The 912,756-nt window shown below is 56.3% G+C and carries 849 protein-coding genes, 10 tRNA genes, 2 rRNA genes, 2 other RNA genes, 30 pseudogenes and 4 riboswitches (1 of these 897 only partly in view); of the genes and pseudogenes, 511 read left to right on the forward strand and 382 right to left on the reverse strand.

What is annotated here, in order from left to right:
- Window positions 1-62: 62 nt before the first annotated feature.
- The 7 genes from N8E88_RS21735 to N8E88_RS21765 all read left to right on the forward strand — a co-directional run bounded on the left by N8E88_RS21735 (window position 63) and on the right by N8E88_RS21765 (window position 4,958).
- Window positions 63-139: transfer RNA gene (locus N8E88_RS21735), tRNA-Ile, on the forward strand.
- A gap of 148 nt (window positions 140-287) precedes the next feature.
- Window positions 288-363: transfer RNA gene (locus N8E88_RS21740), tRNA-Ala, on the forward strand.
- A 391-nt stretch (window positions 364-754) separates the two neighbouring features.
- Window positions 755-3,566: ribosomal RNA gene (locus N8E88_RS21745) — 23S ribosomal RNA — on the forward strand.
- Between the two features lie 237 nt (window positions 3,567-3,803).
- A 5S ribosomal RNA gene (gene rrf / locus N8E88_RS21750) occupies window positions 3,804-3,918 on the forward strand.
- 279 nt (window positions 3,919-4,197) lie between these two features.
- Window positions 4,198-4,274: transfer RNA gene (locus N8E88_RS21755), tRNA-Met, on the forward strand.
- A 145-nt stretch (window positions 4,275-4,419) separates the two neighbouring features.
- A complete protein-coding gene (locus N8E88_RS21760; RefSeq protein WP_262295458.1) occupies window positions 4,420-4,668 on the forward strand; it encodes a hypothetical protein in 249 nt (82 codons plus the stop codon).
- Between the two features lie 11 nt (window positions 4,669-4,679).
- On the forward strand, window positions 4,680-4,958 hold the full coding sequence (locus N8E88_RS21765) for a hypothetical protein (protein ID WP_262295459.1): 279 nt from the start codon (window positions 4,680-4,682) through the stop codon (window positions 4,956-4,958).
- A gap of 164 nt (window positions 4,959-5,122) precedes the next feature.
- Here the strand turns inward: N8E88_RS21765 and N8E88_RS21770 are convergent, their stop codons facing one another.
- The 3 genes and pseudogenes from N8E88_RS21770 to N8E88_RS21780 form a co-directional block, all read right to left on the reverse strand.
- Window positions 5,123-6,097: a WD40 repeat domain-containing protein gene (locus N8E88_RS21770; RefSeq protein WP_262295460.1), complete on the reverse strand. Its 975-nt coding sequence runs from the start codon at window positions 6,095-6,097 to the stop codon at window positions 5,123-5,125.
- Between the two features lie 246 nt (window positions 6,098-6,343).
- A pseudogene (locus N8E88_RS21775) lies at window positions 6,344-7,424 on the reverse strand (CobW family GTP-binding protein).
- Between the two features lie 134 nt (window positions 7,425-7,558).
- The gene (locus N8E88_RS21780) at window positions 7,559-8,299 is read right to left on the reverse strand and encodes a creatininase family protein (protein ID WP_262295461.1); all 741 of its coding nucleotides are present in this window, start codon (window positions 8,297-8,299) and stop codon (window positions 7,559-7,561) included.
- 318 nt (window positions 8,300-8,617) lie between these two features.
- Here N8E88_RS21780 and N8E88_RS21785 point away from each other — a divergent pair, with 318 nt between their 5' ends.
- The 5 genes from N8E88_RS21785 to N8E88_RS21805 all read left to right on the forward strand — a co-directional run bounded on the left by N8E88_RS21785 (window position 8,618) and on the right by N8E88_RS21805 (window position 11,748).
- Entirely contained in the window at window positions 8,618-9,109 is a 492-nt protein-coding gene (locus N8E88_RS21785; RefSeq protein WP_262295462.1) for a MarR family winged helix-turn-helix transcriptional regulator, read from the forward strand.
- Window positions 9,110-9,190: 81 nt separating this feature from the next.
- Window positions 9,191-9,799, forward strand: coding sequence for a DMT family transporter (locus tag N8E88_RS21790; RefSeq protein ID WP_262295463.1), 609 nt, complete (start codon window positions 9,191-9,193; stop codon window positions 9,797-9,799).
- Window positions 9,799-10,107: a DMT family transporter gene (locus N8E88_RS21795; protein ID WP_262295464.1), complete on the forward strand. Its 309-nt coding sequence runs from the start codon at window positions 9,799-9,801 to the stop codon at window positions 10,105-10,107. The genes N8E88_RS21790 and N8E88_RS21795 overlap by 1 nt, the downstream gene beginning before the upstream one ends.
- A 77-nt stretch (window positions 10,108-10,184) precedes the next feature.
- Window positions 10,185-11,204 (forward strand): LacI family DNA-binding transcriptional regulator, encoded by a 1,020-nt coding sequence (locus N8E88_RS21800; protein WP_114433059.1) that lies wholly within the window; start codon window positions 10,185-10,187, stop codon window positions 11,202-11,204.
- A 94-nt stretch (window positions 11,205-11,298) separates the two neighbouring features.
- Complete coding sequence (locus tag N8E88_RS21805) at window positions 11,299-11,748, forward strand: hypothetical protein (RefSeq protein WP_262295465.1); 450 nt, start codon at window positions 11,299-11,301, stop codon at window positions 11,746-11,748.
- Between the two features lies 1 nt (window position 11,749).
- On the opposite strand, the gene N8E88_RS21810 is transcribed toward N8E88_RS21805, so the two are convergent.
- Window positions 11,750-12,520 carry a gamma-glutamyl-gamma-aminobutyrate hydrolase family protein gene (locus tag N8E88_RS21810; RefSeq protein WP_262295567.1) on the reverse strand — a complete coding sequence of 257 codons (771 nt, stop codon included), beginning with the start codon at window positions 12,518-12,520 and terminating at the stop codon, window positions 11,750-11,752.
- 266 nt (window positions 12,521-12,786) lie between these two features.
- On the opposite strand from N8E88_RS21810, the gene N8E88_RS21815 reads away from it, so the two are divergent.
- Both N8E88_RS21815 and N8E88_RS21820 read left to right on the forward strand, forming a co-directional pair.
- Window positions 12,787-13,893, forward strand: a complete 1,107-nt coding sequence (locus N8E88_RS21815; RefSeq protein WP_262295466.1) for a TRAP transporter substrate-binding protein — start codon at window positions 12,787-12,789, stop codon at window positions 13,891-13,893.
- A 134-nt stretch (window positions 13,894-14,027) separates the two neighbouring features.
- Window positions 14,028-14,777, forward strand: coding sequence for an SDR family NAD(P)-dependent oxidoreductase (locus tag N8E88_RS21820; protein WP_262295467.1), 750 nt, complete (start codon window positions 14,028-14,030; stop codon window positions 14,775-14,777).
- Here the strand turns inward: N8E88_RS21820 and N8E88_RS21825 are convergent.
- The gene (locus N8E88_RS21825; RefSeq protein ID WP_262295468.1) at window positions 14,774-15,673 is read right to left on the reverse strand and encodes a branched-chain amino acid ABC transporter permease; all 900 of its coding nucleotides are present in this window, start codon (window positions 15,671-15,673) and stop codon (window positions 14,774-14,776) included. The two genes, N8E88_RS21820 and N8E88_RS21825, sit on opposite strands and share 4 nt — an antisense overlap.
- Window positions 15,674-15,737: 64 nt before the next feature.
- On the opposite strand from N8E88_RS21825, the gene N8E88_RS21830 reads away from it, so the two are divergent.
- The 8 genes from N8E88_RS21830 to N8E88_RS21865 all read left to right on the forward strand — a co-directional run bounded on the left by N8E88_RS21830 (window position 15,738) and on the right by N8E88_RS21865 (window position 23,396).
- Window positions 15,738-16,346 (forward strand): CGNR zinc finger domain-containing protein, encoded by a 609-nt coding sequence (locus N8E88_RS21830; protein WP_410010674.1) that lies wholly within the window; start codon window positions 15,738-15,740, stop codon window positions 16,344-16,346.
- On the forward strand, window positions 16,339-16,848 hold the full coding sequence (locus N8E88_RS21835; RefSeq protein ID WP_262295470.1) for a hypothetical protein: 510 nt from the start codon (window positions 16,339-16,341) through the stop codon (window positions 16,846-16,848). The genes N8E88_RS21830 and N8E88_RS21835 overlap by 8 nt, the downstream gene beginning before the upstream one ends.
- Window positions 16,849-17,084: 236 nt before the next feature.
- Window positions 17,085-19,388 (forward strand): putative bifunctional diguanylate cyclase/phosphodiesterase, encoded by a 2,304-nt coding sequence (locus tag N8E88_RS21840; RefSeq protein WP_262295471.1) that lies wholly within the window; start codon window positions 17,085-17,087, stop codon window positions 19,386-19,388.
- A 136-nt stretch (window positions 19,389-19,524) separates the two neighbouring features.
- Window positions 19,525-19,671 (forward strand): DUF3096 domain-containing protein, encoded by a 147-nt coding sequence (locus N8E88_RS21845; protein WP_262295472.1) that lies wholly within the window; start codon window positions 19,525-19,527, stop codon window positions 19,669-19,671.
- A 139-nt stretch (window positions 19,672-19,810) separates the two neighbouring features.
- A complete protein-coding gene (locus N8E88_RS21850) occupies window positions 19,811-20,032 on the forward strand; it encodes an aa3-type cytochrome c oxidase subunit IV (protein ID WP_114433066.1) in 222 nt (73 codons plus the stop codon).
- Between the two features lie 160 nt (window positions 20,033-20,192).
- Window positions 20,193-21,572, forward strand: coding sequence for a Re/Si-specific NAD(P)(+) transhydrogenase subunit alpha (locus N8E88_RS21855; RefSeq protein WP_262295473.1), 1,380 nt, complete (start codon window positions 20,193-20,195; stop codon window positions 21,570-21,572).
- Window positions 21,572-21,985 carry an NAD(P) transhydrogenase subunit alpha part 2 gene (locus N8E88_RS21860; protein WP_262290615.1) on the forward strand — a complete coding sequence of 138 codons (414 nt, stop codon included), beginning with the start codon at window positions 21,572-21,574 and terminating at the stop codon, window positions 21,983-21,985. The genes N8E88_RS21855 and N8E88_RS21860 overlap by 1 nt, the downstream gene beginning before the upstream one ends.
- Window positions 21,986-21,995: 10 nt before the next feature.
- Entirely contained in the window at window positions 21,996-23,396 is a 1,401-nt protein-coding gene (locus N8E88_RS21865) for an NAD(P)(+) transhydrogenase (Re/Si-specific) subunit beta (RefSeq protein WP_262290536.1), read from the forward strand.
- A gap of 59 nt (window positions 23,397-23,455) precedes the next feature.
- On the opposite strand, the gene N8E88_RS21870 is transcribed toward N8E88_RS21865, so the two are convergent.
- From N8E88_RS21870 to rpsU (N8E88_RS21880), 3 genes are all read right to left on the reverse strand, one after another.
- A complete protein-coding gene (locus tag N8E88_RS21870) occupies window positions 23,456-24,061 on the reverse strand; it encodes an NAD(P)H-dependent oxidoreductase (RefSeq protein ID WP_262295568.1) in 606 nt (201 codons plus the stop codon).
- Window positions 24,061-24,933 (reverse strand): tetratricopeptide repeat protein, encoded by an 873-nt coding sequence (locus N8E88_RS21875; protein WP_262295474.1) that lies wholly within the window; start codon window positions 24,931-24,933, stop codon window positions 24,061-24,063. Before N8E88_RS21875 ends, N8E88_RS21870 begins: the two co-directional genes overlap by 1 nt.
- A 128-nt stretch (window positions 24,934-25,061) precedes the next feature.
- Window positions 25,062-25,313: a 30S ribosomal protein S21 gene (gene rpsU / locus N8E88_RS21880; protein ID WP_112532314.1), complete on the reverse strand. Its 252-nt coding sequence runs from the start codon at window positions 25,311-25,313 to the stop codon at window positions 25,062-25,064.
- A gap of 388 nt (window positions 25,314-25,701) precedes the next feature.
- Here rpsU (N8E88_RS21880) and N8E88_RS21885 point away from each other — a divergent pair.
- The 5 genes and pseudogenes from N8E88_RS21885 (at window position 25,702) to N8E88_RS21905 (ending at window position 32,907) form a co-directional block, all read left to right on the forward strand.
- A pseudogene (locus tag N8E88_RS21885) lies at window positions 25,702-26,956 on the forward strand (sarcosine oxidase subunit beta).
- Between the two features lie 23 nt (window positions 26,957-26,979).
- Window positions 26,980-27,339 (forward strand): sarcosine oxidase subunit delta, encoded by a 360-nt coding sequence (locus tag N8E88_RS21890; protein WP_262295475.1) that lies wholly within the window; start codon window positions 26,980-26,982, stop codon window positions 27,337-27,339.
- A 4-nt stretch (window positions 27,340-27,343) separates the two neighbouring features.
- On the forward strand, window positions 27,344-30,322 hold the full coding sequence (locus N8E88_RS21895; RefSeq protein WP_262295476.1) for a sarcosine oxidase subunit alpha: 2,979 nt from the start codon (window positions 27,344-27,346) through the stop codon (window positions 30,320-30,322).
- Window positions 30,315-30,869: a sarcosine oxidase subunit gamma gene (locus tag N8E88_RS21900; protein WP_262295477.1), complete on the forward strand. Its 555-nt coding sequence runs from the start codon at window positions 30,315-30,317 to the stop codon at window positions 30,867-30,869. Before N8E88_RS21895 ends, N8E88_RS21900 begins: the two co-directional genes overlap by 8 nt.
- 862 nt (window positions 30,870-31,731) lie before the next feature.
- Window positions 31,732-32,907 (forward strand): lipase family protein, encoded by a 1,176-nt coding sequence (locus N8E88_RS21905; RefSeq protein WP_262295478.1) that lies wholly within the window; start codon window positions 31,732-31,734, stop codon window positions 32,905-32,907.
- Between the two features lie 7 nt (window positions 32,908-32,914).
- Here the strand turns inward: N8E88_RS21905 and N8E88_RS21910 are convergent, their stop codons facing one another.
- The 3 genes from N8E88_RS21910 to N8E88_RS21920 all read right to left on the reverse strand — a co-directional run bounded on the left by N8E88_RS21910 (window position 32,915) and on the right by N8E88_RS21920 (window position 35,792).
- Window positions 32,915-33,394, reverse strand: a complete 480-nt coding sequence (locus tag N8E88_RS21910; RefSeq protein WP_262292435.1) for a MaoC family dehydratase — start codon at window positions 33,392-33,394, stop codon at window positions 32,915-32,917.
- A gap of 77 nt (window positions 33,395-33,471) precedes the next feature.
- Window positions 33,472-34,761 (reverse strand): Hsp70 family protein, encoded by a 1,290-nt coding sequence (locus N8E88_RS21915; RefSeq protein ID WP_262292436.1) that lies wholly within the window; start codon window positions 34,759-34,761, stop codon window positions 33,472-33,474.
- 119 nt (window positions 34,762-34,880) lie between these two features.
- Entirely contained in the window at window positions 34,881-35,792 is a 912-nt protein-coding gene (locus N8E88_RS21920) for a LysR family transcriptional regulator (RefSeq protein ID WP_262292437.1), read from the reverse strand.
- A 100-nt stretch (window positions 35,793-35,892) separates the two neighbouring features.
- On the opposite strand from N8E88_RS21920, the gene N8E88_RS21925 reads away from it, so the two are divergent.
- Entirely contained in the window at window positions 35,893-36,897 is a 1,005-nt protein-coding gene (locus N8E88_RS21925; protein WP_262292438.1) for an aldo/keto reductase, read from the forward strand.
- A gap of 45 nt (window positions 36,898-36,942) precedes the next feature.
- Here the strand turns inward: N8E88_RS21925 and N8E88_RS21930 are convergent, their stop codons facing one another.
- Together N8E88_RS21930 and gnd are read right to left on the reverse strand one after the other, a co-directional pair.
- On the reverse strand, window positions 36,943-37,599 hold the full coding sequence (locus N8E88_RS21930; protein WP_410010601.1) for a hypothetical protein: 657 nt from the start codon (window positions 37,597-37,599) through the stop codon (window positions 36,943-36,945).
- 55 nt (window positions 37,600-37,654) lie between these two features.
- Window positions 37,655-38,692, reverse strand: coding sequence for a phosphogluconate dehydrogenase (NAD(+)-dependent, decarboxylating) (gene gnd, locus N8E88_RS21935; protein ID WP_262292439.1), 1,038 nt, complete (start codon window positions 38,690-38,692; stop codon window positions 37,655-37,657).
- 131 nt (window positions 38,693-38,823) lie between these two features.
- Between gnd and N8E88_RS21940 the strand changes: the two genes are divergently transcribed.
- The 6 genes from N8E88_RS21940 to N8E88_RS21965 all read left to right on the forward strand — a co-directional run bounded on the left by N8E88_RS21940 (window position 38,824) and on the right by N8E88_RS21965 (window position 42,190).
- The gene (locus N8E88_RS21940) at window positions 38,824-38,988 is read left to right on the forward strand and encodes a hypothetical protein (protein WP_262292440.1); all 165 of its coding nucleotides are present in this window, start codon (window positions 38,824-38,826) and stop codon (window positions 38,986-38,988) included.
- A gap of 185 nt (window positions 38,989-39,173) precedes the next feature.
- Window positions 39,174-39,866, forward strand: a complete 693-nt coding sequence (locus N8E88_RS21945; RefSeq protein WP_262292441.1) for an invasion associated locus B family protein — start codon at window positions 39,174-39,176, stop codon at window positions 39,864-39,866.
- Complete coding sequence (locus N8E88_RS21950) at window positions 39,794-39,982, forward strand: HNH/ENDO VII family nuclease (RefSeq protein WP_262292442.1); 189 nt, start codon at window positions 39,794-39,796, stop codon at window positions 39,980-39,982. The genes N8E88_RS21945 and N8E88_RS21950 overlap by 73 nt, the downstream gene beginning before the upstream one ends.
- Window positions 39,983-39,984: 2 nt before the next feature.
- Window positions 39,985-40,443, forward strand: coding sequence for an SMI1/KNR4 family protein (locus N8E88_RS21955; RefSeq protein ID WP_262292443.1), 459 nt, complete (start codon window positions 39,985-39,987; stop codon window positions 40,441-40,443).
- 313 nt (window positions 40,444-40,756) lie between these two features.
- Window positions 40,757-41,056 (forward strand): hypothetical protein, encoded by a 300-nt coding sequence (locus N8E88_RS21960; protein ID WP_262292444.1) that lies wholly within the window; start codon window positions 40,757-40,759, stop codon window positions 41,054-41,056.
- Between the two features lie 216 nt (window positions 41,057-41,272).
- Window positions 41,273-42,190: a hypothetical protein gene (locus N8E88_RS21965; protein ID WP_262292445.1), complete on the forward strand. Its 918-nt coding sequence runs from the start codon at window positions 41,273-41,275 to the stop codon at window positions 42,188-42,190.
- A gap of 91 nt (window positions 42,191-42,281) precedes the next feature.
- Here N8E88_RS21965 and N8E88_RS21970 read toward each other — a convergent pair.
- Both N8E88_RS21970 and cpdR read right to left on the reverse strand, forming a co-directional pair.
- Window positions 42,282-42,356 (reverse strand) — tRNA-Val (locus N8E88_RS21970).
- Between the two features lie 100 nt (window positions 42,357-42,456).
- Window positions 42,457-42,819 (reverse strand): cell cycle two-component system response regulator CpdR, encoded by a 363-nt coding sequence (gene cpdR, locus N8E88_RS21975; protein ID WP_008124673.1) that lies wholly within the window; start codon window positions 42,817-42,819, stop codon window positions 42,457-42,459.
- A gap of 275 nt (window positions 42,820-43,094) precedes the next feature.
- Between cpdR and N8E88_RS21980 the strand changes: the two genes are divergently transcribed.
- Window positions 43,095-43,985, forward strand: coding sequence for an N-formylglutamate amidohydrolase (locus tag N8E88_RS21980; protein WP_262292446.1), 891 nt, complete (start codon window positions 43,095-43,097; stop codon window positions 43,983-43,985).
- 241 nt (window positions 43,986-44,226) lie between these two features.
- Window positions 44,227-45,000, forward strand: a complete 774-nt coding sequence (gene hisN, locus N8E88_RS21985; protein WP_262292447.1) for a histidinol-phosphatase — start codon at window positions 44,227-44,229, stop codon at window positions 44,998-45,000.
- Between the two features lie 4 nt (window positions 45,001-45,004).
- On the opposite strand, the gene N8E88_RS21990 is transcribed toward hisN, so the two are convergent.
- A complete protein-coding gene (locus N8E88_RS21990; RefSeq protein ID WP_262292448.1) occupies window positions 45,005-45,958 on the reverse strand; it encodes an alpha/beta fold hydrolase in 954 nt (317 codons plus the stop codon).
- Window positions 45,959-46,231: 273 nt separating this feature from the next.
- Window positions 46,232-46,669, reverse strand: a complete 438-nt coding sequence (locus N8E88_RS21995; protein ID WP_262292449.1) for an antifreeze protein — start codon at window positions 46,667-46,669, stop codon at window positions 46,232-46,234.
- Window positions 46,670-46,933: 264 nt separating this feature from the next.
- Between N8E88_RS21995 and N8E88_RS22000 the strand changes: the two genes are divergently transcribed.
- The gene (locus tag N8E88_RS22000; protein WP_262292450.1) at window positions 46,934-47,404 is read left to right on the forward strand and encodes an Hsp20 family protein; all 471 of its coding nucleotides are present in this window, start codon (window positions 46,934-46,936) and stop codon (window positions 47,402-47,404) included.
- Between the two features lie 47 nt (window positions 47,405-47,451).
- Here N8E88_RS22000 and N8E88_RS22005 read toward each other — a convergent pair whose 3' ends face one another.
- On the reverse strand, window positions 47,452-48,501 hold the full coding sequence (locus tag N8E88_RS22005) for a threonine aldolase family protein (RefSeq protein ID WP_262292451.1): 1,050 nt from the start codon (window positions 48,499-48,501) through the stop codon (window positions 47,452-47,454).
- A 675-nt stretch (window positions 48,502-49,176) separates the two neighbouring features.
- On the opposite strand from N8E88_RS22005, the pseudogene gltB reads away from it, so the two are divergent.
- A pseudogene (gltB, locus tag N8E88_RS22010) lies at window positions 49,177-53,896 on the forward strand (glutamate synthase large subunit).
- A 58-nt stretch (window positions 53,897-53,954) separates the two neighbouring features.
- Window positions 53,955-55,409 (forward strand): glutamate synthase subunit beta, encoded by a 1,455-nt coding sequence (locus N8E88_RS22015; protein ID WP_262292452.1) that lies wholly within the window; start codon window positions 53,955-53,957, stop codon window positions 55,407-55,409.
- A gap of 158 nt (window positions 55,410-55,567) precedes the next feature.
- On the opposite strand, the pseudogene N8E88_RS22020 reads toward N8E88_RS22015, so the two are convergent.
- Window positions 55,568-56,771 (reverse strand): annotated as a pseudogene (locus tag N8E88_RS22020) (DUF459 domain-containing protein).
- A 295-nt stretch (window positions 56,772-57,066) separates the two neighbouring features.
- A complete protein-coding gene (locus tag N8E88_RS22030; RefSeq protein WP_410010695.1) occupies window positions 57,067-58,305 on the reverse strand; it encodes a lytic murein transglycosylase in 1,239 nt (412 codons plus the stop codon).
- Between the two features lie 206 nt (window positions 58,306-58,511).
- Between N8E88_RS22030 and galU the strand changes: the two genes are divergently transcribed.
- From galU to N8E88_RS22045, 3 genes and pseudogenes are all read left to right on the forward strand, one after another.
- Entirely contained in the window at window positions 58,512-59,411 is a 900-nt protein-coding gene (gene galU, locus N8E88_RS22035; protein ID WP_262295570.1) for a UTP--glucose-1-phosphate uridylyltransferase GalU, read from the forward strand.
- 221 nt (window positions 59,412-59,632) lie between these two features.
- Window positions 59,633-59,792: pseudogene (locus tag N8E88_RS22040) on the forward strand (UTP--glucose-1-phosphate uridylyltransferase); the annotation flags it as partial.
- Window positions 59,793-59,859: 67 nt separating this feature from the next.
- Window positions 59,860-61,413 carry an acetolactate synthase large subunit gene (locus N8E88_RS22045; RefSeq protein WP_262292456.1) on the forward strand — a complete coding sequence of 518 codons (1,554 nt, stop codon included), beginning with the start codon at window positions 59,860-59,862 and terminating at the stop codon, window positions 61,411-61,413.
- An 83-nt stretch (window positions 61,414-61,496) separates the two neighbouring features.
- Here N8E88_RS22045 and N8E88_RS22050 read toward each other — a convergent pair whose 3' ends face one another.
- Entirely contained in the window at window positions 61,497-63,260 is a 1,764-nt protein-coding gene (locus tag N8E88_RS22050; RefSeq protein WP_262292457.1) for an outer membrane beta-barrel protein, read from the reverse strand.
- A gap of 133 nt (window positions 63,261-63,393) precedes the next feature.
- Between N8E88_RS22050 and N8E88_RS22055 the strand changes: the two genes are divergently transcribed.
- Window positions 63,394-64,389: a KpsF/GutQ family sugar-phosphate isomerase gene (locus N8E88_RS22055; protein WP_262292458.1), complete on the forward strand. Its 996-nt coding sequence runs from the start codon at window positions 63,394-63,396 to the stop codon at window positions 64,387-64,389.
- Between the two features lie 175 nt (window positions 64,390-64,564).
- Here N8E88_RS22055 and N8E88_RS22060 read toward each other — a convergent pair.
- The 7 genes and pseudogenes from N8E88_RS22060 to hemH form a co-directional block, all read right to left on the reverse strand.
- Window positions 64,565-64,761, reverse strand: a pseudogene (locus N8E88_RS22060) (type II toxin-antitoxin system HicA family toxin).
- 3 nt (window positions 64,762-64,764) lie between these two features.
- Window positions 64,765-65,001, reverse strand: coding sequence for a DUF1902 domain-containing protein (locus tag N8E88_RS22065; protein ID WP_262292459.1), 237 nt, complete (start codon window positions 64,999-65,001; stop codon window positions 64,765-64,767).
- Between the two features lie 61 nt (window positions 65,002-65,062).
- Window positions 65,063-65,521 (reverse strand): NfeD family protein, encoded by a 459-nt coding sequence (locus N8E88_RS22070; RefSeq protein ID WP_262292460.1) that lies wholly within the window; start codon window positions 65,519-65,521, stop codon window positions 65,063-65,065.
- A 24-nt stretch (window positions 65,522-65,545) separates the two neighbouring features.
- Window positions 65,546-66,538 (reverse strand): SPFH domain-containing protein, encoded by a 993-nt coding sequence (locus N8E88_RS22075; RefSeq protein ID WP_262292461.1) that lies wholly within the window; start codon window positions 66,536-66,538, stop codon window positions 65,546-65,548.
- Window positions 66,539-66,609: 71 nt separating this feature from the next.
- Complete coding sequence (locus N8E88_RS22080; RefSeq protein ID WP_315975246.1) at window positions 66,610-66,999, reverse strand: HigA family addiction module antitoxin; 390 nt, start codon at window positions 66,997-66,999, stop codon at window positions 66,610-66,612.
- A pseudogene (locus tag N8E88_RS22085) lies at window positions 66,942-67,224 on the reverse strand (type II toxin-antitoxin system RelE/ParE family toxin). The gene N8E88_RS22080 and the pseudogene N8E88_RS22085 overlap by 58 nt, the downstream one beginning before the upstream one ends.
- A 72-nt stretch (window positions 67,225-67,296) precedes the next feature.
- Window positions 67,297-68,346, reverse strand: coding sequence for a ferrochelatase (gene hemH / locus N8E88_RS22090; protein WP_262292463.1), 1,050 nt, complete (start codon window positions 68,344-68,346; stop codon window positions 67,297-67,299).
- A 240-nt stretch (window positions 68,347-68,586) separates the two neighbouring features.
- Here hemH and N8E88_RS22095 point away from each other — a divergent pair, with 240 nt between their 5' ends.
- Window positions 68,587-70,074, forward strand: coding sequence for an NCS1 family nucleobase:cation symporter-1 (locus N8E88_RS22095; RefSeq protein ID WP_262292464.1), 1,488 nt, complete (start codon window positions 68,587-68,589; stop codon window positions 70,072-70,074).
- A gap of 238 nt (window positions 70,075-70,312) precedes the next feature.
- Here the strand turns inward: N8E88_RS22095 and N8E88_RS22100 are convergent, their stop codons facing one another.
- A complete protein-coding gene (locus N8E88_RS22100; protein ID WP_262292465.1) occupies window positions 70,313-72,202 on the reverse strand; it encodes a 5'-nucleotidase C-terminal domain-containing protein in 1,890 nt (629 codons plus the stop codon).
- A gap of 144 nt (window positions 72,203-72,346) precedes the next feature.
- Window positions 72,347-72,736, reverse strand: coding sequence for an outer membrane lipoprotein Omp10 (locus N8E88_RS22105; protein ID WP_262292466.1), 390 nt, complete (start codon window positions 72,734-72,736; stop codon window positions 72,347-72,349).
- Window positions 72,737-72,868: 132 nt separating this feature from the next.
- Between N8E88_RS22105 and N8E88_RS22110 the strand changes: the two genes are divergently transcribed.
- Complete coding sequence (locus N8E88_RS22110) at window positions 72,869-73,087, forward strand: hypothetical protein (RefSeq protein WP_262292467.1); 219 nt, start codon at window positions 72,869-72,871, stop codon at window positions 73,085-73,087.
- Between the two features lie 339 nt (window positions 73,088-73,426).
- Here N8E88_RS22110 and N8E88_RS22115 read toward each other — a convergent pair whose 3' ends face one another.
- From N8E88_RS22115 to N8E88_RS22125, 3 genes are all read right to left on the reverse strand, one after another.
- Entirely contained in the window at window positions 73,427-74,872 is a 1,446-nt protein-coding gene (locus N8E88_RS22115; RefSeq protein ID WP_262292468.1) for a homospermidine synthase, read from the reverse strand.
- Between the two features lie 152 nt (window positions 74,873-75,024).
- Window positions 75,025-75,927, reverse strand: a complete 903-nt coding sequence (locus N8E88_RS22120; protein WP_262292469.1) for a heme-dependent oxidative N-demethylase family protein — start codon at window positions 75,925-75,927, stop codon at window positions 75,025-75,027.
- On the reverse strand, window positions 75,927-77,804 hold the full coding sequence (locus N8E88_RS22125; protein ID WP_262292470.1) for a M3 family oligoendopeptidase: 1,878 nt from the start codon (window positions 77,802-77,804) through the stop codon (window positions 75,927-75,929). The genes N8E88_RS22120 and N8E88_RS22125 overlap by 1 nt, the downstream gene beginning before the upstream one ends.
- A 340-nt stretch (window positions 77,805-78,144) precedes the next feature.
- Here N8E88_RS22125 and N8E88_RS22130 point away from each other — a divergent pair, with 340 nt between their 5' ends.
- On the forward strand, window positions 78,145-80,097 hold the full coding sequence (locus N8E88_RS22130) for a peptidoglycan L,D-endopeptidase MepK (protein ID WP_262295571.1): 1,953 nt from the start codon (window positions 78,145-78,147) through the stop codon (window positions 80,095-80,097).
- 16 nt (window positions 80,098-80,113) lie between these two features.
- Here N8E88_RS22130 and N8E88_RS22135 read toward each other — a convergent pair whose 3' ends face one another.
- The 3 genes and pseudogenes from N8E88_RS22135 to N8E88_RS22145 all read right to left on the reverse strand — a co-directional run bounded on the left by N8E88_RS22135 (window position 80,114) and on the right by N8E88_RS22145 (window position 81,549).
- Window positions 80,114-80,533 (reverse strand): type II toxin-antitoxin system VapC family toxin, encoded by a 420-nt coding sequence (locus N8E88_RS22135; RefSeq protein ID WP_114430236.1) that lies wholly within the window; start codon window positions 80,531-80,533, stop codon window positions 80,114-80,116.
- A pseudogene (locus tag N8E88_RS22140) lies at window positions 80,530-80,830 on the reverse strand (hypothetical protein). The gene N8E88_RS22135 and the pseudogene N8E88_RS22140 overlap by 4 nt, the downstream one beginning before the upstream one ends.
- Window positions 80,831-80,910: 80 nt before the next feature.
- Window positions 80,911-81,549, reverse strand: a complete 639-nt coding sequence (locus tag N8E88_RS22145) for a 2-dehydro-3-deoxy-phosphogluconate aldolase (RefSeq protein ID WP_262292471.1) — start codon at window positions 81,547-81,549, stop codon at window positions 80,911-80,913.
- A 303-nt stretch (window positions 81,550-81,852) separates the two neighbouring features.
- Between N8E88_RS22145 and N8E88_RS22150 the strand changes: the two genes are divergently transcribed.
- Entirely contained in the window at window positions 81,853-82,782 is a 930-nt protein-coding gene (locus N8E88_RS22150) for an oxygen-dependent tRNA uridine(34) hydroxylase TrhO (RefSeq protein WP_262292472.1), read from the forward strand.
- A gap of 227 nt (window positions 82,783-83,009) precedes the next feature.
- Window positions 83,010-83,723: a tellurite resistance TerB family protein gene (locus N8E88_RS22155; protein WP_262292473.1), complete on the forward strand. Its 714-nt coding sequence runs from the start codon at window positions 83,010-83,012 to the stop codon at window positions 83,721-83,723.
- Between the two features lie 264 nt (window positions 83,724-83,987).
- On the opposite strand, the gene N8E88_RS22160 is transcribed toward N8E88_RS22155, so the two are convergent.
- Window positions 83,988-85,157: a pyridoxal phosphate-dependent aminotransferase gene (locus N8E88_RS22160; protein ID WP_262292474.1), complete on the reverse strand. Its 1,170-nt coding sequence runs from the start codon at window positions 85,155-85,157 to the stop codon at window positions 83,988-83,990.
- Between the two features lie 93 nt (window positions 85,158-85,250).
- Here N8E88_RS22160 and N8E88_RS22165 point away from each other — a divergent pair, with 93 nt between their 5' ends.
- Together N8E88_RS22165 and N8E88_RS22170 are read left to right on the forward strand one after the other, a co-directional pair.
- The gene (locus N8E88_RS22165; protein ID WP_262292475.1) at window positions 85,251-85,928 is read left to right on the forward strand and encodes a GNAT family N-acetyltransferase; all 678 of its coding nucleotides are present in this window, start codon (window positions 85,251-85,253) and stop codon (window positions 85,926-85,928) included.
- Window positions 85,929-86,161: 233 nt separating this feature from the next.
- Window positions 86,162-86,368: a hypothetical protein gene (locus N8E88_RS22170; protein ID WP_262292476.1), complete on the forward strand. Its 207-nt coding sequence runs from the start codon at window positions 86,162-86,164 to the stop codon at window positions 86,366-86,368.
- A gap of 1 nt (window position 86,369) precedes the next feature.
- Here N8E88_RS22170 and N8E88_RS22175 read toward each other — a convergent pair whose 3' ends face one another.
- From N8E88_RS22175 to N8E88_RS22190, 4 genes are all read right to left on the reverse strand, one after another.
- Window positions 86,370-87,434, reverse strand: a complete 1,065-nt coding sequence (locus N8E88_RS22175; RefSeq protein ID WP_262292477.1) for a nickel/cobalt transporter — start codon at window positions 87,432-87,434, stop codon at window positions 86,370-86,372.
- A 12-nt stretch (window positions 87,435-87,446) separates the two neighbouring features.
- Window positions 87,447-88,106: a DUF1007 family protein gene (locus N8E88_RS22180; RefSeq protein ID WP_262292478.1), complete on the reverse strand. Its 660-nt coding sequence runs from the start codon at window positions 88,104-88,106 to the stop codon at window positions 87,447-87,449.
- An 80-nt stretch (window positions 88,107-88,186) separates the two neighbouring features.
- Window positions 88,187-89,086, reverse strand: a complete 900-nt coding sequence (locus N8E88_RS22185) for a LysR family transcriptional regulator (protein WP_262292479.1) — start codon at window positions 89,084-89,086, stop codon at window positions 88,187-88,189.
- Window positions 89,086-90,276 (reverse strand): amidase, encoded by a 1,191-nt coding sequence (locus tag N8E88_RS22190; RefSeq protein ID WP_262292480.1) that lies wholly within the window; start codon window positions 90,274-90,276, stop codon window positions 89,086-89,088. The genes N8E88_RS22185 and N8E88_RS22190 overlap by 1 nt, the downstream gene beginning before the upstream one ends.
- A 538-nt stretch (window positions 90,277-90,814) precedes the next feature.
- On the opposite strand from N8E88_RS22190, the gene odc2 reads away from it, so the two are divergent.
- Window positions 90,815-91,948 carry an ornithine/lysine decarboxylase gene (gene odc2 / locus N8E88_RS22195; protein ID WP_262292481.1) on the forward strand — a complete coding sequence of 378 codons (1,134 nt, stop codon included), beginning with the start codon at window positions 90,815-90,817 and terminating at the stop codon, window positions 91,946-91,948.
- Window positions 91,949-92,029: 81 nt separating this feature from the next.
- The gene (locus N8E88_RS22200; RefSeq protein ID WP_262292482.1) at window positions 92,030-92,644 is read left to right on the forward strand and encodes a GNAT family N-acetyltransferase; all 615 of its coding nucleotides are present in this window, start codon (window positions 92,030-92,032) and stop codon (window positions 92,642-92,644) included.
- 29 nt (window positions 92,645-92,673) lie between these two features.
- Here the strand turns inward: N8E88_RS22200 and N8E88_RS22205 are convergent, their stop codons facing one another.
- The 3 genes from N8E88_RS22205 to N8E88_RS22215 form a co-directional block, all read right to left on the reverse strand.
- Window positions 92,674-93,294 (reverse strand): alpha/beta hydrolase, encoded by a 621-nt coding sequence (locus N8E88_RS22205; protein ID WP_262292483.1) that lies wholly within the window; start codon window positions 93,292-93,294, stop codon window positions 92,674-92,676.
- 411 nt (window positions 93,295-93,705) lie between these two features.
- Window positions 93,706-95,124, reverse strand: coding sequence for an NADP-dependent phosphogluconate dehydrogenase (gene gndA / locus N8E88_RS22210; RefSeq protein ID WP_262292484.1), 1,419 nt, complete (start codon window positions 95,122-95,124; stop codon window positions 93,706-93,708).
- A gap of 384 nt (window positions 95,125-95,508) precedes the next feature.
- On the reverse strand, window positions 95,509-96,342 hold the full coding sequence (locus N8E88_RS22215) for a MurR/RpiR family transcriptional regulator (RefSeq protein WP_262292485.1): 834 nt from the start codon (window positions 96,340-96,342) through the stop codon (window positions 95,509-95,511).
- A 264-nt stretch (window positions 96,343-96,606) separates the two neighbouring features.
- Here N8E88_RS22215 and N8E88_RS22220 point away from each other — a divergent pair.
- From N8E88_RS22220 to N8E88_RS22250, 7 genes and pseudogenes are all read left to right on the forward strand, one after another.
- Window positions 96,607-97,441 (forward strand): annotated as a pseudogene (locus N8E88_RS22220) (N-formylglutamate amidohydrolase).
- 68 nt (window positions 97,442-97,509) lie between these two features.
- Complete coding sequence (locus N8E88_RS22225; protein WP_262292487.1) at window positions 97,510-99,063, forward strand: amino acid permease; 1,554 nt, start codon at window positions 97,510-97,512, stop codon at window positions 99,061-99,063.
- Window positions 99,064-99,142: 79 nt separating this feature from the next.
- Complete coding sequence (locus N8E88_RS22230; RefSeq protein ID WP_262292488.1) at window positions 99,143-100,513, forward strand: glutamine synthetase family protein; 1,371 nt, start codon at window positions 99,143-99,145, stop codon at window positions 100,511-100,513.
- 33 nt (window positions 100,514-100,546) lie between these two features.
- Complete coding sequence (locus N8E88_RS22235; protein WP_262292489.1) at window positions 100,547-101,932, forward strand: aldehyde dehydrogenase family protein; 1,386 nt, start codon at window positions 100,547-100,549, stop codon at window positions 101,930-101,932.
- A 184-nt stretch (window positions 101,933-102,116) separates the two neighbouring features.
- Window positions 102,117-103,283 (forward strand): iron-containing alcohol dehydrogenase, encoded by a 1,167-nt coding sequence (locus N8E88_RS22240; protein ID WP_262292490.1) that lies wholly within the window; start codon window positions 102,117-102,119, stop codon window positions 103,281-103,283.
- An 89-nt stretch (window positions 103,284-103,372) separates the two neighbouring features.
- The gene (locus N8E88_RS22245; RefSeq protein WP_262292491.1) at window positions 103,373-103,585 is read left to right on the forward strand and encodes an AbrB/MazE/SpoVT family DNA-binding domain-containing protein; all 213 of its coding nucleotides are present in this window, start codon (window positions 103,373-103,375) and stop codon (window positions 103,583-103,585) included.
- On the forward strand, window positions 103,585-103,971 hold the full coding sequence (locus tag N8E88_RS22250) for a type II toxin-antitoxin system VapC family toxin (protein ID WP_262292492.1): 387 nt from the start codon (window positions 103,585-103,587) through the stop codon (window positions 103,969-103,971). The genes N8E88_RS22245 and N8E88_RS22250 overlap by 1 nt, the downstream gene beginning before the upstream one ends.
- Window positions 103,972-103,981: 10 nt before the next feature.
- On the opposite strand, the gene N8E88_RS22255 is transcribed toward N8E88_RS22250, so the two are convergent.
- The 6 genes from N8E88_RS22255 to N8E88_RS22280 all read right to left on the reverse strand — a co-directional run bounded on the left by N8E88_RS22255 (window position 103,982) and on the right by N8E88_RS22280 (window position 111,219).
- Complete coding sequence (locus tag N8E88_RS22255; protein WP_262292493.1) at window positions 103,982-105,049, reverse strand: ABC transporter ATP-binding protein; 1,068 nt, start codon at window positions 105,047-105,049, stop codon at window positions 103,982-103,984.
- Between the two features lie 14 nt (window positions 105,050-105,063).
- Window positions 105,064-105,855 carry an ABC transporter permease gene (locus tag N8E88_RS22260; RefSeq protein WP_262292494.1) on the reverse strand — a complete coding sequence of 264 codons (792 nt, stop codon included), beginning with the start codon at window positions 105,853-105,855 and terminating at the stop codon, window positions 105,064-105,066.
- Window positions 105,852-106,691, reverse strand: a complete 840-nt coding sequence (locus tag N8E88_RS22265) for an ABC transporter permease (protein WP_410010696.1) — start codon at window positions 106,689-106,691, stop codon at window positions 105,852-105,854. Before N8E88_RS22265 ends, N8E88_RS22260 begins: the two co-directional genes overlap by 4 nt.
- 236 nt (window positions 106,692-106,927) lie before the next feature.
- Complete coding sequence (locus tag N8E88_RS22270; RefSeq protein WP_262292496.1) at window positions 106,928-108,031, reverse strand: ABC transporter substrate-binding protein; 1,104 nt, start codon at window positions 108,029-108,031, stop codon at window positions 106,928-106,930.
- A 378-nt stretch (window positions 108,032-108,409) separates the two neighbouring features.
- Window positions 108,410-109,999 carry a DHA2 family efflux MFS transporter permease subunit gene (locus tag N8E88_RS22275; RefSeq protein ID WP_262292497.1) on the reverse strand — a complete coding sequence of 530 codons (1,590 nt, stop codon included), beginning with the start codon at window positions 109,997-109,999 and terminating at the stop codon, window positions 108,410-108,412.
- Window positions 110,000-110,025: 26 nt separating this feature from the next.
- Complete coding sequence (locus tag N8E88_RS22280; RefSeq protein WP_262292498.1) at window positions 110,026-111,219, reverse strand: HlyD family secretion protein; 1,194 nt, start codon at window positions 111,217-111,219, stop codon at window positions 110,026-110,028.
- Window positions 111,220-111,364: 145 nt separating this feature from the next.
- On the opposite strand from N8E88_RS22280, the gene N8E88_RS22285 reads away from it, so the two are divergent.
- Window positions 111,365-112,063, forward strand: coding sequence for a TetR/AcrR family transcriptional regulator (locus tag N8E88_RS22285; RefSeq protein WP_262292499.1), 699 nt, complete (start codon window positions 111,365-111,367; stop codon window positions 112,061-112,063).
- Window positions 112,064-112,068: 5 nt separating this feature from the next.
- Here N8E88_RS22285 and N8E88_RS22290 read toward each other — a convergent pair whose 3' ends face one another.
- Window positions 112,069-112,473, reverse strand: a complete 405-nt coding sequence (locus N8E88_RS22290) for a Fur family transcriptional regulator (RefSeq protein WP_262292500.1) — start codon at window positions 112,471-112,473, stop codon at window positions 112,069-112,071.
- Window positions 112,474-112,629: 156 nt separating this feature from the next.
- Between N8E88_RS22290 and aztA the strand changes: the two genes are divergently transcribed.
- The 3 genes from aztA to aztC are packed head-to-tail and all read left to right on the forward strand — an operon-like array spanning window position 112,630 to window position 115,295.
- The gene (gene aztA / locus N8E88_RS22295) at window positions 112,630-113,481 is read left to right on the forward strand and encodes a zinc ABC transporter ATP-binding protein AztA (RefSeq protein WP_262292501.1); all 852 of its coding nucleotides are present in this window, start codon (window positions 112,630-112,632) and stop codon (window positions 113,479-113,481) included.
- On the forward strand, window positions 113,474-114,340 hold the full coding sequence (aztB, locus tag N8E88_RS22300) for a zinc ABC transporter permease AztB (RefSeq protein WP_262295572.1): 867 nt from the start codon (window positions 113,474-113,476) through the stop codon (window positions 114,338-114,340). Before aztA ends, aztB begins: the two co-directional genes overlap by 8 nt.
- Before the next feature lie 16 nt (window positions 114,341-114,356).
- Window positions 114,357-115,295, forward strand: a complete 939-nt coding sequence (gene aztC, locus N8E88_RS22305) for a zinc ABC transporter substrate-binding protein AztC (RefSeq protein WP_262292502.1) — start codon at window positions 114,357-114,359, stop codon at window positions 115,293-115,295.
- A gap of 8 nt (window positions 115,296-115,303) precedes the next feature.
- On the opposite strand, the gene N8E88_RS22310 is transcribed toward aztC, so the two are convergent.
- Window positions 115,304-116,878, reverse strand: coding sequence for a TerC family protein (locus tag N8E88_RS22310; RefSeq protein ID WP_262292503.1), 1,575 nt, complete (start codon window positions 116,876-116,878; stop codon window positions 115,304-115,306).
- Between the two features lie 563 nt (window positions 116,879-117,441).
- On the opposite strand from N8E88_RS22310, the gene N8E88_RS22315 reads away from it, so the two are divergent.
- The gene (locus tag N8E88_RS22315; protein ID WP_262292504.1) at window positions 117,442-119,175 is read left to right on the forward strand and encodes a calcium-binding protein; all 1,734 of its coding nucleotides are present in this window, start codon (window positions 117,442-117,444) and stop codon (window positions 119,173-119,175) included.
- Window positions 119,176-119,209: 34 nt separating this feature from the next.
- On the opposite strand, the gene N8E88_RS22320 is transcribed toward N8E88_RS22315, so the two are convergent.
- The 4 genes from N8E88_RS22320 to N8E88_RS22335 form a co-directional block, all read right to left on the reverse strand.
- A complete protein-coding gene (locus N8E88_RS22320; protein ID WP_262292505.1) occupies window positions 119,210-119,761 on the reverse strand; it encodes a DUF924 family protein in 552 nt (183 codons plus the stop codon).
- 16 nt (window positions 119,762-119,777) lie between these two features.
- Window positions 119,778-121,613, reverse strand: coding sequence for a monovalent cation:proton antiporter-2 (CPA2) family protein (locus tag N8E88_RS22325; RefSeq protein WP_262292506.1), 1,836 nt, complete (start codon window positions 121,611-121,613; stop codon window positions 119,778-119,780).
- Window positions 121,614-121,697: 84 nt separating this feature from the next.
- Complete coding sequence (locus N8E88_RS22330) at window positions 121,698-122,549, reverse strand: amidohydrolase family protein (RefSeq protein ID WP_410010602.1); 852 nt, start codon at window positions 122,547-122,549, stop codon at window positions 121,698-121,700.
- A gap of 13 nt (window positions 122,550-122,562) precedes the next feature.
- Window positions 122,563-123,366, reverse strand: coding sequence for an IclR family transcriptional regulator (locus N8E88_RS22335; protein ID WP_410010603.1), 804 nt, complete (start codon window positions 123,364-123,366; stop codon window positions 122,563-122,565).
- A 173-nt stretch (window positions 123,367-123,539) separates the two neighbouring features.
- Between N8E88_RS22335 and N8E88_RS22340 the strand changes: the two genes are divergently transcribed.
- The 12 genes from N8E88_RS22340 (at window position 123,540) to N8E88_RS22395 (ending at window position 135,976) form a co-directional block, all read left to right on the forward strand.
- A complete protein-coding gene (locus N8E88_RS22340; protein WP_262292507.1) occupies window positions 123,540-124,856 on the forward strand; it encodes a type 2 periplasmic-binding domain-containing protein in 1,317 nt (438 codons plus the stop codon).
- A 180-nt stretch (window positions 124,857-125,036) separates the two neighbouring features.
- Complete coding sequence (locus tag N8E88_RS22345; protein ID WP_262292508.1) at window positions 125,037-125,933, forward strand: carbohydrate ABC transporter permease; 897 nt, start codon at window positions 125,037-125,039, stop codon at window positions 125,931-125,933.
- A gap of 1 nt (window position 125,934) precedes the next feature.
- A complete protein-coding gene (locus tag N8E88_RS22350) occupies window positions 125,935-126,801 on the forward strand; it encodes a carbohydrate ABC transporter permease (RefSeq protein WP_262292509.1) in 867 nt (288 codons plus the stop codon).
- A 6-nt stretch (window positions 126,802-126,807) separates the two neighbouring features.
- Complete coding sequence (locus N8E88_RS22355) at window positions 126,808-127,905, forward strand: ABC transporter ATP-binding protein (RefSeq protein WP_262292510.1); 1,098 nt, start codon at window positions 126,808-126,810, stop codon at window positions 127,903-127,905.
- Window positions 127,906-127,910: 5 nt separating this feature from the next.
- Window positions 127,911-129,023 (forward strand): mandelate racemase/muconate lactonizing enzyme family protein, encoded by a 1,113-nt coding sequence (locus N8E88_RS22360; protein ID WP_262292511.1) that lies wholly within the window; start codon window positions 127,911-127,913, stop codon window positions 129,021-129,023.
- A gap of 4 nt (window positions 129,024-129,027) precedes the next feature.
- Window positions 129,028-129,357 carry an L-rhamnose mutarotase gene (locus N8E88_RS22365; protein WP_262292512.1) on the forward strand — a complete coding sequence of 110 codons (330 nt, stop codon included), beginning with the start codon at window positions 129,028-129,030 and terminating at the stop codon, window positions 129,355-129,357.
- Between the two features lie 11 nt (window positions 129,358-129,368).
- The gene (locus tag N8E88_RS22370) at window positions 129,369-130,442 is read left to right on the forward strand and encodes a Gfo/Idh/MocA family protein (protein ID WP_262292513.1); all 1,074 of its coding nucleotides are present in this window, start codon (window positions 129,369-129,371) and stop codon (window positions 130,440-130,442) included.
- Window positions 130,443-130,898 (forward strand): MaoC/PaaZ C-terminal domain-containing protein, encoded by a 456-nt coding sequence (locus N8E88_RS22375; RefSeq protein ID WP_262292514.1) that lies wholly within the window; start codon window positions 130,443-130,445, stop codon window positions 130,896-130,898.
- An 18-nt stretch (window positions 130,899-130,916) separates the two neighbouring features.
- Complete coding sequence (locus N8E88_RS22380) at window positions 130,917-131,651, forward strand: SDR family oxidoreductase (RefSeq protein ID WP_112530469.1); 735 nt, start codon at window positions 130,917-130,919, stop codon at window positions 131,649-131,651.
- A 21-nt stretch (window positions 131,652-131,672) separates the two neighbouring features.
- Entirely contained in the window at window positions 131,673-132,950 is a 1,278-nt protein-coding gene (locus N8E88_RS22385; protein ID WP_262292515.1) for an L-fuconate dehydratase, read from the forward strand.
- 231 nt (window positions 132,951-133,181) lie between these two features.
- Window positions 133,182-133,527: riboswitch (cobalamin riboswitch) on the forward strand.
- A gap of 116 nt (window positions 133,528-133,643) precedes the next feature.
- Window positions 133,644-134,885 (forward strand): aromatic ring-hydroxylating oxygenase subunit alpha, encoded by a 1,242-nt coding sequence (locus tag N8E88_RS22390; RefSeq protein ID WP_262292516.1) that lies wholly within the window; start codon window positions 133,644-133,646, stop codon window positions 134,883-134,885.
- On the forward strand, window positions 134,885-135,976 hold the full coding sequence (locus tag N8E88_RS22395; RefSeq protein WP_262295575.1) for an FAD-binding oxidoreductase: 1,092 nt from the start codon (window positions 134,885-134,887) through the stop codon (window positions 135,974-135,976). Before N8E88_RS22390 ends, N8E88_RS22395 begins: the two co-directional genes overlap by 1 nt.
- A gap of 7 nt (window positions 135,977-135,983) precedes the next feature.
- On the opposite strand, the gene N8E88_RS22400 is transcribed toward N8E88_RS22395, so the two are convergent.
- Genes N8E88_RS22400 through N8E88_RS22415 form a run of 4 tightly spaced genes read right to left on the reverse strand, consistent with a single transcriptional unit; the run spans window position 135,984 to window position 139,475 of the window.
- Complete coding sequence (locus N8E88_RS22400; protein WP_262295576.1) at window positions 135,984-136,781, reverse strand: 3-methyl-2-oxobutanoate hydroxymethyltransferase; 798 nt, start codon at window positions 136,779-136,781, stop codon at window positions 135,984-135,986.
- Between the two features lie 7 nt (window positions 136,782-136,788).
- Entirely contained in the window at window positions 136,789-138,027 is a 1,239-nt protein-coding gene (locus tag N8E88_RS22405; RefSeq protein ID WP_262292517.1) for an NAD(P)/FAD-dependent oxidoreductase, read from the reverse strand.
- Window positions 138,027-138,341, reverse strand: a complete 315-nt coding sequence (locus tag N8E88_RS22410) for a MocE family 2Fe-2S type ferredoxin (protein ID WP_262292518.1) — start codon at window positions 138,339-138,341, stop codon at window positions 138,027-138,029. Before N8E88_RS22410 ends, N8E88_RS22405 begins: the two co-directional genes overlap by 1 nt.
- A gap of 30 nt (window positions 138,342-138,371) precedes the next feature.
- A complete protein-coding gene (locus N8E88_RS22415; RefSeq protein WP_262292519.1) occupies window positions 138,372-139,475 on the reverse strand; it encodes a fatty acid desaturase family protein in 1,104 nt (367 codons plus the stop codon).
- A gap of 135 nt (window positions 139,476-139,610) precedes the next feature.
- Here N8E88_RS22415 and N8E88_RS22420 point away from each other — a divergent pair, with 135 nt between their 5' ends.
- The gene (locus tag N8E88_RS22420) at window positions 139,611-140,642 is read left to right on the forward strand and encodes a LacI family DNA-binding transcriptional regulator (protein ID WP_262295577.1); all 1,032 of its coding nucleotides are present in this window, start codon (window positions 139,611-139,613) and stop codon (window positions 140,640-140,642) included.
- Between the two features lie 311 nt (window positions 140,643-140,953).
- Window positions 140,954-141,781 (forward strand): TIM barrel protein, encoded by an 828-nt coding sequence (locus tag N8E88_RS22425; protein ID WP_262292520.1) that lies wholly within the window; start codon window positions 140,954-140,956, stop codon window positions 141,779-141,781.
- A 25-nt stretch (window positions 141,782-141,806) separates the two neighbouring features.
- On the opposite strand, the gene N8E88_RS22430 is transcribed toward N8E88_RS22425, so the two are convergent.
- From N8E88_RS22430 to N8E88_RS22440, 3 genes are all read right to left on the reverse strand, one after another.
- On the reverse strand, window positions 141,807-142,217 hold the full coding sequence (locus N8E88_RS22430; RefSeq protein ID WP_262292521.1) for a GFA family protein: 411 nt from the start codon (window positions 142,215-142,217) through the stop codon (window positions 141,807-141,809).
- A gap of 30 nt (window positions 142,218-142,247) precedes the next feature.
- Window positions 142,248-142,394, reverse strand: coding sequence for a hypothetical protein (locus N8E88_RS22435; RefSeq protein WP_262292522.1), 147 nt, complete (start codon window positions 142,392-142,394; stop codon window positions 142,248-142,250).
- A 125-nt stretch (window positions 142,395-142,519) separates the two neighbouring features.
- Window positions 142,520-142,651, reverse strand: coding sequence for a hypothetical protein (locus N8E88_RS22440; RefSeq protein WP_262292523.1), 132 nt, complete (start codon window positions 142,649-142,651; stop codon window positions 142,520-142,522).
- Window positions 142,652-142,990: 339 nt separating this feature from the next.
- Between N8E88_RS22440 and N8E88_RS22445 the strand changes: the two genes are divergently transcribed.
- The 4 genes from N8E88_RS22445 (at window position 142,991) to iolG (ending at window position 148,146) form a co-directional block, all read left to right on the forward strand.
- Window positions 142,991-143,920 (forward strand): sugar ABC transporter substrate-binding protein, encoded by a 930-nt coding sequence (locus tag N8E88_RS22445; protein ID WP_262292524.1) that lies wholly within the window; start codon window positions 142,991-142,993, stop codon window positions 143,918-143,920.
- 224 nt (window positions 143,921-144,144) lie between these two features.
- Window positions 144,145-145,686, forward strand: a complete 1,542-nt coding sequence (locus N8E88_RS22450) for a sugar ABC transporter ATP-binding protein (protein ID WP_262292525.1) — start codon at window positions 144,145-144,147, stop codon at window positions 145,684-145,686.
- A gap of 170 nt (window positions 145,687-145,856) precedes the next feature.
- Window positions 145,857-146,885 (forward strand): ABC transporter permease, encoded by a 1,029-nt coding sequence (locus N8E88_RS22455; RefSeq protein WP_262292526.1) that lies wholly within the window; start codon window positions 145,857-145,859, stop codon window positions 146,883-146,885.
- Between the two features lie 271 nt (window positions 146,886-147,156).
- Window positions 147,157-148,146 carry an inositol 2-dehydrogenase gene (gene iolG, locus N8E88_RS22460; protein WP_262292527.1) on the forward strand — a complete coding sequence of 330 codons (990 nt, stop codon included), beginning with the start codon at window positions 147,157-147,159 and terminating at the stop codon, window positions 148,144-148,146.
- A 168-nt stretch (window positions 148,147-148,314) separates the two neighbouring features.
- On the opposite strand, the gene N8E88_RS22465 is transcribed toward iolG, so the two are convergent.
- Window positions 148,315-149,418: a Gfo/Idh/MocA family protein gene (locus tag N8E88_RS22465; RefSeq protein ID WP_262292528.1), complete on the reverse strand. Its 1,104-nt coding sequence runs from the start codon at window positions 149,416-149,418 to the stop codon at window positions 148,315-148,317.
- A 125-nt stretch (window positions 149,419-149,543) separates the two neighbouring features.
- Between N8E88_RS22465 and N8E88_RS22470 the strand changes: the two genes are divergently transcribed.
- A complete protein-coding gene (locus N8E88_RS22470; protein ID WP_262292529.1) occupies window positions 149,544-150,377 on the forward strand; it encodes a MurR/RpiR family transcriptional regulator in 834 nt (277 codons plus the stop codon).
- On the opposite strand, the gene N8E88_RS22475 is transcribed toward N8E88_RS22470, so the two are convergent.
- Together N8E88_RS22475 and N8E88_RS22480 are read right to left on the reverse strand one after the other, a co-directional pair.
- Complete coding sequence (locus N8E88_RS22475; protein WP_262292530.1) at window positions 150,374-150,706, reverse strand: type II toxin-antitoxin system PemK/MazF family toxin; 333 nt, start codon at window positions 150,704-150,706, stop codon at window positions 150,374-150,376. The two genes, N8E88_RS22470 and N8E88_RS22475, sit on opposite strands and share 4 nt — an antisense overlap.
- Complete coding sequence (locus N8E88_RS22480) at window positions 150,703-151,005, reverse strand: hypothetical protein (protein ID WP_262292531.1); 303 nt, start codon at window positions 151,003-151,005, stop codon at window positions 150,703-150,705. The genes N8E88_RS22475 and N8E88_RS22480 overlap by 4 nt, the downstream gene beginning before the upstream one ends.
- Before the next feature lie 186 nt (window positions 151,006-151,191).
- Between N8E88_RS22480 and iolC the strand changes: the two genes are divergently transcribed.
- The 5 genes from iolC to iolB all read left to right on the forward strand — a co-directional run bounded on the left by iolC (window position 151,192) and on the right by iolB (window position 157,325).
- Window positions 151,192-153,120: a bifunctional 5-dehydro-2-deoxygluconokinase/5-dehydro-2-deoxyphosphogluconate aldolase gene (gene iolC, locus N8E88_RS22485; RefSeq protein WP_262292532.1), complete on the forward strand. Its 1,929-nt coding sequence runs from the start codon at window positions 151,192-151,194 to the stop codon at window positions 153,118-153,120.
- 201 nt (window positions 153,121-153,321) lie between these two features.
- The gene (gene iolD / locus N8E88_RS22490) at window positions 153,322-155,172 is read left to right on the forward strand and encodes a 3D-(3,5/4)-trihydroxycyclohexane-1,2-dione acylhydrolase (decyclizing) (protein WP_262292533.1); all 1,851 of its coding nucleotides are present in this window, start codon (window positions 153,322-153,324) and stop codon (window positions 155,170-155,172) included.
- Between the two features lie 184 nt (window positions 155,173-155,356).
- The gene (gene iolE, locus N8E88_RS22495; protein WP_262292534.1) at window positions 155,357-156,274 is read left to right on the forward strand and encodes a myo-inosose-2 dehydratase; all 918 of its coding nucleotides are present in this window, start codon (window positions 155,357-155,359) and stop codon (window positions 156,272-156,274) included.
- 13 nt (window positions 156,275-156,287) lie between these two features.
- Window positions 156,288-156,527 (forward strand): DUF3329 domain-containing protein, encoded by a 240-nt coding sequence (locus N8E88_RS22500; RefSeq protein WP_262292535.1) that lies wholly within the window; start codon window positions 156,288-156,290, stop codon window positions 156,525-156,527.
- A 3-nt stretch (window positions 156,528-156,530) separates the two neighbouring features.
- A complete protein-coding gene (gene iolB / locus N8E88_RS22505) occupies window positions 156,531-157,325 on the forward strand; it encodes a 5-deoxy-glucuronate isomerase (protein WP_262292536.1) in 795 nt (264 codons plus the stop codon).
- A gap of 282 nt (window positions 157,326-157,607) precedes the next feature.
- On the opposite strand, the gene N8E88_RS22510 is transcribed toward iolB, so the two are convergent.
- Window positions 157,608-158,249, reverse strand: coding sequence for an NrsF family protein (locus N8E88_RS22510; RefSeq protein WP_262292537.1), 642 nt, complete (start codon window positions 158,247-158,249; stop codon window positions 157,608-157,610).
- Complete coding sequence (locus N8E88_RS22515) at window positions 158,236-158,757, reverse strand: sigma-70 family RNA polymerase sigma factor (RefSeq protein ID WP_262295578.1); 522 nt, start codon at window positions 158,755-158,757, stop codon at window positions 158,236-158,238. Before N8E88_RS22515 ends, N8E88_RS22510 begins: the two co-directional genes overlap by 14 nt.
- Before the next feature lie 233 nt (window positions 158,758-158,990).
- Between N8E88_RS22515 and N8E88_RS22520 the strand changes: the two genes are divergently transcribed.
- From N8E88_RS22520 to N8E88_RS22540, 5 genes are all read left to right on the forward strand, one after another.
- Complete coding sequence (locus tag N8E88_RS22520) at window positions 158,991-159,707, forward strand: DUF1223 domain-containing protein (protein ID WP_262292538.1); 717 nt, start codon at window positions 158,991-158,993, stop codon at window positions 159,705-159,707.
- A 104-nt stretch (window positions 159,708-159,811) separates the two neighbouring features.
- The gene (locus tag N8E88_RS22525; RefSeq protein WP_262292539.1) at window positions 159,812-160,102 is read left to right on the forward strand and encodes a pentapeptide MXKDX repeat protein; all 291 of its coding nucleotides are present in this window, start codon (window positions 159,812-159,814) and stop codon (window positions 160,100-160,102) included.
- A 371-nt stretch (window positions 160,103-160,473) separates the two neighbouring features.
- Window positions 160,474-161,346 carry a cytochrome b/b6 domain-containing protein gene (locus tag N8E88_RS22530; protein WP_262292540.1) on the forward strand — a complete coding sequence of 291 codons (873 nt, stop codon included), beginning with the start codon at window positions 160,474-160,476 and terminating at the stop codon, window positions 161,344-161,346.
- Window positions 161,343-162,116 (forward strand): molybdopterin-binding protein, encoded by a 774-nt coding sequence (locus N8E88_RS22535; RefSeq protein WP_262292541.1) that lies wholly within the window; start codon window positions 161,343-161,345, stop codon window positions 162,114-162,116. Before N8E88_RS22530 ends, N8E88_RS22535 begins: the two co-directional genes overlap by 4 nt.
- Window positions 162,117-162,606: 490 nt before the next feature.
- The gene (locus tag N8E88_RS22540) at window positions 162,607-163,650 is read left to right on the forward strand and encodes a Tim44 domain-containing protein (protein ID WP_262295579.1); all 1,044 of its coding nucleotides are present in this window, start codon (window positions 162,607-162,609) and stop codon (window positions 163,648-163,650) included.
- A 309-nt stretch (window positions 163,651-163,959) separates the two neighbouring features.
- Here N8E88_RS22540 and N8E88_RS22545 read toward each other — a convergent pair whose 3' ends face one another.
- The 3 genes from N8E88_RS22545 to N8E88_RS22555 are packed head-to-tail and all read right to left on the reverse strand — an operon-like array spanning window position 163,960 to window position 167,707.
- Window positions 163,960-166,254 carry a xanthine dehydrogenase family protein molybdopterin-binding subunit gene (locus N8E88_RS22545; protein ID WP_262292542.1) on the reverse strand — a complete coding sequence of 765 codons (2,295 nt, stop codon included), beginning with the start codon at window positions 166,252-166,254 and terminating at the stop codon, window positions 163,960-163,962.
- Window positions 166,251-167,234 (reverse strand): FAD binding domain-containing protein, encoded by a 984-nt coding sequence (locus N8E88_RS22550; RefSeq protein WP_262292543.1) that lies wholly within the window; start codon window positions 167,232-167,234, stop codon window positions 166,251-166,253. The genes N8E88_RS22545 and N8E88_RS22550 overlap by 4 nt, the downstream gene beginning before the upstream one ends.
- Entirely contained in the window at window positions 167,231-167,707 is a 477-nt protein-coding gene (locus N8E88_RS22555) for a (2Fe-2S)-binding protein (RefSeq protein WP_262292544.1), read from the reverse strand. The genes N8E88_RS22550 and N8E88_RS22555 overlap by 4 nt, the downstream gene beginning before the upstream one ends.
- A gap of 205 nt (window positions 167,708-167,912) precedes the next feature.
- Between N8E88_RS22555 and N8E88_RS22560 the strand changes: the two genes are divergently transcribed.
- Both N8E88_RS22560 and N8E88_RS22565 read left to right on the forward strand, forming a co-directional pair.
- Window positions 167,913-168,539 carry a TetR/AcrR family transcriptional regulator gene (locus N8E88_RS22560; protein ID WP_262292545.1) on the forward strand — a complete coding sequence of 209 codons (627 nt, stop codon included), beginning with the start codon at window positions 167,913-167,915 and terminating at the stop codon, window positions 168,537-168,539.
- A gap of 91 nt (window positions 168,540-168,630) precedes the next feature.
- Window positions 168,631-169,254 (forward strand): HAD-IA family hydrolase, encoded by a 624-nt coding sequence (locus tag N8E88_RS22565; RefSeq protein ID WP_262295580.1) that lies wholly within the window; start codon window positions 168,631-168,633, stop codon window positions 169,252-169,254.
- 176 nt (window positions 169,255-169,430) lie between these two features.
- Here the strand turns inward: N8E88_RS22565 and N8E88_RS22570 are convergent, their stop codons facing one another.
- Window positions 169,431-170,096 carry a TetR/AcrR family transcriptional regulator gene (locus tag N8E88_RS22570; protein ID WP_262292546.1) on the reverse strand — a complete coding sequence of 222 codons (666 nt, stop codon included), beginning with the start codon at window positions 170,094-170,096 and terminating at the stop codon, window positions 169,431-169,433.
- Between the two features lie 241 nt (window positions 170,097-170,337).
- Here N8E88_RS22570 and N8E88_RS22575 point away from each other — a divergent pair, with 241 nt between their 5' ends.
- Both N8E88_RS22575 and N8E88_RS22580 read left to right on the forward strand, forming a co-directional pair.
- Window positions 170,338-171,285, forward strand: coding sequence for a homocysteine S-methyltransferase family protein (locus N8E88_RS22575; RefSeq protein WP_262292547.1), 948 nt, complete (start codon window positions 170,338-170,340; stop codon window positions 171,283-171,285).
- 110 nt (window positions 171,286-171,395) lie between these two features.
- Window positions 171,396-171,902 (forward strand): TIGR02444 family protein, encoded by a 507-nt coding sequence (locus tag N8E88_RS22580; RefSeq protein WP_262292548.1) that lies wholly within the window; start codon window positions 171,396-171,398, stop codon window positions 171,900-171,902.
- On the opposite strand, the gene N8E88_RS22585 is transcribed toward N8E88_RS22580, so the two are convergent.
- The 3 genes from N8E88_RS22585 to N8E88_RS22595 form a co-directional block, all read right to left on the reverse strand.
- Window positions 171,897-172,481, reverse strand: a complete 585-nt coding sequence (locus N8E88_RS22585) for a UbiX family flavin prenyltransferase (protein ID WP_262292549.1) — start codon at window positions 172,479-172,481, stop codon at window positions 171,897-171,899. The genes N8E88_RS22580 and N8E88_RS22585 overlap by 6 nt on opposite strands.
- Before the next feature lie 2 nt (window positions 172,482-172,483).
- On the reverse strand, window positions 172,484-173,170 hold the full coding sequence (locus N8E88_RS22590; RefSeq protein WP_262292550.1) for a GntR family transcriptional regulator: 687 nt from the start codon (window positions 173,168-173,170) through the stop codon (window positions 172,484-172,486).
- Between the two features lie 101 nt (window positions 173,171-173,271).
- A complete protein-coding gene (locus N8E88_RS22595) occupies window positions 173,272-174,906 on the reverse strand; it encodes a UbiD family decarboxylase (protein WP_262292551.1) in 1,635 nt (544 codons plus the stop codon).
- A gap of 223 nt (window positions 174,907-175,129) precedes the next feature.
- Here N8E88_RS22595 and N8E88_RS22600 point away from each other — a divergent pair, with 223 nt between their 5' ends.
- The 5 genes from N8E88_RS22600 to N8E88_RS22620 are packed head-to-tail and all read left to right on the forward strand — an operon-like array spanning window position 175,130 to window position 180,385.
- A complete protein-coding gene (locus N8E88_RS22600) occupies window positions 175,130-177,571 on the forward strand; it encodes a xanthine dehydrogenase family protein molybdopterin-binding subunit (RefSeq protein WP_262292552.1) in 2,442 nt (813 codons plus the stop codon).
- A 15-nt stretch (window positions 177,572-177,586) separates the two neighbouring features.
- The gene (locus N8E88_RS22605) at window positions 177,587-178,528 is read left to right on the forward strand and encodes an ABC transporter substrate-binding protein (protein ID WP_262292553.1); all 942 of its coding nucleotides are present in this window, start codon (window positions 177,587-177,589) and stop codon (window positions 178,526-178,528) included.
- A gap of 13 nt (window positions 178,529-178,541) precedes the next feature.
- A complete protein-coding gene (locus N8E88_RS22610; protein WP_262292554.1) occupies window positions 178,542-179,048 on the forward strand; it encodes an SRPBCC family protein in 507 nt (168 codons plus the stop codon).
- A gap of 14 nt (window positions 179,049-179,062) precedes the next feature.
- Window positions 179,063-179,554 (forward strand): (2Fe-2S)-binding protein, encoded by a 492-nt coding sequence (locus N8E88_RS22615; RefSeq protein WP_262292555.1) that lies wholly within the window; start codon window positions 179,063-179,065, stop codon window positions 179,552-179,554.
- Between the two features lie 15 nt (window positions 179,555-179,569).
- Entirely contained in the window at window positions 179,570-180,385 is an 816-nt protein-coding gene (locus N8E88_RS22620) for an FAD binding domain-containing protein (protein ID WP_262292556.1), read from the forward strand.
- A 153-nt stretch (window positions 180,386-180,538) separates the two neighbouring features.
- Here N8E88_RS22620 and N8E88_RS22625 read toward each other — a convergent pair whose 3' ends face one another.
- The 3 genes from N8E88_RS22625 to N8E88_RS22635 are packed head-to-tail and all read right to left on the reverse strand — an operon-like array spanning window position 180,539 to window position 183,156.
- Window positions 180,539-181,375 carry an ABC transporter permease gene (locus N8E88_RS22625; RefSeq protein ID WP_262292557.1) on the reverse strand — a complete coding sequence of 279 codons (837 nt, stop codon included), beginning with the start codon at window positions 181,373-181,375 and terminating at the stop codon, window positions 180,539-180,541.
- 9 nt (window positions 181,376-181,384) lie between these two features.
- Window positions 181,385-182,146, reverse strand: a complete 762-nt coding sequence (locus tag N8E88_RS22630; RefSeq protein ID WP_262292558.1) for an ABC transporter ATP-binding protein — start codon at window positions 182,144-182,146, stop codon at window positions 181,385-181,387.
- A 14-nt stretch (window positions 182,147-182,160) separates the two neighbouring features.
- Entirely contained in the window at window positions 182,161-183,156 is a 996-nt protein-coding gene (locus N8E88_RS22635) for an ABC transporter substrate-binding protein (protein WP_262292559.1), read from the reverse strand.
- A gap of 223 nt (window positions 183,157-183,379) precedes the next feature.
- Between N8E88_RS22635 and N8E88_RS22640 the strand changes: the two genes are divergently transcribed.
- Window positions 183,380-184,126 carry an isochorismatase family protein gene (locus tag N8E88_RS22640; RefSeq protein ID WP_224514230.1) on the forward strand — a complete coding sequence of 249 codons (747 nt, stop codon included), beginning with the start codon at window positions 183,380-183,382 and terminating at the stop codon, window positions 184,124-184,126.
- 38 nt (window positions 184,127-184,164) lie between these two features.
- On the opposite strand, the gene N8E88_RS22645 is transcribed toward N8E88_RS22640, so the two are convergent.
- Window positions 184,165-184,992 carry an alpha/beta fold hydrolase gene (locus N8E88_RS22645; RefSeq protein ID WP_262292560.1) on the reverse strand — a complete coding sequence of 276 codons (828 nt, stop codon included), beginning with the start codon at window positions 184,990-184,992 and terminating at the stop codon, window positions 184,165-184,167.
- A gap of 220 nt (window positions 184,993-185,212) precedes the next feature.
- On the opposite strand from N8E88_RS22645, the gene N8E88_RS22650 reads away from it, so the two are divergent.
- Window positions 185,213-185,788, forward strand: a complete 576-nt coding sequence (locus N8E88_RS22650; RefSeq protein WP_262292561.1) for a transglycosylase SLT domain-containing protein — start codon at window positions 185,213-185,215, stop codon at window positions 185,786-185,788.
- 204 nt (window positions 185,789-185,992) lie between these two features.
- Here N8E88_RS22650 and N8E88_RS22655 read toward each other — a convergent pair whose 3' ends face one another.
- Window positions 185,993-186,652, reverse strand: coding sequence for a peroxiredoxin (locus N8E88_RS22655; RefSeq protein WP_262292562.1), 660 nt, complete (start codon window positions 186,650-186,652; stop codon window positions 185,993-185,995).
- Window positions 186,653-186,973: 321 nt separating this feature from the next.
- Between N8E88_RS22655 and N8E88_RS22660 the strand changes: the two genes are divergently transcribed.
- Together N8E88_RS22660 and N8E88_RS22665 are read left to right on the forward strand one after the other, a co-directional pair.
- Window positions 186,974-187,249: a DUF982 domain-containing protein gene (locus N8E88_RS22660; protein ID WP_262292563.1), complete on the forward strand. Its 276-nt coding sequence runs from the start codon at window positions 186,974-186,976 to the stop codon at window positions 187,247-187,249.
- 127 nt (window positions 187,250-187,376) lie between these two features.
- Window positions 187,377-187,637, forward strand: coding sequence for a hypothetical protein (locus tag N8E88_RS22665; RefSeq protein ID WP_262292564.1), 261 nt, complete (start codon window positions 187,377-187,379; stop codon window positions 187,635-187,637).
- A gap of 140 nt (window positions 187,638-187,777) precedes the next feature.
- On the opposite strand, the gene N8E88_RS22670 is transcribed toward N8E88_RS22665, so the two are convergent.
- On the reverse strand, window positions 187,778-188,398 hold the full coding sequence (locus tag N8E88_RS22670) for a pyridoxamine 5'-phosphate oxidase family protein (RefSeq protein ID WP_262295581.1): 621 nt from the start codon (window positions 188,396-188,398) through the stop codon (window positions 187,778-187,780).
- 112 nt (window positions 188,399-188,510) lie between these two features.
- On the opposite strand from N8E88_RS22670, the gene N8E88_RS22675 reads away from it, so the two are divergent.
- A complete protein-coding gene (locus N8E88_RS22675; protein ID WP_262292565.1) occupies window positions 188,511-189,407 on the forward strand; it encodes a LysR family transcriptional regulator in 897 nt (298 codons plus the stop codon).
- A 24-nt stretch (window positions 189,408-189,431) separates the two neighbouring features.
- Here the strand turns inward: N8E88_RS22675 and N8E88_RS22680 are convergent, their stop codons facing one another.
- From N8E88_RS22680 to N8E88_RS22700, 5 genes and pseudogenes are all read right to left on the reverse strand, one after another.
- Complete coding sequence (locus N8E88_RS22680; protein ID WP_315975247.1) at window positions 189,432-189,983, reverse strand: adenylate/guanylate cyclase domain-containing protein; 552 nt, start codon at window positions 189,981-189,983, stop codon at window positions 189,432-189,434.
- A 193-nt stretch (window positions 189,984-190,176) separates the two neighbouring features.
- Window positions 190,177-190,776, reverse strand: a pseudogene (locus N8E88_RS22685) (response regulator); the annotation flags it as partial.
- Window positions 190,777-190,989: 213 nt separating this feature from the next.
- Window positions 190,990-191,355 carry a response regulator gene (locus N8E88_RS22690; protein WP_262292567.1) on the reverse strand — a complete coding sequence of 122 codons (366 nt, stop codon included), beginning with the start codon at window positions 191,353-191,355 and terminating at the stop codon, window positions 190,990-190,992.
- 13 nt (window positions 191,356-191,368) lie between these two features.
- The gene (locus tag N8E88_RS22695; protein WP_262292568.1) at window positions 191,369-194,083 is read right to left on the reverse strand and encodes a response regulator; all 2,715 of its coding nucleotides are present in this window, start codon (window positions 194,081-194,083) and stop codon (window positions 191,369-191,371) included.
- Window positions 194,080-194,823, reverse strand: coding sequence for a Tll0287-like domain-containing protein (locus N8E88_RS22700; protein ID WP_262292569.1), 744 nt, complete (start codon window positions 194,821-194,823; stop codon window positions 194,080-194,082). Before N8E88_RS22700 ends, N8E88_RS22695 begins: the two co-directional genes overlap by 4 nt.
- Before the next feature lie 283 nt (window positions 194,824-195,106).
- Between N8E88_RS22700 and N8E88_RS22705 the strand changes: the two genes are divergently transcribed.
- Both N8E88_RS22705 and N8E88_RS22710 read left to right on the forward strand, forming a co-directional pair.
- Complete coding sequence (locus N8E88_RS22705) at window positions 195,107-196,705, forward strand: FAD-dependent oxidoreductase (protein WP_262292570.1); 1,599 nt, start codon at window positions 195,107-195,109, stop codon at window positions 196,703-196,705.
- Window positions 196,706-197,394: 689 nt separating this feature from the next.
- Window positions 197,395-198,828: a calcium-binding protein gene (locus N8E88_RS22710; protein WP_262292571.1), complete on the forward strand. Its 1,434-nt coding sequence runs from the start codon at window positions 197,395-197,397 to the stop codon at window positions 198,826-198,828.
- A gap of 98 nt (window positions 198,829-198,926) precedes the next feature.
- Here the strand turns inward: N8E88_RS22710 and N8E88_RS22715 are convergent.
- Window positions 198,927-199,163, reverse strand: a pseudogene (locus N8E88_RS22715) (DUF1214 domain-containing protein); the annotation flags it as partial.
- Window positions 199,164-199,279: 116 nt separating this feature from the next.
- Window positions 199,280-199,356: transfer RNA gene (locus N8E88_RS22720), tRNA-Met, on the reverse strand.
- A gap of 441 nt (window positions 199,357-199,797) precedes the next feature.
- Here N8E88_RS22720 and N8E88_RS22725 point away from each other — a divergent pair.
- Window positions 199,798-200,757 carry a Gfo/Idh/MocA family protein gene (locus N8E88_RS22725; protein ID WP_262295582.1) on the forward strand — a complete coding sequence of 320 codons (960 nt, stop codon included), beginning with the start codon at window positions 199,798-199,800 and terminating at the stop codon, window positions 200,755-200,757.
- Window positions 200,758-201,077: 320 nt separating this feature from the next.
- Window positions 201,078-202,202: a DegT/DnrJ/EryC1/StrS family aminotransferase gene (locus tag N8E88_RS22730; protein ID WP_262295583.1), complete on the forward strand. Its 1,125-nt coding sequence runs from the start codon at window positions 201,078-201,080 to the stop codon at window positions 202,200-202,202.
- Between the two features lie 34 nt (window positions 202,203-202,236).
- Here the strand turns inward: N8E88_RS22730 and mnmA are convergent, their stop codons facing one another.
- Entirely contained in the window at window positions 202,237-203,424 is a 1,188-nt protein-coding gene (gene mnmA, locus N8E88_RS22735; RefSeq protein ID WP_183661584.1) for a tRNA 2-thiouridine(34) synthase MnmA, read from the reverse strand.
- A 438-nt stretch (window positions 203,425-203,862) separates the two neighbouring features.
- On the opposite strand from mnmA, the gene N8E88_RS22740 reads away from it, so the two are divergent.
- Window positions 203,863-204,138 (forward strand): CtrA inhibitor SciP, encoded by a 276-nt coding sequence (locus N8E88_RS22740; protein WP_091878079.1) that lies wholly within the window; start codon window positions 203,863-203,865, stop codon window positions 204,136-204,138.
- A 49-nt stretch (window positions 204,139-204,187) separates the two neighbouring features.
- On the opposite strand, the gene N8E88_RS22745 is transcribed toward N8E88_RS22740, so the two are convergent.
- Complete coding sequence (locus tag N8E88_RS22745; RefSeq protein WP_262292572.1) at window positions 204,188-204,646, reverse strand: paraquat-inducible protein A; 459 nt, start codon at window positions 204,644-204,646, stop codon at window positions 204,188-204,190.
- A 231-nt stretch (window positions 204,647-204,877) separates the two neighbouring features.
- Here N8E88_RS22745 and N8E88_RS22750 point away from each other — a divergent pair, with 231 nt between their 5' ends.
- Together N8E88_RS22750 and N8E88_RS22755 are read left to right on the forward strand one after the other, a co-directional pair.
- The gene (locus N8E88_RS22750; protein WP_262292573.1) at window positions 204,878-206,986 is read left to right on the forward strand and encodes a carboxy terminal-processing peptidase; all 2,109 of its coding nucleotides are present in this window, start codon (window positions 204,878-204,880) and stop codon (window positions 206,984-206,986) included.
- A 37-nt stretch (window positions 206,987-207,023) separates the two neighbouring features.
- A complete protein-coding gene (locus N8E88_RS22755; RefSeq protein ID WP_262292574.1) occupies window positions 207,024-207,338 on the forward strand; it encodes a GNAT family N-acetyltransferase in 315 nt (104 codons plus the stop codon).
- 54 nt (window positions 207,339-207,392) lie between these two features.
- On the opposite strand, the gene N8E88_RS22760 is transcribed toward N8E88_RS22755, so the two are convergent.
- Window positions 207,393-207,779 carry a flagellar export protein FliJ gene (locus N8E88_RS22760; protein WP_114430329.1) on the reverse strand — a complete coding sequence of 129 codons (387 nt, stop codon included), beginning with the start codon at window positions 207,777-207,779 and terminating at the stop codon, window positions 207,393-207,395.
- A 493-nt stretch (window positions 207,780-208,272) separates the two neighbouring features.
- Here N8E88_RS22760 and ctrA point away from each other — a divergent pair, with 493 nt between their 5' ends.
- Window positions 208,273-208,974, forward strand: a complete 702-nt coding sequence (gene ctrA / locus N8E88_RS22765; RefSeq protein WP_112530599.1) for a response regulator transcription factor CtrA — start codon at window positions 208,273-208,275, stop codon at window positions 208,972-208,974.
- A 96-nt stretch (window positions 208,975-209,070) separates the two neighbouring features.
- Here ctrA and N8E88_RS22770 read toward each other — a convergent pair whose 3' ends face one another.
- Both N8E88_RS22770 and chpT read right to left on the reverse strand, forming a co-directional pair.
- On the reverse strand, window positions 209,071-209,406 hold the full coding sequence (locus tag N8E88_RS22770) for a response regulator (RefSeq protein WP_315975248.1): 336 nt from the start codon (window positions 209,404-209,406) through the stop codon (window positions 209,071-209,073).
- 150 nt (window positions 209,407-209,556) lie between these two features.
- Complete coding sequence (chpT, locus tag N8E88_RS22775; protein ID WP_262292576.1) at window positions 209,557-210,186, reverse strand: histidine phosphotransferase ChpT; 630 nt, start codon at window positions 210,184-210,186, stop codon at window positions 209,557-209,559.
- A gap of 318 nt (window positions 210,187-210,504) precedes the next feature.
- Here chpT and N8E88_RS22780 point away from each other — a divergent pair, with 318 nt between their 5' ends.
- Together N8E88_RS22780 and N8E88_RS22785 are read left to right on the forward strand one after the other, a co-directional pair.
- Window positions 210,505-211,083, forward strand: a complete 579-nt coding sequence (locus N8E88_RS22780; protein ID WP_262295584.1) for a DUF1134 domain-containing protein — start codon at window positions 210,505-210,507, stop codon at window positions 211,081-211,083.
- 115 nt (window positions 211,084-211,198) lie between these two features.
- Window positions 211,199-212,251, forward strand: a complete 1,053-nt coding sequence (locus N8E88_RS22785) for a coiled-coil domain-containing protein (RefSeq protein ID WP_262292577.1) — start codon at window positions 211,199-211,201, stop codon at window positions 212,249-212,251.
- Here the strand turns inward: N8E88_RS22785 and N8E88_RS22790 are convergent.
- The 3 genes from N8E88_RS22790 to N8E88_RS22800 all read right to left on the reverse strand — a co-directional run bounded on the left by N8E88_RS22790 (window position 212,219) and on the right by N8E88_RS22800 (window position 214,116).
- Window positions 212,219-213,055 (reverse strand): TrmH family RNA methyltransferase, encoded by an 837-nt coding sequence (locus N8E88_RS22790; protein ID WP_262295585.1) that lies wholly within the window; start codon window positions 213,053-213,055, stop codon window positions 212,219-212,221. The genes N8E88_RS22785 and N8E88_RS22790 overlap by 33 nt on opposite strands.
- A gap of 5 nt (window positions 213,056-213,060) precedes the next feature.
- Entirely contained in the window at window positions 213,061-213,831 is a 771-nt protein-coding gene (locus N8E88_RS22795) for a HugZ family pyridoxamine 5'-phosphate oxidase (RefSeq protein WP_262292578.1), read from the reverse strand.
- Between the two features lie 93 nt (window positions 213,832-213,924).
- Window positions 213,925-214,116 (reverse strand): hypothetical protein, encoded by a 192-nt coding sequence (locus N8E88_RS22800; protein ID WP_262292579.1) that lies wholly within the window; start codon window positions 214,114-214,116, stop codon window positions 213,925-213,927.
- Window positions 214,117-214,353: 237 nt separating this feature from the next.
- On the opposite strand from N8E88_RS22800, the gene N8E88_RS22805 reads away from it, so the two are divergent.
- A complete protein-coding gene (locus tag N8E88_RS22805) occupies window positions 214,354-215,298 on the forward strand; it encodes a cell wall hydrolase (protein ID WP_262292580.1) in 945 nt (314 codons plus the stop codon).
- A gap of 20 nt (window positions 215,299-215,318) precedes the next feature.
- Here N8E88_RS22805 and N8E88_RS22810 read toward each other — a convergent pair whose 3' ends face one another.
- On the reverse strand, window positions 215,319-215,711 hold the full coding sequence (locus N8E88_RS22810; RefSeq protein WP_410010604.1) for a DUF930 domain-containing protein: 393 nt from the start codon (window positions 215,709-215,711) through the stop codon (window positions 215,319-215,321).
- On the opposite strand from N8E88_RS22810, the gene N8E88_RS22815 reads away from it, so the two are divergent.
- Entirely contained in the window at window positions 215,692-215,832 is a 141-nt protein-coding gene (locus N8E88_RS22815) for a hypothetical protein (RefSeq protein WP_262292582.1), read from the forward strand. The two genes, N8E88_RS22810 and N8E88_RS22815, sit on opposite strands and share 20 nt — an antisense overlap.
- Before the next feature lie 15 nt (window positions 215,833-215,847).
- Here N8E88_RS22815 and N8E88_RS22820 read toward each other — a convergent pair whose 3' ends face one another.
- From N8E88_RS22820 to N8E88_RS22835, 4 genes are all read right to left on the reverse strand, one after another.
- Window positions 215,848-216,507: a hypothetical protein gene (locus N8E88_RS22820; RefSeq protein ID WP_262292583.1), complete on the reverse strand. Its 660-nt coding sequence runs from the start codon at window positions 216,505-216,507 to the stop codon at window positions 215,848-215,850.
- Between the two features lie 21 nt (window positions 216,508-216,528).
- Window positions 216,529-217,119: a protein-S-isoprenylcysteine O-methyltransferase gene (locus N8E88_RS22825; RefSeq protein WP_262292584.1), complete on the reverse strand. Its 591-nt coding sequence runs from the start codon at window positions 217,117-217,119 to the stop codon at window positions 216,529-216,531.
- Window positions 217,116-218,312 (reverse strand): hypothetical protein, encoded by a 1,197-nt coding sequence (locus tag N8E88_RS22830; protein WP_262292585.1) that lies wholly within the window; start codon window positions 218,310-218,312, stop codon window positions 217,116-217,118. Before N8E88_RS22830 ends, N8E88_RS22825 begins: the two co-directional genes overlap by 4 nt.
- A 144-nt stretch (window positions 218,313-218,456) precedes the next feature.
- The gene (locus N8E88_RS22835; protein ID WP_262292586.1) at window positions 218,457-219,218 is read right to left on the reverse strand and encodes an SDR family NAD(P)-dependent oxidoreductase; all 762 of its coding nucleotides are present in this window, start codon (window positions 219,216-219,218) and stop codon (window positions 218,457-218,459) included.
- Window positions 219,219-219,550: 332 nt separating this feature from the next.
- Between N8E88_RS22835 and N8E88_RS22840 the strand changes: the two genes are divergently transcribed.
- The 6 genes from N8E88_RS22840 to N8E88_RS22865 all read left to right on the forward strand — a co-directional run bounded on the left by N8E88_RS22840 (window position 219,551) and on the right by N8E88_RS22865 (window position 225,246).
- Window positions 219,551-221,155, forward strand: coding sequence for an ABC transporter substrate-binding protein (locus N8E88_RS22840; RefSeq protein WP_262292587.1), 1,605 nt, complete (start codon window positions 219,551-219,553; stop codon window positions 221,153-221,155).
- 53 nt (window positions 221,156-221,208) lie between these two features.
- Complete coding sequence (locus N8E88_RS22845) at window positions 221,209-222,216, forward strand: ABC transporter permease subunit (RefSeq protein ID WP_262292588.1); 1,008 nt, start codon at window positions 221,209-221,211, stop codon at window positions 222,214-222,216.
- Window positions 222,217-222,280: 64 nt separating this feature from the next.
- A complete protein-coding gene (locus tag N8E88_RS22850) occupies window positions 222,281-223,141 on the forward strand; it encodes an ABC transporter permease subunit (protein WP_262295586.1) in 861 nt (286 codons plus the stop codon).
- Window positions 223,142-223,144: 3 nt separating this feature from the next.
- The gene (locus N8E88_RS22855; RefSeq protein ID WP_262292589.1) at window positions 223,145-223,999 is read left to right on the forward strand and encodes an ABC transporter ATP-binding protein; all 855 of its coding nucleotides are present in this window, start codon (window positions 223,145-223,147) and stop codon (window positions 223,997-223,999) included.
- Window positions 223,996-224,829 (forward strand): ABC transporter ATP-binding protein, encoded by an 834-nt coding sequence (locus N8E88_RS22860; protein WP_262292590.1) that lies wholly within the window; start codon window positions 223,996-223,998, stop codon window positions 224,827-224,829. Before N8E88_RS22855 ends, N8E88_RS22860 begins: the two co-directional genes overlap by 4 nt.
- 156 nt (window positions 224,830-224,985) lie before the next feature.
- Window positions 224,986-225,246, forward strand: coding sequence for a hypothetical protein (locus tag N8E88_RS22865; protein ID WP_262292591.1), 261 nt, complete (start codon window positions 224,986-224,988; stop codon window positions 225,244-225,246).
- Window positions 225,247-225,252: 6 nt separating this feature from the next.
- On the opposite strand, the pseudogene choV reads toward N8E88_RS22865, so the two are convergent.
- The 3 genes and pseudogenes from choV to N8E88_RS22880 all read right to left on the reverse strand — a co-directional run bounded on the left by choV (window position 225,253) and on the right by N8E88_RS22880 (window position 228,180).
- Window positions 225,253-226,297 (reverse strand): annotated as a pseudogene (gene choV / locus N8E88_RS22870) (choline ABC transporter ATP-binding protein).
- Window positions 226,294-227,136 carry a choline ABC transporter permease subunit gene (gene choW, locus N8E88_RS22875; RefSeq protein ID WP_262292592.1) on the reverse strand — a complete coding sequence of 281 codons (843 nt, stop codon included), beginning with the start codon at window positions 227,134-227,136 and terminating at the stop codon, window positions 226,294-226,296. The pseudogene choV and the gene choW overlap by 4 nt, the downstream one beginning before the upstream one ends.
- A gap of 102 nt (window positions 227,137-227,238) precedes the next feature.
- Window positions 227,239-228,180 (reverse strand): choline ABC transporter substrate-binding protein, encoded by a 942-nt coding sequence (locus N8E88_RS22880; protein ID WP_262292593.1) that lies wholly within the window; start codon window positions 228,178-228,180, stop codon window positions 227,239-227,241.
- 190 nt (window positions 228,181-228,370) lie between these two features.
- Here N8E88_RS22880 and N8E88_RS22885 point away from each other — a divergent pair, with 190 nt between their 5' ends.
- The 6 genes from N8E88_RS22885 to N8E88_RS22910 all read left to right on the forward strand — a co-directional run bounded on the left by N8E88_RS22885 (window position 228,371) and on the right by N8E88_RS22910 (window position 235,897).
- On the forward strand, window positions 228,371-228,973 hold the full coding sequence (locus N8E88_RS22885; protein ID WP_262292594.1) for a thymidine kinase: 603 nt from the start codon (window positions 228,371-228,373) through the stop codon (window positions 228,971-228,973).
- A 127-nt stretch (window positions 228,974-229,100) separates the two neighbouring features.
- The gene (locus tag N8E88_RS22890; RefSeq protein ID WP_262292595.1) at window positions 229,101-230,189 is read left to right on the forward strand and encodes a coiled-coil domain-containing protein; all 1,089 of its coding nucleotides are present in this window, start codon (window positions 229,101-229,103) and stop codon (window positions 230,187-230,189) included.
- Window positions 230,190-230,192: 3 nt separating this feature from the next.
- Window positions 230,193-231,347, forward strand: coding sequence for a hypothetical protein (locus N8E88_RS22895; RefSeq protein WP_262292596.1), 1,155 nt, complete (start codon window positions 230,193-230,195; stop codon window positions 231,345-231,347).
- 13 nt (window positions 231,348-231,360) lie between these two features.
- Window positions 231,361-233,268, forward strand: coding sequence for an AAA family ATPase (locus N8E88_RS22900; RefSeq protein WP_262292597.1), 1,908 nt, complete (start codon window positions 231,361-231,363; stop codon window positions 233,266-233,268).
- Window positions 233,268-234,551: a DUF6638 family protein gene (locus tag N8E88_RS22905; RefSeq protein ID WP_262292598.1), complete on the forward strand. Its 1,284-nt coding sequence runs from the start codon at window positions 233,268-233,270 to the stop codon at window positions 234,549-234,551. Before N8E88_RS22900 ends, N8E88_RS22905 begins: the two co-directional genes overlap by 1 nt.
- 212 nt (window positions 234,552-234,763) lie before the next feature.
- Window positions 234,764-235,897 (forward strand): DUF2333 family protein, encoded by a 1,134-nt coding sequence (locus N8E88_RS22910; RefSeq protein ID WP_262292599.1) that lies wholly within the window; start codon window positions 234,764-234,766, stop codon window positions 235,895-235,897.
- A gap of 345 nt (window positions 235,898-236,242) precedes the next feature.
- Here the strand turns inward: N8E88_RS22910 and N8E88_RS22915 are convergent, their stop codons facing one another.
- On the reverse strand, window positions 236,243-236,704 hold the full coding sequence (locus tag N8E88_RS22915) for an Lrp/AsnC ligand binding domain-containing protein (protein ID WP_112530643.1): 462 nt from the start codon (window positions 236,702-236,704) through the stop codon (window positions 236,243-236,245).
- A gap of 109 nt (window positions 236,705-236,813) precedes the next feature.
- On the opposite strand from N8E88_RS22915, the gene putA reads away from it, so the two are divergent.
- From putA to N8E88_RS22950, 7 genes and pseudogenes are all read left to right on the forward strand, one after another.
- On the forward strand, window positions 236,814-239,906 hold the full coding sequence (putA, locus tag N8E88_RS22920) for a bifunctional proline dehydrogenase/L-glutamate gamma-semialdehyde dehydrogenase PutA (RefSeq protein ID WP_262292600.1): 3,093 nt from the start codon (window positions 236,814-236,816) through the stop codon (window positions 239,904-239,906).
- 98 nt (window positions 239,907-240,004) lie between these two features.
- Complete coding sequence (locus N8E88_RS22925; protein WP_262292601.1) at window positions 240,005-241,684, forward strand: formate--tetrahydrofolate ligase; 1,680 nt, start codon at window positions 240,005-240,007, stop codon at window positions 241,682-241,684.
- Between the two features lie 235 nt (window positions 241,685-241,919).
- A pseudogene (locus tag N8E88_RS22930) lies at window positions 241,920-244,104 on the forward strand (anthranilate synthase).
- Window positions 244,101-245,009 (forward strand): cation diffusion facilitator family transporter, encoded by a 909-nt coding sequence (locus N8E88_RS22935; protein ID WP_262292602.1) that lies wholly within the window; start codon window positions 244,101-244,103, stop codon window positions 245,007-245,009. The pseudogene N8E88_RS22930 and the gene N8E88_RS22935 overlap by 4 nt, the downstream one beginning before the upstream one ends.
- Window positions 245,010-245,439: 430 nt before the next feature.
- Window positions 245,440-246,390 (forward strand): alpha/beta hydrolase, encoded by a 951-nt coding sequence (locus N8E88_RS22940; protein ID WP_262292603.1) that lies wholly within the window; start codon window positions 245,440-245,442, stop codon window positions 246,388-246,390.
- A 310-nt stretch (window positions 246,391-246,700) separates the two neighbouring features.
- Complete coding sequence (gene leuA, locus N8E88_RS22945; RefSeq protein WP_262292604.1) at window positions 246,701-248,398, forward strand: 2-isopropylmalate synthase; 1,698 nt, start codon at window positions 246,701-246,703, stop codon at window positions 248,396-248,398.
- 125 nt (window positions 248,399-248,523) lie between these two features.
- The gene (locus N8E88_RS22950; protein WP_262292605.1) at window positions 248,524-249,168 is read left to right on the forward strand and encodes a hypothetical protein; all 645 of its coding nucleotides are present in this window, start codon (window positions 248,524-248,526) and stop codon (window positions 249,166-249,168) included.
- A gap of 1 nt (window position 249,169) precedes the next feature.
- Here the strand turns inward: N8E88_RS22950 and N8E88_RS22955 are convergent, their stop codons facing one another.
- Window positions 249,170-250,096, reverse strand: a complete 927-nt coding sequence (locus N8E88_RS22955; RefSeq protein ID WP_262292606.1) for a metallophosphoesterase family protein — start codon at window positions 250,094-250,096, stop codon at window positions 249,170-249,172.
- A 76-nt stretch (window positions 250,097-250,172) separates the two neighbouring features.
- Here N8E88_RS22955 and N8E88_RS22960 point away from each other — a divergent pair, with 76 nt between their 5' ends.
- Complete coding sequence (locus tag N8E88_RS22960; RefSeq protein ID WP_262292607.1) at window positions 250,173-250,643, forward strand: NUDIX domain-containing protein; 471 nt, start codon at window positions 250,173-250,175, stop codon at window positions 250,641-250,643.
- Between the two features lie 3 nt (window positions 250,644-250,646).
- On the opposite strand, the gene N8E88_RS22965 is transcribed toward N8E88_RS22960, so the two are convergent.
- Window positions 250,647-251,624 (reverse strand): glutathione S-transferase family protein, encoded by a 978-nt coding sequence (locus tag N8E88_RS22965; protein WP_262292608.1) that lies wholly within the window; start codon window positions 251,622-251,624, stop codon window positions 250,647-250,649.
- Between the two features lie 317 nt (window positions 251,625-251,941).
- Between N8E88_RS22965 and N8E88_RS22970 the strand changes: the two genes are divergently transcribed.
- Window positions 251,942-252,454: a GNAT family N-acetyltransferase gene (locus tag N8E88_RS22970; protein WP_262292609.1), complete on the forward strand. Its 513-nt coding sequence runs from the start codon at window positions 251,942-251,944 to the stop codon at window positions 252,452-252,454.
- A 3-nt stretch (window positions 252,455-252,457) separates the two neighbouring features.
- On the opposite strand, the pseudogene N8E88_RS22975 reads toward N8E88_RS22970, so the two are convergent.
- The 4 genes and pseudogenes from N8E88_RS22975 to N8E88_RS22990 form a co-directional block, all read right to left on the reverse strand.
- Window positions 252,458-254,534 (reverse strand): annotated as a pseudogene (locus tag N8E88_RS22975) (hypothetical protein).
- A 9-nt stretch (window positions 254,535-254,543) separates the two neighbouring features.
- Window positions 254,544-257,375, reverse strand: a complete 2,832-nt coding sequence (locus tag N8E88_RS22980) for a DUF4159 domain-containing protein (RefSeq protein ID WP_262292610.1) — start codon at window positions 257,373-257,375, stop codon at window positions 254,544-254,546.
- Window positions 257,372-258,286: a DUF58 domain-containing protein gene (locus tag N8E88_RS22985; RefSeq protein ID WP_262292611.1), complete on the reverse strand. Its 915-nt coding sequence runs from the start codon at window positions 258,284-258,286 to the stop codon at window positions 257,372-257,374. Before N8E88_RS22985 ends, N8E88_RS22980 begins: the two co-directional genes overlap by 4 nt.
- Window positions 258,286-259,293, reverse strand: coding sequence for an AAA family ATPase (locus N8E88_RS22990; RefSeq protein ID WP_262292612.1), 1,008 nt, complete (start codon window positions 259,291-259,293; stop codon window positions 258,286-258,288). Before N8E88_RS22990 ends, N8E88_RS22985 begins: the two co-directional genes overlap by 1 nt.
- Window positions 259,294-259,412: 119 nt before the next feature.
- On the opposite strand from N8E88_RS22990, the gene N8E88_RS22995 reads away from it, so the two are divergent.
- The 3 genes from N8E88_RS22995 to N8E88_RS23005 are packed head-to-tail and all read left to right on the forward strand — an operon-like array spanning window position 259,413 to window position 261,945.
- On the forward strand, window positions 259,413-260,039 hold the full coding sequence (locus N8E88_RS22995) for a DUF1285 domain-containing protein (protein ID WP_410010605.1): 627 nt from the start codon (window positions 259,413-259,415) through the stop codon (window positions 260,037-260,039).
- The gene (locus N8E88_RS23000) at window positions 260,036-260,677 is read left to right on the forward strand and encodes a CoA pyrophosphatase (protein ID WP_262292614.1); all 642 of its coding nucleotides are present in this window, start codon (window positions 260,036-260,038) and stop codon (window positions 260,675-260,677) included. The genes N8E88_RS22995 and N8E88_RS23000 overlap by 4 nt, the downstream gene beginning before the upstream one ends.
- Entirely contained in the window at window positions 260,674-261,945 is a 1,272-nt protein-coding gene (locus N8E88_RS23005) for a CCA tRNA nucleotidyltransferase (RefSeq protein WP_262292615.1), read from the forward strand. Before N8E88_RS23000 ends, N8E88_RS23005 begins: the two co-directional genes overlap by 4 nt.
- Here the strand turns inward: N8E88_RS23005 and N8E88_RS23010 are convergent, their stop codons facing one another.
- Both N8E88_RS23010 and hemF read right to left on the reverse strand, forming a co-directional pair.
- The gene (locus N8E88_RS23010) at window positions 261,946-262,128 is read right to left on the reverse strand and encodes a DUF1059 domain-containing protein (protein WP_262292616.1); all 183 of its coding nucleotides are present in this window, start codon (window positions 262,126-262,128) and stop codon (window positions 261,946-261,948) included.
- Between the two features lie 121 nt (window positions 262,129-262,249).
- Window positions 262,250-263,164 carry an oxygen-dependent coproporphyrinogen oxidase gene (gene hemF / locus N8E88_RS23015; RefSeq protein WP_262292617.1) on the reverse strand — a complete coding sequence of 305 codons (915 nt, stop codon included), beginning with the start codon at window positions 263,162-263,164 and terminating at the stop codon, window positions 262,250-262,252.
- A 155-nt stretch (window positions 263,165-263,319) separates the two neighbouring features.
- On the opposite strand from hemF, the gene N8E88_RS23020 reads away from it, so the two are divergent.
- Together N8E88_RS23020 and N8E88_RS23025 are read left to right on the forward strand one after the other, a co-directional pair.
- On the forward strand, window positions 263,320-263,592 hold the full coding sequence (locus tag N8E88_RS23020; protein WP_262292618.1) for a hypothetical protein: 273 nt from the start codon (window positions 263,320-263,322) through the stop codon (window positions 263,590-263,592).
- 220 nt (window positions 263,593-263,812) lie between these two features.
- The gene (locus tag N8E88_RS23025; RefSeq protein ID WP_262292619.1) at window positions 263,813-264,916 is read left to right on the forward strand and encodes an ABC transporter substrate-binding protein; all 1,104 of its coding nucleotides are present in this window, start codon (window positions 263,813-263,815) and stop codon (window positions 264,914-264,916) included.
- A 48-nt stretch (window positions 264,917-264,964) separates the two neighbouring features.
- Here the strand turns inward: N8E88_RS23025 and N8E88_RS23030 are convergent, their stop codons facing one another.
- On the reverse strand, window positions 264,965-265,456 hold the full coding sequence (locus N8E88_RS23030; protein ID WP_262292620.1) for a tRNA (cytidine(34)-2'-O)-methyltransferase: 492 nt from the start codon (window positions 265,454-265,456) through the stop codon (window positions 264,965-264,967).
- 36 nt (window positions 265,457-265,492) lie between these two features.
- Here N8E88_RS23030 and N8E88_RS23035 point away from each other — a divergent pair.
- From N8E88_RS23035 to N8E88_RS23055, 5 genes and pseudogenes are all read left to right on the forward strand, one after another.
- Window positions 265,493-267,341: pseudogene (locus N8E88_RS23035) on the forward strand (ABC transporter ATP-binding protein).
- A gap of 290 nt (window positions 267,342-267,631) precedes the next feature.
- Entirely contained in the window at window positions 267,632-268,195 is a 564-nt protein-coding gene (gene petA / locus N8E88_RS23040; protein ID WP_114430377.1) for a ubiquinol-cytochrome c reductase iron-sulfur subunit, read from the forward strand.
- 21 nt (window positions 268,196-268,216) lie between these two features.
- Entirely contained in the window at window positions 268,217-269,515 is a 1,299-nt protein-coding gene (locus tag N8E88_RS23045) for a cytochrome b (RefSeq protein ID WP_262292621.1), read from the forward strand.
- 20 nt (window positions 269,516-269,535) lie between these two features.
- Window positions 269,536-270,399 carry a cytochrome c1 gene (locus tag N8E88_RS23050; protein ID WP_262292622.1) on the forward strand — a complete coding sequence of 288 codons (864 nt, stop codon included), beginning with the start codon at window positions 269,536-269,538 and terminating at the stop codon, window positions 270,397-270,399.
- A 103-nt stretch (window positions 270,400-270,502) separates the two neighbouring features.
- On the forward strand, window positions 270,503-271,048 hold the full coding sequence (locus tag N8E88_RS23055; protein WP_262292623.1) for an adenine phosphoribosyltransferase: 546 nt from the start codon (window positions 270,503-270,505) through the stop codon (window positions 271,046-271,048).
- Window positions 271,049-271,051: 3 nt separating this feature from the next.
- On the opposite strand, the gene N8E88_RS23060 is transcribed toward N8E88_RS23055, so the two are convergent.
- The 14 genes from N8E88_RS23060 to N8E88_RS23125 form a co-directional block, all read right to left on the reverse strand.
- Window positions 271,052-271,522, reverse strand: a complete 471-nt coding sequence (locus N8E88_RS23060) for a MaoC family dehydratase (RefSeq protein WP_262292624.1) — start codon at window positions 271,520-271,522, stop codon at window positions 271,052-271,054.
- Window positions 271,519-271,986: a MaoC family dehydratase gene (locus tag N8E88_RS23065; protein WP_262292625.1), complete on the reverse strand. Its 468-nt coding sequence runs from the start codon at window positions 271,984-271,986 to the stop codon at window positions 271,519-271,521. The genes N8E88_RS23060 and N8E88_RS23065 overlap by 4 nt, the downstream gene beginning before the upstream one ends.
- Before the next feature lie 14 nt (window positions 271,987-272,000).
- Window positions 272,001-273,104, reverse strand: coding sequence for a redox-regulated ATPase YchF (gene ychF, locus N8E88_RS23070; RefSeq protein WP_262292626.1), 1,104 nt, complete (start codon window positions 273,102-273,104; stop codon window positions 272,001-272,003).
- A 12-nt stretch (window positions 273,105-273,116) separates the two neighbouring features.
- Window positions 273,117-273,839: an aminoacyl-tRNA hydrolase gene (gene pth, locus N8E88_RS23075; RefSeq protein WP_262292627.1), complete on the reverse strand. Its 723-nt coding sequence runs from the start codon at window positions 273,837-273,839 to the stop codon at window positions 273,117-273,119.
- Window positions 273,840-273,866: 27 nt separating this feature from the next.
- Window positions 273,867-274,508: a 50S ribosomal protein L25/general stress protein Ctc gene (locus N8E88_RS23080; RefSeq protein ID WP_262292628.1), complete on the reverse strand. Its 642-nt coding sequence runs from the start codon at window positions 274,506-274,508 to the stop codon at window positions 273,867-273,869.
- Between the two features lie 219 nt (window positions 274,509-274,727).
- Complete coding sequence (locus tag N8E88_RS23085) at window positions 274,728-275,660, reverse strand: ribose-phosphate pyrophosphokinase (RefSeq protein ID WP_114430386.1); 933 nt, start codon at window positions 275,658-275,660, stop codon at window positions 274,728-274,730.
- Between the two features lie 145 nt (window positions 275,661-275,805).
- Window positions 275,806-276,468 (reverse strand): hypothetical protein, encoded by a 663-nt coding sequence (locus N8E88_RS23090; RefSeq protein WP_262292629.1) that lies wholly within the window; start codon window positions 276,466-276,468, stop codon window positions 275,806-275,808.
- A 62-nt stretch (window positions 276,469-276,530) separates the two neighbouring features.
- Window positions 276,531-277,682, reverse strand: coding sequence for a M24 family metallopeptidase (locus tag N8E88_RS23095; RefSeq protein WP_262292630.1), 1,152 nt, complete (start codon window positions 277,680-277,682; stop codon window positions 276,531-276,533).
- 4 nt (window positions 277,683-277,686) lie between these two features.
- Window positions 277,687-278,478 carry a peptidoglycan editing factor PgeF gene (gene pgeF / locus N8E88_RS23100; RefSeq protein ID WP_262292631.1) on the reverse strand — a complete coding sequence of 264 codons (792 nt, stop codon included), beginning with the start codon at window positions 278,476-278,478 and terminating at the stop codon, window positions 277,687-277,689.
- 63 nt (window positions 278,479-278,541) lie between these two features.
- Complete coding sequence (locus tag N8E88_RS23105) at window positions 278,542-279,624, reverse strand: class I SAM-dependent methyltransferase (RefSeq protein WP_262292632.1); 1,083 nt, start codon at window positions 279,622-279,624, stop codon at window positions 278,542-278,544.
- Window positions 279,621-280,472 carry a prolipoprotein diacylglyceryl transferase gene (gene lgt / locus N8E88_RS23110; protein WP_262292633.1) on the reverse strand — a complete coding sequence of 284 codons (852 nt, stop codon included), beginning with the start codon at window positions 280,470-280,472 and terminating at the stop codon, window positions 279,621-279,623. The genes N8E88_RS23105 and lgt overlap by 4 nt, the downstream gene beginning before the upstream one ends.
- Window positions 280,473-280,581: 109 nt before the next feature.
- Window positions 280,582-281,424 carry a serine O-acetyltransferase gene (gene cysE / locus N8E88_RS23115; RefSeq protein ID WP_262292634.1) on the reverse strand — a complete coding sequence of 281 codons (843 nt, stop codon included), beginning with the start codon at window positions 281,422-281,424 and terminating at the stop codon, window positions 280,582-280,584.
- Window positions 281,425-281,475: 51 nt separating this feature from the next.
- On the reverse strand, window positions 281,476-283,329 hold the full coding sequence (locus tag N8E88_RS23120; protein ID WP_262292635.1) for a family 2A encapsulin nanocompartment cargo protein cysteine desulfurase: 1,854 nt from the start codon (window positions 283,327-283,329) through the stop codon (window positions 281,476-281,478).
- Window positions 283,322-284,239 (reverse strand): family 2A encapsulin nanocompartment shell protein, encoded by a 918-nt coding sequence (locus N8E88_RS23125; protein WP_262295587.1) that lies wholly within the window; start codon window positions 284,237-284,239, stop codon window positions 283,322-283,324. Before N8E88_RS23125 ends, N8E88_RS23120 begins: the two co-directional genes overlap by 8 nt.
- A gap of 351 nt (window positions 284,240-284,590) precedes the next feature.
- Here N8E88_RS23125 and N8E88_RS23130 point away from each other — a divergent pair, with 351 nt between their 5' ends.
- Window positions 284,591-284,905, forward strand: coding sequence for an accessory factor UbiK family protein (locus N8E88_RS23130; RefSeq protein WP_262292636.1), 315 nt, complete (start codon window positions 284,591-284,593; stop codon window positions 284,903-284,905).
- 70 nt (window positions 284,906-284,975) lie between these two features.
- Here the strand turns inward: N8E88_RS23130 and N8E88_RS23135 are convergent, their stop codons facing one another.
- Window positions 284,976-285,149: a hypothetical protein gene (locus N8E88_RS23135; protein WP_262292637.1), complete on the reverse strand. Its 174-nt coding sequence runs from the start codon at window positions 285,147-285,149 to the stop codon at window positions 284,976-284,978.
- A 496-nt stretch (window positions 285,150-285,645) separates the two neighbouring features.
- On the opposite strand from N8E88_RS23135, the gene N8E88_RS23140 reads away from it, so the two are divergent.
- Window positions 285,646-286,146, forward strand: coding sequence for a type III secretion system chaperone family protein (locus N8E88_RS23140; protein ID WP_112530758.1), 501 nt, complete (start codon window positions 285,646-285,648; stop codon window positions 286,144-286,146).
- Window positions 286,143-286,508 carry a tRNA-binding protein gene (locus N8E88_RS23145; RefSeq protein ID WP_410010697.1) on the forward strand — a complete coding sequence of 122 codons (366 nt, stop codon included), beginning with the start codon at window positions 286,143-286,145 and terminating at the stop codon, window positions 286,506-286,508. Before N8E88_RS23140 ends, N8E88_RS23145 begins: the two co-directional genes overlap by 4 nt.
- A gap of 76 nt (window positions 286,509-286,584) precedes the next feature.
- Here N8E88_RS23145 and N8E88_RS23150 read toward each other — a convergent pair whose 3' ends face one another.
- From N8E88_RS23150 to N8E88_RS23160, 3 genes are all read right to left on the reverse strand, one after another.
- Window positions 286,585-288,156, reverse strand: coding sequence for a GMC family oxidoreductase (locus N8E88_RS23150; protein ID WP_262292639.1), 1,572 nt, complete (start codon window positions 288,154-288,156; stop codon window positions 286,585-286,587).
- Between the two features lie 42 nt (window positions 288,157-288,198).
- Window positions 288,199-288,771 carry a gluconate 2-dehydrogenase subunit 3 family protein gene (locus N8E88_RS23155; protein WP_262292640.1) on the reverse strand — a complete coding sequence of 191 codons (573 nt, stop codon included), beginning with the start codon at window positions 288,769-288,771 and terminating at the stop codon, window positions 288,199-288,201.
- A 96-nt stretch (window positions 288,772-288,867) separates the two neighbouring features.
- Window positions 288,868-289,263 (reverse strand): VOC family protein, encoded by a 396-nt coding sequence (locus tag N8E88_RS23160; RefSeq protein WP_262292641.1) that lies wholly within the window; start codon window positions 289,261-289,263, stop codon window positions 288,868-288,870.
- A gap of 219 nt (window positions 289,264-289,482) precedes the next feature.
- Between N8E88_RS23160 and N8E88_RS23165 the strand changes: the two genes are divergently transcribed.
- A complete protein-coding gene (locus N8E88_RS23165) occupies window positions 289,483-289,803 on the forward strand; it encodes a ribbon-helix-helix domain-containing protein (RefSeq protein WP_262292642.1) in 321 nt (106 codons plus the stop codon).
- Here N8E88_RS23165 and N8E88_RS23170 read toward each other — a convergent pair.
- The 3 genes from N8E88_RS23170 to N8E88_RS23180 form a co-directional block, all read right to left on the reverse strand.
- Window positions 289,800-291,140, reverse strand: coding sequence for an ATP-binding protein (locus N8E88_RS23170; protein WP_262295588.1), 1,341 nt, complete (start codon window positions 291,138-291,140; stop codon window positions 289,800-289,802). The two genes, N8E88_RS23165 and N8E88_RS23170, sit on opposite strands and share 4 nt — an antisense overlap.
- Window positions 291,141-291,251: 111 nt before the next feature.
- On the reverse strand, window positions 291,252-291,953 hold the full coding sequence (locus tag N8E88_RS23175; RefSeq protein ID WP_262292643.1) for a response regulator: 702 nt from the start codon (window positions 291,951-291,953) through the stop codon (window positions 291,252-291,254).
- A gap of 56 nt (window positions 291,954-292,009) precedes the next feature.
- Entirely contained in the window at window positions 292,010-292,513 is a 504-nt protein-coding gene (locus N8E88_RS23180) for a MarR family winged helix-turn-helix transcriptional regulator (RefSeq protein ID WP_262292644.1), read from the reverse strand.
- 247 nt (window positions 292,514-292,760) lie between these two features.
- Here N8E88_RS23180 and N8E88_RS23185 point away from each other — a divergent pair, with 247 nt between their 5' ends.
- The 3 genes from N8E88_RS23185 (at window position 292,761) to N8E88_RS23195 (ending at window position 294,864) form a co-directional block, all read left to right on the forward strand.
- Window positions 292,761-293,651 carry a branched-chain amino acid aminotransferase gene (locus N8E88_RS23185; RefSeq protein ID WP_262292645.1) on the forward strand — a complete coding sequence of 297 codons (891 nt, stop codon included), beginning with the start codon at window positions 292,761-292,763 and terminating at the stop codon, window positions 293,649-293,651.
- A 134-nt stretch (window positions 293,652-293,785) separates the two neighbouring features.
- The gene (locus tag N8E88_RS23190) at window positions 293,786-294,097 is read left to right on the forward strand and encodes a hypothetical protein (protein ID WP_262292646.1); all 312 of its coding nucleotides are present in this window, start codon (window positions 293,786-293,788) and stop codon (window positions 294,095-294,097) included.
- A gap of 119 nt (window positions 294,098-294,216) precedes the next feature.
- On the forward strand, window positions 294,217-294,864 hold the full coding sequence (locus N8E88_RS23195; RefSeq protein ID WP_262292647.1) for an MBL fold metallo-hydrolase: 648 nt from the start codon (window positions 294,217-294,219) through the stop codon (window positions 294,862-294,864).
- 48 nt (window positions 294,865-294,912) lie between these two features.
- Here the strand turns inward: N8E88_RS23195 and N8E88_RS23200 are convergent, their stop codons facing one another.
- From N8E88_RS23200 to N8E88_RS23210, 3 genes are all read right to left on the reverse strand, one after another.
- Complete coding sequence (locus tag N8E88_RS23200) at window positions 294,913-295,326, reverse strand: BA14K family protein (RefSeq protein WP_262292648.1); 414 nt, start codon at window positions 295,324-295,326, stop codon at window positions 294,913-294,915.
- A 343-nt stretch (window positions 295,327-295,669) separates the two neighbouring features.
- On the reverse strand, window positions 295,670-295,885 hold the full coding sequence (locus tag N8E88_RS23205; protein ID WP_106718536.1) for a cold-shock protein: 216 nt from the start codon (window positions 295,883-295,885) through the stop codon (window positions 295,670-295,672).
- Window positions 295,886-296,279: 394 nt separating this feature from the next.
- On the reverse strand, window positions 296,280-297,149 hold the full coding sequence (locus N8E88_RS23210; RefSeq protein WP_410010606.1) for a transglycosylase SLT domain-containing protein: 870 nt from the start codon (window positions 297,147-297,149) through the stop codon (window positions 296,280-296,282).
- Between the two features lie 139 nt (window positions 297,150-297,288).
- Here N8E88_RS23210 and N8E88_RS23215 point away from each other — a divergent pair, with 139 nt between their 5' ends.
- Window positions 297,289-297,990 (forward strand): HAD family hydrolase, encoded by a 702-nt coding sequence (locus tag N8E88_RS23215; RefSeq protein WP_262295590.1) that lies wholly within the window; start codon window positions 297,289-297,291, stop codon window positions 297,988-297,990.
- Here the strand turns inward: N8E88_RS23215 and N8E88_RS23220 are convergent, their stop codons facing one another.
- Complete coding sequence (locus tag N8E88_RS23220; RefSeq protein WP_262295591.1) at window positions 297,991-299,508, reverse strand: helicase HerA domain-containing protein; 1,518 nt, start codon at window positions 299,506-299,508, stop codon at window positions 297,991-297,993.
- A gap of 122 nt (window positions 299,509-299,630) precedes the next feature.
- Window positions 299,631-300,935, reverse strand: coding sequence for an MFS transporter (locus N8E88_RS23225; protein WP_262292649.1), 1,305 nt, complete (start codon window positions 300,933-300,935; stop codon window positions 299,631-299,633).
- Window positions 300,936-301,050: 115 nt separating this feature from the next.
- Here N8E88_RS23225 and N8E88_RS23230 point away from each other — a divergent pair, with 115 nt between their 5' ends.
- Entirely contained in the window at window positions 301,051-301,638 is a 588-nt protein-coding gene (locus N8E88_RS23230) for a TetR/AcrR family transcriptional regulator (protein ID WP_262292650.1), read from the forward strand.
- 1 nt (window position 301,639) lies between these two features.
- Here the strand turns inward: N8E88_RS23230 and uvrB are convergent, their stop codons facing one another.
- From uvrB to N8E88_RS23250, 4 genes are all read right to left on the reverse strand, one after another.
- Window positions 301,640-304,453, reverse strand: a complete 2,814-nt coding sequence (uvrB, locus tag N8E88_RS23235; RefSeq protein WP_262292651.1) for an excinuclease ABC subunit UvrB — start codon at window positions 304,451-304,453, stop codon at window positions 301,640-301,642.
- Between the two features lie 103 nt (window positions 304,454-304,556).
- Window positions 304,557-305,255, reverse strand: coding sequence for an HNH endonuclease (locus N8E88_RS23240; RefSeq protein ID WP_262292652.1), 699 nt, complete (start codon window positions 305,253-305,255; stop codon window positions 304,557-304,559).
- Between the two features lie 332 nt (window positions 305,256-305,587).
- Window positions 305,588-305,845, reverse strand: coding sequence for an SWEET family sugar transporter (locus N8E88_RS23245; protein WP_112530698.1), 258 nt, complete (start codon window positions 305,843-305,845; stop codon window positions 305,588-305,590).
- 120 nt (window positions 305,846-305,965) lie between these two features.
- The gene (locus N8E88_RS23250) at window positions 305,966-307,162 is read right to left on the reverse strand and encodes a mandelate racemase/muconate lactonizing enzyme family protein (protein ID WP_262292653.1); all 1,197 of its coding nucleotides are present in this window, start codon (window positions 307,160-307,162) and stop codon (window positions 305,966-305,968) included.
- Window positions 307,163-307,298: 136 nt separating this feature from the next.
- Here N8E88_RS23250 and N8E88_RS23255 point away from each other — a divergent pair, with 136 nt between their 5' ends.
- Window positions 307,299-307,724, forward strand: coding sequence for an acyl-CoA thioesterase (locus N8E88_RS23255; protein WP_262292654.1), 426 nt, complete (start codon window positions 307,299-307,301; stop codon window positions 307,722-307,724).
- Here N8E88_RS23255 and N8E88_RS23260 read toward each other — a convergent pair.
- Window positions 307,721-308,137 carry a VOC family protein gene (locus tag N8E88_RS23260; RefSeq protein WP_262292655.1) on the reverse strand — a complete coding sequence of 139 codons (417 nt, stop codon included), beginning with the start codon at window positions 308,135-308,137 and terminating at the stop codon, window positions 307,721-307,723. The two genes, N8E88_RS23255 and N8E88_RS23260, sit on opposite strands and share 4 nt — an antisense overlap.
- A 281-nt stretch (window positions 308,138-308,418) precedes the next feature.
- Between N8E88_RS23260 and N8E88_RS23265 the strand changes: the two genes are divergently transcribed.
- Window positions 308,419-309,609 carry a low temperature requirement protein A gene (locus N8E88_RS23265; protein ID WP_262292656.1) on the forward strand — a complete coding sequence of 397 codons (1,191 nt, stop codon included), beginning with the start codon at window positions 308,419-308,421 and terminating at the stop codon, window positions 309,607-309,609.
- On the opposite strand, the gene N8E88_RS23270 is transcribed toward N8E88_RS23265, so the two are convergent.
- The gene (locus tag N8E88_RS23270) at window positions 309,606-310,610 is read right to left on the reverse strand and encodes an extensin-like domain-containing protein (protein ID WP_262292657.1); all 1,005 of its coding nucleotides are present in this window, start codon (window positions 310,608-310,610) and stop codon (window positions 309,606-309,608) included. The two genes, N8E88_RS23265 and N8E88_RS23270, sit on opposite strands and share 4 nt — an antisense overlap.
- 460 nt (window positions 310,611-311,070) lie before the next feature.
- Here N8E88_RS23270 and N8E88_RS23275 point away from each other — a divergent pair, with 460 nt between their 5' ends.
- Complete coding sequence (locus tag N8E88_RS23275) at window positions 311,071-311,421, forward strand: DMT family protein (protein WP_262292658.1); 351 nt, start codon at window positions 311,071-311,073, stop codon at window positions 311,419-311,421.
- Here the strand turns inward: N8E88_RS23275 and N8E88_RS23280 are convergent.
- Together N8E88_RS23280 and N8E88_RS23285 are read right to left on the reverse strand one after the other, a co-directional pair.
- Window positions 311,411-312,301: a DMT family transporter gene (locus N8E88_RS23280; RefSeq protein WP_262292659.1), complete on the reverse strand. Its 891-nt coding sequence runs from the start codon at window positions 312,299-312,301 to the stop codon at window positions 311,411-311,413. The two genes, N8E88_RS23275 and N8E88_RS23280, sit on opposite strands and share 11 nt — an antisense overlap.
- Before the next feature lie 92 nt (window positions 312,302-312,393).
- Window positions 312,394-313,530: a PQQ-dependent sugar dehydrogenase gene (locus N8E88_RS23285; protein WP_262292660.1), complete on the reverse strand. Its 1,137-nt coding sequence runs from the start codon at window positions 313,528-313,530 to the stop codon at window positions 312,394-312,396.
- Window positions 313,531-313,820: 290 nt separating this feature from the next.
- On the opposite strand from N8E88_RS23285, the gene greA reads away from it, so the two are divergent.
- The 3 genes from greA to N8E88_RS23300 are packed head-to-tail and all read left to right on the forward strand — an operon-like array spanning window position 313,821 to window position 316,086.
- On the forward strand, window positions 313,821-314,294 hold the full coding sequence (greA, locus tag N8E88_RS23290) for a transcription elongation factor GreA (RefSeq protein WP_112530705.1): 474 nt from the start codon (window positions 313,821-313,823) through the stop codon (window positions 314,292-314,294).
- 5 nt (window positions 314,295-314,299) lie between these two features.
- On the forward strand, window positions 314,300-315,361 hold the full coding sequence (locus tag N8E88_RS23295) for a glycosyltransferase family 4 protein (protein WP_262292661.1): 1,062 nt from the start codon (window positions 314,300-314,302) through the stop codon (window positions 315,359-315,361).
- Window positions 315,358-316,086 (forward strand): glycosyltransferase family 25 protein, encoded by a 729-nt coding sequence (locus tag N8E88_RS23300; protein ID WP_262292662.1) that lies wholly within the window; start codon window positions 315,358-315,360, stop codon window positions 316,084-316,086. The genes N8E88_RS23295 and N8E88_RS23300 overlap by 4 nt, the downstream gene beginning before the upstream one ends.
- Before the next feature lie 9 nt (window positions 316,087-316,095).
- On the opposite strand, the gene N8E88_RS23305 is transcribed toward N8E88_RS23300, so the two are convergent.
- On the reverse strand, window positions 316,096-316,566 hold the full coding sequence (locus N8E88_RS23305) for an Lrp/AsnC family transcriptional regulator (RefSeq protein ID WP_262292663.1): 471 nt from the start codon (window positions 316,564-316,566) through the stop codon (window positions 316,096-316,098).
- Between the two features lie 403 nt (window positions 316,567-316,969).
- On the opposite strand from N8E88_RS23305, the gene trxB reads away from it, so the two are divergent.
- Window positions 316,970-317,944 carry a thioredoxin-disulfide reductase gene (gene trxB / locus N8E88_RS23310; protein ID WP_262292664.1) on the forward strand — a complete coding sequence of 325 codons (975 nt, stop codon included), beginning with the start codon at window positions 316,970-316,972 and terminating at the stop codon, window positions 317,942-317,944.
- Window positions 317,945-318,005: 61 nt separating this feature from the next.
- A complete protein-coding gene (locus N8E88_RS23315) occupies window positions 318,006-318,902 on the forward strand; it encodes a LysR family transcriptional regulator (RefSeq protein ID WP_112530710.1) in 897 nt (298 codons plus the stop codon).
- A 333-nt stretch (window positions 318,903-319,235) separates the two neighbouring features.
- Here the strand turns inward: N8E88_RS23315 and N8E88_RS23320 are convergent, their stop codons facing one another.
- From N8E88_RS23320 to N8E88_RS23330, 3 genes are all read right to left on the reverse strand, one after another.
- Window positions 319,236-319,622: a type II toxin-antitoxin system RelE/ParE family toxin gene (locus N8E88_RS23320; RefSeq protein ID WP_262292665.1), complete on the reverse strand. Its 387-nt coding sequence runs from the start codon at window positions 319,620-319,622 to the stop codon at window positions 319,236-319,238.
- Window positions 319,619-319,882: a type II toxin-antitoxin system ParD family antitoxin gene (locus tag N8E88_RS23325; RefSeq protein WP_262292666.1), complete on the reverse strand. Its 264-nt coding sequence runs from the start codon at window positions 319,880-319,882 to the stop codon at window positions 319,619-319,621. Before N8E88_RS23325 ends, N8E88_RS23320 begins: the two co-directional genes overlap by 4 nt.
- A 249-nt stretch (window positions 319,883-320,131) precedes the next feature.
- Entirely contained in the window at window positions 320,132-321,334 is a 1,203-nt protein-coding gene (locus N8E88_RS23330; RefSeq protein ID WP_262292667.1) for a pyridoxal phosphate-dependent aminotransferase, read from the reverse strand.
- A gap of 276 nt (window positions 321,335-321,610) precedes the next feature.
- Between N8E88_RS23330 and N8E88_RS23335 the strand changes: the two genes are divergently transcribed.
- Entirely contained in the window at window positions 321,611-322,225 is a 615-nt protein-coding gene (locus N8E88_RS23335; protein WP_262292668.1) for a glutathione S-transferase family protein, read from the forward strand.
- Here the strand turns inward: N8E88_RS23335 and N8E88_RS23340 are convergent, their stop codons facing one another.
- A complete protein-coding gene (locus N8E88_RS23340) occupies window positions 322,226-323,146 on the reverse strand; it encodes a LysR family transcriptional regulator (protein ID WP_262292669.1) in 921 nt (306 codons plus the stop codon). It abuts the gene before it with no gap.
- 117 nt (window positions 323,147-323,263) lie between these two features.
- On the opposite strand from N8E88_RS23340, the gene N8E88_RS23345 reads away from it, so the two are divergent.
- Window positions 323,264-324,295, forward strand: coding sequence for a zinc-dependent alcohol dehydrogenase family protein (locus N8E88_RS23345; RefSeq protein WP_262292670.1), 1,032 nt, complete (start codon window positions 323,264-323,266; stop codon window positions 324,293-324,295).
- Between the two features lie 110 nt (window positions 324,296-324,405).
- On the opposite strand, the gene N8E88_RS23350 is transcribed toward N8E88_RS23345, so the two are convergent.
- On the reverse strand, window positions 324,406-324,618 hold the full coding sequence (locus tag N8E88_RS23350) for a cold-shock protein (protein ID WP_106718517.1): 213 nt from the start codon (window positions 324,616-324,618) through the stop codon (window positions 324,406-324,408).
- A 333-nt stretch (window positions 324,619-324,951) separates the two neighbouring features.
- On the opposite strand from N8E88_RS23350, the gene N8E88_RS23355 reads away from it, so the two are divergent.
- Window positions 324,952-326,736 (forward strand): ABC transporter ATP-binding protein/permease, encoded by a 1,785-nt coding sequence (locus N8E88_RS23355; RefSeq protein ID WP_262292671.1) that lies wholly within the window; start codon window positions 324,952-324,954, stop codon window positions 326,734-326,736.
- A gap of 20 nt (window positions 326,737-326,756) precedes the next feature.
- Here N8E88_RS23355 and vapC read toward each other — a convergent pair whose 3' ends face one another.
- From vapC to carB, 3 genes are all read right to left on the reverse strand, one after another.
- A complete protein-coding gene (gene vapC / locus N8E88_RS23360) occupies window positions 326,757-327,155 on the reverse strand; it encodes a type II toxin-antitoxin system tRNA(fMet)-specific endonuclease VapC (protein WP_262292672.1) in 399 nt (132 codons plus the stop codon).
- Window positions 327,155-327,388, reverse strand: coding sequence for a type II toxin-antitoxin system VapB family antitoxin (locus N8E88_RS23365; RefSeq protein ID WP_262292673.1), 234 nt, complete (start codon window positions 327,386-327,388; stop codon window positions 327,155-327,157). The genes vapC and N8E88_RS23365 overlap by 1 nt, the downstream gene beginning before the upstream one ends.
- A gap of 88 nt (window positions 327,389-327,476) precedes the next feature.
- Entirely contained in the window at window positions 327,477-330,962 is a 3,486-nt protein-coding gene (gene carB, locus N8E88_RS23370; RefSeq protein WP_262292674.1) for a carbamoyl-phosphate synthase large subunit, read from the reverse strand.
- A gap of 327 nt (window positions 330,963-331,289) precedes the next feature.
- Here carB and N8E88_RS23375 point away from each other — a divergent pair, with 327 nt between their 5' ends.
- A complete protein-coding gene (locus tag N8E88_RS23375; RefSeq protein ID WP_262292675.1) occupies window positions 331,290-332,219 on the forward strand; it encodes a KPN_02809 family neutral zinc metallopeptidase in 930 nt (309 codons plus the stop codon).
- Window positions 332,220-332,426: 207 nt separating this feature from the next.
- Here the strand turns inward: N8E88_RS23375 and N8E88_RS23380 are convergent, their stop codons facing one another.
- Window positions 332,427-333,149, reverse strand: a complete 723-nt coding sequence (locus tag N8E88_RS23380) for an aspartate/glutamate racemase family protein (RefSeq protein ID WP_262292676.1) — start codon at window positions 333,147-333,149, stop codon at window positions 332,427-332,429.
- A gap of 147 nt (window positions 333,150-333,296) precedes the next feature.
- On the opposite strand from N8E88_RS23380, the gene N8E88_RS23385 reads away from it, so the two are divergent.
- The gene (locus N8E88_RS23385) at window positions 333,297-333,761 is read left to right on the forward strand and encodes an Lrp/AsnC family transcriptional regulator (protein ID WP_262292677.1); all 465 of its coding nucleotides are present in this window, start codon (window positions 333,297-333,299) and stop codon (window positions 333,759-333,761) included.
- 190 nt (window positions 333,762-333,951) lie between these two features.
- On the forward strand, window positions 333,952-335,223 hold the full coding sequence (locus N8E88_RS23390; RefSeq protein ID WP_262292678.1) for a TCR/Tet family MFS transporter: 1,272 nt from the start codon (window positions 333,952-333,954) through the stop codon (window positions 335,221-335,223).
- Between the two features lie 6 nt (window positions 335,224-335,229).
- Here the strand turns inward: N8E88_RS23390 and N8E88_RS23395 are convergent, their stop codons facing one another.
- Window positions 335,230-335,703, reverse strand: coding sequence for a nuclear transport factor 2 family protein (locus N8E88_RS23395; RefSeq protein ID WP_262292679.1), 474 nt, complete (start codon window positions 335,701-335,703; stop codon window positions 335,230-335,232).
- Between the two features lie 49 nt (window positions 335,704-335,752).
- Window positions 335,753-336,997, reverse strand: coding sequence for a glutamine-hydrolyzing carbamoyl-phosphate synthase small subunit (carA, locus tag N8E88_RS23400; protein ID WP_262292680.1), 1,245 nt, complete (start codon window positions 336,995-336,997; stop codon window positions 335,753-335,755).
- Between the two features lie 268 nt (window positions 336,998-337,265).
- Here carA and N8E88_RS23405 point away from each other — a divergent pair, with 268 nt between their 5' ends.
- Window positions 337,266-337,718 (forward strand): GatB/YqeY domain-containing protein, encoded by a 453-nt coding sequence (locus N8E88_RS23405; RefSeq protein ID WP_262295592.1) that lies wholly within the window; start codon window positions 337,266-337,268, stop codon window positions 337,716-337,718.
- Window positions 337,719-337,790: 72 nt separating this feature from the next.
- On the opposite strand, the gene N8E88_RS23410 is transcribed toward N8E88_RS23405, so the two are convergent.
- The gene (locus N8E88_RS23410) at window positions 337,791-338,378 is read right to left on the reverse strand and encodes a TetR/AcrR family transcriptional regulator (protein WP_262292681.1); all 588 of its coding nucleotides are present in this window, start codon (window positions 338,376-338,378) and stop codon (window positions 337,791-337,793) included.
- Window positions 338,379-338,478: 100 nt separating this feature from the next.
- Between N8E88_RS23410 and N8E88_RS23415 the strand changes: the two genes are divergently transcribed.
- Both N8E88_RS23415 and N8E88_RS23420 read left to right on the forward strand, forming a co-directional pair.
- Window positions 338,479-339,594 carry an efflux RND transporter periplasmic adaptor subunit gene (locus tag N8E88_RS23415; RefSeq protein ID WP_262292682.1) on the forward strand — a complete coding sequence of 372 codons (1,116 nt, stop codon included), beginning with the start codon at window positions 338,479-338,481 and terminating at the stop codon, window positions 339,592-339,594.
- 1 nt (window position 339,595) lies between these two features.
- On the forward strand, window positions 339,596-342,706 hold the full coding sequence (locus N8E88_RS23420) for an efflux RND transporter permease subunit (RefSeq protein ID WP_262292683.1): 3,111 nt from the start codon (window positions 339,596-339,598) through the stop codon (window positions 342,704-342,706).
- Between the two features lie 349 nt (window positions 342,707-343,055).
- Here N8E88_RS23420 and N8E88_RS23425 read toward each other — a convergent pair whose 3' ends face one another.
- Together N8E88_RS23425 and N8E88_RS23430 are read right to left on the reverse strand one after the other, a co-directional pair.
- A complete protein-coding gene (locus N8E88_RS23425; RefSeq protein ID WP_262292684.1) occupies window positions 343,056-343,604 on the reverse strand; it encodes a DUF1003 domain-containing protein in 549 nt (182 codons plus the stop codon).
- A gap of 4 nt (window positions 343,605-343,608) precedes the next feature.
- On the reverse strand, window positions 343,609-344,082 hold the full coding sequence (locus N8E88_RS23430; protein ID WP_262295593.1) for a GNAT family N-acetyltransferase: 474 nt from the start codon (window positions 344,080-344,082) through the stop codon (window positions 343,609-343,611).
- 96 nt (window positions 344,083-344,178) lie between these two features.
- Between N8E88_RS23430 and N8E88_RS23435 the strand changes: the two genes are divergently transcribed.
- Entirely contained in the window at window positions 344,179-344,343 is a 165-nt protein-coding gene (locus N8E88_RS23435) for a hypothetical protein (RefSeq protein WP_181872432.1), read from the forward strand.
- A gap of 75 nt (window positions 344,344-344,418) precedes the next feature.
- Here the strand turns inward: N8E88_RS23435 and N8E88_RS23440 are convergent, their stop codons facing one another.
- Window positions 344,419-346,089 (reverse strand): Na/Pi cotransporter family protein, encoded by a 1,671-nt coding sequence (locus N8E88_RS23440; RefSeq protein ID WP_262292685.1) that lies wholly within the window; start codon window positions 346,087-346,089, stop codon window positions 344,419-344,421.
- Window positions 346,090-346,456: 367 nt separating this feature from the next.
- Here N8E88_RS23440 and dnaG point away from each other — a divergent pair, with 367 nt between their 5' ends.
- Both dnaG and rpoD read left to right on the forward strand, forming a co-directional pair.
- On the forward strand, window positions 346,457-348,412 hold the full coding sequence (dnaG, locus tag N8E88_RS23445; protein WP_262292686.1) for a DNA primase: 1,956 nt from the start codon (window positions 346,457-346,459) through the stop codon (window positions 348,410-348,412).
- 315 nt (window positions 348,413-348,727) lie between these two features.
- Window positions 348,728-350,756 (forward strand): annotated as a pseudogene (rpoD, locus tag N8E88_RS23450) (RNA polymerase sigma factor RpoD).
- Between the two features lie 66 nt (window positions 350,757-350,822).
- Here rpoD and N8E88_RS23455 read toward each other — a convergent pair.
- Together N8E88_RS23455 and N8E88_RS23460 are read right to left on the reverse strand one after the other, a co-directional pair.
- Window positions 350,823-351,347, reverse strand: coding sequence for a TIGR00645 family protein (locus N8E88_RS23455; protein WP_114430477.1), 525 nt, complete (start codon window positions 351,345-351,347; stop codon window positions 350,823-350,825).
- 122 nt (window positions 351,348-351,469) lie between these two features.
- Window positions 351,470-353,521 (reverse strand): OmpA family protein, encoded by a 2,052-nt coding sequence (locus tag N8E88_RS23460; protein WP_262292687.1) that lies wholly within the window; start codon window positions 353,519-353,521, stop codon window positions 351,470-351,472.
- A 216-nt stretch (window positions 353,522-353,737) separates the two neighbouring features.
- On the opposite strand from N8E88_RS23460, the gene N8E88_RS23465 reads away from it, so the two are divergent.
- A complete protein-coding gene (locus tag N8E88_RS23465; RefSeq protein ID WP_262292688.1) occupies window positions 353,738-354,193 on the forward strand; it encodes a YcgN family cysteine cluster protein in 456 nt (151 codons plus the stop codon).
- 144 nt (window positions 354,194-354,337) lie between these two features.
- Entirely contained in the window at window positions 354,338-354,679 is a 342-nt protein-coding gene (locus N8E88_RS23470) for an antifreeze protein (protein WP_262292689.1), read from the forward strand.
- Between the two features lie 214 nt (window positions 354,680-354,893).
- Here N8E88_RS23470 and N8E88_RS23475 read toward each other — a convergent pair whose 3' ends face one another.
- Window positions 354,894-355,625, reverse strand: coding sequence for an SIMPL domain-containing protein (locus N8E88_RS23475; RefSeq protein ID WP_262292690.1), 732 nt, complete (start codon window positions 355,623-355,625; stop codon window positions 354,894-354,896).
- 146 nt (window positions 355,626-355,771) lie between these two features.
- On the opposite strand from N8E88_RS23475, the gene N8E88_RS23480 reads away from it, so the two are divergent.
- The 5 genes and pseudogenes from N8E88_RS23480 to N8E88_RS23500 all read left to right on the forward strand — a co-directional run bounded on the left by N8E88_RS23480 (window position 355,772) and on the right by N8E88_RS23500 (window position 360,938).
- Window positions 355,772-356,065, forward strand: coding sequence for a hypothetical protein (locus N8E88_RS23480; protein WP_262292691.1), 294 nt, complete (start codon window positions 355,772-355,774; stop codon window positions 356,063-356,065).
- Window positions 356,066-356,212: 147 nt separating this feature from the next.
- On the forward strand, window positions 356,213-357,532 hold the full coding sequence (locus tag N8E88_RS23485; protein WP_262292692.1) for an NAD(P)H-dependent oxidoreductase: 1,320 nt from the start codon (window positions 356,213-356,215) through the stop codon (window positions 357,530-357,532).
- A gap of 40 nt (window positions 357,533-357,572) precedes the next feature.
- Window positions 357,573-358,611: pseudogene (locus N8E88_RS23490) on the forward strand (thiamine pyrophosphate-dependent dehydrogenase E1 component subunit alpha).
- Window positions 358,611-359,609 (forward strand): alpha-ketoacid dehydrogenase subunit beta, encoded by a 999-nt coding sequence (locus tag N8E88_RS23495; protein WP_262292693.1) that lies wholly within the window; start codon window positions 358,611-358,613, stop codon window positions 359,607-359,609. The pseudogene N8E88_RS23490 and the gene N8E88_RS23495 overlap by 1 nt, the downstream one beginning before the upstream one ends.
- Before the next feature lie 3 nt (window positions 359,610-359,612).
- Window positions 359,613-360,938 carry an acetoin dehydrogenase dihydrolipoyllysine-residue acetyltransferase subunit gene (locus N8E88_RS23500; protein WP_262292694.1) on the forward strand — a complete coding sequence of 442 codons (1,326 nt, stop codon included), beginning with the start codon at window positions 359,613-359,615 and terminating at the stop codon, window positions 360,936-360,938.
- Here N8E88_RS23500 and N8E88_RS23505 read toward each other — a convergent pair.
- Entirely contained in the window at window positions 360,919-361,230 is a 312-nt protein-coding gene (locus N8E88_RS23505; RefSeq protein WP_262292695.1) for a hypothetical protein, read from the reverse strand. The two genes, N8E88_RS23500 and N8E88_RS23505, sit on opposite strands and share 20 nt — an antisense overlap.
- A gap of 31 nt (window positions 361,231-361,261) precedes the next feature.
- Here N8E88_RS23505 and N8E88_RS23510 point away from each other — a divergent pair, with 31 nt between their 5' ends.
- The 6 genes from N8E88_RS23510 (at window position 361,262) to ptsP (ending at window position 366,433) form a co-directional block, all read left to right on the forward strand.
- On the forward strand, window positions 361,262-361,516 hold the full coding sequence (locus N8E88_RS23510; RefSeq protein ID WP_262292696.1) for a hypothetical protein: 255 nt from the start codon (window positions 361,262-361,264) through the stop codon (window positions 361,514-361,516).
- Window positions 361,517-361,728: 212 nt separating this feature from the next.
- Entirely contained in the window at window positions 361,729-362,163 is a 435-nt protein-coding gene (locus tag N8E88_RS23515; RefSeq protein WP_262292697.1) for a transcriptional regulator GutM, read from the forward strand.
- A gap of 41 nt (window positions 362,164-362,204) precedes the next feature.
- On the forward strand, window positions 362,205-362,963 hold the full coding sequence (locus N8E88_RS23520; protein WP_114433041.1) for a PTS glucitol/sorbitol transporter subunit IIC: 759 nt from the start codon (window positions 362,205-362,207) through the stop codon (window positions 362,961-362,963).
- A gap of 21 nt (window positions 362,964-362,984) precedes the next feature.
- The gene (locus N8E88_RS23525; RefSeq protein ID WP_262292698.1) at window positions 362,985-364,010 is read left to right on the forward strand and encodes a PTS glucitol/sorbitol transporter subunit IIB; all 1,026 of its coding nucleotides are present in this window, start codon (window positions 362,985-362,987) and stop codon (window positions 364,008-364,010) included.
- A 30-nt stretch (window positions 364,011-364,040) separates the two neighbouring features.
- Entirely contained in the window at window positions 364,041-364,418 is a 378-nt protein-coding gene (locus N8E88_RS23530) for a PTS glucitol/sorbitol transporter subunit IIA (protein WP_262292699.1), read from the forward strand.
- A 23-nt stretch (window positions 364,419-364,441) separates the two neighbouring features.
- Complete coding sequence (gene ptsP, locus N8E88_RS23535; RefSeq protein WP_262292700.1) at window positions 364,442-366,433, forward strand: phosphoenolpyruvate--protein phosphotransferase; 1,992 nt, start codon at window positions 364,442-364,444, stop codon at window positions 366,431-366,433.
- Here ptsP and N8E88_RS23540 read toward each other — a convergent pair.
- Window positions 366,401-367,153: a hypothetical protein gene (locus N8E88_RS23540; protein WP_262292701.1), complete on the reverse strand. Its 753-nt coding sequence runs from the start codon at window positions 367,151-367,153 to the stop codon at window positions 366,401-366,403. The two genes, ptsP and N8E88_RS23540, sit on opposite strands and share 33 nt — an antisense overlap.
- A 154-nt stretch (window positions 367,154-367,307) precedes the next feature.
- Between N8E88_RS23540 and N8E88_RS23545 the strand changes: the two genes are divergently transcribed.
- A complete protein-coding gene (locus N8E88_RS23545) occupies window positions 367,308-368,336 on the forward strand; it encodes a sugar-binding transcriptional regulator (RefSeq protein ID WP_410010607.1) in 1,029 nt (342 codons plus the stop codon).
- A 134-nt stretch (window positions 368,337-368,470) separates the two neighbouring features.
- Window positions 368,471-368,547: transfer RNA gene (locus tag N8E88_RS23550), tRNA-Ile, on the forward strand.
- 70 nt (window positions 368,548-368,617) lie between these two features.
- Here N8E88_RS23550 and N8E88_RS23555 read toward each other — a convergent pair.
- Window positions 368,618-369,016 (reverse strand): hypothetical protein, encoded by a 399-nt coding sequence (locus tag N8E88_RS23555; protein WP_262292702.1) that lies wholly within the window; start codon window positions 369,014-369,016, stop codon window positions 368,618-368,620.
- 110 nt (window positions 369,017-369,126) lie between these two features.
- Window positions 369,127-370,473, reverse strand: coding sequence for a PAS domain-containing HWE histidine kinase family protein (locus N8E88_RS23560; protein ID WP_262292703.1), 1,347 nt, complete (start codon window positions 370,471-370,473; stop codon window positions 369,127-369,129).
- 246 nt (window positions 370,474-370,719) lie between these two features.
- Here N8E88_RS23560 and N8E88_RS23565 point away from each other — a divergent pair, with 246 nt between their 5' ends.
- Window positions 370,720-371,163, forward strand: coding sequence for a hypothetical protein (locus tag N8E88_RS23565; RefSeq protein ID WP_262292704.1), 444 nt, complete (start codon window positions 370,720-370,722; stop codon window positions 371,161-371,163).
- A gap of 484 nt (window positions 371,164-371,647) precedes the next feature.
- Here N8E88_RS23565 and N8E88_RS23570 read toward each other — a convergent pair whose 3' ends face one another.
- The gene (locus N8E88_RS23570; RefSeq protein ID WP_262292705.1) at window positions 371,648-373,831 is read right to left on the reverse strand and encodes a sensor histidine kinase; all 2,184 of its coding nucleotides are present in this window, start codon (window positions 373,829-373,831) and stop codon (window positions 371,648-371,650) included.
- 124 nt (window positions 373,832-373,955) lie between these two features.
- Between N8E88_RS23570 and N8E88_RS23575 the strand changes: the two genes are divergently transcribed.
- Window positions 373,956-374,459: a peptide deformylase gene (locus tag N8E88_RS23575; protein ID WP_262292706.1), complete on the forward strand. Its 504-nt coding sequence runs from the start codon at window positions 373,956-373,958 to the stop codon at window positions 374,457-374,459.
- On the opposite strand, the gene N8E88_RS23580 is transcribed toward N8E88_RS23575, so the two are convergent.
- Complete coding sequence (locus N8E88_RS23580; RefSeq protein ID WP_262292707.1) at window positions 374,450-374,947, reverse strand: cupin domain-containing protein; 498 nt, start codon at window positions 374,945-374,947, stop codon at window positions 374,450-374,452. The two genes, N8E88_RS23575 and N8E88_RS23580, sit on opposite strands and share 10 nt — an antisense overlap.
- 247 nt (window positions 374,948-375,194) lie before the next feature.
- On the opposite strand from N8E88_RS23580, the gene N8E88_RS23585 reads away from it, so the two are divergent.
- The 10 genes from N8E88_RS23585 (at window position 375,195) to N8E88_RS23630 (ending at window position 385,367) form a co-directional block, all read left to right on the forward strand.
- Window positions 375,195-376,076: a glycine betaine ABC transporter substrate-binding protein gene (locus tag N8E88_RS23585; RefSeq protein WP_262292708.1), complete on the forward strand. Its 882-nt coding sequence runs from the start codon at window positions 375,195-375,197 to the stop codon at window positions 376,074-376,076.
- Window positions 376,077-376,188: 112 nt separating this feature from the next.
- Entirely contained in the window at window positions 376,189-376,809 is a 621-nt protein-coding gene (locus N8E88_RS23590; protein ID WP_262292709.1) for an ABC transporter permease, read from the forward strand.
- A 1-nt stretch (window position 376,810) separates the two neighbouring features.
- Window positions 376,811-377,452: an ABC transporter permease gene (locus N8E88_RS23595; RefSeq protein WP_262292710.1), complete on the forward strand. Its 642-nt coding sequence runs from the start codon at window positions 376,811-376,813 to the stop codon at window positions 377,450-377,452.
- Window positions 377,449-378,381, forward strand: a complete 933-nt coding sequence (locus N8E88_RS23600) for an ABC transporter ATP-binding protein (RefSeq protein ID WP_262292711.1) — start codon at window positions 377,449-377,451, stop codon at window positions 378,379-378,381. Before N8E88_RS23595 ends, N8E88_RS23600 begins: the two co-directional genes overlap by 4 nt.
- A gap of 31 nt (window positions 378,382-378,412) precedes the next feature.
- Window positions 378,413-379,486: an LLM class flavin-dependent oxidoreductase gene (locus tag N8E88_RS23605; RefSeq protein WP_262292712.1), complete on the forward strand. Its 1,074-nt coding sequence runs from the start codon at window positions 378,413-378,415 to the stop codon at window positions 379,484-379,486.
- The gene (locus N8E88_RS23610; RefSeq protein ID WP_262292713.1) at window positions 379,483-380,799 is read left to right on the forward strand and encodes an LLM class flavin-dependent oxidoreductase; all 1,317 of its coding nucleotides are present in this window, start codon (window positions 379,483-379,485) and stop codon (window positions 380,797-380,799) included. Before N8E88_RS23605 ends, N8E88_RS23610 begins: the two co-directional genes overlap by 4 nt.
- An 8-nt stretch (window positions 380,800-380,807) precedes the next feature.
- Window positions 380,808-381,809: an ornithine cyclodeaminase family protein gene (locus tag N8E88_RS23615; protein WP_262292714.1), complete on the forward strand. Its 1,002-nt coding sequence runs from the start codon at window positions 380,808-380,810 to the stop codon at window positions 381,807-381,809.
- Window positions 381,806-383,275, forward strand: coding sequence for an HAL/PAL/TAL family ammonia-lyase (gene hutH, locus N8E88_RS23620; protein WP_262292715.1), 1,470 nt, complete (start codon window positions 381,806-381,808; stop codon window positions 383,273-383,275). Before N8E88_RS23615 ends, hutH begins: the two co-directional genes overlap by 4 nt.
- Before the next feature lie 252 nt (window positions 383,276-383,527).
- On the forward strand, window positions 383,528-385,081 hold the full coding sequence (locus tag N8E88_RS23625) for an acyl-CoA thioesterase family protein (protein ID WP_262292716.1): 1,554 nt from the start codon (window positions 383,528-383,530) through the stop codon (window positions 385,079-385,081).
- On the forward strand, window positions 385,035-385,367 hold the full coding sequence (locus N8E88_RS23630) for an acyl-CoA thioesterase (RefSeq protein WP_262292717.1): 333 nt from the start codon (window positions 385,035-385,037) through the stop codon (window positions 385,365-385,367). The genes N8E88_RS23625 and N8E88_RS23630 overlap by 47 nt, the downstream gene beginning before the upstream one ends.
- 66 nt (window positions 385,368-385,433) lie before the next feature.
- Here the strand turns inward: N8E88_RS23630 and N8E88_RS23635 are convergent, their stop codons facing one another.
- Window positions 385,434-387,776, reverse strand: a complete 2,343-nt coding sequence (locus N8E88_RS23635) for a putative bifunctional diguanylate cyclase/phosphodiesterase (RefSeq protein WP_224511903.1) — start codon at window positions 387,774-387,776, stop codon at window positions 385,434-385,436.
- 683 nt (window positions 387,777-388,459) lie between these two features.
- Between N8E88_RS23635 and N8E88_RS23640 the strand changes: the two genes are divergently transcribed.
- From N8E88_RS23640 to N8E88_RS23650, 3 genes are read left to right on the forward strand one after another with little or no spacing between them, the layout of a single operon-like run.
- On the forward strand, window positions 388,460-389,545 hold the full coding sequence (locus tag N8E88_RS23640; protein WP_410010698.1) for a methionine ABC transporter ATP-binding protein: 1,086 nt from the start codon (window positions 388,460-388,462) through the stop codon (window positions 389,543-389,545).
- Complete coding sequence (locus N8E88_RS23645; protein ID WP_262292718.1) at window positions 389,535-390,200, forward strand: methionine ABC transporter permease; 666 nt, start codon at window positions 389,535-389,537, stop codon at window positions 390,198-390,200. The genes N8E88_RS23640 and N8E88_RS23645 overlap by 11 nt, the downstream gene beginning before the upstream one ends.
- 28 nt (window positions 390,201-390,228) lie before the next feature.
- A complete protein-coding gene (locus tag N8E88_RS23650; protein WP_262295596.1) occupies window positions 390,229-391,008 on the forward strand; it encodes a MetQ/NlpA family ABC transporter substrate-binding protein in 780 nt (259 codons plus the stop codon).
- A 24-nt stretch (window positions 391,009-391,032) separates the two neighbouring features.
- On the opposite strand, the gene ugpC is transcribed toward N8E88_RS23650, so the two are convergent.
- The 9 genes from ugpC to N8E88_RS23695 all read right to left on the reverse strand — a co-directional run bounded on the left by ugpC (window position 391,033) and on the right by N8E88_RS23695 (window position 399,900).
- Entirely contained in the window at window positions 391,033-392,112 is a 1,080-nt protein-coding gene (ugpC, locus tag N8E88_RS23655) for a sn-glycerol-3-phosphate ABC transporter ATP-binding protein UgpC (RefSeq protein WP_262292719.1), read from the reverse strand.
- Window positions 392,113-392,119: 7 nt separating this feature from the next.
- Complete coding sequence (gene ugpE, locus N8E88_RS23660; protein WP_262292720.1) at window positions 392,120-392,968, reverse strand: sn-glycerol-3-phosphate ABC transporter permease UgpE; 849 nt, start codon at window positions 392,966-392,968, stop codon at window positions 392,120-392,122.
- Between the two features lie 9 nt (window positions 392,969-392,977).
- On the reverse strand, window positions 392,978-393,868 hold the full coding sequence (ugpA, locus tag N8E88_RS23665) for a sn-glycerol-3-phosphate ABC transporter permease UgpA (RefSeq protein WP_262292721.1): 891 nt from the start codon (window positions 393,866-393,868) through the stop codon (window positions 392,978-392,980).
- A 61-nt stretch (window positions 393,869-393,929) separates the two neighbouring features.
- Window positions 393,930-395,243 carry a sn-glycerol-3-phosphate ABC transporter substrate-binding protein UgpB gene (gene ugpB, locus N8E88_RS23670; RefSeq protein ID WP_262292722.1) on the reverse strand — a complete coding sequence of 438 codons (1,314 nt, stop codon included), beginning with the start codon at window positions 395,241-395,243 and terminating at the stop codon, window positions 393,930-393,932.
- A gap of 151 nt (window positions 395,244-395,394) precedes the next feature.
- Window positions 395,395-395,994 carry a bifunctional nicotinamidase/pyrazinamidase gene (gene pncA / locus N8E88_RS23675; protein ID WP_262292723.1) on the reverse strand — a complete coding sequence of 200 codons (600 nt, stop codon included), beginning with the start codon at window positions 395,992-395,994 and terminating at the stop codon, window positions 395,395-395,397.
- 52 nt (window positions 395,995-396,046) lie between these two features.
- Entirely contained in the window at window positions 396,047-397,207 is a 1,161-nt protein-coding gene (nagA, locus tag N8E88_RS23680) for an N-acetylglucosamine-6-phosphate deacetylase (RefSeq protein WP_262292724.1), read from the reverse strand.
- The gene (locus N8E88_RS23685) at window positions 397,204-398,214 is read right to left on the reverse strand and encodes an SIS domain-containing protein (RefSeq protein WP_262295597.1); all 1,011 of its coding nucleotides are present in this window, start codon (window positions 398,212-398,214) and stop codon (window positions 397,204-397,206) included. The genes nagA and N8E88_RS23685 overlap by 4 nt, the downstream gene beginning before the upstream one ends.
- Before the next feature lie 17 nt (window positions 398,215-398,231).
- Window positions 398,232-399,020: a GntR family transcriptional regulator gene (locus tag N8E88_RS23690; protein ID WP_262292725.1), complete on the reverse strand. Its 789-nt coding sequence runs from the start codon at window positions 399,018-399,020 to the stop codon at window positions 398,232-398,234.
- On the reverse strand, window positions 399,013-399,900 hold the full coding sequence (locus N8E88_RS23695; protein ID WP_262292726.1) for a glucosamine kinase nucleotide-binding domain-containing protein: 888 nt from the start codon (window positions 399,898-399,900) through the stop codon (window positions 399,013-399,015). Before N8E88_RS23695 ends, N8E88_RS23690 begins: the two co-directional genes overlap by 8 nt.
- Window positions 399,901-400,100: 200 nt before the next feature.
- Here N8E88_RS23695 and N8E88_RS23700 point away from each other — a divergent pair, with 200 nt between their 5' ends.
- The 10 genes from N8E88_RS23700 to N8E88_RS23745 all read left to right on the forward strand — a co-directional run bounded on the left by N8E88_RS23700 (window position 400,101) and on the right by N8E88_RS23745 (window position 410,786).
- The gene (locus N8E88_RS23700) at window positions 400,101-401,012 is read left to right on the forward strand and encodes an N-acetylmuramic acid 6-phosphate etherase (protein WP_262292727.1); all 912 of its coding nucleotides are present in this window, start codon (window positions 400,101-400,103) and stop codon (window positions 401,010-401,012) included.
- Between the two features lie 54 nt (window positions 401,013-401,066).
- The gene (locus N8E88_RS23705) at window positions 401,067-402,326 is read left to right on the forward strand and encodes an ABC transporter substrate-binding protein (protein ID WP_262292728.1); all 1,260 of its coding nucleotides are present in this window, start codon (window positions 401,067-401,069) and stop codon (window positions 402,324-402,326) included.
- 148 nt (window positions 402,327-402,474) lie between these two features.
- Entirely contained in the window at window positions 402,475-403,425 is a 951-nt protein-coding gene (locus tag N8E88_RS23710) for a carbohydrate ABC transporter permease (RefSeq protein WP_262292729.1), read from the forward strand.
- A gap of 10 nt (window positions 403,426-403,435) precedes the next feature.
- Complete coding sequence (locus N8E88_RS23715) at window positions 403,436-404,275, forward strand: carbohydrate ABC transporter permease (RefSeq protein ID WP_262292730.1); 840 nt, start codon at window positions 403,436-403,438, stop codon at window positions 404,273-404,275.
- Window positions 404,272-405,333 (forward strand): Gfo/Idh/MocA family protein, encoded by a 1,062-nt coding sequence (locus tag N8E88_RS23720; RefSeq protein ID WP_262292731.1) that lies wholly within the window; start codon window positions 404,272-404,274, stop codon window positions 405,331-405,333. The genes N8E88_RS23715 and N8E88_RS23720 overlap by 4 nt, the downstream gene beginning before the upstream one ends.
- Window positions 405,334-405,361: 28 nt before the next feature.
- Window positions 405,362-406,363 (forward strand): ABC transporter ATP-binding protein, encoded by a 1,002-nt coding sequence (locus N8E88_RS23725; RefSeq protein ID WP_262292732.1) that lies wholly within the window; start codon window positions 405,362-405,364, stop codon window positions 406,361-406,363.
- A gap of 311 nt (window positions 406,364-406,674) precedes the next feature.
- On the forward strand, window positions 406,675-407,721 hold the full coding sequence (mgrA, locus tag N8E88_RS23730) for an L-glyceraldehyde 3-phosphate reductase (protein WP_262292733.1): 1,047 nt from the start codon (window positions 406,675-406,677) through the stop codon (window positions 407,719-407,721).
- Between the two features lie 37 nt (window positions 407,722-407,758).
- Window positions 407,759-409,084: a UDP-glucose dehydrogenase family protein gene (locus tag N8E88_RS23735; RefSeq protein WP_262292734.1), complete on the forward strand. Its 1,326-nt coding sequence runs from the start codon at window positions 407,759-407,761 to the stop codon at window positions 409,082-409,084.
- A gap of 11 nt (window positions 409,085-409,095) precedes the next feature.
- Window positions 409,096-409,740, forward strand: coding sequence for an alpha/beta hydrolase (locus N8E88_RS23740; RefSeq protein ID WP_262292735.1), 645 nt, complete (start codon window positions 409,096-409,098; stop codon window positions 409,738-409,740).
- A gap of 92 nt (window positions 409,741-409,832) precedes the next feature.
- The gene (locus tag N8E88_RS23745; protein ID WP_262291788.1) at window positions 409,833-410,786 is read left to right on the forward strand and encodes an IS481 family transposase; all 954 of its coding nucleotides are present in this window, start codon (window positions 409,833-409,835) and stop codon (window positions 410,784-410,786) included.
- On the opposite strand, the gene N8E88_RS23750 is transcribed toward N8E88_RS23745, so the two are convergent.
- The 9 genes from N8E88_RS23750 to N8E88_RS23785 all read right to left on the reverse strand — a co-directional run bounded on the left by N8E88_RS23750 (window position 410,783) and on the right by N8E88_RS23785 (window position 419,214).
- A complete protein-coding gene (locus N8E88_RS23750) occupies window positions 410,783-411,445 on the reverse strand; it encodes a hypothetical protein (RefSeq protein ID WP_262292736.1) in 663 nt (220 codons plus the stop codon). The two genes, N8E88_RS23745 and N8E88_RS23750, sit on opposite strands and share 4 nt — an antisense overlap.
- 2 nt (window positions 411,446-411,447) lie before the next feature.
- Entirely contained in the window at window positions 411,448-412,506 is a 1,059-nt protein-coding gene (locus N8E88_RS23755; protein ID WP_262292737.1) for a hypothetical protein, read from the reverse strand.
- A 79-nt stretch (window positions 412,507-412,585) separates the two neighbouring features.
- Window positions 412,586-414,271, reverse strand: coding sequence for an ArnT family glycosyltransferase (locus N8E88_RS23760; RefSeq protein ID WP_262292738.1), 1,686 nt, complete (start codon window positions 414,269-414,271; stop codon window positions 412,586-412,588).
- A 13-nt stretch (window positions 414,272-414,284) separates the two neighbouring features.
- Window positions 414,285-414,605: a lipid-A-disaccharide synthase N-terminal domain-containing protein gene (locus N8E88_RS23765; protein ID WP_114432322.1), complete on the reverse strand. Its 321-nt coding sequence runs from the start codon at window positions 414,603-414,605 to the stop codon at window positions 414,285-414,287.
- Window positions 414,598-415,329 (reverse strand): glycosyltransferase family 2 protein, encoded by a 732-nt coding sequence (locus N8E88_RS23770; RefSeq protein WP_262292739.1) that lies wholly within the window; start codon window positions 415,327-415,329, stop codon window positions 414,598-414,600. Before N8E88_RS23770 ends, N8E88_RS23765 begins: the two co-directional genes overlap by 8 nt.
- Window positions 415,330-415,432: 103 nt before the next feature.
- Entirely contained in the window at window positions 415,433-416,851 is a 1,419-nt protein-coding gene (locus tag N8E88_RS23775; RefSeq protein ID WP_410010608.1) for a thiamine pyrophosphate-binding protein, read from the reverse strand.
- Window positions 416,766-417,083 carry a thiamine pyrophosphate-binding protein gene (locus N8E88_RS31900; protein WP_410010609.1) on the reverse strand — a complete coding sequence of 106 codons (318 nt, stop codon included), beginning with the start codon at window positions 417,081-417,083 and terminating at the stop codon, window positions 416,766-416,768. Before N8E88_RS31900 ends, N8E88_RS23775 begins: the two co-directional genes overlap by 86 nt.
- The gene (locus N8E88_RS23780) at window positions 417,067-418,254 is read right to left on the reverse strand and encodes a CaiB/BaiF CoA transferase family protein (protein ID WP_262292740.1); all 1,188 of its coding nucleotides are present in this window, start codon (window positions 418,252-418,254) and stop codon (window positions 417,067-417,069) included. Before N8E88_RS23780 ends, N8E88_RS31900 begins: the two co-directional genes overlap by 17 nt.
- Before the next feature lie 3 nt (window positions 418,255-418,257).
- Entirely contained in the window at window positions 418,258-419,214 is a 957-nt protein-coding gene (locus N8E88_RS23785; RefSeq protein WP_262292741.1) for an alpha/beta hydrolase, read from the reverse strand.
- A 1,271-nt stretch (window positions 419,215-420,485) separates the two neighbouring features.
- Here N8E88_RS23785 and ettA point away from each other — a divergent pair.
- The 3 genes from ettA (at window position 420,486) to bluB (ending at window position 423,864) form a co-directional block, all read left to right on the forward strand.
- A complete protein-coding gene (gene ettA / locus N8E88_RS23790; RefSeq protein ID WP_262292742.1) occupies window positions 420,486-422,135 on the forward strand; it encodes an energy-dependent translational throttle protein EttA in 1,650 nt (549 codons plus the stop codon).
- Between the two features lie 118 nt (window positions 422,136-422,253).
- Window positions 422,254-422,862: an MOSC domain-containing protein gene (locus N8E88_RS23795; RefSeq protein ID WP_262292743.1), complete on the forward strand. Its 609-nt coding sequence runs from the start codon at window positions 422,254-422,256 to the stop codon at window positions 422,860-422,862.
- A gap of 26 nt (window positions 422,863-422,888) precedes the next feature.
- Window positions 422,889-423,065, forward strand: a riboswitch (cobalamin riboswitch).
- 46 nt (window positions 423,066-423,111) lie between these two features.
- On the forward strand, window positions 423,112-423,864 hold the full coding sequence (gene bluB / locus N8E88_RS23800; RefSeq protein ID WP_262292744.1) for a 5,6-dimethylbenzimidazole synthase: 753 nt from the start codon (window positions 423,112-423,114) through the stop codon (window positions 423,862-423,864).
- Here bluB and N8E88_RS23805 read toward each other — a convergent pair.
- Window positions 423,797-424,114 (reverse strand): DUF2293 domain-containing protein, encoded by a 318-nt coding sequence (locus tag N8E88_RS23805; protein ID WP_106718643.1) that lies wholly within the window; start codon window positions 424,112-424,114, stop codon window positions 423,797-423,799. The two genes, bluB and N8E88_RS23805, sit on opposite strands and share 68 nt — an antisense overlap.
- 147 nt (window positions 424,115-424,261) lie before the next feature.
- On the opposite strand from N8E88_RS23805, the gene N8E88_RS23810 reads away from it, so the two are divergent.
- Window positions 424,262-425,269 carry an ArsR/SmtB family transcription factor gene (locus N8E88_RS23810; protein ID WP_262295598.1) on the forward strand — a complete coding sequence of 336 codons (1,008 nt, stop codon included), beginning with the start codon at window positions 424,262-424,264 and terminating at the stop codon, window positions 425,267-425,269.
- A complete protein-coding gene (gene metF / locus N8E88_RS23815) occupies window positions 425,269-426,198 on the forward strand; it encodes a methylenetetrahydrofolate reductase [NAD(P)H] (protein WP_262292745.1) in 930 nt (309 codons plus the stop codon). The genes N8E88_RS23810 and metF overlap by 1 nt, the downstream gene beginning before the upstream one ends.
- A gap of 488 nt (window positions 426,199-426,686) precedes the next feature.
- Here metF and N8E88_RS23820 read toward each other — a convergent pair whose 3' ends face one another.
- Entirely contained in the window at window positions 426,687-427,625 is a 939-nt protein-coding gene (locus N8E88_RS23820) for a DMT family transporter (protein WP_262292746.1), read from the reverse strand.
- Between the two features lie 141 nt (window positions 427,626-427,766).
- Between N8E88_RS23820 and N8E88_RS23825 the strand changes: the two genes are divergently transcribed.
- Together N8E88_RS23825 and N8E88_RS23830 are read left to right on the forward strand one after the other, a co-directional pair.
- Window positions 427,767-428,993: an alanine racemase gene (locus N8E88_RS23825; protein ID WP_262295599.1), complete on the forward strand. Its 1,227-nt coding sequence runs from the start codon at window positions 427,767-427,769 to the stop codon at window positions 428,991-428,993.
- A gap of 253 nt (window positions 428,994-429,246) precedes the next feature.
- On the forward strand, window positions 429,247-430,473 hold the full coding sequence (locus N8E88_RS23830; protein WP_262292747.1) for a glycerophosphodiester phosphodiesterase family protein: 1,227 nt from the start codon (window positions 429,247-429,249) through the stop codon (window positions 430,471-430,473).
- Between the two features lie 525 nt (window positions 430,474-430,998).
- Here N8E88_RS23830 and N8E88_RS23835 read toward each other — a convergent pair.
- Together N8E88_RS23835 and N8E88_RS23840 are read right to left on the reverse strand one after the other, a co-directional pair.
- Entirely contained in the window at window positions 430,999-432,213 is a 1,215-nt protein-coding gene (locus N8E88_RS23835) for a lytic murein transglycosylase (protein ID WP_262292748.1), read from the reverse strand.
- A 115-nt stretch (window positions 432,214-432,328) separates the two neighbouring features.
- Window positions 432,329-433,147, reverse strand: coding sequence for a GH25 family lysozyme (locus tag N8E88_RS23840; protein WP_262292749.1), 819 nt, complete (start codon window positions 433,145-433,147; stop codon window positions 432,329-432,331).
- Between the two features lie 201 nt (window positions 433,148-433,348).
- Here N8E88_RS23840 and N8E88_RS23845 point away from each other — a divergent pair, with 201 nt between their 5' ends.
- On the forward strand, window positions 433,349-434,371 hold the full coding sequence (locus N8E88_RS23845; RefSeq protein WP_262292750.1) for a Tle-like phospholipase domain-containing protein: 1,023 nt from the start codon (window positions 433,349-433,351) through the stop codon (window positions 434,369-434,371).
- Between the two features lie 3 nt (window positions 434,372-434,374).
- On the opposite strand, the gene N8E88_RS23850 is transcribed toward N8E88_RS23845, so the two are convergent.
- From N8E88_RS23850 to N8E88_RS23865, 4 genes are all read right to left on the reverse strand, one after another.
- Window positions 434,375-435,031: a class I SAM-dependent methyltransferase gene (locus N8E88_RS23850; RefSeq protein ID WP_262292751.1), complete on the reverse strand. Its 657-nt coding sequence runs from the start codon at window positions 435,029-435,031 to the stop codon at window positions 434,375-434,377.
- Between the two features lie 4 nt (window positions 435,032-435,035).
- Window positions 435,036-436,289, reverse strand: a complete 1,254-nt coding sequence (locus N8E88_RS23855; protein ID WP_262292752.1) for a BtaA family protein — start codon at window positions 436,287-436,289, stop codon at window positions 435,036-435,038.
- Window positions 436,290-436,486: 197 nt separating this feature from the next.
- The gene (locus N8E88_RS23860) at window positions 436,487-436,999 is read right to left on the reverse strand and encodes a GNAT family N-acetyltransferase (RefSeq protein ID WP_262292753.1); all 513 of its coding nucleotides are present in this window, start codon (window positions 436,997-436,999) and stop codon (window positions 436,487-436,489) included.
- Window positions 437,000-437,001: 2 nt separating this feature from the next.
- A complete protein-coding gene (locus tag N8E88_RS23865) occupies window positions 437,002-440,637 on the reverse strand; it encodes a hydantoinase B/oxoprolinase family protein (protein ID WP_262292754.1) in 3,636 nt (1,211 codons plus the stop codon).
- Between the two features lie 239 nt (window positions 440,638-440,876).
- Between N8E88_RS23865 and N8E88_RS23870 the strand changes: the two genes are divergently transcribed.
- The 24 genes from N8E88_RS23870 (at window position 440,877) to lpxC (ending at window position 465,630) form a co-directional block, all read left to right on the forward strand.
- On the forward strand, window positions 440,877-441,254 hold the full coding sequence (locus N8E88_RS23870) for a hypothetical protein (protein ID WP_262292755.1): 378 nt from the start codon (window positions 440,877-440,879) through the stop codon (window positions 441,252-441,254).
- A gap of 148 nt (window positions 441,255-441,402) precedes the next feature.
- Window positions 441,403-442,122 carry a J domain-containing protein gene (locus N8E88_RS23875; protein ID WP_262292756.1) on the forward strand — a complete coding sequence of 240 codons (720 nt, stop codon included), beginning with the start codon at window positions 441,403-441,405 and terminating at the stop codon, window positions 442,120-442,122.
- Window positions 442,109-442,873: a peptidoglycan recognition protein family protein gene (locus tag N8E88_RS23880; RefSeq protein WP_262292757.1), complete on the forward strand. Its 765-nt coding sequence runs from the start codon at window positions 442,109-442,111 to the stop codon at window positions 442,871-442,873. The genes N8E88_RS23875 and N8E88_RS23880 overlap by 14 nt, the downstream gene beginning before the upstream one ends.
- 214 nt (window positions 442,874-443,087) lie before the next feature.
- Window positions 443,088-443,837 (forward strand): lytic transglycosylase domain-containing protein, encoded by a 750-nt coding sequence (locus N8E88_RS23885; protein WP_262292758.1) that lies wholly within the window; start codon window positions 443,088-443,090, stop codon window positions 443,835-443,837.
- 92 nt (window positions 443,838-443,929) lie between these two features.
- Window positions 443,930-444,363: RNase P RNA component class A (gene rnpB, locus N8E88_RS23890), an RNA gene on the forward strand.
- A gap of 387 nt (window positions 444,364-444,750) precedes the next feature.
- On the forward strand, window positions 444,751-445,209 hold the full coding sequence (mraZ, locus tag N8E88_RS23895; RefSeq protein ID WP_262292759.1) for a division/cell wall cluster transcriptional repressor MraZ: 459 nt from the start codon (window positions 444,751-444,753) through the stop codon (window positions 445,207-445,209).
- Entirely contained in the window at window positions 445,209-446,216 is a 1,008-nt protein-coding gene (gene rsmH / locus N8E88_RS23900) for a 16S rRNA (cytosine(1402)-N(4))-methyltransferase RsmH (protein WP_262292760.1), read from the forward strand. Before mraZ ends, rsmH begins: the two co-directional genes overlap by 1 nt.
- Window positions 446,217-446,219: 3 nt before the next feature.
- On the forward strand, window positions 446,220-446,678 hold the full coding sequence (locus N8E88_RS23905) for a cell division protein FtsL (protein ID WP_262292761.1): 459 nt from the start codon (window positions 446,220-446,222) through the stop codon (window positions 446,676-446,678).
- Window positions 446,678-448,417, forward strand: coding sequence for a peptidoglycan D,D-transpeptidase FtsI family protein (locus tag N8E88_RS23910; RefSeq protein ID WP_262292762.1), 1,740 nt, complete (start codon window positions 446,678-446,680; stop codon window positions 448,415-448,417). The genes N8E88_RS23905 and N8E88_RS23910 overlap by 1 nt, the downstream gene beginning before the upstream one ends.
- A gap of 67 nt (window positions 448,418-448,484) precedes the next feature.
- A complete protein-coding gene (locus N8E88_RS23915) occupies window positions 448,485-449,954 on the forward strand; it encodes a UDP-N-acetylmuramoyl-L-alanyl-D-glutamate--2,6-diaminopimelate ligase (protein WP_262292763.1) in 1,470 nt (489 codons plus the stop codon).
- Window positions 449,951-451,384 (forward strand): UDP-N-acetylmuramoylalanyl-D-glutamyl-2,6-diaminopimelate--D-alanyl-D-alanine ligase, encoded by a 1,434-nt coding sequence (locus N8E88_RS23920; RefSeq protein ID WP_262292764.1) that lies wholly within the window; start codon window positions 449,951-449,953, stop codon window positions 451,382-451,384. Before N8E88_RS23915 ends, N8E88_RS23920 begins: the two co-directional genes overlap by 4 nt.
- A 24-nt stretch (window positions 451,385-451,408) precedes the next feature.
- Window positions 451,409-452,491, forward strand: a complete 1,083-nt coding sequence (mraY, locus tag N8E88_RS23925) for a phospho-N-acetylmuramoyl-pentapeptide-transferase (protein ID WP_262292765.1) — start codon at window positions 451,409-451,411, stop codon at window positions 452,489-452,491.
- Window positions 452,492-452,499: 8 nt separating this feature from the next.
- Window positions 452,500-453,906: a UDP-N-acetylmuramoyl-L-alanine--D-glutamate ligase gene (gene murD / locus N8E88_RS23930; protein WP_262292766.1), complete on the forward strand. Its 1,407-nt coding sequence runs from the start codon at window positions 452,500-452,502 to the stop codon at window positions 453,904-453,906.
- Window positions 453,899-455,056 carry a putative lipid II flippase FtsW gene (gene ftsW, locus N8E88_RS23935; protein WP_262292767.1) on the forward strand — a complete coding sequence of 386 codons (1,158 nt, stop codon included), beginning with the start codon at window positions 453,899-453,901 and terminating at the stop codon, window positions 455,054-455,056. The genes murD and ftsW overlap by 8 nt, the downstream gene beginning before the upstream one ends.
- 3 nt (window positions 455,057-455,059) lie before the next feature.
- Window positions 455,060-456,187, forward strand: a complete 1,128-nt coding sequence (murG, locus tag N8E88_RS23940; protein WP_262292768.1) for an undecaprenyldiphospho-muramoylpentapeptide beta-N-acetylglucosaminyltransferase — start codon at window positions 455,060-455,062, stop codon at window positions 456,185-456,187.
- Window positions 456,184-457,584 carry a UDP-N-acetylmuramate--L-alanine ligase gene (murC, locus tag N8E88_RS23945; RefSeq protein ID WP_262292769.1) on the forward strand — a complete coding sequence of 467 codons (1,401 nt, stop codon included), beginning with the start codon at window positions 456,184-456,186 and terminating at the stop codon, window positions 457,582-457,584. The genes murG and murC overlap by 4 nt, the downstream gene beginning before the upstream one ends.
- A gap of 45 nt (window positions 457,585-457,629) precedes the next feature.
- On the forward strand, window positions 457,630-458,604 hold the full coding sequence (gene murB, locus N8E88_RS23950; protein WP_262292770.1) for a UDP-N-acetylmuramate dehydrogenase: 975 nt from the start codon (window positions 457,630-457,632) through the stop codon (window positions 458,602-458,604).
- Window positions 458,605-458,655: 51 nt separating this feature from the next.
- Entirely contained in the window at window positions 458,656-458,937 is a 282-nt protein-coding gene (locus N8E88_RS23955; RefSeq protein WP_262292771.1) for a type II toxin-antitoxin system HicA family toxin, read from the forward strand.
- Window positions 458,934-459,272, forward strand: coding sequence for a type II toxin-antitoxin system HicB family antitoxin (locus tag N8E88_RS23960; RefSeq protein WP_262292772.1), 339 nt, complete (start codon window positions 458,934-458,936; stop codon window positions 459,270-459,272). Before N8E88_RS23955 ends, N8E88_RS23960 begins: the two co-directional genes overlap by 4 nt.
- Window positions 459,273-459,488: 216 nt before the next feature.
- Window positions 459,489-460,415 carry a D-alanine--D-alanine ligase gene (locus tag N8E88_RS23965; protein WP_262292773.1) on the forward strand — a complete coding sequence of 309 codons (927 nt, stop codon included), beginning with the start codon at window positions 459,489-459,491 and terminating at the stop codon, window positions 460,413-460,415.
- Window positions 460,403-461,344, forward strand: a complete 942-nt coding sequence (locus N8E88_RS23970; RefSeq protein ID WP_262292774.1) for a cell division protein FtsQ/DivIB — start codon at window positions 460,403-460,405, stop codon at window positions 461,342-461,344. The genes N8E88_RS23965 and N8E88_RS23970 overlap by 13 nt, the downstream gene beginning before the upstream one ends.
- On the forward strand, window positions 461,341-462,663 hold the full coding sequence (gene ftsA / locus N8E88_RS23975; RefSeq protein ID WP_262292775.1) for a cell division protein FtsA: 1,323 nt from the start codon (window positions 461,341-461,343) through the stop codon (window positions 462,661-462,663). The genes N8E88_RS23970 and ftsA overlap by 4 nt, the downstream gene beginning before the upstream one ends.
- A 66-nt stretch (window positions 462,664-462,729) precedes the next feature.
- A complete protein-coding gene (ftsZ, locus tag N8E88_RS23980) occupies window positions 462,730-464,409 on the forward strand; it encodes a cell division protein FtsZ (RefSeq protein ID WP_262292776.1) in 1,680 nt (559 codons plus the stop codon).
- Window positions 464,410-464,649: 240 nt separating this feature from the next.
- A complete protein-coding gene (gene lpxC / locus N8E88_RS23985; RefSeq protein ID WP_262292777.1) occupies window positions 464,650-465,630 on the forward strand; it encodes a UDP-3-O-acyl-N-acetylglucosamine deacetylase in 981 nt (326 codons plus the stop codon).
- Between the two features lie 6 nt (window positions 465,631-465,636).
- On the opposite strand, the gene N8E88_RS23990 is transcribed toward lpxC, so the two are convergent.
- A complete protein-coding gene (locus N8E88_RS23990; RefSeq protein WP_262292778.1) occupies window positions 465,637-466,530 on the reverse strand; it encodes a LysR substrate-binding domain-containing protein in 894 nt (297 codons plus the stop codon).
- 109 nt (window positions 466,531-466,639) lie between these two features.
- On the opposite strand from N8E88_RS23990, the gene N8E88_RS23995 reads away from it, so the two are divergent.
- From N8E88_RS23995 to N8E88_RS24020, 6 genes are all read left to right on the forward strand, one after another.
- Window positions 466,640-467,029 (forward strand): tautomerase family protein, encoded by a 390-nt coding sequence (locus N8E88_RS23995; protein ID WP_262292779.1) that lies wholly within the window; start codon window positions 466,640-466,642, stop codon window positions 467,027-467,029.
- Between the two features lie 269 nt (window positions 467,030-467,298).
- Window positions 467,299-468,135 (forward strand): outer membrane protein assembly factor BamD, encoded by an 837-nt coding sequence (locus N8E88_RS24000; protein WP_262295600.1) that lies wholly within the window; start codon window positions 467,299-467,301, stop codon window positions 468,133-468,135.
- A 76-nt stretch (window positions 468,136-468,211) separates the two neighbouring features.
- A complete protein-coding gene (gene recN / locus N8E88_RS24005; protein WP_262292780.1) occupies window positions 468,212-469,888 on the forward strand; it encodes a DNA repair protein RecN in 1,677 nt (558 codons plus the stop codon).
- A 381-nt stretch (window positions 469,889-470,269) separates the two neighbouring features.
- A complete protein-coding gene (gene ligA, locus N8E88_RS24010) occupies window positions 470,270-472,414 on the forward strand; it encodes an NAD-dependent DNA ligase LigA (protein ID WP_262292781.1) in 2,145 nt (714 codons plus the stop codon).
- Entirely contained in the window at window positions 472,411-473,115 is a 705-nt protein-coding gene (locus N8E88_RS24015; RefSeq protein ID WP_262292782.1) for a DUF2461 domain-containing protein, read from the forward strand. The genes ligA and N8E88_RS24015 overlap by 4 nt, the downstream gene beginning before the upstream one ends.
- Before the next feature lie 199 nt (window positions 473,116-473,314).
- On the forward strand, window positions 473,315-475,585 hold the full coding sequence (locus N8E88_RS24020) for a TonB-dependent receptor, heme/hemoglobin family (protein ID WP_262292783.1): 2,271 nt from the start codon (window positions 473,315-473,317) through the stop codon (window positions 475,583-475,585).
- Window positions 475,586-475,673: 88 nt separating this feature from the next.
- Here the strand turns inward: N8E88_RS24020 and N8E88_RS24025 are convergent, their stop codons facing one another.
- Window positions 475,674-476,018, reverse strand: coding sequence for a cupin domain-containing protein (locus tag N8E88_RS24025; protein ID WP_262292784.1), 345 nt, complete (start codon window positions 476,016-476,018; stop codon window positions 475,674-475,676).
- A 150-nt stretch (window positions 476,019-476,168) separates the two neighbouring features.
- On the opposite strand from N8E88_RS24025, the gene N8E88_RS24030 reads away from it, so the two are divergent.
- Together N8E88_RS24030 and N8E88_RS24035 are read left to right on the forward strand one after the other, a co-directional pair.
- Window positions 476,169-476,915, forward strand: coding sequence for an AzlC family ABC transporter permease (locus N8E88_RS24030; protein ID WP_262292785.1), 747 nt, complete (start codon window positions 476,169-476,171; stop codon window positions 476,913-476,915).
- Window positions 476,915-477,208 (forward strand): branched-chain amino acid transport AzlD family protein, encoded by a 294-nt coding sequence (locus N8E88_RS24035; protein WP_262292786.1) that lies wholly within the window; start codon window positions 476,915-476,917, stop codon window positions 477,206-477,208. Before N8E88_RS24030 ends, N8E88_RS24035 begins: the two co-directional genes overlap by 1 nt.
- A gap of 6 nt (window positions 477,209-477,214) precedes the next feature.
- Here the strand turns inward: N8E88_RS24035 and N8E88_RS24040 are convergent, their stop codons facing one another.
- The 6 genes from N8E88_RS24040 to N8E88_RS24065 all read right to left on the reverse strand — a co-directional run bounded on the left by N8E88_RS24040 (window position 477,215) and on the right by N8E88_RS24065 (window position 481,944).
- Entirely contained in the window at window positions 477,215-479,050 is a 1,836-nt protein-coding gene (locus N8E88_RS24040; RefSeq protein ID WP_262292787.1) for an aminopeptidase P family protein, read from the reverse strand.
- 239 nt (window positions 479,051-479,289) lie between these two features.
- Entirely contained in the window at window positions 479,290-479,517 is a 228-nt protein-coding gene (locus N8E88_RS24045; RefSeq protein WP_262292788.1) for a hypothetical protein, read from the reverse strand.
- A 90-nt stretch (window positions 479,518-479,607) separates the two neighbouring features.
- Window positions 479,608-480,555 carry a 50S ribosomal protein L11 methyltransferase gene (locus N8E88_RS24050; RefSeq protein WP_262292789.1) on the reverse strand — a complete coding sequence of 316 codons (948 nt, stop codon included), beginning with the start codon at window positions 480,553-480,555 and terminating at the stop codon, window positions 479,608-479,610.
- A gap of 150 nt (window positions 480,556-480,705) precedes the next feature.
- A complete protein-coding gene (locus N8E88_RS24055; protein ID WP_262292790.1) occupies window positions 480,706-481,296 on the reverse strand; it encodes an SCO family protein in 591 nt (196 codons plus the stop codon).
- 28 nt (window positions 481,297-481,324) lie between these two features.
- Entirely contained in the window at window positions 481,325-481,486 is a 162-nt protein-coding gene (locus N8E88_RS24060) for a hypothetical protein (protein ID WP_262292791.1), read from the reverse strand.
- A 53-nt stretch (window positions 481,487-481,539) separates the two neighbouring features.
- Window positions 481,540-481,944, reverse strand: coding sequence for a hypothetical protein (locus N8E88_RS24065; protein ID WP_262292792.1), 405 nt, complete (start codon window positions 481,942-481,944; stop codon window positions 481,540-481,542).
- A 197-nt stretch (window positions 481,945-482,141) separates the two neighbouring features.
- On the opposite strand from N8E88_RS24065, the gene N8E88_RS24070 reads away from it, so the two are divergent.
- From N8E88_RS24070 to N8E88_RS24080, 3 genes are all read left to right on the forward strand, one after another.
- The gene (locus tag N8E88_RS24070) at window positions 482,142-482,774 is read left to right on the forward strand and encodes a DapH/DapD/GlmU-related protein (RefSeq protein ID WP_262292793.1); all 633 of its coding nucleotides are present in this window, start codon (window positions 482,142-482,144) and stop codon (window positions 482,772-482,774) included.
- Between the two features lie 187 nt (window positions 482,775-482,961).
- On the forward strand, window positions 482,962-483,444 hold the full coding sequence (locus N8E88_RS24075) for a CreA family protein (RefSeq protein ID WP_262292794.1): 483 nt from the start codon (window positions 482,962-482,964) through the stop codon (window positions 483,442-483,444).
- Window positions 483,445-483,550: 106 nt separating this feature from the next.
- Window positions 483,551-484,456, forward strand: coding sequence for a type II toxin-antitoxin system RelB family anti-toxin (locus N8E88_RS24080; protein WP_262292795.1), 906 nt, complete (start codon window positions 483,551-483,553; stop codon window positions 484,454-484,456).
- Between the two features lie 5 nt (window positions 484,457-484,461).
- On the opposite strand, the gene N8E88_RS24085 is transcribed toward N8E88_RS24080, so the two are convergent.
- On the reverse strand, window positions 484,462-486,909 hold the full coding sequence (locus tag N8E88_RS24085) for an ATP-dependent helicase (RefSeq protein WP_262292796.1): 2,448 nt from the start codon (window positions 486,907-486,909) through the stop codon (window positions 484,462-484,464).
- A 267-nt stretch (window positions 486,910-487,176) separates the two neighbouring features.
- On the opposite strand from N8E88_RS24085, the gene N8E88_RS24090 reads away from it, so the two are divergent.
- Window positions 487,177-489,510 carry a glucose/quinate/shikimate family membrane-bound PQQ-dependent dehydrogenase gene (locus N8E88_RS24090; RefSeq protein WP_262292797.1) on the forward strand — a complete coding sequence of 778 codons (2,334 nt, stop codon included), beginning with the start codon at window positions 487,177-487,179 and terminating at the stop codon, window positions 489,508-489,510.
- A gap of 12 nt (window positions 489,511-489,522) precedes the next feature.
- Here N8E88_RS24090 and N8E88_RS24095 read toward each other — a convergent pair whose 3' ends face one another.
- A complete protein-coding gene (locus N8E88_RS24095; protein ID WP_262292798.1) occupies window positions 489,523-489,993 on the reverse strand; it encodes an Lrp/AsnC family transcriptional regulator in 471 nt (156 codons plus the stop codon).
- A gap of 146 nt (window positions 489,994-490,139) precedes the next feature.
- Here N8E88_RS24095 and N8E88_RS24100 point away from each other — a divergent pair, with 146 nt between their 5' ends.
- From N8E88_RS24100 to N8E88_RS24125, 6 genes are all read left to right on the forward strand, one after another.
- Window positions 490,140-491,051: a DMT family transporter gene (locus N8E88_RS24100; protein WP_262292799.1), complete on the forward strand. Its 912-nt coding sequence runs from the start codon at window positions 490,140-490,142 to the stop codon at window positions 491,049-491,051.
- Window positions 491,052-491,096: 45 nt separating this feature from the next.
- Window positions 491,097-491,972, forward strand: coding sequence for a dienelactone hydrolase family protein (locus N8E88_RS24105; protein WP_262292800.1), 876 nt, complete (start codon window positions 491,097-491,099; stop codon window positions 491,970-491,972).
- Window positions 491,973-492,055: 83 nt separating this feature from the next.
- Window positions 492,056-493,006, forward strand: coding sequence for a hypothetical protein (locus tag N8E88_RS24110; protein WP_262292801.1), 951 nt, complete (start codon window positions 492,056-492,058; stop codon window positions 493,004-493,006).
- Between the two features lie 8 nt (window positions 493,007-493,014).
- Complete coding sequence (locus tag N8E88_RS24115) at window positions 493,015-493,389, forward strand: DUF2185 domain-containing protein (protein ID WP_112530052.1); 375 nt, start codon at window positions 493,015-493,017, stop codon at window positions 493,387-493,389.
- Between the two features lie 122 nt (window positions 493,390-493,511).
- Entirely contained in the window at window positions 493,512-494,921 is a 1,410-nt protein-coding gene (locus N8E88_RS24120; RefSeq protein WP_112530050.1) for an FAD-binding oxidoreductase, read from the forward strand.
- Window positions 494,922-495,093: 172 nt separating this feature from the next.
- Window positions 495,094-498,864 carry an AsmA family protein gene (locus N8E88_RS24125; RefSeq protein WP_262292802.1) on the forward strand — a complete coding sequence of 1,257 codons (3,771 nt, stop codon included), beginning with the start codon at window positions 495,094-495,096 and terminating at the stop codon, window positions 498,862-498,864.
- Window positions 498,865-498,869: 5 nt separating this feature from the next.
- Here the strand turns inward: N8E88_RS24125 and N8E88_RS24130 are convergent, their stop codons facing one another.
- The 7 genes from N8E88_RS24130 to N8E88_RS24160 form a co-directional block, all read right to left on the reverse strand.
- Entirely contained in the window at window positions 498,870-499,361 is a 492-nt protein-coding gene (locus N8E88_RS24130) for a VOC family protein (RefSeq protein ID WP_262292803.1), read from the reverse strand.
- Between the two features lie 87 nt (window positions 499,362-499,448).
- Window positions 499,449-499,730: a hypothetical protein gene (locus tag N8E88_RS24135; RefSeq protein WP_262292804.1), complete on the reverse strand. Its 282-nt coding sequence runs from the start codon at window positions 499,728-499,730 to the stop codon at window positions 499,449-499,451.
- 152 nt (window positions 499,731-499,882) lie between these two features.
- Window positions 499,883-500,137: a type II toxin-antitoxin system Phd/YefM family antitoxin gene (locus N8E88_RS24140; protein WP_262292805.1), complete on the reverse strand. Its 255-nt coding sequence runs from the start codon at window positions 500,135-500,137 to the stop codon at window positions 499,883-499,885.
- A 52-nt stretch (window positions 500,138-500,189) separates the two neighbouring features.
- Window positions 500,190-500,426 (reverse strand): ribbon-helix-helix domain-containing protein, encoded by a 237-nt coding sequence (locus N8E88_RS24145; RefSeq protein WP_262292806.1) that lies wholly within the window; start codon window positions 500,424-500,426, stop codon window positions 500,190-500,192.
- On the reverse strand, window positions 500,423-500,635 hold the full coding sequence (locus N8E88_RS24150; RefSeq protein ID WP_262292807.1) for a DUF4169 family protein: 213 nt from the start codon (window positions 500,633-500,635) through the stop codon (window positions 500,423-500,425). The genes N8E88_RS24145 and N8E88_RS24150 overlap by 4 nt, the downstream gene beginning before the upstream one ends.
- Window positions 500,636-500,642: 7 nt before the next feature.
- Window positions 500,643-501,218 (reverse strand): SspB family protein, encoded by a 576-nt coding sequence (locus tag N8E88_RS24155; protein ID WP_262292808.1) that lies wholly within the window; start codon window positions 501,216-501,218, stop codon window positions 500,643-500,645.
- 206 nt (window positions 501,219-501,424) lie between these two features.
- Window positions 501,425-502,114: a TetR/AcrR family transcriptional regulator gene (locus N8E88_RS24160; protein ID WP_262292809.1), complete on the reverse strand. Its 690-nt coding sequence runs from the start codon at window positions 502,112-502,114 to the stop codon at window positions 501,425-501,427.
- Window positions 502,115-502,331: 217 nt separating this feature from the next.
- Between N8E88_RS24160 and N8E88_RS24165 the strand changes: the two genes are divergently transcribed.
- Window positions 502,332-503,540: a multidrug effflux MFS transporter gene (locus N8E88_RS24165; RefSeq protein WP_262292810.1), complete on the forward strand. Its 1,209-nt coding sequence runs from the start codon at window positions 502,332-502,334 to the stop codon at window positions 503,538-503,540.
- A gap of 88 nt (window positions 503,541-503,628) precedes the next feature.
- Here the strand turns inward: N8E88_RS24165 and N8E88_RS24170 are convergent, their stop codons facing one another.
- The 3 genes from N8E88_RS24170 to ssrA all read right to left on the reverse strand — a co-directional run bounded on the left by N8E88_RS24170 (window position 503,629) and on the right by ssrA (window position 504,906).
- A complete protein-coding gene (locus tag N8E88_RS24170; RefSeq protein WP_262292811.1) occupies window positions 503,629-504,102 on the reverse strand; it encodes an SRPBCC family protein in 474 nt (157 codons plus the stop codon).
- Complete coding sequence (locus N8E88_RS24175; protein WP_262292812.1) at window positions 504,083-504,436, reverse strand: ArsR/SmtB family transcription factor; 354 nt, start codon at window positions 504,434-504,436, stop codon at window positions 504,083-504,085. Before N8E88_RS24175 ends, N8E88_RS24170 begins: the two co-directional genes overlap by 20 nt.
- Window positions 504,437-504,548: 112 nt before the next feature.
- Window positions 504,549-504,906, reverse strand: a transfer-messenger RNA (tmRNA) gene (ssrA, locus tag N8E88_RS24180).
- 159 nt (window positions 504,907-505,065) lie between these two features.
- Here ssrA and N8E88_RS24185 point away from each other — a divergent pair.
- On the forward strand, window positions 505,066-505,377 hold the full coding sequence (locus tag N8E88_RS24185; RefSeq protein ID WP_114428640.1) for a DUF2853 family protein: 312 nt from the start codon (window positions 505,066-505,068) through the stop codon (window positions 505,375-505,377).
- Between the two features lie 128 nt (window positions 505,378-505,505).
- Here N8E88_RS24185 and N8E88_RS24190 read toward each other — a convergent pair whose 3' ends face one another.
- A complete protein-coding gene (locus tag N8E88_RS24190) occupies window positions 505,506-505,652 on the reverse strand; it encodes a hypothetical protein (RefSeq protein ID WP_262292813.1) in 147 nt (48 codons plus the stop codon).
- 27 nt (window positions 505,653-505,679) lie between these two features.
- On the opposite strand from N8E88_RS24190, the gene thyA reads away from it, so the two are divergent.
- On the forward strand, window positions 505,680-506,606 hold the full coding sequence (gene thyA / locus N8E88_RS24195) for a thymidylate synthase (RefSeq protein ID WP_262292814.1): 927 nt from the start codon (window positions 505,680-505,682) through the stop codon (window positions 506,604-506,606).
- A 108-nt stretch (window positions 506,607-506,714) separates the two neighbouring features.
- Here the strand turns inward: thyA and arsK are convergent, their stop codons facing one another.
- Together arsK and N8E88_RS24205 are read right to left on the reverse strand one after the other, a co-directional pair.
- The gene (arsK, locus tag N8E88_RS24200) at window positions 506,715-507,935 is read right to left on the reverse strand and encodes an arsenite efflux MFS transporter ArsK (protein ID WP_262292815.1); all 1,221 of its coding nucleotides are present in this window, start codon (window positions 507,933-507,935) and stop codon (window positions 506,715-506,717) included.
- A gap of 7 nt (window positions 507,936-507,942) precedes the next feature.
- Entirely contained in the window at window positions 507,943-508,272 is a 330-nt protein-coding gene (locus N8E88_RS24205; RefSeq protein WP_262292816.1) for an ArsR/SmtB family transcription factor, read from the reverse strand.
- A 46-nt stretch (window positions 508,273-508,318) separates the two neighbouring features.
- Here N8E88_RS24205 and N8E88_RS24210 point away from each other — a divergent pair, with 46 nt between their 5' ends.
- The 11 genes and pseudogenes from N8E88_RS24210 to N8E88_RS24260 all read left to right on the forward strand — a co-directional run bounded on the left by N8E88_RS24210 (window position 508,319) and on the right by N8E88_RS24260 (window position 515,153).
- Window positions 508,319-508,867: a DUF6428 family protein gene (locus tag N8E88_RS24210; protein ID WP_262292817.1), complete on the forward strand. Its 549-nt coding sequence runs from the start codon at window positions 508,319-508,321 to the stop codon at window positions 508,865-508,867.
- A 19-nt stretch (window positions 508,868-508,886) separates the two neighbouring features.
- A complete protein-coding gene (locus N8E88_RS24215) occupies window positions 508,887-509,243 on the forward strand; it encodes an ArsR/SmtB family transcription factor (protein ID WP_262292818.1) in 357 nt (118 codons plus the stop codon).
- Window positions 509,236-509,733 (forward strand): annotated as a pseudogene (locus tag N8E88_RS24220) (arsenate reductase ArsC); the annotation flags it as partial. The gene N8E88_RS24215 and the pseudogene N8E88_RS24220, both read left to right, overlap by 8 nt.
- 93 nt (window positions 509,734-509,826) lie before the next feature.
- Window positions 509,827-510,168: pseudogene (locus tag N8E88_RS24225) on the forward strand (GNAT family N-acetyltransferase); the annotation flags it as partial.
- Between the two features lie 122 nt (window positions 510,169-510,290).
- Window positions 510,291-510,998: an aquaporin gene (locus N8E88_RS24230; RefSeq protein ID WP_315975249.1), complete on the forward strand. Its 708-nt coding sequence runs from the start codon at window positions 510,291-510,293 to the stop codon at window positions 510,996-510,998.
- Complete coding sequence (gene arsC / locus N8E88_RS24235) at window positions 510,995-511,417, forward strand: arsenate reductase (glutaredoxin) (RefSeq protein WP_262292819.1); 423 nt, start codon at window positions 510,995-510,997, stop codon at window positions 511,415-511,417. The genes N8E88_RS24230 and arsC overlap by 4 nt, the downstream gene beginning before the upstream one ends.
- A complete protein-coding gene (gene arsH, locus N8E88_RS24240; protein WP_410010699.1) occupies window positions 511,407-512,120 on the forward strand; it encodes an arsenical resistance protein ArsH in 714 nt (237 codons plus the stop codon). The genes arsC and arsH overlap by 11 nt, the downstream gene beginning before the upstream one ends.
- Window positions 512,121-512,196: 76 nt before the next feature.
- A complete protein-coding gene (locus N8E88_RS24245; RefSeq protein WP_262292821.1) occupies window positions 512,197-512,697 on the forward strand; it encodes a dihydrofolate reductase in 501 nt (166 codons plus the stop codon).
- Window positions 512,698-512,887: 190 nt separating this feature from the next.
- Window positions 512,888-513,999, forward strand: a pseudogene (hflK, locus tag N8E88_RS24250) (FtsH protease activity modulator HflK).
- Window positions 513,996-514,952 (forward strand): protease modulator HflC, encoded by a 957-nt coding sequence (gene hflC / locus N8E88_RS24255; RefSeq protein WP_262292822.1) that lies wholly within the window; start codon window positions 513,996-513,998, stop codon window positions 514,950-514,952. The pseudogene hflK and the gene hflC overlap by 4 nt, the downstream one beginning before the upstream one ends.
- Before the next feature lie 15 nt (window positions 514,953-514,967).
- A complete protein-coding gene (locus N8E88_RS24260; RefSeq protein ID WP_114428649.1) occupies window positions 514,968-515,153 on the forward strand; it encodes a DUF2065 domain-containing protein in 186 nt (61 codons plus the stop codon).
- Between the two features lie 186 nt (window positions 515,154-515,339).
- Here N8E88_RS24260 and N8E88_RS31905 read toward each other — a convergent pair.
- Window positions 515,340-516,931, reverse strand: a pseudogene (locus tag N8E88_RS31905) (DUF1254 domain-containing protein).
- 457 nt (window positions 516,932-517,388) lie between these two features.
- Between N8E88_RS31905 and N8E88_RS24270 the strand changes: the two are divergent.
- The 3 genes from N8E88_RS24270 (at window position 517,389) to N8E88_RS24280 (ending at window position 520,336) form a co-directional block, all read left to right on the forward strand.
- A complete protein-coding gene (locus tag N8E88_RS24270) occupies window positions 517,389-517,661 on the forward strand; it encodes a hypothetical protein (protein ID WP_262292823.1) in 273 nt (90 codons plus the stop codon).
- A 282-nt stretch (window positions 517,662-517,943) separates the two neighbouring features.
- Entirely contained in the window at window positions 517,944-518,564 is a 621-nt protein-coding gene (locus N8E88_RS24275; protein ID WP_262292824.1) for a hypothetical protein, read from the forward strand.
- Between the two features lie 224 nt (window positions 518,565-518,788).
- Entirely contained in the window at window positions 518,789-520,336 is a 1,548-nt protein-coding gene (locus tag N8E88_RS24280) for a DegQ family serine endoprotease (protein ID WP_262292825.1), read from the forward strand.
- A gap of 177 nt (window positions 520,337-520,513) precedes the next feature.
- Here N8E88_RS24280 and serB read toward each other — a convergent pair.
- A pseudogene (serB, locus tag N8E88_RS24285) lies at window positions 520,514-521,445 on the reverse strand (phosphoserine phosphatase SerB).
- Here serB and miaA point away from each other — a divergent pair.
- The gene (miaA, locus tag N8E88_RS24290) at window positions 521,429-522,313 is read left to right on the forward strand and encodes a tRNA (adenosine(37)-N6)-dimethylallyltransferase MiaA (protein WP_262292826.1); all 885 of its coding nucleotides are present in this window, start codon (window positions 521,429-521,431) and stop codon (window positions 522,311-522,313) included. The pseudogene serB and the gene miaA overlap by 17 nt on opposite strands.
- Window position 522,314: 1 nt before the next feature.
- Here miaA and N8E88_RS24295 read toward each other — a convergent pair whose 3' ends face one another.
- Complete coding sequence (locus N8E88_RS24295) at window positions 522,315-524,198, reverse strand: ATP-binding protein (RefSeq protein WP_262292827.1); 1,884 nt, start codon at window positions 524,196-524,198, stop codon at window positions 522,315-522,317.
- Between the two features lie 367 nt (window positions 524,199-524,565).
- On the opposite strand from N8E88_RS24295, the gene N8E88_RS24300 reads away from it, so the two are divergent.
- The 13 genes from N8E88_RS24300 to N8E88_RS24360 all read left to right on the forward strand — a co-directional run bounded on the left by N8E88_RS24300 (window position 524,566) and on the right by N8E88_RS24360 (window position 537,741).
- Window positions 524,566-526,371 (forward strand): acetolactate synthase 3 large subunit, encoded by a 1,806-nt coding sequence (locus tag N8E88_RS24300; RefSeq protein ID WP_315975252.1) that lies wholly within the window; start codon window positions 524,566-524,568, stop codon window positions 526,369-526,371.
- 21 nt (window positions 526,372-526,392) lie between these two features.
- Window positions 526,393-526,965 (forward strand): acetolactate synthase small subunit, encoded by a 573-nt coding sequence (ilvN, locus tag N8E88_RS24305; RefSeq protein WP_262292828.1) that lies wholly within the window; start codon window positions 526,393-526,395, stop codon window positions 526,963-526,965.
- 122 nt (window positions 526,966-527,087) lie between these two features.
- A complete protein-coding gene (locus N8E88_RS24310; RefSeq protein WP_262292829.1) occupies window positions 527,088-527,681 on the forward strand; it encodes a LysE family translocator in 594 nt (197 codons plus the stop codon).
- Between the two features lie 38 nt (window positions 527,682-527,719).
- A complete protein-coding gene (gene nthA, locus N8E88_RS24315) occupies window positions 527,720-528,340 on the forward strand; it encodes a nitrile hydratase subunit alpha (RefSeq protein WP_262292830.1) in 621 nt (206 codons plus the stop codon).
- Complete coding sequence (gene nthB / locus N8E88_RS24320) at window positions 528,337-528,996, forward strand: nitrile hydratase subunit beta (protein WP_262292831.1); 660 nt, start codon at window positions 528,337-528,339, stop codon at window positions 528,994-528,996. The genes nthA and nthB overlap by 4 nt, the downstream gene beginning before the upstream one ends.
- Window positions 528,983-529,345, forward strand: coding sequence for a nitrile hydratase accessory protein (locus tag N8E88_RS24325; RefSeq protein ID WP_410010610.1), 363 nt, complete (start codon window positions 528,983-528,985; stop codon window positions 529,343-529,345). The genes nthB and N8E88_RS24325 overlap by 14 nt, the downstream gene beginning before the upstream one ends.
- 1 nt (window position 529,346) lies before the next feature.
- Window positions 529,347-529,778 (forward strand): hypothetical protein, encoded by a 432-nt coding sequence (locus N8E88_RS24330; protein ID WP_262292832.1) that lies wholly within the window; start codon window positions 529,347-529,349, stop codon window positions 529,776-529,778.
- A 62-nt stretch (window positions 529,779-529,840) separates the two neighbouring features.
- The gene (locus N8E88_RS24335) at window positions 529,841-530,968 is read left to right on the forward strand and encodes an ATP-dependent DNA helicase (RefSeq protein ID WP_262292833.1); all 1,128 of its coding nucleotides are present in this window, start codon (window positions 529,841-529,843) and stop codon (window positions 530,966-530,968) included.
- 100 nt (window positions 530,969-531,068) lie between these two features.
- On the forward strand, window positions 531,069-531,809 hold the full coding sequence (locus N8E88_RS24340; RefSeq protein WP_262292834.1) for a pyridoxine 5'-phosphate synthase: 741 nt from the start codon (window positions 531,069-531,071) through the stop codon (window positions 531,807-531,809).
- A 142-nt stretch (window positions 531,810-531,951) separates the two neighbouring features.
- Window positions 531,952-533,877 (forward strand): potassium transporter Kup, encoded by a 1,926-nt coding sequence (locus tag N8E88_RS24345; protein WP_262292835.1) that lies wholly within the window; start codon window positions 531,952-531,954, stop codon window positions 533,875-533,877.
- A gap of 231 nt (window positions 533,878-534,108) precedes the next feature.
- Window positions 534,109-534,759, forward strand: coding sequence for a TetR/AcrR family transcriptional regulator (locus tag N8E88_RS24350; protein WP_262292836.1), 651 nt, complete (start codon window positions 534,109-534,111; stop codon window positions 534,757-534,759).
- 26 nt (window positions 534,760-534,785) lie between these two features.
- The gene (ilvC, locus tag N8E88_RS24355; protein WP_262292837.1) at window positions 534,786-535,805 is read left to right on the forward strand and encodes a ketol-acid reductoisomerase; all 1,020 of its coding nucleotides are present in this window, start codon (window positions 534,786-534,788) and stop codon (window positions 535,803-535,805) included.
- 457 nt (window positions 535,806-536,262) lie between these two features.
- The gene (locus N8E88_RS24360) at window positions 536,263-537,741 is read left to right on the forward strand and encodes a hypothetical protein (RefSeq protein ID WP_262292838.1); all 1,479 of its coding nucleotides are present in this window, start codon (window positions 536,263-536,265) and stop codon (window positions 537,739-537,741) included.
- Here N8E88_RS24360 and N8E88_RS24365 read toward each other — a convergent pair.
- A complete protein-coding gene (locus N8E88_RS24365) occupies window positions 537,710-538,051 on the reverse strand; it encodes a BA14K family protein (RefSeq protein ID WP_262292839.1) in 342 nt (113 codons plus the stop codon). The two genes, N8E88_RS24360 and N8E88_RS24365, sit on opposite strands and share 32 nt — an antisense overlap.
- Window positions 538,052-538,411: 360 nt before the next feature.
- Between N8E88_RS24365 and N8E88_RS24370 the strand changes: the two genes are divergently transcribed.
- The 4 genes from N8E88_RS24370 to N8E88_RS24385 all read left to right on the forward strand — a co-directional run bounded on the left by N8E88_RS24370 (window position 538,412) and on the right by N8E88_RS24385 (window position 541,447).
- Window positions 538,412-539,527, forward strand: coding sequence for an endonuclease/exonuclease/phosphatase family protein (locus N8E88_RS24370; RefSeq protein ID WP_262292840.1), 1,116 nt, complete (start codon window positions 538,412-538,414; stop codon window positions 539,525-539,527).
- 3 nt (window positions 539,528-539,530) lie between these two features.
- Entirely contained in the window at window positions 539,531-540,244 is a 714-nt protein-coding gene (locus tag N8E88_RS24375) for an NUDIX hydrolase (RefSeq protein ID WP_262292841.1), read from the forward strand.
- Window positions 540,245-540,324: 80 nt separating this feature from the next.
- A complete protein-coding gene (locus tag N8E88_RS24380; RefSeq protein ID WP_262295605.1) occupies window positions 540,325-541,257 on the forward strand; it encodes a PhzF family protein in 933 nt (310 codons plus the stop codon).
- A gap of 114 nt (window positions 541,258-541,371) precedes the next feature.
- Window positions 541,372-541,447, forward strand: a tRNA-Lys gene (locus N8E88_RS24385).
- A gap of 79 nt (window positions 541,448-541,526) precedes the next feature.
- Here N8E88_RS24385 and N8E88_RS24390 read toward each other — a convergent pair.
- Window positions 541,527-542,207: a GntR family transcriptional regulator gene (locus N8E88_RS24390; protein WP_262292842.1), complete on the reverse strand. Its 681-nt coding sequence runs from the start codon at window positions 542,205-542,207 to the stop codon at window positions 541,527-541,529.
- Between the two features lie 214 nt (window positions 542,208-542,421).
- Here N8E88_RS24390 and N8E88_RS24395 point away from each other — a divergent pair, with 214 nt between their 5' ends.
- The 8 genes from N8E88_RS24395 to N8E88_RS24430 all read left to right on the forward strand — a co-directional run bounded on the left by N8E88_RS24395 (window position 542,422) and on the right by N8E88_RS24430 (window position 551,731).
- Window positions 542,422-543,549, forward strand: a complete 1,128-nt coding sequence (locus tag N8E88_RS24395; RefSeq protein WP_262292843.1) for a sugar ABC transporter substrate-binding protein — start codon at window positions 542,422-542,424, stop codon at window positions 543,547-543,549.
- Between the two features lie 74 nt (window positions 543,550-543,623).
- Window positions 543,624-545,165: a sugar ABC transporter ATP-binding protein gene (locus N8E88_RS24400; protein WP_262292844.1), complete on the forward strand. Its 1,542-nt coding sequence runs from the start codon at window positions 543,624-543,626 to the stop codon at window positions 545,163-545,165.
- 50 nt (window positions 545,166-545,215) lie between these two features.
- On the forward strand, window positions 545,216-547,228 hold the full coding sequence (locus tag N8E88_RS24405; RefSeq protein WP_262295606.1) for an ABC transporter permease: 2,013 nt from the start codon (window positions 545,216-545,218) through the stop codon (window positions 547,226-547,228).
- An 11-nt stretch (window positions 547,229-547,239) separates the two neighbouring features.
- Window positions 547,240-548,046 (forward strand): SDR family oxidoreductase, encoded by an 807-nt coding sequence (locus N8E88_RS24410; protein ID WP_262295607.1) that lies wholly within the window; start codon window positions 547,240-547,242, stop codon window positions 548,044-548,046.
- Window positions 548,047-548,053: 7 nt separating this feature from the next.
- On the forward strand, window positions 548,054-549,001 hold the full coding sequence (locus N8E88_RS24415; RefSeq protein ID WP_262292845.1) for a 3-hydroxyacyl-CoA dehydrogenase: 948 nt from the start codon (window positions 548,054-548,056) through the stop codon (window positions 548,999-549,001).
- The gene (locus tag N8E88_RS24420) at window positions 548,998-549,960 is read left to right on the forward strand and encodes a 3,5-dioxohexanoate:acetyl-CoA acetone transferase (RefSeq protein ID WP_262292846.1); all 963 of its coding nucleotides are present in this window, start codon (window positions 548,998-549,000) and stop codon (window positions 549,958-549,960) included. Before N8E88_RS24415 ends, N8E88_RS24420 begins: the two co-directional genes overlap by 4 nt.
- Window positions 549,961-549,966: 6 nt before the next feature.
- Window positions 549,967-550,842, forward strand: coding sequence for an SMP-30/gluconolactonase/LRE family protein (locus N8E88_RS24425; RefSeq protein ID WP_262292847.1), 876 nt, complete (start codon window positions 549,967-549,969; stop codon window positions 550,840-550,842).
- Between the two features lie 10 nt (window positions 550,843-550,852).
- On the forward strand, window positions 550,853-551,731 hold the full coding sequence (locus N8E88_RS24430) for an SMP-30/gluconolactonase/LRE family protein (RefSeq protein WP_262292848.1): 879 nt from the start codon (window positions 550,853-550,855) through the stop codon (window positions 551,729-551,731).
- 26 nt (window positions 551,732-551,757) lie between these two features.
- On the opposite strand, the gene N8E88_RS24435 is transcribed toward N8E88_RS24430, so the two are convergent.
- The 4 genes from N8E88_RS24435 to N8E88_RS24450 form a co-directional block, all read right to left on the reverse strand.
- Window positions 551,758-552,468, reverse strand: coding sequence for a hypothetical protein (locus N8E88_RS24435; protein WP_262292849.1), 711 nt, complete (start codon window positions 552,466-552,468; stop codon window positions 551,758-551,760).
- A gap of 36 nt (window positions 552,469-552,504) precedes the next feature.
- Window positions 552,505-552,855: a hypothetical protein gene (locus N8E88_RS24440; RefSeq protein ID WP_262292850.1), complete on the reverse strand. Its 351-nt coding sequence runs from the start codon at window positions 552,853-552,855 to the stop codon at window positions 552,505-552,507.
- Between the two features lie 118 nt (window positions 552,856-552,973).
- Complete coding sequence (locus tag N8E88_RS24445) at window positions 552,974-553,555, reverse strand: histidine phosphatase family protein (protein WP_262292851.1); 582 nt, start codon at window positions 553,553-553,555, stop codon at window positions 552,974-552,976.
- Window positions 553,556-553,585: 30 nt separating this feature from the next.
- Complete coding sequence (locus N8E88_RS24450; protein ID WP_262292852.1) at window positions 553,586-554,476, reverse strand: fatty acid desaturase family protein; 891 nt, start codon at window positions 554,474-554,476, stop codon at window positions 553,586-553,588.
- Window positions 554,477-554,793: 317 nt separating this feature from the next.
- On the opposite strand from N8E88_RS24450, the gene N8E88_RS24455 reads away from it, so the two are divergent.
- The 7 genes from N8E88_RS24455 to N8E88_RS24485 all read left to right on the forward strand — a co-directional run bounded on the left by N8E88_RS24455 (window position 554,794) and on the right by N8E88_RS24485 (window position 560,887).
- Window positions 554,794-555,138, forward strand: coding sequence for a RidA family protein (locus N8E88_RS24455; RefSeq protein ID WP_262292853.1), 345 nt, complete (start codon window positions 554,794-554,796; stop codon window positions 555,136-555,138).
- 375 nt (window positions 555,139-555,513) lie between these two features.
- Window positions 555,514-555,789, forward strand: a complete 276-nt coding sequence (rpsU, locus tag N8E88_RS24460; RefSeq protein WP_114428684.1) for a 30S ribosomal protein S21 — start codon at window positions 555,514-555,516, stop codon at window positions 555,787-555,789.
- A gap of 213 nt (window positions 555,790-556,002) precedes the next feature.
- The gene (locus tag N8E88_RS24465) at window positions 556,003-556,572 is read left to right on the forward strand and encodes an NADPH-dependent FMN reductase (protein ID WP_262292854.1); all 570 of its coding nucleotides are present in this window, start codon (window positions 556,003-556,005) and stop codon (window positions 556,570-556,572) included.
- A gap of 45 nt (window positions 556,573-556,617) precedes the next feature.
- A riboswitch (TPP riboswitch) is annotated at window positions 556,618-556,734 on the forward strand.
- Between the two features lie 181 nt (window positions 556,735-556,915).
- On the forward strand, window positions 556,916-558,739 hold the full coding sequence (thiC, locus tag N8E88_RS24470) for a phosphomethylpyrimidine synthase ThiC (RefSeq protein WP_262292855.1): 1,824 nt from the start codon (window positions 556,916-556,918) through the stop codon (window positions 558,737-558,739).
- A gap of 4 nt (window positions 558,740-558,743) precedes the next feature.
- A complete protein-coding gene (gene thiO / locus N8E88_RS24475; protein ID WP_262292856.1) occupies window positions 558,744-559,709 on the forward strand; it encodes a glycine oxidase ThiO in 966 nt (321 codons plus the stop codon).
- Window positions 559,706-559,903, forward strand: a complete 198-nt coding sequence (thiS, locus tag N8E88_RS24480; protein WP_262292857.1) for a sulfur carrier protein ThiS — start codon at window positions 559,706-559,708, stop codon at window positions 559,901-559,903. The genes thiO and thiS overlap by 4 nt, the downstream gene beginning before the upstream one ends.
- Window positions 559,904-560,113: 210 nt before the next feature.
- Entirely contained in the window at window positions 560,114-560,887 is a 774-nt protein-coding gene (locus tag N8E88_RS24485; protein ID WP_262292858.1) for a thiazole synthase, read from the forward strand.
- A gap of 15 nt (window positions 560,888-560,902) precedes the next feature.
- Here the strand turns inward: N8E88_RS24485 and N8E88_RS24490 are convergent, their stop codons facing one another.
- Window positions 560,903-561,352 (reverse strand): RrF2 family transcriptional regulator, encoded by a 450-nt coding sequence (locus N8E88_RS24490; protein ID WP_262292859.1) that lies wholly within the window; start codon window positions 561,350-561,352, stop codon window positions 560,903-560,905.
- Window positions 561,353-561,643: 291 nt separating this feature from the next.
- On the opposite strand from N8E88_RS24490, the gene N8E88_RS24495 reads away from it, so the two are divergent.
- The 4 genes from N8E88_RS24495 to cysW all read left to right on the forward strand — a co-directional run bounded on the left by N8E88_RS24495 (window position 561,644) and on the right by cysW (window position 564,831).
- Window positions 561,644-561,847: a hypothetical protein gene (locus tag N8E88_RS24495; protein ID WP_262292860.1), complete on the forward strand. Its 204-nt coding sequence runs from the start codon at window positions 561,644-561,646 to the stop codon at window positions 561,845-561,847.
- Between the two features lie 199 nt (window positions 561,848-562,046).
- Complete coding sequence (locus N8E88_RS24500; RefSeq protein WP_262292861.1) at window positions 562,047-563,054, forward strand: sulfate ABC transporter substrate-binding protein; 1,008 nt, start codon at window positions 562,047-562,049, stop codon at window positions 563,052-563,054.
- A 90-nt stretch (window positions 563,055-563,144) separates the two neighbouring features.
- Window positions 563,145-563,981 (forward strand): sulfate ABC transporter permease subunit CysT, encoded by an 837-nt coding sequence (gene cysT / locus N8E88_RS24505; protein WP_262292862.1) that lies wholly within the window; start codon window positions 563,145-563,147, stop codon window positions 563,979-563,981.
- Window positions 563,982-564,105: 124 nt separating this feature from the next.
- Window positions 564,106-564,831 (forward strand): sulfate ABC transporter permease subunit CysW, encoded by a 726-nt coding sequence (gene cysW / locus N8E88_RS24510; protein WP_262295608.1) that lies wholly within the window; start codon window positions 564,106-564,108, stop codon window positions 564,829-564,831.
- Between the two features lie 4 nt (window positions 564,832-564,835).
- On the opposite strand, the gene N8E88_RS24515 is transcribed toward cysW, so the two are convergent.
- The 5 genes from N8E88_RS24515 to N8E88_RS24535 all read right to left on the reverse strand — a co-directional run bounded on the left by N8E88_RS24515 (window position 564,836) and on the right by N8E88_RS24535 (window position 571,562).
- Window positions 564,836-565,396 (reverse strand): alpha/beta hydrolase, encoded by a 561-nt coding sequence (locus N8E88_RS24515; protein ID WP_262292863.1) that lies wholly within the window; start codon window positions 565,394-565,396, stop codon window positions 564,836-564,838.
- 158 nt (window positions 565,397-565,554) lie between these two features.
- The gene (locus N8E88_RS24520) at window positions 565,555-566,505 is read right to left on the reverse strand and encodes a lysylphosphatidylglycerol synthase domain-containing protein (protein WP_262292864.1); all 951 of its coding nucleotides are present in this window, start codon (window positions 566,503-566,505) and stop codon (window positions 565,555-565,557) included.
- 27 nt (window positions 566,506-566,532) lie between these two features.
- Window positions 566,533-568,302, reverse strand: a complete 1,770-nt coding sequence (gene ybaL, locus N8E88_RS24525; protein ID WP_262292865.1) for a YbaL family putative K(+) efflux transporter — start codon at window positions 568,300-568,302, stop codon at window positions 566,533-566,535.
- Window positions 568,303-568,490: 188 nt separating this feature from the next.
- Window positions 568,491-571,025: a protein translocase subunit SecD gene (gene secD / locus N8E88_RS24530; RefSeq protein WP_262292866.1), complete on the reverse strand. Its 2,535-nt coding sequence runs from the start codon at window positions 571,023-571,025 to the stop codon at window positions 568,491-568,493.
- Window positions 571,026-571,133: 108 nt separating this feature from the next.
- Window positions 571,134-571,562, reverse strand: coding sequence for a hypothetical protein (locus N8E88_RS24535; protein ID WP_262292867.1), 429 nt, complete (start codon window positions 571,560-571,562; stop codon window positions 571,134-571,136).
- A gap of 199 nt (window positions 571,563-571,761) precedes the next feature.
- Here N8E88_RS24535 and N8E88_RS24540 point away from each other — a divergent pair.
- The 4 genes and pseudogenes from N8E88_RS24540 to N8E88_RS24555 all read left to right on the forward strand — a co-directional run.
- Window positions 571,762-572,469: pseudogene (locus N8E88_RS24540) on the forward strand (2OG-Fe(II) oxygenase); the annotation flags it as partial.
- 211 nt (window positions 572,470-572,680) lie between these two features.
- On the forward strand, window positions 572,681-573,910 hold the full coding sequence (locus N8E88_RS24545; RefSeq protein WP_262292868.1) for a urate hydroxylase PuuD: 1,230 nt from the start codon (window positions 572,681-572,683) through the stop codon (window positions 573,908-573,910).
- Complete coding sequence (gene guaD / locus N8E88_RS24550) at window positions 573,907-575,214, forward strand: guanine deaminase (protein WP_262292869.1); 1,308 nt, start codon at window positions 573,907-573,909, stop codon at window positions 575,212-575,214. The genes N8E88_RS24545 and guaD overlap by 4 nt, the downstream gene beginning before the upstream one ends.
- Before the next feature lie 69 nt (window positions 575,215-575,283).
- The gene (locus N8E88_RS24555) at window positions 575,284-576,495 is read left to right on the forward strand and encodes an NAD(P)/FAD-dependent oxidoreductase (RefSeq protein WP_262292870.1); all 1,212 of its coding nucleotides are present in this window, start codon (window positions 575,284-575,286) and stop codon (window positions 576,493-576,495) included.
- Between the two features lie 2 nt (window positions 576,496-576,497).
- Here N8E88_RS24555 and N8E88_RS24560 read toward each other — a convergent pair whose 3' ends face one another.
- Genes N8E88_RS24560 through N8E88_RS24570 form a run of 3 tightly spaced genes read right to left on the reverse strand, consistent with a single transcriptional unit; the run spans window position 576,498 to window position 580,337 of the window.
- Entirely contained in the window at window positions 576,498-577,085 is a 588-nt protein-coding gene (locus tag N8E88_RS24560) for a sarcosine oxidase subunit gamma (RefSeq protein WP_262292871.1), read from the reverse strand.
- On the reverse strand, window positions 577,078-580,065 hold the full coding sequence (locus N8E88_RS24565; RefSeq protein ID WP_262292872.1) for a sarcosine oxidase subunit alpha family protein: 2,988 nt from the start codon (window positions 580,063-580,065) through the stop codon (window positions 577,078-577,080). Before N8E88_RS24565 ends, N8E88_RS24560 begins: the two co-directional genes overlap by 8 nt.
- Window positions 580,062-580,337 (reverse strand): sarcosine oxidase subunit delta, encoded by a 276-nt coding sequence (locus N8E88_RS24570; RefSeq protein ID WP_262292873.1) that lies wholly within the window; start codon window positions 580,335-580,337, stop codon window positions 580,062-580,064. The genes N8E88_RS24565 and N8E88_RS24570 overlap by 4 nt, the downstream gene beginning before the upstream one ends.
- Before the next feature lie 431 nt (window positions 580,338-580,768).
- Here N8E88_RS24570 and N8E88_RS24575 point away from each other — a divergent pair, with 431 nt between their 5' ends.
- From N8E88_RS24575 to N8E88_RS24600, 6 genes are all read left to right on the forward strand, one after another.
- On the forward strand, window positions 580,769-581,032 hold the full coding sequence (locus tag N8E88_RS24575; protein WP_262292874.1) for a hypothetical protein: 264 nt from the start codon (window positions 580,769-580,771) through the stop codon (window positions 581,030-581,032).
- 221 nt (window positions 581,033-581,253) lie between these two features.
- On the forward strand, window positions 581,254-582,693 hold the full coding sequence (locus N8E88_RS24580; RefSeq protein WP_262292875.1) for a UbiA family prenyltransferase: 1,440 nt from the start codon (window positions 581,254-581,256) through the stop codon (window positions 582,691-582,693).
- Window positions 582,690-584,015, forward strand: coding sequence for an FAD-binding oxidoreductase (locus N8E88_RS24585; protein WP_262292876.1), 1,326 nt, complete (start codon window positions 582,690-582,692; stop codon window positions 584,013-584,015). Before N8E88_RS24580 ends, N8E88_RS24585 begins: the two co-directional genes overlap by 4 nt.
- Before the next feature lie 83 nt (window positions 584,016-584,098).
- A complete protein-coding gene (locus N8E88_RS24590; protein ID WP_262292877.1) occupies window positions 584,099-584,521 on the forward strand; it encodes an EamA family transporter in 423 nt (140 codons plus the stop codon).
- 14 nt (window positions 584,522-584,535) lie between these two features.
- Window positions 584,536-585,546, forward strand: coding sequence for an NAD-dependent epimerase/dehydratase family protein (locus N8E88_RS24595; RefSeq protein ID WP_262292878.1), 1,011 nt, complete (start codon window positions 584,536-584,538; stop codon window positions 585,544-585,546).
- A 12-nt stretch (window positions 585,547-585,558) separates the two neighbouring features.
- Window positions 585,559-587,004, forward strand: coding sequence for an aspartate aminotransferase family protein (locus N8E88_RS24600; RefSeq protein WP_262292879.1), 1,446 nt, complete (start codon window positions 585,559-585,561; stop codon window positions 587,002-587,004).
- 46 nt (window positions 587,005-587,050) lie between these two features.
- Here the strand turns inward: N8E88_RS24600 and N8E88_RS24605 are convergent, their stop codons facing one another.
- Window positions 587,051-588,781 (reverse strand): hypothetical protein, encoded by a 1,731-nt coding sequence (locus N8E88_RS24605; protein ID WP_262292880.1) that lies wholly within the window; start codon window positions 588,779-588,781, stop codon window positions 587,051-587,053.
- Between the two features lie 239 nt (window positions 588,782-589,020).
- Between N8E88_RS24605 and N8E88_RS24610 the strand changes: the two genes are divergently transcribed.
- Together N8E88_RS24610 and N8E88_RS24615 are read left to right on the forward strand one after the other, a co-directional pair.
- A complete protein-coding gene (locus N8E88_RS24610) occupies window positions 589,021-591,537 on the forward strand; it encodes a GcvT family protein (RefSeq protein WP_262292881.1) in 2,517 nt (838 codons plus the stop codon).
- 128 nt (window positions 591,538-591,665) lie between these two features.
- The gene (locus tag N8E88_RS24615) at window positions 591,666-592,517 is read left to right on the forward strand and encodes a DUF1194 domain-containing protein (RefSeq protein ID WP_410010611.1); all 852 of its coding nucleotides are present in this window, start codon (window positions 591,666-591,668) and stop codon (window positions 592,515-592,517) included.
- A 1-nt stretch (window position 592,518) separates the two neighbouring features.
- On the opposite strand, the gene N8E88_RS24620 is transcribed toward N8E88_RS24615, so the two are convergent.
- Entirely contained in the window at window positions 592,519-593,517 is a 999-nt protein-coding gene (locus N8E88_RS24620) for a GlxA family transcriptional regulator (RefSeq protein ID WP_112528712.1), read from the reverse strand.
- 220 nt (window positions 593,518-593,737) lie between these two features.
- A complete protein-coding gene (locus tag N8E88_RS24625; protein WP_262292883.1) occupies window positions 593,738-593,998 on the reverse strand; it encodes a hypothetical protein in 261 nt (86 codons plus the stop codon).
- A 139-nt stretch (window positions 593,999-594,137) separates the two neighbouring features.
- Between N8E88_RS24625 and N8E88_RS24630 the strand changes: the two genes are divergently transcribed.
- Window positions 594,138-595,046: a LysR family transcriptional regulator gene (locus tag N8E88_RS24630; protein WP_262292884.1), complete on the forward strand. Its 909-nt coding sequence runs from the start codon at window positions 594,138-594,140 to the stop codon at window positions 595,044-595,046.
- Between the two features lie 140 nt (window positions 595,047-595,186).
- Here N8E88_RS24630 and N8E88_RS24635 read toward each other — a convergent pair.
- The 9 genes and pseudogenes from N8E88_RS24635 to N8E88_RS24675 all read right to left on the reverse strand — a co-directional run bounded on the left by N8E88_RS24635 (window position 595,187) and on the right by N8E88_RS24675 (window position 603,317).
- Window positions 595,187-595,908: pseudogene (locus tag N8E88_RS24635) on the reverse strand (copper homeostasis protein CutC).
- Window positions 595,905-596,819: an ROK family protein gene (locus tag N8E88_RS24640; RefSeq protein ID WP_262292885.1), complete on the reverse strand. Its 915-nt coding sequence runs from the start codon at window positions 596,817-596,819 to the stop codon at window positions 595,905-595,907. Before N8E88_RS24640 ends, N8E88_RS24635 begins: the two are co-directional and overlap by 4 nt.
- A gap of 62 nt (window positions 596,820-596,881) precedes the next feature.
- On the reverse strand, window positions 596,882-598,909 hold the full coding sequence (locus tag N8E88_RS24645) for an ASKHA domain-containing protein (RefSeq protein ID WP_262295609.1): 2,028 nt from the start codon (window positions 598,907-598,909) through the stop codon (window positions 596,882-596,884).
- 142 nt (window positions 598,910-599,051) lie between these two features.
- On the reverse strand, window positions 599,052-600,014 hold the full coding sequence (locus N8E88_RS24650; protein ID WP_262292886.1) for a methyltetrahydrofolate cobalamin methyltransferase: 963 nt from the start codon (window positions 600,012-600,014) through the stop codon (window positions 599,052-599,054).
- 10 nt (window positions 600,015-600,024) lie between these two features.
- On the reverse strand, window positions 600,025-600,894 hold the full coding sequence (locus tag N8E88_RS24655) for a methylenetetrahydrofolate reductase (protein WP_262292887.1): 870 nt from the start codon (window positions 600,892-600,894) through the stop codon (window positions 600,025-600,027).
- Between the two features lie 28 nt (window positions 600,895-600,922).
- The gene (locus tag N8E88_RS24660) at window positions 600,923-601,225 is read right to left on the reverse strand and encodes a virulence factor (RefSeq protein WP_114428715.1); all 303 of its coding nucleotides are present in this window, start codon (window positions 601,223-601,225) and stop codon (window positions 600,923-600,925) included.
- Window positions 601,226-601,347: 122 nt separating this feature from the next.
- Window positions 601,348-602,019, reverse strand: coding sequence for an exopolysaccharide biosynthesis protein (locus tag N8E88_RS24665; protein WP_262292888.1), 672 nt, complete (start codon window positions 602,017-602,019; stop codon window positions 601,348-601,350).
- A gap of 103 nt (window positions 602,020-602,122) precedes the next feature.
- Window positions 602,123-602,668, reverse strand: coding sequence for a DUF4893 domain-containing protein (locus N8E88_RS24670; RefSeq protein WP_315975253.1), 546 nt, complete (start codon window positions 602,666-602,668; stop codon window positions 602,123-602,125).
- Window positions 602,669-602,750: 82 nt separating this feature from the next.
- Entirely contained in the window at window positions 602,751-603,317 is a 567-nt protein-coding gene (locus N8E88_RS24675) for a DUF1638 domain-containing protein (protein WP_262292889.1), read from the reverse strand.
- 130 nt (window positions 603,318-603,447) lie between these two features.
- On the opposite strand from N8E88_RS24675, the gene N8E88_RS24680 reads away from it, so the two are divergent.
- On the forward strand, window positions 603,448-603,603 hold the full coding sequence (locus tag N8E88_RS24680; protein ID WP_262295610.1) for an entericidin domain-containing protein: 156 nt from the start codon (window positions 603,448-603,450) through the stop codon (window positions 603,601-603,603).
- A gap of 89 nt (window positions 603,604-603,692) precedes the next feature.
- On the opposite strand, the gene N8E88_RS24685 is transcribed toward N8E88_RS24680, so the two are convergent.
- Window positions 603,693-604,391 carry a cobalamin B12-binding domain-containing protein gene (locus N8E88_RS24685; protein WP_262292890.1) on the reverse strand — a complete coding sequence of 233 codons (699 nt, stop codon included), beginning with the start codon at window positions 604,389-604,391 and terminating at the stop codon, window positions 603,693-603,695.
- 360 nt (window positions 604,392-604,751) lie between these two features.
- Here N8E88_RS24685 and N8E88_RS24690 point away from each other — a divergent pair, with 360 nt between their 5' ends.
- Complete coding sequence (locus N8E88_RS24690; protein ID WP_262292891.1) at window positions 604,752-606,338, forward strand: trimethylamine methyltransferase family protein; 1,587 nt, start codon at window positions 604,752-604,754, stop codon at window positions 606,336-606,338.
- Between the two features lie 496 nt (window positions 606,339-606,834).
- Here the strand turns inward: N8E88_RS24690 and N8E88_RS31585 are convergent, their stop codons facing one another.
- Window positions 606,835-606,978, reverse strand: a complete 144-nt coding sequence (locus N8E88_RS31585; protein WP_315975254.1) for a hypothetical protein — start codon at window positions 606,976-606,978, stop codon at window positions 606,835-606,837.
- A gap of 435 nt (window positions 606,979-607,413) precedes the next feature.
- Between N8E88_RS31585 and N8E88_RS24700 the strand changes: the two genes are divergently transcribed.
- Window positions 607,414-607,854, forward strand: coding sequence for a PadR family transcriptional regulator (locus N8E88_RS24700; protein WP_262292893.1), 441 nt, complete (start codon window positions 607,414-607,416; stop codon window positions 607,852-607,854).
- Between the two features lie 60 nt (window positions 607,855-607,914).
- Here the strand turns inward: N8E88_RS24700 and bmt are convergent, their stop codons facing one another.
- Together bmt and N8E88_RS24710 are read right to left on the reverse strand one after the other, a co-directional pair.
- Entirely contained in the window at window positions 607,915-608,928 is a 1,014-nt protein-coding gene (bmt, locus tag N8E88_RS24705) for a betaine--homocysteine S-methyltransferase (RefSeq protein WP_262292894.1), read from the reverse strand.
- 91 nt (window positions 608,929-609,019) lie between these two features.
- Window positions 609,020-609,856, reverse strand: a complete 837-nt coding sequence (locus N8E88_RS24710; protein WP_262292895.1) for a helix-turn-helix domain-containing protein — start codon at window positions 609,854-609,856, stop codon at window positions 609,020-609,022.
- A 205-nt stretch (window positions 609,857-610,061) separates the two neighbouring features.
- Here N8E88_RS24710 and N8E88_RS24715 point away from each other — a divergent pair, with 205 nt between their 5' ends.
- Together N8E88_RS24715 and N8E88_RS24720 are read left to right on the forward strand one after the other, a co-directional pair.
- On the forward strand, window positions 610,062-611,009 hold the full coding sequence (locus N8E88_RS24715) for a fatty acid desaturase (RefSeq protein ID WP_262292896.1): 948 nt from the start codon (window positions 610,062-610,064) through the stop codon (window positions 611,007-611,009).
- A gap of 9 nt (window positions 611,010-611,018) precedes the next feature.
- The gene (locus tag N8E88_RS24720; RefSeq protein WP_262292897.1) at window positions 611,019-611,786 is read left to right on the forward strand and encodes a phosphate/phosphite/phosphonate ABC transporter substrate-binding protein; all 768 of its coding nucleotides are present in this window, start codon (window positions 611,019-611,021) and stop codon (window positions 611,784-611,786) included.
- Here N8E88_RS24720 and N8E88_RS24725 read toward each other — a convergent pair.
- From N8E88_RS24725 to N8E88_RS24755, 7 genes are all read right to left on the reverse strand, one after another.
- Window positions 611,763-614,339 carry a GcvT family protein gene (locus tag N8E88_RS24725; protein WP_262292898.1) on the reverse strand — a complete coding sequence of 859 codons (2,577 nt, stop codon included), beginning with the start codon at window positions 614,337-614,339 and terminating at the stop codon, window positions 611,763-611,765. The genes N8E88_RS24720 and N8E88_RS24725 overlap by 24 nt on opposite strands.
- A 59-nt stretch (window positions 614,340-614,398) precedes the next feature.
- Window positions 614,399-615,979 carry a trimethylamine methyltransferase family protein gene (locus N8E88_RS24730; RefSeq protein WP_262292899.1) on the reverse strand — a complete coding sequence of 527 codons (1,581 nt, stop codon included), beginning with the start codon at window positions 615,977-615,979 and terminating at the stop codon, window positions 614,399-614,401.
- Between the two features lie 116 nt (window positions 615,980-616,095).
- Window positions 616,096-617,169, reverse strand: coding sequence for a quaternary amine ABC transporter ATP-binding protein (locus tag N8E88_RS24735; protein ID WP_262291831.1), 1,074 nt, complete (start codon window positions 617,167-617,169; stop codon window positions 616,096-616,098).
- Window positions 617,162-618,049 (reverse strand): ABC transporter permease, encoded by an 888-nt coding sequence (locus N8E88_RS24740; protein WP_183635539.1) that lies wholly within the window; start codon window positions 618,047-618,049, stop codon window positions 617,162-617,164. Before N8E88_RS24740 ends, N8E88_RS24735 begins: the two co-directional genes overlap by 8 nt.
- 129 nt (window positions 618,050-618,178) lie before the next feature.
- On the reverse strand, window positions 618,179-619,180 hold the full coding sequence (locus N8E88_RS24745; protein WP_114428730.1) for an ABC transporter substrate-binding protein: 1,002 nt from the start codon (window positions 619,178-619,180) through the stop codon (window positions 618,179-618,181).
- Between the two features lie 957 nt (window positions 619,181-620,137).
- Window positions 620,138-621,028: a 3-hydroxyisobutyrate dehydrogenase gene (mmsB, locus tag N8E88_RS24750; RefSeq protein ID WP_262292900.1), complete on the reverse strand. Its 891-nt coding sequence runs from the start codon at window positions 621,026-621,028 to the stop codon at window positions 620,138-620,140.
- A gap of 30 nt (window positions 621,029-621,058) precedes the next feature.
- Window positions 621,059-622,225: an isobutyryl-CoA dehydrogenase gene (locus N8E88_RS24755; RefSeq protein ID WP_262292901.1), complete on the reverse strand. Its 1,167-nt coding sequence runs from the start codon at window positions 622,223-622,225 to the stop codon at window positions 621,059-621,061.
- 107 nt (window positions 622,226-622,332) lie between these two features.
- Here N8E88_RS24755 and N8E88_RS24760 point away from each other — a divergent pair, with 107 nt between their 5' ends.
- From N8E88_RS24760 to cobM, 10 genes are all read left to right on the forward strand, one after another.
- Window positions 622,333-623,793, forward strand: coding sequence for a cobyric acid synthase (locus N8E88_RS24760; protein ID WP_262292902.1), 1,461 nt, complete (start codon window positions 622,333-622,335; stop codon window positions 623,791-623,793).
- Between the two features lie 58 nt (window positions 623,794-623,851).
- Window positions 623,852-624,088, forward strand: a riboswitch (cobalamin riboswitch).
- 48 nt (window positions 624,089-624,136) lie between these two features.
- Window positions 624,137-624,316, forward strand: coding sequence for a CbtB domain-containing protein (locus N8E88_RS24765; protein WP_106710117.1), 180 nt, complete (start codon window positions 624,137-624,139; stop codon window positions 624,314-624,316).
- Window positions 624,317-624,441: 125 nt separating this feature from the next.
- Entirely contained in the window at window positions 624,442-625,167 is a 726-nt protein-coding gene (locus N8E88_RS24770) for a CbtA family protein (protein WP_262292903.1), read from the forward strand.
- A complete protein-coding gene (gene cobU / locus N8E88_RS24775; protein WP_262292904.1) occupies window positions 625,167-625,691 on the forward strand; it encodes a bifunctional adenosylcobinamide kinase/adenosylcobinamide-phosphate guanylyltransferase in 525 nt (174 codons plus the stop codon). The genes N8E88_RS24770 and cobU overlap by 1 nt, the downstream gene beginning before the upstream one ends.
- 4 nt (window positions 625,692-625,695) lie before the next feature.
- On the forward strand, window positions 625,696-626,748 hold the full coding sequence (cobW, locus tag N8E88_RS24780; RefSeq protein WP_262292905.1) for a cobalamin biosynthesis protein CobW: 1,053 nt from the start codon (window positions 625,696-625,698) through the stop codon (window positions 626,746-626,748).
- 15 nt (window positions 626,749-626,763) lie between these two features.
- On the forward strand, window positions 626,764-630,492 hold the full coding sequence (cobN, locus tag N8E88_RS24785; RefSeq protein WP_262292906.1) for a cobaltochelatase subunit CobN: 3,729 nt from the start codon (window positions 626,764-626,766) through the stop codon (window positions 630,490-630,492).
- 26 nt (window positions 630,493-630,518) lie between these two features.
- Window positions 630,519-631,157 (forward strand): cob(I)yrinic acid a,c-diamide adenosyltransferase, encoded by a 639-nt coding sequence (gene cobO, locus N8E88_RS24790; protein ID WP_262292907.1) that lies wholly within the window; start codon window positions 630,519-630,521, stop codon window positions 631,155-631,157.
- A gap of 87 nt (window positions 631,158-631,244) precedes the next feature.
- Window positions 631,245-631,676, forward strand: coding sequence for a tellurite resistance TerB family protein (locus N8E88_RS24795; RefSeq protein WP_315975257.1), 432 nt, complete (start codon window positions 631,245-631,247; stop codon window positions 631,674-631,676).
- Window positions 631,673-632,071 carry a cobalamin biosynthesis protein gene (locus N8E88_RS24800; RefSeq protein ID WP_262292909.1) on the forward strand — a complete coding sequence of 133 codons (399 nt, stop codon included), beginning with the start codon at window positions 631,673-631,675 and terminating at the stop codon, window positions 632,069-632,071. Before N8E88_RS24795 ends, N8E88_RS24800 begins: the two co-directional genes overlap by 4 nt.
- Window positions 632,068-632,829: a precorrin-4 C(11)-methyltransferase gene (gene cobM / locus N8E88_RS24805; protein ID WP_262292910.1), complete on the forward strand. Its 762-nt coding sequence runs from the start codon at window positions 632,068-632,070 to the stop codon at window positions 632,827-632,829. Before N8E88_RS24800 ends, cobM begins: the two co-directional genes overlap by 4 nt.
- Here the strand turns inward: cobM and N8E88_RS24810 are convergent.
- Window positions 632,821-633,567 carry a cobalt-precorrin-6A reductase gene (locus tag N8E88_RS24810; protein WP_262292911.1) on the reverse strand — a complete coding sequence of 249 codons (747 nt, stop codon included), beginning with the start codon at window positions 633,565-633,567 and terminating at the stop codon, window positions 632,821-632,823. The two genes, cobM and N8E88_RS24810, sit on opposite strands and share 9 nt — an antisense overlap.
- Window positions 633,560-634,675, reverse strand: coding sequence for a cobalt-precorrin-5B (C(1))-methyltransferase (locus tag N8E88_RS24815; RefSeq protein WP_262295611.1), 1,116 nt, complete (start codon window positions 634,673-634,675; stop codon window positions 633,560-633,562). Before N8E88_RS24815 ends, N8E88_RS24810 begins: the two co-directional genes overlap by 8 nt.
- A gap of 104 nt (window positions 634,676-634,779) precedes the next feature.
- Here N8E88_RS24815 and cobA point away from each other — a divergent pair, with 104 nt between their 5' ends.
- The 4 genes from cobA to cbiB are packed head-to-tail and all read left to right on the forward strand — an operon-like array spanning window position 634,780 to window position 638,936.
- The gene (gene cobA / locus N8E88_RS24820; protein ID WP_262292912.1) at window positions 634,780-635,619 is read left to right on the forward strand and encodes a uroporphyrinogen-III C-methyltransferase; all 840 of its coding nucleotides are present in this window, start codon (window positions 634,780-634,782) and stop codon (window positions 635,617-635,619) included.
- A 5-nt stretch (window positions 635,620-635,624) separates the two neighbouring features.
- Window positions 635,625-636,914 (forward strand): cobyrinic acid a,c-diamide synthase CobB, encoded by a 1,290-nt coding sequence (locus tag N8E88_RS24825; RefSeq protein ID WP_410010700.1) that lies wholly within the window; start codon window positions 635,625-635,627, stop codon window positions 636,912-636,914.
- Window positions 636,914-637,927, forward strand: a complete 1,014-nt coding sequence (cobD, locus tag N8E88_RS24830) for a threonine-phosphate decarboxylase CobD (RefSeq protein WP_262292914.1) — start codon at window positions 636,914-636,916, stop codon at window positions 637,925-637,927. The genes N8E88_RS24825 and cobD overlap by 1 nt, the downstream gene beginning before the upstream one ends.
- Window positions 637,928-637,955: 28 nt before the next feature.
- A complete protein-coding gene (gene cbiB, locus N8E88_RS24835; RefSeq protein WP_262292915.1) occupies window positions 637,956-638,936 on the forward strand; it encodes an adenosylcobinamide-phosphate synthase CbiB in 981 nt (326 codons plus the stop codon).
- Window positions 638,937-638,942: 6 nt separating this feature from the next.
- On the opposite strand, the gene N8E88_RS24840 is transcribed toward cbiB, so the two are convergent.
- Genes N8E88_RS24840 through N8E88_RS24855 form a run of 4 tightly spaced genes read right to left on the reverse strand, consistent with a single transcriptional unit; the run spans window position 638,943 to window position 643,509 of the window.
- Window positions 638,943-639,764, reverse strand: a complete 822-nt coding sequence (locus N8E88_RS24840; RefSeq protein ID WP_262292916.1) for an ABC transporter permease — start codon at window positions 639,762-639,764, stop codon at window positions 638,943-638,945.
- Window positions 639,761-640,708, reverse strand: a complete 948-nt coding sequence (locus N8E88_RS24845) for an ABC transporter permease (RefSeq protein ID WP_262292917.1) — start codon at window positions 640,706-640,708, stop codon at window positions 639,761-639,763. Before N8E88_RS24845 ends, N8E88_RS24840 begins: the two co-directional genes overlap by 4 nt.
- A 22-nt stretch (window positions 640,709-640,730) precedes the next feature.
- Window positions 640,731-642,212, reverse strand: a complete 1,482-nt coding sequence (locus N8E88_RS24850; protein WP_262292918.1) for an ABC transporter substrate-binding protein — start codon at window positions 642,210-642,212, stop codon at window positions 640,731-640,733.
- 25 nt (window positions 642,213-642,237) lie between these two features.
- Window positions 642,238-643,509 carry an acetylornithine deacetylase/succinyl-diaminopimelate desuccinylase family protein gene (locus N8E88_RS24855; protein WP_262292919.1) on the reverse strand — a complete coding sequence of 424 codons (1,272 nt, stop codon included), beginning with the start codon at window positions 643,507-643,509 and terminating at the stop codon, window positions 642,238-642,240.
- Window positions 643,510-643,905: 396 nt separating this feature from the next.
- Here N8E88_RS24855 and N8E88_RS24860 point away from each other — a divergent pair, with 396 nt between their 5' ends.
- The 3 genes from N8E88_RS24860 to N8E88_RS24870 are packed head-to-tail and all read left to right on the forward strand — an operon-like array spanning window position 643,906 to window position 648,434.
- A complete protein-coding gene (locus N8E88_RS24860; RefSeq protein WP_262292920.1) occupies window positions 643,906-646,761 on the forward strand; it encodes a molybdopterin oxidoreductase family protein in 2,856 nt (951 codons plus the stop codon).
- The gene (locus N8E88_RS24865) at window positions 646,758-647,525 is read left to right on the forward strand and encodes a 4Fe-4S dicluster domain-containing protein (protein WP_262292921.1); all 768 of its coding nucleotides are present in this window, start codon (window positions 646,758-646,760) and stop codon (window positions 647,523-647,525) included. The genes N8E88_RS24860 and N8E88_RS24865 overlap by 4 nt, the downstream gene beginning before the upstream one ends.
- 3 nt (window positions 647,526-647,528) lie before the next feature.
- Window positions 647,529-648,434, forward strand: a complete 906-nt coding sequence (locus tag N8E88_RS24870) for a dimethyl sulfoxide reductase anchor subunit family protein (RefSeq protein WP_262292922.1) — start codon at window positions 647,529-647,531, stop codon at window positions 648,432-648,434.
- Here the strand turns inward: N8E88_RS24870 and N8E88_RS24875 are convergent.
- The 6 genes from N8E88_RS24875 to N8E88_RS24900 all read right to left on the reverse strand — a co-directional run bounded on the left by N8E88_RS24875 (window position 648,431) and on the right by N8E88_RS24900 (window position 653,967).
- A complete protein-coding gene (locus tag N8E88_RS24875) occupies window positions 648,431-649,363 on the reverse strand; it encodes a lipid A biosynthesis lauroyl acyltransferase (protein ID WP_262292923.1) in 933 nt (310 codons plus the stop codon). The genes N8E88_RS24870 and N8E88_RS24875 overlap by 4 nt on opposite strands.
- Before the next feature lie 6 nt (window positions 649,364-649,369).
- Window positions 649,370-650,398 (reverse strand): zinc-binding dehydrogenase, encoded by a 1,029-nt coding sequence (locus N8E88_RS24880; RefSeq protein WP_262292924.1) that lies wholly within the window; start codon window positions 650,396-650,398, stop codon window positions 649,370-649,372.
- Window positions 650,399-650,424: 26 nt separating this feature from the next.
- Window positions 650,425-651,702, reverse strand: coding sequence for a beta-ketoacyl-ACP synthase (locus N8E88_RS24885; protein ID WP_262292925.1), 1,278 nt, complete (start codon window positions 651,700-651,702; stop codon window positions 650,425-650,427).
- An 11-nt stretch (window positions 651,703-651,713) separates the two neighbouring features.
- Window positions 651,714-652,898 (reverse strand): beta-ketoacyl-ACP synthase, encoded by a 1,185-nt coding sequence (locus tag N8E88_RS24890; protein ID WP_262292926.1) that lies wholly within the window; start codon window positions 652,896-652,898, stop codon window positions 651,714-651,716.
- Between the two features lie 45 nt (window positions 652,899-652,943).
- Window positions 652,944-653,225, reverse strand: coding sequence for an acyl carrier protein (locus N8E88_RS24895; protein ID WP_008123430.1), 282 nt, complete (start codon window positions 653,223-653,225; stop codon window positions 652,944-652,946).
- Between the two features lie 106 nt (window positions 653,226-653,331).
- Window positions 653,332-653,967, reverse strand: a complete 636-nt coding sequence (locus tag N8E88_RS24900) for a histidine phosphatase family protein (RefSeq protein WP_262292927.1) — start codon at window positions 653,965-653,967, stop codon at window positions 653,332-653,334.
- Window positions 653,968-654,018: 51 nt separating this feature from the next.
- On the opposite strand from N8E88_RS24900, the gene N8E88_RS24905 reads away from it, so the two are divergent.
- The 4 genes from N8E88_RS24905 (at window position 654,019) to N8E88_RS24920 (ending at window position 658,077) form a co-directional block, all read left to right on the forward strand.
- Window positions 654,019-654,975 (forward strand): AEC family transporter, encoded by a 957-nt coding sequence (locus tag N8E88_RS24905; RefSeq protein WP_262292928.1) that lies wholly within the window; start codon window positions 654,019-654,021, stop codon window positions 654,973-654,975.
- Window positions 654,976-655,118: 143 nt separating this feature from the next.
- Window positions 655,119-656,576, forward strand: a complete 1,458-nt coding sequence (locus N8E88_RS24910; protein WP_262295612.1) for an NAD-dependent succinate-semialdehyde dehydrogenase — start codon at window positions 655,119-655,121, stop codon at window positions 656,574-656,576.
- Between the two features lie 5 nt (window positions 656,577-656,581).
- On the forward strand, window positions 656,582-657,607 hold the full coding sequence (locus tag N8E88_RS24915) for an aldose epimerase family protein (RefSeq protein WP_262292929.1): 1,026 nt from the start codon (window positions 656,582-656,584) through the stop codon (window positions 657,605-657,607).
- Between the two features lie 35 nt (window positions 657,608-657,642).
- The gene (locus N8E88_RS24920; RefSeq protein WP_262292930.1) at window positions 657,643-658,077 is read left to right on the forward strand and encodes a VOC family protein; all 435 of its coding nucleotides are present in this window, start codon (window positions 657,643-657,645) and stop codon (window positions 658,075-658,077) included.
- A 60-nt stretch (window positions 658,078-658,137) separates the two neighbouring features.
- Here the strand turns inward: N8E88_RS24920 and N8E88_RS24925 are convergent, their stop codons facing one another.
- Window positions 658,138-659,055: a sugar kinase gene (locus N8E88_RS24925; protein ID WP_262292931.1), complete on the reverse strand. Its 918-nt coding sequence runs from the start codon at window positions 659,053-659,055 to the stop codon at window positions 658,138-658,140.
- A gap of 134 nt (window positions 659,056-659,189) precedes the next feature.
- On the opposite strand from N8E88_RS24925, the gene N8E88_RS24930 reads away from it, so the two are divergent.
- The gene (locus N8E88_RS24930; RefSeq protein WP_262292932.1) at window positions 659,190-659,804 is read left to right on the forward strand and encodes a pyridoxamine 5'-phosphate oxidase family protein; all 615 of its coding nucleotides are present in this window, start codon (window positions 659,190-659,192) and stop codon (window positions 659,802-659,804) included.
- A gap of 1 nt (window position 659,805) precedes the next feature.
- Here the strand turns inward: N8E88_RS24930 and phnF are convergent, their stop codons facing one another.
- Entirely contained in the window at window positions 659,806-660,552 is a 747-nt protein-coding gene (gene phnF, locus N8E88_RS24935; RefSeq protein WP_262292933.1) for a phosphonate metabolism transcriptional regulator PhnF, read from the reverse strand.
- A gap of 90 nt (window positions 660,553-660,642) precedes the next feature.
- On the opposite strand from phnF, the gene phnG reads away from it, so the two are divergent.
- The 13 genes from phnG to phnN all read left to right on the forward strand — a co-directional run bounded on the left by phnG (window position 660,643) and on the right by phnN (window position 672,189).
- The gene (gene phnG, locus N8E88_RS24940; RefSeq protein WP_410010612.1) at window positions 660,643-661,125 is read left to right on the forward strand and encodes a phosphonate C-P lyase system protein PhnG; all 483 of its coding nucleotides are present in this window, start codon (window positions 660,643-660,645) and stop codon (window positions 661,123-661,125) included.
- Window positions 661,125-661,736: a phosphonate C-P lyase system protein PhnH gene (gene phnH, locus N8E88_RS24945; RefSeq protein WP_262292934.1), complete on the forward strand. Its 612-nt coding sequence runs from the start codon at window positions 661,125-661,127 to the stop codon at window positions 661,734-661,736. Before phnG ends, phnH begins: the two co-directional genes overlap by 1 nt.
- A 3-nt stretch (window positions 661,737-661,739) precedes the next feature.
- A complete protein-coding gene (locus tag N8E88_RS24950) occupies window positions 661,740-662,837 on the forward strand; it encodes a carbon-phosphorus lyase complex subunit (RefSeq protein WP_262292935.1) in 1,098 nt (365 codons plus the stop codon).
- The gene (locus N8E88_RS24955; RefSeq protein ID WP_262292936.1) at window positions 662,834-663,736 is read left to right on the forward strand and encodes an alpha-D-ribose 1-methylphosphonate 5-phosphate C-P-lyase PhnJ; all 903 of its coding nucleotides are present in this window, start codon (window positions 662,834-662,836) and stop codon (window positions 663,734-663,736) included. The genes N8E88_RS24950 and N8E88_RS24955 overlap by 4 nt, the downstream gene beginning before the upstream one ends.
- A complete protein-coding gene (gene phnK / locus N8E88_RS24960) occupies window positions 663,733-664,509 on the forward strand; it encodes a phosphonate C-P lyase system protein PhnK (RefSeq protein ID WP_262292937.1) in 777 nt (258 codons plus the stop codon). Before N8E88_RS24955 ends, phnK begins: the two co-directional genes overlap by 4 nt.
- A gap of 9 nt (window positions 664,510-664,518) precedes the next feature.
- A complete protein-coding gene (phnL, locus tag N8E88_RS24965) occupies window positions 664,519-665,229 on the forward strand; it encodes a phosphonate C-P lyase system protein PhnL (RefSeq protein ID WP_262292938.1) in 711 nt (236 codons plus the stop codon).
- A 217-nt stretch (window positions 665,230-665,446) separates the two neighbouring features.
- Complete coding sequence (gene phnC / locus N8E88_RS24970) at window positions 665,447-666,280, forward strand: phosphonate ABC transporter ATP-binding protein (protein ID WP_262292939.1); 834 nt, start codon at window positions 665,447-665,449, stop codon at window positions 666,278-666,280.
- Between the two features lie 79 nt (window positions 666,281-666,359).
- Window positions 666,360-667,277, forward strand: a complete 918-nt coding sequence (phnD, locus tag N8E88_RS24975; RefSeq protein ID WP_262295614.1) for a phosphonate ABC transporter substrate-binding protein — start codon at window positions 666,360-666,362, stop codon at window positions 667,275-667,277.
- Window positions 667,278-667,349: 72 nt separating this feature from the next.
- Window positions 667,350-668,318: a phosphonate ABC transporter, permease protein PhnE gene (phnE, locus tag N8E88_RS24980; RefSeq protein WP_262292940.1), complete on the forward strand. Its 969-nt coding sequence runs from the start codon at window positions 667,350-667,352 to the stop codon at window positions 668,316-668,318.
- Between the two features lie 81 nt (window positions 668,319-668,399).
- On the forward strand, window positions 668,400-669,650 hold the full coding sequence (gene phnE / locus N8E88_RS24985; protein ID WP_262292941.1) for a phosphonate ABC transporter, permease protein PhnE: 1,251 nt from the start codon (window positions 668,400-668,402) through the stop codon (window positions 669,648-669,650).
- Window positions 669,651-669,717: 67 nt separating this feature from the next.
- The gene (locus N8E88_RS24990; protein WP_262292942.1) at window positions 669,718-670,425 is read left to right on the forward strand and encodes a DUF1045 domain-containing protein; all 708 of its coding nucleotides are present in this window, start codon (window positions 669,718-669,720) and stop codon (window positions 670,423-670,425) included.
- A 1-nt stretch (window position 670,426) separates the two neighbouring features.
- Window positions 670,427-671,566 (forward strand): alpha-D-ribose 1-methylphosphonate 5-triphosphate diphosphatase, encoded by a 1,140-nt coding sequence (locus tag N8E88_RS24995; protein WP_262292943.1) that lies wholly within the window; start codon window positions 670,427-670,429, stop codon window positions 671,564-671,566.
- 8 nt (window positions 671,567-671,574) lie between these two features.
- Complete coding sequence (gene phnN, locus N8E88_RS25000) at window positions 671,575-672,189, forward strand: phosphonate metabolism protein/1,5-bisphosphokinase (PRPP-forming) PhnN (RefSeq protein WP_262292944.1); 615 nt, start codon at window positions 671,575-671,577, stop codon at window positions 672,187-672,189.
- A gap of 56 nt (window positions 672,190-672,245) precedes the next feature.
- On the opposite strand, the gene N8E88_RS25005 is transcribed toward phnN, so the two are convergent.
- Window positions 672,246-673,340 carry a porin gene (locus tag N8E88_RS25005; protein WP_262292945.1) on the reverse strand — a complete coding sequence of 365 codons (1,095 nt, stop codon included), beginning with the start codon at window positions 673,338-673,340 and terminating at the stop codon, window positions 672,246-672,248.
- Between the two features lie 342 nt (window positions 673,341-673,682).
- Between N8E88_RS25005 and dusA the strand changes: the two genes are divergently transcribed.
- Complete coding sequence (gene dusA, locus N8E88_RS25010; RefSeq protein ID WP_262295615.1) at window positions 673,683-674,639, forward strand: tRNA dihydrouridine(20/20a) synthase DusA; 957 nt, start codon at window positions 673,683-673,685, stop codon at window positions 674,637-674,639.
- 4 nt (window positions 674,640-674,643) lie between these two features.
- On the opposite strand, the gene N8E88_RS25015 is transcribed toward dusA, so the two are convergent.
- From N8E88_RS25015 to cobS, 3 genes are read right to left on the reverse strand one after another with little or no spacing between them, the layout of a single operon-like run.
- Entirely contained in the window at window positions 674,644-675,348 is a 705-nt protein-coding gene (locus N8E88_RS25015; protein ID WP_262292946.1) for a retropepsin-like aspartic protease family protein, read from the reverse strand.
- A gap of 6 nt (window positions 675,349-675,354) precedes the next feature.
- A complete protein-coding gene (locus N8E88_RS25020) occupies window positions 675,355-675,585 on the reverse strand; it encodes a DUF1289 domain-containing protein (protein WP_262292947.1) in 231 nt (76 codons plus the stop codon).
- Window positions 675,586-675,603: 18 nt separating this feature from the next.
- A complete protein-coding gene (cobS, locus tag N8E88_RS25025) occupies window positions 675,604-676,377 on the reverse strand; it encodes an adenosylcobinamide-GDP ribazoletransferase (RefSeq protein ID WP_262292948.1) in 774 nt (257 codons plus the stop codon).
- 121 nt (window positions 676,378-676,498) lie between these two features.
- Here cobS and cobT point away from each other — a divergent pair.
- Window positions 676,499-677,516, forward strand: a pseudogene (gene cobT / locus N8E88_RS25030) (nicotinate-nucleotide--dimethylbenzimidazole phosphoribosyltransferase).
- 42 nt (window positions 677,517-677,558) lie between these two features.
- On the opposite strand, the pseudogene N8E88_RS25035 reads toward cobT, so the two are convergent.
- Window positions 677,559-678,006, reverse strand: a pseudogene (locus N8E88_RS25035) (DoxX family protein).
- A gap of 91 nt (window positions 678,007-678,097) precedes the next feature.
- Window positions 678,098-679,621 carry a sensor histidine kinase gene (locus N8E88_RS25040; RefSeq protein WP_262292949.1) on the reverse strand — a complete coding sequence of 508 codons (1,524 nt, stop codon included), beginning with the start codon at window positions 679,619-679,621 and terminating at the stop codon, window positions 678,098-678,100.
- A gap of 264 nt (window positions 679,622-679,885) precedes the next feature.
- Between N8E88_RS25040 and N8E88_RS25045 the strand changes: the two genes are divergently transcribed.
- From N8E88_RS25045 to N8E88_RS25060, 4 genes and pseudogenes are all read left to right on the forward strand, one after another.
- Window positions 679,886-680,431: a thermonuclease family protein gene (locus tag N8E88_RS25045; RefSeq protein WP_262292950.1), complete on the forward strand. Its 546-nt coding sequence runs from the start codon at window positions 679,886-679,888 to the stop codon at window positions 680,429-680,431.
- Window positions 680,431-681,043 (forward strand): annotated as a pseudogene (locus N8E88_RS25050) (glutathione S-transferase family protein). The gene N8E88_RS25045 and the pseudogene N8E88_RS25050 overlap by 1 nt, the downstream one beginning before the upstream one ends.
- A gap of 21 nt (window positions 681,044-681,064) precedes the next feature.
- Window positions 681,065-681,676: a uracil-DNA glycosylase family protein gene (locus N8E88_RS25055; RefSeq protein WP_262295616.1), complete on the forward strand. Its 612-nt coding sequence runs from the start codon at window positions 681,065-681,067 to the stop codon at window positions 681,674-681,676.
- A gap of 111 nt (window positions 681,677-681,787) precedes the next feature.
- Window positions 681,788-682,267 (forward strand): Lrp/AsnC family transcriptional regulator, encoded by a 480-nt coding sequence (locus tag N8E88_RS25060; protein WP_112528551.1) that lies wholly within the window; start codon window positions 681,788-681,790, stop codon window positions 682,265-682,267.
- 25 nt (window positions 682,268-682,292) lie between these two features.
- On the opposite strand, the gene N8E88_RS25065 is transcribed toward N8E88_RS25060, so the two are convergent.
- Window positions 682,293-683,165: an NAD(P)-dependent oxidoreductase gene (locus tag N8E88_RS25065; protein WP_262292951.1), complete on the reverse strand. Its 873-nt coding sequence runs from the start codon at window positions 683,163-683,165 to the stop codon at window positions 682,293-682,295.
- 57 nt (window positions 683,166-683,222) lie between these two features.
- Here N8E88_RS25065 and N8E88_RS25070 point away from each other — a divergent pair, with 57 nt between their 5' ends.
- Window positions 683,223-685,682: a penicillin acylase family protein gene (locus N8E88_RS25070; protein WP_262292952.1), complete on the forward strand. Its 2,460-nt coding sequence runs from the start codon at window positions 683,223-683,225 to the stop codon at window positions 685,680-685,682.
- Between the two features lies 1 nt (window position 685,683).
- On the opposite strand, the gene N8E88_RS25075 is transcribed toward N8E88_RS25070, so the two are convergent.
- The 8 genes from N8E88_RS25075 to moaA all read right to left on the reverse strand — a co-directional run bounded on the left by N8E88_RS25075 (window position 685,684) and on the right by moaA (window position 692,195).
- On the reverse strand, window positions 685,684-686,304 hold the full coding sequence (locus N8E88_RS25075) for a glutathione S-transferase family protein (RefSeq protein ID WP_262292953.1): 621 nt from the start codon (window positions 686,302-686,304) through the stop codon (window positions 685,684-685,686).
- 23 nt (window positions 686,305-686,327) lie between these two features.
- Window positions 686,328-687,164, reverse strand: a complete 837-nt coding sequence (locus tag N8E88_RS25080) for an ABC transporter permease (protein ID WP_262292954.1) — start codon at window positions 687,162-687,164, stop codon at window positions 686,328-686,330.
- Window positions 687,161-687,874, reverse strand: a complete 714-nt coding sequence (locus N8E88_RS25085; RefSeq protein WP_262292955.1) for an ABC transporter permease — start codon at window positions 687,872-687,874, stop codon at window positions 687,161-687,163. Before N8E88_RS25085 ends, N8E88_RS25080 begins: the two co-directional genes overlap by 4 nt.
- Window positions 687,875-688,001: 127 nt before the next feature.
- Window positions 688,002-688,793, reverse strand: a complete 792-nt coding sequence (locus tag N8E88_RS25090; protein ID WP_262292956.1) for an ABC transporter substrate-binding protein — start codon at window positions 688,791-688,793, stop codon at window positions 688,002-688,004.
- 227 nt (window positions 688,794-689,020) lie between these two features.
- Window positions 689,021-689,539: a molybdopterin-guanine dinucleotide biosynthesis protein B gene (mobB, locus tag N8E88_RS25095; RefSeq protein ID WP_262292957.1), complete on the reverse strand. Its 519-nt coding sequence runs from the start codon at window positions 689,537-689,539 to the stop codon at window positions 689,021-689,023.
- Window positions 689,536-690,168 carry a molybdenum cofactor guanylyltransferase MobA gene (gene mobA, locus N8E88_RS25100; RefSeq protein ID WP_410010613.1) on the reverse strand — a complete coding sequence of 211 codons (633 nt, stop codon included), beginning with the start codon at window positions 690,166-690,168 and terminating at the stop codon, window positions 689,536-689,538. Before mobA ends, mobB begins: the two co-directional genes overlap by 4 nt.
- Window positions 690,169-690,170: 2 nt before the next feature.
- Entirely contained in the window at window positions 690,171-691,091 is a 921-nt protein-coding gene (locus tag N8E88_RS25105; protein WP_262292958.1) for a DMT family transporter, read from the reverse strand.
- A gap of 114 nt (window positions 691,092-691,205) precedes the next feature.
- Window positions 691,206-692,195, reverse strand: coding sequence for a GTP 3',8-cyclase MoaA (gene moaA / locus N8E88_RS25110; protein WP_262295618.1), 990 nt, complete (start codon window positions 692,193-692,195; stop codon window positions 691,206-691,208).
- Between the two features lie 295 nt (window positions 692,196-692,490).
- On the opposite strand from moaA, the gene N8E88_RS25115 reads away from it, so the two are divergent.
- The gene (locus tag N8E88_RS25115) at window positions 692,491-692,871 is read left to right on the forward strand and encodes a gamma-butyrobetaine hydroxylase family protein (RefSeq protein ID WP_262292959.1); all 381 of its coding nucleotides are present in this window, start codon (window positions 692,491-692,493) and stop codon (window positions 692,869-692,871) included.
- 532 nt (window positions 692,872-693,403) lie between these two features.
- Window positions 693,404-695,326, forward strand: coding sequence for a L,D-transpeptidase family protein (locus tag N8E88_RS25120; RefSeq protein ID WP_262292960.1), 1,923 nt, complete (start codon window positions 693,404-693,406; stop codon window positions 695,324-695,326).
- A gap of 173 nt (window positions 695,327-695,499) precedes the next feature.
- On the opposite strand, the gene N8E88_RS25125 is transcribed toward N8E88_RS25120, so the two are convergent.
- The 6 genes from N8E88_RS25125 to N8E88_RS25150 form a co-directional block, all read right to left on the reverse strand.
- Window positions 695,500-696,237: a proteasome-type protease gene (locus N8E88_RS25125; protein WP_112528526.1), complete on the reverse strand. Its 738-nt coding sequence runs from the start codon at window positions 696,235-696,237 to the stop codon at window positions 695,500-695,502.
- 30 nt (window positions 696,238-696,267) lie between these two features.
- Window positions 696,268-697,065 carry a transglutaminase family protein gene (locus tag N8E88_RS25130; protein ID WP_262292961.1) on the reverse strand — a complete coding sequence of 266 codons (798 nt, stop codon included), beginning with the start codon at window positions 697,063-697,065 and terminating at the stop codon, window positions 696,268-696,270.
- A 5-nt stretch (window positions 697,066-697,070) separates the two neighbouring features.
- Window positions 697,071-698,012 (reverse strand): alpha-E domain-containing protein, encoded by a 942-nt coding sequence (locus tag N8E88_RS25135; RefSeq protein ID WP_262292962.1) that lies wholly within the window; start codon window positions 698,010-698,012, stop codon window positions 697,071-697,073.
- Between the two features lie 69 nt (window positions 698,013-698,081).
- Window positions 698,082-699,494 carry a circularly permuted type 2 ATP-grasp protein gene (locus tag N8E88_RS25140; RefSeq protein WP_262292963.1) on the reverse strand — a complete coding sequence of 471 codons (1,413 nt, stop codon included), beginning with the start codon at window positions 699,492-699,494 and terminating at the stop codon, window positions 698,082-698,084.
- 220 nt (window positions 699,495-699,714) lie between these two features.
- Window positions 699,715-700,167 carry a BA14K family protein gene (locus N8E88_RS25145; RefSeq protein WP_410010701.1) on the reverse strand — a complete coding sequence of 151 codons (453 nt, stop codon included), beginning with the start codon at window positions 700,165-700,167 and terminating at the stop codon, window positions 699,715-699,717.
- Window positions 700,168-700,322: 155 nt separating this feature from the next.
- The gene (locus N8E88_RS25150) at window positions 700,323-701,006 is read right to left on the reverse strand and encodes an HAD family hydrolase (RefSeq protein ID WP_262292964.1); all 684 of its coding nucleotides are present in this window, start codon (window positions 701,004-701,006) and stop codon (window positions 700,323-700,325) included.
- 200 nt (window positions 701,007-701,206) lie between these two features.
- Between N8E88_RS25150 and rpiA the strand changes: the two are divergent.
- The 12 genes and pseudogenes from rpiA (at window position 701,207) to gltX (ending at window position 714,670) form a co-directional block, all read left to right on the forward strand.
- Window positions 701,207-701,912: pseudogene (gene rpiA / locus N8E88_RS25155) on the forward strand (ribose-5-phosphate isomerase RpiA).
- Window positions 701,913-702,017: 105 nt separating this feature from the next.
- Window positions 702,018-702,596 (forward strand): DUF2059 domain-containing protein, encoded by a 579-nt coding sequence (locus N8E88_RS25160; protein WP_262292965.1) that lies wholly within the window; start codon window positions 702,018-702,020, stop codon window positions 702,594-702,596.
- A 116-nt stretch (window positions 702,597-702,712) separates the two neighbouring features.
- Window positions 702,713-704,107, forward strand: a complete 1,395-nt coding sequence (gene gor, locus N8E88_RS25165) for a glutathione-disulfide reductase (protein ID WP_262292966.1) — start codon at window positions 702,713-702,715, stop codon at window positions 704,105-704,107.
- On the forward strand, window positions 704,100-704,753 hold the full coding sequence (locus N8E88_RS25170) for a gamma-glutamylcyclotransferase family protein (protein ID WP_262292967.1): 654 nt from the start codon (window positions 704,100-704,102) through the stop codon (window positions 704,751-704,753). The genes gor and N8E88_RS25170 overlap by 8 nt, the downstream gene beginning before the upstream one ends.
- Before the next feature lie 182 nt (window positions 704,754-704,935).
- A complete protein-coding gene (locus tag N8E88_RS25175; protein WP_262292968.1) occupies window positions 704,936-706,315 on the forward strand; it encodes a class II 3-deoxy-7-phosphoheptulonate synthase in 1,380 nt (459 codons plus the stop codon).
- 142 nt (window positions 706,316-706,457) lie between these two features.
- Window positions 706,458-707,036: an ester cyclase gene (locus N8E88_RS25180; RefSeq protein WP_262292969.1), complete on the forward strand. Its 579-nt coding sequence runs from the start codon at window positions 706,458-706,460 to the stop codon at window positions 707,034-707,036.
- A gap of 108 nt (window positions 707,037-707,144) precedes the next feature.
- Window positions 707,145-708,320 (forward strand): Na+/H+ antiporter NhaA, encoded by a 1,176-nt coding sequence (nhaA, locus tag N8E88_RS25185; RefSeq protein ID WP_262292970.1) that lies wholly within the window; start codon window positions 707,145-707,147, stop codon window positions 708,318-708,320.
- Window positions 708,321-708,494: 174 nt separating this feature from the next.
- The gene (locus N8E88_RS25190; RefSeq protein ID WP_262292971.1) at window positions 708,495-708,923 is read left to right on the forward strand and encodes a GFA family protein; all 429 of its coding nucleotides are present in this window, start codon (window positions 708,495-708,497) and stop codon (window positions 708,921-708,923) included.
- Window positions 708,924-708,975: 52 nt separating this feature from the next.
- Window positions 708,976-709,326: a diacylglycerol kinase gene (locus N8E88_RS25195; RefSeq protein ID WP_262292972.1), complete on the forward strand. Its 351-nt coding sequence runs from the start codon at window positions 708,976-708,978 to the stop codon at window positions 709,324-709,326.
- Between the two features lie 53 nt (window positions 709,327-709,379).
- Entirely contained in the window at window positions 709,380-711,056 is a 1,677-nt protein-coding gene (locus N8E88_RS25200) for an NAD+ synthase (RefSeq protein ID WP_262292973.1), read from the forward strand.
- Between the two features lie 360 nt (window positions 711,057-711,416).
- Window positions 711,417-713,231 carry an ABC transporter ATP-binding protein gene (locus N8E88_RS25205; RefSeq protein WP_262292974.1) on the forward strand — a complete coding sequence of 605 codons (1,815 nt, stop codon included), beginning with the start codon at window positions 711,417-711,419 and terminating at the stop codon, window positions 713,229-713,231.
- 65 nt (window positions 713,232-713,296) lie between these two features.
- Window positions 713,297-714,670 carry a glutamate--tRNA ligase gene (gltX, locus tag N8E88_RS25210; protein WP_262292975.1) on the forward strand — a complete coding sequence of 458 codons (1,374 nt, stop codon included), beginning with the start codon at window positions 713,297-713,299 and terminating at the stop codon, window positions 714,668-714,670.
- On the opposite strand, the gene N8E88_RS25215 is transcribed toward gltX, so the two are convergent.
- Window positions 714,588-715,535 (reverse strand): DUF2865 domain-containing protein, encoded by a 948-nt coding sequence (locus tag N8E88_RS25215; protein WP_262292976.1) that lies wholly within the window; start codon window positions 715,533-715,535, stop codon window positions 714,588-714,590. The two genes, gltX and N8E88_RS25215, sit on opposite strands and share 83 nt — an antisense overlap.
- A 69-nt stretch (window positions 715,536-715,604) precedes the next feature.
- Window positions 715,605-717,902 (reverse strand): NADP-dependent malic enzyme, encoded by a 2,298-nt coding sequence (locus tag N8E88_RS25220; protein WP_262292977.1) that lies wholly within the window; start codon window positions 717,900-717,902, stop codon window positions 715,605-715,607.
- A gap of 226 nt (window positions 717,903-718,128) precedes the next feature.
- Between N8E88_RS25220 and N8E88_RS25225 the strand changes: the two genes are divergently transcribed.
- From N8E88_RS25225 to N8E88_RS25235, 3 genes are all read left to right on the forward strand, one after another.
- Window positions 718,129-718,950 carry a UDP-2,3-diacylglucosamine diphosphatase gene (locus tag N8E88_RS25225; protein ID WP_262292978.1) on the forward strand — a complete coding sequence of 274 codons (822 nt, stop codon included), beginning with the start codon at window positions 718,129-718,131 and terminating at the stop codon, window positions 718,948-718,950.
- Entirely contained in the window at window positions 718,940-720,016 is a 1,077-nt protein-coding gene (locus N8E88_RS25230) for a glycosyltransferase family 4 protein (protein WP_262292979.1), read from the forward strand. Before N8E88_RS25225 ends, N8E88_RS25230 begins: the two co-directional genes overlap by 11 nt.
- Window positions 720,017-720,143: 127 nt before the next feature.
- Entirely contained in the window at window positions 720,144-721,346 is a 1,203-nt protein-coding gene (locus tag N8E88_RS25235) for an MFS transporter (protein WP_262292980.1), read from the forward strand.
- On the opposite strand, the gene dgcA is transcribed toward N8E88_RS25235, so the two are convergent.
- Window positions 721,343-722,326 (reverse strand): N-acetyl-D-Glu racemase DgcA, encoded by a 984-nt coding sequence (dgcA, locus tag N8E88_RS25240; protein ID WP_262292981.1) that lies wholly within the window; start codon window positions 722,324-722,326, stop codon window positions 721,343-721,345. The two genes, N8E88_RS25235 and dgcA, sit on opposite strands and share 4 nt — an antisense overlap.
- A gap of 58 nt (window positions 722,327-722,384) precedes the next feature.
- On the opposite strand from dgcA, the gene N8E88_RS25245 reads away from it, so the two are divergent.
- Genes N8E88_RS25245 through N8E88_RS25260 form a run of 4 tightly spaced genes read left to right on the forward strand, consistent with a single transcriptional unit; the run spans window position 722,385 to window position 726,077 of the window.
- Window positions 722,385-723,560, forward strand: coding sequence for an ABC transporter permease (locus N8E88_RS25245; protein WP_262292982.1), 1,176 nt, complete (start codon window positions 722,385-722,387; stop codon window positions 723,558-723,560).
- Between the two features lie 7 nt (window positions 723,561-723,567).
- Window positions 723,568-724,425, forward strand: coding sequence for an ABC transporter ATP-binding protein (locus tag N8E88_RS25250; RefSeq protein ID WP_262292983.1), 858 nt, complete (start codon window positions 723,568-723,570; stop codon window positions 724,423-724,425).
- Window positions 724,426-724,428: 3 nt separating this feature from the next.
- Complete coding sequence (locus tag N8E88_RS25255) at window positions 724,429-725,421, forward strand: MlaD family protein (RefSeq protein ID WP_262292984.1); 993 nt, start codon at window positions 724,429-724,431, stop codon at window positions 725,419-725,421.
- Window positions 725,422-725,456: 35 nt separating this feature from the next.
- Window positions 725,457-726,077, forward strand: coding sequence for an ABC-type transport auxiliary lipoprotein family protein (locus N8E88_RS25260; RefSeq protein ID WP_410010702.1), 621 nt, complete (start codon window positions 725,457-725,459; stop codon window positions 726,075-726,077).
- A 284-nt stretch (window positions 726,078-726,361) separates the two neighbouring features.
- On the opposite strand, the gene N8E88_RS25265 is transcribed toward N8E88_RS25260, so the two are convergent.
- On the reverse strand, window positions 726,362-731,335 hold the full coding sequence (locus N8E88_RS25265) for an apolipoprotein A-IV repeat region-like domain-containing protein (protein WP_262292986.1): 4,974 nt from the start codon (window positions 731,333-731,335) through the stop codon (window positions 726,362-726,364).
- A gap of 304 nt (window positions 731,336-731,639) precedes the next feature.
- Between N8E88_RS25265 and N8E88_RS25270 the strand changes: the two genes are divergently transcribed.
- The 3 genes from N8E88_RS25270 (at window position 731,640) to N8E88_RS25280 (ending at window position 733,785) form a co-directional block, all read left to right on the forward strand.
- A complete protein-coding gene (locus tag N8E88_RS25270; protein ID WP_262292987.1) occupies window positions 731,640-732,008 on the forward strand; it encodes an Hpt domain-containing protein in 369 nt (122 codons plus the stop codon).
- A 139-nt stretch (window positions 732,009-732,147) separates the two neighbouring features.
- Window positions 732,148-732,468 (forward strand): 2Fe-2S iron-sulfur cluster-binding protein, encoded by a 321-nt coding sequence (locus N8E88_RS25275; protein ID WP_262292988.1) that lies wholly within the window; start codon window positions 732,148-732,150, stop codon window positions 732,466-732,468.
- Window positions 732,469-732,759: 291 nt separating this feature from the next.
- Window positions 732,760-733,785 carry an NAD(P)/FAD-dependent oxidoreductase gene (locus N8E88_RS25280; protein WP_262292989.1) on the forward strand — a complete coding sequence of 342 codons (1,026 nt, stop codon included), beginning with the start codon at window positions 732,760-732,762 and terminating at the stop codon, window positions 733,783-733,785.
- Window positions 733,786-733,791: 6 nt separating this feature from the next.
- On the opposite strand, the gene N8E88_RS25285 is transcribed toward N8E88_RS25280, so the two are convergent.
- Complete coding sequence (locus N8E88_RS25285; protein ID WP_262292990.1) at window positions 733,792-734,409, reverse strand: DUF922 domain-containing Zn-dependent protease; 618 nt, start codon at window positions 734,407-734,409, stop codon at window positions 733,792-733,794.
- A gap of 131 nt (window positions 734,410-734,540) precedes the next feature.
- Here N8E88_RS25285 and folP point away from each other — a divergent pair, with 131 nt between their 5' ends.
- Window positions 734,541-735,380, forward strand: a complete 840-nt coding sequence (gene folP / locus N8E88_RS25290) for a dihydropteroate synthase (protein ID WP_262292991.1) — start codon at window positions 734,541-734,543, stop codon at window positions 735,378-735,380.
- A complete protein-coding gene (folK, locus tag N8E88_RS25295; protein ID WP_262292992.1) occupies window positions 735,377-735,889 on the forward strand; it encodes a 2-amino-4-hydroxy-6-hydroxymethyldihydropteridine diphosphokinase in 513 nt (170 codons plus the stop codon). Before folP ends, folK begins: the two co-directional genes overlap by 4 nt.
- Before the next feature lie 197 nt (window positions 735,890-736,086).
- Here the strand turns inward: folK and N8E88_RS25300 are convergent, their stop codons facing one another.
- The 6 genes from N8E88_RS25300 to N8E88_RS25325 all read right to left on the reverse strand — a co-directional run bounded on the left by N8E88_RS25300 (window position 736,087) and on the right by N8E88_RS25325 (window position 740,674).
- Window positions 736,087-736,623: a hypothetical protein gene (locus N8E88_RS25300; RefSeq protein ID WP_262292993.1), complete on the reverse strand. Its 537-nt coding sequence runs from the start codon at window positions 736,621-736,623 to the stop codon at window positions 736,087-736,089.
- Window positions 736,624-736,730: 107 nt separating this feature from the next.
- Entirely contained in the window at window positions 736,731-737,078 is a 348-nt protein-coding gene (locus N8E88_RS25305; protein ID WP_262292994.1) for a type II toxin-antitoxin system PemK/MazF family toxin, read from the reverse strand.
- Window positions 737,065-737,283 carry an AbrB/MazE/SpoVT family DNA-binding domain-containing protein gene (locus N8E88_RS25310; RefSeq protein WP_262292995.1) on the reverse strand — a complete coding sequence of 73 codons (219 nt, stop codon included), beginning with the start codon at window positions 737,281-737,283 and terminating at the stop codon, window positions 737,065-737,067. Before N8E88_RS25310 ends, N8E88_RS25305 begins: the two co-directional genes overlap by 14 nt.
- A 52-nt stretch (window positions 737,284-737,335) precedes the next feature.
- A complete protein-coding gene (locus N8E88_RS25315; protein WP_262292996.1) occupies window positions 737,336-738,418 on the reverse strand; it encodes a YcjF family protein in 1,083 nt (360 codons plus the stop codon).
- A complete protein-coding gene (locus N8E88_RS25320; protein ID WP_262292997.1) occupies window positions 738,415-739,878 on the reverse strand; it encodes a YcjX family GTP-binding protein in 1,464 nt (487 codons plus the stop codon). Before N8E88_RS25320 ends, N8E88_RS25315 begins: the two co-directional genes overlap by 4 nt.
- A gap of 280 nt (window positions 739,879-740,158) precedes the next feature.
- Window positions 740,159-740,674: a SixA phosphatase family protein gene (locus tag N8E88_RS25325; protein ID WP_262292998.1), complete on the reverse strand. Its 516-nt coding sequence runs from the start codon at window positions 740,672-740,674 to the stop codon at window positions 740,159-740,161.
- A 381-nt stretch (window positions 740,675-741,055) separates the two neighbouring features.
- On the opposite strand from N8E88_RS25325, the gene dksA reads away from it, so the two are divergent.
- Window positions 741,056-741,472 carry an RNA polymerase-binding protein DksA gene (gene dksA / locus N8E88_RS25330; RefSeq protein ID WP_091877580.1) on the forward strand — a complete coding sequence of 139 codons (417 nt, stop codon included), beginning with the start codon at window positions 741,056-741,058 and terminating at the stop codon, window positions 741,470-741,472.
- 388 nt (window positions 741,473-741,860) lie between these two features.
- Here the strand turns inward: dksA and N8E88_RS25335 are convergent, their stop codons facing one another.
- Window positions 741,861-742,910: a flagellar biosynthetic protein FliO gene (locus N8E88_RS25335; RefSeq protein WP_262292999.1), complete on the reverse strand. Its 1,050-nt coding sequence runs from the start codon at window positions 742,908-742,910 to the stop codon at window positions 741,861-741,863.
- Window positions 742,911-743,261: 351 nt separating this feature from the next.
- On the opposite strand from N8E88_RS25335, the gene cckA reads away from it, so the two are divergent.
- On the forward strand, window positions 743,262-745,844 hold the full coding sequence (gene cckA, locus N8E88_RS25340; protein ID WP_410010703.1) for a cell cycle histidine kinase CckA: 2,583 nt from the start codon (window positions 743,262-743,264) through the stop codon (window positions 745,842-745,844).
- A gap of 10 nt (window positions 745,845-745,854) precedes the next feature.
- Here cckA and N8E88_RS25345 read toward each other — a convergent pair whose 3' ends face one another.
- The 4 genes from N8E88_RS25345 to N8E88_RS25360 all read right to left on the reverse strand — a co-directional run bounded on the left by N8E88_RS25345 (window position 745,855) and on the right by N8E88_RS25360 (window position 748,303).
- Window positions 745,855-746,265: a PIN domain-containing protein gene (locus tag N8E88_RS25345; protein ID WP_262295620.1), complete on the reverse strand. Its 411-nt coding sequence runs from the start codon at window positions 746,263-746,265 to the stop codon at window positions 745,855-745,857.
- Between the two features lie 2 nt (window positions 746,266-746,267).
- Window positions 746,268-746,504 (reverse strand): hypothetical protein, encoded by a 237-nt coding sequence (locus tag N8E88_RS25350; RefSeq protein ID WP_262293001.1) that lies wholly within the window; start codon window positions 746,502-746,504, stop codon window positions 746,268-746,270.
- A gap of 65 nt (window positions 746,505-746,569) precedes the next feature.
- On the reverse strand, window positions 746,570-747,541 hold the full coding sequence (gene cysK / locus N8E88_RS25355; RefSeq protein WP_262293002.1) for a cysteine synthase A: 972 nt from the start codon (window positions 747,539-747,541) through the stop codon (window positions 746,570-746,572).
- A 141-nt stretch (window positions 747,542-747,682) separates the two neighbouring features.
- Window positions 747,683-748,303, reverse strand: coding sequence for a LysE family translocator (locus tag N8E88_RS25360; RefSeq protein ID WP_262293003.1), 621 nt, complete (start codon window positions 748,301-748,303; stop codon window positions 747,683-747,685).
- Between the two features lie 148 nt (window positions 748,304-748,451).
- Here N8E88_RS25360 and mbfA point away from each other — a divergent pair, with 148 nt between their 5' ends.
- Entirely contained in the window at window positions 748,452-749,435 is a 984-nt protein-coding gene (gene mbfA, locus N8E88_RS25365; protein WP_262293004.1) for an iron exporter MbfA, read from the forward strand.
- Window positions 749,436-749,682: 247 nt separating this feature from the next.
- A complete protein-coding gene (locus N8E88_RS25370) occupies window positions 749,683-749,823 on the forward strand; it encodes a hypothetical protein (RefSeq protein ID WP_262295727.1) in 141 nt (46 codons plus the stop codon).
- On the opposite strand, the gene N8E88_RS25375 is transcribed toward N8E88_RS25370, so the two are convergent.
- Together N8E88_RS25375 and N8E88_RS25380 are read right to left on the reverse strand one after the other, a co-directional pair.
- The gene (locus tag N8E88_RS25375; RefSeq protein ID WP_262293005.1) at window positions 749,814-750,161 is read right to left on the reverse strand and encodes an antibiotic biosynthesis monooxygenase family protein; all 348 of its coding nucleotides are present in this window, start codon (window positions 750,159-750,161) and stop codon (window positions 749,814-749,816) included. The genes N8E88_RS25370 and N8E88_RS25375 overlap by 10 nt on opposite strands.
- Window positions 750,158-750,487, reverse strand: coding sequence for an NIPSNAP family protein (locus N8E88_RS25380; RefSeq protein WP_262293006.1), 330 nt, complete (start codon window positions 750,485-750,487; stop codon window positions 750,158-750,160). The genes N8E88_RS25375 and N8E88_RS25380 overlap by 4 nt, the downstream gene beginning before the upstream one ends.
- A 130-nt stretch (window positions 750,488-750,617) precedes the next feature.
- Between N8E88_RS25380 and N8E88_RS25385 the strand changes: the two genes are divergently transcribed.
- The gene (locus N8E88_RS25385) at window positions 750,618-751,313 is read left to right on the forward strand and encodes an ArsR/SmtB family transcription factor (protein WP_262293007.1); all 696 of its coding nucleotides are present in this window, start codon (window positions 750,618-750,620) and stop codon (window positions 751,311-751,313) included.
- Here the strand turns inward: N8E88_RS25385 and N8E88_RS25390 are convergent.
- Complete coding sequence (locus tag N8E88_RS25390) at window positions 751,310-752,023, reverse strand: SDR family oxidoreductase (RefSeq protein WP_262293008.1); 714 nt, start codon at window positions 752,021-752,023, stop codon at window positions 751,310-751,312. The genes N8E88_RS25385 and N8E88_RS25390 overlap by 4 nt on opposite strands.
- 193 nt (window positions 752,024-752,216) lie before the next feature.
- On the opposite strand from N8E88_RS25390, the gene N8E88_RS25395 reads away from it, so the two are divergent.
- The gene (locus tag N8E88_RS25395) at window positions 752,217-752,348 is read left to right on the forward strand and encodes a hypothetical protein (RefSeq protein ID WP_262293009.1); all 132 of its coding nucleotides are present in this window, start codon (window positions 752,217-752,219) and stop codon (window positions 752,346-752,348) included.
- A gap of 70 nt (window positions 752,349-752,418) precedes the next feature.
- On the opposite strand, the gene N8E88_RS25400 is transcribed toward N8E88_RS25395, so the two are convergent.
- Both N8E88_RS25400 and N8E88_RS31910 read right to left on the reverse strand, forming a co-directional pair.
- Complete coding sequence (locus tag N8E88_RS25400) at window positions 752,419-753,363, reverse strand: Bug family tripartite tricarboxylate transporter substrate binding protein (RefSeq protein ID WP_262295621.1); 945 nt, start codon at window positions 753,361-753,363, stop codon at window positions 752,419-752,421.
- A 108-nt stretch (window positions 753,364-753,471) separates the two neighbouring features.
- The gene (locus tag N8E88_RS31910) at window positions 753,472-753,759 is read right to left on the reverse strand and encodes a hypothetical protein (RefSeq protein ID WP_410010614.1); all 288 of its coding nucleotides are present in this window, start codon (window positions 753,757-753,759) and stop codon (window positions 753,472-753,474) included.
- Window positions 753,760-753,931: 172 nt separating this feature from the next.
- Between N8E88_RS31910 and N8E88_RS25410 the strand changes: the two genes are divergently transcribed.
- The 3 genes from N8E88_RS25410 to N8E88_RS25420 all read left to right on the forward strand — a co-directional run bounded on the left by N8E88_RS25410 (window position 753,932) and on the right by N8E88_RS25420 (window position 756,614).
- Window positions 753,932-754,330, forward strand: coding sequence for a RidA family protein (locus tag N8E88_RS25410; protein ID WP_262293010.1), 399 nt, complete (start codon window positions 753,932-753,934; stop codon window positions 754,328-754,330).
- Window positions 754,331-754,585: 255 nt separating this feature from the next.
- Window positions 754,586-755,890, forward strand: a complete 1,305-nt coding sequence (locus N8E88_RS25415) for an epoxide hydrolase family protein (RefSeq protein WP_262293011.1) — start codon at window positions 754,586-754,588, stop codon at window positions 755,888-755,890.
- Window positions 755,891-755,954: 64 nt separating this feature from the next.
- A complete protein-coding gene (locus tag N8E88_RS25420) occupies window positions 755,955-756,614 on the forward strand; it encodes a VOC family protein (protein ID WP_262293012.1) in 660 nt (219 codons plus the stop codon).
- A 4-nt stretch (window positions 756,615-756,618) separates the two neighbouring features.
- Here N8E88_RS25420 and N8E88_RS25425 read toward each other — a convergent pair whose 3' ends face one another.
- Window positions 756,619-757,824 carry an HPP family protein gene (locus N8E88_RS25425; protein WP_262293013.1) on the reverse strand — a complete coding sequence of 402 codons (1,206 nt, stop codon included), beginning with the start codon at window positions 757,822-757,824 and terminating at the stop codon, window positions 756,619-756,621.
- Between the two features lie 303 nt (window positions 757,825-758,127).
- Between N8E88_RS25425 and N8E88_RS25430 the strand changes: the two genes are divergently transcribed.
- A complete protein-coding gene (locus N8E88_RS25430) occupies window positions 758,128-758,790 on the forward strand; it encodes a YiaD family glycine zipper/OmpA-like lipoprotein (protein WP_262293014.1) in 663 nt (220 codons plus the stop codon).
- Here the strand turns inward: N8E88_RS25430 and N8E88_RS25435 are convergent.
- Complete coding sequence (locus tag N8E88_RS25435) at window positions 758,780-759,709, reverse strand: pseudouridine-5'-phosphate glycosidase (protein WP_262295622.1); 930 nt, start codon at window positions 759,707-759,709, stop codon at window positions 758,780-758,782. The two genes, N8E88_RS25430 and N8E88_RS25435, sit on opposite strands and share 11 nt — an antisense overlap.
- An 11-nt stretch (window positions 759,710-759,720) precedes the next feature.
- Window positions 759,721-760,665 (reverse strand): carbohydrate kinase family protein, encoded by a 945-nt coding sequence (locus tag N8E88_RS25440; protein ID WP_262293015.1) that lies wholly within the window; start codon window positions 760,663-760,665, stop codon window positions 759,721-759,723.
- Window positions 760,666-760,984: 319 nt separating this feature from the next.
- Here N8E88_RS25440 and recA point away from each other — a divergent pair, with 319 nt between their 5' ends.
- The 3 genes from recA (at window position 760,985) to N8E88_RS25455 (ending at window position 765,981) form a co-directional block, all read left to right on the forward strand.
- Window positions 760,985-762,076, forward strand: a complete 1,092-nt coding sequence (gene recA / locus N8E88_RS25445) for a recombinase RecA (protein WP_262293016.1) — start codon at window positions 760,985-760,987, stop codon at window positions 762,074-762,076.
- A gap of 333 nt (window positions 762,077-762,409) precedes the next feature.
- Complete coding sequence (alaS, locus tag N8E88_RS25450; protein ID WP_262293017.1) at window positions 762,410-765,067, forward strand: alanine--tRNA ligase; 2,658 nt, start codon at window positions 762,410-762,412, stop codon at window positions 765,065-765,067.
- A 323-nt stretch (window positions 765,068-765,390) separates the two neighbouring features.
- Window positions 765,391-765,981 (forward strand): hypothetical protein, encoded by a 591-nt coding sequence (locus N8E88_RS25455; RefSeq protein ID WP_262293018.1) that lies wholly within the window; start codon window positions 765,391-765,393, stop codon window positions 765,979-765,981.
- On the opposite strand, the gene N8E88_RS25460 is transcribed toward N8E88_RS25455, so the two are convergent.
- The 3 genes from N8E88_RS25460 to N8E88_RS25470 form a co-directional block, all read right to left on the reverse strand.
- Entirely contained in the window at window positions 765,978-766,292 is a 315-nt protein-coding gene (locus tag N8E88_RS25460) for a YciI family protein (protein WP_262293019.1), read from the reverse strand. The two genes, N8E88_RS25455 and N8E88_RS25460, sit on opposite strands and share 4 nt — an antisense overlap.
- A 96-nt stretch (window positions 766,293-766,388) precedes the next feature.
- On the reverse strand, window positions 766,389-767,618 hold the full coding sequence (locus N8E88_RS25465; RefSeq protein ID WP_262293020.1) for an aminotransferase-like domain-containing protein: 1,230 nt from the start codon (window positions 767,616-767,618) through the stop codon (window positions 766,389-766,391).
- A 138-nt stretch (window positions 767,619-767,756) separates the two neighbouring features.
- Window positions 767,757-768,971 (reverse strand): NADP-dependent isocitrate dehydrogenase, encoded by a 1,215-nt coding sequence (locus N8E88_RS25470; protein WP_262293021.1) that lies wholly within the window; start codon window positions 768,969-768,971, stop codon window positions 767,757-767,759.
- 377 nt (window positions 768,972-769,348) lie between these two features.
- On the opposite strand from N8E88_RS25470, the gene N8E88_RS25475 reads away from it, so the two are divergent.
- The 4 genes from N8E88_RS25475 to N8E88_RS25490 all read left to right on the forward strand — a co-directional run bounded on the left by N8E88_RS25475 (window position 769,349) and on the right by N8E88_RS25490 (window position 773,814).
- Window positions 769,349-770,200 carry an RNA methyltransferase gene (locus tag N8E88_RS25475; protein WP_262293022.1) on the forward strand — a complete coding sequence of 284 codons (852 nt, stop codon included), beginning with the start codon at window positions 769,349-769,351 and terminating at the stop codon, window positions 770,198-770,200.
- On the forward strand, window positions 770,193-770,996 hold the full coding sequence (murI, locus tag N8E88_RS25480) for a glutamate racemase (protein ID WP_262293023.1): 804 nt from the start codon (window positions 770,193-770,195) through the stop codon (window positions 770,994-770,996). The genes N8E88_RS25475 and murI overlap by 8 nt, the downstream gene beginning before the upstream one ends.
- A 125-nt stretch (window positions 770,997-771,121) precedes the next feature.
- Complete coding sequence (locus N8E88_RS31915; protein ID WP_410010615.1) at window positions 771,122-771,592, forward strand: aspartate/glutamate racemase family protein; 471 nt, start codon at window positions 771,122-771,124, stop codon at window positions 771,590-771,592.
- Between the two features lie 182 nt (window positions 771,593-771,774).
- Window positions 771,775-773,814, forward strand: coding sequence for a S10 family serine carboxypeptidase-like protein (locus N8E88_RS25490; RefSeq protein ID WP_262293024.1), 2,040 nt, complete (start codon window positions 771,775-771,777; stop codon window positions 773,812-773,814).
- Window positions 773,815-773,890: 76 nt separating this feature from the next.
- Here the strand turns inward: N8E88_RS25490 and N8E88_RS25495 are convergent, their stop codons facing one another.
- Window positions 773,891-774,982 carry an LLM class flavin-dependent oxidoreductase gene (locus N8E88_RS25495; RefSeq protein ID WP_262293025.1) on the reverse strand — a complete coding sequence of 364 codons (1,092 nt, stop codon included), beginning with the start codon at window positions 774,980-774,982 and terminating at the stop codon, window positions 773,891-773,893.
- A 312-nt stretch (window positions 774,983-775,294) separates the two neighbouring features.
- The gene (locus N8E88_RS25500; RefSeq protein WP_262293026.1) at window positions 775,295-775,936 is read right to left on the reverse strand and encodes an NAD(P)-dependent oxidoreductase; all 642 of its coding nucleotides are present in this window, start codon (window positions 775,934-775,936) and stop codon (window positions 775,295-775,297) included.
- 160 nt (window positions 775,937-776,096) lie between these two features.
- On the opposite strand from N8E88_RS25500, the gene N8E88_RS25505 reads away from it, so the two are divergent.
- Entirely contained in the window at window positions 776,097-776,513 is a 417-nt protein-coding gene (locus N8E88_RS25505; RefSeq protein ID WP_262293027.1) for a winged helix-turn-helix transcriptional regulator, read from the forward strand.
- Window positions 776,514-776,729: 216 nt separating this feature from the next.
- Window positions 776,730-776,921 carry a DUF3008 family protein gene (locus N8E88_RS25510; protein WP_262293028.1) on the forward strand — a complete coding sequence of 64 codons (192 nt, stop codon included), beginning with the start codon at window positions 776,730-776,732 and terminating at the stop codon, window positions 776,919-776,921.
- Window positions 776,922-776,948: 27 nt separating this feature from the next.
- Here the strand turns inward: N8E88_RS25510 and N8E88_RS25515 are convergent, their stop codons facing one another.
- Window positions 776,949-777,956: an extensin-like domain-containing protein gene (locus tag N8E88_RS25515; protein ID WP_262293029.1), complete on the reverse strand. Its 1,008-nt coding sequence runs from the start codon at window positions 777,954-777,956 to the stop codon at window positions 776,949-776,951.
- Window positions 777,957-778,317: 361 nt separating this feature from the next.
- Between N8E88_RS25515 and rpsD the strand changes: the two genes are divergently transcribed.
- From rpsD to ttcA, 3 genes are all read left to right on the forward strand, one after another.
- A complete protein-coding gene (rpsD, locus tag N8E88_RS25520; RefSeq protein WP_262293030.1) occupies window positions 778,318-778,935 on the forward strand; it encodes a 30S ribosomal protein S4 in 618 nt (205 codons plus the stop codon).
- 74 nt (window positions 778,936-779,009) lie between these two features.
- Entirely contained in the window at window positions 779,010-779,939 is a 930-nt protein-coding gene (locus N8E88_RS25525; protein WP_262293031.1) for a glutaminase, read from the forward strand.
- A gap of 214 nt (window positions 779,940-780,153) precedes the next feature.
- Complete coding sequence (gene ttcA / locus N8E88_RS25530) at window positions 780,154-780,996, forward strand: tRNA 2-thiocytidine(32) synthetase TtcA (protein WP_262293032.1); 843 nt, start codon at window positions 780,154-780,156, stop codon at window positions 780,994-780,996.
- A gap of 16 nt (window positions 780,997-781,012) precedes the next feature.
- Here ttcA and N8E88_RS25535 read toward each other — a convergent pair whose 3' ends face one another.
- From N8E88_RS25535 to purL, 5 genes are all read right to left on the reverse strand, one after another.
- Window positions 781,013-781,264 carry a hypothetical protein gene (locus tag N8E88_RS25535; RefSeq protein WP_262293033.1) on the reverse strand — a complete coding sequence of 84 codons (252 nt, stop codon included), beginning with the start codon at window positions 781,262-781,264 and terminating at the stop codon, window positions 781,013-781,015.
- A gap of 271 nt (window positions 781,265-781,535) precedes the next feature.
- On the reverse strand, window positions 781,536-782,741 hold the full coding sequence (locus N8E88_RS25540) for a multidrug effflux MFS transporter (protein ID WP_262295623.1): 1,206 nt from the start codon (window positions 782,739-782,741) through the stop codon (window positions 781,536-781,538).
- Between the two features lie 156 nt (window positions 782,742-782,897).
- Complete coding sequence (grxD, locus tag N8E88_RS25545; protein ID WP_262293034.1) at window positions 782,898-783,230, reverse strand: Grx4 family monothiol glutaredoxin; 333 nt, start codon at window positions 783,228-783,230, stop codon at window positions 782,898-782,900.
- Between the two features lie 279 nt (window positions 783,231-783,509).
- The gene (locus N8E88_RS25550) at window positions 783,510-783,743 is read right to left on the reverse strand and encodes a BolA/IbaG family iron-sulfur metabolism protein (protein ID WP_027229868.1); all 234 of its coding nucleotides are present in this window, start codon (window positions 783,741-783,743) and stop codon (window positions 783,510-783,512) included.
- A gap of 12 nt (window positions 783,744-783,755) precedes the next feature.
- Window positions 783,756-785,987: a phosphoribosylformylglycinamidine synthase subunit PurL gene (purL, locus tag N8E88_RS25555; RefSeq protein WP_262293035.1), complete on the reverse strand. Its 2,232-nt coding sequence runs from the start codon at window positions 785,985-785,987 to the stop codon at window positions 783,756-783,758.
- Between the two features lie 187 nt (window positions 785,988-786,174).
- Here purL and N8E88_RS25560 point away from each other — a divergent pair, with 187 nt between their 5' ends.
- Together N8E88_RS25560 and N8E88_RS25565 are read left to right on the forward strand one after the other, a co-directional pair.
- Window positions 786,175-786,942 (forward strand): SDR family NAD(P)-dependent oxidoreductase, encoded by a 768-nt coding sequence (locus tag N8E88_RS25560; protein ID WP_262293036.1) that lies wholly within the window; start codon window positions 786,175-786,177, stop codon window positions 786,940-786,942.
- Between the two features lie 102 nt (window positions 786,943-787,044).
- Window positions 787,045-787,371, forward strand: coding sequence for a DUF1330 domain-containing protein (locus N8E88_RS25565; protein ID WP_114428873.1), 327 nt, complete (start codon window positions 787,045-787,047; stop codon window positions 787,369-787,371).
- A 229-nt stretch (window positions 787,372-787,600) separates the two neighbouring features.
- Here the strand turns inward: N8E88_RS25565 and N8E88_RS25570 are convergent, their stop codons facing one another.
- On the reverse strand, window positions 787,601-789,016 hold the full coding sequence (locus N8E88_RS25570; RefSeq protein ID WP_262293037.1) for an aminotransferase-like domain-containing protein: 1,416 nt from the start codon (window positions 789,014-789,016) through the stop codon (window positions 787,601-787,603).
- A gap of 91 nt (window positions 789,017-789,107) precedes the next feature.
- Between N8E88_RS25570 and N8E88_RS25575 the strand changes: the two genes are divergently transcribed.
- Window positions 789,108-789,341: a DUF1127 domain-containing protein gene (locus tag N8E88_RS25575; protein WP_262293038.1), complete on the forward strand. Its 234-nt coding sequence runs from the start codon at window positions 789,108-789,110 to the stop codon at window positions 789,339-789,341.
- A 67-nt stretch (window positions 789,342-789,408) separates the two neighbouring features.
- On the forward strand, window positions 789,409-789,618 hold the full coding sequence (locus tag N8E88_RS25580) for a DUF1127 domain-containing protein (protein ID WP_262293039.1): 210 nt from the start codon (window positions 789,409-789,411) through the stop codon (window positions 789,616-789,618).
- 41 nt (window positions 789,619-789,659) lie between these two features.
- Here N8E88_RS25580 and N8E88_RS25585 read toward each other — a convergent pair whose 3' ends face one another.
- The 5 genes from N8E88_RS25585 to N8E88_RS25605 form a co-directional block, all read right to left on the reverse strand.
- On the reverse strand, window positions 789,660-790,076 hold the full coding sequence (locus N8E88_RS25585) for a hypothetical protein (RefSeq protein ID WP_262293040.1): 417 nt from the start codon (window positions 790,074-790,076) through the stop codon (window positions 789,660-789,662).
- Window positions 790,077-790,099: 23 nt separating this feature from the next.
- Window positions 790,100-790,759 (reverse strand): glutathione S-transferase family protein, encoded by a 660-nt coding sequence (locus tag N8E88_RS25590; RefSeq protein ID WP_262293041.1) that lies wholly within the window; start codon window positions 790,757-790,759, stop codon window positions 790,100-790,102.
- A gap of 78 nt (window positions 790,760-790,837) precedes the next feature.
- Complete coding sequence (locus tag N8E88_RS25595; RefSeq protein ID WP_262293042.1) at window positions 790,838-791,242, reverse strand: PIN domain-containing protein; 405 nt, start codon at window positions 791,240-791,242, stop codon at window positions 790,838-790,840.
- A complete protein-coding gene (locus N8E88_RS25600) occupies window positions 791,232-791,465 on the reverse strand; it encodes an AbrB/MazE/SpoVT family DNA-binding domain-containing protein (protein WP_410010616.1) in 234 nt (77 codons plus the stop codon). Before N8E88_RS25600 ends, N8E88_RS25595 begins: the two co-directional genes overlap by 11 nt.
- Before the next feature lie 174 nt (window positions 791,466-791,639).
- Window positions 791,640-792,188, reverse strand: a complete 549-nt coding sequence (locus N8E88_RS25605) for an RBBP9/YdeN family alpha/beta hydrolase (RefSeq protein ID WP_262293043.1) — start codon at window positions 792,186-792,188, stop codon at window positions 791,640-791,642.
- Window positions 792,189-792,395: 207 nt separating this feature from the next.
- Between N8E88_RS25605 and N8E88_RS25610 the strand changes: the two genes are divergently transcribed.
- The 3 genes from N8E88_RS25610 (at window position 792,396) to N8E88_RS25620 (ending at window position 794,579) form a co-directional block, all read left to right on the forward strand.
- Window positions 792,396-793,085, forward strand: coding sequence for a mechanosensitive ion channel family protein (locus N8E88_RS25610; protein ID WP_262293044.1), 690 nt, complete (start codon window positions 792,396-792,398; stop codon window positions 793,083-793,085).
- A gap of 47 nt (window positions 793,086-793,132) precedes the next feature.
- Window positions 793,133-793,831: a cyclic nucleotide-binding domain-containing protein gene (locus N8E88_RS25615; protein WP_262293045.1), complete on the forward strand. Its 699-nt coding sequence runs from the start codon at window positions 793,133-793,135 to the stop codon at window positions 793,829-793,831.
- Between the two features lie 88 nt (window positions 793,832-793,919).
- Complete coding sequence (locus tag N8E88_RS25620; protein ID WP_262293046.1) at window positions 793,920-794,579, forward strand: dihydrofolate reductase family protein; 660 nt, start codon at window positions 793,920-793,922, stop codon at window positions 794,577-794,579.
- Between the two features lie 40 nt (window positions 794,580-794,619).
- Here the strand turns inward: N8E88_RS25620 and N8E88_RS25625 are convergent, their stop codons facing one another.
- A complete protein-coding gene (locus N8E88_RS25625) occupies window positions 794,620-794,973 on the reverse strand; it encodes a CAP-Gly domain protein (protein ID WP_262295625.1) in 354 nt (117 codons plus the stop codon).
- A 255-nt stretch (window positions 794,974-795,228) separates the two neighbouring features.
- Entirely contained in the window at window positions 795,229-796,512 is a 1,284-nt protein-coding gene (locus N8E88_RS25630; RefSeq protein WP_262293047.1) for an MGH1-like glycoside hydrolase domain-containing protein, read from the reverse strand.
- A gap of 36 nt (window positions 796,513-796,548) precedes the next feature.
- On the opposite strand from N8E88_RS25630, the gene N8E88_RS25635 reads away from it, so the two are divergent.
- The 5 genes from N8E88_RS25635 to N8E88_RS25655 all read left to right on the forward strand — a co-directional run bounded on the left by N8E88_RS25635 (window position 796,549) and on the right by N8E88_RS25655 (window position 799,991).
- The gene (locus N8E88_RS25635) at window positions 796,549-796,953 is read left to right on the forward strand and encodes a hypothetical protein (protein ID WP_262293048.1); all 405 of its coding nucleotides are present in this window, start codon (window positions 796,549-796,551) and stop codon (window positions 796,951-796,953) included.
- 218 nt (window positions 796,954-797,171) lie between these two features.
- A complete protein-coding gene (locus N8E88_RS25640) occupies window positions 797,172-798,155 on the forward strand; it encodes an NAD-dependent epimerase/dehydratase family protein (protein ID WP_262293049.1) in 984 nt (327 codons plus the stop codon).
- 79 nt (window positions 798,156-798,234) lie between these two features.
- Window positions 798,235-798,414 (forward strand): type II toxin-antitoxin system HicA family toxin, encoded by a 180-nt coding sequence (locus N8E88_RS25645; RefSeq protein WP_262293050.1) that lies wholly within the window; start codon window positions 798,235-798,237, stop codon window positions 798,412-798,414.
- 48 nt (window positions 798,415-798,462) lie between these two features.
- Window positions 798,463-798,858 (forward strand): type II toxin-antitoxin system HicB family antitoxin, encoded by a 396-nt coding sequence (locus N8E88_RS25650; protein ID WP_262293051.1) that lies wholly within the window; start codon window positions 798,463-798,465, stop codon window positions 798,856-798,858.
- A 323-nt stretch (window positions 798,859-799,181) separates the two neighbouring features.
- Window positions 799,182-799,991, forward strand: coding sequence for a VOC family protein (locus N8E88_RS25655; protein WP_262293052.1), 810 nt, complete (start codon window positions 799,182-799,184; stop codon window positions 799,989-799,991).
- A 423-nt stretch (window positions 799,992-800,414) separates the two neighbouring features.
- Here N8E88_RS25655 and purB read toward each other — a convergent pair whose 3' ends face one another.
- The 6 genes from purB to N8E88_RS25680 all read right to left on the reverse strand — a co-directional run bounded on the left by purB (window position 800,415) and on the right by N8E88_RS25680 (window position 805,386).
- A complete protein-coding gene (gene purB / locus N8E88_RS25660) occupies window positions 800,415-801,731 on the reverse strand; it encodes an adenylosuccinate lyase (protein ID WP_262293053.1) in 1,317 nt (438 codons plus the stop codon).
- Between the two features lie 94 nt (window positions 801,732-801,825).
- Window positions 801,826-802,149, reverse strand: coding sequence for a DUF2259 domain-containing protein (locus tag N8E88_RS31590; RefSeq protein ID WP_315975259.1), 324 nt, complete (start codon window positions 802,147-802,149; stop codon window positions 801,826-801,828).
- The gene (locus tag N8E88_RS31595) at window positions 802,133-802,555 is read right to left on the reverse strand and encodes a DUF2259 domain-containing protein (RefSeq protein ID WP_315975260.1); all 423 of its coding nucleotides are present in this window, start codon (window positions 802,553-802,555) and stop codon (window positions 802,133-802,135) included. Before N8E88_RS31595 ends, N8E88_RS31590 begins: the two co-directional genes overlap by 17 nt.
- Entirely contained in the window at window positions 802,552-803,229 is a 678-nt protein-coding gene (rpe, locus tag N8E88_RS25670) for a ribulose-phosphate 3-epimerase (RefSeq protein WP_262293054.1), read from the reverse strand. The genes N8E88_RS31595 and rpe overlap by 4 nt, the downstream gene beginning before the upstream one ends.
- Before the next feature lie 70 nt (window positions 803,230-803,299).
- Window positions 803,300-804,304: a P1 family peptidase gene (locus tag N8E88_RS25675; protein WP_262293055.1), complete on the reverse strand. Its 1,005-nt coding sequence runs from the start codon at window positions 804,302-804,304 to the stop codon at window positions 803,300-803,302.
- Complete coding sequence (locus N8E88_RS25680) at window positions 804,304-805,386, reverse strand: branched-chain amino acid ABC transporter substrate-binding protein (protein ID WP_262293056.1); 1,083 nt, start codon at window positions 805,384-805,386, stop codon at window positions 804,304-804,306. The genes N8E88_RS25675 and N8E88_RS25680 overlap by 1 nt, the downstream gene beginning before the upstream one ends.
- A 224-nt stretch (window positions 805,387-805,610) precedes the next feature.
- On the opposite strand from N8E88_RS25680, the gene N8E88_RS25685 reads away from it, so the two are divergent.
- The 8 genes from N8E88_RS25685 (at window position 805,611) to N8E88_RS25720 (ending at window position 812,344) form a co-directional block, all read left to right on the forward strand.
- Window positions 805,611-806,066 (forward strand): flavin reductase, encoded by a 456-nt coding sequence (locus tag N8E88_RS25685; protein WP_262295626.1) that lies wholly within the window; start codon window positions 805,611-805,613, stop codon window positions 806,064-806,066.
- Window positions 806,067-806,079: 13 nt separating this feature from the next.
- Window positions 806,080-806,991: an AAA family ATPase gene (locus N8E88_RS25690; RefSeq protein ID WP_262293057.1), complete on the forward strand. Its 912-nt coding sequence runs from the start codon at window positions 806,080-806,082 to the stop codon at window positions 806,989-806,991.
- Window position 806,992: 1 nt separating this feature from the next.
- Window positions 806,993-808,225, forward strand: coding sequence for a vWA domain-containing protein (locus tag N8E88_RS25695; RefSeq protein WP_262293058.1), 1,233 nt, complete (start codon window positions 806,993-806,995; stop codon window positions 808,223-808,225).
- A 21-nt stretch (window positions 808,226-808,246) separates the two neighbouring features.
- Window positions 808,247-808,579, forward strand: coding sequence for an XdhC family protein (locus tag N8E88_RS25700; RefSeq protein WP_114428892.1), 333 nt, complete (start codon window positions 808,247-808,249; stop codon window positions 808,577-808,579).
- Between the two features lie 2 nt (window positions 808,580-808,581).
- Window positions 808,582-809,295, forward strand: coding sequence for an XdhC family protein (locus N8E88_RS25705; RefSeq protein WP_262293059.1), 714 nt, complete (start codon window positions 808,582-808,584; stop codon window positions 809,293-809,295).
- The gene (locus N8E88_RS25710) at window positions 809,292-810,911 is read left to right on the forward strand and encodes an NTP transferase domain-containing protein (RefSeq protein WP_262293060.1); all 1,620 of its coding nucleotides are present in this window, start codon (window positions 809,292-809,294) and stop codon (window positions 810,909-810,911) included. Before N8E88_RS25705 ends, N8E88_RS25710 begins: the two co-directional genes overlap by 4 nt.
- Window positions 810,912-810,921: 10 nt before the next feature.
- A complete protein-coding gene (locus N8E88_RS25715) occupies window positions 810,922-811,797 on the forward strand; it encodes an alpha/beta hydrolase family protein (RefSeq protein WP_410010617.1) in 876 nt (291 codons plus the stop codon).
- A gap of 124 nt (window positions 811,798-811,921) precedes the next feature.
- Entirely contained in the window at window positions 811,922-812,344 is a 423-nt protein-coding gene (locus N8E88_RS25720) for a hypothetical protein (RefSeq protein WP_262293061.1), read from the forward strand.
- 46 nt (window positions 812,345-812,390) lie between these two features.
- Here the strand turns inward: N8E88_RS25720 and N8E88_RS25725 are convergent, their stop codons facing one another.
- Both N8E88_RS25725 and N8E88_RS25730 read right to left on the reverse strand, forming a co-directional pair.
- On the reverse strand, window positions 812,391-813,302 hold the full coding sequence (locus tag N8E88_RS25725; protein ID WP_262293062.1) for a diacylglycerol/lipid kinase family protein: 912 nt from the start codon (window positions 813,300-813,302) through the stop codon (window positions 812,391-812,393).
- 72 nt (window positions 813,303-813,374) lie between these two features.
- Window positions 813,375-814,673: a glucoamylase family protein gene (locus N8E88_RS25730; RefSeq protein WP_262293063.1), complete on the reverse strand. Its 1,299-nt coding sequence runs from the start codon at window positions 814,671-814,673 to the stop codon at window positions 813,375-813,377.
- Window positions 814,674-814,827: 154 nt separating this feature from the next.
- Between N8E88_RS25730 and N8E88_RS25735 the strand changes: the two genes are divergently transcribed.
- From N8E88_RS25735 to N8E88_RS25750, 4 genes are all read left to right on the forward strand, one after another.
- Window positions 814,828-815,523, forward strand: coding sequence for a fumarylacetoacetate hydrolase family protein (locus N8E88_RS25735; RefSeq protein WP_262293064.1), 696 nt, complete (start codon window positions 814,828-814,830; stop codon window positions 815,521-815,523).
- Between the two features lie 301 nt (window positions 815,524-815,824).
- Window positions 815,825-816,304, forward strand: coding sequence for a hypothetical protein (locus N8E88_RS25740; RefSeq protein WP_262293065.1), 480 nt, complete (start codon window positions 815,825-815,827; stop codon window positions 816,302-816,304).
- 184 nt (window positions 816,305-816,488) lie between these two features.
- A complete protein-coding gene (gene mprF / locus N8E88_RS25745; RefSeq protein ID WP_262293066.1) occupies window positions 816,489-819,110 on the forward strand; it encodes a bifunctional lysylphosphatidylglycerol flippase/synthetase MprF in 2,622 nt (873 codons plus the stop codon).
- Complete coding sequence (locus N8E88_RS25750) at window positions 819,107-820,489, forward strand: virulence factor family protein (RefSeq protein WP_262293067.1); 1,383 nt, start codon at window positions 819,107-819,109, stop codon at window positions 820,487-820,489. Before mprF ends, N8E88_RS25750 begins: the two co-directional genes overlap by 4 nt.
- Before the next feature lie 44 nt (window positions 820,490-820,533).
- Here the strand turns inward: N8E88_RS25750 and N8E88_RS25755 are convergent, their stop codons facing one another.
- Window positions 820,534-822,333, reverse strand: a complete 1,800-nt coding sequence (locus N8E88_RS25755; RefSeq protein WP_262293068.1) for a GGDEF domain-containing protein — start codon at window positions 822,331-822,333, stop codon at window positions 820,534-820,536.
- A 144-nt stretch (window positions 822,334-822,477) separates the two neighbouring features.
- A complete protein-coding gene (locus N8E88_RS25760; protein ID WP_262293069.1) occupies window positions 822,478-823,227 on the reverse strand; it encodes a DUF1868 domain-containing protein in 750 nt (249 codons plus the stop codon).
- Window positions 823,228-823,481: 254 nt separating this feature from the next.
- Between N8E88_RS25760 and N8E88_RS25765 the strand changes: the two genes are divergently transcribed.
- The 4 genes from N8E88_RS25765 (at window position 823,482) to N8E88_RS25780 (ending at window position 827,873) form a co-directional block, all read left to right on the forward strand.
- Complete coding sequence (locus N8E88_RS25765; RefSeq protein WP_262293070.1) at window positions 823,482-824,498, forward strand: iron ABC transporter substrate-binding protein; 1,017 nt, start codon at window positions 823,482-823,484, stop codon at window positions 824,496-824,498.
- Window positions 824,499-824,704: 206 nt separating this feature from the next.
- Entirely contained in the window at window positions 824,705-826,219 is a 1,515-nt protein-coding gene (locus N8E88_RS25770) for an ABC transporter permease (RefSeq protein ID WP_262293071.1), read from the forward strand.
- Window positions 826,216-827,277, forward strand: coding sequence for an ABC transporter ATP-binding protein (locus N8E88_RS25775; RefSeq protein WP_262293072.1), 1,062 nt, complete (start codon window positions 826,216-826,218; stop codon window positions 827,275-827,277). The genes N8E88_RS25770 and N8E88_RS25775 overlap by 4 nt, the downstream gene beginning before the upstream one ends.
- 23 nt (window positions 827,278-827,300) lie before the next feature.
- On the forward strand, window positions 827,301-827,873 hold the full coding sequence (locus N8E88_RS25780; RefSeq protein ID WP_262293073.1) for a DUF1349 domain-containing protein: 573 nt from the start codon (window positions 827,301-827,303) through the stop codon (window positions 827,871-827,873).
- On the opposite strand, the gene N8E88_RS25785 is transcribed toward N8E88_RS25780, so the two are convergent.
- The gene (locus N8E88_RS25785; protein ID WP_262293074.1) at window positions 827,870-828,574 is read right to left on the reverse strand and encodes a GntR family transcriptional regulator; all 705 of its coding nucleotides are present in this window, start codon (window positions 828,572-828,574) and stop codon (window positions 827,870-827,872) included. The two genes, N8E88_RS25780 and N8E88_RS25785, sit on opposite strands and share 4 nt — an antisense overlap.
- Before the next feature lie 83 nt (window positions 828,575-828,657).
- Here N8E88_RS25785 and N8E88_RS25790 point away from each other — a divergent pair, with 83 nt between their 5' ends.
- The 4 genes from N8E88_RS25790 (at window position 828,658) to N8E88_RS25805 (ending at window position 833,154) form a co-directional block, all read left to right on the forward strand.
- Window positions 828,658-830,256, forward strand: coding sequence for a sugar ABC transporter ATP-binding protein (locus N8E88_RS25790; protein ID WP_262293075.1), 1,599 nt, complete (start codon window positions 828,658-828,660; stop codon window positions 830,254-830,256).
- Window positions 830,257-830,276: 20 nt separating this feature from the next.
- Window positions 830,277-831,575, forward strand: a complete 1,299-nt coding sequence (locus tag N8E88_RS25795) for an ABC transporter permease (protein ID WP_262295628.1) — start codon at window positions 830,277-830,279, stop codon at window positions 831,573-831,575.
- A gap of 35 nt (window positions 831,576-831,610) precedes the next feature.
- Window positions 831,611-832,579, forward strand: a complete 969-nt coding sequence (locus N8E88_RS25800; RefSeq protein WP_262293076.1) for a substrate-binding domain-containing protein — start codon at window positions 831,611-831,613, stop codon at window positions 832,577-832,579.
- A 182-nt stretch (window positions 832,580-832,761) separates the two neighbouring features.
- Window positions 832,762-833,154, forward strand: a complete 393-nt coding sequence (locus tag N8E88_RS25805) for a UCP034077 family protein (RefSeq protein ID WP_262293077.1) — start codon at window positions 832,762-832,764, stop codon at window positions 833,152-833,154.
- Window positions 833,155-833,703: 549 nt separating this feature from the next.
- Here N8E88_RS25805 and N8E88_RS25810 read toward each other — a convergent pair.
- On the reverse strand, window positions 833,704-835,794 hold the full coding sequence (locus N8E88_RS25810) for a catalase (RefSeq protein ID WP_262293078.1): 2,091 nt from the start codon (window positions 835,792-835,794) through the stop codon (window positions 833,704-833,706).
- 99 nt (window positions 835,795-835,893) lie between these two features.
- On the opposite strand from N8E88_RS25810, the gene N8E88_RS25815 reads away from it, so the two are divergent.
- The 5 genes from N8E88_RS25815 to modC all read left to right on the forward strand — a co-directional run bounded on the left by N8E88_RS25815 (window position 835,894) and on the right by modC (window position 839,408).
- Window positions 835,894-836,334 (forward strand): GFA family protein, encoded by a 441-nt coding sequence (locus tag N8E88_RS25815; RefSeq protein WP_262293079.1) that lies wholly within the window; start codon window positions 835,894-835,896, stop codon window positions 836,332-836,334.
- Window positions 836,324-836,671, forward strand: coding sequence for a DUF982 domain-containing protein (locus N8E88_RS25820; protein ID WP_262293080.1), 348 nt, complete (start codon window positions 836,324-836,326; stop codon window positions 836,669-836,671). Before N8E88_RS25815 ends, N8E88_RS25820 begins: the two co-directional genes overlap by 11 nt.
- Before the next feature lie 104 nt (window positions 836,672-836,775).
- The gene (gene modA, locus N8E88_RS25825) at window positions 836,776-837,567 is read left to right on the forward strand and encodes a molybdate ABC transporter substrate-binding protein (RefSeq protein ID WP_262293081.1); all 792 of its coding nucleotides are present in this window, start codon (window positions 836,776-836,778) and stop codon (window positions 837,565-837,567) included.
- Between the two features lie 69 nt (window positions 837,568-837,636).
- Window positions 837,637-838,338, forward strand: coding sequence for a molybdate ABC transporter permease subunit (gene modB, locus N8E88_RS25830; RefSeq protein WP_262293082.1), 702 nt, complete (start codon window positions 837,637-837,639; stop codon window positions 838,336-838,338).
- Entirely contained in the window at window positions 838,335-839,408 is a 1,074-nt protein-coding gene (gene modC / locus N8E88_RS25835) for a molybdenum ABC transporter ATP-binding protein (protein WP_262293083.1), read from the forward strand. The genes modB and modC overlap by 4 nt, the downstream gene beginning before the upstream one ends.
- On the opposite strand, the gene N8E88_RS25840 is transcribed toward modC, so the two are convergent.
- The 3 genes from N8E88_RS25840 to N8E88_RS25850 all read right to left on the reverse strand — a co-directional run bounded on the left by N8E88_RS25840 (window position 839,380) and on the right by N8E88_RS25850 (window position 844,820).
- The gene (locus tag N8E88_RS25840) at window positions 839,380-839,793 is read right to left on the reverse strand and encodes a winged helix-turn-helix domain-containing protein (protein ID WP_262293084.1); all 414 of its coding nucleotides are present in this window, start codon (window positions 839,791-839,793) and stop codon (window positions 839,380-839,382) included. The two genes, modC and N8E88_RS25840, sit on opposite strands and share 29 nt — an antisense overlap.
- Before the next feature lie 150 nt (window positions 839,794-839,943).
- Window positions 839,944-843,741, reverse strand: coding sequence for a vitamin B12-dependent ribonucleotide reductase (locus tag N8E88_RS25845; RefSeq protein ID WP_262293085.1), 3,798 nt, complete (start codon window positions 843,739-843,741; stop codon window positions 839,944-839,946).
- A gap of 644 nt (window positions 843,742-844,385) precedes the next feature.
- Complete coding sequence (locus N8E88_RS25850; protein ID WP_262293086.1) at window positions 844,386-844,820, reverse strand: NUDIX hydrolase; 435 nt, start codon at window positions 844,818-844,820, stop codon at window positions 844,386-844,388.
- A gap of 273 nt (window positions 844,821-845,093) precedes the next feature.
- On the opposite strand from N8E88_RS25850, the pseudogene N8E88_RS25855 reads away from it, so the two are divergent.
- A pseudogene (locus N8E88_RS25855) lies at window positions 845,094-846,133 on the forward strand (magnesium and cobalt transport protein CorA).
- Between the two features lie 5 nt (window positions 846,134-846,138).
- Here N8E88_RS25855 and gpt read toward each other — a convergent pair.
- From gpt to N8E88_RS25875, 4 genes are all read right to left on the reverse strand, one after another.
- Window positions 846,139-846,636, reverse strand: coding sequence for a xanthine phosphoribosyltransferase (gene gpt, locus N8E88_RS25860; protein ID WP_114428916.1), 498 nt, complete (start codon window positions 846,634-846,636; stop codon window positions 846,139-846,141).
- Between the two features lie 146 nt (window positions 846,637-846,782).
- On the reverse strand, window positions 846,783-847,625 hold the full coding sequence (locus N8E88_RS25865; protein WP_262293087.1) for a universal stress protein: 843 nt from the start codon (window positions 847,623-847,625) through the stop codon (window positions 846,783-846,785).
- 107 nt (window positions 847,626-847,732) lie between these two features.
- Window positions 847,733-848,482: a competence/damage-inducible protein A gene (locus N8E88_RS25870; RefSeq protein WP_262295629.1), complete on the reverse strand. Its 750-nt coding sequence runs from the start codon at window positions 848,480-848,482 to the stop codon at window positions 847,733-847,735.
- A gap of 141 nt (window positions 848,483-848,623) precedes the next feature.
- Window positions 848,624-848,709 (reverse strand) — tRNA-Leu (locus N8E88_RS25875).
- 199 nt (window positions 848,710-848,908) lie between these two features.
- Between N8E88_RS25875 and N8E88_RS25880 the strand changes: the two genes are divergently transcribed.
- Entirely contained in the window at window positions 848,909-850,405 is a 1,497-nt protein-coding gene (locus tag N8E88_RS25880; protein WP_262293088.1) for an ArnT family glycosyltransferase, read from the forward strand.
- 16 nt (window positions 850,406-850,421) lie between these two features.
- On the opposite strand, the gene N8E88_RS25885 is transcribed toward N8E88_RS25880, so the two are convergent.
- From N8E88_RS25885 to N8E88_RS25895, 3 genes are all read right to left on the reverse strand, one after another.
- Window positions 850,422-851,924, reverse strand: coding sequence for a tripartite tricarboxylate transporter permease (locus N8E88_RS25885; protein WP_262293089.1), 1,503 nt, complete (start codon window positions 851,922-851,924; stop codon window positions 850,422-850,424).
- Window positions 851,925-851,933: 9 nt separating this feature from the next.
- Window positions 851,934-852,395: a tripartite tricarboxylate transporter TctB family protein gene (locus tag N8E88_RS25890; RefSeq protein ID WP_262293090.1), complete on the reverse strand. Its 462-nt coding sequence runs from the start codon at window positions 852,393-852,395 to the stop codon at window positions 851,934-851,936.
- Between the two features lie 71 nt (window positions 852,396-852,466).
- A complete protein-coding gene (locus N8E88_RS25895) occupies window positions 852,467-853,444 on the reverse strand; it encodes a tripartite tricarboxylate transporter substrate binding protein BugD (protein WP_262293091.1) in 978 nt (325 codons plus the stop codon).
- 239 nt (window positions 853,445-853,683) lie between these two features.
- Between N8E88_RS25895 and ade the strand changes: the two genes are divergently transcribed.
- From ade to N8E88_RS25915, 4 genes are read left to right on the forward strand one after another with little or no spacing between them, the layout of a single operon-like run.
- Window positions 853,684-855,489, forward strand: a complete 1,806-nt coding sequence (gene ade / locus N8E88_RS25900) for an adenine deaminase (RefSeq protein WP_262293092.1) — start codon at window positions 853,684-853,686, stop codon at window positions 855,487-855,489.
- The gene (gene ilvA, locus N8E88_RS25905; protein WP_262293093.1) at window positions 855,486-856,745 is read left to right on the forward strand and encodes a threonine ammonia-lyase IlvA; all 1,260 of its coding nucleotides are present in this window, start codon (window positions 855,486-855,488) and stop codon (window positions 856,743-856,745) included. The genes ade and ilvA overlap by 4 nt, the downstream gene beginning before the upstream one ends.
- Window positions 856,746-856,753: 8 nt before the next feature.
- On the forward strand, window positions 856,754-857,299 hold the full coding sequence (locus N8E88_RS25910; protein WP_262293094.1) for a DUF1697 domain-containing protein: 546 nt from the start codon (window positions 856,754-856,756) through the stop codon (window positions 857,297-857,299).
- Window positions 857,296-857,832: a DUF1697 domain-containing protein gene (locus N8E88_RS25915; RefSeq protein ID WP_262293095.1), complete on the forward strand. Its 537-nt coding sequence runs from the start codon at window positions 857,296-857,298 to the stop codon at window positions 857,830-857,832. Before N8E88_RS25910 ends, N8E88_RS25915 begins: the two co-directional genes overlap by 4 nt.
- Here the strand turns inward: N8E88_RS25915 and N8E88_RS25920 are convergent.
- Complete coding sequence (locus N8E88_RS25920; RefSeq protein ID WP_262293096.1) at window positions 857,808-859,232, reverse strand: aminotransferase-like domain-containing protein; 1,425 nt, start codon at window positions 859,230-859,232, stop codon at window positions 857,808-857,810. The two genes, N8E88_RS25915 and N8E88_RS25920, sit on opposite strands and share 25 nt — an antisense overlap.
- A 113-nt stretch (window positions 859,233-859,345) precedes the next feature.
- Here N8E88_RS25920 and N8E88_RS25925 point away from each other — a divergent pair, with 113 nt between their 5' ends.
- The 8 genes from N8E88_RS25925 (at window position 859,346) to N8E88_RS25960 (ending at window position 866,280) form a co-directional block, all read left to right on the forward strand.
- Window positions 859,346-860,212: a DMT family transporter gene (locus N8E88_RS25925; RefSeq protein ID WP_262293097.1), complete on the forward strand. Its 867-nt coding sequence runs from the start codon at window positions 859,346-859,348 to the stop codon at window positions 860,210-860,212.
- Window positions 860,213-860,538: 326 nt separating this feature from the next.
- A complete protein-coding gene (locus tag N8E88_RS25930; protein ID WP_262295630.1) occupies window positions 860,539-861,870 on the forward strand; it encodes a DEAD/DEAH box helicase in 1,332 nt (443 codons plus the stop codon).
- Between the two features lie 168 nt (window positions 861,871-862,038).
- Window positions 862,039-863,073 (forward strand): cysteine synthase A, encoded by a 1,035-nt coding sequence (locus tag N8E88_RS25935; RefSeq protein WP_262293098.1) that lies wholly within the window; start codon window positions 862,039-862,041, stop codon window positions 863,071-863,073.
- Window positions 863,073-863,819: an alanyl-tRNA editing protein gene (locus tag N8E88_RS25940; RefSeq protein WP_262293099.1), complete on the forward strand. Its 747-nt coding sequence runs from the start codon at window positions 863,073-863,075 to the stop codon at window positions 863,817-863,819. The genes N8E88_RS25935 and N8E88_RS25940 overlap by 1 nt, the downstream gene beginning before the upstream one ends.
- A gap of 2 nt (window positions 863,820-863,821) precedes the next feature.
- Complete coding sequence (gene sseA, locus N8E88_RS25945; RefSeq protein ID WP_262293100.1) at window positions 863,822-864,673, forward strand: 3-mercaptopyruvate sulfurtransferase; 852 nt, start codon at window positions 863,822-863,824, stop codon at window positions 864,671-864,673.
- A 3-nt stretch (window positions 864,674-864,676) separates the two neighbouring features.
- Window positions 864,677-865,204: a GNAT family N-acetyltransferase gene (locus tag N8E88_RS25950; RefSeq protein ID WP_262293101.1), complete on the forward strand. Its 528-nt coding sequence runs from the start codon at window positions 864,677-864,679 to the stop codon at window positions 865,202-865,204.
- A gap of 94 nt (window positions 865,205-865,298) precedes the next feature.
- The gene (locus N8E88_RS25955; protein ID WP_262293102.1) at window positions 865,299-865,736 is read left to right on the forward strand and encodes a hypothetical protein; all 438 of its coding nucleotides are present in this window, start codon (window positions 865,299-865,301) and stop codon (window positions 865,734-865,736) included.
- Window positions 865,737-865,806: 70 nt separating this feature from the next.
- Window positions 865,807-866,280, forward strand: a complete 474-nt coding sequence (locus N8E88_RS25960) for a DUF1203 domain-containing protein (RefSeq protein ID WP_262293103.1) — start codon at window positions 865,807-865,809, stop codon at window positions 866,278-866,280.
- A gap of 201 nt (window positions 866,281-866,481) precedes the next feature.
- On the opposite strand, the gene ald is transcribed toward N8E88_RS25960, so the two are convergent.
- Entirely contained in the window at window positions 866,482-867,597 is a 1,116-nt protein-coding gene (gene ald, locus N8E88_RS25965; protein ID WP_262293104.1) for an alanine dehydrogenase, read from the reverse strand.
- Between the two features lie 150 nt (window positions 867,598-867,747).
- Between ald and N8E88_RS25970 the strand changes: the two genes are divergently transcribed.
- A complete protein-coding gene (locus N8E88_RS25970) occupies window positions 867,748-868,233 on the forward strand; it encodes an Lrp/AsnC family transcriptional regulator (protein WP_262293105.1) in 486 nt (161 codons plus the stop codon).
- Between the two features lie 374 nt (window positions 868,234-868,607).
- On the opposite strand, the gene N8E88_RS25975 is transcribed toward N8E88_RS25970, so the two are convergent.
- On the reverse strand, window positions 868,608-868,964 hold the full coding sequence (locus N8E88_RS25975; protein ID WP_262293106.1) for a hypothetical protein: 357 nt from the start codon (window positions 868,962-868,964) through the stop codon (window positions 868,608-868,610).
- Complete coding sequence (locus N8E88_RS25980; protein WP_262293107.1) at window positions 868,961-870,187, reverse strand: SAM-dependent methyltransferase; 1,227 nt, start codon at window positions 870,185-870,187, stop codon at window positions 868,961-868,963. Before N8E88_RS25980 ends, N8E88_RS25975 begins: the two co-directional genes overlap by 4 nt.
- A 459-nt stretch (window positions 870,188-870,646) precedes the next feature.
- Here N8E88_RS25980 and N8E88_RS25985 point away from each other — a divergent pair, with 459 nt between their 5' ends.
- From N8E88_RS25985 to N8E88_RS26000, 4 genes are all read left to right on the forward strand, one after another.
- Complete coding sequence (locus N8E88_RS25985) at window positions 870,647-871,171, forward strand: Csu type fimbrial protein (RefSeq protein WP_262293108.1); 525 nt, start codon at window positions 870,647-870,649, stop codon at window positions 871,169-871,171.
- Between the two features lie 26 nt (window positions 871,172-871,197).
- Complete coding sequence (locus tag N8E88_RS25990; RefSeq protein WP_262293109.1) at window positions 871,198-871,914, forward strand: fimbrial biogenesis chaperone; 717 nt, start codon at window positions 871,198-871,200, stop codon at window positions 871,912-871,914.
- Complete coding sequence (locus N8E88_RS25995; protein ID WP_262293110.1) at window positions 871,901-874,339, forward strand: fimbria/pilus outer membrane usher protein; 2,439 nt, start codon at window positions 871,901-871,903, stop codon at window positions 874,337-874,339. Before N8E88_RS25990 ends, N8E88_RS25995 begins: the two co-directional genes overlap by 14 nt.
- Window positions 874,340-874,498: 159 nt before the next feature.
- Entirely contained in the window at window positions 874,499-875,317 is an 819-nt protein-coding gene (locus tag N8E88_RS26000; RefSeq protein ID WP_262293111.1) for a Csu type fimbrial protein, read from the forward strand.
- 622 nt (window positions 875,318-875,939) lie between these two features.
- Here N8E88_RS26000 and N8E88_RS26005 read toward each other — a convergent pair.
- Together N8E88_RS26005 and N8E88_RS26010 are read right to left on the reverse strand one after the other, a co-directional pair.
- The gene (locus tag N8E88_RS26005) at window positions 875,940-876,338 is read right to left on the reverse strand and encodes a hypothetical protein (RefSeq protein ID WP_262293112.1); all 399 of its coding nucleotides are present in this window, start codon (window positions 876,336-876,338) and stop codon (window positions 875,940-875,942) included.
- 110 nt (window positions 876,339-876,448) lie between these two features.
- Entirely contained in the window at window positions 876,449-877,954 is a 1,506-nt protein-coding gene (locus N8E88_RS26010; protein WP_262293113.1) for an NAD(P)H-hydrate dehydratase, read from the reverse strand.
- A 146-nt stretch (window positions 877,955-878,100) separates the two neighbouring features.
- Between N8E88_RS26010 and N8E88_RS26015 the strand changes: the two genes are divergently transcribed.
- Window positions 878,101-878,349 carry a DUF2171 domain-containing protein gene (locus N8E88_RS26015; protein WP_262293114.1) on the forward strand — a complete coding sequence of 83 codons (249 nt, stop codon included), beginning with the start codon at window positions 878,101-878,103 and terminating at the stop codon, window positions 878,347-878,349.
- 31 nt (window positions 878,350-878,380) lie between these two features.
- Here N8E88_RS26015 and N8E88_RS26020 read toward each other — a convergent pair whose 3' ends face one another.
- Window positions 878,381-878,689: a DUF6665 family protein gene (locus N8E88_RS26020; RefSeq protein ID WP_262293115.1), complete on the reverse strand. Its 309-nt coding sequence runs from the start codon at window positions 878,687-878,689 to the stop codon at window positions 878,381-878,383.
- Between the two features lie 123 nt (window positions 878,690-878,812).
- Between N8E88_RS26020 and N8E88_RS26025 the strand changes: the two genes are divergently transcribed.
- A complete protein-coding gene (locus N8E88_RS26025; RefSeq protein ID WP_114428946.1) occupies window positions 878,813-879,022 on the forward strand; it encodes a hypothetical protein in 210 nt (69 codons plus the stop codon).
- 46 nt (window positions 879,023-879,068) lie between these two features.
- Here the strand turns inward: N8E88_RS26025 and N8E88_RS26030 are convergent, their stop codons facing one another.
- On the reverse strand, window positions 879,069-879,485 hold the full coding sequence (locus N8E88_RS26030) for a hypothetical protein (RefSeq protein WP_262293116.1): 417 nt from the start codon (window positions 879,483-879,485) through the stop codon (window positions 879,069-879,071).
- Window positions 879,486-879,592: 107 nt separating this feature from the next.
- Window positions 879,593-880,756 carry an acyltransferase family protein gene (locus N8E88_RS26035; protein ID WP_262293117.1) on the reverse strand — a complete coding sequence of 388 codons (1,164 nt, stop codon included), beginning with the start codon at window positions 880,754-880,756 and terminating at the stop codon, window positions 879,593-879,595.
- Window positions 880,757-880,910: 154 nt separating this feature from the next.
- On the opposite strand from N8E88_RS26035, the gene N8E88_RS26040 reads away from it, so the two are divergent.
- Entirely contained in the window at window positions 880,911-881,132 is a 222-nt protein-coding gene (locus N8E88_RS26040; RefSeq protein WP_262293118.1) for a hypothetical protein, read from the forward strand.
- A gap of 326 nt (window positions 881,133-881,458) precedes the next feature.
- Here the strand turns inward: N8E88_RS26040 and N8E88_RS26045 are convergent, their stop codons facing one another.
- The 3 genes from N8E88_RS26045 to N8E88_RS26055 all read right to left on the reverse strand — a co-directional run bounded on the left by N8E88_RS26045 (window position 881,459) and on the right by N8E88_RS26055 (window position 883,718).
- Window positions 881,459-881,734: a DUF982 domain-containing protein gene (locus tag N8E88_RS26045; protein ID WP_262293119.1), complete on the reverse strand. Its 276-nt coding sequence runs from the start codon at window positions 881,732-881,734 to the stop codon at window positions 881,459-881,461.
- Window positions 881,735-882,275: 541 nt separating this feature from the next.
- Window positions 882,276-883,196, reverse strand: a complete 921-nt coding sequence (locus N8E88_RS26050) for a DUF2971 domain-containing protein (RefSeq protein WP_262293120.1) — start codon at window positions 883,194-883,196, stop codon at window positions 882,276-882,278.
- A gap of 447 nt (window positions 883,197-883,643) precedes the next feature.
- Window positions 883,644-883,718, reverse strand: a tRNA-Asn gene (locus tag N8E88_RS26055).
- Between the two features lie 236 nt (window positions 883,719-883,954).
- Between N8E88_RS26055 and N8E88_RS26060 the strand changes: the two genes are divergently transcribed.
- The 5 genes and pseudogenes from N8E88_RS26060 (at window position 883,955) to N8E88_RS26075 (ending at window position 886,755) form a co-directional block, all read left to right on the forward strand.
- Window positions 883,955-884,203 (forward strand): hypothetical protein, encoded by a 249-nt coding sequence (locus tag N8E88_RS26060; RefSeq protein ID WP_114428952.1) that lies wholly within the window; start codon window positions 883,955-883,957, stop codon window positions 884,201-884,203.
- Window positions 884,204-884,377: 174 nt separating this feature from the next.
- Window positions 884,378-884,451: transfer RNA gene (locus tag N8E88_RS26065), tRNA-Cys, on the forward strand.
- A gap of 257 nt (window positions 884,452-884,708) precedes the next feature.
- Window positions 884,709-884,978: pseudogene (locus tag N8E88_RS31600) on the forward strand (SDR family oxidoreductase); the annotation flags it as partial.
- Window positions 884,979-885,018: 40 nt separating this feature from the next.
- A complete protein-coding gene (locus N8E88_RS26070) occupies window positions 885,019-885,594 on the forward strand; it encodes an NmrA family NAD(P)-binding protein (RefSeq protein WP_315975261.1) in 576 nt (191 codons plus the stop codon).
- 528 nt (window positions 885,595-886,122) lie between these two features.
- The gene (locus tag N8E88_RS26075) at window positions 886,123-886,755 is read left to right on the forward strand and encodes a sulfotransferase family 2 domain-containing protein (RefSeq protein WP_262293121.1); all 633 of its coding nucleotides are present in this window, start codon (window positions 886,123-886,125) and stop codon (window positions 886,753-886,755) included.
- A gap of 39 nt (window positions 886,756-886,794) precedes the next feature.
- Here the strand turns inward: N8E88_RS26075 and N8E88_RS26080 are convergent, their stop codons facing one another.
- Window positions 886,795-887,502, reverse strand: coding sequence for a hypothetical protein (locus N8E88_RS26080; RefSeq protein WP_262293122.1), 708 nt, complete (start codon window positions 887,500-887,502; stop codon window positions 886,795-886,797).
- A gap of 138 nt (window positions 887,503-887,640) precedes the next feature.
- On the reverse strand, window positions 887,641-888,192 hold the full coding sequence (locus tag N8E88_RS26085; protein ID WP_262293123.1) for a GGDEF domain-containing protein: 552 nt from the start codon (window positions 888,190-888,192) through the stop codon (window positions 887,641-887,643).
- A gap of 358 nt (window positions 888,193-888,550) precedes the next feature.
- Between N8E88_RS26085 and N8E88_RS26090 the strand changes: the two genes are divergently transcribed.
- The 3 genes from N8E88_RS26090 to N8E88_RS26100 all read left to right on the forward strand — a co-directional run bounded on the left by N8E88_RS26090 (window position 888,551) and on the right by N8E88_RS26100 (window position 891,915).
- Window positions 888,551-889,207: a protein-L-isoaspartate O-methyltransferase family protein gene (locus tag N8E88_RS26090; RefSeq protein WP_262293124.1), complete on the forward strand. Its 657-nt coding sequence runs from the start codon at window positions 888,551-888,553 to the stop codon at window positions 889,205-889,207.
- 140 nt (window positions 889,208-889,347) lie between these two features.
- Window positions 889,348-890,760, forward strand: coding sequence for a TolC family outer membrane protein (locus tag N8E88_RS26095; protein WP_262293125.1), 1,413 nt, complete (start codon window positions 889,348-889,350; stop codon window positions 890,758-890,760).
- Window positions 890,761-891,126: 366 nt separating this feature from the next.
- A complete protein-coding gene (locus tag N8E88_RS26100) occupies window positions 891,127-891,915 on the forward strand; it encodes a PopZ family protein (protein WP_262293126.1) in 789 nt (262 codons plus the stop codon).
- A gap of 27 nt (window positions 891,916-891,942) precedes the next feature.
- Here the strand turns inward: N8E88_RS26100 and N8E88_RS26105 are convergent, their stop codons facing one another.
- Window positions 891,943-892,284: a hypothetical protein gene (locus tag N8E88_RS26105; RefSeq protein ID WP_262293127.1), complete on the reverse strand. Its 342-nt coding sequence runs from the start codon at window positions 892,282-892,284 to the stop codon at window positions 891,943-891,945.
- A 169-nt stretch (window positions 892,285-892,453) separates the two neighbouring features.
- On the opposite strand from N8E88_RS26105, the gene N8E88_RS26110 reads away from it, so the two are divergent.
- From N8E88_RS26110 to N8E88_RS26120, 3 genes are all read left to right on the forward strand, one after another.
- Window positions 892,454-895,240 carry a valine--tRNA ligase gene (locus tag N8E88_RS26110; RefSeq protein WP_262293128.1) on the forward strand — a complete coding sequence of 929 codons (2,787 nt, stop codon included), beginning with the start codon at window positions 892,454-892,456 and terminating at the stop codon, window positions 895,238-895,240.
- Between the two features lie 388 nt (window positions 895,241-895,628).
- The gene (locus tag N8E88_RS26115; protein ID WP_262293129.1) at window positions 895,629-896,915 is read left to right on the forward strand and encodes an OmpP1/FadL family transporter; all 1,287 of its coding nucleotides are present in this window, start codon (window positions 895,629-895,631) and stop codon (window positions 896,913-896,915) included.
- A 538-nt stretch (window positions 896,916-897,453) separates the two neighbouring features.
- Window positions 897,454-898,248: a tetratricopeptide repeat protein gene (locus N8E88_RS26120; protein ID WP_410010618.1), complete on the forward strand. Its 795-nt coding sequence runs from the start codon at window positions 897,454-897,456 to the stop codon at window positions 898,246-898,248.
- Between the two features lie 53 nt (window positions 898,249-898,301).
- On the opposite strand, the gene N8E88_RS26125 is transcribed toward N8E88_RS26120, so the two are convergent.
- The 3 genes from N8E88_RS26125 to erpA all read right to left on the reverse strand — a co-directional run bounded on the left by N8E88_RS26125 (window position 898,302) and on the right by erpA (window position 902,156).
- On the reverse strand, window positions 898,302-900,779 hold the full coding sequence (locus N8E88_RS26125) for a phosphocholine-specific phospholipase C (protein ID WP_262293130.1): 2,478 nt from the start codon (window positions 900,777-900,779) through the stop codon (window positions 898,302-898,304).
- A gap of 224 nt (window positions 900,780-901,003) precedes the next feature.
- Window positions 901,004-901,783: an exodeoxyribonuclease III gene (xth, locus tag N8E88_RS26130; protein WP_262293131.1), complete on the reverse strand. Its 780-nt coding sequence runs from the start codon at window positions 901,781-901,783 to the stop codon at window positions 901,004-901,006.
- A 37-nt stretch (window positions 901,784-901,820) separates the two neighbouring features.
- Window positions 901,821-902,156 carry an iron-sulfur cluster insertion protein ErpA gene (erpA, locus tag N8E88_RS26135; RefSeq protein WP_262293132.1) on the reverse strand — a complete coding sequence of 112 codons (336 nt, stop codon included), beginning with the start codon at window positions 902,154-902,156 and terminating at the stop codon, window positions 901,821-901,823.
- A gap of 310 nt (window positions 902,157-902,466) precedes the next feature.
- On the opposite strand from erpA, the gene N8E88_RS26140 reads away from it, so the two are divergent.
- The 10 genes from N8E88_RS26140 to tatB all read left to right on the forward strand — a co-directional run.
- Window positions 902,467-903,675 (forward strand): deoxyguanosinetriphosphate triphosphohydrolase, encoded by a 1,209-nt coding sequence (locus N8E88_RS26140; protein WP_262293133.1) that lies wholly within the window; start codon window positions 902,467-902,469, stop codon window positions 903,673-903,675.
- A 200-nt stretch (window positions 903,676-903,875) separates the two neighbouring features.
- Window positions 903,876-905,633 (forward strand): arginine--tRNA ligase, encoded by a 1,758-nt coding sequence (argS, locus tag N8E88_RS26145; protein ID WP_262293134.1) that lies wholly within the window; start codon window positions 903,876-903,878, stop codon window positions 905,631-905,633.
- A 111-nt stretch (window positions 905,634-905,744) separates the two neighbouring features.
- Window positions 905,745-908,327 (forward strand): SPOR domain-containing protein, encoded by a 2,583-nt coding sequence (locus tag N8E88_RS26150; protein ID WP_262293135.1) that lies wholly within the window; start codon window positions 905,745-905,747, stop codon window positions 908,325-908,327.
- Window positions 908,328-908,492: 165 nt separating this feature from the next.
- Window positions 908,493-908,744, forward strand: coding sequence for a DUF4160 domain-containing protein (locus N8E88_RS26155; protein WP_262293136.1), 252 nt, complete (start codon window positions 908,493-908,495; stop codon window positions 908,742-908,744).
- Window positions 908,725-909,147: a DUF2442 domain-containing protein gene (locus N8E88_RS26160; RefSeq protein ID WP_262293137.1), complete on the forward strand. Its 423-nt coding sequence runs from the start codon at window positions 908,725-908,727 to the stop codon at window positions 909,145-909,147. The genes N8E88_RS26155 and N8E88_RS26160 overlap by 20 nt, the downstream gene beginning before the upstream one ends.
- A gap of 71 nt (window positions 909,148-909,218) precedes the next feature.
- Complete coding sequence (nagZ, locus tag N8E88_RS26165; protein ID WP_262293138.1) at window positions 909,219-910,238, forward strand: beta-N-acetylhexosaminidase; 1,020 nt, start codon at window positions 909,219-909,221, stop codon at window positions 910,236-910,238.
- Window positions 910,239-910,293: 55 nt separating this feature from the next.
- Window positions 910,294-911,100: a segregation and condensation protein A gene (locus tag N8E88_RS26170; protein WP_262295632.1), complete on the forward strand. Its 807-nt coding sequence runs from the start codon at window positions 910,294-910,296 to the stop codon at window positions 911,098-911,100.
- Window positions 911,093-911,815 carry an SMC-Scp complex subunit ScpB gene (gene scpB, locus N8E88_RS26175; RefSeq protein ID WP_262293139.1) on the forward strand — a complete coding sequence of 241 codons (723 nt, stop codon included), beginning with the start codon at window positions 911,093-911,095 and terminating at the stop codon, window positions 911,813-911,815. The genes N8E88_RS26170 and scpB overlap by 8 nt, the downstream gene beginning before the upstream one ends.
- A gap of 172 nt (window positions 911,816-911,987) precedes the next feature.
- The gene (locus N8E88_RS26180) at window positions 911,988-912,215 is read left to right on the forward strand and encodes a twin-arginine translocase TatA/TatE family subunit (protein ID WP_262293140.1); all 228 of its coding nucleotides are present in this window, start codon (window positions 911,988-911,990) and stop codon (window positions 912,213-912,215) included.
- A 206-nt stretch (window positions 912,216-912,421) separates the two neighbouring features.
- Window positions 912,422-912,756, forward strand: partial view of a Sec-independent protein translocase protein TatB gene (tatB, locus tag N8E88_RS26185; RefSeq protein ID WP_262293141.1) — the 5' portion only. 274 nt of this gene lie beyond the right edge of the window; the window shows 335 of its 609 coding nt (coding positions 1-335); the start codon lies at window positions 912,422-912,424; its stop codon lies off the right edge, out of view.

The raw sequence follows: 912,756 nt of genomic DNA on the forward strand, positions 1-912,756 counted from the left end.
GGCGCACGGCACGAGCTGCGACGCGTAAGCGCGCTGCGTTTGACGGTTGATCTGTCAAATCAGGGCTTGTAGCTCAGTTGGTTAGAGCGCGCGCTTGATAAGCGTGAGGTCGGAGGTTCAAGTCCTCCCAGGCCCACCATCTTTCTGTGCTCACGCGCGTACGTCCTTCGACAAGCTCAGGACTTGCGCTCCGCACGGGGCGGCCAAACGTGGCCGACGCGCAGTCGCGCTTGCGAAGCTTCGCTTCGAGGGTGCTCGGCTGGACGGATGATTTACCCATACCTTACGGGGGCGTAGCTCAGCTGGGAGAGCACCTGCTTTGCAAGCAGGGGGTCGTCGGTTCGATCCCGTCCGCCTCCACCAAGGTTTTTTAAATTGGTTGCCGGGCAAGACGCAAAAACATCATTTAAAGAACCAAGTTTGCAGGCGTCGGACATTTGTCCGGCGGTTTGCTTGTTCTGTATGAAATTGTGAAGAGAAGATATGTCCGGATCTTTCGGATGTTCAAGGGTTGGTGCTTTCGGGTGCTTATCTGCCGGCTTTAGGGCCATGAACGCTGGAAGATGTCGCATGGGGCGCTCATTAAACCCCATGCCTATGATTGGCCGCTTAACCGCAGAGCCATCGGATTTATCTCGAGAAGCTGGTCTTTTTTGTCAAATTCGTCGATTGCTGAATGGTTTGTCGTGCTGTTGGTATCCCCCACAGGCGCGGATTGTTCGTGAAGGCAAGGATGGATATTGGCAATGAGAATGATCAAGTGTCTTAAGGGCATTTGGTGGATGCCTTGGCATGCACAGGCGATGAAGGACGTGATACGCTGCGATAAGCGTCGGGGAGGTGCGAATACCCTTTGATCCGACGATTTCCGAATGGGGAAACCCACCTTAGATATCTAGAAAGTTATTTTGGTTCTTCTGAACCAAAATAATTTCTAGATATCATAATAAGGTATCTGACCTTCGAATACATAGGGGTTAGAAGCGAACCCGGGGAACTGAAACATCTAAGTACCCGGAGGAAAGGACATCAAACGAGACTCCGTTAGTAGTGGCGAGCGAACGCGGACCAGGCCAGTGGCTTTTGTGAGACAAGTGGAACACTCTGGAAAGGGTGGCTAAAGTGGGTGACAGCCCCGTACACGTAATGCGAACAAAAGTCCTTGAGTAGGGCGGGACACGTGAAATCCTGTCTGAACATGGGGAGACCACTCTCCAAGCCTAAGTACTCGTGCATGACCGATAGCGAACCAGTACCGTGAGGGAAAGGTGAAAAGCACCCCGACAAGGGGAGTGAAAGAGATCCTGAAACCGAATGCCTACAAACAGTTGGAGCCCAAGATTTGTTCTGGGTGACAGCGTACCTTTTGTATAATGGGTCAGCGACTTAGTGTGACGAGCAAGCTTAAACCGGTAGGTGTAGGCGCAGCGAAAGCGAGTCTGAACAGGGCGTTTCAGTTCGTTGCATTAGACCCGAAACCAAGTGATCTAGCCATGAGCAGGTTGAAGGTAAGGTAACACTTACTGGAGGACCGAACCCGCATCTGTTGCAATAGATTGGGATGACTTGTGGCTAGGGGTGAAAGGCCAATCAAACTTGGAGATAGCTGGTTCTCCGCGAAATCTATTTAGGTAGAGCGTCGATTTTATACCTTCGGGGGTAGAGCACTGGATGGGCTAGGGGATCTCACCGATTTACCAAACCTAACCAAACTCCGAATACCGAAGAGTACTGATCGGCAGACACACGGCGGGTGCTAACGTCCGTCGTGAAGAGGGCAACAACCCTGACCACCATCTAAGGTCCCTAAGTTATGGCTAAGTGGGAAAGGATGTGAGGATCCCAAAACAACCAGGATGTTGGCTTAGAAGCAGCCATCATTTAAAGAAAGCGTAACAGCTCACTGGTCTAAATAAGGGTCTTTGCGCCGAAAATGTACCGGGGCTCAAGCCATACACCGAAGCTGTGGATTTGCTTAGCGATAAGCAAGTGGTAGCGGAGCGTTCTGTAAGCCGTTGAAGAGGGACCCGTGAGGGCCTTTGGAGGTATCAGAAGTGAGAATGCTGACATGAGTAACGATAAAGGGAGTGAGAGACTCCCTCGCCGAAAGTCCAAGGGTTCCTGCTTAAAGTTAATCTGAGCAGGGTTAGCCGGCCCCTAAGGCGAGGCCGAAAGGCGTAGTCGATGGGAACCACGTTAATATTCGTGGGCCTGCGGGTAGTGACGGATCGCGTGTGTTGTTCCTCCTTATTGGATTGGAGGGGCTTCGAAGCGGTCCCAGGAAATAGCTCCCGCGTATAGACCGTACCCTAAACCGACACTGGTGGACTGGTAGAGAATACCAAGGCGCTTGAGAGAACTGCGTTGAAGGAACTCGGCAAATTGCACGCGTAACTTCGGAAGAAGCGTGACCCTTTTTGACGCAAGTCGAGGAGGGTGGCACAGACCAGGGGGTAGCGACTGTTTACCAAAAACACAGGGCTCTGCGAAGTCGCAAGACGACGTATAGGGTCTGACGCCTGCCCGGTGCTGGAAGGTTAAGAGGAGAGGTGCAAGCTTTGAATCGAAGCCCCAGTAAACGGCGGCCGTAACTATAACGGTCCTAAGGTAGCGAAATTCCTTGTCGGGTAAGTTCCGACCTGCACGAATGGCGTAACGACTTCCCCGCTGTCTCCAACGCAGACTCAGTGAAATTGAATTCCCCGTGAAGATGCGGGGTTCCTGCGGTTAGACGGAAAGACCCCGTGCACCTTTACTATAGCTTTACACTGGCATTCGTGTCGGCATGTGTAGGATAGGTGGTAGACTTTGAAGCGGGGGCGCCAGCCTTCGTGGAGTCATCCTTGAAATACCACCCTTACCTATATGGATGTCTAACTGCGGTCCGTTATCCGGATCCAGGACAGTGTATGGTGGGTAGTTTGACTGGGGCGGTCGCCTCCTAAAGAGTAACGGAGGCGCGCGATGGTGGGCTCAGACCGGTCGGAAATCGGTCGTCGAGTGCAATGGCATAAGCCCGCCTGACTGCGAGACTGACAAGTCGAGCAGAGACGAAAGTCGGTCATAGTGATCCGGTGGTCCCGCGTGGAAGGGCCATCGCTCAACGGATAAAAGGTACGCCGGGGATAACAGGCTGATGACCCCCAAGAGTCCATATCGACGGGGTTGTTTGGCACCTCGATGTCGACTCATCGCATCCTGGGGCTGGAGCAGGTCCCAAGGGTATGGCTGTTCGCCATTTAAAGCGGTACGTGAGTTGGGTTCAGAACGTCGTGAGACAGTTCGGTCCCTATCTGCCGTGGGTGTAGGAATATTGACAGGATCTGTCCCTAGTACGAGAGGACCGGGATGGACGTATCTCTGGTGGACCTGTTGTGGCGCCAGCCGCATAGCAGGGTAGCTATATACGGACGGGATAACCGCTGAAGGCATCTAAGCGGGAAACCCACCTGAAAACGAGTATTCCCTATCAGAGCCGTGGAAGACCACCACGTTGATAGGCCGGGTGTGGAAGTGCGGCAACGCATGAAGCTTACCGGTACTAATAGCTCGATTGGCTTGATCATTCTCATTACAAATATCCATCTGACGAAGTCAGATGAATTGATTTGTCTCACGCGCCGTATCGCACCTTTGGTGCGGGCGCTGCGACAGCGCGCGGCACACGCCGCGACGGCCAGTCGGCCTTGCGGGCTTCGCCCGAAGGTCGCCAGCCGCCAACTAAAACAACCAAAAAACTCCAGCTTCTCATTTGTATCGCATGCGCCTGAAAAACCGCATGCGTGAACGTTGCGCTTTGCTGACCTGGTGGTTACAGCGGGGTGGCTGCACCCGATCCCATTCCGAACTCGGCCGTGAAACGCCCCTGCGCCAATGGTACTTCGTCTCAAGACGCGGGAGAGTAGGTCGCTGCCAGGTCTGCCAAACGCAACGTTCATACATCTTCTCGACAACAACATACACATCAATCAAAAGGCCGCGCCCCTTCGACGGCGCTCAGCATGGCCTTTTGCTTTTGCAAAACACAATGCGTAAGCGCATACTTACAAGCAAAAGCACGACATTCGGCAAAGCGCCGATATGGTGGCGCGGGGTGGAGCAGCACCCCGTTCGGCCCGACAAAAGCACTCTTCGCTTTTGAGGCCGGACAAACGGAAAAATCCGGGCTGCAGCGGCAACTTTGCCGTATCTTGGTGGCGCGGGGTGGAGCAGCCCGGTAGCTCGTCAGGCTCATAACCTGAAGGTCACAGGTTCAAATCCTGTCCCCGCAACCAAATTCCTAAACAATCATTCGCGAGAAACGCGAGGATGAAATCGATTCACCCGATTGACTGCTTCTTATCGTAGGTGTTTTGTTCGATCCATGGTCGTCTTTCCATAAGCACAATCGTTGCGCAAAGGACAGGAAGGGCATCTCAAATGGCCATCCTTGCAGAAGTCCAAACCGATTTGCTTGATCATAAAATGATGGTCTTCCCGATCTTTGGCTGTCCATGTGTTCGGAATTTGCCTTTCGAAGCACGAAGCAGCTTTTTCAAACGGCGTATCATGGATGAGGCCAAGAAGCTTTGCGACGCGCCAGTGATGCGTATCGACAATAAGAGCGGGCATACGCAATCTGCTGGTATTCAAAACATAAGCGCTGATTTTGGGCTCGACGCCAGGTAGCTGCTCAAGCCATGCTTGAGCTTTCGGAACAGTCCAATCCTTCAGGAGAAATCGAGGCTCAGCGTGCCTTTTTTCTCTTTGATAAGGCGAAGAGCCGCTGGAATGAAATTGGCATACGTATCGGCATAAGTGATGTTTTGAATACAGGTATGGACCTCCTCATAGGGAGCCTTAATCATCAAATCCCACGGTTGAAATGCTGCCCGAAGCTCGCAGAATGCATCTACCGATACCTTGCCGAGGGTCCGGTTGCTCGTCATGGCAAAAACAAGGTGATCTATCGGATCTGAGCGAATTGAAACAGGCCAATCCCGCCCATAATGGGCCTTCAAGCGATCATGGACAATGACGAGCGGCTCGGGATTCCAAAATCCATAACATATTGCATATCTCAATTATAGAACAAAAAGAGAACAAATCCAACAATCAAGATGTCGGCCGGCGGCCTAATTGCTCATGCGGTAATATCGATCACGCCACAATCACCAGCTTCTGTGCCGAATACCAATCTGTGGCCGCTTGTGTCCCAGTTCATCGTGGACATAGCGCTTTTACCGCCACGGCGCAGGAGAACTTCTTTCTGATCGCCGAAACGGCCGACCAGAATCATCCCATCCGAGTAGCCGATCGCCACGATTTCTTCGACCGGATGACAGGCAACGGCGGTGACCAGGCTATCGCCGCGTGTTCCAAGCTCAAGAGGTGCCTTGCCCATTGGGCCATCTTTTCCGGAGAAGGGCCAAATGATGGCGGCGGGGGCACCCGATGTGGCCAGCCATTTGCCTTTCGCGCTCCAGGACCAGCTCTTCACCTTGTTGGGATAACCGGTCATGCGCATATGGCGATTGTCCTCAAGACGCCATCCGTGCAGGGCGTTCTCTTGCATCGAGGTGACGAGAAAACGATTGTCCGGTGAAAAAATGACAGAGACGTGCGCACCTTTCCATTCAAGCTCGGACGGAGCGCCGTTCGTTGCGGGCCAATGCAGGGTTACGCCATTATAACGGGCGACAGCCAACCGAAATCCTTTGGGGGCAAAGGCTATACCTTCGACGCTGCGCTCATGCAGAATTTCGCGAACTGTACCATCGGCCAACTTTACCCATGCCGACCGTCCCGACGCAAAGGCAATCGCACCATTTGGCGCTGCCGCCAAGGCCGTCATCCATTTGCGCGGGATGATGTTTAATTCTACCGCCTGGCCGTTCAAGCCAGTCGCACAGATTCGACCATCCTCACCGCCGGTCAGGAGCGACTTGCCGTCAAACGAAGGCACGGCACAAAGCAACCCGTCATGGGCTTCCGTGACCTTATGGCCATTGTCGAGGCGGTGTATCGTACCATCGGCCAATGCAAAGAACGGGACATCCTTGATGAAGCGCGCGTCAATGCAATGGCCGGCAAGATCAAGCGGGGCAATGGTCGGCATAGGTCGTAAACTCGTGAATAGGATTGAAATGGCGCCTGAAACGGCAAGAAGATGGGGTCTTTCCCCCGGCCGAACGGTTCGACACTGCAGCTTGCAGCCGTTTCGGCGTCCGGAGGATATGGTCCATCTTCCCGGCAACATCGTCGCAAAGGACTAGAAAATGGATAGACATTTCCTTCGCCCTTGCTCCTTGTATCCGAAAAGTTGGTCTCATACCATTTTCGACTCTATTCATGAATTCACGACCTAGGCGAGGCAGCTTTCGAGGCCGGATTTCAATGCATCATGGTCGAGTTCCCGGCCGATAAATACAAGACGGCTCTCATGTTTTTCGCCGTCCTTCCAGGCGCGTTGATGATCACCTTCGATGATCATGTGCACACCCTGGATAACATAGCGTTCGTGATCAGTCTTGAAAGCAAGAATGCCCTTTAGCCGAAGGATATTCGGCCCTTGTTCCTGCGTGATCTTTTGAATCCATGGGAAGAATTTATCTGCGTTGAGCTCACCTGTACGAAGCGAGACGGACTGAACCGTTACATCATGTATCGGGGATGCATGATCGTGATGATGATGGTCGTGTCCATGGTGGTCATGATCGTGGTGGTGATGATGTTCGTGATCGTGATCGCAATCGGGGCCGCATTCATGATCTGGATGATCGTGATCGAGGAAATGCGGATCGCTTTCCAGAGCCCGCGCCAGATCGAAAGCGCCGCGATCGAGAACGCGAGACAAATCGATGTCGGCCCGCTCGGTCCGATGAATGACCGCGTGTGGATTTATGGCGCGGACAGTCGCCTCAACAGCAGCAAGCTCTTCTGGAGTTACAAGGTCGGTTTTATTCAGAAGCACAACGTCAGCAAAGGCGATCTGGTCCTCGGCCTCGCGGCTGTCTTTAAGACGCAGTGGCAGATGCTTGGCATCGACCAATGCAACCACCGCATCGAGCATCGTTTTGCTGCGGACGTCGTCATCCATGAAGAACGTCTGGGCAACGGGCACGGGATCGGCAAGGCCAGTCGTCTCGACGATAATGGCATCGAACCGCCCGGGACGCCGCATCAGGCCCTCTACCACGCGGATCAAGTCGCCGCGTACGGTGCAGCATATGCAGCCATTGTTCATTTCATAAATTTCTTCGTCCGATCTCGACGATCAGATCGTTGTCGATACCGATCTCGCCAAATTCATTGACGATGACGGCGTAACGTTTGCCGTGATCTTCGCTCAGGATGCGGTTGAGAAGCGTGGTTTTTCCTGAACCAAGATAACCGGTCAGGACTGTCACCGGGATCTGGGCGGGACGTGCAGCTTCTGCTGCCATAGACTTCGTCTGAGCTTCACTCATCGTGTGCCTCTTTGAATGGATAGACCCACGATATAGGTGATCAGATCAGTTTTTGCCACACCTATGGCGTTCAAATGCGTGAATGAGTGCATCAATCCTGTTGAGGTGCATCAGCTGAAGACGGAACGATCAAACCTGCCGACGTCTTCGAGCAGTTCGACAAGACCTTTCACACTGTGAGCGATAATTTTTTCGCCAGCTTCAGCAGTAGCGCGAGCGGCATTGCCTGCCACACCCTCCTTGTTCAGATCTGTCATTTTCCAGCCGAAAGCATGTGGGCCGTACGCACGCAGGTGCTTGTAGGTTTCAGCATAGTGGCGTTGATTGGAACCGAAGTTTCTAGCTTTGGTCATATCCACAAGCTCGGGATGTAAGGCGAGCAATACCGAGGTCTCTATGAATCCACCGTGTATATCGAGTGCCTTGTCTTCGGGCGATATCAGGCCATCCGGCAAACCAAATCGGGTCCAGCTGGTCGCCACGACAAGCATATTGAAACGAACCCGCAATTCTGTAGCGACGATCGTCATGAGCGGGGCGTTGCCGCCATGGGCATTCAGAAGGACCAGTTTCGACATGCCCTGCCGCGCCACACTTTCGCCAATGCTGATCCAGCGGTTCACTGCCTCGTCAAAAGTCAATGTCCGGGTGCCGGCGATACCCATGTGTTCGATGGAGTAGCCGACTGGTTCGACAGGTAGAAAATCGACCGATAACGCCTGGGGAAGGGCATCCTTCAATCGATCAACCAGGCCTGCAGCGATAAGCGTATCGGTTTCATAGGGCAAATGCGGGCCATGCTGCTCGTGCGCACCGAGAGGAAGGAGGGCAATCGTCGCTTGTTTTGGCATTTCCGTCTCATTCGTCCTGTTCAATCCGGTCGCTTGACCGGTGAAAGGATAGTCTCATTAGGTTGCAGTTTTACAGGCTTATTTGGCGCTCCGCACAAATTCGTCGGCAAATTTCATCAGATTGTCATATAAGAATTGTAACGCGGGTTGCTGTGCAAGGAATGGGTCGATTCATGTCGATTTGCTCATTCGGTTCTGGATTTGCTATTGTAATGGCTGTGTCAGCGCATAATGTTCGTCTGTTAACTACCCCCACAACAAGAGCTAGCCGCCTTATCATCAATCCGGTCAATACGTGACGTGCAAGCAGGAGTTTGAATGGTCAAGGATCGTAAGCCCCTCATTCTTCATCGTCTGCAATCGACCGCAAGATTGACACGGACGGCGCTGGCCACCCGATTGCTTGGCCATGGCTTTTATGCAGGACAGGATGCGGTGATGCTGCAACTTGCGCATGAAGATGGTCTATCGCCGAGCATTCTTGCCAAACGCCTTGGTGTACGCCCGCCAACAATCACCAAGACGATCTCCCGCCTGCAAACACAAGGTTTCGTCAAGAAAGAAGGGTCCACGACGGACCAGCGCCAAGCCCATATTTTTCTGACAGATACCGGTAACGAGGCAATCAAATCAATCGAGAAGTCCATTCGCAAGACCGAAAAGGATGCGATGAAGGGGTTCGACAAGAAAGAGCGCAAGGCCTTTGTAAAAATGCTTTCGCGGCTTGAGATCAATCTATCAGCAGCGGAACTTTTACGCCAAACCGCCCCCGATGACGATCATGACGATGATGATGCCGACGACGAATAGACGATAGGTAAAAGTTTTTTCCCAATTTGCGGTTACAAAACGCATGAACTTGTTATCATGGTGAGAGTTCCTTCCGCCTGATTGGTAAACCTGTTGTCACCACCTCTCCCTTCCTCGCAGGAAGTCGCGCCGGCTGCCGCCATTTTCTATATTTTCGCGGCCGGCTTTCTGTTCTCATGTCTAGATTCCAGTGCTAAATACCTAGTTCTGTCTGGCATTCCCACTGCGTTCATTTCCTGGATGCGGTTTGTGGAACACGCGATCCTGGCGCTGATCTTCTTTCGAGCATGGTCAAATCCGCGGCTCTTCAAGGTACGCAACATCCCCCTTCAATTCCTGCGTGGGCTTTGTTTGTTTGGCTCAACATATTTCAACTTTTATGCATTGCAGACGATGCAACTCGGCGAGACGATCACCATAACCTTTGCAGCGCCAATGGTAATCGCAGCTTTGGCAGGTCCGCTGCTAGGCGAATGGGCAGGATGGCGCAGATGGGCAGCCATTGTCGTCGCATTTATAGGCGTGCTGATTATTGCTCGCCCGGGATTTGGCGCGTTCAATCCTGGACTGCCTTATTCGATCGCTGCGATGCTAAGCTATTCGCTGTACGTGCTTTTGACGCGGCGTATGGCGGTAACGGAATCTCCAGAAAGTCTAATTTTTTTTCTGCCCTTGCACCGGCTGTATTGATGTCGCCCGCGGTGATGCAGGCGGTCATTCCGGATACATCCTTTCAGATTGTACTATTGCTGATACTCGGCGTTTTTGGCGGTCTTGGCCATTATCTGATCATCCTGGCCTACAGAAAGGCGACGACGGCTGCGCTGGCACCCTATCCGTTCATGCAAATCATCTGGATGCTGGCGTTCGGATATCTGTTTTTCAACCAATTTCCGGATGCATATACGCTCTGTGGTGCGGTTGTGATCATTGGCAGTGGCCTGTACGTCGTGCACCGCGAACGACAGTCGCGGGCAGCGGGCTTGAAAGGACTTTGATTTATTTGATTGCAATGGCATAACGCCGAGTACCATAACGTGGCTCATTTGATGATACTGTGGGGAGGCGGTTTTTTTTGGCGCAGAAAATTAAGTTATCGACTATTGCCGACGCGCTGAAAGTGTCTACAGCAACCGTATCGCTGGCTTTGCGGGATAGCCCGCTCGTGGCCGATCAGACGCGTGAAAAGATAAAAGAACACGCACGCGCCATTGGGTACATCTATAACCGGCGCGCAGCCAGCCTTCGCACTTCGCGTTCGGGCATCGTTGGCGTCGTGGTTCATGACATCATGAACCCGTTCTTTGCAGAAATATTGCGTGCGATCGAGGGCGAACTTGATCGTTCCGGCCAGACATTCATTTTATCCAATCACTATGATCAGTTGGATAAGCAACGGACGTTCATAGATACCGTGCTGCAACTCGGGGGAGACGGTGTAATTATGTCCCCGGCAATTGGTACCCCGGCTGAAGACATTCGCATGGCGGAAGACAATGGACTGCCAGTTGTGCTAATTGCCCGAACCGTCAAGGATGCCAATGTACCGGTGTTCCGCGGGGATGATGCTTATGGCATTGGCCTTGCTACAAACCACCTTATTTCCCTGGGACATACACGCATCGCCATGGTGGGCGGCACCGATCAGACTTCCACAGGCCGCGATCGTTACGAAGGCTATCTCCATGCAATGCAAAAAGCGGGCCTCGAGGCGAAACCGGAATGGCGCATACCTGGCCCGCGAACCAAGCAGGCGGGTTTTGACGCTGCGCCTCAGTTTCTTGCCCTGAAAGATCATCCGACTGCTGCGGTCTGCTGGAATGATCTTTCGGCGATCGGCATGATGAATGGCATTGCTCGGGCGGGACTGGTTGCAGGCGTTGATATTTCCGTCACGGGGTATGACGACCTTGAAGAGGCGGCAATCGCTACGCCGGCTTTGACAACTGTGTGGAACGGCCAGCGCGAAGTGGGACAGCGAGCAGCGAGGGCTCTGCTCGATCAGCTTAACGGTGCCGACACACACGCACGGCAGGAATTGATCAAGCCGGAATTGCGAATCCGGCAGTCGACCTCAAAGCCAAAAGAGAGATAACGCAGCGCGCCAGATAGCTTTATGCTGCAGCTTCACCCTTCATTAATGCTACCCGACTAGGCTTCACAGGCGTCTGTTTCCCGTGGAGTATAGTATGTTACTGGGTAAAACGACTTGTCTTGGCTTTGTCACTGCAGCGGCAGTGGTCGCCATGTTCCTCGATTTCGCGACTTTTACCTCTGACGAAGATGCTGACGTCGACATACAGACGACTGCGTCTGTATCAGCGGACACAGGTAGCCATGATGTGCCAAGATTTGTCATCAGTAGTCCAGGCGCGGAGGCGAGTTGCAAGGCGTTTCCTATGGAAAATGGCACACCCGGCCACAACGCGCTCACGATCGACAGCAGCTGCGAAAATCTCTACCCGCCGTTGGTAAACGCCAAGACCTGGCACAACAACGAAGATGGCACGATTGACCTTGCCGATAATCTCGGTCGTACGATCGTGGAATTCAGCCCAGGCGACGGTCTCGCCTACGTCAGTGTCGAGCCGCGTTCTGTGATTCTATCGATGTCGACTGAGGGCGTTAACGCGTTCTAGATTACTCCGCCGCCTGCATTCGCTCGCGGCTTGCCTTGTGAGCGCGCGCGGCGTCGCCGAATGCTGCAAATATCTTGCGTGAGGGGCTATCACTTTTTACCCAATATTCCGGGTGCCACTGAACTCCAACAGCAAATGCGCGGGCAGTCTTGACCGAAACCGCTTCAATCGTGCCGTCATCAGCAACCGCTTCAATGTCAAGCTGTGGCGCGGGCCTGTCGATGGCTTGCCGATGTACGGAGTTTACCTGGATAGCATCGCTCTGCATGACTTTCGCCAGACAGGATCCCGGCTTGATGTGCACCGGATGCCGAATGGCGAAGCGTTCGGTTTGTTGATCAGATTGCGGCGCGCGGTGATCCATGCGCCCGTGGAGGTCTTGTATCTCGGTAGCAAGTGTACCGCCAAGCGCTACGTTCAGCTCCTGAATGCCCCGGCATATGGCCAATAACGGTACGCCGCGCTCAATCGCTCTGCGAATCAGCGGAAGCGACGTAGCGTCACGCGCAGAGTCGTAAGGTTCGTGTGCTTCGCTAGGTTCGACGCCGTAGAGAGCCGGATGAACATTCGATTTCGACCCGGTGATGAGAACGCCATCGACGCCGTCAAGAATGGCATCAATATCGAGGCTTTCGCCAAATGACGGCACGATCAACGGAATGACGCCGGCGGCTTCGTATGCCGCCATAAGATATTGATCGGGGGCTGCGTGCCACGTGTAATTTTCGAAGGTACGTACATCTGACGTTATGGCGACGAGAGGTTGCCGCATCATGTTAACTCCATAAAAAGCCTTGGCTGAATGTAGTGTAAATCGCCCTCATTTCCAATGGCGACGCGAGTGGTGAAAAATACTGCGCGCTAAACACATTCGAGGCTTGCGTTCAGCCATTTCAATGTGTCGTTGTGCATGGAGGTTCATCTGCTGGACTTGAATTGACGAGTGTGTATGTTGATCACGAGATCGGGAGGATCAGACGGGATCGTCTGGTGATCTGGGCCGATAGAATTGAAGATCAATAGTCTGGAGGAGAATGTATGGATCGTCGTTCGTTCATCACGAAGGCAGGATTTGCCGGGGTAGGAGCTGCAGCAGCCACCACGCTTGCGGCGCCTGCGATTGCACAGTCAACGCCGAAGGTTACCTGGCGTTGCGCATCGTCATTCCCGAAATCATTGGATACGATTTACGGCGGCGCTGAAGTCTTGTCGAAGTACCTGAGGGAAGCGACTGACGGGAACTTCACGATTCAGCCATTCGCCGCTGGCGAAATCGTTCCCGGCCTTCAAGCCGCTGACGCGGCAGCGGCTGGTACGGTCGAACTTTGCCACACCGTCGCGTATTACTACTGGGGCAAGGATCCCACTTGGGCCTTGGGTGCCGCGGTGCCTTTTGCGCTCAATGCGCGCGGCATGAACGCCTGGCAGTATCATGGCGGCGGCATCGATCTCATGAATGAGTTCTTCAACAAACAGGGTCTGCAAGCCTATCCGGGCGGCAACACCGGAGTACAGATGGGTGGCTGGTTCCGCAAGGAGATCAAGACCGTCGAAGATCTCAAGGGTCTCAAGATGCGTGTCGGTGGCTTTGCCGGCAAAGTTTTGGAGACACTTGGCGTTGTACCACAGCAGATTGCAGGCGGTGATATCTATCCAGCTCTTGAGAAAGGCACGATCGATGCCGCTGAATGGGTTGGACCCTATGATGACGAGAAGCTCGGCTTTCAGAAAGTCGCGCCCTATTATTATTACCCAGGCTGGTGGGAAGGCGGCCCGACCGTCAGTTTCATGGTCAACAAGCAAAAGTGGGATTCCCTTCCTCCGGCTTATCAATCGCTGTTCCGTACGGCAGCTCAGGCCACCGATGCCAACATGCTGCAGAAGTACGACTACGTAAATCCTGCAGCGATCAAGCGTCTCGTGGCTGGAGGCGCGCAGTTGCGGCCCTTCAGCCCGGAAATCCTGAGCGCCTGCTTCGAAGCAGCCAACGGGGTCTATGCACAACTCGAAGACAGCAATGAGCAGTTCAAGAAAATCTGGAGTTCGATCAAGGCGTTTCGCAACGAACATTTCCTGTACGCGCAGGTTGCGGAATACACTTTCGATACGTTCATGATGGTGCAGCAACGTAACGGAAAGCTGTGATTCACTGTTACCAAAGAAAAATGAGAACCCCGGCCCGCATCAGGCCGGGGTTCTTTGCGCCGCCTGTTGTCAGTTCTCAAGGAGCAGTCTAACAGTGACTCAACAATTCGGCACGATGTTCACTGGTATTTTCAATGACGGATAATCCTTCCATTTCTGTTTCGGGCAAGAATATTGCGGTTACCGGGGGCTCTTCTGGCCTGGGTCTGAGAATGGTGCAGGTACTTGCTGCTCATGGTGCGAACGTCGTTTCGATCTCGCGAACGCCCGCTCCCGACAATGCGCATCGACCCAACATTCTCAACATCATTGCCGACGTCACGGTCGCGTCTGATATCGGGCGTGCTTTTGACGAAGCGGAGCAAAACCTTGGAACCGTGACGGTGGTGTTCAACAACGCCGGTGTGGCAACGATCGAGCGGGCTCTCACCACCACCCGCGAACAACTGCGACACATCTTCGAAGTCAACGTCGAGGGTGCATTTTTTATCGCCCAGGAGGCCGCCAAGCGCATGATTGCCAAGGGTGTCGGCGGCTCCATTATTAATCTCTCAAGCATTCTGGCGGACGCACCGCTCAAGGGCTCGGCCGCATACGCCATGTCGAAGGCGGCAGTAGCCCAGATGACCAAGTCATTGGCGCTCGAATGGGCGCCGCACGGGATCCGGGTCAACGCACTTGCACCTGGCTGGTTTCCGACCCGTCTCAATGAGGCAATCATGGATGGGCCGGCCAAAGGCTTTCTCAAGGGCAAGAACCCCATGCGCCGGCTAGGCGAAGCAGAAGATATTGATGGGGCCGTGTTGATGCTGGCTTCGGATGCCAGCAGCTATATTACAGGGACGGTTATTACAATCGACGGTGGTCATAGCCTGCAGGGTTAAATGCGCTCGGCTTCTTGAACGTTGGTGCGTGTGGCGAGTACAAAAACGAGCAGGGAAAATACGGCCGCATCCCGCCACAAGACAGAAAAGTATCCACCCCATAAAGATTCTATGATGCCGATGGCCGCTGCACCGAATGCCGCGTGCAGGGGCCGTGAAAATCCTCCGGCGGCCGTAATAAAGAGGATTTTCAAGCCGAAGATCATACCGGTGTTGAAACTGACATTGCCGTAGTAGAGCGCTGCAAGAAATCCAGCGAGCGCACACACGCCATAGGCCGCCAGGATAGCCTGTGTCCTCACTCTCGATGGATCGATGCCGCAGAGTGCCGACGCTGCGGGTTCATCGCTGACAGCGCGCCAGATTCGACCTGCGGACGTGCGTAACATGATCATTTCGCCCCCCGCGATAACGGAGAAGGCGATCACAATGTTTACGATCTGCAGCTGGGTCAAACTGATGCCGATTGCCGGCCCAAGCAATCGAACAGGGTCAGCGAGCAAGGGCGGCAGCCAATAATCCCTCGTGTTGGCTGCAATGCGCGACAGTTCCATCAGGAAAATACTTAGACCAAGCGTTGCCACCAGCACCGTGTTGCGGTTCCCGGCATCGAGCGGGGCATAGATGAATTTGGCGATGACGTAGCCGCCTATGCCGACATAAACGATAGCGATGAAGGTTCCGAGTGAAAGTGCGGCCGGCAACGTCATCCACAGTACAGACCATCCGAATGCTGTCGCCAGAATAAAGGTCTGACCGGAAAAGGCGAAAATAGCACCAAGCGACAGGTCAGTGCGATGCGTCAGCCCATGGATCAGCACATAACCATAGGCGAGCAATGAATAAAGCGCGGCGTTGTGAATGCCATTTAAAAGAAGTTGAAGAAAATACGCCATCTGCCGCTCTCTACCCGTGGCTATTCTAACTTGCAAAATTGATTTTACCAGTTAGAATTTTGCCATGACATTTGAGTGGAATGCCCATCGATTCAGTGGAGGTGTGTTGGCCCTGGACCTGGCAAACACAGTGATTTTTCGCGGAGACCCGGAGCGCTCGCTGGATCGTTTTGATGATCCGGTTGAATTGCCGCGTTTTGCGGAAGCTGCGGCTATTTTTAGGGTCGGGGAGTGGGGAAAAGTGCAGTTCCATCCTCCGTTGTCACAAACGGGAATTGAAGCGCTCATCGCCATTCGGGAGGTAATCAACGACTTATTTCGAAGTGCAACCCGCGAAGACAGCCTTAAGTCCGAAGACTTGTCTACATTCCTGCGTCTCGGCTCTGATCTTGTAGGCAATGAGCCGGAAGGGCGCGACCTCAGGCTACCAAATCTGTCGGAAAAGAAGCGCGAACTATCTCTGGGAGCAGCAGCCTTTCTTTCGGGTATCCGTTTACTCGATCCGGCACGACTGCAACGGATCAAGGCCTGTCCGAATTGCTACTGGCTTTATCTCGATGAGAGCCGCAATCGGAGCCGCCGGTGGTGCGATATGAATGTCTGCGGCAATCGGGCGAAAGCCCGGCGGCATTACCACCGCAATGTAAAGCAGGCTGGAAACAATCATGTATGACAAAGCAAGATGCATGCGTCCAGGAGTGTCGGTGCTTCTCTTGGCGCTTCTCTTGCTGGGCGGTTGCCGTGACGCAGGAGAGGGCGACTACCTGAATGTCTCCGGCAAGATTTTCGTCTTCAACTACCGGATAGCAGAGGCGACCTATTTGCTTACGTTGGCAAAGCTGCGCCCGTTGCCCGACGGCTCCATGCTGGAGGCGACTTTTGAAAATCCGGCGGGAGGCGATCCCATGGTTGTTAGGCAGAAGATGTGGCCGACAATGGAAAAAATCACAGTTGAAAGCCCGCCAGTCAAATGTGTGAAGGCAAACCGGGAATACGAAGTCAGCATGCGTCTTGAAGACGCAAATGGCAAATTGTTGCAAACAATCAAGCGGAAAATGATTTCAGACACCGATCAGTCCGTTATGCCGGATAAACCGCTGGTTGTCGGTCCTTTCTATGATCCCAATCCAGATAAAGACTCTGCAGGAAATTCGTCTGTGGCTTGCCCTATTTAAGTCGTAAACTCATAAATCTGCTGCCGGCCGTCTGCTGAAATACAGAAGGTCACCGTATTCTGGTTCTTTTCAGGAATTGGTAATTCTATTTTCCGAATTATGAAATTTAGATTTGACATACGGTAAGAATAAATACTCTAACTCGTTGTCCAATCTCCATTTCCATTGTCGTTGGCGTTTCTATGTAAGTAATCGGTAACGTATCCGTGGCGGGTACAGTTATGCGCGGGCATTTGATGAGAACTGACCTCAGCGAGAGCATGTCGCTCGACACCATTTTTCTTCGCACACTTTATGCGAACAAGAAGGCTATCTGGTGGACCTCCATCGTCCAGATTACCGCCACTTTGATGATCTATATCAAGACCCAAAATCCGATCTATATTGTATTCGCTGTCGCATTCTTCGTCACCGTTCTTGGCAGGATGGCAAATGCCAATGCTTTTGAACAGGCTAATCTGACCGAAGCAACGGCGGCCACCTTGAAGAAATGGGAATGGCGTTATTTGTCCGGTGCGCTGGGCACCTGTATTCTTCTCGGATTTCTGTGTTTTGTCAGTATCTATGTCTTGGCTGACCCATCGGCAGCCATTACCAGTATCATTATCGTTGTTGCTTCGACGGTTGCACTCGTTACGCGGAACTACGTTTCACGTACGGTTGTGATCGGAATGTCGGTCGCTCTGCTTGCGCCGCTGTTCGTGACGTTCATCCTTCTCGGCGGTTTTTATAATTGGCTGCTCGCTTTGCTTATTCTCCCCTTCTTATGGAGCAATATCGGCATTGCCGCAAATTTGCGCCAGTCGCTTTTCGATGCACTGCTGGGCAAACGGCAACTTGGTATTGTCGTCAACAATTTCGACGCGGCACTTAACGGCATGCCGCAAGGCCTGCTGATGTTCGATCGGAACCAGACCATCACGGTTGCCAACATGAAGGCGGCGAAAATGATGGGGTTCGATAATCCTGAACAGCTCCGGGGCAGATCATTGGAAACGCTGTTGCGGCTGGCTCGACTGCGGACCTACTTTTCCAGTGAGGCACTGGAAGCCCTGCGTACGAAGATGCGTGATCTTTTGGCAGGGGCAAAGCAACGGGACGTGTTCGTGTCGCCGGCCAAACGCCACTTTGAATTTACGGCGACCCCAGATCCAGAACGCGGTACAGTTTTGATATTTCAGGATGTTACCCGACGTGCGGAAGCTGAAGCGCAAATTAGCCGGATGGCACGCTACGATAGCCTTACCGGCTTGCCGAATCGGAGCCAGTTTGCCGAGATCGCCAGTTCTTACATCGAGATGGCCGAGCAAGACGCACAAATCGCTCTCATGGTCGTCGATATCGATGGGCTGAAACGAACGAACGATACGTTTGGCCATCGCATTGGCGATGAGCTGCTTCGCGCGTTTGCCGATCGCTTGACGTTGGCCGACGCAAACGGTCCTGTGATCTCACGCTTTGGCAGCGACGAGTTCGTCTTGCTGTTCTCCGCGTCGACGCGGAACGCGGCGCTGGAATCTGTGGACCGCATCATGCGCATGGTTTCCGGCCAATACCTTGTTTCCGGCCATGATATTTTGACCGGCGCGAATGCTGGCGTAGCGATTGCCAATGCAGCCGAGTTTGATCTTGTTGTGATGCACATGAATGCTGATCTGGCGCTCGACGTCGCGAAGAAGGACAGCAAGAAAGATTGGGCTGTCTTCGTCGAAACCATGGATCATTCGTTCCGCAGCAAGCAACGGCTCAAAGCGGATTTGCGGAAGGCGATAGCCGAGAACGCGTTGACCGTTGCCTATCAGCCCATAGTGAACGTTCGGACCTTGCGCATGACGGCTTGCGAAGCCCTCTCCCGATGGCATCACCCGGAATTTGGCGCAATTTCGCCAGCTGAGTTCATTCCCATGGCGGAGGAAATGGGGCTCATTTCCGATCTCACCCGGTGCGTGGTCGAACGCGCCATCAAGGATTGCAATGGCTGGGAGTCACGGATCGCCGTCTCGGTCAACCTGTCGTCCTATGATCTGCAAAACATGGACATGGTGAATATTATTCGGTCCGCTTTGAGGCGGTACGATGTTGAGCCGCATCTGCTGGAAGTCGAAGTAACGGAAGGTGCGCTCATAACAGATCGAGAAAGTACCGGGAGCGTCCTTTCGGAGCTCAAGGATTTTGGCGTACAGGTTGCAATTGATGATTTCGGCACGGGCTATTCAAGCCTGAGCTATCTGAAGGATCTTCCGGTCACGAAGGTCAAGATCGACCGTTCGTTTATCGCCGATATAGTCGCGGAGGGAAGGTCCCTCAAACTGCTTCGTGGCATCGTGCAGATGTCGCACGAACTCGGATTGTCGGTGACAATCGAGGGACTTGAAACCAACGAACAGTCTGAGTTGATCAGTGAATGGATCGGCGCCGAATATGTGCAGGGTTTCTTGTATGGTGCTGCGATGCCTGCGCAGGATATTGCAAGGCTTCTTGATGCTCCAATGGAACAGAAATTGGTCGCAGTGACAGAATACGCTGTGTCCTTGCACTGACCCTGAGATATCCGTTTCTCACAACGGACAATGTCCATTGGATAAGGTGGTTCTCGCGCTGACATCGGGACTGCGCTGACCTAAACTGCATTTTGAAATATTGCCGCCGATGAACCTCAAATAGGGAAGAATCAACATGATTGCTCAGATCGCTATTGCACCACTCGTCGCCTTGATTGCGGGGGTACTTATTCTGATCGCGCCTCGGCTGCTTAATTATATCGTCGCGCTTTATCTGATCATTATCGGCGTGACAGGACTGTTTCCGCATCTCCTCACATAAGGCAGCTCTATCTTCGGGAGTGAATAAACTCTTTCTTTGATTTATATCGATTGAGTGCCTGCAAGCGACTATCTGCGCATTGCGCTGATGCGGTGTTTTCGCTATTGCCAATGCGACATCGACTATAAGAGGTTTGAAGATGGCTGATCATCACGATACTGCGCCAGCAGAATTGGGCGCTCCCATGGATTACAAGGAACATGAAAGCACTTACAATCTGTTCCTTTCGCTCTCGAAATGGGGCGTTGTATCCTGTGCAGCGTTGCTGGTTGCTATGGCATTCGGCTTTTTCGTCGGAGGCTTCTTCTCTGCCACACTCCTTTTCATCATTGTTTGCGTTGCCGCCTGGTTTTTTCTCTAGGGCAGGTTGTTCTGTAACATACCGGGCGGATAACCTGCCGGAAGGCGTTCACTCGAACGATCCACATATCAGGTTTCCAACCGTCATAAGACGCTAGCCGCGCTGGTCTCGGGACGAGGCCACTGGTTTTGTTGTGTTTAACTTGCTTGGGGGTGAGAGCTTGGCTCAGACACTGTTCATACCGAAAGAGATCGACGAGCCAAGGGTTGGTGGTTCGCCGGAGACGGTCAAGAAGCTGATAGCCCTCGGGTTTGCGGTTGTTGTCGAGGCTGGCGCCGGGGTTGCCTCGCGCATACCGGACGGCGAGTTTGTCGCAGCGGGGGCGACGATCGGCAAGGCCGGCGATACGGCCAGGGCCGATGTGGTGCTGAAGGTGCGCCGGCCTTCCTCCGCCGAGCTCAAGGCTTATAAAAAGGGTGCGGTCGTCATCGCCATGCTCGACCCTTACGGCAATGATGCGGCGGTCAAGGCGCTGGCCGATGCGGGGGTGACGGCCTTCACCATGGAATTCATGCCGCGCATCACCAGGGCGCAGGTCATGGACGTCCTGTCGAGCCAGGCCAATCTTGCCGGCTATCAGGCAGTGATCGATGCGGCGGGTGAATATGACCGCGCGCTTCCGATGATGATGACGGCTGCGGGCACCGTGCCTGCGGCCAAAGTGTTCATCATGGGCGTCGGTGTTGCCGGGTTGCAGGCGATTGCCACGGCGCGGCGGCTTGGCGCGGTGGTGACGGCAACCGATGTGCGTCCGGCGGTCAAGGAACAGGTCGCCTCGCTCGGCGCCAAGTTCCTGGCGGTCGAGGACGAGGAATTCAAGGCAGCCGAGACGGCGGGTGGTTACGCCAAGGAAATGTCGAAGGAATATCAGGCCAAGCAGGCGGCCCTGGTTGCCGACCATATCGCCAAGCAGGATATCGTCATCACCACGGCGCTCATTCCGGGGCGTCCCGCACCAAGGCTGGTCACGCGCGCGATGTATGCGCGCATGCGTCCGGGCTCGGTCCTCATCGATCTGGCGGTGGAGCGCGGCGGCAATGTCGAAGGCGCGGTTGCCGGCAAGATTACCGAGGTCGACGGCGTCAAGATCGTCGGCCACCTGAATGTCGCCGGCCGCATTGCCGCGACCGCCTCGCAGCTTTACGCCAAGAACCTCCTCGCCTTCGTCGAGACCCTGGTCGACAAGGATGCAAAAGTCATCAAGATCGATTTCGACGACGAACTGGTCAAGGCCACCGTGCTGACCCATGGCGGCAAGGTGGTGCATCCGAACTTCGCCAGTGCTGCAACTGCAGCGTCAGCACCTGCAGCCTCAGCGGCAAAGCCCGCCGCCGGCAAGAAGGCTGCTCCTGCCAAGCCAGCGGCAACCAAGCCAGTCAAAGCGCCTGTCGCAAAGGCAGCGGCGACGGCCAAAACCGCCCCCAGCAAGACTGCGACACCAAAAGCCAAAACAGCCGCAAAGACCGCTGCTGCCAAACCCGCTGCAGCCCCATCCCCTGCAGCAAAGACTGCCGCTAAAAGCACGGAAGGAGAGGCATGATGGCTGCCGATGCAACCCTCGACAAGGCGCTCGATGCCTTGAACCAGGCGGCCGAGATGGTGCGTCAGGCCGCCGGAGCCATGCCGGATGCGGCAGGCGCTGCGGCGCATGCGGTCACCGGCGGTGCGGTCGATCCCTTCGTCTTCCGCCTGGCCATCTTCGTCCTCGCCATCTTCGTCGGCTATTATGTCGTCTGGTCGGTGACGCCGGCGCTGCATACGCCGCTGATGGCGGTGACCAATGCCATTTCCTCGGTCATCGTCGTCGGGGCGCTCTTGGCCGTTGGTCTCTCGGCCAGCGGCTTTGCCACCGGCTTCGGCTTCATCGCGCTCGTTCTCGTCAGCGTCAATATCTTCGGCGGCTTCCTCGTCACCCACCGCATGCTCGCCATGTACAAGAAAAAAGAAAAGTGAGATTTGAACGATGAGCGTTAATTTCGCAACTTTTCTGTATCTCGTTTCCGGCGTCCTGTTCATCCTGGCGCTGCGCGGCCTGTCGCATCCGACCACCAGCCGCCAGGGCAATTTCTACGGCATGACCGGCATGGCCATCGCGATCGCCACGACGCTGGCTCTGGCCGAGCCGAGCCTCAAGGGGCTCGGGCTTATCGTTGTCGGCCTTGCCATCGGCGGCAGCGTCGGCGCCTATATCGCCAAGCGCATTGCCATGACGGCGATGCCGCAGCTCGTTGCCGCCTTCCACTCGCTCGTCGGCTTTGCCGCGGTGATGGTGGCCGCCGCTGCGGTCTATTCGCCGGATTCCTTCGGCATCGGCGAGGTCGGCTCGATCCATGGCCAGGCGCTCATCGAGATGTCGATTGGCGTTGCCATCGGCGCCATCACCTTCACCGGCTCGATCATCGCCTTTTTGAAGCTCGATGGGCGCATGTCGGGCAAGCCGATCATGCTGCCGGGCCGCCATCTCCTCAATGCGGGGCTTTTGATCGCCATCGTCGTTCTCGTCGTGGCGCTGGTCCTGACCGAGAGCCATCTCGTCTTCTGGCTCATCGTCATCCTGTCGCTGATCCTCGGCGGTCTGATCATCGTGCCGATCGGCGGCGCCGACATGCCGGTGGTCGTCTCGATGCTCAATTCCTATTCCGGCTGGGCGGCGGCGGCACTCGGCTTTACCCTCGGCAATCTGGCATTGATCATCACCGGGGCACTGGTCGGCTCCTCCGGCGCGATCCTCTCCTATATCATGTGCAAGGGCATGAACCGCTCGTTCATCTCGGTCATTTTAGGCGGCTTTGGCGGCGAGACGGCCGGGGCAGCGTCCGGCGAAGTCGAACAGCGTCCGGTCAAGCAGGGCTCGGCCGACGATGCCGCCTTCATCATGAAGAACGCTTCCAAGGTCATCATCGTGCCGGGCTATGGCATGGCGGTGGCGCAGGCCCAGCATGCCTTGCGCGAGATGGCCGACAAGCTGAAGGCCGAGGGCGTCGAGATCAAATACGCCATTCATCCGGTCGCCGGCCGCATGCCAGGCCACATGAACGTGCTGCTGGCCGAAGCCAACGTGCCCTACGACGAAGTGTTCGAACTTGAGGATATCAACTCGGAATTCGCCCAGGCCGATGTCGCCTTCGTCATCGGCGCCAACGACGTGACCAACCCGGCCGCCAAGACCGATCCGAAATCGCCGATCTTCGGCATGCCGATCCTCGATGTCGACAAGGCCGGCACCGTGCTCTTCATCAAGCGCGGCATGGGCTCCGGTTATGCCGGCGTCGAGAACGAACTGTTCTTCCGCGACAACACCATGATGCTCTTCGCCGACGCCAAGAAAATGGTCGAAAATATCGTCAAGGCACTCGATCACTGACAATCAGCTGATTCGAGTTAACAAAAGGCCCGCCAGACTTGGCGGGCCTTTTGTTTTGATCAGATCAGTATTTGCAGTTTCTTTGTAAGCAGCCTCTCGAAGGCAGCCAATCTACCGGCGGCAATCTTCTCTGCATTGTAAAGCGACACCATCGAAAAACGAGCCTTCGGAGCACATGTACCAATGATGGCCCGTGAGAGTACACGGCGAACGGGACGGAACATGATCAGCCAGTCAATCCACCAGGGCGAGCCAAGAGTTGTGATTGCAAAGCAGGACTGCAGCTGTGAAAGCTTCGGGATCATGCGGCCAAAATCGGGCGTGTGATCATAGGCTACGCCGGGCACGAATACCCGATCGATCCAGCCCTTCAAAATAGCGGGAAGTCCGAACCACCATGTGGGGAAGATGAGGACAAGCACATCGGCGGTACGAAGCGCCTCCACATCCTCGGCAACAGCACTCGCATTGTGCTCGGCATAATAACTCTGCCGTTCGCTTGACGTGAGGCGAGGATCGAAATCGCGCTCATACAAATCAACGATCCGTAGATCGTGTCCTGCGTCCGTGATCAAGGAAGCAGTGAGAGATGCAAGATGCGCACAAAGACTATTCTTAAGCGGATGAGCCAGGACAACGACAAAGCGTTTGCCCTTGGCGTGCATCAAGAAGTCTTGCGTGTGCGAGCCAGGCCGTCGCGTGCGGGCTTGTAATTGGGATCCAATTGCACGGCCCTGGCGTAGGATTTCGCAGCGCGGGCCTTGTCGCCGCGATGTTCATAGATCAGCGCCTGATTGGCCCAACCCTCTGCGATGTCACCATCAAGTTTGATTGCGGTATTGAAATCATCGAAGGCGTTGTCATCGTCGCCAAGCGCGACGTAGGAGATTCCGCGACCGTTATAAGGTTCCGCTGCATCGGGCTGCAGAGAGATAGCTGTAGAGAAATCCTCGATGGCCTGCTTGTGCTGGTTGCGCGCCTGATAGATCAGGCCGCGGTTGTGATAAGCGCGCGCATCCGTCGTGCTCAACTGGATGGCTTGGTTGAAATCATTCAGGGCCTGATCCAGTTGTCCTTGCTGGCGATAAAGATTGCCCCGGCCAATATAGGCGGCGTCATATTGCGGATTGATCTGGATCGCCTTGCTGTAGTCCGCCGCTGCTTGAGCTGTGTTGCCCATGTTGCGATAGACGAGCGCGCGATTGGCGTAAGCTTGGTAGAAATTGGGGTTGAGCTGCAGCGCCGTATTGAAATCCTTGATTGCGTCGCTGTTCTTGCCGGCACGACCGTAGGCGGATCCACGGACATTATAGGCTTCCGGGTCTTTCGGATTGTTGCGGATAACGTCGTTGAGCGAGCTGATATTCTCGGTGGAACCCTGCGCCTTGTCGATACCAGTCATGTCGGTGGTCGAGGTGCTCTGGCATCCGGCGATTGCGAGCGTGAGAACAGAGGCAACGACGAGTCCCGCGATACGTGCTGTTTTAGGGGCCGCCCAGATTGCGCGATGTGAGGCCAGTTCAACCGGATGTGTCATGTCTTATGTGTCCCGTTCAATGAAAAGCCTTAGAGGCTTTATTGTTCCGATGGCACCAAACGAAAAAGGGCGGTGTGACGCAAGCCACTCCACCCCGTAATCGGGTCAAGGCGTCGATGAATTGAAGATCAACGAGCCGCTGAAGCGCGAACCGGTGTCTTTTTCACAGGCATTGGAAGAAGGCCTTCGCGCTGGGCCTGCTTGCGAGCAAGCTTGCGGGCACGACTGATTGCCTCTGCCTTCTGGCGGGCGCGCTTGATAGAAGGCTTTTCGTAATGATCATGCATTTTCATTTCGCGGAACATGCCTTCGCGCTGCATCTTCTTCTTGAGAACGCGGAGAGCCTGATCAACATTATTTTCGCGTACGAGTACCTGCACGTTTTATCCTGTATCTCTTAGAATTTCGTTGAGCCTGGCCTCAATCCCCAATCCTTGATCATGGGACAACAAACCAGACTTCGCGACGGTCATCCATCGCAAACTGGGGTGGGCATTATCAGAAAGTTCGGGGTATGTCCATGGTTCTGTTGTGGGCAATGGCGGATATTGCGCTCATCCCTCGTAATTTTAGATTAACCGGCACGCAGCGCCAATCTCCGTCGCAAAATGGCAAAAGAGCTTTAAGCGGATACGATACTGATGCATAAAAGCATGACCCTCGCTTTCAAAATCGATGTCGATTTTTGAACAGGCCATGCAAGTAAACTCGTTCGAACAATCGCTTTGCGATGGCTCAATTGCTGGGCCAAGTTGCTGGGAATGAATGATGCGGAAATATTCGGTATTTGCCTTGGCCCGCGAGGCCATGCGTGCCCATAAAGGCTGGGATCAGCAATGGAGTTCTCCCGAACCCAGGCCGGAATACGACGTCATCATTGTTGGCGCGGGCGGGCACGGGCTTGCCACTGCGTACTATCTTGCCAAGGAGCATGGCATCACCAATGTCGCTGTTCTTGAAAAGGGATGGCTTGGCGGTGGCAACACCGGCCGCAACACGACAATCATCCGGTCCAACTATCTCTATGACGAGATCCGCTGGTATCTACGAGCACGCTGTCAAGCTTTGGGAAGGTCTCAGCCAGGACCTCAATTACAATGTGATGTATTCGGCGCGCGGTGTGATGATGCTGGCGCACAATATTCACGACGTTCAGGCGTTCAAACGGCATATCCACGCCAATCGGCTCAACGGCATCGACAATGAATGGCTGACGCCGGAACAGGTGAAGGAGTTCTGCCCGCCAATCAATCTTTCGGCCGATGCTCGCTATCCCATTATTGGTGCCGCTCTGCAACGGCGTGGTGGTACCGCCCGACACGATGCCGTTGCCTGGGGTTACGCTCGTGCAGCAGCCGATCGCGGCGTTCACATTATCCAGAATTGCGAAGTGACGGGAATTCGCCGTGCGCCAAATGGAGCAGTTGTGGGGGTCGATACCAATCGCGGCCCGATCAATGCCAAGAAAGTCGGCGTTGTGGCTGCTGGTCATACCTCCGTCATTATGAACATGGCCGGCGTGCGAATGCCGCTTGAAAGCTATCCGTTGCAGGCGCTGGTATCCGAGCCGGTGAAGCCGCTCATTCCCTGCGTGATCATGTCCAACACAGTTCACGCGTATATCTCGCAGTCGGACAAGGGCGAGATGGTCATTGGTGCTGGCACCGACCAATACACGTCCTATTCGCAGACCGGCGGTCTCCACATCATCAACCACACGCTCGATGCGATCTGCGAGATGTTTCCGGTTTTGACACGATTGAAGATGCTGCGCTCGTGGGGAGGCATCGTCGATGTGACGCCGGATCGATCGCCGATCCTCGCCAAGACCCCTGTGTCAGGGCTCTATGTGAATTGCGGCTGGGGTACCGGAGGTTTCAAGGCGACGCCAGGATCGGGAAATGTGTTTGCCCATACCATCGCGCGAGATGAACCGCACCGGATCAACGCGCCGTTTACGATCGAGCGCTTCACCACTGGGCGCCTGATCGACGAGGCCGCCGCCGCTGCCGTTGCGCACTGATTTTCAAGAAACGAGATAGAACCATGCTTCTCATCAAATGCCCTTATTGCGAAGAAGAGCGCCCGGAACTCGAATTCCGCAATGCCGGCGAAGCGCATCTTGTGCGCGCCAATCCGATCATCGAGCAGTCGGACGACGATTTTGCCGGTTTTCTCTATTTTCGCCAGAATCCTAAGGGGCTGCAATTCGAACGCTGGCGCCATATTCATGGGTGCGGCCGGTTCTTCAATGCGGTGCGCGATTCCGTCTCGGACAAATTCCTGACGGTCTACAAAGCCGGCGAGCCACGTCCTGATATAGGCACGTTGCTGTCACCGGCGGTGGCCGAACCCGCCGAACCACCCGCAACGAAGCGCCCCCGTGCAAAGAAAGTGGAGGTATGAGCCAATGAGCACCTCTACCCATTCCGGCAGTAACCGTATCCCGGGCGCAGGCCGCTTGACCCCGGCGAAGACCGTTCGCTTTACATTCGACGGGCAGAGCCTGACCGGCCTCGAAGGTGACACGCTGGCTTCAGCGCTGCTCGCCAACGGTATTCATCTCGTCGGTCGCTCATTCAAATATCACCGGCCGCGCGGCATTCTTTCTGCCGGCAGCGAAGAGCCGAATGCGCTGGTGGATATCGAACGCGACAAGTCGCGCAAGCAGCCCAATGTGCGTGCAACCGTGCAGGAGATCTACGATGGTCTGAAGGTCAAGTCGCAGAATCGCTGGCCATCGCTGACCTTCGACGTCGGCGCGCTTGGCGACGTGTTTTCGCCGATGCTGCCTGCAGGCTTCTACTACAAGACTTTCATGTGGCCGAAGTTTGCGTGGAAGTCGATCTACGAGCCAAGGATTCGTGCGGCTGCGGGTCTTGGCGTGACACCGGGCGAGCCGGATACCGACCGCTATTCCAACCGGTTTGCCCACTGCGACTTGCTGGTCGTCGGTGCGGGTGCCGCTGGTCTGACTGCAGCCCTCAGTGCAGCGTCGACCGGAGCAAGCGTGATCATCTGCGACGAGCAAGCCGAGCCAGGCGGTGCGCTGCGTTATGAAAGCGATGTCATCATTGACGGTACCCCGGGTTTTGAATGGGCCGCTGCTGTGATCGCGAAATTGTGCGCGATGAACAATGTCACAGTACTCACCCGTACGACAGCTTTTGGCTACTATGCCCAGAATTTTGTCGGTCTGGTAGAGCGCATCAGCGACCATCTGAGCAATCCGGCGTCCAATATGCCGCGTGAGCGGCTCTGGCAGATCCGGGCGAAGAAGGTCGTGCTTGCCACGGGCGCCATCGAGCGTCAAATGGTCTTTGCCAACAATGATCGCCCGGGTGTCATGCTCGCTTCGGCAGCGCGAGTATTCCTCAATCAATATGGCGTCGCCATCGGCCGGAAGGTCGGTGTCTACACCTCAAACGATTCAGCCTACGCGGCGGCGATCGACCTCAAGCGCGCCGGTATCGACGTGCCGGTGATCGTCGATACGCGAGACAATCCGACCTCCGCGATCGTGGATGCTGCCCGTTCCCTTGATATCGAAGTGCTGACCGGTCACGCCGTTTTCAGTGCCGGTGGCAAGCGGCGCGTGTCGTCGATGTCGATCCAGCCGACGAGGGGCGGTAGCGAACGCAAGGTCGCGGTTGATGCGTTGATCATGTCCGCCGGCTGGACGCCATCGGTGCATCTGTTTTCGCAGTCGCGTGGCAAGGTCGCATGGGATGCCGCAAACGAGCGCTTCCTGCCCGGCACCTACGCGCAGGATTGCGTTTCGATAGGAGCCTGCAACGGAACCGACGGTTTGCAGGCAACGCTGGACGAAGCCTTTGCAGCGGGCGGAGGCAAGGGCAAAGCCATTGTCGCGACTGGCGGCACCGATTGGATCGGCGGCATGATCGGCTCGGCGCCCGGTGCCGGTGCTGATACAACCGTCAAGGCGTTTGTCGACTTTCAGAACGATGTCACAGCCAAGGATGTACGGCTGGCCGTGCGTGAGGGCATGCACTCGATCGAGCATGTCAAGCGTTTTACCACCAACGGCATGGCGACCGATCAGGGCAAAACTTCGAACCTGCACGGCCTCGCGATCGCCGCCGAGGCCCTGAACCGGCCGATCCCGGCGGTGGGTCTGACGACATTCCGCGCGCCGTTCACGCCGGTCACCTTTGGCGCGATTGTCAATCACGCGCGGCATGATCTGTTCGATCCGACACGCCGCACGCCCATGCACGGATGGCACCAGACTCAGGGTGCTGCCTTCGAGGACGTCGGCCAATGGAAACGCGCCTGGTACTACCCGCAGGCGGGCGAAGACATGCACACCGCGGTCAATCGTGAATGCGTTGCCGTGCGCAACCAGGCCGGCATCTTCGATGCATCGACGCTCGGCAAGATCGAGGTCGTCGGCCCGGATTCCGCGAAATTCCTTGAGCTGCTCTATACCAACCCTTGGGAAAAGCTCGGCGTCGGACGCCTTCGCTATGGGATCATGCTGCGCGAGGACGGCTTCATCTACGATGACGGTGTTGTCGGGCGGCTGGCAGAAGACCGGTTCCATGTGACAACCACAACGGGCGGCGCGCCGCGCGTCATGCATCATATGGAAGACTATCTCCAGACCGAATTTCCGCATCTTGATGTCTGGCTGACTTCGACGACCGAGCAATGGGCGGTGATTGCCGTGCAAGGCCCGAGGGCCCGCGAGATCATAGCACCGCTGGTCCAAGGCATTGATATGTCCAACGCGTCCATGCCGCATATGAGCGTGCGCGAAGGGACGATCTGCGGCGTGTCGACACGGCTGTTCCGCATGTCGTTTACTGGTGAAACGGGCTATGAAATCAACGTGCCATCCGACTATGGCCGGGCCGTCTGGGAGGCCGTCTATGAACGCGGCAAGCCACTGGGACTTACCCCTTATGGCACCGAGGCAATGCATATCCTGCGCGCCGAGAAGGGCTATATCATCGTTGGCCAGGATACGGACGGGACCGTCACACCGCAGGATGCGGGGCTGACCTGGGCCATCGGCAAGAACAAGACGGACTATGTCGGCATTCGCGGCCTTTTGCGGCGGGATCTAGTGGCCAATGGCCGCAAACAGCTTGTCGGTTTGAAGACGGTTGATCCGACAACGGTTCTGGAAGAGGGCGCGCAGATTGTCGCTAACCCGAACCAGCCGGTGCCAATGACCATGATCGGTCACGTGACATCGTCCTATTGGTCGGAAAATTGCGGCCGCTCCATCGCTTTGGCCCTGGTGATCGACGGATCAAAGCGGCTTGGCGAAACGCTTTACGTACCGATGCCGAATGGCGTGATCGAAGTGGAAGTCACCGGCACGGTATTTTTCGATGAGAAGGGGGAGCGCTTGAATGGTTGAGATCGTCCAGGCAACACGACGTCATCCGCTGCAGGCGAGCCAGCTGGATGTCGTTTCCGTCTCGGTCACCTTGGCGGACAACGCGACCCGTATTTCGCTTCGCGCCAAGGCTGATGCAGTTCCTGCGCTCTCCAAGGTACTGGGTTTGACACTACCCATGAAGCCAAAGACTTCCGCGTCCAACGGCGGGCGTGCGGCACTCTGGCTTGGCCCGGACGAATGGCTGATCATAGACGATGCCGACAGCGGTGTTGTTGCCGATCTTGCCAAGGTGAAAGTCCTGCATTCGGTGGTCGACGTTTCACATCGCAATGTCGGGATCATCGTGGCTGGCAGAGGAGCTGCCGCGGCAGTCAACGGCGGTTGCCCGCAGGATTTGTCGCTGAAGGCTTTCCCCGTGGGGGCCGCGTCGCGGACAGTCCTTGGCAAAATCGAGATCGTCCTGTGGCGGACAGACGAAGACGCTTTCCGTGTTGAATGCTGGCGGTCATTCTCGAGTTACGCCTATGCGTTCTTGCAGGAATCCGCACGAGACGTTGCGATCTAGCGCATTCCCGATTTTCCGTATGTCAAAGAACCGGGTGTGTCTTCCCCTTGCCACGCCCTCCTCGGAGTCTGGCCATTGCTTGCATTGTGGGAAGACGGGCGGTCGTCGAAGCGCGTCTTTGTAGATAAATAATGCGATCCGAAGACCGCCCGCTAACGTTTTCCCCCTGCCGGCCAGCTTCTGCTTGTTCCGCAGGGCGAGTGGATGAACGCCTGGAGTCCGGGCCCATCGTCGCCGTCGGTGCAGTGTCCGCACGATTGGCGTTGGCGTCAACAATGGAGGCAATATCTACCCTGGAATGCGCAGATTGACCTCCGAAGACGAACAGGTCGGCCAGCGCTCGGGTCCGTTGCCCGCCCGCTGACACGCCGTCCTTCCCCACTTTCGAACGGCTCCGGAAGCAGCTCCCCATGGAAAGGACGGGCATAGGATAGCTCAGGTTTCAGGCGCGTGGATAAACAGCCACGATTATTTTTGTCTGGAGGTTCGAGCGGTACCTTCAAGGCTGCTAGATTTGCCGGATGGCAATGCTGCTGTGCGCCCTTCGACAGGCTCAGGATGAGGGACGTGGTGGGTTGCAGGGAGCCCAGACAGAAACAGCAATGTTCCTATCGCGACGCCTCCGGTTATCGTGCAACCCGCCCACCTCCCTCATGGTGAGCTTGTCGAACCACGCACAGCAGCATTGCCATCCGGACAACACTATCTTGGCAGAAGATAACTGGGCAGGGCAGTACAAACCGTAGCGATTATATGTTACTGGCGCTCAACTTTGGACGGTCCACCACAATTGCGCCGCCGTTCGCCCCAATGAGATGCCCGGTGGCTGCAGTTACGCGGTCTCTTCGCATAGAGAATCGTGATGGCTGTTAGAAAGCGTCTGGTTATCAATTTTACCGGCTATGAAGGGTTGCATCCTGACAAGGTGCGCGGCCGATACTTGAACAGCTCTGCCGACTTCAGCCGCCTCTGGCACGCGAAGACCAAGACCGAGCCGATGCTCGCCGAAGGACCGAACATCGCTTCGATGCATATCGAAACCACCGGCGCAAACTGGCAGACCGAAACGGAATTCTGCCAGTACGGCAGCGCCGATATTTTCGATGCCTACGCCGCGAGAAACGTGGCGACGCGATTTGCCACGGGGCTCATGGCATTCCTCGATATTATTTTGAGTGGTACGTTTTTTCGCTACCTGCGGACGAGCTGGCGGTTTTGCATCTTCTTCCTGTGGCCGTTTGCCTTCGCCTGTTTCATTGCGCTGGTCACAATCTGTCTTGGGCTGTTGCCACTGTTAGGCGGGTTCAACGCCCTACATATGATCTGGACGATTCCGCTGGCATTGCTGTTCGGCCGGCTTCTGGTCCGTTGGCCAGGCGACAAGGTGTTCTTCTCATATCTGCTTGATGATTGGACCGCCGCATCCGATCGTATTCACCATCGCAATCCAAGCCTGTTGCAACGTAGACGGGAGTTTGCGGACCATCTCGAGCGTAAATTGCAAACGAGTGATGCCGACGAGGTTGTAATCGTCGCGCATAGCCTTGGGACGGTTCCTGCGGTGGAAGCCATAGCCGATGTCTGGCGCAGCAACCCGCAACTTCTAAAACAAAAGCCTGTGTCGCTGCTGGCGGCAGGCTCATGCCTGCTGATGATAGCCTTTCACCCGCGAGCGACGAGCTTGCGCGAAGATGCAAGGGTCGTCTTCCAGGAAACGCCGGTGCTTTGGGCCGAGTTTCAGTCCGTTACCGATATCATTCATTTCTATAAGTCCGATCCCGCAGCTGCCCTTGGAATAGCCCCGCTCGACCAACCGATTATCCGGCAAGTCCGTTTCAAGAATATTCACAGTACTACGCGCTATGCGCGTGCGAAGGCCAATTTCTTCAAGATGCATTTGTTGTTTCTGAAGGGCGCACAAATCCGCAACCCTTACGATATGGGGATGTTCGTGCAGGGCCCGTTCGAATTCAGGGATCTTGTGACAACCTATCGGGAAAGCGGTGCGCCGCTTGATGCAGCCGGCGCCTTCATTTGAAGCCGGTTCAGTCCATTTCCGGCGGATGTTCCAGAACCGCGATGGTCAGCCAATTGGCGACCAGCGCGGGTTTGAGGGAGTTTTCGATCTCGAGCGTTACTTCATAATTGTTGAGAACACGGCCCGAAGGGCGGATATCGGCATCCACGAGCTTGAAGCGCGCGCGTACACGCTTGTCGGATCTTACCGGCGCCATGAAGCGCACTTTGTCGAAACCGTAATTGATGCCCATGGTCGCGCCTTCGATCATCGGGAGCGCCTCATAGGCCAATGTCGACAGCAGCGAGATCGTCAGAAAACCATGGGCGATAGTGCCGCCAAACGGCGTTTCCGCGGCGCGTTCCGGATCGGTATGAATGAACTGATGATCATCGGTTGCGTCAGCGAACAGATTGATCATGTCCTGGCTGACGACGCGCCATTCCGAACAGCCGATTTCAGTTCCGATGGCCGCCGTCAGTTGCTTGAGCGTAACCGCTTCTTTCATAGTCCCGTTTCCAACGCATTCTTGAAACTGTTCGATAGACCCTTGCGACCGTATTGTCATCCCTCAAGAATTTGAAACTAAGCGGTCCACTGCTGGATGTCGTCGCGCTCGCCAATAAGGGCGAGGCCGTGAGCGATCGACAGGAGTTCGCCGCCGCTCTCGATTCGATCATGGTCGAATCGCTCGGTAAAAATGCGACGGACTGCCGGAACGAAGGATGTACCTCCGGTAAGGAATATCTTGTCGATCTGTGCAGGCGAGGTCTTGGTCTTTTCGAGCACATCGTCAAGCGCGCCTTCGATACGTGCCAGATCGCTGGCAATCCAGCTTTCGAAGTCGGATCGACCGATAGTCTTGTGACCGCCGCGCCCAAGCGGTGCAAAGTCAAACGCCGCTTCGTCTGCCGATGATAACGCAATCTTGGTGGCGGACACGGCCTGATAGAGTGGATACCCTTCGTCGTGATCGACGAGGTCCACAAAAAGCTCCAGCTTCTCAGGCTCAAGACTGTCACGGACGAGCTTCTTCAACGCGGCAAACTCGCGGGAGGTCTTGAAGATCGAAAGCTGGTTCCAGCGGCCGAAATTCGCATACCACGAGGCGGGGACTTCGAGAGTCTTGTCGAAGCTTCGAAACAGGCTGCCTTTGCCGATTTGCGGCGCGACGATCTGGTCGATCATGCGATAATCGAAATGGTCGCCGGCAACGCCTACGCCAGAATGGCCGATTGGTGTCGCGCTGAGCTTTCCGGCCGATGTTTCGAAGCGAATGATCGAATAGTCGGTCGTGCCGCCACCGAAATCCGCAACGAGCACCGTCGCGTCGGATTTGAGATTTTGCGCGAAGTAGAATGCTGCCGCGACCGGCTCATAGACGAAGTGGATTTCCGGAAATCCAAAGCGCGTCAATGCTTCGTTGTAGCGCTCGGTCGCCAGCGCCGGATCTGGATTTGCACCGGCAAAATGTACGGGGCGTCCGGTGACCACGCGCGTGATGTCCGAAGGCCAGTTGCCGTCTGCATAGACCTTGAGGCGCCGCAGGAATATTTCCATCAGGTCTTCGAAAGTCTGGCGTTTGGCGAAGATCAAAGTGCCCTGGAATAGCGCACTTGCGGCAAAAGTCTTGATGGATTGCAGAAAACGGCATTCGCTGGGATGGTCGATGAACTGGCGAATTGCGGCATGTCCCGCCTCGACTTTCAAGGCGGATGCGCCTGCAAGGGGATCTTTCATGAACGACAAGGCGGTTCGCATGCTGTCGGCGGTGCCGGCTGCGCTGGTGAAGGCCAGCGAGCGGGTCGAGGACCCATCGGCCAAGGCCATGACCGTATTTGTCGTGCCAAAGTCGAAACCCAGCGCCTGAGCCATGGCAGCGCTCCTTTTGTACCGGAAATTGATAGGCCGAGAATCTGTGAAGGGCGGGGCAAAGCACCGCCTCGAATTGGGAGCGCGCGTCATCGCATAGTCGCCCGGTGGATGCAAGAGATCTAGGATTGAACTTGCGGATGTTCCGTATTCTTGATGAAGTCCACAAAGGCTCGAAGCGGTGCCGGCATATGCCGGCGGCTCGGATAGTAGAGGCGCGGACCCGTAAAACTCTGCCACCAGGGGCCAAGCACAGGGACAAGCTCGCCGCTGGCGATCGCCGGGCTCAAGTATTCCTCAAATGTATAGATCAGCCCGATACCGGCAATGGCAGCGCCAATGCCGATGTCTGCAGTCGAGGCAATAAGCGGGCCTTTTGGCGTGATTTTGATCAGCTTGCCGTTTCGCTCGAATTCCCAATTTGGAACCACGCCGCTGGCAAATCGGTGTCGTATGCAAGCGTGATGGATGAGATCGCGTGGATGCTCGAGCCCGCCGTTTTTGGCAAGGTACGATGGTGCTGCCGCGACCATGAAGCGCTGGGTGCGGGGGCCTATCGGGATTGCGATCATATCGCGCTCGATACTTTCGTCGTAGCGGATCCCGGCATCGAAGCCTGCCGCCAACACATCGATGAAAGTGTCAATCGCCCAGATCTCCAGCGTGATTCCGGGATGTGCGGCAAGGAACCGGTTGATGATAGGCGGCAGGATCTTTTGCGCCACGATGACCGGCACATTGAGCTTGAGCGTGCCGGTAGGGCTGTCGCGAAAATTGTTGAGAGCATCGAGCGCTCCGGCAATCTCGCCCAGCGCCGGGTCAAGGCGTTCGAGCAGCTGCGTCCCGGCTTCGGTTGGTGTGACGCTGCGTGTCGTGCGGTTGAGAAGGCGGACGCCGACACGCGCTTCCAGCCGGCGGATGGCTTCGCTCAAAGAGGATGCCGACACACCGCGAAGCGCGGCCGCCGCGCGGAAACTGCGCGTATGCGCGACAGCTACCAAGGCACCAAGGTCCGACAGGTCAGGTTCGTTCATTGTGCATTTTTCCGAACAACCCGTGCATAATAGACAGGATTATCGCACAAACATAGCTGTTTTATATTGATCAGGAACGTTGAAAAACCGGAGTTAGAATATGCAATATCGTCAACTTGGAAAAACCGGACCGCGCGTTTCCGAAATCGGTCTCGGCTGCATGGGCATGTCGGGTATTTATGGACCCTCCGATCGCGCCGAAAGTATCGCGACAATCCACGCTTCGTTCGATGCAGGGATCAATCTTCTCGACACCGGGGATTTCTACGGTCAAGGCCACAATGAAATGCTGATCGCAGAGGCCCTGAAGGGCAAGAAGCGTGAAGACGTTATCATCAGCGTCAAATATGGCGGACTTCGCGATCCCGCAGGCGGTTGGTCCGGCTTTGACGCGAGGCCTCAGGCGACCAAGAATTTTCTCGCCTATTCACTGCAACGCCTGGGCGTCGACTATATCGACATATATCGGCCGGCGAGGCTCGATCCCAATGTACCGATCGAAGATACGGTTGGTGCGATCGCCGACATGGTCAAGGCTGGGTACGTCAAACATATTGGGCTGTCCGAGGTTGGTTCGGCAACCATCCGGAAGGCTGCGGCCGTCCACCCGATCGTCGACCTGCAGATCGAGTATTCGCTGATTTCGCGTGGCATCGAAGATGGTATTCTCGAGACCTGCCGTGAGCTCGGGATCGGAATCACCGCTTACGGCGTGCTTTCACGCGGTCTCATCAGCGGACACTGGACAAAGGGTAATACGGGTCCTGGCGATTTTCGCACGCACAGCCCAAGGTTCCAGGGCGACAATGTCGACAAGAACCTGGCTCTGGTCGAGGCGCTGCAGAAAATTGCGGCTAGCAAGGGTGTGACGGTGGCGCAGATCGCCATTGCCTGGGTCGCGGCGCAGGGCGAGGACATCATACCGGTGATCGGTGCGCGACGGCGCGACCGGTTGAGTGAGGCGCTGGGTGCCCTCGACATCAAGCTTACAAGCGAAGACCTGGGTGCTATCGAGAATGCCGTGCCGAAAGGCGCCGCTGCCGGGACGCGCTATGCCGAAGTGCAGATGGCGCATCTCGATAGCGAAGTTGACGCTCACCATTGAGTTCATATCCCGGAAGCAATACTGTTTCCGGGATATTTCTTGTGATTACATGGGCGGAACGACACCGTTCGAGCCGACGATGACGCGTTTTGAGGTGAGGGTGCCGTCGCTGCCCTTCTCGGCAGCGACAAAGACGGTAGCGCCCGGCTTGAGATCGTCCTTTGTGGCCTGTGCAAGGGTGACGATCGGCGTGCCGTCAGGAACAGCAATCTTCTTTTCGCCGCCACGATAGGTGACCGTGAGGGTGCGGCCATCGACGTCCTTGACCGCATCGGCGACTGTGGCGTTTGTCATGCTGCTATTCGGCTTCAAATCCCATGGGCGGTCGCCTTCACCTGTGCCCTTGAGCGCAGCCGGAAAGATCACCACCTCAAGCGCGCTATTGCCACCTTCACTTTTGGGCACGTTGGATATCCCGACGAAATCGCCCTTCTTGATGTCATCTAGCGACGCCTTGGTGACGCCGCCGACGACCCAGCCATCACTCAAGGTGACAGTTGCATCCGGTCCCTCGCGCGTCTTCACCACGATGGATGTGCCGTTGAAACTCTCGATCGTTCCGCGGACATTGGCCCGATTCGACGCCTTCGTCGTCATGGTTGACTGGCCCTTCTTCATCATGCTTTGAGCGCTGGCCTGCAGCGGTAGCGCCATCGCCACGCCAGCGGCCACAGCCAGTATCGGAAGGGTTGATTTCAGCATTTTCATATCCATGACTTTGTACACTCCTGTATGCACAGGCGTCCGGCGGGCGGGATTACCCAGCCGGTTTCGGCGCCTGTTTTTCCACGTGTCCGCCAAATTCACGTCGCATGGCGGACAGGATCTTGTTGGCGAAGTCGGCATTGCCGCGCGAAGAGAAGCGTTCCTGCAGGGCAGCGCTGAGAACCGGCGTCGGTACGGCCTCGTCGATCGCGGCCATGACAGTCCAGCGGCCTTCGCCCGAATCCGAGACGCGCCCCTCATAGCCCGCGAGCGCCGGGTCGCCATGCAATGCATCGGCTGTGAGGTCGAGAAGCCAGGAACTGACGACGCTGCCGCGACGCCATACTTCGGCAATGTCGGGCAGGTTGAACTCGTACTGATAGTGCTCGGGATGCTGCAACGGCGTCGTTTCAGCATCGACCTCATGCGAGCGCATGCCGATATCCGCATTGCGCAGAATGTTGAGACCTTCCGCATAGGCAGCCATCAATCCGTATTCGATGCCATTGTGGACCATCTTCACAAAATGCCCGGCACCGTGCGGGCCGCAATGCAAGTAACCCTGATCGGCCGTGCTGCCGGCGACCGGGTTCTCCAGACGGCTCGGTGTTTCGGATACACTGCCTTTGCCAGGAGCAAGAGCGGCAAAGATCGGCGAGAGGTGTTGAACGATATCCTTTTCGCCGCCGATCATCAGGCAATAGCCGCGTTCAAAGCCAAATATACCGCCGCTCGTGCCGACATCCACATAGTGTATGCCGTCGGATTTCAGCTCGCCGCTGCGGCGGATGTCATCGTGGTAGTAGGAATTGCCGCCATCGATGACGATGTCGTCCTTGTCGAGCAGCGGCACCAATTGCGCCAGAACCTTGTCGACAACTGCGGCCGGCAACATCAGCCAGACCGCGCGCGGCTTTGTCAGCGTCGAGACAAATTCCTGCAGCGACGTGCTGCCCTTGGCGCCGAGGCTCTGCAACTCCACCATGCTCTCGGCGCGCGTGTCGTAAACCACACAATCGTGGCCATGCTTCATCAGGCGCTGCGCCATGTTACTGCCCATACGCCCCAGTCCAATCATACCAAGCTGCATCTCGAATCTCCGCCGAAGGGTTGGAATTGTTCCGGAGGCTACACCTAAACGGCAACAGGGCAATGCCACCGATTACGTAGGTTGATGTATCTGGCGGTACAAGCGACACACGTGGTCATAAGATCGTGATAATGAGCATTGCGAAGCGTGACGTCGATATCGTTCTCCGGCCCGTCGAGGCGGTGCCCGAGAACTTGGTGGTTCGGCGGCTCGCGACGGTCGCTACAGTGCCCTACACGGCGCCGGCATGTCTGGACCGGATCATTGCGCTCCAGCCGTGTGCCGAAGCAAAATGAGGCTGTCCCAGTGCGGTAGAAGTTTCGCGCAATCCATCGTGTGGTGTGGTCGGTTGCTTGACGCAGACATCAAATTGACCGTAGACTCTTGAGTCTTAATCTTGGCTGTTGATTCGTTATTACTGCGAACTGCTTTCCGATCCTCCGAATTTTTATAACGTCAATATTGCAAGTGAGAATGTTACATGCCTTTCAAACATCAAGGGCTGGCGTTGTGTGCTTCGGCTTTCCTTTGGACCACCCCATCCGCGCTCGCCCAACAAGCCCCTACATTGGCCGACCCGTCCACTGCTACACAACGAGCAGCCGAACCGCAGGTTCGATCGATCCAGTATGCCGACTGGTACTATCGCTGTGTGGACGTCAAAACGGCAGATAGTGCTACCGTTCCGAATTGCGAAGTAGCACAGGTTTCCCAGGTCAAGCAGGGTGAAAAGGATATCAGTGTCCTGACATTGGCTATTGCGAAAACAGCGCCAGATTTGGCTAAAAAGAAGCAGGCGCCTGAGCTTCTTCTGACCGCACTCGTCCCGCTGAACGTCTACTTGCCGTCGGGGCTGCTCATCGACGCCGACGGCAAATCCGTCGCCCAGATCAATTATCGGAATTGCAACGAGGCCGGATGCTGGGCCCAGCAAAAACTCGACACCAAGGTTGTCACTGCCTTGCAGAAGGGGACCGACGGCGGCGGCCGTCTGCGTTTGATGAACGGCCAGAACATCAATATCAAATTCTCGCTCAAGGGGCTATGCAACAGGGTTTGGCGCCGATTGGCCCGGATGGCAAATCCATTGAATTGCATCATATGCTGCAGACACAGGATGGGCCGCTTGCAGAGGTTACGAGAACGTTCCACGAGAAGAATGGCTCGGTCCTGAATATCGGTGCAGATAAGAGTTTCCGTTCCAATATCGACCGTGCCAAATTTAAGTATTGGCGCAAGCAATATTGGCGAAACAGGGCAAACGATTTCCTGGTGCCAAATGGAGGATGACAATGCCGACATACGATCTGAATACCGTACTGGCTGAACTAAAAACGCTGTCCAAGGGTGAGATTTCCCGGGTGCCCCTGCCTGACGATGCATTGATTGCACAATATGAGCGCGAAACCGGTTTTACCTTTCCTGAGGACTATAAGGTTTTCTTGAAAAAAGCCAGCAATGTTAGCTATGGGCTCATGGAGCCTCTCTACTTAACGACCAGTACAGACCCGATATTTCTTGCTCAAGATTTGAAGGAGAACATTGTGGCCGCCAAACAAGTTGGCGTTCCTGCGGACTGGTTGCCGATCTGTTACGACAATGGCGATTTTTACTGCATCGTGCCGGATGGGCGGGTTCGATTTTGGTCCCACAATGGCTATTCAGATGAATCCTGGGAAGACTTGGCCGCTTGGATCAAACAGGTCTGGATAGACGAGTATCTTCAGACGGAAGAAGACGACAAAGCTTGACAGTAAGGCTGGCGGCACCTTGCCCGTTGATTGGTTCAGGCGTCAACAATTCCGGACCTGTGGGGGAGACCGCCGGTGGACGCGATTGACTCCTTGTTTGCCAATCCAGCAAAGAAAATTATAACGCGAGATACCCGGTATGACCAAGTGTTGGTTAGGCGATTGGATGATCCAGCAACCGGCTATGCGGCACAACGCGAACCTTATGTTGTAAGATCTCGGAATGGTCAAGTTGTCGATGTACACGGAAATCCGGTAAATAGCACCAACCCGCGGCTCACATTCCTTTTTCAGAGTTCAAGTTTACATCCTCATGATAAAAAACTGGGACAAACGCATCATTGAATTGTTTCACCGCTTTTCGGAACGAGAATTTCAACGCGATAGTTGGTTCGGGTTGAACAACGAAGTTTCCTCCCCAGATGAAATGTGTAATTGGCTGGATGATTTAGATTTGGAAGGTTGGATTAAACAAAAATCCACTACATTGGACTCGATAGTCATTAGTCTCATAGAAGATTTCATTCTTGATATTGAGAAGCTTCCTAAGACAAATGGACCCTTGGGTAGAATATTCATCGCTGTCGTGGATGAGTTTGCGATTAAAAGCTGAGGTAATCCATGAATTACTCGTTAAACATATAAAGAAGTGAACTGGATACCCGCAAGACGGCGAAGGGCGGTACGGTGCAAAATCCGACAAGCCGTGGATAAAGTATAAAGACAAACAGATTAATCTAGATTATAGCGATTGGCTCGGTAAGCAGCAGCAAAGGATAGAGAGCGAATTTATAAAACAAATTGAAACATGGGCGAAGGAGCGCCGCTAATGGTTTATGCGTATATTTCGCAGGCGGATTTTCTAAAGGGTAATAAGCATACAGAAGTTGTTGCTTGCTGGATGCAGGCCTCCTCGTTTTCTACTAGGGTCACGGACACAATTTTTAGACGAACTGACGATTTGGCGCCAGATTACTACACGCCGATTGCCAAAGGCAAGGAGTGGCTGTTCGAATTGACCTGCAAGCACCAGCCGCGCACAGGCGCACTATTGATGGCGGGCGGGCCGCTGTTTGTGCGGGTCGAAGGTCGAAGTGAGTTTGCGCCCTTCTATCTCAATATGGGTCTTGAAGTGCGCGGCAAAGTGATTCTCCTTGAACGCAATTTCTGGGGAAATAATCCTTCCGACCCGGACTACCAAGACAATATCGAAGATTTGACCGCTTGGCTCACCAAGCGCGACGGTAGACCGAATCACGCTGAGCAGCGTCAACTAAGCCTGCCACGGCCGATCCGAGAGGCCTATTATACGCGCTTTATGGGTTTGAATATTCCTGATAGTCCGACTGTCGGAATTTACAGACGCTTGCTGCCTAGAAGCATCAATGCATGGCAATCCTGGGATGGCTATCTGGGGAATTTCCGCGGTTACAAAAAGAAATACATTCCCTGGCTGGAGGAACGTCTTGGCATTGTACCGACGCCGTTCGATCGCAAGCATGCCTATATCAGCTTCATGATGTTCATGGCGGCGGGCCCCAACCCTGCCGGGCGCGAGGGCGACGTGTTCTTCGTCAAGAACAACGAAACCCAGCAGGACGGTGTGATCTACCATATCAAGGATGCGGATATCGAGAACATGCGCATTCTTTCCGAACCCGCTGAGGCGATCGACCGCTATTGCGAACACATCCTGCTAGAGCGCGAAGGGCGTTTCGACTTCATGCCTTTTACAAGCGAAATGTAGGCTACCGGCGCGGCCCGTTCTTTGACACCTCAATAGCAACCGAACTTCGCGGATCGTTGGCTGCGAGTAGTCGGTAATGTTGTGGTTCAGATGGTGGGCGTGACAGGGATTGAACCTGTGACCCCTACGATGTCAACGTAGTGCTCTCCCGCTGAGCTACACGCCCATCTGACGGGCGCATACACCATATTGAATTGGCTCCGTCAATAGCTGTGGGGAGAACTAATCAGGCTTTCTTCACAAGAAGGAACGAATGCCGCTGCCTATCAGGCTGCGACGAGCATTTTCTCGATTTCATTGACAAGATCGCGCAGGTGGAAGGGCTTGGAAAGCACCTTGGCGTCTTTCGGAGCTTTCGAATCGGCATTGAGCGCCACGGCAGCAAAGCCGGTGATGAACATGATCTTCAGGTCGGGATCGATTTCCGAAGCGCGGCGCGCCAACTCGATACCGTCCATTTCCGGCATGACGATATCGGTCAGAAGCAGTGAAAACGGCTCTTCGCGCAATCGATCATAGGCGCTGGCGCCATTGTCGAAATGCGTGACGTGATATCCCGCTTTCTCCAGCGCCTTGACCAGAAAGCGCCGCATATCATTGTCATCTTCCGCAAGAAGGATTCTCTTCATCAGTCCGTCCGAATTGGTTAGCACCCGATCATCCCCAGATCAGCGTCCATCACGATTCAAGAAACGCTTTTTTGGTAAAGATCGCGTGAATGATTTGCTAGAAATAAGCGTGAACGCTGCAAAAGTCGAGGTACCGTTTCGCGGGAAAAGCACCCCAACAGGTGTAACTTGCATACGTCAGAAAGTTGGTCATGGTGGACCGTTGGTCAATTCCATCTGGAGAAAACTTGATCTAGAGTGGTACCATAAACAGTAGTGAACCTTCGAAGTGAGCGATGACGGCCGAGCGTGATTTTCCTGACAGCCCGCCTTATGAATTGCGGCAACCGTCCGATCAACGCATTCCGTTCGTTTTCAATTCACCCCATAGCGGACGATATTATCCTGCGGCCTTCCTGCAACAATCGCAACTCGATCCGCACACGATCCGGCGTTCGGAAGATTGCTTCGTCGACCAGCTGTTTGCCTCGGCAGTCATGATCGGCGCCCCCTTGATGGTGGCACATTTTCCTCGTGCCTATCTCGATGTGAACCGCGAGCCTTACGAACTCGATGCCAAAATGTTTTTCGAACCGCTGCCTTCATACGCCAACGGGCATTCCGCCCGGGTTGCGGGCGGTCTGGGGACAATTCCGCGCCTCGTAGGCGAAGGGCAGGAAATCTATACGCACAAGCTTCACATCGTAGAAGCGCTGAGCCGTATCGAAACGATCTACAGGCCGTATCACACGCTCCTTGGAGATACTCTCGTCACAACACGCGAACGCTTTGGCTATGGCGTCCTTGTTGATTGTCATTCGATGCCGACAGGCATTCGTTTTCCAGAAAGCGGCATGCGCCCGGATTTCATCATCGGTGACAGATTTGGTACGAGTTGTGCGCCCGAGCTCGCAAACGCGGCGATCCAGCTGCTTCGGGAGATGGGCTATGTGGTGGCCCACAACAAACCCTATGCCGGCGGCTATATTACCGAGCATTACGGGCGGCCACTCAAGAAGTTTCATACTCTGCAGATCGAGGTCAATCGTGGTCTTTACCTCAACGAACACAGCTACGAAAAGAAGGCAGGCTTCGATCAGCTGCAACGGGATATTGCACTTTTTCTACGGGATCTCGTTTCGCTGCCGGATTTCTATTTCCTGGATACACCGCTTGCTGCCGAATAGCGCTTCACCAGGATCTTAAACAAAAAAAGACCGCGCGTAAGCGCGGCCCAAGTCTAGGGAGGAAACGCCCAAGGAGGGCATAGACAGGTCGCCCTGTCCATGTATCAATCTATGCTGCGCCGCACAAATGTCAAGTGTTTTGTGTGTTTTTTTGGGCACAATTGTTAGTTGCCTAAAAAAAATGCAATAAATTCGCCGGCGTAGCAAGAAAATGAGGATATTTTAATCGCAAGGAGCTATTTTGGTCATTGAACTTTCCTTCTTGAAGCAAATCGCCGGTGTCGCAGCGGAGCAAACATTGCCGCGATTCCGCACGATTTCGCTCATCGACAACAAATATCAGACAGGTTTTGACCCCGTTACAGAGGCTGACCGAGAGGCTGAAAAGGCGATTCGCAAACTGATCAATGCCAGTTTTCCCGATCATGGCATTCTCGGCGAAGAGTTTGGCGGCGAAAACCTCGATCACTCGCACGTCTGGGTGATCGATCCGATCGATGGTACCCGCGCCTTCATTTCCGGTATTCCTGTATGGGGAACATTGGCCGGTCTCACCATCGATGGCGATGCGGTGGCGGGGCTCATGGCCCAACCGTTTACCAATGAGCTGTTCATGTGTGACGGCGACGCTTCCTGGTATGAGGGGCCGGGTGGTATTCGCCGCCTCGAAACGCGGAAAACGACCGAACTTTCCGAGGCAACGCTGTTTACGACCACGCCCGCGATGTTCAAGGATGAGAAGCGCGCCGCCTATGATCGTGTCGAACAAAGCGTGCGGCTCGCGCGCTACGGCACGGATTGCTATGCCTATGCGATGCTGGCCGCGGGATTCGTAGATCTCGTCGTCGAGACCGGCCTGCATCCCTATGACATTGTGGCCCTTGTTCCGATCATCGAAAAGGCCGGTGGTGTGATCACCACGTGGGATGGAGGTGCGGCGGAGAAGGCCGGCGATATCGTTGCTGCTGCGACGCCCGAACTGCACGCCAAGGCTCTGGAATGGCTCAACCGTTGATGTTCTATTCCGTCTCGCTACCAGTGCCTGGAATGAAGGCGTCGAATGCGGCAAAAAACTGCTCGCGATAGAAATCCTTCTCCTGAAGGATTTCATGCTTGGCGCCATCTATTGTCAGCAATGTGGAATTGCGCAGTTGCAAGGCATAACGCTCGATCGCCGGAGTGGAGACGACGCTGTCGGCTCCCGCTGCAACCATCAGTATGGGAATCCGGATCGTTTCGATGAATTCCGGCCGACTGATCTTTTTGATCGCTTTGGCGGCTGCGACGATCCAGCTTGCCGTAGGCCCACCGATGGCCAGTTCTGGCGCGTTTTCGAGAATCTCGCAATTGCGCAGGTAACGCGCCGCATCGGACGTTACTTCATTGAAGTCAAAAGGCTTTATCTGATGCGGACCGCCCAGCATGTAAGCCCGACCAAGTCCTGCATAACGAAGTGTGCTCGCGCCAACCCGCGCAATCGCCTTTCTGGCGCGGCTGCCAGTGATATCCAATAGCGGCGCGATCAATACCATCCGGCGGATGCGATTCGAAAGGGCCGGGGCGGCCAAGAGAGCCGCAAGTGCTCCGGTGGAATGAGCGAGGATGTAGAATGGGCCGCGGCAGTCGGGCAAGAGGACCTCTTCGAACAATTGCTCGAAATCCGCAGCGTAGTCGTCAAAGCTTTTCACATAACCTTTTGCGGCATTTTGCAGGAGCCGGCTGGATGCGCCCTGACCGCGCCAGTCGAACGTCGCAACTGTAAAACCGCGGTTGGCGATATCGCGGATGGTCTCGAAATATTTCTCGATGCACTCGTTGCGGCCGTGCAGGACGATGACTGTGCCTTGCACAGGCTGGGCACTGGCCGGGGTGATCGTATAACGGAGTTCCTTGCCGTCGCGAAGATTGAGCGAATCAACGCGTGTGCCGGACGGGATGGGATTGGATGAAGTTTCGACAAGCGGTCTGATCATTTGGTCTGGTCAATCCCTCGCCGCCAATAGTCTCTGCCTGTGATAAAATGTGGTGCTGCAAAGGTCAAACCGCACTTAGAGCATTTCCGTTTTTCTTCGAATCGCGGAACTGCTCCAACTCTTTGTTTTACGCAATCCTGGATGGAAAACCGGTTCCCACTTTTCCTGGGATGCTCTAGAAAAAAGAATGACCGGAAACTCGCCTGAGAGCTTCCGGTCAGTTCATTCCGGATGGAAGGGACGTTACACCCGGAACGAATTCGGCTCTTATACTCAGTAAGCCGGGTTTATCTCGATGCTGAAACCGCTTTCGCGACGATCACGATAACGATCACCGCCCATGCGGCGGGTTTCCAGAATATCTCCATCGCGCGAAACGACGACGAGGACCGGATTGCCACGACGTGCGGCACGCACGAAATAACGCCCGCGCTCGAAGTCAACGTCACGGACCCGGTAACCACGGCGTTCAAGCATGCGCGCTACGTCGCGGGGGCCGAACCGTTCGCGACGATCATCGCGATAGTAGCGGCGGCTCTCGCCATCATAGTAGCGGCGTTCCTGAACCAGATAGCCATCGGCGCCACCGCTGTCGTCAAGATATTCGGCAGCCGCGTCACCGCGGTAGTAGCGGCTGTCGGCCATTGCCGAAGCAGCAAACCCAGTCACGAGAAGTGCCGCAGCGGTAAGTGCGAGGACGGTTTTCTTCATTATCGTATCCTTTGTAGTATCGGTTCGTTTCCAACCTTGGTGCATTTATAGTCACATCCACGTGAACGTATTCCGAAGATGATGTTCATTTTGCGTTCATCCACAGCCACACTTTGTAACCTCTTGAAATCCGCCGCGGGGCTAACCAGATAATTTCCGTGACCGCCATTATCGGGGTCGCTGGTTCGACGGAACTTGCCACAAAGGGAGTTCTACCGAGAGCCAAAACACGCAAACATTGTCGCTCTAAAGGAGGGCTTAAACATGCGTCACGTTGATTTTTCCCCACTCTATCGTTCAACCGTCGGTTTTGACCGGCTTTTCACCATTCTCGACAGTCTGGCCCAGCCAGAAGGTGCCCAGACCTATCCGCCCTATAATATCGAGCGGACTGGCGATAGCACCTATCTCATCACCATTGCTGTTGCCGGGTTCTCGGAGGACGAGATCCAGATCGAGGCACATCGCAACCAGCTCAAGGTGACGGGCGAGAAGGCTGCAGAGAAGTCTGATGAAAGGGCTGAAACGCTTTACCGCGGTATCGCCTCGCGTGCTTTCGAGCGCCGCTTCCATCTTGCCGATTTCGTCGAAGTCAGTGGTGCAAGCCTGAAAAACGGCCTTCTGCACATTGAACTCAAGCGCGAAATTCCGGAGGAGATGAAGCCGCGCAAGATCGCCGTCACTTCCTTGTCCGACAAGGAAGCCAAGCAGATCGAGGCGAAAGCCGCGAATTAAGCGGTGGTGTACGAATGAGAAAGGCGGCGCAGCAATGCGCCGCTTTTTTATGCGATCAGGTCGCCAAACCGGTCTATTTCTTCCGGGGTCGTGGCAAAGCTGGTGACGAGCCGCACAAGCGTTTCGTTTTCCGCGACCAGATTTCTTTCAGAATGCGGCGGCTTCCAGTCGTAAAAGACAGCGCCGGCCTCGTGCAGTCTTGTAGAAGTCTCTCTGGCCATGATTGCGAAGACTTCGTTTGCGCGAGGTTGCCAGGCGAGCCGCAATTTCTTCGACGCTTCAATATGATCGGCAAGACGCGCTGCCATTGCATTGGCATGGGCGGCAAGCTCCAGCCATAACCCATCTGCAAAATACGCCTCGAACTGAGCGGCTATGAAACGGGACTTGGAGAAAAGCTGTGCGGACCGCTTGCGGATGAACGGCATTTCTCTCGCATGGGCCGGGTCCATGAATACAAGTGCCTCGGCGCACCAGCAGCCATTTTTGGTGCCTCCGAAGGAGAGTATTTCAACGCCCTGACGCCAGGTCATGTCTGCAGGCGAACAGCCGAGCGACACGAGCGCATTGGCAAAGCGCGCGCCGTCCATGTGCAGTGGCAGGCCATTTTCGCGGCAAAGGCTTGAAATGGCTGCAATCTCGCTCAATTCATACAGTGTACCGATTTCACTGGACTGGGTGATCGAGACGCCCATCGGCTGGCCAGCATGCACGTTGCCGGGCGCGAAGCCTTTTATCGCTCCTTTCAAATTGTCGATATGGATGAGGCCGACGGCGCCGTCGATCGCCTGAAAACGCGCACCGCCGGTGAGGAAACCTGGGGCGCCACCCTCATCTTCGATGAGATGAGCCTCTCGATGGGCGAATGTAACGCCGCCGGGCTTTGCAATCGTTGCCTGCGCCAGTGAATTTGCGGCCGTGCCGGTGCCAACGAAAAAAACGGCAACGTCTCGCTCGAATATCTCGTTGAACGTCTGCGCGACCGCTTTGTCGAGGTCACTTGTGCCATAGGCGGCGGCAAAGCCATCCGCATGTTTGCTCAAACTCTCGGCAATCTTCGGGTGGGCTCCGGCCCAATTATCGGAAGCAAAATGCATGATCGACCTTACGATTTTCCACTGAGAGCCCGTCTCGAAAATCTACTGCGGCGGTCATCTGACGTGGTATTCTGCGCTTCCGGTGCTCACGTACTATATGTAGGCTGCGCTCCGGTTCTCGAAAACCACGTCATATGTCTCGCCGCAGCGACTTTCCAAACGGGCTCTGACGCGCAAACGCATACGCCTTTCGTCTGCTGGTGAAAAGGGAGCTGGACACGCTATCCATGTGGAAGTGGCTGTTTCTCCCTCTACTTTTAGGGGAAGCCGCATGTTTTGAAACTAACAGCATACTTTCGAAGCGTTTTGCGCAATGATATTTCGTGGAATGCAGATATTTTTTGCTTTTCCATCTTGTTTGTTTGGAATAATTCTGGCATACGATAATAAGACAGCATTGCTGTCCTATTTGTGCGAACTGAAAACGAGGATGGTGAGCAGGCGCTTCCGTCCTTATAATGGTGACCGCAACCCGCACCGGAAGATATGCCGCATGAAGCGGGACTGGAATTATGGTATTCCGTCTCCTGCGGATAATCCCAAAAACCGAAACGGTTTTTGAAAAGGACTATCCGCAAAATTAGAATGCTGCCGCGTCCTTTACGCGTCCAAGAGACGCGTGGCGCGGCAGGAGATATTACCGCCCGCCGAGGGCGCCAAACGGAGGAATTGACGATGTCGGATTTGACGCCATCTGTAACGACTGAACTCGCTCAGGCCGTACAGAATCGTGCGGTCAAAACCAATAAATCGTCAGGTTTTCCTGCCCGACAAGGCCTTTATGATCCACGCAACGAACATGACGCATGTGGCGTCGGCTTCATCGCGCATATGAAGGGCGTCAAGTCGCACAAGGTCATCGAGGACGGGCTGTTCATGCTCGAGAACCTCACACATCGCGGCGCTGTGGGCGCGGATCCCTTGATGGGCGATGGTGCCGGGCTGCTCGTACAGATCCCGGATGCCTTCTTCCGTGCCGACTGGGCTGAAAAAGGCGTCGAGCTTCCTCCGGTCAACCATTATGCCGTCGGTTATCTGTTCATGCCGCAGGACCCTGAAGAGCGCGCGCACATCGAGGCGGTGATCAGCGAAGTTATCGCTTCTGAAGGGCAATCGCTTATCGGCTTCCGCGATGTTCCCGTCGACAACTCATCCTTGTCCAAAGCACCCCACATTGCCGCGACAGAGCCGTTCCACCGGCAGGTCTTCATCGGCCGCAACCCCAGCATCGAAACCAACGAGGATTTCGAAGGCCGCCTCTACGTTCTGCGCAAGGTGATCTCGAACCGGATCTATCAGGAGAATGGCGGCAGGGAGAGTGATTTCTACGTCGTTTCCATGTCGGCGCGCACGATCGTCTACAAGGGCATGTTCCTCGCTTACCAGGTCGGCGCCTATTACAAGGACCTTAAGGATCCGCGGTTCGAAAGCGCGGTGGCGCTGGTGCATCAGCGGTTTTCCACGAACACGTTTCCGTCATGGAAGCTCGCGCACCCCTATCGCATGGTGGCGCATAACGGCGAAATCAATACGCTGCGCGGCAACGTCAACTGGATGGCGGCACGGCAGGCTTCGGTCGACAGCGAGTACTTTGGCAACGATATTTCCAAGCTCTGGCCCATCTCCTATGAAGGCCAGTCGGACACAGCATGTTTCGATAACGCATTGGAGTTCCTGTTCCAGGGCGGGTACTCGCTTGCCCATTCGATGATGATGCTGATCCCGGAAGCATGGTCCGGCAACAAGCTTATGGCCGATGACCGCAAGGCGTTCTACGAGTATCATGCGGCACTCATGGAGCCATGGGATGGTCCGGCAGCAGTTGCCTTCACTGACGGCCGCCAGATTGGCGCAACTCTCGACCGCAACGGACTGCGCCCGGCGCGCTATCTCGTCACCGATGATGATTTTGTGATCATGGCATCGGAAGCCGGTGTTCTGCCGGTACCGGAAGAGAAGATCGTCAAGAAGTGGCGGCTGCAGCCAGGCCGCATGCTGCTGATCGACATGGAAAAGGGCGAGATCGTTTCAGATGACACGATCAAGTCGGAGATCGCCAACCGCCATCCTTACAAGCAGTGGCTGAAGAACACGCAGCTCATTCTGGAAGAATTGAGCCCGGTGGAACCACGCGCGCTGCGCAAGGATGTCAGTCTTCTCGATCGCCAGCAGGCTTTCGGCTACACCCAGGAAGACACGCGCATCCTGATGGCGCCTATGGCGACTACGGGCCAGGAAGCCATTGGTTCGATGGGTACGGACACACCGATCTCGGCGATGTCTGACAAGTCGAAGATGCTTTACACCTATTTCAAGCAGAACTTTGCGCAGGTCACCAACCCGCCGATCGATCCGATCCGTGAGGAGCTGGTGATGAGCCTCGTGTCCTTCATTGGGCCGCGTCCGAACATCTTCGATCTGGTGGGCACATCACGCCGCAAGCGGCTTGAGGTGCGCCAGCCGATCCTGACCAATGGCGATCTGGAAAAGATACGTTCGATTGGTCACACGGAAGATCGCTTCGACACCAAGACGCTGGACACCGCCTATAACGTCGAAGAAGGCGCGGCAGGCATGGCCGGTGCTGTCGAGCGGCTTTGCGACCGCGCTGAAGCAGCAGTGCATGGCGGTTATAACATCATTATCCTGTCTGACCGTCAGGTGGGACCGGATCGCATCCCGATCCCCGCGTTGCTGGCTGTCGCCGCAGTCCATCACCATCTGATCCGCAAAGGCTTGCGCACATCGGTAGGCCTTGTGGTCGAATCCGGTGAGCCGCGTGAAGTGCATCATTTCTGCTGCCTTGCCGGCTATGGTGCGGAAGCGATCAATCCCTATCTGGCATTCGACACGCTGCTCGACATGCACAAGCGCGGCGAGTTTCCGCCGGAAGTCGACTCGCGCGAGATCGTCGCGCGTTACATCAAGTCGATTGGCAAGGGCATTTTGAAGGTCATGTCCAAGATGGGCATTTCCACATACCAGTCCTATTGCGGTGCGCAGATATTCGATGCGGTCGGTCTAAAGTCGGAATTTGTTGACCGGTACTTCTTCGGGACCGCTACCATGATCGAAGGTGTGGGTCTTGAAGAGGTTGCGGAGGAAACCGTTCGCCGGCACCGCGACGCGTTCGGCAATGATCCCGTGCTGATGAGCACGCTGGAAGTGGGCGGCGAATATGCCTACCGCATCCGCGGCGAGGCGCATCTGTGGTCGCCCGACGCTGTAGCAAAGCTCCAGCACGCCGTGCGGACTGAATCGCCGGCGACGTTCAAGGAATATTCCGACATGGTGAACAGCCAGTCGGCGCAGGCACAGACGATCCGCGGCCTGTTCAAGATCAAGATGGCGTCGGATATTGGCCGCAAGCCTATCCCGATCGATCAGGTCGAGCCTGCCAAGGACATCGTCAAGCGGTTCTCGACCGGGGCCATGTCCTTTGGTTCGATCAGCCGCGAGGCGCATACGACGCTGGCCATTGCCATGAACCGGATCGGCGGCAAGTCGAACACCGGCGAGGGCGGCGAGGAGCCGGATCGCTTCTATCCGCTCCCCGATGGCAAGCCAAATCCCGAGCGCTCGGCGATCAAGCAGGTAGCGTCCGGCCGATTCGGCGTGACGACGGAATATCTCGTCAACTCCGATATGATGCAGATCAAGGTCGCGCAGGGCGCCAAGCCCGGCGAGGGCGGTCAGCTTCCCGGTCACAAGGTCGATGCGACTGTCGCCAAGACCCGTCACTCCACCCCGGGTGTCGGTCTGATTTCCCCGCCGCCACATCATGACATCTATTCCATCGAGGATCTGGCGCAGCTGATCTACGATCTGAAAAACGTCAATCCGGAAGCGGATGTCTCAGTCAAGCTCGTTTCGGAAGTCGGCGTCGGAACTGTCGCGGCTGGTGTTGCCAAGGCGCGTGCCGATCACATCACGATTTCCGGTTATGACGGTGGAACGGGCGCGTCGCCGCTGACATCACTCAAGCATGCGGGCAGTCCATGGGAAATGGGGCTGGCTGAAACACAGCAAACGCTGGTGCTGAATGGTCTTCGCTCGCGCATCGCCCTTCAGGTGGATGGTGGTTTGCGGACTGGCCGCGACGTCATCATCGGTGCGCTGCTGGGCGCCGACGAGTTCGGCTTCTCCACGGCTCCCTTGATCGCAACGGGCTGTATCCTGATGCGCAAGTGCCATCTCAACACCTGTCCGGTCGGTGTCGCGACGCAGGATCCTGTCCTGCGCAAGCGCTTCAAGGGTACCCCGGAACATGTCATCAACTTCTTCTTCTATATGGCGGAAGAGGTGCGGCAGTTCCTTGCAGAGATGGGCTACACCAAGCTTGAAGAGATTGTCGGCAAGGCCGAGCTTCTCGAAAAGCGTGAGATGATCGATCACTGGAAAGCCAAGGGTCTTGATTTCACACGCATTTTCCATAAGCCGGAGGCGCCTGAGGAGAAGACACGCTGGACCGAACGGCAGAGACCACCCGATCGTCGATATTCTTGACCGCAAGCTGATCGAGCAGGCGAAGACCGCGCTCGAAACCAAGATTCCGGTCAAGATCGAGATGGGTATCAAGAACGTCGATCGTTCCGCCGGCGCGATGCTGTCGGGTGAAGTCGCCAAGCGTTACCGCCATAAGGGCCTGAAAGAAGATACGATCTCCGTCAAGTTCACCGGCACTGCTGGACAATCCTTCGGGGCGTTTCTCGCGCGCGGCATTTCGTTCGAACTGATCGGCGACGGCAACGACTATGTCGGCAAGGGCCTCTGCGGTGGCCGCATCGTCATTCGTCCGCCGGAGAACACAAAAATCGTTCCGGAAGACTCGATCATCGTGGGCAATACCGTGCTTTATGGTGCTATCGAGGGCGAGGCCTATTTCCGCGGCGTGGCCGGCGAACGCTTCGCCGTGCGCAACTCTGGCGCCATCGCTGTCGTCGAAGGTACAGGCGATCATGGCTGCGAGTACATGACCGGCGGCGTCGTCGTCGTTATCGGCCAGACCGGGCGCAACTTTGCGGCGGGCATGTCAGGCGGTGTTGCCTATGTGCTTGATGAAGCAGGCGATTTCGCTCAGCGCTGCAACATGGCAATGGTCGAGCTCGAACCGGTTCCAGAGGAGGACGACATCCTCGAGAAGCTGCATCATCACGGCGGCGATCTCGCGCACAAGGGACGCGTCGATGTTTCGGGCAATATGACCCGTCACGATGAAGAGCGTCTGGTACAGCTGATCTCAAACCATATGCACTACACGGGTTCGGGTCGGGCGAAGGAAATTCTCGACAACTGGGAAACCTTCCGGCCGAAATTCGTTAAAGTCATGCCGGTCGAGTATCGTCGCGCGCTCGAAGACATGGAGCGCATGCGGATGGGTGTCGCAGCCGAATAATATCAATGCTTTACGCTTGGAGCGTTGCCGCGGCGACGCTCAGCATGGGAACAGTTTTATGGGTAAGGTTACAGGTTTTCTCGAGATCGACCGGCAGGTCGGCAAGTATCAGCCCGCGTCGGATCGCATACGGCATTTCAGGGAATTCACCATTCCCATGTCGGACGGCGAGGTCAAAAAGCAGGCTGCACGCTGCATGGATTGCGGGATCCCGTTTTGCCATGGCCCGACGGGTTGCCCGATCCACAATCAGATTCCGGACTGGAATGATCTCGTCTACAACGACAATTGGGATGAGGCGATCAGAAACCTGCATTCCACCAACAATTTCCCTGAATTTACCGGCAGAATCTGTCCAGCGCCATGTGAAGAGGCCTGCACGCTCAACCTCGAAGATGTGCCGGTTTCCATCAAGACGGTAGAGCAGGCAATCGCCGACAAGGCCTATGAAAAGGGCTTTATCATTCCGCAGCCGGCTGTTTCGAAGACCGGGAGGACCGTCGCGGTCATCGGTTCGGGGCCAGCAGGATTGGCGGCGGCACAGCAGCTTGGGCGGGCCGGACATGAGGTTCATGTCTATGAACGCGAGAGCAGGGCGGGCGGTTTGCTTCGCTACGGTATCCCTGATTTCAAGATGGAGAAGCACTTCATCGATCGCCGTGTTACCCAGATGGAGGGCGAAGGCGTTACGTTCTTCTGTGGGGTTAATGTCGGGATAGACAAGCCAATTCAAGAGCTTATCGATACCTATGACGCCGTGCTTTACTGCGGCGGAGCGGAAACGCCGCGTCCTGCGGGTATTCCTGGCGGCGAGTTCGAAGGCGTTCACGACGCCATGCACTATCTGGTCCAGCAGAACCGCCGCATTGGCCGCGAGAATATCGAATCCGTTGCCTGGCCGAGCGACCCGATCGTTGCCTCGGGAAAGCACGTGGTGGTTGTCGGCGGTGGCGATACGGCATCCGATTGCGTCGGCACGGCGTTCCGCCAGGGTGCGGTGAAGGTCACGCAGCTCGACATTCGCCCACAGCCTCCAGAGAAGGAAGACAAGCTCAGCGTCTGGCCATATTGGGCGACAAAGATGCGCACATCTTCCTCCCAAGCCGAAGGCGCCGACCGCGAATTCCAGGTGGCAACGCTTGAATTCATTGGAGAAAATGGCACGTTGACGCATGTCAAGTGCTGTGAGGTCGATGAGGCACGCAAGCCGATCGCCGGTACCGAATTTTTCATCAAGGCCGATCTGGCCTTCATCGCCATCGGTTTTTCTGGTCCGTTCGAGGATGGGATAGTCAAGGAGCTGGCAGGTTCGCTCGAGATGCGAGCGGATCGCCGTGGTAACCGTTCGGTTGCAGCGGATGACAAGGATTACCGGACCAGCATCGACAAGCTTTACACGGCTGGCGACGTACGGCGCGGGCAATCGCTGGTGGTCTGGGCAATCCGTGAAGGCCGTCAGGCGGCGCAATCCATCGATGCGGCGCTGATGGGCGCCTCGGTGTTGCCGCGCTAAGAATTTTCAACCCTGGACAACTAGAATTCCCGTTCCGGTTGAAATTCGTGTGGCAGATCTCGATGATTCTTGCATCAGTTTCGACGATTCATGCGTAGGGATCGCACCATTCCACGCAAGAACTTTGCAGGAAACGATAGCTCACTGGCGAATTTTTATCAGCGCACGGCGCCGGTGGTCGGAGTTGCATCCGGTTGCTTCGGCCAGGAAAAATCATTGACCCGCCCCGGCTGACTTTCCGGTGCTACTCCATCGATGACCAGCCGGTCACGCGCGGATTTTTCCGGCGCCGGCGCACCACGCGGTGACGCGCCGAGAAGATCGGTGCCGCCATCGAGTTCGGGGTCGTTGAGGCTGATCGGGGCAAGCCTGTCAACCGTGACAGGCGCTTGCGGCGTCCCCGGAAGTGCCTGCACCGGCGCACCCGGTTTGACTGCAGCAATGTTGGGGGAAGTTGCATTGCCCAGCATCTGCCGCAAGGGCTTCTCCACATAGAAAGCGAGCTTGCGTTTGCCGGCGGGCGTCAGGCCGATACCGTCATTGTTGCGCAGCCGCGCCGTCTGGCCAGACATGTCAAAACCCGACAGGGTGAAACTGCCGCTCTGGTCAACGAACCCGTCCCAGACGTCGACAAATGTGCCACCGGCTTTCTCGGTTGCATTGCGGTAGAGTTCGTTGAAGGCCAGCACATCATTGGTCATGCTCTTGGTCTTGTAGGAGGGTTGGCCGACCCAAACGACCGGACGGCCGGTTTTCTTGACGGCTTCGAGAAAGGCGTTGATTCTCGCCTGATATTCCTTGTCCCACTCATCGCTCAACAGCGTCTGGCCATTGGCAAATTGCTGGCGATCATTTGCACCCGCCATCATGACGACGACCGCAGGCTTCTCGGCTTCGATCTCAGCGCCTATCGTTGCCGGCCAATCGCGATGATCATCGCGGACGAAGCCAGAGGAACCGTCGCTTTTATCAACGACACGAACGCCTGGCGAGATCGATGAATGCTTCATCGAGACCCTCCGCAAGGCCTTTCGCCATGAAGTCACCGACTATGAGCACTGTCTTGGCGTCCGGCAATTTCTCCGGAATAGCGGCTTCTTTTACCACAGTGCTCGGCCGGGGACCCGGTGAGGCCTGGGGTGCGACGGAGCGCGGGCGTGCCCGCTTGATCGGGCGGTTTCGGGCGGGCGGGCGAACCCTCCTTCCGTTGCCATCTTCAATGAGCCGATCCGTATGTTCGCGATATATCTGGCGCGGTCCGAACAGCATGTCGAGGATCGTGCGGGCAGAGGCCGTTTCGGTGAAGACGAGGATGGCGGCAAGGCCGAGAACCATTGAAAGCAACAGGGGTGCGCGGCTCATCGGCCTAAAACGCTCCCCTCTGTCCTGCCGGACACCGAACTGATTGCACTCCATGAGTTCTATCCCGCGACCTTCGAGATTTGCACCGACGATGCCGGAGCTTATCTCCCCCCTTGTGGGGGAGAAAGGATTTTCTTGGATTTAGCCTTTTTGCTAAATCCTTAGAAAATCCAAGAGAGGGGATAATGTTCTGAGCAAAAATCCCCTCACTGGCGATTTCTAGCACTTAGCAAGGGCTAAGATGCTGAAATCGCTTTCTCTCCCACAAGGGGAGAGATAATCTGCTGCGCTATTGCTACTTCTTCCTTATCACCGTCAGCACTTCCATGCTCGGGTGACCGTCGGGATCGAGGCCCATCTGCTTCTGGAACGCCTGGATCGCGTTGCGCGAGCCGTCACCAATCTTGCCGTCGACCTTCCCGTCATAATAGCCGAGTTCGCGCAGATGGTTCTGCAATTCTTCGCGCTCCTTCATGGTGATGGGCGTGAAAGGACGATTCCATTCTTGACGCAACCCGGAAGAGCCACCGATCTGATCGGCCAGAAGGCCGACGCCAAGCGCATATTTATCCGCATTGTTGTAGTTCTTCAGAACGTAGAAGTTGCGTGTCATCAGGAACGCAGGGCCGCCGCGTCCATCCGGTACCTTAAGCGTTGCCTTTTCGCCGCCACGCGGAAAGGCCTTGCCGTTGGCACGAACGACGCCAATGCTTTGCCATTCCGCAATGGTGCGCGAACCGGACGGGAATTTGCGGCCAGCCGGCAGAACGACTTCATAACCCCATGTCTGACCGGACTGCCAGCCATTCTTGTGCAAGAGATTGGCGGCGGTGGCCAAGGCGTCAGGCACAGAATTCCAGATGTCGCGCTTGCCATTGCCATCCATATCGACGGCATAAGCCAGGTAGCTTGTTGGAATGAACTGGGTGTGCCCGAGGGCGCCCGCCCATGAACCGGTCAGATGGCTGCGATCGATATCGCCTTTCTGCAGTATCTTCATCGCGGCGATCAATTGCGTGCGGGCATATTTCGCCCGGCGCGGATCGGCATAGGCGAGTGTCGCGAGCGAGCGCACGGCGTCACGCATCACATCGTCGCGCTTCATGATCTCGCCGAAATTGGTTTCCATCGACCAGATGGCCAAAAGGATATTGCGATCGACGCCGAACGACTTTTCGATAGCGCCGAGCCATCGGCTATACTTTCGCGACATCTCGCGGCCGGTTGCGATGGATTGTTCGTTGACGCGATTGTCGAGATAGCCCCAGACAGGCTCGGTGAATTCCGGCTGAGACTTGGCTTTCTGCAGAACTTCCGGATCGATTTCGGTGACGCCGACGAAGGCACGATTAAACGTGGACGCCGAAACGCCGCTGTTCAGTGCAGTGCCGCGGAAATCCGCTATCCAGCTCTGGAATTTCGCATCGGCAGATGCATCGTCGATCGCACCGGCAAAAGCGATACCTGCTGCCGCGGCAACGATCAGCGCGTGTTTCGAAAACGTTGCTAAACCCCCGATCATGTCTTTCCTCATTTCCGTCATTTTGGGTCAAAGGATAAATTACGCACGTCAAAGTTAGGAATTGGTTTACCATGCATGGGCAAACCCACCGGCATGGCCTACATTAACACCGGCAACGATTATTTATTTTACAGACCTGTGCATTTTGGGTCTTTGGGACAAAAAAGTCTATCGAGGAAATTCCCGCAATATCAATCGTAATCAGTAACGAGGTAATGATGTCCGAAGCCAAGAAGATACGTAAGGCCGTCTTTCCAGTTGCGGGCTTTGGCACCCGTGTTCTTCCAGCTACAAAATCCATTCCGAAAGAAATGCTGACGGTCGTCGACAAGCCGGTCATTCAGTATGTGGTGGACGAAGCACGCGAGGCCGGTATCGAGCATTTCATTTTCGTAACCGGGCGCAACAAGGCAGTCATCGAAGACTATTTCGATGTTCAGTACGAGCTCTATCAAACCCTGTCGGAGCGTGGCAAGTCCGCACTTCTCGACGAATTGCAGGGAATCCAGCCTGGTCCCGGAACGACCAGCTTTACCCGCCAGCAGGTGCCGATGGGTCTCGGACATGCGGTCTGGTGCGCACGCGATATCGTCGGTGACGAACCGTTCGCGCTGCTATTGCCGGACATGATCATGCAGCCGGAAAAAAATGGCTGTCTCGCGGACATGGTGGAGCTCTATAATCAATCGGGCGGCAATATCGTCGCGGTGCAGGAATGCGATCCGGCAGAGACGCATAAATATGGCATTGTCGGTCAGGGCAAACCCATCGGCAATGGTTTCGAACTGACGCAGATGGTGGAAAAGCCCGCCAAAGGCACGGCTCCCTCCAATCTATATATCAATGGCCGCTATATCCTGCAGCCGGAGATTTTCGGTATTCTGGAGAACCAGGAACGCGGCGCCGGCAACGAAATCCAGCTGACCGATGCGATGCTGAAGCTGACCAAAGAGCAGGATTTCTTCGGCTATCATTTCAAGGGCCGCACCTATGATACCGGCTCCAAGGAAGGTTTTGTCGAGGCGAACGTCGCATTTGCACTGTGGCGGCAGGATATCCGCAATGGTGTCATCGACAATATCGGCAATATGCTGAAGACGATCCAGCCCAGGGGGTGAGGATTGTGCAGAGCTATCTCCCTCTTGTGGGGAGATAGCGATTTTCGATACTTAGCCAAGTGCCAGAAAAATTCTTGGACAGTTCCCCTGTGCGTGGTTCGACAAGCTCACCATGAGGGGAGTGGGTTGATTGTAGGGAGCCAAGAGAAGCAAGCTTGGCGAGGTTGGCGACTATCGTTGCAATCCTCAACCTCCCTCATGGTGAACTTGTCGAACCACGCACAGCGCCATCCAATCTCTATATCAATGGCCGCTACATACTGCAGCCGGAGATTTTCAGCATACTCGAAAATCAGGAACGGGGCTGGCAATGAAATCCAGCTGACCGATGCGATGCTGAAATTGACCGTAGAGCAGGATTTCTCCGGCTATCATCCCCGACCGCGGCTTGCCCTTACGCGTCGGTTCTGTAAGGATCGCTGTATTGCAAGGGCTTGGGGGCGTGGCAATGAATGGTGCAGATGCGCTTTGCGACACACTTCTGGCCAATGATGTAGACGTGTGTTTCGCCAATCCTGGAACATCGGAAATGCATTTCGTCGCGGCGCTCGACCGCAAGCCCGAGATGCGGTGCGTGCTTGGCCTGTTTGAGGGTGTCGTCACCGGGGCGGCTGATGGCTACGCCCGAATGACTGGCCGTCCCGCCGCAACGCTGCTTCACACCGGGCCGGGCCTGGCAAATGGTCTCGCCAATCTCCACAACGCCCGCCGCGCCCGTGTACCGATGATAAACGTCGTTGGGGATCATGCGTCCTATCATCTTCCCTTCGATGCGCCGCTCACCACGGACATCGACGGCTTGGCGGCGCCAATGTCGAACTGGGTCTGTCGCATCAGTGGTCCAGTCGATGTTGCTCCCGCTACCGAGGCAGCCTATCGGGCCTCACTCGTGCCAGCCGGCATTGCAACATTGATTCTGCCCGCCGATGCTGCGTGGGGAGATGCTGAAGCTGTACCGCGGAACAAGGTGGTGCTGCCGGCCCCGCCTGCTGTTCCAACCGACAGGGTGCGGGAAATTGCGGATGCCATCCGAAGTGCTCCCGGCCGCGCCGGGATTCTGGTCAGCGGTGCCGCTGCACAGCCCGATGGCCTCGAGATTGCCGGGCAGATCGCTGCGGCGAGAAATGTTCGTCTTTTCGGTGAGGTTGCCGTCGCGCGAATGGCGCGCGGCGTTGGCCGTGTCGCTCCGACCCGTATCCCTTATCCGATCGATGCGGCAATCGAAGTCCTGAGCGATATTGACGTGCTGATCCTCGTTGGAGCCACCGAACCGGTGGCCTTCTTCGCCTATCCCGGCAAGCCTGGACGCCTTGTCCACAACGATTGCCGGGTTCTTGCTCTGGCGAAGCACGGTGAGGATCTGGAGGGCGCGCTGGACGCTCTTCGCGATGAACTGGGCGTGAAACGGACGCAGTCACCGCTGCGGTCAAGCGCGATGCCGGACGAGCCGGTTCTAACCGGAGAGCTGACCGACGACGCGATCGCCGTGATGGTGGCGCGAAAGCTGCCCGAAAATGCGATTGTTTGTGATGAAGCAATCACGTCTGCCCGGCGGTTCTTTGCGCTATCCGAATTTGCGGCGCCGCATGATTTCCTCATGACAACAGGCGGGGCGATTGGCATCGGTATTCCCCTGACGACTGGCGCAGCGATAGCTTGTCCGGACAGGAAGGTCTTCAACCTGCAGGCGGATGGAAGCGCCATGTATACCTTGCAGGGACTTTGGACACAGGCCCGCGAAAATCTCGACGTCGTCACGATCATTTTTTCCAATCGCACCTATGCCGTTCTGCATACGGAAATGCAGAAGGTCGGGGTTGGCGAAATTGGAGAGAATGCACGGCGGATGCTTGATCTCGATCAACCGTCGCTGGATTGGGTCTCGATCGCCCAAGGGATGGGGGTAGAGGCCGCTCGCGCCAGTACCTGTGAGCAGTTCGACGACCTTCTCGATAGCGTCTTGAAGCGCCGCGGTCCGTTTCTCATCGAAGCCGTTATCTAGAGCAATTTTTGCCTGTTCAGCGATCCCAATAAACTCTTGGACAGTTCCCCTGTGCGTGGTTCGCCCTTCGACAAGCCCACTCACTACCGCTGCAGCGTCACACCCATGAAAATGCTGGTTTCATCGGTCTGGCGCGATTCGACGTCGCTGTGGGTAAATTCATGCCGGGCGCTGATATCAAAGCCGAAGAAGCGGTTGAACCAGTAGGTCGCGCCGATTTCAGCGCCAAAGCCTTTGTCCCATCCGGTGCCATCCTTGTTGTCGCGCAGTGACGCAATCAGCGTTGCCTTGAGATCGAGATTGGCGCGCGCCTGCCGCTTGATGCCGACCGTGCCCTCGTAAAAAATCGAGCCGCTGTCGCCGGGTGCCGTGGCTCCTTCGACGCGGGTGAGCAGACCGATGTCCACATCGGTTCCGCGCTGCGGTGACCATTTGAGGGCGCCGTCAATGCTGAGTCCATCCACTGGCGAAAGCCGGTCGTCGTCTATGCCCTGACGCAGATAGCCAAGCGCGAACTCCCCCGCCAGCTTTTCGGCAAAATCGACCTCGACACCGCCGCGCAGGCCCGTGCGAACGCCGGAGCGCTGGAACCCGTTCGAATCTTCCTTCTCGTCATACATCAACTTGCCGATTTCAACCTCGGCGAAAGGCTTGATGGCCGGGGACATTTCGAAGCCACCGCGCAGCGCGATACTGGCAAAAGTGTTGTTTCGGTCTTTCTGGCTGACGACGGAGCCATCGGAGAATTCTGCATTGCCATAGACGGTGCGATCGACATTGCCTTTCACATCCGCGAAGAACTTGCCGAATTCCTTGCGCACACCGAGACTGCCATCGAGCTCCTGGACGGCGGGCCGGTTCGACGTTCCGATAATGGTTGTCGGCGCGCTAGGGTCTTCCTGCCGGTACCGGTAGCCAACCTCGCCCGTTACGGTGGTGCGTTCGCCAAGGTCGAGCTGCATGCCACCGCGCAGGCCGACATTCGGGGCGGAATACTCCTCGCCGGAAATCGTCTTGTCATAGGTGCCATCGAAATCGAGCCAGGCCGAGTGACGCGCCCAGTCCGTGGTGGCGCGGGCGCGAAGGCGTGTCTCCGATAATAGCGCCGCGCTACCGTCCGAGCTGCCATCGGCATTGGTGGTGGCGCGTAGGCCGGTGCTGATCGAGGGGCGGAGCGTCACGAGACCTGCCCTGATACCAAGCGGCGCGAAGGGCTCCGGATCGGGCCGGATGATACGCCGTTCGAGCGCTGGTTCCGGAAGATTGTCGCGATCCGTGCGACCAGCGGGCGGGTTGGCTTCCCTGTTTTGCTCGATCGGGCCGTTATCGAATGTATCGGCGCGTTCTTCGTCCAGCAGCGATCGCTCGCCGGGACGCAGACGCAGCGGGCGTGCAGCGGGTACGGGTGCTGTGTCGCTGCCGGGCAGGGCGGCAGAGTCCGGGTTCAGGCCGCCGCTATTGTCGGCAGGACCGGCGGGCGGCGAACCATCGTCCAGCGGGACGCCGAGCAGGCCGAGATTGCCATTGTCATCATCAGGCGGCAGCGCACCCGGACTGATAGGCTCGTAGTGTCGTGACGGTATGCCGCTATCCGTTGGCGAAGGGGCGGTATTCGGTGGATTGATGGCGGGCGAGCCATTGGAATTATTATTGTTTTGCGCCTGCACCTGCACAGGATTGTCCTGCAGGGTGCCACGTAACGGCGTTGCTTGCTGGGCATGGGCCAAGGGGAGGAAAACAAACACGGTGCTGCCGAGCAATGCTGCCATCAGACAGACATTGACTGCAGTCCTGAAGCTGCCGCGTTGTGGCGGTGCTTCCAAGCGTGGTTGAGAAATGTGCGTCAATAGGTTTGCCAGTGTTCGAACGTTAAGGATGGTAAAGAGCCATGGTTAACGACTAACTAACCGGTGCCGCTGTAAGGTGCCGCGGCGAACAAATATTGGACAGCGGCGAGCAGAGGCGCTAACGGTTGCGGCCATGCAGGCAATAAACGACACCGAACTGGACAAAACCGCAGCCGTCGATTCGGCCAGGCGGACGATTTCAACCGAGAAGGACGGACTGGCCGCGCTGAGCAGTGCGCTGGAAGGTCCCTTGGCCGAGGCCTTTTGCAAGGCGATCGAAATGATTGCCGGAGTGCGCGGACGCATCATCGTCACCGGAGTCGGCAAGAGCGGCCATATCGGCTCGAAAATAGCCGCGACTTTCGCCTCTACGGGTACGCCGGCTTTCTTCGTGCACCCCTCCGAGGCCAATCACGGCGATCTCGGCATGATTGCCGTCGACGATGCCATTCTCGCCATTTCCTGGTCTGGAGACACGGCGGAGCTCAAGGGTATCGTCAGCTATTCACGGCGTTTCCGCATTCCCTTGATCGCAGTGACCGCCGGCGAGAATTCGGCGCTGGCAACGGCCGCCGACGTGGTGCTTTTGATGCCGCGGGTGACGGAAGCCTGTCCGCATGGCCTGGCGCCGACGACTTCGACGCTGATGCAGCTCGCCATGGGTGATGCGGTTGCAGTGGCGCTGCTGGAAGCGCGGGGCTTCACTGCGGGCGATTTCAAGACATTCCACCCGGGCGGATCGCTCGGCGCAAGTCTCACCCATGTGCGCGAGATCATGCATCGTGGAGATCAGCTGCCGCTGGTGCCGCTCGGCATGCCAATGCCCGAGGCGATGAAGGTGCTGGCAGACAAGCGCTTTGGCTGCGTGGCCGTGCTCGATGACGAGGGTACACTCGCCGGGATCATCACCGACGGCGACCTTTCGCGCAATCTGCATCGCAATCTGGTGACGATGACCGTCGACGAGATCATGACGCGGCAACCCAAGACCGTGCCGCCGACGATGCTGGCAAGCGCGGCGCTGGCGCTGCTCAACGAGCACAATATCGGCGCGCTGATCGTTACCGAAAAGAACGTCCCGGTCGGGATCGTGCATTTCCATGATCTGCTCCGGATAGGGGCAGCTTAGGAGCCTGAACGCAAATTCGCCAAGGCGGGCTGCAAATGGCGTTTTTCTGCGCTACGATGCTCACGTACGAGAGATGTAGGCTGCGCTTCGGTGCTCGAAAACCGCCATTTTCGCCACCCCCGACGAATTTTCGATCAGGCTCTGACATGTTTACGAGACTCGGCAGTTTCTCGTGTCAGAATGCTTTAGGCAGGCCGGCTTGTTTTAGAACAGCATTGGCGGTGTGACGTTTTTCGATGTTTGAGGGAACGACAAAGAACGGTTTGTGATCGGACTGCTCCAATATTCGTGGCTACCCTTAGCTTGGCGCACGAATTTGCATCCGGCTTTGCTTAGAAGATCGGTAAGTTCCCGATAGAGAACGGCACCCACGTATTAGAGTGCTTTTGCTGTGGAGTTATCTGTTTCTATGTAGAATCGGAGGCGAAGCTTCTTTGGATCGCTTACCCAGCCATTCAGAACCGCCATCTCCGGCGCAATCTCCCAAACTCTTTCAAGCAACTCGCTATAGCTTGGCGCTTCTGTAGCAATGGGCAAATCATCGTTGACGGCGATCCATCGGCCGTCTTCCTCGAAAACCGAGACAACAAAGCTGGGCGTAGGTTTCTTCATTCTTAAATCATATCACAGGCGCGATCAGCATCGCAAACAGGACAATAGTCTTATAGCGCGCCTAAGCCGCCTCTACCACGAGCGTTCCACGATCGATACCGGTGATGCGCACGCGCGTTCCCGCTGGAAGATCGGGTCCTGTCACGCGCCACAGGCTGTCGCCAACGCGGGCCCGGCCACGGCCGTTGATCGTCGCTTCTTCGAGCGTCACCACCTGACCGATCAGCTGTTCACCGCGCCGGTTGAGCAGCGGTTCGTCCGATTCCACATCCGTTGCGCCGATCAGCCTGCGGCCGATGAAGACGGCGATGACGGAGAGTACCAGGAACAGGATGACCTGAATTTGCCAATGCATCCATGAGGTCTCGCCGAACAAGATCGCCAGCCCGCCAACGATGAGCGCGGCGATACCGAACCACAGGAAGAATATTCCCGGCGCTGCCACTTCGAAAATCATCAGGATAAGGCCGAGAACGATCCAGTTCCATGGTCCGAGCTCGGCGAAGAGACGTTCAAGCATACGCGCGACTCCCCCGCTTCAAGATCATGAATTTGAGCCAGTGCCTGGAACAGTGCGGCCGCGTCCAGGCGGTGTTGACGGCGTCGTTGGATTTGTCGCAGCGTTGTCGCCAAATACCTCACGGGCAATCGCGCCGATACCGCCGAGCGAGCCGATGAGAGCGGATGCCTCCATCGGCATCAGGATGACCTTCTGGTTGGGGCTGGTCGCGAACTTGCCAAAGGCCTCGGTGTATTTCTGGGCCACGAAATAGTTGAGCGCCTGCACGTTGCCGCCGCTGATTGCGGCGGAAACGAATTCCGTCGCCTTGGCTTCGGCCTCGGCCAGGCGCTCGCGTCCTTCGGCTTCGCGGAAGGCAGCTTCACGCCTGCCCTCGGCTTCGAGGATCTGTGCCTGCTTCAGACCTTCAGCGCGCAGGATCTGTGCTGCCCTTGTGCCTTCCGCTTCAAGCACGACCGCGCGTTTATCGCGCTCCGCCTTCATTTGACGGCCCATCGAGTCGAGCAGGTCCTGCGGTGGGTTGATATCCTTGATCTCGACGCGCGTCATCTTGATGCCCCAGGAATGCGCGGCCTCGTCGACGACCCGCAACAGGCGGTCATTGATCGTATCGCGGTTCGACAGAAGTTCATCGAGAACCATGGAGCCCATGACGGTACGGATATTGGTCATGGTCAGGTTCAGAATGGCATTCTGCAGCCCGCTGACCTGATACGCCGCCTGCGGCGCATTGAGGATCTGGTAGAAGGCGATGCCATCGACGGCGATGTTCGCGTTATCCTTGGTGATGACTTCCTGCGTTGGAACGTTCAGCACCTGCTCCATCATGTTCAGCTTGGCGCCGATGCGGTCGAAGAACGGCACGATGAGATTGAGCCCGGGCGCAAGGGTGCGCGTGTATTTGCCAAAGCGCTCGATTGTATAGTTGTAGCCTTGCGGCACTGTCTTGACCCCCGCAAACAGGACCACAAGCACAAGAACGACAAGTACTGGTATAGTGAAGTCAAAACCGCTCATCTATGGCCTCCCCTGGCTGACCTTATGGGCAGCGTCAATAAGATATGGATCGTTATGCCGGTATCTCACAACTACGCTGCAGATTTATGCGGCGCGATCACCTCGATGTCCTGCTCGAGCCGTTCCTTGGCCATGTCGAGATCGTATTTCATCTGGAGATTCAGCCACAACTCTGCGGAGGTTCCGAAATAACGGGCGAGTCTTAGCGCCGTTTCCGGTGTGATGGCCCGTTTGCCATGTACAATTTCGTTGATGCGCGGGCGGGTAACGCCGATAGCCTTGGCCAATGCGTAAACGGAAAGATTCATGGGAATCAAAAAATCCTCGCGAAGAATCTCACCGGGATGCGGAAGTGCAAGGTCAAATTGTTCTTTCGCTGTCATAATCGCTTCCTCCATTTCTCCTAGTGATAATCCACAAATTCGACGTTGTAGGCGTCTTTGTCTCTCCAAACGAAGCAAATCCGGAACTGGTCATTCACCCGGATCGAATGCTGGCCTTTCCGGGTTCCTTTCAAGGCTTCAAGCCGATCTCGCTGGCGGTATTCGCAAATCTTCGAGACTTTGAGCCGCATCCAGATAACGCAACTTGCGCAACGCGACGTTGGCAATATCAGCCGGAACGCCCTTGATAAGACGTCTTTCCCAGATCGATCTTGTCTTCGCATCCCGGAAATCTTTGATCACCTGCAATACGTATCGTATCACAGTACGAAACGCAACAGATATGTACCGTTTGTCGATACGCTCACGGTTTCGCTAGACCCAGCCCTGCAACTCGCGGCGGACAAGCGTCTCGATGACCTTCATGCCTTCGTCGCTGTCGTTGAGGCAGGGGATATGGGTGAAGTTGACGCCGCCATTGTGATGGAAGATTTCGGCGCCTGCGACCGCGATTTCCTCGAGCGTTTCCAGACAATCCGAAACGAACCCCGGGTTGAAAACGGCAACGGATTTGACGCCTTCTTTGGCGAGCTTCTCCAACGTTTTGTCCGCGTAGGGCTGCATCCATTCTTCCGGGCCAAAACGCGACTGGAAACAGGTGATCAGCTTGTCCTCGCTCCAACCAAGACGTTCGCGCAACAGCCGCGTCGTCTTCCAGCAATGGCAGGGGTAGGGATCGCCGCGCTTGAAATAGCTCTGCGGAATGCCGTGATAGGAGGCGATCAACACCTCCGGTTCGAAATCGAGGGCCGCATAGTGCTTTTCGATGGAGGTAGCGAGCGCATCGATATAGACGGCTTCGTCCTGATAGGAGGGGACAGTGCGCGTTGCCGGCATGAAGCGCATCTTGATGAGCGCCTCAAAAAACTTGTCGTTGACCGTCGCGGTCGTCGTTGCCGAATATTGGGGATAGAGTGGAAACATCAGGATGCGCTTGCAACCCTGCTTGTCGAGCCGCTCCAGCGCCTGCTCGATGGACGGCTGGCCGTAGCGCATGCCCCAATCGACGATGATCTCAGAATGAGAGGCAAGCGCCGCGCCGAGCTTTTCACCCTGCGAGCGGGTGTAGGTGCGTAAGGGAGATTCGTTGCGCTCCCGGTTCCAGATCTTGTCGTAAAGGGCGCCGGACTTTTTCGGGCGGGTGTTGAGCACAATGCCGTAAAGAACCGGCAGCCAGACGGCACGGGGCCACTCGATGACGCGCTTGTCAGAAAGGAATTCCTTCAGATAGCGCCGCATCGACGTCTTGTCGGTGCCGTCCGGCGTGCCGAGATTGACAAGGAGAACGCCGATCTTCGATGTTTCGATGCGCGGATGGTCTTCCGGCTTCTTTACCGCTGCCAGATCTCCGCCAGAATTCACCATGTCATGCGCTCCAATTCAGCGTGAAAACTAGTCGGCACGGGGGCGAATGCAAGAGTGCGAAAGGCCGCATGTTGAGTGGCCGGTTCAAGAATAAGTCATCAAAACAGCAACATGCTGAATTCGCAGGCACAAGAACCGGCGCTTTGACCCCTTTGCCGGCTCACGGACAGCGCTTTCAACTGGCACGGAACTTGCGTTGAATTATCCGTTTTTGTTCATCAGACGAAGGAAGCGATTTCCATGGCCAGCAATCCGCACGCGACACCCCCCACCATCGTCATTACCGGCGCTCACCCGCAGCTTTACAGCCAGGATCTGGCGCCTACGGCACCGGAAGGGCGTACCTGGGGCGCCTTCAGCCTGTTCGCGATGTGGATGTCGGACGTCCATTCCGTCGGCGGCTATACGTTTGCCGCAAGCCTGTTCTTCCTCGGATTGACCGGCTGGGAAGTGCTCATTTCGATGATCGTCGGCATTACCGCAGTCTATTTCCTGATGAACCTCATAGGCCGGCCATCGCTGAAATACGGTATCCCGTTCCCGGTTGCTGCACGTATGTCCTTTGGCGTGATGGGTGCAAACCTCGCGGCGGTTTTGCGCGGCATAGTCGGGATTGTCTGGTACGGCGTGCAAACTTATTTTGCTTCCAAGGCCGTGCAGGCATTGGCGATAACGCTTTACCCCGCGGCTGCGGATTATACCCACAACGACATATTCGGCCTATCGACACTCGGCTGGCTCAGCTTCCTGTTCATGTGGATATTCCAGCTTCTGATATTTCTGCGAGGCATGGAATCGATCCGCAAATTCATCGATTTCTGCGGGCCCGTCGTCTATGTCGTGATGTTCGCACTCGCGCTCTGGATTCTTTCGCAAACCGGTTTTTCCAGTCTTTCGCTGCAGCTTGCGCCTCCAGCCGCAGGCTCATCGCTGACCCACATGGCAAATGCGTCGATGTTGATCGTGGCGTATTTTGCAGCTCTGCTGCTTAATTTCGGCGACTTTTCCCGGTTTTCGCGGGACGAGAAAGCCATGAAGGTCGGCAATTTCCTTGGGCTTCCGGTAAACTTCATCGTGTTCGCCATCATCGTCGTGATTGTCACTGCAGGAACGGTGCAGGTCTTCGGCGAAGCGATCCTCGATCCCGTGGCGATTGTCGAGCGCATCAACAATCCGTGGGTTGTCATTCTTGGCTCGATTACTTTCATCGTCGCGACAATGGGCATCAATATCGTCGCCAACTTTGTCTCGCCTGCCTATGATATCGCCAATCTCTTTCCCGAGAAGATCAACTTTCGCATGGGGGGACTGATCACCTCGATCCTTTCGGTGCTGGTCTGCCCCTGGCTATTCGTATCCAGCCCGCAAGCAATCACCATTTTCGTCAGCATTTTCGGCGCGGTTCTCGGTCCGATCTTCGGCATCATGATAGCCGATTATTACCTGGTGAAGCGGCAGCAGGTCGTGCTCGAGGACCTCTATACCATGTCTCCGGAAGGCTCGCTTTATTTCGACGGCGGCTGGAACAGCAGGGCGCTGATCGCCCTGGCGATCGCCAGTGTGTTCTCGGTTGGGCTTTCGGTGCTTGGTGCGACCGGCATGATTCCCAATGGCGGCGACTGGGGCTGGCTGGTTGGCGCGCTGATCGGCGGTGGGGTGCTGTACGGTCTTATGGGCAGAGCGCCGGTCCAAGTCGACGCGGCAGAGCCGGTGCAGGCGAGGGCGTAAGCCGGAGAAAGTCTGGAGCGGTTCATAGCCAGATGGAGTCACCCCCACCCGCAGCTTCGCTGCGACCTCCCCCACGAAGGGGGAGATAGGAGCCCCTTCCTTCACCCTCCCCCAACGTGGGGAGGGTCGGCGTTTAGCGCCGGGTGGGGGCTGTTTCCGCCGAGCCCGAGAAAAGCTTACGCGAAATCATTCCGGCGAAACGTCCCCAGCCGCCGGAATTCGTTTCAGCTACTGCTCCCTACATCGCCGCCGGTACTTTCATTTGAGCGCCGACAGGCAGCTTCATTACCTTCATGTCCGGATTGGCTTCGGCGAGCTTCTTCCATTCGATACCCTTGCCGTAGATTTGTTCGGCAATGTCCCAGAAATTATCACCGCGCTTGATCGTATAGGAATCAGGATGGTGGTTGGCTGCTGAAGCGGCGGCTGCTGTTTCAGCAGGCTTGGCGGTTTCCGGAGCTTTCGGAGCTTCGGCCGTTGCAGGTTCCGCCGGTTTGGCTTCAGCTGAAGCGCCGGGTGCCAGAACAGTAATACGGCCGTCGGTGTAGGGCTTGTACGGTGTATGCTTGGCCAGATAATCGGCAAGGACGAGTTCGAGACCGGGACCGTAGTCATAGGCGTTGACGGCGTTCGTCGAGAAGATCTTGTAGCCGTCGCCGCCCGCGCGCATGTAATTGTTGGAGACTACGCCATAGGTGGCCTCGATATCGATCGGCCGCCAGTTTTCACCCTGCATCACCTGCACATCGGATATGCGGCTCCCCACCGGTTTCGATACGTCGAAGGCATATTTCAACCCTGCGACCTGCGGGAAGCGGCCGGCGCCCTGATCGATCTGGCTCACGCCATTTTCCAGCGCCGCGACGACATCGGAACCCCGCAGCTGAAACGTTGCGAGTGTGTTCTGGAACGGCAGTACCGTCAGCACTTCGCCCATGGTGACGTCGCCCGCATCGATGGAAGCGCGCAGACCGCCGCCATTGATGATGGCGATGGTGACGCCCTGTCCCTTGACGCGGTCCAGCATGGCATCGGCGACAGCATCGCCCATGCTGCATTCCTTGAAGCGGCAAACCTCACGCGCCGCTTCGAGGACGCCGGTGGATTCGCCTACCTTGCGTGCCTTCAGTTCTTCGAGGGGCTTGGCGAGTTCCTTGACGCGGGCAACGAAGGCCGGATCCGGTGTGACCGAAGAATCGAGCAGGATCGGCGCGCCCTCGCTGTTCGTCACATTGCCATCATCGTCAAAGGTGACTTTGAGTTCGCCGAGATATTTCGAATAGGACTTCGCCTGGACGATGGGTACATCGCGGCCGGAAGGATTTTTGACCAGTGTCGGGTATGGGCCAAGCGCTTCCGGATCGGTGTTGGACAGAAGCGTATGGCTGTGGCCGCCGACGATCACATCGATGCCATCGACCTTGGCCGCGATCTCCTTGTCCTTCAGATAGCCGTCATGGTTGAGCGCGATGATCTTGTTGACGCCTTCGGCCTTCAGCGCTTCGGCTTGTTTCCTCAAGGTTTCGATTTCATCGGCAAATTTGACGCCCGGGCCGGGGCTGGAGATTTCCGCCGTATCGGTGGTGAGAGCCGAGATAATGCCGATCTTCTGGCCGCCGATTTCCTTGATGATATAGGGCTTGAATTTCCCCGCAATAGGCGAATTCGGGGCGGCTTCCGTGTTGCTGGAAATGACCGGGAATTTCACCTTGTCGAGGAACTTGGCCAACGTGACCGGCGTATCGTCGAACTCGTGATTGCCGAGCGCCATGACATCGAAGCCCATCTGGTTCATGAACTCGGCGGTGTCGTCGCCCTTGTAGGTCGTATAGAACAGCGAACCCTGGAACTCGTCGCCTGCATCGAGGACGATGACATTGCCGCCATCCCTGGACAGGGCGGCGCGACGCTCATCGATCTTGGCCTTGACGCGGGCAATGCCGCCGAAACACTCGTTCTTGCTCTCTTCTTCGGCCGAGCAGGTGGAATCATATTTGTTGATCGGCTCGATGCGCGAATGCTGATCGTTGATGTGCAGGATATTCAACGTGTAATCGGCCATCGCCGCGCCCGCCGTCATGCCGAGGGCCGAGGTGGCTAGCAGAATTGTGGCTATTATTCTTGGCATGGAGAGCTCCGTCGTTTTGAGCGTGATGCTGTCATGGCTACTTGGCGCCATTGTGACAAGGCAATGGTTTCATCACTTCACGGGAATGCCGCCGTCCGAGTCAAGCCTAAGGCTGACGAAGAAGGAGAGTGCGACTGCCTGGATTTAACCCACTTGCGGGGAGCGGCGCGTCAGTGAGAATTGTTGACCCGATGACGAGGTGCAATTCAGCTGAGCGGTGTTAACGAGGGCACAATTCACCTTGGACTGGGTTCCACGGGCGAGCGAACGCAGGTTGATCTCGATCAGATTTGCAGAGGCGAAACGATAATTACCCTCGGCCAACTTTTCCTTGGTATCGTTGGCGCGCGTTTCGAACGCCCCGGCATTGAAATTGGAGAAAGCAACCCCCGACGTATCGAACCATTGACCCTGCACGGCGTCGGTCGGACGCGTCGTCTGCGCAGGACCACCCTCCTGAACACCGCCGCTCATGCAGCCGGAAAGGATCAGGGCCAGTGTTGCTGTGCCGGTGGCAACCGAAAAGCGTTTCATCCAGACAATCTCCCAATGGATATCGCTCTCTAAATGCCGTGAAAATCAAGCAAAAACAAGACATAAGTTTAATTGTAAATTCGAAGGATCGGTGTTCCATTGGAACATTGGCATAAGTCGCGGGGAACCATCTTGACCGAGGAAACCAATGGTCTCGAACCAGACAGCGATATTTCGAATAAGATAAGGGAGCTCAGCGCACGACAGACAATACTGACCAACGAACTCGCGAAATATAAAGCCGCTGCATCCGATCGAATGTCCACGGCGGCTATATCAATCGGATTTTTCAGCCCAGCAGCAGCGATCATCATCAATCCCAACTCAATGACTGGGCTAGATTACGATTGAGGGTTATTGCTGACGTTTGCGACGTGCAATTGGTTCGTGCTATCCTTGGCACTACATAATCTGGGTCGGTATGTTTTGAGGAAGGAGCTGATCTGATGTTTCAATATGCGATCTACTCCTTCGTCATCTGTCTCGTCGTAGGCGGTGGCGCGTGGATTTATGCCATATATGACGTTAAAAAGTCTCAACAACGTCGCGTAGAATTTCAAAAGAAAATAGATGAAATGCGAAGAGGTGGTAAAACTCCTGCCCACTAGAGCAAGTTTTGAGGGATCGCCCTTAAGTTGAAACGGCAGTCGAAGGGCTGCCGTTTCCTTGTGTAGCTCATCGCTGCTGCTATTACCGCACCAGGATGTTGCGGAACTGCCAGGGATCCTCAAGATCGAGGTTCTCCTTGAACAGGCCAGGCCGGTTCTCCAGGGGAGTCCAGTCCGTATAATGACCCATGAGCGGACCGAGATAGGGTTTCTGAACTTCAAGGCAGCGGCGGAAATCCATCTCGTCGGTCTCGACGATGCCTGCGTCGGGATTTTCCAGCGCCCAGACCATGCCTGCCATGACGGCGGACGAGACCTGCAGGCCGGTCGCATTCTGATAGGGAGCAAGCTTGCGGGCTTCCTCGATCGTCAGTTGCGAACCATACCAATAGGCATTCTTGTCGTGGCCATAGAGCAGCACGCCTAGTTCATCCGCGCCGTCGACGATCTCGGATTCGTCGAGCACGTGCTGGATCGCCTGAGGCTGGCCTGCTGCGCCGAACATTTCGTCGAGCGAAAGTGTCGCGACATTGGCAGGGTGGTAGGCGTAGTGGCATGTGGGCCGATAGGCGGCCTTGCCCTTCTTGCCGAACACCGTGAAGAAATCGGCGATCGAGATTGCCTCATTGTGCGTGACCAGCAGGCCGAACTGTGCGCCTTCTGTCGGGCACCAGGTGCGGATGCGGGTATCGGCGCCGGGCTGTTCGAGAAAGATCGCGGCCTTGTTACCCTTCTTCTGCTTGCGGGCGTTCTTCGGCATCCATTTTTCGTGGGTGCCCCAGCCGAGCTCTGCCGGTTGCAGGCCTTCGGAAATAAAGCCTTCGACAGACCACGTGTTCCAGAAGGCACCAAAAGGCTTGGGCTCATGGGCGCGCTGCGTATCGCGCTCGGCAATATGGATGCCCTTGACGCCGACCTTGTCCATCAGGCGGGCCCAGCTCTCGCGATCCGTGCGGGCGGGTTCCTCGTGGTCGACGTCAAGGTCTCTGGCAAGGTCAAGCACGGCCTGCTTGACGAACCACGAGACCATGCCTGGATTGGCGCCACAGCAAGAAACAGCGGTCGGACCGCCGGGATGTTTCTTCTTCTCGGCAAGCAATGTCTGGCGAAGAGCGTAATTGGTTCGGTCGGCGTTATCGAGATCGTTGGCATAGTAGAAGCCCGGCCAAGGCTCGATAACCGTATCGATATAGAGCGCACCGACTTTGCGGCACAGGCGCAGAATATCGACCGACGATGTATCGACTGAAAGATTGACGCAGAAGCCCTGTCCGCCGCCTTCGGTCAGAAGCGGCTTGAGCAGCGTCTTGTAATTTTCCTTGGTGACGGCTTCCTGGATGAAGCGGATGCCACGCTCGTCGAGCAGTTTCTTGTTGGCATCGCTGGGATCGATAACGATCAGGCGGGATTTATCGTATTTGAAGTGGCGTTCGATGAGGGGCAGGGTACCCCGTCCGATGGACCCGAAACCAATCATCACGATCGGACCGGTAATTTCTCCATGTACAGGCCATTGAGCCTTCGCCATTTTTTTGTTGCTCCTAATTTTGATCTCCATCAATGAGGGCAGCGGCTAAAATGCCGCCTCAAAGAAACCATAGAGCATAGACGTGACAAAGAGCAAACAACCCCTTGCTCTTTTAGAGTGAATTTTCATTGTACTGTTAATTATAGCGGCGCTTATAGGCGTTTCAACGCGTCGATAAGCCGGTCGCGGATTGTCATAATACCTTTGTAGTGCAGTTGCGCAGGATTTAGCGCTTCGAGCTGGCGCGCAAAAGCTTCCGCTAAATTACGGCATTCGGGATGTTTCTTCAGGGCACTTATAGGATCGAGATAAATGCGGATAGTGAAAAGAATATCGCCGGAGATAGGCAGTTTGCGCAGGGTCTGCCGCTCGACACGAACATAGCTTTGCGCTGCGATATCCTCGTCGGTGTAGCGGGCGCCCTTCTGATGGCTCGCTAGTGGATGATAGAGATTGCCGTCGGGCTGCAGCGACCAATTCATGCGCTGGACCGAGCGATCCGGGCGCAGATTGTCGAACATGCGGGTGATCAGCCCGGCATTGCGGGTGCCTGCACCGAAGTCCGGTACGGGGGCGTGAATATCATCCATGGAGCGGCCGAATTTCTCCAGAAGAGTCCAGGAGGACGGAAACGATAACGAGGCGGCGGCGAGATGCCAGCCGCGCCTCTCGTCCTTGCGCATCAACACGAGGTCTTCCTGAACAAGGCTGGCCGCGCGATGCAAATAGGGGATATCGGTATCGCCGAGCGATACGGGTTTGTCCCATCCCGCAATTTTGACGGTCTCGCCGTCGCTGGAATAGATTTCAGGATAGTGCTCGACGAGGTGGGTGCTGAGAAGTTGCAGTACTTCTTCTTGGGCACCCTCGGTGCCCGGTGCTTCCACAAAAATCCTGTCGCCGTAGAGCCCGAAAAGCCGCTCCTTCTCGGCGAGATAGGCGAGAAGGTTGTTGTCGATCTCGATCCAGTCTTTCAGGTCGAGCTGCTGCAACCCTATGGTGAAGGGTTGCGCCGAGCCCTCATAGGGCGTGTGCACGGGGGCAGAGGTCGTCATTATACGGCGTCCATCGCCTCCAGCTCGTCGATGATCCCCTCGATAACCGAAAGGCCCTTTTGCCAGAAGGCGGGGTCCGTCGCGTCAAGGCCGAAGGGCGCAAGCAATTCGGAATGGTGCTTGGTGCCGCCAGCCCTCAACATGTCGAAATATTTCTCCTGAAATCCAGCTTCGGCGTTTTGATAGACCGCATAGAGCGAGTTCACCAGGCAGTCGCCGAAGGCGTAGGCATAGACATAGAAGGGCGAGTGGATGAAGTGGGGAATATAGGTCCAGAAGGTTTCGTAGCCCGCACCGAAATGCACCGCCGGCCCGAGACTTTCCTTCTGCACATCCAGCCAGATCTCGCCGATACGGTCGGAGGTGAGTTCACCGTTGTTACGCTCGGCGTGAACCCGGCGCTCGAACTGGTAAAATGCGATCTGCCGCACGACCGTATTGATCATGTCTTCGGCCTTTTGCGCCAGCATGGCCTTGCGCTCGCGCTTGTCGCGGGTCTTTTCGAGGAGCGAGCGGAAGGTCAGCATTTCGCCGAAGACGGAAGCAGTTTCGGCGAGGGTCAGCGGCGTCGAGGCCATGAGGGCGCCCTGATCGCCGGCAAGCACCTGATGCACGCCGTGGCCAAGTTCGTGCGCGAGGGTCATCACATCGCGCGGCTTGCCCATGTAGTTCAGCAGCACATAGGGGTGAACCGAGGGAACAGTCGGATGGGCGAAGGCGCCGGGCGATTTGCCGGGACGCGTCGGCGCATCGATCCAGTTTTTGTCGAAGAAAGCTTTGGCGATTTCGGCCATTTCCGGCGCAAAGCCATGATACGCGGAAAGCACGGTTTCGCGCGCGTCCGTCCATGGAATGATCGCCTGCGGCGTTTCGGGCAGAGGGGCATTGCGGTCCCAATTGTTCAGGTACTCAAGGCCAAGCCATTTCGCCTTGAGCGCATAATATCGATGCGACAGGCGCGGATAAGCGGCCTGCACGGCTTCGGAAAGGGCGTCAACCACCTCGCGCTCGACGCGATTGGCCAGGTGGCGGCTGTCGGCGATGTCCTCAAAGCCACGCCAGCGATCGGAGATTTCCTTGTCCTTGGCCAGCGTATTGGTGATGAGTGTGAAAACTCGGAGGTTTTCCTTGAAGGTTTTGGCCAGTGCTTCAAAACCGGCTTTGCGCAGGGATGCATCTGCATCCTGTAAGAGGTTCAAGGTCGGTTCGAGCGGCAGTTCCTCGCCATTCACTTCAAAGCGCAGCGCCGTCATGGTTTCGTCGAACAGGCGGTTCCAGGCGCCGCGCCCGGTGATCGACTTTTCGTGGAAAAGCTGCTCGATCTTGTCATCGAGCTGGTAGGGCTTGTCCTTGCGCAGGTCTACCAGCCAAGGGCGATAGTGGCCGATAGCCGGATTTCCGGCCATGGCTTTTTCGATGATTGCGTCATCGATGCGGTTGAGTTCGAGGCTGTAAAAGATCAGATGCGTGCTCGCGTCGGTCATCTTCTGCTGGATATCGCCGTAGAGCTTGGCGCGCTTCGGGTCGGACGTATCACCGGCATAGATCAGGCCGGCGAAGGAAACGATTTTGCCGATCAGTTCTTCCAGCGCTTCGAATTCCCGGATCGAGCGGGCAAACTCCCCGCCTTCCGGCTTGGCGGCCTCGGCGGCAAGATTACCCTTCCAGCGTTTCTCGAATTCGACGGCGAGTTCGTCGGCCCTCTTGAGATCGGCCTTGAGCTCGCTGCTTTCCGTGGATGGATAGAGATCGGCAAGGTTCCATTCAGGTAGCAGACCGAGCGCGACCTGATCAGTTTTCACAGCGGTGGCGCTGCCCGATTTGGAGGGAGCCGCGACCACGGTATCAAGCGAGTATTTATTGATTTTTGAACGCATTTTGGCACCAGAATATTGAAGTTTGGAGGGCGAATCAGAGGCCCTCGATAAAGGAGCTAAACCTTAAGAGTCGGTTGGCAATTGATCCAGTTCCGTCTTGCTTGTCCCACTTTGTAGCAACTTTTAGACTTTTGAGGGGTGGATTCATTTGAAAAAAAGCCTTAATCCTGCTGTTAACAACCCGTTGACCATGTCACAAAACACTGGATTCGATATGCCTTTTTGCCATGCTCTCAACGTATTTGTTCTTCAGTAAAGCGACCATTAACCATTAAATCGGACAATCCAGCTATTCGGGGGTTGGAAAAGACGGTCAAGGTTGGGGACGAAATTGTCAAACATGATTCATGCACAGAACAACAGATCGTGGGCGAGCTCTATCATGCGCGCCGGCTGGTTTGTGTTCCTCATGGTCTTTGTGCCGATGTTGTTCGCATCCGCACAGGCTTCCGCCGAGACGAGGACTCTCAGGCTCTATTTCATCCATACCAAGGAACGTGCCGAGATTACGTTCAAGAGAAATGGCCGATACCAGCAAGATGGGCTGAACAAGCTCAACAAATTCCTGCGTGACTGGCGCCGCAACGAGCCGACGAAGATGGACCCCCGCCTCTTCGACCTTGTCTGGCAGATTTATCAGAACGCCGGCGGCAGGGACTACATCAATGTGGTGTCTGCCTATCGCTCTCCTACCACGAATTCCATGCTGCGCTCCCGTTCGCGCGGTGTGGCGAAAACAAGCCAGCATATGCTGGGCAAAGCCATGGACTGGTATCTGCCGGGTGTGAAGCTTTCAACACTTCGCGTTACAGCGATGAAATTCCAGGCTGGCGGCGTTGGCTACTACCCGACCTCAGGCTCTCCTTTCATCCATACCGATGTCGGCAATGTCCGTCACTGGCCGCGCATGAGCCGCAGGGAACTGCTGGCCGTGTTCCCGGACGGCAAGACCATGCATATTCCCTCCGATGGCAAGCCGTTACCCGGCTATGACCAGGCAGTCGCTGCCTACGAATCCCGCAGGCGCAATGGTGGCAGTGCAATTCAGGTCGCGAGTGCTTCCTCGAGTTCGAGCCGCAGTGGCAAGACGCTGTTTGGCATGATCTTTGGCGGTGGCGCCGATGAGGAAGAGGATACCAGCGAGAGCAGAGTTGCCGTCGCAACTGCTTCCAAGCCTTCGAAGACGCTTTCGACCAAACCAGCCGCGATAGCTGAAGACGCGGATGGTGGCGAGACCGCCGCACCAGCCGCCCCGGCTGTCGCAACGCGTGCCCAGCCTCAACCTGAACAGCAGCAGATCGCTCCGGACCTGAGGGTACGCGGTGCACCTGCGCCTTTGACGGCGCCGCGACCTGACGCGCCGCTTGCGACATCGCCGGAAGACGGCCGGGCCCTGGCCTTTGCGGTTCCCGTGCCGCTGCGCCGTCCCGACTATTCGCCGACGCCGGCACCAGGAGAACCGTCAACGCTCAATGCGCTTGCCGAGGATCAATCGACTGTCATCGCCGCCCTGCCGATGCCACGACCGCAGCCGCAAGACAGCGCCAGCGCCATTCGTGAGATGATTGCGGCCAATCCTGACGATGCGAATCCCGATACGGCTCAGCCCGAAATGGCCAATGCGCTCGTGCCGGTACCTTTCGACAAGCCCAAGCGCAATGACATGATGGTTGCTTCGCTCGTGCCCGACCAGCGTCCCGTCACCGAAGCAATTCAGGCGACTGCGGCGGCAGAAGAAGTGGTTATTCCGGCTCCGGAGGATGACGATCTTCAGGCGCTTATCAAGCAGGCCGACAGCGAGCATGGAAATGTCGTTTCCGCTTCGCAGCCGACGCCCGAGATGCCGACATTGCCGGGAACAACCGGCGGACGCGTGAAACCGGCTGTGCAGCCGAATACACAAATGGCGTCGATTGAAGCGCAGCCATCACTGCGCCGGACCATGCTCGACGCTCAGGCCTCCGGCGACCCGGTGGCCGCGCTTAACAATGGTGTGATCACGACGGCCAAGGGCGCAAAACCGCGCAAGCAGACCGCACAGGGCCAGGCTCCGAAAGCGATCCAAGTTTCCTCGGACGTTCCGGACCGCGCACTTTCGACCGAGCAGGTCGCGGAGACGGCACCCGCAGTGACACCGGCAGTCCTGCGCAACGCAGAAATGCGAATGGCTCCGACGACGGTCTATACCGCCGGCTTCCAGCAGAGCCTGCCGGTCGCCAACGCCAACAAGTTCACCGGCAAGGCAGTTACATTCCTGCAGATCGCCAAGTTCAATCCGACGCACGGATCGTAAGGATGAGGCGCTATAGCTAAAGCGGGTTGACGATGGCTATATCGTTGAAATCTTTTTCGTTGTCGGTAACGACAATACAATTATTTACTAAAGCAGTTGCCGCGATAATCGTATCCAGAGCACTGCGAAGTTTGCCCTTGCGTGTTCCTTCGGCCATGAGCCGGGCCCAAGTTAATGCAGCCGTCTCGTCAAAAGCAAGAATCCTTCCAGCGAAGAGGGCCGATGGGCCATCCGGTCCGGAGAACCAGGCTTCGAGTTCGTCACGCTTTCGCCCGGTTGGCTTTTCAAGTATCCCGCGCTGAATCTCGGCAATAGTCAGTGACGATATAAACAGGTCCTCATCGAGTTGATCGGCCATCCAAACCATAAGCGATTCCGATGGAATCGGCTTGGTCGCATTGCTGATGATATTGGTGTCCAGCAGGTAACGCGTCACAAATCGACCCTTCGACCGGTCTCCTTGGTCCTAATCAAATCCAGTTCCGAATTAACAAGCGGCGAACGGCGCAGGGCTGCCAAAATATTCCCTCTTTTAGGCAGAGCATCAGCGACAGTTTGGCTTAACGCTGCTCGAACTCGAACGGCATCCGGGCCCGCATCAGCCAGTTTCCTGGCCAAGGTACGAATGAGGTCGCGATCGGCATTCCGGCCCAACACTTCAGAATCGCGACAGGCCTTGTTTACTCAGCCTGTCGCGATAGTTCTTGATGGCACGCTTTTGCGAATTGTTCATACAACCTCGCTATCCATTATTACCAGTAATATAGCCGGTAATATCCTGTCTAGCAAGGCGAGTGCATGGAGAATGGGTTCTTAGCCAGCGAGCTTCACTGCCTCGGCAGCGAGCTTGGTGATTTCGTCCCACTTTCCGGCCTTTACCAGTTCTTCCGGGGCAACCCATGATCCACCCACGCAAACGACGTTCGGCAGATTGAGATAGGTTTTGGCGTTGGCGATGCTGACGCCGCCAGTCGGGCAGAACAGCGTGCCGGCCAGTGGCGACGACAGGGATTTCAGGAACGCCGCACCGCCAGCCTGTTCGGCGGGGAAAAACTTCAGCATCGTGTAGCCTTCTTCGCGCAAGGCCATGATCTCGCCCGGCGTGATGGCGCCGGGAAGCAGCGGTACCTTGCTGTCGCGCGCAGCCTCAATAAGTTGCAGCGTCGCCCCGGGGCTGACGATGAAACGGGAACCTGCGTTGACAGCCTCGTCATACTGACGGGCATTGAGAATGGTTCCGGCGCCAACGATGGCCTCCGGCACTTCATTGGCGACGGCACGAATGGCGTCGAGAGCCGCGGCGGTGCGCAGCGTGATCTCGATTGCCGGCAGGCCGCCCTTGGCAAGCGCCCGTGCCAATGGAACGGCATCGGCGAGATTCTGGATAAGAATGACCGGAATTACCGGCTGGCCCTTGAGGACGGGTAAGAGCAGATCGGTCTTCTGGGTCATCTCAATTCTCCACTGGCTGGAACTTCAATCGATTTAGTAGTGTGCACCCGGTTTGTCCACCTGGATTTCCTGGATCGGGCATTCCGCAGTGCGTGGTTCGCCCTTCGACAAGCTCAGGAGGATCACCATGAGGGAGTGGAGTTGATTGCAGGGCGTCAAAATTTGCCTCGTTGGTGGTTATCTTTGCAGCCAACAACCTCCCTCATGGTGAGCCTGTCGAACCACGCACAATAAATGTGCCACTTACTGCCTCCTCGCAAAACCCTTGAATTTGACGCTCTAGCGCAGTAGTTGGATGCGATCATGACAGACCATACCTCAAACATGCCCTTCACGGTGGCAGCACTCTATCGCTTTGCCCGGCTGGATCACTACCAGTCGCTGCAGGAGCCGCTGGCGAAGCTTTGCTGCGGGCAGGGGATCAAGGGTACACTGCTTTTGGCCGCCGAGGGTATCAACGGCACTGTCGCCGGAACACCTGCGGCGATCAAGATGCTTGTTGAGTTCCTAGAGGCCGAGCCGGCCATTGCCGGGATGGAGCTGAAGTTTTCATACGCGAGCGAGATGCCTTTCAAACGCATGAAAGTGCGGCTGAAAAAGGAAATCGTCACGATGGGCGTCGATGATATCGACCCGCTACAGAGCGTAGGCACCTATGTGCCCGCTACAGACTGGAATGCGCTGATCTCCGATCCGGACACGATCGTCATCGACACGCGTAACGATTACGAGACGGCGATCGGGACGTTTCAAGGTGCCGTCGATCCGCAGACCAAGACGTTTCGCGAGTTTCCGCAGTGGGTGGAGAGCCACCGCGAGGAACTGGAAGGCAAGAAGATCGCCATGTTCTGCACTGGCGGTATTCGCTGCGAGAAGGCGACGGCCTATGTCAAAGGCCTCGGCTTCGACGACGTGTTTCATCTAAAGGGCGGCATTCTCAAATATCTCGAGGACGTCCCCGCCGAGGACAGCCGCTGGGAAGGCGAATGCTTCGTCTTCGACGAGCGGGTATCTGTCGGCCACGGTCTCATCGAGGGTGAGGCGGAACTTTGCCACGCCTGCCGCAATCCGATTGTGCCGGAGGACAAGCTCTCGCCGCTGTTCGAAGAGGGCGTCTCCTGTCCGAATTGCTATCACGAGCGCACGGACGAAGATCGTGCCCGTTTCGCCGAGCGGCAGAAGCAGGTGAGGCTCGCCAGGGAGCGGGGCGAGAAGCAGCACATCGGGTCCTGAAGAATCCACCCTGACGGACATCTGATGGGGCTTTCTGCGCTTCCGGTGCTCACGTACTTTATGTACGCTGCGCTCCGGTTCTCGAAACCCACACCAGCTGCCTCGTCAGGCTGAATTCTCAAGGCGCGATTACCCAAACTTGCTACAATCGCCTCTCTGTCATTGCAATGCCATGAACCGGGTCCTAACTAAGCGGAGCCAATTCATGCAGCCATGAGGAGAGACGCATGCTTGATCCGAAGAAGATTCTCGATGATTTCCTGGGAAGTAATGTTCCCGGAGTTGGAACATCGGTTCGCGATACGGCCGGCAAGGCGACGCAACTTGCCAAGGACAATCCGCTCGCCACTGGTGCGCTCGCTGCAATTCTTCTCGGCACCGGCACTGGCCGCGAGGTGGCTGGGAGTGCCCTGAAACTTGGCGGTCTCGCCGCTGTCGCCGGACTCGCCTACAAGGCTTATCAGAACTACCAGTCGGGCAAGGCTCCCGCGGAAGCAACGCAAGCTTCCACTGGCGAGCTTGCTCCGCCGCCGGACGATTCCAGCTTCCGTCCCGAAACCGCGCCACAGGGTGAACATGAGTTTGCGCTGGTTCTGGTACGCGCCATGATCGCAGCTGCCCGTGCCGACGGCATGGTCGACGAGGCCGAAAAGGCGCGCATCATCGAGAAACTGTCACTCTCCGGCATCAACAGCGATACGCAAGAGTTCCTCAAGAACGAGCTGTCCTCGCCTGTCGATGTGGACGGACTGGTCGCGGCTGCCGTTACCGACGCTCAGAAGGTCGAACTCTATACCGCTTCGCGCCTGGCTATCGATCCGAAGACACGGGCCGAGCGCGGCTATCTCGACCTGCTTGCCGGGCGCCTGAAACTGCCGGACAATCTCATCGATCATATCGAAGCGACTGTGGCAGACGTGAAGGTTACGTCGCCCGCCTGAGACCTTTCGATAACTTCACCCTGATGGGCATCTGATGCGATTTTCTGTGCTTCCCGGTGCTCATGGACTGTCACATCGCCCGCCTGGCAGGGATTGCAGACAGTTAGGTGCGTGGTTCGACGGGGCTCACCATGAGGGAGGTAGTTGGTTGCAGGTAGTTAAGAACTGCAACGTCTGTGATTAGCGTTGCAATGCTGCAACATCCCTCATGGTGAGCCCCGTCGAACCACGCACCATTTTTATGCAAGCCAAAGTGGTGTCCAGCTACTTCGTCAGAAACTTCTCCATGCGCTCGATGGCGCGGAGGATGTTTTCCTCCGAGTTGGCGTAGGACAACCGGATATAGCCTTCGCCAAGAATGCCGAAATCCGGTCCACCGATCAGCGCAACCCCTGCTTCGTCGAGAAGTGCTGAAGCCAGTTGCTTTGCGGGCCAGCCGGTCTCCTTGACGTTGGGAAAGGCATAGAACGCGCCCTTCGGCGTGGCGCAGCTGATACCGGGCAGGCTGTTGAGCCCGTCGACGACGATCTTGCGGCGGTTGTCGAAAGCCTTGCACATTTTAACCACATCATCCTGCGGGCCGTCGATGGCCGCGATGCCGGCGAACTGGCTCGGCGCGTTGACGCAGGACCAGCAGTTGACTGCGAGCTTGCGCACCTTGTCATAGAGCTGATTTGGCCAGATCGACCAGCCCATGCGCCAGCCGGTCATCGCCCAGGTCTTCGACCAGCCATTGAGGATGATCAGCCGGTCGCGAATTTCCGGAAAGGTGAGGAGTGAGCAATGTTCCTCACCGTCATAGGTCATGACGTCGTAAATCTCGTCGGACATGATCGCCACATGCGGATGGGCCTCGAGACCTTTCACCAGCTTTTCAATCTCGGATTTCGGTGTGACACCGCCGGTCGGATTGGCGGGCGAGTTGAGGATGAGAAGCCGGGTCTTCGGCGTGATCAGCGCTAGTGTTTCCTCGGCCGAAAATGCGAAGCCGTTTTCCTCACGGATCGGCACGGGAACCGGTTTGGCGCCGGTAAATTCGATCATCGAACGATAGATCGGAAAGCCCGGATCCGGATAGAGGATTTCAGCGCCCGGTTCGCCGAAGATCAGGATCGCAGCAAACATCGTGACCTTGCCGCCGGGAACGATCATGATGTTTTCCGGCGAGACCTCGACGCCTGTCGTCGTGAATGTGCGGCGCGCTACTGCCTCGCGGGTCGCGAGCAGACCGTTCGCCGGCGTATAACCATGATGGCCGTCCTTCAGCGCCTTGATGGCGGCCTCGACGATGTGGCCGGGTGTTTTGAAATCCGGCTGGCCGATGCCGAGATTGATGATATCCTTGCCCTCTGCAGCGAGAGCAGTAGCGCGGGCGAGGACAGCAAAGGCATTCTCTTCGCCGATACGGTCGAACCCGGAAATAGTACGCAGCATTTTCTTGTCTCACACACAATTTTCAACTTCTGCTTTGTGTGCGGAGTGGCATAACAAGTCAAATACTCTCAATGTCAGCGAGCAAATTTCATTATGACCGATCTGAAAGACTGGACGCCACGCCCCCTCCCGGCCCACGAACCGCTCGAGGGCCGTTACGTGCGGCTGGAGCCACTCGATGCAGCGAAACATGGCGAGGGGCTCTACGAGGCATCGTCGGTTGCAGACGCAGGCGACCGGTTCAGGTTCCTGTTTGAAAATCCGGCGGAAGATCGCGAAGCATTTGCGGCATGGCTGGAAAAGGTCGAAGCGAGCAAGGACCCGCTTTTCTTCGCCGTGATCGACAAGGCGAGCGGCAAGGTGGCCGGGCGCCAGACGCTGATGCGTATCGACCCGGCATTCGGTGTGATCGAGATCGGCAATATCTATTGGGGACCGTTGATTTCGCGTAAACCTGCAGCCACGGAAGCGCAGTACCTGTTCATGGAATATGTCTTTGAGCTCGGATACCGGCGCTACGAATGGAAATGCAACAACGCCAACGAGCCGTCGAAGCGGGCGGCAGAGCGGTTCGGCTTCAAGTTCGAGGGCATATTCCGCCAGCACATGGTGCAGAAGGGCAAGAACCGCGACACGGCGTGGTATTCGGTGATCGACGGCGAATGGCCGGCGCTGAAGACCGCTTACGAAGCATGGCTTTCGCCGGATAATTTCGATGCCGATGGCAAGCAGATCAAGCGGCTGGAGGAGTTTCGGGTCGTCAGCGCCTAATTGGCTGGCGCGACTGCTGTGCGTGGTTCGACAAGCTCACCATGAGGGAGGTAGGGGATTGCAGGGAGTTACTTTCTGCAACTTTGGCGATTGTCAATATAGTCACCAACCTCCCTCATGGTGAGCTTGTCGAACCACGCACAATGGTGTTGCCTTCAAAAATACCCCTGCACTTGCATAAAACTGCCACGCGGTTACAAACGCGCTGAGATGCATTGAACGAAAGCAACAGCGTGATCGATCCGAAAACCCGAAATGCGGCCATTGCCGCCGCCTGTATCATGCTCGGCTTTGGCTTCGTCGCCTACTGGATGCCGACGCTGATGCTGGCGCTGGGCGAACGATCAACGCTGGCGGCAGGGATTTTTGCCGTGGTCTTTGTTGCAGGCTTCTTTTTCATCTTCTGGCTGCGCGCCAGAAAACAACATGAGAATGACTGACCTAATATTGCAGCGAGGCGGTCAGCAGCAAGATACCAAAGAGCACGATGAACAGTGCGCCGCCAATCTCGATGATATTTTGAACGCGGCCTGACAGCGCGGAAGCGCCGGACACGCGCAGCGCGACATTCTTTGCGGTCACAGCCAGCGTTGCCAGTATGGCGACGGTAATGAACGTGCCGAGCGCCATCGCAAAGACCGAAAGAACACCGCCGAGGACGAGGCCGTTCAACAGCGAGAAGGTCAGGACGATCAGTGCGCCGGAGCAGGGGCGAAGGCCAACGGCGATAATCGCCGACCATGCGGTTTTCCAGTTGAAATCACCGGCGATCATCGCAGGATCCGGCGCATGGGAATGGCCGCAGGTTTCGCAGACTTCACCCGCCGCGTGATTGTGATGATGGCCGTGGTCATGGTGATCATGGCTGTGGGCGTCGTGCGAATGACCGTAATCGTGATCGTGATCGTCGTGGTCATGATGATGATGGTGACCCGCTACCATCTTTTCAGGCATCAGGTGCGCGACACGCGGGCGGAACAGCACCGGCACCTTGCGCCATAACAGCGACAGGCCAAAGGCGATGATCAGAATGAAACTCGCCATTTCCATATAATGCGTGGCATCGTCTATCGAGACGGTGGTACCGCGCAGCACGAGGAAGGTGAGGCCGATGACAAAGATAGCGGTGAAAGCCTGCAACATGGATGACGCGAAAGAGAGGACGATGCCGCGTTTCAGCGTCGTTTCATTGGCCAGCATATAGGACGAAATCACCGCCTTGCCATGGCCGGGGCCTACAGCATGCAAGATACCATAAAGGAATGACAGGCCAATGAGGATCGACACCTGCCATGGGTCTTCGCGCATGCCTTTGAGTGCATGCGTCATGGCAAGATAGAAACTGCGCTGCTGCATGTTGATCCAGAGGATGATTTCCGCGAAAGGTCCCGTCGGTTGCATGGCAACCTCGTTCATGCCGATGCCAAGCGAAGTCTTCTGCGCCAGCGCATGGCCACTGAAATACAATGCGAGGGCAAGTGCGCCGAACAGGGTTCTTTTCCGCATGCTATCTCCGCTCTAACTCTTCGCCGGGCATTCGATTTCAAGCCGCGTCGCGAATATCTTCGACATGTTGGTACCGGTGGGATCGTTGAAAAAACTGTCGGTCAGCGTTGCCTGGTTTTGGGCGATCGCCTGATCCGGATCGGGGCGCACAACCTTCTGGGTGCAGCCCTCGGGTATACCGGCAACGTGGATATCGCTGTCATTCACATAGTCGATGGCGGTGTAGAATGTCGGATCATAGACGCCGAAACTGGTCTTCTTGCCGAGTTTGAGCGGCTGTTTCGGCTTGCTTTCGAAGATGATCAGCAATTGGTTGTTCTGGAAATCGGCGATCAGATGACCGGGCGCTGCCATGACAATGGTCTTGCCATCGAGCTGCACGGTCTGAAAATAATCGAACTCGGAGACCGACTGGTTGATGGTGGTGGCAAGATCGGCGAGTTCCTTGTCATCGAGTTTCAGATCGCCATTCTTGTCGAATTCGACGAGGACAGTGCTGGAGAACAAATCGTCGAAGCGCCAGACATGACCGAGCTTCTCGACGGTGCCGTCCGGCTTGATGGTGATATCCAGACGCGCTTCGGCAAAGACATGCGGGTGCACGTAGGCTGGCGTGGCGAAGGTCAATCCCGCCGCCAGTGCGCCGATGAAAACCCCGAATCGTTGGTGCATGAATTTGCCCTTAATGGTTAGCGCAGAGGACTATGCGAAATTGGCGAAATTGGGACGATATATTATTACAGCATGATTGCTTAGACGCGGCGGTTGTTCTTGAACCACTTGGTCAGATAATCGACAAGAACCCGCACTTTCGCCGGCAGGTACCGGCGATGCGGATAGACCGCATAAATCCCAGCGTCATGCATGACGAAGTCCTCGAGGATGGAAACCAGCTTGCCGCTTTCGATATCCGGTCGGGCGATGAAATCGGGCAGCAGGGCAAAGCCCAACCCGGCAAGCGCTGCGCGCCGGGTCGCGAGCGGGCTGTTGATTTCCATGGGACCGGATAGCTGGACGGAAATCGACGGCCCATTCTCTCTTTGGAACTGCCAGGTATTGCGGGAGCGATTGTTGGTATCCACGATACATGGCAGGGAGGACAGCTGCTCGGGCCGTTCAGGTTTTCCAACACGCTCGATCAATTCACGCGTGCCGCAGGCGATGACCCGAAAGGGGGCGAGGCGCTTGGCAATGAGGGATGAGTCCTGCATGCGGGTGATGCGTATGGCGAGATCGAACCCTTCCTCGACGAGATCGACAAAGCGGTCGTCCAGCCGCACATCGAGAATGATATCGGGCTGCTCGGCACAGAAATCGATGAGGCATTGGCCGATGTCCGCATCGGCAAAGGATCGCGAGGCGGAGATCTTGATGCGGCCCCTGATATCGCTGCTCGATTCGCGCACCGTTTCCTGCAGGCTCTCGACATCACGCAGGATTTCGCTGGCGCGCTGGTAGTAGGTGTGGCCCGCCTCGGTCAGCGAAAACTGCCTCGTCGTGCGGTTGAGGAGCAATGCACCGAGTTCATCTTCCAGCTCGCGAACATATTTGGACAGGAGAGCCTTGGACCGCCCGATCTTCCGTGCTGCGGCGGAAAAACCTTCCGCTTCCACGACATCGATAAAAGCGCGCATGCGGGTGAGCGTGTCCATCAGACCCTTTCAGCCGATTGAAGAATCGTTCTGCCAAGCTTGAGGAGCGCACGGTCGCTGCCTTTCGGCCCAATCAACGAAATGCCGAAGGGCGCGCCGTGTACTTCGCCCAGCGGCAGGGTGATCTGTGGAAAACCGGAAAGGCCGGAAAGACAGAACAGCCGCACGCAGCGCTCGCGATAGGCCTGGCTATCTTCGAAAGACGTGCTGACAAGCGGCGCCGCACCCGGGACTGTCGGCAGGACCATGATGCCGTCGTCCTTCAAGAGGTCGGCCAACTCACTGCGGAACAGCTCGCGGCGCGCCATTTGCCTTTGGTAGGTTTCAAGATCGATGGTCGAGCCATAATCGAAACGCTCCTTGACGGCAGGACCGAGATTGCGCTCCTTCGCCGAAATCCATGCACCATGTTCGCTCCACGCTTCAAACGCCTGGACCTGGCGCAAACACAAATAGAGATCGTCCATGGATGCTGTCGGCTGACGTGCCGAGCGGGCATGGCCGAGATGGCCGCTGACGATCGCATACATGTTGCGGTAGGCTGTATCTTCCGCTTCGCCAAGCAGGAGGTGTTCGAGCAGCGGAAAGAAGATCGGACGATTGAGTTTGAAATCGGAAGCGTCCGGACCAAGCAGAACGTCGCCGACCTTTTCATAGAGCGCAATGTCCTTGGCGAACCAGCCGAACGTATCCAGCGAATGCGCGAGCAGTATGGTTCCTTCCAGCGAGATGCGTCCGTGGGTCGTTCGAAGACCTACCAGACCGCAGAAGCTAGCGGGAGCACGGATCGATCCGCCCGTGTCGGAACCCACTGCAATGGTGGCAAGACCGCCCGCTACCGCCGAGACGGAACCCGAAGACGAGCCACCGGTCACGCGGTCCGGCGCTCGCGGATTGACTGGATGAGGGAAATGCGTGTTCTGGCCCATTATCGAGAAGGCGAGCTCGTCGGTCTGGGTCTTGCCGATGAAACGGGCACCCGCATCTAAGAGGTCTTGAACTGCAGGCGCAGTTTTAGTGGCTGCTACTGATTCGTCATATTTCTGCGGATTTCCACAACCGGTACGCATGCCGGCAACGTCAAATATGTCTTTGACGCCGAGTGTTTCGCCTTTCAGCGGGCCATCGCCCGATGAAAGGTTAACCGGAGGTAAATCAAGCAGGGCATTTAGCGGGGGAATTGTGCTCATCGTTCAATGATTCTAGGGCATTTATCCCCCGTTGTTCAATGAATAAAAAATTTTGCCCTGCCGCATTATTTTCATTGATTGGACACATCTTTCCTCTTATATGCCCCTTGCCCAAAGTCGCACGTGCCCATGGGTGTCCGCCGATCTTCATTATGGTGAGGAAACGGTATGGTACCTGGAACTAACCCCTCCAGTCAGTTTGTCGGCCTACCGCCAAGCTGAGGACATCTGAAGCAACGACGGTGCGGGCCTTTCTGGTGTCTTTCGGCTGTCCATAAGCCGGAATTACTGAAGAGGCACACCTTCATTGCCGGTAGTGCGGATGGGTTCATCCAAGCCAAGGCAGACAAAGCGGACTGACGCTGACTTTAGCGTCGATCCATCGCCGCATGACCATTCGCGTGTTCCAGCATCTCCAAAGGCTGGCTTCACGAGGGACGGATTCATGCACTTTGTCCTTGCGATTTTTCAGGGTGCGTCCCGTGAAATCGCGATTGCTTGAGCGGCCATACCAGCCGCTATGGAATTGGAGTTTAATATGGCTACGCAGCGCATTATTGATTTCATCAACACCCGACGTCCGAACGGCCCTTGCATGGTGCTCGATCTGGAAGTGGTGCGTGAGAATTATCATAACTTCGAGATGGCTTTGCCGGAATCGAAGATATTCTATGCGGTGAAGGCCAATCCTGCGCCGGAAATCCTGCGCCTGCTCGCTTCGCTCGGCTCCAATTTCGACACGGCCTCCGTCGCCGAAGCCGAAATGGCGCTTGACGCCGGCGCGACGGCTGACCGTATCTCTTTCGGCAATACGATCAAGAAGGAGCGCGACATCGCGCGCGCTTTCGAGCTCGGCATACGCCTGTTCGCCGTCGATTGCATCGAAGAAGTCGAAAAAGTTGCTCGCGCTGCTCCTGGCTCCCGTGTGTTCTGCCGCGTTTTGACCGATGGTGCCGGCGCCGAATGGCCGCTGTCGCGCAAGTTCGGCTGCGTGCCTGCGATGGCTGTGGATGTTCTCCTTGCTGCGCAGAAGCTTGGCCTCGACAGCTATGGCGTATCGTTCCACGTTGGGTCGCAGCAGACGGACCTTTCTGCCTGGGACCGCGCGCTCGGCGATGCGAAGTACGTCTTCGACAAGCTCTCCATGGAAGGCATCACATTGAAGATGGTCAACATGGGCGGTGGTTTCCCGACCCGTTACCTCAAGGACGTGCCAACCGCCCAAGCCTATGGCCAGGCGATCTTCCAGGCATTGAGCAAGCATTTCGGCAATCGTCTTCCCGAGACCATCATCGAGCCGGGCCGCGGCATGGTCGGCAATGCCGGCGTGATCAAGGCTGAAGTCGTGCTCGTCTCGAAGAAGGCCGCCAACGACAATGTTCGCTGGGTATATCTCGACATCGGCAAGTTCGGCGGTCTCGCCGAGACGATGGACGAGGCGATCCGTTATCAGATCACCACGCCGCGCGATGGCGACCTCGCCGAGCCTTGCGTTCTTGCGGGCCCGACCTGCGACAGCGCCGACGTCATGTACGAAAAGAACCCCTATCCGCTGCCGATCTCGCTGACGATTGGCGACGAGGTACTGATCGAGGGAACTGGCGCTTATACCACTACGTATTCTGCCGTCGCCTTCAACGGGTTTGAACCGCTCCGATCATACGTAATTTAAGGGCTTTGCCCGTGACGAACTGCTGTCCGGCCTTCGAGCCGGACGGGGATGACGCACCCTTATGATTGATTGGTCAAGACAATGCGCGCAGTAGAATTCATCGAAAAAAATCTGCATCCGGACGGATCGCAGGCCTTTATCATACGCAATGAGACAGCGCTGGACGAACGTGCCCGCGAAGCTTTGCTCGATCGCGCCATGGGTGAGGGACGCCGCCGCAAGTCGTCAGAAAAGCTGCGCCGCGGTCGGCTGCCCTCCGAGGGACTGGCATTCGTCGCGCGCGGGCTCAATGGAGCGCTGCTCGGCACGGTGCGGCTGTGGGACATCCAGGCTGGACATGACGCGGCAGGCAAGCCCGTGCGGGCATTGCTGCTTGGACCGCTCGCCGTCGAACCCTCACTGAAGGGCAAGGGCATCGGCGTGGCATTGATGCGGCATGCGACGGCAGAGGCTGCGCGACTCGGCCATGGAGCAGTGCTTCTTGTGGGTGATCCGGAATATTACGAGCGCTTCGGCTTCAGCGGCACGAAGACTGCAGACCTAGCCATGCCTGGTCCGGTCGAACGCCGGCGCTTTCTGGCGCTGGAACTGAAGCCGGGCCATCTTGAAGGGTGCCATGGGTTGCTGACCCCAAGGGGGGGCCGCTCATCGCATGCGATGAGGGTATTGCCGGTTTCGCTGCGCTTCTCGCGATAGAACAAAAGCCGGCTCTTTCGGGCCGGTCTTCATTTTAACACCGTAACGCGAACGAAACGTTCGATGGCGGCGACCTCGCTTTGCTGGATTTCGTGACCGCCGGAATGCCAGACGAGATCGGTCTCGACCCCTTGCTCGATCAGATAATCTGCGAAGGTTTGCGTTAAAACCGGCGGACAGATCGTGTCCAGCCGTCCGGCTGTGATCAGGGCGCGCTTGCCAGCAAGGCCGATTTGCGGCTCAGGCGTCCACGGAACCAGCGGATGCATCAGGATGGTTTCATCGAAAAGTTCGGGATGGGACAGCATGACGGAGGCGATCATGTTTGCTCCGTTGGAATAACCAAGTGCCACTGTTTTCGATGGCTTCGCCTTGTCTTTGTGCGCGCGAATGAACTTCGCCATGGCGCTGGTACGCGCGGCAAGATCGTCCATATCGTAAACGCCTTCGCGCGTCCGGCGAAAGAAGCGTGCCGCGCCATGCTCGGAGACATCGCCGCGGGGTGAAACAATTCCAGCTTCCGGCAGCAATTGTCTGCCAAAATCGAAGAACTGATTTTCGTCACCGCCTGTGCCGTGAAACACGAAAAGCAACGGACTTCCCGGCCGTTCGGCAGAATGCAGACGATGTTGGTAAGTGTTGGTCGACATGTCTAACCTTTCAGTGCGGCGTCTTCGTCCGCTTGGTTGTTTGGTTGGGTTTGCATGCCCCACAGATGTGGGGGGAGCCAGGATGGTTAGGGTGCAGACTCATTGATATGATCGGAATGGCGCCTGAAACGGCAAGAAGACGCGAGGAGAAGCGTGAAGGGCGGGGTCTTCCCCCCGCCCAAACGGTTCGACACTGCAGCTTGCAGCCGTTTCGGCGTCCGGAGGATAGGGTCCATTTGCCCGGCTACTTTGTCGCAAAGGCTCGACAATGGATAGACATTGCCATCGCCTCTGCTCCTCGTATCCGAACAAATCGCCTCCTACCATTTCGACCAGATCAATGAGTCTGCACCCTAAACCCGGCTCCCGCTTGATGCACTGTCGCTGTCCCATAGACAATCCGATTGAAGATCAATTTGCTTCCGTCCAGGGGCCATGAAAATCGCCTTCCTCGCCGATCCGTTTGAAGCCATGCGCACCGAAGAAATCGCGCTGAGCCTGGATGAGGTTAGCTGTACCGCGCGCCTGCCGGAAGCTATCAAAATAGCCTAGCGCAGCCGCGAGCGCCGGGGTTGGCAGACCTGCGAGAGCGGCTTCAGCGACCACCTTGCGCAACGATTGCGACCCGGTTTTCATCCGTTCGACGAAAGCCGGCGCGAGCAGCAGATTTTTACCCTCACTGCCTTCAAAGGCAGCGGCGATCTGGTCGAGGAATTGCGAGCGGATGATGCAGCCGGCGCGCCAGATGCGTGCGGTGGTGGCGAGCGGAATATTCCAGCCATGTTCCTTTGACGCGCCGGCCATGACATCGAAGCCTTGGGCGTAGGCTGCGATCTTTCCAGCGAGCAAACCCTCTTCCAGTGCGTTGATGAACGCCTGGCCGCCATCCAAGAGCCTGGCGGTGGCGAGATCACCATAGGCTTTGGAGGCCTCGCTTCGCTCCGTGACCAGCGATGAGATCGAGCGGGCAGCGACTGCTGCTTCGATACCCGTTGCCGGGATGCCGAGCATCTGCGCTTCGATAGCGGCCCAGCGTCCTGTCCCCTTTTGGCCGGCGCTATCGAGGATGACGTCGACTGCGGGTTTTCCGGTCTTCTTGTCTGTCGCGAGCAATACCTTGGCAGTGATCTCGATGAGGTAGGAATTCAGCGGGCCGGCATTCCATGTTTCGAAAATCCTGCCGATTGCCTCAGGTGTCAGGCCGAGCCCGTCACGCAGCACGCCGTAGACTTCTGCAATCATCTGCATATCGGCATATTCAATGCCGTTGTGGATCGTCTTTACAAAATGTCCGGCACCATCTGGCCCGAGCAGCGCGGAGCAGGATTCGCCCTCATACTTCGCTGAAATTGCCGTCAGCACGGGCTCTATGCGGGCGTAGGATTCAGGTGTGCCGCCGACCATGATCGACGGGCCATGCCGCGCGCCTTCTTCGCCGCCAGAAACGCCCATGCCAACGAATGTCGGATCGTTTGGTCCGAGTTCGGCAAGACGCCGTACGGTATCATGGAAGTTGGCATTGCCGGCATCGATGATGATGTCCTCCTTGGCGAGGAACGGCTTCAGCGCGGCAATCTGCTCGTCGACGGCTTCTCCGGCTTTGACCATCAAGATGATCGGTCGCGGTGCGCGGATATTCTTCGCGAGATCTTCCAGTGTTTCGCAAGGGATGATCTGGTTTTTCAGGCTACCAGCCTCTTCGTAGAACTCGTGAATCTTTGCCACTGTCCTGTTGAAAACCGCGACACGATAACCGTTTTCAGCGATATTGAGCGCCAGATTGGCACCCATGACGCCAAGGCCGATCAACCCGATGTCAGCTTGCTGCATGATTTTTGTCCTTGCTTATTTCGACGCTTGGGCTCGAAGGGACGTCTTCGACCCGGGATGAGCATTTGTATATCAACGAGCACCGGCGGCAATGGGTAGACCAAATTTTGTCTATTCAGAGCCATTCTGCTGGAGGGAATTTGGTTCAAGGTCAAGGAGTTTGGCGAGACCGATGTCTTTCCATCGGACGATGCCGAAGCCCGATGGATTTGGACCAAATTCACCCGGCCCTTCGGGTTTCCGGCTGGCGGACACCCACTTTGTCAGGCGGCTTCGTCCGATGGATAAACATCGGCCTCGTCACCTTCCGCATGGATTGTCTCGCCATCCGAGAAACAGAACTGGCTTTGAATAAACAAAACTTGCTCTGGTTGCATTCACAATCTAATTATCACGCAGCTTTTCCATGTCGCGGATGCGTGTCGCGCTGCTCTTTTCCAATTTGCGGGTCACTTCTGCGATCAAGGTCTCGGCCACAAGGAAGAGCGTTGCAGACGAATCCCAGGGCGAGGGCACGGCGGTCCGGCCTGCAATGACGTGGCGGGCGAAGCGGGCTATGGGCGAAAGCCATTGATCGGTGATCAGGACAATCTCGACACCGCGCGCCTGTGCTTTTTCAGCAAAGCGGACCAGGCTGTGCTGGTAGCGGCGGATATCGAAGATGACGAGGACATCCTTCTTGCCCATGTCGATCAGATGGTCGCGCCAGTGGCTTTCCTGGCCAGTGAGATGGGTGACCCCAGGTCGCGTGATCTTGAGATGGGCCGCCATGTATCTGGCAATCGGATCGGTAAAACGACCTCCCAGAAGATAGACGCGAGCACGGTTGCGGCTGATGGCGTCGGTCACATCATCCAATTGTTGTGCCGAAAGATGCTGGAAGGTCTCGCGAATATTCTCGATTGCTGCTTCCATGAGCGGGAACGCGGCGCTGCCCTTTGAAGGCTGGATCGCGCTCGCGCGGTTCCATGGCGATTGCACCTGCGCTGCCAGTTCCTCCTGAAGCGCTCCCTGAAAATCCGGGTAGCTCTGGAAGCCAAGCCGGGCAACAAAGCGTAGAATCGTCGGTGAACTGACGCCGGCCTGAGTCGAAAACTCGGCCACAGTACGCAAGCCAATCAACGGATAATTGGCGATCAACGTCTGCGCGGCCTTGCGTTCCGATGCGGGCATTGCGTCGATTTTCTCAGCTATCAGCTCGGAAATGCTGGTGGTCATCGATGTTTCCCCCGTTATTCGCGCCATGGCGGCCTGCAAATGGCGCTTTTCTGCGATCTGGTGTTCATGGACTTCAAGTCCACTGCGCTCCATTTCTCGAAAATCACCATGTTCGGCTCGCCATGATCACGTATCTCGACACAGTCAAATTTCCAGAGTTCTGATTTTCGGATTTGACAATCTTGCCTGTTATGTATCAAATCATACGAGAGCGGAAATAAAAACAAAAAATGTAACGTAAGATACAGTTGCCGAAGAGGGCAGATGAGCCAACGTCTTTCTCAGAGGACGCCGCGGACAGTGGCAAATGACTGGAATCCAGTCCGGGTATCGAACCCCGACGGGCGCTCGCAGTTTGTCATCCTTTGCGACCATGCCTCCAACTACATTCCTGATGGCTTCGGCACGCTTGGCCTCGATCCGGACGACTTGCAGAAACATATTGCCTGGGACCCAGGCGCGTTGGGCGTCAGTCAGGTAATGAGCCGGGAGCTCGACGCGGCACTGGTCGAATCCTGCGTGTCGCGCCTCATCATCGATTGCAACCGCCCGCTCGATGCGCCGGACCTGGTGCCGTCGTTGAGTGAGGCGACAACGATTCCCGGCAATGTGGATCTGGATGAATCAGCCAAATCGCAGCGGGTAGCACTTTCGCATAAGCCATATCACGCGGCCATCGAGAAACTGGCAGATGAGCGGGCAACCACAGGCCTGCCTGATCCGATCTATGTGGCGGTGCATTCCTATACGCCCGTCTATCGTGGGGTGACCCGTGCCTGGCACATCGGCATCATTCATGATGCCGATGACAGGGTTGCCGCGCCATTGATTGCCGGGCTGCAGGCGTTGAGTGAGTTCAATGTCGGCATCAATGAACCTTATTCACCGGCAGACCGTGTCTATTATACGCTGGAGAGACACGCTTCTGCTTTTGGATTACCCGCTGTGATGATCGAGATTCTGAAACGATCTGATCACGACAGCTCAAGAAGAGAAGGCGTGGGGCGGGCTGCTCTCAGGCCTTCTGCGCGACATCGTACAAAACCTGCCTTCGGGAATGGCGGGAATATCAAAGAAGGAAACGGTAAACGGGAAGTAGGGGCATGCAGCTCCCAACAGGGCGGTATCTGACGTTGGAACTCTTTTAAAGAATAATAGGGGAACGTGATGACACACCATGATTATACGGACACTGACAAGCTGGAGGACGTAAAGGTCCTGCACGGCATGGGCTATGCCCAGGAACTGGAACGGCGAATGAGCCGTTTTTCGAACTTCGCAATATCATTCTCGATCATCTGCATCCTGTCCGGCGGTATCAATTCGCTGGCACAGGCTACTTCCGGCGCCGGCGGCGCGGCGATCGGCATCGGCTGGCCGCTTGGCTGCCTTGTCTCCGCGGTTTTCGCCATCGCCATGGCACAGATCAGCTCCGCCTACCCGACTGCAGGCGGGCTTTATCACTGGGGTTCCATCCTCGGCAATCGCGGTACTGGCTGGCTGACCGCCTGGTTCAACCTGCTTGGTCTCATCACCGTTCTGGGCGCCATCAATGTCGGTACCTACTACTTCTTCATAGGCGCCTTCGGTGGTTATCTAGGAATAGAGGATTCTACGACGGTGCGGATCATATTCCTTGCCATCCTGACGGGATTGCAGGCGCTCATCAATCATATGGGCATTGGCTTGACCGCCAAGCTTACCGACTTTTCGGGCTATCTCATCTTCGTCACTGCAATCGCACTTTCGGTCGTGTGCCTTGCCGTTGCGGACAGCTATGACATTGGCCGCCTCTTCACCTTCTCCAACTATTCCGGTGAAGCCGGTGGCAATGTCTGGCCGAGCACGTCCGGTGTATGGGTTTTCCTGCTTGGCCTGTTGCTGCCGATCTACACGATCACTGGCTATGATGCATCTGCGCATACGTCGGAAGAAACCGTGAAGGCGGCTCATTCCGTACCGCGTGGCATGGTGTCGTCGGTGCTGTGGTCTGCAGTCTTCGGTTACATCATGCTCTGCTCGTTCGTGCTCATGATCCCTGACATGAACGCGGCTGCCGCCCAAGGCTGGAACGTCTTCTTCTGGGCGATGGGCGAACAGGTCAACCCGCTGATCAAGGATATTCTCTACTTCCTGATCTTCATCTGCCAGTTCCTGTGCGGACTTGCGACGGTCACTTCCGTCTCGCGCATGATCTTCGCCTTTGCCCGAGACAAGGGACTTCCCGGCTCCAGTGCCTTGTCGAAAGTCAGCCCGCAGCACCGCACTCCGGTCGCTGCGATCTGGACAGGCTCGATCCTCTCGGTCCTGTTTGTCTGGGGCTCGTCGCTTGTGTCGATAGGCGAAACACCGGTCTATACGATCGTCGTTTCCTGCACGGTCATCTTCCTCTTCTTCTCGTTCGCCATTCCGATTGCGCTGGGTTTCTTTGCCTGGGGCACGCCGAAATGGGACAAGATGGGGCCTTGGAATCTGGGCGAGGGCACGTTCAAGCTCTTTGCGGTGCTTTCAGCGCTCGCGATGGCCTTGATCTTCATCATTGGCATTCAGCCGCCAAATGAATGGGCGCTCTACATCACTGTTGGCTTCCTGATCGTCACTGCAATCGTCTGGTACGGGTTCGAGAAGCGCCGCTTCCGCGGACCACCCATCGGCGACGAAGTTGCCAGGCGCGCCGCGGAAATCGCGGCAGCGGAAAAGGCAGTCGGCGAACGAACCTGATTTCAAGAAAAGGGGCGACCGGCTTGGCGCCGGTCGCCCCTTTTATTTTGACCCGCAGTGATATTTCAAAGGAAAGAGTATGCCCGGACACTGGAGTTTCGACGAATTAAAGCGCCACGTAACCAATGGCGAGATTGATACAGTTCTGGCCTGCTTTGTGGACATGCAGGGCCGGCTGATCGGCAAGCGGTTCCACGCTACCTATTTCGTTGAATCCGCCCACGACGAGACCCATGGCTGCAATTACCTGCTCGCCAACGATATCGATATGGAGCCTGTGCCGGGCTACAAGGCTGCCAGCTGGAAACAGGGCTATGGCGATTTCATCATCAAGCCGGACCTTTCGACGATCCGCCATATTCCATGGCTGGAAAAGTGCGCACTGGTATTATGCGATATTCTCGATCACCATCACCATGAGGACCTGGCGCATTCGCCGCGCAGTATCCTGAAGCGTCAGCTTGCCCGGCTCAAAGAGCGTGGCTACCTCGCTTATTTTGCCTCGGAACTCGAATTCTATCTCTTTGACGAGACCTACGAGACTGCTCGTGGCAAGCACTGGAAGGGCATGAATACGGCGTCGCCCTATATCCAGGATTATGTGATCCAGATGACCACCAAGGAAGACGCGGTAATGCGGGCTATCCGCAACGGGCTGTTCGATGCCGGTATTCCCGTCGAGAATTCCAAGGGCGAATGGGGACCTGGTCAGGAAGAGATCAATGTGCGCTATGCGGAAGCACTGGAAATGGCCGACCGCCATGTAATCATGAAGAACGGCTGCAAGGAAATCGCCACCCAGATGGGCAAGGCGATCACCTTCATGGCCAAGTACGATTACTCATTGGCCGGAAGCTCCAGCCATGTCCACAACTCCCTGTGGAGCGCCGATGGCAAGACGCCGCTGTTCTATGACAAGAAGGCGGAACACACGATGTCGCCACTGATGCGGCAGTGGGTAGCCGGGCAGCTGAAATACGCCGACGACTTCACCTATTTCCTTGCGCCGTATATCAACTCCTACAAGCGCTTTCAGGCAGGCACCTTTGCGCCTACGAAGAATGTGTGGAGTCTCGACAATCGCACCGCCGGTTTCCGTCTCTGCGGCGAGGGCACGAAAGGTATCCGTATCGAGTGCCGCATCGGCGGCGCCGATCTCAACCCATATCTAGCCTTTGCCGGGCTGATCGCTTCAGGTCTTGCCGGAATCGACGAGAAGCTGGAACTCGGCAAGCCATTCCAGGGCGACGCCTACGGCGGCGCTCGCCTGAGGGAAATCCCGAAGACGCTGCGTGACGCTACGGAAACACTTTCCCGCTCGAAAATGCTGAAGGCGGCGTTGGGTGAGGATGTCGTTGAGCACTATGTCCACACCGCCAAATGGGAACAGTTCGAATATGACCGCCGGGTGACCGACTGGGAGTTGCATCGCGGCTTCGAACGGTATTGAAGAACCAGAGATCAAGAACGCAGAGGTTTTGCCATGACCGAGACGGTCAAATTGATTACCCCGATCGACGGCTCCGTCTATGCGGAACGTCCTGTCGCTACCGACAAGGCCATCGACGCGGCTGTTGAATCCGCAAAACAGGCGCAGGCGGACTGGGCCCAGACCAGTATCGCAGAACGAGGCCGGTTATGCCTGGTGGCGCTCGACGCATTGCTCGCCATGAATGACGAGATTGTGCCGGAGATTGCCTGGCAGATGGGCCGGCCGGTACGTTATGGCGGTGAAAAGGGCGGTGTGGAAGAGCGCACGCGCTACATGGTCAAGATTGCCGAAACGGCGCTGGCTCCAGTCGTCGAAAACGACAGGCCGGGCTTTCGCCGTTACATCAAGCACGTTTCGCTCGGCGTCGTCATGGTCATCGCGCCGTGGAACTACCCCTATCTCACTGCGGTCAACACGATCATTCCGGCACTGATGGCAGGCAACAGCGTTATCCTGAAACACGCAGCGCAGACGCTGCTTGTCGGCGAGCGTTTCGCACAGGCGTTCGAGAAGGCCGGCTTGCCGAAAGGCGTGTTCCAGAACATCGTTCTGAGCCACGCGCAAACCGAAAAATTGCTGGCTTCGGGGAAGATCGATCACGTGAATTTCACCGGTTCGGTCGGTGGCGGGCGCGCTATCGAGAAGGCGGCTGCAGGAACTTTCATGACGTTGGGGCTAGAGCTTGGCGGGAAGGACCCGGCCTATGTACTGCCGGACGTCAATCTCGACCATGCCGTTGCCAATCTCGTCGACGGCGCCTTCTTCAATTCCGGCCAATGCTGCTGTGGCATCGAGCGCATTTATGTGCACGAGCATGTTTATGACCGGTTTGTCGATGGGTTCATCGATCTTACCAAGCAATATGTCGTCGGCAACCCGCTTGATGCAGCAACGACCATGGGCCCTATGGCGCAGACGCGCTTTGCCGATCTCGTGCGCGAGCAGAAGGCCGAAGCCTTGCGCAAGGGTGCAAAGGCGCATGTCGACATGAGCGTTGCCAATGACAAGGCCGGTTCGCCCTACCTTGCGCCGGAAGTGTTGACCGGTGTCGACCATCAGATGAGCGTGATGCGGGAGGAGAGCTTTGGTCCGATCGTCGGCATCATGAAGGTGCGCAATGACGAAGAGGCCGTGGCGTTGATGAATGACAGCCAGTACGGGCTGACAGCCTCGTTGTGGACGACCGACACGGACCATGCCGCGGATATCGGCGACAGGATCGAAACCGGCACGGTATTCATGAACCGTTGCGATTACATCGACCCGGCGCTGGTCTGGACCGGCGTCAAGGAGACGGGCAAGGGCGCGGCGATGTCGGCTATCGGCTATGGCAATTTGACGAGGCCCAAATCCTATCATTTGCGTGAAGAGATTTAACGATCAGCATGACTGCTGTGCGTGGTTCGACAAGCTCACCATGAGGGAAGTGGTGGATTGCAAGGAGTCAAGATCTGCAACGTTGGCGATTGTCGTTGCAACACTCTACCTCCCTCATGGTGAGCTTGTCGAACCACGCACAATAGAAGTTTCAACTTTTTCGACTTTCAAAAGAGACCCTGACATGACCCAGCTTTTCTCCAAATGGAACTATCCGACCACTGTGCGTTTTGGCGCGGGACGCATCAAGGAATTGCCGGAGGTTCTGGAAGCGACGGGGATCAAGACCCCGCTTTTCGTCACCGATCCCGGCCTCGCCAAGCTGCCGGTGGTGGCGAGTACGTTGAAAATCCTCGACGATGCCAAAGTGCCGTACGGCGTGTTCTCTGAAGTAAAGCCCAATCCCGTCGAGTCGAATTTAACGGCTGGTATTGCGGTCTTCAAAAAGGGCAAGCACGATGGCGTCATCGCTTTCGGCGGTGGTTCGGCACTCGATCTTGGCAAGCTGATCGCGTTCCAGGCGGGTCAGAAGCGCCCGGTATGGGATTTCGAGGATGTCGGTGACTGGTGGACCCGAGCCAATAGCGACGCGATCGCGCCAATCATCGCCGTGCCGACAACGGCCGGAACGGGTTCTGAGGTTGGCCGCGCCGGAGTCATCACCAATGAGGAAACCCACACGAAGAAGGTGATCTTTCATCCGAAACTCTTGCCGGCGATTGTCATCGCCGATCCGGAGCTTTCAGTCGGCATGCCAGGTTTCATAACGGCAGGTACGGGAATGGATGCTCTGGCGCATTGCCTGGAAGCCTATTGCGCGCCTGGTTATCATCCGATGGCCGACGGCATTGCTGTGGAGGGTGTCCGACTTGTGTTCGAGAACCTGCCGAAAGCCTATGCCAATGGCAAGGATCTGACGGCGCGGGCGCATATGATGAGTGCAGCCGCCATGGGCGCCACCGCGTTTCAGAAGGGTCTTGGCGCGATCCATTCCTTGTCGCATCCGATCGGCGCGATCTATGACACGCATCACGGCATGACCAATGCGGTGTTCATGCCTTATGTGCTGGCTTTCAACCGTGATGCGGTGGAGGAGCGTATCGCGAGACTTGCCAGCTATATCGGCATCAAGGGCGGTTTCGACGGTTTCGCCAAGGCCGTGCTCAAGCTGCGCAAGGAATTGAAGGTGCCGCATACGCTGCCCGGGCTGATCACCGACCTCGACATGACCAAGAAGCAGAAAGAATTGATTGCTGACATGGCCATCGTTGACCCGACCGCTGGCGGCAATCCGGTGAAACTGACCAAGAAAGCAGCACTGAAGCTGCTGGACGAGGCGATTGCGGGGTAGTCACTCCGGCGCACGATCAGGATTTCAAAAAGCGCAATTGTGTGGTATTTTCTTACTAATCCTCGATCGATCGATGAACGGTAAGAACCATGTCGGACACAGCAAGGCTTTCGGAAAAATTTCAGATATCGATCCCCAAGGCCGTGCGCGCCGCTCACCAATGGAAGGCAGGCCAGGAGTTTGCCTTCATTCCCAAGGGCACGGGGGTCCTGCTTGTCCCTGTGCCAAAACCTGACGAACTCGCCGGAATTGCCAAAGGGGCCGAAGCAACGGACTATCGTGATCGCAAAGATCGCTTCTGATGCTGGTCATCGATACGTCCGCCTGGATCGAATGGCTCATCTTCTCTCCTACCGGCGAGGCTGTCGGACGTCTCATACCGCCACGTGAAGGCTGGCTCGTGCCGACAATCGTTCAGCTTGAGCTGGCAAAATGGCTTGCTCGCGAGGTCGGAGGCGATAAGTCGGATCAGGTTATTGCTTTCACACAGACATGTGTTGTCGCGCCGCTTGAGACCTCCATTGCCCTTTTGGCTGCAGAGCTCTGCGTAAAGCACAAACTCGCGACTGCTGACGCAATCGTCTATGCGACCGCACTGGAATACGGAGCGAAGCTCTTGACCTGCGATGCACATTTCGAGGGTTTACCGGAAGTCAACTTTGTCGCGAAAAACAAAGCCGAAACCTGACAAATGGCGTTTAGTGCCCCAGAACCAGCAGGTCCTTCGCGGCGAGGCTAACCTTGACGTTCTCGCCGGGCGATGGCGGCGGGGCGCTCGGATTGTTGAACGTATCGAACGACACGGTGTTTTCACCCAACGAGGCCCGGATGCGGATGACCGAGCCGAGAAAATGTACGCTGTTGATCTTGCCGTCGAGCGTCGTTTCGCGCTTGTCGGTCGCTTCGCCAAGGCTGACAGCCTCCGGGCGAACCGCGAGCGAAATCTTGTCGCCGGTCTTGTGGCCGTTAAGGCGTGTCCGGTCGATTGCAATGTCTTTGCCATCAACGGTGATCATGCCTGAGCCTGCATCGCGAACCACGGCGTCGAGCGTATTGAGTGTACCTACGAATGAGGCCACGAAACGCGAAGCGGGTTGATTGTAAATCTCGAAAGGGGCACCAACCTGCTCGGCATTGCCCTCATACATCACGACGATGCGGTCGGATATCGACAGAGCCTCTTCCTGGTCGTGGGTGACGAAGATCGTCGTGATGCCAAGCTTTCGCTGGATCGCCCGGATTTCTTCGCGCAACGATACGCGGATCTTCGCATCGAGCGCCGAGAGCGGCTCATCGAGCAGCAGCACTTGCGGCTTTGTGGCGAGTGCGCGCGCTAGCGCCACGCGCTGTTGCTGACCGCCAGAAAGCTGGTATGGATAACGCTCCGCAAGATGGTCCAGTTTGATCAGTGACAGCATCTCATGCACCGTCGCGTCGATTTCCGCCTGGGGTTTCTTCGCAACTTTGAGCCCGAACGCGACGTTCTGCGCGACGGTCATGTTGGGAAACAGCGCGTATGCCTGGAAAACCATGCCGATGTTGCGCTGGTTCGGCTTGAGATTGACAACATTCTTGCCACCGATGCTGATCACGCCGGAAGTCGGCGTTTCAAAGCCGGCAACCATGCGCAGGACAGTCGTTTTCCCGCAACCACTAGGTCCGAGGAAGGAGATGAACTCGCCCTTCTCGATGTCCAGATTGAAATCATGAACTACGGTGGTGGCGCCGAAGCTCTTTTTCAAATGGCTGATGGTTAAGAATGACATTGTATGACTTCCGTTCAGCGCTTGGTCGCGGCAAGTGATTTGTTGAAGCGGGTAACGACCTGGATCAGGCCCATGCAAATCCAGGTAATGGCGAAGGCGATAACGGCAAGAGCCGCAGGTTCGTAGGCGCGATTCGCCCCGATAAGCTGCAGGAACGGACCGAATGCCGGCCTGTTAAGCAGAGCAGCCATGGTAAACTCGCCAATGACGATCGCGAATGTCAGGAATGCGCCGGAGAGCACTGCGACCAGGACATTGGGAAGGATGATGTTGGCCATGATTGTGATGCGGCTCGCACCAAGGCTTTCAGCTGCTTCCGTCAAGGTCCTGATATCGATCGACCCGAGACCGGTGTCGACCGCCCGGTACATGTAAGGCAGTGCCAGCATCGTATAACCGAAGGCGAGCAGGATATTCGTTCCCATGGCTGAACCGGTCAACGGCAGGAACGAAGCGGTGTTGTAAAGGCGGATATAGCCAAAAACGACGACGATGGCTGGAATGACCAGCGGAAGTAGGGTGATGAATTCAAGAACGGGACGCCATGCCGGCAAGCGCAGACGCACCCAGTAGGCGGTTGGTACGACCAGAACGATGCCGATGATGATGGTCGCTATCGCCATGACAATCGAATAGCCGAACGTCTGCTGGAAACGCGCATCGCTGAGGATCACCCAGTAGGCATCAAGGGAATAGGTACCGCGCCGCATGCGCAAGGAGAATTCAAGCGTGCCGAGCAGGGGTACGACAAAATAGATGACGCCGAAGGCGAGTGCGAGCCAGGACCAGATTCGATTCGGTTTCATTTTAGCCACTTCTCGCTGCGGGCGCGCATCCAGATATAGATCGCATTGGAAACGCCGGTAATGACGATCATGCCGAAGGCAAGTGCATAGCCGAGATGTGGATCCTGCAGCACATCACCGCGGATTTGCGCGAAGAGTACGATGGGGACGATGCTGAGAGACGATCCTGTCAGCGCGTAGGCCGTTGCGATGGCACCGAAGGAATTTGCAAAAAGCAAAAGGATCGTTCCGAGCAAAGCCGGCCACAGGATCGGGAAGGCGACCATGCGCCAATATTGCGGGCCGGTTGCGCCGAGAATAAGTGCTGCCTCTTTCCATTCCCGCTTGAGCCCATCGAGCGCTGGCGTGATGATCAGGATCATCAAGGGAATCTGGAAGTAGAGATATGTGATCGTCAGGCCCCAGAAGCTCAGAAGATTGAAGCCGTGGGCGTAAAGGTTGAAGCCGAACACATTGAACAGGAACGAGGTGACGAGCCCGGTTCGTCCAAGGGTTGCAAGGAAGGCAAAAGCCAAAGGAACGCCGGCAAAGTTTGATGCCACGCCGGAAAACGTCATCAACGGCGAACGGATCCAACCCGGAAGTCCACCCAGCGTGATTGCGGCCGCGATGCAAAAGCCGATCAATGCACCGAGCAGCGCCGAGGCGAGCGAAATCTTGATCGATATCCAGTAGGCGTCCATGATGGACGGCTGGAAGAGATTGGCGATGTTGGCGAGGGTCAGGTTACCCTCGTTGTCTTGAAACGCGCCTGCGACGAGATAGATCGTTGGCCAGATCAAAAACAACACGGCGAAGATGATGAAAGGCATAACGCCAAGCCAGTCGAGCGACATGCGTTTGCGCTCGGTTGCCGGGACGGGGACCGGAGGCAATGCGCCGGGTTCTGAAATCGCACTCATCGTTTCGTTACCGCATTCTGGGGTAAGATATAGCTGCCGCCGGCAAACTGCCAGGCAATCAATCCGGAAGCGGCTTGTCACGTCACGTCTTAAATTCTATTGCGCGCAATGCGCCTTTGACAGAACCAAATCCCCGCGGCGCGCGCCACGGGGATCCGACCGATCAGAATTTACTTGACGTTGGCGCCAACAACCTTGTCCCAATCCTTGGTGATGACTTCCTTGGCGGCTGCCTGTTCATCGAGGGTCGGGAAGATCGCCTTTTCATAGGCTGCTGCAGGAGGCAGCTTGTCGAGCAATTCCTTCGGGATCTTGTTGTTTTTGGCAAGATCGTTGAAGCGGATCGGGTGGCAATAACCCTTGAGCCAGGTTAACTGACCTTCATCCGAATAAAGATACTCCATCCAGAGCTTTGCAGCATTTGGATGCGGTGCAAAAGCACTGATTGCCTGAACGTAGACACCGGCGACAACGCCGGATGCTGGCACGATAACCTCAACCGGAGGATTACCCTTCAGCGTGTCGCGGCCCGAAAGTGCGTTGTAATCCCAATTGATTATGATCGGGGTTGCGCCCTGGGCAAGCGTACCGGATTTGCCAATGACCGGAACGAAATTGCCGGCCTTGTTCATGTCGGCAAAGTACTTCAGGCCGGCAGTACCGGCATCGGCGCCAGCCTTGGCGCCGGTCGACGCACCGGCAGCCGCAACGGCAAGAATCGCCTGGTTGGACGCGCGAGGATCACCTGCGAGCGCAACGCTGTTTGCATATTCCGGCTTGAGCAGGTCAGCCCAATCCTTCGGTACTGTCTTGACGATATCGGTGTTTACCTGGAACGAAAGAACACCATAATAGTCGCCATACCAATGACCGTCGGCATCCTTGACGTTGTCCGGGATCGAGTCCCAGGTCGATACCTTGTAAGGCATCGTCAGGCCGTCTTTCTTGGCCGATGGACCGAAAGCAAAGCCAACATCGATAACGTCAGGCGCCTGTGGGCCCTTGTTGTCCTTGTTTGCCTTGATTGCTTCGATCTCGTCGCCAGAACCGGCATCAGGATTGAGTTCGTTTACTTCAAGGCCGTACTTGGCTTTGAAACCAGCTACGACATCGCCGTAAGCGCACCAGTCATGTGGCAGCGCGATCGTTGTCAGTGAGCCCTCTTTCTTTGCCGCGGCTACCAGCTCGGCCGGTGCGTCGGCGAATGAAATTGTCGTGCTCGCGAACAGCACAGCTGTCGACAATGCGAGCAAGCGTTTTGAATAACCAACCATTTTGAAAACCCCTATTGAGCGATACGTCATTGGCTCTGTTTCGACGTTCAGCAACCCCGATATAGGTGTCCCGTGTCAGTTGAATGACAGACCCGTGACGTGCTGATGAACAGACTTTTTCTGAGCAGTAAGGTCAAGTGAACCACTTTTTTGGCGGCTTAGCAATTCAACCAAATGGTAAATCTGCGGCGAGTGAGATGGTTGCAGTCATTAGCCCAATAACGACAAAAACAGAGTTGGCCGCGGCAGCCTCGTGCATAATATCTGTCGCATTTTTCTAACTGCGACATTGCCGCCCGGGAAGGCCGGGCATCGAGCAATCAGACAGAGATTAGGGGGCTAAGCATTTTCAGCGCAGAATCAAGCGGCCGTCAATCCTCAGTGACCGCCGCCACCGCCTCCAGCTGGCGCGCCCGGCTTGCGCATCATCACGGCGAAGACCGCGAGCGAAGCAAACAATATTGTCAGGATATAGAAGACATCCATGAACGAGAGCAGCGATGCCTGCAGGTGGACCATGCCGGAAATTTTGCTGAGCGCGGTTGTCGGTCCATCGAGGCCATGCGCTGTGAAGTTATTGCTCATCGTTCTCATCAGGTCTTCTGCTTCCGGATTGCCCCAATTCACGCTTTCAGAAAGACGGGCATAGTGCATGGCGCCGCGGTCGGTCAAAACCTGGTTGATGACTGCAAGACCTACGGCACCGCCGAGATTGCGCATCAAATTGAACAGGCCGGAAGCGTTCTTCAGACGGGCAGGGGGAAGGGTGCCGAGCGCAAGATTGTTGATGGGCACCATGCAGAGCATCAGTGACACGCCGCGGAAGATTTGCGGAATCAGCAGTTCATGGAAATCCCAGTCCGCAGTCAGATGCGTCATGGTCCAGGTGCCGGCGCCAAAGCCAAGGAAGCCGATCATGATCATGATGCGCGGATCCATACGGCCGGAGAGGAAGCCGGCTACCGGTGCTGTCAGGAACATGCACAGACCACTGACGAAGAGCGCTTCGCCGATCATCAAGGCGTCATAACCCCTGACCTGGCCAAGGTAGACAGGATAGACGTAGGTCAGGCCATAGAGGCCGATGCCGAGCACGAAAGAAAATGCCGAGCCGAAGGCAAAGTTGATGTTCTTGAATGCAAAGAGATCGACGATCGGCTGCTCCGCGGTAAAGGCGCGGTAGAAGAACGTGATGCCGCCGAAAACCATGACGATGGCGCAGTAGTACACGGCGTTATCCTGCAGCCAATCGTTACGCGGGCCTTCCTCAAGCACGTATTCGAGCGAGCCAAGGAAGGCTGCCATGGCGGCAAGACCCCACCAGTCGAATTTGTTGAGCAACGAACGGTCGCCCTTGTCGAAATCGATCAGGTTCCATGCGGCAATCGCCACGGCAATGCCGGGAATGACATTGACGAGGAAGAGCCAGTGCCAGGAGAAGGCGTTGCTCAGATAGCCGCCAACAGTCGGTCCGATGGTCGGGGCGAGCGTTGCCACGAGGCCGATCATCGGCGACACGATCGAGCGTTTCGATGGCGGGAAGATCGTGAACGCGGCAGCGAAAACGCTTGGAATCATGCCGCCGCCGATGAAGCCCTGAATGGCGCGGTAGACGATCATCTGGTCGATATTCGTTGCGGTGGCACAAAGAACGCTGGCGGCAGTGAAACCAGCCGCCGAAACGGAAAAGAGGATGCGTGTCGAGACAAGCCGCCCGAGAAAACCGGATAGCGGGATCATGATGACTTCTGCGATCAGATACGACGTCTGAACCCACGAAATCTCGTCGGAACTTGCGCTCAAACCCGCCTGGATCTCGGCGAGCGATGCCGAGACAATCTGGATGTCGAGAATCGCCATGAACATGCCGAACACCATCGCCAGAAAGGCGATGGCTTTCTTCGGATCAATACGTTCGTCCGGAACAGCAGGTGCCCCTGGACCTCCGATAGTTGTGGCTTTCGACATGATCTTCGACCCATCAGGAGTTCGGATTACTGCTTGGGTGTTGTCCGTGTGTCCACATCAACGACCACGCTCAGACCAGCCTGAAGTTTGCCGCTTGCCAGGGCATCGGCGGGCAGGGCAATACGAACTGGCACGCGCTGCACGACTTTGGTGAAGTTACCCGTGGCGTTTTCCGGCGGAAGCAGCGAGAAGACAGCGCCTGAAGCCGGGGCAATGGAAGCGACAGTGCCTTCGAACGTGTCACCGGACAGGGCATCAACCGTCACCTGGACTTTCTGGCCGACAACGATGTCGCGCAGCTGCGTTTCCTTGTAATTCGCGTCGATATAGAGCGCGTTTACAGGAACAAGAGCAGCGAGACGCTGGCCGGGGCTGACGAGATCGCCTGTCTTGGCGGCGAGATTGCCAATAACCCCATCGACGGGAGCGCGGATAACGGTGAAGCCGAGATCGCGCGCTGCCTTGTCCTTGGCCAGCTCAAGCGAGCGGATGGAACCTTCGGCTTCCTTGTACTGCGCCTCGAGCACGCCGACATTGGCATCAGCGGCAGCGATCTGTGCATCGGCAGAGGCTATATTGGCCCTTGCCTGATCAAGAGCCGCTGTTGCATCATCAAGTTGCGACTGCGACGCGAAGCTTGTTGCATGGAGTTGTTTGGCGCGCACAGACCCTGCCTGCGCATTGGTCAATACGGCTTGCGCGTTGAGCTTGCCGGCCTGCGCCTGCTGCAGCGAAGCTTTGGCGGCAACGATCTGCGCATTGATGCGATCGAGTGAGAGCTTTTCCGTCGCGATCTGGGCCTCAGCCTGCTCTTCGGCGATCGTATAGTCGCCATTATCCAGCGTAACCAGCGGATCGCCAGCTTTCACGCGCTGATTGGCAACAACATCGATCCTGTCAATATAGCCGGTGACTTTCGGAGCAATCGCCGTGATGTCACCCTGGATATATGCGTCATCGGTCGAAACCATGAAGCGGCCAGTGGTCCAGTATTCATAACCATACCAGCCACCCGCGCCAATCGCTGCGACAACCAGTGTGGGCAATACGAAGCGCTTGGCCGAACGCTTGGGCTTTTCAGGCGCTTGCGCGGCAACTTCGGGCTGCGGTGCTTCTGTTACAGGAGCATCTGGCTTTGCTGGTGTTTCTGGTTTTGAAGCAGGAGCCGGGGCTGGAAACTGACGGATTTCAGCTTCATTCTTGGCGTTCGACGCGGACATGTGAGGCTCTTTCTAAAGATGGGCACTCTGGAAAGTGATAGAACCAATCGGTTCGATGATTGACATAGCGCAAATGAGAGCGCATATCAAGTGCATCGAACCGATTGGTTCGAAAAAGAATCGAAAATGAGGAAACGAGATTAAAATGTCATCTACGAAGGCGTCCCACGTGTCATCGATAAAGGCGCCTGCCTTGGAAGCGGTGACACCTGTGGACGAGCGGCAGGGGCGATTGGCAGCTGGTCAGGATCCTGCAAAGCGCCAGCAAATCCTTGAAGGCGCCGACCGCGTTTTCTCGCAGATGGGGTTCGATGCCGCGAGCATGAACGATATAACGCGTGAAGCCGGCGTGTCGAAGGGGACGATCTATGTCTACTTCGACAGCAAGGAAGAACTCTTCATGGAGCTCTGCTTTGCCTATCGCGACAAGCTCTTCAGCGGCATTTATTCTGCCTTGGAAGACGATCATGACTTACGTGACGCGCTCATTGCCTTTGGTATGGCACTGTCATTCAAGGTTACTTCCGATGTTGTCATTCGGGCGCAACGGGTGGTCATCAGCGTTGCCGAGCGCATGCCCTCGATGAGCCAGAGCTTTTATGAGAATGGTCCAAAGCGGGGACAGGCTCTGTTGAGGGCGTTTCTGGACAAACATGTCGCCGCAGGCGATCTCGATATTGAAGACACCGAACTTGCTACCTACCAGCTATCCGACCTGATGGTCACGGGTATGCTGAGGCGCCGGCTGTTTGGATGCATGGATAATCCGCCATCGGAGGAGCAGATACGCAAGACGGTCACGTCCGGCGTCGATATGTTCCTCAAGGCCTATAGGAAACAATAGTCTCGTCAGGCCGTGCCACAATTGGCACAGACGCCGCGGATTTCAATCGTCGTCTTTGACTGCTTGAAACCATTGCTGTTGGTCCATTCGCGGACCCGGCCAGTGATGACATCATCCGAGAATTCGGAGACCTGACCGCATTTCTCGCAAATGGCAAAGGCAATCATTCCGTGGCCGTGGCTATGGGTGTGAGGATGCGCGCAGGCAACGAAAGCGTTGATGCTCTCGAGTCGGTGAACCATGCCGTAGTCGAGCAGCTTGTCGAGGGCGCGATAGACCTGCAGCGGCGCGCGGAAGCCGTCATTTCGCAGCTGGTCGAGGATCGTATAGGCGCTGAGCGGCCCATCGGCCCGAGCCAACGCATTGAAAACCAGCGATTGGTTTTTTGTCAGCTCTTGCGTAGCGATCATTGCCCGAGTGGCTCCTTGTTGATCCATAAGACATAGGAAAGATTTGTCTTTTCCGCCAGTAGATACATTAATTTTCCCGGTTCTCAAATTTGCCATCGTTGACAAATGTAATAACATCACATATCGAAATGCTCAACTTCAAGATGCGGCTATCCGATGACTGAACACTGCCTGACCTTTCACGATCTGACGCTTGGCTATCACAGGCATCCGGCTGTACATCACTTGAGCGGCGGCGTTCGACGTGGCTCGCTGACGGCCGTCGTCGGCTCCAACGGATCGGGCAAGTCGACGCTGATGAAGGGAATTGTCGGCGTTCTCAAACCGATGTCCGGTTCATGCGTTGTCGAAAAAAATGCACGGATCGCCTACCTGCCGCAACAATCCGAACTCGACCGGTCTTTCCCGGCGCGCGTGATCGACCTTGTCTCGCTTGGCCTGTGGCCGAAGCGTGGTCTCCTTGGCAGATTTACAGCGGAAGACCGCGAGCATGTCTCGAAAGCACTGATGAGTGTTGGACTGGCAGGCTTCGAAAAGCGCCCGGTTGACACGCTGTCCGGCGGGCAATTGCAGCGTGCTTTGTTTGCGCGTGTGCTGGTACAGGACGCGGATCTCATTCTGCTTGATGAACCGTTCAATGCGATCGATGCCAAGACCGTCAGCGACCTGATCGATCTGATCAAGCGCTGGCACGGCGAGAACCGTACGATCATGGTCGTTGTGCACGATCTCGATCTTGTCCGCGAGCATTTCCCGGAAACGCTGCTTCTGGCGCGCAAGCCGATCGCCTGGGGTGCGTCACGCGAGACGCTCCGCGCCGACAATTTATTGCAGGCGAGACAATTTCACGAGGCTTGGGAAGAGGGAGCGCCCTGGTGCGAGGATGATGCCGCCCATGGCCATGTGCACGATCACGCTCAACCGCATGTTCATCATCATCACCACGCCGACGATCATCACAATGAGCCCCAAACTTCACTGAAGAGGGCGCGGCTTGATCATGTATGAGTATCTCATCGCGCCCTTCGTCGACTACAGCTTCATGCAACGAGCGCTTGTAGGCTCGTTGGCGCTATCGCTCGGTTCCTGCCCGGTTGGCGTTTTCCTGATGCTGCGGCGCATGAGTTTGACCGGCGACGCCATGGCGCATGCGATCCTGCCGGGTGCCGCGGTGGGTTTTTTGCTTTACGGGCTGCAGATCGTGCCGATGACCGTTGGCGGACTGGTTGCCGGTGTCATCGTCGCACTTGGCGCGGGTGCGGTATCGCGCTTCACGATCCAGAAGGAAGATGCCTCCATGGCGGCTTTCTATCTCATTTCCCTGGCGCTCGGCGTCCTGATCGTGTCGCTGCGCGGATCGAATGTCGATCTGATGCACGTGCTGTTCGGAACGGTTCTCGCGCTCAACAATGAGGCGTTGAGCCTGATCGGCATGATCTCGGCGATCAGTGTTGTTACCCTCGCGATTTTCTGGCGGGGGCTTGTTGCCGAATGTCTCGACCCGCTGTTCCTCCGTTCGGTCAGCCGGATCGGCACGCCTGTTCACTTCATCTTTCTGGCGCTGGTGGTGATCAATCTCGTCGGCGGGTTCCAGGCTCTCGGCACATTGCTTGCCGTCGGGCTGATGATGCTCCCTGCGGCAGCAGCGCGCTTCTGGACGTCGCGGGTCGGGCCGATGTGCGCGCTGGCCATCGTCATCGGCTGCGTATCCTGCGTGGGCGGACTGCTGATCTCCTACCACTATTCCGTGCCTTCCGGGCCGGCAATCATCCTGTCGGCCGGGGCAATCTATCTCGGATCGATCCTCCTCGGGACACGCGGCATCGTCAACAGCCGGCTGCGACCCTATCGCCACAGAACAGCTTAGACATAAGGAAAACGCTATGATGAAGGCTCTCAGACTTGTCACTGGATTGAATGTTATACTATTACTTGGCGCCGGTTATTCCCCGGCTTCGGCGGAAGCTTTGAAGGTTGTCTCCAGTTTCACGGTGATATCCGACTTCGCCAAAAATGTTGGCGGCGACAAGATTTCACTGACGACGCTGGTAGGACCGGACGGCGACGCCCACGTCTATGAACCGAAGCCGTCCGACGCCGCAGCGGTGGCCGGGGCAGATGTGGTTCTGGTCAATGGCTTGCACTTCGAGGGGTTCCTGCCGCGCCTCGTGGAGGCGAGCGCCACAAAGGCGCCTATCGTCGAACTGACCAAGGGCGTCGAGCCAATCAAGAGCGCCGAAGCGGACCATGATCACGGGACCGGCGAGGCTTCGGCAACCGAGGAGCACGGCGCATACGACCCGCATGCCTTTCAGTCGATCCGCAATGCCAAGATCTATGTCCAGAATATCGTTGACGCCTTCTGCACAGCGGACGCAACCAACTGCGACAGCTACAAGACCAATGCAGCGGCTTATACAAAGAAGCTCGACGCCACGGAGGCGGAAGTAAAGGCGGCTATTGCCTCGATCCCGGAGTCAAAGCGTTTGATCATCACGTCGCATGACGCATTCGGCTACTTCCAGCATGAATATGGTCTGAAATTCCTGGCCCCCGAGGGGATATCGACTGACTCGGAAGCATCGGCTGCAGATATCGTTGCACTGATCAAACAGGTGAAGGAAGACAAGGCATCGGCAATCTTCGTCGAGAACATCACCAATCCGCGTCTGATCGAGCAAATTGCCAGCGAAACCAAGCTGAAGGTGGGAGGCACGCTTTATTCGGATGCACTTTCCAAGCCCGACGAAGGTGCAGCAACCTATATCGACATGATGCACCACAATATCGCGACGTTCAGAAAGGCCATCCTCGGGAGTTGAGCCACTTACTAAATAAACGCCGCCGTTTGCGTCGGAGAAATCCGTACCTTGCCGATATTGCGGCCATCCATTTCGACGATCTCATACTCGAGATCGTCGACGGTGAGCCTCTCGCCTTCGGCCGGGATATGGCCGAGGTTCCACAGAATATAGCCTGCAAGCGTCGTATAGCGATCACCCTCATCGACCAGATCGCGATCGATCAGCCCGCCAAGACGGCGGATGTCGATATAGGCGTCAACCACCATGCTACCGTCTTCCGAACGTTCAAGGATCGGGCTCTCCTCGCCTTCTTCGGGGAAGTCACCGGCGATAGCTTCGAGGATATCTGTAGGTGTGACCACCCCTTCGAACGAGCCGTGCTCATCAAGGATCACGCCCATCTGCACCGATGAACCGCGCAACTGTTCCATGACGCGAAGCACATTGGCGTTTTCATGGAAGATAAGCGGCTGGCGCGTGACCTTGGTCCAATCGATCTTGCCGCCGTCGAGAATGGCGAAAAGCAGATCCTTGGTGAGGGCCACGCCGACGAATTCATCGACGCGGCCGCGGGCAAGTACAACACGGCTGTGGGCGAGGGTGCGGATTTCGGCGAGCAGCTCTTCGTTGGTCTCGTCGAGATCGAGCCATTCCACTTCATTGCGCGGCGACATGATCGAACGGACCGGGCGCTCGACGAGATCGAGTACGCCGCGGATCATTTCCTTTTCTTCCGGATGGAAAACATCACCTGCTGCACTTTGTTCTGCGATTACGTCGAGCGTATCGGAATGCGGCGCATCCCCGTTACGGCCGCCGCCGAGCAGCCGCAGGACCGCGCCTGCCGTGCGATCCCGCAGATCCATCGTCGTGATGCGTTTTTCACGGTTGTGCCGTCCGATCTGGTTCGCAGCTTCGACAAGCACGGAGAAGCCGATGGCAGCGTAGAGGTAGCCCTTCGGAATATGGAAGCCGAAGCCTTCGACTATCAGGCTGAAACCGATCATCATCAGGAAGCCGAGACAGAGTATGACGACGGTCGGATGCTTGTTGACGAACGTCATGAGCGGTTTCGATGCGAGCATCATCACGGCAACCGCGATCACGACCGCGATCATCATGACCTCGAGATATTTCACCATGCCGACAGCGGTGATGACACTATCGAGCGAGAAGACGGCATCAAGGACGACGATCTGGGCAATGACCTGCCAGAAAACCGCATGCGCCACATTGCTTTCCTTGGCCGACATATGGCCTTCAAGCCGCTCGTGCAGTTCCATCGTCCCCTTGAACAGAAGGAAGATGCCGCCAAGAATGAGGATGATATCGCGTCCGGCAAAATCCAGCCCAGCGACACTGAACAGCGGCGTGGTCAGCTGGACAACCCACGAAATCGAGGCGAGCAACAAGAGCCGCATGACCAGAGCCAGCGACAAGCCTACAAGCCGCGCACGGTTGCGCTGATGCGGCGGCAGGTTGTCGGCGAGGATCGCTATGAAAACGAGATTGTCGATGCCAAGCACGATCTCCAGCACGACAAGCGTGGCAAGACCAATCCAGGCATTGGGGTCGGCAATCCAGTCCAGTGTCCAGTCCATGGGGAAGTCAGGTCCTTTTAATCACTAGATCGGCGCGGCCCTGCAGGAGGACTGGCTTGGAAAAGGGAGCGCAAATCCGCCTGCGGCGCAGGATGAAGAAGGGAAACGAAGAAATGAAGGGATTGGTTGCTGACGCCGCATATGCAGGGTCAGCATGCTTCGCAAGTCCGGACTTGGAGGCTCGTCAGATTGATCGTCCGGCATCGATGCGCGGTCAGTCCCTGTTTGACTGGCTGTCATTGTGGAAATTGAAAGGTGCCAGATGCGAACATAATGGCAGCCCGGTGGCTGGCGTACAAGAGGCGGACGAGAATTTGCCGTTACCGATCATTCATTGCCTTACGTGTAGCACTTCTAAAATTACAACGTTTTCAATAGATAACGTAAAGTCGTTCTCTCCACGAATATAGTTCTTTTGAATTAGATATTTCAACTAAAAGCAATTTTAATCAATATCTTTATTTAATCCATAGTAAGGCGTATGATCTAGTCCGCAGTTGTGAGGGGTGAGGGGGCCCCCGAAACGATGGTCTTCCCCGCACAGCGCGAACGGGAGGACTATCATGGCTATCAATCTACCAAACGGCTTGCTGAAACTTCTCGGTATAGCGCCAAGCACAATCGAAATTTCGCTCAGTAACGCGGGCAATGTCTTCAATGGTACGAATGCCAATGAACATATTCTCGGCAATGGCGGCGGCGATGCGATCAATGCCGGCGGCGGCTCGGATATTGTCGAGGGTGGCACGGGCGGTGACAAGCTCGTTGGCGGTGACGGCAATGACTATGTCGAGGGTGGCTCTGGCGGCGACGCGATGAATGGAGGCGCCGGCAGCGACACGCTCGGCTATTCGCAATCGGGTTCAAGCGTGAAGGTGACACTCAACGATAGCGGCGGCGGCACAACCTCCGGCTCTGGCTCCGGCCCGGGCAACCACGCGCAGGGCGATTCCATCGGCGGTTTCGAGAATGTCGTTGGATCGAATTTTAACGACACGCTCACCGGCAACGTTCATAGGAATGTCCTCGCGGGACTTGCCGGCGACGACAAACTATTCGGCATGGGCGGCGATGACATTCTCATCGGCGGTGCCGGCGCGGATGAGCTCGACGGTGGCATCGGCACAGATACGGCCGATTATTCCACCAGCGCCAGTCCGGTACACCTCTTGCTTGGCGGGGTCAGCAGCGGCGGCGATGCACAGGGTGATACTTTCATCTCCATCGAGAATTTCGCTGGTACGGCCGGTGCTGACGTCTTCGACGGTTCGGCCAGTCTTACCGGCTTTTCCGCCGATGGCGGCGGCGGCGCAGACTCGATGTTCGGCAGCCATTACGATGACAAGTTGAGCATCGGCGGCGCAGCGTTGGCGGCCGGATTTGCGGTGCTGCAAGACGAGGGCGGTACGCTCGAGGGCGGCGATGGGGATGACGAACTCACCGGCGGCGCGAACGATGACGTCATCTACGATGGCGCTGGGAACGATTCGGCTAACGGTGGCGATGGAAACGATACCTTCCAAGTCGGCTCCGGCGACAATAAACTGTTCGGGGGCAATGATGACGATATTTTCAACTTGAACGAAAATGACCTCAGCGATGATGGTTCTCTGTTTGACGGCGAGGACGGTGATGACAGCGTGAGCGTCGAGAGCTTCGAAACCGATGTAGAGATCGAACTTGCGGAGGAATCAGAATCGCTCGCGACCGCTGCTGCGTTCTCAAACCAAATGACGTTGAGGGCAGGCGGTGTGACACGGACCTACACCGCCACCGGTGTAGAAAAATACCTCCTATCTCTCGGCAATGACCGTTTTACTGGCAATTCAAGAAACAACATCGTGTCTGGACTTGACGGCAGCGATGTTATTGATGGCGGTGGTGGCAACGACGTGCTTTCTGGCGGAAACGGGCGTGATTTTCTCTTGTGTTCGCTGGCCGTGGGGAGCGGGACTGATCAACTCGCAGGAGGTCTTGATGCGGATGTCTTCATCTTTGCACACGTTGGCGACTCGATCAGTCCGAAATTCATCCTCGACTTTAGTGTGGATGATGGCGATCTCATCCATCTCGACCAGATTGACGCCGACATCGCGACCGAAGAGCGCGAAGCATTCCAATGGATCGGGAATGGGGCGTTCAGCAAGACAGCCGGTGAACTGCGTTTCGAATCGGGGACAGAATCCGAAAATTTCAATATTATTCAAGGCGATGTCAATGGCGATGAGGTATACGATTTTGCCATACGGGTGAACAAATCAGCTGGTGACCCCAACGAATCATTCTTCGTCCTATAGGCGCGAGTGATGTTTGGGGTTCTTCACGCCTCCTCTACCCCGAGAATCCGCCGCCATCGAGGAAGGCCTGTTCTTCCTCGGTGGTGGTGCGGCCGAGAATGGCGTTGCGGTGCGGGAAGCGGCCGAAGCGGCGAATGATGTCATAGTGATGATCGGCATATTCAAGATTGTCAGGTGCGCCTTCACGGCATAGCTCTACCGAACGGCGCTGGTCATCGACATTCTCCGAATGCATGAATGGCAGGTAGAAGAAGGCGCGCAGTTTCGGCTCGAATGACAGATCGTGGCCCTTCTCCAGCGCCCTGCCTGCATAAAGCCGGGCGAGGGAGTCGGTCGCGTACATGTGCCCGGTATTGCGGAAGAAATTGCGCGGAAACTGATCGAGCAGGATCATAAGGGCCAATGCACCTTCAGCTGTTTCGACCCAGCCTTCATATTCGCGGCGGGCCGCGGCATAGTGATCATCAAGAAAGCGCTGCCGGCAAATTGAGTCGAATTCGTCGTCTTTGACGTACCATTTGTCTTCACCGGCCTCACGCCAGAAATTGACGATGCCGGTAATGCTCGTTTGATCGTTCTCAGTCATGACTGTTTCCCCCGTCTTAGTTGGCGTCGGCATTTTGGGCGGCGGGCAGCACACTCGCAGTTTCCTCGCTGAGCGCGCGGCCGGTCCGGCGCGGCTTGATCAGCGGACCTGGAACCGGCGCGTTGCCCCTCATCAAATCGGCGCCGGCGCGAATGCCACCGGCAAGCTGCAGATCGAGGCGCTCGGCGTCGCGCCGGCGTACATCTGCAGTAATATCGGCGGCTTCCTGCCGATCCACACCCAAGCCGATCAAAGTATTTTCGCCGAAGATCAATGCGGATTCGAACGTCTCGCGCATCTGGAAATCCACGCCCAGTTTGATGAGTTCGATTGTATTGCCGCGATCGAAGGCCCGTGCATAGATCTGGACCATCGGAAACTCCGCCTTGACCAGGTTGGCTATTGTCAGGATTGTTTCGGCCTTGTCGACGCAGATGAGTACCGCCTGCGCCCGCCCGGCACCTGCCGCGTGGAGGATATCGAGCCGCGTGCCATCACCATAATAGACCTTGAACCCGAACTGTGATGCAGCCTGGATCATCTCCACGTCATTATCGATGATGGAGATGTCGACGCCGCGTATCAGCAGAGGCTGGCAGGAAATCTGACCGAACCGGCCAAAGCCGATGATGAGGGCATTTCCGGTCAAGCCCTCCGCAATGTCGACTTCCTGAAGATCCTGTTTTTCCTCGGGCATGAGATATCGCAAGGCGATGAGGAAAAGTGGTGTCAGCACCATCGAGAAAATGATGATCGCCGTCAGGATGGCGTTGGCTTCCCCATCGAGTATGCCGACTGCAGTGGCCGCCGCGTAGAGCACAAAGGCGAATTCGCCGCCTTGCGCCATGATGGCCGCGCGCTCCAGCGCTTCCCGGTTAGACGATCTGAGCAGCCGTGCCGCTATGTATATCCCGATGCCCTTGATGAGCTTGAATGCGACAACGTAAAACAGCACCATCTTCCAGTTCGCTGCGACGACGCTCAGATCAAGCGACATGCCGACGGCCAGAAAGAACAATCCAAGCAGAATGCCACGGAAAGGTTCGATGTCCGCTTCGAGTTGATGCCGGAAGGTCGATTCGGACAGAAGCACGCCAGCGAGAAATGCGCCCATGGCCATGGAAAGGCCGCTGACCTGCATGATCAGGGCAGCGCCGAGGACGACCAGCAGCGCAGCTGCAGTCATGACTTCACGGGCACGCGATTGCGCGAGGAACCCGAATAGCGGATTGAGCAGGTATTTGCCGGCGAGAATGAGGCCAGCAATCGCGCCAATGCCTATACCAATGTTGATCCAGTGCAACCCTCCAGCCGACTCGGCGCTTATTGGCGCGAGGAACGCTACCAACGCCAAGAGCGGAACGATGGTGAGGTCTTCAAACAGCAGGATCGAAACCATGCGCTGGCCCTGCGGTGTGGCGGTTTCGCCGCGCTCCTCCAGCAATTGCATGACGATCGCCGTGGAGGTCAGGACGAAACCAGCACCAGCGACGAATGACTGGGCAAGCGGAAAGCCCGTGGCAATGCCGAGGCCAGTCAGAAGCAGTGCGCAAACGCCGACCTGCAGCGCTCCAAGGCCGAAAATGCTTTTGCGCAATCCCCACAACCGGGATGGCTGCATTTCGAGGCCGATGAGAAATAGAAACATGACGACACCGAGTTCCGCGACATGCAGGATCGTCTGCGGGTCGGAGAAGAACTTGAGGCCGAAGGGGCCGATTACCAGACCGGCGGCGAGGTAGCCGAGAACAGAGCCGAGCCCCAGCCGCTTGAACAACGGCACGGCGACGACGCCAGCCCCAAGCAGCACGACTACACTTAGAAGGTCAGGTCCGCTGATTTCCGCCGCCATTGGTTCTCCGCATCTTTGAGCTTGATCGTGAATTTCAGAGGTAAAGCGCGAGGATACGACAGGCAAGCTTATTCAGACGGGATGCTAATTCAAATTCCAGATCCGGCGGGCATTTCCCGAAAACAGCTTGGTCTTTTCCTCCTGGCTGCAGCCTGAAAGCAGGGAATGGGTTGCCGCGACCCAGGTGGCGAGGCCCCCACCAAGGGTACAGACGGGCCAGTCGCTACCCCATACGAGCCTATCCCAGCCGAAATTTTCTATGACGTGATTGACGTAAGGCGCCAGCGTTTCGACGCGCCAGGTCTCTGCGTCCGCGTAGGCCACCACCCCGGAAATCTTGGCGGTGACGTTCGGACGCTTGGCAATATCAGTAATTTTGCCGCGCCATTCGTCGAGCGCACCGGCCTTGATATCCGGAACACCGCAATGATCGAGGATGAACTGCACATCCGGCGCAAGATCGACGAGGGCAATCGCCTTGTCGATTTGTCTCGGCAGAACGCACAGGTCGAAGGTTAATCCCGTGCCGCCAAGCTTTCGGATGTTTTCGCGGAAGAGCGGCTGCTCCGAGAGCTCATCGCCCATGACATGCAGCACACGGCGGAAGCCCTTTACCAGAGGGTTGATCTGTTGGCGCTCGAGGAACGCCGCAAAGCCATCGTCCTCCGGACGGCAGGAAGAGATTGCACCGGCAATCAGGTTGCCGCTACGTTTTGCGAGAGATGCAATGTAATCGGTCTCCGCCTGTATGTCCGTCGGGGCGACATCGACCTCCATGTGCAACGCATGGGTGATGCCGACGCGATGAGCCTGCAGCGCGTATTTCTCATAGAGAAAATTGCGATTCAGCGCCTCGGTCCCCGACAACCAGGGATAGGACAGCACCGATTGGTCGATGAGATGCAGATGGGTGTCGATCAAAGGCATGGCTGTCATGGGTTCTCCTCCACTACGCCTGTCGCAATACGCTCGAATGGACGACATCCGCTCCGGCAAGCTCCGAGAGTTTCTGCGCCGTGGCTACCAGCATTTTGCGGGCATCTTCGACGCCCGGCGCATCCGGGATATTCAGCAATTGAATATAGGGACAGGTCAACGCGGCAATCGCCCTTCCGTCGGGGCCGAGCACAGGTGCGGAAACGTTGAAGACCCCTGCCGTCTGCGCGCTCGGCATGATCTCGTAGCCGCGCTCGCGGATCTGGTTGAGCCGCTCGCGGAAATCTGGAGGTTGGGCGATATCGTCCGCATGCTGCTCGTACTCGGCGATCATCAAGGCGCGCTCTTCATTGGAGCGGAATGCCAGCAGCACATGACCGGAACCGGTGTTGAACAAGCTGATATGGGAACCAACCCGGATTGAAATGCCCCAATAGTCCGGCGCCTCCTGCTGGGCGACGACAACGGCAGCGCCGCGGTCGAAAACGCTGAGCTGATTGGCCTGTTTCGACATCACCGCGAGTTCGCGCATCAGCGGTGTCGCATAGGAAGCAAGGCGGCGGACAGGCGCATGCAACTGGGCAAGCCCGAACAGTTTCAACGTCAATGAATAGCGATCGCCCTCAAGCCGCGTCACGTATCCCCGGCGTACGAGGCGATCGAGCATGCGGTAGAATTCGTTGGGGCTGCGGCCGAGGAATTTGGCGATTTCTGCTTGCGTGAGGCCGCCATCGATACCGGAAAGAAGCTCAAGAATGTCCAGACCCTTATCAAGCGCAGGCGCGCGATAACGATCGCTGTCGTCGTCCTCTATCATAACCAATTCTCCCCACACTCACTACTCATATACGAAGACGATATCGTTAAGAAAGCAGTTTCCATGCTTGACGGTCAAGCGCATAAATGTTTGTATATGAATGAAACGCTCATATGTGGGTGTTGCAAGATTGCGAGAGCCGGGGAGCGGCCACTCGATGACGGGAGGGAACCATGAAAAATCTGTTGACCAGTGTTTCGGCTGGCGTTATCGCGATTTTCAGCGTGCAAGCTGCACTTGGTGCAGATCTGCCGGGAAAGTTCGAGGGCGTGACCATTGACGCCAAGCTTATCGGCGGACAACAATATGAGCCGTTGTATGAGCGCATCGGCGAATGGGAAAAGCTGACCGGCGCCAAGGTCAACATCCTGTCGAAGAAGAACCATTTCGAACTCGATAAAGAGATAAAGTCGGATATTGCTTCAGGCAGCCTTAATTGGTGCGTCGGATCAAACCACTCATCATTCGCGCCGCAGTATCCCGATATCTATACCGACCTGAACAAGCTGCTTCCTGGGGAAGAAATTGCCGCGTTCGTTCCGACGAACATCAAGTCGTCGACGCTGGACGGCAAGCTGGTCATGCTGCCACGCGCACAGTTCGACGTTTCCGCACTCTATTACCAGAAGAGCATTTACGCCGACGAGGCCAACAAGAAGGCCTTCAAGGAAAAGTACGGTTATGATCTGACGCCGCCCGATACATGGCAGCAGGTCAGCGATCAGGCCATCTTCTTTACGAAGGCGCCGGACTTCTACGGCACGCAGTTTGCCGGCAAGGAAGAGGCGATCAACGGCCGATTCTATGAAATGCTGATTGCCGACGGCGGCGAGTATATCGACAAGGACGGCAAGCCGACCTTCAACTCCGAAGCCGGCGTCAAGGCGCTCGATTGGTTCGTCAATCTCTACAAGGCGAAAGCTGTTCCGGCAGGCACGACCAACTACCTTTGGGACGATCTCGGGCAGGGTTTTGCATCGGGGTCGATTGCCATCAATCTTGATTGGCCAGGCTGGGCGAGCTTCTTCAACGATCCGAAATCGTCAAAAGTTGCCGGCAATGTCGGCGTGAAGGTGGCGCCAGCGGGTTCGTCCGGCAAGCGCACTGGCTGGTCCGGTCATCACGGCTTCTCGGTGACGGAAGCCTGCGCTCACAAGGATGCCGCAGCCTCACTCGTCTGGTGGCTGACCAACGAGGACAGCCAGAAGCTCGAGGCGAAGGCCGGCCCCTTGCCGACGCGCACGGCGGTATGGGAATGGGACATCGAGCAGGCCAAGGGCGATCCTTACAAGACCGAGGTGCTGAACGCCTTCCAGGAAGAAGCAAAGAACGCATTCCCGGTTCCGCCATTGGCCGAATGGATCGAGATTTCCAACGCCGTCTATCCGGAACTGCAATCGGCCATTCTTGGTGACAAGACGTCCAAGGAAGCACTCGACACTGCGGCCAAAAAGGCGACGGAAATCCTTCAGGATGCCGGCAAGCTTTAATGGCAAGCACTGCGGTCCTTCTCTCTTGTGGGGAGCGAGGGACCGCAGGTCCGGGAAGAGGCATTTCGATCAGCACGACATGAGAAACGGGTAGTATCCCTCCCGGCTGCTTTGCAGCCACCCTCCCCACTAGGAGGAGGGCTGAAGCGGAAATGCAGAATCCAGAAGGCCATATTTCAGATGAAATTTCCCAAACTATCAGCGCCGACGCTTCTGCTGCTGCCAGCCATCATTGTTCTCGCCGCCGTCATCGTGCTGCCGCTGCTGTTCTCGCTCTATTCAAGCTTCACACCGTTCAGGCTGACCAAGCCTGAATCGATCTGGGTTTTCATCGGCGTTCGTAACTATGTGAGCGTGCTGACCAACTACGAGTTCTGGACAGCATTTGGCCGTACGGTCCTGCTCCTGACCATCGCACTCAATGCCGAGATGTTCCTCGGCCTTGGCCTTGCCATGCTGGTCAACAAGGCGACGCGCGGTCAGCGAATTTTGCGTACATTGATGATGTTCCCGATGATGTTCTCGCCGGTACTCGTCGGTTTCCAGTTCAAGTTCCTGTTCAACGACAATATCGGTTTCGTCAACAATGCGCTGCAGTCACTGGGGCTGACCACTAATGCGATACCCTGGCTGATCGATGGCAATCTGGCGCTGTTTTCAATCATCGTTGCCGAGGTATGGTCTTCAACTTCCGTCTTTGCCATCCTGATCCTCGCTGGACTGCTCGCCATGCCGCAGGAACCGGTGGAAGCGGCGCGGGTCGATGGCTGCACGCCCTGGCAGACATTCCGCTACGTCACCTGGCCCTACCTGATGCCTTTTGCCTTTATCGCCATGACGATCCGATCGCTGGACGTGGCGCGAGCCTATGACATCGTCAAGATCATGACCGATGGCGGGCCGGCCAAGCGCACCGAGCTCTTGTGGACGCTGGTCGGACGCACGGCCTATAGCGACGCGCGCATGGGCCTTGCCAACGCGATGGCATATATCTCGATCCTGCTCTCGATCCTGTTCACCGTATATTTCTTCAGAAAACTCGCTGCCGCGCGCCAGCAAATCGGAGCAGAGTGGTAAGATGGACAAGAACAGTTCTCATCGTCTGAAACGCCGCTGGCTTAAAGTCGCACATTTTATCGGTCTGTTCCTGGCGATGCTGGTCATCTGCTTGCCGGGCTTATGGATTGTCCTGAGTTCGCTACGACCGACAGTCGAGATCATGGCAAAGCCGCCTGTGTGGATACCACGCGACATCTCGCTCGATGCCTATCGCGCCATGTTTAGCGGTGCGGGCCAGGGCGGCATACCGGTGTGGGAATATTTCCGCAATTCCCTGATCATTTCGATCACCTCGACAATCATTGCGCTGATTATCGGCATGGCCGGCGGATATGCTTTTGCGCGCTACAAGTTCAAGGGAAAATCGGGTGTGTTCCTCGGTTTCATGCTGACACGGGCTGTCCCAGGTATCGCATTGTCGCTGCCGCTATTCATGATCTTCGCCCGCGTCGGCATCATCGACACGCATTTCGCGATGATTCTCATCTACGTGGCGCTGAACGTGCCGTTCACGATCTGGCTGATCGATGGTTTCTTCCGGCAGGTGCCGAAGGATCTGGCGGAAGCGGCCCAGATCGACGGATGTACCCGGTGGCAGGCATTCTGGCAGGTGGAGTTTCCATTGGCCGGCCCAGGTATCGCTTCAGCAGGAATATTCGCCTTTCTCACCTCCTGGAATGAATATGCTCTGGCATCGCAGATCACCCGCTCGGTGAATTCGAAGACGCTGCCGGTCGGCCTTCTCGACTATACATCGGAGTTCACCATCGACTGGCGCGGAATGTGCGCGCTTGCGGTGGTGATGATCATCCCGGCGCTCACTTTAACGTTTATCATTCAGAAGCATCTCGTATCCGGACTGACGTTCGGCGCGGTGAAAGGTTAACTTGTCATGGCTCCCGTAACACTTAAAAAGCTCGTCAAGAGTTATGGCAATGTCGATGTGGTCCATGGCATCGATCTCGAGGTCAAGGACCGCGAATTCATCGCCCTGGTCGGCCCGTCCGGCTGCGGAAAATCCACGACATTGCGCATGATCGCCGGACTCGAGGACATCAGCGGCGGCGTTGTTGAAATTGGTGGCAAGCCGGTGAACGACCTGCCGCCGCGTGCGCGCAACATTTCCATGGTGTTCCAGTCCTATGCGCTCTATCCGCATATGACAGTGCGCGAGAACATGGGCTTCTCGCTCAAGATTGGGAAAGTCGCACAGAGCGAAATCGATACCCGCGTCAATGAGGCTGCGGCGATTCTCGATCTCGACAAATATATGGACCGCCGCCCGTCGCAACTTTCCGGCGGTCAGCGCCAGCGCGTGGCCATGGGCCGGGCGATCGTTCGCAAGCCGGACGTATTCCTGTTCGACGAGCCGCTCTCCAACCTCGATGCGAAATTGCGCACGCAGGTACGGACCGAGATCAAGCGTCTGCATGCAAGGGTGCAGGCGACGATGATTTATGTAACGCATGATCAGGTCGAGGCGATGACGCTGTCCGACCGTATCGTCATCATGCGCGACGGCCATATCGAACAGGTCGGTACGCCCGAGGAAGTGTTCAAACGGCCGGCCACGCGCTTCGTCGCCGGGTTTATCGGCTCTCCGCCGATGAACCTCAACGAGGCGACTGTGGATAGCGAAAAGTTGGTTTTTGCCGGCGGGCAAAACCTGCCGCTACCGGCCGCGTTCCGCAGCAAGGTTGCGACTGGGGATAAAGTGATTTTCGGCCTGCGCCCCGATGATATTTACCCGACAGGGCACGGCATTAATTCTGGCGAAGCGACAGACGTGCACGAAATGGAGCTGCCTGTTTCTATCACGGAGCCGCTCGGCAACGAGACATTGCTCTTCATCACCATGGCAGAGCGAGAATGGGTGTCGCGGATGCTCAATCCACGTCACATGGATGCCGGTGAAGTGGTAAAATTCAGTTTCGACCTGTCGCAGGCGCATCTTTTCTCGCCTGAAACCGGCAAAACGCTGCGGGGGTGATTCCAATGGCCAAGATCGAAAAAATTGAACTGCGTATGGTGGATCTGCCGCCGAAAGTGCTGCGCACCGATGCGATCCAGAGCTTCGTCAGCCAGGAGACGCCGATCGTTACGATAACCGACAGCGACGGGGCGGTGGGCACTGGTTATAGCTACACAATTGGCACTGGTGGCTCTTCTGTCATGCGCCTGCTCTCCGATCATCTGGCGCCGCGTCTCCTCGGCAAGGATGCCGATCAGATCGAGGCGATCTGGCGCGACCTCGAATTCGCGACCCATGCGACGACCATTGGCGCGATCACTGCGATTGCTCTAGCGGCTGTCGATATCGCGCTATGGGATTTGCGGGCGAAGAAGCAGCGCCTGCCGCTATGGAAGCTGGCGGGTGGCGCGAAGGATCGCTGCCCACTTTATACCACCGAGGGTGGTTGGCTTCACATAGAGAAACAGGCGCTGGTTGACGACGCGCTGCAGGCGAAGGCCAAGGGTTTCAAGGGTGCCAAGGTCAAGATCGGCCGCCCGCATGGCTCCGAGGATCTGGACCGGCTGTCGGCAGTTCGCGACGCGGTTGGTTCCGGTTTCGAGATCATGACCGACGCCAATCAGGGCTTTTCCCTGGATGAAGCCATTCGCCGCTCGCAGGTGCTGCGCGACATCGATCTTGCCTGGCTGGAGGAGCCCCTACCTGCGGATGACATTGACGGTCACGTGCGGCTTTCGTCGGCAACCCAGACGCCGATTGCCGTTGGCGAGTCGCTCTATTCGATCCGGCATTTCCGCGAATACATGCAGAAACGCGCGTGCTCCATCGTTCAGGTCGATGTTGGCAGGATTGGCGGCATCACGCCGTGGCTCAAGGTGGCGCATGCGGCGGAGGCGTTCGACATGCCGGTCTGTCCGCATTTCCTGATGGAACTGCATGTGAGCCTGACCTGCGCTGTGCAAAACGGCAAATATGTCGAGTATATTCCGCAACTGGATGATCTTACGCACACGCAGATGCGCATCGAGAATGGCTATGCGATTGCGCCATCAGAGCCTGGCATTGGCATAGACTGGGACTGGGATGCAGTGAGGGCAAGAAGCGTCAGCGAATTCACGACCGAGATACGGAGCTAGTATCATGCAACGTATGGGCATGATGATCGGTCTGAACGCCGACAAGGTGGCCGAGTACAAGCGCCTGCATGCAGCGGTATGGCCGGAAATCCTCGAGCTGATTTCAAGCTGCAACATCCGCAATTACACGATCTTCCTGCGCGAACCGGAGAACATCCTGTTCGGAACATGGGAATATCACGGCACGGATTTTGCGGCAGATATGGCCAGGATGGCCGCTAATCCGAAGAACAAAGAATGGTGGGCTGTGTGCATGCCCTGCCAGGCGCCGCTTGATTCGCGGGCCGAGGGCGAGTGGTGGGCGATGATGGAAGAAGTGTTCCATCTCGATTGAAGGACCGCATAATGAGTTTTGACCCTACAACCTTGCAGCAAAGCTGGCCGCTTCCGGCGAAGCGACGCCCGATCGTGACCTTCGGCGCGGGCAGCATCGTCGGCGATGCGCACTATCCAGCTTACAGAAAAGGCGGATTTGCGATCGCCGGGCTGTTCGATCCGGATCAAGCGAAGGCAAAAAAGCTGGCCGACGAATGGGGCGTGACTGCCTATGCTTCGGTTGCCGAGGCGGCAGCCGTCGACGAGGCGATATTCGATCTTGCTACACCACCTTCACGTCATTCCGATATACTGAAGGCCCTGCCAGAGGGTTCCTTCGCGTTGATTCAGAAACCGATGGGTAGCGATCTCGCGGAAGCCTCTGAAATCCTCCGCATCTGCCGCGAACGCAATATCACGGCAGCAATCAATTTCCAGCTGCGGTTTGCACCCATGATGCTGGCGCTCAAGGACGCGATTGCGCGCGGGTGGCTCGGTGAAGTGATCGATTTCGATGCGTGGCTCGCCCTGGATACGCCGTGGTCTCTATGGCCGTTCTTGGATGGCTTGCCGCGTGTCGAAATCGCCATGCACTCGATTCACTATATTGACCTTATCCGGCAAATCCTCGGTAATCCGCTTGGCGTCCATGCCAAGACACTGGGCCATCCCAACCACAAGGTAGCGCAGACGCGCACAAGTGCGATTCTCGACTATGGCGATAAGGTGCGCTGCGCGCTGTCGGTCAACCATGATCACAAATTCGGGCGCAAATTCCAGGCCTGCGAATTCCGCGTCTGCGGCACCGAAGGCGCAGCCTATGTGAAGCTTGGCGTCAACCTCGACTATCCTCGCGGCGAGCCGGACGAATTGATGATCTATCCGAAGGGCGGTTCCGACTGGATCAATGTCCCCTTGCAAGGATCGTGGTTTCCTGATGCTTTCGTTGGAAGGATGGCCAACCTGCAACGCTTCGCCAGCGGCGAAGACCAGGAACTCGTCAGTTCCGTCGAGGACGCATGGCACACGATGGCGCTTGTCGAAGCAGCCTATCAATCGAGTGCAACGCCGGCTACCCCGCTCGCACAGAAGCCGGAGGCCTGAATGTCCGAACAAGCCATCTATTTCGAGGACTACGAACTCGGCCGTGTACGAGTCACAACGGGGCGGACCATTACTGAGACTGATTTCGTGGTCCACGCCGGCCATACGGGCGATTTCTTTCCGCACCACATGGATGCGGAATTTGCAAAGACAACACCCTTTGGTCAGCGCGTTGCTCATGGCACGATGATCTTTTCAATCGGCGTAGGGCTGACCGCAAGCCTGATCAATCCGGTGGCGTTTTCCTATGGCTATGATCGCCTGCGCTTCGTCAGGCCGGTTTTCATTGGCGATACGATCCGCACGCGCGTAACAATCAGCGCCAAGGATGATGATCCGAAGCGCTCTGACAGCGGACGCATCGTCGAGCGCTGCGAGGTCATCAATCAACGTGACGAGGTCGTGCTTGCCGCCGACCATATTCTTATAGCCGAGCGCAAGAGCAAGGCGACATAAAGCGATTGGAGATTTGCAATGACTGGTAAGCTTGAAGGCAAGCGGGTTTTGATCACAGCTGCGGGGCAGGGCATTGGCCGCGCCTCGGTGCTAGCGTTCGCACGCGAAGGCGCAATCGTGCACGCGACGGATATCAACCAGCAGCTGCTCGATGCGCTGCCGAAAGAGGCGGGGATCAAGCCGCGCAAGCTCGACGTGTTGAAGACAGACGAAGTCAATCAGGTCATCGGCGAACTTGGTGCAATCGACGTGCTGTTCAATTGCGCCGGGTTCGTGCATGGCGGCTCGATTCTCGAAATGCCGGACGCGGACCTGGACTTCGCGCTGGACCTCAATGTCCGCGCCATGATCCGCACGATCAGGGCAGTGCTCCCCGGCATGATCGAGCGCAAGGATGGCGCCATCGTCAACATGTCGTCGGTTGCGAGCAGCGTCAAAGGTGTGCCGAACCGCTTTGCCTATGGCGTGACAAAGGCAGCTGTTCTGGGTCTTACCAAGGCGGTCGCTGCCGACTACATCACACAGGGCATTCGCTGCAACGCCATCTGCCCCGGTACGGTCGAAAGCCCGTCGCTCGAACAGCGCATGCGTGCTGGCGGCGACTATGACGCGACACGCGCCGCTTTCATCGCGCGCCAGCCGATGGGCCGTCTCGGCTTGCCGGAAGAGATCGCCGACCTTGCCGTTTATCTCGCCGGCGCGACCTATACGACTGGCCAGGCATATAACATCGATGGTGGCTGGACCGTCTAGAGGTCTCCACAGGAGTAAATTATGACCCGCATCACCGACCTTCGCGTTTTCGATATCCGTTTTCCCACGTCGCAAAGCCTCGATGGGTCCGATGCGATGAACCCGGATCCGGACTATTCGGCCGCCTATGTCGTGCTCGATACGGATGCCGATGGACTTGCCGGCCATGGCCTGACCTTCACCATAGGGCGCGGCAATGAAATCGTCTGTATGGCGATCGAGGCGCTGAAGCATCTTCTCATTGGCCTGGAACTGGATTGGGTGAAAGAAAATCCGGGCCGCTTCTGGCATTTCGTTACGGGCGATAGCCAGCTTCGCTGGATCGGACCGGACAAGGGAGCGATGCACCTTGCCACCGGTGCTGTCGTCAATGCGGTATGGGATCTTCTGGCAAAGCAAGCGAAGAAACCGGTCTGGCAACTCGTGGGCGAAATGACGCCCGAAGAAATCGTCAATATCGTCGACTTCCGCTATCTGACCGACGTACTGACGCGGGACGAAGCGCTTGAAATTCTGCGCAAGGCGGAGAAAGGCAAGCAGGACCGGATCGCTGATCTGAAAGCGACAGGTTATCCTTGCTATACAACCTCGGCGGGCTGGCTTGGCTATTCCGATGACAAGCTGCGTCGCCTTTGCCAGGAAGCCGTCGATGCAGGTTTCAATCATATCAAGATGAAAGTCGGCCGCGATCTCGACGACGATATCCGCCGCTTGACGATTGCCCGCGAGGTGATCGGCGAGGACCGCATCCTCATGATCGATGCCAATCAGGTCTGGGAAGTCAATGAGGCTATCGACTGGGTTAACAAGCTCGCCTTCGTCAAGCCGTTCTTCATCGAGGAGCCGACGAGCCCGGACGATGTCGCGGGCCACCGCAAGATTCGGCAAGCCATTCACCCGGTGAAGGTTGCCACAGGCGAGATGTGCCAGAACCGCATCATGTTCAAGCAGTTCATAGCCGAAGGCGCGATCGATGTCGTGCAGATCGATTCGTGTCGCATGGGCGGGCTCAACGAGGTGCTCGCCGTGCTGCTGATCGCGGCGAAGTATGATCTGCCGGTCTGGCCGCATGCGGGCGGTGTGGGCCTTTGCGAATATGTGCAGCACCTGTCGATGATCGACTATGTCGCGGTGTCGGGCACCAAGGCGGGCAGGGTGATCGAATATGTCGACCATCTGCATGAACATTTCGTCGACCCGTGCAATATCCAGAATGCCGCCTATATGCCGCCGGTCCTGCCGGGCTTCTCGATCGAGATGAAGCCGGAAACGATCAAACAGTATTTGTACAGCGCCTAGTCTGGTTGCGCGACTACGGTGCGTGGTTCGACAGGGCTCACGATGAGGGAGGGAGAGGATTGCAGCAGCCGGGAAGTGCCGCCTCTGCGGTTTGCTCGTGCAATCAACCACCTCCCTCATGGTGAGCCCCGTCGAACCACGCACAATGGCTTTGCAACACGAAACTTCACCGTGTCGCCGTTCGTAAATGCGATGTCGTTTCCGCGCCTATTCTTTTGTTCTGCCGAGTGCTCTTATCGAGACACTTGAGGTGCCGCTTTCCAGGGAGAGAGCGGAGAATTGGGAAGCCGGTCAGGATATGCAAATCCGGACCATGGCGGCCTGCAAATGATGCTTTTCTGCGCTTCCGGTGCTCATGGACTTTATGTCCACTCCGCTCCGGTTCTCGCAAAGCACCATTTTCGGCTCGCCCTGGTTCCAAATTTGTCCACATCCTCAACCCGGCGCTGCCCCCGCAACGGTAGTGGAGTGGAAAACGCGGCAAAACAGCCACTGGGAGGATATCCCGGGAAGGCGCCGCGAAGCCGGAAACGGCAACTCCAGAGCCCGGAAACCAGCCTCGAGTGACAAAACCGACTGATCGCGGTGGGCGATCAAGGAGCATGATTTTGTGCAGGCGACGTTTGACTTGCGCGGAGGTCCTCCTTCACCACCAGTCAGTTCTTTCGCGGGCTATAAGAGCGAGGACACGACATGGACTTAACGAACGAACTGCTCCGGAATCTCAGGAACCGGAAACCAGGATACGGACTTGAACAGGCATTCTATTCCGATCCGGATTATTACCGTCTCGATATGGAAAATATCTTCTATCGCGATTGGCTGTTCATCGGCCATGATTGCGAGGTGGCCAAGCCGGGCAACTACTTTACGGTTCAGGTTGGTGACTATCCGGTCGTCATCGTACGCGACCGCCAAAAACAGATCAGGGCTTTCCACAATTCCTGCCGCCATCGCGGATCGCGTGTTTGTGCCGCTGAAAGGGGTACAGCGGCGAAGCTCGTTTGCCCCTACCATCAGTGGACCTATGAACTGGACGGCCGCCTGCTGTTCGCGCGCCAGATGGGCGATGATTTTGACGCCAGCCAGCATAGTCTCAAAACGGTGCATTGCGAGAGCGTCGGCGGCTATATCTTCATCTGCCTGGCGCCTGCCGCTCCGGATTTCGGCCCGACACGTGCCCTGCTCGAACCCTATCTCGCGCCGCATCGCCTGACCGAGACAAAGGTGGCATTCCAGAGTTCGATTGTCGAAAAGGGCAACTGGAAACTGGTCTGGGAAAATAATCGGGAATGCTACCACTGCGTCGCCAACCATCCCGAACTGTGCAAAACTTTCCCCGAAGCGCCAAGCGCCACCGGGATCCAGGGCTCCAAAGAGGACCCTGAGATGGTCGCGCATTGGGAAAAGTGCGAAGCAGCCGGCCTCCCAAGTGTTTTCCGTATCGCAGAAGACGGCCAATATCGTGCCACACGCGTGCCACTGCTCAGCGGCGCCGAGAGCTATACGATCAGTGGCAAGCGTGCGGTCGGCAGGCAACTCAGTGATGACGTCAATGCACAGCAGATCGGCTCGCTACTGCTCTATCACTACCCTAGCACGTGGAACCATGTTCTCGGCGATCAGGCGATATCCTTTCGCGTGCTTCCGCTTGGACCGAACGAGACCGAGGTCACGACCAAGTGGCTCGTGCACAAGGATGCGGTCGAAGGCGTCGATTACAATCTCGAAGAACTGACGCATGTCTGGCTCGAGACCAACAATCAGGATCGCCGTATCGTTGAAGAAAACGCATTCGGTATCCGCTCACCAGCCTATGAGCCCGGTCCTTATTCGGTCGAACACGAGGGCGGCGTGCTGCAATTCCTCGAATGGTACAGCAATTCCATGGAAACAAGGCTCTCCGGCGAAACCAAACTCAGCAAGGTAGCATGATGAATATGACGCTTCCTCAGACCTACCCGCACCTCGATCAGATGCAGCCATGGAATGATCGACTGCATCTGCTGGAGTGTCTTTCGGTCATCGAGGAAGCGCCCAACGTGAAAACTTTCACGTTCAGATCGGACAATCAGAACTGGTTTCGCTATGAGCCAGGCCAGTTCATGACGTTCGAATTGCCGGTGCAGCCGGAAGCCGTCTTGCGCACATTTACATTGTCATCCAGCCCATCGCGGCCATTCACCATTGCCGTGACGGCGAAGGCCCAGGACAGCAGTATAGGTGCGCGGTGGATGCTCGATCATTTGACGCCGGGTGCGCGGTTAAAGGCATTCGGGCCGCTCGGCGATTTCTCCATGCGCAAGCATCCCGGTGAGAAATACCTGTTTATCTCGGCGGGTTCGGGCATCACGCCGATGATGTCGATGACGCGCTGGATGCACGATTGCGCCCCGCAAAGCGATGTCAACTTCGTGACCTGCGCACGGCGGCCCAGCGACATCATCTTCCGCAGGGAACTCGAATACCTGACAAGCTGCATGCCGAACCTGAAGCTCGCCTTCCTGATCAAGGAACACGAGATGGGGCAGGTGTGGACCGGTATTCGCGGCCGTTTCGAAGAGGCGCGGTTGCCATTGCTTTCACCGGACTTCAGGGACAGGACCATCTTCTGTTGTGGGCCTGAAACCTTCATGCGCGATGTCCGCACCATGCTCGAAGCATCCGGCTTCGACATGACGCATTATCACCAGGAGAGTTTCGGACCTGCTGCCGAACCGGTGTTGCCGATGATGGATGCGATATCGACAGAGGCCGTCGAGAGATCAGCGATGGTCAGCTTTTCCATGTCGGGCATGGAAGTGCCATGTGCGCCGGGCGAAACGATCCTGAAGGCCGCACGCGGTGCCGGGATACGCATTGCGGCGGCTTGTGAGTCGGGACTCTGCGGCACCTGCAAGGTTATGAAAATTTCCGGCGAGGTCGACATGGACCACAATGGCGGTATTCTCGACGATGAGATCGACGAGGGCTATGTGCTCGCGTGCTGTTCCAAACCGCTTGGTAACGTTGAAATTGAGGCTTGAAACGCCTTTAACTGCTTGAAAGTTCTTTTAGAAACCGATTCAACTCGTCTTGGGGGATTCCGACCGTATGTTCCGGGCCCGGATAGACTTGCGATTGAACATCGGAGACGAACTCCGCAAAGGCTGTGACCCTTTCCTGCTGCAGGCGGTCATATTCGGCGCTGAAGTTGCGATATACCTTGGCGTGACGTGGATAATGGCCGCGATTCGAGCCAAGAACATCTTGCGCGAACAGGTACTGCGCATCACAGCCCACGCCGGCGCCCATTGAAATCATAAACAGCGATGTGCGCTCGGAAATTGCTGTCGCAATCGGAACAGGCACAACTTCTATTTCTGCTGCGAATGCGCCAGCATCTTCCAATGCTTTGGTCTGTCGCCATACCTCGAATGCGCTTTCGGCCGTTTTCCCTACAGCCTTGAAACCGCCGGTCCAAGTCGCCTGCGACGGGATTAGCCCTACGTGACCGCAAACAGGGATCCCTTCGTTACGCATGCTACGTACGGTGGCGACGCTTGCGGCGCAATAAACCGCATCGCCGCCCGCCCTAAGCGCCTTGAACGCCGCGCGGATGTACTCTTCTGCGGTTACGAAATCACCATACTCCAACCCGGGCACCGCGAACACCGAGGGCGCAGCGTCGCGAAACTCGGGCGTAAGCAATGATGGCGGGACAGATAGCATGTCTACGCCGGCGCATTCGGCGGCCTGTGCTTCCTCCAACGTTTCCACACGCAGCATAGTCAATTGACGCCGACCTTTCAGCGCGAGGACGTCGGCGACGGTGGGTCGCTGGTTTTTCATGGTCATCCTAGGCTGCAAGCAATGATTTGAGTTTTACGTCGGCGGTAGAAAGCTGGGCGGAATCCGGTCTCGCGCCACGGGCGATAAGCATCTCGGCAAGCCTTATGTCCTTTGCTACCGAATTGCCGGGGCCAATGCCGCTCGCGGCGACAAGACGGCCATCGGCAGCAAGGTGGAACAGAATGAAGGCACCATCGCCGAGATCGCGGCGGATCGATTTCGTACCCTCGTCCGAGAGGCCCGCGACCTGCAGACCGAGTTCATACTGATCCGACCAGAACCACGGTACCGCTTGATGCGGCTCCCGTGCACCGAGCATGTTGCGCGCAGCCAGGGCGCCCTGTTCCTGTGCATTGCGCCATGCTTCGAGCCGCACCCGGCGCCCGCCGTAAACAGCGAGCGGGAAGATACAGCAGTCGCCTGCCGCATAAATATCCGGATCGCTGGTCTGCAACCAATCATTGACGACGATACCGTTGCCTGTTTCGAGACCGGATGCTTCGGCCAGCGCGGTCACCGGCGTCGCACCTATGCCGATGATGGCGAGGTCAGCCACGATGACGTTTCCTGTCGAAAGTGTGATCGCAACATTGTCTGCAGCGTCGGCAAAGGAGACTATTCCGGTATCGCACAGAATGGTCACACCTTCGTGGCGATGGCGCGTGTCGATGACCCTGGCGATTTCCTCCGGGACGCCGCGCATCATGATGCGGCTTTGCGCCTCGATCACAGTGACCGACGCGCCGCGCTTACGAGCGCTGGCCGCAAGTTCAAGCCCGATGAACCCGCCGCCGACAATGACGATGCGTGCTCCTGGCTGAAACCTTGCCCGGATGGCGAGCGCATCGTCAAAACTGCGCAGGGTGGTGCAATGCTTGCTGCCCGCTGCGAGAGGCAGGGGGCGCGGAATGGCACCTGTCGCAAACAGAAGACCCTCATAGGGGATTTGCCGGCCATCCTCAAGTGTGACGCGCTTTTCCTCCCGGTCGATTGACGTCGCCGTCGAGCTGCCGATGAAGTCGATGTTCTTTTCGTTAAACAGGGATGCGGCGGCTATGGTGCGAGGTGCTGGATGGTCCTCCGAGACCATCGCTTCCTTGGAAAGAGGCGGGCGCTCATAGGGGAGGTGCTTTTCCGTGCCGATCAAGGTGACGGGTCCATCGTAGCCGTTTTCCCGCAATGCAAAAGCCGCGCGCACGCCGCATTCGCCAGCGCCAATGATGACCATTCCTCGTTCCATCGCCATTATCCCAGCTGTATCAATACTTTACCGGCCTCGACCTTGACCGGGTAGGTTTTAAGGTTGATGCAGACCGGCGCTCCCTTGGCTTCTCCGGTCTTATAGTTGAAGCGGCCATTGTGCTTGGGGCACTCGATGATCTCGTCCATCACAAGACCATCGGCGAGATGGATATGTTCATGAGTGCACAGCCCGTCCGTAGCAAAAAACTCATCGTCCGGGCTGCGGTAGATTGCAAAGGTCTTTCCAGCATGGTCGAAACGCATGACGTCTTCTTCGTCTATGTCGTTTGAAGTGCAGGCCTCCACCCAGTTGCTCATCGTTCGATCCTCCCGGTCGCTTATGGACTATTATTCCGCTGCCGCCGCGACAGGTTCGCTATGGAACTCCTCGCGATAGGGCTTGGCGGTCGGCGGCAATTCCCGCTTGAGGAAATAGTCCTCGTTGCGCAACTGGCGCAGGAATGCAGGCACCATCTCGCGGTACGCGTGCAGGATGGACGGGTTTGCCGCCGGCAAATCGTGTCTGATCATGGCATGCAGCTGCGGCAGCGCGTGATAGGGCACCATCGGGAACATGTGATGTTCGACGTGGTAGTTCATGTTCCAGTAGATGAACCGGCTGGCCGAGTTCATAAGAACGGTACGGCTATTGAGCCGGTGATCGGTGACATTGTCGGCAAGCCCGCCATGCTGCAGAAGCCCCGTGAGCACATGATGCCAAGCGCCGTACAGTCGCGGCAGGCCGATCAGCACCAGCGGCAGAATCGATCCGAGGTATAACGAAAGCGCGATCGTGGCGAGATAAATCGCGGTCCAGATACGGGCGATACGGACGACTTTTGGCTGTTCCTGCTCGGGAATGAAGGTCTTTTCCTCGGCGCTGACGATTCCCAGAGCGTTGCGAATGAGGTCGCCTATGGCGTGCCAGACATCCAGAATACCGAAGAAATTCAATGCGACACGCAACAGATCGGGTGGACGCATGACCGCAATCTCCGGATCGCGGCCGACAATGACCGTGTCCGTATGATGCCGCGTATGGCTCCAGCGCCATGTGACTGGATTGCGCATGATCATGAAGCAGGCGATCTGGTAGACGACATCATTCATCCAGCGTGTCTTGAACGCCGTACCGTGGCCGCATTCATGCCAGCGGCTGTCCGAGGCGGAACCATAAAGGACGCCATAGGCGAGGAAAAACGGCACGCAAAGCCAGCTGCCCCAGAAATAAACGCCAAGGCCGGCGAAGACCAGCATGCTGCCGAGCCAGATCGCTGTGTCACGGATCGCCGGGCCATCGGAGCGCTTCATCAGCTCTTTCATCTGCTTGCGAGGGATGTCGGTGTGATACCATTCGGCTGCAGCAAGACCCGACTCCACAGCCAGTTGCGAGTCACGGCCGATCAGGCTGTAATCGCGCCTTGTCGGCATGGCGAGCGCTACTGAATGCATATGAGACCTCCCTCAATCAGTCGGAAGAACATACGCGTTGGTGCAACCTGCCTCAATCTGAAATGATGAAATTCTATCATTTTCAATCAGAGATTGGTATAAATGACTGATAGATTCTATCAGGGAGCGCATGAGGTGGCAAACAGGCCGACAATCTCCGATCTGGCGCGTGCGGCGGGAGTGGGAGTCGCGACAGTCGACAGGGTCCTAAACGGACGGCTGCCAGTGCGCGAGGAAACGGCGCGGCGGGTATATGAGGCGGCCAACAGCATCGGATACCATGCGGCCGGGTTGATCCGCCAGCGTATGCGGCAGGAATTGCCTGAATACCGGCTGGGATTTTTGTTGCAGAAACCCGGGCACCATTTCTATCAGGAGTTTGCGCGGGAGATCGAGAATGCTGTCAGCCAGGCGTCGCATTTCCGCGGCGTTCCTGCGATAGAGTTTTGCGCCTCGCAAGCGCCGGACGAGATCGTCACCAAGCTGAAACTGTTGGCGGGACGCTGTCGTTCGATCGGCCTGGTTGCGCCGGACCATCCGTCCATCACAGCTGCTGTCGATGAATTGAAGGCCAAGAATATCTCGGTTTTTTCGCTGCTTTCGGATTTTGCCGCCGGAATCCGCGAAGGTTATGTCGGCGTCAACAACCGCAAGGTAGGCCGTACGGCGGCCTGGATGATCACCAAAGCCGCCAAAAAGCCCGGAAAAGTCGCAATTTTTGTCGGAAGCCATCGCTTCCACGGGCACGAACTGCGCGAAATCGGTTTTCGTGCTTTCTTCCGTGAAGAGGCGCCGCAGTTCACTGTGTTAGACACGATGGTCAATCTGGAGACGCGCCAGATCACCAATGAGGCGATGGCGGAGCTGCTGCGCCGCCATCCGGACCTTGCCGGCTGCTATGTAGCCGGCGGTGGAATGGAAGGCGCGATCAGTGCGATTCGCGAGGCGCAATTGGAACAGTCTCCGGTGATGATCGTCAATGAAATCACCCCGGAATCGCGGGCGGCGCTGGCCGACAAAATCGTCACCATGGTCATCGCGACTCCCTTGCCAAGGCTCTGCCGGGAACTCACGGAGCTCATGGGTCACGCCATCGAAAGCGGCGCGGCCAACGCTCCGGGCCAGACCTTTTTGCCGTTCGATATCTACCTTCCAGAGAACATCTGAGCGGCATTTACACGCGGCCACAATCAAATTGCCCGCGCCGGTTGAAATTCCTGCGGCGGAATCGAGGATTCATGTTCCATTTTTGCATGTTCTTGCGCCAGATCCGGACATTCTTGCGCAGAAGCTCCGCCGGATCCCGCAGGCCCTGTTCTCTTTTTCTCACGCATCGGAATCTATCAGAAATGATAGTTTTTCGGCCAAAACGGCGATTGACGGAATAGCGGCTTCGACAGATGGTTGCGCCGGATTTGCGGGCTCTTGGCAACCCATGGGCGCAGACCGCTTTAAGTACCACCGGGAGTATTATTCAGATGAGCGACACGATTTCTCACCCCGTCTTTGCGATCAACCATATCGCCGCGCCGAACATGACACCGGCGGAATTCTTCCAGCTGGCGAAGTCGCTCGGCCTCAGCGATGTCGAGATCCGCAACGACCTCGGCGGCAATGCGATCGTCGACGGAACGCCGGCGGCAGAGGTCCGGGCGCTGGCTGAATCGGCAGGCGTTCGCATCGCTACGATCAATGCACTGCAGCGCTTCAACGAATGGACGCCGGAGCGAGAAAAGGAGGCGATCGAGCTTGCGGATTATGCGCGCGATGTGGGTGCGAGCGCGCTGGTCCTTGTCCCGGTCAATGATGGTTCAGGCCAGACAGATGGCGAGCGTCAGGCGAACCTGCGCACCGCATTGACGGCACTGATGCCGATCCTCGAACAGCGCGGTCTCATGGGTTTCGTTGAACCACTCGGCTTCGAGATCTGTTCGCTGCGTTCAAAGCGCGAAGCGGTGGAAGCGATCGAGGCGGTCGGCGGCAAGGGCAGGTTCAGACTGGTGCACGACACGTTCCACCATCATCTCGCCGGTGAACCGGAACTTTATCCGGCGATGACCGGCATGGTTCACATTTCAGGAGTTGCCGACCCTGTGATCGCGGTCGGTGACATGCGCGATCCGCATAGGATGCTGGTCGATGCGGATGACCGGCTTGGCAACGTCCGGCAGATGCGCGAACTGATCGATCAGGGTTATACCGGCTTGTTCTCGTTCGAGCCGTTCGCGCGGGAAGTGCAGGAGCTGGAGAACCCTTCGGAGGCGATCTCGTCCAGCATGGATACAATCAAGGCCGGCCTGGTTTGACCTAGATTTCCCGGTTGCATAGCGGCTAGTCGTCTTCCTCTTCATAGACAATTATACCCGCAATCGCCGGTACCCAGGGAAGAGCTGATCGTTGCCAGACCGCATGCGTCGGCCGTAGTTCCGCACGTTGCTCGAGCGTACCCACCCGAACACCGTAGATCGATGGATTTTCGGTATCGGAAGTCGCGTAGAGCGGAGTTCCGCATTCGGGACAAAAGGCTTGTGCCCGACGAGCGCCGCTCTGCGCAGTCTTGATGTAGATTTTCGGATTGCCTGACAGAATGTGAAAATCTTTCGCCGCTACGGGGACCGATACGCGGAAGGCCGTCCCGGTCAGATTCTGGCAATCGGTGCAATGGCAAATGCTCACTTCGCCCGGATCGGCATCGCAAGCGAATGTTATCCTGCCGCAATGGCATGCACCGTTGACCCTCATGTCCCGGCCTTCCGAACAAGCCTCATCCGTTTAATTTTCCTGGATGGAGACACCGCCCTCTCCAATTTTCAGTTCGACGCCTGCGGGCTTCGTTTCTTCCCGATAGACATAAACACCGAGACCTATCACAATGACGAGAAGGGCTCCAATGATCAGATAAAGGCCATTGCGATTCACTATTTGATCCTTTGTGTGTTGGAACTAGAGCCATTCCGTTTTTCTTCGAATCACGGAATTGCTCTAGTTCTTTGTTTTACGCAATTCCGGACGGAAAACCGCTTCACACTTTTCCTGGAATTGCTCTAATTGGACTGATCCAGCGCATGTGGAGCAGGCTGGCCGGGCGTTTGATCGCCGGCCGGGTAAAACCAAAGGAATGCCGCGACCGCCAGAATGATGATAACAGCCGTCGATATCCATGTTTGAATACGCATGTGATTGCCTCCGGTTGTGGAGTTAAACCGCGCCAGACCCATAAGGTTCCGTAATCGGACTGCACAGCAGTGCAATCTCGGCTGACCATTAATTGGTCTATAGTCCTCAAATCCCGCTTGACGCTTCTTGCATAAAATGGAATAAATATTTCAGAAGCTGGGCAGAACGGTTCGTATATTCCGTAATTGGTGTTCAGATAAAGATTTGCGCGCAAACGCCGCGCACGCTTCATGTCCGGATGTTGCCAGCCAGGGACAAGGTGGGCTGGCAAAATCGGGGTGTGAGGGGTTCCGGATTAAAACAGGTGCAGCCGGGGCACCATTTGTGGAGGAGAAGACATGAAAAAGTTTTTGCTTGGAGTGGCTGTTTCAGCATTGATGGCTGGTTCGGCTTCGGCCGCGAATATTGGCGTTTCGATGGCGAAGTTCGACGATAACTTCCTGACCGTCTTGCGCAATGGCATGCAGGATTATGCCAAGACACTTGATGGCGTGACCCTGCAGGTCGAGGACGCGCAGAACGACGTTGCCAAGCAGCAGAGCCAGATCCAGAATTTCATTGCGTCCAAGGTCGACGCCATCATCGTCAACGCCGTGGACACGGATGCGACGGCGGCCATGTCGAAGATCGCCGCCGATGCGGGCATCCCCTTGGTCTATGTCAACCGCGAGCCGGCAAATGTCGACAGCTTGCCGGAGAAGCAGGCTTTCGTTGCTTCCAACGAAGTGGAATCCGGCACGCTGGAAACCAAGGAAGTCTGCAAGCTCTTGAAGGGCAAGGGCAAGATCGTCGTGATGATGGGCGAGCTCTCCAACCAGGCTGCCCGCCAGCGCACCAAGGACGTGCACGATGTGATCGCAACCGACGAGTGCAAGGGCCTCGAGATCGTCGAGGAGCAGACCGCCAACTGGTCACGCACCGAAGGGTCCGACCTGATGACGAACTGGCTCTCCGCCGGACTCGAATTCGATGCGGTCGTCTCCAACAATGACGAAATGGCCATCGGCGCGATCCAGGCCTTGAAGGCTGCCGGTCGTTCGATGGACAGTGTCGTCGTTGGCGGTGTCGATGCAACACAGGATGCGCTTGCCGCCATGGCTGCGGGCGACCTCGACGTGACGGTGTTCCAGAACGCTGCCGGTCAGGGCAAGGGTGCTGTCGATGCGGCGCTGAAGCTCTCCAAGGGCGAGAAGGTCGAGACCAAGGTCTATGTGCCGTTCGAACTGGTGACGCCGGAGAACCTGTCGAAGTATCAGAAGTCGAACTGAGGAGACCTTTGCCAATCCATCCTGACGGACATCTGATGCGATTTTGCTGCGCTTCCGGTGCTCATGGACGAAAAAGTCCACTGCGCTCCGGTTCTCGAAAACCGCACCACCTGCCTGGTCAGGCTGAATTCTCAAAAGGCCTCCACAGCGTTTAATTTTGGACCGGAACGCATCAATCTGCTGCGTTCCGGCATATGATAGAGCCTCTCTGGGAGGAGATGATCATGGCAGTCAGCCCCTCGACCATGGCAGCGGTGCGCGCCAGTGGCGCCATACCGCAATCGGAATATCTCTTGAACGCCGAAAATATCCGAAAGGAATTTCCTGGCGTTCTGGCGTTGGACAATGTGCAGTTCCGGCTCAAGCGCGGCACTGTGCATGCGCTGATGGGCGAGAACGGCGCCGGTAAATCCACGCTGATGAAGATCCTTGCTGGAATATATATTCCGGATCAGGGCGAGGTTCATCTGAAGGGCCTGCCGATCCGCCTGAAATCCCCGCTCGATGCGCTGGAAAATGGTATCGCCATGATCCATCAGGAGCTCAACCTGATGCCATTCATGACGGTGGCGGAGAATATCTGGATCCGGCGCGAACCGAAGAACGGCTTCGGCTTCGTCGATCATGGCAAGATGTACGACATGACCGCAGACCTGTTCGAGCGGCTGAACATCAAACTCGATCCGGAAAGCCAGGTGCGGGATTTGAGCGTCGCCAACCGGCAGATGGTGGAGATCGCCAAGGCGGTTTCATATGAATCCGATGTTCTGATCATGGATGAGCCGACGTCGGCGCTGACCGAGCGCGAGGTGGCGCATCTGTTCGAGATTATCCGTAGCCTGCGCGAGCAGGGCATCGGCATCGTCTATATCACCCACAAGATGAACGAGCTTTTCGAGATCGCTGACGAGTTCTCGGTGTTCCGCGACGGGCGCTATATCGGCACGCACCTTTCCACCGATGTGACGCGCGACGACATCATCAAGATGATGGTCGGGCGCGAGATCACGCAGATGTTTCCGAAAGAAGAGGTGCCGATCGGCGATGTGGTGCTTTCGGTAAAAGACCTCTCGCTGAAAAACGTGTTCCACAATGTGTCGTTCGACGTGCGCGCGGGCGAAATCCTCGGCGTTGCCGGGCTGGTCGGTTCCGGCCGCTCGAACGTTGCCGAGACGATCTTCGGCGTGACGCCGGCGACGAGCGGAACCATCGAGATCAAAGGCGAGGTGGTCAAGATGACTTCGCCGACGCAGGCCATCAGCCACGGCATGGCTTTCATCACAGAGGACCGCAAGGAGACCGGGTGTCTGCTGATCCTCGACGTCCTCGAAAACATGCAGATCGCGGTGCTGCAGGACCGTTTCGTCAAGTACGGGTTTGTCCAGGAGAAGGGCATCACTGCGGCCTGCGAAGCAATGAGTGCCACGCTGCGGGTCAAGACTCCGAACATGGAGGAAAGGGTCGAGAACCTTTCCGGCGGCAACCAGCAGAAGGTGCTGATCGGCCGGTGGCTCTTGACCAATCCGAAGATTCTCATTCTCGACGAACCGACACGCGGCATCGATGTCGGCGCCAAGGCGGAGATTCACCGCCTTGTATCGCAGCTCGCCAAACAGGGCGTCGCGGTGATCATGATCTCGTCGGAGATGCCGGAAGTGCTCGGGATGAGCGACCGGGTCATGGTGATGCACGAGGGCCGGGTTACCGGTTTCCTCGACCGCGCCGAAGCCACGCAGGTCAAGGTGATGGAGCTGGCATCAAAATGAACAACCATTTGATAATCCGCCCTGACGGTTCTCTGATGCGATTTTTTGCGCTTCCGGAGCTCACGGACTTTAACGTCCGCTGCGCTCCGGTTCTCAAAAACCGCACCAGCCAACTCGTCAGGCTGAATTCTTAAACGGTTGTTTTGCCTGGAATATTGGAGGACCTTATAATGACAAGTGAGCAGGTGACGGCCAAGGCAACAACACCGGCACTCGGGCGCAGGCACCGCCGGCGTATGCCACCCGAGGTCAATATCCTTTTGGTGCTGATCGGTATCGCGCTGGTTTTCGAGATACTCGGCTGGATTTTTGCCGGACAGAGCTTCCTGATGAATGTGCAGCGCCTGCGGATCATCATCCTGCAGGTCTCCGTCATCGGCATCATTGCAGTGGGTGTGACGCAGGTGATCATCACCGGCGGTATCGACCTTTCCTCCGGCTCGGTCGTCGGTGCAACTGCGATGATTGCGGCAAGTTTCGCGCAGGCCTCCACCTGGGCGCGGCCGGTCTATCCAGCCCTGACGGACCTGCCGTTTTTCATCCCGATAGGCATCGGACTTGGCATCGGCCTCCTCGCCGGTATCATCAATGGCTGGCTGATCGCCTATACAAAGATACCGCCGTTCATCGCTACGCTCGGCATGATGGTGTCGGCCCGTGGCATAGCAAAATGGTACACCAAAGGCTCGCCGGTTTCGGGCCTGACTGACCAGTTCACCTTCATCGGCTCAAGCATCTGGCCAGTGGTCGTGTTTCTCGTGGTGGCGCTCGTTTTCCACATCGCCTTGCGCTATACGCGCTATGGCAAGTTCACCTACGCCATCGGCGCCAATGTGCAGGCGGCGCGGGTTTCCGGCATCAATGTCGAGAAACACCTCATCAAGGTGTATGCCATTGCCGGATTGCTGGCTGGCCTGGCAGGCATCGTTACCGCTGCGCGCGCACAGACCGCGCAGGCCGGCATGGGGGTCAACTATGAACTCGACGCAATCGCGGCGGCCGTCATTGGCGGCACCTCGCTCGCCGGCGGTGTCGGGCGCATTACCGGCACGGTGATCGGCGCAATCATTCTTGGCATCATGATCTCCGGCTTTACGTTCCTGCGGGTCGATGCCTACTACCAGGAAATCATCAAGGGCGTGATCATTGTTGCCGCGGTTATCGTGGATGTTTACCGCCAGAAGAAGCGCAAGATTTAACAGTGCTCTCGAGGCTAGTCAGGCTTGCATGACCATGTGCGTGGTTCGACAGGCTCACCATGAGGGGACTTGAGTTTTGCAGGGCGCCAAGGCAGGAAAGATGGGGCTGTAGCGGCCAACATTCGAATGCTTGGCTCCCCTGCAATCAACTCACCTCCCTCATGGTGAGCCCCCTGAGCCTGTCGAAGGGCGAACCACGCACAATGGATCTGCTGCCCAAATCAATCAATAACGCCCGGGATACTTCCGGGCTTCTTCAATGAGGTGAGAAATGACGTTAAGTTTTGGTCTGCTCGGTGCAGGCCGTATCGGCAAGGTTCACGCGAAGGCGGTGATGTCGAACCCGGAGGCGAAGCTCGTTGCCGTCGCCGACGCCTTTGAACAGGCGGCAAAGGATCTTTCCGCTGCGCATGGCTGTGAAATCCGTACCATCGACGAGATCGAGAAAGCCTCGGATATCGATGCGGTTATCATCTGCACGCCGACCGATACGCATGCGGACCTGATCGAACGCTTCGCCCGCGCCGGCAAGGCCATCTTCTGCGAAAAGCCGATCGACCTCGATGTGAAGCGGGTCGAGGAATGCCTTGCTGTCGTGCGGGAAACAGGCTCGACGCTGATGGTTGGATTCAACCGCCGCTTCGATCCGCATTTCGCTGCGGTACGCAAGGCGATCGACGATGGTCAGATCGGTGATGTCGAAATGGTGACGATCACTTCGCGCGATCCGGGTGCGCCGCCGGCCGAATATATCAGCCGCTCCGGCGGCATTTTTCGCGATATGACCATCCATGATTTCGACATGGCGCGGTTTCTCCTCGGGGAAGATCCGGTGGCCGTCACCGCGCATGCGTCGGTGCTGGTCGATAAAAAGATTGGCGAGCTTGGTGATTACGACAGCGTCAGCGTGATCCTGTCGACACCGTCTGGCAAGCAGTGCGTGATCTCCAATTCGCGTCGCGCGACCTATGGCTATGACCAGCGCATCGAAGTGCATGGCTCAAAGGGTATGGTCGCGGCGGAAAACCAGCGGCCGGTATCGATCGAGATCGCCAACGGTAGCGGTTATACCCGCCCGCCGCTGCACGATTTCTTCATGACGCGCTATACGGAGGCCTACGCCAACGAGATCGCCGCGTTTATCAGCGCGATTGCGAAGGGCACGAAGGCGGCGCCGAGCGGCGAGGATGGGTTGATTGCACTGGCATTGGCCGATGCAGCCGTGAGGTCGGTGAAGGAAGGCAAGACGATCAGGGTGTAGTTGATTACGTCACCTTGCAAGTGAGTCGTGCGTGGTTCGACGGGGCTCACCATGAGGGAAGTTGTTGTACTGCAGGAAAACGCCAACGCTGTTGGCCATAGCTCCCTGCAATCAAACAATCTCCCTCACGGTGAGCCCCGTCGAACCACGCACGTGATATCTGCAAATCTACTCCACCCAGCGCTGCTCGTGATAGGAACGTGCCATGGCATGCACGGTGCGTTCTATTTCGAGCCCGTCGGCGAATTCGATCAGATGGGCGGGCTGGCCGTTGATGCGCTTGATCAGCTCGCGGCACTCGATGATTTTCAGATCGTTGAAGCCGAGGCCATGGCCGGGGGCCGGGATAAATTGCCCATAGGGCTCATGATGCGGTGCCGTCAGAATGGTGCGGTAGCCCTGCTCGGTGGCACGGTCGGCGGTGACGTAGAGCTGGAACTCGTTGGCGCGTTCCTGATCGAACAGGATCGAACCCTTCGAGCCGAAGATCTGCAGCGCAATGCGGCCCTTGCGGCCCCAGGCGGAGCGATTGGCCTGCAAGGTCCCGGAGACGCCGTTTTCCATATGCATGAGCACGCTGGCGCTGTCATAGGTTTCGACCGCGCGGTCCGTGCCATTTGCCGTCTTGCGGGTGGCGTATGGCTTCGACATATCGCACATGACGCGGGAAACCCGGCCAAACAACGTGAACAGCAACGACAGCGGATGGACAGCAAAATCGTCGAGCGCGCCGTATCCGGATGTTGCTTCGTGTTTCCAAGTGAAGAGGGCATCGGGATCGGCCATGAAGTCCTCATCCATCTCGATGCGCAGATGGTTGATGTCGCCGATGATCTTTTCGGCTAGCAGCCTGCGGATATGACGGATGGCAGGCCCCTGGATATAATTGTAGCCAAGGGCGGCGACCTTGCCCGACTGTTTCGCCGCGGCGAGCATGGCTTCCGCGTCGCTGAATGTTGGCGCCATGGGCTTCTCGCACCAGACATGCTTGCCGGCTTTCAATGCTGCAATCGCCATTTCCGGATGAAACTGGTTCGGCGTCGTTATGGAGACCACATCGACTTGCGGGTCGTCGATGACTGCGCGCCAATCGCCCGAGGCTTGTCGGAAACCGAACTCGCTGGCGCGGCGTACGGCGAGCTCCGTGTTGGCTTCGCCGAGATGCACGAGCTGCACTGCCGGCACATCGCCGAAGACGGCGCGAACCGAATTCCACGCCAGTGCATGGCATTTTCCCATGAAGCCCGTTCCGATCAGTCCTACACCTAACATTGCTCTCTCTCCCGCGCTTGCAGTTTCCGATTGAAATAATCTATAACAGGACAAAATGGAATAACTGATCCGTCTTGATATAAATATTTTGCTTCGCAACGAGGAAACGATTCGGGATGGAAAGCATGGACAATGAAGTGTCGCTACCGCGGGATTTCGATGCGCTGCGTACGATGATCCTCGACCGTCGCGAGATGCTGCCGAAGCGTCTGGCGCAGATCGCGGCCTATGCCTTGAGCAATCCTGACGAGATCGCCTTCGGCACTGCGGCAAGCATTGCCCAGACGGCAGGCGTCCAGCCTTCGACGTTGATCCGCTTTGCCCAGCATCTCGGTTTCGACGGTTTCACCAGCCTGCAATCGGTATTCCGGGAACGGTTGCGCGAGCGGCAGGTTTCCTATGAGGAGCGGCTGTCGGCACTGCGCGGCGATACGCACGGCCTTTCCAAAAACCGCGTCATCCTCAACGGATTCCTGACCGCGGCCAGCCATTCAATCGAGACGATTTCCCACAATGTCGATGAAGATGTACTGACCAGCGCCGTGGATATTCTGGCGAAAGCCGAGACGATCTATCTCCTGGCGCGGCGCCGTTCCTATCCGATCACCGCCTATATGGCCTACGCCTTCGGCAAGCTGAAAATCCGCAATCAATTGATTGAATCGACGGCTGGTATCGACCCGGAAATCCTCTCCTTTGCCAAGCCGACCGACGCCGCCATCGCCATCAGTTTTTCGCCCTATGCCTCGGCGACAATCGAGCATGCGGCGGCGCTGGCGGCACGCAATGTGCCCGTCGTCGCCATTACCGACAGTGCGTTTTCGCCGCTCGCCCAGTCTGCCAAGGTGTGGTTTGAGGCGGCGGAAGGGGATTTCTCCGGTTTCCGGTCGCTATCGGGAACAATGGCGCTCGCCATGGCGCTGACGGTCAGCGTGGCGGAGAAGCGGCGGAGTGTTTAGACCTCGGTCTCCAATGCCAGAAATCGCGCTATTGCCTTGTTGATATTGGCTATCGTCTCGCTGTCCAAATGCCCGAACACCCGTCCGACTTTCGTTCGCGGAACTGTCATCGCACGATCGATCATTACCTGTGAACGCTCGCGCAGGCCATTTTCGACGGTCGGGTTAATTGTAATGCGTGCCAGGTGTTCATCGTGAACGTCACTCGTTAGTTGGAGCACCGTTACTGATGGAAGTAGCTCAAATGCATCCGATTGTACGACAAATGCTGGTCGCGGTTTTCCGTAGTCACCATTGACAACGATCGTTACCAAATCTCCACGCTTCATTTGGCGCTATCATCGTGGATAGCGGCTTCGTCAAACAGAGCGTCCAGTTCCTGCAGTGACGCGTACTCATCCGTCGCTGGATTACGAGACCTTTTTGCAATTGCCAGAGATTGCCGCCGCGCTTCAAGTTCAAATGCCTTGCGCTGTTGGCGCTCCACATAGCTCCGCATGAAGTCCCGCAGAACTTGAGCGGCGGGCTTATCTTCAGCTTCAGTTGCATGGGTAAAAGCCGCCTTCAGGTCAGGGTCTATCCGGAAGTTGAATGTATCTGCCTTGGGATGCTGCGTGGTGCGTGGCATGGAAGACTCCTGTATATACTTTATGTAAGTATAATGCACCTACATTTAATATTCAATGTGAAAGCGTGATCCAAAAGACAAAAAGAACAGACATTCCATATTGACGATTTGATAGAATTATTATTTCATATAGGAAAATTTCCGGCCTGTATGCGCCGGAGGTTATCAGTCTATCGGGAGGATATCATGGACAGAGCTGATACGGGCCGCGCGCTCGATGTCATTACCATCGGTCGCTCGTCCGTCGATCTCTACGGCCAGCAGATCGGCTCCCGGCTCGAGGATATAACTTCCTTCGCCAAGTCGGTCGGCGGCTGCCCTGCCAATATAGCGATCGGTACGGCGCGCCTCGGTCTGCGCTCGGCGCTGTTGTCCCGCGTGGGCGACGAGCAGATCGGCCGGTATATCCGCGAGCAGATGGTGCGCGAAGGCGTCGCGACGGACGGAATCATCACAGATGCGGAGCGGCTGTCGGCCCTCGTTATCCTCTCGGTCGAGAACGACAAGAGCTTTCCACTGATATTCTACCGTGAGAACTGCGCCGATATGGCGCTTGATGAGGGCGATGTCGACCCTGAATTCATCCGTTCGGCGCGCGCCGTCGTGGTCACCGGCACGCATTTCTCCAAGCCAAAGCCCGATGCGGCGCAACGCAAGGCCATTCGTCTGATGAAAGAAGCGGGCGGGAAGGTCGTGTTCGATATCGACTACCGCCCCAATCTGTGGGGACTTGCAGGACATGGCGAGGGCGATAGCCGCTACATCGCCTCCGACGCCGTCTCCAACCACCTGAAGACCGTCCTTGCCGATTGCAACCTGATCGTCGGCACGGAAGAGGAGGTGCTGATTGCGTCGGGTGAAGAGGATCTTCTCAGCGCATTGAAAACCATTCGGGCGCTATCGAGCGGGACAATCGTATTGAAGCGCGGCCCGATGGGCTGCATCGTTTACGAAGGCGCGATTTCCGACGATCTCGAGGATGGCATTGTCGGCAAGGGCTTTCCGATCGAGGTATTCAACGTCCTCGGCGCCGGCGATGCCTTCATGTCGGGCTTCCTGCGAGGTTGGCTCGGCGGCGAACCGCTGGCGACCGCCGCGACATGGGCCAATGCATGTGGTGCCTTCGCGGTGTCGCGCCTGCTCTGCGCACCCGAGATTCCGACCTTCGAGGAACTGCAATATTTCCTCAAGCACGGCAGCAAATTTCACGCCCTGCGCAAGGACGAGGCAATCAACCATGTGCATTGGGCAACGACACGGCGGCGCGAGATACCGTCGATGATGACCTTTGCCATCGATCATCGTGTGCAACTGGAGGATCTTGCGCAAAAGGTCGGTGCCGACGCTGCCAAAATCCGCGCATTCAAGGAGCTGGCGGTGAAGGCTGCGGCGAAGGTCGCCGATGACCGTGACGGTTATGGCATGCTGCTTGACGAGAAGTTTGGACGCGAAGCGATGTTCGAGTTCGCGCGTCATAATTTCAATTGGCTCGGACGGCCGGTGGAACTGCCCGGGTCGCGTCCGCTGCGTTTCGAGTTTTCGCAAGACATCGGCTCGCAGCTGGCGGAATGGCCGGTGGACCATTGCATCAAGTGCTTGTGCTTTTACCATCCGGACGATCCGGCCGATTTGAAACTGGAGCAGCAGCAGAAATTGCGCACGTTGTTCGAAGCGGCGCGCAAGGTCGGGCGTGAATTGTTGATCGAAATCATCGCCGGCAAGCACGGCAAGCTCGACGACAACACCATTCCGCGAGCGTTGGAAGAACTTTATACGCTGGGTATCAAACCGGACTGGTGGAAGCTCGAGCCGCAAGCCTCGGCTACGGCCTGGAAAAACATCGAGGCAGTGATCGAAAAGCACGATCCCTGGTGCCGCGGCGTCGTGCTGCTCGGGCTGGAGGCGCCGCATGACGAGCTCGAGGCAGCGTTTGCCGCAACCGCTGGGGCGCCCATTGTCAAGGGCTTTGCCGTCGGCCGGACATTGTTCATGGACGCGGCGGAAGGCTGGCTTTCGGGCAAGCTCTCCGATGAGGCCGCGATCGATGACATGGCCGATCGTTTCGAAAAATTGACCAAGGCCTGGCTTGCCAGCCGCAACAGAGAAGCGGCATAGGATTGGTGCAAAATATGGAGATATGGATGCGCACTTTACTCTCCCCCAACGTGGGGAGGGTCGGACCGCAGGTCCGGGGTGGGGGGCTGTTGCAGTCCCTTCTATCCCCCCACCCCGCTGCTGCGCAGCGACCCTCCCCACGTTGGGGGAGGGTAAGAGAATGCCAGCATCGGGCTAATAAAACACCGGGAGGAGACTGACATGACCAAGACGATACGCCTGACCATGGCACAGGCCCTGACGCGGTTTCTGAGCCAGCAGATGACAGTGATCGACGGCAAGAAAGTACCGGTCTTCGCAGGTGTCTGGGCTATCTTCGGCCATGGCAATGTCGCTGGTCTCGGCGAGGCGCTTTATCAGGTCCGCGAAGAACTGCCGACCTATCGCGCCCATAACGAACAGGCGATGGCCCATGCCGCCATCGCGTTTGCCAAGGCGACTTTCCGCCGCCGCATGATGGCGGTGACGAGTTCCGTCGGGCCCGGCGCAACGAACATGGTGACGGCTGCGGCGCTGGCGCATGTCAACCGGCTGCCTCTGCTGCTCCTGCCGGGTGACGTCTTCGCCAATCGTGTTCCGGATCCTGTGCTGCAGCAGGTGGAATCCTTTGGCGATGGCACAGTTTCCGCCAATGATTGCTTTCGGCCGGTGTCGCGCTATTTCGACCGTATCACGCGGCCCGAACAGATCATTCCTGCGCTGCAACGAACGATGACCGTGCTCACCGACCCTGCCGAGTGCGGGCCGGTAACGCTCGCGCTCTGCCAGGATGTGCAGGCCGAAGCCTATGACTATCCGGAAAGCTTCTTCGAGGAGCGGCTTTGGACACCGAGACGCCCGCGGCCCGATGTCGGCGAGCTCGCCGCCGCAATCGGCGCGCTGCGTTCGGCAGAAAAGCCGCTGGTGATCGCCGGCGGCGGTGTCATCTATTCCGAAGCCTCTCGCGAACTCGCCGATTTCGTCGAGGCGGCCGGCATTCCGGTCTGCGAGACCCAGGGCGGCAAATCTTCGCTGCCGGACAGGCACCCGCTCAACATGGCGGCTGTCGGCGTCACCGGGACGTCAGCCGCCAACCGGCTGGCGCAGGAGGCCGATGTCATCCTCGCGGTCGGAACGCGGCTCCAGGACTTCACCACCGGCTCCTGGGCATTGTTCCAGAATACCGAGAAGACCTTTATCGGCCTCAATATCCAGCCATTCGATGCGGCCAAGCACCGGGCGTTGCCGCTGGTGGGTGACGCACGGGAGGGCCTGATCGAACTTGCCGCCGGGCTCAAGAACTACCGCGCTCCGAAAGGCTGGACCGACAAAGCCGAAAATGGCAAGGCGGAATGGCAGAGAGCTGCGGCAAAGGTCACAGGCCCGACAAATGTATCGCTGCCTTCTGACGCGCAGGTCATCGGTGCCGTTCAACGAACCATGGGCAGCGAAGCCACTGTCCTGCACGCGGCAGGCGGCCTGCCGGGCGAAATGCACAAGCTCTGGCAGGCGGGTGCTCCCGGATCGTACCATGCCGAATATGGCTTCTCCTGCATGGGTTATGAGATTGCGGGCGGGCTCGGTGCCAAGATGGCCAAGCCCGACGATGAGGTCGTGGTCATGATTGGCGACGGCTCTTATCTGATGCTGAATTCGGAGATCGCCACATCGGTGATGCTCGGCCAGAAGATCAACATCGTACTGCTCGACAATCGCGGCTATGGCTGCATCAACCGGCTGCAGATGGGTACAGGCGGGGCGAACTTCAACAATCTCCTGAAGGACGCCATGCACGAGGTCTTGCTGGAGATAGACTTCGCTGCACACGCCCGCAGCCTTGGTGCGATATCCGAGAAGGTGAGCTCCATTGCCGACATGGAGAGCGCTTTGGAGCGAGCCAAACGGAATGACCGAACGACGGTCATCGTCATCGATACCGACCCCCTGATATCCACCGAGGAGGGTGGATTCTGGTGGGATGTCGCTGTGCCTGAGGTCAGCCTGCGCAGCGAGGTCAATGCCAAGCGCAAGGCCTATGAGGAAGCGATCAAGCTGAGGTCGGCCGGGAACTAGCTGATAAAGAATGCAAATCACAATTGGCCCCCTCATCCGGCCGCTGTGCGGCCACCTTCTCCCCCCGGGGAGAAGAATGGAGCGCGGCGATGGAGTGCTATTCTTCTCAGGTGGCCGCGCAGCGGCCGGATGAGGGGGTGATGAATGGGCAAGCGCAAAAGTAACCTTATTATTGGAGAATGACGTGAAGGCAAAACTGGGCATGTCCCCGATCGCATGGTGGAACGATGATCTCGCGGAGCTCAGTGACGACGTCTCGCTGGAGGAGTGCCTTCGCCAATCGCGTTCTGCGGGCTTTACCGGCATGGAAATGGGCCGCCGATTTCCCAACGATCCGGATGTGATGCTGCCGATCCTGCGGGAGGCGGATGTTACGCTGTGCGGCGGCTGGTTCTCAGGCACGCTGGTTGACGAGGATCTGGCGAAGAACAAGGACCGCATCCAGCCGATGATCGACCTTTTCAAGGCCGTGAATGCGCCCTGCATCGTCTACGGCGAGGTCGGCCGCTCGATCCAGGGCGATCGGTCCAAGCCCCTGGCCAACAAACCGAAACTCGGCGACGAGGAGATGAAGGCCTATGCTCGCAAGGTCACCGAGTTCGGTGAATGGTGCGCACAGCAGGGCATGCCGCTCTCCTACCACCACCACATGGCGGCAGTCGTCGAAACAGAACCGGAGCTCGACGCCTTCATGAAATATTCCGGCGAGGGTATTCCGCTCCTGCTGGATGCCGGCCATCTGGCCTTCGCCGGCGGCGATGTACTGCGCGCGATCGACAATCATCACCGGCGGATCAACCACGTGCATGTCAAGGATGTCCGCATGCCGGTGATCGACGGTCTGGACCGCTCGAGGCAGTCCTTCCTCGACGCGGTTGCCCTCGGCGCCTTCACCGTACCGGGTGACGGCTCGCTGGATTTCGGCGCAATCGTCCAAAAGTTTGCCGATTACGGCTATGAAGGCTGGTTCGTGGTCGAGGCCGAACAGGATCCGAAGAAAAATCCACCGCTCAAGATGGCGCAAGTCGGGTATAAGGAACTGATGCGGGTCATGACTACCGCCGGCTATACGGTCGAGACTCAGGGTTTCCCCAAGGGTTGAAAGTGGGTTCAACATGAACAAAGACAGTAATCACCCCTGGTTTCGCCCCCTGTGGCGGCGCGTTGCAGTCGTGGCGTTCTGTATTGCGTGGTCGATCTTCGAGTTCGCGACGGGAACACCATTCTGGGGCATGATCGTTTTGGCTTTCGCCGCCTACGGGATCTGGCAGTTCTTCATCGTCTTCGATGCATCCGAGCCGGTCAAGCCGCAGGAAACGGTCGCACCGGAAGACGCCGGCACCGATAAGGAGTAAACCATGTCGAAACTGCTTTTGAAGGCCATGCAGGGCCCGGGCCATGTGGTGCATGTCACGCCTGAGACAGCGGGCTGGAGCTATGTCGGTTTCGATCTGCACAAGCTGGATGCCGGCCAGTCGGTTTGCGGAAAAACGGAAGACAAGGAAGTCTGCCTGGTCTTCGTGACGGGCAAGGGCAAAGTCACGGCCAACGGCGAGGACCTCGGCTTGCTCGGGAGCCGCATGTCGCCTTTCGAAGGCAAGCCGTGGTCGGTGTATCTGCCGCAAGGGTCCGATTGGTGGGTATCTGCGGAGACCGATCTCGAACTGGCTGTCTGCTCGGCGCCGGGACTTGGCGGCGGATTGCCGGTGCGGATAATTTCGCCGGAGGGTCTCAGTCAGGAGACGCGTGGCAAGGGTACCAACACCCGCTACGTCACCAATATTCTGCCGGAGAACGAGCCGGCGGATTCGTTGCTCGTCGTGGAGGTGATCACGCCGGGTGGACATACGTCGAGTTACCCGCCGCACAAGCACGACCAGGACAACCTTCCCGCAGAGTCCTATCTGGAAGAGACCTATTATCATCGCTTCAACCCTCGCCAGGGCTTCGGCTTTCAGCGGGTCTATACGGATGACCGCTCGCTGGACGAGGCCATGGCTATCGAGGACGGCGATGTGGTGATGGTGCCCAAGGGTTATCACCCCTGCGCCGCCTGCCACGGCTACGATCTCTACTATCTCAACGTCATGGCCGGCCCAAAGCGTACGTGGAAGTTCCACAATGCTGTCGAGCATGAATGGCTGATGATGTAAGATGATAGGGGTGAGTCCTCCAGCGTCATTGACCACCTCCCTCTCCGTCATCCTCGGGCTTGACCCGAGGACCCACGGCTAGGAAGCATCAAGGCATCCGCTGACCCAACGCGTTCCAGTATAATACACGTTTCAATGGCAGACTGCTGCACCGTCGTCCTCTCTGAACCCCGTTGCGACTGCGAATAAGATCTGTACTCCTTTGCCGTGGGTCCTCGGGTCAAGCCCGAGGATGACGGAGAGGGAGGATCTCTACGAATTCCTGTATCGCCGGAACCAGCGCTACCACCGCAGCACGAATCGCCCGGCAATGGCGCCGATCAGGCCGGGGATCAGAATCCCGAGCGTGTACCAGACCGCAATGAACGGCATGGCGCTTTCATCGCAGTGGAACGAATAAACCAGTGAGGCAATGGCGCCGGCGGCAAGACCCGCCGCAGCACCCGCCACGGTCAGACGCGTCGGTGCCAGACCGCGCAGCACCCAGAACGCGCCGACCAGCAATGGCAGCGACAGCATGACGATGTTGCGGGTACAAACAGCAACCGTATGGCCCGTCATCATCGCCATATGTTGATCGGGCGGTGTCATCGCCAGTTTCGCCATGGCGAGAACGATCATCACCACGATGGTCGCGGCCATCACGGCGAGACTGACCCGGATGCTGCCGAGCGGATAGGCGATGCGCTTGACCGCCCATGTCCCTGCGACAGCGAGGATCAGCGTATAGGCGAATTTGGTCCAGAACATCATCGTTCCAGCGGCCGTCATCATGTCCGGCCGCATGCCGAGCCAGAAGTACATCATGGCGGACGAGACGACGAGGCTGATGCCGAGGCCGATCACGACCCGCCAAAAAACGGCCCGGCGTGATACCGGTTTCAACTCGCCGGTCAGACGTGCAATCAGATCATCGGTCGTCATCTGCCCGTCCTTTCAATTTCGCCGCAATCGCCTTGATTCCTCTATGTATCCCTACCTTGACGGAAGCCTCCGAAAGGCCGGTGCTCTGCGCCACCTCGGCAATCGACTGACCTTCGATCTTCGTCCTGTAGATCAGGTCCCGCGATTTCTCCGGGACTGATTGCAGTAGCCTTTCGACATCCATGCGATCGGCTGCAGCGTCGGACTGGTCAACGGCGAACAGATCCTCCGCATCGTCGAGCGGAACCGTTGCGCGAATGCGGTTTCGCCTGAAATGATCGATCAGCTTATAGCGCGCGATCGCATGCAGCCACGCTGTAAAAGGCCGGTCGATCTCGTATGTCGCGCGCCGTGTATGCAGCGACATCAAGGTTTCCTGCACAAGGTCGTCGGCATCGCCTTTGTGCGCATCCGACAACCGGCGCAGGAAATAAAAGCGCAGATGCCTGGCAAGGTCATTCAGGAGAATGCCATAGCTCCGCGCATCGCCATCGAGGCTCGCGAGCATCAGTTGTTTCAACCGCGTTTCGACGGGATTCACTCCGTTTCATTCCTTATTCGCGCGATGCGGGATAAAGGTTACAGATGAGATGGAACATGCCGGCACGTCAATGCTTGAAACAGGATTCCTCCAAAGTATGATCACCAATCCGTGATCGTTGTAACCAATTCCCGCGGCCCTTCGTATTCCCTGATGTGACCGGCACATGGCCGTTCATTCGCAGTTTTCAGGAGTTGAAGATGGGAATTCAGCCAAAGCGCCCTCATATGCTGTCCATCGCATTGACCGCCGCAACTGTCATGCTTGGCGCGGGCGGTGGAGCCTATGCCGACACCTTGCGGCCGCTGACAGTCGTCGAGCTCTTCACCAGCCAAGGCTGTTCTTCCTGCCCGCCGGCAAACGCCAATCTGATCGAGCTCAGCAAGCGCCCGGGCATCCTTGCCCTGAGCTTTGGCGTTACCTATTGGGACCGGCTCGGCTGGAAGGATATTTTTGCCAAGCCTGAGTACACGGACCGCCAGGAAGTCTACGAGACGCCGCTTGGCCGTGATGGTCCCTTCACGCCGCAGATGGTGGTTAACGGGCGAGCCGACGTCGTCGGAAACAGGATTTCCGAAGTGGACCAGCTTATCAAGACGCAAGGGACGCTCAGCACGCCGCGACTGGACTTGAAAAATCGTTCCCTGACCATCGGTGAGGGCAAAGCGCCCGGCGGCAATGCCGATATCTGGCTCGTCACCTACAATGACCAGACCGTAAACGTGCCGGTCAGAAGCGGCGAGAATAGCGGCCACACGCTTCCCCATAAAAACGTCGTTCATAGCCTCACCAAAGTTGGAAGCTGGAGCGGCAAGCCGCAGACGGTGACTTTTCCCGCTGCCAAGCCGGGACTGCGGACAGCCGTTCTCATACAGACACCGAATGGCGGCCCGATACTCGCCGCCGCTACCGAATAAATCAAAGAATTCCTGGTGTTCCCAGGATCACGCGGATGTCAAAGGGCATCTGAAACTCGAAGACACTTGCATTCGTGTCTCATTCAAACCAAGGGAGAACATCCATGAACATTCTCACTCGCAGCATCGCGCTTTCAGCTTTCGTTCTTGCAACCGGATTTGCCGGTGCCAACATGGCATCGGCCATGGATGCAACGAAACCTATGAGCAAGGCTGACTGCATAAAACATGCCGGCATGGAGAAAGACGCCATGAAGAAGGATTCCATGATGAAGGAATGCGACACAATGGCGATGAAAAAGGATACAATGAAGAAAGATTCCATGACGAAAAAGGATGCGATGAAGCCTGATGCCATGGGCACGATGGCTCCCAAGAAGAAGACGACAAACTAGGGTCGGTCGATCTTCACGCCATGGCGGACTGCAAACGGCGCTTTTCTGCGCTCCGGTGCTCTCGTACCTTAAAGTACGCTCCGCTCCGGTGCTCGAAAATCACCGTTTTCGCCTCGCCCTGACATGAATCTTAACAGACCCTGATATTTAGATTGGGTTGTGCGTGGTTCGACAAGCTCACCATGAGGGAGGTTGGTGCATATCGTGAGTGAGGTCGGTGCATATGGTGAGCGTAGGTTCCAATCTCGCGTCTTTGTGCATTGCTGTATTGAGCCAACTTCCCTCATGATATGCACCAACCTCCCTCATGGTGAGCTTGTCGAACCACGCACAACCCGCTCCTCTGATTGTAACGGCCCATGGAGGCTCGAATGACAAGCGTCACATCAGGTGTCACCGACACCGCCAAGCCGAAGAAAGTTTTGTTCTACCGTCATTCCATAGCGGTGCGCATCACCCACTGGCTGAACGTTTTGTGCCTGAGCTTCCTTCTGATGAGCGGCCTGCAAATCTTCAACGCCCATCCGCATCTTTACTGGGGCCAGTATGGCGCCGATGCGCTTCCCGACCCTTCGTTCATTTCCATCGGTGCTGTCGAGGATGGCGATACGATCAAGGGCGTGACACGCATCGGTTCGCTGTCACTGAATACGACAGGTGTGTTGGGGGCCTCGACCGAAGACGGTGAACTCAGCCCGCGTGCTTTCCCGGCCTGGATCACCATCCCGAGCTATCAGGATCTTGCCACCGGGCGCCGCTGGCACTTCTTCTTCGCCTGGTTCTTTGTCATCAATGGTCTGGTCTATCTGCTCTATGGCCTGATCGGCCGGCATTTCCGCCGCGATATCGTACCAACCAAGGATCAATTGACGCCAAGCCATCTGGCGCAGGAGATAGCGGACCATGCGCGGCTGCGGTTTCCCAAGGGCGAGAAAGCGCGGCACTATAACTCCCTGCAGAAGCTGACCTATATGGCCATTATCTTCATCATCCTGCCGTTGATGGTGCTGACCGGGCTAACCATGTCGCCGGGTTTCAATGCGATCTTCCCTTGGCTGCTCGACGTCTTCGGCGGCCGGCAGTCGGCCCGTACCCTCCATTTCATCAGCGCGTCGCTCATCGTCATCTTCGTTATCGTTCACATCGTCATGGTGCTGGTTTCCGGCGTCTGGAACAATCTGCGATCGATGATCACCGGCTACTACGCGCTGAAATTCGAACAAAAAGACGAGGTGTCGAAATGAGCTTCGATCTCACCCGCCGCCGTTTCCTGATCGGCTCGAGTGTCGCGGCGACAGGGCTGCTCACAGGCTGCGATGCGATGGTGCAAAGCACGACCGTCAACGACATCCTGCAAAAAGCGGAGGCCCTGTCGATGGGCGCGCAGCGGTTGCTGATGTCGGAGCAGACGCTGGCCCGCGAATTTTCCGAGGCGGATCTGTCACCCGTATTCAAAGCCAATGGCACCTCGCAGCCGGACAGCGACGACTATGCGCGCATGACGGAAAACAATTTCGCCGACTGGAAGCTCGCCGTGAACGGCATGGTAAAAACCCCGCTGAGCCTGTCGCTGGCCGACCTCAAGGCGATGCCGTCGCGCACCCAGATCACCCGGCACGACTGCGTCGAAGGCTGGAGCGCCATCGGCAAGTGGACCGGTGTGCCGCTCGGCCTCGTGCTGGAAAAGGCTGGCCTTGCACCTGGCGCCCGCTATGCGGTGTTCCATTGCGCCGATGATCTCGAACCATCACTCGACGGCAGCGGCCGCTATTATGAAAGCATCGATCTCGTCGATGCCTGGCATCCGCAGACGATCCTTGCCTACGGCATGAACGGCAAGGATCTCGAAGTCGCCCACGGCGCGCCGCTGCGGCTTCGTGTCGAACGTCAACTTGGGTACAAGCACGCCAAATACGTCATGGGCATCGAACTCGTGGAGAGTTTCAAGAACATGGCAGGAGGCAAGGGCGGCTTTTGGGAGGATCGGGGGTATGAGTGGTACGCGGGAATTTGAGACCCTTCGATTTTTTTACCCTGATGGCCAGTTGATGCGGTTTTCTGCGCTTCCGATGCTCACGAACCTAAAGGTACGGGGGGTACGCCGGCATTAGCCTTGTACATTCACAGGTTCGCAATGCTGCTGTGCGTGGTTCGACAAGCTCACCATGAGGGAGGTTGCGGATTGCATGGATAATCACCAACCTTGGAGACATTAATTGATTGTATTGCCCTTATTTTGCAAACATTGACTCCTCACCATGCAATCTCGGCTTCTTGTCTCGCGGGCACTACCCCTTGCGGTCCAAAGCATGGCTTCATGCGATCAACCCACCTCCCTCATGGTGAGCTTGTCGAACCACGCACAGCACTGTTTTTTGGACATTTGAAGTGCAACCTGGAATAGGCCGCGGTGAAATTTTAACGTCAATCCTTCAAATCAACCTTGACGGTCACCATATGCGTGGACGAAGTGTCACATGACACGCATAGAGGAGATTATTTGCATGCCGCTTTACCTTTCCCGCCTTGGCCGGATAGCCGCGATACTCTTCATAGGATTGGCCGTATCGTTCAGCGCTGTCTATGACGCCGACGCCCGGCGCGCCGGCGGTTTTGGCGGTGGTGGCTTTGGCAGCCGCGGCTCGCGTACCTTCCAGGCACCTGCGCCAACGCGCACGGCACCAGCCCCGGCTGCGCCGATCGAGCGTTCGATGACGCCGAGGCCGCAAAACCAGCCAGGCGCCACGGCACCGACGGCGGCGCAGCAACGTCCGGGATTGTTCGGCGGCATGGGTCGTTCGCTGCTCGGTGGCCTGCTCCTCGGCGGCCTGCTCGGCGCGTTCCTCGGATATGGCTTCGGTGGCGCTGCCGGCATGCTCGGCATGCTGTTGCAGATCGCATTGGTCATCGGAGCGGTCATGCTCGCCATGCGGTTCTTCCGTTCGCGCCAGTCCTCTCCGGCGGCGGCAGGTCCAGCGCAGGGTTTTGGACGCAACGCCTATGATGAAGAGCCATCGAACATCTCGCCGATGCGGGTGCCGACGATAGGCTCTGCCTCGAACGAGAATACGGCGGGGCAGGCGCCTGCGGGTAACAACAACAAGGGTTACGCGACGGCAGGCCTTGCAGCGGCATCGGACGAAATCGGCCTCAAGCAGGATGATCTCGAGGCGTTCGAGAAGCTTTTGACCGAGGTGCAGACGGCCTATGGCAAGGAGGATTACGCAACGCTGCGCAATCTTACCACGCCGGAAGCCATGTCCTACCTCGCGGAAGAGCTCGGCCAGAATGCGACGGACGGGCTGCGCAACAGCGTCTCCGATGTGAAGCTCCTGCAGGCCGATATCGCCGAAGCCTGGGCCGAAGGCGACGCGCAATACGCGACGACGGCCATGCGCTATGAGAGCGTCGATTCGATGGTGGACAGGCAGACCGGACGCGTCGTCAAAGGCGACGAAGAACAGCCCTCGCAGACGACCGAAGTCTGGACGTTCGTGCGCAAGCCCAATTCGGACTGGAAGTTGGCAGCCATTCAGGACGCCGCCTAGGAGACCATTTGATTACTTCAGCCTGATGGCCATCTGATGCATTTTTCTCTGGGCTCACGGACCAATAAGTCCGCTGCGCTCCGGGTCTCGAAAACCACACCAGCTCGCTCATCAGGCTGAATTCTCAAACGGCCTCCGCTCGGCGATTAGACAAAGACTACCCCCTCACCCGCCCTCCGCTTCGCTCGGTCGACCTCTCTCCCGGGAGAGAGGAATTAATCAAGTGCCGCGCAAGTTCTTCTCCCCAACGGGGAGAAGGTGGCCCGCAGGGCCGGATGAGGGGGTGACTCCATCAACCCTTACAACCCACTAAATCAGCTTTTCGAGCGTGATCGGCAGGTCGCGGACACGAATGCCGGTGGCATGGTAGACCGCGTTGGCGATGGCCGGGGCGACGCCGACAATGGCGAGTTCACCCACCGCTTTGCCACCCAGGATCGAAGCGTTCGTATCCGGAATGCCGACGGAGATAACCTCGAGATCAGGGATGTCCGCATTGGTCGGGACGAGGTAGTCACCGAGGTTGTTGTTCATCACGTGGCCATTACGCTGATCGACGAGCCCTTCCTCGAGGAGGGCCTGACCGATGCCCATGATGATCCCGCCCTTCCACTGACTTTCGGCGAGCTTCGGGTTGTAGAGCCGGCCTGAATCCAGTGCCGACACCATGCGGGAAACGCGGACCGTGCCGAAATCGACATCGACCCGCACCTCGACGAAATGCACGCACCAGCTGTGCATCGAGTAGTCGCCTTCGGTCGGTGAAAGCATGGTCGAGATCGTCGTGAAGTTGCGGAAATGGTCATCCTTGTTGCGCAGGTTTTCCGGCAGCGTGTTGCGCAGCGCCTCGATACGATCTCGCCCTGTGCGTCGCATCACCTCGGCGATGGCAACGCTTGAACCCGCATCGCGCGGCGACGAGATTTGCCCGCCCTCGATGGTCAGCGTATTGGCCTGCAGGTCGCGGAACGGCGAATTCGGATCGTTGATGGCAAGGCCGATCAACTCGTCGCGGGCGGCGAGAGCTGCTACGTGCACGGCGCCGGTCATCAGATTGGCAAGCTGCGAACCACCGGCAACCGGGGCGCGCGGCAGCGACGAGTCGCCGAGCTTGACCACGACTGTCTCGACGGGCACGCCGATCGCCTCGGCCGCCGTTTGCGCGAGGATCGTATAGGTGCCCTGACCCATATCGATGCCGCTGCTGGCGACCTCGATGGTGCCATTGCTGAGGATGCGGACCATCGCTTCGCCCGGCGTGCGACGAACCGGGTATGTGCCCGCGGCAACGCCGTAGCCGATCAGCTGCTTGCCTTCGCGCATGGAGCGAACGCCTGGGCTGCGTTTCGCCCAGCCGAAAGCTTCGGCGCCCGCGGCATAGGCTTCACGCAAGCGGCGTGTCGACCACGGCTTTTTGGCGTGCGGGTCCTCTTCGGCGTAGTTGAGGAGGCGGATATCCAGCGGATCGATGCCGACCTCGTAGGCCAGCTCGTCAATGGCGCATTCGATGCCGAAGGCGCTGGGGTTTTCGCCGGGTGCACGCAAGGCACCTGGCTTGACCGTATTCACCGGCACGATGTTCTGGCGCGACGAGAAATTCGGAACCGCATACATGATCGAGGTCACCGAGCCCAAGGGTTCGACCGCGACGTCGTCCATCGACGTCTCGTTGGCGCTGCGATGCACGATCGACAGCAATTTGCCTTCGCGGGTGGCACCGAGTGCGATGGTCTGCCGTGTCGCAGGGCGGCCGCCAAAAGCGGTGAAGGTCTGCGGCCGCGTGATGGCGAGCTTGACGGGACGGTCGAGCATTTTTGCGGCGATCGCCGCAACGGCGCCGTAACGGGCGGCGAACGCCTTCGATCCGAAACCGCCACCGATATAGGGCGACAGCAAGCGGACGTTCTCGAACGGTATGCTGAACCATTCGGCATAGGTGCGGGACATGCCGTCGATCCACTGGCTTGGCTCCCACAAGGTCAGCATGTCGCCTTCCCAACGGGCAATCAGGCCGTGCGGTTCGATGGGCACGTTGTATTCGCGCGGTGTCCTGTATTCCTGTTCGATGCGAACGGGAGCAATGGCGAGCGCAGCTTCTGCATCGCCCCATTCCTTGGTCATCATATCGATCGGGAAGCCCTCGCCGGAGCGCGGATCATCGAAACTCGAAATCGGCGCGGTCTCTTCGTAGGTAACCTTGACGAGCGCAGCGGCAGCGGTCGCCTGTTCGAAGGTCTCTGCAATGACGGCGGCGATGTGCTGACCGGCGAAGGTGACCTCGCGTGCGAGCGGCTCAAAAGGAGCCTCTGCCGGCGGTGCGCCAGTCCAGTCGGTGGCGCTCTTGATCGGCAAGGCGTTGTCCGGTGTCAGAACGAGCAGAACGCCGGGATAGGCCTCGGCTGCGCTCGCATCGATAGCGACAACGCGGCCGGAAGCGATCGTGCTGTCGATGACGACTGCGTAGACCATGTCTTCCGGAGAGTGTTCCATCGCATAATCGGCGGCGCCGGTGATCTTGACCGGGCCGTCGATGCGGGCGAGGCGCCCTCCGAGCAAGCCGTCGGAGGCGTCGCCGCGTTTCATTTTGGTGTCGACAATTGTCATGCCAAAGCTCCCGATTTCAGGATGGCGCGTTCAACGACGCGGGGGGCGAGCTCGATCTTGTAGTGGTTGCCGCCATGGGCGATGGCGCCCTCGACGGCGAGACGGCTGGCGCGCTTGACGGTGTCCGGCTCCAGGACTTTGCCGCGAAGAGCATCTTCGACGGCGCGGGCACGCCAGGGTTTCGTCGCGACGCCGCCGAGACCGACGCGGATATCGCGGATGGTTTCGTGATCCGCCTCGAACTCGATGCCGACAGCAGCGCTTGCGGCGGCGAACTCGTAGGACTGGCGGTCACGCACCTTCAAATAGGTGGAGTGCCGCGCGGCAGCCGAGGCGGGGATGGTGATCGCAGTGATCATCTCGCCTGGCTGCATGGCGTGTTCCTTGTGCGGTGTGGTGCCGGGCAAGAGGAAGAAATCGTCGATGGGAACCTTGCGCTCGCCAAGATGCACAATGGCATCGAAGGCGACGAGGGCAGCGGCGAGATCACCCGGATAGGTTGCTATGCAGGCGTCGCTGGTGCCGAGAACCGCATGGCCACGATTGACGCCTTCCATGGCGGAGCAGCCGCTGCCGGGAACGCGTTTGTTGCAGGCGGGAAAACTCGCAGGGTCGCGGAAATAGGCACAGCGCGTGCGCTGCAGAAGATTGCCGCCAATCGTCGCCATGTTGCGGATCTGCGCCGAAGCCGCCTGCCAAAGCGCTTCCGACACTGCGGGAAACTCAGCAAGCATGGCAGGATCGGCAGCGACGCGGCTCATCTTTGCGAGCGCGCCGATGAAGGCGCCTTCGGCATCGACACGGATCGCATCGAGACCTTTGAGATGGGTGATATCGATAACCCGTTCGGGTGCGTTGACACCGCATTTGGCGAGATCGAGCAAGGTGGTGCCGCCGGCGAGCAGCATGGTTGCGGGCATGGCCGCAGCGCTGAGCGCTTCGTCGACCGAGCCAGCACGCAGATAGGAGAAATCTCTCATGACATCACCTTCGCAGCTTCGCGGACCGCCTCGACGATGTGCGGATAGGCACCGCAGCGGCAGAGATTGCCCGACATATATTCGCGGATTTCATCGTCGGAGCCCGCATGGCCTTCGCGTATGCAGGAAACAGCGGACATGATCTGACCCGGCGTGCAGTAGCCGCACTGGAAGGCGTCATGTTCGAGGAACGCGGCTTGAACCGGGTGAAGTTCAGCCCCGGGATCGGAGAGGCCTTCGATGGTGGTGACCGCACGGCCTTCGACCTGAACTGCCAGCGTCAGACAGGCAAGCACACGCTCGCCGTCGACATGAACAGTGCAGGCACCGCATTGGCCCTGGTCGCAGCCTTTCTTGGTGCCGGTCAGTTCCAGGTGATCGCGCAGCGCATCCAGAAGGGTCACGCGGGGTTCGACGGCCAGGGCATGTGCCTGGCCATTGATTTCGAGATTGATGGTGGTTTGATTGCTCATGGGCGTGTAGCTCCAATAGGCTGGGAAGAGTCCAACGGGGCCGCCAGCGTTTCGGTTGCGTTCAAGGCGCAAAAAAACATGACATACGGGCCCCAAATAGGGTATCAGTCGGGAGGTGACGAGATAATCGGAGGTGCCTCCGTTTCTTGAACATAGCGGCTTGGGCGAGAGGGTTCAAGTCCCAATCGCCCCTGGAGCCGAAATATTGCATCACAAGGAGCTGCCCGAATTGAAGGAAGCCAAGCCACCGGCACCCGCGAAGCGGTTGCGGGCGGATGCCAGCCGCAATCGGGAAAAGCTCATTGGGATTGCTGCGATTGAATTTGCCGAACGCGGCGGCAGCGCCTCGCTTGAAGAGATAGCGCGCAAGGCCGGCGTTGGCATAGGCACGCTTTACCGGCATTTTCCAACGCGCGAACATCTCGTCGAAGTGGTGTACCGCCGGGAGGTCGAGGTGCTTTGCGCTGCCGCGGATGAACTCGCACAGCACAATGCTCCGGATGTGGCGCTCGCCGGATGGATGCAGCGCTTCGTCGACTATATCGCTGCAAAACGCGGCATGGCCAACAGCCTGCGTATCCTTTTCGATGCGAATTCCGAGGTATTTGCCAATACGTCCGGTATGATTGCATCGGCTCTGCAGCGTCTCGTCGATGCTGCCGTGGCAGACGGTTCTGTCCGCAGCGACATCGATATATCGGATATTTCTCAGGCTCTATCGGGGATCTATTCGGCGCCGGATACGCCGGACTGGCGCGATCGTTCACGCCGCCTTGTCGCGTTGCTTATGGATGGGCTTCGCTGGGGATCGGCAAAATCCAGAAAAACCTGACGGCGTGTTGCCGTCCCTCTGATCAAAGAAAAACATCGTGCCGACAACGCCATCTGCCTTCGACAAGAAATATGCAGCCTTCCTCTTTGATATGGATGGCACGCTCATCAATTCGACGGCCGCGGCAGAACGTGTCTGGGCAAGATGGGCGGAAGCACAGGGGCTCGACGTCAAGACATTCCTGCCGACCATGCATGGCGCCCGCGCTGTCGATACGGTGCGCCGGCTGGGTTTGCCCGGCGTCGACCCCGAAGCGGAAGCCATCAAGATCACCGATGCCGAAATCCTCGATGTCGACGGGATCGTTCCATTGCCGGGCGCTGCGGAATTCTTGAAGGCACTGCCGCCGGAAAAATGGACGATCGTCACCTCATCGCCGCTCGAACTGGCGAAACGCCGCTTGGCTGCAGCGGGGATTCCCGTGCCTGACAATCTCGTCACGGCGGAAGACGTCAAGGTCGGCAAACCCAACCCGGACTGCTACCTGCTGGCGGCACGCAAGCTCGGCGTTGACGCGAAAGATTGCCTCGTCTTCGAGGATGCTGTACCGGGCATTCTGGCCGGCGATGCCGCCGGAGCCGATGTGATGGTGATCACGGCCACGCACAAGCACCCTGTCGAGACCGCGCATACGACCATTCACGATTACCAGGACCTGCAGACGCAGGTAGATCCGGACGGGCGGCTGGTCTTGAAGCGAACAGTCGACGCGTGATATCCAGGCTTTCATGTTTTGACGGCGCGCCCTTTCACCCGCCTCCGCTTCGCTCGGTCGACCTCTCCCCGAGGGAGAGGAATTGGTCAAGCTTGGCGTCAGTTCTTCTCCTCAACGGGGAGAAGGTGGCCCGGTAGGGCCGGATGAGGGGTAAATGAAGTCTTGAGAGGCGGTAATCAGTTGACCGTCTTGGAAACTGTCATGGCGCTTGGCAGCGGGACCTTTATTTGCGGCGCTGATGAAAACAGCAGTTTTATAAAACTGCGGAAGGCCATCACCTGCCGCTCGATCCTTGAAGGATCATTCAGTGCCTTCGACATGATGATGCTGCCATCAACGACACAGGAAAGCATGTCCGCCACATCGTCGAAATCAATCGGGTCACGCGGAGGGTGCACGACAGCGATATTGTCGAGAATGGCGCGGAACCTGGCGTTCCATGCTTCAACCGACTGCGCCGTCAAGTTCAGGACCTCTCGGTCGAACTGGCGCTCCTGATAGCAAATGCAGGCGATGAGACAGCCGGGGTGACCATTCGGCAGATCAGACATGACCTCGGCAAGGAGCTTCAGGCTGATCAGGAATGCCTGGAGCGGATCATCCGACAGTTGGTGCCCACGCGCGATGACATCGTCAAACACCCGGTCATTGGCGCAGACGTAGCGTTTCAGCATGATGTGCGCGAGTTCATTCTTGTCCTTGAAGTGATAGAAAAATCCGCTTTTCGTAATGCCCGCCTCGGCGATAATCTCCTCTATCGAGGTCGCAGCGAAGCCTTTGGCCAGCACTGACATCTCGGCGATTTCCAGAATACGTTCGCGGGTTTCGGCTCCCTTGCGCATGTAATTGTCCCCCCGGAATACTGTACCTGCGGTACGGTTTCGGCTGTTTGAGTGTAGCACGGGGGAGGGTTCTGTCGCCACGATCTCGCCTATCCAACTGAATTTGCTTGTTTTTTTCGTAAGTGGAATAACCCGACCATAAGGTTTCTAGATTGCCTGGAACGAAAGGCGCAAAACAGGACATGCCGGGTGGCGAGGCAACCAGCCGATACCGGCACTCTTGGAAGGGACGATAATAATCATGGCCAAGTACCGCAGAAACCTGCCGCAGCTCGCGGGGACCACTTTCCTCAGTGACGGCGGCATGGAAACGACATTCATCTTTCACGACGGGATCGATCTACCTGAGTTCGCATCCTTTGTCTTGATGGCGACGCCCGAAGGCAGACAGCGACTGAAAGACTACTACATCAGATACCTCAAGATCGCTCGCGAGAATGGCACCGGCTTCATCCTCGATACGCCGACATGGCGGGCAAACCCCGACTGGGGCGCCAAGCTCGGCTATGATGCAGAGGGCCTGCGCGCAATCAACCGGGATTCGGTCGATCTGCTGCTTGAACTTCGCAGGGAGTTTGAGACGGCTACGACGCCTTGCGTGATCAGCGGAGCAATTGGACCGCGCGGCGATGGCTACAAGGCTGGCAATATGAATGCCAATGAGGCTGAAACATACCACGCGGCGCAGATAGAGAGTTTTGCACAAACCGAAGCGGACATGGTCGCGGCCTATACGTTGACCAATTACAATGAAGCCATCGGTGTTGCAAAAGCTGCCAAGACCTATGCCATACCTAGCGTGATCTCGTTCACGGTCGAGACCGACGGAAAACTGGTGACCGGTCTGTCGCTCGGCGATGCGATCAACCGGGTGGACGATGCAACCGGAGGTTCGCCAGCCTACTATATGATCAACTGTGCGCATCCGAGCCATTTCGTTGATGCACTGGAAAAGGGTGAGGCGTGGCTCGATCGCGTGCGCGGCGTCAAGGCGAATGCTTCGACCAAGAGCCATGCGGAACTCGATGATTCGGTTACGCTTGACGCTGGAGATCCCGTCGATCTCGGGCGGTGGTACAACGAGCTGACAAGATCATTTCCGAAGATGCGCATTCTCGGCGGATGCTGCGGCACGGACCATCGCCACGTCGCGGCGATCTGCGAGGCTTGTTCAACGCAAACGGCCTAGAGCGCTTGAACCGGGCAACCTTGTCCGGTTTGCCTTCCTTCATGCTCGCGAAACTGGTAAAGCGGGGCCGGATCAAGTTATCCGGCCCCGCAATTGCGATGAGGGAAAGCATGCAGGACATGAATATCGGGCTATGGGATTTCGCGCTGCGCCTTTACAAAGCCCCGGACGTCGCCGATGCATGCCTGGCATTGCAGGAACGCAATGGTGTCGATGTGCCGGTGCTGTTGTTCGCTGCCTGGCTCAAGCATGGTTCCATTGCGCTTTCTCCGGCCAAGACAGTGCAGATTATCGGGCTGGTCGACGAATGGCGCGATGACGTCGTTGCCCCGTTGCGCGCCATCCGCCAGCGGATGAAGACCGGACCAAAACCAGGACCTGACAAACACACCGAAACCCTGCGCGACGCCGTGAAAGCTGCCGAACTTTCCGCCGAACGGATCGAGCTTATGGAGCTCGAAACGGCGGGACTGGCACTCGCGACGATTTCAGACGATAGCAACCGTTCGACCGATGAGAACCTGCCGCTTATCGTGCGTTATTATCATGGCTCGACTCTGGATTCCCAAGCGCGCAAGTCCATCGCAATAGTGGAACGGGCAATAGCATCTTTATGATTGTTGCTGGCCGGTTTCGTCTTCTTTCCAGCGCTTGACCAGTGGCAGGTTGATATCGAACAAGTCCAAGGCGCGTCCGACTGTCTGGTTCACCATGTCGTCGATGGTCTTTGGCTTGCTGTAAAAGGCCGGAATAGGCGGCATGATGATAGCGCCATTGCGCGTGGCCTGATCCATCAGCGCGATGTGCCCGGCATGCAGCGGCGTTTCTCGAACCAGAAGAACGACGCGGCGGCGCTCCTTGAGGCAGACATCGGCGGCGCGCACGATCAATTCGTCATTGTAGCAATTGGCGATACCGCTCAGGGTTTTCACAGAGCAGGGTGCAACCAGCATGCCGGCGGTGCGGAAAGATCCGGACGAGATGGCGGCGCCAATATCGCGATAGTTGTAGAGCTTGTCGCCGAGGCTGCGGATTTCTTCGGCACTCATATCGAGTTCGTCGGCGGCGGTGCGCAGTGCCGATGGCGAGACGATCGCATGCGTCTCGATGTCTTCGACATCGCGCAGGAGCTGCAAGGCACGAACGCCATAAATGACCCCGGAGGCCCCGGTTATGGCGATAATCAGACGGCGCATGGCTAGTTCGCCGACTCTGAAGCATGAAGAGCCGAGCGAGCGGAGTGGGCCACGTGCTCCTCGGCGGCAGCTTTTGCAGCGGCCTTGTCGCGTTTGGCGATGGAGGTGACGATCTTCTCGATTTCGGCGATGCTCTGGATGCGCCGCTCAGGCCGCACGACGGAACGCCGGCGCAGCGGGGACGTGAGAACGGTCAACTTGCTCAAGACACCGAACGCAATCGGATTGCGTGCCCCCGTGCAGATGCGGTCGTAGAAATCGCGTTTGCTGGCGACGATCTCCTCGGCATTGCCATGCAAATAAGCTTCCTTCAGACGCAGGAAGTGGGCTTTCAAGGCCTCGACCTCCGCATCTGGCGCATTCTCGATGAACTGTTCGACAATCAAGGGTTCGAGCACGCCGCGGATGCGGTAGATATTCTCGGCGTCCTCCGATGTCACGGTGACCACGGCAAGACCGCGATTGTTGAGGTCGGTGAGAATGCCTTCGGATTGCAACTGGCGCAGCGCTTCACGCAGCGATGTGCGGCTGACATTGAGCTGCTGGCACAGGTCTTTCTCTACAAGACGCGTACCCGGCTCCAGCAATCCTGTCTCGATTGCGCGCCGCAGCGACTTCATGATCTTGTTTCTCAGCGGCGCAGACTCGTGTGTAAGCGGACCGAATGGTTCGATGACCGGATCGTTCATTTTATCCCTCGCAATGCTGCTGCCTGCGTTGTGTTGCTTGCCCTCAGCGCCGACCCCCGCCGGCGCTGAAACTATATCAGAATCGGGCGATAGTCGCCTGATTATGCTTTCTTTTCAATATTGCGTGCCGGTGTTTCCGGTTTCATACCACCTTTACGCCGGGAGAAAGTGTTTTCGCCATTGAAGCGCCAATCGCCGCTGACAGCCTTATCGGCAAAGTTGCTCCAGACATCGCTCCAGTCTCCAAGCGAATAACCGTGCCATGGCGGCTGCGGCGAGAGTGGCGGCAATTGCAGGTTTTCCCATATCTCGCGGGCCCGCACCATGTAGGGTTCCGCGGGCAGGGCGAGCGGCGGCATGGGTGCTTTCAACGTGGCGTCGATGAGAAGGGTGCCTTCGGCATTCTTGTTTGCGGATTTCGGCCCATGCCCGCCCGAGCGGTAGGGCGTCACATGCACGTCATCGATCATATTGGCACGGTAGGCGAGCGACCAGAACACGGCATCGGCATTGCGGGCGTCGATATCGTCAGAGACGGCGATGACGATCTTGCCGCACTGCGCCTGAAGCATCGCGGCACCCTGCAGGCCGCGCCAGATCTCGGACTGCGGTGCGCTGCGGTCGAATTCCAGGAAGATCACCTTGCGGATGTTGGTCAAAGGCTCATGCATCACGACGCGCTTGATGCCCTTGATGTTGAGCACTTTCTTCAGGTGGTTGAAGAACAGCGGCTCATAGGCAACACGCTTGAGAACGCTCGATTCGCTGGGCGTGACCTGGCTGACGATCGAGACCAACACGGGCTTGCGCTTGCGGGTGATCGCCGTCACGCGCATCGACATGTTGAAATCCTCGAGCGCAACGTGGCCATGGCTTTCGCCAAAGGGCCCTTCCGGCTCAAGGAGTTCCGTGTCGATCAGGCCTTCAATGACGATTTCAGCGTCGGCCGGCACTTCGAGATCGATTGTCTTGCACTTGACGATGCGAACGGCCTCGCCGATGAGACCGCCGGCAACGCCGAGTTCGTCCTGATCGATCGGCAGCTTCTGCGGCCCGGTGAAAAGCACCGCCGGGGCACAGCCGATAACGATGGCGCAGGGCATGGGTTCGCCGCGCTTCTGGTACTTCAGCCAATGCTGATACCCGCCGGCACCGGACAGGCGGCTCGCCATGCGCACGCCGAGCCGGTCTTCGGCCTTCAGCGCCGCGCGATAGGTGCCCATGTTGCGGATGCCATTTTCCGGATCCCGCGTGACGCAAAGAGTGGCGGTGAAATAGGGAGCACTGTCGAAACCCGGTGTCGAAACCGGAACCGGCAAGCTGCCGAGGCCACGGCCTTCGAGCTTGAGATCATCGCCGGTGATGACGACTTCCTGGCATGGTGCGTCCTCGACCATGACAGGGTCGATGGGGTTTTCCATGGCGTTGACCCAGACGTCGCCGATCTCGCTCTCGGGAACGCCTAGCCCGATAGCGTAGATTTCCGGCGAAGCGGCGAGGACGCCGACTGCAACCGGAATATCGTATTTCTCGCCCTTTGCACCTTTTACATCGGTGAAAAGAAAGCCACGCCGCTGCGATTCGGGCAGACCGCCCTGGAACTGCCAGCGCGCCAGCGGATGCAGTTCGCTGTCCTTGTCGATCGGCACCTGAATTCGCGTCAGCAGGCCGCGTTCTTCCAGCCGTCCCAGATGTTCTTGCAGGTCCAGTGGAGCCTTGCGCTTGTGCGTCGTCATGTAAGTCCCGTTCTCCCGAAGATGCGCTCCTCCAATGCCATGCATGCGAGGTGAAAAACGCAAAACCCACTCATAATCATAAAAGCGATCCGCCCAATCAGAAAGATATTGCGTGCGACGCTGCATCTTTTCGATTGCATTGCTCCGACATACTGTCATACATTAATACGAAGAGCAACAGAATGTCGTCGGCGTAATTTCAGCCGGTAAGGGTAGAGGATTTATGGGAAGCCCACTTCATAAAAGCACGAGCGGACATGGGGCAGCGGTACTGGAAAAGCCCGAGGCGGCTGATCTGTCGCCGGAAATGAAGCTTGTACGCGATGCGTTGTTCCGCCATGTCGGAAAGCCGCTTCCGCGCAAGGAAGACGGACGGCTCATTACCGGCAAGGGCCGGTTTTCCGACGATTTCAGCCTGCCCGGGCAGACGTTCGCTGCGATGGTTCGCTCGCCATACCCGCATGCGCGGATCCTCGGCATCGACACGTCGGAAGCGCTGGCCAGCCCCGGCGTCCTGGCAGTCATGACGGGCGCCGACCTTTTGGCCGACGGGCTTGAGCCCATCCCGCACAACCCGGTTCCCTCAACGAAATTCGACGTGAAGCTGACCGCTGCCGGCGGCGGTACACCCTTCACAGGGCCGCATTATCTGCTCCCGGCCGACAGGGCCCGTCATGTGGGCGAAGCTGTGGCGGTGGTGGTCGCCGAGACGGCGGCCCAGGCGGCGGACGCCGCTGAAAAGGTGTTTGTCGATTACGAGGAATTGCCGCACGTCACCGAAACCGCAAAGGCCGCGCTGCCCGGTGCACCCGCTGTGTGGGACAAAGTTCCGGACAACGTCTTCATCGACTCGAGCTTTGGCGACGAAGCGGGGACAGCAGCAGCCTTCGCGGCGGCTGATCACGTGGTCACGGCCGAATTCCATATCGGCCGCGTGACCGCCGTACCGATCGAGCCGCGCTCGTCGCTCGGTCATTTCGACGAGGAGACCGGGCGCTATACACTTTATGCCGGCAGCGGCGGCGCCGTGCGCCAGAAGGGTGAGCTTGCCAAGGTTCTCGGTATCGAGCCGAAAAACCTGCGCGTGCTTTCATACGATGTCGGCGGAAACTTCGGCGCGCGCAATCGCGTTTATGTGGAGTTCGGTCTGGTGCTGTGGGCATCGAAGAAGATCGGGCGGCCGGTCAAGTACACGGCAACACGTTCCGAGGCGTTTCTGACGGATTATCAAGGCCGGGACCTCATCACCAAGGTAGAGCTTGCGCTTGATCGCGAAGGCAAGTTCCTGGCGATGCGGGCAGACAATCTCAGCAATGTCGGCAGCCGGTGCGTCTCGCTGTCGCCGCTCAGCAAGGGATCCGGTCTTATCACCGGCTCCTATCATATTCCGGTGGCAACGCTGCGTGCCCGCGCCGTCTTTACCAATACGATGTGCACGCAGGCCTACCGCAGTTCCGGCCGGCCGGAAGTAACCTACGCGATCGAGCGTCTCGTCGAGAAGGCCGCGCGCGAACTCGGCTTCGACAAGCTCGAATTGCGCCGCAAGAACCTCGTTTCACCGGACATGATGCCTTACACCAACGCTGTCGGCTCGATCTATGACAGCGGCGAATACGAAAAGAACATGGACCGCGCGCTCGAACTCGCCGACTGGGATGGCTTCGAGGTGCGGCGCGAGGGAGCGGCCAGCCGCGGCAAATTGCTGGGCCGGGGCTTTGCCAACTACGTCGAGTCCTCCATCGGTTCACCGAAGGAACGCGCCGAGATCGAAATCAAACAGGATGGCACGGTCGAGGTCGTCATTGGCACCCAGCCGAGCGGCCAGGGTCATGAGACGAGTTTCGCGCAAGTGGTCGCCGACATGATCCAGGTGCCTGTCGAAAAGGTATGGATTATCCTTGGCGATACCGACATCGTCAGCGTTGGCGGTGGTTCGCATTCGGGCCGTTCGATGCGCCATGCGGGAACCGTCATGGCCATGGCGTCTGCAGATCTCCTGAAGGAAGGTCGCCGGCGGGCGGCGGAACATTTCGGCGCAGATTTCGACGCTATCGATTTCGAGAGCGGTCATTTCAAACTGCGCGGTACCAACCAGACGATCGATATCTTCACACTTGGTGATCTGACGCGTGAGAAGGATGGGCCGTTGCGGGTGGCACGTGACAATGAGATGCACACGCCGGTGTTTCCGAATGGCGCAGCGATCTGCGAAGTCGAAGTCGATCCCGAAACCGGACACGTGCTCATCACCAGCTACGCGACAGTGGACGATGTGGGCCGCTGCATCAATCCGCTGATCGTCCATGGCCAGACCCATGGCGGCATTGCGCAGGGCGTAGGGCAGGCGATGTGGGAGCTTTGCGCCGTCGATCCCTCGTCAGGCCAGCCGCTCGCCGGATCATTCATGGATTACGGCATGCCGCGTTCCGACAACATGCCCTCGTTCAAGTGCGAGATTGCCGAGGTGATCTCCCCGACCAATCCGCTTGGCATCAAGGCCGGCGGCGAAGGCGGAACAACGCCAGCGCTTGCGACGGTCGTCAACGCCGTGCTCGACGCGCTCAAGGACTACGGCGTCACCGATATCGATATGCCGGTCACCCCGCATGCGGTGTGGCGGGCCATTCATCAATCTAAAGGCGAGCGCGATGCTCGTGCGTCCTAGAAGGATTTCTCGCAAATGATTGCCGAAACCAAGACCAATATCCGCATCATCGCCTTTCCGGGCGCTCCCAACCTGCCGACATTCGCGGCGGTGGAACAGGGGTTCTTCGCCGAGGAAAACCTGTCGGTCGACCTGACGTTGACGGGGAGCTCGGTCGAGCAGGCACAGCGGACTGCCGCCGGTGAATTCGACATCGTCTTTACCGCATTCGACAATGTCGTGGCTTATGGCGAGGGGCAGGGGGCTGCTGGCGCCGGGGTCGATCCGGGCTATGTCGTCCTCATGGGCGGGACGCAGCTCGAACTCGCGATCGTCACGTCCCCCGAGATCAAGCAGTATTCAGACCTCAAAGGCAAATCCGTCGCGCTCGATGCACTCTCAACCGGGTTTGCGTTTGTGCTGTTCGATATGTTCGAAGATGGCGGATTGAAACGGGACGACGCATCTTACGCGCCCGTTGGAGCGACGCCGCAGCGCTGGCAATCGGTGAAGGGCGGAGAGCACGCTGCGACATTGACCATCGAGCCATTCACCAGCATTGCCCGTCGTTCGGGCTTCAACGTGCTCGACGTGTCGACCCGGATCTACGACAGCTATCAGGGCGGCGTGGTTACGGCGAGGCGCGCCTGGGCAGCGGAGAATCCCGACGCTGTCCGCGCGTTCATCCGCGGTTACCTGAAGGGCCTTGCCTGGACGCTTGATCCGGCAAATCGCGAGGCGGCTGAACAGCTTTTGCAGGCGAAGATGCCTGAGATCCAGCCCGCTGCGTTGCAGTCGGTGATGAATAGTTTGCTGTCGTCGAAATCGGGCCTGACACCAGATGCGAAAATCATTCCGGAAGGCATGAAGCGCGTGCTCGAATTGCGCTCGCGCTACGGCTTAACCGGGGCACCACTGACCGATCCGGCGAAATATCTGGACCTGTCGCACTACGAGGCCGTGACCGGCGCAAACTGAGAGGAGAAGTTTGATGGATCTCAAGGGCGAATACCGCATCGCTGCGCCGCGTGAAGATGTCTGGGCGCTGATCAATGACCCGCAGGCGCTGCGTGAATGCATCCCCGGGTGCAACAGCCTGGAAGGCTCGCTGGAGGATGGGTTTACCGCCCGCGTGACCACCAAGATCGGTCCGGTCAAAGCGATTTTCGAAGGTGAAGTCACCCTGAGCAACGTGGTCGCGCCCGAGAGCTATACGATCTCCGGAGCAGGCAAGGGCGCTATCGCCGGTTTCGCCAAGGGCGGCGCCGACGTCAACCTTGCCGATGTCGATGGCGAAACCGTCCTGACCTACGTCGCCAAGGCGCAGGTTGGCGGCAAGCTGGCACAGCTCGGTTCCCGGCTCATCGATTCAACGGCCAAGAAGCTTGCAGACGAGTTCTTCGCCAGCCTCGCTGCCCGCGCCGCACCTGCTGACGCTGTGGCGGCAGCGATTGAAACACCAGCGGAACGCCCCAAGGCCCGCTGGTTCTCCAGATAAAAGGGAAGGCACCCATGTCCAAAGTCGCCATCACCGTCAACGGCACGCTCCACACGAAGGAGGTCGAAGACCGTACGTTGCTCGTCCAGTTCCTGCGTGATCATCTTGGCCTGACCGGAACACATGTCGGCTGCGACACGACGCAGTGCGGCGCCTGCACGGTCATTGTCGACGGCAAGGCGGTCAAATCCTGCACGATACTCGCGGCCTCGATCGAAGGAGCATCGGTTTCCACGGTCGAAGGTCTGGCTGATGGCGAAAAGCTGCATGATGTGCAGGCTGCCTTTCATGAGCATCACGGATTGCAGTGCGGCTTTTGCACGCCCGGCATGATCATGGCATCGGTCAACATGATCGAGCGTCATGACGGCGTCCTCGACGAAACAACCGTTCGCCACGAGCTCGAGGGCAATCTTTGCCGTTGCACGGGATATCACAACATCATCAAGGCGGTGCTCTCCGCCGCTGAAAAGCACCGCACGGCGCACGCCGTCGCGGCGGAATGAAGAAGGCAAGCGCCTATGTATGAAACAACCTATCATAAGCCAGGAACGCTGCAGGAAGCAGTCAGTCTCTTCTCCGAAGTCGAGGAAGCCGCTTACCTCTCGGGCGGGCATACGTTGATCCCCACGATGAAGGGAAGGCTGGCGGCTCCTGCCCATCTGATCGATGTCCGCCGCATTCCCGAACTTTCGGGGTTTACCGTTGGTCCCGATCGCATCATCATCGGTGCCGCAACCACGCATGCGACGGTCGCTGCATCGGAAAAGATCAGGGCGCTCATCCCATCGCTCTGCGGTCTCGCGGGTTCGATCGGTGACGTTCAGGTCAGGCACGTCGGCACGATCGGCGGCTCGATTGCCAATAATGACCCGGCAGCGGACTACCCGTCGGCCGTGCTGGCACTCGATGCGACGTTGCATACGGACCGGCGCAGCATCCCGGCTTCCGAATATTTCGCCGGGCTGTACACGACGGTGCTGGAGCCAGGTGAAATCCTCGTCCGTATCGAGTTCAGGGTGCCGGAGATTGCCGGGTACGCCAAGTTTCGCAATCCGGCGTCACGGTATGCCCTGGCGGCTGCGTTCGTTGCACGTCATCGCGACGGCAATATCCATGTGGCGATCACGGGGGCCGGAAATGCCGGCGTCTTTCGCTGGACGGAGGCCGAGGAAGCGCTGCAGGCGCGGTTCGAGCCGGATTCAGTAAAGGGCTTGCTGCCGGATCCGAACGACCTGATGGGCGACATGCACGCTCCGGCCGACTACCGCGCGCATCTTGTCGGGGTTGTCACCCGCCGTGCCGTGGAAAATCTCGGCGGCACCTTGATCGAGTAAACGAAATACGACGCTCCCAAGCGGCCGGGCCGACGGCATGTCATGTGCCATCGGTTTTCTTTGTTCAACGTGCTGCGAGGCGCGTTGGGATAAGGGCAAACAAATACCGCCGCGGTTACCCGTGGCGGCATTTCGCATCTCGGCTGCTATATTTTAGACGCTGTCGTGGCCGGTGATTTCGCTCTGCCATGGGGCAACGTACTTTTCCAGCCATCCAACCAGTGCGGTCAGAGCCACGGCAAGCACCATGATCAGAATGACGGGCACGAACATCTCTGCAGTGCGGAAGCTATTGGCCGAAGTGATGATGATACCGCCGAGACCGGAGATCGCGGTCAGGAACTCGGCGATGACGATGCCGATAACCGCCTTGCCGATGCCAAGACGCAGACCGGCCATGATGTAGGGGATCGTTGCGGGCAGAATGATGCCGCGCATGATGGCCGTCTGCGAGGCGCAGAAGGCGGTACCGACCTCGATCATGGTTTTCGGCACGGCCTTCACACCGAACCACGTGTTGATGCAGATCGGGAAGAAGGATAGGAGGAAAACCACAACGGCCTTGACCATGAAGCCAAGACCGAACCACAGGATCAGCAAGGGAACGAGGGCAATCAGCGGGGTGGCATAGCCAGCGGTGACATAGATGCCCAGGGCGGATTCGAGAATGCGGTATCGGCCGAGCAACAGCCCGACCGGGATACCGACTATTGCGGCGACGATATAACCGACGATGAATGGCTGGCTGCTCTGAATGAGCGCGTCCTGCAGGCGGCCGGTCTGCAGCATCGAGAAGAATGCCTTGATGATGGCGCTCGGGTAGGTGCCAAGCAACGGATTGACGTCGCGGCCGAAGAACTCCCAGAGACCAGTCGCCACGGCGACCGATAGGGTGGTGATCACCCATGCCGGTACGGTGGTTGTCCAGCTTGCCTGACCTGTACGGCGCTCCACGCGGGCCGGCGCCTGTATTTCTGTGTCTGTCGTCATAGTCTTTCCTTAAGCTGCAGCCGAAACGCCCGCATCGTGCAGGGCTTCCCAGATCAGCGTGCGTTTCCTGGAATATTCCGCCGAAGTGCGGATGGCGCGCATATCGAGGCGCGGACGCTCCAGTTCGATCGGAATGATCTGGCTTATCTTGCCGGCATGCATGACCGCAACGCGGTCTGCCAGCATCACCGCTTCGTCAAGATCATGGGTCACGAAAATAATGGTCTTCTGTGTCTTGGCATGGATGGAAAGCAATTCGCCGTGCAACCCCTCACGCGTCTGCGAATCCAGCGCGCCGAAGGGCTCGTCCATCAGCAGCACTTCCGGATCGATCGCCAGCGCGCGGGCAATACCCACGCGCTGTTTCATACCGCCGGAAAGCTGGTGCGGGCGTCTGTCCTTTGCCGGGGTCAGACCCACCAGTTCCAGATAGTGCATGGCTGTCCGGGAAAGTTCAGGCTCCTTCATGCCCTTCATCTCCAGCCCATAGCCGATATTGCTGAGCGTATTGCGCCAAGGCAGCAATTCGGCATGCTGGAACACCATGCCGCGGTCGTGACCACAGCCGGAGACAGGACGCCCGGCGACCTTGACCTGACCGGAGGTGGCTGTCTCGAGGCCCATGATGATACGCAAGGCGGTCGTCTTGCCGCATCCGCTTGGGCCAATCAGGGCAACGACGTCACCCTTTTCGACATTGAAGGAGACACCGTCCAGGGCATTATGCGTGCCAAAGGACTTGGTGATATTCTGTACTTCCAGATGGGCCATGTCACTTTCCAATATTACTTCTTGACGCGTGCGAGAGCCTCGGTGCGAACGCTGTCATCGACGAACTTCTTGGTATCGGCGTTGCCGTCGAGAAACTTGAGCTTGACCATCTCATCGTCAACCCACTGCAGCTTTTCCAACGGGATGGCCAGATCCGCATTGATCGCCTTGTACTCGAGAGCTTCATTGTAAATGAACTCGGCGGTCTTGTCGTCTTCGGGCAAGTGACCGACCTTGCGGGCCACCTCGAGCATCGCGTCCTTGTTGGCGATCGCATGAGCGAGGCCTTCCATCTCGGCGGCGAGGAAATTGGTCATCGCTTCGCGGCGCTCGGCGATCTTCTTGCCCGTGGTCATGATACAGACCTTGAGGAACTGCGGTGTAACCTCGACACCCTTCAAAAGCGGCTTGACGTTCAAGGCGTCTGCATCAATGGCGAATTCGCTTGAGCTGGCAGCAGCGGCGACCACCCCGCCGCCGACGGCCTTGACGCGATCGGCACTGCCGCCGGCATTGGCGAACGTTACGTCCGTATTGGCAAGGCCGGATGCTTCAAGCGCGAGGCGGGTGAAAATATCGGGAAGCGAGCCGGGCGCAGAAACGCCGACCGTCTTGCCTTTGAGATCAGCCGCGCTCGCGATGTCCTTGCCGGAAAAGACCGTATAGGTCATGCCGGGCCAGTCGCAGCCGATGATCTTGACGTCGGCGCCCTGATGCAATGCGGAGAGAGCGATGACGGGGCTCGCCTCGAAACTATCGAGATCGCCGGCGATGAGCGCCTTCAGCGCCGTTGGACCGCCGGTGAATTGCACCATGTCGATGTTAATGCCGTGCTTGTCATCGAAGCCGCCTTCCGCAGCTTGAAACAGGAAACCGGAATCGCCCTTGGCTTCAACAATGCCGTGGCGCCACGCTTCTTGAGCGCTGGCTATCGACGTCATTGCGGTGGATGCAAGGATCACGCCGGCGAAAGCACTGGCAAAGCGGGTTTTGATAGATTGGTAAATCATGAGTTCCTCCTCCAAGGCGCCCGTGCCGGGCATTCAGGCAAATGCAGTCAGCTTAATTTCTCTTGTCATTCTGTTATAATGTATGTTTGCCATACAAACAAATTTGTGGGAGAAGTCAAGTCGCCAAGGCATCTTTTTGTCGGAAGGAGGGTACGCGGAAGCATCCGATCGGCGACGCCATGGCATGGTTCCGGTGATTTTCAGAGGATGGAGGATAGATTCAATGGCAGAACGGATTTGGGACAAATTCCTGACAGAGCGCGACAAGGAAGTGTTCAAGCTGGCGGGATATGGCGCGCGCGCAGGGTTTGGCAAGCGACCGGCGCTGCTGATCGTCGATGTCAACTATGCGTTTTGCGGCGACAAGCGCGAACCACTGCTTGAATCGGTCAAGCGCTGGCGCCAGTCGGGCGGCGAAGCCGCCTGGGATGCCCTGCCGGTATTGCAGAACCTGATTGGAACAGCTCGCGACCGCGAGGTGCCGGTGATCTACACGACCGGAGTGCGGCGCTCCGACAATTGGGACGCGGGCAGCTGGGCGTGGAAGAACGAACGTAGCGGTGAAAAACCTGGCGGCAGCAATCGCGACGGCAACGAGATCATGCCGCAGATCGCCCCCGAACCGAGCGACATCGTTATCTACAAACAGAAGCCCAGCGCTTTCCATGGGACCAACCTCATCAGCTATTTGACGCTGCTCGGGTGTGACAGCGTCATCGTTGCTGGAACCGCAACCAGCGGCTGCGTACGGGCGACCGTGGTCGATGCTTTCAGCTACAATCTGCGGGTGACGATGGTCGAAGACGGCTGCTTTGAGCGTTCCGAGGCGAGCCATGCCATGACGCTGTGTGACATGAACGCCAAGTATGCCGACGTGATCGACAGCAGCGAAGTCGTCGAGTTTCTGTCGGGACTTCCGCGCGGCATGTACAATCTGCCGCGTGGTGCCAGCCAAAAGGCGGCGGAATAAGACAGACGGCGCGAGTGATCGCGCCGTCCCTTTATGCCTCAGGCCCTGGCGGCCTCGATCAGCAGCTGCAGATTGCCGGCGATGATAGCCGGTACTTCCAGCGGGGTGAAATGGCGAACGCCCTCGAGGATCGTCAGCGTGGCGCCGGGAATGTTGTCGGCAAGCACACGTGCCATTTCCGGCGGTGTCGCATAATCCTCGGTTCCGACAAGCACGCGGCACGGGAAGTCAAACTTCGGCAATGCTTCGCGCAGATCGGCTGCACCCAGCATGTTGCACGTCGCGACATAGGCGTCGATTTCATTGGCGAGGAAGGTCGAGACAGCGGCTTCTACCACGTCCGGATTTGCCTCGCGAAAGCCATCGCTGAACCAGCGGGTTTTCTGGAAGCCGACAAGCGCCTTCAGGCCTTCGTTTCGCGCCTTTTCCGCGCGTTCAGCCCAGGCTGCGGGAGCGTTTTCCCCGTACCAGGCGGTGGTGTCGAAGAGGCCGAGAGCGTCGACACGCTCAGGATAGGCTGCGGCAAAGGCAAGAGCGATGCAGCCACCCATCGACGCACCGGCAACAACGGCCGACGTCCAACCGACATGGTTCATGAGATCGGCGAGATCATCGGCAAATTGCGCAGTGCTGTAGGGACCTGCGGGCTTGCCGGAAACGCCGTGGCCGCGGCAGTCGTAAATGAGAACCTCGGATGCGCCGGCAAGTGCCTTGGCGGTTGGCTCCCAGAAGAACTTGTCCATCGCCAGCGAATGAATGAGAACGCAGCGGCCTTCGCCGCTCCCGGGGACGATGCGATAGGAGAGCCTTATTCCGTCGCGGGTTTCCGCAAAGCCTATCGTTTGAGTGGGCATCAAATCGCTCATGGTATTGGTTCCGCTTCAGCATGGGTGTAGATCGCCAGCGATGTTTGTCGCGCGTCGTATTATTGTATGACGGTATTAATTGACGGGTCAAGAGGCGAGAGACACGCAGTGCCAAGTCGATTTTAATCAAGTTTTAAGGAGGAGATTGCGAGATCGATTAACCGGTAACCAGTCGTTAGGAATTCCGGAATACGTGGGTAAGCAAGACAAGGACTTGCCCATGCGCCGCATCATGTTCATTGCGTTGTTGTTGCTCACAGGCTGCGCCACAGCGCCAACCCAGACCAACAATGTCTGTGCCGTATTCGATCAGAGAGACGGCTTCTTCAACAATTGGTACAAGCAGGCCAAGAGTGTCGAGACGGAATATGGCGTGCCGGTTCCCATTCTTATGGCGACGATCTATACGGAATCCGGCTATCGGGCCCGGGTCAAGCCGCCGCGTACAAAATTGTTCGGCTTTATTCCCTGGTCACGGCCATCCACCGCGTATGGGTATTCGCAGGCCCTGGACGGGACTTGGGCGGACTATCAACGCGAAACCGGACGCTGGACCGCCCGGCGAACGGATTTCAGCGATGCCGTTCGCTTCGTTGGCTGGTACCATGCAAGGAGCCATCAGATGAACGGCATTCCGCTTAACGACGCCTACAATCTCTACGCTGCTTACTATGCCGGGCCGAATGACTTTGCGCGTGGCACGTGGCGGAGCAAGCCCGGTATCGACCGAAGTGCACGGCGGACAGCCGCGATAGCAGGTACCTACGCTGCTCAATTGAACAACTGCGGCCTATGAGACTTTCTGAGAATTCACCCTGATGGCCATCTGATGCAGTTTTCTGCGCTTCCGGTGCTCATGGACGAAAATGTCCACTGCGCTCCGGTTCTCGAAAACCACACCAGCTGACTCATCAAACCGAATTCTTAAAAAGTCTCTCAGCGCACGACTTAAAAGGGAAAAATGAACCCGCCGGTTAGAGCGGGTTTCATGTTGTATCGTTCAGGCGCCTGGCTGCTTTGTCTTGCGTAGATAGGGCAACACGCGCTCGAAGCCGCCGAAACGCTGGTTGGCGTCCTCATCCGAAACCGCTGCGGTGATGATGACATCCTCGCCCTGCTTCCACTGGGCCGGCGTTGCAACCTGGTGTTTCGCGGTGAGCTGGATGCTGTCGATGGCGCGCAGGATCTCGTCGAAGTTGCGGCCCGTGGTCATCGGATAGGTAAGGGTCATCTTCACCTTCTTGTCCGGACCGATGACGAAGACGGAGCGTACGGTGGCATTGTCGGCGGGTGTGCGGCCCTCGGACGTATCGCCTGCTTCCGCGGGCAGCATGTCATACAGTTTCGCGACCTTCAGATCCCTGTCGCCGATAAGGGGATAGTCGACCTCATGGCCGGTTGCAGTCTTGATATCCGCCTTCCACTTGTCGTGGTTTTCGACAGGATCGACCGAAATGCCGATGATCTTGGCATTGCGTTTGGCGAATTCCGGTGCAAGTCCGGCCATGTAACCAAGCTCAGTCGTGCAGACCGGGGTAAAATTCTTCGGATGACTGAACAGCACGGCATAGCTGCCGCCGATCCAGTCGTGGAAATGGATTTCGCCCTGCGTGGTTTCAGCAGTGAAATCCGGTGCAGTGTCATTGATGCGAAGGCCCATCGCGTTTCTCCCGTGGTCGTGATTTGAAGGTTTTCGCCTGTTCGCCACGCGAAGCAGGCGAATGTATCCAATTTGATTTCAGTTTTGCGAACGTAGCACAAGCGGCATTGCATGAATATGTCTGTGACCGCTCATCTTGAGATTCACGCTTTGACGGCCTGCAAATGGCGTTTTTCTGCGCTCCGGTGCTCACGTACCCTAAAGTACGCTGCGCTCCGGTGCTCGGAAACCACCATTTTCGTCACGTCATAGCATGAATCTCAACAGGCCAAGCTTTTGGAAACTGCGGAACCTAAATTTGAGTCCTCGCGTTCTAGCGCTATGGAGAACGTTCACTTCAAGTCTGTTACGGTAGAGTCGCTCTTTCCCGGGAAGTTGCGCACAATCGCCTCCGTCGCGGAAGCTGCAGAATTTCTCTTGAACGAATGGCCAGGTAAACGCGGCCGGCTCCACGGCCTCGCACAACAGGCATGTCTCGAAGCCATGGACGGAAGTGCGACCGGAGACATGGCACGCTCCGTGTTCGTCGAGGCCGCCAAAGAAGCGGATATTTACGTCGAAGGAAACGTTGCCAGCGCTTTGATGCCAAGACAGTGAACAAATAGCCCCTTGTTAATCAACATTGGTTAGAACATCAGCGGTAAAATAGCTCTTACGGTCTATTACGTTTCCGTCAAGAATCTTGGAATGATTCAGGCAGGGGTTACGTGATGGGCACCAAATAATGAACGAAAAACTGGGACAGCTTTTTAGCATTCTCAAAGAACAATCAGACGAAATAGCACAACTCAATATGGACTATGCAGTGGAACGCACGCTCGTCACAGGCGTGATGTCCTTGCTGAGTGCACGCGGTTTGTTGCTTGATGTCGATTTCGACGAAATCGCCGAGATTGGGTCGAGGGTCGGGAATTCGCAGTTCTCGTCGCTCCTGGCAAGCCGGATCGAGCGCTTGAAGACGGGCAGTCCGGCGCTGCATAACTAGGTCTGTCGATATTCACGCCATGGCGGCCTGCAAACGGCGTTTTTCTGCGCTCCGGTGCTCACGTACCAGAACGTACGCTGCGCTCCGGGGCTCGAAAACCACCGTTTTCGCCTCGCCTTGACATGAATCTCAACAAGACCTTAGCCCGCCAGACTGCGCAAGCGGGCGAGCTCCGCTTCGAGCGACTTGATGCGTTCGTCACGCTCGGCCAACAATGCTGCCACATCGGCGGCCTCGAAACGCATGGGAATGTGCTGCGGGCAGTTCATGTCCCAGGCAGTAACCGTGAACAGGATCGCCTGCTCAGGTCGTGCGCGATAGCCCTCCGGCATCAGTTTTTGCATGAGATCAGGATCGTCTTCGACAGTTCGCGCTTCGCCCCATAGCTTCACCCGCTGACGATTGCGGTAATCGATAAGAAAGAGAAACGCCTTGGGGTTATCCGCGAGGTTGCCGGAGGTTATGTACTGACGGTTGCCGGCAAAATCCGCGAACGCGATGGTCGTGTCGTCGATGGCGCGCAGAAAGCCGGGCGGGCCGCCGCGGTGCTGGATGTAGGGCTGGCCTTCGTCATTTGCCGTGCCGAAGAAGATGCTGGTCTGGCTGTGGATGAAATCCGCCAGGTCGGCCGTGATCCGCGTTTGCCACGAGCCACGCTGCTCCATGCTCTGATAGCCATGGCGGGACCCCTTGCGGGTCTGAATCGCTTTGACGGTCGGTGTGAAAGCGACGTCGCTGGAAACGGCGTGTCCGGGTGACATGTCCAACTCCTCGAAGGGTTTGAGATATTTCGACAATCAACATAGTCTCTTCCACAAAATTGCTGTAGATATCAGCTATTGGAGTTTTCATTCCAAAAAATGGAAGGGTTGAATGGATCGTCTGGATGCAATGGAGGTGGTTCTCGCGGTTACAGAGGCGGGAAGCCTGTCCGCCGCCTCACGCCAGCTCAAGATGCCGCTTGCGACGGTCAGCCGAAAGGTCTCCGACCTGGAGGCGCATCTGAAGACGCGTTTGCTTATCCGTTCGAGCCGCCGCGTCTCGCTGACCGATGCCGGCCGCGCCTATGTCGAGGCGAGCAGGGCTATTCTGGAGCAGGTCGATGAGGCGGAGCGCACCGCAGCGGGCGAATACTCAACGCTTAAGGGTGATCTGGCGATGACCGCGCCGGTGGTATTTGGCCGGCTTCACGTGCTTCCCGTCGTGATCGAATTCCTCAAGATATATCCGGAAATCAATTTGCGGCTCAATCTCAGTGACCGTCAGGTCAATCTGGTGGAAGATCATATCGATCTCGCATTGCGCATTGGCAATCTGCCGGACAGCAATCTTGTTGCGACCAGGGTCGGCTGGATTCGCCGCGCTGTCTATGCGAGCCCGGCCTATCTTGCGCAACGTGGCGTGCCGGAGCGCCCCGAGGACCTTGTCGGCCATGAGTGCATCACATTCGAAGGGCTGAATTCGCCACGAAGCTGGACTTTCATGGATGGCAAGAAAGAGGTCAGCGTGCCGGTCCACTCCCGGCTAAGCGTCAGCACGGCCGACGCGGCAATCGATGCGGCGGTTGCGGGCCTCGGCCTGACACGGCTCCTGTCCTACCAGGCCACCCGCGCGCTGGCGGCGGGCGAACTGCAGATCGTGCTCGAGGCATTCGAACCGGAGCCGTGGCCGGTGAGCCTGATCTACGTAGGACAGGGGTTGGTGCCGCTGAAACTGCGGGCGTTTATGGATTTTGCCGTGCCAAGATTGAGGATGGCCTTGGCGGCATAGTTGTCGGACAAGCCAGATTGCAGATCAAAGAAGCAGGTATGTCGGGTACTTGCCAATCCCATGGATATCCCGGATTTCCCGGTGGCACTCTCCGAAGTCCGGGCCGAGCGCGTCGAAAGTGTTTTGGGATATCTGGATACGTCCGGGCGTCCCGCAGGATTCCATGCGGCTGGCAACGTTCACCGTGTGCCCCCAGACATCGTAGACAAAGCGTTTTCGACCAATCAGACCGGCAATGACAGGGCCGGAGTTTATTCCAATTCGCAGGCTGAGCCGGCGCTCACCTGTCATCTGGCACGTCTCGGCCAGCATAGCCCTTGCAAACGCCACGGCTGCCTGGGCATGGTCCGGACGCGGGTCGGGCAACCCGGCCGCCGCCATATAGGCATCACCGATGGTCTTGATCTTCTCGATACCGTGCTGATCCGCCAATTCGTCGAAACGCGAAAACAGCTCTCCAAGTCTTTGGACCAGTGTGATAGGCGGGGTGCGTGCCGCGAATTCCGTGAAATTGACGATATCCGCGAAGACGATCGTCGCCATATCGATGCGATCGGCGATCACTTTTTTCCCCATCGGCGAGCCGCTTCACCACCTGTCTCGGCAAAATTGCATCAAGGAGCGTATCGGCGCGCTCCTTCTCGAATTCGATCTGCGCCAGATAGCGCCTTTCGCGCTCGCGCCAACGGCTGCGTTCAAGACAGGCAGTTATGCGTGCACGCAACAGCACAGGATCGATCGGTTTATGCAGATAATCCTCGGCTCCTGCCTCTATGCAACGGATAATGGCGTCATCGTCCTTCAGGCCCGAAATCATGATGACGGGAATCTCGCGCAGGCGTTCATGCGATTTGAGACGGCTGAGGAGTTCGATGCCATTCATGTCGGGCATCAGGATATCGGCCAAGGCCAAATCGAAACCTTGCGTCTCCAGGATGCGCAGCGCTTCTTCGCCGGAGCCGGCGACAGTGACGAGATGGCCGTCGCGCGTGAGGCGCCGGTTCAGAAGATCGCGGTTGGAGGCAGTGTCATCGACAACGAGGATACGGCCCGTTTCGTCGGACGAAGGCGCTACGCGGGCGGCAATGGACCGCGCGAGATCGGCTGCTATGGTGACGTCAATATGATCTGTCGGCTTTTCATCGGGATCATCTGAGAAAACATCGAGCCTTCCATCGATCTGCTCCAGCAAGAACCGGCTTTCCTCGATTATCTTCGCAATATCGTCTGCGATACCTGCGGCGAGAACGTCTGAGAAATCTTCTATGACCATCTCCGAATAGCCGAGAATGGCGTTCATTGGCGTTCGCAAATCGTGGCGCAACTCACTATCGACGGTGAATATTCCGGCAGTTTGCGACACTTCCATCTCCAAAAGCCGCTTGATAAGCAGGTTCAGGTCGCGAGCCGCGCCGAGTACCTTTTCGAGGTCGGGCAATGCTTCGGCGGGTCCGTTTTCCACGACCGCTTCGATCACCAGTTCCTGATAACCAAGGATCGCCTGTGCGGGATCGGCGATCTTCTGCACAAGACGGGCAATATAGGCGCGACGGCCGATGTCATTGGCGACGGACACCGGCGCTCAACCTCCGGTCAGACGGGCGATCTTGTCGAGAAGCGCCGGCAATTCAATTGGTTTGGTATCGTAGTCATCGCACCCGGCTTCCATGGCTTTCTCCCGGTCGCCCGCCATGGCGTGTGCAGTGAGCGCGATAACAGGAATGGCGGCCGTGACGGGATTTCCCTTGATCCGCCTTGTCGCCTCCCAGCCGTCGATGATCGGCAGGCTCATGTCCATCAAAACAAGATCAGGCTTGTTGCTCACCGCCGCTTCGACGCCGGCGAGGCCATCGGTTGCGATAATCACCTCATATCCCCGCCGCTCCAACCGGCGGGAAAGCATGTCGCGGTTCATCTCATTGTCTTCGACGAGAAGAATCTTGACCATATTCTTCAGCTCCTCAAGCATCTTCGCTGAGCGGCACATGCCGCTTCAAGGCTGCGATCAGGTCGGCGCGGCCTTTGGTTCCCTTTCTGACAACTTCACTCGCACGCGTATTGAGCCAATTCAGTTCGTCGCGGGTAAGGTCCTTGGATGTGACTACAACGACGGGAATATCGACGAGGTCCGTCCGGTCCTGAATGGCCCGCAACAGCGCGAAGCCGTCCATGTTGGGCATCATCAAGTCGAGCACCATGACCGTGGGGCGCCCTGCCTCGAGCTCCGCAAGGCCGCGCTGCCCATCAATGGCCTCGCGCACCCGCCAGCCTTCGCGAACGAGGACCCGCCGGAAAAGTTCCCGCGTTGCCGGGTCATCGTCCACAATGAGCACGTCGTGCTGCCCGGCACCGGCGACAGCGTTCAACATGTCAACGAGCTGACGCGGATCGATGGGCTTGACGAGATGTCCTGCTGCGCCAAAGGCCAACCCCATCTCGCGGTCCGCGACGACGGTTGCAAGGATCACAGGGATGTCGCGCAGCGCCTTGTCCGACTTGATCTCGCGCAGCACCGACCAGCCGTCCTGACCGGGCATGATCACATCGAGAATGATCGCGTCCGGGCGCGATTTGCGCATCTTTGCCATGCCCTCTTCGCCGCCGGCGGCTTCGATGACGTTGAAGCCAGCGCTGCGGACAGTGTCAGAAATGAACTTGCGGGCCCGCGCTTCATCGTCGATGACGAGAACAGTCCCACGTCGCGCCTTATCTGGCAGCTCCGCCTGCGTAGCCGTTTCCTCGGCGAGGGGTGCGGTACCGTTTGCCGGTATCGTGAAACGGAAGGTCGATCCCTCGCCGAACTTGCTTTCCACCTCGATCGCACCACCCATCATCTTGATGAAGTGCTGGGTGATCGCCAGGCCAAGGCCGGTCCCGCCATAGTTGCGTGTAGTGGATGCATCGACCTGTACGAACGCCTGGAAGAGCTTTGCCTGTTGCTCCTTTGTCATTCCGATACCGTTGTCGCTGACCGCGAACTCCACCAGATCGCCGCGCTCGTCGTCCTGATAGCGCCGGACCGACAGCCGGATCTCATCGTTCTCGGTAAACTTGGCGGCATTCGAGAGCAGATTGAAAAGGTTTTGCCGCAGCTTGGTCTTGTCGGTTTCGATCTCGTCAGGCTCGACCGATACTGTGACCGTCAGGCGATTACCCTTTTTAGCGATCAGCGGAGCAACGGTGCTCTCGACATCGATCAGCAGCTGTTTCAGGCTAACGGGCTCGATATAGAGCTCCATCTTGCCCGCCTCGATCTTCGAAAGATCGAGCACGTCATTGATCAGTGCAAGAAGGTGACGGCCCGATCCCATGATCTTGCCAAGGTCGGCGACAAAACCTGGCTGGCCCCAGTCGCTCGCATCCTCCATCAGCATTTCGCTGTAGCCAATGATCGCATTGAGCGGCGTGCGCAATTCGTGGCTCATCGAGGCGAGGAAACGGCTCTTTTCCTGGCTGGCGACTTCTGCGCCTCGCCTTGCTTCCTCAAGTTCCGTATGACGACGTTTTAGATCGGTAATATCGGTATAGACGGCGACCGTCCCGCCTTCCGGCGTCTTGCGCTTGGCAACGCGTATCCAGGTGCCATTGGCAAATTGACGTTCCATGGTGCCGTGCGGATCCTGCTGGCGGCGCATTGCCTCCTTGAGCCAAGTCTCCCGTTCGGCACGGTCTATCTCGGTTCGCCCACGCTCCGCCTGGGCACGCATGATGTCTTCGAAGCTTGTTCCAGGCGTCATGAGATCAGCGGTCTCGGGAAAGATTTCCAGATAGCGCTGGTTCACGAGAACGAGCTTGTCATCTGCGTCGAAGAGGGCAAACCCGTCTGGAATGGTTTCGATCGCAGTCCGGACGGTGTTGCGCTGGTGTTCCGCCGCCGCCTCAAGTGCGCGCCGCTCTGCCTGCCCGTCGCGCAACAGCCGCAATGTTGTCGCGAGCCGGCCGAACTCGTCGCGACCCTCGGGAGGCAGTTCGACATCCTCGCGTCCCTCGGTGAGTTGAGCCATCGCCCTGTCGACGCGTCCCAGCGGCACAAGGATGGACCGAAGCACCAGCCATGTCATGATCGCGCCAACGATCGTAATGGCGCTGACGGAAATTATGGCGCGCTGGAACGTGTTCTGCATGGTTCTGATCGCCATATCGCGCGCAGTATCGGCTTCGGTTTCGAGACGCGTTCCAAGCGCCGTCAGCACCCCGTCAATTTCGTCACTGTAATTTCTTGCTGCCGCCAGCCGCGTGTTGCCGACAACACGATTGTCGGAGGTGTAGGCGTCGACCGCCTCCATGGCCTGGTCATAATAGGCTTTTGCCCCCTTCTCGATCATATCGGCGGCATCCGGGGCAAATTCCCTGATGCGTGCCAGGTCTTGCTCGAGGGAAGTTCTTGCGGTTTCGGCTCGGCGCTCCGACAGTGTCAAAAGGCTGACCGACAGATCGGTCAGCCAATAGCGCATTTCGCCAAAATGCCGGTGCGCCTTGGCTGCCTCGCTGAACATATGAAAGCGCGCATTGGCCGCCGCGACACGCCGTTGATTGTCGAGAAGATCGTGGGCCATGAAGGCAACGCTGAGAAGAAGTGCGCCCAAAAGGCCCGCCGAAAGACAGGCGAGGCGCAGTGGTATCTTCCGTTCCAGGAGCCGGACGACGCGGGACCGTATGGCATTGAAAGCGCTCATTTGAACAGCGTGATGCTCATTGCACCGCCCAAATCGCCTTCGGCGCCGCCTTCTTTCGGATAGCCGGAGATATCCATCTCCCCTTTGGGTGTTCCGTGGCAACTGAGGCACGAAGCGGAATAATATTCGGGAATGAGCATACGAAACGAAGGACGGCCGTTCATGGCAACCTCTTCGACGAAAGGTTTGCCTTTTGGCCAATCGGCGGACTTGAATTTCTGTTCGATGACCTGCTGCTCCCACTGGTCAGGCAGGGCCTTGCGATTTCGCACCAGTTCCTTCGGAGCCGTCACCTTCATCTTTGCCTGATCGCCGACTTTTTCTCCAAACCGTTCGTTGACGAGGCGGGCAAACGTGGCGGGAATAAAACCTTTGAAACCCACGCCCTCTACATCGATCATCTTCTGATGCTCATCGACGACTTCGCGCAAGGCAGCGAGCTGGGCATCAAAAAGCTTTTTGTCGTCCGCATCGAAACTTTCCTCCGGCGCAGGTTTTCCCTTGGCGAAGATTTCAAGCGTCTCGTCAGCAACACGTTGCCCCGTCAGATGCTTGTCACCTATCGATGCGTCGTTGATCAGTTTTTGGTGGCCGGAAATCACTGTGCGGCCAGCACGCAGGAACGCCGCAAGCCGCTCCCCCGTCGCGATGTCATTGCTGTCGTCCGCGGCGACCACACTTGCAAATGCGCAAACTACAACCCCGGCTAGAAAAACTCCGCACCTCAGACCGCGATGCATGGTGGTTCCCCGTATTTTATTGATTATGGGAGGAGTGTAACAGACGCTTGAAAGATTCAAAAGCGCCCCATTGGGGTGTCCCTTTGCGGAACTGTTTCAGCCGGTCAAAGGTTCTCGGTGGCAGTGTGATTGCGCCACCTTTGGAGCATCGAAAGCAATCAAAGGGCGGGGGTATCCACCAAAGAGACTACGTCATTCACCCGTCGCGGCGCATTCTTCTCCGGCTAATTCTAACGGTATAATTACAAGAGTACTCCATGGGGAAGGGGGCCTTGTAAAGTCAATGTTCATCGATGCGAGAGAACTTCCAAGCGGATCTGTACTCGATACGGAAATCTGCATCATCGGCGGCGGGGTCGCAGGTATTACGCTTGCGCTGGAATTTGCGCGGCGCGGCATAGAAACATGCGTCCTTGAAGGCGGTGGCCTCAAATTCAATGCTCGATCGCAAGCGCTCTACCGCAGCGAAAATGTTGGTCTTGACTATGATCTTCACGCCACGAGGACGCGGCAACTGGGCGGCAGCTCCAATTGCTGGGGTGGGTGGATACGGCCCTTCATAGACATCGATTTCGAGCGAAGGGATTGGGTGCCAAACAGCGGCTGGCCAATCGATCTCACCGAAGTGGAACGCTACTACCACCGTGCAAACGATCTCGTCAAAGTCAACGACCACAGCTTTGAACCGCAGTTCTGGCGCGAGCACCTTTCTCCCAAACAGGTTCAGTTACTGGAGTTGAACGATGGATCGCTCGAGACGATCGTCAGCAAGTTCAGCCCTCCGACGCGGTTTGGACGCGACTACCACGCTTCTTTGGCCGCTGCCCGGACGACCAAGGTGCTTCTCAACGCCAATGTAACCGAGATCGCCACCAATGATGACGCTGCCGTTGTGACCGGTGTCCACGTCGTGTCGTCAGCGAAGAAGCCGTTTTTCGTCCGGGCCAAGCGAACGATCCTGGCTGCGGGCGGTATCGAGAACGCCCGGCTCATGCTTCTTTCAAACCGGGTGGCACCGGCCGGGCTTGGCAACGAGCATGATGTGGTGGGCCGGTATTTCATGGAACACCCGCGTATCCGCCAAGGGCAGGTGGTGCCGTCGAGCACCGCGGCGGCGTTCCGTTTTTACGATGCGCGTCACACGTATCACAATCCCGAGCTTGCTGTGGACGGCACCAGCGCCAGCGCCCATTTCGGCCTTGCCGAGCACGTCCAGCGGGAGGAAAAGCTGGTCCAGTGCCGGACTTATTTCCGCGCGTGCCGGGCAGGCGAAAACAGCGACGTGACCGAACGCTTTCATGAACTTTATAGCGCAATTCAACGCAGAAACTACCGGGACATCAAGCTGCGAACCTTTGCCACCGTGGCGCGCGGCAGTCCCAACCTGATGGCGTCCCTGATATATCGCCGACTGAAGCTTGCTGCGAAATCGGATCATTTTCAGATCGAGAGTGTCGTCGAGCCGGTTCCGGATCGCGAGAGCCGCGTCACACTGTCCCGGCAACGTGACAGCCTCGGCCTGAACCGGGCGGAACTGAACTGGCGGGTGGGCGATCTCGAAAAGCGCACGCACCGGCGCATGCTGGGATTGATGAAACAGCAGCTTGAAGGTTCAGGTATGGCGCGTGTCGATGTGGAGCAGGAGGACGAAGGGCAGCAGCCTCCCATCATTGGTTGCAATCACCACATGGGAACCACGCGCATGCATGTGGACCCGCGCCTTGGCGTGGTGGATCAGAATTGCAAAGTCCACGGCATGCATAATCTGCATGTCGCCGGCAGTTCGGTCTTCCCGACATGCGGCAATGACATGCCGACGCTGACGATCGTCGCGCTGACGTTGCGCCTTGCCGATCACGTCACGATGATGCTTGGAGTTTGAGGGTAACGCCGACTTTGGCTGCTAGCTGTTTCCGGCCCAGGACGGCCGGCGTGGTATGCCATCATTGTCCGCCGGAGAGCCATTCGACACACAGCCGCTGACGGCCATTAAAACCAGCATCAGGATCAGTCGCATCGTTGCCTCCAAAGGCGCGGCCCCGTTCAACAGGAGGCGAAAGCGCTGTTTTTGGTTTCCCTAATGGCGATACGAAAAAAACTGCACGCTGCTGCGCACACGGTCAATTCACAATGGCGTTTGAAAGACGGGAACCACCTCTCCGTCATCCTCGTCCTCGGGTCAAGCCCGAGGATGACGGAAGGGTAGGGTTTTGAAGAAGGGGGCGGTCACGTTCGTTCGTGGCAGCGAGGTAGACGTCAATCGCCCGCCCGACCCCATTCTAAAGCTAATGGCAGTCGCGCCCGCGATCCTCGTATCTCATACGGTGCAACAATGCCAGACCCGGATTTGATTGCACAACAGTAAAATCTACGTCGTTGGCAATATCAGAAGAATGCAGAAACAGACGTTTACTTGGGTTTTTACTGTGCCTAATCCATTTTAATTAATTAATATTTGGTAAATATAATTGCTATCTCATCATAAAGGCGTAGGATTATATTGTTGGCTGCTGAGTGGCAGGCCCTGGGGAGGACACCGGCTTATGCAGCCCGAACGGGGAGTGCATAATCATGGCATTAGATCCCAGACTATTTTCACTATTAGGCATTTACAACGGACCTTGGACGCCTTTGGCCGGCTACAGTAGCCTTAACCCAATCGTTAACGGCACGGACACCAACACCGGACACGACAATATCACGTTGACCGGCGGTGCTCTCAATCTGAATGTCACCGTCAATGGTTTAAGCGGCAATGATTTCATCGACAGCCGCAACGTCGGCCTTGTCAACTTCCTCAACGGTGGCGCTGGCAATGACCAAATTTATGGCGGTCCTGGCATAAACACCATCAATGGTGGCGATGGCAACGACTATGTTATGGGCGGCCGTGGCGCCGATATTCTCAATGGCGGTGCAGGCATCGATACGCTGAGTTACGAGAGCACGTCGGACAGCGGCATAACGCTAACGCTCAATGCGAGCGGCGGTGTCAATCTCGGCGAGTTCCTGCCCGGCAGAAGCAATGCCGGGGCCGATGTCATCGGCGGCGGCTTCGAGAATGTCGTCGGCACCAATCAGGATGACAAGATCACCGGCAATGCCAGCCACAACATTTTGATTGGCCTTGGCGGAACCGACCTGCTTCTTGGCATGGCTGGCAACGATACTCTGATAGGCGGTGGAGGCCGAGACGGCATGGACGGCGGGGATGGCGTCGATACTGTGAGCTATGAGACGTCGCCTGGCGGAGTCCGCATCACTTTTGAAAGTGATAGCTTCGCTAGTGGGCGCGGTGGCGATGCAGAACTGGATGGGATCGAAAATGTCGAGAACGCCATCGGCTCGAACTTCAATGACGAGCTCAAAGGCGATGCGGGCAACAACGTTCTGCGAGGCGGTGGGGGTGCTGACCTGCTCGATGGCAGGGTTGGGTCCGACACAGCCGATTATTCGACATCGGCTGCCGGAGTCACGGTTAACCTGGAAACCGGCGTTGCTTCAGGCGGCGATGCACAAGGGGATACGTTCATCAATATCGAGAACATCACCGGCTCGAATTTCAATGACAACCTCCACGGCGGTGGCGGGGGTGTTGTGCGTGGCGGAGCGGGCAACGACACTTTAACTGCGGCGGCTGGGTCCGCCTTCATTGGAGGGGCAGGTGCGGATACAATCTTGGGCAGCTTTGAAGCGGACACTTTCCGCTATGAGAACGTCACAGACGATGGAGATACTATCAAACTCGTTGATGCCGGAATGCCAAAGTCGACCCTTGATGTGTCACAGATTGACGCGAATAGCATAACGGGCGGGAACCAGGACTTCGTGTTCATCGGTGGCGGTCAGTTCGGCGAAAACACGCCGGGACAACTGCGGTATGTCGCCAGCGGCGACATACAAGGTAACGTCGACAATGACGCGGATGCTGAATTTGTAATTCATCTCACAGCTCCAATAGCATCTGGAACACCGCTGACTGACTACGCTATCCTCATTCTTTGATCATTGTATGAACTGAACAATAGCGCGCGGCCCTGATGACCGCGCGCTTTCATTTCTGTGCTGAAGCGTGGGCGCTTCATCATTTTCTGGAATTGATCTACCACCCGCTGCATCGGCGGCTGTTTCCATGTGCCATCGAGCGCTTCGGGCCAATAGAGCCGCATGGCGATGAAGAACGGGCCTGTTCGCGCAAGCAGCCAGTTTGGCTCCTTGTCTTTGCCGGGTGTCTCGTTCTGGATATGGAATGTCAGACCGCCATCGCCGTCCTTCACGACTTGCGGCAGCATCGGCGAACCCGGCACATAGCGATTGACCGGATTGGCGACATTGGCGCTGCTGGTCCGTCTGAAAATGCGTTTACTCTAAAACCAGCTGTCAAAAACTCAAAACGTCGCGACAAGCTACAACAGCTGACTTGGTTCGCCAGCGATATAACAGGTGTTGGAAGGAATGGTAGCGAAGGAGGGATTCGAACCCCCGACACAAGGATTATGATTCCTCTGCTCTAACCTACTGAGCTACTTCGCCCCATATGTCTCGCGACCCATAGATGGTTTGCCTGCAAAAGGAACCGGGAGGCCGCGCTGTCAAATCGACAGGGACGGGGCGGGATATATGGGGGTGGCAACAGCCTGTCAAGCAATGTTACACCGATACCAATGAGAATTCACTCCGACAGGCACCCGCAGCTGAAACTGAAGTTGCGAAAGCGCTGTGCGTGGTTCGACAGGCTCACCATGAGGGAGATCGGTGGACTGCAAGCCAATCACCAGTCTTGCAGGGCTTGGCTCCTTGCTATCAGCCCACCTCCCTCATGGTGAGCTTCTTCATCGTGAGCCTGCCGAACGACGAACCACGCACAGCAGCATTGCAATGTTGAATGGCGATTCCCTTGGAAGTAAGTCGTCCAGCACTTGTCATAGTTTCGTCGTACGGATATTGGATGCCGACATGAACAAGGCTGAAAAGATGGCTCCACGGATTGCAGTGCTTGGTTGCGGCTATTGGGGGAGCAACCATATCCGCACATTGAAGAGCCTCGGCGCGCTTTATGCCGTATCCGACCAAAACAGCGATCGTGCTGCCGGCTTTGCCGCCGAGCAGGACGTTTTGCATATAGAGGTCGAGGATCTTTTCACCCATCCCGATGTCGATGCCATCGTCATGGCCCTGCCGCCGCAGTTCCATGCGGAAGCGGCTATCCGTGCCGTTACCAATGGCAAGGATGTGCTGGTCGAGAAACCGATCGCCTTGACAGTTCCCGATGCGGAAGCTGCCGTGAAGGCCGCGCATGACAACGGCCGCATCTTCATGGTTGGCCACGTGCTGCGCTTTCACCCGGCTTTCGAGAAACTGCTCGATCTCGTCAAGGCCGGCGATCTCGGCAAGGTCCGCTATATCCACTCGCATCGGCTAGGTCTCGGGAAGTTCCACACCGAGAACGATGCGCTGTGGGATCTGGCGCCGCACGACCTGTCGATGATCCTGGCGATCACGGAGACCGAACCGCTGGAAGTGCGCGGCGAGGGTGCCGCTGTGCTGGATCATTTAAGCGATTTCGCACATCTGCATTTGCGTTTTCCGGATAATGTGCGCGGTCACCTGTTTGCCTCGCGGCTCAACCCTTATCGCGAACGCCGCCTGACCGTGGTCGGCACCAAGGCGATGGCGGTCTTCGACGATATGGAGCAATGGGACAAGAAGCTTGCCGTCTACAAGCATTCGATCTGGCAAGATGACGGCCAGTGGGCCTCGACGACGGAAGAGCCGACATATGTCAAGGTCACGCAGGGCATGCCGCTGACGCGGGAGTGCCAGAGTTTTATCGACAGCATCAAGACGCGCAAGCAACCGAAAACGGACGGCGAGGAAGCTATTCGCGTCTTGCGGATTTTGACCGCGGGAACTGTGGCGCACAATAAAAGCTGATTGCATCAAGATCGTGCGTGGTTCGTCGTTCGACAGGCTCACGATGAAGAAGCTCACCATGAGGGAGATTGTTGAACTGCAAGCTAATCGCCGGCGTCGCAGAATTTGGCTCCCTGCAATCAACCCCATCCCCTCATGGTGAGCTTGTCGAACCACGCATTAACGATATGCAATCGCATTGCTCTCGACGTAAAGCGTTGTTACAAGGCCGCACAAACTTTGAAATGGCGCACTCTCGCGGACCGCCCTCCGCCCTTCTATAGAGTAGCCGAACAGTTTCCCCGGCGCAGATTCGCGGAGACATTACTATTGGAGCAATGATGCAGTTCATCGATCTCGGCGCGCAACGTGAACGGATTAGCGGCAAACTCGACGCGGCAATCGCCAAGGTTGTGCGTGAGGGTAAATACATTCTCGGACCGGAAGTTGCCGAATTCGAAAAACGTCTGGCCGAATATATCGGTGTCGAGCACGTTGTCGCCTGCGCCAATGGCACGGATGCGCTGCTTATTCCGCTGATGGCCAAGGGGATCGGTCCCGGAGCTGCGGTGTTCGTGCCGAGTTTCACCTTTGCCGCAACGGCCGAAGTGGTGGCATTGGCCGGTGCAGAACCGGTTTTTGTCGATGTTGATCCCGACACCTACAATATCGATGTGAAGCAACTCGAAGCCGCCATTGCCGCTGTGCGCGCGGAAGGCAGGCTGGAGCCGAAAGCGATCATCCCTGTCGATCTGTTCGGGCTGGCGGCCGATTATACGTCGCTGTCTGCAGTCGCCGCCCGCGAGAACCTTTTCGTCATCGAGGACGCGGCACAATCGATCGGCGGCAAGCGAGACAATGCAATGTGTGGTGCCTTCGGTGACGTGGGAGCGACGAGCTTTTATCCGGCCAAGCCGCTCGGCTGCTATGGCGATGGCGGTGCCATGTTCACCAATGATGCGGCATTTGCTGACGTGCTGCGTTCGGTGCTGTTCCACGGCAAGGGCGAGACACAATATGACAATGTACGTATCGGCCTGAATTCGCGCCTTGATACTATTCAAGCGGCGATCCTTATCGAAAAGCTCGCCATCCTCGAAGACGAGATGGAAGCACGGCAGGTCATAGCCAGGCGCTATGCCAATGGCCTCAAGGATATCGTCAAAGTGGCGTTGATGCCGGAAGGCTCACGCTCGGCCTGGGCACAATATGCGATCGAGACGAAGAATCGCGATGAATTGAAGGCGCACCTGCAGGCCAATGGCATTCCGTCGGTGATTTATTATGTCAAGCCGCTGCATTTGCAGGAGGCTTATGCGCATTACATGCGCGCGCCGGGCGGTTTGCCGGTTTCAGAAACCTTGCCGAAGAACATTTTGTGCCTGCCCATGCATCCATATCTGAGCAATGACGACCAGGACCGGATTATCGGCACAATCCGCGAGTTCCATGAAAAAGGGGCCTGACGGCCCCATTTCCTTCAACATCGTACCGATCTGATCAGGCGTGCTGGCCTTGCTGGGCGAGGCGCTTCAGCATGGCTTCCGCCTGCGGGGCACGTTCGGAGCGGCCAATGAAGCCGCCGCCGAAGACGCGGGCAGTATTGCTGTCGTCTGAATAAAGCACGCAGGCCTGGCCGGGCGCGATACCGCTTTCGCCATCGACGAGCTCTACCCATGTCTCGCCTGCCTGATGATGCAGGACGGCCGGGCGCGGCGGGCGTGTGGAGCGAACCTTGGCGTAAACCTCGACGCCGCCTGCCGGAATATCTTCCAATGCGTCGTCACCCAGCCAGTTGACGTTGCGCAGGAAAACCTTGCGGGTTTCAAGCGCTTCGCGCGGGCCGACTATGACACGGGCATTGGCTGCATCGAGGTGGACGACATAGAGCGGATCGCCGGTGGCGACGCCAATACCGCGGCGCTGGCCGATTGTGTAATGGACTATGCCTTCATGACGGCCGAGCACACGCCCGTCGATATGGACGATATCGCCGGGATTGGCTGCTTCCGGCTTCAGCTTGGAAATGATGTCGGAATACTTACCCTGCGGTACGAAGCAGATGTCCTGGCTGTCCTGCTTGTTTGCGACAGTAAGACCGAGCTCCTCGGCAATAGCACGGGTTTCCGGCTTCGTCAGACCACCGAGCGGGAAGCGCAGATAATCGATCTGCTCCTGCGTGGTGGCAAAAAGGAAATAGCTCTGGTCCTTGTCGGTATCGACAGGACGGAAAAGGGCACGGTGCGCTCCGTTAGCACTGCTGCGAATATAGTGACCAGTCGCCAGTGCGTCGGCGCCAAGATCGCGGGCGGTCTGCAACAGATCCGCGAATTTTACGGTCTGGTTGCAGGAAACGCAGGGGATCGGCGTCTCGCCACTGACATAGCTCGCGGCAAACGGATCGATCACGGCTTCGCGGAAGCGGGCTTCGTAGTCGAGTACATAATGCGGAATGCCGAGACGTTCGGAGACGCGGCGCGCATCCTCGATATCCTGACCGGCGCAGCAGGAGCCGGCACGATGGGTCGATGCGCCATGGTCATAGAGCTGCAAGGTGACGCCGACGACATCATAGCCCTGGCGTTTCAAGATGCCTGCCACAACAGAAGAATCCACGCCGCCAGACATGGCAACGACGATGCGAGTGTCTTCCGGTCTTCCCGGCAGATCGAGATTATTCAGTGTCATAAGCGGATCCGTTTTCGTCGCGGCATATAAGCGCAGCGCTTTGTCGGCTCTATATAGGCTATCGACCCGGACTTGCCAATAAGAGACCGTTTGAAACTCTACGGCGACGGCCATCTGACGCGATTTTCTGCGCTTCCGGTGCTTGCGTACTATAGTACGCTGCGCTCCGTTCCTCGAAAACCACGTCATATGCCTTCGCAGCGACTTTCCAAACGATCTCCAGGAAGTGGGGCGGGAGGAATTTTTCTTGAGACGAGTTTTTTGCATCACGCTCGTGTCAAAACCCGAAAATTCTGCCAGTTAGGCCAAAGTTTAACGAAAATATGGCCGATCTATTAACCGAAGTTACCAGAGAATGACTCGAGGTTTAGGCAATTATTAAAGCCCTGACTGTAATGTCAGCTGCGATAGGTCTTGAAGTTTAGTGTAGAGAGTACAATGACCGATCTTGTTCGACCGAGAGTAAAATACGTAATCGGCCCGGATGGCAGCCCGCTGACCATCGCCGATCTTCCACCCGCGAACACGCGGCGTTGGGTTATTCGCCGCAAGGCTGAGGTGGTTGCCGCTGTGCGCGGTGGTCTTCTTAGTCTTGAGGAGGCTTGCCATCGCTATACGTTGACGGTGGAAGAGTTCCTGTCCTGGCAGTCCTCGATCTCCGATCATGGGCTGGCTGGTCTCAGAACGACCCGGATACAGCAATATCGTCATTAGATGATGGTGCATGAACAGAAGGGGCTGGCCGCGAGGCCAGCCCCTTCGCTTACGCAATCCTTTCTTCACGCACGATCAAGTGCGTTGCGAGTGCCGACAGAATCGCCGATGCAGTGAAAAACCAGAGTCCTGGCTGGGCGATCGCTGTGGCAAGCCCGCTCGTCTTTGCGCCGAAAATCACCAGAGCGACGAGCAAGACGTCCAGCATCGACCATTTCGACAGGAAGCCGATCCACCGGTGCAGAACATGGGCTGCAGCGGGTACTTGAGCTGCCGCCAATTGTGCGACGGCCAGCTTTGTGACCGGCAGAATGACCGAAAACAGCCCGACGATAGACGCCAGCAACCAGTCGCCGCCCGCCCACAGCGATCGAATTATGCCGAGAAGCGAAGGATTCTCGTCAAAGAAGTAAAGCCTGCTGACGTTCATCAACGGCATGGTCATCCCCAATGCCAGCGAAAACGTAGCGATGAAGAGAAAGATGGGAATGAACGATCTTGCCGACATGCTGATCCCGAACCAAGGCTGACCTGGCTACGCATGAAGGAAATACATGGCAACCGTCAAGGGTGGCGACGAGAAGACACATCGGATCACATTCGCTTGACCCGATTGACGCTTCCCATGGCTGGTCTCCATAGTTAGGGTAAACAGGTGCCGGCCAGATGCTGGCGGTAACAGAACGTATTTGAATTCTTGTTGATTTGATCGACACAAAACATTGGATTGATGCACCTTATGCGTACAAAATTCGGATTGCTGTTTGTTTTCCTGGCCTTTGTTTCCTCGGCACAGGCGCTCGAGGCCGCGGCGCCGGTGCTCGCGCCAGAGGAGGAGCAGGCCAAGGCCGCGCATTTGAGCGCGCAGGTGCTGACATATTACCACTACAAGAAGGTGCCGTTGGATGACGCCTTGTCTGAAAAAATAGTTAACCGGTACATAGAATTACTCGACCCGGAGCGCTTCTTTTTCCTTCAGTCCGATATTGATCAGTTCATGACCAACAAGGACAAAATCGATGATGCCATCTTCAGTGACGATCTGAGCATTCCGTTCGCTATCTTCAATGTGTACGAGCAGCGTTACGTGGAGCGCCTTACATACGCGCGTGAATTGCTCAAACAGGATTTTGATTTCAGTCAGAACGAAGAGTTCACACTTATCCGCGACAAGGAACCTTGGCCGAAAACAATGGCGGAGAGCCAGGACCTTTGGCGCAAGCGCGTGAAAAACGATTGGCTGCGCCTGAAACTGGCGGGTACGCCTGAGGCGACGATACGCGAAACCCTTGGCAAGCGTTATGGAAACTCACTGGCCCGCGCCTACAAGTACAAGAGTGACGACGTCTTTCAGACGTTCATGACCGCTTACACGAACTCGATAGAACCCCATACGGACTATCTGGGTGTTGCGGCGGCTTCGGACTTCGACATTTCGATGAAACTTTCCCTCGTCGGCATCGGCGCCGTGCTGCAGGAGCGCGACGAATATACGACCATACGTGAGCTCGTACCGGGTGGGCCGGCTCAGCTGTCTGGCCAGCTGGCTGTCGGGGACAGAATTGTCGGCGTTGCCCAGGGCAAGGACGGCACGCTGGTGGACGTTGTCGGCACCCGCGTCAACGAAGTCGTGAAACTGATACGCGGAGAGAAGGATACCGTCGTACGGCTGGATATCTTGCCATCCGATGCCGGACTTGACGGCAAGCATCGCCTGGTCACCCTGGTGCGAGACAACATCAGTCTGGACAAACAGGCAGCCAAAAAGAGCGTTCAGATTGTCAAGGACGGTGATATCTCGCGCAAAATCGGCGTGATCTCGTTGCCCACATTCTATGAAGATTTCGATGCGCGGCGGCGCGGCGACAATGATTACCGGAGCGCAAGCCGCGATGTCGCCAAGCTTTTGGCAGAACTCGAGAAAGAAAAGGTCGATGGTGTCGTCATCGATCTGCGCAACAATGGCGGAGGTTCTTTGCCGCAAGCGATCGAACTGACCGGCTTTTTCGTAGGCAAGGGACCAGTTCTGCAGCAGCGCAACGGCGATGGCGAAATCAGGGTAAATGGCAACAAGCGCGCAACGGCCCTCTGGACGGGGCCGCTTGCAGTGCTCATCAATCGTGGTTCCGCATCGGCTTCAGAGATTTTCGCCGCCGCAATACAAGACTATGGCCGCGGCGTCATCATTGGCGAACCGAGTTTTGGCAAGGGGACCGTTCAAACAGTGGTCGATCTGGACGAGGAAGCACGTAACCCGAAGCCGGAATTCGGCGAACTGAAAATGACTGTCGCACAGTTCTTCCGCATCAATGGCGGCACTACCCAGCTCCGTGGTGTGACGCCGGATATCGTCTTGCCGGGATTTGCGGACGAGGAGAAACTGGGTGAGTCGAGCTATGACAATGCGTTGCCGTGGCTGCAAATCAAACCTGCGAAGTACAAACCGCTTGGCGATATCAAAACGGTTCTCCCGGAGCTGCAGAGCCGACATGACGCCCGCGCCAAAACGGATAAGGATTTCAAGGATCTCGTTGAAGACGTGAGTGAGCTCGATGATCTGAGGAACAAACGGGTTATCTCACTCAATGAAACCGAACGGCGTGCTGAGAGAGAGCGTCAGGTCAATCGCCTGAAGGCGCGCGAGGCAGCAGATGGCAAGGGTTCGGTGTCACGGGCAGATCTTGTATTTCAGGAAGACGGACTGCAAGCCAACGAGCGCAGCTTGAGCGCAGACATAGCGAGTGAGAAGGCGCTGAAGGACGCAAAAGACGTTCTTCTGGGTGAGGCGGTGCATATTCTCAGTGATGCCGCAGATCTTACCAAAGTCAAATCGGCAAAGAACAATTGATTATTATTAGCGCCAGCGTTGAGTGCTGGCGCCGGACATGACGAATGGTGCAGCAATGGCAGATCAGATCAATATCGATAAGCAGGAAACGGGTAGCGGCGGACGCTATGTGGCGGTGGTATCAGGACACGAGGCCGAGATGGCATTTTCCCGCGCGAGCCCGCATCTGATCATCATCGATCACACGGCTGTGCCGGATGCTTTGCGTGGCCAAGGTGTGGGGCAGGCCCTGGCGTTGCATGCGGTCGAAGATGCACGGGCCGGCGGATGGAAAATCATCCCGCTTTGCCCATTCATGCGCGCTCAATCGCTCAGGCACGAGGAGTGGGCGGACGTCGTCCAGCAGAGATAGGGCCTTTTGGGAACTTTAGGCCCACCGGAGCTGAATTCTCAAAAAGTCTTCTGACTAACCGATCATCGCCCGCTTGTCGGTGACAGGAACTTCTTCGATATCCCGCGGCTTGCCATCGCGCTGCTCGAGTGCCTCAGCTTTGGCAAGTTCCGCTTCCGATTCGGTAAGGGCCGCCTCGGCATCATCCTTCTGAGCCTTCAGGTCGCGGATTGAATCAAACAGATTGTCACGGCGCTGGCGGGCGGCTTTGGCGAAGGTCGGATAGGCAAAATGCGTGGTGTCGGTGATGCCCGCCTTCTTTTCCTCAGACAGAATCTGCGCGTCCAATTCGGCAGCCATGCGTTCGAACTCGCCCATCATCAAATCAAGCTGGCCGAGTTGACGGCGCTTTTCCTTGACCTGAAAGAGCTTCAGTCGAACCAAACCTTCATGCGACTTCATACTCACTACCCCCTCAACACCTGCCAAAAGCCGGTACTCTGATCCTGCCAAAAGGCTGGCGATCGATCATCCGGCGCCGTTTCACCCCCGAATCACTTCGGAAAAATGAAACAAAAACTTAAAGGTTGCCCTGTCTGGTAACCTTTCCTTTACGTTCAGCATTAATCATACGCCTTAAGACTTAAAGCTCTGTAAATCAGCGCTGCAAGTTTTTAGACGGCGATTTTATCGAGTCGAATGAATCGCTTAAGGCCAGAACCTGATGCTGCGCCTTATGATTTTTGACCGGTAAGTTGACCTTATGAATCAATGCGGTGCCAATGATTTTTAATTCAAGAGTCAAAGACACTTGCAAAGCGGAATTAGATTTTGTTAACCATTCGGTGGCAATCTTAACGTTATGGAAACGGCTTGTTTCGCGACCTGACTTCGGGATTGCCCTGATCGAGGTTTCTTGGGCAACCCATTTCAGCGGCGGGAAAAGGGGAATGATATGCGGGTTCTTTTAATCGAAGACGATAGTGCAACGGCCCAGAGCATCGAACTGATGCTCAAGTCGGAAAGCTTCAATGTTTATACGACGGATCTGGGCGAGGAGGGTGTCGATCTCGGCAAGCTCTACGACTATGATATCATCCTCCTCGACCTCAACCTACCGGACATGTCCGGTTATGAAGTCCTGAGGACCCTGCGTCTGTCGAAGGTGAAAACACCAATCCTGATCCTTTCCGGCATGGCCGGCATCGAGGACAAGGTTCGCGGCCTCGGATTCGGCGCCGACGACTATATGACCAAGCCCTTCCACAAGGACGAACTGGTTGCCCGTATCCATGCGATCGTGCGCCGTTCCAAGGGTCATGCCCAGTCGGTCATCACCACCGGCGACCTCATCGTCAATCTGGATGCCAAGACGGTGGAAGTCACCGGACAGCGCGTTCACCTGACGGGCAAGGAATATCAGATGCTGGAGCTGCTTTCGCTCCGCAAGGGTACGACCCTCACCAAGGAAATGTTCCTCAACCACCTCTACGGCGGTATGGACGAGCCGGAACTCAAGATCATCGACGTCTTCATCTGCAAGCTGCGCAAGAAGCTCGACAATGCTTCCGGTGGTATCAACTATATCGAAACCGTCTGGGGCCGCGGCTATGTGCTGCGTGAGCCGGATGCATCGGATTTGCGCGAAATCGCCTGATCCGACATAATATCGAGAACGAGAAGCTCCGTGTTAACGGAGCTTTTTTCTTTGCGTCCAGACTCCGGCGAAGAGCTGTCGCACACGGTGTTCCTCTCAGCCTTCGACCGGTACCGGCGGCAAGATTTCGGTGATCGAAACACGATTGAACGGTTTCAGCAGATATCCGGCTGCACCGGCACGCTTGGCCCGCATGATCCGGCTTAAGTCAACCTCAGGCAAGCAAAGATAGATCTTGCTGTTCTCACCGCCTGGCAAGGCACGCACCTGACTTATGATCTCCGGCGCTGGCATGTCGGATAGCGCGTCGTCGAGGATGATGATGTCTGGCATTTCAACGCTACAGGCGGCAATCGTCTGATAGCCGGTATCGGCTGTCGTCACGATGATCGTTTCGTTGGCAATAAGCCTCCGCGCTACCTTCCTGACCACAGGAGATCCATCTACAATCATGCAGCGTAGCAATTGAAAACTCCCCGCAAAAAGCCAAATCGCGTTTGTCCCGTGGCTGAGGTTACCAGCCGTTGGGTGAATAAACACCCAAGGTTGATGGTAAATTTTTAGGACAACTTGCGCGATCAACTACGCCGCGGTGAAGACAATCTCTTCGGGACTTGCATGGATCGAGATGGTCATGCCGGCTTCCTGGGCCAGCAGGAGTGTATAGTAAGGTTGAACCCCGTGGGCATCGATCGGCTCTTCTGGAACCTTGCCGCTGTGCAGTTCAAGAAATTTCGGCGGGACACGCAGCATTGGACCACGTGATGTGAGGACAAAACGCGGCTGTGTTTCCGGTGTTTGCAGCGCAACCGACAATGTGCCGCCACGGGGTAGGGCTGCATTGGCGATCAGGACCAGATTGAGCAACAGCTTAACCTTGTTCTTAGGCAGTAGAACCCGGGTGCCTTCCCAAGTCAATTCGGCTTTTTCGCCCTTCATATATTCATTGGCGACATTCTGGGCATCACCTGTATCGATCTGCACTCCAGCCGACCCCGCAGCGCCAAATGCAATACGCGCGAACTGCAGGCGAGCAGATGCGCTGCGCGCGCTGGATTTGATGAGGCTCATCGCATCGTCATCAGAACCGCCTTCTTCGAGCAATTCCAACCCATTATTGATGGCGCCAACGGGTGAAATGATATCGTGGCAGATGCGGCTGCTCAGGAGCGCTCCGAGGTCCGTTGCCGAGAGAATAATGGGCAATGTCATGGGGAAATCTCCTGAAGATTGGCTGGTGGTTCAGAGGCCGTCGCGAATCAGTAACACGCGAATCACTCCGATTTCTGGCCTATTTGGATACATAGCTCGATCATGATCGGCAAGAACGTCTTGGCTGGAGCTTGCAAATGTTGAAATTTCAAGGTTTTTGCCTTTCTTTGCAAGCCATTGAAATGCCAAGATCGATTCATAAACTTTTATACAAGGTTTAGCGCCTTAAAATGAATTCGATTTTAAAAGCAGGCGCAAGATCTGCTCATCCTTGCATCAGGCGTCAGGCAAAGAAGCGAACAGCCAAAAGGAATTATGATGGCGTCTCTACTCTTGTCTTTGAACCGCGGCTTTCTCCTCTTTCTGACACTTGTGTCACTCGTTGTCGCCCAGGCGCAGACGGCGCGGGCGCAAGAAACCTATACGATGGAAGAAATCGTCAATTCCGGTCAACGGTTCTTCGGATCGACTTCTGGTGGGCTCGCCACGGCTGTCGAAAAAGTCTTCCAGAGCTACGGCTTGCCAAACGGCTATGTCCTCGGCGAGGAAGGATCTGGCGCCCTTATTGGCGGCCTGACCTACGGGGAAGGTTCACTCTACACCAAGAATGCCGGAGATCACAAAACCTTCTGGCAGGGACCATCGATCGGCTGGGATTTCGGCGGACAGGGCTCGCGCGTCATGATGCTCGTCTACAATCTCGATGATGTGCAGAACCTCTACGGCCGCTTCGTTGGTGTTGCCGGTTCGGCGTATCTTTTCGCCGGCGTCGGTTTCAATGTGTTGAAGCGAAATCAGGTACTGCTTGTTCCGATCAGAACAGGCGTCGGTGCACGTCTGGGTGTCAATGTGGGTTATCTGAAGATTACCCAAACGGCCACATGGAATCCTTTCTGATAAAATAAACCGTATTGCATTTGGGACGCGAACTTTTCAGTTCGCGTCTTTGCGTTTCAGGGCCTGACTGTTAGTACACCTTGTGCCAAGATAGACATCCAACAGGACCCTGATCGTGATCCAGTCTGCACTATATTTTGCTTTCGGATTCCTGAGCGCCGTGCTGGTGGCGCTTTTGGTTGCGCCGCCCATCTGGCGCCGGGCGACACTGCTTACACGCAAGCGCGTCGAGGCAGAAACGCCGTTGACACTGAACGAGATACAGGCGCAGCGGGATGGCCTGCGCGCCGAACATGCGATCGCCGAGCGCAAGCTTGAGTTGATGCTGGAAAGCTCCCGCGAAAAAAATGCACTACAGTTGGCCGAACTCGGCGAGAAAGAGCGTCTCATGCGCAATCTCACCTCTGAACTTGCAGCGCGCGATGCGACGATTGCCGAGTTGCGATCGTCATTTGCCGATCGTGAACAGGAATTCGAGAAAGCCGCAGCCATGATCGTAGGGCATGAGCGATTGATAGAGCAAAAGTCAGCGGAGCTCGAACTCTTGCATCGCCGGGCATCCAACGTCGCGATGAATGCAGACAGTTTTCAAATCGAAGTCGCAGCGCAATCGGCCCGAATTGATAATCTTTCAGATGATTTGAGAGAGGCGCGGCAGGACAAGCGCGATAGCGACAACCTGAGACAACGGGCCGAAGCAGATATCAAGGAAGTGCAACATTCTCTGGCGCAGGAAACCAAGCGAAGCGCCGAGCTTGAGAAGCGCTCGAATGCCCTGCTCAGGCAAATTTCCGACAGCGAGGCCAAGCTTTCGAGACGCGATAAGGAAATCGAACGGATCAATGAACGTTTGCGCAACGTGCTCGCCGAAGGGCGCAAGCCGGGATCGTCTGTTCTGGATATGCCGCGCGGCAAGCAGGCACTTGTTCAAGCGCAGGAAACCGAGCGCTTGCGCGAAGAGATGAATGCACTTGCAGCGCAGGTCGTTGCCATGGTCGCGCGGCTTGAGGGGCCAACCTCGAAGGTCAACGAACTGCTGGCGAAAGCCGAGAGCGAAATGTCTCCGGTGCATGACGAAAACGGCGAAATCATCTTGAGCCTGGCCGATCGCATTCGCGCTTTGCAGACTGCAGCTTCAGAGACTGGAAAAACGGCTGAAACGCGATAGCGCGATGCCCGAAGCTGTCGCTACGTTCAGGCTGTCGAAGCTCCCGGACATGGGGATTCTCACTGTTTTCAGTTTTTGCAAGAGCAGCTTCGGTAGTCCGTCGCCTTCGGTGCCCAGAAGCAGCGCAACGCGCCGCGAGGGCTTGGCATCGTAGATATCTGTTGCGCCGGCGGGGCTGAGAGCAAAAATGTCGAACCCGGCAGTTTGCAGTTTGGACACGATTGCTTCGATTGATCCTTCCCGGGCAAAGGGGACTTTCAATGCCGCGCCGACCGACACGCGGATGGCCTTGCGGTAAAGTGGATCGCAACTCGTTTCGTCCATCAAAATGCAATCCGCTTCGAAGGCGGCGGCGTTGCGAAAGATCGATCCCATGTTATCGTGATTTGAAATGCCGCACAAAACGACTGCCAATGCCTTGTCTGGCATCGTATCGATCAGCGTATCGATGGATCGTGCCGCGTTGCGGCGGCCGACAGCGAGGATGCCGCGATGCATCGGAAAGCCCGCAATGGCGTCCATGACCTCGCGGGACACGCAATAGACCGGTACATCGGGCGGGCAAAGCTTGAGTTGCTGGCTTAACCCTGCGAGCCGGTTTTCCAGTATGAGGAGCGATTCCACCGTGAAAGCCGGATTGGACAACAGGACATTGAGGACAACCTTGCCCTCGGCGATCAACCGGCCCTCGCGCCCGACGAGATCCCGTTCACGCACATTGCGATAGGCTGAAAGCCGATCGTCTTCGGGATCGGTGAGGCGGGTTACCCGAACTTGCACCCAGTCGCCTTCCTCCGGAACCAGTGTTTTCACGACTGCGATGCGAGCCCGGCGCGAGCGTCGCCAGCCATCCGCACGAGCGTCATGTGCATGTCCTTGGCAGAGGTCAGGGGCTCCTTGAAAAAGACACGCAGGACGTCGTCACCATCGGCCAGGTCGAAGCCATCGGCATCGATGCCTGTCATGCGCCACTTGCCATCGAGTGCCTTGGCATAAAAGCGGGCATAAAGCGCGATGGCATCGGAATGGTCTTCGTTCATGTGGTCGACGGCGCCCCGTTCCGCCTCGGCGAGTTCCTCGTTGACTGGGCTAAGACTAAGCCAGTCATTTGCCGATAATTGATAGGCCTGACCAAAGCCGCCATTCAGCTTGGCGCTTTCTGGTTCCAGCCGGAAAAAGCGAAAATCCCCCAGGCCAACATAGAGCTTGGCCTTGGGCAAGTGGGAAAGGTAGCGCCATGCAATGCGGCTGTGCTCCGGCGTATCGCGCGCAATCTCTCGTGCGCTTGCGGTTATCGTCATCCGCGGGTGGGCGAGCGGGTCCCCTTTGGCGGGTTCACCGACCAAAAGCGAGCAACGCGGATCCGCGAGCAGTGCCGGTGTGTGGGCGGCGAGGGCCGAAACAAGGATGATGGGCGCGCCGTCATGATCCGTCGAGACGCCCACGCGCGTCGCAATCGGAGCGCCGGACTGTGGATCGAGCGTCGCAATCACAGCATGCCGCGAGGTACGCATCAACGTGCGCGCAAGACGTATTGCATTGTCGTCAATCTCGCGGAGTACGTCTTTCTTTTCGCTCACGTGTCAACCCTCAAACCGGCCATCATGCCGATTGATAGTTTGTCACAGGAATTGGGACAAGCCCAGTGCGGACAGGTAGCGAAAGGTTGGGAATCAGGCTGCGATCGCCCGATCGTCGTTAAGACCGACATCGTTCATGCAATCGGCGAGGAGATCGAGATCGACCGGTCCTATCGTGCACAAAACCGGGGCAACGTCTTCAACCGGAATTTGCAACGCCATGAGTTCGACAAGCGCTGCCATAAGCGATTCGCGAGTATCGTAGCGGACTGAATGATTGCGCATAGCGTGCCTTACGAGCTGGGCAGATGCACAAAGTTTAGGGCAAATGTGGTAAACAAGTTCTTAATTTTGCCATTATTGAAATTTTTTTGCTGTCGAAATGAATAAAATAACTCCATATTTTCAAATGCATGGTAATGTCGTATATCACAATAGTCATCACTGCCATTGTTTGGCCCTAAATCGCATCAATCTGTGAGCAACTTCACCAGCAGGATTAACAGCGATGAGAAATGCTTCGTGAACGGCGTCGGTAGGGGAAAACTCCACTCTGTTATAGGCATTATCGCGGCGGCCGGTCTTGTCACCGGTTGTACGACGAGCCAGAATCCAGGCAAATTATCCGCCGGTCTGACGACGCGTTCGGGGACCAAAACTACTTCTTACGCCTATACGCCGAAGGACAAGGAATGCCTTGAACGGGCGATGTTCTTCGAGTCCAACCGCTCGAGCAAGGAAGGCTTGCTCGCGGTCGGCACCGTGGTGATGAATCGTCTTGATTCAGGCAAATGGGGAAATTCAATCTGCGGCGTGGTTGGTCAGAAAAACCAGTTTGCGCCGGGCGTGCTGTCGCGGCCCATGCGTTCTGCGGCATTGCCCGATGTGCAAGCGGCTGCGGACGCCGTGCTCAAGGGTGAGCGCAATCCCAAAGTGAAGAACGCGATGTACTTCCATACCGCAGGTCTTCGGTTTCCTTACAAGAACATGCACTACACTGTCGTCGCAGGCGGCAACGCGTTCTACGAAAAGCGCGATCGTTACCATTCAGCCGATATAGCTTCGAACGATGCCAGCCGAGCAATTGCCAATGCCTATATTGCCAGCACCAGAATGGCAGGCGGCAAAGTGCAGATGGCCAGCGCTGCGCCAAGTATCACAACGACGTCCACAGCGACTTCAGGCCGTGTTGTGAAGGATACCAGCCAACAGCCGATCGTTGTTGCGCAGGCTGACCTTCCCTTGCCGCCGCAAATGGCGTTTGCCAGCGACAAGGTCGCAGTGCCAGTCGATCCTCCCGCGCAGGCAATGGAGTACACGGCTCCACAGCCGGTAACGATGCCGGCTCCGGCGGCAGAGGGAACGCTGCAGGCAAGCGCACTAGCCTACGAAGCGCCGACCGCAAAGAAGGTAGACGCGATCGGCCAGATGCTTTTGGCGCAGGATCGACCAAACGGCCTCAACTGACCTTATAAATGCTGGGTGAATTATTCGGACACCAGGTAATGGTGAGCCCATTCGCTGTGGGGAACAATTTGTCCTATGGCGTATTGGAAAGACAACACCGTCATGTGGTCTGGAGACGTGGTGCAGGTGTAGGACAGATGATACCATTCGCCTTTGCTGCGGAAGGCCGCACCGGCTGAACGGATCTTGTCACCTTGGATCTTCGGCTCTTCAAAGGCATAGGCGACCAGTTCGTCCGCTACCAGTTTGGCAGGATCCTTGTGGATGCGCTCCATTGCCTCGAGATCACAGCGCTGTTCGAGCCGCGTTTGCGGATCCAGCCGCTTCAGCTCTTCCGCAGCTCCATTGTCCATGGCGTGTGCCGTACTAGCCAAAGCGACCGGCATCAGGAGCATGGCGCTTATTATTCTCATCGCAGGCGGCTTTCATCATTTGAATGCGAAGGACGAATCGTTGGTTCTGGCCCAGCGCGGTATTGATAAACCAACCGGATTGGGACCAAATTATGAAGGCTCACAGGCCTCAACAGAATGACAACGGGTTTCCCCATCAACTTGACCCTTTCTGTCCCCCATCGCCGTTCGCATCGATATAGGCATATATGTACGAGAACGACGGCTGCGCGCGATTGGCAGGCTCGATCAGTCCTGCGACGCTGCCGAGCGACGCCGCGTAGTTGTTGCAGTTGTAGCCGAACATGCGCCACATCGGTGGATGGGCAATATCCGCCTGCACTTTGCCCAGCAATTGCTGATACTGACTTTCGGTCAGCGATACGCGGTAGGCGGCGTTTGGCGTGAAATGGCAATCGGCATAGCTGGGCGCCAGATCCGCGGGCATCGGGACAATCGCGCCGCCATACAGTCCAGCAAGACTGCCTTTCGGGAAGAGACCGATATAAAGGCGCGTCGCCGGATTGCCTTTGGCGTCCAGTCGCCCGAAGACCACGTAGAGATGACCGCTGGGTAGGCTGGGGGAAAAACGCTGACGGAACTCGATATAGGCGGGATCCCCGATTCTCGTTCGGTTGGCCGTCAGTTTCGCCGGTGCGCCGTTGGGATTGCCGTGCGGAGCACAACTGAGCGGCGGCGTTTCAGGCGCGTAGGCCGATACCGCAATCGCACTGGTGGATTGGGGGACTGACTGACAGGCTGTGAGGGCAATTGCGGCGATGCTGGCGATGATTGATTTAAGGGATGCTGGAGGCACAATTAACTTTCTCTCGATGTGTCAGTAAACGTAAGGCAGGATACGCCACGTGCGTGCGCGGTACTGGCTGTATTCCTCTCCAAATGCTTCCTGCAGCATCGCCTCTTCCGGGCCTATCCGAGAGAAAAACAGATAGCCGAAGCCAACAATGCCAGCGAGACCGGCGATATAGTTCGGGAGTAGCAACGCCTGGGTCAACGCCATGAGCCAGAACGCCGTATACATCGGGTGGCGCAGATATTTGTAAATGCCCGTGGTGATCAGCTTGTGGTCCTGCTTCAACTGCAGCGATACGGACCACATTTTCCCGAGAGCCTTGTGCGTGAGCCGGAACAGAATCAACGAGCCAATTCCGGAGGCAATACCAAACAGGAAAAGTATGGCGCTTGCCGGGTAGGATGCAAAACGCGGCTGACCGGTCATGACGTAGATTGCCGGAATGATACCGAGGCCGGTGAGGGAAACCGCAAGCCTTGCCGTATCGGCGCCCTTCCGCCGGTCGACAGTGAGGTTCAATTTGCGCGCGCGTCGATCGAATGGCCGGCGCAGCACATACCAGCCAACGACATGAAGGACCCACAAGACCTTGCCGGCAGAAACAAGAGAAATCATGTGGTGGCAGTTCCAGCAATATTGAGTTTCGCCGGGGAGGATGTGTTCCGATCACAGCGGAGGCCACCCAATGCGGCGACATCGGCAAATTGTTCCGGACCGCATAAAATGGCATGCCATGAGTAATGGGTGCGTTTTTCAACACCGAAAACAAATTGGCGATGTACGCGAAAGAAATCCCGTCGAATAGATTTATATGCCTTATCGCAAAGCTGGTTACGGAAACGCACTCTCACCAGGATAGGTGATTTTCCACCGTTTGTTTTTAAGTCCCGCACAGGATCAGATTGGTAGAAATTCATTGGATCCGTCAGCGATTGCACGTCAATCCAGACTGTTTTGCTATTCGCAACGTTCTCGACACTTTTGCGCAGCGTGCGAGCGGCAGGGTGCAATGCTACCTTCAACAGGCTGGAGCCGACAGTGAGCAGGCCATACCGGTTGGAGCCCTCGCGGCGAAGGGCGGCATCGAGAATCGGAACTGCGCAAACGGCGCCAAGGCTATGAGCTGCAACGACGATTTCCGTGCCGGGCGGAGCACTGCTTATACGGTTGGCTGCATCGGCAATGACGCGATCCAGTTTCCGCATCACATCCGGCCGTTTGCCTCGCGCCATATCCCGGGCGAACGTCCAGTCGTCCATGAGGAGCAGGAAATGGAGTTTCGCAGCGGCAACCCAGAACAACAGGATGGCGGTAATCAAGGCTATCACCGGCGCGACCGGTACGCTGGTCTGGTTGTACGCCATGGCAAGACGCCCGGCGCCGTAGGTTGCACCCAGGATGACAAAGCAGATCAACAATGGATAAACGAAAAACAGGGCATAGCGCCAACTCGTCGCAACAAACCGGAAGAACGTTCCAGTAAGGATAAAATCCAGCAGGGCGATAATTCCGCTCAGCAACCGCCTTAGGGGATTTCTCGACGCATAGAAAAGGGTGATGTCGCCTAGTCCATAAAGGATGAAATTCGTATTGGCCGACCAGCCATCGCCTGAAGCCTGCAGACTAAACTCGCCCATTGCGATCCCACCATCGGTCGAGGAAACGTGCAGCGGCTCAGACTGGGTCAAGCACATGTCGTAAACAGGGGCTGTCTTCGCCGCTTCGCGAGTGAAGCGGCGATGATGCGCCTCTACAGGCATATGCTCAAAACCTGGTAGTAATACGACCAGACGATTGGTAACGGACATCTGCAACCTTTCACGGTCGGGTTCAATTGGCGTCAGCGACCCATGACTGCTTGTCGAAAGGATTTTAGATTCCCGACGTTAACAGAACATCGCCGACACGCAAATGTTGCAACCCACAACTCGATTTATGCGTCAACTTGCCTCTCATTTTGGGGCCATCCGGATTGCACCATCAAGACGGATAGTTTCGCCGTTAAGCATCGGATTTTCGATGATGTGCAGCGCCAGAGCCGCATACTCCTCCGGTTTGCCAAGTCTGGACGGGAAGGGAATGGAGGCGGCAAGGGAATCCTGAACCTCTTGCGGCATGGCCAGCAGCATGGGCGTTCCGAAGATGCCGGGCGCAATAGCCATGACGCGAATGCCGAAACGCGCGAGTTCGCGCGCAGCAGGGAGAGTCAAGCCAGCTATGCCGGCTTTGGAGGATGCATAGGCGGCTTGACCGATCTGGCCGTCAAAAGCGGCGACGGATGCGGTGGAGATGATAACACCGCGTTCGCCCGTTTCGAGCGGATCGAGCTTTGATGCGGCGTTGCTGATAAGCCGAAGCATATTGAACGAACCGATGAGATTGACCTCGATTACCCGTCGATAAAGCTCGAGATCGTGTGGGCCATCACGACCGACGATGCGCCCCGCATTGGCTATACCAGCGCAGTTGACGAGAATACGCGGCGTTCCGAGTTCGTCGATCACTCGCGCGAGGGCCGTCTCGGCCTCACTCGCACTCGACACATTGCAACTCAGTGCTAATCCGCCGATCTCATTTGCGACGCTCTGCGCTGCGTCAAGATTGATGTCGAAAAGCGCGACTTTCACACCTTTTGCCGCAAGCGCACCGGCAGTCGCTGCTCCCAAACCTGAGCCACCGCCTGTTACAATCGCTACATGCCCATAGGTGTCCATAAATCATCTCCGATGCTCGTCCTTGTTTTCTCGCATGGGCGTGATCGGTTTTCCAGCCGTTTTGCCGTTTTCCGCCGCCAGTATCTCTCCGTGCGCGTAAGTATAAGGCTCCCCGGACGCGTCATAGTAAAAGCCAGTGGACGGATTTTTAGGGATTTTCACTTTTTTTTTGGCGTGGAGGCAGGGATTCTCCAGAATCCAGTATTATCGGCGTTTGGATGGGTTGACTGCGAATAAATCTGCTTGCATTGCGACATGGCAAAGGCTTCCATACAACCTTCGTTGTTGGCATGGGGGCCTGCAACACAAAAAAACCTCTGAAGGTGGAAAAGATGAATACCTACAAGAAACTCCTTGCGGCGACCGCGCTCGCAATGCTGACAGGTGGGCTGATGGCGGGTGGAGCCGCAGCCAAGACGTTGGTCTTTTGCTCGGAAGCTGCCCCAGGCGGTTTTGATCCGGCGCTTTATACGGGTGGTGAGACACTCGATGCGACGGGACAAGCCGTCTTCAACAAACTGGTGGAATTCAAGCCAGGAACGTCGGAAGTTGAACCAGCTCTCGCTGACAGCTGGACGATCTCCGATGATGGTCTGGAATATACGTTCAAACTTCATCCAGGCGTCAAGTTCCAAACGACGAGCTATTTTACGCCATCGCGTGAACTAAACGCCGATGATGTGGTGTTTTCGTTTGAACGCCAGAAGGAAGGCAGCCCTTGGGCCAAGTATGTCGACGGCGCTTCCTATGAATATTTTGAAGGCATGGACTTCCCGAAGCTGATCAAGTCAGTGGAAAAAGTCGACGACCTGACTGTAAAGGTCACGCTGACCAAGCCCAACGCACCGATGCTTGCCAACCTTGCCATGGACTTTTCGTCCATCGTTTCCAAGGAATATGCCGACAAGCTGATGGCTGACGGAACACCAGGCAAGCTCAACGAGCAGCCGGTTGGTACGGGTCCATTCCAGTTCGTGGACTATCAGCTCAACACCGCTATCCGCTACGAAGCCAACCCCGACTACTTCAAGGGTAAGGTAAAGCTCGACAACCTCATCTTCGCGGTTACGCCTGATGCGGCTGTTCGCGTGCAGAAGCTCAAGGCCGGAGAATGCCAGCTGACGATCTATCCGGATCCGGCAGATGTCGAAGGCCTGAAGGCTGATACGAACCTGAATGTCATCCAGGAAGAAGGCCTGAACGTTTCGACGCTTGCCTACAACACCACACAAGCGCCATTCGACAAGCCGGAAGTGCGCAAGGCGCTCAACCAGGCAATCGACAAGAAGGCCATCGTCGATGCCGTTTACCTTGGTCAGGGTACACCGGCAATCAACCCGATTCCACCAACGATGTGGTCCTACAACAAGTCGATCAAGGATGACGAATACAATCCTGAAGCGGCAAAGGCAGCACTCGAGAAGGCAGGCGTAAAAGATCTGTCGATGAAGATATGGGCGATGCCGGTTGCACGTCCGTATATGCCTAATGGCCGTCGCACCGCCGAACTGATCCAGTCGGATTTTGCCAAGGTTGGTGTGAAGGCCGAGATCGTTACCTTCGATTGGCAGGAATACCTGAAGCAGGCTTCCGATCCAAAGCACGATGGTGCGGTCATCATCGGCTGGACCGGTGACAATGGCGATCCGGATAACTTCCTTGCAACCCTGTTGTCCTGCCAGGCTGTTGGTACATCCAACCGCGCTGCATGGTGCAACCAGGAATTCACGGATTTGATCAATAAGGCCGCTGTCGTCTCCGATCCTGCAGAGCGCACCAAGCTCTATGAAGAAGCGCAGGTTGTATTCAAGCGTGAAGCACCGTGGGCAACGCTTGCTCACTCGCTCGTTACGACGGCTATGACGAAGAACGTATCTGGCTATGTGCCGAGCCCGCTCGGTGTTCATAACTTCGCCAGCGTCGACGTCGCAGAGTAAATCTACTCCAGCGGTACCGGCTTCGGTCGGTACCGCATTTTTATCAGGTCACCATGTTTCGCTATATCGCGTCCAGAGTGCTGCTGCTGATTCCGACATTTATCGGTATCAGTTTTGTGGCCTTCATTTTCATTCGCTTGTTGCCCGGCGACCCAGTCATCGCTCTTGCGGGGGAACGGGGCATGACGCCGGAACGGCATCAACTTCTGATGGACCAGTTCGGCTTCAACAGGCCGATATGGGAACAGTACTTTTCGTTCCTATGGGGCATTTTCCACGGAGATTTCGGCACGTCGATCGCCAGCAAGCGGCCGGTACTAGCGGATTTCCGTGCGCTTTTCCCGGCAACATTGGAGCTAAGCATCTGTGCCATGCTCTTTGCCGTAATCATCGGCATCCCGGCGGGCATTTTCGCTGCCGTCAAGCGCGGTTCGATCTTCGACCAGTTGAGCATGGGTATCGCGCTGGTTGGCTATTCGATGCCGATCTTCTGGTGGGGCATTCTCCTGATCATCCTGTTTGCAGGCATACTGCATTGGACGCCGGTTTCGGGGCGGATGGACCTCATCTATTTCTTTAAACCAACCACAGGCTTCATGCTGATCGACAGCCTGATTTCGGGTCAGAAGGGCGCGTTCCGTTCCGCAGCCTCGCATCTCATTCTGCCGACTATTGTGCTCGGAACCATCCCGCTTGCCGTTATTGCCCGTCAGACCCGTTCAGCCATGCTTGAGGTTTTGGGCGAGGATTATGTGCGTACAGCTCGGGCAAAAGGGCTCGAACCCAAGCGTGTCATCGGCGTGCATGCCCTGCGCAATGCGATGATCCCGGTCATCACGACAATTGGTTTGCAAATGGGACTGCTCATGGCGGGCGCGATCCTGACCGAGACTATCTTTTCCTGGCCGGGTATCGGCAAGTGGATGATTGATGCCATCTCCCGCCGCGATTATGTCGTCGTGCAGGGAGGCCTTATGCTCGTGGCGCTGATCGTCATGGTCGTCAATCTGATTGTTGATCTGCTCTATGCGGTTATCAACCCGCGTATTCGCGTAAAGTGAGGAACCCGTGACCAACGAAGTTTCCCCGCCCGTACCACTTGCCTCGTCCCAGACTTCGGGCCGGATGGCGCGGTTTTCGGAATTTTGGTTCTATTTCAGCGTCAACAAGGGCGCCGTGATAGGCTTTGCCGTTCTCGTCCTTCTGGTGCTGATCGCCATATTCGGTCCGCTCATAGCGCCGCATGCTCCCTACCAACAGTACCGTGATGCGTTGCTGACGCCGCCATCATGGCAGGCGGGTGGTAAGGAACAGTTTCTGCTTGGCACCGATGCCGTGGGCCGGGATCTGTTATCCCGCCTGATCTACGGCGCGCGCTATTCGTTGTTCATTGGCTTGATCGTCGTTACGTTCGCCATGATCACCGGTGTTATTCTCGGCGTTCTCGCCGGTTATTTCCGTGGCTGGGTCGATACGCTGATCATGCGCATCATGGATATCATCCTGGCCTTTCCGCCGCTGCTGCTCGCACTCGTGCTTGTGGCTATACTAGGGCCCGGTCTTTTCAACGCGATGATCGCAATTGCTCTCGTTCTGCAACCGCACTTTGCCCGGCTTACGCGTGCGGCGGTCATGAGCGAGAAGAATCGAGAATACGTTATTGCATCGAAGCTGGCAGGTGCTGGCCACCTCCGCTTGATGTTCAAAACGATCCTGCCGAACTGTCTCGCGCCGCTGATCGTGCAGGGAACGCTGTCGTTCTCGAATGCTATTCTCGAGGCGGCGGCACTCGGGTTCCTCGGCATGGGTGCCCAGCCACCAACACCGGAATGGGGAACGATGCTGGCAGAGGCCCGCGAATTCATCCTGCGGGCCTGGTGGGTCGTGACTTTCCCTGGTCTTGCAATCCTGATCACTGTCCTCGCGATCAATCTCGTTGGAGATGGTCTGCGCGACGCCCTCGATCCTAAGTTGAAAAGGAGCTGAGGTATGGCGCTGCTTGAAATCAAGAACCTGTCTGTTGGCTTCGATACCAATGCCGGCCTGTTCATGGCGGTGCAGGGTATCGATCTGTCGGTCGACAAACGTGAAGTTCTGGCGATCGTTGGTGAATCCGGCTCCGGTAAATCAGTTGCCATGCTGGCGGTGATGGGCCTTCTGCCGAAGACCGCAACCGTAACTGCCGACAGCATGACCTTCGATGGCCACAACATGTTGACCATGACCGGCAAGCGGAGGCGAGAAATCGTTGGCCGCGATGTCGCGATGATCTTCCAGGAACCGATGGCGAGCCTCAATCCCTGCTTCACGGTTGGTTTCCAACTGGAAGAGGTGTTGCGCTTTCATATGAAGATGGACGGGCCGACACGTCGCAAGCGCGCAATTGAACTGTTCAAACAGGTTGGTATCCCGGCGCCGGAAGAGCGGTTGAACTCCTTCCCGCACCAGATGTCCGGGGGCCAGTGCCAGCGTGTGATGATCGCCATTGCCATTGCCTGCAATCCGAAACTGCTGATCGCTGATGAGCCGACGACAGCGCTGGACGTGACGATCCAGAAGCAGATTCTGGATCTTCTCGTCAGCTTGCAGGTGAAGCACGGCATGGGTCTGATCATGATTACCCACGACATGGGTGTCGTGGCGGAAACCGCCGATCGCGTGATCGTTCAATACAAGGGCCGCAAGATGGAGGAGGCCGACGTGCTCTCGCTGTTCGAGTCGCCCAAAAGCCCCTACACCCGCGCGCTTCTGTCTGCCTTGCCGGAGAATGCGACTGGCGACCGCCTGTCAACGGTTGCGGATTTCATGAAGAATGAAGCCGCCAATGCAGGAGTGGCGCCATGAGTGAGGTGGTACTCGAGGGGCGCAACATCGTTCGCGACTACCATGTCGGCGGCGGCCTGTTTGGCAAGCAGAAGACCGTGCACGCGGTCAAGGGCGTCAGCTTTACTCTGGAAAAGGGCAAAACACTTGCCATCGTGGGCGAGAGTGGTTGCGGAAAGTCAACGTTGGGTCGGATACTGACGCTGATCGATCCGCAAACTTCCGGCGACCTGTTGATCGACGGGAAGCCTATCAATATCGCCAAGGATCGCGTCACGGCGGAGATGCGCCGCAAGGTGCAGATCATTTTCCAGAATCCCTATGGTTCGCTCAATCCACGCCAGAAGATCGGCGAAGTGTTGGGCGAACCCTTATTGTTGAACACCAACAAGACGGCCGCCGAGCGGCGCGATCTGGCGATGCAAATGCTGGTGAAGGTCGGTCTTGGGCCTGAACACTATAATCGTTACCCACACATGTTCTCCGGAGGTCAGCGTCAGCGCATCGCCATCGCGCGTGCGCTCATGCTGAGCCCGAGCCTGCTCGTGCTGGACGAGCCTGTGTCCGCGCTCGATCTGTCAGTCCAGGCGCAAGTGCTCAATCTGCTGGCAGACCTGCAGGACGAGTTTAACTTGACCTATGTGTTCATCAGCCATGATTTGTCGGTGGTGCGCTACATCGCCGACGAGGTGATGGTGATGTATTACGGCGAAGTGGTTGAATACGGCACGCGGGAAGAAGTGTTTGCCAATCCGCAGCACAGCTATACAAAGACACTGTTCGCGGCGACGCCGAAGTCCGATGTGGAAAGCATCAGGGCACGTTTGGCCAAGAAGCAGGCCGCCGCCTAGAGTCCATTGTGAAACTCTACTGCGGCGGTCATCTGATGCGGTTTTCTGCGCTTCCGGTGCTCACGTACTTAATGTACGCTGCGCCCCGGTTCTCGAAAACCACGTCATATGCCTCACCGCAGCGACTTTTAAAACGGACTCTAAGGAGGATTGCGGGTGAGCAAAAAGCAACCGATTTCCACAGCGCCGAAAGATGGCAGCAAGGTTCAAATATTCTGGACCGACGAGGACGGACAGGAAAATGAATCCATCGGGCAGTATCGTTCACTGGACCGCTTGAAGGCCACTGGAGGCCAGTGGGACGAAACGGATGCCGGCTGGTGGATATTTACGGATTCAAATACGCAGAAAAAAGTCACTCCTCATTCCTGGCAACCAGCTACAAAGCCGGGCGATGAGGATGCGGAAGAAGAATAGTTAAAGCTAATGCTTCTGGTGCTTTAACAAGCCGCGCACGATATCATCGGCAGAGATCATCCCGAGAAATGCGCCGTTTTCCACTACGCCCACGTCGCCACTGTTTTTCGCTATCGCTTGCATGATTTCACGCACCGGCGTTCCCGGACGCGCCGTTGCCGCAAAAGGCCTGCTGGCAGGACGCGTGCGATCAAGCGGAACCATGATGTCCGCAGCAGTGAGGACACCAAGTGGATTCATGTTGGCGACAAAATCCGCAACATACTCGTCGGCCGGGTTAAGCAGGATGTCTTGAGCCGTACCGCACTGGATGATCCGTCCGCCTTCCATAATGGCAATGCGATTGCCAATTTTCATGGCCTCATCCAGGTCGTGACTGACGAAGACGATCGTCTTCTTCAGGCGCTCCTGCAGGCTGAGAAGCTCATCCTGAAGGCGCGTTCGAATAAGCGGGTCAAGCGCTGAAAAGGGCTCATCCATCAGCAGGATCGGTGCACCTGTCGCGAAAGCGCGCGCCAAGCCGACACGCTGCTGCATGCCACCGGAGAGCTCACCGACCTTGCGCTTGGCCCAATCCTTGAGATTGACCAGTTCCAGCTGCTGCTGCACGGCTTTCGCGCGCTCTTCCTTTGGAACACCGGAGAGCTCCAGCCCGAACCCGACATTCTCTTCAACTGTACGCCAGGGCAGGAGACCGAACTGCTGGAAAACCATCGAAACAAGGTGCTTGCGCAGATCCCGCAAGGTTGTCTTGTCAGCTTTGCCGACATCGATGGACCGCCCTTTGTTGTGAACGACGACGGAGCCGCGCGAGATAGGGTTAAGGCGATTGATGGCGCGCAGGAGCGTTGATTTTCCGGAACCGGAAAGTCCCATGAGCACGACAATCTCGCCTTCAGCTATGGTGAGAGTGCAATTGTGAACGCCAAGCACATGGCCTGTTTCGGCCTGGATATCCGAGCGGCTTTTTCCCCTGATCGGCCAGAAACAGCGAACCGTCAGTCTTCTTGCCGAAAATAATACAGACATTATCCAGTGTGATCGCGGTCATTCACCTGGCTCCTTGCCGGGACGGAAGATACGGTCGAGGATGATGGCGACGACCACAATGACGAGCCCTGCCTCGAAGCCCAAGGCTGTGTTAACCGAGTTAAGCGCGCGGACGACCGGAACGCCAAGCCCATCGGCTCCGACCAGGGCCGCGATGACCACCATGGAGAGTGACAGCATGATCGTCTGGGTAAGCCCAGCCAGGATTTGTGGCATGGCGTAGGGTAGTTCGATCTTCCATAGCAGTTGGCGCGAAGACGCACCGAATGCCTCGCCCGCTTCGATCAGATGACGGGGTGTCGAGGAAACGCCGAGATGGGTGAGGCGGATGGGTGCCGGCAAAACAAAGATTGCCGTTGCAATCAGGCCGGGCACCATACCTATGCCGAAGAAGACGATGGCGGGGATGAGATAGACGAAGGTGGGTAACGTCTGCATGAGGTCGAGTACAGGACGGATCGCGGCATAGAACTTCGGCCGGTGCGCGGCGATAATGCCGATGGGTACGCCGATCCCCATGCACAGGATGCACGAGGAGAGCACCAGCGTCAGTGTCTCCATCGTTTCTTGCCAGTATCCCTGATTGAGGATGAACAGGAAGCCGAGAATGGTGAGAAGCGTGACCGCTATGGACCGGCGCAGGGCGTAAGCGATGGCGGCGAAAATCGCGACCATGATCAGGGGATGCGGATATTTCAGCACAAACATCAGGCCGTCGATGAAGGCCTGCATGATTGCGGCCAATCCATCGAAAAATCCGGCAAAATTGGTGGTGAGCCAATCGACGACGGCCTTCGCCGTCCTGCCAACCGGAATCTTGTCTTGCGTTAACCAGTCCAAACCAAACCATCCCCACAACGAGTAAGCAGAAAGAGCAGCCCGACCGGAACACCGGGCGGCTCATGTTCTTTGGTCTCTTTATCGCGTCAGGGACAGCGATCGTTATAGCCCCAGCGACGCCTTGACCGCGGGCAGGCCTTCCTTACCGTCGAAGGTTGTAACGCCTGCCAGCCACGTATCCAGAATCGCCGGGTTGGCTTTCAACCATTCGGTTGCTGCCTTCGCGCCATCCTCGCCATCGTCGAGAATCTTGCCCATGATCTCATTTTCCATCTGCAGATTGAATTTGAGATTGGTCAGGAACTTGCCGACATTCGGACATTCGGTAGTGTATCCGGCACGGACATTCGTGTGGATGATTGCCCCGCCGAAGTCCTTGCCAAACACGTCATCACCGCCGGAAAGATAGGCCAGCTTGAAGTTCGTATTCATCGGATGCGGTTCCCAGCCGAGGAAGACGATGGGTTTTTCGCTTTTGGTCTGCTTGGCGACCTGTGCAAGCATGCCCTGTTCGGAGGATTCGGCGAGCTCGAAACCCTTCAAACCGAAAGTGTCCTTGGAAATCATATCGAGAATCAAGCGGTTGCCGTCATTTCCGGGCTCGATACCGTAGATCTTGCCGCCGAGATCATCCTTGAACTTGGCTATGTCCTTGAAATCTTTCAGACCCTTGTCATAGAGATATTGCGGCACTGCCAAGGTGTATTTCGCACCTGTCAGATTGGGGCCAAGGTCTTCGACAGTCTTGTTGTCGAGATATGGCTTGACGTCCGCAGACATGGTCGGCATCCAGTTGCCGAGAAACACGTCAATGTCTTTCTTGCCAAGCGAAGCATAGGTCACCGGCACAGAGAGAACCTTGGTGTCGGTCGAATAACCAAGACCTTTCAGCACTTCGCTCGTTGCGGCTGTGGTAGCGGTGATGTCGGTCCAGCCCACATCGGCGAATCGGACTGTCTTGCAGGATTCGGGTTCCGCGGCGAATGCAGTACCTGCGGAAAGGACCAAAGCCAAGGAAATGGTGAGTTTGGATAGTACTTTCATCGATAGTTCTCCCCTTCCGGTTTTTACCGGATTTTCAATGTCATGAACCAAGCACCAAACGGAAACGCATTCAAGCATAGGCGCGCATAAATCCGGTCAAATAGCGACAGTTGTTGATATTCCGACAAAAGTTGCGAGGGAGTAGAATGTAAGGGTTCATGCGGAGACCCAACTCTGATTAAAGCGGGCGATGGCAAAACTCTATTTCAGTTACTCGGCTATGAATGCCGGAAAATCGACGCTGCTTTTGCAAGCTTCCTACAACTACCAGGAACGCGGCATGCGGACGATGCTGTTCACGGCTGCGCACTATGCCGAAGACGGTGTTGGAAGGATTACCTCACGCCTGGGTGTCAGCGCCGAGGCGCTGCTTTATCGCGATAACGACGATCTTTTCGCGCTTATTGCCAAAGCACATGGTGAAAGCAGGCTAAGTTGCGTGTTTGTCGACGAAGCGCAATTTCTGACCAAGGAGCAGGTCTGGCAGCTGGCGCGCGTTGTTGACCGGCTTAACCTGCCGGTATTGTGTTTTGGTCTGCGCACGGATTTTCAGGGTAAACTATTTCCCGGTTCCGCGGAATTGCTAGCGATTGCGGACACTTTGCGGGAAATCCGCACCATCTGTCACTGCGGCGCCAAGGCGACAATGGTTGTTCGTCACGGACCGAAAGGGGAGGCGCTGCTTGAGGGCGATCAGGTGGCGATTGAGAAATCGGTCTATGTCTCGCTCTGCCGCAAACACTGGGAAGAGGAAACGGGCCGGATTGCACACGGGGACGTCCGTAAGTCTTAAGCGGCGAATCTCTGCTTGCAAGTTAACCTTGAGACCTGTCATTTTCCCGTAGGCTTTTTTTCGCAATGTACCGTGTCTATATTCGATCGTCGCGACAAGCGATTTTGGCAATCAGGGGAATACGTAAATGGCGAGTCTGCAGCACTTCGATTCCGAGATCGAGAAGACCAGAACAATGGTCAATGACATGCGGACGAAAATCGATCAGTCCACAATAGTCCTCGACAAATTCGCCAAAGCTGATGAGAAGATCGGCGCTTCCGATTTCGATATCGAAAATGCGCGCATTGATGATGTCTTGCGTCAACAGAAGGTGATGGAAGGCAATATTGCCGAGCTGATCATCGGGCTGGAGGATGCCACCAATGTTTTCGGTTCCGAATTCGAAAGCATGAAAGGCTATTCCGGTTGGGAAAAGTTCATCGGTGTCTTCTCGAAGCAAAAAATGCAGCGCCTGCGTTCAGACCGCGTCCGCAATATGTCACTTGCGGGAAATCTCCAGGAACTCCTTTCCAAGTCCGACCGGATTGTCGGTATTCTGAAAGAACAGAAAGCTGTTCTGGACGAGCGCTACAAGACCTCCGAAACAAGCCTTGCGACTGTCATAGAACGGCGCAAGACTACCATCGCCAATCTCGAAGCGACGCAAAAGCGAATCGAAGAACTAAACCCGCTTTTGCTGGATATTGAGAACAAGATTGCCGCATCGACAGATCAGGGCGCACGCACCGAGCTCGAAGGTCAGCGGTCAAAGCTCGCCACAGAATATAACGAACGCCAAGCCAAGGAGCAGGAACTGCTTGCAGAGAGCCAGACGCTGGAACGCTACACGTCCATGTTCCAGACTTTCGTCGATTCACTCAATAACCAGATCGCGGCGCAGAGCACGCTGATCAACAAACTGTCGATCGACACCGAGCAGCGCATTGTTCTTTACAAGGCGCTGGAAGATCCGTTGAAAACGGCGGCGCAACAGGATGTGGCACACAAGATCAATACGCTCGGCAGCAAGGTGGATACGGCAGCTGAAGAGACCATGGCCGGTGTTGGCGCGGCGGCGCAGAAGCACATTGGCGATCTTCTCGAGATGCACGAGAGGAACATGGTCAGTTCGCAGGATATCCAGCGTCGCAAGAAGTTGGCTGACGATGCTTTCTCACGCCGGTTCTCGGAGGTGCTGAAGAAGCACAATTCCGCCGACTACGTGCAGAGCTAATCAATGACCGACAATGCCAATGCGGATCTTGCAGCGGCCGAGCGCTATTTTGGCGCTATTCGCGCCGCGCTGGATGGGCTCGAAATCTTTCTGAACAACCAGGACTCGCCGCTCTACAAGCATGATCTGGTTGCACAGACTGTGTCTGAATATCTGCAGCGCCTTGATTCGTCTTTCGAATGCTGGCGCAACAGGCTCGGTTTTGCCGAGCGCTTTCGCATATCCAAGGCCGAAAGCGGCTTTCCTGTCTTCCAGAATGTTCTGGAACTTGAAAACGACAAGAAGGACGCATCGGTGCGGCTGGCAGCCATTCCACCGGCGGATGCCCTTCGGAGCGAGATGGCGGATTTCATCCTGCGCAATCGCGAGTTTCCGCGCGACCTGCAAAGGTCCATGGCGGAACGGGTTTATCTGGAAGTTGTCGACAAAGGCGAGATATTCTCTCCCTTTCTGCTGCCGACAACTATCCGCGTCTCTGTTAACCCGAAAACCATGCGCCCCTTCTACGTGGTCCATTGGGGCGCATTCGACGGAGCCTCGAACCTGCCATTGATCTACATGGCGATTATCGAGGACTCATCCGAAGATATGGTGGAGACGCTGGTGGTCGAGGGCAAGCTCAACAGCAAGGTCAGGATTCCTCTGCCGGTCGGCGGCCTTCTCAACCCGGATCTCGCACGCCGCTTCGACGATTTTGCCGCCAAGAACTCAGCCTATTCGCTGTCGCCGGTGACCATCGCTACTGCACTTGACCAGGATTTTCCGGAGCTTCACCCCAAGCAGCTACGCCGGCTCGTTCTCGGGCCATTCTACACGGCCGGCATTACCGAGCATAATCAGAAGGTTGCTGACGTCCTTGAGCGTGTGCGCAAGCCAGACGATGCCTGGCTCCTGACCTGGACCTTGCAGGAGGTTTTTTCCAAGGCGGAGAAACCCGGCAAACGTGGACTTTGGTCGTCGGAGCCATCGCGTGAGGAATTTCACATCAATACTGATGATCTCGAAGCGGCAAGGCAGGGCGTCAGTCACTATGAGCAGCACGCTCTGGTGCCGCACGAAGCCTATCAGGCGTTGTATGCGTCAGGGGAAGCGGCGGATATTTTCAAGGGATTTCAGACGCATATCCTATCCAATGGACAGGTGATCAGCGGCATTTGAGGAGGAAAGAACCATGGATGTCGGTCTGACCACGCTTGAGGAGAAGGACATCTCCAGGCATCTTGCCGTCGCACAGGCAATGGTGACGCGGTTTATCTCGCTGGATAGCGGCGAGAAGTCCGGTACCGAAATTGCGGGCACCGGCAGACGTTTTGTTTCGACCGTTTCAACCGGCGGATTGCGCAAGACGCGTGAGGTGGAGCTTGCAAAAACGATCCAGTCTGTGCGTCCCGACGATCAGATGCTTTCGATTGCCCAACACACGTTGCTGTTTCGGGCACGGCGCGGGGTTGCTGTTGCGCTGGCGGTTGCCGATGTTTTCGGCCGACAGAGTGACCTTGAAAGCCTGATGGCGCGCAACGCTTCCGCCCCGTTACAGGGTGAAGAGGCTAGCCATTTCAAGCGGCTTTTGTCAGCCGCGGCTTACATTGCAGCTTTCGCCTTTACCGCCTATCTCGCGCAATTGATCGAAGCTGATTCAGAGCCAGCCAACGATATGAGCGAGCCGGATTTCGTATTCGATACGGCACAAGACGCGTTGAAATCGGTGATTGCTGGGCTCGATCGTGCAATTTCCGGCGCGAGCGATGAGCAGGCGATGCTGGCGCGCGCCAAAGCCTTTTCGGCGCTTGCCATCGAAGGGCTTTTGCAGCGCAAGGGGCGATTTGACGGGCTTGGCAGTTTCGAGGATATGCACCTGCGGCTAGACAGCGATGACTTCACGCTGGACGGCTTCGATGTTGCGCCATCGAAAAAACGTACGCCGCTGGTGATGACATTTAAGAAACCGAATGAAGTCGTTGGCAACCACATCGCCAAGTTTCAGGCCCTGAAGCTCTCCAAGATGCTGATGGCGTATGATTTCGACCGGCAGCTCAATCCGTTTGTCGAGTTGGGCGGCTTCTTGTTCACGTTCATCGGTGACGGCGCGCCGGGTACAGGCAAGACCACGCTGATCCAAATGATCGCTGGGTTGGTCAATGATTATTGCCAGGTCGCAGGTTACGCCTTTCATTATGAGAATTTCGGCGTAGACCAGATATCGTCGTATCAGGGCAAATCCGGACAGAACTGCAAGCAATTCGTGACCAATGTGCTCAATCCGCGCGTGATCGGGTTCGGTACGATCGACGACATCGATCAGGTCGCAGCAAAGCGTTCGGATGACCGCGCCTCTTCGGGCCAGCACGAGATCACCGGAGTGCTAATGGAAGCTTTTTCCGGCGCCTCCACCGTTGTTCGTGGCAATTGTTCCTTCGGCATGTTCTCCAACTATCCAGAAAACGTCGATGACGCGCTACGGCAGCGGGCAGGGGCTCGATGGCTGGTCGACGGGCCGCAGACACGCGACGATTACATCGATATCTTTGCGCTGCTGGCAGGCAAAAACCACAAGATACCGCTGGGCGACCACAAGCTTTTTGAAGCGCAACAGATCGAACGGGCGGTGGAGACCGCCTATGATGAATTGTCTGAGCCGCAGGAGGAGGGGCTCAAAGTGGTCTTCGATCGCTTCATTGCGGACAATGGCGAGCCAAAAACCCTATCCGATATCGGTACCTATCTGCACATGATCAAGGAGCGTGAGCCACGCTTCACTGGCCGCGCCATCAAGAACGTCACCGACGCAATCAAAATGCGGGCGATGGATGTGGAACTGCCGGATGAATGGTTCGAAAAGCCCGAGACGTTCGTGCACAAGAGCTATGATGAAAAGAAGGCGATGATCGAGACGTTGCGCAAGCCCTTCACAATGGAGATGGTGCTTCAGGAAACCAACCGATATGCGGATTCGGAATTCCGCTACGCCGACAAGTCCGATGATGCGGCCGTGGACAAGATGGTGCGGGACGCGAGGTTGCGCGAGCGGGCAGTGCGGGAAGTCGAAGCGCTCAAGGCCAAAGGGCAATGGGACGTCTGATGGACCTTCTCTACGAAAACGAGCTGATCTTTGGGCGCCTGCTGACGATCGACCAGCCGCACCTGATAGAGCGCTATAATCGTGCGCTGAAATCCTTCGGTTTTCCTGCGACGAAACTGAAGAAATTCAACATCGACAGGACCGGCTTCTCGCCGGAAATCGCCAAGGAGCTGAAGGCCCCGTCTTATCTCGATCCAAATGGCGTCAACCGGCGGTTTATCATCTTGACGCCGGCGCAGGCGGATTTGCCGGTCGTGCACACGCAATTTTCCAATACATCGCAACTGATGTACGAGTTTTTCACCAGCAATTCCCGCGCGATAAATGCACTGACGATCAAGGATGTACTCTACGGCGAGATCGAGGATAGCGTTTCCGTCGTAAATGACATCGAGGATCTACTGTCGATCAACCAGGTGGAGTTCCGCGTGCTCTCGGCGGAAAACGTCATGGGGCAGGCGGCCGAACTGAGGCTGCTGGTTGACAGGCTGGAGGACGAGCCCGACGCCTGGCGCAACAACGAGCTCATCAACCGCATGGTGGAACTCGCCAAGGTCACCGGTGATATCCGGGAGAATTCGCTGGTGCCGGACAAGGTGATATTCCGGCATCGCGCCTTCTGGACCAGCCATTTCGGCGGTGTTTTCATCTTTGTCGACGACAATACGACAACCGTCATCGGCGATCCGTCGGCACCGGGATTCCGGCGTTCGCGGCCGTGGCAGGTGAATTATATTTCCATCAAGGATGCCGAGCAGGTCTTTCAGTTCCTCGCTTCGACCGGGCGCATCGAACTGCCGCGCGCCTCATGGATCGAGCAGTCCGGCTATCTGGAAAATCGCGGCGAGATGATCATCCGGCATTTGATCCAGTCATTGGAGCCGGAAAGAGACCTGACCAACATCGACCGGATTTGGCTGCAGACGTGGATTCACGCCAATGCCAGCTTGATCAATCATGATGGCACGTGGCCATTCCTCAATGCGGTCAAACGTGAGATCGGCCAGACCGGGCAGCTCAACATGGTGGAAATCGATCCGAGGCGCCGGTTTCTTGTCATACGCGCCTTGCCACGCCACCCGGACGCCTGGCTGGTCAACCACCTCATCAGCGATTTCGTGCCTTGGGATTTCCTGTCGCGCTATGTCTTCAACAAGCCGGGATTCTTTGCAGACTATGAGGGCTGGAGCCCCCCTTATCAGGCCCACGTCGTCGAGACTCTGAAGACGATTTATCTGAAGGATAAGGAGGGATTGAGAAAGAGGCTGTATGGGCTCGAATAAGGTCGAGGGAAGGCGAAATTGTCGCTGCCGTCACCGCCAGCTACGATCTGCTCATGCGAAAACAAGCCACGTTGTCCGCAGAGGAATTTTTGGGCCGGTCGGATTTCTATCTCGCAGGAACACATTGTCCATTTTCCCGAAACAACCTATGTGGATGACAGGGAAGGGCTGCGGAGGCGGCTTAATGGACTTGGACAGTAACGAGGAACAGGATGCTCGAGCCCGTGATCAATTTTTTCAGCCGTATTTTCTATTACATCGGACGCGGTATCGGCTTCGTCATCGGCATCATTCTCTTGCCGTTTATTTGGGCCGGTCGTTGGTATGGCCAGCGCGGAATTATCCTCAAGGCCGTTGTTGGTCTGGCAGTGCTTGTATGGCTCGGTCTGTACGGCTACTTCTTCTACAATACGCAGGTCTGGAAGAATTTTAACCCCGATTACATCGCCTCGTACAATTTCAAAAACCTGACTGTTCCGGTAGGCGAGCCGGTTCCTTCACCGACGCAAGCTGCCGATACGGGCGCAGCGAAGACCTGCGCGCGCTCGGCCATCGTGCAGGTGACCGCAGACCTTACGGATTTCAACGTCAACCAGAATGCGTGGATTTCCTCCATGCTTTTGTACAAGCTCGGGTTCTTCGGCGTCGATTGGGACAATACGCCCTTCCTCGATAACAAGGCATCATTCCAGCGCGGCATCAACAATGCTGTGCGCCGTACGGCTGTGGAACTCGTCGACACGCTTGGCCGTGTGCGTGGTACGTCTCAGATCGATGCGGATCTGCAGAAGGCGCGCGGCAACCTGCAATTTACCGAGGATGCCTGGTATTTTGGCTTCAACCCCTTTGGTCCGAAGACGCCGACGCCGAGTTACTATCGCTCGGCGGTCAGGGATCTGCGTGCGTTCAATACCAAGCTCGAGTCGTGCAATGCCATCTTCGATGCGCGTGCCGATAATCTTATCCAGTTCATCGACCGTATCGCCAACGATATCGGCGCGACGTCGGCCATTTTGAAAGATCGTTCGGAAAACAACAATTATGGCTGGTTTGACACCCGCGCCGACGACCGTTTCTGGTTCGCCTATGGCCAGCTCTATGCCTATTACGGCCTGATGAATGCAGCTCAGCTGGATTTCAAACAGGTGCTCGATGAAAAGCACCTGACTCCGCTCTGGGATGCTATGGACGGGCAACTTCGTTCGGCCTTGAACATCAAGCCGTGGATCATCGCCAACGGCAGCGAAGGCGGCTGGTTGTTACCCAACCATCTGACAACGATGGGTTTTTATATTTTGCGCGTGCGCTCAAACCTGATCGACATCAAGCAGGTGCTGCAGCAATAGTGGACTTGGGTTTGTAAACTGCTATACTGGCGTTGGAGCAGGGACGAGCTTTCGCCCGTCCCCTTTCCTAGTTAATTGAATTGGATCCGGATGATCACTTGCCAGCGAGTCCGGATCCTTTTCACAACCAGGGTGATGCTCAGCGGTTTAAACCACATCACTTCACCTCCAAATCCGAACGACAAGGCTGTTGCCGCAGTTGGAGGAGCCTATCGCCTCCAATGCACTGCTGGCCCGGTACTGCTGCTTTTGCCGTTGAACGTCATCTACATGGCGTTAATTGTCGCACACTACAACGAATGTGCGGTTGCCAAATTTATGTGGTGAGTTGCGGGCTATCGGCACTCAAACCGGCAAGCTTGATGTTTCCTTGACTTCTTCCATCACGGCGTAGGTGTGGCTTTCGCGGACGCCTGGCAGTGAAAGCAGCATATCGGAGAGAAAGCGCCGGTAATGCTCCATATCGGCAACGCGAGCCTTGATCAGATAGTCGAAGCCGCCGGCGACCATATGACATTCCATCACGTCCGGGTTACGGCGCGTAGCTGCGGCAAAGGTTGCGAAGACGTCCGGCGTGGTGCGATCAAGTTTGATCTCGACGAATACAAGCATTGCACGATCGAGCTTTTTGGGCGACAATTTTGCCGTGTATCCAAGGATGTAGCCGTCTCGGGAAAGGCGCTTCACCCGTTCTGTCGTGGCGGTTTGTGACAGGCTGATGCGCTCGGACAATTCCGTGTTCGTCAAGCGTCCATCCTTTTGCAGCTCGCGCAATATTCTGCGATCGAGACTGTCCAAATTTTTCATCGCTAAAATATTCCCCATTCATAGTTTTTTACACGCATTCTCTCACATTCATTGGTGAGAATACCTGAGTAGATTAGATTATATGGGAAAATCAATAAGGGGAAGCCTGATGACCGCACCATTGCCGTCTACCAATGATTTTTCTGCACCATATGCCGTCGATGACCAAGCGTTGGTTGCCTCGTTGCTTAAGTCCATAACGCTACCGGAAGACGTCAACCGTCGCATCGATGCCCGGGCCAGCAAATATATCACGACGATCCGCAAGGAAGCGAGCGGTATCGGTGGGGTTGAGGATTTCTTGCGGGAATATGGTTTGTCGACCCGCGAGGGTCTAGCGCTCATGGTGCTGGCGGAAGCCTTGCTGCGCGTGCCGGACGCGGCTACGCAGGACAAGCTGATCGAGGATAAACTGAAGCAAGGTCATTGGTCAGAGCATGAGCCGAGCGGCGATACATGGTTCGTTTCAGCATCCGCCTGGGCGCTTGGTCTCTCAGCGAAGGTCATCAAGCCGGGCGAAACTCCAGAGGGCGTGCTTTCCTCGCTGGTCAAACGGATTGGCCTGCCGACTGTCCGTACCGCGACGAAGCAGGCCATGCGCTATCTCGGACACCACTTCGTCTTGGGTGAAACGATCAAGGATGCGCTGAAACGCGCCGGCACCAATGAGGCCAAGGGGTATCGCCATTCCTTCGATATGTTGGGCGAAGGAGCACGTACACGCAAGGATGCGCAGGGCTATTTCAAATCCTATGCGGACGCCATCGATGCGATCGGCCGGGCTACCGGCAACAAGAAACTCCCGGATCGCATGGGGATTTCGGTCAAGCTCTCGGCGCTGCATCCGCGGTATCTGGCGACACATCATGATCAGGTCATGGCCGAGCTGGTACCCGATCTTCTGGCTCTTGCGCAAAAGGCGAAGTCTTACGATCTTAATTTCACCGTCGACGCGGAAGAGGCCGACAGGCTGGAACTCTCGCTTGATGTGATCGACCGGGTGTTCGCCGATCCTTCGCTGGATGGCTGGGATGGGTTTGGCCTGGCCATTCAGGCCTACCAGAAGCGGGCGCTTGATGTGATCGATCACATCGACCGGCTCGCGGCGCGGCACAACCGGAAGATGATGGTGCGTCTGGTCAAGGGGGCTTATTGGGATACGGAGGTGAAGCGGGCGCAGGAACGCGGGCTCGCCGACTATCCGGTTTTTACCCGCAAACCAGCGACCGATGCGTCCTATCTCGCCTGTGCCAAGCGCATGCTCGATGCACGACCGCGTATCTTCCCGCAATTTGCTACGCATAATGCATTGACCGTGGCCATGATTCTGGAAATGGCAGGCGCCGACAAGAGCGGCTTCGAATTCCAGCGCCTGCACGGCATGGGCGAGAGTCTTTACAAGCAGATCACGGAGAAGAACGACAAGATCGCCTGCCGGATTTATGCGCCCGTTGGCGGCTATCGCGATCTTCTCGCCTATCTTGTGCGCCGTCTTCTCGAAAACGGTGCAAACTCGTCGTTTGTCTCCGTGGTTGGCGACAACAATATACCGATTTCGGAGTTGTTGATAAGGCCGGCCGAGAAACTGAACGATGGCAAGGGCTATCGCCATCCGAACATCCCTTTGCCGTTAAAGCTCTATGGCAAACGCACCAACTCCGCCGGCCTCGAACTTGGCGACCGCAAGGAATTGGCAGCTCTGATGTCTGGAATTGCCAAGGCATCGACGACTGTCAAAGCCGTCCCGTTGATCGAAGGCGTGAAGCCATCCGGCAAGTCGCAGGATGTAGTCTCTCCGGTGAATGGCGCGACTGTTGGTACTGTGGTTTTTGCTACCGCTGAAGAGGCGGCCAAAGCCGTCGGTGTTGCGCGCAAGGGTTTCTCATCCTGGTCGCGTGTCCCGGTGGAAACGCGGGCCAAGGCGCTGGAAAAGGCGGGAGATATTCTGGAAGCCAATCGCGACCGCCTGCTTGATCTCCTGTCGCGTGAGGCTGGCAAAACAATCGATGATGGCATCGCAGAAATCCGCGAAGCCGTGGATTTCTGCCGCTACTACGCCGCCGAAGCCCGCAGACAGTTTGGTGTGGACAAAATCATGCCGGGGCCGACCGGTGAGGACAACAAGTTGCGGCATCGCGGCCGCGGCGCATTCGTCTGCATCAGCCCATGGAATTTCCCACTGGCGATTTTCCTGGGCCAGGTGACAGCAGCGCTCGCTGCCGGCAATACTGTCTTGGCCAAGCCTGCCGAACAAACGCCGCTGATCGCCTATGCGGCTATTCGTGTCCTGTATGAGGCAGGTGTTCCCAAGGATGCTGTGCTCTATGTGCCAGGCGATGGCTCCGTCGGGGCGGCGCTGACCTCACATCCGGAAATCGCCGGTGTCGCCTTTACCGGCTCGACGGACACGGCCTGGGCTATCAACCGCACGCTGGCGGCGAAAAAGGGACCGATTGTTCCGCTGATCGCCGAGACCGGAGGCCTCAACGCGATGATCGTCGATGCGACTGCTTTGTCAGAGCAGGTCGCGGACGATGTCGTCATGTCGGCTTTCCGTTCAGCCGGCCAGCGTTGCTCTGCCCTGCGCATTCTCTATCTGCAGGAAGACATCGCCGACAACATGCTTGACATGATCGAGGGTGCAGCAAAGGAACTCACCTTGGGAGATCCTTCGTTGCCTTCGACGGACGTCGGGCCGATCATCGATCAGGCACAGCGCGATATGCTGACAGATCATATTGCGGCGATGCGGAAGTCTCAAAAAGTGCGCTTTGCGGGCGAAGCGCCGAAAGACGGCCTGTTTTTCGCGCCGCATATCGTGGAGCTCAACCGGGCGGAGGCGCTTGAGCGCGAGGTGTTTGGCCCTGTCCTGCATGTTGTTCGCTGGAAGGCCAAGGACCTCGACAAGGTGCTCGACCAGATTGCGTCGACCGGCTACGGCCTGACGTTCGGTTTGCACACCCGCATCGAAGCGACGGTAACCAAGATCATTGACCGCCTAGATATTGGTAATGTCTACGTCAACCGCAACACAATCGGCGCTGTTGTGGGTACGCAGCCTTTCGGTGGTTCCGGTCTTTCCGGCACCGGACCAAAGGCGGGCGGGCCTGCTTATCTGGCACGCTTTGCACTTGAGCAGGTTGTTTCCGTGAACACGGCTGCCGCTGGTGGGAATGCCAGCCTTATTGCCATGGGCGAATAGAGACGCTTGGCCTCAGCAACTGGGGATAGTCCCTTCTGGCTATCCCCATTTCGCTTACACGATGCTATTTGACGTTCTCGAAACATTGGGGAACGTCGATGGCTATCGTCAAATCCGATATTGAGATTGCGCGGTCTGCAGTGAAAAAGCCGGTGCTGGAGATCGGTGCCAAGATCGGTATTCCGCCAGAGCATCTTGCCCCCTATGGCCATGACAAGGCCAAACTTTCGGCAGAGTTCATCCAGTCCAAGCGCGGTGCCAAGGATGGCAAGCTCATTCTCGTGACTGCCGTCAGCCCGACGCCGGCTGGTGAAGGCAAGACGACGACGACAGTCGGTCTTGGCGACGGGCTCAATAGGATCGGCAAAAAGGCCATCGTCTGCATTCGTGAAGCATCACTCGGTCCCTGTTTCGGCACCAAGGGTGGTGCTGCGGGTGGCGGCTACGCGCAGGTCATCCCGATGGAGGACATCAACCTGCACTTTACAGGTGATTTTCATGCGATCACCTCCGCGCACAATTTGCTGGCCGCGATGATCGACAACCATGTCTACTGGGGCAACGAGCTCAATCTCGATACGCGCCGCATCACCTGGCGGCGGGTCATGGACATGAACGACCGGGCCTTGCGCGATATTGCCTCCTCGCTTGGCGGCGTGGCGAACGGCTTTCCGCGGGAATCGGGCTTCGATATCACGGTTGCCTCGGAGGTGATGGCCATTCTTTGCCTTGCCAATGATCTGAAGGATCTAGAACAGCGGCTCGGCGAAATCATCATCGGTTACCGCTTCAACAAGACCCCTGTTTATGCCCGCGATCTGAAGGCCGACAAGGCGATGGCCGTGCTTCTCAAGGATGCGATGCAGCCCAATCTGGTGCAGACTCTGGAGAACAATCCAGCTTTCGTGCACGGCGGCCCGTTTGCAAATATTGCGCATGGCTGCAATTCGGTCGTCGCGACGACGACTGCGTTGAAACTTGCAGACTATGTGGTCACCGAGGCAGGTTTTGGCGCCGATCTTGGCGCAGAGAAGTTCTTCGACATCAAATGCCGAAAGGCTGATTTGAAACCGGCAGCGGCAGTGATCGTCGCGACCGTGCGCGCCATGAAAATGCATGGCGGTGTGGCGAAAGAGGATCTGGGTCAAGAGAATGTTGCTGCCGTCAAATCTGGCTGCGCGAATCTCGGACGCCATATGGAAAACGTCCGCCAGTTTGGCGTGCCGGTCGTGGTCGCAATCAATCATTTTACTGCCGACACGGATGCAGAGATTGCAGCCATGAAGGCTTTTGTCGCGGCGCATGGCGCCGAGGCGGTTCTATGCAAGCATTGGGCCCAAGGTTCCGCCGGGATCGAAGAGCTTGCGAACAAGGTCGTTGCATTGGCGGAAAGTGGCTCAGCGCAGTTTTCGCCGCTTTATGAGGATGAGCTTTCCCTGTTCGACAAAATCGAAACCATCGTCAAGCGCATCTATCGCGGCGCGGAGGCGGATGCGGATGCGAGCGTGCGCGAGCAATTGCTGCAGTGGGAAGAGGCTGGATACGGCAATCTCCCGGTTTGCATGGCGAAGACCCAATATTCATTCTCGACGAACCCGCATCTGCGCGGGGCGCCGGTAAACCATGTCGTGCACGTACGGGAAGTTCGCCTTTCCGCGGGAGCGGGCTTCGTTGTGGCCATCTGCGGGGAAATCATGACCATGCCGGGCTTGCCGAAATCTCCCTCGGCCGAACGGATTCATCTGAATGGTGATGGTTTGATCGAGGGGCTCTTTTAGACATTGGTCCGGGCTGGTGTTTTTCCTGTTGCAAGGGCAACAATGTAACGCTAACAATCACCGCATGAACACGCGCATTCTTTCAAATGGCTGGTGGTGGGCTCGCTCTTAGCGGCCACTAAAGCCTTTTGCATGTTTGTGAAAAGGGAACAGGGCCGCGACGGGTTTTCCGGGCGGCCTTTTTGTTTGATCGCTTGGACCGCCCGCAACGCCAGATGCAACAAGGGAATTCATGATGCACAGAATTGAAGGCGATGTGGAAATATTCGATACCAAAGGCGGTGTCACGATCACGCGATCCCGTATAGCAACGGCCTATGCCAGCGCTATCGACAGCTATGTCGATGCTCTCGACGAGCGGCGCGGCGCCGTCTTCTCGTCAAATTATGAATATCCGGGCCGCTATACGCGCTGGGATACGGCGATCGTCGATCCGCCGGTCGTGATAACCTCCAATGGCCGCCATATGACCGTTGAGGCGTTGAACAAGCGCGGCGAAATCCTTTTGGCTCCAATCAAGCAAGCCATCGAGACGCTTGAGGAGGTGTCCATCACTGCCGCAAATGCGACCAGGGTTGAACTCGAGATTGCCCTGCCCAGCCGCCAATTCACCGAAGAAGAGCGTTCGCGCATTCCCTCGGTGTTCACGGTCCTGCGCGGCATTGTTGGTTTGTTCTTTACCGAAGACGATGCCAATCTCGGTCTTTATGGCGCGTTCGGTTACGATCTGGCGTTCCAGTTCGATACAGTCCAGTACAAGTTGAAACGTCCGGATGACCAGCGTGATATCGTCCTATATCTGCCGGATGAGATCCTAGTGGTCGACCATCATGCTGCCAAGGCATGGCTCGATCGCTATGACTATGCGTTCGCCGGCGCATCAACCGAGGGTCTGCCGCGGGATACGGCGGCAAAGCCATTCAAGCCGACAGACAAGATACCCGGACGCGGCGATTACAATCCAGGCGAATATGCTGAACTGGTCAAGAAGGCCAAGGAAAGCTTCATGCGTGGCGATCTCTTTGAGGTTGTACCGGGCCAGACATTCTATGAGCGCTGCGAAACCAAACCGTCGGTCATTTCGCGCCGGCTGAAAGCCATCAACCCATCGCCGTATTCGTTCTATATCAATCTTGGCGATAACGAGTATCTGGTCGGCGCTTCGCCGGAAATGTTCGTGCGCGTGGTCGGTCGGCGTATCGAGACTTGCCCGATTTCAGGAACGATCAAGCGCGGTGAAGATGCGATCGCTGACAGCGAGCAGATCATCAAGCTGCTGAACTCAAAAAAAGATGAGTCCGAGCTCACCATGTGCTCCGACGTCGATCGCAATGACAAAAGCCGCGTATGTGAGCCGGGGTCAGTCCGTGTTATCGGGCGTCGCCAGATCGAAATGTATTCGCGGCTCATCCATACGGTCGATCATATCGAGGGCCGCTTGCGTGAGGATATGGATGCATTTGACGGATTCCTGTCGCACGCCTGGGCTGTGACGGTAACCGGAGCTCCGAAGCTTTGGGCTATGCGTTTCATCGAAGAAAACGAGCGCAGTCCTCGCGCGTGGTATGGTGGTGCCATCGGTATGGTCAATTTCAACGGTGACATGAATACTGGCCTGACTTTGCGCACGATCCGCATCAAGGACGGCATAGCGCAGGTTCGCGCGGGCGCTACCTTGCTCTATGATTCAGTTCCCGAGGAAGAGGAGGCCGAGACCGAACTCAAGGCTTCGGCAATGATTGCGGCGGTGCGGGACGCACACAAGAGCAATGTCCTGCCCGAGGAACGCGCTGTCGCGCGAGTAGGAGAGGGGTTGTCGATTCTTCTCGTCGATCACGAGGATTCCTTCGTCCACACCTTGGCGAATTATTTTCGGCAGACCGGTGCAAGCGTGACAACCGTGCGCACGCCGGTTGCCGAGGAGATATTTGACAGGATCAAGCCAGATCTGGTGGTCTCTGTCACCTGGTCCCGGGACGCCGGAGGATTTTGATTGCAAAGCGACGATCAAGAAAGCCCGCAAGCGTGAACTCCCGATCTTTGGCGTTTGCCTCGGTTTGCAGGCGCTTGCCGAGGCCTATGGCGGATCGCTGCGACAGCTGCATGTTCCGATGCACGGCAAACCCTCGCGCATTCGCATTACCAAGCAAGGCAAGATTTTCTCGGGCCTTCCCAAGGAAGTCACGGTGGGTCGCTATCACTCGATCTTCGCCGATCCGGTTCGCCTGCCGGACGAGTTCATCGTTACTGCAGAAACGGAGGACGGTGTCATCATGGCGTTCGAGCACAAAAGCGAGCCGATCGCAGCGGTGCAATTTCATCCGGAGTCAATCATGACACTCGGTCATAACGCTGGTATGCGGATGATCGAGAATGTCGTGGCGCACTTGCCGCGCCGGGCAAAGATACGAGCAGCATGACAGAAGACACCACGGTTCAGCGCATCGCGTTCTGGTCGATTTTCATCGGGATCACCGTGCTTGTGTTGAAATATGGTGCTTATTATGTCACCGGCTCTGTCGCGCTCTATTCCGATGCACTGGAATCGATCGTCAATGTGGTGGCTGCGATGGCTGCGTGGTGGGCGATCCGGGTCAGCTACAAGCCTGCCGACCAGAATCATCCTTTCGGGCACCATAAGGCCGAATATTTTTCGGCGGTGCTTGAAGGGGTATTGATTGTCGTCGCTGCCTTGCTGATCCTGCGCGAAGTCTGGGTCGCTTGGGAGACGCCCCGGACATTGGAGCAGCCATGGCTTGGTCTTGCGATCAACGGCGGTGCATCGATCATCAACGCGTTCTGGGCTTCCTTGCTCATCAACCGCGGGCGTAAACACAAATCCCCGGCATTGCAGGCCGACGGCAAGCACATCATGACAGATGTGGTGACCTCTGTTGGTGTATTTGCGGGTCTTGTGGGCGCCATCCTGACGGGTTGGACGATCCTTGATCCGATACTCGCGGTGATCGTTGCGCTCAATATCCTTTGGCAGGGATGGGGCGTGATCGGAAATTCCGTGCAGGGCTTGATGGACGTGGGCGTGGCGACGGAAGAGACGATGCGCATCCGCGACGTCATTTCTTCCAATGCCGGCGGTGCACTCGAGGTTCATGATCTGAAGACACGCATCGCCGGCCGAGTAACCTTTATTGAATTTCATCTGGTGGTTGAGGCGAGCATGAGCGTCGGCGATGCACACGTCATTTGCGACCGCATCGAAAATGCGTTGATGGCTGAAATCCCGGACGCCAGTGTGGTCATCCATGTCGAACCCGAAGATGAGGCGAAACTGCCTATCGGGACAGCGGCCGTTCCCTTCGCCTGAGAGACTGACCGTAAATTCGCCATGGCGGGCTGCAAATGGTGCTTTTCTTTGCTCCGATGCTCACGTACCCAAATGTACGCTGCGCTTCAGTGCTCGAAAATCACCATTCTCGCCACCCCGTGACGAACTTTCGGCTCAGTCTCCGACGGTGGTTCGATGCAGTCCTGCAACATTTTGTAACGGATTATTTCAGTCGGTCATGATTTCGTTACAATTATGTTGACATAGAAGCGCTGCCGGGTGACATGTCTCCCAGCAATGCAATTCTCCGTATTTGATGCGACGCCGGGGGCGTACGTCTGGGGACCGTAAATTTTGGCGATACGCATCAGTTCCCTTGAGGATCGAGCGGCCAAAGCGCATGGCAGCGCCGAGCGGATGACCGCGGCTGTTTACAATCTAGTTAACCTTTAACTGCCAGGATTAACTTATGGGTAAACCTTATCTTTATGGACTATTAGCTGGGCTTTCGATGGTCGTTGCTGCTTATCCGGCTAGCGCGCGCAACACCGCGGATTGTGACAAGCTGCAGTCCGGTAAAGCGGAAGTATTGTTAAATACGATTGATCCGCAACCCGACGTCGATAAAGGTAGCGCCGGAGATGCCTGCCCGCAGAAGAGTCAGGCAAATTCGCAGGCGCCGGTAAAGGCGGTACCGATTAGCCTCGGAGCAACAGGCAGTGGGACTATTGTGAAGAAAGCGACCAAGGGTGACATTCTTCCCCAGAGCGAAGGTTCGCTCCACGAGGATCTGACTTTCAAGTACCGAATCTACCGTCCGGAAGTTCAGAGCGGAGATACGATGGTTCTCCTGCACGGTTCAGGCCAGGATGAAACAAGCCTCGTTTCCTTTGCCTCCAAGATCGCACCGAATGCTCTTCTGTTCGCCGTGCGCGGGCGCATAGTGCAGGATGGTTCGAACCGCTGGTATCGTCGGCTGACACCTATCAGTTTCGACCAGCAGGGTATCCGATCTGAAGCGAAAGCTTTTGCCGAATTTCTGAAGCAGGTCACGCGGGAATACAAATTCGACCCCAATCGCACGACATTTCTCGGGTATTCCAATGGCGCCAATCTGGTCAATGCCGTGATGATGCTTTATCCGGATCTGGTGAAACAGGCAGTACTCTTACGTTCGATGCCCGTATTGACAGAATCGACTGAAGCCAATCTCGTCAATGCCCGTGTGTTGACCGTTTCCGGCGCCTCGGATCAGCTATACGCACCCTATGCGCCTGCGCTTGAGGACCTACTGCGCTCGCACGGTGCTCGCGTGGAAGCACGTTCGATCAAATCGGATCATGGATTGGGCAAGGACGATGTGAAAGTCGTCAGCGAGTGGCTGGCTGGCGGCGCGACGGCTCAGCTGAAGAAGAACTAGACAAACTTGCTCTAGCATTCCTCTTGCATCCGGCCCGACAGTCGTTTAATTGTCTGGCCATGAAAACGCGCCCGACCATTCCGTCATTTGTTCAGTCCGCTTCCGCGGATATGACCAATCGCGCATTTCTCCTACCGCTTCTTCTTGACCTTACTGGCGATCGCCGGGCTCGTTAAGAGGAGCGTCCGGCGGTCGAATTGGCCCCGCCAGGCATTAGCTCCTTATTCCTTTACAACACAACTGTAACGCCTAAGAAGAGTGCCAAGATCGCGCCAGATTTTGATGCGCATCGGCCGGAAACGAGAGACAAATGACCGACTTGATCCAACGGAGCATGGGCATGCCCTATGCGGCCAAGAAGTACGAACCTTATCCCGTCGTCGATCTGAAAGATCGCCAATGGCCCTCGAAACGGATAGAGAAAGCGCCCATCTGGTGTTCCGTCGACTTGCGCGATGGAAATCAGGCACTGATAGATCCGATGGGGCATGACAGGAAAGTGCGCATGTTCGCGCTGTTGCTCGAGATGGGATTCAAGGAAATCGAGATCGGTTTTCCTTCAGCCTCGCAAACGGATTTCGACTTTGCGCGCTGGTGTGTGGAGGAAGGCAATGCAGGACCCGATGTTTCCCTGCAGGTGCTGGTGCAGTGCCGTCCGGAGTTGATTACGCGCACCTTCGAGTCCTTGGAAGGCGCGCACAAACCGATTGTGCATTTCTACAATTCAACCAGTGAGTTGCAGCGGCGCGTCGTGTTCAACAAAGACGTTCACGGCATCAAGACCATTGCCACAGATGCCGCCAAAATGATCACGGATATGGCGGCAAGGGCAGGCGGAGGCTATCGTTTTGAATATTCCCCTGAAAGCTTTACGGGCACGGAACTCGAAGTCGCGTTGGAGATCTGCAATGCGGTAACGGAAATCGTCAAGCCAACACCTGACAACAAGTTGATCATCAATTTGCCATCGACGGTGGAGATGTCCACGCCAAACATTTATGCGGATCGCATCGAATGGATGTGCCGTCAGCTCGACAATCGCGAAAATCTGATCATCTCGCTGCATCCGCATAATGATCGCGGTACTGGCGTCGCAACCACGGAACTGGGCTTGATGGCCGGTGCCGATCGCGTCGAAGGCACATTGTTCGGTAATGGCGAGCGCACCGGCAATGTCGATATCGTCACTTTGGCGCTGAATATGTTCACGCAAGGTGTCGATCCCGAACTCGACTGCTCCGACATCAACCGGATGAAGGAAGTGTACGAGTATTCCAACCAGCTTGTTATCCCTGAGCGTCACCCCTATGTCGGTGAACTGGTTTACACGGCGTTCTCGGGATCACATCAGGATGCCATCAACAAGGGTATGAAAGCGATCAAACAAGCTAACAAGATGCTCTGGGAAGTGCCGTATCTGCCCATTGATCCGCAGGATGTCGGGCGCAGCTACGAGGCGATCATCCGCATCAATTCACAGTCCGGCAAGGGTGGCATCGCCTATATTCTTCAAGCCGACTACGGCTTGAATTTGCCGCGCGGAATGCAAGTGGAGTTTCGCGAAGACATTCAGCAGATCACAGACGAGGAGGGCAAGGAAATGCCGTCCAAGCGCATCTACGATCGCTTCCAGGAACTCTATGTCGAACAGCCGGATGCGCGGTTGAAGTTTGTCGACCACCACACTTATCCCGATACTGAACACAAGGGTGTGCGTGTCCTTTCTGCGGAGATTACCGATCGCGGTGAAACGAAACGGATTGAGGGAAGAGGCACCGGTCCGGTCGATGGTTTCATCGACGCTCTTTCGCACTATCTCGGAGTCAAATTATCGGTCGCGAATTATTCGGAACACTCGCTGCAGCACGGCTCGGATGCAGCCGCGATCAGCTATATGGAAATCGAACATCCCGACGGCAAGATTTTTGGTGCAGGTATCAACAAGAACATTGTGACTGCCTCACTTGAGGGCATTGTCTCGGCGGCAAACCGGATAATCGGAAAGTGATGAAGGGCCCCTCGGGGCCCTTCATATATACGGGGAACGAAAATCATTCCGGACAAGTTTCTGATGCAATGGCCGCGACACATGGTTAATGATGTTCTAACCCTAGCTCGTGCCGGAAAATGCTTATGAGTGAGATGCGAGAAAAGATCACCGCCGTTGATGACCGGCGAAAACTTGCCGACGCCGTTCGGGGTGCGCAAATTGCTGCTGCCGATCGCGGCGATGTCGTCGTCGACATGAAGGAAGCGGACCTCGCCAGGATCGAAATTCTTGCCCATGATTTGAAGCCGGTATTCGATGATGTGCCTGTGGACGATCTGCAATGGGATTTCGCAATTTCCAAAGGACAGCAGCCGAGATTGTGGATCGACTCTACGTCGCATGTCATGATGGGCCGTGACCGGCGGACTTATCGTTTCGTTCGCGACACGAGGCTTGGGCGGATTGTGGTGGCGGAATCGCCCGACGTGCAGCCCATTTCAGACGCGGTAACCAATTATATCGCTGAGCGGATTGTCGAGCGTCAGCGCCTGATGGAGGGTGAGAGAATCAACCTTCGCTCAGCCGTCTCCTATCAGAAAGATGAGAACTCTGGTCCCACGGAACCTGCTTCTGTTCGGCTCCCCGCCGTTTCTTCCACCACAACGCGTCGCTCCAGATCGGTTGTGAGCGAGCTGGTCACGGTGTTGACGTGGTTCGTTATCGGCGGTCTGGCGGGTGCAGGTGCGCTCCTCGCATTTTTCTGGGATCGCCTGTCGCCGTACTTTTGAATCACACCGGGGCGAATACAGCGCCGACTTGAAGGTCATGTTCGCGGATGGTCCGGATGGTCATCTGTTCGTCGACAATTCCGCGCTCCACCATATGACATGACCAGCCGATATTTGTTTTGGCAATGGAAAACAGATTGAACGCCGCAGGAGGCTTGTGATTCCCACCAAAACTCTGGCTTGCTGACGGGACGCATATCACTGGTATTGTCCAACTTGGACCGTCTATCTCGTAGCGTGTCGCCAGGTGCGTATGGCCATGGAGAACCAATTCACCACCATGTTGGCGAACTGTTCGCTGAAAAAGACCGATGCCAAGCAGGCGCTTGTGAGAAGGCGCGGCGCCGCGCACTGGCGGATGGTGGATCATAATCACACGAAACAGGCCGCGTTTACCTGTTTCATCGAGAAGTTCACCCAATTTTCGAGCTTGCCGCTCGCGGATATCGCCGGTTGCCATGAAGGGAGCGGTAGCGCGCGCTGAGGAAATTCCAATAAGCGCTACGTCGCCGCGGACACGAAGATAGGGGAACTCCACAGGGCTGTTTGCCGCTGCCTGCGCGTCCCCTCGCATCCATGGTTGCCAAAAGCGCCGCGTCTTTTTCAACGCGCCCGGCACGTACGCGTCATGATTACCGGGAACGACCGAAACGTCAGCGGGGTCACCCAATGTCTTAAGCCAGCGCTGCGCGGTCTCCAGTTCCTCATCCAGAGCCAAGTTCACGAGATCGCCGGTGACGGCGATATGATCCGGGGACTGCGCCTTCATATCGGCCACAAGAACGTCCACTGTACCACTCGTCATCGAGCCCTTGCGGTTCGATCGCCAATTGATGTAGCCAGTAATGCGCTTGGAGATCAATTCACGCAAAGTCAGCGCGGGTAAAGGCGACAGGTGTATGTCGGAGATATGAGCGAGGTGGAACATCAGCTCAGCTTTATGAGAGTATTGGCACGAAATCCAGTGATACAACCGTCGCATACCGGAGCCAAGGTCAGGCAGAATGGCTGAAAAACGTTCAAAATGGCGTCATCGCCTGTTCCATACCTACTTTCTGCTTCGTCGCCCCATGACCCTCGGCGCCCGCGGTGTTGTTCTGGATGACAAGGAGCAATCAGTATTTCTCATTCGCCACACTTATGTTCCCGGGTGGCAATTTCCCGGTGGCGGGGTGGAAACGGGCCATACGGTTGAACAGACGCTGAAGAAGGAATTGATGGAGGAAGGCAATATCGAGCTGACGGGCCGGCCGCAGCTTTTCGCCATTTATCACAATGCGCACGCGTCAAGACGCGACCACGTTGCGCTTTATATTTGCCGCTCGTTCCGGCAGGTAACACCGTTCATCGCCAATCGCGAGATTGCCGAAGCGGGTTTTTTCAAACTCCAGGCACTACCACGGGATACTACACCATCCACCCGGCGCCGGCTCGCCGAGATTTTAGACGGCGCAGACGTCCCGCCTGACTGGTAGCGATCAGAGGCGGTCGCGATCGTGCGGGGCTGTGTAGTCGATTTCGGGTCCAACAGGAATTATCCCGCTTGGATTGATAGACTTGTGACTGCCATAGTAATGCGCCTTGATGTGTTTCAAGTTCACTGTCGGGGCTACGCCCTGCACCTGATATAGTTCGCGCGTGTAGTTCGACAGGTTCGGATAGTCGGCAATGCGCTGGCGATTGCATTTGAAATGACCGACATAGACAGGATCGAAGCGTAGCAAAGTGGTAAACAGGCGCCAGTCGGCTTCCGTCAATCGATTGCCGACGAGATAACGCTGACGAGACAGCCGTTCCTCCACGAGGTCAAGCGCATCAAACAATTGCGCAAACGCCTCCTCATATGCTTCTTGCGTCGTGGCAAAGCCAGCCCGATAGACGCCGTTGTTGATGTTCGGATAGACCAGTGCATTGACCTCATCGATCTCGCTGCGCAGTGCTTCCGGATAAAAATCGAGGGAGGCATCGCCGAAGTCGTTGAACGCGGAATTGAACATCCGAATGATCTCTGATGATTCATTGGAAACGATGGTGTTCTGCTGTTTGTCCCAGAGGACCGGCACGGTCACGCGACCTGAATAGTTGGGATCGGCACGCGTGTAGATTTCGTGCAAGTGCTTATAGCCGAAGAGGTGATCGGGTGTTGCGCCATCCTTTTCGTAGAATGTCCAGCCTTCCGCTCCCATGTAATGGTCGACGACTGACACGGAAATTACATCCTGCAGCTGTTTGAGCACGCGGAAAATGAGAGTGCGGTGCGCCCAGGGACAAGCATAGGAAACATATAAATGATAGCGACCAGGTTCGGCCTTGAAGCCTGCATTGCCAGTCGCGCCAGCGCTACCATCAGCAGTCACCCAATTGCGAAATTGTGACTCGGTCCGGATGAAACGGCCGCCAGTGTCCTTTGTATCGTACCACTGGTTGTGCCACACGCCATCAATCAATAAACCCATCTCATCTCCTGGAACCACGTCGTGCGCTGGTTGCATTCAGTATTCGGTTGTTCCTCACAGTTAAGCTCAATTCCTCTCGGTTCCATGACCAAGCCGGTGAACAGAGTGTCACTTTTTGCCGGACAAACCGGATTTTCGGTTTACGGCCGTTTCTTTTGATGTTACGCGGACGGAAAAGGAGACTTTTGTGGCAGGAATTCTGTTCATCCGACGATGAAACCCGAACCGGCGCTTTCCAAGCGGCGGAGAATTTCTGTTTTGGCCAACAACTGAAAAGTTCGAGGCGTGTTCCACTCCTTTCAAAAAAGATATCCAGCATGCTGACCCATGTCGTGACTTACGCCCCGGAAGAACCGGTGCATGACGCTGCCATAGAAGACATCAACAAGGAAGCTTTCGGACCAGGACGGTTCGCTCGTGCCGCATACCGGATTCGTGAAGGTGGCCCGCACGATCGCACGCTTTCTTTCGTCGCGTTGAACGGCGAGCACGTGGTGGGATCGGTCCGGCTAACGCCCATCCGGATCGGCGCGACGTCGGCTTTGCTTCTCGGCCCGTTGGCTGTACGTCCTGCATGGAAAAATCAGGGTATCGGGGCTGCGCTGATGCGCGCCAGCATGGAAGCGGCGCGTGTCGCTGGGCACCATCTGGTCATCCTTGTCGGTGATGAACCATACTACGCGCCGTTTGGATTTCGCCAGATATCAGGTCATCAGATCGAGATGCCCGCGCCCGTAGACCCGACCCGGTTTCTCTCCTGCGAACTCACGCCGCGCGCCCTGGAGGACGTGCAGGGGCGGGTGCGCCACGCTGCGTCAAGCCAAGATTAAGCGCTATTTGCCTTCGCGGTACCACATGCCGCCCAACACCAGGATCATAGCTGCGAGGCCAAGGAAGCCTGAAAATAGTGGCAGACGATTGACACTCTTGAGGATCGTTTCGTTGGTCGGGCGCAACCCGATCCAGTTGTCGCCACTCGCGCTCGCCATGCCGCGCGACGCGACGATATTGGGAACCTCGATTGTGCTCTGGTCGATGGTTGGCCGCAGCCGGCGCGTTCCGCCACCGGTTTCGCGTGCTAGCGGGTCGAGCTTGTCAGGCGTGGAAACATTATCGCTGAATTCCGGTGCGTCGACCGGTCCGACATGGGCAAGCGTCGTCAGATCACCATTGGCCACCTGATAGAGGCCGATTTCATCGGTATTCACTGAAGCCGTAAAGACCCCTGGCTCGGTTTCCGTCAGGGGAATTGACCTGGTCTTGCCCGATGGCGTGATGATGCTCGCCGGGTTGGCGGTTTTCTGCATGGTCTGCCGGCGGATCTCCAGGTTGCGGCCGCTGCCGGTTGCTGTCAGTGCTTCTTCTTCCAGCTCAGGCTCCTTCATAAGCCAGTGGGCGATGCGCCGGTAAAGCGCCGCATGCGGGCCGCCGCCTTCGAAGCCGCGCGCCCAGAGCCAGCCTTGGTCGGAAAGGAACATGCCCACCCGGCCTTCTCCAACATGATTGAGCACCAGCAATGGCTTATCGCCTGCATCCATGACTGTTGTGCCTTCGGGTTGATTGACGTCAATGACGCGGAACCAGCGGCTCCAGTGCGGTGGCTCCTGCGTGCTGCCTTCAAGGCCACGCGTTACCGGATGGCGTTTACCTTGATCGCTCAGACGCGGATAGAACGCTTTTTCTTCGATGTTCCCCGTCGGCGTCGCAGGCAGGACCGAGAGGAGCGGTGTATTGGCGATCGACATGTTGCCCGCGTATTCGGGACCGGCGGCGATGAGAAGTGCGCCACCCTTTTGGACGTAATCGTTGATGTAGTCGTAATAGAGCAGCGGCAGCACATCGCGGTGCTGATAGCGATCGAAAATGATGAGGTCAAATTGCTCGATCTTGTCGACGAAAAGTTCCCGCGTCGGGAAGGCGATCAGTGACAACTCGTTGATCGGGGTCAGAATCCTGCTTTTCGGGGGGGCGCAAAATGGTGAAGTGCACAAGATCGACAGATGCGTCGGATTTCAAAAGATTGCGCCACGTGCGCTCGCCATTGTGCGGTTCGCCGGAAACCAGCAGGACACGCAGATTTTCGCGAATGCCGTCAACCATGGCAACGGCCCGGTTGTTCACTTCTGTGAGTTCGTTCGGAACGGCATCGACGACAATTTCGACGATGTTCACGCCTGCTCGTGGTAGCGTAACCTCCAGCGGCATTTCCTGACCGATAATAGCATCCTGATTGTTCACCTCATCGCCGTTCACGCGCACGCTAACACGCGCCCGGCCGCCTTGGGGCTCGCCCGATGCTGTCACCTTGTACGTCATTTCCTGCGGCTTGCCGGTCAACCCGAAACGCGGTGCACGAACAAATTGGATACGCCGATCGATCTCGCCGGGCGTGCCGGTGATTAGCCCATGCACGGGAGCGCTGAAACCGAGACCGGCCAAATTGGCGGGGATATCATGAATCTGGCCGTCCGTGATCATGATTGCGCCGCCGATCCGAGCTGGCGGCACATCACGGAAAGTACCATTCAGCGCCTGGAACAGACGTGTCGAGGTTGCGTCATCACTTTCGGTTGCTTGACCAGTTTCGACCGTCCTGACCTCGAATTGCGGTAGCCGGCCGAGTTCTGCCTGAACCTGTTTCAAAGCCGCATCGGTATCTGCAGTGCGGTCGCCGATATCCTGACTCTGGCTGCGGTCGGCAACTACAGCAACGACGCTTTTCAGCGGCTCACGCTCCTCATTCACAACAATCGGATTGAAGAGTGCCATGGCAAATGCTGCAACGGCCAACAGCCGGATCAGACTGCCGCGCTGGCGAAAATAGATTCCGGTCAGCGTCAGAATGAACAGCGGTACGAGCAAAAGCGCGAGAAGCGTGTCTGAAACGAGAGGTTGGAAATCCAATGACAGATACATGACCTAATTCCCCAACCGCTGCAAAAGGTCAGGCACATGCACCTGATCGGATTTGTAATTTCCGGTCAGCATATACATGACAATATTGATGCCGGCGCGGTAAGCGTAAACGCGTTGCATCGGATCGTTGGGGATCGTCGGGTAGAGTGGAGAACCTTCCGCATTCGTTGCCCAAGCACCTGCGAAATCATTGCCGGTTATCATGATGGGCGTGACACCATCTCCTGCCCGCACAGGTCGGTCGGAGCGGGTCTCGGTCGAAAGTGAAGCCTGCACCCACAGGGGACTACCGCGATAGCGGCCAGGGAAATCCTGCAGAATGTAGAAGGATTTGGTCAAGACGTGGTCGCTCGGGACTGGCTCAAGCGGCGGTATGTTGAGCCCGGCAAGAATGTCGCGCAACCTTTGATTGGCGGGGGTCGTCGAGTTGTCGAAACTGATCGCGGCCGCATCCTGATCGCGGGTGTCGAACAGCACCGTTCCCCCTTGCTGCATATATGCATCAATCTTGGCGATCGCCTCTGGCGCCGGCATTTTCGCGGCAGCATCGACAGGCCAATAGATCAAAGGATAGAAGGCGAGTTCATCAGTCGCAGGATTAACGCCGATGGGCTCACCCGGTTCGAGAGCTGTGCTGTCGGAGAGAGCTTTCGACAATCCAAGCAGGCCCGCCTTGCTGACATCGTCGACGGCACCATCACCCGTTATGACGTAGGCGAGATGCGTAGCATTGACGGCCTCGAGAATCGCTTGGTCGCCGGGCTTGCTGTCATTCTGCTGGGCGGATGCGGGAGAAGGGCCAAGGACAAGTATGGCCGGTAACAGGAGGATGGCCAGCGATGCTGCCGCAGCTGTACGATAACGGCGACGCAGATGGCCGCCGAGCCAAAGTACGGCGATGGCGTCCAGTGCCAGTAACAGCGCGGCAAGTGCCAAGAGCGGTCCGCGCAAGGGCCAGGATTCGTCCACCGCATAGCGCGCCGTCATTACCGGAAATGCCAGGTCGGGTCGAACCAGCGGCTTGATTTCGCCGTCAGGCTTGAAAAGGTTGAGGGCCGTCATGGCGTCCTCAACACCGTAGAAGCCGGGAGGATTATCGAAACTCACCTGTGGGCTAGCACCATTCCTGATGAGAAGCGGTCTGGTATCGCCGTTAGGCGGGACAAGCGAACCCTCGGCGTTCAATGTCAGATAGGGTGGAAGGATTTGCGAACCACTTGCGCTATTGTCGTTCGTCAATGGTCCGGCCGCGTTGGACAATGAGACTAGACGGTGCAGCATATCGACAAAACTGCCGCTGATCGGCAGGTTTGACCAAGTGGCTTCAGGTGTTACGTGGAACAGTACCAGCTGACCGCGCTCGCGTGTCTCGCCGGTTACGAGCGGCGTACCGTCCGCCAGATTGGCCCAGCTCTTGTCGTACAGGTCGGAAGACGGCTCTGCGAGAACCTGCCGCGTCACAGTCACATCTTGCGGTGTTGGCAAGCCGGCAAAGGGCCCGTTTGTCGGAAAGGCTGCAACAGGTTGCGATTCCTTCCACGATAACGTGCCGCCGAGAGACCGCTCGCCTTTACGCAACGTGACGGGCAGTAATGGATCCTGATCGCTGTTACCGGCGAGGCGCGGTCCAGCAAAACGGATCAGCGTACCGCCTTTATTGACCCAATCTGAAAGTGTTTGCTCAGTCTCCGGCGGTAGTTTGCCGATATCCGCCATGATGAAAACAGAGGGCTTCTGTTCGAGGAGTTCGGGGACGGCGCGCACAAGTTCCGGGTTACGAGGGCGCAATAGATCGGCAAACGGCTCAAGCGCACGGGATATATAGTAAAGCGGCGAGAGCAGCGGTTGTGAAAGATCTGCGTCGGAACCGGAAAGTAACGCAACGCGCCTTCGCTTGTTGTTGTCGTCAATGAGGTAGGTTGCCCCTGCCTGCGCAGCGCCGTCAATCCGCAATGTGTGGAAGTCATTGCGCAATTCATAAGGCGCGCTGATGACGGCTTCGCCGATGCTCTCGCCCGCCGTGAAGACCAAACCGGTTTCAGCAATACGCCGGCCCTTCTCATCAAATGCGCCTATGGTGATTCCGTTCTGCCCGCGATCATTGCTTGGCCGTACCGCACGAACAGTCAGACCATTAGCGTTGTTGACGGCCTGACGAAGAGCGACCAGCGATGTAATCGATGGTTGGTACCAGATTATGGAAGCGATACCGGAACCTTCGAGCGACTTGACTGCTTCCGCAGCCTGCGGCGTGTCGACACCATCATTGAGATAGGCAAGCCTCGTGCCGGATACGTTTGCAAGAGCCGCTTTTAACCGTGCAAACGCGGCAGGCCGGTCGATGGGGATTGGGCGCACGGCCATAGCCCGGAGCCGTTCTAGAGCTGTGTTGGCGTCGAACGGTCCGATATCGGTGTTGGCTTTTTCGGCCGTACCCAAAATGTAGATCAGCGCCCCGGAGTTCTCTGCGTCGGAAATCAAGCGCTCGGCGGTATCCTTGCGTGAACTCCATTCCTCGTTCGATGACCAGCCATTGTCGAGGACTAGTGCGACGGGGTCCTTGCCCGTCAGGGTTTCAGCTCGGGGATTCCATACAGGTTCCGCAAGCGCGAGAATAACGAAAGCCGCGAGTAATAACCGCAGGAGCGTCAACCACCAAGGGCTTTTGTTGGGTGTCTCTTCCTTCTTCAGAAGCTGAGCAAGGATTTTCAGCGGGGGGAATATTTCCGTGACCGGACGAGGAGGCGTCACCCGTAAAAGCCACCAGATGATTGGAAGAACGATGAGTCCGGCAAGAATGGCAGGCGCACCAAAGGCCAAGGGGAGTGCATTCATGCGCCGTTCCCCTCGTAGCCAACATTGGCGGTCATGTTCATGTGAACCGACACAAGCGCATCGGAGGCCAGGCGATCGGTACGATTAGTGGTGTAACTCCAGCCAATCCGCCGGCAGAAACCGCTGAGGACCTCACGGCGCGCGTAGAACAATCGGCGATAGTCTTCGGCGTAATCCTCGGCACGCCCGAACGTTAGAGACGCGCCGGTTTCAGGATCAATAAATTCGGTGCGCCGCTTGTAGGGGAAATCTTCTTCGGCAGGATCATAGACCTCTATCAGGTGCGCACGGGCGCCAGCTTGAACGAGTTGTTGAAGAAGAGCCAATGTATCTTCCACAGGCTCTAAAAAATCACTGACTAAAACTACCTCGGAAAAGCGCCGCACCCTGCTCAGATCGGGCTTGGCCGGCAGGTTCGTCGTGTGGGCGAGTAGAGTTGCGAGGCGTTCCGCGCCGTTTCGAGCGGATATGGGGTCTGCCACGCCAGGGTAGCCGATCCGCTCACCACTGCGTGATAAAAGTTCATCCAGTGCAAGAACGAGTACCAGAGCCCGCGATTCTTTCGACACATGGGCTTGCTCGGACTTGTACAACATGGACGGCGAAGGATCGGCCCATAGCCACACCGTATGAGCTGCTTCCCATTCCTGATCGCGGATATAAGTACGATCATCGCGTGCAGAGCGGCGCCAGTCGATACGGGAAATGGCCTCACCTTGAGCATAGGGGCGAAATTGCCAGAAAGTCTCGCCAACGCCACTCTTCCGCCGGCCATGCCAACCGGTGTTGACGGTATTGAGAATGCGGCGCGCTTCGACCAGAAGATCAGGTAGCAGAGCGGCACGCTGACGGGCGCGTGCAAGCGCATCCCCTGTGTCAGCCCGTTTTACCTGCGCGCCAATTGCTGCCATCAGAAAGCAACTTTTGTAAGGTTGCCAATAACATCGCGTACATTCATACCGTCGGCGCGCGCAGCGAATGTCAGTGCCATCCGGTGCTGCAATACTGGTTCGGCGAGGGCCTTCACGTCGTCCACCGACGGGGCGAGCCGGCCGTCATAAAGAGCGCGTGCCCGAGCGCAGAGCATCAGGGCCTGGCTAGCGCGAGGGCCGGGGCCCCATGAGATGAATTTTTTTGCAATGTCGTTGTCAGCTCCTGGACGAGCGGAGCGAACGAGCTTGAGAATGGCATCGACCACACCCTCCGGTACCGGCATACGACGAATCAGGTGCTGCATGTCGCGCAGACGCTCAGCATCGATTGTCTTCTCCGCTCTGGCGTCTGAAGTACCCGTGGTCTCCAGAAGGACCCTACGTTCTGCCTCGAGCTCCGGGTAGAGAATGTCAATCTGCATCAAAAACCGGTCGAGCTGCGCCTCCGGTAGCGGATAGGTCCCTTCCTGTTCAAGCGGGTTCTGCGTTGCCAATACATGAAACGGCTGTGGCAAGTCGTGCCGCTCGCCCGCAATCGTAACGTGGTACTCCTGCATGGCCTGCAGGAGCGCCGACTGTGTGCGAGGTGAAGCGCGATTTATTTCGTCTGCCATGAGCAACTGAGCAAAAATAGGGCCTCTGACATAGCGGAAATAACGTTTGCCATTGTCATCCTGTTCCATGACTTCAGAGCCAAGGATATCCGAAGGCATAAGGTCCGGCGTGAATTGAATGCGGCGATCATCGAGACCGAGAACAGTTCCCAGTGTTTCCACCAGCTTTGTCTTGGCCAGGCCAGGGACGCCGACAAGAAGCGCGTGTCCGCCCGCAAGCAGCGCTACCAACGTTCGCTCGATGACGCTTTCCTGTCCAAAGATGACGGTGCCAATGCCCGTCTTTATCCTTGCGATGTCTGCCAGCGCTTTCTCAGCCTCGGCAATCATTGCCTTGGGGTCCGACGGTACCTCAGGTTTAATCATGGTCATTGGTCACCTCACCGCTGGTATCTGCATCGAGTCTTACTTAAATGACTCTAACGTAAAACGACTCTAAGTCACTATGACATGCTGACAAGCGGTCCAACGTTGACTATTTCGTGACGTATATGGAAAAAAGGCAAGCCATGGCAGGACCAGAGGACACTCCACGGGATACAGCAGGGCTCGAAGCCCTGGTCTCACGTGCCGCTGCACCAAGCAAAGGCCTGCCACCTGTCGACAAATGGAATCCCGATTTTTGCGGTGATCTCGACATGGAGATCAAGGCTGATGGTACCTGGTTTTATATGGGCACGCCGATTGGCCGTCCGGCGCTTGTGCGTCTTTTCTCCACGGTCCTGCGCAAGGACGCCGACGGACGGACCTATCTCGTGACACCAGTCGAAAAGGTGGGGATCCGCGTCGAGGATGCACCTTTTTTGGCGGTTGAACTTGATGTCGCAGGCGAAGGTGATGCGCAGGTCATGACGCTGCGCACAAATGTTGGTGATGTCGTCGAGGTGGGCACCATCAATCCGTTGCGATTTGTCATCGATAAAGTCAACGGTGGACTAAAGCCCTACCTCTTGGTGCGGGGCCGTCTCGAGGCGCTGCTGGCACGGCCAGTGATGTACGAGCTGGTTAGCCGTGGGGAGGAAATCGTCATCGACGGAAAGCCCATGTTCGCGGTACGATCAAAGGGAAGTGTGTACCCGATCATGCCATCAGATGAATTGGAAAAGCAGAGCCAATGAGTCTGACCAAGTCCCCGCACGAGGGTTTTTCGGCCCGCGCCTTTTCGCAACGCGTGGCGTTCAAGGGCAGTGAAACGTTGGACCGGGATCACGGCGATCATTTGCTCAATCCTGAACTTGATGCGTTGATCGCAGCAAATCCCCTGCGCGACGCTGCAGTCCTTGTGCCAATTGTGGATCGCGGCGCTGAGGCAAGCGTACTGCTCACCCTGCGCAACGCCAATATGCGCAAGCATTCGGGGCAGGTCGCTTTTCCGGGCGGTGCGATCGATCCGGAAGACGATTACGAGCCGGAGAAAGCGGCGCTACGTGAGGCGCATGAGGAAATCGGGCTCGAAGGTCGTCATGTGGAGGTCATCGGGCGGCTGCCTCGCTACTTGACCACGACCGGCTATTCGATCACGCCGGTACTAGGGCTGGTGCATCCGCCATTTGAACTCACCCTGAACCCCGCTGAAGTCGCCGACGTGTTCGAGGTGCCTTTGTCTTTCCTGATGGATCCCGACAACCATGGTCGCGAAAGCCGGATATGGCAGGAAAAGGAGCGGTTCTACTATACGATGCCATTCGGCGACCGCTTCATCTGGGGCGTAACTGCGGGCATCATCCGGACACTTTATGAAAGGCTTTATTCTTGAGCGCAACTGTTTCCATTGCCGACACTGCTTCGTGGCTCAAAGACGGGTCCTTGCAAAAGCTGCTCGCCGTACTTGCCGCTGATGGCGAGGCTGCGCGCGTTGTCGGCGGTGCGGTAAGAAATACGCTTTTGGGTGAAAAGGTTAGCGATATTGATATCGCTACGACCTGCTTGCCGGAGGTGACTTTGCAGCGTGCGATCAATGCCGGACTGAAGGCTGTTCCGACCGGCATAGACCATGGCACGATCACGGTTATTGCGCATGGGAGACCGTTCGAAGTGACGACTTTGCGCGCTGATATCGAGACAGATGGACGGCATGCTGAAGTTGCCTATGGCCGCGATTGGCAGGTGGATGCAAACCGGCGCGACTTCACCATGAATGCCCTATATGTCGAGGCGGATGGCACCATCGTCGATCTCGTTGGCGGGCTTGCGGATGTCGAAAGCGGCACGCTGCGCTTTATCGGCGATCCGGAGCAGCGTATCCGCGAGGACTATCTGCGTATATTACGGTTCTTCAGATTTTTCGCCTGGTACGGCAAAGGCAGACCTGAAAGCGAGGGATTGAAGGCTTGCGCCCGTCTGAAAGATGGACTGACACGGCTCTCGGCTGAGCGCATCTGGTCGGAGCTCAAGAGATTGCTGAGCGCGCCCGATCCCTCGCGGGCGTTGTTATGGATGCGGCAAGCCGGCGTCCTGACTGCAGTTTTGCCCGAAAGTGAAAAATGGGGCATCGACACGATCCACTCTTTGGTAAAGACCGAGCAGGAGTTGGATTGGGAGGTCGATCCGCTTTTGCGCCTGGCAAGTATGATACCCCCGCAAATCGGCCGCATCGCCGAAATGGCGTCGCGGCTGAAACTTTCCAACAGTGAGCGAGCACGGCTCGAAGCTTGGGCAGAAACCGCAATGCCGCAACAGGAGATTTCCGAGAGCGGATTTGCGAAACAACTTTACCGCAGTGACCAGCAAGGCATGCGAGATCGACTCAGTCTGGCCCTGGTTTCTGCACGTACCGAGGCGATCAACGATAACGCCGCGATGATGAGGGCCGGGCATCTATCCAAATTGCTCGAATATCTCGATAGCTACGAGCGGCCGAAGTTTCCTGTATCCGGCAGCGACCTACTCGCTGCGGGTCTCGACAAAGGACCGGAAATCGGCAAGGTCCAGCGCGCGCTGGAGGAGGACTGGATTAGTTCGGGCTTTACCCTCGAGCGCGATACACTGCTTGCCAAAATTCCTGAATATGCAGGAAAAGCCTGATCAGGCTGCCTGGCCCTTCGACGGCTGGATATTCGCCTTGATTGTTTCAAGCATTGTTTCACGGATCACCGTTTCACCGTGGGTTTCACGCAAATGCTCGGTAGTGCGGCGAATGATTTCAGCTTCGGTGTCGTGACGTGTATGCCACTGGCAACCGGGAACAATGCAATGAAGTTCTTTCATGCCTTCTCTCCCTGTTGTAGGACGCAGAAATACGGCTCTGTCCACAAAAGCGCGGCCCCTTTTGCCGCACAGCAGTTAGCATAACGCATGAAGCGGCTGATTGATCCCCTAAATGTCTATGTCACGGCCATTTGACCGTAGGTGGCATTGACGAGAGAATTGAATCGACATTCCCGCCGGTCTTCAAGCCGAAGATCGTGCCTCGATCATAGAGCAGATTGAATTCGACATAGCGGCCACGGCGGACAAGCTGTTCCTGACGGTCGGCATCTGTCCAGTCGTGATTGAAATTCTGCCGCACGAGATAGGGATAGACTACGGAAAAGGCGCGGCCTACGTCACGCGTGAAATTGAAATCGGCCGTATAGCCGCCGTTTTCGTCGGAGGAGTGTAGCCAGTCATAGAAAATACCGCCGGTTCCTCGCGGCTCCTTGCGATGAGGAAGATAAAAGTACTCGTCGCACCATGTCTTGAATTTCTCATGATCGGCGACGGCTGAATGCTTGTCGCAAACGAATTTCATCGCTTTGTGGAACGCCAGCGTATCCGGATCGTCCTGTGTTCGCTTGCGATCAAGAACCGGCGTGAGATCAGCGCCACCGCCGAACCATTGCCTCGTCGTTACAACCATGCGCGTGTTCATGTGTACGGCGGGGACAAACGGACTTTGAGGATGTGCGATCAACGAGATTCCCGACGCCCAAAAACGGGGGTCTTCGTCAGCCCCGGGTATCTGCTTGCGAAATTCCTGCGAAAACTCGCCATGGACCGTCGAGGTATGGACGCCGACTTTTTCGAAGACGCGGCCGTGCATGACCGACATAACGCCGCCGCCGCCCTTGCCATCATCGCGTTGCCATGGGGTTTGCTTGAAGCGACCTGGAGTGCGGTCCGAGAGCGGTCCGTCCAGCTCGTCTTCCAACTGCTCGAAACTCGCGCAAATCTTGTCGCGCAATTCCACAAACCAAGCGGTCGCCTCAGCTTTCTTTTCATCGAGCGCTTCGGGAAGTACGGCGGGGATATCTGGACGGTCCATGGCAAAGAATCCTTTTTCGCCTGGACATTATCACATCCACTTGAAGCCAAAAGGAAGTTGCTGCTGTTCATTCAGCCTATCCATAAAAAAATGACTCGTTTTCCGGCTTTGCTGCACCTACTCTTACGTTTGTAGGGTTCAGTGAGGGATACGAGATGGTCTCCAAAGCGCCCCGATCGCAATATCCAAAACCGCCGCTTGACGGTTTGCGAAAGAAACTGAAGGAAAGCCGGGAAGCTCCCAGCCAGCAACGCGGTGCATTTGTGCGCGAGAGCTTTAAACTGCCGCGTCTGGCGGCGCGCGAAAAGGCGCGCGAATGGTTCGAGCAATATCCGAAAGCCGCTTATTGGACCGAAATTGAAAGCTGGTATGAGCGTCCTGGCGACATCATTGAATTCACTATGCGCCGCTTGCCGAACGCTGATTGAAAATAGGAAATACCTCGATTCAACAATAAAATTGATGTTCTTTTTCAAATATTTGATTGTTTCGGCCGGAAACGACCCCGATTTTTGAAAATTCTTCAGATTTTCTTCCATTTATGCGGAATTTCGAGTGATCGCAGCTGACAGCCATTTCCAAAGACAGTAGAACTTTGCCAGCACCGGAGAATCTTCCGGACGCATAAGAAAATTCAAGGAGGAAATAATGCGCTTATCGTTGATCTCTGGCGTGGCGTTGGCCGCTGTCATGGCGATGACGTCGTTTGCCAAAGCCGACATCGTCGTCGGAATTATCGCACCTGTGACCGGGCCCGTCGCGGCCTATGGCTTGCAGGTAAAGAATGGAGTCGAGAGCGCTGCCGAAGCCATCAACGCAGCAGGCGGCATCAAGGGCGAAAAGATCGTAACGAAGATCTTTGACGATGCGGGAGAACCCAAGCAGGGCGTCTCGGTTGCCAACCAGGTCGTTGGTGAGGGCATCAAATTCGTCGTGGGCCCAGTGACATCCGGCGTCGCCATGCCTGTATCGGATGTTCTGGCCGAAAACGGTATCGTCATGGTAACGCCTACGGCCACCACTCCCGATCTGACCACACGCGGTCTCGAAACAGTGTTTCGTACCTGCGGCCGTGATGACCAGCAGGCTGATGTTGCCGGCAAGTACATGCTCGACAAGTTCAAGGACAAGCGCATCGCGATCATCTACGACAAAACGCCGTACGGTACCGGTATTGCCAACGGTCTGAAGGCCGTACTCAACAAGGGCGGTGTTACCGAGGTCGTCTTCGAAGGTATCAATGCCGGTGAGAAGGACTACAGCGCGCTCATCACACGCATCAAGTCTGAAAAGGCCGACGTGATCTACTTCGGCGGTTACCATGCGGAGGGCGGCCTTATCGCCCGCCAGTTGAACGACCAGGGAATCAAGGCCCAGATCATCGGCCCCGATGGCTTGTCGAACACCGAATATTGGGCAATTGGCGGCGATGCAGCAGCGGGTACGCTGTTCACGAACAGTGCCGATCCAACCAAGAATCCCGCCGCGGCAAAGGTTGTGGAAGCACTTCAGGCCAAGAACATTCCGGCTGAGGCATTTACGCTCAATGCTTATGCTGCGTTGCAAGTGATTGCCGGAGGTATTGAGAAGGCTGGCTCTGCTGAACCATCCGAGGTTGCGGCAAAGATCAAGTCGGGCGACGCGTTCCCGACTGTAGCAGGTGATCTCAGCTATTCCAGCACCGGAGATCTGAACACGCCAGCTTTCGTCTTCTACAAATGGGAAGGCGGCAAGTCCACCCAGATCGACTGACCAGAACAGTTGGCGGCAAATCCGCCGGCCGGGTCGGCCGGCGGATTATCAGCGGAGCAAAGAAAATTGTCGTTGCGCTTCGGCAGTTGCGATAGCTGCGGAGAGCGCGAGATTGAGCGAGCGGGCGCCAGACACCATTGGAATGATAAGTCTGGCGTCGGCAGCCTGATGAACCTCATCGGGAACACCGGCAGATTCGCGGCCGAACATCAGAATATCACCCGGTGTGAAACTAAAACGAGTATAAGGCTCAGCCGCCTTGGTCGAAAAAAGCAGAACCCGGCGTTTTTCACGAAGCCGCCATTCCTCAAACTGTGTCCAATCGGGATGACGGGTCAGGGCAGCTTGTTCGAGGTAGTCCATTCCGGCGCGTTTCAGCGCACGATCGGAAATATCGAATCCGGCAGGCTCGATGAGATCAACGGCGACGCCAAAACATGCTGCCATACGCAGAATAGTCCCAGCATTACCAGGTATATCTGGTTGGTAGAGTGCAATGCGTAAGTCGGTGTATGCTTCGGTCAACGAGATGCCTTCCATGAGTCGGCGTGGAATGACGATGTATGAGGTTTAACAATGTTTCGCTGGTTTGAAGAGAGGCTCGAACCATTTCCCGCGGCCGAACCGGCTGAGCCGCCGAAATCGCTCGTCGCGTTTTGCCTGCATTATACCCAAGGCGCTTGGTCATGGATTGCCGTCATGGCTGTGTGCACGGCGCTGATTGCTGTGCTCGAAGTGTCCATGTTTGCTTTCATGGGCAATATCGTCGATTGGCTGTCCAATCATTCGCGCGAAACCTTCCTTTCCGATGAAGGGTGGAAGCTTGCGCTGATTGCCGGTGTCGTGTTGATCGTCATGCCCGGCATCGTACTCGTGGATTCGCTCATCATCCATCAGACCTTGCTCGGCAATTACCCCATGCGCATCCGCTGGATGGTGCATCGCTATCTTATTCGCCAATCGATGACGTTCTTCCAGGATGAGTTTGCCGGGCGGGTTTCCACCAAGCTCATGCAGACCTCGCTTGCCGTGCGCGAAACGGTTATGAAACTGCTTGACGTCCTAAATTATGTCATCGTCTATTTCACCGGAACATTGATCATTGCGGCAGCAGCGGATTTGCGGCTCATGCTGCCTTTCCTTGTCTGGCTCGCTATTTATATCGGACTGCTTCGCTATTTCATTCCGAAAATCCGCGTCATTTCCGAGCGACAGGCTGATGCACGTTCGACGATGACCGGACGGATCGTCGACAGCTATACAAATATCGCCACGGTAAAGCTCTTCTCTCATTCGAAGCGCGAGGAGAGTTATGCACGCGAAGGATTGGAGAACTTTTTAGATACAGTCCACGGGCAGATGCGGCTGGTGACCAGTTTTCATTTCTCGCTTTATGCGATGAATTGCCTGCTGCTCTTCTCGGTAGGCGCGATTGCCATCTGGCTGTGGCTCGGATCGGCGATCTCCGTCGGCGCAGTAGCGGTGGGTATTGGTCTTGTGCTCCGCCTTAACGGCATGTCGCAGTGGATCATGTGGGAAATGTCAGCGTTGTTTGAAAATATCGGCACTGTCGAAGACGGCATCACGTCCATTTCCCTGCCGCGACTTGTGCCCGATGTCCCCAACGCGCCGGAGCTCAAAGTCACAGCAGGGGCGATAAGCTTCGATCTCGATCGGCTTCCACTACGGAAAAGGCGCAGGCATCATAGATCGTCTATCTCTGGATATACGTCCTGGCGAAAAGATCGGCCTTGTCGGACGATCCGGTGCCGGCAAGTCGACACTCGTCAATTTGCTATTGCGATTTTACGATCTGGAAAGCGGCCGGATTCTTATCGATGGCCAAGATATATCCAAGGTGTCGCAAGACTCCCTACGTGCACAAATAGGGATGGTGACGCAGGACACCTCACTTTTGCATCGCTCGGTTCGGGATAACGTCCTTTACGGTCGCCCCGATGCGTCGGAAGAGATGATGCTTCAGGCTGTGAAAAATGCCCAGGCCGATAGCTTTATCGAAGACCTATCGGATCCTAAAGGCCGGCGCGGTTTCGACGCCCATGTCGGCGAGCGCGGGGTCAAGCTTTCCGGCGGGCAGCGCCAGCGTATCGCCATTGCACGCGTGATGCTGAAAGATGCTCCTATTCTCATCATGGATGAAGCGACTTCGGCGCTCGATTCAGAAGTGGAAGCGGCGATACAGGACAACCTCTATCGGCTGATGCAGGGGAAGACGGTCATTGCCATAGCGCACCGGCTGTCGACCATTGCGGCGCTCGACCGGCTTATCGTTTTGGACAAGGGACAAATTGTTGAAAGTGGCAGTCATGAACAGCTGATTGCGGCCGAGGGTATCTACGCCGGATTGTGGGCGCGTCAATCAGGCGGTTTCCTTGGTCTCGACGATCAGGAAGCTGCGGAATAATACGATCGAAGATAGAATCGGCCACAGGCGATCTCATCGTAGCCGGCAGCATTTATGCCGGGCTTGAACAAGGCAATCAGGAGTCTTTGCGGGGTATGATTGGGATCAAGGTCTATCCCTGCGACATCCTGCCCTTGTGACGCTGTCTCACTGGACAAGCTCAAGCGACATGCTTAGAAACCACGCCATATGTTGGGGATTCCTCATGGCTCAGCTCTTGGGCCAGTCTTCTATTGTGCTGACAATGTGGACTCTCCCGCTGCGTTGTTATTCGGAAAGGAACAGGCCCCGTGAGCGCACACGATACGACCGAGCCGACACGGCGTGACTTCCTCTATATTGCGACAGGTATGGCCGGTGTGGTCGGTGCGGGCGCCTTTGCTTGGCCCTTCATTGATCAGATGAGACCGGACGCATCGACGCTGGCAGTCTCGTCCATCGAAGTTGACGTTTCAGCTGTTCAGCCAGGCATGTCTTTGACTGTCAAATGGCGTGGCAAGCCGGTTTTCATTCGCAACCGGACGCCGCAGGAAATCGCCGATTCAAAAAACACCCAGCTGAGCCAGCTGAAGGATCCGATTGCGCGCAACGCCAATCTGCCGAGCGATGCGCAGGCGACGGATGCGGACCGTGCAGCTGCCAAGGACAAGGAAAACTGGCTGGTGATGATCGGCGTTTGCACCCACCTCGGCTGCATCCCGCTTGGTCAGCAGGGCGATTTTGGCGGCTGGTTCTGCCCTTGCCATGGTTCGGTATACGATACCGCCGGACGCATTCGTTCGGGCCCGGCGCCGGAAAATCTACCAGTCCCGCCACTTACTTTCACTTCCGACACCGTCATCAAGATCGGCTAAGGTTCCACGGGGAGACACGACATGAGCGGTGGACATTCATCCTATACGCCGAGCACTGGCATCGAGAAATGGATCGACGCGCGACTACCGTTGCCGCGTTTGGTCTATGATTCTTTCGTCGCCTATCCGGTGCCACGCAATCTGAACTATGCCTATGCATTCGGCGGCATATTGGCGATCATGCTGGTTTCGCAAATCTTGACCGGTGTTGTTCTGGCAATGCACTACGCTGCCGACACAGGCCTCGCCTTCAACTCCGTTGAAAAGATCATGCGCGACGTCAATTCCGGCTGGCTCCTGCGCTATTTGCACTCCAACGGCGCATCGATGTTCTTCCTCGCTGTCTACGTGCATATATTCCGCGGGCTTTACTATGGCTCCTACAAAGCGCCGCGCGAGCTTCTGTGGATTCTCGGCGTAATCATTCTTCTCTTGATGATGGCGACAGCCTTTATGGGTTACGTGTTGCCATGGGGGCAGATGTCCTTCTGGGGTGCGACCGTTATTACAGGCTTCTTCACGGCATTTCCCATCATTGGCGACCCAATCCAGCAGCTGCTGCTCGGTGGTTTTGCCGTCGATAATCCCACGCTCAATCGTTTCTTCTCGTTGCACTATCTGTTGCCGTTCATGATTGCAGGCGTCGTCGTTCTGCACGTTTGGGCCTTGCATGTTGCCGGACAAACGAATCCGACCGGCATCGAAGTCAAATCGAAGACAGACACCGTTGCCTTCACCCCCTATGCGACCGTCAAGGATGCATTCGGACTGGTGTTGTTCCTGATCCTTTTCGCGTATTTCGTCTTCTATCTGCCGAATTTTATGGGTCACCCGGACAACTACATTCAGGCCGACTCATTGAAGACACCGGCCCACATCGTTCCGGAATGGTACTTCTTGCCATTCTACGCCATGCTGCGTGCCATCACCTTCAACATTGGGCCGATCAATTCCAAGCTTGGTGGCGTTCTGACCATGTTCGGCTCGATCGCCATCCTGTTCATCGTACCCTGGCTCGACACATCGAAGGTTCGTTCGGCTGTCTATCGTCCCTGGTACAAGCTCTTCTTCTGGTTGTTCATTGCCAACGCAATCATGCTTGGCTGGCTCGGATCTCGCCCGGCTGAAGGCTTGTACACGCTGTTTTCGCAATTCGGAACGGCTTATTACTTCGGCTTCTTCATCGTTATCATGCCCTTGCTTGGTCTGATCGAGACGCCGCGCCGGTTGCCGAATTCGATCACCGAAGCTGTGCTTGCGAAAACGAGGAGTGGCGGCCATCCGGCTGGTGTCGCTGCCGCTTCGGAAACCAGGGCTTGAGAATCGTGAAGGGCTCAAACATGAAAAAAATCGTCCTTGGTCTCGCAGCTGCCGGTCTGGGTACCATGCTTGCATTCGGTATCGCCAATGCCGCCGAAGAAGCGCACAATGCGGCTGAGCCAACGCACTTCCCGATCAAGGAGCCAGCTGAGGTGAACTGGTCCTTCGCGGGCCCGTTCGGTCACTATGACAAGCAGCAATTGCAGCGCGGTCTGAAAATCTACAAGGAAGTGTGTTCGGCTTGCCATTCCATGCAGCTGGTTGCATTCCGCTCGCTGGAAGAACTGGGCTATACAGAAGCACAGGTAAAGGCGTTTGCCGCGGAATATGAAGTGCAGGATGGCCCTAATGCTGAAGGCGAGATGTTCACCCGCAAGGCACTGCCGTCCGATTACTTTCCGTCGCCATTTCCAAATGCTCAGGCTGCCGCCGCAGCCAACAATGGTGCTGCTCCACCCGATTTCTCGCTGATTGCGAAGGCGCGTGCGGTAGAACGCGGTTTCCCGCGCTTCGTGTTCGATATCGCTACACAGTATCAGGAAGGTGGTCCGGATTACATTCACGCCCTGCTTACCGGCTATGGTGAAACGCCGCCGGAAGGTATGCAGATACCCGAGGGCACGCACTACAATCCCCACTTTATCTCCGCGAAGTCACTTGCGATGGCACAGCCGCTGCAGGATGGCCAGGTGACCTATGATGATGGCGCACCGCAGACCCTGTCTCAATATTCACAAGATATTGCAGCGTTCCTGATGTGGGCTGCAGAACCGCATTTGGAAGAGCGCAAGAAGACCGGTTTCCGCGTTATGGTCTTCCTCGTTCTCTTCGCCGGTCTGGTCTACGTGGCGAAACGCAGAATTTGGGCCGACGTCGAACATTGAGCGTTGAGGATAACGGATTCGAAAAGGGCGCGCTGCGCCCTTTTCTTTTGAGTGCAAGGCGGTAGATTGCCTGCGCGCTGCGGGACGGCAGGAGGAATACACGATGGATTCAACACTGAAGCAGACGTTGGTCGAAGCAATCCGCAACATTCCTGATTATCCAAAGCCCGGGGTGATGTTCCGCGATATCACCACATTGCTTGGTGATGCGCGTGCGTTCCGGCGAGCTGTGGATGAACTCGTCCATCCCTATGCGGGTGGCAAGGTCGACCAGGTTGCTGGCATCGAGGCTCGAGGCTTCATTATCGGCGGCGCCATGGCACACCAGCTTTCTTCCGGCTTCGTGCCCATTCGCAAGAAGGGTAAGCTACCACACGACACGGTACGTATCGCCTATAGCCTCGAATATGGCGTTGACGAGATGGAGATGCATCGCGACGCGATCGTGCCGGGTGACAAGGTCTTACTCGTTGATGACCTGATTGCCACGGGCGGCACCGCTGAAGCTGCTGTGAAGCTATTGCAGCAGATGGGCGCTGATATTGTCTGTGCTTGCTTTATCATTGATTTGCCGGATCTCGCCGGGCGCCGGAAACTTGAAGCTCTCGGCGTAAATGTCCGGACGTTGATCGCCTTTGAAGGGCACTAGAGCCTAGTCAGGCAGGGCTATGAGCGCAGCGCTGTCGAATTCAAGTACTTTATCGCCCGCCTGGTTATAGGCGGCGGACGACATTTGCATCATCGACCAGCCGGGACGCGATTTCAGAGCGCGAATATTGTTGATTGTTCGTGTGAAGCGGATCGTATCGCCAGCATAGACCGGCTTCAGCCATTTAAGCTTTTCAAAGCCAGGCGAGGGGCCAAATTGTGGAGGTTGTTCGCCGCGTGCGATTGCCGATTTAACCTCGTTCCTGATGTCCTCGACATTCAGCCGCATCCAAACGGCGGTGGTATGCCAACCGGAAGCACAAAGCGCGCCAAAGTTGCTCTTCCTGGCGGCTTCCGGATCAACGTGAAAACGCTGGGGATCATACTTGGATGCGAAGGCAATTATTTCGTCTGCCCCAAACGTATATGTCCCAAGGTCACGTTCGACGCCTGCCAACTGTTCCATCCTGTTCATTTGGCGGGCTCCCTTAGAGAGAACATTGCGGTATGTTCCAGCTCGCAAACAGCCAAACCATCCTGATTAAAGACCGAATGGTGCAGCTTGACGAAACCTAAAGAGGGCTTCGAATTCGATACGCGCCGGTCGAGAATGGTAGTTTTTCCAGTCAGTGTGTCGCCAGCAAGGACCGGCTGTGTCCATCTTACATAGTCAATTCCTGGAGCGCCTTGCGACGTGGAATCGAGAAGGTATGCGTCGCACAGCATACGCATGAACATCGAGACGGTATGCCAGCCGGACGCAGCCAGGCCACCAAGGATGCTCGCCTTGCCTGCCGCCTCATCGAGATGAAAGGGCTGCGGGTCGAACTGGCTGGCGAACTCGATAATTTCCTCTGCCTCTACGATTTTTGATCCGAGTGGCCATTCGCTGCCAATCGTGAAATCCTCATAGGCGTATCGGGGAAAGACTTCGCTCATCTTCTGCCTGAAGTTTATGTATTGAACCTGAACAGCATGATGTCGCCGTCCTGCACGATATATTCCTTGCCTTCATCGCGCGCCTTGCCGGCTTCCTTTGCCGGGACCTCGCCGCCAAGGGATACGAAATCATTATAGGCGATCGTCTGGGCACGAATGAAGCCCCGTTCGAAATCCGTATGGATGACACCGGCTGCCTGTGGTGCTTTCGAGCCTCGATGAACCGTCCATGCGCGGGCTTCCTTTGGCCCTACCGTGAAATAGGTGATGAGGTGGAGAAGTTTGTATCCGGCCTGAATGAGACGGTCGAGACCGGGCTCATCGAGGTTCATGGCGTCCAGATATTCCTTGGCTTCCTCGTCCGGCAATTGCGCTACTTCCGCTTCGATGGCCGCAGAAATGGTAACCGTTTCAGCGCCTTGGCCCGTCGCCATCTCCTCGACGGCTTCCGTATACTCATTACCTGTGGCTGCATCCTCTTCGCCAACATTGCAAACATAAAGGACTGGCTTTGATGTCAGGAGGTTCAATCCTTGAAGAATAACCAAGTCTTCTGCGGCAATACCGTTCAACATAAAGCGAACCGGCTGGCCTTCCTGCAACAGAGCCAGCGCCTGCTCCATGACGGGCAGAACGGTCAGTGCCTCCTTGTCCTTGCTGCTTGCCCGCTTGCGGAACTGAACAATACGGCGCTCAAGGCTTTCGAGATCCGAAAGCATCAGTTCTGTTTCGACCGTCTCGGCATCGGACACAGGGTCGATCCGTCCCTCAACGTGGGTGATATCGTCGTCCTCGAAACAGCGCAGCACATGGACGATTGCGTCGACTTCGCGAATATTGGCCAAGAACTGGTTGCCAAGACCTTCGCCCTTCGATGCACCACGGACGAGGCCAGCAATGTCAACGAAGCTGATGCGCGTCGGCACGATATTTGCCGATTTACCGATCTTGGCGATTGCCTGCAGGCGCGGGTCGGGTACTGCAACTTCGCCGGTATTGGGCTCTATCGTGCAGAACGGATAGTTCGCAGCCTGGGCAGCTGCTGTCTTGGTCAGCGCGTTGAAAAGCGTCGACTTGCCGACATTAGGCAGACCAACGATGCCGCATTTGAAACCCATAATTCGCTATCCTTATTCTTTCTTGCCGAAGAGCTTGTTCAGCATATCCGCCATGGGGCCGGATTTTGGAATGTTCACAGCAGGCTTTTGCTGGCGAGCTTGCCGGATATGACTTTGGCCGACGGATTTTGCAACCGGCTTTTCAGACTCCCGCTCAATCTTGCTACCTCCGCCGAGGGCGAGAGAAACGCGGTTCATAAAACCGGCATCGTCCTTTTTGGCGAGTAAACCAGCATTCGTTGCAATCGCGTCAAGCAATGGTTCGACCCATTCACTGTCTGCCTTGGTAAAGTTGCCGAGCACATGATTGCTGACCATTTCTTTAACGCCGGGATGACCAATGCCGAGGCGGACGCGGCGATAATCCTTGCCGCAGTGTGCGTCGATGGACTTGATACCGTTGTGGCCACCTGAGCCGCCGCCTGTCTTCACACGTACCTTACCGGCGGTCAGATCAAGCTCGTCATAGATGACGACGAGATTGCTCAAAGCCAGTTTGTAGAAGCGCATCACTTCTCCAACGGCTTGGCCGGACAGGTTCATGAATGTCTGGGGCTTGAGCAGGATAGTCTTTTCGCCTTCGATGGTACCATCGGCGATGAGCGCCTGAAACTTCTTGGTCCAAGGAGAAAAACCATGGCGGCGGTGTATTTCATCCGCCGCCATAAAACCAATGTTATGCCGGTTGGCAGCATATTGGGAGCCTGGATTGCCAAGACCTGCGATGAGCAGCACGTGCCTAGCTCCCAATAAACAAGACGATTACTCGCCTTCTTTTTCTTCCGTTTCAGTGGGTTCCGCTGCTGCGGCTTCGGTCGTTTCTTCCTCAGCGGCAAGAACAGCCGGGGCTGCAATCGTTGCAATGGTGAAGTCGCGATCATGAATAACCGATGTTACTCCCTTGGGCAGGGTAACAGCAGAAATATGGATCGAGTCGCCGATCTGCGTACCAGTGAGGTCGATTTCGATCGCATCTGGAATAGCGTTGGCCGGGGCATGAAGTTCAATATCGTGACGAACGATATTGAGTACGCCGCCGCGCTTGATGCCAGGCGAAGCTTCCTCATGAAGGAAGTGAATCGGCACATGTACGTTCACCATGGACTTGGCTGATACGCGCAGGAAGTCGACGTGTACTGGCTTGTCACTGACGGGATCAAGCTGGAAGTCCTTGGGAAGGACCTGAATCGACTTGCCATCCAGAAGGATGTTGGCAATCGTCGTCTTGAAACCGCCGCCGTGAATCTTGTAGTACAGCGTCTTGTAGTCGAGGGTAATCGAGACTGGCGCCTGCTTGTCACCATAGATGACGGCTGGCACTTTACCGTTGCGGCGAATTTCCCGGGAGGACCCCTTACCAACCCGTTCGCGCGCCTCGGCCTTGAGCTCGTATGCTTCGCTCATGGCATTTCCTTTCGAGGTTCAAATCTGGAGTGTTTTTCGAGGCCAGTGGATGGCTGTTCAAAAAACATGAAGCGGTCGCACGCTCACCCGAAACCGGATGAAATGACCGCTCCATTCCGCGTTGCCTCCAAGGGTGTCTACGCGGATGGCGGCTCTATAACGGAAAGGCGACAGATGTGCAAGTTTGTTGCTTGCGCAGGGGCAGGCAATTCTCGAGCATTAATCGAAAAGACTGGAAACGGATTCTTCAGAGGCTGTTCGCGAGACCGCTTCACCGATCAGATCGGAAATCGACAGTACCCGGATATTGGGTGCGGCTTCAATGGCAGGGGTTGGCTGAATGGAATCGGTAATGACCAATTCCTTAAGCTTGGAACTGGCGATACGGGCGGCGGCGCCGCCAGACAGTACCCCATGAGTAATATAGGCCGTAACGCTGGTGGCACCCTTTGCAAGGAGTGCCTCGGCTGCGTTGCATAGCGTGCCGCCAGAATCGACGATATCGTCGAACAGCAGGCAATCCTTGCCACGCACATCGCCGATGACGTTCATGACTTCGGACTCGCCCGGACGATCACGCCGCTTGTCGACGATGGCGAGCTGTGCATCGATGCGTTTTGCCAGAGACCGGGCGCGTACGACACCGCCGACGTCAGGGGAAACGACCATCACATTCGACTTGCCGTAATGTGCGCGGACATCGCGGGCAAAGACCGGAACAGCGTAGAGATTGTCGGTCGGGATATCGAAGAAGCCTTGAATCTGGCCAGCGTGCAGATCAAGCGTGAGGACGCGGTTTGCACCAGCCTCGGTGATCAGATTTGCCACGAGTTTTGCAGAAATCGGCGTGCGGGGACCTGGCTTGCGATCTTGACGGGCATAGCCGAAATACGGAAGAACAGCCGTGATACGTTTTGCCGACGAACGGCGGAACGCATCGATCATGATCAACAATTCCATCAAATGATCGTTCGCCGGAAAAGAAGTCGACTGCATGACGAACACGTCTTCGCCGCGGACGTTTTCCTGTATCTCGACGAAGATCTCTTGGTCGGCGAAACGGCGGACACTGGCTTTTCCAAGCGGAATATTGAGATATTTGGCAACAGATTCGGCAAGAACACGATTGGAATTGCCCGCGAAGAGTTTCATGCCGTATTTTCTCCACGTCTTTTTCAGAGCGCAGCCAAAGTAAAGGGTATGGCGGGCCTTTTACTGCCCCTGACGCACATTGCAAGCGGGCAGGCAGGATTCATACACAATTCCGCGAGAATATCGCCTTAAACGTGTAAATATGTCACGTCTTAGCACCTGATACCCATATCATATAACCTTGGATAGCCTTGTCAGCGATGCCTTCCATAACCTTGGGGGGCACAGAGCTCCAGGGGTCAGTTCCTCCTCCAGGTATCTTTTCTTGACCCTGTATGCGGTGCAGGCGTGTGCCGGCTGGATCAAGTACATCCCATACGTAGATGATCGTCGTCTGGTTGCCATCGGGGAGAGCAGAAAAGTAGCCCTTCATGATTTGTGTGTTGTCGGTGTCGCCGGCCGTGCCGAGCGTGATGCCTTTTTCCTTGGCAAGTGCGGACAGACGTTGCGATAACGGCGTAGCCGCAGCGATAGGTGCACCGACAATGGGTGCAAACCGCAGCTTCGCCGTGCGCTGTGCGCCGGGCGCGGTTGGCGCACCGGTCTGGGTGGCTCCAGATGCCGCTGTGGTTGTGTTCGCGGTTGCTGGGGTTGTTACGGGGACGGCGCCCGGTGTCGTCGTTGCTGAGTTTGTGCCGACCGCCGTAGAACTGGTTGCCGAAGCACCTGGCGTTGCTGGCTGGCTTCCTTGCGCTGGCGGTAGATCAGCTTTGGTAACGCCAATGGGGGATTCTGAACTATTACACCCTGCAAGAGTGAAACCGGTCACGACTACGAATACACATTTCAGTGAGTTGCGAGACTTCATTTACTCAAACCCCGTCATGAGTCACCAATGTGCTCATTTGCAAGCAAAAACAGACAAAAGTTTTATTTTACGATCAAGTCAAGAGATTGGCGGGAAAGCGGCTCCGCCTGACCATTGGTCGTAAGGTAGGTACGACCCAGCGTCATGGCCGTATTGCTCTCGGAGTCCATGATGATCATGTGAGCAAACAGTGTCATATCGGGTTGGATACGTTCCGGATTTCCGGAATAAAACATGGGCATGTCCATCCAGGAAGGCGTGAACCGGGCACCAACCGAATAACCGCAGGCATTGAGCCGGTGGCGGGTCAATTCGTGCGCCTCCATCACCTTGGCGTGAGCATCGAATACATCGCCAAAGGTGAAATCAGGTGTCATCGCAGCTTCAACGGCTTCAAGCGCTTCATGGGCCGCGTCATAAAGCTCTTGGTGACGTTTCGATGCCTTGCTTGTCAATACTGTCCGCATCATCGGGGCGTGATAGTGGCGATAAACGCCGGCCCATTCCAAAGTCAGCTGATCATTCTTGGTCAGCTTGCGTCGCCCGGACTTGTAACGGCAGAGAAGCGCGTCCTCACCCGAGCCAATGATGAACTCGTTGGCCGGATAATCGCCGCCGCCTGCAAAGATTGCCGATTGCATGGCAGCAAGTATGGCGCCTTCATCTGCACCGGCTTTCACCAGTTTGAGCGCTGCATCGAGCGCTTCGTCGCTCAGTTCCGCGGCCTTGCGGCTAAAGACGATTTCGGCAGGGCTCTTTAGCACACGCAATTTGTCGACAATGCCTGAAATGTCGACGAGTTGGCCGAATGCTGTGAGCTGTTCGTCAAGCTTCCGGCCGTTGGCGGCGGTCAGTCCGTGAGTTTGGTATTCGATTCCAATGCGGCAACCAAGCAGATCGAGATCGTTGAGAAGTTCGCGCAAATCGGCTGCGGGATTGGCGTTGTCGCGGTCTGCCCATACTATGATATTTTCGATGTTCGACGTTTGGCGCGCTTGTCTCAAATCCGCGGAACGGGTCATCAACACGTTGCTGCCATCTGCCTTGACGACCAGGCATTGAAAGAAACAGAAGCCGAAGGTGTCGTAGCCGGTGAGCCAGTACATGCTTTCTTGGGCAAACAACAAGACCGCATCAAGCTTCTGCTCGGCCATGACCATCATGAGCCGGTCACGGCGCGCAGCAAATTCTTCCGGTTCGAAATGGAGGGCCATACTCTTACTCCGTGATCGTAATCGCTGATATCTGCCGGCCGTAGTCAGCTTCCTTGCGGTGGGTCGTCCGGCGGTAGGAGAAAAACTGCTCCTCATCCGCGTAGGTGCACTGTTGAAGCCCGGAGGCTTCTACCCCGGCACGTTCAAGCCGCGTTGTTATAAAGGCCCATAGGTCAAACATCTTGTGACCGTTGTTGGCCGAGTCGCGGAAAAACGCGCGATAGGAAGGGTCCGTTCCAACGAACTGGTCATAGAACTCTCCCCCCACTTCGTAATTGTCGGGGCCGATCGCTGGGCCGAGAACAGCCTGGATCCGGTCGCGACGCGCACCCAGGGCGATCATCGCATCAACGGTATTTTCGAGAATGCCGTCGACGGCTCCGCGCCAGCCGGCATGCGCTGCGGCCACCACTTTCGCTTCGGTGTCAGCAAAAAGGATAGGACCGCAATCGGCAGAAAGAGCACCAATGACGATGCCGGGAGTAGCAGTTACAATGGCGTCGGCCTTGGGCCTGGCCCCATTTAGCGGTGTCGTCACGGTGACGACATCAGATGAATGAACCTGATGGACGGTGACAAGCTGTGATAGAGGGGCGCCCAGAGATTCAGCCACGCGCCTGCGATTTTCCTTGACGCGATCCTGATCGTCGTTTGAACCGCTGCCCACATTCAGGCCGCGATAGATGCCGTCCGACACGCCGCCTTTGCGGGTAAAGAAACCATGGGCGATTCGGTCTTTTTCAGGGGATCCCAGCAAGGAGGAACGCAGCGGTGCTGGTTTGTCTGACGTAATCATACCGAATGCCTTTCAAGGGAGCGGATGGTGGTTGAGCAATCGATTGAAGTCAATTGCCAGAATTTATTTCGCTTCGAATGGGAAAACATGTGTCGCCGGATCGCTTACACAGAGCACCTTGAACAATGTTCCCATCTGTTCCGGGCCCACCAACCGTTCGACGTCGAGGCGAATTTGTTCCTGGAGCTCCGCAGATTTGTGTTGGCCCAGGGCTCCGGCGCGATCAAGCAAACCCATGGCCAGCAAAAAATCGCCTTGCGTCATCGCACTGGTCTTGCAACCTTCCCTGCGTGCGGCCAGCGCAAGAGCATGAAAATCGACGTGGGTGGTGAGGTCTGCTGCGCCGGGAATATGCAGGACATCGACAGAGTTGTGGCGGCTCAGCGCTTGCAACGTATCGCCAAAGCCCTGTTGCAAATGTCCGTAGTCGAACAACAGCGCTGCGCCTCGCTCGTGATGAATACGTGCCGCAATTTCCTGCATGAGGGCATTGCGGGCGGGAGCAATTTCGAAAATGCTCCCTTCCGGAGCGATGTCGTTACCCGGTGGAAGCAGAGCTGCGTCAATCGAGCCGGAACCGGCAGCAAAGACAAGGTTTTGCTCTGCATCGAGCGCAAGCACGCGTTCGACAAAACGCCCTTTCGTCTTCACATATTGATGTGAGGGAATGGCATCGAAAAGCTCATTGGCGATGGTAATCAGCGGGCCGGGCGCTATGTCGCCAAAGTTCTTTTTCCAGACGATGGAACTACTGTGTTTCCCCAGCGTCTTTTGCTGAATTTCAGTCAAACGCTCGCTGATTTCAATCATATGGATTTTAGCGGCTGCAACAAAACACGGTGCGATCTTGCCGGCTGTACGGATGAGATCTTTCATAAGCGTGCCGCGTCCAGGCCCAAACTCACAGAGAACGAATTCGTCGGGCGACCCAAGCGCTTGCCAAGTGTTGACACACCAGACCCCAACGAGTTCGCCGAACATCTGGCTGATCTCGGGCGCCGTGATGAAATCGCCGTCTTTGCCGAATGGCTCGCGCGTTGTGTAGTACCCCGCGTCGCTATCGAATAGGCACATGGCCATATAGTCAGCAACGCTGATCGGACCATTGGCCGCGATTTGCCTGATGATGCGTTGCTCGAGATTCATCGTCCCGTCGCCACCTCAGGGTTGCGGGCAGACAAGATGAACACGAGCCCGACGAGGATCATGGGAATGGAAAGCACCATCCCCATCGTTAGCCAGCCGCCATAAAGGTAGCCAAGTTGCGCGTCCGGCTCCCGGAAAAACTCGACGAAGATACGCGATAGCCCGTAGAGCATAACGAACGTTCCGCCGATAAATCGCGGGCTTTTCAGCTTGCGACCGTAGAAGATCAATAGAGCCAAAACCGTGAACAACACGATTCCCTCAAGTCCTGCCTCATATAGCTGGCTCGGATGGCGCACGAACGGGCCTCCCGTCGGGAAGACCATGCCCCAGGGAACATCGGTCGGCCGGCCCCATAATTCGCTGTTTATGAAATTGGCAACACGTACAAGACCTAGACCGACGGGCACACCTGCGGCAATTGTGTCGAGCATGCTGTAGACGTTGATCCGGCGTGAGCGGGCAAAGAGCACCATGGCGAGAATAGTGCCGAGCATGCCGCCATGGAACGACATGCCGCCTTCCCAGACCTTGAACATGTCAAGCGGATGCGCGATATAGCGGGCAAAATCATAGAACAATATATAGCCGATGCGTCCGCCAAGAACGACACCGAGCGCTGCCCACAAAACGAAATCATCCAAGTCCGCAGGTTTCATCGGTGGTGTATTGTTTGCCCAAAGCCGAGGCTTGCTGATCAGCTTCTTGGCGTACCACCAGGAAAATAGAATGCCGGCCACGTAGCCGAGGCCGTACCAATGTACCGATAGCGGACCCAAGGTGAATATTACGGGATCGATGTTGGGAAATGCGATCGCGGCAAATGTCGGTAGAAGTATTTCGCTCACAAGGCACTCCATGGTCGCGATTCAATTTGGCGGGACCATGCGCGAGGGCAAGAACAGCGTCAAGTTTCTCCTGCCGTTATCCCATGGGCTGGTCCGTCTAACCATGCCGTCAGATGACATATTCAGGTTCTTGGAGCGTCTGATCCATTGTAATACCTGGCATCGTAGAATGCGTGTTGCCAACGGGGCGCGCCGGAATACCGACAACCGACGTAAAAGGTAGCACTGGTGTGACAACCACACTGCCTGCGCCGACTTTTGCACCCGTCCCAATCTCGATATTGCCAAGGATCTTGGCCCCGGCGCCAATCAGTGCACCGCGGCGGACTTTCGGATGCCGGTCTCCGGTTTCCTTGCCAGTGCCCCCAAGTGTCACATTTTGCAGGATAGATACATCATCTTCAACGACTGCCGTTTCGCCGATCACTAGTCCGCTGCCGTGGTCGAGCATGATACCTTTGCCCATGGTCGCTGCTGGATGAATATCGACGCCAAACACTTCCGAAATCCGGCTCTGGAGATGGCGGGCAAGATGAACGCGGTCATGGGTCCACATCCAATGCGCTATGCGCTGACCCTGAAGGGCCAAAAACCCTTTGAAATAGAGGAATGGTGTCAAAATCTCGGAGTTACATGGATCTCGCTCCTTGACCGCAACGAGGTCGGCTGCGGCTTTTGCCAATATTGCAGGCTCGTTGAGAAAAGTCTGGCAAACAAAGGCCAGCAGTTCGTCCTGATCAACATCGGGACTGGCAAGTTTCAGAGCAATCCTGTGCGCGAGCGCTTGAGCAAAATTTGCGTGATAAAGGACAGCCGAATTCATTGAACGTGTTAAGGCGGGGTCAACCCGCATGGCGGCAACAGCTTCACTACACAGCTCGTTCCAAATACTGGCAACGATGTTGGAAGCGGTAATTTCCGTCGGCAGCAGATTGGAACAATTGGCTGGCATTGTTGCGCTGTCCTTTGGCGACAGGTGAAAAAACTCGCTCGCTTCGTTAGACTACAGCTTCGACTTGATAGTGCGTACCGATCGGATGAGCGCATCGATGTCTGCATGAGTATTGTAGAGCGCAAAGGATGGTCTGACGGAATTTTCAACGCCGAGACGGCGCAGGATCGGCTGAGCGCAATGATGGCCAGAGCGAACCGCGATACCGTCGTTTGCTAGCGTCTTACCGACATCTTCCGATTTCATACCGTCCAAAACGAACGAGACGACACCGGCGCGTTCTTTTGGATTGCCGATAATACGCACACCGGAAATAGTTGAAAGCTGACGCGAACAATATTCGATCAGCGCATGTTCATGTGCGGAAACCGCCTCCATGCCCTGTTGTTCGAGATAGCCAAGGGCGGCACCAAGGCCGACTGCATCGGCAATATTGCCTGTTCCTGCCTCAAACAGGGTTGGCGCCGGCTGATATTTGATTTCCTCAAAAGTCACGTCGGCAATCATGTTGCCACCGCTTTGATAGGGCGGCATTTCTTCCAGAATATGTTTTTTGCCGTAAAGTACACCAATGCCGGTCGGCCCGAAAATCTTGTGACCGGAAAAGACGAACCAGTCAGCGTCGAGCACCCTTACGTCGGATCGCATATGCGAGACCGATTGTGCACCGTCGACTAGGACCTTGGCGCCAGCCGCATGTGCCATCGCCACCATTAGCACGGCAGGCGTAACCGTGCCGATGGCATTGGCAACCTGTGTCAAAGAAACGAGTTTGGTGCGCGGACCAAGCAGCTTGGCATATTCCTCGATAATGATATCACCGTTGTTATCTACGGGTGCAACGCGCAATATTGCACCAACGGCCTTTGCCAATCGAAACCAAGGCACAATATTGGCGTGGTGTTCGAGATGGGTGATCAGGATTTCGTCGCCCGTGCCGATATAGGCTCGACCCCAGGTGTCGGCTACCAGATTGATGGCCTCAGTCGTGCCGCGTACGAAAACGATCTCATCGACCGATCCGGCATTGATGAAATGGCGCACCTGTTCACGCGCACCTTCGTAGGCATCGGTTGCCCTCGCCGCCAATGTGTGGGCGGCACGGTGAATATTGGAATTTTCATGTTCGTAGAAATGCCTCAGGCGATCGATAATGGCGCGCGGCTTGTGGGTCGTCGCGGCATTATCCAGCCAGATCAGTGGCTTGCCATTGACGTGTTCCGACAGGATCGGAAAGTCGCGGCGGGCAAGATTAGCGTCGAAACGGCTCGGCGCTGCTGTAGAAAACCCGGTATTGCTCTTTGCAACTGCAGGAATAGCGTCCCGTGCTGGGGCAGCGACGGATCTGAGAAAATACGGGTTTTCGCCGCCTGATGAAGGAGGTCCCGCACGCCGTTGCGAGGGCCCCGCCCCGTGACTGGCAAGCAGGCCCTTCAATTCCGCCTCGTTGGGAAGCGTCTGATCGAGAGAGGGAATAGCTTTTGAGATAAGGGGCGGCCGCGTTTGCGATACACTCGTAACGTAGAGCGCCGGCGAGGACGCACCGTGCTGTTGAGCAATCGAGCCAAGGTTTGGATCCGGTGTTGCTGGTATTACCCCGAATGGGGCGGCGACGGGAATTACCGGTACGGTTGCCGACCGACCGGGGACGGGTGCATGCGCTGAGCCGATCGGAGCCGACATCGGCATGGATGCTAGCGGCAGCGAAACGGGAATCGACGGCGGCGCAAAACCAACCCCCGCAGTGGCAGGTCCATGCACGCCTGTTGCGTCACGCACTGCCGCGCTCTTCCCTCCAGGGACGGCGCGGAAGAATTCGTTGGCCATTTGCTCAAGCAAAGCCACATCAGGAAACCCGGCGGATGTCGGAGTTTCCGGCACTAAGGGGATAGAAATCTCAACCATAATTGTGGAACTTCGTGATATCTACGTTTTCAAGAACTGCCACGGCATCTTCGGTCAGGACTGCCAATGAGCAGTAGAGCGAGACAAGATAAGAAGCGATAGCCTTGTCATTGATGCCCATAAAACGCACGGAAAGCCCCATGCTCTGTTCTCCGGGTAGATTTGGCTGGAACAGACCCACTACCCCCTGACGGGACTGACCGACACGCAGCAGAAGAATGCTGGACTTGCCTTCCTCCACCGGGACCTTGTTGGATGGAACAATCGGGATGCCGCGCCAGGTGAGAAAGGGCGAACCGAACATCGTGACCGTTGCCGGTGGAACGCCGCGACGGGTGCATTCGCGGCCAAAAGCGGCAATCGTATCCGGATGAGCAAGGAATAAAGCGGGCTCTTTCCAGACCTTGGCGACCAGGCTGTCCATTGCATCGGGTGTTGGAAGTCCCGTAGAGCTCTGAATGCGCTGCGACGGTGCGATATTGTTCAGAAGTCCATATTCTTCACTGTTGATCAGCTGGCTTTCTTGCTGTTCCTTTATGACCTCAATGGATAGGCGCAGCTGTTCACTGATCTGATTGTGCGGCGAAGAATAAAGATCTGAAATGCGTGTGTGGACGTCCACGACGGTGTTGACCGCACACAGCATGTATTCGCGTGGATTTTCGTCATAATCCACGAATGTTTGAGGCAATTCCCGCTCATCGCGAGCGGAGCACTCGACGGCGACGCGGTCTTCGTTCTTGACACGGTTTACGCGCAGAATGCCGGCTTCAACAGGCAGCCATTCCAGACAATGAACGAGCCAGCGCGGGGAGATGCTTGCCAATTGCGGAACTGTTTTGGTGGCGTTGGCAAGCTGGCGTGCAGCGACATCGCCAAGGGCGGTAAAGTGCCTGGGTGTTTCCGACATTGTTTGAAATTTCCTTAGTTGAAAAGGTATGGTTGAGAAATAATGGATAGTTAAAATATCTTGTCTATTGAGTAGATCGGATGTCCACCTGTGGCAATATGAAAAATTTAGAAAAATTTTCTTCAAATTCAACAAGTTATAAAACTATTGGCATATTTCCGGGTAATTGGAATATTGTTGCAAACGGCTGTCTAATGCGATCTGTATTCGAAGTTGAAGCACTAGTGCGAATTACAACTTGCGGCTGCGGGTGCGGCGGCAGCCGTGTCAAATAAGGCTCCGAGCGAGTGCAAATGGCTTCCATTTTGACATCTTTTATTCTATTCGAAGGTAAACGAGAGAGGTGTCGCCATGACCAATGGATCAAACCGCGTTCTTGACGAACTGGCAAAGCTCGTGACCGATGCAGCGGGTGCCGCTCAGGGTGTGCGGCGAGAAGTCGAGACCGCATTCCGCGGTCAAGCCGAACGCTTGCTCAATACGATGGATGTCGTTCAGCGCGAAGACTTTGAAGCTGTGCGCGAGATGGCTATCCGGGCGAGGGCAGAAAACACTGCACTACTTGCGCGCATCGAGGCGCTGGAGGCGCTTGTAAGCCAGAAGAGTAAAGCGTCGAACGATACTTCTGAAAAACCAACTTCTGGTGGTCGCACGAAGAAGGCCTGATACCGAACAAGCACGGAAGCCTGTTCGGTAACCAAACGGCAATTGCCAGCGTTATCTCGATTCCAGTGCTTTAGGCGTTACCAGCTTCCGCCAATTTTTGCTCGCCTGCAGCGATCGCCGCTTCCTCGGTGTCGTAGGGCCCCACCTTGTTTCCCTCTTCTTGATCGACGATAATCACATAGTACCACCGTCCATCATCATTTTTCTGAGTTGCGGTTACCTTGGTATTTGGCTCGCTTGTCATGGCCATCTCCTGTTACGTTGCACCATACAGGTAATCTAGATGATGTGGATATCGGAGATATGACGAACGCTTGACGCTTGGCTGGTCGCTTGCCGATGAAAAGAAATTGGGAACAGGTAGCCGGTTTTCCGATATTTCGATGCTGGTTTGGCCTATCCCCAAAATAAATCTTAAGTATTTATCAACAGGTGGAAATCGCCGAAAACCGTTGTCTTAGAGTCAGTTAAAGGCAGCTCGTGAATCTTTTTCCGAACTTCTGTCCACACCCATTCCCACCATTCGACCAAAAGGGGACTGGCGCTCGGACTCAGCATCAATACACTGAAATTACAGCATGATTCGTTTCGGCGATCATGCAGCGGTTAACAAGGTTTGTTTGCCGCGGCCCGGCTGGCGCGTTCTGCCTGTTCATTGGGTCTATGCGTTTGGTGTCTTCTGGGTGGGTTCGCTGTGCTCCCGCAGCTTCATACGAGATTCGATTTAGCAGGTAATGGCAATGAGCCTTCTGGAAATAGAGATTGCGCGCGATTTACATCCAGTTGATGTGATCGAGCATGTGGCCCACGCCAATGAGTGGGCCTTCGAGCGCACTGGAGAGGATGAGATTGCCATAACGGTTGAGGGTAGCTGGACCGACTACCAGATTTCCTTCTCGTGGATGGAAGATTTCGAGGCACTCCATTTGGCCTGCGCCTTCGACATTGCGATCAGTGAGCCGCGGGTCAATGAAGTGATGCGGCTGCTGTCGTTGATCAACGAACAGCTTCTCATGGGACATTTTGATCTTTGGCGGCAGGAGGGTGCCGTTATGTATCGTCAGTCACTGCTGTTGTCTGGTGGTGCAGAGCCCACGAGCAAACAGGTCGAAGTGCTGCTTTCCAGCGCGCTCGACGCTTGCGAAACATATTTCCAGGCATTCCAGTTCGTTGTCTGGTCTGGTTCGACGGCCCGGGAATCGCTCGACAGTATCCTGTTCGAGACGGTAGGCTCGGCCTGAGACAATCATTCAGGACCGCAAGAGTGGCTACAATTACCTTTGATGATTTCGAGAAAGTGGACATCCGCGTCGGTACTATCGTTGAGGCCGAAACATTTCCCGAAGCGCGCAAGCCCGCATTCAAGCTGAGAATCGATTTTGGTTCCGAGATCGGGATCAAAACATCATCTGCTCAAATCACCAAGCATTACACATTGGAAGAACTCCGAGGCCGACAGGTTATTGCCGTGATCAATTTCCCGCCGCGCCAAATCGGGCCGTTCATGTCCGAAGTGTTGACGCTGGGTTTTCCAGATGAAGAAGGTGCCGTCGTCCTTGCAGCAATCAGCAAACCCGTGCCGAACGGCGGCAAGCTCTTTTAGATAATAGAGAACCATACCATCGCACAGAATGCGATGGTATGGTTAGCGGTCATGCCGCGGGGAGGATTCTACGGTATCAGATCGTTTTCGCGGCCATCTCCTTGGCAATGTAGTCCGCTTGGCGAATTGCAAGACTGACGATGGTGAGCGTCGGGTTTTCCGCGCCACCGGTGGTGAACTGGCTACCATCGGAGACGAACAGATTCTTGATGTCGTGGCTTTGGCCGTGCTTGTTCACCACTCCATCTTTCGCTTTTTCGCTCATGCGATTTGTTCCAAGATTATGTGTTGACGGGTAGGGCGGCGTCGGGAAGACGCGGGTTGCGCCAACGGCCGCGTATAGAGCCTTGCCCTGTTCGTAGGCATGGTTTCGCATGGCTATATCGTTCTTATGGTCGCTGAAGTTCACATTGGCGATGGGCAGGCCGTACTTATCCTTCTCATCCTTGTGCAAGGTGATCCGGTTGTCTTCCTGCGGCATGTCTTCACCAACGATCCATAGACCGGCCATATTCACATATTGGTCGAGCGCTGAAGTGAAAGAACGTCCCCAGCCACCTGGATCGAGAAAGGCTGCCATGAACGGCAGTCCGAGGGACAATGTTTCCATTTCATAACCGCCGACAAATCCCCGTGAAGGATCGTGGCGCGCCTCGTCGCGGATAATGCCCGCCATGGTGGTTCCGCGATACATATGAACCGGCTTTTCAAATATGCCGTATACCGATCCGGTCGTATGGCGCATATAGTTCCGGCCGACCTGGCCGGATGAATTGGCAAGACCATTGGGGAACGTGCTGGATTCGGAATTAAGCAATAGGCGTGGGCTTTCGATCGAATTGCCGGCAACGGCGACGATACGGGCCTTCTGCAACTGCTGCTTGCCATCTTTATCCGTGTAGAGAACGCCAGTTACCTTGCCGCTCTTGTCGTGTTCGATCTTCTGGGCCATGGACTTCGGACGAACTTCAAGCTTGCCCGTCTTTTCGCCCTTTGGAATTTCCGTATAGAGCGTCGACCACTTGGCACCCCACTTGCAGCCCTGGAAACAGAATCCGGTCTGCTGGCAGGACATGCGGTCGTCGCGCTCGGCAGAATTGATAGCCATATTGCCCGTATGGCACTCCTTGTAGCCAAGCTTGTCGGCACCAGCTTTGAGCACTTTGAAATTATTGTTGCCTGGCAGACCTGCAATCCCATTGGTGCGGGTTACGCCCATCTTGTCTTCCGCTTTGGCGTAATAAGGTTCAAGTTCTGCCAGTGTGATTGGCCAATCGAGCAGGCTTGCGCCTTTTACTTTGCCGTAGTGGGTCAGCGCCTTGAATTCATGGTCCTGAAAACGAAGCGAAGCACCAGCCCAGTGGGTCGTCGATCCGCCGACGGATTTGACGATCCAGGCGGGAAGGTTGGGGAAATCCTTGGCGACACGCCAATCGCCGGAAGTAGTCCGTTTGTCGACCCAGGCAAGCTGGCCGAAACTGTCCCATTCATTGTTGGTGAAGTCTTCATATTCGTGACGGGCGCCGGCTTCCAGAATGACGACGTCAATGCCTTTTTGTGCGAGTTCGTTGCCGAGCGTTCCGCCGCCCGCGCCAGAACCGATGATGACGACGACACTGTCGTCCTTAAGATCATAAGGTGCAGCCATGGTTTCCTCCCATTAGCTTAAAGTTCTTTGATTGCGCGCTATTCACAGCCATTCGATGTCACCGAAGCCGCGGGCGATATAGCCGCCCTTCGAATAGGACTCGCCTTCATAACCAAACAGCGGCCAGATCTGCTCCTGATTGTAGAGGCCGGTGACAAGCCCGCCGCGAACGGTCTGAAAGAATGGAGTGTCTTCAACTTTTCTAAGGATGGCCAGACGGTCATCTTCCCACCCAAGACCGATATAGCCGCCTTTGCCAGCGCGCTTGTCTAGATCGGCAATGCCGTCTTCGATCATCTTCTTGGTCTTGGGGTCCTCTCCTGCCTTGGCGTCATAGGGCTTGACTGCGATGGCATAGAAGCGGTCCGGAATATGGTCATGCGGATAGATATCGCGCGCCAGCTGGATCAGAGTCGCCATTGTTTTTGGCTTGAGATGGGATGCCTCAAGACCCCAGGCGAATTGTGGATGGATAATCGAACTGCCGCTGATGACGAGAATGGCGCCGAGGCTGACCGTACCGCTCTTCAATAGATCGCGGCGGGATAATCCTTGTTTTTCAATTGGTTCCGGCGTATCCGGTGCCGCCGTCTTGCGGTTGAAGATGGTAACCATGGACTTCCTCCCTTGCTTGCTATCGGCATTCCGGCGGGAATTTCCGTCGGATGCCCTTGCTGGCTCATGGCGTTCCTCCCACGCCATTGGCCGGTATTACAAATACCGGCCTTGTCGTTCCAAAACCTCGATCTTGTAGCCATCCGGATCTTCGACGAAAAAGAACCGAGCCAGCATTGTGCCTTCGCGTTTGAATTCCACGATATCGCGAATCTTGAGTTGCTGTTCCTTCATGCGCACGTGCTCGGCGTCGAGGTCGTCGACACTAAAGGCTAGATGGCCATAGCCATCGCCAAGTTCGTAAGGCTCGGTGCGCCCCTTGTTGATGGTCAGCTCAAGTTCGAAATCCGTCTCGCTGTTTCGCAAATAGACCAGGGTGAAATTGTCGAAATCGAGCCTGTCCGCTACGTCCAGACCGAATGCAGACTTATAGAATGATCTCGACTTCTCTTCGTCGAGCACACGGATCATGGAATGAATGGCTTTTGCCAAAAGCTCCTCCTAACGAACGATACACCGCCCGAAAACTATTGTTGCAGTGTCAGGGCTTGTCGGTGATTATGAGCTTGGGAGAACAGAAGTGGTGGCAATCGGCTACCACACCGCGATACGAGCGGAATAATTTTTGCCCATGGTGCACTGATGTGCAAAATACCACCTTTGCGTATGGGTGGCGAGTATCATCAGGTCTCTGGAAGGGAGGTTCTTGGAATGTGTAAAGTATTTGCAGAACAGGATCCGCAAGGCTATCGGCAGATCAATCGTTCTGTACGCATCGGCGGGCATTCGACAAGCATTCAACTCGAGGCAACGTTCTGGAAACTACTCGACGAGATCGCCGGGAGCCAGAATATGACGACACCGCGGTTCATCTCCACTCTCTATGACGAGGCACTGCAGGCGCAAGGAGAGATTCCGAATTTTGCGTCAATGCTTCGCACCACATGCGCGCTCTATCTGCGCGGTGCGCAGACGTGCCCGGAAACAGTAGTTGGGAAGAACCAAACTCTGATTGGCGAACATGCTGCCTAGGCAGGAATTCTGACAACTGCCCTCAAGCCTCCGGCGGGGCTGTCATCGAGGACAATGTCCCCGCCATGACTGCGCGCGATATCCAGTGCTATTGCGAGGCCAAGTCCTGTTCCGCTTGAATCCTGATTGCGTGCTTCATCCAGCCGGAAGAATGGCTTGAACACCTCATCACGCATTTCTTTTCGTATCCCTGGCCCATCGTCGTCGATCGTTATGGTCAGCCATCCGTCACGGTGATCCGCAGCAACGGACACGTTTTTCGCGTAGCGGAATGAATTCGATACCAGATTGGAAATCAGGCGGGAGAACGCATTCGGCCTAACCTGTATTTCCGGCTCACCCCGGATTTTCGACGTGAAGCCGCGTTCGAGAAGGATTCCTTCTTCCTTCAGCTTGCCGAATAAGCGCTCCAGATTGAAGTTGCCGGTCTCTTCCTCTGCCTCGCTGCGCGCGAAGGCGAGATAGCCCTCAAGCATCGATTGCATATCTTCGATGTCCTGCTCCATAGCTTCCGTGTCGACCCTGTTGCCGACGAGAGCGAGCTGGAGCTTGAAGCGGGTCAGGATCGTACGCAGGTCATGGCTGACGCCACTCAACATCGTCGTGCGCTGCTCGATTTGCCGCTCGATGCGCTCGCGCATGACGATAAAAGCTGCGCCGGCCCTACGTACCTCTTCTGCGCCGCGCGGTTTGAAGTCAGGCGGGCCGGCGCGGCCCTTGCCGAAACTGTCGGCGGCGGTGGCAAGTTGTTGAATTGGCTTGATCTGGTTACGCAGGAAAAGGATAGCGATGGCAAGCAAAACGAGGGCGGAGCCCGCCATCCAGACAAGGAATATCAGCGTGTTGGATGCGTAGGCCTGGCTGCGGCGTGCGAAGACCCGGAGAACCTTGTTGTCGAGCTGAATGCGGATTTCGACCAGATCGGAATCGCCGATCGTATCGATCCAGAAAGGGCGGTTGATTTGCTTGGTGATCTCTTCGCTCAGAATACTATCGAGAATTGAGAAGAAGGGCTTAGGCCCAGGTGCGGGCAGGGGATCGGCGGGCAGGATGGAAATATTGAGCGATAGTCTTTCGCGCGAAATGCGGATCAGGTTTTCGTAGGCGGGATCTTGAGGATAAGTCTCCATGAGATCGATAATACCGGCAATATCGCGCACAACAGCCGTCGACAGGCGCTGTGTCACGGTCTGCCAATGGCGTTCCATGAAAACAAAGGCGATCAGCGATTGCAGTAAGACCATGGGAGCAATGATGATAATCAGTGAGCGCGCGTAGAGCCGCTTGGGCATCCAGTGCGCCAACCAGCGCGTGAATCTTCGCCAAGGGCCCAGCAACGTACTTCGCCGACGCCGCCAGTGGCGCTTCCTGACTGCCAATGCGCGTTTCGCGGTATCCGTCGGTGCCATCTATCCAGTATCCGCTTGCGCATTGAAATGGGCGGATCGCTACTCCACGCTTAGTTTATAGCCGACGCCCCGCACCGTCTGCAACCAAACTGGGTTTGCCGGATCATTTTCAATCTTGCGGCGCAGGCGGTTTATCTGCACGTCGATCGTCCGCTCGCCCACATCGCCTTCCTGTCCGGTCAATTCGTGACGTGGGACGGTTTCACCGGCGCGTGCGGCGAAAATTGCCATTATATCCTGCTCGCGGTCTGTCAGTCGGATCATTTCACCCGAGCGCTTGAGTTCGCGCTTCGCGATGACGAATGTGTAGGGACCAAAGACGATCTGCTCGATCTTTGCTTGCGTTGCCGGGGCGCCGCGCCGAAGGATGTTGTTGATCCGCAGGATCAGCTCGCGCGGATCAAAAGGCTTTGGCAGGTAATCATCGGCGCCTGCTTCCAGGCCGGTGATACGACTGTCCGTTTCCGAGAGCGCCGTGAGCATGAGGATTGGTACGTTCTTTTCCTGACGCAGCGACTGGGTCAGTGCAACGCCGCTTTCTCCTGGCATCATCACGTCGAGGATCAGAAGGTCGTAGTCGATCCCGGCCAGCTTGCGTCGAGCTTCATCCGCGTTGGCGGCCACCGTAATGCGAAAACCGCTGCCGCTAAGATATTGCGACAGTAGATTTCGAATTCGGGTGTCGTCATCGATAATAAGCAGGTGTGGCGCATCGTCTGAAAGTAGCAGTTCGTCACTCACTAAGTATTACTCCTTTTTTCGTGGACATTAGCACCACCCATCTCCAGTAATTGACTCTATCCTGCCTTCGGCAAGCTGTCGATCTGTTGCCATTGCGTGGGATTCACCATCGCCCTAAGAAAATGTTCAATCACTGACCGGTCGGGAAGACCGATCTGTTCCAATGCACTGGTAATGCGGCGTGATTGCGGTGCTGCGAGCTCCAGTGCCAACTCGCGACCTTTCGGGGTTGGGTAGAGTTCTCGCTGGCGCCTGTCACGGGGCCCTGGAATCTGAACAACATGCCCCGTATCGATAAGTTGCTTTAGCACGCGAGCAAGACTTTGCTTGGTGATCTGCAAAACATCCAGCAATTCCGCGACAGTCATCCCCGGCTTGCGATTGATGAAATAGAGCACGCGGTGGTGGGCGCGGCCGAATTCAAGCTTCTCCAGTATCATGTCTGGATCAGCGGTGAAGTCGCGATAGGCAAAGAAAAACAGCTCGATGATATCGAGTTGACTTGCATCTTTTTGGGTTAGGGCTGTCTCAATATGCCGCTCTGGTGTATAAGATTTCATGCAATGTTCCCGCTCTTGTTGAAAATATGTCAGTCATGTTGACTTAATTTTAGACTGCTGATAATTTTTGACAAGCTGTTGGCCACATTTTGAATTGAACGAAAAGCCAATAGGTGTTTCAGAGACATTTTTCTCGTTCAAACGCTTATTGTGGTGTGGGTAATGGTACACCAATTGGCAACCGGGACCAGTTGGTGAACATATCAGACCCGCAAAATTATCAGGAAACAAACGCCTGGAGGAAAACATGGCATCCGTTCCATTCGACCAGCTTGAAGGTTATATCTGGATGAACGGCGAATTCGTTCGCTGGGCGGACGCAAAGGTCCATGTGCTGACCCATGGCTTGCATTACGCCAGTTCGGTTTTTGAGGGTGAGCGCGCTTATGGCGGCGAGATATTCAAACTCAACGAGCACACCGAGCGCCTGCATGAGTCTGCACGCATTCTTGGCTTCAAAATCCCCTATACCGTTGAAGAACTAAACGACGCGAGCTGCAAACTGTTGGCGAAACAAGGCTTCCAGGATGCCTATATCCGGCCTGTAGCCTGGCGCGGTAGTGAGTCAATGGGCGTTTCTGCCCAAGCAAACAAGATCAACGTCGCCATCGCTATCTGGCAGTGGCCAAGTTATTTCGATCCGGCCCAGAAGCTCAAGGGCATCCGCCTGGATCTCGCGGAATATCGCCGTCCTGACCCAAGAACCGCGCCATCGAAATCCAAGGCAGCGGGTCTATATATGATATGCACGATCTCCAAGCATGCGGCGGAGGCAAAGGGGTATGCTGACGCACTCATGCTCGATTGGCGTGGACAAGTTGCTGAAGCAACCGGCGCGAACGTGTTTTTCGTCAAGGACGGAGTTATTCATACGCCGATCCCCGATTGCTTCCTCGATGGCATTACGCGCCGGACAGTCATCGATTTGGCAAAGCGCCGCGGTTATGAAGTTGTCGAGCGTGTTATCATGCCCGAAGAACTGGAGGCTTTCGAGCAGTGCTTCCTGACCGGCACAGCCGCAGAAGTTACGCCAGTGGCGGAAATTGGCCCTTACCGTTTCACCGTTGGTGAGATCGCAGCTAATCTGATGAATGATTACGCAGCAGAAGTAATGCCAAAGAAAGCCGCAGCTGAGTAACAGCTGGCTAAAACGAAGAAGTGAACTTGATACCTGCGCTATGAGGTATCAAGTTGTTTGACATTGATTAAAACTTAGTCATCATGATGCATGTCAGGCATGAGTCTGGCATGAAACGTTGACGGGGTACAATCATGGAAGCGCTTCTTCCTATTATTATCCAGCTTATCTCGGGTGGTGTCGGCGGAAATATTGTCGGCGGTCTTCTAAAAAACCTGAGTCTAGGCACGACCGGAAACACAGTTGCTGGTGGTATCGGCGGCCTTATTGGTGGTTACCTGACGCAATTCCTTGGCGCCGGCGGTGCCGAGGTGGTAGCAAATGCAGCGGCGTCCTCCGGGCTTGATATCGGGTCGATCATCGGTCAGGTAGCTGGCGGTGGTGTCGGTGGCATCATCTTGACTGCAATTGTCGGCTTCATCAAGAATTCGATGGCAAAGGCCTGATCGATATCATCAACAACGAAATCAACGGTTTTCTAGGGCGGCACACGGCCGCCCTTTTCATTTGAGTATTTATTGTCCTACATATTGATCGAGTAATGTATCGCACAGGGTTTGGTAACATGGGACAATTGCAGGCCGGTATTATACCCGTCACGGCCTTCCAGCAGAATTGCACGATCCTTTTTGACAGCGAGGACAAGCATGGCGTGCTCGTTGATCCGGGCGGCGACAACGATCAAATATTGAATGCAATCCGTTCAAACGGCCTCATGATCGAGGCAATCTGGATTACACACGGGCATATCGATCATGCTGCCGGCGCAATGGATATGAAGGATGCGCTTGGCGTCGAAATTATCGGGCCAAATGAAGCGGATCGGTTTCTGTTGGACAGCCTTGAATCCAAGGCACTGAAATATGGCGTCAAGGACAAGGTCCGCAATTGTGTGCCGGATCGCTGGCTGAACGATGGCGATACCGTATTTTTCGGATCGCATATCTTCGAAGTATTGCATTGTCCGGGTCATGCACCTGGCCATGTCGTTTATTTTAACAGGGCGGCGAAATTTGCACATGTTGGCGACGTGCTCTTCAACGGTTCGGTGGGGCGAACAGACCTGGAGGGCGGCGATCATACCGCGCTGATCCACTCCATCAAGACCAAGCTCTTACCACTCGGTGACGACATCGGTTTCATCTGCGGACATGGCCCCGGAGGCCGCTTTGGCGAAGAACGCCGCACCAACCCATTCTTGAATGAAGCATAAAAAAGCCGCCGGATTACCGGCGGCTTGTCAAACGCGTCTGATGATAAATCAATTGGCGTTGCAGAAATAATCGCGCCCGTCGTAGCCGCGGAATGTACCCGTTTCGGGATTGAACGAGCGGTAGCGGTCGGCGCAATAGCGATACCATGAAGGTGACCAGGGCTGAGCCCCGCCGTAATAACGCGGTGCCACTTCACGATAGACCCGGACCGGGCGGCGATAATAGCCGTCATCATAATCGCGGTAGATCGGCTCGGCCGGTTGGGCCAGCGCGCTACCAAGCAAAGCGCCTGCTGCAAGGCCAACTGCGCCGGCCGCCCATGCGTCGCTGTTATTGTCATGATGGCGATGACGATAGTACCGATCGCCACGCCAGCTGTCGGCGGACGCCGATGTCAGCGGAACCATGACCGTTGCCAATGCAGCGGTTGCAAGAACGGCAATCTTCATACCTTTATTCATTTGTGCCTCCTTTGAAGCATCCTTGGCGAGGGCTTTTCGGCGTCGCCTGATCGATATTGGCTGGAATCCATGGGATCTCCAGCAGTAGATCTGTTTTATTCGCTTCAGAATGAATGCAAGCTGAACGGCACTCGTGCGAATTCGTTCCACCGCCATCCTGACGAGGGGAGAAGCACATATAATTTTAGCAAATCCGAGGCGGGAAAAAGGCACGACTGCAATCGCAAGCACCACATGGAGGTATGACACACTCCACTCAGCGGCAGAGTGAACCCTGTCGCGGCATACCCAAGCATAACCCCCGACTTCTGCCGGGGATCGCTGGCGGCTCCAGCCGCTAGAATTATTCAGTGACCGCGATGTTTACGGCCTTTGGTCCCTTGCCACGACGATCTGGCTCCGTATCGAAGGAGACCTTCTGATTGTCTGCGAGACCTGTGAGTCCGGATGCCTGAACGGCGGAAATATGAACGAAAATATCCGCCGCGCCATCATCCGGTTTGATAAAGCCAAAGCCTTTTTCGCTATTGAAGAATTTGACCGTACCGGTCTGTGCCATGCTCAGTTCCTTTTCCTTACTTACCGCGTTCCCCTCCGGGTTTGCGGGATTGGTAGTGCCGTTTTCAGTAAGATACGTTCAACGGAGATCATGCAGGCAGTTCTCGAATTCAGGAAAGGAGCCGATCATTGCCGGGATTACTCCCGGCCCGGTATTCTTGCGGTTCCGGCGCGCCGTTCTTCCAGTCTTCCAGTGTTCGCAAATGCCCGAACGCTTTGAGACTGCTAGAATAAGTGTTTTTTGGCAAGCAAAAGTTTTTCTACCATTTAGGCGACTATATCGAACGGCTTTGCAACCTACATACTTGGGGGTAGGAAATTTCCCTTGGCATTCGTCCACCAGCACCTATCGAGATCACGACACGCAAGTTCAAATGGCCGCTTTTCTTTCAGCTTCATCGATTACGCAGGACGATGCAGGCACCACCAGCGCTGTGGAGTTGCGAACAGATTTGATTGGCCTCGCCGCGATTGTCGGCGCCTATCCGCACAGCATAGATGCCACGGCGTCCCATGGCTGTGCGGTTTCGGCTGATAACGGCTTCATGTTTGTTGAGGATCGCCGGAAAGGCGCGACGTAGGCGCTGAAGCTGTCCCACTGCTGCGGCGCGGCGGAAGTTGCCCGCGATCTGGATTCCCCAGGGCTTCGGCTTGATTTGGGCCATCGCAACGGTCGCAAAGCGAACAATCGGGAGCTTCCGGCAAGCAGCATCGAAGGACAATTTAGCGTTTAACGGATGCGCTGATATTTCGGTACCCGCGGCAAAGTCATCAGCCGACTTTCCGGTTATATCCAGTACATATTCTTCCGTTTCGAGTGGGAGGAAGCCCCCGCTTGATAACCATTTTGATACGCGCGTTGGTCCCGCATTATAGGCAGCAGCAGCCAGCCCCCAATTGCCGAATACTGTCCGCAGATCCTTCAACAACGCAGCGGAAGCTGGAAGAGCCTTGGCAAAGTCGAACGGATCTTCGAGATTTCGCTCCTTTGCGGTACCGGGCATGAACTGCGCGATGCCTTGCGCACCAACCGGACTTGTTGCCTGGGCGTCGAAACGGCTCTCTTTCCAGATAAGTCTGGCGAAGAAGTCGCGTGGAACGCCATTTCCATCAGCGTTGGTCGCTATGGCTGCGCAAATCTGGGCCACCGTTGGCGCTGGTGGTTTCGCCGGCACAGAAACCGACGGATTATCAGCCGACAATGCCCTTAGCGATGTCAGTAGCAGGAGTGCTGCAACGATGCCGAGTTGTCTGAACCAATACACCCTGTTGCCGATCCCCTTGATGCGTTAGCATATTGGTATAATGCACAGCCATATTTCTAACAAAAGACACCCGCCATTGATTTCATCAATCCAGTAGACATTGCATGACGATGATGACGAAGAACAAGTGAACCCGCCCATGGCTCTCTCCATCACCACAATCGGCTTCGACGCTGACGATACGCTCTGGCAAAACGAGCAGTTTTTTCGAACCTCCGAGAATCAGTTTGCCCGTCTATTGGCGCCTCATGTAGACACGACCGACCTTTCCAACCGGTTGCTCGCGGTGGAAAAGCGAAATCTTGATCTCTATGGTTTCGGCATCAAGGGCTTCACCCTTTCCTTGGTCGAAACAGCGCTTGAAGTTTCCGAAGGCAACGTGCCGGCCTCAGTTATCGCAGAAATTCTGGCGGCAGGCCGGGAAATGCTGCGTCATCCGGTAGAGACCTTGCCTCATGTTCGGGAAACTCTTGCGCAACTAACTGAACGCTACAAGCTCGTCCTGATCACCAAAGGAGATCTATTCGATCAGGAGCGCAAACTGGCGCAATCGGGCCTTGGTGATTTTTTCGATGCGGTTGAAATTGTAAGCACCAAGGATAACACAACCTACGAGCGAATATTCAAGCGCCACGGAGATGGTGCGACGCGGAGTATGATGATCGGTAACTCGCTAAAATCGGATGTTGTCCCGGCAATCGAAGCAGGCAGTTGGGGCGTGTTCGTTCCGCATGAGCTGACCTGGGCGCTCGAACATGTCGAAGCGCCGATTGGCGCCCGTCGCTTCCGCCAAATTGAACATTTGGGGGAGCTGGTCCCCCTGCTTGGTGAGATCGGCTGATTATTCGGCAGCCTGAGTTTCCTGCGCACCCTCGTCCGGACCGTTCGGATCTCCTGGGCCGGTCTCACAGCCAAGATCGGGAAACGCAACCACACGATTGCCGGTAAAATCGGTGCGCACTACAACGAGCCCCTGTTCTTCGAAATACGTGAGAAGCCGTCGCGCTCGGCGTGCCGAATGAGTGCCATAGGCGCGGGCCAATGTTGAGTCGGACGGGCAAGGGCTACCCGTGACTGCGGCCTGCGCGACGATAAAGAAAACGCCTTGAACATCATCCGGTAGGCCTTTGGAAAGTTCAAGCGCCTGCTGCCACGGCTCGCCTTGCGCGGTCTCTCCGTCGATGCCAGCTCGTGCGACCGCAAGATTGCGGCGAAATGCCGGCAGAGAAAGGGGATCACCCGGGACGCGGCGAATGCGGCAACGAACGAGAAAATCCTGATAGAGGACCGCATCCGTGCGAAAAGATGCATCGGAGTCGTTGAGCATTTCATGCATAATCGTGTTGATCATGCCATTGCGCTCGGCCTCGTCAATCTCGGGAAACAGTGTCGGTGCTGGCGTTTCTGCCGCAGATACAAATTTGGTCTGGGTGAGCTGGCTCAAAATATCGGCCGTCGGTGTGGACGCGGGGCGCGCCACTGCGCGCCGAACAACCACCCGGCGCTCTTCGGGCGCTGGTGTAAAAATCAAATCGCGCGCATCTTCGCCCGCCTGCGGCAGCGGAGTGAGCTTCGGACTCGCCGAACGAGCAGATGTCTCTACTGGTCCAATGGTCACAGCCAATGGACGACGCGACAAGGCCGGGCCGAGCGCAACGAAATGGCCACGTGCAAGATCACGGAATTGTTCGGCCTGCCGCCGTTCCATGCCAAGAAGATCCGCGGCACGCGCCATGTCGATATCGAGGAAAGTTCGGCCCATCAGGAAATTCGATGCTTCAGCCGCAACATTCTTGGCGAGTTTGGCGAGGCGCTGTGTCGCGATGACACCGGCAAGACCACGTTTGCGGCCACGGCACATCAAGTTGGTCATGGCGCCGAGTGATAGCTTGCGGGCTTCGTCCGAAACCTCTCCCGCAACCGCTGGTGCGAAAAGCTGCGCTTCGTCGACAACGACGAGCATCGGATACCAGAAATCCCGCTCGGCATCGAAAAGACCGCCTAGAAAGGCTGCGGCACAGCGCATTTGCTGTTCGACATCCAGTCCTTCCAGATCAAGCACGACAGAAACGCGATGCTGGCGAATTCGCGCTGCGATGCGGGTGAGTTCGCTCTCGGTCCGTGCACCATCGACAACCACATGGCCGTATTTATCGGCCAGCGTAACGAAGTCGCCCTCCGGATCGACGACGCATTGCTGTACCCACTGCGCGCTTTGTTCGAGCAGGCGGCGCAGCAAATGCGATTTGCCTGAACCCGAATTACCCTGGACCAGCAGGCGGGTTGCCAGCAGCTCTTCCAGATCGAGCATGGCTTTTGCGCCGGCTGACGCCGCTCCCATGTCGATATCGACCTTCATCATCTCTCCAGCGTTCAAGTGATTCTGCGCGCGATCATGCACAAAATCACTTAGCATTCTTTGCCGTACTGCGTGGAGGATATGCGCTCCGGTTTTGGAAAACTCACAGGTGAATCGATCAGCTATTCGGCTGGCACCGGCTCTGGCATCATGTTTGTCTTGCTGTGTTTATTCAGCGTCAGCACCAGCAGCGCAGCAACCAGGCAGAGAATCCCCGCAACGAAAAATGCAGGCATATAAGTTTGGTATTCGGTACGGGCAAAGCCGCCGCCATAGGCTGCCGAAGCCGCACCTAACTGGTGTCCGGCAAAAACCCAGCCAAATATCAATCCCGCCTTTTCACGTCCGAATCGATCGGTTGCCAATTTGACAGTCGGCGGCACTGTGGCAATCCAGTCGAGACCATAAAACATGGCAAACAGGGACAGGCCGTAAAACGAAAAATTGGAGTAGGGCAAGTACAGCAGCGAGAGGCCGCGCAATCCATAGTACCAAAAAAGCAGCCAGCGATTGTCTACCCGGTCTGAGAGCCAGCCAGAACCAATGGTGCCGAAGAAATCGAAGAACCCCATCATAGCCAGGACGCTGGCTGCCACTACGGGGACCATGCCGAAGTCTCCGCACATGGCGACGAAATGGGTGCCTACAAGGCCGTTGGTACTCGCACCGCAAACGAAAAACGTAGCGAAAAGCACCCAGAAAGTGCTTGAGCGCGACGCGTCCTTCAACGCGAGCAGTGGCATGGTGATGAGGGATAGTAGCCCGCCTGTGATTGGCGGAACGGGTGTGATCTCCTTGTCTCCATAGGCGGGCAGGCCAATATCGGCAGGCCGGTCGCGCATTAGGAAGAAGACTGCCGCGACAGCGATTAACAATAAAGCGCAAATCAGCATGATTGCTGTGCGCCAGCCGTAGTTTTCACTGAGAGAAGCCATGAGTGGCATGAACGCCAACTGACCCGTAGCCGAGCTGGCGGTGAGCATTCCCAAAGCCAAGCCACGGCGCTCGGTAAACCAGCGGGCTGCGACGGTGGCGCCCAGAACCATGGCAGTCAATCCGGTACCGAAGCCGACGACGACGCCCCACAAGAGAATTAGCTGCCAGATTTCCGTCATCGCCAAGGAGGCGAACAGGCCCGCTGTGATCAGCACCAGCGCCACGCAAACCACTTTCCTTACACCAAAATAATTCATGAAGGCCGCTGCGAATGGCCCCATGAAGCCAAACAGCAAGAGCCTGATCGAAAAGGCAGTGGCTATTTGCTCGGTTTCCCAACCGAATTCTTTTTCCAGCGGAACAATCAGCACGCCAGGCGCTCCAACGGCTGCGGCGGTGACAAGCATCGTAAGAAACGTGACGGCGATGACGACCCAGCTATAATGGATATTGCGGCGGGCAAGCGAAGCGGCGAGCGAGGAGGAGATCATGGACTGTCTTTCAGAGGGGCGGGAACCATGTAATTATATGACGATCGTCATAATTATTGACTATTCATGATGACAATCATATAAATTGTCAATAGTCTTTTTGAGGGTACCGTACATGCGTGTCAGCAGAGATCAGGCAGCGGAAAACCGCGCTCGCATCATTGAAGTTGCCAGCCAGCAATTTCGTCAGAAAGGTTTTGACGGGATCGGTGTTGCCGATGTGATGAAGAATGCCGGTCTAACCCATGGCGGCTTCTATGGCCATTTTGCATCGAAAGATGATCTTATTGCTCAATCCTGCGACGCTGCAATGAAGCGGTCGGCGGAAAAATGGTCTACAATCGCACAGCAGGGACCCGAGGTTGCGCTTGCTGCGATCACGTCGTCCTATCTTGCCAAGAATCACAAGGGTGACTTGGCAAACAGTTGTACCATGGCGTTGCTGGCGCCGGATATTGCCCGGCAAAGAGGAGCAGTCCAGACGCGGTTTACGGAGGGTACCAAAAGGCTGCTGGAAATATTGTCGGATTTGGTTCCTGGACGATCAAAAGCCAAAAAACGCCAGAAGGCCTTGGCCACGATGGCTGGTCTCATTGGTGCAGTTGTCTTGTCGCGGGCCGTGGACGACCCGGAATTTGCCGACGAGATTCTCGACGCAGGCCAAGCTTTCTTTGGCTCCGGCAAACCTGCAGACGAAATCTGAATTAACGTCCCGGGCGTCCCGTCTTGCCCGGACGCCGTTTTTTACGATCGCCAGCGTCTTCATATGAACCGGCACCTGTTCGCTCGCGGCGAATAATCTTTTGGTCATTGCGGTTCGTACCGGTAAAGGCAGGCTTTTCAGGAACATTGCCGATCACCGGCTTTTCCGTGCGCCCGACTGTCATCTCATCGAGCGAATTCTTGCGGAAGACACCGGGTCCGAGAGGACGCGTCGTGTCGCCGCCCATTTCGTCGAGGTGCGGCTTGCGGAACATTGGCGAATTCTTGTCGCCCTCGTCGGTAACCACACGGTGCATCGCGCGCCCGGCATTATGCCTGCCCTTGGTGCGGCCAGTGACCGGACTTTCCATCTCGACTTCCCGTGCCATTGGATCGTCCGAAATCGCCAACTCCATCTCGCGCAGACGCTTGATCTCGTCGCGCAGGCGAGCAGCGACTTCGAAGTCGAGATCGTCGGCGGCATCGCGCATCTGCTTCATCAGATGTTCGAGATGAGCCTTCAGATTGTTGCCCATCATCGCGCCGGAATCGGTGAAGTCGGAAATATCGGCGCGAACGTGGTCTCGTTCGTAGACGCTGTTGAGGATGTCGCCGATGTTTTTCTTGATGCTGGCCGGCGTGATGCCGTGCTCGGTGTTATAGGCTTCCTGCTTTTCGCGGCGGCGATTTGTTTCCGCCATCGCCCGTTCCATTGAACCGGTGACCTGATCGGCATAGAGAATGACCTTGCCGTCGATGTTGCGCGCGGCACGCCCAATCGTCTGGATCAACGAGGTTTCCGAACGCAAAAAGCCTTCCTTGTCCGCATCGAGAATGGCGACAAAGCCGCACTCTGGAATGTCGAGGCCTTCGCGAAGCAAGTTGATGCCAACGAGCACGTCAAATGTCCCAAGGCGCAAGTCGCGCAAAATCTCGATACGCTCCAGCGTGTCGATGTCAGAGTGCATGTAACGGACGCGGATGCCCTGTTCGTGCAGATACTCTGTCAGATCTTCGGCCATACGCTTGGTGAGAACCGTTACAAGCGTGCGGTAGCTCTTCGCTGACGTTTCACGAATTTCCCCAAGAACATCGTCAACCTGGGATTTGGCAGGACGGACTTCGACTGGCGGATCTATAAGGCCGGTTGGGCGAATGACCTGCTCGGCGAAGACACCGCCGGATTCTTCCATCTCCCATTTGCTCGGCGTCGCCGAAACCGCAACGGTCTGTGGGCGCATAGCGTCCCATTCCTCAAACCGCAAAGGGCGATTGTCCATGCAGGAGGGCAGGCGGAAGCCATACTCGGCCAGCGTTGCTTTGCGCCGAAAATCGCCCTTGTACATCGCGCCAATCTGCGGAACAGTTACATGGCTCTCATCGATGAAAACCAAGGCGTTGTCAGGAATGTACTCAAACAGCGTGGGCGGCGGCTCGCCGGGCTTGCGACCGGTCAGGTAGCGCGAATAGTTTTCAATGCCGGCGCAAGAGCCGGTTGCCTCCAACATTTCCACGTCAAAAGTGCAACGTTGCTCAAGCCGCTGTGCTTCCAGCAGGCGGCCGGCTGCATTCAACTCCACAAGACGATGTTTGAGTTCTTCCTTGATAGACTTGATCGCCTGGTTGAGCGTCGGGCGCGGTGTCACATAGTGCGAGTTCGCGTAAATCTTCACCGAACGCAGATCGCCAGTCTTTTGACCGGTAAGCGGGTCGAACTCGGTGATTGCTTCGATCTCGTCGCCGAACATTGAAATGCGCCAGGCGCGGTCCTCCAGGTGAGCAGGAAAAAGCTCAATCGTATCGCCACGCACGCGGAATGAGCCTCGAGTAAAATCCATGTCGCGCCGTTTATACTGCTGCGCGACGAGATCTGCGAGGAGCGCTCGTTGGTCCAGACGGTCGCCGATCTTCATTTCGAAGGTCATCGCCGTATAGGTTTCGACCGAGCCGATACCGTAGATGCACGACACCGAGGCGACGATGATCACATCATCACGTTCGAGCAGCGAGCGGGTAGCGGAGTGGCGCATCCGGTCGATCTGCTCGTTGATCGAGGATTCCTTCTCGATATAGGTGTCGGAGCGCGGCACATAGGCTTCCGGCTGGTAATAGTCGTAATAGGAAACGAAATATTCCACTGCGTTGTTCGGGAAGAACGATTTGAACTCGCCGTAAAGCTGCGCTGCGAGTGTCTTGTTTGGTGCCAGAATCAACGCGGGACGCTGCGTCTCCTCTATCACCTTGGCCATTGTGAAGGTCTTGCCGGAACCAGTGACACCGAGCAAGACCTGGGTCTGATCATGGTCTTTGATTCCGGAAACGAGATCTTTGATGGCAGTTGGCTGATCACCCGACGGCTTGAATTCGGTTTCCATCCGAATGGAGATACCACCTTCGGATTTCTCCGGGCGGGCTGGCCGGTGCGGTTGCCACGCGGTTCCATTCTTGAAAAGCGGATTGCCGCTTTCGATCAGGGCGGAGAGAGCAGCGACGGTAGCCGTTGCGCCTCCAGGCATGATGCTGCCCGCGTCCTCTAGGTTAATATCCAGTCCGGCCACGGGGTTGAGGCCGGCAGCAGCGCGCGTCTTGGGATCTGTCGATCCGCCAATTGACGTTCCACGAGACGTACGCGATGCGCTGGACTCTTTGCTTGCCGGCTTCTTGATCTTCGCTCCCTTAGAGACAGCTTTTGCTGTCTCATCGGTGATCTGCTTGGCCCAATCACTGACGGCTCCGGAAAGCGGAGTGCCTTCCAGCTCAGGTTGAGGCGCTTCGCCGAAACCGTCGGCGTTATATCTGTCAGGAGATTTAACCATAGGTTGAATATGGTGAGAGTCCGGCAAAATGGAAAGACCCGAGTGACGAAAACTGGATTTTCCAGACTTCTCCTGACAGCAGGCTGTCATGAGCAACTCAGATTTACGGGAGGAATATATGCTCGCGATGGTAGCGCAGAAATTCCGGATGGGGGAAATGGCTGCTATTTTTTGGAAGCGTAATCTTTCCTGATTTGTTGAGAAGACCGTCAATCTTGGGTTCAAGATAGTGAGACGATTTCAGGATCTGATAATCTGGACCGATGGAGATCAGACCGTTGTCGAACATCCAATGGATCGATTGAAACAAGGGTATCCCATTGTTGAGAGAGTCGGGACCGCCATCTTCTACTGGCTTGATATGAGCGCATTCCATTTCAAAGCTTCCATCGGGAGCTTGCAATGATATGCCGGTCATTGCACATTTCATATTGTAGGCTCTCACTACGAGTTGACTAAAAACCCGATCGCGGAAAGCTCTGGATGTCAGTATGCGGTCGCGCTCGACAGATTCCGGCGGGTCTTCAGCAAAACCGTATGGCGCCGTCACCGCTGGCAGCTGCTCTTCTGCGATCCAGTTCTTACTGAACCCAAGCCTTTCGATTTTGGTGTATTCTTCGTTGGAGAGGGCGCGAACTTGCTGCTGTATGATGTGTGAATTCATCCGGCCATCGGACTGGACCATACTCCTCTCGAAGTAGAGCCTGTTCTGGTGCAGATCGATAATGCTGAATGGTACCGTCTCTTCAAGTTCCAGATATTGCCCGAGCAATGCTTCGGAATATCCGGAACTACCCGCCAATGGACGTATGGACGTGACGCGCGCGGTCGCAAAATATCCCGTCGACCCAATGACCTTCGTACCTGCGCGCGGCGCGGGCTGGTAATATATGATCCAATCATCCAGCGCGTCGCGAACAATGTTGAGATACTTGTCGCGGAAACGATAGCGTCGGTCGTGGCCTCCCGGGGCCGCTTCTTCGTCTGTCAGCTTGATTTGAAATATTGCGTGCATTCAGCCGGGATTTGCCTGTTGAAACCGTGGTTTGTTCAACATGGCGATATCGGGCAGCAAGCGAAACGCATCCGAAATTGTATTTTCGGGCGTCTTGCTCAATCTGAAATGGCAACCTCTCAGCCGTAGCGGAGCTTAAGGCCGAGAATTGTGAGAATAAGCAGGAGGGTTATCCCATTTGCTGCCATGACCGGCCAGGAGCTGATCATCATTCCGTAAAACAGCCAGAGCAGAACGCCGAGGGCGAGAGAAACGTTGGTGACGAGAGAAATGCTGTCCGTCTGGCGGTGCCGGACAATCTTGATGATCTGGGGGATCCAGCACAGTGTTGTGATCGCGGCAGCGAGGCTACCAACAAGCTCGATATAGATTGGCACGGGTGAAAACTTTCAGAGGAATGGATCTAAATTTATAATTGGTGATATTCGCTTGAGAAATATAGCGGAATCATGTTCCGACGCGATCGTTTCACATAAATATTCGCGCCGCATACGCGATTATACGATCAATGGATCGCGCCCCATGTTGAGATGCAGCTCGTTGCCTTCATAGGCGTGGGCTGCAGCCACTTTTTCATCCAATTCCACGCCGAGGCCCGGTTCCGACGACGGAACGATATATCCGTCTTCCCATTGAATCGGTTTCTTCAGAATATCGGCGTGGAAGCCGCCGAAAGCCTGGATGCATTCGAGAATAAGAAAGTTCGGGCTGCAGGTTGATATCTGAATGTTGGCGGCACCGACGATCGGGCCGCAATAGAGGTGCGGCGCGATCTGGGCGTGAAAGGTTTCTGCCATCCCGGCGATTTTCTTTGCTTCCAGTATGCCGCCGACGCGGCCAAGATTCATCTGCAGGATGTTTGCCGCCCCGTTCACCAGCAGGCGCTGAAACTCATACTTCGTTGTCAGGCGCTCACCGGAAGCAATCGGGATCGACGTATGCTGTTGCACATAGCCCATATTTTCCGGCATATCCGGCGGTACTGGCTCTTCCAGCCATAGGGGATCGTACGGTTCCAGACGCTTTGCCAGCCGGACAGCGCTGGTTGGTGTCATCTGACCATGCGTTCCGAATAAAAGATCAGCCTTGGAGCCGACGGCGTCACGGACCAGACGCGCGAATTTCTCACCAAGATCAAGCTGTTCCAACGATAGTTGGCGTGGATCGAACGATGTATAAGGGGCAACCGGATCGAACTTCACCGCCGTATAGCCTTGCGCGACGTATTCTGCCGCCCGCTCGGCAGAGGCTTCGGCATCCCAGTAGATGGCCGACGTCTCCCCCAGTTCCGGTTTGGGATAGATGTAGGTGTAGCTGCGCAGCCGTTCATGCACCTTGCCACCGAGCAGTTCATAGACCGGCTTGTCGGCCTCCTTGCCGATGATATCCCAGCAGGCCATTTCAAGCGCCGACACCGCGCCCATGACCGTTACATCGGGGCGCTGGGTAAAGCCGGCGGAATAGGCGCGGCGGAAGAACCGTTCGATATGGTGCGGGTCCTCGCCGATGAGCCAGCGCTCAGCCACGTCTTCGACGACCTTTCGCATGACTTGTGGACTGATGGTCGAATTGTAAGCCTCGCCATAGCCGACTACACCTGAATCGGTGCTGAGTTTGACGAAGAGAAACCATGTCCCACCGAAAGAAGGCGGCGGATTGGCAACCACGAAGGTTTTGATATCTGTGATTTTCATGATCCCTCCGGATGCTCACTATCGATCAGACTAGGCCACACTCCGCGTCATACCGAAACCACGCAGCGACCCGCACTGTCGGGTTTCCGACAGTTCTTGCGGCGGCCCCTTTCCAAAACTGCCGCTGCAAAGCATCATGCTGCAAATCCGCATTGATCGATGGAGACAGCAGTTGAACGAACAAACCAAACCTATCGGCGAATTGACGCTGCGTACACTGGCGATGCCGGCCGATGCGAACGCAGCAGGCGATATTTTCGGCGGCTGGGTCATGGCGCAGATGGATTTGTCCTGCGGTATCAGGGCCGCGGAACGGGCAAGGGGCAGGGTGGTGACCGCCGCGGTCAAGGAAATGGCCTTCGCAAAACCGGTCAAGATCGGCGACACATTATGCGTCTATACGCATATCGATCGCGTCGGGCGCACTTCGATCACGTTGAAGGTCGAAGCTTGGGCGCAACGCTACCTCTCGGATCTGATGGAACGCGTTACTCACGCCGATTTCGTAATGGTTGCCCTCGACAAGGAGGGCAACCCGACGCCAGTACCGGGCGAGCGCTAGCCGCCGATCATGTATTTGTCCCAGAAACCGGCTTCTGATTCGATCTGTTCGACAACGTCGATCCACAGGCCGGAGGGATCATGAAATCCAAAACGGCGTTGCCCGAAAGGCTCGTCCGTCAGCGGATATTCGATGTTCAGACCGGTAGCGCTAACCTTTTCAAACGTTGCTCTGGCATCCTCTACCTGCAATTCAAAGCACATGCCTGTGCCGCTGAAGCTCTCGGAACCGGGTGGTGCGGAGGGATGATCGGGCGCCATGAAGGCGATGGAAGCGGACTGGTCTTCCGCCAAAAGCAAGCAGAACCAGGTGCTGTCGAAACCACTGACGAAGCCGAGGTGCCGTATCCAGAAATCGCGGCAGGCTTCCTTTCGCGGGGTGACTATAATCGGATAGCGGTCCATGAAAGCCATTTTTCTTCATCCTGTGATTTTGCGAGTCGCCGCATTAAACAGGGTCAGAAAAGACATTGGCAAGGGCCGTTTGTCAGGAGTCTAAATAGGAATAAGTTCTCAGCTGAGAACTTATTGGATCGATTTTTTCCAGTGATTCAGGTCGTCTCTGGATGGTATATTCATTCCGATCCGGTTAACTGTCGATCGAATTCCTGGCCGCTTCGGGAGAAAAGCGTTTCATTTTTGGCAAAAAGCATTCCATTTTGAGCAAAAAGCGTATGAAAAATTGGGGCAAAAACGTGGCTTTTTTCGGAGCAATTCAAGACTACTCCCGCAAGCGCGGTGAAGCGGACAGCGCGAAAGTCGACTTCGTCGAACTCTTTTTCGACCTCGTATTCGTCTTCGCCATCACACAGATATCGCACTTGCTGCTGCATGATCTCAGCCTCAAGGGGCTCGTCGAAAGCGCGCTGCTCCTTTTGGCAATCTGGTGGGTCTGGGTCTACACGATGTGGTGCACCAACTGGCTCGATCCGGCGACCCCGCCGGTGCGCGCAATGTTGTTCGTGCTGATGCTGGCCGGGCTTGTACTTTCGACGTCGATCCCCACTGCCTTCGGAGCGCGCGGATTGGTCTTCGCCAGCGCTTTCGTCTTCATGCAGCTCGGCCGGTCGGTTTTCATGGTGTGGGTGCTCCGACACCACAATCAGGCCAATTACCGCAATTACCTGCGGATCACGATCTGGCTCGCCGTGTCGGGCTCATTCTGGATTGCCGGTGGTTTCGCCGAACCGGAATACCGGCTTGTCTTTTGGGCAATAGCCCTGGGAATAGAAGTGGTGGGACCAGCCCTTGGTTTCTGGACGTTCGGCCTTGGGGCCTCTTCGACAGGAGAGTGGGATGTCGATGGTGAGTACATGGCGGAGCGCGCCGCGCTGTTTGTCATTATCGCACTTGGAGAGTCGATCCTCGTTTCGGGCGCCACGTTCGCCGATCAGGAATGGAATTTCATCTCCTTTTCGGCATTTCTGACGACGTTCGTTGCATCTGTTGCCATGTGGCTGGTCTATTTCAACGTCGGGCAATCGGCCGGCCATCACAAGATTGCGGCGACAGACGATCCCGGCAGGATCGCTCGCATGGCCTATACCTATGTTCACATTCTGCTTGTAGCCGGCATCATCGTCGTTGCCGTATCTGATGAGCTTGTCCTCGCGCATCCGACGGGTCATTCCAGCGCCGCGACGATCTGGACGTCAATTGGTGGTACGGCGCTTTATCTCGCCGGGAATCTGCTGTTCAAGTTCTATATCGCCGGAAGACCGCCACTTTCTCATATGATTGGTCTGGGATTGTGCGCGATACTTGCTTTCTTTGCTGCCGGCCTTTCGCCATTGGTGCTCGGCGCCCTCACAACCGGCATTCTGATCATCGTCACGATCTGGGAGTATTTTGGCCAGGTGGAGGCCGACAACCCTGTTGAGCACTAGCGGCAGGCGCGGCGTCCGCTCCGGCGTTGCATCAGATCGAAATGGAAATGTGTGCGATGGAACCGGTCATAGCCGGGTCCAAGAACCGTCGAGAAGTAATCGCAGGCGTCGGAACGTACTGTGTTCAGCAGCCCGCGCTGGCGGAACGAGAACCAGCCGGGCTTTTGCACCTGGATATCCTTGCCATTGTTGAGCGTGATTTTCGAAATGTCGAGAGCGTTACCCTTGGAATGTTCCGACATGCTTCTCCCGCGCTGGCTGCTCATGGTGCGGCAGGAATAGCTTGATGCCTGATGAATCGTGTGGATGCCGGAAAGATAGCGCAGGCGCGTCGAGGGTGCGAGATCGCCTTTGACCCAACGTGCGAAAGCAAGGGTCATCTGGCAATTCAGCGTGGCACTCGGCTTGAGCCTGATGCGTCCACTGGAAAATCCACTGACGGTCAGCGGGTGGTCGATCTTGCAGACGCCTCCATCATTGATGGGTTCGCGTTCCTGAAACACAACGCCAAGTTGTTTAAGCTGGGTACGACAGGCAATCTCGCTCCCCGACATGGCAAAGGCACTTTCTCCGCGCGCAATGGGGTCTCTGATTCCGGCCGCATAACCGTAGCTTTCGGCATCATCGGAGGCCGGTTCGGATTCCGGCAGCGAGTAGGGCTTCGGCTCTGCGACTTGCGGGGTCTCCGGCACGATAATTCTGTCCGGTTGCGGTTCGGCGTCCGGTACGGAAAGGACTTCGGGCTGCTGCGCGGCGATATCGTCCGACTGTGGTGTGGATTGTTGCTGGATTTCCTCGGCGGTGACCTGCGTGCTTTCTTCACTTGCAAGGGATTGGCTGGCAACGGACGTGTCGTTGCTACCAACATCCGCCATGGGTCGCCGAACATCGCCCATGCCGCAACTGCTCAGCGCTGTCGACGTGAAAAGGACAAGCATGATCGAAAGGTGCTTAGAGCAAACCGCTCTAAAACGCGCGGCGGACGACAACGCAATACTCATGTCACCACATCCCCTTTGCCCGGTTACGCTAGGGTCAGGACCCATTAATCTGGTCGAAATGGTAGGCGGCCATTTGTTTGGATACGAGGAGCAAGGGCGATGGCAATGTTTATCCATTGTCGAGCCTTTGCGACAAAGTAGCCGGGCAAATGGACCCTATCCTGCGGACGCCGAAACGGCTGCAAGCTGCAGTGTCGAACTGCTCGGCCGGGGGAAAAACCCCGCCCTTCGCATCTCTCCTCGCATCTTCTTGCCGTTTCAGGCGCCATTTCGATCATATTAATGAGTCCTGACCCTACGCGGATGCAGCTAAAAATAGAGGCAAATTGTAAAGGAAAGGTCAGCGTCGCTCTTAAGGCCTGCGTCGAAAATGTGATCCGATGCTGGTTGATCCCGGCTTGATTTTGCTGCAATCACCTCGGCAACTGTTCTTCCTTCTCCTTCCTCCCGGAAACCATCCATGACATCTCTGTTTTCACCCTACCTCATGCCAATATTCCTGCTTGCGGCGTCGAATGTGTTCATGACTTTTGCCTGGTACGGCCATTTGAAATATCCGATGGCGCCGCTTCCGCTGGTGGTCTTCATCAGCTGGGGTATTGCGCTTATGGAATATTGGCTGGCCATTCCCGCCAACCGCATCGGTCACACCGTCTATACGACGGCCGAACTGAAAACGATGCAGGAAGTCATCACGCTCGTTGTGTTCGCCCTGTTTTCGGTTTTCTACCTGAAAGAATCCTTCACCTGGCAGCACGCAGCAGGTTTTGCGTTGATAGCCGGCGGCGCAACGCTGATCTTCAAGGCTTAAGGGCAGCTCTGCTGCGCAAAGCGGGTATCAGTTCGACGGCGATCATTGCGAAGAAGATAAGGGCGCAGCCCGCCACGCCCTGAAGCGACATGCGCTCACCCAACAATATTGTGCCGAAAAGCGCCGCAAAAAGCGCTTCGGAAGACAGCATGATCGCTGCCTGCGGAGCCGTAGTGAAACGCTGTCCAACCGCCTGCAGCGTGAAAGCGATACCGGACGAGAAGATGCCGGCAAAGAGGATTTCGGGCGCGGCTGCAACAATCGAGAAGAGCTCGGTGCGTTCCGTTCCGAGCGCGATAATCAAGCCGAGCACGCCGCATACGATGAACTGCACTAGTGCAAGCATGATCGGCCTGCCACTTCTAATGGCGATGCGATTGATGAAAATGATCTGCAACGCCCAAAAAGCAGCGCAGGCGACGGTCAACCAGTCGCCGGTGGCCAACCCGTCGAGGTGCCCGCCCGACAACAGGTAGATGCCGGCGAGCGCAGTGAGTGCGCAGGGCCAAACGACAGGATGGGGCCACTGCCAGAAAAGCAAGACAGCGAGGAACGGCACCATGACCACATAAAGTCCTGTCAGGAAGCCTGAGTTAGTGACAGACGTTGTCAATATTCCAACCTGTTGAAGTGCTGCGCCGGAAAAGAGCAGAACGCCGATAAAGAAAAACCCATAATAATCGGAACGTTTTAGCTTTGCCGGTGTATTTCTGGCCTCGCGGATTGCGAACGGTGCAATGGTCAGGGTAGCCAGCAGAAATCGAAGTGCAACGAACATAAAGGGGCCAACGCTGCCCATCGCGCTGGACTGGGCGACAAAGCCGAGGCCCCAGATCGCTCCGGCAAACAGCAGCAAAATATTGGCGCGTCCATGCGTCATGAGAGTCCCGCAAAATTTCTGCGGCTACTCCAAGCACCGCATCGATCGCTCTCTAGCGATTGCAGTTCATGGCGGCAAGTGTGCTGCAAACGTTATGCGCGTGTCAGCCGTATGATTTTCCCGTCGCCTTCATCGGTGAGAAGGTAGATCGAGCCATCAGACGCTACGCGCACATCGCGGATGCGTCCAAATTCACGCTTCAGCATCCGTTCTTCACCCTTGATGGCGCCTTTCTCATCGCGGTCCAGGCGCACGAGCATCCGGGACTTCAGGGCGCCGGCCAGAAGGTCGCCTTTCCACTCCGGGAACATCGCTCCGTCATATACCGCGAGCCCGGAGGGAGCGATCGAAGGGTCCCAGTAAAAGAGCGGTTGCTCATAGCCCTTCGCATGGGTGCCCTTGCCGATTTTGGCGCCGGAATAGTCCACACCATAGGTTATGACCGGCCAGCCGTAATTCTTGCCCGCCTGAGGCTGATTGACTTCATCACCGCCTTTGGCGCCATGTTCGACTGTCAACAATGAACCGGTGACGGGATCCCAGACCAACCCTTGCGGATTGCGGTGGCCCTTGGACCAGATTTGCGGCAGGCCTTTCTTGCCGTCGGCGAATGGATTATCCGCCGGGATGGTGCCATCCGCATTGATGCGGAGTATGGAGCCGGCCTCATCCCTGAAATCTTGCGAGCGCTTCATTGTGCCCTGATCACCGATCGTAACGAAAAGCTTGCCATCGGGTGCAACAAGAATACGCGAGCCGAAATGCGCCGATCCCTTGGTGCTTTGCTTTACCGAGAGCAGAACCGAGACGTTTTCGAGTTCGGCCCCGTCGCCATTGCGAACGAGACGCGCGCGCGCCATGACTGTGCCGGTACCATTCTGGCGCGGTTCGGTGTAGCTGAAATAGATATTCCCACTCTTGGCAAAGTCCGGCGCAAGCGCGACATCGAGCAGACCACCTTCGCCTCTGACCACGACTTTGGGAACATTGGCAACGGGCCTGGATGCTTTACCGTCCTCGACGATGCGTATCGTACCGCCGCGCTCAGTTACCAGGAGTGCGCCATCGGGCAGGAAGGCGAGGCCCCACGGATGGTCAAGGCCATCAGCAATTGTCTCGGCAGAGAGCGTCACCGTTTCAGTCTTGAAATCCTTGGCGAAAGCGGTCAGGGGCATTGATATCAAGACCGCAAACAGACCCGCTGAAGCGATTTTCGGTCCTTGTTTCATTGACGGCGATCCTCTTCGTCGTTCGCTGGATGATGTCATTTTGTGCACAGTTCGCCCATCCGGTCGTCTCACAGTGATGTGAATTCTCACTCAGCCAACGCTGATTTGCCTGCGCAAATGCCCGACATGCGACATTTTCCACTTTCTACGTGAATTCGCCGGAATCGGTGTTATATTAAGCGCTGAATGACTGAACGGTTCCGGAGTCTTGAGCTTCGGCGACCGTTTTCTTTTTGTGTCGAGGGGCATCGATCGATCGCTATTCGACATTGACTATGAAAGGAGAGGGCATGGAAAAGGTCCCGATGACTCAGGCTGGATTCGACAAGCTCAAGGAGGAGCTGCGCTGGCGCCAGCAGGAAGAACGTCCACGCATTATTGCGGCAATCTCGGAAGCGCGCGCCCACGGCGACCTTTCGGAAAACGCCGAATATCATGCCGCCAAGGAAGCCCAGAGCCACAATGAAGGCCGGGTCGGCGAGCTCGAGGATTATACGGCACGCGCCGAAATCATCGATATTTCCAAGCTGTCAGGCGACAAGATCAAATTTGGCGCTACCATTCAGCTGATCGATGAGGATACCGAAGAGAAAAAGGTGTATCAGATCGTCGGCGATCAGGAAGCTGATCCCAAGGCTGGCCGTATCTCCATTTCTTCGCCCATCGCGCGCGCGCTGATCGGCAAGAGCGAAGGCGAGACGATCGAAGTCAACGCACCCGGTGGTGCCCGGTCTTACGAAATCATCGGCTTCAGGTTCCTCTAGACTTCGTGCAGGAGCCCCTAAGCAGCGTCGAAGTGATCGCTCCGAATTTCAAGCGAAAGCTTTCCGGAGTCACTTCGACGATAATCCAACTCATCCCGCTACAGCGGGCCAATGGCCTGAACATTGTCACCATGGGCCCTGGATTGCCGGCGGAGCTGCCGAGCATCGGCTGGACATCGATCCCCGGGCTCTGGTTCAAGCCAAGGACCAGACCATTTCGCATCTGGCACGCGCGCCGCAACAATGAAATGATTGCCGGCATTCTCATGCGCCATGTCCTGCGCATGAGATTGAAGCTGTTGTTCACTTCGGCTGCGCAACGTGACCACCAGCCTTTCACCAAATGGCTGATCCGGCGAATGAACGCAGTGATCGCCACGAGCGGCAAGTCCGGAAGTTTCCTGAAGGTGCCCCACACCGTCATCATGCACGGTATCGATACCGAGCTGTTTCATCCACCACAGGACGATCAGGACAGGTTTGCAGCCTCGGGCCTCCCGGGGGAATTTCTCGTCGGCTGTTCGGGGCGCATCCGGCCTTCGAAGGGTACGGATCTCTTCGTCGATGCGATGATCAATTTGCTGCCGAAACATCCGCAATGGACGGCGGTCATGACTGGCCGCACGACTGCGGAGTACAAGGGCTTTGAACAGGCGCTGCGCGAGAAGATTGCGAAAGCCGGGCTTGGCGAGCGCATCCTGTTTCTGGGGGAGGTGCCCGATGTGCGCCTCTGGTATCGCCGGATGTCGCTTTACGTGGCGCCGTCGCGCAATGAGGGCTTCGGCCTGACGCCGCTTGAGGCGATGGCCTCGCAGACCGCGGTGGTTGCGAGTGATGCCGGGGCCTATGCCGAGATGATCGAACCGGAGACAGGAACGGTGGTTGCCGCCGGTGACGGGCGCGCGCTTGAACAAGCGATTGCGCCTTACCTCGCCGATCCAGCGATGTGTGATGAGGCGGGGAAGGTGGCAATTGCCCATGTCCGCGAGAACTTTCCGCTGCAGAAGGAGGCCGGCCGTATTGGGGAAGTCTACGAGCAGCTCTTCGCCGGTGGACCGCAGTCGTGACTGTTACGGCTTTCATCATCCATCTGAAGCGCGCGACAAAGCGCGGCGAGCACGTTCGCGGATTGATCGAGCGCTTGCCGGTGAAGGCGGAGATCGTCGATGCGGTGGACGCGCTCGAAATGGGCGAGGGTGATATTGCCGCCGTCTATGCCCGCTCGCTGAACAGTCCGTACTATCCGTTCGAGCTGCGGAAATCCGAGGTCGCCTGTTTTCTGTCGCATCGCAAAGCTTGGGCTGCAATTATCGATCGCAAGCTCGATGCAGGTCTCATCATCGAGGACGATGTCGAGGTGGATGCCGGCTTCGCGGCACAGTTGCAACTTGCGATCGATACGCTGCAACCGTCCGACTACATCCGCTTTCCGCGCTGGCCGAGGGGTGAGGCGGGGGCTGAAATCGCTCGCGAGGGTGCCAATAGCATCATTGAGCCGGAACTGCCGGGGTTGGGGATGCAGATGCAACTCGTTGGACGCGACGCGGCTATTGCGCTTTTTGCTGCAACGCAACGATTTGACCGGCCTGTTGATACGACGATCCAGATGCGCTGGCTGCATCCCGTCCGTGTATTGTCAGCGCGGCCAATCACCATCCGCGAGATCGATTTCGATCTCGGCGGGTCGGTCGTTCAGGGCAAGAACAAGACTTTGGCCGGTCGGCTGAAGCGGGAAATCCTGCGCCCCTGGTATCGCGTCACGCTTTATCTGTTTAATAAGGTCCGCCGTTAGAGGCTCGTCTTAAAGCACCATCAACGGTTCGTTCTTGACCGAACGGATGGTGAGGGACGTTCGAACGGAATCGACGTTGGGCGTCGAGGTCAATTCTTCGATGACGAAATTCTGGAACGTGCCGAGATCGCTCGCGACGCAATGCAGAAGGAAGTCCGACTCGCCGGAAACCATCCAGGCGCGGCGCACGAGTGTCCAATGCTTGGTTTTTTCGGCGAAGTTTTTCAGGTCGGCGTCAGATTGGCGGTGCAGACGGATCATGCAGAATGCGACGATATCCTGGCCGAGGATCGCGCCGTTCAGGATCGCACGATAACCCTGGATGATGCCGGCTTCTTCGAGCTTGCGCACGCGGCGCAGACAGGGCGGTGCCGATATGCCGACGCGCTCCGCCAATTCCACATTGGTGATGCGGCCATTGTCCTGCAATTGTTTCAGGATTTTCCAGTCGATCGCGTCGAGATCCGCCTTCAAAGGCATATTCCATCCTGTCCCACGAGAATTGCGGTCACCATAGGCGATTCCCCATGCTGTGTAATCACATCCCGCGATGGTTGCAAACAGGTTCCACAAATCTCCCAGGCTCTATCGAAATTCACGCCATGGCGGCCTGCAAACGGCGTTTTTCTGCGCTCCGGTGCTTACGTACCAAATGTACGCTGCGCTGCGGTGCTCGAAAACCACCGTTTTCGCCTCGCCCTGACATGAACCTCGACAGACCCTAGAAACGCCGCTCTTCCGCCACAAGCTGTGGCTAACCCGTCTATGTTGAGCGAAGACCTTGCAACAAAGGGTGCTGAACCACTACTTTATAGTCATTGAAAGAGCATGGTGGTCGTGCCATCTCTTGTATGTCGAACACATATTACTTCAAGGTCTAGTCATGTCACAGCGCCATGTGCCCGTTCTCATCATCGGTTCCGGTCCCGCGGGTTATACCGCGGCGATCTATGCGGCTCGTGCAAACCTGAAGCCCGTCATCGTCGCCGGCCTGCAGCAGGGTGGCCAGCTGATGATCACGACCGATGTGGAAAATTATCCGGGCTATGCCGATACGGTGCAAGGCCCGTGGATGATGGAGCAGATGCGCATCCAGGCCGAACATGTCGGCACCGAGATTGTCCACGACATCATCACGGAAGTTGACCTTTCCGTGCGGCCGTTCCGGCTCATCGGCGATGGCGGCACGCAATACACATGCGATGCGCTGATCATCGCGACGGGTGCGCAGGCGAAATGGCTGGGTATTCCAACAGAGCAGACTTTCATGGGCTTCGGCGTTTCTGCCTGCGCCACATGCGATGGCTTCTTCTACCGCAACAAGGATGTCGTGGTTGTTGGCGGTGGCAACACTGCGGTCGAGGAAGCGCTTTATCTCGCAAACCTCGCCAAATCGGTCACGATCGTGCATCGCCGGGATCATTTTCGCGCGGAGAAAATTCTGCAGGACCGCCTGTTCGCCAAAGAAAATGTCAAAATCATCTGGGATAACGTCGTTGACGAAATTACGGGAACAGTAGCCAAGGCGCCGATGCCCGCATCGGTGTCGGGCATACGTCTGAAGAATATGAAAACGGGTGAAACCACGGAGTTGGCAACCCATGGCGTTTTCGTCGCCATTGGTCACGCGCCGGCGGTTGAGCTTTTCAAGGGGCAACTTAAACACAAGCCGAATGGCTATCTCTGGACCGCAGCCGATTCAACCGCAACGGATGTGCCGGGCGTCTTTGCCGCCGGTGACGTTACGGATGACATCTATCGTCAAGCGGTCACCGCTGCGGGCATGGGCTGCATGGCAGCTCTTGAGGCCGAGCGTTGGTTGGCTGCCCAGGAACCAGTGCGTCAAGCTGCCGAATAGCAGCCGTTAATTTAGAGCCGGTCCCCGATGTGCGTGGCCGGAATGGGGGAGAGACTGCGCGATGTCGCTTGATTGGGACAAATTGCGAATATTTCATGCTGCTGCGGAGGCGGGGTCCTTTACCCATGCCGCCGAGACGCTACATCTGTCGCAATCAGCTATTTCCCGTCAAGTCAGCGCACTTGAGCAGGATGTCGGCGTTCCGCTGTTCCACCGCCATGCTCGCGGCCTTATCCTGACCGAGCAGGGCGAAGTGCTTTACCGCACCGCCCATGAAGTTCTTATGAAGCTGGAGAATGTCCGCTCTCGCCTGACAGAGAGCAAGGACAGGCCGTCGGGCAAATTGCGCGTGACGACGACGGTCGGCCTTGGCTCGGGCTGGCTTATCGAGCGCGTGCAGGAATTCATCGAGCTTTATCCGGAAGTTCAGCTGCAGCTGCTTTTTGACAACGAAGAGCTCGATCTGACGATGCGTCACGCGGATTGCGCTATTCGCCTGCGTCAGCCGCAGCAGCCGGATCTGATCCAGCGGCGGCTCTTTACCGTGCACATGCATGTCTACGCTTCACCGGCCTATATCGCCAAGTATGGCAAGATCGAAAGTATCGAGGAAATCGATACCCATCGCATTGTCAGTTTCGGCGAGCCCGCGCCGTCTTATCTCACCAATCTCAATTGGCTCGAGGTGATCGGCCGGACGGATGGCAATCTGAGACCCGCTGTCCTGCAGATCAACAACCTCCTGTCGATCAAGCGCGCTATACAAAAGGGCGTCGGCATCGGCGTGCTTCCCGACTATATGGTGGAAAAGGATTCGACGCTGGTCCGGCTCCTGCCAGAGATGGAATTGCCGTCGTTCGACACGTTCTTTTGCTACCCCGAAGGAATCAAAAACGCCGCTAAATTGCACGTATTTCGAGATTTTCTTTTCTCGAAAGCGCGTACTTGGTCCTATTAGGCAAGCTATTTCGACATTTTCCGAAAAGTTTTTCTTTCCAATCTTGTGCTGCTTTGCAGCATGATTTTGCCTGCGTCATCGACATTCCGTACCTGCAATTCCAACATTGTTCGTGATTTCGCCGGTATGCACCAAACGCATGGGTGCGATGCACAATTGGATGTTGCGAGACGGCGTCAAAGGGCTCATATCCACATCACTTGCCGGTGCGTCTCCTCCTCCCATTGCGCGCCCGCAAGTGTTCCCCTCTGGAGGTATAGCCGGAAACGGCACCTTCAAAACTTAAGGCCGGGCAATTGTCCGGCCTCTTTTCTTTTCAGGGGGTATGTCTTGTCATCTTTTGGGTGAGTGCGGATCGTCATCTTCGTTGCTGCGAAGTGCTTGAATTAATCTGCGTCTTGGCTCCATGTGCTCATGAAGCACACCTAATATGACGACCTCCTTTTCGCCCTCCGTGTCTTGTACCTCTTTAAAGTATATCAGGTGAGAGGCGCTGTGCCGTCGCTTGGAAACAAGTTCCAGATGCAAAGACCTGACGCCGTCTCTTAGGTCTTCTCGCGCGGTGGTCGACGGACGGTAGGGCTCATCGGCAATCAGATTGATGCCGTCGCTGATGATTTTGGAATATATCTGAACCTGTTTGGCACCAAAGAGATTCTTTGTGGTTCTAAGAATATCGGTTATATGAGCGTCCGCCTCTCTCGTCAGACGGTACTTCACTCATTGTCCTCTGAAAGAACGCTTGCGGCAATTTCCTCTATGCTGCGTGAGGAAAAATCCCGGCGGTCCGCTTGTCCTATCCCGACATCGAGCTTACGTCGCAGAATTTCGATTTTCTCGCGCTCGATATCTCGATCCCGTCTCAGCGCCCGGAGAGCATCGCGAACGAGTTCGCTGGCTGATGCATAGTCACCACTGTTCAACTCGGTCGAAACAAACTCAGCCATTTCCGGCGTCAGATTTACGTTCATAGTAGGCATGGGGGCCTCCTTTACGTAAAGAATTAGGGTATTGGCAAAAATTGTCAATGCGGGGTGCTTGCGGTACGCCAGGACCGATAGCCGTGTCGGATTCAGTCCGTTGGCAAAAAAGGATCTTGCCTCTTTGCCTTGGGTCAAGCCCGAGGATGACGGAGGGTGAGGGTGCTTTAGGACAAGGCGATGTTCCGAGCTACATTCGACGAATGAAAAAGGGGCCATTGGGCCCCTCGATTTCATCTATTGATCTTCTTAGCGAAGGTTGGCGCAGAAACGCTGGATCCGTTTTCCGGCCTCTTCGAGATTGGCATCAGACGTTGCATAGGAGATGCGGAAGTTCGGTCCGAGGCCAAATGCCGATCCATGCACGGCAGCCACGGCTTCCGTTGAAAGCAATTCGCTGACGAAATCCTCATCGTTCTCAATGACTTTGCCGGATGGCGCCGTCTTGCCGATCGCTGCCGCGCAGGAGGGATAGACGTAGAACGCACCTTCAGGCTTGGGGCATTCAAGCATCTTCGTCTGGTTGAGCATCGAAACGATGAGATCGCGACGGCCTTCGAATGCCTTTTTGAAGACCGGCAAATGCGCCTGTGTTCCGTCGAGGGCTTCTACCGCTGCCCATTGCGAGATCGAGCTTGTGCCGGAAGTCTGCTGGCCCTGTACCATGTCCATGGCCTTGATCAGCTCGATCGGGCCGGCCGCATAGCCGATACGCCAGCCGGTCATGGCGTAGGCTTTCGACACGCCGTTCATTGTCAGCGTGCGATCGTAGAGATTTGGTTCAACCTGTACTGGTGTCACGAACTTGAAGTCGCCATAGGTCAAATGTTCATACATGTCGTCGGTCAAGACCCATACATGCGGATGACGCACGAGGACATCGGTAAGCTTTTTCATTTCGTCCCAGCTATAGGCTGCGCCAGACGGGTTGGAAGGTGAGTTCATAATGATCCACTTGGTCTTCGGCGTGATGGCACGCTCCAGATCCTCGGGCTGCAACTTGAACTCGTTGGCCTGAACGGCGGAGACGATGACCGGCGTTCCGCCGCATAGCGAGACCATTTCCGGGTAGCTTACCCAGTAGGGCGCGACGCAGATCACCTCATCGCCGGGATTTAGCGTAGAGAGCAATGCGTTGTAGATAACGTGTTTGCCGCCGGTCGAAACAATCGTCTGGCTTGCCTTGTAATCGAGTTCGTTCTCACGCTTGAACTTGCGGGCAATTGCTTCGCGCAGTTGCGGAATGCCGGATACAGGGGTGTACTTGGTCTCGCCGCGCCGAATGGCAGCGATGGCAGCTTCCTTGACATTGTCAGGCGTGTCGAAATCCGGCTCGCCAACGGATAGCGAGATGACGTCACGGCCCTCGGCTTTCAGATCGCGTGCTTTCTGGGTGATCGCAATGGTTGCGGAAATCTTCACACGGGAAAGGGCGTCTGCGAGGAATGCCATGGTATCGTTCTCCTGAAACGGGTTTGATGACCGTAGATAGTTTGCGGGCCTGCTATGTCGCAATGGCGGCCGAATCGCAAGCAAAAGCATACTTGCGGGACTTCACATTATGCAGTTTCTGTGCAGGGTGTGGCATCGAACGTCCAATACATCAGCAATGTTTGAAGAATGCTTCAATCAAAATGATTGGACATATCGGCTCGCCGTGGGAATAGTCGCCCGCCAACCAAGCCGTCATTTGTGTGTCCGCACCGACGCTCTCAGGAGACCGCCACCATGCCAGTACTTTATTCACAACCTGATTCAGGAAATTGCTACAAGCCGCGGCTTTTGATGGCGAAATTGGGGATGCCTTTCGACCATATTTCGATTTCTTCAACTGATGGTTCAACGCGTAAACCTGAATTCATGGCGAAGAATCCGAACGGCAAGGTGCCGTTGCTTGAGTTGGACGACGGACGGTTTCTCGCAGAATCGAATGCCATTCTGCTTCATCTGGCGGAGGGCAGTCGCTTTGTTCCCGAGAATTCGTACGAGCGCGCATTGATGTATCAATGGCTGTTCTTCGAGCAATATACGCATGAACCAAATATCGCCGTTCGCCGGGCATTGCTGGTCTATCCGGAGCGGGCAAAGGATGCGACGCCCGAGCGTTTGGCAGCGACGCTGGAGGGTGGCAACAAGGCGTTGCTGGTGATGGAAAACCAGTTGCAGAAGACGCCTTATTTCACAGGCAATACCATCAGCGTCGCCGATATCGCACTTTATGCCTATACCCACGAAGCCAATCGCGGCGGATATGACCTCTCCGCCTATCCGTCTGTGGTAAAATGGCTGAGCCGCGTCGCGGGTGACGAGGGCCATGTTCCGATCACTTGGCTACCTGTTTGATCATCTATCAAGCTCTTGGCTATCGCCTGTAATGCCGGGCAGACGCTCAGCTAACGTATCAATCAAAATGCGAATGCGTGCTGGCATAAACGGTGCCTTCGGCCAGACAGCGTGTGTATCGAAAACCATCGATTCTACATCGGCAAGAACCTGTACAAGTTTGCCCTCGTTGACGCGATCACCGATCAGCCAGTACGGTAGCCAAGCCAAACCCAAACCATCGGTGGCTGCGTCGGCTACCGTTTCGAGATCGTCAAAGACGATCCGGCTGTTTACTAGCGCTGTACGGTAGCCTTTTTTGCCATCAGGGAAGAGCCAGGAACGGATGTTACCATTCTGGCCGTAAAGGATCGCTTGATGGGTCGCCATGTCGTCCAGTGTCGCAGGCGTCCCGTGCGCGGCAAGATAGGATGGTGCTGCACATATGGTCATACGCTGGCGGGCAATGCGTCGTGCGACAAGATCGGCAGTGTCCGGCAGACCCGCATTGCGGACAACAAGATCGTAGCCCTCCGCAACCAGATCCACCGGACGATCGGTAAAGGATACTTCAAAACGCAGCTGCGGGTGCCGCCGCGCAAGTTCGAATATAACTGGAGCGACGCATCGGCGACCGAAAAGCACGGGTACGCTGAGGCGCAAACGGCCCGACGGTTCGTTTTTTTCAGATGCCACCGCGGCTTCGCCAACATCAATTGCCGCAAGAACGCTCAAGCAATGTTCGTAAAAGGTATGGCCATCACTTGTTAGTGTGAAAGACCTCGTTGTGCGATGGCAAAGCCGCACGCCCAATCGCGCCTCAAGCCGTGCGATCGTCTTTCCCACTGCTGAACGTGACAAATGCAGCTTTTCAGCGGCAGCCGAAAACCCGCCTGCATCTACAACAGCGACAAATTCCTGAATGCCTGCCAGCCGGTCCATTCCATACTCTCATTGTAGAATCAAACGATACAGCTATGAGCTTATTCGGCGCAACTGTTTTGATTCTTACTCATATAGACAAGTCCCGAGCCTCACAAATGCAATAAGGACCATGCCATGACCAAAACAATGAGACGCTGGCAAATTACTGCCGCAGGCCGCGAAAACCTGAAACTTATCGATGCAATCATTCCGACGCCCGGCCCGGGAGAAATTTTGATCAAGGTTGCGGCAGTTTCCCTTAACTATCGGGACAAGCTGTTGATCGACGCCGGATTTGGGCTGCCAAATCCAATGAAAGAGCCATTTGTTCCCATGTCCGATCTTTCTGGAGCGGTTGTCGCAATTGGCGATGGCGTTACGCGCTTTGCAGAAGGCGACCGCGTGATTTCGACGTTCATTCCTGACTGGATTGAGGGTGATGGACCTGGCACAGCGCGCCACCCGAACGGGCGCACCCTTGGGGGACCCGTTGCGGGCGTCCTGGCAGAATATGTAATTTTAAGCGAAGAGTGGGCGGTCCGCGGGCCGGACAGGCTGAGCCATATCGAGGCGAGCACCTTGCCTTGCGCCGGTCTCACTGCGTGGACTGCGCTTGTCGAGAGAGGCAATCTGAAGGCTGGTCAGAAGGTGGTCGTTCTTGGAACCGGTGGCGTATCGCTCTTCGGTCTGCAGATCGCATTGTTGCACGGAGCTGAGGTCATTGTCGTTTCCGGTGACGATGACAAACTGACCAAGGCGAAAAAACTGGGGGCGCAGTACGGGATAAATCGCAAGAATGTAGACTGGGTCGAAACAGTGTATGCGATTACCAATGATCATGGTGCAGACCATATTCTCGAAACTATTGGCGGTGCCCATCTGGACAAATCCTTAAATGCTGCAGCAGTGACCGGTCGTATTACGTTGATCGGAATTTTTGACGGGTTCAGTGTTTCGGGAAGTTTTTTACCCCTCGCGGTCAAGCGCCTTGTCGTTGAAGGTGTCCAGGTCGGGCATCGCAAGGCATTGGAGGATCTCGTCAAGGCATATGATTTGTCAGACACAAAGCCTATTATCGAAGCCCTCTACAAAATGGAAGATTTGAATGTCGCGCTGGACCATCTGGATCGAGGTCCGTTCGGCAAGATCGTCGTCGAGGTGGGTTGAATCTACACCCCAGTCTTTGAGAGGTGACAGATAAAATGCAAAAAGGCGGGATAAAATCCCGCCTTTTAAATTCATGTGCGTTCAGAAATCAGACGATTCCCGTATGTGGATTAGCCAGCAACGCTAAGGTTGTCAGCGGACGACTTGCCCGAACGACGGTCCTGTACGATCTCGTAGTTGACCTTCTGGCCATCGTTGAGACCGCGCAAACCTGCGCGTTCAACAGCGGAGATATGGACGAATACGTCTGCACCGCCAGTATCAGGCTGGATGAAACCGTAGCCCTTGGTGCCGTTGAACCATTTCACTGTTCCCGTAGCCATGGGAAATTCCTTTCAGATATATAAGACAGGCAGCAAGCACATTTGCGGCCCAGGGAATCGAACCTATGCAATGGAGTTCATCAGGAAGCGCAACAGGTTACGCAGGTCGCAAAGTCACTCGACCGATAAAATCGATGCGGATTACATATGACAGAATTTGCCCCAAAACAAGCCGTATTGAAATGGGTTTATCGTCAGGGTTAAGTGCGGCGGGTTGCATAGGCGAATTTTGCCCCTACATTCGTTGTTGAATTTCAGCACAGTATCCGACGTGTTTTCATAGTAGATGCTAATGTGAACTGGCCGAATCGCGGTCGTCCACGGGGGAGACTCATGGCGGAGCAGAAACCAAGCCGATCCACAGCCACCTCGGTCGCGGGCGAAGTGGAAGCCGGGCTGCTCTCCCAGTTGCGCGTGATATTGGATATCTACTGGATATCGCCGGTCCGCAACCGCCTGATTCTCATGATACTCGGCGTTGTCAGTATCATCATCGTCACATCAGCGGGCCAGGTGCTGCTGAACCGCTGGAATGTCCCATTTTACGATTCACTGTCGCGACGCGATTTCCCTGCTTTTGTCGACCAGTTGATGGTGTTTTTTGCCATCGCTTCGGTTCTTCTCGTTTTCAACGTGGCACAAACCTGGCTGAACCAGATGACACGGCTGAAGCTGCGCGAGGGACTGACGCGCGATCTGGTCGGTGAATGGCTGGAACCGCGCAGGGCATTCAAGCTCTCGAATTCTGGACCGATTGGCGTCAACCCCGACCAGCGTCTGCATGAAGATGCGCGACATCTTTCGGAAATGTCGACTGATCTCGGGTTTGGATTGTTGCAGGCCACGATATTGCTGGTGAGCTTCATCGGTGTGCTGTGGACATTTTCCAGTGGTTTCGTGTTCAATGTCTATGGTTATAGCTTTTCCATCCCAGGCTACATGGTCTGGGCTGCTATCCTCTATGCCGCATCTGCATCGTGGCTCAGCTGGCTCGTCGGACGTAAATTGATCCGGTACAACGCGGACCGCTACCAGAAAGAGTCCGAGCTCCGTTTTTCGCTGATGCGGGTCAACGAGCATATCGATGCGATTTCGCTCTATAGAGGAGAGGCTGACGAGAATCGCCGGATCGGCTTTGACATCGACAGCCTTCTCTCTGCAATCCGCTTGCTGGTCACGGCGCTGACACAGCTGACCTGGGTCACCTCCGGTTATGGCTGGATCACCATCGTCGCGCCCATCCTCGTGGCAGCACCCGTCTACTTTGCCGGAAACCTGTCATTTGGCGGGTTGATGGCAGCAATCGGGGCCTTCAACCAGGTGCATGATGCCTTGAAATGGTTCGTCAATAATTTCGGCGCCATTGCCGACTGGCGCGCCACGCTCTTGCGCGTGACATCGTTCCGGCAGGCAGTGCAGGCGACCGACATCAAGAACAGCGTCGAACAACGGATCAAGTTCACGCAGTCGGAGACAAATGAGATCGTCCTCGACAAACTGAAGATTACGGCCCCACGCGAGACAGTTCGCCTGAAGGAGAAGAAGGCCGTGGTCAAGGAGGGCGAGCGCGTGTTGATCACCAGCGAACCCGGGATCGACAGAACCCTGCTCTTTCGAGCCATGGCCGGCCTCTGGCCCTGGGGGGCGGGCACCGTCAGTCTGCCGGCGAATACCAACATTCTTTTTATGCCGCGCCTGCCTTATTTCCCTCCAGGCAGCTTGCGTGAGGCGATGTCCTACCCTGTCGGCAAAGACGGATTCTCCGATGAGGAACTTGTTTCGGCGCTACACGAGCTGGGCCTGATCCGGCTCGAACCGATGCTCGACTTCAGGGCGCGCTGGGACAGGGAATTGAGCGACGATGAACAGCGGTCTCTCGCATTCGCGCGGCTCAAACTGCATAAACCGACGTGGGTCGTAATCGATGAGGCGCTGGACGGTATGGAGAAGGACGCCTACGAACGGGTTACCGCTGTGCTACGCGATGACCTGGCCAAATCAACAGTCGTCCATATCGGACGCGAGGACAAAAACGATCATGTCTTCTCCAAGGTGCTGCATTTCGTTAGCGATCCTTCCGGTCACGGACTTGAAGAAGAGGGTATCGCAGGCGTTTGAATGATCGGTTTGCGGGACGGTTAAATCCAGTTCTCGGTCAAGACCCCGGGCATGCGTATAAATTCGCGCATATTGTTGGTCACAACAACCAGTCCTTCGCTGCGCGCGTGACCACCTATCTGCATATCATGCGATCCGCACGGAGTTCCGGCTCGTTCAAGGTCCGCACGTATCTGTCCGTAGTGCACTGCCGCACCTGCAGCGAAAGGCAATACTTCGAGCCGGCTGACGAAGTGTTCGATCGCTTTCAAATTTTCAACGGTGCGAGCTGATTTCTCCGTCCCATAATGCATTTCGCCGAGTGTGATGCTGGATATGCATAGCTGTTCCGCGAGTGCATTGAACTTCTCCCGCAATTGAAGAGGATAGCTTTTCATTACGTAAATGCAGATATTTGTATCCAGCATATACCGTAGCATCAAAGCGGCTCGCGATCTTCGATTACAGGCTGTTCGCGTTCACTCATAAAGTCGTCGCTCAAACGCGGTCCCTGCGTAAAAAGATCATCCCAACGCTTGCCTTGAGGAACCACAAGACGACCCTGGCCGATCTTAAGGATATCCACTTGGTGCACGTCTTCGGGAAAAGCGACTGCTTTCGGCAAGCGGACGGCCTGACTGCGATTGGTCGTAAAAACGGTGGAGCTGGTCATGGTGAATCCTATGTACATCCCATTGGGATATACATAGGATAATGCTCGGAAAATGGCAAGACGACGACGTCCCTTGATTGGCAGAACGTCAGAGAAAATAATCCTGCAGCGGCCTCACTTCCAGCGAACCGGCCTTCAGTGCAGCGATGGCTTCGGCGACTGCGTCGGCTCCCGACAGCGTTGTGTAATACGGCACCTTCTGCATCAACGTTGCACGGCGCAGCGACTTCGAATCCGAGATTGCCTTGGCGCTGTCGGTGGTGTTGAACACCAGCTGCACCTGACGGTTGCGGATGGCATCCTCTACATGCGGCCGGCCTTCCTGCACCTTGTTGATTTTCTGGGCTTCGACGCCGTTTTCGCCGAGGAAGCGGGCGGTGCCTCCGGTGGCGAGAATTTTGAACCCCAACGCCGCCAGACGTTTTACCGGTGCGAGAATGCGCTGCTTGTCCTCATCGCGCACCGACACGAACAGCGTTCCATCGCGCGGCAGGTCGACACCGGCACCAAGCTGTGACTTGGCGAAGGCCAAGGCATAATCGTAGTCGAGCCCCATGACTTCGCCGGTCGAGCGCATTTCCGGTCCGAGCAATGTGTCGACGCCGGGGAAACGTGCGAAAGGAAATACGGCTTCTTTTACCGCGATGTGCTTGCGCGCCGTGGTCGAAGGTTTGCCGCCATAATTGGCCAGCGCTTCATCCAGCGTTTCGCCAGCCATTATACGCGCCGCAACCTTGGCAATCGGCGTACCGATGGTCTTGGCGACGAACGGAACCGTTCGCGAGGCACGTGGATTGACTTCAAGCACATAGATCGTGCCGTTCTTGATGGCGTATTGCACGTTCATCAGACCGACGACATTGAGCGATTTGGCAAGCGCAGCAGTTTGCTTTTCGAGCTCGGCGACGGTTTCGGCTGAAAGCGAGTGCACCGGAAGCGAACAGGCGCTGTCGCCCGAATGGATGCCGGCCTCTTCGATGTGCTCCATGATGCCGGATATCCACGTATTCTTGCCATCGCAGAGGCAGTCCACATCAACCTCGATTGCTTCGCTCAGATAACGATCAAAGAGGAGCGGATTTTTGCCGAGCAGTGTGTTGATCTGGCCGGTCTTGTCGTTGGGATATTTCTGCTTGATATCCTCGGGCACGAGTTCCGGCACCGTATCGAGCAGGTAACTCTGCAGGCCGCGTTCGTCATGGATGATCTGCATGGCGCGGCCGCCCAAAACATAGGACGGGCGAACGACGAGCGGAAAGCCGAGTTCGCCGGCAATGGTGCGGGCTTGTTCAACGGAATAGGCGATGCCGTTCTTCGGCTGGGCAAGGTCGAGTTTGATCAGGAGCTTCTGGAACCGGTCGCGATCCTCGGCAAGATCGATAGCATCGGGGGAGGTGCCGAGGATCGGGATGCCGGCTTTCTCAAGGGCATCCGCAAGCTTCAGCGGGGTCTGACCGCCAAACTGGACGATGACACCGTGCAGCGTTCCGGCCGTCTGTTCGGCGCGCAGGATCTCCAGCACGTCCTCGGCTGTCAGCGGTTCGAAATAGAGCCGGTCCGACGTGTCATAATCGGTCGAGACAGTCTCCGGATTGCAGTTGATCATGATGGCTTCGTAGCCTGCATCACGCAGGGCAAAGGCCGCATGGCAGCAGCAATAGTCGAACTCGATACCCTGGCCAATGCGGTTCGGACCGCCGCCGAGGATGACAACCTTCTTGGCATCGGAAACCTGTGCCTCGGATGCGAGCGCACCGGCAAAGGGCACTTCATAGGTCGAGTACATGTAGGCGGTCGGCGAAGCAAATTCGGCGGCGCAGGTATCGATGCGTTTGAAGACCGGATGTACATCGAGCTTGTGGCGCAGCTTGGTGACTTCGCTTGGTTCGATTCTGGCGAGGCCGGCAAGGCGGGCGTCGGAAAAGCCCATGCCCTTCAGCATGCGCAGGTTTTGCGCATCCTGCGGCAGGCCATGCTCGCGCACGCGCTCTTCCGTAGCGATAATCTCCGCCATCTGTTCGAGGAACCATGGATCGATCTTGCAGCCTTCGTGAACCTCCTCGACAGAGAGGCCAAGACGCAGGGCTTGGCCGACCATGCGCAGGCGATCGGGTGTCGGCACGCCGATGGCGGCACGGATGGCATTGTTGTCATTGCCTTCGCCAAGGCCGGGAATTGCGATCTCATCAAGGCCGGTAAGCCCGGTTTCAAGGCCGCGCAGCGCTTTTTGCAGCGATTCCTTGAAGGTGCGGCCAATGGCCATGACTTCGCCGACGGATTTCATTGCGGTCGTCAGCGTCGGTTCGGCGCCGGGGAACTTTTCGAAGGCGAAGCGCGGGATCTTGGTGACAACATAGTCAATCGAAGGCTCGAACGAAGCAGGTGTGGCTCCGCCGGTAATGTCGTTGTCGAGCTCGTCCAGCGTGTAACCGACGGCAAGTTTCGCCGCGATCTTGGCGATCGGGAAACCCGTTGCCTTCGACGCCAACGCCGATGAACGCGACACGCGGGGATTCATTTCGATGACGATCAGACGGCCGTTTTCGGGATTGACCGCGAACTGCACATTGGAGCCGCCCGTTTCAACACCAATCTCGCGTAACACCGCGATCGAGGCGTTGCGCATGATCTGGTATTCCTTGTCCGTCAGGGTCAAGGCAGGGGCGACGGTGATGGAGTCGCCGGTATGGACACCCATCGGATCGATGTTTTCGATGGAACAGATGATGATGCAGTTATCCGCCTTGTCGCGGACAACCTCCATCTCATATTCCTTCCAGCCAAGGACGGATTCTTCGATCAGCACTTCGGTCGTGGGCGACGCATCGAGACCGCTGCCAATGATCTCGTAGAACTCGGTGCGATTGTAGGCGATGCCACCGCCGGTGCCGCCCATGGTAAACGACGGGCGAATAATGGCTGGAAGCCCGACGTGATCGAGCGCCGCACCTGCCATGCCCAGCGCATGGGAAACATAGCGCTGCTTGCGGTCGCCTTCGCCAAGCTGCCATTCGGTCTCAAGCTTGTCCAAGGCCGCGTCGAGTTCAGCGTCGGAATATCTGGCTTTCACGGCTTCCCGCTGCTCTTGATGCAACTTGCGGTCGTGGTCCTTGACTTCGGTGGCATTGGCCAACATGGATTTTGGCGTTTCGAGACCGATCTTGGCCATCGCCTCACGAAAAAGCGCGCGGTCCTCGGCCTTATCAATCGCCTCGGCATTGGCGCCGATCATCTCGACATTGTAGCGGTCAAGCACACCCATGCGACGAAGCGACAGCGCGGTGTTGAGCGCAGTCTGTCCGCCCATCGTCGGCAGCAGCGCGTTCGGGCGCTCCTTGGCGATGATCTTGGCAACAACTTCCGGGGTGATCGGCTCGATATAAGTGGCGTCCGCCAATTCCGGATCGGTCATGATCGTTGCCGGATTGGAATTGACGAGGATAACGCGGTAACCCTCTTCCTTAAGTGCCTTGCAGGCCTGTGTGCCGGAATAATCGAATTCGCATGCCTGACCGATGATGATCGGACCTGCGCCGATGATCAGAATAGATTTGATGTCGGTGCGTTTTGGCATGTTCGGTTCCTATCAATAGCGTGCTGCACAAAAAACCGCACGGTTTTGACCGTACGGGCAGGCATATAATTCCAAATGCGAGGCTAAGGCTGCCTTATAGGCAAAGGAAGCGCATTGTGTAACCCCAAAAACGCGCGATTTTACGGTTTTTCGGAGCAGTTTTCGGCCAGATATATCGTGTGCATTAATCAGTCACGAAAATTGATTATCTATCGACTGCAGCTACACGTTGAAAAATAGCATCGTGCGTGAAACAAATATCGCACTATACTGTTGGAACTACAGCGCATCGACGTCTGTGCCGATGCAAGAGCCGGGAGACAGGAAATGCGTTGGCAGGGCCGCAGGCAGAGTGACAATGTTGAAGATCAACGCGGCGAGGGCGGTGGTTTTCCCGGCGGTATCGGCCGCGGTGGCGGCTTTCGACTTCCAGGTGGTTCCGGCTTTCGCACAGCGCGCGGGGGAGGCTTTTCCGGTATCGTCATTCTTGCAGCGATTTTCCTCTTCCTGAAATTCTGCACGAATATAGACCCCATGCAGATACTGGTCGGTGAAGGCGGCGGCCAGCTGGTGCCCGGCCAGAGTCAAGCGCCAAGCGGCGGCACTTCGGTCAAGAACGACGATCAGATGACGCAGTTCGCGCGCACTGTTCTTGCCGAGACCGAAGACGTCTGGAGCGGTATTTTCCAGGCCGAAGGACAGCAATATCCGGCTCCGACTATGGTGTTGTTCAGCGGCCAGGTCCGCTCCGCCTGCGGCTTTGCGAGCGCCGCATCCGGGCCCTTCTACTGCCCCGGCGACAAGAAGCTCTATATCGACTTGAGCTTCTATGACGAACTCGAACAGAAATTCGGCGCCTCCGGGGATTTCGCACAGGCCTATGTCTTAGCGCACGAAGTAGGCCACCACATACAGAACCTCATCGGCGTCCTGCCGAAATTCAACGCGATGCGGCAGAGCATGAGTCAAGCCGACGCGAATTCGATGTCTGTGCGTGTCGAGCTTCAGGCGGATTGCTTCGCCGGTATCTGGGGGCATTTCACCAAGCAGCAAGGCATACTTGAAGCTGGCGATCTCGAAGAGGCACTCAATGCTGCCCAGCAGATCGGCGATGATAATCTGCAGCGGAGGACGCAGGGCTATGTCGTGCCGGAAAGTTTCAACCACGGCACGTCGGCTCAACGCGCCAACTGGTTCAAACGCGGTTTCGACAGTGGCAAGCTCGAGAGCTGCGACACGTTTAGCGGGAATATTTGAGCCTAGTTATCTCCCCTTTTGTGGGGAGAAAGCGATTTCAGCATCTTAGCCCTTGCTAAGTGCTAGAAATTGCAAGAAAGGGGATCCGCCCCAATGAACTACCCCCTCACTTGGATTTTCCAAGGATTTAGCGAAGAGGCTAAATCCAGGAAAATCCTTTCTCTCCCACAAGGGTAGAGATAAGAGGCGCCGTGCTATTTCCTTCGATCAACCCGCGTCCTGCTCGCTCATGAAATCCATCCCCAGAGCATGCGCCACGGCGGCGTTTGAGTGAATAGTCGTTGAATCGAACACCGGCAGAGCGAGATTGTCATCGGTCAGAGACAGACAGATCTCCGTGCACCCGAGAATGACGCAGTCGGCGCCGGCATCCTTGCCGCGCTGGACGATCTTTTCCAACGCGTGACGGGAATCATCCTTGACGACGCCGCAGCAAAGTTCGTCGAAGATCACCGAATGCACCTTGGCGCGGTCAATCTCATTGGGCACAATCAGCTCGATATCGAACTGATCGCGCATATAGTTTGCGTAAAAACTGTGCTCCATAGTGTAGCGCGTCGCGAGAAGCAGTGGCCGCTTCTTGCCCGCTGCCTGGAGCGCGCGGCCGGTTTCATACCTGATATCGATGAGCGGAACATTGACGGACGCGGCAACCGCATCGGCCACCAGATGCATGGTATTGGTACAGATCAGGACACAGTCCGCACCGGCGCCTTCAAGTCGCTTGGCCGCGTCGGCGAGAAGGGCTGCGGCGTCATCCCAGCGGTCGCTTTTCTGCAACGCGACGACTTCGGCGAAATCCAGCGATTGCATGGCGATTTTGGCTGAGGCGAGACCGCCCAGACGTGCCCGGACCATTTCGTTGATCTGGCGGTAGTAGACCGCCGTACTCTCCCAGCTCATTCCACCGATCAGTCCGATAGTACGCATTCGCAAGTTCCCTAAATTGATTACTGGCAGGATAATAAATCGGCTTGAGCGCGGAGTGTTGGCAAAGTTTGTGGAAGTTCCTTGCCGGCAGACAAAAATCAGGCGTATAATTCTCCAAATGCGCTGAGAAATTGCTGGAGGGGTGAGATGCTCGATGATCGTGATCGCAAGATTCTCAATTTGCTGCAGGAGAATGCGTCGTTTGCCGTCTCTGATCTGGCCGATCGGGTAAGCCTTTCGATCTCGGCTTGTTCGCGGCGGATTCAGCGCCTGGAGGACGAGGGTTATATCGCCAAGCGGGTCGTGCTTCTGGATCGTGCACATGCCGGCCTGCCGACGACGATGTTCGTGATCGTGCGTACAGCCCGCCATTCTGCCGGTTGGCTCGAACAGTTTCGCGCGGCGATCGTCGACATTCCCGAAATTGTCGAAGTGCATCGCATGACCGGGACGATCGATTATATCCTGAAGTTGGTGCTTCCGCGCGTCGAAGCCTATGACGACATCTATAAGGCGCTTGTGGAGAAGGTCGAGTTCTTCGATATATCCGCCTCTGTTTCGATGGAAACATTGAAAGCGACTACAGCGGTGCCAACGCACTATGCCCGCTAGATTCAGGTGATGCCGGCCTGATTGCGCACAATTTGACAGGGTTTGTCAGGAGGATTTCGCCGAGAATGCACTTTCCGGTGGCGGAATGGCAGATTTCCTGATCATGTTCACGGATTGTTTCGCATTATCCTATGCAATACAACGATTTTCCGCGCAATCGCGGACATAAACGCCAGTTGCGAGTTTTCCGATGATTGACCCTATCCTGGCCAAACGCGGCCTGACGCTCGTCTTCATGATCCTGCTGCTGGACATCATCGGCATCGGCATCATCGTGCCAGTCTTGCCGGAGTATCTTGAGGAATTGACCGGCACGGATGTGGGGAATGCAGCAATCTACGGCGGGTGGCTGCTTTTCGCCTATGCCGGCATGCAGTTTGTTTTTGCGCCGCTGATCGGGAATCTCAGCGATCGCTTCGGCCGCCGGCCAATATTGCTGACGTCGGTTATCACCTTTGCCTTGGACAATCTGATCTGTGCGCTTGCGCCAAACTTCGCCATCCTGCTGATTGGCCGAATCCTTTCAGGTATCAGCGGCGGCAGTTACTCCACGGCCTCCGCTTATATCGCCGATGTCAGCACGGACGAAAACCGCGCCAAGAATTTCGGCCTGCTTGGCATTGCATTTGGTATCGGTTTTATTCTTGGACCCATCATTGGCGGCTTCCTCGGCGAGTTTGGCCCACGCATACCGTTTTACGGGGCGGCGCTGATCTCGTTTCTGAATTTCGTCGCGGCTTATTTCCTTCTGCCCGAAACGCTTGCCGCGAAGGATCGCCGGAAATTCGAATGGAAGCGTTCCAATCCGCTTGGCGCTCTAAAACAGATGCGCAATCACACGGGCATTCTGTGGCTCGGGCTCGTGTTCTTTATGCTGACGCTCGGACACATGTCGTATCCCGCAGTATGGGCCTATGTCGGCAGCTACCGCTACGGCTGGAGCGAAAGCGATATCGGCATATCACTTGGCATCTACGGCCTGTGTGCGGCAATTGTAATGGGGCTTGTTTTGCCTCGCATCGTGTCGAGATTTGGCGAATGGCGCACGGCCGTCATCGGCCTTGCCTTTGCGGCGCTCGGTTTCTTCGGTTATGCCAGCGCCTGGCAGGGCTGGCTGGTCTATGTGGTGATCGTTGCGACCTGCCTTGAAGGGGTCGCTGATCCAGCCATGCGCAGTATCGCCTCCGCAAAAGTGCCTGCATCGGAGCAGGGCGAGTTGCAGGGGGCGATGACCAGCCTGTTCAGCATCACCAATATTATCGGGCCGCTGATCTTCACGCAGATATTCGCGATCTACACCGCGCCGGGCGCATCCATCACCTTTAGCGGCGCTCCCTATGTGCTTGGCGGGATTTTCGTGCTGATCGGCCTGATCGTTTTTGTACTGCGCGTCGAAAAGCCATCGCTGGCCAAAGACGAGGTTCTCGTTCCAGGTGCGTTGGCCCAGAACGAGGCTGGTTAAGCGGTTTTATAGTCCCAAGTCTGACAGGCCGGGATGATCGGCTGGACGTGGTCCGGAACGATCCCAGTGAAACTTGCGTTCGGATTCCTTGATCGGAAGGTCGTTGATGCAAGCAAACCGCTTTTGCATCAGGCCGTTTTCGGCGAATTCCCAGTTTTCATTGCCATAGGCGCGAAACCAATTGCCAGAATCATCGTGGTATTCGTAGGCGAAACGAACGGCGATGCGATTGCCGGTGAATGCCCAAAGCTCCTTGATGAGCCGATAATCGAGTTCACGGTTCCACTTGCGCGTGAGGAAAGCCACGATTGCCTCGCGCCCCTCCACAAACTCTGCACGATTGCGCCAATAGCTGTCGATCGTATATGCCAGCGATACCCGCTCGGGGTTGCGGCTGTTCCAACCGTCCTCCGCGCCACGAACTTTTTGCGCCGCGGTTTCGTGAGTAAATGGAGGTAGGGGCGGGCGCTGTTCCGGCATGGTCGATACTCCTCATTTCTACTTTCCGTGAGTCGCGCTTAGTCCTTGATCAGGCGGCGTGGTCCCGTTCCGGCAGTGTCTGCATGCCCTTGCTCTCCCGGATCAGGTTGAAGAACCTGCGGAACAGATAATGCGAGTCTTGCGGACCGGGCGACGCTTCGGGGTGATGCTGCACTGAAAAGACCGGACGCCCAACAACACGCAGGCCGCAATTGCTGCCGTCGAACAGCGAGATATGGGTTTCCTCGACACCATCCGGAAAGGATTGCGCATCGACGGCAAAGCCATGGTTCATAGAAACGATCTCGACCTTGCCCGTTGTGTCGTCTCGCACCGGATGGTTGGCGCCATGATGGCCTTGGTGCATCTTCTTGGTATCGCCGCCAAGTGCGAGCGCCAGCATCTGGTGACCGAGGCAGATGCCGAAGACCGGAATGTCGGTCTTGATAAGCTCCTTGATGGCAGGAACGGCGTATTTGCCGGTCGCCGCCGGATCACCTGGTCCATTGGAGAGGAAAATGCCATCGGGTTTATGGGCCAGAACGTCTTCTGCGGTGGCTGAAGCCGGGAGAATAGTGACTTTGGCACCGAGACCGGCGATGAGCCGGAGGATATTGCGCTTGATGCCGTAGTCGATGGCGACGACGTGGAATTCAGGCGCTGTCTGCTCGTCAAAGCCTTCATTCCATACCCATGGCTTCTCGGTCCAAACGGAACTTTGCCCCGAGGTAACGTCTTTGGCGAGGTCGAGATCAAGCAGGCCATGCCACGCTGCGGCGCGCTTTTTCAGCGCTGGAATATCAAATTTCCCGTCCGGATCATGGGCAATCACCGCGTTCGGCATACCCTTCTCGCGGATGAGAACCGTCAGGGCACGGGTGTCGACGCCAGCCAGAGCAATAACGCCGCGGGCTTTCAACCAATGATCCAGGTGGTCGGCAGCGCGATAGCTCGAGGGTGCCGTAATGTCGGCCTTGAAGATTGCGCCAACCGCACCCGCGCGATTGGCCGGGGTCAGGTCCTCGATGTCTTCCTTGTTGGTGCCGACATTGCCTATATGCGGGAAGGTGAAGGTGACGATCTGGCCGGCATAGGACGGATCGGTTAGAATTTCCTCATAACCGGTAAGCGCGGTGTTGAAGCAGACTTCCGCTTCGCAGATGCCGGTCGCGCCAAGGCCCTTGCCTTCGATGACGGTGCCATCGGCCAGAACCAGCAATGCCGTCGGCTTGAATTCGGTCCAGCCCGCGGTCTTTGAGGATGTACCGGCGTCTGTCGTTGTGTTGGTGGTCATGCGGCACTCCTGAGCGTGGGCTTGCGTCGTTGCCGGCGTTGAAAAACGCCGTCCAACGTTCCATATGACATGGCTGAACGCGGTGGTGACGAGGCTCCCCACCGCAGCAACAACAAAATGTCTGGCTAAGACCCAGTCCATAAACAAAGCCGCGCACAAGGTCAATTGCGACACAAGAACTCTTCGTGGAATCATGCCAGAATCGGCGTTTCGCGATGATTGTCTTTGTTTGCCGTCAACATTAGGGTGCGCGAAAGCAGGAGATCAAATTATGCGCGATACCATCGCAGCGGCACTGACCACAGCCATTAAAGCACAAGACAAGCGCCGCGTGCCGACGCTGCGCCTGATCATGTCCGCAATCAAGGATCGCGATATTCTCAACCGGGGTTCGGGCAAGGAACCCGCAACGAATGAGGAAATAAGCTCCATTCTCGCCAAGATGATCAAGCAGCGCGAAGAGTCGGCAAAGCTTTATGAAGAGGGCAATCGTTCGGAACTCGCCGGGCAGGAGCGGGCGGAGATCGAGATCATTCGTGATTTCATGCCGAAGCAGTTGAGCGAAGCGGAGATCCGCCATGCCGCCAAGCAGGTAATCGATGAGATTGGTGCAAGCGGCCTGCGTGACATGGGCAGGAGCATGAATGTGCTGAAAGAAAGATACGCTGGCCAGATGGATTTCAGCAAAGCCAGCAGCATCGTGAAAGAGATTCTGCAATAGGTGAGTTCATCGCATCTGTAGTGATGCTGGCCATCTTCCGAAGCCGCGCATGTCGCGCAGAGGATTGGAATGTCATGGCCCTCGGGACGAAAGCGCAATACGCCTGACCTCGTCAGCCGCTGCTTCGAGAACGTGCTGCGACATATCTTCATCTGTCATGATACGAGAGACCACCACGGCCCCAACCATGAGGGACAGTACGGCCATCGCTTTATGACAAGGTTTGGAGCTCTCCGATTTCGGCATCATCTCATCCAGGATCTTCAGATGAGCTTCGATGCCGTCTTGAAACGGAGCCCGTACCTCTTCGCTCTGCCGCGCGGCATCAGAACCAAGTGCCGCCAGAGGGCACCCGTCGCTCCTCTCCTGGCGATGGCCCATGGACAAATAGAACGAAACAACTGCTTCAAGTGGATCAGGATTGCCGGTAGCTGCTGACGACCATCTGCGGGTTGCGTGTTCCATCGCACGTCTTGAAGCCTGTGCGGCAAGATCGGCTTTGGATTCGAACTGCTTATAGAACCCGCCCTGAGTAAGGCCGGCGCCCTTCATCAAATCCTTCAGTCCAATGCCGTCAAAGCCGTGCTCCCGGAAGAGCCGACTTGCGGCGTTTATCACCCCTTCGCGATTTTCTTCGGCCTGTGCACGGCTGACTCGCATTTTGACCTCCAAAATTAGATTTCGTTTGACATCTATAGCAAGTTTAGAGTTAGATCGCAATCTAAATCGAACCCTGCACCTGTCAACAAGGCTAATTGCAATGAACCGCAAATTTCTTCTCTCATCGATAGCGTTTCTGGTGGCGGCCGGCGCTGCGGGAATTGTGTTCGTCGTCGAACCATCTGGAAAGGCAGCGGAAGCCGCGGATCCCCGCATGGCGGCCCCATTCGTCAAAGTGGTGAAAGCAAAGGCGCCCGAGACGTTCGAGCGAACCTTCACAGGAACCATCGCCGCCCGGGTGCAGAGCAATCTTGGGTTTCGTGTGCCTGGCAAGATCGTTCAGCGTTACGTGGACGTCGGCGAAAAGGTCAAAGGCAGCCAGCCTCTAATGCGCATCGATGAAACTGATTTGCGTCTTGCGCTTGCGGCGAAACGCAATGCAGCTGCCGCTGCCCGTGCGGTATTCACACAAGCGCAAGCAGACGAGCGAAGATACGCCGCCCTCGTTAAAAATGGCCTGGCTGCATCTCCCCAACGTTATGAGCAAGCCAAGACAGCTCTCGACACTGCCGCCGCGCAGCTTGCTGCGGCGGAAGCCGATGCAAGCGTCTCGGAGAATGAGGCAACCTATTCGCTTCTGGTCGCTGACTCCGATGGAACCGTGGTTGAGGCGCTCGGGGAGCCCGGACAAGTCGTAGCGGCAGGCCAAACTGTCATCAGGCTTGCCAAGGCGGGGCCGCGGGAAGCACTCGTCTGGCTTCCTGAATCGCTTCGGCTGGAACTCGGGGAAGTGGCACATGCAAGTGTCTACGGAAACGAAGCGGAGGAAGATAAGGCCCGGCTTCGCCAGATATCGGACGCTGCGGACCCTCAGACTCGCACCTATGAGGCTCGGTGGGTTCTGGAGGGCGCAGCAGCATCGGCTCCGCTAGGTGCAACAGTGACAATAAGAGTTTCCAACAAAAGCAGCCAAGCGCATGCAGTGGTGCCTGTCGGCGCTGTCTTGGATGATGGCAGTCGAACCGGGGTATGGGTATTCGACGAGAAGCCCTCGATCGTCCACTTCAGGCAGATAAAGGTCGAACATATCGGCGAGGAGAACGCAGTTGTCTCCGGCCTCGAGACAGGCGAGCCGGTCGTCGCTCTTGGGGCCCATTTGCTGGTGGACGGGGCAAGCGTCCGAACCAAAGCAGAACAAACCAGAGTGGCGAACTAAAATGAACCTCAACCTTTCAGCGCTGGCAGTTCGTGAGCGGGCCGTCACCTTGTTTTTCATCCTGCTCTTGGCCGCTGCGGGTGTCTATGCCTTCGTCAAGCTCGGCCGAGCAGAGGATCCCTCCTTCACCATCAAGACCCTGACAGTGACAGCCGCATGGCCAGGTGCAACAGCGCACGAGATGCAGGATCTCGTCGCTGAGCCACTTGAGAAGCGTATCCAGGAACTGACGTATTACGACCGTGTCGAGACGACAACTCGACCAGGCTATGCCTTTTTGACCGTTACTTTAAAGGATAGTATGCCACCTAATGCCGTCGACGAAGAGTTTTATCAGGCTCGCAAAAAGCTTGGAGACGAGGCGCGAAAACTGCCTCAAGGTGTCTACGGACCTTTTGTCAATGACGAGTACTCCGATGTGAGCTTCGCTCTTTATGCGCTGAAGGCCAAGGGATTGCCTATGCGAGAGCTCGTGCGGCAAGCCGAATTGATCCGTCAGGATCTTCTCCATGTTCCGGGCATCAAGAAGATCAATATTCTCGGAGAGCGGCCCGAACAGATCTTTGTCGAATTTTCCTATTCCAAGCTGGCCACTCTTGGAATCTCGCCACAAGACATCTCTGCCGCTTTACAGAGACAAAACACGGTAACGCCTGCCGGCTCAATCGATACGAGAGGTCCGCAGGTCTTCATGCGTTTCGACGGTGCATATGTTGGTATCCAGGCAATCGCGGATACGCCCATTGTCGCAGCCGGGCGCACGTTGAAGCTCTCAGATTTCGCAGAAGTGCGGCGCGGCTATGAAGACCCGGCCACTTACATCATCCGTCATGAGGGTGAGCCGGCCATCATGCTTGGCGCAGTAATGCAGCAAGGTTGGAATGGTCTGGAGCTCGGCAAGGCGCTCGAGGAAAAATCTGCCGCGATCGCTCAAACCCTTCCGCTCGGCATTACGCTCGCTAAGGTCAGCGATCAAGCGGTGAACATCGAAGCTGCGGTCGGTGAGTTCATGATGAAATTCGCCATGGCACTCGGCGTAGTATTGCTTGTGAGCCTCATCAGTCTTGGCTGGCGTGTAGGAATTGTTGTTGCGCTTGCCGTTCCGCTCACGCTTGCCGTCGTCTTCCTCATAATGCTCGAAACCGGCAGGTTTTTCGATCGTATCACGCTCGGCGCGCTGATCTTGGCGCTCGGACTTCTTGTTGATGATGCCATCATTGCCATTGAGGTCATGGTAGTGAAAATGGAAGAGGGGATGGATCGAATAAAGGCGGCCGCGTATGCCTGGAGCCATACCGCAGCGCCGATGCTGTCCGGGACACTTGTGACGATCATCGGGCTGATGCCAGTTGGTTTTGCCCGATCGACCGCCGGCGAATATGCGGGGAACATCTTCTGGGTGGTGGGTTTTGCGCTCGTTGTTTCGTGGGTCGTCGCGGTGATCTTCACGCCGTACCTAGGCGTTAAAATGTTGCCAGAGATCAAGGCAGTGCAGGGTGGTCATCACGCCATCTATAATACTCCGAATTACCGTCGCCTGCGTTCGCTTATCGAGTTAGCAGTTCGCCATAAATTCATGACGTGCGGAGTGGTCGGCATCGCCATGGCCGTTTCTGTCGTGGGGATGGGAGCTCTGAAACAGCAATTCTTTCCGACGTCGGACCGCCCCGAGGTCCTGGTCGAGGTTCGCATGCCTGAAGGTACCAGCATCGAGGCGACGACCGGCGCGGTCGCAAAAGTTGAAAGTTGGCTGCAAAACCAGCCCGAGGCAAAAATCGTCACAAGCTACGTCGGTCAGGGCGCTCCTCGTTTCTTTTTTGCCATGGCACCGGAATTACCAGACCCCGCGTTCGCCAAGATCGTTGTACTCACTCCTGATTCTCCCGCGCGCGAGGCTTTGAAGCATCGCCTTCGGGCTGCCGTTTCGGACGGGCTAGTCCCCGAAGCCTCTGTCCGCATCACCCAGCTCGTGTTCGGCCCTTACACTCCGTTTCCGGTCGAGTTTCGCATCATGGGCCCCGACCCCGACCAACTGTACGACATCTCGGAAAAGGCCCTCGATATCATGAAAGGCGTGCCCGACGTTCGCCAAGCTAATCGAGATTGGGGCAATCGAACGCCTGTACTTCGCTTCGTTCCTGACCAGGATCGGCTTAATCTGATCGGCCTTTCTCCAGCGGAGGCAGCCCAGCAGATGCAATTGTTGTTGACGGGTATCCCGATTACGCAGGTGCGGGAAGACATCCGCAACGTGCCTGTCGTCGCACGTAGCGCCGGTGAGAACCGGCTCGACCCCTCAAGATTGGCCGATTTCTCGCTGACGAGCAGGGATGGCCGGCAGATCCCGCTTGATCAGATCGGCCATTCCGAGATCCAGTTTGAGGAACCGATCCTGAAACGCCGCGACCGGACGCCTGTCATCACAGTCCGTTCGGACATCAATGAAACGGCGCAACCTCCGGAAGTCTCCCAGCAGGTTCTGAAGGCGCTTCAGCCGCTCATTGCCTCGCTCCCCGTGGGCTATCGCATCGAGATGGGTGGCAATATCGAGGAATCGCTCAAGGCCAATCTCGCGCTGGTTCAGATATTTCCAGCGATGATTGCCGCCATGTTGATCGTTATTATCCTCCAGGTTCGTAGCCTGTCGACGATGACCATGGTCATGATGACAGCGCCGCTCGGTCTGGCCGGGGTGGTGCCGGTGCTCCTCCTCTTCAATCAGCCTTTTGGCTTCAACGCCATCCTCGGGTTGATCGGATTGGCAGGGATCCTGATGCGTAACACTTTGATTCTTACCGAACAGATCAAGGAGAACCGGGCGGCTGGTCTCGATGACTACCACGCCGTCATCGAGGCTACAGTGCAGCGGACTCGTCCCGTTATCTTGACTGCACTGGCGGCCGTTCTTGCTTTCATTCCACTGACCCATTCGGTTTTCTGGGGATCGATGGCATACACGCTGATCGGCGGTACGGCCGTCGGTACTGTAATGATCCTCCTCTTTCTTCCCGCACTTTACGCTACCTGGTTCCGCATCAACCCCGGGGAGAATGACGCCGATAGAAATTCGCTGAAGGAGGTGCATGTGCAAACAGCTATGGCCGCCGAGTAATGTCCTTGCGGTGAGCAATTTTGAACGCTGGAGATGCGGAGCCCTCACGTGATCTTAGTTTCGAGTTCGGCTTTCCACCGAGAAAACGATTGAAAATGCCCATTTTACTGGGTTTCTTTTACGATTATTGAGTCGGACTTTTGAAAGTGGCTACAGCATCGATCTGGTCAATGCGACAATTTGCATAGCTATTATGCATTTTTGTAAGTTGCCAGATTTTTGTGCGGTGCTATTTTGTAGATGTTGGGTTCTTCTCCTCCCAGATACCCCAACATCGAATGTACTGCACCTCCTCCCGCGGTACATTTACAATCAGGACCGCTGCACCTCCTCCCGCAGCGGTCCTTTTTTATTTGGAGCTATCATCGGCCTCGTCAGGCGGTTGCTTCTGGGTTGCCAGTTCCTCGACTGCCTCCGCGAGAGTCACCACTTCCTTTTCCCGCATCTGGTCGATCTTCTGGTGAAGAAGTTCGATCTTCTCATGCAACAGTTCGATTTCGAGCTCTGCCTTGATGTTGATGCGGTAGTCGTTCTCCGCTTCCTTCCGATCGATATCCTGCTGACGGTTCTGGCTCATCATGATGAACGGCGCGGCATAGGCTGCCTGGAATGACAGAGCCAGATTGAGAAGAATGAAAGGATAGGGATCCCATTCCCGCACGTAGGCGGTGACATTGAGTACTATCCAGAAAAACAGGATTGTCGTCTGGATGATGATGAATGACCAGGATCCCATCGTTGCGGCAACTCTGTCGGCGATCTTTTGTCCGCGGGTGAGCTGATTTTCGATGTCGGCAGGTTTGATGTTGCGATCCCGCCGGCGAATTGCCCTTAAATGGTGAAGCAATTTTCGCTCGGCATCCCACAGACCTTGTTTCACTTCTTCGACATTGGTCATTCTTTTATCCGATCGCTTTGCTCATATTGACGCCTGTCACGCGAAATCCAGAAACATCATAAAGATGTTTCGCCCGTTTGTTGTCTTCAGCCACGCGCAACTTGATTTGCGTGATCCCCGTTTTGGACAGTTCCAACTCCAGAGCGGCCAAGGCTTCCTTGCCGTAGCCTTTTCCCTGATGCACGGCAAAAATATGGAAATCGCTTATGTGGATCGAGCGTGCCGGGATATCCGGCCGGTACCAGAGATAACCGATTATACTGTCCTCACCTGAAATACTGTCGATTATACACAGCAGCACCTGGCCCGGTGTTGCCACGCCTTGTGGCAGATCTTCATCAATCTCCCGCAAGGCCTGCAAACGAGATTCGACAGGTGAAAGTTGGTAATTGGCTGTTATTTCCGTCGCGTAGTCAGGAATGAAATAGTCCAGATAAGCCGCGTATTCATCGGCACGCATCGGTCTTAGCGAAATCATCACGCTCATTTCCCGTTTTGTTGATTTGTAGTTCGGCGCTCCGCTGGAACTCGAATGACTTTGCGGCGTTCATTTATCATAAAAACGGAGGCTGAAATGAAAGAACAAACCTGGTCGACTATTATTGGAATGCTGGCTGGATTGTCAGTTGGCGCGGGTGTTGGCGAAGCAATCATGGGCAATGTACTTCTTGGACTTCTGATCGGTACCGCCATGGGCGCTTTCATTGGGTCCAACAGTCACATTCATCGCGATTATTAGACACGAAATACACTGGCACAAGTGAGATCATCTGAGCGTTTCGCTGGATGTTGCGCCGACGGTCGCCCTTGACGGTCAGCTGTGCAAAGCGCGCAAACGTGTGGTGTTCAAAAGGCCCTGTTCTTCGAGGACGGGATACGCCATGGCTGCCAGCAGCGAATTGACCTGTTTCAAATCGCGGATCGTGTCGAGGTGAATCGAGCTCGTCTCGACGCTTCGGGTCGTGCCTTCACGCAGGCGGCGGAAGTGCCGCTCGCTGCTCTGCTTTTCAAGATCGCGCAAGTGGTCTTTTTCAAGCACCAGTTGATGGGCCGTTTCGCGATCACGTGAGACGAGCACATTAAACGCCATACGCGCGTTGGTGAGCACCTTGGCGTGGAAGTTGCTGAGTTCCAGCCAGCCTTCGTCGGTGAATTTGAGTTTCCGGTCCATCTTCTTCTGCACCAGCGCCAGCATGTTGCGGACGATGATGTCGCCGACCTGTTCCAGCTTTACGCATGCGCCAAGCAGCTCCCGGGCGCGTGCGACTTCAAAGTCGCTCAGAGGCTTGGTCGTCAGCTTGGCAAGGTAGAGTTTGATGGCCGCATGCTTGCGGTCGACCTTGTCATCAAGGCCGGACAATTCGTCGATACGCTCCTGAACAGGATTCTCGTAGAGCCCGATGATTCCGCGCAACATAATCTCGACAGTTTCGCAAACGCGGACGGTTTCGCGGGTGGCATTGGCGAGCGCAAGGCTCGGGGTATCGAGAACGCTTTCGTCCAAGGCGCTGAGTTCCGCGTGATCGAGCGATTTTGGCTGTTCGACCGGAACATTGAGCGCGACGACGGCCTTGGTTACCTTGAGGACAAGCGCGGAAAGCGGAACGCCAGCAAGCAAGATGATGATGTTGAAGAGGATGTGGCCATTGATGACCTGATCAGCTGGTGCGGAGCCAAGGAAGGTCACAGATGGTTTGAACGACAGATAAAGGATCAGGATAACGATGGAACCGGCTCCGCGCATCAGCAGATTGCCCATCGGCACGATACGCGTCTGCGGGGCGGCATTGCGGGTCAAAAGCGGTGCGATGAAGGACGAGCCAAGGTTCACGCCAAAAATCATCACGATACCAAGTTCTGGCTGGATGAGTCCACGCGAGGCAAATGTCACCAGGAGCAATACGGCGGCGATGCTTGAGTGGAATAGCCATGTCATGATCGCTGCAATCAGGAATGCGGTAACGGGATCGGTATTCAAATAGCCGACGATCACCGGCAGCAGTTCACTGTTGCGCAAAGGTTCTGTTGCCTGGCCGGTCATTTCGAGCGAAAGCACGAGAAGGCCGATGCCGACAAGGATACGGCCCACCTGCCGCCAGTTGCTTCGTTCGGTCGCCATGAAAATAACGGTTCCTGCCACCAGGCAGAGCGGTACCAGCAATGTCAGGTCGAAGCTCAGGATCTTGACGACGAGCGCTGACCCAACTTCGGCGCCCCTCACGGCCATGAGCCCGGCAATGCCGCTGACAAAGCCTGATCCCACGAAGGAGCCGACCAGAAGACTGACCGCCGTCGAGCTCTGCAGCGCGATGGAAAGCATCAGTCCCCACAGGACGGCGAGAACAGGATTGTGCAGTACGCCGCGCAAGCTTTGGCGCATGCGCTCGCCATAGGCTCGCTCTACGCCGGTGCGAACCATGCGTGTTGCCCAGAGCAAGAGCGCCACGGCGCCTGCCAGATGCAACAAAATTGCGGAACCGTTCACTTGTGATGATCCTGTCGGGTACGGAAAAAACGGTAATGCAACTACACGATTTTAGTTGCAATTTATTAAGATAACATATCAATCAAAAAGGGAAAAAAATATGTTCCGGCTAAGAAAAAATGTGTCGCTTTTGGCATATTATAACAATTTTATGACAGTTCTGAATCCGCCAGGTGATCATTTGCCGGCTTTGTAAAGGCCGAAGCTCGTCGATGGGCCGTTCGACGCGATGAGCAGGGGATGATGTGCTTGCCGGACTTCCGTCGTGTTCCTATTTAATGCAATATGGTTCAGAGCCTGATAAATGGAGTTTCAGGCTGCCAAGACCGACTTTCCGAAGCGCCAATTTTGAAGAACGAAGAGCCGCATGCGATTTCCGCCGTCCTTTCTCGATGAGATCAGGGAGCGTGTACCGATCTCCAGCGTGATCGGGACGCGCGTTTCGTTCGACCGGAAAAAGACTAACGCCCCGAAGGGGGACTTCTGGGCCTGCTGTCCATTCCACGGGGAGAAATCGCCGAGCTTCCACTGTGAAGACCGCAAGGGCCGCTACCATTGTTTCGGCTGCGGCGTTACCGGCGACCATTTCCGTTTTCTAACCGAGCTCGAAGGGTTGAGTTTCCCCGAGGCCGTACAGCGTGTTGCCGACATGGCCGGAGTGCCGATGCCGGCGCGCGACGCCGAAATGGAAATACGCGAGGCGAAGCGCGCGACGCTTTATGACGTCATGGAAATGGCGACCAAGTTTTTCGAGGAACAGCTGCAGGCGGCGGGAGGAGCAAAGGCCCGTGCTTATCTGCGAGAGCGGGGCTTGAGCGCTGCGACGCAGCATTCTTATCGTCTGGGTTATGCGCCGGAGAGCCGCAACGCGCTGAAGGAACATCTGGCCTCAAAGAATGCCACCAAGGAGCAGATCGAGGCCGGCGGACTGGTGGTCTATGGCGACGACAAGCCGGTGTCGTTTGATCGTTTCCGTGATCGCATCATGTTTCCGATCGAGGATTTGCGGGGCCGTATCATTGCCTTTGGCGGGCGGGCGCTGGCGCCCAATGCCATCGCAAAATACATGAATTCCAACGAGACCGAACTCTTCCACAAGGGCAAAATTCTTTTTAACGCCCTGCGTGCCAGAAAGGCGGCGCAACCGCAGGCCGGCCAGCCGGCAAAGGCCGTCATTGCCGTCGAAGGCTATATGGATGTCATTGCCTTGGCGCAGGCCGGCTTCCCCCAGGCCGTCGCGCCGCTCGGAACCGCATTGACGGAAGATCAGCTCGATCTCCTGTGGCGCATGTCGCCAGAGCCTATACTTTGTTTCGATGGCGACAATGCGGGGATCAAGGCCGCGCACCGCGCGATCGATCTGGCTCTGCCCGCGTTGAAGCCCGGCTTCTCCCTGCGTTTTGCTGTTCTGCCGGAAGGCAAGGACCCTGACGATCTGGTCAAGAGTTCCGGTCCACAGGCTTTCCAGGCTGTACTCGATGATGCACGACCGCTTGCCGACATGCTGTGGACGCGCGAAACGGCGAGCGGCGTCTTCGACACGCCGGAGCGGCGCGCCGAACTTGAAGCACGCCTTAAGCAGATGACGGCGCTGATCGGCGACGAGAATGTGCGCCGCCACTATGCACAGGATGTGCGTGAGCGTATCCAGCAGTTCTTCGGTTCGAACCAGCGCAGCAACAATAACGCACGCGGCAACAACCAGAACAGTTTCGGCCAGCAGAATGGTTATGGCCAACGGGGCAGGGGCGCAGCCAGTGGCCGTTTTGCGGTTTCCGACAGTCTGGCGCGTTCAGTTTTGGTCAAGACCACGTCGGCGGCCCCTCCCTTGCGCGAGACCGCAATCCTGATGACATTGTTCAATCATCCGCGGTTGATCGAGGAGGATTTCGAAACCGTGGTGCGGCTTGAATTCAGCCATCCGGACCTCAAGCGGTTTCATGCGGCCATGCTCAACGCAATGGCCGAGCATCATGTCGCCAACGGGACAGAGATGCGCAAGGCGATGGTCGATACCAATCATGGCGCTTTGATTGAAGCGCTGGAAGCATTGACGCGCCGTGCGCGCATGTGGACCGCGACGGCGGAAGCGGCAGAAGAAGATGCTTTGGAGGCGCTAAAGCAGGCGATTCACTTGCATCAACGCGCAAGCACACTACATAAAGAGCTGAAAGTAGCTGAAACCGCCTTGGCGAGCGAAGCCACCGATGAAAACCTTAACCGGCTCCTCGATATTCAGAATGATATTCGCAATGCGCAGGCAACTGAGGCGCTGATCGAAGGGTTCGGAATACCGTCAGGGCGATCGGGCAAGGGGTTTTGACCGAATTGATTCGCTTTTTTTCCCACGAATCAGTTGAGTCGGGGTTGACGTGGGTCAATAATGACGGAATCAGAGTGCGCGAATTAAAGATATTTCGTTGATGTTTGCGGGTAAAGCGAAAAAACCGGCAAATTCGGCAGATATGTAAGCGTGTCGGAATAACAGGGTTAATCCGCCATTAACAGGATTTCGGCTAGTCGATCATTATACCTTGATGGTGTAGGGGAACCGGTGCGCTGCCGCGCTCGTTGTTTTCATGCATGAACAAAGCGCCCATCAGGGGAACAAAGCGAACACCGCTTGGAGATATAGAATATGGCAACGAAGGCAAAGGAAAACGAAGAAGTAGAAGTCGAGCGCGAAGGCGCGCCAGACGGACCGCTTCTCGACCTTTCCGATGACGCTGTCAAGAAGATGATCAAGCTCGCGAAAAAACGCGGCTATGTCACGATGGACGAACTCAATGCAGTTCTGCCATCCGAAGAGGTCACTTCCGAACAGATCGAAGACACCATGGCCATGTTGAGTGACATGGGCATCAACGTTGTCGAAGATGACGAGCAGGACGCTGACGCCGAAGAAACAGACAACAGCGCCGACGAGGAAAGCGATGCCCGCGAACTTGCGGAGTCGACTGGGACTGCCGTAGCGCCCACGACCACCAAAAAGGAACCGACCGATCGCACCGACGATCCTGTCCGCATGTATCTGCGCGAGATGGGCACGGTCGAACTGTTGTCGCGCGAAGGCGAAATCGCCATTGCCAAGCGCATCGAGGCGGGTCGCGAAACCATGATCTCGGGTCTCTGCGAAAGCCCACTGACCTTCCAGGCGATCATCATCTGGCGCGAGGATCTGAACGAGTCGAAGATCCTGCTGCGTGAAATCATCGACCTTGAAACGACCTATGCGGGGCCGGAAGCCAAACAGGCTCCGGTGATCGAACGCGTCGAAGAAGAGAAGCCGGCTGCGGCCAATGATCGGATGCGCAGCCGCCGCGACGATGACGATATCACCAATGTCGGCGGTGATACGCCCGTCGAAGAAGATGACGACGAGGATGATGAGGCAAATCTGTCGCTTGCCGCGATGGAAGCCGAGTTGCGTCCGCAGGTCATGGAAACCCTCGACGTTATTGCCGATACCTACAAGAAGCTGCGCAAGTTGCAGGACCAGCAGGTGGAAAACCGCCTTGCTGCTTCCGGATCGCTATCACCGAGTCAGGAGCGCCGCTACAAGGAACTCAAGGATCAGCTGATCAAGGCGGTCAAGTCGCTATCACTGAACCAGAACCGTATCGAAGCCCTGGTCGCCCAGCTTTACGACATCAACAAGCGTCTCGTTCAGAACGAAGGGCGCCTGCTGCGTCTTGCCGAATCTTATGGGGTACGCCGCGAGGACTTCCTCAAGGAATATCAGGGTAACGAGCTCGATCCGAACTGGTTGAAGGCTGTTTCCAATCTGACGACGCGCGGCTGGAAGGAATATACCAAGAACGAAAAAGAGACGATCAAGAACCTGCGCACGGAAATTCAGAACATGGCGCAAGAAACCGCCATTTCGATCTCGGAATTCCGCCGCATCGTCAATCAGGTGCAGAAAGGCGAACGTGAAGCTGCGCTCGCCAAGAAGGAAATGGTCGAGGCAAACCTGCGTCTCGTTATTTCCATCGCCAAGAAATATACCAACCGCGGTTTGCAGTTCCTCGATCTGATCCAGGAGGGCAATATCGGCCTGATGAAGGCGGTGGACAAATTCGAATACCGTCGCGGTTACAAGTTCTCGACCTATGCGACCTGGTGGATTCGTCAAGCGATCACCCGTTCGATCGCCGATCAGGCGCGCACCATCCGTATTCCGGTGCATATGATCGAGACGATCAACAAGATCGTTCGCACATCGCGCCAGATGCTGCATGAAATCGGCCGTGAACCGACGCCGGAAGAGCTTGCTGAAAAGCTCGCCATGCCACTTGAGAAGGTGCGCAAGGTGTTGAAGATTGCCAAGGAACCGATCTCACTCGAAACACCGGTTGGCGACGAGGAAGATCTCGCATCTCGGCGATTTCATCGAGGACAAGAATGCGCTGCTGCCGATCGACGCTGCCATTCAGGCCAATTTGCGTGATACGACAACGCGGGTTCTGGCTTCATTGACACCGCGTGAAGAACGCGTGCTGCGCATGCGTTTCGGCATCGGCATGAACACCGACCATACTCTGGAAGAAGTTGGCCAGCAGTTCTCGGTGACCCGTGAGCGTATTCGTCAGATCGAAGCAAAGGCACTGCGCAAGCTGAAGCATCCGAGCCGCTCCAGAAAGCTGCGTTCGTTCCTCGACAGCTGATATTCTGAAGTCACGACAAACAAAAAAGCCCGGCCAAGTGCCGGGCTTTTTTGTTATGCGGTTCGTTCAAAGCGATGGCTCTTCTGCCTTCTTGTCGCCCTTGTCCTTCACCATCAGCTTGTCGATATAGGCGAGAAACAGCGCCGAGAACACGAAGGCAAGGTGGATTACGGTGAACCATGTCAACTGTTCGGTACTGAACTGGGTCAGGTTCAGAAAGACCTGCAGCAAATGAATCGACGATATGGCGACAATGGTCGATGCGACCTTGATCTTGAGCGATCCCGCATCGATCGTGCCAAGCCAGTGAACCTCATCGGCTTGATCGAAGCGGCTGACGAAATTCTCATAGCCTGAAATGATGACCATGACGACGAGGCTGGCGACCAGCGCTGCATCGATCAGGCTGAGCATTTTGAGGATAGTATCGGTTTCGTTGAGGATGGTGACCTTGGATACGAAGTCCACCAGCTTGCCGGCGAAAGAGAACGCGTAAATTGCAAGCGCTGCGGCAAGGCCAAGATAGAAGACGACCAGGAGCCAGCGCGAAGCGAGGATGATGTTTTCGACGAAGATTTCAAGACGTTTCATAAAATAAGGGTCCGGTTGAACAATCGGGCTCAGGTCAACAAATAGCGACAACATACCCGAACTCAAGGATTTAACACAAAAAACCCGGGCCTAAGTCCGGGTTTTTCGTTGGAAGGCCGGTGTCAGTTGCTGGCGACCGGGGCAACCAGCGGTGTGATGCGGCGAATGGCGACGCGGCGGTTCTCCTGTTCCGGGCCGTCGGCTTTGATCTTCAGATATTGCTCGCCATAGCCTTGGGTAGCCATGTTCTCAGGCGGAATATCGAAGACATTGGTCAGCGCCTGGGCCACCGATTCCGCCCGCCTGTCCGAAAGGACAAGGTTTGCCTGGTCGGACCCGACGGCGTCGGTGTGACCCTCGATCAGGAAAGTCTCGGCGGGATTCTTCTTGAGGATTTGCGCCATTGCCTTAGCGACGCTTTCAATGTGGCTGATCTGGTCCTCGCCGACATCTGCCGAGCCGAACTGGAATGTGATTGTATCGAGATCGACGCGGCGAACCTTGTCGCGAATACGCGCCGAGCGCTTGACCTCGTCGATCGAATAGATGCGTTCGACTCGTTCCACTGGGGGCTGCTCGAAGAATTCGTACACCTCTTCCTGAGGGGCCTCTTCCGCGTCCAGTATATAGTCTCGAACCGGAATGTTGAGTGCGAGCGGCGGCAGGTCATCACCTGGATCACGCCATTCCAGACGCTCCTCACGGTCGTAGTCGGGCGTGTATGTCAGCACAACCTCGTGGCCGTCCGGCATGACGCGTGAGCGCCTGATCACATCGCCATAGCGATTGCGGATCGTGACAATCTGGACGCCATTGTCGCGAACGATGATTTCTCTCGTGCGGTTACGAGGCAACTCTTCGTAATACACGTCCTTCGAATCGCGTGACATACGTGGCCGGTCGGAGCTCTCGACATAGACGTTGTTGTCGATATTGACGACGGTCCGGTCTCCGAATTTCTTGACTACCTGTACATCGCCTGGACGCTCATCAGGCCTGCGCTCCCTGGTGCGGGTACCCTTTTCCGTTAGTACGGAATCGATCTTGACGGGAGCAAGCTCCTGTTGAACATCCGCATCGTTCCTTGGCGGGGCCGCTGCAGTGGCTGGCTGCTGGGCAACAGATTTTTGATCCGCAGGAGCTTCGGCTGTTTGCCCCCGCTTGGTTTTATCGGACGCCTCTCCGGCGGGAGCCCGTTTGGCGCTGTCGAGTGCTGGAGCAGCATTCTCCGGTAAAGGCGAAGCTTCCTGCTGCACGGCTTTGCCGGTGGCGGGATCGACGGGCTTGGCTTCCTTGGTGGTCGACTCTGCCGGTGTTGCCGGCGCCGCCCGCGACGGCTGTTCAGCGGTAGCGGGCGCGTCGGGTGCAGGAGCTGGCGGCGTTTCCTTTGCAGCCTTATCGGTTGCCTTCTTCGCTTCTTCGGCAGCCTTGTCGGTTTGCTTGTCCGCCGCCTTCTGGGCGCTATCGGTCTTCTTGCGGGCTTCGTCCTCGGCGGCCTTTTGCGCTTCAGCAGCCTTATCCGCTTCCCGCTCGGTCGTCTTCTTGACCTTTTCCGCCTCCTTGGCTGTTTGCTTCTCGGTCGCATTTGCGGCATCGGATTCTGCCGCTGCCTTCTTTCGCGCTTCCTCTTCTACAGCTTTTTGCTGCTTGGCGGCTTTATTGGATTCGGCTTCAGTGGCCCGTCTGGCTTTTTCGGCCTCCTGCGCCGCTTCCTTTTCGGCTGCTTTTGCAGCCTTGGCTTCTTGTGCGGCCTTCTGTTTTGCTTCTTCTTCTATCGCGTTTTGTTGCTTGGCGGCTTTGTCAGCTTCCGCATTTGCAGCGCGTTTCGCCTCTTCGGCCTTCTGTTCAGATTCTTTTTCAGAGGCCTTGGCGGCTTGATCGGCTTGGCGTTTCGCCTGCTCTTCGGCCTTCTGCTGTTCCTTCGCCGCAGCCTCCGTTTCCTCAGAGGCCCGTTTCTTTGCCTCTTCTGCCTGACGCCCGCCTTTGGGCTTTTTCAGCTCCTCGACAGGTTCTTCCGCCTGAGGCGCGGTCTCGTCCGCCTGCGCCAACATTTGTGAGGGTACATTGCTGTTCGAGGAGATGAAGGGCCGGTTGATTGGGGGCTGATCTGCCATTGCCGCCGGTGAAGAAAAGAGAATCGCCGTCGATGCAAAAAAGAGTGCTGTCCGTTTCATGTTCATCCCTGTCTCGCGTTTCTTATTGTTGAAACACGTCAAATGTTTGCGATCGCAACCTTGTTCCCGTTTGTGGCAACGGTTTGTCTGGTGCGATCGTGGTTAGCAATGGACGAAGGATTGCAGGGGCAGTCTGTATCCCAAGTGAAGACGCTGTTCATCCCGCGTTCATGTTAAAAACGTGGACGCGGGATCGCCCCGGATGTATTTGAGCGCATGTCGAAAGAACCGTTCTGGAAAACCAAGACTCTGGATGAGCTGAACCGCTCGGAATGGGAGAGCCTGTGCGATGGCTGCGGGCGCTGCTGTCTACACAAGCTGGAAGACGAGGACACGGAAGAAATCTATTTCACAACAGTGGCTTGCACCTTGCTGGACGCCGGTACGTGCCAGTGTTCAGACTATATACATCGCAAGAAAAAGGTGCCCGATTGCGTATTCTTGACGCCGGAAATCGTACGGACAGTCGATTGGTTGCCGGAGACGTGTGGTTACCGTCTGATCGATGAGGGGAAGGATCTTCATTGGTGGCATCCGCTTGTTTCAGGGAACCCCGAAACAGTCCATGAAGCCGGGATCTCGGTACGGGGCAAGATCACTGCGTTCGATCACGAATTGAAAGAGGACGAAGATTATTTTGATCATATGATGCGAGAAAAATTGCCATCCTGAGCGGTTTCCAAGTGAACGCTGTGTGAATGATGCGTTGAGGATTTGTTCAGATCGTCTGTGGGACAAGGGGGCCTGTCCGGTTTTCAGAATGTCTGAAAAACGCTTTCCCCCAAAACCCGGACAATCAAACAGGAGAACGCTCATATGGCTAGTCTTTCACTCAAGCTGCTTGCAGTCGGCGCTGCGATCAGCATCGGTGCCATCCTCGGCGCCAACACATCGTTCGCGGCACCAGCACTTGCTTCACCGATCGTCGTCCAGCACGGGACAACTTCCGCTCCACTTGTCGATGTCCAATATCGCTATGGCCATCGCCCATATCGCGCTTGCACCCCTGGCCAGGCTGCCAGCAAGGCGAGCCGCATGGGTATCCGCAACCCACGGGTAGTCGTTAATCGCAACGTCGTTCGTGTATCCGGATGGAGGCGGGGTCTTCGCACTGCCGTTGTGTTTGCCCGTGCGCCAGGCTGCCCGATCATCCGCTAATAGCCCATCTCGAAAGTCTACTGCAGCGGTCATCTGACGCGGTTTTCTGTGCTTCCGGTGCTCACGTACTTTATGTACGCTACGCTCCGGTTCTCGAAAACCACGCCATCTAACTCGCCGCAGCGACTTTCCAAACGGACTCTAAGCCATTTACCACAAGAAGCAAAAAGGGTGCCGACTGGCACCCTTTTTTCATTTCCAAGAATTGATCAGGTCAATTCTTCAATTCAAACGTGACGTTGACATTCACATTGTAGGTGTTTTCGCCCGCAGCTACAGGAACTGAATCCGCGGGTGCGGCCGCCATCATCTTGGCTTGGCCCATCGGCATCGGGCGAGGGCTGTAGGACTGCTCGCTGATCTCAAGCACTTTGCCGAGACCAACACCTGCAGCTTCCGTCAGGGTCTTCGCTTTGGCCAATGCATTTGCAACGGCGTTCTTGCGGGCTTCTTCGACAATTGCCTCGGGTTTGTCATTGGTGAAGGTGAGGTTGCCGCCCTGATTGACGCCAAGCGTCACGGACTGATCGAGAATATCGCCAACCTTCTTCAGATCACGCACGCGTACAGTCAATGAGTTGGAAACAGCGTAGCCGACAATCTTCGGTGCTTCCGGCGGTTGTGTATTATCCTTGTTGTCAGGGTAGACATAACGAGGCTCGATATTGAAGCCTGACGTCTGCAGGTCGCGTTCGGCGATGCCTGCCTTCTTCATTGCGTCGAGTACCTTGGCCATGGCTTCATTGTTAGCCGTCAGCGCTTCGCGCGCGGTGGGCTTCTCCTGCAGCACCACCATTGAAACAATGGCCATGTCCGGCGCTGATGCCGCTTGGCCCTCGCCAGTCACGACAATGCGTGGACGCGGTGTTTCGTCGGCCAATGCGGCGAACGGCACTGCCATCATTGCGGTTGTCGCAAAGGCCAGGCTTACAAATTTCGATGTCATGGATATCTCCCCAAGTGACGTGGAGCTGTTGCGTCGCAGGTGATTATGGGTGGATTAGGGCAAAAGGCAAAACATTCGAAGACCTACGCATTTTATGCATCCAAACAGTTTCTGAGACGTTTCCTTTGCAACTAAAGGAGCATGACATGTCTGGTAAAGAACCCAAGAACAGCCCTGAACGCATTGAGCCCCGGGAACCGGCATCGACTGTGCCCATCGAAACACCGGACTTGGATGATATCGGAACCGGCGAAGCGGAGATGCAAGCCGACGATGAGCTTGCCATTCTGGGTGAACGGCAGGTCGAACCGGATGATGCAGGTCTCTCGGAGGAAGACGACGATAATCCATACCAGGAAAGCGACGAGGCTCTGCCCGATGATGACGAGGAGGCAGAGATTTCGCGTGATCCGGAACGGGAAGGGCATCGCTTCGAGTGAACGGTGCTCGCGGGGGTCGAATCCGCCTGCGGTATTCCTCGGGCTATTCTGCACATAGGTCTTGACTAAAATACAAATGTTCAATATTCGATGTCTTGATTGACCAGCCTCGAAGTCCCCATCAGAGGCTGGCACAGGGAGGCATTGATGGCTACGAATGTTGCATTGACGGGATTGGCGCGGGACATGCAGGCGCGGGCGGAAACGGGCCGTCCGATCCGCATCGGCCTGATCGGTTCGGGCGAGATGGGCACCGATATCGTCACGCGTGTGGCGCATATGCCCGGCATCGAGATCGGGGCGATTTCCGAACTGAACATGGCCAATGCCCTGAAGGCCGTCGACATCGCCTACCAGGAACAGGGCCATTCGCGCGAGGTGTCGAATGCGTCGGCGCTGACGGAAGCGATGGAGGCCGGCAAGATCGCCGTCACCGATGATGCCGGTCTGATCCTTGCGAACGATCTGATCGATGTGGTCATCGATGCGACCGGGGTGCCGGCGGTCGGGGCCGAGATCGGCCTGAAGGCAATGGAGCACGGCAAACATCTCGTCATGATGAATGTCGAGGCGGACGTGACCATCGGCGCGTACCTCAAGAGCGAGGCCGACCGGCTCGGCGTCACCTATTCGCTGGGTGCCGGCGATGAGCCGTCCTCATGCATGGAACTGATCGAATTCGTCTCGGCCATGGGCCATCCGATCGTCGCCGCCGGCAAGGGCAAGAACAACCCGCTCAACATCGATGCCATACCCGACGATTACGAGGAAGAAGCCAGGCGCCGCCACATGAATGTGCGCATGCTGGTCGAGTTCGTCGACGGCTCGAAGACCATGGTGGAGATGGCGGCGATCGCCAATGCCACCGGGCTCGTCCCCGACAAGCCGGGCATGCATGGTCCGGCGGCAACGCTCGACCAGCTGTCGAAGGTGCTGGTGCCGGAAAAAGACGGCGGCGTGCTCTCAAGGGTCGGTGTCGTCGACTATTCGATCGGCAAGGGCGTGGCGCCGGGCGTCTTCGTCGTCGCCGACATGTCGCATCCGCGCATCTCGGAGCGCATGGAGGACCTGAAGATGGGCAAGGGTCCGTATTTCACGTTCCATCGGCCCTATCACCTGACCTCGCTCGAGGTGCCGCTGACCTGCGCCCGCGTCGTGCTCTACGGCAAGGCCGACATGGTGCCGCTGGCCAAACCGGTTGCCGAGGTCTGTGCCGTCGCCAAGAAGGACCTGAAACCCGGCGACCGGCTCGATGCGATTGGCGAATATTGCTACCGCGCCTGGATCATGACCGCTGAAGAAGCACGAAGCGCCGGGGCCATCCCCTGCGGCCTCTTGCAGGGCGGCAGCGTCACCCACCCGATCAAGAAGGGTGAACTCATCACCAGCGCCAATGCCGCCCCCGCGCAAGGCTCCAAGATCGTCGAACTCAGGGCCCGCCAGGACAGGCTGGTTTATGGGGCGTAAGCCTCGAAAGCGTCTCTAAAATCAGACAGGGAGTGCCGATATGGCATCCGCCAGAAATTCAAGCGCCAAGCGCCATGACGATGGTAGCAACCTTCCCTTCGCATTTCGGCATTATCCGCCGGAGCAGCTGAAGGAAGCACTGCGCAAGATGTATCTGATACGTCGCTTCGAAGAGGGCGCAGAGGAGTCGTATACGCGCGGTCTTATCCACGGCACCATGCACCTCTCCATCGGTCAGGAAGCGAGTGCGGTCGGCATTTCGATGCCGCTCGCCGAAGATGACATGATCACCTCGACGCATCGCGGTCATGGTCACTGCATCGCCAAGGGTGCGGAAGTCTCGAAAATGTTCGCCGAATTTTTCGGCAAGGAAACCGGTTACTGCAAGGGCCGTGGCGGCTCCATGCATATCGCCGACGTCTCCAAGGGCAATCTCGGGGCGAACGGCATCGTCGGGGGCGGTATCCCCATTGCGGTTGGCGCTGCTCTGTCCGCAAAGAAGCAGAAGAACGGCAAGGTCGTCATCTCCTATTTCGGCGATGGCGCCAACAATGAGGGCGCGTTTCACGAAGCGCTCAACATGGCTTCAATCTGGAAGCTGCCGGTGGTCTTCGTCTGCGAGAACAACGGCTATGGCATGTCCACTTCAACCAAGCGTTCAACGGCTGTTGCCAACGTTGCTGATCGCGCGGTCGCCTACAACATGCCGGGCGTTGTCGTCGATGGTAACAATCTCTCCGATGTCGCCGAAGCCTCACACGATGCGGTGGAGCGGGCGCGTCGGGGTGAGGGACCAACCCTCATCGAGTGCAAGACCTATCGTCATCGCGGTCATTCGAAGAGCGACCGCAACCGCTACCGGACAAAAGAGGAGATCGAGGACTGGATCAGCAATCGCGATCCGATCCATCTGTTCGAAGATCAGCTGAAGGAATTCGGTTTCGTAACTGACGCCGACATTGCGGCGATCTCGCGCGGATGCCGAGAAAGAGATCGCAAACGCCATCGAATTCGCCAGGAACAGCCCATCGCCTACCCTCGATAACCTGACACGCGACGTTTACACGGTTGAAATTTGATGGACGAGATAATCCGCGAACTGAGCTATTCGCAGGCAATCCAGGAAGCCATGGCCATTGCCATGGAGGCCGATGACCGCGTGTTTCTGATGGGCGAGGATATCGGCGTCTACGGCGGCGCTTTTCAGGTGACCGGTGACCTCGTGCATCGTTTCGGTGAAGACCGGGTGATGGATACGCCCATCTCCGAGCTTGGCGGTGCGGGCGTTGCCGTCGGTGCGGCCTTGACCGGAATGCGGCCGATCTTCGAATTCCAGTTTTCGGATTTCGCCGCGCTGGCGATGGAACAGATCGTCAATCAGGCGGCGAAGATTCGCTATATGCTCGGCGGCGCTGTCTCGGTGCCTCTGGTGATGCGTTTTCCCGCCGGCTCCGGTACAGGGGCAGCGGCGCAACACAGCCAAAGCCTTGAAGCGTGGTTCGGTCACGTACCTGGCCTGAAGGTTATCCAGCCGTCGACACCGTATGATGCCAAGGGCATGCTGCTCGCGGCTATCGAAGACCCGGATCCCGTCATGATTTTCGAGCACAAGCTGCTCTACAAGATGAAGGGTCACGTTCCGGAAGGGCATTATACCGTGCCGATAGGCAAGGCTGCTGTCGTACGCGAAGGAACTGACCTGACCATCGTTGCTTCGGCCATCATGGTTCACAAGGCACTGGAAGCGGCGCGTGAGCTCGAGAATGAAGGCATCAATGTCGAGGTCGTCGATTTGCGCACCGTACGTCCGATGGACAAGGAAACCATTATCGCCAGTGTCAAAAAGACGTCGAAGCTGATGTGCGTTTATGAAGGCGTGAAGACGCTCGGCATCGGGGCGGAAGTCAGCGCGATGATCGCCGAAAGCGAGGCCTTTGACTATCTCGATGCGCCTATCGTGCGCCTTGGTGGTGCGGAAACGCCTATTCCCTATAATCCGGAGCTAGAGAAGGCCACGGTGCCGCAAGTGCCTGGTATCCTGAAGAGTGCTCGCGATCTCGTTAAAGGGATACGTTAAGCCATGCCCGTCGAGGTCATCCTTCCCAAGGTCGACATGGATATGGAAAGCGGCCAGATTTCGCGCTGGTACGCCAAGGATGGCGAAGCTGTCACCAAAGGGCAGGTGCTGTTCGAAATCGAGACTGACAAGGCCGCCATGGAAGTGGACGCGCCGTCTTCGGGCATTTTACGCAATGTCACGGCGGCGGAGGGGACGACAGTTCCTGTCGGCCAGGCTGTAGCGTGGATATTTGCCGAAGGTGAGGCTTTCACGGCTGTGGCACCAACAAATATTGCAGATGCACCGGCAGTAGTTGCGCCAGAGGCAAAGCCTGCGGCGGAATCAAAAGAAACCCCGCCTGCAACGACGGTAACGATCGCCGGTAAAGCCGACGGAGTTCGTGCAACGCCGCTTGCCCGGCGGGTTGCCAAGGAAGCCGGCATTGATCTGACATCGGTTTCAGGCTCGGGACCTAAGGGACGCATCCAGAAGAAAGATGTCGAAATTGCCACCCCGCAGGGTGCGGCGGCCACGAAGCCAGTTGTACAGGTTCGCGAACCTGCCGTTCAAGCCGGTGCTCCGCTTCATGCGGCATGGCTGCGTGAAGGCAAGAACTCGGAGCTTGCACCGCTTGTCCTGATCCATGGGTTCGGCTCCGATCTCAACAGCTGGAGACCGATGCTGGGCGGTGGAACGCTGGACAATCCGATCCTTGCCATCGATCTGCCCGGTCATGGTGCTTCGCCGCACACCGTTCCAGATGACCTGCATGCGATTGCCGAACTGGTTGAGCAAACCGTTGCTGCCTGTCACTCTGGACCAATAATCCTGGTGGCACATTCGTTTGGCGGCGCGGTTGCGACCGAAGTGGCTGCCCGCAGCCATCTCGACATTCGTGCGCTGGTTCTGATGGCATCAGCCGGGCTTGGACCTGAAATCAATGGTGCGTTTCTGTCGGGGTTCGTCCGCGCCCGTACCGAGCCGAGCCTCGTTGCGTGGATGAAGCAGCTGGTGCAGGATGAAAGTCTTTTGACCAAGCCATTTATCAGCGCAACGCTGGCTCAATCGCAGAACGTGGCTTTGCGCGACGCTCAGCAGCTCGTTGCCGACCGTTTTTTCGCTGACGGAACGCAGGTCATCGATGTCAGGTCGACCCTTGCCAACTTGACCATTCCGGTCCGTGTGATTTTCGGAGCAGCCGATCGGGTGATCCCGGCGACACATGCCGCCGGGCTGCCGGGCGAAATCGCTGTGCATCTCTTTGCCGGGACCGGACATATGCCGCAGCTGGAACAGCGAGAAAAGATCATGCGGATACTGGCAGAGATCAGCCGTTCGGTAGCGTAGTGCTGCTCGACTTCGGCGAAACGAGCGCCCGCTGAATGGCACTGCGGGCTGAAGCCAGATTTGGCATGATCCAGTTGGGCTCCGCGCCGAGGAACCTGTCGAGAAAGGCGATCGCTTGATCTGGAATCTCGCGGACGTTCTCGCGGTACGACCACCATGTGCGCAGATCGTCCGCGCATGCGTCGATCTTCGGAGTGGTACCGAATTCCTGCTCGCAAATTGCGGCGATCGCGCCGACACAGTAATTGGTGTAGAGGAACCCTTCGGGCCAGAACGCGATAATCTCCTGCATTTCTGTCAGCTGCGATTCTGCTCTGCTTGGGATGGCTTCGGACCGTTGCTGGTCCTATGGTGATAAGCTCTTTGAGCACAAGGCCCGCAGCGAAGATGATGAAATCCTTGCGATCAATCTGGGCATAGGACTTTTGTTGTTCAACCGTCTCGACCCAGTTGAGAAAAGCCTTGGTCAGCCTGGTTTCATCGATGGTAAAATGATAACCATAATGCTCCGCAATCAGCGCGGCATTCTTGCGGAAAGCCATGCGAAACCAACGCAGTTGACGAAGCCGGTGCCGTAAATCCGGCATATGGACCAATTCGTCTCTGAACAGAAAATCCATGCCTTCTCACCTTTAAATTCATTGTATCACGTCATACGCTGTGATGCAGCACAAGCCAAGTTTTAACAGAACCGAAATCATACATATTGACATTACAAAAAACAAATGTTCTATATTTTTTCGTTCGATCATAGCATATGTTTGCGGTCGGGCGTTGGGAGGTTGAAGACATGGCAATGTGGCAATGGGGATTGCTGGCCCTTGGGATTTTGTGGGCGTTGCAATCACTGGGCGTCTGGTACCAGATGCGCCACTACAGCGATGTGATGAAGGGCATCACTTCCAAATACAATGATGGTTTTGTTGGCGCGGGCAATGTTCGCGGCCGTTTTGGCAAAGGCGTGATCGTTCTCATTCTCGTCACGCCGGACCTCGTGGTTCAGCGTTTTCTCGTGATGAGCGGCAGATCAGTTTTTGCGAAATTCAAGCGGCGCGAGGAGTTTGAGGGTATCTCATTGAGTGCATTGCGCACCGATCCTGCGATGACGGGTCTGGGGGAGCCGAATATCGCCAAGGCCGCGGAGCGTGCAATCGAACAGATCGACAAGGCCAGGGCCGAGCCGAAACGGTCCGGTCTAATCGGGATCAAGCCAGTCAACGCATAGGGACGACCGTTTGAAAAACGGTCGATAAGGAAGGAGGGAACATGTCAATTTTAACAATGCTGGCGCAACATGCGGACATCGCCGCGCACCATATTTCGGTGGCGGGATCGATGGTCTCCGATGCGGCGCTCCACGGCAAGCAGGCCATCACGCATGCGGGCAACGATCTTGTCGTGCTTGCGCAATCGACGGGAGATATCACCGTCGAGGAATTCAAGGACAAGCTGAAGAACGTCCAGCAGGAGGAGCAACTCGGCTGGCTGACCAACGTCGGTAAATACTTTATCGGTATCTTCCAGAAGGGCGGCGAGGTTTTCGCCGGATTTGTAACAGGCATTATCCCGACGCTTGTCGTGCTGATGACCGCATTCTACGCTTTGACGGAGCTTGTCGGCGAAGAACGCGTGCATGGTATCGCCCGGGGTGCAGGCCGTATCGCGCTGACGCGCTACACCGTCTTGCCCGTGCTGTCCGTCTTCTTCCTCACGAACCCGATGGCTTATACGTTCGGTTCATTCCTCGAAGAAAAGCACAAGCCCGCGTTCTACGATGCGGCCGTATCCTATGTGCATCCGCCGCTTGGTCTGTTCCCGCACATTAATCCCGGCGAATATTTCGTCTGGGGCGGTATTCTCGTCGCGCTTCTCGAACTTGAGAAAAAAGGCGCGGTTCCCGTCGGCTATCACATCAACGTCGCCATCTGGTATGCGCTCGTTGGTCTGGTTGTCATCCTTCTCAAGGGCATGCTGACCGAGCGTATTACTGCCATCATGGCGCGCCGTCAGGGCATTGAACTTTAAGTCGGGGCGGGGAGAAGCAAAATGTCAAAGACCTATAAGGCAGTAAAAATTTCCAGAGGCAGCAATGGTTGGGGCGGCCCCCTGGTCATTCAGCTGACGCCTGAGCGCAACAAGGTCGTGTCCGTCACCGGTGGCGGCATTCATCCCGTCGCACGCCGCATTGCAGAACTCACGGGCGGAGAGGCGGTTGACGGTTTCAAGGCGCCGCCGGTTGAAGGAGAGATGGGCGTTGTTGTCGTCGACTGCGGCGGTACGGCCCGCTGCGGTGTTTATCCACGCAAACGTATTCCGACCGTCAATCTGACGCCGGTCGGCCAAGCAGGACCGTTGGCGCAGTTCATTACTGAGGATATCTACGTTTCAGGCGTGAAAGAGGCCAATATCGAGATGGCTGATGGATCGCAAGCTGCTGCGGTTCCGGGAGCAAGATCGTCCCAGGACTCGCCGCCCACGCCCGCAGAACTTGCCGCATCCATGGCAAGCCGGACTGCAGCGTCGGACAACGGTGAAGGTGGGTTAATAGGCTTTATTAGCACTATCGGCCGAGCTATGGGCCGTGTGGTCGGCATTTTCTTCAATGCCGGTCGCCGTACCATCGATCAGGTCGTGCGCAACGTCCTGCCGTTCATGGCGTTTGTGACCATGCTGATCGGCTTCATCCTTTATACCGGGATTGGCGATGTGCTGGCGCAACCAATGGGACCGCTTGCCAACAATATCGTCGGTTTGCTGATCCTATCAGCCATCTGCGGCCTGCCGTTCCTGTCGCCGATCTTGGGACCAGGTGCAGTTATCGCCCAGGTTATCGGTGTGGCGATTATCGGACCGCAGATTGCCAACGGCACGATTTCACCGGCAATGGCTCTGCCTGCACTGTTCGCCTATAATACGCAGGTGGGTTGTGACTTTGTTCCGGTTGGTCTGGCGTTGGGTGAAGCCAAGCCCAAGACGATCGAAATCGGTGTGCCAGCGGTTTTGATCAGTCGCCAGATCATGGGCCCCGTATCGGTCGTCATAGCCTGGATCGTCAGCCTGATCGTATTTTGAGTTCACTAAGAAGAAAAAGAGGTTCGCCATATGTCAGTCCTATTGAAAACACGGGTAACAGCCGTTGGGCCTGAGGTGGCGGATCTTGCCGAGGGAGGCGTTGTCATCCTGTTTGCGGATGGCGCGCCGCCTGAGCTTGCAGAAGTTTCGATCCTGCACGCTGTAGAGGGCAAGCCTTCTGACGAGACACCGCCAGTGGGGGCCGCAATCCGTATTGGTGACGTATCTGCCAGCATCACGGGTATTGGCGACTATGCCTGGCAGAAGGTCAAAGATATTGGACATGTGGTGATTACGTTCAATGGGTCCGACCAAGTTGAACGCCCAGGTGAAATTTGCGCATCGGAAGTCGATACGGCTGAATTGGTATCGGCGTTGAAAATTGGAACGACGATTACCATCGGGTAATGAATTATCGAAGAGAGATTTGAATGGAACGCTCGACAATAGTGCGGGTGCATGACGGATTGCATGCGCGGCCAGCCACCAGATTTGTCAAACTCGCAAAGGGTTTCGAATCGGATATCGAGCTGATCAAGGCCGACAAATCCGTCAGTGCAAAGAGTTCCGTGAAGCTGATGCTGCTGGGCGTCAAAGAAAACGAGACAGTTACCGTAAGGGCGCGTGGTGCGGATGAGATCGAGGCTATCGAGGCACTGATCGGATACCTTGAAGATCCGCATGCAGGCACGGCAGAGGAGGAAGGAGCTGAAACAGCATCCGTCGAAGCCGCCTCTGTTCGGCCCAAGGCCTTCTCGGCAAATTCCAACGCCTCAGCCTCGGGCAAATTGCGCGGGGTCGCCGCCAGCGAAGGCTTTGCCATCGGACCAGCCTTCGGCTTTTTCCCGGGGGAAATCAGACATGAAGACCGCCTGCTCGCAGCGGACGAAATACCGGCAGAAACCAGCCGGCTGACCCAAGCTTTTGCGACGGTGCAGCATCGTATGGATATGTCATTGGCCGCGACGGATCTTGCAGAAAGCGACCGTGGCATTATCGCCGCTCTCAAGGATATTGCCTGTGACGATGAACTCACACAGGCTGCAGAAGCGCTGGTGAGAGAAGGCATGGATGCGATTTCTGCCGTCATTGGCGCCACGTCACGAATTGCGGCGGATTTCGCTTCAATGGATGATCCTTACCTCAATGCCCGGGCTGATGACGTAAATGCAGTCGGGCGGCAGATTTGCCTTGCGCTGCTGGGGCAGGACGATGCCAATCTTGACGCTATTCCTTCCGGTTCAATTCTTATCGCCGACGATATCGGCGCATGGGATCTGGCCCGCGCGCCATTGAAGCGTATTGCCGGTGTGATATGCGGCCATGGTGGTGCTACATCGCATGTCGCGATCATTGCCCGAGCCCACGGGATCCCTGCGGTTCTCGGGCTTGGACATTCCGTGCAGGAATTGCAGCAGGTCAAGAGCGTTGCGCTGGATGGCAATAATGGAGATGTCTTCCCCGATCCGGACCAGGTGACGATCGATCGTTTCCATGTGCAAATCGGCGTAGCCGAAACGGAAAGGCAGGCATTGAAGGCTTATAAGGATATCGTACCGAAACGCGCCGACGGAACGATCATCGAGATCGCAGCCAATCTCGGCTCACTGGAGGAGATCGAAGCGGCGCAGGAAGCCGGTGCCATGGGCGTTGGGCTATTTCGCACCGAACTGCTCTTCATGCGGCACATTCACTTGCCATCTGAAGATTTGCAGACCGAAACCTACACTACGCTTGCCAAAGCGTTCGCGCCATATCCTGTGATTGTCCGCACGCTGGATATCGGCGGCGACAAGCCGATATCCGGTATTGATTTTCCGGATGAAGAAAATCCGTTTTTGGGCTGGCGCGGTATTCGCATGTGCCTCGACCGTCCGGATGTTTTCAAACCGCAATTGCGTGCGCTCCTGCGTGCCGCCGTACATGGCAACATCAAGGTCATGTTGCCGATGGTCTCGGATCTTGGCGAAGTTCGCGCTACGCGCAGCCTGATCGACGAGTGTGCCGCAGAACTCAAAGCAGAGGGGAGGGACTACGCGAATTTCGACCTTGGTGTCATGGTCGAGACACCAGCAGCCGTCATGATTGCACCCATGCTGGCCAAAGAGGTTGCGTTCTTTTCCATCGGTACCAATGATCTGACCCAATACATCATGGCAGCTGATCGCCTCAACCCGACAGTTGCGAAGTTGAATGACGTGACGCATCCGGCGGTAATGACAGCTATCGAACTTACGGCGAAAGCCGGTGTCGAGGCTGGAATCATGGTCGGTATGTGCGGCGAGGCAGCTGGCCGCGCTGATCTCATCCCGGCATTCGTCAAAATGGGGCTGACGGAACTCAGCATGAGTCCGGCCTCCATTCAACGCGCAAAGAAATGCGTTTTGGAACTAGGGCAAATGGGGAATCAAGAAGGCGAATAGGCCTGACAAGGCTTTCACCTTATCCGGTGCGCCGATTGCCTGATTGAATTTGTCCTCGCGGGCCTGCAAAGCCAATAACGCGCTCTCGACCAATCTTTCGTCGCCCGGTTCATGATCTGCATAGGTGGCAAGACCGATCGCAAGGGCGATGGCGGAAAAGCACAAATACTGGGTGTCCAGATCCGGCTGCTGTCCGGTATAGCCGGGCAATGGCAAATGGGCCGGTTGATACTGTGATTGCAGCTCGATGGCCAGTCGGGCGCATGCTTCCGCAATGTCGTTCAGATCGCCATCCTTAGCGCCAGACAACAAAGCCTCGTGGCGGCGAATCACTGTCGCATGCACGGATGCGAATGTTGATTCGTGAATGAGCGCATTGCGTGATCCCAAAACGCTCAGGATACGCTTCGTAAGGTAGTAGACGTCGCGCCGGAACAGCGCCTCGCCTTTGCTGGCATCGACGGGAAAATAGACATCGAGACCACGCGCTTCGATGGTTGTCGAATGGGCAGCCGGATCTTGCGAAACCAGAGAGATCGAAATTGTCTCTGCGGCCGTCAAAGCCTTGTCCATGACGCGGGCGGCCTTGCCGAACAGAAGATCCGGCAGATCCTGATGAACGGGCTTGCTATCCTGCCGGCTTGCCCTGATCAGGTGGCGTACATCGCGCAGCCGGTCTTTCAAACTGACGACAATATCGCTTGAAATATCCCGGATCATGATGGCGTACCTCTGCGCGCAAGTGGATAATCGTTTGTACCTTTTTTTCTTGGCTTGCTAAACAACATTCTCGTGAGGTGTAGTGTGCAGGTCGCGCCGGCTTTGATGCAGCATTGCTGCTTTGGAGGAACGGGAGCGATCAAAGGGGGGATGATTGAGCGATCGACGCAAGCGAACGAATGGTACGGCGAAGAGCCTCCAAAAGACTCCTCTGGATGTGGGGCAGCCGGACACCAAGATCAGCCGGATGCGTATGCGCGCCGCCTGGATGTACTATATCGAGCAGATGACGCAGAACGAGATAGCCGAAATCCTCGGCGTCGGACGCGTGACCATTGTGCGCATGCTGGCCGAAGCGCGGGCGCGCAACGAGGTCAAGATCGGAATCCAGGGCTATCTTTCGGACCTCGTCGCACTGGAAAGGCAGGTTGAAAAGCAATTCGGTCTCGACAAGGTGATCATCGCGCCATTGTCCCATCCGGATAACGACCCGATCCCGGCGATAGCGGCAGCCACCGGAGACTATCTTTCCGGGATCGTCAGCAATGGCATGCGCGTCGGCGTCGGTTGGGGGCGGACGCTTCTCAACACCTTGTCCTATCTCGAAGCACGGGCGCTTGAGAACTTTACGGTTATCTCGCTGCTTGGCGGCATCAGCCAGCCACGGCGGTTCAACCCGGCGGAATTTGCCTGGCAATTCGCACAGTTGTTCCAGGGCGATGGCTATCTCATTCCCGCTCCTGCCATGGTGGACAGTATCGAGACCAAAACCGCCTTGATTGAACGCTGCGGCCTCAAAAGCGTGTTCGAGATGGCCGAGGATCTAGACCTCGTGCTTCTGAGTGTAGGAGCCATCGAAACAGCGTCGAGCACGCCCTATCACATCGGTTTCCTTAATCAGGGACATCAGGCTTCCCTGGCGGAGCGTGGCGCAGTTGGCGATCTTTTGTTCCATTTTTACGACAAACAGGGCCGGCTGGTGGATCATCCTATCCATGACCTCGTCATGTCCGTTGGCATCGACACGGTGCAACGCGTGCCGGCGCGGGTATTGACATCTGGCGGCAAGGAAAAGATCAAGGCGCTTTATGGCGCTATGGCGCTCGTTCGTCCGACAGTGTTCATCACCGATGAGGAAAGTGCCCGCCGCTTGTTGGTGCTTGCCGAACAGGAAAATGGTTGAGCTTTGCCTGCAATTTCCGTTGGAAATCAAAACAAGAGCGCCGGGTAATCCAAGTCAGGGATTGCATTCGCGATTTTTCCCGTTATTGATCGCGGGAGACGCGCGGCCAATTCCACTGCGTCTGATTTCAGGTGGGGCCTGTAGCTCAATTGGTTAGAGCCGGCGGCTCATAACCGCTTGGTTGGGGGTTCGAGTCCCTCCGGGCCCACCAACAATTTCAAAGGCTTGGCGAGAAATCGCTAAGCCTTTTTGTTCATCGGCCCTCGTGAGGATAAACCGGCTCAGACCCGTCTGGCTTCGGACACAGCCGCGATCTCCTTCGAGAACATCACCACCGCGAAGATCAATACGCCAGCGAAAATGACTAGTGATCCTATCCCGACGAGCGGTTCCAACTGGCGATTGCCCAGTTCCATGAAGTAGAGCGCCGGCAGCATGACGATCAGACCAAGCGTGTAGACCACGTAGTGAACCATAGCCAATCTCTTGACTGCCTTGGATGGATTAAGTGCGTAATAGCCGCCGAAAATGGAACAGGAAACCCAGCCCAAAAGGTTGAGGTGTGCGTGAGCAGCAACCACCGTATGGTTTCCGGACATGCCCATTTGCAGGCCCATCGCCAGCCCGATGATAAGGCATACGATGGCCGTCTTGAAGAAAAGTTGAGAAATCTGTGGCATTTTTGGCTCCCCCTGAACCAGAATTCAATGATACCGTGCACAATACACGCGAGCGACAGTGGTTTCCAGCAAGCTGCATTAAGCATTAAGAATGAGCTTTGTATGCTTGGTCAGGTGATGGACGCTGCGATGTTTTCCATTGGTGCCCGCAGAGTCCAGACGAGGCGTTTTGGAGTCTGTTCCAAAGTGCCTGTCCCTCCGAGTGACAATGGCGTCACGCGCTCCAGGACGATCTTGCCAAATCCATGGGTGCGCCCAAGCCTCACAGGGGGCCCGTCAGATTCAGTCCAGGTCAGATAAAAGGTTTTACCATCATCGCCGACATACCAATCGACAGCGATATTGCCTTGGTCAGCAGAAAACACGCCGTATTTGGCCGAATTCGTAGCCAATTCATGGAACGCTATCCCCAGATACTGAACGGCATTGGGCTGCAGGACTATGAGAGGACCTGAAATTGCGACGCTGGATTCATCGCCAAACGGCTTCGTTTGCGCCAGAAGCAGATCCGATACAGTCGCTCCGCGCCATTCGGCGTGGACAAGAAGATCATGTGATCGCGCGAGAGCCATGATCCTTTCCCGCACCTGCTGCTCGAACTCGGTACTGTCTCCAGTGCGATTGCCGGTTTCCCGGATCATGGACAGGATGACCGCATATTGATTTTTGACGCGGTGGTTTACCTCGCGCATCAACATGACGATCCGTTCCTCCTTTTCCTTTCTCTCGGTAATGTCGCGCGCAATCTTGGACGCGCCAACGATACGGCCGGTCGAATCTTTGACTGGCGATATGGTTAGCGAGACATGGATGCGCACTCCGTCCTTGCGCACTCGAATTGTCTCATAATGATCCAGGCGTTCACCTTTGCGAATTCTGTCGACGATGGACGCTTCTTCGCCCAATCTTTCGGGAGGAATAACAGTGGTGATCGAACGGCCAATCATCTCCTCGGCTGTGTAACCGAATACGCGTTCGGCACCCCTGTTCCAGCTCCTGACGATGCCTGCGAGGGTTTTACTAACGATCGCATCGTCGGACGATTCCACGATCGCCGCGAGATGTTGCGCCGACTCTTCATTGCGCTTCTGTTCTGTGAGATCGACAAGCATATTCATGGCGCCAACAACGTCACCATTATTGTCCCGAAGCAAAACGGGGAATGGACGGAACGCAACGCGGCTGCCGTCGGACCGCTCGGCTATGGCTTCCAGCCCTCGCACATCCCGACCTTCGCGCAGGCTCATCGCCATGGGGCACTCGTCATGCTGCATGGGTGTGCCGTCAGGCCAGTATAATTTCCATGATCCGCACCAATGCTCTTCGCCGATCCGCGGTTCGCGCCCCCAAAACTCAGCCGCCGCGCGATTGTAGAATGTAATAATGCCGGTTTTGTCTGTCGTATAAACCGGAATAGGCAGTTCCATGATCAGGGAATCACGGCTGAAGTTGTCCATGCTGTGCAAAGCTGCAAGTGAAGAACTAAGGTTGCTTTGCGCAATATCCACTATTTTTCCTGCTTCAAGTAACTTCTTGCCAGTCGGGTTTTCGAATCAAGGGGGACCAGTTGACAACGGCATTTCAGTTCACCCCACGATCAAAAACTGTCTGTGATGATTTTGGTTCCAACGGAGCCGTGCATCAGGGATCAACGGGGGAGCTTTTGCGTTTCCATTCAATCCAAGTGAGTGGAGGAAATCGTTATGATTTATACCCTGAGATTGACCAGCGTGCTCCTGGTCGCGCTTGCCCTTATTCCTGCGGGTGCGCATCTGTTCGCGATGATCAACAAGGTTCACCTCGATCGCGCCGAGTATCTTATCTCACAGAGAGCCTATGACGGTTGGAGCCTTTTTTCCATTGTCATCATTGCCGCGCTGGTTTCGACGCTCGCCCTGTCAATCTGGCTTAACCGTTCGGGCGAACCTCACTGGCTGGCGGCGACGGCATTTCTTTGCATTGTGGCAACGCAGGTGATTTTCTGGCTGTTTACATTTCCCGCCAACAAAGCGACTCAAAACTGGACCGTCCTGCCAGAGGCCTGGGAAACGCTACGCTATCAATGGGAGTATTCGCATGCAGCAAGCGCCATTTTGAATTTCGTGGCGCTTTTCGTTTTGCTTCTCTCCGTAGTGAGAACGGACTAAAGGCCCAATATGCAATGGGCCAGTTTGGCTTGGAAACCAGCCCATACCAACTCCTGCGCGTTCTGTCAGACGCACACAAATTCTCAGAGTTTTATGTTGATCGGATCAAATCCCGATAGTCAAACTGCAAAGACGACAGCGGCAACTGCCAGCGCGCCGAACAAAATCATCGAGCATGTCATCCAGTTGGAGATATCGCCGTTTTCTTTCGTGTGTCGCATCGCCTGACTCCTCCTGAGCGTAGCCGGATAGGACCGGCGCGTTCTCAAAAAATCATGAACACCCGTCGCTGATTTGAGTTGCCAGCGATCGATTCAAATTGTCGTGATCATGTGCTTTACCCAAATCATGGAAGGCTTAGTCCCATCATCCCGGCTTCACTGGAAAGGATTATAGCGCTTTCAATGTAGAGCGCAATTTGCGCCGTGCCTTGGTTTCATCACATTTTGATATCGAGTGAAAGGAAAGTGATACTGGGTAACGGCTACGCCGCACTGGCCTCGACGAGCCTTGGAAAGGTCATCCGCACCATCGCCCCGCGACCAGTGTGGAAGCTCTCGGGCGCATCCAGCATTTCGAGATGCCCACTATGATCTTCGATGATTTTCTTGACGATGGCGAGGCCGAGTCCGGTACCCTTTTCGCGCGTTGTCACATAGGGCTCGAGCAGTCGATGACGGTTGTCAGCGGGTAATCCTTTGCCGTTGTCGAGCACTTCGACAATGATGGACGAGGCCGTGCTGGCAGCGCGAACGAGAATGAAACCTTCCTCGATCGCTCCTGTCTGGAGCGCCGTCTCGATGGACTCCGAAGCGTTTTTTATGATGTTGCCGAAAGCCTGGCCAAGGAGCCGGTTGTCGAAATTTCCAACGAGCGGCTCGTCGGTAAAGTCATGCTCGAACCTGATCTGGTTGTTGCTGATTTCCACGAGGAAGGACGCGTCACGCAGTACAGCGCGGATATCCGCTGCAGCGAGTTGCGGCTTGGGCATACGGGCGAATTCAGTAAACTCATCGACCATACGACCTATATCGCCGACCTGGCGGATGATCGTTTCAGTGCATTGATCGAAGACCTCGCGATCCTCGACAATGACCTTGCCATAGCGGCGGCGGATGCGCTCGGCGGAGAGCTGAATTGGCGTCAGTGGATTCTTGATTTCATGTGCAATGCGGCGTGCAACGTCCGCCCAAGCGGATGAGCGGTGGGCAGCGACCAGGTCGGTGATATCGTCGACCGTCACCACGTAGGAGGTATTGTGTGTGCCGGCGTCTTCCCGGGTAATCTGCACGTTGAAAGAGCGTACGATACCATTGCGGGTAATCCCTATCTGCTGGCGGCTGGAAGATCTGTCGTTCCCCCGCGCCGCTTCGAATACAGCACCGATTTCCGGAAGGATGTGAACGAGGTTCTTGCCGATAGCTTGTGCAGCATCGATCGACAGCATGTGTTCGGCTGGCCGGTTCAGACCAGCGATATCGCCTTGCGAGTTGACGCTGATGACGCCGGCGGTCACGCCGGACAGAACCGCCTCGGTAAAGCGCCTGCGCTCGTCGATCTCATCCTTCGCCGAAATCAGATCGTTATGCTGGGTTTTCAACTGCTCGACCATATTATTGAACGTGTGGGATAGTGAACCGATATCGCCATCCGAAGCGCGGACAGGCACTGACACGTCAAAATTGCCTGTGGCAACGTCGCCGGCCGCGCCGATCAACAAGCGAATGGGCCTGACCACACGATTGGCCACGGCAATACCAGTCCAGACGGCGGTCAAAAGCAGCAACAGTGTGAGCTCAATATAGAGCAGCGCGTAAGCGATCTGCGTATTCTTTCGGTTGCTCGCCAGCGACTGATATTCGGCATTGTTGTCTGTCATGACGCGCATGTTATCCAACGCCGACGAATCCACGGCGCGGATCGTATAGAGATACAAATCCGGCAGCGCCTGCGTCTTGACGATTGCACCGACAAGATTGGTAGCCGCCGGCGGTATCAGCACCGGCCTGTCGCCCGCTGCACTTTTCAACGCCTCCAGCGGTGCTTCGGGGAGGGTATGATCGTTGAAGAGCTGGGCACTGACGACAACCTCACCGTTGGATCTAACCAGGGATGCGCCAAGCAGGTTGTTGCGGCCTGCGTCATAGGTCAGCCAATTGGCGAAGGCACCTCGATCGAGACTGTAGAGCATCCGCCGCTGGTCGAGATCGATCGCCATCGAAAGCGTTGTGGTCAAAAGACTTTGCGCATTGTCCTCGGTGTAGGACTGCGCGGCCTTGATCGACATATCAATGATCTGATTGTTTTCGGGATTGATCCATGAGTTCAAACGGTTGTCGAGGACGATAAGTGAAAAACAGGCGACAATGATCGAAGGGATCGACGCGATCAACGCGAAGATGATCGTTATGTTGGTATGCAGATCCCGGTGCTTTTCCTTGCTCTTGAACAAAAACAGCTTCCGGAGCGTCGCGTAGGACAAATAGATCAGCACCAAAATCGAAATCGCATTGGCTGCAATAATGATCTGCGTCGTCCGCTTGGTGGGCGAGATGTCGGTAATACCCATCATGATGACGAATGAGACAATCGTTGTCGCCAGCGTCAGGAGCGTCATGATCAACGCGCCTTTCGGCAGAACCTGCGGTTTGACTACGGTCTTGCTCATTTGCTGTCGATTATCGGTCGCAGCGTTACTTGTAAAGGAAGCTTGCGCTTCGAATGCGGTTTGAGGCAACACGGGCTTGCGGCGTTGCTGATGTGCCACCCGATCCGTTTGAAAGGTCCAAGTTTTGACAGTACGTCCGATCCTCAAATATCCGCATCCTGCACTACGTTCATCGGCTGAACCCGTAACGGAGTTTGGAGATGATCTTCGCTTGCTGGCCGATGACCTCCTGGAGACAATGCGGGCGGCGCCGGGAATAGGCATAACTGCTCCACATATTGGCGTTTTGAAGCGCATTGTTGTTCTCGAACTTGACCGGGGCCAACCAGCTCGCTTTTACGTCAATCCGGAGATCGAATGGTTTTCGGCTGACACCGTCAGGCAGGAGGAGGGTAGTGTCTCAATGCCAGGCGTTTCGGATGAGATCGAGCGGGCCGTCAACATCCGGATCCGCTATCAGGACGTTGCGGGCGTGTCTCAGTCAGAAGAAGCGACCGGCCTCCTGTCCATCTGCCTTCAGCACGAAATCGATCAGCTCGACGGTGTATTCTGGATCTACCGCTTGTCAAAACTCAAGCGTGACAGGTTGATCAAGCGTTATGAGAAGCTGCAGCGCAGTCAGCGGTGAATCGGATCCTTCCATAAAACACCCTCCGGCTTTTCCACCGGATCGATATCGAGATTGACGACGACAGGCTCCTGACCGGAGCGGACAAGAACACATTCAAGCGCTTCGTCCGGACTGGCATTGATTTCCTGATGTGGCACGTATGGCGGCACGAAGATGAAATCGCCGGGACCGGCTTCCGCGACATACTCCAGCCTTTCGCCCCAGCGCATGCGTGCGCGACCTTTGACCACGTAGATGATGCTTTCCAGATCGCCGTGGTGATGCGCGCCGGTCTTGGCGTTGGGATGAATGACAACTGTCCCCGCCCAGATTTTTTCGGCTCCAGCCCGGGCGTGGTTGATGGCAGCGGCCCGGTTCATACCCGGCGTTTGTGCTGTATTTGGATCAAGGGAATCCCCAGGGATAATTTTGACCCCATGCACCCGCCAGTCGACTGGATGGTCGTCATGCGTGTGCGCGTTTCCCTGCTGATGATCGTCTGACATCAATGCCTCCTGCCTCTTCGCGATGTTACCGGCAATGTAGCGAGGAGAATGCAGCGACACCAGAGATCAACCGCTGTCAGGATGTGCGCGTATCGGCGGTTGCAAACGCATAGCAAATAATTTCTACTTCTCATGGAACATTGGCATATTGTTCTGCGAACTTAGTATCCGAGATTGCTAGCATGCGAATTCGACAACGAAACCAGTAGGATACGGATGAAATCCTACAGTAGCTGCAGGGAAAACCATGATCTTGAAAAGTGTCGCCTCAATCGGGCTTGGCGTTTTGGTAGCATTGACGGCGGCAACGTCCGGCTTTGCGCAGACAGTGAAAATTGGCAGCAAGAATTTCACTGAACAGTTCGTTGTTGCAGAAATCTATGCGCAGGCGCTGGAGAAGGCCGGCATCACAGTCGAGCGCCGGCTGAACCTTGGCGCTACGCTCATCGCCCATTCAGCACTGACGAACGGTGAGATCGATCTTTATCCGGAGTATACCGGGACCGCGCTCGCGGCGGTGGTCAAGGGTGATCTGTCAGGCTCGGCCGATAAGATCTACAAGGACGTCAAGGATTATTACGAGAAGAACCTGCAATTGACACTGCTCGAGCCAACGCAGATCAACAATGGCTATGCCATCATCACGCTTCCCGAGACCGCCGAAAAATATAAACTCAAGACGCTGACGGATCTTGGTCCAGCCTCCAAGGAGCTCTCCTTTGGCGCGGAAGGCGGCTTTGGCGAACGCAAGGATGGTTTGCCGGGGTTGAAGCAGGTCTACGGCATCGAGTTCAAGGATTTCCGCATCTTCGCCAAGCTCGGTATTCGCTACAGTGCTCTGACGAGCAAGAACATCGACGTGTCCTATGGTTTCAGCACGGACTGGCAGATCGCCGATAGTAATCTTGTTGTTCTTGACGACGACAAGCATTTGTTCCCGCCCTATTACCTTGTGCCTGTCGTGCGCCAGGATGCGTTGGCGAAGAACCCCAAGATTGCGGACGTGCTCAACAAGGTCAGTCCGCTTTTGACCAACGAGATCATGCGCGACCTGAATGCAGCCGTCGAACGCGACAAGAAGGAACCAAAGGAAGTCGCTGCAGAGTTCCTGAAAGAAAAAGGTATTTGATTAAACTCGACGGAACCGAGCGGTTTCGCCGATCATTTGAACGTGTATGGCGGAGATGACCACATCTCCGCTATTTCATTGCTGAAGCGATTATGCAGGCAGGACGGCACCCTTGAATTGGGCTCCCAAAAACATTCCGGAAATACTTACTGCGACCTGGCAGCATCTGGTGCTCTCGGCTTCCTCGGTACTGATAGGACTGGTGATCGCATTGATCCTCGGGATCATCTGTGCACGCCGCCAGAAACTGTATGCCGTTGTTCTAACGATAACCGGCATCATTTTTGTGATTCCAAGCCTTGCCCTATTTGCACTATTGATCCCCTGGCTTGGCCTCGGCACAAAGCCGGCGCTGGTTGGCCTTTCATCCTATTGCCTGCTCATCCTCCTGCGCAATGTCGTAACCGGATTGCGCGGTGTGCCGGCCGATGTTCTCGATGCCGCAGATGGCATGGGCTACAATGCCTGGCAGCGGCTTGTCGGGATCGAACTCCCTCTTGCATTGCCGCTCATTGTTTCGGGCATACGCATTGCCCTTGTGACCGTGATCGGCATCGCCACCGTGGCAGCCTTCATCGATGGCGGCGGGCTTGGCACGATCATTCTCATGGGGATCGATCAAAACTATACCGAGAAAATACTCGTCGGCGGCATTTTGACATCCTTGATGGCGATCTTCTTCGATGTCGTGCTCAGTCAGGCCGAGAAATATCTGGTTCGGGGGAGGGCATGATATGTTGATTACCGCCTTCACTTGGATCAGCAATCATCAGCCGGAATTCTACCAGGCGCTTGGCCAGCATCTGATCATGTCAGGCGTCTCGTTGGCCTTCGCACTGGCCATTGGACTGCCGCTGGCGATCCTGATCATCAACCGGGGCGGCCTCGCCTTCGCCGTCATCAACACAATTAACGCGCTGCGCACGATTCCCAGTCTCGCGATCCTCGCTATCATGATGCCGCTTCTTGGCATCGGATTGTGGCCGTCCATCGTGGCCCTGACCATTCTCGCTTTGCCGCCGATCCTGCTCAACGCCTTTATCGGATTGCGTGATGTCGACCCCGATGCCGTCGAAGCGGCAACAGGAATGGGCATGAGCGGGGGGCAGGTTCTGCGCAAGATACGCATCCCCCTTGCCGCACCTGCCATGTTCGCGGGCGCACGCACCGCCGCCGTCCAAGTACTGGCTGGTGCGACGCTCGCCCCTTTCATCGGCGGTGGCGGCCTCGGAGATTTTATCGCCGTCGGCATCAGTATGATGGATATGTCGAGGCTACTGGTCGGTGCCATTCCCATTGCGCTGCTCGCGCTCACGACCGAGTTTACCCTTGGCCTCGCCGAAAAAGTCTTTTTTGCAGAGAGATCTACCGCATGATCAACATGGAACATGTGACCAAACGCTTCGCTGCGGACGGACCGGCATCGGTCGACAATCTTTCGCTTGTCGTCCCGGAAGGGACGACAACAGCGCTGATAGGTCCATCGGGCTGCGGCAAGACCACGACAATGCGCATGATAAACCGCCTGATCGACCCAACGGATGGCAAGATCATCGTCAATGGCGAGGATGTCACGAAGGTCGACCCGGTCGAGCTGCGCCGGCACATCGGCTATGTGATCCAGCAGGTCGGTCTGTTTCCGCATATGACCATTGCTCAGAACATTGCGGCGGTGCCGAAATTGCTCGGCTGGACCGAAGCGAAAATCACCAGCCGTACGGAAGAACTGCTGGATCTGGTCGGGCTTGACCCGAGCGAAATGCTGAAGCGCTACCCGCGCCAGCTCTCCGGTGGGCAGCGCCAGCGTATCGGCGTGGCACGAGCGCTTGCAGGCGATCCGCCAGTGCTGTTGATGGATGAACCCTTTGGCGCGATCGATCCGATCGCCAGGACGAGACTTCAGGACGAATTTCGCCAGATATTGCGTCGCGTGCGCAAGACTGTTGTGCTCGTCACGCATGATCTCGACGAGGCCATCCGGCTTGGAGACCGCATCGCCATCATGAAAAACGGCAAGATCATCCAGTACGATACGCCGGATGCAGTGCTGTCTCACCCCGCCGACGCTTTTGTGGAAAATTTCGTCGGGATAGACCGCGCGATCAAGCGGCTCAGCCTGTTCACTGTGAACGATGCGATGAACAGTGCCTCGCCGCACACGGGCGCCAGTACGGTCGCGCCGTCCAGTAGTCTGCGCGATGCGCTGGCGCTGATGGTTGCCGCCAATAGTGACGTTCTTGCCGTTGTCGACGAGAGCGGCGCAGTGAAGGGGCAATTGACGCGGGACGCTATTTTTGCGGTCTGACGGCCGGTACGAAAGCAAGGGTAACCGAGCAATGCACATCGGAATATCGATCGCGCCGTTTGGCCATCATCCCGCCGCGTGGCGTGAGAAATCGGAAGATGCGATTCATTTCAACGCTTTGGCGGCGCAGGTGAAGAAAGCAGAAGAAGGCGGGTTGGACTTCGCATTCTTTGCCGATCGGCTTGGCCAGCGGCCCCTGAACGATCTGTCGCCGCAGGCCGTGCCTTTCGAGCCGACGACGCTGGTTGCGGCGCTTGCCACTGTCGTCCGCCGGATCGGGCTGATCACGACAGCGGCGACCGCCCAGCACGAACCGTACAACCTCGCGCGCCGCTTTGCCTCGCTCGATACGATCAGCAAGGGCAGGGCTGGGTGGAATGTCGTGGTTTCGCCGGGCGCAACCGCGCGCAACCAGGAATATCTCGAAGTGGTCAACGGACTTTGGGACAGCTGGGAGGATGACGCCTTTGTTTATGACAAGGCCTCAGGCCGTTTTTTCCTGCCGGAGAAAATGCACCTTCTCGATCACAAAGGTGAATATTTCACCGTGCGTGGTCCGCTCAACGTCAATCGTTCGCCGCAAGGCAAGCCTGTTGTTTCGCACGTGCTGACGGCCGATACCGCCGAGTTTGCCGCGCTCTCGGCTGAACTTGTTTTCATTGATCCAGCGTCATTGGACGAGGCGAGGGCGCTTGTCTCCGATTTCACGCAGCGGCTTTTGCGTCATGGCCGCAAACGGTCCGAGGTGAGAATCCTTGCAAATGTCATTCCGTTCATCGGCGCCACCAAATCTGACGCACAGCAACTGCATGACAGGCTGGATGCGTTGTCGTCCGATGGAGAAAGGCCTGGAGGTTTGGAGGTCATCGGCACACCCCTCGATATTGCGGATGCGTTGCAAGCGTGGTCGGGCATTGTCGACGGTTTCACCGTCCTTCCTCCGGTGACGCCCGAAGGTGTCGACGCCTTTGTTGATCACGTTGTACCGGAACTTCGAAAGCGCGGCCTGTTCCGCAACTCCTATAAGGGCAGCACATTGCGCGAGCATCTTGGAATGCACCGTCCGCACCATCCGGCCAGCCAAACAGCGGAGCAAACATCATGAGCAAAACACAGATGAAGCTTGGCGCCTTTCTGATGGCCGGTGGCCATCATATTGCGGCCTGGCGGCGTCCGGACGCGGTTGCTGCCGCCGGTGTGGATGTCGACCACTTCATCACTCTGACGCGCCTCGCAGAAGCCGCCAAATTCGACATGGTTTTCTTTGAGGATGCAGCCGCGATCCGCGAGCGCAACATCAACACCGCGAGCCAGGCTGCGCGTTCGACAATGTTCGAGCCGTTGAGCCTTCTTGCGGCGCTGGCAGTCAATACGTCCCATATCGGCTTGGTCGCTACGGCCTCCACGACCTACAATGAGCCTCATGGCCTTGCGCGGACACTGGCCTCCATCGATCAGCTGAGCGGTGGCCGGGCTGGTTGGAACCTCGTCACGTCGGCGAGCGAACTCGAAGCGGAGAATTTTGTTGCGAGCGGCTTGCGGCCCCATGCGCAGCGCTATGAGCGCGCCGAGGAATTCGAACACGCGGCAAGGATGATCTGGGACAGCGTCGATACCGGCGCTTATGTGATCGATGGAAAAAGCTACACCGACCGGTCCAAACTACATCCCGTCGATCATCACGGCACACATTTCACTGTCAGCGGACTTCTCGACAGTCCGCGTTCGCCGCAGGGTCGTCCGCTGATGGTGCAGGCTGGTGCTTCGGATGCGGGCAAAAACCTCGCAGCGCGTACAGCGGATGTGGTGTTCGTAGCAGCGCAGGCCTTGCAGGAAGCCCAAACCTATTATGCTGATTTGAAATCGCGCATGCCGGCCTTCAATCGAAATCCCGACGATCTGAAGATCCTGCCCGGTGTGTCGCCAATCGTCGGCCGAACCGAAAGCGAAGCGCGGGCGAAATATGATGCCCTGCAAGAACTCATTCCCGACGAGGTTGGTGTGGCGTTGCTCGCCAGCTATCTCAGCATCAAGGACCTGTCACAGTATCCGCTAGAAGGACCATTGCCCGAAATGCCGGCGACCGATGGCATTCAAAGCCGGCAGCAGCTCATCATCGATCTTGCGCGGCGTGAAAACCTGTCTATCCGGCAGGTTGCTCGCAATTTCGCCGGCGCGCGTGGCCATTGGCAATTGATCGGCACACCGGCGCAGATCGTCGATGAACTGGAGGAGCGGTTCCATGCCAAAGCAGCGGATGGCTTCAACGTCATGGGTGCCTATTTCCCCGGGGCACTTCAGGATTTCATCACCCTGGTTATTCCTGAATTGCGTCGCCGAGGCCTCTTTCGCGATGAGTATGAAGGGCGCACATTGCGCGAAAATCTCGGAATCAGAATCCCGGCGCGTGCAGCATGAGCAAAGACATGAAACCCATTTACATCGACTATCTGAATGCGCTCGACATCGACGCGCTGGCACTGACTGATGCTGAAATTCTCGGTGCAATCGAAACCTCGCTTGCCGCGCAGGGCAATGGCGAGACCGTAATCGAGCCGCGAGTGCACCTTGAGCCGGACGCAACTTTCAATGGCCATTTCAATGTATTGCGGGGATATGTTGCGCCTTTGAATCTGGCAGGTGTGAAGATCGTCGGGGACTTTGTCGATAATTACAAGCTGAACTACCCCTCAGAATTCGGTGTGCTCAATCTGTTCGATCCACGTACCGGGGCGCCGCGGGCCATCCTTGATGCAACCGTCATCACTGATATGCGCACAGGCGCCGTCACCGCACTTGGAGCAAAATATCTCGCACGCAAGAACTCGAAGATCCTTGGCCATATCGGAGCGCGCGGCACGGCCTATTGGAATGTGAGGCTCCTTGATCACCTTTACAATTTCGACGAGATTCGCGTGCATTCACGTCGTCCCGAGAGCCGCAACGCCTTTGCCGAAAAGCTCTCCCATGATCTCGGCAAGCGGATCATCGTCACGGACGACTGGCGCTCCTGCGTGGAAGGCGCCGACATCGTCGTTGAAGCATCGCGCCTGCCGGAGCCGCAACCGATGTTGAAAACGGAATGGGTCAAGCCCGGCGCATTCGTTGTGCCCTATGGAACAATGAGCGCAATAGAGCTGTCGCTGACCGACATCATGGACAAGCTCGTCGTCGATGACTGGGGCCAATGCAAGGGCGGGAAATTTGGGTCCCTGCGCGCTCACGTGGAGGCGGGCAAGCTATCGGAACAGACTTTGCATGCGGAGCTTGGCCAGATCGTTGCCGGACGCAAGTCAGGCCGTGAGAATGAAGATGAGACAATTCTGTTCTGGCATCGGGGCTTGTCGCTAAGCGATATTGCGCTTGGTTATGCCATGCTGGAAAAAGCCAAAGCCTCCAATATCGGCCAGCGGCTGCGCTTTGCATGAGCCCGGTTGTCTTCAGTGGAGCGACCACCACAATCGCTGACATCGCAGCGATTGCTCGCGGGAATGCAACGGTCGAAATCGAGCCCGCCGTGTACGACAGGCTGGAAAAGGCGCGGGCGATCCTCGACAGCGCGGCTGCATCAGGACAGCAAATCTACGGTTTGAACACTGGACTCGGCGCTAATCTGAAAACAGCGGTGACCGAGGATATCGACGCATTCCAACAGCAACTGGTGCGCGGACGCGATGTAGGCGTTGGCCCATCACTGGAACGCGATGTTACCCGCGCGGTCATGGCTACGCGGCTTTCAATGCTGGCTGTCGGCGGATCCGGAATTTCTCCGTCAGTTTTCAAGGATTTGCTGGCGTTGCTCAATAAACAGATTCATCCTGTTACGCCATCCATCGGGTCCATAGGCGCTGGTGATCTCGTCCTGCTGGCGGCTATGGCGTCAACGCTGATCGGAGAGGGTGCTGCAGAGTATCAAGGTAAGGTCTATCCATCTGCTCAAGCTTTGAAAAAGGCGGGTCTTGAACCGTCGGCGCTTGGCCCGAAAGACGGGTTGTCGCTGCTCAATGCCTCGGCGGTGTCGGTCGGACGGGGTGCGCTGGTTGCGACTGACGCTGCTGTGCTTCTGGATTTTCAGCGTCGGGCAGTTGCCATGAGCTTTGAAGCCTTGGGCGGCAATCCGCACATTCTGACACCTGCGATCCAGATTGCGCGCCCCGCTGCGGGTCAGGTGGAAGAGGCGGAAAGGCTTTTGGCATTGCTTGAAGGCTCGTCATTGCTGGAAGCGAGGACGGCGATCCAGGATCCACTCAGCCTGCGTTGCGTGGCGCCCATTCAAGGAGCGCTTGCCCATGCCTTGAGGGCCGCGACAGACGCGATCGAACTCGAACTCAATTCGGCCGCGGACAATCCGCTGGTGATCATTGATGAAGAGCGAGTACTGTCGACGGGAAATTTCCACACGCCATCGCTGGCGCTGGTTTTCGAAACACTCGGGCTCGCCATCGCGCAAGCGGCGCTGGCCAGTGCTGCACGCTTCATTCAACTCACTGGCTCTGGTCGTCATGGCCTGCCGCGCTATTTGAGCCCGGTCGGCGGGGCTTCGGCTGGGTTTGTACCTCTGCAGAAGACGGTAGCCGCACTCGTTGGCGCCATCCGCCACAAGGCCAATCCAGTCCTGCTCGATTTCCTTGCCGTATCGGAAGGAGTCGAGGACCACGCGACGCAGACGCCGCTCGCGGTGGCAAAATGTGCGGAGATAGTCGATTTGTGGCGGCAACTCGTTGCCTGCGAGATGCTGGCCGCGGCGCAGGCCATAGATTTGAGGCCGGGACTTCGCTGCGGCAGCGGAACGAGACAAAGTTATGATTTCGTTCGGGCAGTTTCGCCCAAGCTGGAAGACGACAGGGCGCTCGGAGCGGATGTTTTGGCCTTGGTGGACAGCTTGCGCCAATGATTGAAACGCCGCCTTCAAACGATCGGCCGCGTGTCGCAGGATATGCAACGGTTTGGACACCTTTACACGCTAGACTGGTGAACGAGTTGTATATTCGTCACCGATAAGTTTTATGATCTGCTCATCGTCTGCAGCCAAGTTTCCGTAACACTATCCAAACGCCAAACTCTTGATGCCAGTCTAAGAACAGAACATTGACTTATTTCCGCGAATAACATCGACTAAAGTAGGGTGCTGTAAAAGCAGCGTTTCTTGAAAAGCTGGATAGTCATGACGGTCGTGCGGAATCTTTTGTGGGCGCCAACAATAGGCTTATCCTGGCTGTGGGGATTGGGTTTCTTCTATTCCATCCACGTCACTCTGACCTATGGTTGGCTGGGGTTTTTTGGTTTTGCCATAGCCAATGTCGCAGGGCTCTGGCTGTTTGGATATATTCTCGGGCGAACCAAGCGCTCGCCCGATCAGATCATCAAAGATATTGAAGGCCGCTACGCTGGCGTGTTTCTGCTGTTTCAGATGGCGGCGCTGGTTGTAACGATCTTCGGGTTTGTTGCCTATCTCTGGCAGCCGATCGTGGGCGAGGGTTCGGCGCTCGGCGTTGCGCTGTTGTTGCTGTTTGCCTGTGCTATCGGTCATGCGCTGTCGCTGCAGCAACTCAAGCTGTTGCACATCGTCTATACGGTCGTCGGGGTGGCTGCGGGCATTGTCCTCCTCATCGGACTGCGGCAGACATCAGACTATCCAGGTGTGCCACTAGAAAAGTTTGATAGCCGCTTCTATGGTCTGATCATGCCAACGCTGATCGGCTTCCTGCTTGGACCGTGGCTCGATATTCAGCATTGGCAGCGCGCGGTTACCATCAAACGTGAAGGTGGCGATGTTGGCATGGCCTATGGTGTCGGCGCGCTGATGTTTTTTGGATTTTTGTTCCTCAATGCGCTTACCGCTTCGGCGGTCGGCCCGATAGGCAGCATCCTGTCCATCGATGGCCTGCCAAGTGCCCAGGGGTCCGTCTCGGCAGCTACAGTTCTTGCTGCGGAAAATGGCCAGCCATATCTGGCGGTTGCCTTTGTCATCTGGACTGTCATTGCCCTGGCTTCAACCGTGGACAGCTTTTATTGCGCAACATCCTGGTTCCTGAAGGGTAAAAACCTGCGCAGTAACAGTCCCTTGCTTGCTCTCATCCCGGACGGCGTCGCTTCATCGCCGCTTTGGCTATTGCTTGGCGCCGCCTGGATTGCCTTCACGGCGGTACCCGCGAATTTTTCGCTGATGTATTTCATGATGCCGTTTGCAACCCTGTTCGTCAGTGCGTCGGCGAACCTGGTATGCGAGGCGCTGGGCGCGAAGCCAAAGTTTGATCCGGTGCTGAGCTTTATGATCGGTTGCGGTTCGTCGCTGATATTCATCATCGGCTACATCGAGCCGGTGCCGGGATTCCTGTTCATTTCTCCGTTCATCGGTCTGATAGGCGCTTTGCCAGTCATCATCGAACTGTTCGGACCGGCCTCCAAGGCCATTCCCGTTGAGATAGTCGATCAACCCATCCGGATGATGTCGCCTTCGCCACTTGCCAACGTCACGGGGAGCGACGACGTCACGCCATCGCATGGATTCGACGGTGAGTGGTTCGTCATGCAGCTCGTTCCCACATATGATGATACGAATTCCGTCGGAAACGTCTATTTCGCCAACTACGTGCGCTGGGTCGGCAAAGCGCGCGAATTGTTCTTCAACGTCTGCATGCCCGATTTCGACCTTGCGACCACGCGGTCTCTATATCCTCACGCGCTCCTTCACCCATGATTACCGTCGCGAGTCGAAGGAGTTCGAGCAGATTACCGTGCGCATCAAGATTGCGCGCCACAATCGGAAGTTCGTGACGTTGCAGCATGAGATCCACAGCGCCGCGCAGGGCTTGCTCGGGCATGGCGAGCAGTCATTGATGTTCGTCGACCGCGACCACTACAATCCACTCGATATTCCGGGAGAGGTAATCAAAGGGTTCCTGCCATATTGGCCAAAGGAATCGCGTTTGTCTGCGAACTACCGGCCAGTAAATATTCAGGATGCTGCCAAGCGGCAGGCGTGATCTGAGCGAACCGTTAGAGCCTTACGTGCCTGAACAGAGAACTGCTTCTATTCAGTATGAACGGCTCTAGCTGGCAACCTGGTATCGGTCACGATCGAAGGCGAGCAGCTCGAAAGTCTTCTCGACGGGCTCTGCCGGGCTGAATAGGAACCCCTGTACCTGATCGCAGCCTTCCTTTTGCAGGCAGGCCAGTTGTTCACGGGTCTCGACACCTTCGGCAGTGATCTTCATGCCCATGCTGGCTCCAAGACCCATCACTGCACGAATGATTGCAAGACTGCCCCGATTGTGCGGAAGGTCGCGCACGAAGGACTGATCGATCTTGATCTTGTCGAACGGCATCTTGCGCAGGTAGCTCAAGCTGGAATAGCCGGTGCCAAAATCATCGAGCGCGATGCTTACTCCCATGGCGCGGAACTGGCGCAACAATGAAATCGCGGCGACATTCGCTTCGAGGAAGACGGATTCAGTGATCTCCAGCTCCAGCCGATTTGGCTTGAGCTTGTTCTTGGTCAAGGCATCGCGAACAATGGACGCCAGGTCGGAGTGCCGGAACTGGATCGCCGATATATTAATTGCAACGTGGATTTCCTGCGGCCACGACACGGCGATACGGCACGCTTCCTGGATGATCCACTCGCCGAGCGGAATGATGTTTCCTGTCTCTTCCGCGATCGGGATAAAGATAGTAGGAGAGATGAAGCCGTGCACCGGATGCTTCCAGCGCAGCAGCGTCTCGAACCCTACCGTCTTGAGTGTCTGCGCCGAAATGATGGGCTGGAAATGGAGGATGAATTCGTCCCTTGCCAGCGCACCACGCAGATCCATGGCGAGCGCACGTTTGGCTTCGATGCGCGCATCCATTTCCACCTCGTAGAAACGGAAACTGTTGCGGCCCTCATTCTTGGTCCGGTAGAGCGCCAGGTCGGCGCAGCGCATGATGTCGTTGACACTGTCGGTCGGCGCAATTGCAATGCCGACGCTGATGTGAATGTTGATCTGGATACCATCAATCCAGAAGGGTTGTGCGATGCTCTGGACCAGCTGCTCGGCGAGCTCTGTCGCCGCAGTCTGATCGGCACCGCGCGCCAGAATGGCGAATTCATCGCCGGAAAGACGGGCAACGACATAGGTTGCGGGAGCCGCGCCGCGCAGGCGATCCGCCACCTGTTTGAGTAACTGATCGCCGATACCGTGACCAAAACTGTCATTGACCGTCTTGAACTCATCCAGATCGATGCAAAACACTGCGAAGCTGCGCAGTCCTTTCTCAAGGTCCTTGGTGGCTTGCGAGAGCTGGTCGGTAAATAGCGTACGGTTCGGCAGATCGGTCAGCACATCATAACGGGCGAGATAGGACAATTGATCGTCTGACTGCTTTGCAGCGGTCACATCGGAGCCGACGCCGCGGTAGCCGACAAACTGGCCTGCGTTGTCGAAAATCGCCTTGCCGGTGAGCGACCACCAACGTGTCTCGCCCTTGATGTTGATGGGCAGGATGTGATTGCGGAATGTCGTCCGGTTCTCGATGGCCTGCCAGATTGAGCCAACCTTGACGGCCTCTTCCGCATGAGACTGGTCGATCTTGAACAGTTGCGCAAAAGGCATGCCCTGCAGCTCTTTGGTCGTTTTTGCCGCAATTTGCGCCAGGCGCGGCGAGGTATGCTGGAGCTTCAGGTCGGCGTCGGTTTCCCAAATCCAGTCGCTGGCGTTTTCTTCAAAATCATACAGCAACAGGCTGATAACCTCCTTCTGCTGCTCGACCTTGATCTGGTCCAGCGTGCGCATGACAATAAGATTGCTCATGTGGACGATGGTGAACAGAATGAAGAGCGCATAGAAAGCGAGCAGGATCGCGATGAACAAAAAGAAATCTTCACCGGTTGACGCAAGCGCAAAGAACGAACCGGTAATGATCGTGCCCGAATAGGCGATCGCAGCCAGGGGCACCACGGCCACGCCAATACCGGTTGCCATGAGACCTGCTGCTGTGCATGCGATCAGAAGCCGGTGGTAGGGATCAGCGTCGAGAAACAGCATCAGGGGAATGCTCGCAAGGCAGATGCCGTAGAGGGCTGATATGATGATCAGGTATTTGATCGCATCAAAGCCAAGCTCCTTGACCTTGGGCACCGTGTACCATTGCCAGCAGGCGAAAAGTGAGCCCGCAGTCATCAATGCGACCATTATCGACACACCCGCGAGATAGGGGCGGGGGCCGAGGTCCCAGAAAACGAACGCGACGACAAACACAACGCACATTGCCACCAGAACCGTAAAAGGCGCCAGCCTTAGTGCAACGTCCATTTGCTCCGCATAGACACGACGCTTTACTGCCGGGTTGATAGCACCCCGCATACCGAACATCGATCGGATAGCGTCAAAAGTATGGAAATTGGACAATTGCACGCACAGACCTCAGGCAGGTGAGTTCATCTTTGACCCATGTTAGTTTTTTTACGTTCGGCATTGGTTAATATACTTAGCATTTTTTCTATTAGTTACCAATGTCTTTATGTCCTAGTGTCGCACTTTGGTTAAGATAAAATTTGTGACTACAGGGTATTAGTGCAGGAAAATACGTCATATTTCTTCATATATCAGTATATCTACAATTTATACGATAAAGTTCAAAGTAATATCTCTGAAACAACTTTTTTCTATTCAAATGTATTCCGTGGACCAATTTATTCGATTTGTCGCGCCGTCAAGTTAGTAGCTCTTTAGAATTAGCTCCTGTCAGCCAAATTTCAAGCGCTCAGAGTCGAATTCTTCCCCCCAAGTATGGAGGATACAGAGTCGATATGCTGACCGATGCGGCCGTTTTGGAAAGACATTCCTGCAATCGATACAAATATGAAACCCGCTGCGTGTCATCGGTCGATAACATTGCGTATCGTCATCTCTGCCGAGGCCTTCCGGCCACCCGAGATATCTCAAACAGAGCTGAAAATGTTGATGCCTGTCGCCAAGGTCTATCGAAACGCGAAGATGGTCTGTATAGACGGCCCTAAAAAGGCAACAGGGCGGACGTGCGAGCTCCGCAAATGAACATGGCTGTTTTGAGAAGTACGGCGACGAGTACGCGGCAAATGCTACCAGACAATGAGGCGACTGTGCCCGAGGCTACCAATCCCATGGTGGCATTTGAAGCCATTTCCAAGCGTTTTGCGGCAGGGAAAACTGGCGCCGAAGTGGTGGCACTGAACGACATAGATCTCGTGGTGCCTCGTGGATCGGTAACCGGGATCATCGGCCGTTCGGGAGCTGGCAAATCGACGCTGATCCGGCTCGTCAACGGGCTCGAAAGGCCGAGCTCTGGCCGCATCCTCGTTGACGGCGTGGATATCGCTGGGCTGGATGAGAAGAGCCTGCGCGCCGCGCGCTGCTCGATCGGCATGATCTTCCAGCATTTCAATTTGCTCTCCTCGCGCACTGCCTTCGGCAATATCGCGTTGCCGCTCGAAATTGCCGGCATGGGCAGGCAAGACATCGAAAAGCGCGTGACGCCCTTGCTTCATCTGGTCGGCCTGTCCGACAAGCGCGACCGCTATCCTTCCGAGCTTTCCGGTGGTCAAAAACAGCGCATCGGCATCGCGCGCGCTTTGGCAACCGAACCAAAGCTGCTGCTCTCCGACGAGGCGACATCAGCGCTCGATCCAGAAACCACGCGCTCGATCCTTGCCCTGCTCCGGAAGATCAACAAGGAGCTCGGTCTGACCGTGCTTCTGATTACCCACGAGATGGAGGTGGTGAAGGCCATCGCCGACCATGTGGCAGTGATCGATGGCGGCCGCATCGTCGAACAAGGCCCGACATTCGACGTGTTCACCGGGCATGTGCACGAAACCACCAAGGCGCTTCTCGGTGGCCTCGCAGGTATGCATTTGCCGGAGTTCCTGACCAGCCGGATGTCGCAGCGAGCGGAGCCCGGCTCGCGGACTATTCTTCGTGTCATATTCAAGGGTGAAAATGCCACGGAACCGATGTTGGCGCGGCTTGGAAGCGATCTTGGCATCGAGGTCAATATCATGGCCGGTGCAGTCGACGAGATCGCGGGGCGTCCTTTCGGTATGCTGGTGGTTTCCCTGCGTTCCGATGAGGCGAAAATTGCCGAGGCGCGGCAGTTCCTTGCCAATCACGGCCTGTCATCGGAGGTGGTCGGCTATGTCCGCTGATATCATCGCTCTCATCGTCAATGCGACGGGCCAGACGCTGTATATGGTCGCGGTCGCTGGACTGATCGGTTCACTCTTGGGTATTCCGCTCGGCGTGTTTCTGGCGACGAGCGGGCGAGGCGAGCTTTTCGCTGCGCCTTGGGTCAACAAGGTGCTTGGCGCCATCGTCAATGCCACACGTTCGACGCCGTTCATCATTCTGGTCGTTGCCATCATCCCGTTCACCCGGCTCGTTGCCGGCACATCAATAGGAACCACTGCCGCGATAGTGCCATTGACGATTGCGACGATCCCCTTCGTTGCTCGTCTGGTCGAAACGGCAATTCGTGAAGTCGATCCTGGTCTGACGGAAGCAGCGCGCGCAATGGGTGCGAGCCCGATGCAGATCGTCTTCAAGGTACTGCTTGCAGAGGCGCGGCCCGGAATTACCTCTGCACTCACCCTGACGATCGTCAGCCTGATTGGTTATGCGGCAATGGTTGGCGCGATTGGTGGCGGCGGCCTCGGCGACCTTGGCATCCGCTACGGCTATCAACGCTTCATGCCGGATGTCATGGCCGTCGTGGTTGTGGTGTTGATCGTGCTTGTTCAACTTGTTCAGAGCGCCGGTGACCGGTTGGCGCGGCAATTCGACAAGCGCAGCCGTCCCCGTTGAATTTGTTAAAAAGCAGGAGAATGAAATGTTGAAGAAAATACTTGGTGTAGCAGCCTTGGCGGCGATCCTCGGCGCGACTGGTGCGCTGGCCGAAACGATCAAGATCGGCGTTACACCGGGCGAGCATGCCCAAATTCTCGAAAAGGTCGCGGAGGTCGCCAAGCCCAAGGGTCTCGATATCCAGATTCTCGAGTTCTCGGATTACGTCGTTCCAAATCAGGCATTGAACGACGGCGAGCTCGATGCCAATTCCTTTCAGCACAAGCCTTACCTCGACAATCAGATTGCCGACCGGAAATTTGATCTCGTCGACGTCGCTTATACGGTGAATTTTCCGATGGGCGTCTATTCGAAAAAAGTGAAGAGTTTTGACGAGTTAGCGGATGGGGCTACGATTGCGATTCCGAATGATCCGACCAATGGTGGCCGTGCCCTGCTCATTCTCGCCGACAAGGTTGCGATCAAGCTGAAGGACGGTGCCGGCCTGAAGGTCACGCCTGCCGACATCACCGAAAACAAAAAGAACTTCAAGTTCGTTGAACTTGATGCCGCCCAGCTACCGCGTTCGATTGACGACGTCGATGCCGCAGCGATCAATACAAACTATGCTTTGGAAGCAGGACTTGATCCCATGAACGGCACAATTCTGAAGGAAGGTGAAAAGGCTCCATACATCAATCTCATCGCTGTCCGCACCGCCGACAAGGACAAGCCCTGGGTGAAGACGCTGATCGAATCCTATCATTCGGATCCGGTCAAGCAGTTCATTGTCGACAAATACAAGGGCGCGGCGGTCCCAAGCTGGTAACCCGATCTTGGAAAGAATCTCACCCTATGCAGGTGGGATTCTCTTCCCGTCGGTCCCAAAGAGATGCAGCTTGTCCTTGGGGATGATGACCCGCAGGTGATCATCGGTCTGTGACGCAGAGCGGCCCGGAACCCGCACCACGACACGCTCGCCGCCGGCAATGCCGTAGACATAGCTTTCTGCACCAACCGGCTCGACACCCAGTACTTTGAGATCGAGAACCAGTCCGCCGACATGCGTATCTGATCCAGCGGAGACCTCGAGGTCTTCCGGCCGGAAACCGATGAAGGCTCCATCCGCTGGAAGGACAAGGCCCTCTGCCCCGATGCGTGTGCCGTCCTTCAGAACCAGTCCCGAATGGTCGGCTGTGACCGGCACAAGGTTCATAGGCGGGGCGCCAATGAAGCTTGCGACAAAGGTGCTGGCTGGCTTCTCGTAGATATCGAGCGGTGCACCGATCTGTTCTACGGAACCGGCGTTCATGACGACAAGGATATCAGCGAGCGTCATAGCCTCAAGCTGGTCATGGGTTACATAGACGCTGGTCACGCCCAGCTGCCGCTGCAGGTTTTTGATTTCAACGCGCATTTGTCCGCGAAGCTTGGCATCGAGATTGGAAAGCGGCTCATCGAAAAGAAACACCTTCGGGCTGCGGACAATGGCACGGCCCATGGCGACGCGCTGACGCTGACCGCCCGAAAGTTCTTTCGGACGGCGTTCCAGAAGCTGAGTCAATTCAAGGATTTGAGCAGCGTCTTTTACACGTTTGTCGATCTGATCCTTCGGCATGCCCCGGTTGCGCAGGCCATAGGCCATGTTGTCGTAGACCTTCATATGCGGGTAGAGCGCATAGTTCTGGAATACCATTGCGATGTCCCGCTCGGCAGGTCCGAGCTCATTGACCACCTTGTTGTCGATTTTAACTGTGCCGTCGGTGATAGACTCCAGACCCGCGATCATACGCAGCAAAGTGGACTTTCCGCAGCCGGATGGACCGACCAGCACGCACAGCGCACCATCGTCGACGGCAATGTTGATGCCTTTGACCGCTTCGACGGAACTACCATAGACCTTGCGAACATTGGTCAATTCTACATTTGCCATATCGGTATCATTTCTCCGTTTCGACCAAACCGCGCACGAACCAGCGTTGCATGAGAACGACAACGAGGATTGGGGGCAGTATGGCGAGAATGCAGGTCACCATCACCAGGTGCCATTCGGTATCAGCATCGGCGAAGGAAATCATCTTGCGCAAACCAATGACGATGGTCGACATGTCGTTGCGGTTCGTCATCAGAAGCGGCCAGAGATACTGCGTCCAGCCATAGATGAAGAGGATCACGAACAGGGCGGCGATATTGGTCTTGGATAGTGGCAGCAGGATATCCTTGAAGAATCGCCACGGTCCTGCGCCATCGACGCGGGCAGCTTCGACAAGTTCGCCGGGGATGGTCATGAAGAACTGCCGAAACAGTAGCGTGGCCGTTGCTGACGCCATGAGCGGCAGGATCAACCCCGTATAGGTATCGATCAGACCAAGGTCGACCATGATCTTGTAGGTTGGCAGGATGCGAACCTCGACCGGCAGCATCAGGGTTATGAAAATGAGCCAAAAGAACACCATGCGCCCGGGAAAGCGGAAGAAGACGATCGCATAGGCAGAAAGGATCGAGATACAGATCTTCCCGACGGCAATGCCGAGCGCCATGACCAGCGTGTTGAACAGGAGCCGGTCTACGCCCACACCGCCGATACGGCCAACGCCGCCGAAGAGCGCTGCGGAATAGTTCTCCCAGAAGTGTCCACCTGGCAGCAATGATAGGGGCGGGCGCAATATTTCCTGGAGCGTTTGCGTCGAGGCGACGAAGGTGTAGTAGATCGGGAAGGCCACGATCAATATACCGATGATCAATATCACATGGGCGATCAGACGGCCGACAGGATTGTTCTGGATCATGATCTATCCTCAGCCGTAATGTACTTTGCGCTCGACATAGCGGAACTGAATAGCCGTCAAGCCGATAACAATGATCATCAGGATCACCGACTGAGCGGCGGAGTCGCCCAGGATGAGGTTGACGAAACCGTCATTGTAAACCTTGTAGACGAGCGTCTCCGTAGCTTTGCCGGGGCCGCCTCCTGTGACCGCGTGGATGATGCCGAACGTGTCGAAAAAGGCATAGACCGTGTTGACGACGAGCAGAAAGAAGGTCGTCGGAGCTAGTAGCGGAAAAACGATGGTCCAGAAGCGCTTCGTTTCGCCCGCGCCATCGATGGCAGCCGCTTCGATCAGCGATTTGGGGATCGACTGCAGACCGGCGACGAAGAACAGGAAGTTGTAGCTGATCTGCTTCCACGCTGCGGCTGAAACGATCAGCACCATTGCCTGATCGCCGTTGAGCAGCGGGTCCCAATTATAGCCGGTCGAGCGGAAGAGATAGGCGAGCGTTCCCATCGATGGATTGAACAGGAATAGCCAGAGCATGCCGGCGATGGCCGGTGCGACTGCATAAGGCCAGATCAAAAGCGTTCGGTAGATGCTTTTGCCGCGGATAATCTTATCGGCCATGACGGCGAGCAGAAGGGCAAGAGCCATCGCGATGAGTGCAGTGGCTACCGAGAATATAACCGTGACCTGAAGAGAGTTCAGATAGTTCGGATCTCCGAGCACACGCCGGAAATTATCGAGACCGACAAATTGCGTCGACAGCCCGAACGGATCTTCGCGCAGGACGGACTGATAGATCGCCTGTGATGCGGGCCAGTAGAAGAATATTGCGGTGATGGCGAGTTGTGGTGCCAGCAGCAGATAAGGCAAAAACTTGTTCGGAAAAGTGACGCGCGTTGACGATGCCATGAATGCCTCGTTTTGAAATAGCCCGTCCGTCAATTACGGACGGGCTGTCATGAAATGAAGCTTACTGGCCGATTGCCTGCTTTATCGCAGCGTTACCACGCTTGACGGCATTATCCAGGGCCTGCTGGGCAGTCTGTTTACCCGAAAGCATGTTTTCGAACTCTTCATTTTCGATGTCGCGAACCTGCGGCAGGTTGACGAGGCGGACACCCTTCGAGTTTTCAGTCGGCGTCTTGCCCATCATCTGCTGGATCGGCGTTTCGCGACCGGGATTCTTGTCGTAGAAGCCGGATTTCTTGGTTTCCTCATAGGCGGCCAAGGTTACCGGCAAATAGCCTGACACCTGATGCAGGCGCGCTTGAATTTCGGTCTTGGACAGGAAATTGAAGAAAGCTGCGACGCCCTTGTACTGTTCGTCGCTCTTGCCCGCAAAAACCCAGAGGCTGGCACCGCCGGGGATCGTGTTCTGCGGAGCACCTTTTGCCTCCGGGTCATAGGGCAACGGACCTGTGCCGTAGTTCATACCCGATTTGATCACGTCACCGAGGCCGCCCGATGAATCATTGTAGATGCCGCATTCGCCGGAAAGGAACAGCGGTTTGGCTTCAGACGTACGACCTCCGTAACGGAAAGTACCATCCTTTGCGAGATCGGCGAGTTCCTGGAAATGTTTGACGTAGATTGGTGCGTTGATCTTCAGCTCGACATCGACGCCGCCAATACCGTTTTCATTCGAACCCCAAGGCAGATTGTTCCAGGCGGCGAAGTTTTCGGTGTGGATCCAGGTCAGCCAAGCCGAGGTATATCCGCATTTTGCTGCACCGCTTGTCTTGATCTTCCTCGCAGCGTCCCAGACTTCCGTCCATGTCTTGGGTGGCTTGTTTTCGTCGAGTCCGGCCTTCTTGAAGATGTCCTTGTTGTAGTAAAGGATCGGCGAGGAGCTGTTATACGGGAAAGACAGCATCGTGCCGTCGGGCTTGGAATAATAGGCGACAATTCCAGGCAGATAGAGGCTCTTGTCAAACTTGGCGCCGCCCATCGACAGAATGTCGGCGACCGGCTTGATCGCGCCCTCGGCGGCCATCATCACGCCGGTGCCCGCATCAAATACCTGAATGATGTCCGGGGCCTGTTTGGCGCGGAAGGCGGCAATGCCGGCATTCAGCGTTTCGGGATACGTGCCCTTGAACACCGGAACCACCTTGTAGTCGCTTTGGCTTTCGTTGAATTCCTTGGAAAGCGTGTTGACTACCTCGTTATTGGCACCAGTCATCGCATGCCACCAGCTGATCTCGGTGACGACGGCGAAAGACGAGGTGGATGAGGCGAGGACAATGCCGAGAGCAAGGCTTAGTGAAGTGCCGCGAAAAGTCATGTGAATCTCCCATATATGAGGCGTCGTCTAAAGCGCGCTTGAGGGCAGTATCGCCATTATGTGACAGGGAAACAACAGTTTTGTGACTGGAAGCTCATACCTTGGTTCAAGGCTGTGGAAAAAATGCTCAGCTGTTCACTTTGAGAGCCCGTTAAACAAGCACAACACCGGCCTTGCGCATCTTTACGGTCATGGCAGCGAGCGAACCGCCAAGATCGATACCGCGACATGCGTCGAGCAGGACCTCGGCCGTAAAGCCGTGCGCGATCGCGTCGAGCGCGGAATATGCGACGCAATAGTCGGTCGCGAGACCTGCGAAAGTCACATTGGTAATGCCGCGCTCGCGCAAATAGCCGGCAAGTCCGGTAGGGGTCTTGCGGTCGTTTTCGTAGAAAGTCGAATAGCTGTCGATATGCGGATGAAACCCTTTGCGGATCACCAACTCGGCTTTTGTCCAAACCAGATCCGGATGAAACTCGGCACCTGAAGACCCCTGAATACAATGATCCGGCCAGAGCGTCTGCTCGCCATAGGGCATCATGATTGTTTCGAACGGTGCCTTGCCGGGATGCGACGACGCAAAGCTCGAATGCCCTTGTGTATGCCAATCCTGCGTGAGGACGACGCGATCAAAACGTTGGATAAGCTTGTTGATGATCGGGACGATCTCATGCCCGCCATCGACCGCCAATGCCCCGCCCGGACAGAAGTCATTCTGCACATCAACGACGATCAGCGCGTCCTTGGCCATCTCGGTTCTCCAGTGAGGTGATTGGGTAAGTATGACCAGTCAGACTGTTCCGTCAACGTGCGTAGTGCGAGTCGCCGCCAATCCAGACGTGATTGACATCGAGCTTCTCGTCGAGATGGACGATATTGGCGATATAGCCCGGCGCAAGGCGCCCATAGTGGTGATCGATTCGAATGCTCTCGGCCGGGTAGAGGGATGCCATGCGCAGCGCTTCATCGAGAGACAGACCGAGCTCGCGATGCACAAAACGCACTGCGGAGATCATATCGAGATCGGCACCGGCCAGTGTCCCGTCGTCCAGCGTCAAACGTCCACCGGCACGTGTGATCCTGCGTCCGTTCAACGTGAATGAGCTAATGTCTGTGCCGATGGTCGACATTGCGTCGGTGACGAGGAATATCTTCGCCGGACCCTGCTTGGCACGCAGTGCGATCGCCATCGAAGCTCTGTCGACATGAAAACCGTCGGCGATCAGTCCCGCTGACAGTTCACCCGACTCAAGCACCGCGCCGACCACGCCGGGACTGCGGTGACCGAGTTGGCTCATCGCATTGAACAGGTGTGTCACCATAGTCGCACCCGCATCCTTGGCTGCCAGCGCCACTTCATAGGATGCGCCGCTATGGCCGAGGCTGACGATAACGCCGGCATCGACCATCGCCCGGATTTTTTCAGCCGATACCGTTTCCGGTGCGACTGTGGTGAGCAGAACCGGCAATTCCTGCACTGCCTCTATGATGGCAAGGAGGTCAGCGTCGTCCATCGGACGGATCAGCTTTGGGTCGTGCGTGCCCTTGTGTGTCAAGGACAAATGCGGACCTTCGAGATGCAAGCCAATAAATCCGGCCACTTTCTCTTGTGCCGCGGCCTTGCCTGCAGCGATAGCTGCTGCTGTTATTTCCGGCGTATCAGTGATCAAGGTTGGCAGCAACCCAGTTGTGCCAAAGGCGAAATGCGCATCGCAAATGGTGCGGATTGCCTCGATGCTTGGGCCGTCGTTGAGGAGCACGCCACCACCCCCATTGACCTGTACATCAATGAAGCCCGGTACAAGCTTACCGCTCTTCAACTCAACCCGGCGGATGTCATCGGGCAAATTCGACAACGGCGTGATACTCTTGATCACATCGCCATCGACAACCAGACCCGAATCGGTGTGCCAGGTTTCGCCGTCGAAGATCTCGGCGCCGGTAAGGGCATAGATAGTGCTCATAGGGTTTCAGTCACTTTTCGTAAGTGCGGCGGTTCATCCGGATTCAATCCACGACTGCGGGCAAAGCTTTCCACGAAAGCATAGAACGAAACGAGCAGTGCCAGTGGATCGGTCAGCGGGTGTGATGTCGCGACGAAGGGCAGGGCTGTCGCTTTCGATGGTTTGGACGATGTGAGAAACACCGCGGCGCCTTGGTCGGCCAAGCGATTGGCAGCATCCACGAGCGAATCTTCGGCTGCGTCGCGTGCGGCGAGCACGAGAATCGGGAAGCCTTCACCAACAATGGCCTTCGGCCCGTGCATGACTTCCGCAGCACTGAAGGCTTCCGCATGGACCGCACTCGTTTCCTTGAACTTCAACGCCATCTCGTTGGCGATTGCCAGAGATGGTCCGCGTCCAAGAACGAACAGCGAGTTCTCATTGGTCACAGCGCCTGCGAAGGCTGACCAGTCACAGGCGACGGCCTTGGCGAGTGCGGCTGGAAGCTCGTCGATAGCGGCAAGCAACTTTTTGTCTTCGGTCCAATGTCCGATCAGCGCGAGACCGGCAACCGCCGAGCTGACGAAAGACTTAGTGGCGGCGACGCTGCGCTCTGGCCCTGCAAGGATATCGATAGCAAAGTCGCTGGCACGCGCGAGGTCAGACTCGATGACGTTGGTGATGGCGATGGTCAGTGCCCCGCTTTCACGGGCTGCGTTTGTCATGCTGACGATGTCGGGACTCTTGCCAGACTGCGAGATGGATAGGGTCGCAGCAGAGCCAAGTTTGAGCTTCACGCCATAGATCGAGGCGACAGAAGGCCCGAGCGAAGCAACAGGAATACCGGCCGTGAGTTCGCTCGAATATTTCAGGAAGGCACTGACATGATCGGACGAGCCCCGAGCGATCGATGCAAGGAAGGGCGGGTTTTTTTCCCGCAACTTCGCACCGGCGGCAGCCAGCGTGTCGCGGGACGCATCAAGGAACTTTGCTGTCACATCGGGAATGGAGAGTATTTCTTCCCGCATGAGGGTTGTTTTGGTATTCACAGCACTGCTCCTGAAATTTCTGAAGACTCGCCGAGTTTGAGTTCGGCGACAAATTCATAGGCGTCGGCACGGTAGATCGATCGGGTAAACTCGATCACCTTCCCGGATTCAAGGTAGGATATCCGCTCGATATTCAGGCTGGCGGAACCCGCCGGAACCTGGAGCAGCTTAGCATCATTCTCTTTCAAAATGGCCGCCGAAATGCGCTGGATCGCCCTGACTGGACGATTGCCGCTCTCCGCCAGTACCGCATAGAGCGAAAGAGTGACAAGTTCCGGATTTGGCAGCACATGAATGGACAGAGCGGCACGTTCGATTGCCATGGGCGTGTCATTGGCCACGCGCAATCGGCTGATCCGCGCCACCTTTTCGCCGGACGAGAGGCCGAGCGTCACCATTTCTTCGGGGGAAGGAGCATAGACGCCTCGGTCCAGCCAAGTCGAGCGGACAATCATCCCGCGCCGTGCCATATCTTCAGTAAAGGATGTGAGGTGCGACAAGGATTGCTCGACGCGTGCGGAGCGCGGTGCAACAAATGTTCCTGAGCCATGCCGCTGGACAAGCAGACCATCATTGACAAGACCCTGGACGGCTTTGCGTACAGTTACACGCGAGATTTCTGCCATTGCGGCAAGTTCGCGCTCCGGAGGCAATGCGTCTCCAGGTAGAAGTTTTCCTTCGCGAACGGCATTCTCGATCAGCCGCTGCAATTTCACGTAGAGCGGACCACCGACAGCAGAGTTTTCGTTGAGCGAAGGCAGAATATCGATCAGGCCATCACCCATGAGCAGTCTCCGCCGGTGTCGCGGCAAAATTGCGCGCTGCAAGCTGGACTGCGCCTGTCAGAGCGTCATTCAACGGTGCTTGCAGCATTGCCCGATAGTGAGGTGAGAGAAGGGGACCATACAGAGCACCAAGACCGCCCAGCAAGGAAAGACGCATGGGGGCTGGAGACATGGTGGCGTCGAGCCCTCTCTCGATTTGGCCAATGGTCTTGTCCAAAAGAGCAACGGCGACTGCGTCATTTTTCGCAGCATACTCGAAGACGGTTGGCGCAAACGTGCCGAAATCACTCGGCGTCGCGGAATGGGCGAATTGAACGATCCGATGTGGATTGCCTCCGAACCGTTCCAAAACTGCCGCTGTCATTGGCGAGCTGGGATGAAACTTGTCATAGGCGAGCAATGTTTCTTCGAGCAGGTCCCGGCCAAGCCGCGCACCTCCGCCGAGATCGCTTACCTTGAAGCCCCAGCCGCCAGCAAAACGAATGTCTTTGCCGAGCCGGGTAACATAGGCGGAACCGGTGCCGAGGATCACCACGGTGCCATCATGATCGCCGAGTGCACCCTGGAGTGCAATCACGCCATCCGAATAAACAAGCGATTTTTGAAACGGCAGCATAGCTTCCAGCTTTGCGCCATTGCCGCCGACATTGGCGCCGGCGAGGCCGAGGACCGCGAAGACCGTTTTGGTCTGGCCAGCGTCGATTCCAGCCTTTTTGAATGCTGCTTCAGTTGCATCGAGAATGTTCAGACGTGCTGTATTCATGTCGGTCATAATATTGGCCGAACCACTCTTGCCAGTGCCGAGAACATTGCCGCTCAGATCAGCCAATGCTGCCCTGCAACCTGTGCCGCCGCCATCAAGTCCAAGGAGATAAGTCACGTTCAATCGTCCTCCAGCATTCAGAATACCAATAAAATACCAATAGCCAAGCGTTAATTTGTGTCTCGTCGGCTTTTTCTAAATGTCGTTGAAATTATTGGACAAAAATCTATTGCCCTAAATCGTTGCGTAAATTTTTTAAGGAATTGCTGGACAAGTGGTATTTTTTTGGCATTAATTATCGGAACGAGGAGTGAGCAGTGGCACTAACCCGCACCGAGCAGCGCAACGAGAACGCATTGGGACTGGACGAGAAGTCGCCAGAAGATGTTTTGCGGTTGCTGCACGAAGCACAGCTTGAAGCTGCCGCTTCGGTAGCGCGCGCCAGGGATTCCATTGCAAAGGCCTCCCTGCTTGCTGCCGACACGCTCGCGTCGGGTGGCCGTCTTGCTTACGCCGCCGCTGGCAGTTCGGGGCTGATGGCCATGGCGGATGCGCTGGAATTACCCGGTACTTATGGCATTGCTCCCGACCGTGTCGTCATCCTGCTTGCTGGCGGTGTCGCCAGTCTCAACCGGTTGGCTGGCACTTACGAAGATGACGTGAGCCAAGCCGCGAGCGACATTGCGGCTGCAGAGTTGATGGCCGGTGACTGCTTGATTGCAATTTCCGCCAGCGGCACAACGCCCTATGCACTTGCCGCAATCGACGAGGCGAAGAAGCGCGGTCTCAAGGTCATCTCGATTGCCAACAATCCCGACGTTCCGATGTTTGAAAAGGCGGACGTAGCGATTGCGCTGGAAACACCGGCGGAAATGGTGGCGGGTTCAACACGAATGGGGGCGGGCACCGCGCAGAAAATCGCACTCAATCTGTTGTCCACCTTGATGGCCATCCGGCTTGGTCACGTGCATGACGGGTACATGGTCAACCTCGTCGCGGACAATATCAAACTCCGCGAGCGCGCTGCGCGCATCGTAGCGGCGATCAGCGCTTGCGATATCGGCGACGCAGCAAAATTGCTGGAAGCCAGTGGCGGCTCGGTCAAGTCAGCGATCCTGCTCGCTGCTGGAGCAACGAGCGCTGAAAATGCATCAAACCTTCTCGAAAGCAATCAACAGAGGCTTCGCCCGGCGCTTTCGGAACTCAAAGAGAGTCATGGTTCCCGCTAGGAACCCGGACTCTCATTAACGGCACTGCTCAAAAGGGTGCAACAGGAGACTAAAATGGGAAGCACGACTTTAAAAACATTGCTTATGGCGACAAGCATTCTGGCTACGGCCGGTTTTGCCCATGCCGCCGATACCACGCTGACGATCGAAAGCTGGCGTACCGACGATCTGGCCGTCTGGCAGGAAAAGCTCATTCCAGCTTTCGAAGCCAAGAACCCCGGCATCAAGGTGAAGTTCGCTCCGACGCCTCCGACGGAATATGATGCTGCGCTGGGTGCGCGCTTCGATGCGGGCAGTGCCGGCGACATCATTACTTGCCGTCCCTTCGATAAGTCTCTGGAACAGTTCAAGCGCGGCAATCTGACGAGCCTGAACGATCTTCCGGGGATGAAGAACTTCTCGGACGTGGCAAAGTCTGCCTGGACGACCGATGATGGCAAGGACACGTTCTGCGTGCCAATGGCTTCGGTTATCCACGGCTTCATCTACAACAAGGATGCCTTCGACAAGCTCGGTATTGCTATTCCCACCACGGAAGCCGAGTTTTTCGCCGCACTCGACAAGATCAAGGCCGATGGTACCTATATTCCGATGGCCATGGGTACAAAGGATCTCTGGGAAGCCGCGACTATGGGTTACCAGAATATCGGACCGACCTACTGGAAGGGCGAAGAAGGCCGCGCCAAGCTGATCAAGGGCGAACAGAAGCTGACCGATCCGGAGTGGGTCGAGCCTTACAAGGTTCTTCTCAAGTGGAAAGACTATCTCGGCGATGGTTTCGAAGCCCAGACCTATCCGGATAGCCAGAATCTCTTCACACTTGGACGTGCTGCGATCTATCCAGCCGGTTCGTGGGAAATCGGTCTGTTCAATACCCAGGCCCAGTTCAAGATGGGAGCATTCCCGCCACCGGTGAAGAATGCCGGTGATGCCTGCTACATTTCCGACCATAACGACATCGGTGTCGGTCTCAATGCCAAGAGCGCGCATGCAGAAGAAGCCAAGAAGTTCCTGGATTGGGTTGCTTCGCCGGAATTTGCAGAGATCTATGCCAACGCGCTGCCCGGCTTCTTCAGCCTGAACTCAACACCGGTGAAGATGCAGGATCCGCTCGCGCAGGAATTCGTTTCATGGCGCGAAAAGTGCAAGCCGACCATCCGCTCGACCTACCAGATTCTGTCGCGCGGCACGCCAAACCTCGAGAACGAAACCTGGGTTGAATCGGCTAACGTCATCAACGGCACCGACACGCCGGACGCTGCTGCCAAGAAGCTGCAGGACGGTCTCGACAGCTGGTACAAGCCTGCCAAGTAATTGATCGATAGCCGGGGCGTCTGACGATCGTCCCGGCTATCTCTTCATCTGGGCTTGATGCGCGTCGTTGCGCTGTCATTGCCAAAAAACGGCTGTCGTGTGCCGCGTAATGCACGACCAAAAAATCAAAGCAGGGGTCTCGGATTTAATGACCACAGTCGCAGAAATATCGATCGATCGAGCTGAGGACAGACACCGTCGGCGCTGGCACATTCTGGTGTTTTTGGCGCCCGCTTTGCTCGTCTATACGGCTGTGATGATCCTGCCGCTCATCGAAACGCTGCGGCTTTCCCTGTTCAACGTTAAAGACAATCAAAGCATCTTTGTCGGCTTCGGCAATTTCCAGGTGCTCTTCGGCGATCCGCGTTGGGCCGCCAGTTTCTGGAATGCGCTCCGCAACAACTTCGTTTTCTTCCTGATCCACATGCTGGTGCAGAACCCCATCGGGGTGGCGCTTGCCGCGCTGCTGTCCGTGCCGAAGCTGCGCTTTGGTGCCTTCTATCGCACGGCGATGTTCCTGCCGACGCTTCTGTCCTTCGTGATCGTCGGCTTTATCTGGAAGCTTATTCTGTCGCCGATATGGGGCGTTTCACCTTTCCTGCTCGATCTGGTCGGGTTGAAATCTCTCTTTTCGCCATGGCTCGGTAAACCGGGCAGCGCGCTGATAGCCGTGTCGCTGATCTCGGTCTGGCAGTATGTCGGCATTCCGATGATGCTGATCTATGCAGCCATGCTCAACATTCCCGAAGAAGTTCTTGAGGCGGCCGAATGCGATGGCGTGACCGGATGGAGCCAGTTCTGGAAGATCAAGCTGCCGCTGATCCTGCCATCCATCGGCATCATCTCCATTCTGACTTTCGTCGGCAATTTCAATGCTTTCGATCTGGTTTATACCGTGCAAGGTGCGCTCGCCGGACCGGACGGCGCGACGGATATTCTCGGTACCTTGCTCTACCGAACCTTCTTCGGTTTCCAGCTGCAGATTGGCGACAAATCCATGGGCGCGACAATCGCGACGGTGATGTTCCTCATCATCCTGTCGGGCGTCTGCCTCTACCTTTTCGCCATCCAGCGGCGCATGCGCCGCTACCAGTTCTAGGATCGAGATCATGGCAAAGCCAACAGCATCGCCCGTCCGCACCGGTCTCGTCCATCTGGCGCTCATCATCTATACGCTTATCGCGTTGTTTCCGGTGTTCCTTACCGTCATCAATTCCTTCAAGGACAGGAGTTCGATCTTCCGCGATCCATTGGGTCTGCCAACGCCTTCGACGTTCAGCCTCATCGGCTATCAGACGGTTCTAGGACAGGGGGATTTCGTTCTGTATTTCCAGAACAGCTTCATCGTCACCGGTGTTTCGATCTTCTTCGTCTTGCTGTTTGGAGCAATGGCGGCCTTTGCGCTGTCGGAATACCGCTTCCGCGGCAATACGCTGATTGGGCTTTACCTCGCGCTCGGCATCATGATTCCGATCCGTTTGGGAACCGTTGCTATCTTGCAAGGCATGGTTGCTGCGGGATTGGTCAACACGCTCACCGCGCTCATCCTTGTTTACACCGCTCAGGGTCTGCCGCTGGCGGTCTTCATTCTCACCGAATTCATGCAAACCGTTTCGGACGATCTGAAGAACGCCGGGCGCATCGATGGCCTCTCGGAATATTCGATCTTCTTCCGCCTGGTGCTGCCGCTGGTGAGGCCAGCGATGGCGACCGTCGCCGTCTTCACGATGATCCCGATCTGGAACGATCTGTGGTTCCCGCTCATCCTTGCGCCCAGCGACGCCACCAAGACCGTAACGCTCGGTAGCCAGGTGTTTATTGGTCAGTTCGTCACCAACTGGAATGCAGTGCTCGCGGCGCTGACGCTGGCGATCGTCCCGGTCCTCGTTCTCTATCTTATCTTCTCGCGCCAGTTGATCCGCGGCATCACTTCGGGAGCAGTCAAATGACGGCTCAAAAGCCAGTGCGGGTTCTCGTGGCAGGGCTTGGCAATATGGGCCGCAGCCATGCGCTTGCCTATCACCACAACCCCGGTTTCGAGATCGTCGGGCTGGTCAATCGCTCCATCGTGCCCCTGCCGGAAGAGCTTGGTGCCTACACGATCCATTCCTCCTTCAACGAGGCACTCGCCGAGTTGAAGCCTGACCTCGTTTCCATCAATACGTATTCCGACAGCCATGCAGACTATGCGGTTGCTGCCATGGAAGCGGGTGCGGATGTCTTCGTCGAAAAGCCGCTGGCTACGACGGTTGCAGATGCGGAGCGGGTCGTCGCCGCCGCCAGGAAGCACGGCCGCAAGCTCGTGATAGGCTACATCCTGCGCCACCATCCGTCGTGGATGCGGCTTATCGAAGAGGCCCGCAAGCTTGGCGGTCCTTACGTTTTCCGCATGAACCTCAATCAGCAGTCGAGTGGGGCTACCTGGGAAACGCATAAATCGCTGATGAAGACTACGTCGCCGATCGTCGATTGTGGCGTTCACTATCTCGATGTCATGCTGCAGATCACCGACGCCAAGCCGGTTCAGGTGCGCGGCATGGGCGTGCGTCTCACCGATGAGATCGACCCGGACATGTATAACTACGGACACCTGCAAGTGCTGTTCGATGACAAGACGGTCGGCTGGTACGAGGCCGGGTGGGGTCCGATGATGTCGGAGACGGCGTTCTTCGTTAAGGATGTGATTTCGCCGAATGGTTGCGTTTCCATCGTCATGGACCAGAACGCCAAGTCCGATGACATCGATTCCCACACAAAAACTTCGACAATTCGTCTGCACTCGGCAAAGCTTGGACCGGATGGCCGCTTCGCAAAGCCCGACGAGCTCTTGAGCATGGCTGGTGAACCAGGACATCAGGAGCTCTGCAATCTGGAGCAGGCGTTTGTCCTCAAGGCTATTCACGAAGATCTCGACCTCGACCGACATATGCAGGACGCAGTCCGTTCGCTCAGTGTCTGCCTGGCAGCAGATGAAAGCGTGCGGACCGGCGAGCCGGTAGACCTATAAATTTGAATCAAGAAACGGGAACAAGACATTGGGTTCTTTGAAAATTGAAAATATCCGCAAGTCCTTCGGGCAGGTCGATGTCCTGAAAGGCATCGACCTTGAGGTCAAGGATGGCGAGTTCGTGATTTTTGTCGGGCCGTCCGGTTGCGGCAAATCCACATTGCTGAGGGTTATTGCGGGGCTCGAGGATGCGACATCGGGTGACATCCTGATTGATGGCAAGAAGGTCAACAACACGCCGCCTGCCAAGCGCGGCATTGCCATGGTTTTCCAGACCTATGCGCTTTACCCGCACCTCTCCGTTCGCGACAATATGGGCCTCGGCTTGAAGCAGGCAGGTAAGCCAGCAGACGAAATCAAGGAGCGCATCGGGATCGCCTCGAATATGTTGTCGCTCGATGCTTATCTCGAACGCCGCCCGGCAGAACTGTCCGGTGGCCAACGCCAGCGCGTCGCCATTGGCCGTGCCATCGTTCGCGAGCCGCAACTGTTCCTTTTCGACGAGCCGCTGTCGAACCTCGATGCCGCGCTACGCGTCAATACGCGTATCGAGATCGCGCGTCTGCACCGGCAACTCAAGGCAACCATGATCTACGTGACGCATGATCAGGTTGAGGCGATGACACTTGCCGACAAGATCGTAGTGCTGAACCAGGGCAGGATCGAACAGGTTGGCTCACCGATGGAGCTCTACAATTCACCGCAGACAGTCTTCGTCGCCGGTTTTATCGGGTCGCCGCAAATGAACCTGATCGATGCAACCAAGCTCGGCCAGAGTGGAGCGAAAACCATCGGTATCCGTCCAGAGCACATTCAGGTCAGCAAGACATCCGGCGAATGGAAAGGTTCGGTGATCCATGTCGAACATCTCGGGGCTGATACGATCATCTACCTCCAGACAGATTTCGGCCCGCTGACCGTTCGCCTCTTCGGCGAGCACAATTACGATGTCGACGGCGTGCTCTATGCCACTCCGGATGCCGGCCGGACCTACCGGTTTGATGACCAGGGACAGGTCATCAAGGGATAAGCCGCGCCATTCCTTACTACGGCAGGCGGCAACCCTTGTCGTCCGGAAGTCTGCGACACCAGAGCCAATTCATGTCATGACATCACCATGCGTATGGGGCATAGTCCGGCGCGCGGGGAGTCGCCTCCCGCGTCAATAATGTAAGAGCCCGTTTGGAAAGTCGTTGCGGTGAGGGATATAACGTGATTTTCGAGAACCGGAGCGCAGCGTACTTAAAGTACGTGAGCACCGGAAGCGCAGAAAATCGCGTTAGATGGCCGCCGCAGTAGAGTTTAGAAGCGGGCTCTAAGGACAAGAGCAGGACGAATACCATGAGCTGGACACCGGATTCCAAGCGCTACGACACCATGAAATACAACCGTTGCGGCAGGAGCGGGCTCAAGCTGCCGGCCATTTCTCTTGGGTTGTGGCACAATTTCGGCAACGATACGCCGCACAACGTCAAGCAGGCGATCTGCCGTCAGGCCTTTGACCTCGGCATCACGCATTTTGATCTTGCCAATAATTATGGTCCGCCCCCGGGTTCTGCGGAAGAAGCATTCGGCGAGATTTTGCGCAATGATTTCAAAGGTTATCGCGATGAGCTGATCATCTCCTCCAAGGCGGGCTATAACATGTGGCCCGGGCCTTATGGCGAATGGGGCAGCCGCAAATACGTAATCGCGAGTTGCGATCAGAGCTTGAAGCGGCTGGGCCTCGACTATGTCGACATTTTCTATTCGCATCGTTTTGATCCCGATACGCCGCTCGAAGAAACGATGATGGCGCTGGACCAGATTGTGCGGTCCGGTCGGGCTCAATATATCGGCCTTTCATCCTACAACTCCCACCGCACCCGCGAGGCTGCAGCGATTCTCGAAGAGCTTGGCACGCCATGTCTTATCCATCAGCCAAGTTATTCGATGATCAATCGCTGGATTGAGGAAGACGGATTGATCGATGCGCTGGAAGATCTCGGCATCGGCTCCATCGTGTTCTCGCCATTGGCGCAAGGAATGCTGACTGACAAATATCTCAAGGGTGTACCCGAAGAGAGCCGTGCGGCGCAGGGCAAATCGCTTAATCCGGATTTCCTCAACGAGCGCAACATCGAAAACATTCGTGCACTCAATGAGATCGCTTCAAAACGCGGCCAGACACTCGCGCAAATGGCAATCGCGTGGGTGCTCAGGAAAGGCCGCATCACCACCGCACTGATTGGCGCCAGCAAGCCACGGCAGGTGATCGATTGCGTCAAGTCGCTCGATAATCTTGCATTCACAGACGCCGAGCTTGCCGAGATCGACAGCTATGCAACCGATGCGAACGTCAACCTTTGGGCAGCCTCGGCCGAACGCAAGGGCCCTGCACGCAAGTAACGCAACACGCAATGCAAGATAAGGATTGGACCGTTCAATGAAGATTGCGATGATCGGGACCGGTTATGTCGGTCTGGTGTCAGGTGTCTGCTTTGCCGAATTCGGCTTTCAGGTCACTTGTGTCGATAAAAACCCGGCTATTATCGACCGGTTGCAGGCTGGCGAGGTTACGATCTACGAACCCGGCCTCGATGAACTGCTGGTACGCAATGCGCGCGACGGCCGTCTGACATTCACGACTGAACTCGCCGAGACCGTCGCCGATGCCGATGTGATCTTCGTTGCGGTCGGTACACCCTCACGGCGCGGCGATGGTGAAGCCGACCTGCAATATATCCACGCGGCTGCCGATGAAATCGCCGCGGCGATGAAGCCCAATGCTGTCATCGTCATCAAGTCCACCGTGGTCGTGGGCACCAACGCCGATGTGCGGGCGCGCATCGCCAAGGCACGGCCCGACGTGCCGTTCTCCATGGTCTCCAATCCGGAGTTCTTGCGTGAAGGTTCGGCCGTCGAAGACTTCCTGCGGCCAGACCGTGTCGTGGTCGGCGTTCATGATGAGGCCGGCGCGGCGGCCATGAAGCGCGTCTATCGTCCGCTCTATCTGCGCGAAACGCCGATGATCGTCACGACCCTGGAAAATGCCGAGATTATCAAATATGCCGCCAACGCCTTCCTGGCCATGAAGGTCACCTTCATCAACGAGGTGGCTGACCTTTGCGAAAAGGCTGGAGGGAACGTACAGGACGTGGCGCGGGCCATCGGCATGGACAACCGCATAGGTTCGAAGTTCCTGCATGCGGGGCCGGGATTTGGCGGGTCGTGTTTTCCGAAGGATACACGTGCCTATGCTGCTACCGGCCGCAAGATGGATGCACCCCAAACCCTTATCGAACAGGTCGTCACGGTCAACGAACAGCGCAAGCGTTCCATGGCCGAGCGGGTAATCGAAGCAGCAAGGCGGACCGGTGCGAAATCCGTTGCCGTGCTCGGCATCGCCTTCAAGCCCAACACGGACGATATTCGCGAATCGCCGGCGCTCGACATTGTTCCAGCCCTGCAGAAAGCGGGCCTAAGTGTGCGAGCGCACGATCCAGAGGCGCGAGAGGCAGCAGAACCGGTCCTGCACGATGTCACCTGGTGCAAGTCCGCCTACGAGGCTGTCGACGGGGCGGGCATTACACTATTACTGACTGAATGGAATGCCTACCGTGCACTCGACCTCAAGCGGGTCTCTACGCTTATGAGCGGCAAACTCCTGTTCGATCTGCGCAATGTCTTCAACGCGCAAGATCTTGAAGGCTCTGGCCTGGAATACCACTCTGTCGGACGACCTCTTGTGGGGAAAAGCGCCAATACCTGACGGATATTCAGATGGAAAGCTCCGTGCGCCAGCTGAACAGATTTCGCTATGTGGATGCCGGCAACCAGACTGGTGCTGCCGCCCCGCTGTTTCTCATGCACGGGAGCGGTGGCAACGAGAACGACCTGATTCCGCTTGTCGAAAGCGTAGGTCCGAATAGAGATTATCTTTCCATAAGGGGAGCTGTCGAATGGGAGGCGGGCTTCGCCTTCTTCAAAAGGAATGACGACAGGAGCCTCGATTACGTTGATCTGAGCTATCAAACGTCCCGTTTGTGCGAATTCTTGGCTTCCGCCTTGGAAACGGGCGTCTTAAAATCCAAGCCTATTCTCCTAGGTTTCTCCAATGGTGCGATCACTGCAGCATCGATCCTCTTTCGAGCACCGTTTCTTGTAGCTGGCGCGGTTCTGATCCGGCCACTTTCGCCAGCCCCCGACGATGATTTCCCTGAACTCGCTGGTCTGCCAGTATTCATTAGCGCGGGCGAAAAAGACACACGGCGCTCTCCGGACGATGTGAAGTTGATGACAGTCCAATTAGAAAAATGCGGCGCTGATGTCACAACCTACGTGCTTCCCACTGGTCATGATTTGCATGACGACGAAGGAAAATTGATAGGAGATTGGCTTCAGTCGAAGTTTCCCTTTGCTGGCTGATTAGCTAGCTGTGAGCTTTCAATAGGTTGTCCATCCGGTCCAAACCGGGGAGACTGAGGTTGTCGAAGCTTCAGTGACTCTTGGAGGACCGGATGAACATCCACAAGAATGCCCGTCTTACGCGGTATGGTCGAGAGCGAATTGTGAGCCAGGTCGAGGGCGGGCAGACGCCGCAGGCCGTTGCCGAAGCCGCAGGCGTGTGCCCGCGGACGGTGCGCAAATGGGTCGATCGGTATCGCCGCGAGGGCTTGAGCGGACTGGAGGATCGTTCGTCGCGACCACATCGCTTGCGCCGGCCGACCCCTGAAGCCATTGTCGGGACGATTGAGCGGTTACGCCGCCAGCGTTGGACAGGCAAGCAGATCGCTGCCGAGGTCGGCGTCTCGCCGGCAACTGTCAGCCGTGTTCTGCGCCGGTTGGGCCTCAACAAACTGAGCGCCCTGGATCCCGAACCCGTGCGCCGCTATGAACGGGAACATCCGGGCGAACTCATTCATCTCGACATTAAGAAGCTTGGCCGTATTGGCTCGGTGGGACACCGCATCACCGGACGGCAAACGGGCGTTGTCAACCGCCATCTGGGCATCGGCTGGGAGTTCGTCCACGTCTGCATTGATGACGCTTCGCGGGTCGCTTTTGTGCAGGTCATGCCAGATGAGCGCAAAGAGAGCGCCGTTGCCTTCCTGGAGGCTGCCGTCGCCTACTATGCGAAGCTGGGTATCTGTATCGAGCGCGTGATGACCGACAACGGGTCATGCTACCGGTCAAAGGCTTTCCGCACAGCCTGCAAACGTCTGGGCTTGCGTCAAGTCTTCACAAGACCATACACGCCTAAGACCAATGGTAAGGCCGAACGCTTCATTCAGACGAGCCTACGCGAATGGGCTTACGCTCGTGCTTACAACAACTCTCAAGAACGCACGGAGGAGCTGCCGCACTGGCTTCATCGCTACAATTGGCACAGGCCGCACGGCAGTTTAGGATCAAAACCACCTATCAGCCGTCTCGGCCTGGATCGGGACAACCTGTTGAGGTTCCACAGCTAGCTGTCCTGCAGTTCCAATGGAAATGGCGTTCGCTCCCAGATTTTTTCGATCTTGTAGGTTTTGACAGTGATTGCCTCCCATTCGTGGAGAATTCGGGCAATTGCAGCTCGATCTCCAGCCACGAGCGCTGGATAGAACTCCGGCGAAAGGCGATCCACATGCTCAGCTACCGACTTATTTTTCTGCAAAAAGCTCAGTGCAATATCGAATTCCCCTTTCATGGCTGGTATCAATACCTCGAAAAGTTCAATTGTTGTTGAACTCACCTCTGGCACCGTCATGGCAGAGAGATAGGCAAAATAATCATCCAGGCTTGCAATGGCATAGAGTGCCGGCAGAGCGCCCTCGATTATGTCCAGCATTTGCGCGACTATGTCTGGCTTGTTCATCGTCCAGCCGTACTTCCTGATGTACTCGCCATAGTTGGCTTGCCTGAACCGCATGCCCCAGCCGGGCGACCTGATTTCCGCTTTGGGGGCGAGCAAGCGTACTGAAACTTGGGGAATGAAAACGCTTGGGTCCAAGGAGCTATCAATATGAACACCGCGCAATAAGTGCTGCACGGGCTTGATGAAGACGAATCGTCCCGTGGAGATCAGATCGTTCCGCCGCTCAATGAGCGGGCGCACTGCATCACGTACGCCTTTGATGGTGGTCATGATTATCTCCTGATGGAACCGGCACTTGGCTTGATCTGGATGACAAAGAACTCGTTTGTTTTGGGGTAGGTCTTTGCGGTTGAATGAGCAAAATTCCCCATGCGTGTAAGATCAAGCTCTTTTATCCCTGTCTTAAAATCGTAGATGCAAGTCAGATCGCTCCTGACTGTCTCATGCACATCGAGCCCTAGTGATCCTTTTTCCCGTGTTCCGACTTTTTCCCGGTAGTACCCGGATGGAGCAGCAGCCAGCGGAGCCATAAGAAATAGTTCTGCTTTCAGAGTGCCGTCGTTTAAGCCGTTCACCATATTTGCAGCACGCAGGTGAAACTGGGTTCCGTAGTTTTGCGGTGTTCCATATGACCCAATGGGTCCCATCGTCGATGCAACGCTGTCCGCTATAGTTTGTATCGTCCAGTACCTGGGGCAAAACTTGCTGACGGTATCCATATCCGCCTTGCGAACGCTCGCCCAGATTTTTGCGTCGGAATCCCCTTTGCTAAATTGTCTTGCGCGCAGCGAAAGGATTGGCACGACATAAGGATCATCAGCAGCTGCAATTGCGTTGTATTGCGCAACCGCGTCCGCTAGCGGGTATTCGAGTTCAGGTGCTTTCAGAAACGAAAGTAGAGCCGTGGCAGAACGGATAACGGGATTGTTTCTGACAATGGCCCGCAGTGGAGTTTCACGGTCGATGTGCTGTCCGAGTTGCTCGGTCCGTTTAATCCATGAGCTGCTTTGCGGGCTCGAACTACTATGCGCCAATGTGGCGCCCGCGGTGATCGGATCAATCCCGCCTTGGCCATTCGTCCATTGCCCGCCATCAGAATTTCCAGCAGGCACGCGAGGTTGATCTGGATCGAATTTGAGGAAGAGGTCAAGTTCGTCCAAAAACTCGAGCTGCTTGTAGAGAAAATCCTGCTTCTGTTGCAGGAGTAGATGGTCCTGCTTGGCTTGCGCCGCTGAGCACCCGCGTTTCGGTGTTCTCAGGAAAGAATCGTTGGCTCTTATCTGCCATAGCAGCTTGTGGTAGCCTGGGCTTTCCTTCGGTGATTTATGCATGAATAAGGTCCTTTTAAAAGGACTATATTCCTATCAGCGCATGAAGCTGTCAATTCGACATTAGTCGCAAGTCAATCGATTATTGCGCGGCCTTGTACAGCGTAATGGTCGTCTTGCGGCCCTTGCTGTAGTTGATGCCGCTGACAGTCGCCACTGCAGCAACCGACTTCTCGCCCTGCGGCAGAGCCTTGATGAAGGTGTCGTGTTCACGTTCGTCGACTGCTGAAATCGCACAGGCCGGATCGTCGGTGAGATGCTTGGCCGCGCCTGCACCGTCGGTGAGGACCGTTTTCGTCCCGGCAAGAAACACCAGGCTCGGCTCGGCATAGCTGGCAGAAGCCAGTACGCTGTTGTCGCACGGCTTGGCAGCATTGAACGCATTGGCAATGGCCGGGCTGAGCCAGATCGGTGTCAGTGCCGGAACGACGCCACATGTAAGCAACGTGAGCGTAATAATCGCAAAGGTTGCAGAGGCTTGCAGCGCGCGCTTGAGGTTGTGATTGAACACAAGACCGCTGGCAAAGACACCGGCGGCAGCTGCGGTAAAGAAGGCAATGATCCCCGGAAACGAAAATGATCCGGTCATGACGTAGGGCAGGACAAGCCCAGCGCCCATGAAGCCGAGTGTCGCAGCGGCAAGGCCAAGAAGCGTCAGCCGCTCGACCCAGATTTGCCAGCGGCCGCGATAGGGTTGGGCGGCTACACCAGTGTCGATCGCCCAAGCCATCATCAACAGCAGGGCCGGGTAAGCGGGCAGGATATAGTGGGGCAACTTCGTTGGGATAAGCTCGGTTACCAGCCAGAATGGAATGTACCAGGCAATCAGGAAAGCAAGGCGCGGATCCTCGCGCAATCGGCTCAACGCCTGCAGACCGCCGCGAATAGCGAGCACGCCGAATGGCCAGATGAACACGACGAAGATCAGGGCGAAATAGCCTGGCGGCGCGCCGTGGCTTTCCTGCGCGTCGCCAACCTTCGACAGGAAATCCTTGTTGACGGATTCGTTGAAGAAGGCACCGCCGCTTTTCAGCGTGATCAGGATGAGCCATGGCAGCACGATTGCCAGCAGGATGAGGACACCGCTTAATGGCTTCAGGCGTTTCAGCCATCGCCACTCGCGGCAGAAAAGGCTGAGAGAGCCCATCGTCAAAAGACTGACAAAGGGAGTGATAGGACCTTTGATCAGCACACCGGCTGCGGTTGCCACCCAGAAGATCACTGCTGGTGCCCATTTGGCTGCAGCCTGCTTGCGGCTTGCCATCCAGATCGAGGCAAGCGCACCCTGTGCGATGACGACCGTCGCCAGCACCGTCGCGTCGGTCTTTGCCACGCGGGCCTCGAAGCCCAGCATGACGATCGCTGCAAGGGCGATACCGGCCATAAGGCCGGCGCTTTGACCAAAAAGGAATGCTCCCAGAGCAGCCGTGCCGAGCACCGCAATCGTAGCGCCGGTCACAGAGACCAGTCGATAGATCCATACCGGGGCATCGTTATTGTAACCTGTGAGCTTGAGCGCAGCGCTCTGCAGCCAGTAAATGCCAACTGGCTTCTTGTAGCGCGATGCGTCTTGAAAGCGGATGTCGACATAGTCGCCGCTTTCAGCCATCTGGTGCGTCGCCTGCACGTATCGTGCTTCATCGCGGTCGAGCGGCGGAATCGAGGCGATGCCGGGTACGAAGGAGACGAGGCAGATGAAAACCAGCAGCAGATAATGGCTGGCGCGAAGTTTTGTGCCACCGCCAGGAGCGAGGTCCGAAGAGGTCATCAACATCCCTTGCTCACGTGTCCAGCGTCATCGCCTTCTTCTCATTGGCGATAAGCCAGAGATTGCGAATATAGACAATAAGTCCGAGGCCTTGACCGGCGATGAACACCGGATCCTTGCGTACGACCGCGTAGACAAAAAGCAGCATGCCGCCAAACAGCGAGAAGAACCAGAACGTCACCGGTACGACGCTGCGTTTGGCGCGTTCGGAGGCAATCCACTGCACGACGAAACGCATGGTGAAACAGCCCTGCGCAAAAAAGCCCAGCAGAATCCAGGCGTCGAATTGGGCCACGAAAACCGAGTGCAGCCAATTGGTAATAGCATCAGCCATGACTGATCTCCGTAATCGTTGGAACGGTCTTGCGGCGCTTGCGCAGCCACCAGACGCCATAAAGGTCGAGAATACCGCGCAGGCCGCGGTCGAGAATGCCGTAGTTTGATTTACCGTGACGGCGTTCGCGATCGAGGACATCGACATGCACGACGCCATAGCCTTCACGGATCACCAATGCAGGCAGATAGCGGTGCCAGCCATCGAAGAAAGGCAATTCGCGGAAAAGCTGGGTGTGCAGTGCCTTAAGACCGCAGCCGCTGTCGCGCGTATTGTCCTTCAGGATCGCGCTGCGCAGCTTGTTGGCATATTTCGATGCGAGCTGCTTCAGTTTCGTGTCGGTACGCTTCAGGCGCTGCCCTGCTGCGATCCCGATTGCCGGACCGGCCTGCAGCAGTGCATCGGCCAGTCGTGGCAGGTAGGCAGGGTTGTTCTGTCCGTCGCCATCCATGGTGACCACGACCTTACCCCTTGCCGCAAATACGCCCGAGCGAACGGCCGCACTTTGCCCCGCAGACTTGTCGTGACGAATATGGCGCAGAGGCTTCCCGGCCTTGATCCGCTCGCCCAATGCTTCACCCGTCAAGTCTGTGGAGCCATCGTCGACGACGATCACTTCGTAGCTGCGGCCTTCCATGGCTGCATCCACTTCATCGAGGAGAAAGGCTAGATTGGCGGCCTCATTGCGGCACGGAATGACGATCGTAATTGCCGGATTGCTCAAGTTGCAAGCTTTCGTAGTGGGACTTCAGGCGCGCTCCATAACATCGAAAGCGCCGCCGTGCCATCCTCATTTGCATTACGAAGCTGTAATGCCACCCCTTCGGTCAACGCTTGTTGCGAATGTCGGAGAGAGTCTTCGCCGGTGTAATCGCTTCGGGATCGAGACGAATTTCAATGATCGCCGGCTTGCCGCTTTCGACGGCCCGTTGCCATGCTCCTTCGAATTCCTCTGTGGCGTCCACGGTCTCACCATGACCGCCATAGGCCCGGGCAAGCATGGCAAAATCCGGGTTGGTGAGATCCGTCGCGGATACCCGCCCGGGATATTCGCGCTCCTGATGCATACGAATCGTCCCATAGATGTTGTTGTTGATGACCAGCACGATAATCGGCAGGTCGTATTGTACTGCCGTCGCAAAATCCTGGCCGTTCATCAGGAAGCATCCGTCGCCGGCAAAGCAGACGACCGTTCGCTCTGGATAAAGCTGTTTTGCAGCAACCGCCGCCGGGAGGCCATAACCCATCGATCCCGATGTCGGAGCCGCCTGTGTGCTGAAGCGGCGGAATCGATGGAAGCGATGCAGCCATGTGGCATAGTTGCCCGCGCCGTTGGTCATGATCGCATCCTCCGGCAGTACACTCTCGAGATAGGACATGATTGGTCCCATCACGACCTTTCCGGGTCCGGTCTTTGGTGGCGTCGACCAGGCGAGGTAGGATTTATGCGCGTTTTCTGCTTCCCCCGGCCAGTTGATGTGGGACGGCGGTGCAAGATGTTCGACAGCTTCGGCAAACATGTCGGGTGCAGAGTTGATCGCGAGGCTTGGGCGATATACCCGTCCAAGTTCATCCGCATCCGGATGCACATGGATCAGAGTCTGTTTGGGGTAGGGACTGTCCATCAACGTGTAGCCGGACGAGGGCATCTCGCCGAAACGTCCGCCAATCAGCAGCAACACGTCGGCTTCTTTCACGCGCGCCGCCAAAGCCGGATTGATGCCGATACCGACATCGCCCGCATAATTCGGATGCAGATGATCGAACAGCATCTGCCGGCGGAAGGAACATCCGACGGGGAGGTGCCATTTCTCGGCAAAGCGCGTGATCGACTGGACTGCCTTTTCATTCCAGCGTGATCCGCCCAGGATCATGAAAGGCCGTTTTGCGCCCTGAAGAAGATCGGCGAGCTTTTCGATACTGGCCGGAGAAGGACCCGTCTCGACCGGCTGCCAGCCCTGAGCCGCCACTGCTTCGACCTTGTCGGTCAGCATGTCTTCCGGTAACGCCAGCACGACAGGTCCTGGGCGCCCCGAGGTCGCGACCGAAAATGCTCGCGTAACGAATTCCGGAATGCGCCGCGCATCGTCGATTTCTGCCACCCATTTCGCTGTATCGGCAAAGAAGCGGCGGTACTCGACTTCCTGAAAGGCCTCGCGCTCACGTGCGTCGCGTTGCACCTGGCCAATGAAAAGGATCAGTGGCGTCGAGATCCTGCTTGGCGATGTGGATTCCGGGGGAGGCATTGGTTGCGCCTGGACCACGTGTGACAAAGCAGATGCCTGGCTTGCCTGTGAGCTTTCCCCAGGCATCCGCCATCATCGTGGCTCCGCCCTCGGCCCGGCAAACGGTGACGCCTATCTTTGCGTCGTACAGCGCGTCGAGCACGGCAAGGTAGCTCTCGCCAGGTACGCAGAACAACCGCTCGACGCCATTAGCCGCCAAGGCCTCGACGATCAATTCACCGCCCGTTTTCATTGGATGTATCCTTCAGTTCTTCGAGAATTTCAGCGCTGTGCTCACCAAGACGTGGCGAAGGCCGTTGATAGGCGAGTGGCGTTCTGGACATGACGATCGGCGTACGCACCGAGGGGATGGTGCTGCCATGGTTGTCGTCGAGATCAAGCCGCAATTGCCGCGATACGATCTGCGGATCGTCAAACATCTCGCCGATCCGGTTTATCGGTCCTGCCGGAACCGCATTTCGGGAACAGTCGTCAAGCAATTCGGCACGGGTACGTTTCTGCGTTTCGGCCCGGATCAGGGCCGTCAGTTCAATGCGATTTTCCAGTCGTGCCCGATTGGTCAGGAAGCGAGGATCGCTGGCGAGATTTGTCAACCCGACGATGCTGCAGAACCGGGCGAACTGCCCGTCATTGCCGACGGCCAGGATCATGTGACCGTCTGATGTCGGTACGACTTCGTAAGGCGCAATATTCGGGTGCGCGTTGCCCATGCGGTGCGGACTCTTGCCCGTCGCAAGATAGTTCATCGCCTGGTTGGCCATGACAGCGGATTGCACGTCGAACAGGGCCATATCGATCATCTGGCCTTCGCCTGTCTTCGCTGCATGTGCCAGCGCAGCCTGAATGGCAATGACGGAATAGAGGCCGGTGAAGACATCGGCAACGGCGAGGCCGACCTTTTGCGGCTCGCGGTCGGGTTCGCCGGTAACGGACATCAGCCCCGACATGCCCTGAATGATAAAGTCGTAGCCCGCCTGGGCAGCGTACGGACCGTCCTGACCAAAGCCTGTGATCGAACAATAGACGAGACGCGGATTGTCGGCGCTCAGAGATGCGTAGTCGAGACCGTACTTCTTCAGGCCGCCTACCTTGAAATTTTCGAGCACGACATCTGCAGTACGGCACAGGGCCTTGACGGTTTCCTGTCCCTCTTTGGTCGTGAAATCCAAAGTGATTGAGCGCTTGCCGCGGTTGCAGGAGTGGAAATAGGCGGCAGAGAGATTTTCGCCCTCACTGCTGGCGATGAATGGCGGTCCCCATCCGCGCGTTTCGTCCCCTCCAGCAGGATTTTCCACCTTGATGACATCAGCGCCAAGGTCGGCGAGAACTTGGCCGGCCCATGGCCCGGCCAGGACGCGAGCGAGTTCGATGACGCGCACACCCTTCAGAGGAGCATCAGTCATGTTTCAAGCACTCTCCAGATGTGTCGGTCGTTTCGAAACTGTTCGTGTCGCCCAATCCGCAAAATCCCGCATGATTACCTCCCTGTTGATCTCGTTGAGGCCCTCATGCCGTGTACCATCGTAGATCTTCGTAGTGACGTTGGAAAATCCAAGTTGTTTCAATCTGCTTTCAAGGTGCCTGACAGCTTTGCCCTTTTCAGTGGCCGGATCTTCTGCACCGCCGACGAGATTGAAGGGTAAGTCGCGAGGGACGCTGGCCAGCAACGAATTATCTGCACCGGTGAAGATGAGGTCGAAAATATCGCGCCACATGCTCACTGTCGGGTTCCAGCCCGACAATGGGTCGGCAAGATAGGCATCTACTTCGTCAGGGTCGCGCGATAACCAGTCAGACGCCGTACGGGCGTTTGCAATGCTGCGGCCCCACTGCTGGAAGGTGAATTTCGGTAGCAACATACTTGGAACGTCCGATCCCAAAAACATGCGCTCGGCACGCAGGACTCCTTGCGCGACCCGGCCGAGAAGTCCGGCGTTGAAATTGGCGTTCCAGATCGCCGCGGCATCCACTCTACCTGGATGCTTCAGCACGTAGTTCATTGCGATCAATCCGCCGAGCGAGTGCCCGAACAGAATCATGGGGAGGTGAGGGTGACGCTGGCGGGCAAGACTGTTGATGGCATCGACGTCGTCCAGAACGTGCATGACTCCGTCGCTTTGCGCAAATCGTCCAGCCGGAGCTCCAGTTGCTTTGGTAAGTCCGTGTCCGCGATGATCGTGAGCATAGACGTGAAAACCTTGTCCGTTCAAGAATCGGGCAAACCGCGCATAGCGCAGGGAATGTTCACTGACGCCGTGACTGATCTGGACGATGGCGTGCGCCTGACCCTCGGCCGCGGAAAACCGCATCGCAAGTATTGCCCCTGTCGCGCTTGCAATCGTTTCCACGTCCTCGAATGCCATTCTCTGCCTCCCGTCGCAGTTGAAGTGGTGGCGCACGAATAGTCAATGCGCAATAAATTCCGATAAAATCCGCTTAATTTTTTCGTTCCTGCACAATAAATAATCATGTAAAACCGTATGCAATTTAATTTTGCAAAGCCTCTTGCAATCGATAAAAACTTCCCTCAGAACTTCACTCCGAAAGAGATTGAATGTGCGATCGTTGCAACCGCAACAATGAAACGCACTCGGTTTCTGCCAGTTACATGGCCGTTCAGGGGAGAAGAGGACGCTCCCCGAAAGCGGCACCAGAGGGGAAACCGGGTGACGGAAATATCCGCGCCCGGTTTCGCTCGTTTTGGAGGCTTGCCCTGTTGCCGCCCGCTTATCCTAATTGTCCGGATGGCATTGCTGCTGTGCGTGGTTCGACAAGCTCACCATGAGGGAAACGGGTGGGCTGCACGGTAACCGGAGACGTCATGACAGGCATCGGCGTTGCTGTTGCTGGTTCCCTGCAACCAAACAAGCTCCCTCATGGTGAGCTTGTCGAACCACGCACAGCAGCATAGAATCCCGACGTCTCCGTCATCCTCGGGCTTGACCCGAGGACCCACGGCCAGGAAGTGTTGAGGCATAACGTTCCACAACGCCTTCCAGTGAAGGATGCTACGGTGGCTGGATGCCGCCGAGATCGTGGATAAGTTTTCGCTCGTTGGCGGTGGGTCCTCGGGTCAAGCCCGAGGATGACGGAGAGGGAAGAGCTCTTACCAAACAAAATCCCGCAAACTTATCCAACACCTCCAAACCTCGCTTATTCTATCCCCGTCCTCTCCACAGGGAACTGCTTCCGGAGCCGTTCGAAGTGGGGAGAGGACCGGCGCCTCCGATGGCGGGTAACGGGCCCGCTGTCCGGGGAAGTTCCGTCCGAGGGTTCCCCTGCCGGTACTACGACTGGCGTGTGCTGGACGAGCACTTCGAAAGGGGCTTTCGGCAGCGGGTGAAGCAATTCACCCAACGCGGAAGGCCTCCCAAGCGGAACGGACGGGATCAAAAGACGCCGGACGGGCGGTCTTCGGATCGCATTTTATTCTACAAAGACGCGCTTCGACGACCGCCCGTCTTCCCAGCATGCAAGCAATGGCCAGACTCCGAGGAGGGCGTGGCAAGGGAGACCCTTAACATGGCTCGGACACCTGAAATAAGCCGCCATCCATTGCCACAGGAGCCCCTTTCGCCTACATACGGCGCAAATTCATGTCCCTAAAATCCCGAACATCGGAGTGACGCGCGTTATGGCACGCCAATTCATCTATCATATGGCCGGCCTGAACAAGGCATATGGAACCAAGAAGGTTCTTGAAAACATTCATCTTTCTTTCTACCCCGATGCCAAGATCGGTATCCTCGGACCGAACGGTGCCGGTAAGTCGACGATCCTCAAGATCATGGCCGGTATGGACAGAGAATATACAGGCGAAGCCTGGCTCGCTGAGGGCGCGACAGTTGGTTATCTCGCTCAGGAGCCCGTTCTCGATCCGACGAAGGACGTGATGGGCAACGTCATGGACGGGGTTGCCGACAAGAAGGCCATTCTCGACCGCTATAATGAAGTCATGATGAATTATTCCGACGAGACCGCCGACGAGGGCGCGAAGTTGCAGGATATCATCGATTCCAAGAACCTCTGGGACCTGGAATCGCAGGTCGAAATGGCCATGGAAGCATTGCGCTGCCCGCCTGGCGACAGCGAGGTAACCAACCTTTCCGGTGGTGAACGCCGCCGTGTGGCTCTATGCCGGCTTCTTCTGTCGCAACCGGACCTGTTGCTCCTCGACGAGCCGACCAACCATCTGGATGCGGAAACCACGGCGTGGCTGGAAAAGCATCTGCGCGAATACAAGGGCTCGGTCCTACTGATTACCCACGATCGCTACTTCCTCGACCATGTTACCGGCTGGATTCTCGAACTCGATCGCGGTCGCGGTATTCCCTATGAAGGCAACTATTCTGCCTACCTCGGCGCCAAGGCCAAGCGCATGCAGCAGGAAGGCCGCGAGGATGACTCGCGCCAGAAAGCATTGGAGCGCGAGCGCGAATGGATTTCGGCGAGCCCCAAGGCGCGTCAGGCGAAGTCGAAGGCGCGTATCAAGGCCTATGACGCCTTGGTCGATGCGGCCAACGATCAGCGGCCCGGCGACGCACAGATTCTCATTCCGGCAGGCGAGCGCCTTGGTCAGGTGGTCATCGAAGCGGAAGGTCTCACCAAATCTTTCGGGGATAAACTGCTCATCGAAGACCTTACATTCAAGCTGCCGCCCGGTGGCATTGTTGGCATCATCGGCCCCAACGGCGCAGGTAAAACCACCCTGTTCAAGATGATCACCGGACAGGAAAAGCCGGATTCCGGATCCATCCGCATCGGTGAAACCGTGCATCTTGGTTATGTGGATCAGAGCCGCGATCATCTGAAGGCGGATAAGAACGTCTGGGAAGAAATTTCGGGCGGCAACGAAATCATCAAGCTCGGCAAGTACGAGATGAACTCCCGTGCCTATGTCTCGGCGTTCAACTTCAAGGGCGGCGATCAGCAGCAGAAGGTCGGCAATCTCTCCGGCGGTCAGCGTAATCGCGTGCATCTCGCCAAGATGCTGCAGGCTGGTGGCAATGTTCTTCTTCTCGATGAGCCCACCAACGATCTCGACACTGAAACGTTGGCGGCACTCGAGGACGCGCTGGAAAAATATGCAGGCTGCGCCGTGATCATCAGCCACGATCGCATGTTCCTCGACCGGCTCGCGACGCATATCCTCGCATTCGAAGGCGACAGTCATGTGGAATGGTTCGAAGGCAACTTCGAGGATTACGAGAACGACAAGATCCGCCGCCTTGGCCCGGATAGCGTCAATCCAAAGCGTCCTAGCTATAAGCCGCTGACTCGATAACGGTAGTGGGAGGCGGAGACGTTCTCCCATCACCATTTTTGACGAACCCATCAGGCTTATTTGCTGGTTTTCGTGGCCTGAATTTCTAGTATGCGGGGAATCTTCACGGAGTGGCGCAATGACTGACCTGTTTGAAACCAGAACCGAAATACTCCCTTCACGCAAGCTTAGCGGGCGGGTAAGTGGACTGTTCGAAGCTCTTGCAGGCGACTTTGTCACGACGCCTGCAGCGTCTCTTGAGCTCACGTTCGATGGCATCGTTGGCGATTTTCATGCCGGTCCAACGCGCAGGTCCGGCGGGCGCGAGCCCTGGTATCCGCGGGGCACGGAAATGCGCAACGAGCGCCAGCTTTCCATTCTCGCATTGGATGAACTGTCGGATGTCGCTGCTGGCATGGGATTGTCTGAACTGAAGGCCGAATGGATCGGCGGCAACATGGTCATTGACGGTATTCCGTCGCTTTCGATGCTGCCGCCACGGACGCTGATGTTCTTCGAAGGAGGCGTCACTTTGAGGGTGGACGGGCAGAATGCCCCCTGCAAGGTAGCAGGACGCTCCATCGGCGAACATGCAGATACCGAAGATCATACGACGACGGCGCTCGATTTCGTCAGGGTCTCGAAGCGCCTGCGCGGCATCGTCGCCTGGGTTGAGAAACCGGGCACCATTCGCGCCGGTGAAAAAGTCGATATACGCGTGCCCGAGCAATGGATTTATCCGATCTGAGGCTTGCACCAAGCGTTTTTCTATGGCGAATGGAATGAAGGTCCGGTGCCTGCTCTTCGCGGGAGAATCGGGAAGCCGGTGTGACTCCGGCACGTGCCCAACGCTGTAAAGGGGATGGCCGCGCAGATGCCACGGATATACCGGAAGGCGCGCGGTTCAGATGAACCTCAGTCAGAAGACCGGCCGGACCTCATAGCTTAAACCGCGCGGACGGCGGGGAGAGTTTCCAAGCGTTGTCGGGAGCAAACAATGCGCGATGTTTTATCAGGTCCGGTTGCAGCCAGCAATTTTTCCCCAAATGAACGCGCTGCAGTCTACAAAGCCATCCATACAAGGCGCGACGTGCGCGACCAGTTCCTGCCCCAAGCTGTCCCCTACGAGGTGCTGATGCGGCTGCTGGACGCCGCGCATCATGCGCCGTCGGTCGGATTCATGCAGCCGTGGAACTTTATTGTCATTCGGGACGAAGCGCGAAAGGTGGAGATACATCGCGCCTTCACTCGCGCCAACGAGGAGGCCAAGTCGCTGTTCAGCGACGAACGGCAAGCGCTTTATGCTTCGCTGAAGCTCGAAGGCATTCTCAAGGCGCCGATCAACCTGTGCATCACCTGCGACCGCACTCGCGGGGGCAAGGTGGTGCTTGGACGCACGCATAATCGCCAAATGGATATCTACAGCACAGTCTGCGCCGTGCAAAACCTTTGGCTTGCAGCTCGAGCCGAGGGTATTGGGGTCGGGTGGGTCAGCATTTACCACGATCAGGATATGCGCCGTATCCTTGGCATTCCGGAGCATGTCGAGATCATAGCGTACCTTTGTATCGGTTATGTCGATGAGTTCTATGACACGCCGGAACTGCAAAAGCGCGGCTGGGCTAAAAGGTTACCGCTAGAGAACCTGATTTTCCAAGATCGATGGCAGGACACAACCAATATCAGCTCGGATCTTCCTCATCAGGATCCAGCAGACGCGTCGCCCGCCACTCTGTCAACTTCCGATTGATGGCATCAAGCACGAAGAACCGCGCACTCTCCTTGTCATATCCTTCATCGCGCAGGGCGTCATAGTCCGTGTGCTGGTGGCGGACATGCGCCACGGCAGCAAGCCACACCGCGATGGGAGGGGGCAATGACCGCATGTGCGGTGCACCGGCAGCAGCCCTTATCGGCTCCGAATCCGAATAGGGCACCGCCGGGAGAAGCAGCGTCAGCGCCTTGTTGATCGCGCGCTGGCGGTTTGTTCCCGTGCTCATGCGGATTCCTTGCGTGATTCTTGGTCAACTGTTTATCCTGGAACTGCTCGGTTTCAAACGCGGCAAATTTTGTCGTCAACGGCAAAAACAACTTGCCAAGATTGGATTTCTCACATAAACATATCTTTATGTCTTTTGAGGTGAATGATGGACAAGCGTGATCTCAATCTTGATCTGATGGTCGATACGCTGAAAGCAGCGGCAGAGCCAAGCCGTTTGCGCATTCTGGCGCTCTTGTCGCGCGGCGACCTGACAGTCTCAGACCTTACGACCATTCTCGGCCAGTCACAGCCACGTGTGTCGCGCCACCTCAAGCTGCTGTTTGAAGCAAGCCTCATCAATCGTTATCAGGAAGGTTCCTGGGCCTATTTCCGTTTGGCGGAATCGCTGATCGTCGGCGACATCGCGCGCTCTCTTCTAGATCGTCTGGACAACACCGATCCGCTGTTGGAGCGTGATCTCGAGCGTCTTTCCTCGGTGAAGCTGCAGCGCCGTGAGCGTGCGGCTGCCTACTTCAGCGCCAATGCCACCAGCTGGGACGCGATCAGGTCGCTGCATGTCCCGGATGGCGCTGTAGAAGACGCACTGATCAAAATTGTCGGTCGCAAGCCCTTCCAGGCCATGCTTGACGTTGGGACTGGCACGGGCCGTCTTCTCGAACTCTTCGCGCCGCTTTATGTGCGCGGTGTCGGCATCGACATCAATCGCGACATGTTGACTATTGCCCGCTCGAATCTTGACCGCGACGGGATTACCAATGCACAGGTTCGCCATGGCGACGTCTACTCGCTGCCGGTCGATCGGGAGTCTTTCGATCTCGTGACCATTCACCAGGTCCTGCACTTTCTCGATAATCCGGCGGAAGCAATCCGCGAAGCGGCGCGTGCGTTGCGGGCAGGCGGGCGAATGTTGATCGTCGATTTTGCCCCGCATGAGCTTGAGTTCCTGCGCGACAATCATGCGCATGTGCGTCTTGGGTTCAATGACGGGCAGATGCGCGACTGGCTGACCGAGGCTGGATTGATGCTCGAAGAGAGCCGCGATCTAGAACCGAAGGGCGATGACAAACTGACCGTCAAATTGTGGCTGGCACGCGACCCGCGCTTGCTGATCGCCGATCCCGATTCAACCTCCCGCATAACGGAGAGCGTATAATGAGTTTTTTCCGCCAGTCCCGCCGTTCGGATATTGGGTCAAATATCCGTGTTTCATTTGAGTTTTTCCCGCCGAAAACGGAAGTCATGGAAGAACGGCTTTGGGAAACGGTGACGCGTCTTGCGCCGCTCAATCCCGAATTCGTATCGGTGACTTACGGTGCCGGCGGCAGCACTCGGGAGCGTACCGCCCGTACGATCAAGCGCATTTTGACCGAGACCGACGTCAATGCCGCCGCCCATCTGACTTGCGTCGATGCGACCAAGGAAGAGGTGGATACGATTGTGCGTGAATTTGCCGCCATGGGCGTCAAGCGCTTTGTGGCATTGCGTGGCGATCCGGCCGGCGGCGTTGGCGCGCACTACAAACCAACTCCAGGTGGTTATGAGAACGGCGCCGAGCTGGTCGCAGGACTCAAAGCTTTCGCGGACTTCGACATTTCCGTCTCCGCCTATCCGGAAAAGCATCCGGAAAGTCCAGACTTTGCTACAGATATCGACATGCTGAAGCGCAAGGTCGACAATGGCGCGACGCGGGCGATAACGCAGTTCTTTTTCGAGAACGATCTTTATGAACGTTATGTTGAAAAGGTTCGTCGCGCTGGTATTTATATTCCAATTCTGCCCGGCATATTACCGATCCATAATTTCACGCAGGTCACCAATTTCTGTTCGAAGGCCGGAACGCACATTCCCGCTTGGCTTGCCGAGCGGTTCGATGGGCTGGACAACGACCCGCAGACGCACGCCTTGGTCTCGTCAGCAGTTGCCGCCGAACAGGTGCTCGATCTGGTCGAGCGCGGTATCCAGGATTTCCATTTCTACACAATGAACCGGGCTGATCTGCCCTTCGCAATTTGTCATTTGATCGGCATTCGTCCTGGTAGCGGCAATGCGGTCGAGGCCAATCTGGCTGGCGCTGCCGCCTGAATTCTGAAACGAAAACGGCCCGGTTGCCATAACCGGGCCGCCTTCCTATTTTATTCGCTTAACGGTCAGAGACCATCTTCGTAGCGCTCTTATTTACAATCAGGGGATTAGTCCTACGACCATTGCACCAATAAATGCGAACGCTGCACAGATCATAAGGACATTCATCGATCGAGTTAGTCCCATCGCTCGTCTCCTGCAGTTAACCCATTTAGCATAGCGCAAATTTGCCACATAAAAAGCCTAAATATTGCGGTCTTGTGACGTCGATAGTAGAAATTTTTTGCCCTTCAAACCTAAGTTTTTGAATTTAAACCCATTTAGAGCGGCAAAAAATATTGAAATCACGATAAAATGTTCGTCTAAGCGGTATATTTTTGCAGTGCAGCAAAAAGGCCACACACATGGGTGTGGCTGGACCTTTGCCACAATTAAGCCGGAATTAAGCCGCGGACCCAAGCTGTAAGGCCAACGGTATATTGAAAACTTTAGGCTTTTAGGCGCTTTTGCAGGGCTGCGAGTAGCCTGCCATCGATCGTCAACAATCCAAGAGCGATCAATGCCATGCCGAGGAAATCCTGAAGCGCGAGCTGTTCGTCAAGAAAAATTGTTCCAAGCAGAACAGCGCTGACTGGAACGATCAAAGTGACGAGTGAAGCGTTTGTCGCGCCGGCCGTTCGGACGATGGAAAAATAGAGGATATAAGCGAAAGCAGTCGACAGGAGGCCAAGACCGAGAATGGCCAACCAGACACCTGTATCGATGTTCGCTACCGCGGGAACGCCGTCGTAGATGAGCACCACGGGCATCATGATGAGCGTGGATGCGGTCATCTGGCCTGTGGATGTTATAGTGGGTGGCACACCTTTGAAGCGCTTCGCCAGAATGCCAGCAAAAGCATAGGAGAGGGTGGCGCCTATCACAGCGATCTCGGCCCAAAGCGGACCACCGAGACCTGTGAGAACACCAGGTCCGATCATGATGACGAGCCCGAATATGCCCAGAAGAATGCCGGCAAGTTTGTTGATCGTGATCCTTTCGTCTACGGTAAGGATGGCGGCGGCGGCGACCGTCCAGATAGGTGTTGTCGCATTGAGGATCGACTCGACACCTGCGCCGAGAACTGTCTGCCCGATGAAGAGCAGGGAAAAGGGGATGACGTTCATCAGCAGGCCAAGGCCGGCGAACTCAAATGCATGATCCCGGTAGTCCCAGAACCGGACGCCGCGGCTAAGCAGATAGAGATGAAGTGCCACAGCTGCTACCGCCACGCGAAAAAGTACCAGCGTTAACGGCGGAACCACCTGAACCGCGACACGCGCAAAGAAGAACGACCCACCCCAGATTGCGCCAAGAAGGAGCAATTGCAACCATGCGAAGCTGGTCATGGCGAGAGGATTGGGCGACGTTGTTTGCGCGGTGGACACGGATAGATCCTTTCAACAGTGCTGTCTGATAAGGTTTCTAGCTGTTCAACGGTATAAAACCACCCGATTCCAGCTGCGAGAAACCGACTTTCGTCTGTCACCTGTCCTTGATAAGAGATTTGCATGACGCAGAACAAAACGATGCAACGATTCGCCTCGGCCCGTGAAGCAGCGCTTACCCTGCGGCCGGATCAGCCAGTCTACTGCTTTCGGCCGCAAGTTCTGATCGATGACGCACACCAGTTCATGAAGATGTTCCCGGGCGAGACGGCTTATGCGGTCAAGACCAATGGCGAAAATCTTGTGCTCGAAACGCTGGCACGCAATGGTATCAACGTTTTCGATGTGGCATCGCCGGGAGAGTTCGAAGCGGTGCGCAAGGTTGCTCCGGATGCGCAGATGCTCTATATGCACCCGATCAAGGCGCAGTCGGATATTCGCCTGGCTCTCGAAACCTATGGCATTCGTGTTCTGGCAGTGGATCATGAAGATGAGATCGCCAAGGTAACCCGTATCGTGCGCGCACTCGATATCGATCCAGCCAGCATAACGCTGTACATACGGCTGCAAACCAAGGGACATGCCGCCTACGAGCTATCGAAGAAATTTGGTGCCGCACCGGCACATGCGGTAGAGCTGCTGCAGCGCGCCCACAAGATCGGCTACATGGTCGGCCTGTGTTTTCATGTTGGCAGCCAGATCGAGGACCCCGACACCTATGAGCGTGCCTTGAGCTCGGCTGATTGGGTACGCAACCGCGCCGGGGTTCCCTTGGCGGGTCTCGACGTTGGTGGTGGCTTTCCCGCCGAGTATGGACATGACCCGAAACGCAAGCATGTCGAGATGCCTTCGCTCGGCCAACTGATGTCGCGGCTGCGGGGCGATATCAAGGAGTATGGTTTTGGTGATTTGCCCCTCGTGGCAGAGCCGGGCCGGGTCATCGTCGCTCGGGCGTTTTCATTGATCGTGCGGGTCCTTTTACGCAAGGGCAGACGGCTCTACATCAATGACGGTATCTGGGCGTCGCTGTCGGATTCGTGGACCGGAAAGATCACGCTGCCAGCCCGTTTCATCCCCGATCCGGCCAAAAAACACCGCAATGGCGATCCAAAGGAAATTGTGCCGTTCCGGGTGTGCGGGGCGACGTGCGACTCCGTGGATATCCTGTCGCGCCCGTTCTGGTTGCCGGAAACGGTCGACACCGGCGACTGGATCGAGATCGGTAATATCGGCGCTTACTCGCTGTCGCTGCGCACCCGCTTCAACGGCTTTTACCCTGACACGTTCGTGGAGGTGGAAACGCCCTTCGATGAAGGTGATCGGCCGGAAGGTTTTGCCTCACTCGAGACGATGGCGCCTGCGCAGTAGCCAGTAATGCGCAGGTCCTGTTCTGCCGCTACAATAACAACAAACGAAATATTACTGTCATAAAATAATTGTACCTCGGTCAATATTTTTAGGAGAGATATTGATGCGTAGTATTTGTTATACTTTAGTCTCGTGTGCTTTACTTTTCACCGTTTCGGCTTGCAACGACAGCAATTTAGCGAAGAATGAGCCGTCAACAAAGCCCGTAACGCAAGGGACATTCTCAGAAGACGCCGGAGCCGGAGCCAGCGATATGAAGTTTGCCGGGTCTGATCCGAAAGTTACTGAGCCTGAGGGGGGCGGAACCGGGAGCGGGATCGACGATAGGCAGACCACACGGCGCGAAGGCGGCGATGCGATAGTGGAGGGGCGTTCGGCCGATAGCGAAAAAATTCATGAGGGGCAGGCGCAACTCGGGCCAAGGCCATTCTTTCTAGTTGACGACATGAGCGAGAGCCCTTTGAAAACCCAGCTCAAATCTTGTGAGAATGGTCCGTTCAAACGGACGGATTTTGCCATCTCCCATCGCGGCGCGCCGTTGCAATTTCCGGAACATACGAAGGAGGGCTATCTGGCTGCCATCCGAATGGGTGCAGGTATTCTGGAATGCGACGTTACCGTAACGAAGGACAAGCAGCTGGTCTGCCGTCATAGTCAGTGCGATCTTGCCGAAACGACCAATATTTTAAGCACGTCTCTGGCTACACAATGCGCGCAGCCCTTTTCACCCGCAAAGAATGGAAAAGAGGCATCTGCCAGATGCTGCACATCGGATATTACGCTTGCCGAATTCAAGACATTGAAGGGCAAGATGGAGGGCAAAAATACCAAGGCAACCACGGTAACCGAGTTCCAGCAAGGTACACCCGATTGGCGCACAGATCTTTATTCTACCCGGCGCGGCATGTTGATGTCTCATGCCGAGTCGATTGCCCTTTTCGCCAAGGCGGGTGTCAAAATGACTCCGGAATTGAAGAATCTGGACAGGATTCCCGGTGGCTATAGCCTCGATGCGTATCGTCAGCAGGTTGTCGACGAATACAAAGCAGCGAAGATCGACCCTTCCAACGTTTTCATCCAGTCGTTCAATCTGCCTGATGTGCTCTATTGGATAAAGCATGAGCCGGAATTCGGTCAGCGGTCTTCGTACCTCTACAGTCCGGCTGATTCTCCAACCCTGGTCGGCGACATGGAAAAGCTCTATGCACAGGGCGTCAGGACAATTTCGTCAAACTTGGCTCAGCTTGTCACCAAGAATGCAGAGGGAAAACTCACTCCTTCGAATGCTGCTCGGGCAGCAAAAAGGGCCGGCATCGAGCTTGTTGGCTGGACGCTGGAGCGGGATGGAATGCCGAAAAACACTGGTGACGAGACGTATGGGTTGGTGGACGTTCTTGCTCAACAAGTCCGGGTGAAGGGCATCTTTTCCGATTGGCCGGCGACCACAAATTATTACGCAAATTGCATGGGGCTGAAATAGCATCCGGGCCAAAAACAGAGAATTGGGTACCCTCCAGTTCTCTGGAGACATGTTGGGACTAGAGCTTGCCGAGAAGCTCCGGGGTCGGCCACGCATCGGCGGGCAGACCTAGGCGAATCTGTTCGTTGCGTACCGCACTCTGAAACTGGAACAATTTACTATCGTTGAAGAGCTTTATTAAAATATGAAAGAGAACGAAAGTTTCTGCTCAAATTAAGTAAAAAGAAAGCTGAAATAATTAGTTTGAGAAATAATAAGTCGTTGTCTAATATAAATGAAAATAACATGATATATGGAAATAATACAAAAATGGAATATAGCAACATGTACCATGCTGTGTCCATCGTATATGTACAATATTTGGATATGTCACCTTCTCCATTGTCAATAAATGCCGCTAAAATGGCTCCGAAGATCAAAAAAATAGGAAGAATAATTCCTAAAATCATAAAAATTGAATGAAGTATAGTGTTTTAATAGGAGGAATTGTGGTCGCCATTATAATTTTCTACCTAAAAATATCGTTTATAGCTTGCCGAGAAGCTCTGGTGTTGGCCACGCATCAACGGGCAGACCGAGGCGAATCTGTTCGTCGCGTACCGCATCGCGGGTAAGAATGCCAAACACGCCATCGATCTTCTGGCCCATATCGTGGCCGCGCGCGGCAAGCCTGTTCTGCAATTCCTTCATTTGATCGGGATTGAGCCCGGCTTCAGGATTGGTCGGCTCAAGCGGGCCCGCGCCAGCCAGGCGGGTGGCAAAATAGGCTGCAGTCGTGGCGTAGATGATTGATTTGTTCCATTCGACAAAAATATCGAAGTTGGCATAGGAAAGGAAAGCGGGCCCCTTGCGGCCCATCGGAAGCAGCAGCGACGCATCGCCATCGTCGGGACCGAGCGGTCCCTTCATACCGGTAACACCCCATGCGGCCCATTTGGAGTGGGGCAGACGGTTGGTGCGCATAGCATTTTCCCAAGGCAGCTCCTGTGTAAGCTTTACTTCCTCCAGCCATGGCTCACCCTTGCGCCAGCCCAGATCCCGCATCACACGAGCAGCGGTCATGATCGCATCTGGCGCGCTGTGCTTCAGATCGACCTTGCCATCGCCATCCCCGTCGACGCCGCGCTCGAGATAATCGGTTGGCAGCATCTGCATCTGGCCGATCTCGCCAGCCCAGGCGCCGGTCGTCTTGGCGTCGACGACACCGCTGTCAAAAAGCTTCAGAAGAGCGATCAACTGCGGGCGGAAGAGTTCTGGCCGGCGGCAATCGAAGGAGAGGGTCAGGAGTGCGTTCAATGTATCGAAATCGCCCTGAACTGCACCGAAATCTGTCTCAAGACCCCAGAATGCTGCGATTACCGGTCCTGGAACGCCATACTCAGCTTCTGCCTTGGCAAAGGTATCCGCATATTTCTTGAGGTTTGCCGCGCCCTGTTTCAAACGGTAATCGGACACCATGCGCGAGGAGAAAGTGAGGAAAGTCTGATTGAAGACGCCTTGGGCGCGGTCGCGCTCCAGTACTTTATCGTCCATCGAAGCCTTGAGAAGCTCGCCCAAGCCCTTATCGCTCACACCGGCTGCTTTTGCCTCGGCGATCAGTCCATTGAACCACGGCTCCAGTTCGCCCCCGCATGCGGGCTTTGCCACTACCGGTTGCGTCGGTGCCACCTGATCCAGGGCACGGGCGGTGCCGGATAGGGTAAAAAGGCTGACGGCAAGTGCAATCGATAGTTTGTTCATAAGGAAATCTCATTAAAACGGGCGCATTCAGTACACGCGGAATTTTTCCTGCTAATGCACGAATATGTGGATGGCGTGAAGTCAAAGAAGTGCGAGAACACGCTCGCGCCGAGCTTTATCGGACCTTGTTGCGCACCAGCCACTGTTTCCAGCCGCTTTCATTGCCCGCGAAAACATTGATATCTGCATCGCCGCGTATGCCAGGGACTGCTCCGGTCCCGGTATATTGCCAGAATGTCCAGGGATGCGGTCCATATTTCTCATCGGGGTGACCAGCTACCGAGCGCAGCCAGAATGGATAATTGGCAAGTTGCCGCAGATCGTTGTCGTCGAAGAAATCGACGGTCGTATAGATGATTGGCCGCTTGCCGTAGTGACGTTCGAGGATATCCAGGAAGGTACGCATTTCGCCCCGCACGACAGCAGCATTTGGCCTGAGCTTGCAGGTTGGAGAAGCGGCGTTCCACTCCATATCGAGAACCGGAGGCAAAGCGCCGGGATCGTTGGGAACATGCTCGATGAACCAGCGCGCCTGTTCCTTGGCGGTACGGCAGAAATAGTAGAAGTGATAGGCACCGCGAGGGATACCTGCTGCGCGTGCCGCTGCCCAGTTCTGGCCAAATCGTTCATCGAATCTGTCGCCGCCTTCGGTCGCCTTGATGAAGACAAAGGAAATACGGCTGCTGCGAACCGTCTGCCAATCAATTGTGGACTGATATTTCGAGACGTCTGTTCCATGAACCGGATAACGCCACGGCGTCTTGCCGTTCCATTCATGAGGATCGCGATCACCGAAACGCGGCGCGCTCACACTGCCTTTCGGGGCGGCAATCTGTTGGACGGCCGAAGTTTGCGTTGGTGCGGAGAAGTCGTAGTCAACTGTCGTGCAGCCGGCAAGCAAGAGGGTCAATATACTGGCTGCAAGTCGTTTCATTGGGGAGTTCCGTATCGAATTGTGGGCGGTGCCTTACTGATGCGTCATTATGCTTAATAGATCATGACCAGCTGCGCCATACAGGGATGTTCGCAGGCCACACCCCCATTTTCCTAGCTGCACGAATTTCTGGCGCGTGTTACTCGTTGCAACCTACGTTTGAGACGTATCCATTGCAGCATTGCCATTTGGGGGCAAGAAATGATCAGAAGACTTGGCTTGCTGGTTTTGCTCGTCGGCTTCGTCGCGTTCGCAAATGCTTTTTTGAGTTCCTGGGTAACGATCGATCGCAATGATCTTGGCGTTTCCGTAGGCCAGACCGGAAGTTGTATCCGCCCGTCGATTCCAAGTTTCTGGCGCAACTACCGTGGCTATCCCGATTATGACAATGAACTGATCTCCGATTATTTCGGCATTTATGCTGCCTATGCGTCGAATGTCTATCAACCGATCCCGCGTGAGCGCTTCAAACTGCAGCCGGACTATTTCGGCTGGGCTCCGCAAGGCGAACCGATCGTAACGCCAGGTGGCTTCTACGCCCAAGTGTACTATCGCCGCGCTGCTGATCGCCTGTCTGTGATGATGGTGTTCCGGGGCAAAGATGGTTCGACAAGTCTCAACGATCTCGTCAGCGAAAACACTTATTTTACCCAGATGATCAATCCCTGGGACCAATATCGCACCGCGCGCAAGGAGTTCGCCAAAGTTCGCAGGGAAGCCCAACGGAACGCGGCCGGCCTTCCGGTTGAATACATAATGGTAGGACATGCCCTTGGGGGCGGGCTTGCGCGTCACATGGCGGCTGCGTTTCCATGTACCGCTGCTATCGTCTTCAATTCGAGCTTCATATCTAACAATCGCCGTCTGGCGGAGCCGTATGATGGCCAGGTCGTTGATCTTTTTGCCGATAATACGCTTCCGTCGAGATTGGCAATCCTGTCTAACCCGCGCGCATTCTTCCGGATTTCACGGGTCCACCAGTGGTATCGCGTGCGAAACGCCGGAAACTTCGCCGGCCCGCAAGGCATGCAAAGGGCTGCCGTTGCCATGGCCCGGATCCCGGTCATGTGCCTGCTTCGCGCCGATTGCGAATTGAACAAGACCACAAGTGGCGATGCGCAGGAGGCAAATCCGCAAAAAAACCGGACGGCCGCGGAGATGTCCATGCTCTATTGCCTTGCGGGTCCGAATTCGGAAGGCTCAAAGAGCGATCTGTGTAAATAAAGCTTATTTCTTGCGGCGAATAACCGAAATCCAGGCAAAGCCGCGGTAGAGCCGCCGCGCTTCGCTTGTACATCCGGACTGCGCAGCGATCGTTTCAGCAACGTCGAGCAGATTGTTGCGCGGTGTGACGTGGTACCATTCCAGCCATTTATACAGGGCAGTCCTGGTAAAGCCGGGCAGGTCCTTCAGGTCACCAAAATCCACGATATGCAAGGCGCCGGCAGGCGTCAGGTGGCTCACAGCCTCGCGGATTACCTCTTGCCATTGCGGAATCATCGAAACCGCATAGGAAATGAAGATCCGGTCGAATTCACGCCGTCCGAACAGCGCTTCCGGATCGAAATCCGCAGCATCGGCGTATGCGAGGTGCGCGCGTTCGTCCAATCCCGCTGCTGCTATTTTCCTGGTGGCTGTCGCAAGCATTTCATTCGAAATATCAATGCCGTAGAGCGAAGTGTTGGGATAGGCTTCGCCGGTCAGGACAAGATTCCGGCCGGTACCGCAGCCAATTTCAAGAATGCTGCCCTTCCCAGGGGGATTGAGGCCAGCAATCATGGGGTCGCGTCCAAGCAGGTAATATTTGCGGGTCGCATCGTAGAAATGACGCTGATGCCGGTAGACCCGATCCATCAATGGACCATGTTCAATCTTGGCAAGCATCAAACTAATCCTTCAGCGTGTAGAGGTGGAAACCGCCGTAGATCGACGAACGATCACGGGCGTGAAGGGCAAGCGACTGTTCATCCCGATAAAACCAGCGTTCGAGCAGGGCGTCATCGATACGGCCTGGCAGAATGGTCGGCTCGGCAGCGGTCCGGAATATGACGCGAGCGCCCGGTGCGGCGGTGCGGGTGATTTCATTCCAGAGTTCGGTAAGCTGGGTGTCGTTCATCCAATCCTGCGCATCGAGGAGGATGAAGCGGTCGACGGATGCGACGGCCTTTGCCGCGAGAAATTCTGTCAGGGAAGCATTGACAACGCTCATCCGACCGGCGCGGTCGCGCACTGTGGCAAAGTTGTTGCGTGAGAGATATGGAGGCAGCGGGCCTGTTTCGGCGTTGTCGCTGTATCCACGACCGAAGGCCTGCCAGGCGAAGTAGTTTTCGGACAGCGGGAAGCCGCACGCAAGCTTTTCAAGCCGCCCGCGCAAAACCTGTGCCATATTGCCATTTCCGGCAGTAGCAAGCGCATCATATTGCTGCGGTGGAATGCCGAGGCCGAACAGGGACGATTTTCGCTTCGTCGCCCAGCGGATCATGCGCTTGTCAAAGAGCGGGGCGAGGGCGCTGTCGAAATAGGCGCGCTGCTCTTCCATGGTCGACGATTTCAGAATATCGCGTGGGTCGATGCCGTAAAGTTTTGCCACGCGGTGCCCCATGCCGATGAACAGCCCGAGCAAACCGTGGCGATAAAGATCGCGCGAGAAGATTGTGATACGCCGACGCCCCGACAACATGCGTTTTTCCCAATAAGCACGGCTCGTGGAGTCCAGATGGTGGCGAATAAAACGTTCATAGGCAGCGAGGTTGGCCTTGTCATCGGCTGTGCCGTAGAAGCGGTAGAACGCATCGTAGTTGGGCAGGTTCGCCACTGCGGCGAGCTTCAGACGGTTGAACGCGACGTGGGCAGTATTCAGATCTACGGCCTCGACGCTCGCAGGGTCGGCGGTCAAGTAGGACATGGCATTGCAGCCGCCCGATGCGATTGTGACGATGCGATGCCCAGGGCAGATCTGCAACGCCTCCATGTCGACTTCGGGATCTTCCCAGATTTGCGGATAGACCAATCCCTTGAAGACATGGGCGAAAAGCCGCTCGGACATTCCCGCTCGCGATAGAAACCTGTTTTGACGGACGGCCTTGTTCAGCTTCTCACTGCGCGGGAGAGGGGTATTTGTGGATTGTCGAGCAAACGGCATCTAATCGAATCCCCTTTGTTGGAAATTCCTACTCGCCTAACATTTCGATGTAACAGACGGGTGACGGTGCCGGTGCAACGAATTATCAAATTGATTCAACTTGTAGTGGCAACCCGTTGGGTTTGCTCGTTCTCGCTATATGACATGATGCCGGATGGGGCAGGACAAATCTTTCCGGAGATAAATGTCCGCGGGTATTATCGCAGGTCCAACCGCAATAGTTCATCGTCATAGGATTGATCGTTGACGCGCAAGGCATCTTTTTCAAAGCCGAACACGGTGAAGCCAAGCCCCAGATAAAGCGCACGTGCCGATATGTTTGTGGCCATTACGGTTGCGTGCAGCGTATCCACATGACCCCGAGCATAATCGATGACGGCCTCCGTCAATCGCTTTCCGAGGCTATGCCCGCGCCAGTCCTTGTCGACGAACACGCCCCATAGCAGTCCCTTGTGTCTTTGCTTGCTTTTGGTGTTCATGGCGAATCCGGCGATGCCGACAAGGACATCATCGGCGAATGCACCAAAGACTGCATTGGGATGGTCGTCGAGGCGTTGGCGGACGTCCTCCATGCCGAGTTCGCGTTCCTCTTCGTAGCTTGAACCGAAAGCCTCCGGCGCACTGCGCAAGCCATGCAGGCGCAGCGCGTGAAAGGTTTCGGCATCGCTACCGTCCAAAATCCTTATGAAGGGAACGGCGGCGCGCACCATTGTCAGGCTCCGATCTTGCCGTAACCACCAGGCGTTGGCGTTGTGACGATGACGGCTTCACCCACCTCAAGCACAGTTTGGTCGCAGGCTTTCAATGTTTCAATAGTTCCATCATTGCGGCGTACTTCGGTCTTGCCAACCTCGCCGTCACCGCCGCCATCGAGACCCTCCGGGGGACGATTACGATGTGATGAAAGGATCGAGCAATCCATCTGCCTTAGAAACCTGATAGTGCGTTTGGTACCGCCACCACCCGGGAATTTCCCGATGCCGCCGGAATTTTCGCGGACGTGAAAGTCCTCGAGCAGGACGGGAAATCGCATTTCGAGTATCTCCGGATCAGTGAGGCGCGAATTCGTCATATGCGTGTGAACGCCGGATGTTCCGGCAAAGCCGGCCCCATTATTGAAATGCCCGGCGGGAGATCCCGAACAAATTGTCTCGTAGTATTGATACTCATCGTTGCCAAAGGTCAGATTGTTCATCGTTCCTTGCGAATTTGCCATGGCACCAAGCGCCCCGAAAAGCGCATTGGTAACATGCTGCGACGTCTCGACATTGCCGGCCACGACCGCTGCCGGATAGGCGGGCTTGAGCATAGAACCATCGGGAATGATGATGTCGATCGGGCGCAAACAGCCTGCGTTCATGGGGATCGCGCCCTCAACCATGACGCGGAAGACATAAAGAACTGCCGCGCGCGCCACTGGTTCTGGCGCGTTGAAATTGTTTTTCATCACTGGCGACGTGCCTGTGAAATCGACAGTCGCCCGGCGCTCGCGCTTGTCGACGGTGATCTTGACCTTGATCGTCTGACCCGTATCGGTCGCATAGGAACATTCGGAATGTTCAGGCAATCGGTCGAGAACGCCGCGTACGCTTTCGGCCGCGTTGTCCTGAACGTGGCCCATATAGGCCTCGACCACATCGAGACTGAACTGAGTGATCATCTTCCTGAGTTCATTCACCCCCTTCTCATTGGCGGCGATCTGGGCTTTCAGATCGGCAATATTCTGGTGAACATTGCGCACAGGCCATGGATGGTTGGTCAAAAGCTCGGTCAGTTCTTTTTCGCGGAAGTGGCCCCGTTCAACGAGACGGAAATTGTCTATCAATACGCCTTCTTCGTCCACGGTCGTCGCCAGCGGCGTCATCGATCCTGGCGCTGATCCGCCGATATCCGCATGATGACCACGCGACGCCGAATAGAAGAGGATGTTCTTGCCGGCGTCATCGAAAACCGGAGTAACTACCGTGATATCGGGAAGATGCGTGCCACCGTTATAGGGTGCGTTGAGCGCGAAAACATCGCCCGGATGAATGTCGCCCTCATTTAACTTGATGATCGTTTCGACGGAACGATCCATCGATCCCAGATGGACCGGCATATGCGGGGCATTGGCGACGAGCGCGCCATTGCGATCAAAAACTGCGCAGGAGAAATCCAGCCGCTCCTTGATGTTGACGGAATAAGCGGTGTTTTGCAGCGTCACGCCCATTTGCTCGGCGATCGACATGAAGAGATTGTTGAACACCTCCAGCATGATCGGGTCGGCTTGCGTGCCAAGCGCAGCAGCGCGTGTCTTCTTTACGATCCGGCGCATCAGAACATGGTTGAGCGGGGTGATTTCCGCTTGCCAGCCGGGTTCCACGACGATCGTTTGATGCGTCTCGATGATCAACGCCGGACCACTGACCTTGTGCCCAGGCCGGAGATTGTCGCGCGGGAAAGTTACAGCGTCGTGGAAGGCTCCTCCCGTGTAGACCGTGCAGGTCTGACCGGCCGCGGGCTTCGAATTGTCCCGGCGTTGCTCGGTTTCAATCTGCTTGTGCCCGCGGCTATCGGAGCCCTCGACCCCAACTGCCTCCACGACGATACCCTTGTTGTCATAGATGAAGCCGAACTGTGCCTTGTGTGCAGTCTCAAATGTGGCTCTAGCGTTGTCGAGCGAGTAATCGCTGAAATCGACAGGGATCGTCGTGTCGGTTCCATCATAGCGCAGATGCAGGATCGGGCGGGACGCGATGTGTTCACGGGGCACGCTTTGTTCGATGATTTCCGCGATGACAACCTCGGAGAGGCGGTCGGACAGCTGGCGTATGTCGCTCAATGTGTTTGGCGACAAGGCTTTCACCAACGCCTGCTGGCGGGAGGCGAATATGGAGGACAAACCAATCCCATATGCGGAAAGCAGGCCGGAAAAAGGGTGGATCAACACAGCTTCCATGCCAAGGGCGTCGGCAACGAGGCAGGCATGCTGGCCTCCTGCGCCACCGAAGCAATTCAACAGATACCGGGTGACGTCGTAGCCGCGCTGCACGGAAATCTTTTTCACCGCGTTGGCCATGTTTTCGACCGCGATGGTGATGAAACCTTCGGCAACCTCCTCCGGTGTCTTGTCTTCACCGATCTCTGCGGCGAGGGTAGTGAATTTTTGGACCACCACCTCGCGGCCGAGCCGCTCATTCTGCCCCGGGCCGAAAATCGCCGGGAAGTATTCGGGCTGCAGTTTGCCGAGCATGACATTGGCATCGGTCACGGCCAACGGGCCACCGCGGCGGTAGCAGGCTGGGCCAGGATTGGCGCCGGCAGAATCGGGACCCGCCTGAAACCGGCCGGCGCCATAGTGCAGGATCGATCCGCCGCCCGCTGCCACCGTATGAATGCGCATCATTGGCGCGCGTATGCGAACGCCCGCGACTTCGGTGTCGAAAGCACGCTCGTAGTCCCCTTCGTAGTGCGCGACATCTGTCGAGGTGCCTCCCATGTCGAATCCGATCACCTTGTCGAAACCGGCGAGCTTTGCTGTCTCGACCATGCCGACGACTCCGCCTGCCGGGCCGGAGAGGATCGCATCCTTGCCTTGAAACAAATCTGCCGCGGTCAAACCGCCGGAGGACATCATGAAGGAAAGGCGAGGCCCGTCATCGGACTTGCCCTCTATGCCAAGCTCGCGCGCAACATGCTCGACGTAGCGCCGCAGGATGGGCGAGAGATAGGCATCGACCACCGTTGTGTCACCGCGGCCAACGAGCTTGGCCAGCGGCGAGACCTCATGGCTGACGGAGACTTGGCCGAAGCCCATTTCGCGCGCAATTTTGGCTGCTGTCCGTTCATGCGCTGGATAGTTCCAGGCGTGCATGAAGACAATCGCAACTGCATCGATGCCCGCCTGCTTGATATCGGTTAATGCGGCGCGGATTTGCTCGGTGTCAGGAAGGATTTCCACCGTCCCGTCTGTACGGACGCGCTCGTCGATTTCGATCACCCACTCATAGAGCTGTTCTGGGAGAATGATTTCCTTGGCGAAGATGTCTGGCCGGGCCTGATACGCGATCTTCAAGGCGTCACGAAATCCTTTCGTGATTATGAGGGCCGTCCTGTCACCCTTGCGCTCGAGGAGCGCATTGGTGGCGACGGTCGTTCCCATCTTGACCTCGCCAATCCGCTGAGAGGGGATTGGATTGCCATTGCCGACGCCGAGGAGTTCACGAATGCCTTGAATTGCTGCGTCTTTATAAGCTTCAGGGTTTTCCGAAAGAAGCTTGTGCGCTCGTAGGCCTCCTTCAGGATCGCGTGCGATGACGTCGGTGAATGTACCGCCACGATCGATCCAGAAATCCCATTTGTCACTCATAATATTAGTCCGATCTCGAAATTAGTGATTTGCAAAATTTCGGCGAGCTTGCGCCGCCGCCTCACAATAAACAGGCCCGGTTAGCAAGCGCAATCGGCTGCAGCATCTGGATTAAATTTTCTGCGTATGTGTGGTTATCCACACAGGAATTAACCGAAAGCAAAAACAAAAATCGAACTTTGCCTTATTTTCGATAAGGTGGGATCGAGGGGCCATCTAGTAATTTCGGAGAGGAAACTATGAAGAACAAATTTGTTGTTTCGCTGGCGGCGGCTTCGCTTCTGGCGCTGGCCGGTTGCGGTGAGAGCGAGCAGAAGTCGGAACAGCCGCCGGCAAAAGCCGAACAGCCCGCACCAGCCCCAGCACCGGCACCAGCTCCGGCCCCAGCGCCTGCGGCTACGGAAGCGCCGGCGGCGCCAATGAACGCGGAAGAGACCTTGAAGAAGATCAAGGATCAGGCAGCGACAATGACGGCTGAGCAAAAGCAGGCTGCCGTCGCGACTGCACGGAAGGCGGCTGAGGATGCCGCGACGGCCGCCGGTCAGACCGCGGATCAGGTGAAGGCGGCTGCGGACTCTGCAGAAAAAGCCATCAAGGACGCGCTCGGCGTCCAGTAAGACACTATTCCATGAAACGGAGCGGCCAGCCATGCGCTGGCCGCTTTGCCAAGCATGCAAATGCGTGCGTCAACCGGTCCCGGCAAAACGTGTTTTTCGATACTCGATCGCTCTCGCAATTGCGAAAGAATTTGAATAAAACGAATATATGTCGATTTGGCGCCGCATCAGCGATTTCATTACCAGCACAGCGATCGATGCCTTTTCGAGCATCATCGAGGCGGTGCGCACTGCGTTCGAAGGCGATCCGGAAACGCGACGGCGTGTAGCATTTTCCATCGCCATGATTGCACTATCGGCCAAGATGGCGAAGGCCGATGGCGTCGTGACGCAGGTGGAGATAAACGCTTTCAACGACATTTTCCATGTGCCGCCACAATATCAAGATCAGGTCACACGCCTTTATAACCTCGCCAAGCAGGATGTGGCGGGCTACGAAGCTTACGCCGCGCAATTGGCTTCGCTGTGCGGCTCGGGCAAGCCCAACTGCAAGATGCTGGAAGACATCCTTGACGGGTTGTTCCACATCGCCAAATCAGACGGCGCTCTGCACGATGAGGAACTGATTTTTCTCGGGACAGTTGCGGAGGTATTTGCGATTGATGAGGAGAAATTCGATATCATATTGGCACGGCATGTCGGTCGCAGTCAGGCGGATCCATATCTCGTTCTCGGGCTTCCACGGGACGTCAATTTTGAAACCGCACGCAAGCAGTATCGTGCCCTCGTTCGCGAAAACCATCCGGACAAGTTAATGGCTCGCGGAGTACCGGAAGAGTTCATCGCCATTGCCAACCGGCGCATAGCCGCCATCAATGCAGCTTGGGATAAAGTCGAAAAAGACCTTAAGGCATATGAGCACGTTTGAGCCTGACCACCCGCGGGCTGATGTTCATGCCTCGCCAAATTTTGGTCCGCGCAAGGACGGCAAGCGTCCCTCCATCCTAATCCTGCATTATACCGGCATGGAAACTGGCGAGGCAGCGGAAAGCTGGCTGGCAAATCCGCAAAGTGGAGTGTCCGCTCACTACGTCGTTTACGAAAATGGCCGCATCGTACAGATGGTGCCAGAAAGCGAACGCGCCTGGCATGCGGGGCAGAGTTCCTGGAAAGGCGAGATCGATATCAATTCCTGTTCGATCGGAGTCGAGATCGTCAATGGCGGTCCACTGCTCGGGTTTCCGGATTTCCCTGAACAGCAGATCAAGGCATTGATCGATCTTTGCAAGGGTATCGTGACGCGCCACCACATCCGGCCGGAAAATGTTTTGGCGCATTCGGATATCGCGCCGGCGCGCAAGATCGATCCCGGCGAAAAATTTCCATGGCCAGCGCTTTACGACGCGGGCATTGGCCATTGGGTCGGCCCTTCGCCGGTACGTGGCGGAAGGTTTTTTTCGCTTGGCGATGAGGGGCAACCTGTCGAGGCCCTGCAATCAATGCTAGCGCTTTATGGTTATGGTGTGCCTATCGATGGCGTCTTCGGTTTGTCGACACAATTGGGCATTTTGGCCTTCCAGCGGCACTTTCGCCCTGAGAAAGTCGATGGAGTAGCGGACGTATCGACCATTGAAACCCTGCACAGGCTACTTTCTGCATTGCCGGCGGTCACGTCATAAGTTGTTGAACAAAAAAGTCTTTTTCCAATAGGCTTTGTGCGTTGCAGCATATATATTTCAATGGGTTACACAAAGTTATTTGGCCGATCAATATTCGGCTGCATTGCGCCGTCAAATCCTTGGCCAATGTTCCGGGTAATTGCCCTTGTGTTTTTTGGCACGGAACGGTCCCGGCGTGCACGTTCGTGCGGCCCAAGCTTCTAGACGGAAAAAGATGACAAAAAAAATTGGTATGATTTTCGCCCTCCTTGGGGCGATGGCCTTCTTTGGCACAAATTCAGCATTCAGCGCTCCAAAAGAGCCGACAAACCTCGCCGACTACATGAAGGCAAAACGGGCCGAAGCGGAAAAGCAGAAAGCCGTTAACAAGTCTACGAAGCCAGTACAGTCAAAGACTTATGCCAAACGCGGCGCAGAAAAGACAGTGGTCAAGAAAAGCGTAGTCAAGTCGCAGCGGGTGAGTAAAAAGGCTTCGACCCACAAACGCCCGGTGGTTCACGCCAAAGCGCGGGTGAAGACCGTCGTTCGCAATCAGACGATCAACCGAGTCGATACAATGACCACGGGCGGTGTCCCTTCAGCGATCGGATCGTCGAACTATTCGACGATTATCAGTTCCTACGCGTCGTCTTATGGTGTCCCTTTTGCTCTGGCGAATGCGGTTGTCAGGGTGGAAAGCAATTATCGTCCGAACATGACCGGCGCCGCCGGTGAAATCGGATTGATGCAGATCAAGCTTGAGACAGCGCGTGGCCTTGGCTATACGGGTTCGCGGCAAGCGCTCTACAACCCGGAAACAAATATCCAGTGGGGCATGAAGTATCTTGCCGGCGCGCACAAGCTCGGTAACGGCACGACCTGCGGCACTATCCTGCGCTATAATGCCGGTCATGGCGCTACGCGCATGAATCCGATTTCTGCCAACTATTGCAGTAAGGTGAAGTTGCAAATGGCCTCCATGTAAGGCTGCTCAAACCTCTGCCGAGTTCAAAGGCCGGAAAGTCTCCGGCCTTTTTTCATTTGCCTTTTTCCTCCGAAACGCATTTATACGCATCGCCAGCTGGCCGGGCAGCCGCGCATGTCATACGCCGAAAGGCGGCATGTGAGGAAAGTCCGGGCTCCATGGAAACACGGTGCCGGATAACGTCCGGCGGGGGTGACCCCAGGGAAAGTGCCACAGAAAGGAAACCGCCCCGTCTTTCGTTGCGCCGCATACGGCTCGTATTGGACGCAAGGAATGACGGGGTAAGGGTGAAAGGGTGGGGTAAGAGCCCACCGCGCAACTGGTAACAGGGGCGGCATGGCAAACCCCACCGGGAGCAAAACCGAATAGGGACGGCGTGCCGGGCGAAAGTCCGGCGATCAGTTTCCGGGTCAGTCGTCCGGGTGGGTTGCAGGAGGCGGATGGCAACATCCGTCCAAGATGAATGGCTGCCGCGTTGGATGAAAATCCAGCCATACAGAACCCGGCTTACAGGCCAGCTGGCATTTTCAATTCAATGATTTCGCTGCTGTCGAGCGGTCGCACCGTGCACTGTCAATTACAACTTCCCGAAGAGTCCTAACCCTTCATTAAGCTTAATGAGCGATAAATTCAGAATCGCCGGAAGTGTGCCGGAATTGCGGTTCATTCCCACTCTGTGTCTTGTAATCCCATTGACGCCCATAGTGCCCCATGATATCGATTGATTTCATCAGTAGCGTTCAGTCGACACGGTGTTTCCCGAAATACGATTTGGCATGCCAAGGCTGGCGTTCGGCTCAGATTGCCGGTGCTTGGACATCTATTGGTGGGGCTCGCGCTTCGAAGCGATCGGAGGGCGAGACAGAGGTAGAGATGATGGAAGCCCAGGGGGCGGAAACGGCGGAGTTGCGTTTTGAACCGGTTCCTCGGACATGTGACGAACAGGATCGATGCGAAGGGGCGGGTGTCCGTTCCCGCGCACTTTCGTTCGATCATCCAGGCGGCCGGCCACACAGAACTCTACGCGCTCCGTTCTCTGCATCTGCCTGCGCTCGATGCGGGCGGCCCGGAACTCCTGACGCGCTTCGACAATCATCTGGACAGCGCCGATCCTTTCGCGGAGACGGCGGACGACATGTCGTTTTATCTTCACGCGGATGGCGGTTTCCTGAAGCTGGACGGGGATGGGCGGATAACAGTTACGGATTTCATGCGCGAGCATACGGGCATTTCATCGGATGTGACCTTTGCGGGCGCCAACACACATTTTCAGATGTGGCACCCGGACCGGTTCGAGGCGCATCGGGCAAAGGTCCGGCAGCGACTGGCGGAAAAGCGCCGTCAGGAAAATCTGACCGCGAGGAAGAACTGATGGCGGCTTCGCCAGATGCGGGCGATGGCCGTCATATTCCGGTCTTGCTCGATGAAGTCGTTGCTGCGCTCCAGCCGGAAAAGGGTCAGCTGATCATCGATGGCACATTTGGCGCTGGCGGCTACACCAAACGCATCCTTGAAACAGGCGCTTCCGTCATGGCCATCGATCGTGACCCGTCGGCTATCGCGGCGGGTCGCATCATGGAAAAGGAATATTCCGGGCGATTGACCCTCGTGCAGGGCACTTTTTCGACACTGGACCAGGTCGCTTTGCTTGGCGCCCCCGATGGCATCGTTCTCGACATTGGTGTTTCGTCCATGCAGATCGATGAGGCTGAGCGCGGCTTCTCGTTCCAGAAGGATGGCCCGCTCGACATGCGTATGTCGAGTACCGGTCCGAGTGCCGCCGATGTCGTCAATCGCCTGAAGATCGGTGATCTGGCGCGTATCTTCAATTTTCTCGGGGAGGAGCGTCAGGCCGGGCGCATCGCCCGCATGATCGACAAGCGCCGAGTGACCGAACCATTCATCCGCACGCGCGACCTTGCCAATGCCATAGAGGCGCTTGTCGGCAGAAACCCGAAAGTGCCGATCCATCCGGCGACGCGGGTGTTCCAGGCCTTGCGCATTTTCGTCAATGATGAACTGGGCGAACTCGTACGCGCGCTGCATGCTGCTGAACGGGTCCTGAAACCTGGCGGGCGGCTCGTCGTCGTCACGTTCCATTCGCTCGAAGACCGTATCGTCAAGCGGTTCTTTTCCGACCGCTCGGGGACTGGTGGCGGCTCGCGTCATCTGCCGCAACTCGAACAGCGTCTGGCAAGCTTCACCCCGCTCGGCAAAGGCATTGTGGCACCGAGCGAGGCAGAGGCTCTTCGCAATCCGCGAGCCCGCTCGGCGAAACTAAGAGCCGGCATCCGCACAGACAATCCGCCGCTGGCCGAAGATCATTCGATCTATGGCTTGCCGAATCTTCCAGTGTTCCATGAAACAGCGAGGGGCTGATCCGTGCTGCGTACATTCGACATCATTTTGATCGGGCTGATGATCCTGGCGGCTGCCGTGACCTACAAGATCAAGCACGATGCTGAAAACCAGATGACGCAGGTTACCCGGCTCCAGCGCATGATAACAGATGAGCGGGATACGATCGATCTGCTCAAGGCTGATTGGAGCCTGCTGACCCAGCCGAACCGTCTTCAAAAGCTGGTTGAGACATTTCAAGGCCAGCTCGATCTGCAGCAGGTGGAAGCGCAACAGATCATCAACATCGATGAATTACCGCAGCCGAAACCCGTCTCGCAAGATTTGGATGACGTCGCGAACATTATCACCGAGGCGGATGCAGGTGCGAAAATCAAACCAGACACAACTTTGACCGGCAGCATCAACAAACCGAAGGCGGCGCCCAAGCCGCCCAAGCGAACTGTGCCGATTGCGGCGCCAAAGGCAGCGGGGCTCTATTGATGGCTGCGATCTGGATCAAACAGAAGAAAGCTGAATTGGTAACGGGTATCTCGCCTGTTTTCGCGCTGGACGCCAAAAAGAAAAAATCGGGCAATCGCGCCCGCAATCGCGTCGTTATGGCGATAGCCTGTTTCGTCGGCATATACGGGATCATCGGCGGGCGGCTGGTTTATTACGGGATGCAGGAAGACACGACAGGCTATAATGGCCCGACCGGGGCGGTCCTTGCGTCGCGTCCCGATATTCTCGATCGCAACGGCGAAGTCTTGGCCACCGATATCAAGACCGCCTCGCTTTATGCCGAGCCGCGCAAGATCGTCGATCCGGACGAAGCCATCGAATTGCTTTCGACAGTCTTGCCGGATCTTAATTTCGAACAGACCTATAGCCGCCTCAAGAGCGGGACCGGCTTTGCCTGGCTCAAGCGCGGGCTGACACCGCAGCAGAAGAGCCAAATCATGGCGCTGGGCATTCCAGGCATTGGCTTCCGCACGGAGAAAGCCCGTTTCTATCCGGGTGGTCCTACTGCTTCGCATATCCTTGGTCTCGTCAATATCGACAATCAGGGTATTGCCGGCATGGAGAAATACATCGACGAACAAGGGCTGTCCGACTTGCGCGATGTCGGTCTTGCCGACGGTCGCTCCCTTGAGCCGGTGAAATTGTCGATTGATCTGCGTGTCCAGCATGTCGTGCGCGACGTGGTCATCACAGCGATGCAAAAATACAGGGCGATTGCGGCCGGCGCGGTAGTGATCAACGTGCGTACCGGCGAAGTGCTTGCGATGGCTTCGGCGCCGGATTTCGATCCGAACAATCCGTTCAATGCGCTGGATAAAGACCACCTCAATCGCATGTCCGCCGGCACATACGAGATGGGTTCCACCATCAAGAGTTTCACCACCGCAATGGCCCTCGATTCCGGCAAGGTCAATCTGCAGAGTACCTTCGATGCGAGGCGCCCGATCACCATCGGCCGACAGACGATCCGCGATTTCCATGGGAAAAATCGCATCCTGACCATGCCGGAAGTCTTTATCTACTCCTCAAACATCGGCTCGGCCAAGGAGGCGGACGTTGTTGGTATCGAGGGACACCGTGCATTCCTCCATCGCATGGGCCTGCTTGATCGAATGCAGACGGAATTGCCCGAAGTCGCGCGGCCAATGGAACCGAAGGTTTGGAAGAAAGTGCATTCCATTACGATTGCCTTCGGTCACGGCATGGCAACGACACCATTGCAGACGGCTGTTGGTGCAGCCGCCTTGATGAATGGCGGGAAGCTCATTGAACCTACCTTCCTGCCCCGCACGATCGAAGCGGCAAACAAGGTCGCAAAACAGGTAGTAAGCGAAAAGACCAGCGAGGATATGCGCTATCTTTATCGCCTTAATGCCGAGAAAGGCTCCGGTGGTTCCGGTAACCGGGCGTCGGTTCCCGGGTACCGCGTTGGTGGCAAGACCGGTACTGCGGAAAAAGTGATCAATGGCCGCTACTCGAGCGACGTACGCTTCAACGCCTTTGTCGCAGCGTTTCCGATCGACAAGCCAGAATATGTAGTCCTGACTATTGTCGATGAGCCAAAAGCGGAGGAAGGCAAGGTTGGCGCTACGGCAGGTTTCAACGCAGCACCAATGGTGGCAGATATCATTCGCAGATCGGCATCGTTCCTCGGGGTTCAGCCTGATTTCCGCGAAGAACAAGAATCCGCTCCATTGATGGTTAATTTTGATCAATAACGATAGAACGCGAATCGTATCGTCGCGTTTTCGATGGTTTTAAAGAGAAGATGGGTCCAGTCCGGCCATGAAACTGAAAGATCTGAACGGCATACCAGCCTTGGCTATCTCTGAACTCGGAGAGAAGACAATCCGTGGCCTGACGTCGGATTCTCGTCAGGTCGAGCGTGGATTTCTCTTTGCCGCATTAAAGGGTTCGAAGGCGGATGGCGTCGCTTATGCTGCCGACGCGGTGGCGCGCGGCGCAGCCGTGATCGTGACGTCGCGCGGAGCAAAGCTTGGCAATGTCTCCGTACCCATCATTTATGTCGATGACCCACGCCGGACATTGGCACTGGCTGCCGCCAGTTTCTACAAGTTGCAGCCGGATGTGATGGTGGCCATTACCGGCACCAGCGGCAAAACGTCCGTTGCGTCATTTACGCGTCAGATATGGGCGCAGGCGGGCTTTGCTTCGGCAAGCATCGGAACAACTGGCGTCGTCTCACCGAAGCGCGATGATTATGGTTCGTTGACGACACCGGATCCGGTCGAACTGCACAGATTGCTGCGCGAATTGGTGGAAGAGGGGGTAACCCACGCGGCGATGGAGGCCTCCTCCCATGGCCTCGACCAGCGCCGGCTCGACGGCGTCAGGCTTTTCGCCGGCGCTTTCACCAATCTCGGCCACGATCACATGGATTATCACGCGACAGTCGAGGAATATCATGCAGCAAAGCTGCGGCTGTTCACCGAGCTTCTGCCCAAGGGCGCACCGGCAATCATCTTTGCAGACGATCCGTTCTCAAAGCCCACTATCGCCGCAGCAGAGCAGGCCGGTTGTACGGTTTTGACCGTTGGGCGGAAGGGTGATTTCATCACGCTGAAGCGGGTCGAGCACGAGCGGTTCCGCCAGCACGTTGAAGTGCACATCGCCGGTGAGATCTTTGAGATCACACTACCGCTCGCTGGTGATTTCCAGGTGGCCAATGGTCTGGTCGCAGCAGGCCTTGCGATGGCCTCAGGTGTACCTGCCGCAGCGGCCATGCGCGGGCTTGAGCGGTTGAAGGGTGCGCCGGGACGGCTCGATCTTGTTGGCGCGACGGAAGATGGCGCTCCTGCGTATGTCGATTATGCCCATAAGCCCGACGCACTCGAAAATGTGCTGACGTCAGTTCGGCCGTTCACGACGGGTCGTGTTATCGTGGTTTTCGGTTGCGGCGGCGATCGCGACAAGGGCAAGCGCCCGATGATGGGCGAAATCGCAACGCGCCTTGCTGATGTTGTCATTGTGACCGATGACAATCCGCGTTCTGAAGTTCCTGCGACCATCCGCGCCGAAATTCTCGCTGCCGCTACCGGTGCCCGCGAAATCGCAGACCGCCGTGCGGCGATCCAGGAGGCCGTCGCCATGATGAAGACTGGCGATACGCTGATCATTGCGGGTAAGGGGCACGAAGAAGGACAGACCATTGGCGACGTTGTGCTCCCGTTTTCCGACCACGTCGAGGTCGCCCAGGCGCTCAAGGACCGGCTGGCGCGGGAGAAGGGCGCATGAGCCTGCTCTGGACTTCCGATGCGATGGTCGAAGCGATGAATGGAAGGCCCGTCGGCAAATTGCCCGAAGGGATTACCGGAATTTCCATCGATACGCGCACCTTGCAGACCGGTGAAGTATTCTTTGCCATCAAGGGTGATGCGCTCGACGGCCATGACTATGCAACGGCTGCCGTAGCAGCTGGCGCTGCACTCCTCGTGGTCGCAGAAGCAAAACTGCCGGCGCTCGGAAAACTAAAAGCGCCGATGATCGTCGTTGACGATGTGCTGGCAGCGTTGACCCGGCTGGGCATTGCATCACGGGAACGCTCGCATGCGCAGATCGTTGCCGTCACCGGATCGGTCGGCAAGACAACCACCAAGGAAGCACTGCGGCATGTTCTTGCACAGGCCGGAAAAGTGCATGCTTCCGTCGCATCCTTCAACAATCACTGGGGCGTGCCGCTCACGCTCGCACGCATGCCGGCGGACACTGATTATGGCATTTTTGAAATCGGCATGAACCATGCCGACGAAATACGCCCGCTCGTCAAAATGGTGCGTCCGCACGTCGCGTTGATTACCTTGATTGCTGCTGCACATCTCGGGCACTTCAAGAATCTGCAGGAAATCGCCATCGCCAAGGCGGAAATCTTTGAAGGACTAGTGCCGGGTGGCTATGCGTTGCTCAACCGTGATGACAAGCACTTCAAACTTTTGGAAAAGCTGGCGCACGATGCGGGTGTCGAGCACATCAAGAGTTTTGGAGAGAATGCGCGTGCCGACTACCGCCTGATGAAGCTTAAACTCCACGACGAATGTTCTTGTTTGACGGCGCGTCTTGCCGGCGAGGAAGCGGTCGTCAAAATCGGTGCTCCCGGCAGGCATTTCGTCCAGAACGTACTTGCAGTCCTTGGCGCCGCGCACCTGACGGGGGCGGATATGACCAAGGTAACGCTGGCGCTTGCATCCTTGCGGCCGGAGAGCGGACGCGGGGCGCGCCATCTCCTTGAGATCGCCAATGGAACGTTCACCTTGATCGACGAAAGCTACAACGCCAATCCTGCATCGATGCGCGCGGCAATCGAGCTTTTGGCGGCCGCAACGCCGCAGGGAAAGGGCCGTCGCATTGCGGTTCTTGGGGACATGCTGGAACTCGGCAAGCAGGCACCGAAGCTGCACGCCGAGTTGTCTTCGGTGATCCTGGCCAATCCAATCAACATGATTTTTCTCGGCGGACCGGAGATGGCAGCGCTGAAATCGGCCATGCCGGTTGAATTTCATGCCGAATACAGGCAGACCGTAGACGAATTGCAACCGCAATTGCTGAACGCCATCAGAGCCGGTGACGTGATTATGGTCAAGTCATCCAAGGGGACCGGCTTCGCGCAGATCGTGAAAACGCTTCTGCAGAAATACAACACCGTAGAGCCGCTCGGTCCTGCCGAATAGCCTGCGTGTATGGGGAATTGACACATGTTGTACTACCTCGCCGGTCTGGCGGAACATATCCAGTTTCTAAACGTGTTCCGCTATATCACGTTCAGGACCGGCGGAGCACTGATCACATCAGCGCTGATTGTTTTCCTGTTTGGCCCGCGCATCATCGACTCGCTGCGGATCCGGCAGGGACGCGGCCAGCCGATCCGCGCCGATGGTCCGCAGACCCATTTCAAGAAGGCCGGAACGCCGACGATGGGCGGTCTGATGATCATGACCGGCATTGTCCTTTCTTCGCTGCTGTGGGCAAATTGGTCGAACGTCTATGTCTGGATTGTTCTTCTTGTCGCATTGTTCTTCGGGGCGATCGGCTTTTACGATGACTATCTCAAGGTCAGCAAACAGTCGTTCAAGGGCTTTTCGGCGCGTGCACGCCTCGGCATCGAATTCCTTGTTGCTGCCATAGCCGGCGTTGCCATCATGCGGGCAGGGCAGGAGCCATTCTCGTCCTCGCTGACATTCCCGTTTGCCAAGGAACTCATCCTCAATCTCGGCATATTCTTCATTCCATTTGCTGCCTTCGTCATGGTCGGCGCAGGCAATGCGGTGAATTTCACCGACGGTCTGGATGGTCTGGCGACAGTTCCTGTGATGATCGCGGCTGCTTCGTTCGGCGTCATCGCCTACCTCGCAGGTAACGCGATTTTTGCCGATTATCTGCAGATCCACTTTACCCCGGGCACGGGTGAACTGGCCGTTGTGCTCGGATCGGTCATCGGTGCGGGACTGGGTTTTCTTTGGTTCAATGCGCCCCCCGCCGCTATTTTCATGGGCGACACCGGCTCGCTCGCACTCGGCGGCCTCATCGGTGCAGTTGCCGTTGCCACAAAGCATGAGATCGTCCTCGCCATCATCGGCGGCGTGTTCGTCATGGAGGCAATGTCGGTGATCATCCAGGTGGCATCGTTCAAGATGACGGGAAAGCGTGTCTTCCTGATGGCGCCTATTCACCACCATTTCGAAAAGAAAGGCTGGACGGAGAGCCAGGTCGTGATCCGCTTCTGGATCATTGCCGTGATCCTCGCTCTGATCGGCCTTTCCACGCTTAAACTGAGATAGGTCCCTGCATGATCGCTGCCCACTCCATGAAGGACAAGACCGTCGCGCTTTTCGGGCTCGGCGGTTCGGGCATTGCGACGGCGAAGGCGATTATCGCGGGCGGAGCCAAGATCATTGCGTGGGACGATAATCCGGAGAGTGTGGCGCGTGCACAAAGCGCGGGAATAGAGACAGCTGATCTCCGTCAGGTCGATTGGAAGCAGTTCTCCTCATTCGTGTTGTCACCCGGCGTGCCGCTCACTCACCCGCGACCACACTGGACGGTGGATCTTGCAAGGGCGGCAGACGTCGAGATCATCGGCGATATCGAGCTTTTCGTGCGCGAACGCAACCTGGCTCACAAACACAGCCCTTTCATTGCTATTACAGGTACCAACGGCAAATCGACCACAACTGCGCTGATCGCTCACATTATCAAGAGTTCGGGTCGTGATATGCAGCTTGGCGGCAATATCGGCACGGCAGTCATGACCCTGGAGCCGCCGGCAGATGCACGTTCTTATGTCGTCGAGTGCTCTTCCTATCAGATCGATCTTGCGCCTTCACTCAACCCGACTGCAGGTGTTCTGCTCAATCTGACGCCGGATCACCTCGACCGCCATGGCACGATGCAACATTATACCGAGATCAAGGAACGTCTGGTCGCCGGTAGCGAAACCGCAATCGTCGGCGTGGATGACAGCTTTTCGGCGGCAATCGCCGCCCGGCTGGAGCGGACAGGCAAATCCGTCATTCGCATTTCAAAACGCTTGGCCCTTCGCGATGGGTATTTTGTCAACGGTCCCGAACTGATCTTTGCCAGAAAGGGCGATGAAACAGTCGTTGCTTCGCTCGCGGGTATAGGGTCGCTGCGCGGCAAACATAATGCGCAAAATGCGCTTGCTGCCTTCGCGGCTTGCCGTGCTGTCGGCCTCTCGACTGAAGAAATCAATGCGGGGCTGAAGACGTTTCCAGGTCTCGCTCACCGCATGGAACAGGTCGCGCGGCTCGGCAGGACCTTGTTCGTCAATGATTCCAAGGCAACAAACGCGGAAGCAGCTGCACCCGCGTTGTCATCGTTTCAGCGTATTTACTGGATCGCCGGAGGCTTGCCCAAAGAAGGCGGCATCACTTCGCTATCCGGTTTGTTCCCGCGCATTGCCAAGGCTTATCTGATCGGCGAGGCGGCGCCGCAATTTGCGGCAACACTGGGCGACGCCGCACCATTCGAGATATCCGGCACAATCGGCGCAGCTGTGGATCATGCCGCGCGCGATGCAGCCAAGGACGATTCCGGTGAACCCGTGGTGCTGCTGTCGCCGGCCTGTGCCAGTTTCGACCAATTTCAGAACTTTGAAAAACGCGGCGACGCATTCCGCTCCGCCGTGTTCGCGCTTGAAGGCGTATCGCCAATCGGAGGTGCTCATAATGGTTAGTCGTGTTGACCGTGGTCCCGTTGCCGATTGGTGGTGGACAATCGATCGATTTCTCCTGGCCGCCTGTCTGGCGCTGATGGGGCTTGGCATTCTGCTATCCTTCGCCGCGAGCCCCGCGGTAGCCGAGCGCATCGGCCTCGACAGCTTTCACTTCGTCAAGCGGCAGGCACTCTTCATGGTGCCAGCTGTCATGGTGATGTTCGCAGTCTCCTTCATGGCGCCAAAAACAATCCGGCGCTTTGCCATGATCATGCTCGGTATTTCCCTCGTGGCGATGGTTGGCGCCCTGTTTTTCGGTATCGAGGTCAAGGGTGCCCGGCGTTGGGTCTCGCTTGCCGGTATATCCATTCAGCCATCCGAATTCATGAAGCCGGCCTTCGTCATCATCTGTGCGTGGTTGTTTGCAGAAAACGAGCGCCGCAAGGATATTCCCGGCAACTTCTTCGCCATGGTGTTGTTTGTAGTGGTTGCAGCATTGCTGGTTGCACAGCCCGATCTTGGCCAAACCATTCTGACAGCCGTTACCTGGGGCGCGATGTTCTTCATGGCAGGTGTTCCGTGGTTCTGGATCATCCTCTTGGGTGTTTTGGCAGTTGGCGGATTCTTCGGTGCCTACACGGTCTTTCCGCACGTTGCCGGCCGTATCGACCGGTTCCTCACCGGCGAGGGCGATACTTTCCAGGTAGACGCGGGGCGTGAGGCGATTGTCCGGGGTGGCTGGCTCGGTCAGGGTCCGGGCGAGGGCACCATCAAGCGCATCATTCCCGACAGCCACACCGACTTTATATTCTCGGTGACCGCTGAAGAATATGGCATTGCGCTCTGCCTGTTGATCGTGCTGATCTTTGCGTTCATCGTTATCCGTGGTTTGTCGATCGCGCTTAAAGAACGCGATGATTTCACCCGACTTGCTGTATCGGGTCTGGTGATCCTGTTCGGGTTCCAGTCGATCATCAATATGTCGGTCAACCTGCACCTGATGCCCGCAAAGGGCATGACGCTGCCGTTCATCTCCTATGGTGGTTCATCGCTTATCGCGGTTGCAATTTCGACGGGACTTCTGCTTGCGCTTACACGCCGCCGCCCCGAGGCACGGCGTTCTGCGACTTTGGCAAACTCGAAAATGCATCTGATGGCAGGTAGCACCTGATCGATGTCCAAGGGGGTTATTTTTCTCGCTGCCGGGGGTACAGGCGGGCATCTTTTCCCGGCTGAAGCGCTCGCACATGAATTGATAGAGCGTGGGTGGGAAATCCATCTGGCGACCGACGAACGTGCACAACGCTTTACGGGCGCGTTTCCAGCCGAGCAGATACATGTCGTGAGATCTGCCACTATTGCTGGGCGCAATCCAGTTGCCTTGGCAAAGACCTTCTGGACCCTTTGGCTCGGCAATCTCGATTCCCGCAAGTTTTTCCGGACGTTTCGGCCAAAGCTGGTTGCCGGATTTGGCGGTTATCCAACACTGCCACCGCTCTATGCGGCGAGCGGCATGAAAATACCGACACTCATTCACGAGCAGAATGCAGTGATGGGACGTGCCAACAAAGCGCTGGCAGCCCGTGTCAATGCAATTGCTGGCGGCTTTTTGACCGATACCGATGGACCATTTGCGCAAAAGACAATCACCACCGGAAATCCGGTGCGTCCGGCAGTCCTGGCAGAGGTGGGCAAGCCTTATAGGGCCTCGCAGGCGCACCAGCCCTTTCATTTTCTGATTTTTGGCGGGAGTCAGGGCGCGCAATACTTTTCCACTGCCGTGCCGGCTGCCATCAAACTGCTGGCGCCGGACGATCGCGCGCGCCTTGTTGTGATGCAGCAGGCGCGCTCGGAAGACGAGTCATATGTCCGCTCGGCCTACCAATCGCTTGGTATCAAGGCCGAGGTTGCGCCATTCTTTCTTGATATGCCGCATCGCATCGCCGAGTCCCATTTCGTTCTCTCCCGTTCAGGTGCGTCCACGGTTTCCGAGATAGCTGCCATCGGCCGGCCAGCCATTCTTGTCCCCTTCCCGCATGCCCTTGATCATGACCAGGCGGCTAATGCAGCGGCGCTCCAGGCTGCAGGTGGAGCTGACGTTATCAAACAGTCCGAGCTTTCCCCGGAGCGCATTGCGTCCATCCTGACAAGTGCGATGAACGACCCCGCCCGTCTGGCATTTATTGCGGAAAAAGCCCGCACCACCGGCAAACCTCAAGCCACAAGGTTGCTTGCGGACCTCGCAGAAGCTATTGCGTCCGGTCAACGGATTGAAGATTTCAAAAAAGGAGTGCGTCAATGAAGATGCCGCTCAATATAGGCCTTGTTCATTTCATCGGTATCGGCGGTATCGGCATGAGTGGTATTGCCGAAGTCCTGCACAACCTCGGCTACAAGGTGCAAGGCTCCGATCAGGCTGACAGCGCCAATGTGCAGCGTCTGCGCGAAAAAGGCATCGAGATCTTCGTTGGCCACAAGGCGGAGAACGTAGGCGACGCCGAAGTCGTCGTTGTTTCAACGGCCATCAAGAAATCCAATCCTGAACTGATCGCGGCCCGAGAGAAGCTGCTCCCGGTCGTCCGCCGTGCGGAAATGCTGGCCGAACTGATGCGTTTCCGCAAGGCAGTTGCCATCGGCGGCACGCACGGCAAGACGACGACGACCTCGATGGTCGCTACTTTGCTCGATGCGGGCAATTTGGATCCAACCGTGATCAATGGTGGCATCATCAATGCCTATGGTACGAATGCACGCATGGGCGAGGGCGACTGGATGGTCGTCGAAGCAGACGAGAGCGACGGCACGTTCCTGAAGCTTCCCGCTGATGTGGCCGTTGTCACCAATATCGACCCGGAACATCTCGATCATTACGGAACGTTCGATCGCGTTCGTGAGGCCTTTCGGCAATTCGTTGAAAACGTGCCGTTCTACGGTTTCGGCGTAATGTGCCTGGACCATCCGGAGGTCCAATCGCTGGTATCGCGGATCGAGGACCGCAGGGTGATCACCTATGGTGAAAATCCGCAGGCTGATGTTCGTTTCGTCAATCTCGTCGTTGATGGGGCTGCCTCGCGTTTCGATGTTCATATCGCCAAGCGCAAGACAGGTGAGATCACCGAGATTACGGGGCTGCGCCTGCCGATGCCGGGACGTCACAACGTCTCCAATGCCACAGCGGCGATCGCTGTGGCGCATGAGCTTGGCATCTCGGCCGACGACATCAAGAAGGGCTTGTCGTCCTTCGGCGGGGTCAAGCGCCGGTTCACCCATACCGGTTCATGGAAGGGTGTCGAGATATTCGACGATTATGGCCACCACCCGGTCGAGATCAAAGCGGTCTTGAGAGCGGCGCGGGATTCCGCTAAGGGCCGCGTGATCGCGGTCGTTCAACCGCATCGATTCACACGGCTCGCCAGCCTGTTCGATGAGTTTGCAGCTTGTTTCAACGATGCCGATACGGTTGTCCTGGCTCCCGTCTATTCGGCTGGTGAAGATCCGATTCCGGGAGTGAATTCAGAGGCGTTGGTTTCGCGTATCAAAACCGCCGCACACCGTGATGCGCGCTATATCGCGGGTCCGCAAGAGGTGGCACCTTTGATCGCCGAAATCGCCAAGCCGGATGATTTCGTAATCTTTCTTGGAGCGGGCAATATAACGCAATGGGCCTATGCCTTGCCAAAGGAACTCGCAGCGCTCTAGATTTGGCGGTTGCTCCGACAGGGATGGTTCGGCGGGAAGGATACAATGTCTTCACTTATCGATGGCGAAGCCCTGCTAAAAAAGCTGGGAGATCGGTTCTCTGGTCTGCGCGGACGGCTGACACCCAATATGGCCATGGAGAAGGTCACGTGGTTCCGCGCCGGCGGTCCAGCGGAAGTCATGTTCCAGCCTACGGACGAGGAAGATTTGTCGGCATTCCTCAAAGCTGTCCCGCAAGAATATCCGATCCTCGTCGTCGGTATTGGCTCCAATCTCCTGGTGCGGGACGGTGGTATTCCGGGTTTCGTCGTCCGCCTGTCGGCCAAGGGTTTCGGCGAGGTTGAGCGGGTTGGCGAGACGCAGTTGCGCGCCGGCACGGCTACGCCAGACAAACGTGTGGCTGCTGCAGCGCTGGAAGCAGGCATTGCCGGGTTCCATTTCTATCACGGTATCCCTGGCGGGATCGGTGGCGCGCTGCGCATGAATGCCGGTGCCAACGGCGTTGAAACGCGTGAGCGCGTGGTGGAAGTGCGTGCACTTGATCGTAACGGTGAGGTTCGAATTCTTTCAAACGCCGACATGGGCTACGCCTATCGGCATTCCGGCGCGGCAAATGATCTGATCTTCACTTCGGCGCTGTTCGAAGGCGTACCGGGTGATCGCGGGGACATCCAGACAGCGATGGATGCGGTCCAGCAGCACCGCGAAACGGTGCAACCTATCCGGGAAAAGACCGGCGGTTCGACGTTCAAGAACCCTGAAGGGTCATCGGCCTGGAAAGAGATCGACAAGGCTGGCGGGCGCGGCCTGATGATCGGTGGCGCTCAGATGTCACCGATGCATTGCAATTTCATGATCAACACGGGCACTGCCTCAGGTCATGACCTCGAGACGCTCGGCGAAACCATCCGTTCGCGGGTCGTGCAGAATTCGGGTGTTCGCCTGCATTGGGAAATTAAACGCCTTGGGCTTTTCCGCCCTGGTCATGAAGTCCATGAGTTCATGGGGCAGCTTCTCTGATCTGGATCAAATAGCTTTTTCAAATAATTCATTGCTTAAATTTCATTGCGAATGGTACTAAAAAATGGTACTCAATTTATGAAGCGTAAACACCACATTACCTTGATGCAGATTTTCGCTCGTCCAGTCAGTGGTTCAGTTCGCTGGGTAGATGTGGAAGCATTGTTTGTCGGTCTCGGTGTTGAAATCAGCGAAAGAGAAGGCTCGCGTGTCGGTGTCGTTTTATTTGGCGAAGTTCGAGTGTTTCACCGCCCGCATCCATCGCCGGATACCGACAAGGGTGCAATTGCGAGCATCAGAAAATGGCTGGAAAGCCATGGAGTGAAGCCATGAAAAATGTGATTGATATCGACGGTCACAAAGCGGTCGTTTCGCTTGATCCGGAAATCGGTATGATCCGTGGAGAATTTCTCGGATTGTCCGGAGGCGCAGATTTTTATGCGAGGAGCGTCGATGATCTGATTGTTGAGGGTCGTAAGTCGCTCAAGGTTTTTCTTGAGATGTGTGCTGAGAAAGGCATTCCTCCATTCCGCGAATTCTCTGGTCGTTTCAATGTACGCCTTGCTGCGGAAGTTCACGAAGCTGCCGTCTTGGCAGCTGCTGCAGAAAACAAAAGTCTCAATGAATGGGTAGCCGACGCGATCGAGGCAGCTGCTCGCGCCGCGTGATCACCCTCCTGACATATTTTTTTACCTGAATTTCCACTCTTGAATCATTGGGGACTTGTCAGCGAATCAACTCTCTGATTCTTTAGGGACAAGCGTTAACTGATTTGAGTCGGCTGGTTTTGCCAGTCTCGGGTATCTGCGGTCTTGGCCGCCGGATGTGCGCGGACTCATGTCTGTTTTCAGCTTTGATGGGGAAGTGTTCGAGGGGTTGCCTTCATGGCGAAAAAGCATGTTGCGGTGCTAATGGGTGGCTTTTCATCGGAGCGTCCGGTGTCGCTGTCTTCCGGCAATTCATGCGCCGATGCTTTGGAGGCCGAAGGCTATACTGTAACCCGTGTCGATGTTACCCGCGATATCGCCAGCGTGTTGCGTGACCTCAAGCCTGATGTTGCCTTCAATGCGCTGCACGGTCCGTTTGGCGAAGACGGCACCATCCAGGGCATCCTGGAATATCTCGAAATTCCCTACACGCATTCAGGTGTGCTCGCGTCTGCTCTCGCGATGAACAAGGAACAGGCGAAGATCGTCGCCAAAGCGGCTGGCATTCCTGTGGCTGAAGCCAAGACCATGAACCGTCTGGACTTCACCTCGAAGCATCCGATGAAGCCGCCTTACGTCGTGAAGCCTGTGAGCGAGGGCTCCAGTTTCGGTGTCGTCATCGTCAAGGAGGATCAGCCTCATCCACCGCAGATCATCACCTCTGCCGAATGGAGGTATGGTGATAGCGTCATGGTCGAGCGCTACATCTATGGGCGCGAATTGACCTGTGCCGTGATGGGCGATGTGGCCATTGGCGTATGCGAAATCATCCCGGTCGGGCATCAGTTCTACGATTATGATTCAAAATATGTTGCAGGCGGATCAAATCATGTTGTTCCCGCTAAAATTTCACTAAAAATTTACCAAAAAATACAAACACTGGCACTCAAGGCGCATCAGGCAATTGGATGTAAAGGGATTAGCCGGTCGGACTTCCGTTACGACGACCGTTTTTCCGAGGATGGCGAGCTTATCTGGTTGGAAGTCAACACCCAGCCAGGCATGACTCCCACCTCTCTCGTGCCTGATATCGCCAAAGCTGCGGGGCATACCTTCGGTGAATTGTTGAGTTGGATGGTGGAGGACGCATCGTGTTTGCGTTGAAGGGCAAAAATGAGCACCCGCGAGGTGCTGCGCCGGTGCCTTCGGGCAGGTTGGCGACTTTTGGCCGTTTCCGGATCGTCTTGCCAAAAATCCTGCGCAAGCCTGTTCGCGTTCTTGCCCGCACCATCGAAGGCGAAGTCACCATTCCGAACCATGTCGGGACGTTCGGTGCCTTGGCTTTTCTGGCTTTGACCGGTGCCTATGGCGCAATCCTTGGCGGTCATGCGCCCGAAGTCGTCAAGGTTACAACCTCGACGTTCGGCTTCGCCATCGAAGATGTGAAGGTCGTCGGCAACAAGGAAACGTCGGAGATCGACGTTCTCGGCGCTCTTGGTCTTGACGGCGAGACATCGTTGGTCGGTTTGAGTGCTGCAGACGCCCAAAAGGCCGTAGCGGGATTGCCTTGGGTCGAATCCGTCGATGTGTTCAAGGTCTATCCGAACACGATCCAGATTTCGATCCACGAGCGCACCGCCTTGGCGGTCTGGCAGAATGGCGACCAGCTTTCGGTGATCGATGCCGATGGCCGCATGATCGTACCTTTCAATGGCGGTCGCAGTGCTTCATTGCCGGTGGTGATCGGTGCAGGTGCTGACAAGCAGGCAAAGCTTCTCCTGACGCAGATGGCCGCCTTCCCGCAAATCGCTGCCGAGGTCAAGGCCTATCAGCGGGTCGGAGATCGCCGTTGGGATCTGGTGCTGAAAAACGGCGTAAGCCTGATGTTGCCGGAATCCCGCATCGACGAGGCTCTCACTGATATTGCCAATATGGACAGCAAGGCAGGGCTTCTGTCTCGCGATATCGCATCGGTCGATATGCGCCTGACGGACCGCGTGGTTGTCAGGCTGACGCCAGAAGCAATGGTACAGCGCGTTGAGTATTTGAAGGCCCGTGACAAGGCGCCCAAGCGTTCGGAGAAGCGTGTATGAGTATTCTGAACGGAAAAGGTTCATCGACAGGAGCGCCATCCGCCAAGCGGACGCGCTCGTTGACAGTTCTGGACATCGGTTCGAGCAAGGTCTGCTGCATCATCGCGCGTTTGCGTCCGCGTGAGGAAAGCGCGCATCTGCCAGGCCGTACACATCGCATCGAAGTCTTGGGAATTGGCCATCAGAAGTCGCGTGGCATCAAGTCGGGCGTTATCGTCAATCTGGATGCTGCCGAGCAGGCGATCCGTCTTGCCGTCGATGCCGCGGAGCGTATGGCGGGCCTCACGGTCGACTCGATGATCGTCAATATTTCGGCGGGCCGCCTGAAGAGCGAAAGCTTTTCCGCCAGCATCAATCTTGGTGGCCATGAGGTCGATCAAGCGGATATCCGCAGGGTGCTTGCAGCCGGAGCCAAGCAGGCGCTTGCCGCTGAACGTCATCTCGTGCATTCGCTGCCCATCGCCTATGGTCTCGATGGTGAGCGCGGCATTCGCGATCCGCTCGGCATGATTGGCGATACGCTCGGCGTCGAAATGCACGTTCTGACTGCCGACGCAGCGCCGCTGCGCAATCTCGAGCTGTGCGTCAATCGCTGTCATTTGTCTGTCGAGGCGATGATCGCAACGCCCTATGCCAGCGGTCTTTCAGCACTCGTCGATGATGAGGCCGAGATGGGCGCTGCCTGCATCGACATGGGTGGTGGCACGACAACGATTTCCGTGTTCTCCGAAGGCAAATTCATCCATGCCGATGCTATCGCTATTGGCGGCAATCATGTGACCATGGATGTTGCGCGCGGCCTTTCCGCTCATATGGACGACGCGGAGCGGCTGAAGGTCATGCACGGTTCGGCTCTGCCAAGTGCCGCTGATGATCGCGATATGATCAGTGTCTCGCCGCTGGGCAATGATGCCCGCGATGTTCCCAATCAATATCCGCGCGCGGTACTGACCCGCATCATCCGCGCCCGCGTTGAGGAAACGCTGGAACTTGCGCGTGATCGCCTCAACCAGTCCGGCTACGGCCAGATTGTCGGCAAGCGCGTGGTGCTTACGGGCGGTGCCAGTCAGTTGGCGGGATTGCCGGAGGCGGCGCGCCGCATCCTGGCTCGCAATGTGCGTATTGGTCGTCCTCTTGGTGTCACGGGGCTTCCCGAGGCAGCCAAGGGGCCGGCTTTCTCTGCAGCGGTTGGTCTTCTGATTTATCCGCAAGTGGCAGGAATTGAGGAGCGTTCTGTAAAGGCTGGTTCATCTTCGTTGATGACAGGCACAGGTGGGCGTTTTCAGCGTATCGGCCAATGGCTGAAAGAGAGTTTTTAATCAATCGGGGAAACCCAAAAAAACACCGCAGCGGCGAGGCGGTAGAGACGAAAAGGAACGAAACAAATGAGTATCAATCTGCAAAAGCCGGACATTACCGAGCTTAAGCCACGGATCACCGTATTCGGTGTTGGCGGTGGTGGTGGCAACGCGGTCAATAACATGATCAATGCCGGTTTGCGCGGCGTTGAATTCGTTGTGGCCAATACCGACGCACAAGCGCTGTCGCAGTCAAAGGCTGAACGTCTGGTTCAGCTTGGTGCCGCTGTGACCGAAGGCCTTGGTGCAGGCTCGCAGCCGGAAGTTGGCCGCGCGGCAGCCGAAGAATGCATCGACGAGATCAATGATCATCTCCAGGGCACGCACATGTGCTTCGTCACTGCCGGAATGGGTGGGGGCACCGGTACCGGCGCCGCGCCAGTCGTTGCCCGGGCGGCACGCGAAAAGGGTATTCTGACCGTTGGCGTCGTCACCAAGCCTTTCCATTTCGAAGGTCAGCGCCGCATGCGCACCGCCGATATGGGTATTGCCGATCTTCAGAAGAACGTCGATACACTCATCGTCATTCCGAACCAGAACCTCTTTCGCATTGCCAATGACAAGACGACCTTTGCGGATGCCTTCGCGATGGCCGATCAGGTTCTCTATTCCGGTGTTGCTTGCATCACCGATCTGATGGTGAAGGAAGGCCTGATCAATCTCGACTTTGCCGATGTTCGTTCGGTCATGCGCGAGATGGGCAAGGCGATGATGGGGACGGGTGAAGCCTCCGGTGACGGCCGTGCAATGGCAGCGGCAGAAGCTGCAATCGCCAATCCCCTGCTTGACGAAACTTCCATGCGTGGCGCCAAAGGTCTGCTGATTTCGATCACCGGTGGCCGCGACATGACGCTCTTTGAAGTCGATGAGGCTGCTACCCGTATCCGTGAGGAAGTTGACCAGGATGCCAATATCATCCTCGGCGCAACCTTCGACGAAAGCCTCGAAGGCATCATCCGCGTCTCTGTCGTGGCAACTGGCATCGATAAGCAGATTGGAGAGTCGGCGCCCGCGCCGATCGAATTTCGCCAGCCTCTGAAGCCGATTGCCAAGCCCGTTCAGCAGGCCGCCGCAAGTACAAATGCACGTCCGGTTGTTCAGCAGCCCGCGGCACGGGCAGCGGACCCAGTAGCCGATGCGATCCGCGCTGCAGAGCAGGAGGTGGTGCAGCGTGCTCCACAGCCCGCCGAGGAATTCCGCCCGCAGAGCCGCATTTTCCAGGCTCCGGCGCCGGAGGTCTTTGATGCTCCCTTTGCTGCCGCGCCTCAGGCTCCTGTGCATCAGCCTGCTCCGCAGATGCAGGTTGCACCTGCACCGCAGCCGGCTGCCCCACGCATGCCGAATGTCGCTGATTTCCCGCCTGTGGTTCAGGCAGAACTCAACGCCCGCGACATGGGAAGCCGTGAGAGCAATCGCGAACCTTCCTATGACAGCCAGGAAGACCGTGGGCCGATGGGTCTTCTCAAGCGCCTCACTGCCGGTTTGACTCGCCGCGAAGACGAGACCGCCCGGCTCGAACCAGCGCAGCCGCGGGAACCCGCAATGCGTCCGGTCGAACAGCGCCGTCCGCTTTCGCAGGATGCGTCGATCTATGCGCCGCGCCGTGGACAGCTCGATGAGCAGGGTCGCGTTCAGTCGCAAGCGCGCCAGGCTTCCGAAGACGATCAGCTTGAAATCCCGGCGTTCCTTCGCCGTCAGGCCAACTGATCTGATCACGGATTGTTAAAGGATATGAATTCCGCCATTGCCTCAATGGCGGAATTTTTCTTTCAAGCCATTGAAAGGTCACAGAAACGACTTAGCTGATGGCGCAGTGGTTTCGTTACAAACGTCGCGAAACCGTGATTTTGCTTCATGGGATGCCGACTGTATCTTGCGCCGCAAAATAACGATGAGCGATGCTGATTCCAGAAACGTGCAGCGCCGCAAGTTAATGTCGGAAACCGGATGGATGATCCGGGCGGTACATGGGCACGAGGTTTCAATTTGCGCGACTACCAGACAACGATTGCCGAGCGAATAATCCTTTCAGGAGCTGGCGTGCACAGCGGTGCGCCGGTGACGATTGCTTTCGTCCCGGCCGATCCCGATACGGGCATCGTTTTCCACAGGCTCGACGGAAGTGGCGCCAGCCACGAAATCAAGGCGCTTGTATCGGAAGTCGGGACGACCGATCTGTCGACAACGCTTGCCAACAGGGCAGGGGTGACGATCAGCACAGTCGAGCACGTCATGGCAGCAATTGCCGGTTCGGGCATCGACAACATGATCATCGAGATCGATGGCCCGGAAGTGCCAATTCTCGACGGAACATCCTCGGTGTTCCTCGACACATTCGAGCAGGCCGGTTTTGTGCGGCAAGCGGCAAAACGCCGTTTCATCCGGATACTCAAGACATCGCGCATTGAGGCCGGGGCATCCTGGGCCGAGTTCCGTCCTTATGATGGAACGCGCTATGAGGTCGAAATCGATTTTGAAACGCCGGTCATCGGCCGTCAGAAATTTGCCGCTGATATGGATGAGGCGGTCTTCCGCAAGGAGATTTCGCGGGCGCGCACCTTCGGTTTCATGCGCGACGTTGAAAAGCTCTGGGCGGCAGGCCTGGCGCTGGGTTCATCACTCGATAACTCGCTGGTCATCGGCGATGATCATTCCGTCATCAATCCGGGTGGCCTTCGCTACAAGGATGAGTTTGTTCGTCACAAGGCGCTGGACGCCATCGGCGATCTTGCCCTCGCTGGTGCGCCGTTCATTGGCTGCTTCCGCTCTTATCGCGGCGGGCACCGGCTGAATGCTGCGGCGCTCCGCGCACTGCTCTCCGATCATACGGCGTTCGAGATCGTCGAAATGGCCGGTAAACGCGGCCAATCGCGCGGCGCATCGCTTGTTGCGGTAAACGCCCCTGTTTTTGCGCCTTGGGCGATCTGAAGCCTATTAGTACGCTGGTATCGCATTGTGCACCGCTTGCAGCATGATCGATGCAAGGCGTGCGGTTGCCGGATCTGATTGCGCTTGCGATCGATGAAGGACAAGCCCGAGAGAGGGTAGCGGTGGCAGTCCGCTGTCGGCTGGCACCAGAGGTTGTACGCTTGGCGGTAGCCCGAACGGGGTGCGAATGGTTACGCCGAGGCCCGCTACCGTTGCAGCCCATAATCCCGACAGGCTCGGACTGACAAACGACTGCCGCCAGGGTATGCCAGCGCGGTCAAGCGCGTTTGTGGCGGCAGTACGCAAGAGGCAAGGGGCTTCCAGCGACGCCAGAGCTAGTGGTTCGTCCGCAGATGCTCGCCAATTCCTTGGATCGCCGGACGGACCAACCCAGCACATTGGCACCTCCCTGATGTGCTCGGAGTGAGGCGTCGTCACAGATCCGTCGTTCCAGGCCAACGCCAGGTCAAGGCGATCGGATGTGATGCGATCGATCAACTCCACATTGCGTGCTACCCGGGCCTCGATTCGCACCTTTGGATGAGCGCGGGAAAACTGTCCAAGAACGTCCGGAAGAATGGTTTCGCCGAAATCCTCCTGCAGTCCAAGCCGCACCCATCCTGCAAGCTCGGTGCCATGAATTGCCGTTGCAGCTTCGTCGTTCAGGTCGAGTAGCCTGCGTGCATAAGCCAGCATCGTCTCGCCGGCTTCTGTCAGCGCCAGCCCGCGCCCGGCTTTGATGAAGATCGGCGTTTCCGCCTGCTGTTCGAGTTTCTTCAATTGCGCGCTGACCGCCGATGTGGATCGGCCAAGCCGGCCCGCTGCTTTGGCAAAACTGCCAAGTTCCATGCCGGTCGCAAAAGTGCGCAACACATCAAGATCGAAGGTAACCCGTCGCATTTTAATTGTCCTAGTTTTTGGAACTATTAGTACAAAACTTTCCGATTTTCAGGATGATGATGCCGCTCTATAAAAGCGGCGTCAAGAGTTTTAAAGAAAGGATAGTTCCATGCCATTCACACGCATTTCGCTCCTTGAAGGAAAATCCCCCGAGTATCTGGCAGCCGTTTCCGATAGCCTGCATCGAGCCATGGTCGAAACTTTCAATGTTCCGCCTGACGATCGTTTCCAGGCCATTCACCAGCATCGCCCGGGTGAGTTCGTGTTCGACCGCAACTATTTTGGTGGTCCGCGTTCAGACGACTTCATGGTGTTCGCGATTGCCATCGGCAGACCTCGCGATGCCGCGACGAAGCAGGCATTCTACAAACGTCTGGTCAAGCTGCTCAGCGAGGCGCCCGGCGTTCGACCGGAGGACGTCATGATTATCATCAGCACTTCAAGCCGGGATGAGTGGTCCTTTAGTAATGGTGAAGCCCAGTTGCTTGAAAACGCCTAGTTGAAACAAAATAAGCGAATCTTAGGGATTTGCAGTTCATTTTCGGCTCCGCCACAAAATTGGACGATTACATGGCAATAAGATTGCTGATTCTCGTCGCTTGTGGTTTATGACCGCCCAACCGACGGTAGATTGACTATGCCTAGAGTGTGGGATGCAAACGTGATATCGGGTTTGCGATCATTGCTCTCAAATTATTTTATGGGGCCGGAAACAGCATGGCGAATAGCAGAATGTCGATAAGTAAAGGCTTTGGGGGCAAGGCCAGGATGGCCTTTCTACTCCTTCCAGTCGCCAGCGCTATAGCCATTTCCGGTTGTGCTTCGAAGGACGACGACATCGATCTCAACGCCTATGTCGACACGATCGAACCTGCAGACGTTCTTTATAACCAGGCTCTGGCCAATCTGAATTCCGGCCGCCTCGATGAGGCGGCCAAGAAATTCGATGCTGTCGACCGTCAGCACCCCTATTCGGAATTTGCCCGCAAATCGCTCGTCATGGGTGCCTTCGCCAATTACCGCGCAGGCAAATATGACGAGGCGGTTGCCATGACCAAGCGCTACATTGCGTTGTATCCAACGCAGCCAGAGGCGGCTTACGCTTATTACATCACTGGCCTTTGCTACTATCGCCAGATCCCCGATGTGACGCGCGAGCAAAGCATGACTCGCCGCTCGATTGCTGCGTTCAATGAGGTGGTCGAACGGTACCCCGATTCCGAATATGTCGAGGATTCCAAGCAGAAAATCCGCTTCGGCCGCGATCAGCTTGCCGGCAAGGAAATGCAGGTTGGCCGTTACTATCTCGAGCGCAAGGAATATCTGGCAGCGATCAAGCGCTTCCGCGGCGTTGTCGAGCAATATTCGAATACGCGGCAGGTGGAGGAAGCCTTGGCCCGTCTGGTCGAAGCCTATTACGCCCTGGGTATCACCAACGAAGCCCAGACAGCGGCGGCCGTTCTCGGCCAGAATTATCCGGATAGCGAGTGGTACAAGGACAGCTATAAGCTGCTGCAAAGTGGCGGGCTTGAACCTCGGCAGAATTCCGGCTCATGGCTATCGAAAGCCGCGGAGGCTATCACTGGTGGCAAAGACGGCGTCTAAAGCAATTCCAGGAAAAGTGGGAACCGGTTTTCCGTCCGGAATTGCGTAAAACGAAGAAACCATAACCCGAGCAACCATGCTTTCGCATCTGTCGATCCGCGATATTGTTCTGATTGAACGGCTCGACATCGAGTTTCGCGAAGGTTTGTCGGTGCTGACCGGCGAGACAGGTGCTGGTAAATCGATTCTGCTTGATGCTCTGTCCCTCGCCCTGGGCTCGCGGGGCGATGCCTCGCTGGTGCGTCATGGCGCGGAGCAGGGGCAAGTTACTGCCGTTTTCGATGTCGTTGGAAGCCATCCGGCTCGCGCGCTGCTGCGTGAGAACGATATTGACGATGATGGCGATATCATCCTGCGCCGCGTGCAAAATGCCGACGGCCGCAGTCGGGTTTTCATCAATGATCAGGCCGCAAGTGTCACGCTCCTGAAGGAGCTCGGCCGCAGGCTTGTCGAAATCCATGGCCAGCATGACGACCGTGCGCTTGTCGATCTCGATATCCACCGTACACTGCTTGACGCCTTTGGAGCGCTTGAAATCAAGGCGGCGCTTGTACGCACACTTCACAAGACCTGGCGCGATACGGAACACACTCTGGTCCGTCACCGTGCCAAGGTGGAAGCGGCGACCCGCGAGGCCGATTATCTGCGCGCCTCGGTCGAAGAACTTGCCAAGCTCGATCCGGAACCGCTGGAAGAAGAGACACTGGCGATCAGGCGGACGGACATGATGCGTTCGGAAAAGATCGCTGGCGACGTCAACGATGCCAACGAGGTGCTGTCCGGTAACGCGTCTCCCGTGCCTTCTCTTGCCAGCCTGGTCCGCAGGCTGGAACGCAAGGTGCCGGAGGCTCCGCAGCTGCTGGAGCCGGTCGTCAAGGCCATCGACGAGGCTCTGAATGCGCTGGCGGAAGCGCAAAACGGCATCGAACAGGCGATCCGTGCCATCGATTTCGACCCGCGTGTGCTTGAGCAAACGGAGGAACGGCTCTTCGCATTGCGTGCCGCGGCGCGAAAGTATTCCGTTGCAGTCGATGATCTTCCCGCGCTGCGTGACCGGATGGATGCGGACCTTGCCGATATCGACGCGGGGGCCGAGCGGCTGGCCGCGCTCGAAAAAGAGGCGCAGGCCGCACGCGACGCCTATGATCTGGCGGCGCTCGCACTTTCAAATGACCGCCGCGAGACTGCCGAGCATTTGAAACAGGCTGTCATGGCGGAGCTGCCGGCGCTGAAACTCGAGCGCGCCGAGTTCATCGTCGAGATGAAGACGGATGCACAGAGCCGCACAGCGGATGGGATCGACACGGTCGAATATTGGGTGCGGACAAATCCGGGCACCCGCGCCGGTCCCATGATGAAGGTCGCGTCTGGCGGTGAGCTCTCGCGTTTCCTGCTGGCGCTGAAAGTAGCACTTGCCGATCGCGGCTCGGCGCCGACGCTGGTGTTCGACGAGATCGACACAGGCGTGGGCGGTGCGGTAGCCGACGCCATTGGCCAGCGCCTGCGACGTCTTGCAGGTAATGTGCAGGTTCTTTCCGTTACGCATGCGCCGCAGGTTGCCGCGCGAGCTCAGACGCATTTCCTCATCGCCAAGGCGGCCGCTGGCAATGACCGCGTGGCGACATCCATACGGGCGATGGAAACCGGCGACAGGCAGGAAGAAATCGCCCGCATGCTGGCCGGCGCCAGCGTCACCGATGAAGCGCGCGCAGCAGCAGTGCGGTTGCTCCGGGAAAACGCGGCAGTGATTTAGCCTGATGTCAGGAACTGGCTGCTGTTGCGTCGGATGCGCACTTTGAACGATGCTTTTCCAATTCTCTTACGCTAGGGTCAGGACTCATTGATATGATCGAAATGGCGCATGAAACGGCAAGAAGGTGCGAGGAGAGATGTGAAGGGCGGGGTCTTTCCCCCGGCCGAGCAGTTCGACACTGCAGCTTGCAGCCGTTTCGGCGTCCGCAGGATAGGGTCCATTTGCCCGGCTACTTTGTCGCAAAGGCTCGACAATGGATAAACATTGCCATCGCCTTTGCTCCTCGTATCCGAACAAATGGCCTCCTACCATTTCGATCAGATCAATGAGTCCTGACCCTAATCTCCCGCCCGAATCCGTATTTTCAGCGTCGGACAAAACATGGCAGATATTCCCGTAGAACAGTTGAGCGAGGCGGACGCCACCGAGGAGCTTGGCCGCCTTGCAGCCGAGATTGCCCAGCACGACTACCGCTACAATACGGAAGACGCTCCGATCATCTCGGACGCCGAGTACGATGCGCTGCGCCGCCGCAATCTCGCAATCGAACAGCGTTTTCCGCATCTGAAGCGTGAGGACTCGCCATCGAACAAAGTTGGTGCCGTCGCATCGGAAAAGTTCGGCAAGGTGACCCATTCAATTCCGATGCTGTCGCTGGATAATGCCTTTCATGACAGCGACGTCGAGGATTTCGTCGGCCGCATCCGCAGGTTTCTCAAGCTTGGAGCCGAGGCGAAAATAGGCATTACGGCGGAACCCAAGATCGATGGCCTGTCGCTTTCCTTGCGCTATGAGCTTGGCAGGCTGGTGACGGCGGCGACCCGCGGCGACGGCACCACAGGCGAAAACGTTACGCTCAACGCCCGGACAGTTGCGAGTATCCCCAATGTGCTCAGCGGCAAACCGCCGGAGGTGCTGGAGGTGCGCGGCGAGGTCTATATGAGCCACGCGGATTTCGCTGCGTTGAACGAGCGGCAAGCCAAGGATGGCAAGCAGATTTTCGCCAATCCGCGTAATGCGGCAGCGGGTTCCTTGCGCCAGCTCGACCCCACGATCACTGCTTCGCGGCCGCTGCAATTCTTTGCCTATGCCTGGGGCGAGGTCAGCGACATGCCTGCCAAGACGCAAATGGGTATGGTCGAAGCATTCAAATCCTATGACTTCCGCGTCAATCCGCTGATGCAACGGTTCGAGACGGTAGAAGCACTGGTGAAGCACTATCACCAGATCGAGGAACAGCGGGCGCTGCTCGGCTACGATATCGATGGCGTGGTGTACAAGGTCGATGAGCTGGCGCTGCAGCAGCGTCTCGGCTTTGTCTCGCGCAGCCCGCGCTGGGCAATAGCACATAAATTCCCGGCCGAGCGGGCGATGACGATCCTCAAGGGTATCGACATTCAGGTCGGACGTACCGGCGCGCTGACACCGGTCGCTCGGCTTGAGCCTGTCACGGTTGGCGGGGTGGTCGTCACCAATGTGACCCTGCACAACGAAGACTACATCAAGGGTATCGGTCAGAATGGCCAGCCGATCCGTGAGGGGCGGGACCTGCGCATTGGCGATACGGTCGTGGTGCAGCGTGCAGGCGATGTCATCCCGCAGATTGTCGATATCGTCGCCGACAAGCCGCGCGGAACGACGCCCTATAAATTCCCGGATATTTGCCCCGCCTGCGGTTCCCACGCGGTGCGCGAGGAAGGCGAGGCGGTGCGGCGCTGCACGGGCGGGTTGATCTGCCCGGCGCAGGCGGTGGAGCGCATCCGGCATTTCGTCTCGCGCAACGCCTTCGATATAGAGGGCCTCGGCGAGAAACAGGTGGAGTTCTTCTTCAAATCGGAAGATCCGGCGCTGCATATCGGTACTCCTGCCGATATTTTCACATTGAAGAAACGTCAAGCCGACTCGCTAACCAAGCTCGAAAACATCGATGGTTTTGGCGCAACTTCAGTCAAGAAGCTCTACGACGCGATCGACGACCGGCGCGAAGTTTCGCTGAGCCGCTTTGTTTACGCGCTTGGCATTCGCCATGTGGGTGAGGTCAATGCCAAGCGGCTCGCCCGAGCCTATCGCTCCTATGATGCGCTTGCCAGTGTGGCCATGGCTGCCAACCCCCCCAGAGATAAAGCCGACAAGGGCAATGATGCGTGGCGCGAGCTGAACGAAGTCGAAGGCATCGGTAGCATTGTCGCCGAGGCGCTGGTCGATTTCTATGCCGAGGAGCACAATCGCCACGCTCTCGATGCGCTGCTCGCCGAAGTCACGCCGCTCGATGAGGAAGTCAGAACCGTGAGCCACTCGCCGGTGGCAGGCAAGACCATCGTCTTCACCGGGTCACTCGAGAGGATGTCGCGCGACGAGGCCAAGGCTATGGCCGAACGTTATGGCGCCAAGACGGCGGGTTCCGTCTCCAAGAAAACCGATCTCGTGGTGGCAGGGCCCGGAGCGGGATCGAAACTTGCGCAGGCCCAGACTCTCGGCATTGAAGTCATCGATGAGGATTCCTGGTTTACACTGGTGGGCGCATGAGCGACGTGGTTTTCAAAGGCTTCGGCGAAAAGGCTTTGCCTTTTCTGAAAGCGCTCGATTTTCACCAGAACCGCGAATGGTTTCTGGAGAACAAGGATATATTTGAGGCTCATCTTTATGAACCGCTGGGCGATCTGGTTGAAGATCTGATGGCCCGGTTCGAAAAGGCGGGTCTGCCGTTCCGGGGCGATCGCAAGAAGTCGCAGTTCCGTATCAAGCGCGATGTGCGCTTTTCCAAAGACAAGAGCCCGTATAACCGCCACTTGTCCGCACTTCTTTCGCCAGACGGCACAAAGTGGGCCGAAAGCGGCTGTTTCTATGTCTGCATCGGCCACGAAGATTATCGCGGCTGCTATGCCGCTGTCGCATGGTGGCAGCAAAAACCGGAACTCCTGCTGGCGATGCGCAAGGCCATAGTCGAAAAGCCGGAAAACTATCGCGCCATGGTCAAGGCGCTCAAGAAAAATGGGCTGGCGATGAAAGATACGGACGCATTGAAGCGTACGCCGCGTGGATTTGAATCAGTCACGGATGCTGATTTGATCGAGGCGTTGCGCAACCGGAATTTCGTCGTCCGCTATCCAATCGATCCCGCCGATATCACTTCGCCAAAGCTTGCGGATGATCTTCTTGAATTTGCTGTGAGGGCCAAACCGCTGATCGATTGGGGCAGGGCGATCGAGGGCACTGCAACTGCTTGATCCACCATGCCGTTCACGAAAATGAAATCCCGGTAAAAATCATATTATTAATGTTGACTTTGCTACTCAACTTTTAGTACTGAACATTTGTACAGCGTGAACACACGCTTCATTTGCTCAGCAAGCCACTGACCCACAACGGTATTTTCGTGTGACGTAAGCCAGCCAGGCATTCTCTTTGGGTTTGGGGAACTGGGACATGGCTAAAAAGACTCTGCTCGCGCGCCTTATGTGTGGCGGCGCCGGTACATTGGTGATGGTTGGATTGAGCACTGGCGCATCGATCGCGCAAAACACCACAAACACTGGCGATAATATCGAACTCGAAACAATCGTCGTAAAAGGGGCGCGTCCAAAAGCGGCCGAGGGTGAAAAATCCCGATTGACCACCGTGACTGACCGGCAAGAAATTCAGGAGCGCATGGTCGAGAGTTTCGAGGATCTTGGGCGCCGCGTCGATGCGGGCGTCAATTTCAACACGCAAAACAATAGTATTAACTTGCGGGGCCTCGATGAGAATCGTGTCCTGACGACCGTCGACGGCATACGCGTGCCGTGGCTGACCGACCCCCGCAGCAATGCGGGCGGGCTGAACGCCGTGGATTTTGACGGCCTTTCCGCAATCGACATTACCAAGGGTGCCGATTCCAGCCGCTATGGCTCGGGCGCTTTGGGCGGCGTTGTACAGCTGCAGACGCTCGATCCGGAGGACCTTTTGACGGACGGACGCAATTGGGGTGCTATAACCAAGGGCGTCTATGACAGTGCTGACCAGAGCTGGCGCACGAATGCTGCGGTAGCAGCGCGCGCCAACGATACGGAATTCCTGATCCAGGGCGGATATAGGCAAGGACATGAATTCGAAAACATGGGCGACGTTGGCGGTTATGGCGCAACGCGAACTGAAGCCAATCCATTAGACTTCGACCAAGGCAATTTTCTCGCCAAGATTTATCAGAATGTCGACGGTGGTCATCGGTTTGGCATAACCGGCGAATATTTCAAGCGCGATGCGGATATCGATGACAGGATCGGTTCGACGGCGAGCTACGTTCGAGGAAGTCTCGAATCCGGCGATGATGTCGAGCGCAAGCGGATATCCGCGAGCTACGACTATATATCGCCTGACAAGACCGGCTGGATCGATGAGGCGCATGCCATAGCCTATTGGCAGCAGCAGATCCTCACCAAGACAACAGACGGCGTTCGCGTCCGCGACGGTCGGTCATTTATCATCCGCGGCGACCCATTCTTCTACGGCTATCCCTCCGGCGTCTACACGCGCGATAACGAGCTGAAGCAGGACAGCTACGGCCTCACCGGCAATGTTCTGAAAAGCACCGAGATCGGCAATCTTACACACACATTCCGTGTCGGCGGAGAAATCTACCGCCAGGACCTGCACCAATATTCAGCAGGCGTCGACAATTGTCCCGATGTCGATTGGTCCACGATTCCACAACCGTTCGGTCCGCAATCGTGCCGGATGCTGCATTCCAACTCGTCCGATATGCCAGACGTCGAATCCCTCGCGGTCGGCCTCTATGCCGAGGACGATATCGATGTCCTGAATGGCCGTGTGACAATCACACCCGGCGGACGTTTTGACTGGTATGATCATCGCCCGCAATCGACTGCTGCTTATGAGGCTGGTCCCAATTTCGACGGTACGATACCTTCCGCCAACAGCGACTCGCGCTTCTCTCCCAAGCTCCGCGCAACGTGGCACGCTGCTCCGGACCTCGACTTCTACGCTCAGTGGGCACAGGGGTTCCGCGCTCCAACCGCGCTGGAACTCTTCCAGAATTACGGTGCGCCGGGCTCCTACGCCAGAATCGGCAATCCCGATCTGAAGCCCGAAACCAGCAACGGTTTTGAAATCGGCGCGAAACTCGAAAACGAGACTTATGGATTTGGCGGCAGCATCTTCAACAATTACTACCGCAACTTCATCGAGGAAGTGACGATCGCGCCTCCGGGCGGTGAATTTCCGGTCGGCGGTATTACGGGTTATGCCAATCTCGACCGCGTTCAGATTTATGGCGCGGAACTTCGCGGCCATGTGAACTTTGCCGATCATTGGCGCACCTGGGCCTCCGTCGCATGGACAGTCGGCAAGGACACCGAGAATGACGAATATCTGAACTCGGTGCCGCCGGTTCGTGCGATCGTCGGGCTGGGATATGCGGTGGAAGATTGGGGCAGTGATGTGTCTCTGACCATGGCCTCGCGCCGTGACAAGGTCAGCGACGGCGGTTTCGTTGCCCCCGGCTATGCGCTGGTCGATACTACCCTCTGGTGGGAACCGAAATTCGCCAAGGGAATGAAGCTGCAGGCGGGCATTTTCAATGTCTTCGACACGAAATACTGGAACGCGCTCGATGTGCCGGATTCAATTTCGCCTGCAATCGCAGATCGCTATACGGAAGTTGGCCGCAGCTTCCGTGTTTCGCTGACGCAGAAGTTCTGAGCTATAGCGGCGGATTGCAAATCTCCTGTGCGTGGTTCGACTTGGTGAGCCCCGTCGAACCACGCACAGCACTTCCGCAGATCATCAATTACTCAAGCCACTCGGTTACGAACACCTCGTTGGCGTGGATATCGATTGTCTCCAGTATGCCCGGCCCGAGGTTTTCAAACTTGTGCGGCGTGTTGGCCGGCGAAACGACGATCTGACCTTCATGAGCCTCGATGATTTGATCCCCGACAATAAACCGCGCACGGCCTTTGCGGATGATGAATGTCTCCGTATAGGGATGCTTGTGTAAACGCGGCCCGGCGCCAACCCGCTCCTGATGGTTGAAAATCACCGAGATGTTGGTTCCGTAAGGCTTGCCCGTGACCTCTCCCCGCCAATGCTCGGGATCGGTCGCCCAGACATCGCGTTCTATTATATGCGGCATTTTTGGTCTCCCTTGTCTCGTCGATGCAAAATAATCGTGGCAAAATCACCTGACAAGAACGGATGCATTCCCGATCACTGCAGTGACATTGATGGTATCAATCAACAAATGTGACGTGACAGCCAGATGAAGCTGGCCTAGAGCAGACCAATGGACGAACAAGTATATCAACGGCAATCGGTTCCCGCCGAACCAGGCCGCGCGCGCACCCAGTTCTGGGAAGGCTTCGCCAAAGGCCTGCCCATCATGGTAGCTTCGGCGCCGTTCGGGCTGCTGTTTGGCGCGCTGGCCGTTGACAATGGGTTCACGGTGTTTCAGGCGGTGCTGATGAGCGCCGCGATTTTTGGCGGTGCAAGCCAGATGGTCGGTATCGAACTGTTCGGCCACAATGTCCCTGCCTGGCTGATCGTCTTTTCCATTTTCGCCGTAAATTTCCGCCATGTGCTCTATTCGGCGGCGGTGGGACGGCGCATCGGCCACTTCAAACCGCTCCAGAGCGCTCTCAGCTATTTCCTTTTGACCGATCCTCAATATGCGGAAACCGAGAAGCGCGCAGAATCCGCGAAACCGGTGACCTTCATCTGGTACCTTGGCGTCGCCACGCCGATTTACGTAATGTGGGTCACGGAAGCCTGGATCGGCGGTTTGTTCGGCAATCTGATATCCGACCCGCATGCTCTTGGAATCGATATGCTGCTGCCGATCTATTTTCTCGGTTTGGTCATGGGGTTTCGCAAGCGCGATAACTGGGCGGCGATCGTCATCGCCAGCGCCGTAGTCTCGATCATTGCCTATAAGACGATTGGCTCGCCCTGGCACGTCAGTATTGGCGCCCTTGCTGGTATTCTGATGGCTGTGATTGTCGCTAAACCAGAAAAACCGCAGGGGCAACGCTGATGTCCTCGATAACGTGGATCATAATCGCCGGCGCAGTTCTGACGTTCCTGACGCGTATCGGCGGTCATCTGGTGCTCTCGCGCTTCGAGCGCATCCACCCTCGTGTCGAAGTTGCGCTCAATGCGGTGCCTGCCGCGGTTTTGACGACGCTTGTTGCTCCTGCGGCGGCGGAAGCCGACTGGCGCGGATTGATCGCGCTTGGCTTCGCCGGTCTTGTGGCGCTGCGCTTCAATGCGCTGACCATGTTTCTCGCTGGGGGAGCGGTCATCATCCTGCTGCGGCAGTTCTCCTGACACAAACTAGCTCTCATGGCCGAAAGGCTCGGTCGTGCTGATCAGCCATTCGCGCGCCGGACCATTCGTGTGCGGCAGCAACGCCTCGCGAACCCTCGCGTGATACGCATCCAGCCAAATAAGCTCTTCCCGTATCAACAGACTGGTATCGATCAGCCGTCTGTCGATGGGGCAGAGCGTAATCGTCTCAAAGCCCATCATCGGAATATCGCCACCTTCCGGCACTTCCGGCTCGGTGACGATCAACAGGTTTTCGGTACGGATGCCGTAGGCACCGGGCTTGTAGTAGCCGGGCTCGTTGGAAAGGATCATGCCCGGCAGCAGTTCGTGCACGCCGCGCTTCGATATGCTCTGCGGCCCCTCATGCACAGACAGGAATGAACCCACCCCGTGCCCGGTGCCATGGCCATAATCATATCCCTGTTTCCACAGGGCGATGCGGGCAAGCACGTCGATGTCCATACCGCGTGTTCCCTTCGGAAAGCGCGCAGTCGAAATGGCAATCATGCCCTTGAGCACCAGTGTGAATTTGCGCTTCATATCATCTGAAGGCTTGCCGATCGGCAGCGTGCGGGTGATGTCGGTGGTCCCGTCGCGATATTGGCCGCCGCTGTCGATCAGATAGAGCTCACCGTCCTCCAATGTGCGGTTTGACGCTGTGCTGACACGGTAATGCGCGAAGGCTCCATTCGGTCCAGCACCTGAAATGCTGTCGAACGAAAGATTTTCCAACGGCATCTGGAAGCTCTCCGCCACAGTCTGGCGGGTTTCTTCAAGTTTCGTTGCCGCAATGATCTCATCGATCGTGCCAGGCGCCTGGCTATCGATCCAGGACAGGAAGGATACCATTGCTACGCCATCGCGCTCGTGCGACCTGCGCGCGCCTTCAAGCTCGACCGCGTTCTTGAGTGCGCGCGGCAACCGCGCCGGGTCGAGGCCGTCCACGACTTTCCCGCCGGCTTTTTCGATGATCAGACGCAGCTTTTCTGCCGCCAGCGCCGGATCAAGCATCACGATCTTGCCCTCGGCGGCAAAGCCCGCAACGTCTCCTTCAAGGGTCGACGGTGCGCGCAACGTCGAAAGCTGGGTGAGATAGGCTTCCGTTTCGATCGGCAGCTTGCGCTTGTCGATAAAAAGCAGCGGTTCGCCCGATGCCGGAATCAGCGCGAAGGCGAGGGGAAGGGGTGTATTGCTGACATCATTGCCGCGAATATTGAAAGCCCAGGCAATCGAGGATGGATCCGTGAGGATCGTCGCGTCGGCTTTGGCTTTGGCAACGGCTTCGGCCAGTTCATGCAGCTTCTGGCTTGCCAGCTTGCCTGCATATTTCTCCGGCTGGATCGTGACGGCTTCCAGCGGCGGAGCTGGCTGATCTTCCCAGATCAAGTCGACCAGATTGTCTTTGACCGCAACGAGAGTGCCGCCGTTTTTCTCCAGAGCCTCGCGCAACGATTTGGTTTCGCTGATCGTGTGCAGCCAGGGGTCGAACCCGATGGTCAGCTTCTTCTCGACATTTCGTAGCCACACCGGCGGCGGCGTGTCGACAAGGCTTTCAATGGTGAAAACATCCGGGTCGGTCTGCTCAACCGCCTGCAACGTATAGCGGCCGTCCACGAACAGATAGGCCTTGTATTTCATAATTAGAGCAACGCCTGCAGAGCCAGTAAAACCGGTCAGCCATGCCAGACGGCGGGCCCGGGCAGGCACATATTCGCCCTGGTGTTCATCGGCGCGCGGCACGAGAAAACCGTCGAGGCCAAGGTTTTCGAGTTCGGCGCGCAGCTTGGCGACACGGGGCCCTCCGGTGGTAGGATTGCTTGTGACCTCAAACGACTGGAACATGGGAATCTGGACCTCTTTGGTTAGCGTACGACCCAAAAATCTTTGCGATTTTTTAAACAAGGATCATGGCCAATGATAGGGTCGAAACCTAGCCTCCCGTTTTCGGGCGCGCAATGGAGGAGTGCATTTGGCAACCGATTTAATCGGGGGCTTTGGTTTGGCTGCCCGTCGTTCGATGGGAGATGGCGTTGGTCCCCTAACAACTCCGCTTGATGGAGAAAAGCTCGTCTTGAGGGGGCTTACAGCTCAAGTGGAAAAGCCGTTGGTTCCCAATAGTCTGTCAGGCCAAGGGTTTCGATCGAGCTCGCCTGCTGCTTGCGCAGAAAAGTGACAAGGGCCCCCCGGTCTCGTTTCTTCAGGAGTTCGTAGTATGTCGGCAAATGATCCACCCAGCCCTTGGCAATGCCCACATCAACAAGGCGAATCGCCTCGTCGAGATCGCCTTTCGCTATGGCGATATGGACCATAAGGGTAAAATCGAAGGAAAAGGTAAGAATATATTCCTATAATCGATCAAGACTGTCAATTGGAATGTGGGAATACACTTCGAAAAGGTTCTAGTGCGTTGCGTTAGCCTTCAGATGCAGCGTAACCCAGCCCTCGCGGCGCAATGTCTTCATATGAAACAGGCCCTGCACGCGGTAGGCGGCGAGGACCTTCTCCCGTTGCGCTTCGAGAATACCCGAGAGGATGAGCGAACCACCCCAGGCGAGGTGTTTGCACATTTCAGGAGCGAGCTGCATCAACGGCCGTGCAAGGATGTTTGCGACGATGAGATCGAAGGGCGCGGCGGCGCGTATTGCCGGATGATGAAACCCCGTTGCGGTTTCGGTCTGTATCCGGGCGGCAACGCCGTTCTTCACCACATTCTCCTGCGCCACGGCGACCGCGACCGGATCGATATCCGTTGCCAGAATCCGGATAGGCGCAAGCTTGGCGATGCCGATGGCAAGCACAGCGCTTCCCGTTCCAAGGTCAAGCGCATTGCGCGGATGTTCGCGCCGGATCACTTGGCTGATCATGTCGAGACAGCCGGAAGTGGTGCCGTGGTGGCCAGTACCGAATGCTTGTCCAGCATCGATTTCGATACCGAGTTCATTGACGCGGCGTTTTTCGCGATCATGCGAGCCATGCACGAAGAAGCGACCCGCGCGTACCGGCTTCAACCCTTCCAGCGAATGCGCGACCCAATCGATGTCCGGCACCTGCTCACGCTTCAATTCGAGGCCGAAGGTGTCGCTGCCCGGAGCAATTCCAGGCAAAGTGCCAAGCGGTTTTCCGTCTGGAATTGCGACAAAACCAAGAGATAAAACATCGCGAATGCGCAGCTCGATTTCGTCGGGCTCGAATGTGTAGACCGAAACCTCGAATATTTCACGATCCTCATCGATTTCGGCGTTTGAGACCGGCAGACCGTCCTCCTCGAATTCACGTTCGAGCTTGGTGAAGATGCGCTCGGCTTCGATCTTGCCGGCGGTAACGAAAAGACGGGTCTGGGTGGTCATTCGAGAAGTTCTCTGCTCTAGGGTCTGTCGAGATTCATGTCAGGGCGAGGCGAAAACGGTGATTTTCGAGCACCGGAGCGCAGTGTATATTTGGTACGTGAGCACCGGAGCGCAGAAAAACGCCGTTTGCAGGCCGCCTTGACGTGAAATCTAGCTTTTGGCGAGGCGTTTCAGTTTCTCGACAGCCGTATCAGGATTTTCGCCATAGGCAATGGTGCCGAAGAAACCGCCCTTGCTGTCGAGAAGAAAGATCGAGGCGGTATGGTCCATCGTGTAATCGCTGCCTTCGACGGAGACCTTTCGCGCAAAGACGCTATAACCCTTCAGCATGGCTGTGATCTTGTCGGGATCGCCTGTCACGCCCGTGATCCGGTCAGACACGTTGCTGACATAGGATTTCATGACGGGGACAGTGTCCCGTTCCGGGTCAACCGTGACGAAATAGGCGTTGACGTCCGCGCCCTCCGTGCCGAGTTTCTTGAGCCAGCCGTCAAGCTCGAACAATGTCGTCGGACAGACTTCCGGGCAATGGGTGAAGCCAAAGAATATGGCGGATGGCTTTTGCCGGAATGCCGCCTCTGTGATTGGTTCGCCGTTCATCGTCGTAAGCTGGAAGGACGTGCCGAATGGCCCCTGATTGCCGGCCGTCGTCTGGCGTGACGACTGGAAGGTGATCCAGCCCGCAGCCCCGGCAAGAAGTGCAATCGCCACGATCAAGAAAGGCAGCAGACGTTTGTTCATGAATGATTACTCAGGGACCGCGAGGCGACTACATGCACCAGGCCAATCCCGCGTTGATGAGGGAAAGGAAGATGGAATCGCCTTTGTTGAACCATGCAGCAAAGGTGAGCCCCGAGGCTACGGATGCGCCGAGCGCAAGGGCTGCATAGAGCACCATTCTCGGTGTGCTGATGGAGGATGACGTTTTCATGGTTTGATTATAGGATTTCGGCTGGGTTTATGCAAACAAGTGACGGGGCCTTTTCAACTCGTCAACGACCGCAAGGGATACGTTCCATGCTCGCGCATGCCGCATAGCTTCCTGATCAGCAGTTCCATTTTTTCATCGCCGAAACGGGCTAGGATTTTCTCGGCGCGTGCGAAGGCCGGCCTTTCGGCATCGGGAAAATCGGACGGCTTCAGGCTGCTTCCCGATACCAGCGCCCCGGCGATATAGCCGCAAAATTCCGCGAAAGTTCGCTCATCGAACGACAAGCTCGCAAAGCCGCCGGGGCCAAAATCGACGGGGGCGCTTTTCAATGAGGGATGGTCGGTGACAATGATGCTTTCGATGCGACGGCCAAAGCTCAGGACTGCGAGCAGCTTGCCGCATAGAACGCTCATCAAGGCGCGGCGCAAGTGATGATCGGTTTCAGCAGCATTGGACATGCCAGATACTATTTCATATTTTTTTCGCGCTCGACACCAGCTAGCCCATTTACCCTTAACGGCTCATCTTGCCCGCATTCTTGCAAACTTCTTGTGAATTGAGGACTGGGCAGCCAGACCGATTTGATTTTATTGACAGATCTGGCACCTAGTCACCTTTTGTGCAAAAGAATCGACTGAACAATTCGAGAAAGATCATGGCCGACAAACACGATCCGCGCTTCCAGAATGACCAGCCGCGTATCCATCCGAGCGCGCAGCTGAAAGGCGTCACGCTCGGCAAATATACTGAAGTGGGTGAGCGCGTCATCCTGCGCGATGTGACCGCCGGTGATTTTACCTATTTCGAACGGCACAGTGAGGGAATCTATGCCGACATCGGGCGGTTTTGCTCGATTGCAGCAAACGTTCGCATCAACGCACTCGAACACCCGATGGAGCGCCTGACGACGCACAAGATCAGCTACCGGCCAAACGAGTTCTTCAAGTACCAGGGCATCGACAATGTCTTTCGCGCACGCCGGCAAGCGAAACGCGTCGGGATCGGCCATGATGTCTGGATCGGGCATGGCGCTGTGATCATGCCGGCAGTCCAGATCGGTCATGGCGCAGTCGTTGGCGCCAACGCGGTGGTGACCAGAAATGTCGCGCCCTATACGATCGTCGCGGGCAATCCGGCCCGGATGCTCCGCCTTCGCTTCCCCGAAGAAATTGCGGCCCGACTGCAGCGGCTTGCCTGGTGGGACTGGCCACCAGAAATGATCTTCGAAGCAATCCCGGATATCCAGTCACTCGGCATCGAGGATTTCCTGGCGAAATGGGAGCGTTAGAGCAATTCCAGCAAAAGTGGGAACCGGTTTTGCGTCCGGAATTGCGTAAAAACAAAGAGTTAGAGCATTGCAGTAACTCGATTGAAAACGGAAATGCTCTAAACATTCGTTCGCCATTTGCTTGCAATCATTCCGCGCAGTATCCAACTGTGTTTTGCCCCAACGTCAAACCCTCGGGAGTTTTCTGATGAAGCGCACCCTTGCTGCACTGGCCCTTCTAGGCGCCGCAGTCCTATCTGCTCAGGCCGAAGAAGTTGGCAAGGTCGGCGTCGACTGGCTCGGCAATGATATCGTCATCGATGCGGTCACCGATCCGAAGGTGCAAGGCGTTACCTGCCATCTCGCATCATTCTCGCGCGGCATGATCGACCGGCTGCAGAAAGGCAACTGGTTCGAGGATCCGTCCAATGCCTCGATTTCCTGTCAGCAGACCGGCCCGATCACGATTGACGATATCGAGCTGGGCGAAGGTGGCGAGCGGGTATTCTCCGAGCGCACCAGCCTCATCTGGAAGAAGCTCGTCATTACGCGCATCTACGACAAGCCCAACAACACGCTGATTTATCTTGCCCATGCCACGCAGGTTCAGGATGGCTCAGCCAAAACGTCGATCTCGACGATCCCGCTCTTTGCGGGAAATGTCAGCTGGTCCAAAGGCAAGCCTGAGTAATCATCCCTGCTTTTGGATTGGACGAACGATCTTATACCAATGGGTAATAGGAATTTAATCTTATTTAACGCAGAATGGATCGAGCTTTTATCTGAAGGGTTTGATCATGAATTTTTGCATTAAAAACGACAGGCTCGGCACTGGTATGTCGATTGTGAACTTCATCGGTTCGCCTAATATCGGCGGCGAACTAAAGGCCAAGTTCCTGATCATTCACTACACCGCCAGCGGTCCGGAAGCCGATACCGCCAGGTATTTTTCGCAAGATACTGCCAATGTTTCGGCGCATCTCGTCGTGCGCCGCGATGGGTCAGTAACGCAATGCGTGCCATTCAATGTTGTCGCCTGGCATGCCGGCAAGAGCCAGTGGACGGGGAAGGGCGGTACCAGATATTCGGGACTGAACAATTCAGCGATCGGCATAGAAATCGAAAACTGGGGACCGCTTGGCAAAAGTGCTGGAGGATGGGTCTCGTGGACCGGAGCGGCCGTTGATGGGTCGAAGGTCATCGAAGCCCGCCATAAATTCGGTGTGCCCGATTGCGGCTGGGAAGTCTTCACCACAGCGCAGATCGAGACCGTGATCGCCGCAGCGCAAGCCATCTGCCGCGAATATGCCATCGAGGATATCATGGGTCACGATGATATCGCCCCCGGCCGAAAGTCTGATCCCGGGCCGGCTTGGGACATGGCAGCATTCAAGGCGAGCGTAAGGGGCGGGGGACCTTTCCAGCTGAACAGGCAGCGTGCGCTGGACATTCGTGCGCGAATAGCGAGCGGTGAAGAGGAAACTTTCCCCGAAGATGTCGTGTCGGCTTTGGTGGCTGGCCAACATCCGGTACGCGTCTTTCGGAAATGGCGCGGGATGACTGCTGTGGCCTTGGCGCGGGCCGCCGGAATCTCTCAGCCGTATCTATCTGAAATTGAAAATGGAGCCAAGGATGGTTCGCTGTCCGTTATGAAGCGCGTTGCTGCGCTCCTAAACGTAACTCTGGACGATTTAGCTGGTTAGACCGCTCAAATCCCTTTCACAAAGCTATCCAGCACGCGCTTTTGCCCGGCCTTGTCGAAATCGATCGTCAGTTTGTTGCCTTCGATCGACGAGACATTGCCATTGCCAAACTTGATGTGGAACACGCGGTCGCCCACGTCGAAATTCGAGGGCGTCTCGCTGACGGATTTCGCCACCAGTTCGCCATCGATCGTGCGGCCCTTCACTGAACCGCGTCCTGCGCCGAGAACGGAATCCGTTTCGCCGTAGCCGATGCGCTCCACTTTTGCGCCGGAGCGCGAGCCCCAATTGTTGCGCGTCGCGTCGGAGCGGTTTTGTTGGGCGCGTTGCCAGCCAGGTGTTGAATAGGTGTTTTCGAACGGGTCGGCGCGATCAAAGCGCGATTGGCCGTAACCGCCGCCCCGGCCGCCATAGCCTCCGTAACTATCGCCGCCTGCTACCACGTCCACATGCGCTTCCGGCAGCTCTTCGAGAAACCGGGAAGGGATCGTCGATTGCCACAGGCCATGGATACGCCGGTTTGAAACGAACCAGATATGCAGGTTCTTCTTGGCGCGCGTCAGTCCGACATAGGCGAGGCGGCGTTCTTCTTCGAGGCCCGAGCGGCCGCCTTCATCCAGCGCGCGCTGGTGCGGAAACAGGCCTTCTTCCCAACCCGGGAGGATGACCGTCTCAAACTCAAGGCCCTTGGCCGAGTGCAGCGTCATGATATTCACGGCATCGAGGTTCTCGTTCTGCTCGGCATCCATGACCAGTGCCACATGTTCGAGGAAAGAGCGCAGCGACTCATATTCCTCCATCGAGCGGATCAGTTCTTTCAGGTTCTCCAGTCGCCCCGGTGCCTCGGCGGAACGATCCGCCTGCCACATGGCCGTATAGCCGGATTCGTCGAGGATTTTCTCGGCAAGCTCCGGATGCGGGGTCGTGTCAATCAGCCCCTGCCAGCGCTGGAAATTTTCCACCACTTCACGCAAGGCCGAACGCGGCTTGGGCTTCAGCTCTTCCGTCTGGATGAGGTCGGACGCTGCCTCGAGCATGCTGATGTCGCGGGCCCGTGCATAATCATGCACCTGCCGGATCGCTGCTTCGCCGAGCCCGCGCTTCGGCGTATTGATGATGCGTTCCAGCGCGAGATCGTCCGCGCCTTGCGCCACGACGCGGAAATAGGCCAGCGCATCGCGGATTTCGAGACGTTCATAAAACCGTGGGCCGCCGACCACCCGGTAGTTCAGCCCGAGCGTGACAAAACGGTCTTCGAACTCGCGCATCTGGAACGAGGCGCGCACAAGGATCGCCATGTCGTTGAGATTGTGGCCCTTGCGCTGCGCCTGCTCGATCTCTTCACCGACAGCGCGGGCTTCCTCTTCGGAATCCCAGGAGGCGTGCACATTGACCTTCGCGTCTTCAGGATTGGCCGCATCGGTGAAGAGGGTTTTGCCGAGACGGCCTTCATTGTGCGAAATCAGGAACGAGGCAGTACCGAGAATATGTGCCGTCGAGCGGTAGTTGCGCTCCAGCCGGATCACAACTGCGCCGGGAAAATCCTTCTCGAAGCGCAGGATATTGTCCACTTCCGCGCCGCGCCAACCGTAAATCGACTGATCATCATCGCCGACACAGCAGACATTCTTGGAACCCTGCGCGATCAGCCGTAGCCACATATATTGCGCGGTATTGGTGTCCTGATACTCGTCGACAAGGATATAGCGAAACTTGGCATGATATTCTTTCAGCACATCCGGATAGGCGCGGAACATCCGGATCGGATGGCAGAGCAGGTCGCCGAAATCGCAGGCGTTCAGCGTCTTCAGGCGGTTCTGGTACGCGCTGTAAAGCTCGCGGCCCTTGCCATTGGCAAAGGCGCGCGCGTCGCCTTCCGGTATTTCGGAAGGACCAAGACCCTTGTTCTTCCAGCCGTCGATCATGAGCGCAAACTGCTTGGCGGGCCAGCGTTTGTCGTCGAGGCCCTCGGCCTGGATGATCTGCTTGATCAGGCGAACGACATCATCCGTGTCAAGAATGGTGAAATCGGACTTGAGACCAACCAGCTCCGCGTGACGCCGCAGCAGCTTGACACCGATCGAGTGGAAGGTGCCGAGCCATGGCATGCCCTCGACAGCACCGCCAACCAGAACGCCGATACGCTCTTTCATTTCGCGGGCGGCCTTGTTGGTAAAGGTCACCGCCAAAATCTGGCTTGGCCAGGCTTTGCCCAGCGAAAGGATATGCGCAATACGGGAGGTCAAAACGCGCGTCTTGCCGGTACCGGCACCAGCCAGGACGAGCACCGGACCTTCCGTCGTTTCAACCGCCAGTCGCTGTTCAGGATTGAGCCCGCTCAGGTAAGGTGGCGCCCCACGTGCTTGCATAGCGCGTGCAGCTATACCCGAAGGCTGGCGCGGCGGCGCATCAGCTTCGTCGAAAAACGGCATATCGTCAGGTAATCCGGACATTTGAACCCAATGTAGTGATTCGGTACCGAAAAACCAGAAAAATGCGATACAAAAAGAGAACGGCGAGGCTTAGGCACAATCTTCTACACCTAAACTTGAAGTTGAAATATAGGCCAAGCGATATTGCGTCCTTTGGATTTACGGCATACCCATTTTGATTGAGACGACTCTTTGACTTGAGCACACTCTGACAACCGCCGGCACGTTCGCAGCCGCATGTCAGAGATCATTCGATCCTGATTGAGCTTGGAAAAGGACCCCCGCCCCATGGCAATCACTCTGACAGCCCTCGTATTTCTCCTGATCGGTGCGGCACTTGGTGCCGGTGGTGTCTGGCTCGCGGTGCTTGGTGGCAGCTGGTATTATATACTCGCTGGGCTGGCTTTCCTGATCACGTCCTATCTTCTCTTCCGGAAACGCGCGTCGGCGTTGCTTGTTTACGCGATCCTGGTGATCGGTACGCTTGGCTGGGCCATCTGGGAGATCGGCTTTGACTGGTGGCAGCTCGCGCCGCGCGGCGGTGTCATCATACTGCTCGGGCTATGGTTGCTGACACCGTGGATTCGCCGCGGATTGAACGCCAGTGATGACGCACAGCGCGCTTCGTGGGGTCCGGCCGTTCCTCTGCTTTTCGCCGTTCTCGCCGCACTTTTTGTTGCCGGCTACTCCATGATGGGCGATCCGAAGCAAATCACAGGGGAGCTCAGCGAAGAGGTCATCGCAACCGAGCCAGATCTCGGCGGCAACGTTCCCGCCGATGATTGGCACCAATATGGTCGTACACCCTATGGCCAGCGCTATTCGCCGCTGAAAGAGATTACGCCAGACAACGTCGATAGTTTGCAGGTTGCCTGGACCTACCAGACCGGCGATGTGAAACTGCCCGATGACATCGGTGAAACCACCTATCAGGTGACGCCCCTGAAAGTGCGCGACACGCTCTATATCTGCACGCCGCACAATTGGGCCATCGCGCTCGATGCAGCAACCGGCAAGGAGAAGTGGAAGTTCGACCCGAATGTCGGGCTCAATCCTGACCGCCAGCACCAGACATGCCGCGGCGTCTCCTACTATGCGGACCCGGCGTTGCAGCCCGGCCAGCCTTGTGCCGAACGGGTCTATCTTCCGACCTCAGACGCGCGATTGATTGCCCTTGATGCCGCAAACGGCCAGATCTGCCCCTCCTTTGCCGACAAAGGCACGCTGCATCTCGAGAAGGGCATGCCATACGACCCGGCGGGCTATTATTATTCGACGTCACCGCCCGTCGTCGCTGCCGGCAAGATCATTGTCGGCGGTGCGGTCAATGATAACTACTCGATACATGAGCAGTCCGGCGTTATTCGCGCGTACGATATCAATACAGGCGCACTCATCTGGAACTGGGATTCAGGCAATCCCGACGTGACGACGCCCTTGCCGGAGGGCCAGACCTATACCCACAATTCACCCAACAGCTGGTCGGTCTCAAGTGTGGATGAGAAGCTCGGCCTGCTTTACGTGCCGCTCGGCAACCAGACGCCGGACCAGCTTGGCGCGGGGCGGTCGGAGAATGTCGAGAAGTTCTCGTCGTCGATCGTTGCGCTTGACCTGAATTCCGGCCAATTGCGCTGGGTACGCCAGACTGTTCATCACGATCTATGGGACATGGATGTTCCCGCCCAGCCGACGCTCCTCGATATCAATACCGCAACGGGCGCCATTCCAGCGCTCGTCGGGCCAACCAAACAGGGCGACATTTATGTTCTCGACCGGCGTACCGGCGAACCAATCCTGCCGGTAGAGGAAGTCCCGGCGCCGACGGGCGCAATAGAGGGGGATCATACCGCTGCGACACAGCCGGTATCTGCACTCAACTTCATACCGCAGCGTTTGACGGGCAAGGATATGTGGGGCGTGTCGATGTTCGACCAGCTGGCGTGCCGCATCGAGTTTCTCAAGCTACGCTACGAAGGCCGTTACACGCCGCCATCGCTGTTGGGGTCACTGATCTATCCCGGCAATTTCGGCGTGTTCAACTGGGGCGGCATTGCTGTCGATCCCGGGCGCCAGATTATGTTCGGCATGCCGACATATCTTGCCTTTACGTCAAAGCTGGTTCCGCGCGCCGATGTCCCTCCGCCGGGCGACAACACCAAGGGCAGCGAGCAGGGCCTCAATCGCAATGAAGGCGCGCCCTATGCGGTCATCATGGGACCATTTGTTTCGCCGCTCGGCCTGCCTTGCCAGGCTCCACCATGGGGCTATGTGGCCGGGGCTGACCTGCGCACAGGCAAAATCACCTGGAAGCACCGGAACGGTACAGTGAGGGATTCGTCGCCGCTGCCATTGCCGTTCAAAGTCGGCGTTCCGGGCATTGGCGGTCCGATGATCACCGCCGGTGGCGTCGCTTTCCTCGGTGCTGCCGTGGATGATTATCTGCGCGCCTATGATGTCACGAACGGCAATCAGCTTTGGGAAGCACGCCTTCCAGCAGGGGGCCAGTCGACGCCCATGTCCTTCGCTTTGAACGGCAAGCAGTATGTCGTCATGGTCGCCGGCGGCCACGGTTCTGTCGGGACAAAGCCCGGCGACTATGTCATCGCCTATACCCTGCCATGATAGTTGGTGTTTTTAACGTTGCGGGAGCTTCAAAGGAGCTCCCGTTTTCACGGTGCGGATGGCGAAATTCGAGCGGATGTCCGCCACGCCCGGAAGCAATAGCAGCTTTTCCGTGAGAAATCGCTCATAGGCGCTCAGATCCTCGACAACCACCTCGGCGAGAAAATCCGCGGTTCCGGAGATGAGGAATGCGGCTGTCACTTCCGGCATGGCAATCAGTGCCGCCTGTTGTGCGTCGGAGTTTTCGCGGCTGTGCTGCCCGACCTTGATTTCCACGAACACCGTCAAGCCGAGACCGACTTCCTTGCGGTCGATATCAGCGCGGTAACCGCGGATGACTCCGGCCTTTTCCAGATTGCGGATACGGCGCAGGCAAGGTGAGGGCGAAAGATTCACCTTGTCGGCAATCTCGACATTGGTCGCCCGTGCGTCCTCCTGCAGCGCTTCGAGTATTCCAATATCGAATTTATCCAGATTTGGCATAATCTGCTTTCTAGCCCATAAAAACTTCCTGAATATTGCTGTAACCGTATCAACACTAGCATCAACTTGCAAGGACATGCTCAGGCCATGGGCGCTATCCTGCCTTTCAACCGAAGATGTTCGGGCAATTTTGAAAGGAAGTTCCGATGGTTGCTCTCAGCCCAGAATTCAGGAAATCCAATTCCCTCGCCACAGGCTATGCGGGTGCGCTGGTCACCGTTTTCATCTGGGCGTCGTGGATCATTGCCACCCGCCACAGCAGCGGCACGCATCTCGGCACGATCGATCTTGGCCTCATCCGCTACGGTGTTCCGGCATTGGTCCTCGCTCCGGTGTGGCTGAAGACGGGACTCATCCCTCGTGATGTTCCGCTCGCCCTTGTGACCATCATGGTCTGTGGTGCTGGTGCGCTGTTCTTTCAGGTCACTACCTTCGCCATCCATTCGACGCCTGCTTCGGCAGTGGGTGTTCTCCTCGGCGGCTCGATGCCGCTTGCTGCCGCGCTGATCGGCGTCGTTGTGTTCGGCGAGCGGCCGGATCTCACGCGCTGGCTCGGCCTTGCCTCTATCGTCGCCGGTCTTGCCATCCTTCTCGTGCTTGCCCTGAACAGTCATGAAATCACCTGGGTCAGCTTCGTCTTCCTGCCACTCGGTGCCTTGCTCTGGGCTGGCTATACCCATGCATTCAGGCGGTCCGGTTTGACGGCAGTGCAGGGCGGTGCGCTGATCGCGGTCTGGTCTTTCCTCATTCATGTTGGCCTCGCGCTCACCTTCGGCACTACAATCCTCGAGGTTCCACTGCCTGAACTCGGTTTGCAGTTCCTGAGTCAGGGTGTCCTGTCGGGTCTTGCCGCGATGTTGGCCTATGGCATTGCCGTCCGTTCCCTTGGTGGCAGCCAGGCAGCCGCCTTCAGTGCACTGACGCCGGTGCTTGCTGCTCTTGGCGGTGCCATATTCCTTGACGAGCTGGTCGGCGTCTGGGAGATTGTGGCAGCACTTATCACCGGACTTGGCGTTGCCCTTTCAACCGGTATCCTCTCGCATCGCGCCAAGGGCTGATGCGAGGGACGCACGCCTTGTCCTCCACCTTTGGAGAAAACAGTTATGGACAAGCCGACAATCACCCAGGCGATGGTCGAAGCCTACGACGAATATACCCACCTGTCGCTTGACCGCCGCGCCTTCATGGAAAAGTTGACAAAGCTTGCCGGTTCCGGAGCTGCTGCCGCCGTCATCGCCCCGATGCTGGCGGCAAACGCTGCGCAAGCCGGGATCATTGCGGTCGATGACCCAAGGCTTCGCACCAAGGACATCGTTTTTTCGACATCCGCAGGAGACATCAAGGGATATCGGGCAAGCCCGGCCGAACGTTCGGGCAAGCTCCCGGCTGTTATTGTCATTCATGAGAATCGCGGCCTGAACGAGCATATTCGTGACGTTGCCCGCCGCATGGCGCTCGAAGGTTTTGTCGCGTTGGCGCCAGACCTGCTTTCCGCCTCTGGCGGTACGCCCGGCGATGAGGACAAGGCGCGGGAGATGATCGGAGCACTCGACCCAAAAACTGCGATTGCAGAAGGCATTGCAACCATCGAGTATCTCAAGCAGGATAAAGGGACCACCGGCAAAGTGGGCGTCGTCGGTTTTTGCTGGGGCGGTGGCATGGTCAATGATCTTGCCGTCAACGCCCCCGATCTGGGCGCCGGGGTCGCATATTATGGCCGGCAGCCAAAAGCCGAAGACGTTGCCAAAATCAAGGCGCCGCTGCTTTTGCAATATGCCGGTCTCGATACGCGGATCAATGCAGGCATCGATGCCTACAAGAAAGCGCTCGAACAAAACGGCAAGAGTTTCGAGATCCATATTTATGATGGCGCCAACCACGCTTTCAACAATGATACGTCGGAAGCCCGCTATGACAAGAAAGCGGCGGATCTCGCCTGGAGCCGGACGGTAGCGTTCTTCCAGAAGAATCTGGCGTGAGGAGTACGAAAAACAAAAGGGAAACCAAAAGCTTGCGGGACCGTTCTAAGGCCATTACTTCTGGTCAAAGAAGGAATGACCCGATGCGAATTGTTACCCTCGCCTTAAGCGTTGCGCTTTTTTTTCTGGCAAGCGTCCAGTTGGGCCTTGCACAAGAGCGGGTTTTTCCCGGCGGTTCCGGTGTCGGGCTCGTGCCTCCTCCGGGTCTGGTCCTGTCTACCAATTTCAGCGGGTTCGAAGATGCCGCCAAAGGTACATCGATCGTTCTGACGGAACTGCCGGTGGACGCCTATGCCGAGCTCGCGGCAAAATTCAATCCCGATGGTCTGCGCGCGACCGGGATCGAGGCTGGCCAACCGGAAGATTGGCCTGTCGAAGGCGCTGTGGTCTCAAAACTCATTCGCGGCAGCCAGGTCGCAGCCGGGGTCAGATACCGGAAATGGGTCGTCCTGGTCGGTGCCAAGACGACAACTGCCATGGTGACGGTACAAATACCCGATGGCGTCCAGGGAGGCTTGTCCGATGCGGATGTCGAGACCGCCCTTCGCACGATCACGATCCGCAACCCACCAAGCCTCGACGAGCAGGTTGCTGCCTTGCCGTTCAAGGTGTCCGATACGGCCGGGTTCCGCCCGGTGCGCGTCATAGCAGGGGCGACTTTTCTTTTGACGGAAGGTCCGAATGATGTCGCGGCAAACTCGGCCCAGCCCATCATCATCATTGCATCCAATCTCAATACCGCGCCGGAAGCATCGGCGCGAATGTCCTTTGCCAAACAGGCATTTGCCTCATTGACCGGCATCAAGGATGTGCAGTCGGACAACGAGACGAGCTCTGAAGAAAATGGCGCCGAATGGGTCGAGATCGACGGGAGTGCCAAGGATGCTGCCAGCGGAGATGCGCTGTACGTCGCGCAAATTGCTCGTTTTGAAACAAGCCGTTACGTGCGCGCCATCCTGATCGTGCGGGGTAGCGAGAAGGACAAGTTTTCCGATCGTTTTCGAAAACTAGCCAAATCCCTGACGATCAACTAAAATTGGCTATGGAGAAAAGCTACCGACTCACCAAGAACGAGATACGGCCATTGATCCGCAACTATGGCGGTTGCATCGCGACGGATACGATTACGATCGATGGCTATCCGGTGCGTTTCATGTACCGCGAGGATCCCGACAACGAGATGGATAGCGGTTGGCGGTTTCTCTCCGGTTTCGAGAGCGACGACTATATGGAAGACCCGGATAACAGCGGCATCTTCGAGGTCAATACCATCGCCAATTACGATCCCAGTATCATTCCGCTTCTGGACGCTCCTGTCGGCAGTGTGTTCGAAAAGACCGGTGAGCAGGAGCGCTTCATCCCCGTTACCGATTGGCAGCCGGGCGAAGACGATGATGAGGATGACGACGACAATTAGATCCCGCCTTTTCGCATGCGGGAAGTCGTCACGGTAATCACACAGAGTTACAACTGGACAAGTCGTGTGCATTCCCCGAAAATGCACGCGTGGAAGACATATATTGAAGGGTGGATACTGGAATGGCATTGGCAGACGCGGGAGCTTTGCTGCGCAACGAAAACGGTATCGCGACGGTCGTTTCTATTCTGAAGAAACGCTTCGGCGACAATGCGCAGTCGGGCAAGTCCATTCGCGAACAGCACGCGCATACGACGAGTTACGTGCCCAACCAGGCACCGGATCTGGTCGTTTTCGTTGAGTCCGCCGAGGATGTTCAGGAAATAGTGCGCCTGTGCAGTGAATGGGGTGTTCCGGTGATCGCGTTTGGAACGGGCACTTCGCTCGAAGGTCATGTCAACGCGCCGGCCGGCGGCATTTCCATTGATCTTTCGCGCATGAATCGCATTCTCAAGGTCTACAGCGAAGATTTGAATGTCGTTATAGAACCAGGGGTTACGCGCAAGCAGCTCAACGAATATCTGCGCGACACGGGTTTGTTCTTCCCCATCGACCCCGGCGCCAATGCCAGCCTCGGCGGCATGGCGGCGACGCGCGCTTCGGGCACCAATGCCGTGCGCTATGGCACGATGCGCGAGAACGTGCTGGCACTGAAGGCGGTGATGCCCGACGGACGCTTGATCACCACGTCGAAGCGGGTGAAGAAGACATCGGCGGGCTATGACCTGACACGTCTGCTCGTCGGCTCGGAGGGCACGCTCGGCATCATCACGGAACTGACGCTGAAGCTTTATGGCATTCCGCAGGCGATTTCCGGCGGCATCTGCGCGTTTCCGGATCTTGAAAGCGCTTGCAATGCGGTGATCGAGACCATTCAGATGGGTATTCCCGTCGCGCGTATCGAACTGGTCAATCAGCTCGAAATGCAGGCGATGATCGCCTATTCCAAGCTGGATTACGAGCCTGCACCCTATCTCTTTCTCGAGTTCCACGGCAGTGAAACCAGCGTTGCCGAGCAGGCAGAACTCTTCGGTGAAATTGCCGCTGCCAATGGCGGCGGTGAATTCAAATGGACGGCCAATGCGGAAGAGCGGGAGAAGCTCTGGTCGGCGCGTCACAATTCCTATTTCGCCTGCATGACGCTCGCGCCTGGAAAGCAGTCACTTTCGACCGACGTGTGCGTGCCGATTTCGCGCTTGGCGGAATGCATCGTCGAGACCGAGAAGGATATCGAGGAGAGCGGGCTGATTGCGCCGATCGTCGGTCATGCCGGCGATGGTAATTTCCACGTGCTCGTGCTTTTCGACGAGAAAGACCCGGCCGAGATCCAGAAGGTCGAGGCATTTGTCGAGCGGCTCAATTTGCGGGCGATCGCGATGGATGGAACCTGCACGGGTGAACATGGCATCGGCCAAGGCAAGATCAAGTTCCTTCGGGCAGAGCTCGGTGGTGCTGTCGATGTGATGGAAGCGATCAAGCGCGCAATCGATCCGGGCAATATCATGAATCCCGGCAAGATCTTACGCCTTTAGGCTCGCAGATTGATTCCGGGCGCTAAACCATCGTGTGAGCGTTGGAAATTGACCAGAAAGACTGTCATGTCTTGCCGCCGCCAAAAACTGGTGCTTATGGTGCCCGGCACGTATCGATCGGAGTAGGACACTGGCACGCCTGTTCGTATTTATCGGCGGATTATTGGTACTGGTGCTGACAGCGGCGCTGGTTGTGCCCTATTTTGTCGATTGGGCAGGTTACCGGTCCTCCTTCGAGCGCGAAGCATCGGCGCTGCTCGGGCGGCCTGTGACAGTCGCAGGTACTGCCAGCGCGCGGCTCCTGCCGTTTCCCTCGGTGACGTTTTCCGATGTCAAGGTCGGTGATCCGGGTTCCGAGCCGGTGATGACGATCGAAAAGTTTTCGATGGACGCCGAACTTGCGCCATTCGTACGTGGCGAAATCCTGATCTTCGACATGCGGATAGAGAAGCCGACGGCAAAGGTTGCCATTGACAAGAACGGCGTCATCGACTGGGCGATCCGTCCGCGCGCGCCTTTCCATTCGGCGCAGGTCAGGCTGGAGGATATGCGCATTACAGATGGCTCGGTCGTCATTCGCGATGCCTCGACGGGAACCACCCGGACGATTGGAAACCTCAATGCGTCATTGTCGGCAACCGACCTTTCCGGGCCTTGGAAATTCGACGGCACGCTGTTTTTCAACGGCGCAAAGACGGCGGTCTCCGCGTCGACGGGCGCTGTGAAGCCAGACGGCACATTGAACGTGCAAGCGCGCGTTTCCCCGGACCGCATCCCGGCGGCATTCGAGACCGACGGCGAGTTGACCGTGAATGAAGGCGTGCTGAAATATGCCGGCAATATCGACATTCGTTCGGCCGACGAGGTGGCGGCCCCTGACGGTGCCAAGACTGTTAGGAAAACCGAAAAGCCTTTGCTTTCCAGCGTTCGCGTCACCGGACGTTTTGAAGCCGATCACGCCAAGATCAACATTCCCGAATTTCGCATGGAGCAGGGGACCCTCGACGATCCCTACATCGTCAATGGCAACGCGCTCTTCGATTACGGCAATGATCCGCGTTTTGAAATCAAGGCGGACGGACAGCAAGTCACCTTTGCCAATCAGAATGAACAAGCCAAAGGCACGACACCCAAACCGGCTACCGCATCGGAACGGTTGGGTGTGTTCCGGCGTCTGATGGACCAGCTGCCAATACCGACCGTTCCCGGCACGATCGATCTGAAACTTCCGGCGATCGTTGCAGGCGATACGACGATTCGCTCGGTAACGATCGACGCCGCGCCGTCGAACGGGGCATGGCAGGTCAATCAGGTCAAGGCGGAACTGCCGGGGCGAACCCAGTTCGAAGCCAAGGGCACATTGCAGGTCGGAGAGGATTTTGGCTTTGACGGGCGATTATTGATCGCATCGCGTCAGCCCTCGGGACTTGCCGCATGGCTGACCGATTCGGTTGACGAGGCGATCCGCCGCCTGCCCGGAGCCGGTTTTTCCGGTGATGTGAGCCTGCATGACGAGTTGCAAAAGGTCGACAATCTCGAACTGGCGCTTGGCGGTGCATCGCTCACGGGCTCGCTGGTGCGTAGCGCCAAGGGCGAATCCCTGCCGCTGACGCAACTGACGCTTGAGGGAGGGGCGCTCGACGCCGATGCGCTGGAGGCTTTCGCAGCGATTTTCGGCAATAATGAAGCGCCATCTGCCAATGGTTCGCCGCAGTTGCGCGGCCAGGATCTCGATGTGCATCTGAAGGCGGGACCCGTCACACATGACCGGCTGGTTGCGGAAACTCTGGACACAGCTTTCCGCCTGCGCGATGGCGTTTTCGATATCGATCGGCTGACAATTGGCAATGTTGCGGGCACTACCATAACGGCGACCGGCAAGCTTGAGCCCTTCAAGGCCGAACCTTCGGGGTCGCTCGACTCGACCATCCTTTCCGATAATCTCGCCCCCTTTGTTACGGCGATGGCTACCCGGTTTCCGGATTTCCCGTTCATCAGGACGTTGAGCGAAAACGCCGCCCGGTTTCCGGGTCTCTTCGAGGAGACCAATCTGAATGTCATTGCCAACACTTTGCATGGCAAAGGCGGGTCCGAGTTTTCATTGAGTGCGGCCGGAAAAACCGGGGGGATGAACGTAACCCTATCCGGCACGACGACGGCAAACGCCGACAAGTTGCGCTCGCTCGAGCTGACGATGGATGCGCGCAGCGCACAGGCGGAGACGCTGATGGCGTTGATAGGGCTCCCGGCGCTGCCACTCGGCATGGCGGGCGAACTGGAGGCCGACCTCGCGTTGAAAGGTAATGAAAGAGATGGCCTGCAGACACAGCTTTCGCTGAAGTCCTCGGATGGACAGGCGCTCGTGGATGGCAGTTTTCGCAGTATCGGCGGCCAGCTGAGCGGCGAGGGCCGTGCCTCGATCAAGGCAGCGGATCTCGAATCCTATATTGCAACAGCAGGTTATTCATTGCCCGGCTTCGGCAATGGCATGCCCGTGGACATCGCAAGCAGTTTCCAGCTCTCGAAGGATAAACTCACCTTGCCCGATCTGAACGGCGAAGTAAGTGGCAGGAAGATTGCTGGCCGCCTGGGCTTCGACATCGAGAACGGTATACCGGCGGCGCAAGGCGATCTGACGCTCGCACAACTCGACCTTCCGTCATTGGCGCAATTCATGCTGGGCACGAATGCGCTCGAAACTGAGGGTCGCAATGCCTGGCCGAAGGAGAGCTTCGCGGCCGCACCGCTTTTTCCAGTAAATTTCAACGTGAAAATCAATGCTGCGGAGGCCCCGGCAGGGATTCTTGGCACGATTGGTAAATTCCAGACGATCGCTACCCTGAAAGACGGCTCGCTTCGTCTCGACGATGCGAAAGGCGATCTGCTTGGCGGCCAGGTCCACGGCATGTTCGAATTGCGCAATACCAGTGGTACAGGTCTTGCGACCGGACAGTTTACGCTCGACCAGACGGCTCTCGAGGCCCTCTACAAGCCGGACGAAGACCAGACGCCGCTGAAGGGCAAGGCGAAGATATCGGCCTCGGTCAATGCGACAGGTACCTCGATCGCCGAGATGATGGAATCTGTCGCCGGTTCGGGCGTGGTCTCGGTCGCCGATCTTGCGATCAACGCAATCAATCCCGGCGCGCTGAAGCCCATTCTTCAAGCGGCGGACGCGATGGAAGGTCCCGTCGCCGCAGCAGCCGTGACTGCCACGATTGGCAAGTATTTGCATGAGGGCACGTTCAATGCCGGGGCCGCGGAATTTGCCTTCACGATTGCCGGCGGCATGGCGCGGACCTCGACATTCCAGCTTCAAAGCGAAGCGGCAACGCTGGCCGCGGATCTGCGGCTCAATTTTTCCGACATGAGTATTGCATCGCAAGGGCGTTTTACCTTCGATCCCGGCAAGGCCGTGGTTGCTGGAGCCGACCCGCTTGTCGAGTTCAGTCTGGCCGGTCCACTGGATAATCCAAAATTGGCTCTGAACCGGCAACCGCTTGAACAGTTCCTGACCCAGCGCACCCTGGAGCGCGAACAACAACGGGTCGAAACCATGCAAGCTGCGCTTGTCGAAAAGCAGCGCCTGCGCCGCGAAGTGCAACTTTATCAGGCCCGCGCGAATGAGCGTGTGCGGCTCGCCGAAGAAGCCCGGCTCAAGGCAGAACAGGAAGCGCGAGCAGCTGCTGAACGCGCCGAGGCTGAGAAGCGCGCGGCAGAGCAGCGGACCGCAGCGGAAAGGCGTGCGGCCGAGGAGGCGGCACAAAAAGCGATCGAACAATCGCAACCGGCACCAGCCCCGGCTGCGCCACAGATGCAAACGCCACCCGGACCGGGTGGCGCTGCAGCAGCGCCGCAGGGCACTGGTGCGCTCGACAAGCAGTCAGTCGACGAGTTCCTGAAAACGCTCGAGCCCAAGTCTCTGGACCCGAAGATTCAGTAACATCATTAATCGCTGGTGCCGTTATATGCGTCCTTGATCTTCTGGATGTCGATTTTGTACATCTTCATCATCGCTGCCATGACACGGTCGGCTTTCGCCTGGTCCTTGTCCCGCAGCATTTCGGGAAGAATAGTAGGAACGATCTGCCATGACAGGCCAAATTTGTCCTTGACCCAGCTGCAGGGGCGAATCTGCCCGCCATCGGCCGTCAGTTTTTCCGTCAGTCGATCCACTTCCTCCTGGGTACTGCAGTCGATGGATAGCGAAATACCCTCGGAAAATTGAAATTCCGGCCCCCCATTCAAGGCAATATATTCCTGGCCTGCAAGCTGGAAAGTGGCGACGAGCAGCGAACCTTCCTTGGATCCACCCTCTTTGCCCCAGTTGAGTTTATTGATAATTTTGCTGTCCTCGAAAATGGACATGTAAAAATCCATTGCCTCCTCGGCGTTTCCATTGAACCAAAGGCAGGGGGTAATCTTTTGTTTGGCAGGCATCGTTTTCCCTTTCATAGCGGTTTGCGCTGACTACAAGACGAATGAAGTTTGGCCGTTCCGACATTGCAGGATACTTTTTTAATGACGTCAGTCATCACGCGATATGATGTGAGCTTTGAGTTTTTGCTGTCTTAATAAAATACCGTACTTCAATTGCTCGAAAAGGTCTTTGGGCAGTAGGCCATAGTCATACTTGTCGAGTGATCCCGGACGTTTTCTCAAGTCATAACCAGGCCAAAGAAAGCTATTCAGCTCGTCGAAGCGAAGCCACTGGCGGTCATTGTCCAAGCCAAGCGCTCGGCACACCTCACGAGGTATTTCCAACGAGGCATCGATATCTTTGTGCGGCACGTGGGTGATCGGTGCCACAATTGTTCTTATGAGGCCGTCTGCGGTGCGTGGCGTAGCAACAACTATCGCGCTTGGTCTATCCTTGGATCCTTCGAATGCACCCCGTTCGAATTCATGACTCCAAAGGAAATTATAACGAATGACTAGGCCCGGGCGCGGTTCGGGAATGCTCACTTGGGAGCGAGACCGTGCGTGGCAGCTTCAATAGCAGAAATGTCATCGTCATCGAGTTCACCCACGATCAAAACCTTGCGTTCACGCTGTTTCAATTTTTCATAGTGAGCCATCTCTTGAGCGGAAAGATATGCACCGACAACACGACCGTGACTGGTAACGTTGATCACCTTGGCTTCGATCGCTTCATCCTGATATTTGGCAAAATTGCGGGAAAATTCGGTTGCCCGCACGGTTCGTGCTTCAGCCATTTTCTTCTCCTGTAAAAACGTAAAATACGCAAAATACGTAATTTGTCAAACTTTAAAATGTTGCGGGCGGGTGCGCAGAATTCCTCACCCAGTCCAGCGCATAGATGCGCAGCGCTGATGACAGGTTGGAGTTGCGATCCCTGGCCGCGTCGATTTCGGCAACCAGGCCCGCAAGCGTCACGCCGCGGCTGGTCGCGATCGATGCAATGATTTCATGGAACGGATCTTCGAGCGAAAAGCTCGTGCGGTGCCCACGAATGGTGACGGAGCGCTTACGAACGCCGCTCACTTGCCGTCCGGATCATCTTCTGTGGCGGAAGGATTCGTTTCAAGGCGGTGGTCGTCAAGAAACCGCTCTCTCTTGCGATCGGCTTCCCGGTCAAACCGCTTCTCGGCCTTGGTCCGTCCGAACAGGATCCTGTTTTCGGCTGCGATCTTCTCAGCAGCCTCCTTGGTCTTGCGCTTCTTGACCAGTCGAAGATTGACGATCTCGGCCATAGCCTAATTATTTCTTCTTGCGGAAAGAATCCAGCGACACCACGGACGCGGTGGCTTTGTCTCCGGTCCCCTCGGTATCTGATTTGTCGCCAGCCTTGGCCGGCTTTTTCACGGTCTTCACCGGTGGCTTCGGCTTGGCGCTGGGCGTTGCAAGCTTGGGCTTGTCGGTTTGGGGGACAGGAGCAATGCTGGTTATGCCCTGATCATTGTCGCCAACAGTCTCTTCGACTTCAACATCGAATTCCAGCTCGAAATTCACCGACGGGTCGTAGAAGCCGCGAATCGCCGAGAAGGGGACGACCAGACGTTCGGGTACGTCGCCAAAGGAGAGCCCGACCTCGAAAAGCACGTCGGTAACCTGCAGGTCCCAGAACTGATGTTGCAGCACAATTGTCATTTGTTCCGGATATTTTTCATGCAGGCGCGACGATATGCGAACGCCTGCCGCACCGGTCAGAAAAGTGACGAAGAAATGATGGTTGCCGGGAAGTCCAGCCTTGGCGACTTCGCCTAGCACCTTCCGGATAACGCCGCGAAGCGCTTCCTGGGCAAGTATATCGTAGCGGATCATATCTTGTGGCATGCACTCTTATCCCATGGATTGACCCCTCCCTGTCAAGCGGAGATGGCTGTCATCATTCACCATTATGGCGCATGGCCAGCGGAATTGCGACCGCTTGTCTGCCGTACAAAAAAATTTAACGTTCGCCGGGAAATTGACGAACGTAAAATACAATCTTAGACGCCGTTTGCGGCGAATTTTAAGATGAGAATCAGATTGAGAAGGTATCAGCTCACGACAGCAAGGGCGGGCGTTCGCGGCGCCGTCTCGCTCGCAGGCCCTGCATAGGCGCGGATGAAAGTCTGCACTGCGTTGCGCGCGCCGCTTTCGAGTTCCTCATCGGTCGGCGTTCCGCCGAATAGCGTGATCATTTGCAGATCGGCGTTGACCAGGGCAAGGAACTGCCGGGCAGCAAGGTCGAAATCGTCGATCCGCAGCACGCCTTTGTGGCTGAGGCGTGCAAAAAGGGCGCCGAGAGCCGTACCGATCTTGCCGGGGCCATGCTGGCGCCATGTTTCAAAAAGGTGCGGGTAACGCTCGCCCTCGGACTGCACAAGCTTGCGCAGGAATTTGCCGTCCTGATTGCACAGGCAATTTTTTGTGAGACGAACGGCAAAGGCTGTCAAATCGTCCTCAAGACGATCGGACTTGTCTGGAAAGGTCGATAATATCGAATACAGCATGGCGTTGGCACGGTCCATGACATCTTCGACGACCGCCGTGAACAGCGTTTCCTTTTCGCGGTAGTGGTTGTATATGGTCTGGCGGGAGACACCGGCCTCTACCGCAATTTCGTCGATACTCGCTCCCGAAAAGCCTTCACGGCAAAATACCTCGGCGGCGGCATCCAATATGGAAATGCGTTTTGCGCATTGACCACGCTGGGTATGGCCCTTCAGTCCGTTCCGATTTTTCATGAACTGAGGATAATGCGTCTTGACGCGTTAGACAATAGTGTCTAATTTTACAACCGTGTCCATATTTGTTGACACAGCTTTTTGCCCGTGTTGATGCGCTATCCTCCCAAGCCCCGCGCACTCATATCGGCTCCCGAAAATCAGTTTGAACTCCTCCCGAGATCTGGCGCGAAGACAATCCGGTTCTTGCGCCGCGGTTTTCTGAAAGATCACCATCATGACGAGCTCCTTCTTTCGTAGTGCCCTCATCCTTGGCCTTCTGACAGCCATCGGTCCCTTTGCGATCGACATGTATCTTCCCGCGATGCCGTCCATAGGACAGGACCTCGGGGCGGAAAACAATGCTGTGCAGATGAGCCTCTTGGCCTTCTTCATTCCATTTGCGGTTGCCCAGCTCTTCTATGGGCCCATCTCCGATATGTGGGGCCGCAAGGCACCGCTCTACATGGGCATCGGTTTGTTCGCCGTTGCGAGCATCGGCTGTGCGCTGGCAAGCGATGTCGAGACCTTGATCGCATTCCGCTTTCTGCAGGGCATTGGCGGCGCTGCTGGTATGGTTATTCCCCGGGCCATTGTTCGGGATATGCATACGGGCGTACAGGCCGCGCGGCTGATGTCGCTGCTGATGCTTGTTTTCAGCATTTCGCCAATCCTTGCTCCGCTGACGGGCAGTGCCGTCATCGTGCTCTTTGGCTGGCGCGGCGTCTTCTGGGCCGTGATGATCGCTGCGTTTCTTGGTCTGATCCTGCTATCGACGCAGCTGACGGAGACGCGAACCAAGGACGCCCGCGCGGAAAGCGGTTTCGGCAGTGCCATGGCAGCCTATCGCCTGCTGTTCAAGGACGGCAATTTCCTGACGCTCACCTTCATCGGTGGTCTTGGCCTGTCCAGCTTCCTCGTCTATCTGGCCAACTCACCCTTCGTGCTGATCAACCATTACGGATTGACGCCGACACAGTACAGTTTTGCCTTCTCTATCAATGCAGTGTCGTTCTTTGCTGTCTCGCAGCTGACGGGTTGGCTCGGGGCGCGCTATGGCCTCGTTCGCGTGATGCGCAACGCTGTGACAGGCTTTTCGCTGGCCATGGTCGCCATGGTTGTCGTCATGAGCCTTGGCTTCAACCAGCTGCCGGTCATGGCGACCTTCCTCTTCATCGGCTATGGTTTCCTAGGGCTTGTCCTTCCGACAACCGGTGTGCTTGCGCTTGAAGACCACGGCGAAATCGCCGGCACGGCATCGGCACTGATGGGGACGCTGCAGTTCGTTACTGCTGCTGTCGCCATGGGTATTGCCGGCGCATTCTTTGATGGCACCGCCTTGCCGATGGCAGCAGGCATTGCCCTTTGCGCCGTCGGTGCATTGATCGTCACGCAGACAACGGTTGCTCGCCGCCGCGTTGTCGAGGCGGAAGCCGCCGCAGAATAAGATTTCTCATCCTCCATCAGATGCGAAAAGAAAGGCCCGGACGATGTCCCGGGCCTTTTTCATGTCGAATGTTTGATCGGGAGATCTGTCATTCCTGCGCGAGCAGTTCTTCCAGCCGATCGAAGGCGCTGTTCCAGCCCTCCCGGTGACCATCGCAATCTTCAGGCGTATCGAATTCGCTCTGTTGGAACGTCATCAGCGTCTTGCCGTTCTGGCCCTCGAAATTGATGCTGACAAGCGTTTCGAGACCCGACCTGCCATCCGCCTGATCCCAGGCGAAGGTGAATGCCAGGCGCTTGCCCGGCACGATCTCGCGATAGACGCCGCCATGCCACAGCTTCTCGCCGCTTGCCTGCGAATCAAGGCAAGCACGCCATTTGCCGCCAACCCGCAGGTCCGATTCGACATAACTTGCCGGATAATCGCGCGGGCCAAGCCACTGCAACATGCGTTTTGGATCCGAGAAGGCATCGAAAACCAGCACGGGCGAAGCGCCGAAGACGCGCGTTATGGTCAGAACGCGACCGGCTGAGGCGTTCGTTTCAATGTTGGTCTGGGCCATCGTGATCTCCATCTGTCTGAACCTCCTGCAGATATTCTTCCAGCCGGTCGAAACTGGTTTCCCAGAAGCGCCGGTAATGTTCGAGCCAGTCCCTCACTTCCTTGAGTGGAGCCGCGTCGAGACTGCATGGCCGCCATTGCGCCTCGCGGCCGCGAGTGATGAGCCCGGCGCGTTCGAGCACCTTGAGGTGCTTCGATACTGCTGGTCCGGACATGCGAAACGGTTCGGCAAGCTCCGTCACCGAGGTCGTGCCCAGCGCCAGACGTGCCAGGATCGCCCTGCGCGTCGGGTCTGCCAGTGCCGAAAAGATGTTATCGAGACGATCGGATGTCATTCTAATGCTGAACCATTCGGTTATTTAACTGTTTGGTTTTATACGCCGCAATAGTCGGCACGTCAAGACTTGCGCGAGCCGAACGGGAAGGGGACATGAATGGAGAGGGGAAAGTGAAGGCTTCTGTTGCCAGGTGCCTCCGAACCCCGCCTAGAAGTGCGAACCCCTAGGACTTGATTTGAAGCTATCGCACCGCATTAAGCGGCGAGACGTGCTTCCGCATAGTTGTCGTTTGCAACTACTAGGTTAGCCCGATAACGGTGGTACAATGCCGGGCAAAAGTTCGATCTTTACACTCTTGTCGATCCTATTTCGCCCCCGCCACAACGCAGCGAAACCTGCTGCGTTGTGGTGGAGGCGCCGGGTACCGCCCCCGGGTCCAATAAGCTTATTACATCGTCCGTTTATCGCCATAGCTGGCCGAAGCCAGCAGCTCTTATATAGGGGCTGTTTCGCCGAATTGAAAGAGTGGCCGAATTGAAACAGTGATTGACTTGGAACTGATGCTGGGGAATGTTTCGGGTGTCTAGAGAGCCATCGCCTCATGCATCTGCCAGTTTGTGCGATGTCTTCATTGTCAGGGAGGTTGCAATGCCACGCATTGAGCCTAGCAATCAGGGGGTTTTTTGATGAGTGACTATCTAAAGGATGTTCGTCATTACGATGCGGCTGCCGATGAGGCGACTGTCGCGAAAATCGTCAAACATCTCGGAATTGCTCTGCGCAACAGGGATTCCTCGCTGGTTTCCTGCACAGATCCGGACGAATTGAAGCGTGTTCGCACCAATTGGGTTGAAAAGAAGCTCGGTCTCACGGACACCGCCAAGTCCGATGCCGCCATTGAATCCGTGTGCGCGGCCATGAGCGCGGACAGCTCCAAGAGCCGTGTTACCTTCTATTACCTGACCGCGAAAGCCCTCGGCGCTCTCGGCAAGCTTTGATCATTTGCGCCAGCTGATCCAGAATCATCCCCGGCGAATCACCGGGGATTTTTCATTGAATACATAATTTCATCAGCGCATCCCTGTGGATCACGCACAAGTTCAAGTGTTTCGCCGGGCGAGATCTGCTAAAAGAAATCATGCGCACTTATCTTGATCTTCAGCATGTGTTCGATACGAGCGCCGATTGCGGCGACCGGACCTGTATTCGGTCCGTTTTCGGCCATCAGATGCGTTTCGGCGACACGAACATCGCTTACCTCGAGACTAGCCATTACTTTTAAGTACCACACGGATTTCATATGGCCCGCCACCCGGAATATCAGTATCTCGACCTGTTAGAGCATCTTCTTGAAAAGGGTGATCGCCGCATCGATCGCACAGGCGTCGGCACGCTGTCGATGTTTGGCACGATGATGCGTTTCGATTTATCCGATGGAACCTTCCCCGTTTATACAACGAAGAGGGTGTATTGGAAAACTGCCGTGAAGGAGATGCTGTGGTTTCTCACCGGGCAAACCAACATTCAATCGCTCCTCCGCGAAAATGTGCGAATCTGGACTGACTGGCCTTTGGACAAGTACCGCAAGGCAACGGACGAGGCGATTTCGCAAGAGGAGTTCGAGTCTCGCATTCTCTCAGACGATGAGTTTGCCTTGAAGTGGGGCGATCTGGGTCCGGTGTATGGAAAGCAATGGCGACACTGGCTCGACGCGAATGGAAACGAGCACGACCAGATCGCTGACGTCATCCAGACACTGAAAACCAATCCGGCGAGTCGTCGCATGCTGTTCCATGCCTGGAACGTAGGCGAGCTTGATCGCATGGCCCTGCATCCGTGCCATATGACCTATCAGTTTTATGCGAGCGAAATGGCAGGCGGCGAAGGCAGCGGTTCGCGTGGTAAACTCTCTCTGCTTGTTGGACAGCGTTCCTGTGACCTCGGCTTGGGGAATGCCTTTAATATATGTCAGCAGGCAGCATTATTGTACATGGTCGCTCAACAGGTCGATATGACGCCCGGCGAGTTGATTTGGGTCGGGGGCGATGTACATCTGTACCTGAATCACATCGAAATGGCGAAGACACTGCTGTCGAGAGAGCCACGGCCCTTCCCAAAATTGCGGCTTGCAAGACGACCAGACTCCATCGACGGGTATCGGATAGAGGACTTCGAGGTAACGGGATATGACCCCCATCCGCCGCTCGAAGCGCCCGTAGCGGTCTAAAAATCTGCCAACAACACTTTAAATTGGCTTCTTAGGATATCACGAAGACAAGCGGGAGATTTTGAGAAGGCGTCAGGAATTTCTCATTACAACCTCAATCTTCTCGCGTTACCGATTCCCTCGGCCCGCCCGCAGCTGTCGTCCAATAAGCGCGAACGACATTGCTGCCATTGAACCGATGGCGACGCAAATCAGCAGGGACGGTCCAATGCCCAGCCCATGCATGATGAAGGCAAATACAAAAGGTGCTCCCGACGATGCAACCAGACGGACAGAAGTGGACTGTCCAACTCGCTCGCCGTAACCCATGCTGCCGAACAGCGCCAGCGGAAGCGTCCCCTGCGCAATGCTGGCCAGCCCGCTTCCAAGGCCGAAGATGACGGCAAACGCCAACGCCCCCGTCAGCCAACTACCACTCCACAGCAGGATGGCTATCGCCGATGTCATCAGGCCGGTCGAAATGATGGCCAAACCCAGAGGTTGCAGTCTGTTTCCGCTCATGAGGCTGAACAACCGGCTGGCGACCTGTGCTGGACCGAACAAAGTGCCGACGAGAACGCTGAAGCTGCCCAGCCCGAGAGCCGTCAGGATTGGCAGCATATGGATCAGAACAGCAGCGTTGATAAAACCGAGAAGAGCGAAACCCGATACCATCAAGACGAACCCCTGACGAAGCCGATCTGTTGGAAGCGTACCCTCGACGATCGGCATCGCTGACGTTGTCGCTTGTTTGTGATGGTTGCGCGAAAGCAATGCCAACCAGAAGTGGATCGGCAGGCAGAGGAGCAAATGGGCCGCCGCGAACACATAGTACACCTCGCGCCAGGTCAGATGTTGATGAAGCGCCGTCGTGACCGGCCAGAATATGGTTGAAGCGAATCCGGCGATCAGAGTTAAATGCGTGATGCTGGTTTTTGCTGTGAGCGGCTTGATTTGTACGAGCAGGGCGAATGCGGCCGTGTAGAGCACGAACGTTGATGCGAGCTCGACGGCGACAAGGCCGAAGACGAAGGCGATCGCATTTGGGGAAAGGGCACATGCCAGTAGGGCAATGGCTGCGCCAATCGAACCCAGCGCCATAAGACGGCCCGCGCCAAACCTGTCAATCCATCGACCTACCCAAGGAGATGCCAAGCCGCTTGCAAGGAGTGATGCGGAAAACGCTCCGAACACCCAGTCTGATGGCCAGCCGAATTCCCGGCCCATTGAAGCCGCCAACGGACTGAAGCTGTAGTAGAGTGTCCCATAACCTATAATCTGCGTCACGCCCAGGGAGGCGACGACGAGGCGGCTTTGGGTGAGCAGCGGTGCGTTTCGAAACGTCCTCAATTCGTCCCTACGCCTCGCAGGTTTGGGTGCAGGTGTCGGCAGCAGGATCACAGCGTCCCTGGCAGCAGTCCTTCATCAGGAACTCGATCAAACCGGAAAGCGCGGGATAGACAGCACTATAGATGATCGAACGCGCCTCACGACGCGATTGTATAAGCCCCGCCCGCTCGAGATGGCTGAGATGGAAGGATATCTTCGACGAGGACGCCCCCATGGCGTTGCCGACAGCGCCGGCCGGCATGCCATCTGGTCCGGCTATGACGAGCAGACGGACAATGCGGAGCCGGGTTTCCTGGGAGAGCGATGCAAATGCATCGAGAGCTTGCAATTCGTTCATAATTACCTCAATATCTCAAAAGATGTTGAAATGAGGATAACGCAACATGGACACGATAACCAGCCCGGTTCTCATTGAATTTTACGGCGACGGAACCCTTGCCGGGATGCTTGCCGCAATGGAACCACACGCCGACAAATCATTCGTCATCGAGTATGGCGGGCGCACCATCCAATCCGGCTATCATGTTACAGAAGTCAGGGCTGGGTCCTTCGTCACGCTCGATTGCGGTGGCAATCCTGATCAATGGCACGAAACCATTCTCCAGGTGGAAGACCTGCCCTCGCAAAGCGGTCGTGATTTCATGAAAGTGAGCAAATTCCGCGGGATATTAACTCAGGTCGCGAACCAGATCGAACTTGACGCCGGCGCTCGCCTGACATTTGAGGTGGGAACGCCTGACACGCCCATGCAGGTTTTTGATATCAGCACGCTGGCGATCGAGTCCGACCGCATTGTGCTAGCCCTTGTCGCACGTCCTGCTATCTGCAAGCCGAGGCATCGCCGGCAAAAGAGGCGGTCGCTGTATCGTGTTCTGGCTCAGCCGCGAAAAGCGCGGCATGTTGCCCCTGAGCGCCTTGACGATTTGACATAATATCGATATATCGCGATATATGGAAAAGAATGATGCCATCGACGCCTTTTCGGCCATTGCGCAGCCAACGCGCATGGACGCGTTCAAGCTCATCGTCATGCACGAGCCCGATGGTATCGCGGCTGGCGAGGTTTCCCGCATCCTCGACGTTCCGCAGAACACGATGTCAGCCCATCTGGCGATCCTGTCGCGCGCCGGGCTGATTTCCTCCGAGCGGCAAAGCCGTTCCATCATTTATCGCGCCAGGTTCGAGAACCTGCGTGAAGCAATCAAATACCTTTTGAAGGATTGCTGCGCTGGCCACCCGGACATCTGCGCGCCATTGCTTGCCGACATCGTTCCGTGCTGCCCGCCGAAGGAGAACTTCAATGCATGATCGCGTTTACAATGTTCTCTTTCTCTGCACTGGAAACTCTGCGCGCTCGATCCTGGCAGAATCGATCTTGAACACGGAGGGCAAGGGACGCTTTCGCGCGTACTCTGCCGGCAGCCAGCCGAAGGGAGAGGTCAACCCGTTCGCGCTCAAAGTTCTCGATGCTCTCGGTTATCCGACGGAAGGTTTCCGTTCCAAGAGCTGGGATGAATTTGCCGAACCGGGCGCGCCGGAGATGGACTTCATTTTCACGGTCTGCGACAGCGCAGCGGGAGAGGCGTGCCCGGTTTGGCCAGGCCATCCCATGACGGCTCATTGGGGCATCGAAGATCCGGCCGCTGTCGAAGGCATCGACATCGAAAAGGAGAGAGCCTTCTCGCTTGCCGCCCGCTACATGAAGAACAGGATCATGGCATTCCTCAACCTGCGGCACGATTCCGTCGATCGGCTATGGCTGACAACGAAGCTCCAGGCCATCGGCCGCCGTGAGGGGTTGGAGGCGGAAGCAATAAATTCGATCGATACGGATTTCGAGACGGCTCTTCAAGCGGCATCATTGCCGACCGGCGATCTTGCAGAATCGAACGGCACGTTCTTTCGCTTTGCTGACCGCCAGGGCAATCCCGTCGGATTTGGCGGCATCGAATTCTACGGAAAGGATGCGCTCTTGCGCTCGATCACAGTGTCGCCCGAGGCGCAAAGACATGGCCACGGCAGCGCCATTACACGTCTGTTGCTCCAATATGCAGATCTTCAGGGAGCCGAAACGGGCTATCTACTGACCACCAATGCCGCACCATTCCAAGGCAAACTCGGCTTTCACCCGGTCGACCGAAGCCTTGTGCCCGCCGCAATCCTGGCATCGCCGCAGGCATCCAGGCTATGCCCCGCGACAGCGTCTATCCTGACGCGGTCGGTTTCCATCTGAGGAAGAGCCATGTCCATCTTTGAACATTATCTCGCCATCCGACTGGCCTTGCGCAGGGCCGTCGGTGTCGCATTCGGGTCCGGTGAAATTGGCCGCATTCAGGCGAGAATGGGTTAGTGGCCGTGACGCCTGACCTGTGCCGCCGCCTCGCCGCAGAAGCGCTGGGCACGGCGATGCTCGTTGCGACCGTCGTCGGTTCGGGGATCATGGCCGACCGGCTGACGAACGATGTGGCGCTTTCGCTCCTTGGCAATACGATCCCCACCGGTGCGATCCTGGTGGTGCTGATCACCATCCTTGGACCGATTTCGGGTGCACACTTCAATCCGGCGGTGACGATGGTCTTCGCGCTTCGGCGGGAGATCGCGGCGAATGCAGCGCTTCTCTACATCATTGCGCAGATCGCGGGCGGTGTAGCCGGATCGCTGATAGCCCACGCTATGTTCGAGCTTCCGATCATCGAGATTTCGGCGACAGTTCGCACCGGGACGGGACAGTGGATTGCGGAAGTCGTAGCCGCTTTCGGTCTCGTCTTTACGATCCTTGCGGGCCTTCGCTTTCGGCCGGATGCAATTCCCTGGCTGGTCGGACTCTATATCACCGCCGCCTACTGGTTCACCGCCTCGACATCGTTTGCCAATCCAGCCGTCGCGATCGCGCGAGCCCTGTCGAATACCTTCGCAGGTATCCGGCCCGTCGATTTACCCGGCTTTATCATCGCAGAGATACTCGGGGCATTGCTTGCAATGGCGCTGGCAAGCTGGATGCTGGCGGAAGAGGCTCCCGCGCCCCAGGCGCTCAACAAATTGAAAGGTGCTGAACAGCCATGACCGTCACCATCTACCACAATCCGTCGTGCGGCACGTCGCGCAACACGCTGGCTCTCATCCGAAACGCGGGCATCGAGCCGACGATCATCGAATATCTGAAGTCGCCACCCGCTCGACAGGAGCTCAAGGACTTGATCCGGAGAGCCGGCCTGACGGTTCGCGAGGCCATACGCGAAAAAGGCACCCCATACGCCGAACTCGGTCTCGATAACCCGTCGTTGACCGACGAGCAGTTGCTCGACGCGATGGAGGCGCATCCAGTTTTGATCAATCGCCCCTTTGTTGTAAGCGATTTGGGCGTACGTTTAAGCCGGCCATCGGAGGTCGTCCTCGACATTCTGCCAAACCCGCAAAAGGCACCATTTGCGAAAGAAGACGGTGAGGTCGTCATCGATGCCGAAGGAAAGCGTGTTGTCTGATCTGCCTAATATTCTTCCCGACGCGCTGCACATCCCGGAGCCTTCGAAGCTCTCTGCTCCGCGATCCACCCATCGTCCGCGGATCTTGCTGCTCCACGGCTCGTTGCGGAAAGTCTCCTACAGCCGTCTTCTCACGCAGGAGGCGGTGCGACTGCTCGAGCATTTCGGGGCGGAAACCCGCATCTACGATCCAGCCGGATTGCCGCTGCCTGACGATGCACCGATTGACCATCCAAAGGTGCAGGAACTGCGCGATCTCTCTCTGTGGTCGGAGGGCCAGGTGTGGACAAGCCCCGAGCGGCACGGTGCGATGACCGGCGTTATGAAGTCACAGATCGACTGGATACCATTGGCAATGGGAGCGATTCGCCCAACCCAGGGGCGGACGCTTGCCGTCATGCAGGTGTCAGGCGGTTCGCAGTCGTTCAACGCAGTCAACCAGATGCGCGTGCTCGGGCGCTGGATGCGCATGATCACCATCCCTAACCAGTCGTCGGTTGCCAAAGCCTATCAGGAGTTCGACGAGCACGGCCATATGAAGCCGTCCGCCTATTATGACCGCGTCGTTGACGTGATGGAAGAACTCGTCAAGTTCACGCTGCTGACGCGTGATGTTTCGGGATATCTCACCGACCGTTACAGCGAGCGCAAGGAAAGCGCGGTCGCATTTGAAAAGCGTGCCAATCTCAAGAATGCTGTTTGAATTTCACCCGAGCATCAGGACGCCGATCGCGGTATAGAATCCGCGCGAATGTTTGTTTGAAACGGATGGATACCTGATGATCAGTTTTGTTGTTGCGATTGCCGAAAATGGCGTGATCGGCCGTGAGAATGGTTTGCCATGGCGGCTGTCCTCGGATCTGAAGCGATTCAAGGCGACCACCATGGGCAAGCCCATCATCATGGGGCGCAAGACATGGGATTCGCTCGGGCGGCCGCTGCCGGGCCGTACCAACATCGTCATCACGCGCGATCCTGCCTTTTCCGTTGAAGGTGTCATCGCCGCCCGGTCCATCGATCAGGCGCTGATGATTGCAGGGAGCCATGCCGGTGCCGACAAGGTCGACGAGATTTGCATTATCGGCGGCGGCGATATTTTTCGGCAGACCTTGAACCGCGCCGACCGGCTTTATGTCACCTGGGTTCTAGCTGAAGTCGAAGGCGATGTCGTTTTCCCTCCCATCGATCCCAAGGTATGGACCGAGATTTCCAGCGAGGATTTCCCGGCAGGTGAAAAAGACAACTATGCAACACGGTTCGCCATCTACGAACGCGGCTGATTTGTTCCGGTCAATTGCGAGCATTATGAAAATATCATGATAAACGGGCATAATCGTTCGGCTTTTTACCAATTCCGCTTGAAATGTACTGCCATGCGTTGAAAGCGTGCCTTGCGATCCCTATAAACGGGAAGTTGGATTAGCGGGAGGAAGCCACGGGTGGCGCTTTCGTTCAAATTAAGAGGTAGGAATGCCCTGGAGTAATCAGAACGGTGGCGGCGGCCCATGGGGTGGCGGCGGTAATAATAGTGGCGGCGGTGGCCCTTGGGGTCAAAAGCCGCAAGGGGGTGGAGGCAAAACCCCTCCCGATCTTGAAGATATATTCCGCCGCGGTCAGGATCGTTTGCGCCAGGCGCTTCCGGGTGGTTCCGGCGGCAGTCCGGCGATCTGGGGCCTGGCAGCGCTTGCACTGGTGGCTTTCTGGCTTTTCCAGTCGATCTACACCGTCCAGCCGGACGAACGCGCTGTGGAGCTGCGTTTCGGCAAGCCCAAGCCTGATATCGCCGAGCCGGGCCTGCATTTCCATTTGTGGCCGATCGAGATCCTACGAAAAGGTCGAGATCGTCGAAAAGCAGAAGAATATTGGCGGGCAGGGTACTCGCGGCGCCAAGGAAGGCCTGATGCTCTCCGGCGACCAGAACATCGTCGATGTTCAGTTCTCCGTGCTGTATCGCGTTTCCGATCCCGTCGCCTATCTGTTCCATGTCGAAAATCCGGAAAACCTCGTGCAACAGGTTTCGGAAAGCGCCATGCGCGAGATCGTCGGCCGCAGTCCGGCTCAGGATATCTTCCGTGATAACCGTGCTGGCATCGCCAATGATGTGCGCGCCATTATCCAGAAGACGCTCGACGATTATGGCGCGGGCATTGCGATCAATGCCCTGTCGATCGAAGATGCCGCGCCGCCGCGCGAAGTGGCCGACGCGTTCGATGAAGTTCAGCGCGCTGAACAGGACGAAGACCGTTTCGTCGAGGAATCGAACCAGTATTCCAACCAGAAGCTGGGTCAGGCCCGCGGTGAAGGTGCGCAGATCCGTGAAGATGCGGCTGCCTATAAAAACCGTATCGTCCAGGAAGCAGAAGGTGAGGCTCAGCGCTTTACCTCTGTCTATGACCAGTATGTCAAAGCGCCGGAAGTTACGCGCAAGCGTCTCTTCCTTGAAACGATGGAGCGTGTACTGAAGGATTCTGAACAAGGTGATCGTCGATCAAAGCGGGCAGGGCGTCGTGCCTTATCTGCCGCTGCCGGGTTTGACTCCTAGACCTGCCCCCGCCACCACTCCAGAGGGGACAAAGCAATGAACCAGAATCGTGTTCCGCTTCTCGTTGGCCTAATCGCCTTCATCGCCTTGTTGGCCTATTCGTCGCTTTTCGTCGTCAGGGCCGGCCAGCAGGCCATCGTCCTGAGGTTCGGTGAGATCGTCGACGTGAAGGCCGATCCCGGCATTTATTTCAAGTGGCCTTTCGGCTTTCTTGAGGCCGACAATGTCCAGATGATCGAAGATCGTCTCCTGAGCTTCGAACTCGACAATATCCGTGTTCAGGTTTCAGGCGGCAAGTTCTACGAGGTCGATGCGTTCCTCGTCTACCAGATCACGGATCCGCGCAAGTTCCGTCAGACCGTATCGGGCGATATAACCTTGGCGGAAGCCCGGTTGCGTACGCGTCTCGATGCGGCGTTGCGTGGTGTCTATGGCTTGCGCGGCTTTGAAGCCGCCCTGTCGGACGAGCGCGCCGGCATGATGAACGAAGTGCGCGAGCAATTGCGTCCTGATGCGGAATCGCTCGGCCTGCAGATCACCGACGTGCGTATCCGCCGGACGGACCTCACGCAGGAAGTGTCACAGCAGACCTTCGACCGCATGAAGGCAGAGCGTCTGGCGGAAGCCGAGCGCCTGCGCGCCCGCGGCCGTGAAGCAGCACAGCGTATCAAGGCCATCGCCGATCGCCAGGTTGTCGAAATCATCGCGGAAGCACGCAAGGAATCGGAAATTGCCCGAGGTCAGGGTGAAGGCGAGCGCAGCCGTATCTTTGCCGATGTCTTCTCCAAGGATCCGGATTTCTTCGCGTTCTACCGCTCGATGACCGCCTATGGCACGGCGCTGGATAATACGGGAACGACGATGGTGATTTCACCCAATTCCGAGTTCTTCCGCTATTTCCAGGATTCGAATGGCGGCCTGCCTCCGGTCAGCGGTCCGACGCCGCCCGCCGGTGCAACGCCACCGGCTCCCGCCGCTCCCGCCCCTCAATAGGGGCGGGTTCACATCATGGTTGATTTCATTGATGCCGTAGGGCTGTTCCTCGTATTCGAGGGGCTGCTCTACGGCCTTTTCCCGCTCGTTGCAAAACGCGTTGCCCGCGATGTCAGCGAACAGCCGGATGGCTTCCTGCGCATCGCCGGCGTCGCTTCCGTCGCCATCGGCGTAGGGGTGGTGTGGCTCGCTCGGGGGTAGGTGGGCCTGCCGGAACTAACGCAATGATTGCCGCGTTGCTACGGCCCATTGTCTTTTGCTAGATGCAGCGAAGTTGAATTTCAGTGCGGCCGGAAGCACCGTCGCGTAGGCCAGCCCTTCTCACACTCCTGAAACGCGGCGGGCGGCCGTCGATTGGTCGCCCATCCTATTGCACTCCGGGCGGCCCTATCTGACCAGCTCGATTTCGCTTGGCCGCCACTCCTTAGTGAAGAACGGCTCCAATGGGCTGTAGAGGCGCAGGAGCGTGAACCAGCCCTTTTTGGGGTCGGTCTGGATCCATTTGCCGCGCTTCACGCCGTCGGGCTGGGTCGGGCCGAAGTAGACGGTTGTGGAGCCGTCGGCCGCTGCCTCGGCCGCAGGAGACGGAAAGCTCTGGCTGCCGGCGCGCGGATAGCGTTGCGGCGTATCGAGCATAGAGCGGGTCATGTTGTCATAGAGCGTGAACGACCAGAAGTTTTCTTCCGGAATGCCCTTCGGCAGCGTTACCTTGTAGGTCTTGGCGCCGTCGAAGTGGTTCTTGTCCGCGTCCGTCAAGGCAAACAGGTACTGCGAGCCGATACCGGTCAGGCGCATGGCCATGCCGGGCGTGATGCCGGTGATGCCATAAAAGAAGTTGGTTCTTGCATCCATGGTGCGGTAGCCGGTGGCTGGATACGGCTTGACACCCTCGGGCGTTATTTCAGGGATCGGCGTTTCGAACTCGTAACCGGTCTGGAACAAGTAATTCATCCAGGCTGAGTTGGGATAATAGAACCAGCTTGGATCGCGCGGAGACATGAACAGGGTGCGCGAGCTTGCGTTGGCGACCGCCAGCGCTTCGGTCATGATCTTCTTCATGCGCTCGTCGGGCGCGAAGGGCTTGCCCTTGACGATGCCGATCGCCGCGATCGGGCCCATCAGTTCCGGGTCGAGCGACGTGGCCGGTTCGTTCTGCACGACCTCGTTGAGCATCTCGTAGAAGCTCCAGTCGTTGGGCGGAAGGGTGTTCATCACCTTGCCGCTTCCGTCGTGGAACACGGTCGGCGGAGGCGGGGTGATCTTGCCAAGCTTGGTTTTGCCGGCCAGGAAGTCGGCGACAGGCGTGCGACACCGCCTTCTTCGTAAGGATAGACTTTGGTGAACTTCTTGATCCCTTCGACCACCGGCTTGGGATCGCTATGATTCTCCAGGAACGATCGGCCGAACCACACGATGGAATTGGTGCGGGCGCGCGCGACGAAGAATCCGCCTTGCGGCAGCGGTCCGGTGTAGTCCGGCCCCACAATCAGATACTTGCCGCCCTCCCCGCGGTCTGGCCCAGGCCCGCCGAGGTCGATCACCCAGCGGAACCAGGCGTCCTGCACGGCGCCAAGAAACTTGGGCGGCGTTTCCAGCACCACTGGTCCCTTGCTGAGATCGAGGGCACCCATCACGTAGATCGTATCGGCATTCGCAGTCAGAAACAGCGACTTGGCATCCATCAACTGTTCGAAAACAATGACCTCGTTGTCCTTGACGCCAACACTTTGCAGACCCTTGCGGAAGCCTTGAATACTGACGCCACGCAAGTTGTCCATGAATGCACGGTAGGCGTAGGTGAAGTCGAGGTTGTCATAGAGTTTCTCGGCCGTCGCCTTGCTCGGTACGCCGTCCTTGAACTCAAGTGCACCAAGACGCGACTCGACCTTGTCGGGGGTGACGAGTGATGGTGGGATTTCGGCGGTCTGTGCGATGGCATCGAAGCTGGTGACCGGTAAGCCGCCTACCGCGAGGAGCATCGCCAGTCCGGCGATGACGCCTTGGGTCGGCTTGATGGTACATCCCTTCACCTTATTCTTCATGTCGATCATGGCTTCCCCCTCCGGAACTGAAAGGACCGCACCACAGCCTTCGGCTAACCGACGCTGTCAGAACGGCCTCGCTTGTTTGCCTTATGAGACCATTGTATGGGGTGTCTGGCCAAGTACGTAACAGTAACTAACTCGGCAGATTCGGGCCTGGAGTATCATCAGACCGATGCTCCCGAACACGCGGCGCTGCTTCCGTCGCCATAGGCGTAGGGTGGTGTGGTTGGCCCGGGGATAGGGCGGGCCTGCAGGAATTAACGCGATGATCGCCTCTCCCCTTGTGGAATGCGGGACCGCAGGTCCGGTTGCTGCTCTGGCTCGACCACACGAATCAGCCTAACTTTGTCCCGCTCGGTCTTTTTTGCAGTGTTGTAGACGGAGGGGGCAAATGCCAAGCAAGCTCTTTGACATGTTTCGCGCTGGAGAGCTTGCCGACGACGATATTGATGATTTCGAGGCGATTCTAGGCTCGCATTTTCAAAATACGGCATATTTCCCGAGACAGACCATCTTCCAACTGCCCGACGAACGCCCCGTGCTTGAACTCCTATACACCAAGCGCGGCCGGATTGCCGACATAGTGTCCCGCGAAGGCATTGACCCTAAGACAGTCGATGAAATTCAACATCATGTTGAGAGGGACCTATTTGGCGACGTTTAATGGCGAGTCTCACGGACAATTGTCTTTGCGTGGAAACCTATCCGAGGCGCATACCGGCGTGGCAATCAATGGCAGCTAATGCCTGTTCCCGCAGGGGCACCTCAGCCCGACCAGCTCTACGCCCCTCACCCGGCAGTTTTTGAGGTTCGCTTCCGAGATGCGAGCGACGTGTGGACTCGCGCTGCGCGTCATCGTCGGGCAGAGGACCGCGCGCTTACGGCGCTCAATGGACTACTCAATTTTAGGTTGCGTCCAGATCGTCACAACGGACAGTCGGAATGGGTGATCGGCAATGACCCTCCTCATCATGTTTCCGTGCTCAAGCAAGTTGGCTATTTCTATGATCCCGGCATCTTGGACAATACCTTTACCAATATCGATGGCTTAGAAATAATTAAGGGTGGTAACGGGTACTATGACCAATATGGCATTGGTGCCAACGAAGAGTTCGAGTTGCCGGCCGACTTGGCGATCATGCTAGATCGCTTTGATGGCCTTGACCCTGGCGCCCAAGGCCAATTTTTGCGGGCTAGTTATTGGGCCGCTCATGCCGATTTCGTAAGAATGCTCTCTAAATCGGCTTCAATGATTGCCGCCATAAGCTCTGTGGAAGCACTTGCCATTCCGAAGGAACAGCGCACCCTTGCTTCAGGTGAGGTTAGCGGCTCGACGAAAGCCTTTAATGACGTGATTACCCGAACGCTTGGCAAAGAATATTTGAAGCAACACGATCTCTACGACGTTCGCTCGGACCTCGCTCACGGTAGTCGGCTGTTCCTGGGCGACGCGGGAGGTATGATGTGGAGGGGAGTGCGGTCGCGGGCAGAAGACCAAGCCATCCAGTTCGTGCAACGAGTCCTTCCTGTAATCTTACATAACTGGCTGGTCTTGGAAGGCGCATGATCCATAAATCATGAAAACGCGACCACCCAGAAATTTCGACAGTCCGATCCGACCAGAAGCGCGGCGCCCATCGCGCAAAAGTGCGGACAGGCCTGCTATGCGCCTATTCATCAACTCTTGAATTGACTGATCTGAAATAAATGCTGCAATAGCCGCTCGGTCATATTTATGTCGCCTCTCGCCGTTCTGTTGTATCATTCTGTTTCCGATAAGGGCCCGAACGCATGTTTTTCAAGACTGGTCGCCTCGCTCTCCGTTCCGCAACCGCGGCTACCGCGCTGATTGCGCTGGCTGCGACAAGCCTCAACCCGGCCTTGGTCGGCGCCGCCCGGGCGCAGGTGCAGGCGCCCGTCGTGCCGAACAGTCAGCAGCCTCGAGCACAGGGGCCGGCCTCCGTTGCCGACCTTGCTGCGGGCCTGCTCGATGCCGTGGTCAATATCTCGACCTCGCAGACGGTCAAGGGACAGGATGGGGAATCCGGGCCGGTGCCGATGCCGAAGGTGCCGGATGGCTCGCCTTTCCAGGAATTCTTCGACGAATATTTCGGCAAGCAGAATCCCGGCGAGAGCAATCCTTCGCGCAAGGTCCAGTCGCTCGGTTCGGGGTTCGTGGTCGACGCGGCCGAGGGCATCGTCGTCACGAACAATCACGTGATTGCCGATGCCGACGAGATCGAAGTCAACTTCAATGACGGTTCCAAGCTGAAGGCGACGCTTGTCGGCAAGGATACCAAGACCGATCTTGCCGTGCTCAAGGTCGATCCGAAAAAGCACAAGCTGGTTGCGGTCCAGTTCGGCGATTCATCGAAGACGCGTATCGGCGATTGGGTGATGGCCATCGGCAACCCCTTTGGTCTCGGTGGGACCGTAACCGTCGGTATCGTCTCGGCACGCAACCGCGATATCAATTCCGGTCCCTACGACAATTTCATCCAGACCGACGCTGCGATCAACCGCGGTAATTCCGGCGGGCCGCTGTTCGATATGTATGGTCAGGTCATCGGTATCAATACCGCTATCATTTCGCCGACCGGCGGATCGATCGGTATCGGTTTCGCCATTCCGGCCGAGCTTGCATCCGGCGTCATCGCGCAAATCCGCCAGTTTGGCGAGGCACGTCGTGGCTGGCTTGGCGTGCGCATCCAGCCCGTGACTGACGATATAGCCGAAAGCCTCGGCATGACCTCCAGCAAGGGCGCGCTGGTTGCCGGGATCATCGAAGGCGGCCCGGTCGCCAATGGTTCGATACTGCCCGGTGATGTGATCACGCGTTTCGATGGCAGGGATGTCAACAATGTAAAGGACCTTCCACGTGTGGTGGCGGAAAGCCCCATCGGCAAGGAAGTCGATGTCGTCGTTGTCCGCAAGGGCAAGGAGCAGACTGTCAAGGTCACGCTCGGCCGTCTGGAAGATGGTGAGAAGGCGGACGCCAAGAAGGACGACCAGACAACCGGCGAGGACGGCGCCGCCCAGAACGTGGACGTGCTCGGCATGAGCCTTGGAAAACTCGACGAGGCCACGCGCAAGACCTTCGGCATCGCCAAGGAGGTCGAGGGCGTGCTCGTGACCGAGGTGCAGAATGGATCGATCGCAGCCAACAAGCGGATCGCGGCCGGTGATGTCATCGTCGACATCGCACAGGAGACCGTCTCGACGCCTGAGGATGTAGCGGCGCGGATCGAAAAACTTCGCGACGAGGGCCGCAAGAATGCGCTGCTGATGCTGGCGTCAAAAACCGGCGAGCTGCGGTTTGTCACGCTTCAAATGGACTGATTTGAACGGCTGGATTCGAGCGCGGCGTTTTTCGTTCAAAAGTTTCAGGATCGCATGCAAGTTTGCGCAAGAATGACCCAATCCTCCGCAAGAACTTGGGGAAGCTGATGCAAGAAGTGTCGATTCTGACGCAAGATTTTCAACCACAGCGCGAAAAATGGTTGTGGTGACGCGAGTTCAGACCACGAAATCGGTTTTACGATAACCCTGGATATAGAGAAGGGCGGTCAGATCACCATGGTCGATCCGCACCTTTGCCTGTTCAGCAACGATCGGTTTGGCGTGGAGCGCTACGCCTGTGCCTGCCAGTTGCAGCATGCCGAGGTCATTGGCGCCGTCTCCGACCGCGATCGCATCTTGCGGCGAAAGGCCAAAACGCTGGCAGATCGACACGAGTGCCGCGACCTTCGCCTCGCGGCCAAGAATCGGTTCCTTGACCTCTCCGGTCAAGATTTTTCCATTATCTATCAATGTGTTGGCGCTGTTTTCATTGAAGCCTATCATCTCGGCGATACGCTGGGTGAATACGGTAAACCCGCCCGAAACAAGCGAAGTATAAGCCCCGTACTTCTTCATCGTACGCACCAGTTCCGGCCCACCCGGCATGAGGGTGATGCGGCCGGCAATCACTTTGTCTATGACCGCATAGGGCAGGCCCTTGAGCAGCGCGACGCGTTCACGCAGCGCAGGTTCGAACGCGATTTCGCCATTCATCGCCCGCGCCGTGATCGCCGCAACTTTTTCGCGCAAGCCAGCTTCTTCGGCCAGTTCATCGATGCATTCCTGCTGAATCATGGTCAGAATCCATGTCGGCAATCAAAATCTTCTTGCGCCTATCATCTTGATTTTGAACGATAATATCGATTGGCGCGCCATCGATGGCGCGGGCCAGTTCAAGATGGGCTTCAGCGGCATCGGCGCCATCCCTGAGAGGCAGGTCACAAGCAATCCCATCGGCGAGCCAATAAAGACCTGTTGCATTGACCGCCGCCGAGGCTTTAATCCCGAGCGATGGTACAAGGTCCGAAGTGGCGGGATTGGCAATGAGCGTGGCCATCAAGGGCATAGGGCAATTTCCGATTGGGCGTTAGCGTGGCGAAAAGACAGATAATCCTGATAGCTGGACCGACGGCAAGCGGCAAGTCGGCGCTTGCGCTTCGTTTGGCTGACGAAACACGCGGTGTGATCGTCAATACGGATTCAATGCAGGTCTATGATGTCCTCAATCTCTTGACCGCGCGGCCAGGTCCGGACGATCTCAAAGCCGCACCGCATTATCTCTACGGGCATGTTTCGCCGAGCATCGCCTACTCGACCGGTCGCTGGCTCGCGGATGCCGAAGACGTTCTGAATAGGCCAGAACTAGCTGAAAAGACTATGATTTTTGCTGGTGGTACCGGGCTGTATTTTCGTGCACTTCTCGGAGGGCTATCGGCAATGCCTGATATTCCGGCAGACATCCGGGCGCATTGGCGTCAGCAGGATGCGAAGCTCGGCACAGGGGAATTGCACGCGATTCTCACCGGGAAAGACCCCTTGGCCGCGTCTATCTTGCGCCCGACCGATGGCCAGCGGATTGTAAGAGCGCTCGAAGTCATCGATGCGTCGGGCCGGTCCATCGTCGAATGGCAGAAGGCAACCGGCAGATCGCTGATTGACTCTGGAGCTGCGCGCAAGATTGTTATCGAGCCGGATCGGAAATGGCTTGGCGCCCGCATCGCATCGCGCTTTGAAACGATGATGAAAACTGGCGCCCTCGACGAGGTCAAGGCATTGCTATCATTGGGACTTTCGAGTGAACTCCCTGCCATGAGGGCGATCGGAGTGCGCGAAATTGCCGAGGTTCTTGCCGATCGGCTGACTGTAGAGGACGCCGCAGAACTCGCGACAATAGCTACCCGTCAATATGCAAAGCGACAGATGACATGGTTCCGCAACCAGCTCGGCGACGACTGGGAGAGGGTGTCCTATCCTTGACCTAGGTCTTGTCGTTGCGAAACGTACGGATCAGGTCGCTCGCGCGCAACCGGTCAGTACCTTCGGGTTGCGACTTGGGTGGTTCCTCTTTGCGGATCGCCGCGTCGATATTGCGCCACTGGGTCCTTACAGGCTCCTGAGCCAACGGCACCGTGTGCCTCTGGCTCGCGACAGGCTGGTTGATACTGTCGACCATATCGAATGCATCATCCTGACTGCTTGTGCTTTCCGCCGCGTTGAGCTGACGCATTCGCATCAAGATCGTGTCGAGAGAGAGGTGAGAATCGCCAAGCCGCACGGATTGCTGGCTTTTCGTCATATGTGCGGCCGGCAGTTGGTCAGGCGCAATTGTCTCGAACATCATGCGCATCGGCGTCGGAACGGCCTCGCCAAACGCGATCGCTTCTCGATTGGCAATCGACGACAGAAATCCAATCGTGCTTTGCGATGCGCCGGTAATGGCGCCCCGTATGATCTCCTGATCGCGCTCATTTCCAAGGCGCATGGCAAACACGGTGCTGCATTGGGAAAGAATGGTCGCATCGAGTTCGCCCGGACGCTGCGTGATGACAGCTAGATAGACGCCATATTTGCGGCCCTCCTTGGCAATGCGGGCAATCGCCTGACGCGTCGGCCAGAAACCCGCATTGGCATCGGCCGGAATGTAACGATGCGCTTCCTCGCAGACGACGAGCGTCTGTGCGCGGCCGTCGCTCGACACCGCGAGGTCGAAAGCCATGCGGCAGAGTACCGACGCAACGGAATTCACCACTTCCGATGGCAGTCCAGCCAATTGAAAGACGCAAATTGGGCGATCGTTCTTGGGTATGCGGAAAATGTGGCCAATCGTCTGGCGCATCTTGTCCATCGTCGTCGGGGCCGAAAACATGAAACGGTAGCGGGGGTCGGCAACCAGCGCTTGCAAACGCTGCCGCAGTGCCTTCATGATCGGCCGATCCGTCTTGCCTTCCAACTGGCCGATGCGCTCATCGATCAGCTTGGTAAGATCAGCGATACGATATGGTGTCGGGGTATCGGCCGTCATCGACGAATAGTCGCGGTCTTTTTTTAGGAGCGACGCGGCGGTCATCGCTTCGGAACTGGCAAAGCGCTCCCGTGCAATCGGGATCAGATCGCGCAAGGCATCAACCTCGGCCGGCACCATCGGCCTGCCGCGGAAGACAGCCTCAGCAAACTCTTCCAGCCTGAACAGCCAATAGGGCAACTCCAAAGTATTATAATCGATCGAGATCGAGTGATCCGGAAAGGCGCTGGCAAATTCGTTGTGAGGATCAAGGATCAGTACGCGTAGATCGGGTCGCTGCGCGATAATCTTGCGCAAAAGCAGGGAAACAGCGCTCGATTTGCCTACGCCAGTGCTGCCAAGGACGGCAAAGTGTCGCGAAACCAGGCTGTCGATCGATATCAATGCCGGGATCGATGCATTTTGCGACAGATGCCCGATCGATACGGTGTTCTTCAGGCTCGCTGTGTAGATAATTGCCAGATCTGTCGCGCGAATCCGATGCGCTACGGCGCCCATGTGAGGATAATTCGCGATGCCGGATGAAAAGGTCAACGAACCATCATTGTGCTCGTTGACCTGTCCGATAAGCTCGACATGGATGCGAATGCTCTGGTCGGCTTCGACGACCCATTGCGCTTCATAGGCGTTGACTTCATAGACGAGCCCAACCACACGGCTGTTTCCGACCTGAATGGAAATCAGCTGGCCGACCGTCCAGTAGTCATCCGATGCTGCGACGGACGGCCCGGTCAACGCGTAAATGACGGCTTTTTCGCCGTTGCATTCGATGACATGCCCGTCGGTTCGATTGCGAACAAAGGGCCTGGGTTGTTCAGCCGGCAAGGCTTCAGCGTTCATTGTTGGTGACCATTCCCTGAACCGATAGCAGGTGTTTGACAAGGCTTGCCGGGTCACCGTAATTCGAAGGCATTGAGATTATATTATCGTGATTATAACAATTGTTTCGACCGGTTCAGCGCGGGCATTCGATTTGATTTGAAATTTTGCCGTTGACGTATGGAATTTGCTTAACTATCGTCCGCGACCATGAAAACAGTTCTTATCGTCGTGGGATCGCGCATGGGCAGGGTGTAGTAAGCACCCGGCGAAAGCTCCCATGCGCGATACACAGGCTCCTTCGGGGGCCTTTTTTATTTCCAGCATTTCAGTTAGATCAAACACCTTCTGAGGGGCCAAGGGCCGCAGAATACACGGGAAGAGACCGATGAAAGCAGACAAGCAGGATAGTGACAGCCGACCATCGCAACGACGTGAAATGACCGGTGCCGAGATGGTCGTCCAGGCGCTCATTGATCAAGGGGTAACCGATATTTTCGGATATCCGGGTGGCGCGGTGCTTCCCATTTACGATGAACTCTTCCAACAGGACAGGATCAATCACATTCTGGTCCGGCACGAACAGGGTGCGGGCCATGCCGCGGAAGGTTACGCCCGTTCCACCGGCAAAGTCGGCGTTATGCTGGTCACATCAGGGCCCGGTGCAACCAATGCGGTCACCCCGCTGCAGGATGCGCTGATGGATTCCATACCGCTCGTCTGTATCAGTGGACAGGTCCCGACGAGCCTGATCGGTTCGGATGCATTCCAGGAGTGCGACACCGTCGGTATCACGCGCCCTTGTACCAAGCACAATTGGCTGGTGAAGGATGTCAACGATCTGGCGCGTGTTCTGCACGAAGCCTTCCACGTTGCCAAAACCGGGCGGCCCGGTCCCGTCCTCGTTGACGTTCCGAAGGACGTTCAGTTTGCAACCGGCATGTATACCCCACCGGAAGTCTCGCCGCGCACCAGCTACCATCCCAGGATCCAAGGCGATATCGAGGCGATCAAGCAGGCTGTTGCTCTCATGCTGACGGCAAAACGCCCTGTGATCTATTCGGGCGGCGGTGTCATCAACTCCGGCAACGAAGCAAGCAAATTGCTGCGGGAACTGGTCGAGCTCACCAATTTCCCGATTACCTCGACATTGATGGGCCTCGGTGCTTATCCGGCATCGGGCAAGAATTGGCTTGGCATGCTGGGCATGCACGGAACCTACGAAGCCAACATGACAATGCATGATTGCGACGTCATGCTGAATATTGGCGCGCGCTTCGACGATCGGATTACCGGTCGCATCAGCGGTTTTTCGCCAAATTCCCGGAAAATTCATATCGATATCGATCCGTCTTCAATCAACAAGGCGGTTCGGGTTGATGTTCCGGTCATCGGCGATGTTGCCCATGTACTCGAAGACATGATTCGCCTGCTGCGAGCCTCCTCGACAAAGCCTGAGGAAAAGGCGATCGATGCATGGTGGTCGCAGATCGACAGATGGCGCTCACGGAAATCTCTGTCCTATACACGCAACAAGGACGTGATCATGCCGCAATATGCGCTGGAGCGGCTGTACGCACTGACCAAGGATCGCGACACCTATATCACGACCGAAGTAGGCCAGCACCAGATGTGGGCGGCGCAGTTCTATCATTTCGAAAAGCCCAATCGCTGGATGACGTCAGGCGGTCTTGGAACGATGGGTTATGGCCTGCCGGCAGCGCTTGGGGTGCAGATCGCACATCCGGACTCGCTGGTTATCGATATAGCTGGCGACGCTTCGGTGCAGATGACTATGCAAGAGATGAGTGCTGCTGTTCAGTATGAGGCGCCGATCAAGATCTTCATCCTGAACAACCAGTATATGGGTATGGTTCGCCAATGGCAGCAACTGCTGCATGGCAATCGCCTGTCACACTCCTACACTGAAGCCTTGCCCGATTTCGTCAAATTGGCGGAGGCCTATGGGGGACATGGTATTCGCTGCGAAAAGCCAGGCGATCTCGACGATGCCATTCAGGAAATGATCGATGTCAAAAAGCCGGTACTTTTCGATTGCCGCGTGGCAAATCTCGCAAACTGCTTCCCGATGATCCCTTCCGGCAAAGCTCATAATGAGATGCTTTTGCCGGACGAGGCGACGGATGATGCAGTCGCCAACGCCATCGATGCCAAGGGCAGACAGCTCGTTTAAGAAAACCGGAGAAAATAACAAATGAACGCTCAAAACCTGGCCTCCGGTTCGGCATATTTCATTGCCAAGGAGACTGAACTACCAGTCACGACAGTTTTATCGGTTCTGGTCGACAACGAACCGGGCGTCCTCGCCCGCGTGATTGGCCTTTTCTCCGGACGCGGCTATAACATTGAGAGCCTTACGGTTTCCGAGACCGAGCACGAACAGCATCTGTCGCGTATCACGATCGTGACGCGTGGCACGCCGCACATTCTGGACCAGATCCGCCACCAGCTGGAACGCATTGTGCCGGTGCACCGCGTGGTGGACTTGTCTGTGCGTGCAGATGAGCTTGGCCAGAGCGGACCAATCCAGCGCGAACTGGCCCTGATCAAGGTCGCCGGCTTTGGCGAGCACCGCAACGAAGCATTGCGTCTGGCCGATGCGTTCCACGCCAAGGTAACGGATGCAACGACGGAGCATTTCATCTTCGAGATCACCGGCAAAGGTTCGAAGATTGACCAGTTTATCGCGATCATGAAGCCGCTTGGCCTTGTCGAGATTTGCCGGACAGGCGTTGCCGCTATGAACCGCGGCCCGGCGGGAATGTAGTTCTGGCGCGTACCTAGTTTTGGTTATTATTGTCAGGGTGCTCGATTGTATCCCTGACAAGTCCGCTCTTGAGCCAAATATCGCCAGACCCTATGAGTGCTCTTTTCACAGTGGATATCATCGTGACACTCGAGATTTTTCTGACCCTGCTGGTGTTCGCCTTCGTCACGTCGATAACGCCGGGACCAAATAATTTCATGCTGCTGACGTCGGGCGTCAATTTCGGCTTCAAACGCACGATTCCCCACATGTTCGGTATTGGCTCGGGTTTCTTTACTCTGCTTATTGGAGTGGGTTTGGGACTTGGCGCTTTGCTGCAGACGTATCCGCTTCTTTATACGGCCCTGAAATTTGCTGGTGGTACCTATCTGATCTATCTCGCGTACAAGATCGCCATGTCCCGCTCGCTGAACGCCGTTGACGGTAGGGCGCGCCCGATGACGTTTCTGGAAGCCGCGGCATTCCAGTGGATCAACCCGAAAGCGTGGGTGATGGCTGTGACCGCCATGGCGACTTATACGTCGCCACAAGCTTATTTTACGACGGTTTTAATCGTGGGGATCGCGTTTGCGATCGTGAATATTCCATCCGTTTCCAGCTGGGCAGCCTTCGGCCAGATCATGCGCAGCTGGCTTGCTGACCCGGTGCGGCTTAAATGGTTCAACATCACAATGGCGATTTTGCTCGTAGCTACCTTGTGGCCGATGTTGAAGTAAGCTTGCGCTGACCGCTGTTGGCGCATAGGATTTTCTCCATGCCACACGATCATGACGATCACCATCACGATAATGAGCTCGATCCCATGGCTGCGCGTGTGCGCGCCCTGGAAACGATTTTGACGGAGAAGGGCCTGATCGACCCGCAGGCGATTGATGTAATCGTCGATACGTATGAAACGAAGGTTGGTCCACGCAACGGGGCGAAGGTCGTCGCAAAAGCCTGGTCGGATCCGGAATATGCCGCATGGTTGAAGCGCGACGCAACAGCAGCAATTGAATCCTTGAGTTATACCGGGCGGCAGGGCGAACACATGCAGGCGGTATTCAATACGCCGGAAACGCACAATCTCGTCGTATGCACTCTGTGCTCGTGCTACCCTTGGTCAGTGCTTGGCTTGCCTCCCGTCTGGTATAAATCGCCACCTTACCGGTCGAAGGCTGTTATTGATCCGCGCGGCGTATTGATCGAGTTTGATTTGATCCTTCCCGAAACGACAAGGATCCGCGTCTGGGATTCGACTGCCGAATTGCGCTACCTGGTCGTTCCAATGCGCCCGGAACGTAGCGAAGGTCTGAGTGAAGAACAGCTTGCCGCGCTCGTCACGCGAGACTCCATGATCGGGACGGGGCTGGCACGGGCACCGGAGGCAGTATGAACGGGCCGCATGATCTTGGCGGACAGATGGGTTTTGGGCCCGTTGCGCCAGAAAAGAACGAGCCGTTGTTTCACGCCGATTGGGAAAAACGGGCGATGGGCATGACAATCGCCGCAGGTGCGATGGGGCATTGGAACATCGATGAGAGCCGTCATGCCCGCGAAAGTCTGCATCCCGCGGATTATTACGCTTCTACCTACTATGAAATATGGGCCAAGGCGCTGGAGATCCTGCTCAAGCGCCATGGATTTGTCCAGCCACAGGAACTCGATAAAGGCCGCTCACTTGGCAAAGGAACTCAGCCAAAGCGTGTTTTGAAAGCGGAAAATGTCGCTGCTGCCCTTGCGAAAGGTGGTCCTTGCAATCGCCCGGTGGCAGGTGAGCCGCGGTTCCAGCCAGGCGATCGCATTCGGACCCATAATTTCAATCCGGAAACGCATACGCGATTGCCGCGCTATGCGCGCGGCAAGTTGGGGGTAATCGAAGCTGCCCGCGGTGGCTTTGTCTTTCCGGATTCCAATGCCCACGGCAAGGGTGAAAACCCACAATATGTTTATACAGTGGTCTTTACCGCGCCTGAGATATGGGGCGATGGAGCCGATCCTACGTTGACCGTCAGTATTGATGCCTGGGAGAGTTATCTTGAGCCTGCGTGAGCTGATCACTCACTCGCGCGGACTACCAGGAAGCCCTGATGGCCCGGTATTTGCCGAACCTTGGCAGGCGGGAGCTTTTGCGATGGTGGTCGCCCTCCACGACCGCGGGTTGTTCACATGGGAGGAATGGGCGGCCACGCTTTCGGGCAAACTGAAACACCTTGGCGCGCTGGATGATGGTAGTGATTACTATCATTGGTGGCTTGAGGCGTTGGAGTCGCTCATTGCCTCCAAGAATGTTGCGGATAGCCATGATATCGATCAATTGGCTGCCGCTTGGCAGCGCGCTGCTCATGCGACACCGCATGGCCAACCTATCCGCCTCGAAAATGATCCGGAACGATCCTGAGATGAATATACGCTTGCTCGCTACATGGCTGGTCTCCACTTTCATGTTGTTTACCAGCCATGCCTCCGCACAAGACACTTCGTGGTCGACGCCTAACGAAGACGATTTACGCAAAGTCATCACTGGAGCAACCCTGACGGGCGAAGTCAAAGCTGAGCCGCCCTTCAACTTCACTGAATTCCTTGGCCCGGATGGCAAGTCTCGCGGCAAGATGATCCAATGCTGCAAACCAGAAGAGGTTGCGACGAAGGGGATGCCCTACGCCGGCGAGTGGAACCTGGAAAAGGACAATCTTTGCCTGACCTATGAGGGCGAGGACCAGAAAATCTGCTGGACGTTGCAGGTCAATGGCGATCGTTTTCGTATGACGAATCAACAATTCGGCCGTATTGGCGAGGGACAGATACGGCCGGGAAACCCCGATAACCTATAAGTCTAAGACTCCTCGCGTCCATTTTCCTTGCCCTTTGATGGCGAATCCTGTCACTCAGGATCATGCAATTATCACCGCAACAGGATGAAGCGCTTCGGGCCGTTTCAAAATGGCTGAAAGACGGGCGCAGCCCGATTTTTCGGCTTTTCGGTTATGCCGGTACGGGCAAGACGACGCTTGCCCGCTATTTTGCCGAGCATATCGAGGGTGACGTTCAGTTTGCGGCCTTTACTGGCAAGGCAGCGCAGGTGCTTCGTTCGAAAGGCGCTTCCAACGCCCGCACGCTGCACTCTTTGATCTATCGGCCGCGCGGTGAAGAGGCGGTGGAAAATGAGACCACTGGCAAAACCAGCATTGCTCCGACATTTTCCTTGAATCGCCAAAGTCCGGTCTCGAAGGCCAAGCTTATCGTCGTCGACGAATGCTCTATGGTTGACGAGCAATTGGGACGCGATCTCATGAGCTTTGGCACGCCAATCCTTGTGCTGGGCGACCCCGGTCAGTTGCCGCCAATTTCCGGCGGCGGTTTTTTCACCGAACACGACCCGGATTATCTCCTGAGCGAAATTCACCGGCAAGCGCGTGACAATCCCATCATTCGTCTGGCGCTCGATGTACGTGAGGGCCGTGAGTTCACGTTCGGCGATTTTGGCGCGGCGAAAGTGATTTCGAAGACGGACGTCACACAGGACCTGGTTCTCGGTGCCGATCAGGTCCTCGTTGGTACCAACCGCACCCGCCGGCGCTACAACCAGCGCCTGCGAGAGTTGAAGGGCTTTTCCGCGTCTTTTCCACAGGCTGGTGACAAACTGGTGTGTTTGCGCAACGACCCTGCAAAGGGCCTGCTCAACGGTTCGCTGTGGAAGGTCATGACCTCGTCGCGTGAAACCGTGAAACCCGGGATCAATCTTTTGGTCGCTCCGGAAGATGAGGAGCCGGGGAGGGGCGTCGCCAAGATAAAACTGCTGAAATCTCAGTTCGATGACCCCGACGCCGAAATACCGTGGCAGACCAAGAAACGGTTTGACGATTTCGACTATGGCTATGCACTGACGACCCACAAGGCGCAAGGCTCGCAATGGGATGAGGTCGTGCTCTTCGACGAAAGCTATGCCTTTCGCGACACACGCGAACGCTGGCTCTATACCGCAATCACCCGGGCTGCAGAACGCTTGACTGTCGTGCGGTAAACCAATGGACTCAATCTTTGAGTTTAGATGAAATACCAATATTTAATGTCGCGTTTCTGCTGTAAAGAAGACACCAGTCCTTCCGCGTATGGGTTAAATCATGACCGCATCACTCTCCGTCAACCTTAATGCGATCGCGATGCTGCGCAACAGACGCGATCTGCCTTGGCCCAACGTCATTAGTCTCGGACGCATCGCCTTGGCGGCGGGCGCATCCGGTTTGACAGTGCATCCGCGCCCCGACGAGAGACATATCCGTTTTTCTGATTTGCCTGCAATCCGAGCGCTTATCGATGATGAGTTCCCGCAGGCCGAATTCAACATCGAGGGATATCCGACGCCAGAGTTCCTGGGCCTTGTCGCTGAGAATGAACCAGAGCAGGTGACGCTGGTACCTGACGATCCGGCGCAATCGACATCCGATCATGGCTGGAATTTGCAACGCGATGGGGAATTCATCCGGCCAATTATTTCTGGCCTCAAAGCACAAGGTGTTCGCGTTTCATTGTTTGTCGATCCCGACCCGGATACGCCTGCCATGGCCAAGGCGCTTGGCGCTGACCGGGTTGAGCTTTATACTGGACCTTATGGAGGCGCACACGATGATCCGCGCCTCCAAGCCAGCGAACTCGCGAAGCTGGAATCGACCGCCTTGGCGGCGGCAAAAGCAGTGATTGCAGTGAATGCAGGGCATGATCTGACGGTGGCCAATCTGCCGGCATTGGTCAAAAAAATGCCAAATCTTGTTGAGGTTTCTATCGGTCATGGGCTTACAGCGGACGCATTGGTGCACGGGATGTCTGGTGCTGTGGAAAGATTCCTTAATGCGCTTCAAGCCTAGCCCTTTGATTCGGGTGCAGGATTTGCTTTGTTATGCATTTTCGCATATCTCTGGCAATCAGCTATGAAAAAATGGCGATTGATATTGCGGTGCAACACGACTAACTCGTCCGCCCACGCTGTCAGAGCGAGGGAAAAGTTGTATGAGTGAACAACAGTTGGATGACGAGAACTGTGACAACGGTCCTGTCGTTCATGAATCGGAACCGCATCACAAAGAGGCCTTTCCGGTTCTTGTTCTTGGTGCTCTCGGCGTCGTCTATGGCGATATCGGCACAAGTCCGATCTACGCCTTTCGCGAAGCGCTCCATGCTGCCTCTCTCGATGGAATGTTGAGCCGCACCGATGTGCTTGGCGTTGTTTCGATGATCTTCTGGGCACTGACAGTTATCGTAACCATCAAGTATGTTTTGTTCGTTCTTCGCGCCGACAATGACGGCGAGGGCGGTATCCTGTCTCTGATGGCTTTGGCACGGGCGAGTTTCAAGACTCGCCCGCAGCTTATTCTGGCCCTTGGAATTGTTGGCGCATCGCTGTTTTACGGCGATGCGGTGATTACGCCTGCAATTTCAGTGCTATCGGCTGTTGAAGGCCTTGAGATCGTCACACCGAGACTGACGCCGTTCATCGTGCCGATCACTCTCGTGATCCTTTTAACCCTTTTTTCCGTTCAGCGCTTTGGTACTGCCCGCGTCGCGACCATTTTCGGCCCGATCACGCTGCTATGGTTTCTCGCTATCGGATTCTTCGGGTTATGGCACCTTGCCGACGACTGGAGTGTCTTTGCCGCCGTCAATCCCGTCTATGCCGTTGAATATATTATAGATAATCCGGTTACCGCATTCCCCACTATCGGTACGGTGTTCCTTGCTGTTACGGGGGCAGAGGCCCTCTATGCCGATCTCGGCCATTTCGGGCGCAAACCGATCGCGACGGCCTGGATGTGGATTGTCTTCCCTTGTCTTCTGCTGAACTATTTTGGGCAAGGCGCGTTTATTCTGGCAAACGGGGAGGCAGCGAAAAATCCGTTCTTCGAAATGTTCCCGCATTGGGCTCTTTTGCCGATGGTGCTACTCGCTACGATGGCAACCGTTATTGCCAGTCAGGCGGTTATTTCCGGGGCCTATTCCCTGTCTCGGCAGGCCGTGCAGCTCAATCTGTTACCGCGTCTCAACATCGAGCACACGTCGGAGAAATTGTCCGGCCAAGTCTATCTACCGCGTATCAATGTATTGCTTGGTCTCGTCGTGGTCCTTTTGGTGCTTGGTTTTGAGCGGTCGTCCAATCTGGCGTCCGCGTATGGTATAGCCGTAACCGGAAACATGCTCGTCACCACCATCTTGCTTTTCATCGTCATGAGCAGAATTTGGAAGTGGCGCTTGTGGGTGGCAATATCCGCGACCGTTGGTTTCCTCATCATCGATCTAACCTTCGTCAGCGCCAACCTTATCAAGGTTGTAGATGGTGGTTGGGCATCGCTGGTCGTCGCGTTCCTTGTGGTCCTGATCATGTTCACGTGGGTGCGGGGCAGCCGTCATCTCTTTGAAAAAACCCGCAAGGGGGAAGTGCCGCTCGATCTCATTTCGAGGAAAATGGCGGAGAACCCGCCGACGCTCGTACCGGGTACTGCTGTTTTCCTGACAGGCGACCCAAAGAGTACGCCGACCGCGCTGATGCACAGTCTCAAACACTACAAAGTGTTGCATCAGAATAACGTTATCCTTACGGTGATTACCGCGCCGACCCCTCTGGTAAAAAAGAGTGATCGGGTGCGTATCGAGCCGATAAATGACCTCTTCATGCGCGTTACTCTGACCTTTGGTTACATGGAACGCCCGAATATTCCGCGTACACTTGCGATCTGCCGGAAGCAGGGTTGGAAGTTCGATATCATGACGACTTCTTTCTTCCTGTCGCGTCGATCCTTGAAAGCTTCGGCGCGGTCGGAAATGCCGCGCTGGCAGGATCGGCTGTTCATCGCGCTCGCCAGGACAGCCAGCGATGCGACTGAATACTTCCAGATTCCGACCGGCCGCGTTGTCGAGATCGGAACGCAGGTGAATATCTAGCAGGGTGTAATTCTACCCGGCACACCAAAACATCAATTGATGGTTGAAATTCTTGTTCCGGATTCGCAGTTTCTTGTCTCGTTTTCGGGTGTTCTTGTGTAGGTTACGAACTTTCTTGAGCCAGAATTGATCGGGCAGAACGAGAAATTGCCTCGTTTTGACCTTGCCAAAGACCTTGCACCGTATTAGAACCTCTGCCGTAACGTACGGTACGGTACGGTTGGGGAGTTGATGGTGCAATTGGCGGTTGACGTTAGCGAGAACGCATTGACCGAGCGTCAGAAGGACGTCCTTGATGCTGCGCTTGCACTCCTGGTCGAAGCGGGTGACGCGCTGACCATGACCAGCGTCGCGCGCCGCGCCAGCTGTTCCAAGGAGAGCCTCTACAAATGGTTCGGCGACCGTGATGGACTGCTCACAGCCACGGTCCAATGGCAGGCCTCGAAGGTAAGGGCCGTCCCGGTGAATCCCGAGGCATTCGATCTTGCTTCGCTGACAGCTGGTCTCCAGCGTTTCGCCTCAGATTGGCTGCACGTCCTTTCCGGGACCATATCCGTGGCGCTTAACCGCGTGGCAGTTGGTCATGCCGGGAGCGACAAGCACGACCTTGGCGTGATCGTTCTGGAGAACGGACCCTTCGCCATGGCTCGCCGGCTCAAGCCATTGCTGGAGCTTGGTCGCGATACTGGCCTGCTGCATTTTAGCGAGACAGATGAAGCGTTTCGCACCTTTTTCGGACTGGTTGTCCGGGACATGCAAATCCGGTTGCTGCTTGGTGACCGGCTGGAATTGACTGATGCGTCGATCGAACGGGATTCCCTTCGCGCGACACAACAGTTTCTGGCTCTTTACGGAGCAAAAGCGGCCGCAGGTGGCCACTAGGTCCTCACATTGGAAGGAATAAATCAATGCGCGTATATTATGACCGCGATGCGGACATCAACCTCATCAAATCGAAGAAGGTTGCAATCATCGGCTATGGTTCGCAGGGGCGTGCCCATGCACTCAACCTGAAGGACAGCGGCGCCAAGGACGTGCGCATCGCGCTTCGCCAGGGTTCGGCTACTGCCAAAAAGGCCGAAGCGGATGGCTTTCAGGTCGTCAATGTGGCTGATGCCGCGAAATGGGCCGATCTCATGATGATGGCGACGCCGGACGAACTCCAGGCCGACATCTATAAAGATCATATTGCCGACAATATCCGCGACGGCGCAGCGATCGCTTTCGCCCACGGTCTCAATGTGCATTTTGGTCTTATCGAGCCGAAGAAGTCGGTCGACGTGGTCATGATCGCGCCAAAGGGCCCGGGCCATACGGTTCGCGGCGAATACCAGAAGGGCGGCGGCGTTCCTTGCCTGATTGCCATCCACCAGGATGCGTCAGGCAATGCACATGACCTCGCTCTGTCCTACGCTTGCGGCGTTGGCGGCGGCCGTTCGGGCGTCATCGAAACCAATTTCCGTGAAGAATGCGAAACCGATCTCTTCGGCGAACAGGTTGTTCTCTGCGGCGGCCTCGTCGAACTGATCCGCGCGGGTTTCGAGACGCTCGTCGAAGCTGGATACGCGCCGGAAATGGCCTATTTCGAATGCCTGCACGAAGTGAAGCTCATCGTCGATCTGATTTATGAAGGCGGCATTGCCAACATGAACTACTCGATCTCCAACACTGCGGAGTGGGGCGAATATGTTTCCGGTCCGCGCATCATCACGTCAGAAACCAAGGCCGAGATGAAGCGCATCCTGACGGACATTCAGACGGGCAAGTTCACTTCTGACTGGATGCAGGAATACAAGGCCGGCGCATCGCGCTTCAAGGCCATCCGTCGCAACAACGACAAGCACCAGATCGAAGAAGTCGGCGAAAAACTGCGCGGCATGATGCCGTGGATCGGCAGCAACAAACTCGTCGACAAGGCCAAAAACTAAAAAGACCTATGCCAATCCGCCCCGATGGCCATCTGATGCAATTTTCTCGACTTCCGGTGCTCACGGACCCAAAAGTCCGCTGCGCGCCGGTTCTCGAAAATCACACCAGCTGATTCATCGGGACGAATTCTCAAGCAGTCTTTAATTTACCTGCAAGGCCGGTGGAGCGATCGACCGGCCCTTTCGTGCGGTGACAACTCCACTACATTAATTCGCTTAAGCGGTTCGCCAGTCACATCCAGTTCCAGACAAGCTTGCGGGCTTAGACGCTGGAGATCAATATCTGATTGGATGAACGCGAAATGGACATGAAGCGGCCGGCCAATACACGAGCGACATGTCTGTGATTGCGTCGGCGTCTGCCGCCTTGCCGACAGATCACCACGGAGGACTGCCGATTAACACCGGAACACTTCCAGCGCGAAACTTCGCGTGCTGGTTTCTGGCGTTATTCGCCGTGACGCAGTTTCCGCTCTATTGGGTGCAGTACCCCGACATCACAGACTTTCCAAACCATCTGGCCCGCATACATACACTGATGCATCTTTCGCAGTCCGGGACGCTGCAGCGCTACTACGAACTTCGCGATCTGCAGATCGGCACCAACCTGGCGATGGAGGTCATCGTACCGGGACTGGCGAGATGGATGAGCCTTTCGCTCGCACTCAAGCTCTTCGCCTCGCTTTCAACATTGCTGTTGACCACTGGCGCCGTCATGGTTGGTCGCGCCATCACCGGCCGCTTCAGCTATCTGCTGCTTGGTGTGTTGGTGTTTGCCAACAACGCGATGTTCCAGCTAGGCCTGTTGAACTACCTCTTTGGCGTTGGTGTCGCCTTCTGGCTTCTATCAGCTTGGATCATCGCGGACAGGCCGGCCGGAGCTCGCCGCTTGATGGTCTTCTCGGCAGGTTGTGTCGTACTGTATCTATGCCATTTGAGTGCCTTGGGCATCTACGGTATCTGTGTCGTCGGATATGAATTGAGTCTCGCCCGCCGCCGAAGCCTCTTCGCATGGCGCTCCCTGGTCTTGACACTGATGCAGTTCGTGCCGGCAGCCATCCTGCATGTGCTGGTGTCGTCGAATTCAGCGGGAAGCTATATACCGGCACCGAGCCCCTACACCGGAATGGGCATATCGATCGTCTATAAGATGATGCTTGTATTCCTAGCACCGGGGATAGGTGTTTCCGGCTATCTGCTCGCACAGATTGCGATCGGCTTACCTCTGGTCCTGGCGCTCTATTTCAGTTTTCGAAGTGGTGCGCTACGGCTGGTCACTCCAGCACGATGGATGGCGGGACTGCTTGCTATTGCGATCGCTTTGCTGCCACCGTCCGGGTTCGGGTCGAATCTAGTCGACATCAGACTGATCCCCGCTTGTTGCCTCCTTGCGTGGTGTGGGTTGGAAGCCACGGAGCGCAGTAGGTGGATGCCGAGCGCCGCGCTGGCGGTAATTGCGTCGGTTGTATTTCTGATCAGTTTGGAGACGACTTATGAGTGGGGAATGCGAGATGGAGAGTACGGACGCGTCAGAAGCGCCTTGCGTCAGGTTCCCGGGGGCTCAAGGATTGCCACGGTTACGCTGGATCATGGCGAAACCACTGCCTCCTCGATTTCGGCCCATGCCGGCGCCTGGAGTGTCATCGACGGCTCAGCATTCCTGTCAAATTTCTACATCTGGCCGTTCCAGCCATTCTGGGTTGCCTACCGCGGACCTTATGCCTCACTAGCCGCGCTGGCGCGAACCGACGATCCGGCTGCAGCACCGCCGGCATATGAAACACTCAAGAACTCCTACGATTATGTTCTCGTATTTGGTGGAGATAGCGCGGCGCGCCTGCGCTACGCGCCAAACGCCGAGGCGATCTATGACTCGCGGTCGCTTCGGCTGCTTCGAACAGGTTCTACAGATCACAGCGGCGTCGTGGGCCGGTGAAAGGCTGATAGGTATTGTCGAAAGCCCGATAGGACTGGTATTGCGCGCGACAACGTTGCACCTGTGTCCGGCCGGATGGGCCGATTGGGCGATGAACGCGAAAATCATAGCACCGGGCGGATCCGGTACAGTCGCGCAAAGCAGGATTGGACGGAGTGCCGCTGCCCGGAATATAGGGCTTTCTCGGGACCGCATCGAGCCCGCGCGGCACCGGGCGGTAGCCCCGGATTTCCTGCGCGGATACGCTGACAAGCTGGGTTGTCAGAATAAAGCCGAGGGCCGCGAATATGATCTTCAAGGCTTTCATCATCGTTCTGTCCTGATCCCGAATACATACATATAAGGACTTGTCGCGTGGATCGCCACTGGCCAGGGTCCGTCGATATTCACGCCATGGCGGCCTGCAAACGGCGTTTTTCTGCGCTCCGGTGCTCACGTACCAAAATGTACGCTGCGCTCCGGTGCTCGAAACCCACCGTTTTCGCCTCGCCCTGACATGAATCTCAACAAGACCCTGGAGCATTTCCGTTTCTGCGAATCACGGAATTGCTCTAACCCTTTTTACGCAATTCCGGACAGAAAACCGCTTCGCACTTTTCCTGGAATTGCTCTAGGTTCTCGTCAAGGGGAACGTCGTTCCCGTCACATGGTTCAACGCTCGAGTTTCCGCATGTCCGTTCGCATCGCTACTTTCAATGTCGAAAACCTCATGAATCGTTTCGATTTTTCGGGGTTCAAGAACAATCTCAACAAGGACCGGACGCTGCAGTTGTTCCAGATAGAGGATGAGGAACAATACCGTCAGCTTGAACAGGGGCGGGCGATTGCCTACGCCGACGACACGCGGCAATTGACCGCGCTGGCGATCGCCGAAACCCATGCGGATATTCTCTGCCTGCAGGAGGTAGACAACATCGGCGCGTTGAACGCCTTCGAGTTTGGCTATCTGTTCAAGATGGTCGGAGAGGGCTACCGGCACAAATTTATGGTCGAAGGCAATGACAGCCGTGGCATCGACGTGGCTGTGCTTATGCGCGATCAGACCCGCTACGGCGAGCCCATCGAATTTACAGGCATGACCAGCCACGCACATCTCACCTATAATGATCTTGGAATTCACACTCCCGAACTGGCGCTGCTGGGAATCGAACCGCATGAACGTATCTTCAAGCGTGATTGCCTGGAAATCGATGTACGCATCGGCGGCAAGACGCTGACGCTTTTCGTCAGTCATTTCAAGTCGATGGGTTCGCCGCGCAACGGCATGGATGGGCGCGCATCGACCATGCCTGTACGGGTGGCGGAAGCGACAGCGGTCCGCCGGATCATCGAGGACAAGTTTGCGACAAGCGGCGGGGCGGCGAGCAAGCGCTGGGTGATTTGCGGCGACTTCAACGACTATCGCGAGAGAGTGGTCATCGGCGGGGATTCGCTGGTTGGATATACCTTCGCGCCAGTAAGCGAGCCAATCAGCAGTCTCGACACTTTGCTCAATGACGGATTTTGCGAGAATCTGGTGGAACGGCGGCCGGTGATGGATCGCTGGACGCTTTATCACACGCGCGGACCAGAAGAGCGGCATCTGTGCCAGCTCGACTATATTCTCGCCTCACCGGCGCTCGTGCGCAGCAATGCCCATGCGGTACCGGATATTATCCGCCGTGGCCAGCCTTACCGGACGATCTTTCCGCCCGATCAAAAGGTGGAGCTCTTTCCGCGCATCGGCTGGGATCGCCCGAAAGCCAGCGATCATTGCCCCGTTTCCGTAACTTTGAGTATGGTTTGAGTAATGCATGATATTCCAGAGAAGACCGTCATCCCGATCAACAACGCGGTGATCCGCATCGACAGTGCGCCGCTTGAATATGGAATTTCAAATGAGGCGGCAATTGCCGCTGGCTGGGTCAGCGCGACGGCTGCCAATCCGGCCATCTTCAATGGGCCATTTTTCATGGCTGAAGAGGCGGGAGTGGCGGACGAGGCGTTCGAGGCGCGATATCATCGCACGCGATTTGCGACGATGATGCACTGGAAGGCCGATACAAGAAACGTGAAGCCTTGGCATATTTTTGCCGTCGGCGTGATCGTTTCAGGGGATAACAGGTTGATCGCCGGGCGCATGGCCGCTTCGACATCGGCAGCGGGCCGCATTTATTTTCCGGCAGGTTCATTCGACGAGGAGGATGTGGCGGGCGATTTCATCGATATTGACGCCAACATGCACCGGGAAGTCGACGAGGAAACCGGCGTCAGGCTCTCCGGGGCCGGAAGGCGCGACGATCGATTATACCTTGTCACTGCCAGTCGCAGCATCGCTTTGTTCCGGCGTCACTATTTCGATATGAGTGGAGAGGCGCTGCTGGAGCATATTCGCGGCCACATCGCGGCTGAAGAGGATTCCGAGCTGGACGACATCACTGCGATTTCCGCCGCGGAGGAAATGGGCGAGGCGACGCCCTGGACATTTCGCACATTTGCCGACTGGCATTTTCGCCAAGGTTAGGATCCGCCTGCACGCTAATGTCACCGTCACAAGGTTTGACTTGTACGGAGGCTACCTTACTCTATTTTTTCCGGACGCTAATAGGGAGAGAGCAAATGGCCGGTCGCCGCTACGAGGTCTATGACGTCTTCACCGACGAGGTGCTGGCGGGAAATCCACTGGCGATCGTGCACGATGCAGACGGCCTCGACGATATTGCCATGCAGCGGATCGCGCGGGAGTTCAATCTTTCCGAAACTGTTTTCGTCCTGCCAGCAAAGAACTCGGCGCATACGGCTTGGGCGCGTATTTTTACGCCCGATTATGAAATGCCGTTTGCGGGACATCCGACCGTCGGGACCGCAGTCGCCCTGGCGCAGAATCGATTTGGCGAAGTCAGGGATACTCAGGACGCGCTGATCATCCTGGAGGAGCAGGTTGGACCCGTTCGCTGCGGCGTCAAGCTAAGCGAAAACGGCGCCTTCGCCGAGTTCGATCTGCCGAAGCTGCCGCAGAGAATCCTCTATAAATACGACAAGATCGCCATCGCCAACGCGTTGCGGCTCGAGCCAAAGGAAATCGGCTTCGAGAATCATGTTCCGAGCATCTGGGATGCGGGCGTACCCTTCATGCTGGTGCCAGTGCATGGACTTGAGGCGGCGGGGCGCATCGTGATCAACCAGATCGCGATGAAGGACGTGGCGCCGACGATCGGTCATCGCCAGCTGCCGGTCTATGCCTATTGCCGCGAAACAATGCTGCATGACAGCCATTTTCACTCGCGCATGTTCGTGAGCGATGAGGGCACCTATGAAGATCCAGCGACGGGTTCTGCTACGGCGGCGTTTGCCGGTGCAATTCATGCGTTCGACGAACCGCTGGATGGCGTCCTGCGCCTGTCGATCGAACAGGGATATGAAATGGGACGGCCATCGCGCCTGCAGCTCGAGCTGGATATCGTCGACCAGAAGCTGACCGGGGGACGCATCGGGGGCTCGGCGATCAGGGTCGCGGAAGGGCGGCTGTTCGTATAGGCCTCAACCGGACGTTGTTCCGGTGAAAAGCCGTCACAAAGTTTTCAAGAAGGGCTGGACAGGCAAGATTTGCCCCGTTATAGAGCCCTCACTTGTCGCCGCCAAACGGCTGACGGGCACATAGCTCAGTTGGTAGAGCAGCTGACTCTTAATCAGCGGGTCGTAGGTTCGATCCCTACTGTGCCCACCAAATTTACTAAAAAAACCAAATAGTTGACTTCGGAGCTTCAAGCTCCGGAGTTGGCTTTTGGTATCAATGAAGCCGGACCTCAGCTCACCAAATCCACGAGCACATCATAGGCGGCATCGATATCGGCTTGTATCGCGGCCTCGACGGCCTTTCCATCGTGAGCGCATAGCGCGGTGAACATCGACTGATGATGCTCGTTGGCTTTGGTGTAATTGCCGGAATCGTGGAGCATGTTGAAGTACGGGCTGACCTGCAGCCAAAGATTCTCGATGATGTTGAGAATGCTTTCCGATTTCGCCGCCTGGTAAATCGAGAAATGGAACGCGTAGTTCGCCCGCAGGTATGATTTGATATCGCCAGAGGCGTTGGCTTTTTCCAGTGCTTTCAGCAGGGAGCGCAGGGTTTCGAGTTCGCTATCCTCGATGCGCTCGGCAGCCCATTTGCCGGCAAGCGCCTCGATCTCGATGCGAACATTGCGCAGATCGGTGAGCTTGGCCCGGCTCAACCGCGGTATGCCGATGGAGCGCCCGGAAACCACGGTCAGCGCATTGGCCGCCGTCAGCCGCCGCAAAGCTTCCCGCACCGGCATGGCGCTGACGCCGAAAGCATCGGCAAGGCTTTGCACGGGAACCATTTCGCCCGGAACAATGCCGCCTTCGAGTATCAGGCTGGCAATCTGGCGATAGACGCGGTCCTGCAGCGTCTCCTTGGAAAGCGGGAGAATCTCAACACCTGGTCTCCTGTAGCCGGCTTCAGCCATTGTTCACCTTTTTCGCGGCGGGTGCCCTTTTATGTGGAATGCAGCGTCCACCACAGCGCGTCAAGAGTTTCTCCTTATCTAACAAATCTTATGCACGATCAATGGTATTTCATCATTGATCTTTGATCAAATGGTGCTAGGGTTGACTGAAGGAACGACGAGAGGGAAGAGGAGCCCGCTCGGAGATGTTTTCCTGTGTGAGGGAGGAACTATAATGGGAATTGGATCGATCATCCGGCGCGCAGCCGCTTGCGCCTGTCTCGTGTCAAGCATGGCCATGATCGGCCACGCCGACGCTGCGGAAAAACACAAGATTTTTCTGAGCATGAGCTTTATCGGCAATGACTGGCAGGCTGAAGCCGCCAACATGGTCAAGGCCATGGCAGCCCACAAGAATTACGCCGACAAGGTCGACCTGCAAGTCCAGGTTGCCGGACCCAATGCGCAACGGCAGATTCAACAGATCAACGCCATGGTCCAGGCCAGTGCTGAAGCCATTGTCATTTTCCCGATTTCGCCGACCGCGCTCAACCAGGTCGTCAAGAATGCCTGCGACAAGGGCGTCAAGGTATTCGCCTATGATGGCGAGATCACCGAGCCCTGCGCCTATAATATAGCGATCGATCAGGAAGAAGCCGGCCGCGTGACAGCGGAATGGCTGGTCAAGAAGCTCAACGGCAAGGGCAATATCATTGCGATTACCGGCGTGCCCGGAACATCGGTCGACAATCTTCGTACGAAGGCGGCCAAGGAAGTCTTCGCCAAACATCCTGATATCAAGATCGTCGGCGAAGCAGTTGGCATGTGGAGCCAGGCTGTCGCACGCACCGAACTCTCGAAGATCCTCGCAACCCGCAACTGGGACGACATCAACGGACTTTGGATGCAGGTCGGCTGCTTTACCGCAAATTCGATGCAGCTCGAAGCAGGCAAGAAGCCCGAGCAGCTTCTTCCATGCGCAGGCGAGGGGTCGAATGGCGGACGTATCCAGATGCTGCCGGCAGGAACCGAAGCCGAGGGTGCGACATCTCCCTATGCACCCTTGGGCGCGCCGCGCATTTCCTATGCGTCACCGCCATATTCGGGCGCTCTCGCGCTGAAGCTTGCCGTCGATGCGATCGAAGGCAAGGAAGTGCCGAAGAAGACTGTACTGCCGCTGCCTCTGGTCACCAACGAGACCATCAAGCTCTGCCAGGAAGGTACGTGGCAAGAAATGAAAGACGGCTGCAACGCATTCAAGCCGTCCATCGTCTCCAATCCGGGCTGGTTTGCGTCGATCTTCTCGGAAAAGACGCCCGAAATCGGTCTTAATGCAGCATTGGTCGGTCAACCCGAGAACTAAGCGCAGGCTTGCGCGGAGTGGCTACCGCTCCGCGCAATTTGGCTTATCCCGATGATTTGAGCAGGACCGGTGGGATGAATTCTCCATTCGAACAATCCGCCATTGAAGTGACCGATATTCGCAAGGCGTTTGGCGCCACGGTTGCCGTCGATGGCGTATCCTTCCGCGTCGAGCCTGGAAGCACCCATGCTTTGCTTGGCGAAAACGGTGCGGGCAAATCCACGATTGTCAAGTTGCTATCGGGACTGCTGCGGCCCGACGAGGGGCACATATCGGTCTTTGGCGAAAGAGCAGCGCTCAATGCCCCAAGGGCGGCGCATGGGCTCGGCGTCCAGACCGCGTTTCAGGAAATGACGCTGGTCAAGGACTTGACGGTGCTCGACAATATGCTGATGCCCTATGCGCCGATGGGGATAACCGGCATGATCAAGCGGTCTGCGGCGCGTCAGGCCATAGCGCAACATTTGCAGGAGATCGAGTTTGCGGTCGATCTCGATGCTGAAGTCGGCACGCTCGACCTTGCCATCCAGCAAAAGATAGAAATTGCCCGCGCGCTTTACCGCAAGCCACGAATTCTTCTCCTGGACGAGCCAACATCGACGCTTGCGGGCAGCGACGTTGAATGGCTGGGCCGGATCATCGCGAAGCTGAAGTCGGCTGGCACGACCATCGTTTTCATCACGCATCGTATGCGCGAGGTGCGAGCCTTCTGCGATACGCTGACTATCTTGCGCAACGGCCGGCACATCACCACGTGCCCAGTTGCCTCCATTACTGACGGACAAGTTATCGAAAGCATTGTCGGCCGGTCGATAGCCCAGACTTTCCCGGCGCGGCCCAAAAGCGATGCCGCATTTGGTGCGCCGGTGTTGGGCGTCCGCAATTTGCAGGCCGGCCACAAGCTGCGCGATGCGAGTTTCGATTTGCGGAAAGGCGAAATCCTCGGCGTTGCCGGCTTGCAGGGCATGGGCCAGCTCGACCTCTTCCTGACGTGTTTTGGCATGACGCAGGTGAGCCATGGCGATATCCTTGTCGATGGGCGCAGGGTCCGGTTTGGTTCGCCTGCAGATGCGCTCAAGCCCAATATTGCGATCGGGCTGGTGCCTGAAGACCGAAAGACGGAGGGCCTGTTCCTGAAGCTTAGCGGAACGCTCAATGCATCCTTGCCGGTGATTGACAGGTTCTCACGATTTGGACTGATACAAAGTGATCTTGAACGCCAGGCGGTGCGTTCTGCTTTCGGTACGGTCGAGGTTGATCAGCGCGCGCTCTGGACCAGGGCGGGTGCTTTCTCCGGAGGCAACCAGCAGAAAATTGCAATCGCCAAATGGCTTGTCGCCCAAAGCCGTATCCTGCTGCTGTTCGATCCGACGCGCGGTATCGATGTCGGCACCAAGCACGAACTTTACGTCATGATGCGCAATTTCACAGACGCTGGAGGTTCGATCCTTTTGCATTCGACCGAAATTCCAGAGCTCGTGCATTTGTGCGACCGGGTTCTGGTTCTTTATGACGGGCGGATTGCGGCATCGCTGTCGCGCGATCAACTGACTGAAGCATCGATCATGCGGCCAGCCCTTGGCCATGACAGCGCAGCAAAAGAGGCCGCCGAATGACGATGACGACCTCGACTGTCACGAGCCGTAACTGGACTTCCCTGTTCAACATGTCGCCTGAGCGGCGCAGCGTACTCATCGCCATCGCCGTGTTTCTTGGCCTGCTTGGTTTGGTAGATTTTGTCAGCAGCGGACCCCTCAGCTATTTTGACGTTTCGTTCCTTTCGAGCGGCGGAGCAACGTCGGCGATTGCTGCAATCGGACAAACGATCGTCGTTCTTTCCGGCGGTTTCGATCTGTCGGCCGGGGCGGTGATTTCGCTGGTCAATGTGGTGTTGGCGCAAGGCATGGACCCAGCGGCGGCACAGACAAGCGTCGTGTATTGGACCTGTGTCGGAATCGGCGTTGGCATGCTGACCGGCGCCTTCAACGGCGTTTTCATCGCATTCTTTCGGTTGCAACCCATCGTGGTCACGCTGTCGACCATGTTCATCATCCAGGGTCTGACGCTGCTGGTAATGGACAAGCCCGGTGGCTTCGTCGCACCTGACCTCGGCACGTTTTATCTTGGTGACGCCATACCCGGCTGGCTGCCCATGCCGCTGGTGGTGATCGGGGTCGTTCTTCTCGCCTGGCTCTGGCTGAAGAACACGCGGTTCGGTACGGCGATCTATGCGGTCGGCAGCGATCCTGATGCGGCTGCCGCCATTGGTGTGAGGGTCAAGCTCACCAAATTCCTGGTCTATGTCATCGCTGGCGGCTGCTATGGGTTGGCCGGCGTCTTCATCAGCGCGCAGACGGGCAGCGCCGATCCACTGGTTGGCAATCCGCTGCTCCTGTCAATGTTCGCGGCCGTGGTCGTTGGTGGCACGCGCCTCGGCGGCGGACGCGGGGGACCGCTCGGCACCGTCTTCGGCGCCTATATCCTCATGATGGTCGTGAATATTCTCCTCGTCCTCAATGTGTCGGCCTACTATTCGACCATCGCGGAAGGAACCATCCTGATCCTTGCAGTCCTCGCTGGGTCGATCTCGTATAGTTCGACCCTCGCCAAACAGCTGCGCGGTGCGCGAGCGCAGTACAACGCCTGGCGTCAGGGCCTGCTGCCCTCGCAGCTCGACCGCACCGACCGGCGGATGAAGATGCCATCCTCGGCCGAAGGCAAACCGGTAGCGTCGTCATTCCTTTCGCGCAACAGCGAGACGATCCGCTATGCGCTGCCTGCGTATTTGTGTCTGCTCGCCGTTGTCATAGTGACTCAACTCTGGCTCGGCCGGGCGATCCTGAACCCGACCTACTGGAACTCGCTGGCAGTTCTGTCCACCTTCCTCGCCATACTGGCTTTGGGGCAGGGGACGGTGATCCTGACTGGTGGCCTCGACCTCTCGGTTCCCTGGACTATCGGCATAGCGGGCATCCTGCTCGCAGGTATCGTCAATGGTTCCGACGCGGCTCTCGTCTACGCTTTGCCCGCCGTTCTTCTCATCGCTTGCCTCATTGGCTTCATCAACGGCATAGGTATCGTCGTGCTTGGTATATCGCCGATCGTCATGACCCTGGCAATGAACGGCATCCTGCAGGGGGTCGCGCTGGTCTATTCGCAAGGAACGCCAGCGGGATTTTCATCGCCGATGCTCCGCTGGTTCATGACGGGCAAAATCTGGGCTGTAACGCCGGTCGTCCCATTCATGGTGCTGTTCATTGTCGCCGCCGTGTTGTTGCTCGGCAGGACAGCCTTCGGCCGCAGGGTCTACGGCATTGGCAATGGACTACGCGCGGCGCAGCTTTCAGGCATCGCCGTCGGACGCACGCTTATTCTTGTCTATGTGCTTTCAGGTCTTTGCGCCGGGCTTGTCGGGGTATTGCTCACGGGCTTCTCGGGGCAAGCAAGTCTTGGCATGGGCGACGATTATCTGCTGCCGTCGATCGCGGTGGTGGTGGTCGGTGGAGCACTGATCACCGGCGGACGTGGTCACTATCTCGGCATGCTGGGAGGGGTGTTGCTGCTCACCGCACTGCAAATGTTCCTGGCGGGAACGACCTTGCCGTACGCTACGCGGGCGATCCTCTTTGGTCTTGTGGTGCTTGGTGCAGTTATGGCGCTTCGTGAGAAGCGGTCTTAGGAGGACGAATGATGAATAAAATTGCTCCGGCATCTGCGGAAGAATTCCTGGGTGGTTTGCGCGATCAACGAGTGCTGGTTACCGCAGGAGCCTCAGGCATCGGCTACGCAATTGCCGCAACGCTTTCACGGCTCGGCGCACGCGTCGCGATCTGCGACATATCCCAATCGCTGCTGAACGAGGCGCAGAAGAGCATTTCGCCGGCTCACGCAACGCTCGCTGACGTGTCGCGCGAAGACGATGTCGACCGGATGTTCGAGGAGGTGTCCTCTTCCTTAGGTGGTCTCGACGCGCTTATCAACAATGCCGGCATTGCCGGTCCGACGGGTGGTGTCGATGAGATCAGCACCGAGGATTGGCGCCGCTGTATCGACATCTGCCTGACCGGGCAGTTCCTCTGCGCGCGGCGCGCCGTGCCGATGCTCAAGGCATCCGGAGGCGGATCGATCGTCAATATGTCATCCGCGGCCGGCAAGCACGGCTATGCTTTTCGCACGCCATATTCGGCGGCCAAGTTCGGGGTGATAGGTTTTACCCAAAGTCTCGCCAAGGAGCTCGGGCCGCATGCGATCCGCGTCAACGCGATCCTGCCTGGCATTGTCGAGGGACCGCGCATCGAAAACGTCATCAGCAACCGGGCCAAGCAGCTGGGCATCTCGCATGAGGAAATGACCGAGCGCTATCTTGAGAACGTTTCGCTGCGGCGGATGGTCAGTCCCTACGATGTCGCGACCATGGTCGCCTTTCTGCTTTCCAATGCCGGTGTCAACATTTCGGGCCAGTCGCTCGGCGTTGATGGCAATGTCGAAACTCTGTGAGGTAGTGATGCAAAAGACAGCGATCATTGGCAGCGGTTTCATCGGCAGAGCATGGGCCATCAGTTTTGCGCGCGCGGGCTATCAGGTGAGCCTTTGGGACCAAGCGCCGGACGCCGTGGCCAAGGCCCGCGGTTACATTGCCGATGTGCTCGCCGACCTTGAGCGGAACGACCTGCTCAACGGGAATTCGCCGGAAGCCGTGCTGTCGCGGATCGTAGCTGAAACTGACTTGGCGAAGGCGCTGGAAGGTGCAATCCACATTCAGGAAAATACCCCGGAGAATCTCGAAACAAAGATCAAGGTGTTTTCGCTCCTCGACGAACATGCCGATGCCTCGGCGGTTATAGCGAGCTCGACGTCGGCCTTGCTGCCATCGAAATTCACCGAGCATCTGAAAAACCGACAGCGTTGCCTCGTGGTCCACCCGATCAATCCACCCTATCTCATCCCTGCGGCCGAAGTTGTTCCGGCCCCCTGGACCTCGGGCGAGGTCGTGGAACGAACTCGTGCGTTTTTGATTGCTGCGGGTCATGCACCGCTGGTTATGAAACGCGAACTCGACGGGTTTATCATGAACCGAATGCAGGGCGCCCTTCTCGAGGAAGCCTTTCGCTTGGTGGCCGACGGGTATGCGACAGTCGAAGATGTCGATATCGGCATTCGGGACGGGCTTGCCCTCCGCTGGTCGTTCATGGGGCCATTTGAGACGATCGATCTCAACGCACCGGGCGGCGTGCGCGACTATGTCGAGCGCTATCAGATAATCTACGAGCGGCTGTTTCCGCAGATGCAGCGCCGTGTCGACTGGGCGGGCGATGTGCTCGAGACCGTCGAGGCCGGCCGGCGCGAAAAGCTGCCGCAGGAGCAGCTGGTCGATCGCCAGGTCTGGCGCGACCGGCGTCTCATGGCGCTTGCGGCGCACAAGAAGAAATCAACGCAGGAGTTCGGACAATGAGCGAGACGACACGAGTGACAAGCGGTTCGAGCGCAAAGGGCAAGGTCATCATAACCTGCGCCATAACCGGTGCGATCCACACGCCGACAATGTCGCCCTATCTGCCAATCACGCCCGACGAGATAGCGAAGGAAGCGCTCGCCGCAGCAGAGGCGGGTGCCGCGATCCTGCATCTCCACGCGCGCGATCCGGAAACCGGCAAACCGGACCAAACCCCGGAGGCATTCGCCAAATTCCTGCCGCGCATCAAGCAGAACACCAATGCCGCGATCAATATCACCACCGGCGGCAGCCCTTACATGAAGGTTGAGGAGCGGGTCAAACCGGCGGCAACCTTCAAACCGGAGGTGGCTTCGCTCAATATGGGTTCGATCAATTTTGGGCTCTACCACCTCGTCGACAAATATAAGGAGTTCAAGTTCGATTGGGAGAAGCCGCATCTGGAGGCCACCCGCGATCTGGTATTCCGCAACAGTTTCAAAGACATAGAGTATATTCTTGCGACCTGCTACGATAACGGCACGCGATTCGAGTTCGAGTGCTACGACATCGCGCATCTCTACAATCTCGCGCATTTCGCCGATCGTGGGTTGGTAAAGCCACCATTCTTCGTGCAGTCGGTTTTTGGGCTTCTGGGCGCGATCGGTACGCATCCCGAAGATGTCGCGCATATGAAACGCACAGCAGACCGGCTTTTCGGTGAGAACTATCGCTGGTCGGTGCTCGGTGCAGGATCGAGCCAGCTTCGCATCGCTGCACAGGCGGCCGCGCTCGGGGGTAACATTCGGGTTGGCCTCGAAGACAGTCTTTGGGCGGGTAAGGGCAAGTTGGCAAAGTCGAATGCCGAGCAGGTTTTGCTCGCGCGCAAGATCATCGAGGGGCTCGGCATGGAAGTGGCGACCCCCGACGAAGCGCGCGCGATCCTGCAACTCAAGGGCGGCGACAAGGTCGCGTTCTAGGAGGGGATGATGCTGCGGATCGAGGTTTTCAGCGAAGATCGCAATCAGCTGGGCGAAGGTCCGCTATGGGACGTTGAGGAACAACGGCTTTACTGGATCGATTCCTACGCACCTGCGGTCTATACCTGCGATGCAAAGGGTGGAGATCGCAAAAGCTGGAACCTGCCGGAACCGGTCGGCTCGCTGGCATTGCGGGAAAAGGGCGGTGCCATCGTTTCGTTGCGCAATGGGTTTCACACGCTGAATTTTGAAACGGGCGCCGTCGAGCTGTTGCATGAGACCCATCCGGGCGAGCTTCGACCGCGCCTCAACGATGGAAAGGTTGACCGCCAAGGGCGCTTTGTTGCCGGTTCGATGGATTTCGAGGAGCGCGACCCGGTTGGTACGCTGTTTCGTCTTGACCCGGACCTTTCGCTGCACACGCTCGATACGGGCATCATTTGCTCCAACGGGCCCTGTTTCAGTCCCGATGGAAAGACACTCTACTTCGCCGACAGCCACATGAAGGCGATCTACGCCTATAGCTATGACACCGCGTCGGGCACGGTCGGATCGCGGCGCGTGTTTACGAGCTTTGATAATCTGCGCGGCTATCCAGACGGTGCGACTGTCGATGCGGAAGGATATGTCTGGAGCGTCGAGGTCTATTCTGGACGGCTCATCCGGTTTGATCCGAACGGTGTGATCGACCGGATTGTCGGTCTGCCGGTCCAATCGACGACGAGCATCACGTTCGGCGGCCCGGATCTCGATATCGCGTATGTCACGTCGATGGCCCGGCCGTTCAACAATCAATATCACCGCGAACGCGAGGCGGGCTGCATGTTTGCCGTGCATGGACTCGGCGTGCGCGGTCTGCCGGAACCGCGTTTCAAGGGATGAGGGAGGAAACATGAAAATCGATGTGGTGGTGGACGTAAAGACTACACTGGGTGAAGGCCCGCTGTGGGATGTCGAACAGCAGCGGCTTTACTGGATCGACAGTTTTGATGGCCGCGTATTTCGAGCGACGGCCGATGGCCGGGAAATCCGCTCCTGGGATGTGCCGATGAAGATCGGCTCGATGGCGCTGCGCAAAGATGGAAATGGTGCCATCGTGTCATTGGCGCGCGGATTTCATCTGCTCGATTTCAAGACAGGCGATGTCGAACTCATCCATGACCCGGAACCGGACAAGTCGGAAAACCGCATCAATGACGGCAAGGTCGACAAGCAGGGAAGGTTTATTGCGGGCTCAATGGACACGATGGAGAGCGGTCCGAACGGCGCACTTTATCGCGTTGATCCTGACCTCAGCATACACAAGCTCGATGATGGGATCATTGTTTCCAATGGTCCATGCTGGAGCCCGGATGGAAGCCTGTTCTATTTCGCCGATTCATGGTCGGGCGAGATTTGGGTCTATGACTATGACCAGGCGACGGGAAATGTGTCCAATCGCCGGACCTTTACCAAGATCGACACATCGAGAGGCGGTGCCGCCGATGGCTCGACGGTCGACGCGGAAGGTTGCCTCTGGAACGCGCAGGTCTATGACGGCAAGGTTGTCCGCTACCGGCCCGACGGAACGGTGGACCGCGTCATCGACATGCCGGTGAAGAAGGTTACCAGCATCATGTTCGGCGGTCCGGATCTGGATATCATCTATGTGACATCCATGGCAAAGCCGCCCTTGCCAAGATTTCCGGGAGATGGCGTTTTGCGCGGCAGCCTTTTTGCGATAACAGGGCTTGGTATCAAAGGTATACCGGAGCCGCGGTTTGCAGGCTGAGAATCCGGCCAACGCGAGTGTAGATCCTAGAACCTTATTTGAGAGATGATCCTTGCACGCTGTCGCGTCGCGACAGGTGCTGTCTCCTGCGGCAGGCGAAAGCTGCGTCTGGTTAGTTGGGATGAGCCGGGGATTGCCGCTTCTGCCGCGGCCACGTCCTCGGGCTTGACGATCAAATCCTTGCAAGCACCGGTCTCGTCCCACAATCTTTTGGCGACAAAGCTATCAACGGCTGTGGTGACCGCACCTGCGGCAAGATCGTTAGACTGTACCCGTTTTTCTGCAATCAAAGCATGAATTGCTTCGCCCAAAATTTCGGCGGAATCGCGGAACGTCACATCGCGGACCTGGTCGAAACGCGCGTTATCTTCACCATCGACGATGCAGTGACGGGCCGTAAAGATCCAGTCATGGATCATGTATGCCGGCGCATAACCCCACGGAGACAATCCTTTGAAGACCTGGGCGATCTTGGGGATAGACCCTCCATCCGTATACATCAAGCCAGGGCGAATGACCGAACCGGGGCGTTGGGGATCGGAACGCCGGAAAATCAGAGGGTCGCCCGGATCGGGCACGAAAAGGAACCTCCCGTCGCCGCTTGATCCTCCTTCGCCGACCCACATGACGAAAAGACTGCCGGCAAAGCTCCCGGTCGGGAGTTTTGAATAGTCGACGGAAGCGCAAGCGCTCAGAACTACAGACAATAACAGCCAAACGACGATCCGAATGAACATAGGTTTGTTTCCCGCATGTGCCTGTAGGCCGTCTACTCAACGCTTTTCGGCAGAGTCATCCTCGTTGCCAGAATTGACATCGTTCGAGCTCAAAGCCGCAGCAATTTGTCCGGCGGTCACTCTTTCGCGCATCGTTGGTCTGGAGCCGTCCTCGGTTATGTCCCTGAACTCGAGGCTGATTTCCCGGTTGGCAGCGACGGCTGCGATGAGGTCTGGATCACGCATGCCCCGATCAAAAAACATCATGACATTTCGTGCCAGCCGGTTGGCGCGCGGATCGGTCTTTGGCGACCTCTTCAGCAGCGCCGAAGCTTGCGCAAAGGCGTGCTCCATTATCTGCCAATCGGCGGACGAATAGGTCAGTTCTTCCGTTCGAGAAAAAGGCATGGTTCCCCCAAAAGTCCAGCCGTCTCTTTACGTAATCAGATGATCATGGGCATTTCAATGGATATATATCTGCATAAGAGGGCCCGGCGCCGGAATCCCTTCAATCAGCGGAATCAAGTCACTTTTGATTCCACCTTCTTATGACGGGTTCAGTGAGGTCGTGTTCATAGCCCAGGATACTTATGCTCGCCGTATCGAGGACGAACAGTCCACCAGCTTCAGGTGGTAATCCGAGCCAACGTGCTGCAAGGACTCTCAAGAAATGAGAGCTCGAGAATATCAGAATCGTGCCATCGGTTTGGCGGAGCTGGCCAATAATCAAATCCGCCCGTGCGCCCACATCCGATGACAGTTCACCGCGCGGACAGCCATCTCGGAACAGACGCCATCCGGGATGTTCGGCGAGAATCTGCTTCGTCGTCAATCCCTCATATGCCCCGTAGTCCCACTCTGCCAATTCGTCCTTCGTCACGGCCTGCGAGCCAAATCCAGCAAGCGCGCACGTCTTCGAAGCACGTTGTGATGGACTTGACCACACAGCGGAGAAAGTCAGGCCCGATAGACGGGCGGCGATATGGCTAGCAGCCTCTTCCCCAACCGGTGTCAGCGGTATGTCTGTACGACCCGTATGCTTGCCGGAGGCACTCCATTCTGTTTCTCCATGGCGAACGAGATAGATCTCCGGAAAAGCGCTGCTCATGTGTACCCCTTTGATAATGAGAGCCGAGCGTCAACGAATCTGCTCGATGTATTTGGTGTGGAACCGGACGTAGCCGTCCTCGGTCTGTTTAAGCTGCGTTTCGATTAACGCATGGAATTCAGGCAGTCTGTAAAAAGGCACACTTGGATAGGCGTGGTGTTCGGCATGATAAGGCATGTTCCATGCAAGCTTGCGCACCAGCCAAGTCGTAGTGGTTGTCCTGCTGTTCTCGAGCATGTTGGCGACATAGGGGCATCGGCCATGCTCGGCCAGAAGATAAATACGCAGGAAAGGTTGTCCCAGTACCGCCGGCAGGACCCATATATACACAAGGACTGCCGTCTGCAGGTAGACGGAGACAGCGATCATGCAGACATAGACCGCAATCATCATTCCTGCCTCGCTGCGGACTTTCCGATGACCTTTTGCTGGCACGAATGGATCGCTGCAATGTCCCGAGGCGTTTATCACAAGCGTCTTGATGTGGCTCCACCAAACGGGAATGCCGGACAGGTGCACGAGATATTGCCGCATGGTTTCTGGCTTGGGGGACATCAACTCAGGATCGTTCTCGGGATCCTGAGTGAAGCGGTGGTGGGCCAGATGAAAATAACGAAACCAGTCCGAGGGCAGCACAAGCAGGACGCTGCAGACGCGCGCGACGCAGTCGTTTAGCCAATCCGTCCTGAATGGCGTGCGGTGGACGGACTCGTGTTGAAGGGTAAAGAGGAACACGACCAGAATGCCCTGCGGTATCATCAAAAGCGGCCATAGAGGCGCCCTCACGGCAATCAACCATCCGAGAAGAATGATTGCGCCCCAATGGAAGGCGAGTTGAAGAAGGCCCGCAAGGTCTGATTTGGCGGTCAGACGATTGCGCTCCTCCGATGTCAACGATGCAATGACAGTCCGGTGGTCCATGCGGCAATGATAATCGAACGAGGCACTTATTTATACAACACTGTCGAATGTCTGGACGTGAAATTTGACTCTCCCGCATGTGCCAAATAATGTGGCGCCGAATCGACTGTTGTTGATGTCCATTGATCGTCGTTATGGGCAGAAAATCATTCAAAATCAAAGCGCTATGATGTTCAAATAATCCTAGTGCTCGATCCGCGGGTCAAGGGCCAGATCTGTAACCACGCCACTATCCTTTGAAAACAGGGCCTTATGGCCCTTTTTCATGCACGCAGGGCAAGTATCGGATTGCCAGCAAATCGTTAGAGGAGATTTCCATGAGCATTCGCCGTATTGAAGTTGGTCCACGCATGAGCCAGGTCGTAGTCCATGGCAACACGGCCTATCTCGCCGGCCAGGTCGGCAGTCCAGGCAAGAGCGTAACCGAGCAGACCAAGGATGTCCTGGCCTCGATCGACCGCCTGCTCAAGGAAGCCGGCACCGACAAATCCAAGCTGTTGCAAGCTATCATTTGGCTCGATGACATGAAGGATTTCGGGGAGATGAATGCTGTTTGGGATGCTTGGGTCGACCCGGCAGATACCCCGGCGCGTGCAACGGGCGAAGCCAAGCTTGCAACACCGGAATACAAGGTTGAAATCATTATCACTGCCGCGATTTGAGAGAATCCACCCTGATGGCCATCTGATGCGATTTTCTGCGCTTCCGGTGCTCATGGACGAGAATGTCCACTGCGCGCCGGTTCTCGAAAACCACACCAGCTGTCTCATCAAGCTGAATTCTCTGATTCGACTCTTGCATAATCCAAATTTCGCCAATCCAGTCGGATCACAAAATTATCCCCGCTGAGTCACCAGAATAGTTGGCGTCGTGGCAGGAATACTCAAGTAAATTGCTTGAGCGCACTGGATTTTTGGCGCGGAAATGAATAGAGTCCGCGCTTCTCCGGATTGCCGTAGTGGCAATTCTTCAAACGCTTGTCTGATTGTGGCTCATCTCCTTCCGCAAGGCGAGACAAGCATGGGTAAGGAAAACGATTGCAAGTTCTCGTCCGTGATAACAATGTTGAACAGGCCCTTCGGGTCCTGAAGAAGAAGATGCAGCGGGAAGGTCTCTTCCGCGAAATGAAGGCGCGCCAGGCTTTTGAAAAGCCATCCGAGCGCCGTGTCCGTGAAAAAGCAGAAGCCGTTAGCCGTGCCCGCAAGGCTGCACGCAAGCAGGCTCAGCGCGAAGGCCTGTTGCCGGGTCCAAAGAAGAAGGAACGCGTTGCCCGTCCAGCTGGCAACAATGGCAGTGACTTCAACAACCGATAATTCATGACCGGTTCATCCGGTCATTTCATAAGCGCGACAGAACCCGCATGGTCCAGGCCGTAGCGGGTTTTCGTTTTTAAAAACCTTTCGATAACTTCATTTTGATGGTCATCCGAAGCCATATAGCCGGTTTCCAATAAGTGCCTGCTTGTGCTGTGGCCGCGGCTTCCTATTCATACCTCACAGAATCATCCCGTATGGAGACAGGTCGAAATGGCACTCAAGCTCAATATCATCATAGCTAGCACGCGGCCGGGTCGCGGTGGTCCGGCGGTTGCAAACTGGTTCAGTGAATTTGCCAAGCAGGATGGCCGCTTTGAACCTGTTCTCATCGACCTTGTTGAGATTAACCTGCCGATCTTCGACGAACCGAATCATCCCAAGATGAAGAAGTATGAACACGCTCACACGAAGAAGTGGAGTGCGATCATCGATTCAGGCGACGCTTATGTCTTCGTCACGCCGGAATATGATTACAACGCCCCGCCGTCCTTGACGAACGCGTTGATCTATTTGTTCCAGGAGTGGAGCTACAAGCCGGCGGGTTTCGTCAGCTATGGTGGCGTATCGGGTGGGCTGCGTTCCGTTGAGTCCGTGAAGGGACTGATCGCCGGCCTGCATATGATGCCTATCCCAGAAGGTGTGCCTGTTGCGAACTATCGGCAATTCATCAATGACGAAGGCGTGTTCCAGCCAAGCGATCTGATGAAAACCGGTGCAACGACGATGCTGACCGAATTGCTCAAGTGGGCGACGGCTCTCAAACCTTTGCACACTTCGTGATCTATTGACCCGCTTGACAAGTGCGTCATCAGCGGGTCACATAAACACATTCACCAGGGGGGTCCCGACAAGGGGCTGAGATACTGCTGGCTTTTGCAGCGCAGTGACCCGTTGAACCTGATCCAGTTCATACTGGCGTAGGGACGGTGCAAAAGTCTTCGCATAGAGTGTCTCGGCACTCGGTCTCTGTTCAGACTCGCGAACTCCTTTCATCCTTCCGGCACAGAACTGGGTTTCCACGCACTTGCTGCGCCATGCGTCCGTTTGGATGGACGCCTAAAGGTCGCAGCAACACTTTTAATGGCTGGTGATCCTTGGGGTCATGAGCGGGCAAAGGAACCTGATGATGACCGTTTTTAATCCAACTGTTTCAAACACGCCGACCGTTTCGACAGGAGCACTGCCGGCCTCGACCAAAATTTACAAGACCGGACACATTCATCCAGATATCCGCATCCCCATGCGCGAAATTGCGGTTCATCCGACTGCGGGTGAGCCCAACGTCACAGTCTATGATTCGTCAGGTCCGTATAGCGATCCGTCAGCAGAAATCGATATTGCCAGGGGCATCCCGCGTGTTCGCGAAAGCTGGCTCGCCGCGCAGGGTAATGTCCATTCCTATGATGGCCGCCGTGTCATTCCGGCGGATAATGGCTTTGCCACGGGCGAACGGCTGACGCCGGAATTTCCCATCCGCAACAATCCGTTGAAGGCAAAGGACGGCAAAGCCGTTACCCAGCTTGCTTATGCACGGGCAGGTATCATCACGCGGGAAATGGAGTATGTCGCGATCCGCGAAAATCTGGGCCGGGAGAGTGCAAAGAATGGTGTGATGCGCGATGGCGAATCGTTCGGGGCATCAATCCCCGATCACGTGACACCGGAATTCGTCCGCGAAGAGATAGCGCGAGGCCGGGCAATCATTCCTGCCAATATCAATCATCCCGAGCTTGAGCCGATGATCATCGGGCGCAACTTTCTGGTCAAGATCAACGCCAATATCGGCAATTCCGCAGTGACATCTTCGATGGCCGAGGAAGTGGAAAAGATGGTCTGGGCTACGCGGTGGGGCGCGGACACGGTGATGGATCTCTCCACCGGGCGCAATATTCACAATATACGCGAATGGATTATCCGGAATTCGCCGGTGCCGATCGGTACGGTGCCGCTCTATCAGGCGCTGGAAAAGGTTGATGGCATTGCCGAGAACCTCACATGGGAGGTTTATCGCGACACGCTGATCGAGCAGGCGGAGCAGGGGGTAGATTACTTCACCATCCATGCCGGCGTGCGATTGCATTACATTCCGCTGACCGTGAACCGCGTCACGGGCATTGTCTCGCGCGGCGGTTCGATCATGGCAAAGTGGTGCCTGCACCACCATCGCGAAAGCTTCCTCTATGAGCATTTCGAGGAGATCTGCGATATCTGCCGTGCCTATGATGTGAGTTTTTCGCTGGGAGATGGACTGCGTCCCGGCTCGATCGCCGATGCGAATGACGCGGCACAATTCGCCGAACTGGAAACGCTTGGCGAACTCACCCAGATTGCATGGGCCAAGGATTGCCAGGTGATGATCGAGGGCCCCGGCCATGTGCCGATGCACAAGATCAAAGAGAATATGAACAAGCAGCTCGCAGTTTGCGGCGAGGCGCCATTCTATACGCTCGGACCGCTCACGACGGATATTGCGCCCGGTTATGATCACATCACGTCCGGCATCGGTGCCGCGATGATCGGCTGGTTCGGTACGGCGATGCTTTGCTATGTAACGCCGAAAGAGCACCTTGGTCTGCCGAACCGCGACGATGTCAAAGTCGGCGTGATCACTTACAAGATTGCCGCTCACGCTGCTGACCTTGCCAAGGGGCATCCCGCAGCTCAATTGCGCGATGACGCGTTGTCACGGGCGCGTTTTGAGTTTCGCTGGGAGGATCAGTTCAACCTGTCGCTCGACCCGGAAACGGCGCGTCTCTACCACGATGAAACATTGCCCAAGGAAGCGCATAAGGTGGCGCATTTCTGCTCGATGTGCGGGCCGAAATTCTGCTCCATGCGGATCTCTCACGACATCCGTGCCGAGGCGCAAAAGGAAGGCATGGCTGCCATGGCGGAGAAATTTCGCGAGGGCGGCGATCTCTATATGCCGTTGAACAAAGGCGCCTGAGGGAATGAACGTTCTCGTAAAGGGTTCTGGCGTGGCCGGTTTGTCGGTCGCCCACGAATTGAGGTCACGCGGCGCGCGCGTGACGGTGGTCGACCCGCAACCGGGCAGTCGCGCGGCTGCATCCTGGTTTGCAGGGGGGATGCTTGCGCCTTATTGCGAGCGGGAAAGCGCCGAGCAGACAGTTGTCGAGCTCGGGCTTGGTGCCGCTGACTGGTGGGAAGCGGCGCTGCCCGGCTCCGTGACACGCAATGGTACGCTGGTTCTGGCGCCAGTCCGTGACGTCAGGGAGCTTGAACGGTTCGGCTCGCGAACTTCAGAGTTCGAGTGGGCTGACGAAGATACTATTGCAACGCTGGAGCCTGACCTTGCCGGGCGTTTCCGCAGGGGCCTGTTTTTCAAGGATGAAGCACACTTTGATCCTCGACACGTCTTGATCAGCCTTGCGGCGAAACTGGCGGAAGCAGGCGTTGCATTCGAAACCGATCCAGTGCGGACCGCGACAACCGGTTTCGATCGGACCGTTCAGTGCACCGGCTATTCCCGCGAAGATCAGACCATGCGCGGCGTGCGCGGTGAAATGCTGACCCTGCGTACCTCAGATATCTCCTTGTCACGTCCTGTCAGGCTCGTTCACCCGCGCTTTCCCATCTATGTCGTGCCTAGGGTGGATCACACGTTCATGGTTGGTGCAACGATGATCGAAAGCGACTCGGCGGGTCCGATCACCGTGCGCTCGATGATGGAATTGCTGAACGCGGCCTATAGCCTGCACCCCGCCTTCGGTGAGGCCGAGATCGTCGAAACTGGGGTGGGCATTCGACCTGCCTATCCAGACAACCTGCCGCATGTCATGCGCGAGGGTAACACCATCAGCATCAACGGGCTTTACCGGCACGGTTTCTTGCTTGCCCCAGCGATGGCCATGCAGGTGGCGGACATGGTTTTGAATGAAAGGACAGCAACCCGATGAAACTTCTCGTCAATGGAGAACCGCACGATGTATCGGCGCAATCGCTCGATGCTTTGCTTGCCGAACTGGAGTTCGAAGGCGAATGGCTGGCGACGGCAGTCAATAGCGAGTTGGTCCGGGCGACCGAGCGGCAGGACTGCCATTTAAGCGAAGGCGACCGCATCGAAATACTGACACCCAAACAAGGCGGATAGAATGAAGCGTGATCACTACATGAATTTATTAGCGGTATTGCCCATGTGCGTGGTTCGACAAGCTCACCATGAGGGAGATTTGTGGACTGCAAGTGCAACCATCGACGCTTCAGGACTTGATTCCTTGCAGACAAACCATTTCCCTCATGGTGAGCTTTTCGAACCACGCACATCGGTGATGCAGCCAATTGCGCGCGCTGGGTGGATGACATGTTGAATTTTTACGGGGCAAACGTGTCCTCACGCGTGTTGCTGGGAACAGCGCAGTATCCTTCGCCCGCCATCCTTATGGATGCAATCAAGGCATCCGGCACGGAAATTGTCACCGTCTCGCTGCGGCGGGAAATGGCAGGTGGCAAATCCGGCGACAAGTTCTGGTCGCTCATCCGGTCGCTTGGAACGCATGTACTGCCGAACACGGCCGGATGTCATACGGTGAAAGAAGCTGTGCTCACGGCGCAGATGGCAAGGGATGTCTTTGCGACCGACTGGATCAAGCTCGAAGTCATTGGCAGTCATGATACGTTGCAGCCGGATGTCTTCGCACTGGTCGAGGCTGCCCGGATATTATCCGATGACGGCTTCAAGGTGTTTCCCTATACAACAGACGATCTGATAGTCGCCGAGCGGCTGCTGGAAGCGGGTTGCGAGGTTTTGATGCCATGGTGCGCGCCGATCGGCTCGGCGCTCGGCCCGCTCAATTTGCATGCACTGCGTTCACTACGGGGCAATTTCCCCGACGTTCCGATGATTGTCGATGCGGGTCTCGGGCGTCCATCCCATGCTGCGACGGTCATGGAACTCGGGTTTGATGCCATCCTGCTGAACACAGCCGTAGCGAAGGCCGGCGATCCCGTAGCAATGGCAAGCGCTTTCGCCAAGGCAGTCGATGCAGGGCATGCGGCCTTTCACGCAGGCATGCTGGAGCCTCGCGACGTTGCCGTTCCGTCAACACCCGTGATCGGCCGGGCGGTTTTTACCTGATGGTGCGAAGTTGGCTTAGCTATCAAGCAACTCTGCGACTTTACGGTTATCGCCGTAAATGAGGCAATCGGCGATCGTCGTCTTGTCCAGAACCGCACGGGTGACATTGGCGACTTCATTGAAGACGTGGCGTATTTCGCATGTCGCTTCGTCCTGGCAATCCTCGCAGCGGCGATAGGCAATCTTGCTCAGGCAGGGCAGAGGAGCAATCGGACCATCAATGAGGCGCAGCACCTCGCCGAATGTAATTTCTTCGGCCGGCTTTAGCAGCAGATACCCGCCCATCTTGCCGCGACGGCTTATCACTATACCCTGGTGCTTCAGATCCAACAGTATCTGTTCGAGAAACTTCTTCGGGATATTCTGTTCTTCAGCGATATCCGAGATGAAGAGAGCTTTCTCGGCATCTGCTCTGGCCAGAACGACGAGCGCCCGCAGAGCATATTTGGCCTTTTGCGATATCATTTCTTCTTTGCCTGGCTACCGGTGTGGTGCAGTCATAGTCCCCCGGGTCGGATTTTCTAGTGTAAAAATGTTAAAAAATAAGTTTTTTTGCGGCCGAGGAATGTCTTAAAAATGGTATGTAAGGCGCTGAAAAATAATAATTCATTAAGAAGTTGGTGCCGACGGCGGTGCGGGGCCCGTAATTCCAATACACGATTAAATAGGTAGAGATTATTGACAAATGATTTCAAGCCGTCATCATTGGCCATCGGTTGACCTAAAGGCAACTGCACTCTGCAACCGGATTGTTTGATGGAGGTCGCAATGTACAGTGAAGTATCAGGTATATTTAACCGGGCAGAACGCCTGTGGCGGAACGTTTTTGCGGCTGAAACTCTTGAGTGGAATGCGAGCGATCCCAAGCAACGTGATCGCGAAGAAACCGTGGCCAAGAAAAACCGCAACTGGACCGAGGAGGACTTCCTCTGGTGCTGGCAGCACCGCGGATTTTGGTGACAATTCCACCAGCTTGCCTTCCAGGCACGCGGCTTGGGCCGCAGTTGACCGGCCAGCTGTGTTCAGCTCTGTTTGCAGTATTTGATTTCAACTGGCCCAACTATATTAGAAAATAAATTCTTTCGCATCGACGATTTTACCGCCACTCTCGCAAAAAATGTCCGACACCTTCGTGCGGGCGAGGCCGCGGGAGTATTCAATGAAAAGACTGTTTGTATATGCTGCTCTGGCTCTCAGCGTGAGTTTGACGCCGGTCAAGGCTGCAGACGAACCCACCGAGATTCTTAATGTTTCCTACGATATCTCGCGCGAACTTTATGGGCAGATCGACAAGGCCTTTACTGCCAAATATAAACAGCAATCCGGTAACAATATCACGGTCAACCAGTCGCATGCGGGTTCTTCCAAACAGGCCCGCTCGATCCTCGAGGGTCTTGAAGCCGATGTCGTCACTTTCAACCAGGTGACAGATGTTCAGGTTCTGCATGACAAGGGCAACTTCATTCCCGCCGACTGGCAGTCGCGACTGCCGAATAACTCTTCGCCGTACTATTCTTTGCCGGCGTTTCTCGTGCGATCCGGCAACCCGAAGAATATCAAGAACTGGGATGATCTGATTCGCGATGACGTGAAGGTCGTTTTTCCGAACCCCAAGACCTCCGGCAACGCACGTTACACCTACCTGGCGGCTTATGCCTTTGCGCTTGAAAAGTTCAATAAGGACGACGCCAAGGCGCAAGAATTCGTGAAAAAGCTGCTCGCCAATGTGCCGGTGTTCGACACAGGTGGCCGTGGATCAACGACGACCTTTGCCGAGCGCGGTATTGGTGACGTACTGATCACCTTCGAGGCAGAAGTCCTCGGAACACGCAAGCAACTCGGCGAGGACAAGTACGAAGCGGTTGTCCCGCCCGTGAGCCTGCTTGCTGAGTTTCCGGTCACAGTGGTCGACAAGGTCGTGGATAAACGCGGCTCGCGCGCGATCGCGGAGAATTATCTGAAGTTCCTCTATTCGCCGGAGGGGCAGGATATTCTCGCGCAGAACTACAACCGTGTGAACGACGAGACGGTGAAGGCGAAATATGCATCGCAATTTCCGGAAACTCGCCTGCTGACTGTCGAAGATGTCTTTGGCGGTTGGGCAAAAGTGACCAAGGATCAGTTCTCCGAGGGCGGAACGCTTGACAAGGTGTTCACCAAGCGCTGAGCCTGACCGGAACGCAGTGCGATTCAGAGCCGCGCTGCTTTCTTTTCAACCTGCGCTTGCGTTCATCCGAGCATAGGCTAGAAACTGCTCATGTTTTCACGTTCCAGTCAGCGAGGAATATTGCCGGGTTTCGGTCTCACTCTTGGTGTGACCCTGCTTTATTTCGTCATCATCGTTGCGCTGCCGCTTTTGGCCATGTTGTACAAATCCGTCAACCTTGGCTGGGCCGACTTCTGGAGCATCGTGTCCTCGGAGCGCGCGCTTGCGACCTACCGCATTACCGTCGGTTCAGCGGCGCTTGCAACAGTGCTCAACGCGATTTTCGGTGTATTGCTGGCTTGGGTTCTGGTTCGGTATGATTTTCCGGGACGGCGCCTTCTCGATGCGGCGGTTGATCTGCCTTTTGCGTTGCCGACTGCGGTTGCCGGGCTTGCGTTGGTCACCGTATTTTCCTCGAACGGCTGGTTTGGCCAATATCTGGAGCCGTTGGGAATAAAGGTTGCCTATACGCCGCTGGGTATTGCCCTTGCGATGATGTTTACCAGCATTCCTTTTGTTGTCCGGACAGTGCAGCCGGTGCTGGAAGACGTTGCCGCCGATGTCGAGGAAGCCGCGAGGTCGTTGGGCGCCACCAACTGGCAGATATTCGCCAGGATTATCTGGCCAGCGATTTTTCCGGCATTCATTGCAGGATGCAGCCTTTCCTTTGCTCGCAGCCTTGGTGAGTTCGGCGCGATAGTTTTCATCTCCGGCAATTTGCCATTCGAGACGGAAGTCATGTCTCTTCTCGTGTTTATCCGCCTCGATGAGTATGACTACCCTGCAGCCGCAGCATTGGCGACCGTGATGCTGGTCACTGCGTTCGTAATGCTTTTTGTCACCAACTCAATTCAAGCCTGGCAGTTGCGTTATGCAGACCGCAACTAGTCTCGTTTCGCCAGCGGCTATAGGACAACCGTCGCGACCGCATGGCATAAAGCCTTCGCGACTGTCGCAGCGTTTGCTGACTACCTCGGCCGTCGTCCTGTCGATCCTGTTCATCGGCGTGCCTATGGCAGCGATTTTCACCTATGCTTTCCGGGAAGGTATTGCGGTCTATTTCTCGCAGATCGCGCAACCCGCAACTCTACACGCAGTCTGGTTGACGGTTCTCACGGCGATCGTCGTGGTGCCCATCAATATGATCTTCGGGATATGTGTGGCGTGGCTGGTGACGCGGTTTCGTTTTCCTGGCCGGCAGTTGCTGATTACCCTGATCGAGATACCCTTTTCGGTATCGCCGATCGTCGCTGGTGTGACTTATCTGTTTCTCTATGGGAGCCAGGGCCTTCTTGGGCCGTTGCTTGAGAGTTACGACATCAGGATCATGTTCACTGTTCCTGCGATATTTCTTGTGAGCCTGTTCGTAACGAGCCCGTTCGTGGCACGTGAGCTTATTCCGTTGATGCAGGCGCAGGGTAGTGAGGACGAAGAAGCTGCGATCACCCTCGGTGCGACCGGGCTGCAGACATTTTTCTATGTCACATTGCCGAATATCCGCTGGGCACTGCTCTATGGCGCGGTCCTTTGCAATGCTCGTGTTATGGGCGAATTCGGTGCTGTTTCCGTTGTTTCGGGCGCCATTCGTGGTCAGACCAACACATTGCCGCTCCAGATTGAACTTCTGTTCAATGATTACAATGTCACCGGCGCGTTTGCTGCCTCATCGACACTGGCCTTGATCGCCGTCGTGACGCTCATCCTCAAGTATTTGCTTGAACGCAAGCAAACGAGTTAGAGCCTTATGCTGCTCGTTGAGCGCGAAAATCCTGCTGCGGTCTGCGCATTGCATCCGCCAGAATATGCGCTTCCGGCCATGAGCCGAAGCCGCTTTCAATATTGATGTGTCCGGCATTTTTCATATCGACAAAGCCCGAGCCCCAAACACCGGCCAGAGCTTCTGCCTTGTTGAATGACATATAGGGATCGTTGCGGCTGGCGACCACGATTGAAGGGAAGCCAAGCTTGTGGCGTGGCAGGGGCGCAAAGCTGCGGAACTTGGAATCCTGAACGGCCATACGTTCGGCGTCGGCTGGCGCAACCAGAACTGCACCCGCGATATGCGCTGCCGATGGACGGCTGGCGAGATGCGTGACGAGAACGCAGCCGAGGCTATGCGCGACCAGCACAGCGCCGGGTGTTTCGGCAAGGGTCGCCTCAAGAATATGAAGCCATTGACATAGGACCGGATTGTCCCAGTCGTCTTGTTCGACAAGGCGCGCCGTTTCGTCCTCCAGCAGCCATTGCTGTTGCCAGTGGCCTTTTTCGGACCCGCGATATCCCGGAATGATCAATGTCGTCATGCGCCACCACTCCTTTTGTGTAAATTGCCTGGAGACGAATTCGTAATGTCGCCTCAAAATAGGGTGGCTACGTTGATCCATGAAGGAACAGCGCACTAAACTCGGTCAGAAATGGAAAATATTCCCTGCGCGAATGGCGGTCATCGTAAAATGACCCGTCAGGTATCGCTGTCTTTCTTGTACCAGCGCAACAGCAACTGCGAGCGTTCAAAATAGAGTACGACAAGCAGCGATAGGGCAAATGGAATCAACAGGTAGAACAAGCGGAAAATGATAAGCGCGGCCAATACGTCGGCCTGATTCATATCGGGCAAACCGGTGAGGAAGACCAGTTCCAGTACGCCGAGACCGCCGGGTGCGTGGGAGATCAGCGCCGCGGAAAATGATACGAGAAAGATCCCGAGTATAATGAGAAAGCCGGGATTGCCTGCTGTGGGAAGCGTAAAATAAATGATAGCGGCGGCACCGATGAGCTCCAATGGCCCGACGATCAGTTGCTGGGCGACCACTGGCAAACGCGGATATTCGAGCGTAAAGCGCCGAATGCGCAGCGGCCGAAAATGCAGCCAACTGCCGAACACATAAAGCATGACGATTGCCAAGGCACCGAAACCCAGCACATAGCTCAGGGAAATCGGCAGCTCGGCATTGAAACGCTGAAGGAGATGCGGCTCCAAGAGCAGAACGACTGCACTCAGTGTCAATACCCCCAACATGAAGGTGAATGAACAGAAGGCTATGAGCAGCGCGATCTCAGGGCCGCTCATGCCTTGCGAGGAATAGGCGCGATACCGAACCACAGCTCCAGAGAGAACCGAAGCGCCGATATTGTGCGAAAGTGCGTAGGTGGTGAACGAACAGAGCGCGATGAACAACCAGGAAATCTTGCGGCGCAGGTGTAGCAGCGCAATGCGATCATAGCCGGCCAAGGCGGCGTAGGCGACGAGGGATGCAAGGCCTGCCAGAATCCAGCGATGTGCAGGAATGGCATAAAGGCTATGAATCACGTCATCCAGCGAGATGCTCCGCAGCTCCTTGTAAAGGAGCCATACGGAAATCCCGACGGCGGCCAGCCCAACGACCGGCCATACGTAATCCTTTAATTTCATGCTTTTACCCGCTCGCCCATTCTTATTTTATACCGCTTTTGTTGCTTCTAGACGGTCCGATTTCTCCGGCTTGGGGTCCTCGAGGTCGAGGATGTGGGCGACGATTCCGCGCGCTATTTCACGTTCACCCATGATGACCGCGTCCGCGCCAAGATCTTGCAAATGCTGAACCTCCGCATCTGAGTGAGCCCGCGCCAAAATGCTGATGACGGGGTTTGCGGCGCGGGCCTTGACCACGATCTGTCCGGCCTCAAAAGCGTTCGGAATGGCAATGATCAGTTGACGGGCCTGGGCAAGATTGGCGGCGGCGAGGATATCACCATTGGCTGCGTTGCCGACGATCGTTTCAATGTTCTCGTCATGCAGTTTCGCTACAGTTTTGTCGGCGTCCTCGATAACGAGAAATGGCTTGCCGACTTCTTTAAGCGCCTCACCGACAAGACTGCCGACACGGCCATAGCCAACCAGCACGGCATGGTCCGTAAGCGTGGTTGGGCGAATTTCCACATCGGGTGTTTCAATCGCCGCCAAATCTTCTGTAGTCGGTTCTTCGGTTGGCACACGCTTTTCGAGCCGCGGCTTCAGGTACGTAACGCCTGCGAACACCAATGGGTTGAAAAGTATCGACAGGATGGCACCGCCGAGAATGAGATCGCGGCCTTCCTCCGGCAACATGCCCAACCCAACGCCAAGCTCGGCGAGAATGAAAGAGAATTCACCGATTTGCGCCAGGCTTGCGGAAATGATCAGGGCGGTGCCCGTTGGATAACCAAAGGCGCGGACGATGAAAAATGCCGCGAGCGATTTGCCAACGACGATGATTGCGAGCGTTGCAAGCAGCGGCAAGGGATCATTGACGATTGTCATCGGGTCGAACAGCATGCCGACCGAGACGAAAAACAGCACCGCAAAGGCGTCGCGCAACGGTAGGGATTCTTCCGCCGCGCGGTGGCTGAGTTCGGATTCGCTCATGATCATGCCGGCGAAGAACGCGCCGAGCGCCAGCGACACGCCGAACAATTTGGCCGCACCGAAGGCGACGCCCAATGCGATCGCCAGTACAGCCAGGCGGAAAAGCTCGCGCGAACCGGTATGTGCGATCGCATGCAGGGTCCAGGGGATTACCCTGCGCCCGACGATGAGCATGACAGCAACGAAGGCAGCAACCTTGCCAAGTGTCAGTGCTATTACACCGCTGATGCCAAGATCGAAATATCTGACGATTGGATCGCTCGCGGCCCGAACCATATCGCCCGTTTCACTATCGCCATTGATGGCGCCGGCAATAGCTGGCAGCAGGACGAGGGCAAGAACCATGGCAAGATCTTCGACAATCAGCCAGCCAACAGCGATACGCCCTCGTTCTGTCTCGATCAGGCGCCGTTCCTGCATCGCACGCAGGAGAACCACGGTACTTGCCACCGAGAGTGCAAGGCCGAAGACAAAACCCGCTTGCATGCTCCAGCCGAGAATCCAGGCAAGGCCGGCGCCCAATAAAGTCGCTACCAAAATCTGCACGATGGCGCCGGGAATTGCGATGGCGCGAACCGAGAGAAGATCTTTCAAGGAAAAGTGCAGACCGACGCCAAACATGAGCAGAATGACGCCGATCTCGGCGAGCTCGGAAGCCAACTCCTGATCGGCGACAAAACCGGGAGTATGCGAGCCGGCCAAAACACCGGCGACGAGATAACCGACAAGGGGCGGAATACGCAGACGATTGGCAATCGCACCGAAAATAAAGGCCAGAACCAGACCTATGACGATTGTCGCAATCAGCGGCGTTTCATGAGGCATATGTCGGCGTCTCCCTCGTGAGATGATCAATGGTTAAAGGCAATGGGTCCTGCGAACAGGTGCTGTCGCAGCAGTATTGCGTACCTCCGGTGGCTTGCAAACCGATTTCATCGGCTCTGCGGCGCAGGAAACGCGATTTTTTCCCTGCGCCGCAAATAGTTAGCGTTGAACGCTAAGTTGGGGGCCGGTCAGCCTTGGACGGCCGGCTTTTCGCCCGAGCCAATGCGCGAAGCGTGGTTCTTTTCCCACCATGTCCCGAGCAGCAAGAGAATCGGCGCTGCGATGAACAGTGACGAACTCGTGGCAATGACTACGCCGAAGAGCATCGGCAGAGCAAAGTTTTCCACGGCCTTGCCGCCCCAGATTGCCATGGGAAGCATGGCAAGGAACACGGTCAGCGAAGTATAGATACAACGCGCCAACGTCTGGTTGATACTCAGATCGATAATCTGACGCAGCGGCATCTTCTTGTGGATGCGCAAATTCTCACGCATTCGATCGTAAACGACGACCTTGTCGTTGACCGAGTAACCGATGATGGTCAGCAGAGCGGCGATGGCCGTGAGGTTGAAATCGAGCCCCATCAGCGCAAAGAAGCCGACGGTTTTTGTGGTATCGAGGATCAACGTGGCGATTGCACCAAGCGCGAAGTGCCATTCGAACCGCCACCAGATGTAAAGCAGCATGGCAAGGCTGGCAAGGGTAACGGCCAGGACACCTGATCGTGCAAGCTCCTGACTGACCTTCGGCCCAACGACTTCCGAACTCTCGATCTTCACACCGGGATCAAGCTGCTGAACGGAAGCCCTGACCTTGGTGACAGCAGCGGTCTGCGCCTCTTCACCGCCGTCCTGACGCTGGACGCGGATGAGCACCTTGTTGTCGCCGCCGGCCTGCTGGAGGGCGACTTCACCGAGACCGAGGCCTTCAAGAGTCGAACGCATCGTGGCGAGGTCCGCGGGTTTGGACGTCGTAACTTCCACCTGGATACCGCCCTTGAAGTCGATACCGTAGTTGAGGCCAGGATGGATGAAGAGGATGACCGAAGCGATCGACAGGAAGATCGAAACGCCGATACCGAAGAAACGCGCGTTCATGAACGAGATGTTGGTATTTTCCGGTACGAGCTTGAAGAGGTGCTCGATACGGATCGTCTTCATCTTCCGGCGCCGGACGATAGCCGTCATCATGACACGGACGACCGTAACCGCCGTGAACATGGAAACAAGCGCGCCTATTATCATGGTGATGGCAAAGCCGCGTATCGGGCCGGTGCCGAAGAGGAACAGCAGCAGCGTCGCGATAAGGTGTGTGGCCTGCGAGTCAATGATTGTCGAATAAGCGAGCTTGAAGCCGCGATCGACCGCAGCCATTGCACCGATACCTTTGCGTGCTTCTTCACGGATACGTTCGTTGATGAGGATGTTCGCATCAACAGCAAAGCCGATACCGAGGATGATGGCGGCGATGCCGGGGAGCGTCAGTGTCGCGCCGAGCAGGCTCAAAATGCCGAACGTAAGAATGACGTTGAGAGCAAGCGCCAGATTGGCAATCAGCCCCCAACCGCTATAGAGGACGAATATGAAGCCCACCACGAGTGCGAAGCCGATGAGGCCCGTGAGAACGCCCATCTTGATGACATCGCCACCAAGGTCCGGACCCACGGTACGTTCTTCGATGACCGTCAGCGGCGCCGGCAAAGCGCCAGCACGAAGCAGCGCAGCGGTGGTGACCGTATCCTGAACCGTGAAATTACCCGTGATCTGGCCGGAGCCGCCGGTGATCGGGACCTGGATGACGGGCGCTGTCAGGACCTTGCCGTCGAGCACAATGGCAAAGGGACGACCGACATTCTGGCTGGTGATATCGGCAAACTGACGCGCACCGACGTTATCGAAGCGGAATGAAATGATCGGCTGGTTGGTTTGCTGATCGAAGGCGGCGCGTGCATCGGTCAAGCGTTCGCCGCTGAGTGCCACGCGATCTTCAACCGGGTAAGTAATGGCGGGATCTTTCGCATCCGGCAAAATGGATACGCCGGGAGGTGGCGCATCGCCGGAATTGCGATCTGCAACCATGTGGAAGGTCATCTTGGCAGTGCTGCCGAGGAGCGCGCGCAACTGGCTCGGGTCCTGCAGACCGGGGAGCTGAACGACGATACGATCGGAACCGACGCGCTGGATGGAGGGCTCGGCAACGCCGACCTGATCGACGCGGCGACGGACGATTTCCAGACTTTGCGTCAGTGCATTGTCGAGCTTGTCCTTCATGCCGGCTTCAGTCAGCGTCAGCCGTATCTGGTTGCCGTTCGTGTTGATATCGATGTCACTGACAGGTGCAGCAAAGCCGACTTGTGCAACTTGAGTGGTCAGATCGCGCAGGGCTGCAACGGCTGCGTCGCTTTGTGTGGCATCCGCCAGCGTTACGATGACGCTGTCACCCGCGACACGGACGGATTGCGGCTGGATTTTTGCCGTGCGCAGATGACCGCGCGTATCGTCGAGAATTGAGCGAATACGGTCTTTCTTGAGTGCTGCCGCGTCCACTTCCAGCACGAGATAGGAACCGCCGCGAAGATCGAGGCCCAAGGCGACCTGTTTCTTGGGGAACCAGCTTGGCATAGCTTCAAGCTGCGCCTTGGTGAAAGCGTTGGGAAGGGCGAGGACAATACCCACCAGGATAATAGCAATGTAGGTCCAAAGGACCCATCTCGACGTACGCATGTCTTAAATTCCGTTATGGAGTGCGGGCGCGCTGCCGAGAACTGATCTACGAGTTTGCCTGGCGGCCGCCGGATTGGTTTTCGTCGTTCCCGATTGGAAACGGTGATGTCAGGCCGCAGTCAGAGGCGGAGCGCGGGCGTGGAAAACAGAATTGCAGTCCAGCGCCGGGCTAGTTCCGGACGGAACCGACTTGACGCTTTTCCCGTTCGCAAAAAAAAGCGCATGATCTTGAGGCACCAGAGCAGCCGGTGAGCTGCTATCGGACCCAAGTCCACTTTTGATCTTCAGGTGTAAAGCTTCAAGCGCCGCAACGCGCATCGGGCTCTGCACGGGGGTGGACTGATTGTTGGCTTCGTGGGCCAAGCGCGTTTCATCGCGCGCCGGCGTTCCGGCATCCTTCGCCGCAATACTGGTCTCCGCACCGGTCACATAGACTGTGCCCAGCGCGGCGCTGATCGTGGATACGAGCCAGAAAATAGAAATCAGGAGCGGAGCAGCGCTTCGCTTTCCTTTTTTGCTATTTCCGTGAACGCTCATCCTGTCATCCAACATCAATTACTCGCGGCGCAATGCGCCTAGCTGCGACTCTCTTTATGAAGTCTGAAAGCGTGAGTCACTCAAAATCGTCGCGTTTCGCTACCAATGGCTGGAAAATATGTCGTTTTGCAGGAAACGGGTGGAACAAAATAGCCAAGATGCCACTCTGCCGAAGACTAGTTCGAAAATGGAGATCATCATGGCTGACTCAATCAGCAGCACATCGACCATTCGATGGGATACGATAGAAGCGGAACTGGATAATTTTGGCTGCGCCATTTTGAAAGGAATATTGTCGAAGGCTGAATGCGAGGGAATAGCTGGAGGCTATCCGGACGACAAACAATTTCGCAAACGCATCGTCATGGCACGGCATGGGTTTGGCCGGGGTGAGTACAAGTATTTCAGCTATCCGTTGCCCGATGTCATCGGCGATCTGCGACAATCGCTCTATCCTCGCTTGGCCAGCATAGCCAATCGCTGGAATGAATTCATGGGCATCGATGTTCGCTATCCGGATAAGCACCACGCATTCATCCAGCGGTGCCACGCTGCCGGCCAGGATCGTCCGACACCGTTGCTGCTGGAATATGGCGAAGGCGACTACAACTGCCTGCACCAGGATATCTATGGCGAGCACGTGTTTCCGCTGCAGGTGGCGTTTCTGCTGTCGAAACCGGAGGAGGATTTCACTGGTGGCGAGTTCGTCCTGACAGAGCAACGGCCGCGAATGCAGTCGCGTGCAGAGATCGTGCCCCTACGGCAAGGCGATGCCGTGATTTTTCCGGTCAGCCAGCGTCCGGTGAAGGGCACACGCGGCTACTATCGCGTGAATATGCGACACGGCGTCAGCCGCCTGCGCAGCGGAAAACGCCATACGCTGGGCATCATCTTCCACGATTCTCAATCGTTGCAACGCGATTCGGGTCAGGACGGTCTGCAAATGGCGCTTTTCTGCGCGCCGGTGCTCATGAACCCAAAAGTTCACTCCGCTCCGGTTCTCGAAAATCACCATTTTCGGCGTGTCCTGATCCGAATCTCAGCGCACCCTTTGTCTCTCCAGTTGCGTCGGTTAGTGAAGAACAGCATTGTAGCCTCAAATTTCAAATGGGGCCTCAATGGATTATCTGATTTTCTGGGAATGGCTGAGTTTCGCTGCGCGGTGGCTGCACGTGATTACGGCGATCGCCTGGATCGGCTCATCTTTCTATTTCATCGCTCTCGATCTTGGATTGCGGAGGCACGCAAATCTCCCGCAAGGCGTCAATGGCGAGGAGTGGCAGGTTCATGGGGGAGGGTTCTATCATATCCAGAAATACATGATCGCACCGCCTCATATGCCGGAACACCTCATCTGGTTCAAATGGGAATCCTATTTCACCTGGCTGTCCGGGTTCATGCTGCTCTGCATCGTCTACTACGGCAGCGCCGATTTGTTTCTAGTCGACCGCAATGTGCTCGATATTTCGACGCCTGTGGCCATCGTGATCTCGCTCGCGTCGATTTCAATCGGCTGGTTGATTTACGACCTTCTTTGCAAGTCTCCACTCGAGTCCAATGATACCCTGCTGATGCTCATTCTCTATGGCGTGATCGTATTCATGGCATGGGGTTATACGCATCTGTTTACTGGACGTGCCGCACTCTTGCACCTTGGCGCATTCACTGCGACGATCATGACCGGCAACGTGTTTTTGCTGATCATCCCAAACCAGAAAAAAGTCGTAGCCGATCTGATCGCGGGCAAGACACCCGATCCCAGGCTCGGCAAACAGGCCAAGCAGCGCTCTACGCACAACAACTATCTGACGCTTCCGGTCATCTTCCTGATGCTGTCGAACCATTATCCGCTTGCGACGTCCACCGAGTTCAACTGGATAATTGCCGCGCTGATATTCATCATCGGCGTGCTCATTCGGCATTATTTCAACTCGAGACATGCAGGAACAGGCAATCCGCATTGGACATGGCTTGCCAGTACCATTTTGTTCATCATTATCATTTGGTTGTCGACGGTACCTAAAGTCCTGACAGGGGAGGAGAAAGTTTCCAGCGCTGTTGCGCCCTTCCTGGCTGCGCAGGATTTCGGGCAGGTTCGCGACACCGTGTTGGGACGTTGTTCGATGTGTCATGCAGCGGAACCATCGTGGGAGGGCATCATGCTGCCACCAAAGGGTATTCGTCTCGATACGGATGACTTGATCGCCGCCAACGCGAGCCAGATCTATATTCAGGCCGGAGCGAGCCATGCCATGCCGCCTGGCAACCTGACGCATATCACCGATGACGAGCGCGCGCTGATCGTCGCGTGGTATCGCGGTGCGACGACGGGGAAAGCAAAGCCATGACAGTAATATTGCTGCGCGGACGCATCCTGAGCTTTCACGACGAGCCACTAAACGGCGAGGCAAGCACCCACACATTCACCTATCTTGAGGACGGCGGACTTCTCATTCGCGACGGCAAAATCACTGCGATAGATGACTTTGCAAAGTTGCGGGCGGGCGACGGCCGCAACGTCGAAGTCATCGATCATCATCCGCATCTGATCATGCCGGGCTTCATCGACTGTCATATTCATTATCCGCAGATGCAGGTGGTTGGCTCCTATGCGGGCGCGCTGATGGAGTGGCTCGACAAATATACCTTTGTCGAAGAGCAGAAATTTTCCAATCAAGGTCATCCGGACAAGATCGGCTCTGCGTTTTTCGATGAGCTGATCCGCCATGGTACCACAACCGCGGCAGCATATTGCTCAGTGCACAAAGCCTCGGTGCGTGCGTTCTATACGGAGGCGCACAGGCGCAATATGCGCATGATTGCCGGCAAGGTAATGATGGACCGCAACGCACCGCCCGGCCTGCTTGATACGCCACAATCGGGCTATGATGACAGCAAGGCGCTCATCGCGGACTGGCATGGCAAGGGACGTCAGCTCTATGCAATCACGCCGCGTTTTGCCCCGACTTCATCACAAGAGCAGCTGGAGATGAGCGGCACGCTGGCGCGAGAATTTCCAGATATGCATGTGCAAACGCATCTTTGCGAGAACACTGCAGAGATTGCCTTCGTTGCCGAACTGTTCCCCTGGAGCAGGGATTACACTAATGTTTACGAGCACTACGGACTGCTGGGGCCAAAGACGCTGCTTGGCCATTGCATCCATTTGAGCGATGCCGAGGTGAGTACGATTGCCAACAGCGGATCCGTTGCCGTCTTTTGCCCGACTTCGAATTTATTCATTGGCAGTGGGCTGTTCGATCTGGCTCGACTTCGGGCATCAGACGTACGCAACGCAATCGCGACGGATATTGGCGGCGGTACGTCCTACTCAATGCTGCGTACGCTGGATGAAGGCTATAAGATTCTGAATATACAGGGCCAGCGTTATCATCCGCTCCGGTCTTTTTACCAGGCAACCCTAGGCAACGCGCGAGCTCTTGCGCTGGAGGGTACTATCGGCTCGTTCGTGACAGGTGCGGAAGCTGACTGCATCGTTCTGGATGCGCGCGCCACACCCGCTATGCGCGTTCGTATGGAAACGGTCGAAACACTGGTGGAAGAACTCATGCTGATGCAGACCATGGGCGATGATCGAACAATCGCCGAGGTTTACATCGCCGGTGTCGCAGCCAAGAGCACTTTGAACTAGCGGACGAAAAGGAACCAAAGGACACATTCGGCCGTTCGGCTCGATCATGCCTCGTCCCCGGAACCTTTCATGACAACACAGCATCGGAATCTGCGAACCGGCCAGCCCATCTGGCTTAGCCGACGGGCCTCGGACGTCGAGTTCAACCTGCTACTTGAGGATATTACAATCGACATCGCGGTTGTTGGCGCGGGCATAAGTGGTGCTTTGATGGCCGAAAGCTTGAGTGAAGCCGGGTATTCGGTTGCGATTTTTGACAGACGAAAGCCCGTGACCGGTTCAACGCCTGCAAGCACTGCACTGCTGCAATTCGAGATCGACACGCCATTGCATCAGCTTGTTCAGCAGATAGGCCGGAATGATGCCGAGCGCGCTTGGCGGCGATCGAAACTTGCGGTTGATGCCCTGCGCGAAAGGACCCATGAGCTTGGCATACACTGCGAGATGCAAGATAGAGATTCGCTCTACCTTGCAGGCGATCTTCTCGATGAGGAGGGCTTGCAGAAAGAGTTGTTGGCTCGTGGTCGGGCGGGCTTTGAAACAAGACTACTGCAGCATGACGAACTAAAAACCAGGTTTCGCATTGATCACCCGGCGGCATTGATGAATTTCGATAATATTGAAGTCAATCCGCGCAAACTGGCACTTGGTTATCTGAACGTTGCAATCTCGCGTGGCGCCAAGATCTTCGCACCGGTTGAAATCGTGTCGGTCGAACCAAGGTCGCATGACATAATCGCGGCTACAAAGGAGGGGCGAAAAATACGCTGCGATTATTTTGTTTTCACAACGGGCTATGAAATATCCGAGCAGGTGCCGCAGAAGGGGCACCAGATCATTTCTACCTGGGCGCTGGCGACGCCGCCCCAGAAGCAAAAGCTGTGGCCCGAACAATGCCTGATCTGGGAAGCCTCGGACCCCTATCTCTATATGCGCACGACTCAAGACGGGCGGATCATCGTCGGTGGCGAAGATGAAGAATTCGAGGATGAGGAAAAGCGCGACGCGAAATTGCCAGCGAAAACCAAGGCTATCCTGGCAAAACTCAAGAAGCTGTTTCCACAGGTCACCGCAAAGGCGGACTACGCCTGGGCTGGAAGCTTTGGCTCAAGCACAACGGGTTTGCCGACCGTCGGCGCCATCCCAAAAATGGATCGATGCTTTGCCGTCCTCGGCTATGGGGGGAATGGCATCACATTCTCGATGGTCGCGGCGCAACTCGTTCGCGGTCTTATAACCCGGACGGGCGATCCGGACGAAGACCTGTTCGCTTTCAAATAACTCTATTCCACGCGGTAACCGACTTCCTCCGCCGCATGTCCCAACGTTTGCCAAAACGAGCGGGCAAAGGTGCGGAACACGTAGACATCGAAAGTCTCGTCATCGATCCGCTGGATGTTGGCATGAATATCGTGATGCAACGTGGCGCGGCCGTAAGCGATGGGGAAGGCATGCTCGGAGAAGTCGATGGCAAAGAGTTTCGACAATATCCATTCCGAGCGCGGTCCGCTGATCCGAATGACGGTGCGGCCATGGGTGAGGTCAACCATCGTCCCGAGTTCCGGAGAGATGGCGGAGCGCAACCGGGATTCGAGATCAGGTGTAGCGCTAACGACGAAATAACGACCGGGCGCAAAGCCAAAGACAGATTTTTCGCCTGCAACGCGACCGAGACCCGGCTTATTCTGAAGAACAAGACCCGTTGCACTGCCGATTGCGGTCAGCACGATGGGTATCGTATCCGGCCATGCTGTGACCTGAATGGTCGAGAGGTTTTTTCGCTCGCGCAGTGTGACACCAACACCGGCGGCGGAATTGCCATGATCGCCTGGAATGAAGGTTGTGCCGAGTGGAGATTGAGGTTCAGCCATGCATCCGGCTTCCTTCTGGATCGAACATGTGGTGACTGACGATCTCTACTGCGCAATGTTTGTCGCGGAGCAGGTCTGTCGCGAAGGCGCGATTGCCAATCATTGACGTGCCGTGCTTTACCAGTGCAAGTGCGATATATTTGCGAAGCGCCGGTGAGTAACACGCTGCTGTAACGTGACCAAAACTGTCGGCGGGTTCGCGCGGGTTAGGGTCGGTTACGATGTGGCTGCCACCATTGATCGATTGATTGTCGAGCGAAATCAAACCCACGAGCGACAAGCGGTTTTCATCCTTGAGCCCTTCACGATTTATCATGGCGGAGCCGATATATGGCTTCCTCTTCGACAGCATCCAGTCGAGATGCAGGTCATGCGCCGTGGTTCTGCCATCGATTTCGGCACCGGTGACATGACCTTTTTCAATACGCAGCGTCCCGAGGGCTTCAAGTCCGTAGGGGATGATCTCAAAGGGCTTGCCGGCAGCGAGGAGCGCTTCCCAGACGCGTGTCCCATACCCGGCGCCACAATAAACTTCGTAGGCAAGCTCCCCGGAGAACGACAGGCGGCAGATCATGACCGGCACATCGGCGATTTTGCCGTGAACAATGCCCATGAAGGGCAGGGTGTCATTATCAACTTTTGATCCAGTCACGCAGGCCTCAAGTACAGCGCGCGACTTCGGACCAGAGACGGCTGAACCTGCCCACACGTCGGTGACCGAGGTCAGGTGGACGCGCAACTCCGGCCAAATACAGTCGAGATAATATTCCAGATGCTGCATGACCGGGCCGGCGTTGGCGGTGGTCGTCGTCATCAGGAACTGTGTTTCGCCAAGGCGCCAGGTTGTGCCGTCGTCGAAGGCAATGCCATCTTCGCGCAGCATCAGACCATAACGCGCCTTGCCTACCGGCAGGGTGGAAAACATGTTGGTGTAAACGCGGTCAAGGAGTTCCGCCGCATCGGGACCTTGTATATCGATTTTGCCCAGCGTCGAAACATCGACGATGCCGACACTCTCACGAACTGCCCTTGCCTCGCGTATGTACGCCTGTTCAATTGTTTCGCCATGGCTGGAATAAATCATCGGGCGGTGCCAGAGGCCAGCTTCATAGGTTTTCGCGCCGTTTGCCAGATGCCAATCATGCATGGGCGTCAGACGATGCGGACGCAAATCTCCATATCTTTCGCCAGCCAGGGTACCTAAAGAAACCGGTGTGAATGGCGGACGGAACCGTGTTGTACCCGCTTCAGGAATCGAGATACCGCGCACGTCGGCCATGATGGCAAGGCCGGGAACATTGGAGGTCTTGCCCTGATCGGTCGCCATCCCTAGCGTGGTATAACGCTTCAGATGCTCGACCGAGTGAAATCCTTCGCGGTAGGCGAGACGAATATCGTCCGCCGTGACATCATGCTGAAAATCGACGAAGGCTTTCTGGGATTTAACCGCGGGCTCGATTTCGAACACCGGCGCGGGCGACGAATCCAGCATCGGCGCTTCGACCCGAGGGAGAATGAGCCTGCTCTTGGCGGAACCCTTGGTTGCCGCGTCGGACATGACGCTGATTGTATCCATGTAACCGGCTGCGGAACCCGTCATCACCCAGTTCTGGTTTGGCTCCGGCGGCAGGAAAGCCTGAAGATCCTCATCCCATTCAGGCTTGCCGCCTGCCTGACTTGCAAGGTGGATGGCGGGCGACCAGCCACCCGAAACACCAAGACAATCGGTCCTGATTTCGCGAGGCGCGCCTGAAACGCGGCCGGTCTCCGCGTTGAAATGCTGTACCGAGATCGAACTCAGCGTCTTGCCAGCATGGGTCGCTGTAACGGCATGACCGAGAAGCAGCTCCGCTCCGGCTACACTCGCGATATCCCTGCACGTGCCGGATACGTCAGAGCGAACATCGATGATCGCGGTAACATTGACACCGGCAATAGAGAGCGCTCGGGCCGCATCATAAGCGCTGTCATTATTGGTGAAGAGAGTGACGTTATTTCCGGCCGCGACACCGTATTCGACCGCATAGCGGCGCACCGCATCGGCGAGCATGACACCTGGACAGTCATTGCCGGGGAAAACGATCGGACGCTCGAATGCGCCAGTCGCCAAAATTACCTTGCCGCTACGAATCACCCAATGGCGCTGGCGTGGCAGGCCCTTCGTCCGGTTCGGCTTGTAATCAGAAACATGTTCGACGGCTGTGAGAATATTGCCGTCGTAGTAACCCCAGACCGACGTCCTGGTCAGGAACCGTACATTCGGCAGATTCGCCAAAGCGTCAGCCTTTTCGCGAGCCCAGACGGCGGGGTCGCGTCCATCGATCATCTCGCCGGAGCCAAGCAGTGAACCGCCGGGTAGCGGGCGTTCCTCCGCGATGATGACGCGTGCGCCCGTTGCGGCGGCGGCCTCTGCAGCAATCAGGCCGGCAGGACCGCTGCCGACGACAAGGACATCACAAAAGGCGTTCATGCGCTCGTAGCGGTCTGGGTCCGGGGCCGTGCCTGCTTTGCCCAGTCCGGCTGCCCGGCGGATAAACCTCTCGCAGAACATCCAGAAACGTGTGCCTTTCAGCGGGCCGATCGCCGGTCCCATGAATGTCTTGTAGTAAAATCCTGCCGAAAACAGGGGTCCGGCCAATTGGTTGAGGGCCATGAAGTCATGTTCCAGCGACGGAAAGCGATTTTGACTAATGGTGACCAGACCGTCAAAAATCTCAAGTTCTGTAGCCCGGACGTTCGGCTCGCGTACATCGCCAGAAAGAACGGTGACGAGGGCGTTCGGCTCATCGCTACCAGCGGCGAACACACCGCGCGGGCGGTGATATTTGAACGAGCGTCCGAAAAGCGTAACGCCATTGCCAAGGAGCGCGGAAGCCAGCGTGTCTCCCGGATGTCCGCTATAGGCCCTTCCGTCGAACGTGAATCGAATAGACTTGGAGCGGTCGATCCGTCCACCCTTCGATAGCCGTGAACCCGTCATGAACGGTCACCGCTCACTGTATCACGCGCAAACATAACGGACGAAATCGTATGACTTGCTATATCGCGCGTGACAAGAAGATGCTGGCGGCAACCGCCCGTATGAAGCCAGAACTCCCGATGGGGACCGCTGGGGTTGGTGCGATCAAAGACGTAGGAATTCCATGCGTCCTGATCGATGGATGCCGGGTCTGGTCGTTTACGCGTTGCATCACCTTGATAGGTGAATTCGATGACATCTCGAGGTCCGCAATAGGGGCATTTGATTATCATGTTTGTCTCGATGGCGAAACGAGTGGCTTGCGAGTAGTTTGCTTCGAAGGACCAATCAACAGAAAGTGCCGCGACTGGTCAAGGTTGACGACAGGAATATAAACGTTGGGATGCACATTAAGAAAAATACTTCACGCCCGGATTATATTCTTCATTATAGTAAGCTACTATCAAATTATTGTCTGCATCGTAACCATAACGTCAAGCAATGTCGCTCTACCGACCAGTTTAGATGATTGGGTTGTTGCATCCATATCGTCCGGGTCATTTGGGCATATCCACAATCGAAAATGGTTCATCGATGGTCACGGGGCGGCCAGATCTGAAAAACCGCCGGTCGTTCAGTTGCCGTTCAACTTGATCCCGCTATAACAGTTGTCAAAGAGCCCGTTGAGGTTCCTTAACAGAGGCGGTGGAAACACCGTAGAAACATGAACAAGTTTGTTGTTGCCATTCTTCTGTCTGCAGTTTCCGCTGGATCAGCAGCTGCCGCCAGCGTCAAAAACGACGAGGCCAGCGCCCAGACCATCGTTGTTACTGAAGGCTCCAGCAAAACCGAATTGCAGGTTGGTGCCGGCGAGACTGTCGAGTTCTGCAACGGTGGTTGCTTCGTTACGTTTCCCAACGGTGATCGCGAAGCCCTGAAAGGCAGCGAGACCGTTGAAATCAAGGGCGGTAAGATTTCGATCAAGTAAGCTAGCGATTTGCAGCGCTACACGCGAAGTTCACGAACCGGCTGGAGCCAATTTTCAGCCGGTTTTTAATGCTTCATTCACTGTTCGTATTACTTTTCAAATTATCGTTCGTGCGGCAAAACCAACTTCACTTTTCATTTTTACTTTCCCGATAAATCATCGACTGATAGGCAATATTCTTGCCCGCTCTAATAGACGCATGATTTCAGGGATGTGTTGTGGTGGATGCTCGTTCTGACAACAAGACTGTTGACCTCGTAGTAGATCTCGACGGCACGCTAATAGCCACTGATCTTCTATGGGAAAGTACGTTTCAACTGCTTAAAGTGAATATGCTCTATCTCTTTCTTCTGCCCCTTTGGGCTTTAAAAGGAAAAGGTCATCTCAAACATCAGATATCGCTGCGCGTCGCTATCGACCCGGCGATACTCCCTTACCATGGGGAGTTCGTCGCTTATCTGCGCGAGGAGCACCACAAGGGGCGAAGGCTGGTGCTTGCGACAGGTGCAGCGCGCAAGTTCGCCGATAGTATTGCCGCATATCTAGGTTTGTTCGATGCGGTCTATGCAACCGATGAAAGGCGCAACCTGACGTCTATGCACAAGACCAAATTTCTGCTCGAGACTTTCGGTGACGTCAAGTTTGCTTATGCAGGAAACAGCCGAGCAGATGTTCCAGTGTTTGATGCGGCAAGCGAAGCGGTCGTCGTCGCACCGGATCGGGCCGCAGCAAAATGGCAGCGTACACATTCCGCGAAATTGTTTGAAGCGCCGAAGACCGATTGGAAAACCTTCGCCAGGATGTTGCGGGTGCATCAATGGATGAAGAACACGCTGATTTTTGTTCCGCCGATACTCGATCACGAGATCATGAATTGGCAGGTTCTAGTCAACGCGATCATTGCTTTCTTTGCTTTCTCATTCGCTGCCTCGGCCATCTATATCGTCAATGATTTGTTTGATCTTCCGTTGGACCGCCAGCATGCTCGAAAGAGGAATAGGGCTTTTGCCAGCGGCCTGTTCTCTATTTCCTTCGGCCTAAAAGTTGCTATCGCGCTGCTGGCCTTCGCCGGTCTGCTTGCCACGCAATTGCCGTGGGTGTTTAGCGCCGTGCTGCTGGTCTATCTCATTTCGACGACTGCTTACTCGCTATCGCTGAAGCGCATGTTGCTGATCGATGTCCTGACGCTGGCGGGCCTCTATACGCTTCGTATCCTAGCGGGTTCAGCGGCAAATCAGATCGAGGGTTCATTCTGGCTGCTGGCGTTTTCGTCGTTCTTCTTTCTTTCACTCGCGCTCGTCAAACGTTATGTCGAACTGCAGAACACTGCACTTGTCGAAAAGAACCGCATTGCGGGCAGGGGATACCGACAGGCCGATCGTGAGGTCGTGGCGCAATGCGGCGTCTCGTCAGCCTTTGCCGCTGCACTTGTCCTGGCTCTCTACGTAAACAGCGATGCTGTGGTCAGTCTCTACTCATATCCGTGGTTGATTTGGCCGCTTTGTCCAATCGTGCTCTATCTCAACATCCGCATCTGGATTCTGGCGCATCGCGGTGAGATGCACGACGATCCTGTCGTGTTCATTATTTCTGACTGGCGTAGTCAGATCGTTATAGCAATCGGCGCGGCGTTGCTGCTCTATGGTGGCATGCGCTCATGATGGCTGGCTATGACAGTTTCGGGCTTATCGACAGGCATCCGCGTGCTGCGATCTCGCTCGATGCCGCGCGACAGATTTTCGAAAGTGGTAATCCGGAGCGGGATGGGTTTTTGCCGTTCGGCAATGGCAAATCCTATGGCGACAGCTGTCACAATGATGGTGGCACGCTGGTCGATATGCGGGGAAACGACGAGCTGATCTCATTCGATCCGCAATCGGGTCTTTTCACCGCCGAAGCTGGCCTGATGTTGTCCGATATAATTGTGCTCGCCGCGGCGCACGGATATTTTCTGCCGGTGACGCCGGGTACGCGTTTTATTACGCTGGGTGGCGCGATCGCCAACGACGTGCATGGTAAAAACCATCATCGCCGCGGCACGTTTGGCTGCCATGTCGAACGATTCGATCTGTTGAAATCGGATGGAACAGTTGTCACTTGTTCTGCATCGACGCATTCAAAATTGTTTGCCGCTACAATCGGAGGGCTTGGGTTAACAGGCATTATCCTTTCTGCCAGCATCAGATTGATGAAAGTGAATTCGCTTGATGTGGTGGAGAGCGTAAAGCCGTTTGCAAACCTTGCCGAATATTTCGAAATAGCGCCGCAGGCCGACGATGACAATGAATATGCTGTTGCCTGGGTCGATCAATTGACTTCAGGGAGACGTGCAGGACGCGGCGTTCTTCTCACAGGAAATCATGCAGAAAATGGACGTTTTGCGGCCACAACGGAGGAATCCAGGCTGAGCGTGCCTTTCGAGCTTCCCATATCGGCACTGAATTATCCGAGCCTCAAACTGTTCAACGCCTGCTACTCTCATTCTCAAAGCCGCAAGCGGAAACCTCATCTCACCAGCTACCAGACCTTCTTCTATCCACTCGACAGTGTCTCGAACTGGAATCGGCTTTATGGAAGGACCGGGCTGTATCAACATCAAAGTGTTATTCCGGAAGATGCCGCATCAATTGTAATTCCACAGATGCTGGCCGCTACGCGCGAGGCGGGACAGAGCTCATTTCTGACTGTGCTCAAACGTTTCGGGGACGTCACTTCACCCGGGATCATGTCGTTTCCGCGGGTGGGCTATACCTTGACGGTTGATTTTTCCAATCGCGGAGCGCGCACCTTGGCCCTGCTGGAGCGCCTCGATGCCATGACGATCGACGCGGAGGGGAGGGTCAATCCCTACAAGGACCAACGCATGAGCTCCGCAGTGTTCAAGGCCGGATTTCCGGAATGGCAAGAACTGGAGAAGGAGCGGGACCCTGCATTCAACTCCAATTTTTGGGCGCGAACCGCACTGGCAGGTGGAAGTGCATGATGCGTCAAATTTTATCAATGTACTTGGGGTCTTTTCAACGCAGCTTTGCTATGCACTCGACCAACTAGAGGGGCCGTTCTGACATGACAAAATATATTCCGTTCATCCTGTTTACCGTCATGACCAATGCGGCTGCGCAAGTCATCCTGAAATACGGCATGATAACGCTGGGGCCGGTCAGCTTCAGCGCCGATACGATCATCCAGCGGATATTCCAGATCATTTTCAATCCTTGGGTCTTCGCCGGATTGACGATGTTCGTCATCTCCATGGCCTCACATCTTTATGTGCTTTCCAAAGTCGATCTTTCGTTTGCCTATCCGTTTCTGAGCCTTGCCTATGTTGCGGTCGCACTATTTGCCTGGGCAGTGTTCAAAGAGGAACTTGGAACGTTCAAGATTGCGGGCATCGCCTTCATCATGATCGGAACCATTCTGATCGCCCAGAGCGGACGTCACGAAACGCCCGGTGAGCAAACGCCACCAGCTTCCACAACATCCTCGTAAGTGAGTTGAAATAAATGAGACACATTATTTTTGGTGGCGACGGTTTCGTCGGGCGGCATCTGGCACCGAAACTGGTTGCCGAGGGAGAGGAAGTCATTGTGGCGGATATCGCCGAGAGCGATCTGTCCCACTATGGCGATGCGACATTCGTCAAATGCGACGTGACCGAACCGAAGTCCATCACTGCAGTCGGTATCAAGGCCGACGACATGGTCTACAACCTGTCAGCCAAGATGCTTTCGCCGCTACAGGTCCGGGCGAAGCGGCACGATTTCTTCTTTCCGGTCAATTACTTCGGCACCGAGAACATTATCAAGGCGATGGACAAGGCGGGTGCCAGGAAGCTCGTGCACTATACGACCGACATGATCTATGGCCACACCTATGTCTGGCCCCAGACCGAAGACCACCCGGCGGCGCCGCTTGGTGAATATGGAATGTCGAAATTGAAAACCGAGGAACTGGCCGCCGAATGGCGCATGCGCGGAATGAATATCTCCCTGTTTCGCCCACGCCTGATCATTGGGCCGGGCCGTCTTGGTATCCTCGAAAAGTTGTTCAAATTGGTCGATTACAACCTGCCGGTACCGATGATTGGCTCCGGCAAGAACCCTTATCAGTTTATTTCGGTCTTCGATTGCGCTGAAGCGGCACGTGCAGCATGGAAGGCAGGCGTGCCAAATGAGGCATATAATCTCGGCTCGCTGAACCCGCCGCCTGTTCGCAAACTGCTCGGCGACCTGGTGAAATTCGCAGGATCGAAATCGATCCTGCTGCCGACACCTGCCTGGGCGGTAAAACGCACACTCGACTTTTTCGACTGGATGAACAAGCCGATCATGGATCCGGAACAATATTTGATCGCGGACGAAATGTGCGTACTCGACGTGTCGAAAGCGGAGCGTCAACTGGGCTGGGTCCCGCAATATCGCGATGAGGATATGCTGATTGCAGCGTATAAGGAGTATCGCAACATCAAAGACGGCAAAGCCGTGCAGCAACCATCGTCGATAGCGGCGGAATAACGGGGAATGGCGATGAACAAGGTTACAGCGGCATCACAGCACGAGGCGGTCCAGGGACTTATAGGAAAGCCAGACTTGCTCACGGTCGAAGAGGCCAAGGCCATGACGCTGCCGCGCATGACGGAGCTTTTTACCAGACATCTCAATCCCGGCCAGCTGCATTTCATGAAGCTTCTCGGTTTCCACAAGGTGAAGATCGATCGCGCGGAAGGCATGTTTTACTATGATCAAAACGGCCGGGCCATTCTCGATTTCTTTGGCGGCTTCGGCTCTCTTGCTTTCGGCCATAATCACCCGCGGATTGTCGGGGCGCGCAAGAAATTTCAGGATGAACAGCGCCAGGAAATAGCCATCGCCTTCATGTCGCAATATGCGTCCGCCCTGGCACACAATCTCGCCGCATGCTCACCTGGCGATCTCGACATGGTGTTCCTCGGATCGTCGGGATCGGAGGCAATGGAGGCGGCGATAAAGGTTGCCGAACGCGCCGCCGGCCCAAAAAAACCCAAGATCGTTTATGCCGAGAATTCATTCCATGGCAAAACCAAGGGCGTTCTCTCGATTACCGATGGAGGGCTCTATCGCGGTGAGTTCAAACTGGTGGAAAATACGGTTCGTGTTCCTTTTGGCGATATTGACGCAGTTGAGAGTGCTTTCCGCTCCGATCCTGAAATCGGTGTCACTGTATTGGAAACCATCCAGGGCGGTGGTGGGATCATTCAGGCGCCGAAGGAGTATTGGCAAAAGCTGCGCGCGCTATGCGATCAGTATGGCGTGCTTTGGGTTGCCGACGAGGTCCAGTGTGGCTTCGGGCGCTCGGGCCGATTTTATGCTTTCGAACATACGGGCGTCGTGCCCGATGTGACCGCCTTGGCCAAATCATTGGGCGGCGGCAAGGCGGCTGTCGGCGCGATGATCGCCCGGCGGGAGGTCTATATGAAGGCCTATGGCACGCCCAAGACAGCAATGATCCACGCCATGGCCACATTTGGCGGGATTGGTGAAGCCTGCGTCACTTCAATCGAAGCGATGAACATTCTCTACGACGAACATCTGATCGATAACGCTGCAGCAACAGGCGACTATCTGTTGCAAAAGCTCGAAGATCTCAAAGTCAAATATCCGACGATGATCAAGGACGTACGTGGCAAGGGCCTGATGGTCGGTCTCGAATTCCACGATTTCTCCAAGACGGTTCCAATGGTGCTGCGCCCCGTGCTTGCTGTGCTGGATGACAAGCTGAAGGGTTCGCTTCCGGGGTTTATCGGCAGCCACCTCTTGCGCGATCATGGAGTGCTGGTCGCATTCACCGAGTACAATCGAAATGTTATCCGCCTGGAGCCGCCACTGATTTGCGGCCGGGAACACGTGGACGCATTCATCAAAGCGCTCGATGACGTGCTGTCACGCGGTATCGTTCGTATCGTCAAAGACTTCGTCAAAGCACAGGTAAAGTAAGATCAGAAGTCTAGAGATAGCCGGGCTTTGGTCCGGCTATCTGTTGTCAGGATTGGCCGGAAAGCTTGATGCCCGGCCGGAGCAGCAGATCCCAGCAATCATCAAGCTTCACGACGATCCGGTCCGCCAAGGCTTTCTCATAGATACGCTGCAGGGAAAGCCGCGCGCTGGTTGTCGGGCAGGACGGGCGCAAAACGCCATCCGTCTGGCGCAGAGAGGTTTCTTCCGCTTCTGTCAGATCGCCGACAGTGCGGAATGGGTCGGCACCAATCTGAACATTTCGGCTTGCATCCCGATCGAGTATCCACGGAAACGGATTGACGAAATCCAGTGTCATCAAACTGTTCAGATGGACGCCGTTCTGGCTTTCGAACTGCTTGAGCGCCTTGACGGCGCGATCGGCGGAGACCACCCAGAACATCTGGTAGTCAAGTTCAGAATAGAGCTGCCAGCTCGGCAGTTGTCCCGCCTCCGCCAGCTGGTTGTAGGCCTCGGCGTTCGAGGCATAATGGGCCTCCAGCAGGTTCACCCGTTCCATGATATCCTTGCGGGTAGAAACGAGGCCCATCGTTTTTACATCGGTCACTGGTGCTGTCACATAGGTCGGCGCAACGGCGACAACGCGCAGGGTGCCCTGTACAACCTTGGTGATCGTTGGGATCGCGGTAAACGCGACGAGACAATAAACAATCAGTCGACGTCTTTCCGGCAATTTCGGTGTTTTGAGCAGCACCGCGAGAAGAACCGGCCAGAGGAAGATGAATTCCTGGCTGCCGGTATTCTGCGTCTCAAGGAATATACCAGCAACCAGCGTGACGCCGATCCACAGCCAATCGCGATCGAGCAGAACGGCGATATTCGCTGTTGCCGGTTTCTTGCGAAGATTGTGACAAGGGTCGTCTGTAAGAAGATTCCAGTCTTGCCAGAACAGGAAAAGTATCAGACTTGCCGCCGCAAGGATGACGTCGAGCTTGATTGAAAAAACAGTCAGAAAGCGAGGCAGAAGCAGGCCCTCGTTTAACCTGACCAGCGCTGCGATGCTCTCGACATAGGCGGACACCATTGCATGATTGAACTCGAGTACCAGAAGCGTCACGGCAAAGATGCATAGTGCTAGCAATACCTGGCGCCATAGGAGACGGCCTGAGAGGATGGCAACGAGACCGATCATTCCCCCTGCCAAAAAACCCGTTATCTTGGTGAAGAACAGCGCAAGCATCGTCAACGACGCGATGATGGCGAGCTTTCGGCTATTCGGCAAGAAAACCAGTGCGCTGACGAGAACATAGAGCAAAAGGGAGGTGTGGCGATTGTAAATGCCGAAACCGTTGACACCGGGATAAGAATGAAAGCTCTGTGTGTTGGTCGGGCACAGCGCAAAAACAAGAAATGGAACAAGGATCGCAAAGGCGATCTTTCGGCTCTTCTTGTCGATTTCAGCAAGAATGATCGCCATCAAAGGTGCGGCAGAAATCAGCACGGACCATTGTGCAATCAACGTAGGCTGCCCGCCGGGGAAAAGTCCCTGAAGCCAGTAGAACTGATAGTATTCAAGGGCGCCGACGGGTGCGAGAAAATCCACAGCCGGCACCTGGCCAAGTTTTATGCGCTGGGCCGCATCGAGATAGATATAGGTATCCCAGTACATCGGGCCGATTGGAATCACCAAGGGAAGGGACACAAGGACTGCCAGACACACGAGAAACAGCGCAAGCAACGCCAATGGCGAGAATATTTGTGCTGAGGTTCTGGTGGAGCTTCTGGAAATATCCGGCATTCGACTCAGGTTCCGCGGCGCGTGACCACTATCCTTAGAGCTTTAATCCTCCACATTGCGTTAAACGCCCGCCCGAAATTTATCGAATGCTCCTATAAAATACGGCCTGTTTATTACGCGTCGCGGCGTGTTTTCGCCATGTCGCAAACAGGCCTTAGCGATGGACATACGAAACGCCATAGTGCAAAAAATTGTTGGAGCCGTTCCGGCCATCGATCGATACCAAAGGACAGAGTGAAATGAAGACTGAGGCGCGTGTTGTCGTTATCGGCGGTGGGGTAGTAGGTGTTTCGACACTCTATCATCTGGCCAAGAAGGGCTGGAGTGATGTTGTCCTGATCGAGCGCAAGGAACTGACATCCGGTTCAACGTGGCACGCTGCCGGTCTGCTGCCCTTGTTCAACATGAGCTATTCTGTTGGCCAGATTCACAAATATTCGGTCAAGTTCTATCAGGAACTGCAGGAAGAGACCGGCATGAATGTCGGCTTCACCAATTGCAGTAATATTCGCCTCGCTCGCACGCAGGATCGTTGGGACGAATATATGTATTATGCGGGAGTGGCCGAAACGATCGGCGTTCCGGTGAAACTCTTGACGCCCGAACAGGTCAAGGAGATATGGCCGCTTGCCGAGATGGACGGAATTATTGGCGCTATCCAACATCCGGAAGATGGCTATATCCAGCCGGCCGATCTGACGCAGGCGCTCGCCAAGGGTGCGCGCGATCTTGGTGCAACAATCTATCGCTATACGACCGTGCTTGGCATCGAACAATTGCCGTCCGGCCAATGGCTGGTAAAGACCGACAAGGGTGACATCACCGCGGAACATGTGGTGTCCGCAACCGGCAACTTTGCCCGCAAGACCGGAAAGATGGTCGGCCTCGATGTGCCGGTTATTCCCGTCGAGCATCAGTATATCGTGACCGAGCCGCACCCGGCAATTCTTGAGCGGAAGGCAAAAGGCTTGCCCGAAATGGGTGTTTTGCGCGAAAGCGACAGTTCCTGGTATATGCGCGAAGAAAATGGCGGCTTGCTGCTTGGACCATACGAGCGCGGAGCCCCCGTCTGCTACGTCGATGGCCCTTCGGATGCCAGCGAATATGAATTGTTCCAGGAAGACCTCGACCGCCTCGAACCGCATATCGAAACCGCGATTGCGCGTGTTCCGGCATTTGGTGAAGTCGGTATCAAGAAGGTTTATAATGGCGCCATCGCCTATACCCCCGATGGCTCGCCCATCATTGGACCTGCGCCACGCCTTAAAAACTTCTGGTTGAATGAAGGACACTCCTTTGGTGTCACCGCTGCCGGCGGTGCCGGCTGGCAGCTGGCCGAGTGGATCGTCGAGGGCGAACCCTCCATCGACATGATGGGCGTCGATCCGCGCCGCTTCGGTCCCTACGCGACCGAAGGTTACCTGAAAGAAAAGAATGAAGAGGCTTATGCCGAGGTTTTCTCGGTTCATTACCCAGACGAGGAGCGAGGTGCTGCCCGGCCCTTGAAGCGTTCGCCCTCCTATGATCGCCAGAAGCAACTCGGTGCCGTGTTCGGAACTGTTTATGGCTGGGAGCGCGCCAATTGGTTCGCACCGCAAGGTTACGGGCTCGACGTTGCCAAACTAGACAAGCCGGATGTGCTGATGAACCACAATCATCCGAAACCCGATGCTGACGGCAAGGTCGAGGAGCTCTGGTCGTTCCGGCGTTCCAACTATTTCGAACATGTCGGTCACGAGATCAAGAACGTGACGAACAATGTCGGACTTCTCGACATGTCGGCCTTTGCCAAGATGGAAGTGTCCGGACCGGGCGCCCGCGGCTGGCTTGACTCGATACTCGCCAACCGCATACCGAAAAAGCAGGGTCGCATCGCACTTTGCCATCTCTTGACCCCACTTGGCGGGGTTCGTTCGGAATTCACAGTCTATGAGTGGTCACCAGGAAAGTTCTATCTCGTCTCGGCGGGCGCTTACGAAAATCATGACCACGATTATCTGCACAAGCTGCTGCCGAATGATGGCTCGGTAGTCTTGCGTCCTATTACACAGATGTATGGCGTTCTCGTTCTGGCAGGACCCAAGAGCCGCCAGGTTCTGGAGAAACTAACGCGTGCCGATCTGTCCAACGAGGCGTTTCCGTGGCTTTCCGGCAAGGAAATCAGCGTCGGTACGGGGACAGCGCATGCGTTGCGGGTCAATTTCGTTGGCGAGCTCGGCTGGGAACTACACCATACAATTGAACAGCAGAACACTATCTATGATCTATTGCTCGAAGCTGGCGCTCAATTCGGTATCAAGCCCTTCGGTATCCGTGCAATGACAGCGATGGCGATAGAAAAGTCGTATCGCTTGATCCCCCGCGAATTGTCTATCGAGTACAATGCGTTTGAAAGCGGTCTCGATCGCTTCGTTCATCCCAACAAGGGAGAGTTCATCGGACGTGACGCTGTGGTCAAGGCGCGTGAAAATGGCTTGAAATGGAACTTCGTCACGCTGGAAGTGCATGTTCCAGGGATATCGGACGTCGATGCACGCGGCAGTGAACCGATATACGTGAATGGCGAACTGATTGGCCGGGCTACCCATGGAGGTTTTGGCTGGCGCCTGGGAAAAAGCATAGCGCTTGCGATGGTGAAGCCCGAGTACTCTGCTCTCGGCACTCAGGTCGAGATAAAGATATTGGGAAAAACACATAAAGCGACCGTGATTCTGGAATCGCCTTTCGATGCCGAAAATGAGCGCTTGAAGGCTTAAACCTGTTGAACACCGACCTTGAGAATGGCGCCAAAGGGCGCCATTCTTGCTTTAGCGCCTTGTTCAACAGAATGTGATCGCGCTGGAAGTGGCTTTGCGTTCCTGCGATTTGAGTTACACTTTAGTCTATGTCATCGCGAAGGACGGCTTTCAGCAGTTTTCTAACACTGGCGGCGTTATTGGCCAGTTCTCAAACGCATGCTCAAACAGCAGAGACCGATGTCGATGTCGAGCTGGTTTTGGCCGTCGACGCATCCCGATCCATGGAAACTTTCGAGCAGAAGATTCAACGCGATGGCTATGTCGCGGCGCTTCGGCGCAAGGACGTCGTCGATGCCATACGCGACGGTATTCACGGCCGTGTGGCCATTACTTATGTTGAGTGGGCTGGATCGAACGTACAACGAATTATCGTTCCCTGGACGTTGGTTGATGGCGCCGACTCTGCGGAAAAGCTTGCGGATGCGCTCGACCAGCCAATTCCCGCAACGCAAAGTCGTACATCGATCTCAGGGGCTATCGATTTTTCCAGTACCCTCTTTGACAACAATGGCTTCAAAGCCTCGCGAAGAGTTATCGATATTTCGGGCGATGGCGCGAACAACAATGGTCGCCCAGTAGCTGACGCTCGCGATCAGGCGATTGCCAAGGGCATTACGATCAACGGGTTGCCGTTGATGACACGTGGAGATTTCTACTCCGACTGGGCCGTGAAGGACCTCGATCTCTATTACAGCAGCTGCGTCATCGGCGGGCCGGGTGCTTTCATGGTCCCGGTCAATTCCTGGGATCAGTTTCCGGAGGCTGTGCGCCGGAAACTGGTGTTGGAATTGGCGGGCGATACTCCTACCACGCTGAAAGCAGATTGGCTGCCGTCACAGACGTTGCCGCTGATCCTGGCCCAGGACAAGCCGCAAATCGATTGCCTTTCAGGCGAGCGAATATGGCAGAGGCGGATGCAGGATTGGGAATCGAGATAAATTACGCTGCAATCAACTGCTTGCGATCGGCGCGTTCCTGCTGCGGAGAGCGTCCATAGAGTTCACGGTAGCATTTGGAAAAATGCGATGCCGACACAAATCCGCATGCAACCGCCACCTCCACGATGGGCATCGACGACTGAATCAGCAGGTGCCGGGCACGATCCAAGCGGATCTCCAGATAGTAGCGGGCTGGCGAGCGGCCCATTTCCTGGCGGAAGAGGCGCTCGATCTGGCGGCGTGAAAGGCCAACATGATCGGCAATCTCGATCAATGACAATGGCTCGGAAAGCCGCGCCTCCATCAATTCGATTATTGTCAGAACCTTGGAGTTTTGCACACCGAGTCGCGCGCGTAATGGCAGTCTCTGACGGTCGTGTGGGCTGCGTACGCGATCAGTCAGTGCCTGTTCACAGACACGATTGACGATATTGTCGCCGAAATCATCGCCGATGAGCTTGAGCATCATGTCCAGTGCGGCCGTACCGCCGGCGCAAGTGTAGATATTGCCGTCAACCTCGAACAGGTCAGCATACACATCAGCCTTTGGGAAGGCTTCAGCGAAACCTGGTAGATTCTCCCAATGGATCGCGCACCGCTTGCCAGATAGCAAGCCAGCCGCTGCTAGAATATGCGCTCCGGTGCACAGCCCGCCAACGGCGACGCCGCGGTTGAATTCTTCGCGAAGCCAGGCAAAGACTGATTTGTTGTGGAATTTTTCGACATGAATACCCGCGCACACAAAGACCATGGATGGTCTTTCTTCGCCAGTCAGGTACCGTCTCTCGTCTTCCAAGGATGTGTTCGCGGCGCATTCCACACCATTCGAGGCGGTGACCGGCTTCGCATCCACAGAGGCCAGACGCCAGCGATAGGCTTCATATCCAAGCATGCGATTTGCGATGCGCAGCGGTTCGATCGCTGTCGCAAATGCGATCATCGAAAAATTGGGCACGAGAAAGAAAACGAATGAGCGCTTATTGAGACCGATGTGATCCATGGTAATTCCAGGTTCCCGTATTTGGCTTTAAGGCCATGTCGCAACTGAAGTAATAGCTTCAACTTACGGGCGTGGTCTCGAGAGCTTTTTTGCAGATAGAACCATAGAATTATTCTAAATGGAAGGGCGATAACCTGTGTCGCAAAAGCGCAGGTATCACATATGATAAAAGGGAGCAGATAGACCGTTATCTGCTCCCTTGAGTTGGCTGCTTCATGATCTACGACCGTGAATTCTTTAGCTCATTGCATTCGCTGACTTGGCGCTCATAGAGGTCTGGCCAGCCGATGTCGCAACGCATGTTCTCCGGAAGTCCGTCAAGCGCCATTTCCGTAGCGCGCAAGCGGCGTTCCCGGATGAAAACTTCGTGTGTGGTTCTGATTCGCGCAACCACGTGAGTCGTGTACTCCGCGATATAGGCCGCAAGTCGTTCAGCGAAACTTCTTGTGTCGCTCTGATACAGGTTCTCGCAAGTGCTCATTTTCCTTCTCCTTTTTCAACAAGGGCATTGTTTTGCACGATGTCCTTTGATGAACTTGACTATCGCGCCAAGTTGATGTTCAATCAAACGAAATTATGAAACACTATGTTTCAGAAAAATTGATGAAGGAGAATGCGCCATGTCAGCCCCGATGCATCATCCCATTCCAATCCTCGACCTAGATGTATTGCGTACCTTTGCAATGATTGCGGAGACAGGCAGTTTTTCGAGCGCTGCAAATGCTGTGTTTCGTACCCCGTCGGCTGTTTCCATGCAGATCAAGAAGCTGGAGGAGACCTTGGGCCATGTGCTGCTCGAACGGGACGCGCGTTCGGTCAAACTGACACCAAGCGGCGAGGTTCTCCTTGGTTATGCAAGGCGCATGCTGGCGCTCAATCGCGAGACAGTGGCGAAATTTATAGCACCGACGGTTTCCGGCGTCGTTCGGCTCGGTGCGCCAGACGATATTGGCGAGCGGGTACTTCCGTTTGTCTTGAAGCGTTTTGCGGAATCTCACCCGGATGTAACCGTTGATGTGGTCATCGATCAAAGCAATAGTCTGCGCAAACGCCTTGACGAGCAACGTTTGGATGTCACCTTGGTCAATGTCAACGAGACCTTGGCCAAGATGGATGACATAGAAGTCCTCATGACTGAGGAGATCATCTGGGCCGGAGCCAAATGTGGGACGGCCCATGAGCGCACCCCACTGCCGCTTTCAATGTGGGAAGAGGGGTGCATCTGGCGCGCTAACGCGATCAGTGCGCTGGAAAGTGCGGGCCGTGAATATCGCGTTGCCTATATGAGCGCCCATACGATGGGCCAGCGTGCGGCAATCGTTGCGGATCTTGCCGTTGCACCTTTTTCGAAATTCCTTTTGGAGGACAACATGGTACAGCTCGGCGCCGAGCACGGTCTGCCACCACTCGGCGAATCCAGGCTCGGCATGCTCGTTGCGAAGAATGCAGGCGCTCATGTCAAAGCTGTCGCACAGCATCTGCGGGTTTATTTTGAGGGGTATGAGCGGACGGGCAAGCTTAGCTGCTAGAGACCTTTGCCAATCCATCCTGATGGTCATCTGATACGATTTTCTGCGCTTCCGATGCTCACGGACCAATGAGTCCGCTGCGCTTCGGTTCTCGAAAATCACACCAGCTCACTCATCAGGTTGAATTCTCAAAAGGTCTCTTATCTGCTAGCGCAATAATGTTTCAATGCCCTGACGAGCTCCAAACTCGTCTGCTTCTGTGATGCACTTTCGAAGCCGAGCCGCTTTGCCTCTTCGCTGAGCACGGGCGCGGTCGCGCCGCAAGATGAGTGGATTTCTTCAAGCGGAATGCGATTCCTCAAAGTATCGATATTGCCAATGTTCACACCGGAACCAGGCATGATCTTGATTCGGCGCGCAGCAAGTTCGAATGTCGCTTCCAGGTCGTCGATCCCGGCAAGCGCGGTCGATGACCGACCCGAAGTCAAGATCGCTCAAATCCGAGGTCGATTGCCATATTGACGGCCTCAGCAAGATCCGGGACAAGATCGAATGCGCGATGCAGTGTAACACCCAGACCGCTGCATTGTCTGATGAGGCGTTCAAGCGTCGTATAGTCCAGTTGGCCACTGGTGAGGTTGGCGCCGAAAACCACACCAGCAAGCCCAGCGGCGCGCATCACATCGATCTCGCGCAGCATTGCGTCAATGTCGGCTTCATCAAAAACGAAATTGCCCGGACGAGGACGGACCATGGCGTATATGGGGACCGGGGAGACAGAAGCCTGTCCAACCAGTCCCGATGTCGGCGTCAGCCCGCCCAGTTCCAGCGCTGAACAGAGTTCAATGCGGTCGGCTCCTCCCGCGATAGCCGCTGCCAATCCGGCGGGACTGTCGACACAGACTTCGAGCAGGATGCTCATTTTGCTATTTCCATCAACCCAAGAACGCCCGCACCGACGAGGCCGGGTTCAATCTTCAATTCCGCAGGAACAACCAGTGGTTTATCGGTTTTCCGCAGGATGCGTGCGCGAACTGCTCCATCCAGACGCTTGATGAGCTCTGCAGAATTGGCGAGCCCGCCGCCAACGGGTACGATAGACGCGCCAACGATGTTGATCGTCATCGCGAGCGGGCTGCTGACGATGTCGATATAGACTTCAATGGTGTGTTCAGCCGCTGCGTCGCCAGCATTCCACGCAGCTATAATCGCGGTACTTGGCAGATCAACGCCGTGCAAGTGAGCATGCAGTCTTTCCATGCCGCGCGCCGCGCCCACTGCATCAACACAACCAACCTGGCCGCAGCCGCAGACATAGCGCGGAATGGCAACGGGCGGATTACCTGCAAGCGTGGCGGATACCGGGCCGTGGCCCCATTCGCCAGCAAAGCCGCCAGCACCTTCGTGAATCTTGCCGTTGATAATTAGGCCACCGCCGACACCGGTGCCAAGGATGACACCGAATACAATGCGATGACCGCGTCCCGCACCAACAACAGCTTCAGATAACGCAAAGCAATCGGCATCATTGGCGACGAGCACGGGCCTTTGTAGCTTCTCGCTCAGATCGGCAACCAATGTACGGCCATGAATGCAGGGAATATTGGCGCAAGTGATCTTGCCCGTATCGGAATCAACAACCCCCGCGATTGAAACCGATATCAAGCTTTTGGCGTCAGCGCCGCCATCAGCTGCGATCTTTTCGATAGCCGATGCGAACGCATCAAAATCGTCCAGCGGCGTCGGGATTTTTGGGAGTGGTCTTATATCTTCGGGTGAGTAGGCGATTGCGCCTTTGATGGCGGAACCGCCAATGTCAAAGCAGGCTATCATGGCAAGCTGTTTCCGGAATCAATCATGGATTTGTGATAGCGGAAATTGACTGCAGGACAAAGTTATTCGCGGTTGCGCCGTGCCGCACGTTCCTCGCGCGACCGCCGGCGTGGCGCCGCATCGCCGGCAACGCCATCCTCGCTGACATTCTTGCGCGGCGGCAGCGCCACTGCCTGCGACAGTTTTGGAAAGGGGTCAATCTTGTTAGGCAGCGCCATGGCATTCACGAACAGCTGCTGGAAGTTCGGCTCCAGCGCAGTCTCGATCTTCTCAATAAGGGCGACTTCCCTTTCAATCTCGCGACGATGGTTGCGGTTGAGCAGTGTCATTAGTGCGCCCGTGCCGGCCGCATTGCCCACAGCCTTCACTTCGGACAACTCGCAGTCGGGAATGAGGCCGAGCACCATGGCATATTTCGGATCGATGAAAGAGCCGAAGGCGCCTGCAAAACGAATTGTGTCCACCGTCTCGACGCCCTGCTTTTCCATCAGAAGCTTCACGCCGGCATAAAGGGCCGCCTTGGCGAGTTGAATGGCGCGGATGTCGTTCTGTGTGACTGTAATGCGCGGCTCGCCGTCACGCAGGAGGTAAGAGAAGGTACGGCCGTTAGCCATGATGCGCGGGCTACGCTCAGCCATCGTTCCATCAATGACGCCGTCTTCAGAAATGATGCCTGCAAGATACATCTCCGCGACCACCTCGATGATCGCCGAGCCGCAGATCCCGGTGACCCCGATCGTTTTGGCGGCCTCCTGAAAGCCGTCCTCGTCGGACCACTTGTCGACTCCGATCACACGGAACTTCGGCTCGAGGGTCTGCGGGTCGATGCGCACGCGCTCGATCGCGCCCGGGGCAGCGCGTTGTCCTGACGAAATTTCGGCGCCTTCAAAGGCTGGGCCGGTTGGCGAGGATGCGGCGACCACTCGGGTGCTATTGCCAAGCACAATCTCGGCGTTGGTGCCGACGTCAACGAGCAGCATCATCTTGTCCTGCCGGTAAGGCCCCTCTGATAGCGTGGCACCCGCTGCGTCGGCGCCGACATGGCCGGCTATGCAGGGGAGCATATAGAGGCGCGCGCCCTGGGCGACCTCGATGTCGATCTCGTGCGCCCAGTACTGCAGCGGTCCAGAGACGGCAAGTGCGAACGGTGCCTGACCGAGCTCAGTCGGATCGATGCCGAGGAACAGGTGATGCATGATCGGATTGCCGACGAAGACACAATCGAAAATATCGTGCCGGTCGACATTGCCTTCCGCACAGACCTTGCCGATGAGCTTGTTGACTGCCTCGCGGACGGCCTTGGTCATCGCCTCGCGCCCGTCGGGATTCATCATCACATAGGAGACGCGACTCATCAGGTCTTCGCCAAAGCGGATTTGCGGGTTCGATGTGCCAGAGGACGCGACGATGCGGCCAGACAGCAGCGAAACCAGATGCATAGCGATGGTTGTCGAGCCGATGTCGCATGCTATGCCGTAGGCCTCGTTCTTCAGACCTGGGTACAAACCGATGATGAAGGGCCGCGAGGAATCCATGTCACGGTGGATGGCGGCGGTCACGCCCCAGTTGCCCTTCCGCAAAATGCCCTGAACCTGGGGGATCAGATGCGGTGCGATGAGCAGGTCCTTCCAGCCCCAGTCTTTTTCCAGCACGGCTTTCAGGCGGTCGAGATCGCCCAGCGGTTTGTGCATATCGGGTTCCTCGACCTCGACATAGCAAAGCTGGACGGCCGCATTGCGCTCGATAATACGGTCGGTGGCGGCTTTGCGGACCACCTGCGCGTTGACCTGGACATCCTGGGGTACATCAACGACGAGATCGCCCTGTATCGTGGCGGAACAGGAGAGACGGCGCCCTTCGGGCAGGCCGCGCACCCGGTCATAACGATCTTCCTTCGGACCTCTGGGGGAAATGTGGTCCAGCGAGGAGACGATCTTGTGCTTGGCGAAACTGCCTTCCTGGACTTCCACCTGGCAGCGTCCACAGGTTGCTCGGCCGCCGCAGACGCTCTCAACGTATACGCCCAGGGTGCGTGCGGCCTCCAAAATGGGTGTACCAACGGCGAAACGTCCGCGTTTACCCGATGGCATGAAGAGAACGAGCGCTTCCTTTGCCGACGCCTCTGGTGCTTTGACGGGTGCGTTCACGATCGATACTCCAAAACTTTCAGGCGAGGGGCAGTTTAGTTGCCTCCCGCCTTTCTATGCTGGTCAGTTTGCGTAACGCAAATCGTCAGCCTGCGGCGCCGCGCCGCGCCTCGCGTCCGCCACGTCGACGCCCACCGCCAGCCGAATCTACGGGGACGGACACAGCAGGTGCCGCTCCTGCTGCTGCCGGCTGGTGGTCGCGGTATTTCTTGATCCAGTAGGTGCAATTGGCGTCTGTACCGTTGAGAACATTAGCGGCATGAACGGCTTCCATTTCCTGCGGACGGCAAGGATTCATGATCGCCGAGGTCATGCCCGCACCAATCACCATAGGAATGAACCCGGCATTGATGCCGTGACGATGGGGCAGGCCGAAGGAAATGTTCGACAGGCCGCAGGTGGTGTTAACCTTCAATTCTTCGCGCAGACGGCGTAGCAGAGCGAAAACCTGACGACCGGCATCACCAAGCGCACCGATCGGCATGACCAGTGGATCGACCACGATGTCATGGGCCGGGATGCCGAAATCGGCGGCGCGCTCTACGATCTTCTTGGCAACGGCGAAACGAACGTCCGGATCCATGGAAATGCCGGTCTCGTCGTTCGAAATGGCAACGACCGGAACATTGTACTTCTTGATGAGCGGGAGAATGGCTTCGAGCTTCTCCTCTTCACCCGTCACGGAATTGACCAGCGGACGGCCCTTGGCGACTTTCAATGCCGCCTCGATGGCAGCGCTTACCGAACTGTCGATCGACAAGGGGACATCGACCAGATTCTGCACGATTTCAAGCGTCTGAACAAGAAGGCCCGGCTCCGTCGCGTTGGGATCCACCGCAGTGACACCCGCGTTGACGTCCAGCATCGTCGCGCCAGCGGCGACCTGCTCTAAAGCATCCTTAATGACTGTATCGAAATTGCCCATGATCATTTCGGCGGCCAGCTTCTTACGCCCGGTCGGATTGATTCGCTCGCCGATGACGCAGAAAGGCTGATCAAATCCGATGATTATTTCTCTGGTTGCCGAAGCAACGATCGTACGGGTCATTCAAGGATCCTTAATTCGCGACTGCGTTTGTAGAATAGTGTACGGTATTCAAATTCCATGAGCCGCGATCGACAAGCCATTCAGACGACTTCTTCAATCCACCGAACGGGAAGATGTGAATTTGCTTGATGGCAGATGTCGGATTAGCCAAAATGTGTTGTTCGATGGGGCCAACAACACCTTCCGGTGAATGACTAGTGGCGAGCGCTGTCAGCGACAGCGCATTCTTCTTCAGGAAGCTGATCGAATTGCCGACACCGCACATGGCTGCATATTTGATCAGCGTCGTAATCTTGGCAGGGCCAGCAACACCGAGATGCACGGGAAGGTCGACGCCATGTTGGCGCAACGATTCCGAATAGCGAATGAAGCGGTCGGCATCGAAACCGAACTGGGTAACGACTCGCAGCTTGGCACCGGTACGTTCGCCGAAGTCTTTCTTCAAACGCAGCGCTTCAATAGCGACGGCCTCGGAAAACTCCGGGCTGCCTTCGGGATGGCCGGCAACGCCCATTTCGGTGATGCCGTATTTGTCGAAGAAACCAGTCTCCAACACCTCCATCGTCGAGGAGAACTCACCGGCCTGACGCTCGAGGCCGCCACCAATAACGAGAACGTCGGTCACGCCAGCTTCTTGTGCGGCTCGGCGAACACGAGTTTCGAGTGCTGCTTTCGTCGTCAGACGGCGTGAAGCGAAATGCGGGACCGGCTTATAACCAAGCTCATGAATGCGCTTTGCCGCAGATGTCAGCGTATCCACGCTGTCGGTGCCCATGTCTGTGATGTAGACGCGGGTACCTGCCGGGAACAAACCAGGCAAATCCTGGGATTCGATAGCCTGGCGAGCCGCGACTTCAATAGATGCTGTGATCTTGGTCATTTGATCCTGCTGCGACTTCGCTTTGAATTCATGAATGCTCATGTCCACCTGCCTTTACGAGCGCCACAAGGCGTTCCCGATCATATTCATTGTCAATACGGGCGAGGGCGCTATCCGCCTCGGTCTCCAGATCATCACTCACAGGCACCGGAGTGCCGCGGCGCCATTCCGCCAGATAGGTATCGGAGTCTTTCGCACCAATACGCATCGCGCACATGTCGATGGCCTCGGTGAAACGAATCGGAAGCTCGCGCTTGGCTGCCTGGCGTCCCTTTTTGACGGTCACTTGAGCGGGAATATCCCGCCAATAAACGACAATGAGATCAGCCATGCAATTCATCCTCCGATGACGACCCTTTTGCCGGAAAATCAGGGGCTAAGCTTGCTATCTCACGACGCGTGCGCACTCAAATGCGACGCGCATCATTGGTGTTTTTGCGACAGGGATTCGGTTCAGAAAGGCCAGTAGGTTGCGGCATAGGCAAGCAAGTTCGCGGCAACGAAGGCAAAGCCCGTGACGATGCCGATCGAGACGACACCGAGTATCAGTCCGCCCAACATCAATCTGCCGTCACGCTCGCAGAGTGCGATGCCGATAATTGCGGTAGCGAGAGCGGGCAGCCAGTTGGATAGCGGCATTGGCAGAACTACAGACAGACCAAGAATGGTGGTAAACGCACCAAGCCAGCGATCACCCTGTTTGCGGCCAAACGGCCAATTGCGCGGCCGGATAAACTTTTCCAGCCATTCCAGCCACGGAACGACTTTGGCGGATATCAAGCGGAACCGGTCAGGGGAAATGGTTTTCGTTCGCATGAAAGTTGGAAGCCAAACCGATTCACGCCCCATCACCATTTGAACGGATACGAGCACAAGCGGAATACCGGTGATAACCCCGGTACCTGGTGGAAGCGGGATAAGATTCAAAATGGCAAAAAATGTAAGGAGCGCGGCAAAACTGCGATCTGTAAACGCTTCTTCGAGTTCGTCGAAAGACACCGGAGTCGTTGCACCAAGCGACAAGTCCCTGAAGACCTGCGAAAGCGGGCGCGGATCATTGTCCGGCGTCAAAGGTCGAGCCACGCGGTCGGGCTTCTTTCTTTCTTCTACGTCGATTGCGGCCATAGTCTCGTCTTTGTTTACATTTTGGCGCATATGGCGCGAGGTCGATGACATTGCAATGACGAAAATACCTCAACGCTGCAGTTCGAGTATGTCCATTAGCGATTCACGGTCCGGCGCAGGGAACTCGATTCTGAAACTCCTTGTTTCCTGTGCGATATGCATACCCTACCTGATCAACGTCGGGACCTGAACCATAGTTCCTGGGCTTTTCACCCGCGACAAAGCCGACACCAAGATAGGTCAGGCGGTTGTCGCTCTCTGTATAAAAGCGTCCCTTCGTGCGTTGTGAACCGCTCGTCTTTTCCAGCACCCAGCCCGACCCATCGTCCGTGACACGGCATTTGAACCAGCTATAGATTACCAGCGGCGGTTCGTTGCCAAGCTTTGCCGTTCGGCATTTCCATTCGCCAGTGATGTCGAAATCTTCACTGAAGGACAGGTGGGGCTTGGCCAAGATTCCCTCCAACCATTTTACGTCGGTTGGAGGCGCGCCTTTGTTTGCTTCATCGACAGCCGTGCCCATCGTCTCTTGATATTTGTCGAGCTTCGCTTGATCAAGCTTTGTGATAATCCGCGTTATCGCACCATCTGCTTGAGCGACAGTTGTGCAAGCAATAAGGATAATCGTGGCGAACCCAGCGCGAAGCATAGTGAATTGATACCTGTTTCGATTTGGTATTCAGGCGCACAGACGAAGAAGTCGTTCATCTGATGGCGATCACGAAGAGAAACTAGTCGGGAGCCGCAGCCGAGGTCAAGGCGGGAACGAGATCACCATAACCCGTCAGTCGCCGCTCGTAAGTAAGGCCAAGAAAAGCTGCCGCTCGCTCGGCCTTTGCGCTCAACTTGGGATCGTCAGTCTGCGCCATATAGATCATCTTGGTGTAGTTGCCAAAATACATGTCGCGCAATTCCGGGTGCCGGTCGAGTCCCAACGGCTTGACCATGAACGCTTCGAAATGGCGGGCGAGGAAATCCGTCATGAAAAACGACGTCATGTCGTCGTCCCACTGTGAGGAGAAGGCTTCATTGCCGACATAGAACGAAAAGCAATGCGGGCCGGCGATACGTTCGACGCCATGTTTCTCACAGACGCGATCAAGCATGCCACCTGTACCGCAGTCTGCATAGCCGACAAATATGCGTGTGATGCCTTCTGCTTTGGCTTTGACGATTGCGCGATCGACGGATGGCGCAATCTTGTCCGGATAGTGATGATAAATCGCGGGGAGGCACTTGAGGTCAATATGATCGAGACCAAATTGTTCACGTATCGCGAGGATTTCGCGCGCGATCATCCCACAAGCAATGACCCGCACGATCTCTGGTGATCTCGTTGACTTTTGGCTTGCATTCATGGAACTGATCTTGCTCTATCGCGTTGTTCCAGCGTTGAATTTAATTTTAGCACAACGGGAGATACCGTCCATGAAACTATCACACATCGCTCCAATTGCCATTGTATTTGCAGTTGTTGCAGTTAGCGGCTGTGCGAATACTATTCGCGGCATGGGCCAAGATACGGCCAATACGGTCAATGCAACCCAGAGCGCTGGTCATCGCGTGGCAAAGTCAGCCAATTAATTAACGCTTAGGGCCGTCCGGGCCTCAGCCGTTTATTGATTTATTGCTAACAAAACGGTCGCACGTTCGTGCGGCCGTTTTGCATGCCATCAGGCTCCCGAAAGCTGATTGTGCTTGCGTTTCATGTAGGCCTTGGCCGTCTCAACGGCAACCGCAGCATCGCGGCAATAAGCGTCGGCGCCGACTGCCTTGCCGAACTCTTCATTCAGAGGTGCGCCGCCTACCAGAACAACATAATCGTCACGGATGCCCTTTTCCTTCATCGTGTCGATCACGACTTTCATGTAGGGCATGGTGGTTGTCAGCAATGCGGACATGCCGAGAATATCGGGCTTGTGTTCTTCGATCGCCGCCAGATACTTTTCGACCGGATTGTTGATACCAAGGTCGATGACATCGAAGCCGGCACCTTCCATCATCATACCGACCAGATTTTTGCCGATGTCATGAATATCACCCTTGACGGTACCGATGACGAGCTTGCCCTGCTTCGGAGCCCCGGTCGCAGCAAGGAGAGGGCGCAGGATAAACATGCCCGCCTTCATCGCGTTGGCTGAGAGCAGCACTTCAGGTACGAAGAGAATGCCGTCCCGGAAGTCTTCGCCAACGATGCGCATGCCCTCGACCAGAGCTTCGGTCAGAACCTTGTAGGGCACCCAACCGCGTTCAAGCAGAATGTTGGTGCCTTCCTCGATTTCTTCCTTCAGGCCGTCATAAAGATCGTCATGCATTTGCTCGACGAGTTCATCGTCAGAAAGCTCCGAAAGAATGATTTCATCATCGGCCATTTTTATGCTTCCTCTCAAGCGTTATGCAATGTCACTAACATAACTGGTGTTTCTTTAACATATCGGGCAAGTTGCTGAAAACGCATCGCTTAAATGCGACCTAGTAAATGACGAAAACGACCGGCTAGTGGTCCGATTCTAACATTCGCCAGCAATCTCAAAGTCCTAGCGGAACTTTTGGATTTGACTTTCGCTTCAGAAGCTGATGGCTCCAAGGCGTGCGAATGTCAAATCCGCTTCACTAGTTGTCTCCGATGCGCCACCCGGTGCCGCACACGGAAACGCTCTTGCCGGTGTCGCGTTTAGATTTGACCTGCTCAAGAAGAAGTCTGCGCTTGTGAAGCGCTGAGGAGATAGAAAATGGTTGAGGAAACGTCAGTTGATGCACCTGCAGAAGCGGAAACAGGCAGTGGACGTCGTGGCCGCGGCGCTGGCGCGGGTGCAGCTGCACGTCGTGCTGCGCGTTCGGGTGGTGGTCCTGGTAAATCGCTAACCTATATTACGCGCAAGATACGCACCTTCGAAGTATTGGACGAAGAAGGTTTGGCGATAATTGAGGCGAACGCCGATACGGTGCTGGAGGAGATCGGCATCGAGTTCCGCGATGATGCGGAAGCGCTCGCACTGTGGAAAGAAGCCGGTGCGGACGTCAAGGGCGAGCGGGTGCATTTCCCCAAGGGGCTGCCGCGTTCTCTTCTAAAGACTGCTCCGCCGATCTACACGCAGCACGCGCGCAACCCGGAGCGCTCCGTCCAGATTGGCGGCGATGCTACCGTTTTTGCCCCGGTCTACGGCCCGCCTTTCGTTCGCGATCTCGAGGGCGTTCGCCGCTACGCGACGATCGAGGACTTCAATAATTTCGTCAAGCTGGCTTATATGGCGCCGTCTATTCATCATTCCGGCGGTACGGTATGCGAACCGGTCGATGTGCCCGTCAACAAACGCCATCTTGATATGGTCTACGCCCACATCAAATATTCCGACAAACCTTTCATGGGATCCGTCACCGCGCCTGAACGTGCCGAAGATACGATCTCCATGTGCAAGCTGGTGTTCGGTGAGGACTATCTCGACCAGAACACTGTTTTGACGAGCCTGATCAATGCGAATTCTCCCATGGTATTCGACGAAACGATGTTGGGCGCATTGAAGGTCTATGCGCGCAACAATCAGGCTTGCATCGTCACGCCGTTCATTCTTGCCGGCGCCATGAGCCCGGTAACAGTGGCAGGTACGCTCACACAGGTCCTGGCAGAGGTTCTTGCGGGTGCGTCTTTCACCCAACTGATCCGGCCAGGCGCTCCCGTAATTTTCGGGACCTTTGCATCGTCGATCTCCATGCAATCAGGTGCGCCGACCTTTGGCACGCCCGAACCCTCACTGGTTTCTTATGGTGCAGCGCAGCTGGCACGCCGCTGCGGATTGCCGTTCCGCACGGGCGGTTCTCTCTGTGCTTCCAAGGTTTCCGATGCTCAGGCAGCTTATGAGAGCGCGAATACATTGAATTCGACGCTTCTTGCCGGAACGAATTTCGTGCTGCATGGGGCGGGCTGGCTCGAAGGCGGCCTGGTATCTTCCTATGAAAAATTCATGATGGATATCGACCAGCTTGGCATGGCCCAGAAGATTGCCCAAGGGGTCGATTTATCCGAGAATGGCCAGGCAATGGATGCTATCCGGCAAGTTGGTCCCGGCAGCCACTATCTTGGTTGCGACCACACGCAGGCGAACTTCCAAACAGCATTCTATCGCTCGAACATTGCAGATAACAATTCGTATGAGCAATGGCTGGCGGAAGGCGAAAAACGTGCGGATCAGCGCGCCAATGAACTTGCTCGCCGTTGGCTGGAAACATACGAGGCGCCTTATCTCGACCCGGCCATCGACGATTCGCTCAAGGAGTTCATCGCCAAGAAAAAGGCGTCCATGCCCGACGCATTCACGTGAAAGAAGCCCGAAGACGGCCGGGCTAAAGTGGCCGATCTGATCCACCACGAAGTCTGGGCCTCTGCTGTAAAGGGTTCAGATGCGGGGTGACTTTGCAGCATCGATACCGGATCAAATCGCCGCCGCGCTGGAGCCATATGGTTTGGTCCCGCGCGGCGGTTTTGTTTTCGACGAAGAGAACGCCCTTTCGCCCTTGATTCAAGGGACGCATTTTCGAAGCGTTGTCTTGGTTGGGTACTTCGGATCGGCCATTTGGCCGCATTTCACGCGGTGGTGGCAAGACCATCGGGATTCCCAGGATCCGCTCGATCAATGGTCCAAGGATGTTCTTACTGCCGTTGCAACGAGATTCGGTGCAATAGCCGTGTTTCCCTCTGATCGGCCCTATCTGCCGTTTCAGCAATGGGGGATGCGCGCTGAGGGACTGCGCCCTTCTCCACTCGGAATACTAATCCATCCACAATACGGGCTTTGGCAGGCCTTTCGCGGGGCGCTGCTATTCGATCGCGCGATCGATTTTGCTAGCGGTGGTCCGCAACGTCATCCCTGTGACGATTGCCAGGACAAGCCGTGCCTTTCGGCCTGTCCAGTGAATGCCTTTTCCGATGGTGGATATGATGTCGTCCGTTGTCGTTCCCATCTTGCTTCCGGAGAGGGGAATGAGTGCCTGAGCGGCGGTTGTTTGGCGCGCCGTGCCTGTCCTGCGGGACACGAGTATGCTTACAGCGCACCGCAGATGCGTTTCCATATGAAGGCCTTTGCGAGGGGCTGACGTACATCTCCAATAAAGAAATATAAAAGCAAAATCATGCGTTTAGGCGGGACTCTCGTTAAAAGATATATCTTTGACTTGATTAAAGATATATCTTTGTAGATATAACTCATGAAAGATATAACTAGGAGATATTCCATGTACGGTCATTGCAAAAATCATCACAACCATGGCGGCGATCACTGGTCGCGCGTTGAATCAATGTCAGGTTCGCAAGAGGGCGGCGGCCGCTTTAGCGGACGCGGTCGCGGAGGTCCATTTGGGCGGCACCGAGGCGGTCCATTTGGCGGGCGTGGCCCACGCATGTTTGATCCAGGCGCATTGCGTCTTGTCGTCCTCGGTTTGATCGCGGAAGAGCCGCGTCACGGCTACGACGTCATCAAGGCTCTTGAAGCGAGATTCCAGGGGGCCTACAGCCCGAGTGCCGGTGCGATTTACCCGATGTTGCAGATGATGGAGGAAACCGATCTTGTCACCTCCACGACCACCGGCAACAAGCGGCTCTATACGATTACGGATCAGGGGCTTGCCTATCTCGACGAGAACCGGGCGGAGCTAGACAAGATCAACGGCCAACTCGACAGCGCTTCAGGCGAGATACACAATGCTGCTCTGGGCGAGGAGATGCATGCATTGAGCTTCGCGCTTCGCTCGAAACTCCGCAGTGGTTCGCTCACGGCTGAGAAGGCCGAGGAGCTGCGCAATATCCTGAAGAGGGTTCGCCGCGAGATCGAGGACCTCTGAGGTCTAAAAGACTGTGCCAAAAACCAGCGGGTGAAACCGCTGGTTCTACGTCCGAATTATTTATGCACGCCGTCCGCGGCGTTCCCGCTTCGGCATGTCGTCAGCGTGAGCTGCGAGCTTGTTGCGCATTGGTCCGATGGTCTCGACGATTGTCTCGACAGAAGGGCGCGCGCCATGCGTGTGACTGTCGAGTGCTTTGCGCATTGCCGCCAGATGCTCGAATGATGTGCCACAGCAGCCGCCAATAATCTTTGCGCCGCCATTGATTGCTAGATGGGCGTAGTCGGCCATCAGCTCTGGAGTGCCGGAATAGAAGATTTCGGCGCCACGAAATTCCGGTATGCCGCAGTTGCCTTTGATAACGATCGTTGCAGAAGGATCGGCTTCGCTCATGTCGAGGAGAGACGCCAAAATATCCGACGCACCGACGCCGCAATTGGCGCCAACCGCGACTGGACGTTGCGCGAGTCCGTCGACTACAGCGTGGATGTCCTTCGGCGGCAGGCCCATCATGGTTTTGCCCGCCGTATCGAATGATCCCGTATACACGTAGGGGAGACCGACTTTGACCGCTGCCTCTGCAGCCGCGCGTATTTCGCCCGGAGCTGACATCGTCTCGATCCAGGCTACGTCCACGCCGCCAGCCTTCAAGCCTTCCAGCTGTTCGGTGAAAGCCGCGACCGCATCTTCTTCGGTCAAGGCGCCGAGCGGTACTAGCAGTTCGCCTGTCGGGCCGACGGAACCTGCAACAATGACCTTGCGGTCTGCCTTGTCAGCGACGCTGCGTGCAAGCTCGGCGGCTTTCTTGTTGAGTTCGAATACACGATCCTGCGCATGATGGAGTTTCAGACGATGGCGTGTGCCACCGAAGGAATTGGTCAGGATGATGTCAGCTCCGGCATCGACAAACCCTTGATGTAACGCAATGATCTTCTCGGGTTGCACTTCATTCCAGAGTTCCGGAGCTTCGCCAGCTTCGAGCCCGGTTGCAAAAAGGTTTGTGCCTGTTGCACCATCGGCCAGTAAAACGCCCTTCTCGGCGATGAGATCAGCAAGTGGGTTTGCAATGGTCATGGCGCATGTTCCCTTTGGATAAGCTAGATAACCATATAAGGAAGTCTTTATATGTGGTCAATAATCATTTGCGACAAGGCCTGCCGCATGGTCAACTGACCTTCAGCGATGAAATGTATCCAGCCACTTCGTGAGCATTGACTTTGGCAACGCGGATAAGTCCGTCGAAATGCCGTTGCATGGTCAGGACGGCCTCTGTTGTGTACAGGACGAGATACATTTCCCCGACAAATATAGCGGCGCGGTAGGGGCCAAAGACGGTATAGGGGACAGAGAAACGCTCGCGTCCGTCGAAGAGATAGAGCCGAAATGACGGATAAAGCTCATCGATCAATTCGGCCATGTGATTGAGCTGTTCGAGACGGACCTTGCGCGAGAGATCACTCCAGATGCTGCAACCTGAAGCGAAGTCTCTTAGCGTCTGGAAGGGCATACAGACTTCCATGTCGGTGCCCGGCTGGCGATTATAGTCAAGCCGGAATGCAGTCTCGCTCAACTGGGCTGCGGGGTCGCGGTGGACCATGGAGGTCTCGTAAGCAACGACAGCTTGTGTCCGTAACAAGTCCGGGATGCGCGCGGGGACGTAACGAATTTTGCTGCCAGTTGCCTCTGCATGCCATTTAACGAGGAGCGTGCGTTCGAAGTTATCCGAACCTTCTTCGATTTCCATACTTGGGCGAAGTTCGCCTGTAATGCCCTCATCCTGGCTCAATCCCAAAAGCCAATCGAGCGACACGGCGTGGCGCTCGGCAATGTTGAGCAACGTCTCAACGCGCGGCAGCCTGGTAGACACGCCCGACAGCAGTTGTGACAAGGCTGAACGGTCAATACCAACCGATGCAGCAAAGGCTGATTGGTTTTCGCCACTTCGGACAAGGAGACTTTTGATGCGCTCCTGGAACAGACGAGAAAGGTCGCGTTTATCCATGTTCGCACCACATTGTTTATAATGCACAACAAATGCGCTATTTGGTGCGCAGAATCAACACTTACTCACAAAAATCGCGTTGCTGACAGCTCCTGACAATGAGACCATGAAAAACATGGAATCAGAACGACATAACAAAATACCCTCTTCACAATCCCAGCATTCGCGCAAGCGCACCGGCATTGAATGGCCAACGATTGGCTTGATGACAGCCTGCTACGGGCTCTGGTTTTTCTCCGGCTTTTACGTCTACGACACTATGCCGTTGGCTGCTCTGGCAGCGATGGCAATTTCGGTCGCGTTGCATTCTTCCCTACAACATGAAGTTCTGCACGGCCATCCAACGCGCAGTGGCCTTGTCAACGAAATCCTGATTTCGTTGCCGATTGGTCTCGTTTTCCCTTACCGGCGGTACAAGCATCTTCATCTCAAGCACCATGCGGATGAGCGGCTGACAGATCCCTATGATGATCCCGAAAGTTACTACCGGGCCATGGGCGACTGGGAAAAATTGCCGGCATTCGTCAAATCACTCCTCAACTGGAACAACACGCTGAGTGGCCGGATTATTATTGGCCCAATTCTGATGGCGATTGGCTTTGTCATCGCTGAGGTGAAACTGGTTGCTGGAGGCGACAGGAAGACGCGCACCGCCTGGCTTTTGCATGGCGCCGGACTTGTTCCAATGCTCGGCCTGGTATGGCTGGTCTTCGGAATTCCGCTTTGGATTTATGCGCTGACGGCTGTTTATTGGGGTCTGTCAATCATCTCGATCCGCAGCTACTGCGAACACCAATGGTCGGAGCGCCCGGATGGGCGGACGATTATCGTGGAGAAATCGCCTCTCGCTCTCATATTCCTTAATAACAACCTGCATTTTGTGCACCATAAACGGCCAACTGCGCCTTGGTATGATCTGCCGGAGCTCTATCGCGAACAGCGCGAGGAATGGCAGCGCATGAATGGTGGTTATGTCTTCCGCAATTATTTCGAAATTTTGCGTGCATATGCATTCCGCAAAAAACAGGAAGTCGTTCACCCCGTTCTTCGTCGTGAGCCGGCTCCAGGGCGGGCCTTCCGGCCACGCCGCCATGGCATCAGTCTGCAGGGCGGCTCAACAATGCCTATTCCCGCCGAGCCGCCGAAAGAGTAAACAAACTGCATGACACTTGTGGCGGCTTTGCCGATGTATGACTGGCCGGAACGGCGCGCTGACATTGATGCGCAGTGGGTTGTGTTGCGCGATACCCTGCGTTCAAATGGATTTGACGCGCCGGATTTTCTGGCGCGCCGCAATGCTGATCTGCCGGCGGTTCCTGGCGGCATCAAAGATAAGACTGGCAATGTCATCGCGCCAGATCCAGCCGTACTTCCACCCGACGAGTTAGATCGGCAGGCGCTGTGGTGTCATCCAGGTTTACTCTTTGCCCAAGCCTGCTGGGGCCCGTTGGAATTGGGTCTTCAAGCCTATGTCCATGTTCTCGGGCAGGATGACTACTCTGGCGTTGATGGTGGCAATGGTGAACTTTACTCAAGCGCACTGGTTATGCGGCGAGGCGAGGGGACGCCTATCAAGGCGCCAGTCGGCGGAGAGGCCAGCCTGCCTGTGGAAGTAATGCGGCGGAAACGGCTCGCGTTCAATAGTCATGACTCCATGTCCGGCTATCTCGCTCTTCAGCGGGACCTCGAAGCCCAGGGAGAGACGCTGGATCTGTTTATCAGCCGTACGGAGACTGGCGGGCATCGCCATTCCGTTGACGCTGTTGCGGCTGGCCGGGCAGATATCGCTGCTATCGATTGCAAATCCTGGGAACTGGCGCAGCGCTACGATGAAGCAGCCAGCGCCTTGGTGGTCGTCGGCTGGACGGGCAAGCGCAAAGGCTTGCCCTACATTTCGGCCTTTGAGTTACCCGCGCATCTTTTCGCCTGACGGATCAAACGGCGGCTCCAGGTTTATCCGGGCGGCGCGGCGAACGCCGAGAATTTCCACCTCGAACAGGCCCTGCTTTTCACTTTTGGCGAGTTCTGCCGGCACGTAGCCTTGAGCCATTGACTGGCCGACATAATGAGCATAGCCGCCGGACGTGACCCAGCCAACAACGCGCCATTCGCCTTGCACAGCTCCCTTGTCGCCCTCATGGGAAACCACCGCCCCTGTTGCGTCAAAGCGCGGAGCGCCGACACCATGACCTGCCTGAACCGTCCCGTAATCCTTCGAGGTTTTGGCCCAGATCGGCTCGTCGCCCATCACATCGGCCGCATCCTCGCCATGCGGCATGTCAATCAGGAAGGAGACGCGGCGCAGCTTCGTGCTCGTTCCGGCATCAAACTCGGCCTTCTCCTTAGCTGCCGATTCCCGGCCGATAAAGTCATTCTTCGAAAGCTTGATGAAGCGGTCCATTGAGCCTTCATACGGGCCGTAGATCGGGCGCAGTTCGCGGAACCATGTGGGAAAATTTTTCTCCAGCCGCATGGCGAGCAATGCGCGCATGCCAAAATCCACAATGTTGTATTCGGCGCCCGCCTCCTTGATCGCCTGGTAGACGAGGCGCTGGTAAGCAGGCTCCATCCAGATCTCATAGCCGAGATCGCCTGTATAGGAGATGCGATTGACCTTGCACGGCGCGCCGCCAACAGCGATCTCGCGGAAGTCCATGAAGCGGAAAGCAGCATTGGAAACGTCTTCATCAACAAGCTTGGTAAGTAGATCGCGTGCTCCGGGACCGGCAATCGCCAGTCCCACCAGCGTTTGATCGAAGCGATGGATTTTCACCGAACCATCCTTCGGTTGCTGCTTCTGGAACCAGCGCATGTGATAGCGCTGTGCTGCGGACGATCCCCAAATCAGGAACCGCTCGTCCGCGGCCTTGGCGATAGTGAAATCGCCGATCAGCTTGCCTTTCTCGTTCAGCATGGGCGTAAGGACTAGGCGCCCGATCTTTGGCATTGTGTTGGTCATCAGGCGCGACAGGAAGTCCTCGGCACCAGCACCGGTCACTTCATACTTGGCGAAGTTGGCGATTTCCGTGACGCCGACGTTTTCACGCGTTGCCCGAACCTCATTGCCGACATGCTCGAAGTCGTTCGAGCGATGATAGGAGACGATATCGTGGGCATCCGTGCCCTTGGGCGCGAACCAGAGCGGAGTTTCAAGACCCCAGGAATCGCCCATCACGGCATTCTGGGCGACCATCGTGTCGTAGAGGGGCGTCGTCTGCTGAGGACGCGCAGCGGGCAGCTCTTCGTTGGGGAAGCGGATGGAAAAGCGGCGCGAATAGTTTTCGCGAACCTTGGCGTTGGTATAGCGCAAGGTTGCCCACTCACCGAAGCGGGCGACGTCCATGCCCCATACATCGAATCCGGGTTCGCCATGCACCATCCAGTTGGAGAGGGCGAGGCCAACGCCGCCGCCTTGGCTGAAACCAGCCATGACGGCGCAGGCCGTCCAGTAATTGGTGAGGCCAGGAACCGGTCCGACAAGCGGGTTGCCGTCCGGCGCAAACGTAAAGGGGCCATTGATGATCTGCTTGATGCCGGCCTTCTCGATGCCCGGAAAATGCTTGAAACCCACTTCGAGGGAAGGGGCGATGCGGTCAATGTCCGGTGCCAGCAGTTCGTGGCCGAAATCCCATGGCGTGTTGACTGGCGACCACGGCTTCGCCGCCTTTTCATAGGTGCCGAGCAGGATTCCGTTGCGCTCTTGGCGGGTATATATCTCGCCCTTGAAATCCATGACGCCGATGAGTTCGCGCCCGGTGGTTTTGTTGAACTCCATGACTTCGGGCACGTCCTCTGTGAGGAGATACATGTGCTCCATGGCAAGGACTGGCAGTTCCAGACCGACCATGCGGCCGACTTCACGGGCCCACAGACCGCCGCAATTGACGACATGTTCGGCCTTTACCGTGCCTTGTTCCGTGACAACATTCCAGGTCCCATCCGTTTCCTGTGTCAGTTCAACGACGCGGTTACGCAAGCTTATTTCCGCGCCAAGCTTGCGCGCTGCCTTGGCATAGGCGTGGGTCGTGCCGGATGGGTCGAGGTGACCTTCGACTGGGTCCCACATGGCGCCGACGAAGTTGGTCTCGTCCATCAGCGGGAACATCGCTTTGGCTTCCGAGGGTGTGATCAGTTCAGTATCCATGCCGAGATAGCGGCCACGTGCGTGCGCCAATCGTAGAAAATCCATACGCTCCGGCGAGTCGGCCATCATGACGCCGCCGGTCAGATGCAGGCCGCATGACTGTTCGGAAAGCTCCTCGATCTCTTTGTAAAGGCTGACCGTATAGGCTTGGAGTTTGGCCACGTTCGGATCGCCGTTGAGGGTATGAAAGCCGCCGGCAGCGTGCCAGGATGAGCCTGATGTCAGTTCAGAGCGCTCGATCAGCAGGACGTCGGTCCATCCAGCACGCGCCAGGTGATAGAGCACAGAGCATCCAACGACACCGCCTCCTATGACAACTGCTTTAACGTGCGATTTCATATTCTTATGCCTCGTACATGGAAATTTGATTCAACGTCTTGAGAGTCTGACTCAACCGATCAGAAATCAGTGGGAGCACCACCCTCGGCCTTGCGCTTTGCAACGAAGGCATTGATTTCTTCTTCAATAGCCGGATTGATCGCCGGCTTCTCATAGATGGCGAGGCGTTCTTTCCAGATGCGGTTGGCCCGCTCGATCGCCGTTGGTGAACCGGCTTCTTGCCAGCTCTCGTAGTTACGCCAGTCTGAAATGATGGGTGCATAAAAGGCAGTCTTGTAGCGGGATTGGGTGTGGGCAGTGCCAAAGAAGTGGCCGCCCGGGCCGACATCGCGCATAGCGTCGAGACCCAGCGCATCCTCAGACAAATCAAGCGGTGTCAGGAATTCTGCGACCATCTGCAAGAGATCGAAATCGAGGATCATCTTTTCATAAGAACAGCAAAGCCCACCTTCCAGCCAGCCCGCGGAATGCAGCATGAAATTGCCGCCACCCTGGATCGCGCCCCAAAGCGAGAACACCGATTCATAGGCAGCCTGGGCATCCACCGTGTTAGCTGCACACACATTGGACGTGCGATAGGGAATGCCGTAGCGCCGGGCAAGCTGACCGCCGACCATCTGGGCCTTCATATATTCCGGCGTGCCAAAGGCGGGGGCACCCGATTTCATGTCGACATTGGAAGTGAATCCGCCGTATCCGACGGGAGCGCCCTTCTTGACCATCTGCGTGAAGGAAATACCGGCCAACGCTTCGGCATTCTGTTGGACCAGCGCACCTGCGATGGTAACGGGGGCCATCGCGCCCGCAAGAGTGAAGGGCGTGACAATGACGATTTGGCCATTGCCCGACATCTGAATGATGCCTTCCATCATCGGGATATCGAGCTTCAAAGGCGAATTGGTGTTGATGATCGTATAGCAAGATGCCTCGTTCTGCAGCTGCTCGTGACTGATACCACGAGCGAGCCGCGCGATTTCAATACCGTCTTGATTGCGTTCCTTGCCGAGAGAATAGATGTGAAACGGCTTGTCGGTGAGCGTTGCCAGATCCCGAATACATTCGAGGTGACGCACCGAAGGATGGATATCGATCGGTTCTACAGGATATCCCCCGGTTGCATTGATGATATTGTGCATCTGGGCCAGTTTCAGGAAATTGCGGAAATCCGCCTGATTGCCCGAGCGCCTGCCATTGTCGGTGTCGGAGCAATTCGGCGCCGATCCCATTTGGGCAAAGATCAGATTATTGCCGCCAAAACGCACATTATGTGCGGGGTTGCGAGCATGCAGCGTGAACTCGGATGGCGCGTGGCTGACATACTCAAGGATCATTTCCTTGTCGAAATGAACGCGCATTGTGCCAGGAGTGACGTCCGCGCCGGCCTGCTTCATGATTTCGCGTGCACCGTCGTGCAGCACGTCCACGCCAATCTCCTGGAGCACTTTAAGCGATGCATCGTGGATCGATTCAAGTTCATCGTCGGAAACGATCTTTGTCGGTGCAAACGGGATTTTGAGCTGCCGGAACGGGGGCTGATCAAAAGCACCGCTTTCAACGCTGCGTGGCCGCGCCCGCCCGCCACGTCTGCCATGGTCCCGAGCCGATGCGTTTGCGTCGATCTCAACTGCAGGTTCAGTCATTGCTCATGCCCTCATTCGCACCTGTCACAGGCGATGGTCCACTATCGCCAGAGCACGGCGCAGGGTGCGCGGCGTGAGCGACGCCGAGCGCAAGGGAAGCGACACCGACGCGTTGACTATTCCGCTGCAGCTTTCGATGTCAGATGGCTGATCGGTGTGACCATCGCTTGAATCAAATTATTCATGCTGATGACCCCAGTGGGTTTCCCGTTATCATCAATAACAGTTGCGTATTGCTGGTTGGCGTCGGTCATCGTCTTGGCAGCTTCTTCAAGAATCGTACCGGTTTTGACTGTCACACCGCCCGTTGCCGACGGCGCACCGGATTGCGTGGCAATCGTGTCGACCATGATGACGCGGCCGCGATTGACCTCTTTTACGAAGCTCGAAATATACTCGTCTGCAGGTTTTAGAACGATATCTTGCCCGGTTCCCTGTTGAACAACTTCACCGTCACGGAGGATTGCGATGCGATCACCCAGTCGCAAGGCCTCATCGAGATCGTGGGTGATGAAAACGACCGTTTTCCTGATTTCCTTCTGCAGATCGAGAAGAACCGATTGCATATCCATTCGAATAAGCGGGTCGAGCGCCGAGAAAGCTTCGTCCATCAGCAGGATGGGCGCATCGTTGGTCAGGGCGCGAGCGAGACCGACACGTTGCTGCATGCCACCGGACAGCTGGTTAGGATAATGATCCTCAAAGCCTTTGAGTCCCACCCGGCCAATCCAACGCCTTGCCTGCTCCTCCTGCTTTTCCCGCGACAGGCCCTGTATCTCAAGGCCATAGACGGTGTTATCCAGCACTGTGCGATGAGGCAGCAAAGCAAATTTCTGGAAAACCATTGCCGTCTTGTGGCGCCGGAACTGACGCAGATCGTTCTGGTTCATCTTGCATACATCGGCGCCATCGATGATGACTTCACCTGCCGTTGGATCGATCAGGCGATTGATGTGGCGGATCAATGTGGACTTTCCTGAACCGGAGAGCCCCATAACAACTTGGATGCAACCGGCCGGCATATCGATGTTGATGTCCCGCAAGCCAAGAACGTGTCCATGCTCTTCGTTGAGTTCGGTCTTCGACATGCCTTTCTTAACAGCCTCTACATAGGTTTGCGGTCTCTGGCCGAAAATCTTGTAGAGATTCTTGATCTTGATTCCTGCTCCCTGAACCGAACGATCAGCCATGGACAACCTCCTGGTGCTTTTGTAGACGCTTGCCATAGGCCTGACTAACGCGGTCAAAGATGATGGCTATGCCAACAATGGCAAGGCCGTTGAAAAGTCCGAGCGAGAAGAATTGACCGTTGACCGAACGCAACACAGGCTGTCCAAGTCCCTGGACGCCGATCATGGATGCGATAACCACCATGGCGAGAGCCATCATGATTGTCTGGTTGATGCCAGCCATGATTGTCGGCAGAGCGAGGGGTATCTGGACGTTCCTCAATCGCTGCCAACTTGATGAACCGAATGCATCGGCTGCCTCCAGTACATCCTTGTCGACGAGCCTGATACCAAGATTGGTCAGCCGAATCATCGGCGGAATAGCGTAGATCACAACGGCGATAAGGCCCGGGACCTTGCCGATGCCGAGCAACATCACAACCGGAATCAAATAGACGAAGCTCGGCATTGTCTGCATGACGTCAAGGATGGGATTGACCATGCGCTGGAAACCATCAGAACGCGCCATGACGATGCCAATCGGGATACCGACGACGATGGAAACGACCGTGCCGACGAAAATCATGGCAATGGTCTTCATCGCATCACTCCACATATCGAAATAGCCGATCAGGAGAAGGGTCAGGATGGTGCCGCCTACGATCTTCCAGTTGCGGCTGGCAATCCAGGCAATGCCGCCAATGAGAACGATCATGACCGGCCACGGCGTCGTCGTCATAAAACGTTCTGCCTGAATAAGGAAATACTGCAGGGGTTGAAAAAACGACTCGATGACATCGCCGTACTGACGGGTGAACGCCTTGAAACCCTCGTCCATCGCCTTTTTCAAGTTGCGCAGCGTGTCGTCATTCATATTGGGAAATCTGTAAAACCATTCCATTTGTCTGTGCCCCTTCTATAGCCACCCCCAAGCGCTACGCTTTCTGAATGGCTGAAGTGGTTGAACGCTATGACGTTCAACCTATCAAGAGTAGGATACGGCGAAGCCCTGCTTCGCCGTATCTGACAATCATTGTATGGCTGCCTTGATTTTCTCCGCGGCTTCCGGCGAGACCCACTTTGTCCAAACAGCCTCATTGTTCTTGAGGTAATATTTGGCGCCATCATCACCCGTAGCTTGGTTGTCGACCATCCAGGCTAGCAGCTTGTTGAATTCCTCAGTCGAAAGCTGCCGCTTTTTCAGATAGTCGAAGGCGGGGCCAGCAGCGTCGGAAAATTTCTTCGTGACAACAGTGTAGATATCAGACTTCGCCCATCCGTTAGGCTTTGGATCGGGGCAATCGGCAACGACAGTGCAGCGTTTCCATTCGGCTTCGTCAAATGGTACGCCATTGTCGAGCTTAACCATGGGATACTTACCAAGGATTGCGGTGGGCCCCCAATAATATCCGAGCCAAGGCTCTTTGCGCTCGTAAGCCTTGGCTATTGAGCCATCAAGACCCGCTGCAGAACCTGTGTCGACAAGCATGAAGCCGTTCTTGTCGCCGCCATAGGCCTTGTAGAAGTTGGTGGTCGTGATCTGGCAAGCCCAACCCGAGGGGCAATTATAAACTGCGCCCTTCTTGGGGTCTTCCGGAGCGGGGAACAATTCCGGGTGCTTCATCGCGTCCGCAATCGTCTTAATCTCCGGGTGCGCATCAGCAAAATATTTAGGTATCCACCAGCTTTCCGTCCCGCCTTCGGTAATGGCAGGCGCTGCCAGCACCAGCCTTTCTTCCTTGACAGCCTTCTCAATGAGGTCACGGACAGTGTTGAGCCAGCCCTCCGGCGCTATGTCCGGCTGACCCTTTTCTAACATTGACGTGAAAGTTGGAACCGTGTCGCCAGCGACCAGTTCGGCGTCGCAGCCATAACCTTCTGATAGTATGATCTTGTCTAGGTTGGCCAAAGCTTCGGCGGAGGGCCAGTTCATATTGGCGATTGTTACAGTGCCGCATTCTGCAGCCGATGCCGATCCAGCGTAGCCGAAAAGACCAGCGGCGAGTATAGTTGAAGCGAGTAGCTTCTTCATGTGCTTTATCTCCCACTCTTTGACAGTTCACCCGAATACGAATTCTAACTTGGTACTGTCCTACCCAGTTGTTCGCTTATGTGCCATTTGGCATCCTTATCCCGGCAGAATGCAATGCTTTCTTTGAATAAATGCGGTGCATCGCGACAAGGCCTGTCGATATAACGACGCCGGGACAATGAATGCGAACCAAGGCACAATGTTCATCCACGCATCGTAACAAACCAATCGATGAAAGATCAACGTCTTAGACAATTTCCTTTATCGATTCATTTGAAAGGGCCATGCCCTGCCGCGTGGTGAGGTGTGGCGTCAATTGTGTTGACGCTTTTCTGTTCGCGCCACGCTATTGTTTGGTCGCAAAGTGCCACAATCTAGACAGGCAGGCGATTTGCGCATGCCTGCCATGCGAATTTGCGAGGGTGAATGCAGAAAATGCGACACCCCATGGCGAATTTTCCTGATCAAATTTCAGGCAAGTAGCGCATTTGAGAGGCAACAATAGTTTTCTCTTCGAGGTGCAGGAATGCTCTATATTTTTAACCGCAATAACCGCGTCCATATTTCGTGGAATGCCACTGAAAAGCGCAACGCACCATCGAACAATGCGAAGAGCGGCGTAGCGTCGGCTCTTTCGTTCATATGGACGCGTTCGGCGGGCTGATATACCAAGGTGATTTATGCAGAACCGCTGCCTCAGGTGGCGGTTCTTCTTTGCATTTCGGAACCGGAGCATTTAAAAAACCGCCCTGTCCCAGAGTGGAGCAGTGCGGTCTTTTTATACTCGATATAGTCCGAAGAAGCAGCAACTCCGGTACGCAGTACCTGATCCGGAGCAGGTGAGCAGGGTCTTGGTCTGCTTACCTGTAAAGGTTTAACCGGACATGGTTACCGCGAGGTTAGCGAGTGCTTAAGCAAATCTAAATTTGGAAGTTTTCCGGGCTTTGCTCTGTGTTTTCAGTTATCGCGGTTGGATTCGCGCAAGAAATTTACAATTCCTGAAAAATCAGAACCCTCATTGCCAGCCGAATTGAACGCCGCATAGAGCGACTCGGCATGGGCGCCAAGCGGCGTCGCTGCTCCTACGCTCGCGGCGGCTTCCTGCGACAGCTTGAGGTCTTTCAACATCAATGCAGCGGCAAATCCCGGCTTATAGCCATTATTCGCTGGAGACGTGGCAACCGGGCCGGGCACCGGACAGTATGTGGTCAGCGACCAACATTGCCCGGATGAAGTTGAGGCTACATCAAATAATGCTTGATGCGAGAGGCCAAGTTTTTCCGCCAGCGTGAAGGCCTCGCTGACGCCGATCATCGAGATACCGAGGATCATGTTGTTGCAGATCTTTGCGGCTTGCCCGTTGCCTGCCTCTCCGCAATGCACGATACGGCCCGCCATGGGTTTAAGAATGGGTTCAGCTTTCGCAAACGCTTCAGCGCTGCCACCAACCATGAACGTCAGGGTACCGGCTGCTGCGCCGCCAATACCGCCAGAAACAGGTGCATCGACCGATTTCAGCCCATTCGCTTGCGCTATTTCGTGGGCCTTGCGCGCGGACTCAACGTCGATTGTGGAGGAGTCAATGAAAAGCGCGCCGGCCTTTGTTCCCTTGGCGACGGAATGATATACCGACAGCACGTGCTTTCCCGCCGGAAGCATCGTGATAACGACATCGGCGTCCACAACTGCCGCCTCGGCGCTGGCCATGATCGTCACGCCATGGCCCTTCGCCACGTTCAAATTCTCTGGCAAGAGGTCAAAACCGAGAACCGTATGGCCTGCCCTGACCAGATTGGCCGCCATTGGATTGCCCATATGGCCAAGACCGATAAAAGCGATTGTTGTCATCGCAGTGTTTCTCCCTGATGCAATGTGATTTCAGCGGTCCGTCATATGCCGTGCGATAATGACGCGCATGATTTCATTCGTTCCTTCGAGTATCTGGTGAACGCGCAGATCACGAACGATCTTCTCGATGCCATAGTCGTGCAGATAACCGTAACCACCATGGATCTGCAGCGCGTCGTTGGCGACATTGAAGCCAACATCCGTAACGAAGCGCTTGGCCATGGCTGACCATTTCGACGCATCATGCGCCTTGCGGTCCAGTTTCGAAGCGGCGGTATAAAGCAACATGCGGGCTGCCGACAGGTCCGTTTCCATGTCGGCAAGCTTGAACTGTAACGCCTGGAACTGGTTGATCGCCCTGCCAAAGGCCTTACGCTCGGAGGCATAGGCTACGGCTTTGTCCAGCGCCAACTGTGCGCCGCCGAGAGAGCAGGCCGCAATATTGAGACGTCCGCCATCAAGGCCGCCCATGGCAATTTTGAAGCCGTCGCCTTCCTCGCCAAGTCGGTTTGCCACCGGAACCCGGCAATTATCGAAGATGACCTGTCTCGTGGATTGAGCGTTCCACCCCATCTTGAACTCATTTGCGCCGAACGAAAGGCCGGGGGCGTCCTTCGGGATTACAAGCGCTGAAATGCCTTTCGGTCCGTCCTCGCCGGTCCGTACCATTGTCACGTAAACGTCGGAGTCGCCGGCACCTGAGATAAACTGCTTGGCACCGTTGAGCACGTACTCATCGCCGTCGCGCACCGCGCGTGTCTTCAGTGCTGCAGCATCGGAACCGGAATTGGGTTCGGTCAAGCAATAGCTGGCCAACCACTCCATGGACGTCAATTTCGGTACAAAGCGCAGACGTTGCTCCTCGTTGCCAAAGAGATCAATCATCCATGTTCCCATATTGTGGATGGATATAAACGCCGAGAATGCAGGGCAAGCCGCCGACAGGACTTCGAAAATCAGAACGGCATCGAGCCGCTTCAGCCCTGAACCGCCCACATCCTCGCGCACATAAATACCGCCCATACCAAGCGGACCGGTCTCGCGAATCACATCCGCCGGAAAATGCTTTTCGCGATCCCAGGAGAGGGCATTGGGTGCCACACGATTGGAGGCAAACGCACGGGCCATGTCCTGGATTGCCAGTTGATCCTCGTTGAGTTCGAACTGACCGGACGCCGAATCGACCAGTGTGTCCATGGCAACCTCCCTGTATTCTTGTTCCAGGCACTCTATCCCAAGCACGAGGGGGCGCAACATTTTGCGTGGGGCTAGGAAGAGAAAGACATATCCGCTACTCAAAGCCTATGACGTACGCAATCATGTTGCAGGGAACTGGCTCTGATGTTGGGAAATCGGTCCTCGTGGCCGGACTTTGCCGGCTGGCGCGCAATCGCGGGCTGAAGGTGCGCCCCTTCAAGCCGCAGAACATGTCCAACAATGCCGCGGTGAGCGACGATGGCGGTGAGATCGGCCGGGCGCAATGGCTGCAGGCACTGGCTTGCGGCGTGCCTTCATCGGTGCATATGAACCCGGTGCTTTTGAAACCACAATCGGAGACCGGCAGCCAGATCATCGTGCAGGGCAAGGTCTGGGGGCAGACCAAGGGCAGGGATTACCAGAAGTTCAAAGCGCAGCTCCTCGATGCGGTCATGGTGTCTTGGGATATCATGCGGGACGGTGCGGATCTGGTTATAATCGAGGGTGCGGGATCGCCTGCGGAAATCAATCTGCGCGCTGGCGACATCGCCAATATGGGCTTTGCAACCCGTGCCAAAGTGCCTGTCGTGCTGGTGGGCGATATCGATCGTGGCGGGGTGATTGCATCGATCGTCGGCACACACGCGATTCTTCAACCGGAGGATCGTGACATGATCATTGGCTATATCATCAACAAGTTTCGCGGCGATATTTCCTTGTTCGATGATGGACTCAAATCCATAACGCAATTTACTGGCTGGCCGTCATTCGGCGTCGTGCCATGGTTGAAGGATGCTTCGCGGTTACCCGCCGAGGATTCAGTCGTGCTGGAACGCCTGGTCAAAGGCGAGAGGCGGGCTTTGAAAATCGCCGTTCCTGTTCTCGACCGCATTGCCAATTTCGATGATTTCGATCCGCTGATGGCAGAACCGCAGGTGGATGTGGTCATGGTAAGAAGTGGCGAACGGCTGCCTGCAGATGCCGGACTTGTGATCATTCCCGGCTCCAAATCCACGATTGGCGATCTCTTGCGCTTCAAGGAGAATGGCTGGGACGGCGATCTTGAAATGCACCGGCGACGCGGGGGGCATATCATCGGCATATGCGGCGGATATCAAATGCTCGGTCGCACTGTCCGCGATCCCGATGGAATTGAAGGAAATGTCACGGAAGTAAAAGGTCTCGGTCACCTCGATATCGATACGGTAATGGAACCGGAGAAGACGGTGCGCAATGTAGACGCTCATTCGCTGCAGTTCGATTTGCCGTTGAAGGGCTACGAGATTCACCTTGGTAGAACAACGGGACCGGACTGCGAGCGACCAACAGTTCGTATCAATGGCACAGAGGATGGTGCCACCTCCAGGGACGGCAAAGTTTTTGGCAGCTATTTGCACGGGCTATTCGTAGACGATGGTTTCAGGGCGGCATTCTTACAATCCATGGGTATTGCTGCGGACGCGCTCGATTATCATGCCGGGGTAGACCAGGCTCTCGATTCCATAGCCAGCCAACTGTCTGACGTGCTGGATATCGACGCGCTGCTTCAGCTGAAATCACAGCCGTGACGCGGAAGACCCAGGTTGATGTCGTAGTTTTGTTTGACATTTCCGTCGCTTGATGAATAACGTCCACCCCATGATTGGTTCCCGATATCGGCCAAAGGCCAAGGGATCAAAAGGGAATGCGACGGCCGTACCCATCAGGGCGACCTAACCGCAGCCGACCCCGCGACTGTAGAGCGGTGAGGATCGATGTCAGCGCCAGAAGCGAAAGCTGATGGCAGCCACTGGGAGACCGGGAAGGCGGCATTGATCTTACGACCCGCGAGCCAGGAGACCTGCCAGTCATAGGGCAATAGTGCCCAAAACCGAAGGGGATTGTCCCTTCTGGCCCTGCACGGAGGTTGTTATGGCTGCTGCTCGTACTTCGACTACGATTTCTCTCCCGCTCGCATCGCGTCTGACCACGGCGGTGTTTTCGCTTATGCTCGGCGTGTTCATCATCTACGGTGTCGGTCTTTCGCATTCCGAAACGCTGCATGATACCGCGCACGACACCCGCCATTCATATGGATTTCCCTGCCATTGAGCTTTTCACTAGCTGAATAGACGATTCAGCTATCTGCTCTTACGCATTGAAAAATTACAATTTGTTTGGTCCGGGGCCTTTTTCAGGTACCCGGCGTCTCGCTTTAGGGATGGGGAGTGAATTCCATGTTGGTTAAATATCTTCTGGCTACCATCGTAGCCGGTCTGTTTGCCGGTATTCTTTTGACACCGGCGATGTATGTGCGGAATGTTCCGCTTATTCTGCATGCCGAGGAATATGAAAACGCCAGCGGTCATGAACATAGCCATGACGCTGCAGCGGCGGCGACTGAGGCTGCACCCGCTGCCGTAGCCCCGCACGAACATGAAGAAGAGGCAAGCCCTGCGCTTCCATTCGGCCGCTTTGGCAATACGCTGCTGATCAATCTCGTTGCCGGTGCTGGCTTTGCCCTCATCACAGGGGCTGCCGCACTTTTTCTGGGTCGCAGGATCACGTTGCAAAATGGTATTTATTGGGGTCTTGCAGGCTTCTTTATTTTCAATCTTGCGCCTGCATTCAGCCTTGCGCCGGAACTCCCGGCAATGCCTGCCGCCGATCTCGCCACAAGGCAAGCATGGTGGCTGATTACAGTTCTGCTGACGGCAGGCGGCGTTTATCTCATCGTGCTTCGCGACGAGATCTGGGCAAAGGTGCTGGGCATTGCGCTGATCGTGGCTCCGCATATTTACGGTGCGCCTGAAGTCGACGATCTCACCTCAAGCGTACCGCCGACTTTGGCTTCCGAATTTGCAGTGTCGACACTGGCAACCAACCTGTTCTTCTGGGTGGTGCTCGGAACAGCGCTTGGCTGGGCCATTCAGCATTATGCGCAATCGGAATTGGATGCGTGATGATAACGCTGGAGCGCGGGGTTACGTTTATACTTGGCGGCGCGCGCTCCGGTAAATCCTCCTTTGCCGAGGGGCTAATAGAAGCGTCCGGTTTGCATGCGGTCTATCTTGCCACCGGCAGGGCGTGGGACGACGAAATGTCGGAGCGCATCGGACAGCACAAGCAGCGGCGTGGTAGTTCCTGGACCACCATCGAGGAACCACTCGATCTGGTCGGTGTGCTGCAAAGCGAGTGCACCGGCAACCGCGCAGTTCTTATCGACTGCCTGACCTTGTGGCTCACCAATCTGATGATGTCTGAGAAAGATATCGAAACAGAAACAGCGCGGCTTGTTGCGGCGCTGCCAACATTTAAGGGTGCCACGGTGCTGGTCTCCAATGAGGTCGGTCTCGGCATCGTGCCGGAAAACCGCATGGCGCGCGACTTTCGCGACCATGCGGGCCGGCTTCATCAAGCCGTGGCGGCCGCTGCGGCTCAGGTCTATTTCGTCGCGGCAGGACTGCCGCTCAAAATGAAGGGATAACACCATGCAGGGTCAAAAGATTCCGGCTACCGTCATCACCGGCTTCCTCGGTTCGGGCAAGACGACGATGATCCGCAACCTCCTGGAAAATGCCAATGGCAAGCGCATCGCGCTCATCATCAATGAGTTCGGCGATCTTGGCGTCGATGGCAATCTGCTTAAAGGTTGCGGGATCGAGGCGTGCCGCGACGAGGATATGATTGAACTGAACAATGGCTGCATCTGCTGCACCGTCGCGGATGATTTCATTCCGACGATGACCAAACTCTTGGATCGGCCGGATCGCTTCGACCACATCGTCATCGAGACGTCGGGTCTTGCCTTGCCGCAACCGCTGGTCGCGGCCTTCAACTGGCCAGAGATCAAGACACAAGTGACCGTCGATGGTGTGGTTACCGTCATCGACGCCGCTGCGGTTTCCGAAGGTCGCTTTGCTGACGATCACGACAAGATCGATGCGCAGCGCCAACTAGATGAATCGCTTGATCACGAAAGTCCTCTTGAAGAGCTGTTCGAAGACCAGATACGTGCCGCTGATCTCATTGTGCTCAACAAATCCGATCTTATCAGCGATGCCGAACTGACGAGTGTTCGCAGCGATGTGCAGAGCCGATCCTCGCGCTCGCTCAACATGGTTTCAGCAAGCTACGGCAAGCTTAGCAATGAATTGCTGCTTGGACTGGGCGTCGGCACCGAGGAAGACATCGCCAATCGCCAGTCGCATCACGAGATGGAACATGCGGCAGGCGAAGCGCACGATCATGATGAGTTCGAGAGCTTCGTCGTCGGACTTGGTCCAGTGGCCGAGCCCAAATCATTTGTCGAAAAGCTCAAAGCAGTGATTGCCGATCACGATGTCCTGCGGCTCAAGGGCTTCGTCGATGTTCCCGGCAAGCCGATGCGTCTTGTGATTCAGGCCGTTGGCTCGCGCATCGAGCATTATTTCGACCGAAGCTGGAGCCCCGGCGAAGAGCGGCAAACGCGGCTCGTGGTGATCGGTTTGCACGATATCGACACAGCAGCCATTTCGACTGCAATGAACGCTGCGGCGGCTTGAACTTAGGAAAATTGAATGCATCTCCTGCTTGCCCAGAAAGGCACGATCGTTGAAGGCGCCGAGGCCATAGACCTTGGCCAGACGCCGGGAGATGTGCTGTTTCTTTCCGCTGCCGATACGGAACTGGCAAGCCTTAGCTCTGCCCAGCGACAAAACGATGCCGTATCGTTGCGCCTCGCCAATATGATGGCCCTGGCGCATCCCATGTCCGTTGATGCTTATGTCGAGCGGACAGCGCGCCATGCAAAGCTTATTGTTGTGCGGATTATCGGCGGCGAAAGCTATTGGCCTTACGGGCTGGAGGCGTTGCATGCTTGCGCCGTTAATCACAAGGTACAGCTTGCGGTGCTGCCAGGTGACGATAAGCCGGACCCTGGGCTGGACCGGTTTTCCACGATTTCACGACAGGATCGCGATGCGCTGTGGCACTATCTGCTGGAGGGCGGCGCGCAGAACGCCCTACGTTTCCTCGATTATTGTGGATCACTGATTGACGGCAGGGATAAGCCGCAGGAGGCAGCGCCGCTTTTGAAAGCCGGGTTGTGGTGGCCGGGCAGTGCCGCGCCATCGCTGGAAGAACTGCATGGGCATTGGCGGGATAATGCATCGGTCGTGGCCATCTGTTTTTACCGCGCACTGGTGCAGAGCGGGCAGACGCAGCCGGTCGAAGCTTTGATCGATGCGCTGAAAGCCAAGGGGCTCAACCCTTTACCGGTGTTCGTTTCTAGTCTGAAAGATCCGGTATCTGTGGCGACGCTAGAGAGCATTTTCGGCGAAGCGCCGCCTGCGGTCGTGCTCAATGCCACCGGGTTTGCCGTTTCCGCACCGGGCAGCGCACGCAAAGCTACCGTGCTCGAACACGACGGCGCCGTGGTGCTACAGGTTATCTTTTCCGGATCAAGCATCGAACAATGGCGCGGCTCCGATCAGGGCTTGTCAGCCCGCGACCTGGCAATGAATGTGGCGCTTCCCGAGGTGGATGGCCGTGTGCTGTCACGCGCTGTATCGTTCAAATCCGCAAAGCATTATGATGAAGCGGTCGAGGCTAATATCGTAACGCACGAACCCTTGGCCAATCGTGTTGAATTTGTTGCGGCGTTGGCAGCCAACTGGGCGCGGCTTCGAGCCGCAAAGCCCGTGGCGCGCCGCGTCGCTCTCATTATGGCCAATTATCCCAATCGCGACGGCCGGCTTGGCAATGGTGTGGGTTTGGATACGCCTGCGGGTACCTGGCACATCCTGCATGCGATGCGCGAGCAGGGCTACCCGGTTGCCAATGTATCAACTGACGGCGACGCGCTGATCAATCATATGATGGCGGGCCCGACCAACGCTGCGAGCGATGGCCGGGAAATCCGCGAAACCATTTCTTTGAATCAATACAGATGCTTCTTTGAAAAGCTTCCACAATCGATTCAAGCTGCTGTCACTGCCCGCTGGGGCGAGCCTGATGCCGACCCGTACTTTATGCAGGATGCGCAGACGTTCGCACTGCCGCTCGCCCGTTTCGGCGAAACGCTTGTCGGCATTCAGCCGGCGCGCGGTTACAATATCGATCCGAAAGAAACCTATCATTCGCCCGATCTCGTGCCGCCACATGGGTATCTCGCGTTCTACGCCTATCTGCGCGAGGTCTATGGCGCCCACGCCATCGTCCATGTCGGCAAGCACGGCAATCTCGAATGGCTGCCGGGCAAGTCCTTGGCGCTTTCGGATAACTGCTATCCGGAAGTCGTGCTTGGTGCCGTCCCGCATATCTATCCGTTCATTGTCAATGATCCGGGCGAGGGTACACAGGCCAAGCGCCGCTCATCCGCCGTCATCATCGATCATTTGACACCACCGCTAACGCGCGCCGAGAGCTATGGCCCGCTCAAAGACCTCGAAGCGCTGGTGGACGAGTATTACGAGGCATCCGGTGTCGATCCGCGCCGTCTTGTGCGTCTTAAGGCGCAAATTCTCGATCTGGTCCGCGATATCGGGCTCGACAGCGATGCCGGCATTCACGATCATGACCCGGACGATCTCGCTCTGCAGAAACTCGATGCGTATCTTTGCGATTTGAAGGAAATGCAAATCCGCGATGGCCTGCATGTTTTTGGACGATCGCCGGAAGGGCATCTGCTGACCGATCTCGTGGTTGCGCTGGCGCGCGTGCCACGCGGAGCCGGCCATGGCGCCGATCAGAGCCTGCAGCGGGCGATTGCGCTCGATCTCGGGCTGGAGGGCTTCGACCCGCTGGATTGTGAGATGGCCAAGCCGTGGAACGGGCCTCGCCCCGATATCTTGCAAGCTATTTCGGATGAGCCTTGGCGCATCGCCGGCGATACCGTCGAACGTGTCGAGCTGCTGGCCGCCAAATTGGTGGCCGGAGAGATGGATTGCCCAGAGAGCTGGATTGCGACGGCCGTGGTCCTAGAAGGCATTCGTACCAATCTATACCCTGCCGTTATAGTCTGTGGTGACGCCGAGATGAATGGCTTGCTGACAGCACTGGATGGGCGATTCGTTGCGCCGGGACCGTCGGGGGCACCAACTCGCGGGCGTCCGGATGTCTTGCCGACAGGGCGAAACTTCTTTTCTGTCGATACCCGCGCCGTACCAACGCCTGCGGCATGGGAACTCGGACAAAAATCCGCTGAGCTTCTGATCCGACGCTACACGCAGGATCATGGCGAATGGCCGACCTCCTTCGGCCTTACGGCCTGGGGCACATCCAACATGCGCACTGGCGGCGACGATATTGCACAGGCGCTGGCATTGATTGGCGTCAGGCCCGTCTGGGAAATGGCCTCGCGCCGGGTTACCGGTTACGAGATCATCCCGACGGCAATGCTTGGCCGTCCACGCGTCGATGTAACGCTGCGTATCTCAGGCTTCTTCCGCGATGCATTTCCAGACCAGATAGCGCTGTTCGACATGGCAGTGCGGGCAGTGGGCGCTTTGGATGAAGATACCGAGGACAATCCTATCGCCGCGCGTATGCGCAGCGAGCAGGCAAGGCTGATTGCAGAAGGCACTGATGAGAAGCTGGCCAAACAGCGCGCTGGTTTTCGCATATTCGGCTCCAAGCCGGGTGCCTATGGTGCGGGCCTGCAAGCACTCATCGACGAGAACGACTGGGCGAAGCGCGATGATCTGGCCGAAGCCTGGCTCGTCTGGGGCGGCTATGCCTATGGTGCGGGTATTGAGGGCAATGCGGAGCGGGGCCTGCTCGAAGAGCGGCTGCGGGACGTCAACGCCGTCGTGCAAAATCAGGACAACCGCGAGCATGATCTGCTCGATTCCGACGATTATTACCAGTTCGAGGGCGGTATGTCGGCGGCGGTGGAACTTGTCTCAGGTGAACGTCCGACCATCTACCACAATGACCATTCGCGTCCGGAAAAACCCGTTATCCGCACGCTTGAGGAAGAAATCGCCCGTACTGTTCGTGGCCGCGTGACCAACCCGAAATGGATTACTGGCGTGATGCGCCACGGCTATAAGGGTGCATTCGAGATGGCGGCGACTGTAGACTATCTCTTCGCTTTCGCAGCTACCACGGGTGCGGTCGGCAACCACCATTTCGAAGCCGTCTATCAGGCATTTCTGGTGGATGACGATGTACGTGCCTTCCTGGTGGAAAAGAATCCGCATGCCCTGCGCGATATCGCGGAAAAGCTGGAACAGGCAGTGACTCGCAATTTCTGGACGCCGCGTTCCAACTCGGCGCGCTACGATCTAAGCAAACTTGCTGCCTGATAATTTGATTCGGAAGGGAAAGCCACATGGCTGAAAAGTCACAAAAATTGCAGAATCTGACCGAAGCGGAAATCAATGAGCGGCACGCCGACAAGATGCGCAAGAAGAAAGCGGTGCGCGACAAGATTCTGGCAACAAAGACCGACGAAAAAGGTCTGGTCATTGTTAATACCGGCAAAGGCAAAGGCAAATCCACGGCCGGCTTCGGCGTTGTGTTCCGGGCACTCGGCCATGGCATGAAGATCGGTGTCGTCCAGTTCGTCAAGGGATCATGGGATACGGGCGAGCGCTGGGTTCTGGAGAAGTTCCCCGAGCAGGTGACAATTTCCGCTATGGGCGAGGGATTTACGTGGGAAACGCAGGATCGTGCCCGCGATATTGCCATGGCGCGCGATGCGTGGGAACAGGCCAAGATGATGATCCTTGATGACGAAACCGAGCTGGTGCTCTGCGACGAACTGAACATTGCCCTGCGTTATGGCTATCTGACGGTCGATGAAATCATCGAAGTTCTGAAGCAGAAGCCGCATATGAAACATGTGATCATCACTGGCCGCAACGCCAAAGAGGAGCTCATCGAGTTTGCGGATCTGGTCACCGAGATGGAAATGATCAAGCATCCGTTCCGATCGGGCATCAAGGCTCAAAAGGGCATCGAATTTTAATTTTATGGATGCTGGTCTGAGGCGTTTCGCTACTTGAATTTGGCTGTCTGTACTGCAATCAATCAGTAGAGACGATTTGGGGGTAAAATGAGCGAAAGCATTTTTGATCGCATCGCGACGTTTCTGGGTACGAAAAGTGCAGTGCAGAAGGTTGCCGATGACCCGGTATTGACTGCAGAACTTTTGCTGCTGCTGCATATAGCATTGGCGGATGGAAAGACTGATAAAGCCGAATATGGTGCGATTCTGCGTATCGCTGCGAATGATTTCGGAATTTTGCCTGAGGAGTTCGGAGAAGTAGCTGAATACCTTAAAGATTTCGGTTACGAAACCACAAGTACCCAGGCGGCGCTCGCCTTTGCGGACGTTTCGTTTGAACGTAAGGTTCAGTTGCTGCGCCATCTTTTGGCAATCGCGAATGCCGACGATGAATTGGATGCCAAGGAAGCCAATCTGATCCGCAAGACGGCCGATCTTTTGGGCGTGACACCGGAAGAATTGCACAAGAAGCAAGTATGATTTTGTCAATCTATGCGCTGGGGGTGGGATGCGAACGGGGATGTGCGCCGGACGAGCTTTTGGACCTCGTCAACAAGGTCTTGCAAGACGCCGCCATTAAGCCGTCGGATCTAAGCGGCATACACTCGATAGACTTGCGACGGGGTGAGCCAGCCATTTTAAATGTGGCGCAGAAATTCAACCGACCTGTTTGCTACTTCAGTGCTGCCATTCTGGAAGAACAGACACCGAGTTTACTAAACCCGTCTGATCGCGTTTTTGCACTGATGGGATGTCACGGCGTGGCTGAAGCCGCCGCGCTTGCAGGTTTTGGACCGACAGGCGTATTGGTCGTTGGAAAGACAAAATCGGCTCATGCCACAGCAGCATTGGCTGTACAAAGAGATAAAAAATGACGGTCCATTTTATTGGAGCAGGCCCCGGCGCCCCCGACCTTATTACTGTCCGCGGATTAAAACTGATTCAATCTTGTCCAGTCTGTTTGTATGCAGGTTCATTGGTTCCAGTGGAAATGGTCGCGGAAGTGCCCGAAAACGCGCGCGTGGTCGATACATCATCGCTCACGCTCGATGAGATCATTGCGGAGTTCGAGAAGGCCCACGCGGAAGGCAAGGATGTGGCGCGGGTTCATTCCGGTGATCCGTCGATATACGGTGCGGTGGCAGAGCAGATGCGGCGCCTCGATGCTTTGGGTATTCACTATGACGTGACGCCGGGCGTTCCGGCATTTTCGGCCGCCGCTGCCGCCTTGAAAAAAGAACTGACGGTTCCGGAAGTATGTCAAACCATCATCCTGACGCGTAGTTCGATAAAATCATCCTCTATGCCGGAAGGCGAAGATCTGGCAACTCTTGGGAAATCGGGTGCGACGTTGGTTATCCACCTTTCGATCCGTAATCTGGTTCATATCGAAACCGAACTTTCCCCGCTCTACGGCGCTGATTGTCCTGTGATTGTTGCCTATCGCGTGGGTTGGCCAGACGAACAATTTATACACGGAACACTTGCCGATATTGCCGGCAAGGTAAAAATGTCGGGCTTGGATCGTTCAGCGATGATTTTTGTTGGGCGCGGTCTAGCGGCAGATACTTTCCGGGATTCGGCTCTTTATCACAAGGGCCACACGCACTCGCTGCGCAAGCCATCAGGCTGAGCCAAAAAATCTATCAACAAACAGAATGACGCTTTCGATATCGGTCACACTATGGGTGCTGGGGCGATGCGGACGATCGATCATGATCACAGGAATACCGAGATCACGCGCCGCCTTGAGCTTGGTGTAGGAGGCAGTGCCGCCGGAATTACGGCAGACGATATGCGTGAGGCGCTTCGTCGTCAGGAACGTCGTCTCGTCATCAACTTTGCCCGGCTTTGACAATTCCAGTTCGAAGTCCACAAGATCAAGTGGCGCTTCAGGCGGATCTATCATTCGCACGACAAAATGTACGTCGCCGCGACTGGAGAACGGTGCGATGTGTTGTCGTCCAAGTGCGAGCAGCACGCGTGCCTTAGCGGGGATGAGGGAAACCGCGTCTTCAAGCGACGTGACGCTTGTCCAATGGTCGCCCGGTTTCGCGTGCCAAGCGGGGCGTTCCAGCCGGACGAAAGGCGTTTTTGTTGAAGCTGCTGCAAGGATGGCATTGTCAGAGATCTGCGTTGCGAAAGGGTGAGTTGCGTCGATGAGCAGAGATATTTCCTGTTTCACGATGTATGCAATAAGGCCTCTCGCACCACCAAAACCGCCGATGCGAACTTCGCCCTTGAGTGTTGCCGGATTAAGCGTGCGTCCCGCCAAAGATGAAATCACGCGGTGACCCTGCGCGGCGAGACGAGACGCGAGTTTTGACGCCTCGGCAGTACCACCCAGAATGAGAATCGGACGATTAGACACGGGAAAGAACCGTACCCTTGCGATCGGTAACGATGACCTCTACTTCAACCGGGGCGCCCTTCAGCGTGGCAAGAGCTGTTTGCCTGGCCTGTGTGGCAATGAGACTGGCGAGATCAATTCCCATAGATTGTGTCAATTCAAGCACTTCCTGCGCAGTGTTGGCATTCAGAATCCTCTCCCTCACACTTGGATCGAGCCCCAGCTTTTCAGCTTCATCAGCAAGAAAAGTCATGCTGACCTGGCTGCGGCCAGAATGAAGATCGAGCGCACCCTGTGCCAGTTTTGTCAGCTTGGCAAAGCCGCCGGCTATTGTCAGTCGATCGATTGGATGAACGCGCAGGTATTTCAGCAAACCGCCGGCGAAATCGCCCATGTCAAGAAGCGCAATCTCCGGCAGATGATAAATGGCTTGCGCCGCATCCTCGGAGGTGGAGCCGGTTGCGGCGAGAACATGCTTGAGGCCTGCTGCACGTGATACGTCAATGCCGCGGTGGATCGAATGTATCCAGGCCGCGCAAGAAAAGGGGTGAACGATGCCAGTGGTTCCCAGTATCGAAATGCCGCCGACAACGCCAAGACGCGGGTTCCAGGTTTTCTTGGCCAACTCTTCGCCCTCAGGCACAGAGATTGTGATGACGAGGTCTGCCGGAAGATCATATTGCGCGCAGATTTCCTCGCAAATCCTGCTCATCATTTCGCGTGGTACGGGATTGATAGCGGGTTCTCCAGGCGAGATGGGAAGTCCCGGCAGGGTGACTGTTCCGACGCCTTCGCCCGCGACAAACTGTATGCCGCTTCCGGGCGGTGCGGGAAACACCGTCGAGATTATCGTGGCACCATGCGTTACATCGGGATCATCACCGGCATCTTTGACAATACCTGCCATGGCATAACCATCGCCGATCGATTCGATCGCCAGCTGGAAATGCGGTACTTCTCCTTTAGGCAGGATGATCGCGACGGGATCGGGAAATTCGCCCGTGATCAACGCGATCAAAGCCGCTTTGGTCGCAGCGGTTGCACAAGCACCCGTCGTCCAGCCACGGCGCAAGGGCCGTTCGCTCGTCTCGTCGGGTTTCCGCTGTCCTGCATCAGGTTCGTCGCTCATGCAGGTCTTATAGACCAGCTTCTGCACCCGTTGCATGATTTTTCCGATAAGGTCATGGTTACGATCAGAAAAATTGTGCTATGCGCAAAAGATCGGAACGAGCGATGAGCGCAATGAATTCGAAGCTGCCAGTTTTTGAAACCGGCCACGTCTGGCTGGTAGGAGCAGGGCCGGGGGATCCTGGCCTGTTGACCCTGCATGCTGTCAACGGGCTCGAACAGGCCGATGTCATCGTCTACGACGCTTTAGTCAATGAGGATTGCCTTTCTTTCGCTGGTCCCGGGGCAGTGATGGAATATGCGGGCAAACGGGGCGGGAAACCATCTCCGCAACAACGCGATATATCGCTTCGACTGGTCGAACTCGCCAAGTCCGGCAAACGCGTGCTGCGCTTGAAAGGCGGCGACCCTTTCGTCTTTGGAAGAGGCGGCGAAGAGGCATTGACCTTGGTCGAACATCAAGTGCCGTTCCGGATTATTCCCGGCATCACAGCCGGAATCGGTGGTCTTGCCTATGCGGGTATCCCGGTCACTCACCGCGAAACCAACCAGAGTGTTACTTTCCTCACCGGACATGATTCTACCGGCCTCGTTCCCGATTCGATGGACTGGAATAGTATAGCCAAGGGTTCTTCGGTCATCGTGATGTATATGGCAATGAAACATATCGGCCTGATTGCTTCGCGCCTGATTGCTGCTGGTCGCTCCAGGGATGAACCAATCGCCTTTGTTTGCAATGCCACCACGGGCCGTCAGAAGGTACTTGAGACAACGCTCGAACGAGCCGAGGCAGATGTTCAGCAGTCGGGCCTCCGCCCTCCCGCCATCGTGGTGGTAGGACAGGTTGTCCGCTTACGCGCGGCTCTCGACTGGCTCGGCGCGGCAGAAGGTCGTGTGCTTACGCAGGATCCGCTAGGAACCCGCCGGGAAAAGGATGCGGGATGAAAGGCATGATCGTTGCCGCTCCGTCATCTGGTAGCGGCAAGACGACCGTCACGCTTGGATTGTTGCGCGCTCTTCGAAATCTCGGTGTGGAGATTGCGCCAGCAAAAGCGGGGCCAGATTACATCGACCCAGCTTATCATGCGGTGGCGAGCGGCAGTCCTTGCGTCAATCTTGATCCTTGGGCGATGCGGCCGGATTTGATCAGTGCGCTGGCTTCGCGTCATACCGAAGGAAACAAGATGCTCGTGGTCGAAGGTATGATGGGCCTTTTCGATGGTGCCAGCGACGGCCGGGGGTCTGCCGCCGATCTTGCGACACATCTGTCGCTTCCAGTTATTCTTGTAGTCGACTGCGCGAGGCAATCGCATTCGATTGCCGCGCTTGTTAGCGGTTTTCGAGATTTTCGCCGTGACGTCATGATTGCGGGCCTAATCCTTAATAGGGTTGGCAGTGTCCGCCATGAGACCATGCTGCGTTCTGCATTGGAGTCCGTCGGCGTACCGGTTCTCGGTTGTTTGCCGCGTGACCAAGGGTTGCAATTACCGGAACGGCATCTTGGGCTCGTTCAGGCCGGCGAGCATCTCGATCTTGAGGCTTTCATCACGCATGCAGGTCATATCATTGGCGACAGGATCGATCTCGAACAGATCCAGAAAACCGCCAATCGCTACGGTCCCGCTGGTTCGATGGCGAATGTTTCCCGCATTCCGCCTCTTGGACAAAGGATCGCCGTTGCGCGTGATAACGCATTCGCATTTTCCTACTGGCATCTGCTGGACGGCTGGAGGCGGCGCGGCGCTGAGATAAGCTATTTTTCACCGCTTGCGGATGAAGCTCCGGCCGGAGACAGCGATGCAATCTATCTGCCCGGAGGTTATCCAGAACTTCACGCTGGGCGCCTTGCCCAGTCAGAGAACTTTGCCTCGGGTATGAAATCGGCTGCTGCCGACAAAATTGCGATATACGGCGAGTGTGGAGGATACATGGTGCTGGGCAGGAGCATCGAGGATGCCACGGGAAAAGTACACCCGATGCTCGGTCTCCTACCTGTTGAAACAAGCTTTGCAAAACGAAAGATGCATCTCGGCTATCGTCGCCTGGAACCACTTGCGGCGGCTCCGTTTCAGACAGAGCTTACGGGACACGAATTTCACTATGCCAGTATTGTCCGCGAGGGCGTCGCCGAACGGCTCTTCCGCGTTCGGGACGCACTGGATGAAGATTTGGGCGAAGCCGGGCTGCGCATCGGATCGGTGAGCGGCTCCTATATGCACATAATTGATTTGGCGAGATAATGCAGATTGAACATGGTGGCGCGCTCGATAGCGCTATGGAACGTTTCGGTGGCGCGCTATCCGACTGGATTGATCTTTCGACCGGTATCAATCCTGAGGTGTTTCCGTTGCCGTCAATAGGTCTTGAGATATGGAATCGCTTGCCGGACGAAAAACTGCTCACGTCAACCCTTAACGCCGCCCGAAAATATTATGGCGCGGCGGCTGAGGCCGGAATCGTTGCAGCGCCAGGCACACAATCGCTTATTCAAATACTGCCTGATCTTATGGCAGCCAAAGGCGACGTCGCGATTGTTGGTCCGACTTACCAGGAACACAGTGCGTCATTCCTCAATGCAGGCTGGCGAATTTCGAATTGCTCGAGCATTTCTGACATTCTGCCATCCTCGAAGGTTGCAGTCGTGGTCAATCCTAACAATCCGGACGGACGAATTATCTCAAGGGAATCTTTGCTTGAACTAGCCAGACGAATGTATAGCAGAGGCGGTGTCCTGATTGTTGATGAGGCTTTTGCTGATCCCCATCCAGAGGCAAGCATTACCGACTGCGCAGGCATGGGCGGGCTGATCATCCTAAAATCTTTCGGCAAATTCTTCGGCTTGGGGGGGCTGCGATTGGGTTTTGCGTTGACGACGCGCGATATTGCGGGGGCCCTCAGGCTTCGGCTGGGCCCGTGGGCAGTATCGGGTCCCGCCCTAACCATCGCCTCCCATGCGTTTTCCGATGAAATCCTCCTTGCAGGTTTTGCGAAACGGTCGAGGGCCCGTCGTGAGTTGCTAGGGCGCGTCCTTGCAGAAGCGGGTCTTTTCCAAGTTGGTGGCACAATGCTGTTTTCGCTGGTGGAGTTTGAACAGGCTCAGCAGCTCCACGAAGCTTTATGCGAGCAACATGTGCTGACGAGAAAATTTGACTACGCGCCACAATGGTTGCGTTTTGGTCTGCCATTGGATGAGAATGAGGCTGAACGATTGCAGCAACGTCTTCGTATTGCGTTAAGCGCGATACCCAGCTGATTTTTGATTCAACAGGATCGAATTGTTCATGGAAATCAATCTATTGATTCTGTTTCTTGCCTTGCTGGCCGATCGAACTTTCGGCGATCCCGATGGGTTGTGGCGGAAAATTCCCCATCCTGTTGTTCTATTTGGCAAAGCAATCGAACTCGCCGAGAAACAGCTGAACAAGGCCAGCGGTTCTGACGATGAAAGACGGCGTGATGGTTTCCTTGCTATTTTGGGTTTGCTGGTGCTGGCAGCTTTCATTGGCTTTCTTGTCCACCTCACGCTGCAGACCATTCAGCCCTTTGGCGATTTGATCGAGGCGCTGATTGTTGCGATATTTCTGGCGCAAAAGAGCCTCGGCGAACATGTCGAGCGTGTCGCGATAGCCTTGCGCGAAGAGGGCATCGTTGGTGCTCGTCGCGCTGTGTCGATGATTGTCGGACGTGATCCCGAAGCCCTCGACGATGCAGCGGTTAGCCGCGCCGCCATCGAAAGTCTTGCTGAAAATACCTCCGATGGCATCATTGCACCGGCGTTTTGGTATGCCCTGCTGGGGCTCCCCGGGCTTTTTGCCTACAAGATGTTAAATACGGCGGATTCGATGATCGGGCATTTGAATGATCGTTACCGTGATTTTGGGCGGTTCGCGGCCAAGTTCGATGACATTGCCAACTGGGTACCCGCAAGACTGACAGGTCTTCTGATCTCTGCAGCAGCCTGGGTCGTGCATGGCTATGATGCAGCGCTTCGCTCCTTCAATGTGATGATGCGCGATGCGCGGCTGCATCGCTCTCCTAACGCGGGGTGGCCCGAGGCCGCGATGGCGGGGGCGATCGAAGTGGCACTTGCGGGGCCCCGCGTCTATGGGGGCGTGATGGCGAACGAGCCGATGCTGAACGGTGCAGGGCGACGCGATGCCGGAGCCGAGAACATCGAGGATGCGCTCAACATCTTTAGCGTGACAACCGGAATTTTTACAGCCGCAATCCTGCCGCTGTTTCTGCTCGGACTGCTTTTGTAGCGGCAATCACTGAAATCTTGGGTCAAGCACATCGCGCAAACCATCGCCGAGCAAATTGAGCCCGAGAACTGTGATGACAATCGCGAGACCGGGAAACAGCGCCATGTGCGGTGCCAAGCCAATCATTGTCTGTGCTTCGAACAGCATTCTACCCCAGCTCGGCAAGGGAGGTTGTGAACCCAGTCCAACATAAGAAAGGCCTGCTTCGGCAAGAATGCCGAGCGAAAACTGGATGGTCGCCTGCACGATTAGAAGAGACGCGAGATTTGGCAATATGTGGTCACGGGTAATGCGCGCCGGGCTTTTACCAATAGCGCCTGCCGCTATCACAAACTCGCGCGACCACAGGGAGAGGGCAGTAGCCCGGGCAACACGTGCGAAAACCGGGATGTTGAAAATACCGATCGCGATAACAGCGTTGATCGCACCTGGACCAAACACTGCGGTGATCATCACTGCGGAGAGTAAGGCGGGAAAGGCGAAGACAAGATCGTTGAAGCGCATCAATGCCTCATCGATAAATCCGCCGGTTGCTGCACCCCATAAGCCGAGGGGCGCGCCAATGCCGGCGCCAATAGCAACGGAGACAGACGCTACAGCGATGGAATTGCGGCTCCCGACCATGATCATCGACAGGATGTCACGACCAAAATGATCTGTGCCGAGCCAATGCGCTGCGGAGGGCGGCTTTAGCTTGCCTGCGATATCGAAGGCGCCCACCGGATAAGGTGTCCAGGCGAATGACACCAATGCCACCAGCGCGATCAGGCTCGTGACGAAGAGGCCGACGCAAAACGATCTATTCGCCAGTGCCTTGCCGATGTTCATGAACGACCCCGCAATCGAGGATCTACTATGGCGTAGGAAAGATCGACCAGCAGATTGACAAGGATGAGAGTAGCAACGAGCAGCATGACGACGCCCTCCACCACGATCAGATCTCGCTGGGTGATTGCCTGGAACACCAAACGACCGAGGCCCGGCAGATAGAACACGTTTTCAATGATGATCGTGCCAGCAAGCAGGAATGCGAATTGCAAGCCGAGAATAGTCAGGACAGGGATAAGAGCATTGCGCAACGCGTGGCGGTATAAGACTTGCCGCCTGCTGAGCCCCTTGGCGCGAGCCGTGCGAATATAATCCTCCCCGAGTACTTCGAGCAGAGCCGAGCGGGTGACGCGGGCAAGGATCGCGGCTTGGGGGAGAGCAAGTGCAATGGACGGCAGGATCAGTGACTTAAGGCTCACACCGAAGCCTGCACCCCATCCCGGGAAGCCACCGGCCGGAACAAGCCTCAACGTCACTGCGAATAGATAGACCAGGAGCAGGGCGAACCAAAAATTGGGTATCGCTACACCCACCTGCGCAACTCCCATAGCTAGCGTATCGGAGAACTTGCCGCGTTTTGACGCGGCAAAAATGCCGACAGGAAGTGCGACCAACGTGGATAGTGCCAACGAGATCGCAGCGAGCGGCAATGAAACAGCAACGCGCTCCACAATAAGGTCAAACACGGGAACGGAATAGGTATAAGACCTACCCAGATCTCCGGTGAGCAGCCCGCCGAGCCAGCTGAAATATCGTAGAGCGAGCGGTTGATTGAGCCCCATCTGCTCTTGCAGGTTATGGACCGCGTCTTCGGTGGCGTTCATTCCCAACATCAATCGAGCGGGATCGCCCGGCACGATTTCAAGCATCGTAAAAACAACAAGAGATGCGACCAGAAGCGTGAAAGTGGCGACCAACGCTCGCTTTGTGGCATAGCTCAACATCGAACGGGCGCGCCGGATCGCATTAGTCCAGCCACTTCACAGAGGTTAGATCATTGGCCTGAATCGGTCCATTTTCCCATAGCCCCTCAATCTTTGCGTCCCAGATGCCGGTTTTGGGCAGCTGAAACAGGAACGCCGCAGGTACGTCTTTTGCAAGCAATTTTTGCGCCTGCTGATAAAGTCCGGTGCGCTCGGCGCCATAGGATGTGGCATCTATTTGTTTGATCAGATCCTTGAAGGTCGGACTGTCATAATTGAAATAATAGTCGTCGCGGGAAAAAATATTCAGGTCGTTCGGCTCGGTATGAGAGACGATCGTCATGTCATAGTCTTTGTTCTTGAAGACCTGATCCAGCCATTGCGCCCATTCCACCGGGATAATTTCCGTCTCGATGCCGATTTCACGCAGTTCGGCTGCGATAATTTCACCGCCGCGCCGGGCGTAGGTGGGTGGCGGAAGTTTCAGCGTTGTCTTGAAGCCGTCAGGATGACCGGCCTCCGCTAATAGCTTCTTCGCAAGTTCCGAATCGTAAGCAGTTTCCGCTGTCAGATCGATATAGGCGGGGTGGTGGGACGGAAAGAATGATCCGATGGACGTCCCAAATCCGAACATTGCACCATCGATCAACGACTTCCGATCAATGGCGTGGGCGACGGCTTGACGGACCTTTGGATTATCAAAAGGCGGCTTTTTGTTATTCATGCCGAGAACGGTCTCACCTTCAGTCGTGCCGATGACTACCTTGAAACGGGGATCAGCTTGGAACTGCGGGATGCTTTCATAACTCGGAAAAACCGGAAAAGCCTGGACATCACTCGCCAAGAGCGCTGCCGTCGCGGCAGCAGGATCTGGAATGACGCGAAATGTGGCTTTGTCGAGCAATGCTGGTGTTCCCCAGTAATCGGCGTTTTTCGCAATGACAATCTGGTAGCCTTTCGCCCAGCTATCAAATTTGAATGGACCTGTTCCAACAGGTTTGTCCTTGTTGGTCCCGGCGCTTTCAGGCGCCACGATAACCGCATCGCCCCAGCCCATATTGTAGAGGAAATCGCCGCTCGGCTGCTTCAGAGCCACCTTGACCGTTAGCGGATCAACAACGTCGACGGTATCGATGGCTGAAAACAGACCCTTTTGAGCGTTGGTGGATTTGTCGCCACGAGCACGATCGAGCGAAAACTTGACGTCATCGGCGTCGAATGATGTGCCGTCGTGAAATTTGACGTCCTTGTGCAGCTTGAAAGTGTAGACCTTGCCGTCCTCCGATTGTGTCCAGCTTTCGGCGAGGGCGGGCAGAACGTCCCCCTTTGGGCCAATGCGTGTCAGCCCTTCAAAGATATTCGCATAGACGATCTCGTCGATAGCTGCCGCGGCGCCCGCGGTCGGATCGAGGTGCGGAGGTTCCAAAACGATGCCGAGGACAAGATCAGTCTTCGCGGCATAGGATGCCGAGGACATCACCAAGCTTATTGCCACACCGGCGATGGCTAACTTCCATGATTTCATCCAGTAACTCCCCAGCTTTTGGCAATCAGGCCGATCCCGACAGTAGCATCTTTAAACCGACCGCCATGACGTTGGCGGATTCGATCATGTCTTCGATGCCGACATATTCATCCGGCCGATGGGCGAGGTCCAGTATGCCCGGGCCATAGGCTATGCAGTCGTGCAGTAGCCCGATGCGTGCAATATGTTTTTGATCATAAGTACCGGGCGAGATCACGTACTGCGGTTCCCGACCGAAAACGGAGCGGATTCCCTCAGCAACTGCGGTGACGACCGGCGCATTACGCTCCGTCATCAGCGGTTGCACTTCCATGATGTCGCGAATGCTGTAGTGAAATTTCGGACGCTCCCACTGCAATCTGTCGAGGATCGAAACGACCTCGCGTTTAACCTCGGCGATGTCTTCCTCGAGCAGGAAACGGCGATCGATAGTCAAGCGGCAGCTGTCGGGCACGTTAGGTGAGGGCAGTCCTGAATAATCGTCAGTCTGTCCACCATGGATGGAATTGATATTCATGGTGGATCGCCGCGCGCCGTCGGGCACCACTGGCATCGAGGTTTGCTTGTTGTCCAGGGCGGGGAAAAGTTCGTTTTCGAATGCTTCAAGCACCGCTCCCATATGGCGAACGGCGCAATCACCCAAAAACGGCATCGACCCGTGGGCGATTTCGCCCTTGGTTTCGATTTCTGCCCACCAGACGCCGCGATGACCGAGACAGATACGGTCCTTGTTGAGCGGTTCCGGAATGATAACGTGATCGACGCGGGGCTTCGAGAAGAAGCCTTTGCTGGCGAGATAGGCAACACCGCCGAAGCCACCGGATTCTTCATCCACGGTACCAGATATCTCTATGGCGCCCGCGAAGTCTGGATAAACCTCGATAAATGCTTCCACTGCAATGATTGAGGCGGCGAGACCTCCCTTCATGTCACAGGCGCCGCGGCCGTAAATCTTGCCGTCCTTGACGATGCCTTCGAACGGGTCAACGGTCCAGCCTTCGCCAGTGTCCACGACATCGATATGCGAATTGAAATGTACGGTCTGGCCATGGCTGCGACCATCAAAGCGGGCGACGACGTTGGTGCGCGGGTAGCGGTCGGTATCACCGGGCGTGCCTTCGCCGCGGATCAACTGGGTTTCGAAGCCGATCATCTGCAGCCGCTTCGCAAGAAATTCTGCGCAGGGCGTATACGCCTCGCCGGGCGGGTTGATAGTGGGGAAACGGATGAGATCGCGCGTGAGTGCGATTAGGTCATCACGCCGTTTCTCAATTGCACGGGAGAGCTTGTCGTCCATGCCTCATCAAATCAGCACCACTCCTGATTTGGCAAGTAGCAACTTCTTGTCTGATGATAGTTGAACAGCCCAACTTGTGTAACCTGGCCGAGGATACATTTTTGGCTAGGGCCAGAACGTGCTAAAGCGCCTCTGCAACAGCCCGCATTGCAGCAGATATAGTGACACCGGCTGCAGCCTGGAAATGGCAGACTGGTCCATCCCTAATCGGGCAATGAGCCCACTAGTTTTACAGTCCGATTGGGACTGGTGCCGTTTTCCTGACAACGCAATCCCGCAGACCCGCTAAGATGTTAGTGAGTCGGACGCGCATGCTCTTTGCAAAACCCGCAGATTTCTTGCAAGACTGCCGCTAAGGGATCGAGACGGCTTGGTGAACAAGGGGGCGCATCGGGTATGAATTCAGAACCAGTCCTTGCTTTATCAGAGCCGGTTGGTGATGAGATTCGGAAAACGACCTGCTATATGTGCGCCTGCCGTTGCGGCATCGATGTCCATCTGAAAGACGGCAAAATCCGCTACATCGAGGGCAACCGCGACCACCCGATCAACAAGGGGGTCTTGTGTGCCAAAGGATCAGCGGGAATCATGCAGCACTATTCGCCGGCGCGATTGCGAGCGCCGCTGTTACGAACAGGACCGCGCGGTTCAGGCGAATTCAAGGAAATCAGCTGGGAAGAAGCGCTGGCGTTGGCTGTCGATTGGCTGCAACCCGTGCGCGAGAGCGCTCCACAAAAATTGGCCTTCTTCACGGGTCGCGATCAAAGCCAGGCTCTAACCAGCTTTTGGGCGCAAAATTTCGGCACACCGAACTATGCTGCACATGGCGGGTTTTGTTCGGTCAACATGGCAGCCGCAGGGATTTATACGATCGGTGGCGCGTTCTGGGAGTTTGGCGCGCCCGATTGGGACAAAACCAAGCTCTTCGTGTTATTCGGCGTGGCGGAGGATCACGATTCCAACCCAATCAAGATAGGTATTTCCAAACTCAAGAAGCGCGGAGCGCGCTTTGTTTCGATCAATCCGGTACGCACCGGCTATTCCGCTATCGCTGATAACTGGATCGGCATTCGGCCCGGTACTGATGGACTGCTCATTCTTGCGATCATTCATGAACTTTTTCGCACTGGCAAGATAGATCTCGATTATCTCCAGCGCTACACCAATGCGCCTTGGCTAGTGATCGATGATGAGGGTAAGGAAGACCACGGACTTTTCCTGCGCGACGATCTGGGCAAGGCTTTGGTGCGTGACCGCAGGTCGGGTGCGGTTGTCCGGTTCGATGAACCGGGGCACGTCGCGGATCTCAATGCTGACTTCGTTACACAAGATGGCCGGAAGGTGCGCAGCGTCCTGCGGCTAATGGCAGAGAAATATCTCGATCCGAAATATGCACCCGATGCAGTCGCGGCGGAAACCGGGGTTGCGGCGAGTACGATCCGTGGGCTGGCTTCGGAAATCGCCCGCGTGGCCTTTGAGGAAGAGATTGTCCTCCAACAACCGTGGACCGACATGAAAGGCGAACAGCATGAGTTCATGATCGGGCGGCCGGTGAGCTTTCATGCCATGCGCGGCATCTCCGCTCATTCGAACGGCTTTCAGTCGGCGCGGGCCTTGCATGTCTTACAGACGATCATCGGCTCCATCGACTGCCCGGGCGGCCATCGGTACAAGCCGCCTTATCCCAAACCGGTGACGGCCCACCCAAGACCGCATGGCAGAGCCGAACATGTGAAGCCTGGCCAACCTCTTGCGGGGCCGCATCTCGGCTATCCCCTCGGACCTGAAGACCTGCTGGTGAATGCTGAAGGCAAACCGCAACGCATCGACAAGGCATTCTCGTGGGAAGCGCCGCTTTCTGCTCATGGCATGATGCATATGGTTATCGCCAATGCCTGCGCCGGCGATCCGTATCCGATCGACGTGCTGTTCCTGTATATGGCGAACATGGCGTGGAACTCGTCGATGAACACGCGTGGCACGATCAAGATGCTTGAGGAGCGCGACGCGAAAACCGGTGAATATAAAATCCCGAAGATCATCTATTCGGACGCCTATTCATCGGAAATGGTTGCCTATGCCGATCTTGTCTTGCCAGATACGACCTATCTGGAGCGTCACGACTGTATTTCACTGCTCGACCGGCCAATCTCCGAACCTGACGCCGCCTGCGACGCGATCCGTTGGCCGGTGCTGGTGCCGGACAGGGATGTGCGCGGGTTTCAGTCCGTGCTGATAGATCTCGGAGCCCGCTTGAAACTGCCGGGTTTCGTCGATGATAGAGGCGCGGCGCTGTACAAAGACTATGCCGACTATATCGTCAATCATCAGCGAAAGCCCGGTATCGGCCCTCTTTCGGGTTGGCGGGGTGCGGATGCCATGGATGAGGGCAGGGGAGCGCCCAACAAAGATCAGCTGAAAGATTACATTGATCACGGTGCGTTCTGGGTGAAGCACATTCCCGATGAGGCACTCTATTTCAAGCACCACAACGCCGCTTATCAACAGTTCGCCATTGATATGGGTTTCTTTGATGCGCCGCAGCCGGTTACCCTTCAGCTCTATGTCGAGACGCTGCAGAAGTTCCGGCTGTCGGCGATGGGTGTTCGGCAACCGTTCGCGCCCGAACAATATCGCAAACGCCTGCTCGATTGTTTTGATCCGCTACCGGACTGGTACCGACCCTTCGAAGAACAGGGCGTCGATATCGCAGAATTTCCCTATCATGCGATCACTCAGCGGCCGATGGCGATGTATCATTCCTGGGGCTCGCAGAATGCATGGCTGCGACAGATACACACGAAAAATCCATTGTATGTCCCTGGTACGATTTGCGACGAGCAAGGGTTGAAAGATGGCGATTGGGTTTGGGTCATTTCGCATCACGGCCGGATCAAATGTGAAATTGCGCGAACCGATGCGGTGAATGGCAGAACCATGTGGACATGGAATGCGATCGGAAAGCGCAAGGGCGCTTGGGCACTTGATCCGCAAGCGCCGGAAGCAACGAGGGGATTCCTGCTCAACCATCTTATTCATGAACTTCTCCCACCAAAAGCCGATGGTATGCGCTGGTCGAATTCCGATCCGGTCACCGGGCAGGCTGCCTGGTATGATTTGCGCGTGCGCATTGAAAAGGCCGAGACTGGCGCGGAGATCAGCGAACCGTATTTCGCTGCGATCAAACCGCCCGGCAGCCAACAGCAACCAGTCGATGAACTGCGCTACGGGCAGGAATGGGCGCCAAAATGACCAGCCTTCCGCAAAATCGTACCGCCAAAAAACTCGGACTAGTGATCGATCTTGATGTGTGCGTCGGCTGTCATGCCTGCGTGATCAGCTGCAAGGAATGGAACACCGGCGGCTATGGCAGTGCGTTGTCGGACCAGCATCCCTATGGCGAGGATGTTTCGGGTACGTTTCTCAACCGCATCCATAGTTTTGAAGTCGTTCCGGAAGGCGGACAGATCATCGGCGAAGCTGGCGACGCCCGCGTTGTGCACTTTCCAAAGTCGTGTTTGCATTGCGAGGACGCGCCCTGTGTCACGGTCTGCCCGACCGGTGCCTCTTACAAGCGTGCCGAGGACGGCATTGTGCTGGTGGATGAGGAAAAATGTATCGGCTGCGGGCTCTGTGCCTGGGCTTGTGCCTATGGTGCGCGCGAGATGGACTTGGCCGCAGGCGTGATGAAGAAGTGCACGCTGTGCGTCGACCGAATCTACAATGAGACATTGAAGCAGGTAGATCGCGTGCCGTCTTGCGTCAGAACGTGTCCGGTCAATGCCCGGCACTATGGCGATCTCGGCGATCCAAATTCGGATGTTTCGATCATGGTGGCCGAAAGGGGTGGTTTCGATCTTATGCCGGAGCAGGGAACACGGCCCACCAACAAATACCTTCCACCTCGGCCCCGCACGTCCTTGAGCGACAGTGCGCCAATGATTCCGCTCGCCGAGAATACCGAAGGCGCAAGCGGATTTTTCGCTTGGCTCGACAAGACGTTGGACCGGATCTAAACGATGCATCCAGCGAATTCGATTATTGTCTTCACGACGCTATCAGGTCTGGGCTATGGCCTCGCGGTTGTGCTTGGGCTCGGTTTCCTGGATCCATCATTGGAGTCGACCAAACTCGCCTATTTGACTTCGCTGGTACTGATCAGCAGTGGACTGGCAGCTTCACTCTTGCATCTCGGCAACGCGCAACGTGCATGGCGGGCCTTGAGCCAATGGCGCTCCAGCTGGTTGTCACGCGAGGGCGTGATGGCGATCGCGACGTTCGTTCCCCTGACGCTGAGTGCGACGCTCGCGATTTTCGCCGACAGACATGATGTGATTTTGGGGTTTATCACTGTGTTTGGTGCAGTGGTGACCGTCTATTGCACGTCGATGATCTATGCGTCGCTCAAGACAGTGGACTCGTGGCATACGAAACTGACACCACTGTGCTTCCTGTTGTTTTCGCTAGCCGGTGGGTTCTTGTTCGCAAGCGCCTTCCTAGGTGGGAATGGGTTGGTCGCGGAATTGCTGGCGCTTCTATTCGTCCTCCTGGCGTTAATCGCCAAGCTGGTTTGGCGCAAACGCGCCACGACACTCTTGCCCATTTCGACGCCGGAAACAGCAACCGGACTTGGCTTCATCGGCAAGGTCCGGCTGTTTGAGCGTCCGCATGCGCTCGACAATTATTTGACGCGAGAAATGGGCTTTCGTGTTGCCCGTAAACACGCCGCAAAGCTGTTGATGATCGCCTTCGTTTTTGGTGTGGTTCTGCCTATTCTGGCGCTTTTGCTGGCTCTGGCGATTGGGGGTGGGCTGGCCGCGCAGATTGCGCTTGTTCTCGGCGTCGTCGCATATACGCTTGGGATTTTTGTCGAGCGCTGGTTGTTCTTCGCCGAAGCCAAACATGCAGTTATGAACTACTACTAATTGTTCCAGCGCTTGTGGAACCACATCCACTGGCCGGGGTATTCTCGCACCCAAGTCTCGACCTTGTCGTTCAGAGCCTGGACAGTTGCGGCGAGGTCCACAGCTCCTTTGTCATCGCGCGGTATGGCCATCTTCTCTTCTAGCTCCAGCCGAAACCGGCCACCGGGCAGACGCACACAGCGCGCCGGATAGACATCGCACTCGTATTGCCTCACGAGTTTCGCGAGAAGTGGATTGGTTTTGCACGGACGGTTGAAGAAGGTCGAAGGGATGCCACGCTTGAATTTTTGATCGACCAGCATGCCGACATTGCCATTGTTGTTGAGCACAGTGGCGAGCGACCAAGCTGCGCCGGCCTTCGATGGGACGAGATGCCCCATGTTGGTGCGGCGCGCCCCAAGGATCTTCTTGGCAACGTAGGGGTTGTTCGGGGGGCGAAAGAGGGCCGTGACATTCAGGTCGAATGTCGCCGCGCAGATCGGCAACAGCTCGAAATTGCCCGTATGACCTGTGAAAAATATGTGCGGACGATCCTTCTCGTCACGGATGCGTTCGAAGATTTCGCGGCCCTGAACCTCGACCAGTCCGGGCGCGTCGCTGTGCGGATCGAAATCGAAGATCGCATCCAGGAAAACATATTCGGCCGTGAGCCGTGCCATGTTGCCCCACATATCACGCGCAATCTGCTGTAGTTCCTCTTCGGGTTTCTCCGGGTAGGCTTTGCGCAGGTTGGTCATCGCAATGCGATGGCGGCCCATCAGGGGACCAATTCTACGTGCTGCGGCATCGGTAAAATCCATAGCCGCCTTCGCGGGCAGCATACGGAGCAATTTGAGGACACCGAAAATGACAAATGCCGACAGCCAGTAGTTGAATTTCTTCAACCGCTGGCTCCAACGGAATAGCGCTAGCTTTGTGTCAAGTTTCATTCTGGATCAGTTTACGCGCAGGATGATCTTGCCGAAGACGTCCCGGCCTTCCATTCGCTTCAACGCCGTATCGATGTCATTGAAGCCGACTTCGGTGTCGATGACTGGATGGACAAGGCCACGCGCCATCTTCTGCATGGCATCAGCCATGTTTTCCATGCGGCACCCGAACGAGCCGAGAAGTTTCAACTGCTGCTGGAACAGCATCATAAGGTTCATGCTGGTTGAAACACCCGACGTCGAGCCACAGGTGACCAACCGGCCCCCGCGGCGCAACGACAGCATCGAGCCCGCCCATGTATCGGCGCCGACGTGCTCGAAAACAACATCAACGCCCTTCTTCTTTGTCAGCTTGCGCACGACACCCTCGAAGCGGTCCTCGCGGTAATTGATGACGTGATCTGCCCCCAGCGCCTTGGCCTTCTCGATCTTGTTATCCGAGCCCACGGTTGTGATGACGGTACAGCCCATCTTCTTGGCGAGCTGGATTGCCGCCGAGCCAATACCAGAACCACCGGCGTGAACGAGAATCGTTTCTCCGGGTTCGAGCTTGGCATTATCAAACAGCATGTGCTCGACCGTTCCAAAGGTCACCGGCGCAACGGCCGCGCCGATTTCATCGACGCCGGGAGGAGCCGGGACAAGCAAACGGGCCTTGAGATTGACCTTTTCCTGGGCAAAACCGTCAAGGTGGAAACCGTGCACACCGGAAACATGTTCGCAAAGATTGTCACGGCCTTCACGGCAGGGACGGCACAATCCGCAGGTCTGTGCACCATAGATCGAGACGAGCTGGCCTGGCAGCAGGTTGCCGACGCCCGCGCCGATCGCATCGACAACGCCCGAAGCTTCCGCGCCGATGGTCAATGGCATCTTGCGCTTGGCAAAGGCCATGCCGCGCCAGCCCCAAACATCAATGTGATTGAGTGCAACAGCTTTGATGCTGACGGTGACCTCACCGGGACCGGGCGCGGGCGGGGGCGCAACATCGACGATCTCGAGCTTGCGGTCTTCAATCAATTGTAGTGCACGCATATCCGTTTCCTTGTTCAGGCCACGGATTAGTTCGGTTCTGCCGTCATGACAAGACACGTATTTTGTCCGCCGAAGCCGAATGAACTGGAAAGCACCGACGAGACACTCGCTTCGCGCTTAACGTTGGGGACGACATCCATGACAATTGCCGGATCAGGGTTGTCATAATTGATCGTCGGAGGGATCGTACCGGTCTGAATGGTCAGTATAGAGAATACGGCTTCGATCGCGCCGGCAGCCGTCAAAGTATGGCCGATCATCGACTTGTTTGACGACACCGGCAACGACGAAATGCGGTCGCCGAAAACGGTCGACAACGCCAGATATTCCATCTTGTCATTTTCTGGCGTGGACGTTCCATGGGCGTTGATGTAGTCGATTGCGTCTTCCTGAATTCCTGCATCTTCAAGAGACGCCCGCACTGCACCAATGGCTGGCGAACCGTCCGGCTTCGAACGGGTCCGATGGAAGTCATCGGCCTTTTCGCCGCAACCACGCATGATGCCAAGAATGTTCGCACCACGTGCGACGGCTGATTCGAGAGACTCCATCACCATGGCGCCGGAGCCTTCTGCCATGACAAACCCATCTCGATCTTTCGAGAAGGGTTTTGCGGCCTTGTGGGCCGGCTCGTTATGTGTGGATAGCGCAGAGAGCAACGAAAACCGGACTAGCGCTTCGGCAGAAACCGAACCATCGGTGCCGATCGACAGGACCCTGTCGCTTTCGCCGCGCCGGATAGCTTCCACTCCCAACTGAATGGCAGTCGCACCCGAAGCACAGGCCGTAGACAAAGTGATCGGTAGACCGCGGGTGCCGAACTTGTCAGCCAGAACCTCAGCGATATAGCCAAATTCCGCCGTGTTGAACATTTCGATCTGCGGGCCGCGACGGCATGCGGCGAGCAGCAGATCGTACCCGGGCTCGCCTTCAGACTTCACCAATGCGTCCAAGGCAAAGCGATTGCGCCATTCGAGCTCAACTGGTGGAGCAGCCAGGAAAAGCGGACCGCCGAAGTCATCGACTGGAAAACCGGCCTGCGCTACGGCTTCTTCCGCTGCAAGCGCCGCCAGCTTTTGCGATAGTGCCGATGCGCCTTTGGTGCTTTCGTCAAGAAAATCGACAGTCCCGGCGATTTGCGTTCGCAGATTGTCCAGGGCAAACCGCGTAATCGTGTGGATACCGGAAGTGCCGGAAGTCAGCGCCGCCCAGTTCTCTTCCTTGCCTTGTCCGAGGGATGAGACAACCCCGAGACCGGTTATGGCGACGAGGGGCCGACCAAAATGATCAGTATATTTGGACATGAAGATATCCTTTAAACTTTGACCAGGCGGGCAACGCCTTCGCCGCGAGTCCCGCCAATGGACGTTGCGAGCGCGGTACTTACGCCGGACGGTCCGGCTTTCTCATTTTTCGCGTCGACAGGGGGGAGCGCAGATCCATTGAAAACGCTCAGCGCAGCAAGAGCAACGACCAGCGGGAATTGTGCTTCGCGCAGATGGCCGAGTTTGCCCGCGACGCCGCGCACCATCGAACTCGAGAATGTATCGAGCGCCGCTTTTTCTGCCGCAGTTACGTGTTTAGCCCCACTGGCGCCTGAAATGATCAGATCTGCTGCTTTGTCTGCACTGGCCGCACCGATCAGCTTGGCTACGGTTTGGGTTAAATCATGGCGGCTGCGTCGAATTTGTGCGCTGTAGATTCCATCGATAGCAGCATACACTCGTGCACCGCGTTTTTGTGCGTGCTCCGCACTTTCCAGAACAAGGAATGCACCGCCAGATCCGGTAACGATCCCGCCTCCCGCGCTGTCTTCTCTTTGCCAAAGCGGCGCCCAACCGTCACGCTTGAGCATCCCATTCAATTCGTAACCCAACAACATGTCTGGATGCTGGGAATTGTACGCACCACCAACAAGCGCATGTGTACTCTGTCCGGAGCGAATACGAGCTACAGCTGTATCGATAGCCGAGATACCCGAGCCTTCTTCACCCATGAATGTACGTGAAGAGCCGGTGACTTTGTGGACGATGGAGATATTTCCAGCAAGCAGGTTCGAAAGCTGTGCCAGAAACAAGGTTGGGCGCAGCTCGGTTGTGAGCTTCTCGTTTAGCATCGTTCCGATATCGTTGCGCACACGCGCTTCGGCAAGGATTTGCGTGTCTACCGAGACGTCGCGTTCCCCACCGCCTGCCGCCACCACCATATCCATGCTGGAACAGAGCGATTCGTCGTCTTTTATCCCTGCATCCTGAAGCGCGAGGCCAGCTGTGTAGGTCCCTATACGCTGCCACGTCTCCATCTGCCGCTGGTCGCCGCGCTTCGGTATCTGGTTGTTCCAGTCGACTTCGACGAGCGGATGAACGGTATAAGGCTTGAACGTTTCGCTATCGATGCGGGGCTCGAGCCCGTCATTGAACGCCTTCCAATGAGCATCGACGCCTTCACCAAGTGAAGAAATCAGTCCGATACCAGTAATGACGACGGTGTTGTTCTGCATTGTTTCGCAACACCGTTTATACGGTGTACCCGGTTAGCTGGGAAATCAGGCCTTCTTGGCGGCGACGAGTTCGTCGATCTTGGCGCACAGGTTTTTCAGCACGAAGTATTCTTCGGTCGGAACCTTGCCGTCATTGACTTCCTGCGTCCACTGTTCAAGCGGGATCTTGATACCGAAGGCCTTGTCGATCGCAAAAACGATATCGAGAAAATCAAGGCTATCGATGCCCAGATCGTCAATTGTATGACTCTCCGGCGTAATGGAGTCGCGATCGATCTCGCTGGTTTCGGCAATGATGTCGGCGACCTTGTCGAATGTATCGGACAATTGATTTTCCTTTGCTTATCGTGCCGCAGGCAAGGGCACTGATGTAGAATGAAGCCGGTATCTAGCGTTTTTCAGGCCTCAGGGAAAGACCAAAGCTGCGCTGTGATTAGTCGAATATGATTCTTCCTGCGATATGGATGGTTTCACCTTCCTCGGCTTTGGAAACAACAACCGCTTCTGTCGGACGCGGCGTAATACCGGTCAGAGCGATGATATTGGCGCGATCAGTCATCATTACCAGGTTACCCAAGCCCTTGAATGCAACGATCGCCGCACGAATTTGGTCGATCTGGGCCTGTTTGACAGCTTCGTTTCCAGGCAACGGATCAAGCGGCCCAAAGATTTCGGCGGTGATTTGGCTGAACGACAGCCGTGCGGTTTCCCGTGCATTACAGGTAGAACTTGTAAGAACTTTGTCGATTCGCACCCCACGTGCAGCAAAACGGGCTCCAAGTTTTTGCGCCAGCTGGCGCCCGCGGTCGGAAAGCGTTTGCGTGACCGAACAATCAGCCGAGCTGTCAACGGTCGGACTCAAGGTACCGGACGCATCCGCGCCTTGAATGAGAATTGTGTATCCGCCGCGCTGTACTCGCGCCCAGGCAGCATCCGTTGCGTATGCGTGCGATACGACAACAACCAGGCTGAATAGCGCATACATAGAAATTGCCCAGGGGCGGAATTGCTTCAACATCATTCTCCTTAGCAGTCGAGATGGGGATTTGCTGAGGAAAAATAAAGCCATGCAACCAGAACGTCTTGCACTGCCGGATTTGTCGGCCTATTGCGGAACGCGATGGGTCTCATTCAAACAATCATCGTCGTTTTTGGTGTGATTGCCATCGCTTATGCAGCAGCGCATTTTAAGCTGCTGGATGAGCGAGTGGGTGACGGTCTATCTGATTTTGTCTTCGTTATCGCCGCGCCTTTGCTGCTGTTCAGAACAATGGTGACTGCTGATTTCCATGGCACAGCTCCCTGGTCGCTATGGACCGCCTATTTTATTGGTGTGATTGTCGCGTGGGCGGCATCGGATCTGGCGATCAAGCTGTTCTTTGGGCGAGACAACCGCGCCGGCGTTGTGGCCGGCGTCTCTGGGGCATTTTCCAATCTTGTTTTTCTTGGCATGCCGCTCATGCTCGGGGTCTTTGGCCAGAATGGCTTTGCGATCCTGTCTTTGATCGTCGCGGTCCATATGCCTGTCATGATGGCCGCCTCGATTACACTGCACGAGCTGGCCATGAGAAGGGACGGCGTGTTCAAGGGCGAGAGTCATTGGGTCGCAGTGATCGGCTCGTTCTTCAACAGCCTGCTGCGCAACCCTTTTGTCCTGGGCATCCTCGCCGGCTGGATATGGCGCCTGCTGGATTTGCGAATGCCGGACGCGGCCGACGCGTTGATCGAGACCTCGAGTGGAGTGGCAGGGCCCGTCGCGCTGTTCGCCATGGGTATGGGTCTGAAGAAGTTCGGCATTTCTGGAAATATTGCAGCAGCGCTGGTCATGTCTGCCATCAAACTCGTTCTCATGCCTGCCGTGGTGCTTTGCGCCGCGTGGTTGATCGGTCTGCCACCATTCACCGCGAAAATCGCGGTGGTTGCCGCCGCGCTCCCAGCTGGCGTCAATTCCTACTTGATTGCCACACGCTTTGGCACGGGCCAGGCTCTCGCCTCCAATTCCATGGTCATGGCGACTGCTCTTTCGGCGCTGACACTGACGTTCTGGGTTTCTGTCGCCACGCGGATATTTGGTTGATGGAACCCGTTGCAGCTTTTGCCAAAAAGGAGCAGGGTGTTTGCATCGCCTTGACCGAGGCAGACATTGCCACGCGCAGTGCAGGGTTTATTTTCACGGAACTCACGAACAACAATAACCCTTCGAACACAGGGAGAAACATGATGTTGCAGAAATCCAGCCAGTTCATGAAGCAGGCAAACCTCATCGATGGTGAGTGGGTGGCGGCAGATTCGGGCAAGATAATCGACGTCATCAACCCTGCTACCGGCCTGAAGATCGGTACCGTCCCAAATTCGGGCAAAGCCGAGACACAACGTGCCATCAACGCCGCAGCAAGGGCCTTCAAGACATGGCGCAAGACATCCGTACTGGACCGCTCGAAACTTATGCGCAAGCTGCACGATGCCATTTTGGACAATCAGGATGCCCTCGCTGAATTGCTGACATTGGAACAGGGTAAATCCCTTGCCGAATCCAAAGGTGAGATCGGTATGTCTGCCGCCTATATCCTCTGGTATGCCGAAGAAGCTCGCCGTACCTATGGCGATGTTGTTCCTTCACCTTGGGCCGATCGCAGAATTTTAGTGACGAAAGAGCCTGTGGGGGTCATTGCTGCAATAACTCCCTGGAATTTCCCTTCTTCAATGCTTGCGCGCAAGATCGGCCCGGCGCTGGCGGCCGGTTGCACGGCGGTGGTCAAGCCCGCAACACAGACGCCTTATTCAGGGCTGGTCTGGGGTTCGCTTTGCGAAGAGGTCGGCATTCCGAAGGGCGTCGTGAACATCTTGACCGGGTCTGCGACCGAAATTGGCGGAGAAATTACGAGCAATGAGCTTGTTCGCAAGATCACCTTCACTGGATCGACGGAAATCGGCAAGATACTGATCAAGCAAGCTGCAGACACGGTCAAGAAGGTCTCCATGGAGCTTGGAGGCAACGCGCCGTTCATCGTTTTCGATGACGCCGATGTAGATCGGGCTGTGGATGGAGCGATCATCGCGAAGTTCCGCAATTCGGGTCAGACTTGCGTCTGCACCAACCGTTTTTTGGTGCAGGCGGGCATCTATGACACATTCGTCGAGAAGTTTGCCGCCGCTACCGAGAAACTCAAGATCGGAAATGGCCTGGAAGAGGGGACGCAGCAGGGGCCATTGATCGATGACAAGGCTGTCGCCAAGGTCGAGGAATTCATAGCGGATGCCACGCAGAAGGGCGGCAAGATCATCACAGGCGGAAAACGTCATGCGCTTGGTGGCAGTTTCTTTGAGCCCACTGTGATCGCGGACGCTACGCCGGAAATGCTCTTCACCAAGGAGGAAATCTTTGGGCCGGTAGCGCCGATCTACAAGTTTCAAACCGAGCAGGAAGCAGTCGACCTCGCGAACGATACGCAATTTGGTCTCGCCAGTTACTTCTACACACAGGATCTTGGGCGGGTGTTCCGCGTCTCGGAAGGGCTGAAATACGGTCTGATTGGCGTCAATGAGGGCATGATTACCACGGTGGAAGCCCCATTCGGCGGCTTGAAGGAATCCGGCCTCGGCAAGGAAGGCGGACACCAGGGTATCGAAGATTATCTCGACACGAAATATGTGTGCGTTGGCGGCTTGGGGTTGTAGAATAAATGAATACGGAAGTTTTCGGCCACACGTCGGATGGCGAGGCAGTTCACCGCATTACAATTTCGGGTGGTGGGTTAACCGCCGACGTACTGACGTGGGGTGCAGTTATCCAAGACTTGCGCCTCAAGGGGCATGAGCATCCGCTTGTCCTTGGGTATCGCGACTTTGCCGACTATCCCGCATACTCTCCCTATCTCGGTGCAACGATCGGCCGTTGCATCAACCGTATTCGCGACGGTGAGCTTGTCATCGACGGCAAGACCTACGAGCTCGAAAAAAACTTTCATGGCAGGCATAATATCCATGGCGGAAGCCGCGGTGCTGGCAAACGCATTTGGGATGTTGTCGCTATTGGTCCGGATTACGTCACATTGACGGTCCAGCTTGGCGACGGCGAGATGGGTTTTCCTGGAAATCTGACGATCACGTGTACTTATATGCTGGAGTCCAAGGGAACTCTTGTGATCCGCATGGATGCAGTCACGGACAAGCCGACGATCTGCAATCTTGCGCATCACAGCTATTTCAATCTCGATGACGGAGGCGCAACCGAGGCGCTCGATCATCAGGTCAGGATCGATGCGCAAGCCTATCTTCCTGTGGATGGCGATCTTCTTCCCGACGGCCGCGTCATGCCGGTGGCCGGGACCGAGCATGATTTCCGCGAGTATCGAGCCGTCCGGCGCGAAGTGGACGGCAAGCAGGTTGTTTATGACAATAACTTCTGCCTTGCCAGCCAGCGCCGTCCGCTATGCCCTGTCGCGTCGGTGAGGGGCGCCAAATCAGGCGTCGAAATGAATGTTTCCACGACCGAGCCTGGCGTGCAATTCTACGCGGCGAACACACTGGGTGGAAAACCGCCTATCGGGCTCACCGGCAAGACCTATGATAACTATGCAGGCCTTTGCTTCGAAGCGCAGACTTGGCCCGACTCCACTCACTTTCCATATTTTCCACAGGCGATATTGCGTCCTGACGAAGTCTATAGCCAGATGACCAAGTACAGTTTCAGCAAGCCGAAGACCTAGGCAATCCTGCCTTTTTCGATAGCTTTTGGTGTCGAATGCTGCATCATGTCGAAGTATATGTTTCAAACATAGACGCTTCATATGTGTTCTGGGCACAAATACTTGCCAAGATCGGCTACGAAGAGTCCGCGTGTTGGGATGAGGGATTTACGCTCAGCAATGGTAGCGATGCTTACCTAACCTTTGTTCAGGTTGGCAAGAAATACGAATTGTACAAATACCACAGATGCGGCGTTGGGCTAAATCATCTCGCCTTTAAGGTCAAAGATCGAGATATGGTCGACGCATTGAGACAATACTGCGTTGAGAATGACATTTCCCTTTTATACGATGACAAGTATCCTTTTGCCAACAATGACAAGAATTACTACGCACTGTTTGTCGAAGATCCAGATCGAATAAAGGTTGAATTCGTCGCTATGCCGTCCGCCGCATGTACCTGTCCGGGAGACATCGCGGTGGAACGATAGGATTGGCCCCACACTAGATCGAGAGGTTCCTGTGTTCATTTAGTTTTTGCGTTTGCACCACTAGGCCTCGAACGCTTTGCGTGCTTCTTCCATGGGGGCGAGCGCGCCATGGAATTCGACCACGCGGGCAGCCACTTTGTGTGCGTTGACCGCAGCAACCAGTGGATCGAGACCAGCGAGGCGCGAAGCAATGTACCCGCCGTTGAAGCTGTCGCCAGCGCCCGTCGTGTCGACAGCGTTGGCGCGAACAGCAGGAACTTCAGTACTTGTTCCGCCGGCAATGACGAGCGCCGGCTCCGTGCCATCTTTAACGACGATCTCGCGCACACCATAACCAGTGATGCGTGCGGCGGTATGGGCAGGCGTTGCGTCACCGAATAGAGCATTCTCATCCGGAAACGTTGGTAATGCGATATCGGTGACGTGAAATGCATTGCTCAAAACCTGCCGCGCAGTATCGGCATTTTCCCACAGGCGAGGGCGGTAATTGGCATCGAAGACGACAAGCGAACCTTGACGGCGGGCATTACTAACAGCGTTGAGGACATTCTGGCGACTTTTGGGGCTCAAAATTCCCATCGTGATCCCAGAGAAGTAAATGACTTGTCGACCATCCAGGCTTTTCGCCACGGCGTCAGGATCATCGGCCAGATGGCGTGCTGCGGCATCATTGCGCCAATAGGTGAATGAGCGCTCGCTGCCGGTCAAGGTGATGGCATAAATTCCGGGGCGAGCGCCAACGATGGTCGGGCTATGGGCGGTATTGATAGCATTATCGCGGAGGAATCTGCGCTGTTTCACCGAGAAGGGATCGTCGCCGAAGGCGGTGACATAATCGACAGCGAAATCTGTATCGGTGAGGGCGCGCACATACCAGGTAGTGTTGAGGGTATCTCCTGCAAAACCCATGCGCCACTGATCGCCATTGGCGCCGGACAATTCGATCATGCACTCGCCAATGGCTGCAAATCCGCTCATAAAATCCTCCGCTGCTCCGGTCGCAGCGACTGATATACAAGTGCATTGCCGTTGTCATTTCATAAAAACGCGAACTGTCATAATCAGTTCGTCATGCCATGTTAGTCGGCGAACACGTCTTGAAGGAGAATTCAATGTCGCGGATCACGACAATCGTACAGCTCGAAGCCATCTACGGCGGCGGCATAACTGAAGCATCCACAGCCAAAGTTGCCGCTCGGATTACGCCGGAATACCGCAAGTTGATCGAGGGTTCACCCTTTGTGGCGCTCGCAACAAGTGGTCCTGAAGGTCTTGATTGTTCACCACGCGGTGATCTCGCGGGTTTTGTGAGGATTCACGACGAATCGACCTTGATGATGCCAGATCGCCGCGGCAACAACCGCGTTGACTCGCTCCGCAATATCGTTCGAGACCCGCGCGTGGCTCTGCTCTTCCTCATTCCTGGACTGACGACAACGTTTCGTGTCAACGGGCGTGCATTTGTCGAAACGGATCAGGCATTGCTTGACAGCTTTGTTGTCGATGGCAAGGCGCCGCGTTCCGTCACCGTCGTGGAGGTGGAGGAGGCCTATTTTCAGTGCGCTCGTGCACTAATTCGCTCCGAATTGTGGAACCCGGCCAAGCACCGCCCGGCAAAAGAATTCCCCACCCCCGGGCAAATACTGGCGGCGCTCAGCGAAGATCGCGTTGGCGGCGAGATCTATGACCTCGAATGGCCGGAGCGCGCCGCCAAAACGATGTGGTAGGTTACTTGGCGCTGTCGTTATCGATAGCGATTTCCAAGCGGTCCGCGGCAAAGCGGGTTTTCGAATATTGAAGTGGATGGCCTTCGGTATCGACGTTGATGGCCGTTGCAACGAGAACAATAGCTCCGGGGGAGAGTTTCAGATGGCGCAACTCCTCCGCTTCGGCATGGCGCGCCGCAATAAGTGTCGATTTGCGCAAATAGTCGTCTATTCCCGCCGCTTTTAGTGCAAATGTTATCGAACCGGATGAGCGATAGTCTTCTGCCACATTGGGTACACGCGCTGCGTCGAACCAGGCCGTGGCACAGGAAACTGGATTGCCGTCTGCGGTGTGCATCGTGTCGATCCTGATCACTTGCCCCGATGGCATGTCTAGCGCCTCGGCAACATCGACGGGTGCCTCTTCAAGGCGATGGGCAAGTAGTATGCCCTTGGTTTCGCGTACCTGTGTGGAGAGGATCTGCGAAAAGCGCGTGCGCTCGCCGATGCGGTAGGTGAGCTTCTTGCTGTTGGCCACAAAAGTACCGCGTCCCTGTTCGGCTCGCAGGACGCCCTCCTTGGTGAGCGCGGCTATCGCACTGCGGATTGTGTGGCGATTGACCGCAAAACGCGTCGCCATTTCAATCTCAGGCGGCATGCGCGCGCCATTTACCAGTTTTCCCGCCGAGATATCGCCCCTGATCTGATCTGCAATCTGACGCCAGATTGCGACGCCACTGTTGCGTGTGATGAATCGTGCCGATGTCACGTTCTGTCATGCTCCTGTCATTGACCTGCTCTATGTATTTAGATATTGTCTAATTGTATAGATGACTAGACAAATTTAAGCGAGGTGTCAATGGGCAACGAAAATCTTGGGGATACCCCTCCCGCTGGTGAAACTGATATGGCGCGCAAGGCTGCCATGGCCTTGCTGGCACAAGCAACTGTGCAGGAGATGAAGGATTTCTGGACTCATTGGGCGGACAAGCCGCAAGTCGAGGCCCTGCGTGGGCCGGAAACCGGCCTCGTCATGATGCGGGGACGCATCGGTGGTGGCGGTGCTCCTTTCAATCTCGGCGAAGCGACAGTCACGCGTGCAACAGTGCGGCTCGGCAATGGTGCTGTGGGTCACGCTTACGCCCTTGGACGATCGAGCGAGAAAGTCCGACTCGCGGCGATCTTTGACGCGCTGTGGCAGGAGCCGGCCTATCGCCAGACGGTTGAAGACGCGATCCTTGCCCCAATTAAGCGGCGCCTCAACGACCATCTCGAAAACAGACGTGCCGAAACGGCCGCGACCAAGGTCGATTTCTTCACAATGGTGCGAGGTGATAATTGATGCGTTCAGTTACGCAGGTTTACGAGGGCGGCTTTAGTGACGCCGTTTTCAATTCGCAAGAGGTCTTTCGGGCACTGATGGACGCTATGGCCAGCCCCGGCCGGGTAATTGAGATCGGCAATCTGGCGGCTGCTCCATCGCCGATTTCCTCGGTTGCAGCATCAGTTGCGGCCACTCTGTTTGATCATGACGCGACGGTCTGGTGCGACAAGTCGATTACCAGCTCCGCGGCTGCAATTGGCTGGTTGAAGTTTCATACCGGACTTGAACTGACGTCAAATCCATCGGATGCGCAATTTGCGTTGATCGGCGACCTTGAGACGATGCCATCGTTGGAATCCTTTGCCAAAGGAACTTCGGAATATCCGGATCGCTCGACAACGATTATTCTCCAGGTCAATGGTTTTAATGGGCCGGAAGAACTGACATTGAGCGGCCCTGGCATCGAGAACAGGCAGGCCTTTGCGCCAAGCAAGTTGCCAAAAATGTTTGTAGATCAATGGACCGCCAATCGCGGCGCGTTTCCGCGCGGTGTCGACCTTATCTTCGCTGGCAAGGGCGCACTTGCTGCATTGCCGCGGGCGACACGCATTTCGAAAATGGAGGCATGAGCCATGTATGTTGCTGTCAAGGGCGGTGAAGCCGCCATTCGCAATGCACATAAACTGCTTGGCGACCGCCGCCGAGGCGATCGCTCGCTGCCAGCGATCAGCCTTGACCAGATCGTCGAACAGCTTGCATTGGCAGTCGACCGTGTCATGGCTGAAGGGTCGCTCTACGACACCGAGCTCGCGGCGCTGGCGGTGAAGCAGGCGCGAGGCGATATGATTGAAGCGATCTTTCTGGTCCGCGCTTACCGCACCACATTGCCGCGCTTTGGTTATACCAAACCGGTGGAGACCTCGCAGATGGCGATCGAACGACGCATATCTGCAACTTTCAAGGATTTGCCAGGCGGACAGTTACTCGGTCCGACATTCGACTATACGCATCGTCTGCTCGATCCAGAACTTGCCAAAGATGGGACAGTCGAGACGCCCGAACGTCGTGTCGAAGCGCACGAGCATACGCCGCGTGTCACCGATATTCTCGGCCATGATGGTATGATCGAAGCCGACGGCGGTATGCCCGAGGGCGTCGAGACAGGGGATCTCACACGCGAGCCATTATCGTTTCCTCTGGAGCGCGATTTGCGGCTACAAGCGCTGGCTCGGGGTGACGAAGGGTTCCTTCTCGGTCTCGCCTATTCGACACAGCGAGGCTACGGCCGCAGCCACCCTTTTGCTGGCGAAATTCGTATCGGTGAAGTCGAGATCGAACTGGACGTCGCCGAACTTGATTTCCCTCTGACGCTGGGCCGCATTCGTGTCACCGAGTGCCAGATGATCAATCAATTCAAGGGCTCATCCAAACAGCCCCCGCAGTTCACCCGCGGCTATGGCCTCGTCTTCGGCCAGAATGAGCGCAAGTCAATGTCGATCGCCCTGTGTGACCGCGCGTTGCGGGCGAGAGAACTCGGCGAAGACATCACGGCTGCGGCGCAGGACGAGGAATTCGTCATCTCCCACAGCGACAATGTGCAGTCCACAGGCTTTGTCGAGCATCTGAAACTGCCACACTATGTCGATTTCCAGGCAGAGCTTGACCTCGTACGCCGCATGCGTGGCGAGCATGAACGCCGCGAGAGCGAAACCAGAGAGGCAGCAGAATGACCGAGCTTGCGACATATAATTTCGCCTATCTCGACGAACAGACGAAACGGATGATCCGCCGCGCCATCCTCAAGGCGATCGCCATTCCCGGTTATCAGGTGCCGTTCGCTTCGCGTGAAATGCCGATGCCCTATGGTTGGGGCACGGGTGGCGTTCAGGTAACAGCTGCGGTGATTGGCCCGAATGACACGTTGAAAGTGATCGACCAAGGGGCCGACGATACGACCAATGCCGTGTCGATCCGCGCATTCTTCCAGAAGGTTTCCAATGTTCGGGTGACTACAAAAACGACGGAGGCGACGATCATCCAGACGCGCCACCGCATTCCCGAAACGGCGCTGCAAGCCGGGCAAACGCTCGTCTATCAGGTGCCGATCCCGGAGCCGCTGCGTTTTCTTGAGCCGCGCGAGACCGAGACACGAAAGATGCACGCGCTTGAAGAATATGGATTGATGCATGTGAAACTCTATGAGGACATCGCGCGTCACGGCCGCATCGCCACGACCTATGCCTATCCGGTGAAAGTGGAGGGCCGTTATGTGATGGACCCATCGCCCACACCAAAATTCGATAACCCAAAGATGCATCGATCGCCAGCATTGCAACTATTTGGCGCGGGACGTGAAAAGCGTATCTATGCCATCCCGCCTTATACGGAAGTTGTCAGCCTCGATTTTGAGGATCATCCATTCGAGATTCAGACATTCTCGGAGCCCTGCGCCCTGTGCGGAGCTAAAGGCAGTTATCTCGACGAGGTCATTCTTGATGACAAAGGTGGCAGCATGTTTGTTTGCTCGGATACCGATTTTTGTGAGGATCGGCAGGCGGAGGGCCATCGCGGCCATCTCTCGGCCAATCCTGCCCAGGCAGCAGCCAATCCTGCGGAGGCAGCAGAATGAGCGATATACCACTCCTGAAAGTCAAAGCGCTTTCGAAATTCTACGGAAGCCGGATCGGCTGCCAAAACGTGGCCTTCGAGTTGTGGCCAGGCGAGGTTCTCGCGGTCGTTGGCGAATCCGGATCAGGCAAGACGACGCTACTCGACTGTGTAGCAACGCGCCTTGCACCTTCCACGGGTTCCGTCGAATACCGGATGCGTGATGGCCAGTTCCGCGACCTCTATCGCATGAGTGAGGCAGAGCGGCGCTTTCTGATGCGTACGGACTGGGGCTTCGTCCATCAAAATCCCGCCGATGGATTGCGCATGACCGTATCTGCCGGCGCAAATGTCGGCGAACGGCTGATGGCTGTTGGCGACCGGCACTATGGCAATATCCGCGCGACCGCTACCGATTGGCTCGGTCGTGTCGAGATTGCCGCCGACCGTATTGATGATCAGCCGCGCGCTTTTTCCGGCGGTATGCGCCAGCGCCTTCAGATTGCACGAAATCTCGTCACCAATCCGCGGCTCGTCTTTATGGACGAGCCGACGGGTGGTCTTGATGTGTCTGTCCAGGCAAGACTTCTCGATCTGCTGCGTGGTCTTGTTAGCGATCTTGGTCTGGCAGCCATTGTCGTGACGCATGATCTTGCGGTTGCGCGTTTGCTCTCACACCGGATGATGGTGATGAAGGATGGTCACATTGTCGAGACCGGTCTCACGGATCGTGTTCTTGATGATCCACAGGCGCCTTACACACAGCTTCTCGTTTCCTCTATCCTGCAAGTCTAGGAGAGAACTATGCCAACACCTCTCGTTGTTTCCGATGTCGCCAAGAGTTTTACCATGCATTTGCGCGATGGCATACGTCTGCCCGTGGTGGCAAATGTCTCGTTCTCGATCAAGTCTGGTGAGTGCGCTGTTCTTGGTGGCCCTTCCGGAGCAGGCAAGAGCTCGATCCTGAAAATGATCTACGGCAATTATGCCGTTGATCGCGGTCAGATCATCGTTCCTTACCGCGACCGGCTCGTTGACGTTGGCGCCGCCGATCCGCGCACGATGCTTGGCATCAGGCGCGACATGATAGGTTACGTGAGCCAGTTTCTGCGCACAGTACCGCGGGTTTCGGCGTTAGATGTTGTCGCTGAACCGCTGGTTGCACGCGGTGTTGATCGTACGGACGCACGCGACAAGGCCGCATCGTTGCTTGCCGGGCTCAATTTGCCTGAACGGCTGTGGTCACTGCCACCTGCGACGTTTTCAGGCGGCGAACAGCAGCGCGTCAATATTGCCCGCGGCTTCATCACGGATCATCCAATCCTGCTTCTCGACGAACCAACCGCATCGCTTGATGCCAAGAACCGCGATGTGGTGGTCTCGATGATCCAGCAGAAGAAGGACACGGGTGTGGCGATGCTTGGCATCTTCCACGACCAGGATGTGCGGGAAGCGGTAGCTGACCGGATCATAGATGTCACGGCATTTTCTGTACCGAATGGCATCGCAGCATAAGTTGGCCTTGGGCTTTCCTCGAACTTAAATCACTGGTTTTTCGGGAGCGGATCACACCAATTTGTGTGCCGCTCCCTTTCTCGTTTGCATGGGTTTTCTGTGGACAACATACCGCCTGAGAAAGCGATCCGAAGTTGTCACGTAACTGAAATGAAACTGCCATCGCAGGTTCACACAATCCCTCTAGGACGGAGCAGCGGCCAAAAGGGATTGACGAATGCTGAAGATTGAAAACGTGACGCGGCGCTTTGGCAGCACTATCGCCATCGACAGTGTCAATGTTGAAATTCCGCAAGGCCAGATGGTTGGCATTATCGGCCGATCGGGCGCAGGCAAGTCGACCTTGCTGCGTATGATCAACCGGCTTATCGATCCTTCCGAGGGGTCAATTCTCTTCGAGGGCACCGATGTCGCCAAGCTGCGCGGGGCACACCTGCGCAATTGGCAGCGCGACTGCGCCATGATCTTCCAGCAGTTCAATCTTGTGCCGCGCCTCGATGTTCTGACCAATGTCTTGCTTGGCCGTCTCAATCATCGTTCCACCATTAAAAGTCTTCTTGGCATTTTCTCGTGGGAAGAGCGTGCCATGGCCATTGCTGCCCTTGAGCGTCTCGATATCGCCAAGACTGCTTTACAACGCGCTGGAACGCTTTCCGGTGGTCAGCAACAGCGTGTCGCCATTGCCCGTGCTCTGATGCAAAACCCCAAAGTCATCCTTGCGGACGAGCCAATTGCCTCGCTCGATCCGCGCAATGCTCAGGTTGTGATGGAGTCGCTGCGTGACATCAATGAGAAGGAAGGCCTGACCGTTATCACCAATCTGCATACGCTTGACACCGCGCGGCATTTTTGCAGCCGTATCATCGGCATGCAAGGCGGCAAGATCGTCTTCGATGGCACACCGGACGACCTGACAGAGCTTGCTGCGCGCCGGATTTATGGCGCTGACGGCATGAAGGATGCATTTTCAGAAGCCATTACTTCCACAAGCATTTCGCGTGGCACGCCAAAGCCCATTCCCGAACTTGAGGCCATTCTCGCCGCGCGCTGAAAGAATCGTCTAGCCCACGTCACGGGCAACCATGAACAGATCACAAACTCAAACGGAAGTTTGACAGGAGAGAACGATGTTGCTCAAAAAAGCTCTACTTGGTGCAATCGCGATTGGCGCAATGCTTGCCGGTTCGATGGCCCGCGCCGAAAATCTCGAAACATTCCGCATCGGCCTGATTGGCGGCGAAAACGAAGCCGATCGCCTGCGCAACTATCAGTGCATGATCGATCAACTGCCCAAAGTCCTCGGGGTCAAGGAAGTTAAGCTCTTCCCGGCAACCGATTATGATGGCGTTATTCAGGGGCTCCTCGGCGGTACACTCGATGCTGCAGAACTTGGTGCGTCCGGATTTGCCAAGATCTATCTCACCAATCCGAAGGCAGTTAAACCCATACTTACAGACATGCAGACAGATGGTTCGACCGGTTACTATTCGATCATGGTGGCCCGCAAGGACAGCGGCATCAAGACGCTTGCCGATATGAAGGGCAAAAAGCTTGGTTTCGCCGATCCGGACTCAACCTCCGGCTATCTCATTCCTGTGACCTCTCTGCCAAAGGACATCAAGACTTCGGTCAAGGACTATTTCAGTGAAACTGGCTTCGGCGGCGGTCATGAAAACCTCGTTCTCGCTGTCAAGGACGGCAAGTTTGACGCCGGCACCACTTTCGGTTCAGGCGTCGGGAAGTTTGACGAAGGTTATTCTTCCGGCAATCTGCGCAAGATGGTCGACAAAGGCTTGATCGACATGAAGGATTTTGTCGAGCTGTGGAAGTCGCCACTGATCCCGAACGGCCCGATTGTTGTCCGTTCGTCGATGAACAGCGATATGATCGCCAAGTATAAGGAATACTTGATGAATCTGCCGAAGACCGATCATGCATGCTTCCTGGCGGCTTCCTCGACTGGCGGCGACCGCAAGGGCTTTACGGAAGTCAATACTGAATTCTACCAGCCAATCATCGATGCTCGTAAGGCTCAGATTGGCGGTTGATTTATATCATTTCCATCACGGCCAGATCAGTTGATCTGGCCGTGATTTTTTATGCTCTGGAAGGACAAGCCCATGAGCCGCGTCAATTCAACAGAACTAACGCCTGACGGTATTGAAATCGAGCGCCATTGGCAGGAGCTTGCCGGACGGCGCCGCGCGTATTCCTGGCTGATTGGGATCGGCCTGCTCATTGCTGTTTCAGGTTCGTTTTGGTTTGCAAACGATTCGAACGCTGGCAAGTTCTTCGACCGGCTTCCACATTTCTTTGATTTCGCCGGTGATCTTGTTCCGCGCGATGGCTGGGAAGTCTGGCGAGCGCTGTTCGACCTGCCGTCCCCATATTTCGATGGAAGTCTGAAATTCGACTACCCGGAAGGGCGCGTCTATGTTCTTGGCGCTTTCTACATTCCTGAATACTTCTACAAGATGCTTCAGACGCTAAACATCGCCATTATCTCCACCGTGGTTGGCGCGTTTTTCGGATTTCTGCTTTGCTTTCTAGCAGCCAAAAATTTAGTAAAAAACAAACTGATCCGATTTGTGGCGCGCCGCTATATGGAAATCCTGCGCGCATTTCCCGAGATTGTCATTGCCGGGTTCTTTGCTGCCATCTTATCGCTTGGGCCTATTCCAGCTATGTTGGCCGTAGGCATTCATACTATCGGGGCGCTTGGAAAGCTGTTCTTTGAAGTGGTCGAGAACGCCGATATGAAAGCAGATGAGGGGTTGCGCGCAGTCGGTGCCAACTGGTTCGAGCGCGTCGGTTTTGGCATTGTGCCGCAAGTGATGCCAAATTTCATGTCCTATGCTTTGCTACGCCTTGAAATCAATGTGCGCGCCTCAACGATCATCGGTGCTGTTGGCGGCGGCGGCATAGGCGAAGAACTGCGCCTGTCGATCGGGCGCGGCCATCAAGCAAAGACGCTGGCGATTGTGTTGCTGTTGTTAGCCACGATCATTGCTGTTGATCAATTCTCTGCCTGGCTCCGCCGTCGTCTCGTCGGCAATCAGGCATTTGCCTTCGGTGGGAAACTATCATGAACGCCATTTCTTCCGTAGCGGTTGCAGATTTCGAGATCCCGGTATCCAGCTGTCTTCAATCCCCCCGTCTGGAAGCGTTTCATGCCACTGATGATTGGTGGCGGCATAATCCTCTACATGCTCTATTGCTGGTGGTTTTTTTCCATTGGCACTGTGCTTGCGAGCGGCCAATGGCAACGCGCCGAACTCTATGCACGCGATTGGGTATCCTATGCGATCAGGACGACGATCCGCATGTCACCGACAGCGATGACCGTATCCTATCCCCGGTTCTCTGAACTCGGAGACAATCCGAAGCCGGACTGGGTAGTTCAGGCCGGAAACAATGTGACAGTGCTCTTTGGTAGCGGGAAATCGCTCGATATCAACGATCAACGGGTCATTGCCATGCGCGGCGACGAGAGTTTGACAGTCCTGATCGAAGCGGATGGCGCAAAGCCTCAGGGAACGATGCCCAAATGGGCGACGCTCAAGGAAGACCAGGTTACGGTCGACTTCGGTTTTGCGGGTCAGGCGGATATCATTCCCGAGCGCGTCGTGGTGAGTCGCCGCTTTCTCGGATGGGCGAATTTCGTCTTCGATACGAGTTCACCCTTCTGGAACAAATCTTTCGGCGAGGTCGCATCGCTGATCATTAGTGGCGAGCGTATCAAACCGGAGATGTCCAACGCGGCTTTGGCCTTCAACAACATTTGGTACAATTCGTCCTGGCAGCACGGCGATGTCTGGACGAAGCTGATGCAGACCATCGTCATGGCTTTTATCGGCACATTACTGGCGTCTCTGGTTGCGTTTCCATTGGCCTTCATCGCTGCCCGCAACATCATGCCAAATTTCTTTGCCAATCAGGTAACCAAGCGCTTCTTCGATTTTCTGCGATCGGTCGATATGTTGATCTGGGCGCTGTTTTTCACTAGAGCATTCGGTCCTGGGCCGCTTGCCGGTATTTCGGCGATTTTCTTCACCGACACGGGTACGCTCGGGAAGGTCTACTCGGAAACCTTGGAAAACATCGATGACAAGCAGCGCGAGGGCGTCAAATCCGTTGGGGCTTCGCCGATAAATGTCCAACGCTATGGTGTCGTGCCTCAGGTGCTACCCGTTTTCGCGAGCCAGGCACTATATTTCTGGGAGTCCAACACACGATCGGCGACGATCATCGGCGCGGTGGGGGCAGGCGGCATCGGTCTCAAACTGTGGGAAGCGATGCGGACGAACACCAATTGGCACAATGTCGCCTATATGGTGGTGCTCATACTGGCCGTGATCTTCATTTTCGACAGCATATCCAATGCACTTCGCTCACGCTTGATGGGAAAGCAACAGCATTGAGATACGATAGGGTTCAAAGGCTTGTCATAATTGGAGCGTAACGCGAAAGTGTTCCGGAGGAATCAATATGCGCTATGCAATCTATTTCACGCCGCCATCGAGTGACCCGCTTCTGAAGGTAGCGGCGAACTGGCTTGGCCGAAACGCCTTTACCGGTCAACCTGTACGGCCGCCGCAGATCCGCGACCTGGCGCATGAGGATTTCACGCTGTTGACGGCATCGGCACGTCGCTATGGCTTCCATGGTACTTTAAAAGCTCCGTTCCATCTTGCCGAGGGTTTTGAGGAGAAAGAGCTTTTGTCGGCTCTTATGCATTTTGCCTCATCTATGGATCCAGTTGAGATTCCGAAACTACAGATTGCCAACCTTGACGGATTTTTTGCACTGGTTCCAGAAGAGCCGGTGGCGCGTCTCAACCAGCTGGCGAACGACGTTATTGTCGCGCTCGACCGTTTCCGTGCTCCTCCGACTGACGAGGAAATCAAACGGCGCAATCCAGACAGAATGACAGTGTCGCAGCGGCGAAACCTCGAACAATGGGGTTATCCCTATGTTTTTGAGGATTTTCGCTTCCATATGACACTTACCGATACGGTGCCGGAGCGCGACCGCCCTAAAATCGAACGGATTTTGAGCGAATTCCTAGAACTGGTTCTGGAAGAGCCTGTTGAGATCAACAATCTGGCGCTTTTTACCGAAGCCGAACCTGGTTTCCCCTTTGAAATACACTCGCTGCATCCGCTTGCTGGAACCAACAGAAGAAAGTCCGCATAAAATGTCTGCCGAATTAATCTTGAACAACGCGAAAATCGTCCTTGAGGATGACGTCATCTCCGGAACGGTTGTGATCAGGGATGGCAAGATTGCCGATATCTCGGAAGGTTCTATTTCTGGCGGTGAGGATTTTGAGGGTGACTACCTTATTCCCGGACTGATCGAACTACACACGGATCATCTCGAAGGGCACTACATGCCGCGTCCGCGGGTGCGCTGGAATCCGATTGCTGCAGTCCTTGCCCATGACGCGCAGATCGCTACGTCGGGTATTACCACCGTCTTCGATGCTCTGCGCGTTGGGCTGGACGAGGATGCGGACATGTCCGCGGATGAAAGCCGCAAGCTTGCCGATGCGATTGAAGATAGCGTCGAACAAGGCCGTTTGCGTGCCGATCACTACATCCATCTGCGTTGCGAAGTGTCGGCGTCTGATTGTCTCGAGGGTTTCGCTCATTTCGACAATGACAGCCGCGTCCGACTGGCTTCTTTGATGGATCATGCACCTGGTCAGCGGCAGTTCGTCAGTCTTGAAACCTATGCCTATTATTACCAGCGTAAGCTCAAGCTCTCGGACAAGGAATTCAATGCATTTTGCGAGAAACGTATGGCAGAATCTGCAAAGAATTCCGGACCGCAGCGAAAGGCCATTGCCGAGCTATGCCGCGAGCGTGGGATTGTCCTTGCCAGCCATGATGATGCGACGCGCGCCCATGTGGACGAAGCAGTCGAGCAAGGCATTCACGTGGCAGAGTTTCCCACGACGCTTGAAGCTGCCGCTGCATCAAAACAGGCTGGCCTTTCCGTGCTGATGGGTGCGCCGAATGTTGTACGCGGTGGTTCGCATTCGGGAAATGTGTCTGCACGTGAACTCGCCGAACATGGTCATCTTGATATTCTATCGTCCGACTACATTCCGTTCAGTCTGATCCAATCGACCTTTTTCCTAGGAGAAACTGTTGACGGAATCACGCTTCCGGATGCGGTGCGTCTGGTAACCAAGAACCCGGCAAAGGCTGTGGGATTCGACGATCGCGGCGTCATCGAATTGGGTAAGCGTGCCGATCTCGTGCGGGTTCGTGTTGACGAGCATATTCCAGTGGTGCGTACAGTTTGGCGGGAAGGCCGCCGAGTCGTATGATGGCGGGAATGATAGAGCGCGCGCTCAACCCGGCATCTGCACCGCTGCGCAATGGTGCCTTCGTTGCCGTTGTCGGGCCGAGCGGGGCAGGGAAAGACACGATCATCGATTTCGCTCGCGCTGAGCTTAGCGAACAACCGGGCTATCATTTTGTTCGCCGCGTGGTGACCCGTCCGTCATCGGTAGATACGGAAGATCATGACACTTTGAGCGAAGAACAGTTCCTGGCAGCGAAGCGGGCAGGAGAATTCTCTCATTTCTGGGAAGCTCATGGCTTGCACTACGGCTTGCCGAAATCTATTGACGACGAGATCGAGCGCGGAGCCGTAGCGATTGCCAATGTCTCGCGCGGCGTGTTGCCGGCGCTTCGTACAGCCTATGCCAATTTCATCGTGGTGCACATCACGGCATCGCATGAGGTTCTGGCAAAGAGGTTAGCTTCACGCGGGCGCGAAGATGCCGCAGAAATCCAGCGCCGCCTGATGCGGGCTGCTCCCAATCCCTGCGATCCGGCAGATGCGATTATGATCGACAATTCCGGAGCGGTTTCGGTGGCTGGCAACGAGTTCGTTGCAGTCCTGAAGAAGTCTGCAGCGTTTGCTGCTGTTTCGGAACAGATTTAACTCAGTTTTAGCAGAAATCCGAAGGCACGCCCTCCGGATCTCAAGCTATTCAACGTTTAGAAATTGCGCTGAAAGCGGACGATCCCGCCGAACGCATCATCGCTGCCGCCTTCAAGAAGGGCCTCATCCTTACGGGCACCGTCAAACTTGGTATAATTGAGCTCAGGCGTGATCGTGAAACCTGGAACGAGTTCGTAAGCCACGTTGAGAGCAAGAGCGTAGGTGCCCTCGGATTCATAGGCAGCCTGACCGTTGATTGTCGCCTTGTCGGAAACCTTGGCGGCGAAACCGCCCCAAGCTGCCCAGTCGCCTTCCCACAGGCCGTACCAATTCTTATTGGTATTGGTCACGAATGAATCCGGGTCATAATCGGATTGATAAGCGCCCATTACCCAGGCCGAGATCGTATCGGTGAATTTCACATCCAGACGTGCCTTGACGCCAATGGCCTCTTGCACCGAGTCGTAACCGATAATACCGGAGATCGTTCCCCAGCCCTGTTCGAATTTCGCGCCTGCAAGAACGTGGGGCATGTAGTCGTCGATAGTGTAATCGTAGTCCCCTTCGGTCGAGCCCTGTTCAGCGGCAATAATAGCTGAGAAACCGTTGCCAGCCTTATAGGTATAGCTGATCTCGTTACTGGAGAAGCTATCGCTACCATATTGGATCACATCATCATTGACGATATCACCAGCATAGCCGACCCATGAACCGAATATCGCGTCGTTGACGCCGATCTGGAAGCCGCCGAGTTCAATATAGGCCTGATGAAGGGTACCACCATCGTCCTCTCCATTAGTATACTGGAAGCGGCCGTCAATATAGGAGCGCAATGTGCCGAGTTCGGTCTCAGAGCGCGCGTCAAATCGAAGCTCGGCGCGAGTGCTTTTGCTCCAGGTGTCGTGCTCGCCGCCTACACTGCCACCGGTATAGACATCGTCACCAGCAGCTGCATCGTAACGCAAATAACCGCCGATCTTCAGGCAGGTTTCGGTTCCTGGGATATAGAAGAAGCCAGCGCCATAGGCGTCACATACCCTCACGTATTCAACAGGCTCGGGTTCGGCCACGACCACCGCATCTGCAGCGCGGGCGCTCGATGCCGCTATGAGGGCAGCAGCCGAGCCGAGGAGGAAGCTTTTGATGTTCATTTCCAATCTCCGGTTAAAAAGATAGTCACAAGCTCATGTCCCCAACGGATGCATATTCCTGTTTGTTGACAGGCGCAAAACCTAAGCCTTATCGAACTGCGGGTTCTGAAATGGTTGTTGCGATTTTACAACGAGATCCCAAAACGGTGCGGTTTCACCGAAGGATCAACATGACTGGCGGATTGGACAATCGCCGCTCTGCGTTTTATGAGGACGATCAGGTGTTGGTGAGCGGTGGCTGGCACACTATATGCGCCAAACAGACAAGCGGACGTTTTCATAGTGATTAACCGAGTCGATATAAGCGAAAACTACAAGCGTAATCGTTTTGCGGTAGCGCCGATGATCGATTGGACGGATCGCCATTGTCGGACCTTCCACCGACAATTCACGCGCCATGCCTTGCTCTATACGGAGATGGTTGTTGCCGACGCTGCGATCCATGGAAATCGCGAGCGCATTCTTGGGTTTGCAGAAGCGGAACATCCCGTCGCGCTGCAACTCGGTGGGTCCGATCCTGTCAAGCTGGCTGAAGCAGCACGCATCGGCGAAGCCATGGGCTACCAGGAAATCAATCTTAATGTCGGGTGCCCGTCTGACCGCGTTCAATCCGGCACATTCGGCGCTTGTTTGATGAAAACGCCGTACATCGTTGCGTCAAGCGTCGAGGCGATGAAGCAGGCGGTCGCAATTCCCGTGACGGTCAAGTGCCGCATCGGTGTCGACGATCAGGATACGGAAATGGCTCTTGATGAACTCGCGAACGGTGTCTTCCATGCTGGTGTAGATGCGTTATGGGTGCATGCCCGCAAGGCTTGGCTGAAGGGGCTGTCACCCAAGGAAAACCGCGATATTCCGCCGTTGGATTACGCTCGCGTCTATCGTCTGAAACAGCAAAATCCGAGTCAATTCATAGGGATCAATGGCGGCATTCAGACGCTCGATGAAGCGCTTGATCATTTGAATCATGTTGACGGTGTCATGCTTGGCCGCGCGATTTACCACAACCCGATGCTATTGCTTGAAGTCGATAGAAGTATATACGGCAGCGAAGGCGCGGTGCCTTCAATCGGCGCGATCATAGATCATATGTGCGACTATGCGGATGCGCATATCGCTCGCGGCGGTCGGTTGTCGCACATTACACGGCACCTGGTGGGTCTGTTCCACGGCGCGGCCGGTGCACGGCGCTGGCGACAAATACTGTCGACTGAAGCCAATCAAACAGATGCAACGAGTGCTGTAATCCGGCTAGCGTATGCGGCGATCGAGACCGTGTCGACGGATAAAGCGGCTTGAATTCCTAGTCTGAGAGAACAAGCCGGTCGCCGCGCACGGAAAAGCCGCTGAGTGTATTCAGGAAATTCATGCCGAGCAGGCTGTCTGCCATTTGCCCATCCGCAGTCACCATGGCACGAATGTTATGACGTTTGATGGCACCTATCGTGATGCTGTCCAGTGTGATGCTGGCTGCGGTCGCCATGCCATTGGCGGTCATGATCGGCGTTTTGTAGGAGAGCTTGTCCGGATCGAGCCCGGCGCGGCGAGCATCTTCCGCCGAGAGCACGATCGATGAGGCGCCCGTATCGATGATGAATGGTACCGTCGCACCATTTACGTCACCGCGAACCTCGAAATGACCTGTATCCGCCTTGGCCAGCGTCACTGTGATTGTGCCGTCGCCATCTCGATTGGAGATAGGGCTTCCAGGGATCAGCCCTGCCGTTATCCGGTGGCCAACGTCCTGCAATTCGTAGCGGTATTGATAGCCGGCAACGATCGCGAGAAAAATGACGACCCACATTGCCATGCTGCGTAAAAAATGGCTGAGCGGAATTCCCGAGCCGAGCAGGGCCGAACCGAGTACCACACCCCAGACACCCATGTAGGCGAAACGGGCAAAATCGTCGTTGGCAATGCCCAGAGTTGAACCACTGTCATTGTTGGCCATCAATAGCAGCAAGGTTGCGCCAATCAAGGCAATGATGATCCAGAACAAGCGGCCCATCTTCGACTAACCTTCCTGCTTTTCGCGCGCCATGCGGCTACGCCTCGTTTCGCGGCGCGGGCGCCGTTCAACCGTCTCGAGCCGGCCCGGCAGGCCCGCCATGACGTTGCGGCGAACCTCCGGCGACATTGTTGACCATGCACCTATTTCCTCGCGCGTGCGCCCGCAACCGAAGCAGAAACCGGTCTTCATGTCGATGGCGCAGACGAGGATGCAGGGTGACTCGATGATGCTCATTTCAAAGATTTGGTACGGCTAAAGTGCAATGACAAGACCGAGCAGCAGTGAAATTGTCGCGAGTTGCTGCATGGCTCCCAATGTATCACCCGTTTGTCCGCCGATCTTTTCGCGGCAAAGTGCGGAAAAACCGACAAAGACGAGCGCCGTCAAACATGCTGCGACGACGATTGCCAGTGGCCCGCCAGCAGCGCCATAGCTGATTGCAAGAGCGACAGCGCCGAGAATCAGGGCAAAGTTGGCCGCTTCGGCAGTTGGCGCCCCCGCTTGGTCGGCGACGCCGCCCGCCCGTACGGACGGCAGGCTCTGCCAGAACTTTGCCATGACGGAGCGGCTGACGGCTTCTGTCCCTATGATGATGGCTAGCGCATGGATTACACCGACCTCGTCGAGTATCGTGGCAAGCAACGCTGTCCGCAAGAACACAGAGACAATCAATGCAATTACACCGTAAGACCCCGCCGCGGAATCCTTCATGATCTCCAGCCGCCGGTCAATCGACGTCCCGCCGTAGAAGCCGTCAGCTACATCAGCAAGCCCGTCCTCATGCAATGCACCGGTGGTGATGATCAATGCGACGACAATCAATAACGCCGAGACGATCTCGGGAAGATCAAGTGCATGCGCGATCAGCAGGACGAGCGAAGCGGGCAGGGCGACAAGCATACCTGCCACGGGAAAGCCGCGTACAGTACTACTGAGCGAACCGTCATAGCCTTCGAACCAGCGCTGCGGGACGGGCAGTCGCGAGAGAAAGGCCAGCGCCCGCATCGTGTCATTTACCAAATCCATGCCGCAGCCCCTGACTCACCGAGGTCGCGACACTCTGCGCCGCGAGTTGACCTTTGCGTTTTCTCTCCCAGCGCTTATAGGACAGTGGTTGCTATTTTGCTATGAAGACGCAAGGTATATCATGACCACTGGCCTGCCGTTTGACGATTTTCGTACTCTCATCGAGACATTGCCTGGACCTGACGAGGTTGCAATTGCTGCCGTGCGCAAGCGCGATGCGACGTTGACGAAGCCACCGGGTGCACTTGGGCGTTTGGAAGAGATTGTCGAATGGCTTGCCGCGTGGACCGGGCGTTCGCGTCCGCAGATCACCCGGCCGCTTGTCGCGGTCTTTGCCGGCAATCACGGCGTTACCGCCAAGGGTGTCTCGCCCTATCCCTCCTCAGTCACGGCGCAGATGGTCGAAAATTTCGCGGCGGGCGGCGCCGCGATCAACCAGATCTGTATCGCCAATGACCTTGGTCTGAAAATCTTTGACCTGGCGCTCGAGTACCCGACTGCTGACATCACCGAAGAAGCAGCCATGGACGAAAAAACCTGCGCAGCGACCATGGCGTTCGGCATGGAATCGATCGCTGGTGGTACTGACCTCCTTTGTATCGGCGAGATGGGGATTGGCAATACGACGATTGCCGCGGCGATATTTCATGGTCTCTATGGCGGTACTGCAGAGGAATGGGTTGGTCCAGGCACGGGTGCCAACAGCGAGGGAATGAGACGCAAGGCCGATGCCGTGCGCACCGCAGTCGCACTCCACGCTTCGCATTTGAAAGATCCGCTCGAAGTGCTGCGACGCCTCGGCGGGCGTGAAATCGCTGCGATGGCAGGTGCCATTCTTGCTACACGTGTTGAAAGAATTCCGGTTATCATCGATGGCTATGTTGCCACGGCTGCCGCGGCCATTTTACATGCCGCGAGATCCGGAAGCGATCGACCACTGTCTGTTCGGCCACGTCTCAGCGGAGCCCGGTCATCGCAAGGTTTTAGAGAAACTTGGAAAAAAGCCATTGCTCGACCTTGGAATGCGGCTCGGCGAGGGTACTGGCGCGGCACTTGCTGCGGGCATCGTCAAGGCAGCAGTACTTTGCCATAGCGGTATGGCGACGTTCGATCAGGCCGGCGTCAGCAATCGCGATTGATCAAAAAGCCCGCAAAGGCGGGCTTTTTTATACGGTAGGAGTTCAAAACTCTTTGCCGATCCTGGCGTCGACGGAGTGGTTGCTCGCGCCACGAATGACAAAGAAAAACAGGATTGCCGTCCACAGGATGGATTTTTCCGAACCGCTCCAGCCTTGTCCCTGCACAAAGCCGTGGAAATATATGGTGACTGCAAGCACGATCGCCGTAGCGAACGCTGCAGGGCGCGTGAGCAGACCGATGGTAAGTAAAATGCCGCCAAAAAACTCGGTGGCGGCGAGAAGCGGCGACCAGAACACGCCCGGATAAAAGCCGAGGCCTTCGACCATTTCCGCCGAGCCCATCGGATTGACTATCTTGCCCGAGCCGTGCACGACGAGTGCGGCACCGGCCACCATCCGCAGGGAGCGTTTCCGAGATATCACCCAGAGCCGCATAGATGCCACCAAGGCCGGGGATAATCAAAGCACGGTTATTGCCGTTCGAATTCATTGAGAAATGTTCCGTTCGTTGTTGCGCTGCCCACGAGCAATGCAGGGCCATCCACCAACGAGCAAATAACAATAAATTGAACTTGAGTATTCTAGGCAGCTTTTTTCTGGAAAGGCTTGTTGTGCTTTGCCTGGGTGCCCTGAAGGACACGACTGCGGGGGAACGTAGCGAGTGCTTCCGTCCCTTCGCGCAACTTGGAGAACAGATGAAACTCGCCATCGTGGACGTGAACCAGCGCCTGAACGATGGGAAGACCGAGACCAGTTCCCTGTTCGGCGTTCTTGATTGCGATCGACCCTTGGCCGAAAGCTGAAAGAACGATGGGGATCTCTTCCGGCGGGATTCCTGGTCCAGTGTCGCGGACCGAAATGTATTGTCCACCTCCTGCGGTCCAGCCCACTTTGATATAGATCTTGCCGTTCGGAGGCGTGAACTTGACCGCATTGGCCATAAGATTGAGCAATATCTGGCGAATAGAGCGCTCATCGGCCGTGAGGCGCAGCATCCCGGTTTCGAACTGTGGTATAAGGGCGATATCCTTGTTGCGGGCCTTCAAATTCATCATGTGGATGCATTCGCTGGCAATGTCGGTCAGCAACAGCGGCTCATCGTTGATGGAGTATCGCCCTGCCTCGATCCGGCTCAGATCGAGTATTTCATTGATGAGGTTGAGCAGATGTTCGCCAGAAGCATGAATATCGCTGGCATATTCCCGGTATGTCCCGTTCTGGATCGGCCCAAGTACTTCCTTGGCCATGACCTCCGAGAAGCCGAGGATAGCGTTGAGGGGCGTGCGCAGTTCGTGGCTCATCGAAGCCAGAAAACGCGACTTGGCGAGATTGGCTTCCTCCGCACGCCGTCTGCCTTCATCAGACATGGCGTTCGCCGTTTCGAGTTCGGCGATCAAAGCGTCTTTCTCAGCTTGCAATGCCAGAGTGATTGCAACGGATTGGTTGAGCCGGGTTGCAACCAGATAGAAAAAAGCCAGCCCGGCAACCAGCATGATCACCATCGTTGCCTGCACTGGATTGTCAAAATGCGTCCAAGCCAGCAGGGTATAGGTCAGGACTGGTAAAGCGAACGCCGCTAAAATCGCCGCGCGAAGCGCCGATGAAATAATCGCGGTAATCGCCATTACCAGAATAATGACCACGGCCTTGATCACCGGAAACAGATTGGTACCGCAGGCTGTGCATTCGAGGAAGGTGAAGTAGGCCCATCCCAGACTAGTCATGAAATGGCCACCCAGATAGATCATTTGCCATTTCCGGATTTCCTCGTTGGCCAGCCCTGTTTTCTCCAGGTGGCGCGCGAGAAGCCCCAGTATCGCATAGAGTCCAATGGCGAAGCCGGCCCATAAAACGATCGTCCTGTCGAAACCGGCGAACACACCTATGACGACAATCATGGCTATCAGAAGCGGAATAGTAGCTGAGTTGATAATCAAAGCACGCGTATGCATGAAGAGCAGTTCGCGATCGAAATGATGGATGCCTGCGCGCTCCATCAGGCGGTCACGCGCTCCGCGCATGACGACAGTCAGATCCTTGTTACGCGGCAATTTGCGGCGATCAACAATATTCTTGTCTGCACTGGTCGCGTCGAGTGATGCCATGCGCCTCGTTCCAGATATATCCATAGCTCTGCACTTGTGGCAGCATTGCATCGCAAGGCTATTCAGAAATGATTAACACTCCATCAAACCAATACAGCAAATGGTATCGATCGGATTAGCTCCAAGGACCTATTTGAACCTTATGAACCTTCTTGTTTCGATGAAGCGACGATGAACCGAGGATACCGCAGCTATCGTCGCAGATGGCGGCGCCCGCCGCCGGCACCGCGTTCCTTCGGGCGCAAAGTTGTTGACTACAGCCTGATGGTGATCTTCTTTGTGCTGGTCGCCCTGCTGGCGGCTAAGCTCAGTCAACCCAAAGCTCCGACACAATTGCTGGCGGGAACAGCCTATGTCATTGACGGCGACACGCTTTCCATTTCAGGCAACCATATTCGTCTCCAGGGTATCGATGCTCCAGAACTCGATCAGAGTTGCGGTGCCAATGCTTGTGGAAAAAGTGCCAGGCAGACGTTAGTTCAGCTGATCCAGGGCAGACCAGTTCGCTGCGACGGGTATGGTCACGACAAATACAATCGCAGCCTGGCCATCTGCTTTATTGGCCCGATAAATCTCAATCGTGCCATGGTAGAGGCTGGACAGGCGATCGCTTATGGCGATTATCGTGATGTAGAGCTCCAGGCTCGAAGAGACAAAAAAGGTCTGTGGTCCGGAAAATTCGAGACACCGCAAGATTGGCGCAGGGAGCATGAGCAGGTGCCGGAAGTGCCGGGACAGCAACCGACCGCTGCGCCGGACCTGATTGACCAATTCGTAGGATGGATCCGTGGTTTAGTGGGAGGACTCTGATGAAGCTATACGATGGAGGGCGCGCACCCAATCCACGCCGCATTCGTATTTTCTTGGCGGAAAAGGGCATCGAGGTGCCTTTGGTACCGATTGACATGAGCGCCATGGAACATAAGACGCCTGAGTTTACAGCTCTCAATCCATTTCAGCGGCTGCCAGCGCTTGAGCTCGACGATGGTACGGTTATCAGCAGAATCGGTGGCAATCTCGCGCTACTTTGAGGAATTGCATCCCGACCCGCCTTTGTTTGGTATGGGCGCCGTTGGCAAGGCGCAGGTGGAAATGTGGAACCGCCGCGCTGACCTCCATGTCCTTACCGTCGTGATGGCAGCATTTCGTCATACGCACCCTGCTATGGTCGAATGGGAGGTTCCGCAGATCCCGGCTTGGGGCGAAGCCAACCGGCCGAAAGCGCTGGCGTCGATGAAGGTCATGGATGATCAACTCGCCGCGAATGAGTTCTTGGCAGGTGATGAGTTTTCGATTGCCGATATCACGCTGCTTGTGTCGATCGACTTTTTAAAACTCGCCAGGATACAAATGCCCGAAGAGCTGGGTAACCTCCGGCGCTGGCACGATGCAGTGTCGAGTCGCCCCAGCGCCAAAGCGTGAGATTTGAGCGACTTGCTGCCAATGCTCGATACCTTGTCGTCGGAAATCAAGGCGTGCCGGATCTGCCGGGACGCTCCACGGTATGGCGTGCCTCTTCCGGATGAACCCAATCCGGTGTGCGTGCTTTCCGCAACCGCGCGCATTGTCATTTGCGGGCAAGCGCCGGGCATTCGCGTCCACAATACCGGTTTGCCGTTCAACGATCCCTCTGGTGTCCGCCTACGGGATTGGCTCGGCGTCGATCGCGAAACATTTTACGATCCGGACAAGTTCGCTATTGTCCCGATGGGGTTTTGCTTTCCGGGCTATGACGCGCATGGCAGCGATCTTCCCCCTCGGCGCGAATGCCGCGAAACATGGCACGACCGTGTGTTTCGGTCCATGCCGCAGATTGAACTTGTTCTGACGATTGGCCAATATGCGCAAGCCTATCATCTCGGAAGCCGTCGCCGCGCCAGTATGACCGAAACGGTGTCGAACTGGCGCGATTACTTCGAGCCAGAATCGGGGCCGTCAATTCTCCCGCTTCCGCATCCTTCATGGCGCAACAGCTCCTGGTTGAAAAAGAATCCCTGGTTCGCGCAAGAGGTTCTTCCGTTGCTTCAGGAAAAGGTCAGAATTCTAAGTTCATAGGCTTTAGGACGAAATTTTTGCCGAGTTTGAAAAGTTTAGAATAATTTTCTTGTACGCTGCCGGATTATCAGACCATAAAGTATCTCATTCCAACGGGAACTGTAAGCAAAGATGGACAGACTCGATCGAAAGATACTTCGTCTCCTGCAAGAGGATGCAACGCTCGCGGTAGCGGATGTTGCCAAGAAAGTTGGACTTTCGACAACGCCTTGTTGGCGCCGCATCCAGAAGCTGGAAGAAGATGGCGTGATTCAGCGCCGTGTCGCCATCCTGGACCCTGTCCGTGTTAATACGCGAGTCACAGTCTTCGTCTCTATCCGTACCGGATCTCACAGCAATGAATGGCTGAAGCGCTTCTCCGAAGTTGTTCAGGAGTTCCCGGAAGTGGTTGAATTCTATCGCATGAGCGGCGATGTAGACTATCTACTGCGCGTCGTCGTGCCGGATATTGCTGCCTATGACGCAGTCTACAAGCGCCTGATCAGCAAGATCGACATTCGGGATGTATCGTCTGCGTTCGCCATGGAACAGATAAAGTATACCACCGAACTGCCGCTCGATTATATGAGCATCGAGAAAGAGTCGAATTGAGGCTCTTTTCTCTCGCGTGACTGGATTATTTTTTCTCCAGTCGCGCCAGCAGGGAAGACGTATCCCAGCGATTGCCGCCCATGACCTGGACATCCTTGTAGAATTGATCCACTAACGCAGTTACCGGCAGCTTGGCATTGTTGCGGTTGGCTTCCGCGAGGCAGATACCAAGGTCCTTGCGCATCCAGTCTACCGCAAAGCCGAAATCATATTTCCCGGCATTCATCGTCTTGTGGCGGTTTTCCATTTGCCAGGAACCAGCGGCGCCCTTGGAAATCACCTCGATGACTTTCTCGATATCGAGACCCGCTTGTTTGCCAAAGTGAATGCCTTCCGCAAGACCCTGGACCAATCCTGCAATACAAATCTGATTGATCATTTTGGTCAATTGTCCGGCACCGGCCGATCCCATCAGACCAACCATCTTGGCGAAGGATTCGATGATCGGCTTTGCCTGGTCGAATGCGCCTTGTTCGCCGCCGACCATAACGGTGAGCGCACCATTTTCGGCGCCCGCCTGACCACCAGATACGGGAGCATCAAGAAAGTGGAAGCCATGCTCGCGGGCTTTCGTGTCGAGTTCCCGGGCAACTTCAGCAGATGCTGTGGTGTTGTCGATGAAAATGGCGGCTTTCTTCATTGACTGGAATGCGCCGTTTTCACCGATCGTCACCGCGCGCAAATCATCATCATTGCCAACACATGAAAAGACGAAATCTTTGTCCTTTGCCGCTTCCTCCGGCGTTGGAGCGTAGGCGCCACCAAATTGCTGGGCCCATTTCTTTGCCTTCTCGCTGCTGCGATTGAAGACCGTAACGTCGTGGCCGCCGCGCGATTTCAAATGACCCGCCATCGGATATCCCATGACGCCAAGACCAATAAAAGCGACTGTTGCCATTCCCTAGTTTCCTCTGTCAGATAGACCATGTGGTGAGTATTGGGGGACGTTAGGACAATGCGGCAGATCATCAAAGGCCTATTGTGGATTGTTTTCTCTCTCATCCCCATCGCATTGCTAAGCGCCGTCCTCGGTTATGTCTGGCTCGCACGCTCGGTAGCGCCCGCATCAGGAGAGATGGTTCTCACCGGTCTGTCCGCGCCGGTCACCGTCACGCGCGACAAGAATGCGGTGCCGCATATTAGCGGTAACTCGGTTGAAGATGTTCTGGCGGCTCTTGGCTTTGTCCATGCGCAGGAACGCCTCTGGCAAATGGAAGTGAACCGCATGGCGGGACAAGGACGTCTGTCCGAGTTATTCGGCGACAAGACTGTATTCACCGACCGCTTCATCCGCTCGATTGGCCTTTATGAATCGGCCCAAAGCTCCGCCGCATCGCTGGACGAGGCGGACCGGAAGAAGATCGATGCCTATGTGCTAGGAATCAATACGTTTATTGCCGGAACGGGGCCGACTTTTGGTTCCAAATATTCGCCGGAATTTGTCGTACTAGGGCACACCCCGGAAAAATGGACTCCCGCCGATGTGATTGTGACGCTGAAATTGATGTCGGTGACGCTGGCCGCCAACATAGATGACGAAGTTTTGAGATTGAAGTTTGCCCGTCTTGGCATGAGCGATGCAGAGATGATCGATTTGCTGCCGCCGGTGTCGGACGATCTGCCACCGTCTTTGCCGAACCTGCGCCAGGTTCTCGGCTTGCCCAGCGGCACGCTCAAGGCGGGCGCGGCAGAGGCTGAAAGCCAGTTTGCAGCCGTGAACGAGATCATGTCCACCGGCGCTTCGAACAATTGGGTCGTAGGTGGCGCCCGAACCCAGACCGGCAAGCCGATCCTCGCTAATGATCCGCATTTGGGCCTGACGGCACCCTCTCTCTGGTATCTCGCGCACCTGCAGGTCAAGAATGACGACGGATCGTCGAAAAACCTCGTCGGTGTCACGCTGCCAGGAGCGCCGTTGGTACTGCTCGGACGTAATGACAAGGTGGCGTGGGGCTTCACAAATACCGGATCCGATGTTCAGGACATTTTTGTTGAAAGGATCAATCCTGCCAATCCCGATGAATACCAGACACCTCAGGGTTTCTCACCGTTCGAAAGAAGCTCCGTATCCATCAAGGTCAAAGGCAGTGACACTGTAACCTTTGACCGCAGGACCACACGTCACGGTCCGGTCTTGCCTTCGGATTATCGTGGGCTTGATCATTATCTACCAGATGGCACTGTTGCATCCTTGTCCTGGACTGCTTTGGCTGGCGATGACAAGACCATCTCTGCCGGATTGAAGCTTTGGGATTTTGCCAGTGTCGTGGATTTCCAGAACGGGATGCGCGAATTCGTAACGCCGATGCAGTCAATTGTGATTGCAGATGCCGATGGAAATATCGGTTTGATCGCTCCCGGCAGGGTGCCAGTGCGTGATCCTGCCAATCAAATCATGGGGCGAGCACCATCCCCGGGTTGGGACGCCACCTATGACTGGAAGAGCTTTATACCCTACGAGGAATTGCCGCGCGTCTCTAATCCCGCAGACAATGTTCTTGCGACTGCGAATACGAAGATCGTCGATGCGAGTTATCCGCATTTCCTCACCTTCGACTGGGACGAACCTTGGCGCTTCGAGCGCATAAAGACACTGATCTACGGTGCAAACCAGCAAACGCTGGAAACCAACAGCAAGGTTCAGGGCGACGCCTTGGACAATGCCTTTGCCGCTTTGGCTCCGGTCATGCTGAGACTGATCGATGGACGGAGTGATGTCGACCTCGATATTACCAAACAGTTGCAAGCGTGGGATTTTGTCGAAGACCGCGAGCGCATCGAGCCGCTGCTGTTCAGTGCTTGGTTGAGGATGGCGACGAAGCGCATTCTTGAAGACGATCTTGGCGACGCCTTTCCATCCTACTGGCAGGGCCATGTCGACGCCATGTTGCGCTGGCTTGGGCCATACCCGGCGCGTGATTGGTGCGACGACGGCCGCACGCCGGAGAAAGAAAGTTGCGGCGATATTCTGGCGCTATCACTTGCCGATTCGATCAAGGATATGGATACGCGTCTTGGTTCGGACCGCACGAAATGGACTTGGGGGACGTTACACTATGCTTACGGAGCACACCGGCCGTTTTCGCAGGTTAGCCCCCTCGACCAACTCTTCAATGTCACCGTACCTGTGTCGGGCGGTGCCTATACGCTGAATCGTGGCAAGTCGTCGTTCATGGATGAAAGCAATCCGTTTCGCGTGGCGCACGGCACCAGCTATCGTGGGCTGTTCGACCTCGCCGATCTCAATCGCTCGACATATATCCAGACGACTGGCCAGTCGGGAAATGTATTTTCATCGAACTATCGTGATTTCGCTCAAAAGTGGGCTGACACTGAGGCCATCACCATTCCCACCGATGAGCGAAGCTATCAGGACGGTCTGCTGGGCGTGTGGCGTCTGAAGCCAAAAGAATGATCTAGGTGAGGGCGGTCATCACTGTCTTCTGGTAGGCAGGACGCAGCTTCAAACGTTCATACCAGGATTCAAGATGGGGATGATCCGGGCGCTCAATCGGCATTTCGAACCAGGCATAGGCAAAGCAGCCCACGGGAATATCGCCGATGCCGAACTTTGAGCCCGACAGATAGGGCTGCGAGGCAAGCGCGGTATCAACAATAGCGAATAGTTTGCCGCAAGCCTGGAGTCCTTTTTCCATGGCTGCATTATCGCGTTCTTCTGCTGACATACGCACCCGATTCCAGAACAAGTCGCGGAAAGGACCGGCGAGGGTGGAGGTCGCCCAGTCCATCCATCGTTCCGCTTTCGCCCGCGTTGCTGCATCATCGATATAGAGCGTCGACTGTCCATACTGTGCGGCGAGATAGCGAACAATCGTGTTACTTTCCCACAGCACCAAATCCTTGTCTTCCAGCGTCGGTACCAGTCCGTTCGGGTTCATTGCCCGATAAGAAGGATCGGATACGACGCCATAGGCGCCTCCTGCGGGGATGTTTTCGTAAGGAACACCGACTTCCTCGGCGGCCCAAAGCGCCTTCTTGACGTTGGTCGAGTTGGTACGGCCCCAGATTTTAAGCATGGCAGATTCTCTTTGGTTTGGTCTTAGCGTATGAGATGACGTGTGATGCGACGCTCCAACCAATCCCAGATATGCCGAATGATTTCCACCAAAATCAGATAAATGATTGCAGCCCAAAGATAGGCCTGGAAATCGAACGTTCTGGAATAGGCGAGTCGCGTATAGCCCATCAGATCGTAAACCGTGATCAGAGCAACGATTGCTGAACCCTTGATCATCAGGATGATCTCGTTGCCATAAGGCCGCAATGCCACGATCAGAGCTTGCGGCAGGATCACCTTCCAGAAGGTAACGAATTTCGAAATGCCGAGCGACGCCGCTCCTTCCCATTGGCCGAGCGAAACGCTGCGAACCGCGCCGCGCAATATTTCAGCCTGGTAAGCGGCTGTGTTGAGTGCAAACGCCAGCAGAGCGCAGTACCAAGCCTCGCGGAAAAACGTCCAGAGACCAACTGCTTCTAGTTGGGGCTTGAATGATCCGAGGCCGTAATAAAACAGAAAGACTTGCGCGATGAGCGGTGTTCCCCGGAAGAAATAGACGTAGGCGTAGGCGATTGATGAAGCGATGCGGTTCTTGCTCATTCGGCCAAGGGCCACCGGTACCGAAATCAACGCGCCCAGCAAGATTGACGACCCGACAAGCCCGATCGTGGTCTTGAGTCCCGCTAGATACGTGGGTCCGTATTTCTGAATGAGCTCGGGGTTCCAGGCACTATAGAGATAGACGAGCAGCCCAACCAGAAGAGCGATCCAAAGACCCACAAGCAGATGGCCGACGATCCGGCTCCGGGTCCATTTTTTGGGCGGCGCCGGAGGACGCGAGACTGTCGCTGGCCGCGCGTTGATGAAGCTTTCCGTCATCGCTTTGCCCCGCTCTTGGCCGATGAGCGTTCGATCGCGTCGATAACAAAGGACGAAAGAATGGCGAGCACGAGATAAATCATGCAGGCTGCACCAAAGAACAGGAAGGCGTGCTTCGTAACACGAGCCGCAACGCCAGTCTGGCGCAATATATCCGCAAGCCCAATGGCCGAAACCAGGGCTGTGTCCTTCAGCAGGATCATCCACAGATTAGCCAGCCCAGGGAGCGCGATGCGGATCAATTGCGGCAGAATGACCTTGCGCATCGTCTGACCGCTGGAAAGTCCAATGGCATAGCCGCCCTCGTATTGGCCCTTCGGTATCGCACGGAATGCGGAAAGGAACACTTCGCTGGCATAGGATGAAAACACGGCGCCTAGCGCGAACATGCCGGCAATGAATGAATTGATTTCAATCGTGCCTTGGTAACCAAGCAGCTGCCCCAGCTTCTGAATGCCGATCTGCGCGCCGAAATAGACCACGAACAAGGTGAGGAGCTCAGGCAAGCCCCGAAAAATAGTCGTGTACATGTTTGCGGCAAGTTTGACAGAACGTTCCGGTGATTGCTTGCCAAGTGCGACGAAGAAGCCGATCGCCAATCCGACCGGTAACGTGGCCAGTGCGAGACTGACTGTTACCAGAACGCCGCTTGCAATGCTCGGGCCCCAACCGCCCTCGCCAAAACCCAGTAACGCTATTGAGCCTTCCATAGGCAACTTTCATATTTGCGGGCTGTTCCCCATGGCTCTTTTTCTAAGCCCGCCCGTCATTTTTATTCGAAGTCGTGGATGGCGGGTACCCGCCATCCACATTTCATATCAAGTCAGTGCGTTTGGCTCAATCCTCGCCGCCGTAAACGTCGATCTTGAAGTATTTGTCGTTGATTTCCTTGTACTTTCCGTTCGCACGGATCGCCGCAATGGCCGTGGTGAATTTGTCGGCCAGCGCTGTATTGCCCTTCTTGACCGTCACGCCGGCACCTGGACCATGGATCGCGGGATCAGGCGTAATCGTGCCAAGGAGCTTGCAGCATGAGCCGGCGTCACTATCGAGCCACTGGCCCAGAACAACGACGTCGTCCATAACGGCATCGATACGGCCATTGCTGATATCAAGTTTATATTCATCTGAAGTCGGATACATCTTGATATCCGAGCCGCTATACTTGGCTTGGGCGTAGTTCGAATGACTGGTCGACCCTTGTACACCCAGAGTTTTACCCTTCAGGGATTCTGGTGTGATGTCCTTGATGTCCGAATCCTTCGGGACGGCAATTGCCGGTGGCGTGTTGTAGTACTTCTTCGAGAAGTCGACTTTTTCCAGGCGTTCGGGTGTAATCGACATGGATGCAATGATCGCATCGAACTTGCCTGCCTGTAGGGCGGGGATCATGCCATCCCAATCCTGGGATACCCAAGTGCATTCGGCCTTCATTTCCGTGCAAAGCGCATTGCCGATATCGATGTCGAAACCCTCGAGCTTGCCGTCGGGCGTAAGATTGTTGAAGGGCGGATAGGCTCCTTCGGACGCGATTGTGAGTTTCAGTGCGTCCTGCGCGTGTGCCGCGCCCATGGAAAAGGCTAGAGCTGCAGCGGAAATCGCGAGTACGAGACGCTTAGTGGTACGCATTTATTTGAACCTCTCTTTTATAACCCGGCTGTTCCCCTATTTTTTTGGACAGCCTTCCGGGTAAGGTCGCAGTTATGTTACTGCTCCTGAAATGGATATTCCCACTAGTTTTCTTTGAATTGCAACCGGGAATCGTGCCTCGCTAAACGAATCTGATGGTCAAAATCACATAATTATTTTGGGCATAATACTTTTGTTGCGCACGCATTAGGTGAAAACGTTATTTTCTAACGCCCCTGTCGGGAAAGCCCTGTTTCGCGTTCGATCAAATCGGCCAAGGCGGCAATATCGTCAAGTTCGTAGACGGGCACTTTTTCGTCCAAAATGGGGTAATCGCTGGCGATTGCAACGATGCTTGGATCGCCTGTCGTCAATCGTTCCCCTGACCGGCCTTCGGTACGGCGGGTTTCGATCTTCTTGTGCCCCTCGCGCTTGTAACCTTCTACCAGGATAACGTCACAGGGCGCGAAACGGGCAATGATATCAGCCAGCGCCGGCTCGCTTTCACTCACCAGCTCATGCATCAACGCCCAGCGACGATCCGAGACGATCGCCACCTCGCCGGCGCCTGCCTTGCGGTGACGAAAGGAGTCAGTGCCCTCCTTGTCGATATCGAAATCGTGATGGGCATGCTTCACGGTCGAAACCTTCCAGCCCCGGCGGGTCAATTCGCCGACGAGTTTGACGGTCAGCGTGGTCTTTCCCGAGTTCTTCCAGCCGGTTATCCCGAATATGCGAGGCGTCATGGTATGGCACTCCACCGCTGCCGGGCTTCGGCAATATCTTCAGGTGTATTGATGTTGAAGAACGGGTCGAGAGACGCCCCGGATTGCGTTGTCATGATCGGGAATTCCGCAATCTTGTGCGGATGGCCCTCGATCCAGGCAACGACACGGCGGTTCTTTTCGTTGCTCAACCAACGGCGAAGATCGCTCTTCAGGAAAACTGGCCAGAGGCCGAAAACCGGGTGCAGCCTGTTTCCAGAAGCTGCAACTCCGATGTGTCCTCGAGGAGCATCTGCGACAGCTTGGCGCAATGTATCAACAAGATTGTCGGGAAAGAATGGCGTGTCCGTCGCCACTGTGACAATGTGAGTGAACGGCAGCGCCTGATTGTTTGCCCACTCCATCGCAGCCAGAACTCCGGCAAGGGGACCAGCAAACCCGTCAATGTCGTCGGGGATCACGGGAGCCGGCAAATCCGAAAATAGCATCGGCTCGTTATTGCTGTTCAAAGCCACCGGTTCGATTTGACGCGACAAACGCGCATAGACGTGATCGATCACGCGCCGGTCGCCAAACGGCAGCAATGCCTTGTCAACTCCGTCCATCCTTCGCGATTGACCGCCAGCCAGTATTATACCCGCAATTCTCACGCCTATACTCCATCAGGTGACGTCGTCGCCGCCGTTGTGGTTGCGACCGGCTTCAACCGGCCGACGATGCGCTCACGGTAAAGTGTATAAAGCCCGCTGCCAATCACGACGATGGAGCCGATGATCATGGGGACATCCGGCAGATCGCCAAAAAACAGATAACCGAGCAATATTGCCCAGATCAGACTGGTGTAGCGAAATGGAGCTACGAAGGCAATTTCGCCTTCTCGCATGGCTAGAATGATGAAGTGATACGCGACCATGACGCAGCAGGCCGCAAGTGTCAGCAGCAAGATGTTTGTCAGTGACATTGGTGTCCATCCGCCCAGCGGACCGATCATGCCTATCCCGGCAAGTCCCACACCTATCGAGGTTAGCGCGGAGATCATCAGTACCGGGATGGTCCTTGGGACCTTGCGCGTCGCGAGATCACGCATTGAGGCAAAAATTACCGTGATGACGATCAGAAGAATGTATGGACTGACACCTTCATGGCTTGGCCGGACGATTATCAGTACGCCGATAAAGCCGACAATGATCGCAATCCAACGCCGCCAACCAACCGGCTCACCGAAAAACAATGCAGCTCCAAGGGTCACCACCAAGGGCAGGGCCTGCAGAATTGCCGACGTCAATGCGAGAGGTACGTGAACCAGAGCGACAAGAAACGTAACCGTGCCGACCACTTCGCCGATGATCCGCAACACGGTCATCTTGTGAAGCGCCTCACGCAAGGGAACCAGCATTCCCTTGTGCCAGGCGAGAGCAAGGATAAGTACGGTCGAGATCGAGCTGCGTACGAGCATGACCTGGCCCATATTCAGGTCTTCCGCAACGAATTTGACCGTCGCATCGTTGAACGTGAAACTGGCCATGCCGATGGCCATGAAAAGACTGCCACGCAAATTGGGAGATAGCGCCAAGATGGTCGATTCCGAATGAGAAAGCGATTCTCCTCCAGAATCGCTTCATTAGATATATCAATCTGTGCTGATCAGTGCATCTGGAATGTTCTGGCGAGGTTAGAGCCCTAGGCTTTAACCTCCTGTGACGCTCATGTGGCGGGAGACAGCAGGGCGATTGTGACGGCGGTCGATGATGAAATCATGGCCCTTCGGCTTGCGGCCAATTGCTTCGTCAATAGCGTCGTTCAGAAGTTCATTACTTTCTGACGCACGCAATGGTTCGCGCAGGTCAGCAGCGTCTTCCTGTCCAAGGCACATGTAAAGCGTGCCGGTGCAGGTCAGACGTACCCGGTTGCAGCTCTCGCAGAAATTATGTGTCATCGGTGTGATGAATCCGACACGTCCGCCAGTTTCCTCGATCTCGACATAGCGGGCAGGACCGCCGGTCTTGTAGGCGATGTCGTTCAAGGTGAACTCTTCGCTGAGTTTGGTACGAAGCAGCGACAGCGGCAGGTACTGGTCTGTACGATCGAGTTCGATTTCACCCATTGGCATCGTTTCGATCAGCGTCAAATCCATGCCGCGCCCATGGGCCCAGCGAATCATCTCCGGAATCTCTTGATCGTTGAAGCCTTTAAGAGCAACTGCATTCAGCTTGACCTTGATGCCTGCCTTTTGCGCAGCGTCGAGACCTTCCATAACCCGGTTGAAGTCACCCCAGCGGGTAATGGCCCGGAATTTATCAGGATCCAGCGTATCTAGCGATACATTGATGCGCTTGACGCCATGGCCGGCCAGCTCGGGCGCAAAGCGTGCGAGCTGCGAGCCGTTCGTGGTGAGAGTCAACTCTTCCAGCGCACCGGACTGCAGGTGCCGCGAAAGCTCGCCGATCAGGTGCATGATATTCTTGCGAACCAGCGGCTCGCCGCCGGTAAGACGCAGTTTTTTCACGCCCTTCTCTATGAATGCCGTGCAAAGCCGATCCAGCTCCTCGAGCGTCAGCAGATCCTTCTTCGGCAGGAATGTCATGTGTTCCGACATGCAATAGGTGCAGCGGAAATCGCAGCGGTCCGTCACCGATACGCGCAAATAGGTGATCGTTCGCCCGAAAGGGTCGATCATGGGGGCCTGATGTGCCGTTGTGTCGAGCAATGCTACGTGGTCCAAGAGCTTCCTCCTATGATAGAGATAGGGTGCCGGCTTCCAATTGTCCAGCGGTCGGACAAGACAACCGCTGAGGCTTTTGCACGCAGTTTTATTCACCCCTGCGTTCGTTGCCGACCGCGTCCAACAAAGTGGAGAATTGACCGTTCGCAAGCGAAACAGTCTGCACAGTGCCAGCCGTGTATTGGAAAAGACGGACTTGCGGGGATCGATCCTTGTTCTTACAGAAGAGGGAGCACGAGGAGCGTTCGCGATGACTGATGCCTGGCCCAAAGAACTGCGCGTAAGCAAAGACCGCCGATCGCTTACGATCGTCTTCGACAATGGGGAAAGCTATGTGCTTACGGCGGAGCTTTTACGGGTCGCGTCACCTTCGGCGGAAGTACAAGGGCACTCGCCCGAACAGCGCCAGACAGTGCCGGGCAAAATAAATGTCGAGATTGCCAAGATGGAACCCGTTGGAAATTATGCTGTGCGCATCATTTTTGACGATATGCACGATACTGGCCTGTTCAGTTGGGACTATTTGATCGATCTTGGGCGTAACAAGGATACACGCTGGCAGGCCTATCTCGACGAACTTGCCGAAAAGGGTTTAAGCCGCGAACCGTTCACGCCGCGGCGAGTGACTTGAATTACTTCAAGACAATGCCATGCGAATGCAGCCCGCGCGATCCCAGAACCACAGGTTGCAGGAAATGAAACGGATCTACTGCAGTAGGCGATCCGATGGCTATTTGTCGGCTTGGCGTTCGCGTTGACCCGTAAGAAATATTCTCTTGATAAGTGTATCCTGCGCATTTGCGGGTGGCATTGAAGAATTCATTCCAAGAACTGCCAAAAACAACAGCGACATGCTGAAAAACTTGTTCACAATGCTCTCCAATTCGATGCAGTGGGTCGCTTCTTCTGGAATATTATTGCGATTTTTGGGAATGAACCGGATTGCTCAACTATTTATGTGATGAATTAACATGAAGGTGTGGGTGAACTGGGATAAATGTGTCAAAACCAGCACACAGCTCAAAATTGTGCCGCGACGGGTTAATATTTGGGGGCGGGGCATTGTTAAAAGAATCTAAATACGATGCGGTCAAACTGGCTACACACCTCATCAATGGCTCACGTCCATCCGTGGGCAACACAGTTCCAGCTGGGCACGCATCATGAATTCCCGTTCCAAGAAAAATGCAATCTTACTGGCCGCGATGTTGTCGGCGACAGCCATCCCGATGTCGCCGGCATCGGCAGCCAATAACCTGATGGAACTGCTGTTCGGCAATCGCCGCGTCGAGTCGCGTCCTGTCGACCAAACACATCAGGTCCATCCTGGCAGGCTGCAGGATGCGAACGTGCGGCGTCCAACCGTCCCTATCAAGCGTGTGGTCGTCACAGCGCCGACAAACTATGACTACAAGCCCGAAGGGTTGGTTCAGATCGATTTTTCAAAAGTGGATCCGCAGATCACGGCTTCAGCCGATCATGGCACGGATATCTCGCCATCAATGGCGATGGATGAATTTGGTCTGAAGATCGACCATCTGAAGGCTGCTCACGTTCTGGCAGAAAAGGAAATCTCTGACGCGATCGTTTCATATTATGCCACGAAGCAGCGACCGATCTGGACGGCTTCCTATGATGTGACACGACAGGCCAAGGCAGTCGTGGCGCTTTTTGCAAAGGCTGCCGACGATGGTCTTGATCCACAAGACTATGCAGTTACGGTGCCGAGTGACGATTATGACCGTGCCAACATTCCAGCGCGGTTAAAGGAGCTTGCAGATTTCGAGTTGTCGATGTCGGCACGAGCGCTGCGCTACGCCATGGATCAGGGTGAGGGCCGCATCAATCCAAACCGCCTCAGCGGGTTCCATGACTTTGCTATGGGTCGGATCAAGCCGCGCGAAGTGATCGAACAGCTCGCTTCGTCGAACGATCCCGCTGCGACGCTTGCTGCTTTCGAACCACAGAATAAATGGTATACCGAGCTCAAAGAAAATCTGCGCGAACTCGGTGATACGAATGAGCCGACTGTGAGCATTGCTCCCGGCACAATGATCCGCCCGGGTGACACAAGCGCTGAACTTCGCAATGTCGTAGCGCTGATCCGGGCGAAAGCGCCGCAGGACTATTTGGCAACGCACAAGATTGTGTTGGCCGCACACGAAAACAGCTATGTCTATGACGAGAGTCTCGTCGAAGCCATCAAGGATTTTCAGAAGGCGCAGGGGCGCAAGGCCGACGGTATAATCGGCAGCAGCACCATCAAGTCGCTTCAAACTGAAACAATTCTGTCCAAGCGGAACCGTATTCTTTATTCCATGGAGCGGCTGCGCTGGCTGCCGCATGATTTTGGCAAGCGCTATGTCTTCATCAATCAGCCTGCGTACCGGGCCCAGTACTTCAACGACAACACAGAAAAACTGGCGATGAACATCGTGGTTGGATCACCCACGAACCAGACCTATTTCTTTGACGATACGATCGAGACTGTTGTCTTCAACCCATCCTGGGGAGTGCCGCGCTCGATCATTCTCAACGAGATGATGCCGAAAATACTCAGCAATCCGTCCTATCTCGAAAACAGTGGATACGAGGTCTATGACAAGACGGGTCGCGTGGTTCCGTCGAGCTCGATCAATTGGTATCAGGTTGCTTCAAATGGCGGCGGTGTTGGCATTCGCCAGAAGCCGAGCCTCGATAATGCTCTTGGTGAATTGAAGATCCTCTTCCCGAACAGTCACGACATCTACATGCACGACACGCCGGCCAAGTCTTATTTCAAACGGGACATGCGGGCATTGAGCCATGGCTGTATCCGCCTGGAGCGTCCACGTGACATGGCCGCAGCAGTGCTCGGCGTTCCGGTCGAAGATCTGAAACAATACTTCGGCAAGAACGAACGCAGCGTGAAGGTGAAGGACCAGTTGCCGGTCTACGTATCCTATTTCACAGCGTGGCCGGATGCGACGACAGGCGAGATCAGGTATTACGACGACATCTACGAACGTGACGCTTATCTGGAAAAGGCCTTCGTCAAGACGCGGGCAATGCGACAGGCAACAAGTGTCCAGACCGCGAAGCTATAAAGGCAGCGCCACTAGTGGTCCGATTCTAACATTTGCATCCCCCTATACCAATCGCTCACAAATGTTAGAATCGAAAAGACCACTAGCAAATTCAACGTGCTAGTGGAGCTTTGGATTTGACATTCGCCTGAGAGACCGATGTCACGCGGGATGCGAATGTCAAATCCGCTCCACTAGTCGTTTTTGATTTCGAAAGGTGGCAGACTCTGGAATGCAAGTTTCAAGGCCTGCGACCAGCCATCCGAAATCATTTCATAATAAGGATCATGGCGTTCGATACGTTTTTCGAAACCTAGCTTGAGACTGTCCGACTCGTAAAACTGCAAGTCCAGCGGCAGGCCAACTGACAGATTGGATTTCAACGTCGAATCGAAAGAAACCAGCAACAGCTTCGTCGCTTCCTCGAAAGTCAGCGCGGGGTCATAGGACCGCACGATAATCGGCTTTCCATACTTGTGCTCACCGATCTGGAAGAAGGGTGTGTCCGGCGTCGCTTCAATGAAATTCCCCTCAGGATAAATCAGGAAAAGCCGCGGATCGCCGCCTTTGATCTGACCTCCAAGGATAATCGAGGCGCCGAATGAATCGGCGCGTTGCCCGCCGGAATCCACCTCGTCGATGACATGTCTTATTGTATCGCCAACGAGCCTTGCCGTCTGGAACATCGATGGCATTTCGTAAATCGACGGCGACCGTTCGGATGGCTCCTTGGTGCGTTCATTCAGGATGCTGATGACCGCTTGGGTCGTTGCCAGGTTACCAGAAGAAACCAGCGTGATAACACGATCGCCCGTTTTGGCCCACGTATACATTTTCTTGAATGTGGAAATATTGTCGACACCAGCATTTGTTCTGGTGTCAGACATGAACACAAGGCCGCGGTCCAGTTTGAGCCCCACGCAGTAAGTCATAACGAATCCCGAATCCCGATAGCAGAGCGATTACTGCTCTACATTGACCTCTACGGCAAGCGATTCAATGCCCGGTCCAAAGCGTATACCGGAAACTGGCGCCGCTTCGCGGTAGTCGAGGCCACAAGCCAGACGCACATAGGTTTCATTTGGACATATATCGTTGGCCGCGTCGAATCCCACCCATCCCAGTCCTTCTATATGTGCCTCTGCCCACGCGTGGCTTGCCGTCTGTTCAATCGTGTTGTTCAGCATGAGATAGCCGGACACGTAACGGGCGGGAATGTTGAGCAACCGTGCGGTAGAAATGAAAACATGGGTGTGGTCCTGGCAGACGCCTTTGCCGTTGAGAAACGCTTCCTCGGCCGTCGTGCTGATGTTGGTAATGCCTGGTGTGTAGACCATTTTCTGATGCAATAGTGCCATCAGTTCGTGCATGATTGCCAGTTTGTCGGTCTTGGCCGGCAAGCTTGCTGCCAGTTCGCGGATCGAGTCACCCGGTTTGGTCAGGTCCGTTTCACGCTCGTAGAGCCATATCGGCATGAAATTATAGACCTTGCCGAGAACGCCTGTGCGATCCTCGGTTTCGACGTGGCCTTCAGCGCGTATGACGAGTTCTTCGATGTCGCGATCAAGCCGTATCAGCATGGTGCGATTGCCATAGCCGTCACGGTAGTTCGCTTCCTGTGTCGCCCCCTCTATCTTGAGTGCCCAGTCGATGACTTTCTGGCCCGGGCTGCTCTGTGGATGCATACGCAATCGCAGCACCGAATAATGAACCGGAGTGTCGTAACGATAGCGGGAATTGTGCTGGATGTTCAAAAGCATGATCTTCAATCGAAATTGTAGGCGTGAGCAATCTTGCTGCTCAAGCTGTTCGTTTGATAAATGAGATCGCTCAGGAATTCGTGTAGTCCGTTGTCAAAAATGGTGCGGATCTCATTGTTCTCTAGCCGCGTCATAATACTCTCGGACATGTCATGGCATTCGTGCCGCTTGCCGTAGTCGAGGGCAAGGTATTTCAGATTATCCACGATATTGGAGTAGCAGAAGTTCAGGGACCGGGGCATGCGTGAATTCAATATCAGATAATCCGCAATGTTCACGGGATTGTATTCGACATCATAGACCCAGCGATAGGAGCGGTGTGCGGAGACGGATCGCAGGATCGATTCCCATTGGAAGTTGTCGAGGGTCGTTCCAACATATGAAATCGAGGGAAGCAGCACGTAATATTTGACGTCTAGTATGCGCGCGGTGTTGTCCGCCCGCTCGATGAAAGTGCCAATGCGTGCGAAATTGAAAATCTCGTTGCGCAGCATCGTTCCATGAAAAGCACCGCGGATAATCGCCGTTTCACGCTTGATCTGATCGAGAACACGCGGGAGGTCGGTTTCAGGGATATTCGATGCCAGTGTCGATTTGAGTACCATCCAGGTCTCGTTGACGCTTTCCCAAGCCTCACGCGTAAGCGCAGTGCGCACCATACGTGCATTGGATCGTGCGGTTTCAACACAAGCCATGACGCTCGAGGGATTACTCAGATCACGCAACAGGAAATCGGAGACAAGGCTCGCATTGTACTCCTTGTATTTGCTGTCATAGCCGATCTTTACTCCCGCGCTCATCAATACGGAGGACCATTCCTCTGGGGCGTCGGATGTTTTCGTCAGTGCCATTCGCAACCCGGCATCGATGAGCCGTGCCATATTCTCTGCCCGCTCAATATAACGGAACATCCAGTAGAGACCATTTGCGGTGCGGCCAAGAAGCATTTTCTAGTCGTATCCTTTTTGTCGTTCTGGAACCGTCTTGAGCGATTCTTATTTCCCCTCACAACAAGTCTAGTCGTCCAGCACCCAGGTATCCTTCGTACCTCCACCTTGACTGGAATTGACCACGAGCGAGCCCTCTTTCAATGCGACACGCGTCAGACCGCCAGGTGTGATGCGGATGCGGTCAGACACGAGCACGAAGGGCCGCAAATCCACGTGGCGCGGCGCCAAACCTTTTTCGGTCATGATCGGCGTTGTCGAAAGCGCAAGCGTTGGTTGTGCGATGTAGTTTTTCGGGTTGGCCTTCAGTTTAAGAGCGAAGGCTTCGCATTCCTTCTTGGAAGCCGCCGGACCGACCAGCATCCCGTATCCGCCGGAGCCGTGAACTTCCTTGACCACCAGATCAGAAAGGTTTTCGAGCACATATTTGAGCGTGTCCGGTTCCGAGCAGCGATGCGTCGGCACATTTTCCAAGATCGCCTTGCGTCCTGTGTAGAATTCAACGATCTCCGGCATATAGGAGTAGAGCGCCTTGTCGTCGGCAATCCCCGTGCCGGGCGCGTTGGCGATAGTGATGTTCCCCGAGCGATAGACATCCATGATCCCGGCAACGCCGAGCGCTGAATCGCGGCGGAAGGTGAGGGGATCAAGGAAAGAGTCGTCGACTCGTCGGTAGAGTACATCGATGGCGCGGTTGCCTTCTGTCGTCCGCATGACGACCTTGCCATTCTCAATCTTGAGGTCGCTGCCTTCGACGAGCTCCACACCCATCTGATCGGCGAGAAAGGCGTGTTCGAAGTAGGCGGAGTTATAGATGCCTGGCGTCAGCACCGCGATGGTGGGCGTCCCCTTGCAGCCGGGCGGTGCGACTGCCGCCAATGATTGCCGTAGCAGCTTGGGGTATGTCTCGACGGGACGCACCTTGATCTGCTGGAACAGCTCTGGAAACAGCTGCATCATCGTTTCGCGGTTTTCCAGCATGTATGAAACGCCGGAAGGTGTGCGCGCATTGTCTTCCAGGACATAGAACTGGTTCTCTTCCGTCCTTACGATATCAACGCCGATGATATGCGTGTAGACGTTTCCCGGTGGCCTAAACCCCACCATTTCCGGCAGATAGGCATCATTGTGGGTGAAAAGTTCACGCGGAATGCGGCCGGCGCGGATAATCTCCTGGCGGTGATAGATATCATCGAGAAACGCGTTGAGCGCCATGACGCGCTGCTCGATGCCCTGTGATAGCCGGCGCCATTCATTGCCGGTGATGATGCGGGGAATTATATCGAATGGGATGAGCCGTTCGGCAGCTTCCTCGTCGCCATAGACTGCAAATGTAATCCCGGTCTTGCGAAAAACGTTCTCGGCATCAAGCGACTTTTGAGCCAACCGCTCCGGATTCTGCGTATCGAGCCAGCATTTTAGCTGTTCATATGGCGGGCGTACTTCTCCGCCTGTTTTGATCATCTCATCAAATGGCTTCACTCAAACCCCCTTCATGTAAGCGTATTCAAGCGGGTTCGGCGGAAAATGCAAGCACATTTCAATGTTGAGGAATGACTCCGGAAGCACGGCTCAAAAATTAGGCAGCTACAGTGCGATAGAGGCAGGCGCAACGCGATTTTCGTCTAATACGTGAGCTGGTATTCAAAACAAAGGGCCCGCCTACCACTGGTAAACGGGCCCTGGAATCATGTCGTCAGGTTTAGTATGGCGATACGCATTGGCGACGTGGGCCGTAGTTGGGCTGATATGTATTGTCATAGGCCCTGTACGACCGGTAACGGTTGTAGCACCACTGCGTATGCGCACTGCCGGCGCGATAGACCGGGCGAGGTGCAATAGCGCTGCCGACTATGACGCCCGTGCCAAAAGCCGCCAGTGGGAACCAGGCTCCGTTATAATATCGATAGCCGGGACGGCGATAATTATAGCCGCGGTATCCTCCGTACCGATACCGGTCGCCACGATAGTAGCGACCTCCACGATAGTAGCGATTGCCGTTCCAGTTCCGGCCGCCGCGATAATGCCGTCGGTATTGCACTTGCTCGATGTTGGCGCTCGTGGTTTCGATACTCAACGGCGCAAGCGGCGCCGAAAAGGCGGGCATCGGACCGACCGAGGTCAGTCCCGCCGACATCGCAAGTGCGGCGAGCATTGAAGTTAGTTTCCTCAATTTTTCCTCCTGAAATCCCGGGACTGCGCCCGTTTTCAATGTAAGAGCAAAAAAAATTCGGATGGAAGGCTAATCCTCAGCCCGACATCTGTAGCTGGTTAACGTTCGGATAAAAAAATCGTTCCAATTCAGTCGGTTCAAGCGTTAACTGCACCTATCAAATCGTCTGCAAGCTTTACCTTCAATTCACGATAGTGTGAGATGATCCGGCTCGGTTCATAGGTTGCAACCGGTAGATCGGAGTAGCCGAAATCCACCGCGATTACAGGAATCCCCGCGGCCTTTGCGGTGTTGATATCCGTTTGGCTGTCACCGATCATCACAGCACGCTCGGCGTCGCCGCCAGCCTTGCGGATGGTTTCAACCAGATGGCGCGGGTCAGGCTTTCGGAAGGCAAAAGTATCGGAACCGCAAATCGCACTGAATCGCGATGATTGACCAAGACCCGCCAGGAGGTTGACGGACAGGCCTTCAAACTTGTTGGTGCACACCGCCAGCAGATACCCGGCGCTCGACAAGTCTTCCATTGCCTGTTCGGCACCTTCATAGAGCGCCGAGTGGCCAGGCATATTGGCACCGTAATGTTCGATGAAGATACCCACCAGCCAGTCAAGTTGCTCCGGGCTTAGCAGTTTTTGCTGTGCTTCGAATGCTCGTTCAATCATCACCCGTCCGCCTTGTCCGACATAACGGCGCAGCGTGACCGGATCGACTTTTTGCAGGCCTGTTTCACCAAGGCAATGATTGAGACTATCGAGCAGGTCCGGGGCGGTATCCACCAGAGTTCCGTCAAGATCAAATACGACAATGGGTTTGGACATTTATGTTCCTGTGGCATCCGTAGCCGATGGCGAAAACCGCAGCAGAACTGCTGGTTTCGTGAGGTGACCTTCCCACACTGAAGTATAAGGTGGGTTCAAAATCAAGCTACGAGCCTTGACCCGGTCGCCTGACGTGGTAGGGAGCAGCCAGTGTCGACTCAAAGAAACGGCAAGTCAAAGCTACAAGAGGGCGCACCACCATGGATGCCAAATCGCTGAAGATCAAAGCGGCTGCGGAGGCCCTGACCTACGTCAAGGATGGAATGCGCCTTGGAATCGGAACAGGCTCGACCGCTGAGGAGTTCGTGCGGCTCTTGGCGGACAAGGTCGCATCCGGAATGAACGTTATTGGCGTACCCACATCGGAACGCACTGCGGCTCTCTGCCGCGAACTCGGCGTCAAGCTGAGTACCCTGGAAGAAACGCCGCAACTTGATCTTACGATCGACGGTGCTGACGAGGTCGACCCTGACCTCGTATTGATAAAAGGCGGCGGTGGCGCCTTGCTGCGGGAAAAGATCGTCGCGGCAGCTTCGAGCGAAATGATCGTGATTGCCGACGAGATCGAAGCTGGTGAATGTGCTGGGCGCTTTTCCCTTGCCCATCGAAGTCAACCGTTTTGGGCTTGCGGCCACGAAACTCGCCATCGAGCAGGCTGCTGGCAAGCTGGGGCTTGCAGGTCCTGTCACATTGAGGATGACGGGAGACGAAGCATTTGTTACAGACGGCGGGCATTTGATCCTGGATGCATCTTTTGGCCGCATTCCGGATACAAGAGCTTTATCGAACGCTCTGCACGCCATACCCGGCGTGGTGGAGCATGGACTTTTTCTGGGGCTGGCGCGCGTGGCCATTTTGGCCGGTGCTGACGGTGTCAGAACACTGCGGAGCAGGGCGTCTGTTTAGAGGCACTTGAAGCAGACGCACTTTGAATCCTGCGCAAAGCCTTCTGAAAATCGAGGATGATTTTTGGGTTATGCGCGACAACGTCGAAAACGGAGCGATAAATTCATGAACCGAGCAACTGGCTTCCGCCGCTTGATTGCACCTTTGGCTGTCATAATCATGCTTGGCGGTTTCAGCGCCGCTCAGGCGCAGGATACGAACACCAACAATAACATCACCCCGTCGCATCTGGCTGCCGCTCGGGCTGCTATTTCCGCAATCAAGGCAACGGACCAATTCGACTCGATCCTGCCTGGCGTTGCGCAGCAGCTGAAGGGTGAGTTGATCCAGAAGGATCCAAACCTTGAGTCTATCATCGGCGCAGCCGTCGACGAACAGGCCTTGGCTCTTGCAGCACGTCGTGCGGATCTCGAAAATGAAGCCGCCCGCGCCTATGCGGTATCGTTCAGTGAAGAAGAACTGAACGCCATCACCGGTTTTTACAATTCCGAGGCTGGTAAGAAGCTGTTGTCGGAAGGTCCGATCGTTACGCGTGAAGTGATGAAGGCCGCCGGTATCTGGCAGCGCGGCATCGCACGCGATCTTGCGCAGGCGGTTGCGGAAAAGGTCGTTGCTGCAGCGGCTGCAACCGCTCCTGCCCAAGCGCCAGCGACTCCCGCACCAGCTCAGCCAAAGCAGCCGTGAGGACGGGGTCCAATTGATAATATGCAAAGCCCGGCTGTTAGTCGGGCTTTGTTCTTTTAAGTGGCCAAGATACAACCCATATAAGCGCTGCTCATCAGATTCGGAGTTTTTGCACCATGCCAAGCTATGACTATGACCTTTTCGTCATTGGGGGAGGGTCGGGTGGTGTGCGCGCCGGAAGGCTTGCCGGCGCCATGGGCAAAAAGGTCGGGCTCGCCGAAGAATATCGTATGGGCGGCACCTGCGTCATCCGTGGCTGCGTGCCGAAAAAGCTTTTTGTCTATGCGTCGCAGTTTTCCGAACATTTCGAGGCTGCGGCCGGCTATGGCTGGAGCGTTGGAGAGACCAGGTTCGATTGGCAGATGCTGGTCGCGAACAAGGATCGGGAGATCGGGCGGCTGGAGGGCCTCTACCGGCAGGGACTCGACAATTCGGACGTCGAGATTTTCGACAGCCGCGCTGTTCTCGTCGATGATCATACGATCGAAATCCTCAAGACTGGCGAGCGGGTGACGGCCGATCAGATTCTTATCGCCACCGGCGGCCATCCAAACCCGCATCCGGCTTTGCCCGGACACGAATTGTGCATCAGCTCCAATGAGGCTTTCCATCTCGAAGAATTGCCAAAGGCCATCATTATCGAGGGCGGTGGCTACATCGCAGTTGAGTTCGCCAATATCTTCCATGGTCTCGGCGTCGAAACGACGTTGATCTACCGCGGCAAGGAAATCCTGTCGCGCTTCGACCACGATCTGCGGCAATTACTGCACGCGGCTATGGTCGCCAAAGGTATCCACGTCCGTTGCGTAGAAGTCATCGAGGAAGTGAAGCGGCAGCCTGACGGCAGATTAGGTGTCCGCCTTTATTCGGGTGATGAACTTGTTGCGGATCAGGTAATGCTGGCCATTGGCCGGGCACCAAACACGAAATCGCTGGGCCTGGAAGAGGCAGGTGTCGAACTCGACGAACTTGGCGCAGTCAAGGTCGACGAGTATTCGCGCACAAGCAAGGCGAATATCTGGGCTGTCGGCGACGTGACCAATCGTGTTCAACTGACGCCGGTCGCCATTCACGAGGCCATGTGCTTTATCGAGACAGCGTTTAAAAACAAGCCGACAAAACCTGACCACCGCCAGATCGCGACAGCGGTTTTCTCTCAACCCGAAATCGGTACCGTGGGACTGACCGAAGAAGAGGCAGCCAAGGAATTCAGGGAGATCGAGGTCTACCGTGCGCTTTTCCGCCCGATGCGCAATACGCTGTCCGGCGCCAAGGACAAAATGCTGACCAAGCTGATAGTCGATGCCGCCAGCCGGAAAGTCATTGGTGCGCATATTTTGGGGCCCGATGCGGGTGAAATGGCTCAACTTTTGGCCATTCCGATCAAAGCCGGCTGCACCAAGGATGATTTCGACCGCACAATGGCGGTGCATCCTACTGCTTCTGAAGAGCTGGTGACCATGTATAAACCCAGCTATAGATTGGTGAATGGCGAACGTGTTGATGGGTGAAATTGAAGTCCTTGCGAAGAGCGGCAGACTCGTCGCTTATTTCGGGTATGGCTCGCTGGTGAACCGCCATACATTGCGAACCAATATCGTTCACGCCATGCCCGCAAAACTTCAAGGCTGGCGAAGATTGTGGCGCGCGAGCCCTCACGCAGCCGGACTTCCCACCTCGCTGTTGTCCGTTTGTCGCGACGAAAAGTCCAGCGTGGATGGTCTGCTTGTTTTCGACTACCTGGAAAACCTCGCAGCCGTCGATTTGCGCGAAGAAAATTACGACCGTCGCAGCGTCCTGCCTGAACACGTCGAGACCGCCGCACCTTTTCCCGAAGGCGTGCCTATCTTCGTCTATGAGGCGCACCAATATGTCCCAGTTCATCCGGAACCGCCGATGATCCTGCAATCCTATCTGGATGCTGTCATGCAGGGTTTTCTGGTCGAGCACGGTGAGGAGGGACTTCGTCGTTTCGTTCTCAAAACGGAGTATTTCAACACACCGATTTACAGGGACCGCCCGTCACCGACCTATCCGCGCGCTGTCAAGCTCAGCGACAAAGAGATCGACATGTTCGATAGGCTGCTGGAGGAAATCGGCGCGAACTTTACCGATCCTCAGGACATCGATGAAGCGGCGGCTGCCGACGTAAAGTAAGTCTCGTCCCTCATTTTTTAGGTCCAATAAGTTCGCCTGCAGCGCTACAACGGGATCAGCTGCGCTGGCCGCCAACAGGACTGGTATATCCCAAATAATTGGACTATATGAGCGCCTTCCGGTCTGACCGGATATTCTCAAACAATCGCTACCAACATGGAAAGCAAGATACAGGTGCAATAATGACGAAGAACTGGACACCGACTTCCTGGAGAGGCAAACCTATCAAGCAGGTGCCTTATTATCCGGACGCTCAGGCTGTGAGCGATGTCGAGGCCCGTCTTCGGACTTATCCGCCCTTGGTTTTTGCAGGTGAAGCACGCAAGCTCAAGAAGCAACTTGCGGCTGTTTCCAGGGGTGAAAGCTTCCTATTGCAGGGCGGCGATTGCGCCGAGAGCTTTGCCGAACATGGTGCGGATAATATTAGAGATTTCTTCCGCGTCTTCCTGCAGATGGCCGTCGTGCTGACCTTTGGTGCTTCTCAGCCCATCGTCAAGGTGGGCCGTATCGCTGGTCAGTTCGCCAAGCCTCGCACCTCCGACACCGAAACCAAAAACGGCATCGAGCTCCCGATTTATCGCGGCGACATTATCAATGGCACCGAGTTCACCGAACAGTCGCGCACGCCGGATCCGGCTCGGCAGGAAATGGCTTACCGCCAATCCGCAGCGACGCTTAATCTTCTGCGCGCTTTCGCCCAGGGTGGTTATGCCAATCTGGAGAACGTCAATCAGTGGATGATGGGTTTCGTTGCTGACAGCCCGCAAGGCGAGCGCTATGGCCAGCTGGCGCGTCGCATTTCTGAGACCGTCGACTTCATGCGCGCTGTTGGCATTACCGCGGAAACAAATGCCCAGTTGCGCGAGACGGATTTCTACACCAGTCACGAAGCCCTGCTTCTTGGCTATGAGGAAGCACTGACCCGCGTCGATTCGACGTCTGGCGACTGGTATGCGACGTCCGGCCATATGATCTGGGTTGGTGACCGCACGCGTCAGGCGGACCATGCCCATGTGGAATACTGCCGTGGCATCAAAAACCCGCTCGGTCTGAAATGCGGTCCGTCGCTGGAAGCTGATGATCTCCTGCGATTGATCGATCTGCTCAATCCTGCAAACGAGCCGGGCCGCCTGACATTGATCGCCCGTTTCGGTCACGACAAGGTTGCCGATCACCTGCCTAAGCTTATTCGTGCGGTGCAAAAAGAGGGCCGTGAGGTCGTGTGGTCCTGTGATCCGATGCATGGCAACACCATCACTGCCAATGGCTACAAGACGCGGCCGTTCGACCGTATTCTGAAGGAAGTCGAGACCTTCTTTGGAGTGCATCACGCCGAAGGAACCTATCCGGGCGGTATCCACATCGAGATGACTGGCAATAACGTCACGGAGTGCACCGGGGGTGCGCGGGCGGTTCTGGCAGAAGATCTGCAGGATCGCTACCACACCCATTGCGACCCGCGTCTCAATGCCGATCAGGCTCTGGAATTGGCGTTTCTGGTTGCGGAACTTCTGAAGAAAGAGCGCGACAGCCATCCACAGAAAATGGCCGTCAACGCCTGAACGACAGGTTGTTCATCAATATCCGGCAAGGGCGGTCTTCAAGACCGCCCTTGGTTTTTGTAAGATCCTTCAAATGGAGCGCATATATTTTGTGCTTCGTTTCATTTTTAAACTGTCGATTTGATTAAAAGGATTTTCAATCATGAAATACAGGGTTGTTGCTGCTTTCTTCGGGCTCGTCATCGGATCTGGCTTCGGTCAGGCTTTGGCCGAAGAGCCCGCCAAGGCTGCTGAAAAGGCGCTGCCAGTATTGATGCAGGAATTGGCGAAATATCAGAATGCCGAGAAGGCGACCGAGCAGAATCTCAAGACATTCGATACGCTTGATTTTGATGTCTACACCAACCAGAAATGGGATCGTCTGCATGAAAGCCATGCGGAAGATATTCTCGTGCACTACCCCGACGGCCACACGACCAAGGGTATCCGTGACCACATTGAGGAGTTGAAGGGGATATTTGTTTATGCGCCCGATACGCGTATCAATGTGCATCCCGTCAAGTTCGGTCAGGGAGAATGGACCGGTGTGATCGGTGTGCTGGAGGGTACGTTCTCAAAACCGATGCCGATAGCGGATGGCAGGACCATCGCGCCCACCGGCAAACCTTTTAAACTGACCATGGCGACGCTCGGCCATTGGACACCTGCGGGTGTCATGGATGAAGAATATCTCTTCTGGGATAACCTTGCCTTCATGAAGCAGATCGGTCTCGCGCAATAGCTGAGAGCCGGTCTCTCGTCAGAAAAGGTTGGGGAGCTGGAGCGTTGATCGTTGAAATGGTGGCCCTTTGGACTGGAGTTTTGCCGTTCTAGATTCTATCAAGGTGTCATGGATCCAAAACCCGTCCGCCGAATCCGCCTGTCAGCGTCTTTCCGTTCGTTCATTGAGAGTGAGGCCTCGGGCGGCATCATTTTGATGGCGGTCGCGGCGCTGGCACTGATTGCCGCCAACTCTCCCTTGAGCGAATATTATTTCGGTCTGCTGAAGATTTATGTTGGCGGCCTGAGCATTCTTCATTGGGTCAACGATGCACTTATGGCCGTGTTTTTCCTGCTCGTTGGTCTCGAAATCAAGCGGGAGATGATCAGCGGTCAACTGTCGAGCTGGTCGCGGCGTGCACTGCCGGGGTTTGCTGCTATCGGTGGTATGGTCGTTCCCGCCCTGATCTTTCTTGCCTTTAACGAGGGTGAGACAGTTCGCGGTTGGGCCATCCCGACCGCCACCGATATCGCCTTTTCGCTGGGCGTTCTGTCGCTGCTCGGGTCGCGCGTTCCGTTGTCAGTGAAGGTCTTCCTGACGGCCCTTGCCATCATCGACGATCTGGGTGCGGTCATTATCATTGCCTTGTTTTATACGGAGGGATTGAACATCCCTGCGTTAGCCGGTGTCGCCGCCGTGTTCACAATACTTATGCTGATGAACATCATGGGTATCGTTAGGCTTTGGGCTTATCTCGTTCTCGGGGTGATCCTCTGGATCCTCGTCTTCAAATCGGGGATCCATGCGACGATTGCCGGTGTACTGCTGGCCCTGGCTATCCCGATGGTCGGCGCGAAGGGCGAGGCCGATTCCCCGCTGGTCCAACTCGAGCACGCTATTCAGCCATGGGTTGGCTTTCTGATCGTGCCAATCTTCGGTTTCGCCAATGCCGGCGTTTCCTTCGGCGGCGTGTCGCTGTCGAACCTCGCCGATCCGGTTCCGCTCGGTGTGGCAGCTGGCCTGTTTGTCGGCAAGCAGATCGGCGTGTTCTCCTTCGCCTGGCTGGCGATCAAGCTTCGTCTGGCCGAACGGCCTGCCGGCACAAGCTGGCTGCAAATGTATGGTGTTGCTACGCTTTGTGGGATCGGCTTCACCATGAGCCTGTTCATCGGCCTGCTTGCCTTTGCGAACTCCCCATTGTTGCAGGATGAAACCAAGCTCGGCGTTCTGCTCGGCTCGTTGCTGTCAGCGATCTTCGGAGCTGTCCTGCTCAGTCTGTCGTCGAAGCGTCCGGCAAAGACGTGAAACAATATTGGTGCGTGGTTCGACAAGCTCACCATGAGGGAAGTGGGTGGACTGCAAGCCAATCACAAGCCTTGCAGAACTTGACTGCCTGCAATCACAGCCCACGTCCCTCATGGTGAGCTTGTCGAACCACGTAAAGCAGCAATGCATCTTTCAGTACGAGGGGGGAACATTATGACCCAATTGCATCGAGGTTCATGCCTGTGCGGCAGAGTACACTTCGAAACGCGCGGCAAGCTGCGCGGTGTCGTTTACTGCCATTGCTCGCAATGCCGCAAACAGTCGGGCCATTTTTACGCTGCGACGAACGTGCAGGACGATTCGATCGACATTTCCGGCGAAGAAAATATCAGCTGGTATGAGGCAAGTGAATTTGCCCGCCGTGGCTTCTGCAAGAATTGCGGCTCAGTGCTCTTCTGGAAGCACAATGATCTCGACTATATTTCTGTTATGGCAGGATCATTCGATCAACCGTCCGGCCTGTATGGAGAAAGTCATATCTTTGTCGAGGACAAGGGCGACTACTACCAGATTGACGATGACCTGCCCAAGTATGCAAGGAGTGGTGGGGGAGTCGTTGTAGCGGCCGACGGACAGGATTGACGCGAGCCGAACTCTCCTTATACCTGCCAAAGCTAGTAACACCGGAGCGGGCATGCAGCGTCTGATACTTGCATTCATAAATTCCATGCGTGCGCTGAAGCATCTGGTGCAGCATGAAAAGGCCGTTCAGCAGGAACTTATGCTGTTTATTCTTGCCATTCCCGTTGCGGCACTCATCGCGCCGACCGGGCTTTCGTTCCTGCTTCTTACGGGATCAGTACTGTTTCTGATCATGATCGAAGTGCTCAATACCGGTATCGAGGCGGCCTGTGATGCGGTTTCACTGGATTTTCATCGTGAGATCCAGATCGCCAAGGATTGCGGATCGCTTGCTGTGCTGATCTCGGTTATCCTCGTCGCTACAGTCTGGGTCTACACCGTGTGGAGCGTGTTTTTTCCCTGATGGCCATCTGATCAAACATTGTTTTTCCATCAACGAAACGATATATGTTCACTATGAGCAAAAATACCGACATTCTCCGTATAGCCATCGCTCAGCTCAATCCAGTGCTGGGCGATATCAAGGGCAATCTGGCAAAGGCTCGCGAGGCTCGCGCTGACGCTGCACGTCAGGGTGCCGATCTGGTGTTATATACCGAGCTTTTCATTTCCGGTTATCCGCCGGAGGATCTGGTGTTGAAGCGTGCTTTTATCGACGCTTGCGAGAATGCAGTTCAGGAATTCGCTTTGGATACTGCCGATAGCGGACCTGGCGTCATTATCGGCACGCCCCTGAGGCGTGAGTCCGGCCTGCACAACTCGGTCATGGTGCTGGATGGTGGCAAGGTGATTGCCGAACGGTTCAAGGTCGATCTGCCCAATTATGGCGAATTCGACGAAAAGCGGGTGTTCCAGGCCGGTCCGATGCCCGGTCCGGTAAATTTTCGCGGGATTCGCATCGGCATTCCGATCTGCGAGGATATTTGGGGCGACCTCGGCGTATGCGAGACATTGGCGGAGAGCGGCGCGGAAATTCTCTGCGTGCCGAACGGCTCTCCCTATTATCGCGGCAAGCTCGATGTGCGTTATCAAGTGGCGTTACGGCAGGTGATTGAAACGGGTTTGCCATTGATATTCGCCAATCAGCTTGGCGGACAGGACGACCTGATTTTCGACGGCGCTTCCTTCGCGTTCAACGGCGATAAAAACCTCGCCTTCCAGATGTCGCAGTTCGAGGAGCAACTGATTGTCACGACATGGCGACGCGGTGCAGATGGCTGGACCTGTACCGAAGGCCCGATGTCGCGGATTCCGGAAGGGGAGGAAGCGAATTACCGCGCCTGCATGCTCGGCCTGCGTGACTACGTCAACAAGAACGGCTTCAAGGACGTCGTGCTTGGTCTGTCTGGCGGCATCGACTCGGCGATCTGCGCCGCGCTCGCGGTGGACGCACTGGGCGAGGAACGCCTGCGCGCTGTCATGATGCCCTACACCTATACGTCGAAGGACTCCCTGAAGGACGCCGAGGACTGCGCCAAGTTGCTTGGCTGCCGCTATGATATCGTCCCGATCTTTGAGCCGGTCGAGGGCTTCCTCAAGGCGCTTGCGCCTACCTTCGAGGGTACCAAGGAGGGCATAACCGAGGAGAACCTGCAGAGCCGTGCCCGCGGTACCATCCTAATGGCGATTTCCAACAAGTTCGGTTCCATGGTCGTCACCACGGGCAACAAGTCGGAGATGTCGGTCGGCTATGCCACGCTCTATGGCGATATGAATGGTGGCTACAATCCGATCAAGGACCTCTACAAGATGCAGGTCTATGCCATGTCGGAATGGCGCAACAAGAACGTCCCTGCGGGCGGCCTGGGTCCGTCTGGCGAAGTTATTCCGGTGAATATCATCAGCAAGGCACCATCGGCAGAACTGCGGGAAAACCAGACCGACCAGGATTCATTGCCGCCTTATCCGGTTCTTGATGATATTCTCGAATGCCTCGTTGAGCACGAGATGGGCGTCGACGAAATCGTCGAACGCGGTCATGACCGTGCGACGGTCGAGCGTATCGAACACCTGCTCTACATCGCTGAATACAAGCGCCGCCAGTCGGCCCCGGGGGTCAAGGTGACCAAGAAGAATTTCGGCCGCGATCGACGGTATCCCATCACCAACCGGTTCCGGGATCGATCTCAGTAACTGTTGCAATCTGGCCGCACCTGATTCTCGAAAACCGACTGGTGAAAAAAGGCACTTGGCGGCGCAAAACGATTCAACTATAAGCCGACCTCCGGCAATAGCGACCGGGAGGTTCTCGAATGGCACCCATGTCTATGTCCCCTCGGGGCGGCGCTCGTTCCTGACACGCGATGACGAAAGGCTGGTTTGCCTTTCGATTGACTTCACCGGTCAAGGTAACTCATCGCCGATAATGGCCTTTCCTGTATTCAGGCGAGTTGCCAGATCATTCATGCCGTACTGATTCTGTCTTCTTTTTCACGGCATTCTCGTTTTGCATTTTCTATTGAGGCTGGTGCGAATTCGCATCGGACAATCGTCATGGCTTTATTTCGTAAAGACCTGCGCGGCGGCGCATTCCGCAGCGTTCTTGGATTCACCTGGTTACACTGGCAGCGACAGCCGGTGCGTATAGCGGTGATTGCTGGTGCAGTGTTGCTCTCGACACTGGCTGACGTGTTGACGCCACTCTATTCGGGCCGGCTGGTCGATGCTGTGGTCAACGGTCACGCCACCGAGGCAGTCGCCTGGAACGCAGCAATCGCTGCTTTCTCGACACTTCTTGCCTTGTCACTTGGTGCAATCATCTTGCGGCACATCACCTTCATGCAGATCGTTGATCTGACCTTGAACATGATGACGGAAATTGCCTCCGGCGCGTTCTATCGCATCCAGCGTTTCTCGACCGAGTGGCATGCCAACAGCTTTGCGGGCTCGACCGTCCGCAAGGTAACGCGCGGCATGTGGGCGCTGGACTTGTTGAACGATACGCTGCTTTTGGCGCTGTTTCCGTCGGTGATCATGCTGATCGGTTCGACAGCGCTGATGGCTTGGTACTGGCCATTGATGGGTGTGATCATCGGCATTGGGTCGTTCCTGTTCGTTGCCGTCACCGCATCGCTGTCGCTCGGCTATGTGGCGCCGATGGCAAGCCTCGCCAACCGTTGGGATACCAAGCTCGGCGGCTCGCTCGCCGACGCCGTCAGTTGCAACATGGTGGTCAAGGGTTTCGGTGCGGAAAGCCGTGAAGATGCGCGTCTGGCGAAAGTCCTGACCAAATGGCAGGACCGGACGGCCCGCACCTGGATTCGTGGTACGTGGAACGGCACGTCTCAAGGAACAATGCTGCTTGTACTGCGGGCTGCGGTCATTGGTTTCGCACTGATCCTGTGGTCGAAAGGGCAGGCGAGTGCGGGTGATATCACCTTCGTACTTACCTCGTTCTTTATCTTGCAGGGCTATTTGCGAGAAGTTGGCATGCACATCCGCAATTTGCAGCGTTCTGTCAACGACATGGAGGAGCTTGTTGACATCCAGAGTCAACCTCTTGGCATTGAAGATCGGCCCGGCGCGAAGCCCATCCGGATCAGCAATGGCAAGATCGAGTTCGACAATGTGACGTTCCATTATGGCGCACATCGCCTGCCGCTTTATGACCGGTTTTCGGTGACGATCCGGGCAGGCGAACGGGTCGGCCTGGTTGGTCATTCAGGTTCGGGCAAGACGACCTTCGTCAAGCTGATCCAGCGATTGCACGATGTGAAGTCGGGCCGGATCCTGATCGATGGTCAAGATATTGCCAAGGTCACACAGGCTTCGCTGCGCCAGCAGATCGCCATCGTGCAACAGGAGCCAATCCTGTTTCACCGGTCGCTGGCGGAGAATATCGCCTATGCCCGGCCCGGTGCCACGCAAGGTGAGATCGAAGAAGCCGCAAGGCAGGCCAGCGCCCATGACTTCATCTCGGCGTTGCCCAAGGGGTACAGCACGCTGGTGGGCGAACGCGGTGTCAAGCTTTCCGGCGGCGAGCGTCAGAGAGTGGCTATTGCCCGGGCGTTCCTTGCGGATGCTCCCGTTCTCATTCTGGACGAGGCGACTTCCAGCCTTGATTCGGAATCCGAAGTGCTGATCCAGCAGGCGATGGAGCGGCTGATGCTGGGACGGACGACATTGGTGATCGCACACCGTCTGTCGACTGTGCGCTCGCTCGACCGGCTCCTGGTGTTTGAGCACGGCCGTATTGCCGAAGAAGGTAACCACGAGGCGTTGATCGGGCTCAATGGGGGCATTTATCGTGGCTTGTTCGAGTTGCAGACGCTTGAGCTAACCAAGGGGCTTGTCTTGAACGACGACTAAGATATGGGCCGCGCACTCGTGCGGCCCATATTGCCATTAGGGGCAGCATCCGATATGCCGCAAGCATGACAATCACCGTCCGTTTTGCACCATCTCCGACCGGCTATATCCACATTGGCAATACACGTATTGCCTTGTTCAACTGGCTTTTTGCCCTCAAGAACAATGGCCAATTCATCCTGCGGTTTGATGACACGGATACGGTTCGTTCCAAGACGGAATATGCTGAAGCGACGATCGCGGACCTCGACTGGCTGGGTATCAAACCAGTGCGCATCGAATACCAGTCGAAGCGTATCCCGATCTACGATGCGGCGGCCGATAGGCTCAAGGCGGCGGGCGTGCTTTATCCGTGCTACGAGACTGCCGAGGAACTTGAACGTAAGCGCAAGCTGCGCCTGGCGCGGCGCCTGCCGCCAATCTATGGGCGCGATGCCCTCAAGCTGACGCCAGCCGACAGGCAAAAGCTTGAGGCAGAAGGGCGCCGGCCGCATTGGCGCTTCCTGCTGCCAAACTTCAAGGACGATCCATTTTCAATAGCAAGGACCGAAGTTCATTGGGACGATCTTGTGCGCGACAGGGAGACGGTTGATCTTGCCTCCCTCTCTGATCCGGTTCTGGTACGGGAAGATGGCACCTACCTCTACACGTTCACTTCGGTCGTTGACGACATCGACATGGACATCTCCCATATCATCCGCGGCAACGACCATATTACCAACAGTGGCGTACAGATCGCGATCATCGAGGCCCTTGGGGCAAAGGTTCCCGAACTTGGTCACATCAACCTTCTGACCACAGCGTCGGGAGAGGGGATATCCAAGCGAACAGGCGCGCTTTCGATCGGCAGTTTGCAGCGTGACGGCTATGAGCCGATGGCCGTGGCCAGCCTTGCCGTACTGATTGGAACGTCGGAAAATGTGACTGCCGTGCCAGACATGGCAACCTTGGCCGATATTTTCGACCCGGCGGCAACGTCTAAATCTGCTTCCAAATTCGATCCGGTGGAACTGGATGCGCTCAACCGCGCGCTGATTCATGCAATGCCCTATGCGCAAGCAAAGGATCGCCTCGCAGCGCTTGGTATCGAGGGCCATAGGGCCGAAGGATTCTGGCTCGCGGTTCGGGGCAATCTTTCGCGCATTTCGGATGCGAACCGTTGGTGGAAGATAATCACGGAAGGTCCTGCGACGGACGAACAGCTTGCCGAAGAGGACCGCGAATTCGTTCGTGCCGCTTTCGATCTTTTGCCGCCCGAGCCCTGGAGCCGCGAGACCTGGAAGCTATGGACCGATGCGGTGAAAGCCCAGAGCGGACGCAAGGGCAAGCCGCTGTTCATGCCACTACGTATCGCACTTACTGGGCTGTCTTCTGGTCCGGAGTTCGCAGATTTATTGCCCCTTCTTGGTCGGGAAGGAACGTTGGCCCGACGACCCTGACCTTCCGGTTCGGATCGATCGGCTTGTCGCCGGTAAGCGGCTGCGGCAGCGGTGCTTCCGTCTTGGTCGTTGCGGGTTCACCCAGCTGAATAATGGACGAGGGATTTTCGGTCGATTGAGCTGCGGGCACTGTCGGCTCGACGGTTGTTTCAACAGGCTTCGCCGGTTCGACGACCTTGGCTGGTTCACCGGGCTTTCCTATGGCTGATGTCGCCGCCGCTGGATTGCCCAATGTGGTGAAATTTCCGGCCGATCTCGGGCAACCGCATTGCGGCGTTCCATTGGCTCCGACCTTCCTGAATTTGAAGGCATTCGGCATATCCTTGTAATCTTCGCCGCTTAACGAGGTCATCCTTTCAGGATTTGGATTGTCTGTGGGCTGATAGTACAGCTTTGCGCCGGGACACTGGGACTGGCACTGCGCCTGATCGCGTGAGAAATTCTCCGCGCCGGTTTCATAGGAGAGCGGGAAATAGTAGCCGTCGCATGCACGCACGCAAAGCGTCTGGTACCGGCCGCCATAGACCGGCGCCGTACTCATTTCCGGCTCGACGGGTTCCGGCTCCTTACCCAGAACCTCGTAGGACTGCGATCCCGCCGTGTCCGGCTCCGGGTCATCATAGCCGCGGTCGTCCACGGCAGAACAATTATTGGCATCGAGCGCGGCCTCGACGCGGTCACGCCGCAAACTGAGTTCGAAATCATTGACATCGGCGTTGCGGTTGAGCTCATCCAGCCGGTGCAGCATGCGCGCGCAAATATCTGAATTTGCAGAAGAAAGTTGCGTCGCCGCCAGAACGGCGGTCGCTGCTGTGAAGGCGATCTGAAATGTCCGGTACATGCGGCGGCGGCCCAAGATTGTCATGCGCATTCGAGGCGAGTGGATGCGCACGAATCAGCCACGGCCATGCGGCAGCAATAAGACACCCGAATGTTAATCAACGCGTTGTGATGCTTCCACCACCGCCAGTGCCGTCATGTTGACGATACCGCGCGATGTGACCGACGGCGTCAGGATATGTGCGGGCTTGGCGGCACCGAGCAGGATCGGGCCGACATGCAACGCATCGGTGACGGATTTGACGACGTTGAGGGTGATATTCGCCGCGTCGAGATTGGGAAAGACCAGGAGATTGGCTTCGTTACTCAGCCGCGAATGCGGAAGCACGCGCTCGCGCAGGATCGCGGAAAGCGCAGAATCGCCATGCATTTCGCCATCCTGCTCCAGATCAGGCGCCTTGACGCGCAGAATTTCCGATGCGGTTCGCATCTTGGCTGCACTTTCGGAGTCGCGTGAGCCGAAATTGGAATGCGAGAGCAAGGCGGCCTTGGGCTCGATGCCGAAGCGGCGGATTTCGTTGGCGGCAAGAACTGTTTTTTCCGCAATTTCCTCGGCAGTCGGATCGATGCTGACATAGGTGTCAGTCAGGAACAGCACGCCGCGTTGCGATATCAGCAGGCTCAGCGCAGAGAAATTGCGTATGCCTTCCAGTTTTCCGATAATCTGGTCAACATTGCGCAGATGCCGCTCGAAACGGCCCTCAAGACCACAGATCATTGCGTCGGCTTCGCCGCGAACGATGGCAAGCGCTGCGATAACGGTGCCACTAGCGCGAACCATGGTGCGAGCGACTTCCGGAGTTGTGCCCCTCCGTCCTGTGAGATTGAGCAGCAGATCGACATAATCGCGATAACGCGGATCGTCCTCGGGATTGATGACATCGAAATCGGTGCCGATCTTGATCTTCAGCCCATAGCGCTGCAGACGCGTCTCTATGACCTGCGGGCGTCCAATCAGGGTCGGGATGGCGACGCCTTCTTCCAGCACAACCTGGGCTGCGCGCAAGACCCGTTCATCCTCGCCATCCGCATAGATGACGCGCTTCTTCTCCGCCGTTTTTGCCGCGGTGAAGATCGGCTTCATGATCAGGCCGGAGCGGAAGACGAAGCGGTTCAACCGGTCGAGATAGGCATCGAAATCCTCGATCGGACGTTCGGCAACGCCGGTGTCCATCGCGGCTTTGGCGACCGCAGGTGCAATCCTTAGAATGAGACGCTGATCGAACGGCGAGGGGATGAGGTAACTCGGTCCGAACGTCGGCGTCTCGCCGGAATAGGCGCGGGCGGCAACGTCCGATGGTTCTTCGCGAGCAAGCGCGGCAATAGCCTGTACTGCCGCCATCTTCATTTCCTCGTTGATCGCCCGTGCACCGCAATCGAGTGCGCCGCGGAAGATGAAGGGGAAGCAGAGGACGTTGTTGACCTGGTTGGGAAAGTCCGAACGGCCGGTACAAATCATCGCATCGGCACGCGCCGCGCGCGCCTCATCCGGCATGATCTCCGGGTTGGGATTGGCCAGGGCCATGATGAGCGGATTTGGCGCCATCTGCTTCAACAGTTCGGGCTTCAGCACACCGGCGGCCGAAAGGCCGAGAAAGACGTCAGCTCCGGCGATGACATCCGCGAGAACCCGCGCGTCGGTTTTCTGCACGTAAACCGATTTCCAGCGGTCCATCAGCGTGTTGCGGCCCTCATAGACGACGCCATCGATATCACAGACCCAGATGTTCTTGCGGTCAACGCCGAGCTTCACCAGGAGGTTCAGGCAAGCGATTGCCGCAGCGCCGGCGCCGGAAGCGACGATCTTGATCTTGGAGAGCTCTTTTCCGGCCAGTTCCATGCCGTTGAGTATAGCCGCCGCCACGATGATCGCAGTTCCATGCTGATCGTCATGGAACACCGGGATGTTCATTTTGGCGCGAAGTTGTTCTTCGACTTCAAAACATTCGGGCGACTTGATGTCTTCGAGATTGATGCCGCCGAAAGTCGGCTCCAGAGCCGCTACAACGTCGACGATCTTGCTGATTTCCTGTGCATCGATTTCGATGTCGAAAACATCGATGTTGGCGAATTTCTTGAAGAGGACAGCCTTGCCTTCCATCACGGGCTTGGACGCCAGCGGGCCTATATTGCCGAGGCCGAGGACGGCGGTGCCGTTGGAGATGACCGCGACCAGATTGGCGCGGCTGGTATAGTCGGCGGCAGTTGCAGGATTCTCGTGAATCGCCAGGCATGGGGCAGCGACACCGGGAGAATAGGCGAGGGCAAGGTCCCGCTGATTTCCAAGCGGCTTCGTCGCCTGGATTTCCAGCTTACCCGGCTGAGGAAAGCGATGATAGAACAGCGCGCTTTCTTCGAGATCAGAGTTGCTGGGCGTTTGGTCGTTGGCCATTGACGATGTCCTCCGGGATTTGGCTCGCGCGTTTATACACTGGCGATTCAAATTTTCCAGCACGCTAAAATATCATCCAGAGGCTTAACGGAACCCGATTTTGTTACAAGTGCCTATCTTGTCGAAACGCGCACTTTTCCGTGCCGTCATAAGACTGTTGCATGAATCAGGTTTGTGTCAGCGCAAATGGACGCGCCTTTGCGTCAGCTGAACGGAGATCAGCATCATGGTCGAGATCGAGGCCCGTAAATTCCGCACGCTTTTCCTGTCCGATGTGCATCTCGGCTCGAAAGGTGCGAAGGCCAGTTTTCTGCTGGATTTTCTGAAATACCACGACGCCGATACGATCTTTCTGGTTGGGGATATCGTTGATGGCTGGCGCCTGCGGCGGAACTGGCATTGGCCGCAAGAGCACAATGACATTGTGCAAAAGCTCCTGCGCAAGAGCCGCAAGGGCGCGCGTATCCTGTACATCGCTGGCAATCATGACGAGTTCCTGCGTGATTTCCAGGGAACGCACTTCGGCGGCATCGAGGTCATGGACCGGATCATGCATGAGACCGCGGACGGCCGTAAATTCCTTGTCATCCACGGCGATCAGTTCGACGTTGTTGTGCGTAACGCCCGCCACATCGCCTATCTTGGCGATTGGGCCTATGACGCCGCGCTTGCAATCAACACAATCATGAACAAGGTACGGCGCATGCTTGGCCTGCGCTACTGGTCGTTTTCGGCCTGGGCAAAGTTCCGCGTCAAGAAAGCAGTGAACTTCATCGGTTCGTTCCAGACGGTGGTTTCGGACGAGGCCCGGCGCATTGGTGCGGACGGCGTGATCTGCGGCCATATCCACCACGCAACGATCGAGCAGATCGATGGCATCGAATACATCAATACCGGCGATTGGGTAGAAAGCTGCACGGCTATCGTCGAGCACTTCGATGGCCGCATGGAACTCCTTTCCTGGACGCATCTGATCGGCGAACAGGCTGGCTTCGCGCCTATCGTCCGGCTCGATGACAAGCGTCCAAAGGCGGCGAATGCAGCCTGAGGGTCAAGCGAAGCGCCTCGTCATCGTCTCGGATGCATGGCATCCGCAAGTCAATGGCGTGGTTCGTACGCTGACCAAGCTGCGTGAGCAAATGGAAGCCCGCGGCTTTGAAGTGACGATCATCTCGCCTGCCGATTATCGTTCTGCGCCTTGCCCGACCTATCCGGAAATCCGTCTGGCGTTGACGCACCCCCTTGCCATCAGGGCGAGGATCGAAGCGCTGCAGCCGGCTTATGTGCATATCGCGACCGAAGGTCCGCTCGGCATCATGGCACGCCTTGCTTGCCTGAAGAATAATTGGCGATTTACCACCAGCTTTCATACGCGTTTTCCTGAATATTTGCGCGAGCGGCTGCCTGTTCCACTGTCGTGGTCATATGCCTTCCTGCGGCGTTTTCACAATGCAGCCGAACATTGCCTGGTCCCGACACAATCGATCCATGACGAACTGGCCGAACGCGGCTTTGCGACGCTGAAAGTCTGGACGCGAGGCGTTGACCGTGAGCTTTTCCGGCCGCAACCCGATGTCGATCTCAAGCTGCCCCGACCTGTCTTTCTCTGCGTTGGTCGTGTCGCTCCCGAAAAGAATCTTGAATCCTTCCTGTCTCTCGATCTGCCCGGCACCAAACTTATCGTAGGTGACGGCCCGGATCTGGATGAGTTGAGGCGGAAATATCCCGACGTCGTGTTTGCCGGCAAGAAGGAAGGAGAAACCCTTGCTCGTTATTATGCTGGATCGGACGTCTTCGTCTTTCCTAGCCGCACGGACACGTTCGGTCTCGTCCTGCTCGAAGCCATAGCCTGCGGGCTGCCTGTTGCAGGCTATCCCGTACCGGGCCCCAAGGATGTCATCGGCGCATCCGGTGCGGGCGTACTTTCCGACAATCTGCAAGAGGCTGCGTTGGGTGCGCTGGAAATGGGCCGGGTCGATCCGGACGTCAGGCTCAAGGGCTTCAGCTGGGAAGCCTGCGCCGAGATATTCGAGAGCGTGCTGACGACGATTGGCGGCGCGACAGCGCCTGCACCACGCAAAGTAAAATCCGGCAAGGTCGTATCAGCGCGATAACATCATGTTAGTTGCGGATGATACTCGAGCGTTTCTAGGCGCTTGGCGAATTTCGTGATAGTTGCGAATCTCAGGCAACGCGGGGTTGCGATTCCACCTGAACCGCTCGATCTTCCGAAAGTTTTCCATGACAGCCGCTGCAGCGGACCCTATCCAAGATATGCCGTTTCGCTTCGAGCTGCGGGTTGCGCTAGCTTATTTTGCGATTTTCACATCAAGCGGTCTGCATCTGCCGTACTTCCCATTGTGGCTCGAATATCGCGCGCTGACGCCGACGCAGATCTCCATCGTATTGTCGATGCCGCTGTTCGTGCGTGTCGTTGCCGCGCCGCTGATATCGATGCTCGCCGATCGTTCGAATGATCGCGCTCACATACTGACCATGGCGACGATCCTGGCCGTCATCGTCGCCGCCTTCTATTTCGTCCCCTTCGGCTTCGTCGGAATTCTGATCGTATCGCTGATGCTTGCCCCGCCGTGGACGTCGCAGGTACCGCTGGCCGACACGATCGCGCTGTCCGGCGTGCGCCGGTACGGCGCAGATTTCGCCCGAATGCGGGTCTGGGGCTCGATATCATTTCTGCTCACGTCTTTCGTTGGCGGCGTATTCATCCAGCAGGTGGGCGAGCACGTCATCCCGTGGGCACTTTTAGCCACGCTGGTAGCAGCCTGTGGCATGAGCTTCATCGTACCGCGCATCGGCAAGCCACGGCGTCTTTCACCGCTATCGGATGTGGATATCGCCGATGCGGGAAGGGCGCTGCGCCGGCCGGCTTTCGTCACCTTTCTCATTGCCACCGGCATCACGCAGGCGAGCCACGCCTATGGCTACAGTTTTTCCGCGATCTACTGGAAATCGATCGGTATCGAGGAGACCATGATCGGCGCGCTGTGGTCGATTTCCGTCGTCGCCGAAGTCATCATGTTTACGTTTTTCCGCCGGATGTTCGGCCGCCTGCATCCGGCTAAAGTCCTGATGATCGGCTCGGCAGCTGCGATGTTCCGTTGGGCGGTTTTTCCACTCATTGCACCCGCCGGTCTTGGCGTTGTCGGGTTTCTCGCCGTCCAGAGCCTGCACGCCTTTTCGTTCGCGCTATCGTTCCTTGGCATGCAGAAAATGATAGCACTCACCATACCCGAGGAACGCGGCGGCACCGCACAGGGGCTTTCGACTTTCTTCATCGGTACATCGCTCGCCATTGCCACCATGGCGTCGGGCCCGCTCTACAGCGCGACCGGGATCCATGGTTTTTACGTGATGGTGTTCCTCGCTGCGTGCGGTCTCGGCCTCGCCATAGTTTCGCTAAGGCTCGAGCAACGAGAGGGTTAGCCCCACAGTTGGGGTAGTGGCGGCGAGACGCGGCTACCTTGGAAATTCAAACCAGGTTTGCGGTCTTCGCGCAGGATCAACGGTCCATCGAGATCGACGAAATCCGCATCCTGCGCCAGCAGTACTGCAGGTGCCATGGCCAAGGACGTCCCAACCATACATCCGACCATAATGCCAAATCCAAGCTCGCGGGCGCGCTTCTGCATGCGCAGCGCTTCGGTGAGGCCTCCCGTTTTGTCGAGCTTGATATTGATGCTGTCGTAGCGACCAAGGAGCGTATGAAGATCGTCTGTGCCGTGGGCACTCTCATCGGCGCAGATGGGCACCGGATGCGGAATTGTGGTGAGGATGGCATCATTGCCGGCTGGCAGTGGTTGTTCGATCAAAACGATGCCGGCTTTCGCTGCAGCCAACATGTTTTCAACAATGTTTTCATCGCTCCAGCCTTCATTGGCATCAAGGATTATACGGCTTGACGGTGCGGCGTCCGCGACCGCTCGAATACGGTCGGCATCGTCCTCGCCGCCAACCTTGACCTTGATCAACGGACGGTCGGCAAAGTCCCGAGCCGCAGCAGCCATAGTCGGGACACTACCGAAGGAAACGGTCACCGCTGTCGTCAAATCGTGCAAAGATGACAAGCCAAGGATATCAGCAACAGTTTTGCCACTGCGTTTTGCCTCGAGGTCCCACAATGCGCAATCGACAGCATTGCGGGCCGCGCCGGCACCAATCAATGTCGGCAAATCATCTCGTGTCGCGCCATTTGCCAAGGCCTCGCGCAGTCCTTCGACCTCGGCACAAACGGAGTCCAGGCTTTCACCATAGCGCGCATAGGGCACGCACTCGCCACGTCCGGTGAACGTTCCGTCAGACAGCGTACACAGCACAATGGCCGCCTCGGTTTTCGAGCCGCGAGAGATCGTAAATGTCCCGGCAATGGGCCAGCGCTCTACTTTCAACTCAAGCTTAATTGTCATTATTTTGCGCCTTAATTGTTCAAGTGACAGGAAGCACGAGACTCGATATGTGTGTGTGATGTTGACCGATAGAGCAAACAATTCAAGTGCTTCTACCGCAGCGCCGCCTCACGTTGAATTCAGCAAGGACGGCGACCGTGCGACGATCACGCTATCGGGTGCATGGACCACACGCAATGTTCGCCGAGTCGATGACCGCATGCGCGAAATTGCCCATGACAGCAGTTTTTCCACCGCTGTAATCGAAGTTTCCGGGATTGAATTGCTGGATACGGCGGGAACCTGGCTGATAGAACGCCTGCGAACCACACTGGAGAAAGCTGGCAAGCAGGTCACCGTCGAAGGACAATCCGAAAGCTGGGGCGCCTTGTTTCAAGCAGTCGGCGAAGCTGCGTCCGCACCTGAGGAGCCGGTGCATATCGAACGGTCATCCCTGTTGATTCGCTTTTTGGAAACCATCGGCAAAACCGTCTACGCTTTTGGCGACGATTTCACCAAAGCCATGCATATCCTCGGGGCAACCGTGCGCGGCGCCCAGATGAAGGGCAGCGGGCGCAGCGGTATCAGGCCAGCTGCGATCGTGCATCAGCTCGACAGCATGGGCATCGGCGCCGTACCGGTGGTGGTGCTGATGTCGACAATCATCGGCGCGATCATCGCCCAGCAGGGTGCGTTCCAGCTTCGCTATTTCGGCGCAGAGATATTCGTCGTCGATCTTGTTGGTATTCTGGTATTGCGCGAGATCGGTGTGCTTCTGACCGCCATCATGATTGCGGGCCGTTCGGGAAGTGCTATCACGGCTGAAATCGGCTCGATGAAAATGCGTGAAGAGACTGATGCGCTCACCGTCATCGGCCTCAACCCGGTCGGTGTTCTGGTGTTTCCGCGTCTGGTGGCTTTGGTGATTGCTCTGCCATTATTGACGATCATCGCGGATTTCGCAGCGTTGGGCGGCGCAATCGGAATCACCTGGGCCTATTCCGGTATCACGCCCGATGCGTTTATTCAGCGCTTGCGCGACGCGATCGATACGTCGAGCTATCTGGCCGGTCTGATCAAAGCGCCGTTCATGGCGATGATTATCGGCATCATGGCTTCGGTGGAAGGCATGAAAGTCGGCGGCAGCGCTGAGTCTCTCGGTCAGCGGGTGACGGCGTCCGTTGTGAAGTCCATTTTCGTCGTTATCGTGGTCGATGGCATATTCGCAGTCTTCTACGCATCGATCAATTTTTGAGCCAGAAATGACGCCGGCAGCAAACAAACAACCCGACACTGACGCGCAAGAAGTGATCCTTTCGGTGAAGGATGTCAGCGTTTCATTCGGCAGGGCTAAGATTCTCGATAATCTTTCACTTGACGTCTATCGCGGCGAAATTCTGGGTTTCGTCGGTGCATCAGGTACCGGCAAATCGGTATTGATGCGGGCGATCCTCGGCCTGAATCAAAAACAGAGCGGACAGATCAAGATCTTCGGCCATGATATAGATCGGGCCTCGGAGCAGGAGAAGCTGGGCGTCGACATGCGCATGGGCGTGTTGTTCCAGCAGGGCGCGTTGTTTTCTGCTTTGACCGTGCTCGAAAATATCCAGGTGCCGATGCGGGAATACCTCGATATTCCGCAAAGGCTGATGGATGAGCTCGCACGGCTGAAAATCGAGCTGGTCGGCCTCAAGGCGGATACGGCTGAAAAGTTTCCGTCGGAGCTTTCAGGCGGCATGATTAAGCGCGCCGCACTGGCCCGCGCGCTATCGCTTGATCCGGAAATCGTCTTTCTCGACGAGCCGACTTCGGGTCTCGACCCGATTGGTGCGGCGGAATTCGATGAACTCATCGCCAATTTGCGCGATACGATGGGTTTGACAGTTTATATGGTGACCCACGACCTCGATAGCTTGTTCGCCGTTTGCGACCGAATCGCGGTATTGGGAAAGAAGAAAGTTCTCGTTGAGGGAACGATTGAAGACATGCTGGCGTTCGACGATCCGTGGGTTCAGGAATATTTCCGCGGAAAGCGCGCACGCCAGATAGTTTCCAATGGCGACAACAGACGGCGATCGACGCACGAGCAGCCCAGGGCAGAGCAGGATCAGACGAAGTAATCTATGGAAACGAAAGCCAACTATGTCCTGGTCGGTGTCTTCACGCTCGTAGTGTGTATCCTTGCCTTTGGATTTGTCTATTGGATCGCCCGTTATGGTGACCGTAGCGAAACTGCGACGCTTGAAATCCGCATTGTCGGCTCCGTCACCGGGCTGGCTGAAGGCAGCCAGGTCCTGTTCAACGGTATCAAGGTTGGCACCGTACGGCGCCTGTCTATCGATGCCAACAATCCTGATGCGGTTATTGCCCAGACGGAAGTCAATGCGACGACGCCCATCACCCGTTCAACGCAGGCGACATTGGGCTTTGCCGGCCTGACCGGACAGGCCTTCATCGAGCTCAAGGGTGGAAAGCTCAACGAGCCCAACCTCCTGGAGGAAGCCGCCAAGGACGATCAGATCGCGCGCATGGATGCCGATCCTTCGGTCGTCAACAACCTTTTGCAAAAGGCGCAGACAATTCTTGAGCGTGTGGATGGTGCCGTGGGTTCTATCGAAAGCTTCATTACCGAAGTGAAGGGGCCGTTGGTCGACACAGTCAACAACACCAAGAAGTTTACCGATGCGCTGGCCAACAATTCCGATGTCATCGATAAATTCAGCCAGAGCGCCGAAGATGTTCAGGCTGTGGTAAAAGAAGCGCGGCAAATGATGACCCGGCTCAACACCGCATCGACGCGGGTCGACGGCGTTCTTGCCAAGCTAGACAAGCAGCTGTCGGATCAAGATGGCAGCGTCGTCAGGGAGGCGCAGGATACACTTAAATCCTATCGCGCGGTTGCCGACAATCTGAACGCCCGGCTCGGGCCGATCACCGATAACATCAACCGATTCTCCGGGCAGGGTCTGCGCGACGTACAGGCGCTCGTAAATGAAAGCCGTCAGTCGGTTCAGCGCATTGAACGGGCGATCACCGACCTTGAAAAAAACCCGCAGCGCGTAATTTTTGGTGGAGGCGGCAGCGTTCCGGAATATGACGGACGCACACGCCGTTGACTTTGGGCGATTCGCATCGCATGAAAGTCAACGGGTTGGTGCGTTCGCATGACACGGACAGAGGGGCGCTGGTGAAAACAAGAACGACTATTGCCGCTCTGCTGTTGGCTTTGTCCGTTTCAGCCTGCGCGAGCTCCAAGAAGCTTGACACTTTCGATCTTTCCAGCGCTTCGCCAGACGTTTCTTCACCAAAGAAGCAGGGTCGCCAGATTCTGATCGCGGCACCCTCCGCGCTCAAGGCGCTCGATGGTGAAAATATTGTCGTTCGATCAGGCCCGAATTCGATTTCCTTCTTGAAGGGTGCGCAATGGGCTGATCGCTTGCCGAATATCGTACAATCGCGGCTGGTCCAGGCCTTCGAGAGCACGGGCCGTCTTGGCGGTGTCGGGCGTCCAGGCGAAGGCCTCGCCATCGACTATCAGGTGATCAGTGATATCCGCACTTTCAACATCAATGTATCCAGCGGCCGGATCGCGATCGTCGAAATCGCCATCAAGATATTGAACGACAAGAACGGGACTGTGCGCGCCGTGCGTGTGTTCCGCGCGACATCGCCGGTCAGCGGCGAGGGCAATGCATCCTATATCGCCGCGCTTGACAGAGCCTTTGACAGCGCCGCGAGCGATATTGTCACGTGGACCCTGTCGGTCATCTGAGCGGACAACGCACCCACATCTCCGTCATCCTCGGGCTTGACCCGAGGACCCACGGCCAAGAAGCCCGCACATTGCGCCTTCCCGACGCGTTCCAGATAGGTGCGGATTTATAACGAGGAATTGCATTCTATTGCTGACTGGATCCAGTTGAGCAAACGGTCCCGTGATGGTCCTCACGTCCTCGGGTCAAGCCGAGGATGACGGAGTGGGGCACCAAACAAGAGAGGTTTAACTTGCCAACAAAAACGCGGCCGAAGCCGCGTTGTTTTATCCCTATCCGCCGCTTACTTCAGGCGGTTGCTCGCGTGCGCCAGCATCGTATAGACCTTGCCCGTGTCGGACGTCAGGTAGTTCTGGGCCATGACATTGTCGCGGTCATTGCGCGAAACGTCTTCGAGCAGGCGTTCGAAGTCATCCATGTAACGATCGACGGCGCGTTTGAATTCGCTGTCGCCCTGATACTTGCGCTTGATCTCGTCAAATGTCTGCTGACCCTTGAGCGTGTAGAGACGGCGGGTGAACACGTTGCGTTCGCCAGCGCGATAACGCTGCCAGAGTTCGACCGAAGCCTCATGGTCGATCGCGCGAGTGATATCGATCGACAGGGAGTTCAGCGATTCAACGACCTGGCCAGGCGAGCGTCCGCCAGTCTCCGGTGCCTTCGCCTTTGGTTCGGCCTGGGTCTCGTCGCTCGATGCGCGGCGCAAGAGATCCGAAACCCAGCCATTGCCGGCAGGCCGTGCAGCTGGAGCCGCGTTGCCACGAACATCGAGGCTGCCACGTATTGCAGGTGCTTGTGCCGGCGTAGAAGCCGGTGCAGCTGCCCGTGTGGTGGGCGCCGGTTCGGTGCGCTGCGGCTGCGCTGCGACGGCCGATGTCCGGGTCGGCGTTGCCGCGCGTACCGCACGGGCTTCACCAACATCGGTCAAGCGGCCGGATTTCTGAACGATTTCCGCAAGTTCCTTCAAAGCGTTGATCTGCTCGGATACCGCCTTGCGCATCTGCGCAGTCGACTGCTTGGCTTCTTCCGGCATGTCCATGACGCCGCGCTGCAGCTCGGAACGGGTTTCCTCCAGCTCCGCGCGGATGGCAGCAGAAGAGCGGCGGATTTCGTCCGTGGCATTGGCGAATTTCTGCGATGCCTGCTCGACGACTTCCGAGATCGAGGTGCGGATCTGTTCGGTCGTCTGTGTTGCCCGGCCTTCGGCACGGTCAAATGCCGAGGAAACCAGCGATTCGAACGAACGCATGGTCTTTTCGACACTTTCCGACTTCGCGATCAAGCCGGCGGCAAGCTTCTGCAGGGCCTCCTGACGCTCGTCGAAGGTCGATGCGAGGTTTGATTGCGACGCGTTGATGAGTTCGGAAGCCTTGTCGAGCATGCTGCCATGTTCTTCAAAGCTTTTCGCGATGGCGGAAATATCCGTCAGTGTCGAGTTCGAAAGTTGCGAGAGCTTGCCGAGATTGCCATCGATGAGACGGGTCGACGTCTGGAACGATTCCGCGGCTTTCGTCGCGTTTTCGGCAAAGGTCGTCGTCGTGTCGAGCAGACGCCCGTCGATATCGCCAAGGTTCTTGGTCGCCATATCGATCAGCTCGCCGAGCTTCGCATTGGAAGCCGAGAGGCGATCGATCAGATTGCTGACATCGTCGGTGAGGCCGGCCTTCGCCGCCTGAACGGCAGTAATGGTCTCTGCCGTACGGCTGGCGATGGCATTGATCAGGGCGGCGTTCTCGACACGCAGGCGTTCCGTTGCTGCCGTTGTTGCCTCCACCAGCTGCGAGGCCAATGTACGGCCATTGTCGGCAAGGCTATCCACCAGCGGCTGCGCCGTATTGTCGAGAATGCCGATAATCTCCTGCGAGCGGGCGGCGAGAACCTCGTTGAGCTCACGCGTGCTTTCCGCAAGCTTCGATGCGGTCGAATCCGTTGCAGCGGAGAAACGCGCTTCGAGTGCTTCCAGGTTGGCAGCCGCTTCGCGAGCCCGTTCGCCGAGACGCTTTTCGGTTTCCGCAAGGCTTTCGTTCATGCGCAGGCTGAATGCCTCGCCATGGCCGTCGAGCGCTTCGCCGGCCTTCTGTGCCTCGCCGGTGAGCGAAGAAGCGGCTTCGGTGATCTTGTCACGCAGGCTGCGTGCCACGACTGTCGCGCTCTGTTCCAGCGACTTGCGTACATTGTCGACGCCCATCTCCAGAGCTTTTTGCATGGTCGTTGTGCGCTCGTCGATGGTTCCGCCATGGTTTTCGAAGGCCTTGGCCAGCACTTCCGCGCTGTCCTGCAGGATCGCTTGAAGTGCAACGGTACGGTCGCTGATGGCGCTCGCCTGGTTGTCCAATGTCTTGCCGATGGCAGCGTTGCCCTGTTCCATGGCGGTGCGGATGCCAGCAATACGGTCATCGAGCAGTCCGGCATGTTCGTTCAACGTATCGCCGATGCGGGTATCACTGTCAGCAAGCGCAACACGGATTGCAGCAGCCCGCTCCTCAAGGGCACCGATATGCGACGCCAATGTATCACCGAACTGGTTGTTGCCGTTGTCGAGCGCGGCGCGAATACTTGCGGCACGTTCCTCGATATCACTGGCATGCTGGCCGAGTGTGTTCGCGATCTGACTATTGCTGTTATCCAGAACGGAACGGATACCTGACGTGCGCTCCTCGATATCGTTTGCATGCTGGGCAAGTGTCTCGCCGATACGTGCATGGGTGTTTTCGAGCGCCGACTGGATGCCGGCGGTGCGTTCGTCGAGCGAGCTCGCATGCGAGGCGAGGGTCTGGCCAATCCGCTGATCGCTGTTGCTCAGCGCCTGCTCGATGCCTGCGGTACGATCCTCGATGGCGCTTGCATGGGAAGCCAGCACATCGCTGATGCGCGCATCGCTGCTGGTAAGTGCCGATTCAATGCGGTTCGTTCTGTCATCGACCGAGTCGATGAAGCCACCCAGCGTTTCATCGATGCGGGTGCCGCTTGCGAGCAATGTCGACTGGATTTCCGCGTTGCGGGAGTCGATAGCCTGCGTATGCGCCGCCAATGTCTCGGATAGCTTGCCGTCACTGCTCGACAGAGCCAGCTGGATTTCCTGGTTGCGCTCGTCGAGGCTCTTGGCATGGTGATCGAGAGTCTGCGCAATTTTAGCGTGCGTGTCGACGAATGCCGCGCGCATGCCGGATGTCCGGTCTTCGAAGATCTTGGCATGGGCATCGAGCGTCTGGCCGATCCGGGAATCGTTGGCCTGAATTGCCGCTTCGATAGTGGAACTGCGCAGATCGATCGTGCGCGCATGCTCGTCCAGCGTTTCGCGGATCTTCGCATCCGTATCGGAGAATGCGGCGTGCATGCCCGATGTACGGTCTTCGATCGCCTTGGCGTGCTGCTCAAGCGTTGCGCCGATGCGTGCGTCATTGTCATCGAGCGCAGTGCGCAGGCCGGCAGACTGGCTTTCGAGCGCTGAGCCATGGCCTTCGATGATCTGGCCAATGGCGGCGGTGCTGCTCTCGAGGATTGTCTTGAGGTTCGACGTATGATCGCCGATCTGGCCAGCCTGCACACGAATAACGTCGGCCGCGCGGTCTGTCTCAGCAGACAGCGTCGCGGCAAGTGCCTCGCGGCTTTCGACCAGTTTGTCGGCAAAGGCAGCCGCATTGGTGGACAGGAGGCTGCCGACAGAGTCGGACAGGCTCGACAGGTCATTGCCGATCTTTGCCTTGGTTTCATCGACGATGCCGTCGATCGAAGCGCGGCCATCGGTGAAGGTCTTGGCGATATCGCGGGTACGCTCGATCAGCTGTTCGTTGATCTGGCGGGCGCGGGCTTCCAGCGCCGAATTGAGGCGTTCGGTGCTTGTATCCAGCGACTGCGCACGGGTTTCGAATTCGGCGAGCAGTGAGCGGCCACGTTCGTTGATCGTCGTGTCGAGACCGGCGAGGCGCGTATCGAATTCGCCGACAAGCGTCTGTGTGGCATTGCCAAGCAGCGACAGCATGCTGTTGGTGCGGCCGTCCAGCGTATCGGCAAGTTTCATCGTTACGGCATCGGTCTGCTCGGACAGGGCAGCAATGCGCATTTCCAGAAGGTTTGCAAAGGCTTCGCCGGAAGTGCTGATCTTGTGTGAAATGTCGTCGGAACGCGAGACGATCGATTCGGAAATCGTCTGTCCGCTCTGGGTAAGGCGGTCGATAAGCGTCTCACCGGACTGGCTGATCGACATGGTCAGGTTGGTGGAGGCATTGGCGAGATTATCGCGCAATGAATCGCCCGCCTGCGAGAGCTCATCCTTCAATTGCTCATGCGCGCTTGAAATCGACGCACGGACGCGTTCGGCATGGCCGATCACGGATTCACGTTCGCCGCCGAGACGGTCGACGAGTGTGCGGATGCGATATTCATTGTCCGTATAGACGCGTTCGAGCTGGTTGACCTCGGTCTGCACGAGTGTTTCAAGCTCGACGGCACGGGCGAGGGTCCGTTCGACACCTTCACTCATGGCCGCGACTTCGCGGCGTACGGCCTGACCAAGCGAGGCTACGCGGTCCGAAGACATCATTTCGGGTTCTGACAGGCGCATCGCCGCTTCAGCCATCGAGCGAGCCGCATATTGCATTTCCTGGGCGCGCCGGATCATGACTGCAAACGCCCAGAACAGCATGATTGGAACGACAATGGCAACGAGCATCGCAATTGCGTGCGGTGCCGCGGCAAAATCCGCGAAGGAACGAATTGACCGGAGCTCGGCGCCGTAAAGCGCGTTGCCGAGAGCGAGCACGGCCGCCGCCCAAAGGACACTGACGATGACTGTTAGCAAACCGTAGGATTTTGGCGCAGGGACGGTGTTGGCCGTGCGCGACACGGTCGCCGTCTGCAACAGGTCGTCATTTGCCGGCTTGAAAGTCTGTGCGGGCACGGCCGGCGCTTTTGGCGGCGCGGGCGGTGCGGCCGGGATAGGGTTGGCAGCCTTGATCTGCGGCTTTGGGGCGGGCAGAGGAATCGGTGGCTCAATGGAAACAGGCGCTTTGATTTCTGGCGTTTTCACAGCTTCCGGCGCGGCTGGCGAGTCATGTTTTTCCGCTGCCAGTTCCTGGGCTGCTTGCGATATCTGCGCTTCCAGATCAGTGAAGGACAAGAGTTCGTCATCGATAGGTGACAAATCCATATCCATCCCAAGCGTGGACTCATCGAAATCGATTTCGAGAGCCTTTTCAAGAGCTTGGCCGAGTTCGTCGTCGGCCTTCACTGCTTTGCTTTTCGGGGCTGTGGCCATGTTTTCCTCACAAATATTGGGCAGTGACCACATGTGAAGCCCCCGCACCATACTCTTTACGCCGCTACTGTATCGTACTGGCACATGGATTGGAAAGAAACAATGGATTCGGGAAATGCTTAAAAGTTTAAACACAAGGTTAATTTTTTGAGGTCGCAGGAAATTTCACTTGGAAGTCAAAATTTACCTTTTGTTCACCATAACCGGCCATTTCCCCGCAGAGCTTGCCACGTTTTAACCTTGAATCAGAGGCATTTGAGTAAACTTGTTAGTTCAATTGTAAAGCGTTCAGGGAGAGTACCCAATGGCACAACAAGCATCGATGGCCTTTGCATCGCCGGGAGGTGAAAAGTCGAAGCCATCGCGCAAGCGGCCAATCGATCTCGTCCATTTGACACGCGAGACGTTCGGCAACCGGGCCCTCGAAACCGAAATCCTCAACCTGTTTTCCCGCCAGACATGCGGCATCGTCGTTCGGTTGGCGCACGCCAACCCGGATGAACGGGTTCGTCTCGCCAAATCGTTGAAAGGTTCGGCCCGAGCGGTTGGAGCGTTCCGCGTCGCCGAAATGGCCGAAGCCATCGAACAGGCCCCAAGCGATACGAAGAAAATCAACGACATGGGACCGGTCATCGATGATGTCCGCGATTATATAGCCGCGATCACGCGCTAGCATCAAAGTCGGTTGAACGACTTATCGTCCGCCGGCATTGATGCAGCGGATCGATAGCGGCTGCGTCAGGGAGTACAATTGACTTGCCCGCCAAAATCCCTATGTGAGCGGTAACTTTCCTGCTTTGGGGCGAATTTTTATGGCAAAGATCACTTTTGTCACTCATGACGGCGCGCGTATTGAAACGAACGCGGAAAACGGTTCGACCGTGATGGAAAATGCCATCCGCAATGCCGTGCCGGGCATCGATGCGGAGTGCGGCGGCGCCTGCGCCTGCGCCACGTGCCATGTGTATGTGGATGAAGAGTGGACCTCCACGACTGGCGAGCCCGAAGCGATGGAAGAGGATATGCTGGATTTCGCCTATGATGTACGGCCGAACTCACGTCTGTCATGTCAGATACGTGTTTCCGACGATCTGGATGGTCTCGTCGTACAAGTTCCGGAACGTCAGGCGTAAGTTTTATTAGCATCGCTGCTATGCGTGGTTCGACAAGCTCACCATGAGGGAAGTTGGTGGCTGCAATGACAATCACCAACGCTGCAGAACTATGCTCCGCTGCAACTCACAACTTCCCTCATGGTGAGCTTGTCGAACCACGCATAGCAGCGATGCTATCCGCAATGGCCCGAATCCATTCTCTTGACCTTTTTCCATGCAATCGTTACGCGCTTGGCAGCCCGCGCGTTACGGACGCGCCAGCCATACCCCTTTTCCATTTGCACGGCATGCAGGCATGAGGAATTTTCGATGAGCGAGATTATCAAAACCGATGTTGTGATCATTGGTGCCGGGCCTGTCGGCCTGTTCGCGGTGTTCGAGCTTGGCCTGTATGATCTCAAATGCCATCTCATCGATATCCTGGATCGCCCCGGCGGCCAATGCGCCGAGCTTTATCCGGAAAAGCCGATCTACGACATACCGGCTTGGCCGATCATCAGCGGGCACGATCTCACTGAAAAGCTCCTGGAGCAGATCAAGCCGTTCGCACCACAGTTTCATTTCAACCGTATGGTCACCAAGCTTGAGCGCCAGGCCGATGGCTCATTCCACGTCGAAACAGACGAGGCGGAGGTGTTCGAAGCCAAGGTCGTGGTCATCGCTGCTGGCGGCGGTTCTTTCCAGCCGAAGCGCCCGCCGGTACCGGGCATCGAGGCCTATGAGGGCAAAAGTGTCTTCTATTCCGTTCGCCGCATGGAAGAATTTCGCGATCAGGACATCTTGATTGTCGGTGGTGGCGACAGTGCGCTCGATTGGGCGCTAAATCTGCAGCCCATCGCGCGCAGCCTCACAGTCGTTCATCGCCGCGCCGAATTTCGTGCGGCTCCTGACAGTGTCAAGAAGATGTTCGAACTGGTCGAGAGCGGCAGCGTGCGTTTCGAACTCGGTCAGGTTTCCGGACTCAAGGGCGAGGATGGCCAGCTTACCCATGCAACGATCAAAGGTACCGAGGGCGAGACCGATATTCCGGTCACGCGTCTGCTGCCGTTCTTCGGCTTGACCATGAAGCTCGGGCCCATAGCCGATTGGGGGCTTAACCTGCACGAAAATCTCATTCCCGTCAGTGTCGAAACATTCGAGACATCGGAGCCCGGTATTTTCGCTATCGGTGACATCAATACCTATCCCGGCAAGCTCAAGCTCATCCTGTCGGGCTTCCATGAAGCAGCGCTGATGACGCAGGCAGCGAAGCACATCGTCAGCCCGGGCGAGCGTATTGTGTTCCAGTACACAACGTCATCGACCAGCCTGCAAAAGAAGCTGGGCGTTAACTGACGCCTATCAAGGGCTTTTTGCGAATTCGCGCTGGAGCCGGAAGACGAGAAGCCGTTCAAAGCGACTGTCAAAGTTGACGGCTTCGACGCGATCGAACTGGATTTGCGCAAGGTCGTGCTTGCGCATCAATTTTGTGGTCAGTTCATCGATGTCAGCCTTCATCGCGGTGCAATCGCTGCGCCATGGCAGCGCCTTGATCGCCCGCTCCATATCGCCTGCTGCCGTGCGCGCGATGACGATGTGACTCTCTTCGTGCCGTTTTATGTCAGCAGACAGCGTATCCCAGATCAGGGCAAGATCCGGTTTCGCAGTGCGGCGCTGTATCCAGCGCGGTAGGAAGACCTGGGCGTGAACGACGACGTTGGCGTCAACAACACGGCAGTTCTTGCCGTTGGAACCGTATTTTATCCTGTTGGTGAAGCGCATCTTGGTCATGCCGGGATGACGCTGGCCCGTCTTTAGCAAAATAGGACCGCGGCGGTACAATTCGCGATCGAGATCGGCGGCCGTACGGCCATTCAGCGCGAAATATTCATATTTGCGCAGGACCGTCGCCGCGTTGGCGGCGGGTACGGTCATCAAAAGCGCCATACCGAGAGAGGCAGCTCTGGCAAAAATATGCATCTGGTATTTTCCTTTTCAGCCAACTCTGTCCGATCCTGACACTATCGTCAAAAACATTGCGGATGAATTGACGTTACCCGCGTTCTGATCAAAAACAGGATAAGAATTTTTGAGGTTCAAGGAGCGCGCCGATGCAAAGAGAATGGAAACTGGCACATGGCCGGTCTCTGCCGTTGGGGGACCGCGCATTGATCATGGGCGTGCTTAACGTCACGCCGGACTCCTTTTCCGATGGCGGTGTGCATTATTCTCTGGATCAGGCTCTGCAAGGTGCACGGGAGATGATCGCGGAAGGTGCATCGATCATCGATGTGGGCGGCGAATCGACCCGGCCCGGCGCCACGCGTGTCGAACCGGCCGTCGAGCAATCGCGTATACTGCCCGTGATCAAAGCGCTGGTGAAAGAAACGGATATCATCATCTCCGTCGATACCTATCGCGAAGAGACCGCCCGCCTTGCCGTCGCTGCCGGCGCTCATATCGTCAACGATGTCTGGGGTGTGCAGCGGGAGCCTGCCATTGCCGATCTCGCAGTGGAAACCGGAGCAGGGCTTGTCATCATGCATACGGGCCGCGAGCGGGAACGCGACCCCGATGTCATCGTCGACCAGTTCGCCTTTCTCAACCGTTCGCTGGAAATTGCCAAGGTAGCCGGTGTTTCACGCGACCAGATCGTACTCGATCCAGGTTTCGGCTTCGCCAAGGACACAGCGGAAAACATTGCGCTGATGGATCGTTTTGTAGAACTCGAGGCGTTCGGTTATCCATTTCTTGTCGGTACCTCGCGCAAGCGTTTCCTGCGGGCCACTTCGGGTGGTGAGCAACAGGAATGGGATATCGCCACGGCCGCTTCTTCAGCGATATTGCGGATTGCCGGTGCAGACATTTTCCGGGTGCACAATGTCGCGATGAGCCAAAGCGCGCTGGCGCTGGCAGATGCGGTATTGCAATCGCGCAGATCGAGGCAATGACCGCTTTGAAGCACAAGGCGTGGCTCGGGCTTGGCGGCAATATCGGCGATCCGGTGGATTCGATGGCCAAGGCATTGCGTGCGCTGAACGGGCGCACTGATACGCGTGCTCTCGGCGTCTCGCCGGTCTACAAGACGCCGCCATGGGGCAAGACCGATCAGGCATGGTTTCACAATGCCTGCGCCGAAGTCGAGACTTCGCTCGATCCGGAAGCGCTACTCGCCGCTTGCCTCGATGTGGAATTGCGCCTGAAACGCCAGCGGCTCGAACGCTGGGGACCACGGATCATCGATATCGATGTGCTGGCTTATGAAGGTCTTGAGGAATTCGAAAGTCCGACGCTCATCTTGCCGCACCCGCGCATGACCGAACGCGCCTTCGTGATGGTGCCGCTCGCCGATATCGCACCGGATCTGGTGATCAGCGGCAAGGCCGTCGCGTATTGGGCTGCACTTTGCGACAGAACCGGCGTGGAAACTGCCCGCGATGATTTGGATTGGTGGAAATAGAATAATATTCGTTGCGTGGTTCGACAAGCTCACCATGAGGGAGGTTTGGGACTGCATGGAGCCAAAAACGGGCGACGGCAATCAGGTCGGCGATGGGAAAAATAGTTGTGAGGTGAGCGACTATCAATGCAATCAACCCACTTCCCTCATGGTGAGCTTGTCGAACCACGCACAGCGGCTAGGCCAATTCAGTTGGCTTAATTCTTGGCAATGCTGCCAACGGCTCTTGTATCAACACGCTTCAACGTCATCCCTACAACCGGGATCAGCGCCTCTTCGAGCCGCACAGAAATAGTGACGTTCATCGTGTTGTTATCGTTGAATTTGGCCAGCATGGCGCCGTTCAATTGTTTGCGGCTGATGGCGAGCACAACGCGGTTGCCGGAGACATTGCCGCCGGTGATGTCGAGACCCTTACCGGCCGAACCATCGAGAAAGCTGCCCTTGTAGCTATTGCCAGCGCGAACGATCGTTGCCTTCATCGGCTGGTTGAAAATGCCGACGCGGCAACTGCCGTCCAGCGTCATGCCGGCTTTTTCCGCGGGCGTAGTCCCATCGAGCGTGCAGACGAATTTGGTGCCCTTGTATTTGCCGGCCACGATCTCGCCGGGACCGACCCATTGACCTTCCACGGTCTGGAAGAATTCGGTGTCCTTGTCTTTGGCTTGCGCGGGCAACGTCAGAAACGCGCAGGCAAACAGGGACAGGGTAGCGGCTGCTGCGCTTCTTTTCATCGACAAGACTCAACACAAATCATTGGAATGGGGTACTAAGGCGATCATCGTCCGGAATGGTTAATGGATGGTTGCCATTCAGTGCTTATTGGAAGGAAAAGGAACCTTCAAGGGGCGGGTACAGCGATATTCTTGCATATCTCCCGCATAACCAACGCCAGCAGTTCGCTTGATATCTCGCCGATAATTTCCGCATCGCGTTTTTCTATGGTCGCGATCTTCGTGGGTCTTATCAGCGAAACAATGGGCAGTCCGGTAGCCTCAAGCGATTGAACTGTCTGATCTCCTGGCCACTTGCGGTTTTCGGCGCTTGTTATCATCACAACCCATAGCAAGGCATCATCCTTGCCAATTCCTCCACGCGAAACAACCAGAGCGGGTCGGTGTTGCCGGGTATTTTTATCGGTATAGGGAAATGGAACCTTTACGACGTGTCCCGCCCTAAAGATCGCCATAAGCTCTCCGGTCCGCCTCGGAATTCCATTCCTCAAAAGTTGCAAAGGGATTGTCGCCCGGTATTTCTGCTGTGTGCTTGACCAAGATGACCTTTTCACCTTCAATCTTGTATTCGATATGATCACCTTCGACGAGATGCAGGGCGGCTCTCACCGGCTGGGGTATGGTCGTCTGCGCTTTGCTGGTTAGTTTGCTCGTTATCATGGTGGTTCACCTACTAAGATGGGGCATTCCTTACAATGTAAGGAATGATTTGTCAATTTTCATCCTTCTTCCTGCCACCGATACGCGCCAGATCGCCAATGAAATCGCCAATACTCGGGCGCCTTTCCGCATTGAACGGGAAGGGCCGTACAAGGTCCATGGCAGAGATGCCGATACGCGCTGTCATCAATCCATTGATGACGCCTTCGCCGAGCCGCGCGGAAAGCCGTGCTGCCAAGCCATGGCCAACCAGCTGCTGGATGATGCTGTCGCCCATCGCAACCGTGCCGGTGACGGCGAGATGCGCAATGACGTTGCGTGTGAGCTTGAGGAAGCCAAGAGTGCCCGGTCTGCCTCCGTAGAGCTCCGAGAGCCGCCGGATCAGACGCGCAGACTCGAAAACCACATAACCGATGTCGACCAGCGCGCGCGGGCTGACTGCGGTGACGATCGAGACGCGTTTTGAGGCTGCAAGGATCATCTCCCGCGCCTGCCGGTCGAGGGGGCGCAGTAGTTCGGTTTCAGTGAGCCGGATCAGGTCGCGGCCGTCGATCACGTCATCGCGCAGATCGTGCAACAGTGCACGGCCCTTCGCCGTAGCGGGGAGTGTTTCGGCAATGGCGATAAGCTTGCCGACAGCTGCTTTTGCCGCTCGAACATCATTATCCGCTGCAGCCGTGGCCGCCTCGTCGCGCAAGTGCTGCACCGAGGCAAGGCGGCGCAAGGCCAGCCCCTCGCGCAGGACAATGGCAATCAGCGCGAAGGCAGCGAGGACACTAACGCCAAGCGCCACCCAGCCCAGCCACGGCGCGCGCTCGAACAGCGTACGAATGAGATTGTCAGCCCACAGGCCCAGCGCCAGCGATACGAGCACTCCGAGCGCTCCAGTGAGCAGGGAAGCGAAAGAAAAGCGCTTTTTCTGTGCGAGTGCAGGCGGCGGGGTCAGCGCATCGAGTTCGTTCGCTGTCTCCGGATCGAGGTCGAAGACATCCACGGCTGCCGGTGTGATCACCGCGACATCCTTGATCGCGGTTGGCTTGCGCTGTTGCGGAGCGCGCGCCTTCTGCGGACCATCGGTTTGCTCTGGCTGGTCGAGCCGGAAGGAAGCGGGTTTGCGAGCGTTGTTATCCGTCATGCGAGGCGATCTCCTATGAGGAATTGTAGCGCGCGATCGAGCCTTATATGCGGCAGCGACAGGGTGAGGCCTTCCGCGTTCTTTTCCAGCCGGGGCGGGCGGAAGCGAACGAAACGAATAGCCGGGTCTTCAGAAACCCATTCCGGATGTTCAAAGATTGAGTCCGGTTTTGCCGGCAAGTCACCGGGAAATATGGCGGTTTCGGTTTGGCCATCGAATGTCTCGCCGTTGATGGTCTCGCCTTTTAGCGGCGTTCCGATAATGACCGGGAGCGTTTCCTTTCCTTGAGTCACCGTCGCTTCGCGCGTGGTACGCACCGCTGCCATTGCCAGCACATCGACGCTTGCACCGGAAAAATCGGCGCGGCTGACGGCGCGGTCGACCAATCGCCGGACGATGGCCTGCAGCCGGTCATGGCTCTCGTGATGCAAATGATCGGCCTTGGTTGCGGCAACGAGAATGCGGCTGATGCGCCGCTGCACGAGGCCCGTCAGGAAATTGGTGCTTCCGGGGCGAAAGCAGGACAGGATTTCCGTCAGCGCGCGTTCCAGATCAGCCACAGCCGACGGCCCGGCATTCATTGCCTGCATGGCATCGACAAGGACGATCTGCCGGTCGAGCCGGGCGATGTGTTCGCGGAAAAAGGGTTTAACGACATGGGTTTTGTAGGCCTCGTAGCGCCGTTCCATCATTGCGGCAAGCGAACCGGGACGCGGCTTGCCCGCATCAAGGTTTGGCAATGGAGCGAAGGTAAGCGCTGGCGAACCGTCTAGATCCCCCGGCATGAGGAAGCGACCGGGCGGTAGCGTCGACAACGCCCGTTCGTCGGCCTTGCCAGCTTTCAGATATTCCGTGAAGCTCTTTGCCAGGCGCTGCGCCATCATTTCATCTGCGTTCGCATCCGCATCAGCATCGTCCGACACCTTGAACCAGTCCGTTGCAAGATCGCGGTGGCTTTCGAGCCGGGCAAGCTCAAACGAATCCCTGGAAAACTCCGCATAGGTTTTACCCAATAGCGGGAGATCCAGCAGCCATTCACCGGGATAGTCGACGATATCGACGGAAAGCTTGCCGCCGGAGAACATGCGGTTCCACATCGACGCGGATTCATATTCGATCGTCAGGCGCAGTTCGGAGATTGCCCGCGTCGAGTCCGGCCAGATGCGCTCGTCGATCAGTGCCTTCAGATGTTCCTCATATTGAAAGCGCGGGACTGCATCGTCGGGCTGCTCTTCGAGATAGGCGCGGGCGATGCGTCCGGATTTCTGCGCCTCAAACAGCGGAAGGCGGCCGCCATGGATCAGATTATGCACCAGCGCGGTGATGAAGACAGTCTTGCCGGCACGAGAAAGGCCGGTGACACCGAGCCTCAACGATGGGGACATAAGTCCGCTGGTGCGGTCGGCCAGCGTATCGAGCGCGATCTTCGCTTCGTCGGTAAGTGTCGTCAATGTACCCAATTCAACCGTCCTGTGGCCGCGTGATGGTATCAGCCCATTTGGGAGTCTTGTGCCCGCAACACAAGCTCATGGAAAGCCGATAATCGGATTGCATATCGATGGTGCGTGGTTCGACGGGGCTCACCATGAGGGAGAAAGGGCAGGTTGCAAGACAATCGCCAATCTCGCAGAACTTGAGTCTCTGCAATCAAGCCACCTCCCTCATGGTGAGCCCATCCTGAGCTTGTCGAAGGGCGAACCACGCAAAATGTTTGTGCAGAATCGATGAACTGCCAAACTCTTACAAATGTTCGGAGGGAGAAAAGAAAGCCTGCAAGTCGCCGGTTCCCGGACGGATTTCTGCAAGCGGGCTGTCGAACTGGATGACAGCCAAGGCTGCTGTCGGAAACCCGGATACGAAGGTCGGATGGCTAGGCGGCTGGCCACGGCCGGCGAGGGCGGTGGCCAATTCCTCCATCATCGGATTATGACCGACCAGCATCACGGAGTTGGCTGCTTCGTGTTCGAGCCCCGCCATGCGGATTGCCATGAGATAGGCATCAGGACCGGCCGAATAGAGCTTTTCGGATTCTTCGAGGATGAAAGGAGATTGGATATCAACGTATTCGAGGGTTTGTCGTGCCCTGATCGCGGGCGAACACAATACGATCTCCGGTTTCAGTCCGGAGCGCCTGAGTTCCTCTCCCAGAACCTTGGCGGCTTCGATGCCGTCCGTATCGAGCGTCCGGTCGAAGTCTTTCTGGCCGGGTGACGGCCAGACTGCTTTTGCGTGCCGCAGCAAATAAACCTGGCTCATCTCGCAACTCCCTGATGATATTGCTCAACAGGTGCCATGCTTCCCCGAAAGACGCAAACTTTGGATAAATCCTCTGCGGCAAATGGCACAATTATCAAATAATTGTGCAAAACAGGCCTGGGGAATTTCTGAGCGGTATGCATTTTTGCAAGGCAGTCTACAACCGGTAGTAGAGCCTTGGAGCTATAAAATGTCGAAATTTGCCCTCGTTTCTTCGTATTTTTGGTTAGAGAATCGATAAATCCTGCCGTTTTTGCCGATAATTTGGGCAAAAAAACATGATTTCTTTCTTTGATTTACACGTCTTTTTGTAGTTGTGCGCCAATCTGACACGACTTATATAGGCCTCCTCGCGTCTCACAGGTGCAGGGTGATTCAAAGATGAATAAACTAATCGATCTTGACTATAAGCCCACGGATGACGAGCCCTTCATGAGTGATCGGCAGAAATCCTATTTTCGTGAAAAACTGATCAACTGGAAAAATGATATTCTGCGGGAGGCGCGTGAAACGCTTGAGATCCTGCAGCAGGAAAATGCCAATCTGCCGGATATCGCAGACCGTGCATCATCCGAAACGGACCGTGCCATCGAGCTTCGGGCCCGTGACCGCCAGCGCAAGCTGATCTCCAAGATCGACGCCGCCTTACAACGCATCGACGATGGGACCTACGGTTTTTGCGAGGAAACCGGCGATCCGATCAGCTTGAAGCGTCTTGACGCGCGTCCTATCGCAACCTTGTCAATCGAAGCTCAGGAACGTCACGAACGGCGCGAGAAAGTCTACCGCGACGACTGAGCTGCAATCCGAATTAAAGAAAAGGCCCGGTTTTCCGGGCCTTTTTATTTTGTGGTGAATACCTTCGTAAAGCGTCAACCCCTCCCGTCATGCTAAAGCTCCTCCCTCTCCGTCATCCTCGGGCTTGACCCGAGGACCCACGGCAGGGAAGGGCGTGAGTGCGCACGTTGCACAACGCATTCCAGCATGATGCGGACTCAATGACCTACAGTTCAACGCTAACGAGCCACGTCGAAATCATGGATCGTTTTCCTCCTCTTTGCCGTGGGTCCTCGGGTCAAGCCCGAGGATGACGGAGAGGGAGGTGCTTTACGATAACGAAACCAGATGGTTCAGAGTAGTTAAGCAAGCATGGAAAATCGCGTCAGGTCCGTCGGGGCGGATCCCCTCAACGCTTCTCAGGTCGAGATAGATCTCCCAGCAGCCGTTCCATTTCGTCCTCGATGCTGTCCTGCTTTTCAGGCTTTGCTTCCTTGCCAGGCGCGATGTTGAGTTCGCTTCCGAGATCGGTCTCGAATGCGTCGCTGAAATCCATGTCACCCAGGGTTATTTCAGATTCTTCCGTTTCCACGGACGCGTCGAGTGTCGCTTTCCTGAACGCGGCCGCCGGTTCGTTGCGCACGGCGAAGGGGAAGGCGGCGGCAGTCGTCGTTCTGGTTTCCGACGCAGCGACCTCTCTGGCAGGTCCTGGCGTGTCGATATTCGGCTCGGCGCGAGGCATGGTTCCAAAGGATGGCGAAGCGGTTCGCTGCCAGCCATTGTCCCGCGCCGGTGCACTGACAGCCGGCGGCTCGTTCGAAGCGGCGGATTCTGCTTCCGGGGCCTTCGCAACCGGTGGAATAGGTTGCATCGGCGGGACGGGAGGCAAGGGGACAGGTTGCTCGGCCTGTCTCGGTGGTTCGGGTGGCCGCCTTGGCGGCTCCGATTGCTGTGGCGGTCCCGGACGAAGCGGTATCTGCGGTGTTGGCGTTGTCTGAGCAACTGGCGGAGGTGTGTCAGCCGGTGGAGTTGGGGGGGCGACACGCGGCTGCGCGCGAGGCGATGCTTCCGCGACTTTGGGCTCTGGCTTCGGGTCAGGAATTCTCGGTTCGGGTTCGGGGGTCGGCCCCGTCGCTGGCGGTTCAATTCGCGTCTGCCGTGCGAACTGGCGAATGTTTTGCTCGATCACCAGGTCGCTGGGTCCGCCGATCAGGATCAGATGCTCGACATCGTCGCGGCGTACGAGTACCAGCCGCCTGCGATTATCGACAGCTGCCGCGTCAGTAACCGAGAGACGGACCTGACGGTTGCGCCCGCCGGCGACGAATGTTCCACCCGTCACCCGCCGCAATATGGCGAATACCAGTAGAAGCAGGGCGATGACCAGAATGAACAGAAGAATAAATCCCACGATGGGGGCAGCGCTTTCGCCAACGATAGTGGCAAGCCAAGCGTTCATGATAAACTCTCCTTGTGCGTTCTTCGGGCCCAAAACTTGTTCCCCGACATGGGCTTCGAAGCATTACTTTATGCGACACTAGTGCTTGCAATAGTTAGCCGCAACCCTAACGCGGCTTCGGTCTGTGTAGTACGGATTGTCTACGCGCGATATTGGACGTTCTAGATCGGAATTCGCGCGAAACCGTGGAATAATCGGGGTCATATGAAGGATGGGGTTTATACCGCGTCAAAGATATGATCCAAACGATTCGAGAATAAACATCGGCTTGATCCAATTGCGCCGGTGATGAAGAAAAGGGGCCTGAGACGTATGTCTCAAGAAACGAATAGCAGACGCATGTCTCAAGAAATGAACAGCGATCTTTATCCAGAACCTATCATCGCGAACACGAAATCCAACAAGGCCGGCTTGCGTCTGGTCCTTCTCGGACTGTTGCTGATAGGCGTTTCCGTCCTTTATTTCATCTATCGCGATCAGCTCGGCCAGCAGTTTCTGCTTGGCCTTCTCGGCACGCTTGCCATGACCGGCGTGTTCTACCTGTTCGGCTCGGCGATCAATGTCATTCAGTTCACGCCACGCGGCACCAGTGATGAACTCACGCGCGCGTTTGTGGATACGTTTCCGGAAGGCACGGTTGTCTGCGATCAAAAGGGCCGTATCGTTTATGCCAACAGGGCCTATGCAGAACTGACCGGCGTCACCAATTCCAACGATGTGCGGGCAATCGAGCACATTCTCTCCGGTGAGGCAGCAGCCTCGGACCCGATTTACCGGCTCGCCAATGCCGTGCGCGACGGCGTTTCCGGCCAGGAGGAGTTGCGCCTGTCCCGGCCGCTCGATCCATCGCGTGAGCCCGTGCCGACGTGGTACCGGGTCAAGGCGCGGCCCGTCGCGGGCATTCCAGACCAGACGACACCGGTCTATGCATGGCAGATTGCCGATATTTCGGCTGAGCGTGCCGAACAGGAGCGCTATTTTCAGGATATTCAGGAGGCCATCGATCACCTTGATCATGCTCCGGCAGGCTTCTTCTCGGCCGATCCGGACGGCCGCATCATTTATATCAACGCAACGCTGGCGGAATGGCTCGGCGTCGACCTCACACGGTTTACTCCCGGCTCGATGATGGTTCGCGACATCGTCGCGGGCAATGGCATGGCGCTGATCAATGCGGTCAAGACCGAACCTGGCACCAGCCGTAACACGGTCATCGATCTCGACCTGGCCAAATCCAATGGCCAGAGCCTTGCCGTGCGGTTCTATCATCGCGTACAGGCGCAGCGCGATGGCAGGCGCGGCCCAACCCGCACCATCGTTCTCAACCGCGCTGAAGGTGAAGACAATTCAGCCGCGTTGCGCGCGGCCGAAGTGCGGTTCACACGTTTCTTCAATTCGGCGTCCATGGCCATCGCAGCCGTCGATGCGACCGGCAAGATCCTGCGCACCAATGCGCGGTTCCTGGGGCTTTTCGCCCCGGTTGTCGATCGTGATGATATCGACCGGCGCATCCCGCTTGAAACCGTCGTGCATGAACGCGACCGCGAAGCCTTCGACCGGGCGCTGGCGGCGGCTTTTGCCGGCAAAGCGGAAATCTCTCCGGTCGATACCGTTATTCCGGGTAATGAGGATCGCCATCTGCGCTTCTACGTCAGTCCGGTGTTCGATGCCGGGTCCGAGGACGGCGCCGAGGAAGCTGCCATTGTTTCAGTGGTAGAAACCACTGAACAGAAGGCGCTCGAAGCCACGATGGCGCAAAGCCAGAAAATGCAGGCCGTAGGACAGCTTGCAGGTGGTATCGCACATGATTTCAACAACGTGCTGACCGCGATCATCATGTCTTCCGATCTGCTGTTGACCAATCATCGCGCGTCGGATCCGTCCTTTGCCGACATCATGAACATCAAGCAGAATGCCAATCGCGCCGCTTCGCTGGTGCGGCAGCTCCTTGCGTTCTCGCGCCGCCAGACCTTGCGCCCCGAAGTGCTCAACCTCACCGATGTGATCGCCGATGTGCGCATGCTGCTGACGCGTCTTGCCGGTACGCAGGTCAATCTCAAGATCGAACATGGGCGCGATCTGTGGCCGGTGCGTGCCGATCTCGGCCAGTTCGAGCAGGTGGTGGTCAATCTCACGGTCAATGCCCGTGACGCGATGCCCGAAGGCGGCAACCTGACGCTCCGCACACGCAATGTGACCGAAGCGGAGAGTGCTGAACTCACGTATCGCGACCTTGTTCCAGGCGATTATGTGCTGGTCGAGGTGGAAGACAGCGGTACTGGCATGGCGCCGGAAGTGATCGAGAAGATTTTTGAACCGTTCTTCACAACGAAGGAGGTCGGCAAGGGGACGGGGCTCGGTCTGTCCATGGTTTATGGTATCATCAAGCAGACGGGCGGTTCGATCCATGCCGAGTCCGAGCTTGGGCAAGGAACCACATTCCGCATTTTCCTGCCGCGTTTTGTAGAGGAAAAGCAGCCGCTGGTCCTGGGTGCCGATGGCGAAGCCGTCGTGACCGAAATGCCGAAGAAGGAGAAGAAGACGGAGAAAGCCACCGATCTCTCCGGTTCCGCAACCGTGCTCCTGGTGGAAGACGAGGATGCGGTCCGCATGGGCGGGGTGCGCGCGCTGCAATCGCGTGGTTACACGGTGCACGAGGCATCCAGCGGTGTCGAGGCGCTGGAGGTGATGAAGGAATTGGACGGCAAAGTGGACATCATCGTTTCCGATGTGGTCATGCCCGAAATGGATGGGCCGACGCTATTGCGCGAATTGCGCAAGGATTACGGCGATATCAAATTCATCTTCGTTTCGGGCTATGCGGAAGACGCTTTCGCCCGAAACCTGCCAGAAGACGCCAAATTCGGCTTCCTGCCGAAGCCGTTTTCACTGAAGCAGCTGGCGACTGCGGTAAAGGAAACGCTGGAGAATTGAGGTTTTAAAGTCATCGAAATGGATTGAGGATTCTGATGCTGTCGACGATCTGGCCATGTGACAGGTCCTCAGAAAAGAGCTCTCTGCATCCGGCTTCACGCGCCGCCGAAATGATTGCGCTGTCCCAATACGAAAAACCATAAGCTCGCTTTATCTCAAGCGCACCTTGCAAGATTTGCACGGTATTCTCCTGAACATGGAACCGCAGCCACGTCTTGATCAGTCCGGCAGCCAATTCGTGCGGGAGGGGATCGGTGCGTGATGCGCGCGTGGCCTGAACATAAAATTCTTGCAGCACCTGAACCGAGACAACGCAATCATCGCGATCCATGAGCGCGATGGCGCGTATACGCTTGCTCTCCTCGTCGGCGGCAGTGCTGATAGAATAAAGCAGGATATTGGTATCGAGAAAAGCCTTCACGCTCAAAGGCCACGGTCGTGAAGCTTGTCGCGGGAGAGGCGATCCCCGGCCCGAAACAGCTTGACTGACGCTCGCAATACAGCCTCCTCCCGGTGCAGCCGTTCGGCCTCGGTTTCTATCGTCGCAATATCCGACAGGAATTGACGAACGAGTGCGGAGACGGACGTGTCCTGCTCCGCCGCTTTCATGCGAGCACGGCGGTAGGTATCGTCATCCACGGAAACTGTGATATTTTTCATAGTTCCACAGTATCACAGCTTTGCGGAAATTCCAAGGCTGAGGAACCCACTCCAGTGGTGAGCTACTATTCGAGCCCTTCGAACAGTGCGGTCGACAAATACCGCTCGGCGAAGGAAGGGATGATCACGACAAGGTTCTTGCCCTTGTTTTCCGGGCGGCTACCAACCTCTATCGCCGCGGTCAGCGCTGCACCCGATGAAATCCCCACGGGTACGCCTTCAAGCCGTGCTACGAGACGCGCATTGGCGAAGGAATCCTCGTTCGAGACCTGCACGACCTCGTCATAGATGTGCGTATCGAGCACAGCGGGAGCAAAGCCTGCGCCGATGCCCTGTATCTTGTGCGGGCCGGGATTGCCGCCGGAAAGAATCGGCGAATCCTTGGGCTCCACCGCGATAACCTGCACGTTCGGCTTGCGCTGCTTCAGCACCTGGCCAACCCCGGTAATCGTGCCGCCGGTGCCGATGCCGGCAACAAGAATATCGACCGCGCCGTCGGTATCGTTCCAGATTTCCTCGGCGGTTGTCCGGCGGTGGATTTCCGGATTGGCGGGATTGTCGAACTGGCCGGGGATGACCGCGTCTCCAATGGTCTCGACCAGCTCGTTCGCCTTGGCAATGGCGCCCTTCATGCCCTTGGCGCCTTCGGTCAGCACCAGTTCCGCGCCGAGCAGCTTAAGCATCTTTCGGCGTTCGACCGACATGGTTTCGGGCATGGTGAGGATCAACCGGTAGCCCTTGGCGGCGGCGGCGAAGGCGAGCGCGATGCCGGTATTACCCGAGGTTGGCTCGACAAGCGTCGTCTTGCCCGGTTTCGCCTTGCCCTGTGCTTCGAGCGCCTCGATCAGCGCCACGCCGATACGGTCCTTGACGCTGGCAATAGGATTGAAGAATTCGAGCTTGGCCAGAAGATTGGCACCCACACCCTTTTCCTTGGCCAGTTTATCGAGACGGATCAGGGGCGTATCGCCGATTGTATCGACAATGGAATTGTAGATGCGGCCACGGCCTGGCTTGCGCGCGCTGTCATTGCTCATGAATATCTCCTGATCCTGTTTTGGGTCGTGCGGCGATCTTATGGGCCTTGCCTGAAAATTCCTAGTTGGCCCCATGCGTAAACACGGTGCCGTTTAGAAGAAAATACTAATATTTGGCTACTGCTGTAATAGCATTCCTGGTCAGGAGGAGCGCCCGGCAATGGCGAGCGCAGCACCCGCCATAAAGGCTGCCGCCGTGCGGTTCAGCCGTTTCAGCGCACGGGGCGAGGCGAGCAGTCCGCGCGCCTTCGCTGCGAGTGCGAGATAGGGCACCAGCACCACAAGCAGAACCAGAACAGTCAGTGCGGCGAGGATCGAATAATCGGCCAGGGTGATTGTATGCAGGTCGACGAGAGTCGGCGTCAGGGCGATGTAGAAAAGCATGGTCTTTGGATTGCCAAGTGTCACGGCCAAGCCGGCCGCAATGCTGGAGACAGCACCGCCGCGACTTTTCTTGGCTTCGATCTTCTCCGCCGATATCCCCGATGTCCAGAAACCCCAGGCAAGGTAGGCAAGATATGCAACGCCTGCCCATTTGATCACCAGGAAAACCGTGCCAAACGTCTGCGCCACCATGGCGAGGCCCAGCACCACTGCTGTCAAATAAGTGAGGTCGCCCATGATCAACCCGAGCGACATGAACAGTGACGATCGAAAACCCGAGCCAAGCGCCCGTGCGACGAGGGCAGTTACACCCGGTCCGGGGATAGCGGCGGCGATGGCGAGGGCACCAGAATAGGCAACAAAACCGGCAAGCGTCATGATCATTCTCTACGAGCGGAGGTTGGCGGAGGCGGACGATACTCCGAGGTCCGGCTGATGTCCATGGATCGTGAAAAGAACCTGATTACACCTTGAACACAGGGCTTTGAATCTATAGTTTAGAACTATTCTAATTTAGGATCACGCCATGCTCAGCCGTTTTTTCGGTCATCGCCGCCACGCTCTTGAATCCCTTTCCGAACAGCAATTGCTGGCTCTGGCTATTTCGTCGGAAGAAGATGACGCGCGCATCTATCTCGCCTACGCGGATGGGCTGCGCGAGGGTTTTCCGCAAAGCGCCAAGGTTTTCGATGAGATGGCAGAAGAGGAAAATCGTCATCGCCAGGCATTGATCGACCTGCACCAGGAGCGTTTTGGCAACCAGATACCACTCATCCGCAGGGAGCACGTGCGCGGCTATCTCGAGCGCAAGCCCGACTGGCTGGTTCGCCCGCTCGGTATAGAGAAGGTGCGGGAAATGGCCGAGAAAATGGAGGAACAGGCCTACCGCTTTTATACCGAGGCGCTGAAACTTGTACGGGATGCGTCTACACGCAAGCTCTTGGGCGACCTTGCCATCGCCGAGAAGGCGCATGAATCGCTGGCCCACCGGCTCGGCGTCAAGCACACGCCCGACGACGTGCAGGAGGTCGAGAAACAGACCGAACGGCGACAGCTGATCCTGACCTATATCCAGCCAGGCCTTGCCGGACTTATGGATGGTTCGGTCTCGACCCTGGCACCGATTTTTGCGGCTGCCTTCGCCACCCAGGACACGTGGCAGACGTTTCTTGTCGGCCTGTCTGCTTCGCTTGGCGCTGGCATTTCCATGGGCTTCACGGAAGCTGCCCATGACGACGGAAAGTTATCCGGGAGGGGCTCACCCTTGAAGCGCGGCCTCGCCAATGGCCTGATGACGGCCATCGGTGGCCTTGGTCACGCGCTGCCCTATCTCATTTCGGATTTCTGGACGGCCACGACAATCGCCGCGATCGTCGTTTTCATCGAGCTCTGGGCCATCGCCTATATCCAGCACCGCTTCATGGAGACGCCATTCTTCCGTGCCGCGATCCAGGTCGTACTCGGCGGCGGACTTGTGCTGGCAACGGGCATATTGATCGGGAACGCTTGATTCGATTCTCGTAGAAATCCACGCGATTCCACGACATTTCAGGGGCATTATTGAAGGGAAAAAGGCGAATTTCCGCCCTTTTCCCATCGCCAAAAGATCTTTTTGCCCAACTGGTTAAGGCTAATTTTATATGAATTCATGTGATTTTAACCAACGCCGTTCAGGAGGCGTTCATCTTTATGCATTAAATTTTAGCTAATTGATCGCTACCGGCCTCGCCCGATATGCCAAAACCAAGAGACCAAAAATGATGACCATGATTATCCAGCTACGCGATACGCTCCGCGTCGTGCGAGAATTCATTGCTCCGAGTTACCGGCCAGAGCGCCACTACATGCGTGGTCCCGGACCGGCTTGTGCCCAGCGCAATCACCGGATTCAAGCGTGATGGTACATTCGCGCATCAAGCGGAGCTTCGTCACGGGCGCGCAGCCCATAATCACGTATAACGGACGCAATCCGCAGCCTGTAGTCGGCAAAGATCCCGGCGCGGCCGTCACGTTGAGCCAGGCGATGTTCCTCGGTCTGGCGCCAAGCCGCCACTGACGCTTCATCGCGCCAGAACGAAAGGGAGAGATAGCGGTTCTCATTGGCAAGGCTGCGAAACCGCTCCACGGAAATAAAGCCGTCCATCGTTTCCAGCAAGGGCTTCAGGTCTGCTGCCCGGTCGAAATAATCCTTGCCGCGGCCTTCCGCGGGCTCCACCTCGAAAATCACCGCAATCATTTAAGCAATCCCTCATTTGTTCCCGTCACAAGGCGCAGGAATGTACGGTCCTCGCGCCGGATAAAGCGCTTTTCCCTCGAAAATTCGTAGTTGGCCCGGCCCAGCGGGTCAGCCATAAGCCGCGCGCGATAGGCTTCGTAGGCCGCCAGGTTCTCGATGTTGTAAACGCCGTAGGCCAGCGTGGCCGAGCCTTCATGCGGCGCATAATAGCCGATGAGATCTGCGCCGCAACGCGGTATCGCTTCGTTCCAGTTGCGCGCATATTCCTCGAAAGCGTCGTTCTGATAGGGATCGATTTCATATTTGATGAAACAGGTGATGGTCATTTCGGGCACTCCTTCGTTCGCGTTGACCATGGGTATAGCCGCCAATGAGCGCTTGATACTTCGATCGTTTTCGAAGCATCATCGTCTGTGCTGGATCAGTCTTGATCAGCCAACAAACACGGAAACCACCATGTCGAACAATGCGAGATTTGCCGAAATAGCCGCGCTTGCGGGCGATCCAGGTCGTGCGAGCATGCTCAACGGGCTCATGGATGGCCGCGCGCTGACCGCATCGGAACTCGCGCAACTCGCCGGCATCACCGCGCAGACCGGCAGCAGCCACCTGACGAAAATGACCGAGGCGGGGCTTCTCGCGGTGGAAAAGCAGGGCCGCCATCGTTATCACCGGCTGGCTTCGCCGGCTGTGGCCCAGATGATCGAAAGCATCATGCGGCTCGCCGCACCGGAAGTCACCGCCAGGCCGCTGCGCACCGGCCCACGCGATGCGGCGCTCAGGGCAGGGCGCACCTGCTACGATCATCTCGCCGGGCATCTCGGCGTTTCAATCACAGATGCGCTGATCGATGCCGGCCATCTCGATCTTGGCCTCGATGCAGGCGAGGTGACGGATAGCGGGCTTGCGCTATTCGCCCGCACCGGCATCGATATCGAAGCGTTGACCGCCAAGCGCGGCCGCATCCTGTGCCGGCCGTGCCTCGACTGGAGCGAGCGTCGCCCGCATCTTGCCGGCGCAATCGGCGCGGCACTGTGCAGCCACTGCTTCAACAATGGCTGGATCAGGCGGCTGGAAGGAACCCGCGCGGTGTCGGTGACGCCGAATGGCCAGAGACATTTGCGCGAGACATTCGGTGTCAGTCTTTCCTAAACATGCCGTGTGACGCCGCCATCGATCCGTATGTTCTGGCCGGTGATATAGCCTGCATCGTCCGACAGCAGGAAGGCGGTTGTCTTGGCAATTTCCGCCATCGTCCCAAGCCGCTTCATGGGTACCTTGTCTTCGGTTCCGGGTTTGTGATCGAGACTGTCGATGTACCCGGGCAGAAGTGCATTCATTCGGATATTGTCGGCGCCATAGCGGTCAGAGTAGAGCTTGGTATAGGCGCCGACGGCCGCGCGATAGGCGCACGACACCGGAAAGACAAGGCTTGGCTCGAAGGAGGCAAATGTCGTGATATTCACCCATGCGCCCTTGCCCTGCTTCAGCATATAGGGCGTCGCCAGCCGTGCCATGCGCACCACGCTCAACACCATCAGGTCATTGCCGATCGCCCATTTTTCATCGGTGATATCGAGGAGATCGCCCTTCGGCGGATGGCCGGTATGATTGACCACAGCATCGACGCGGCCATAGGCCTCGACGGTCTTTCCAACCAGCGCCTCCAGATCTTTTGCCTCGCCAGCAGAGCCCTTGACACCGACGCCGCCAAGCTCGGCGGCGAGCTCGACCGCGCTGCCCGACGGCGACATCAATCCGAGACGATAGCCGCGCTCGTGCAATTCGCGTGCGATGGCGGCACCCATGCCGGCTCCTCCACCGGTGATGATTGCAACTGGTGCTTGTGAACTGTCGGTCATGATGCTCGCCTTTCAAGATTTCGAATGGCGCTGAGCATGTTTGATAGACAGCTCCGGCGCAAATGAATTCAGGTGGCGGCGATGCTCAAATATTTTGAAAGAACTTCCGAAAATGAGTCAAAAGTCGAATTGATATTATTGAAATAATTGTGAGAAGTCATGGCTGGCCAACCAGCTTCCGAGGGATTTCATTATGGATGAACCGGCTACAAAGTCCGATCTTGTCGCTGCGGTCAAGGCACAGATATTGTCGCTGACCTTGTATTTCGGTGCGATCATTTCTGTTGGTATTGGTCTTGTGGTGTTGATATTAGCAGCGCGCTAGTCCGAGCCGGCTTATGCGCCATGTTTGAACGGAGGGATACTTCCCCCCGCTCCGGCACATCCACGCCGCATCAATCCATTGTCACGCCCGTGCTCTTCACCACAGGCTCCCATTTCTGGATCTCTGCCTTGACGTGTGTCGCAAGCCCGTCTGGCGTGGAACCCACAATCGTCGCACTGAAGTCATTCATGCGCGAAACGACGGCGGGGTCTTTCAGCGCGGTATTGGCGGCTTCATTGAGGCGAGCCACAACCTCGGGTGGGGTCCCGGCGGGCGCAAACAATGCATTCCAGGTATATGTCTCATAGCCCGGCACGGCCTCCGCGACTGTTGGTACATCGGGGAAGGAAGGAGCTCGATCCTTCGTCGTGACACCGAGGGCCTTAAGCGATCCGGCCTTTATGTGTGCCGAAGACGACGGCAAATTGTCGAACATGATCGACACCTGATTGCCAAGCAGATCGTTCAAAGCCGGTCCCGCGCCCTTGTACGGGATATGTTCCATGGAGACCCCGGCCATGCTTTTGAAAAGTTCGCCGGATAAATGCAGCGGAGTGCCGTTTCCGGACGAAGCATAGGAATATTTGTCGGGGTTGTCCTTGAGCAGCTGAACGAGTTCCTTGACGCTGTTGACTGGCAGCTGCGGGTTGATAACCAGGACGTTGGGTACCAATACCAGAAGCGAAATCGGTGCAAAATCAGCGACGGGATCGTAGGGTTTCGCTTTCAGCATCAGCGGGTTCAATGCATGGGTTGCGACCGTTCCCATCAGGATGGTGTAACCGTCGGGCTCCGCTCTGGCCACCTGGGCAGCTCCGAGGTTTCCGCCGGCGCCCCCGACATTCTCGACGATTACCTGCTGTCCGAGCGTCTTTGACATGTTTGCTGCGACGAGACGGGCAACGAGATCGGTCGAGCCACCCGCCGCAAATGGCACTACGAGGGTGACCGCGCGATCCGGGAATGTTTGTGCTGAAGCCGGTAATGCCGATGCGATCGCCGAACCAATCGCCATGCCTAAAACAACGCGTCTATTAAATGCCACCGTATACCCTCCCGGTAAGTCTGGTTCACATGATGTCGGATGGTCATCCCGAGAAGTCATTCTCGTTAGGACCATAACTCAATGAGCTATAGGACGGTATTTCAGAATCCATGTCCATACCCGAGCGTGCGTCAGTGCTCTTTTTGCAGCAAACCGGCGGCGAGATATTGGAAAGCATCGACAGCCGATCTGGTCGATAACGGCCTGCAGCAAGCCCTTCTTGTCGAGCGCACCTCGCGTCGGGCCAGCTTTGGCGGTCAGATCGTCCATCGACGGCGTAGCCGTTGGCCTCGAAAGCTTGCGGGCGGCTTGAATGAGCTTGGCCCGGGTTTCTTCCATCATCTGCGCATGTCGTCTCGCGACCACTGTCATCTCCCGTGTTATTGACATACGGTGCGTATGCAAATATATGTTTACATACGGGACGTATATCAATGATCGCGCCCGGACAGTAAAGCGCAACGGCTGGAAACCCGTACGAACGCTCTTTCATCCCCGCGTCGGGGATGATCTGCTTTAATTCTAACAGGAACAACCAATGACAAAACGCGATGCCATTTTCCCTGCCGGCCGGCAGGCACTCTATGAGATCAATCGATATTCGGCAGCGATCCGCTCGGGCGACCTTCTGTTCGTCTCGGGGCAGGTTGGCAGCCGCGAGGACGGCTCGCCAGAACCGGTCTTCGAAAAGCAGGTGCAGCTTGCCTTCGACAATCTCGCCGCCGTGCTGAAGGCTGCTGGCTGCACGTTCGATGACGTGGTGGACGTGACCACTTTCCACACGGACCCTGCCACGCAGTTTGAGGCAGTCAACACAGTTCGCCTGAAGGTGATCGGTGAGCAACCCTACCCGAACTGGACTGCGGTGGGCGTGAACTGGCTGGCCGGCTTCGACTTTGAAATCAAGGTAATAGCGCGCATTCCTCAGTCTGTCTGATCGGCTTGACTATACCACACGATGACGGCCGGTGTGCGGCCGTCATCAATACAAGAGCCCGGATGTTACCGTTACGTACTTGCCCCTGACCATATCCGGACCGATCATTGTCAGCTTACGCCGCCCAGTCCTAGTTCAGCATCACGGCGTGCACTTTCGCAGGACCATATCCGCAGAGCACACGAGATGTTACGGGCGCAACGTTCCCCGCAGCAGCATGTCCTCTGTTTTTGGCCTGGCCAATGGAGGACGACAATGGCAGAAAATCCAGATCCGAGCAGGCGTGACATCCTGTTGACGGGCGGTTCATTGCTCGCCATGTCAGCTATCGGCACAGGTGTCGCGGGCCTTATTTCAGCTTCCCCGGCGCGGGCCGCCGCAACTGAAGAAATCCGCCCGTTCAGCGCACATTTTTCGGACGAGCAAATTACCGATCTGCGCAGACGCGTCGCCGCAACGAAATGGCCCAAAAAAGAAACTGTCGCGGATACGTCGCAAGGCGTGCAGCTCGCGACAATCCAGAAACTCGCACAATATTGGGCGACCGACTACGACTGGCGCAAGATGGAAGCGAAGCTCAACGCCTTGCCGCAATTCATGACAAATATCGACGGGGTGGATATTCATTTCATCCACGTTCGTTCGAAGAATCCCAATGCGCTTCCCATAATCATTACGCATGGTTGGCCAGGCTCGATTATCGAGCAGTTGAAGGTCATCGGACCGCTCACCGATCCGACGGCAAACGGCGGACAGGTCGAGGACTCTTTCGACGTCGTGATCCCATCGCTGCCCGGCTACGGTTTTTCAGGAGTGCCCACCGTTACCGGCTGGGATCCTGTCCGCATCGCAAGCGCGTGGATCGTGCTGATGAAGCGCCTCGGCTACTCCCGTTATGTTGCCCAGGGCGGCGATTGGGGAAATGCAGTCACGGAGCAGATGGCCCTGCAGACGCCTCCGGGTTTACTCGGCATTCACACCAACATGCCGGCCACTGTGCCAGACGATATTGCACAGGCGCTGAGTTCCGGAGGCCCACCGCCGCCGGGCCTGTCTGCCGACGAGAAACATGCCTACGAGCAGCTCGACTTTTTCTATAAACACGGCCTGGCTTACGCCCAGGAGATGGGTAACCGCCCGCAAACGTTATACGCGATCGAGGACTCGCCCGTCGGCCTCGCCGCCTGGATGCTGGACCACGACGCAGCGAGTTACGCACTGATCGCACGTGTCTTTGACGGTGTACCCGAAGGCCTTACAAGAGATGACATCGTCGACAACATCACGCTCTACTGGTTGACGAATACTGCGGTCTCTTCCGCCCGCCTTTATTGGGAAAGCAAGCTTCCCTTTTTCGCCCCGAAGCACCTCACCATACCGGTGGCGGTAAGCGCCTTTCCTGACGAGCTCTACCAGGCTCCGCGAAGTTGGGCCGAAAAGGCGTATCCGAAACTGATATTTTACACCAAGCACGACAAGGGCGGCCACTTCGCAGCGTGGGAACAGCCGGAGTACATCACTGCCGATCTTAGGGCGGCTTTCAAGCCGCTGCGCCAGTAGATCTATAGAAACACTGCGCGAACAGCGCACCATCCTTTCAACAGGCATCGAGGAGGACCATGCCATGACTGAGACAAATCAAGCGCGAACGGCCGATATGAAACTCGAGATTGTCGTCATCCCGGTTTCAGACCCGGACCGCTCGAAGGAGTTCTATGCCAACCTCGGCTGGAGGCTGGACGCCGATTTTGTCGGCACCGATTTTCGCGTGATGCAATTTACGCCGCCGGGTTCCGGGTGCTCCGTCATCTTCGGCAAAAATGTCACCGCTGCAGCGCCTGGCTCGGCCCAAGGGCTTTACCTGATCGTTTCCGACATCGAGGCTGCCCGCAAGGAGCTTATCGAACGGGGCGTGACGGTCAGCGACGCGTTTCACCCTGCGGGTGACGTTTATACGGGTCCGGACGAGCCCTATTTGTTTGGACGAGTCCGGACTGGAGGGCTGCATCCCGAACGAGGCACCTATCGCTCATTCGCGTCGTTCAGCGATCCCGATGGGAATGGCTGGCTGTTCCAGGAGGTTACGGCGCGATTGCCCGGGCGCGTGGATGCGACCGATACGATCTTCACCTCGTCGAAAGAGCTCGCGGCGGCACTACGCCGTGCAGGGGCTGCGCATGGCGAGCACGAGAAGCGGACCGGTGGTGAGTATGATGAGGGCTGGCCGGACTGGTATGCGGAGTACATGGTCAAGGAACAGTCGGGCGAACCATTGCCAATATGAGGAGCTAAGCCGCCTGCTCGTCATTGGTCAGTTTCGTGGCCTGGATTTCTACGGAGCTGGTCTGCCTTTCCTGAAACAGCGCGGCAATCAGGTCTGACTGTGTGACGATGCCAACGACGCGGTTGTTTGCATCGACCACCGGCATGTGGTGCAGGCCCATGTCGGCCATCGGCGGCACGAGCTTGGCGATCATGGTTTCCGGCAAGGCCGACTGGACCCGGCGTGTCATTATATCGGCCACCGTATGCTTGGACTGGCGCGCCAATCGGAACCGGTTCCCGACGCGCACGCGCCAGCCAAGATGGAGGCGGCCGTCATCGGCCAGAAGCGATGCCCGCATGAAGTCTGTCTGGGTGATGATACCGAGCAGTTCGCCATCCGGTGAGGTCACCGGAAGCGCCTTGATACGGTGATTGAGGAGGAGCCTCCAGGCGTCGCGCAACGCCGTCTCGGGGCGCACGGTTGCGACATCCTTCGACATGATCTGCCCGCAGGTGATCTCGCCGGAGCGCCTCTCATAGGCGCGGATCTGCGCCCTATGCAGCAGCGCATCGAGCTCGTCCGGGCTGACATTGACGATCTCGTCATATTGGGCCAGCACGTCCTGCAGATCGCTGGGGACAAATCCCAGGCGAGCCGTCGGGGGCAAGTCCGCCGTAGCGTGGATGTTGACTTGAGGGCCCGGCGCAAGATGGGGATAACGGCGCCCTGCCAAATTGTTGAAAACCAGCGCTGACGCCAGCAACAACAGGGAATTAAGCCCGACTGGCCAGAAGACGAAGCCGTATCCCTCCGCCTGCAACACTGGTCCGCCCAACACGGCGGTCAACGCAACTGCCCCGCTTGGGGGATGCAGACAACCCAGCGCCAGCATCAGGCCAATGGCGACCGACACGGCCAATGCCGACGCAATGATCGGATCCGGCACAAGAAGCGCGAATGAAACGCCGACAAATGCGGACAGCATATTGCCGCCCAGTATTGACCATGGCTGCGCCAGCGGACTTGTTGGCGCAGCAAAGAGCAGCACAGCCGATGCGCCCATAGGAGCAATCAGCAGAGGAAGGTTAACCTCTGGACCCAGCGCAAGTTTACTGACAGTCCCCGTCACCATGATGCCGACAAGTGCACCAATGCACGCTCTGAAGCGCTCATACTTGCTGACCGGCGCAACCGCAGGGATGAAGCGCTTGAGGGTGCTCCAAAGCATGGTGAAACTATCCGTCTGTTGGGATTGACCCGGCAGCTAGAGGTGACGCTTGGGTGTTTGCCTAAATCACTAGCAGTTAGCCTACAATTTGGGCAACGAATAAACGTCCCCTTACGGGCCAATCCCAGAACAAAATTTCGTCTCTTGCCGGTATATGAGGCAAATCAATCCAGTGGCTGAAATGGCGGTTTTGGAAAAGGCTCGACGAATTCCAATCGGCCCGCCGCCCGCCGCCTTCTTTACCCTTCTTTTGCCCGAATCACTCGTATATTCCCTGCCACATCCAACCGGGGACCTGATTCCATGATGAAGAGATTTGCCATCGGCTGCCTTGCCGCGACCTTTCTTGCGGGCTGCACCACGACCGACCCCTATACGGGCCAGCAGAAAATGTCGAACACGGCCGGTGGTGCCATGATCGGCACGGCTGTCGGCGCGTTGACGGGTCTGGCGATTGGCGGCGGTGGCAAGTCCGGGCGCAATGCAGCGCTGATCGGCGCGGGTATCGGCGCGCTCAGCGGTGGCGCGATCGGCAATTACATGGATCGTCAGGAGTCGGAACTGCGCGCACAGTTGCAGGGCACCGGTGTGTCGGTGACGCGCAATGGCGACCGGATCATCCTCAACATGCCGTCCAACATCACCTTCAACACAGATCAGGATCAGGTGAAGCCGGAATTCTTCTCCACGCTAGGTTCTGTCGCTATCGTCCTGCGCAAGTTCGACCGCACCATCGTCGATGTCGCCGGTCACACGGATTCCACTGGCAGCCTGCAGCATAACCAGCTGCTATCGGAACGCCGCGCTCTGTCCGTTGCCAATTATCTGACACAGCAGGGCATCGACAACCGTCGCTTCGACGTTCAAGGTTATGGTCCGACGCAGCCCGTCGCGACCAACGCCACCGAAGCCGGCCGCGCGCAGAATCGCCGCGTCGAGATCCAGATTTCGCCGCTTACCGAGTAGCGGTTAGCGATACCGCGATCTTCGCGGCAAGGCGCGCATTGTTCTCGACGAGAGCAATGTTCGCTTTAAGGCTCTCACCCTTGGTGATGTCGAGAAGTTCCGAGAGAAGAAACGGCGTCACTGCCTTGCCGGTGACGCCTTTTTTTGTGGCGCGGGCAATCGCTTCTTTAATGTACCCGCCCATGATTTCCGCGGGGATTTCATTTGCCGCGGGGATGGGATTGGTAATCAGCATGCCGCCGACAACGCCGATGGCATCCCGCGCGGCCTGAAACTTTGCAATGGCATCCGGCGTATCGAGCCGCAGCGGTGCCTTGATCGGGGATTGCCGTGACCAGAAAGCGGGTAGCACGTCCGCGCCATAGACCACGACCGGAACGCCTTTGGTTTCAAGCACTTCCAGCGTTTTCTCGATATCGAGAATCGCTTTGGCGCCGGCCGAAACGACGATGACTGGCGTGCGGCCTAGCTCTTCCAGATCAGCTGAGATATCGAAACTCTGCTCGGCGCCCTTGTGCACGCCGCCAATGCCGCCAGTGGCGAAAACCTTGATCCCCGCGAGGTGGGCGGCGAGCATCGTCGCGGCAACGGTGGTCCCCCCGGTACGCCCTTCCGACAGCGCAAACGCCAGATCCGCACGCGAGAGTTTCATCGCGCCCTTGACCTGCGCCAGCGCCTCGCGCTCTTGCGCAGAAAGACCGATCTTCAAACGCCCGTCGACGATGGCTATAGTCGCTGGAACCGCGCCTTCCGCAATGATGATAGCTTCGACGTCGGCCGCCATGCGGCTGTTGTCCGGGTAGGGCATCCCATGGGTGATGATGGTGCTTTCGAGTGCAACGACGGGTTTGCCCGCTACAAGCGCGTCCTGAACCGCGGGGGCAACGTCCATGAATGGGTTCAAAGCTTTGGTCATCATCATATTCCTTTTTAGGCGAGAGCAGCCGGTATCTGTGCAAGTGCACTGTCGAATTCCTGCCGTGTGAACCTGGCGCTGGCGGAGTGAACTTTCAGCGTCAGCATCGACGCTGCCAGTCCCTCGCGTAGAGCTTCATCAAAAGCGAGACCCCGCATCAGCGCGGCGATCATGCCCCCAGCCAGCGCATCGCCCGCGCCGGTGACATCGGCGATTTCATCGACGGCGGGCGGATGGATAGTGAACACGTCGTTGCCGCAAAAGGCGAGGGCGGCCTCACCACCATTGCTGATCACAGCGCTCTTGAGACCCTCGGCCTGCAACGCCTTATAGAGGTCCTTTAGTCCGGCGTCGGGACCGAGCCCGGTCAGTGCCAGCGCTTCGCGGCGGTTCATGAACAGGCAGGTGAGGTTACTGAATATCGGTTCGAGACGAGACACCTTTGCCGGCGAAATCGCCAGCGCAAACAGCGGCCGCTCGCCTGCGAGACTTGCCAGCCGCTGCAACGCATCCGAGGGAAGGTTGGCATCGCAGAACACCGCATCGGCAATGGCGATCGAATCGCGCACCTTGCGCCGTCGCAATTGCCGCGGCAAGGCGAGCTCATAAAGTCCCATGTCCGCGATACCCGCGACCACATCGCCGTGCTCGTCAAGGATAGCCGTATAGCTCGGTGTCGCGCGGTCCATGAAGACCACCGAGCCGTCATGAATGCCCGCTGTTTCGATGGCTGCGGCAACCATTTCCCCGATCCGGTCACCACCGCGCACCGAAAGAATCTCGGCGGCGATCCCGCGCTGAACCGCGAGGCGCAGCGCATTGAAGACGCCGCCGCCCGGTTCCTCGCGCATGATTCCGGGATTGGATGCGCCGGGCACGAACGGCACGAGGCTCTGGCCGCGCCGGTCGAGATGAGCGCCGCCGACAGCGAAGAGCAACGGCTTGGTGGCTTGGATCATGGTTGATTGTCTATCCGGATAAAACTTCAAGTTGTGGGCATGAACGCCAGCGCTCCTCTCTAGAACGCCGGAGGCTGCGGTGCAATCATGACAGCGATTCGAAAGGGCGAGCCTTGGTTCAGTCGAAGATGCTACGAAAGCCACGTCGAGAGACGTGTACAGAACGTCGCGCCCCGATGAGAACATTTTGCGAACATTTTTTGATTATTGTTGTTTTACAAGAGTTTATGCCTGTTGCCAAACAAGAACAAAACAGATACAAATAAATTCAGATACAGGAACATTCCGGACTTCATGCACAACACAGGGGTAGTGTAACATGGCTCAAAATTCATTGCGGTTGGTTGAGGGTAATTCGGTGGATAAAACGAAAGCGCTGGATGCGGCATTGTCTCAGATCGAGAGGGCCTTTGGTAAGGGCTCGATCATGCGGCTTGGACGCAATGAGCAGGTGGTTGAAATCGAAACGGTTTCGACCGGCTCGCTGTCGCTGGATATTGCTCTTGGCGTCGGCGGATTGCCGAAAGGCCGCATCGTCGAGATCTATGGGCCGGAAAGCTCCGGCAAGACGACGCTTGCCCTGCATACGATCGCCGAAGCCCAGAAGAAGGGTGGCATTTGCGCCTTTGTCGATGCCGAGCACGCACTTGATCCTGTCTATGCCCGCAAGCTTGGCGTTGACCTCGAAAACCTCCTGATTTCGCAGCCGGATACCGGCGAACAGGCTCTGGAGATCACCGATACGCTGGTGCGCTCCGGCGCAATCGATGTTCTGGTCGTCGATTCGGTCGCTGCGCTGACGCCCCGCGCTGAAATCGAAGGCGAGATGGGTGACAGTCTGCCGGGTCTGCAGGCGCGCCTGATGAGTCAGGCACTGCGCAAGCTCACCGCTTCCATTTCCCGCTCCAACTGCATGGTCATCTTCATCAACCAGATCCGCATGAAGATTGGCGTCATGTTCGGCTCGCCCGAGACCACCACAGGCGGCAATGCGCTGAAATTCTATGCGTCCGTTCGTCTCGATATCCGCCGGATCGGGTCGCTGAAGGAGCGCGATGAGGTTGTCGGCAACCAGACCCGCGTCAAGGTCGTCAAGAACAAGCTGGCTCCGCCCTTCAAGCAGGTCGAATTCGACATCATGTATGGCGAAGGCGTTTCCAAGACGGGCGAGCTGGTCGATCTCGGCGTCAAGGCCGGTATCGTGGAGAAATCCGGTTCCTGGTTCTCCTACAATTCGCAGCGTCTTGGCCAGGGTCGCGACAATGCGAAACTGTTCCTCAAGGAAAATCCGGAAATCGCCAACGAGATCGAACTGGTGCTGCGCCAGAATGCCGGTCTCATCGCCGAGCAGATGCTCGACAAGGGGCCGGACGACATCGAGGACGATGGTCCGGACGCCGCCGAGGGCTGATCGCCGATTATCGCTTAGGGCTCTATCCGGTCACAGCGACGACAAACCCGCATCCAAGATCTGGCTGCGGGTTTTGTTTTTCTATGATGCCAGCCAGTACTGAGTTGCTGCTAGGCTGGTGCCAAACTGCTTCCCTCCCTCATGCTGAGCCTGTCGAAGCACGCATGGCGGTTGTGCGTGCTTCGACAGGCTCAGCATGAGGGAGGTTGAGCTGAACATCAGGGATTTTCTGGACAGGCAGCAGCCCTGTCGCTACAAGCGGTGCGTTCTGCCCCTTTATCATAGGAAGGGGCCAATTCCATTTCGGGCAATAGCAGGTCAGAAGGCAGTAAGATGAGTGGCGTCAACGAGATCCGGTCGACATTTCTGAACTATTTCAAGAAGAATGGCCATGAGATCGTGGCGTCGAGCCCGCTTGTCCCGCGCAATGATCCGACGCTGATGTTCACCAACGCCGGTATGGTCCAGTTCAAGAATGTTTTCACCGGCATTGAACAGCGCCCGTACAGCCGCGCCACGACCTCGCAGAAGTGCGTCCGCGCCGGCGGCAAGCACAATGACCTCGACAATGTCGGCTATACCGCCCGCCATCACACGTTTTTCGAGATGCTAGGCAACTTCTCCTTTGGCGACTATTTCAAGGAGGAGGCGATCTCGCTTGCCTGGAACCTGATCACCAAGGAGTTCGGCCTTCCCGCAGACAAGCTCACTGTCACCGTCTATCACACGGACGACGTGGCTTTTGACCTTTGGAAGAAGATCGCCGGTCTTCCTGAAGAGCGCATCATCCGCATCGCTACCAGCGATAATTTCTGGGCGATGGGCGATACCGGTCCTTGCGGGCCGTGCTCGGAAATCTTCTATGATCACGGCGCGGATATCTGGGGCGGTCCTCCCGGCAGTGCCGATGAGGATGGCGACCGCTTTATCGAGATCTGGAATCTCGTCTTCATGCAGTTTGAACAGGTGACGAAGGAACAGCGCATCGATCTGCCGCGTCCGTCGATCGACACCGGCATGGGGCTGGAGCGCCTTGCCGCGGTTTTGCAGGGCAAGCACGACAATTACGATATCGATCTGTTCCAGACGCTGATCCACGCCTCGGAAGAGGCGACCGGCGTCAAGGCTGAAGGACCGTTCCGCGCCAGCCACCGTGTTATTGCCGATCATCTGCGTTCGTCGAGCTTCCTCATTGCCGATGGCGTCCTGCCTTCCAATGAAGGTCGCGGCTATGTGCTGCGCCGCATCATGCGCCGCGCCATGCGTCACGCGCAGCTGCTTGGCGCCCGGGAGCCGTTGATGTATCGCCTGCTTCCGGCGCTGGTTCGCGAGATGGGCCAGGCCTATCCCGAGCTCATCCGCGCGGAATCGTTGATCTCCGAGACGCTGAAGCTCGAGGAAACCCGTTTCCGCAAGACGCTCGAACGCGGCCTTGGCCTGCTCGGCGAAGCAACGGAAACCTTAAGCGATGGCGACAGCCTCGACGGCGAAACAGCATTCAAGCTCTACGATACCTTCGGCTTCCCGCTCGACCTCACACAGGATGCGCTCCGCCAGCGCGGCATTTCCGTCGATACGGAAGGCTTTTCCGCCGCCATGGAGCGGCAGAAGGCCGAGGCGCGCGCCCACTGGTCCGGTTCGGGCGACGCGGCAACGGAGACCGTCTGGTTCTCCGTGCGTGACAAGGTCGGAGCGACCGAGTTTCTTGGTTATGAGACCGAGAAGGCGGAGGGCATCATCACTGCGCTGGTGCAGAATGGCGCGGTTGTAGACAGCGCCAGCGAGGGCGACGCCGTGTCCGTCGTCGTCAACCAGACGCCGTTCTATGGTGAATCCGGCGGCCAGCAGGGCGATACCGGCACCATCTCCGGCGAAGGCTTCACAGTGACCGTCACCGACACGCAGAAGAAGAACGATGGCGTTTTCGTTCATATCGGCACCGTCACCAAAGGGACGGTGAAGGTGGATGTGCCGGTCGAGCTCACGGTGGATCATGCGCGCCGTACCCGCATCCGTTCCAACCATTCGGCGACGCATCTGTTGCATGAGGCGCTGCGTGAAACGCTTGGCACCCATGTCGCGCAAAAGGGTTCGCTTGTCGCGCCCGACCGGCTGCGTTTCGACTTTTCGCATCCGAAGCCGATTTCGGACAAGGAGCTTGCTGTCATCGAGGATCTCGCCAATGAGATCGTCCTGCAGAATGCGCCGGTCACCACGCGTTTGATGGCCGTGGACGACGCCATTGCCGAGGGTGCGATGGCGCTGTTCGGTGAAAAATATGGCGATGAGGTGCGCGTGGTTTCCATGGGCACGGCGCTGCACGGCGAAAAGGCCGGCAAGAGCTATTCGACCGAGCTTTGTGGCGGTACGCATGTGCGCGCCACGGGTGATATCGGCTTGATCCGTGTTGTCTCCGAAGGGGCAGTCGCTGCGGGCGTCCGCCGCCTTGAGGCTCTGACCGGCGAGGCGGCCCGCCGCTACCTCGAAGAGCAGGATGAACGGGTCAAGGCAATCGCCGGCGTGCTGAAATCTGCACCCGCCGACGCGTTGTCGCGTGTCTCGGCGCTGATGGACGAGCGCCGCAAACTCGAACGCGAACTGACCGAAGCGCGCAAACAGCTGGCTTTGGCCGGCCCGGCTTCGGGCGGCGCACAGTCCGAAACCGTCAACGGCGTCTGCTTCATCGGCAAGGTGGTCAGCGGCGTCAATCCACGTGACCTTAAGCCGCTTGCAGACGATGCAAAGAAGACAGTCGGCTCCGGCGTTGTCACCTTCATTGGCGTATCGGATGATGGCAAGGCCAGTGCTGTCGTCGGTGTTACCGACGATCTCGTCGGCAAGTTCAGCGCCGTCGATCTCGTCCGCATTGCCTCGGCTGCACTCGGCGGGGCAGGCGGCGGCGGCCGTCCCGACATGGCACAGGCCGGCGGTCCGGATGGCTCCAGGGCCGAGGAAGCCGTGTCTGCCGTGCGCGAAGCATTGGCCGGATAGTTGCTTCAATCCAGCCGCGTGTATCGCGCGGCTGGAATCTATCTCAAGTTGTTATTGGTAATAGATTGGTGATTACGACTAAGTGTCTAGTTATAAATTATTGTTTTCGCCTGTATTGGCTGTATTATGTTGGTGGTGAAATAGTTTATTTAGATATACTTTTTTATATTATTTCATAATTTGCATAAATTAATCTTGACCTGAAAGCGCGTTGCGGAGAGGAGTGCTTCGGTTAGCTGGTAATTATTTGTCCAATGATGACGATTTTTTGTGCCGCGTCAAACGGCGGGTTGTTGCTTATTAATGCTTGGGAGATTGGCTCGGTGAGGCGCATCTTTGTTCTGCCGGCGCTTGCGATTGCACTTTGTTCATGCATCACGCAATCGGCAATTGTCAAAGACGTACACGTGGGTGATCAGATAGCTTACGGACCAGTTGTTACCGCCTATTACGCGATTTTTGAATTTTTGCAGATCAGACCGTTCTATTCGATGAAATCGGGATATGGCTTCGAGACCCGCTTCGCTAGCTATGGCAAGGCCTCTTTTGTTGAAGCTTGGAGCTTTGGCAAGCAGCTCGACTACAGCAAAGGTGTGTCGCAAAAGGCGATTTGCTTCCAGGCGCCGTGCATGATTGAGGAGACAGGGCTTGTCCTGGTAAACGAGACCGATTTTCTGGCAGCGGCGCAAAACGGTTTTGCTTTCGCGTTGGTAGGCAAGCTGCGAAGGATCAATGGGAAGGTATCGGCGCAAGCTTTTGGCGCGGTGCTGAAGCTCAAAAAACAGCTCGCGCCCGCTGCGTCAGCGGTTCAGATGATAGAGCCGCCTCCGAAGCCCTATCCGGATCTGGCTTTGGAATTGGATGCGAAATCGGGAGAGTTGCGTCCACGTGAACAGGTCCTGACCCTGGATTAGCCGGCGCGAAACCCTCGCGCTGCCGCGATATGCATCGGCGCAATGCTGTAGCGGTTCAGTCCCGCCATCACTGTTGGGTCGTTCTCGGCGAATTGTATTGCTTCATCATGGCTCAGCACTTCGAGGAGAACGATGCCGAACCAGCCGTCCGGGTCCTGCACCGGGCCATAGGCGAGAACGGTTCCCTCTTCGAAATATTCGCTGACATAGGTCACATGCTGGCGCATCAATTCCTGTTCGTCGTCGTCCATATCGTCGGCGAAGTTCGGGCGCGGCGGGATCAAGCGGAAAAAGAAATGCTGCGTCGTCATCGTTTCAGTCCCCTCTGTTCGATGTGCCGTGACGGTTCATCATACCGCAGGAACAGAGGACTTGCGATCCAGTAAATCTTTGCCGCTCCGCGGGGGCTATTTGCGCAGGGGATCCACTTCGCTTCTGATCAGTCCGCCAAGCCGCTGCATGCCTGTATCGATCGCTTCGGCGTCGGGCAGGGAGAAGTTCAGCCTTATCGTGTTTCTGCCGGTGCCATCGGCATGAAAAGCCGCACCCGGTACGAAAGCCACGCGGGTCTGCTCGATCGAACGGGCCAGCAGCGCCGCTCCATCCATATGGTCCGGCAGCGTCATCCAGACGAACCTGCCGCCTTCCGGCTTTGTCCATGTTACGCCGTCCGGCATATATCGTGCCAGGGCGTTGAGCATGTGATCGCGCCGTTGCCGGTAGTGCGTTCTGGCTTTCTCCACCTGCGCATCAAAATGGCGCTCCGCCACGTGGTGGATGACCATCTGGTTGATGGTCGGGCTGTGCAGGTCCGCCGCCTGCTTGATCAGGACCAGCTTGCTGATGACCGGTTGTGCCGCGCGGATCCAGCCTACACGCAAGCCGGGTGTCAGCGTTTTCGAGAAGCTGCCGGAATAGAGGACGCGTGTCCGGTCGATATGGCCTTCGCGCTCGATATCCAGCGCCAGCAATGAGGGCGCACTGTCTCCCTCGTAGCGCAGGGCGCGATAGGCGGCATCCTCGATCAGCGGAATATCGAGTTCATGCGCCAGTTCGACCAGCTTCATGCGATCGCTGCGGCCTATTGTTTCGCCGGTCGGGTTGGAAAAATCGCTGGTGAGATAGGCGAGTTTCACCTGGCCTCCCGCCGCCCGCGCGTTGGCCTTGTAGGCGTCAGGCGTCATGTTGCCGCCCTCGGGGATCAGGCGATCATAGTGCGGCTCATAGGCATTGAACGCCTGCAGCGCGCCGAGATAGGTCGGCCATGTGGTGAGGATCGTGTCACCCGGCGAAATGAACAGCTTGCCGAGATAGTCGAGAGCCTGTTGCGATCCGGTGGTGATGATGATGTTGTCGATCGTGCAGGCAACACCGAGCGTTGCCATGTGATGTACCAGCCATTGCCGTAGCGGCTTGTAGCCTTCGCTCACCGAATATTGCAGCGCTGCGTCCGCATTCTCGTGCAGCACTGCGCTATAGGCGTCCTTGATCGCATCTTTTGGAAACAGCGCCGGATCAGGAATGCCGCCAGCGAACGAGATGATGTCCGGCTGATCCAGCAGCTTCAACAGCTCACGAACTTCCGAAGCGCGCATCTTGCCGGTGCGTGCCGAATACCGGGCATCCCAGTCGCTCATTTCAATCCTCCGCAATTTGGTGAAGCACCCGACCGCAAATTCGTTATTATGTCAACAATGCTGTCGTATATTTGCGCATTTTACTTCATAAAAAAGCCCCGGCGAACCGGGGCTTTTTTCTATGCATCACGTGCCGGATCAGGCCGCCATGGCTTTCGACAGGTTTTCGTTGATCTTGTCGAGGAAGCCTGTGGTCGACAGCCAGGGCTGATCCGGGCCGATCAGCAGCGCCAGATCCTTGGTCATGTAGCCGGCTTCAACCGTATCCACGCAAACTTTTTCTAAGGTATGACTGAAGCGCTCGAGCTCCGCATTGCCGTCGAGCTTGGCGCGGTGCGCAAGGCCGCGCGTCCAGGCGAAGATCGAGGCGATGGAGTTGGTCGAGGTCTCTTCGCCCTTCTGGTGCTGGCGGTAGTGGCGGGTCACGGTGCCGTGTGCGGCCTCCGCTTCAACGGTCTGGCCGTCCGGCGTCATCAGCACGGAGGTCATCAGGCCGAGCGAGCCAAAGCCCTGCGCCACGATGTCGGACTGCACGTCGCCGTCATAGTTCTTGCAGGCCCAGACATAGCCGCCGGACCATTTCAGAGCCGAAGCCACCATGTCATCGATCAGGCGATGTTCATAGGTGATCTTCTTTGATGCGAACTTGTCCTTGAATTCGGCGTCGAACACTTCCTGGAAGATATCCTTGAAGCGGCCGTCATAGGCCTTGAGGATGGTGTTCTTGGTCGACAGATAGCAGGGCACGCCACGATTATAGGCATAGTTGAACGAGGCGTGGGCGAAATCGCGGATCGAGTCGTCCAGATTGTACATGGCCATCGCAACGCCGGCGCCCGGCGCATCATAGACTTCGTGTTCGATGGTCTCGCCATCGTCGCCGACGAACTTGATTGACAGCTTGCCCTTGCCGGGGAACTTGAAATCAGTGGCGCGGTACTGGTCGCCGAAGGCATGACGACCGACGATAATTGGCTGCGTCCAGCCTGGAACCAGGCGGGGAACATTCTTTGCAATGATCGGCTCGCGGAAGATGACGCCGCCGAGAATGTTGCGGATCGTGCCGTTGGGCGACTTCCACATCTTCTTCAGGCCGAATTCCTCAACGCGCTGTTCGTCCGGGGTGATTGTCGCGCATTTGACGCCGACGCCATATTGCTTGATCGCATTGGCTGCATCGATCGTCACCTGATCGTTGGTGGCATCGCGGTGCTCGATCCCGAGGTCGTAATATTTCAGGTCGATGTCGAGGTAAGGATGGATCAGCTTTTCCTTGATATATTGCCAGATGATGCGAGTCATCTCGTCGCCATCAAGCTCGACGACCGGATTTGCAACCTTGATCTTTGCCATGGAGTGTCAGCCTCTTTTTTGCTGCGTCTGGGAGTGTCAGCATGGGATTAAAGTGAGGGTTCGCGCCCCTATAGCACCGCGATTGCAGAACGCAAAGCGAGGCTGTGGTGGTTTGGAATAAACTTTCAGAATATTCAAGATACGAGCCTTTATCGCTGGCAATGCTGCTGTGCGTGGTTCGACGGGGCTCACCATGAGGGAGTTGGATTGATTGCATGCCCAAGGCCGCTGCCGCATAGCCAGTGGTTAGAAGACACTTGGCTCCCCTGCAAATCGCCTACCTCCCTCATGGTGAGCTTGTCGAACCACGCACAGCGCCATTGCCCATCAAAAAGACGCGGGCTATGAGGACACCAAAAGAGTTCAAGGATAAAAAAATGGCCGGTACAGACAGACAGCGCGCCCTGATTGCCGAGGGCCCGGCGATCATTCTGGTGGAACCGCAACTGCCGGAGAATATCGGCATGGTGGCGCGGGCGATGGCAAATTTCGGTCTGGCGGAGCTGCGCCTGGTCAAGCCGCGCGAGGAATTCCCCAACGACAAGGCGCGTTCTGCCGCGAGCCGTGCCGATCATATCATCGATGCGGCGCAGGTCTTCGATGACCTGCCATCGGCGATCAAGGATTTGCATTTCGTCTATGCGACCACGGCGCGCGAGCGTGATGCCTTCAAGCAGGTGCGCGGCCCTGTCGAGGCAGGCCAGGCCCTGCGCCAACGCTTCAACAATGGCGAGAAGACCGGCATTCTTTTTGGGCGGGAGCGCTTCGGCCTCAATAATGACGAAGTCAGCCTTGCGGATGAGCTCGTGACCTTTCCGGTCAATCCGGCGTTCTCGTCGCTGAACATTGCACAGGCGGTTTTGCTCATGTCCTATGAGTGGATGAAGTCAGGTCTGGAGAAGCATACCGACACGGCTTTTCGTGGTCCCGAACTTGAGCCCGCGCCAAAGGAACAGTTGCAGGGCTTTTTCAACCACCTCGAAGACGCCTTGCAGGCGCGCGGTTATTTCCGGCCGATGGCGCGCAAGGAGATCATGGTCAACAATCTGCGCGGCGTACTCACACGGGCAGGCTTTTCCGATTCCGAACTGAAACTCCTGCGCGGCGTTCTTGTCTCGCTCGATTATTTCAGTCCCAAGACTCCGCGCGGCTCCGGTGCGCCGGAAGGGCGCAAGCGCGAGAAACCACCGGCGAAGAAAATCAGCGGGGATATGCCGAGCGATGAGTGAAGCAGCAGCGGACCGGCCAATCATCGTCTTCGACAGCGGGATTGGCGGCCTGACCGTTTTGCGCGAGGCGAGGGTGCTGATGCCGGACCGGCGGTTCGTCTATATCGCCGATGATGCCGGGTTCCCCTATGGGGAATGGGAGGAGGGCGCCCTGTGTTCCCGCATCGTCGACATGTTCGCGGGCCTCATCGCCGAGCACAACCCGGAGATTGCGATCATCGCCTGCAATACGGCCTCGACGCTGGTACTCGATGATCTTCGCAAGGCCTATCCGGCTGTACCGTTCGTCGGCACCGTTCCCGCGATCAAGCCGGCCGCCGAGCGCACCTCGTCGGGCTTCGTCAGCGTGCTGGCGACACCGGGCACCGTCAAGCGCGCCTATACGCGCGATCTCATCCAGTCTTTCGCCACGAAGTGCCATGTGCGCCTTGTCGGCAGCCAGAATCTGGCTGCCATGGCCGAAGCGCATATTCGCGGCGACCACATCGATGACGAAGCCATCGCCAAGGAAATCGCGCCGTGCTTCTATGAGAATGGCGGCGACCGTACCGATATCGTCGTCCTTGCCTGCACGCATTATCCCTTTCTCGCCAATGTCTTCCGGCGCCTTGCACCCTGGCCGGTGGACTGGCTCGACCCGGCCGAGGCGATAGCCCGCCGGGCGCTGTCACTGCTCAAGCCGAACGGCACCGGTGCCGAGCCCGAACATGGTGACGACATCGCCATCTTCACCTCGGGCAATCCGGATTTCTCGACAAGGCGGCTCATGCAGGGTTTCGGGCTGGATACGGCATGATTGCCTAACAATAGGTCATGCAAGCTGGGGCGGTAAAAAAAATAGACAAATTGCGACTATCGTCGAATTGACCGCACAACCTGCCGCCGCCAAAAGTTGCTTTTTGAGATTTTCAGAGAGCACCTATGAATTTTCGTTATTTATTGCTTGCGGCCGTCCTTGGCCTTTCCGCCTGCAATGGCTCGGACTCTTCGACGAAAAACAACGAAGCGGATAGCACTTTTTCCGACTTGGAGAATGCGAAGAAAGAGCTGGGCAAGCTCAATGAGCAGATCACTGCCGGTCTGGACGCGCTTGCCGATATTCGCGGCGACCATATCGACGATGAAGCCATTCGGACAGAAATCGCGCCGTGCTGCCATGACAAGGGCGGCCACCGCGCCGATATCGTCATCCTCGCCTGCACGCATTATCCCTTCCCCGTCAATGTCTCCCGGCGCCTTGCGGCTTGGCCGATCGACTGGCTCGATCCGGTAAGACCGCCCTCAGGGGTTTCGGCCAGAAATCGATCAGACCCCTCAGTCGCCGCCAGCCAGGACGATGGCGAAGAATATTCGTCGCGCCAGCAATCAGAGCGAAGTACGACTTTCGCTTAATAGACAGCACATCTCATAGTTGTGTATCGTCTGCATAGTAAAACCATACCGTGTATCTTGACCATCCTGCTTGTGCCCTTTTTCGCGATGGTTGCTCCAGGGCTGCCCTTTCACGTCGTCTCTTTTTTGTCCAGTTACCGTAATCCATTGATTAATAAATGTTTTTTAATTTGGAGGTTGTGATGAAATACTGGATTCTGTTCGTTTCTGCATTGCTTTTGCTGACTGCCTGCGATGGTGATTCCGGCAACACCAACGCCGTTAGTACGTTTGTGACGCCTGATGCCGATCCACAGATCAATGCTGCGGGAGATTCAGGGACAGATTCGACGGTCGACGTCCCGACCGAGACCAATCCAGAGGTCGATGCTGGCGGCAAGGCGACAGGTTTGACGATCAAAGCTGTTGCTCTTGTCCCACCCGAGGACCACATGCTGGAAGACAGGAATGTTTATAGCGCCGCGCCGGATGCGAGCCTTCCGCCAGCTGCTGTTGACGAGACGCCGGCTGTCAAGAATCACCAGATCATGATCAACGGCAAGCTGGTGAAATTCACTGCCTCTGCCGGCCATCTCATTGCCTATGCTCCGAAAGATCCCAAGAACCCGGCCGCGAAAGTTGAAAAGGCATCCATGTTCTATATGGCCTACACCCGGGAGGACTTGCCGAAGGAAAATCGCCCGGTGACGTTCCTCTGGAATGGTGGCCCGGGATATTCCTCGGCTTGGCTGCATCTGGGCTCGTGGGCGCCGAAGCGGCTCAAGACAGGTGCTTCCGATGTTGCCCAGGGAAGTCTGAAGAGCGGGACGAAAGGCTTTTCGTGGATCGATAATGCAGAAACGTTGCTCGAAAAGACCGACCTGGTGTTTGTCGATCCGCCTGGAACGGGGTTGTCGCAGGCCATTGCACCTTACAAGAACAGCGACTTCTGGGGCATGGAGGCCGATGCGCGGGTCAATCGCGACTTTGTCGTGCGCTTCGTCAATCATTATGGTCGGCAGAGCTCGCCGAAATATCTTTATGGCGAATCCTATGATGGCATCCGCCTGCCTATCATCGCCAACCTGCTCGTCGCTGCGGGAAGCGGCAATTTCGACCCTGATAAAAGCGGAAGGAAGCCCGTCGCTCTGTCAGGGCTCGTGTTGGGTTCACCGATTCTCGACTTGGCTACGAATTGCAGCCAGAGCGCGGATATCAGCTGTGCGGGATATCTGCCATCTCACGCCATGGCGGCCGACTACCACGGGAAGACAAAACGTCGGGCGAAAGCGACCGCACTGGAATACATTGATACGTTACGAACTTTTGTCACCGAAAAGTACAATCCTGCGCGGAAAATTTGGTACACGCCAGCGCTCGTGAGGGCCAAGGCTATTTATGCCGAAGCCAATCGCCAATACAATACGTTGACCGGCAGTTGGCCGAACGCTGCCTCGCAGGAAGCGAAGAGAAAAGCCACCGAACTCGCAAACTTGCTGATTGCCATCCCGGCGGAGCGGGACAGCTTTATCACAGACTTCACGACTGAGCCGGTTGACACGCTTGAGCAATTTGTCGCCAGCGCCAAACAGGAGGTCGAGAAAGCCTTGACGCTGGCGTGGCGGCCCTATGCACAGACGCCGGCTGGTTTGAACTTCTTCAAGGAAATGACGAGCATCACCGGGCTCTATGCGGATTGGCTGTATGAATTTGAAGTGTCTCCGGTTCAATTCCCGAACAAACTTGTTCCGGGCTCAAACCTCGGTTTCTTTGACGCTCGGGCGAAACTCACCGACTTTGGCAGCCCTGCCGCTGCGCTATATACCGGGGCAGGGTTTGATGATGCAATAAAGACTGCCCTGCCTGAGATGTTCAACTATCACAACGCTTCGCGCTATATACTGCGCGACGCCAGCATGCGCAGCAGTTGGAAATTCGAGCGCGAGCACAAGCTGCAGCCCTTCAGAACCGGACTTCCGGACCTGGTCGCGACTTTGAAGAGGGACCCGGCAGTAAGGGCGCTTGCCCTGCACGGTTACTATGACCTGCTGACGCCGTTTCACCAGACAGAGCTCGATCTTGCCGGCGCCGGCTTGGCAGGCAGCGTCCCGGTCGAACTCTACGAAGGCGGGCACACGTTTTTCGATGATGACACGGCACGCGCTCAAGCAAAAAAAACGCTCGATGCGTTCTACGATGGTCGGCGCGCGGACGCTGCCACGCCGGCTGTCATATTACACTAATGGTCCGATACTGACATTCGCATCCCATTTGCAGGACCTTTTTGCGAATGTCAGAATCAAAGGACTACCAGGCTTGTCAAACGACTTCAATTCCGGCGATGGCGGTGTCTTTGCCGGAATTGCTCCCCTCGGCTCGTCCACCCAATTCCTTCCTGATCACCGGCGCGACCTTGGTGCCATATAGCTCGATGGCCTTCAGCGTGTTCGCATGCGGCAGGCTGCCGAGGTCGATTTGCAGCATGAAGCGGTCGTGCTGGAAATAGCTGTGCTGCAGCATGATCTTGTCAATGATCTCCTGCGGGGAGCCGACCAGCAGCGCGCCGCGCGGCGTCCGTCCGGCCTCGTACTGGGCGCGATTGCTCGGCGGCCAGCCACGCTCGCGGCCGATCTTGTTCATCACCACCTCGTATGACGGCCAGTATTCGTCAGACGCGGCTTGCGAATTCTCCGCGATATAGCCATGCGAATTGATGCTGACTTTCAACGTTTCCGGCGCATGTCCTGCCTTGGCGCCCGACTTGCGATAAAGTTCCACCAGCGGCGCAAAGCGATGCGGTTCGCCGCCAATGATCGCCACGGCAAGCGGCAGGCCGAGCGTTCCGGCGCGCACCGCCGATGCCGGCGTGCCGCCGACGGCGATCCAGACGGGCAGGGGATTCTGCAGCGGCCGCGGGTAAACGGCGAGATTGTCGATCGGCGCGCGAAAACGGCCGCTCCATGTCACGCGTTCGTTGGCGCGTAGTTTCAGGAGCAGGTCGAGTTTTTCGGCAAATAGTTCGTCGTAATCGTTGAGGTCATAACCGAACAGCGGAAAGGACTCGATAAATGAGCCACGCCCGGCCATGATTTCGGCGCGACCGGAGGAGATCAGGTCGAGCGTCGCATATTCCTGGAACACACGGACCGGATCGTCGGAGCTCAGCACCGTTACTGCGCTGGTCAGTCTGATGTTCTTCGTCCGCGAGGCGCCGGCCGCCAATGCAATAGCCGGGGTCGAGATGACGAAATCAGGGCGATGGTGTTCGCCGATGCCGAACACGTCGAGCCCGACCTCATCGGCGAGCACCATCTCTTCGATGAGGTTCTGCATACGCTGATGCGCGCTGATAGCGATGCCGGTCGCAGGATCAGGGCTCATGCCTGCAAATGTATAGATACCGAGTTCCATGGTCATACCTTGCGTTGAACTTTGCTGCATAATTAAGGGCAGGATGACGCCATGGGAAGAACGCACGTTGCGGTTGCCAAGGCACTAAAAGGAAACCGGGCTGGGGCGATGAGTTTACTGGCTGGGATTGCTGCTGTGCGTGGTTCGACAAGCTCACCATGAGGGAGGTTGGCGTTTTAAGAGAGCTAGAAACTGAGAGCTGCGCTCTACTATCTCCCTCGAAATGCTCCTACCTCCCTCATGGTGAGCTTGTCGACCACGCACAGCAGCAGACCGTCTCCCGGTTGTTAAACCCGGGAGACGACGGTCACCTCAATAGCCCACGGTAAAACGCTCTCGGCTATACTTCGGCGATTCTGCCTCATCCACAATCGCCACGGCCAGATCGCTGGCGCTGATCGCGCTGTTGCCCTCTGCGTCGAACACCGGGCTGTCCTTGCCGAGCCGGTATTTGCCTGTCCTCGGTCCGGGTGCCAGATGGAAAGGCGGCGACACGAAGCTCCAGTCGAGTCCGGTCTCGTCGCGCAAGTCATTCAGCGCCTGGCGTGCGCCTAGTGCGCCTTCTTTGTACTCTGCCGGAAAACCTTCGCCATCGACAAATTGCGTGCCATCGGGCGCATAAAGGCTGCCGGCGCCGCCGATGACGATCAGCCGGCTGATCCCCGCCTGCTTCGTTGCCGCGGTGATCGATTTGCTGGCGGCGATATGGACTGCCTTGATGTCCGGGTTGGTCCAGCCGGGATTATAGGCGGAGATGACGATGTCATGGCCTTTGAGTTTGGCTGCGAGGTCGGAGGTGTTGGTTGCATCGGCTTCGACGGCTGTAACGCCCTTCAGCTTTTCCACCTTGTCCGGGCTGCGCACCAGCGCTGTGACGCTGTCGCCGCGCGCAGCGGCTTCCCTCAAAATCTCGCTGCCAACAAAGCCGGTGGCGCCGATCAACGCAATTTTCATGACATGCTCCTTTGATGCGGGTATGCATCGTTTTCTGGTTACCAATAATAACCATGTATGCTAGAAGCAGCACGGCGAGAAGTACGCACTTTTTCCGTTTCAGGGCACATGGAAGTAACCGCTAGAATTGCGTAAAGATCGAGCTGGATGAGAGGCTAATATGAGTATTCATGCGAAGACCGAGGGCAAGACACCCCTGCTTGAATCGATGCCGGCCATGCAATCGGATGGTGCAGGCGGCTGCCCGATGCGCGAGGTGCTGGATATTGTCGGCGACTCCTGGAGCCTCCTGACGCTGATCAACCTGCAGTCCGGTCCGCGCAGGTTCAACGTGCTTCGCCGCATGATAGAAGGCATATCGCAGCGCATGCTTACCGTGACGCTGCGCTCGCTCGAGCGCGATGGTCTCGTCAGCCGTACCGTCAAGCCGACATCACCGCCGGAAGTTACCTACGCCTTGACCGATATCGGCCATTCGATTGCCGTGCCGGTGGGCGCGCTCGGCGAATGGGCTGCTGCCAACCGCGATCACCTGCGCGCCGCGCGCAAGGCGTTTGATGAGGCGAAGAAAGACTAGGTGTGCGTGGTTCGACAAGCTCACCATGAGGGATGTGGGTGCCTCTGAGGAAATCCGGCATGCTAAGTGTTCTAGGCTCCCTCAAATCAGCCCAACTCCCTCATGGTGAGCTTCATCCTGAGCCTGTCGAAGGGCGAACCACGCACCACAATTTTGGAACCCCCACCCATGCTCCGCGTTTCCTCACCTGTGCAACATTTCTCAGGGAGAATGACAATGCCTGCCAAATCCCAGGCCCAGCAAAAGGCGGCTGGTGCGGCGCTTTCAGCAAAGCGCGGCGATACCAAGAAGAGCGAGCTCAAGGGCGCTTCCAAGGGCATGTATGAATCAATGAGCGAAAAGCAGCTGGAAGAATTCGCAGAAACCGATCGCAAGAGCCTTCCAAAGAAGAAGTCAACCAAACACTGATCGGAATTCAAACTCGGGGCGCCGCTGCTACTGGCAGATGCGCGCCTCACATTTTCTTCCATGACAGCCGAGATCGAGATGCAGATTGCCCTGATGGGCGGCATCGCCGTCCGGACCGATCACCGTCATGAAACGGTCGCAACTCGCCTTGTGCAACGCCCGCCAGAAGGTCTGTTCCTCCGGCTTGCCCCTCCAGCCTGAACCAAGTTCCGTCGTCTTGCCGTTCTTGAACTTGAAGGACACGATATCGACTGCGTTGGCAAACGCGTGTTCCGAAACGCGGCCCTTGTGGCCATTATTGACTTTGCGGCACTGGTAGTCGGACCCCGTGGTTATGCTTTCGATCTCTGCACCAAAGTTCGCCTGCGCATCTTTTTGCACCTCGACTACCCAATTCGCCAACGATCCTGCCATCGCGCAATTCGTTGTGATCGGCGCCGTCAGTTTCACCGGATTGTCCTTGCCAATGGCCGTGATTTTCAATGGCGAACGCTCGCCGCACATACCCTCGGACAGGGGCGAAATGATTTCGCCCTTGACCTCGCCATTCATCAGGGCAGGGCAGGCATTCTGGTAGACCCGGTCGGGCGAGATCGAAGGATCGGCCTTTTCGACGCTTTCCTCATGATCGTCCCTGCCGGCCGCGCCCTCTTTGGGCAGAGGATTCGGGCCGAGCTGTTCGTCCGGCTTTGGCGGCTCCTTGGGTTTCTCTGCCGGTTTGGTCTCCGGGATTGGCTTTTGTTCGGGCAGGGGCGTCGTCTGCGGATCCGCTTTCTGTATCTCGTCGGCAGGCTTCTCGGCGGGTTTGGGCGCGTCCGGCGCGGCTGCGCGGGGATTGTCCATTGGCAGAGGCGGAACAGCGGGCAGGGCAACAAGCGGCGATCGCGGAGGCCGGACAATTCTTGCCCGGTGTCCACGTCTGTGCCGCGCGTCCGCATCGTCGCTGGAACTGATAAGGACTGTGCTTGCAATAATGGCTGTGAGGGATAGAAGGACGAGTGCTGGAATCCGCGACTGCCGCGAGAATAGGGTCATTATCTGGCGCTACTCCTGTTGAGCGTCCACCCTAACGTGTGAAACACGGCATCGGTTTCAATTTATATGATCCGCTGAAACATGCGGGTTGGCACCGGAGCGCAGAAAAACGCCATTTGCAGGCCGTCAGAGCGTGAATACGAACAGGCCCTGGCTTGACATCATGAAACCTTCACACTAGAAGCCACCCCAGCGCAGGGCTTGAAAGAGCTCTGCGTTTCATTTGACGTGTCCCGTGAGTGATCTCGCAAAGCGTGCGTGGGTCATTCTGTCAGTCTTCGAAAACGGAAGGCAGAGGAGGGCGCGTTTCCTTGAACCCGGGTCTTAAGCTCGAGGTTTGGTTTGTTTGAAAGGAAATGCGATGAGCAAGCGCAGATCGTCCAAGTATAAAATCGACCGCCGTCTTGGCGAAAACATCTGGGGCCGTCCGAAGTCCCCGGTCAACCGCCGTGAATATGGCCCCGGCCAGCACGGCCAGCGCCGCAAGAGCAAGCTCTCCGATTTCGGTGTGCAGCTGCGCGCAAAGCAGAAGCTCAAGGGCTTCTACGGCGACATTTCGGAAAAGCAGTTCCGCAAGACCTATGAAGAAGCCGCTCGCCGCAAGGGCGACACCGGCGAACAGCTCATCGGTCTGCTCGAGTCGCGTCTGGATGCGATCGTGTACCGCGCCAAGTTCGTTCCGACGATCTTCGCAGCGCGTCAGTTCGTCAACCACGGCCATGTCAACGTCAACGGCCGCCGCACCAACATCCAGTCCTACATCTGCAAGGCTGGCGATGTGATCGAAGTGCGCGAAAAGTCGAAGCAGCTCGTGATCGTTCTGGAAGCCGTTCAGCTGGCTGAACGCGATGTTCCTGAATATCTCGAAGTCGATCACAACAAGATGGTTGCCAAGTACAACCGCGTTCCGGCCTTCTCCGATGTGCCTTACGCTGTACAGATGGAACCGAACCTGGTTGTCGAATTCTATTCGCGTTAATCAGTATTGAGTTTTAAAAGAAGCCGCCGGAGAAATCCTGGCGGCTTTTTTGTTGTCCTAATCGGAGCCCAGAAATGGCCGATCTTCAAGCAATCGTCGACAGCGTCTATTACGATCTTTCGGATAGGATCGGCGAGGGCAAGCTTGCCGACTATATTCCGGAACTCGCGACCGTCGATCCGAAGCAGTTCGGCATTGCGCTGGTCACTGTCGATGGCCAGACCCATGCGGCAGGCGATACCGAAACGGCCTTCTCGATCCAGAGTATCTCGAAGGTTTTCACGCTGACCCTCGCACTCGGCAAGATCGGCGACGGGTTGTGGAAGCGCGTCGGGCGCGAGCCGTCGGGCAATGCTTTCAACTCCATCGTCCAGCTCGAGCAGGAAAAAGGCAAACCGCGCAATCCCTTCATCAATGCCGGAGCGATCGCTGTCGCGGATGTGGTTCTGGCCGGCCATTTGCCGAAGGAGGCCATTGGCGAGATTGTGCAATTCATCCGGCATCTCGCCGACGATGAGAGCATCGCCATCGACCAAAATGTCGCCCGCTCGGAGACGCAGACCGGCTACCGCAATGTGGCGCTCGCCAATTTCATGAAAGCCTTCCGCAATCTCGACCACCCGGTAGAACATGTGCTCGGCGTCTATTTTCATCACTGCGCCATCGCCATGTCGTGCCGCCAGCTTGCGCATGCGGGGCTTTATCTCGCTTCGGCCGGGCGCAATCCGCTCAATGGCGGCAGCGTGGTTTCGGCAAGCCGTGCGCGCCGTATCAATGCGCTCATGCTGATGTGTGGCCACTATGACGGCTCAGGTGATTTCGCCTATCGCGTCGGCCTGCCGGGCAAGAGTGGCGTTGGTGGCGGCATTCTTGCCACCGCCCCCGGCAAAGCCTCGATCGCGGTATGGTCACCGGGTCTGAACGAAGTTGGCAATTCGCAGCTCGGCTCGGCGGCACTGGAGCTTCTGGCGCAGCGCACTGGCTGGTCGGTGTTCGGGCAGTAGAGCGCTTGCAGGTGTTGACTGAAATGCCCCCCACCCCGGCGCTTCGCGCCGACCCTCCCCACGTTGGGGGAGGGTGAAGGAAAGGCTCTCACCTCCCCCTCTGATGGGGGAGGTCGCGGCGAAGCTGCGGGTGGGGGTGATTTCCATGAAGCGCTCTAGAAGAGCTTGCGTTGCCGTTGTTTGCGATGCAATGAAAGCGCCATGAGGTGTTCACATGACCATTCATGACCAGGAATTGACCGATGCTGCCGGCTGTCACCCGATGTTTCTCGTCGTGCCATCCAGTGTGGAGTTCAACAAGCTGCGCAAGCGGCTGTTGCGCAACACGCGGCAGGCGCTGGAAGATTTCGCCATGGTCAAGCCGGGCGAGCGCTGGCTCGTCGGGCTTTCCGGCGGCAAGGATTCCTATGGGCTGCTGGCGCTGCTGCTCGATCTCAAATGGCGCGGCTTGCTGCCGGTGGAGCTCCTCGCCTGCAATCTCGATCAGGGCCAGCCGAATTTCCCCAAGCACATCCTGCCGGATTTTCTCAAAGCAAACGGCATCGAGCACCGCATCGAATACAAGGACACCTATTCGATCGTCACGGAGAAGGTGCCGGAAAACCAGACCTATTGTTCGCTGTGTTCCCGGCTCAGACGCGGGCATCTCTATCGCGTGGCGCGGGAGGAGGGCTGTTCGGCGCTGGTGCTCGGCCACCACCGCGAGGATATCCTCGAGACGTTCCTGATGAACCTTTTCCATGGCGGGCGCCTTGCCGCCATGCCGCCGAAGCTGCTCAATGACGAGGGCGATCTCATGCTGCTGCGCCCGCTGAGCTACTGTGCCGAGGATGATCTGGAGAAATTTGCCGCGGCCATGCAGTTCCCGATCATTCCTTGCGACCTGTGCGGCAGTCAGGATGGGCTGCAGCGCAACATGATGAAGGCGATGCTGGCCGATATCGAAAAGCGTATGCCCGGCCGCAAGGAGATCATGATCCGTGCGCTGGCAAACACGCGCCCGAGCCACCTGCTGGACCGGAAGATCTTTGATTTCGCCGGGCTAATGGCGGGTTAGGAAGCACTTTTCGCGATCAGGGGAATAGTTTTACGATGGCCGCGACGGCGGCAATCGTCGCCACGGATGTCCCGAAGAAGAATGCCCCCATCCGCACGGTAAGGCGAAGCGTCAGCAGCTCCAGAGCAGTGTTCAGATCAGATTTGGTTACCAGTTCGGGCATGATGAAATCCCTTGCGGCTTCTGCTTGCGCTTTGGCATGGACGGGACTGATTCCGCCCTGTTCCAGGCGTATCGCATAACCCAGAGTATCAAATGAAATTGTCATAGTCAGCCCTTCAAGATACCCGAATGTTAGGCGACAGGTTGGATGTCAGCAATTCAACCAAAGTTGAAAATGCAATTGAAGCAATGGCATGTGCGTGGTTCGACAAGCTCACCATGAGGGAGGTTGCTGGACGCAGAAAGCCTTTTCTGCAAAGCTCCACCACGACGGGACTACCATCTTGAAACCCCACTCACCTCCCTCATGGTGAGCTTGTCGAACCACGCACATGGCAGTTGTGCCAATGTTTGGTGCAAACGGTGACCACAATCGCTCAAATCGGCTTGTTGTGCGGCTGGAACAGCTTGCCTCGTTCAGCGATCAGCACAAACACCAGACCGATCAGCGACAGCACGAAGAACCCGGTAACCAGGGGCAGGGTCGTGCCGTTGTAAGCCTGGCCGATCAGCGCGCCGATAAGGCCGCCGCCGGCCGTACCCATGAAGCCAAGCACTGACGATGCCGTGCCAGCCACGTGTCCAAGCGGCTCCATCGCCAGCGAATTGAAGTTGGAGCCGATCCAGCCAAACTGGAACATCGCCAGCGAAAACAGCAGGAGATAGAGCACGAATGGTGTCGGATGCGGCCCGAAAAGCGTCAGCAGCAGCCACACGCCATTGATCGTCATGAAAGCAAGCAGCGCGCCATGCGACAGGCGCCGCATGCCGAAGCGGCCGACGAAGCGCGAATTCATGAACGACGAAAACGACATGGTTATCGCAACGACGGAGAAGGCCAGCGGGAACCACACGCCGAGATGATAGATCTCGACATAGATCTGCTGCGCCGAATTGATGAAGCCGAACATCGCGCCGAAGATGAACGCACTCGCCAGGGCATAGCAAAGGGCGACCCGGTTGGTCAGTACGATCTTGAATGCACGTGCAACCGACAGAACAGTAAATGGACGCCGATCCGTAGGGTCCATTGTCTCTGGCAGGCGCAGATACATCCAGATCGCTACCAACGTTGCCATCAGCGCCATGAAGATGAAAATCAGCCGCCAGTCACCGAACAGCATGACGACCTGACCCGTTCCTGGCGCAATAACCGGAACGATCATGAATACCATCATGATCAGCGACATGGCTTCAGCCATCTGCCGGCCGCCATAGACGTCACGCACGATGGAAATGGCGATGACGCGGGTTGCGGCGGAGCCGATGCCCTGCAGTGCCCGGAAGAACAGAAGTGCGCCGAAGCTCGGGACGAAGACACACGCCATTGCCGAAGCGATATAAATGAGCAGGCCGCAGAAAATCGGCACCTTGCGGCCAAAGCGATCCGATAGCGGGCCGAAGAACAGCTGCGCCACCGAGAAACCGAGCAGATAGGCCGAAATCACATACTGCCGATGGTTTTCACTGCTGATGCCAAGCGCCGCGCCGATCTGCTGCAAGGCCGGTAGCATGACATCGATAGCCATGGAATTGACCGCCATCAACATCGCCATCAGGCTGATGAATTCGACTTTACCCATTCCCTGTAGGCGTGAGGGAGCGGTATTGGCAGAGGCATCCATTTCCGAGTGCTTTCTGGATTTGAAAAACAAACAAAGACAAAGGCGTCGGAACGGCCGACGCCTTTAACATGAAGATTCCGGATGAGACCGGAACCAATTGGAATTAAAGCGTAATCAGGCGGCCTTGGTGGCAACGCCCTTTTCGCTGAGGAGAGCCTGCAATTCACCCGCCTGGAACATTTCGCGGATGATATCGCAACCGCCGACAAATTCACCCTTCACATAAAGCTGCGGGATGGTCGGCCAGTTGGAATAGTCCTTGATACCCTGGCGCAGTTCATTGGAAGAAAGAATGTTCACGCCTTTATAGTCGACACCGATATAATCAAGGATCTGCACGACCTGACCGGAGAATCCGCATTGCGGAAAGCCTGGGGTGCCCTTCATGAAAAGGACGACGTCGTTGCTCTTCACTTCATTGTCGATGAATTCGTTGATACCGCTCATTTAAGGTTCCTTTCGCGGCCGCGAGGGAGGAATCACGGCCAGAAAAACGCTTTGAGGCCAATCTACCTCAATTCTTTGCCCAGAAAAAGCACGATGGGCGCGCGAACGCAAGTAACTTGTCTGTAGTAGATGGTGCGTTGTGCGTGGTTCGACCAGCTCACCATGAGGGATGCTGTGCGCTGTTTTTCGCCACGCTCCACGACTTGGTTCCCTGCAATCAGCCCACCCCCCTCATGGTGAGCTTGTCGAACCACGCATCGTGGATACTGCCAAGCGCCGTTAATCCGGCGCGCTGGTCTGCAAGGCGAGGGCGTGCAATACCCCGCCCATATTGCCTTTCAGCGCATCATAGACCATCTGGTGCTGCTGAACGCGTGACTTGCCGCGAAAGCTTTCCGCGACGACTTCGGCGGCGTAATGGTCGCCATCGCCAGCCAGATCGCGAATGGTTACTTTCGCATCCGGAATGGCGTCCCGAATCATCTTTTCGATATCGCGCGCGTCCATTGCCATGTCGTTCTCTCCTCAGGCGGCCTGTGTTTTTTCGTCCGCCTGACCACTCATATAGTCAGGGAACCACGATTCGTGGGCTTTTGTCAGGTCGGCTATAGATATGGCGAGCAGGCGTCCAATCGTCAATGTGTTGCCGCCAACTGTACCAAGGTTGCGGAATGGAACCCCGGAACCTTCCGCGTTGAGCATGACGAGTTTTGCCATGTCAGGGGCAACCGCCACGACGTAGCGGGCCTGGTCCTCACCGAACAACAGCGCATGCGGCGCGGTTTCGCCAATTTCCACATTCGCACCTTTGCCGGAGGCCATGCACATCTCGCTGAGCGCTATGGCAAGACCACCATCGGATAGATCGTGGCAGGCGCTCACCTGGCCGTTGCGAATGGCGGAGCGGATGAAGTCGCCATTGCGCTTTTCGACGCCGAGATCGACGCTGGGAGCAGGGCCGTCTGCCCGCCCATGCAGATCGCGAAGATAGATCGACTGGCCGAGATGCGTGCCGTCGCCGCCGACGAGGATCAGCACATCACCATCGCGCATGCCGCCGATCTTGGCGGTCTTCGTCCAGTCCGGGATGAGCCCGACGCCGGCGATGGTCGGGGTTGGCAGGATAGCCTGGCCGTTGGTCTCGTTGTAAAGCGAGACATTGCCCGAGACGATCGGGAAGGCCAGTGCGCGGCAGGCATCGCCGATGCCGCCAATTGCTTTCACCAACTGGCCCATGATCTCGGGCCGTTCCGGATTACCGAAATTGAGATTGTCCGTTGCGGCCAGCGGTTCGGCGCCAACAGCTGTCAGGTTACGCCAGCATTCGGCGACCGCCTGCTTGCCGCCTTCATAGGGATCCGCTTCGCAATAACGCGGCGTCACATCCGACGAAAAGGCGAGAGCCTTGCTGTGATGGCCATCGACACGCACCACACCGGCGTCTCCGCCCGGTACCTGCAGGGAATTGCCCTGGATCAGCGTGTCATATTGCTCATAGACCCAGCGGCGCGATGAAAGGTCAGGCGAATTGAGCATTTGCAGCAGCGCCGCGCCATAGTCCTCGACCTCCGGCACATTGGCGGCAGGCAGCGGTGCATGCTTGCCCGGCTCCATCCAGGGCCGGTCATATTCCGGAGCCTGATCGCCGAGATCCTTGATCGGCAGGTTGGCGACTTCATCGCCGTCATGCAGCACGCGAAAGCGCAGATCGTCGGTCGTATAGCCGACAATGGCGAAATCCAGCCCCCATTTCTTGAAGATGGCCTCGGCCTCTTCTTCCTTTTCCGGGCGCAGCACCATCAGCATCCGCTCCTGGCTTTCGGAAAGCATCATTTCGTAGGCAGTCATGCGCTCTTCGCGCACCGGCACGGAGTTGAGATCGAGCTCGATCCCGAGATTGCCCTTGGCGCCCATTTCTACTGCCGAGCAGGTGAGGCCGGCAGCACCCATGTCCTGGATGGCGATGACCGCGCCGGAAGCCATCAGTTCCAGGGAAGCCTCGAGCAGGCATTTTTCGGTAAAGGGATCGCCCACCTGTACGGTCGGGCGCTTCTCCTCGATGGATTCGTCGAATTCGGCCGAAGCCATGGTTGCACCGCCAACGCCGTCGCGTCCGGTCTTGGCACCGAGATAAACCACCGGCAGGCCTACGCCCTTGGCCTCGGACAGGAAGATCGCATCGGTCTTGGCAAGGCCCGCGGCAAACGCATTGACCAGAATATTGCCGTTATAGCGCGCGTCGAAATTGACCTCGCCGCCAACCGTGGGCACGCCGAACGAATTGCCATAGCCGCCGACGCCTTCGACCACGCCGGAAACCAGATGCCGTGTCTTCGGGTGCGACGGTTCGCCGAAACGCAGAGCGTTCATTGCCGCGATCGGCCGTGCGCCCATGGTGAACACATCGCGCAAAATACCGCCGACGCCGGTCGCCGCACCCTGGTATGGCTCTATATAGGACGGGTGGTTGTGGCTCTCCATCTTGAAGACAACGCAATCGCCATCGCCGATATCGACCACACCGGCGTTTTCGCCCGGCCCCTGGATGACCTGCGGCCCCGTGGTCGGCAGCGTCCGCAGCCACTTTTTCGAAGATTTGTAGGAACAATGCTCGTTCCACATGGCGGAAAAGATGCCAAGTTCGGTAAAGCTCGGCTCGCGCCCGATCAGATCGAGGATGCGCTGATATTCGTCGGGCTTCAGGCCGTGCGAAGCCACGAGTTCCGGCGTGATCTTGACAGTATTGGAAATGGTCATGGGTCCTGGAATATCCATACATGGGAAAGCTTTTGGCCTTCTTTAGCTTATGTAGTCCTGCGGCGCGATAGGAAAAAGGACTGAATCAACAGAGAGGGTCGCGGGTCAAAGGATGCGGCGCTTGTCGGGTCCATATAGCGGGCATAAGGTCTGCATTCAGGCACTATCGCGCGTGGAGGAGATCGAAATGACGGGCAGGCTGGCGAGCAAGGTGGCAATCGTTTCCGGTGGAGCGACAGGCATGGGCGGCGCAGCATCGAAGCTTTTTGCTGCCGAGGACGCGAAAGTGGCGATCATCGACCGCAACGAGCAGGCGGCCGCCGCTACCGTCGCGGAAATCACTGCTGCCGGCGGTGCCGCGAGCTATTTCGTCGCCGACGTTTCGGATGAGGCGCAGGTGCAAAAGGCCGTTGCCGGCGTTGCGGAAAGATACGGCAATGTCACCGTTCTCTTCAACCATGCGGGCACCATCGTCATCAAGCCGTTCCTCGAGACGACGGTCGAAGAGTGGGATTGGCTGCACGCGGTCAATGTGCGCTCCATGTATCTGATGACGCGCGCCGTCATCCCGCAAATGCTCGACGCTGGCGGCGGTTCGATCGTCTGCACCTCGTCCATTTCAGCCGTGGCGGCGACGCCGATGGAAGTTCTCTACGATACGACCAAAGGCGCGTGCCACATGTTCGCGCGGGCCATCGCCGTCGAGTTTCGCGACCGCAATATTCGCTGCAACGCCGTCTGTCCCGGTTTTATCCGCACGCCGCACGGCGTTCGCGAGGTGGATGAATTGCAAAAGCAAGGCGTGGATGTTTCGGATGAAGCGATAAGCGCGGCGCAGGGGCGCATCGGCGAGCCGGAAGAGGTGGCGCGTGCCGCGCTTTTCCTTGCCAGCGACGAGGCGAGCTTCATCACCGGCACGCACCTGTTCGTCGATAACGGCTTTACGGCGATCTGAACAAAGCGTTTCTGCAACTGGAAGTTGGCGCTCCCCCGTGCAACACTGCGTTCGGGTCACCGGACGCTAGGGGCTTTGAAAGCCCGGCATAGGAGGAATGCAATGACGGTTTTCCTGATCGCCGACGTTAAAATCACTGATGACAAATGGGTGCCGGAATATGCAGCTGTCGTGCACGATATCGCGGCGAAACATGGCGGCAAATATCTTTCACGCAGCGGCAATATCAAAGTACTTGAGGGCAAGCCGCTTGAGACGACGCTCATCGCACTTATCCAGTTTCCGGATGCGGATGCCGCCATGGCCTTTGCCAATGATCCGGAATACGCCCCTTACGGCAAGGCGCGCCAGGAAGGCAGCGAAAGCCGCTTCCAGCTCATCGACGATACGGATATCGCCGGCACTATCCCGTATTTGGGCAAGGGGTGAAGGATAGAGCGCCGGCGTAGTTCGAGCCGTCAGCGCAAGCAATGTGACCATCACCATGTGCGTGGTTCGACAAGCTCACCATGAGGGAGGTTGGTATGTTTCAATGCCAATCGTCAACGTTTCCATTTCGTAGCTCCCTGCAATCACCAGCCTCCCTCATGGTGAGCTTGTCGAACCACGCACATGGAATTGGTCTGATTATTTGCTCGGACTCTCCAGGAATCATACCTCAAGAATAACTGTCATAACTCGCATTATCCGTTTCCATTAGCCGGCGTAGAATGCTGAAGCCCTGAACCACCTCATCGCGCGTTTCCGGCACTGTCAGTCCGAGCCGGACACGATGGAACACTTTCTCCGTGCGACCCGGTTTGAATTCGTCCTCGTCGTCGACAAGCACGCCTTCATTCAGCGCGGCGCTTTTAAACGTGCCAGAAAGCCATGGGTCAGGCAATTTCACCCACAGAAATGGCGAAAGCGGCTGCGAGGAGAACTCCATTCCTGCAAAGACCGAGCGTGCAATCGCTTCGCGCGCGGCGATCTCGGTCTGGACCTTGCCGCGGATCGCGTCGGCTTCGCCTGAATTGACCAGTTGGGCGCCGAGTTCCGCCATGATGAATGGCATGCCGCCCGTGACCATCTTGTGCGCCGTGTGGACACGCGCCGCGAGATGCGGAGGGCAGGCGACCCAGCCGCCGCGCACCCCCGCAGCCACGGATTTCGACAGGCCGCCAATATGAAATGTCCGCTCCGGCGCGAGATCGGCGATCTTGATGTGATCCAGCCCCATCACCGAGCCGTAAATCTCGTCCTCGATGATCCAGACATTGTGCCGCCGCGCAATCTCGACAATCGCCCGCCGATGCTCCTCCGGCATGGTGGTTGCGGTCGGGTTGTGCAGCGATGGCATGAGAAAAACCAGCTTGGGATGCTGCTGCGCACAGAGCCGCTCGAAATCGTCGGGCGTCGCGCTGCCATTTTCCGTGTGGAGGATGATGCTGCGCCGCCCCATGAGATTGACGCTGCGTGCTGCCGAGCAATAGGTCAGATCTTCGAAAGCGACCCTGTCGCCGGGAACGGTTATCGCTGCAATGACCGCGAGAATTGCCGAATGCGCGCCGAGTGTCGGTACGATCGACGCAGGCTCCGGCGCCCAGCCAGCGCCGGACAGCCATTTGCTTCCCGCCTCCTGCCACGATCCGGGAAGGGTGCGGGAATAGCTCGACATCTCGCGCGGAAATTGCCTGGTGATCTCCGCCAGCAGCTGTTCCATCGCGTCGGACTGGCCGACCTCGATCGCAGCCGTCGAGTCCATGCGAATCTTGCCGGGCGTCGCCACCGGACCGCGCGTGCCGCCAAACGGTTCAGTGTGCGGCGGCGCCTGAACCAGCGCGGCGTCCTTGTGATCTGTCACATAGGTGCCACGCCCCACTTCTCCGCTGACAAGCCCACGCTCGCGGATGAGATTATAGGCCCGGCCGACCGTGCCTATCGTCACGCCGATATCGAAGGCGAGATTGCGCTGCGGCGGTAGTTTGGTACCGGGCGCGAGAATGCCCCCGGCAATGTCGGTTTCGATTCGGTCGGCCAGCTGCAGGTACAGCGGGCCTTTGCCGGGTTCGAGTTCAGGGAGCCAATTTGTCATGGTAACAATTAATATATTGCACTTCCAATTGAGTCAATTCATATAACAATCGCAGAAAAAGAGTCAATTTGACCTCCCAAGGACAATGACAATGGATACAATAGATACAATTAGACCTTCTGATGGCGTTGCAAGTCACGCGGCAGCGACTGAAAAGCGCGGATGGCTACCGACGGTTTCCGGACTGGTTGGCTGGTTTGGCAACGCCATGATGAAGCGCCGGACGCGCATGCATCTCAGCGAGCTCGGCAATGATCTGTTGAACGATGTCGGTATTGAACCGGCGCAAGCGCGTCGCGAAACGAGGCGGTTCTTCTGGGATTGAGGCGCTCTTGCGATGGGCGTTGCCAATACCGATATGAAAGGCGATCGCTCGTCACATGGAGGCGAATATGGGTCCTATCTACATAGATCCTGGCCGGTTCGGCCTGGTACCAGCATTTCAAAACGACTTATTTACCCGCGTCATGCGTTGGCTGGAAAATGCGGCCGTGAAGCGCCGAACGAGACTGGAGCTTGGATCGCTTGGCGATGACGGGTTGAAAGACCTCGGCTTGACACGCGATCACGTCGAAGCGGATCTCGAAAAGTATTATTCCTGAGGTGACGAGGCCGGCGCACTGTGCACGGCCTCGCACCATTTTCATCCGCTGGCGGAGCACGATGTCTGCCCGCCTGCCCACCGGCGCACGTCTCCGGCGATACGATTTCCTGCGGAATTGCTCATGAGGGGACCGAAGGCTTCGACCTTCGCCGGGTTGCCTTCCGCATGCACGACGAGAAGCGGGCGTCCGCCCGGATTGCTCGCTGGGACGACCAGGATGCGCGGGCGTCCCGAAAAGGAATTCAGTTCCGGCGCCAGACGGTACGGCTTGAAGCTTGAATCGCCCGATTTGAACCAGCAATTATTGGCGGCGATCGCCACGCGCTCCATTGTTGGCAGCGCGGCTTTTTCCGATGCGAAGGCCAGAGAGCCAGGCCCGGGTTTGCCTTTCGATTGACAACCGGCAAGGACGCCGAGCGAAATTATTACGGCGATTGCGATCGTCGGCGTCTTCATGCGTATTTTCTCCAGTCTGGAATCTAGGCGGACTCGAGTTCACCCTGGAACACTTTGAGCCCGTCGGTCATTTCGTACCAGACCAGCGATAGCACCGGATCCTGAATAATCAGTTGCTGAAGCGCATCGAATTTCGGGTAGGGATCGAGCAGATCCTCGCGGCCGGAGATGACACGGAAATTGTTGAAGACGAAACGCGTCGGCGTCAGCCAGGCGTCGGCCAGCGTCATCTGATCGCCCAGTGCGTAAGGGCCGTTGCCAATGCGCGTTTCAATCTCCGTCAGGCCGATCTCCATCTGCCTGAACAGCTTGCTGATGCGCGCATCATCCTTCGACTTCAGATAAAACAGCTCGAAAAGTTCCATCACCGGCGCCAGCACCTCGAGTTCGGCCGTGCGCGCTGTCATGCGCACGATGGCGCGGTCGCGGGAATCGGCCGGGAGGAGCGATGGTTCAGGGAAATGCTCTTCCAGATATTCGGCGATCACCGAGGCTTCGACGATGGTGAGGCCGGAGCCGGTGATCAGCACAGGTATGCGGTTAAACGGCGAAATTGCGCGGAATTCTTCCGGGATAGGAAATCCCGCGGGCGGCGCAACGATCTTGATGGGAGCTTGTTTGTAATAGGCAATGCAGCGAATGATGGAGGAATAGGGGGATAGCGGCCGCGAGTAGAGTTTCATGTGTGTTCCTCCATTTAAGCGCAGTTTTTTGTATGGCGTATGGCTGCGTTGCCAACCGTATACGAATGACAGGCGAGATCAAGCGAGCCGGAAGGGATTGACGATGCGCAATCGGTTCTCGATTACGAGGCCATCGCGCATGTCCTCCGACCACAGAACATCGCAACCGCTGAGTATGGCCGAAGCAATCATCAGCGCATCGAAGATTTGAAAGCCGTGCCGTTCCGCAATGGCGATTGCCTCTTCGTGAACATTGACGTCCATAGAAACAATCTTTGGACAGAGTGTGCAGATCGACGCAAGCGCTTCGCGAATTTCCTCCCAATCCATGCCAAGTTTTCGTCGAGCGACATTGGTGAACTCGTTCAAAACCTGCACGCCAATTGTGCAACCCTCAGCGAGAAGTTCTTGGGATCTTATGCGACGTGGATCATCGGTAAAGGCATAAATCAGAACGTTGGTATCAAGAAACTCAGCGGGCATTGGATTCGTCGCGGTCGAATTTCCAATCCGGCGGAAGTTTCTTCCCAAAAGCGCGGATACGTTCCAGCGCGCGCTCACGACTGCGATCGTGCGCGATTTCGAAGGTACGCTCGTCCGCCACGCGGATTTCGATCTCGGTGCCCTCCTCGAGATCGAGTGCGTCTACAACCGTTGCGGGCAATCGGATGGCCAGGCTATTGCCCCATTTTGCTACACGCATCATCAGCTCCATTGGATATACAAATCTAATGTATATCCAATGACAACTTTGTCAATATACGACCGCGCGCGTGACTCTGATGAACAGTTGATATTCACGCTATGACGCGACGAAAATGGTGGTTTTCGAGCACCGGAGCACAGAAAAGCGCCATTGCAGGCCGTCAGAGCATGAATCTCAGAGTCTTGACAGGAACTGGGCGAATACCATCGAGCCTTCCGGCCAGGGGCCGTGGCCGGATTCCGAATTGAGATGGCCGCTGTCGCCGGCATCGATGATCATCGAACCCCATGATGCGGCGAGTTCATCGGCCACCTCGTAGGAGCAATAATGATCGTTGCGGCTGGCGACGACGATGGACGGAAATGTGAATGGTTCCAGTGGGTAGGGACCGAAGGTCATCAGATGTTTCGGCCGGATCTTCGGGTTGGAAACATCCGGCGGCGTTACCAGAAACGCGCCTTTGACCTTGTCGCCGATCTCGGGAATGGCATGGATGAAGGTCGGCACGCCAAGCGAATGCGCGACTACGACCACCGGGCGCGTCGCCGCATTGACGGATTTTATCACCTCGGCCACCCAGTCCTCGCGCACGGGTTTCGTCCACTCCGCTTGGCTCACGCGGCGCGCGGTGGAAAGCTTTGTCTCCCAGCGCGTCTGCCAGTGATCGGGGCCGGAATTGGTATAGCCGGGGACGATGAGAATATCGGTGTCTTTGACTTTCATGCGCCGTATTTAGGAAAAATGGCGGTGGTGTGCAATATGGGCATGCCTGGCGAACGCTGCGAGCAGGGATATACCAGGTCTCGGCAGTCTTCGTTATCGATACCGACGAAAAGGCGCTTGTCCTTCCAATGAAGTAAGGTAAGGAGCGTTGGCCGGGCCAAAAATCGAAACCCGGCCTCGTTAGCTTGCTTTCAGGAGCCACCTACCATGCTCGATCTGCTTGTCTCGCCACTTTTCCAAATCGTCGTGCTGGGTGTTGCAGGCATCGTCGTCTGGCATTTGCAAGGGCGCGGTCGTCCGACAGCCCGCCTTCTGGTCCAGATCGCTTTCTTTGCCGCCATGACGGCAATATTGTTCGCAAACGGTATCTCGCCTCTCAAGTTCGAGCCAATGAGAGAAGGCGGCGCTATGCTCATCGCAGCCAAGACGCTGTGGTGGGTACATCTGGCCTGGGCCTCGATCGGTTTTGTCCGCATCTATATTGTCCTCGACGGCAGGCCGCGCGAAGCCCGGGTGTTGCAGGACCTGATCATCGCCATGGTCTATCTTGCGGTTGCGCTCTCGGTCCTCGCCTTCGTGTTTGACTTTGCAATCGGAACACTCCTCGCGACCTCCGGCGTCATCGCGATCATACTCGGCCTTGCCTTGCAGAGCACCCTGAACGATCTCTTTTCCGGATTGGCACTCACATTGGGACGCCCGTATGGAATCGGTGACTGGATCATCCTGACCGACGGCACCGAAGGACGGGTGGCTGAGAGCACCTGGCGTTCAACCCATATCCTGACGCCGGCAAACAACATCGTCGTTTTGCCGAACAGCTTTCTGGCCAAGATCGGACGACGAACGTCAATCGTCCTGACGAGACGCATCTGCTGGTTCTGCCGCTGCGTGTGAAGCCGGTGCACCCGCCATCTTTTGTCGTCGAGAAGATGCGGCAAGCGATGATTGGTGCAAACAACATCATTCACGATCCTGCTCCCGTTGTCGCGCTGAAGGGTATCGACGCCTTTGCCATGGACATCGAACTGCAATTCCGCGTCAGGCATCCCTCAGATAGAATTCCTGCCAGAAACGAGCTTATCGATCTGGTCTACCGCCAATGTATCGAGACGGGCATTTCTCTTGCCCTGCCGGCGTCGTCTTCCGTCCTTGTTGAAAATATTCACACCAATCATGCCTCACAGGCCACGTTGCAGGAATTGTTGCAGAGCAATCCGATCTTTGCGGATATCGAACAGGCCGAGCTGCATAAACTGGCAGCGTCGGCGAAACTGCGGCAGTACCGGCCCGGAGCTATCATTTTCGAAGCGGCGGATAGTGCATCGAACCTGATGATTGTCCGCTCCGGAGCTGCATCGGCCCTTTATGATGGCGCAGAAGTCCTGCGACTTGCACCGGGTGCCATATTTGGCCAGATCGATGGTGTGCCCCGGACCACCAAATACGAAGCTTTGACCGTGGTCGAAACCTATGAAATTGACGGACTGACCTTGGCGACGCTGTTCAAAGATCACCCCGAAATGCAAGACAACCTTACCCGGCACCTGTCCGGTATTACCGGGAATGGATCGGCGGCGGGCTCTTCCCGAGGGGAGCATGCATCCATCCTGCGTACTGTTCGAGGCTTGTTGGGTAAATGAATAAATGCACAATTTCTTCTCGGCGCTGTCGGCAAATGCCACTGCCGTTCGTCTTTAACGCATAACGGCAGCACTGAAGGAGACTAAAATGAGAAAGATCGTTACTGGTGCTTTTGTGAGCCTCGACGGTGTCATGCAGGCACCGGGCGGCCCCGACGAAGACCCGATTGGCGGCTTCAAGTATGGCGGCTGGGTTGCACCCTACTTTGACAAGACAGGGGAAGAGGCGGTGGGCGAGATGTTTGCCAAGCCTTTCGACCTTCTGCTCGGCAGGAAAACCTATGATATTTTCGCTGCACATTGGCCTTATGCCGGCGCTGACGATCCGATCGGTCCGTTGTTCGACCGCATCACCAAATATGTCGCGACCCGCAACCCGAACCTGAAGCTCGATTGGCAGAACAGCCAAACCCTGGGCCCGGACGTGGTGGCGACCGTCACCAAGCTGAAAAACGAGGACGGGCCGGATCTGCTCACCCAAGGCTCGACCGATTTCTTGAAAACCCTGTTCGAAAATGACCTGATCGACGAGATGAACGTCTTTATCTTTCCGCTCATATTAGGGAAGGGCAAGAAGCTGTTCAGCGACGATGCCTCTCCCGCCGCGTTGAAACTCGTTTCCTCAAAGGTCTCGGACACCGGCGTCACGGTCAACAAATACGTTCGCGCGGGGGACATCGTGACCGGCTCGTTCGAATTCGAACAGCCGACCGACGCAGAGTTGGCACGGCGTAGAAACCTGACGTGAACCGATCAACGGTGAGGGTCGCACCTGACTATCCGGGAATTCAGACCTTCTCCTTCTTTTTCGCCGGAGTTTTCTTCGCCGGTTCATCCGTCTCGTCCGGCGCGGGGGTCAACAGCTTGCGCAGTTGGCCAATCTTGTCTTTCACCAATGGGCGAAAGCGGGACGCACGGTAAGGCATGTCGGCGGCGCCGTAACCTTCGGGGCCGTCATCATTGCCGCGGTGGATTTCCTCGACCTTGATGCCGACGAATTCGCCATCGACGTAGTGCTGATACATGCCAATCCAGCGGATGGTGTAGATCTGGCCTTTTCGGATGATTTGATCGATGCTGACATTCTTGAACTTGTCGGCGATACAAACGACTTTCTGTCCGACATAAAAGTCGTTCATGATATTACCCTCGCCTAACCAAAGCAGGCTCAAATGAGCGTGCTGCCGCGATAGAGTCAACCAAAACAGTTGCCGATGCCACTCTGCGCGCCCCCCACAAGAGCCTCGACGTCTACATTCACGCCCGCGATATGGGTATTGACACGCAGCAATGGTGTCAGAACCAATAGAGACGCCACGCGGCGGCCCTGTCTCCGCTTTGACAAGAGGGAGGCAGGGCCGCTCGAATACCCTCACCAGTTAGTCTAAGGTCGAGGGTTAGGGATTCTTCAATATGATCTCAACTTGATGGTAACCCTTCAGTTCCGGGCCGATGACGTAGTCGTTGGCTGTCTTGCAGCCGTCGACCTTCATGGATTCAATCCTGCTGCCCTCACCCTTAAGATTGATCGTCAAAACGGAACCACGATACTTCACCCCCTCAAGGGTCGCACCTTCCCAACCTTTTGGCAGGACGGGTTGGAACGCCAAACCGCTTGTTTCCGGTTGCAACCCGAAAAGGCCGCTATAGACCATCCTGAGATATGCCGTTGCCGACCAGGTCTGATGCGGTTCCGATTTCCCCCAATGTCTTCCCGATTGCCATCCGCCGTCAGGTTCTCCGGTTTGCGCATTGTAAATCTCGTAGAATTGCTTGCTCGCGGTCGCCATTTTGGCCAGATTCGTCATTTCAGTGGCGAAGGGCGCGGTCGCACCAGCCTTCGCCATTGCGTTGGCCCAAAATCCTTGGACTATCGGCCACACGATGTTGTTATGGCGGCCCGGCTCCTGATCGGAATAACGCTCAAAGGGAGGATAGACGTCTGTTATTCCCCATGGCTCGACATGCGTATTGGCCACGATTGAGCCGGTCCTGTCCTTGTCCGCGATGCCGAAAAGGATGGCGAAAGACAAGCCCGTGCCTTCGTGATAGGTCTCCGGCGCGTCTTTGGTTGCGTCGAGCAGCAAATATCCATAGATATTGGCGTCCGGCCGCCAGAATTTTTTATTTATTGTGATCTTCAGGGCATCGGCTTCGGCATCGAATCCTTTGGCCGCTTCTGTGTTGTTCAACGTACCAGCCATTTTGGCGGCACTGCGATAGGCTTCGTAATGTACGGCATTCGTGCTTAGGGTCATTATTTTGTCGGTTCCAGAAGAGCCCAAAACGAAGCTGTCCCCTTGCTCGTTGTCGGCAAGAGAGTCGGGATATCCAGCAATTCCATCATTGAAGAAGGAGGGACCCGTATAAAGTCCTGCATTCTCATCGAAGCTCTCGGTTTTTCTCACTTTCAGCGTGTTCACCGAGGTTTTGTAGGCTTGGTACAGGAACTCCTTGTCGCCGGTCAGCAGGTAATGATTCCAGGCGGACACGATCCATATGACATGGTCCCACCACTGATTGTCCTGTTGAACGATAAGGCTGCCGTCATTGGTCGGGTTCACCACTGCCCAAAGCGTGTTGCGGGCTAGATCGGGTGCAATGAGGCTGGCGGCATTCCAGGTGTTCACCGCCGAGTCGCGCGACCAGGCCGTCGGATATCCGCCACCAGCGCGCAACATTTTTGCTGGGTTGCCTGTCAGCAGTTTCGATTCACGGTGATCAGCATCGGCATTGATCTGATTGATTTCGAGAAGATTCTTGAGGGCCATGTCATATGGGCCAGCAAAAAGTTCCTGACGATCCTTTTTGCTAAACGACAATTTTGGAGTCGGGCCAGCCTCGACGTATTCTTTCAATCCATTCGAGTCGATTTTGCAACTAACTATGGCCGGCAGGATTTGAACTGCCGGGTCGCCAGTCGTTTTCCCGTCGCTTCCGCCAGCATCGACGCTCGTTTGCTCAGTATTGGTGCTTGTCCCCTCGGAATTGTTTTTTGCTTCCGCAGTATCGGTGATGGCCGTTCCGGAGTTGTTGGTGAATGTGCCCCTGGTGTTGGCTTGTGGCCTATCTTCGTTGCAGCCGGAGATGATCGTGGCACCGAGAATAGTCAATATCACTGACGTTTTGAATATTGCAGTGCAGCAATTTGATTTAATTATAATTCCTCCACTACAAAATTTTCTTATAAATACTTCTAAGACGCTTAATCTGTAGTAGAAAATATTGAGAACTTCTATTGAACTTTGGAATGAGGTTTGGGCCTGGTGGTGACAAATACCTTCATCCGTTTAAATCATCGATGCTGCCAACCCTTCGATTCTATCTTATGGAGACGCGCATGACGATATTGGTGACAGGAAGCTCAGGTCATCTGGGCGAGGCGCTTGTGCGCACATTGCAGGGCAGAGGTCGCGAGGTCGCCGGGCTCGATATCGCGGCGGGTCCGTTCACCAGCCATCTTGGTTCGGTAGCAGACCGCCCTTTCGTCAAACGCTGCATGGCGGGTATCGAGGCCGTCTTCCATGCGGCCACGCTGCACAAGCCGCATGTCGGCACGCACATGCGGCAGGATTTCGTCGATACCAATATCACCGGCACCTTGAACCTGCTGGAAGAAGCCGTGGCGGCGGGCGTCAAATCCTTCATCTATACCAGTACAACGAGTGTCTTTGGCGACGCGCTGGTGCCACCCGTAGCTGCGCCGGCCGCCTGGATTACCGAGGATGTGCGGCCTGTCCCCAAGAACATCTATGGGGTGACCAAGGCAGCAGCCGAAGACCTTTGCCAGCTGTTTCATCGCAACCAGCGATTGGCGACTATGGTGTTGCGCACCTCGCGGTTTTTCCCGGAAGAAGATGACGACAAGGACGTGCGAAACAGCTTTGCCGATGAAAACATCAAGCTGAATGAGTTTCTCTACCGTCGGGTAGATATCGAAGACATCGTCAGCGCGCATCTTCTGGCGGCGGAAAAGGCGCCTGCACGGGGTTTTCGCCGCTATATCATCAGCGCGACGACACCGTTTGAGCCAGACGATCTGGCCGATTTGCGCACCGATGCCCCGCGTGCCGTGCAGCGCCGCGTCCCAGAATACGCGGCGGAGTTTGCGCAACGCGGTTGGAAAATGGTGCCGAGCATCGACCGTGTGTATGTCAATGAGCGCGCGCGGACAGAACTCGGCTGGCAGCCGAAATATGATTTCCGGTCTCTCATTGAACGGCTGAGAGCAGGTGAGGATACACGCAGTCCGTTGGCTAGGCTGATTGGCGCAAAAGGCTACCATGCGGAGAGGTTCGGTGAGGGGCCATATCCGGTAGAGTGAATTGGTGCATTTATATGCACGCAAGGATTGACTCTTGCAGAAAATTTGGTGCACTATAATGCACCAAAGATGGATCAAAATGCCTAAGCCAGAGATCGTTGCGCGGCTAGAAGCCGAGGGATGGATCAATGTCGGTGGTGGCAATCACGACCGTTTTATCCATAAGGATAGACCGGAGCTCATGATTCCAGTACCCCGTCACCGCGAATTGTCTCCTGGAACGGCGAGATCCATCGCGAAGGCAGCGGGTTGGATGTAAGCGACCCGCTGTTGGCCTCAGGGTCACGACCGAAAGGAACATGGCAAAATGACCTATTATGTTGGAATACTGGATGGAACCGGTGCTGTCTGGGGTGTACGCATTCCAGATGTTTCTGGCTGTGTTGGGGCAGGGGCGAGCCCCGAACAGGCAATTGCTGACGTGACAATCGCTCTTCGCGACGTGATGGCCCATAGGCGTGGAGGCGGCTTCGAGATACCGGCCCCATCCTCGGTCTCAGCCATTCTTGCGTCAGGTGAAATTCAAGCCGGCGAAACGATCGTTATGATTCCACTGGTCCTTGATTCCGGGCGAACAGTACGTGCCAATCTCACGATGGATGCGGGATTGCTGGATGCTATTGATGAGGCGGCGACGCTTCGCGGTGTGACTCGTTCCGCCTTTGTCGCGAGCGCAGCGCGGGAAAAAATTGAGGCAGCGTGATTATCGCCGCTCCGGACGGCATACTTCCTACCGCCCCTACCTCCCTCATGGTGAGCTTGTCGAACCACGCAAAACAGTGGTGCGTGGTCCGACAAGCTCACCATGAGGGAGGTGAGTAAACAATCCCCATCAATCGGTTCACTATTTGTGAACAAGCTGTTCGCGCGCGCCGGGCTTGTTTCTGGCGTCGACAAAGCCGACCTTAGCAACAACGAAACTGATATGTTGCGAGGGGATGGGTTATGAAGCTCACGCGCCGGAATGTAGTTGTTGGCGCTGCCGCCCTCGCTGTATCGACGGGAAGTACCCGTGCGGAGACAAAAATGGACAAGATTTCCTTTGCAGCGACAGCGCCGACCCACGTGTCGAAGGTTGGCATCAAGGCCAAGGATGCCGATGCGCTGGCGAAATATTATGAGGACGTAGTTGGTCTGCGCGAGATTTCGCGCAAGGGCCAGTCAATCATTCTAGGTGCTGGTGAAACGCCGCTGCTCGAGATCGAGCAGGCTTCTGCCGTTCGCGCGGATGATCCGCACAGCGCCGGTCTCTACCACACCGCTTTCCTGCTCCCGGCGCGTGCCGATCTCGCCCGCTGGGCGCGGCGGGCAATCGACAAGCGTACACCGATTGTCGGCGCTTCCGACCATCTGGTCAGCGAGGCGATCTATTTGACCGATCCGGAAGGCAACGGTGTCGAAATTTATGCCGACCGTCCGCATGAAAGCTGGAAGTGGAACGGCTCGTCTGTGCAGATGGGCACCGAGGTGCTGGATGTCGGCAATCTGCTCGGCGAACCCGGTAACGAGGTGCCTTTCGACATGGCACCGGACGGTACAATGGTCGGCCATCTGCACCTGCGCGTCGGCAATGCCAAAGAGGCCGAAAACTGGTGGCAGAATGAGCTCGGGTTGCAGACGGTTGCCGGGTTTGGCGGCAGTGCCGTGTTTATGTCGACCGGCGGTTATCATCACCACGTCGCCGCCAACTCCTGGCAAAGCCGCGGGGCAGGGCGCCGCGACAATGATCGCTCCGGCTTGGCCTGGGCTGAGTTCAGCTCCGCCGATGCCAAGGACGAACGCGAGATCGTTGACCCGTGGGGCAATGTCATCAGAATTGTGCCGGCAAAGGGTTAGTTGCGGCTTACGCACTCTGGGTTGGTGTGCCACTGTGCGTGGTTCGACAAGCTCACCATGAGGGAGGTTGGTGGCTGTAATGATAATCGCCAACGTTGCATAAGTCGGCCCCTGCAATCAACTCACCTCCCTCATGGTGAGCTTGTCGAACCACGCAGCAAAACCCTTCCGTACCCGCCGTTACGGCGTTTCAACTCATCATAACGTCAGCACGCAAACTCCCGGAAAAATTAATTGAACGCTCGTTCAATTAATTTCCCGAACCAGCCCGTTTTTACTGGTGGTTTTTAGCCGTTTCATCCGATGTAACCGCTATTTCGGTCTATGAATTGTGCAAATTTTTCCGATTCACACTCAAGACCCGTCAATTCCGATGCACGAATCCTCGAATCCGGAATGCGTTTATCAACCTGAGGCTTTAATTTAGTTGCTGCCGGTTGAGCCAAACACGCGTTTGAAGATCGTATCGACGTGTTTTGTGTGATAGCCAAGGTCGAACTTCTCGCGGATCGTCGCTTCGGGCAGGGCAGCTCGAACATCGGCGTCGGCGAGCAGTTCTTCGAGGAAATCGGCCCCGTGCTCCCATACTTTCATGGCGTTGCGCTGCACCAGACGGTAGGAATCCTCGCGGGAAACGCCAGCTTGGGTCAGTGCCAGAAGGACCCGCTGCGAGTGGATCAATCCGCGGAACTTGTTCATGTTTTTCAACATGTTATCTGGATAGACCAACAGCTTTTCGATGACGCCGACCATGCGTGCCAAAGCAAAATCCAGGGTAATCGTCGCGTCAGGGCCGATCATGCGCTCGACCGACGAGTGCGAGATATCGCGTTCATGCCACAGGGCAACATTTTCCATCGCTGGCAGCGCAAAAGCGCGGACCATGCGGGCGAGCCCGGTCATGTTCTCGGTCAGCACGGGATTGCGCTTGTGCGGCATGGCCGACGAGCCCTTCTGGCCGGGCGAAAAGTACTCTTCCGCCTCCAGAACCTCGGTCCGCTGCAGGTGGCGGATCTCGACTGAGAGACGTTCGACCGACGAAGCGATGACACCAAGGGTTGCAAAGTACATGGCATGACGATCACGCGGGATCACTTGCGTCGAAACCGGTTCTGCCTGCATTCCCAATGCCTTGGCGACATGTTCTTCCACGCGCGGGTCGATATTGGCGAAGGTGCCGACAGCGCCCGAGATAGCACAGGTTGCAATCTCCGCGCGTGCCGCGACGAGACGACTACGGCAACGTTCGAACTCGGCATAGGCCTGCGCCAGCTTGACGCCGAAGGTAGTCGGTTCGGCGTGGATACCATGGCTGCGGCCAATGGTGACCGTGTCCTTGTGCTCGAAAGCCCGCTTTTTCAGGGCCGCCAAAAGTCTGTCCAGATCGCCCAAAAGGATGTCGCTGGCACGCATCAACTGCACATTGAAACAGGTGTCGAGCACGTCCGACGAGGTCATGCCCTGATGGACGAAACGCGCGTCCGGGCCGACGATCTCGGCCAAATGTGTAAGGAAAGCAATGACATCGTGCTTGGTCTCGCGCTCGATCTCGTCGATGCGATCGATGTCGAAAGTAGCCGCGCCGCCCTTTTCCCAGATGGTTTTCGCCGCTTCCTTCGGGATAACGCCAAGCTCCGCCAGCGCGTCGCAGGCATGCGCCTCGATTTCGAACCAGATGCGGAATTTCGTTTCCGGGGACCAGATGGCGACCATTTCGGGACGCGAATAGCGCGGGATCATATGTTTTCCTGTCCTTTTAGGCTTCAGTGGCGGTCTATCAGAGCAAAGCCATTCACTCAACGCACCTTTTGGCTCTCTTTCTCTGCGGGTAGAGCTATCTTTGCTTCGTAACTGCCAGCCAGCGATAGTCCGGGCCTTCAAATCCCGTTCCGCGCACCGCAATCATCACCGCGATCACAGGTTTTCCGCCGTCCGGATATAGGGTCTGAACCGCGCCAATACTATAACCGAGCGGGCAGCCGCGACTGGCAGGAACGGAGGCTTCTTCGTGGAGCATTTCGGGCTTGGCGTCAGGTTTTTCTTCACGAAGCGTCAGGCGGAAGCCTTTGATTTCACTCATGTTTTGACAGGTTTCGCTCGGCGGGACGGTGATCTCTTCAAGCTGTATCGTCACCGCTGCGTCAATCGCGGGAAACACGAGATCGCGGGTTGATTTTCACCTTGAACGGGTCAGCCGAAAGCTCCGTGACGGGGTTCGACGCTACCGCATTGCCGGCGTTGGCGCGCAGTTCTTCATCGCTGAGGGATGTGACGCCTTGTGCATCGCGGCCGACCTTGTCGCGAGCGTTTTCGATTGACGAATTTTCATCGTCGAGCCTTACCCGAACCGGCGTCTTGGCCAAAAACTTGTCGGTTGCCGTGTCGATATAGTACCGGTTGGCGTAGGGGAACCCAGAGCCGTCCTGGACGCCATATTCCTCGAAGGCAAATGTGCCGCCATCCTTGGAGAACCCAATGATATCAAGCTTTGCGGCGTCCCCGGCCCAAGCTGCGACTGGCGAAGACGCAACGACAAGGCTAAGAAAAACGCGGCGGAATATCATTGTGATCCTTTTTGGATTGAACTGCGGATGAGGTCAATGTTTGACCTATAGGCGGCTTCGCTTCCACCCTTGTAAATAGCCGAGCCGGCGACCAGCGCATTGGCGCCAGCTTGCACTGCCAACGCTGCCGTTTCAGGGATGATTCCGCCATCGACCTCGAGATCGATGGGACGGTCGCCAATCATCGCCTTGATTTTCTTTATCTTTTCCAGTGTTTCCGCAATGAATTTCTGCCCGCCAAAACCAGGATTGACAGTCATGACGAGGATGAGGTCGACGTCGTTCAGCACATATTCGATGGCGGATTCTGGCGTCGCGGGATTGATGGCAACGCCCGCCTTCTTGCCGAGCGTCCGAATGGCCTGGAGCGAGCGGTGCAGGTGCGGTCCGGCTTCCGCGTGAACCGTGATGATGTCCGAACCCGCCTTGGCGAAGGCCTCGAGATAGGGGTCGCAGGGCGAAATCATCAAGTGCGTGTCGAAAACCGCGTCCGTCAGCGGCCGGATGGCCTTTACCACTTCCGGGCCAAAGGTGATGTTGGGGACGAAATGCCCGTCCATCACATCGATATGGATCCAGTCGGCGCCCGCCTGCAAGACCGAGTTTACTTCCGCGCCAAGTTTCGAAAAATCCGAGGCCAAAATGGAAGGTGATATGACGAGCGGACGGCTCATGATCTGTCTCCGGTAGAAATTCTGTGGGCGCCGGTTATCACGCGCGGCTGTATCGCACAATCGAAACTGTTCAGCGAAGTGATCGCCAGACCGGAAAGGGGTCGTTATCCGCAGGCGTAGCGGCATGAACGCCTCGTGCTATGGCGCGCGCCATCGTCGAGGCCGCCGCGGCACAAAGATCAATGAATTCAGCCACTTCTGGCGTTCGGCCACTGGTTCCAGTGGCGAGTGCGAACACCAGATCGCCGTCGAAAGGCGTGTGTGCCGGCCAGACTGCGCGGGCGTAACCATCATGGGCGGCGATGGCCAAACGCTTGGCTTGAGCCGTGGTGAGGACCAGATCGGTAGCGATAACTCCTATTGTCGTGTTGGCATCCCGCGTCGCATCGCTGAACTTGGTCCCGATTTCGGCGGCGTCGGCAGGAAAGGGATGCGGCAGGCCAAGTCCGCCGAACTCGTTACCGATTTCGAAAGGCGCAGCCCAGAAATGCCTGCTTTTTCCGATGGTTACCATACCCAGCGCGTTAACCGCGACGAGGGCGCCGATGGTCACGCCACTTTCGAGGATCGACGAGGCCGAGCCCAGCCCGCCCTTGAGCCCTTTGACAGTTGCTCCTGCCCCGGCGCCCACGGTTCCAAGCATGAAATCGTTCGATGCCGATTGGGTTGCGTCATGGCCAAGCTCACGATAGGGCGGATAACGGCCCCAATCCTTGTCGCCGCCGTTCAGCAAATCGAAGAGAACGGCGCCCGGAACGATTGGAACACGCTGCGTGCCAACCTCAAAACCGATGCCTTTTTCCCGGAGGGCGGCCTGAACGCCCGACCCGGCATCCAAACCGAATGCGGATCCGCCCGACAAAACCAGCGCGTTGACCTGCTCAACCGTGTTGTGCGGCTCGAGGAGATCGGTTTCGCGCGTGCCCGGTGCGCCGCCGAGCACCTTGACTGCGGCGGTTGCCGGCTTCTCGCATAACAAGACAGTACAGCCGGATTTGAGCTTGCTGTCCGAAGCATTGCCGACTTTCAGACCGTCTACATCGGTGATGAGATTGCATGGACCGGCCTTCAACATCAGTTGGTCTCCAGTACGAACTGGTTGCCATCAAATCTCTGCAGGCGGTAGGTGTCGGCGATACGCTCGCCTTTGGCATCGAATTGCATCGTGCCAAGCGCAGTTTCAAAGACATTGGTGTGCAGAATTTCCCGCAGGGATCCTGCCTGTGATTGCGCGGTGGTCAGCGCCTGCATTGCCACTTCGGTCGCAGCATAAGCCGGTATTGTATAGCCTTCGGGCACTTTTCCCGCCAACTCGATCGTATTCTTGGCGTTTCGGGCACTTTCCAACGTTTGTGGTTCGCGTGGTGCGATCATCAAAGTGCCGACGGCGAGCTCACTGCCATCACCTGCCGCCTCAAGAGCCTCGCCACTGGCGATGACAAGCGAATAGTTCAGCGCCGAGGCGCTTCGCCCTATGGCCGCAACATCGTCGCGTTCACCGCCAACGAAAACTTGTGTGGCGCCTGCGCGTTTCAGCCGGCTGACCAGTGCATTCTGATTATCGAGGCCAGGACGGTACGTATCGGCAAAGACCGGTTTCAGACCTTTTTCCTCCAGACGGGCCCGCACACCTGCCGCAAGTTCCCGCCCGAAGATAGTACCGTCATCAATGATGGCAAACGGTGCCGAATGCCACAGTCCGGCAAGGATATCACCGGTTTCGTTAGCCTCATTGCGACCGGATGGCGCGGTCCTGAAGACCGGATAGGGCTGGTCGGCGCGCAGCTCTGTCAGTGTTTGCGCCCGTATTGCCGGGGTAATGACTGGAATGCCCTTCTGGCCAAGGATAGGCAGAGCGGCCTCGAGCGATTCAGTGCAAAGAAAGCCAATGACTATCGCAACATTTGCTTGTACCAGCTGTTTTGCCGCCGCGTCGCCGCCTGCCGAGCTGCATTGGTCGTCAGCCGTTGTTATTGACACCGCCTGGCCGCTCTTGTTCGCAGCAACCGCAATCGTGGCGCCATCGACAACTTGCGTTCCAAGGCGCGCAAAGGGGCCGGAAAGCGGCGCGATAACGCCAATCTTGTCTTCCGCATGTGCGACACTTGCGACAGCCATGCAAAGGCCAAATGTTGCGGCGCGTATTGTGAGGTTCATCGCGAAAATGCCGTTTCCTCTTTGACGAGTAGTAGTTGCATGTTTTCGGTAACCGTTTCCTTCATTCTTCGCAATCTCGCGCTATATAAAAGGAAGTTATCGGAAAATTTCGCCTGCCCCTATGGTTGCGACACATGTTGCGATAGTGATGTTCGGACAACGGAAATAGAATTGTGCTAATTGCCAAAGATCAGAAAATAGAGCCGCTCGCATTTCGCAATGCAATGAGTCATTTTGCCGAGGCGGTTCATATCCTTACCACCGATGGTCCGGCAGGCCGCCGCGGCGTCACAATTTCGGCAGTATGCTCGGTTTCTGACAATCCGGCCACCATGCTCGTGTGTCTCAATCGCAATCATGACTTCAATCACCTGTTCATCGAAAATCAGGTTTTTGCACTGAATACGCTGTCGTTCCAACAGCAAGCGCTTTCCGAAGCCTTTTCGGGCAAGGGTGATCTGTCCCAGCCGGACAGGTTTGCGCTCGGGCATTGGCAGACCCTGCAAACTGGTGCCCCTGTTCTAACCAACGCCTTGGCCAGCTTCGATTGCCGCATCATCGCTACACACGAAGTTGCAACGCATTATGTGATCTATGGCAAGGTCACCGCCCTCAATATGGGCGATCCCGGCCGTTCATTGATCTATCTCAATCGCTCCTATCACAGTGCAGGAGACTAGTATCGGAGACGCCATGGCTGAACTGCCGCAATCGATCGAAGCTACGCTGGCTCTGCTCGAGGCTGGCGGATATGTCGCCGACCGCGCGTTGGCGACGGTGTTGTTCCTCAGCTTGCGAATGAAGAGGCCGTTGTTCCTGGAGGGCGAGGCGGGGGTCGGCAAGACCGAGATCGCAAAAGTACTCGCGGCAACGCTGGACCGGCCGCTAATCCGCCTGCAATGCTATGAGGGGCTCGACGTTTCTTCTGCTGTCTATGAGTGGAACTATGCGGCGCAGATGATCGAGATTCGTCTCGACGAAGCGAGCGGCAAGGTTGATAAGAAAGCCATAGAACGCAATGTTTTTTCGGAGAAATTCCTTATCCGGCGCCCAGTTCTCCAAGCGCTGTCGGGTAAGCCGGGCAAGGCGCCGATCTTTCTGATCGACGAGCTTGACCGGACCGATGAAGCTTTCGAAGCCTTCTTGCTCGAAGTGCTGTCGGACTATCAGGTCACCATTCCGGAACTTGGAACGATCCGTGCCGCCGAACCCCCCATCGTCATCATAACGACTAATCGGACTCGCGAGATCCACGACGCACTGAAACGCCGGTGTCTCTATCATTGGGTGGATTATCCCTCGGCTGAACGGGAGCTTGAGATCGTCCGCCGCAAAGTCCCTGCAGCCAATGAGCGCCTGTCAGATGAAATCGTCCGGTACGTGCAGAAATTGCGCGATATGGATCTGTTCAAGCTGCCGGGTGTCGCCGAAACGATCGACTGGGCGGGGGCCTTGACCGAAATGGACAAGTTGGCCTTGGATCCGGAAACAGTATCTGACACGATCGGCGTTTTGCTCAAGTATCAGGATGATATAGCCAGAATTTCCGGCGGCGAGGGGCGGCGGATACTCGATGAGGTCAAGGCGGAACTGAACGCGGCGTGACATGGAAACATTCGCCTCATCACCCGAGACAGCACGGAGCGAAAGCCGCCTTGCGGATAATATCGTCTATTTTGCCCGCACCTTGCGAAAGGCCGGGTTGCGGGTTGGCCCGGCTTCCGTCAGGGATGCGATCGAGGCGGTTTTGGCCGGTGGTATCGGCTCTCGGGATGATTTTTATTGGACACTGCACAGTGTGCTCGTCAACCGCCGCGAGGATCATGCGACATTCGATGAGGCGTTCCGGCTTTACTGGCGCTCTCGCGAACTGATCGAGAAAATGCTGGCCATGTTTTCGCCGGTAGCCTTGGCGCGCGAACGATCAAAGCCAAAGGCTGCCGAAGCTCGCGTAACCAAGGCTCTGTTCAAGGAAAGTGCGCGCAACCAGCCTGGAGAACTCCCGCCCGAGATCGATGTGGATGCACGTTTGACATTTTCCGGCAAGGAAGTGCTGCGGAGCAAGGACTTTGCCCAGATGTCGGCCGATGAGCTCAGCCAGGCGCGCCGGGCGATGGATGAGTTGACGCTGCCCGTCGATGAAGTCAAGACGCGTCGTTTCCGCAGTGACCCCAAGGGCGCGCGTATCGATCCCAGAGCGATGATGCGTGCGAGCCTGCGGACCGGTGGTGATCTCATATTGCCGAAATTTCGCTCGCGTCGCGAAGTGCACCCGCCACTGGTCGTGCTTGCCGATATTTCCGGTTCTATGAGCCAATACACCCGCATTTTCCTGCATTTCATGCATGCGATGATGGCCAAGCGTCGCCGGGTCCACTGCTTCGTCTTTGGCACGCGACTGAGCAACATCACGCGATCCCTGCGCTATCGTGATCCGGACGATGCGATTGCCCATTGCACCGGCGCCGTACAGGACTGGTCGGGGGGTACACGCATCGGAGAGACCTTGCGGGAATTCAATCGTCATTGGTCTAGACGCGTTCTCAGCCAGGGTGCAGTAGTGCTGCTCATTACCGACGGACTGGAGCGCGAGAATACGAGCGGCCTTGAAGCCGAGATGGAGCGGCTGTCGAAATCCTGCCGTCGGCTGATCTGGCTCAATCCCTTGCTCCGATTTGAAGGTTTTGAGCCCCGTGCCCGTGGTGTAAAAGCTATGTTACCGTATGTTGACGAGTTCCGTGCCGTGCACAATATGGATGCTTTGGAGGATTTGTGCCGGGCGCTCAGCCGAGCGCGCGACAACGATGACGATCCGAAGCGCTGGTTGCACCAATATTGAAGTTTGTGGTACTGTCATACAATGCAAAACCCTACTGAACAAATACGCGATCCGTTGCTGATCGCCGAAAGCTGGATGGCCGAAGGCCGTGACGTCGCGATTGCCACCGTCGTGGAAACCTGGGGATCGGCACCGCGCCCGGTCGGTAGCCATCTTGTGATCGATGAAGCAGGCAATTTCGAGGGTTCGGTTTCTGGCGGGTGTGTTGAAGGTTCGGTCATTGCCGAAGCCATGGATGTGATCAGCCAGGGTACACCCCGCATGCTTGAATTCGGTGTCGCCGACGAAACCGCCTGGCAGGTCGGTCTGTCCTGCGGCGGACGTATCAAAGTCTATGTCGAACGGCTGGGCTGAGTATGGATCCCTATTGTCTGAAGAAGCTCAATGCAGAACGGCAAGCCCGCCGTGCGGCATTGTTGCTGACTGATCTGGGCGACGGGCGCGACCGCGTGATCAAGGAGGGTGATCCGGTTGCCGGTCTGCTCGGCGATGCGGTCAGCCAAGCGTTCCTGTCCGGAAAATCGACCCTCGCCGAGATCGAGGGCCGATCGTTCTTCCTAAACGTCCACGTGCCGTCGCCACGTCTGGTGGTGATTGGCGCTGTGCACATCAGCCAGGCCCTGGCGCCGATGGCAAAGATTGCTGGATACGATATGGAAATTATCGATCCGCGTACCGCGTTTGCCACGCCGGAGCGCTTCCCGGATATCAAACTCTTTGCAGAATGGCCGCAGGATATACTCGAGAAGCGACCGCTTGATCACTATACGGCGGTTGCTGTCGTCACGCATGACCCGAAAATCGACGATCAGGCGCTGGAGCGGGCGCTAAAAGCGGGATGCTTTTACGTCGGCGCGCTGGGCAGCCGCAAGACCCATGCAAAGCGTGCTGAGCGGCTCAAGGCGCTGGGATTCAACGAGGATGAAATCGCTTTGATTCATTCGCCTATCGGCCTTGATATCGGTGCCGCCAGCCCCGCTGAGATCGCCGTTGCAGTTATGGCCGAGGTGATCAAGGCATTTCGCGCGAGAGGACTCCAAACTGCGCGGCATCTGGAAAAGACAGCATGATCTTTGGTGAAATCCCTATCGAAGATGCGCTTGGCGCCGTCCTTGCGCATTCGACCCATGTCCGGAACGTGAAGCTGAAAAAGGGACATGTCCTCAAGGAGCATGACCTTGGGCAATTGCGCGAAGCAGGCGTGACTCACGTCATTGCGGCGCGCTTGCAAGACGCTGATCTCGAAGAAAACGAAGCGGCCAAACGGATAACGGAAGCATTGCAATGGTCTGGCGTACGGGCGGGGCCAGCATCGACCGGCCGGGTCAATTGTTATGCCGAAACGGCCGGGCTTTTCACGGTAGATGCTGACTTGATCAATGCCGTCAATGCGGTCGATCCCTCCGTGACGATCGCGACGTTGAAAGCGTTCGACAGGGTTGAGCAGCAGCAGATGGTTGCGACCATCAAGATCATTCCTTTTGCAGTCCCTGTGTCTGTAATTGACAGGATCGCGGAGTTGGCACGTGGTCACACGGCCTTTGGAGTGCGCGGTTTCGCAGGCTCACGCATCGGTTTGATCCAGACGACACTGGCGTCAATCAAGCCGACAGTGCTCGACAAGACGCGCCGCGTCATCGAAGCACGGATTGCAGCCAACCATGGCGTTGTGACATCTGAACTGCGCCCGCCCCATGCGAGCAAACCGCTGGCGGAAGCGATACGCAAGTTGCAGAAAGCAAATGATTTCGTCGTCGTGTTTGGCGCCTCCGCCGTGGTCGATCAGGATGATATCGTTCCCGCGGCAATCAGGGAGGCAGGCGGCGCTGTTAATCATATCGGCATGCCGGTCGATCCGGGAAATCTGCTGATCCTCGGCGAACTTGACGAAAAGCCGTTGATCGGCGCTCCCGGTTGCGCGAGAAGCCCCAAGGAAAACGGCTTTGACTGGGTGCTCGACCGGCTGATGGCGAATGTGCCGGTGACCAAGTCAGACATCGTCGCAATGGGTGTAGGGGGCTTGTTGATGGAAATTCCGACGCGACCGCAGCCGCGCGATCCACGGCCGCCGACGGCGCGGCCCGACGTTGCGATCGCTCTGCTCGCTGCCGGTCAGTCGACCCGTATGATGGGTCCAAACAAATTGCTGGCCACTTTCGATGATGTGCCGCTGATACGCCGCTCGGCGCAAACTGCGATCGAGGCGGGTGGGCGCCCTGTCGTCGCCGTGCTCGGGCATATGGCAGAGCAATGCAGCGCGGCGCTGGATGGGCTCAATGTGGTGATCGCCCTCAACAAGGACTACGCCAGCGGGCTAGCCTCATCGCTGCAAACCGCGATCAGGAACGTACCATCGTCGTCCGATGGCGTGATGATGCTTCTGGCCGACATGCCTGCTTTGTCCGTGACTGATCTGCAGGCCATGATCAGGCGTTTTCAAAGCGCCGGCGGTCAATCCGTCGTGAGGGCGACTTTTGAGGGCAAGCGCGGCAATCCAGTTATCCTGCCACGCATCTTGTTCAACGAAGTGTTCAGTCTGGCGGGTGATGTAGGTGCACGTCATTTGATCGAGCGTGGCGATATTCCTGTCATCGATGTGGAGCTTGGCGAGGCGGCGGCCCTTGACGTCGATACGCCGGATATGCTGCATCGCGCGGGTGGTACAATTACCGAGCCCATCCGATAGGAAATTTCGCTTGATCAGGTCCTTTATTCTCGGCGTATTGGCGTTCGTTTGCCTTTCGAGCCCCGCTGCGGCATTGCAGCTCGAACCCTACAAGGATGATCTCTTTGCCTATCCCGGGATTCTCAAGACCGGCGACGGCGGCGACTATGTCGTGGTCGATTATAACGAGATGCGGGATATCAACGGTCGCGATCAGGTGCCGGAACGGCGTGTCAAGCAGAACTACATCTCACTTCAGCCGAAACGTTCGCAAAAGGACCTTGTCGTTACGACAGACAAGGGTCCGCTAAAGGTCATGGCGGTGGGGGAACTTTCAGGTGCGTCTGTCATTACCATTTATCTGCACGGCCAGGGCGGCAACCGCCAGCAAGGCATGAACGACTTTACGTTTGGAGGTAACTTCAATCGCCTGAAAAACCTGATGGACCGCAACGAGGGACTCTACATCACACCGGAATTCAGTGACTTCGGTGACAAGGGCGAAAGCGAAGTCGCAGGTGTGATAGATTATTTCAAGGCGCAATCGCCACAAGCAAAACTCTTCGTCGCTTGTGGGTCGATGGGTGGCTCGTTGTGCTGGAAGCTGGCGCAGGATGCCGAAACGTCCACGCACATCTCAGGCCTGATCATTCTCGGATCGCTGTGGGATGAGCACTTTATTGGATCAGCTTCGTTTAAACGCCGAGTACCGGTCTTCTTCGGCCATGGCAGCCGTGATCCGGTTTTTGCTGTCGAGAAGCAGCAGGCATTTTACCAGAAGATAAGGACATCGGCACCGGGGTATCCCGCGCGGTTTCATCGATTTGAGAGCGGCAATCATGGTACACCAATTCGCATGACCGACTGGCGCGGGGTACTCAACTGGATGCTGTCGGCCTCCCGCTGACATCCCGGGATGGACTTGTGGCAATAAAGTCCCATTGTGGCAGTTGTGCCACTAGACAAATGATAAAAACCGAATAGTTTCCGGCCTATAGCCAATCCTGCGATAAGACTTTGCGGAGAGAACCATGCGCCTGCCTACCGATATTTTAAGCCGGATTGCCCCCTTGGCAATTCTTATTCCACTGGCAGCATGTTCTACGACCGGCGCACCGAGCATGATGCCGACGATGCCGACTTTTGCGCCTGTGCGTCCACCGGTGAACGCCACTCTTGCTCAACCGTGCATTGCTGCAGCATCTTCCAAATATTTCATGGGCGAAAGTAACATCAAGGCCATCGATGCCGAACCAGTGGGTGGTGGCGTGAATCAGGTGCGCTTGAAGGTTGATCTCCGCGATGCAATGTGCACCGTTACCGACAAGGGTAAGGTGCGCTCGGTAGTCGACACAATGCCGAAGAGCGCCGATCAGCTCGCTGCCGAAGAAGCTGCGGCGAGGAAGGCGGCTGGACAGGCGGCGCCAATCAAGAAATCAAAGAAAAGTAGCTGACGTCGTATCCAACTGTACTGGACGGCGCGGTCAAACCGCGCCGTTTTCATATGGAAAGCCTGACTTGGGGGACAAGAACCTGAAGTTCTCCCACGTGAATGGCGATTTTGACGTCTCGCGCGAGCGGGATCAACTCGCCGTCTATGGTCGCCTTTGCGCCGCGCCGCAGGTGCGGGAAGTGTAGCTCAACGTCCTTGGCAAGAATTTCGTCGACGTCGGGGTTGCGGCGCCACGACCCGGTCAGAACGCTAAACGCCAACTTTACTATAGCGCCGGGGGTTAGGCCTCCGGCAACGTAGACGCCCAATTCGCCGTGGTCGACGTTGTCAGGCACCGGTAAAACGCCGCTACCATAAGGATTATTCGAAATCGAGATAGCGGAAACGGTTCGCTCTGTCGGGATGCCGTCGATGACTAGGCGCACGGCGAAGCGCGGCGGATTGCCCATGGCTTTGGCGAATGCGCGGATGCTTGCAAGACGCTTACCCCAGCGGGAGCGATACTCCAAGGTGTTGCGGAGCTTGATCATCTGCGGCTGGAAACCAATCGAGAACTGATGAACGAAGCTTTCCTCGTTGGCGGTAGAAATGTCGACCGCCTGGATGGTGCCGCTGGCGAGGCTTTCCAAGGCTACGTTAATATCTAGCGGAATTTTCAGGGCGCGTGCAAAAAGATTCATTGTTCCAGCGGGCAGGACTGCGAGCGGCACCTTTGCTTTCCAGGCAACATCCGCGGCGGCCGAAATCGTGCCGTCGCCGCCGCCGGCCATGAGAACGTGCTCGCCCACCTCGCTAGCAACTTTTTGCAACGTCTTCACAACACTTTTGCCGGGTACAATCTCGCTCTCAAACGTATGGCCATGCTTTTCAAAAATTTCCTTGGCTGTTTTCGCGAACAACTTGATATCCATGGTGCGAAACGTACCGCCATCGCGGTTAAAAACAGCATGGATTTTCATGTCTGATCCCTTGAATGGGAGGATGCGGAATTCGATCGGAGGATGATCAATTGTCCTGGGAGAAGCAATGCCTCAGTCTTGGTTTGGTTCCCGCGATCCGAGCAGATGAGGGCTTGCAAAGCCAAGGCTTCGCAGAGAATTCTGGATTTCCGGCGCGCTCATGAAGAGCTTCCATAGTAGGCCGCTTCTATGATTTTCGATCATAGCAATGGTCGGGCCCTGGTCTATGGCGAGGTAGGTTCTGGCGAACCAGTTTCTGGAAAGCGAAAACGCATCGACGAAGCCAAACCTGCCGTTCACCTTTCCATGGGGAAGCGTCAGGAAATAACGCAAGGCACGCATGGAGTGTTCTGGAACGTATGGCAGGCTACTGAGGGAGGCAGTGGGGGCAATCAACCCGAAATCTGAACCAGGCGAACTTACCTTGTAGCCTCTCGGACCGTGACTGGAAGATAGGCCCCAGCATGCTTGACCATAGCCGATATAACCATGTGGATTGTGAACGCTGTGCAGGTAGTTGATTTCCGCGTGGCTACAATTCTGCAACCAGTAGTCGGCGTAGTGGTCTATAAGGCCACGCGGATCGAGACCGCAGAAAGAATAGTGTGCAAAGAACATGGGGCCGCCAAAATCCGGGCCCAATGGTAACCTGACGCCGTAATAGTCTCGCCCATTGATGAAGGCGCCATTTGACGCAAAACCTTCATGATAAATCTCTGGATCGATGCCATGGTCAGGGGAGGCGGCAGCCAGGACGTAAGTGATCAGCGCTTCGTTCCAGCCCCGGATCGGGACATTGCGCGCCCAGCCAAATTTTGGACTGTGATGCCAATAGAGTAGCTTTTCACCCGGTTTGATGTGGGAATCCCACTGGACCGATCGCCAGATCCGATTGATCCTGTCACGGATAGCGGTGTTTTCGGGGGCGTGGGAAGCAAAATATTGCCGGACACAAATCAGTCCTTGAACGAGAAGTGATGTTTCAACCAGGTCACCACCATCATCCAGGCGTGTAAAGGGTACGGTCGTACCATCCACGCCATTGATGAAGTGCGGAAAGACGCCTCGGTAGCGTTTCGTGCGCTCGAGCGCTGACAACATTTTTTCAATGCGGAGCCGTGCTTCATCGCGCGCAATCCAGCCCCGCTCAATGGCAATGAGGACAGCCATGAAACCGAAGCCAGATCCGCCAATGGCGACGAGATCATTATTCGGATCGGACGTCCGGCCGGACCGGTCACGCGCGAGACCGCTTTGCGGATGAGCACCTTCCCAGAAATAGCGGAAACTCGCCCGCTGCACCTGTTCCAGCAGAAAGTCATCGCTGTCGTCCGCATCCAACGGATTTCGCAAATCAACTCTTTGATGCATGGGAAGGTCGAAATCCTTGTCGAGGGCGTTATGCCGCTGCATATGACAGGTTGCATTGGCGATTTGTCTGATCTCTATAACAACTAGTATGTGTCATGCTGTCTGAGAAGACTGAGATCGAGATCAGCCATTTAATTTGAGATGAGGCGTAAGAATGCATCAGAATGAATTTGTTTTCGAGCCGCTTCCGCAACCGTCTTTGCGGGTGATCGGCTCTGACAAGCTGTTTCCGGTTCATCGGATTTATTGTGTCGGGCGGAATTATGCTGATCACGCCATCGAGATGGGACACGACCCTGACCGCGAGCCGCCGTTTTTCTTTCAAAAAAATCCGGATTGCCTTCTCACGGATGGTCACGATTTCCCTTATCCGTCTGCGACAAAGGATGTCCATTTCGAAATGGAAATGGTTGTTGCGCTTGGAAAGGGTGGCTCTGACATTGTCACTGAAAATGCGCTCGATCATGTATTTGGCTATGCAGTTGGTCTCGATATGACACGCCGCGATCTGCAAGGGGAAGCCAAGAAGCTTGGGCGTCCTTGGGAAGTTGGAAAGGCATTCGAAGCTTCTGCGCCCTGTTCTGCTGTCGTGCCTGCCACACACATAGGTCATCCTGCCAAGGGTGCAGTCTGGTTGAAAGTCAACGGAGCTGAACGACAGCGCGGTGACCTCGATCAAATGATTTGGAAAGTACCGGAGACGATCAGCTATCTCTCGACACTGTTTACACTGCAAGCCGGCGATCTCATCTATACAGGTACTCCAGCGGGCGTGGGCGCTATTTTGCCTGGCGACGAAATGATCGGAGGGGTGGACGGAATTGGCGAAATACGCGTGCGTGTTGTCTGACGCTGATGTTTTGTCAACGAATGAAACAGTTGCTTCCGCCAATCTGCAAAACAGGCAAAATAAATTTCATCGTATTATTTTCGGGAAACGTCGCAAATATTCTAACAAATAATTCGGTTTTGGCTGAGAAATGGATGTTTCCGCGCGGATTCCCCACTGTTGATTTCAACTGCAGTGATAGTGTGTCGGCTAAGTATAAAAAGCTCAAAATTCTGTGAAAGACCTGAGTATTGTCTTTGCTGAAAAATGCTCTATTGAGGAACTACCGTAGTCATAATTCTGTCACTTAAAGTCACGTCTCATGAACCACCGCATTCTTTTTGGCTCTTATCCAATCCCGCGTTTCGCGGGGATCGTCAGCCATAATTTTGTTGTCTGGACCGATGACACCGGCAGGCCACTCTACGAAATCAATGGTGGTGCTGCCCATGCGGATGGCAGTTTCAATTATTGCGCGATTCGCGGACCCCTCACAGCCGTTGTCACTGACTATGCGAAACGCGATCTCGTGTATTGTCCTGAATTCTATGTGCGGCCTACATCGCGCACGACGCTGCTTATGGAAGGGAGTGTTTCTTCCATTGCCGCGCGTTGGCGTACGGCGGTGGATGTTGCCGAGCGAATCCGGCTGTCCAAGCTGCGTTATTCCTTTCTCGTTCAGAACAGCAATTCAGTTGCGACAGCCATTGCTGAAGGCATGGGATTAAAACCACCATCAGCCGCCGTTGGTCGTGTCAAAGCTCCGGGTAGCCATCGCCATCTGGTCCTGGATGCAGCCTAAGTCGAATTGACCGTAGCACCAGTATCAACAGGTCCACCGTGTTCAACCGGCGTTGATGCGGGCATTGTTTAATTTGCCTTTGTTCTCGGCTCAATCCCGCCATTATTGCAGGGCTAATGACGCCGTCACAATTTCATGGTGAAATCGAAATTATTTTAATCCGTTTCTCGCTTCGGAACCCCCTATGACGTCCATTCCTGGCAACGAAAAGCAAACACGCAGGATCGAAGCTCGCGCGCAGTCAAGACTGCCGTGGGGCAAGAAGACAAAATCAGCATTGTTCGCGTTTTTCGGAATTGCGGTTGCCGTGATCGGCTTGCTGGTTCTGGATCATCTTTCCAGCGGCATTTCAATCCATGATGTCAAGCAATCCATCCATGCCATACCAGGCAGCGTCCTGTTGACTGCGCTATTCTTTACATTTGTGAGTTTCGCCGCCGTTGCGCTCTATGATGTGGTTGCTGTCGAAACAATCGCGCCGGGGCGGGTACCTTATCACATATCAGCCATGGCGGGTGGCGCGGGATATGCAATCTCAAACGCTCTCGGGTTTTCCCTCCTTACCGGCGGCGCACTTCGCTATCGGGTCTATGCTGCCGAAGGGATAGATATTGCCGACATCGGCCGGATTATCGGTACTTCCTGGATGGCGATATGGTTTGCGTTCACCATTCTGATTGCTGTCGCCCTCGTCATCGATCCCTCACGGATACCCTGGCTATTTTCGTTCGGACCGGTTCTCGATCAACTGATCGGTATATTGGTTCTATTTGCTGTGGCCGTCCTGTTGTACTGGCTCTCCCGCCGCGAGCGCACCCTCAACATCGGCCGGCTATCTGTCCGCTTGCCCTCGTCGCAGGGTGCGCTGCTGCAGATTTTGGCCGGCCTCGTGGATGTGGCCGCCGCCGCGGCGACGCTCTATGTGCTGCTTCCGGCGGGATCGGTGAACAGCATTCCAGCGTTTGCTCTCGTCTACGTGGTGGCTGTCGCTCTCGGTATCATCAGCCATGCACCCGGCGGCATTGGTGCGTTTGAAGCGACCATAGTTGCGGGCCTTGGGCTGGGGCAAAATCCCGACGCTATTGCGGCGCTTGTCGCGTATCGTGTCATCTACACCCTCATACCATTCTTGATGGCGATAGCCGGTTTCGTCGTTTCTGAAGCATTGCGCCGCCGCCATCTCATCGCTGGCCCGACCATTTCCGCAGTGCGAATGTTTGAGCCGCTCATACCTCCACTTTCGGCTGGTATCGCCTTTCTTGGCGGTATCGTTCTGCTTATTTCCGCGGTCATTCCCGATCTTCACCACCGGCTGGAAATGCTTGCCGACATATTGCCCTTGCCATTTCTGGAAATGTCCCATCTTGGCGCAAGCTTCGTCGGGTTGGCGTTGCTGATCGTTGCGCGGGGCCTCGCACGGCGTCTGTGGCGCGCTTGGTTCCTTGCGCTGATCCTCTTCAGCCTTGGGGCGATCTTCGCATTGAGCAAGGCCTTTGCCTGGGAAGAAGCGCTTATGCTTGCTTTGATGGCAGGCACGCTTCTGCTATTTCGCGATTCATTTTATCGCAAACCGCTGGGTGAACATTTCAGCTTGTCCTGGGGTTGGCTGGCCAGCGTCGGCACAACGGCGTTTTCCATTCTCTGGCTCGGTCTTTTCGCCTATCGGCATGTCGAATATGCGAATCAACTGTGGTGGGAGTTTGCCTGGGATGCGCAGGCATCGCGTTTCCTTCGCGTCTCTGTCCTCATCCTGACCTTTCTTGCGGCGATAACGATCAATACAATCATCAATGGTGTTGGCCGGGGCAAACTGCGCGCCCAGCCTATTCCTGAACAAGTGCCCGATCTCGTTGCTATGTCCCCGAGCGCTTCGGATGCGCTTGCTTTGCTTGGCGACAAGCGCTTCCTGATGGACCCTCAAGGTAAAGGCTTTGTCATGTATGCCCGTTCCGGCGGTAGTCTGGTTTCAATGGGTGAGCCAGTGGGCAGCGACGATGTGATTGCCGATCTGGCATGGGCTTTTCGAGGACTGGCAGACCGTACAGGTACGAGAACAGTATTCTATGGAGTGGGGCCTGAAAGACTGCCTTTGTTCCTGGACATGGGCTTGACCGCCCTGAAGCTGGGCGAAGTCGCACGCGTTGATCTTAGCGATTTCTCGCTTGAGGGCTCCAAGCGCCAGCCCTTGCGCTATGCCGCTCGGCGTCTGGAAAAGGAAGGGATCAGTTTCGAGATTCTTCCAAAGGGCCAAACCGCGGATATCATGGATGAGCTTCGCGCCGTGTCGGATGCCTGGCTCGAAATGAAATCCGGTTCCGAGAAGCGTTTCTCGCTTGGCTCGTTCGAGAACGCCTACCTTTCACACTTCGACATCGCAGTGCTGCGCAAGGAAGGCGCGATCGTGGCCTTTGCCAATGTGTGGCGCGGTGCGGGCAATCAGGAAATCGCCGTTGATCTGATGCGGCATGTGCCTGATGCATCCAGCGTCATTATGGATGGTTTGTTCGCCAATCTCCTGATGGCCGCGAAGGGCGAAGGCTATCGCTGGTTCAATCTTGGCGCTGCGCCCCTGTCGGGCCTTTCCGACAGCCATCTGGCCTCCCGATGGAACCGCATCGGTTCATTTATCTACCGTCGCGGCGCTGAATTTTACCGGTTTGACGGATTGCGCGCTTTCAAGGATAAGTTCGGCCCGAAATGGACTCCCTATTATCTGATTTGCCCCCCGGGCCTCGCGACACCTCGTTCGCTGATCGATGCGACAAACCTGGTGAGCGGCAGCCCCTTCGAGGTCTTTAAACGATGAAATTCATTCGCAGGCCCTACCTCTTCGCGATACTTGCACTTGTTCTCGTTAGCGTCGGTCTTGCCGCAGCGCTCCATTTTTTCCCTCGGTTTGGCTTCGGGTCTTCGGGCAGCCGAATTCTTATTTCGTCCGAGCGCCTTAGCGACGTCCCATTGTTGCAACCGGCCGGCAAGCCTACTGGCATTGCCATCCTGGTGTCGCAGAAGGGTGGTCTCGGCCCCGACGATGAAACCTTGACGAAACTGCTATTGGATCGTGATTTTCTCGTGCTGACGGTTGATCTGGAGAAATGGCGCAAGGAACTCGACCAGGACACGGGCGATTGCACCTATTTTGTCTCCGATCTTGAAGGCATTGCAAAGGAAGCCCAGCGCCAGATCGCTGTCGATACCTATATGCATCCGGTGGTTATGGGTATCGGCGAGGGTGGTGTCATGGCTTATGCGTCGATGTCCGATGCTCCGGCCGCTACACTTGCCGGTGCAGTTTCAATCGATCCATCGGTGGCGCTCAAAACAAAGCTTCCCTCATGCGAAGGTGCGGACTACGAAGCCGTTCCAGGCGAGGGGTTCAGCTACTCCTATGACGCTGATCTACCCAATCCGACGACGATTGTGCGGGAGAAGCCTGACACTGATCCCAAGGGTCCTCCGAGTGCCGGATTTTTTCTAGTGCAGGAAAAAATTGGTGCCACCAAAGCTAAGCGGTTTGTAATAGCGGCTGATGCAGCAGTCGATATTGCCAAGGAAGATGCTTCAGCGGAGGCCTTGCCCACCATCGACGTTCCTGCCGCTGATGGCCAGGCTAAATACCTCGCGGTATTCTTCTCCGGCGATGGCGGCTGGCGTGATATCGACAAGTCTGTTGGCGATATCATCGCGAAAAGGAGTGTGCACGTCGTCGGCGTAGATTCGCTCCGCTATTTCTGGTCGCTGCGAAAACCGGAAGACATTGCCAAGGACATTACGAGGATTGTTGCCAAGGCTGACCCCTCCGGTAAATTACCAGTGATGTTGCTCGGCTATTCCTTCGGCGCCAATACGATCCCGTTCTCTTGGCCGTTTCTGCCGAAGCCGCTGCAGGACCGCATCAGCCTTGTCGGTTTGATCGGCACGGAGGAAACCACGCCGTTTCAGGTTTCCGTGGGTGCGTGGCTCGGCTTGGGCGGCGACAATGAGGTAGCGCCGGCAGTCGCGAAGCTGCCGCTGGACAAGGTCCTATGCGTTTATGGTTCGGAAGAAGATGACACGGCGTGCACGGCTCCGTCGCTTGCCGCGGCTCAGAAGATCGAACTTGCCGGCGACCATCACTATGATGAGAAATATGAGATGCTTGCTGGCAAGCTGATGGAAGCTGTTGCATCGCGGCAGCCAAAGTAACAGTTTTAGTCGCGGCCCGGGCCTCTGTCCTCGGGCTGCGATCGCTAGACTTCGCTCAATCCACTGAAAACGACACCTGTAACGCTTTCCTTTGCCGATGCCTTGATGGCTGCGATTGATGCGCTAACGCGGTTCACATCCACCTGTATATGGCCTTCCGCAATTTCCAGTACGGCGACGCTACAGCGCATCAGCGGGAATCGATGTTCGCCGCCTGTCCTGTCATGGGCGAGGATAACACCAGCTGCGCGGTCTTCCGGGCTGTAGAGTTCGCGGACTTTGACGCTGAAATCTAGCAACAGTTGCGTCAATACTGCTTCGAGTTCGTTGCGCGCTCCTCCTGTTATGCCGACGAAAAAGTCATCGCCACCGACATGGCCGAGGAACTTATCTTCTCCGACGAAATGATGCCTGAGCAAAGAGGCGAAAAGCGCAATGGCGAAATCGCCCTTCTGAAAACCATATCGATCGTTGAAGGGCTTGAAATTGTCGAAGTCGAAGTAGCAGAAATACCGCGTGTCGGAGCCGTCGCGCATGACATCCTGAACATAGTCACGAATGGATCTGTTACCCGGAAGGCTGGTCAGCGGATTCTGGTCCTGGGCGGTCTTGAGCAGCTTTTCATTGATAATTTTCAAAAGCGACGAAGCTGAAAGCACGCCCGCATAACGAAGATTTTCTGTCAGGATCACACAATCACTGCCATTCATGCCTGCGAAGATTTTCAGCATCTGTTCGGCAGGCGTATTGATATCTGCAATGGGGGCCTCGGTAACGAAATGCGCGATCCCGCGTTGATAAATGCGGTTCTTCAATAGATCGCGACCGAACGGGTGATAAATTCTTCCTTTGACATGATGCTCGTGCAGTACGCCGCGTGGCTCATCGTTAGCGCCGAGGATGGGAAAGAAGCTTTGTTGCGGGTTGTTGCGGAAAAGCTCGAAGACGGTGTCGAGATCATCATTTTCTCGCACGGCGGGCAGGCGCTGTACCTGCGCCCTGATCAGGATGCTGTCCAGCGTTGTCGTCTGCCTGCGTAAGGATCCTGCCTGTTCGAGATGAGGATATGAATCCTGCAATTCGCCAAAATGCGTGGTGGGGCGTGCGATGAAATATCCTTGCACAAGATCGCAGCCAAGTTCCCGGCAGATTACGAATTCTGCTTCGGTTTCAACCCCTTCGGCGATGATCCTGGCGCCAAGCATATGTGCGGTCTGAACGATCTGTTTGACGATGTGCCGTTTGCGCGGTGTAGAATCCAGCTTTGACACGAAATGGCGATCGATTTTGACATAGTCCGTTGCATAGTCGCAGAGCAGCTTGAGGCCGTTGAAGCCGACACCAAAATCATCGATGGCCAATTTAAAACCGGAATGGCGCAGGTTTTTGATGAGTGCGGAAAATGCCGGGTCCTGTGCGTTGTCGAAGCGTTCAGATAATTCGAAGCAGATCGAGGAGGGGCGTATCCCCGCTTTGGTTAAATGATTGGTGAGCCGTTCCACGATATCGCTGCCGAGGCCAATGAGCCTTGCATCCATATTGATAAAGAGCATTCGCTGGCTATAGCCGGGCAGTCCTCCAAATTCGGCAAAGGCGCGGCTGTTGATCACTTGCTCTAGCTCCAGCAATTGATCGACGTCGTGAGCTTTGTCCAGAAGTTGCAAAGGCGATTGGAAGCCCAAGCGATCATAGCCACGCATCAACGCTTCATAGCCAAACGTCGCACCGCTTGCGGCTTCAACGACGGGCTGAAAGGCGGTCTCGATAGCTAGTTTCGCGAGTGTAACAAGCTGATCATCGCCAAAACGACGCAAAACCAACATTTCGGCTGGACGAAAACTCATGGGAAGCTCCGGGGAAGAGATAATCATTTAGATTTATATTTTCTCTTGATCCTTCAATTTTCCGTTTCCCAATTATGACAGTTTTATGAAGTTATGGGCTGCGGGCGCCCGACAGTCGACGCAACCGAAACGGCGATAGCATGCTTATCTCGCCATGCTCGACGCAGATTCTAGATGATGCTTGTTGCCCAGAACCAGCAGTTCTTCAAAATGGTTCATATCCTTGAAGCTGCAAAAGGCGGGTGGACGAATTTCGATGATAGGGGCTGCACTCTCAAGATAGAGCAGACACTCGTCCAACAGCTTTTGCCAAGCTGGAAGGCGGTCATCATCCAGCCAGTCAACGAGATAAGCAAAGGTGATATGAAAGACATAGGTATCGTGATCTGGATGGCGGTAGCCGAACGGAACGGCGAGTGCGTCGCGCCATTTTTTGATGACAGCTTCGTCTTCCGAACTCGCTCCGGTGACAGTCAGACCGACGGGAGTGACGTCGATCACCTTGATTTTGAAGGTCCCGAAGCCTCCCAGCGATTTGAGACGGTCCAGATAAAGACGCGTCATATCGTCGATGCTGGTAGCGAGAGCAACATCCGCCGGCCAATATGGCAGCGCGCGGCGATATTCGATGATGCCTTGAAACAGCGTCATATGCAGGCTGGACACCGGTGTGAACGTTAGTTTGCCGGAATCGGGCATCGATAGCATGCGGTCTCGCACCTCATTCACAGCACGCTCGGAGGCTGACCCGCCCACCAGATGACAGACAACAGTATTACCCGGTTCCGGCAGGAAGGTACCCTCAGCGTTGTAGCGGGTTCCCAGGTGTCGAGGCATGTCGAAATTGCGGCTGGCAGCGTATCGGGCGAGGGATGGTTTGGCGGTCTGGGACATACAAATTCCATGGCACGCGGTTCGCATTGAGCGCGTGCGGTAGGTTGAGAGTCGGTGCGAGATCGCATAGTGATCGCAATTTGCCCGACGTATTTGTCAGCGATATGAAGGGAATCACGTTCAGCAAAAATCGCTGGTGCATGCCACTCGGCGGTCCTTCCCAATGCGATATAAGTTGACAGTTTTCATCATAAATGATTATCGGAAGCATGTGCAGCTGTTCCAGCCGCATGCTCATTAAAACGGAGGTCGCCATGAAATTCTCTCTATCCTTGGCCGGAGTTGTGGCTTTTGCCGCCGGTCTTGCCGGCTCAACAATGCTGGCAACGGCACAGAGTGAGTCGGAAGGCATTGTTGTCTACAACGCACAACACGAAAGCCTGACCGAAGCCTGGGCCGCCGGCTTCACCAAGGAAACGGGAATCAAGGTAACTTTGCGCAACGGTGGCGACATGGAATTCGCTAACCAGCTTGTCCAGGAAGGTGCTGCCTCACCTGCGGACGTATACCTGACAGAAAACTCACCAGGAATGGCGCTCGTCGACAACGCAAATCTGTTCGAGCCGCTGAACGCCGATACGCTTGCTCAGGTGCCTGAGAAATATCGCCCGGCCAACGGTCACTGGGTCGGCGTTGCAGCCCGCTCCACCGTTTTTGTCTATGACAAGACCAAGTTGACCGAGGACAAGCTGCCGAAGTCGTTGCTGGACCTTGCAAATCCGAGCTGGAAAGGCCGTTGGGCAGCATCGCCATCCGGCGCTGACTTCCAGGCTATCGTCGGTGCGCTGCTCCAGCTGAAGGGCGAAGAAGCGACCGCCGCATGGCTGAAGGCAATGAAAGAAAACTTCACCCCCTACAAGGGCAACAGCACTGCGATGAAGGCCGTCAACGCCGGTCAGGTAGAGGGCGCAGTTATCTACCACTATTACTACTTCGGTGATCAGGCCAAGACCGGAGAGAACAGCAAGAACATTGCCACTCATTATTTCAAGAATGAAGATCCGGGTGCATTCGTCAGCGTCTCCGGCGGAGGCGTCTTGGCCTCGAGCAAGCACAAGGACCAGGCGCAGGCGTTCGTAAAGTGGGTTACCGGCAAAGGCGGGCAGGAGATTCTGCGCGACGGTACATCCTTCGAATACGCGGTAGGCGAAGGAGCCGCATCCAATCCCAAACTGGTTCCGCTTGCTGACCTGCAAGCCCCTAAAGTCGAGCCGTCGAAGCTCGATAGCAAAAAGGTCACCGATCTGATGACCGCTGCTGGTTTGCTCTAGCCGTAACGCACCGGTCGAGCTAACAGTTCGCCAGCGACATCCCCGGTGCTTCTATCGGGGATGTCGCTTAATTCCAGGCAGCCACAAGTCATGTTGACTGACTGTAGCTGCAACAATGAAAGCAATTTACATTGCCGCCAAGCCAGTCACTTTACCAGCCAGGCGATCTTCTCCAAGCTTCCAACCCGCTCATCCGGCGCCGGTGGATGTCGAACCCGCCTATGGTTCTAGCGGCGGCGGTCGTTTCGCTTGTCTCGTTGCTGCCCGTCGGGTTTGTCATCTGGATCGGCATACAAACTGGCTGGGAAACCGCCTCGGCCCTGATTTTCCGGCCACGAGTGGGTGAACTGCTGATCAATACTGCGCTGCTGGTGGCGGTCACGATTCCGATTTCCATCATCCTTGCAGTCACGCTTGCATGGTTCACGGAGCGCACCGATCTCCGCGGAGCGCGTATCTGGTCCTGGCTGGCAGTAGCACCACTCGCAGTGCCCGCTTTTGTGCAAAGCTATGCGTGGGTTAGCCTGATACCCGGCCTGCATGGGCTTTTCGGCGGCGTTCTGGTATCAGTTTTGGCCTATTTTCCATTCTTGTATCTGCCGGTCTCCGCGCAGCTTCGCCGGCTGGATCCGGCAATCGAGGATGCGGCCGCTTCGCTGGGCAACGGCCCGTGGCGTGTCTTCTTTTTTGCCGTGTTACCCCAATTGCGTCTCGCTATTTGCGGGGGCTCACTGCTCATCGGGCTTCATCTCCTTGCCGAATATGGTCTCTACGTCATGATACGGTTCGATACGTTCACGACAGCGATTGTCGATCAGTTTCAATCGGCCTTTAATGGCCCCGCGGCCAATATGCTTGGTGGCGTGTTGGTTGTTTGCTGCTTCGGCCTTTTAGGCCTTGAAGCACTTTTGCGCGGCAATGAACGCTATGCCCGGGTTGGTTCGGGTGCTCCACGCGATACTATGAAACATAGATTGGGTTTGCTGGCCGTACCTGCCTTTCTGATTTGCCTGATCACAGCCGGGCTGTCTCTCGGCGTTCCATTTGTTACTCTGGCCCGTTGGCTGTCTATTGGCGGCATGGACAGCTGGCGCTTGGACCTGATTGGCATGGCGCTTGGTCAAACCATCATATTTGCGGTTGCAGGAGCACTTCTGACCACTATTATCACAGTGCCAATGGCGTGGCTTTCAGTTCGGGCGCCGGGCCGTTTTCAACGGATTATGGAGGCGTGCCATTACTATGTCGGATCTTTGCCGGGCGTGGTGGTGGCATTGGCACTGGTGACTGTGACCGTACGCGTCGCGCTTCCTCTTTATCAGACAGTATTCACCCTGCTACTCGCCTATGCCCTGCTATTTCTGCCCAGGTCGCTCGTTGGATTGCGCGCCAGTATTGCGCAGGTACCGGTCGAGCTTGAGCAAGCAGCCATGGCGCTTGGACGGTCGCCTGCGCAGGCAGTCAGACAGATTACCATGCGTCTTGCTGCTCCCGGCGTTGCGGTCAGTATGGCGCTGGTAGGCCTTGGAATAACCAACGAATTGACTGCAACGCTGATGCTTGCACCAAATGGCACCCGCACTCTTGCGATGCAGTTTTGGTCGCTCACCAGCGAAATAGACTATGTGGGTGCAGCACCCTATGCGCTCATGATGGTACTCTTGTCCCTGCCCATGACGCTTCTGCTTTATGCACAATCAAAACGATTTGGCGGACGATGACATTTTTGACGGTTACCGGCATTGGCAAGCGCTACGGGAGAGTAGTTGCTCTCGACGATATCACTCTCGCTGTGCCAGCGGGCAGCCGCACCGCAGTCGTTGGCTCCTCCGGGTCTGGCAAAACTACACTACTGCGTTTGATCGCTGGATTCGAAGTACCCGATACGGGCCGGGTCGTGTTGGACGGAAGTGTTCTGGCGGACGGACCAGCCGTGGTTCCTGCACATCGTCGCAGTATCGGCACCGTTGCACAGCACGGCGCCTTGTTTCCGCATTTGACTGTCAGCGACAACATCGGGTTCGGGCTCGAACGAAATACTCCGCAACGCGACAAACGCATTCTGGCCCTGATGGATCTGGTCGAACTCACACCGGCTATGCGGGATAGACGTCCGCATCAATTGTCAGGAGGTCAGCAACAGCGTGTTGCACTCGCTCGCGCACTGGCCAGACAGCCGAAACTAATGCTTTTCGATGAGCCGTTTTCTGCTCTTGATGCAGGTCTGCGCGAAGGTATCAGGACATCGGTGGCCGAGGTGCTGCGCACTCAGAAGATCACCGCCATATTGGTTACCCACGATCAGGCCGAAGCCCTCTCGTTTGCTGATCAGGTCGCCATTTTGCGGGAGGGCAAGCTTCTGCAAGTAGGTTCACCCGAAGATCTCTATATGAATCCCCGCGATCCATACACGGCCGCCTTTTTGGGTGACGCCATCATCCTGGATGCCCAGCTCAACGATGGTTGGGCTCTTTGCCCACTCGGCCGTATCGAAACCAGTTCACTTCACTCAGGTCCTGCGAAGATCATGCTCCGGCCCGAGCAAGTGGTTCTTTCTCCGGTGTCTGTTGACGCCAATGATGACTCGGGTTTTTACGGGAATATCACCCGGACTGAATTCGGCGGTGCTTCTTGTTCTATCGCCATTTCACTGACTGACAATAATCATGGCAGGCTGGACAAGCCTTCGCTGGTGATCAAGACAACAAGCATAAATTTGCCCGTGGTTGGGAGTCGTGTCCAGATAGTCGTGCTTGGCAAGGCACACGTCTTCGAATAAACATAAGTGCGAGATCTGGATCCATGGGCAATTTATTCAGCTGGGTGAACGAACCGGCGGCCTTCAGCGGCGATGCCAACGAACTTCATGTCGCGACCAAGGAAAGAACCGACTTCTGGCGGCAGACCTTTTACGGTTTCGAGCGTGACAATGGCCATGCCTACCTGACGCCGGTAAGTGGTGATTTTACGGCCAGCGTCACGGTCTGCGGCGATTACCAACAACTGTACGATCAAGCGGGGCTGTTGCTGCGCATCGACCCACAGCATTGGATCAAGACTGGTGTCGAATACACGGATGGGCTGATGCATTTCAGCGTCGTTGTCACCAACGGCACGTCGGATTGGTCCGTGATCCCTCTTCATGGCTCGAGTACCAAAGATCAGATAGGTGTGCGGCTGACGCGTCACGGGGATGCAGTACGGGTGCAATTCTCGGTCAATGGCGCAGCATGGCAACTCGCCCGTCTGGCCCCGTTTTCATCGGGTGACGCTTCGGCAGGTATCATGGCGTGCTCACCCGAACGAGGCGGTTTCGAGGCGACGTTTCGGGGTTTGACCGTCGGTTCCGCCATTTCGCGCAATCTTCACGACTAGCTTCCAAACAGTTCCGGGCGTTTATTTCTAAGATGCAAAAGCATTTTGCCCATCTGGGCTATGTGTGCTTCCATCGTCTTGGCGGCCTTGTCGGGATCCTTGTCGGCGATGGCCGAGATGATCGCCTCATGCTCGGCCAAAGTCTCGATCATCCGGGTTTCGTAGTGGAGCAAAAGTCTTCTGACGCGATCGATCTGACTGCGTTCCTTTGAAGCGATCTCGCGCAACCCCACTAGTCCTGCAGCATCGCAAATAAGGTCATGCAGCGCTTCGTCGAGTTCGTAGAACTGTTCAAAATCCTGCTTATCGGCGGCCTTGCGCTGACGTTCCAGATTTTGCCGAAACCGAGCGAGGGTTTCAGGTGTTGCACGCTCTGCAGTGCGGCGAATGGCGGCTGTCTCGAGCGCGACGCGGACGAATTGCGCCGTTTCGATCTTGTCGAGCCATAGTCGTGCGACGAAGGTTCCTGTCTGCGGGTAGATTTCAACAAGACCCTCATCCGCAAGCCGGTTTATTGCATCGCTGACCGGGGTGCGGGAAACACCTAATTGCGCCGCAACAAGCTCCTTGCGAATGGTTTCGCCCGGTGACAATTGCGACGAAATGATTGCCTGCCTCAATATTATGTAAACTTGGTCTTTGCGCGTGACCGAGACAACTTTTTGCTCTTTGAAGTTTCTGCTCGGAGAACGAAGCTGCAAGTTCAGACCCCCATTGTTGTTCTGCGAAAATCCTGTGAACGCTCAAAACTAAAATATTTGACTCTGATCCAATAACATCTAACATGTTACACACCAACTTGAAAGAATGTTTTGGGAGGAGCATTTTGGAGAGCCAGTCCCCAATCGTCTCGTTACGCGGGATCAGCAAATCCTTTGCTCACGTCGTGGCCCTGCGAAGCATCGATCTTGATGTATATGCTGGCGAAATCCATGCCGTGATGGGCGAAAACGGTGCGGGCAAGTCAACACTCGTCAAGGTTTTGAGCGGTGTTCATCGTCGAAGCAGCGGACAAATGACCGTTCGTGGACGCGAGGTCGATTTTGTGACGCCCAAGGAAGCCGAGCGCAACGGTATCGCGATCATCCACCAAGAGCTCAACCTTATCCCAAGCCTCAGCGTTTCAGAGAATATCTTTCTGGGACGGGAACCGCTCAAAGCCGGTTTGTTCATCGACTACAGGGAAATTGAAGCTCGAAGTGCAGAAATTCTTGCCAGGTTCGGCATCGATATCGATCCACGTGCGGACGTCGAGAACTTGCGCGTTGGGGAGCAGCAGCTCGTGGAGATTGCGCGAGCGCTTTCCCTGGATGCGGATGTGCTTGTGCTGGACGAGCCCACATCGGCCTTGTCGGAGGCAGAGGCACAGCGCCTCGCCAGCTTCGTTCGCCGACTGGCGCGCCAAGGTGTGGCGATCGTCTATATCTCACATCGTATGAGTGAAGTTTTTGCGTTGGCTGACAAGATCACCGTGCTGCGCGACGGCAATTTTATTGCAACACGGCGCTCTGGCGATATCAGCGAGCGCGATGTGATCCGGATGATGGTTGGACGAGACCTGAAAAAGCAGGAGAAGAAGGCACCAGTGTCCGGCAATCCGATTGTCTTGTCCGTCAGAAATCTCGGCCTTCAGAGACCGAACTCGCGCGGCCGGATTCATGGTGTGGTCGATGACGTGAGTTTCGACCTTCATGTCGGTGAAATACTGGGCATCGGCGGTCTGCTCGGCTCGGGCCGGACTGAAGTCTTGGAACTCATATTCGGTTCGGCAATTGGCAAGCGCTCGGGTTCGGTCCAGCGTTCTGGTGCGAGTTCCGATGCTCAGTCGCTCACCCCCCGACGGTCGGTGGCCAGGGGTGTCGCATTTCTCACAGAGGACCGCAAAGGTACGGGTCTTTTGATGCAGGCGGATATTCGATCGAACGCTGTTCTGCCTTCGCTGCCATGGATCGCGCCACTTGGCTGGGTGACGCAATTTCAAGAGAACGCCGTTGCCAACCGAATGATCAAGGCTATGCGCGTTCGCTGCCAGGGTCCGGACCAACAGATCGATGAACTGAGTGGCGGAAACCAGCAAAAGATCGTTCTTGGCAAATGGCTCGAAACAAAACCAAGTGTCGTTCTACTGGATGAGCCGACGCGCGGGATCGATGTTGGGGCAAAAGACGAGATTTATGACCTTCTGAGAAAGCTTGCTCAATCAGGGGTGGCGATCGTCATGGTCAGTTCGGAACTACCGGAACTGCTGGCGCTTTCAAACCGGATTCTTGTGATGCGCGAAGGCAGGGCGGCGGGGATCATCGAGAGCCACGAGTTCTCGGAAGAACGGGTAATGGAGCTTGCGACACCCTTGGGCAATTCACTCACGGGAGAGGCTGCATGACGAATACAAGCGAGCAGATCATGCCATCATCAAATAGCACCGAACGATTGAAGAGCGTCCTCAAGTCGACAAAGCTTTATTGGGGACTGGCATTGCTTTTTTTGGTAGGTGTTATTTCATCGCCCGTCTCATCAAAAGGTCACAACATCTTCTTATCGTTCGGAAATCTTTCCGATGTTTTCAGACAAATCTCCGTTACGGGTATAACCGCCGTAGGGATGACGCTGGTCATTCTCATTGCCGGTATCGACCTTTCTGTCGGCTCCGTGCTGGCTTTGGGGTCTGTGGTCTGCGCCATGCTCTTGACCAATGAAGGCTGGTCCTCCGCATACCTGCTTGGTGTACCGGCGATATTCCTGTTGGCGTTTTTGGTAGTGTTTGGCGTTCTCACCTTCGGGATAAAGTTGCAGCGAAGGGCTGCGCTCGACGCAGGTACGAACCCGCCGGCCGTCTCAAAACCGCTGTTGGCCGTTGCCGCTGCTGCCGCTCTTGTTCTGGCATTTGCGGTGGCCTTGACCTCAGACGGAAAGGCAGGAGTTCTCCTCGTTCTCCTAGTCGTGCCGGCGGTTGGCTTCATGCTTGGTACTATCAACGGATTGATCATTGTCGGTGGCCGGTTGCAACCCTTCATAGTCACGCTTGCCATGATGGTCGCCGGCCTCGGAATCGCACGATTGACTGCAGGGCAGAACACTGCCGTCTGGCCTGTTTATACGGGAAGTAACGCCACCGAAGATTTCGAGGCTCTGCGCTCGTTGGTATTCGGGATCATCCCAGTGCCGGGTGTCATCTTTGCCGGCATAATCGTCCTCTTCTGGGTAATCCTGAAATTTACGAAATTTGGGCGCTATGTGTACGCAATCGGGGGAAACGAAGAAGCTGCCCGCTTGGCCGGTGTGCCTGTTTGGCGTGTAAAGATCACTGTCTATGCCATATCGGGCTACCTGGCTGCTCTAGCCGGTATTCTTTATGTTGCGCAGTATCGGCAGGGAAAGCCGGATGCCGGGACGGGACTTGAGCTCGATGCCATCGCGGCCGTTGTCATTGGCGGTACAAGCCTAATGGGCGGGCGAGGGTCGATGATCGGCACATTGGTTGGTGTCCTCATATTTGGCTTCCTCAGCAATATCCTCCAACTCAACAACATCGACAGCAACACCCAGCTTGTTCTGAAGGGCGCGATCATCATCATCGCTGTTCTTCTCCAAGAGCGGCGCTCCAGCGGATGGTTGTTCTTTCTATCGCAATTGAGGGCGCGAGATGTGATCGACAAATCCGAGCCCAATCAAATCAAGAATCCGCAACGACCGGGCGACTAACTCACGGCAGTTAAACCCAAAGGGAGAGAGAGAAAATGGACATTAACCGCAGACAATTTGCAAAATGGGCGATAGCGACAGCCTTGATCGCGCCGCTCGTATTCAACGTGTCCGTCGCAGATGCGAAGGATAAGTATGTGATCGGCTTCAGCCAGACGACGACCGTCGAGCCCTGGCGCGTCCAGTTCAACAAAGACCTCGAGGCTGAAGCCAAGAAACACGCCAATGTCGAGCTCCTCGTTGCTGACGGGCAGGACAAGACGGAAAAACAGGTCGCCGACGTCGAAAACTTCATCCGTCAGGAGGTTGATGCGATTTTGATTTCTCCGAAGGAATCTGCTGGTCTCACAGGCGTTGTCGAGAAAGCCATGGATGCAGGGATTCCAGTCATAGTCCTGGACCGTAACGTCGATACAGAAAAGTACACGCAGTGGATCGGCGGCGACAACGTCGTCATTGGGGAAGCGGCGGGTAAGCATGCTGTTGATCTCCTTGGTGGCAAGGGCAAAGCCAAGGGAACAGTCGTCGAAATTTGGGGCGGACTCGGCACTCAGGCCAGCCATGATCGTAGCAACGGCTTTCACAAAAACACCGACGCTGAGCCCGGGATCAAGTACCTTCTCGATAAGCAATCGGGCGACTGGAAGCAGGATCAGGCCTATAACATCATGGCGACTGCGCTGCGTAATCATGAAGATATAACGCTTGTCTACGGTCACAACGATCCCATGGCATACGGTGCTTATCTCGCTGCAAAAGATGCCGGCCGCGAAAAGAATATTCTCTTTATCGGCGTGGATGGACTACCGAATGAAGGTGTTCAATGGGTGAACAAAGGAGAGTTGGCCGCGACATTCCTTTACCCGACTCCCGGGGCCGAGGGCTTGCGTCAGGCCTTAAAAGTGCTTGCAGGCGAGAAGGTGGAAAAGAAAATCGTCCTGGATACGCAAGCCATTACCAAGGAAAACGCACCGGAGATACTGAAAGCCAACGGGCTGCAATAGTTAAAGAAAATGACAGGCCGCGCTCAATGTGCGGCCTGTCAGTATTTACCCTAACCTTCATTTTCCCGCCGAATTCTGTTTTATCACTGCAATATAGTGGTAAAATGTATTTGTTGATCACGATCATGTTCCGTGCTGCAACTGATTCTGATCTTGTGGCATTGAAGGGCAGGAGTAACGAAATGAACGTTTTCAAACCTCTCGCAGTCACAAGCGCACTTCTGATCTGTCTCTCTACTCAATCCAAAGCAGAGCCGCTGAAGACGATGGACGATGTAGGGCGCGCTATCGACACGTGCTGGCAAGCACCGTCCGACGCCAAAGGTTCCGTAACCTTGAGCTTCAGCTTCAAACGTGATGGAACGCTGATAGGCAAGCCGCGGCCAACGAGCATCGCTATCGAGGGAGACGACAAGGTTCGTCAGCAATTCATTGCATCGGCAATCGATGCGCTCAACAGTTGTACGCCACTGACTTTCTCGTCAGGGCTGGCTGCAGGAATTGCGGGGCAAGTATTCACCATGCCGTTCACTGCGCCAAAAGGTTCGTCTGGCCCGATGGTCACCACGCAGTGATGTTCATCTGCCGGGTATGGAATGCATTTCGCCGGTATCTACCCCACATCAGGGGGCGTCGCTTACCAATCCAGCATCTGGAGTATGCCCGGCCTTAGCCGTATCCATGAAACTTGTACCCACAAGCCAACATGCCCCGAGAACCAGGACAAATAGAATCGCAAGGATGAGAAAATCCCGAGGTTCAAGCTGTCTGTGATGAGTTCCACGCATTTGATTGCCATTGTGTTGACTGTGCTGGTCAAACCCTAAGTAGATTGACTTAAATTCGTGTTAAAATTGCATGAAGTATACGCGTTGCTATAAAGGATTGCAGAAACGACTTCCGAGGTCAGCCCGGACACCTCCGGTCTTTTGCAACGATCTTTGAACGTTCTCCGCTTTATTTCTGGTGTTCGGCTAACGGGCAAAGTCGATCAGCGATCGGACGCGAACATGGTGCAGATACAAGCCGCCCGGACCATCGGCCGAGATCGGCGCCAAACAACAGATGGCTGAAGATGGGGTTGCTTGGCGTTTTGAACGCGCAGGTCGTGCTCTGACTTCGTACTAGGCCAAGAGCCGTATTTTCGGTTCGCGTTGCCAATAACGCTTCTTGGCTTTTTCAATGAAGCTCTTGTCTAATTCTACCACACCGTCATCTGGCTCAATTCCTGCCTTATTGAGCAACGGTCGAGCTGCAGAGGCGTAGCCGATGGCCTTCAAATGTCCAAACGCATCCATGAGCCACTGTATGGCAGCACCTTCCTTTATCAAGAGTTTGGCTCCATCTTCCGACAGTAAGACAACAACTGCGTCGAATAATTGCGAGGGCGATCCGAGCAGCTGACCATCGGCTTTCATTTGTTTTCCGTCGGAAAGTTTTGCTCCACCTATCTTCGGCGCGACCACGAAAGGCTGCCCATCTGCATCCCTGATCGCTTCTTGCAGAGTTTTAAGTGCGGCCGCATCGCTTCCATCCGCGACGAGAATTCCGACTTTCCGCCCTCGCAACGTATCGATCATGTTCGAATGAATGCTCAGAGCCGGAGAAGGCTCCATATCGATCGGGTCGCGTGCCGCCGGGTTTTTCTCTGGTAACATTATCGCAAGGCCATCCGCTACTCGTCTGGCTAGTTCCTCGTCTACATTGCGCAGATTGCCGACCATTCTTGGGGGCACCTGCTTCAGTCCAACCTTGGAAAGCTCGAATACGAACGAAGAGGCGATATGTGCTTGCTCTGATGGTTGTTGCGAACGCCAGAACAGCCGGGCCTGGCTGTAGTGATCGGCAAAGAGTTCAGCGCGGACGCGTAGCTTATCCCCTTTTTCCCCTTGGCTCGTACCACCTTCAAAAGTTCCAAACCCCATCACTGGGCATTCCCGTGGTCCGCCCGCTTCGCCGTCGGATGACAGACTATTGGGTTCGTAGTTGGCACGACCCTTTGGTACGCTCATTTGCATTTGACCATCACGCTGAAAGTTCATGACTGGACACTTCGGTGCGTTGATCGGCAGTTGGTGAAAATTTGCCGTTCCAAGACGCGACTTTTGCGTATCGAGATAGCTAAAGAGACGACCTTGCAAGAGCGGGTCGTTGGTGAAATCTACTCCAGGCACAATATTGGCGGGGCAATAGGCAACCTGTTCAGTTTCTGCGAAGAAATTATCAGGATTCCGGTCGAGAACCATGCGCCCAACCATCCGAAGTGGAATGACCTCTTCCGGGATTATCTTCGTCGAGTCGAGCACGTCGTAGGGTTGAGCGTCAGCAAATTCCTGATCGAACAATTGCAATCCAAGTTCCCATTCTGGATAGTTTCCCAAACTGATCGCTTCCCAGAGGTCGCGGCGATGAAAATCATTATCCGCTGCCTGAAGCTTCAATGCTTCATCCCAAAGAGTTGACTGAATGCCGAGTTTGGGCCGCCAGTGGAATTTGACGAAGGTGGATTTTCCATCCGCATTGACAAGTCTGAATGTGTGGATACCGAAACCTTGCATCATGCGAAGCGACCGAGGCAAAGTGCGGTCCGACATAGCCCACATCAGCATATGTGTAGTCTCAGGCATCAGCGAGGCCCAGTCCCAGAAAGTATCGTGCGCGCTTCCGGCTTGAGGAAAAGCACGGTCAGCCTCCATTTTCACAGCATGAATGAGATCGGGAAACTTGATGGCGTCCTGAATGAAGAAGACGGGAATATTGTTGCCAACGAGATCCCAGTTGCCTTCCTTCGTATAGAATTTCACGGCAAAGCCGCGGACATCTCTTGGGGTATCAACCGATCCGGCACCGCCAGCTACGGTTGAGAATCGCGTAAATACGGGTGTTCTTTCACCCGCGCGCTGGAATAGGTCGGCTTTGGTAATGTCGGAAAGTGAATCATTGAGTTCGAAGTAGCCGTGTGCAGCCGATCCACGGGCATGAACGATTCGTTCAGGAATGCGTTCATGATCGAAGTGGAAGATCTTTTCGCGAAGGACGAAATCCTCAAGCAATGTCGGGCCACGTTCGCCTGCCTTCAAACTATTCTGATTGTCGGTGATGCGGATGCCCTGATTAGTGGTGAGATGGTCGGCACCATCATGCGGTCCCTTTTCAGGCACATGCTGGTGTGTTTCGCCGCCGTTGCCTCGATCGGTGTCGAATGTCGTCGTCATGGTATCGTCCTCGCTATTGGTAGATGGAATCTAACGAGGGCTATGGAAGAAGGTTCCAGTTAGAGCTGCGCTAAACAACGGCAAATGGAGGAGTCCGAAATGGCAGGCAGGGTTGAAACGTGTGCGTGTTTTTGCGGCGCAATTGTTGCGAAGGTCGAGGGCGATCCGTTCTGGATTTGTTATGACCATGACGATGATTGTCGCCGTGCCATTGGAGGCCCACTAACCATTTGGGTCGGCTATCGACCCGACCAATTCCAGCTAAAGCGCGGCAAGCCAAAGACATTCTCGAAAACGCCTGGCGTCACTCGCAGCTTTTGCGCGGACTGTGGCACGTCGATCAGCTATTTGGACGTGGGCATTGCTGATGAACTCTACTTGACGATCGGCTTTTTCGATTACCCGGAGCGATTTCCGCCCGAGGCGCAAACATATTGGCGGCTGAGGCTGCCGTGGGTCGAATTTGCCGACGAACTTCCGCGCATCGATGAATATTCGCGGCCGCGAAATGCGAAGTTTGGCAATCCGCGTGATCGGTAAAGCCGACTTTACCAAGCTCTACCTGCCCCTTCATTTCGGCCACGAGCACGTTGGAACTCAAATTGAACAATCGCGTTCAATCAATATGACACGAATGGCTTTTGAACACGTCACCATTACAGATCGAATGCGCCTTATAAGACGTGTTTCATGTGTTGAATCGGCAGCTGAAGTTCTTGCAAAATATTGGCCTAAAAACTGTGGCGAAAAATATGCCACAGCGCAGCAAGCATGTATTGAAGCTGGGGCGGGTCGATTGCATCCCGACGAAGTCAGGCGCGCCCTTATTGATGCAGCCAAGGAGGCATCAATTTACGTCAATGAGCGGTCGCGCTAACAAACTAACCTCCATTCAATATATTCGTGAAAATATAACACTAGCCATTCCTGAGCCACCGATATATTTAGGAAAATATTTCGCACGCCTATCGGAGGTTGAATATGGGCATTGGTCGTCGTCACTGGCAAATGACAGTTGCCGCACTTTCGGTCGCTTGGCTTGGTATAATTCCGCTGTCAGGCTCTGCGCAAGCTGCAGAAACGGTAACCGTCTTCGCAGCGGCTAGTCTCAAGAACGCACTCGACGACATAACTCACGCGTGGCAGAAGCAATCCGGCAAGGAAGCCACAATCTCCTACGCAGCGAGTTCGGCTCTGGCAAAGCAGATAGAGTCTGGCGCGCCCGCTGATATCTTCATCTCGGCTGATCTCGACTGGATGGATTACCTTACAAGGGAAAACCTGATCAAGGCCGAAACACGCAAAAATCTCTTGAGCAATCGCATCGTTCTGGTTGCATCGAAAGACAAGGCAGAACCCGTCGAAATCAAAAAGGGTTTTGACCTCGCCAAACTTTTGGGCGAAGACCGTCTCGCTATGGGTGCTGTGGATTCGGTTCCGGCAGGCAAGTATGGCAAGGCCGCTCTCGAATCTCTTGGTGTGTGGTCGTCCGTGGAGGGCAAGATCGCCGGCGTGGAGAGCGTGCGTGCTGCTTTGTTGCTTGTGTCACGTGGCGAAGCACCCTACGGAATCGTCTATCGGACGGATGCGACAGCTGACAAAGAAGTCAAGATCGTAGGAACGTTTCCCGAGGACAGCCATCCTCCTATCATTTATCCGATCGCAATTCTGAGCGACAGCAAGAATGCTGATGCGGTGTCGCTGTTTGATTACATCAAGTCAGAAAAAGCTGTGCCATTCTTCGAAAAGCAGGGATTTACCGTACTCAGGTAAACCCCCGCTGATTTCCGCTTCTGGTGCTGCGGGAGACTTACTACAGAACATGAGGCGGGGCTGACATTCGTGGACTGGTTCTCACTGAGCAATGAAGAATGGACTGCGGTCCACCTTAGCCTTCGAATCGCGTTCGTCGCGATGCTTACAAGTCTGCCTCTCGGCATTCTCGTTGGTCTGCTGCTGGCTCGAGGAAAGTTCTGGGGCAAGTCCATCCTCAATGGCTTAATCCATCTCCCGTTGATTTTACCTCCTGTCGTCACCGGCTTTATTCTACTCATACTCTTTGGTCGACGTGGCCCGATCGGAGCGTTTCTGGCCGAGCATTTTGGTATTGTACTATCGTTCCGCTGGACGGGCGCAGCATTGGCCTGCGGGGTGATGGGTTTTCCATTGATGGTTCGCAGTATCCGGCTATCTGTAGAAGCAGTGGACCGGAAGCTTGAAGATGCCGCCGGTACGCTCGGTGCAAGTCCGCTATGGGTATTCGCGACGGTCACCTTGCCGCTCATCCTGCCAGGCATCATCGCCGGCATGATTCTTTCCTTTGCCAAGGCAATGGGCGAATTTGGTGCGACGATAACGTTCGTTTCCAATATCCCCGGAGAAACCCAGACGCTTTCGGCTGCAATTTACACCTTCACACAGGTGCCGGGTGGCGATGCGGGTGCCTTTCGCTTGACCATCATATCAGTCATCATCTCCATGGCTGCTTTAATGGCTTCGGAATTCATGGGCTACCTTGTCGGACGCAGGGTAGACATCGAATGACCCTGACTTTTGAAGCAAAACACGCGCTTGGAAAATTCGTACTTGATGCCGCCTTCACGTCCGACCGCGGTGTCACGGCGTTGTTTGGACGTTCAGGTTCGGGAAAAACATCGATCATCCGCATCCTTGCGGGCCTTTCACCGCCGGACCAGGGCAGGGTCGTTTTTGACGGCGACGTACTGGTTGATACGAAGAAGGGAATATTCGTTCCCAAACACAAGCGCTGTTTCGGATATGTGTTTCAGGAAGGGCGGCTCTTTCCCCATCTGACAGTTCAGCAGAATCTCAACTACGGCCGCTGGTTTACTCCGAAATCACGACGCTCGGACGATTTGTCGAAGGTTATCGATCTTCTTGGTATTGGCGCTATTCTGGACAGGCGTCCGGGCAAACTATCAGGCGGAGAAAAGCAGCGCGTCGCGATCGGCCGTGCCTTGTTGTCGTCGCCACGCATGCTCCTTATGGACGAACCGCTAGCGGCGCTCGACGATACAAGGAAGATCGAAATCCTTCCCTATCTCGAAGCTCTGCGCGATGAAATGAGTATCCCGATCATTTATGTGAGCCACTCGGTTTCAGAAGTGGCACGTCTTGCCGATCGTGTCATTGTTATGAGCGAAGGCAAGGTGGCAATGGCCGGCGCCGCAGCCGATGTCTTGAGCCACACCTCAATTTCAATCACAACCGATCGCCGCGAAGCGGGTTCATTGGTGGAGGGGAAGGTCCTAAATTACGATCCGATGCACAAGCTAACGACCATCGGGTTCAAAACATCCAAAATTTATGTTTCAGGCACAGAAGTCGCCGTGGGGAAAAGCGTTCGAGTCCATATCCTTGCCAAGGATGTAATGCTTTCGACGATTCGCCCTGAACAGCTAAGTGCGCTCAATATTCTCGAAGGGACAGTGAGCGCAATCACCTTCGAGTCGGGCATAGCTGATGTTCAAGTCGATTGCCAGGGAACGACAATCTTGGCCCGCATTACTGAGTTATCCTGCGGAAGGCTTGATCTGCGGCCGGGCATGCTCGTCTTTGCGATTATCAAGACCGTCGCGTTGGAGCCCCACTGATATCGGCCTCGGATGCCGAGGACACGCTGTGGCTGCGATTCGCATCGAGCCAAGCAATATCTGACGCAACAGCGGTTTCGATTTTCTGTTCCATGGTGCGAAAGCGGCTGAGCAATTTCTCGCCGAATTCGGTGACCACAGCGCCGCCGCCTCGTTTGCCGCCGCGCTGAGAATCCACGACCGGCTGTGAAAACATCGCGTTCATCGCACTGACCAGAAGCCAGGCGCGACGGTACGACATATCCATGGCACGACCAGCGGCTGAAATGGAGCCCGTTTCACGAATATGCTCAAGCAATTGCATCTTCCCACGACCGATTTTCTCATTGTGAGGAAAATCGATTCGCAAAATCGTTCTCAAAGCGCTTTTTGAAGATAGACCCATTGTCGTGACCGCACCGTTGGACTGTCGCATTTATCTATAGCAATGTACACGATGATCTAAACGCTAAGAAATGAACTGAGCGATATCGAACTCTCGATATCGCTCAGGGATTTGTCCGCCGCTATTGGGTGGGAGTTTACTTATCGGGACTCAACTGCACCCGGAAGTATTGCCGCAGGTGTCACACTTCAAGCACGTTCCATTACGGACCATCGTGAAGTTCGAGCACTCCGAGCAACTGTCGCCGGTATAGCCCTGCATCATCGATTTGATGCGGCGATCCGACATCACCTTCTTTGCTTCGGCTTTAGCTTCTTCGGCTGCGGCCTCTGCATCAGTGTCCTCGAACAGGGCAGAGGCGGGAGTTGCATCTGGCTGATCCTTGGCACGCTCTTCATAGTCGCGCTTGAAGGCCGCCGATTCCTGGCTGACCACTGCAATCGTTGGTTTCACAGCGGTCGCAGTTACAGTGCGGCTGGCGAGGGTCGTGACATTTGATGACGCAGTTGCCTTCGGCGCGTTGACGGCGCCTGTTCCCCCTGCGCTGCTAAAACCCTTGGGATCAGCCTTGTTCGGCGAAACCACCTTCAGCGAAGCACCGCGTGTCAGACCCTTGGAGACTGGTTCCGCCTTGCCTTCGGAAATACCGCGGCCAAGCGAGGTATTGGAGAAGTCGGACTGGTCTACGTGGGCAAGATCATGGCGGTCAAGATAGGAGACAGCGAGCTCGCGGAAGAGATAATCGAGGATCGATGTAGCATTCTTGATTGCATCATTACCCTGAACCATGCCAGCAGGTTCGAACTTCGTGAAGGTGAAGGCCTCCACATATTCCTCCAGCGGCACGCCATATTGCAACCCCAGCGAGATGGCGATGGCGAAGTTGTTCATCATTGCCCGGAAGGCGGCGCCTTCCTTGTGCATGTCGATGAAAATTTCGCCGAGACGGCCATCGTCGAACTCACCCGTCCGCAGATAGACCTTGTGACCGCCAACGACTGCCTTCTGGGTATAACCCTTGCGGCGGTTCGGCAACTTCTCACGATCATGGACATAGCGTTCGACAATACGCTCTACGATCTTTTCTGTGACCTGAACGGCACGGGCGGCTGCTGGCGCTTCGATCAGCGCCTCGATTGCATCGTCTTCATCCTCGTCATCATCGGCGAGCAACGAAGAATTCAGCGGCTGTGAGAGCTTGGATCCATCGCGGTAGAGCGCATTGGCTTTCAGTGCCAACTTCCAGGAGAGCATATAAGCGGACTTGCAATCCTCGACAGTTGCTTCGTTCGCCATATTGATGGTCTTGGAGATCGCGCCGGAGATGAAGGGCTGGGCCGCAGCCATCATTCGGATGTGGCTGTCGACGGAAAGATAACGCTTGCCGATCTTGCCGCAAGGATTGGCGCAATCGAAAACCGGGTAGTGCTCTTCCTTGAGGAAGGGAGCACCTTCAAGTGTCATCGCGCCGCAAATGTGGATGTTGGCGGCTTCGATTTCCTTCTTGGAGAAGCCGAGTGCCGGCAATATCTCGAAGGAGATGTCATTAAGCTGCTCGTCGGTGAAGCCGAGGACATTCTTCGCAAAGTCTTCGCCAATCGTCCACTTGTTAACTGCGAATTTGATGTCAAAAGCCGACTTCAAGGCCGTGTTGAGCGTGGCAATGATCTCGTCGGTGAAGCCTTTGGCTTTCAGCGAACCGGGGTTGATGCCGGGTGCCTGGTTGAGATTGCCATGACCAACAGCGTAAGCTTCGATCTCTGCGATCTGGCTTTCCGAGTAGCCCAAGGTGCGCAGAGCTTCAGGCACGGCACGATTGATGATCTTGAAGTAGCCGCCACCAGCCAGCTTCTTGAATTTGACCAGCGCAAAGTCCGGCTCGATGCCAGTTGTGTCGCAGTCCATGACCAAGCCGATCGTGCCGGTCGGCGCGATAACTGTCGCTTGCGCGTTACGGTAGCCATGCTTTTCGCCAAGCTTCAGTGCCTTGTCCCATGCTGCCTTTGCGTGCGTGATCAGATCCTGATCCGGGCAGTCAGCCGCAATCAAAGCCACAGGATTTACAGCGAGGCCTTCATAGCCCTGATTTTCGCCATGCGCGGCGCGGCGATGGTTGCGGATGACGCGCAGCATGTTGGCAGCATTCGGGGCATAGCCATTGAACGCACCAAGCTCCTTGGCCATCTCGGCGGATGTTGCATAGGCGGTGCCGGTCATGATCGCAGTGAGTGCACCGCCGATCGCACGGCCTTCGGCGCTGTCATAGGGGATACCCGAAGTCATCAGCAGGCCGCCAATATTGGCGTAACCCAGACCGAGCGTTCGGTATTCGTAGGAGAGCTTGGCGATTTCCTTGGAGGGGAATTGCGCCATCATCACCGAAATCTCGAGTACGATCGTCCACAGACGAGCGGAATGCTCAAAGCCGGCAACATCGATCTTGCCGTCCTTGCCGCGATATGTCAGGAGGTTGATCGAGGCCAGATTGCAAGCCGTATCGTCCAGGAACATATATTCCGAGCATGGATTGGATGCGCGGATCGGACCAGCAGCAGGGCAGGTGTGCCAATCATTCATCGTGGTGTTGAAGTGAAGCCCCGGATCAGCAGACGCCCATGCTGCATAACCAATCTTTTCCCAAAGATCGCGCGCCTTCAACGTCTTCATTACCCTGCCGTCCTTGCGGGCGGTCAGGTTCCAGTTGCCGTCATTTTCGACAGCGCGCAGGAACTCGTCCTTGAGCGAAACGGAATTATTGGAGTTCTGACCGGCTACCGTCAGATAGGCTTCCGAGTCCCAGTCGGTGTCATAGGTCTTGAAGTCGATATCCGTGTAGCCTTGCTTGGCAAACTGGATTACGCGCTGGATATAATTCTCTGGAACCTGATTTTTCTTGGCAGCCTTGATTTCACGCTTCAGCGCCGGATTTTTGGTTGGCTCGTAGCAGTCGCCATTGTCGGCTTCGCAATTGACGCAAGCCTTCATGATGGCGGCGAGGTGCTGCTTGACGATCTTGGAACCAGTGACGAGAGCTGCAACCTTCTGCTCTTCCTTTACCTTCCAATCGATATATTCCTCGATATCAGGGTGGTCCACGTCAACGACGACCATCTTGGCCGCACGGCGTGTTGTGCCGCCCGACTTTATAGCGCCGGCAGCGCGGTCACCAATTTTGAGGAAGGACATGAGGCCGGAGGAACGACCGCCACCAGACAGTTTTTCGCCTTCGCCGCGAAGGAAGGAAAAGTTTGAACCTGTGCCGGAACCATATTTGAACAGGCGTGCTTCGCGAACCCAAAGGTCCATGATGCCGCCTTCATTGACCAGATCGTCCGCGACAGACTGGATGAAGCAAGCATGCGGTTGCGGATGTTCATAAGAAGATTTGGACTTGGTCAGCTTGCCGGTGTCCGGATCGACATAATAGTGGCCCTGACCGGGACCATCGATACCATAGGCCCAGTGCAAGCCTGTATTGAACCATTGCGGCGAATTAGGCGCAACGCGCTGGGTGGCGAGCATGTAGGCAAGTTCGTCACGGAAGGCGAGGGCATCGGCTTCGCTATCGAAATACTTGCCCTTCCAACCCCAATAGGTCCAGGTGCCGGCGAGACGATCGAAGACTTGGCGCGCATCCATCTCGGAGCCGTAGCGTTCTTCAACAGGCAACGCAGCCAAAGCATCGTCATCGGCAACCGAGCGCCACAACCAAGATGGAACCGAGTTTTCCTCAACCTTCTTCAGCTTGGCAGGCACACCAGCCTTACGGAAATACTTCTGTGCGAGGATATCGGCCGCCACCTGACTGAACTGGGCCGGAACATCGATATTCTCCAAACGGAACACGACAGATCCGTCCGGGTTTTTGATCTCACTCGTGGCTACGCGAAAGTCGATTTCCGCATAGGCTGATTGATTCTCTTTGGTAAAACGCCGTTCGATCCGCATGTTTCTCGTCCTCGTCTCTATATATAGTATCCATCAGGCGCCGTGTGAAGAGCTGTGCGTGAATGGACACAATTCCGCCCTAACCGATTCCAAATGGCTGAAACCGGCTGCTACACCTTCGCCCTTATCGACGCGGTTCCCCGCGTCATTTCCGGGCTTGGTGGCCCTTATTTTTGACGCCTGTTGTGTGATTCTGACCCCTTAAGGACTGTCACACTATCTGGTAAACATTCTGCCTGTAAACACTAAATATAGTGTTAATTGGCCATTTACCCAACAAAATAATCGACTTGTGCGCAGGCGTTTTTTCCGACCAGACGTGATCCATCCCTTGCACGCGCGATAGAGTGCAAGCTCTGGTAAACACTGGGTAAACTGGAAAAAAGCCGGTTACAGACACTCCGGTCACGCCACTAACGCAACGCCGTTCACCATAAAAAATGACTCGCATGCAAGCGTCAAGTCATAGTTTTTTACATAATTGTGACCGCAATATCTTGTGTGTCACATATGTGGATAACGGGGAGAAACCTAAAGAAATTTTCGCCAGCTAGCGGCGTGCAAAATCTCTGGGGAAAGGCCACCACACTGGAAAAACAAAGAAGTTGAGTTGAGATGGAAGTGCATTGTAAGCGTCGCGACGCTTAGTGATCGGCTAAAGCCCCAAGATCAAAGCTTGCAAGAAGGCTTTTCAACCCGAGTTCTTCCACGCGCTGGCCAGCCTCGTCGATGCTGACCCAATCGAGCCGGCGTTCGCCGCGCTCAGGCCAGTTCTTCTCTTGGTGCGAAAAATGCATAGGAAAAACGTCAACGACGAAATCGCCGCATTCACCATCACATACATCATGTTTTTCGTATGTGTATGTACCGATGGAAAAGGGTGCCATATCGCCGCGCACACCGGCCTCTTCATACGCCTCCCTTTGCGCAGACTGGGCGAACGTCTTGCCAACCTGCGGCCACCCCTTGGGCAGCACCCAGCGGCCCGTTCCGCGACTCGTGATCAACAATATTTCAGATCGTTTTTTCTTCAGACGGTAAACGAGCGCAGCGACCTGACAAATCCTGCCATCCGGCATTTCGATCCGCTTGTCCGTTACGATTTCGTTTTGATAGGTTACGTTCAATATTCCGCTCATTCCAGCTTGTTTTCAGCAAGTGTGAACCGATTCGAATAATGTGCAATCGTTCTCTAGCTACGGTTTGCTGCATATATGCGACTTATGACATTTTTTGAACAGCAGTGCAAAAAAAGCACACCCGACTGGAACGTGTACCGCCAACGCCCGACTAACGGATAACTGGAAAGGTTGGACCACAAGGGATAACGTGTGCGAAAAGTGGGAGGGACAATGACATCTTCCAGACCGTCGTTTGAAGACGCTCCGCCTTTCGGTGCTACAAATTCACCAGAGGATGAAAACGTCAGTGTCGTAGCGTCATGTGTCTACGCCAACGGCCAACGCATAGCAGACATCTCGATCGATGAAGCTGGAATGTGGGCTCATAAGGAAGGGCACGTCGTCTGGATCGGGTTGTTAGAGCCGGACGGGGAAGTTCTGCATCGGGTTCAAAAGCAATTCGGCCTGCATAGCTTGGCTATTGAGGATGCGGAACACGCTCATCAGCGTCCAAGCTCGAGCAATACGGCGATGCGATTTTTATCGTCGCGCGAACAGCACAACTGATCGACGGCCGTGTCGAGTTTGGTGAAACGCATGTTTTCCTTGGCAAGGGATATATTGTGAGTGTTCGTCATGGAGCCTCGACGTCTTATGCGGCCGTCCGCAAACATTGGGAGACGTCACCTTATGCGCTTGCGAAAGGTGAAGATTTCATCCTCTACGCAATCCTGGATTTTATAGTCGACAACTACATGCCGGTGCTGGAAGCGATTCATGATGAAGTGGAATCGATCGAGGATCGCGTACTGGCGAAACCTATGACCAGCAGCGATATCGAGCGTCTGTATATGCTGCGCCGTGATCTTTTACGCCTGCGCAATGCGATTGGACCGCTTGTCGATGTATGCGGACGACTAAGCAATACAGAGCTGCCCCAGATCCAGACAGCGATGCAGCCGCATTTCAGAGACGTCACTGATCACGTCCGCACCGTTCAGGAAAAGATCGATGGTTTGCGTGAGGTTTTGGCCTTTGCCTTCGAAGCGAGTCTACTCGTTGGCCAAAGTCAGGAAACGGTCATTTCCAAGCGCTTGGCCTCTTGGGCGGCGATATTGGCGGTACCGACAGCTATCGCCGGCATTTACGGCATGAATTTCAAGCACATGCCGGAGCTCGATTCTCCCAATGGGTACTACTGGGTGTTGGGAGCGATCGGACTTGTGTGCTTGACGCTATTCTGGCGGTTCCGGAAGAGCGGCTGGCTTTAGAACGTTTATCCGCCATGGCCCTTGGTAATCGGTTCCTGGTAGGTCAGGCCCATGTCCCACGGGAAATAGATCCACGTATCCTGTGAGACTTCCGTTACGAACGTGTCGATGAGCGGGCGCCCCTTGGGTTTGGCATAAACGGTGGCAAAATGCGCTTTGGGCATCATTGCGCGCACGATGGCAGCGGTCTTACCTGTATCGGTCAGGTCGTCAACGACCAGAATGCCTTCGCCTTCGTTCTCCAGAAGCCGTGGATCGACATTCTTCAGGACCTTGAGTTCGCCTTGCTCGTCATAGTCGTGGTAGGAGGCAATGCATACCGTCTCGATCATGCGGATGCCAAGCTCGCGACAGATGATGGCAGCCGGGACCAATCCACCACGCGTAATTGCGACCATGGCGCGCCATTCACGCTGCATGCCGGCAACGCGCCAGGCCAAGGCGCGGGCATCCCTATGGAACTGGTCCCAGGAGACCGGAAAAGCTTTGTCGGGAAGGGACATGGCGCGCACTCCATCAGAAAAATGCAATGTAGCGGAAAATCCGCCAGGAATGCATCTCGCAATAGCGGTAAAAGCAAGCCGCTGGCAAGCCGCTTGCGTTGTCCGCGATCCGTTCCGACAAGAAAAGTGTGGTTATGGCGGCCTGTTCAGCGCGACATCAATGTCAAGCAGGGCATATCGGCCATTATAGAGCTGGTTACACCACCGAAGACCCATTCCTTTAATCGGGACTGGCTATAAGCGCCCATCACGAACAATGACGCATTGTTTTCCGCAATCCAGCGTCGCAGTACCTTGTCGGCAGATTCAGAGTTCGAATTGATCGTGTGGGGATGGACATTCACCCCATGGCGGCGAAGTGCGTCAGAAAGCGGTGTGCCGGGGATATCGACGTTCGGATCGTTGGATTTCTTGGGATCGACCCAGACGATATCGACACTTTGAGCCTTGAGCAGCAAGGGGAGTGAATCGAATGCGGCGCGCGATGCTTCGCGCTTGCCATTGAATGCAACGACGACACGATCGATCTTTTCCGGCAGCTTCGTTTTGTAAGGGACAAACAGAACAGGTCGGCCGCTTTCCATGACGAGTGGGTCGGTGACGTCGTTGACGCTATCTGGATCATCAGGATCAGGTTGACCGGCGATGATGATGTCGGCCCGGAGGGCGCTTTGCGTAACACCGGCGGACGGGCTGCTGCTTTCGGATCGTACGATGCGGAACTCATGCGAGATGGTTCCAGTGGCCATCTCCGCCGCAAAAAGAGCCGAAATCGCTTCGGAGTTTTCCTTATGGCGCTGTTCATGGGCTTCGAACAATGTCGTGTCGGCAAAACCCGTGGGATCGGCATAAACAATCGGGGAGGGTATCGTATAGAGGCCGATAATATGCGTGCGCTCGCTCGACGAAGCGATCAACCTGGCGGCGTTTATAACCCTCTTTGCCTCACGCTCGCTGCGAATGAAAGCGATGATCGTCCGAAATGCCATGTTAGCCTCCATAGGTTGTTCATCCTTGAACCTATTGGGCAACATTATACGCCTTCCACGCAATAGTTGCTTTGTATTTTGAACAACATGCGTGGTTCAAGGGCAGCTTATGGTGCTGATTGAGAAGCGATATTTGCAACCATCTCCTTGACGGCTGATTCAGCCGCGAGAAGTTTTTCTTCTTCGCGCGCCCTGATAACCAGTTCTGTCGAGAATTTGCCGTTTTCGTATTTGGGATAAGAACCGATGATCGTATCTGGATGAGTGGCCTGGATATTTCGCAGCGGAACGGCAATAGCACCTTCGCCAAATGGGCAGTTCACTGAGCGAGACAGCAGCTTCTGGCCCACCCTTAATGTTGGAATCACATTGTCGACCATAGCCTGAAAAACGGAGGGGACGCCTGCCATCACGTAGACATTGCCAATATGGAAACCGGGTGCTGTCGAAACAGGATTGGCGATGTGCGCCGAGCCGCGTGGCATCCGCGCCATGCGCTGGCGGCTTTCGGTGAATTCGATCCCGCGCGACGCATAATTATCGCCCATGAGTTTCATCGCTGCCGCGTCGTGTTCACAAGGCACATCAAACGCTTTTGCAACTGCATCAGCCGTTATATCGTCGTGCGTTGGTCCGATCCCGCCAGACGTAAACACGTACTCATAGCGTTCCCGCAGGGCATTCAGCGCTTCGACAATACGATCCTCGTCGTCGGGAACGATACGAACTTCTTCAAGATCGATACCGATGGCTGTAAGAATATCAGCCAGGTGACCTATGTTCTTGTCCTTTGTCCGGCCTGACAGCAACTCGTCGCCGATCGCCAGCATGGCTGCGGTCACAACTTCATCAGTCATAAAAAATCTCCTAGCGGGAAGGCGACCGTAATTCTCCAACCGGCTAGCCGCAAGCCATTTCGGTCAGGAAACGCGAAGGAGCACGTTCAGGTCGAGCGCATTGCAAAATCAGCATCCAACTGCCGTAGAAATCGCTCGCGCTGGTGCGGACGGCGGGACTTGAACCCGCATGACCTATGGCCGACAGATTTTAAGTCTGTTGTGTCTACCGATTTCACCACGTCCGCGCGCAAATGCTTTTCGACGGTTCGGGCGGTTCCGTCAACGCTCTTTTACAGCGGGATGCCTTATTCGTTTGGAAAACGCTGCTTTTAGGCTGTTCCGTTATCAGCTCAAACTAAGGTTTTACGACTAAAGTATCATCTTCGGTGGATTTGGGCTGCGACCTGGACTAGAACGCGAGGTCTTCGAAGCAAAGAAATCGCTATGTCCGCTGTTCCATTTCAATTTCCGCTCGCAAATTTGACGAAAGTAGCGTCGCGAAATCCGGCACTCTTGCTGGTTCTTCTCTATTTTGCGTTTCAGGTCTTTTTTCTGACGACGATTTCGAATGGCGCGGGAGTGGATGACGCGGAGCAATTAGCCTATGTCGGTGCTCTGCAATGGGGATATGGCGGGTCGCAGGCGCCGCTTTATACATGGATAAACAGCATCGCTGGAAATCTCCTCGGAATCAGCATGTTTACCATTTATCTCGTCAAGTTCGGTATGCTTGCAAGTTCATTCATCAGTGTTTATTTCGGTGCACGTCTGCTCGGCCTGTCTAAATCGGTAGCTGCTGCTGGCATGCTAGGCATATTCCTGCTGCCTCAAATCGCGTGGGAATCGCAACGGACACTGACTCACTCGGTAGGGGGGACCACTGGCTGCGCATGGGCATTCCTTGCGTTCGCCTGGCATATGAAATCTCGTTCCTGGCATTCTGCTGCACTGCTGGGGCTTGGCATCGCTTCGGGCCTGCTCGGAAAATTCAACGCGAGTTTCTTCCTTATCGGGCTCATTTTGGCTGGTTTTTCCATTCCTGAATATCGAACCGTTCTTTTGATGCGGAAGAGCATTCTGGTGCCACTTGTATTCATTGCGGCCGTAGCGCCTACAGGCTTGTGGACGCTTTCGCATACAGAGAACCTTCTGGCGCGGTCACATAAATTCGAAATAGGTGAGGGCGGTAATTTCGTTATCAGTCGTCTTCACGGCGAGTGGAAGCTGTTTCTCAATGGCGTTCTCTTTTCGGGAATAGCGCTGGTTTTCTTTGCAATCGCCTGGTGGCGAAGCAGGGCAGAACAGATATTCTCGCCTCGTCCTTGGAATGACGCCGAAAAATTCGTGGGCCGAACCTTGCTGTTTGCGCTGGCGGCTGTTTTTGTCGGTGTCCTCATCAGCGGTGCTGCCGAGGTGAAAGATCGCTGGCTCCAACCGGTTCTGTTCTTGAGTCCGCTCTATCTGGCAACGCTTTTGGGGCGCTATATCCGAACCGACTTGCCGTTGAAACGCTTCGCGATTGTCGGTGCGATCTGCGGCCTTATCGTAATTCCAGGATTGGCGGTCAATATTCTATATGCTCGTGATGGTAAGGCGCCGTCTATTGGCCAGCTGGACTACGCGAAGCTTTTCGCCGTGACGCGCGCCGTGGGCACTTACCAGACCGTTGTGTCAAATGGTCCGCAATTGCCGGGAAATCTGCGTCTTCTCGATAATTCAATCATTCCGGTGCATCTGGAAATGCCGAATGCCGTGTCACGCATCCGCTTTCCCGCACTTTTTGTCTGGTTCGGCGATGGGATGAACCCGGCTGTTTTAAGTTTGCTGAACGGCGCCGGTATCGCTGCGCCGCCAGCAGACGTAAAGCAGGTGGATCTCACGTACAAATATTATCCCGATCAATCAGCACGCGTGAGCTATTTCATCGTTCCGGCAAAGTAGGGCCGCTTTTAATGCTCTAGTCCTCGACAAAAACCTCATCGCGCTTCTTACGGATGCTTGGCAGCAGCACGACCACGAGAACGGCTGCTGCGAGTAACAAGAGCCCGAGACTGATAGGGCGATTGAGGAAGGTCATGGGATCGCCGCGCGACATGATCATGGCCCGGCGAAGATGCTCTTCCAAAAGCGGTCCAAGCACAAAGCCGAGTAGCAGGGGTGCCGGTTCGCAGCGGAGTTTTGCCAGCCCGTAACCGATGAGACCGAAGAAGGCGACAGCATATAGATCGAACACATTCGAATTGACGCTGTAAACGCCGATTGAACAGAAGGCGATGATGGCGGGAAACAACATGTAATAGGGAATGGTCAACAGCTTAACCCAAAGTCCGATCAGCGGCAGATTAAGCAGAATCAACATGAGATTGCCGATCCACATGGAGGCGATGATTCCCCAGAACAAGGCTGGCTGTTCTGTAGCAACGTTCGGACCAGGGACGATACCTTGAATGATCATGGCGCCGATCATCAAGGCCATCACCGGATTGGCCGGAATGCCAAGTGTCAGCATGGGGATGAACGATGTCTGCGCGCCGGCATTGTTGGCTGATTCAGGGCCCGCCACCCCGGCGACGGCACCTTTGCCAAATTCGCCAGGCGTATTCGAGATCCGTTTTTCGACCGTATAGGATGCGAAGGAGGCAAGAATTGCCCCGCCGCCGGGCAATATGCCGAGGGCAGAGCCAATTGCCGTTCCACGCAAGATCGGTGCGGTCATCTCCTTCCAATCCTGTCGCGTGGGCAAGAGGTTGGTAACCTTTTTGATCATCACATCGCGGTCATGCTCGTTTTCAAGGTTACGCAGAATTTCGGCAATGCCGAACACGCCGACTGCAAGCGCAACAAAATTCAACCCATCAGACAATTCGAGAATTCCGAGATTGAATCGAGGCGTACCGGTATAAATGTCTGTCCCGACGAGCCCGAGAAGCAGGCCAAGAACCACCATGCCGAGTGCCTTGATCACCGAACCATGGGCGAGTGCGACGGACGAAACGAGGCCGACGATCATAAGCGAGAAATATTCCGGTGACCCGAATCTCAAAGCAACAGCTGTCAACGGCGGAGCAAACACGGCAACCAGTATGGTCGACACCGTTCCGGCAAAGAACGAACCTATCGCTGCGATTGCAAGTGCGGCTCCTGCGCGACCCTTGCGCGCCATCTGATAGCCATCGATAGCAGTGACAGCAGACGAGGATTCCCCGGGCATGTTGATGAGAATAGCTGTAGTTGAGCCGCCATATTGTGCGCCGTAGTAGATGCCCGCCAGCATGATGAGTGACGAGACTGGTTCGAGTTGAAAGGTAATTGGCAGGAGCATGGCGATCGTCGCAGTCGCACCGATACCCGGAAGCACCCCGATAAGCGTGCCGAGGATGACCCCGGTGAAGCAGAACAAAAGGTTGTAGGGCGAAGCTGCAGTTGCAAATCCGAGTTCGAGATTGTTAAGAAGATCCATATCGCGGCCTCACTGCCCCAGCCAAGGGCCAAAACGCCGGAAGGGCAGGCCGAGCGCATAACTGAATACGATTACAGAGAATAAGGTCAGGCCGCCCACCAGGAGGAGCGCGGTTCCGGGGCGCATCTTCGTACTCGCAAAAGCCGCAACCAGTCCCGTCAGAAACAGTGATGGGACGAAGCCTAGCCCACGGACGGTGAGGCCAAACAAGATCGGTGCTGGCAAAATGAATAGCATACCGCGCCATGCAATTGGGCCCATTGGTTCATGCTGTAGCTGAGTACCCTGAATGACGACGATAATGCCAAGAAGGATAAGGACGCCAGCCAATACGAACGGGAAATAACCTGGTCCCATGCGGAGTGCAGTGCCAACTTCAAGGCCATATGCCTGTATGGCAAAGAAAAGGCCTATGAGTATGAACAGCACGCCGCAGATCAAATCGCGTAAACTAAAACTAAGATCTTTCATATGTTCCCTGTCGCCGTTTGACGCTACATAAAAGGGCCAGAAGCGCTCTCCCACTCCCGGCCCACAATCGACTAATCAGCGTATTGACCGGCCGCTTCAATGACCGGCTTCCAGCGGGTCACTTCGCTTTCAAGCTTCGTCTTCAGCCCTGCAGGTGTTGCTTCAGCATCAGTTGACGGCACTGTACCCAGTTCAGCAAATCGAGCGATGATGCTCGGGTCTTTCAATGCTTTTTGCAGAGATGCCGAAAGCTTCTGCGTTACCTCTTCAGGGGTTCCTTTTGGTGCGTAAATGCCGTGCCAGATACCCACCTGCATGCCCGGCAGGCCAGCTTCGGCGACTGTTGGAAGATCGGGAAGGGCATCGAGTCTCTTGGCCGATGTCACTCCATAGGCTTTGATCGTACCGCCTTTGATCTGTTTGGTTGTATTGGTGGTCTGGTCGCACATCAAATCCACCTGACCACCGAGGAGATCTGTCATGGCAGGACCGGTGCCTTTGTAAGGTACAGTTGTCAGCGGCGTTTTGATCTCACTCATGAACAACATCCCGCAAAGATGGGAGGCTGCGCCAATACCGGCATTCGCAAGGGTAATCTTGTCAGCATTTGCCTTGACGAATTCAACAAGGCCTTTGAGATCAGTCGGCTCGAAATCCTTCTTTGCCACAATGGTCATCGGAACATCTGTGACAAGCCCCACATATTCGAAGGCGTTGAGCGTGTCATAGGGCAGCTTGCGATATAGCGTGGCGCTGGTTGCCATGCCAATGTGGTGTAGCAACAGCGTGTATCCATCCGGGTCGGCCTTCGCGACCTGGGAGGCCCCTAGTGTGCCGCCCGCTCCGCCGACATTTTCCACGATGATTTGCTGACCGAGGTCCCTTGACATGCTTTCGGCGACAAGTCTGGTAACGGTATCGGTCGGACCACCCGCCGCGAACGGCACGACCATGGTGATACTGCGTTCGGGATAACCCTGTGCAAATGCGCTACCCGAGATGAGGGCAATGGCAGCTGTGGCGGCCAGTGAAGTAAAGAGTTTGAGCATTAAATTTCCTCCCAGAACAACGCTTGTGAATTGCCGCAGTCAGCCAACATTTCTCCCCGGTCATTGGCAACTCCGTTTTCGACGCGGCGCATGAGACCTATCGGACGCAACGATGGTGGTTCTGTCAAGCAATTCATGGATTTCTCCGAATTTTTTGAGAATTCCACTGTGAACAGGGCAGTCACGTTGTTTTTTGGTATATGCATATGCCAAGAGATCAGGCGATCGGAGTGATGACGATGAGCAAACAGGCAGCCAAACCAGCGATATGGACGGAATCAGCGCCGTTGCTCGTGGATGTTGCAATGGGCCGTAAACATGCGGATCTGGTTGTCCGCAACGGTCGTCTGGTAAGCGTCTATTCCGGAGAAATTATAGCTGGTATCGATCTTGCCATCGTAGCCGGGCGTTTTGCCTTTGTCGGGCAAGGAGCGGAGCACTGCATCGGGCCGAAGACGAAGGTCGTTGACGCGGGTGGACGTTATCTGGTGCCTGGTCTGTGCGACGCGCATATGCACGTCGAAAGCGGCATGGTCACGGTGACTGAGTTTACGCGCGCCGTCATTCCTCATGGTACTACGTCGATGTTCATCGATCCGCACGAAATTGCCAATGTGTTGGGGCTCGATGGCGTCCGCCTGATGCATGACGAGGCGCTTGCCATGCCGATCAATGTGCATGTGCAGATGCCGAGTTGCGTTCCATCGGCACCGGGGTTGGAGAATGCAGGTGCCTCCATAAGCCCGGACGACGTTGCCGAAGCGATGACGTGGCCCAATATCATCGGTCTCGGCGAGGTGATGAACTTTCCCGGAGTTGCCAACAACGATGCAACCATGCGGGGTGGCATTGACGCCACCGTAAGGGCCGGAAAGACTGTTGGGGGGCATTTTGCATCGCCTGAGCTTGGACGAGCCTTTCATGGATATGTTGCAGGTGGTCCTGAAGATGATCACGAGGGTACCCGTATTGAGGACGCCATTGCCCGTGTGCGCCAAGGCATGCGGGCTATGCTGCGTCTTGGATCGGCGTGGTATGATGTTGCCCGCCAGATCAAAGCGGTTACGGAACAGGGCCTCGATCCGCGCAATTTTATACTGTGTACTGATGACAGTCATTCCGGCACGCTTGTGAACGAAGGTCATATGGACCGTGTTGTGCGTCACGCCATAGCCCAGGGGCTGAAACCTGTGACGGCGATCCAGATGGCGACCCTCAATACAGCGCAGCATTTTCGGCTGGAGCGCGAGATCGGCTCAATCACACCGGGAAGACTTGCAGATTTCCTTATCGTGTCAGACTTGTCAAATCTGACGATCGACCGCGTTTATGCGCGTGGCGTACTTGTGGCGGAGAAAGGTAAGCTCATCGCTGACATTCCTGCCTACAACTATCCAGCATTTGCCAAGAATACGATCAAGCTCGGCAAGAAGTTGAAGGCCGGGGATTTCGATATCAAGTCCCCGAAACCCGCAAAGCAGATTACCGCGCGTGTGATCGGCGTCATTGAAAATCAGGCGCCGACGAAAGCACTGGAAGCGGAGTTGTCAGTCGCCGACGGCATCGTCCAGATGGATCGGCGCAATGATGTCTCCCAAATCGCTCTCGTCGAGAGGCATCGTGGAACGGGGAAGGTAGTTAACGGCTTTGTCTCCGGCTTTGGCTATACGCTTGATTGTGCCATGGCCTCAACCGTCGCCCACGATAGCCACCACATGATTGTCGTTGGCACAAACAAAGAGGATATGGCCAAAGCTGCCAATAGGCTTGGCGAAGTTGGCGGCGGTGTGGTGCTGTTTTCCAAGGGCCGAGAACTTGCCATGGTGGAAATGCCGATCGCTGGCCTGATGTCTGATCAGCGCGCCGAAATCGTCGCAGCAAAGGCGGATAAACTCGTCAACGCTATGCGCGCGATGGGCTGTACTCTCAACAACGCCTATATGCAGCATTCGCTGCTGGCGCTGGTGGTCATTCCGGAATTGCGTATATCTGATGTCGGGATTATCGATGTCCGGACATTCGAGAAGGTTGACCTGTTCCTATGACTGCATTCATCAAGGCCGTGGATCGCGCAACGGAAAAAATGCGCGTGCTATTTCCCGAAACACCACTGCAACTCAACCATTATCTCTCCCACAAATACGGCGCGCAGATCTGGCTCAAGCGCGAAGACCTGTCGCCTGTACGATCCTATAAGATCAGGGGCGCTTTCAATTTCATCTCTCATTATTTGAGTGAGCACAAGTCGGAGGATTCGTCCTTCGTTTGTGCCTCGGCTGGAAACCACGCGCAGGGTTTTGCCTTCATCTGCCGGCATTTTGGCAAAAAGGGTGTCGTCTTCATGCCGGTGACGACGCCGCAACAAAAGATCGACAAGACGCGCAGTTTTGGCGGCGAGTTCATCGAAATTCGTCTGTTCGGAGATATTTTCGATCAATGTTACGCTGCCGCGCAGGACTATGCTGCGACAAGCGGGGCAATTATGGTTCCGCCTTTCGACCACATGGATATCATCACTGGGCAAGCGACCGTGGCGCATGAAATCGCTACTCAGCTGCCGGACAAGCGCAGGCCCGACCTGATGATCTTGCCTGTTGGGGGTGGCGGGCTTTCCGGCGGTGTTACACGCTATCTTGCCGATCTCGGCTGGGAGACCCGCTTCCGCTTCGTTGAACCAGCCGGTGCGCCGAGCCTGAAACGCAGTCTCGAAGCAGGCAAACGTATCAGACTCGACACCGTGGACAATTTCGTCGACGGCGCCGCAGTTGCGGAGATCGGCCGTGAAAACTTCAAGTTGCTCAAAGGTTTCACGGCAGACTCTGTGACTTTGATTCCAGAAAACCGCCTGAGCTCGACTATCCTCGAGATGCTCAACATCGAAGGCATCGTTGTTGAGCCCGCGGGCGCGCTCGCCATCGATGCGCTCAAGGATTTCAAGAAGAGCGATATCAAAAACAAAAGGATCGTTCTGGTTATATCAGGCAGCAATTTCGATTTTGAACGCCTGCCGGAGCTGAAGGAGCGGTCCCTGCGTTACGAAGGACTGAAGAAGTATTTTATCTTCAGGTTTCCCCAGCGGCCAGGCGCTTTGCGGTCGTTTCTTGACCTTTTGGGACCGGACGATGACGTTGCGCGCTTCGAATATCTCAAGAAGTCCGCGCGTAATTTCGGTTCCGTCCTGATCGGCATCGAGACCAAGAACAAGCTTAATTTCGACGTGCTGTTCAAACGTTTCGATGAGGCAGGTTGGGCATATCAGGACATTACCGATAATGAGACCATTGCCGGATTGATTATCTGAGGAGGCAAATGACCAGCTGGATAATCCTGTTTCGCGGTGTCGGCGGTAATACGTTGCTCCCCGTGCAGCCATTGAAAGTGGCATTGGCCGAGGAAGGTTTTGAGTCGGTCGTAACCTATATCAACACCGGCAATGTAGTTCTCACCTCAAATGATAGGCCAAAGCGTATCGTCAAGCGTGTGGCTACGGTCGCACTGGAGCATTTTGGCTTCTCCAAGCACATCATGATCGTTAGCAGGGCGGAATGGGCCAATCTTATTACCCAAAATCCATTCCCGCTGGCTGTGAGTGAACCGGCCAAACTTCATGCCTATGTTCTGGAGCGGACACCTGATGCAGAGGCGGTGAAGGCGCTGGAGCAAAAAGCGACAGGGCCGGAGCAGTTCGAGATAAGGGGAAGGGTGCTGTATTATTACGCGCCGCAAGGTGTTTCCAATGCAAGGCTGCATCCTAAGATTGAAAAAACATTGAAAGTTGCAGCTACAGCGAGAAACTGGAATACAGTGATCAAGCTGGCCCATTTGGCTAAGCAAATGGCGGGGGATGCAAGGTGACTATCTATATTGTGCTGTTTCGCGGCATCAATGTTGGCGGCAACAAAAAAGTTAAGATGGAAACACTGCGGGGCATGCTTGTCGAGGCGGGCTTCGAGGGTGTGAAAACCTATGTACAGAGCGGCAACGTCGTTCTCAGGTCCAACAAGACGGCGCGCCAGATTGCCGAGACAATTGGGGGCATTTTTTTGAAAACGTTCAGTTTCGAATCGCGTGTCTCCATTCGTAACATTGATGAATGGAACTGTATGATCGCGAAGAACCCTTATCCCCAAGCGCAGGAAAATCCAAAGTCACTTCATGCCGTCATTCTTGACGACGATCCGACTGACACCGCGCTTGAAAATTTTGCCAGTAAGGCGAGTGAAACCGAAAGTTTTACGGTCAGGAACCGCGCTCTCTACCTCTATACGCCCGACGGTTTCGGCACTTCAAAACTTGCGCTGGCGCTCGACAAGGTGCTGAAAGTGCCGCTCACCGCGCGTAACTGGCGAACTGTCCTGGCTCTTCAAAAACTGGCAGAAGCAGTCTGATCGGCAATCAGCCTTTCCAGCACTGTGAAAATACGCGGGTCGTTGCACTGCGCTACATTGAAGCGCATGTAGGAAGATGCGGCCTGTGATTGGCTGAACACGTTGCCTGGCGCGAAAATGATCCCTTCCGCCAGTCCATGGTGCGCGATTTTTGCGGCGTCCACACCTACCGGCAGCTTGCACCACAGAAACATGCCGCCGCGCGATTCAATCCAGGGAACCAGGCCGAGCGGCTTCAACTTGGCTATTGCGTCACCCATGCTCTTTGCAAGTTGCGTGCGCAGGCCGTCCAGGTGCTTCCGATAGCTTCCATCCTTCAGCATGAACAGTACGAGTTCTGCACCCAGGCGTCCGCCGCCAAAGGATGTAGCGATGCGCAAATCCACCAGCCCCTCAATCCAGTCGTGTCGCGCTGCCACGAAACCGCAGCGAACAGATGCCGATAGCGATTTGGAGAAGCTGCCGATATGCACGACCCGGTCGAACCCATCGAACGCAGCGAGGCGAGGTGCTGGTTCATGTTCGAAATCGGCAAAAATATCATCTTCGATGATTGTCAGGCCGTGCTGTTCCGCAAGCTTGAGCAGCCGATGGGCGACGACCGGCGAAAGCACTGCGCCAGTTGGGTTATGCAAGGCGGAATTGGTAATGTAGAGGCGAGGCTGGTGTTCCGAAAGCGCTTCCGCAAATCGATCGAGGTCGGGACCGTTTGGCGTGTAAGGCACCCCGATCACCTTGGCGCGATGCGCCTTGAGCAAGGCGTGGAAATTGAAATAACACGGGTCATCCACGATGACGGCGTCACCCGGCTCAATGAGGAAACGGCAAAGAAGATCGATTGCCTGCGTGCCCGACTCCGTCAACATGATCTGGTCGGGCACCACCTCGATGCCATGTCCTGTCATGCGGCGCGCAAGGAGTTGGCGCAATGGTTTCAACCCTAACGGCGAGGCATAGTCGGTGAGGGAGGACTCGTCCGCCCTTGCCACGGCGCGCAAGGCGCGCCGAATTCCGGCTTCAGGCATCCACGAGGAGGGCAGCCAACCACAACCGGGCTTTGCCATGCTGTCATTTGCATCGAGCGATGTGCGCGACACCCAAAGTGGATCAATGGCATGGTCCAGCCGCGGCCCGATTTCAGCCAGTGCCAAAGGCGGCAGATGACCGGTGACATAAAAGCCCGAGCTGCGTCGGGACAAGATGACGCCTTCGGCCACGAGCCGGTCATACGCCTCGACGATTGTCGATTTCGATACCGACAACGTCTCGGCAAAACTGCGTATCGAGGGGAGTTTTGCTCCCGGCGTGAGTGCCCGCCCGGCTATACGTTGACGGACTTCGTGCATCACGCGATTGACCAGCGTACCGCCTTCGAGCTTGAGTTCAACGGTTTTGTCCATCTGTACTGCTTGCCATCCCATGACAGTTTGCGCGTATTGTACTGTACCGTATCTGGAAAATCCACTGCATGGGGTTGATACAGCCTACGATGTGATCGCACGGCAGGGAAAATATGGACAACAAGATAACAAGCGGCTGGATTAACGGATTTATCGGCGTACTTATTTTCAGTGGGTCGTTGCCGGCGACGCGAGCGGCTGTTGCCGGATTCGATCCCATCTTCCTGACCGGTGCTCGTGCTACGATTGCGGCTGCGCTGGCGCTTACCTTGCTATTAGCTTTCCGGGAAAAGCGCCCGATGAGGACTGATCTTGGCCCGTTGTTCGTAACTGCCATGGGTGTTGTCGTCGGCTTTCCGCTTCTGACCGCACTGGCGCTACGCCATATCACGTCGGCTCATTCCATTGTGTTCATCGGGCTTCTGCCGCTTGCAACCGCCATTTTTGGTGTATTGCGCGGCGGCGAACGCATGCGTCCCATGTTCTGGCTGTTTTCCTGTGCGGGCAGCCTGCTTGTTGCTGGATTTGCATTGACGCAGAATTTCGCGGCATCGCTAACCGGCGATCTTTTGATGTTCGCGGCCATTGTCGTTTGCGGTCTCGGCTACGCGGAAGGTGCCCAGTTGTCGCGAAAATTGGGGGGCTGGCAGGTGATCTGCTGGGCGCTGGTCCTTTCGTTGCCAGTCATGCTACCCCTGACCCTCTATGTTTTTCCGTCGGATTTGAACAGCATCAATCAGCCCGCCTGGATAGGCCTTTTCTATGTCTCGCTGTTCTCGATGTTGATAGGTTTCATCTTCTGGTATCGCGGGCTGGCTCAGGGTGGAATTGCGGCTGTCGGTCAGTTGCAGTTGCTGCAGCCCTTCTTTGGTCTGGTTCTCGCCGCTACACTGCTGCATGAATCCATCAGCTGGCCGATGATTGCCGTCACCATTGCAGTGATATTATGCGTGGCGGGCGCCAAACGCTTCGCCAGATAGCTGGTCCTTTTGCGCCGCACAATAAAATCGTTTGCTTTTTGGCACAAGAAGGCCCATATGCCGGTCAGGCGCTTGGACCGGGCAATCCGGTCTTCCGATTGAGGACTTCGTGGCGTCTGAGACCCATCCGCATGACGCGGTGGGCACGGCTGCGCAAGTCGCATGAACCCAAGCCATTGGCACAGGGTTCCTCGCGTCTCGTCGTTTATCCCAAAATTATTGCACGCAGGTTGCGCCCTGTGATGCGTTGTGTGGCCCGCGGATTCCGCGCCGGCCAATGAAAGAAGATTGAATTGGAAACTATTGAAACAAACGGCTTTGCCGCCATGGGTCTGAATGCCATCCTGCTCAAAGCAGTCGAGGCAGCCGGAATGGCTACTCCAAAGCCCATCCAGGCACAGGCCATCCCGGCACAGCTCGCCGGTCAGGACATCCTTGGTATCGCCCAAACAGGCTCCGGCAAGACAGCGGCTTTCGCCCTGCCGATCCTGCAGAAAATCCTCACGATCGGTGACAAACGCAAGGGCAAGACTGCCCGTGCGCTCATCCTTGCTCCAACGCGCGAACTTGCCGTACAGATCGAAGAAACGTTCCGTACATTGGCAAAAGGCGCGCATATTTCGACTGCACTCGTTCTTGGTGGCGTCTCGCGCATTGCCCAGATCAACAAGATGCAGGGCGGCGTTGATGTCTTGATCGCAACACCGGGTCGTTTGACCGACCTTGTGCGTGACAACCGCGTCGACCTATCGGAGACGCGCTGGCTCGTGCTCGATGAAGCTGATCGCATGCTCGATATGGGCTTCATCAACGATGTAAAGCGCATTGCCAAGGGCACGCATCGTGATCGCCAGACAGCTTTGTTTTCGGCAACGATGCCACAGGAAGTTGCCACACTGGCGGCGAGCCTGTTGCGCAATCCCGTTCGTGTCGAAGTTGCGCCGCAGGGTACAACAGCCGCCGAAATCAAGCAGGTCGTGCACATGATCCCGACGAAGCAGAAGAAGCAGGTTCTATCTGCCATGCTCAAGGATGAGGACTTGTCGTCGGTTATCGTCTTTACCCGGACCAAGCATGGCGCTGACGCCGTTACACGCGTTCTGGAGAAAGACGGCTATAACGTTGCGGCCATTCACGGCAACAAGTCGCAAAATGCCCGCCAGCGCGCATTGAACGGCTTCAAGGATGGTTCCGTGCGCATTCTGGTCGCAACGGATATCGCTGCGCGAGGCATCGATGTCGTCGGCATCAGCCACGTGATCAATTTCGATCTGCCGGACGAGCCAGAGAGCTATGTCCACCGGATCGGCCGTACGGGCCGGAATGGCGCATCCGGTAAGGCGATCACGCTTTATGATCCGGCGGAAGAGGCTTCCAAGTTCAAGGCTGTCGAACGCGTTACGCGCATGCGTCTGCCAATGGCGGATTCGCCGATCGACCTTTCGACCCTGCCTGCTCGTGCTGCCAACAGCGATCAGCGACCGCCACGTCGCGAAGGCGGTAACGGTGCGCCTGGCAAGAAGCCGCACCACGGCCAGTCTGCTGGCAAGCCGCGTGAACCACGCGGTGAAAAGGTATGGAGCAATGATGCGGGTGGTCCGGCACAGAAGCGTCCATTCCGCCGGAACAAAAAAGGCTTTGGCGCAAGGGCTGCTTAACAGCTTCTGTTGACGTATTATCGGGCCGCCGGCACATCGTGTCGGCGGTCTTTTCATATGTGTCTTTGAAATAAATATCCGCATATCGTCTGGTTTGAAAAATTCTATGCTTGAACGGTTTGATCGAGGCAAATAGGTTCAAGCCACGCAGAATGAAGGACTTGGCCTATGTATGATTCAGTGATCGACACCATCGGAAACACGCCGCTCATTCGTCTCAAGAAGGCTTCCGACCTCACTGGCTGCGAGATTTACGGCAAGGCCGAATTCTTGAATCCGGGCCAGTCCGTCAAGGATCGCGCAGCGCTCTATATAATCCGCGATGCCGAGGAACGCGGATTTCTAAGGCGAGGTGGTGTGATCGTCGAGGGTACTGCGGGTAACACGGGTATCGGGCTTACCATGGTTGCCAAGACGCTTGGCTACCGCACTGTCATCGTTATTCCCGAAACCCAGAGCCAGGAAAAGAAAGATGCTCTCCGTCTTCTGGGTGCCGAGTTGGTCGAAGTGCCCGCCGTTCCCTACAGAAACCCAAACAACTATGTAAAAGTTTCCGGCCGTCTTGCGGAGCAGATGGCAAAAACGGAGCCGAATGGCGCCGTCTGGGCGAACCAGTTCGATAATGTCGCCAATCGTCAGGCGCATGTGGAAACGACGGCACAAGAGATATGGCGCGATACGAATGGCAAGGTGGATGGATTTATCTGCGCGGTGGGCTCTGGCGGCACGCTGGCCGGGGTAGCGCAGGGACTTAAGGCAAGAGACGCGAACATCAAGATCGGACTCGCGGATCCACTGGGTGCGGCACTGTTTTCCTATTACACCACCGGCGAGTTCAAATCCGAAGGGAACTCGATCACCGAAGGCATTGGGCAGGGCCGTGTCACGGCCAATCTTGAAGGATTTACGCCAGACTTTTCCTATCAGATCCCGGATGCTGAAGCGCTCGAGATTGTCTTCGATCTCGTCGAGGAAGAAGGGCTATGTTTGGGGGGGTCGTCGGGGATCAATATTGCCGGTGCGATCCGCATGGCGCGGGATATGGGGCCGGACAAGATTATCGTGACGGTGCTGTGCGACTACGGCAATCGCTATCAGTCCAAAATGTTCAATCCGGAGTTCTTGCGTTCCAAGGACTTGCCCGTTCCGGCATGGATGGAAGCAAAGGTAAATATATCCGTTCCCTTCGAGAATGCATCCTGATGGCATACGATACGGCTATCCTTTTTCGCGACGATTCTTATCTTAACGCAATCGATGCGACAGTATTGGCGATAAACGAGCGGAGCGGCATCCTGACCGACCAGACCGTGTTCTACGCCACTTCGGGCGGCCAACTCGGCGACACTGGTGTTTTTGTTCGTGCTGATGGTTCAACGATCGCCATCGCCGCAACGGTTACGGGTGAGACCAAGGAAGAAATCATCCACGTACCGGCGCCCGACCAACCCGTTCCGGCCATCGGTGAAAAGCTGACCCTGCGCCTCGATTGGGACAGGCGCTACAAGCTGATGCGAATGCATACGGCCTGCCATCTACTCAGCGTCGTTTGCCCGTTTCCGATCACAGGCGCGGCGGTCAGCGAAGACGATAGCCGCGTTGACTTCGATCTGCCGGACGCGGGTGTGACCAAGGAAAGCATTACCCAGAAGATGATGGACCTGGTGAACGCCAATCACCGGATCTTCACCCGCTGGATCACCGACGATGAACTCGCTGCAGATCCCGGCCTGATCAAGTCCAAGAACGTAAGGCCGCCAACAGGGACGGGGCGTATCAGGCTGGTTTGCATTGGCGAAAATGCCTCCGTGGATTCGCAGCCGTGCGGCGGCACGCATGTCGCGACGACCGGTGAAGTTGGCGCGATCCACATTGGAAAAATCGAAAAGAAAGGCAAGGAAAACAGGCGGTTCCGCATCCGCTTTGGTCCTTTGCCGGAGGGAGTATGAACGTGGCAGACAAGAGCCCTTTTGTGGTTTCAGCCGATTGGCTGCAAGAACGACTTGGCCAGCCCGGTCTCAGTATTCTCGATGCATCCTGGTATCTTCCCGCTCAAAACCGGGATGCCAAAGCTGAGTATGACGCAGCCCACATTCCGGGTGCGATTTTCTTCGACCACGAGGAGATGTCGGATCCGGATTCGTCACTGCCGCACACCCTCCTCAATCCGGAAGCCTTCGCAGCAGCCATCAGCAGCATGGGAATCATAAACGACGATACTATCGTCGTTTATGATGGACCTGGAATGAGTACATCGCCGCGCGTCTGGTGGATGCTGCGCACGTTTGGTGCAAAAAACGTCTCCATACTGGACGGTGGATTCGACAATTGGAAAAAGGCGGGCCGGCCGGTCACCGACGCGGTGACCAAGATCGCCCCATCGGCCTTTGTCCCGAATTTTGACGCAGGCAAGGTGGCACGTTTCACGGATATGCGCGAGATCGTCGAAACCCAATCCCGCCAGATCGCGGATGCGCGCTCGGCCGGCCGCTTCAAGGGTGTCGATCCAGAGCCACGCGCCGGATTGCGATCCGGCCACATGCCCGGCGCACGAAGCGTTCCGGCATCTAGTCTCGCTGACAATGGTTATCTCAAGGATATCAGTGGTTTGAGAAAGGTTTTCGATGATGCCGGCGTGGACCTGTCGCGGCCGGTCGTGACGAGTTGCGGGTCGGGTATTACCGCGGCGGTTATCACGCTTGCACTCGAATCCGTAGGTCACAAGGACAATGTTCTCTATGACGGATCCTGGACCGAATGGGGTGGAGACAAAAACACTCCCGTCGCTACCGGCGAAGCATAAGCCATGACGAAGCCGCGAATATTGAAGACACGCGTTACGCATCTGGAGATGACGGAGCGGCCGACGCAATCCGTACCGACACCTGTCAGTTTTAAACTGGCGCTCATGCGCGCGACGAAGATTTCATTACCTTTCTATCGCTTTCTCTATGAACAGGTTGGCAAGCCGCATCATTGGTCTGTCCATCGTCGTCTCAATGATGAAGAGCTGGCGGCAATAATCCATCGTAACAATGTCGATATACATGTTCTTTACGCCGATGGTTCACCAGCGGGCTTTTTTGAACTTGTCATCGATGAGGAGCAGGCGGTCACCGAAATCCTTTATTTCGGTCTGGTACCGGAGTTCCAGGGCAGGGGGCTTGCCAGGTTCTTCCTGAACGAAGCCATCCTGACCGCATGGATGAGCAGTCCGCAAAAGGTGATCATCGAAACAAATACGCTCGATAGTCCGCGCGCATTGCAAATGTATCAAAGAATGGGTTTTAAACCTGTCAGTTTTGCAGAAGCAGAAATAGAAGCCTGGGACTAGGATAAATAGTCGTCAAATTCACCTTTTGGCCTATAGGCGATTTCAGAATGCCCCCGTATAGACAAGTTATTGGGTGATTCTTTGGGGGCTAAGAATGAATTTGAATAATTTTGTGTGTGGCTTGTCTTTGATAGTGGCAGGCTTGCTGGTCTCTGCTTGTCAAACAGATGACCTCAAGTTTACGACGACGGGATCTGCAGTATATACAATCCCGGCGAAGTCGGGCCACAAAACCGGTCTTTTAAGCAACTATATGGTCAACCCTGATTGTTCTGGTGGCAGAACTCCGGACTTCAAAGTTGTAACCGCGCCGGCAAATGGCACGATTGATCTTTGGCGAGGGTCTGTTTCTCCATCTTTCAGGCAGGGCCATCCGCAACAAAAGTGTAATACACACAAAGTAGCCGCAGTTGGCGCGTTTTACACTTCCAGATCCGGCTTTGTCGGCACGGACAAGGTGGTCATTTCGAGCAAAGCTCCTGGCAGTGATGTTTACAGTTACATCACTGTTCACATCAACGTCACGAAATAGCGTTCTGCAAGAATCGGGTGGTTTGGCCGATAATAAAGGTGTCTCCTTACATCAACAAAAGGAGACATCCATGAAGCCGATCCGATTTATAGCCATGACGACAACACTTGCCCGCTACTATCAAGCGGGCGGGGCGGATGCGAATGGTCAGACACCCGAAATCTTTACTTCCGACGGGGATGGTGTTCCTTGCCGGCATTGTCTGCAGAACGTAAAGGCGGGCGAAAAATATCTAGTGCTGTCACACCGGCCATTCCCGGCACCGCAACCCTATGCTGAAACAGGGCCGATCTTCCTGCACGCCGAGGCCTGTGAGCGTCACGGGGAAACGGCAGAACTACCGGAAATGTTCAACGAGAACAGCGATTACATACTTCGCGGCTATTCCTGCCAGGACCGTATCGTTTACGGCACCGGAGGTGTGATCAAGACGGATGGCATCGCAAACCGGGCTGAGGAATTGCTTAAACGGGACGATATCGCCTATGTCCATATGAGGTCGGCAAGAAACAACTGCTTCCAGTGTCGCATTGAGCTCGCATGAAGAAAGCCCGGATCATCCCCTCCACCCCGCCGTCATCCTCGGGCTTGACCCGAGGACCCATTGGGGATGCTCAAATAACAACGCTGCGTTCTTTTTTCTTCGAGAAATATGGGTCCTCGGGTCAAGCCCGAGGATGACGGAGAGGGGAGAGTTTCAGACAAAACCTGAAACGCTCTAGGTTCATGTTTTCTCATTTTATGATCAGGCCGCTATTGCCGATTTCGCTTCGACCATCTCAAGGCCGAGTGCCTCGGCAACAGCCTGGTTGGTGATGCGTCCCTTGTGGACATTAAGGCCGTTGCGCAAATGCGGATTGTCAACGAGAGCTTTGACGCCGCGATCAGCCAATTGGAGGCCGTATTGCAAAGTCGCATTGTTCAAAGCATGAGCGGACGTTACCGGAACGGCGCCCGGCATGTTGGCGACGCAGTAATGGATGATACCGTCGACTTCATAAGTCGGCTCGGAATGGGTGGTCGCATGCGAAGTCTCAAAGCAGCCGCCCTGATCGATCGCAACGTCAACGATAACCGCACCCTTCTTCATGCCGGAGAGCATCTCGCGCGTCACAAGCTTTGGAGCGGCCGCACCCGGAATCAAAACCGCGCCGACGACGATGTCGGCAGAAAACACTTCATCATCAAGGGCTTCGATGGTCGAGTAGCGCGTATGAATACGCCCGCGGAAGAGGTCGTCCAGCTGGCGCAGGCGCGGAATGGAGCGATCAAGAATAGTAACGTCGGCGCCAAGGCCAGTCGCCATCATCGCAGCATTGATGCCAACAACGCCGCCACCGATGATGGTGACCTTACCCGGCAGCACACCGGGGACGCCGCCAAGCAGAACGCCCCGGCCGCCATTGGCCTTTTGAAGCGCCGTCGCGCCGGCCTGTATGGCCAGGCGCCCGGCAACTTCGGACATCGGCGCAAGCAACGGCAAGCCGCCACGGTCGTCGGTGACAGTTTCATAGGCAATCGCGGTGACGCCGGATGCCAGCAAACCTCTGGTTTGTTCCGGATCCGGAGCGAGATGGAGATATGTATAAAGCAGCTGACCTTCGCGAAGCTGCGCCCATTCGGAAGGCTGCGGCTCTTTCACTTTGACGATCATGTCCGCCTGCTGGAAGACTTCTTCGGCGGTCTTGACGACTTTTGCGCCTGCCGCCTGATAGGCTCCATCGTCGGCGCCTATCCCTAAACCAGCTCCGGACTGGATGATGACCTCATGGCCGTGGGCAATGTATTCGCGTACGGCACCCGGAGTGAGGCCGACGCGATATTCATGGTTTTTGATTTCCTTTGGGCAGCCAACGCGCATAACGTCTCCTATTGAAATTCAGATGTTCCCTTTGAGGCAAATATAACAGCACAAATCGCGCTGCATGTCCTTGCCAAGACGGCTCGACGCCACGCGATTTTTCGAATATCCTTGCGTAAAACGTCTGGATATAAGGGGAAAATTCTAACAATGTCATTGGACAGGATTGATATCGCGATTCTCGACAGCTTGCAGAAAGATGGCCGCATGTCGAATGCGACGCTTGCCGAGAAGGTCGGTCTGTCGCAGTCGGCGTGTTCGCGGCGGCTGGATATATTGGAGAAATCGGGTGTCATCCGCGGCTATCATGCACGGCTTTCCAACAAGATGCTGGGTCACCCGGTTATCGTCATCGTCAACATTTCCCTGTCCGGACAGGCGGACAAACAGCTGCGCGAATTCGAGACCGCAGTAAAACTCTGCCCCAATGTATTGGTGTGTTATTTGATGTCAGGCGAATATGACTATTTGTTGCGCATTGCTGCAAAAGACCTTGAGGATTACGAGCGGATACATAAATTCTGGTTGTCCGCCATGCCGCATGTTACCAAGATAAACTCATCCTTTGCTTTGCGGGAAGTGGCGGATCGCACCGGTCTGGGCGTTGAAACGGCGCTTATAGAAACCGCCGGCTAGCGCTAACTCGCGTCGTCACAACCAAATTACATCCCAGCGTTGAAAATTCTGCATCAGAATCGCAGTTTCTTGCATAGGAATCGTACCTTCTTGCATGAGTTCGGGACTTTTCTGCGTAGGACGTGTCCTGGATTTGGCTCCGGTCGTTCAAAATCGTTCTCTCTTAGAACGTGTGACAATTTAAGCTTTCACCCCCACCCGCAGCTTTGCTGCGACCTCCCCCATCCAGGGGGAGGTGGGGTGCCAAACCTGGTCACCTCTTCACCCTCCGCCAATGTGGGGAGGGTCACTGCGCAGCAGTGGGGTGGGGGATATAATGTCCTGAGCCGAAACCTTAAATTGTCACCACGACCTAGAGCAACTCCCCGCAGTCGTCACCCCGCTCTGAGTGCTTTTTTAACCTTCGCCGGTGCCTTGGCATGCCAGGCAAGCTTTATGCGATGTCCAAGTTCCGCGTCGGAAACAGCCTCCAGATGCATGAGGATGTAGGGCCAGCCTTTGTAGTGATCGGTCTCGAAATAAATATTCGGAACGCTCTCCATCAGCAGCGGTTTCTCCTCCAGCGGGCAATGGATTGCAAAGGTCTCCCAATCTTTCAAACGTCCGATGAATGAGGTCTTCACCTTCAACGAGGGTGTGCCATGGGTCGTGCTGCGCACAAGCTCGGGCAGGTGCAGCGATTCGGCGATCGCCCAGATCCGCTCAAATGATTCATCGAGCGAGTTGGTCATGATTTGTAAAACACCTGCCGCACGTCGATATATTCGGAGCGAAACCCCGCCTCACAATAAAACAGGTAGAACTCCCAGAGTTTTTTGAAGCGGCCATCGAAGCCGAGATTGCGCAGCTGGTCCCACGAGCCCCAGAAGCGCTGGCGCCATTCGGCCAGTGTGCGGGCGTAATCCTGCGGGAAGATATTTTCGCGGTAGAGGTCAAGGCCGAAATCCTTGCCCAGGCTTTTCAGCCTCTCCGGCGTCGGCAGCATCCCACCCGGAAAGACATAGCGTTGGATGAAATCGGGCCGTCTGCGATAGCGATCGAAGCTCTTGTCATTAATGGTGATGATCTGCATGCCGGCGCTGCCGCCCGGATTAAGGCAATCCTTGACCTTGCCGAAGAACACCGGCCAGTATTTTTCGCCAACCGCTTCGAACATCTCGATCGAGGCGATATGGTCATACTTGCCGGTCTCGTCGCGATAATCCTGAAATTTGATCTCGGCCATGCCTGAAAGCCCGGCCCTTTCGATGCGCTGCGTGGCATAGTCGAATTGCTCGCGGCTGATGGTCAGCCCGGTGACATGCGCGCCGATCTCACGCGCTGCATATTCGGCAAAGCCGCCCCAGCCACAGCCAATCTCCAGCACCCGCGACCCGGCAGTGATGCCGATATTGTTGGCGAGCGCCCGGTATTTCGCGGTCTGGGCGGCTTCGAGATCATTGACGCCTTCATCGAAGAGCGCCGAGGAATAGGTCATCGTCGGGTCGAGCCATTCGCGGTAGAAGGCATTGCCGAGATCGTAATGCGCCGAGATATTCTTGCGTGACCGGCCCCTCGTATTGTCATTGAGCCAATGGCGGAGGCGCTGTACGGCGTTGATAAACCAGTTGGAGCCGCCGGCGAGGTCTTCACCCACTTCTTCGTTGACGACGAAGAGCTCGAGAAAAGTGGTCACATCGGGGCTGTCCCAATCGCCGTCCATATAGGATTCGGCAACGCCGATGGTGCCGCCGGCAAAGGCTCTGCGCGGCAAGTTCCAGTTGTGAAGCACAACCGAGGCATCCGGGCCGTGCTGGCGCCCGCCCACCTTGAAGACGTTTCGGTCGGGCGTGGTGATGGTCAAGGTGCCGCGCGGCAGGTGCGCCGCAGCGCGCAGCGCCGCCTGCGCCTTGAGCGGCAGGCCTTTCAGCACTGTACTGACATTGTCCGGTGTCAGAAATCTTGTCTGGGTCACCGCATCCCCGGTATCGTCTGATTCAGCATCTGTCTAACTATCCCGCACCCCTTCGCCATTATTCACGGGAATGTCACAAATGTTCAAGTTGATTTTTGTTGGGCAGTGTTTTCGCACAACTGGAATGAGACAACTTGCGTTTGCAATTGGCGATTGAACATGGGCTACGCGATATCGTGAAGCTGCACCGGATTTTTGATCTTCGTCATGCGGCGATCCGGCACCGGCCACGAGCGTGGTACTGGAAAACTCATTTTGAGCAATAGACTAAAGTATAATATCCGAAAACACGTAGAAGTTGTTATGTGATTATTTGGTAACAGGCGGCATATTATTTTTGTCAAAATTGGATTTACTTTGCGTTTCGACCTGAACGCTTCTTGACCGGAAGCGAGCTCCACATCATGTTAACCAAACGCCCCTCCCAATTAGTAGGGGTCATTTTTATGTGATCAATTAATGAAGGAAATTTTTTACATGACATCTCGTTTCCCCATACGCATCGCATGCGCCGCTGTCCTTGCGGCCTCATTCGGATTGACCGGCTCTGCATTTGCCGCATCCAAGACTGGAAATCTCAATGTAAAGCTCACGATTGAAGAGGGCTGCAGTGTTTTCTCGAACAACACCGATATTTCGCTGGATTTCGGTACCTGGACGACGCTGAGTCAGAATATCGATGAATCAGCAAGTTTCGATGTCGCATGCAGTGGCGACACCGGTTTTACGGTTGGTCTTGATAGGGGGGCGGGCGGAACTGCGATCGCCGATCGTAAACTGACCAGTGGCACCAATAAGATTGGCTATAATCTCTACACCGATGCCAGCCGCGTCACTGTTTGGGATACGCAGACATTTGCTAAAGCAGCGGCGCCCGGCAACCTCACCAAAGTGACAATATTCGGCCGGGTGGCCACGTCGGCGACAATTCCGGCGGCTGGCACCTATTTGGATACAGTCAAGATAACCCTGACCGCAAAATAACCACCCGCACATCACAGGAGGACGCCATGCGATCCTTGTTATACGGCATGGGCCTTCTTGGCCTGTGCGCGTTGCAAACCAGTGTGGCCGGTGCGTCCTCCCTGCAGGTTTCACCCACCCGCCTGGAAAAGGTGCTGCCGGAAACTGCTGGCGTCATCACGCTCAGGAATGGCGGCGACAAGCCTATGAAGGTTCAGGTGCGGGTGTTCCGCTGGAGCCAGGTCATGGGTATCGAAAGGCTCGATCCGACAACCGACGTGGTCGCCAGCCCACCTGTGGCGCAGGTTGGCGCCAACAATCAATATATCTTGCGCGTCGTGCGTGTGAGCAAGAAGCCGGTCGCCATCGAGGAAAGCTACCGCGTCCTGATCGATGAGTTGCCGGATCCCTCGCAGATGAAGAATGGCAACGTCAATTTCACGGTGCGGTTTTCCTTGCCTGTGTTCTTCAGGGCGGCCGAGACGCCGGCGGGCCAGGTGACCTGGAATATCCGGCGGGGCAATGGCGGCTATCTCTTGTCGGGAACCAACACCGGCGCGACAAAGCTGCGCGTGAAGGATGTTCAGCTCCTGCAGAACAGCAGGATCATTGCCATCAAGAAAGACGTTGCGGGCTATGTAACCGCCGGCGGCTCGGCACAGTTCGAGCTTGGCAGTGCAAAAGGCCTGGCTGCCGGTCCCGCCATCCTGAAGCTCGACACGGACAAAGGGCCGGTAGAAGCCAATGTCGATGTCAGCAATTAGCCGCGGCTCGTTAGCCCTGTGCCTTTCTGTCGGTCTTATCGGGGCAGGGCAGGCGCAAGAGCTGCCCGCCGATCCGCCCTCCGATCCACTTGTCACCGCAGCAACCGAAGTCCGCGGCGCGCAAGGGCTGCAGCTTGCCGTTTTCATCAATGACGCGAACACGGATTTTGTCGGCACGTTCGAACAATTGCCGGATGGCAGCCTCACGGCGAAGCCGGATGAACTGGAAGAGGTCGGCATCAAGCCGCTCAAGGCAGCGATCAGGCGGGACGGGTCAATCCACCTCAATGATCTGCCCGGCGTCGAATATCACGTCGTGCCGGAAACGCAGAGCATCTATGTGACCGCGACCGATGCGGCGCGTGTGCCGCGCAAGATCGATCTCGATGCCGAACGCAGCGAACGCGAGCGCCCGAAGCCCACGTCGAGCACGGGCGCGGTACTCAATTATACGCTCTATTCAAGCTCGAACGATCTGACCGATGCGGATATCAAGCCGTTTCAGGGCATCTCCGGCGGCTTCGACGCCCGGTTTTTCAGCCCGCTTGGCACGGTCAATCAATCGTTTACGGCCAGTCTTTCCGACGGCGAACTCCAAGGCTTCAAGCGCCTCAACACGACATGGAACTATTCTGACCCGGAACGGATGATCACCTATAATGCCGGCGATTTCGTTACCCGCAGCCTGCCGTGGACCCGCTCGGTCTATCTCGGCGGCATGCAGGTAGAACGTAACTTTGCCTTGCGCTCCGATTTGGTGACGCTGCCCATGCCGGTCGTCTCGGGCTCGGCGGCCGTGCCTTCGACGCTTGAAGTCTACTCGCAAAATGTAAAGACCTATACGTCCGACATTCCGGCGGGTCCGTTCGAACTTGCCAACCTTCCAGTCATTACCGGTTCCGGCGAGGCGCAGGTCGTCATCCGCGACACGCTCGGCCGCGAGACAAGGACCACCTTGCCCTTCTACACGGCGAGCGAACAGCTCGCCAAGGGATTGATCGATTTCTCGGCGGAGGTCGGTTTTCCGCGCCGTAACTACGGCAGCGAATCCAATGACTATGCCAGCGATATCTTCGGCACGGCGACCATGCGCTATGGCCTGACCAACTGGTTGACGCTGGAGGGACACGCGGAAGGCGGCGCTGAACTTTTGAATGGCGGTATCGGCGCGACTTTTCCGCTCGGCCGCTGGGGCGCGACATCGCTTGCCGCCGCCGGCAGCCAGCACGACGGGCAAACCGGCACGCTGCTCAATGGCTCGCTCGAATTGCGCTATGATGATTTTTCGCTCTATGGCCGCATGCAGCGCAGCTACGGCAATTATCACGACATCGCTTCGGTGAGTGCCGATAACGAGCGCATTCGCGAACAGTATAATTATTACTATCCAGGTTCGCGTACTTTCTCGGCTCGTATGCCGCGCACGGTGGATCAGGTGAGCCTGAGCCTGCCGACGCTGTTCAGCCGCTCCAACATCAACCTGTCCTTTACCCAGATCGAAACGGATGGCGGCGACAAAACCCGCACGGCCAGCACGTCCTATAGCACTTCGCTGTGGAAGAACGCTTCGTTCTACGCCTCTGCCTTCAAGGATCTCGACGACAGCAACAGTTTCGGCGTCTATGCCGGTCTCTCAGTATCCTTTGACAATGATATTTATGGCTCGACTGGCGTTGACCAGAACGGCAAGGACATTGCCGGTTTCGCCGAAGTTTCAAAGTCGGCGACCCGCGAGGAAGGAAGCTACGGCTGGAACGTGCGCACGAGCGAAGGCAAGACGGCCAACCGCTCGGCCGGCGGCAATTATCGCAGCAAATATGCGCGCGTCGATGGCTGGGTCCAGCAATATGGCGATGCCATTCGCGCCAGTGGCTCGGTCGACGGCGCCATTGCCGTAGCCGGCGGCGGTGTCTTCGCCACAAACCGCATCGATGATGCCTTTGCCGTCGTGGATGTCGGTGCGGCCAATGTCGAGGTGAGATCGCGCAACAATGTGGTCGGATATACCAATAGCAGCGGGCGGCTGATCGTACCGGATCTCAATTCCTGGGACCCGAACCAGATCGATATCGACCCGCAAAACCTGCCAGTCGATGCCGTGGTGCGCGATACCCGCACGGTGGTGGTGCCGGCCAACAACGGCGGTGTGGTCGTGGACTTCCACGTCAAGGAGGCCGCGGCCGCGGCGCTGGTCGGGCTGACCGATGCGGGAGGCAAGCCGCTCGCTGCTGGTCTCCTTGGCCGGATCGATGGGTCGGATGCGACATTCGTCGTCGGCTATGATGGCGAGGCCTTTATCGAGGGGCTCTCGCGCAACAACAGCGTGACCGTGGAATTCGTCAATGGTCAGACCTGCCATGCGGCTTTCGCCTATAGCCCGCAGCCGGGAACCCAGGTCGCAATCAGAAATGTGGTGTGTCAATGAAACGATTTTTGCTGCCGCTGATGTGTCTGTTCGTCCTGTTCTTGGCATCGGGAACCGCGTCGGCGGAAACTAGGTGCACGTTCAGCAGATCAGGCGGGCTCGATTTCGGTAACTTGGATCCACTGCTGGGGCGCAGTTTCAACCAAAAGATGCAGATCGATGCGAATTGCAGAATCGTTCGTGATTGTCAGCGTTCTGGGGTTGTTTCAGCAGCCCGTCCGCGTATGCATGTCACTTGGCGCGGGAACCGGCGGCACAGATACGAACTGGCGTTATATGGTGGGACCCAACAATAAAAAGATCCGATATCAGCTTTATGGGCAGGCAAATCACGTAAATCCCTACAAGGTAGGCACGTCTGTTGCCAACAACATGACGTTGGGCTTTTCCCTTATAAAATTATTCCAGTGGGTGCCAAGCAATTCAGACTTCGATATACATGGATGGATACCCGATCAAACCGGCCTCGAAGAAGGGGTATATACGGATATGATTCAGGCTTCGTTCCGTTACGACGAAGGGGCAGGCACTGATTGCAGCTTCACGAGCGGCAAGACAGCAACGGCAAGTTTTCAGGTCCGTGTACAGGTGAAGCCGTTTTGTGCATTGGATGTCAGTCAGCATATCGACTTTGGGTCATGGCAGGATCTGGACAAGCCCCGTGATCAAGAGGGCGCAGTTACAGTAAACTGCGACAAGAACACGAGCTATTCGCTTAAACTCGGATGGGGTGGCCAGGGCGATGCGGGCAATACACGCAATATGGCGAACGGCAGTGAAAAGATCAGCTATAATCTTTTCTCGGACAAACAGCGAAGCGTACTCTGGGGCGATAAAGATGGGGGTAAGGTCCCGAGTGCTCTGACAAGCGACGGCAATAAAAAGACCTTTCCCGTCTACGCGCGTGTCCCGACGCAGAAGACGCCATCGCCGGGAACCTATACGGATAACGTCGTGGTTACGCTCGAGTATAAATGACACAGGTGACTTGAAAACCGGAGGGGTTTGCCTGCAATGACGCAGCAACGTTCCGGTTGATTCGGCCAGCGAGAACCGTTCCCCCCGCGGGCAAATACATTGCTCGAAGCTGTCGCAGTCGCTCGATGTTTGGCGATGCTGGAATGCCGGCGACATGCAGCACCGCAGTCAGCCAATTCTAGGAATAGGGGGAAGAAAAGCAAAAGGCCGGGAGCTACCCGACCTTCCTAAGCTTACCTCGACACCAGTGCCAGTACATCCGTGGTCAAAAATGGAAATAAGCTATTCGCTATAATCAAACACTAGCTTGCCATTGCGACGAATTGATGACGCATGGCAGGAAATCTGAAAGCGCGTACGCCGTACAAATCGCGCTTGAGAACAAGGTGAATGATCAAGGTAAAGACGGGGTTAATGGATCCAGACAAATTCAACCTAAAGCCTTTCAGGTTCTGATTGATAACAGTACTTCACCCCACCCCGGACCTTTGGTCCGACCCTCCCCATCAAGGGGAGGGTGGAAAGCGGCCGGCTGGGCACCCCTACCTCCCCCTAGATGGGGGAGGTCGCGGCGAAACTGCGGGTGGGGGTGAGATCAACAACTTCTTGAATAAATGAAGGTCTAAGCAGGGCCAAGCAGCACATCGGAAGGTCCGCGCGTGCGGTCGCAGCGATAGCGCACCTCGTAGCGCGGATCGAGGATAAGGGTGACATCCTGCGCGGTGCAGTTGCGCTCGGTAGACCGCAAATATTGCTCGGCAGCATCGCGGTAGACGACGGGAGGTGTGGAACCGAGACCAAGTCCTTTAACAAACCCTTGCGTTGCCGAAGCGCTGCCTGCCGGTCCGATCATTAGCCGGCTTTGCGCGATGTTGTCATAGATTGTGTATCTGTCGCCATTGGCTGCTTTGTATTGCTGGGGCGAAATTCCCGCATAATTATCCTTGGCGTATGAAATTGCGGCGCATCCTGCCAATGCAGCCAGTAACATCGGGGCAATCGTTCGAAACAACGTTCTCATAATCAAATCTCCTCAATCCCAAGATTCACGCTCTGACGCGGCGAAAATGGTGTTTTTCTGCGCTCCGGTGCTCGAAAACCACCATTTTCGCCGTGTCAGAACTGGAACCATCACTCCTGAACCAAACTCCCCAACAAATCCGAAAGAACAAAAGCTGCTGCTGCAGGAAGATCCTCGGCAATCAGGCCGAAACGCAGGCTGCGTGCCGCCGCGCCGTGAATGAAGACCGCCGCACAGGCGGCCTCGAATGCAGGCATGCCCTGTGCCATCAAACCGGCGGCAAGACCCGCGAGAACGTCGCCCGAACCTGCGGTGGCCAAAAGCGGCGTACCATTGGTATTGATCGCGGCGCGACCATCAGGCGATGCGATAACAGTGTCGGCGCCCTTATAGATGATGATCGCATGGGAACGGGCAGCAGCCGCGCGGGCCCGTTCGACCTTTGAAGGCATGTCTTTCTCGCCAATATCGGGAAAGAGACGTTTGAACTCGCCATCGTGCGGTGTCAGCACCAGGCGGATTTCCGGTGCGCTGCGCGAGGCGTTGAAGAGGATGTCCGGATGGTCCCGAAACGATGTGATCGCGTCGGCATCGAAGACCAGTTTCGCAGCCTGGTTCCGCAGCAGGGCGAGGGCAAAGTCGCGGGCTTTTTCACCAATACCGAAACCCGGTCCGAGAACGAAGCTTGTGGCCTTGCGTGTTTCGATAAAAGATCGCAAATCTTCCGGGTGGTCGCAGCGGCTGAGCATGATCGAGGTCAGGTGGGCGGCATTGACGCCTAGCGCTTCCGCCGGCGACAGAAGTGTCACGGCGCCCGCACCGCTTCTAGCCGCCGCCAATGCCGATAGCCGCGCGGCGCCTGTTGCGGTCGCACCGCCGGAAAACACTGCAACGTGACCGCGCTTGTACTTGTGGGTATTGGCTCCCGGCGCCGGCAGCAGGCCTCGCCAAAGGTCGCGCGTGTTTTCAAAACAGCGTGGTTGGATATCGTGCAGAATGTCCTCGGCTATGCCGATATCTGCGACGGTCAACTCGCCGCACAGACGCCGCCCCGGATACAGCAAGTGGCCGGGTTTCTTGCGGAAAAACGTGATTGTGCTTGTCGCGTTGAACACCGGACCGAGCGGCTGGCCAGTCAAGCCATCAAGCCCCGAAGGCACATCGACGGCGACGCGCTTAACCGGGGCTTCGTTGGCGCGCCCGATCGCGGCGGCCGCTTCGCCTGTCACCTCTTTGTTCAATCCTGCACCGAACAGCGCATCGACAATGAGGCTGCCCGAGTTTGGCCGGAACTCCCCGATGGGACGCGGCTGGAGCGGACAGTCCTGAAGCGCTCGTGCCGCATCGGTCTGCGGCTTCGGTGTGCCGGATGACCAGACATCTACCGTCGCACCGCTCTCGGCGAGCAGCCTTGCAACGACATAGCCATCACCGCCATTGTTTCCGGGTCCGCACAGGACATGAAATTGCGATGTGCCGCCATGTTTGGCGAGAAGGTGGCGGGCAACGGCAGAACCGGCATTCAGCATCAGGCCGTAGCCATCGCAAGGACCGGCCGCGATCGTCCGCCTGTCCGCTTCACCCATCTCTCCAGGCGTCAAAATTTCGTGGGTCATTTAGGGTCAGGACCTATTGATATGATCGAAATGGAATTTCTGCGAACAAAGTAGAGGTTTCGCAACTGCCGCGTAACCCTTCAACGCAGCAATGCATCCAAAGTTCATTTCGAACGTTCCTGTGTTGCAACTTTTGGAGGTAAGTCATGGCTGTAACAGGCATCAAGGAAAATATGGAAGTCATCGGAGCGGATGGTGTCCATGTCGGCACGGTGGACCGTGTGGATGGCGCGCGCATCAAACTGACGAAAAAGGATAGCGGGGAGGGCTCGCACAGGGGCCATCATCATTATATTTCAACGTCGCTGGTCGCGGAAGTGGAAGGCAACAAGGTTCGGCTGTCGGCCAATTCGGATGTGGCAGTGATGTTTGAAGAAGAGAAATCCGAAAAGTAATCTTTATCGCCTGAAGAGCTCTTCAGGCCTGTCAGACAGCACCCAACCGCACCAGCACCGCACGCGGAATGCCGTAGTGGCGGATCGCATCGTCGTGATTTCGCAGGCCGCATAATTCGCGCTGGATGAAATAGGCGTGGACTGCACGTGCCGCCGCCTTGAGCTCGGGCAGGCGCTCCGGTTCCGGTGCGGCGTGAAGCTTTTCCAATGTCTGTTCGACCTTTTCTCCGGCACGGCCAAGCGCGGCGGCCATTTCCGCCATGATTTCCATATCAAGGGCGTTTGGCGGGCTGTCGCGGTCGAACCTGGCGGCGATGCTTTGCGGTGGTCTGAATGACATGGCGGTCTATCAATTCTTGGCTACGGGATGGCTGCGATTCGAGCATAAAGCCCATGCGCGCGCAAGAAGCGGCGGAACATTAGCGGACGCGGGGGATTACCTTTGAAAGGAAGGAGGTACGATATGGGCGATCCAGCACCAATTCCGAAGCCAGGACCAGACACGAACCGGCCGGTTGATCCGGGCCCCGTACCGCGGCCCGAAGAATTGCCCCCCGAACCCAATCCGCTGCCAGGCGAGATTCCGGTGGAAGAACCGCCACCCGACCGTTTGCCCGACGAAATGCCGGTGCCTAACCCCGACGAGGTGCAGGAACCGCCAAAGCACGTGTGACGGTTCGGGCGCCGTGGATTTTCGCGGCGCCCAGCTATCATCTCAACTAGCGTTGCTGATTACCGTATCCGCCTGGTCTGCTGACTGGAGGAATGTAAATATCGGGCTGGCTTGGGGGGCGACTGTCATTTCGCGACGGCCTTGCAGGACGCGGCGTATCGGGACGGTCTGCACGAGCTTGTTGCCTGCGGCGCCAGTCATCACGGCTACCTGAATTGTCACGCCAGTCATTGCGACCGCGGTAGTCATACCGGTTTCCATCATAACGGCGGTAATTGTAGCGAGGCCTGTTGTAGTAGCGAGGTCCGTTATAGAATCCGTCATCATAAATGGTGGTGCCGTAATAGCCGCCATATCCGCTGTACCCGCCATAGTAGGGACCGGTGGTTTCGACGCAGCCGGCGGCCGACAGGCCCGACAGGCCGACTACGGCGGCGATCATAAGTGATCTTATTGACATCATGAGTCCTCCCGACTGGTGCTCAGTCGCTGTGATTTGTTCAACAAATGCACGACAAAAAGGTTCCAGCGTGTTCATTGGTGAATGCGGTCGGTTTCGAGCGGGCGAGGTTATCCTGTGGCGTTTACCCGCAAATCTATGGCTTTGCCAAGCTGCACGCCAGGCCGTTCGATAAAGATATGCACAGCGAGTGCGCTAACGACCAATAGTGCCAAAGTCCCAAACACAACAACCCAGTGTCCCGCGTCGGATATCTGGGTGAACCGTCGCACCGGACCGATGGCAAAAACAAGGTAGAGAGCGGGTCCCTGCAGGAGGTAGATACCGTAACTGATATCGCCCAGCCGGACTGACGGTTTTGCAGTCAGCAAACCGAAGAGGGTAGCACCGCTTACAAGCATATAGAACACGACACCTGCGAGGACGGCGACGCCTGGCTGATAGGCGGTGGAACAGGTCCAGAATATCATTACGAGAACGGCGATGCCGATGGAGGAAAGGGCGGCTGGAGGAAGTTTCAACAGGACGTCTTCAAATTCGAGAGATGCACAGACCATGCCCAGTGCGAACAAGGTAAATAAGGTCCAGTCCGGACCCGCGCCCATCAATGCGAAGACAGTACAGAAAACAGCGAGGAAGATCGCAAAGGGCAGATGTTTGCCGTTGCTCCTGGCAAAGAGCGCGAGGACGGGCAGGGCGAAGTAAAAGTACCATTCGTACCGGAGCGTCCAGGTTACGCCCGCAACGATTGTGTAGGAGCCGGTGTCACCATTCATGTCGACGAGCGGAAAAAAACCAAGTGCCAGATTATTTGCAACCTGAAGAAAGTAAGCTTCGGGCGCAACGTTCAACTGGCCGCCCACGCGGTAAAACGCAATGAAGACAGCAAGCCCGATCGTGAAAAAATATACGGGTCCAAGCCTGAAAAAACGCCCCATCATCAATTTGGGAAAGTCAAGCAACCCCTTGGCCCGGATGATTTTTCCCCAGAAAAGATAGCCGGTTATGATGAAGAAGAAAGATACGCAGACCTGCCCGATAAGGGTGTAGAACTGCGAAGGCGGCGCAGCCCAAAGGCCGGTCCGGATAAACTGGTAATAGATAACCGAATGATGAAGCGCAACGCCAAGGGCCAAAAATCCGCGAGCTCCATCGATTGAACTGACCCTGAAGCCAGTCGACGCAAAACCAGCCCTGCCAAAGACAGGAAGACGGGCCAAAAGCAGAAGGAGCACCGTACATGCAAACGCCGGCCAGATGTCATAAACGCTCATTGTGCCCCCCGCGTTTGAATTGCAAGGGCTCTAGCTGAATGATTGCCGGTGTCAAGATCGGCAAGCGCGATATATCCCGAGCACTCCGGACTTGACAGGCTTTGCGTTTTCAGAGGTGATTCGCTACCATGCTTTTTTCGTAGGAGTGAGTGCCATGCGTATTGCATCCCCGCGATCTGCCGAAGACGATGAACAGCGCGAAGCAGAATGGCGCGAGGCACTGCGCGACCAGTTCCTCGACAAGGTTTCATCGAAAGAGATGTACGCCATCGCACAAGAGGCGCTAGCTGCCGGATGGGGATTGCAGGAGGTCCAGCGCGCGATCGATGCTTTGGTCGAAAACAAGGCTCGCCAAGCCGGAGCCGGCTCCTGTTGATGAGTTCGCCTGTTCACCCCATCATCGACCCTGAGATGTATCCTTTCGATCAGGGTACAACTCCGGAATTTTTACGACCTTTACCTTGCTGAAGGCGGTGTGCTTCTTGATGGAATAAGCACCCTTCGAGCGTTTCAGCACGTCGGATAACCTCTCCGGTTCATGCTTGGTCTTGGGCATGTGCTGCTTGCTCGCGTCCATAAGATGACCGGGTGCAGTCGGCATTCTCCGGACAAAATGTTGTGATGATCCTCCCATGGCAGTCACTCCTTCCCAAATTGCAATATTATACAACGCTGGTGGCGGTGGAAAGTTGCCCGTTTTCTTTATGAAAGCCGCCGCCGTGCCTTGTGCAGCTTCTTGACTTTTCCTGCTGGCGGTAACCGCGTCGGTTCATCGACGTAGTTGCCAGCTTCTTTTGCTGCTTCGATGAAGGCGACGCGTGCGGCTCCGGGGGAGAGCTTACGTTCAAGACAGGACAGAAGGGCCTCCCTCGCGACGGAAAGTTTCTTTCCCTGCTCGATCGGCCAGTCGTTCAAGAGACACTCGGCAGCGCGCAATGCGGAGGTGACCACGCGCATCCTGCCGGGCTGGCTTGTCATGATCCTCACGGCGTTGAACGGTCGATCATCCATCGACCCGAACGGAAAACCAACGGACCGAGTTCCGTAAGTCCCGGTAGTCAATTGGTACTAATCAGGACGATTTCGCCCTCGTTTGGGCAACAATTTCTTCATCGCCCGACTGATCCGCCTGAGGGAATTTCGCAAGCGCCTTCGATGCTTCATCCTCAAATAACTCTGAAGGTTTTTGCCGTTGTCCGCCATATCGCTCCCTTGTGTCAGCCGTCAGCATTACCGTCCTGTGCTCTGAGCAACCGGGAGCAGGGTACCAGCCAAACAATGCCAAACGCAAATCCCCAAGCAGAGGCGCATTGAGGAAAACATTGGGATAGCAGGCCTGGAATGTAAAAAAACCTAGCGCTTGTCAAGCCACTAGGTTTGATACACACGTCATAAGGATTCACCGCACTGGGGTTCACGGTCGAGCAGGTTGATGCGTTTTCGTGTAAGCATGGATGAATGCAAGTTGTATTAGCGATCGACGCGTCGACGTGGTTTTTTTGCTGTGAATTCCACCGGCTTAGATGTTTTGTATTCCCACCTTCCCACGGGCCTGTATAGGGATAGCCTGCATGAGCTCAATATTGGGATAATCTGCGCTCAAATCCAGAATCTCAGCCTTGTCGCCGTCAGACATTTGAATCCCGTAGATAATACCGTCGAGCTCATTTATTCCAAACCGAATATCCTCAAACGGCGCAGCCTTGTTACGTCCGTGCCCCGAAGAGATTCTCCATTCTTTTTCGTAAGTCCAGTCCGACATCTTGGTATAGATAATCGCGTCGGTCATCTCTCTATTATTGATCGATTCCAGTCCGGCGAGGCTATTTATCAGATATGACTCGGTAAAAAATGAGGGTCTAACATCAGTATAGACGATTGGCTTCGCCATCCCGAATGGGCTGTCGAATGCAGATATTGACCTGAAGCGCATCACCACACCCCTGTGGGAATTGGAGTAATGCGACCACATCAAGCTGATATCCGGCGCAACCGTAAGCGATAATATTTTAATCGGTAACAACGCCTCCATAACGTCGCTTTGATTCCGGGGAGTGTTCCGACGTATTACATCGAAGCTTTCATCAATTGCACCGGACATTCTGGTGAGCAGTTCTCGCTTTGACATGCCCGGGTAGTTTATGCGCATGAACTCAAGTGCAACTCCCAGTTGATTTCCTATCGGCACCTGTTGGTCGCTCGAGTATAGCTCCCATATTTTTTCCAGTGCGCGCTTTTTCACTTTATCAACGTCGATCCCTTCGATTGTAACATTCAGTTGCATCTCAAAAGGATCATTGAGCGTCGCAGCCGTTGACCAGCGCAGAGTTTGATTGCGAAGTACTGCCTTTGCAGTACTTTCACTCATATACTTGAAAAAATGGATGCGATTGTTGGTCCACCCTCTTGGGACATTTGAAAGGGTTGCATCCCAGTTCATTTTTTCACCAGCTTGACGCCCGTTCCGTTGATGAACTCTATGCTTGCCGCCTGAAGCGCGTTCATTATAGCTGCAAGATTATAGAAGGCACACGCCTGCCGTTGTCAAAGTCGCGGAAAGTGCGCTCACTGAGGTTTGATGCCTCGGCGAGTTTACTCTGAGACCAATCCAAGAGTCCTCGTGCGGCTCGCGATTGAGCGGGTGAGAGTGACATTGCCAAATCCTTTTTACCTATTTTCGTTTATCACACGCGAAAACCGTTGACACTCAGGTTCGATTTCTGGACGGTTCGCCGAGAGCCACAGGTCTCGTCCTAATCGACGACCTTAAGATAGATCTCGCGGAGCCAAATCCGGAGTCGAACCAAACTGCGTTAGGGAAATAGTAGGGAAGGTTTGTGTGGTGACCACAATTGCCTAACGATATCGATACGTCAGGCCATTGTAGTGGCTCCCCGGGCCGGATTCGAACCAGCGACCGATCGGTTAACAGCCGATTGCTCTACCACTGAGCTACCGGGGAATAGCTGCTTATTTCATCAGCGAAGTGGCCTATAGCAAAAGGGTTTCGCTTTTGCAAAGGACCATTTCGCTTTTTTTCGACTTATGTGCATAACAGAATGATGACATGGGGCGAAAGCGTTCCTACATCAGGCTTTTGGTATGGTTTAACGAAAGAGAAGTTTTTTGTCGGAAGACAGGAAAGATAACGAAAACCAGGCGAATTCCGCGCCTCACAGCCACCGGAAGCGCCGGCACATGCGCCTTTTTGGCCGCCATATACCCGTTCCGCAATCGGTGGCGATGCGTCGCACGCTTGGCGGCGCTCTGGTTGCGGGGGGTGCGCTCGGGTTCCTGCCTGTTCTCGGTTTCTGGATGGTCCCGCTCGGTCTGGTCGTCCTTTCACAGGATTCGGCGCTGGTACGACGTAAACGCCGTCAGATCGAAGTGAAACTCGGCCGTCGCTGGAAAAGCGGCTGGTTTGCATCGGACAAGGACAAAGGCTGAACGCTTCTGTTGGCAAGCAACGTCGGGACAGCTACGATTGTTTCGCGGCGTCTCATTTTACGTATTGCGGCACAAAACAAAAACGGCTATTCGGAATGCCGCAAGTGACGCTGTTCGGAGATGAATTTTGTCACTTCCACAAGTAGTTAATTTCATTAGCTATTTTGACTTTGAGGCCTCGTGGCGGAGTGGTTACGCAGAGGACTGCAAATCCTTGCACCCCGGTTCGATTCCGGGCGAGGCCTCCATTCACCAAAACCCATTTAATAAGTAATTGATTTTCTTAAGTGTGGCGGGATCGGATCCACCCACTCAACTGGGCGTGGCAGCACACCTATCGATATTGAAGCGTGCGGCTTTTCAAGGCAACCGTCCGGTCGTCGAGTCGATTCAATGATAGAACGAACGAGTTCGACGCCGTCCTGCGGAGTTCCAAAGAGGGCCGACCAATCGAACCAAAATGCCTCCCAAACGTTGGCTTGATGTTTTGAAGGGAGGCGCAAAAATGTTCATTGTTCTAGGTGCCACCGGTCACGTTGGATCCGAGGTTGCAAACGCACTTCTCGCCGACGGCGAAAGTGTTACGGTGGTTACGCGCAGCGAAGAGAAAGCCAGGGATTGGCAAGGAAAGGGCGCAGACGCGGCGATCGTCGATGTGACCGATAGAGAAGGACTGGCTGGTGTTTTCCGGCGTGGAAAGCGAGCATTTCTGCTCAATCCCCCTGCCGCCGTCTCGACGGATACGGACGTTGAAGAGCACAAGACCGTCCAAGCTATCGTGGCTGCACTTGACGGCTCGGGACTGGAAAAGATCGTTGTCAGAATCCACCTACGGCGCGCAGCCCGGCGAACGGTGCGGCGATCTCAATGTTCTTTACGATTTCGAGCAGGCGTTGATGAAGCTGCCGATCCCGGTGACGGTTCAGCGCGCCGCCTACTACATGAGCAACTGGGATGCGATGTTGAAGCCCGCCAGCGGCGGTACTCTTCCTGCGATGTTTCCGGAAGAATTTGTGTTACCGATGGTCGCGCCTGCAGACCTTGGCAAGGCGGCCGCCCGCTTCCTGAGGGAGCCACCGGAAAAGACAGGCATTCACTATGTCGAAGGCCCCCAGCGCTACTCGATTGGCGAGGTGGCCCGTGCCTTCTCAAATGTCCTGGGAAAACCGGTCAAGGTTGCGGTGATACCTCGCGAGGAATGGGTGGGTGCTTATCGAAAGCTGGGTTTTTCCGAGGCCGGAGCCAGGTCCTACGCCCGAATGACAGGCGCCACGCTTGATGGAGCGGCGATGCCGGATCACCCGGTGCGAGGCACTACTTCGCTTCAAACTTACATAGCTGGCCTCGTTCACGGGACGCATCGTGTGGAAATGGCGTACCAGACCAAATGAATCACCTCGAGCGCGTGTCGCGCTCAGCGGTCAGGAACCGATACGGGGCATAGCGCGCTTCAGAATTCACCCGGGAAATTCTCGCGCAGTTCGCTTTGCGCCAGAGAGATGGCACTTTGCGATACGAATTCTCTTTCAACGCAGATCAATCGGAAGTGCGTAAACTTCGATTCAATCTATCTTCCTCATTTGGCATGACCCCCGGCCCATAGCCTTCTTGACGTGAGTTCAGAAGGTGTCATACTTTTATCTATAGGCATCTTTCCTGGGGGTAGTGCCATGCAACACGTAGGGGACAAGCTTACGAGCGCCGTTGCGCAGATTACACAACGTGAGAGGGGGCTATCCTCATATCTCGCTTGCCGGTGGTCTGCGTTCAAGACTGCTTCTGTATCTATCTATTGCCGGCTGGTTGACGCTTTATACTGATATTTATATTCAGTCTGAAAAAGTAGGGCCTTCCTGGCAGACGACTGCACCTGCAAAATTGCACCTCGGCTGGACGGCGATCCTTTGAGAAGGTGGTGAATGTTCGTTTCTGTCGAGAAGAATTTTATCTTCGTCCATGTTGCAAAGACCGGTGGTCAAGCGTTGAAGCGGGCGCTGCGCCCCTATGCCGTGAAGAAGGCCTCCGGCCAATGGCGGCGACTTCTGTCGCACCTGCCTGTCGCGGAAGACGTCGATATTCAGTTCGGCCCGCATGCGTCCGTGCGCTGGGCAAAGCTGAAGCTGCCACGCGCTTTCTTCGAAGGAGCCTTCAAATTCGGGCTCGTGCGCAACCCCTACGACCTTGCTGTCTCGCGCTACGCTTTCGTTCGCAGCCAGGGCAACCATCATCGCCACAAAGACGCCCAGACACAGAGTTTCGAGGATTTCCTGCGCCAGGAGCGCCGCCGCGCGTTGTGGCGCCCCCGCGATCAAAGTTCGATGCTGTGCGATTTCGACGGCAAGTTGCTGGTGGACCAGGTCTACCGCTTCGAACGGATGGAAGAGGCGTTCGCCGATATCGTGACCCGGCTGGATCTGTCCGAGTCGCCGGAGCTGACGCGCAAGAATGCCAGCGAGCGCGGTGCCTATCAGGATTATTACACGCCGGTCGAACGCAAGCTGGTCGAGCAGATATGGAAGCGTGATCTCGAGACGTTCGGCTATGAGTTCTAGCCAACCGAAAACTATAGGGCCCTGGTGACTTGCTTTTTATCATTTAGGGCTGGGGGTATTCTGCTCGCGGCTGTAAGAGTTCTCCGCCAGCCAAGATGCTGCGGCGAACAGAGCAACTATCGATACAGCAATTAAAAATTCCGTGGATGTACTGCGAATGACTGCGACGGGTTGCTGGCAGCAGATCGAGGCAGCAATGAGCAGCAGCGCCAGATAGCTGCTGCATTCGAATATCTCTTCCTTTATCTGATTGGGGACCGATCCATGCAGTATGTCGAAGATGGCACCTGCCAACAGGAGAAGGGCTGCTACATAGAACGGCCAGGCTGGCTTGCTGAACACAAAGCGAAGAATCCCTCCAACTAGCCTCCAGCGTGAAACCAGATAGACGATGGCAATGAGCGCGATAAGGATTGTCTCGTGAACGCGGTGAGCCTTGCTTTCGAGGTAGTTGGAAATCGGACCGACCTTGTCCAGCTCAAGTTCACGAAAGAAAAAGATGAAGCAGAGCATGGCCATGGTGGCGCAAAACATGCGTTCCGCGCCCGACGATATAGCTACAGCTGCTAGAAAAAGTAAAAACGTGCCTGCAAGGTAAACGAGTTGCACGATTTCGATCGGCCCTGACTCATCAAGCGAGACGGAAACGTCCGCCGGGTTAATTGTCATCCAAAAATACATCGCATTTATTGCGAGAAAGAAGAAGAGAAACAGCGCAAATCGTGGCGCAAAATGAATTCGGTTCATAATATCAATTATCCAATACTAGTCGGCTAAAAAGTTAGCCGTAATAGATGACGCCAGTTGCTGCAACCGGCACGACGAGAATTCAACGAATATTCAGGGAATTTATAGAGCAGAATCGTAGATGAATGTCTGCCAGCGCTAGCTGGAACGCCGCTCGGAATATCGGCGATAGACGCCTTTGCCTGCCTTCTTGGCGATATAGAGCGCAGCGTCACCGCACCAGAGCAGACTTTCCGGCGTATCGCCGTCACGCGGTGCCAGCGCGGCTCCGATCGTGACGCTGATGGCCACGGGCTCGGGACCGCCGAGATCGTAAGGTTGCGACACCGATCCGATAATACGGTCGGCAACGCTGGCTACTTCGTTGGATGTCGCCTGCAACAGGACAATGGCAAATTCATCGCCTCCCATGCGATAAACAACATCATTCTTGCGCAGGCATGACTGCAGGCGATCTGCTACGAGCTTTAAAAGACTATCGCCTTCGGCGCGTCCGTATTGATCGTTGAATTTCTTGAAGCCATCGAGATCAATACAAAGAATTGCAAATTGCAAACGGTCATCGAAGTCACTCTGGGCATAGGAACCACAAAGACTGTCGAGATGGTCTTCAAGTGCAGCTCTGTCGGCCAGCCCGGTCAGCTCATCCTGGCTTATAGGGAACTCATTGAATCCCTTGATCTCAATCATCTGCTTTGCATTCCTACCGTTCGCAGAACGACTCCCATCTGCAAGTATAGAATGACAGGTGCAGCCGATCTATTCAATCCCAGATTAATGGGTCCTGACCCTAACCCTACGGTTAAGGCAACTATCATAAGGTGGTGCGCGGATGCCTCATCGGGAAATTATTGGAAGCAGGATCAGCATGCGGCGTTAGTCATTCATTGACGCTGATGGAAATTTTTGCCACATCCTCTGATAATTATCGCTTCTGGTCACGGATGGGTAACCATAAAGGCCGTAAGGTCTGTACCGATCGTCAGGAGCATGTCACGCGCTTGCAAGCGCTTTGCGTTGCGAGTGCCTTGAAGAGAGCTTGTAGACCATGACGCTGAATTTTGAAGACCTGCGGATCAAGATGGTCGACAATCAGTTGCGCACGACTGATGTTACCGACAAACCCTTGCTCCAGGCCTTTCTTGACGTGCCGCGCGAGAAGTTCGTGCCGAGTTTCCGCATGCCTCTCGCCTATATCGATGATGACGTTCTTGTTTCGGCTGGCCGTTATCTGATGCAGCCTTCGCCGTTCGCCAAGATGGCGCAGCTCGCCAACATTCAGCCGGAAGATGCCGTGCTCGATATCGGATGCGCTACCGGCTATTCCTCGGCGGTGCTGTCGCGGGTCGCGCGTTCGGTCGTAGCGGTCGAATGCGATGCCGAACTTGCGGGGCAGGCGGTCTCCAATCTGGCGAGCCTCGGGTTCAAGAATGTCGTCGTGGTGAATGCGCCGCTCGAAGGCGGCTGCGCGTCCGAAGCGCCGTATGATGTAGTGCTAATTGAGGGTAGCGTTGATCACGTTCCTGCGTCATTATTTGATCAGTTGAAGAACGGGGGACGACTCGTGGTTGTTGAGGGGGCGGGAAACGCTGGAAAATCAATGATTTACGTGAAAAATGACGGAATCGTTTCGGGGCGCCGTGCATTCAATTCTGCGGTCAAAGCGCTTCCTGGCTTCGAAAAAATAGCTGAGTTCGAGTTCTGAAACCCGTTGCATATGAGACAAAAGTGCAACGGTCGGCCACTTTGTTTGCATTTTAGGAATGCCACTGTGGCCAACCCGGAAATTGATAGCTATCTAAGGCGCACTGTCGAACCGAATGGTTCGGTCGGAATATTGAGAGAATGAAGGGGTTTATAGTGTTCATAGCGGGCAAGCGATTTTTAACCGCAGCGCTGTTGTCAGCCACGGTATTAACCTCTACGCCTTCAATGGCTGAGACAATATTCGGGGCAATGGCCAAGGCCTACGAGAGAAACTCCACCGTCAATGCCGACAGGGCCGGCGTACGCGTCACCGACGAAGGTGTTGCGGTTGCAAAATCGGCATATCGTCCGACCATATCGGGAAACGCGTCCCTGCAGTCGACCTGGACCAAGCTTGATGAGGCTACCGGGCTTAGCGGGCGGCGTTCAGGGCGCAGCGACACCGGGACGTTCGGCATCAGCGTCAACCAGCTGCTGTTCGACGGGTTTACCACAAAGAACAACGTTGCTTCGGCGAAAACACAGGTGTTGGCCGCGCGCGAAAACCTGCGCAACAGTGAACAGAACACTCTGTTTCAGGCCGCACAGGCATTCATGGACGTCTACCTCACCCGTCAGATCGTCATCCTGCGGCAGAAGAACCTCGACTTCCTCGACGAACAGCTGCGCGCGGCGCGCGCGCGCTTTGATGTTGGTGAAGGAACGCGTACGGACGTTGCGCAAGCCGAGGCCTCGAAAGCTGAAGCTATCGCCACGTTAGCTGCGGCGAAATCCGACGAAAAGAATGCCGAAGCTGTCTATATTCAAATCGTCGGAGCGACGCCTGGCCGCCTTACGGCCGCGTCTATGGCATCGAAATCCCTGCCGAGATCAATGGATCAGGCATTCAGCATCGCCGCCAATAATCACCCGGCGATCCTGGCGACGCAATATGCCGTCGATGCAGCCGGATACAATGTGAAGGCGCAGGAAGGTCAGCTCCTGCCTCAGATCGGTCTTGTAGGGTCGGTTACGCGCGACGAGATTTTCTCGCCTGGCCTGAGCACCACCACCACGGATTCGACACAGGCCTCCGCCGGGATCCAGATGACAATCCCGATCTACAGCGGCGGCAGGACATCGGCGCTGGTTCGCCAGTCCAAGGAAACGTTGGGACAGCGGCGCATCGAAGTCGATGTACAGCGCGACGCCGTCCGTCAGGCGATCGCCAATGGCTACTCGACCATGGAATCGGCGAAAGCGCAGATCGTTGCGCAAAGGTCGGTGGTTGCGGCCGCGGAACTCGCCTTGAACGGCGTCATCGAAGAGCGCAAGGTGGGTCAGCGCACGACACTCGACGTGTTGAATGCGCAAGCCGATGTGCTGACCGGGCAGGTCAGCCTCGCGCAGGCCGAACGTGACAGCGTCGTGGCGAGCTACGCCGTTCTACTGGCTGTAGGGCGCCTGAACCCGGGCCAAATCGGCTTGCAGGTCGCGGAATACCGTCCTGAAGAGCATTACGAGGCTGTGAAGGATAAATGGATCGGCCTGCGCACGCCCGACGGCCGCTGATCTTCATCTGCCATTCGACCAAGAATAACATTTGCCGTCAGCTTAGCGCCTAGTGGAGCGGATTTGACATTCGCGTCCCGCGTTACATCGGTCTCTCAGGCGAATGTCAAATCCAAAGCTCCACTAGCAAGTTGAATTTGCTAGTGGTCTTTCGATTCTAACATTTGTGAGTGATTGGTATAGGCGGAATGCAAATGTTAGAATCGGACCACTAGCGGCAAATTGCTTTCAGGGGCCGTTTTCAGAAAAGTCTGTGGGTTAGCGTCAAACAATCCTCGCGGGGATTCTCAAACGCAATGCAAGCCTCTACACTGGATACAGATTCGTTGCAGCGCAATGAAACAAGATGTAGTGGGCAAAAGTATCATGGCACAATCTTCCAGCGTCGCCCGGGAACCCTCCATGGAGGAGATTCTCGCATCGATTCGCCGTATCATCGAGGAGAGTGATACGGGCCGGCCGGACGAAGGCGCGCCTCAGCCGGTCAACTCCGATGAGCGGTCACGTGCTACGGTTCCAGAGCATCAGCCTGCGGCGCAGTTGAGCGAAGAAGCCGAGTTTTCGCCGCGCGAAGGTATCGCCGTTCCGCCACCCGCAGCCCGGTCCTATGAGCCCGCATTGGGACGCCCAACGTCGCCGCAATCGAAGGTTGCCGAGCAGGTACCTGTGCGGTCAGCATCTGTGGCTCTGGCTGAACTGCAGACGAAACCAGTCGAAGATACAGTCACGCCTGCCGGAGATGTTCCGGAGGGTTTTCTGGCACCGGAAGCCACGCCGGAAGCGACGCCAGAACAGGAGTTCATTGCTGAACCTGTGGAGGTTGCGAGCGAAATCGATTTCGTTGAACCGGGCGAAGCCTCGCCCACGTCGATGGCGGCTGCGACCGAACCGCCGGTCGAAAACGTCGATGAGTCGCTCGATCTGCAGCGCGCTCTTGAGCCGATCCTGTCCGAGACCGCCGAGCGCCAGGTCAGCGCTGCGTTTGATGATCTCTCTTTCGCGGTCAGGAGTGAACAGCGGCGCTCATTCGACGAGATCGCGCAGGAACTCATGCGGCCCCTGCTGCAGGACTGGCTCGACAATAACCTGCCGACGCTGGTCGAGCGCCTCGTGCGCGAAGAGATCGAGCGCGTGGCCCGCGGCGGCAGGCGGTAAGCTGGCGCCGCGCTTGCCCTGGCTGTCTCAGCGGCCCTGGATTACCTTGAGCATATTGGGCATCAGATTGCCCTTGTAGACAGAATTGATATCTTCGCGCGTCAGTTTCCCGCTCGCCACTCCCTGTACGAGCCGCTTGCAAAAGGTTTTGGGCATGTTAGCGACCGACGTGCCCGCCAGTGTAGCGAAGGTTTGACGGCGCTCCGGCGACATGTCACCCATCATCGTCGAGCAGTTTGCGATTTCGGCCCTCTGATGGACAGGATTGTTCATAGTCGTCTGCAGTCGAGCATAGCCGTTTTCGGACATGGTACATCCCGCAAGCACGACCGATACGAGACATGATACAACCAGATTGAATGTTCTCACTAGATTCCCCCGAGACGCGCCATTGTGGCGTGGCTCATTGGTCGAGTGTCCATCGTGATTCGTCAAGCAGTTGCTCGTTGCATTCAGCACGTCAGCATTGACTTATGTCCGGCCATTGGGTTTACACCGTAGCCAATCCCCTTTTCCGCAAAATGACGGACACTTTCGCATGCTTGAGAAGACGTATGACGCCGCGGCCGTAGAGCCTGAAATTGCAAAACGCTGGGACGAGGCCGGCGCCTTCAAGGCCGGGGCCGGTTCCAAGCCAGGCGCCGAGGCATTTTCTATCGTCATACCGCCGCCGAATGTGACTGGTTCGCTGCATATGGGCCACGCACTCAACAACACGATCCAGGATATAATGGTGCGTTTCGAACGCATGCGCGGCAAGAACGTGCTTTGGCAGCCGGGCATGGACCATGCCGGCATTGCCACGCAGATGGTTGTCGAGCGACAGTTGATGGAGCGGCAACAGCCGGGCCGCCGGGAAATGGGCCGGGAAAAATTTGTCGAACGGGTGTGGGAATGGAAGTCGGAATCCGGCGGCATCATTGCCGGCCAGCTCAGGCGCCTTGGCGCATCGTGCGATTGGTCGCGTGAACGCTTCACCATGGATGAAGGCTTGTCGAAAGCCGTGCTTGAAGTTTTCGTCACGCTCTACAAGCAGGGCCTGATCTACAAGGACAAGCGACTGGTCAATTGGGATCCAAAGCTTCTGACTGCGATTTCCGATATAGAAGTCGAGTCACGCGAAATCAAAGGTCATTTATGGCATTTCCGTTATCCGCTCGAGAACGTGGCGTTCGACCCGGAAAACCCGCATACCTTTATCGTGGTCGCGACGACGCGTCCCGAAACCATGCTGGGCGATACGGGTGTCGCGGTCAATCCTGACGACGCGCGCTATCATGCTCTGGTCGGCAACAATGTAGTCCTGCCGCTGGTCGGGCGTCATATTCCGATCGTCGCCGATGATTATGCCGATCCCACAGCGGGTTCCGGCGCGGTCAAGATAACGCCGGCGCATGATTTCAACGACTTCGAGGTCGGCAAGCGCAACGATTTGCGCCAGATCAATATACTGCACACGGACGCGTCAATTTTCCTCAAGGAAAACAATGACTTTTTCGAAGATCTTGAGAAATCGAGTCTCCTCGACCAGCTCGTTCATGCGCTTGATGGCAAAGACCGGTTTGTCGCGCGCAAGCTGATCGTCAGCATGATGGACGAGCGCGGTTACCTCGAAAAAGTCGAGGATCATACGCACGCTGTTCCCCACGGGGATCGCGGCGATGTGCCGATCGAGCCCTATCTTACCGATCAATGGTATGTCAATGCGGGCGAACTCGCCAAGCCGGCAGTCGCCAGTGTGCGCGAAGGCCGTACCAATTTCGTGCCCAAAAACTGGGAAAAAACCTATTTCGAATGGATGGAAAACATCCAGCCTTGGGCTATTTCGCGGCAGCTCTGGTGGGGTCATCAAATCCCGGCATGGTACGGACCCGATGGACAGGTGTTTGTGGAACGCACGGAAGCAGCAGCGCTTGATGCTGCCGTCCAGCATTATCTGGCACATGAAGGGCCGATGAAGGCCCACGTCCAGAATCTTCTGGAAAACTTCAAGCCCGGTGAAATCCTGACCCGTGACGAGGATGTGCTCGACACCTGGTTTTCTTCGGCGCTCTGGCCGTTTTCGACACTTGGCTGGCCGGACAAAACCCCAGAACTTGCAACTTATTATCCGACAAGCGTTCTCGTCAGCGGCTTTGACATCATCTTCTTCTGGGTGGCCCGGATGATGATGATGGGCCTGCATTTCATGGAGGAGGAGCCGTTCCACACCGTCTATATGCACGCGCTGGTTCGCGACAAGAACGGCGCCAAGATGTCGAAGTCGAAAGGCAATGTCATCGACCCGCTGGAATTGATCGATGAGTACGGCGCGGATGCGCTGCGTTTCACGCTTGCCATCATGGCGGCGCAGGGACGTGATGTTAAGCTCGATCCGAGCCGCATTGCCGGTTACCGCAACTTCGGCACCAAGCTGTGGAATTCGACACGCTTTGCCGAAATGAACGGCGTTGCCCGCGATCCCTCGTTCCGTCCGGAAAATGCCAAGCTCAACGTCAATCGCTGGATCCTGACCGAACTCACCAACGCGGTGCGCGATGTCACGGATGGTATCGCCAGCTACCGCTTCAACGAGGCGGCAAGTGCGGCGTATCGCTTTGTCTGGAACCAGTTCTGCGACTGGTACATCGAACTGTTGAAGCCGGTGTTCAACGGCCAGGATGCAGAAGCCAAGGCGGAGGCGCAGGCCTGCGGGGCCCACGTGCTCGACGAGATTTACAAACTGCTGCATCCGTTCATGCCGTTCATGACCGAAGAGCTTTGGGCGTTGACGGCAGGCGAGGGCAAGAGCCGTGAGGCGTTGCTGTGCCATGCAAGCTGGCCGGAGCCGGATTTCGTCGACACCGAAGCGGCAGCTGACATCAACTGGCTGATCGATCTGGTCACCGGTATTCGTTCTGTGCGTGCAGAGATGAATGTCCCGGCATCGGCTGTTGCGCCCCTCGTCATCATCGGCGCCAATGAGGTAACGAAGGAACGCTTGCAGCGCCATGATGCCTCGATCAAATGGCGCGCGCGCGTCGAGACGATTAGCCTTGCAGACGACGCTCCAAAGGGTTCGGCGCAATTCGTTATCGGCGAGGCGACGGCTTCGCTGCCACTGGGCAGCCTGATCGATGTCAAAGCGGAAATCGCGCGCCTGACCAAAGAGTCCGGCAAGATTGCCGATGAGAGCGAGAAGATCAGCAAAAAGCTCAGCAACGAGAAATTCGTCGCCAATGCCAAACCGGAAATTGTCGAAGCGGAACGCGAACGGTTGTTGGAACTTCAGGCTGCTGCCGAGAAGATCGAAACAGCCATCCGCAGGGTTCGCGAAGCGGGATAGATGCATCAGCGCGCCGGAGCGAATCCGACGCGCCCATCAATGGGGTTTTCCCGCCTCTGAAAGACCGTGACTTCCCCAATTCAGCCCGGCAAAAGCCCCAATTCCGTCATTTTTGCCCGGCGTTGCATTTCGGCCACAAGAGCGTTTTTCGGTCCAAAATGCATCGATTTCGTCCCTAATCATTTCGGATTAGCGTGAAATTCGCCAAATTTTCGTCGCGAGCGCGCCGTTTTGCGGCTTTTTACGATTTTAGGGCGTTCGATACGCGAAACCGGTGATTTTCTGGTGATTGCGTGCGCGCCGCGATTTGTTAGGTATTACGTATTGGTAACAATTTTCCTGAACTGTGTGGGGATCAGGAAGTTTTTAAGGCTTCGGGAGGGACTTAATGTCTAGGGCTATTTCAACGATTTTGGGTGGGGCGTTGCTTTTGACAAGTGTGGCTTCAGCGCAGGCCGGGGGGCTTGAGCGCAACGGCTACAACTGGGATCTGCTTTTCGATCAGGAGCGCTTTGCTACTGAAGCCGGTGTCATCTATGTCATGCCGGATCGCAAGATCAAGAATGCCGTTGACACAGACCCGAGGGACGGCTTGGGAGCAAACGGTATCGGTGGCGGCGCCACGTCGACACACGAGACCCCGAGCTATGCGGTTCCGCGCTTCGGCGCAAAGGTTGGCCTCACGCCCGATGCGGATTGCCTTGCCTCCTACAGCCAGCCATGGGGCGTCCATACCAATCCCGGCGCGGATTGGGTCGGCGCAAACCAGAACATCGAGACCGACATCAGGAGCAATGATTACGGACTGACGTGTTCTTACAAGTTTGATGTTGGCAAGGGGCAGCTCCGTGCAATTGGTGGCGTTTCCTACCAGGAAATTTCAGGCTACAAAAACCGTCTGGTTGTGGGCCCGGCAGCCTTCGGACCGGCAGCTGCGTTGTTCGATGGTCAAGGAAAGCTTGACCTCGAAGCGGATGGCGTCGGCTGGCGCATTGGCGCTGCCTACGAAATTCCGGAAATCGCCTTCCGTGCCAGTCTCATCTACAATGCCGAGATTGATCTTGGCCAGATCAATGGCACTGTCGACCTGACCGGGCTTCCGCCGATGGCTACCGGACGCCTGGCACCCTTTGCGAACCGTATCACGGATGTTTATGGCACGGCGACGATGCCGCAATCGCTTGAATTCAAACTGCAAACCGGTATCGCGCCTGACTGGCTGGCATTCGGCTCGGTCAAATGGGTAGACTGGAGCGTTCTCAACGTCGTCTCGTTCTGCCCGACCTCGACCAAGGGCATTGTGAGTTGCGGCCCGACATCACCAGTTCTGCTGACCACACTCGATCTTATGTTCCAGGATGGCTGGACGGTCGCTGCGGGTATCGGCCACAAGTTCAACGAGAAGTGGAGCGGATCGGCTCAGCTTAGCTGGGATCGCGGTACGTCGACCGGTTTGACTACACAGACCGATACGTATCTGCTTTCCGGTGGCGTGTCTTACGCTCCCAGCAAGAATGTCGAACTGCGTCTGGGCGGTGCGGTTGGCATGCTGACAGCTGGTTCCTATGGCCCGACGTCTTGCCCCAAGACCGGCGGCTGCGGCAACGACGTGACCTATGATTTCGGCGACGATTTCGTCGGCGCGCTGTCTCTCGCAGGCAAGATCAAGTTCTAAACCAAATTGCGAAAATTGAAAAAAGCCCGGCCTAGCGCCGGGCTTTTCCATGTGCGGCCTCTTCGGAGCGATCAAATTTTGTGACGATTCAGCAACACTGTGGCGCGATGATCATCCAGGCTCCGGCGAGGACAGAATTTGCCCATTTTGCGCCACAAACCCGGAGCAACTCGAAAGGGCGGCAACCTTGGGTGGTTGGTACCATCGAGTAACGGTACAGATGTTCCGCTTGGGGAAATGATGGACACGATACTTGTTTCACAGGCAAAAACTTCAAGCCGTAAGTTGATACACGGCCCTTCCACGTTTGTTGCGTCATCACGCCATTCGTATGCTTTCGACACAAGTGTTTTCTCTTGTTCTAGCCCTACTATCGCCGGAAAGCGGTCAAATGTTCGCTCGAATGGCATGCAAGATTTGGATTTCCCTTTGCTGGTTGGCGCAATGACGCGCTCTGGCGGGATTTGGGCCCGAGCCGTTCGTATGGCGCGCGGTAACGCTGCGACACATACGGTGAGGGCAAAGGAAGACTATAGTCATGCTCATCGCTGATCGTTTTTTTGGTCCAATCGTCGGGTTTGGTCTTTTGATGAGCGCTATGACCATGCCTTGTTTTGCGTTCGATACGCAAAATGAGGTGAAGGAAGACTCCAGCCCGTTCGCACTCTTCAAGTTTGGTTTCTCTGCATATAAAAACGGCCATAAGGACGAAGCGGTCAAGGCACTGCGGTTTGCCGCTGAGAAGGGGCATCAGGGCGCCAACTGGAAGCTTGCGCGGATGTATGCTGAAGGCGACGGTGTCAAGGAAGACGATTACCAAGCCTACAAGATGTTCGAGCAGGTCGTCCATGAAGGCGCCGATCAGGGCACGGAGAACGAAAGCTACGTGGCCGATGCGCTGGTCGCGCTGGCAGGTTATGTCAAACGTGGCATCCCGAATTCGCCGATCAACTCCAACCCCAGTGCGGCGCGCGATCTTTATCTGCAGGCAGCATCGAATTTCGGCGATTCCGACGCGCAGTTCGAGCTCGGCAAGATGCTGATGAAAGGCGAGGGCGGACAACCCAGCCCCAACCAGGCTGCACGCTGGTTCCGCCTTTCGGCGCAAAAGGGCAATGCGGGTGCACAGGCCATGCTCGGCAATCTGCTGTTCCAGGCCGGCAAGACCGTGCGCGGGCTTGCCATGATGACTGCAGCTCTCGAGCATGCCAACAAGCAGGATCGCGCCTGGATCCGTGATGTGCAGGAACAGGCGTTTTCCATATCCGACGAGGCCGACCGTCGCACCGCGATGGTGCTGGCCGAGGACATCATCAAGACCGGCGATTTTTGAGGTTGGCGCCAGCGATTGGCGCCGTCGCAACAGCAAAGATTCCCGCCCGGAGCCTATTTGATTATCTGAATGCCGGCTTCTTCGAAGATCATTTTGTCGGTTCCTCGCGGGTGGACGGATTGAACGTTGACCTGTGGTACGGAGCTTACGACATCGGCCTTTGCGACAGGGAGGTCTTTTGTCAGGAATGGGTCGGTCTTGCTCGGCTTTCCGGTTTCGACGTGTCCCGCGAAACGGCGCAGAAAGAAATCTTGAGGCTTCCCATCGCTTCCCATCAATTGAACGGAGATATCGTACCACCCGTCTTTGGTATCGATCTCAATTTCACGCGGTTGATAATTCATTAAAAGCAGCTCTGAATCGGTATATGTTCCAGTAGTTGACTTGAACAACAGGTATTTGGACGAAACCTTCACTATCGTGTCATGGGGCCAAGCATACACTTCGAGGCATGAGAATGTGAGCCGTACGTTCCCATTCGGCAAATGAAGCACAGAAGCCACGATATCCGGTTCATAGTCTCTGGCAGTACGCCCTTTGAAACGGGCAAGATAACCGTTTGGTCCATAGGCGGTGATATCGTATTCATCAGTGGCAACAGCCCACGAATCAGTGATAGGGCTGCCTTTGACAACCGTGTAACGTCTTGTGCTGTAATAGTTTTTTTCTGTAATGTATTTATTCCAATAATAGATGTTGTTGTAGACGTTGAAGTGGATACCGTGATTTTCAGTGCTGAAAGTCAAATCGATTCCCTTCGATTTGACGGCGGCAGTAACGTAGAATTCATAAGGAATTGCCCGGGCCTTGCGGCTGCCATCAGGGTTAGAAGTCTTGTCATCAAACAGGGTAAGCGGATTTTCCACTTTGGGGAGATTTTTAGTGTTGTCGTTCGGCACGTTCGGCAAGAGTTTATTGCTTGCCGGGCCTCTGACCTTGAAGGCCGTCTGTTTGACAAGCCCCGTGGTTTCGTTGTCAGGATTGGCGAAATCCAGCGCTGAGGTCAAATCACCCGCGACGGCCCGCCGCCAGTCAGTGATATTGGTTTCCTGGATGCCAAAGCGTGCTTCGAGGAAGCGCAACACGGATGTGTGGTCGAAGACCTGCGAGTTTACCCATCCGCCCTTTGACCAAGGCGAGACGACGAGACATGGCACGCGTGGGCCAAAGCCGATAGGATGATCATAGCAGATCAGGGGATCGCGCCGGTATTCGAGCCTGAGGCTTTTTTTCAGAGAGGGTGATACTTTTCCGTCAGCCGGGGCAATCGGGGGCATAGGAGGTACCACGTGATCGAAGAACCCGTCATTCTCGTCATAGTTGATGATGAATACGGTCTTGCTCCAAACCTCCGGATTGGCCACGAGGGCACTCAACACCTTATTGATATAATACGCGCCATCGGTGGAGGCGTTTTTCGAAGTATGTTCCGAATAATGCTCCGGCGGAACGATCCACGTTACATTGGGTAATTTGCCCTCTTTGATGTCAGCCGCAAATTCTTTGAGGGTCCGGTTCGTCACACCGTTTCTTGTGAGACTACCCAATTTGGCGTGGTTTACGTTGGTCTTTTCTTTAGGAAGCCGTAGCCAGCCGTCCGGCACGAGGCATTTGCCCTCTTTCCAAACACAGTCCTTAACCGGGTCATTGCGGTAGGCACTGAAATATTCGAGGCTATTGTCGCCGAAATTATCGGTAGGCGAACCAGGCTGCCCTGTTCCACCTTGATAGACGCGCCAACTAATCGGCTTTGTCTTATTTTCCGGCTTCCTGTTGTATTCTTCGATCCGTTCCGGGTATGTCTTCCAGCGGCAGCCGGGACCGAATTCCGGCCCGTTTGGTCCGCTCCCAAATCCCTTCTGATAAGCGAAATGCCGGTAAGGCTCAGACGGGTCCGAAGCTGTTCCCGAGAAAAGATGAAGCCGGTTCGGATTGGTATCGCCATGTACGGACGAAAAATACTGGTCGCAGATTGTGAAGGAGTTGGCGAGGTGCCGATGGTAGCTCACATCCTTGTGCTTGAGATATCCCATGACAAGCGTATCAAGCTTGGCTTCAATCCATCGGTTATAATGTCCTTTGTTCCAGGCTCCTATTCCCGATTCCACCAGATGGCAGGTAAAACGTACGACCTCGCCGGTTTTGGCATAATCGATATGAAAGGGTGCAATGTAAGGTGTATTCGGATCCACGCCGCAACGGAGGTGAGAGGCAAGCCCCCTAATGATATTGCGGCCCAGATCATTACTATTGGGCTGGAACCACGTGGGTTTACCTGTCGATGGCAGGCGTACGGGGCGCGGATCGGTATAGCCGCGTACGCCGTTATAGGTGCCGAAATAATGGTCGAAGGAACGGTTCTCCTGCATCAGGATCACCACATGCTCGACATCCTGAATGGTTCCTGTGGCTCTGTTGGGTTCGATGGCAAGAGCTTGCTGGATGGCGGGAGGCATCATGCTTAGCCCCGCTGTGCCAGCTGCGGTTACGCCCATCATTTTCATAAATCTACGCCGGTCGACTGCACTCATAATTCCTAGGTCCTTAAAATGGTATGGGCGCCGGAGCGCTAAAAACGAAGCAACCGGAAAAAGGGGCGCGAGACTGATCAATTTGGATTTCGCGAAAGCGTTTCCACTGCATACAAAAATGCGACAGACAGGCTCTGGCGTAATTTCGCGCACAGATAGGAGCCAAAAGAACCCCGGTCAATTCACCGAAGGTCTAAAGGAAAACGTCATAAATCCGTTGCAGATCAGGCGATTGAAATTGCGACCGGCACATGATCCGAGGGCTTTTCCCAGGCACGGACATGTTTTTCGATGCTGGCGGATTCGAGCATGTTCGCCGCTTCCGGCGATAGCATCAGGTGATCGATGCGAATGCCATTGTTTTTTTGCCAGGCACCCGCCTGATAATCCCAGAATGTATAGACGTCGCCCTTGTCGGTAACGCTGCGAACCGCATCGGTGAAGCCCAGGTTTTCGAGCCGTCTGAAGGATTGGCGTGTTGCCGGCTGGAACAGGGCATCATTGACCCAGGCTTCCGGGACCTTTGCGTCGATAGGCTCGGGGATGACATTGTAGTCGCCAGCCAGAATGAGCGGTTCTTCCAGTGCCAGCCGCTCTTCCGCCCAGCGTTCCAGCCGCGCCATCCAGCCGATCTTGTACGGAAACTTCTCGGTGTTGATGGGATTGCCGTTCGGCAGATACAGTGAAACGACACGCAGGGCGCCTTTCTCGGTGGAAAATACGGCCTCTATGAAGCGCGCATGATCATCGGCGTCGTCGCCAGGGAGACCGCGATTGACCTCGTCGGGAGACTGCTTCGACAAAATGGCAACGCCGTTGAAGCCTTTCTGGCCGTTCGTCTCGACATGATAGCCCAGCGCTTCCAGCTCGAAGCGGGGAAAACCTTCATCGACGGATTTGATTTCCTGCAGGCAGACAATGTCCGGATTGGATTCCTGGAGCCATGTCGTCAGCACCTCGATGCGGGCTTTGACGCCGTTTATGTTCCAGGTAACGATTTTCATGGGTTTGCGCTCTGGTTGCAACAGCGGCAAGGTGATGTCAGACGGAGAAGCTTGTCCCGCAACCACAGGAAGAGGTCGCGTTTGGATTGCGGATCTGGAACGACTGGCCCATCAGATCGTCGACGAAATCAATCTCCGAACCGCCGATATAGGGCAGGGAAATCTGATCGATCAACACCTTGGCGCCGAGTTTCTCGATGACGATGTCATCGGCATCCTGTGCGTCAACCAGATCGTATTTGTAGGAAAAACCCGAGCAGCCGCCGCCCTCAACGGAAATGCGCAAGGCGGTCTTTTCCGGATCTGACTGCAGAATCGCCGAGATGCGCTTTGCCGCGGCATCGGAGACGAAAACACTTAGGACTTCGGTCATTCTTTACGGTTCCTTCGCGGATTGCTCCGCCACGCTCAACAAAGCATTGACATTGTAATGTCACGCCTTGCCGTTCATCATACACCATAGCTAAGAATTGGCGACTGTGAAGTCAACGTCGCGAGTGGATGGCTTATAAGATGTGCGTGGTTCGACAAGCTCACCATGAGGGAGGTTGGTGCAGGGAAGCCAGGACCTGCAATGTTGGCGATTGTCATTGCAGCAACCAACCTCCCTCATGGTGAGCTTGTCGAACCACGCACATGGTCATGCAATCCGGCCCTAAGCGGGAACAAAGGAACAGTCGAATATGTCGATGCAGGGTATCGGTTTCGGTTACAGGGAGAGGGCACCATACGCCTCTGATCCCGAGAAAAGCCGTGGACGGCTTGTGCCCGAAAGCGAAAGCCCGACACGCACGGTGTTTCAACGTGATCGCGACCGTATCATCCACTCGACGGCGTTTCGGCGGCTGAAGCACAAGACGCAAGTTTTCATCGCACACGAGGGCGATCACTACCGCACGCGGCTGACGCATACGATCGAAGTGGCGCAGATCGCCCGGGCGCTGGCGCGTTCCATGCGGCTCGACGAGGATCTCGCCGAAGCAATCGCCCTGGTGCACGATTTCGGCCACACGCCGTTTGGTCATACGGGTGAGGATGCGCTCAACGACAAGATGCGCGACTTCGGCGGTTTTGATCACAACGCGCAATCCCTGCGCATCGTAACAAATCTCGAAAAGCGTTACGCCGAGTTTGACGGGCTGAATCTGACCTGGGAAACGCTGGAGGGACTGGTCAAGCACAACGGTCCGCTGACCGATGCTCTTGGCAAAGGGCTGAAGCACCCGGTGCCCGCTGCAATCCTCGAATATAATGCGCAGCATGATCTCGAACTTTCCCGCTTTGCCTCGCTGGAAGCGCAATGTGCGGCAATTGCCGACGACATTGCCTATAACGCTCATGATATCGATGACGGGTTGCGCTCAGGCCTGCTTACGCTCGACGCACTCGATGCCGTGCCGATAATTGGCGATATCCTGCGTGCAGTCCGGCAGAAATATCCAACTCTCGATGATGTACGTACGTCGCATGAGATTGTCCGGAGGCAGATCACAATCATGGTCGAAGACGTGATACGTGCGGCGCAGGCCGATCTGAACACATTAAAGCCTCAGACGCTCAGCGATATTCATGATGCAGGACGAACGCTAATAGGATTTTCCGTACCTCTGCGTGATCAGGAGAAGATGCTCAAGGCGTTTCTCTACGAGAACCTTTATTTCCACGAGAGCGTTATGCGGGTGCGCAAATCCGCCGACCGAATTGTGAGAGAGCTGTTCGACGCCTATCTTGCTGATGAGCAATGCATGCCCGAAGGGTGGCGCGACGGCCGGACAAAGGGCGATTTGACCTCACGCGCAAGGCTGGTAGCGGATTTTCTGGCGGGCATGACCGATACTTATGCTGTGCGCGAACACCGACGGTTGTTTGACCATACGCCCGAATTGGCCTAGAGACGCGTTTGCAAATCCACCCTGATGGACATCTGATGCGACTTTTTGCGCTTCCGGTGCTCATGGACGAAAATGTCCACTGCGCTCCGGTTCTCGAAAATCACATCACCTGTCTGATCAAGCTGAATTTTCAAAGGTCTCTAACGCAATTCGGCCAACGGCCGTTGATTTTTCTATGAACCCCGAATGAGTATGACGTCATGAACATCTTCGCCGATTTCGACGCGCGGATTAAGAACGCCCTGCAAGCGCTTGATTTAAAAACCACAGATGGTGCTGCGGTGGATCTGTCTCGCGTCGGCGTCGAGCCGCCGCGCGATCCCAGCCATGGCGATATCGCGACGAATGCTGCAATGGTGCTCTCCAAGGCAGTTGGCCAAAACCCGCGCGAACTTGCTGTCAGAATCGGAGATGCGCTGAAGAGTGATCCCGACGTGGGTTCCGTCGATGTGGCGGGCCCCGGTTTCATCAATCTGCGGCTAAAGGATGTATATTGGCATCGGCAACTTGCCGTAATGCTGGGCGCCGGGCTCGATTATGGCCGGTCAAAGCTCGGCTACGGCCATCGGGTCAATGTCGAATATGTGTCGGCCAATCCGACCGGCCCCATGCATGTCGGTCATTGCCGGGGTGCGGTAGTTGGCGATGCGCTGGCCAACCTGCTCAAATTTGCAGGTTATGACGTTGCCAAGGAATATTACATCAATGATGCCGGCGCGCAGATCGATGTGCTGGCAAGCTCTGTGATGCTGCGGTATCGCGAGGCGCTCGGAGAGCAGATCGGCGATATTCCTGCGGGGCTCTATCCTGGCGATTATCTCGTGCCCGTGGGGCAGGCGCTCGCCGCCGATCATGGGACGAAACTACTCGAAATGCCGGAGGACGAAGCTCTCGCCATCGTCAAGGACCGGACGATCGATGCGATGATGGCCATGATCCGCGATGATCTCGCCTCGCTCAACGTCCATCATGACGTGTTCTTCTCCGAGCGGACGCTGCATGCCAGCAACGCCAAGCTGATCCGGTCTGCTATCAACGACCTGACGCTCAAGGGGCATGTGTACAAGGGCAAGCTGCCGCCGCCAAAGGGCCAATTGCCGGAAGACTGGGAAGATCGGGAGCAAACGCTGTTCCGGTCAACCGATGTTGGCGACGATATCGATCGGCCATTGGTCAAGTCGGACGGCCAGTTCACTTATTTCGCAGCCGACGTTGCCTATTTCAAGGACAAGTACGACCGGCACTTCGACGAAATGATCTATGTGCTTGGCGCGGATCACGGCGGTTACGTCAAGCGGCTGGAGTCTCTGGCGCGTGCCGTCTCCGGCGGTACGGCGAAGCTCACCGTTCTGATCTGCCAGTTGGTCAAGCTATACCGGAACGGCGAACCCGTGCGGATGTCGAAGCGCTCCGGCGAATTCGTCACCTTGCGTGATGTGGTGGAAGAAGTGGGCCGCGATCCCGTCCGGTTCATGATGCTATACCGGAAGAACGACGCCCCGCTCGATTTCGACTTCGCCAAAGTCACCGAACATTCCAAGGACAATCCTGTTTTCTATGTTCAGTATGCTTCGGCCAGATGCCATTCGGTTTTCCGCCAGGCGATGGAACAACTGGGGATTGGCGAAATCCAGTTGGCGGCGAGTTCACAGCACTTCGATTTGCTGACGGATGAAAGCGAAATCGCGCTTATCCGCAAGCTTGCCGAATACCCGCGATTGATCGAAACAGCGGCTTTGCATCAGGAACCGCACAGGCTTGCTTTCTACCTCTACGATCTCGCGAGTTCGCTGCATACGCAGTGGAATAAGGGAACCGAAAACCCGGACTTACGTTTTATTAAGGTTAACGATCCAAACTTGTCCCAAGCCAGGCTGGGGCTGGTGCAGGTTGTTTCGAAGGTCTTGACGTCCGGATTGTCAATAATAGGTGCGGACGCCCCGACCGAAATGCGTTAGTAAACGCTGAAAAGCGTAGCAATCCTGTCAACTTTTGCCCACATTGCGCTGGTAGGGCCAATGCGGTGGCGATTTCGGTCGTCCCACAGTTGAGAGTACAGGATTAACGCTATGGCGGACAACTATCTTCAGCGTTCTCACCGGCAGGATGATTCGCGATCAGGTAATAACGACCCTCTGATGGAGCTTTCCCGTATCATGGGAACGGTCGAAGAAGAAGGGCCGTCTACCGAATCCAACGATGATTTTGCTATGGATCTCGAACGCGAGCTGATGGGGGGCTTCGATGAACAAGCCGCGCCTCAGTCCGCTGACAATGATGCCGACGATCAGCTTGCCGCTCAGGATTTTCAGGAATCCATCGAGCGTGAGTTGGCGGCGGAACCGTCATACGAATTTCACCAAGCCCCCGTCGAAACCGTGGCCGCCTACGAAGAGCCGGATTACGCCGACTACGAGCCGGACCCGGTTTACGTGGACAGCGAAGCGGGCGAGGGTGCTGGTGCTCCGATAGAGCAGGCCATCGCCCACTACGAAGAGCGTCCGGCCGTCGCAGCGCCATCACTCAGTCTCGAGGATGAGCTCGAAACCTTGCTTGCTGGGTCGGCGCAGCCAACCGTGCAGCGTTCGGCAAATGCTTCCTGGGGTTATGGATCGCAGACGCAGGTCCCGGGACGAACAGAAATTGCCCCGTCAATCAGCCGGACGACGTCATACCAGCAACCATCCCATGCGCAGGAATCGGTTACCCACCAGGTTCCCGAGCCGGAGCCTGTAGCTTACGCAGCTGTCGAAGAAGAGCAGGTTCAGGACGCGGCGATCGAGGATTTCGATACCGACGAATTGATGGCGGCGTTCGATGATTTCGAAGTAACGGCGGATCAGGACGAGGATAGTGAACCGGTTGCAGAAGCAGCCCCGGTTTTTCCGCTCTATCAGAGCGTGGAGCAATCCCCGGCGCCGGTTCATGAACCAATCGAAGTGCCTGTCGCCACCCCTGTTGCCAGCGCACCGCGATTGCCCGAGGTCCACGAGCTCAGCGACTATGCCGACGAGCTAGATCGCGCCGCGTCGGCGATCACCGCCGCCCCCGATGTGGATACGGTGGCGGTTACAGAAAGCCGGGTTGATTATACCGAGTCGCTCGATCTTCCGGCCGTGAACTATGAGGACGACGTTCCGCAGCACAATGGACTGAACGAGCTGGACAATGAATTTGCCGAGGTGTTCGGCTCGATAGAAGCGGACGATTCGCGCGGCGCCTATGTCGCCGCGGAAGATCCTGCTCCGCAAGAGCCCGAGAAGGACCAATACGCGGAAATTTTCGCCGATGTATTCGGCAACGAAGCAGATCAGAACAAATATAATCCGGCAGGCTATGCGACAGCGGCAGCCGGCGCTGCGGCCATGGCCGTCGCTGCCAGCTCCAAACAAAGCCGGGCCACCCCGGCCTATGGTCCGGAAGAGGATCTGGATTTCGGCTATGATCCTCGGCAGGACAACGTCGATATAGCCGCTACACCCTATGGGCAAAAGGAAACACCCGCGCCTCGCCGCAGTAATCTGTTTGTTCCCGGTGTGGCAGCTGCTGTTGTTTTGCTCGCGGTCGCCGGTGCCGTCGCCTACAAATGGACCGGCGGCTCGAACGGCGAACCTGTCGTCATCATGGCAGACAAGACGCCGATCAAAGTTCAGCCCGAAACCGCCAGCACGGCCGTAGTGCCAAATCAAGACAAAGCGGTTTACGACAAGAGCGCGACGGCTGCTCCGGAAGCGCCGAAGCAGGATCAGCTCGTAACAACACGGGAGGATCCTATCGATCTTCCAGCCGATGAGGATGGAGGCGCGTCCGTTGCGGATATGCTCGCCACCGATGCGCCCCCCACCGATGGTCCTGCTGCGGGCGACAAGGTGGAGGCGCGTGTTGATCCTGCCACCACAGACGATACTGCCGACGCTGCACCGGCGGAACGCAACAGTGCGATTGCACCGCGCAAGGTGCAGACAATGGTCGTCAAACCGGATGGCACGATGGTCGCCTCCATTCCAGAACCGGCTGATCCGGTGAGTGCCGGCCCTGCCGCTGCCCCGGCTGACCGTCCCGCTGCTCCGCTCGACGCAAATGCATCCGCAGCGCCGGCAACAACTGGCGACGACGAAATTGGCGCATTGGTGCAGGACGCACCGGCAGCTGTGCCTGCACAGACTGCTGCACCTGCACCCGAAGCACCAGCTGCAACTGCAGCGGCAAAACCGGCTCCGGCTGCTGGCAAGTTGCCTCCGAAGCCCGTCGCGACCAAGAAAATTACTCCCGAAACGGTTGCTTCCGTTACGCCGAAGAATATTCCGGTGGTCGAATCGCGTCCGGCAGATCAACCGATCGATATTGTCGATCGCGTTCCGCCAAAGAATGCAGCGGGCCAGCAGGTCGCTTCCGCAGCTCCGGCAGCGGGCAGCTATCTCATCCAGATCGCCTCGCAACCGAATGTCGAGGGCGCGCAGAAGACATATGCTTCGCTCTCGCAGAAATATGCGGGTGTGATCGGCGGCCGCGGTGTCGATATCAAACAGGCCGAGATTGCCGGCAAGGGCACATTCTTCCGTGTCCGCATCCCAGCTGGCTCCAAGAGCGATGCGAACGCCCTGTGTGCGAAGTACAAGACTGCAGGTGGCAGCTGCTTCGTTACACAGTAAAAGACCTCGCGCATCTCATTGAAAAGGCTCCGCCATTGGCGGAGCCTTTTTTCGTTTGCGAGAGTGTAATCGACTGATAACTTGATCGAATATTACTTGTTTTTTAGGCTCATAGAATTGTCACTTCGCTGATTGTAAAACCCAACAGATGGGATTATATTTTTTATGGTTGTTATCCATCGTGTGTACGGTTTTCGTTTTGTGATCTACACCGTCGACCACGAACCAGCGCATATCCATATTACCGGGGCGGGACAGGCGAAGATCAATCTCGATGGTTTCGGCGGAGCACCCGAATTGGTTTACAGTATCGGCATCAAGCGCTCCGACATGAAGCGGCTGATGGCGGAGGTTTGCGTGCACCGTGACATATTCAAACAGGAATGGGAGCGTATCCATGGCAGCAGGCTTGACTGACGCGCAGTTCGATCTGGCGAATGCCAGGGGACAAGAAACACTTATGATGGAACCTCGGGCGTCGCTGGCTCGATATGATAGTGTAACCCGGCGTGTGGTGATAGATTTGGTCAATGGGTGCAGCTATGCATTTCCCTTCCATTTCGTGCAAGATTTACAGAATGCGAGTGATGAGGACCTCGTTGATATCCGGGTCGATGGGGCCGGCCTGAACTTGCACTGGCCAAAGCTGGATGTTGATCTCTATGTGCCTGCTCTTGTGTCAGGCATCTTCGGTACGCGGGCCTGGATGACCCGGGAACTTGCTCGCGCAGCGGGAAAGGCCGTTTCACCAGCGAAATCGGCAGCAGCCAGAGTAAATGGTGCAAAGGGTGGACGTCCGCGAAAAACAGCTAGCGGCTGATCTCACTGAAGCTTTTGCAAAAGTTCAGCGAAGCCTGTGCGATAGGCAGTGATTTGAAGTAGACTCCCACCATGAGCGAATCAAAAGCATGGATTGCCGGGACGACCGGTTTGAAACTGACCCCAGACGAAATCGCATTCTTTCGCGATGAGCGGCCGTGGGGTTTTATTCTTTTTGCCCGCAATATCAGCGAGCCAGCACAGATCGAAGACCTGTGCGCGCATCTGCGCGATCTGGTGGACCGCGACGACGCACTGGTGCTGATCGATCAGGAAGGCGGACGCGTGCAGCGCCTGCGACCGCCGCTCGTGCCGGATTACCCTTCAGGATCGCAGCTCGGCGCGCTTTTCCGGGAAAATGAGGAACTTGGATTGCGCTCCGCCTGGCTCCTGTCGCGCCTGCATGCGTTCGATCTCCTCAAGCTCGGCATCAATGTCGATTGCCTGCCGGTGCTCGATGTCCCCGTCGAAGGCGCCAATGACGTTATCGGCACACGCGCCTATGGCAAGCATCCGGAGATCGTGACGGCCATGGGCCGAGCCGCGGCGGACGGCTTGCTTGCAGGCGGCATGCTGCCAGTGGTCAAGCACATACCGGGGCACGGCCGCGCCTTTGCCGACACACATCATGAATTGCCGACGGTCACGACGCCGCTTGAGGAACTAGCCGAACATGATTTCGCGCCGTTCCGGGCTTTGGCGGACCTGCCGATGGCGATGAGCGCGCATGTGATCTTTTCGGCCGTCGACCCGAAGAACCCGGCGACGACATCGGGCAAGGTGGTGGAAGAGATCATCCGCGACTATATAGGTTTCGACGGACTGCTGATAAGCGACGATGTTTCCATGAATGCACTTTCTGGGGATTATTTCGACCGGACCAAAGCAATCTTTGCGGCCGGACTTGATATCGTGCTTCATTGCCACGGCATCATGGATCAAATGAAGGCGGTTGCGGCTTGCACGCCCGAGCTTGAGGGCAAGGCGTTCGAGCGGGCGCAGCGAGCAATCGAATATCGAAAAGAACCGGATACGTCCAACGAGGAAGAACTCCGGGAAGAGTTCCAGCGCACTTTCGAGGCGGTGGCATAGAAGCGAGAGAAATTTGGCGAGTGAGCAAAAGATAAACGGCAACGACACGGCACCCATGGAGGCGCTGTGGGAAAGTCAGGTCGATCGCGCTGCCAGCGAGCCATCGCTTGTTATTGATATCAAGGGGTTCGAAGGTCCACTTGATCTCTTGCTGCATCTGGCGCGCAATCAGCGCGTCGATCTTGCCCGCATCTCTGTACTCGCCTTGGTCGAGCAGTACCTGATTTTCATCCAGCAGGCGCAGGCATTGAGGCTTGAGCTTGCCGCCGATTATCTGGTCATGGCGGCGTGGCTTACCTACCTCAAGTCCAAGCTTCTGATCCCCAAGGCGCCTGGCGACGAAGGCGAAAGCGGCGAGGAATTGGCGGCAACGCTGCAGTTTCGGCTGAAGCGGCTGGAAGCGATGCGTGACGCGGCAACGAAGCTCATCAACCGTAACCGGCTCGGCCGCGATGTCTTCGCCCGCGGCATGCCCGAGGCTGTGATTGTCGATCAAACCAACGCCTATGCAGCGACGCTCTACGAGCTTTTGACCGCCTACGCTTCACAGCGGCAAAAGCGGGCCACGTCGCATGTACAGATCGCGCGGCGTACGGTCTGGTCGCTGAAGGACGCGCGCGAAATCCTGATGCGGCTTGTAGGTGAGACGAAGGATTGGACGGCGCTAGATCATTACCTGCTGGAATTTATCTTTTCGCCGGCAGAGCGGGCGACCGCAATGGCCAGCTCCTTTGCTGCCAGCCTGGAAATGGTTCGGGAAGGGCATCTGGAAATCCGCCAGACCGGCGCGTTCAACCCGATCTACCTGCGCAACAGGCTTGATAAGCAGACCGAGCCGCTGAAGGATGTGGCAAATGGCTGACAGCATTCATAGCATCGACGATCACGAGGCCGAGTTGCCGGCTGGCAACTGGAATTCGTCGATTTCAGTTTCGGAAGCGCTGCGTATGGCCGAGGCCATATTGTTCGCATCGGCAGAGCCGGTAACGGAAAAGGCCCTGCGTGAGCGCCTGCCATCCGGTGTCGACGTGGCTGCGCTGCTTGGCGAATTGCAGGAGATTTATTCAAAGCGCGGCATCAATCTGCGGCAGACCGGCGGCGCATGGGCGTTCCGCACGGCTGCTGATCTCGCCTTCCTGATGAACCGGGAGGCCGTTCAACAAAAGAAGCTGTCGCGTGCAGCCCTCGAGGTCCTTGCAATCATCGCCTATCATCAACCGGTGACACGCGCCGAGCTTGAAGATATTCGTGGTGTCGAGACTTCGAAGGGCACGCTCGATGTGCTGATGGAAACTGGCTGGATCAAATTCCGCGGTCGCCGCCGGACACCCGGCCGTCCCATCACCTACGGGACTACTGCTTCATTCCTCGACCATTTCGGCCTGCAGGAAGTACGCGACCTGCCGGGGATTGACGAATTGCGCGGTGCAGGCCTGCTTTCGACGCGCATGCCGACGAACTTTGCCATCCCGATCCCGGTCAACGATCCGGATGAACTGACCGAAGATGAAGATCCTCTGACGGATATTGATCTCGAGGAGCTCGGTCTTTTGACACCCCGCGTCGAACATGATTGAGACAAGCTTTTTGGCTACAAATAAGCGCATCGCATAAAAATCGTGATCCCGATTTCAATTCGGACTTGCGCAGCGTTTACATGAATGTGAAAGAGCAGATGAGACTTGTGTTTGAAAAGCACGGGGAAAAGACATAGATCAGCCCAAACTGTTGGGCGAATGTGAGGTTCAAATGGGTAGTTTTTCAATCTGGCACTGGCTTATCGTGCTTGCGGTCGTGCTTCTTCTTTTTGGTCGCGGCAAGATCCCGGAACTCATGGGTGATGTCGCCAAGGGTATCAAGAATTTCAAGAGCGGCATGAGCGACGACGATGCTGACACCGCCGACAATTCGAAAACGATTGATAATCAGACAAGCCAGCCGGTGAATTCGGTGAAGGAAAAGACCACAAAGTCTTGAGAGCCGTTTTTAAACTCTACTGCAGCGGTCATCTGACGCGGTTTTGTGCGCTTCCGGTGCTCACGTACTTTATGTACGCTGCGCTCCGGTTCTCGAAAACCACGCCATATGCCTCGCCGCAGCGACTTTCCAAACGGGCTCTAGGTCCGACGATAGCCTTGTCCTGCGCGCGGCTACCTTGCCGTGTCGTGGCTGGAGCATGATGAATGTTTGAAGTTGGTTGGTCGGAAATCCTGGTGATCGTGATCGTCATGATCGTGGTGGTCGGACCCAAGGATTTGCCGAAGATGCTGCGTGCCTTCGGCAAGGCGACCGCAAAGTTTCGGGCAACTGCCGGTGAATTCCGCAAGCAGTTTGACGAGGCCTTGAAAGAGGCCGAGCTCGATGATGTGCGCGATATCGTCAATGAGGCCAAGAGCCTCGATCCGCGCAGTGATATCCGCAAGGTCTTCGATCCTGTCCGGACCATGGGTGAGGAAATCCGCTCGAGCTTGAAAGATACCGCGGCAACGGCAAAGGACAATGTCGCTGTACCGGATCC

This window comes from Phyllobacterium zundukense (genome assembly GCF_025452195.1).
GTDB lineage: Bacteria > Pseudomonadota > Alphaproteobacteria > Rhizobiales > Rhizobiaceae > Phyllobacterium > Phyllobacterium zundukense_A.

Excerpts from the sequence above, each read along its gene's own strand:
- N8E88_RS21760 (WP_262295458.1), top strand. The coding sequence starts at position 4,420 with ATGGCCATCCTTGCAGAAGTCCAAACCGATTTGCTTGATCATAAAATG.
- N8E88_RS21765 (WP_262295459.1), top strand. The coding sequence starts at position 4,680 with ATGCTTGAGCTTTCGGAACAGTCCAATCCTTCAGGAGAAATCGAGGCT.
- N8E88_RS21770 (WP_262295460.1), bottom strand. The coding sequence starts at position 6,097 with ATGCCGACCATTGCCCCGCTTGATCTTGCCGGCCATTGCATTGACGCG.
- N8E88_RS21780 (WP_262295461.1), bottom strand. The coding sequence starts at position 8,299 with ATGCCAAAACAAGCGACGATTGCCCTCCTTCCTCTCGGTGCGCACGAG.
- N8E88_RS21785 (WP_262295462.1), top strand. The coding sequence starts at position 8,618 with ATGGTCAAGGATCGTAAGCCCCTCATTCTTCATCGTCTGCAATCGACC.
- N8E88_RS21795 (WP_262295464.1), top strand. The coding sequence starts at position 9,799 with ATGTCGCCCGCGGTGATGCAGGCGGTCATTCCGGATACATCCTTTCAG.
- N8E88_RS21805 (WP_262295465.1), top strand. The coding sequence starts at position 11,299 with ATGTTACTGGGTAAAACGACTTGTCTTGGCTTTGTCACTGCAGCGGCA.
- N8E88_RS21810 (WP_262295567.1), bottom strand. The coding sequence starts at position 12,520 with ATGCGGCAACCTCTCGTCGCCATAACGTCAGATGTACGTACCTTCGAA.
- N8E88_RS21815 (WP_262295466.1), top strand. The coding sequence starts at position 12,787 with ATGGATCGTCGTTCGTTCATCACGAAGGCAGGATTTGCCGGGGTAGGA.
- N8E88_RS21820 (WP_262295467.1), top strand. The coding sequence starts at position 14,028 with ATGACGGATAATCCTTCCATTTCTGTTTCGGGCAAGAATATTGCGGTT.
- N8E88_RS21825 (WP_262295468.1), bottom strand. The coding sequence starts at position 15,673 with ATGGCGTATTTTCTTCAACTTCTTTTAAATGGCATTCACAACGCCGCG.
- N8E88_RS21830 (WP_410010674.1), top strand. The coding sequence starts at position 15,738 with ATGACATTTGAGTGGAATGCCCATCGATTCAGTGGAGGTGTGTTGGCC.
- N8E88_RS21835 (WP_262295470.1), top strand. The coding sequence starts at position 16,339 with ATGTATGACAAAGCAAGATGCATGCGTCCAGGAGTGTCGGTGCTTCTC.
- N8E88_RS21840 (WP_262295471.1), top strand. The coding sequence starts at position 17,085 with ATGAGAACTGACCTCAGCGAGAGCATGTCGCTCGACACCATTTTTCTT.
- N8E88_RS21845 (WP_262295472.1), top strand. The coding sequence starts at position 19,525 with ATGATTGCTCAGATCGCTATTGCACCACTCGTCGCCTTGATTGCGGGG.
- N8E88_RS21850 (WP_114433066.1), top strand. The coding sequence starts at position 19,811 with ATGGCTGATCATCACGATACTGCGCCAGCAGAATTGGGCGCTCCCATG.
- N8E88_RS21860 (WP_262290615.1), top strand. The coding sequence starts at position 21,572 with ATGGCTGCCGATGCAACCCTCGACAAGGCGCTCGATGCCTTGAACCAG.
- N8E88_RS21865 (WP_262290536.1), top strand. The coding sequence starts at position 21,996 with ATGAGCGTTAATTTCGCAACTTTTCTGTATCTCGTTTCCGGCGTCCTG.
- N8E88_RS21870 (WP_262295568.1), bottom strand. The coding sequence starts at position 24,061 with ATGCACGCCAAGGGCAAACGCTTTGTCGTTGTCCTGGCTCATCCGCTT.
- N8E88_RS21875 (WP_262295474.1), bottom strand. The coding sequence starts at position 24,933 with ATGACACATCCGGTTGAACTGGCCTCACATCGCGCAATCTGGGCGGCC.
- N8E88_RS21890 (WP_262295475.1), top strand. The coding sequence starts at position 26,980 with ATGCTTCTCATCAAATGCCCTTATTGCGAAGAAGAGCGCCCGGAACTC.
- N8E88_RS21895 (WP_262295476.1), top strand. The coding sequence starts at position 27,344 with ATGAGCACCTCTACCCATTCCGGCAGTAACCGTATCCCGGGCGCAGGC.
- N8E88_RS21900 (WP_262295477.1), top strand. The coding sequence starts at position 30,315 with ATGGTTGAGATCGTCCAGGCAACACGACGTCATCCGCTGCAGGCGAGC.
- N8E88_RS21905 (WP_262295478.1), top strand. The coding sequence starts at position 31,732 with ATGGCTGTTAGAAAGCGTCTGGTTATCAATTTTACCGGCTATGAAGGG.
- N8E88_RS21910 (WP_262292435.1), bottom strand. The coding sequence starts at position 33,394 with ATGAAAGAAGCGGTTACGCTCAAGCAACTGACGGCGGCCATCGGAACT.
- N8E88_RS21915 (WP_262292436.1), bottom strand. The coding sequence starts at position 34,761 with ATGGCTCAGGCGCTGGGTTTCGACTTTGGCACGACAAATACGGTCATG.
- N8E88_RS21920 (WP_262292437.1), bottom strand. The coding sequence starts at position 35,792 with ATGAACGAACCTGACCTGTCGGACCTTGGTGCCTTGGTAGCTGTCGCG.
- N8E88_RS21925 (WP_262292438.1), top strand. The coding sequence starts at position 35,893 with ATGCAATATCGTCAACTTGGAAAAACCGGACCGCGCGTTTCCGAAATC.
- N8E88_RS21930 (WP_410010601.1), bottom strand. The coding sequence starts at position 37,599 with ATGCTGAAATCAACCCTTCCGATACTGGCTGTGGCCGCTGGCGTGGCG.
- gnd (WP_262292439.1), bottom strand. The coding sequence starts at position 38,692 with ATGCAGCTTGGTATGATTGGACTGGGGCGTATGGGCAGTAACATGGCG.
- N8E88_RS21940 (WP_262292440.1), top strand. The coding sequence starts at position 38,824 with ATGAGCATTGCGAAGCGTGACGTCGATATCGTTCTCCGGCCCGTCGAG.
- N8E88_RS21945 (WP_262292441.1), top strand. The coding sequence starts at position 39,174 with ATGCCTTTCAAACATCAAGGGCTGGCGTTGTGTGCTTCGGCTTTCCTT.
- N8E88_RS21950 (WP_262292442.1), top strand. The coding sequence starts at position 39,794 with ATGCTGCAGACACAGGATGGGCCGCTTGCAGAGGTTACGAGAACGTTC.
- N8E88_RS21955 (WP_262292443.1), top strand. The coding sequence starts at position 39,985 with ATGCCGACATACGATCTGAATACCGTACTGGCTGAACTAAAAACGCTG.
- N8E88_RS21960 (WP_262292444.1), top strand. The coding sequence starts at position 40,757 with ATGATAAAAAACTGGGACAAACGCATCATTGAATTGTTTCACCGCTTT.
- N8E88_RS21965 (WP_262292445.1), top strand. The coding sequence starts at position 41,273 with ATGGTTTATGCGTATATTTCGCAGGCGGATTTTCTAAAGGGTAATAAG.
- cpdR (WP_008124673.1), bottom strand. The coding sequence starts at position 42,819 with ATGAAGAGAATCCTTCTTGCGGAAGATGACAATGATATGCGGCGCTTT.
- N8E88_RS21980 (WP_262292446.1), top strand. The coding sequence starts at position 43,095 with ATGACGGCCGAGCGTGATTTTCCTGACAGCCCGCCTTATGAATTGCGG.
- N8E88_RS21990 (WP_262292448.1), bottom strand. The coding sequence starts at position 45,958 with ATGATCAGACCGCTTGTCGAAACTTCATCCAATCCCATCCCGTCCGGC.
- N8E88_RS21995 (WP_262292449.1), bottom strand. The coding sequence starts at position 46,669 with ATGAAGAAAACCGTCCTCGCACTTACCGCTGCGGCACTTCTCGTGACT.
- N8E88_RS22000 (WP_262292450.1), top strand. The coding sequence starts at position 46,934 with ATGCGTCACGTTGATTTTTCCCCACTCTATCGTTCAACCGTCGGTTTT.
- N8E88_RS22005 (WP_262292451.1), bottom strand. The coding sequence starts at position 48,501 with ATGCATTTTGCTTCCGATAATTGGGCCGGAGCCCACCCGAAGATTGCC.
- N8E88_RS22015 (WP_262292452.1), top strand. The coding sequence starts at position 53,955 with ATGGGTAAGGTTACAGGTTTTCTCGAGATCGACCGGCAGGTCGGCAAG.
- N8E88_RS22030 (WP_410010695.1), bottom strand. The coding sequence starts at position 58,305 with ATGAGGAAAGACATGATCGGGGGTTTAGCAACGTTTTCGAAACACGCG.
- galU (WP_262295570.1), top strand. The coding sequence starts at position 58,512 with ATGTCCGAAGCCAAGAAGATACGTAAGGCCGTCTTTCCAGTTGCGGGC.
- N8E88_RS22045 (WP_262292456.1), top strand. The coding sequence starts at position 59,860 with ATGAATGGTGCAGATGCGCTTTGCGACACACTTCTGGCCAATGATGTA.
- N8E88_RS22055 (WP_262292458.1), top strand. The coding sequence starts at position 63,394 with ATGCAGGCAATAAACGACACCGAACTGGACAAAACCGCAGCCGTCGAT.
- N8E88_RS22065 (WP_262292459.1), bottom strand. The coding sequence starts at position 65,001 with ATGAAGAAACCTACGCCCAGCTTTGTTGTCTCGGTTTTCGAGGAAGAC.
- N8E88_RS22070 (WP_262292460.1), bottom strand. The coding sequence starts at position 65,521 with ATGCTTGAACGTCTCTTCGCCGAGCTCGGACCATGGAACTGGATCGTT.
- N8E88_RS22075 (WP_262292461.1), bottom strand. The coding sequence starts at position 66,538 with ATGAGCGGTTTTGACTTCACTATACCAGTACTTGTCGTTCTTGTGCTT.
- hemH (WP_262292463.1), bottom strand. The coding sequence starts at position 68,346 with ATGGTGAATTCTGGCGGAGATCTGGCAGCGGTAAAGAAGCCGGAAGAC.
- N8E88_RS22095 (WP_262292464.1), top strand. The coding sequence starts at position 68,587 with ATGGCCAGCAATCCGCACGCGACACCCCCCACCATCGTCATTACCGGC.
- N8E88_RS22100 (WP_262292465.1), bottom strand. The coding sequence starts at position 72,202 with ATGCCAAGAATAATAGCCACAATTCTGCTAGCCACCTCGGCCCTCGGC.
- N8E88_RS22105 (WP_262292466.1), bottom strand. The coding sequence starts at position 72,736 with ATGAAACGCTTTTCGGTTGCCACCGGCACAGCAACACTGGCCCTGATC.
- N8E88_RS22115 (WP_262292468.1), bottom strand. The coding sequence starts at position 74,872 with ATGGCGAAGGCTCAATGGCCTGTACATGGAGAAATTACCGGTCCGATC.
- N8E88_RS22120 (WP_262292469.1), bottom strand. The coding sequence starts at position 75,927 with ATGACGACCTCTGCCCCCGTGCACACGCCCTATGAGGGCTCGGCGCAA.
- N8E88_RS22125 (WP_262292470.1), bottom strand. The coding sequence starts at position 77,804 with ATGCGTTCAAAAATCAATAAATACTCGCTTGATACCGTGGTCGCGGCT.
- N8E88_RS22130 (WP_262295571.1), top strand. The coding sequence starts at position 78,145 with ATGATTCATGCACAGAACAACAGATCGTGGGCGAGCTCTATCATGCGC.
- N8E88_RS22145 (WP_262292471.1), bottom strand. The coding sequence starts at position 81,549 with ATGACCCAGAAGACCGATCTGCTCTTACCCGTCCTCAAGGGCCAGCCG.
- N8E88_RS22150 (WP_262292472.1), top strand. The coding sequence starts at position 81,853 with ATGACAGACCATACCTCAAACATGCCCTTCACGGTGGCAGCACTCTAT.
- N8E88_RS22155 (WP_262292473.1), top strand. The coding sequence starts at position 83,010 with ATGCTTGATCCGAAGAAGATTCTCGATGATTTCCTGGGAAGTAATGTT.
- N8E88_RS22160 (WP_262292474.1), bottom strand. The coding sequence starts at position 85,157 with ATGCTGCGTACTATTTCCGGGTTCGACCGTATCGGCGAAGAGAATGCC.
- N8E88_RS22165 (WP_262292475.1), top strand. The coding sequence starts at position 85,251 with ATGACCGATCTGAAAGACTGGACGCCACGCCCCCTCCCGGCCCACGAA.
- N8E88_RS22175 (WP_262292477.1), bottom strand. The coding sequence starts at position 87,434 with ATGCGGAAAAGAACCCTGTTCGGCGCACTTGCCCTCGCATTGTATTTC.
- N8E88_RS22180 (WP_262292478.1), bottom strand. The coding sequence starts at position 88,106 with ATGCACCAACGATTCGGGGTTTTCATCGGCGCACTGGCGGCGGGATTG.
- N8E88_RS22185 (WP_262292479.1), bottom strand. The coding sequence starts at position 89,086 with ATGGACACGCTCACCCGCATGCGCGCTTTTATCGATGTCGTGGAAGCG.
- N8E88_RS22190 (WP_262292480.1), bottom strand. The coding sequence starts at position 90,276 with ATGAGCACAATTCCCCCGCTAAATGCCCTGCTTGATTTACCTCCGGTT.
- odc2 (WP_262292481.1), top strand. The coding sequence starts at position 90,815 with ATGGCTACGCAGCGCATTATTGATTTCATCAACACCCGACGTCCGAAC.
- N8E88_RS22200 (WP_262292482.1), top strand. The coding sequence starts at position 92,030 with ATGCGCGCAGTAGAATTCATCGAAAAAAATCTGCATCCGGACGGATCG.
- N8E88_RS22205 (WP_262292483.1), bottom strand. The coding sequence starts at position 93,294 with ATGTCGACCAACACTTACCAACATCGTCTGCATTCTGCCGAACGGCCG.
- gndA (WP_262292484.1), bottom strand. The coding sequence starts at position 95,124 with ATGCAGCAAGCTGACATCGGGTTGATCGGCCTTGGCGTCATGGGTGCC.
- N8E88_RS22215 (WP_262292485.1), bottom strand. The coding sequence starts at position 96,342 with ATGACCACCAGCATTTCCGAGCTGATAGCTGAGAAAATCGACGCAATG.
- N8E88_RS22225 (WP_262292487.1), top strand. The coding sequence starts at position 97,510 with ATGACACACCATGATTATACGGACACTGACAAGCTGGAGGACGTAAAG.
- N8E88_RS22230 (WP_262292488.1), top strand. The coding sequence starts at position 99,143 with ATGCCCGGACACTGGAGTTTCGACGAATTAAAGCGCCACGTAACCAAT.
- N8E88_RS22235 (WP_262292489.1), top strand. The coding sequence starts at position 100,547 with ATGACCGAGACGGTCAAATTGATTACCCCGATCGACGGCTCCGTCTAT.
- N8E88_RS22240 (WP_262292490.1), top strand. The coding sequence starts at position 102,117 with ATGACCCAGCTTTTCTCCAAATGGAACTATCCGACCACTGTGCGTTTT.
- N8E88_RS22245 (WP_262292491.1), top strand. The coding sequence starts at position 103,373 with ATGTCGGACACAGCAAGGCTTTCGGAAAAATTTCAGATATCGATCCCC.
- N8E88_RS22250 (WP_262292492.1), top strand. The coding sequence starts at position 103,585 with ATGCTGGTCATCGATACGTCCGCCTGGATCGAATGGCTCATCTTCTCT.
- N8E88_RS22255 (WP_262292493.1), bottom strand. The coding sequence starts at position 105,049 with ATGTCATTCTTAACCATCAGCCATTTGAAAAAGAGCTTCGGCGCCACC.
- N8E88_RS22260 (WP_262292494.1), bottom strand. The coding sequence starts at position 105,855 with ATGAAACCGAATCGAATCTGGTCCTGGCTCGCACTCGCCTTCGGCGTC.
- N8E88_RS22265 (WP_410010696.1), bottom strand. The coding sequence starts at position 106,691 with ATGTCGCTCGACTGGCTTGGCGTTATGCCTTTCATCATCTTCGCCGTG.
- N8E88_RS22270 (WP_262292496.1), bottom strand. The coding sequence starts at position 108,031 with ATGGTTGGTTATTCAAAACGCTTGCTCGCATTGTCGACAGCTGTGCTG.
- N8E88_RS22275 (WP_262292497.1), bottom strand. The coding sequence starts at position 109,999 with ATGTCGAAAGCCACAACTATCGGAGGTCCAGGGGCACCTGCTGTTCCG.
- N8E88_RS22280 (WP_262292498.1), bottom strand. The coding sequence starts at position 111,219 with ATGTCCGCGTCGAACGCCAAGAATGAAGCTGAAATCCGTCAGTTTCCA.
- N8E88_RS22285 (WP_262292499.1), top strand. The coding sequence starts at position 111,365 with ATGTCATCTACGAAGGCGTCCCACGTGTCATCGATAAAGGCGCCTGCC.
- N8E88_RS22290 (WP_262292500.1), bottom strand. The coding sequence starts at position 112,473 with ATGATCGCTACGCAAGAGCTGACAAAAAACCAATCGCTGGTTTTCAAT.
- aztA (WP_262292501.1), top strand. The coding sequence starts at position 112,630 with ATGACTGAACACTGCCTGACCTTTCACGATCTGACGCTTGGCTATCAC.
- aztB (WP_262295572.1), top strand. The coding sequence starts at position 113,474 with ATGTATGAGTATCTCATCGCGCCCTTCGTCGACTACAGCTTCATGCAA.
- aztC (WP_262292502.1), top strand. The coding sequence starts at position 114,357 with ATGATGAAGGCTCTCAGACTTGTCACTGGATTGAATGTTATACTATTA.
- N8E88_RS22310 (WP_262292503.1), bottom strand. The coding sequence starts at position 116,878 with ATGGACTGGACACTGGACTGGATTGCCGACCCCAATGCCTGGATTGGT.
- N8E88_RS22315 (WP_262292504.1), top strand. The coding sequence starts at position 117,442 with ATGGCTATCAATCTACCAAACGGCTTGCTGAAACTTCTCGGTATAGCG.
- N8E88_RS22320 (WP_262292505.1), bottom strand. The coding sequence starts at position 119,761 with ATGACTGAGAACGATCAAACGAGCATTACCGGCATCGTCAATTTCTGG.
- N8E88_RS22325 (WP_262292506.1), bottom strand. The coding sequence starts at position 121,613 with ATGGCGGCGGAAATCAGCGGACCTGACCTTCTAAGTGTAGTCGTGCTG.
- N8E88_RS22330 (WP_410010602.1), bottom strand. The coding sequence starts at position 122,549 with ATGACAGCCATGCCTTTGATCGACACCCATCTGCATCTCATCGACCAA.
- N8E88_RS22335 (WP_410010603.1), bottom strand. The coding sequence starts at position 123,366 with ATGATAGAGGACGACGACAGCGATCGTTATCGCGCGCCTGCGCTTGAT.
- N8E88_RS22340 (WP_262292507.1), top strand. The coding sequence starts at position 123,540 with ATGAAAAATCTGTTGACCAGTGTTTCGGCTGGCGTTATCGCGATTTTC.
- N8E88_RS22345 (WP_262292508.1), top strand. The coding sequence starts at position 125,037 with ATGAAATTTCCCAAACTATCAGCGCCGACGCTTCTGCTGCTGCCAGCC.
- N8E88_RS22350 (WP_262292509.1), top strand. The coding sequence starts at position 125,935 with ATGGACAAGAACAGTTCTCATCGTCTGAAACGCCGCTGGCTTAAAGTC.
- N8E88_RS22355 (WP_262292510.1), top strand. The coding sequence starts at position 126,808 with ATGGCTCCCGTAACACTTAAAAAGCTCGTCAAGAGTTATGGCAATGTC.
- N8E88_RS22360 (WP_262292511.1), top strand. The coding sequence starts at position 127,911 with ATGGCCAAGATCGAAAAAATTGAACTGCGTATGGTGGATCTGCCGCCG.
- N8E88_RS22365 (WP_262292512.1), top strand. The coding sequence starts at position 129,028 with ATGCAACGTATGGGCATGATGATCGGTCTGAACGCCGACAAGGTGGCC.
- N8E88_RS22370 (WP_262292513.1), top strand. The coding sequence starts at position 129,369 with ATGAGTTTTGACCCTACAACCTTGCAGCAAAGCTGGCCGCTTCCGGCG.
- N8E88_RS22375 (WP_262292514.1), top strand. The coding sequence starts at position 130,443 with ATGTCCGAACAAGCCATCTATTTCGAGGACTACGAACTCGGCCGTGTA.
- N8E88_RS22380 (WP_112530469.1), top strand. The coding sequence starts at position 130,917 with ATGACTGGTAAGCTTGAAGGCAAGCGGGTTTTGATCACAGCTGCGGGG.
- N8E88_RS22385 (WP_262292515.1), top strand. The coding sequence starts at position 131,673 with ATGACCCGCATCACCGACCTTCGCGTTTTCGATATCCGTTTTCCCACG.
- N8E88_RS22390 (WP_262292516.1), top strand. The coding sequence starts at position 133,644 with ATGGACTTAACGAACGAACTGCTCCGGAATCTCAGGAACCGGAAACCA.
- N8E88_RS22395 (WP_262295575.1), top strand. The coding sequence starts at position 134,885 with ATGAATATGACGCTTCCTCAGACCTACCCGCACCTCGATCAGATGCAG.
- N8E88_RS22400 (WP_262295576.1), bottom strand. The coding sequence starts at position 136,781 with ATGAAAAACCAGCGACCCACCGTCGCCGACGTCCTCGCGCTGAAAGGT.
- N8E88_RS22405 (WP_262292517.1), bottom strand. The coding sequence starts at position 138,027 with ATGGCGATGGAACGAGGAATGGTCATCATTGGCGCTGGCGAATGCGGC.
- N8E88_RS22410 (WP_262292518.1), bottom strand. The coding sequence starts at position 138,341 with ATGAGCAACTGGGTGGAGGCCTGCACTTCAAACGACATAGACGAAGAA.
- N8E88_RS22415 (WP_262292519.1), bottom strand. The coding sequence starts at position 139,475 with ATGCATTCAGTAGCGCTCGCCATGCCGACAAGGCGCGATTACAGCCTG.
- N8E88_RS22425 (WP_262292520.1), top strand. The coding sequence starts at position 140,954 with ATGAGCGACACGATTTCTCACCCCGTCTTTGCGATCAACCATATCGCC.
- N8E88_RS22430 (WP_262292521.1), bottom strand. The coding sequence starts at position 142,217 with ATGAGGGTCAACGGTGCATGCCATTGCGGCAGGATAACATTCGCTTGC.
- N8E88_RS22440 (WP_262292523.1), bottom strand. The coding sequence starts at position 142,651 with ATGCGTATTCAAACATGGATATCGACGGCTGTTATCATCATTCTGGCG.
- N8E88_RS22445 (WP_262292524.1), top strand. The coding sequence starts at position 142,991 with ATGAAAAAGTTTTTGCTTGGAGTGGCTGTTTCAGCATTGATGGCTGGT.
- N8E88_RS22450 (WP_262292525.1), top strand. The coding sequence starts at position 144,145 with ATGGCAGTCAGCCCCTCGACCATGGCAGCGGTGCGCGCCAGTGGCGCC.
- N8E88_RS22455 (WP_262292526.1), top strand. The coding sequence starts at position 145,857 with ATGACAAGTGAGCAGGTGACGGCCAAGGCAACAACACCGGCACTCGGG.
- iolG (WP_262292527.1), top strand. The coding sequence starts at position 147,157 with ATGACGTTAAGTTTTGGTCTGCTCGGTGCAGGCCGTATCGGCAAGGTT.
- N8E88_RS22465 (WP_262292528.1), bottom strand. The coding sequence starts at position 149,418 with ATGTTAGGTGTAGGACTGATCGGAACGGGCTTCATGGGAAAATGCCAT.
- N8E88_RS22470 (WP_262292529.1), top strand. The coding sequence starts at position 149,544 with ATGGACAATGAAGTGTCGCTACCGCGGGATTTCGATGCGCTGCGTACG.
- N8E88_RS22475 (WP_262292530.1), bottom strand. The coding sequence starts at position 150,706 with ATGAAGCGTGGAGATTTGGTAACGATCGTTGTCAATGGTGACTACGGA.
- N8E88_RS22480 (WP_262292531.1), bottom strand. The coding sequence starts at position 151,005 with ATGCCACGCACCACGCAGCATCCCAAGGCAGATACATTCAACTTCCGG.
- iolC (WP_262292532.1), top strand. The coding sequence starts at position 151,192 with ATGGACAGAGCTGATACGGGCCGCGCGCTCGATGTCATTACCATCGGT.
- iolD (WP_262292533.1), top strand. The coding sequence starts at position 153,322 with ATGACCAAGACGATACGCCTGACCATGGCACAGGCCCTGACGCGGTTT.
- N8E88_RS22500 (WP_262292535.1), top strand. The coding sequence starts at position 156,288 with ATGAACAAAGACAGTAATCACCCCTGGTTTCGCCCCCTGTGGCGGCGC.
- iolB (WP_262292536.1), top strand. The coding sequence starts at position 156,531 with ATGTCGAAACTGCTTTTGAAGGCCATGCAGGGCCCGGGCCATGTGGTG.
- N8E88_RS22510 (WP_262292537.1), bottom strand. The coding sequence starts at position 158,249 with ATGACGACCGATGATCTGATTGCACGTCTGACCGGCGAGTTGAAACCG.
- N8E88_RS22515 (WP_262295578.1), bottom strand. The coding sequence starts at position 158,757 with ATGCTCGCGAGCCTCGATGGCGATGCGCGGAGCTATGGCATTCTCCTG.
- N8E88_RS22520 (WP_262292538.1), top strand. The coding sequence starts at position 158,991 with ATGGGAATTCAGCCAAAGCGCCCTCATATGCTGTCCATCGCATTGACC.
- N8E88_RS22525 (WP_262292539.1), top strand. The coding sequence starts at position 159,812 with ATGAACATTCTCACTCGCAGCATCGCGCTTTCAGCTTTCGTTCTTGCA.
- N8E88_RS22530 (WP_262292540.1), top strand. The coding sequence starts at position 160,474 with ATGACAAGCGTCACATCAGGTGTCACCGACACCGCCAAGCCGAAGAAA.
- N8E88_RS22535 (WP_262292541.1), top strand. The coding sequence starts at position 161,343 with ATGAGCTTCGATCTCACCCGCCGCCGTTTCCTGATCGGCTCGAGTGTC.
- N8E88_RS22540 (WP_262295579.1), top strand. The coding sequence starts at position 162,607 with ATGCCGCTTTACCTTTCCCGCCTTGGCCGGATAGCCGCGATACTCTTC.
- N8E88_RS22545 (WP_262292542.1), bottom strand. The coding sequence starts at position 166,254 with ATGACAATTGTCGACACCAAAATGAAACGCGGCGACGCCTCCGACGGC.
- N8E88_RS22550 (WP_262292543.1), bottom strand. The coding sequence starts at position 167,234 with ATGAGAGATTTCTCCTATCTGCGTGCTGGCTCGGTCGACGAAGCGCTC.
- N8E88_RS22555 (WP_262292544.1), bottom strand. The coding sequence starts at position 167,707 with ATGAGCAATCAAACCACCATCAATCTCGAAATCAATGGCCAGGCACAT.
- N8E88_RS22565 (WP_262295580.1), top strand. The coding sequence starts at position 168,631 with ATGGATGGCACGCTCATCAATTCGACGGCCGCGGCAGAACGTGTCTGG.
- N8E88_RS22570 (WP_262292546.1), bottom strand. The coding sequence starts at position 170,096 with ATGCGCAAGGGAGCCGAAACCCGCGAACGTATTCTGGAAATCGCCGAG.
- N8E88_RS22575 (WP_262292547.1), top strand. The coding sequence starts at position 170,338 with ATGGCCAAGTACCGCAGAAACCTGCCGCAGCTCGCGGGGACCACTTTC.
- N8E88_RS22580 (WP_262292548.1), top strand. The coding sequence starts at position 171,396 with ATGCAGGACATGAATATCGGGCTATGGGATTTCGCGCTGCGCCTTTAC.
- N8E88_RS22585 (WP_262292549.1), bottom strand. The coding sequence starts at position 172,481 with ATGCGCCGTCTGATTATCGCCATAACCGGGGCCTCCGGGGTCATTTAT.
- N8E88_RS22590 (WP_262292550.1), bottom strand. The coding sequence starts at position 173,170 with ATGAACGATCCGGTCATCGAACCATTCGGTCCGCTTACACACGAGTCT.
- N8E88_RS22595 (WP_262292551.1), bottom strand. The coding sequence starts at position 174,906 with ATGACGACGCACAAGCGCAAGGCTCCACTGGACCTGCAAGAACATCTG.
- N8E88_RS22600 (WP_262292552.1), top strand. The coding sequence starts at position 175,130 with ATGGGAAGCCCACTTCATAAAAGCACGAGCGGACATGGGGCAGCGGTA.
- N8E88_RS22605 (WP_262292553.1), top strand. The coding sequence starts at position 177,587 with ATGATTGCCGAAACCAAGACCAATATCCGCATCATCGCCTTTCCGGGC.
- N8E88_RS22610 (WP_262292554.1), top strand. The coding sequence starts at position 178,542 with ATGGATCTCAAGGGCGAATACCGCATCGCTGCGCCGCGTGAAGATGTC.
- N8E88_RS22615 (WP_262292555.1), top strand. The coding sequence starts at position 179,063 with ATGTCCAAAGTCGCCATCACCGTCAACGGCACGCTCCACACGAAGGAG.
- N8E88_RS22620 (WP_262292556.1), top strand. The coding sequence starts at position 179,570 with ATGTATGAAACAACCTATCATAAGCCAGGAACGCTGCAGGAAGCAGTC.
- N8E88_RS22625 (WP_262292557.1), bottom strand. The coding sequence starts at position 181,375 with ATGACGACAGACACAGAAATACAGGCGCCGGCCCGCGTGGAGCGCCGT.
- N8E88_RS22630 (WP_262292558.1), bottom strand. The coding sequence starts at position 182,146 with ATGGCCCATCTGGAAGTACAGAATATCACCAAGTCCTTTGGCACGCAT.
- N8E88_RS22635 (WP_262292559.1), bottom strand. The coding sequence starts at position 183,156 with ATGATTTACCAATCTATCAAAACCCGCTTTGCCAGTGCTTTCGCCGGC.
- N8E88_RS22640 (WP_224514230.1), top strand. The coding sequence starts at position 183,380 with ATGGCAGAACGGATTTGGGACAAATTCCTGACAGAGCGCGACAAGGAA.
- N8E88_RS22645 (WP_262292560.1), bottom strand. The coding sequence starts at position 184,992 with ATGAGCGATTTGATGCCCACTCAAACGATAGGCTTTGCGGAAACCCGC.
- N8E88_RS22650 (WP_262292561.1), top strand. The coding sequence starts at position 185,213 with ATGCGCCGCATCATGTTCATTGCGTTGTTGTTGCTCACAGGCTGCGCC.
- N8E88_RS22655 (WP_262292562.1), bottom strand. The coding sequence starts at position 186,652 with ATGGGCCTTCGCATCAATGACACTGCACCGGATTTCACTGCTGAAACC.
- N8E88_RS22660 (WP_262292563.1), top strand. The coding sequence starts at position 186,974 with ATGGAGAACGTTCACTTCAAGTCTGTTACGGTAGAGTCGCTCTTTCCC.
- N8E88_RS22665 (WP_262292564.1), top strand. The coding sequence starts at position 187,377 with ATGAACGAAAAACTGGGACAGCTTTTTAGCATTCTCAAAGAACAATCA.
- N8E88_RS22670 (WP_262295581.1), bottom strand. The coding sequence starts at position 188,398 with ATGTCACCCGGACACGCCGTTTCCAGCGACGTCGCTTTCACACCGACC.
- N8E88_RS22675 (WP_262292565.1), top strand. The coding sequence starts at position 188,511 with ATGGATCGTCTGGATGCAATGGAGGTGGTTCTCGCGGTTACAGAGGCG.
- N8E88_RS22680 (WP_315975247.1), bottom strand. The coding sequence starts at position 189,983 with ATGGGGAAAAAAGTGATCGCCGATCGCATCGATATGGCGACGATCGTC.
- N8E88_RS22690 (WP_262292567.1), bottom strand. The coding sequence starts at position 191,355 with ATGGTCAAGATTCTTCTCGTCGAAGACAATGAGATGAACCGCGACATG.
- N8E88_RS22695 (WP_262292568.1), bottom strand. The coding sequence starts at position 194,083 with ATGAGCGCTTTCAATGCCATACGGTCCCGCGTCGTCCGGCTCCTGGAA.
- N8E88_RS22700 (WP_262292569.1), bottom strand. The coding sequence starts at position 194,823 with ATGCATCGCGGTCTGAGGTGCGGAGTTTTTCTAGCCGGGGTTGTAGTT.
- N8E88_RS22705 (WP_262292570.1), top strand. The coding sequence starts at position 195,107 with ATGTTCATCGATGCGAGAGAACTTCCAAGCGGATCTGTACTCGATACG.
- N8E88_RS22710 (WP_262292571.1), top strand. The coding sequence starts at position 197,395 with ATGGCATTAGATCCCAGACTATTTTCACTATTAGGCATTTACAACGGA.
- N8E88_RS22725 (WP_262295582.1), top strand. The coding sequence starts at position 199,798 with ATGGCTCCACGGATTGCAGTGCTTGGTTGCGGCTATTGGGGGAGCAAC.
- N8E88_RS22730 (WP_262295583.1), top strand. The coding sequence starts at position 201,078 with ATGCAGTTCATCGATCTCGGCGCGCAACGTGAACGGATTAGCGGCAAA.
- mnmA (WP_183661584.1), bottom strand. The coding sequence starts at position 203,424 with ATGACACTGAATAATCTCGATCTGCCGGGAAGACCGGAAGACACTCGC.
- N8E88_RS22740 (WP_091878079.1), top strand. The coding sequence starts at position 203,863 with ATGACCGATCTTGTTCGACCGAGAGTAAAATACGTAATCGGCCCGGAT.
- N8E88_RS22745 (WP_262292572.1), bottom strand. The coding sequence starts at position 204,646 with ATGTCGGCAAGATCGTTCATTCCCATCTTTCTCTTCATCGCTACGTTT.
- N8E88_RS22750 (WP_262292573.1), top strand. The coding sequence starts at position 204,878 with ATGCGTACAAAATTCGGATTGCTGTTTGTTTTCCTGGCCTTTGTTTCC.
- N8E88_RS22755 (WP_262292574.1), top strand. The coding sequence starts at position 207,024 with ATGACGAATGGTGCAGCAATGGCAGATCAGATCAATATCGATAAGCAG.
- N8E88_RS22760 (WP_114430329.1), bottom strand. The coding sequence starts at position 207,779 with ATGAAGTCGCATGAAGGTTTGGTTCGACTGAAGCTCTTTCAGGTCAAG.
- ctrA (WP_112530599.1), top strand. The coding sequence starts at position 208,273 with ATGCGGGTTCTTTTAATCGAAGACGATAGTGCAACGGCCCAGAGCATC.
- chpT (WP_262292576.1), bottom strand. The coding sequence starts at position 210,186 with ATGACATTGCCCATTATTCTCTCGGCAACGGACCTCGGAGCGCTCCTG.
- N8E88_RS22780 (WP_262295584.1), top strand. The coding sequence starts at position 210,505 with ATGGCGTCTCTACTCTTGTCTTTGAACCGCGGCTTTCTCCTCTTTCTG.
- N8E88_RS22800 (WP_262292579.1), bottom strand. The coding sequence starts at position 214,116 with ATGCGCAATCATTCAGTCCGCTACGATACTCGCGAATCGCTTATGGCA.
- N8E88_RS22815 (WP_262292582.1), top strand. The coding sequence starts at position 215,692 with ATGGCGCTTATTATTCTCATCGCAGGCGGCTTTCATCATTTGAATGCG.
- N8E88_RS22810 (WP_410010604.1), bottom strand. The coding sequence starts at position 215,711 with ATGAGAATAATAAGCGCCATGCTCCTGATGCCGGTCGCTTTGGCTAGT.
- N8E88_RS22825 (WP_262292584.1), bottom strand. The coding sequence starts at position 217,119 with ATGATTTCTCTTGTTTCTGCCGGCAAGGTCTTGTGGGTCCTTCATGTC.
- N8E88_RS22830 (WP_262292585.1), bottom strand. The coding sequence starts at position 218,312 with ATGTCCGTTACCAATCGTCTGGTCGTATTACTACCAGGTTTTGAGCAT.
- N8E88_RS22835 (WP_262292586.1), bottom strand. The coding sequence starts at position 219,218 with ATGGACACCTATGGGCATGTAGCGATTGTAACAGGCGGTGGCTCAGGT.
- N8E88_RS22840 (WP_262292587.1), top strand. The coding sequence starts at position 219,551 with ATGAATACCTACAAGAAACTCCTTGCGGCGACCGCGCTCGCAATGCTG.
- N8E88_RS22845 (WP_262292588.1), top strand. The coding sequence starts at position 221,209 with ATGTTTCGCTATATCGCGTCCAGAGTGCTGCTGCTGATTCCGACATTT.
- N8E88_RS22850 (WP_262295586.1), top strand. The coding sequence starts at position 222,281 with ATGGCGCGGTTTTCGGAATTTTGGTTCTATTTCAGCGTCAACAAGGGC.
- N8E88_RS22855 (WP_262292589.1), top strand. The coding sequence starts at position 223,145 with ATGGCGCTGCTTGAAATCAAGAACCTGTCTGTTGGCTTCGATACCAAT.
- N8E88_RS22860 (WP_262292590.1), top strand. The coding sequence starts at position 223,996 with ATGAGTGAGGTGGTACTCGAGGGGCGCAACATCGTTCGCGACTACCAT.
- N8E88_RS22880 (WP_262292593.1), bottom strand. The coding sequence starts at position 228,180 with ATGAAAGTACTATCCAAACTCACCATTTCCTTGGCTTTGGTCCTTTCC.
- N8E88_RS22885 (WP_262292594.1), top strand. The coding sequence starts at position 228,371 with ATGGCAAAACTCTATTTCAGTTACTCGGCTATGAATGCCGGAAAATCG.
- N8E88_RS22890 (WP_262292595.1), top strand. The coding sequence starts at position 229,101 with ATGGCGAGTCTGCAGCACTTCGATTCCGAGATCGAGAAGACCAGAACA.
- N8E88_RS22895 (WP_262292596.1), top strand. The coding sequence starts at position 230,193 with ATGACCGACAATGCCAATGCGGATCTTGCAGCGGCCGAGCGCTATTTT.
- N8E88_RS22900 (WP_262292597.1), top strand. The coding sequence starts at position 231,361 with ATGGATGTCGGTCTGACCACGCTTGAGGAGAAGGACATCTCCAGGCAT.
- N8E88_RS22905 (WP_262292598.1), top strand. The coding sequence starts at position 233,268 with ATGGACCTTCTCTACGAAAACGAGCTGATCTTTGGGCGCCTGCTGACG.
- N8E88_RS22910 (WP_262292599.1), top strand. The coding sequence starts at position 234,764 with ATGCTCGAGCCCGTGATCAATTTTTTCAGCCGTATTTTCTATTACATC.
- N8E88_RS22915 (WP_112530643.1), bottom strand. The coding sequence starts at position 236,704 with ATGAAAAATTTGGACAGTCTCGATCGCAGAATATTGCGCGAGCTGCAA.
- putA (WP_262292600.1), top strand. The coding sequence starts at position 236,814 with ATGACCGCACCATTGCCGTCTACCAATGATTTTTCTGCACCATATGCC.
- N8E88_RS22925 (WP_262292601.1), top strand. The coding sequence starts at position 240,005 with ATGGCTATCGTCAAATCCGATATTGAGATTGCGCGGTCTGCAGTGAAA.
- N8E88_RS22935 (WP_262292602.1), top strand. The coding sequence starts at position 244,101 with ATGACAGAAGACACCACGGTTCAGCGCATCGCGTTCTGGTCGATTTTC.
- N8E88_RS22940 (WP_262292603.1), top strand. The coding sequence starts at position 245,440 with ATGGGTAAACCTTATCTTTATGGACTATTAGCTGGGCTTTCGATGGTC.
- leuA (WP_262292604.1), top strand. The coding sequence starts at position 246,701 with ATGACCGACTTGATCCAACGGAGCATGGGCATGCCCTATGCGGCCAAG.
- N8E88_RS22950 (WP_262292605.1), top strand. The coding sequence starts at position 248,524 with ATGAGTGAGATGCGAGAAAAGATCACCGCCGTTGATGACCGGCGAAAA.
- N8E88_RS22955 (WP_262292606.1), bottom strand. The coding sequence starts at position 250,096 with ATGTTCCACCTCGCTCATATCTCCGACATACACCTGTCGCCTTTACCC.
- N8E88_RS22960 (WP_262292607.1), top strand. The coding sequence starts at position 250,173 with ATGGCTGAAAAACGTTCAAAATGGCGTCATCGCCTGTTCCATACCTAC.
- N8E88_RS22965 (WP_262292608.1), bottom strand. The coding sequence starts at position 251,624 with ATGGGTTTATTGATTGATGGCGTGTGGCACAACCAGTGGTACGATACA.
- N8E88_RS22970 (WP_262292609.1), top strand. The coding sequence starts at position 251,942 with ATGCTGACCCATGTCGTGACTTACGCCCCGGAAGAACCGGTGCATGAC.
- N8E88_RS22980 (WP_262292610.1), bottom strand. The coding sequence starts at position 257,375 with ATGAATGCACTCCCCTTGGCCTTTGGTGCGCCTGCCATTCTTGCCGGA.
- N8E88_RS22985 (WP_262292611.1), bottom strand. The coding sequence starts at position 258,286 with ATGGCAGCAATTGGCGCGCAGGTAAAACGGGCTGACACAGGGGATGCG.
- N8E88_RS22990 (WP_262292612.1), bottom strand. The coding sequence starts at position 259,293 with ATGACCATGATTAAACCTGAGGTACCGTCGGACCCCAAGGCAATGATT.
- N8E88_RS22995 (WP_410010605.1), top strand. The coding sequence starts at position 259,413 with ATGGAAAAAAGGCAAGCCATGGCAGGACCAGAGGACACTCCACGGGAT.
- N8E88_RS23000 (WP_262292614.1), top strand. The coding sequence starts at position 260,036 with ATGAGTCTGACCAAGTCCCCGCACGAGGGTTTTTCGGCCCGCGCCTTT.
- N8E88_RS23010 (WP_262292616.1), bottom strand. The coding sequence starts at position 262,128 with ATGAAAGAACTTCATTGCATTGTTCCCGGTTGCCAGTGGCATACACGT.
- hemF (WP_262292617.1), bottom strand. The coding sequence starts at position 263,164 with ATGGACCGTCCAGATATCCCCGCCGTACTTCCCGAAGCGCTCGATGAA.
- N8E88_RS23020 (WP_262292618.1), top strand. The coding sequence starts at position 263,320 with ATGGTCTCCAAAGCGCCCCGATCGCAATATCCAAAACCGCCGCTTGAC.
- N8E88_RS23025 (WP_262292619.1), top strand. The coding sequence starts at position 263,813 with ATGCGCTTATCGTTGATCTCTGGCGTGGCGTTGGCCGCTGTCATGGCG.
- N8E88_RS23030 (WP_262292620.1), bottom strand. The coding sequence starts at position 265,456 with ATGGAAGGCATCTCGTTGACCGAAGCATACACCGACTTACGCATTGCA.
- N8E88_RS23045 (WP_262292621.1), top strand. The coding sequence starts at position 268,217 with ATGAGCGGTGGACATTCATCCTATACGCCGAGCACTGGCATCGAGAAA.
- N8E88_RS23050 (WP_262292622.1), top strand. The coding sequence starts at position 269,536 with ATGAAAAAAATCGTCCTTGGTCTCGCAGCTGCCGGTCTGGGTACCATG.
- N8E88_RS23055 (WP_262292623.1), top strand. The coding sequence starts at position 270,503 with ATGGATTCAACACTGAAGCAGACGTTGGTCGAAGCAATCCGCAACATT.
- N8E88_RS23060 (WP_262292624.1), bottom strand. The coding sequence starts at position 271,522 with ATGAACAGGATGGAACAGTTGGCAGGCGTCGAACGTGACCTTGGGACA.
- N8E88_RS23065 (WP_262292625.1), bottom strand. The coding sequence starts at position 271,986 with ATGAGCGAAGTCTTTCCCCGATACGCCTATGAGGATTTCACGATTGGC.
- ychF (WP_262292626.1), bottom strand. The coding sequence starts at position 273,104 with ATGGGTTTCAAATGCGGCATCGTTGGTCTGCCTAATGTCGGCAAGTCG.
- N8E88_RS23080 (WP_262292628.1), bottom strand. The coding sequence starts at position 274,508 with ATGAGCGAAGCATACGAGCTCAAGGCCGAGGCGCGCGAACGGGTTGGT.
- N8E88_RS23085 (WP_114430386.1), bottom strand. The coding sequence starts at position 275,660 with ATGAAACTCTTCGCGGGCAATTCCAATCGTGTTCTTGCCGAATCTGTT.
- N8E88_RS23090 (WP_262292629.1), bottom strand. The coding sequence starts at position 276,468 with ATGAAGTCTCGCAACTCACTGAAATGTGTATTCGTAGTCGTGACCGGT.
- N8E88_RS23095 (WP_262292630.1), bottom strand. The coding sequence starts at position 277,682 with ATGGCCCTCCATTTCGAACCGGAAGAATTTGCTGCGCGCCGTGACCGG.
- pgeF (WP_262292631.1), bottom strand. The coding sequence starts at position 278,478 with ATGATTACGTCAGACAAACCAGCACCGCTGCGTTCCTCCTTGCTGGGA.
- N8E88_RS23105 (WP_262292632.1), bottom strand. The coding sequence starts at position 279,624 with ATGAATCTCGAGCAACGCATCATCAGGCAAATCGCGGCCAATGGTCCG.
- cysE (WP_262292634.1), bottom strand. The coding sequence starts at position 281,424 with ATGCCAGCCAATTGTTCCAATCTGCTGCCGACGGAAATTACCGCTTCC.
- N8E88_RS23120 (WP_262292635.1), bottom strand. The coding sequence starts at position 283,329 with ATGGTTGAGATTTCTATCCCCTTAGTGCCGGAAACTCCGACATCCGCC.
- N8E88_RS23125 (WP_262295587.1), bottom strand. The coding sequence starts at position 284,239 with ATGTCGGAAACACCCAGGCACTTTACCGCCCTTGGCGATGTCGCTGCA.
- N8E88_RS23130 (WP_262292636.1), top strand. The coding sequence starts at position 284,591 with ATGACCAATGGATCAAACCGCGTTCTTGACGAACTGGCAAAGCTCGTG.
- N8E88_RS23135 (WP_262292637.1), bottom strand. The coding sequence starts at position 285,149 with ATGACAAGCGAGCCAAATACCAAGGTAACCGCAACTCAGAAAAATGAT.
- N8E88_RS23140 (WP_112530758.1), top strand. The coding sequence starts at position 285,646 with ATGAGCCTTCTGGAAATAGAGATTGCGCGCGATTTACATCCAGTTGAT.
- N8E88_RS23150 (WP_262292639.1), bottom strand. The coding sequence starts at position 288,156 with ATGGCTGCACCTTATGATCTTAAGGACGACAGTGTCGTCGTCATCATC.
- N8E88_RS23155 (WP_262292640.1), bottom strand. The coding sequence starts at position 288,771 with ATGGTTACCATCTTCAACCGCAAGACGGCGGCACCGGATACGCCGGAA.
- N8E88_RS23165 (WP_262292642.1), top strand. The coding sequence starts at position 289,483 with ATGTGTAAAGTATTTGCAGAACAGGATCCGCAAGGCTATCGGCAGATC.
- N8E88_RS23180 (WP_262292644.1), bottom strand. The coding sequence starts at position 292,513 with ATGAAATCTTATACACCAGAGCGGCATATTGAGACAGCCCTAACCCAA.
- N8E88_RS23185 (WP_262292645.1), top strand. The coding sequence starts at position 292,761 with ATGGCATCCGTTCCATTCGACCAGCTTGAAGGTTATATCTGGATGAAC.
- N8E88_RS23190 (WP_262292646.1), top strand. The coding sequence starts at position 293,786 with ATGGAAGCGCTTCTTCCTATTATTATCCAGCTTATCTCGGGTGGTGTC.
- N8E88_RS23195 (WP_262292647.1), top strand. The coding sequence starts at position 294,217 with ATGGGACAATTGCAGGCCGGTATTATACCCGTCACGGCCTTCCAGCAG.
- N8E88_RS23200 (WP_262292648.1), bottom strand. The coding sequence starts at position 295,326 with ATGAATAAAGGTATGAAGATTGCCGTTCTTGCAACCGCTGCATTGGCA.
- N8E88_RS23205 (WP_106718536.1), bottom strand. The coding sequence starts at position 295,885 with ATGGCACAGACCGGTACGGTCAAATTCTTCAATAGCGAAAAAGGCTTT.
- N8E88_RS23215 (WP_262295590.1), top strand. The coding sequence starts at position 297,289 with ATGGCTCTCTCCATCACCACAATCGGCTTCGACGCTGACGATACGCTC.
- N8E88_RS23220 (WP_262295591.1), bottom strand. The coding sequence starts at position 299,508 with ATGAAGGTCGATATCGACATGGGAGCGGCGTCAGCCGGCGCAAAAGCC.
- N8E88_RS23225 (WP_262292649.1), bottom strand. The coding sequence starts at position 300,935 with ATGATCTCCTCCTCGCTCGCCGCTTCGCTTGCCCGCCGCAATATCCAT.
- N8E88_RS23230 (WP_262292650.1), top strand. The coding sequence starts at position 301,051 with ATGCGTGTCAGCAGAGATCAGGCAGCGGAAAACCGCGCTCGCATCATT.
- uvrB (WP_262292651.1), bottom strand. The coding sequence starts at position 304,453 with ATGGTTAAATCTCCTGACAGATATAACGCCGACGGTTTCGGCGAAGCG.
- N8E88_RS23250 (WP_262292653.1), bottom strand. The coding sequence starts at position 307,162 with ATGAAAATCACAGATATCAAAACCTTCGTGGTTGCCAATCCGCCGCCT.
- N8E88_RS23255 (WP_262292654.1), top strand. The coding sequence starts at position 307,299 with ATGCTGCAAATCCGCATTGATCGATGGAGACAGCAGTTGAACGAACAA.
- N8E88_RS23260 (WP_262292655.1), bottom strand. The coding sequence starts at position 308,137 with ATGGCTTTCATGGACCGCTATCCGATTATAGTCACCCCGCGAAAGGAA.
- N8E88_RS23270 (WP_262292657.1), bottom strand. The coding sequence starts at position 310,610 with ATGAGTATTGCGTTGTCGTCCGCCGCGCGTTTTAGAGCGGTTTGCTCT.
- N8E88_RS23275 (WP_262292658.1), top strand. The coding sequence starts at position 311,071 with ATGACATCTCTGTTTTCACCCTACCTCATGCCAATATTCCTGCTTGCG.
- N8E88_RS23280 (WP_262292659.1), bottom strand. The coding sequence starts at position 312,301 with ATGACGCATGGACGCGCCAATATTTTGCTGCTGTTTGCCGGAGCGATC.
- N8E88_RS23285 (WP_262292660.1), bottom strand. The coding sequence starts at position 313,530 with ATGAAACAAGGACCGAAAATCGCTTCAGCGGGTCTGTTTGCGGTCTTG.
- greA (WP_112530705.1), top strand. The coding sequence starts at position 313,821 with ATGGAAAAGGTCCCGATGACTCAGGCTGGATTCGACAAGCTCAAGGAG.
- N8E88_RS23305 (WP_262292663.1), bottom strand. The coding sequence starts at position 316,566 with ATGCCTTTGAAGGCGGATCTCGACGCGATCGACTGGAAAATCCTGAAA.
- trxB (WP_262292664.1), top strand. The coding sequence starts at position 316,970 with ATGTCACAGCGCCATGTGCCCGTTCTCATCATCGGTTCCGGTCCCGCG.
- N8E88_RS23315 (WP_112530710.1), top strand. The coding sequence starts at position 318,006 with ATGTCGCTTGATTGGGACAAATTGCGAATATTTCATGCTGCTGCGGAG.
- N8E88_RS23325 (WP_262292666.1), bottom strand. The coding sequence starts at position 319,882 with ATGCCTACTATGAACGTAAATCTGACGCCGGAAATGGCTGAGTTTGTT.
- N8E88_RS23330 (WP_262292667.1), bottom strand. The coding sequence starts at position 321,334 with ATGGCATTCCTCGCAGACGCCCTTTCCCGTGTGAAGATTTCCGCAACC.
- N8E88_RS23335 (WP_262292668.1), top strand. The coding sequence starts at position 321,611 with ATGCCAGTACTTTATTCACAACCTGATTCAGGAAATTGCTACAAGCCG.
- N8E88_RS23340 (WP_262292669.1), bottom strand. The coding sequence starts at position 323,146 with ATGGACCGGCTGGCAGGCATTCAGGAATTTGTCGCTGTTGTAGATGCA.
- N8E88_RS23345 (WP_262292670.1), top strand. The coding sequence starts at position 323,264 with ATGACCAAAACAATGAGACGCTGGCAAATTACTGCCGCAGGCCGCGAA.
- N8E88_RS23350 (WP_106718517.1), bottom strand. The coding sequence starts at position 324,618 with ATGGCTACGGGAACAGTGAAATGGTTCAACGGCACCAAGGGCTACGGT.
- N8E88_RS23355 (WP_262292671.1), top strand. The coding sequence starts at position 324,952 with ATGGCGGAGCAGAAACCAAGCCGATCCACAGCCACCTCGGTCGCGGGC.
- vapC (WP_262292672.1), bottom strand. The coding sequence starts at position 327,155 with ATGCTACGGTATATGCTGGATACAAATATCTGCATTTACGTAATGAAA.
- N8E88_RS23365 (WP_262292673.1), bottom strand. The coding sequence starts at position 327,388 with ATGACCAGCTCCACCGTTTTTACGACCAATCGCAGTCAGGCCGTCCGC.
- carB (WP_262292674.1), bottom strand. The coding sequence starts at position 330,962 with ATGCCAAAACGCACCGACATCAAATCTATTCTGATCATCGGCGCAGGT.
- N8E88_RS23375 (WP_262292675.1), top strand. The coding sequence starts at position 331,290 with ATGCGTTGGCAGGGCCGCAGGCAGAGTGACAATGTTGAAGATCAACGC.
- N8E88_RS23380 (WP_262292676.1), bottom strand. The coding sequence starts at position 333,149 with ATGCGTACTATCGGACTGATCGGTGGAATGAGCTGGGAGAGTACGGCG.
- N8E88_RS23385 (WP_262292677.1), top strand. The coding sequence starts at position 333,297 with ATGCTCGATGATCGTGATCGCAAGATTCTCAATTTGCTGCAGGAGAAT.
- N8E88_RS23390 (WP_262292678.1), top strand. The coding sequence starts at position 333,952 with ATGATTGACCCTATCCTGGCCAAACGCGGCCTGACGCTCGTCTTCATG.
- N8E88_RS23395 (WP_262292679.1), bottom strand. The coding sequence starts at position 335,703 with ATGCCGGAACAGCGCCCGCCCCTACCTCCATTTACTCACGAAACCGCG.
- carA (WP_262292680.1), bottom strand. The coding sequence starts at position 336,997 with ATGACCACCAACACAACGACAGACGCCGGTACATCCTCAAAGACCGCG.
- N8E88_RS23410 (WP_262292681.1), bottom strand. The coding sequence starts at position 338,378 with ATGCGAGTCAGCCGTGCACAGGCCGAAGAAAATCGCGAAGGGGTGATA.
- N8E88_RS23415 (WP_262292682.1), top strand. The coding sequence starts at position 338,479 with ATGAACCGCAAATTTCTTCTCTCATCGATAGCGTTTCTGGTGGCGGCC.
- N8E88_RS23420 (WP_262292683.1), top strand. The coding sequence starts at position 339,596 with ATGAACCTCAACCTTTCAGCGCTGGCAGTTCGTGAGCGGGCCGTCACC.
- N8E88_RS23425 (WP_262292684.1), bottom strand. The coding sequence starts at position 343,604 with ATGACCAATGTCGAAGAAGTGAAACAAGGTCTGTGGGATGCCGAGCGA.
- N8E88_RS23430 (WP_262295593.1), bottom strand. The coding sequence starts at position 344,082 with ATGATTTCGCTAAGACCGATGCGTGCCGATGAATACGCGGCTTATCTG.
- N8E88_RS23435 (WP_181872432.1), top strand. The coding sequence starts at position 344,179 with ATGAAAGAACAAACCTGGTCGACTATTATTGGAATGCTGGCTGGATTG.
- dnaG (WP_262292686.1), top strand. The coding sequence starts at position 346,457 with ATGCGATTTCCGCCGTCCTTTCTCGATGAGATCAGGGAGCGTGTACCG.
- N8E88_RS23455 (WP_114430477.1), bottom strand. The coding sequence starts at position 351,347 with ATGAAACGTCTTGAAATCTTCGTCGAAAACATCATCCTCGCTTCGCGC.
- N8E88_RS23460 (WP_262292687.1), bottom strand. The coding sequence starts at position 353,521 with ATGAAACGGACAGCACTCTTTTTTGCATCGACGGCGATTCTCTTTTCT.
- N8E88_RS23465 (WP_262292688.1), top strand. The coding sequence starts at position 353,738 with ATGTCGAAAGAACCGTTCTGGAAAACCAAGACTCTGGATGAGCTGAAC.
- N8E88_RS23470 (WP_262292689.1), top strand. The coding sequence starts at position 354,338 with ATGGCTAGTCTTTCACTCAAGCTGCTTGCAGTCGGCGCTGCGATCAGC.
- N8E88_RS23475 (WP_262292690.1), bottom strand. The coding sequence starts at position 355,625 with ATGACATCGAAATTTGTAAGCCTGGCCTTTGCGACAACCGCAATGATG.
- N8E88_RS23480 (WP_262292691.1), top strand. The coding sequence starts at position 355,772 with ATGTCTGGTAAAGAACCCAAGAACAGCCCTGAACGCATTGAGCCCCGG.
- N8E88_RS23485 (WP_262292692.1), top strand. The coding sequence starts at position 356,213 with ATGGCTACGAATGTTGCATTGACGGGATTGGCGCGGGACATGCAGGCG.
- N8E88_RS23495 (WP_262292693.1), top strand. The coding sequence starts at position 358,611 with ATGGACGAGATAATCCGCGAACTGAGCTATTCGCAGGCAATCCAGGAA.
- N8E88_RS23500 (WP_262292694.1), top strand. The coding sequence starts at position 359,613 with ATGCCCGTCGAGGTCATCCTTCCCAAGGTCGACATGGATATGGAAAGC.
- N8E88_RS23505 (WP_262292695.1), bottom strand. The coding sequence starts at position 361,230 with ATGCAGGAGATTATCGCGTTCTGGCCCGAAGGGTTCCTCTACACCAAT.
- N8E88_RS23510 (WP_262292696.1), top strand. The coding sequence starts at position 361,262 with ATGGCTTCGGACCGTTGCTGGTCCTATGGTGATAAGCTCTTTGAGCAC.
- N8E88_RS23515 (WP_262292697.1), top strand. The coding sequence starts at position 361,729 with ATGGCAATGTGGCAATGGGGATTGCTGGCCCTTGGGATTTTGTGGGCG.
- N8E88_RS23520 (WP_114433041.1), top strand. The coding sequence starts at position 362,205 with ATGTCAATTTTAACAATGCTGGCGCAACATGCGGACATCGCCGCGCAC.
- N8E88_RS23525 (WP_262292698.1), top strand. The coding sequence starts at position 362,985 with ATGTCAAAGACCTATAAGGCAGTAAAAATTTCCAGAGGCAGCAATGGT.
- N8E88_RS23530 (WP_262292699.1), top strand. The coding sequence starts at position 364,041 with ATGTCAGTCCTATTGAAAACACGGGTAACAGCCGTTGGGCCTGAGGTG.
- ptsP (WP_262292700.1), top strand. The coding sequence starts at position 364,442 with ATGGAACGCTCGACAATAGTGCGGGTGCATGACGGATTGCATGCGCGG.
- N8E88_RS23540 (WP_262292701.1), bottom strand. The coding sequence starts at position 367,153 with ATGATCCGGGATATTTCAAGCGATATTGTCGTCAGTTTGAAAGACCGG.
- N8E88_RS23555 (WP_262292702.1), bottom strand. The coding sequence starts at position 369,016 with ATGCCACAGATTTCTCAACTTTTCTTCAAGACGGCCATCGTATGCCTT.
- N8E88_RS23560 (WP_262292703.1), bottom strand. The coding sequence starts at position 370,473 with ATGGACAACTTCAGCCGTGATTCCCTGATCATGGAACTGCCTATTCCG.
- N8E88_RS23565 (WP_262292704.1), top strand. The coding sequence starts at position 370,720 with ATGATTTATACCCTGAGATTGACCAGCGTGCTCCTGGTCGCGCTTGCC.
- N8E88_RS23570 (WP_262292705.1), bottom strand. The coding sequence starts at position 373,831 with ATGAGCAAGACCGTAGTCAAACCGCAGGTTCTGCCGAAAGGCGCGTTG.
- N8E88_RS23580 (WP_262292707.1), bottom strand. The coding sequence starts at position 374,947 with ATGTCAGACGATCATCAGCAGGGAAACGCGCACACGCATGACGACCAT.
- N8E88_RS23585 (WP_262292708.1), top strand. The coding sequence starts at position 375,195 with ATGATCTTGAAAAGTGTCGCCTCAATCGGGCTTGGCGTTTTGGTAGCA.
- N8E88_RS23595 (WP_262292710.1), top strand. The coding sequence starts at position 376,811 with ATGTTGATTACCGCCTTCACTTGGATCAGCAATCATCAGCCGGAATTC.
- N8E88_RS23600 (WP_262292711.1), top strand. The coding sequence starts at position 377,449 with ATGATCAACATGGAACATGTGACCAAACGCTTCGCTGCGGACGGACCG.
- N8E88_RS23605 (WP_262292712.1), top strand. The coding sequence starts at position 378,413 with ATGCACATCGGAATATCGATCGCGCCGTTTGGCCATCATCCCGCCGCG.
- N8E88_RS23610 (WP_262292713.1), top strand. The coding sequence starts at position 379,483 with ATGAGCAAAACACAGATGAAGCTTGGCGCCTTTCTGATGGCCGGTGGC.
- N8E88_RS23615 (WP_262292714.1), top strand. The coding sequence starts at position 380,808 with ATGAAACCCATTTACATCGACTATCTGAATGCGCTCGACATCGACGCG.
- hutH (WP_262292715.1), top strand. The coding sequence starts at position 381,806 with ATGAGCCCGGTTGTCTTCAGTGGAGCGACCACCACAATCGCTGACATC.
- N8E88_RS23640 (WP_410010698.1), top strand. The coding sequence starts at position 388,460 with ATGCTACCAGACAATGAGGCGACTGTGCCCGAGGCTACCAATCCCATG.
- N8E88_RS23645 (WP_262292718.1), top strand. The coding sequence starts at position 389,535 with ATGTCCGCTGATATCATCGCTCTCATCGTCAATGCGACGGGCCAGACG.
- ugpC (WP_262292719.1), bottom strand. The coding sequence starts at position 392,112 with ATGGCAAATGTAGAATTGACCAATGTTCGCAAGGTCTATGGTAGTTCC.
- ugpE (WP_262292720.1), bottom strand. The coding sequence starts at position 392,968 with ATGATCCAGAACAATCCTGTCGGCCGTCTGATCGCCCATGTGATATTG.
- ugpA (WP_262292721.1), bottom strand. The coding sequence starts at position 393,868 with ATGGCATCGTCAACGCGCGTCACTTTTCCGAACAAGTTTTTGCCTTAT.
- ugpB (WP_262292722.1), bottom strand. The coding sequence starts at position 395,243 with ATGACTTTTCGCGGCACTTCACTAAGCCTTGCTCTCGGCATTGTCCTC.
- pncA (WP_262292723.1), bottom strand. The coding sequence starts at position 395,994 with ATGGCCAAGGACGCGCTGATCGTCGTTGATGTGCAGAATGACTTCTGT.
- nagA (WP_262292724.1), bottom strand. The coding sequence starts at position 397,207 with ATGAGCACTATCTATGCCCTTACCGGCGCCGAGATCTTCGACGGCGAA.
- N8E88_RS23685 (WP_262295597.1), bottom strand. The coding sequence starts at position 398,214 with ATGCGGGAAGAAATACTCTCCATTCCCGATGTGACAGCAAAGTTCCTT.
- N8E88_RS23690 (WP_262292725.1), bottom strand. The coding sequence starts at position 399,020 with ATGGGTGATGGCCTGATCGATATTCTGCCTTCGCTCAACGAAAACTCT.
- N8E88_RS23705 (WP_262292728.1), top strand. The coding sequence starts at position 401,067 with ATGGGAAGCACGACTTTAAAAACATTGCTTATGGCGACAAGCATTCTG.
- N8E88_RS23710 (WP_262292729.1), top strand. The coding sequence starts at position 402,475 with ATGACCACAGTCGCAGAAATATCGATCGATCGAGCTGAGGACAGACAC.
- N8E88_RS23715 (WP_262292730.1), top strand. The coding sequence starts at position 403,436 with ATGGCAAAGCCAACAGCATCGCCCGTCCGCACCGGTCTCGTCCATCTG.
- N8E88_RS23720 (WP_262292731.1), top strand. The coding sequence starts at position 404,272 with ATGACGGCTCAAAAGCCAGTGCGGGTTCTCGTGGCAGGGCTTGGCAAT.
- mgrA (WP_262292733.1), top strand. The coding sequence starts at position 406,675 with ATGAGCTGGACACCGGATTCCAAGCGCTACGACACCATGAAATACAAC.
- N8E88_RS23735 (WP_262292734.1), top strand. The coding sequence starts at position 407,759 with ATGAAGATTGCGATGATCGGGACCGGTTATGTCGGTCTGGTGTCAGGT.
- N8E88_RS23740 (WP_262292735.1), top strand. The coding sequence starts at position 409,096 with ATGGAAAGCTCCGTGCGCCAGCTGAACAGATTTCGCTATGTGGATGCC.
- N8E88_RS23745 (WP_262291788.1), top strand. The coding sequence starts at position 409,833 with ATGAACATCCACAAGAATGCCCGTCTTACGCGGTATGGTCGAGAGCGA.
- N8E88_RS23750 (WP_262292736.1), bottom strand. The coding sequence starts at position 411,445 with ATGACCACCATCAAAGGCGTACGTGATGCAGTGCGCCCGCTCATTGAG.
- N8E88_RS23755 (WP_262292737.1), bottom strand. The coding sequence starts at position 412,506 with ATGCATAAATCACCGAAGGAAAGCCCAGGCTACCACAAGCTGCTATGG.
- N8E88_RS23760 (WP_262292738.1), bottom strand. The coding sequence starts at position 414,271 with ATGACCTCTTCGGACCTCGCTCCTGGCGGTGGCACAAAACTTCGCGCC.
- N8E88_RS23765 (WP_114432322.1), bottom strand. The coding sequence starts at position 414,605 with ATGGCTGATGCTATTACCAATTGGCTGCACTCGGTTTTCGTGGCCCAA.
- N8E88_RS23775 (WP_410010608.1), bottom strand. The coding sequence starts at position 416,851 with ATGCCTCCCCCGGAATCCACATCGCCAAGCAGGATCTCGACGCCACTG.
- N8E88_RS31900 (WP_410010609.1), bottom strand. The coding sequence starts at position 417,083 with ATGAAAACGGGCGGTGAATTGATCGTCGAGGCCTTGGCGGCTAATGGC.
- N8E88_RS23780 (WP_262292740.1), bottom strand. The coding sequence starts at position 418,254 with ATGACTGATGCTCCTCTGAAGGGTGTGCGCGTCATCGAACTCGCTCGC.
- N8E88_RS23785 (WP_262292741.1), bottom strand. The coding sequence starts at position 419,214 with ATGGCATTCGAGGACGTGGAAACGATTGCAAGCGCGACAGGGGCAATA.
- ettA (WP_262292742.1), top strand. The coding sequence starts at position 420,486 with ATGGCACGCCAATTCATCTATCATATGGCCGGCCTGAACAAGGCATAT.
- N8E88_RS23795 (WP_262292743.1), top strand. The coding sequence starts at position 422,254 with ATGACTGACCTGTTTGAAACCAGAACCGAAATACTCCCTTCACGCAAG.
- bluB (WP_262292744.1), top strand. The coding sequence starts at position 423,112 with ATGCGCGATGTTTTATCAGGTCCGGTTGCAGCCAGCAATTTTTCCCCA.
- N8E88_RS23805 (WP_106718643.1), bottom strand. The coding sequence starts at position 424,114 with ATGAGCACGGGAACAAACCGCCAGCGCGCGATCAACAAGGCGCTGACG.
- N8E88_RS23810 (WP_262295598.1), top strand. The coding sequence starts at position 424,262 with ATGGACAAGCGTGATCTCAATCTTGATCTGATGGTCGATACGCTGAAA.
- metF (WP_262292745.1), top strand. The coding sequence starts at position 425,269 with ATGAGTTTTTTCCGCCAGTCCCGCCGTTCGGATATTGGGTCAAATATC.
- N8E88_RS23825 (WP_262295599.1), top strand. The coding sequence starts at position 427,767 with ATGCAACGATTCGCCTCGGCCCGTGAAGCAGCGCTTACCCTGCGGCCG.
- N8E88_RS23830 (WP_262292747.1), top strand. The coding sequence starts at position 429,247 with ATGAAGTTTGCCGGGTCTGATCCGAAAGTTACTGAGCCTGAGGGGGGC.
- N8E88_RS23835 (WP_262292748.1), bottom strand. The coding sequence starts at position 432,213 with ATGAACAAACTATCGATTGCACTTGCCGTCAGCCTTTTTACCCTATCC.
- N8E88_RS23840 (WP_262292749.1), bottom strand. The coding sequence starts at position 433,147 with ATGAAACGACTTGCAGCCAGTATATTGACCCTCTTGCTTGCCGGCTGC.
- N8E88_RS23845 (WP_262292750.1), top strand. The coding sequence starts at position 433,349 with ATGATCAGAAGACTTGGCTTGCTGGTTTTGCTCGTCGGCTTCGTCGCG.
- N8E88_RS23850 (WP_262292751.1), bottom strand. The coding sequence starts at position 435,031 with ATGCTTGCCAAGATTGAACATGGTCCATTGATGGATCGGGTCTACCGG.
- N8E88_RS23855 (WP_262292752.1), bottom strand. The coding sequence starts at position 436,289 with ATGCCGTTTGCTCGACAATCCACAAATACCCCTCTCCCGCGCAGTGAG.
- N8E88_RS23860 (WP_262292753.1), bottom strand. The coding sequence starts at position 436,999 with ATGGTGCGCGCCGCCGTTCCCTTCATAAGGATTTTGGACGGTAGCGAT.
- N8E88_RS23865 (WP_262292754.1), bottom strand. The coding sequence starts at position 440,637 with ATGAGTGACAAATGGGATTTCTGGATCGATCGTGGCGGTACATTCACC.
- N8E88_RS23870 (WP_262292755.1), top strand. The coding sequence starts at position 440,877 with ATGAAGAACAAATTTGTTGTTTCGCTGGCGGCGGCTTCGCTTCTGGCG.
- N8E88_RS23875 (WP_262292756.1), top strand. The coding sequence starts at position 441,403 with ATGTCGATTTGGCGCCGCATCAGCGATTTCATTACCAGCACAGCGATC.
- N8E88_RS23880 (WP_262292757.1), top strand. The coding sequence starts at position 442,109 with ATGAGCACGTTTGAGCCTGACCACCCGCGGGCTGATGTTCATGCCTCG.
- N8E88_RS23885 (WP_262292758.1), top strand. The coding sequence starts at position 443,088 with ATGACAAAAAAAATTGGTATGATTTTCGCCCTCCTTGGGGCGATGGCC.
- rsmH (WP_262292760.1), top strand. The coding sequence starts at position 445,209 with ATGGCGGCTTCGCCAGATGCGGGCGATGGCCGTCATATTCCGGTCTTG.
- N8E88_RS23910 (WP_262292762.1), top strand. The coding sequence starts at position 446,678 with ATGGCTGCGATCTGGATCAAACAGAAGAAAGCTGAATTGGTAACGGGT.
- N8E88_RS23915 (WP_262292763.1), top strand. The coding sequence starts at position 448,485 with ATGAAACTGAAAGATCTGAACGGCATACCAGCCTTGGCTATCTCTGAA.
- N8E88_RS23920 (WP_262292764.1), top strand. The coding sequence starts at position 449,951 with ATGAGCCTGCTCTGGACTTCCGATGCGATGGTCGAAGCGATGAATGGA.
- mraY (WP_262292765.1), top strand. The coding sequence starts at position 451,409 with ATGTTGTACTACCTCGCCGGTCTGGCGGAACATATCCAGTTTCTAAAC.
- murD (WP_262292766.1), top strand. The coding sequence starts at position 452,500 with ATGATCGCTGCCCACTCCATGAAGGACAAGACCGTCGCGCTTTTCGGG.
- ftsW (WP_262292767.1), top strand. The coding sequence starts at position 453,899 with ATGGTTAGTCGTGTTGACCGTGGTCCCGTTGCCGATTGGTGGTGGACA.
- murG (WP_262292768.1), top strand. The coding sequence starts at position 455,060 with ATGTCCAAGGGGGTTATTTTTCTCGCTGCCGGGGGTACAGGCGGGCAT.
- murC (WP_262292769.1), top strand. The coding sequence starts at position 456,184 with ATGAAGATGCCGCTCAATATAGGCCTTGTTCATTTCATCGGTATCGGC.
- murB (WP_262292770.1), top strand. The coding sequence starts at position 457,630 with ATGTCTTCACTTATCGATGGCGAAGCCCTGCTAAAAAAGCTGGGAGAT.
- N8E88_RS23955 (WP_262292771.1), top strand. The coding sequence starts at position 458,656 with ATGGTACTAAAAAATGGTACTCAATTTATGAAGCGTAAACACCACATT.
- N8E88_RS23960 (WP_262292772.1), top strand. The coding sequence starts at position 458,934 with ATGAAAAATGTGATTGATATCGACGGTCACAAAGCGGTCGTTTCGCTT.
- N8E88_RS23965 (WP_262292773.1), top strand. The coding sequence starts at position 459,489 with ATGGCGAAAAAGCATGTTGCGGTGCTAATGGGTGGCTTTTCATCGGAG.
- ftsA (WP_262292775.1), top strand. The coding sequence starts at position 461,341 with ATGAGTATTCTGAACGGAAAAGGTTCATCGACAGGAGCGCCATCCGCC.
- ftsZ (WP_262292776.1), top strand. The coding sequence starts at position 462,730 with ATGAGTATCAATCTGCAAAAGCCGGACATTACCGAGCTTAAGCCACGG.
- lpxC (WP_262292777.1), top strand. The coding sequence starts at position 464,650 with ATGGATGATCCGGGCGGTACATGGGCACGAGGTTTCAATTTGCGCGAC.
- N8E88_RS23990 (WP_262292778.1), bottom strand. The coding sequence starts at position 466,530 with ATGCGACGGGTTACCTTCGATCTTGATGTGTTGCGCACTTTTGCGACC.
- N8E88_RS23995 (WP_262292779.1), top strand. The coding sequence starts at position 466,640 with ATGCCATTCACACGCATTTCGCTCCTTGAAGGAAAATCCCCCGAGTAT.
- N8E88_RS24000 (WP_262295600.1), top strand. The coding sequence starts at position 467,299 with ATGGCCTTTCTACTCCTTCCAGTCGCCAGCGCTATAGCCATTTCCGGT.
- recN (WP_262292780.1), top strand. The coding sequence starts at position 468,212 with ATGCTTTCGCATCTGTCGATCCGCGATATTGTTCTGATTGAACGGCTC.
- ligA (WP_262292781.1), top strand. The coding sequence starts at position 470,270 with ATGGCAGATATTCCCGTAGAACAGTTGAGCGAGGCGGACGCCACCGAG.
- N8E88_RS24015 (WP_262292782.1), top strand. The coding sequence starts at position 472,411 with ATGAGCGACGTGGTTTTCAAAGGCTTCGGCGAAAAGGCTTTGCCTTTT.
- N8E88_RS24020 (WP_262292783.1), top strand. The coding sequence starts at position 473,315 with ATGGCTAAAAAGACTCTGCTCGCGCGCCTTATGTGTGGCGGCGCCGGT.
- N8E88_RS24025 (WP_262292784.1), bottom strand. The coding sequence starts at position 476,018 with ATGCCGCATATAATAGAACGCGATGTCTGGGCGACCGATCCCGAGCAT.
- N8E88_RS24030 (WP_262292785.1), top strand. The coding sequence starts at position 476,169 with ATGGACGAACAAGTATATCAACGGCAATCGGTTCCCGCCGAACCAGGC.
- N8E88_RS24035 (WP_262292786.1), top strand. The coding sequence starts at position 476,915 with ATGTCCTCGATAACGTGGATCATAATCGCCGGCGCAGTTCTGACGTTC.
- N8E88_RS24040 (WP_262292787.1), bottom strand. The coding sequence starts at position 479,050 with ATGTTCCAGTCGTTTGAGGTCACAAGCAATCCTACCACCGGAGGGCCC.
- N8E88_RS24045 (WP_262292788.1), bottom strand. The coding sequence starts at position 479,517 with ATGGTCCATATCGCCATAGCGAAAGGCGATCTCGACGAGGCGATTCGC.
- N8E88_RS24050 (WP_262292789.1), bottom strand. The coding sequence starts at position 480,555 with ATGACCACCCAGACCCGTCTTTTCGTTACCGCCGGCAAGATCGAAGCC.
- N8E88_RS24055 (WP_262292790.1), bottom strand. The coding sequence starts at position 481,296 with ATGAACAAACGTCTGCTGCCTTTCTTGATCGTGGCGATTGCACTTCTT.
- N8E88_RS24060 (WP_262292791.1), bottom strand. The coding sequence starts at position 481,486 with ATGAAAACGTCATCCTCCATCAGCACACCGAGAATGGTGCTCTATGCA.
- N8E88_RS24065 (WP_262292792.1), bottom strand. The coding sequence starts at position 481,944 with ATGTCCAATGCTGCTGAAACCGATCATCACTTGCGCCGCGCCTTGATG.
- N8E88_RS24070 (WP_262292793.1), top strand. The coding sequence starts at position 482,142 with ATGGCCGACAAACACGATCCGCGCTTCCAGAATGACCAGCCGCGTATC.
- N8E88_RS24075 (WP_262292794.1), top strand. The coding sequence starts at position 482,962 with ATGAAGCGCACCCTTGCTGCACTGGCCCTTCTAGGCGCCGCAGTCCTA.
- N8E88_RS24080 (WP_262292795.1), top strand. The coding sequence starts at position 483,551 with ATGAATTTTTGCATTAAAAACGACAGGCTCGGCACTGGTATGTCGATT.
- N8E88_RS24085 (WP_262292796.1), bottom strand. The coding sequence starts at position 486,909 with ATGTCCGGATTACCTGACGATATGCCGTTTTTCGACGAAGCTGATGCG.
- N8E88_RS24090 (WP_262292797.1), top strand. The coding sequence starts at position 487,177 with ATGGCAATCACTCTGACAGCCCTCGTATTTCTCCTGATCGGTGCGGCA.
- N8E88_RS24095 (WP_262292798.1), bottom strand. The coding sequence starts at position 489,993 with ATGCCAAATCTGGATAAATTCGATATTGGAATACTCGAAGCGCTGCAG.
- N8E88_RS24100 (WP_262292799.1), top strand. The coding sequence starts at position 490,140 with ATGGTTGCTCTCAGCCCAGAATTCAGGAAATCCAATTCCCTCGCCACA.
- N8E88_RS24105 (WP_262292800.1), top strand. The coding sequence starts at position 491,097 with ATGGACAAGCCGACAATCACCCAGGCGATGGTCGAAGCCTACGACGAA.
- N8E88_RS24110 (WP_262292801.1), top strand. The coding sequence starts at position 492,056 with ATGCGAATTGTTACCCTCGCCTTAAGCGTTGCGCTTTTTTTTCTGGCA.
- N8E88_RS24115 (WP_112530052.1), top strand. The coding sequence starts at position 493,015 with ATGGAGAAAAGCTACCGACTCACCAAGAACGAGATACGGCCATTGATC.
- N8E88_RS24120 (WP_112530050.1), top strand. The coding sequence starts at position 493,512 with ATGGCATTGGCAGACGCGGGAGCTTTGCTGCGCAACGAAAACGGTATC.
- N8E88_RS24130 (WP_262292803.1), bottom strand. The coding sequence starts at position 499,361 with ATGCCTGCCAAACAAAAGATTACCCCCTGCCTTTGGTTCAATGGAAAC.
- N8E88_RS24140 (WP_262292805.1), bottom strand. The coding sequence starts at position 500,137 with ATGGCTGAAGCACGAACCGTGCGGGCAACCGAATTTTCCCGCAATTTT.
- N8E88_RS24150 (WP_262292807.1), bottom strand. The coding sequence starts at position 500,635 with ATGGCCGAGATCGTCAATCTTCGACTGGTCAAGAAGCGCAAGACCAAG.
- N8E88_RS24155 (WP_262292808.1), bottom strand. The coding sequence starts at position 501,218 with ATGCCACAAGATATGATCCGCTACGATATACTTGCCCAGGAAGCGCTT.
- N8E88_RS24160 (WP_262292809.1), bottom strand. The coding sequence starts at position 502,114 with ATGAAAAATCGGAACGGACTGAAGGGCCATACCCAGCGTGGTCAATGC.
- N8E88_RS24165 (WP_262292810.1), top strand. The coding sequence starts at position 502,332 with ATGACGAGCTCCTTCTTTCGTAGTGCCCTCATCCTTGGCCTTCTGACA.
- N8E88_RS24170 (WP_262292811.1), bottom strand. The coding sequence starts at position 504,102 with ATGGCCCAGACCAACATTGAAACGAACGCCTCAGCCGGTCGCGTTCTG.
- N8E88_RS24175 (WP_262292812.1), bottom strand. The coding sequence starts at position 504,436 with ATGACATCCGATCGTCTCGATAACATCTTTTCGGCACTGGCAGACCCG.
- N8E88_RS24185 (WP_114428640.1), top strand. The coding sequence starts at position 505,066 with ATGAGTGACTATCTAAAGGATGTTCGTCATTACGATGCGGCTGCCGAT.
- N8E88_RS24190 (WP_262292813.1), bottom strand. The coding sequence starts at position 505,652 with ATGGCTAGTCTCGAGGTAAGCGATGTTCGTGTCGCCGAAACGCATCTG.
- thyA (WP_262292814.1), top strand. The coding sequence starts at position 505,680 with ATGGCCCGCCACCCGGAATATCAGTATCTCGACCTGTTAGAGCATCTT.
- N8E88_RS24205 (WP_262292816.1), bottom strand. The coding sequence starts at position 508,272 with ATGAACGAATTGCAAGCTCTCGATGCATTTGCATCGCTCTCCCAGGAA.
- N8E88_RS24210 (WP_262292817.1), top strand. The coding sequence starts at position 508,319 with ATGGACACGATAACCAGCCCGGTTCTCATTGAATTTTACGGCGACGGA.
- N8E88_RS24215 (WP_262292818.1), top strand. The coding sequence starts at position 508,887 with ATGGAAAAGAATGATGCCATCGACGCCTTTTCGGCCATTGCGCAGCCA.
- arsC (WP_262292819.1), top strand. The coding sequence starts at position 510,995 with ATGACCGTCACCATCTACCACAATCCGTCGTGCGGCACGTCGCGCAAC.
- N8E88_RS24245 (WP_262292821.1), top strand. The coding sequence starts at position 512,197 with ATGATCAGTTTTGTTGTTGCGATTGCCGAAAATGGCGTGATCGGCCGT.
- hflC (WP_262292822.1), top strand. The coding sequence starts at position 513,996 with ATGAACCAGAATCGTGTTCCGCTTCTCGTTGGCCTAATCGCCTTCATC.
- N8E88_RS24260 (WP_114428649.1), top strand. The coding sequence starts at position 514,968 with ATGGTTGATTTCATTGATGCCGTAGGGCTGTTCCTCGTATTCGAGGGG.
- N8E88_RS24270 (WP_262292823.1), top strand. The coding sequence starts at position 517,389 with ATGCCAAGCAAGCTCTTTGACATGTTTCGCGCTGGAGAGCTTGCCGAC.
- N8E88_RS24280 (WP_262292825.1), top strand. The coding sequence starts at position 518,789 with ATGTTTTTCAAGACTGGTCGCCTCGCTCTCCGTTCCGCAACCGCGGCT.
- N8E88_RS24295 (WP_262292827.1), bottom strand. The coding sequence starts at position 524,198 with ATGAACGCTGAAGCCTTGCCGGCTGAACAACCCAGGCCCTTTGTTCGC.
- N8E88_RS24300 (WP_315975252.1), top strand. The coding sequence starts at position 524,566 with ATGAAAGCAGACAAGCAGGATAGTGACAGCCGACCATCGCAACGACGT.
- ilvN (WP_262292828.1), top strand. The coding sequence starts at position 526,393 with ATGAACGCTCAAAACCTGGCCTCCGGTTCGGCATATTTCATTGCCAAG.
- nthA (WP_262292830.1), top strand. The coding sequence starts at position 527,720 with ATGCCACACGATCATGACGATCACCATCACGATAATGAGCTCGATCCC.
- nthB (WP_262292831.1), top strand. The coding sequence starts at position 528,337 with ATGAACGGGCCGCATGATCTTGGCGGACAGATGGGTTTTGGGCCCGTT.
- N8E88_RS24330 (WP_262292832.1), top strand. The coding sequence starts at position 529,347 with ATGAATATACGCTTGCTCGCTACATGGCTGGTCTCCACTTTCATGTTG.
- N8E88_RS24335 (WP_262292833.1), top strand. The coding sequence starts at position 529,841 with ATGCAATTATCACCGCAACAGGATGAAGCGCTTCGGGCCGTTTCAAAA.
- N8E88_RS24340 (WP_262292834.1), top strand. The coding sequence starts at position 531,069 with ATGACCGCATCACTCTCCGTCAACCTTAATGCGATCGCGATGCTGCGC.
- N8E88_RS24345 (WP_262292835.1), top strand. The coding sequence starts at position 531,952 with ATGAGTGAACAACAGTTGGATGACGAGAACTGTGACAACGGTCCTGTC.
- N8E88_RS24350 (WP_262292836.1), top strand. The coding sequence starts at position 534,109 with ATGGTGCAATTGGCGGTTGACGTTAGCGAGAACGCATTGACCGAGCGT.
- ilvC (WP_262292837.1), top strand. The coding sequence starts at position 534,786 with ATGCGCGTATATTATGACCGCGATGCGGACATCAACCTCATCAAATCG.
- N8E88_RS24365 (WP_262292839.1), bottom strand. The coding sequence starts at position 538,051 with ATGATGAAAGCCTTGAAGATCATATTCGCGGCCCTCGGCTTTATTCTG.
- N8E88_RS24370 (WP_262292840.1), top strand. The coding sequence starts at position 538,412 with ATGTCCGTTCGCATCGCTACTTTCAATGTCGAAAACCTCATGAATCGT.
- N8E88_RS24375 (WP_262292841.1), top strand. The coding sequence starts at position 539,531 with ATGCATGATATTCCAGAGAAGACCGTCATCCCGATCAACAACGCGGTG.
- N8E88_RS24390 (WP_262292842.1), bottom strand. The coding sequence starts at position 542,207 with ATGGCTGAAGCCGGCTACAGGAGACCAGGTGTTGAGATTCTCCCGCTT.
- N8E88_RS24395 (WP_262292843.1), top strand. The coding sequence starts at position 542,422 with ATGGGAATTGGATCGATCATCCGGCGCGCAGCCGCTTGCGCCTGTCTC.
- N8E88_RS24400 (WP_262292844.1), top strand. The coding sequence starts at position 543,624 with ATGAATTCTCCATTCGAACAATCCGCCATTGAAGTGACCGATATTCGC.
- N8E88_RS24405 (WP_262295606.1), top strand. The coding sequence starts at position 545,216 with ATGTCGCCTGAGCGGCGCAGCGTACTCATCGCCATCGCCGTGTTTCTT.
- N8E88_RS24410 (WP_262295607.1), top strand. The coding sequence starts at position 547,240 with ATGAATAAAATTGCTCCGGCATCTGCGGAAGAATTCCTGGGTGGTTTG.
- N8E88_RS24415 (WP_262292845.1), top strand. The coding sequence starts at position 548,054 with ATGCAAAAGACAGCGATCATTGGCAGCGGTTTCATCGGCAGAGCATGG.
- N8E88_RS24420 (WP_262292846.1), top strand. The coding sequence starts at position 548,998 with ATGAGCGAGACGACACGAGTGACAAGCGGTTCGAGCGCAAAGGGCAAG.
- N8E88_RS24425 (WP_262292847.1), top strand. The coding sequence starts at position 549,967 with ATGATGCTGCGGATCGAGGTTTTCAGCGAAGATCGCAATCAGCTGGGC.
- N8E88_RS24430 (WP_262292848.1), top strand. The coding sequence starts at position 550,853 with ATGAAAATCGATGTGGTGGTGGACGTAAAGACTACACTGGGTGAAGGC.
- N8E88_RS24435 (WP_262292849.1), bottom strand. The coding sequence starts at position 552,468 with ATGTTCATTCGGATCGTCGTTTGGCTGTTATTGTCTGTAGTTCTGAGC.
- N8E88_RS24440 (WP_262292850.1), bottom strand. The coding sequence starts at position 552,855 with ATGCCTTTTTCTCGAACGGAAGAACTGACCTATTCGTCCGCCGATTGG.
- N8E88_RS24445 (WP_262292851.1), bottom strand. The coding sequence starts at position 553,555 with ATGAGCAGCGCTTTTCCGGAGATCTATCTCGTTCGCCATGGAGAAACA.
- N8E88_RS24450 (WP_262292852.1), bottom strand. The coding sequence starts at position 554,476 with ATGGACCACCGGACTGTCATTGCATCGTTGACATCGGAGGAGCGCAAT.
- N8E88_RS24455 (WP_262292853.1), top strand. The coding sequence starts at position 554,794 with ATGAGCATTCGCCGTATTGAAGTTGGTCCACGCATGAGCCAGGTCGTA.
- N8E88_RS24465 (WP_262292854.1), top strand. The coding sequence starts at position 556,003 with ATGGCACTCAAGCTCAATATCATCATAGCTAGCACGCGGCCGGGTCGC.
- thiC (WP_262292855.1), top strand. The coding sequence starts at position 556,916 with ATGATGACCGTTTTTAATCCAACTGTTTCAAACACGCCGACCGTTTCG.
- thiO (WP_262292856.1), top strand. The coding sequence starts at position 558,744 with ATGAACGTTCTCGTAAAGGGTTCTGGCGTGGCCGGTTTGTCGGTCGCC.
- thiS (WP_262292857.1), top strand. The coding sequence starts at position 559,706 with ATGAAACTTCTCGTCAATGGAGAACCGCACGATGTATCGGCGCAATCG.
- N8E88_RS24485 (WP_262292858.1), top strand. The coding sequence starts at position 560,114 with ATGTTGAATTTTTACGGGGCAAACGTGTCCTCACGCGTGTTGCTGGGA.
- N8E88_RS24490 (WP_262292859.1), bottom strand. The coding sequence starts at position 561,352 with ATGATATCGCAAAAGGCCAAATATGCTCTGCGGGCGCTCGTCGTTCTG.
- N8E88_RS24495 (WP_262292860.1), top strand. The coding sequence starts at position 561,644 with ATGGAGGTCGCAATGTACAGTGAAGTATCAGGTATATTTAACCGGGCA.
- N8E88_RS24500 (WP_262292861.1), top strand. The coding sequence starts at position 562,047 with ATGAAAAGACTGTTTGTATATGCTGCTCTGGCTCTCAGCGTGAGTTTG.
- cysT (WP_262292862.1), top strand. The coding sequence starts at position 563,145 with ATGTTTTCACGTTCCAGTCAGCGAGGAATATTGCCGGGTTTCGGTCTC.
- cysW (WP_262295608.1), top strand. The coding sequence starts at position 564,106 with ATGGCAGCGATTTTCACCTATGCTTTCCGGGAAGGTATTGCGGTCTAT.
- N8E88_RS24515 (WP_262292863.1), bottom strand. The coding sequence starts at position 565,396 with ATGACGACATTGATCATTCCGGGATATCGCGGGTCCGAAAAAGGCCAC.
- N8E88_RS24520 (WP_262292864.1), bottom strand. The coding sequence starts at position 566,505 with ATGAAATTAAAGGATTACGTATGGCCGGTCGTTGGGCTGGCCGCCGTC.
- ybaL (WP_262292865.1), bottom strand. The coding sequence starts at position 568,302 with ATGCCTCATGAAACGCCGCTGATTGCGACAATCGTCATAGGTCTGGTT.
- secD (WP_262292866.1), bottom strand. The coding sequence starts at position 571,025 with ATGCGTACGTCGAGATGGGTCCTTTGGACCTACATTGCTATTATCCTG.
- N8E88_RS24535 (WP_262292867.1), bottom strand. The coding sequence starts at position 571,562 with ATGAGCGTTCACGGAAATAGCAAAAAAGGAAAGCGAAGCGCTGCTCCG.
- N8E88_RS24545 (WP_262292868.1), top strand. The coding sequence starts at position 572,681 with ATGGATTATCTGATTTTCTGGGAATGGCTGAGTTTCGCTGCGCGGTGG.
- guaD (WP_262292869.1), top strand. The coding sequence starts at position 573,907 with ATGACAGTAATATTGCTGCGCGGACGCATCCTGAGCTTTCACGACGAG.
- N8E88_RS24555 (WP_262292870.1), top strand. The coding sequence starts at position 575,284 with ATGACAACACAGCATCGGAATCTGCGAACCGGCCAGCCCATCTGGCTT.
- N8E88_RS24560 (WP_262292871.1), bottom strand. The coding sequence starts at position 577,085 with ATGGCTGAACCTCAATCTCCACTCGGCACAACCTTCATTCCAGGCGAT.
- N8E88_RS24565 (WP_262292872.1), bottom strand. The coding sequence starts at position 580,065 with ATGACGGGTTCACGGCTATCGAAGGGTGGACGGATCGACCGCTCCAAG.
- N8E88_RS24570 (WP_262292873.1), bottom strand. The coding sequence starts at position 580,337 with ATGATAATCAAATGCCCCTATTGCGGACCTCGAGATGTCATCGAATTC.
- N8E88_RS24575 (WP_262292874.1), top strand. The coding sequence starts at position 580,769 with ATGAACAAGTTTGTTGTTGCCATTCTTCTGTCTGCAGTTTCCGCTGGA.
- N8E88_RS24585 (WP_262292876.1), top strand. The coding sequence starts at position 582,690 with ATGATGGCTGGCTATGACAGTTTCGGGCTTATCGACAGGCATCCGCGT.
- N8E88_RS24590 (WP_262292877.1), top strand. The coding sequence starts at position 584,099 with ATGACAAAATATATTCCGTTCATCCTGTTTACCGTCATGACCAATGCG.
- N8E88_RS24595 (WP_262292878.1), top strand. The coding sequence starts at position 584,536 with ATGAGACACATTATTTTTGGTGGCGACGGTTTCGTCGGGCGGCATCTG.
- N8E88_RS24600 (WP_262292879.1), top strand. The coding sequence starts at position 585,559 with ATGAACAAGGTTACAGCGGCATCACAGCACGAGGCGGTCCAGGGACTT.
- N8E88_RS24605 (WP_262292880.1), bottom strand. The coding sequence starts at position 588,781 with ATGCCGGATATTTCCAGAAGCTCCACCAGAACCTCAGCACAAATATTC.
- N8E88_RS24610 (WP_262292881.1), top strand. The coding sequence starts at position 589,021 with ATGAAGACTGAGGCGCGTGTTGTCGTTATCGGCGGTGGGGTAGTAGGT.
- N8E88_RS24615 (WP_410010611.1), top strand. The coding sequence starts at position 591,666 with ATGTCATCGCGAAGGACGGCTTTCAGCAGTTTTCTAACACTGGCGGCG.
- N8E88_RS24620 (WP_112528712.1), bottom strand. The coding sequence starts at position 593,517 with ATGGATCACATCGGTCTCAATAAGCGCTCATTCGTTTTCTTTCTCGTG.
- N8E88_RS24625 (WP_262292883.1), bottom strand. The coding sequence starts at position 593,998 with ATGAGCACTTGCGAGAACCTGTATCAGAGCGACACAAGAAGTTTCGCT.
- N8E88_RS24630 (WP_262292884.1), top strand. The coding sequence starts at position 594,138 with ATGTCAGCCCCGATGCATCATCCCATTCCAATCCTCGACCTAGATGTA.
- N8E88_RS24640 (WP_262292885.1), bottom strand. The coding sequence starts at position 596,819 with ATGATAGCCTGCTTTGACATTGGCGGTTCCGCCATCAAAGGCGCAATC.
- N8E88_RS24645 (WP_262295609.1), bottom strand. The coding sequence starts at position 598,909 with ATGCCATCGGGTAAACGCGGACGTTTCGCCGTTGGTACACCCATTTTG.
- N8E88_RS24650 (WP_262292886.1), bottom strand. The coding sequence starts at position 600,014 with ATGACCCGTACGATCGTTGCTTCGGCAACCAGAGAAATAATCATCGGA.
- N8E88_RS24655 (WP_262292887.1), bottom strand. The coding sequence starts at position 600,894 with ATGACCAAGATCACAGCATCTATTGAAGTCGCGGCTCGCCAGGCTATC.
- N8E88_RS24660 (WP_114428715.1), bottom strand. The coding sequence starts at position 601,225 with ATGGCTGATCTCATTGTCGTTTATTGGCGGGATATTCCCGCTCAAGTG.
- N8E88_RS24665 (WP_262292888.1), bottom strand. The coding sequence starts at position 602,019 with ATGGCCGCAATCGACGTAGAAGAAAGAAAGAAGCCCGACCGCGTGGCT.
- N8E88_RS24670 (WP_315975253.1), bottom strand. The coding sequence starts at position 602,668 with ATGCTTCGCGCTGGGTTCGCCACGATTATCCTTATTGCTTGCACAACT.
- N8E88_RS24675 (WP_262292889.1), bottom strand. The coding sequence starts at position 603,317 with ATGATCGCGCGCGAAATCCTCGCGATACGTGAACAATTTGGTCTCGAT.
- N8E88_RS24680 (WP_262295610.1), top strand. The coding sequence starts at position 603,448 with ATGAAACTATCACACATCGCTCCAATTGCCATTGTATTTGCAGTTGTT.
- N8E88_RS24685 (WP_262292890.1), bottom strand. The coding sequence starts at position 604,391 with ATGGCCGATGATGAAATCATTCTTTCGGAGCTTTCTGACGATGAACTC.
- N8E88_RS24690 (WP_262292891.1), top strand. The coding sequence starts at position 604,752 with ATGGTTGAGGAAACGTCAGTTGATGCACCTGCAGAAGCGGAAACAGGC.
- N8E88_RS31585 (WP_315975254.1), bottom strand. The coding sequence starts at position 606,978 with ATGGGAACGACAACGGACGACATCATATCCACCATCGGAAAAGGCATT.
- N8E88_RS24700 (WP_262292893.1), top strand. The coding sequence starts at position 607,414 with ATGTTTGATCCAGGCGCATTGCGTCTTGTCGTCCTCGGTTTGATCGCG.
- bmt (WP_262292894.1), bottom strand. The coding sequence starts at position 608,928 with ATGACCATTGCAAACCCACTTGCTGATCTCATCGCCGAGAAGGGCGTT.
- N8E88_RS24710 (WP_262292895.1), bottom strand. The coding sequence starts at position 609,856 with ATGGATAAACGCGACCTTTCTCGTCTGTTCCAGGAGCGCATCAAAAGT.
- N8E88_RS24715 (WP_262292896.1), top strand. The coding sequence starts at position 610,062 with ATGACAGCCTGCTACGGGCTCTGGTTTTTCTCCGGCTTTTACGTCTAC.
- N8E88_RS24720 (WP_262292897.1), top strand. The coding sequence starts at position 611,019 with ATGACACTTGTGGCGGCTTTGCCGATGTATGACTGGCCGGAACGGCGC.
- N8E88_RS24725 (WP_262292898.1), bottom strand. The coding sequence starts at position 614,339 with ATGAAATCGCACGTTAAAGCAGTTGTCATAGGAGGCGGTGTCGTTGGA.
- N8E88_RS24730 (WP_262292899.1), bottom strand. The coding sequence starts at position 615,979 with ATGACTGAACCTGCAGTTGAGATCGACGCAAACGCATCGGCTCGGGAC.
- N8E88_RS24735 (WP_262291831.1), bottom strand. The coding sequence starts at position 617,169 with ATGGCTGATCGTTCGGTTCAGGGAGCAGGAATCAAGATCAAGAATCTC.
- N8E88_RS24740 (WP_183635539.1), bottom strand. The coding sequence starts at position 618,049 with ATGGAATGGTTTTACAGATTTCCCAATATGAATGACGACACGCTGCGC.
- N8E88_RS24745 (WP_114428730.1), bottom strand. The coding sequence starts at position 619,180 with ATGAAGAAGCTACTCGCTTCAACTATACTCGCCGCTGGTCTTTTCGGC.
- mmsB (WP_262292900.1), bottom strand. The coding sequence starts at position 621,028 with ATGACAACAATCGCTTTTATCGGTCTTGGCCATATGGGCAATCCAATG.
- N8E88_RS24755 (WP_262292901.1), bottom strand. The coding sequence starts at position 622,225 with ATGGACACACTGGTCGATTCGGCGTCCGGTCAGTTCGAACTCAACGAG.
- N8E88_RS24760 (WP_262292902.1), top strand. The coding sequence starts at position 622,333 with ATGACGTACGCAATCATGTTGCAGGGAACTGGCTCTGATGTTGGGAAA.
- N8E88_RS24765 (WP_106710117.1), top strand. The coding sequence starts at position 624,137 with ATGGCTGCTGCTCGTACTTCGACTACGATTTCTCTCCCGCTCGCATCG.
- N8E88_RS24770 (WP_262292903.1), top strand. The coding sequence starts at position 624,442 with ATGTTGGTTAAATATCTTCTGGCTACCATCGTAGCCGGTCTGTTTGCC.
- cobU (WP_262292904.1), top strand. The coding sequence starts at position 625,167 with ATGATAACGCTGGAGCGCGGGGTTACGTTTATACTTGGCGGCGCGCGC.
- cobW (WP_262292905.1), top strand. The coding sequence starts at position 625,696 with ATGCAGGGTCAAAAGATTCCGGCTACCGTCATCACCGGCTTCCTCGGT.
- cobN (WP_262292906.1), top strand. The coding sequence starts at position 626,764 with ATGCATCTCCTGCTTGCCCAGAAAGGCACGATCGTTGAAGGCGCCGAG.
- cobO (WP_262292907.1), top strand. The coding sequence starts at position 630,519 with ATGGCTGAAAAGTCACAAAAATTGCAGAATCTGACCGAAGCGGAAATC.
- N8E88_RS24795 (WP_315975257.1), top strand. The coding sequence starts at position 631,245 with ATGAGCGAAAGCATTTTTGATCGCATCGCGACGTTTCTGGGTACGAAA.
- N8E88_RS24800 (WP_262292909.1), top strand. The coding sequence starts at position 631,673 with ATGATTTTGTCAATCTATGCGCTGGGGGTGGGATGCGAACGGGGATGT.
- cobM (WP_262292910.1), top strand. The coding sequence starts at position 632,068 with ATGACGGTCCATTTTATTGGAGCAGGCCCCGGCGCCCCCGACCTTATT.
- N8E88_RS24815 (WP_262295611.1), bottom strand. The coding sequence starts at position 634,675 with ATGAGCGACGAACCTGATGCAGGACAGCGGAAACCCGACGAGACGAGC.
- cobA (WP_262292912.1), top strand. The coding sequence starts at position 634,780 with ATGAGCGCAATGAATTCGAAGCTGCCAGTTTTTGAAACCGGCCACGTC.
- N8E88_RS24825 (WP_410010700.1), top strand. The coding sequence starts at position 635,625 with ATGATCGTTGCCGCTCCGTCATCTGGTAGCGGCAAGACGACCGTCACG.
- cobD (WP_262292914.1), top strand. The coding sequence starts at position 636,914 with ATGCAGATTGAACATGGTGGCGCGCTCGATAGCGCTATGGAACGTTTC.
- cbiB (WP_262292915.1), top strand. The coding sequence starts at position 637,956 with ATGGAAATCAATCTATTGATTCTGTTTCTTGCCTTGCTGGCCGATCGA.
- N8E88_RS24840 (WP_262292916.1), bottom strand. The coding sequence starts at position 639,764 with ATGAACATCGGCAAGGCACTGGCGAATAGATCGTTTTGCGTCGGCCTC.
- N8E88_RS24845 (WP_262292917.1), bottom strand. The coding sequence starts at position 640,708 with ATGTTGAGCTATGCCACAAAGCGAGCGTTGGTCGCCACTTTCACGCTT.
- N8E88_RS24850 (WP_262292918.1), bottom strand. The coding sequence starts at position 642,212 with ATGAAATCATGGAAGTTAGCCATCGCCGGTGTGGCAATAAGCTTGGTG.
- N8E88_RS24855 (WP_262292919.1), bottom strand. The coding sequence starts at position 643,509 with ATGGACGACAAGCTCTCCCGTGCAATTGAGAAACGGCGTGATGACCTA.
- N8E88_RS24860 (WP_262292920.1), top strand. The coding sequence starts at position 643,906 with ATGAATTCAGAACCAGTCCTTGCTTTATCAGAGCCGGTTGGTGATGAG.
- N8E88_RS24865 (WP_262292921.1), top strand. The coding sequence starts at position 646,758 with ATGACCAGCCTTCCGCAAAATCGTACCGCCAAAAAACTCGGACTAGTG.
- N8E88_RS24870 (WP_262292922.1), top strand. The coding sequence starts at position 647,529 with ATGCATCCAGCGAATTCGATTATTGTCTTCACGACGCTATCAGGTCTG.
- N8E88_RS24875 (WP_262292923.1), bottom strand. The coding sequence starts at position 649,363 with ATGAAACTTGACACAAAGCTAGCGCTATTCCGTTGGAGCCAGCGGTTG.
- N8E88_RS24880 (WP_262292924.1), bottom strand. The coding sequence starts at position 650,398 with ATGCGTGCACTACAATTGATTGAAGACCGCAAGCTCGAGATCGTCGAT.
- N8E88_RS24885 (WP_262292925.1), bottom strand. The coding sequence starts at position 651,702 with ATGTCCAAATATACTGATCATTTTGGTCGGCCCCTCGTCGCCATAACC.
- N8E88_RS24890 (WP_262292926.1), bottom strand. The coding sequence starts at position 652,898 with ATGCAGAACAACACCGTCGTCATTACTGGTATCGGACTGATTTCTTCA.
- N8E88_RS24900 (WP_262292927.1), bottom strand. The coding sequence starts at position 653,967 with ATGGCTTTATTTTTCCTCAGCAAATCCCCATCTCGACTGCTAAGGAGA.
- N8E88_RS24905 (WP_262292928.1), top strand. The coding sequence starts at position 654,019 with ATGGGTCTCATTCAAACAATCATCGTCGTTTTTGGTGTGATTGCCATC.
- N8E88_RS24910 (WP_262295612.1), top strand. The coding sequence starts at position 655,119 with ATGTTGCAGAAATCCAGCCAGTTCATGAAGCAGGCAAACCTCATCGAT.
- N8E88_RS24915 (WP_262292929.1), top strand. The coding sequence starts at position 656,582 with ATGAATACGGAAGTTTTCGGCCACACGTCGGATGGCGAGGCAGTTCAC.
- N8E88_RS24920 (WP_262292930.1), top strand. The coding sequence starts at position 657,643 with ATGCTGCATCATGTCGAAGTATATGTTTCAAACATAGACGCTTCATAT.
- N8E88_RS24925 (WP_262292931.1), bottom strand. The coding sequence starts at position 659,055 with ATGAGCGGATTTGCAGCCATTGGCGAGTGCATGATCGAATTGTCCGGC.
- N8E88_RS24930 (WP_262292932.1), top strand. The coding sequence starts at position 659,190 with ATGTCGCGGATCACGACAATCGTACAGCTCGAAGCCATCTACGGCGGC.
- phnG (WP_410010612.1), top strand. The coding sequence starts at position 660,643 with ATGGGCAACGAAAATCTTGGGGATACCCCTCCCGCTGGTGAAACTGAT.
- phnH (WP_262292934.1), top strand. The coding sequence starts at position 661,125 with ATGCGTTCAGTTACGCAGGTTTACGAGGGCGGCTTTAGTGACGCCGTT.
- N8E88_RS24950 (WP_262292935.1), top strand. The coding sequence starts at position 661,740 with ATGTATGTTGCTGTCAAGGGCGGTGAAGCCGCCATTCGCAATGCACAT.
- N8E88_RS24955 (WP_262292936.1), top strand. The coding sequence starts at position 662,834 with ATGACCGAGCTTGCGACATATAATTTCGCCTATCTCGACGAACAGACG.
- phnK (WP_262292937.1), top strand. The coding sequence starts at position 663,733 with ATGAGCGATATACCACTCCTGAAAGTCAAAGCGCTTTCGAAATTCTAC.
- phnL (WP_262292938.1), top strand. The coding sequence starts at position 664,519 with ATGCCAACACCTCTCGTTGTTTCCGATGTCGCCAAGAGTTTTACCATG.
- phnC (WP_262292939.1), top strand. The coding sequence starts at position 665,447 with ATGCTGAAGATTGAAAACGTGACGCGGCGCTTTGGCAGCACTATCGCC.
- phnE (WP_262292940.1), top strand. The coding sequence starts at position 667,350 with ATGAGCCGCGTCAATTCAACAGAACTAACGCCTGACGGTATTGAAATC.
- phnE (WP_262292941.1), top strand. The coding sequence starts at position 668,400 with ATGCCACTGATGATTGGTGGCGGCATAATCCTCTACATGCTCTATTGC.
- N8E88_RS24990 (WP_262292942.1), top strand. The coding sequence starts at position 669,718 with ATGCGCTATGCAATCTATTTCACGCCGCCATCGAGTGACCCGCTTCTG.
- N8E88_RS24995 (WP_262292943.1), top strand. The coding sequence starts at position 670,427 with ATGTCTGCCGAATTAATCTTGAACAACGCGAAAATCGTCCTTGAGGAT.
- phnN (WP_262292944.1), top strand. The coding sequence starts at position 671,575 with ATGATAGAGCGCGCGCTCAACCCGGCATCTGCACCGCTGCGCAATGGT.
- N8E88_RS25005 (WP_262292945.1), bottom strand. The coding sequence starts at position 673,340 with ATGAACATCAAAAGCTTCCTCCTCGGCTCGGCTGCTGCCCTCATAGCG.
- dusA (WP_262295615.1), top strand. The coding sequence starts at position 673,683 with ATGATCGATTGGACGGATCGCCATTGTCGGACCTTCCACCGACAATTC.
- N8E88_RS25015 (WP_262292946.1), bottom strand. The coding sequence starts at position 675,348 with ATGGGCCGCTTGTTCTGGATCATCATTGCCTTGATTGGCGCAACCTTG.
- N8E88_RS25020 (WP_262292947.1), bottom strand. The coding sequence starts at position 675,585 with ATGAGCATCATCGAGTCACCCTGCATCCTCGTCTGCGCCATCGACATG.
- cobS (WP_262292948.1), bottom strand. The coding sequence starts at position 676,377 with ATGGATTTGGTAAATGACACGATGCGGGCGCTGGCCTTTCTCTCGCGA.
- N8E88_RS25040 (WP_262292949.1), bottom strand. The coding sequence starts at position 679,621 with ATGGCATCACTCGACGCGACCAGTGCAGACAAGAATATTGTTGATCGC.
- N8E88_RS25045 (WP_262292950.1), top strand. The coding sequence starts at position 679,886 with ATGGTGATCTTCTTTGTGCTGGTCGCCCTGCTGGCGGCTAAGCTCAGT.
- N8E88_RS25055 (WP_262295616.1), top strand. The coding sequence starts at position 681,065 with ATGCTCGATACCTTGTCGTCGGAAATCAAGGCGTGCCGGATCTGCCGG.
- N8E88_RS25060 (WP_112528551.1), top strand. The coding sequence starts at position 681,788 with ATGGACAGACTCGATCGAAAGATACTTCGTCTCCTGCAAGAGGATGCA.
- N8E88_RS25065 (WP_262292951.1), bottom strand. The coding sequence starts at position 683,165 with ATGGCAACAGTCGCTTTTATTGGTCTTGGCGTCATGGGATATCCGATG.
- N8E88_RS25070 (WP_262292952.1), top strand. The coding sequence starts at position 683,223 with ATGCGGCAGATCATCAAAGGCCTATTGTGGATTGTTTTCTCTCTCATC.
- N8E88_RS25075 (WP_262292953.1), bottom strand. The coding sequence starts at position 686,304 with ATGCTTAAAATCTGGGGCCGTACCAACTCGACCAACGTCAAGAAGGCG.
- N8E88_RS25080 (WP_262292954.1), bottom strand. The coding sequence starts at position 687,164 with ATGACGGAAAGCTTCATCAACGCGCGGCCAGCGACAGTCTCGCGTCCT.
- N8E88_RS25085 (WP_262292955.1), bottom strand. The coding sequence starts at position 687,874 with ATGGAAGGCTCAATAGCGTTACTGGGTTTTGGCGAGGGCGGTTGGGGC.
- N8E88_RS25090 (WP_262292956.1), bottom strand. The coding sequence starts at position 688,793 with ATGCGTACCACTAAGCGTCTCGTACTCGCGATTTCCGCTGCAGCTCTA.
- mobB (WP_262292957.1), bottom strand. The coding sequence starts at position 689,539 with ATGACGCCTCGCATATTCGGGATAACCGGCTGGAAGAACTCGGGAAAG.
- moaA (WP_262295618.1), bottom strand. The coding sequence starts at position 692,195 with ATGATCGACCCTTTCGGGCGAACGATCACCTATTTGCGCGTATCGGTG.
- N8E88_RS25115 (WP_262292959.1), top strand. The coding sequence starts at position 692,491 with ATGACTGATGCCTGGCCCAAAGAACTGCGCGTAAGCAAAGACCGCCGA.
- N8E88_RS25120 (WP_262292960.1), top strand. The coding sequence starts at position 693,404 with ATGAATTCCCGTTCCAAGAAAAATGCAATCTTACTGGCCGCGATGTTG.
- N8E88_RS25125 (WP_112528526.1), bottom strand. The coding sequence starts at position 696,237 with ATGACTTACTGCGTGGGGCTCAAACTGGACCGCGGCCTTGTGTTCATG.
- N8E88_RS25130 (WP_262292961.1), bottom strand. The coding sequence starts at position 697,065 with ATGCTTTTGAACATCCAGCACAATTCCCGCTATCGTTACGACACTCCG.
- N8E88_RS25135 (WP_262292962.1), bottom strand. The coding sequence starts at position 698,012 with ATGCTTCTTGGCCGCACCGCAAATGGTCTCTACTGGATGTTCCGTTAT.
- N8E88_RS25145 (WP_410010701.1), bottom strand. The coding sequence starts at position 700,167 with ATGCTCGCCGCACTTGCGATGTCGGCGGGACTGACCTCGGTCGGTCCG.
- N8E88_RS25150 (WP_262292964.1), bottom strand. The coding sequence starts at position 701,006 with ATGTCCAAACCCATTGTCGTATTTGATCTTGACGGAACTCTGGTGGAT.
- N8E88_RS25160 (WP_262292965.1), top strand. The coding sequence starts at position 702,018 with ATGAACCGAGCAACTGGCTTCCGCCGCTTGATTGCACCTTTGGCTGTC.
- gor (WP_262292966.1), top strand. The coding sequence starts at position 702,713 with ATGCCAAGCTATGACTATGACCTTTTCGTCATTGGGGGAGGGTCGGGT.
- N8E88_RS25170 (WP_262292967.1), top strand. The coding sequence starts at position 704,100 with ATGGGTGAAATTGAAGTCCTTGCGAAGAGCGGCAGACTCGTCGCTTAT.
- N8E88_RS25175 (WP_262292968.1), top strand. The coding sequence starts at position 704,936 with ATGACGAAGAACTGGACACCGACTTCCTGGAGAGGCAAACCTATCAAG.
- N8E88_RS25180 (WP_262292969.1), top strand. The coding sequence starts at position 706,458 with ATGAAATACAGGGTTGTTGCTGCTTTCTTCGGGCTCGTCATCGGATCT.
- nhaA (WP_262292970.1), top strand. The coding sequence starts at position 707,145 with ATGGATCCAAAACCCGTCCGCCGAATCCGCCTGTCAGCGTCTTTCCGT.
- N8E88_RS25190 (WP_262292971.1), top strand. The coding sequence starts at position 708,495 with ATGACCCAATTGCATCGAGGTTCATGCCTGTGCGGCAGAGTACACTTC.
- N8E88_RS25195 (WP_262292972.1), top strand. The coding sequence starts at position 708,976 with ATGCAGCGTCTGATACTTGCATTCATAAATTCCATGCGTGCGCTGAAG.
- N8E88_RS25200 (WP_262292973.1), top strand. The coding sequence starts at position 709,380 with ATGAGCAAAAATACCGACATTCTCCGTATAGCCATCGCTCAGCTCAAT.
- N8E88_RS25205 (WP_262292974.1), top strand. The coding sequence starts at position 711,417 with ATGGCTTTATTTCGTAAAGACCTGCGCGGCGGCGCATTCCGCAGCGTT.
- gltX (WP_262292975.1), top strand. The coding sequence starts at position 713,297 with ATGACAATCACCGTCCGTTTTGCACCATCTCCGACCGGCTATATCCAC.
- N8E88_RS25215 (WP_262292976.1), bottom strand. The coding sequence starts at position 715,535 with ATGACAATCTTGGGCCGCCGCCGCATGTACCGGACATTTCAGATCGCC.
- N8E88_RS25220 (WP_262292977.1), bottom strand. The coding sequence starts at position 717,902 with ATGGCCAACGACCAAACGCCCAGCAACTCTGATCTCGAAGAAAGCGCG.
- N8E88_RS25225 (WP_262292978.1), top strand. The coding sequence starts at position 718,129 with ATGGTCGAGATCGAGGCCCGTAAATTCCGCACGCTTTTCCTGTCCGAT.
- N8E88_RS25230 (WP_262292979.1), top strand. The coding sequence starts at position 718,940 with ATGCAGCCTGAGGGTCAAGCGAAGCGCCTCGTCATCGTCTCGGATGCA.
- N8E88_RS25235 (WP_262292980.1), top strand. The coding sequence starts at position 720,144 with ATGACAGCCGCTGCAGCGGACCCTATCCAAGATATGCCGTTTCGCTTC.
- dgcA (WP_262292981.1), bottom strand. The coding sequence starts at position 722,326 with ATGACAATTAAGCTTGAGTTGAAAGTAGAGCGCTGGCCCATTGCCGGG.
- N8E88_RS25245 (WP_262292982.1), top strand. The coding sequence starts at position 722,385 with ATGTTGACCGATAGAGCAAACAATTCAAGTGCTTCTACCGCAGCGCCG.
- N8E88_RS25250 (WP_262292983.1), top strand. The coding sequence starts at position 723,568 with ATGACGCCGGCAGCAAACAAACAACCCGACACTGACGCGCAAGAAGTG.
- N8E88_RS25255 (WP_262292984.1), top strand. The coding sequence starts at position 724,429 with ATGGAAACGAAAGCCAACTATGTCCTGGTCGGTGTCTTCACGCTCGTA.
- N8E88_RS25265 (WP_262292986.1), bottom strand. The coding sequence starts at position 731,335 with ATGGCCACAGCCCCGAAAAGCAAAGCAGTGAAGGCCGACGACGAACTC.
- N8E88_RS25270 (WP_262292987.1), top strand. The coding sequence starts at position 731,640 with ATGGCACAACAAGCATCGATGGCCTTTGCATCGCCGGGAGGTGAAAAG.
- N8E88_RS25275 (WP_262292988.1), top strand. The coding sequence starts at position 732,148 with ATGGCAAAGATCACTTTTGTCACTCATGACGGCGCGCGTATTGAAACG.
- N8E88_RS25280 (WP_262292989.1), top strand. The coding sequence starts at position 732,760 with ATGAGCGAGATTATCAAAACCGATGTTGTGATCATTGGTGCCGGGCCT.
- N8E88_RS25285 (WP_262292990.1), bottom strand. The coding sequence starts at position 734,409 with ATGCATATTTTTGCCAGAGCTGCCTCTCTCGGTATGGCGCTTTTGATG.
- folP (WP_262292991.1), top strand. The coding sequence starts at position 734,541 with ATGCAAAGAGAATGGAAACTGGCACATGGCCGGTCTCTGCCGTTGGGG.
- folK (WP_262292992.1), top strand. The coding sequence starts at position 735,377 with ATGACCGCTTTGAAGCACAAGGCGTGGCTCGGGCTTGGCGGCAATATC.
- N8E88_RS25300 (WP_262292993.1), bottom strand. The coding sequence starts at position 736,623 with ATGAAAAGAAGCGCAGCAGCCGCTACCCTGTCCCTGTTTGCCTGCGCG.
- N8E88_RS25305 (WP_262292994.1), bottom strand. The coding sequence starts at position 737,078 with ATGGCGATCTTTAGGGCGGGACACGTCGTAAAGGTTCCATTTCCCTAT.
- N8E88_RS25310 (WP_262292995.1), bottom strand. The coding sequence starts at position 737,283 with ATGATAACGAGCAAACTAACCAGCAAAGCGCAGACGACCATACCCCAG.
- N8E88_RS25315 (WP_262292996.1), bottom strand. The coding sequence starts at position 738,418 with ATGACGGATAACAACGCTCGCAAACCCGCTTCCTTCCGGCTCGACCAG.
- N8E88_RS25325 (WP_262292998.1), bottom strand. The coding sequence starts at position 740,674 with ATGAGCCAGGTTTATTTGCTGCGGCACGCAAAAGCAGTCTGGCCGTCA.
- dksA (WP_091877580.1), top strand. The coding sequence starts at position 741,056 with ATGAATAAACTAATCGATCTTGACTATAAGCCCACGGATGACGAGCCC.
- N8E88_RS25335 (WP_262292999.1), bottom strand. The coding sequence starts at position 742,910 with ATGAACGCTTGGCTTGCCACTATCGTTGGCGAAAGCGCTGCCCCCATC.
- cckA (WP_410010703.1), top strand. The coding sequence starts at position 743,262 with ATGAACAGCGATCTTTATCCAGAACCTATCATCGCGAACACGAAATCC.
- N8E88_RS25350 (WP_262293001.1), bottom strand. The coding sequence starts at position 746,504 with ATGAAAAATATCACAGTTTCCGTGGATGACGATACCTACCGCCGTGCT.
- cysK (WP_262293002.1), bottom strand. The coding sequence starts at position 747,541 with ATGAGCAATGACAGCGCGCGCAAGCCAGGCCGTGGCCGCATCTACAAT.
- N8E88_RS25360 (WP_262293003.1), bottom strand. The coding sequence starts at position 748,303 with ATGACGCTTGCCGGTTTTGTTGCCTATTCTGGTGCCCTCGCCATCGCC.
- mbfA (WP_262293004.1), top strand. The coding sequence starts at position 748,452 with ATGCTCAGCCGTTTTTTCGGTCATCGCCGCCACGCTCTTGAATCCCTT.
- N8E88_RS25370 (WP_262295727.1), top strand. The coding sequence starts at position 749,683 with ATGATGACCATGATTATCCAGCTACGCGATACGCTCCGCGTCGTGCGA.
- N8E88_RS25375 (WP_262293005.1), bottom strand. The coding sequence starts at position 750,161 with ATGATTGCGGTGATTTTCGAGGTGGAGCCCGCGGAAGGCCGCGGCAAG.
- N8E88_RS25380 (WP_262293006.1), bottom strand. The coding sequence starts at position 750,487 with ATGACCATCACCTGTTTCATCAAATATGAAATCGATCCCTATCAGAAC.
- N8E88_RS25385 (WP_262293007.1), top strand. The coding sequence starts at position 750,618 with ATGTCGAACAATGCGAGATTTGCCGAAATAGCCGCGCTTGCGGGCGAT.
- N8E88_RS25390 (WP_262293008.1), bottom strand. The coding sequence starts at position 752,023 with ATGACCGACAGTTCACAAGCACCAGTTGCAATCATCACCGGTGGAGGA.
- N8E88_RS25395 (WP_262293009.1), top strand. The coding sequence starts at position 752,217 with ATGGATGAACCGGCTACAAAGTCCGATCTTGTCGCTGCGGTCAAGGCA.
- N8E88_RS25400 (WP_262295621.1), bottom strand. The coding sequence starts at position 753,363 with ATGGCGATTGGTTCGGCGATCGCATCGGCATTACCGGCTTCAGCACAA.
- N8E88_RS25410 (WP_262293010.1), top strand. The coding sequence starts at position 753,932 with ATGACAAAACGCGATGCCATTTTCCCTGCCGGCCGGCAGGCACTCTAT.
- N8E88_RS25415 (WP_262293011.1), top strand. The coding sequence starts at position 754,586 with ATGGCAGAAAATCCAGATCCGAGCAGGCGTGACATCCTGTTGACGGGC.
- N8E88_RS25420 (WP_262293012.1), top strand. The coding sequence starts at position 755,955 with ATGACTGAGACAAATCAAGCGCGAACGGCCGATATGAAACTCGAGATT.
- N8E88_RS25425 (WP_262293013.1), bottom strand. The coding sequence starts at position 757,824 with ATGCTTTGGAGCACCCTCAAGCGCTTCATCCCTGCGGTTGCGCCGGTC.
- N8E88_RS25430 (WP_262293014.1), top strand. The coding sequence starts at position 758,128 with ATGATGAAGAGATTTGCCATCGGCTGCCTTGCCGCGACCTTTCTTGCG.
- N8E88_RS25435 (WP_262295622.1), bottom strand. The coding sequence starts at position 759,709 with ATGATGACCAAAGCTTTGAACCCATTCATGGACGTTGCCCCCGCGGTT.
- N8E88_RS25440 (WP_262293015.1), bottom strand. The coding sequence starts at position 760,665 with ATGATCCAAGCCACCAAGCCGTTGCTCTTCGCTGTCGGCGGCGCTCAT.
- recA (WP_262293016.1), top strand. The coding sequence starts at position 760,985 with ATGGCTCAAAATTCATTGCGGTTGGTTGAGGGTAATTCGGTGGATAAA.
- alaS (WP_262293017.1), top strand. The coding sequence starts at position 762,410 with ATGAGTGGCGTCAACGAGATCCGGTCGACATTTCTGAACTATTTCAAG.
- N8E88_RS25460 (WP_262293019.1), bottom strand. The coding sequence starts at position 766,292 with ATGACGACGCAGCATTTCTTTTTCCGCTTGATCCCGCCGCGCCCGAAC.
- N8E88_RS25465 (WP_262293020.1), bottom strand. The coding sequence starts at position 767,618 with ATGAGCGACTGGGATGCCCGGTATTCGGCACGCACCGGCAAGATGCGC.
- N8E88_RS25470 (WP_262293021.1), bottom strand. The coding sequence starts at position 768,971 with ATGGCAAAGATCAAGGTTGCAAATCCGGTCGTCGAGCTTGATGGCGAC.
- N8E88_RS25475 (WP_262293022.1), top strand. The coding sequence starts at position 769,349 with ATGGCCGGTACAGACAGACAGCGCGCCCTGATTGCCGAGGGCCCGGCG.
- murI (WP_262293023.1), top strand. The coding sequence starts at position 770,193 with ATGAGTGAAGCAGCAGCGGACCGGCCAATCATCGTCTTCGACAGCGGG.
- N8E88_RS31915 (WP_410010615.1), top strand. The coding sequence starts at position 771,122 with ATGAATTTTCGTTATTTATTGCTTGCGGCCGTCCTTGGCCTTTCCGCC.
- N8E88_RS25490 (WP_262293024.1), top strand. The coding sequence starts at position 771,775 with ATGAAATACTGGATTCTGTTCGTTTCTGCATTGCTTTTGCTGACTGCC.
- N8E88_RS25495 (WP_262293025.1), bottom strand. The coding sequence starts at position 774,982 with ATGGAACTCGGTATCTATACATTTGCAGGCATGAGCCCTGATCCTGCG.
- N8E88_RS25500 (WP_262293026.1), bottom strand. The coding sequence starts at position 775,936 with ATGAAAATTGCGTTGATCGGCGCCACCGGCTTTGTTGGCAGCGAGATT.
- N8E88_RS25505 (WP_262293027.1), top strand. The coding sequence starts at position 776,097 with ATGAGTATTCATGCGAAGACCGAGGGCAAGACACCCCTGCTTGAATCG.
- N8E88_RS25510 (WP_262293028.1), top strand. The coding sequence starts at position 776,730 with ATGCCTGCCAAATCCCAGGCCCAGCAAAAGGCGGCTGGTGCGGCGCTT.
- N8E88_RS25515 (WP_262293029.1), bottom strand. The coding sequence starts at position 777,956 with ATGACCCTATTCTCGCGGCAGTCGCGGATTCCAGCACTCGTCCTTCTA.
- rpsD (WP_262293030.1), top strand. The coding sequence starts at position 778,318 with ATGAGCAAGCGCAGATCGTCCAAGTATAAAATCGACCGCCGTCTTGGC.
- N8E88_RS25525 (WP_262293031.1), top strand. The coding sequence starts at position 779,010 with ATGGCCGATCTTCAAGCAATCGTCGACAGCGTCTATTACGATCTTTCG.
- ttcA (WP_262293032.1), top strand. The coding sequence starts at position 780,154 with ATGACCATTCATGACCAGGAATTGACCGATGCTGCCGGCTGTCACCCG.
- N8E88_RS25535 (WP_262293033.1), bottom strand. The coding sequence starts at position 781,264 with ATGACAATTTCATTTGATACTCTGGGTTATGCGATACGCCTGGAACAG.
- N8E88_RS25540 (WP_262295623.1), bottom strand. The coding sequence starts at position 782,741 with ATGGGTAAAGTCGAATTCATCAGCCTGATGGCGATGTTGATGGCGGTC.
- grxD (WP_262293034.1), bottom strand. The coding sequence starts at position 783,230 with ATGAGCGGTATCAACGAATTCATCGACAATGAAGTGAAGAGCAACGAC.
- N8E88_RS25550 (WP_027229868.1), bottom strand. The coding sequence starts at position 783,743 with ATGGCAATGGACGCGCGCGATATCGAAAAGATGATTCGGGACGCCATT.
- purL (WP_262293035.1), bottom strand. The coding sequence starts at position 785,987 with ATGACCATTTCCAATACTGTCAAGATCACGCCGGAACTCGTGGCTTCG.
- N8E88_RS25560 (WP_262293036.1), top strand. The coding sequence starts at position 786,175 with ATGACGGGCAGGCTGGCGAGCAAGGTGGCAATCGTTTCCGGTGGAGCG.
- N8E88_RS25565 (WP_114428873.1), top strand. The coding sequence starts at position 787,045 with ATGACGGTTTTCCTGATCGCCGACGTTAAAATCACTGATGACAAATGG.
- N8E88_RS25570 (WP_262293037.1), bottom strand. The coding sequence starts at position 789,016 with ATGACAAATTGGCTCCCTGAACTCGAACCCGGCAAAGGCCCGCTGTAC.
- N8E88_RS25575 (WP_262293038.1), top strand. The coding sequence starts at position 789,108 with ATGGATACAATAGATACAATTAGACCTTCTGATGGCGTTGCAAGTCAC.
- N8E88_RS25580 (WP_262293039.1), top strand. The coding sequence starts at position 789,409 with ATGGGTCCTATCTACATAGATCCTGGCCGGTTCGGCCTGGTACCAGCA.
- N8E88_RS25585 (WP_262293040.1), bottom strand. The coding sequence starts at position 790,076 with ATGAAGACGCCGACGATCGCAATCGCCGTAATAATTTCGCTCGGCGTC.
- N8E88_RS25590 (WP_262293041.1), bottom strand. The coding sequence starts at position 790,759 with ATGAAACTCTACTCGCGGCCGCTATCCCCCTATTCCTCCATCATTCGC.
- N8E88_RS25595 (WP_262293042.1), bottom strand. The coding sequence starts at position 791,242 with ATGCCCGCTGAGTTTCTTGATACCAACGTTCTGATTTATGCCTTTACC.
- N8E88_RS25600 (WP_410010616.1), bottom strand. The coding sequence starts at position 791,465 with ATGATGCGTGTAGCAAAATGGGGCAATAGCCTGGCCATCCGATTGCCC.
- N8E88_RS25605 (WP_262293043.1), bottom strand. The coding sequence starts at position 792,188 with ATGAAAGTCAAAGACACCGATATTCTCATCGTCCCCGGCTATACCAAT.
- N8E88_RS25610 (WP_262293044.1), top strand. The coding sequence starts at position 792,396 with ATGCTCGATCTGCTTGTCTCGCCACTTTTCCAAATCGTCGTGCTGGGT.
- N8E88_RS25615 (WP_262293045.1), top strand. The coding sequence starts at position 793,133 with ATGATTGGTGCAAACAACATCATTCACGATCCTGCTCCCGTTGTCGCG.
- N8E88_RS25620 (WP_262293046.1), top strand. The coding sequence starts at position 793,920 with ATGAGAAAGATCGTTACTGGTGCTTTTGTGAGCCTCGACGGTGTCATG.
- N8E88_RS25630 (WP_262293047.1), bottom strand. The coding sequence starts at position 796,512 with ATGTTGCGCGCTGGTGGCGGATATCCGACGGCCTGGTCGCGCGACTCG.
- N8E88_RS25640 (WP_262293049.1), top strand. The coding sequence starts at position 797,172 with ATGACGATATTGGTGACAGGAAGCTCAGGTCATCTGGGCGAGGCGCTT.
- N8E88_RS25645 (WP_262293050.1), top strand. The coding sequence starts at position 798,235 with ATGCCTAAGCCAGAGATCGTTGCGCGGCTAGAAGCCGAGGGATGGATC.
- N8E88_RS25650 (WP_262293051.1), top strand. The coding sequence starts at position 798,463 with ATGACCTATTATGTTGGAATACTGGATGGAACCGGTGCTGTCTGGGGT.
- N8E88_RS25655 (WP_262293052.1), top strand. The coding sequence starts at position 799,182 with ATGGACAAGATTTCCTTTGCAGCGACAGCGCCGACCCACGTGTCGAAG.
- purB (WP_262293053.1), bottom strand. The coding sequence starts at position 801,731 with ATGATCCCGCGCTATTCGCGTCCCGAAATGGTCGCCATCTGGTCCCCG.
- N8E88_RS31595 (WP_315975260.1), bottom strand. The coding sequence starts at position 802,555 with ATGATATTCCGCCGCGTTTTTCTTAGCCTTGTCGTTGCGTCTTCGCCA.
- rpe (WP_262293054.1), bottom strand. The coding sequence starts at position 803,229 with ATGAGCCGTCCGCTCGTCATATCACCTTCCATTTTGGCCTCGGATTTT.
- N8E88_RS25675 (WP_262293055.1), bottom strand. The coding sequence starts at position 804,304 with ATGTTGAAGGCCGGTCCATGCAATCTCATCACCGATGTAGACGGTCTG.
- N8E88_RS25680 (WP_262293056.1), bottom strand. The coding sequence starts at position 805,386 with ATGAACCTCACAATACGCGCCGCAACATTTGGCCTTTGCATGGCTGTC.
- N8E88_RS25685 (WP_262295626.1), top strand. The coding sequence starts at position 805,611 with ATGAGTCATTTTGCCGAGGCGGTTCATATCCTTACCACCGATGGTCCG.
- N8E88_RS25690 (WP_262293057.1), top strand. The coding sequence starts at position 806,080 with ATGGCTGAACTGCCGCAATCGATCGAAGCTACGCTGGCTCTGCTCGAG.
- N8E88_RS25695 (WP_262293058.1), top strand. The coding sequence starts at position 806,993 with ATGGAAACATTCGCCTCATCACCCGAGACAGCACGGAGCGAAAGCCGC.
- N8E88_RS25700 (WP_114428892.1), top strand. The coding sequence starts at position 808,247 with ATGCAAAACCCTACTGAACAAATACGCGATCCGTTGCTGATCGCCGAA.
- N8E88_RS25705 (WP_262293059.1), top strand. The coding sequence starts at position 808,582 with ATGGATCCCTATTGTCTGAAGAAGCTCAATGCAGAACGGCAAGCCCGC.
- N8E88_RS25710 (WP_262293060.1), top strand. The coding sequence starts at position 809,292 with ATGATCTTTGGTGAAATCCCTATCGAAGATGCGCTTGGCGCCGTCCTT.
- N8E88_RS25720 (WP_262293061.1), top strand. The coding sequence starts at position 811,922 with ATGCGCCTGCCTACCGATATTTTAAGCCGGATTGCCCCCTTGGCAATT.
- N8E88_RS25725 (WP_262293062.1), bottom strand. The coding sequence starts at position 813,302 with ATGAAAATCCATGCTGTTTTTAACCGCGATGGCGGTACGTTTCGCACC.
- N8E88_RS25730 (WP_262293063.1), bottom strand. The coding sequence starts at position 814,673 with ATGCATCAAAGAGTTGATTTGCGAAATCCGTTGGATGCGGACGACAGC.
- N8E88_RS25735 (WP_262293064.1), top strand. The coding sequence starts at position 814,828 with ATGCATCAGAATGAATTTGTTTTCGAGCCGCTTCCGCAACCGTCTTTG.
- N8E88_RS25740 (WP_262293065.1), top strand. The coding sequence starts at position 815,825 with ATGAACCACCGCATTCTTTTTGGCTCTTATCCAATCCCGCGTTTCGCG.
- mprF (WP_262293066.1), top strand. The coding sequence starts at position 816,489 with ATGACGTCCATTCCTGGCAACGAAAAGCAAACACGCAGGATCGAAGCT.
- N8E88_RS25750 (WP_262293067.1), top strand. The coding sequence starts at position 819,107 with ATGAAATTCATTCGCAGGCCCTACCTCTTCGCGATACTTGCACTTGTT.
- N8E88_RS25755 (WP_262293068.1), bottom strand. The coding sequence starts at position 822,333 with ATGAGTTTTCGTCCAGCCGAAATGTTGGTTTTGCGTCGTTTTGGCGAT.
- N8E88_RS25760 (WP_262293069.1), bottom strand. The coding sequence starts at position 823,227 with ATGTCCCAGACCGCCAAACCATCCCTCGCCCGATACGCTGCCAGCCGC.
- N8E88_RS25765 (WP_262293070.1), top strand. The coding sequence starts at position 823,482 with ATGAAATTCTCTCTATCCTTGGCCGGAGTTGTGGCTTTTGCCGCCGGT.
- N8E88_RS25770 (WP_262293071.1), top strand. The coding sequence starts at position 824,705 with ATGTCGAACCCGCCTATGGTTCTAGCGGCGGCGGTCGTTTCGCTTGTC.
- N8E88_RS25775 (WP_262293072.1), top strand. The coding sequence starts at position 826,216 with ATGACATTTTTGACGGTTACCGGCATTGGCAAGCGCTACGGGAGAGTA.
- N8E88_RS25780 (WP_262293073.1), top strand. The coding sequence starts at position 827,301 with ATGGGCAATTTATTCAGCTGGGTGAACGAACCGGCGGCCTTCAGCGGC.
- N8E88_RS25790 (WP_262293075.1), top strand. The coding sequence starts at position 828,658 with ATGTTACACACCAACTTGAAAGAATGTTTTGGGAGGAGCATTTTGGAG.
- N8E88_RS25795 (WP_262295628.1), top strand. The coding sequence starts at position 830,277 with ATGCCATCATCAAATAGCACCGAACGATTGAAGAGCGTCCTCAAGTCG.
- N8E88_RS25800 (WP_262293076.1), top strand. The coding sequence starts at position 831,611 with ATGGACATTAACCGCAGACAATTTGCAAAATGGGCGATAGCGACAGCC.
- N8E88_RS25805 (WP_262293077.1), top strand. The coding sequence starts at position 832,762 with ATGAACGTTTTCAAACCTCTCGCAGTCACAAGCGCACTTCTGATCTGT.
- N8E88_RS25810 (WP_262293078.1), bottom strand. The coding sequence starts at position 835,794 with ATGACGACGACATTCGACACCGATCGAGGCAACGGCGGCGAAACACAC.
- N8E88_RS25815 (WP_262293079.1), top strand. The coding sequence starts at position 835,894 with ATGGCAGGCAGGGTTGAAACGTGTGCGTGTTTTTGCGGCGCAATTGTT.
- modA (WP_262293081.1), top strand. The coding sequence starts at position 836,776 with ATGGGCATTGGTCGTCGTCACTGGCAAATGACAGTTGCCGCACTTTCG.
- modC (WP_262293083.1), top strand. The coding sequence starts at position 838,335 with ATGACCCTGACTTTTGAAGCAAAACACGCGCTTGGAAAATTCGTACTT.
- N8E88_RS25840 (WP_262293084.1), bottom strand. The coding sequence starts at position 839,793 with ATGGGTCTATCTTCAAAAAGCGCTTTGAGAACGATTTTGCGAATCGAT.
- N8E88_RS25845 (WP_262293085.1), bottom strand. The coding sequence starts at position 843,741 with ATGCGGATCGAACGGCGTTTTACCAAAGAGAATCAATCAGCCTATGCG.
- N8E88_RS25850 (WP_262293086.1), bottom strand. The coding sequence starts at position 844,820 with ATGCCGGATGGCAGGATTTGTCAGGTCGCTGCGCTCGTTTACCGTCTG.
- gpt (WP_114428916.1), bottom strand. The coding sequence starts at position 846,636 with ATGTCCCTTCCCGACAAAGCTTTTCCGGTCTCCTGGGACCAGTTCCAT.
- N8E88_RS25865 (WP_262293087.1), bottom strand. The coding sequence starts at position 847,625 with ATGGCATTTCGGACGATCATCGCTTTCATTCGCAGCGAGCGTGAGGCA.
- N8E88_RS25870 (WP_262295629.1), bottom strand. The coding sequence starts at position 848,482 with ATGACTGATGAAGTTGTGACCGCAGCCATGCTGGCGATCGGCGACGAG.
- N8E88_RS25880 (WP_262293088.1), top strand. The coding sequence starts at position 848,909 with ATGTCCGCTGTTCCATTTCAATTTCCGCTCGCAAATTTGACGAAAGTA.
- N8E88_RS25885 (WP_262293089.1), bottom strand. The coding sequence starts at position 851,924 with ATGGATCTTCTTAACAATCTCGAACTCGGATTTGCAACTGCAGCTTCG.
- N8E88_RS25890 (WP_262293090.1), bottom strand. The coding sequence starts at position 852,395 with ATGAAAGATCTTAGTTTTAGTTTACGCGATTTGATCTGCGGCGTGCTG.
- N8E88_RS25895 (WP_262293091.1), bottom strand. The coding sequence starts at position 853,444 with ATGCTCAAACTCTTTACTTCACTGGCCGCCACAGCTGCCATTGCCCTC.
- ade (WP_262293092.1), top strand. The coding sequence starts at position 853,684 with ATGAGCAAACAGGCAGCCAAACCAGCGATATGGACGGAATCAGCGCCG.
- ilvA (WP_262293093.1), top strand. The coding sequence starts at position 855,486 with ATGACTGCATTCATCAAGGCCGTGGATCGCGCAACGGAAAAAATGCGC.
- N8E88_RS25910 (WP_262293094.1), top strand. The coding sequence starts at position 856,754 with ATGACCAGCTGGATAATCCTGTTTCGCGGTGTCGGCGGTAATACGTTG.
- N8E88_RS25920 (WP_262293096.1), bottom strand. The coding sequence starts at position 859,232 with ATGGACAAAACCGTTGAACTCAAGCTCGAAGGCGGTACGCTGGTCAAT.
- N8E88_RS25925 (WP_262293097.1), top strand. The coding sequence starts at position 859,346 with ATGGACAACAAGATAACAAGCGGCTGGATTAACGGATTTATCGGCGTA.
- N8E88_RS25930 (WP_262295630.1), top strand. The coding sequence starts at position 860,539 with ATGGGTCTGAATGCCATCCTGCTCAAAGCAGTCGAGGCAGCCGGAATG.
- N8E88_RS25935 (WP_262293098.1), top strand. The coding sequence starts at position 862,039 with ATGTATGATTCAGTGATCGACACCATCGGAAACACGCCGCTCATTCGT.
- N8E88_RS25940 (WP_262293099.1), top strand. The coding sequence starts at position 863,073 with ATGGCATACGATACGGCTATCCTTTTTCGCGACGATTCTTATCTTAAC.
- N8E88_RS25950 (WP_262293101.1), top strand. The coding sequence starts at position 864,677 with ATGACGAAGCCGCGAATATTGAAGACACGCGTTACGCATCTGGAGATG.
- N8E88_RS25955 (WP_262293102.1), top strand. The coding sequence starts at position 865,299 with ATGAATTTGAATAATTTTGTGTGTGGCTTGTCTTTGATAGTGGCAGGC.
- N8E88_RS25960 (WP_262293103.1), top strand. The coding sequence starts at position 865,807 with ATGAAGCCGATCCGATTTATAGCCATGACGACAACACTTGCCCGCTAC.
- ald (WP_262293104.1), bottom strand. The coding sequence starts at position 867,597 with ATGCGCGTTGGCTGCCCAAAGGAAATCAAAAACCATGAATATCGCGTC.
- N8E88_RS25970 (WP_262293105.1), top strand. The coding sequence starts at position 867,748 with ATGTCATTGGACAGGATTGATATCGCGATTCTCGACAGCTTGCAGAAA.
- N8E88_RS25975 (WP_262293106.1), bottom strand. The coding sequence starts at position 868,964 with ATGACCAACTCGCTCGATGAATCATTTGAGCGGATCTGGGCGATCGCC.
- N8E88_RS25985 (WP_262293108.1), top strand. The coding sequence starts at position 870,647 with ATGAAGGAAATTTTTTACATGACATCTCGTTTCCCCATACGCATCGCA.
- N8E88_RS25990 (WP_262293109.1), top strand. The coding sequence starts at position 871,198 with ATGCGATCCTTGTTATACGGCATGGGCCTTCTTGGCCTGTGCGCGTTG.
- N8E88_RS25995 (WP_262293110.1), top strand. The coding sequence starts at position 871,901 with ATGTCAGCAATTAGCCGCGGCTCGTTAGCCCTGTGCCTTTCTGTCGGT.
- N8E88_RS26000 (WP_262293111.1), top strand. The coding sequence starts at position 874,499 with ATGCGAATTGCAGAATCGTTCGTGATTGTCAGCGTTCTGGGGTTGTTT.
- N8E88_RS26005 (WP_262293112.1), bottom strand. The coding sequence starts at position 876,338 with ATGAGAACGTTGTTTCGAACGATTGCCCCGATGTTACTGGCTGCATTG.
- N8E88_RS26010 (WP_262293113.1), bottom strand. The coding sequence starts at position 877,954 with ATGACCCACGAAATTTTGACGCCTGGAGAGATGGGTGAAGCGGACAGG.
- N8E88_RS26015 (WP_262293114.1), top strand. The coding sequence starts at position 878,101 with ATGGCTGTAACAGGCATCAAGGAAAATATGGAAGTCATCGGAGCGGAT.
- N8E88_RS26020 (WP_262293115.1), bottom strand. The coding sequence starts at position 878,689 with ATGTCATTCAGACCACCGCAAAGCATCGCCGCCAGGTTCGACCGCGAC.
- N8E88_RS26025 (WP_114428946.1), top strand. The coding sequence starts at position 878,813 with ATGGGCGATCCAGCACCAATTCCGAAGCCAGGACCAGACACGAACCGG.
- N8E88_RS26030 (WP_262293116.1), bottom strand. The coding sequence starts at position 879,485 with ATGATGTCAATAAGATCACTTATGATCGCCGCCGTAGTCGGCCTGTCG.
- N8E88_RS26035 (WP_262293117.1), bottom strand. The coding sequence starts at position 880,756 with ATGAGCGTTTATGACATCTGGCCGGCGTTTGCATGTACGGTGCTCCTT.
- N8E88_RS26040 (WP_262293118.1), top strand. The coding sequence starts at position 880,911 with ATGCGTATTGCATCCCCGCGATCTGCCGAAGACGATGAACAGCGCGAA.
- N8E88_RS26045 (WP_262293119.1), bottom strand. The coding sequence starts at position 881,734 with ATGACAAGCCAGCCCGGCAGGATGCGCGTGGTCACCTCCGCATTGCGC.
- N8E88_RS26050 (WP_262293120.1), bottom strand. The coding sequence starts at position 883,196 with ATGAACTGGGATGCAACCCTTTCAAATGTCCCAAGAGGGTGGACCAAC.
- N8E88_RS26060 (WP_114428952.1), top strand. The coding sequence starts at position 883,955 with ATGCGCCTTTTTGGCCGCCATATACCCGTTCCGCAATCGGTGGCGATG.
- N8E88_RS26075 (WP_262293121.1), top strand. The coding sequence starts at position 886,123 with ATGTTCGTTTCTGTCGAGAAGAATTTTATCTTCGTCCATGTTGCAAAG.
- N8E88_RS26080 (WP_262293122.1), bottom strand. The coding sequence starts at position 887,502 with ATGAACCGAATTCATTTTGCGCCACGATTTGCGCTGTTTCTCTTCTTC.
- N8E88_RS26085 (WP_262293123.1), bottom strand. The coding sequence starts at position 888,192 with ATGATTGAGATCAAGGGATTCAATGAGTTCCCTATAAGCCAGGATGAG.
- N8E88_RS26090 (WP_262293124.1), top strand. The coding sequence starts at position 888,551 with ATGACGCTGAATTTTGAAGACCTGCGGATCAAGATGGTCGACAATCAG.
- N8E88_RS26095 (WP_262293125.1), top strand. The coding sequence starts at position 889,348 with ATGAAGGGGTTTATAGTGTTCATAGCGGGCAAGCGATTTTTAACCGCA.
- N8E88_RS26100 (WP_262293126.1), top strand. The coding sequence starts at position 891,127 with ATGGCACAATCTTCCAGCGTCGCCCGGGAACCCTCCATGGAGGAGATT.
- N8E88_RS26110 (WP_262293128.1), top strand. The coding sequence starts at position 892,454 with ATGCTTGAGAAGACGTATGACGCCGCGGCCGTAGAGCCTGAAATTGCA.
- N8E88_RS26115 (WP_262293129.1), top strand. The coding sequence starts at position 895,629 with ATGTCTAGGGCTATTTCAACGATTTTGGGTGGGGCGTTGCTTTTGACA.
- N8E88_RS26120 (WP_410010618.1), top strand. The coding sequence starts at position 897,454 with ATGCTCATCGCTGATCGTTTTTTTGGTCCAATCGTCGGGTTTGGTCTT.
- N8E88_RS26125 (WP_262293130.1), bottom strand. The coding sequence starts at position 900,779 with ATGAGTGCAGTCGACCGGCGTAGATTTATGAAAATGATGGGCGTAACC.
- xth (WP_262293131.1), bottom strand. The coding sequence starts at position 901,783 with ATGAAAATCGTTACCTGGAACATAAACGGCGTCAAAGCCCGCATCGAG.
- erpA (WP_262293132.1), bottom strand. The coding sequence starts at position 902,156 with ATGACCGAAGTCCTAAGTGTTTTCGTCTCCGATGCCGCGGCAAAGCGC.
- N8E88_RS26140 (WP_262293133.1), top strand. The coding sequence starts at position 902,467 with ATGTCGATGCAGGGTATCGGTTTCGGTTACAGGGAGAGGGCACCATAC.
- argS (WP_262293134.1), top strand. The coding sequence starts at position 903,876 with ATGAACATCTTCGCCGATTTCGACGCGCGGATTAAGAACGCCCTGCAA.
- N8E88_RS26150 (WP_262293135.1), top strand. The coding sequence starts at position 905,745 with ATGGCGGACAACTATCTTCAGCGTTCTCACCGGCAGGATGATTCGCGA.
- N8E88_RS26155 (WP_262293136.1), top strand. The coding sequence starts at position 908,493 with ATGGTTGTTATCCATCGTGTGTACGGTTTTCGTTTTGTGATCTACACC.
- N8E88_RS26160 (WP_262293137.1), top strand. The coding sequence starts at position 908,725 with ATGGCAGCAGGCTTGACTGACGCGCAGTTCGATCTGGCGAATGCCAGG.
- nagZ (WP_262293138.1), top strand. The coding sequence starts at position 909,219 with ATGAGCGAATCAAAAGCATGGATTGCCGGGACGACCGGTTTGAAACTG.
- N8E88_RS26170 (WP_262295632.1), top strand. The coding sequence starts at position 910,294 with ATGGAGGCGCTGTGGGAAAGTCAGGTCGATCGCGCTGCCAGCGAGCCA.
- scpB (WP_262293139.1), top strand. The coding sequence starts at position 911,093 with ATGGCTGACAGCATTCATAGCATCGACGATCACGAGGCCGAGTTGCCG.
- N8E88_RS26180 (WP_262293140.1), top strand. The coding sequence starts at position 911,988 with ATGGGTAGTTTTTCAATCTGGCACTGGCTTATCGTGCTTGCGGTCGTG.